The organism is Planctobacterium sp. AWH2_060 (assembly GCF_056158425.1).
The window spans coordinates 2,420,936-3,343,681 of record NZ_JBSWTG010000001.1 but is presented as its reverse complement, the minus strand read 5'-3'; the positions used below and the strand labels follow the sequence as shown (position 1 = coordinate 3,343,681).

Below are 922,746 nucleotides of genomic sequence, written 5' to 3'. Positions count from 1 at the left end.
TCGATCTCCATATCTTCCAGGTGGATCTGCAGCACGTGCTGGGCAATCGGATCCGCCACATAGGCAAAGTGACCATTTTGCGCTACTGTCATGCTGAATCTCATTCCTTCTGGCATATTAGCAACGTCTTCTTCGCTAATGTCGATTTGTCCTTCCAGTTCCCAATGCATATGTCCATCGTGCTCGTGAGCGCTAAGAATATTCAGGAATCCGGCACTGTCTAATACCAGGAATTGCGCTCCATCATGAGAGAACGCATAGCCTACCGGGCTGGCTTCAGGTTGCCATTCCAGTAACTCCAGTTCGTTTTCTTCCGGGTTAATGGCCGCCAGAATTGCATGGCTGCCACCGTGTGCTGAGGCTATACCGATAAAGGTTTCGCTGGCTTCGTGACCGTAGATATTACCGATACGCAGCCCTTCAAGACCATCGATATTGGCAATCTTGGCGGCTTCGTATTCATCATCATGCTGGTGAGCAACCAACACACCATCGCTACAACCAAACACCACAAATTCGTGATTTTGTGCAGCACCGTGTAAGTCCGGGCAATTAACTTCCAGTACTTGCTCTAACTCATATTCACCGTCGTGCAGGTGATAAACACCCACCTGATCCGGAAGAATCTTGGCTCCGGAGGTACTTTCAGCATCGTCACGGCGAATGGTAGACAACAGGTGCTCACCACGCGGTTCGGCCACACCGTGCATGTTAATGTTGTAGTTAACAGTGGGTAAATCGCTGTTTTCATTACTGATGTCCAGATCCGTCAGTACCTGTACCGCAGCTGGAGTGCTGGTTTCAGCATCACCATCGTAAAAGACGGCCATTTGACCATCGTGGTTAACGATATGTGTTGGTCTGCTGCCGGACAGTTCGAAGTCACTCATGGCTGGTGCTTGTTCATAATCATGTAAATGGTCACCGTGATCTTCGCGCCACAGGCCACTATCGATAAACCCTAAATAATCCTGGCTGCGGCTGTTGATTACTGCATAACGCAGATCCGGAGATACCGCCAGGGTATTGGATTCGTGGATCAGAGCAAAGTTGTCCAACACTTCTTTGTGCTCGATATCGACAATAGCCACGCTGGCAGTTTCGCCAGAAAGCACCGCTAAGCGGCCCATGGAATCAATGGTGTGCTCACCGTCATCGTGGCCATCATCACCATCTCCGTGATCATGGTCATCATGATCGTCATCTGGTACTTCAATGGGATCCTGCTCAATAATGGTTGTTTCAGCATCACCACAGCCGGTTAATAAAATGGTACCAATCGCCGCGGCAAGCAATTTTAGTTGAAATGAATGAGTCATAACGTGTTCCCTATATACTTTTAATTTTTAACTAGAAATAACCTCGGATACCTACAGCAATGCTGCGGCCCGGACGTGGTGCGATATCTTTTAGGAAAGAGGAGTGAACTCTCGCCTCAGTATCCGTCAGGTTTGTGCCTTTGAGATAAAGGTCAATATCTTGGCCCATCGCTGACAGTGTGTAGCTAATATTGGCGTCTACCAGGGTGTAACCGTCAGTAACGGTTTCTTCCTGAGCAATACGGTCCTGCTCCTGATAGCGAGTAATATCCAAATGCGCGCTCAGGTTCTGATGCTCATAACTGAATTGTGTTCCGAAGCGCAGTGGTGGAGTACGTGGCAGATCACCGCCATCTTCCAGTCGCGCTCTGACATAATCAGAGAAGAAGGTGGCTTTAAAGGTGTCCGTTGCCTGCCAGGCTACCTGAGCTTCAAAACCGTGCAGTATCACATCGTCAGACTGGAAGATGTAAACCGGCAATTCGCCGTCGTGCTCATCGTGACCTTCGTCGCCGTGATCATGTCCGTGGTCGTGATCATGGCCGTCTTCAGCAAACAAACCTGTCGCGACCTGGTAGTAGTAATTGTCCACACGGTTGTAGAAGGCATTCAGCACAAAACCCACATCACCCTGAGTTTTACGCAAGGTCAGATCAATATTGTTAGCGGTTTCTAAATCAATGATTTCGTCAGTAAGCTCGATATGCGTTTCATCACCTTCCTGGTGCAAGGCGAATAAAGCACCAACCTCATAAGAGCGGGTACCGATATGCGGACCAAAAGACAACAGTTCAGTGGCAGAAGGGGCGCGCTCAGAGCGAGACACTGAAATACCTAAGTTGTATCCAGGCGTGAAATCCCATACTAAACCTGCTGACAAGGTTACCGGCGTGAATTCATGATCGGCTTTAAATACCCGGGTATAGGACACCTCATCATCGTGCTCATGTTCGTGGTCATGCTCGTGATCGTGTTCATCCTCATGTTCATCTTCATGGCCGTGGGCTTCAATGGAAGGCAGTAGCACATTGTCAGCGGTTAAAGTGACACGTTCTACGCGGGCACCTAATTGCACCAACACATCTCCAAAATGACGCTCTTCCATTATCGCCAGAGCCAGAGTTTCTGATTCTGAGGGCGGAGTGAAGGCTTCTGAACCCTGAGCGGCGACTTCGCTATTTTTGTAATGGAAACTGATACCGCCATTCCACTCAGCGATGGGGGTATGCATCATATCCAAGCGTAATTCATGAGTTTCATTTTCAAACAGAGTACCTGCTACGCCCGCTTCAATTTCTGCGTGTTCGTAATCGCTATAACCGGCTCTGAGCTGAACTTGAGAAAGCCAATCGTTATCAACGTTAAGCTCACCCTGTAACTGCACTCGGGTTTGCTCCAGGTCAGCAAAAACATCCACTTCTTCATCGCCATGACTGTGACCTGGGATACCGTATTCGCGATTAAATTGCTCTACAGCGATACCAACATATCCCTGCTCGAACAGGTAACTGGTGCCTAGGGTAAAGCCGTTAGATTCTTCGCCGCTGTTGGCAACAACATTGCCATGCTCTTCTTCGTGATGCTCGTCATGCTCAAGTTCGGGCGCTACTGGTGTTTCATAATCGTTGGATTTACGCCAATAGCCATCCACATAAAGACCAAAAGATTCAGTACCCGTAGTGGCATTAAAAGAGGCGAGCTTTTGATCGTCAACGGAATTGCTTTCTAATAGCCACTCACCGCGAGTCGTGGTGTCGGTGGGAATACGTTGGTCAACGACGTTTACCACACCGCCAATTGCACCGCTGCCATAGAACAGGGTAGCCGGTCCGCGCAGAACTTCGATTTGTTGCGCGGTTGAGGCTTCTGAGGCCACAGAGTGATCTGGACCAACCCGGGATACGTCACTGCTGTCCAAACCATTTTGCGCGATGAGAACACGTGGGCCACTTAAGCCGCGAATAATTGGCGTGCTGGCAACCTTGGCGTGGAAGTTAGTATGGACACCTGCCACTTTTTCCAGACTGTCACCAAGTGAGGCCGCTTGTTGACGACGCAGAGTGTCACCACCCAGTACGCTAACCGGCGCAGCGGATTCCATCACCGACATATGTACTGGCGTCGCTACCACATCGATAACTTCTATTGGTGACCGAATTAGCGTCAGCGTCATCTGCTGAGTGGCATTTTCAGATAGCGTAATATCTTCGTGCAGATGCGCAAAACCTTTGGCAGAGATGTGGATCTCGTTAATGCCAACAGAAAGATTTTGTAACACAAAGCGTCCTTCACTATCGGTTTTCGTGGTTATTCCCACTCCTTCTGCTTCCACATTGGCACCGACAACGGCATTACCCTTGTCATTTAAAACCACGCCTTCGATGGTCTGTGCCATTAAACTCGTGGGCAGCAAAGCGCCGATAAGGGCGGCAACTTTGGATATTTTGTGCATTCCCAACCTCTTTAGTATGTTATATTGTATCATGCTGGTGGCGATGTTATATTGTCTCAAAACGGAAAGCAAATTGGCTTTCATGGCTCTGCTGTGTGTGGAAGTAGCGATATGCCCATTTCTGTGTACAAAGCGCCAATCTGGATCTCCAATATTCTCAGCAAATAAATAAAAAAAGGTATTCAAGCTGGTGAATGGCAGGGGTGCCTTGGCATTCTGTGGTGTCGCTTTCAGGTATAAACGAAGAACCTGGCAGGGCTGAGATAATGCGGTTGGATTGTTAACAGGAGATTATGTGTGGGGCAAGAGTTGCTTGAAGAAGTCATTTTGGCGGATAGGCGCGCTTGTGAAAAAACTGGCCGAAAGCTCACGGAAAAACGCCAACGGGTATTGGAAATCTTATTAAAAGCAGATAGCCCCATGTCTGCGTACGAGCTTACCGATGCGTATAATAAGATAAATCAGCCGCAAATTATGGCAATGTCTATCTATCGTATTTTAGAATTTTTGGAGTCGGTGCAATTGATTCATCGTCTTCAGTCAGCGAATAAATACGTGGCTTGCTCCGGTCTTCACGACTGCTCTCATCATCCATTTTCACTATTTTTACTTTGCCAGTCTTGTCAGAAAGTTGAAGAGACCACAGTACCGTCAAACCTGGTGCAGCTTCTCTCTCAGGGCATTAAAAATTCCGGCTTTTTAATGACGGATACTCAGTTAGAAATTTCGGGTGTATGTAGCCGATGCCAGAGTGAAACGCCCCAAAAAAATAAGGAAACCTTTAGCAATGCAACTGCAACAAATTAGTGACAAAACCGCCATAGGACTATCGTTTTTGTGCATTTTACATTGCCTGTTTCTGCCCCTGCTATTGTTGTTGCTGCCGCCTGTAACCGGGTTGTTGGCTTTAAATGACGAGGTTTTTCACCTTGCTTTGCTATACGTCATTGTGCCTTTGAGTTCGGTCACCTTACTGGTGGGTTATCGCAAACACAAACAGCCCTCAGTACTGACTGCAGGTATATCTGGCCTGGTCTTGTTATTGGCGGCCGTGCTGTTTGGCCATGACTATCTGGGTGAGACTGCTGAAGTGGTTTTGACTGTTATCGGCTCTGTAGCGGTTGCCTGGGGGCATTTGCGCAATTATCGCTTGCGTCAGTGTCAGCAAAGTAATATCCCAGCGGAGCAGCGCTCACCTCAATAGTCTCGCTGTATTCTTTTTTGCTTCCGGGACCAAAATTGTATAGGTTGGACCGGGGCAAGCTTCCGCCCGCTTCACTTAGTTTCCATGAAAAAGGATTAAAATAGGTTCATTAATATGAATAGATTGCACTTGCTTGGCTTAGCGTCTTTGTTGGCTTTTGCCTTTGGGTTTGCAAAAAATACAGTGTATGCAATGCCGGTATCCGGCAACACGAAAACGCAAAGTGTTGAATCGCATGGCGAACTGCGCCTGGCCACCTGGAATATTGAGCATTTGGCTTATCCCGTAGAGCAGGGATGTAGGCCAAGGCAAAAATCAGAAATCACCGCTCTGCAGCAGTACGCCGAAAGCCTCGATGCTGATGTAATTGCGCTCCAGGAAGTGGCTTCAGTCGCTGCGCTTAGACAAATATTTCCGGAATCCGAATGGCAGATTATTTTGTCCCAAAGACCGGATAGTGAGTCTTACGAATGTCGTGGTAGTGGCTTTACGTCAACCCAGCAAAAAGTTGCCTTTGCGGTTAACAAATCGGTACCGGTGCTGGCGGTAGATAATGTCGAAGAGTTGGGTTTAGAGATGCCCGGTCTGAGATATGGATTAGTTATTCAGGTGGCTTCGCCAAACGGGCCGATGGACATATTGAATGTGCACCTGAAAAGCGGCTGCTTTGTAGATGATTATTTGAGCAGTGATTCGGAGTCTTGTCAGATTTATGCCCGGCAGGCACCCATCTTAAACAAATGGATTTCGCAAAGAGAAGAGCAGGGTACACCTTATGTGATCTTGGGTGACTTTAACCATCGCATGTCAGCGCCCTATAACAGCTTATCAAGACTGTTACTCACCGAAGGTCGTTCTGCTCGTTTAGCCACACGTGATGTCATTGGTTGCCATCCTCGCTACCCGGCGCCTATCGACCATATCCTGGTGGGGGGAATGAATGCTAATGTGGCAAGCGAATCTGTGCAGGTACATACTTTTGAAAATATGGAAGCAGGAGAGATGCTGAGTGATCACTGTGCCATATCGACCGCTCTTTTCGCTGCAAAGCCAACTTATTCAAATGCGGTTACCTGGTTTACCCGTAGTAAAGAATATCAGTTATTAACGGAAGAGATATACAGTCTGGCCACTGACGCGGTTAAAACCGTGTCGCCTGACACCACAAACTGGGTGGTGGTAATGGATGTGGATGAAACCATACTGGATAATTCAGCCTATCAGCGTCACGCGGAAGCTATGGGCACCGGGTTTTCACCTGAGACCTGGAATACCTGGGTGCAAAGTGAAAAGGCGGTATTGGTGCCTGGGGCTAAAGCTTTCATGGAAGCCGTATTCCAACAGGGTGGAAAGATCGCACTGATCACCAATCGTCCACGTGAATTAGACGCACACACCTGGCGAAATTTGCAGGCTGTTGGGTTACCCGTGACTTCGGCCAATAGTTGTTTAATTGGTCGGCTGGCGGCAGATAAAGAGGCCATTGGGCAACCCGGAATACACAATGACAAAGATTTACGCCGTCAACAAATGTCGCAAGGTAAGGCGAGTTGTTTTTCTCTGACTCGTGAAATGCAAAAGAGCTGGAAGCAAGCGCATCAGATCCTGTTTCAGGTGGGTGACAATATCGAAGACTTCGCCGGTGTAACACAGGAAGAGGCGGATATTGAGTCTCTACTACCGGATCATGGCCGTAGCCTGTTTCTGTTGCCTAATCCGATGTACGGCTCCTGGCGTTAGAAGTATCTCTGGTTGATGCTAACTCGCCACTTACAGCATGTAGGTGGCGGTGCCAAAGGCGATGTGGGTGCCTTTTTCATTGTGTAACTCCATGCGACATACCGCGACTTTATTGCCTTTGCGGATCATTTCTGCCGTAGCTGTGAATTCCTCCCCTTTGCCCGGTCTAAGGTAATCCACCCGCATATCGATGGTGCCAATTCTGGCGATGCGCTGCTTAAACTCATCAGTCGTGAGGTCATCCAGGTCTTTGGCCACGTAAAGCATTGCCATCAGGCCACCTACTGTGTCTAAAATGGCTGCGGTAACACCACCGTGCAGGATCTTTTGATAGGGGTTACCCATCAGATTGTCTTGCCAGTTAAGTCGTATCGTTGCTTTGTCGAAATTATTGCGCTCGATATGCAGTCCCAGAAAGCGATTAAAGGGCAGTTGTTGGTCAAATACATCCATAACCAAATCTAACATGGCTTTTTTGGTTAACTTTGTTTCTTGCATCAAAATTCCTGTGAAGTTTTTAATGAAGCCAGAGGCAAAAACTCTTACACTTATACCCCTGAACAATGGCTATTGTGCCTTATTCGTCATGGCAGAAAAAGTCAGAGTAAATTACCTTATTGCTAATTTTTAATAATCACACTGAATCCTTTTGAACTCGAATACTGTAACCGTCCCCGCACCGCTTGAATCGCTTCAGACACCAAAACAAATATTGTCTGAAGTGTTTGGCTACCGCGAGTTTCGCGAAGGGCAAAGTGACATTATTAGCAATACTTTAAAAGGTATGAATACCCTGGTGCTCATGCCAACCGGTGGTGGTAAGTCACTCTGTTATCAAATTCCGGCTTTATTATTACCCGGCATTACTATTGTCGTGTCTCCCTTGCTGTCTCTGGTGCGTGACCAGATTGATTCGTTGGCGGCAATGGGGGTTTCTGCTGAGTGCTTAAACTCAACACAAACACCGCAGCAACAAATGCAGGCAGTGCAAAACCTCACCTCCGGGCACAGTAAGTTATTGTATGTGTCGCCGGAAAAGTTAATGCAGGTACAGTTTTTAAATTCCCTGTCGCAATTATCCGTAAGCCTTATCGCCATTGACGAGGCTCACTGTGTTTCTCATTGGGGTCATGACTTCAGGCCCGAATATCGCCAGTTGGGTCAGCTTAAGCAAGTTTTACCCGACACACCGGTAATGGCACTGACGGCCACCGCGGATATAGCCACTCGTTCAGATATTTTACTGCAATTGGGTATTCAGGATGCCTATATCTGGCGCGGTAGCTTTGACAGACCCAATATTCGCTATCTGCTGACGCAAAAATTTAAGCCTTTGCAGCAACTGCTGAAGTATCTCGAACAACAAGATGGCAGTGGTATTGTGTATTGTAACAGTCGCAATAAGGTAGATACCCTCACCGAACAGTTGTGTCGGCATGGCATCAAGGCCGCCGCCTATCACGCCGGTAAGTCCACCGAAGAACGGGAATGGGCACAGGCACAGTTTTTACAAGATAAAGTGGATGTGGTTGTGGCGACGGTGGCTTTTGGTATGGGGATCAATAAACCCAATGTGCGCTTTGTGGTGCATTTTGACTTGCCCCGCAGTGTGGAGTCCTATTATCAGGAAACCGGACGTGCCGGACGTGATGGTATGCCTGCCGAGGCTCTATTATTGTTTGACGAAAAAGAAGTAGCGCGCAATAAAGACTGGATATCGCAGTCGGAAAATCCGCAGCGCAGAGAGGTAGAGCTCAATAAATTTCAGGCTTTGGTGGCCTTTGCTGAGGCGCAAACCTGTCGTCGACAGGTTTTGCTCAATTACTTTTCTGAGTTCAGCGATACCGCCTGTGGCAATTGCGATATTTGCCTGGATCCCCCCAAGCGATTTGACGCCACTGAGGAAGCACAAAAAGTCCTCTCCTGTATTTTGCGTCTGCAACAGGCGGTACCGGTTAAGTCAGTGATTGAGGTGCTGAGAGGCAAAAAACTGAAAGATATGCCCGCCGAATGGTTTGAATTATCTGTCTATGGCATCGGACAAAAACAAACGGACGCCTGGTGGTGGAATGTTATATATCAGCTTATTCATCAGGGCATTGTGCGTCAGGATGTTACTCAAAATCTGGCGCTTAAACTCACTGAGGCCGCTCGTCCTGTCCTCAAAGCGGAATATCTGTTAACTCTGGCCGTGCCTCGTCTGAATTTGTCGTTCAGCAAAGACAAGTCGGTGGATGCTAAGAACTATGACCGGAAGCTCTTTGCCTTACTGAAAAACCTGCGCAAGCGACTGGCTGAGCAGGAAGACGTACCACCCTATGTGGTATTCAACGATGCCACCCTGGCGGAAATGGCACAGTGGCAACCGTCGACGCAACAAGAACTATTGCAAATCAACGGCGTAGGCCAAACCAAACTGAAAAAATACGGTGATGAGTTTATGCGTCTGTTACGGGAATACCGTAACTAGCTGCCATCAGGCAAAATCATACTCGCCGCCTTTTTCCAGCGCTTGTTTATACGCCTCGCGGTTTTGGACTTTCTCTACCCATTTAGTTATAGACGGGTAGTTTTTACACAGCCCACGATGCACTGCTGCTTCCAGTGGAAAACTCATTTGAAAATCGGCACCGGTTAATCGGTTTGCGGCAAACCAGTCATTGAGCTTTAAGTGAGTTTCGATAAAGGCTAGTTGTCGGGTGATATTGGGCATAATAAAGTTTTTATTCACTTTATTGGCAATGGCACCGGCGATGGGTTTGACAAAAAATGGCTGCGCGTTGTCTTTTACCTTCTGCATAACCAGTTTCAACAGCAATTGCGGCATGAGACTACCTTCGGCAAAATGTAACCAATAAACGTACTGCTGGTGATGGGCACTGTCCTCAGGGGGACGGAATTCACTATTGTTGTAGGTTCTGGCCAGATAATCGATGATGGCACCAGATTCTGCAATTGTCTGATCCCCATCGGTGAGCACCGGAGATTTGCCCAGCGGGTGCACCTTTTTTAAGGCGTCAGGTGCCAGCATGGTGCGCTTGTCTCGTTGATAAAATTCAATCTGATAATCCAGGTTGAGCTCTTCCAACATCCATAGTACGCGCTGCGAGCGAGAGTTATTCAGGTGATGAACGGTTAGCATAGTATTTTCCTAATTTTGATTTGGTTGTACGTTATTAACGTCAAATCGGACCAGTTTTTAATTTTGCACCAAAATTTGTTTAATGGCCTCAGAAAATCCGGGCAAAGCCGCCATTGAAAAGCGCATTGAATAGCATAATGCTCCTTCGGTTTTAACCGAACAGGGTTCATTAATATTACTGACTACGGGTTGGTAAACTATGATCAACAGGTTTGGGGGGATATCCGGTTGTAGGTGTTCAATAAGACGCTGATTTATCAACAGTGCAGTATATTGCTCATAAGTGATGGCTTTAAACGGAAGAGTAAGAACGGACACCTCAAACCCTCCGGTTGTAACCAGGTTAAGATACAAAGCCTGTTGCAGTGCTTTATTGGTCTCGGCGAGTGCAATAGTCATAAAAAAGGTAGCCTGAGCGCTACCTTCCACAACATAATGTCGAATCATCCACCGGCTGGCAAACTAGAAAAGTAAGCCGCCAGATTGGCAATATCTTCATCTGACAACGCTGCTGCCATTGGCGACATTACCGGGTTTTTACGGGTACCATCCCGGTAGGCTTTAATGGCATCCACCAGATAAAGTTCTTTCTGACCCGCCAGGTTGGGATAGTTGGGGATCATAGATATCCCGTTAGCGCCGTGACACGCCTGACAGGTTACAGACTTTGCTTTGCCTTTAGCAGCGTCACCTGCGGCTAAGGCAGAGCCACTGGATAATCCCAGAACTGCGGTTGCCATAACTAAAATAAGGGTCTTTTTCATGGTATTACATCTCTGCTTGTGCGTATTTTTAAACTGGAGTCAATCGACATAAATAACACAGATCATTACTCCAGTGGTTTGTTTTGGATCACCAGTTGCTTATATTGGACCAATAGTTGTCATTCGCCCAGAGTAAAATAGTTCAGTTTTGATGTCATATTGACCGCCAATTGCTTCAGCGTATCACTGGCAGCGGTTGCTTCCTCCACCATGGCTGCATTTTGTTGCGTCATATTATCCATTTGGCTGACCGCGCTGTTAATTTCGCTGATACCGGTAGATTGTTCTTTCGACGATAAGGCGATTTTATTCATCATATCAGTCACCTTAACTACTGACTGTATTATCTCTTCCAGGGTTTCCCCGGAGTTATTGACCAACTGCTTGCCTTCATCAACTTTTTTCACACTGTCTTGAATAAGCTCTTTGATTTGTTTTGCAGCGCCCGCCGAACGCTGCGCCAGATTGCGCACCTCGGTTGCTACTACGGCGAAACCCCGGCCTTCTTCGCCGGCACGAGCGGCCTCTACCGCAGCATTCAGGGCCAACAGGTTGGTCTGAAAAGCAATTTCATCGATGACATTAATGATATCCACTACTTTTCTACTTGACTGGCTAATCAACTCCATGCTGGCAATGGCTTCGGAGACGATTTGTCCTCCCTGATGGGCTTTTTCTTTAGTTTGATTCGCTATTTCGTGGGCTTCCTGGCTGTTTTTGGCATTCTCCTGGACAGTGGTGGTGAGTTCTTCCATGCTGGCGGCGGTCTCTTCCAAAGAAGAGGCCTGCTGTTCTGTGCGGTTGCTGAGTTCCTGGTTTCCCTGAGCAATCTCATTGGCACCGACAGTGACTTCTGAAGCGCAATGATTGATATCCAACACGGTTTCGCGAAGTTTTTCGACTGTGCCGTTGATTGCTGCCTTCAGGCTTTCAAACTCAGGGATAAACTCCTGTTGAATAGCGGTACTGAGATCCCCCTGAGACAGGTTTTCCAGCGCAGTTCTTACCGCACTGACGGCATTGACCCTTCCGGTAACCTCAATAGCAAATTTAACCACCTTGTAGACGTCACCGTTGAGATCTAATATCGGGTTATAGGTGGCGTGGATCCAGACTTCGGAACCATCTTTGGCGATTCGTTTATACTCACCAGCCTGAAATTCGCCATTGCGCAATTTATCCCAAAACATCTGGTATTCGTGGCTGTCACGATAATCAGGCGTTACGAATATTGCGTGTTTTTTACCCTGAATTTCATCCAACTGATAGCCCATCGCGTTGAGGAAGTTATCGTTGGCTCTGAGGATGGTGGCGTCGGGATCGAACTCGATAATAGCCTGCGACTTATCAATGGCGTTCAGTTGCCCCTGGTTATCGGCATCAATCATTTTTTGAGCCGTGATGTCTGTGGCGTATTTGACGATTTTGGCGACCTTGCCATTGAGCCCTAATATGGGGTTATATGAGGCTTGGATCCAAATATCGTCTCCACTTTTGGTTATCCGTTTAAACTCACCGGCTTGATATTGTCCGGCGCGTAAGGCATCCCAAAAATCACGATATTCCTGTGACTTTTTCATATCGCTGGGTACAAACATCTCATGCTTTTTGCCTTGAATTTCCTGCAATTCATAGCCCATGGCATTGAGAAAATTGTCGTTGGCTGTGATGATGCTGCTGTCCAGATTAAATTCGATAACTGCCTGAGATTTTCCTATGGCGGCTATTTGCCCTTGATAATCTGCATTCAGTCTTTTTTGTGCAGTGAAATCAGAAGCATACTTCACCACCTTAAAAGGCTTTTGTGATGCATCAAGAATCGGGTTGTATGAAGCTTGAATCCATACTTCTTTACCCTGTTTACCCACCCGCTGGTATTCACCAGTGGTAAACTTACCCTCATTCAGGTCTTGCCAGAATTTGCGATATTCCGCTGAGGCGCCCTCTTCAGGTGTAACAAACATACGGTGGTGCTTGCCCTTAATTTCCTCCAACTGATAGCCCATGGTGGCCAGAAAGTTCTCGTTGGCGGTTAAAATAGTACCGTCCATATCAAACTCGATAACGGCCTGGGATTTACCTATGGCGGATATTTGCCCTTCAAAGTTGGCATAATTTTGTTTCTGGCGGGTGATATCGGAGGCGTATTTAACGATTTTTAAAACCTTGCCATTGGTATCGAATATCGGGGTGTAGGATGCCTGGATCCAAATTTCTTTCGCGCCTTTACCGAAGCGTTGATACTCACCGCTTTGATGCTTGCCTTGCCGCAATTGCTGCCAAAAATTCTGATATTCAGCGCTATTGGCGTATTCAGGGGCCACAAACATGCGGTAATGTTTTCCCTTAATTTCAGCCAGTTGATAACCCATCGCGGCGAGAAAGTTGTCATTGGCATTTAAAATTTTGCCTTCGGTATCAAACTCAATGACGGCCTGGGTTTTGCTGATTGCCGCAATTTGCCCTTCAAAGTCGGTATTTTTCAGCTTTTGTTCGGTGATATCACTGGCGTATTTGATGATCTTCTTGAGCTGTCCGGTGCTGTCGTAGATGGGATTGTATGAGGCCTGAATCCAGACACTTTCCCCCGCCTTGTTTACCCGATGAAACTCTCCGGATTGAAATTCACCGTTGTTGAGATTTTGCCAAAAAGTGCGGTAGTCCTCAGAAGCTTGTTCCTCCTGAGAAACAAATATCCGGTGGTGTTGCGTTACCACTTCTGACAACTGGTAACCCATGGTGTTTAAAAAGTTATCATTGGCCCACAGTATTTTTCCATCCAGATCGAAGTGGATCACTGCTAAGGATTTACTGATGGCATTGATTTGGCCTTCGTGCTCGGCACTGAGGGTTTTTTGTTTGGTGATATCAGAGGCAAATTTGATGACCTTATAGACATTGCCACTTTGATCTAAAATCGGGTTGTAAGTGGCCTGGATCCAGACCTCCTCAGCGCTTTTATTTACTCTTAAAAACTCCCCCGACTGAAACTGGCCAGCGCGCAATTCTTTCCAGAAAGTCTGATAATCTGGATGTTGGCTGTCCCCGGGACGTAAAAACATACTGTGGTGCTTGTGTTGTATTTCGCTGAGCGAATAGCCCATCGCTGCAAGAAAATTGTCATTAGCAAATAAAATATTACCTTGAGGATCAAACTCAATAACCGCAAAGGAGCGCTGTAATGCTTCGGTGGTATTTCTGAGTTCCTGGAGTTCGACGCCGGTATCAGGCTCGGTAGTTATTTTTAGCTTTCCAAAACCTAGTTTCATAATGATTATGCCTTCCTGGTGATAGAAAATTCATTGCCTCTGGAGTTACCGGACAAGTTCTGTTTTCTCAAAATCTCACTGCGTGCCAGATTAATACTAAACCACATCTATACTTTTGCCATTTTTGAACAGCAAAATCAGGTAAAATCTCAGCACTTACTTGAACCTGTTAATATAGATAGTCTGGGTTTATTTTGTATTAGCCATTAGTCGGATTAGAGATTTACTATGCAGTTATTGATGTTGGATTACAGCTGGGTGCAGAATGAACAGGGCCTGGCCTGTACACTGACAAAGCTAGAGTCGAAAAACCAAATTAAGCTAAAGCGTCACGAACAAGGGGCTGACCGGGAACAGTGGTGCGTGGAAAGCAATAACACTGAATACCTTATTTTTGTAGAACACCTTTCAGAGTCGGCATGGGCAGAACTGGTTACGGGACGGGATGATCAAAAACTGCAGGATTTTTACTCAATATTATTTTCCGATACGGCAGTCTGATCGGAATATGCTATCCTGTGTGAATTCTTAACTTATTGTCGTTGTGGAAAAATTCTGAAGCAGCTCGCTATAATTTGGCTTTGTTATTTGTGCAGTATGGCATTTGCATTGGCAAACGCTGAAGTCATAGTACTGAATGACAACAATCCCCATGTCGATTTGAGTTCTAACCTGACATTTCAGACCACAGATGATCAGGTGCAGTTATCAGACATTAAAAATCGAGAATTACATTGGTCTGTTGAAGACCTGCCCAAGGTATTATCGGCCGAGCAAAGTTTATGGGGCAAAGCCAGCCTGCGCTATGAGTCCTTAGAGAAGTCTCGCTACACTCTTATCATCAACAACCCCAACCTCAATTACGTGGATATCTTTATCCTTGATGAGCTGGGCAGAATACTGCATTCCGCCAATATCGGTGCGAACCGTCCGTTTTCCAATCGGCCTTTTAATTATCGCGAGTTTGCCTTGCCTTTTGAGCTGGATTTTGGGCAAAAATTCGACATTGTTTTTCGCATCAAAGACGATGGCCCCCTGGTGTTCAACGTCAACTTTTGGAAAAGCACTGCACTTATCAAACAAGAAACCCGTAATCTGGCCTTGATAGGTGCCTTTACCGGGGCATTGTTAATCCTCGGCACCTACTTTTTGATCACCTATCTGATGTTGGGCAGTCCGGTTCGCTTCTGGTTTGCCATAGCCAACATGGTGTTTTTGATCTTGTTTCTCAACAACGAAGGTGTGCTGGGACAGCTGACGGGTTTTACCGCCTACATAGTGCCATTTTCTTTGGGGCTGGTGGCACTGTCGGTGTATTGTGCGGTTAAGGTGTCCTATGCCATGTTGATTGGCATGCCCGGTTACTGGCGACTGGTTAATTACCTTTGTGCTATCGCCTTTATCGTTATTGCGTTTTGGCCTGATGCCTATTATCAAATTGTGCTGGCGGCCGGGTTAGGCGCCGCGGTGATTTTATTGCAGTTGTTCCTGGCAATTTTTTATCGCAATCCTTTTAACAGTTTGCCCAATAAGTTATATATCGCGGGCTGGCTGGCAATCAGTCTGACCACGCTCACTCACACCGTTTTGTTTATCGACGGGCAGGTGCTCAATACTGGCACCAATTTGGGGTTCAATTTGCTGATTTTGTTAGGCGTTATCTGTTTGGCCGTTGCTGTAGAAGCCCACGAAAAAGTGATTATACATCTTCAGTACGAACAGCAGAAAAGCACCATCGCGGACTTACAGCGCTTTTATGATTTCTTCCGCAATTCTGCCGAAGGGCTGTTCAGCACCACGCAGGACGGCCAGTTGATTTCTGTTAACCCGGCTATGTGTCAGTTATTTGGTTACCAGAATGAACGCCAGCTTTTGCAGGAGGTACGCCATGCAACTCAGTTTTATGCCAATGAAGAAGACCGCGATATTTTAATCGGACAGCTAATTAAAGAAGGCAGTTGTATCGAAAAAGAAGTTAAAGGCATACGGCGGGATGGTACCGAGTTTTGGTTTTCTATTTCGGTGCAGATGCGGGAAGAGAATGACGTTAAGTTACTATTTGGCTCCATAGTGGATATCACTGAGCGCAAACAATCTGACATCAGCTTGCGTTACATGGCCACCCACGATTCTTTAACCGGCATTTACAATCGGCGTCACTTTGAAGGACAGCTCACTGAAGCCCTGTCTGCCATGAAAACTCAGGAGCAGGAACTGACCTTGCTTTACCTGGATCTGGATCAGTTTAAGATCGTTAACGACTCCTGTGGTCATAAGGCTGGTGATGTTCTGATCAAGCAATTGGCGCAAAAGCTCAACGATATTGTCATGAATCGCGGTATTTTGGGCCGTATGGGCGGCGATGAGTTTTCGGTGTTGCTCAAAGGTGACGAGGCGGTTTCGGGCTACACTGTGGCTAAAAAGCTGTTAAATGTGGTGCAGGACTATCGTTTCATCTGGGATAACCGCATGTTTACCCTGGGCGTTAGTATTGGTTTGGTGGAATACCGCAAGGGGATTAACAGTGCCGAGCAATTGATGAGTATGGCGGATTCCGCCTGCTATCTGGCGAAACAGCAAGGTCGAAATCAGATCCATATCTATTCCAGTGAAGATGCCAAAATGCAGCGCTATGAGGCAGATCTGGAATCCATAACCTTGATCAATCAGGCTTTGGATGAAGACAAGTTTGTACTTTACTTCCAGCATTATCAGTCTCTACAGAAAAGCCGGGCAGGACATCAGTACGAGATATTACTGCGTATCAAAGGAGATGACGGCAGTATCATACCGCCCGCCGCGTTTTTACCAGCAGCGGAGCGCTACAACCTGAGCACTAAAATTGATAAATGGGTGGTGGATCGCTACCTCATGTGGCTGTCTAAAAATCTGCAACATCTCAATGAACTCAGTCAGGCCAATATTAATTTGTGTGGGCTTTCTATGGGGGATAAGGATATTAAATTGTATTTCCTGAATGCCTTTGAAAAATACAATATTCCCTACGAGAAAATCTGTTTTGAGATTACCGAGAGCACCGCAATTGTGAAAATGGATGAAAGCCTCGATTTTATCAATACCTTCAGAAAACTGGGTTGCAAGTTTGCGCTGGATGATTTTGGTATCGGCTTTTCGTCTTATGAACACCTGAAAAATCTGCCCGTGGATTTCGTCAAAATTGACGGCAGTTTTGTCAAGGATATCCTGGTGGACCCAATAGATATGGCCATGGTGTGCTCCATGAAAGATGTGGCTAAAGCGATGGGAATAGGTACTGTGGCGGAGTATGTAGAATCCACTGAGATAATGGTGGAGTTGGGCAAAATCGGTGTGGATTTCGCTCAGGGCTATGGTGTTGCAAAACCAGAGGCACTAGATAGTTTTAAAAGTTATAATCAGATAACTTGAAATTGCCTCGATTTGTTATCATATCGGGTCTACCCAAAATTGAAGTTAAAACCTATGTCACAGCTGCTGCCCAAGTATCAATTTGTAAGTTCTGCAAAATTACCAACCCGCTTTGGATCCTTCATGATCCACGGCTTCGTTGATACTGCCAGCCATCAGGAACATGTGGCTTTGTCTTATGGTGAATGGCAGGAAGACGACATAGTTCCTATCCGTATTCACTCTGAATGCCTGACCGGCGATTCTTTATTCTCCACTCGATGTGATTGTGGTTTTCAGTTGGAAAAAGCGCTGGAAAATATTGTTAAAGAAGGCAAAGGGGTTTTGCTCTATCTGCGCCAGGAAGGTCGGGGCATTGGGTTACTCAACAAGATTAAAGCCTATAATTTGCAGGATCAGGGCTTAGACACAGTAGAAGCCAATGAGCACCTGGGCTTTGATGCTGATCTTCGGGAATACGATATCTGCAAAGTAATGCTGGATACCCTGAAGGTTAAACAAGTGCGATTGATGACCAACAACCCCAAAAAAATTGCCGCGCTGAAAGACCTGGGTATCAAGATCAAAGAGCGCCTCCCAATCGACCACGGTATTACCGAAGATAATAAACATTATCTAAAAACCAAAACCAAAAAACTGGGCCATGCCTTTGACCCACACCTTTTGAAGTAGGTTGGACTTCATTTCAACGACGGTGGATGGATTTACCGTGGTGTCGGAATAAATTCCGACCTACAAGTCCAACCACGGTGGATGGATTTACCGTGGCGTCGGAATAAATTCCGACCTACAAGTCCAACCACGGTGGATGGATTTACCGTGGCGTCGGAATAAATTCCGATCTACAAGTCCAACCACGGTGGATGGATTTACCGTGGTGTCGGAATAAATTCCGACCTACAAGTCCAACCACGGTGGATGGATTTACCGTGGCGTCGGAATAAATTCCTACTTACAAGTCCAACGACGCTGCCTGAATTAGCAACGTCGTCGGATAAGCTATGCTCTACTCCTCAATCGTCAGAGTCGCTTCGATACGGCGATTGAGCCTCTCCGCAAAGATTGTCTTTTGACTAGACAATAAATCGGTTTCGCCATAAGCCAGGATTTTAATGCGTTCAGCCTCGACCCCGTAGTTATTAACCAGCAAGGACTTAATGGCCTGTGCCCGGCGCTGAGATAAATCGAAGTTGTATTCATTAGTACCCGGCCTGGATGCATGTCCTTCAATCACCAATTCTGCATCAGGGTTAAAACGGGCTCGGGCGGCAAAGGCTTTGAGCTGCTCGTTGTCCTGTTTTTGCACTTTGGCGCTGTCGTGTTCAAAGAAAGCAGTAAAGGTCACAGTGTTTACCGAGTCCACCACATCGGGAAGCTGGCATCCAGCCTGGTCAACCGAAGATGTCTCGGAGTAGGGGCAGTTGTCCTTGTAATCGGCGACACCGTCTCTGTCGGAATCTTTGATGGATTTTGATTGCGCACTATGACCGAATTTATAAGCGATACCCAGTTTGGCACCGAAATTGTTGTGATTGACCCCCAGCTCTTTGTACCAGGCAGCTTCGGATATCAGGTTCCAGCTGTCATTCAGATGCCAGTGCCTTCCTAGGCCGAGGTTAAATAAATTAGGCTCATCGCCCAGGGTTTCGCGTTTTAAGCCAGTGAAAACATAAGTGTCGCGGCTATTGAGATAGTACATCACATCCGCCCCGTAACGCATACCGGCATCATTTACAGTCTCACCAGGTTGCAGTCGCTCCCGTTCTAAATCGGCTTCCAGTCCGGTTAGCTCTAAGCGTCCCGCCCAGTCTGAATTAAAGCGATAACCCAGTTCCTCACCGAATCCCCAACCGGTGCTTAGTGCGCCGGGTCTGTCTTCGGATGGGTTGTAAACCTCGCCACTTAAGCCAAACCACCAATATTGTTGGCTGCTGTCTGCAGTAGCGTAAGAAGTCATGGAACAGCTGATAAGTAGTGTCAGTAGCGTTTTTTTCATGGTGCTCTCCTGAGTATTTATATCCTGACAAAAACCCGGAAAGATGTTCCGGGTCCTCGATTTTTGCTCTGATTATCAGGCTTTTAAGTCCTGAAATGCCTTTTTAGCCTGTTCTTTGGTCATGCCGTATTTTTCCTGCATAACACCGTGAAAGTTCTCGAATTTACCTTCTACTTGCTTGACTTCGTCGTCGGTTAACTTCCCCCATTGCTGCTTTGCTTTACCTGTGAGCTGGTCCCACTTACCTTTCGCAATATCAATATTCATAGTGTCTCCTTGAGTGTGTTTAGGGTTAACTAAAGAATTCGAATATGCTGATTCAACTATCCTGCCAACTCTTAACTTATTGTTTTGTATGTATTTTTGTTATGTTTGGGTAAGTGGAGTGTAATATCCGAGAATTTTTTACACGGCCTGATTGTGAAAATTACAGGCAGAGGAAATGGGGAAGATAAATTTTCGCCGCTTGTTGCGGCAGTTAGGGCTTACGTCAAATCAGTGGTCTTCGTAGTGACCACCGATAGCAAAAATATAGACCGCGTTTTCATCGAATTTATAAATTAGCCTGTCTTTCTGCGAAATCCGTTTAGACCAGAAACCTGTAAGGTTATGTTTTAATTGTTCGGGCTTTCCTAACCCTTGACCTGGATCTTCTCGAAGCATTTCCTTTAATACTTTGCAAAGTGCTTTGTGGAGCTTTTTGTCTTTTTCTCTTAATTCTTCGTAGGTTGTCCAGGTTCTACCTTCAAATACCAGTGATCTCATTTAGCTCCTCACCGGTTAGAGTATAACCGCTGCCTTTTGCATTCGTTGCAGTCGACTCAGCTATTTGCTTCATTAGACTAGTATTTTGCAATACGTAGAGCGTTTCTTGTTCTCTTTCCCAATCCTCAGCACTCATAATCACAAATGCTGCGCCTGCTCTTCGAGTCACTTTCATGGGTTCGTGGTTCGTAACCACTTTTTCCACATAGGTTTTTAATTTATCTCTAAATTGGTTTACGCTAACTGAATCCATAAATCCCACCACTTGTACTGAAATACAGTACAAATTTATCTAAAACGCCTTAACAAAGCAATCAAACAGGGCAAAAATCCGTTGGCTGACCTGTGTCACTCAGGCATTTTCGCCAATAAGTTTTTGCTATTTGTCGAGGCTTGTAGTTGCCATCGGGCTATTGTGTAAAATTCCCAGTACCTGTGCTTGTTTCTAAGCTAATCATCTCCTAAATAATGTACAAGTGAGGTGTGAAATGAGAATCGTCTCTTTTACTGAAGCCCGAAATGATATAAAAGCCGTCTTGGACAATGTAATTAATGATGCGGATACAACTATAATCACTCGGCGTGATTATGAAGATGTTGTAGTAATGTCATTGGATTACTACAACTGTCTTATGGAAACTGTTCATTTACTTCGTTCGCCAGCGAACGCGGAACACTTGAATCGTTCAATAGCGCAGTTTAAAACGGGCAAAACGATTCAGCGAAATATTATTGACGAGTAACAGGTTTTTATCTTGGACTGATGAAGCTTGCAGTAGTTACGTCTACTGGCAGACCTTCATCACAGCCTGGTTATTTCCCAGCGACAAAGCGTTTTAGCAGAACTGGCAGAAGGGTCAGGTCGATAATAAAGGCCAGTAGCATGGCTACCGCTGTCAGCACACCAAACAAAACGCTGGGCACAAAGTCTGAAAAGCTCAGTAAGGAAAATCCGGCAGCGATGATGACTGTGGTGCAAAACAGGGCAAAGCCGGTACTGTGAAAGGTATCTTTAAGGGCGTTGCTGTCAGCTTCGCTGTTTTTGCCTGCCAGATAGCGGTGCACGAAGTGAATGGTGTCGTCAACGGCGATACCCATAGCGATAGCGGCTATGGTAATGGTCATGATATCCAATGGAATGTTAAACCAGCCCATCACGCCCAACACACCCGCTGTTGTTAAGATATTCGGTATAACCGCGATAAGCGCAATTTTAACTGAGCCAAATACTACAAACAGCACCAGGGTGAGCGCCACAAACACCAGCCCCAGCGTTAATATTTGCGATTGATAAAGTTGTTTTAATATATCCTGATACAACACAAACAGGTTGGTAGTGTAAAACTGCTGCGCATCTATGCCTTGGACCACAATGTCCTTGTGTAATGAATCCAGAAATTCTGTGCGGGTGAAATTCTCGGTAGTATCCTGAATTCGGGCACTGATACGCAATTGTTGATGGCTTTCAGAAAAATAGCTCTGCACTAATTTGTCTTTCAGTGAGTCGTCCAGCAGCATATACAAGGCGGACAATTCATATTCAGTCAGCGGTTTATTGTTGTTAATTTGTTTCGCCAACTCGGTAAAGTTTACCACTGATGAGGTGTTACCCATGGCCTCATATTGGCGCAGGACAGTCTGAATTATCTGTAAGTTTTGAATGTCTTTGGCAGTCAAAATCAGATCTTTGTTGTCCGAACCTTGAATCTGATAGATCACGTCCAGTGGAGTTGAGCCGCCAAACTCTTTATCAATAAAAGCTAACTCCTGGTGCACTCTGGTGGATTTATCAAAATAATTGATAAAACTGTTTTCGACATTCAGGCGCATAAATCCGCTGGCCGCGAACAGGGTTAGCAAGAATCCGGCAGCCATAATGAGTTTCGGAAAACGCAGTACCACAGAATAAAACCCCTGCAACAGATTACTTATCAACGCATGTTTAGGCTGTCGCTCAGCTGCCCCGAAACTGACCAAGATGGCTGGAAACAGCAACAGACTGACACAGATGGAAATGATCATGGCCACTATCATCATCCAACCAAAACTAATCACCGGCTGAATACCACTAAAGATCAAAGAACCAAAGCCCACTGATGTGGTTAATCCGGCAAACAGGCAGGGCTTAAACTTATTCTTGATGGTTTCGCTGACCAGTTCGCTGTGGCTAAAGTGATTATCTTGCGCTTTGAGCTGCCGATATTCGACACTCAGGTGAATGACGATGGCCAGCGTCAGTATAATTTGCAAAGCGATAAAATTAGCGGATATCACCGTGGTGCGTATATCAAAATAGGCAAACACACCGATGGCTAACAACACGCTGACAGCACAGCAAATCAGGGGCAAAAATACCCAGCGAAACTGTCGAAACAACAGCAACAACAGGGTGGCGATAGCTGCCGCAATAATGCCACTAAACAATTGCAGATCTTTGCTGATGATTTCCACCAGTTGCTGACCCAGGACATGTGAGCCACCGACAAACAACTCTGCATCAGATTGATAGGGGGTTAAAATCTCGTAGATTTGTTGTAGCTCTGCCTGGCGTTGTTTATTGAGAGCCTGTCGGATGCTATCTGCTTGCGCTTGCAAAGCGGCAATCTCTGCGTTTTCTTGTTCGGAAAGTTCTCTGGAAAGGGCGTGTTGCTCGATAGCCAGAATATCCGATTCCAATTGGGCCAGTTGCGCATTATCCCGGAAAACTATCTGAATCGCGGTAGCGGTTTGCGCTTTGTTCACCAGTAAATCGGTAAACAGTGGGTGGTTATCGAATATTTTAGCCATTCGCTCTGGCGCATATTTTTGTGCCTGCCAGGTCCAGTCATCGGGGTTAATGTCGGCGCTGAGAGTTTCGATTTGCGACAGCAAAGGCACATTCAAAATAGAAGTCGTGCTCGATACCCTGTCCATGCGTGAGAAGGCTTCACTCAGGCTGGTGATGGTATGGAATGTCTCTTCACTAAATACCCCCTGTGTTTTGGGCTTAATCGCCACCAAAACAAATTCTACCGGGTTGAATCGATCCGCCACCACTTTAGTCTGTATATAATTTTTGTTGTTTTTCATCAGCAGGGTGTCAGCCGATGCATCGATTTTGAATTGCGGGGCAAAATAGGCCGCGCTTATGGCGGCCCCTAAAAACAGCAGGATGATCAGCCAGGGTTTAGCAATGACGATACGATTGAAGTAGCCCATGGATTATTCCTCTTCGGGTTGCGCCTGTTCTGTTGAGGCCTTATCTCTCATTCTGGACTGGAGGTAGAGCTCTCTGAAAAACACATAGGGATCGTCAGTTTTGGCTGATAACGCTTGATAGGATTGTGATTGCTCACTGAAGTCATGGATGCCTTGTGTAAGCAATAGGATACTGGTTTCGGGATCATCGCTCAGGTAACGCACTGGGTTGGCTAAGCCTTCGACAGTGAAAGATACGCCACCGCGCACATCTGAAGACCCCAGTATTGGCAACACGAGATAGTTGCCAGGCTTCGCACCATAGAAGGCGAGGGTTTCGGCAAAGGTCTGTTTTTGTTCCGCTAATTCCAGCCAGTGGGTGGCCGGATCAAACAGGCCAAATAAACCTACAGTGGAATTTACTACAAAGCGGGTTAGGGAGGTCATGATGCCTTCGCCGTCAAACTGTAAACCGTGATTGACCAGATTTAACGGTTCCCGAATATTACTAAAAAAGTTATCCACCGAGTCTCTGACCGGCTCTGGAAAAACGGCCACATAACCATCGGCCACCGGGATCAGTATCCAGCGATATAATTTATCGTTGAAGGTAAACATAGCGCGGTTAAAACCTTCAAATTCATCCCGGTAATAGCTGCAGGCGTGGTCAGAAGTTTCCGGCTCACGGTAACCTACGACCGTCGGTTCAATTTCTGTGCTGCCCTGAGAAGTACTGACCAGGATTTTATCGTCGTTTAGTTCTCGCTGTAGGGGTTCCGGGCAGTGTTGCGCTAAATGGGGCCGACTGGCACAGCCAGCCAGGCCGGCCCCGAGCATTAGCAACAGCAGGACAATGACCCTGTTAAGGGAAGAACGGTTGCGTACTTGATTCATAGGTACCTGCCGTATTTGCTTGTGTTAATGGATTAGATAGAAGCTCTGATATTTTGTGCCAGCGCTTTGGCGTCGTAGACCCGGTTGGGATCGGCTGGCTCCCCTTTACCCATTGATACGGTCATTACGCTCTTATGATCTTTGGTGACTTCTTCAGACTCGATAATAGCGCCTGTGTAGTAGGGGTGATGTACTGTGGTGCAACCCAACAATCCACAACGGGTGCTTGTATGGGTGCTGGTGGCGCCAATATTGGTACCAGTCTGAACACGCTTTTTATTGGTTTCCATGTCTTGATTATCAACATAGAACCAGTCGTACCCCTGTTCCAGGGTTAGGTTCGCGGCGTGTAGTAAGGTGTAATCCAGAATTTTCTCTTTGTCTGTGGCGCGATTACCACGGAAGGTGACGCGATACTTGTTATCGGTCAACTTGGTGTGGGTATAACCAAAGTCTCCTTTTTCAGATGCCATTGTAAAAGGCGTTGGCTGCATTGAGGCACAGGAAGCCAGGGCCAAAACCAAAGTGCTTAGTACGAGTGATTTAAATACAGTCATGTTTTTCCTCCGGAAAAATAAATACCACTTCAGGAGCAATTAAAACTCCTGTCTCCGGTGATTGCAGAAATCACACCAACTCAGAAAAAATCTAACTACTCCCAGTAATTCAACGGTTTAAAGGGATTTTTATTCCTTTGGGGAGTCTTCAGAAGGGATGTGTTTTGAAATAATTAACCTGTTATGTGAAATTTTTTCATTGGCAAATATGGAATAGGGTGAGCCGTGGCGCTCACCCTGATAGGAGATTTTTTATAATGACTGCAATTTTTTGATGTAGGCATCCGGGCTAAATTCGCGGCCCAGGAAATCTGCTACAAAATCGGCAGCGGGTTTACTGCCGGCTGCACCCAATACCATGTTGCGATAATCCGCAGCGACTTTTTTGTTACGCATGCCTTCTTTTTCAAAGCGAGAGAACAAATCAGTGGCAATGGCCAAAGACCATTGATAGGTATAGTAGTTGGAACTGTAGCCGTTCAGGTGACCAAAGTTGGCGTAAAAGTGCGTCCCTTCTACGTAGGGGTAAGCGGCAAATTTATCCTGAATATCTAACATCAGCGGATCTAACTCAAAAGAATCAGGCTCGCGGTTGTAGTAATTCAGCGACAAGTTGGCGTAAAAGATTTGCGTGGCTGTGCCGGTTGCCAGACCAAAATCACGGGCGCGATTCATTTTTGCCACCAGTTCTTTGGGAATGGTTTCGCCTTTTTCGTTAGAGGCAAAGGTTTTCAGCGTATCGTAATCCCAAATCCACTCTTCCAGCATTTGTGATGGCGCTTCAACGAAGTCGCGTTCCATGCTCATACCTGTAATGGCGTACCACTTTTGTGTACCGGAAAACATGTTGTGGATCAGGTGGCCAAATTCATGCAAAAAGGTTTCCACTTGACCGTGCTCCATCAAACCGCGAGGGAAGTTTTGGGCCAGTCCGGACAAGGGAATTTGCTTGTCTTTGATACCCGGACGCAATGTCCAATGGGCGGCGTGTTTGTATTTGTCGGCGCGAGGGTGATTATCCATGTAGAACCGTCCCAGCAGTTTGCCGTTTTCTAAAATCTGGTAGGTTTCTACGTCTTCATGCCAGGTGGCGGTTTCCCAGGGCTGAATGTCTACACCAAACAAATCCTCGGTCAGACCAAAAATACCGTCCCGTACTTTTTCATAATGGAAGTATTCCCGCACTTCCTTGGAGTCCAGGGCGTAGTCTTCCTGACGGATCAGGTTTTGCAAGTAGCCGGCCTGCCATACCTGAACTTCTTTGGCGTCTGGATTGATTTTTTGCAGACGTTTAAGCAACACGGCCAGTTCTTTTTCTACTGGCTCCTGTAATGCGCCACCAATGCGGTTTAAAAAGGCTTGGGCATTCTCTGGCGTAGCAATCATTTTGTCGTCCATGGACTGCTCTGCATGGTTTTTAAAGCCCAGAATGTTAGCCAGTTCGTGACGCTTTTCGATGAGCTTTTTCAGCACAGCTTCATTTTGCGGATAGCCTCTGGAACGCGCTGCCACTCGAAGTTTATGGCGTAACTCATCGCTATTGGAGTAAGTCATTACCGGGCTTAAATCTGGATAATCGGTGGAGATTTTGATGATGCCGTTTTCATCGGCCGGGTGGCTGTCGATGTAATCTTGCGGCAGACCGTCCAGTTGCTCTGGTGTGGCTTCGACATAGCGTACATCACTGCGAATGTTTTTATTGAATTCGTTGCCAATTTCGGTGATTTCTTGCTGCAGGGCGCGGATCTTATTGCGGGTTGCTTCGTCTTTATCCACACCGGCACGTCTGAAATCGGAAAGTGCTGACTCCACCATAAAGCGCTCAGTTTTATCCAGCTTGCTTAAATCGATAGCCGCTACGCGGTCGTAATAGCCTTTGGATAATCCGGTTTGCGTGAAGAAGTCAGATTGCTTCTCGCTACAGGCGTTAGCCGCATCGCGAATAGACTCTTCTGGATGAACAGCGCGAATATGCCAAACGTGTCTGACGGGCATCATGTTATCGATAATCTGATCAAAAGCACCCACTACGTTTTCCAGTGTCGCGGGACCTGTGCTATTTTCTAATGCCTGAAAACTGGTTTGCGCCTGAGCAAGAATGTCGTCGCAAAGTTTAGTGATCTGTTCACCAGTTAAATTGGGATCGATGCCATCGATAAGCATTTTGTTTTGGCTATGATGTTCGGCGTGCGCGCCAAAACCCAGCAGTGAGCCGGCCACTGCCAGTGATAAGAGTGCAGATTTCATTAGGGTGTTCCTTATTATCTTTGTAACCGAAAATTTAAGCACATTGCTTGAGGGCTGTCTAACGACACAGGCTTGGTTGTAACATTCTGAGACAAAAAGGGTACAATAAGGACGGGTTTATTCAGTCAAACAAAGCATGTCATCATCAGATCCCAGCAAATCAGAACCGCAAGCGCACCATCCCGTTCTCATTCAGGGACTGGAATATTGTTATTCTGAAACCCTGCAATCTTTGTGGAGTGGTTTTGGCGAGATTGCACGCTATCGCAACCGTGACGGGCACTGCATTATTGTGAAAAGGGTTGCTCCACCTATAGTGATGCAACACCCGCGAGGCTGGAACACCAGCTTAAGTCAGCAACGCAAACTACAGTCCTATCGCATTGAGCAGCAGTTTTATCAGTGTTATGCCAGTTTGTGCGATGACCACTGCCGTGTGCCGCAGTGGTTAAATCCGGATCCCGATGCAGAGACCGCATCAGCCACAATGAGCATGATATTGGAAGACATCGATGATGCGGGTTATCCGCAGCGGTTTACGCAGGATAATGGCAGCGTTTTGTATGGTTGTTTGCGCTGGTTGGCGTACTTTCACGCCAGGTTTATGCAGCATTCAGCGGACGAACTTTGGGAAGTCGGTGGTTACTGGCATCTCGGCACCCGCCCAGATGAGTTGGCTAACATGGAGGCGTGTTTACTCAAAGTGCGGGCTTCAGATATTGACCACCAGCTTAGCAATGCCCGCTATAAAACCCTTATTCATGGCGATGCCAAGCTGGCCAACTTCTGTTTTGGTGAACCTGCTCAAGTGGCAGCGCTGGATTTTCAGTACGTGGGTAGTGGTATTGGGGTGAAAGATGTGGCACTACTTCTGGCCAGCAGTCTGGACAACGAAGCACTACAGCAACAGTCAAAAGAGTATGAAGATTTTTACTTTGAACAGCTGGAAGCAGCGTTAAATCACTATCAACAGACAATTGATTTCACCGCCCTGGAAACTGAATGGCGTCGTTTGTTAGCCTTTGCCTGGGCAGATTATCAGCGATTTTTAATGGGCTGGAAACCGGGGCACAGTCGTATCACTGAGTATATGCAGATGCAATGTGAAAGAGCGCTGCAACAATTAAATATCAAGCGCCGCCGCGACGGTTAACTGCTAACCCTGGCGGCATCGTTAGAAAATAAAGCGGAGCTGAAATAAACAGCTACACTTTTTTACTCGGTTTAGGTACTGTCATCAAAACCAGTTTTAAGGAAGGAGCCTGCCCTAATGAAGTTCCCTGTTTTTTCGTTGTTTCTGTATCTTGCAAGTACATGCGCCACCGCCGAGACACTGCGGCTATCTGATCCCGTGGCAACCGATGCTCACACAGAAACCTTTGGTGAGGTGTTGCCAGCTTCATTGCCGGATGTGACCCTGAGTGATTTGGCGAAATCCCCAGACGACTTCCGCAACTCGATGTTTCAAATCACTACCCGTATTGCCAAAGTGTGCCAAAAGAAAGGCTGTTTTTTCATCGCCCAGGAAGATGACACTGTGATGCGCGTCGCCTTCAAAGACTACGGTTTTTTTATTCCCACTGATGCAAGCGGAAAAATAGTTACGCTGGCAGGAGAGCTGGTACAAGTTGAGCGAACTAAGCCCCAGGCTGATCACTTTAATAGTGACCTTGCTAGTAGTGGGGCTGGTCTTCAGGCTGGCAAGGCCTATGAGATTATCGCGAGTAGTATCAGGATCCCGAAGTAACAGCAAAAAGGCGCGTGAATTCGAAGGATGACTAAGCGATTGGAGCCTGGATAAAAAGTTGTGTTTTTGAGCGGGAAAAGCAGTCAAGTGCCAACGAGTTTGTTGGCACTTGTTTAGTTGGAAGGCTGATTAGTCTTCTTTATTCTGAGCGATGTAATCTTTAACCGCTTGCAGTGAAGGGAAGGAGGCGTAACCGGAAGCGTCTAACTCTTCGTTAACGCAACCCAAAATGGTTTTTTCCGTCACTTCTTCACCTTCGTAATACTCGACGCAATAATCGAGAGTGTCTTGCAAAAAGCCTGCATCAGGCATTTCCTGAGCATTTCCACCAGTAGACAAAATTGCAAGTAAAAACAACCATTTGAATTTCATTTTGTATCTCAGTAAACAGGTGTTTCAGACCATCTGAAACACTTTCAATGTGCGCAAAAAATTAACTGTTTATGGCAAAAATGAAAAACGAATATTTTTTATGCTGACGATAAAATTATCTGTTTGTTACTAAAACTATTGATTCGCCAAAACATAATCCAGCGCACCTTTAATTGCAGCAGCCTGTGCCTCGATGCAATTCTGCGGGTCGGTTTTTGGGCTATCAGGATAGACTTCTGTGGTGGTGACATATCTGGCATCCGTCATCCCGGCGCACAGACCGGCTTTTTTGCAGTCGTATTCAATCACACCAAACTGGGTGATTTTGGCACCAATAAGACAATCGTTTTGGTCGGCAGGTGCGATATGAGTCACTTTGACGACATTGTCTATGATGGCCTTTTGGAAATCTGTCTCCGGGCGTTGGGTATCACCTACCAGGTAAAAACCATCGGGAATATCCCAGTTGTCGTGAGTGACACCATCTCTGGCTGCCAGGGCCGGACGAAATTCGGAGTTGTCGGTATCTGTTGTCTCATGCAAATCTATATGTACCAAAGGTTTAATGTTGTTTTGGTTCAGATAAGCCATGATGGCTTGCGTTTCTTCAGAAGGCGCGCCGGGGGTAAAAGAGCGATTGGGATCTACCGCTTTTGGATTCCATCGATTGATGGTTTCATAACCCCAAGGGCTGATACAAGGCGCAACTACAAGATTGAAGTTGTCAGTGTATTTTTGTGCGTCGTGTTCCAGGAAGTATAAAGCCCCCTGAACACCACTGGTTTCATAGCCATGCACGCCACCTGTGACTAAAACTGTGGGCTTGGATTCTTGCCATGATTTAGATGTCAGTACAAACAATGGGTAACGGGCCTGGTCGTAGCTTAGTGCCCCGTACTGTTGTACCGTCCACAGGGACGACAAAGACTGAATCTTATCGACAACTTCCTGCTGATAACTGCGTTTAATGGTTTGTAATTCCAGCCATTGGGCTTTTTCGGAATCTCCCCAGGGTTTTCCGGGTGTACCAACAGGGTAGGGGCTTGGATTTTGTGACATGTTTGATTTTTACTCCATTATCGTTGTTCACAGATAAGACTTCCGTAGTTTAGAGTAATTTTCACTTAGTTTCTTCTGTCTGTATTGCCCTTTAAGCAGAATCTATTAGGATTATCTGATGACACGTATAATCTTAATGGTTTTATGTTTTTTCCTTTTTTGGATTGCGCAATCCCTGCATATCGCGCGAGCAGAAAACTATTTGGTTTATGGTATTCCCAATTATCCTCCTTTTTCAGTTTATGAAGAGCAAGCCTTTAGCGGTCGCGATGTTGAATTGGTGATGCGACTGGCGGAAAAGCTCAATGTAGAAGTGCGCTTTTCTCCTTGCGAATGGATCCGTTGCCTGGAGCTGGCCCGTAGCGGACGCGTGGATATCCTGACATCGGTTAGTCATGCCAGCGAAAGAGAGTCGTTTCTGTATTACATTCAACCCGCATACAGCGAGAGTAATATTGCTTTTTGGGTACGATTGGGCGAGGCCGATAGCATTCAATCATTGGCGGATTTAAGCGATAAGGTTGTTGGCAAAGAAAAAGGGGCCCGGCTCTATGCTGAGGTAGATGATGCCTCAGATATTAAACGATACGAGTCGGCACAGTTTAATATTCTATTCAAAATGCTGGTATCGGGGCGTCTGGATGCTGTTATGGGGGGCGATCAGGCTATTGTTAAAGCGGTTGAACGAAGTGGTTATGCTGACTTACTTGAACCTGCAAAATTTAAAACCAGAGTGCCCTCGGCTTTTTTGGCAATGTCCCGCAGTTCACCGTGAACAGAACACTATCTGGCGCAGGTGAGCAGTGCCATGCAAAACATGCAGAGCAGTGGTGAAATGCGCTATTTTCAACACTGGAAAGAAGCTGAATCTCCCGAATAACAAATACTTCATTTAACTGGTCGGACATGTTAATGTCGGGGCAATTATTCTGGAGATATCAGCCATGTCTGAAAATTATTTAATGAGTTTGTATAAACGTCTGCAAAAGTTCCCCATGGGAAATCGTATATTCTCGTTTGTTGCTTGTCGCAAAGCGCCGTACTTCGCCACTATAAAACCTCAGATAACCAAATTGGTGCCTGGTGAATGCCACTGTTTTATTAAAAAACGTCGCTCGGTAGAAAATCACATCAAAACAGTGCATGTTATAGCTATCTGTAATGGACTGGAAATGGCAATGGGCTTTATGGCTGAAGCCTCGATTCCCAAACATTTGCGCTGGATACCCAAAGGCATGACGGTGGATTATACTGCCAAGGCAGGGTCCGATATTCGCTGTGAAGCTGTATTGCTAAATAATCATTGGCAGGTGGGGGATCTTCCGGTTCAGGTAACTGCCTACGATGAAAATGACGTAGTGGTGGTTAAGGGTACGATTAATTTGTGGGTGTCAGAAAAGAAGAAATAAACGTCTAATAAAGCCCCTGTTTGAATGGAGTTTAAGTTGTGGAATTGGCGCATGGAAAGACTGACATGGTAGACGAGCAGAAAGCGGTGGCTTTTCTACAACGACAAATAGAGCTTTGCGCCAGCAACAAATCCAATGGTGATCTTCGCGATTGTATGTACTCGCGCGCGGTTTGTGATGCTGTCGGCTTGGGAATGCATGTTTATATCAACATGCTGCATTCTTGTAACGCAAATGCGGAAAAGCTCTGGCGAGAATTCAAACAACTGAAAAGCTTTTCAGCAAGCCGATATTGTTCATTACTTGCCAGTTGGTTAGCGCCGTCAGAAAATCCGCAAAAGAACTTCTACCAATCGCTTTCCGGACCTTTGTCTCCCTCTGATTTAGAGCATTGGCAAGAATATGGCTATGTCATTGTCAAAAATATTATAGCTCGGGAAACTGCACTGGATATTGCAGATAGCCTTGCGCAACGCAAAGGATTCGCTTTAGACGATGATAAATCCTGGCAAAATCTTCCTATGGGGCCCATCTGGCAAAGACAATTTGATTTACCTGAGCTGGAAATTGCCAGACAATCGAAAATCGCCTTAAACGCATTCCAACAGATTTGGCAATGCCTGGACCTGGTGATTACCCGAGATCAATACAGTATTAATTTTCCAGAAACACCCAAACACTGCTTTCAAGGACCGCACCTGCATCTTGATGTGGACTTTAATTTCCCTATGCACTTTAAAACCCAGGGGATCGTTTATCTCAACGACGTTGCTGCAGATCAAGGTGCGTTGACTGTATGCCCCGGGTTTCATCATAGCTATCAAAATTGGATCAACAGTTTGCCTGCAGGCACACACCCAAATGATGTGGACTTTTACCAATTTCCCCATCAGTCGATTGCTGCCGAAGCAGGGGATTTGATTATCTGGCACCATTGGTTACCCCATGGCGCTTCACCAAATCACCATCAATCTCCAAGAGTGGCACAATATCTGGATATGTACTCGTTGGTTCCTCGATATGTCGCTCCAGGAAATGTCTTTTAATTGTAATCATTGCGCTGTGCCATCAGGTCACTGTGGTATTGCACAAACTCAACTTCAAATCCATCCGGGTCTCGAAAGTACAGGTTACTGCGATACTCTGTCGGATTGCCGGGGTTAGTGACTTCAAAACCTGCCTCATTTAGCCTTTTGCGCACGGCTTCTATGTTACTGACCACAAAAGCAAAATGTGATAAACCGGGTTGTGAGCCCTGATGCTCGCGTATTTTACCTTCCCCGTGATCAGATAAGGCAAGGTATTGTTTATCGTCCCCGAAATGTAGCCAGTTACGGGGTTTGCCGTACCATTCGTCTGAGCCACCGCCTCGCACTTGCCATTCCGGAAAGGCCGCACGATAAAATTTTAAGCTTTGCTCCATATCAGAAACCACCATATTCAAATGTTCTAAATACATTGCCCTTCTCCTTTTTTGATAAAACTATTTACGCACTGACGCCTGGTGAAAAGTGGGATTTTGCCAGGCCAACAGCAGTGATTTAAGCAATGTGCTTGCGGCAAGTTGCCAGGCAGGTTTTTTACTGTTCATAGTTGTGTTCCTCGTGTTAAGTTGGGTGTCATGCTAAAACCTGAAGTTAAGTTGAGGTAAAGGCTTTTTTTCAATTTTTTTAATTTTTCTGAGGACAAGCCAATGGCGGAAGTTTTGTTAGCACCAGGAAAAGTAGCCAAACGCTGCGGCGTAGCAGTCTCTGCCTTGCACTTTTACGAGCAAAAAGGATTGATAAAAAGTTCTCGCAATGCCGGTAATCAACGTCGTTATCACAAAGATGTAATGCGCCGCATTGCTTTGATTAAAGCGGCACAAAATTTGGGAATCAGCCTGGAGGAGATAAGACAAACTCTGGCAACCTTACCGGACATGCGAACACCCACTAAGGAAGACTGGCAACAACTGGCCAAACAATGGCAGGAAAGATTAGATCAGCGCATCAGAGCCATGATTGCTCTGCGGGATTCCCTCACGGGTTGTATTGGTTGTGGTTGTTTATCCATGAAGAACTGCCCTATGTACAACAAAGACGATGAGCTGGCATCAGCCGGACCCGGCGCCGTACTGCTAAACCGCAAAATGACTCTTTGAACTAATCACTTCAAGGGGTCAGAGTTCTTGAAAACCCCTGCGGCAGTGGAAGTGAAATTAATCTTGCTTTTTGGGTAATATAAACTACCTTTGTGTTTTTGCTGATCCACATTTTGGCCAATTCCAAAGGAGAAAAGGATGAACATCAGAAAGAATGTGTATGAGTTACCGGCATCGGATATGACATTGCATTGGTATTCCAAAGCGGTGGAAGTCATGAAACAGCGCAGTATCAATGACCCCACAAGTTGGTGGTATTGGGGGGCAGTTCACGGGTACGTGATAACCAGTAGTACCAAGCAATTTTGGGAAGTGGCTACGGACTACCCACCTAAACAGTCCACCATAGATAGTGGATTTTGGAATAACTGCCAACATGGCACCTGGTTCTTTTTACCCTGGCACCGCATGTATCTATATTATTTTGAAGCGACAGTGGCTAAAGCTGTGGTTGAGGCGGGTGGCCCAAGCGGATGGACTTTACCATTTTGGAATTATTGCGAAGCGTTCAAACCTGGGATCAGTGTTGCGGAACAGCAAAAGGTTATGTCTATTCCTCCTGCGTTTGGTGATAGCCAAGGCAAAAATGCCGATTATCCCGGGTTATGGCTGGAGGGGCGGGTTAATTATGTTCTGCAAAAGCGTTACGTAAATCCGTGGCCTGCACTTGATGAAACAGTATTTACCAATACTTCGGAAGATGTGAATTTTGGAGGCGGTATAACTGGATTTGCGGTTTCTGGCGGTAAAAAGGGGCAGTTGGAGCAGTTGCCTCATGATGTTGTGCACGGCTATATCAATGGCGCGATGGGTAACACAAAAACCGCTGCATTGGATCCGATATTTTGGTTACACCATGCCAATATCGACAGAATGTGGCAAGTGTGGGTGGAGTCGGCCGGACACAGTAATCCAGCGAGCTCTGACTGGTTGAATTTCGAGTTTGATTTTCACGATGAAAATGGTGAGGTACAGACTTTAAAAGTAAAAGATGTGCGCACCACAGAGCAGCTCAATTACACCTACAGTCCATCATTCCCAGAAATGGATACGGCGAGTCCAAATCCCCCGGGCAGAGCCGCTGAGAATGTGATGGATGTGGTTGGAGCCAGTAATATTAATAACGAACTTAGCCATGATGTTTCCGATCTGGCATTGAATATGGTGCCACAAGGACGACGTAAATCTCGGATTTCGGTGGCGGCCAGAGCCACCAATACTCAAGCTAAGACTCCTAAGCGAGTGCTGCATGTCAACAATGTCACTGGCACTGGTAGTCCCTGCCCGATTGACATTTTTATCAGTGGTGACGGTAAAACGGCTTTGGATGATGAGCACTTCGTGGGTAGTCTGGGTTTGTTTGGCCTTGAGGATGCGTCAACACCTAGTCTGGATCATGATGGTAGCGGTTTGAGTTTCGCTTTTGATGTGACTCAGGTAATTGAACGACTCAGTAAACAGCAAGGCTGGAGTGAAGATAAAATATCCTTCCAATTTAAACCACAACTGCCTCGCCAGGGTGAGAAAGTGAAAGTCGGGCGAGTGAGTCTGCACAGTGAATTACACTAGAACACAAGGGCAAATACAGGTATCAGGCTTAAGAGGTCTACATACTCTTAAGCCCCACTGGTACTTGCTCGTAACGTCCGTATTGTGTTGGCTGTATTTTATTTATAGCTGGTGGCAGCCGATGGATAGTCATCATCACCATCATGGACATCAGGCCAGTTTAGCTGAACAACAATTTGCCTGGTTGATGATGGTGTATGCCATGATGCTACCTATGCTCAGCGGTGCAGTTAACTTTATCAGAGAGATGTTGCCGCGTTATTTGCATCACTATGCCTGGTTGGCGGCTATTCTGGGTTATTCCGCACTTTGGTTGCTAATGGGAGCAATGATGATTAGCGCGGGTGTCCTGCTGTCTTCAGAGGTTTGGTTTGCTGGGCATTGGTATACCTGGTTAGAAGACAATACTCCATACGCGGGACTCATATGGGCTGGCACTGCTTTGTATTGTCAGTCAAAAACCCGTAAATCGGCAGTGTTTGCCTGTACCGGCGGGCAGCCACTGGCGATAGATTTTTGGGGTGCAATGCGAGGTTCTGTTAAATTTGGCTGGTATAAAGCGCAGCGCTGCATAGTAAGTTGTGGGGCAATTATGCTGGCGATGATGTTAACCGGTCATGGTCTGGGGCTGATGTTAGCCGTTACCTGTCTCTTGTTGTATGAACGCTATATACTGCCCAAACGCACCTGTCTGGTAAGCGCAATGTGTTATACTTTGGCTTTGTTCTATACCGGAATTTGGCTCTTTTAAACAATGTCAGAAATTGTCAGAGATGGTTGGATTGCCAGCACATCACAGCCGCTAGAACTGACGGGGGAAGCAAACCTTTTCCCCATCAGCTTAGAGCTACAGCACAAGCGTATTGAGTCTCCGCCACGGTATTTGTGTTTTCAGGGACTACACAATGTTGAACAACTCGGTATTCTGGACATCCATGTCAGTCCAGTGGACTCAGTCTTGTCTGAGCAAACTTACCTGGCGACAGCCGCTTTTTATGGCGTAGATACGCAATCTGATAGCGGCCAGGAATTGAAAATTAAACTGTCTCAGCAAGAGCAGCAGACTCTGTTAAAATATATCGAAAATAAACAGTTCATCACCCTAATCGTCGCCTTGCAATCCAATCTCAATTTGTCAGAGTCAGCCACCATAGATCGCGTCGGATTGTTGTAAAAGTTCAAGGGGTCAGAGTTCTTGAAATCCGCAAACCAGCAGTTTCAAGAACTCTGACCCCTTGAACCGTTCTGGTGCCGGGTATATGCTCATATTGAACAACAATAACTGAACTATTTGATGCCTGTATTTAAACCTCTGCACTTTACTCAGACTTTGCCTTTTTCTCGTACCTTGCGTTTTGAGGTGGAGGGAAACCGTGATGTGCACATGCATTACAAGAGTTTGTTTAAAAGTCAGTCACAAACTTTTCCACTGGATTTGATCAATCCTCGCCCGGGATTGAATAAAAGCATTAACCTGGCCGCGGGTATCGCCGCGCTTTTTCTGTTATTGATAATAGGCTTTTGTTTGTTGGGTTATGCTCAAAACCCGGAGCGTTTCAGTCAACCGTTATTGGTGCTGACTATCCTGTTTTTACCACCGGCACTGGTGGCTTTGTGGTTCTTTAATGCCAGCTTTACGCCGTCTGTGGTGTTCTTCCGGGTGGATGATGGTGATGAAATGTTTAAGATCCCGCAATTTCCTCACAATAAGGTGGAGCTGGATCAATTCGCCAAAGACCTGAGTGAACGCATTGAATCCATTCGTTATCCCGGTAATCTATCCCATGCTGAGCAGGTAGAGTTGTACCAAAAGCATCTGGATTTCTTGCTCAATGAGCAGGTACTTAGTCAGTCTGAGTATGATGCCGCGTTACATCGACTGGAAACAAGACGTGCTAGTGGCAACGTGTTTAAACTGATTTAAGCTCGTCACAACTCCCCTTATTAATCCAAAACAGATGACTTGCGTAGCAATATATTTACGCTGATGTTTAAATGGGTATTCAAAAACTATTTTGGGTTTTAGCCAGTTGCCGCTATGCTCCCCCCGCTCTGTCATCCGGCCATAAAAAAGGGGCTGCAGAGTAGTTGGATTCAGGAGAATTTCGGTAATGCCTTTCTCCCGCGTCACGGTCAAATGCAACGCAATTTTTGGGGGTACAATGTTAGTCAAAGACGATCTCACGACAAGCTGTCAGCTCAGGCAAACCATCAGAGATTTTTATCGCATCGATGAAGAGCAAGTCATCGAACATATATTACCGCTGGCAGAAGTGGGTGTGACCGCGCGAAGTCGCGCCTGGGAACGCGCTCGTCAGATGGTATTAAATATTCGTAAAGCAGAAGATGGTAAAGGCGGTGTCGATGCGTTGCTGAACGAATACTCTCTGTCGTCAGAAGAAGGCGTTGTACTAATGTGTCTGGCGGAAGCTCTGCTGCGTGTACCAGACCGCAAAACCCAGGACTCGCTTATCCGTGACAAGCTGTCTAAAGGGGAATGGAGCCAGCATTTAGGCAACAGTGATTCTCTTTTTGTGAATGCCTCCAGTTGGGGATTGTTAGTCACCGGCAAGATGGTGAACTACTCTGACAAAACTAAAACCCAGCAATTCGGTGTCTTAAAACGCACTATTGGCCGTTTAGGTGAGCCTGTTATTCGCTCTTCTGTGCACTACGCCATGAAGATCATGGGTAAGCAGTTTGTAATGGGCACTAATATCGATGAAGCCATCGAGCGTGCTAAAGATACCGAAACCAAAGGTTATGTGTATTCCTACGATATGCTGGGTGAAGGTGCCCGCACCATGGCCGATGCTCAACGTTATTATGATTCTTACCTCAAGGCCATACATGCGCTGGGTAAAGCCGCGCAGGGCAAAGGTCCGGTGAAAAGTGCCGGTATCTCGGTTAAATTATCCGCTATTCATCCGCGTTACGAATTTACTCACAGTGAGCGGGTTAAATCTGAATTGGTGCCCAGACTGAAAGCGTTGGCGCTGGCAGCGAAAGAATACGATATTGGTTTTACCGTGGATGCTGAAGAAGCCGACCGTTTGGATATCTCGCTGGACATCATTGAAACCGTATTTTCCGATCCGGATCTGGGCGACTGGCAAGGCTTTGGTCTGGCCGTTCAGGCCTATCAAAAGCGTGCTATTTTCGTCATCGAATGGCTGGAAGCTCTTGCTCGTAGCGTTGGCCGTAAAATGATGGTTCGCCTGGTCAAAGGTGCTTATTGGGATACTGAAATTAAAACCACCCAGGTGGATGGTCTGGACGATTTCCCGGTATTCACCCGTAAAGCTACCACTGACGTGTGTTACAAGGCCTGTGCCATTAAACTGATGGCGGCCAGAGATGTGATCTTCCCGCAGTTTGCAACCCACAACGCCTACACAGTGGCGACTATTTTAGAACTAGCGAAAGACAACAACCAAGGTTATGAATTCCAGCGTCTGCACGGCATGGGTGAGTCTTTGTATGACCAGGTTGTACTAAACGACAAGGTCCAGTGTCGGGTGTATGCGCCGGTTGGGCAGCACGAAGATTTGCTGGCTTATCTGGTACGTCGCTTGTTGGAAAATGGTGCTAATTCCTCGTTTGTTAATGCCATTGTAGATGACAGCAAACCAGTGGAAGAGTTACTGCCGGATCCGGTGGAGAAACTGCAGGACCTGCGCAACAAGCGCAACATGAATATCACCATGCCTATCGCCATTTATGGCGAAGAGCGAGATAACTCTAAAGGTATGGACCTCACTGACATCAATCACCTGATGCCGTTAAAAGAAAACCTGGACGCCTGGGTAAAAGACAACATCAAGAGCGCCAATGCCGCTCAGGCAGAGCTGGTGGCTGTGTTGAACCCGGTAAATCACAGTGAATTAGTGGGGCACCTGAAATACCACAGCGCAGAGGATATGCAAGACATCGTCAGCCGTGCTGAGTCTGCGTTTGCTGACTGGTCCAAAACTCCGGTTATTGAGCGGGCCAATTTACTGCGCAGAACGGCGGATATTTTAGAGCGTCACCGCGACGAACTGATCGCTATCTGTATTAAAGAAGCCGGTAAGCTCACGCAGGACAGTATCGACGAAGTGCGCGAAGCGGTTGATTTTTGTCGTTATTATGCCGCCCGAGCAGAAGAGCTGGCACAGGATGAACGCATGGAGCCTCGTGGCCCAATTCTGTGTATCAGCCCGTGGAACTTCCCGTTAGCCATATTCCTGGGTCAGGTAGCGGCCGCTATTGTGACCGGCAATACCGTCGTGGCGAAACCGGCGGAACAAACCAGTCTGATCGCGCTGCGTACCATTGAACTGATGAAAATTGTGGGTATGCCGGATGATGTGGTTCAACTGATTATTGCTCAGGGTAAAGAAGTGGGTGAAAACGTAGTGAATGACGAGCGCATTCAGGCCGTTATGTTCACCGGTTCTACTGCAACCGGCACCCTGATATCAAAAATTCTGGCGGAACGCGGTGGGCAACAGGTGCCGTTAATCGCAGAAACCGGTGGTCAAAACTGTATGGTAGTGGACTCCACCGCCTTGCCAGAGCAGGTATGCGACGATGTTATCAAATCGGGCTTCCAGAGTGCCGGTCAACGCTGCTCAGCATTGAGAGTATTGTTCTTACAGGAAGATATTGCCGATACCGTACTGAAAATGATAACCGGTGCTATGAAAGAACTGAGCGTCGGTGACCCGCAGTTCTTATCCACCGATGTCGGTCCGGTGATTGATGCGAAAGCCTTAAAAGCCCTGAACGATCATGTGGAATACATGAAGGACAAAGGACAGCTGTTGTACGAGTGCCCGTTACCAGAAATGGAGCATGGCAATAACCTGTTCGCCCCGCGTTTATATCAAATTGACAACCTGTCGGTGCTGAAAAAAGAAGTATTTGGGCCGGTAGTGCATGTGGTCCGCTTTAAAGAGTCGGAACTGGATGACGTGATTGAACAAATCAATGCCACAGGGTTTGGTTTAACCATGGGGATTCACACCCGTATTGAAGATCGTGCCGAAGATTTAGCCGCTCGCGTACGAGCCGGTAACATCTACGTAAACCGAAATATGATCGGGGCCATCGTTGGCGTACAACCTTTCGGTGGTCGTGGCCTGTCTGGTACAGGTCCTAAAGCGGGTGGCCCTAACTATCTGATGCGTCTGGTAAGAGAAAAACATACGCCAGACGAAGAGGATATGAACTATCAAACCAAGGCCAACATTGACATGGTGGAATTGGGCGCTGCCCAGGAGCACGTTGACAACATCATGGAACTGGCCCTGAAAGCGGAACGTATCTGGCGTACCACAGCACTTAATGACCGTATTTCGGTAATGCGTCAGTTGCTGGCCAAAATTGCTACGGTCGATATTGTTGAAGAGCTGGCAGACGACCTGGCCAAATCTCTGTCTGATTCTCGCTCGCAATTGACACGCATCGAGAAAATGCTGAAAAAGCCCAAGGTCTTACCTGGCCCAACAGGCGAATCCAACCTGTTGTATCTGGAGCCTCGCGGTTGCGTGGTGTGTTACGCCGATAAAGACACGGTATTCAGCTTCTGGTTGATGTCTATCGTGTCAGCACTGGCGGTGGGTAACACGGTAATTACTGCGGTTTCAGACTTGTTCTTTGAAGAGGCTAAAGCCATTCAGGACAAACTGATGCAGTGCGGTGGTGCCGAGGGTGTGTTGCAGGTGGTTAAGCACGATAAGCTAAATGCACTACTACATCATGCTGATATCGCAGGTGCGGTGGTTGACAGTAACAGTGCCCGCATGGGGTATTTCAGCAAGCAGCTGGCAGAGCGTGAAGGCGCGATTTTGCCAGTGATCAGTGCTGAATATAACGATACCCTGATCCAACGTCTGGTGACGGAAAAAACGATTAGTATCGATACCACGGCATCGGGTGGCAACACCTCGCTGATGACCTTAGCCGAAGATGACGAGTAAAATCGTTAGGTTGTAAATACTTTGAATTAAAAGGCCCGTCAGGGCCTTTTTGCTATTGCGATATTGCTGTCAGAGCGCAAATACCTGCTCAAAGGATTCGCCCTGATTCAGGCGCTCCAGTCCGTCATAAAGTGATTGCGTATTTAACGGTGCCACCGCGAGCCGGGATGACTGATAATAGCCGTGGCGATTATTCGGGGGTAAGCTATTGGCGCACCATACACCCTTGAAATTCTTGCTTCTGCCGCCACAATAGATTCGCGCAATGCAGACAAAGTCGCATCATCGATACTCTGATCAAAATACAGATCTCCTGAGCCTTGGGTAAAGTGCGTCAAGCCAATGAGTTCGCAGGCGATAGCGTCTTTTTAATAAACGTAAAAGCCAGGGCCAATAGTGTAGCCATGATTAGTCCAAAATATTTTATTGTTTTCATGCGCTTGCCGTAGCCACAACGAGTAGTGGAATTGATATACCTTTTTTGGCCTCAGATTGGAACTCCTGATGTGAACTTTAGTCTCAGATAACGAGATTTAATTCAGTAAAACTGCCTTCAAAGGAATGAAATTTATGAACAACCTCTTTAGCCCAGTGCTGGCCAGCGCTTTTTTCCTCGTGACCTTTATGAGTAACGTCTTTGCTGATCAAGTGTCTGAGAATTCCCCCAAATATTGGCAAACATTGGGCTATGGCTATGTCATTGAAGTCGTCAACGACACCATGACATTTTACGATGTCACCGAATCTTCTTGTGTAATTAATACCCAGTTTTACAGCGATTACAAAGATACCAAGGCGTCGCAATGGATATCCACCGATAAAAAAGGTATGACACTGTTAGACTGGTATGCGGTACATCCGGTAGAACTGCAAGCCATTGAGCAACTACCCGTCTTGTGTGATTCTGCCAGAGAAATTGATCCAGATCCGATTAAAACCTTTGAGTTTTTCTGGGCCTATTATGCTGAACACTTTCCATACGGGGAAAAACAAAACTGGCACTGGAATAAGCAATATCCAATCTGGCGCTCCATGGTCGATAGCAGTACCAGTAACAAGGAGCTGGCCGAGATATTTTCACTAATTATCAACCGGATTCGTGATGGTCATGCGGAGTTATTAGATGCTGATGGAGAAAGTATCGGAGACATAGAGTCGCGATTACTGACTTACGAATATCGTCTTCGCCGCGCCTGGAAGCAGGATAACGACTATCGCTATTTTTGGCCATTTGTAAGAGCGCAATTTCAGAAATGGCAAAACAATATTGCCCAGAATTATGCCGAAGATCGGGACGTGACATCCTATTATGACAATTTTCACTTTGCCCGCCTGAAACACAATCTGAGTTATTTGCGCATTGATGAGATGGCCTGGTTTAGTGACGATGATAACTATGATTCCTGGTTGAATGCCGCAGATGATGCGATGCAAAAACTGTTGCCAAAAATCAAACAAAGCAACGGCCTGGTGATTGATTTAAGAAGCAACGGAGGCGGCACGGATCTGGTGTCATTGCGGCTACTTTCTTACCTGTTTCAGGATAAAACTCGCATTGCCGCCAAGGCTACTGTCGTAAAGGGCGTTCTAGGGGAACGCAAACCGATTTGGGTAACACCTGCGGAAAATAACTATGATGGTCCCATCGTCGTATTAACCAGCCAGGGCACAGCCAGCGCCGCCGAAATCATGTTGCTTGGGCTAACTGCTCGGGAAAACACAATATTGCTGGGGGAACCCTCCAATGGCAGCTTTAGCGATATCCTGCCAAAGCAGTTACCTAATGGCTGGGGACTGGGCATGTCTAATCAGGTTTATTTTGATGCCAGCGGAATCGACCACGAGGAGGTGGGCATACCCGTAGACGAGTTTGTGCCCTTCCTGATGCTGACGGATTTGGATAGTGGCCGGGACCCCGCTATTGAGTTAGCGATTTCAAAATTGCTTGTTCAATAGCGATGGCATTTAGTATGAATAATAACAAATTACTTGTGGTTTAAGGTCATCACCTGATCCGGTAAAAACCGTTCTGCAACTCAGCTTTCGAGTGCGCTGAGAATAACGAATAAATCGTTCAATTGCGTCTGCTATGTTGGCATTCGCTCGGTAATCAGGTTGAGTAGTGTCAGGGTAGTTATACGTTACCGTCCAACCGTTATCGAGGTTCGCGAATAATACATCCTCACTACTCAAAAACTCGCAACCACCTGATGTCATTACGCACATACCTATTGGAGCACCACTAGAGTTATCATATAACACGTTGAGTGGAGAACTTTCTGCGTCGGTGTTCTCAAACCAGCGATCTACAACATTCCCTACTACTCTGTTTCCAACTTCGGTAGCAATATTCTCTAAAACACGGTTTGGCGCATCATTTTTATTGAAATTTTTACGGCTTCCTTTGGCTGCCGATTGTTTATTTGTATCAGCAAAATTCTCGCTGCGATAGCCGACATGACAGTCTTGTGTGGGACAGGTTGCAGTATCGTAAAAGTAAGTTCTGCCTTCCATAACGGCCTGTGCAAACTCCATTACTAAGCTTGTAGCGTCAGCGCCTTGCTTTGCAAACAGTGTGTACCTGACATCACTATAAGTATGTTCATATGCGTAGCCTGATATCTCATGGCCTTGACTGTTTTCAAAATGAAACAGGGTGGGGTTGGCAAATAGCGAGTGACTGAAAGATAAAAGTAAAATTAAAACAAAACTTTTATAGTAGCTCATCAGATTTCCCTTCATAAGTTTATTATCCTAAATTGGATTGCAAAAAATTCATCAGGAAGGGTAAATAATATAACCGTTATGTGCAATGGTTTTTTTCACAAAAGATCTTTCATCGTTTATACGCCATATCGCTGTTAATTGCATGAGCAAGAATGTTATATTTCCACTAAACCATTAATATTATTCATGTTTTATGTTAGAACGCAGCGACCTGATGTTAATCGATGCCATTGACCGCTTGGGCACAGTAACCAAAGCGGCAGAAGAGCTGTATTTATCCCAATCGGCTATCAGTCACGCTATAAAACGACTGGAACACACTATGGGAGTGAAGTTTTGGCAAAAATCCGGACGCAATCTGGTGTTAACGGCTGCCGGAAAGCGATTGTTAACCCACGCCAGAAGAGTGTTACCCCAGTTTGAGCATATCGAGCAGGAAATTGCCGGATTTAAGTCTGGTGTACAGGGAAAACTGCGCATTGGTATGGAGTGTTACCCTTGTTTTCAATGGTTATTAAAAATTGTTGCGCCGTTTTTAAAGGCTTATCCGCAGGTGGATGTGGATGTTTTAAAAGAATTCCAGTTTGCGGGATTGGCAGGGTTATTTAATTACGACATTGATATTCTGGTAACGCCGGATCCGGTGTTCCGCCCGGGATTGGAATTTATTCCGGTGTTTGCCTATGAACAGGTACTGGTGGTGAACTCGCAACATGCACTGCTGCAAAAGCCCTTTGCTGAACCGCAAGATTTACTGCAAGAAACGTTATTGAGTTACCCAATCGAAGATAGTCGATTGGATATTTACACTCAATTCCTGTTACCGGTGGGTGGCAGTGTTCGCAAGCACAAAAAGATAGAGAATACCGAGATTATTTTGCAAATGGTGGCGGCAAACCGTGGTGTCACGGTATTGCCTCGTTGGTTAGTGGAAGAGCATCGCACCCAGTTCGATATCAGTGCGCTATCCTTAGGTAAGGACGGTATACACAAACATATTTATCTGGGAGTTCGGGTGGATAGCGAAGCTCCCCAATACCAGCAAGCGTTTATTGAGTTGGCTGGCTCATAGCATTCGTTAAAATTTACTGAGCCGCAAGGGATTCCCGTTCAATCACCTCACCTTTGAGGATAACTTTCGCAATGCTGTTGTAGGCTTCGATAGTTTCCAATGGATTGGCTTCCAGCAACAGCAGGTTGGCGATTTTTCCGATGGTAACGCTGCCATACAGGTGGTCCAGATTAAAACTTCTGGCATTGTTGATGGTAGCGGCAGCCAATATATCAGGTAGAGATATCCCGACCTCAGCCATGTGCTTTAGTTCGTTAAACGTTGAGTACCCTGGTTGTGCCGCGAAGGTTGGAGAAGATGGCGTATCGCTGGCCAGAACCATGGGGTGGCCGTTTCTATAAAGATATTGCACAACTCTTTCCCCCTGGTTGATGATGGTATCCTGGCGCTTGAAAATCGCATTCAAACTGCCACCACCAAACTCTTTGTGCATTTCTCTTGCGAACCACTTACCTTCCTCAGTGTGATACCAGTTCCAGATGTCCTGTGGGATCACTTTGCGATATAAGGGATCCTCCAGAACATCCGGCACCAGCACGCCCTTAATACCATCCATCACATTGAATGTCGGTTGATATACGATCTTCTGCTGAATAACATCATCTAGTAAACGACGAATTTCAGAAGGAATGTCTGGCTCTCCGTGATACTGATTCCAGTTCCACATGCCATGCGCCATGATGTCCACCTGGTTTTTGACTGCTATCATTTGCATGTCCAAAGCGTTGGCGTGAGCGAAAACCGGGAGTTGATGCTGTTTCGCAAATTTTCTTATCCAGGCTAACTGTTGGTCTGAAATAACCGGCCAACCGGATCTCAAATCAAAGCCATCCTCAATAAACACTTTTACGCAGGAAACACCGTCCTCCGCCATTTTTGCAATGAGTTGAGCAATTTCCTGTTCACCGTCTTGTTGCTGTAGCAAATACTTAAATGTTGAACGGATTTTTTGCTCACTGGACCACATAGTGGGATAGCCGCCTTTTACTGGCATGGCACCGCAATGAAACAGATCCGGTCTGTGCTGGTGCTGCTTAAATTGCGCGATTGCTTGTGGTGAATTTGAGGGATCCAATATCTGGGTAACACCAAAATACAGGTAGCTGCGGGGTTGTTGCGTAAAGAACTGCTTTTTTAGTTCTGCGATTTTGTGTGGATCGCGGGTTTCACCGGGCATTGACGAAACGTGCACATGGGAATCCATTAATCCCGGTATGAGGAATTTGTCGCTGCCATCAATGATGATAGCGGGTTCCCTGGTGACAATCTCCTTCGAGGTGATGGCTGCGATCAACTCGTCTCTAATGTGCACATTAACTGGCGAAGCTATGCTTGATTCGGCTGCTGAAATAACGCTAACGTTGCTGATAATAACGTCTGCAGAAAAACTACTAATACTGGTTAACAGTAGCAAAATTGCGATGACTGGCTTTTTCATTTACCCTGCCTTAGTTCTGAAATTTAACGGCTGTGTTTTTCAGTTCAGTTTGCCTGGTTGGCAAACTGAATACCTTTCAGAAACCTAAAATTAATCTGAATTTTTTCTCAAAATCGGTGTGCGGATAGCAATTTGTCCACAAGTAAGCAATTTAAAATCGGAAGTTGGACGGTTGAACCTGCGTTAAATCGCCTGAGCAAAGAACAGCAACAAATAACGCTTGTCCCCAAGGTGATGAAGGTGTTGATGGTGCTGGTGGAGTCACAAGGCCAGCCGGTAAGTTCACAAACCTTACTGGATCAGGTCTGGCCCGAACAGGTGGTATCTGACAGTTCGGTGTATCAGGCAATAGCGCAGTTACGCAAAGCATTTGGTGACTCAGCACAGGCGCCAAAATACATAGAGCGAGTTTCCGGGCAGGGATACCGACTCATGGCTGACGTTCGAACTCCACAGGTGGAGACTAATAACGGAGCTACATCAGGGCGACGTAATGCAGCCATCTCAGGGTTATTTTGTGCATTTCTCTTAATCGCTGTCGTTGGCTACTTCTTTGTTATTGATGGGACAGTCGACTCTGAGCTAAGGGATGACTCCATCGACAGCCTGACTTTGGTGCAGTTTGAATACCCTGACTCGTTGCGCAATGCCCCGGTAAGCGCCCTTTCCGATGTGTTAATGACACAACTTAATCGCCTCGATAATCTGGATGTAGTTTACCTGCACAGGGAGGGGGAAACCTTGGGTACGGATGTAAGGTTAGCCGGCAAGATACAAACAAGCGGACAGGATTTGCAGGTATTCCTGAATATCACCGAAGTTGAGACCAGCAAAGTACTCTGGAGTCAGATATATGAAGCTCCATCAGACTCCCTTTTGCAGCTGCAGCAAAGTATTGTTGAAGATTTACTGATATACCTAAAGCGCCCTGTGAATATGCAACTGATGGCAGATAATGAGGCCCATCAACAAAGTTTTGAACAATACCTGTTGGCACGGCATTTATGGCAAAAACGCACTGCCGATTCCTTGCGAAAGGCCGAAGCCATCTATCGACAAATGCAGGAGCAGGGGCAACTCTTTGCGCTGGCTACAGTCGGCCTATGTGAAACCTACTATTTCTTGCACATCTATTCTGACTTTCCTGAATCTCAGGTATTACAAAATTGTCAGCCTCTTTTGCAGCAGGCACTGGACGAACAACCGAATATGGGGGAAGCATTAGCTGCTCAAGCGGTGCTGATGAATTTTCAGGGGGAAACTCAGGCTGCGGAAGCACTGTTCCGCGAGGCGATCGCAAACAGCCCAAACTATGCGACTGGCTTAATGTGGTTTGGCAAGTTGCTGCGAGATACGGGGCGTTTCGAGGAGTCGCTGCAATTCTCCTTACGGGCTTTCCAGGTGGAACCTCAATCTCCGGTTATAAATCGTTCACTGGCTTATTCTTATCTGACTCTGAGTCAACTGGACAAAGCTGTGTATTATTTTGAACGGGCACTAGCTTTGGAGCCAGACTACTTTCTGGAGCCTGTGCAGATCCTCGACTTTTTACCATTAACCGTTGAGCGTGCAAGGGATTTTTTACAATGGACCACTGACTATCCGCACAATTTGAGAAAGATGCCTTATGTACAAATGACCCTTGTTCAGATATCTTTGTCGCTGGGAGAGGTGGCGCAAGCAAAGGATTTAATGCAACAAATACCCACAAATGCAATTAATCCCGCTTTTGCTCTTTACATGCAAGCAGCTTTAGCCATTGCTGAGGGCAATTACCCCGAAGCAGAATCGCTGTTGCTGGAACGCATGAGGATGTACCCGGCTAAACAACGTTTTGTGTTGCCGTATCTCGCCTTACTGCAGTATGCAGGTAAAGTAGAACAAGCGCACAAGCTCTTACTGGATTTTATGCCTGAGCTTGGTAATGAAGACTTTGTGGTGCATTCGGATAATGTGTTAGTGCTGCTGTTTTATATTCAGTTGTCAGAAGATTTGGAAATTACGTCCGATACAGTGCAGGCGAAGTTAAGCAATTGGTTTGAATTGAACTCAGGTCAGTCAAATTACTTTAGTCTTAAATGGCAACTTCAGGATAAAGAACAAGCTAATCACAGGTTAATTGCGTTAATGGGCAGTGGTTGGTTACCCGATTTGAACGCTGATCCGCTGGCTGAAATCAGTATGCAACAGCTTTTTGTGCAATCGGGCTTGGGAGCTGCGCGGTTTCAACAATTACTGCAGAACAATCGACAAGCTGTCTATATGAAACAAAATTAAAGGTTGGTCACATATCTTTTGGGTGTTCCACATCTTTGTTTGATACAAACTGATACATTCAGACAATAGCCGATACGACTTGGCAGGAAACCTTTACCTAAAATAGACATACTCAACACTATTTGTGAAAAACACATGTACCACAAACACACACTAAAAACACTGCTACTGGGGTTGGGATTGCTTTTATCTTCCCAAACGCTGAGTGCTGAAGAGAGCTTCTCTGACGAACTTGAAAGCTTCTTTGCCATCAGTCTGATTGGTGGTATTACGGAAACCAATTTGCTGGATCAGGACTTTAATCGAATTGATGAAACTGATTCTTTCCTCTCTGCAAATATCGAAATACAGCTTCGCTGGAAGGGCTTTTTCTACGAGAATCCCGGCAATAGTCAGGAAAATGTCAACGGGTTATTTTCTGGCGATGCCTTAGGCTACAACTTCTACAACGACAATAACTGGGCTGTAGATATTTACGCAGTTCATGCATTTGGCAAGGAAGAATTCTTTTTCAATGGGTTAGTGGAATCTGTCGATGAACAAACCGGCGAAGTGACCCGTGAAGTTAATCGTCTGGTTTTATACCGGGACAGTGATTATCGACTCGGGCTAAGAGCCACGGGCTACTTTTCTGACTATCTGACCCAGTTTATTGCTACCCCCGTCAGCTTTAATGACGAGATTGGTGGCGTAAATTTATCGGCGTCAATCCGGCGCACCTGGCTATACAAAAATTGGAACTTCTACGGCACCATTGGACTGAATTATCAAAGCAGTGAAATTGTCAATTACCACTGGGGGTTGTCACCTGAAGAATCTGAGCAAATTGCTGCGGTAATGCAAACAAATGACTCTCCGTTTCAACCTTACGAAGCTGGCTCGGGTATATACGGAGTGGCTGAGGTAGGGTTTGAATATCCCATATCCGAAAGTTTTGTTTTCGGTGGCTTCTATTCAACAGTAATACGATCGGACGCATTGAACGATACTCCGCTTAGTGTAGCGGGGCGTTTTGTCAATACGGCCGGTTTGTCTGTGACTTATGTGTTTTAAGGGGCAGACCATGAAAAATCAAAACCTTAAAACCCATCATTTTAGTCGCCTGACCCGGGTGTTGCTCAGTTTGTTGTGTTGGCTGTTGCCATTGCAGACTCAAGCGCAACAAGAAACCGGTGAGGTACTGACCTTGAGCCCCGAAAAATGTGTTGCCTTGCGACAGGGACAAACCTGCTATGTGGATATCAAGCTAAACTGGAAGACCGAGAAAAAAGCGGATTATTGTCTCTTTGCTTCAAACCGGGAAGCGCCTCTGCAGTGTTGGCAAAAATCAGATAATGGTGAACTTAGCATGGAATTTTCCAGCAATGAAAACACCTGGTTTTACCTCAAGCGGCAGCAAGAAACACTGGCGCAGTTGGAATTGAAAATGGCCTGGGTGTATAAAAGCAAACGATCTTCAGTGACCTGGCGAGTGTTTTAATCCCGTGAGCGAAAATGTACAAAATACCATTTTATTGGTGGAAGACGATGAGGAACTGGCTCACTGGACCCAGGAGTATCTGAGCAATAAAGGCTTTCAGGTGGATGTGACCGCCTCGGGTTTGGAGGCAGTGGCAAAAATCAATGCCAATCCGCCAGATTTAGTGCTGCTCGATGGCATGTTACCGGATCTGGATGGTCTGGATGTCTGCCGTCAGGTCAGACCGGGATATAACAATCCCATTATCATGCTAACCGCCAGGGATGAAGAAATTGACGAAGTGCTCGGCCTGGAAGTTGGTGCTGATGATTACATCACCAAACCGGTACGTGCCAGAGCATTACTGGCACGAATTCGTGGTCATCTCAGACGTAGTCAGAGTAGCGCTGTCAATACACCGCAAGATACGCCAGTTTCTCAAATTCAGTTGAACGAATTATTAATTGATAAACAAAACCTTTCCGTGACATTGCGCGGTGAGCCAATTTCTATGACCTCTGCGGAATTTGATGTGCTGTGGTTATTAGCGCAAAAAGCCGGTGAAGTGGTTTCCAGGCAGGAATTGGTGAATCAGTTGCGGGGCTTTGATTATGATGGCTTTGACCGTTCCATTGATCTGCGTGTGTCTCGTATCAGGAAAAAGCTGGGGGATGATCCCAATGAACCCTATCTGATAAAGACCATATGGGGTAAAGGTTACCTGTTTGCCAGGGAAAGCTGGTAAATGCGCTGGTTGAGTCTTTCACTGGTGGCCATGGTATTGGTGGCCACTATCGGGCTCGGCTGGGTATTTGACATGGTATACCAGCAATATGCGGATACTGAGTCATCTGAGTCACAAGATGAAATCCGCCATGCGGAACTATTAACTAAACAGTTAGCCCACACTTTATCGCGTTCCGGTGATAGTCAGGCGTTTATCGATTCATGGCTTGGCGAGAGCGGTTATCAGCTAAGTATGATTTCATTGTCTGAGTTGGTATTACCTGAGTCGTTGTTAGAACTACTGCAAGCGGGCGAGCCGCTAAACCTGGAATCTGATTCTGATATCAGTATCCATTACCTGGTGCCAGACTCGGAGCAGATTTTGGTGCTACAAATACCTGTTGGTAACCATCAAAACAACCACCTGACCGGCCGTTATGGTTTTACATCCCTGTTTTACCTACTGTTGATTGCGCTGTTTTTATTGTGGGTCAGACCTCTGGTGGATCGTTTACTGCAGTTGCGCAAAACCGCACGCGCCTTTGGCAAAGGCGAACTCAGTCAGCGAATTTCAGTGGGCAAAGTTTCCTACATCAGTGACTTAGAAGTGGAATTTAATCACATGGCACAGCGTATCGAAGACCTGGTGTCAGACGTTAAATTACTGAGTTCCGCTGTTTCACATGATTTGCGTACCCCTTTAGCCCGTATCCGCATGGGATTGGATACCCTTAGCGAAGAGTCTGATCCAGATAAGCGTCAGCAATACGAAGAACGTATCAATGAACACATTGACGACATGGTGGAACTAATAGAAACCCTGTTGAGCTACGCTCGCTTTGACCAGGCTATGTTGCAACTGGAAAAGCGCGAAGTGAATGTTAATGAGTTGCTGGCAAAGTTGGTGGCCAAAAAACAGCAGCCGGGTAAAACCTTGACGCTGCACTGCAACGAAACATCTGGCTCATTTCTGGTTTATGGCGATAGCACTTATCTCAAAATGCTGGTAACTAATCTGCTACAAAACGCATTGCAACATGCCTGTGAACAGGTTCAGGTGCACCTGGAAAGGGGTAACGACATTATTATCTTACGTATTAATGATGATGGTGCGGGTATTCCTGAAGAACTCATCAGCGATATATTTAAGCCGTTCGTGCGCAGCCGCAACAGCAAGTATAAAGGCCATGGGGTGGGCTTAGCTATTTGTAAAAGAGTGGTGGACTGGCATCAGGGCAATATCAGGGTACAACCTGGTACAGCGCTAAAGGGCGCGGAATTTGTGGTGTCATTGCCGCTTCTGGGCAATTAATACTGATTGCTATAAGCAAGGAAAGAAACCGCCGTTTTGGCAACGGCAAAGGCGATGTGTCCGGTAAAATGTATCAGCCTGATACATTTTGAAAAAGTCAGGTACAAGCCCATACAGCATTACTGATTTGCTCCCTCTACACTGTGTGCAGTTTAAAGATTTAACTCTACACAGGAAGCAATATCATGTTAAAACGTATCTCTTTGATTTCTTTGGCGGTAATGGGATTAGCCGCTTGCGGTGGCTCTTCAAGTTCTAATCTCACTCCCACAACACCAGCCCCAACACCAACACCCGATCCAGAGCCGGTTTTTGCTGCCGTCAGCAGCGCCGCTCAAGCCGAAATGCAGACCAATGAATCGGCCGCTGTTTCAGTTGCTATCTACAAAGATGGTGAAGTGGTTTATGCCGAAGCCTTTGGCAACAATCAATGGAATAACGGTGCGCCGGTATCGACAGACACACTATTTCAGCTGGGTTCCACAACTAAGATGTTCACCAGTCTTGCTACCATGCAGTTGGTGGAACAAGGCATCATTTCTACAGACGATACTTTAACCAGCACGCTTCCGGGCATTAAATATGCGCCAGAACAAACACAGGGCTGGAATGACATTCAGATAAGTCATCTGATGAATCATCAGGGCGGGTTCTCTGATGACTATCAGGCAATGGCAGATAGCAGTGAACTATTGAGTTTCATGCTGGAACAATATGGTAATGCGAATCCTATGATGGTGGAGCCGGGTAAGTTCTTTAACTATAACAATCCCGGTTACTCCTATCTGGGAGCCATTTTGGAGTACTTTGGTCAGCAGGATTATCGCGACATTATGGCGCAATCGGTGTTTGAGCCTTTGGGTATGACTCGCACCACCATGCGAAAATCTGAGGTCATCAGTGACGGTAACTTTGCCTTAGGTGTTTATAATAATGGCAATGGTAACTCCACTGGATATACAAGTCTCAATCAGGTTGAGGATTGGTTACCCACACTTCCTGCTGGTGTTTATACCTGGTCTACGCCCACCGAGTTGTTAAAAATGGCGGAGTTTCTGATGTCAGGTGATGATGCTGTATTGGCGGATGAGTATCGTCAGGAAATGACTAAAGCGCAGGTGTCCATGGAGCAGGCTGGTCTGCCACTGAACTATGGCTACGGTATATTCATCGATGAAGGATTTGCCTATAACAATCGCTGGTATCCGGCGACAGTTTGGCAACACGGTGGTAATACCGAGGGTTATACATCTATGTTTTGGATGTTACCGGAAGAAAATGTTGCTGTGTCCATTATGAGCAGTGGCGTTAGTGATCACTACATCAATACCATGGTTGAAGCGCTTAAAAGCGTCATGGAGCTGCCTGAGTCACAGTCAATGCCTTTTGGTGAAGTGGACACCAATACCTTTGACCGCCATGTAGGCACCTATGATGCTGGCGCAGTCACCATTGAGGTGACAAATAACAATGGCGTACTTAATGTTTACGTACCTGAACTAGAAGCCCAAGGCATTGAATACGCTCCGACGTTACAGGCGATTGGTGCAAATACCTTTTTAGCTAATGCCGATGGTGAAATCACTGATCTGACTTTCTTTCCAATGGAGCAAGGTGGCGACTCGGTCTATATCAGAAATCGTGGTTTTGTTGCAATTCGGGTTGGTAACGAATTGTCTGAACGTCCTGCAAAGGCTCGTGAACTGAGAACCAGCTCTCCAGCCAGTAAAGTGATTTTAGATTAAATAGCTTCAATTAATATCAACCTTGTAGGTCGGTCTTCAGTCCGACACCGTTTTTATAGTCAACCCTGTTGTCGGGTTGAAACCCGACCTACACTGGTAGGCGGGTCTTAATTCCGACAACAGTTTTTATCGCCAAACCCCGCTACCTACTAGCAATAAGTCCCTTCACACCGAGCCAATCTCAATCTGCAAATCTCTGTTTTTACTGAAATTCTCAAAAAAAGTGCAAAAAACCTTCAAGGAAATTTTTGAAAATACGATAACCCTAAGTGAGAGAGCCAGTGACAATCACTTAATAAAAACAAAAAACGGGTGATTGTTGAATATTAACGATTTGACTGTACGACGACAGTCACCGGTAAAGCCCAAATACCTCACAAGCTGATCCGGATCGAGAGTGTAGGAGAGAGACAAATGTCTTTATTTGTTAATACTAACGTATCTTCATTGAACGCCCAGCGTCAATTATTCGATTCAGGCAACGCCTTATCAACTTCGTTTGAGCGTTTGTCTTCAGGTTTCCGTATTAATCGCGCCGCAGATGATGCTGCCGGTTTACAGATCACCGACCGTTTTACCTCACAAATTCAGGGCCTTGACCAGTCAGTGCGCAACGCCAATGATGCGATTTCAATGGTGCAGACTGCTGAGGGTGCATTACAAGAAACGACCACGGCATTACAACGTATTCGTACTTTGGCCATTCAGTCACAAAACGGTATCAACTCTTCAGCTGACAGAACTGCTTTGCAGCAGGAAGTAACCGCTTTAGTGGCAGAATTGTCAAGAATCGGTACCGATACCCAATTTGCTGGTAACGCAATATTAAGCGGTAGCTTTTCTGCAGCATTCCAGGTGGGTGCCAATGCCGGTCAAACGATTTCTGTCAACTTGTCTTCTTCAAACGGCGCCAGCTTTGGTGCGTCAGGTTTGGGTGTAGGTACAGTTGATATTTCAACCGCGGCCGGTGCTTCAGGTGCATTAACCTCAATCGACACTGCGATTTCATCCATCGGTGCACAACGTGCTGAATTGGGTGCCTTGCAAAACCGTTTCCAGTCAACGATTCGTAACCTGAGTAACGTTTCAGAGAACCTGTCAGGCGCACGTTCACGTATCAAAGATACTGATTTTGCCACTGAAACAGCGAGCCTGACGCGTAATCAGATTATCCAACAGGCCAGTACTACAGTTTTGGCCCAGGCGAATCAGCGTCCACAGTCAGCATTATCACTGTTAGGTTAATATTGACCTAGGTTCGACTCTAGTCGGACAGGGGTTGTGAACCAAATACCTTTGTCCGACTGAAGTCGAACCTACAGCCGAACCTACAACGTAGTAAATAATTTTTACCCATATGAAATGTTCACCGTCAGGAGGTAGTGTGAGAACCCTTTAAGGCAGGAGAACATTTCCGAGAGTTTCGCTCACTCTCTCCTAACGTCGGAGCGTTCAGCCGGAATAATTTATTCCGGCTTTTTTCATTTTAAAAACCAATTTATCGGGAATAAAATTGCTACACTAGACGTTAAATGGAAGTCAGTACACTTCTGAATTTGATAAAAAGGGAATTGAATCATTTTTAAAAGATATTTAAGAATACTTAAGGGCTATTCTGTTTTACGTTTGCTTTTTAACTATCGTAAAAAATGCAGAAAATTATTTGAACAACGTGCCTCACATAATGAGTTCATGACGCATCACTATTTCGTTCATGTTGTTGAACGATATGCTGATAGTATACAGCGACAGAATCATCAACCGTTAATAGAAAAAGCTGAACGTGTTTTGTCATTACCCTATCTGACCGTTACCGACAAAAATCGCTTGCCTCCTTCCAATATTGCCAATGATTATCTGTCGTTTGCTCCATATTACTGGCATGAGGATAATCCCGATCCTTTTACTAAGCCCAAAATTGCAAAATTCAAAAAGGATGGCCGACCGAATCCGGCATTGACCAAATTATCTGACAAACCCCGGCTCGCACAGATGTGTGCCCGTGTGCATCTGTTAACGCTGGCTTACAAACTGAGCGGGGACCTCAAATACGTCGAATATATTAATTCACAGTTGATATGTTGGTTTGTGACACCTGAGACTCGCATGAACCCGCACATGGAATTCGCGCAAATTATGCCTTGGCGAAATCATCGCAGGGGGTTGGGGATTATTGATGCCCGTTGGTTAATTCTATTGCTTGATGCGGTAGCTATTTTGCTGCATGCGGGGGCTTTAAATGACGAAATTGCAAAGTCTTTGTCTAGCTGGATTAAGGCGTTTTCACTCTGGCTACTGCGTTCTCCTGCGGGGCTTTTTGAAGTGGCAATGCGCAATAATAGAGGAAGCTGGATAGATGTTTTGTTGACCTATAACGCCTTGGCTCTGGGTGTTGAAGACGCCGCATTATTGATAGCAGAGGGAGGTTCGAAAAATAGACCTCAGGAGCAATTCAATGAACTCATGATGCAGCCCTTCGAGATGCAGAGATATACATTTGTTAGTTATTCTCTGTACAACATTTATCCACTGTATTACCTGTTCAACTTTCTCAGGTGGAAAAAGCAGTCAGAAAAAGACCAAACAGTTGTTAAAAATCTTGAACAAGAAATTAAATTGCTGGATAAAGCTGTGAGTACCTTGCAGACCATGATCCCGCCGCACGAAATGAATAAGATAGAGGCCATAGACTTCGACGAAGCGTTTTCATTGAATCTATACTATCCCTATTGTTTTTCGCAATTGCAGAATTTTCCAGGAATTTACCCGTTTCCCTCTGGTGGTGATGTTAGCGTTTCTCTATGATCAGGGTAATTTCCCCCACTTCGATGCCAAACTTGTTGATGCTGGTGCGGTTTATCAGGCGGTCTTCGCTGATTAAATACAACCAGTCATCCAGATGTACATTTAAAGTATCGCCGTCATAGGGGATGGTCAATTGGTATTGCCAGCGAAACACTGCTCCACGAGTTTGACCCTTGGCAACGCCTACGACATCTCCTGCGGTACCTGTATAACGCCCATCGCCTAAATAATTGAGTGTCCATATGCGGGTTTGCTGTTCGCCATCATCAAAATAGAAAATCTCGTCCAGGGTGCCCGTATCGCCCTGCCATGAGGCTTTGATATCAGCGGTAAAGCGGCGGGTCATTTTGCCGGAAAAATCCTGCAACATGCCATAGACTTTAAGATCTCCTTTGAAAAACTCTTTCAGATCCAGTTTTGGCTCAGTGGCAGAGTAATCGTTGACATCCACGCTACTACAACCAGAAATCAAAAGAGTAACGCCGAGTAATAAGTACCTGATTAGTTTACTTTGCATAGAAATTACCTGCTTAGGGAGTTAGTTTTTGCCAATGAGCTGTTTTCTGACATCTGGTGCGCTGGTTTGTGGCGACAGCCAGATATCCAGAAACGCCTGAGCAAATTGCTGATCGCTGAGTTGTCCCAATTGTTCATTATTGAAGTAGAAGTAACTGATTTGGGCTTCGTCTATATACAGGGTCAATGACTGACCGCGCTCAACGTCGGGCCAGAGTTGTTGTAACTCTGTGGTCCAGGAATTGACTTTCTGTTCATCATAAAAGCCCAACTTTTGCCACTGATTAACAGTCTCTTCTATTAGTTGTTTTTTGCTAAAGTCCCGCAGGTAAGTTAACTTCAGTGCCACCGGGTATTGGTTGCCTTGGTAAATTCCATTTTCCGAGTACAGCCGGGCTTCATAGATATCCCAAAACAGCACGCTTAGTTTTCCCTCACCAACCAGCGTCATTTGTGGCCAGGGAGGAGTTTGTGTCTCCGCGTGAAATTTATTCCCTATTGTGAGCATCCCTGTGATGAGTAGGATGCTAAGCCAGAGTTTCATGTGCACCGGCCTTAGCAACCAGTTTGTAAAATATGGGCAGCAAGATTCCCCAAGCCAGCACCAGGATCAGGCTTGTAATCCAGATGCCCTGAGCTAATTCAACAGCGCCAAACCTGGAACCGGAAAGATAGCTAACCGTTCCGCCCAGCGCCCCCAATGGTACCTGCCAATAAAGCGGTTTATCCGCCAGCCATGCCATGCTGTGACGCAATGTGAGCACAAAGCCAATCCACAGACAGATCAACCAGAAGGGAAACTGTTCTTCGGCAAATACATAAATACCTGCCTGCATCAGAGTAAAATCCAGAGCGATACCTATTAATATCGCTTTGTAGGTGTGCAAAAAATCGGTTTTTCGGCTGGGGCTAAGGGCAAAATGCAGCGTGATTAAACTGGCACATATCCAGTTATTCTGGAAGATAACGGCCGCTACCCACAGCAACTGAAACAGCACAAAATTGGCAATGTTAAACTGTTTTGCCGTTAGCATTATCACCTACCTCATAAACTGTGGCTTGCGGGTGATCAGGTGCACCGTGCTGATGGCTCTTTGTAAAAAACCGCCTTCACAGTAACAAAGATAATAGGTCCAGAGGCGTTTAAACTGCTGGTCGAAGCCTTCTTTGGACAGCTCTGGCCAGGCGTCCAGAAACTTCTCGCGCCAGTCGGTCAGGGTCTTGGCGTAGTGCAGTCCTATATCATGCAGTTCGTGGATCACCATGTCGGTATTGTTGGTCAAACACTGGCTCATGCGCTGCACAGAGGGTAAACAGCCACCCGGGAAAATATAGGTTTGAATAAAGTCTACTTCCTTGCGGTAGTGATCGTATCTCTGATCGGCAATGGTTATAGCCTGAATCAACATTAAACCGTTTGGCTTTAACAAACTGTTGCACTGCGCAAAGAAGCCATCGAGATACTCATGGCCTACAGCTTCGATCATTTCGATGCTTACCAGTTTGTCGTACTGACCGTTTAACTTTCGGTAATCCTGTTTCAGCAGTGTAACCTTATCTTGTAAATCTTCCTGTTGAATGCGCTCTGCTGCGTAATCGTGCTGGGCATCAGAAATGGTTGTTGTGGTGACTTTTACGTCATAATTTTTGGCCATATAAATTGCCAGTCCGCCCCAACCAGTACCGATTTCCAACACAGACTCACCGGGTTGCAAATGCAGCCGCTGACAAATGGTTTCCATTTTGTGAATTTGCGCCGTTTCCAAATCCGTCATAGTTTCCGGATAAATAGCGCTGGAATACTGCATATTCGTATCTAAGAAGCGCTTGTAGAGGTGATTACCTAAATCATAGTGGGCAAGAATATTCTTTTTCGCCTGGTCTTCGTTATTGCGGTTTTTGAATTTCTTGAGGAAATAACCAAGTCTTACCAAGGGACCGAATTTCTTTTCAACTTGATCCAGAGCGCTCTGGTTGGCCACAAAGAATTCTATAACCCGGGTTAAGTCGGGAGAGTTCCACTTACCGGCCACATAGTCTTCTGCAATGCCAATGCTGCCTTTGAGCATCAGAGTTTTAAATATTTGCCGATCATAAACCTGAACCTCCGCCTGCAGTGATGCTGCGCGATCACCGAAATGGTGTACTTCATCTCCCAGCTTCATGGTTAACAGGCCGCTACTGGCACGGGCTAACAGTTTAAACACCATGGTTTGGAAAAAGTCGCTGCTACGGGTTGCTGTCAGACTGGTTTTAGTTTGAATTTGTTGCACAGGGTTCTCCGTTAAGACTAAGCCTGATTTTCAGGTCGCATTTTGTGAGCAAGTGCCCGCCAGATTGGCGCGGGTAATATTGCCAGTAGTTTTAAAATCATAGTAAAGAAGTAAGGAAAATGTATTTCTCTGTGCCGCTTTTCCAGACCTGTCACAATCGCTTTCGAGGCAAGTTCGACACTGACCTGCATCGGCATCTCGAAATCGTTTTTGTCGGTAAGTGGCGTTTTGACAAAACCAGGACAGATCAGACTGACATCAATGTTGTGTGGTTTGAGTTCGATAGCGAGCGTATTGGCAAGATAGCTGGCTCCGGCTTTTGCTGAGCCATAGGCTGTCGCTCTGGGAAAGGGCAAATAGGCTGCGCTGGAACTGACGATGCCGAGCTGACCCCCAGATTTGACCTTGGGTAACAGTGTTTCAAGGCAATAACCAATGGCGATCAGGTTTACCTTGATAATGCGCTCAAATAAAGCCGCGTCGAATCGCATCGGGTTATCAATGTATTCGCAGTTGCCTGCGTTTAACAGCAGCACATCCAGTTCACCAGAAATCTGCTGCGCAGCTTGTTTAACCTGTTCGATATCAGTGACATCAAATACCAGCGCCTTCAGATTAGGATGTTGCTTTTGCAACGCTTCCAGCTTGTCGCGGTTGCGTCCACAGGCATAGACAGTCCAGCCAAGCAGCGCATAATCCTTAGCTAGCTGCTGGCCGATACCTGAAGAAGCCCCTGTGATCAGTACCTGTTTCATATCCGACATACACTATTGCGATTTTAAACAGGATTACGCTGTAGAGACTGAAACGGGTCACTTTTGTCTGAAAATTTTTAACGTGCTTTTAATTGTTCTGTGATGGTTACCAGTTTGTCCACCATGCCAGGCTCTGTTGGGATATGGGCGCCACCCTCCACTATGTGCAGCTGACTATCTGGCATACTTTGATAGATATCCCAGGCGCTACGCAATGGGCAAATCACATCGTATCGACCATGTACTATGTGGGTGGGGATATGACTAATCTTAGCCGCGTTCTGCAAAACGTAGTTATCATCTTCCAGAAAGAATTTGTGGTAGGCAAAATGACATTCAGTGCGGGCCAGCGCTAACATCTTGTCACTGGCGGTGATATCTCGACTGGACTCGGAGCCGGGTATTAACGTCATGGTATTTGCACCGTAACTGGCCCAGGTTAATGCCGCAGAGCGGGCAATCTGAGGATCCTGATGGGTCAGCAATTGGTAGTAGGCGGCAACAATTTCAGCATCATCTTTATCGTTCACCGGCGCTTTAAATTCCGCCCATTTATCTGGAAATAATTGCGCTGTGCCGGTACCACCATAAACCCAGTCTAAATCTGTTTGCCGACCTAAAAATACCCCTCTGAGTACTAACGATGATATTGAATCCGGATATTTTATCGCGTAACACAGAGCCAATAAGCTGCCCCAACTGCCGCCCATCACCAGCCATTTTTCGATAGCCAGATGTTTGCGCAGTTTTTCCAGATCTTCAACAATTTGCCAGGTATCGTTCTCTTCGAGTTCAGCATAGGGCTTACTGCGACCAGCGCCGCGTTGGTCGGGCAGAACAATTCGGTAGTGGGAAGCATCAAAGAAACGACGGTAAATAGGTAAGATGCCAAGTCCCGGGCCACCGTGTAAAAACAGGGCAGGCTGGCCTTTGGCATTACCCACTTGCTCATAGTGAATTTCATGTAAATCGGAGACCTGAAGTTTGCCTTCGCTATAAGGCTCAATTGCTGGAAACAGGGTATTCAAAATGACTATCTCGTGGAATCAAAAAACAAGATAGTAACCTATTTTTACCTATTGTTTTTCTGATCTTTGCTAAAGGTGAGTTCTTCTGGCCAGCTATCGGGCTTGGCATAGGTTAGCCGGGTTATCTTTTGGGTATTGTGATAGCGGTCAAGTCCGGAAATGGCCACCGTGCCTAGCTTTTCTATGTCGATACTGCCGTCGGGTTCAATGGCGTCCTGGTCTGTTTGAATCAGTACGACCTTGCCAATTATGAGTTCAGTTTGATTGATTTCCAGTAGTTGAATTTCTTCTACCTGCAAGCCCATACGCAGCCTGCTTTGTGCCACAAATGGCGCCTGAAAATCAGCTTCATAGCTGGCGATTAAGCCTGTTTCGGTGAATTCGCTTACTTCAGCTGCATAACGGGCAGAGCATTGATGCGCTGCCAACAGCATTTCTTCTGAAACGTGATTGAGGGTATAAAAACCCGTATTTTTAATGTTTTCCACTGTGTCTCTGCGCACAGTTCGAGGGCGAGTGATCATGCCCATTAATGCTGGCTCCGCACCAATATGAAACACCGAACTCACAATGGCTAAGTTTTCCACACCGTCAGAGTTTACTGTGCCTACCAAATTGGCACTTTTAAATCCTGACAAGGAATTGATGAACATTGCGCGGTAGCGCTGTTGCATGGATTGTATGTCTGCAAGGTGCCATGATTTCAAGATTTTGCCCTTTATTTGGATTCTGGCTGGTGGAGTTGTAAACGTAGTGACTCGGGCTAAGATCAGTTCAGGCTAAAAGAAATTCCATGGCTGAGCCGCTATCTTCAAAAATTTGCGCCTGCCATCCCTTCGACATAGATGTGAGAAAATCTGGCGATGTTTTCATCTGTCACCACGATGGCTATTTTTAGAGGGCCCTGAATAAAAGATTCATTTTTATCCAGTAACGCAATTCTTCGAATTTCTTCTTCATTAAAAGAGACCGTTTGAACTTCTCGATAGTCGTATAGGTGCCCAATGCAATCGACATCGGCCCATTGTTCAAATATTTCTTTGTCCAGGCTGACCAGGTCTTCGGATGAGACATGACCGGTAAACACAACCTTTATTACCTGATTTTCCAGAGACAACTGATAGGACATTAATACTCTTTTACTGAACTTTGTAAGGTTATTAAACAAGGATAATCGGAATTGTCGGAATTGTAATCAATTAAATTTAACAGGCAGTTAACATTTTCAGGTTCAATGGGATAGGAAAAGTAATATTTTATTTTGAAAAATCTCTGAAATGTTATACTATCACTCTCCCCAATCAAAAGTGAGAGTGAGGAAGTGCGGGATACTATTGGTACCATCTTGTCGAGTCTGTGCATTGTACATTGCGTGTTGAGCGCTTTGTTGTTGCTGCTTGGTAGCGCCGGTGCTATTACTGTTACCTGGCACACTTCTGAGATCCATCTTTTGTTCTTCTTGCCGGTATTGCTGTTTGCCGCCCTGAGTTTTCCTTTTGCACGTCGTCAGCACGGAGTCAGGTTACCCTTGTTGTTAGGAATGACTGGTTTGGTTTTATTGACCATTTCTTTGATGCTGGAAGTCATTTGGCATCTGCATGTTTTAGAAACCATTTTAACGGTGATCGGCGGTGGTGTATTGATATATGCTCATCAAATGAACCGTCGTTTATCTAATCTGCAACCATCTTAAAAAAATAATATTAAAAGCGAGTCGTCCTATGCGTAGTGCATTGCTGGGTACTGTGTTTGTCTTTAATTCATTCGCTGTCAGTGCGCAATCCGCGCATGTTCACGGTGAAGTATCAGTACAAGTCATTGGTGAAAACAAACAACTGTCTGTGCTCTTGAGTAGTCCGCTTACCAATATTGTCGGTTTTGAACATCGACCCGCAAAGCCAGAAAATAAGTGGCGTCTGAACAATGCGGTGGCAGAGCTTAAAAAAGCGGATTGGCTGTTATTAAACGAAGGTGCCTGCGCGCTGAAATCTACAGGTGTCAAATACTCGTGGCAAGAGGAAGATATAGACTCCTCACGTTTTGACGAACATGAACATCACGGCGAACATGAACATCACGGCGAACATGAACATCACGGCGAGCATGAACATCACGGCGAACATGAACATCACGACGAGCAGGAGCATCATGACGAGCAGGAGCATCACGACGAGCAGGAACATCATAGCGAGCACGAACATCACGATGAACACGAACATCACGACGAGCACGAACATCACGACGAGCACGAACATCACGACGAGCATGTCGAAGTATCGATAACCTACTATTATCAGTGCACTGAGTCACAACCTGAATCATTGCAGGTAAAATTACATGCACTGTCTCCAGGCATTGAAAAGATTCAGTTACAGTGGATCACTGATGAGGGACAGGGAGCAGCAACTCTGGACTCTTCAGAGCAGATTGTAGAATTATGATAGTTGCAGGGACCTAAAGGTCCCTGTTTCAATTTGTTCGCTGTTAGACTTTCCAGTCTCGGCTCAATTGATCCAGCAAGGACAACACTTTTTCACTGGCATTTTCCATTTTAATCAAGTGCTTAATGGCGGCATTGTGATTACCGCTCTGGGCTTCTTTCATTGCCGCAACACCACTGCGATGCACCTCAGCGTGGGGGGCATCAAGTTCGCCAAAGGCTTTGTGACGTCCAAATATGTCTCTGCCAGCTCCCTGATACCATTGCCCTAAACGACAGCTGCTGTGATCTGAGAAATCACCGATGTCTATATTGCTTTGTTCTTGTAAAACGGCATAAACGTCAGCCTTCCAGACTATGTGATCCAGCTTAACTGTCTGGATAAAGGTGCGGTTAGTGGTATCGGAAATGGCGTCTTTCATAGAGCCACAACAAGATACTATGGCTGAGTAGTGTTCATTGAGCTGTCCTACACCATCAGACAGGCTTTCATTATTGCCTTTGAGTTCGTCTACGGCACTCACCGCATATTTGGTAGAACTAATGATATTGGTAACCAAATCGGCCACTTCACTGGCGGATTTGTTGGTTTCTGTAGCCAGGCTTCGGACTTCATCGGCTACCACGCTGAATCCGCGTCCGGCATCACCGGCCCGCGCCGCTTCGATAGCAGCGTTTAGTGCCAACAGATTGGTTTGGTCTGAAATGCTGGTGATGGTTGAAACAAACTTATTAATGCTGTCAGCTTTTTCTGATAAGCCATTGATACTGCTGGTCATACCACCCATTTTATTACCCATTTCTTCCATGGAAGCAACGATACTGGCCAGTGAGCTGGAAGACGTATCAAATAGTTCAGAGACCTGACGCACTGATTGTGATTCTTCGTCAATGCGTTGAAAGGAGCTCAACACCGTTTCGCGAATACCTTCCACCTGTCTCAAAGAGCCTGACATGCATTTCACCAGCTCTGACTCGTAGTCGTTGCTGACTTCTTTTTTAGCGTACAGCTCTTCTTTTAAGGTGCGGTTTTCTTTTTCAAGATGGCTTATTGAATCTTCCAGTTCTTTTAACTGAGCGCGCAGCGCTGCGCTTTCATCGAGCGCGCTTTGGTGGGTAGAGGCAAGTACAAACATAGGTGCTCTTAATTTTTGCTTTAATAATAAAACCAATCTAACGGATTGGCGGCCGAATGCAATAATATTGCTTAATTTTAGCCTGGTTTCATACTAACGTGTCATTCTGAACGAATTATCGCTTCGTCTGTTAATGGCAATTCGATATAAAACTGAGAGCCTTTATTCTCTTCTGATTCAAACCAGACACGTCCACGATGTTGCTCAACCAGTTTTTTCACGATGTACAACCCCAGTCCTGTGGACTTTTCGTTAGAGGTGCCGCTTCGTCCACTGTTAGTAAAGGCTGAAAATAACTGCGCCCGGATGTTTTCAGGGATGCCAATGCCTTGGTCTGCGACGGTAATTCGGGCATTTTTTCCCGAGGTGCCAATGCTGAGGTTGATAGTTTGCCCTGCGGAAGAAAACTTGATGGCGTTGCTCAGCAAATTCTCAATGACTCTGGCAAATTTAGCCTGATGCAAATCACAAAAAATAACATCTTCCTGATATTGGAAATGCAATTGCAGTTGTTTTGCCAAGGCTTTCGGTTGATGTGCCTCCACTAATCTGGCCAGCGTTTTCACAATATTGTTGGTCTTTAGGGTTATTTCATTGCTCTCATTACTGAGCTTGCCGTAATCACGCAGTTCTTCAACCAGATCTGAGCAGCCCTTTCCGGCATTTATAGCCTGTTCGAGATAGCTGTTTAGTTCAGATGTGGGCGCTATCTGATTGGTCATCTTAATGAGGTCCAGATAACCCAAACCAATTGAAATCTTATTATTGATGTCATGGGCAATGATGGACATGATGCGGTCTTTGTCATTGTTGACCTGAATCAGCTCTTGGGTTTTTTGATAAATTTGTTGATCCAGCTTTTTCTTTTGCCTGACAAGGTGGTGGGTTCTGGCGACAAACAGATACCAGATAAAAAGTAACAGCCCCAGCAACACTGACAGTAAAAACCACCAGGTTTCATACCAGGCAGGCAAACTCACCATTTCAATGGTCATGCGATTATCTGTCCAGACTCCGGTGCTGTTGGTGCTTTCAACTTCAAGGCGGTATTTTCCGGGCGACAGGTTTGTATAAGTTGCTCTGCGGTTATCGGCGTTGCCGTATTGCCATTTTTCATCGAACCCAGCTAACCGCCAGCGATAGCGGATCTTTTCAGGGCCGGTGTAATCCAGTGCGGAAAATTCTAAAGATACGCCTTTGGTCTCTGGCGACAGCTGCAATGGCGTATTCGGATCCAGATTGATTAGTTGGCCGTCAACTTCAGCGCGGCTGACAACCAAAGGGGGCTGGAAGGGCCAGTAGGTAAATTTGCCTGGGTTTATTAACAATAGCCCCTGATTCCCGCCAAATAATATGGAACCATCAGTGGTCAGAGTTTGTGAGCCCAACCAGATGGTGCCGATATCCCATTTATTATTTTGACTCAGGTTGATGGATTGTTGGTTCTCAATGTCATAGACACCTTTGTAGTGCCACAACCTACCAAGGTGATCAGACAGAATATTCGCTGTGTATTCTTGTTCGATATTCAACGACTGATTTACCGAAACGAATGTCGCCTTTTGTCCGTCCCAGCTGTCTAATTTATCCAGACCGCTTTCTGTTGCTACCCATAGCTGATTATTTTTATCTACATGTAGACTATTAATGGCATTGTCAGATAACTGGCCACTTTGGCCCGGCGTAACGTTGATCTCCTGTACTGTTTTGGCGTTGGGATTCAGGTGAAATAAACCATCGTCGGTTCCTACCCAAAGGCTGGCGGGGTTTTGCCAGGTCAAGGTATAGGTGATGCGGCCTTTGACGGGTTCGTAGTTGCTGTAGTCGTCTATCAGGTTGAAAGAGTAATCTTGTAAATCTATGTAGGCGACGCCTTTGGTGGAGCCTATCCATAAGCGCTGCTTTTTATCTGCAACCATAGCGGTAATGGTGTTAAAACCCTTTTGCGCAGCAGCAGGAAAGGGAATAAAGCGCTTTTCCAGCGGATTGTAACTGAATAACCCCTTTCTGCGGGTCCCTACCCAGATTTCACCATTTTGAGTGTGTAGCAACGATAAAATATCATTTTCTGGCAAGCTTTGCGGGCCTTCACCACTATCGTCAAAATGGGTCACTGTGCCCTGTCGTTTGCTTATTCTGGATAACCCTGCCTGGCTGTAACCCAGCCAGATATCACCATTATCAGCCTCGGCAATGGCTCTTATACGCGCATTTTTTATTGTGCCTTCGCGATAAGGACTGTGTCTGAGGGTTCGGATACTGTCATTTTGCGGGGCAAACAGGTTCAATCCGGCTCCCCAGGTGCCTATCCAGATGAGGCCCGTACGGTCTTTAAACAATGCACCGATATTGTTTTGATTGATACTGCTGGCGATGCTGCGGTCGTGTCGAACTTGTTTCAGCACTTCCAGTGTTGTGACATCTACCAGGGTGATGCCACCATCAAGAGTTCCGATCCAGGCCTCTCCGGTGTCTGACTCCACAATAGAAACAACCCAGGGATGGCCCAGTCCGTCTGCTTCAGCGCCCAACCAGTCAAGTGCATGGCTGTCTGGATCAAACCTGGCTAATCCTTTTTGCAAGGTGCCAATCAGCAGCGCCTTTGAACGGCTTTGCGTCATTGTGTGGATCTGGATACCGTCAAACTCAGCAAAACTGCGGCCTGATAAAACATCCTGCTGATAATTCTCTGAAGGCAGATTGATACGGCAAAGACCATTTTGCGTACCCAGCCATAGTCCACGACTATTGTCCAGGTAGAGGCTGCGTGGGCCTTTATCCTGATACACAGTTTCGCAACCATTAATGTTTTTAATGGCAACCACTTGTTTACTATAAGGGTTTAGATAATTCAGGCTCTGATTGGTGGCAACCCAGACGCGCTGACTGGCTTCTCCTACAATTGCCCGGATAGAGTTACCGTTGCGGGTGTCTTGCTCGGTGCTAAAGTCAAAATGTTCGAAGTTATTGTCTTTGGGATCGAGGATAGAAATACCATCGCTGAAGGTGCCAAACCAGATCTTGCCATCTGGTGCATTCCAGATAGTTCTGATGTAGTTGCCGGCTAATGAATTTACTTCGTCGGGTTGGTGGGTGAATTGTACGAACTGGTAGCCATCGTAGCGAACTGCACCTTGTTGGGTGCCAATCCAGATAAAACCGTCGCGATCTTGCGCCAGTGAAGTCACTATGCCATCGGGAATGTCGCGGTGGTCAGCCACAGATTCAAAATATAAATCACCCTGAGAGAAGATACTACTGGCAGACGCAACATTCCCCGTTGCGAAAAAAATTATTACCAGAAAAATAAATGAGCGCATCCTATGCCATTTCCTTTTAATCAAAATGATCTCTTATACTTTATTCGTTTTTGTTCGAAATTTCTTTATTTTAAAACCTGTCATATTGAGTCACTATTGTTTTGTACCGTTCAGTATTTAATAACTCCGGAGAAATATTATGACTAACACCTATCAGCCCCCAGCGATCTGGCAATGGCAACCCGGCAACGGTGGCGCCTTTGCTAATATTAATCGTCCAGTGTCGGGAGCTACTCACGAAAAGTCCTTACCCAAAGGAAAGCACCCCCTGCAACTTTATTCCCTGGCGACCCCAAATGGCGCCAAGGTGACTATTATGCTGGAAGAGCTGTTGGCCCTGGGGCACAGTGCTGCTGAGTATGACGCCTGGCTAATTAATATTAGTGAAGGTGATCAGTTTAGCAGCGGTTTTGTGGAAATTAATCCAAATTCGAAAATTCCTGCATTATTGGATGTATCGGGTGACAAGCCGCTGCGGATTTTCGAGTCCGGTTCTATTTTGCTATATCTGGCGGAAAAATTTGGCGAGTTATTACCCACTGGAGCAGAAAGGACCGAAACCCTGAATTGGTTATTTTGGCAGATGGGTAGCGCCCCCAGTGTTGGCGGTGGTTTTGGCCATTTCTACAACTATGCACCGGAAAAGTTTGAATATCCCATCAATCGCTTTTCCATGGAAACTAAACGCTTATTAGACGTTTTAGATAAACAACTGGCCAATAATACCTATGTCGCCGGTGAAACCTACAGCATTGCCGATATTGCCATCTGGCCCTGGATGGGCAATCTGGTACTGGGTCGCTTGTACAACGCTGCGGAGTTTCTGCAGGTGCAGGAATATCAACATGTCATGCGTTGGGCGAAATTGCTGGATGAACGTCCTGCGGTGCAGCGTGGCCGAATGGTAAACCGCACCTGGGGAGAGCTGCACGAACAATTGCACGAGCGCCATGACGCTGACGACTTCCAAGACAAAACGCAAGACAAGCTGGAAGCCTCTTCCTGAGTTTAGCGGTAAGCCTGCCTGACTTGTTCAAGCATTTCTGTCAGTTCGGGACGCTCATAAAGGGTCCCGTTGTTAATGACCGCCGCAATAGTTTGGGTGTGGCTGATATCCAGCAGTGGATTGCGCTTAAGCAAGAGTAAATCAGCTTCAAAGCCCTCAGCGATTATACCGGTATTTTGCTCATCCCATTGGGCGGGCGCTTGAGTCGCCGCCCGCAATGCCTGGATGTTACTGAATCCCAGTGCTACCAGTGCCTGCAATTCCTGATGCAGGGATATACCCGGCACCACCATTGAAGCGTTGGTGTCGGTGCCTGCCAGTATTCGCACTTCTGGTTGTGCCATGGCCTTCAGTAAAATTTCAGCGGCCTGAGCATAAGTTGCCCAAAACTTTCCGGTGCGTTCCCGGTTGATTTTTGAAACCTGGGCCGATACTTCAAACTGATTGTTACCCGGTTGCCAGCGTTTTACCGCATGCGGATGAGTAAAGCTGGTATCAGTTTCCTGCCATAACTGCTCCAGTTCGATAGCCTGACGGTAAAATGACTGGGTTAGCCATAAGCTGCTGACTACCGCGATATCCTGCTCTTTAAGTTTTTTGGCAATGTAGTCACTCCGCTCATGTACAAACTGTAAAAAATCGTCACGGGAATCGGCGTTGTAGCCGCCAAAATCACGACTTAGTGCTTTGACAAACTCTTCCACATGGGCCACTTCATTTTGTCCAGATGACCATAGTTCAGTTAAGTTAATGGCATCCGGAATATGACCGACAATTTTGAGCTTGTGGACTTGCCCAGCTGCAATGATGGCACGGTACATATGTGGGTTAATATCTCCGGCTATTTTTACCGCCTGATAGCCCTGACTGGCTAAATCCGCAACCAGTTGTCTGGCTTGTGCTTCGTCAGCAACATTAAGACGTGTACGCACTAGCGAATCAAACCATCCAGCGAAACCGGATTTACTGCTGATCTTCTCACTGGCCAGAAATATATCGGGTCCGGTGCCGCCTTGCTCAATGTTTTCGCGCCATTGGAGGTGCAGGTTGTTGCCAGCCATCTCCCGAATGCCGGTAATGCCATGGGCCAGAAAGACCTTCAAATCATTTGGGCTTTTTTGCAGATGTGCATGGGATTCAATCAAGCCGGGGATAAGATATTGATTGCTACCGTCTATCTGCCTGTAACCCTTTTCGGATATCGTTTTTGATGAAATCGAGCTGATTACGCCATTGGCGATGCAGACAGTGCGGTTGGGCAACATTTTATCACCCTGCTCTGCCAGCAGGTTCACATTAGTAATGCAAAATGGCTCTTTGCCAGACTGATGGGCTGTTTCATTTTCCTTTGAATAACTGCTGCAGGCTGTGCTAAGTAACAGGGTAGCGGCGATAAAGCCATAACCTACGGTAGTCAGGTTGTTGATTAAATTCACGATAACTCCTAATGTTTTTGGCTGACACTAAGGAGAAACGGACAGGGAAACCTCTCAAAACAGGTATTGAGAGTAGTTAATGTTGAGCTAAAAATTGTTTTGGTGTTAAACCTGTATGTTTTTTAAAGGCGCGGTAAAAACTGGCTTCAGAATTAAAACCACAATCCAGCGCAATAGCCAAAATGCTGCTGGTGTTATCTGGCTGCTGCAGTCGTTTTTTAACCTCTGTAATACGTTGTTGGTTGATGTAATCGCGAAAACTCATGTTGAAGTGCTGATTGATGCTATAAGAAAGGTGGCTTTGATTGACATCTAACGACTTTGCCAGCGATTGAATACTCAGGGTTGGTTCCAGAAATCGCTGTTTAGCCAGAACTTCTTTTTCAAATGCCAGGGCCAACTGTTCGGCCCTGCCTTGAGGTAATTTTTCGCGGGAGGCGGGCTCTACAAAAGATGCAGCCTGTGGCGGCATTTGCTGTTGTTGATAGCCCTTAAATCCGAGTGTGTATATCACCAGGGCCATAAACAGAAAATACATTTTCCAATGCAATATCGACCAACTTTCTAATTGGAATAGGCGGTCCACCACCATGTTGGTTACCAGCAAGGTAATTAATAAGGTGATCAGTACCAATATCTGAGCTAACCAATGCAGGGTGGGCAAGCTCAGATCGGCGCTGTAATTGTGAATATTAGAGCGGTAGTGGCTGAGCTTTCGATAGCCAATGGCAAGATAAGCCACGGCCAAAATCACCAACAGCCAGTCTTCCAGTTGCTTAATTGGTTGGTAACCCAGTTGGGCTGCGATAGCTTGTTGTGATTCCTTGCTGGTCTCTGGCAAGACAGAAATCCAGATGAACACAGCGTAGCTTTGCAGCAAACAAAACGGCAGCAAGTGCCACCAGGGTGCAGCGCTAAATTTTTTGCTGGGCTGCAGCAGTGAAACAGCGTACAGATAAATTAATGCCGGGCAGGCCAGTTCTGTCGCAATGGGGAAAAATGACCAGGGAGGCTGACCCAATACGCCGCTGCTATTAAGCAACATTTTAAAGGCCACAGCGCTAAAGCTGAGCAGGGCGAACGCCAGATATTTATTACTGCGAGAGTTATTTGGGCTGCGCCATAATAAGACGCAGCTAATACAGCCCTGAAAAATACCGAGCAACAGTAGGGTTTCAAACCAGGAAAAGTTCATGGGGTATACCATACATGTGGCAGCACCATTTTGCCTTAGTTTTCCTTTAGTAATAGTTGCAATTCTACATCCAGCAAGTCAGTGCCACTGGTGTCGGATAAAAACACCATTCTGGCGCGGCCATTGAGCTGGTGTTGTTCTGCGATGGCTTGTTGGATAAATTGCGCCCACTGTTGATTGATGTCCACCGCCGGGCCATTGTATTTCCAGCTAAGGGCTTGATGCTCGGGCTCCGGCACAATGCGGTTAACGCCGCGATTTGCAGGCGCGCCAGAAAAAGGAAAAGCAATAGTTAGGGTCAGTGAGGATTCGCTTGGAATATCATCCAGTAACAGGTGCATATTACCGTCTATGCCACCGCCGGATTTCATCAGGCTTTTTATCAGAGAAAAGGTACGTCTTTTAATGGTTTGAGGCAGTTCCTGCGGGGTCGTAGTGACCCGGGTGCCATAGAATCGTGTGGCCGGCAATGTTTTGATTTCCAGTGGCGGCACATCATTTTCTGAAGTCGGTGTTGTTTTTGTGTTGTCGCTTTCCGCGTTTGCTCGTGGATTATCAGAGCTGGAGGTCTCAGGCAGTTTAATGCGGGTTTCCTCCGGCAGACATAGTCCTTGTAATTCTGACATTTCTTCTTCGTTGGCTGGGGAGGCTTCAATAAACGCCAGCCACTCTCTGGCTTTGGCTTTTTCACCACTGACTAATGAGGCATTGATAAAAGCCCGGCGAGCATCATGCGTTTGCCCCAGTTTGTGATAAGCAATACCCAACAACAGGTTGGCCTTGCCAGTAAAACGATCTGGCAATACCTGTTGGCAAGTGAAGACCAGGGTGTTCAACAGGTTTTGCCATTGTTCTGCTTTGTGCTGCAAGTCAGCTAACAATAGCCCTTGTTGGATATCTGAAGAGAGCCGCAGGCTGTTGTTCAGACTGGCCATCGCGGCGTCAGTTTCCCTGGCCTGATACCAGAGTTCAAATAATCTGTACCAGTGACTGCCCGTGTCTTTTACTGTGCTGCTTTGCAAGGCGTTATCCAAAATTCGGGCGGCTTTATCCGGCATATTTTGTCGTTGATAAAGCTCCACCAATAACAACCAGTCTTGCTCATCCACAAAACGACTTTGGTTACTGGCTAATGACCACAAATCCAGCGCAGCACCGAATTTTTGCGTTTTGATGTACAAACCTGTGAGTTGCCGGACTAGCGACATATCCTCAGGGTGGCGTAAAAGCAATGCCTTGATAGCGTCTATCGCCATAGCAAAGGCGCTGGCCTGATAGGCCAATTCTGCAACCTGTTGCAATTGCTCATCCGGCAACACTGCACTGTTTTCAGTGATTTGGGTGAGAATTGCCACTACTTCGTGGAAACGCTGTAAGCCCAGCGCAGCTCTGGCCACTAAAAGTCGTTCCTCATTGTCCATGGATGAGTGAGAGAACAAGGGGCCAACTTGAGCAAAGCGCTTTAATTGCAGCAGCACATAAGCCAATTCTTTGGTCATTACTCTGGCCACCGGCTCTGCCAGCACATTGGTGCTCAGCGCTTTTTGATAGGCCTGCGCGGCTTGTTCGAACTGACCATTTTGTGCGTACTGACGCGCCAGATGTTGACCATTAACCGCAATTTCCCAGGGATCGGTAGCTGTTGCCAGACGTGCCTCAAGGCTAATGAGTGCCTGACTTTCGGCTGCTCCCAGATTTTGGTCACTGCTGTTAAACAGTTTGCTTTTGTATTGCCTTGCCTCAGTTTGTGTTCCGAACACAGTCAGTAGTAACACCAAAGCAAAGGCTTTGACTGGTGTTACAGAGAGTAAACTGGAAGGCAGACGGTACAAGGTCAATTACTCCGGGTAGGGTGAGTTTTGGGGATAATGCTGCCATTGCAGCTCTATTTTTTGGGTCAACACTACGTCCTGACCGTCTTTTACGATGTCACTGACATCGTAGCGCCACAATTTAATGGCCCGAATCACTTCGGCTTCAAATACGCCCTTGGGGTGAGCGTCCAGTACCCGAATGTGCCGGGTCTGGCCCTGTGGCGACACATTAAACGCCACCAACACCCAGCCATTGAGTTGGTGTTGCCAGGCCAGTTCCGGAATATTGGGGCGACGTGTAGCAAAAGGGGTAATTTCGATAAAGCCTTCCCGCGTATCCTCGCCAAATTGCGATAAAAGTTCTCCGGCAGTCTGAATCGCTTCTGAGGCCGAGCCAAGGCCGAATTTTAATCCGGGTGTGGCCGGACCGGGTAAAAAGTCCTCAGATATTGGCAGTGATGAATCTGTCGCAGGACTGAGATTTAATGCTGTCTCGGCCATCTGTGGCTCGGTGTTTTGTTGCGGGGGAGGCGGTGGTTCATTGTCGGGCGGTTGCTCCTGTTCCTGAATTTGAAACAGCGCCACCATACCGGAAAACTGGATATCCGGCAGTGCCGGCAAGGGTTGATTCACCAAACGCTGCATAAATAAAAACAGCGCCATGGTAACCACCAGAGCGGCCAGTAAACTGCCAGAATATTTCAGCAATGGATTGAGCATTATTGGGTCGCAGTAATATCAGCGGCAATGGCGACTTTCTCGACGCCCGCCAGTCGCACCTGATCCATCACGCCTATTAACTCTTTGGTGCGGGTTTGCTGATCTGACTGGATCACCACAGTACTTTCAGGGCTTTCAGCGTGAAGTCTGGCCACAATGCTGCGCACCGAGCGGATATCCACTAAACGATTGTCTATCCAGATATCCCCTTCAGCGGTAATGGCGACAAAAATATTGGCGTTTTGCGGTTGTGCTGATTGAGCCTGAGGGGCGTTGACATCCACGCCAGACTCTTTGACAAAAGAGGTGGTAACAATAAAAAAGATCAGCATGATAAAGACGATATCCAGCATGGGCGTCATGTCCAGTTCGGCCTGCTGGGTTTGTCGATTGTGGCGGTGATAACTCATAGCCGTTTTTCCTCTTAAGCGTTGCCGGAAAGCTGTTCGGTCAGCAGCAATTCCAGACGTTGCGCTTTTTGAGCAAAGCGCATTGCAAAATAATATCCGGAAAGTCCGGTCACCAGACCTGCCAACGTGGGTAATATGGCCCGATAAATCCCCGATGAAATGGCCTTGATATCGCCGTTGCCGCTAAAGGCGATAACGTCGAACAGGTGGATCATGCCGGTAACCGTACCCAGCAAACCCATCAGGGGGCAAATCATGATCATGGCGGCAATAAACTTCAGGCGAGCGTTCAACAAAATTGATAGCTCAGAAATCAACAATCTTCTGAAGGCTCGCAATTCACTGCTGCCTTGCGGTGTTCTGTGTTGCCAGCGGCTCAGAGTCCGGCGACGCAGCGCGGGAAACTCAAAGCGATAAAAATAACTGCGTTCAAAAATCAGTAACCACAACAATAAACTGGTGGCAAACACCGCCCAAAGCACAGGGCCGCCCTGAGACATAAACGCCAGTAAGCTGTTTAACAGTGTCACGCCTTTCTCCGGCTTTTATTTCGAGCTTTATTTTGAACCAGGTTGAGCACCGCTTTTTCCGCTGTTCAGATATTGAGTCAGCAATCCTGCGCTTTGTTCGTCGAGGCGGCGGATCAGGTTATCCGCCAGACTGCTGACAAAACTATGGCCGAATAACAGTGGGATGGCTACAAGCAGGCCTAACACGGTAGTGACCAGTGCCTGTGAGATGCCGCTGGCCATCAATTTGGGATCGCCGCTGCCAAAAAAGCTGATACTTTGGAAAGTCACAATCATGCCGGTAACTGTGCCCAATAAGCCCAGCAGTGGTGCTGTGGCGGCTAACAGTTTGATCAGGTTGTGACCTTTTTCCAGTTGGTTGACTTCCGTCAGCACCGCTTCGTCCAGATGCACCTGAGCCATGCCCAATATGTCATTATTTTCAGCGGAGCTTGCTTTTGGGAGTTCCGCCACCCGCAGGATAACCCGACCCAGCGCGTTATCCGATCTGGCTGGGCTTAATGATTGACACTGTCGTTTCAGTGTGTGTTGTTGCCACAGTAAGGCAATAGCGCGCCAGCACACCAGCAACAAACCCAAAGCGCCTAAAGCTAAAATGATTTTGCCAATCACGCCACCTTGTTCAATACGCTGTCGCCAGTCTGGCGTCCAGGCCATGATGGCGAGCAAAGTGCCGTCGGTTGGGTCCAGATAAAGAGTGTCCAGCTCATTCTCTGCGGCAAACCAGCGTCGGTTTTGCTGGGTTTCTGCTGATTGTTGCGTGGTCAGCAGGTATTCCTGCGTCTCAGGAATAAAACGCAGGAACTGACCATCCACATAGCTGGAGAAATTGCCTGCACGGGTGACGGTTTGCGTGATTATCTGGCCATCCGGTTGGATAACCGGGGCGCTGAAACGGGCAATCTCACCGCTTAAGGTGATCTCTTCCTGCATCAGTAGCCACAAAGCTTCCATCTGTTCGATATTAGCGGTTCGTTCACCCTGCAACAGCGCGTTAAGCTGCTCCTGTCGTGCCGGTAACTGCATGCTGATGGATGAGGCGGTTAAACGCTCTGCCAATTCCTGTGACATTTGCCGAAAAACGCTATCCAGATCGCCGGTTTCATCCTTGCGTTTTTGGATCTGTGCCTGCAGTTCTTCGATGCGTTCCTGATTGCGCAAGGTCTCTTGTTTTAACGGGTTGTTTTGCCGCTGAAAGCGCTCAAAATCCGCCTTAGCCTGTGCCAGCAAGCTGGCTTGTTGTTCTTTAGCGGCCAGAAAGCGAGCTTCTCGCTCCTGAATGCGCTGTCTTTCCTGAGCGCGCTCTTGTTTAACCTTTTCTAATAAAGACTGGGTTTCAGAGGGCGTATTGGCCTGAGACGTCATTGCAATGAGCGCTACCAGCAAACAGCAAATGCGAGTATTGAAAGATAATCGTTTCATTATTCTGCCCCTCCGGTGGGCAGAGGCAGTGCCAGTAACTCCGGTGCGATGCGATCCGATGCAACCCGCATGGCATGCTGAATTGATTGTCTAAATTGTTGCGGCAGCCTCTGCCAGGATTTTGTTTCGCTGTCCCAACGGCCTTGCTGTTTAGCGTCGGGCGTCTGGTAATAAAGAGCGATACGACCAATGCGCAAAAAGTCTACAGCTAATGGATTCTGGTTTTCGCCTTCCAGTACGCCGCGCCAGGTTTCTATACTGCGACCATAGTCCTGCTCTATTTGCCAGGCTTCCATCATCAGGCGATATTTATCCGGTAATGTTTGCTGGGTGGAATTAATTCGCTGTCGCAAGCGCTGCAGCCCATCGAGGCGTTCCTGCTGTTTAAAGGGCAGATCCAACGCGATAAACTCTTCTAAGGCCAGCAACATACTGTGCATTAAGGGCATCAGCGCCAGTTCTATATAGGCCAGTTCCTGCAGTTGGCTTTCCAGCCTGGCTATTTCAGCATTTTGTTCCTGCTTAAGTTGTTGCAACTGAAACTGATAATACTGCTGATAATCTTTGCGCTGCATAATGTCCTGATATTCCTGCAGCATTTTGCGGGTGGCATTATCCAGATGTTCCACTTGTTGTTGCGACTGGCTGATTTGCGCATGGGTGCCCTGAACGACTTCCAGTTCCTGCGATTGTGCAAATACATGACTGTTGCAGAAGAATGCAGTCAACATAGTGATAGTCAAAGAGCACCTCAATCCATCCATGAAGCTTTGTTTTTCAAAAATCCTTGAGGTCATCGTTATCATTTCAGGTGTTTTGTAAAGAAGAGTACTGTACGAAAAATGGTAGATAAGTTAAACAAATTGGAAGAAAATATCTGATCAGGATCGTTTTCTAATGTTGAAGTCAATTCTACGTCTATAATTTACTAATAATCTCTTTTGAATAAACGAGTTTAGCCTGTTGAAAAGTATTTTCTCTGCCCCTAAAAAAGAACTGTCATTGCTTAAATCTCTGGTCAAGCACTCCCCTGATGGTATTCACATCTTGGATCAAAAGGGTAACGTGGTGTATTGCAGCCTTATGTTTGCGGACCTGTTGTGCTATTCACTTGAAGAAGCGATGCAACTGAATGTCAGAGACTGGGATCGTCATTTTCCTGTGGAGCAGTTGGTACCCATCATAAAAGATTTGGTCCAAAATCCAGCTATTTTTGAAACCAGGCATCAAAAGAAAAGTGGTGAGATTATGGATGTTGAAATAAATGCAAGAGGTGTGGAGCTTGATGGGTATTTGTTTCTTTATGCATCTTCTCGGGATATCACTGGCATTAAGAAAGAGAACGCGGAAAACCGTAAGAATAATGCCAAATTACAGTCAATTTTTAATACGATGGCTGACGCTTTCATCGTAATTGATTCAGACGGGTTGATTGAAAGTGTGAATCGAAAGACCTCTGAATTGTTTGGCTATCAGGAGTCAGAATTACTAAGACAAAATATTTCGTTGCTGGTCAGTGAGGAGCATAAAAATAAACATGACGGCTACATCGAAAGCTATTTGTCTACGGGCCATGCAAAAATCATTGGAGTTGAAAGAATTCTGTATGCGCAACGTAAAGATGGTAGTGAGTTTCCAATTTCACTGCGAGTTGGTGAAGTAAAAGTTGATGGCGATATATTATTTACAGGTATTATCAGAGACATCACAGAGCTGAAAGAAAAAGAACGTTCTTTAAAGGTTGAAAGAGCCAGTTTCAAAGCGCTATTTGAGCATCTTCCAGATCCCTGCTTTGTTATCGAACCAGAAGCAGGTGGAATTATCATGTGTAACCCCGCTTTTGAACGCATTATGTGCGGAAACAAAGCGCAGCTACTTGGACTGAGTAATCTGGATATATCACCAGATTATCAGGAACATGCGGAAAAATATTCTCGTGATTATTACCAAGAAATATTAGACGATATACGTACACAGCCTTCAGCGCAATTCGAGTGGATGCACCAAACTTTGAAAGGAGAGTTGCTGATGGTATCTGCCAGTGTCTCATTGGTGCAAATTTCAGGAAGACCTAGCTATTTAGTGAGTTGGCGAGATATAACGGAATTGAAACGCCAACAACGGGAGTTAATTCAGGCTCGCAATGAGGCGTTACAGGCGGACCAAGCGAAAACTGATTTTCTGGCAAATATGAGTCATGAGATTCGCACTCCACTAAATGGTGTTATCGGTTTTACACAACTGATACAGCAAACTCAGCTTAATGAAATACAATTTAGTTACGTACAAAAAATGGAGGCTTCGGCTCGTCATTTATTGACAGTGATCAACGATGTCTTGGACTTTTCTAAAATAACTGGCGGTAATTTGGAACTGGAGCAAATTCCCTTTTCAATTGTTTCAGTCGTTGATTTTATGAATACAAGTTTTGCAGAGCAGGCTAAAGCTAAAGGTATTCAGTTTAATATTAATTGTACGCCTCGCGTCCACCCTGACTTGATAGGAGATATTGTCAGAGTTAACCAGGTAGCGTTAAATTTATGCTCAAATGCTATTAAATTTACCAGTAAAGGAAGTGTGTCTGTAAATATTGACATGCAAACGGCTAAAAGTCCTTCCGGGGTGGTTTATTACGACACAATTTTCAAAATCACCGATACCGGAATAGGTATGACTGAGGAATGCATAAAGGGACTGTTTAACGAGTTTACTCAAGCTGATACTTCGACAACCCGGAAATTTGGCGGAACGGGTTTGGGGCTGGCCATCAGTAGAAAGCTGTGTCGTTTGATGAATGGAGATATCCAGGTACAAAGTTCGCCTGGTCAGGGCAGTACATTTACAGCAACAATGCAATTCAGGCAGAACGATCAAATTTTGATCGCCGATCAACTACCGAAAGCACTTCCCTCAGAACTGTGTATTTTATTGGTGGATGATAGTTTGTTGGCACTTAATACGTTGGCAAAGGAGCTAAACGGGATGGGTGCAAAAGTGGTTATGGCAAAGTCTGGAACGCAAGCACAGCGCATGCTGCTCGAGTCGAGCAATAGCTTTGATATATTATTGGTGGACTGGTGTATGCCGGACGTAAGTGGTGAAGAGCTTATACGGAGCGCAAATCAACTTGAAAATCCTCCTGATATCATAGTTCACACTTCTTACGACACTTCTATTATCAAACCCAGAATAGCAGAGTTGAATATTAAGAGCGTGCTACAAAAACCTTGTCCTGTATCTTTACTTTATACCACGTTGCTATCTGATACCGTCGATATTGGGAACTGCAATGGTCAGGCACAAGACAGCCCGTTGCATGGGCTTCGGCTATTGGTGGTAGAAGACAATCAAATTAATCAGGTAGTTATCGATAGTATGCTTCGCAGTTTGGGGGCTGAAGCAATCATTGTTGACGATGGCGTACAATGCCTTGCTTGCCTGGAAAAAGATCGCGAATTTGATGTGATTTTAATGGATATTCAGATGCCGGTGATGGATGGCATAGAAACAACTCAAAAAATCCGCTCTTTAGGACTGGAAGCTCTTAACCGGATTCCGGTAGTGGCACTGACCGCGAATGTTATGCCAAGAGATGTGGAAATCTATCTGTCAATTGGGATGCGGGCTCATGTTGCGAAACCAATCGAGCGAAATGCACTCTGCGAAACCATTGCGCAAGTTGTGGCACAAAAGCAATAATACATAGATTACAAAAGCTTAAATCTGCGTGCTCAAACGTAGCTTGAAAGCGACTGTTGTTACCCCCATCATATAGGGTGATGATTTTACCTAAAACCCCCTTTTCTGCCTATCTTTTCTTAGGATGTCTATGCCAGGTTTACAACGAATTATTCTGATCGATACCCACCTTCCTGGTCGGGTAGAACTCAAACTAGAGGGCCACACCAACATCTGTGGTACCAATGCCTCTGGAAAAACCACGCTGCAGCGGTTGATTCCGGTGTTTTACGGGGAATCTCCCAGCCGGGTGGTACCCGCCACGCGAGACAGCTTCGAGCGCTGGTATTTGCCTCGTGAATCCAGCTTTATCATTTACGAATATGTACAGCACGAAGACAATGTCTGCCAGTTGGTGCTCTCTTCCAATGGCACCGGTGTGCAATATCGACTGGTGGCGAAACCTTTTGTGCTGGAAGACTATGTGTTTGAAAGCAAGCCGGGTGAGTTCACCTCATTAACCATGTCAGAACTGGGCAGGCAGTTTAAAAAGCAAAATATCCTGGTATCTAATCTGATGAATAACAAGGCGTTCCGCGGCGTTATTCAAAACGATCGCACCCTGATGAACAGCTGTCCTGATTCTCGCGATTTAATTGGCTATGCCCGCATGTTTAGCCTGTGTGCCTCCAGCCAGCATATGCGTCATATTGAAAAGCTGGCGCGCGCCGTGCACTCCAAAGAAGGCAAAATGGAAACCATCAAAACCATGATTGGGGCCATTTTGGAAGAAGACGGTGTACAACCCCCGGTATCCAGCCTGAAACCCGCCCATGTGGAAAACTGGATCCGTGAGTGTCGTCTGATTCAGGAATTTGATGCCATTCGTCCGGAGTTCGGCAAATTACAGGAAACCGAGCAGCAGTTACAGCAAACTGAGTTGCGGCTAGGGGCCATTCAGGTACAAATCGATCAGGATGTGGCCATTTTGGCTGCCAATCTGGTGAAATTGAAAGACAAGCTGGAAGGCCTTATCGCCGAAAATAAAGTGGCAGATGCCCAATGGCAACAGTTGCGGGATGAGCTGAATCAGCAATTATCTGAAGCCAAAGCTGATACCCAAAAGTTTGAGCGGGATCTGCAACAAATCGAAGATGAATACGATAACTGGCAAGAGCAGGACATTGAAACCCTGCAACAGAACTTACAACAGCTTCCACAATGGCTGGATGAACAATCTACCTTAAGTGGTCGTTATGCACTGTTGACGGAAAAGCACCAGGATATCGAAGCCACCTATAATCGTCGCATCGCCGAAATGAGCGAAAAGCTCAGTGCGCAACTGGATGAGCTGGGCGAAGCACAACTTGTGCAAAGCGAGCAAAAAGCGCAGTTAAAATCCGATCAGCAACTGGCGTTGCAAAACATTCAGTCTCAGTGTCGCGATGAAATTCACGACCTGAAAGACAGTTACGCCGCGCAAAAAGCCACCCTGAAAATTCAGGAAACCGAAGCCAATACCCGTCTGCAAAGTGCAGGTTTTAGTGAGTTTGAACAAAACCAACTGGAATTGCAGGACGCGGCGATTAAAGAAGCCTCAGAGGCAGAAGATACGGTTCGACATAAACTGTCGGGTATCGAGCAACAACTGGAAAGCCAGCAAAAATCCCGCAATTCGATTGATGCTGAGTTGCAGGAAGTACGCAAGCAATATCAAAACAAAGAGCAGGAGCTGAAGCGCATCGAAGGCTTGCTCTATCCGGGCAATCACTCCCTGTTGGAATACCTGCGCGCAGAAATGCCCGACTGGCAGGAAAAGCTGGGTAAGGTGATCCAGCCGGAATTATTAAACCGCACCGATCTGAAGCCCCACTTCAATCAAAGCAGTGATGAATTGTTCGGACTTAAACTGGATTTGAGCAGCCTGGCATTGCCGGAATACGCACAATCAGAAGTGGCCTTAAGAGAAACTCTGGAAACCATTCAGTCTGCCTTGTCACAATTGTCTGAACAGCAAAGTGAAGTGGAGCAGCGTCTGTCTAAAGCCAGCGAAGCGATCCGCGAACTGGAACTGGACAAAGCCAAACTTAAAGCGCAGCTCAATACCGCCCAATCCAATCGGCAACGGGCACAACAGGATAAAGAACACCTGTTAGCGGAGTATCGCCAGGCCTTGTCTGAGCGCAAGCTCAACAGTAAAAAGGCCCTGAAGCAGGTGCAGGACAAGCTCAATAAACTGAATCAGGCTGAAGCTGAAGCCATTGAAGAGTTAAAAGAGCGTCAGACACAGCAGGAGCTGGAGCACAAGTTCCACTGGCAGCAACTGATTGATGCCAGTGAAGAAAAAATTCAGCAACTGAAGCAACAAATGGCTTCAGCCAAGCGCCAGGCAGAAGAAGACAAAAAAGCCTGCCAGCAGTTTCTGGAAGACGAAATGGCTAAGCGCGGGGTGGATGTGGATGAAATCGGCAGTCTGAAGAAGCAACTGGAACAACTGAAAAAGGATATTCAGCACACCCAAAATAATAAACACAAGATCGAAGAATATCAGCGCTGGTACAAAAACGTCTTTACCGGTCACAAGGTACAGTGGCAGCAGAAACTGACCCAGGCGAAAAAACAACAAGCCGATGCGCAACGTCACCTGGAGCAGGAACAACAAAGCTATCAGGCCGCGCGTCAGGCCCGCAAAGAAAGTCAGACGGATACCGAACAACAACTGCGTACTCAGCAAGAGCAACACGACAACGCTAAACGGATCCTCAAAGCATTGGTGAAGCTGCCGTTACCAAAAGTTAGCGACAGCGAAGCGCTGGGCATGGCGGGAAGTGTGGCACAGCGCATCAGCGAAAGCGATGAGTTGTTGGCGGCCTTTAGCAGCTTGTCGGATGCGGTGAAACACCATGTTGAGCATTTCGATCATCTGATAGCTGCCCAGTCTGGCACCGGATTGTCGGATATCTGGGAGCACGCTCGTGAAGCCTGTACTTATCGGGCTGAGCAGGGCGCACCTGTGGTGGAATATCGCAAGCTGGTCACTCATCTGGATCAGTTGTTAAACGAAGTGGTGCCGCAAAAGCTCAATGGTCTGAAAGAGCAGGGCCGCATCTTTGGTGCCGATCTAACGCAGTACTTCCATGTATTAGCGGATATCGATAAACGCATTTTGGGCCAGAGCAAGCGCATTAGCCGCGAAGTGGATGAAGAGCTGTTCCTGGATGGCGTTTCTGATTCTGCGGTGAAGATCCGCTCTCGCATTACCGAACTGGAATTCTGGCCAGAGCTGACCCGCTTCAACGAGTTACATCAGCAATGGATGAGCACCGGTGCCGACAAATTACCTGACGAAGTGTATGGTGCCAGTATGCGTCAGGTTCTGGATATTCTGGGTCGCGCGGCGTTGTCCGGGGGGATCAGTCGTCTGTTGGATATTGAATTACGTTTGCGGGAAGGCAACAGCGACCTGGTGATCCGCACTGACCGACAGTTAAACGAATCTTCCAGTCACGGTATGGCTTACCTGATCCTGTGTAAGTTCCTGCTGGCGTTTACCCGATTATTGCGGGGCCATTCGCAGGCCACAGTGCATTGGCCCATTGATGAATTGGGTACATTGCACCACAACAACGTGAAGAAGATCTTTGACGCCTGTGAGAAAAACAACATTCACGTATTGGGCGCCTTCCCTAATCCAGATTCAGATGTGTTAGCGCTGTTTGCAAATCGCTACATTATCGATAAGGCTAAGCGCCGCTTGCAGGTTGTACAACCGAAGGTCAGCGCTATCAGTCAGAAATTGCAGGAAAAGGCGAAAAACGCACTGCGCATGACTGAGCAGACTATGGCTGGTACAGATAATCAGACTAACGCGGGGCATACCACTGAGGAGACGCAGGCATGATGACACAACAAGGTTTGGTTTTAGAGCAATTGTTATCCGGTCAGTTTATCTGTGAAGTCAGTGACGAAGAGGCGTGGCGCTACTTGCAGGGCGAAAGCAACGCACAAAAAATCGAAATACAACTGAATCTGCTCAACCGCACTCTGGCCACTGCCGCCGAAGGTGAAGTCTTTTATGCCGCTTATCAGGATCTGGCGGACAAAGAACGCAAGGTGCTCACCAGTCAGTTTCAGGACATTGCCAATAACCTGTTGCCGCTGGTGGAGTGGTTATTACTGGTGCAGGAAGCGGCAGGCAGTGACATGCCGGTGAGCCGCGGTTTGCCCATTCGCCTCAACGAATTGCAAACTGTGATCGAAGATATCCCGGCCTTTGCTGAGCAAATCGAAAAAATTTCTCGTTACCGCTTGTTTGGCTCCACCAGTACCACTTTGGACGGCCAGATAAAACAGGTCTTTAAGCGTCTGGTGGATTTGGGGTATCTGTTAAAACCTAATCCGGAAAAACAGTTGTTTATCGCCACCGGCAAAATCGATTATCTGTTCGAAGTGCTGCGCTTTATTGACGACGCTGAAAACTTGTCTCTGTCGCAGCAAGCGGAAATGGCCGCGAAGCAGGAGAGCTTACTGTGAGTCGCAATTTGCAACAGGCGGGTGTCAGGCTACTTAATGCCTTGAGCCGCCACTCAGACATTATTATGCAGGCCTATCTCACCGGTGGCGTGGATGAGTCACAGGTATCGCCGAAAGTGCTGGAACAGCTGAAGAACCTGAACATCTTGTGGCGGCCTGAGCCAGATTCGGATCTGCGCTTGAAAAGTGCGGTGCGCAACTTACTGGAAGCTGGCCTTAATGATGAGCGCAACCGCCATATCAATGCCAATATTGGCAGTGCTATTGCTGCCCTCACTACCTTGTCACAACACTATAAAGAAGCCCTGTACAATCAGCGCTTTGAACAGGCACAGGCCCATCTGAACAACCTTACTGAACAGGTGTATGTACTTACTGACATGCTCAGTAACGGCGTGCGCGCCTTGTTCGGGCGCATCAATAATGAGTTTGGTTATGTGGATAGCCTGGATGCCAAAATTCGCGAAAACGAACTGGCCCAATCCCAGGTAAGTGACCTGCTTAATCAGCTGGAAATGATCCGCTTTGATGAGCTGGTACAAGTGGCTGGTAGTGATAGGGATTTGCGTCATTTACTGGTAGTGGTACTGCAAAACAGCTTCGCCCGCTGTACCCAGGAATTGGCCATAGTACAGGCCAAATTGCTGGAGTTGCTGGGTCGTTTCCGGGAATACCGGGGCCGTACCCGTTTGCTGAAAGGCTTTTTGTTGCACAACGAGCAACAGCCGGATTTTGTGCCATCTGACTACACCAAGATGAGCAATGTACCTCTGCTGTTTAATGTGGCACCGGGTTTATTGCAACCGGCAGCAGTGGATGTACAAAACAGTGAGCACGAACTGGATCTGCAGGCGATTGTCAGCAGCATCCGTGATTTCCGCCACCTCAAAAAAGCGCAACCGGAACGCTCAGCCCGCAATATTCAGATCGAAGAGCAACAGGAAGTGGCACTGGAAGATGATCAACTCAGCCAGGCCGTAGATAACTATTTCTGCGAAGTGATCGAAAGTGGCGCATACATTACCGCACTGGATTACCACCACAAGCAGCAACTGGAGTTCGATCCGGAAGCCTGGCTTTATCAGGTGATTGGCGGCTACGAAGGCCTGCCAGAAGAAGAACAGCGCTATTTCGCCATCGACGCCCTGGGCGAGCCTCACCCCATATACAACGGCAACTATGTGATTTCCGATGTTGTGTTGGGATTGAGGTAACAGTGCGAGGCTTATATCGAGTAGGGCCTGATAAGAGCGGACTTCGAACACAACGGCGACGGTTTATTAAACAAAATTTGTATGGGGGTCTTGTGTAGATTTGGTTAACCTACCCTTTCCACATCTTGAAAATGTACCCTATCGGAGTATACTTTGATATATAAAACCAAAGCCTTTGCTGATTTGACGAAAAAAGAGGCATTATCAGACAATGATATTGTTAATGCCTGTAAAGAAATGAGCCGCGGACTTTTCGATGCTGACTTGGGGGGCCATGTCTACAAAAAGCGTATTGCATCAGGTAACAAAGGGAAAAGCGGAGGATATCGTACTATAGTCGGAGCTGTATTAGGGGATAGGTATTTTTTTCTGTATGTGTTTGCCAAAAGTGATAGAGCCAATATCAATGCAAAAGAAAAACTCGCTTTAAAGGAATTGGCAAAAGAGTTTTTAGCATTTAGTCAGAATGACCTAAACCAATTAATGGAAGATGGTGAACTTATTGAGGTGAAAGAATCGTGAGTGATATTTTAAAAGCAGTACACAAAACCGCTAAAGGACTGCAAAAATCTGGTGCGATTAATAAAACCACCATGCGGAAATTTGATGCTTTGTGCTTAACAACTGTTCATGAGTTCACGCCGGAGCAAGTGCGCGCATTGAGACAAAAGAACAACCTTTCCCAGCCTGTATTCGCTCGCTATTTTAACGTCAGTGATAAACTAGTTAAAAAATGGGAACAGGGTGAAAGTAAACCCAGAGGTGCAGCATTAAAGATGTTATCTTTGGCCGAAAAAAAGGGTCTTGAAGCAATCGCTTGAGCACATTACCAAAGGGGGCTGTTAAGCTAGAATCTGTTTTTTTCTATTGAAATAGATGCTAGATGCGTATTCTGACGCACCCGATATGCACACTTCTAGAAGAGTTCGCTGTGTGTTCCGATCCTTGCCAGTTGAAGCAGACCGTCTTGAACACGGTAAATTAAAACCAAATCTGGTTTTATGTGGCAATCTCGAAATCCGTTCCAGTTGCCTGCTAATGGGTGATCTACATACTTGGCATCTAGCAAATCACCCTGCTGTATAGTTGAGATGACTTTCCCTACTTCCACAATATCTGGAATAGGTAGCTTGGTAATTTTTTTGAAGTCCTTCTTAAACTGGGAGGAGTATTCGAGTGTGAGCATTAGGAATGCTTGCCCTCGGATAATTCACTGATGAGATCAGTGACATTATTTGCCTTTGTACCCAATCCATTTTGTAATTCTTGCATTGCGGCCTCAGTAGCTTTATTTGGCTGCTTAACTCTTAACTCAAATGGAATACCACCGTGGTTGATTACAGCGCGAGCGAAGAGTTTAATTGCCTGGGAAGGACTTAGCCCCACTTCATCACAAATTTGAGTGAAGGCTATCTTGGTATCATGATCGATACGCGTTGAAAGCATTTCAGTTTTCATAACTACACCTTTTGCTGCGTTTGTAACACATAGTACAACAAGTGCTTGTCGTTGCATATAATGAAAAAAGGTTATGAATAAAAACAGGACACCCATAATAAGGTTTGAATGGCCTAATTTTTGTGATTTTGTTTGTGGTTTTCTGCGTGTATTCCAGAGCAGGATAAAAACAGGACACCCATAATAAGGTTTGAATGGCCTAATTTTTGTGATTTTGTTTGTGGTTTTTCTGCGCGTATTCCAGAGCAGCTTAGAATATAGATTTCTGAGCTTGCTTTTACTCCTGAACAAGTTAATTTTGAAAGCTAGAAGCGCAAAATAGTCGGTAGCGGACACAAAAGAACCTTACCCGGTGGTAATGCGGTTAAAAATGGGTTTTCGGGGAGTGGATTGTCAGCCAAATAATCGGATAGCTGTGTTTTTATCCCTGAGTCGTTTTAGTTTGTGTCGATGTCGATAGGCTTCAAGGTAAGATTCACTGCCTGCAGCGTGATGAAAACAGCTTTCAAATTGAGTGGTGAGTTCCTGCCATTGCTCAGGATTGAGGTTGAGGCGTTCCAATATCGCAGGTGTTGATTCTTCAATGGAGCCGCGTTTATTGGGTAAGATAGCTCTGCCCGTGATATCAACCAACTCCAGATAGTCTGACAAGTGAAATGGCAAACCATGAGGCATATCCTCTTTGATATTGCCTGCAAAAGGTGTCAGGAATTTAGGTGTTTTACCGGCTTTGGCGGCATTGATACGATACTGAATACTGGTATGGTCGGATTCTTCCGGTGTTTCAGCCATTTTGGCTCTGATGGGGTTTAAATCCACGTAGGCCATGCAGGCTGCAAGCGCTGCTTCATCCAACAAAGCCTGCGATTTGAATCTGCCCTCCCAGAAACGACCTGTGCACTTATCTTCCTTATTGGCTTCTCTGGCTATGTATTCATTTAGGTAGCGCATAAACCAGCTGATATCCGTCAGTCGCTGCCGCCATATATCCGCGGTTTCTTCAACGGTTAGTAATTGCGATTCATGCATTTGCATTCGTTGTTCCGGATTCAAATACTGATGACTCAGCAATGTGCCATTACTAAGCCTGTGCCAGCGGCGAATCACGTCTTCGGTATCCCAACTATCTGATAAAACTTTATGTATGTGTAACACCAGGTGAGTGTGGTTGCTCATTACCGCATAGGCACAGACATCAATAGCAAAAATTTGAGACAGAAAGTGAATACGGTCTTCAACCCACTGGCGGCGGTGCTCATAGCTAACCCCGGTTTGTTTGTCTTTCCCGCATAAATAGGCTCTACGCACACAACGGGAAACACAGTGGTAATAGGGGGTATCTTCAAGGTAGATTTGAGTCTTCCTGGCTTTTGGCATGTGGACTCCTCCTGAGTCTGCAGAATGAAGCTTCTATTTTGCACAAATCATTGAATTTGGAAACTGTACTGAAGTACAGTTATGATGGCTGTCCTGGTAGAAAATTATAGAATTTGGAAACTGTACTGAAGTACAGTTATGATGGCTGATGAGATGGACGCTCCCAAATACGGCGTCAATGCGCCAAAATAGTGTTTTCAAGCAAACTATTTACATTAGGAGCGTCCGACTATGAAGCTTAGAACAATTGGTGTTGATCTGGCAAAGAATGTTTTTCAGGCCTGTGGAGTTAATGAGTATATAAAACCTCAGTTTAATATAAAGCTTAAACGAGCAGAGTTGCTGGATTTCATGAGGCAACAATCGCCTACAACCGTTATCATGGAGGCCTGCTATTCAGCACATTATTGGGGACGGGAAATCTCGAAGCTGGGCTATGATGTCAAACTTATTCCGGCCCAACATGTTAGCCCGTTTGTCAGGGGAAACAAGAACGATCACAACGATGCGTTTGCCATTGTGGAAGCGAGTCAAAGAGCGCATATCCGGTTCGTCCCGATTAAAACGGAATATCAGCAGGAGATATGCTGTTTGCATCGTATTCGGGAGCGGCTGGTTAAAAACAAAACTGCGTTGAGTAATCAGGCCAGAGGATTGTTCAGTGAGTTTGGCATTGTGTTTAGTAGCGGACATAAGGCGTTTTCTGAATCACTGGCTCAGGTGATGAATGACCCCAAATACAGCTGCAACCTGCAAAGCATGGCAACGGATTTCCTGAGTGAGTATGAACTCATAGTGTCGCGTATTAAACAAATTGAACGGCAGTTGAAGCGCTTTGTAGAGAGTTGTGAATCAGGCCGGATTTTGATGAGCATTCCGGGCATTGGTTTCATTAATGCTTCAGCCATCCTTGCGTCGATTGATAAAGGTCAGGCCTTTAACAACCCTAAAGAGTTTGCTGTCTGGTTGGGATTAACTCCCAAACAGCATGCTTCCGGCAATATCAACAAAATGGGCGGCATCACCAAACGAGGTGACCGTTATCTGCGTAAACAACTGGTGCATGGTGCCAGAGCGCTGGTTAGCCGCGCGGCCGGAAAAGAAGACGTGTTGTCGCAATGGGCCAATCACTTACGCAAAAGAAAGCCGTTCAATCAGGTCGCTGTGGCGATGGCGCATCGTCTGGCACGACTGATCTGGATATTACTCACCAGGCAGGAACGTTATTGTGAAATTAAAGCGCAAAAGGCGGCCTGATATGAGAGCAGTTACGTTATCCCGTTCAGACTCAATTCCGTCCAGGACAAAGGTGTCAAACCTGTGTGGCTGTAGTGGAAGGTCTGATACGGGATAACACCTGAATTACCCGTCCTGTTTAGTCAACAAAAGATGAAATAAACGGTCAGCCCTGCCTCATCTAAGCCAGACTGGAACACGGATTTCAAATCCGCGTGGTTGTATTTAAAGGTGATAAGGTACGGAGTTCATCAGAGGCCAGAAATGACTTTACCATTTCTATTTGTGAGCCTGAATATATGTCAGAACTAAACCAATTAATGCGCGTACATCTTTAAGTGGCAGACAGGAGACAAAGAGTGACAGAATATTCGCACTGCTTAGCAGCGCGAAGGGTTAAAAACGGTTTGACAACCGGGAAGTGTCCATATATGTCCTGGTAGAAAATTTATTTAAAGGAAAAAATATGGCTGAACTAATCTCAACATTTTTTGGAGCTTGGCAAATGCAAGATGCAGAAGCTCGGTTTAGTAAGCTCTCCTCTGTCGTAACAGAAAATGTAAAATACCATGACCCCAGAACGCAAGGCACTGTAAATGGTATACAAGGGTTAAGTGACTATTTGGGCATGTTTAGCGCTAGTGCTCCGGGATGGAAGGCAGAGGTTAAAAAACATGATGAGATTGGTCATATGTCACGTGTAACAGTTTGCTTTAGTGGGCCGGGCCCCGATGGTTCTAATCAGAAGCAATTTGGACAATACTTTGTGGAACGAGAAGGTGAATTGTTGTCTCGACTCTTTGGTTTTGTTGGCACAGGTGAGCTGTAATTGCAGTTTTAATGTTGGTAGCGCATCACGATCCAAAGAGTTAGTTCTCTGAAAATTTTTCATTTCGATAAATTGCTTTGAATGTCTGCTGCCTTCCTAATTTGATTGGCAATGCCTCATTATCATATTGAGTGAAAAGTGTGTCAAAGCAAAGCTTTCAGTGGAGCTGACCCTTTGAAGTTTGCTACATCCCCACAAACTTTCATATCTCCAAGTGGATTTTCACACGGCTGCTATACTCAGCTACAAACATCAAAGGGAAGATGACTTTGGAACCTGTGATCATCCTGGTATTGATTGGCTTTTTTTCAATAATAAGCCAGTTAGTTGCCCATCAATTAAAATTGCCAGCCATCTTATTCCTGCTGCTAACGGGTATAGCGCTGGGGCCGATTACCGGGGTTTTACAACCCGATATTCTGTTTGGGGAGCTGTTATTTCCTATTGTTTCCCTGTCTGTGGCCATCATTCTGTTTGAAGGAGCGCTGTCACTGAATTTTACCGAGCTGGGCGAGCATAGGCGCACTGTGTCGAGGCTTTGTACTATCGGCGCTATTGTGGGCTGGTTGGTGGTAGCACCCGCTGCCCACTACATTATGGGACTGTCCTGGGAGATGGCCTTTCTGTTTAGCGCTATCGTAACCGTCACAGGTCCCACAGTGGTGATCCCTATGATCCGCGCCGTGCGTCCCACCAAAAACGTCGCACAAATTCTGAAATGGGAAGGCATCATTATTGATCCTATTGGTGCGTTGTTGGCGGTGTTGGTGTTCGAGTACATAGTTGCCAGTCAGGACGCGATGGCCAATACCTTCTTAGTATTTATCAAAACTGTGTCGATTGGGGCGATTCTTGGCTTGATAGCTTGCTATTTTCTGGGGCTGGCTATTAAAAAAGGTGTGATCCCGGAATATCTGATCAACACCACGGTACTCATTTCAGTGTTATTCAGCTTTGAGGTGGCCAACCTGATGTCCCATGAAGGTGGTTTGCTGACTGTTACTGTGATGGGGATTTACCTGGGGAATAAGCGTGACATTAAAGTGGATAACATCCTGGAGTTTAAGGAAACCCTTTCGGTGCTGCTTATTTCCGGGCTGTTTATTATTCTGGCGGCGCGAATTGAATTAGAAAAACTCGCCGCTATTGCGGTCCCTGCAACCTTGATCTTGTGTGTCATGATTCTGCTGGCTAGGCCGCTGAATGTTTACATTTCTACCTTTAAATCCAGATTGTCCTGGCAGGAAAAAAGCCTGATTTCCTGGATGGCACCAAGGGGTATTGTAGCTGCTGCGGTTTCAGCCTTATTCGAGCTGAAACTCAATATGATTGGCTTTGAAGATTCAGGCGTCTTGGTGACTCTGGTATTTTTTGTGATTGTGTTCACCGTCACGCTGCAGAGTTTAACCACCACACCATTGGCCACCTTATTAAAACAAAGGGAAAAGGAGCCGAAGGGCTTTTTGATCTTTGGCGGTATCGGCTTTGCCCGCATGATAGCCAAAGAGCTGATTTCTTTGGGGTACACGGTAAAATACACCGATACCAATTGGGAGTCTATTTCAGCAGCGCGAATGGATGGCATTCCCACATATTTTGGCAACCCGAGTTCAGAACATGCAACGCGCACTATGGACCTCACCGGAATCGGCAATGTGTTGGTGATGTCTGCCAATAAACAGCTAAATCCCATTGTTACTCAGCACTTTCAATATCTGTTTGGCGATAAACACGTAATGGGTATCAGCCTTAGCGCGCAAAAAGGCTACGAAGCACACCTGCCCAGTGAACATTACATGCAATCGCTGGGGTTATTTGGTGACACCACTTATGCAAAACTGGCCAGCCAAACCGCCCGAGGCGCGGTGATTAAACGCACCACTTTAACTGCCTGGTTTACCTATGAGGATTACAAAGATAAGTATAAGGACCTGTTCACGCCGCTGTTTTATATTGCTCCCAAAGGCAATCTGTTTCCGTTTCGACGCGATGAGGAAACTCAGCCCGGAGAGGGTTACCAGATTATCAGTCTGGTAACACCTCAGGCGAACGACGGTTAATGCCGCTTTGGGTTGAAATCAGTCTCAGGCTATTTCGCATGGCGTTTTATCACAAAGAATACGCTGGTTAATACCACAGCTGCTATCAATGTGCTGGCGGCCATACCGGAAGGCTCTTTGACCATTTCCAGCGCGCCGCGACCGAAAAATACCGCGCTTAAACCCAGCGGCATAATGCCTAACACCGAGCCCACAATGTATTTAAGATAATCCACCTTCAACATACCGCTGAGCATACTGGTGACAGTGAATGGTGGCGTAGGTGCTATGCGCAGAGCCATCACGGCGTAAATCACCTGATTTTCCACTTTGTTTTTAATTTTGTCGATGTGTCGGGTGACTGAATCCCCCCACAATGAATCATCCACAAACTGCCCCAGCAGGTAGCCGCCGGTAGCGGCCAGGGCAAAACCCGGCAGTACTATCAAGACACTGAGCCAGGTAGGGAAAACCAGACTCACCGCCAGTGCCATGAGAGGAATGGGAATTAGCATGGCCCCACCGAAGAAAAACACTAATAAAAACGCCAGTGCGGTTACCCAGCTAACGGGCACCTCTTCGGTTAAGCTCACCACTTGTTCTACCGTTAAAAACGACTTAAGTGGTGTCAGAAAATACACAGCAAGCAGAGTTGCTGCAATAGTAACGGCTATGGTCAGGTTAATCCATTTGCGGTTTTTCATGATCTTGCTTCCTCAATTAGCCAGGCAAAAATATTACGTTGAGTTTGCAGGTAAAACAGGTATTCCGGATGCCATTGCACACCCAGTACTTTGTCGTTATCGCAAAGTTCGATAGCCTGCACGATTTGGGCCTTTTCACGGGCGGAGACCTGCAACTGCTTACCGGGTTTGGCCACGGCCTGAGAGTGAATGGCATTCACCTTAATGGGTTCATCACCCACTATCTCTTCCAGCAGTGAATCTTCTTTGGCGTAAACCACTGTTTTTCTGGGAAACGGGCTGCGAATTCTGGGTTTATCACCCAATAGCGGTAAGGTAGAGGTGTACATGGTGCCGCCTAAAACGGCGTTAAGCAGTTGATGACCGCGACAAATTCCCAGAATGGGGAACTGGTTTTTCAGGGCATACTGAATACAGTCTTTTTCCATTTCATCACGGGCTTTGTCGTAACTGCCTTTGGTAAAGCGAACCACGGCTTCCATCGGATACAGCAGGCCTTCTTTGATGCGGGTTGTCAGGCTGCGTTCTATTTTAGACAAGGGGGCGCTGGCTCGATTATCCGGATGAATATCTGAACCACCACCAATGATGAAGCCATCACAATGCAGCTGCCCGTTATAGCGAGACGGTGTCATGCGCATCGGTTTGCCACCTGCCATAATTACCCCCAAAGCGGTAAACCACCAGGCAACCAGCCCGCCTTCATCCGGCCCTGTGACAATGATTAACGGTTTGCTATTTGCCATTTCCCCTCCTCGGTGATGACGATTCAATAAAACAGATAGAAGTTTCGTGCCAGACTTGTGGTTTTTATAAGGTGCTGATTTATATGAATAAAATTTTTTAAGTTTGGGTGTGGATAGCCGTGAACAGCAGAATTAAGAATAAGCGTGAAATTATTACAGGAAGTTTGTTGTAGGAATTATAAGGCCCGTTGTCATCTATGTGTGAACAAAGCGGGCCTTAGTATGCTGTGGAACTGTTATTAGTCATTAGCAGCATCTTGCACAACTTCACCGGCTTTTTCTACGTCTTTGCCAATGCCTTCAATAGTGGCGCAGGCGGCTAATGCACTGAGAATAATGCTCAGAAAGATTATTTTTAATCCTGTTTTCAGTGATTTCATCAGTTTTTTCTCCAGTCAAAAAAGGGGCCAGAGGCCCCTGGTGTCGGTTTAATCAGATTATGAGTTCTGTTCGGCGATACTCAGATTACTCACCACCTTTTTAACATCATCGGTTTTTTTGGCGATCAATACCGCCAGTTGCTCTTCGGCTTCAGATTCAACTTCGCCGTTCAGCGTCACTACACCTTTTTCGGTATCCACATCAATGCTGGTGCCGGAAACCTCTGATTCAATCAGCAAGCGGGTTTTCACTACCGTGGTGATTTTCTTATCGGTGAACTCGGTGTAGTCTTTTTCAGCCGTTTGTTTGTCTTGCTGCACTACCTCTAATTGATTGTCCACCGATTCTACACCTTCGATACTTAGGGTCAGTTCCTCAGCCAGGGAGCGTTCCACATCACGGTTAACCGAACCGGTCAGCATGACCTTGCCATCCTTAACGTTGGTGTTGATGTTAAAAGAGTTGAGCTCGGTATTGAGCAGTAAAGTGGTTTCTACCTTGCCGTCAATCCAGGCGTCTTTTGCGTCATCTTGCCAGTCGGCGGCACTTACTTGTGCAGCAAACAGGGTTGTAAATACAGTTGCAGTCAGGGTCTTTCTGAAAATAGTCATAATAGATCTCCTCTGTATGACGTTGATTAAATTCGTAAAAAGTGTGAATCAAAGCGAAAATTGGCGCTATTAGCAGTCAGTGTCTTCAGCTTTAACGCCTTCTTTAACATCCTCACAGGCGTCTTCTATGGCATTGCCTGCGTCAGTGATCACTTCATCAATTTCTTCACCCGCTTCTTCAGCGTTGTTATCCGCACAGCCAGCGGTGATGAGTGCCACAAAAAAGACTGAGGAAAAGAGCTTCAAAAACGTGGAAAACTTCATTGTTTATCTCCTTTGTTAATTCCTTATTGAGTGCCTGTCGACGGGGCCACTAAGCCTTAGGTGCCTTGCCGCGCAGTGCGTTGGAAAGTAGCGAAATTGCCAATAAAACCACAAAGACAAAAAAGATGATTTTTGCAATACCCGCTGCTGCACCGGCGATACCAGTAAAGCCAAATAGTGCGGCAATGATGGCCACTACAAAAAAGATTAATGCCCAATTTAACATGTGAACTCCTAATCGTGTTTGAACACGGAATAGGTATAGCTAAATCAATGCCAATTATTAAGTTGTTGAAATTGTTAGATAAAATATTTTAAAAGGGAAAGGTTGAGGCTAGCTTTGGGAAATTTTTATCTGGTATTCGGTAATTTTTACATGCGCTCAATCCGTTGTTGTTTGGAGCGCTTTAACCCGATTTAAGTTGACTGGGCGTCATGCCCGTCCAGCGTTTAATCGCGCGACGAAAATTAGGCAGGTTGCTGAACTTTGCAGACTGGGCCGCTTGTTCGTTAGTGAGTTGCCTCACTTTAAGATCAAACAATACTGTCTGAGACTTCACCTTATCATGAAGATTTTGAAAACTACTACCATGAAGTTTGAGCTTGCGCTTCAAAGTCGCAGGACTGATAGCTAAGGCTTCTGCCATATCTTCCAGATTGTTAATGTTTTCTCGTTGCAATTGTTGTTTTACGTATTGTAACAGCCCGGTTCGTTGCGGTACTTTGTGCAGTTGCTGGGAACATAGTTTGCGGTGATGTTTTCTGGCCAGAAGACTGCTGTTAAGCAGTTTTTTATCTAACCATTCATTATCCACAGCGATCATATTCAATGGGTAGTTAAACGTCAGGCGGTGCCCCAGATTTTCTTCGTATTGATAAATGTTGCGCGGTCGATTCTGTTGGAAATAAAAATGTAGTGGAATTTGATGGCCAATGTGCCATTTGCAGGTGGCATTGATGACAGTGCACAGCATTTCAAAGAAAAACAGCTGTTGCGGTGAAACAGCAACAGCATTTTCGACAATCAGCCAGGTTTTATTCTGGTGTTGTTTACAGGTGACATATAACCAGGGAAACATCAGGTATTGGTAACATTGCATTATACGCAACAGATCCCTTAACGAATGGGCATTGTTGATTAACTCAGATATATCCGGGTTGTGATTCGGGAACAGTCTTCTGCCCAACAGAAAGCTGAGGTCGTTGCTTTTTACTAGCTTTTGCGCGTTGCTTAGTAGTTTTTCAATTTGTTCAAAGCTCAAATAGTGCTGGCGACGGTACAGGTCTTCATAAAAAATACCAGTGCCGCGCAATAATTGCTCGGTATCAGCGCCGCGATTTCGGCAAAGATCGATCAGTTTGACTACCAGGCTTTGGCAATCAAATTGTTTATCTTTGAGTTCAAACCAGGCTCGGTTCATGCGGCTTTGACTGCTCTTTTGTCCAGTTTTAATTGCTCCATCTGAGCGTTGAGCTCGCTGAGCAATAGCTCGGTTCCATGACTGTCATCCGCTTGTAGTGAGCAAATACTGACCTGACAGTGAAAGTCATGTTCTTCTGCTAAGGGGTTAAAATTACGTTTTTGTAGGGCTGCTTCAAGATGGGAACCGATGCTTCTGGCTTCAGCCTGTTGCGTATCTGGCAGCAGAATAATAAACCGATCACCTGCATAGCGGCTTGCCAGGTCAGTAGCGCGTAACTCGAACATAATAAATTCAGAAATTTCTCTTAAGAATTGATCGCCACGAGCGTCACCAAAACGACGATTAAAAGCGTCGAAATGATCAATATCCAGTAGCAATAAACTGAAAGGCTGAGCACCGGATTTGAGGTTATTCAACTCCAACTCTATTTGTTGCTTCATGTATTCTGCACTATAGAGACCGGTGATAAAGTCCATTAACCCGTGTTCCCGATATACACGTTCTCGGCGGCGCAATTGCTCGTTTACTGTGAGCTGCTCTTTGTGCCAGTGATAAAGGCCAATACTCATCAATATCATGCCGATAGGTGCCGGAATGGATTCGTATGCAGTTAACCAGGCATGATTGTCTGGATATAGGAAAAACTCATCCAGTAAGTCCAGCAACATACTGACATGCATAAACAATAGACCCACAATCAGCAACATGGTTACCCGGCCTGCCGGGCGGCTGATCAGTGTGAAAAATATCCAGACCAGGGTCATCAGGGTAATACCGCCTTCTCCCAACGTGTCACTCCATTCGAATTCGCTGGCAGGCTTAAGTTCACCGATACTGGCGGCAAACAGCACTGTGACACTGATAAATAACAATACCAATGTGATGAGTTTGCTGTGCAGCTTTAACAGTTTGAAGCTCATGGTTTGTGTCCTTAATGAATTCGCGCGTATTTTAATCTAAGGAGGGCCAAGGCAATAGGGTCAAATTAGCTCATACAATTTCCTCTTTGGCCGGAATGCATTGCTGGCGAACCGCAAAACTACTTCTCTGGTACGGATTCCGGTTAGCCATAACTAACTGAAAAATAGTTGTTTTTATCTGAGAATCAAATCAGCTCAGTTTAACCTGTGAGGGCTTACTATTTGTAGATTTCCTCTGGGGTTACAGGTGAGTTGTCATATTTTTGCAGTGTAATTGTCATATTCCCTCATTACTTTGCGCCCAGCTTTTACTTCCCGCATTCGGGTTTAACATCATTTCATAGGCAATAGCATGCAACACACAACATTTCGTAAAAGTATTATTGGGCTGGCCTGTACGCTGGCACTGTCGGGCGCACCGGCATATGCCGAGGGCGATTTGTCCGGAAAAGTCACTAATGCAGACCGCAGCGTATCATTAGAAGGTGCTTTGGTGGAAATACCGGCATTGAATCTGAAAGACGTAACCAGACGTGATGGCAGCTTTCGCTTTTATAATTTGAAAGACGGCGTATATCAGTTGCGCGTAACCTATCTTGGGGCGGAAACGAAATCTTTTCCGGTGGAAATTAAAAATGGTGAGGATATCAGTACCAGTCTGGCGATGGGAGGCAGTGAAGCCGAGCTAGTCGAACTATTGGTGGTTGGGCAGCGCGCTTCTCAGGCCAGCGCTTTAAATCGTCAAAAGAACGCCAACCGGGTGACGTCTATCGTTTCTGCGGATGCGATTGGTCAGTTTCCCGACCAGAATGTGGCTGAGTCACTACAACGTTTACCAGGCATGTTTATTCAGCGCGATCAGGGCGAAGGCCGATTCGTGGGTATTCGCGGCATCGACCCTAACCTGAATAACCTGACCATTAATGGCGTAAATATTCCGTCCCCGGAAAGTGGTGTGCGCAGTGTAGCTATGGATGTCATTCCTTCTGAGCTGGTGGATAGTCTTGAAGTCAGCAAAACCGTTACTCCTGATATGGATGCCGATGCGGTAGGAGGCTCGATTGAAGTAAAAAGTCTGAGTGGTTTAGATCGGCCGGCAAATTCATTTAGTTTTACCGGGCAGTTAAGCCAAAGTCAGTTGCGTGATGAAAGCAGTCCCAAATTATCGGGTAGCTACAGTACCGCCTGGGAATTGCAAGGTGGTAATCGCTTTGCACTTGCCACTGCAGTTAGCTGGGCAGAACGGGAATTTGGCTCAGACAATATGGAAGTTGATGGTGGCTGGGGTCACTATGACATCGAAGATGAAGCCATCGGTGAAGAGGTTGAGATATTTTCTGCCGAAGAAATTGAGCAGCGAGCTTATTGGGTAAAACGTGAACGCACCGGATTGGCACTGAACCTGGATTATCAAACCGCCAACAGTGATTATTACCTGAGAACCCTGTACAGCGTGTTCTCTGATGATGAGTATCGCTTGCGCAATGAATACAAGCTGTCTGATGGCAATCTGCTGAGCTACAGTGACAATGCCGCTCAGTTTATTGATGCTGAGATGGATCGCGATACCAAAGATCGCTTCGAAGAGCAAAAAATCTGGTCCAGTGTGTTGGGTGGCGAAACCCGGGTGGATAGCTGGACGCTGGAATACAGTGTCAGTTACGCGAAATCCAGTGAAGATGAGCCAGGGGCCGTTGAAGCTGATTTTGTAGGTGAAGAGCTGCAGCTTGGCTACACCACACTGGGACAAACACCAACCCTGACTCAATCAGCCAATACCCATGATTTGGCCAACTTTGAATTGGATGAAATTGTCTGGACGAACAACCTCACCGAAGACGATGAAGTGAGCTTTAAGTTTGATGCCAGCCATGACTTTGTCTGGAACAACCACAATGCGACTTTTAAAACCGGGATGAAATACCGCAGTCGCGAGAAGTTTCTGGATGCCAATGTGACCGTGTTTGATGGCGGCTTTAATGACGCCACCGGTGCTGATTTTGCGTTGGCTGAGGTGGACTGGGGATTAGGCAGTTTTGGCCCGGGTATCAACCGGACGCCGCTGCGCAACTTTTTTAACAGCAACCTTTCCGGATTTGAAATCAATGATCTGGACACCACTATCGAATCCAGTGGCGCATCTTACCAGTCCGATGAGGATATTTTTGCGGCATACGCCATGTTGGATCTGGACCTGAATAAGTGGAACATCATTTTTGGTTTGCGTTACGAAGACACCCAGTTTACTACCTCGGGAAATCGGGTTGAATTAATTGTTGATGAAGTAGCTGACGTGGAAGAAGTCGTAGTCACCAGTTGGAATGTGGAAAAGGATTATGATCACCTGTTACCCAGCCTGAATGTGCGTTATGACTTCAGTGAAAAGCTGTTGGCCCGCTTTGCCTATACGCAAACTATTGCTCGTCCCAGCTTTGAAAATTCTGCAGCATTTCAGTTGATCTCCAATGAAACTGAAGAAGACGATGGTGCAATCGAAACCAAGGTTGAGGCAGAGGTGGGGAATCCAGATCTGGACCCCTACGAGTCGCAAAACCTTGATCTGTCACTGGAGTACTACCCAGGCCACATCGGTATTTTGTCTGCCGGCTTGTTTTACAAAGATATCGACAACTTTATTGTGCTGACCGAAGTTCAGGACAATGGTCAATGGGAAGGCTTTGACGAAGTAATACAGCCAATAAATGGCGGCAGTGCCAGCATTACTGGTATTGAATTGGCATGGGCGAAAACCTTCCAAAATGGCCTGTTGTTTAGTGCCAATGCCACCTTTACTGATTCTGATGATGAGTTGCCCAATCAGGCTGACAGGGTGGGGAATTTGGCAATAGGTTATGAAAACAATCACCTTAGCGCCCGTCTGACCTGGAGTCACAAGAGTGAGTCTTATCAGTTTGATGACCAGGACGCCCCGGTTTATGAAGACACCCACAATCAAGTTGATTTGAATGTGAAGTACTACTTCAACGACAACATGCATCTGTACGTGAATGGCGTCAATCTGAATGATGAGCCGCTGTATCTGTATCACAACAACAGCCGTTATGCCTATCAGTATGAAACCTACGGCAGAACCTTCGAAATTGGGTTTAGCTGGAATAGTTTCTGATGTCAAAACGGGGGCTGATGGCAGCCCCGTTTAGGGTTTTAGTTGTTTTGGAACAAGTGATTTTTATGTTGAATATTCGATTACACCTCAAAAAAGCGCTGTTGTGCTTTAGTTTATTAATAATTTCGGTATCGGGTGTTGCCGTGGAGTTTCTCAGTGCGCTACCTAATCAGCAGTGGCTAGTCAGCACCTCTCAAGAGGGATTACAACTGCTGGATGATGAGCTTCGCAAGTTGGCACAGTTACCGGGGCGCTACGAGCAAACACAAGCGGTACAGCTTCGAAATGGCAACCTATTGATTGTTGCTGTCAATCAAAATAAAAATAGTTTGGATATTCTTCAGTGGACTGGAGATGAGCTGAATTTATTGCAACGTCAGCCAGAACCTTTGTTGGCGATCGAGGGCGTTTGTTTGTACCAGCCACGGGCAACTGACGATGTTCATGCTTTTTTGCTGATGGAGCACACTGAAATTGAGCAGCGCATTATCTATCATGGAAAACAGGTTATTCATCAGTCGGTCAGAAAATTGCCGGTGCCTGACGCCGTGACCGCGTGTGCGGTGGATAGTCTACGGGATAGATTGTACTACGTGGAAGAAGGTGTTGGGGTGTGGCATATGAGTGCTCATCCGGAAAGCGATAAGGGACGGACGGCAGTCGCCATGCAACAGCCTTTCGGGCATCTGAAAGAAACAGTGGAAGGACTGCAACTACTTGCTGATGGCAGCCTGATATTGCCACAAATTGAGCGTGGTAGTTTGCAGATATACTCGCCCCAAGGGGAGTGGCAAACACTGACGGTGGGTTCCTTGTCAGAAACCCTTGCCCTGCAAATTGTGGGTCACAATTCCCTGCAGTTGCTCACCGGTGACAATTTCAATGAGCTGGTGTTGAATAATCTTGCTATTCAGCAAAGCGACAATCCGTTGGTGACTGGTTTCCCGCAAATCATGCCAGCAGCAGAAACCGCGACCATGCAAAAATACGGGGATGCCGCCGATGATCCTGCTATTTGGTTTAATCCTGACAACCCTGAGAAAAGCCGCATTTTAGGTACGGATAAAAAGCGTGGCTTGGCGGTGTTTGATTTATCCGGTAAAGAATTGCAGTTTCTGGAAGTGGGACGGATCAATAATGTGGACCTGCGGCCCGGCTTTGTCTATCAGGAAAAAAACTGGACCCTGGCTTCAGCCAGTCAGCGAGACAATAACAGCATCAGCCTGTTTCTCATTGATGCCGATGGAGAGGTGAGCGTTGCCGGTGAGGTGATGACTAATCTGGATGAGGTTTACGGCCTTTGCATGTATCAGGGCGATGCGCAGCACTATGTTTTTATCAATGACAAAGACGGTCGCTATCAGCAGTATCAAATCACCCCGGATTTAAGCGGAAAATTAGTGCGTGAATTTAAACTGGCTGGCCAGCCGGAAGGCTGTGTTGCTAACGATGCCAGCCACGAGCTTTTTGTCGGTATTGAAGACAAGGGTATTTGGTACAGTTCGGCAAAAGCGGATACTCAACAAGCACCGGTGAACATCGCACTGGTTGGCGGACCGCTACAGGATGACGTCGAAGGCATGGCACTATATCTGAAAGATGAGCGAGCTTATCTGGTGGTATCTAGTCAGGGCAACAACAGTTATGCACTGTATTCTGCCAGTGCTCCGTTTGATTATGTGGGCTCGTTTCAAATTGCGGCAAACATCTCCGCAGGTATTGATGGCGCTTCTGAAACCGATGGCTTGGATGTCTCGGCCAATAACTTTGGAGGGGCTTTCAGTGATGGATTATTGGTGGTACAGGATGGCCGAAATGTTATGCCATCGCAGCCACAAAACTTCAAGCTGGTGGCGTTTAGCGACATTTTAGATGGCCTCAAACTGTGATGAGTAACAGGGAGTGTTTATGAGTTCGCGTACTGCCCGAGAGGCTGATTGTTTTCAGTCGCTGTTACAAAAACGCTATCCGCGCAGGTCTTTTTTGCAGGGGGCGTCGGTTATCACAAGCTCAATGTTGTTGGCACCTCTGACGGGATGTTCTTCTGACAATTTGGATGATGCTTCTGCAAACCAAGCGTCCTTAAATACTGACTGGCAGTTTAACAGTGTGGCTCAGGGACTGGATAAACAACTCAGTTTACCCGATGGCTATCAGTATGAAGTGTTGTTGCGGTGGGGGGATCCTTTATTTCCTGATGCCCCTGAATTTGAGCCACTAAGCCAAACCGCGGAAAAACAAGTGCGCCAGTTTGGGTTTAACAACGACTATGTAGGTTTCCTGCCGTTGCCCTTTGGCTCTGACAGCAGTGATCATGGGTTGCTGACTATCAACCACGAACATACAAAAGCTCGCCTGATGCACCCTGGAATTCGCAGTGAAGAGCAATTAGATCTGGAGCAAACCAGAGTAGATATTGCTGCTCATGGGTTGTCTGTCATTGAAGTTAAAAAGCTGCAAACCGGGTGGCAGGTGGTGAAGGGATCACGCTACACCCGGCGCATAACTCCTGACACCCCCATGCTGTTAACAGGCGCGGCGGCCGGGCATTCTATGTTGCAAACGCAACACTCCGAAGATGGCCTTGCCACCCTGGGTACCTATGGCAACTGTGCGGGTGGCATCACGCCCTGGGGTACCATTCTCACCGCGGAGGAGAACTTTGATAAGTACTTCAGCGGGGATATCGAGCAATTAGCGCACAAAGAAAACTTTTTGCGCTATGGGTTTTCCGGTGAGCAGGAAAAAAGCTGGAGTCAATATCACTCCCGGTGGGATCTCAATAAACAACCTAGTGAAGCATTCCACATGGGCTGGATTGTGGAGATAGACCCTTATGATCCCAATAGTGTGCCGAAAAAGCGCACCGGATTGGGGCGTTTTAAACACGAAGGTGCGAATGTCACGATTGCCCCTGATGGCCGCGCTGTCGCATACAGCGGAGACGATGAAAAGTTTGAGTATGTGTATCGCTTTATCAGTCGGGATACCTATAAACCCGGCAACGACAAAGCCAGCAGAGCCCACAATATGCAACTATTGGAAAACGGAGTACTGTCAGTGGCCAGGTTTTCTGAGAATGGAACCCTATCCTGGTTACCATTGGTGCATGGCCAAGGCCCGTTGACGGTTAAAAACGGCTTTAACAATCAGGCCGAAGTACTCCTGAATACCCGAAAGGCAGCGGATTTATTGGGGGCAACGCCCATGGACAGACCGGAAGATGTGGATATTAATCCGGTTAGCGGCAAGGTATATGTGATGCTGACCAAAAACGATAGTCGTCAGCCAGGTGAACTCAACGGTCCGAATCCGCGGGCATACAATCGCGGGGGACAAATTATTGAATTGTTACCCCCTGAGAACGCAGAGCAACAACGAGACCATAGTGCCGATGAATTTCGCTGGGAAGTACTATTACTAGCTGGCAAACCAACACCTGAGGATCCGAATTCGGTAACCTTTTATCATCCAGATACTGACGAAAACGGCTGGCTGGCCTGTCCGGATAATTGTGCCTTTGACCAACAGGGCAATGTCTGGGTGACTACCGACGGTGCTGAAGATTTTGGCGTGGCTGATGGCATCTGGAAGGTGGTAGCTGAAGGTGATAAGCGGGGATTGTCGCAACGCTTTATGCGGGCACCAATCGGTGCTGAAGTCTGCGGGCCATGCTTTACGCCCGATAACAATAACTTGTTTTGTGCTATTCAGCATCCTGGCGGAGATTCCAACTTTGACACCCCTGACACGCGCTGGCCGGACTATCACGCTGAAATACCGCCAAGACCGGCGCTGATTGTTGTTACTCAAACCCGATAATATCCCCGTGGAAGATTATTTAGTCTGGGTGATGCTCATCGCCAATGCTTGCGTTGACATGTTCAAGCAGGTATTTATAAAGTGCTTGCACAGGAGGAGTGGCTGATTTTCGGGACGGTGTAATTAGACTCAGTTGTGCCTGACCGGTTTTCCACTCAGGTAAAACCCGAACCAGGCTTCCTTCTGCGAACTCCTTGTGGCAGGTGTAGGCTGGTAAACTGACAATCCCTAAACCGTCCTTGGCGCCCTGAATCAAGGTGCTCATGTCATCACTATAGAGTTGCGGCTTGATGGCGATATCGGTTTCAGCCCCGGAATGATGAGTGAGCCGCCATTGATTACTGGTGGGTTGCCAGCCAAGTTTCAGACTTTGATGTTGCTGCAAATCCAGCGGAACGTTGGGCACACCAAGCTTTGCAAGATAGTCGGGACTGGCTACCAGACACCAGGAAACCCGGGTTAATTTGCGTTGAATATTGCTGGAGTCTGGCAGATTATTTATATGTCCCCGAATCGCTATATCCACACCTGATGCCACCAAATCGATGTTTTGGTTTGTTACCTGTTGTACCACTTCAATGCCAGGATGCGCTTTCAGGAATTGCAACATCAGGTCTTTAACTGCGTATTGCGCAACACCAATAGAACAACTAAATACTACCCGGCCGCTAAACAGTTGTTTTTTTCTGAGCATGGCGAATTCAGTGCTCTCCACTTTTTCCACCACAGATAATGCGTGACGGTAGAACTCTTCACCGGCGTCGGTGACGCAAAATTGTCGCGAAGTTCGCTCAATCAGCTTGATATCTAGTCGATCTTCCAGTTTCGCCACATGACGACTCAATCGAGACTTTGGCATATTAAGGGCCTGTGCGGCTGCACTAAATCCCTGTTTTTCCACCACATGCACAAAATAGAAATAGTCGTTGATATCAATCATCACGCAATGCCAGATCAGTCTTTATTTATCGTTCTATAAATGAAACATAGTTTTCGAGTTTTGGCTATAGAAGAATTTTTTGTTCTATTTATAGTGTTATTAAACAACCCAAGGCCATCGGCAAAGAGACTTTATGATTTTACAAGCAGCCAATACCCTTAATGCAGAGCGCAGCGCACAATCTGCGCTATCCACTTCAGGCGTTAAAAATGGCAATCCATTTGCCATTGGGGCAGGGTTTAATGCCATGTCTTTCAGGGAAAAAGACTTTGTCGGCATCATGGACCCCTTGGTGATGGTGGATCATTACCGCATGACTGCACCGACGTTTGGCGCTCATCCTCATGCCGGCTTATGTGCTTTATCCATCTTGTTTGAAGATTCACAAGGCCGGTTCCACAACCGGGACTCTCTGGGCAACGATTTTGATTTATTACCCGGAGATGTCTATTGGCTGAATTCAGGTTCGGGCGCTCTGCATGACGAAGCGCCGAGACCGGGTTCTGCCATTCATGGATTACAGGTTTTTATCAACCTTCCACAGTCCCGAAGAAACCAGCAACCCGAATCCTTTTTGCTTCGAGCCGAGGATATTCCTGTTATGGAAGATGACAATGCCAGAGTGAGACTATTGCAGGGACGATATCAGGCAATGCAAAACCCGGTATCACCAGTATTACCCATGACAATAATAGAAGGGAAAGTGAACCCTTTTCGAACTATAAATATTGATATAGAGCCGGGCCAACATGGCTGGTTGTATCTGGTATCAGGTGAATTGCAGCTGCAAACAGGACAGCAAAGCATTACTTTGCAGCAAGGACAGGCATTGGCAGTAAAACACAGTGGTACGGCAACTGAAGCTTCTATACAGGTGCAAAATAACGCTGAGGAACAGGCGCATTTTGTCTTTTTTTCAGCCAGCCCTATCAATGAAAGCTTTGTTCAGAAAGGCCCCATCATTATGCAAACCCACGAGCAAATTTTACGCAAGGAGCAGGAATATGCTGCCGGTAAATTTGGTTCGATTGGTTAGTTCAACAAATTAAGGTTTTATCAGGAGAAAACAATGAAGATATTAGCGTTTGCCGCCAGCAATAGTCGCAACTCAATTAACAAAGCGTTAATCAATTACGCTCTGACTTTAATACCTGAGCATGAAGTGGAGGTGCTGGATATTAACGATTACCCCTTACCTATTTTCAGTGTTGATCTGGAGCAGGAGCAAGGCATACCAGAAGTGGTTGGTGATTTTCTGGATAAAATTGCTGGTGCAGATGCCTTGCTGATTTCTTTTGCTGAGCACAACGCGAACTATACCGTGGCTTACAAGAACCTGTTTGACTGGGCTACGCGCAAACAACTCAAAGTGTATCAGGGCAAACCCATTGTGATGCTGTCAACATCGCCAGGCAAAGGTGGGGCGGCGAATGTGTTGACCATGGCTCGTAATTCCGCCCCTTACTTCGGAGGTACTGTATCAGGCTCGTTAGCCATTCCTGCGTTTTTCGAAACCTTTGATAAAGACACTAATCGCATAACAAATACTGAGCTGGATAAACAACTCAGACAGACACTGCGTCTGCTTGAGGCTTAGCGGCGCCTTTAGCTCGTTGCGCTAATTGTTGTGCCAGAGCCGTGGCTGATGCCAAAGCCTTGTTAAGGGATGCGCTGTGCCTTTCATCGTTAAACTCTTGATACTCAGAAGATATCTCGTGAATTTCTGTTGCGCCCAGGTATTTACTCAGGGTGCGTAAATGGGGGATGAGGTGGCTTTGGGCTTCCCTAATTCCGCCTTTTTCAAAGCCAAATTCACCACTAGAGGTAATGATGATCAGGGTTTTATCCTGCAACAGAGGCTGTAGTGGGAAATCTCCTCTGGCCAAATCAAAATCGAAGGTTTTATTGATACGCACCACTTGATCAAACCAGGCCTTGAGTTGTGCCGGCATGCCGTAGTTGTACATAGGTGAAGAAATAACGATAAGCTCGGCGTCTTCCACTTCCTGGATTAATTGGTCAGATAAAGCCAACATCTGCTTTTGCTCAGGGCTTTTATCCTCATTGGCTGTAAACACCGCGCCAATCCATTCCTGAGTAATAAAATCAGGCGGATTTACACCTACATCACGATAGGTATATTCATCTATGGAGCGAGTCTTTCGCCAACTTTCAATAAATTGATTGGCGATCTTTTTGGAAATGGAACTGTGCTTAGATTGGTCCTTATCAAAGGCTCTTACGCTTGAATCTATATGTAATATCTGGGTCATGGATTTATCTCCCGGTGTCAATTAATACCTGAAGAATAAATTCAAGGCCATTAGGTGACAAACGAGTAAAATACACATATAGATGAGTAATAATCATCTATAATCAAAATCCAGATGATTCTAAATAAGGCGAGCACCATGCAGGTATCGTTACAAGCCCTGAAAGCATTCGAAGCGGCCGCGCGGCGCGGTAGTTTTAAAGCTGCAGCGGAAGAGCTTTCGCTGACACCCACTGCTATTTCCCACCATGTGCAGAACCTTGAAAGCAGATTGAATGTATCGCTGTTTCAGCGCAGTGTCAGAAAAATTCATTTGACCGAAACCGGTAAAAGGCTGGCTGGGGCAACGAGTAAAGGCTTCAGAACTATTGAGCAAGCTCTGGAGGAAGTTAGTCTGTCTGGCAGAAAAGTTCTGGTATCTACTACAACCTCATTTGCGTCTTTGCTTTTAATCCCGGCTCTTGACGACTTTAAACGGCAATTTCCGGATATTTCAGTGGAGGTTTCTACCGGAGAAGCTATTGAAAATCAGCTCTACTCTTTGCCAATTCGTTTCGGAACTGTTGAAAATGTCCCGGTGGCGGATATTCTTTGCCACGAAAAGTTTGATGTTTTTGGGTCTCCCTCGGTTGTTTCAGCACAGAGACAGGGCAAACCCTTGTGTATTGCACTAACTAAATGGAAGAATCAGGCGTTGCACGAACCTCCACTGGAGAGCTGGTTGTCTCAAAACTTTGGTACTCAGCCTGATGTTGATTTGCTTAGTTATGACCAGGAGCTGATCGGGATCCAGCGGGCCGTCATGGGTAAGGCGCTGGTATTTTGCTCTGCTACACTGGTAAAACCTTTGCTTGAGGGGGGAGTGTTGCAATCGCTCCACAATAAGCCGGTCGCTACGGATTATTGTTACTACTGCCCAGATAAATCCTTATCAGACAGCAAAAATCGCATCACTTTCTTGAATTGGTTGCAGGCACTTTTATCCGCTTAAAATTTCAGGGATTCCGGGGCCAATAAACAGTGCTGTCAGAGCTTATCGTTATTGAGCCGGTGATTGTAATCCATAGGTTTCAAGCAGCGCCCGATAGCGGTCTGGTTTGGTTGTCATAAATCGATTCACCCTATCCAGCAACACAGATTCGTTAATGGTACTAAAGTAAAAATCTTGCTTGTCAGCTGGGTAGTCGTCGCGCTCATAAATAATCAGTTGCTGTTTTTGCGCGAAGTTTTTAGCGACTAACTGGTTGAGATAAATGGCATCTATGCGATTGTTACTGAGTAAGGTAAACAGCCCTTCTATGCTGGATAAATAGGTAAACCGAGAAAACTCCTGGGTGGCTTCGGGCACAGTGAAGCCCAGTGGAGCGGCAACCGTATTGATTTTGGTGTGGGGCAGCAATGCAAAAAATGCATCTTTATATATACCAGTTCCTCTATATATTTACCTATATCAGTGGGTACTGAAAAGCATTTAGACAAGGCGGATGTTTGCAGGTCTAGCGGGCCTAAATCAAAAACATCCAACACAGTATAAATGCTTTTCAGCCCCATCGAAGACGCGCCTCAGGAACATTATTTCTTTGTTGTGCGAAGTTCACAAGACCACCAGTATTCTTTCATTCGCACGCCTCGAACTAATGCCCCTGAGGCTGCGCTGAGAGGGCAAATATATAGCGGAACTGGTATTACTACCGGTCGGCTGAATACTTTGGGTTGCTGAAAATCATAATTCCATGAGGGATTATCGGGAAATTGCACATCTATATTGCCAACCGCCAGCTCTTTTTTGAGCCTTGCGACAGGAAACGGCAGCAATTCATAGCTAATGTCTGATTCTTTGGTTACCTCATCCAGCAGGGCCATCAAAAAGCCCTCAGGCGTTTGTCCATCAAAGCGCAAGATAGGGTAATAATCCAGGTTTTCCACCCCAACCAGGAATGTCTTGCTGGCCTCTTTCGCCAGACTGCCGTGCACAGCACTGAGCATCAGAATTAAAAAGATAAGACCATTGCGAATCGACATTTTTTCACGGTTTCAAAGGCGCTTTTGCGCTATTCGTTTCTCTGAGTATAGCAAGTTTAGAGTGATGCATGGGTTCGCGAGATTCATCATTGCTTCGCTCCGATTTGGGGATTGCATCATCAAACTTCGACAGGATCTTGGTTTTTACAGTTAACTATGGTCAAAAAGTTTACATGATGTATCATTTGTTTCACATGCTGGCGCTAATAATTGTCAGCGTGAGAGTTGTAAACACGACAGAGTCGCTTGAGCAATCAGTGCTGTGATGGCGTGTTTTATGGAATAGTGAAGTAATTATTGGAAGTAGTAAACAAGGATTATTCATGGGAAGAAGTAAATTTTTATTGGTGGCGGGTTTATTGGCGTTTTCAGTCGGTGCCTAGGAAAGCCAAACGGATTCTGACGGTGATGGCATACCCGATTTAGTGGAGATTGAAGCAGGAACGGACCCCAACGGCAATGACAGTAGTCATGATCCCGACGAGGATGGTCAAACAAATTTTGCTGAATACGTGGGCGGCTCAGACCCCAACAGTAAAATATCCACCTCAGCACTGATGTTGGCGCAGAACAATTTTGAAGAAGTTGATGATGTCGCCGTGTTTCACTCACTGCAAAACTTGCAGATAACTCACAGCAGCTCTCAGGGCGCATCCCAGGCCGGCGCTGCAAAAATCCAATTGGATGATGCCAGTCAGCGGGGTTATTTTTCAGTGTCCTTTGATTCTACTGCAAAAGGCATTGCATTTGAGGCAAAGGGTTACGTGATTGGCTCCAGTAGCGGGCTGCGAGTTAATACCTCAAGTCGTAGTGACTCTAGCTACTTTGTGCCAGCTCAGGACTATGACGACGTTTATGTGCGTTCTAACTTTTACAATGGTGAGCAAACCATTGTGTTTGAGATCGTACCTCCTGAAGACGCCAGTTCGGCAGTGCTTTATCTGGACAACATTATTTATCAGGCGCTTGCAGAGCGCGTTCCTGAGGCATTCGCTCAGGCGTCAACGACAGCGGAATTAGTGTCGCGGGACAGCTCGGGGAATTATGCAAGCGAGCCTTATGGGGTGTTAATCTCAGCTGATTATTCCGGTGATAATGTGCTTTATCGGGCTTATGTGGGCGGCGAGTATCGGGTTTACCACAACAACCTGGACACAGGTGTTATTCAGGAACTGGAGTTTGCTCAGTCCAACTATTATCACACTGGCAGGATCAGTAAAGACGGAGCCAGAGGGCTATTTTGGCATAGCTCCCGAGATCCCTTCTATGCCAACTTAACGACCGGACAAATGACCAATCTTGAGCAATTAGTGCAGAGTCTGGCCAGAAACAGTGAGATTACAGTATCAGGGCCGGGAGCTATCAGCGCCGATGGTCGGTATGTTACGGTATTGGTGAATCACAACATCGAAACCGGTGTCAGACTCTCCGGCGGTTGGCACGCCATCAGGGTGGATATGATTGAAGAAACCCTCACCTGGATTGATCGCGGTATTGATGATGTTAATGCACAGCTTGGCGGCGTACATTATCAAATTCACATGGATGACAGCGGTCAAAATATCGCAATTCACTATCGCGGTGAACCCCTGAACGAAGCCTCTTCCGGGGAAAGGCACATTTACCATATCAATATGCAAACCGGTGTCATTGCTTCGGTTAACTATTCACCGGCAGACCGATTGGTCATAGATGAAGAGTTTACCCTAAACGGAGTTTCCGCAGATGGCCGCTATGTGTTCTTTGAAGGACTGGCATCCGACTTTGGTTACACCAATACCGATTATTCCCGGGTACCGTTAAAGTTTCGGCGCGACCTGATCAGTGGACAAACGGACTGGCTGGAGAGTTACAGCAACAAAGACCAGCCAAATGCGGCATATGGTGACGTAATCGCGGGGAGCACCGGAAGATTTGGCCTAACTTATCCTCTGGATGACGATGTTTTTTATCGCTATTGGAGTCGCCGCCAATACGCCCGTTTAGACACCTTAACCCAAACCTATCAGGAAATCGTGACACCCAACGGGATGCCGGTAATCATTGATAACTACCAGTTCTCCGGCAATGGTCGTTACATTTTTATTGAAACTGGCCACAATAACATATTGCCAGAGCTGGGCCTGAGAAGACGCGGCGGTAGCTCATACAACCATATTTATCGCCTGGATTTGGGCGGCGGTGAAGATGGGGCGCAGACACAACAACCCAGCCATCAATATCAGGATTACGATAAAGACCAAATTGCTGATATTGCATACTTTGATAGCAATGCCCTCAGAAGCGTCACTCAATTGAGCGATAGCGCTGGCACCGCGGAAAGCACCTTGGCCGCCAATACCAGTGACATTCCGGTGTCTGGTGATTTTGACGGCGATGGGATTGCTGATGTTGCCTTTATGTCGCCGGTCACTTTCCGATGGTATATCCAAAACTCCAGCGATAACCTGGAGCGAGAAGTGTTTTTTGGATTGGGCGATGACTACCCGGTGCCCGCCGATTATGACGGTGACGGCATCACGGACATTGCCATCAGAGATAAAAGTTCCGGCTGGTGGTATTTCCAATACAGCAGCACAGGCGCCATTGATGCCCGTTTGTTTGGCCGCAATGAGGAAGATATTCCGATCCCCGCTGACTATGACGGCGATGGCATTGCGGATTTAGCGGTAAGACGTCCCAGCAACAAGACTTTTTACGTGCAAAATTCCAGTGGTGTTGATGCTATAACCGGTAATCAGGACGGTATAACCCGGTTGAAATTCGGCGCTCAGTCGGATGACATTCCGGTGATAGCTGATTTTGATGGCGACGGTCTGGCAGATTTTGCTGTGCGCCGTCCGTCATCAGCCATGTGGTATGTAAAAAATTCATCTGGCATAGATACACTGACCGGACATAGTGATGGTATCACCCGCAAAAAATTCGGCACGCGCAGCAGTGATATCCCGGTGGTGGCGGATTACAACGGCGATGGTAAAGCGGATTTTGCGGTTTATAGACGCTCCAATGGATATTGGTACATCTTCAACTCCAACGGAGACAACTATAACTCGGCAAATCAGGATGGTATTCAGCGGGTGCAAACACCAGCGAATGTCATACCGGTAGCCGCTGATATTGGTAACAAGATGAAGTTATTGGGCCATTAATCTGGAAGCCCATCAGGACTGTTAAATAGAAATCCGAAGGGGCAACCCATCGGATTTTTTTACATTTATCATTTGTCGTTACAGGTTACTTCTGGCGCAGCCAAAACAAGGCCCCAGGTACACTGCGCCAGGCCTCTTTGCCATATTCCAGTAAATACATTTCAGCCTCGGATGCCTGGCCAGGAGAGTAAAACTCCGGTGCCTCTTTTACCTTTTTCTGACCTGTCAGATACTTCACCAGGTGTTTATTGGCTTTTAACAGCGCTTTTTTGGCAGCTTTTGCTTCTGCACCGTCTGGGGCAAGGCTATAGTGCATCAGCGCTTTGGACGACAATATAGGCACATCGGGTTCGTCAAACTGCTTAATCAGTTGTTTTAATCCTTCCCAGTCTTTTTCGATCACCAACCAACTGGCAATTGCAAATCTGTTACCCTGGTTGTCCATAGGGTTGAGATGTAATAGTTCCTGCAACTCTGCAATAGCGCCGGCGTGGTCCTTATTGTCGAACTTCATCCTTGCCCGTTTGCTGCGTAGCATCATGTAGGGTCGGGTCTCATGCATTAACCAAAAGTGTCCGGTATTTTCTTTAAAGAACTTCGGTCCATGCTCTTTTTCGAAATCATTGATAAGCTCGTTCATCTGTTGATGCGCTTCATCGGAATCGTCAAGTAAAGCAAAATCGAACTTTTCTTCTAATTCTGCAAAACTCTCGCTTTCAGCATCAAACTCAGTGTCAAATTCATCCTCTTCATCCCATAAATCATCATCTTCGTCGTCCAGCTCGTTAAAGCGAATAACCTCTATTAGCCCGAGTAATTCGTCACTTAACTGGCGACGAATAACCCGGGACTCTGCTTGCCAGTTTTCTCCTGCATAACGACAGGCGGAACGTAGGTTTACATAGCTGGTGAAGGTCAAAAAGGACATTTCCGTCATTGTCAGCATGTGCATTTGGAATTCACTAAGTTGCGATACATCAATGAGGAGCAGGGCGTTTAAAAAGCCAGTACACCATTGAGGTAATGGTTGGCCGCTGCTAACCGACTGTTCTGGATTGTCTGTCGATAATTTACATTCTTTCGGAAGCTTCAGTGCTTCGTCCATACAATCTTGCATGATCTCGTTGTACAGCGCCATCAGACTTTGCAGGAGTTGCAATTGTGACTCAGATTCAAACTCAATCTCACCAAACAGTAATGGTTGCCATTGAGAAGGTTTCACCAATTCTGGTGCCACTGTCAGGCCGGTAATAAAGCCATGAATAAAATAGAAATCTGGCTGTTTGCTGCTTAGCGCGGTTAGCTTGTTAATATCACTGCGGATCTGGCGTTTGGATGTCACAGTATTTCCTGAACTAGACAATTTAAAAACGCCATTCTAACAAGCGGGGAAATTAAATCCTGGGGTTTTTCAGCCTTGTAAACGAAATTTGAAATTATACTGAAAGTCAGACTAATAATTCGTTACAGCCAAATTAACTCGGGTGCTTCCGCTTTGGCAAACCGGATAAAGTGCCGATCCAGAGTGTCGACTATCTCGGCCAAATCCTGAGCGGAATCGGCGTAACAGTTAACCTGTAGTTCTGAGGCATCGGCCTGTAGCGTGCAGCTTCCTTCGGCAAAGCTGACATTTCCCTGTACTTCATTCCAGTCTGCAGTGACCCTGTGAGCGAAATGCTTGCACAAGCGTTGCAGGTATTTACTGGCGTTGCTGGTTTGTGCTCTGGCTGAGCGCTTAAATTGGGATGGGGGATTGGACATAGATTCTGGCTCCTGTTAAAAGCTGGCTGACGTTAAAAAACGTCAGCCAGGTTTGCTAAGGGTTAGCGATTAATAGCATCAGAACTGCCAGGACAGACTCAGACGCACATCCCTTCCGGGTTCTTTGTGACTGGCGAAGCCTTCCCAGATATCACTGTAGTCAGCAAAGCTGGAATGATCGCGATAGGCCTTGTCAAAGGCGTTTTTCACCATCAGGCGCAGTCGGATATTTTCGTCAAAGTCGTAGTTGGCATAAAAGTCATGCAGGCTGTAACCCGGCTTGCGCAAGGTAACCAGTTCACTGGTGTCGCCACTGCTAACTGCATTGTGTAGGGCGACAATGTCATCCAGTTCCTGAACATTGGTGAAGAACCAGCCGATTTCCAGGTTATCTAACAGACTATAGCTGACGTCCAGGGTAAAGGTATCACCACGGGAGTTGCCGATGGCGCGCTGCTCGTAGCCCTCAATTTTAATACCGTCATAAACTAGTGGCTCACCATTGACGGTGGCTGGTGCCTGAATTTTGGCAATATCAAAGGCGTTGAACTCGGCACTGTAGGCCGCCAGGTTGACGATTGGTGCCCCATTAGCATCGAATGCATTAGTGGCAACATTGGGCTGATAGTTGTGCAGTTCACTGTTGTTGTGCACAAAGCTGGCGACTACGCGAAGCTCATCTTTCAGGTAACCCAGTTTCAGCTCAACACCGTCAGATTCAATGTCGCCAATATTGCGCACGTTAGTGCCACCCACTTCAAGGTTCATGGCATTATCCAAAGTGGACTGGTAAGCGGCAATCTTGAACATCAAGCCATCCTGATTATATTCCAGGCCCACTTCGGTATTGTCTGCGTCTTCTGCTTTGATATCGGGTTCAACACCGTTGTAGTCGATAGTAAAGGTGTCGCCTACCTCTTTGCCCCGCAAGGCCTGGGCGTAACCGGCGGTAAACTGCCACGCTGGTGACAGCTGCCAGGCAAGACCGATATTGCCACTAAAACCGTCACTGCTAACTTCGATATCTTCAGAAGTTCGACTGAGATAACTAAAGGTACCGTCCGGCCCTACAACCTGACCAACCGGTGTCAGGGTGTCAAAGTCGGCGACGATGAAAAAGCCTGCCTCAGCGACCTGTGGGTACTGCGCTGCGACAGCCGCAAAATCTGCCTGAGTTTGTGCATAGTATTTGTGGCTGGTGTCCAGGCTGTAGTCGTCATAGCGCAAACCAAAGCTAAGTCGTAAACTATTGCTGATGTCCCAGTGATTCTGGGCATAAATTCCCAGTACTTCGCCGGTTTCTTCAGCAGTCAGGGGCTGTCCCTGGGTGCCAGCAGAAGAGCGTTGATCTCGGTATTCCACACCGAAGGTAAGCAAGTGAGCGCCCAGCTCGAAGGTGTTGCGAATGTCACCACCCTGAGTTTCAATCTGGCCCTGGTAGGGGTGCCATGCACGATCACCTTTTACTAATAAGGATTGCTCAGTGTCGTAAAGGGTGACTTGCAGGTTCAGCAGGTTGCCCTGATTGATACCGTAATTGAATACTGTGGTGTTGCGCTCGGTTTCTATCGGATAGATGGGGTTACGCGGGGAGATCGGGAAGTTAGGGCGAGATGGAAAATCGCCATCTTCTTCTCTGATCTCGTGACTCAAGGATACATATTGGCCGTGATCTAATTCACCGCTCAATTTGATAAAGTTTAGTTCCTGCTCGGTTTCGGTGGTCTGACGCACTGTATTACCGCCAGCATCAGTGAATTCGTAAGTGATCTCGTTACCGTCGCCATCCTCGTAACTATCGCTGTCAATTTTGACGTGAGAGGCGAGAATGCTCCAGTTGTCGCTGATACGACCATAACCCGTGGCGCTGTATTTGTAGAAATCGTTGCTGCCGCCGCCAATCTTCAGCATGCCACCAAAGCGTTCTTCTTTACTCAGCAGATCATTGGCGTCTTTGGTTTGAAAGCGGATAGCACCGCCGATAGCGCCAGAGCCAGCAGTCGCTTCACCAGCACCGGCCTGTACTTCAACGCTTTTTAGTAGTTCCGGCTCAATGGAAAGTCGACCTATGTGATGGAACAAGGTGCCGGTTTGCGGTGCGCCGTCAACGGTGACGTTTAGCATGGTGTCTTCAAAGCCGCGAATATAAACCAGTTGGGTAATACCCAGACCACCACCGCCGACAGTGACGGAAGGCTCAAGACGGAAAATGTCACTTAAATCATTAGCCTGAATTTTGGTAATATCATCGGCTGTCACTTCAAAGTTGGTGGCTGCTCCTACTACAGAGATGCGTTCAATATTCTTGGTTTGAGCCGCTTCCTCAGCTTCCTGTGCAAATCCAGACTGGCTGAACAGTGCCATCGAAATGGCCAGCGGCAGTGCCGCAAGTTTGTTGTTTGTATATTGCATTGGCAATAGTCGTCCTGTGTTGTATGCTGAATTTCAAATGATAATTATTATTATTTGCAACGCATTATGGGAATTGATGGCGTAAAGGGAACCAAATTTACAATTGTTACATTTGTGCCTTGGGTCGCTTTCCCAGATGCCAGAATCAGGGTGCTGCAGAACTGAATGTCACAAATGTAACCCTGATTGCTGAGTCACAATGGGCCGCGTAGCATCTTTTCGCCATGCGCATTAACACCGAATAACATTGGGAAAACACAGACATTATGAGCAATCGCCAAAACAATCCGGCCCTGGAAGGTCCTGTTCTGAGCACATTTTTCTACTATGTATTGCCTTCTATGATTGGTCTGGTGGCCCTGACCACGGCGAATCTGGTGGATGGTATTTTTGTGGGTAATTATGTCGGGGCCGAGGCGTTGGCGGCGATAAGTTTGCTGTTGCCTTATTTCAGCTTGTTGATTGCGATTTCGCTTATGTTGGCTATTGGCGGGGCAGTAACCGTTGGAAAATATCTGGGACAAAAGGACAGTGCCACTGCATCTGCGCTGTTTAGCAAGGTGCTAATGGTTACTGTGCTGCTGAACAGCCTTTTTGCGCTGGTTAGTTTTATCGCTGAACCCGGGTTGTTGTGGTTGCTCAATGCGCCATCTGAATTGCAGCCTCTGATGCAGGAGTATCTGGCGGTGATCCGCTGGGTCTTTATCGGCCAGTTGAGCACTATGGTGTTGTATTATTTTGTGCGTATGGACGGGCATCCTGTCCTGGCAACCTGTGCGCTGGTAACCGGGGCCTTGAGCAATATTGGGTTGGATGCGCTGTTTATCGCGCATTGGCAAATGGGTCTTGCGGGGGCAGCTTATGCTACCGCCATTGCCCAGTTGTTACAGTTTGCCGTGCTGTCAGCCTGGTTTTTTAGCAGACGCCGAACTCTGTGTTTCTCCTTGTTGCAGAAAAACTGGAGCAAATTGTGGCGGACGGCATACAACGGAGTTTCTGAGTTCATTAATGAAATTTCAGTAGGCCTTTTGTTTTTGTTGCTCAACTGGTTGCTGGTGCTGCAATTGGGCATAGAAGGCGTGGCGGCTTTTAGCGTGGTGAACTATCTGATTTTCCTCAGTGTTATGCTCAGTTATGGCGTGGCAGATGCGCTGCATTTATTGGTTAGTCAAAATTATGGTGCCGGTAATCGACGTCGTATCAGTCAGTTTCTGAAACTCTCTTTGTTGTCTGCTTGTGCCATGGGGGTGTTATTGGTTTGCGCTCTGGTGTTTGCCCAAAACACCATTTTGGCCTGGTTTCTGGAAGCAGAGGCGCAAGCGGTGGCGGAGCTGTCGGGCAATATTATGTTGCTGCTCTGGCCGCTGTTTCTGGTGAATGGCTGCAATATTTTGCTCAGCTGTTATCTCACCGCAGTACATCAGCCCGGTGTCTCTGCAACTTTGGCCTCCTGTCGCAGTATCTTGTTACCGGCTGTCATGTTAATGCTGTTTTACTGGCTCTTCTATCATGTCTCCTGGGGTGACCCGGTTCCCTCTGATTGGTTGTTTCTGATCGGGTTGCCGGTTGCCGAGTGGCTTACCTTCCTGTTGGCTATGGCGTATGCCTGGCGTTTTCGACCTGCTCGTTTGCTTTGATATGTAACAAATGTAAATTCGTTTGTAGATGATAATAGTTATCATTAACATGCTGGTCAGTTTAATAACCGGCGTAAGCTTCAGGAGTTATGCATGGCATTTCAAGCCAGGCAAGTCGCAGACGATGCCTCCTTTCAGGCGTTTGTTAACGCTTATCTCAGAGAAATTCAGCCAGGTGTCTGGCACTCGGCCTCCCGGTGGCAGCGATGCACCGGTCTGGAAATAGACAGTCAGTCTCAGTATGTCACCGAATTACAGCTGGCTAAAACTGGCCAAAGTCTGGCGATTGAAGTGAGCTATCGCTCGTTGGTGGGGCGACACAGATTGTTGTCCTGCTATCAGTTGCAACCTGGCAGTCTGGAGTGGCATGTGATTGATTCTATATCTGCCATTATGTTACTTATTCAGGAAATCTATGCCCAACCAGAAGGGCGGAGCGCGGTCAGTGATCAACAACTGGAGCTGACCAGCCGCACTCTGGAAAGTCACCAGATAATGGCGCAATACCTGCAAGCCAGATATGACGACCCGGCGCGGCACAGCAGTCGGTTTATCGACACCGAGCAGTCAATTCTATTTGGTCACTGGTTGCATCCAACCCCTAAGTCACGTCAGGGGATGCATCGCTGGCAGCATGGACAATATGCGCCAGAGCTTAAAGGGCTGTTCAAATTACATTTCTTTGCGGCTGCCCCAAATTTGGTGATTCAAAATTCAGTGTTAGCGCAGACTGCGGAACAAATAGTGGCCGATATTGCCAGTCGTGAAAGTGACGAAGCACTGCGTACACAAGCAGAATTATTGCGTAAACAGGGTAAAGTATTACTGGCAGTACACCCACTGCAGGCCCAGTGGTTGCTAAATCAGGAAAATATCCAACAGCTCATTAGTCAGCAAAAACTGAAAGAAATCGGGCCGCTGGGTCCTTTGTTCACACCCACCTCATCGGTGCGCACCCTGTACTGTGACGAGTTGGATTACATGGTGAAGGTGTCTATTCCGGTTAAGATCACCAATTCCATGCGCATCAACATGCGCCACGAGCTTGAAGCTGGGGTGACGCTAGCCGGGCTGATGAGTGACAACGGTTTTAGCCAAAGCCATCCCAATTTCCGTCTTATTCGCGATCCCGCTTATCTGTCGCTGGCGTTGCCAAATAATCAGGAAAGTGGCTTTGAGTTTATCATCCGCGACAACCCGTTCAGGCAACAAAGCAGCGATACCGGGATGGCGGGTGTACAGTCGTTGGCAGCTTTGCTACAGGAGCCGGTGCTACCTGAAGAGCCTTCACGGTTAGCCCAAATCATTACGCAGTTAAGTCAGCAGCAGGGTAAGTCCATTCAGCAAACCAGTATGGACTGGTTTTCCCGCTACTGGCAATGCGCCATCGAACCTGCAATTCGATTGTTTGATCAACTGGGTATCGCGCTGGAAGCGCATCAACAGAACTCTATTCTGGAGCTGAGTCGGGGCTATCCCGGTGTGTATTACTATCGGGACAATCAGGGCTTTTACCTGGCGCAGTCGCACCGTTACGCCTTGCTGGAAATGGAACCAAACCTGAAGCACTGCCCAGAGCTGTTTTACGCCGATACCATGATATTCGACCGCTTCAGTTACTATCTGCTCATCAATCAGTTATTTGCTGTTATCAACCGGTTTGGTTTGGATGGCCTGATCGCCGAGTCGGTATTACTGGAAGAAACCCGCAGCAGATTACTGCGATTGCTGTCCAGCGTGTCCAGTCGCGGTAGTGCATTAATTGAGTCAATGCTCTATCGCAAGCATATTCCCTGTAAAGGCAATCTGCTTACCAGAGTGGAGGATGTGGACGAGCTGCAGGCGGATAACGAACTGGCGGTTTATACCCAAATCCGCAATCCCTTGTATACCCGAACCAGCTTACCCCACAATGCCGCCAACATCCTGACTGAAGCCGAGGTAGAGCTTGAGTCTGTCTGAGTCAGTGGTATCGACATTGCCCGTCTGCCCGCATCGCGTCAGGGTCATTCGACAATTGTCAGAGGCGTTGTTGTTTGAAGGCATATTGCCTTATGAATACGATGGGGACTGGTTTACTTTCGGTGCCGGTGAGCTGACGTATCGCGCCAGAGGCAAAGTGTCGGCTTTTGGTCGGGTACGGCTGGTGAGCGATGATATCTGGCAAGTAGAGGGAAAATGGCAAAATCCTGTGGATTTGGCCGCGCTGGTACGGGCCTTACCCGGCACTACTGAAGCGAAGGAGAAACTGCTTCAGGAATTGCAACAAACCATCGCGTTTTGTGCCTGGAATCAGGAAAACCTTGCGCTGTCAGACAAGCGTCGCAGTCTGGATTACCTGGCGCTGGAGTCGGCAATTCATGAAGGCCATCCCTATCATCCCTGTTTTAAAGCCAGAACAGGATTTAGCTATTCTGATCACGCACAATATGGGCCGGAAGCCGGTAATCGGTTTCAGCTATGCTGGCTGGCGGTGGGACGGCAATTCCTGAGCATAAAACATGATTGTGTCACTGAGCAGGCATTTTGGGAGCGGGAATTAGGTGCGGAAAGCTTTCAACAATTAATTGATTGCATGACAACAAAGGGCGTAGGACTTTCCGATTACGCCTTGCTGCCGGTTCATCCCTGGCAACTTAACGCCTTGTTGTCACCACTGCAGCAACCGCTTTCGCAGGGGCATTTAGTAACGTTGGGCTATGCCGGAGATTATTATCAGGCCAGCATCTCATTGCGTACTCTGCTCAATGTCAGCAATCCCCAAAAAGCCAATATCAAACTGCCTTTGAATGTGGTTAACAGCTCTTCGCTACGCACTATTGAGCCTCATTCTGTTTGTACCGCGCCGGTGTTAAGCCAGTGGTTGCAGAAAATAATCAAACAGGATCCTTGGTTTAGCCAAAATTCAGCATTGGAAATTCAGGCGGAATACGCCGGAATTGTTTTGCAGGATAAGTCCTGGGGGGAGGGCAAAGCCGACAGCAATCATGACTGGGTACAACAACTGGCCCCCTCTCTCAGTGCTATTTTTCGCGACAGTCGGGTTATCAATTCGCAGCAATTGGCGGCTATTCCTTTCGTGTCTTTGCCACTGACAGAAAGCGATGGTGAGGCTTTTATTCAACCCTGGTTGCAGCATTACGGTATTCAAAACTGGCTGCGTAGATTGCTGGAAGTTGTGGTGTTGCCCGTTTGGCACTTATTGGTGCGCCATGGCATCGCTTTAGAAACTCACGGTCAAAACATGACTTTGCTACACCGCAATGGCTGGCCGGAGAAGCTGGTGGTGAGGGACTTTCACGAAAGCCTGGAGTTTGTCCCTGAGTTTTTGGCAGCCCCCCATCTACAACCTGATTTTACTTCACTGCATCCGGATTACGCTGAGGCGCAGCCGGATCGTTTTTACTGGATGTCATCCGTAGAAGGTCTGCGGGAACTGCTGGTGGATACCCTGTTTGTGTACAACTTAGCAGACCTGGCTTATCTGCTGGAGCAAGATTTTGCTTATCCAGAGTCTGACTTTTGGCAACTGGTGGATGCCGTTTTAAGCGATTACGCACAGTCCGCTCATGATTGGACTGAACGATTTGAGCAGTTGGATCTTTACCAGGAAAACATTCAGACAGAGTCGCTGCTGCGTAAAAAGCTAAGTGGTCAATCAGACTCAGAATTTCACCATACCATACCTAACCCCTTACATCAGACCCAGGGGTGGAGCCTGACATGTTAATTATTGATGATACTTTTTACGCCAGAGAGGCGCTGGAAAAACACTTTGCGCATTTTGCTGAGATGGCAGAGCTACGGGTGCCAGGTCGGCATATTGCCATCTGCACACCTGATACGCTACCTGGTCTGGCAATGTGCCTCTACGCCAGAGAGAACCGGTTATCTATACTGCCCATCCATGGCAATACCCCGCGCACTCAGGCGCAGAATTACGCCATTAAAGCCGGTTGTGATTTACTGTTTTTTGGCGACCTGGATAGCCCGATTGTGCTGGATACTGTTGCCAGTGAATCGGCTGAGGCGGGCTTGATACAAATGAGCTCCGGCACCACCGGTGAATCTAAGTGCATTAAGCGCAGCTGGTCAGAAATCGCGGTTGAGATCGACAGTTACTGCCAGCACTTCCCGGAAGCACAGGCAATGACGCCGGTGGTGGCTTGTCCGGTAACCCACTCTTATGGCTTGATTTGCGGTGTACTGGTGGCGCTGGCGCGTGGATTGACGCCGAGGATTATTACCAATATCAATCCTAAGTTCTTGCTCAAACAGCTACTGGTTGCCGATAAGCCATTGCTTTATACCTCACCCGCCATGCTCAGCACCCTGATTCAGTTCTGGCCGAAAGGCAGTCATCTGCACGCCGCGATGATCTCCGGAACCTTGATGTCAGAGCCTGCTTTTAAACGAGTCAGGCTACAGGTGGCGCACTTATTTCAGCAATACGGTTGTTCTGAAGTGGGTTGTATCAGCCTGAATCGCAACGCGCAAAGTGCAACGGCGGTAGGTAGCATCCTGCCGCATCTGCAGGTCAGTGCTGGTGAGGAAAAACATTTGCCACAGGAGATCTGCGTTCATCACCGACAGAATCCTGAAGCTAAGCCAATTTACACCCAGGATTTAGGGTATTTTGCAAAAGCCGAGAATGGCGAATCCCTGTTGCACTTTGTGGCCAGGCAGGACGATACCATTATTGTGGCAGGCATGAATGTCTATCCTCAGGATGTCGAGGATGTGGTCTTGGCACATCCACAGGTAAAGGATGCGGTACTGTTTAAAGTACCAGACCCACAGGCCGGACAGCGGGCCTGCTTGCAGTTCAGCACCGATGCGACATTACAGGCTGATGAGTTGCGCCGCTGGTGCAGTCAACACCTGGCCGACTGGCAGGTGCCCCACAAGGTGGAGCAGGTGGCTGCTATTGAGCGACTTCCCAACGGCAAAATTAATCGCAAACAATTGGCCGCCGCCTGGCTGGCGGCACAGGCCAATTCATCAGCCACACTGGCCAGATAGTTAAAGGAGTTCATTATGGAAAAGGACAGGATAGTTGCCGCCATTCGCCAGATTTTGCAAACAGAATTGCAATGTCAGTACCTTGATCGCTTTAGCGTTGATGCACGGCTTAATGAAGATTTATATCTGGATTCGGTATTGTTGATGCAACTGCTGATGCATCTGGAATTGTCACTGAATATTCCGGTACCGGATACGGCGTTAAGCAAAGAAGACTTTGCAACTGTGGATAGCCTGGCGCAATTTTTATTGAGCCAGTCATCCGGTACGGATACTTCTGCCAGCGAAAGTGATACGCCGCAAGAGGAGTTTGAAGACATCAAGGTACACTGCTTCGTCAGTTGCTTGTGTGAGATGATCAAAGCCGATGAGCGGGTGGACCACCGACCGTTTTATTTTGGCGTGTGGGATGCCGAAGTGGTAATTGATGAGCAAAATCGACTGGCTTATCACGCGCCAACGCTGAATCACGATTTTTTCCGCAGCTGGTTTCAGCGCATTTATGGCGTTGCCGTGAATCCCTGGTATCGCCCCGATCTGAGTAAAGCCAAAAATCTGGACATCATGCAGTCACTGTTGCGCCAAAAAAGCGCGACGCAGCATCTGATGGTGATGTTGGATATGTACTTGCTACCGGAGCGGGAAAACAAATTTAATCAGAACCCCTTTCCTCACTATGTCATGTTGGCTGAAACCGATGATCCAGCCCGGTTGTTTATGTACGACCCGGATTTTCGCTGGGAAGGCGCACAAGCCCGGGAGCAGGTCTTGCAGGCGGTGGCTTCTGAGGCGGTGGCCGGGGGCTATATCTTTGATAGCAAAGAAATTAAACCGGCACAAAATCAGGTTATTGCCGAGTATTTTATGGCCTGTATTCAGCCACAGCGGAACCCCATGACAGACAGTGTGCGTCAGGTGGTGCAGCGCCATGAAGCACAAAGTACTAATGGACCGCAGTTAAGTCAGTTGGGTGATGCCTTACAACAACTGCCGGTGCTGGCTATTCGCAAGTACGCCTATGAACATGGCTTCGCCTTTTTCTGGCTGGATATTTGTTTATTGCCAGATACAGGCTTTCCTGAGGAAGAGTTTGAAGCCTGGTGTGAGGTGATCGAAGCGTTGGTGAGCAGCTACAAGAAAATTCAGTATCGGGCCATGAAACTGGCCACCGGGCAATTTTCTGAAACTGAGCAGGCAGGGCTGTTTGCGGAAATTTACCAGTTGCTGGATGAGCAGGACGACCGTGAGTTTCGCATCAAAAGACGCTTGTGCGAAGTCTTTGCACAGTGGCGTGATAAACACAACTTGTCTGCCATTGCGCAACCGTCTGAAAAGCAGGAGGTAAGTCTGTGAATCTGTCCGTTTGTACCATCTCCTTTCGTCACCAGTTGATATCCATTGCTGAAATCGCAACCTGGGCGCAGCGCAACCATTTTCAGGGCATTGAACTGTGGGGCGCTCATGCGAAAAACCTCGCCGAGCAGGCCCACTATGATCAGCACTGGTTAGCAGATTTTGGTTTAAAAACCAGTATGTTAAGCGATTACTTACCGTTGCTGGCAGAAGAGCATGTGCTGTATCACAAGGTGCAACTGCTGGCTCGTCTGGCCCGTCACTGGGGTACGCGAAAAATGCGCACTTTTGCCGGTGCCGATGGCAGTGCCGAACTGAACGAACAACAGCGAGATGCACTCTTTGCCAGGTTGCAATTGGTGTGTGACTGGTTGGAACCTCACGGCATCAATCTGGTGATCGAAACCCATCCCAAGACCTATGCGGATTCTGTCGCATCCACGCTGGAGCTGTTTGCCGCAGTTGACCGCAGCAATATGCAGCTTAATTTTGATGTTCTGCATGTCTGGGAGTCGGGAGCTGAACTGATACCCGCACTGGAAGCGTTGTTGCCTTTGATTAATCATTTCCACTTTAAAAATATCAGTGATGCTGAACATCTCAGTGTCTTTGCGCCAGATAATGTCTATGCCGCTGCCGGTACTCGCGAAGGCATGGTGCCTATTTTTGATGGTGCCGTTGATTATGCCGGTTTCATAGATTATCTGCACCAGCATCCCAACCCCAGATTGCACAATATGGATGCCTCGCTGGAGTGGTTTGGCAATCATTGCAAACAGGTTCTGGGACGCGACCGCTATCTGTTGCAGTTGCAACAACAAGATGCGCAGTTCTTGCCAGGTAAAGTGGGATGAGCAGCGGAGCTATGGTCACTGCAGGACGACAAGCAATCTTTCGGAATAAGGAGTTTTCTCTTGTTGATTAAATTTTTGGCGCTGCAATTTCTTTGGATTGGCAGCGCGGCGTTTTATTGCAGCTCTGAGCAGCAACAACTGCTGCGACAACCTATATCTCGGCCCTTTGCGGTGGCGGCTTTTCTGCTTGGCACGGTCTGCTCAGTGGTTTTATTGTCGCAACTTTATCATTGGTTGAGTGCCAGTTTTACCGTGTGGGCACTTCTGATGTTTTGCTGGTGCTTTTTGGCATTGTTGGCCGGACATTGCTCCAAAGCTGCGACACCATTGCTCTCTGGTGCTTTGTTGATGGCAATGTTGGCATTATTGGGAGGTGCTAATGTGGCTTAAGTCCATTGTTGCGTTGCTGGTGGGGTTTGTGCTCAATGCCAGCCTGATGCTCAATATCACCTTACTGTTACCAATACCGATTGATGTGTTGTTACTGCTTGGCTTTGTATTGGGATTTATAATCTGGGCCGGAGTCATGACCTGGTTCTACTGTCGTGAAACACTGCGCCAGGCCTTGCGTCCTTGTGTGCCTGTCTTGTTGTTGTCAGCGGCGGCCAATTTCGTACTCTTGCTGGGAGGAAGCCAATGAAGGCACAAACTATCCGTTCTGCGCTGGACGGTCATGGCTGGTTAGGGATTTTCATTTCGGTGCCTCTGTTCATTGTTTTCTGGGCGGGGTCCTTAACCTTGTTCTATCCCGAGCTAAAAAAATGGGCGGAGCTACCGCAATTTCCGGTTGATGCGACGCAGCAAGCCAAGCCTCTTAGTCAGGTACTTGAGGACACCCTGGCGCAATATCCGGTGGATACCAGCGAACGTATGTTTTTAGTGTTACCGGACGAGAATCAACCCTGGTATCTGTTTTACCTGCCGCAGTTGCCCGATGAGCAAGGCGTCAAACCTGACATGCTGGAGTTAATGGTTGACCCCAACAGCGGCAAAGTTGTCTCAAATGCTGAACAATTTCATTTTGCTGATTTTCTGTACAAACTGCACATCGATTTACAGTTGCCCGCAGGCGACTATATCGTGGGGATTGTCACCCTGCTGTTTATGGTGATCATCTTCACCGGTGTAGTGGTGCAACTGAAAAAGCTATTTACTCACTTTTTCTTATATCGCAGTGATAAAACCAAACGCTATCAACTAACTGATATACATAACGTTATTGGCGTAATCAGTTTGCCTTATAGCTTTATTTTCGCATTGACCGGCTTGATGTTTAATCTGGGATTGCTGTCACAGATAGTCACTCTGACCCTGGTTTATGACGGTGACCGACAACGCATGTTTGCCGATGCTGGATTTGCTCGTGTTGTGGAAAAGCCCGCTGGCGTAACACAACAGATGCCAGACCTGGATCAATTGATTGCACAATGGGAGCAACAACAAAATGCCCATGCTCATTCTGTGCGCATCACTAACTATGGCGACCAAAGTGCGTTGATCCGATTGATTGGACAGCACAATGAAAACTTTGCACAGCGCATCGATATGACCTATCGGGTTCGGGATGCGGAGTTTCCGGCTGAGATTAATCCTGAGAAACGCAATGCCTTTGCAGATGGTACTCGCTATTTATATGCCCTGCATTTTGGTCATTTTGCCGGGATTGATCTGCGAATCGTGTACTTTTTACTGGGCCTTGGCGTCTGCGCCATGATCGTGGTGGGCAATATGCTATGGCTGAATAAACACAGTAAAAACCGGGCGATATCTCAGTGGGTGAAAGGCTTGTTACAGACGTCCACTTTGGGTGGCTGTGTTGGCGTGGTACTGGCCACCTGTGTCGGTTTTTTGCTGGAGCGCACCCTTGCGCCAGACTGGATAAGCCGCACCCCGGTTATAGAGTTTAGCTTTGCTGTCAGCTTACTGCTCACCCTGTTGGTAGCTTTTTTTACTACCAGGGCGAAGCGCTTTGTGATGCAGGGTATGTTGGCCTGCGCAGTGCTGCTGCTAACCACAGTGAGTTGTGACTTTTTGCTGTTTGGCGCTGAGCTTGAACAACTGGCCAACAATGGATTTGCGGAAGTATTGGCAGTGAGTGTCAGTTTTGCGCTGGTGGCTGCCATGCTGCTTTGGACAGTCAGACGATTCGGTCAGCAAAACACTGTGCAAGAAGTTGATTCGGAAGAATCACCCTATTCTCAAACTGTGCAAGTCGAGCTGACAACTGCGGAAAACCATAGCCCACATAACAACTAAAAAGGAAACAACATGACTGTTATTAGTCAGCAGCTGCCAACATCTAACCCCGTACATCCAGGTCGCCTCGCCACCTTTGACGTCGCAAAAGGGTTGGCAGTAGTACTGATGATCATGATCCATGTACTGGATTTTTATGGTTTGCCAGAAGTGCGTTTTGGCACCTTTGGTGCCACATTAAAGTTTGCGGTTGGTTGGCCTGCCGCATCTATGTTTGTGTTTATTATGGGGCTGTTTGTTACCTATTCAGGGAACACCAACTTGCGTCAGAATTTGTTACGAGCAGCTGGGTTGTTCGCGCTGGGCTATGTGCTTAACCTGACCCGCAGTACTATCCCAATGTGGTTATCGATAGAAATCGGTTTGGTCAGTTATGCTGATGTGGCACCTCATACCCCGTTATCAGAACTGTTGATTGTTGATGTATTTCAATTTGCTGGTTTGGCTTTGATAATCTGTGCCTTATTGCGCCAATATTTACCACATCCCGGCTATTGGTTGGCTGCGGCATTATTGGTGGCCTTCGTCTCGCCAATGATTTGGGATGCGACTAGTGGCAATGCGCTGTTGGATGAGGGCCTGAAACTGTTTGTTGGCAATGAAGAACAAGGTGCAATGTTTCCACTGTTTCCCTGGTTGGCTTATCCGCTGGTGGGTATGTCGATGGGGTATTGGTTGCGCCAGAGTGGCGATATTAACACCGGATTGCAACGTGCTATGTATTTGGGTTGGCTGTTAATGGGCCTTGGAGCACTGCTGATAAGCAATAATCCGGATTATCACATCGCAGATAATCTGCGTAGTGGACCTGGTTTGATTGTGCTTTTTAGTGGTTTAATTATGGTATTTTTATGGGCTTGTCATGCCATCGTTAACCGCATCAGTGAGCATAATAAGAGTCTCATTGTGATGCGATTTTGGGGAGAGCGAGTAACCGCAATGTATGTAGTACATTGGTTACTGATTGGTTGGGGGCTGATGGTGTTTGGTTTGCAGCAAATGAATTTGACCCAAAACCTGTTGGCCATGCTGGGCGTATTGCTATTGTCCGATTTAATTGTACGTGCCTGGTGCAGATTACACAAAGCTCGAAATAAAGAAGGGGTGACTACTGCTGCGGTAAACGTATCCTGATTTGCAGGCCACTGATGTGGCCTGTGCTTGATTGCCGGTTGATGGCAGAGATACTGCCTCCTACCGCTTCTATCTGGCGCTGTGCCAGCGCCAGACCCAAGCCAAATCCACCGCGTTTTTCTCGCCTGATGTTCGCTCCTTTCTCGTCCGATAATTCCGATTGTGAATTGTGACTGCCGCGAGCGGCATCTACCCGGAAAAAAGGCTTAAAGATATCTTGCAGCAAAGTCTCGGGTACACCAGGTCCTTCATCGCTGAGCAAAAGCTCGTAATGAGTCTCGCTACTGCCCAGTTTTAATTCCACCTGACCATTCGCGGGGGTATGTCTTAATGCATTGCGCAGAATGTTTTCAATAGCCTGGCCTAATGCCTGCTGGTTACTTTGGGTAAGCAAGGCGTTTTGTGGTAGTTGCAATTGCAGTTTATGGTCTGGAAATTCAAAGCGGGCATCGTCAGCTATCACCTGTATTAATTCAACAAGATCGAAACTCTCGGCATTGAGTTGTGGTGACTCGGTATTGAGCCAGGCCAGTGTCAGTGTGTCTTCTGCCAACTCTCGCATGGTTTGGGTTTCGTAGCGCAGCCGGCTTAACGCCTGTTCTGAGTTCGTTTGCTGCTGCAATAAATCAATGGCCATGTCGATGCGGGTTAACGGGGTGCGCAATTCATGAGAGAGATCTGACAGCATCTGGCGCTGATTGTAGATCATCTGACTGGTGCGTTGCGCCATCTGATCAAAGGTGAGCGCCAAGCGAGTCAGCTCATCATCCCGGTGCTCTACTGCGCTATGAACCCGCACATCGAGATTGCCCATACTGAATTCCCGGGTGGCGCTTTCCAGTTTGCGCAGCGGTGCCATGACATGTTGGTAGAGTATGTAGCTCATAGCGCATAGCAGGAGCAATGGCAGCGCTATTTGCAACAGCAATTCCATGTGCAGTAACCAGCTTCCCGGGCGCATACGTTGCGGTAGACGGATTAACAGGTGGTTGTGTGCATCCAGGAAGGGTACTTCCATCACTGGATTTTCGTTAAAGTATAAATGTACTTTCCATTCAACACTGCGTCCCAGCTGAAAGCGCTCAAGGTACTCTGGCAATATGCTACTCTCGGCCAATGGCGTGATGCTGGAAGAAACGATGGCCGCCCAGGTATCCTCTTTGCGTTGCAGCTCTTTTAACCATTGCGCTAGTGCTGCTTCACCTTGTGAGTGCCAGATTTGCTCAGCTTGTTTACCATACTCCAAAAGTTGTTGCTGGTGTTCCTGAGCCAGGTAGCTCATTTTGGTTTGGGTTTGTTCGGTCAGCCAACTAATAGCCCAAAATAACAGGACAGTGCCTACACCTATAGTGGCCAGTAGTTTCCACAGTAAACGGTTTTTCATGCAAAGCGATAGCCTTTGCCATGTACGGTTGCCAGTCTGTCGGGAGCCATACCCGCGTCTTCCAGTTTCTTGCGCACCCGGCTCATGTGCATGTCCAGACTGCGATCGTAACGGCTAAACGGGCGATCCAGTACCGTCTGATATAACAGAGGCTTACTCAGCACCTGTTGTTTATTTTCTAATAACACCCAAAGCAGTTTGAATTGCAGTGGCGTCAGGTTTAGCTCGATACCGGCAAACTCCGCTAATTGGGTACTGCGATTGAGCTGTATTTGGTCTACCTTGAGCGTATTGCCTGGTACGGAAGGCTTGCTACTGCCAAAGGAACGACGCAGTAATGCTTCTATGCGCAGCAACATCTCGGTAAAGTTAAAAGGTTTTGGTAAGTAGTCGTCTGCGCCACTGCTGTAGCCCTTAATACGTTCCTCTTCCGCCCCCCGAGCCGTTACCATCATCACCGGAGTTTGCTTTACCTTGCGCAATTGCTCCAGAATGGAAAAGCCGTTCATGCCAGGCAGCAACACATCCAGTAAAATCAGGTCAAAGCGCTGCTGTAATGCGGCCATCAGGCCCTGTTCTCCATCCTGACACTGCTGGGTTTTAAAACCTTTCCCCTGCAATAACTCCGCAATCTGGGCACTGAGAGTCAGATCATCTTCGATAATTAAAATTCGACTGGCATTCATGGTATATAAATTACTCAGGTTACATCATTGAGATGTTATTGCAAATGGTTCTCATTTGCAAGTGTCCGATGGCGTATGTAACTCTGTACTTCAGATACTGATCCCGACAGTGGGAATTTGTCTACTAATATACGCTTTGGCGTATAGTCTTATTAATTACGCTATAGCGTATCCATAAAGGTGGATGTAATGAATATTACCCGTCCAGATCAACTGGCTAATTGTATTAAAGCACACCGCAAGCAGGCTGGGTTATCTCAAAAACAGGTAGCCGAACTCATTGGCATTCGTGTTGCCACACTGTCTGATTTTGAAAACAAGCCTGAATCATCAAAGCTGGAGACATTTTTTAAAATTCTGGCTGCATTGGAATTGCAGCTGGATGTTTCTTCCCGGAAAGCCGCCAAGGCTGACTCACATGCTAATGACATTTACTGGTAGTTGAATGAGGTAGGGCAGCGCTATGGAGCAACTTGATGTTTACATGAACGGTTTTCTGGTGGGTGAATATTCACGTGATTCAGCAGGAAATAATCAATTTCGCTATGCGCCACAATGGTTACGTTCGCCTGCAAAGCGCAGCATTTCATTATCTATTCCGCTGAGCACAGCGCCTTACAAAGGCAAAGTAGTTTATAATTTTTTCGACAATCTCTTACCTGATGTCAGAGAAGTCAGAGAACGGGTCGTCGCTCGTTATCAGGCGGATTCAACAGAACCATTTGATATATTAAGTAAAATCGGTAGGGACTGCATTGGTGTTATTCAGCTTCTTCCTTCGGGCAGTCCTCCAGAAGACTTACAACGTATTACTTACAAAGCCCTCTCTGAGCAACGCATGGCAGAAATCCTCTAGGGTTACCGTACTCAGGTACCTTTGGGGATGCTGAGAGACGAGGATGATTTTCGTATTTCCCTGGCAGGTGCACAGGAAAAAACGGCATTATTGAAACATCAGGGGAACTGGTGGCGATTCAGGTAGCTGTCTTGCTCCAAGATTGTTTGTTGCGTTAGGTGAGGGACGAGACAGGTTCAAATTTGCAGAAGAGGTTCAAAAATACGCAGGTGTAGCACCCGCTGTAGAGCGGTCGGGAAAGAAATACTAGGTGCACTGGCGATGGCAGTGCTCTAAGTTCTTACGTCAATCATTCGTAGGGTGGGCGTCCAAAACACGTAACAGTTCCTATTGGGCTGGTTTGTACTATCAAAATCAAAGAAACCGAGGTAAAAGCCACCAAATGGCCGTCAGATCTCTAGCATACAAATGGATCAGGATCTTATACTGCTGCTGGGAAACAAAAACTGAATACAGCCAAGCTAAATATCTAAAAGCATTGGCAGAGAGAAACTCACCTCTATTAACTCAAAAGAGTTGCCTGAAAGACTCAGGGCGTGAAGCGGGTTTTCAAGATCTTCGAAGCTCTGACTGCTCATTTAATAATGCGGGCAGTCTGCTTAAGACACATTACTAATGGCAGTCCGGCTCTTTTTCATAACAGCTAAAGTTCAGGCCCTACAAGAACGTTATTAATTGATTATGTTCCTCTTCCTTGCTCCTCATATGAATTGAGCACCTGAATAAAGTGATTTAGTTTGTTGTTAAAATACTCGTCTTTTGACTCGAAAATATATAGTTGTCCAAGATCTTCAAGCTTTCTAAAAGTAATAGCCACTTCATCAGTAAAGTCTTTTGGAAACTGATTCCAATGGCTCAAGTCATTTTGTACATCATCTTCATTAAAAGGGGAGTGTACAGAATTAATCATAACTGACAAGATAAGCTCTAGCGAATACTCAGAGAATACAGAGCGGATTTGAATGCATCTGAGAAAAACAATGAGCAAATCTATAAAACTTTGATTACTCATATCTTTGACGTAATTGCCTTCCACTTCAAATGATTCTGACCAATAAATAATTAGTTTGCATAATTTATTTGGTGTGATTGCTTTGATGATTTTATCTGGATTTGAAGTAATCTCAATTTTTAGCAGCCTGGTACAGCTACTCCTAGCCTCATCCCACTCATTTTTCCATTGTTCATGATGCCACCCAAAGTTGTAGTAATTAGGCAAGTGTTCGGGACAAAACTCCATCAAAAATTTCATTACATCAATGTAAAACTTTGATCGAGAATTTTTTTGTGCAGACTCCTTTAAAAAATTATTTATTTGACAAATCAAAGTTTTTATTGGTGGTTCAAAGCCGTGGGTGTTAAATAGTTCTGATAATTCGTCTCTATTTGATATATTTTTTAAATACGTTATTAGAGATTCTGCAAGTTTGTAGTAAAATTTACCACGCTTATTGCCACCGCTATACCTAGCAAAAAACAACTCACTAACAAAATCCGTAAATATACCTATGTTGCTATGATTAGCTAGGGCAAAGTCAAGGGCTTGAATATACTCGGTTAATTATTTCCAAATAGCACTTCATGGCGGTAGTCATCGCTCCCGGCACACCAGCCCATTTTTTGTGGTTTCGTCTTTTTCTTTTTGTCTTTATGCTGGTTTAACAGATTCAGAGCCAACCGCCTGAAGCAGGCTATATTGATGGCGGAATTACCAGCGTACATTCTCTGATCATCCTCCCTGAACGTCACATCCAACACATGATGCTGACTGTTTTCTATGTACCAGTGGCGTCGGGTAGCCTTCATCAGTTCGTCAAGCGTCAGTTGTTCAGTACAGACATAATAATGGGTCTCATGGCTGGTTTGTCCTTTGACAGAGCGTTCTCTCACCACCGCGGCTATCGTTTTCAGGTCTGACCATTTTTCTTTTAGTTGCCCCTCAAGGATGAGGTCTGTTGACCAGACCGTGCGGGTTTCTTTTCGTCCATGTCCGGTTTCACTTTCGCTTAAACTGGCCTGTTCTGCCTCAGGTAAAGCCCAATATTTCTGGAACAGTGTATCTACCGCCTCAAGTAACGTGGGTTGATTTTTCTTGCACTGTACCAAAGCAATCCCTTTTTGTTCTTTAATCTGGTGGATAGTCTCTACCTGACAGTGAAGTGCGTCCAGGGTCAGAATAGCCCCGGTAATGTCCAGCGATTCAATTAACTCCCGGGCCATTGCCAGCTCATTTCCTTTGCCTCGTCCGGCTTTGTGATACAACACCAGCCCCTGTTCCACATCAAATGCAGAAACCATGCTCAATGGCGTTGAGCCGCTATATTTCGCGACACCTCGTACATCTTTGCCGTCAATAGCAATATGTTGAAACTGGCTTTCTTCCCTGACCGCATTTACCCAGGAAACCAACGCTGCCATTAATGATTCAGGCACCATAGTTCTGATGATACGGGCGACATTTTGTTGGGTGGGTATCCCGTATTCAAAAGGCAGATATTGTCTTAGCCAGTCCAGTCGTGTTTCGCCAAAAACATGAATATCAGCCCAGGATTTACTGCCACTTATGAGGGCACTTATCAACAGGAATGACATCTCCAGCACAGGATAATCCTGATTAACATGAGATCGGGTATCAGACACTTTTTGAAGATGAACAAGAATTTCCATGACGCGACCTTTATGAGAGATAAATCGGGCCAGGATGGAGTGAACAGAGTTCAGTGTAAAGCTATTTTATCGGCTTATGCCACAATGTGATCGTTAAAGGGAGCGTTATATCAAAAAGTTTGATCATGCCCTTGGGCAAAGTCAAATAATTTGTCTGCTGTCTCTTGTTTTGGCCCATGGTCGAATGCGTGAAGCAAACCAAAGAGCTCCTGGTCGTATAGTTGGTCAGGAGCAGTTTCATCTAGCTTTTTTTCTCGTTCAAAGCGTACAAAGTAAGGCTCAACTGAATTCTTACATCCAAGGCGCTGGAGCTTAGTACTCTTTTTAAAAGTAACCTTCAGCAAAAAGAGTAAATGTTTGTTTTCTGGTTCGCAGGAATCAGGAAGAAATTCAACAAATTGCTGATACTTTTTGTATTGTTGACTATCTTCATTATTGTACTCGATGTCCATCTTACCGACATAGGAAGAATTGAGCTTGATAACGTGGTAAAAACTGGGGTATTGCTCCTTGAGAGTTTGTAATACCAATAGGTCGAAAAGATCTATCTCTCCTAATAGCCCATCCTCTCGCCATATTTCATTCACACGTCGACATATTTGTTTGGCTGTTCTGGGACTTTTAATTAAGTAGTCTAATGAGTTCAATATTTCTTTATATTCCTGTACTTCCTTAAACGCTGTCCAAGGATCAATTTTTTTGGTTAAGCTTGATTGGTATCTTGCAGGTAAATATATAGAACCATTTTGATTTTGTTCAGCACGCATTATCCACATAGATAATAAACGTCTGAAGATCTGAACATAGCTTTCTTGATTGAGGTCTTCTTTGTATGTACATATTCTGTTAATTATGTTGATAATGTCAGGGTTTTCACCGATGTTGATGATCACTGAAAACTGGCTAAATTGTTTCAGTTCTTCCATTAGGTTTGCTAGTTGATTTAATAGTTTATCAGGCTCTGAGTTTCTATCGACATCTTCAAAGACGATGAGTATTTTTGTGTTTGTAAGCTTTAACAAGTTATCTAAATATCTCAGTTCTTTCTGAAAGAATCTATCAGTTCTGGTAGCCAACTCCACAAAGCCTTTTAGCCACCCTCCTTTAACATGAATAGCATTTCGGTAATGTTCCGGTAAACCATTTACGTGACTTATGTCCGTCACACTAGCAACTTTATTTAAAATACCGTTAAGAATAACTGTTGAAGCTGAGAGTGGATCTCTACCCCAATTACCAATTTTCAGGGTTAACCATTGTGTATGTTTGAGAGATTTTTGCTTTAAAGGATTAGATAATTTCTGGCATAAAATAGTTGATATCGTTGATTTGCCTGTACCATGTTCCCCAACCATGGCAATTTGTTGTGGTACAACGGAGTGATTCAACCGGTTAATCAACCTGTCCACCACTTCTTCACGAGAAAACCAGAGCTGGTCAATATCTGTTATCGGTTCTTCTTTTTCGATCCATTTTAGAAGTGTATCGTCATCAATTTCATTTATGGAAAAAGCCTTTTTCACTGGCTCTGATTTTTCCTGTTTAATATTAGCAAGATGCTTCTTTATTTCTTTGCAAATATGCGGGATACCTTGATGCAAATAACCAACAAGAAATCCTCCGAATATCCAAATAAATGCTTCGTTACTAAAAAAATCAAAAAATGGGCGAAAACCTTTGAAGTTGAAAATGATAAAACATAATAAAGTGGCATAGCTTGCCACACCTAGATGGGGGTATCGCCAGTTAAACATTACAAAACGAGAAGGGTGCACTACGCCAGTGTTATACAGTAAGGCATAGAGTATTGAACCCGCCAAAAAGCCAAAAAATAGTCTTCCAAACTGAGGGAGGTTATTGACATAAATGATATATGCTTTGACTAATTCTGAATCACTGCTGTGTGAAAGTAATATATGAAAGACAGCATAAGCACAAAGCCCCAAAACGACCAAATCCCAATAACGCCTTAAGGTAAACACAATCAAAACTCATCGCTCCTTGAATGCAAACTTCTCTGAAAGCCAAATCCGCTTAATATTAGCTTTACTATAGGATAATTGAAAAGAAGTACTTCCCTGATTGTCACTATTAATAGCCCGTCATCTTGACGATGAACAACGATTTGTATTTCAAGCGAATATCGACGGAGTGCCTTATGACAAAAAAGAGGCTCAATAAAATTCCTGAGTGTCAGTTCCTGGCACAAAGCAGCCCTCTAACAGTCATCAATCTTACGTCAGCAACACGGTAAGAGCGGTCCGTCGGTGATTGTTACAACGATCAGACTTTATTGTCGCTACACAAAAACTAAACCTCTTGCCCCGCTACCCAGGCACTACTCCAGGCCCATTGGAAATTGTAGCCACCCAGCCAGCCGGTAACGTCGACTACTTCGCCGATAAAGTATAAGCCTTCGACGTCTTTGGCCATCATGGTTTTACTGGACAAGTGTTTGGTATCAACTCCGCCTAAGGTAACTTCGGCGGTGCGGTAGCCTTCGGTGCCGTTGGGTTGTAGCAGCCATTGTTCAAAGGCCTGAGCAACCTGTTGCAGTTGTTTACCCTGAAACTGTTTTAATGGTTTGTTGGCCAGATTGAAATAAGGGATTGCTGCCTGCACAAAGCGCTTGGGATAGATTTGTGCTAGTGCGGTAGCCAGTTGTGCATCCGGATTAGATTGCTGTTTCTCTGCCAGTATCTGCTGTAAATCGCCATTGGGGTACAGATTGAATTCTACCTTCTGGGCAGGTTCCCAAAAACTGGAAATTTGTAGTACTGCCGGGCCACTGAGACCCCGGTGGGTAAACAGAATATTCTCGTTAAAACAGGTGTTATTACATGTGGCGCTGGCATTAACAGAAATACCTGAGAGTTCGGCCAATACCTGCTTGTCTTTGTCGTGCAGGGTAAAGGGCACCAGACCCGCACGGGTGGGGCGAATGGTTAAACCAAACTGCTCGGCTACCTGATAACCGAAAGGCGTCGCGCCTAATTTGGGCATACTCAAGCCGCCAGTGGCAATCACCAGACTTTCGCACTGGTAGGGGCTATGACTGGTATCCAGCATAAAACCGGTGGTGGTTTTCTCGATATGGCGGATTTCGCATTGCATCTGGTGTTTAACATTGCCTTGCTCACATTCAGCCATCAACATGGCCACAATATCTTTAGCTGAGTCATCACAAAACCACTGACCCAGGGTTTTCTCGTGATAGGCGATATTGTACTTTTCCACCAGGGCTACAAAGTCCCATTGGGTGTAGCGGCTCAGGGCTGATTTACAAAAATGCGGATTGTCGGACAAAAAGTTCTCAGGTGAGGCATACATATTGGTGAAATTACAGCGTCCGCCACCGGAGATCAGGATCTTTCTGCCGGGTTTTTTAGCATGATCTAATAACAATACCGAGCGACCGCGCTTACCTGCTTCGGCGGCACAAAATAATCCGGCGGCACCCGCACCGATGACAATAACATCTGTTTTAATCAAGATAATTCCCCAGCTTCGAACGCGGCGATTATAGCGGCTTCAAAAAAAATTTGTCACACTTTGCCGCCGGTTGGTGACCTTTAGTGGTAGGCTCATGCAACCGGAGATTAATCATGACTGAATTAGTACAGCAACAATTATTTGAACAGGTGCTACTGGCACAAAAAGGCGATATTGAGGCGTTTACTCAACTGGTATCAAAAACACAGAATTTGGTTACCAGCACAGCCTTGTCGATTGTGCAGGATGTTCAGGCCAGTGAAGATGTGGCGCAAAATACCTTTGTGGCCGTGTGGCAACAAATTCAGGAGTTAAAATCGCCTGACAGCTTTCTCCCCTGGATCAGGCAAATTACCCGCAACAAGGCGAAAAACTATCTACGTGATAACAAAGTGGCTCGGCAAGAACTTCGCTCTGATTTTTACGATGATGAACTCAAAGATGAGATTCTTTCTACCGATTTGCAGCAGCTAGAAACAGCACAAATAAATCGGGTGGTGATGAATATTGTGTCGGAGTTAGCGCCAGAGCATCGCGATATTTTGATTTTGTATTATCGGGAGCAGCAAAACAGTCGTCAGGTGGCGCAATTGCTGGATTTAACGGAAGCGAATGTCAGACAAAAGTTACGTCGCATTCGCGCAAAGGTTAAAAAGGAACTGTTGGAAACTATTGGTGAGCAGTTACTGGCTACTGTTCCTACTGCAGGATTTACGGCCCTGATCACTTCCAGCATTACCACCAGTCTCCCTGCTGCTGCCAGTATTGCGTCAGGTAGTGCCTCACAATCCAGCGGTCTGTTTAAGATGCTCGCTCTGGGTGGTGGTGCCCTATTGGGGGGGCTGACTGCCATTGCTGCAATATTTTTTGCGGCCTGGCTAACTCAGCGAAAGCTTTCTGATGAGCAGCAAAAGCTGTTGCTCAGGAAACACGCCAGAGGGCAAGCAGGCTGGGTGTTGCTGTGTAGCGTTTTATTTGTTGCGGCGTATGCATTCAGCCACGGTTGGTTAATACCGGTGCTGGTTTATGCTGTTTTGATAGTGGGTTTAACGGTGCAGCAACGCGCCCTGATGAAGTTAATCAAAACGGGGGTAATCAAGAGTGATTCACGGCAGTTTGTTGCGGGTTGGGTTGGTCTTTTGTTGGGCGCAGGTGTCGGATTTGGGGCCATGATAATAGGTCTTATCAACAGTGGTCGGCTGGTATTGGGATAGTTGGCCCAATGCCAACTATCACCTTTGAATACGAGCTTTACAGAGCAGCCAGGATGGCTTCGGCGCTGCTGACTTCAAACTTACCGGCTTCTTCTACCGCTAAATGGGTAACTACCTTGTTATCCACAATCATGGCGTAACGCAAGCTGCGAATACCACCAAATTTACCGGTTTGTTTCGCCAGCCCAATAGCTTCACTGAATTCACCATCACCGTCGGCCAGCATGGTTAAATGCTCGGCGTTGGACGCCTTGCCCCAGGCTTCCATCACAAACGCATCGTTGACTGAAATGCAAATGATGCTGTCTACGCCTTTGGCTTTAATATCATCGGCGTGTACTACAAAGCCCGGCAAGTGAGCCTGCGAGCAGGTGGGAGTGAAGGCACCTGGGACAGCAAACATCACCACTTTTTTGTTGGCAAACAAATCATCTGTAGTGGGTTGTGAGCTTTCGTCATTTTCACGCAACATGAATGTATGTTCTGGTAGGGTATCACCGACTTTAAGCATGGATTTTTCCTGATTGAGATATGGAACCTGCAAGGTAGCCGGAAATGTCGTTTAATTCAAACTCTTCGTGCCGCCATAATAGCGTTGCACAATCTGACGATGCTGCCCGGTTTTTACAATCGCATCCAGATGTCGGCGGAAGCGATTGATGACCTCAGGCGCTACCTGTTTATTGAAGGCGAAACAGGTTTGCGAATCTGCAACAGTAAAGACACTCTCAAAATCCTCGGGGTTGCGCTCTGCATTGCGTAACATCTGGGGAGCGCCCAGTTCGTCGTAGGCGATGAGTTGCACCCGGCCTTTGTCCATTAATTCCAGGTTGGGACGCATGCTGGTATTGCTTAAAATATTAAATGGTTTGTTGAGGATGGATAACAGCGCCTGCTCACTGACATCTGAGCGCACCGTGCCTATGGTGTAATATTCCAGATCTGCGGCAGAGTAGATTTCAATCTGGCTGGATTTTTTCGCCAATAAAATATAGTGGGTATCAACAATCGGGCAGGCCCACTGGAATAAGGATTCTCTTGAGGGAATTCGGGCTACCGCAAATAACACAAAGTTTTCGCGATTTTGCAATTCAAAATAGGCTCTTGCCCACGGGTAGAGCACAATCTCCGGTTCCGCTTTTATCCCTTCCCGTTGCCAGATGAGTTTCAGTAAATCGATGGAAATCCCTTTGAAACGACCACTTTCGAAGTAGTTCATGGGAGCATAATCTTCTGTGGCTAGCTGTAATTGCAAAAATGGAGACTCCTGTGCCTGAACAGGAATGCCAAACAACAACAGGAGTACGAGCGAGCTGATAGTTTGTCGTAACTTATTGACTGACAACCTCATACTTTGCACACAATTTAGGCAGTGATTAACTGTTAGTATAGTCAGGAAATACGAATAACCAACTGAATTGCTGAACAAAAAGCGCTCAGAATTGGGCACTAAATTAAAGTTCTGGGTATTGCGCAGGAGGCATTATTTCAGGTAGACATCAAAGCGATGCTTTTTGCTTTTTATCTGCATACTGGGCGCAGTATCTGCCAAATATGGCGCGTAATCTGGCCGCTTAACTACGACTCTTTTTTGGGCAAGTTCCAGAGCAGGGGCCAATAAGTTGTCCGCATCTTCATCATGTCCCAGCAACTGCTGGAAAATCCGCATTTCTTTCTTCACCAAAGCCGACTTTTTCTTGTGAGGAAACATGGGATCGAGATAAATGGCCTCGGGTGCCTCACTTTGCCAGTTCTGTAGTAATTCGCTTGCCTGTCCCGGCATAAACCGCAGTCGCTCTGTAAAATCAGTGGAAAATTGTCCGGATGCCTGCGCTCTGCGTAGGCCATCCTGAAGTAACGCAGCTACAACGGGAGAACGCTCCAGCATGGTGACTTGTGCGCCTAATGTCATGAGCATGAAACTATCGCGTCCCAGCCCTGCTGTTGCATCAACAATGCGGGTTGCGCTGTTGCCTTTTAAACCCATTGCTTTTGCTATGGCTTCATTTTTGATACTGCTGCGACTAGCACGCCAGGCGATAGCGTCAGCGGTAAAATCCACCATAACTGCGCCCACTTTTGGTTGCGCGAAATCTTTTAAACCCAATTTGTTATCTTCGAAAACCAACGCCAGGCCTTCGGGCGGCGTGTTAACGAGGTCAAATCTGGCGTCTCGCAGAAACACTGGTAACTCGGTTGCCTCAGAAAATAATGGAATTCTAGTGGTCATGGCTAAGCTCTCTAGCCTGGTCGAAATTTATTCCGAATGGATTGCCTGATTCAACCACAGGTGTATTTGGTAGGTCGGAATTTATTCCGACGAGGTTGCAGCTAGGCATTACCGTATTTCTCTTTATAGGGCAGCCAGCGATTAATAATGGCGTTGGCATTGGCCGTGTGATGCTGCCACAAATGGCTAGCGATTTTTTGCACTTGCGGTATTAGCCAGGCATCCCGCACCAAATCGGCAATCTTCATATTGGCCAGACCGGTTTGCCGGGTACCTAGCAATTCACCAGGGCCGCGTATCTCCAGGTCTTTTTGTGCTATGACAAAGCCATCGTTACTTTCCCGCAATACGCCAAGGCGCTGTTGCGCAGTTTTGGATAAGGGACTGGAATACATCAGCACACAATGACTTTCAACGCCGCCGCGTCCAACCCGGCCTCTTAACTGATGCAGTTGTGCTAAGCCGAGGCGTTCGGCATTTTCGATAATCATCAGACTGGCGTTGGGCACATCGACGCCCACTTCGATAACCGTAGTGGCAACCAGTAAATCCAGCTCCCCCTGTTTAAAGGCCTGCATCAGCGCCTGTTTTTCATCTGGCTTTAGCCGACCATGGACCAGGCCAATATTTAGGTCTGGCAGGGCAGTTTGCAGGATCACTTTGGTGTCTTCAGCTGCTTGACATTGTAGGGTTTCGGATTCTTCAATCAGGGTGCAAACCCAATACACCTGGCGCTTTTGTTCATGGCAAACCGAGCGGATTCGTTCAATTATCTCGCCGCGTCGAGAGTCAGGCAATACCACTGTTTTAACCGGTGTGCGACCCGGCGGTAACTCGTCGATAATCGAGGTTTCCAGATCAGCATAGGCCGTCATCGCCAGGGTCCGAGGAATGGGAGTGGCGGTCATGATGAGCTGGTGGGGGAAGTAACCATACACTTCGCCTTTTTCCCTTAGTGCCAGTCGTTGATGTACGCCAAAGCGGTGCTGTTCATCTACGATCACCAGAGCCAGCTTTTGATATTGCACTTGTTCCTGAAACAGAGCATGGGTTCCCACAATCAATTGAGCACTGCCATCGGCAATCTGCTGCAAGGCCTGATTTTTCTCTTTGGTCTTTAGTTTTCCCGCCAGCCAGGAGCAGGAGATACCCAACGGCTCAAACCACTGGCTAAAATTAATAAAATGCTGTTCAGCCAGAATTTCTGTGGGGGCCATCAATGCCACCTGTAAGCCCTGCTCAATGGCGTGTAGTGCAGCAATGGCGGCCACCAGAGTTTTACCTGAGCCCACATCTCCTTGTACCAGGCGCATCATGGGACGATTGAGTACCAGGTCCTTTTCTATTTCACTGCCCACTCTTTGTTGGGCACCTGTTGGTTTAAAGGGCAGGCTTTGTAAAAAGCCGGGTAAGAGCTGTTGTGACCTGGGGATGCTGATAGCAGGATCAGCCTGGGTCTGATGTTTTACTTTTAGCACGCTGAGGTGATGAGCCAGTAATTCTTCCAGTATCAGCCTTTCCTGGGCCGGATGTTTGCCTTCCAGTAACTCAGTGACCGCAATATCCGGCGTGGGGCGGTGTGCTACTCTGAGGGCCTGTTTCATACTTAGCTGTTTGGGATATAGACCATCCGGTAACAGTTCCGCCAGTCCGCCTTTATCTAAAAGCTTAAGGGCTTCTTCGGTGAGATTGCGCAAGGTCAGTTGTTTTATCCCTTCGGTGGTGGGATACACAGGAGTCAGCGTTTCTTCTACCTGTTGATCTGCTTCGTTACTGAGTATGCGATATTCGGGATGCACCATTTCCAGCCCGTGTTTACCCGGGCGGGCTTCGCCAAAACAGCGCAGCAGTGTGCCTTCGGTCATGTTTTTGGCTTGGGCGGCAGAAAAGTAAAAAAAGCGCAGGGTGACAGAGCCGGTCTGATCGGCCACAGTGACCACCAGGGTGCGTTTGCGACCGTAACTGATATTAGCGCGCTTAACTTCGGCAATGATTGCCGCGGACACGCCGGGTTTCAGATCGGCTACTGGATAAATACGGGTACGGTCTTCATAGCGCAGAGGTAGGTGAAACAGCACATCCTGAACGGTTTTCAGTCCCAGACCATCGAGTTTCTCGGCCACTTTGGCGCCGACGCCTTTTAATTCCGATACGGGTTTTATCGAAAGAGATTGCATCTGAACAGCGTATATTCCCGTAAGTACTTATTCAATGGCTTAAGTGTCTAATAATACTGAATAAAAAACCAGTTGTTTGTTAAAAAACAGCGGATCCTGTTCAGATGACACACTTCGTCACGAAATTGTCTATAGTAGGAGGTGTCATAGAGAATAATAACAAGGTAATCCTTTGAGTAGTTTGTTTCGTCGTTTAACCGTTTATTTTAGTTTTGCAGCGGCTTTAACGCTGTGTACCTTGGTTGTCAGGGTGCAAGCGTTGCCAGATGGTGAGCCATCACCGCAGCTGGCTGAAACAGTCAACCAGATGTTATGGGTAACCGAACAATATCCTCCCTATCACTATCTGGAGAATAACCAGATTAAAGGCATTGCGGTAGATATCCTGGAGCAAATCTTTTTAGATTATAAAGTGCCTTTTAATCGAGACAAACAGGTGCTGGTTTTTCCCTGGGCGCGGGCCGTAAAAGAGATTAGTAATAATCATCAAGCGGCATTGTTGACCATGGCCTATACGCCTGAGCGCGATAATTTATTCAAGCTGAGCGAGCCTTTGTTCACTGAGCAAATTGCACTGATCTCATTAAAGAGCAGTGCACTGGAAATTACCCACTTAGACCAGATTAGCCAGTATGTGATTGGTGTGGTGAGAGATGATATTGGCGAGCGGTTACTCAAAGATAAAGGGCCAGGTGAAATTCATCTGACCCATGTACTCAGCTCTAAAGAATTGCTGCAAATGCTGATAAAACAGCGGGTGGATGCGATAGCTTACTCCCTGGATATCATCAGGTATCAACTGCGTCACCTACCCGGTAACAATGATCAGATCAAAGTTCAGCTTAAACTGGCGGAGTTGCCTGTCAGCATTGCTTTTAATAAGCAGGTAGATGCCAATCTGTTGCAAGCGATAAATCGCTCTATCATTGACCTGAAAAAAAACGGAACGGTGGAGCGCATTATCAACAACAGTGTGCAGTAGCGCTCCATTAATGGCCTGCTTTATTATTTTGCCAGGTCGAGCGTTCTGGCGGCCTGATAGAGTAACTCGGGCGAAATGCGCACCCGGAAGTTGGGATTGACGTAATTGAAGTGCACCAGACCTTGCTGATCAGCAATGTAAACCGCCGGAACCGGCAGAGCTACTTTGCTGGTGCCATCCAGGGCAACAAATTCGATTCCCATTTTATCGCGGTAGCGATTGGCGACGTCATCCGGTAAAAAGAAGCCGATGCCAAAGGCACTACTCACCGAGAAGTCCTTATCAGATAACAAGGTTACCTCAAAATCACTGTCTACTGCCTGCTCTTTCAATCTGCTTGGTGAATCCGGGGATATAGCTACTATGTGATAGCCCTGTTCCATGATCTTACGTTCAATATCCTTAAGTCCGGCAAGTTGGGCGTTGCAATAGGGGCACCAACCACCGCGATAAAAAATCAGTACCGTAGGTTTGTGTTTGATCAGTTCCTGTAGTTTTACCGGCTCGTCCTTCAGGTTATACAGGGTAACATCCGGCAAAGACTGGCCATTAAGCAGCGGACGGACTTGTTCGGCCGAAGCCGCAATCTGATCTGTGCCGGTAGCCAGCACGGAAAAATTAAATAAACAAAATAGCGCAAAAAGTGAAAATTTTTTCATCGAGAAACCTTAATAGATAATACATACCTTGCATGGACCTGGAATAAACCACTTTGCTTTCAATAAACACAACGTTCTTATCATTATCAATTAATTATTGATACAGATTCTTATTTAATCTTGATTATCATTAATTTTGTAAAAGTTAATATTGACCTTGATTGCTTTCAAAACATTAAGGGAGAACACTTTGATGAGGATCTGGGGATTTTTAGGTTTATATTGGCTTGTTAGTCTGCCCATTTGGGCGGAGCAAGCGGAGAAGTGGTCAGTGGTGGTTAGTGCTGGTGAAGTTGATTGGGGATATCTGAACCCCTTGCGAGGCGATCAAAGCCCTGCTGCCGCCAATTTGTGGGGCGATCGTACCAAAAACTCGGCAACGGGGATGCTGGTAAAATTTAAAAAAGGATTCGCTTCACCGCCTCATATTCACAACATCAGCTACCGTGGCGTGGTTTTAACTGGTGCCATGCATAATGATGATCCGCAAGCTGAGACTATGTGGATGCCACCTATGTCTTTTTGGACACAACCTGCTGGCGAAAACCATATCACCGCTGCCAATGGGCAAGACAACATGATTTATTTGGAGATCGATGCTGGTCCTTATCTGGTAAAACCCGCAGACACGCAATTTGACAATGGTGAGCGACCAGTAAATGTGCACCGTAATAATCTGGTGTGGCAAACGATGCCGGATTCAGATTCAGAAGTCGCCTGGTTATGGGGAGTTGTTCAGCCCGGCAAGTTGCGCGGTGCTTTACTTCAAATTCCTGCTGGTTTCAAAGGCATGCTGCACACTGATGCTGAGGAATTTCGCGCAATTGTGGTTTCGGGCAATTTGAATTATCAGTCCTCTGAAACAACACAAGAAACATCTCTGACAAAGGGAAGTTACTTTGCATCTTCCGGCCGATTTGCTCATCAGGTCAGTATTTCCTCACAGGAGTCACTGGTACTTTATGTGCGAAGTACTGAAGTAGTGAAAGTCTTACGAAGTGCTGAATAGACCGACCGGGAGTGTAAATATCGCACTATCTGTTGCGGTGTCGGGTAAAAGTCGGGGGGATTTCGTCACTGACAGAGGTACTATGAGGGGATATTAATCATTATCGAAACATCCAATGCAAAGCAAAATACTAAAAGAACTGCGATTTTGTCGACATCTGTCGCAAGAGCAGCTGGCTGAAATGTCTGGTTTAAATGTGCGTACTATTCAGCGCATCGAAAGTGGTCACAATGCTAGCCTGGAGTCTATGAAGTGTTTAGCGGCCGCTCTGGATGTGGATATCGCAACCCTGCAACAGGAGTCTTTGATAATGAATAAACATGATGAAAACTGGCAAAACTTGCCTCTGTTCTTAAAACTTTGGTTTATCTTTAATTTTTTACAGTTGAAACCCCAGCGCTGTGCGGCTGTCAGAGCGGAATGGTGGTGTCACCTTAGCGGTTTTCTGTTCTGCGCTATCGGCCTTTTCTCGGAAGCCGCTTTAGTGGGTGGCCTGATTATGCTGGCCGGGGCGTATTTGTTCACCCTGTTAAAATGGCAGGGAGATCGCTATGGTATTTGGTACGACAAAGTAAAGTCGCCCAGTAATGCAATTTGACGCTTAATCATTACCTATTTTGTGCAAATAAAATCGGCCGGCAGGTAAAGGGCTTTCAGAAGCGTTATAAAAATAGCCTTCCAGCAAACCTCTGGCTGATTTGTGTAAAATTCAAACATGAGATCCATTCAAACTTTGTTGATTTACCAGTCATTGTAGTGTTCGAAGTCCGGTCAAATCAGGCCCATTCGCGAGATAAGGCTAAAGTGCAGATAAAACCCGAGGATTGGCAACAAGGATGTTGCCAGAGTCGATGCAAGTACAGGGATGTGCTTTCATTGACGGTCTTCTGGTTCTGCACTTGAGGCTTATGTTTTCTCGCGCCATGGGCAAAGGGGGGTTTTAGGGGAGCGCCCCTAAGAAAAATCTGACAAGAGCAACGAACTGTCCATTTGATACAGCTGTAAAATACCGTCCCCATTGTATGACTTGCCGATTTTTCCCCTTGCAAAACCGACATTAGCTATATCCCTGATACCTCTCATCGTTGTTTTAACTGATGTCGCATTTTAATGCGCGTAAAAGGAGTTTAGGTTCAGCACTCCGAACAAATTGCGGCGTAATCGAATCTGTTATGCTATAGCTCTAAATGAAAATTAATTTGTTTCTGGACACTATGGTCATTAAACGAGCATTTATGTTCTTATCCTGGGTCGCTTAGGAATCAGATTTGAGGTATTAAATATTGGAGAACAAATCGTTTTTAACTGAAGTTTGTGACCTTGATGTTTCCTCAGGTATGGCATCAGGACTAAGCTGCATGGCTTGCCACCACTGCTCTGAGGCCTTAACTTCGCCCTTGTCATCCATTGTTGGTATGGGCAGGTTTTTGGCTTTGGCCTGAGCGTAAAGGGCTGGGTGACAGCCTTCAAATAAGAGGGCGTTGAGATCTTCGTCTGAGATACTGACTTTATCGTACAAACCGGTTTTTTGTCGCTGCTGTTGCGCTTCGTATAAAATCAGTGCCGATGCCACCGAAACATTCAGTGATTGCACCATACCCATCATGGGAATAATGATTTCCTGATCGGCCAATGCGATGGCCTCTTCGCTGGCGCCGTACTTTTCCTGACCCATCACTATGGCGGTGGGGCGTGTATAGTCAATTTCTCTGAAATCGACAGATTTTTGCGACAGGTTGGTGACTAACACCTGCATGCTTTGCTGTTTAAAGTGCTGGTGGGCGGCGTCGATGCTTTGGTGTTTCAGATGCTTTATCCAGCGTTGGGTACCCATGGCGGTTCCCTTTCTGAAATAGGTGTGCTCGTTCCAGACAATACTGACTTCGTGAATGCCTACTGCGTCGCAGGTTCGCAGAATCGCTGAGACATTTTGAGGCTTGTGGACATGCTCCAGACACACGGTCAAATCCGTCTGGCGTTTTTGCAGCACGGATTTGATGCGTTGGAATCTTTCCTGAATCACGAAACGAACTGGCTTAGTCTACCAGCTCCAATACGCCGTCAATTTCAATTTGAGAACCCTTGGGAAGTCCTGCCACTTCTATAGCGGCACGTGCCGGGTAAGGTTGCTCAAAGTGTTGACTCATAATTTCATTTACGATGGCGAACTTGCTCAGATCAGTCAGGAAAATGTTTACCTTTGCCATTTGCTGTAGAGAGCCACCGGCGGCTTCGCAAACTGCGGTGAGGTTTTTAAATACCTGCTGTGCCTGCTCTGCAAAGTCGTCGGAAACCATTTCCATAGTTTCAGGTACAAGCGGGATTTGGCCAGACAAATAAACCGTGGTTCCCACTTTAACTGCCTGACTGTATGTGCCAATCGCCCTTGGGGCGTTTTCAGTATGAATAATCTCTCTGGACATGAACTGTGTTCTCTTAAGTTGTGCTTTTGGTTTTACTGTGACGCGACACCGACTGGACTTCCGGCATGTTGCGAATTCTGCGCAATACATTCGCCAGATGTACCCGATTGCGACAAGTCAGCTCTAAGTCGATGTAATAGATATTACTTTCTTTTTCTTCAGTCTGTAGGCTGATGATATTGGAATCTGCCGACGATACTGTATTGGTGAGAGTCGCAAGGGTGCCCTGACGATTTATCAGCTCTATGCGCACAGCAGCCTTAAACTCACCACTGGTGTGTTCTTCCCATTGCATGGGTAATACTCGCTGCGGCTCTTCTTTGCGCAATTTACGGATATTGCGACAACCAATCTGATGGATCAGTATGCCTTTGCCCGGACTGAGTACCGCTAAAATTTCGTCTCCCGGGATGGGATGACAACAGGGAGAGTAACTGACTAACAAGCCCTCTGTACCTTTGATAGCGATATTTTTGTTTTTATCATTGAGCATATCGCTGTCCTGAGAGTCGCCAATCAGTCGGCGGGCGATAATCGCGCTCAATTCGTTGCCCAGGCCTATATCTTCCAGCAACGAGGTAAAGTTGTCGTGTTGGGTTTCCTGCACCACCCGAATTTTGTCTTCTTCGGGAATGTCATCCAGCTTGATTTTACCCAGCGCATGGCGCAATAGCCGGTTGCCCATCTGAATGGCTTCTTCGGCGTGTTGCCGCTTCAGATATTGGCGAATTTGAGTACGGGCCTTGGCGGTAACGACAAAGTTAAGCCAGTTGGCATTGGGGTTGGCCCTGGGCGAGGTGATGATCTCGATAGTCTGACCGTTCATCAGCGGTTTATTCAGCGAATAGGTTTTGCGGTCTACCCGCACACCAACACAGGAGTTACCTACATCGGTATGCACTGCATAGGCAAAATCCACCGCAGTAGCCTGCATGGGTAACTCGATGATGCGCCCGTCCGGCGTAAATACGTAGATTTCGTCCGGGAATAAATCGGCTTTGACGTTTTCGATAAACTCAAAAGAACTGCTGGCGCTTTGCTGTAATTCCAGTAGTGATTGCATCCACTTTCTGGCACGAGCCTGAGCGGTACTTTTGGTGGCTTTGCCCTGATCTTTGTACATCCAGTGTGCTGCCACACCTTTGTCGGCCATTTCATCCATATCGCGGGTACGGATCTGAATTTCCACCGGAATACCGTGGGGGCCAATCAGTGAGGTATGCAATGACTGGTAACCATTGGTACGGGGAATGGCCACATAATCTTTAAAACGGTTTTCGATTGGCTTGTACAAGCCATGCATACTGCCTAAAACCCGATAACAATCATCAACCGTATTGACGATTACCCGAAAGGCGTAGATGTCCATGATCTGGTTAAACATCAGTTCTTTATTCTTCATCTTGCGATAGATGGAATAAAGGTGTTTTTCCCGTCCGCTCACTTCCGCTGGAATTTGTTTTTCTTCGAGGCGACTGATGATTTCCTGACGGGTATTCTCAATGATTTCGCGACGGTTGCCTCTGGCCTGTTTAACCGCAGACTTCAATGCCCGATGGCGCATGGGGTACATGGCCTGAAAACCCAAATCTTCCAGTTCATTTTTAATTTCGTGGATACCCAGGCGATTGGCAATGGGCACGTAGATTTCCAGGGTTTCTCTGGCGATACGACGGCGCTTATCAGGGCGCAAGGCTCCGAGTGTGCGCATATTATGAGTACGGTCTGCCAGCTTAATCAGGATGATGCGGATATCTTCCACCATCGCCATCATCATTTTGCGGAAATTTTCTGCCTGGGCTTCTTCTTTGCTGCTGAATTTAAACTTATCCAGCTTGGAAACCCCTTCTACCAGTTCGGCAACGGTTTCACCAAATTGTTTGGTCAGGCTTTGTTTGTCGTGATGGGTGTCTTCAATGACATCGTGGAGCAATGCGCCCATCAGGGTTTCGTGATCCATGCGCATATCGGCCAGAATGCCGGTCACCGCTACGGGATGGGTAATATACGGATCGCCGCTGGAGCGCTGTTGCCCGTCGTGAGCGTCGCGTGCAGCAATATAAGCCTGCTCTACCAGTTCAACCTCTTCGGGCGGTAGATAATTGGCGATTTTAAGTTTTAGTCCCTCGAATAAGTACAACTGAGCGCGGTCTTTTAGTAAAACATAGTGACAGAATACGAGGATTTTAGCAGGATGCAAAGCCTAAATGCTGAAGCTGCTCAGCATTTAGGCAAAGTTGGATGATCGCTTATGGCTGATCGGCAAGAATGCTGGCTACAGATGCAAATTCTGCTTGCTCTGCTTCTTGTTGTTCCTGGATATCAGCCTGATCCATGCTCTCAGAATTGATCAAACCTTTTTCAATTTCGCGTAATGCAAGAACGGTAGGTTTGTCATTGCTGGCGGGTACCAGTGGCTCTTTACCTTCAGTTGCCAATTGACGCGCACGACGTGCCGCAACTAAAACCAGGTCAAAGCGACTGCCTACTTTATCTACTGCATCTTCTACAGTTACACGTGCCATCTGTTTCTCCGAGTCGGGTTACCGTATTGTTATACGGAAATAATGAATACTTGGTTTTTCAAAATCAAGCTATGCAAGCGCTGCTTTTGAAAAAGGTTGCGTAGTTTACTGGCTTGGCGGGCGTTTGCCAAGCATAAAGCTCAATTGTTAAGCACTTTTTATTGTGCTTCATCCAATAGCGAAGAGAATAACGTCTGATAACGCAGTACCTGTTTCTCTTTGCGCAAACGATTGGCACAGACTATGGCTTCCAGTTCTGCCAATGCGGTATCAAAATCATCATTTATTATGATGTAATCAAACTCGTGGTAATGAGAGATTTCCGATACCGCCTGAGCCATGCGTTTTTCAATCACTTCATCGGAATCTTGGCCTCTGGCTTTAAGGCGCTTGCGCAACTCTTCTCTGGAAGGAGGTGCGATAAAAATAGTTTTGGTGTCAGGTAGCAGTGCTTTTACCTGACGGGCACCTTGCCACTCAATGTCCAGAAACACGTCTACACCATGTTGCAGGGTTTCGGTGATATTGCGTTTAGCCGTGCCATAATAGTTGTCAAAGGCTTGTGCCCATTCGAAAAAGGCTTCTTCTTTGATCAGTTGCTGAAAGGTTTCTTTGCTGACAAAGTGATAGTGTTTGCCATCTATTTCACCTGGTCTTGGATTTCGGGTGGTATGGGAAACCGAAACCTGAGCCGGGTGCTCTTTATCGGCGTGATTTTCTAAAAAGGCCTTGATCAAACTTGATTTGCCAGCACCTGAAGGGGCCGCAACAATATATAAATTTCCGGGTGTATTGGACATATCTCGTCTTTTCTTAAAAAATTCGGGTTTCGGACTGGTCACTGGCGCGCAATCTTAGCATAATTTGCTTCTTAGTTGTGCCGGGCTCGGATAAGCTATGAGCTGACCAATGCGCATCAAACAAAATTTAATAATAACAATAAAGTATAAAAAAGCAGAATAATCTTGCCAGGAACACCTTAAAGGAAACACTATGTCCAATGAATTATTACCTTACGTTGAGGTTAACCCTTCAAAAACTGCAGAAGCCGTGGTCATTTGGCTGCATGGGTTAGGTGACTCGGGCAATGGCTTTGCTCCCATCGTACCTCAACTTGGGTTGCCTGATGAATTGGCGGTGCGTTTTGTGTTTCCACATGCTCCGGTTATTCCAGTCACTATCAACAACGGCATGGAAATGCGCGCCTGGTATGACATCAAAACCTTATCTTTTGAAGACCGCGCTGATATGGCGGGAGTTGAACGTTCTGCGGCACAAGTTGAACAGCTTTTGGAAAGAGAGATTGCCAATGGTATTGCACCGGAACGCATTGTCCTGGCGGGTTTTTCTCAAGGTGGCGTCATTGCTTATTATTTGGCGCTACGCCTAAAGCAGAAACTCGCCGGGGTTTTAACCCTGTCAACCTATATGTGTGATGCTGATCAAACCCGCGAAGACTGGCAGGATAGCAACAAAGATACGCCGTTTTTTGCCTCTCATGGTGCTTATGATGAGATGGTGCCAATCGCGTTGGGGAAATCGGCTTACATGAATCTTAAAGAGGCTGGCTTTGTTGCCCGTTGGGAGCAGTATCCCATGCAGCACAATGTCCATATGCAACAACTGCAAGATATCGCAATCTGGTTGCAAGACGTGCTGCGTTAATCTTCAATTTTGCTGCTTACTTTAAATGCTAAGAACATTGATACATCACAGGGCCTGTTTTCTGCTGATGTACCAGGTTGTCAAAATTACCAGCTACACTGAGATGTAAAATTAATAGAGTTTCCCGGTCATTAACATTTTTACCCTGGAAACAATGCCTCGGTATAGCAGCAATGGGGAGCTGGCTAATTTTTTCAGCGGGGTGGCTGGCCAACGAAATAGAGCAAATCGTCGTACAAATCTTTTTGGGTTATCAGCATCGGATATAAATTGGTAAAACTTGCGTTGAAATTCAGGGTTAGCGGAAAACGCATTTGGGATGTTGAACTGGTTTTCCAAAAAATAGCTAAACTGGGCTACAACCTCATGCCATTCAGATTGTGCTTTTAATGTGTTAATCAATTTTGGCGGCAAACGATCGGCTTCGGCCTGTTTCATTATGCGCAATAGGTCGACTACTTTCATCATGCGAATGAGTCCTGTATCCAGAACAGGTGAAGCCATAAGCGTACATTGGACGAAACTTTGGATCATGCGATGTTCGGTACTTAAAATACCAAACTCAAGCGTTCCAGAATCTACAATACTACCGTCAAACACGTCTTCAGCTAACGTTGTTTTTCGCCTAAAGTATTGAATGCCGTTTTCACATTCTTGATTTGATAGCAATTTTTTTAGGCTCGGCCTGATCACATGCTTATGCAACTCTACAGTGGATATGCGTTGGCGATGAAAAAATGGTGAATAGTGGTGTGATTCGTTCCATAACTCATGATCTTGTTTGTTGATGTAACCGATTTCATTGAGAATGGCTATGGCTTTTTGTTGTTGTCGAGTATCTGGCACCCATAAATCAATGTCGTTCATTATTCGTGTGTTTTCTGTCCAATCATCTAGATGCAACAGGGCGGCACCTTTTAGCCAAATGGGTTTGATATTTTGTGCATTGAATGCCAAGGTGATTTCATCGCATTGCTGCCTAACCAATTGATTGCGCTGCACTAAATAGTCGTATACTCCCACTAACAACGTTTGAATTTGCAATGGGGCTTGTTCTAAAAGTTCATGTTTGACAACCCCTTGATAAAGTTCCGGTAACACGTGCGTTAAATCAGCGATTGCAATTAAACGATCCCAGTCAAGATGATTAAAATTCACCTCTTGTTTTTCTGTGAATGGATTTATTAAGTCACAAAGCGTTTTTACCGCCGATTCCCAGTGCAATTGATTATTCTGCGGAAAAAACATTACAAAATACCCTCCAGCAATGGTTGTGCTTCGTTGTAATCATCAAAGATCAACTCATATGAGGGGGTCGATTCAAGCCAGTTGAGCCAAGTACGCAAGTTGTGAGTTTTATCTTCAACGTCGTGCATGAATGAAACGCCAGACAACAAAAATTTCGAGACAGTTTCTCGAACACTTAGTTTGCGAAGTTGTGCGTTTGACTTTTGCTTGTATTTTGGCACCACAATGGCTGATATTCGACCGGTTTGCCAATGATTAGAGGAACAACTATTTACGGGTAAGAATTTCGCTTTTTTGCCAGCGTAGTCTGTTATTTTTATTTGTTTGAGCTCAGGATAGCTCTGTTTCAATATGGGCCAGGAGCCGGGCTTTACGCCAATTGCTGTTGTGAAAGGTAATATTTGCCAATAATTCGCCTCTGTTTGCCTCAAAGCAACAACGTCATCACCGTAATACTGCCAACCATCTGCAACGAGTGAAGCTGTCAGCGTACTTTTACCGGCACCCGATTGGGCAGGGAGAAGGATCTGACTACCGTGTTTGCCGATCCCCGCAGCATGGGCAGACAGTATCATGCCATTTTTTCCATAGCTATAACGCAACAATTCCGTAGCTAAAGTCGACAAGGCATAACTTTCATCAACGATATTGTACGTGTATTGCGCTGTAGAAATGATTGCCTGATGTGCTTCAACACAAAAATCAATGCTCAATGAAGGCGTTTTAAGTACAGGGGCAGCGACGCCCTTAAGTATTGCCTGTAATCTGGGAATCGCTTGAGGACATAAAGTTTTTCCCGACGCTTGGTAGAAGTTGACTTGAATGTAATCTAAGCCATTTAGACAGATTATTGTACTGCCTCTGTGTTGGGCTTTAGTTTTGCTTGGTATGGTTCTACCGGGCTCGCGTTTTACGTTTCTAAGTGGCCAGGATGAAGTCAGCGATTCGCCTTTGCAATCATTGATTTCATATTTATTATTTGCGCAGAGTCTAATCCAGTCCCTGTCACGCCAAGCGCCCAAAATGCCGTCAATATGTGACGAATCGAGTGATAGTTTTGGCAATAGTTGGTTTGCTTCATGCAATAAGTTTGTTATGTCAGTTCCATTTTCCGCAAGCAGTAAAAACAGTACAGCGGCTGATTGATTCAATAATTCGCAGATGTTTAGACCTTTGTCATAGACTAACAAATGTCCATCAACTAACAATGCCTCAAAGCGATTTGAAGATAAAACGTGCTCATGCATGAATTTTAACTGGAATTCTGAACAGGACTGTATCCGTTAACAAGAAAAACTGCATGCTTTCGCTTCCATTGAAACAAGTGCAATGCTGACGGGTACCATAGCTGCTGAATTCCCCAATTTTTTGAGCAACTCTCTGCGTCCATCTTGGAGTTGTTTTACAGCGTCCTGTTTTACAGGCGACAATGTTTTCGAGTCACTTGGTGTACTCTTCAATGTTGGTCTTTTATGAGATTTGGTTTCGTTTTCCATGCACTTTTTAAGTTGGTTTTAGGTTTAGATTCTCATAAATGGAACTCACATCCAAGGCTTTTTACTGGCATGGATTACGGTTGCCCAATTTGTTTTTTTAAGCCAGGATATTTGAACTGTATTCATGGTATCAATAAAAACAACCGGCGATGACAGCCGGTCGATGTCTCGTTTGATGCTAAGGCTTAGTGTCTGAAGTGGCGCATACCGGTAAACACCATGGCGATACCGTGTTCGTCTGCTGCGGCAATGACTTCCTCGTCACGCATAGAACCACCTGGTTGAATTACCGCTTTAATGCCTGCTTCGGCAGCAGCATCAATACCATCACGGAACGGGAAGAAGGCGTCAGAAGCCATTACTGAACCGGCCACTTGCAGATTCTCATCGGCTGCTTTAATTCCGGCTATCTTGGCAGAATAAACCCGGCTCATCTGGCCTGCACCCACACCAATGGTCATTTTGTCTTTGCAGTAAACGATAGCATTGGATTTTACGTATTTAGCAACTTTCCAGGCAAACAACAAATCATCCAATTGCTCTTCGGTTGGTTGTACCTTGGATACGACTTGCAGATCGTCTTTTTCCACCATGCCAAAATCCCGCTCCTGCACTAATAATCCACCGTTAACACGCTTGATGTCATGCTCGTCGGTTAGCTGTCCTTGCCATTCACCGCATTCCAGAACCCGTACGTTCTGCTTGGCGGCCAACACCGCTTTGGCATCATCAGATACGGCGGGAGCAATGATCACTTCCACAAACTGACGGTCGATAATGGCCTGAGCAGTGTCTTTGTCCAGAGTTTTGTTAAAGGCAATAATGCCACCAAAGGCTGAAGTGGGGTCGGTTTTAAAAGCGCGGTCATAGGCTTCTAAAATGTTGTCACCCAGGGCCACACCACATGGATTAGCGTGTTTCACGATCACACAAGCTGGTTGCTCGAACTCTTTAACACATTCCAGTGCGGCATCGGTATCGGCAATGTTGTTGTAAGACAGCTCTTTGCCCTGCAACTGCTGCGCTGTGGCAACAGACGCTTCCTGAATGTTTGTTTCAACATAGAAAGCTGCTTCCTGATGGCTGTTTTCACCGTAACGCAGATCCTGCTTTTTAATGAACTGCTGATTGTAAGTACGTGGAAATTGCGTGGTGCTGTCTTCACCGTATACCGCAGTGCCAAAATAGTTAGCAATCATGCCGTCGTATTGCGCTGTGTGCTCAAAAGCTGCAATAGCTAAATCAAAACGGGTGTTGTAACTGAGGGAACCCTGATTGTTGTCCATTTCCGCAATGATGTCGTTGTATCTGGCCGCATTGACCACAATGGCAACATCCTTATGGTTTTTAGCTGCTGCACGCACCATAGTCGGACCACCGATATCGATATTCTCAATGGCATCTTCTAATGTGCAATCGTCGTTTGCTACAGTTTGAGCAAAGGGATACAGATTCACTACAACCATATCAATCGCATCGATACCGTGCTCAGCCATGACTGCTTCGTCTTGTCCACGGCGACCCAGGATTCCGCCGTGTACTTTAGGGTGCAGGGTTTTAACCCGTCCAGCCATGATTTCCGGATGGCCGGTGTATTCTGATACTTCGGTGACCTGCAGGCCATTTTCAGCGAGCAATTTAGCAGTACCGCCAGTGGACAGGATGGCGACATCACGCTCAGCCAGTGCTTTGGCAAATTCTACGATTCCGGTTTTGTCTGAAACGCTTAACAGGGCGCGACGAATAGGTTTAGGTGTTTCCATTTAAACAGCTACCTTAATGACTCAGTTGGTTTTGACTAAATAGTCAGGAATAGTGGAGGAAAAACTAAAAGAGCACCCTAAGGTGCTCTTTTCAATAGTATAGTCAATTCGGCTTAGTTCATGCCGTATTGCTTTAATTTTTTGCGCAGAGTACCACGGTTGATACCCATCATAAGTGCTGCACGAGTCTGGTTACCACGAGTGTAAGTCATGATCTCTTCCAACAAAGGCGCTTCAACTTCAGCCAATACCAAATCGTACAAGTTGTCGATGTCAGTGTTGTCTAATTGCTTAAGATATTTATTAACAGCCTGTTTTACAGAATCACGCAGAGGCTTTTGAGCCTGTGTTTGAGAAGGCGTAGTTACTGTAGTTGTGAATGGAGATGTAACGTTTTGATCGAACATATACCGTCTTGCTCTTTTCCTGGTTAGTTTATGCTGCCGCTGAATCAGTTGAAGTGTTGTTAACTTCGTTCTGTTCAATCGTCAGCTCTTCAAAAAATGCCTGCAACGCCTCAATCTGATGCTGTGCATCATCGATGGCATTGAAAGCCCGGCGGAATGATTTGGAATCATGCTCCGCTAAATACCAACCCACATGTTTGCGGGCAATTCTTGCTCCCATCAGTTCACCATAAAACTGGTGAACGTTCTGAATGTGCTCAATCAGCACATCCCTTACTTCGGACAGCGCAGGCGCGGGAAGTTGAGTGCCTGTAGTCAGGTAATGATTAATGGCGTTGAAAATCCAGGGATTGCCCTGAGCTCCTCGCCCAATCATTACGCCGTCTGCCCCGGTGTAATCCAGAACATATTTGGCTTTTTCCGGCGTGGTAATATCACCGTTAGCCACTACTGGGATGGATATTTCCTGCTTTACTGCCTTGATGGTGTCGTATTCTGCTTCACCTTTGTACATACAGGCCTTGGTGCGACCATGTACCGCCAGTGACTGAATGCCATTGCGCTCAGCAATTTTGGCGATTTCTACAGCATTACGATTTTCGGTATTCCAACCGGTGCGAATTTTTAATGTCACCGGCACTGACACAGCAGCGACAACGGCACTAATAATTTCTTCCACCAGTGTGGGGTATTGCAGTAAAGCGGACCCCGCCAGCTTTTTATTCACTTTTTTTGCCGGACACCCCATATTGATATCAATAATCTGGGCGCCGTTCTGCACGTTAAACTGTGCAGCCTGAGCCATCAGGTGAGGTTCCGAGCCTGCGATCTGAACGGATCGTATGCCGGTTTCACCGTCGTGGTTCATGCGTTGTTGAGACTTTTGAGATTTCCACACGTCAGGGTTACTGGATAACATTTCTGAAACCACTAACCCGGCCCCCAGACGATGACAAAGCTGTCTGAAGGGGCGGTCAGTTACGCCAGCCATCGGGGCAAGCAACACATTACTAGCGAGTTTAAATTGTGCTATTTGCATTACCGACTCTTGTACAAAACTGTGTAAAAAATACCCAAGTCCTCAAAAGGGCGCTAAGTGTACGGACTTTTTTCTCGTTTGAAAAGGCTAGATTTTAAACAAATTGTACTTTTTTTTGACGTCAAGCGGGTTGACAGCGCTTTTTATCGTTTTTTGCCACTTAATCTTGACCATTCGTCCAGGAACTGCGGTTCATCCATGTCAAAAAATTCGCTGTAGAGTGTGTTGAGTTCCGCAGCTTGGCTTTCCAAAATACCGGATAAAACCAGCTGACCACCAGATTTACATTGGCCGCTAATTAATTCCCGCAACTCCCGCAAAGGCCCAGCTAATATATTAGCCAGCACCAGATCAACCGGTTCATCAGGTTGGTCTTCAGGCAAATAAAGCTCAAAATCTTGCTCGCATTGGTTGCGTCTGGCGTTTTCTTGAGTGGCTTGCAGCGCCTGGGGATCGATATCCACCCCGATAACGCGCTTAGCCCCTAATTTAATAGCGGCGATGCCTAAGATGCCGGAGCCGCAGCCAAAATCCAGCACGGTTTTATCAGACAGATCTTGTTTATCCAGCCATTGCAGACATAAAGAGGTGGTGGGGTGAGTACCGGTACCAAAGGCAAGGCCGGGATCCAGCATAATGTTAACGGCATTGGGATCGGGAATGTCACACCAACTGGGGCAGATCCACAACTTGTCACCAAATTGCATCGGCTTGAAGTTATCCATCCACTCTCTTTCCCAGTCTTTGTCTTCCAACTGGTCTAGTTTGTAACTGAATTCTTCACCCAGCACTTTGCTCTGGGTCATTCTCTGAATTACCCCTTGCATATCATGGTCTGCTTCGAACAATCCGATAACCGTGGTATTGGGCCAGAGCACCAGTTCGCCGGGCTTGGGTTCAAACAACGGACTGTCTTTGGCATCGGTATAGGTAACTGCCTGCGCGCCGTTGCCAGTCATTAATGAAGAAACCGCCTCGGCATCTTTCTCGGTGACATCAATTTTTAACTGAATCCAGGGCATGAATTCTTGAATCCTTATTTTTCATCTGATTTACTGCCTGTCATTATACAACGAATGATAACGGATAGCCTTTTGTCGAAGCAGAAAAAAGCAAGTGAGCAACAGCACTATGTTGTGGGGTACGGTAGTTTGATGAGCCATGACAGCCGTTTTCGCTATAGCCAGATAGATGCGGACGCGATACCCGTCAAGATTTCCGGCTGGCGACGGGCCTGGAATATGTGCTGTCCGGACAAAAGTTATACCTGTGTGGGCGTATTGCCGGGTTCCGATGCGCAGCAAGTGAATGGCATGTTGGTACCTGTGGCGGAAATTACCCCAGAGTTAAGACAGCGGGAACAAAGTTATCACTTTGTGCAGGTAGACAATGCAAACCTGCAACTTCATGGAGCTGCCGGGCATATGGATATAGCGGAGAGTCTGGTGGATGCAGTTATCTGGATTTGTCAGGTGAGTGCTCCGGCCGCTGCCAGCCAGTCCCATCCCATTTATCAAACCTATGTGGATACCTGTTTATCCGGTTGTCTGGAGCATGTCGATGAGGACTTTGCGCTAGAGTTCATTGAAAAGACCTATGGCTGGGAGGCACATTGGATAAACGATCGTCATAAACCGCGTTATCCTCGTTTGGCCAATATTGATAATACAATGCAGCGTCGCATTGATGAGTTATTGCAATCTGCCGGAGTTTTAGCATTGCGCAAAGAGGAACTATGAGCCCATACATGAGTTTTGACACCAGTCGTCTGCAGATCAGGCCCTTAACCCTTGAGGATGCGCCGGGCATTCTGGCGTTGAATCTGGATCCAGACTGGCAAAAATATATTGGTGATCGTGGGGTGTTCGATCTGGTTAGTGCCAAAGCCTATATTAAAAACGGTCCGCAACGTATGTACCGGGAGTTTGGTTTTGGGGTATTGGCGGTACGCGACAGCCTCAGCGGTGAATTTGTCGGTACTTGTGGCTTGCTGAAACGAGACAATCTGGATTCTCCCGATATCGGCTTCGCCTTCTTGCCCATCGCTCGTGGTAAAGGGTATGCTTTTGAGGCCTGTGAGGGTTTATTACTAAACGTCCGGCAACAAGCGCAATGGCCTTATATTGATGCCCTGGTAACGCCAGAAAATGCGGCCTCTATCGCGCTGCTGAAAAAATTGGGTTTTAGTTATTTAAAAAAACTGCCGTACTTTGACCCAAATAAAGACACCGATCTGTATCGGCTCACGTTATAATCCCGTCATTTACCTAAAGCGAATTTTATCATGCAACAATGCTTATCTGCCGTTAGTATCATAGTTTCAGATTACGATGAAGCGATTGACTTTTACTGCCAAAAATTAAACTTTGAACTGCTTGAGGATATTGACCAGGGTCGTAAACGCTGGGTCACAGTGCGTCCAAAAGGCGCCAAAGAAACCCAAATTGTGCTGGCTCAACCCGGCAATGAAGCGCAACAGGCGCTGGTGGGTAAACAGGGGGCTGATCGGGTCTGGTTGTTTTTGCAAACTGATGACTTTTATCGGGATCATGCTGCCATGCTGGATAAAGGCGTGAACTTTTTAGAAAGCCCTCGGGAAGAACCCTACGGCATAGTGGCTGTCTTTGAAGATTGCTTTGGTAACAAATGGGATTTGATTCAGAAGCGTTAATTTCCAGTAACGAGCACCGGCAGCACGCAGGTAAAGGTGGTGCCTTGCTCAGCAGAACTACTATAACTAATTTCCCCATCGTGGTTCATCACAATTTGCTTCACTATGCTTAACCCCAGACCAAGGCCACGGCCCACCTTTTTGGTGCTATAAAATGGCTCGTAGACTTTTTCTCCCACCTCATTCGCAATGGCTTTGCCTTTGTTGTGTACTTCTAATTGCAGTTTGTTATCGGGCGTTATTGCGACATTGATGGTCAGGTGTTTTTCCTCTGTTGAGGTGTTGACGGAAGCATCCTGTAATGCATCAAAACCGTTTTTAACCAACTGCATCAGCAGTATTTCCAGTTGTCCGGAATCCATGATCACCTCAACACTTTCTGGTTTAGTGCAAGGCAGCTGAAACGGGATATCCAGATGGATCCTGACATCATTGACTGCCCGCTTCATAAAAGCACTCAATTCAAACTGGCTTTTTTGGCAATCATGTACCTTGCCATAACAACGGATTAGCTCTGATGCGTGATGCCCTCTTTCCACCATGGCGAGAATTTTATCAAAGGCAGATTTTACCTGTTCTGGTGCGTCCGCTGACATCATCTGGGTGATTTCCACCATGCCCCGAATATTGGCTAGTATGCCGTTAAAGTCATGGCCAATTCCCCGGCAGACTTTTTCGATGGCTTTTTTGCTGGGCGGGAGCTGACTGGGTAGCAGTGGCTGAGCTTGTGACTTTGCTTGCTCGGTTAACAGCGCAATGGCCTGCTGCAACAATTCGGCACTTTGCTCCTGTGGCGCAGTACTGGCCTTAGCGATAAAGCTGCTGATGGGATTATCCTGCATAACAGGGCTCCGTTGACCGAAATTGAAATTGTAGGCTCATGATCCAGATTAGTATTTAAAGGCAAATATGCAAATAGGGAGTATTACCTAAATTCAATATCTTCGCCGTCCCAGGTTAAAAGCTTGGCCTCGGGACGTTTGCGATCGTTACTGAAATCCACCAGGCCAACGGCACTTTTACTCACCAGGGAGCTGCGCTTATTTTTCCGGTTGGGGTATCGGGTGCTGATTTTTAACCGGCGGCGTTTGGTAAACCAGTTTAACGGAGAATGATGGCCGTAAAGCCACTGGTTTAACACATCCAGTTTGCGCAGCAGGCCAACCGGAAACTGATTACAGAAACCACTGGCGGTAATTTGGTGAATACTGGGGCTTATGTCTTTGAAGCGCAACCGGATATCGTAAACAAAAGAATAGTGGACATCCCCGGACAGAATAACAAACTGCTGCGCTGTCTCTGGCTCCTTAAAAATATCCAGCAGAACTTTGGCAGTCCCCTGGTGTGCCATCCAGTTTTCTGCATCTACCGTTAACGCCTGGCCAAAATAGGTGAATACTTTCTGGATGGCTTCGATCACTTTAACCCCGAAAATCGGTGCAGGCGATACAATGACAACCGATTGTTCTCCAGTTACCTGTTGACGCAACTCTCGAAGTCGCTCCCAATCCAACAGACCAGAGGGTTGCTCGGCGTTTTCTTCAGAGCGCCAGCGGTGAGTTCGGGTATCCAGCACCACGATTTTGGGGCTGGTGTGGATCTGATAATGCCAGTCATCCCATTCAAACAACGCCTCGATAACCTTATTGTGTTCCGTGATCCCTGCGCTGGTTATGTGAGGTTCTACTTCCCGCAACAGAAATTCGTATTGTTCCGGATTATTGCCTAACCCCTGACAGAGCATATAGCCAAACAGCGCGTTACCGATGATGCGTTTGGAAAACGGATTGCCATAGGCCAGTTCTTCCCATTCGCGGGTCAGGTTCCAGTCATCGGTGACATCGTGATCGTCAAACATCATGTAAACAGGAATATGAGCCAAAGCCCGGCGTACCTGTGGAAGGGTCTCGATAAACTGTAACAGCGAGTGTTTTTCCTGCTCGAAATTCTGTTGTTCAGAGGCAGGCATTTTACTGCTGTCAAACTGGATATCATGCCAGCAGGTTTCGGACCAGACCATAAAGTACATGGCCATTACTTCAGAAAAGGTGATCAGGTGATTTTTAGCGTTGACCGAGGTGAATATGGGTTTGCGTTTGGCACCGAAAAAGGTTTCCTGTACTTCTTCGTTTTCGTCACTGTGGGGTAACAGTTCAGTGCGTCGATAAAAACAGTCTTCATGCTGCAGTAATTCTTCGTAGTTACTGACTTTGGCACCAGCAAAGCTTTCTGAGAACAGCTCAAAGCGGGCAATAACCTGGTGAATTGCCTGCAAAAACGGACCGGCAACATCGTCGGCGTATACCTGATCGCCGGACATCATTAACAACGCTGCGGGTAATTGCTGTTTGGGCAGGCGCTCCGCTAAATGCTGATCCACTCGCACCAAAGCGTCGCCTTCGTTGTGATGGGGTTTGCGGCAAGAGCCATGCAGCACCTGGCGCAGTTCAGATTGCCAGTAAACTCTGGGTTTACTCAGGCCAGGGTAGCAAATATCGGGCGCGACATCAGCTAGGGTTAACTGTTGCTCCTGAAACTCAAAAATCAGATCGTAATCTATGCCGGTGTCAGGAGAGAGCGGATTGGAAAAATCAATAATGTGATGAATGACAAAAGCTTTGTTGCCTACCTGGTGGCACAACTGCCGCTGTTGATATGCGGGCAGTTGCACTTGTGGTTGAGCATGGTATAGCTCTGCCTGAACCGGGACCTGATGGTCAGTAACATACCAGAGAACCAGTTGCTGACTGTCCAGTTTTCTGACAATCGGACCAGCAATAAGGGTAAATGGAGAAGGAGAGTCAGTCATTAAATCCGATGAGTTTCCGTAATAATTGTGTGTCTTCCTGAACCTGAACCGCGTAGCTCAGGCATGTCTCTAAAATGTCATCCTGCCAGTAGGGTAAATGCTCAACTATGGCTTGTTCAAATCTGGTGGAGCGGCGATCTCCCCGGCTGTGAGCTACCGCCAAAGCCTGAGCGCAACTTTGGGTGTATTGCATCAGGGCGTTGTCGGGTGCGTCTGTTTGCAGGCATATATCCTCAGGATCAATACCCACTTTAGCGTGATGCCGAGAGCGTACTAACCAGTGAGCGCCACGCCATTCTACCTCATCTAACACTAAATCCGGGCGTCTCTGCATCTTGCGTTGACAGCAGACTGTCAGGTGAGCGGGATTCAGTCGATTAACCGGGGATAAGGTTTCAAAATGACTCAATGGTGCTGCCATGCGCTGCTCTTTGACTTCCACAATGTGGCATAGCTTTAAATCTTCCTCGCCCATGTAATCTTTTGGACCCACCAATAGATAATAACGCGCCATATTGATACTGCCGGTACCTGCCCCCAAACGTTCTACTATGTCCAGGATGGTGTCATCAACATAAGGCGAGAACACTTCGCTGAGTTCCCGGTAGAGAGATTCGTCAACGGCGGCAAACTTATCACTATTTTCTTTAAACACAGGTACAAAACCGGTGGAATCGACGGCCTTAGCAATGGAACTCTTAGTGTAAAACTGCTTGCCACCTGCCGCACGTTTTTGTGCTTTTTTATGAAAGCTACGAAGTACGTGCTGCTTATCAAATTTATTGATGACTTTATTGCGCAAGCCTCCATCCTGAAACAGCGCCTGACAATGCAGTACATAAGACTCCAGAAATCCCTGAATTGCCAGAATGGCACCTCCGACACTGGCACAAGCCTGTAACTCCTGTTCGCTGCTATCATCTGAGGAAAATTGTGCAGCGCGGTGCCCTTCACAGTATTGTTGCGCCAACAGGATGCTGACGCAAAACCGCACCAGATCCCAACTGGCGTGACCTAAGCATGCGTCATCAAAATCATTGGGGGAGAATATGACTTTGTCACCATGGGAGCCTTCTTCGGTAAGCATACCAAAGTTAGACAGATGACAATCACCCTGCACCATGGTGATGGGAATGACGCTCTGCATTTCTTCGGGTATAGACAATAATCCGCTGGCGATATCGTCGTAAAACAGCCCGGCTGAACCCCTGAAAAAACGAAACGGGTTGTCCGCCATCTTGAGATGCTTCTCTATGGCAGCGTCTTTGCCTGGGCAGACACCATCTGCCTTTTGCAGCGCAAACAAGATTTGTTCTTTCCGGCTCATGAGCCCTGTTCCTGAAATTGGCCTTTGCCAAACCTTAAACCAAAAGTCTTAAATTTGAAAATAGTGCGAGCGACAAATCGTGAACAAAAGTGAATTTCATCATTTGTAACTTGACCCTGCCGGGCTGGACCTCTATAAAAAGCCACTGACTGGAACCAAAATGCTGCTGGATGTTGCATGTTATTCAAATCTAAAAAATTGCTACCCCTGTTTATGGCACTGCTTCTTGCGGGCTGTCAGGCTAAGAAATCGGAAACTCAGGTAAAACCTCTGGCAACGCCTTTAGTTGTTGAAAGTTATTGGTTACACGAACCAGAGGGCGGCGTGATGCTGGATCCTCAAACTTCGGGGTTAACCGTGTGGCGGGGTGGACGGCTGGTTACCATCGCGGATGGCAGTGCTCATGAATCGCAGGTGTTAAGACTCATTGTATTAGACCCGCAACAATTTCAGGTTGAGCAAAAATATCCAATAATGGTAGCGTCGGACATACTACAAGGCTGCTTTGCGCAATACATGAGTGAACGCCCTGATCTGGAGGCGCTGGTGGTGGATCCTGACGATGATCGGGTTTTTTATACAGTCACAGAAGATGCCTCTCGATATAACCTGAGCCCTGAATGCCAGAATAAGTATCGCGATACCGGCTCAACCGAATACCCAACTTTATTGGTCAGGCTGGAGCTGGATGACAGCGCAGAGCAGGTTATTATGACTCATGTCAGACCTTTGCAATACACCACCGCGATGCAGGTGGGTAATTATCCCAATGATGGCATTGAAGGCATGAGTTTCGGAGCAGGGCGAACCTTATATTTGGGCCTGGAAAAAGATGCCATGTATCAACCTCGTATCTTTTCTGTCGAACTGGACGCTGACTTCTGGAGCAGCGTTGAGTTTGCCCAGGTTAAAGATGAAAAGCTGCAGTTACCGGTTTTTTCTGATTCGGTTCCGCACCCCATTAACGCCCTGACCTATTATCAACAGGGTGGTAAAGGATGGTTGATTGCTGCGGCAAGAAACGACAATGAACTGTGGCTGGTGGATCCTGAAAAACAGCGTGCTACCCGTCGTATTAAATTAAGTTTCTTAGCGCAAACCCGCGATACGCAGCAAGAATGTGCGCCATTTGAAGCAATGCACAATTATTCGATAGAAGGTGTCGCCAGTGGGGATGGAGTTTTATGGCTGGTGAATGACCCCTGGAAAGAAAACTATAAGAAAAATATTAAATGTCAGGCTAACAAGTCGCGCTTCGATGCCATGGCGCCCTTGTTGTCTCAAATTCCATTAGAACAATTGTTTCCCAAAAAGTAGGGATTTAAAGGCCTGCCAATGCAGGCAGGCCTGACTTACGGTCTGAGTTATTGCACTTAAAACCGCTCATGGTTTTTTAAAGAGTAGCTACAGCTTTTTCCAGATAAGCTAATACTTCTTCAGCTTCAAATTCTTTCGAAAACTCAACTAAATCTTTACCATTACAGCTCAGGTTTTGTGCATCCAACAACTTGCGATAAACATCTTTTTTCGACATCGCAACGACACCGATTTTGTTTTTAAAGCTGTTGTGGATCAAACGTACGTTGTCCTGAGTCACTGCACGACAAAAACTGGCAAATGATTTGTCACCGCGAAACTCAAACTTAGTGTCGTGAGATTCAGTGGCAGATACAGCAGAACTCAATGCTAAAGTAGTGGCCAGGGCCAAAGTTAATTTCTTCATATTACACCTCATAAAGGATTAGTTAGATTAAACGTGCCGGTTGTATTCCGAACACGATTTATAAGTTAATGATTTTTATGAGGAATGTTGTTGTTTTACTGTATGGAATTAGTTAATAAAATACTAAACAGGCTGTTAAAGGCTTGTGAAATGGGCTAACTATCTGATTTTATTAGATATTACAACTTGTTATATTTCTTTTTAGAATAAACAGTAATCTTAATATTCTTATAATGTCTCGAAAATGGGATGATTCACTAGGATAAGCATCCTATTTTATCTCAATTTGAGGGGCTGTTTACAAGCTTGTTACGATTTTTTGGGATATTTGCCAGCAAGCAGAGGAAAGGATGAGGGGAAAAGCCCCACGGCCGAGAGCATGAATGCTCATTTAATGCCCATAGTGTCCAGAAACTAATAATTTTCTTTTAGAGATAAAGCAAACAGATTCGTTTACCGATTTGAATACGCCATTATTTGTTCGAAGCGCTTAACTTAATCTCCCTTTACGCGCAATAAACTGCGACATCAGTTAAAACAACGATGAGAGCTATCAGGGATGATTGCTCAATCAATGCTCAGCACAGGGATGTGCTGTCATTGATGGTCGTCGTTGTTCTGATGGCGAAGTTTATGCTTTTGCGCGTCAGGGGCTGCGGGGGATTCTTAAGGGGGGCGCAGCCCAGTCACCTTAAGGCGCAGTCGGCGCCCCGACAATAATTTCAATTGAATGATGGTGATTGAATAGGTCTGCGGTGCCGAAAAAAGTCTACCTACCAGCAAACTCAAAATTTGAGCCTGTAGGTAGGTTGAGTGCTTCAATATCGATAATTTAAGACGTAGCCAAAATAATCAGATTTTTAGCGCTTTATCGCCGCGCGACAGACCGCAAACACCGGTGCGGGCTGCTTCTAATACATCAGTGAGTTCGGTTGCCGTAGTAATAAAGGCATCCAGCTTATCACTGGGACCGGTGAGCTGAATGGTGTAGTTACGGGCACTGACATCAACGATGTTGCCGCGGAAGATATCCGCCATACGCTTTACTTCTGCGCGAATATGTTCGTTGGGCGTGGCTACCTTGATCAACATTAGTTCTCGTTCCAGGTGACTGCCTTCGGTCAGATCCATAACTTTGAACACATCCACCAGTTTATTGATTTGCTTGGTGATCTGCTCAATCACTTTATCATCGCCATGAGTGGTGATGGTGATCCTGGACAGCGTTGGATCCGTGGTAGTGGTAACACACAGAGAATCTACGTTGAAACCCCGCTGCGAGAACAGACCCACAATACGGGACAACGCGCCGGGTTCGTTTTCCAATAATACCGAAATTATACGTCTCATTTAGGTACGCTCCGTTTTGCTTAAGCGCATGTCGTCCATGGCACCAAATTTAATCTGCATGGGATATACGTGTTCGTTTTGATCCACCCGGATGTCCATAAACACCAGTTTATCTTTAATAGACATACAACGGGCCATGGCATCATCCAGCTCGCTGGGATGATCCACACGGATCCCTACGTGACCATAAGCTTCGGCTAATTTCACAAAATCAGGCATAGACTCCATGTAAGAGTGAGAGTGTCGACCTTTGTAAATCATATCCTGCCATTGACGCACCATCCCTAAGGCGCGATTGTTCAAAGATATGATCTTAATAGGCAGATTGTATTGCAGACAGGTGGACAGCTCCTGAATATTCATCTGAATACTACCGTCACCTGTTACTACGGCAGAGATGGCATCCGGGTGCGCAAATTGCACGCCCATAGCGGCTGGCAAACCAAAACCCATGGTGCCCAGACCGCCGGAGTTGATCCACTGGCGCGGTTTATCAAAGGGATAATACAGGGCTGCAAACATCTGATGCTGACCAACATCGGAACTAACGTAGGCTTGGCCATCAGTGTGTTTATACAATGACTGAATAACTTCCTGTGGTTTGATCACATCAGGCAAAGTGGCGTAGTTCAGACATTGTCTGCTCTGCCATTGTCTGATTTGTTTCCACCAGTCCTGTAACTTTTCTTTTTGCGCCGCTTCATTGATGTCTTTCAGATGATCAAAAAACTGGCTCAGTACCTTATCTACCGCACCTACAATGGGAATGTGGGCATTGACGGTTTTAGAAATAGAGGTGGGGTCGATATCCACGTGTACAATTCTGGCGTAAGGACAGAATTTCTCAACGTTATTGGTAACCCTGTCATCAAAACGCGCACCTAATGCAATAATGCAATCGGCGTTGTGCATGGTTTTGTTGGCCTCAAGCGTACCGTGCATACCCAACATACCCACAAACTGCTCGTGGGTACCCGGAAATGAACCTAAACCCATCAGAGTATTCGTCACTGGCGCATTCAGCATCTCAGCCAGCTTAACCAGTTTCTTATTGGCACCCAGGGCGCCACCACCGGCATAAATTACCGGGCGTTTTGCGGCTTTAATGGCTTCAACGGCTTTTTTAATCTGCTTGTTGTGGCCTTTTTCCGTGGGATTATAGGAACGAATAGAGAAATCTTCCGGGTATTCGTACGGATGTGATTCCTGAATATTCACTATATCCTTAGGTAGATCGATAACTACCGGACCAGGTCGACCAGAATTCGCAATGTAATAGGCTTTCGCTATTGCTATGGGAATGTCTTCTGCCTTTTTAACCAGAAAGCTGTGTTTTACGATTGGTCTTGAGCAGCCCACCATATCCGTTTCCTGGAACGCATCCTCACCAATGTGCTGCGACGGCACCTGACCAGATAACACTACCATAGGGATAGAATCCATATAGGCAGTAGCAATACCTGTAATGGTATTGGTAGCACCTGGACCGGAAGTTACCAGCACTGTGCCGGTTTTTCCTGTTGAACGGGCATAACCGTCAGCCATGTGAGCGGCGGCTTGCTCGTGGCGAACCAGAATATGTTTAACATCGTCCTGAGCAAAGAGGGCATCGTATATGTCTAAAACGGCACCGCCTGGGTAACCAAATACATATTCAACGCCTACATCTTTTAGTGCCCTTACGACCATCTCGGCACCGGACATCATTTCCACGGATACTCTCTCCTGATAGGTATAAATTTAGGGTTTGGGCGGATCTTACGGGACTGAGTTTGAATAAGAAACCTGGAAAGGAATAAAAGTGAGATTTGTATCCTAATATTCGGTATAAATGGGATGAATGTCCTATTTCATCCCGTAAATAACTCACTAATTAGGTTTGAATCCTAACTAAAATGATATTGGTAGGCTGTTTATTCTTCATCAGCCTCAATGTCGATATCGTCATCCGCTCCGAGGGTGACGGTATCATCATCATCGTTAACAATAATCCGTCTGCCATAAATGCTGGCAGTGCGGGGGCGGCCAATTCGTGCCATATATTTAACCCAGGCTTTTTCAGTGGTGTTGGCGGGCTCCTTTTGACCACTAGCTACCGCTATCAAATTAAAATCCTCATCGTTCTCTGGATGCAGTGAACCAGAGAGCAGGGCATTGATTAGCGTACCGTAGTGGCTCAGGGCTTTGGCTTCCGAAATGGAAAAGTCACCAGAGCGCGAAAAGCCATAGGGATAATTTTTAGGATCATGGTATGCACGAGTTAATAAATCAGAACGGGTTGCCTTAGCCATAATGCAAATTCCTGATAAAACTATGAGTTTTTAAATGATCAAAGTACAGTGAATTTTTAGGCCGAAAACGGGCAAGAGTCAAACCCCTAAAGGGGCTTTTTTTTAGAACTTTTTTTGACAGTTTAAAGCAATGCAGAATGGTTTGTATCTAAACAAAAAGCCCCGCTTGATAGGGCGGGGCTTTGATTAGTGATTTAAGTGTTTTTCATTACTCAATGCTGAAGTTTAACCCCAGGAAGAAGTAACGACCTCTGACGCTAACAGGTGTAGCATAAGAGGTGATGAACGGCTCTTCGTCGGTCAGGTTATTGATACCGCCGTAAACCATTAGCTCATCGCTAAGTTGGTAGGTGAAGTTTACGTCATGCAGGTAAACCTCATCCATAAACACTGCGCTACCGTAACGAGACATGGCCGTATCAATCTCAACAAAGTTAAGCAATTGCTCGCCTTGATATTGAGTTTGCCAACCAACAGTTAGATCACCGTAGGTCCAGTCCAGGTTGAAGTTTCCGGCCCATTCGGGACGCTGAACTTCACCGAGTTCTACGTCAACAGTGGTGGGATTCAACGGATCATTAAATTGGTTGAGTTTCTCGACTTTGGTACCCGCCAGACTTAAACCAATCTCATGTTCATCCCACGTGAAGTCATAACCGAAAGAAAAGTCATAGCCGTCAGTTTCTAGCTTGGCAAAATTAATTGAAGTAGCTCGCATGAAATTAAAACCGCCAAAGAAAATCGAATTAGAGTCACTATTTCTACTTAATAATTGACAGAAGTTTTGATTTAATGACGGACCCTCGAAACAGCCACGAGCGATGTCATCGCCGGTTACTTCAGAAATAGCATCTTCAATTTCGATGCTCCAATAATCTATAGTCATGTTAAAACCGTCCAGGAATTCTGGCCGGAATACAAAACCAAGGGTTTTAGTATCTGCGGTTTCTTCTTGTAGGTTTTCATTACCACCTGTTACACCGCCAAATGCAGCTGACAGTGGATCATCAAAAGTGTAATTGCCATCATCATCAAACGGATCCAGTCCAATGCCGTTGAAATAGGTGACACAGTTGGCTTGAGTTTGGTCAGCCAGGGTTCCCTGACCACCTTCACGCAGGGCATCAATCTGTGCTCTGGCGCATGGGTCAGCCGGCCTGAATGTAGTTCCAATTTCAGGTCCAAACAGTTCTGTAATATTGGGGGCGCGTACAGCTTCGGAAATACTGACACGGAAAGTCAGGTCTTCATAAGGAGCCCAACGCAAGTTGGTTTTCCAGGTAGTTGATGCGCCAATTGTCGAATAGTCCGAATAACGAATTGCACCATCGATCGTTAGTTCTTCGGCAAAAGTTTGACCTTCCAACAGAGGTACAGAAACCTCAAGGAAGAGATCATAAACGTCATATTCACCAACTTCATTTCTGGTGGTTGTCTTGGGACGGAATGTGAGTTTGGTGTTTTCAGAAACATCGGAAACGTTCACGCCAGAACCGTATGGGTTACCGGCAGGCAGGTTACCAAGTTGCCAATCATCGTAACTTACTGAAGATTCTTCTTCACGGTATTCCGCTCCGGCTGCAAATACTACTGGGCCTGCTGGAAGTTCGAACCAATCTGAGAAATCACCTGAAATCGATGCGGCATAAACAGTTTGTTCCAGCTCGATCATGTCGCGCTCTGTGGTAGTGACCCAATCTACCGCTCCCTGGGTAATACCGGTAGCACCTGCCCATATATTTAAAGGAACACAGCTACCATCACCAGGAGTAAAGGTGTAATAACCTGGATCATAGTCAGGGATATTAAATGGCGTACCTTGAGCTGGAGCATCTGGATCGACATTGGCGCGACAGGTAGCCTCACCAGTACCAGGGTCGGTTACTGCATCGATTGCGGCCATAAACCGGTCTACGATAATGGCATTCTCTATTTCGCTCTCTCGCTCAAATTTACCCCAAACGATACTTGCGTCGTAAGTCCAGCCATTTTCAAATTCACCATTAATACCAAGAACTGCACGAGTCGTCGTTCTTTCGTGAGTTTGAATTCCGGAACCTATGCCAATTGGGTCAATGGTTATAGCAACACCGCCAATTTCCTGTGCAACCGGACGGATAAACTCAGGTAGGAACGGGTTGTCTGGTGCACCCCTTAGCAGATCCCAGAAGGATGTGGGTTGTGTGGTATTTTCAGTTTCCTGATGAGCGTGCTTTAATTCCCAGGTTAGTTCTGCAGAATCACCGAGTTCATAGCGACCAATAAGGTTTACGTTGATTTTTTCTTCAGGAGTGATCAGGTAACTATCAAATTGCTGAATGGTGTTGAAGGAATCACCACCAAAGCCTTCCGTACCAGAGCCGCCTGCAACGAGGCCATCCTGAATTACCCGGTATGTACCATTTGGATCAACTACCCAACAGCCGCCGATGTTTCCAAAACTGTCGCCCAGCGGAGCATTGAACGCTTCATTTGAGCTGTTGAATCCGGACCAGGTATCAAGGCAGTCAGGGACACCGTTGTTGTTTAAATCTATGTTGGTAAATTCATCGAATCCTGCAAAAGTATTACCGTTACCTGGTACTATATAACCGTAGCCTGAAGTAAATGGAAATGTACGACCAGGCAAGATGGCGCGGCTTGGAGCTGCTGCTGCCGCTGCGATTAATGCGAGTTCTGCCTGCGTGAGATTCGGGGCGGTACCGTACATACTGGTGTAAAAATCGACAAAATCAGCTTCGGAAGGAATAGCGTGGCCGTAGTTTACAAAGCCGTTAGAAGGGTTATAGAACTGGGCAAAATTCGGCATTGTAGATGCATTGATCTGCCCTATCTGAAATCTTTTTGCCGGGTTACCCCAATCTCTGCCTGAACCAATGAATACGCCATTGTCGCGCTCTTTGGCTTTTAACCCTTGACTATCGGCATACTCAACACTGATTGCAACATTGCCTTTGTCATTGTCAAAATTTAGCCCGTAAGTGGCTGAAAGTTGCAGTTGCTCAGAGTCCCCTTGGGAAGAGACACCTTGTTGAACATCAAAATCAAAGCCTTCAAAGTCTTTCTTTAAAATAAAGTTTACTACCCCGGTCACTGCGTCGGCACCGTAAATAGCGGAAGCACCACCAGTTAGCACTTCAACACTATCTATCAATTTAGTTGGGATTGAGCCTACGTCTACTGCCGCGCTTCCACCGGAGCCACCCACATGACGACGACCATTTACCAGTACCAAGGTTCTTCTTGAGCCTAAACCACGTAAATCAAGTATGTTGGCACCCTCCTCAAAGGCTGAGTCGCCATCGTTACCACTTTCTGAATTTGTGGAGCTGAATAACGCAGGTATATCGTTGACTACATCGGTAATAGAAAACTCACCTGACGTCCGAATATCTTTAGCTTCCAATGCCTGTACTGGCGATGGACTGGCCAGGTTTGGATCCCTCGCTATACGAGAACCCGTTACCATAACGCGTTCAACGCTGGCGGTTTCGTCGCTTTCTTCTTCCTGGGCGAGGGTGTGTGGTGCTACTGCCAGAGTTGCAGCCACAGAGCTATAACATAGCCCTTTCATGACGGCGGCATTTAGCCTGGACAACGCAAATTTTTTCATTGTGTGCTCCTGAGATTGTGTCGTGTCTTCAATTGGTTTTTTGCAGCATTTTGTTACATTTACTGCATTGGTTTTTATTATTATTGTTCAGATTTTTTTGTTCCCACATTAGGATAATTAGCAATTTTGGGGTCTTGATCAAGTCCAGTATTAGAGTGTTCTTTGCGCAAATGGAAAAATTTTCGAATAGTTATTCTATAAATCTGGGAAATTGATGAAGAATCATTCATGACCAGTATTGACCTGCACCAAAATAGTTCTATGGTGAGTTTGCGTCACGTTTTCAAAAGCCCTGCTCTGTAGCGGATGCATCACTATGGTGCTCTGTGTTCTAAATTAGTGAACCCGTTCTTTAAATAATTATGCAAATCGTCAATTATTCAAATTTTTTGTAAATTTTTTAATAAATATTATGGGATTGAGGTGGAGTTGTTACAGAATGTGAAAGCTAATTCTTATCGAGGGTGTTGGTTGAGCTGTAAGGGGCTAGACTATGGTGACATTGCAGGTGCAGCAATTGTTCAGTTCAGAGACGGTGGTTTGGTTCAACTGGGGTGTTGGAATAAATTCCAACCTACAATGTGAAAGCTGATTCTTATTGAGGATGTTAGTTGAGCGGCACGGGTTTAGACTAAGCTGATTTTTCAGGAGCAGCAATTGGTCAATTCAGAGACGGTGGTTTGGTTCAACTGGGGTGTTGGAATAAATTCCAACCTACAAAATTTGGAGCGGGAAACGAGATTCGAACTCGCGACCCCAACCTTGGCAAGGTTGTGCTCTACCAGCTGAGCTATTCCCGCGTAACCATTTTACATCTGCCGCTTTCCTTCAAAAGCGGGTGCGCATTGTACAAAAAAATTAGGTGCGTGCAAGTGCTTTGTTGCAATAATTCTGAAAAAATTGCTGCGATTGCCTGAATAAGCGTCAGATATTAAATATATGTTGGCGATAGTACTGCAATTCTGCAATAGATTCGCGGATATCATCTATGGCCAGGTGCGTGCCTTTTTTATGAAAACCATTCAGCACTTCTGGTTTCCAGCGTCGTACCAGTTCCTTAACGCTACTGACATCAATAATGCGGTAGTGAAAGAACTTTTCCAGCTCTATCATGTGTTTTTGTAAAAAGCGACGGTCTTGACTGATGCTGTTGCCACACAGAGGCGAAATACCTTTGGGCACATACTGACTTAAAAAATCAATGGTGCGCTGCACTGCGATGTCTTCGCTGATATCGCTTTGTCGGCACCGTTCGGTTAAACCGGAATCGCCATGGGTTTTTACACACCATTCGTCCATGCCATCTAACAATTCGTCAGATTGATGGATTGCCATGACAGGACCTTCAGCAATGACATTCAGTTGTGAGTCGGTCACGATAGTGGCAATTTCCAATACCTTGCAGGTGTCGGGATCTAAGCCCGTCATTTCCAGATCCATCCAGACTAAATTATTTTCGCTATATGACATGCACTACCCGCTAAGATTCACACAATTACTGCAATTTATGGTGTCTTTCCCCAATTGCAATCGGTACTATGTTAATTGTGACAACAAAATTCAAAACCCAGTTTTGCTTATATGATAAAGCAAATACCCGTTTACTATACTTAATTTAGCAGCAAAGTGGCAAAAAGAAATAAACTGACTCATCGACAAAAACGCCAGGTTGGCAAAAATTTGTCTAAAAAACTCAACAAAACAGAGGCTTTGCCTCAGGACGACACTCTGGAAGAGGAAGAAGCCGGGGTGGTTGTGGGGCGGTTTGGCCAGCATGCCGATGTCAGAGATAGCACTGACGGCGTTACTCGATGTCATATCCGCCGAACTATCGACAGTGTTGTTTGTGGTGATGAAGTATTGTTTCGACGCAACAAGGATTCAGGTTCTGCCATTAATGGGGTTATTGAGGCAGTGTCGGAGCGCAAATCACTTTTGTCTCGCCCTGATTTCTATGATGGCGTTAAGCCGGTGGCGGCAAATATCGATCAAATACTGATCGTCAGTTCCTTAAAACCCGCATTGTCAGCAAACATCATTGATAGATACTTAGTGGCCTCGGAAGATGTCGGGATTGAGCCGGTGATCCTTATCAATAAAATTGATCTCGCCGATGACGAGGTGGCGCAGGAAGTAGAAAAGCTGACACAACTTTATCGCTGCATCGGTTATCAGGTGATCCTGGTAAGTTGCAAAACGGCACAGGGCATTGATGAGTTAGAGGCCTTGCTGGATAAAAAAGTCAGTATTTTTGTGGGCCAATCGGGTGTGGGCAAATCCAGCCTGGTGAATGCCTTGTTGCCCGAAGCGGAAGAGCAAGTGGGTGATATTTCAGAAATGAGTGGTTTGGGGCAACATACCACCACCAGTGCTAAATTATTGAGTTTTAAAAAAGGCGGACAGTTGATTGACTCTCCTGGCGTGCGCGAGTTTGCTTTGTGGCACCTGCCTGAAGAGCGGGTTACCTGGGGATTCAGAGAGTTTCGGGACTATCTGGGAGGATGTAAGTTCCGGGATTGTAAACACCTTGATGATCCCGGCTGTTTGTTACGAGAAGCAGTAGAACAGGGCAAAATTGACCCGCAGCGTTTTGAAAATTATCACAGTATATTAAAAACAATGGCTGAGCAGCGGCCTTCTCACTCAACAGTGGACAGAAAATAAGGTACTATTCGCACCGTTTTCAACATTTAAGGATTTTACGGTGCTGTCTGATAACTTAAAGGTGTCACTGCAATATTGTTTACCCAAGCATTTAATCTCTCGTTTAGTGGGCTATCTGGCCTCTGCCCGCCTGGGCGCGGTTACAACCTCTTTGATCAAACTATTCATCAAGCAATATCAGGTGGATATGTCGGAAGCTGAAAAATCCGATGCCCGAGATTATGAGAGCTTCAATGCTTTTTTCACCCGCCCTTTAAAAGCCGGTATCAGACCGATTTGTGAAGACAACGATGCCATGATCTTCCCTGTGGATGGTGCCATCAGCCAAATGGGACCGATTGAAAAAGACCAGATTTTTCAGGCGAAAGGCCACCACTATAGTGTGAACGCGTTATTAGGCGGTGATCAGCAACTTGCTGATTCCTTCATTGATGGCGATTTCATGACTATTTATCTTTCGCCAAAAGATTATCACCGTATCCACATGCCGATGGATGCAACCCTGGAAAGTATGGTGTATGTGCCAGGTGAATTATTCTCGGTTAACCCTCTGACCGCCGAAAATGTACCAGGTTTGTTTGCTCGCAATGAGCGCGTCGTTGCTATTTTTAATACCGCACAGGGCAAGATGGCCATGGTATTGGTGGGCGCTACCATTGTTGCCAGTATCGAAACGGTTTGGGCGGGCACAGTAACACCACCTGCTGGCAAGAAAGTGCGCACCTGGCATTATTCTGAACAGAATGCCACGGCCATCCAGTTTAAAAAGGGCGACGAAATGGGGCGCTTTAAACTGGGGTCAACAGTGGTAATGTGTTTTGAGAAAGACGCCATCAATTTTGACGATTTAAAGGCGGGGGATATTACTCGTCTGGGCGTGAAATGTGCCACCATGTCAGGTGACTCCGCTGAAGCGCAGTAATACTCTGGGCTACTGTGGTCAAAATATAAGAAATGCGTATTTGATCTCAATGGCCCTATCTGAATGTTAGATAATGCACCGGTGTTTTTCCCGGAGTTTCTTTAAAGCATGGAAGATGTGCATAAAAGTTTGTGGTCTTTACACCTGGCAGTGATATTGCTGGGCGTAACTGCGCTGTTTTCCAAGATTATCCCCTTATCTGCTCTTGATATTACATTTGGTCGCTCTGTGGTGGCCTGTGTTTGCCTGGTGCTGTTACTTAAGTGCACAGGTAAATCACTGCGTATGTTCAGTTACAAAGATCTGGGGATCGGCGTTTTATTGGGTGTGATCATGGCATTGCACTGGGTAACCTACTTCGCCGCGATGCAGTATTCCTCTGTGGCAGTAGGTATGATTGCGCTGTTTACCTTCCCTGTGATCACGGTATTCCTGGAGCCTTTTTTCGAAAAAATTAAACTGGTTTGGCAAGATGTTGTCAGCGCGCTGGTGGTGTTGTTTGGTATTTCGCTGATAGTGCCTGATGTGTCTCTGGACAACGATGTTACCCTGGGGATCGTTGTTGGGGTGGCTTCTGCGCTGTTGTATTCGCTGCGCAATCTGATCCATCGTCGTTATTTTTCTCATTACAGTGGTGCACATGCCATGGCACTGCAAACCTTTATAATTATCTTGTGTCTGGTGTTTTTTACCTCAGAGCAGTTGTGGCAGATGTCACATGAAACGCTGTTTTATCTGTTCGTTTTGGGCAGTATTTGCACTGCCGTACCGCACGCATTGATTGCTTCCAGTCTTAAACATTTGAGAGCGAAAACCTTTTCTCTGATAGCTTGCGCCCAACCTTTGTACGGAGTGGGATTTGCTTATGTCTTGTTGCAGGAAAAGCCCTCCTGGCAAACTCTGGTGGGTGGATTGTTGGTGATTTCCGCGGCGGTTTATGAAACTATTAACGCGCAGAAATTACACAATAAGCAGCAGGACAGTTAAGACATGAAAATCTGGGCCCACCGGGGCGCCAGCGGCGAATTCCCGGAAAATACCTTGTTGGCCTTTGAAAATGCGATTCTGCAACAGGCCGATGGTATTGAGTTGGATGTCTATCAGGTAGAAGATGAGTTTTATGTTTGGCACGACAGGGTCTTACCCTTATTTGCCGACACGCTGATGTGGCAACAAAGCAAAAACCACATACATCAGGTTCAGTTACCTCATGGCCAGAAGATCCCCACATTAAGCCAGGCCCTGAGCACTATTGCTGGCCGGGTACAGATAAATATTGAGTTAAAAACCATCCAGGATACGGACGCCTTAATCCGCGTTATCGACCAGGCTGTCGGGTCGGAAATAACCCCTGGTGCAATCTTAATTTCCTCTTTTAATCATCATTATCTCGCCGATATTGGCAGCCGTAATACCCGTTATGAACTGGGCGTTTTAACGGCTTCCAGCCCTTTGGACATGGCGTTTACCTGCAATGCGTTAGAAGCGTTTTCTATTCACTTTGATATCAACTGTTTGCGCAAAGAAGACGTTGACCTTGCCCATAATCTGGGACTGGAAGTGTATGTTTATACGGTAGATCGCTTGTCTGAGTTGTTATGGTTGCGCGAGTTAGGCGTAGATGGTGTGTTTACCAATTACCCACAGCAAGCCCGCACCTTTCTGAAGCTGGACGAAGAACACTTGCTTTAAAACGTTCTAAAACAGCTCAACATCGTCGGCACTACTGCCGTTTTTTCCGAGAGACGGGGAGTGCTTATTATCCGGTTCCAGAATTTGTATGGAATCTACGCAGCCAGCAATCATTTCTTGAATTGTATCCAGTTTGTTGCTTTCTTCCCGGGAGCGAATTTCTCGCTCAATCAGGTTGAGGAAAAATGATTCCTGATCTTCATTCAAATCCAGTTGATGGAAAGACAAGCCAATGTGCATCTCAATGTTTTCCAGCAGTTTGCGTTTCTCACCTTCCATTTGCTCAACGCCTTCTGATAACACTGACAAGGTATGCGTTAAGGCATTTTTGGCAGCTACCAGAGAGTTGTGTTCGCAAATGGAGACATATCTGGCATTGATGGCCGGAACCAGTTTTGCTGCAACATCTATGATGGAGTCGTAACTTTGAGTGCCTTCGTGTGGCATGTTTTTAACAAGGATAGAGACATGCTCATCATTAAAGATACAACGTTTTCTGAAGTTATAAACTCGGCCTTTAGACTTAAGCAAATCAAAGATTTGCAGTTCGATTTCGCTGCACTCAGAAACATCAACGTCGATAGCCAGGGACTCGTCTTTAGAGCGCACCTGAATGGCACAATGAAAGCCCTGAGCCAGTAGATTCTGCAAGACAGTGATGCACAAGGTTTCCGCATCATGGCAGGAGTTTAATTTAGAAACCAGCTCCAGCGCATTGCCGTAGGATGCCGCCTGTTTCATCACGGTTTCGGTAACGCTTTGGATATTGGCGTCTTGCTTTTCTAGTGCCGCAATCTTTTCCAAATCAGCAGAGAAGCGCAGCATACGCTCGTGAAAACCGGTGACATTAAAGGGCTTGCAAATGTAATCCCCAACGCCCAGTTCGTAAGCCTCTTTAACTACTGCGTCATCACTGTCACCACTTAAGATAACCACTTCTGGTCGACTGTCTTTAGGCAGGGTATTTATCTGAAGACAAACGTCCAACCCGGATTTATCGGGCAGGTGGATATCCAAAATAATGAATTGAAACTCATTTTGATTAATCTGCCTGAACGCTTCTTCAGCAGTTTCTGCAAACTGCAGCTTAAAGCTATCCTGAAACATAAGCTTTAGCAGGTCTCTTAAATGTTCATCATCATCAGCTATCAGTACATTATATTTCACGGCAATCCCTGTACGGTTCGTCATCATCCGATCAAAAAATAGTTAATGTCGGCAAAATTCAAGAAAGAACACATTGACTCTTGTAGAACCAATTTCGTAGTGCAAAATTTAATTAGCTCTGAGCATAATTAAATTTTTTAACTACACTTGTAACCAAAATCAAACAAAAGTCGTATTGCGTACTATTTGAAAATAGTAGAAGTTAGCCAACACGCCAAGTAATTAAATGTTACTGAATAAAATTTTACAGTCAGGGGTTCGCCAAGCAAGCTGTGAAGAAGAACGAAAACAGAGCGTGTTAACCTTAAAAACACGCCCTAATAAAGACTCAAGGAAATAGTGACAATGAAAAAGATATTAACGGTTGATGATTCTGCCTCCATGAGAGCCATGGTGGCCTTCACTCTTAAGGCTCAGGGATTTGATGTTACCGAAGCCGTTAACGGACAAGAGGGGCTGGAAAAAGCCAGTGCTAACGGTTTTGATTTGGTTATTTCTGACGTCAATATGCCGATTATGGATGGAATCCAGTTAATTTCCGAGCTGCGAAAAATTGAAAACTATCGATTTACACCTATCCTGATGTTAACCACAGAGTCCGGTTTAGAAAAAAAGCAGGAAGGCAAGGCTGCAGGGGCAACTGGCTGGATTGTTAAACCATTTGATCCGCAAAAGTTGGTGGCAGTGGTAAATAAAGTATTGAAATAAACCGGTTGGTTTTTCCAGTGAGCATTAAATAGGGTGAATAATTCGTAGGGTTGATTTTCCTGATAATCCAGATTGGACGGTAACATGAGTGATCCGCTAGAAAGGTTCAGAGTAGTCTTTTTCGATGAAAGCGCAGAAGCTATAGACGCAATAGAGCGCAATCTATTGGATGTCGATAATGCTTCAGATATGGATGATGAAACCATCAATGATATTTTCCGTTCCGCGCATTCGTTAAAAGGGGGCAGCGCCACATTTGGCATGGGTTCCTTGACGGAGTTTACCCATGTCATGGAAACCTTGCTGGATAAAGTGCGGGATGGGCAGTTACGGATCAGCCAGGACATTCTGGATTGCCTGTTCTCATCGCTGGATGTGTTGCGCAATCTCGTGGCGCATTACCAGTTTGATGATGCCATTAACCAGTCTGCGATGCTCAGTGTCAAGGCTGAATTGGAGCGTCTGCTTGGAACAGATAATGCAGACCAGGAAGCCAACCAAACAGCTTCCCAAGCTTCCCTTAATAACCCATCGGAAAACACCTATGAGTGGCTGATAGAGTTTGCTCCTGAACCGGGCATTATGCTAACCGGAAATGACCCGTTGCGTTACATTGATGAGTTGGCCGAGTTTGGAAAAATTGAAGTCAGCTGCAATATCACGACAATTCCGGAGTTTACGACACTGGATCCAACCCATATTTATTGTATCTGGAATGTTTCTCTTAAATCTGAAAAGCCCGTTTCAGAAGAAGAGCTGAAAGATGTCTTCATGTGGATTGAGGATGAAGCGGAATTTAAGTTTACGCAACTGAGCGACGCAGCCACTGAAACAGGCGCGCCAACGGTAACAGAATCGTTGAGCAAAGAAATAGTGCCTGACGTCACTTTGGCAGATGCTCAAGAGCCTCAGCCCGAAACTGTTTCAACCGTCGCTGAAGCAACTACCGCCGTTAATACTGAGCCAACAATCGATACCGCTCCGGCAAAAGCCGCTAAAACTAAACGCGCCTCGCAGTCCATCAGGGTGGATTTGGAAAAGATCGACAGCTTGATCAACCTGCTAGGGGAATTGGTAATTACTCAATCCATGCTGAGTATTTATGGCGATGAAGAGAAGTATCCACAATTCGAACGGTTGTCCGAAGGCTTGTCGCAACTGGAGCGCCACACTCGGGATTTGCAGGAAGGGGTGATGCGTATTCGCATGTTGCCCATTGATTTTTGTTTTAGTCGTTTTCCCCGCATGGTGCGGGATTTGTCAAAACAATTAGATAAATCAATTGCCGTGGAAATCATAGGTGAGAATACCGAAGTCGACAAGACAGTGATCGAAGAGCTCAATGATCCCTTAGTTCATCTGGTGCGAAATAGTGTTGATCACGGTCTCGAAGATCGCGCCACCCGATTAGCGAAAGGTAAATCCGAAACCGGTACTGTCACACTTCGGGCGTTCCATCAGGTAGGAAATATCATTATTGAAATTGCTGACGATGGGGCGGGATTGGACACTGAGCGAATCAAAGCGAAGGCCATAGAAAAAGGCGTCATTAAGGCGAATGCCAACCTGACCGAACAGGCCATACACGAACTCATTTTTGCGCCGGGATTTTCTACCGCTGAAGCGGTGACCGATCTATCCGGCAGAGGCGTTGGTATGGACGTTGTGAAACGCAATATTCGCTCCTTAGGCGGCACCATTGACGTGCGCTCAGTGGCTGAGCAAGGCACCACCTTTACCATTCGCTTACCACTTACTCTGGCGATTCTGGACGGTCAATTGCTTAAAGTTGGTAGCGAAACTTACATTGTTCCCATGCTTTCTATTATTGAAAGCATTCAGCTGAAGCGGGAAGACATCAACAAAGTGGGTAAGCGAGATGTCTCTTTCAAATGGCGCGGCAACTTTATTCCCATCCTCAATCTGGCAGAAACTTTTGGTTGTGAGGTTGATCACGAAAAGTTGATTGAGTCCGGCCTGGTAGTGGTGGTGGAGAGTGACAACAAGCATTGCGGGATCCTGGTGAGTGAATTGAACAATCATCAACAGGTGGTGGTTAAGTCGCTGGAGGCCAATTATGCCAAAGTTCAGGGATTATCCGGTGCCACAATTCTGGGTGATGGCTCTGTGGCGCTGATTTTAGATATCGGTGCAATTATTTCCAGAGTGAGGATGCACTAATGAGCGCGTTAACCGAACAAGATGCAAATAATATTGAAGACATTGACGAGCAGGATGTACCCAAGGCGGAATGGTTGAGCTTCAAATTGGCGGATCTGGATTATGCCGTTGATATTCTGCGGGTGCAGGAAATCAGGGTGTGGCAAGAGTCTACCCGAATTCCCTACTCACCGGCTTACGTCAATGGTCTTATTAATCTCAGAGGTGCCATTGTGCCGATCGTGGACTTGCGTCAACGGCTTGGCCTCGAATTTAGAGAATACGATGATGAGACGGTGATTTTGATCATGGACGTGGTATTCAGTGAAGGTAGCAAAACCATTGGGATTGTGGTGGATGCCATATCGGAAGTCATTCAAACCAATACCGATAATTCTCAGTTATCGGCAGATTTTGATTTGACCATCGACCAGGCATTTGTTTCAGGTATCGCAGACGATGGTGAAAAAATGGTGATTCTTTTGAATGTTGACACCCTACTGGATCTGGATGTTTAAAATGGCGCGCGCTTTAGGTGAACCTGTTTCGGGATGTAAAATATGAACAAAAATACAAATCTGGTTGCTGTCTTAGTCATCTCAACCCTGGCAATTAATCTTTATTTATTTTGGAAAGTTGCACCTGAATCGCAATACTTTTTATTGGTGATGGGGCTCTCGGCAGCGGCGGCTTTACTGACAGCGCTAATGGTTAAGCTGAGTGGCGATGGCGTGCAAAAGGTTAGTGACTATTGCCGCACCCGATTAACAGAATTTAGTCATGCATTGCGTTCGCAGAATTTCGCGGCACTGCAAGCGCCATCTGCACACACTGGTGAACTGGCGCTTATTGATGCGCAGTTAGAAGGGCTGAGTGAGGAAATCAGCGAACAAAACAGCAATACAAAGCGTGAAATTGACAGCTGCCAGATGCAACAGTTCGTGACCGAATCTGCTTTGCAGGCAAGTGGCGCCAATATCCTGGTGCTCAATAGTCAATCTGAGATTCAGTTTATCTCAGACAGTTTATTTCAGGCTCTGTCGGCGGCCCGGTTATCTGGTGGGAATAGCGCTGCGCAGTGCAAAGGTAAGAGTTTTAATGCTATGTTATCGGACCCCGGACTTAACCAGGCGATAAAGCAAACAAGCGGAACGCGAAAAATTCAGGTACAGCTTGGAGAGCGCAAATTTGATGTGCAGATAACCGCGCTCAATAGTCAGGCACAACAGTCCTCGGGAATGGTTTTGTTGTGGCAAGATGTTTCAGATGTGGAACAACAGCGGCTGGCCAGTGAGGTAATGCTGCGCAAAACCTCTGCCCTGGAAACCGTATCAACCAATATCATGCTGGCTGATGCCGATTACAATATTGTGTTTATCAATCACACCTTGCGGGCAATGCTGTCAGCCAATGAAGATAAAATCAGAATGTCATTTCCTGATTTTAATGCTGACGCTTTAATCGGCACCAATATCGACGTGTTTCATCGCGATCCAGCCCATCAAAGAGCTGTTTTGGACAACCTTCAGGGAGAGTTTAAATCAGAGATTGCGGTGCAGGATCTGACTTTTAGTCTGGTGGTAAATCCCATTTTTAATGACAGTGGCGAGCGCCTCGGGACTTCTGTTGAGTGGGCAGATCTGACACTCTTGAAACAACAGCAAGAACAAGAAACCGTAAATGCACGGATGAAAGTGGCATTAGATAACGTTAGTACCAATGTCATGCTGGCTGACAACGACCTGAATATTTTGTATCTCAACGACAGTCTGCGCAATATGATGCGGGACAATGTCGACACCTTCAGAATTTTAGATCCCGGATTTGATGCGGATAAACTGGAAGGACGTAACATTGATGTTTTCCATAAAAATCCAGCCCATCAGCGGAAATTGTTAGCAGAACTCAATGATACCTATCGTTCGGAAATTAGCCTTGGGACCATGAGTTTTGAACTGACGGTGAACCCGGTAATTGATGATAATGGCAAACGCCTGGGAACCACGTTAGAGTGGCTGGATATTACGGAGCGCAAGAAGCAGGCATTGATTGCTGCTGCGAATGCGCGCATTAAAGTTGCTTTGGATAGCGTCACTACCAATGTGATGGTGGCAGACCAGGACTACAATCTTGTCTATCTCAACGATAGCGTTAACGAGATGTTGCAAGCTGCCAATGCCGACCTGCGTAAAGAGTTACCGCAGTTTGATGCCAACAATATCCTTGGCAAAAACATTGATATCTTCCATAAAAATCCCGCTCATCAACGCAAACTACTGGAGCGACTAACGGATACTTACCGCACGCGCATAACGGTGGGACCACGTCACTTTAACCTGATTGCCACGCCCGTACTTTCCGATGACGGAGAGCGTTTGGGAACTGTGGTTGAATGGGCGGATATTACGCAACAGGTCATTATCGAAGGTGAAGTTGAAAAGTTAGTGTCTGATGTCAGTAAAGGGCATCTCGGTGCTTTGATTTCAACCGGCGACAAACAAGGCTTCTTCCTCAATATCTCCAATGGCTTGAACGAACTGTCTCAGACCATCAATCATTTTGTGCGGGATCTGAGTGTCTGTGTACACAAATTGTCTGAAGGCGATTTACAGGTTCAGATGGATAATCAATACAGCGGCATGTTTGCGGATGTTGCCAGCTCTCTTAATACCACCATTGAAAAGCTGAATCAGGTAGTTAAGAAAATTAAAGGCTCTTCAGTTGAAATTAAATCAGCCAATACGGAGATTTCGCAGGGGAACTTCGAGCTATCTTCACGCACAGAGCGACAAGCTTCTTCTTTGGAAGAAACAGCCGCCAGTCTGGAGCAGCTGACGTCGAATGTTCGTACTACAGCAGATAGCGCCAGAGTAGCCAATGAAGCAGCGATAGGGGCGCAAACAGAAGCCAGCAATGGCGAAAGCATTGTCACCGAAGCAATGAAGTCAATGGAAGCGATAACAGAAAGTTCCAATCGTATCGTTGAGATAATCAGTGTCATTGATGAAATTGCGTTTCAAACCAATCTGTTAGCCCTGAATGCTTCTGTTGAGGCTGCCCGGGCGGGTGAACAGGGCCGGGGTTTTGCCGTTGTGGCCAACGAAGTGCGCAATCTGGCTCAGCGCTCAGCCGTATCTGCCAAAGAAATCAAAGAACTGATTGATGTCAGTTCCGAGCGAGTGCATACAGGTAGCGAGTTGGTGAATCGTTGTGGCAAGTCGTTGGCGGATATATTGGCACATGCCAATGAGCTTTCTAACATTATTAATGACATTGCTAACGCCACTAATGAGCAGGCCACAGGCGTCGGTGAAATAAACCAGGCAGTGGCACAACTGGATGATATTACTCAGCAAAATGCGGCGCTTTCAGAGCAGGTAACATCCGCTGCTCAGGCATCCCTGACTCAGGTTGACGAAATGGTTGAGCAGGTAGCTTTTTTCCAATTAAGTGAAGACGAGTCTGATGTAACGTCGACAGTTGCTGTCACCTCAAAGAGTGCAGGCTTTGTAACAAAGCCGAAAAATGAATTGGACACAGGAAGTAAGCCTAAGGTGCGCACTGAAACAACCAAAACTGCATCAGAAGGTATAACGCGTAAGCCGCCAGAAGTCTTGAAGAAAGCAGCCGTTAAAACCGAGCCAAGTCAAAGCATTTTGGCTCAGGCCGAAGATGATGAATGGGAAGAGTTCTGATAAATAGGCAATGAAGCAATGAATGACAATGAAGTACAGTTACTGAGTTTTACCCTGGGCGACCATATTTATGGCCTGGATATTACCCGGGTGCAGGAAATTCGTGCTTTGGGCGAGATCCGGGAGTTGCCTAATACCCCCAGCCATTGCATGGGGGTAATTGACTTTCGCAATTGCATGGTACCGATTTTAGATATGAGAGAAATCTTTGGCTACAAGGCCAAATCCATCGACAAACAAACTGTGATGGTGGTGGTGTCGGTGGGTGAGTCTGGCAACGATATGTTGGTAGGGATCGTGGTGGATGCAGTTTCTGATGTGGTAGCGGTGTCGCGTAATGACATTCGAAAATCGCCGAAGCTGGGCAACAATGTGAGTACGGAGTTTATGACCGGGATGTTTAAATATCAGGATAAGATTGTGGTGATGCTGTCACTAGAGTCGATTTTTGAGACCGAAAAATTTGATGACTTAAAAACCATCGTACAGCAGCAATCAGAATTAGTCTGAGTCATTTTAATGAGAGTGATTGCCTGCGTAAATCAAAAGGGCGGAGTGGGTAAAACCACCATTTGTGCCAATCTGGCCTATGCGCTGAGTCAGAAAGGAAAGCGGGTATTGGCAATCGATCTGGATCCCCAGGCGCAATTGGGTCAGTACTTTGGATTGTTTCAAAATAATCGTGCCGGCATCGACAGAGTACTGAATGGCAATCGCGAATTAACCGATGTGGTGCAAACCCTGTCGCCGGAGCTGGGCTTCATTGCGGCAGGGCCAGGGTTACAGCGCTTAGAATCAACTCCGATGGGCAAAGGGCGCGGATTAATTTTAAAAAAGGCGTTAAAAAGAGCCCCGCCTGATTGCGATATCCTGTTGCTGGATTGTCCGCCATCTTCAGGCTTTTTGGTGGTAAATGCACTGGCTATGGCCAATGAACTTCTGACACCGGTTACGCCGGATTTTTTTGGCATGTCGGGGTTGTCTACTATGATGGCCACTATGAAAAACTTTGAGCGGATGATAGGGAAATATCAAAAACACTGGGTTGTGGTGAGCAGACTACAAAACAGCAGGCGTCTGACCGAAGACGTCCTGAGCAAACTGAAACGCTATTTTCCGGATAATCTCGTGCCCGTTTATATTGAAGAGAGCAGCGCCATTGCTACCAGTCCCAGTTACGGCAAGCCGGTGCTGGCCTGGTCGCCACACAGTAAAGCCAGTCGGGAATTTTCGGAACTGGCAGATGTACTTCTCAACAGGTGAGCAAAATGACTGAAAAAGAAGACAACACTGAAAATGAAGCCGAGATTGGCTTAGGTCATGACCCGCTTGAGTGGTTGCAGGATGACGAAGAGCCGCAGGAAGCCGATTTTGAGCAATCAGAGTCGTCACCTGAGTCTACTGCCGCGGAGGAAGAGGAGCCAGAACCCGAGTCTGAAACTGAGTACACTAGTTTCAGAATCGAGGGTGATACCTGTTATCTGGCAGTACCGGAAAAGTTGACCATTCACATAGTCGAGGCGTTGCATAGCGAGTGGTGCGCATTGCTGAATGAGTTACCGAAGGCGTTACAAGTGGACGCCGGGGATACAGTGGACGCTGATGCCGCAGGGGTGCAATTGCTTTTCGCTTTGCTCAAACAAATGGCATTTAAAGGCGTTGATGTGCAGGTTGTGGCAATTCATCCAACCATGTTGCAGTTTTTAGCAACGGCCGGCTTAACTGACTTTTTTGCTCAGTATCAGCAGTCAGCTTAGTGGTGGTTAGTGGTGGCAGAAAAAGAGTTTGGCTACGACAGGAAGATATTCAATCGCCTAAGGAAACTGGCTAATTCATGGTCAGGTATTACGGTTACCGATGAAAAGTATGAGATGTACTATGCCAGACTCACCAAGCGTTTGCGTCATCACCGTTTAACCAGTTTTAAAGATTATCTCCACATGGTGGAGAACGATGCTCACGAATTCAAAGAATTTATCAACTGCATTACCACCAACGTAACCTCATTTGGTCGGGAGCAGCATCACTTTGATTATCTCAAGGAGTACCTGGCAAATTTATCGATTAGTGAATTCAATATCTGGTCGGCGGGTTGCTCGTCGGGTGAAGAGCCTTACTCCATCATTCTCAATTTACTCCCCATTTGTGAGCAAAAGCACATCAAATTGCATATCACCGCCACCGATTTAGATACCCGGGTTTTACAAAAAGGGGCTGACGGGATTTATCCTTTGCAGGCTATAGATAATTACGACCTGGCAACCAAAAAACGCTTTTTCCGCAAGGGTAAAGGTGTGAACCTGAATAAATGTCGGGTCAAGGAGGAATACCGCAATCTTGTTAATTTTCAACAGCTTAACCTGATGGATGATTGGCAGCTACACCGAAAGTATGATGTTATTTTTTGTCGCAATGTGTTGATCTATTTCGACTTTCCCAAAAAACAAAGACTGGCGAGAAAATACTGGGAACATCTGACGCCCGGTGGACATTTGTTTTTGGGGCATTCTGAAACACTCCATAAAATCAATGATGATTTTGAAAGTGTCGGTAAAACCATTTATCGAAAACGAGGTTAACGTTGATGTCTGTTGCTATGCGGCAAATACCAGAGCTTTTACCCTGCATGAAAGGGTTTGAAACCATTAATCGTTATGTGGATAAATCCGCGGCATTAGTGGCCGCTAAAATTTTGCCGGGAGAATATTATGTCACCCGCAATGATGAAATGATAACCACAGTGTTAGGCTCCTGTATTTCCGTTTGTATTTACGAAAAAAGCTCGGGACTTGGTGGCATGAATCATTTCATGCTACCAAACTCTTCCTCAAACAATGATGCTGAAGATTTAATGAGTGAGTCATTCCGCTATGGCGATGTCGCTATGGAGCGCATGATTAATGACTTATTGCGCAACGGTGCTGATAAATCACAAATCGTATTTAAAGCATTTGGTGGCGGCCAAATTATTAAACAGATGACTTCGGTCGGTGACAGAAACATAAAATTTCTGCACAAGTTCATGGTGATGGAAGGCTACAGGTTGGCCGCTTCCGATTTAGGTGGTCCACACCCCAGAAAAGTAAACTTTTTTCCTAAAACCGGTAAAGTGATGGTGAAAAAACTGCAACACATGCACAATGATACTATTGCAATTCGTGAGACCCGATATAAAAGTCGAATTGATACGCCACAGCTTGAAGTGGGTGATATCGACCTGTTTGAGTAAGAACTAGAAATGGATAAAGTAAGAGTACTCATCGTAGATGATTCCCAGCTTATTCGCGATGTGTTAAGCAACATGTTGTCTCGGGATGCCCGTATCGAGGTGGTGGGTACCGCTGAAGATCCTTATGATGCCAGGCAGAAAATTAAAAAACTGAATCCGGATGTAATCACTCTGGATGTTGAAATGCCCAAAATGAACGGCGTTGCTTTTTTGAAAAACCTGATGCGCTTGCGTCCGATGCCAGTGGTGATGATATCCACACTTACCTCTGAAGGCTCACAAATTACCATGCAGGCACTGGAATTGGGCGCCATCGACTTTGTTGCCAAACCCAAAGATTTGTCTCGCATAATGACGGAATATCAGCAGGAAATTGTTTCTAAAGTACTCACCGCTGCCAGTGTTTCAAGGGCCACGTTATTGCAAATTAGCAACAGGCTCACAGGGCAAACTGCGCTCAATCAACCTGCTGAAGCAAATCGACAGCCCGGAACTATGGTTAAAATGGCTGCCGACAGCAAACCAGCAAGCAAAATTGTTGCTATTGGTGGCTCCACCGGTAGTCTGGAAGCGTTAAAAGAGCTACTCATCAGGGTGAATTTTACGGGTAAGGAAGCCATAGTGGTTGCACTGCACCTGCCGGGTCGCTTTACCGAGTCTTATGCAAAACGTCTGGATGCTTTATTGCCGCTGAATGTAAAAGTAGCTCAGCCGGGAGAGGCCATACGGGAAGGCTATATTTATATTGCTCCGGGTGGCCGGCATCTGGAAGTACGCAAACGGGCTTTTGGATTTGAAACTGTGGTACAGGACAACGAGCCTGTTAACCTGCACCGCCCCAGTGTGCAGGTACTTTTTGATTCTGTTGCCAAACAGGGCGTTGGTCGGGCCATTGCCATTATCTTAACCGGGATGGGGAAAGATGGCTCACAAGCGTTGGCACGTATTCGGGCTGCCGGTATGAGAACTTTCGCTCAGGATGAGGCTTCCAGTGTGGTCTGGGGAATGCCTGGGGCTGCGGTTAAAGAGTTTAATGCTGTTGCGGAAAAAGATGTGCTGGATTTACCCGCGCTGGCAGACAGGGTATCTGAGCTAGGACACTAGGCCTATTTATCGGCTGTACTGACTGGTTTGATTCCAGGCCCATTGACGAGGGGTTTGAGGTAACTTGTCACGCAACGCAATCAATCTGATACCTTCCTCTTCTAAGGCCAATACCGCGGCCTGCAAATAGTCCAGTGTTAGCTGGTGAGGATGAGCGATACCTACTGCAAATCCATCGCGCTTAGCTTTGCGCAATAATCTTCTGAACTGATAATCAATGTGCTGAGTCTCCTGGACATGATCCAGGAAAACATGACGGCGCACCGTTGGGACGCCAAAGTCTTTGGCAATGTGCTCAGCTTTGCTGTAACGAGTTGTGCGACTGTCCAGGAAAAACAAGTGTCTGTAGTTTAAAAATTCCATGGTGGCCTGCATTGGCGCAGTCAACTGAGTGAGTTTACTGCCCATGTGATTGTTAAAACCAATGGCCTGGGGAACTGATTGGAAGGCTTCGCTCAAGCGCTGTTTGATCAGTGTCGCGGACATTTCTGAAGATATGCCGCCCGGCCCCATGTTTAGTCCAGACAAGGCTTCCATGGGCATATGCACTAACACATCTCGTTGCTCGTCGGCAGCGATAAGCGCAAATTTTTTGGAGTAGGGTGTATGGGGCAAAATGGCAAAGGCGACCTGTTCAGGTAAGTTAAATGCGACAGCGTCGGAATCATTGTTCCCCATATCATCGATGATCAGTGCGATTTCTGCTGCGGAAGCGCTGGATAGACCTTGCGCCAGAAAACTCAACAAAATCAGTTGGCGAGTTTTTTGAGTAATTTGTTTGCTGATTTTGACTGCAAAAGTTTTGGGGAAAACGCGGCCTCTGTCGTTTTCGGATACGACAGGTCTCAGAATGTCTAATAAGATAAACACTATATTCCGAAGCCAGAATATAGCGTTTAATAACTTAACGTTGCAGCGCACGACTCTTTGAATCTTTCTCTGTTTTTGTTATTAAAATTCGCGTTCAAAATTCGGGTCGATAAATGAAAGCTGGTCATTAAAGGTTAATTATTATTATCGATAATCCGCTAATGAATTTTGCTTTCCTGCCGATTTACAATATTGGTTTTATTATTTTTTGCTCGACAATGTCACCATTATAAGAGCTCGTGATCCCCTGTCTACAAGAAAAGCGCATTTCTGGCGGTTTTTTTAACAACTAATTCACAGACCCTGGTATGAAACAAAATACGCTGGGTTTATTTGCTGTTGTTTAGAAGGTTGAAATACTTATAAATCTAACCAGTTACTGGGATTTATCGCGGAGCCTTTGTGGCGTAATTCAAAATAAAGTCCGGCGTTTTGTTGTCCGCCGCTTTGTCCCACCAAGGCAATAGTTTCACCGCCTTCTATCACATCGCCCACCTGTTTTAGCAAGGCCTGGGTGTGACCATATAAACTCATATAGCCATCACCGTGATCGATAACCGTCACCAGCCCCATGCCTTTTAGCCAGTCGGCGAAAATAACTTTTCCCTGATGGATGGCACTTACTGGGCGGCCTTGTGGCGCTTCGAAAAGTACGCCTTTCCAGCGTACCTGTCCCTGGCGGCGCTTGCCGAATAAACGACGATATTTCCCATTAACCGGTTTAATCAGCTTACCTTTAGCGCTGGTGAGGCCGCTTAGCGTAATGTCTCGTCTGGCTTCTTCACGGGCAAGGGCTTGCGCTATTGCGTTGCTGAGCTGTTGCTCATTGATCTGCAATTGTTCAATCTGTTCAGCATCGGTATTGATGGTTTTTTGAATTTCTTGCAAGGCCACTTCGCGACTTTTTTGTTGTTGTCGCAGAGCTTGTTGCTGTGCAGCTTGCTGGCTTTGCAGTTGTTCTATTTGAGTTTGCTTTTCCTGTAAGGCTTTGGCGGTCTTTTGCAGTTCTGCAATTAATTGCGTAAAGCCGTCAATCTGGGCTTTTCTGGCATTATTCAGGTATTGATAATAGACCAGCATGCGTTCAAATTTACCCGCGCTTTCCTGGTTCAGCAGTAATTTGGTGTAGTCGTGATCACCCGCCAGATAAGCACTTTTGATCTGATTGGCTAATAATTTTAATTGGGTTTGTTTTTGTGCAGTTAAATCATCGTGCTTGTTTTGTAATTGCCTTTGCTCACCCTGAACTAATTTTAATTCCTGAGCACTAATAATCGTTGCTTTAGTGAGTTGCGATATTTCCAGTTCCGCATTTTTTAACTGCTGTTGCAGACTTTCAGCAGTGCGGACTTTAGCGTTGAGATCGGTCTGACGGGACTTGATTTCGTCCTGGATGGATTTCAGATCTTCCTGTGTTTGCGCTTGTGATAGTGGAGCAAACGCCAATGTAAAAAACAGTAATAACAGGCACGTTATAGCGAGGGAAATTGGATGTCCTGGGGTTGTTTTTATCATTGAATGTGGAACACCTCTGGCGTCTGAACGTAAAATCTATATACTTTGCAGTCGTTTTTATTGTCACTGCTTAACTTTAAGGTTTTAGTCAGATTATGCAGCAGTTCATTGAGTTTATCGGGAATCATCCAATGTTGGCAACAATTTGGGTGGTTTTGTTCCTATGGTTACTTTACAGCTTCATCAACAGTCATTTATCGCCAGTTAAAGAAATTGGCACTCATGATGTGACTTTGCTGATGAATCGCTCGGAAGCCGTGGTTGTGGATATTCGCCAACCAGCAGAATTTAAGAAAGGGCATATTCTGGGATCTAAAACACTGACCCAGGAGCAGATCAATAAAGCTGATTTCAAATCCCTTGAAAAATACAAAAACACACCCATTATCGTGGTTTGCGCAATGGGAATGAGTGCCAGACGCACGGGTTCCCAAATGTTGAAAAATGGTTTTTCACAGGTATCGGTGTTGAAAGGCGGTATGAATACCTGGACCTCCGCAGGTTTACCGGTTAAGAAGTAGTAACGTCATGGCAAAAGTAGAAATTTACACTAAGGCATATTGCCCTTATTGCTCGCGAGCAAAGGCATTGTTAGAACATAAAGATGTTGCCTTTGTGGAGTATAAAATTGATGCTCAACCGGAACTTCGAGAAGAAATGATTGCGCGGGCTAACGGTGGCTACACAGTGCCTCAGATTTTTATTAACGAAAATCATATCGGTGGCTGTGACGACATGATGGCCCTGGAGCGACAGGGCAAACTAGACCCATTATTTTAAAATTTATTTAGACAAGGCTTAGCTAAAATGGCAGACGAAATCCAAACTGGTGGCGCAGAAGACGCACCTCAGACTAAAGGTCCACAATTCCATATCCAACGTATCTACTGTAAAGATATCTCTTTTGAAACGCCGAATTCTCCGGCTATTTTCACTAAAGAGTGGAAGCCAGAAATGAAAGTGGACATGGATACCAAGTCTACAAAATTAGAAGACAACAACTACGAAGTAGTATTAACCATTACTTTGCAGGCGAAAGTTGAAGACCAAACAGCATTCTTGGTAGAAGTTCAACAAGCCGGTATCTTCCTGATCAGCGAAGAGTTACCAGAGCCGCAAAAAGCACACATGATTGGTGCTTTCTGCCCTAACACTTTATTCCCTTATGCACGTGAGACCGTTGCGACTCTGATCAACAAGGGTACTTTCCCTGTGTTCAACCTGCAGCCAGTTAACTTTGACGCCATTTTTGCACAATACATGCAAAAACGTGCTCAACAAGCGCAAGCCGAACAAGCAGCGGCTGACGCACCACTGCAATAAGTATTAAAACCATTATGGATGAGCAATCCATCACGGTATTGGGGGCAGGGTCTTATGGCACTGCCCTTGCCTTTTGTTTAAGCCGTAAACAGGTGCCAGTTTGGTTCTGGGGGCGGAACAAAGAACAAATGCAGGCGATGACCGAAAGTCGCCAAAATCAATACTACTTACCTGATTTTACCTTTCCTGATGCTTTACAGATAGAAGCGGATTTGGCTACAGCAGTTGCCAGGAGCCGTGATATTTTGGTGGTGGTGCCAAGTCATGCTTTTGCTGGCATGCTGCAACAGCTTAAACCCATTTTGCAAGCCGGACAGCGAATTATCTGGGCAACTAAAGGGCTTGAGCCGGAAACGGGGCGGTTATTGCAGGACGTGGCCAGAGAAATTCTTGGTGCGGAGATTCCTATTGCAGTACTTTCCGGTCCCACCTTTGCCAAAGAAATGGCAAAAGGTTTGCCCACTGCTATAACGCTGGCATCCGAAGATAGTGATTTTATGACTGACTTTTCCCAAAAACTGCATTGCGATAAGTCATTTCGGGTTTATAAAAGTACTGATTTTGTTGGTGTGCAATTGGGTGGCGCGGTTAAAAATGTTATTGCTATTGGCGCTGGACTATCGGATGGTATGGGCTTTGGTGCCAACGCCAGAACTGCACTTATCACCCGAGGCCTGGCAGAATTAAGCCGTCTCGGAGCTAGTCTGGGAGCCAATCCACAAACCTTTATGGGCATGGCCGGGTTAGGCGACCTAGTACTTACCTGCACCGACAACCAATCCCGAAACCGACGCTTTGGTTTGGCGCTGGGTGAGGGCAAAACCGTTGAGCAGGCCATGACTGATATTGGTCAGGTAGTGGAAGGTTACCGCAACACCAAAGAAGTGTATGTGTTAGCAGAGCGACTCGGGGTAGAAGTGCCCATCACCGAACAAATCTACGCCATCCTCTACCAGGGCAAGTCTGTTCAGGACGCCGCCGCCGCACTACTTGGACGCGAAATCAAATTCGAATAATTTTCAAGGGGTCAGAGTCGTTGAAATTGGTTTGAGACGCTCAGGCGTCAAAATCGCGTTTCAACGACTCTGACCCCTTGAAATTGAAGCATTTCAAGAACTCTGACTCCTTGAATTATATGGTGTTGGGGAATCCCAGCTGTCGCCAGCTTTCATAGACAAATACTGATACGGCGTTTGACAGGTTCATGCTGCGGCTGCCCTCTACCATTGGGATACGCAGTCGCTGGTCTTCTGCCATGGAGAAGATCAAATCTTCCGGTAATCCCCGCGTTTCAGGACCAAACAATAAACAATCACCCGCCTGGTATTCGACATCTGTGAAAAAGCGGCTGCCTTTGGTGGTGCAAGCGTAGATTTTATTGGGTTGTCGCTGATCAATATAGCTTTGCAAGTCAGGCCATTTTTTTACTTTGGCGAACTCGTGATAATCCAAACCTGCTCGACGTACTTTTTTATCTTCCCAGTCAAAGCCCAAAGGCTCGATTAGATGCAGCGAAAATCCGGTATTTGCACACAATCGCACAATATTGCCGGTATTGGGTGGAATTTCGGGTTGGTATAAAACGATATCTAACATTACTGGTCCTTAGAGGCGAAAAAGGTAAGTATTTCGGAAAGCGCCACATTGCGGAATTGGTCCTGTTCTAACAGAAGCTCATGTTTGGCATTATCAACGATGATAAGTTGGCAGTTGGGCATCTTGTCACAAACACGCTTTTGAGCGTCATTGGCAACAATGGTATCGCCGCCTGATTGCAATAGCAGGGCGGGTGTGGTTATTTGCGCAGCGTTTTGTTCAATGGTGTTCATGGCCCATAATGCCGCTTTTAACCAGCCACCGGTAATGCCTCCAAGTGCGGCATTCACCTCTTCAAAGGCCTGCTCGCTTTGTTCAAACCTGACTTTGCTATGCGTAACGCTGTTGCCGGCGAACGCCTCGTGTTGCTTGTCCCCCTGACCCGGAAAATACCAGGGCTCATCGGAAAACACGCCGTTAAAAAAGCCATGAGTGCTGACAATACCTTTAGCTAACCATGCCGGGATGGGGGCATTGATACCAAACATGGGAGATGAAAACACCACCTTATCGAAGGTGTCAGGGTGGTTTATTAGGTATAAAGCTCCGATAGCACAGCCCATTGAATGACATAAAAAATGGGGTTGAGTTGGGCTTTCTGGTAATACCACCTTGTCGATAAAGGTTTTTAGATCGGCGACATAAAAGCTGAAATCTTCCACATGACCTTTGTCGGGATTACTGGCCATTCTGCCCGATTGCCCCTGGCCACGATGATCCAGGGTAAATATCGAATACCCGTTTTGATAGAGATCGTAAAAGATTTCCTTATATTTGACGCTGCCTTCGGTTCTGCCAGATGACAGTACAATGGTTCCCTTACTGTCCGGGTGTTTAACCCAGGCGGTATGAATACCGACATTGTCCTGGCCTGTAAACTGACCTTTTTGCACCTGGTTTTGCCAAAAAGGCTCGATGACCGTGCGATATTTTTCCGGAAGCTCTGTTTCCTGAGTAATCAGAAAGTTCTGTGCCTGAGTCATGTGTGCCGTCATAAGTAGTAATAAACAAGGGATAAGAGCAAAAAAGCGGTATTTAACTTTCTTGTATGGGAATGCTGATCGCAACGCTTAATCCCCCTTTCTCATTGTTGCTTGCTGTAATGCCGCCATTATGCGCGTTTATCGCCTGTGTGGCTATCGCTAAGCCCAATCCAGTGCCACCTGTTTCCCGGTTTCTGGCAAACGATACCCGATAAAACGGGGTAAACAGTTTGTTGAGCTCCTGCTCAGCAACGCCACAGCCATCGTCGGATATGGTTATTAACAATTGCTCATCCGTCAGTTGTGCAGATACTTCAATGTCCTTCTGCGCATACTTAATGCTATTGCGCACTATGTTTTCCACGGCGCTGGCCAACAAGGAGGACTCCGCCAAAAGTGTGAATGACTCAGGAAAGTTTGTGACTATGTGCTTGCCGTGGCTTTGTGCTTCGTACCTGGCATCTTCGATTACGCCCTCTATGCAGCCCGGAAAATGCACTTTTTCTTTGTGCACTTCTAAAGATTTACTTTCCAGCCTCGACAACTGCAACACGTTGCCAATCATGGCATCGATTTGGTGAGCTTCTTTTTCTATGCGCTCCAGCAGTTGTATCTGAATAGGGCTATCTGTATTGGCCTGTGGCGTTTGTGTTTCTATGTGTTGTTGAGCGATGCCAATAGCCAGCTGCAATCTGGCCAGCGGCGAACGTAACTCATGAGAAATATCTGCCAGCAAGCGCTTTTGGTTTTCCAGTAGTTCATTGAGTTTTACAGACATGGTTTGAAAGTCATGGCTCAGCTCGCCTATTTCATCTTTGCGACTGGTGTGATGTGTGGTGCCGGCTTTCAGATTACCCTTCGCCATTTCCTGAGTGGCATCGCGCAGCTCTTTAATGGGGCGGGTAAATGACCAGGCCAGCGCGAAACAGAGTAAGCCACTTATGCTCAAGGCTATGATGGCAAAGATCTCAATGCGGTGTTGCAGAATTGGAAAGCGCATAATCCGGCCATTAAAAATCGAATACTGTTTATCGCCAACACTGACATTAACCGGACCAAAAAACACTCGATCTGCCGCCATAAAGCCATAGGCGGCTTCTGCGGAAGCCAGGTTTTTAAAGCGCCGTTCAAAGGGGGGCGGCATCCTGGGAGCGTCGTGATAAACCCGATCTTCTTCAACATCCAGAATCACCACATCACTTTCAAATCGGGTACTGAGCATTCTTACCAGTCGGGATATTTTGCGTGGATGCTGAAAGACACCCACTTCTATTTTGCGATTAAACTCGGCGGCGATTTGTTCCAATTTTCGCTGCTCATCGGCGGGAATGGTTTGCAGTTCAGGCCCTTTTATTATTTGCCTGACGGTGATTGCAGTGCAAACAATCATCACCAGAGTCGTCAGCCAAAACCATAAGAACAGCCGCCCAAAGATACTGTTTAGCGGATTGAGTTTTTTCAGGTAACGGGACTTCAATGGGCGCTCCCCAAAAAGATATAACCGGAGCCCCGCACGGTTTTGATGCGCTCCCTATCCGCAATGTTATTGAGTTTTTTGCGCAGATTGCTGACGTGCATGTCGATACTGCGATCATAACTGGCCAGTGGCCTGCCCAACACTTTCTTACTGATGTCTTGCTTGCTCACCAGATTGCCACAGTTCATCATCAACAGGTGCAGAATGGAAAATTCAGTGGAAGTGACTTCGATCACTTCTTCCGCACAATGCACTGAGCGGCAGACTGGTTGTATTTTTACATCGCCAATTGTAATTGGTTGATGGGTACTGTGGCTGGGTACAAATTCCATGCGCCTGATAATCGCTTTTATACGCGCCGACAGTTCCCGGTGATTAAAGGGTTTTGGCATATAATCATCTGCGCCCAGTTCCAGCCCGAAGATGCGATCAAAGTCATCACCTTTGGCCGTCAGCATCATGATGGGAGTGAGGTGGCTGATACGAATTTTTTTCAACACTTCGAAGCCATCCAGCTCTGGCAGCATCACATCTAATAAAATCAGATCAAAATGCTCACCACTGGTGGCCATTTGCACACCCGTCAATCCATCATGTGCACATTGAATTTGATAGCCTTGCGGCGATAAATACTCACTCAACAATCCGGTAAGCTCTTTATCATCGTCGATTATTAATAACGATTTTGCGGTCATCTTAGTTTTTTACCTTGTAACAAGCCGTGTCGTCATTCACGAACTTTTAAGTTAATTTAGCAGTTTCTGTGACTCTGTGTAACAGGGTTAGTTGCGCTCTTTACCAAACCTTTACATTGGCGATACGTTCCTTTAGCTGGACTGTGTCAGACTAAAATCGTTGTTTACCAAGAGGACAATGAGATGAAATTAAGAAATTTAGTGACCACAGTCGTAGGTGTATCGGTTTTAGTTGGTGGATTGGCTTTCGCTCATGATAGGGGGGAAGGAGAGCACCACGGAAAGCGCAAAGAGATGCGTCAGTTATTTAAACAATTGGATTTGGAGCGCGAGCAAAAACTGGCAATTCGCAGCGTTATGCATGATGCCAAAGACAATATGTCGGTTTATCGCGAAGATATTAAGAAGCTGCAGGAAGAGATGCTTAACCTGATAGCGTCGGGCAATGTTACACAAGACAGTGTTGCCGCCTTGCTGACCCAGTATGAAGCAACGTTATCCGCGATGGCTGTTGCCAAAGCTGATAATAAGTATGCCGTTTACCAGGTGCTGGATGAAGAGCAAAGAGCCAAAGCCGCTGATTTGATGGCCCAAAAGCATCAACGCATGGAGAATCGCGATCCGCAGGAAAGGTTTGAACGTTTGGCGGACAAACTGGATTTGAGCGATGAGCAAATATCACAAATACAACCTTTGCTGGCCCAGGCTAAGGACAGTAAAGACGCAATGCGGGAGCAGGTTAAAAGTTTCCGCGATACGCTGAAAGGTTGGATGGAAGACGGCAGTTATTCATCTGACAGAGTCAGTGCCCTGTTCAGTGATTCCTTCCCGGAATTTCAGGAGCATGTCTATGCTGTCATCGCAGAGCATCAACAGGTGTATCAGTTATTAACGGCTGAGCAACAGGCGAAGATGCAAAAGCGCGGCAGACATTTGTTTATGCCACGAATGATATAGCCATTTATACTGAGGCGCCTGATTCAGGCGCCAAATCTGGTTGTTATCAGAAGAATATTCTTTAGGTATTTATCGATATTTTAGTATCGCCTTTGCTCGTCGTAACTGGTTACCAGAAAAATGCTGGGCCAATAAAGTATCCAGTGCATCTGCTGAAAGATTCTCAGACTGAGCTAATGCTTGCCACTGCTGTGCCACTTCACTAAGTTGTTCTTCAAAGGATTCCTGTTGTTGCCATAATTTGGCCAGCCTGTCGGCAGCCTCTTTGCCAAATTGATTCTCCGCTTCCAGCAACCGACTTTGCTGATCGGCATAGCGTTGTTTTATCGCGCTCAGATCACGCATAGCGAGTGTCGGGGCAAACGCGCTTCTTTGTGCCTCGGGTAAGTTTCTGAGTTGAGCCTCTATCTGCGATTGTTTCTGGTCTCGGCTGAGGTGGGGGGATAATGCGATTTCCCGACGGGCTAATGCCTGTTCATCCAGATGCTGCTCTTCGCCAAATAAGGCGCTAAATTCATCGTTGGTGAAATAGGCTCTGCGCAAAGACTCAAGGCGTTGTAATTGTTCACGAATGTTAGCCAGTGCCGAACCGAGTTGCATTGATTCTGGCTCCAGTGCCTGCAATGCAATTTTGTATTCCAGGTAGGTTTGCAGCAGTCTTAAAAAAGCATCACATCCCGCCGAGTGTAACTGCTGTTGTAAACAATGTTGTTGCGCGTGAGACAGGATGGTCTCTGTATCTGTGCTGTCGGCACTCAGGATAATGTTATCCAATACATCCTTGATACCAGAGGCCACTATAAAGTCCTTATCTGTCGATGGAATAACGGCGACTTCTGCCGTTGGCACGATATCTTCTGGGCTAAATTCTTTTTCTGCTGGCGCAGCTTGCGATGCTGAGTCTTGTGTCAGGCGACCGGCTGATGGCGTCTCGGGTGTATCGGTCCACAGAAGCAGGGCATAAAGCCCTGCTCCGGCAACCGCTGGTATTAGCAGTTTGCGCATGGTTACAGACCCAACTGCTTCAACAGGTTGCCCTGACGCACAAATACTGACACCGGATCGGTTTCAAACAGGTGATGAATACCAAAAGTTTGGTTAACCTCATCCAGGTGGTTCATCTTGTAGTTGTCTTTAAGTACATAGCCCAGATGAGAGCTACAGGAAGACACCAGGCCATCATTGCTTTCATTAAATGCCAAACCGGTAATTGCCATTGCCGGGTCTGCGATATCAAATACATTGGTGTAGGTAGAACCGCCACTCCAGGAGAAGTAGTAAACACCGTTAGTGCCCACCATGTCACCGTCGTTGGCACAGTATGCTGAAGGCATACCCTCTGGATACTCGGCGTTGAACTGCAATGTTCTCTCAGTGGTCAAGGCTTCCAGGGCAGCAATCGTATCTGTGGGCAATTCACCTGGGTTAGAGCCAGTGATCAACTCAAGAAAATTAGTAAAGCCATCAAAAACGGTTTTAGCAATGCCTTCCAGTGCTGAATCGGGCTCGATACCTTCGCGCACTAAATCGGCTACCGGGCTGCCCCAGTTAACACCAGCTACCGAGGAGGCTGAAGCCACCAATTCCGGGGCAACACTGGCTACGTAGCGAATAGTCGGGCCGCCGTGACTGTGACCAATCAAATTAACTTTTTCAGCACCGGTGACCGCCAGCACTTCCTGCACATAACTGAGGAGCTGCTCGCCGCGAACTTCTGTGGCGTTGGCTGGTGAAACAGTGGCTACATATACTTTTGCGCCATTTCGGCTTAAAGCATTGGGTACCTTGTAGAAGTAATCCACCCAAAGCAGATCATCAAAACCGAATAAGCCATGTACTAAGACGATGGGGTATTTGGTTTTAGCGTAGGTACCAGCATAGCTGGCAGGGGCAGCGGCTAAGAGGTTGCCCAGTAGCAGTACAGCAAGTAATAGTTTTTTCATTGTGATGTTCCTGGTAGTTATTAATTTTTCAACAGGTAGGATGTCCAACCAGTTGTAAATAATTAGTTAATAAAATGTGAAGATCAATACGGGGAAAATGCGGTGGTGAATTAAATTGCATTTTTAAACCCGGTTTGCGCTGATAGGAAAACAGCGGAATGGCTCATTTTTATAGCTAAATGCGGTTAAATAGTGGGCTGTAAGGAATGTTCACTTTGCTACAGGCAGGGTTATTTATTTAACCTATTGTGGTTATAATTTGTACTTATTTTGGGTTTTTATCGGATAGAATCAAAATTCGGGCGTTAAATTTGAGCTTGATGATTTTAGTTCTAGAATTATGGGGAGCTCAGGAGAAAACAATGGAACAATCAGAAAAGCAAATAGGTGCCATTGAGTGGCGGGATCTGACGGTAGACAATGCTGAATCCTTAAAAGGGTTTTACGAAAGCGTGGTGGGTTGGAAAAGTGGTGCTGTGTCGATGGGAGACTATCAAGACTACACCATGGACCTGCCGCAAAGTGGTGAAACCGTTGCCGGGGTGTGTCACGCCAGAGGTTGCAATGCCGGACTGCCAGCACAGTGGTTGATGTACGTTCGGGTTAAAAGCGTGCATGACAGTATCGCCGCCAGCGAAAAGCTGGGCGGAAAGTTATTGTATGGTCCTAAAGGCATGGGGGATGACGAATTTTGTGTGGTCCAGGACCCCGCTGGGGCAGTCATTGGCCTGATATCAGAAGTGATAAAGACCTGACTGCAGCGCTAGCTTTCTAGGGCACTAATGTTTGCGTAACCCGGGCGTGGCCATCGCTATACTCGATGTTGGCCAATGCTCCGTTGATTAGGGTCATATTGGGTGGATAGTGGCTGATATCGGCATCAAACAGCACCGGAAAGTCTTTGTCCATAAAGAACTCCTGGATGATTTGATAGTAGTCCAGTTCACCATTGGCATCTTCCGGCCCGGTACTGCGCCCCAATAGCAAGCCATTAATATGATTGAATACGCCGCGCATATCCATGCTAAGTAGCGCGCGTTTCAGGGCTTTTGGCGACATTTCTACGTTTTCTAAAAACAAGATAACCCCGTCTAACTGATAGCGTTGTTTAAAGCCCGTAAAGTCGAGGTAAGGGTTTTCGAACAAATTCACCAAGGTGTCCAGGCATCCGCCGAACAATCTCCCTCGCAGCTGCAATGCGTCATCTGAGTCTGTGGTTTTCTTCAACTTTTGCCAACGAGTGGGTTGGCTTAAATCAAACAGGCTATAGGGTTCGCTTTCCCAGTCAGGAAAGGTGTTTTGATAAAAACCGGCGCTCTGTTGTTCAAAACTGCCCATTTCAGCGGTGGCCAGAGTATTCAGGATCTGACCGGTAAAAGGATCAGGTTGCTTGGGTAGCATTTCCATCAAGCAGGCACTGTGTACTGTCGCAAAATCACTGCTGGCGGTGAGGGCACAGGTGATTGTGGACACATCTGAGTAGCCCAGAATCCATTTAGGCGGCGAGGACTTAAGCGCCTCAAAGTCCAGTAATGGCAGTAGTTCAGTGGCCAGTTCGCCACCATATGGGGGAATAACCGCTTCGATTTCTGGATCTGTTAAAAACTGCATCAACTCCCGGGCTCGGGTGTGGGCATCTGCGCTGACATAGCCGCTGTTGGAGCGCAAACACTGGCCTTCAACTATGCGGAAACCTTTTTCCCGTAAATCATTAAGAATGAAATCTAATCGGCAGTGTAGCGGGGCGTCGACACCGGAGGAAATGGCTGTAACGGCTATTTTAGCATTGGCTGTTAAAGGTTTGGGGTAGCGCATGGAAATAAGTGGCCCTGGTCTGATTTAATCTGCTTATTTAGCTGCATTATTCGGTCGGTTCTAAAATATACCGTAAAGTTCAATCGGCTCTGATTTCATTATTACCGGTCAAACCCGTATAATAGCGCAAATTTTATTTTCATCAGAAGCATTTAAGCCTACAGAAACCCTATATGAAATATAAAGATCTCAGAGAGTTCATCCAGCAACTGGAAGATGTCGGCGAATTAAAGCGGATAAAGGTGCCGGTAAGCACCGAACTGGAAATGACCGAAATCGCCGATCGTACTTTGCGTGCTGGTGGGCCGGCCATTCTGTTTGAAAATGTGCAACATCCACACAATCCCGATGGTCCTAATATGCCGGTGTTGGCCAACCTGTTTGGTACACCAAAGCGCGTTGCTATGGGAATGGGCCAGGATGACGTTGCCGCATTGCGCGAAGTCGGCGAGCTACTGGCCTTTCTGAAAGAGCCAGAACCGCCTAAAGGCATTAAAGATTTATGGCAAAAAGTCCCGGTGTTTAAGCAGGTACTGAACATGCCAGCAAGGGAAGTGAAAAAGGCGGCTTGCCAGCAGAATGTGCTTTCTGGTGAAGATGTCGATTTAAACAAAATACCTGTGCAGCGATGCTGGCCTGGTGATGTTGCTCCTTTGATCACCTGGGGCTTAACTGTCACTCGAGGGCCCAATAAAAATCGTCAGAACCTGGGGATTTATCGTCAACAGGTTATCGCCAAGAATAAGCTTATCATGCGTTGGTTGTCTCATCGCGGTGGCGCGTTGGATTTTAAAGAGTGGTGTCAGCAACATCCCGGCGAAAAGTTTCCGGTAGCTGTGGCACTGGGAGCCGATCCTGCAACCATCTTAGGGGCGGTAACGCCGGTACCTGATACGCTGTCTGAGTATGCTTTTGCTGGATTGTTGCGCGGCGATAAAACCGATATTACTGGCTGTATCAGCAATGATTTACAAGTGCCAGCCAGTGCCGAAATTGTGCTGGAGGGTTACATTGATCCTGAAGAAACGGCACCTGAGGGACCTTACGGCGATCACACCGGTTACTACAACGAAGTAGAAACCTTCCCGGTGTTCACGGTGACGCACATCACCCACCGCGACAATCCCATTTATCACTCTACCTACACCGGCAGACCCCCTGATGAGCCTGCGATCCTTGGGGTAGCGCTGAATGAAGTGTTTGTACCTATTTTAAAACGACAGTTTCCAGAGATTGTAGATTTTTATCTGCCTCCGGAAGGTTGCTCTTATCGTTTAGCCGTGGTGACTATGAAGAAACAATATCCTGGTCATGCCAAACGGGTCATGATGGGGGTTTGGTCTTTCCTGCGTCAGTTTATGTATACCAAGTTTGTGATTGTGTGTGATGATGATGTCAATGCCAGAGACTGGCAAGACGTGATCTGGGCCATGACCACCCGCATGGATCCTGCCAGGGATACAGTGATGATAGAAAACACCCCAATCGATTACCTGGATTTTGCTTCTCCGGTATCGGGGTTAGGCTCCAAAATGGGGCTGGATGCCACCAATAAAATGCCCGGTGAAACTGACCGGGAATGGGGCACGCCCATCGTGATGGATGAAGCAGTAAAAGCGAAGGTCGATGCCATTTGGCAGGATCTTGGACTAGAGTAAAATAAGTGAACAGAGGCACAGAGAACACAATGAGTATAATTCGGGTAAAAGTGGCTGAAATGCAGTCGGTTTCAGCATTTGTTTATAAGGTGATACTGAAGAGTGATTCGCCATTACCTGAATTTAGTGCAGGCCAGTATTTGCAGGTAGTGATGTCTGACGAGGATAAACGCCCCTTTTCTATTGCTAATCCGCCATACGAAAAAGATTTCCTGGAGCTGCATATCGGCGCTTCTGAGCACAATCCCTATGCTATGCAGGTGATCGAGCGCTTGCAGGCCGAAGGCGAAATTGACGTTGAACTTCCCTGTGGCAGCGCGGTGATCCAGAATGATGCCGAAAATTCTATTTTGATTGCGGGTGGCACGGGCTATTCCTATACCCGCAGCCTGTTGCTGCAAAAGTTGCACGCCAATAAAGGCGCGAAAGTGAGCCTGTATTGGGGCGCAAAAACGCCTGCTGATTTGTATGAAATGAGTTATCTTCAGGAGCTGCAACAAGCCCACAGTGACTTTAAATTTGTGCCTGTGATAGAGGCACCTCAAGCGGGCTGGAATGGTCGTACCGGTCTGGTTCACAAAGCCGTTTTAGAAGATTTTGCTTCTTTAGATGGTCAGCATGTGTATGTTGCCGGTCGCTTTGAAATGGCCAAAGTGGTCAGAGATGAGTTTTTACCCAAAGGCATTCAGCCTGATCAGCTTATTGGTGATGCTTTTGCTTTTATCGACTAGATAAAAACGAGTTGAGGCAAAAATAAATGATAAAGCCGTCTTTTAAGACGGCTTTTCCATTTGATACGCCCTTTAACAAACAGTTAAGTGCTAATTTTGTCACTGTAAAGGTTAAATAATTACCTCGCCCAGATTGGTCATTGCAACAGATAAGGGCTTGTTCATAACCTCTTTGGCGAAGCTGGTAATCGCTTCTGGTGGTATTGTCTGATTAGGTTAACTGTTGCTGAGTTTAAGTTTGCACCGTTCACGACTAAACTGACCGGAAATACACAGCTAAAGAACCTGAAACAGCAACAAAAGATAAGACTTTTTTGTAAGCCTGGTGACAAAGTAACCACCAGTGTTCAGGTATCAATATGGCATTTAATTTTGGGAAGTCTCTGGCATCAAATGGGCCGCTAATGGCTTTCTGCGACCGCTGGTTTGGGGGAAATAGTGACGCTCAAGATAATTCAATACGCGTTCTTCGTGTTCTCCCAAAGGCCATAGTCCCTGTTCTTTTTGCATCCAGCGAATAGTTTTAAGCCAGCCTTCTCGGGTCATTCGATTTTGCGAGATCAATGCACTGGAGTGGCATGCAGTACAGTGAGCAATGACGTAGGGGAGATCTGCATCTTCCGCCAGTTTAAATGAATTTCCCTGTGCCCAGGCGCCAGCGCACATTAATAACAAGTTCAGCCCACTTAACAGCCAAAAGGTTCGCCACTTAGCCAGCACAGTCAACATCTTAAATCACCTGAACTGCAATGCGGTGTGTGGCATTGTTCAGATAACCTTTTGGATTCCAGCCGGGAAGCACCATTGGTTGTGATACCCCTTTGTCGTCTGTAGCTTTAGCCCAGATTTCATAGTATCCCGTTTTAGGGAACTGCAGGTTTTGTTGCCAATGCTGCCAGGCGTTCTTGTTTGCAGGAGAAGACAAAGGGGCATTTAGCCAGGTTTGACCAAAGTCGATAGATAACTGCATTCGGGTTACTTTTCTGTCGCCTGCCCAGGCGTGCCCTCTGACTGATAAGGGCGTTGCTATAGAATGAGAAATACCAGATTTTGGAAAGGTGATCAGCGATTTGACTGGCATGGCCTCAATGATACACATCTGTGAGTCTTCTACAGAGCTACCCGGCGCTACCGGATTACATGGGACCCGATAGGCAGAGCCTGTCATCTTGGCGCCGTCGTGAACCTGATTTCTGACCACAATTTTTTGCAGCCACTTACCTGAGGTACTGGCTGGCCAACCGCCAAATACCAGACGCAGCGGATAGCCGTTCATTAAAGGCAGTGGTTCGCCATTAATTGCCCAGGCAATCAAAGCTTCATCTTCCAGGGCTTTCTCTATTGGAACGCCCCGAGAAATGGGGAATTTTTTCGGGTCACCGGATAGGTGTTTATCTGCACCGTAATAACCAATATAGACGGCGTCTGGCTTGATTCCAGAAGCGTTTAATAGGTCTTTAAGTCTGACCCCTGTCCATTTGGGACAACCCACAGCGCCGGTTGTCCACTGGTTCCCTTTCGCAGGTGGCGTAAATTCGGCACGACCATTACCACCGCACTCAATCGTTAACTGGTAACTGTAGTGTTTAAAATTCTCTTTTAGTTGCTGTAAGGTCCAGGTTTTTTCTTGCTCAATTGACTCACCCGCAACAGTGAGTGTCCAGCTTTCACTATTCGGAGATTCAGGGGGAATGCCATTATTGCGCACAAACAATCTTGATGCGGGAGTTACCTTGTCATCCAGAAGGTGTGCGGGTGTTTCTGCATTTAATGGGCGATCGTTGAGCACAAGCAATCCCGGATCTTTGCCTGCTATGCTGTTGTTTTGCGCCAATGCCACTGGCAGAAGTCCCGGAGGCAGGTACTTTTGAAATACAATTTCACTGCCAAGTAGTGCGCTAAAAGCACTGGACTTGAGCAAGAATTGGCGTCGTGATAAGCGGTTTTTATCGGACATAGTTGCAATATTCCGTTTAGAAAAATACCAACCAGCCAAGGATTAACAGCGCAATCCAGGCCGTTTCAGCCACCATTAAAATAATGGGTTTAATGCCAACTTTGGTCAGCTGCCCCAGGTTGGATTTCATGCCAATGGCGGTAATAGCCACCACTAAGGCAAAACGGCTGACTTCGGTTGCTGTGGTGGTAATAACTTGTGGGATATCCACCAGACTGTTGAGCAACATTAGCACGATAAAAGCGACTAAAAAGGCCGGTAGTCCAGGTGTTTTACCATTTTGTACCGAAGCGGCTTTATTGGCTTTAAGTACCAATAAAAAACACAATACCACTGGCATCAAAAAAGCCACCCGTACCAGTTTAGTCAGTGTGGCCAGATCGCCGGTTTGTTCGGATACCGAATAGCCCGCGCCCACTACCTGAGCAACATCGTGAATGGTGCCGCCCAAAAAGATACTGGTTTGAGTTTCATCCAGTCCCAGATAGGTGGCGATAATGGGGTAGGCCACCATGGCAACCGTGGATAGCGAAGTTACTCCGATCACGGTTAGCAGGGTATCTCTTTCCCGGTTTTCGTCCTTGGGTAACACCGCCGAGATGGCCATGGCTGCTGATGCACCACAAATAGCAACAGAGCCGCCGGTTAGGGCACCAAATCGGGTACTCAGGCGAAAGACTTTGGCTAACAGGATACCGAAAACAATGGTCGAGGCGACTGCCACAATCAGCAGCAGTGCGGTTTGCCAGCCCAAAGACACCACATCGTCAAAGGCAATGCGCAATCCCAGTAAGGCGACACCAACCCGCAACACGTGGCAGGCGGTAAACTCGATACCGGCTTTACATTGGGTGTCCTGATAAAGAAAGGACATGGCAATACCCAGCAACAAGGCAAACAGCATCGCCGGTGCGCCATAGTGTTCACTTAAGAATAACGCGGCCAATCCGGTAATGACGGCCACAAAAATCCCGGGAGCAAGCTTCCGGGATTGTTGTACGAGTTGCTCGAGTTGATACATGTCCTGTCCGTTTTCTTAGGCCGCTGCCAGGGCAACCAATACCTGGCGTTTTCTATCGCCTGAATAGGGGCGACGTCCGTGCATTGCCATATAGTTGTCTACCAGTGCAACGTCGCCGTCCTGCCATTGCAAGTCATAGGTGAACTGGTCTGCCAGAGAGTTTACCAGCTCCAGGCCTTCTTTTGGAATGTGGCTGCCATCACCAAAGGTAATCGCACTGGCGGGGTTCTCACGTACGCCTTTCCAGCCCATGTAAGCCGCGATCAGCTGGTTGAAAAAGGTTTTTACACCATTGTCCAGTTGCATTACGGCCTGCATTACCGGTGTGGTGGCGATCAGGCTACCATCTTCCTGCCATTGCCAGCTATAACCCAGCTCTGCCAGTTTTGCTTCTGCAGCTTCCACTGAATCAACGCTCAAAGTACTCTTCCAACTGCGGCCCTGACCAGAGTTGGAATCGTCTGCACCAGGCATACGGGTAGTGTACTTAACCCCTTTTTCTTCAAAGTCTTTTGCCAATGCCGGTGCTTGCCTTTCCAGTTCAGTAAACAAAGAATCTGAACGGCATAACGGAGTAGCCCCACCGGTCTCCGCAGCTGACTGACAGAAGAAAAACAGCTTGCTGGGATAAATTGGCGTCTGCGCCATTTCGTGATGCAGATAAATCTCTACATCTTTTGGCGCCTCATTGGCGGTAAAAACCCGCTCGGTATAGTTGATTCTTACCGCGTTTGACAATGACTCTTTATAAGTAAAGTTGGCATAGCCAAAGGCCGCAGAAAAGGCGTCAAACGTTTCCGCAGAATTAATCGGGAAACCGCGGAACAACACAGAACCCGCAGTGCTTAACTCGGCTTCTAATTCTGCCAGATTTTCTTTCACCCAGGCGATGCAGTCGTCGAGGTTGGTAAATCCTGGTTTGTTTTCGACAATAGCCGGAAAGGTGCTGTCACCCAGCTGTAGTTGGCCGTCGATATTGGTTAATTCGATCTTTTTCACCTGCATCTCCTAGTCGTAGATTGGACAATGTGTATTAAATGCGGCCTGGCAAAATTCGCCGGGATCATTGAAGCGTTTGTTCGCATTTAACGCGGATATCGCCTGCATTTCGTCTTCGGTAAGACTAAAATCAAAAATATCCAGATTCTCTTTCAGACGATGTAATTTTGAGCTTTTCGGGATGATGGAACAGCCTCGTTGCACGTTCCAACGCAACACCACCTGAGCTTCGGTTTTCCCGGTGCGGGCCGCTGCTTTTTGTACAGCCTCCTGAACCAATACGGATTCATTCTGGGCAGCCATATTCAGCTCCAGGTAGGACAAGGCACCTAGGGGTGAAAAGGCGGTGACCTGTAAACCGTAATTTTGGGCCAGCTTAATCAGTTTTTCCTGAGTCAGATAAGGGTGTGATTCAATCTGCAGTGCGAAAGGCTTTCTGTTGGCGTAGTTCATCAGGTCCATCAACAGTGCTGAGTTGTAATTACAAACCCCAATTTCGCGAGTCAATCCGATATCCACTAACTCTTCCATAGCGTGCCAGGTTTCGGATAAAGGCACTTTGGCAAAAGCCATTTTAGGGTCTTCGGCATTGGGATCTAAAAACCACTCAGGTGGATAACGGGTTTCAAAATCTACATATTGTTGCGCAATCGGGAAGTGGATCAGATACAGATCCAAATATTCCAGCCCTAAATCCGCCAGGGTTTTTTCCAAAGCCGGTCTGACGTGTTCTTTGGCATGATAGGTGTTCCACAGCTTGGAGGTGATCCACAGGTCTTCGCGACTACATAAGCCGTCGTCAATAGCCCGCTTAATGCCTTCACCTACTTGTTTTTCGTTTCCGTAATCACAAGCACTATCCAGGTGGCGATATCCGACAGAGATCGCATCATAGACTGATTGCGCGCAATCTTCCGGGGCGATTTTCCACAAACCTAAACCAACTTCGGGCATTTTCTTTAGTGACATTAGGGACTCTCTTTCTGTTTATCTGGCTAAATGATTAATGCAGAGACATAAATCATTTACTAAATCTTGTGTCTTATATAAGACCTATATTAGATTTAATGAGCCAAATGTCAATCCCATGCGAATGAAATTTGCACTCTATTTTTAATGTAATGTTAAAAAGGCTGGCGCAAGGGCTGGTTTGAACAGACTTCGAACCATACACCGATGAATCCTTGTTGGGTGGAATTTATTTCAACGACGCGCTTTTGATGCTAGAAGCGGGCGCTCTGGTAGCGTGTTTACAGGATTAAAATTTACGCATAAAGTGTAGCATTGTGGAAAAACAATAATTGCCTGGAGAATGACGTGCATTTGTCGATTATAAAAATGCTAGAGTGCAAAAGGATAATTCAGTGAAAGAAGTCGTTGATGCGGTAAATAATAGAATAAAAACCCCGTATTTTGGCTATACAATACTTGCCTTTATAGCATTAAATTGGAGAGGTTTTTTCTTGCTTGTACTTTCAAAAGGGAAGCCCGAAGAAAAACTTGCATTGTTTGACGCCCAAACTGATATTTTTACATTATTGCTCTATCCATTAGTTATTGGGGCTATTGTTGCTGCATCAGCCCACTGGTTAAAATTTATATTTGCGATGATAGAAAGGAGACCGAAAGAGCTTATCGAAAATCTACAACTTGAGGCCGAACATCGAAAGACAATAAAACAGTCTCAATTAGAGCAGTCTCGTTCAAATTTATTTGCTGTAAAAGAGAAAGAGCTTATCGACAGAGCTAAAAGAGATGAAGTTGTCGCAGATATTGAAAACGCAGAAACAAAAGAAAAATTAATGAAACAGCTTGAGGCAATTCGAGCTGAGCGAGATATGTTGTTAAATGAATTGCAGAGTAAGCAACAACAAGAGGATGCTCTTTCTAATGAGGCAAAAGAAATAATTGTCGCGGCATCTACTGATAACAACGGTCGTATTATGAAAATTGACAGAACCATTCAAGCCGGCAAGAGTTCATTTGGTTCTAAAGACCAAAAATCATTTGTAAAATATGAGGCGGCATTAGAGCAATTAATAACCCTAGACTTTGTAAAAGAGCTTGGCCATAAAGGGGAAGTTTTTGAAATAACTCATAAAGGTTGGGAATTAGTTAAAGAACTCTAAAAAGTCGTTTAAAAAGGACAAAAAACAGTTGTTTTTGCACATACCTCGCTAATTTTAGCCATCGAAGGATTTACGATCACACCCCTCTTAAGCTTCTTTCAAAAGCGCACAAAGTTGTATTCGCAGTCCGAACAAATCTGGCTCCTGTCACGCATGTTCTCTCTTGCCAAGGGCATATGAGGAGAGAAGGGGAGTTCCCCTTCGAGGAAGCACAATAGACTGTGCAACTGCAATTAATCCAGGTCTACCAGGTAATGATAATTGTCGGAGCGACAGTGGTTAACGCGAAACTCGATTAATTTACCCTCCAGTGAGCGGGTCAGCCGGGTAAACATCAGGACCGGATCGCCCACTTTTACGCCGAGATTTTCGGCATCACGTGCGTTTGCCAGTATAGCTTTTATGCGGTCCGTAGTTTTGTGTACGGTTAAATTAAAGTTCAACTGATAAAAGTGATAAAGGGTATGAGGCAGTTCAGGCATTTCGTGCAGACCCGGAAAATACTTTTCTGGCAGGTAGATGTCTTCCAGTAAGCAGGCCACCTGATTGATCAGTCTTTTACGGGACAGGAAGATCACCTTGTCGTCTTTATCCAGCGATAGTTGTTCTGCGATGTGTTTTTCGGGAGTCTGAAGTTCAAAAGCAAGGACTTCCGCTTCTGGCAATTGCGGCGGCTGATTGTCTTCTACCACAGGAAAGAAGCGATATAAGGCTTGATGACCAGTGTGCTCTGATACGAAGGTGCCTACCCCCTGACGTCGGGTCAGTACTTTAGACTGAGTTAATGTATTCAGGGCTTTGCGCACTGTTCCCTGACTGACGCCAAATTCTTCCGCCAGTTGAAATTCATTGGGCAGCATTTCACCTGGCTTCCAGCGCTGTTCTACAATAAGTTGCGTGACATGTTCTTCGACTTGCTTATACAGTGGTTGAAACGCCAGTCCACTGGGACTCATTTTATTGTCGAACTTGCTACCTTTCATTTTGCTTTACTTTTTCCCGAATAAGTTGCCGGTGTAAACGATTTCATTGTCCGTAAATCTGTTTGGCATTCTCGCAGTTTAACCTGTAAGAATCAAAGGTGTTTAATAACACAGGTACTAAATAACACAGGTCTCTAGCCTTAGCTGCTCTGATGTGCTTTGGAGCGTTAAACATTGCTCCGCAGTGTTATTGCACGACACACTCTAAGCATGTAACCACAGTTACGACATTATAAAAAACAATAAATTCAGATATTTGTCTTAAATCATATAAATAATAAGTATTTATAAAGTCACAGGTTTCTTTGTTTACTAGACTTGTTAGTGCATCACTGCACCGGCGTAAATCTGGCATTGTTAACACTTTGTTATTGCCTTGTGACCGAGCATTTCGTAAACTGCATTGAGACTTATATAAGACATAAGACAATTGTAGTAGCTGTTTTATTGGATTGCACAGCGTTATCACAACTTTTTTCCAGGAGATCCCAATGAGCGATTTTTCACTACCAGTGCCTGCGTGGAATGATATCCCACAGATAAAATGTAACGGCCGTGCCAGTTGCAATGACAGCAATCAGGTGATTGTTCCCCTGGAAGACGGCCAGCTAACCATTTCCATGTTTGCCAGTGGTTTTCGCATTCAGACTGGGAAGAATCGAAAAGATGAATATGGCATGCTTAAGAAGTTACCTGAAGTGTTGTCTTGTCGCGTTTCTGGTGATGATGCACAAACTACAATTGAGGCAGGTGATCAGGTTTTAGAGCTGCAACACCAGCCATTCCAGTTTCGCTTTTTCCGCAATAATGCTGTGGTACAGAAAACCCCGAATGATGGTCATTTTGTCAGGCCCTTGCGTTTGCCGCCTTTGGCAAAAGTGGATGATGGCTGGTTGATGTCATTTGATTTGCAAAGCAACGAACCAGTATATGGCCTGGGCGAAAAGTGGGGCAAGTTGGATAAACGCGGTCAACTAGTGCGTTCCTTTAACCATGACGCGTTAGGGGTTAATGCCGAAATATCCTATAAAAATACGCCGTTTTGCTGGAGTCCTGAAGGGTGGGGGATATTTGTTCATACTCCGGCTCCGGTGACTCACAGTGTAGGTTATGCGCCGTGGTCGCAACGTGCCTACAGTGTACTCATTGAAGATGACAGCCTGGACATTTTTGTTTTGGCTTCAGATAAAACCAATGTCGGAGCGGATATTCTGGATCAGTACACTGAACTGACTGGCAAAGCGCCGTTGCCACCGGAATGGAGTTTGGGGGTAATCCTTTCTAAAGCCTATTACAAAGATGCCGACGAGCTGCTGGCCACTGCCAAAGCTGTGCGAGAGCAAAACATGCCTTGTGATGTGATCACCCTGGACGGACGTGCATGGCAAGATACTGATACCCGCTTTGCCTTTGAATGGGATCCGAAACGCTATCCCGATCCAAAAGTGGTATTAGATCAGCTTAAAGCCATGGATTTTAAAATCTGTATCTGGGAATACCCGCTGGTGTCAGTGAAGAATCCCTTGTTCCAAAAAATGGCCGACAAAGGTTGGTTGTTAAAAGACAGCCGCACCGGAGAAGCATTTCGTTATCAGTGGGATATGAGCGCCTTTGGTGAAGTATTAACACCATTACCAGAATCTGGAATAGTAGACTTTACCCATCCCGATGCGTTTGCTTTCTGGCGAGAAGCCCATAAACCCTTATTCGACCTTGGCGTAGATATGATCAAGGCGGATTTTGGTGAGCAAGTGGAAGATCCACACATGGTGGCCCATAACGGCGAGACGGGGATGGCGTTACACAATGTCTATGCCCTGCTATACAACCGTTGCGTTTATGAAGCTGCTGAAAAATACAGCAAGAATGGTCCATTTTTGTTCAGTCGCTCAGCCTGGACAGGCTCCCAATGTTACCCGGCGCAGTGGGGCGGTGACCCTCAGGCAGACTGGGGTGGCTTGGCTGCTAACATTCGCGGCGGTATCAGTTGGGGACTTTCCGGGGCACCTTTTTATGCTACCGATGTGGGAGGCTTCTTCAAAGATACCCGTGATCCCGAGTTATATGTGCGTTGGTGCCAGGCGGGCGTTTTCTCAGCCCATATGCGCCTGCATGGCATAGGTCAGCGAGAACCCTGGAGCTATGGCGATGAAGCACGCGATGCCGCCAATGCTGCACTGAAACTGCGCTATCAGATTTTGCCTTATCTCAGCAAAACTATGGCTATTGCCAGCGAAACCGGATTACCAGTACAACGCGCAATGGTGTTGGCTTACCCGGAAGATCAGGCTGCCTGGGCGTTTGAAGATCAGTTTATGTTTGGTGACGATATCTTGGTGGCACCGATTTATCGCGCTGGCGGAAAAGTGACGGTTTATCTGCCCAAAGGTGACTGGATTAAACTGGATACCAAACAACGCTTCGACGGTGGACAGGTGCTGACCATGCAATTGCCGCTGTCGGAAATGGCGGTCTTTGTCAAAGCCGATGCCCAGCTGGAACTTATGCAGCCAGTAGAGCACCTGAACAACAAAGAAATCGCCCAGCTGGAGCGCAGCATCTGGTAATACTCGCCGGTAATTCGGACCACGGGTTCGCGTTACCGCTAATAAACGCTATCTTATAAAAGAGTTAATCTGAGTGAGCACATTATGGAACTACAAGAAGTCATAACGACATTATTAACCTGCGTCTTTTTTATGGGATTAGTTGCCTGGATTTCCTGGCAAAAGACAAAAGGGGTTGTAGATTCCAAAGATGGTTACTTTCTCGCCGGCCGGGGCTTAACCGGCACCTTTATCGCCGGTTCAATGTTGCTGACTAACCTTTCCGCTGAACAGCTTATCGGCCTGAATGGTTCAGCCTATGGTTACAACATGAGTGCCATGGCCTGGGAGGTGACGGCTGGATTCGCCACCATTATTATGGCCATGATTTTCCTGCCAAGGTATCTGGCTGGTGCCTTTTCCACCTTACCGGAATTCCTCAAAGGTCGATTTGATGACACAGTGCGTCGCATGACGGTGGTGCTCTTTATGGTGGGGTACGGTTTAATCACCATTCCATCGGTACTGTATGCCGGTTCTGTCGCGGTGTTGCGGTTGTTTGATGTACCGGCACTGCTCAATGTCAGTTATGAACTGGCACTGGTGATCACCATAGTCACGGTGGGAACCGTAGGCGCTGTGTATGCCATTTTCGGCGGCCTTAAAGCGGTAGCGGTTTCAGATACCATCAATGGGGTCGGCCTGTTAATCATTGGTATTTTGGTGCCAATTTTGGGGTTTGCCGCGCTCGGGGACGGCAGTGTACTGGCGGGGATGGAAACAGTATTCACTGAAGATACCGACAAACTCAATGCCGTGGGAGGCGAAACCGATCCGGTTCCCTTTGGCACTATATTTACTGGTATGATTTTCGCCAATTTGTTTTATTGGGGTACTAACCAGTACGTAATACAAAGAACGCTGGGTGCAGCCAATCTGGCAGAAGGCCAAAAAGGCGTGTTGTTTTCCGGGTACTTTAAATTAATGGTGCCCTTTATGATGATGTTGCCTGGCGTTATTGCTTTCCATTTGTATCAGGGAGAGCAATTACAGAGTATCGACCTGGCTTATCCTCGTCTGGTTAAAGATGTGTTGCCTTTGTATTTATCGGGCTTTTTCCTGGCTGTGCTTTTAGGGGCGGTGTTTAGCTCCTTTAACTCTTTGCTCAACAGTGCAGCGACCCTCTTTGTATTGGATGTGTATGCACCCATGAAAGACGACAAAGTGGGCGATAAAGAGCTTATCAAAGTGGCCAAAATTGCCAGTGTGGTGATAGCGCTGTTTTCCTTTATCGTTGCTCCCTTGTTGATGTTTGCCCCGGAAGGCTTGTGGCAAATCATTCGCATCTTTACCGGCTTTTATAACATTCCGGTGATTGCGATTGTTCTGGTGGGCTTGTTCTCCAATCATGTTCCGGCACTGGGCGCTAAGATTGTTATCGTATTTCACGTAATAGCCTATGGCTTGCTGAAGTTTGTCTTTGAAGTGGAAATTAACTTTATTCACATCTATGCCATTCTGTTCATTATTGAAGTAGCCATCATGGCGGTGGTTGGACGCCTGTATCCATTGCAACAAGACTGGCATTACGAGCGCAAAGACACAGTGAGTCTGGTGCCCTGGAAGTGGGCATTTCCTTCAGCCATTACCTTGTTATCCTGCATTATTCTGTTGTACGTATTCTTTTCACCCATCGGCATTGTGGGCGGATTAAGTGACATGTTTTGGCTGGTGGTGTTTTTGATCATCGTCAGCAATGTGTTGCTCAGTAGCTATGCGTTACGACATTGGCATAAATCCTATGCTGAAAGTCTGGCTAAAATAGGTAGAGAAGAGGCTAATTAACAAGGTGAGAGCATGAAGGCTTGTTTAGTGACCATAATGTATGGGGTCACTTCATAGCCCGGTCACCTTAAGGCGCAGTTGTCGCCCCGACAATGATTTCAATCAAATGATAGTGGCTGAATTAGACAGCCGTGTCGAAATAAATTTCGACTTACAAGAGAGTCAAGCAAGGGGCTGTAGCACCTTGACTCAGATATTTTAAGATAAAATCAAACTGGTGCAATTATGGCTTCGGTTAGGTTAGATAGCCGCTTTAACACATCGGGAAAGGGCTATCTGCAAGTTTTTTAAGTCTTATATAAGATATCTATTGTATTAACTCTTGTTAACGGGTATGTTAATGCAATGTAAGCAAGCGGGTTCAGGTGTTTACAACTTTTTAAACTGACTTCTGCACTTGCAACTAGTTATTTATGCAGTCTCAGAGCTGCCTAAAAAAATATAGAACGAATCACAACACTCTGTACTAAAACAAAGGGCCACAGGTCTGCTATCTGACCCCGGTCCACTAATAACACGACAGAATTAAAGGTTTACATCGGGGTAACCCGGTTTTTACCCAAAATAAAAAACAATGTCGGAGAAGACACATGCGGGCATATAGAAAACAAATCGCGGTTGCGGTCGCGTCAGCGTTAGCTGTTATGGGCACACAGTCGGTGGCTTTGGCTCAGGAAGATACAGAAGAAAAAGGTGGTTTTGAGACCATCGAAGTAACAGCTCAAAAACGTGTTGAACGCGTTTCTGATGTACCTGTTGCGGTTTCTGTACTGCGTAGCGAGCAAATTGACTCTACCTTTTCTTCAAACTTTGAAGGACTGCAAAACCTGGTTCCTTCGGTAAGTTTCCGAAAAGGGACTACTACGCGTAACTCTGCTATTACCGTTCGTGGTATAGGTACTATCTCATTTAGTGTGGCAGCTGAACCCAGTGTTTCTACTGTGGTTGACGGTGTAGTGCTGGGACGCTCTGGTCAGGCATTTACTGACCTGTATGATCTGGAACGCATCGAAGTACTGCGTGGTCCTCAGGGAACACTGTTTGGTAAGAATGCTTCTGCGGGTGTAGTCAACATCACCACTAAACGTCCTACCGGTGCTACTGAAGGCATGATCGAAGCCACCATTTTCCAGGATAACGAATACAAGCTGAAAGGAAAAATTCAGGGTGAAATCACAGATACCGCTGCCGGTAGCTTGGTGTTCACCAAGTCAGCTTTCGACGGTAATCTGTTTAACGTTTACAACAACGAAACGGTAAATGGTTACGACAAAGAAGGTATTCGCGGCATGTTAGATGTCGATGTGACCGACAGCACCAAAATGTTGTTTATCTTTGAAAATGTTCGCTCCGACGATGATTGTTGCGCTGACGTAGAAGCACGTCCCAGTGGCAGAAACCCGGATTCAGAAGCGGCTCCCAATGGCACTGGTCTGGACCTGGATCAACGCCTGATTGACCATGACTTTGAATCCCGCACTGTGGATGAAACCACGGCTTTCTCGGTACAGCTTGATACCGAGTTTGAAAACTTTACATTGACCTCAATTACGGCCTACCGCACCTGGGATAACACCGAATGGCGTGAAGGTGATTTTACCTCCATCGCGGGTGATTCTGATGAGATTGTTACCTTTGACAATACGCCACCGTTCCAGTTACACGATGTGGGACCACAAAGCTGGGATCAGTTCTCTCAGGAAATTCGCCTTGCGTCTACTACCCAAGGTAAGTTTGACTGGCAGGTTGGTGCTTATTTCTGGGACATGAGCTCTGAGCGTAGCTTTACCCGTGATGCCAGTTGTCAAAACAATAACTATTTGGATGGTGATGGCAATCCTAATCCAAACAGCCACCTGAACAATGCGATCCGTTATCACCTGACCACTTCTGAAGGTATCGATAATCCTACAGACCAGCAGGTTGCTGATTATATCGAGGCCGAGGGGATCACCTGTAACGCCAATGATATCGTGAGCGCTACTGCTTATATGGAAACCGAGTTTAACAACTGGGCGGTATTCGGTGATGCCAAGTATCACGTGTCTGAAGACTTCCGTTTATTGATGGGTATCCGTTACACCGATGACGAAGTCAGCTTTAAACACAACCGTGTCAGCAACGACCAATACGGCCGTAAAGGTGTTGGTGTGCGCGAAGCTGCACTGAATACCGATTATTCCGGCAAGACCAGCGAAACAAACGTGTCTGTTAAGTTGGGTGCGCAGTATGACTTCGAAGATGCGGGCATGACCTATTTTACCTATTCTCAAGGTTATAAAGGTCCTGGTTTCAACGTGTTTTATAACATGGGCATTAACGATACGCGTCCAATCGGTGAAGAGACATCAGATGCTTACGAATTGGGCTATAAATACGCCAGCCGAGACATCTTGTTCAATGCTGCCATTTTCCGCACCGAAATTGATGGTTTCCAGGCCAACAACTTCGACAACACCGGTGGTGTAACTATTACCCGTTTAACTAACGCCGGTTCGGTTATTACAGAAGGTTTTGAGGCGGATATCTTATGGCAGGCTACTGACAACCTGACCGTTAACGCCGGTTTTGCTAGTGTGGATGCGGAAATTGATAAATTCAACTGTCCGTTAAACGAACCCGATTGTGGTGGTCGTGCTGGTGCAGATGTGCCTTTCTCACCAGACTTGAAATACTCAGTGGGACTGGATTACACCCAGGAGCTGGATAATATGAACGTTATCTATAACGCCAGCTATGTTTACACTGATGATCAAGTGGCAGATTTCCTGGATGCCGGAGTTGACCGTTCAACTTCGCCACTGGTGTTACCTGATTATGCATTGCTGAACGCCAGCATTGGTTTCTCATTCCGTGATGACCAATATCGCGTAACCCTGATTGGTAAAAATCTGACTGACGAAAGCTTCTTTACCACCTACAGTGGTGATGGCTTCCGCTATCAGGTACCACGTGATGCCGATCGTTACTTTGGCGTACAGTTCCGGGCGAACTTCTAAACTCCCAATGGCGGCGGGTTTATTGTGTTCCCCGCTGTTATCTAAGTGTGTTGCAGGAGGCCGTAAGGCCTCTTTTTTATACCTGATTAAAGCTGAGTTATTGTTCAGCGGGGTGAGTGATAAGTGCCACGATGCGTCTGACTAGCGGTAACACTACCAACAAACAGGGATAAGCAATCACCCAACTGGATAACCAGGAGTTTAGCCAGGTAGAAAATAATGACTGGCTACCATCGTAGAGTTTTATGGTAACGACCAGCGCCACTAAACCACTCATCAGCATAGACAGCAGAAAAGGCATTAAATGCGGTGCCCAGGACGCCGGCAGGCGATAGCGTTTCTTTTCAGGTTTTTGCATGTAAAGGGCCTTCAGAATAAAGCGATATGCAAATGTATGGGCTAACAGCAATAACTCAATGTCATAGTGCTGCTCTTTGCCAATTAAACGCTTGTGCTCTTGGTCAGCTCTACACTACGGCTTTCTCCTGATTTTATATTATTATTGATTGGTATTACTCGTTTTCCATGAATTCTTTCAACAGAACCAAGTCACCAAACGTTTCAGAAACTTCGGATACCTGGCGACAGCAATACTATCCGAAAAATGGGTGACAGATTTAAGGATGTGCAGCGGTTCTCAGTTGCCAGGCAGATATTGTTATTAAAAAGATCTCTTTATTTACTTGCTTTAATGTACTTGCGGACGCTCCATATTGGCATCATTTGTTACAAAACAAAGCATAATTACAATAGCCAGAACAGCACAAGATACTATTAGCGATAAAGACGTAGCAAAGTCCACTAAAAGTCCCGCTACTAATGCGCCGAATGAAGCGGCGGTGATTTTGGCTGCAGCCACCCACATATAGACTTGCGCTGCATCTTCTGCGGGGGCGTATTCGGTTCTTGCTGCCAACGTCGCAGCAAAGAATATCGCATTCGTCACGCCAGTTAGCCAGTAGGTTGCCAGGCCTGTGAGCAGTGAATTACTTAGGCTGACCAGGAGCAACGCTACCAGCAACAGGCAGCCGATGTTCCGCAACAACGTTATCGCATCCGCTTTTAAAGGTGCCACAAGCAACCAGACTGCACCACACAAACAACCTATCCCATAAAATGTCACCAGATAAGCTGCAAGGGATTTATCCAGCTGCCAGGCTTCAATTTGATAAACAGCGGTCACGGGTAAAGCCGCTACACTAAACGCAGCGGCAGAGGTCATGATAATGGTTTTAAATAGTGGTACAGAGTGGTAAATCGTCTTATACACCTTTATCAAGCTGCTCAATATCCCTGAGTGCTGTTGAACCATTTTAACGGTATTGGGCAAATAAAGGATAAAGACAGCGGCACAGGCCGGTAACATCATCACTAAGCTGACAGAAAGCATGTTTGAAAAATATTGCGAGAGCAGAGCAATGCAGAGTGGGCCCATGGTGAGGCCGATGCCATAGCTCATATTATCCCAACTTTGTGCCCGGCGACGCGCTAAACCCTGTTGGTCGACCAGGGGGATTAACTGTGTGCTGAGTCCACCCATCAAAAAAGAGCTGGCCATACCGCAGCTAAGTAATAACGGGAAGGTGAGCGCCAGGAGGTTTTCAGTCAGCAAAAAAATCGCCAATTGAAAACACACTGAATAACCTATTGCCGCCGCGAAAAGTATCTGTCCCGGCTTTTTGGCTTTGTCCAACCATCGACCATACACCGGGCCGAATAAGTGTGGCGCAGTTAAACTGGCAGCTAACGCACCAGCGGTTTTACCATCTGCGCCAATAGTATTAGCAAGCAACACAATGCCAATGGCTGAACCGCCTGTCGCCATGCGTGCCAGCACAGCAGAAATCAGGTAGCAATAAAGGGGGCTTAGTCGTTTCATTAACAATTTATGGTCATGCACTGAAGGAGTTATTGCTCATAGTTAATTGTCACTCAACACGTCATTGAGTAGAGCGAGCAAGGTTTCTCGATCTTCACCGTTCAGAGGCGCAAGGGGCTGAGGCAAACAGTTTCCTTCTGTGAATCCTAAGATATCTGCTGCGCTAGCAATAACCCGAAGTCCTCCACCATTCTTGGTAAATAGCGTCCACAATGACTCTAATTGTTCCGAGGCTAAGATAGCTTTTTGAGTTTCGCCAGATTTCACTAGTGAGATAAAATGTTGCACGGTTTTGGGAAATAATCCTCCTACCACAGATAACCACAAATCGCAGCCAGCAGCCATCCCTGCGACGCCAAATTTATCGCCGCTAACTCCAATTGCTGTGGATTGTGGCACTATGCTGCGCAACTTTTTTAAACGCCTGTCGCCGCTTTCATCAGCGAAAGGCATACCCGGAATTTTAATGGCCGCGATGTTAGGCAGATGACAGATACGCCCATAAAGCTCATCACTAACAGTAAACTTCGTGGTAGCAGGGTTCTCGTACACACAAATGGGAAGATCAAACTCAGTTGCGGCAGTTTCAAACAGTGTGAACACTTCGGCGTCTTTTAGTGGATGGTAAGAAACCGGAGCGAGTAAAACTGCATCAACGCCACACTTTTGAGCGACTTCCATGCGCTTTAGCACTTCGTCAGTGCGCAAGGCGCCAACGCCCACCATCACCGGAATATCACCTGAGAGTTCCACGGTTTTACCTGTTACGGTTGCGAACTCATCATAGCTAAGATACGGATACAAACCCGTGGAACCCATGGAACAAATTGAATCTACTTTTGCCTCTACCAGATTACTGAGCAATTTTTCAAAGGCGCTGAAATCGATGCGCTCATTTTTGAATGGTGTTAACGGAAAGGCGGATAAACCGGTAAACATTTGGCCTCCTGTCTGGTTACAATAACCGTAGTAGAGTTAAACGGGGCATGTCATGGATATAATGTCTCGTGACAAAAATAATTATTGTCATAGGACAATGTATGAAAGTTAATATTTCTGGTCGTTCAGCGCAAGAGATTTTTGAGTCTGTACGTGAATTTATTGATAAAGGACAGCTAAAAGTAGGGGACAGTTTGCCCTCTGTAAGAGAGCTTTCTGAACAGCTTGGGGTCAACCGAAACACAGTGTCATCGGCTTATCAACGCCTGAGTAAAGCGGGGCTGGCAGTTACACAAGGGCGACTCGGTACGCGAATATCCTTTGCCCAAGATGCTGGTGAGCAGGAAGGCGTTACTGAAACGGCTTTATTTGATCTTGCTGATGGCAGTCCCCGAAGAGATTGGCTGCCGGACTTAAATGAGCTGGCCAGATGTACTCACTTCAACCAGTATTTATACGGTGAAGATACTTTGCTGCCAGAGACCACTGCCTACGCAAAACACTGGTTCGAAGCAGATAATCATCAAAACTTTGATGTTACGGTTTGCGGAGGTGCCATCGACACCCTGGAACGCATGATGGCTGCCTTTCTGATACCGGGTGACAAAGTGGTAGTTGAAAATCCTTGTTACATCAGCTCTGCTAATGCAATTCGGTTAGCTGGTATGCAGGTTATCGGTGCCACGGTTGATGAGTTTGGAATGAGACCTGACGCACTTGAAAGGGCGTTACAAAAAGGCGCTAAAGCGTTATTGCTTACGCCCAGGGCACATAACCCCACGGGTGCCAGTATTTCAGCTCAACGAGCTGAACAGCTTAAAGGGATTTTGCGCAACTATCCTGAAGTCGTGGTGCTTGAAGATGACCATTTTGCACTTATGGCCACAACGCAATACTATTCAGTGATCCCGGATTCGACCCGTCATTGGGCAGTATTTCGCTCTGTTTCAAAAGGGCTCGGGCCTGATTTACGTATGGCGTTTGTTGCCGCAGATAAAGAATCGGTTAATCGGATTACCAGCCGACTTGCACCTGGTATGTCCTGGGTCAGTCGTATTTTACAGTCACTTGTTCATACCTGCCTGACAACTGAGTTATTTTTACAGGGCCTGCATCAGGCCAAAATTAACTGCGAGTCGCGAAGAAATATTCTTATTAAAGCTTTGGCAAAGAACGGCATAACTACCCCAAAGATTGTTGATGGTTTAAACGTTTGGATACCTGTTGGAGGAAACTGTCAGGCCGCTGCTTATGGATTATCTCGCAAAGGATGGCTGGTGCGCCCCGGGAGTTCGTTCGACATTTACCAGAAATCTCAGGCTATTCGGGTAAGTGTGCAAAATATGGAAGTTGCCACTGCTGAGAAATTTGCTTCAGACTTGTCTTTTGTAATAGAAGGGGAGCAAAAGGGACGGATTCGTTGAAACATGTGTCGTATTGGGTCGGACGTTGAGTGATGGATGCGCAAAAGAATTTCTAAAGTGAAAGGTTTTCAAGCAGCCTTGAGCGTGTTCCCTGTTTCAGCGAATTTGACCTTTGTTGAACAAAAGGAGAAAAAATAATACCTAATTGCTTCACAAATCATCAACTCCCGATTAATATTATTACCGATAGACGATTTGGTTAGTTGTATTTAACTTACAAGCGGGCGTTTAGGATGAATAGCTTTAACATTTCGAAATCAATGATAACCACTTGGTTGTGGATGCTGGACGAATCAAAAGATGAGCGACTGGAAAAGCAGGCACAATCACTGTTATTGAAACTCTTTCCCAGTATTCAGGAAGCACGGCGTTATACCACAGAGCACTGACCATTAGTTTGGCTGTGGGCAGCATAGCGCAATTTAATTTATAATGCAGATTAGTTGCCTTTCTGTGGTTGGCCCTGAGCCTGCATTCTGTTTACCATATCTTTGGCGGCGGCGTTTGCTGCGGCACGTTGCGCTGCTGTAGTGCATTGTTTTACCGGTAATCGCGAGCCTGTCACCGTGACACTTCTGCACTCAAAACCGAGCCGTTGTTTTTGCTCTTCACTAAGGCATTCAGGCAGCGTTTTATTTTCCTGACAATTATTGATTTGTGCCAACTCATTGGAATTGGAACTGCAACCCAGAATCAGGGTTAGCGATAGCGCAGTGAACAGTAGATGATAATTTTTGCTCATGGTTTTTCCTTGTTTTAAGAACAAGGCCACCCGAGGGTGGCCTGTATGAGTTAGAAGGTTACGTTAACACCGGCAAAGATGTATCTGCCCATAGCGTCAAACGGTCCCGGGAAGGTATTGCCGTTACCAATACCTGACGGAGTGTTAGGCACGATAGGTGGCTCTCTGTCCAGCAGGTTATTGATACCAAAGCGCAATCCGGTGTGATCGGTTACTTGCCAGGTAGAGGCGATATCCAGATAGTTTTGCGCAGCCAACGTAGTTGGGCCATTGTTCAGCTCATCGGTTTCGCCAAAGTGACGCCAGGTCGCGGTAACAGAAGCGTCCCATGGAGTTTCCCAGGTGACTTTCAGGTTAGAACGCAAATCGGGTGTTGGTGCGCCACAAGTGGAGCGATCCCAGTATCCTTTACACTCTACAACTGGGGCATCAGGCGTAGACTTCTGATCCCACTTGGTCAGGTAAGTACCCACCAGGTTAACTTTCACGGCACCCATATCCTGCAGCTCGAAACGATACGATGCGTCAAAATCAATACCTGAAGTTTCAAAGAAACCGATATTGATATCTGTGGCGACAATATTGTCGTTGCCTATCCACAACGTACCTCGGCCCGGGTCTCGATTGATAAGGCTACAGAATTCATCGGCACCAGTGAACGCACATTGGTCCAGAATAAAGCGCTCTGGTACGTTTGAAATTGCACCCTGTACGTCAATGTTAAAGTAGTCCAACGCCAGGTCAAAACCAGGTAAGAACTCGGGAGCCAGTATCAAACCAAATGACACTGTATCGGATTCTTCAGGTTTCAGGTCAGGGTTACCACCTGTGATGGAGTTGTACTGCCCTGCTGGGTTGTCGGCGATATTACCGTATTGTGCCTGCGTTACGCCGGTGTTGGCGCATTGTTCGAAGGTGTATAGCGGTGTTGCGCCAGCACAAGGATCTTCATTCATGTTGTACAGACCCAGTGATTGCGGGCGGAATAAATCGCGCACGTTACCGGCTCTGACAGCGTGTTGGAAGCTACCGCGAAAACGCACTTGCTCATTCACCATCCAGTCGGCGGCGTATTTGTAAGTGTTAGTCGTTTGACCCGTTGAGTAGTCAGAATATCTATAGGCTAAATCCAGGGTGATTTGGTCGGCAAAGGCCACGTCTTCAAGTAAAGGCACGCTCAGCTCAGTGAAAAACTCATCGACATCATATTCACCAGATACTGCTGCGGTTGGGCCACCTTGTCCGGCACCGTCACCCGACTGGAATGCTGCATCGGGATCAAATTCCAGTGATTCCTCTCGGTGTTCCAGACCTAATACCACGCTGACGCCATTGGTGTTGCCAGGCACCTTGATACCATAGCTGGTAAGGTCACCAGACACATAACCACTGATCTGTTTGGTTACCGTATTACCTTTAGAAACCAGAGGCAGGCTCAGATAAGCCAGGGCTGCATCTGTTACGCCACCTGTGGTGAAAATGTTGTAAGGCACACAGTTGGGATCTGAACCATCCAACACGGATTGACAAACCGGTTCGCCGGTATTGGGATCAGAGACAACATTCAGCGCCCGGGTCAGGTTAGTGATTGATAGATCATTTTTGTAAAGCTGACTGAAAGTTACCGAACCGTAGTTGGCAAAAACGTCATAGTTCCAGTTGTCATCCAGATAGCCTCGAGCACCGATAACACCGCGGAATGAGGTATGGCGTAAATCATCCAGGCGTTGGCCACCCTCAACGTTGCGTTTACCCACAAAGGCGGTTACTACGTCGTCTTCGTCAAAGCCGCGTTGGGCACATAAAGCGTCAAATTGCTGCTCAGATAAAAGCGGGTTATTACAGTTTAAGGTGCTGGTTACAAAGAAGGCGCCGGAAGGGGCTATACCGGCGACACTACGGTCATCCATAAAGTTGACTTCAGCATAGATGTCGAGTTTTTCACTCAACTCATAGTGACCGAATGCGCCGAATGTTTTGCGCTCATCCGGACGTTGGTAATAGCTCACTTCTGCATAGTTATAGGTTTCACCATTGCGATTTAAAAACTGATCACCCGAAACAATAAAATCATAGCTGGAAAAATCCGTTACCCGGCCTTCAGCAATTGTGCCTGAACCGGCACACACATTCGGCTCACCCCGCAGTGCACAGTGGGCATAATCGCGATCTCCCTGGATTACCGCGCCTACGTCACGAATTGTGGCATACAAGGTGACATTGCCTTTGCCGTCAGCGGTATTGGCTCCGAGTATGAGGCTCAGGTCATGAGTTTCGCCATCGGTTACGCTGCCATCAGGAGCATTAAAATTAGCGTCGGCATTGAGTTGTTGAATGCGACTGTTGTCATTGTTGTGCTGATTAAAGCTGTACTGGTAATCGAGGCTGACTCCTTCAAAGTCATCTTTCAGGATGAAGTTAACCACACCGGCAATGGCATCAGAACCATAAGTGGCCGACGCACCACCCGTTAATATTTCTACTCGTTCAACCAAAGCCGCTGGGATCTGGTTGATATCAGCGCCGATACCACCGGCCTGGGGAGAGCCTGCTGGTAAGCGACGACCATTGAGTAGGGTTAGGGTTCTGGTGGAACCCAGGTTGCGCAAGTCAACGGTGGCTGTCCCGGTAGCGCCATTGGCAAGTGCTGAGGTTTGTGCCGCGAATATCTGCGGCATGTCATTCAATAAGTCTTCGATACGAGTGACACCAGAGATGGCAATATCTTCTGAAGATATTTCGGTTACCGGACTGGTGCTCACCAGGTTGCTGCGTTGAATTCGCGAACCTGTGACGGCGATTTTTTCCACCTGGTCGGCGCTCTCGGATGATTCCTGCGCCTGTGTTGTAGTGCAAATGGCACTGCCTACAAAGGCAATAGCAAATGCTGTCGTTAGTTTGTTGTACTTAAACATGTGTTTCTCCTGGGTGCCTTTGCAAGTGCAATAAATGCCGCGCGCATCGGCACGAGTCTTTATGGTTATTTTTGGACGAATCCAGTGTGCAAACTAAGCCCAGTAAGATTGGCCCGCTAGCTGAGATCCACTAGTTGGCAGGTTAAAGGGGTGGTTGGGAGGAAAAGGAATTTTAGTGGGTTTGATGTGTTGAGCAGGCCCCTTGGCAGGGCTGAGATGGCAGTATTGTGGGGTGTGGTGTGAAATGGCGGTTTGACGGTTTGGTTGGAAGATAAAGTGATTTGAAGCGAGGGAATTTGGGTAAATCAGATAATTTTAGTGTCGAAAATTAGCCTAAAGCATGGCCGATAACGGTGCGTGACTGCGGTGATAAAATGCGCATATTTGCGTCAAAACGGCACTAAAGTGATAATGCTTGTTTGATTAGCTTTTCAACAGTTTGATGTATCGAAAATTCATATCTCATTTACCGGGACGCGCCTTTTTTCTGACTAATACTCTGGTGTGGTTAGGGCTTAACAGCATTGCCTCCTGGCTGGCCTACACCCGTCAACTGGACGCCGGTCAGGAAGCGGTTTATTGGCATACCTGGATGGAATACATTCCCTGGTGGGGAAATTTTATCTGGTTTGCGCCTATGGTAGCTGCCTGTGTCGGCATGATGCCTGAACGGCGGAATAATCTTACTCTGCACATTCGAGATAACGTGCTGTTGTTTCTGGGGACCATGCCACTGTACTGGCTCATGTCAGTGCTGAGTGCAACTTTATTGCACTTTGGAAATTTGTATTGGGAGAGTATTGAACAGTTATTACCCACCTTACTCACCGGACCTTTTTATTTCGATATCATTATTTACGCCTCTGTGGTGAGTATCGCCTATACCCGTAAATACGAAGCCCGGGCTGCTGAAGAACAACAGCGCAATCGCGAACTGGCCCACCTGTTGCTGCAAACCGAGCTGGATGCACTAAAAGCGCAGCTGAATCCGCATTTTCTGTTTAATACACTAAATAGCATCGCCAGCCTGATCCGCTTGCAGGACAAAGACAAGGCGCTGGTGGCATTAAGTGAACTCAGCATGATGTTGAGGAAAGTGCTCGAGCACCAAAATAATGAAATGACGCCTTTGTCCCAGGAGGTGGAGTTTATTAAGAGTTACCTGACTATTCAGCAAATGCGCTTTGTTAATAAACTCGAAGTTCAGCTAGATATTGCTGAAGAATGTTTGCAGTATGATGTGCCTTTTATGTTGTTGCAACCCCTGGTGGAAAACGCCGTGCAACACGGTTCTCGGCTGGAATCCGATGACAACCTGATCCAGCTTGCGATTACACAACAAGGGGATGAGTTGTTGGTGAGGCTGCGCAACAAGTTTATTCCGGATAACCAACACAAAGGGTTTGGCATTGGAATTGAGAATAGTCGCAAGCGGCTGGCCAGAATCTATGGGGATGAATTTGTACTGCAGTTAAAAGAATGCCGCGATGGTTATTTCGAAACCTTTGTGCGTTTGCCAACAGGAGAGTGATATGAAAGTTTTAATTGTGGATGATGAGCAGCTATCGCAGCAAAACCTGCAGGTATTGCTACAAAACCGCCAGGAAATAACCGATATCGCGGTGGCCAGTAATGGCTCTCAGGCTCTTACTATGTTTCGGGAAATACAACCTGACCTGGTGTTTTTAGATATTGAAATGCCCGGTAAATCTGGCCTGGAAGTGGCCAAAGAAATCGGTGAGCAATGTGTGGTGGTATTTGTGACTGCCTACGATCAATATGCCATCAGCGCCTTTGAATTAAATGCCATTGATTATTTGCTCAAACCCTTTGATGACATGCGTTTTGAAAAGGCTTTTGAACGGGCAAAACTGCAGTGCCAAAAACAAGCGCAGCGCATTAATTACAGTGAGCTTGGCGAGTTGTTCGACGCCATGCAAGAAGAGCGCGAACAGCGTTTCAAAAGTCGGATAGTTATCAAAGACTTAAAACGCATCCGATTGGTGAATGTCAGTGATGTAAATTACATTCTGGGAGCCGGAAATTATGTGGAAATCCATCTGAACAACGGTCAGCAATACCTGCATCGCGAAGCCATGAATGGCATTGAAAACCAACTCAACCCAAAAGAATTTATTCGCGTGCACCGCTCCTCTATCGTGCGAATTTCTTACATCAGCGAATTATTACCCAACGAGCGCGGCGACTACAAAGTCAAACTGCGCAATGGCCTGGAGCTCACCGTATCCCGAGCCAACAAACACAAAGTCCTGTCCTTCGTCGAAAACTAAATTCAAGGGGTCAGAGTTCTTGAAATGTTTTTGAACGCCTGTCCCCACCGTGGTTTAGCGGCTCAATTGATTTATTGAGTTTTTGAGACATCGTACTTTTAAACGGTTTGTCACCCAGTACTTTAGCCTTGATGAGATGCTCACTAATCAAATCGACCACCTCATCTTTTAAATCATAAGTAAATAGTTTGCGATATTGAGACTTTCTCGCTTCCGGGGTTTTACCTAGCTCAATGTATTCAGAATGCGGAGTCAGCAATGATGTCGTTTTATTTGCTGCGTTGTAATGATGGCTGGACCACCGATAATGCATGGGATGAGCAACCATATTCGCTCTGACCGGGTTGAGTTCAATATAACGATAGACTTGTAACAGATATTGGCTTGATTGTATTAAAGACGATTTAAAGCGCCCTTCCCACAAGGTTCCGGTTCGTTGATGCTTAGTATTAAAATATCTGACATAACTTCTTCCAAGGCATTGCATCAGTTTGCTGACACCGTCCGGAATAGTAGGTGTCAGCAGTAAATGCACATGATTGCTCATTAGTACAAAGGCGTGTACCAAGGTTTCGGTTTTTTCGGCATATTCACCGAGCTTTTTCAGGTAAAAAGCCCGGTCAGCATCTTCAAAAAAGCAAGATTGTCTGTTGTTACCTCGTTGCATTACATGTTGTGGGTAGTCCGCAACATTTAATCTGTGAAATCGTGCCATAATCTATTTGTCTGAATTGAGAATATCGGGAGTATGGCAATTGTTACTCAGTATAAAAACTGTACTGAAGTACAGGTTTTGGGTTCAAGAACTCCGACCCCATGAAGTTCAAGAACTCTGACCCCTTGAAATTAGGATAAACTCGCGGGCTAACGGGAAGGAGATGCTGCCGAAATCCCAGAATTTTTCGGTTTTGCTGTTAATGTTTATGGCGATTGCCATTTGGTATTTTGGGATAACCATTAACCAGCTTTGTGAACCTCTGGAAACGCCACCGTGATTGGCAATTCTGACTTTGCCAATACCCTCACCTAAATCACTTTCGTGCACGCGCCAGCCCAGGGCATAGTGCTGTTCATTGAATTCACCGTTGTTAAGTTTCTGAGGCGTCCAGAACTGCTCGCGAATGTCAGCAGAAATAAAGCTGTCGTTAATAAAACCACTACCTAGTCGCACCAGGTCTGATGGGGTTGATATAAAACCACCACCCGCCAGACGGTGACTGAGGTCAACCTCCCGCCAGGGTCTTACTCTAGGTTTTGATTCATCGTTTCGCCAGTAGAATGTGACCAGATTCGACGCCTGTTGCTCTGCGTGAATGTCAGGTGAGGTTGGTGTCGTATTGGCCATACCCAAAGGCTTCAGCACCTTTTCGTGCATCAGGGTTTGAAAAGGCTGTTCCCCGGTTTCTTGCAAAACGGCACTGAGCAGCACCGTGCCATAACTGGAGTAGCTAAAATCCTCACCGGGAGCGAACAACATGGCACTGTCATCAAAAAGCGCGACTGCATCCATAACATCAGCATAGGAACCATTCAGCGCAATACTTTTGTATAGGCCTGTGGTTTCGGTGTTTTCTTTGTAGTGGGGCAGACCCGCCATGTGGGAGGCCAGTTGTCTTGGGGTGATGTCTTTCCAGTGTGGGTTGCGCTTGCCTAATTGCAACTCCCCCAGCGGCGTATCAGGTGTCAGGTTTTGGCTTTGTACCATGCGAGCAAATAAACTGGAGGTCAGGGCTTTGGAGGTGCTACCAATGCGAAACTGACTGTCGCTGGTTAAAGGGCGAGCGTTTTCAATATCCGCCCATCCTGCGGTGCCTGTCCAGAGTATTTTACCTTTAACTGCCACGGCTGCAGAGATACCCGGTGATTGAATCTTTTCTCGATGGGCTTTCAGCAGTTGTAACGCACTGCGGGCGGCGTCTTGATACTCATCATCGTGGACTTCACTGCTGGTAGGTATTTCATTGGGAATAGTTACATAGCCCCAAAAGGGCATGGCTACTTTTCCTCGGTGGGCATAAAACTGATACACGGGTTCGGCCAGGTATAAGCCGACCGCCAGTAGCGCCATCAGCGCGAATAATATTTTTTTGAGCATAAAGATTCCTGATTACAGCAATGAAATTGCCCATCAGCTTATGGATTAGGGGAATTCAGGTCTTATCAGAAATGAAAATAATGCTGCGCATTTTTAAAATTGAGCGCGAAATTCAGATGGGGTCATGCCTGTTTGCTGTTTAAATGTGCGATTAAATGAGGCGATGGAGTTGTAACCTGTTTCCAGTGCAATAGTCAGGATAGGGTCTTTAATGCGCTCCGGATCTTTCAGTTTTTCACATACGGCGGGAATGCGGTAGCTATTGATGAATTGGGAAAAGTTATCAAATCCCAGCTCCTGATTGATCAGTACTCGCAACTGATGCGCGGGCATACCCAATTCACTGGCCAGTTTACCAACACTAATATCGTGCTGGCTGTAAAAACCAGACTGCATTTTTTCCTGTAAAGTCTGGATATTGGCTGAAAACTGTTTATCTGACTTCTGGTCATTAATGACGCCTGATTTATTTTCTGAACCATTAGAGGTTGGAACTGGCTGATTTTCAGGTATCAGTTTTTGTAACAGTCGCCAGCTTAATATTGATATCAGTGTCAGTGCCAAAAGCGCATTGCTAATACTAAACAGGGGGTTGTTACGCAACTGACTGTCGGTGAGTTCGAGTAAAGTGAGCAACAGCATGTAGGCACTGATGGCGCTGATCATAATGCGACGCAACAGCCGGCGGTTTTCATTGAGATCATCTTCGTAGCCGCGAATACTGTCCAGCACGATAGCACTGAGCACCACAAAACCAATGAAATGGTTTATATCGTGCAGGAAGTGATTGCCACCAAATCCCAAAAACAGAATCAGCAGACAGAGCAGCCAAATCAGCGCTACTATTTTTAAAATGCCATGCATGGCATTCCAGACAGAGCGACCGTGCACACTAAACCAGTAGTAATTTAGTAAGGCAAATGAAGTGAGATCTGTTAGCAATAACAGTGGTGGCCTAAGCCAGCCATAGTGATGATTGCTGATGGGTGCCGTCAGCGCCAGATAAGCCATAACACAGAGGGTTACACTGCTTTTTGCAAATAAAGCCGCACCTTGGTGGTTGTGCCGCAGTGCAAAAAGTATCGCCACTAATTGTCCGCAGGCAAGAGCCCTTAAAATAACATCAAAGAGTTGCCAGCTGGATAGAGAGATCACGTTGCGATTTTAGCGAGGGAATTGGGAGTTAAAGCAATGCTTGTTGGATTCATTGCGATGTGGTTATCCGAAGATTTGGAGCAAAGCATTGGCCTTGCTCCACAATCGGATTAATCCAGAGTGCTTAACCACACCACTAAGTCCACGATATCGTCAGCTGTCATGCCACGGGCAAAGGTGGCCTGATATTTACCATTAACGATAAAGTTAGGCACGCCACTTAAGTGACGACGAAAATCCTGTAGTGTTTTGTTGTTCTTTTTGAACTGACCGTTGACCGCAAAGCTCTTATAAGCTTTGTTAAATTCGTCTTCGGTTACACCAATTCGCGCAAAGATCTTTTGCAAGTCCTGCTCACCAGCAATCAGTTTACGGTCTTTGTGAATGTGTTCGAAAATCGCCATCATGGCTTCCTGCTCTTTACCCAGAGTACGTCCCACCATCATGGCTTTGGTGGCGGCATCCTGCACATCAGGTCCGGCAGAACCCATGAAGTTAACGTGAACTTTTTCAAACTTCACATCCTTGCCTTTTTTCTTCTTCATCTCAGCTACAAGGGGTTCAAAGTTGTAGCAGTGAGGACACCAGAAGGAAAAGAACTCGGTGATGTTTTTCTCTTCAGAGGCTTCCTCGGCGATCACTTTATAATGGGTGCCTTCTTGCCATAACTCCTGAGCCTGAAGGTTAAATGCCATCAGACAAGTTACAAACATCAATCCTAAAAACTTTTTCATTATCAAAACACCTGATTACTAATATCCGCCAAAGAGTACCACAACGGATTCACCAGAGTGAACCCGTCAGGCACTGAGATTAAGATTATTTACTTTAGAAACTTAATCTTAGCTTAACTCCGGCGTGGCGGCTGTAGGTATTAAAGCCGCTAATCTCTACATACTCCCGGTCAAACAGGTTATTGATGTAGGCCATCAGGTGCCAATTTGCATTCAGATCCCAATCCAGGTTGGCGTTCCATACAACATAATTGCTCAGTGGTACGTTGCCGATATCTACGGCATCTTTTTCCATGTGGGCAAACAGCGACCAACGGGTGTTACCCTGATTGAAGCTGTGCTGATAACCCAGGTTAGCCACCTGCTCTGGTCGGCGCACTCGTTGATTACCGGCATTATCTTCGGTATCCATGTGAGTGTAGTTAAACCAGAGTGTGCCGTTTTCGAACAAAGCGGTTTCGGCTTCCAGTTCGACGCCTTGAGATTGGCTGGTGCCCGACGCTTGTAAGTAGCCCTGAAAACTCACAGAATCGTACATTATCTCGTCTTCAATTTCCTGTTCAAACCAGGTCAGACTCCACCAGGTGGTTTTGCTCAGCTGATGGATAAAACCCAAATCGAAACCTTTGCTGGTTTCTTCACTAAGCTGTAATCCTGCGGCTTCGCCCCAGGCAAATGGACCATCGTTATAGGCTTGCTCGAACAGGCCCGGTGCGCGAAAGCCGGTTCCGACAGTTGCCTTGAAGCGCAGCGTTTGCTCGGCCTGTAATGGCAGCAGGTAATTTAAACCCGCGCGCCATGAGGTAAAGCTACCAAAGGTATCGTTGTCGTCGTAGCGCACACCGACATTGATATTCAGATTGTCTACGCGCTGGCTCAACCATTCAACAAAGTAACCTTTGTTGTCGCGGGAATTGCCGGCAATGTTGTCCTGCTCTTCTTTGATATCCACCCCGAAAGACAGGGTATCCTGGCCAAAATCATACCAGCCGTGGTAATCGAGACGCGTGATCTCACCATCGTTGCCAAAACCGTATTCACCGTTGTTGAAAAAGTCTTTTTCCACTTCGGTAATGGCGTATCCCAGCTCATGCTGTCCGCTTTCTGTATGGTAATTCACAGATAAACGGGCGCTGGTTTGCTCTGTTTCAGTCACGCAATGGTTGATAAGAGCAAAGGTGGCATTGTCGTAACAGCCATCATACTGGGTTTCACCTTCTGAGTTTCTGAGTACCAGTTGTAGGCCCAATGCTTCAGTGAATTGATGGTTAGCCCGCAAATGCAAGGTAGTGTTGTCATAGGGGTCTTCTTCGCCGGAAGTATCTGCTGTCTTAGCATTGATACCATCGGTGCTGAAATCTGAAGCTGCCAGATAAATCCCTGAGGTTTCGTTGGCCAGATTCAGTGAGGCGGCATATTGACGGGTACCGAATCCTGCCACTTCTGCTGTCACATTGCCGGCAATGTTTTCAGTCGTGTGCCTGGTGGTGACACTAACCACGCCACCGGCGTCAGCGCCATAAACCAAGCCCTGAGGCCCTTTTAATATTTCGATGCGTGAGATGTTATTGAGCAACAGATCATCCAAAACCGGCGTTATTTGCGGAGCGGTGGGATCTGTCAGTTCTACGCCATCAATATACAGGCGAGTTCTGAAGCTTTCTTCGCCGCGGATGCGCAGTGCTGTGGTTTTACCCGCGCCGCCGGAGTTGGAAACATTGATACCGGATACGGTACGCAAGGTATCTGCCAGAGAAAGCTGGTAGCGTGCAGTGATATCCTGCTCATCCAATACCACAACGCTGGCGCTCAGTTCATTGATATTTTGTGCCAGTCGTGCTGATACCACGCTGATTTGTTCTAGTGAGTTATCGGAGTCGGATTCTGCAAATGCAGTATTGCTGCTGAGCAAAGCGGCACAGCATAAACTTAGAGGTGTCTTTTTCATTGTGTGTTCTCGTTTGGCATTCCACCCGAATGCGTTTACTAAACCCTGTAATTACCTGTGCGGATTGTCATTACAGGAACCTGGGCAGGCCGGTATCCGGGCTTATAAACAGCCAGAGGCAGAATTCATCGCCTTCCCGTTGAACACAGTGGCGTGTGATGAACTCCGATAAGTATTTGAAAAGCTTATCTGTTTAATAACCGTTGCGGGGGCAGCGTAGGGATCGCACCTACTTCCCGTTTAACTTACCCGGCGTGTGAATATCCGGGTAAGCACCTGACGGCAGGCATTATACCTAAAGTGGTTGAAATGTAATGTTTTTATGCGATTAAGCTATACTTTTTGGTTTTATGGTGTGAGTTTTAGGGGCGGCTCATCCAGTGCCGCTACCTGTTCTTTAAGGCTTAAAATTTGTTGCTCCCAGTACTTATCACTACCAAACCAGGGGAAGGCTTGTGGAAAGGCCGGGTCCTGCCAGCGTTTGTCCAGCCAGGCCATATAATGCACCAGGCGCATGGCGCGCAGGGGCTCAATCAGCTTAAGTTGATTGGTGTCGAATTCATAAAACTCTTCATAGCCCATCACCAGAGTATCCAACTGCAATAGCTGGTTATTGCGATCGCCGGAGAGCATCATCCACAAATCCTGAATGGCCGGGCCGCTGCGACAATCATCCATATCCACAAAGGTGGGTCCGTCCCGCCACAGGATGTTACCTGGGTGGCAATCACCGTGTAGTCGAATGTGGTTGGTATCGCTGTAGGTTTCCTGAACCTTTTGATAAAGCACATCCAGGATAGTAAAAAAGGCCGTTTTTAAGGATTCAGGAACCAGTTCGCTGTTGGCTAACTGCTCCCGCGGCTCCAGCAGGTGACTTTGCAGAGTTAACGCCGGGCGATGACTAAACCCGGTGCGGGCCGCTACCTGATGAATACGGCCAATAAAGCGGCCCATCCATTCCAGCTGATCCAGGTTGTCTACTTCAAACTGGCGACCACCTACAGATGGAAAAATGGCAAAGCGAAAATCCTGATACTTGAGCAGGCTCTCATTGTCAAAACGCAGTGGAGCGCAGATTGGGACTTCATGCTCTGTTAGCTCATGGGTGAAATCGTGCTCTTCCTGAATTTGCTGATCTGTCCAGCGCTGCGGCCGATAAAACTTCACTACATAGCGGCGATTATCTTCGGCCAGAAACTGGTATACCCGGTTTTCGTAGCTGTTCAGGGGCAACAATCCTGACACCGGATATATACCAGTGGTTTCTACTGCATTGAGAATAAGGTCTGGAGTGAGACCCGAAAAATTGAACTGTGCCAAATGTAGCTATCCTGGAAACTTAAACTGAGTGCCATTGTAAAATATTCGCAGCCACTGTCCATGTAAACCGGTCTCCAGTCTCCGGTATCAGGGCAGGACAGCGAACGATTTTTGAACGACACTCGGACATAGCCTAATCTAACCGAAGCCAAAACCTGATTATTTTGACTACGTCTTAAATTATTGATTTTGAAACTCTCAACCTAGCCACAGGCTACAAGGTAGACTTTTTTCGGCGCTGCAGTCTAATTCAACCACTGTTATCTGATTGAAATCGTTGTCGGGGCGCCGACTGCGCCTCAAGGTGAGCGGCTGCGCCCCCCTTGAGAATCCCCCGGAGTCCTTGTAACGGAACTAACGATACAGGAATTTGCTGGGTTCGCTGACCTTTATCGTTTGATCTTCAACCGCCTGAACCCGGATCCTGATATCCGTGACACGCTCATCTAGTTCGTATGGGTCTATGGCGACACTAACCGGTAAGGTATATATCTCACTGCCTCTGACGGTAATTTCCTGCTCACCAATAAATTTGTGGCCAGGCAACCCACTCACCGATACCTTATAAGTATAATCCTGCTGTGATTTGTTGAGGATTTTTAGGGTATAGACGTTCTCTACCAGGCCATCAAAGGTTTCCCGGTACAGGGCATTGCGATCGCGAATAATGTCCACTTCCAGGGGAACTCGGGTGACAACTTCCAGTGCCAGCAGACCCACCATTACGCTCAGTACCACCACGTAACCCACTAGTTTAGGACGCAGTATTTTGGTGAACTTACCCTGCAGGCGGTGTTCGCTGGTGAAACTGATGAGATTTTTCTGATAACCCATTTTATCCATAACACCGTTACAGGCATCGACACAGGCTCCGCAGTTGATACATTCGTATTGCAGGCCGTTGCGAATATCGATGCCGGTAGGGCACACCTGCACACACAGGTTGCAGTCGATGCAATCACCCATGCCTTTTTCCTGGAGCTTTACCTGGCTCATTTTACGGCTGCGGGGACCGCGTTTTTCACCGCGTTTGGCGTCATAAGCCACGGTAAAAGTATCTGCGTCAAACATGGCAGACTGAAAACGCGCATAGGGGCAGATGTGGGTACACATGATTTCCCGCATCCAGCCGGCGTTGCCATAGGTGCAAAAAGTAAAAAACAATACCCAGAAAGATACCCAAAAGCCGCTTTGCAGGGTGAAAAACTCTGCAAACAAGCGGTCTATTGGCACAAAATAACCAACAAAGGTCAGTGAAGTGACTAAAGCCACTAATAACCAACACAAGTGCTTTAAGGATTTGCGCCAGAATTTGTCAAAATCCATGCCGCGCTCGTCCAGTTTTATGCGTTTATTGCGCGGGCCTTCAATTTTGTGTTCGAACCAAATAAACATATAGGTCCAGGTTGTCTGTGGACACATAAAACCACACCAGACCCGTCCGGCGAAAGTGGTAACAACAAACAGCGCGAAGGCCGAAATGATGAATATCCAGGCTAAAAGAGTGAGATCCTGAGGCCAAAGTGTCATGCCAAAAATATGGAAACGCTGCGCTTCCAAATCAAACAATATGGCCTGATGACCGCCAAACTGTAACCAGGGAAGTCCGGCAAATAACAGAATAAAAAAACCACCAAAAAAGCGTCGGAAGGTTTCTAATGAGCCTTTGACCTGACGTACATAAACATGGCTACGAGGTGTGTAATTGTCCTGCTTTTCAGCATCGGGTTTATGGATCTTGATGGGGGAGATGTTCTTAACCGGTATTTGGTTTTGTGGATCTACCTTCACCGGCGAAGAGGCATCTGGCTTAGTTCCGGCTTGTCCATCAACAGGCTTATCAGTCATGGCTTTTGATCGGGAATTGTTTGTGGTGTTCATAGAGATTATATCAGCTTGCGCTCTGTTCATGGCGACTTCAATGGAATTATTTTGGTTTTAATTCGTTATATCTATTAAGGATTCATAATTAGTGATAACTGAACTCCTTTCGGTAAATATCTGATGCCAGACGCTGTATTTGAGAATTGATTATCAAAATTCATACTAATCGCTAGTGGCGTCTGCACCGATATAGAGTAAAATTTATAATGAAGTCAGGCTTTGATTCAACGCAATGAAACGTGGATTTATCATATTTATTGAAATAGCGCTGCTGTTTGCTGTGCTGCAAACTTCTTTTGCACAATATCTGTTGCAGGATGTGCAGGAAGAAGTCGCCAGTTGGTTTGTTTATGCGGCGGATTATTCTGAGCGTGAGCAGCTATCCGAGTTGCGCTCCAACCTTGAACCTCATATGGCGAAGCTAAATGAGCGGCAACAAAAGTACCTGAATGAACTTACCACCAATAAAGCCCGCATGATTAAGTTCAGTGACGATTATTGCAAGGGCGATGACAAAAACCCTTACGTTTATGGAGAAACGCTGAAAGTGGTATGTGCTGAATTTGCCAGTAGTAAAGTACTTTTCCCGGCTAAAAATAGCTAATGTTCTGAACTCGGGTAGCTGAGCACAAACTTAGCGCCACCCAACTTGCTGTCTTCTACCCACACTTTTCCTTTGTGCCATTGTTGAATCCTTTTTACCGTAGCTAGCCCTAAGCCCGCACCGCCTTTATCCCGGTTTCGACTTTTATCCGGCCGGTAAAAGGCATCAAATATTTTATCTCGCAAATCCGCTTCTATACCCGGACCATCGTCTTCAACTGTGATATGGATGTCCATGTTATGAAGGCTGGCGCTGATTTGAATGTCTTGCCTTGCGTATTTGATGGCATTGTTGAGCAAATTCAAAACAGCGCGTTCTACAAAATGGCCATCGGCATTCAGCAGTAAAGGCTGACATTGGTTTTCAATTTTCAATTTCTCAATATGGTGTGGAGGCAAGGCGTTTAATAATGCCTGCACCATATCCTGGACCGGGATCTCGGCGATAGACAATTCCGGTGTATGGTGTTCCGATTGCGAGAATTCCAACATTTCCTGAGTCAGTCTGTTTAGCTCGTTTAGATCGTCTTCCATCGCCCATTTTTGTGGCGAGTCTGGTTGTGACGCCATCGCAAATTTTAGTCGAGCCAATGGTGTTCTGAATTCATGGGCAACGGCGCTGGTAAGTTCTCGCTGGTTGTTGAGCAGGTTGCGCACCTGTTGGCTCAAGCTGGCCAAAGCATCTGAAATCACATTGAGACTGGAAGAGGCACTGAGTTCCGAGGCGTTTATTGAGCCATCCGGTTTCACTGAACGCGCCGCTTTTTCCAGTTTTTTGATGTCCCGCCAGATTGGCCAGGTCCAGAGTGCCACCAACATGGCTAACAGCGTAAAAAAGATAATGCGATACCAAAGCAGTTGATTAGGGGCGCGCTCTGCAGGGCTAACTCTTACCTGTAAATAGTGCTGTTCATCCAGTTCGATATAGATATAAGGGGTATCATTACTTCCGTATGACAATATATACCCTTGCTGCTGAAATCGCCGTTGTTGCTCAACGTCTAAGGCCAGTTGTTGTTTTTGGATTTTTGTTCCGGAAAACAGTGGATCTTTACTGAGTCGCTCCAGAGCCTGTTCACTGTCGATAAATGAAATCGCATGGGCCAGGCTTTCCAAATAAGGGCTTTCCGGCTCTGCCCTGAAGATCAAATTATCAAGCAGAGAAGAAAGCCCTACCAGAGCAATCACGATGAATAGATAAAAACTAACAAAGATCCTTAACACCAGATGCGCCGCTTTAAAGCCTAATCCCAGGCGTCTGATACGAAGAAGAAGCCTTTACCCCAAATGGTTTTAATACGGTAGGGTGCTTTGGCATCATCTTTAAGTTTTTTACGGAGTCGGGAGATGCGCACATCCGCAGAGCGGTCTACGCCATCGTATTCCCGGCCAATAATTTCGTTGTACAGGGTATCTCTGTCTACTACGCTGGAGGCGTTGCTGGCGAGTAACCACAGCATGTCGAACTCGTGGCTGGTGAGTTGAATGATTTCGTTGTCCAGAATAGTTTGACGGGATTTTTTATCGATACGCAGTTTTCCAAAATTCAGACTATCACCGTTTTTAGTATTGGTTACCTCTGTAGACTGCCCAATTCGACGCAGCAGAGCGTGAATTCTGGCCAGCAAAAGTCTTGGCTCTACGGGTTTCACAATATAATCATCAGCGCCTATTTCCAGGCCAATGACCTGATCAAAGTTATCGCTCTTTGCGGTCATAAACAGGATCGGGCCACTGAAGCTATTGCGTATTTCCCGGCACAGGGTTAAACCGTCTTTACCCGGTAACATGATGTCCAGAATAACCAGGTCAGGCTCGAAAATGGCTATTTGTTTTTGCAATTCACTGCCGTTTTCCAGCGCCAGGGTTTGGATACCATTATTGTTTAAAAACTCCTGAGTCAGTTTTCGTAGTTTTTCGTCATCTTCAACAAGTATCGCTTTGTTCATTTCAAAAAAAACTCCAGGGACTTTTGACGCGGCGCCGTTTGTTGGGCACCAGACTTTGAACCAATAATCTTTTAGCTGCTTTTTTACTGCCGTCCACTTTGATCTGCAGCTCGGCATTTTCCGTGAGTGTTACTGGGATCAGCATTTCGGGTGTGTTACTGCGCAGACATTTAAGCAATTGTTCGTTTAAATAGAAGCACACTTCTTGTTGCGAATTTCTGAGCTTAGCGGGTAATGTCACTCTGATTTGAAGACGACAAGGCTCGCCCGGCTTGTTAGTGAAACAAGTCGATGGTGCAATCTGCCACTCACCTGGTGAGGCCTCAACTGGCAAACTTATTAGTCCCCACCAAATTAATACTGACTTTAATAGCCAGTTCCTAGAACCTATAGGTAACCCCTGCAAATGTTGTTATTGTATATTTTTTATCTACCAGTGGACTATCGGTCATAGCGGAAGGTAGGTGGTTATAACTGGCGTGTAACAACCACCGCCAGTTGCCGGTGATTTTTTTGGTGGCAGATACCCCAATGCGAGGAAACCAGCCAGAGCCTGCCGAGTAGTGCAGTGAGACACTGTCAATATCTCGTTCGTCAATGCCATAATAATAATCCAGCAAATCAGCACTTTTCCACGTTAGTCCGAGATTGCCTGTGATCTTCCAGTCGCCACTTTGCCAATAGCGGCGGTATTGCACGTTAAATTGTGCTCCCTGATAAACATTGCTGACATCATGCGCTGCGCTGAAGCTCCACTCGCTGAGCTCAGAATACCAGTGAAAACGAATGCCAGCATCGACGGCCAGATCCCGGTCAGCAACGTCAGCCGGGGATAATTGAGTAACCAACATAGTTCTGTCGTTAATGGTTTCAATGCCCTGGTCGGGAATGAGACCGGGTGAGGTGCTGTCTTCAAAACTGTTGCTGATATTCACGCCGTCTATTATGAAATTGCTGATATGACTGCGTTTAAAATCGCCATAGGCACTATTCAGAGTGACAAAGGTTTCCATAGCGAAGTGCTCACGTTGGCTCCATTGATAACCGACTTCGGTGTTATCCAGATACCAGTTGTCGCCATACCAGGCGATATCGGGGATGACCACCAAGGGCGTATTGTCGCTGAGGTATAAAGGATTGGTGCGCACACCGATGCCCAGACCCACAGCCAGATGCCATTCGCCTTGGGTCATGCAATCAGGGGCGTTGCAAGATGATTCGGTTTCACTTGCTTTGGCGCTGCTATAAACCACCATAAACAGGACTGCCAGCAGCAGCTGTTTTGATAGTAAATTCAGGCAAAGCAACCTATGGGTCATGATATTTCAACGTAAAAAACAATAACTTCGAGTGTCAGTTTATCAAAGGTCTGAGAAGCCGACATCAGGCGATTACAAATAAACACATTTCTTAATAGATTTGAACGGATTTAGCGATACGACAGGCATAATATTATTGCCAGTTGTGTTTATTATTTAATCTCATCAAGAATATCAGGAGCGAATTATGATTAAATCTGGCCTGGCTCTTTCCGTATCAGTTCTTTTATTGAGTGCTTGTGGGGGCAGTGACACTGTGGTTGCTCCACCACCTGAGCCCCCTGCACCCACAGTACCTGAGATTAATGGTGCTCAGCCCATTGCTGGTAAGCTGGTGAAATCGGGAGCAAACTCCTTTGAACGCTTTCTGAAAAATGGTATTTACAGCCGCTCTGCAGGTCTTGATGACGTAATTGATAATCCCACCACAATGCCGGTGCTGGAGTTTGATGCAGGCTCAACAGATCGCGGCTTCTCGCAAACTAATACAGCCGAAACCGGTGTAGATGAAGCGGACCGCATTGAATATGATGGCGACTTTCTCTATATCGCCACACAACCGGTATGGAACGGCACGGAAATGCCTGACCCTACAGTGCGGGTGATGCAGCGTCATGACGATTTCAGTATGAGCCAGGTTAATGACATCGCGATAGAATCTGAAAATGCCAATATCAATGGCATGTATTTGTACGACGATAAGTTATCGGTGGTGTCCAGCGGCTATCCTTTTATGACACTTATGGATATTGCCTCCACCAGCTTTTTTGCGCCAGAGGGCGGTTGGCGCAATAGTGTTGAAGTCAGTCTGTTAGATGTCAGCGCACCTGCTGAGGCCAGCATCGTCAGCCATATCTCTTTGGATGGCTGGCTGGTGGCCAGTCGCAGGATTGATAACTATGTCTATCTGGTGAGCTCTTATAATCCGTATGTAGAGTTGCCCTACGCTTATCCAGAAGATGATGCTCAGCGCATCGCAAATTACGAGTTTCTGCAAACCGTCTCTATGGCGGACCTGATGCCTGATATCAGGATAAACGGTGTAGCCAGTGAAATGAATGCACCGGAAGACTGTTACATTCCGGCGCAAGCCACTAATGCTGATGGTTATGCCAATCTGATCACCATAACCCGAATTAATGTCAATCAAACCGAAGATACCGAGTCACTGTGTATGAGCACTTATGCCGATATCAGTTATATGTCGGTTGAGAGCTTGTACCTGGCGGCACATATCGAAGATGGTATGTCTGTGCATAAGATTGATGTGGCCGAGCAGTTTGCATACGCCGCATCTGGTGAGGTTTCAGGCTATTTATGGGGCCGTGATGGTACGCCACAATTGCGTATGAGTGAATCAGATGGTTATTTCCGCATTGTTACCAGTCAATGGACAGATGAAGGGCCGCAGCATCAACTGAGCATTTTGCAGCAAAATGCCGATAGTCTGGAGTTGGTGGCGCAATTGCCCAATGAAGCGCAGCCAGAAGCCATCGGCAAACCCAATGAAGATATTTATGCGGTGAGATTTATGCAGGACAGGGCTTATATCGTCACTTTTGAGCGTATCGACCCGCTTTATGTTATTGATTTATCAATACCCTCAGCGCCTTTTGTGGCAGGGGCGCTGGAAGTGCCGGGATTCTCTTCCTATTTACACCCGCTGGATAACGGTTATGTTTTGGGCGTGGGCCAGGACGTGGAAGAAGTGGAAATTCCGGGCACCGGAGAAACACCCAGAACAGCTCCGGTGACTACTGGGGTTAAAGTCAGCCTGTTTGATGCTACGGATCCTGCGAATCCCCTGGAACTTTCCACAGTATCCTTTGCAGATACCTACACCCCGGTGGAATATGATTACAAGGCCCTATCGGTATTAAAAAACGGTAGTCAGTATCAGTTTGCCATGCCCCTGGAAGCCTGGCTGGAAACCGAAGTCAGCGGGGAAGAAGGCAGTGATGAGGGAGGCGATGAGACTGAAACTACCACAATATGGATGCCGCATAACAGTTTGCTGATGCTGAATGTAAATGCTACAAGCGGCGCTGGTGAGATGCAGGTGGTTAACCGTATGGAGGTAGAAAACGACCCCTATGAATATGTCTGGAGTGGTGAAGATCGCAGTGTCATTCACGGAGAAAACGTCTACTTCGTACATGGTAATCAGGTATGGCACAGTCTGTGGGCGAAAGATGCCGCCGTGACCGGGCCTTATTAAGCGGATTTTAATTCGAACAAATTGCCGTGTTATGTTTTTGCAACATTAACACGGCACAATAAAGATTACCTTGGGTACAGACGACACATGGAAGTGATGTCTTAAAGTATGCTGAGAGTGCAATAGTCAATTCATTGAAAAAAACGAATAGTTTCATTCATTTTAATCACTTTAAAACCCACAGTTAAGTCTCCAAACTACTATACTCAAGTGCGAAAGTTGGTTTCTCACGTTGAAACAGTATTTTGGAGAATACATGAAAGCATCTGACTTGTTTGTGAAAGCCCTTGAAGCCGAGGGGGTGGAATATATCTTTGGCATTCCGGGAGAAGAGAACCTGGATCTACTGGAATCGCTGCGTGACTCATCAATTAAACTGATACTGACCCGACACGAACAAGGGGCGGGCTTTATGGCAGCCACCTACGGGCGACTAACCGGTAAAGTAGGTGTCTGTTTATCAACCCTGGGACCCGGCGCTACCAACCTGGTGACTCCCGCCGCTTACGCCCAACTGGGCGCAATGCCGATGCTGGTGATCACCGGACAAAAGCCGATAAAAACCAGCAAGCAAGGGCGCTTTCAGGTCATAGATGTGGTGGACATGATGCGCCCCATTACCAAATATACCACTCAGGTGGTCAGTGGCGATCGGATCCCCTCGGTAGTGCGCGAAGCTTTCCGCCTGGCTCACGAAGAACGTCCCGGAGCCGTGCATATTGAATTACCAGAGGATATTGCGGCAGAAATCACCCTGCAACCGCTCATCAGTGGTAGTGTTGCTCGTCGTCCCATCGCTGAATACAAGGCCATTAATCGCGCCGTGGAAATGATCGAAGCGGCCAAATCCCCGGTGTTGCTGATTGGTGCCGGTGCGAATCGCAAACTCACCAGTAAGATGCTCACCGAGTTTGTGGATAAAACTGGCATCCCTTATATCACCACACAAATGGGTAAAGGCGTACTGGATGAACATGGTCCCTTGTTTTTGGGTAACACCGCGTTATCCGATGGCGACTTTGTGCACAGAGCCATCAATGCCGCTGATCTGATTATCAATGTGGGTCACGATGTCGTAGAGAAGCCGCCGTTTTTTATGAAGCCGGGCGGCAGTAAGGTAATTCATGTGAACTTTGCCGGAGCGTCAGTGGACCCTGTTTACTTCCCGCAACTGGAAGTCACCGGTGATATTGCCAACAGTATCTGGCAGATCAAAGAACAGATAAGCAAACAGGACTCCTGGGATTTCAGCTTTTTCCGCAAGGTGCACAACGCCTATGTGGCACACCGCAGTGAATCGGAAAATGACGACCGTTTCCCGATTTTACCCGAGCGTTTTGTGCGGGATGTACGTGAAGCCATGCCAAAAAATGGCATAGTAACGCTGGACAACGGGGTTTATAAAATCTGGTTTGCCCGCAATTACCCAGCGGCCTTTCCCAATACCTTATTGTTAGATAACGCATTGGCCACCATGGGAGCCGGTTTACCTTCCGCGATGGCGGCAAAAATGGTGCATCCGGACAGACCGGTGATCACTGTGTGTGGTGATGGCGGGTTTATGATGAATTCCCAGGAACTGGAAACCGCTGTGCGACTGAATCTGCATATCGTGGTGCTGATCTTACGTGATGACGCCTACGGCATGATTAAATGGAAGCAGGCCCATATGGAGTTTGAGAATTTTGGTTTGGATTATGGCAACCCGGATTTTGTGAAATACGTGGAAAGCTATGGCGGTAAAGGCTGGCGCGTGGAATCTGCCGCTGAGTTATTGCCACAATTAAAACATTGTCTGGAAGAGCCAGCCGTGCATTTGATTGATGTACCGGTTGATTACAGCCTGAATGACCAGACGTTAAATAAAACCATCAAAGAACTGAGCAGCAAAATTTAAGGAGGTTTCATGAGTCAGGCATTAGCAGAGCACTACCCCTATTATCTTGCCAACAAGGCTGTTTACGCCAACAAAGACTTGGTGGTGACCAACAAATACACAGGTGAGGCCGCCACCTATGTGGCCATGGCCGATGCCAGTGTTATCGACAAGGCCATTACCGCCGCTGACGCCAGTCAAAAAGCACTGCGCAAAATGACGCCCTATGAGCGCCAGGACATACTCAACCATTGTGTTAAACGCTTCCAGGAGCGCTTTGAAGAATTGGCTTACGCACTTTGTATCGAAGCAGGAAAGCCCATCAAGGACGCCAGAGGCGAAGTCACCCGTTTGATCGACACCTTTCGCATCGCAGCCGAAGAAGCGGTGCGCATGGAAGGGCATGTAATGAATCTGGAAATTACCCCCAGAGCGAAAGGTTATCAGGGCATGTATAAGCCTGTGCCTATTGGTCCTTGTTCCTTTATTTCGCCCTTTAATTTTCCATTAAATCTGACTGCTCACAAGGTAGCACCGGCTATCGCGGTGGGTTGTCCGTTTGTATTAAAGCCTGCCAGTCGCACCCCAATCGGGGCCATTATCATTGGCGAAATTCTGGCGGAAACGGATTTACCTGAAGGCGCGTTTTCGATTTTACCCTGCAGTCGTGATGGCGCAGACCTGTTTACTACTGATGATCGCTTTAAGTTGCTCAGCTTCACCGGTTCTCCCGGTGTGGGTTGGGACTTAAAAGCGAAATCCGGTAAAAAACCAGTAGTATTGGAGCTGGGCGGTAACGCCGCTTGTGTGGTGGATGAAGATGCCGACCTGGAAGATGCCATTGAGCGCATAATATTCGGCGCCTATTATCAGTCTGGCCAGAGCTGCATCAGTGTACAGCGGGTGATTGTGCACAGTTCCTTATATGAGGAATTCAAAACCCGTTATGTGGAAAAGGTGAGTAACCTGGTACATGGTGATCCCCTCAACGAAGACACCTTTATCGGCCCCATGATTTCTGAATCAGAAGCTAAACGCCTGGAAGGCTGGATCAATGAAGCTCGGGAGGCGGGAGCCAAAGTATTGTGTGGCGGTAGTCGCGATGGTGCTATGTTGCAGGCCACCGTTATCGAAGGCGCTCCGACAGATAGCAATATCAATGCGGAAGAAGCCTTTGGTCCTGTGTCTATCATCAGCTCGTTTGATGATTTCGACGCTGCTTTGGAAGAAGTGAACAACAGTCAGTTCGGCTTGCAGGCGGGTATTTTCACTCGGGACCTGTACAAAGCTCACAAAGCCTGGGACACCCTGGATGTGGGCGGTGTGGTGATTGGAGACGTTCCCAGTTGGCGGGTAGACAACATGCCTTATGGCGGTGTTAAAGAATCCGGACTGGGTCGCGAAGGTGTGAAATTCGCCATGGAAGATATGACCGAGTTACGCCTGATGGTGATCAGAACCCCCCAGTAAGTTAAATCGTTCAAGGGGTCAGAGTTCTTGAAAACGTTTGGCACATAGTAGCCAACCGTTTTCACGAATCTGCTCCGTGTTTGTTTGAAGTTTTTGCTTTATTGACAACCTCTCCTATGTACATAGGATTAAGTTTGAATGGGATTTGGCTAAAACCAAATCAAACATCAAGAAACATGGTGTCAGTTTCGAAGAGGCTAAATCAGTTTTCTCCGACGAATACGCAATCCAATTTTATGATGATGGAAACTCTCAACTAGATCAGGAACGATTTCTATTGCTCGGTAGCAGTAATGAAGCCAACCTGCTTCTGGTTTGTCATTGTGAGCGCATGGGGGGCGAGTTCATACGAATTATTTCCGCAAGGAAAGCGACTAAATCAGAGCGTAAGTATTACGAGGGTGGCTAAAATGAAAACCGAATACGACCTTTCAAAAATGAAATCGCGTAAAAATCCTTACGCATCAAAGTTGAAAAAGCCTGTCACTATTAGGTTAAGTGAGGATGTTGTTGCTTACTTTAAAAAAATGGCGGAAGAAAATGGTGTTCCTTATCAAAGTCTAATCAATCTTTATCTCCGAGATTGTGTAGCCCAGCACCGGACATTGGATATTTCTTGGAATAAAAGACCTTAACAATGGAAGCAAAGGGGTTGTGTTTCTGAAAATGTTTCGCCCAAAGTAACCGTTTTCAGCTAGTCTGACCTTTGCTTACCCAAAGCGAATTGGATTAACATCCATATTTTTATGCAAAATACGAATAATCAGGATTTCCTGGCTATCCGTTTGTTGGTAAAAAATTACGTGGCTACCTTGCGGAAACTTTCTATAGCCATCTCTTATCTCGTCACAGCGCCTACCGAGGACAGGGTTTTCCGACAACTTCCAAAAGGATTCATCGAATTGTTTTAAATACAGGTTACGCTGCTCTTTGCCCCATTTTCGCTGTGTAAACAAAGCGATATCTTTTAAATCGGCTTTAGCGCTCACCGTTAATTTAAAAGGCTTCACTCTTTTAACTCACCGTCTAATTCTGTTATCAAATCATCAAGGTCGTAATCACATACACCGCTTTCCTCACCAGTTACAAGTAATTGCCGTAGAGTGTTTAATTTGGTTTCCTGTGTCTCGAGTAAGCGAAGAGCCGAGCGAATGACCTCACTCGCTGAGCCATATCGACCACTTTGAATTTGATTAGCAACAAAACTATCAAAATGGTCACCAAGAGTGATGCTGGTATTTTTAGCCATAAAGATTCTTCAAGTACCAATATATACCTAATTATGGTATCACTGCATGGTAAGTCAAGAGCCCATGCCAACCGCATGAATTCAATCGCGTTCAAGTGGTCAGAGCCGTTGAAAACGGTTGCTACAATCTGGCTAACTGTTGTCAGCAAATTGTTGGGGTGGGGTAAAAGAGATTACGTGGACACCCAGCTTAACTTTAAAAATTTAACATGGGTGTCCCGATAAAAGCTTTTCTGAAAATGGTTCTGCCCAATGTGACCGTTTTCAGCTAGTCTGGCCTTCGCTTCGCTATTTTTTCATACGAACTAATATTCATTGGATGACCATCGTCCCTCTGGCATTATAGTTAGCAAAATTTTGCCATCTAATGCGACGTTAATTTAAAAGTCCAGGGAGGAATCCAAATGAAAAAGTTCTTGCTAGCAATATTATTATTCTCAACAAATGCCCTTTCTTCAGAAGATGAAGCGATCAACGCTGTGATGGAAGAATATGCAAGCGCCATAAAAATTTGGAACACAACACAAATTGCAAATTTAATGCATCCAGAAGCACTTCAGAGGTTTCGCAAAACTTTTAATGACGCGTTTACTGGTACCAAAAAAGAGATGGCTAAATCTAGGTTGCTACCACTTTTCTCAATGACATCCATTGAAGAGTTCAGTGAAATTGACAACATTGAAGCTTACCGAAGATTAAATGACTCAATGTCTCGTGGAGCGCCACAGCTTGTTGAAATCATGAGGTCCTCTGAAATTGAAGTTATTGGTCATAAGATAAATGGAAAAAACGCAGTCGTTACTTATTCTGTTACGGTGGAGCTTCAAGGTCAAAAGGTAAGCAAAGATGCAGTGCAAAAAATGAAGAAACATGAGGATGAATGGATGTTGATGTTACCTTCAGACGCTGAGGCTACAATATTGAATATCAAGAATAAGTTCCAATAGCTTGACCGCGATCAAGGAGGCAGAATCGTTGAAAACAGTTGGCATACGATCGCTAAGTGTATTCAGATAGTCTGGCCCTCTGTTTTTTCTGTTTCATTATGCGTTTAGGATGCTATATGAACAAATTGACGTATATATTTATTTTGTGCGTGCTGTTTTCACCGACCAGCTTAGCATGTTCATGCAAAATAAAGTCAGTAGAAGAATCTTTTTCTGATTCAAAAGCGGTTTTATTAATTGAGGTTCAGTCGCTTGAAGTCATAAGAGAAGCTGATAGCAATCAAAAATCAGGATCAATAAAATATCTTGAAGCAAAATTCATAACCGTTGAATCGTTTAAAGGAGCAGCGGAGCCAATCAAAGTTCTAAGAACCTATAGCAATTGTGGTGTAGAACTGTACCCATCTCAAAAATATTTAGTCTATGTACCTAAAGAAAGTGTTGCTGAAAACTTCGTTTCTCAATGTCACGGTTCGTTTCAGTACCTGCCACAACTAGAGCACTCTCAATCACTGTTAGACGATGTCAGAGGGTATTCGCGTAACGAATAAAGGTAAAAAGGACGAAGAAAATTACTTCGACACCCAGCTTAACTTGAAAAATTTAACATGGGTGTCCCGATAAAAGCTCATGCAAAAGCATTAGTTTTTTCTAAATTTTCTTGTTACGAAATACACTACGACTGCCACAATCCAGACTCCCAGTCCGATAATAAAAGGCATCAGGGCGCTGGCGATGGCTTTTTCGACCATGATGAAATCTGGTTTACCGGTTTGCCATAAGGTCCATTCGTACCCCAGTTCTGAAGCTAAAATGCTATGGCCAGTTACCAGGGCAATAAAGGCATCACCGCTAACCGGATTAATGCGCAAACTGCTATTAATCGCAGGGTCATTACTGCCATCGTGACCATACACATAGCCGCCATCTGCCACTGGCACATAATGCATGGCGCCTGGCCCCCAGATAGATTCGCCAAACACAAATCCCATGGGGTGTTGTAAGGCACTGGTTAGTTGCTGGTTTGATCGCAGTTGCTTTACCATCGCTGCAATATCATAGGCTGAAGCATTGAGTGCGGTAGCTGCTGAAGACGCATATTTAAATACCTCAGCAGGCTGGCCATGATTATTGTAAGAACCTGAATTGTTGCCTTTTTCAGCAAGGTAGTAATAGCCGCTGTTGCTCATTTGGGCTGGGCTTAGAATGTTGTCTGACACCCATGTTTCAAACGACTTACCTGTAACTTCTTCAACCAATAACTCCAACATCAGATAGCCACCGCCTGAATAAGCAAAGGATTCGCCAGCAGGCATGCCCAACTGAATCACTTTTTCGCCACCAGAGGCTCTGGGGTTGTTCAGGCTCTCAATAGTACTGGGCAGAATTTCTTTTGCCTGATAATCGCCAAACCCCAGGCCATCGGTTAAACCGCTAGTATGACTAAGCAGCATGGCGATGGTGACTTTATCATTGTTAAATTGACTCACTGGCAATTGCCAGCTTTTAAGGTGTTTATTTATTGGATCTGACAGGGAAAAAGCCCCTTGCGATGCCAGTTTGTGTACCGCCAATGCCGCAAAAAATTTGCTCATGGAGGCTACTGGAAAGCCGGTGTCGCCGTCAATTTCCGAGCCGTCGGCTTGATGTGCCTGTGCCGTCTGAAAATACTGAAAGTCAACTTTCCCGTTTTTTAGCAACAACACTGCGCCATTGCCTTTTAGCTGACTTTGCATGGTATCGCTGATATAGGACTGAAATTCTTTCTGGTTTTGCGCAACCGGTTGCAACCAAGCACCATCAAATGCAGCCAAAAACACCCATACTCCCCAAAGTGCTGGTGGTAGCAGTACAAATATTACTTTTAAAAAAAGTCTCATAGGTTAATGACCTCATCAGTAAAAAGTTCCTTGAGACTGACAAACTAACTCAACAGTTAACCTGATTGGTGGATTAATCCATGAACTGCTCACAGAGTGCATGAACTGCTCTGTAAAGTGGGCAGCTAATTGCTATTATCTGGCTATCAGGAATTGGTGGGAAATCTTTGGTGAGCCGACGGGCCGGATTAATAGGGTGTTTGCTATGCTGCTTGTTCAGCACATTGGCCTTTGCTGATAATATAATCGCACCCAGCGAAATAGAGTACTTGCCTGCCAGCAAGCTGATAGACGGACAGGCCCCTTCTACAGGCTGGTCAAGATTGGAATTTGGGCAACGATTTCCGATAAGCGAGCCCCAGTATCTGCTGCGCCTTAAATATCAGATTGATACCCCTTTTGAGCAACCCACAGGGCTGTTTGTCAGTTTGTTGGGGGCGTATGAAGTGAGCTGGAATGGAATTCCCGTAGGTCAAAATGGTCAGCCTGCGATTGATAAGCGGGGCGAAATACCGGGGCAAATCGATTATTTGCTATTTCTCCCCCCTGAGTATGTCAGCGTGGGAGAACACCTGTTGGAACTTCGGGTTTCTTCTGCAAGGTTAACCGGTCCAAATGAAGAGTCCTTTCTGTGGTCATTTCTAGGTGATTACGAGGTTTTACTGACAATTGGTGTGAAACGAGCTATCACACCGCTGGTAATGTCGGGCGCCACTTTACTGATAGCTTTGTACTTATTCTATTCTTTCTTTTTTAACAAGTCGGCTCCGATCTATTTGTTGTACAGCGGGCTATTTTCCTTAAGTTTATTCGCGTTGATGCTGGTGGAGTCCTGGCGCGGCTTAGTGGGCTACTTGTATCACTGGCATGAGTATCGATTGTGGTTGGTGAATGGCTTAAGTTTTGTATCAGCACTGAGCTTACTGTTATATATTCAGAGCTTTCTGCGCTTTTCCAGTGCATATCGAAATGGCATCCTGGCCTTGTTTGCTGTGCTCAGCCTTTTTGTTTTACTGGTGATTAGCAGCTTTGACGTGCAAAGCTTGGTGTTAATTCTCTCCGCGAGTGTCTTGTCTGTTGTTACTGCGACTATCGCGGTTTACCGGCGAATAGTTTATGCCCGTTGGTTGTTAGTGTGTCTGGTGTTGTTTTTGTTGCCGATTTCTCTGGGGTTACTGGACTTTACCGACAGATACTTTTTTGTATCTTCTTTTATCTTACTGTTATTTATTCTGATGATTCAGGCTCAGCAGTTAAAACAACAGCAGGTAAGGCTGACAGAGAGTGAGTTGTCACAAGCCCGTTTGGAGCTGGAACTGGTGAAGCGCAATATTCAACCGCACTTTATTCTGAACACGCTGACCGCGATTGAAGAATGGATAGAGCAATCTCCCAAGACCGCCACTGAGTTTATTCAGGCGCTGGCTAATGAATTCCGGTTAATGTCGAAAGTTTCAGCTCAAAGGTTGATTCCGCTGCAGGAAGAAATCGCTATGTGTGAAAATCATATGCGCATTATGGGGTTCAGAAACGACAGTCAGTTTTGTTTAAAGACTCAGTTAGTTGACCGAAGTGTCCTGATCCCGCCCGGAGTGTTGTTGACAATGGTGGAAAATGCGATATCTCACAATCCGTCTACCAGAGCGACAATCACATTTTCAATCTCCCAGACGATAAACGAGGGCGAGGTTGTAATGACCTTTCTGTCACCGCTTGCCTGTAACGGTAATGAATCAGCAGTGACTGCCATGCGAACCGGCACGGGAACCAAATATATTCACGCCAGAATGCGGGAAGCCTGTGCAGAGCAATGGCTTTATGAAGTGTCGGAATCAGAAGGTGTTTGCACAACAAAATTATCCTATCCATTGCACATAGAAAAAGGTGAATAAGCTTTGTTGAAATTAGTGATAGTGGAAGATGAATTTATGGTGGCAAAACGGCTGGAGCGTTTTGTCCGGCTGTCGCTGGAAGGAAAAAGCTTTCAGATCCGCTGTTTCAATACCCTGGATGACGCGGCAGATTATCTGGCACAAAACAGTATCGATGCATTGTTTCTTGATCTCAACCTCAATGGTCAGGACGGCTTTGAACTGCTGAAGCTACAGCTGAGCAAGAGTTTTCAGACGATTGTGGTCTCCGCTAATTCGGATCGCGCTCTGGAAGCTTTTGACTTTGGTGTTCTGGATTTTGTAGCCAAACCCTTTGCACAGGAACGGGTGGAGACTGCCATCCAGCGCCTGTTAAACCGTCAGCATCAAAGCAATTGTAAATACCTGACCTATCAGCAACGCAATGAACTAAAAATGCTGGCAGTGGAAGACATCATTTTTGTTAAAGCGGCAGGCCACTACAGTGAGATCTGTACTAGTGACGGCAAAGAGCTATTGCATGAAAAGAATCTCGAAGCGTTGATTCAGGTCCTTCCTGAAAACTTTATGCGTATTCACCGTTCGTATATCGTGAACCTCAATTATATCGGCTCGTTGCAAGCCGATAGTGGCTCCAAGTATACATTACATTTAGAAAACAATGTTTCCTTGCCTGTGGGCAGAACCCGGGTTATTAAGTTGAAGGAAACATTAAACGGTATTCACAGAGAACCGGGCTGAATTGCCAGGTTAAAGAAACAAAAAATAGAGAGAGATAGGGTGCAGGAACAAAAGGACGTAACGCTGAGAGTCGCTACACACGCAGACAGAGGCTTTATCGACAGTTTATCGCAGGTGCTGGCTGATAAAATTGTACTGGACTGGCATTCCCCTGAGTCTGTGCAGAAAATGCAAGATAGCTATATTCAGGAAATGTTAGACAAGCCTTCAAAGGTGAGTAAAACAATAATAGCTGAAATAGCAGGTGTCCCATCGGGCTTCGTTCATGTGCGCACTAAAGTGGACGACATATCAGGAGAAACTTGCGCCACTATACCGTTACTTGCGGTAACACCTGACTCACAAGGTTATGGCATCGGAAAGCGATTGATGTTGGAAGCTGAGTTGTGGGCGCAACAACAAGGCTGCCGATTGTTACACCTGGAGGTATTTGATAGCAACACATCGGCTAAAGAGTTTTATCGTTACAACGGATTTTCCAACGAGATCATTCATATGGTAAAAGCCATTAATTAAGAGCTCCAGGAGCAGGTGGCAGGTTTCCTGAAATGGTATTACCCAATCTGTTTAGATTTCTGGGTTTGCAGCGAACCTGGCCCCTGTTTAATACAAAGAACTGGTCAGCTGCTCGGTTTGGATAAGTTGTCTAATTTTCAGATTCAATTTATTGACAAAGTCTCGGTTTTCCTGATTGGCATGGCATAGGAAGCTGTCATTTTGGGCATAGAAAGGATCTTCCTCAACAAAAACCAGTAACCCCTTTTCAACGGAGCGAACAAGGTTTATGGCATCTGGAAAGTAATTGAGAAAGGCATTAATTCTGCCTTTTTCTATCATTTCCATGGGGTCTGCACCACTGTTTAATGAGATGAGTTGGTGATGGCTTAATTTATGGAGGTTACCGCCAAAGGTGTTTCCACGATAAAAGCCGATTTTTAACTGCGCTGTGTTTTTATTTACCAGGTCACTTGCGCCTATTGCCTGTTCTGCAAAAAAATAGGCTTTGGCTTCATAGATGGGAATGCTTTCAAGAATATCTTCATCGTTTAGCTTTTTGCTGCCAGGAAAAAGGCAATCCACACTTTTTTCTTTAAAGACTTTTGCGGCTCTTAAACCATGCAAAAAATCCATGGTGAATTCAATTTCAGGCTCTTCTAAAAGCGTGTTCAATATTTGATTATATGGAAGATCTAAACCTTGCTCTAAAACACCCTCAATATAATAGGCAGCAATATGTGGCGCAGATTGCCGCGATTCAGGAATAGCCTGGGCAAAAGCTGCAAACAACCAGGCTGAGGTGAGCAGAGCTTTCATTTGAAACCGCCAGATTTACGGGGTGTTTAATAAACATAGGTCACCCGGTTTAATTGCGGTATTAAACTTTAGGCTAATTTTTCAGCGATTCTGTCCCTTTTTACACTTTTTGTTAACCCTCAAACTCCATATAGACATCGGCGTGTTGGTAGTGGGAATCAAATTGATTTGCGTGGACACCCACCCTAATCTTTATGAAATTGATTTGCGTGGACACCCACCCTAATCTTTATGAAATTACTATGGGTGTCTCGTTAAACTGTCTTTATGAAATTACTATGGGTGTCTCGTTAAACTGTCTTAATTTTCAGCGAACCTGACCCTGAGGTATTAGCTGCGATACATGTGCTCTTTCATCTCCTGGAACACTTTGACATCGGCACAGTATTCAGCGGTGGGGCGAACCAATAGTCGGGGAATACCGATGGGCTCGCCGGTTTCCATACAGTATCCATAACTCCCCAAGCGAATTCGTTCAAGAGCTTGCTGAATTTTAGGCAAGAGTTTTTGTTCGCGATCCACAATACGCATAGTCAGAGCGCATTGTTCTTCCCAGGAGGCCCGATCGCTTTCGTCACTCAAATCAGGGGGGCTCAGCATCTCATCTTTGGCTTCCTGAATTCGATCGCGGGTGGAGTCATGCAAATTAATGAGCCGTTGCCTGAAAAACGCCAGTTGCTGAGCATTCATGTAATCTGCTTCTGGGGCTTCAACCAGCTTTTGCTCAACCGGTGTCAGCGTTGTATGTTTGCGATTTGGCATAGTTGTTCTCCATAGAAAGAGGTCAGATTCGCTAAAAGCGTTATTGCTCAGTCTGTTTAACTGCTTAATCTTCAGCGAACCTTCTGATGGATCACCACGGCGTTGTGGGCGTGTAGGCTCTCCTGGTGCTCCACTTTAAACCAGTAATCGGCCAGGTTTTCCTGTGCACCTAAAAAGTGTTTCATCCGGCGCCCGGCATCTTCACAGAACATTAAATTGGCGCCATTTAGCCTGGCAAACTCTTGCTCATCTTCACGTTTTACTGCTGTTTGTACCGGTGTTCCAATAGCCTGTTCCACGGACTGAATGAATTCATCCAGCTTTAACCAGTGCCCCTGGGAAAGCCGCAACTTCAGGTAAGCGTAGGAACGTTGATTGTGCGGCGTGGCCATTGCGGCACCAGCGTTGGCTATCCAGTTTACCGCTTCATTTTTACTGATCACTTCATCGCCAAACTGGTTGGCAAAGGCTTCGCTATTGAGTTGGTTAGCCAGGGATGCCGAGCAAGGGCAGGTACTGGAGTAAGGCACGGTGATATTTAGCTCGGTGTTACTCATGCCATCATTAATTTGTTGAGTAATTTCTACCGGATAAAGTTGATAACCGTAGTTTTCGCTAAGCAGCGCTTTTTTTCGCAAAGGTATTTCAAATTCCAATCTGACTTTGGCAGATTGGCTGATCCCTACATGCGATTGCAACATGGCGTCTAACAGAGTATTCAGACTCTCCAAAGTGACAGGTGTATTCGCTAAGATTTCTTGTAGTTTGAGATACAGTCTGGACATATGAATGCCTTTAGATGCCGTATCCAGACTAACAAATAAGTCTACAGAAGCATTTGCAGAAATAAGGGTATCGTCGGTGAGTTGCAGCTGTATGGGTAATCCAATTTTCTCCATGCCTACCCATTGTAGCGGTGAATTGGTCTGAGCATTCTGCGGAGCTTGGTTGGTGATATCGGGAAGTTGGTTTGAGTCTTTGTGCATTTTGGGCCTTAATCTTCCAGGTTGTTTACCTGCCTGAATTTACGTTTTGCGTATCAAGAAATTAAACAAAATGTTATGTTATCACATAATATTAAAGTAAAGGTAAATTAATCACCATGAAAACCCTCATTAAAAATGCCTATAGCCTGTCTCGTTTACTGGGAAGAAACAGCGATGTTGAGGTCGTTATAAATGTTGTCGTGGAAGGCGACAAAATTGTGTCCATTACAGAACAAAAACCCGCAGGCCAATTTGAGCGTGTTATTGATGCTTCTGGCTTGTTTTTGTCGCCCGGTTTGGTGGACCCTCAGGTGCATTTCAGAGAGCCGGGAATGGAATATAAGGAAGACATTGAGTCAGGCAGTAAGGCAGCAGTGCAGGGGGGATTTACCCAGGTGATTTCTATGCCCAATACTTCGCCAACAGCGGATAATCCGGACGTAATCGCGCGAATGGTCAATCGTTCCAAAACGGTGAATATCTGTAAGGTTCACCCGACGGGTTCTTTATCAAAAGGCCTGGCAGGCAAGCAAATGACGGATTTTGCGGCCCTAAAAGAAGCCGGAGCCGTTGCCATTACTGATGACGGCAAAGGGGTGCAGGATGAAGCGCTGTTTAAGCAGGCTTTAGCCAAAGCGGCTGAGTTAGATTTGCCTGTACTGGATCATTCCGAAGATGAATCACTGTCCAATGGAGGCTGTATCCATGCCGGGGACGTAGCCGCTAAATACAATGTTAAGGGGATTGATCCGGCTTCGGAATCAGTTCACGTTGAGCGGGGCTGTTTGTTGAGTGAACAAACGGGCGCTCACTATCACGTTTTGCACGTTTCTACTGAGGCCTCTATTGATGCGGTAAGAACTGCAAAGAAAAAGGGCATTCGGGTAACAGTGGAGGTGTCTCCTCATCATTTATTGCTGTGTGACGAGGATATTCCGGAAAAGGCTGACAATACCTTAAACGCCAACTGGAAAATGAACCCGCCATTGCGTTCCCGTTCTGATATGAAGGCGTGTCAGCAAGCGTTATTGGATGGCACCATTGACGCTATCGCTACCGATCATGCTCCTCATGCTCCGGAGGAAAAAGCGCAACACATTGAGTCAGCCCCCTTTGGCATTATCGGATTGGAAACCGCATTTCCGTTGATTTATAGCCGTTTTGTCAAAACCGGTCGCTTGTCTTTAGCCGATTGCATAGATCTGATGAGCATGAAAGCCGGGGCATTGTTTAATATTCAATGTGGACGTTTGGTTGAAGGCTCTTTAGCTGATTTGTGCCTATTTGATCTAAAAAACCAATTTGTGGTTACAGAAGACTTCTTTGCCTCCAAATCCAGGAACTCGCCTTTTATTGGCGAATCTTTGTTTGGAAAAACTATTCTGACTATGATGAATGGCGATATTGTTTATCAGGCTGATTGAAGTCAAAAATAGCATGGGGTCAGGTTCGCTGAAAACGCTCCCGGACCCAAACCCCAACCTAGGCTTCAAACTCCATATAGACATCGGCGCGTTGGTAATGAGAATCCGCCGGACTGGGTTTGTGCACAAAGCCCATTTTTTCGTATAGCGCTATGGCTGGGGTCAGTCGCTTATTAGATTCTAAAAACAGCAGCTTACCGCCAAAATTTCGGAAGCGTTCAATGGCGAATTCCATCAATTTACGCCCCACTTTCAGACCTTGGTACTTTTCAGTTACTGCCATTTTAGTCAACTCCACCCGGCCATCCGGTGAGACCATTAAGGCAACCGTTCCAATAATTTCACCGCGATATCGGGCAAAATAAATATTGCCGCCGTCGGCCAGAATGTATTTTTCCGGGTTAGACAGTACTTCGTTATCGTATTCTTCTACGTAAAAGTACTTTTCCAGCCATTCAATGTTGAGCCGCTTAAAATCATCAGCATATTCCGGTTGCCAGGTGATGATTTCTACTTCGTGAGCGGTTTTGAGCTTTTCTCTGGCCACAATGCGTTCCGATAAAGCCAATTGCTGGCTTTGATGTTCCAGATTCAACACGGCTGGCAGAAGCTGATGTTCTGAGGCTTTCAGCATATCGTCCAGGCAATACTGCAGGTTTTCCCAGATGGGGATGAGCTGCTGAACCAATTGCTGACCCGTTTCGGTTAACGATAATAAGCGGCGACGCTCGTCATTCGGGTCGGGGCGAGTATCTACATAACCTTGCTGATGCAGCTTTTTGCTCATCTGATTGACTGCCGGGTGGGTGATACCCAATGCTTCGGCAATTTCAGTGATTGCAGCGTCACCATCCTGATACAACAAAAAAATCACTGCTGTAACCCGGGAGCTAAGCTGAATATTATGCTTGGCATAGACTTTATCCACTTCATCGTACAAGCTATCACTCAGCCGCTTTAAGCGCGTTCCCAGAAACAATTCTCCCAACTCTTCAATGGTCTTCATAGTTTGCTGCCTTTGGGTTTATGTAAGTTATTACGTAAAATGATACGTAATAGCTTACGTAAATGGCAAGGGGAATTTTAGGTTAAATTTCTGATTAGTCGCTAACTGTGCTGAAATGTCATTAAATTACAATAACGTAGCACCAAATCAGGCTAAATTCTGAGTTCAGTTAAAATTAATAGGTGAACTGAACTCCTGCCAGGATGAGTTCAATTTCCTGAAGTCGATATTTGATGTAGGCTATAGCTATTGATCACTATTAATTTTGCGACTAACGGCTTTCTATGAGCATTCATCATCTCATCTGTGCGATGTTATTCGTGTGGCTGGGACTTTTTTCCAGACAGGTATCCGCTTCCCAAATTTTTGAATTGGGCGAGTGGTATTTCGAATCTTTTGATGAACTGGAAAATCTGTCAGTGGATGTGATCACCACTATGATGCAAGATGAGCGCGGGTTTATCTGGCTGGGGTCGCAAAATGGCCTGGTGCGCTTCGATGGCTACCAGTTTAAAAAATATCAACCTCAGGCGGGTAACCCTCATGCTATCAGCGGCAAGTATATTCAAAGCCTGGTGGAAATAGACAGTAAAATCTGGGTAGGCACCTATTCGGATGGTTTGTCTATTTATGATCCCGTCAGCAATCAATTTACCTCTTATTTTCATGACTTTGAAGATCCATTAAGCCTGGCTGACAATGATGTCAGAGCGATATATCCCATGGGAGAGTTTGTCTTCTTAGGTACCCGAGGGGGCGTCAATATCTTCACTAAAGATGGCCGCTCTTTGGGCATAATACAGATAGCTGGTTGTAACCAGGTGTTAGCCAAAGAGCGCATTAACACCCTCATTCAGGCTGATGAAGCATTGTGGTTGGGGACGGCTAGTGGCCTCTGTCGTTTGACCATTCCGGCCTTTGTGGACGCCGGTCAAACCTGGCAAGGTCTGGAGTTGCAGGAATTTGCCGGACAAAATGTGTTTAATCTGTCGGTAGACCATTTAAAACAGATTTGGGTAGGCACGACTACTTCAGGTGCTGCCGTGATACAGCCAGGCAGTTTAACGGTAACAGCTATCCCTTATGATCCCGACGATCCCACGAAGGTGAATGCCCCCTGGATTGATGAAGTTATCCAGATTGGCGAAGAAGTTTGGCTGGCGACCGCCGGGGCCGGAGTCGCAGTGATTGACGCGCAAACGCTACAGGTTAAACGACATATAAAACGTCAGGAAGGCATACCTAATACCCTTACTCTCAACGATATTAGCGCTTTTTTGCAAGACGACGCCGGACTCATCTGGATTGGCACTTGGGGAGGTGGGTTAAATCGCTTTAATCCCGCCAATAAAGCCTTTCGGACGCTGCGTCCCAATCACCTGAAAACTAACACCTTAACCCATCCCGATATCAGGGCCATTAAAGAGCTTGAAAATGGTGAAATCTGGATCGGTTCATTTGTAAACGGTATCGATGTGCTGCATCCAGAGCATGGTGTTATGCGTGGTTTCAGGCCTGATTTGGGGGATCCTCTGGCCTTAAAAGGTGGCTATATTTTTAGCATTGAACAAATGCCAGATGGCACTATTTGGGTGGCAACGTTAGATCATGGCCTGTTTCGTTATTTGCCTGAAAAAGATGGTTTTAAACAATACGTTGATACCCCCGGACTGGCAGATAACACGATTCGCACTTTATTCGCCGAAGATAGTCGCTGGTTATGGGTAGGGACGGACGCCGGACTAAGTCTGATGGACGCCGAATCAGATACACTAACCCGATTTACAGACGCTAGTACCCGAAACCCTAATTTTGACAAAGTGATCGAAACTATCGCGGTATTTGATAATTACGCCTGGGTGGGTACAAATCAGGGATTGTACATTGCCGACAAAAACAGTATGCAAGTGGTACCGGTGGCCAGTCCGGAGGGCAAGGCATTAGCTGACAATTTCATTACTGATATTGTGGTCAGCGCCGAAGGTGAGCTTTACCTGGTAAATAGTCTGGGCGTTGACAGGTTAGTTAGTTGGCAACCAACTGGAGTGAATTTAGGCGAAGTACAGGCGGAATTTGAATCTATCAATGCCAAAGTGGGGCTACCGGGTCACAGTCTGGGCAATACATTGTTGCAAGATGATCAGGGACGCTTGTGGATACAAAATAGTGTTATTGATCCGGGCGACTGGTCCCTTACCCGGATTAACAAATCCTCGGGGTGGGATATCGGTAATATGTGGATTGGCAGCAATTATAAATTGCGCGATGGCACCCTGATGTTTGGCGGGACTCGCGGGATTTTACTGGTGCGTCCTGAACTCTATGAAAAGTGGCGTTATGAGCCGAAGTTAGTGGTCACTTCTATTGCCAGAGATAGTGATGAATTAGCGCCGATTGACAGCGACCCACTGATTATTGGTCCGGAAGTCGAGAGTTTTTATGTAGAGTTTGCTGCACTGGATTATGCCGGCCCTGAATTGTTGCAGTATCAATACAAGATGCAGGGTTACGACAGCAATTGGATTGTGACTGATGCCCGAAACCGACGTGCCGCTTATTCACGACTACAGCCAGGTGAATATCAATTGCAGGTACGTGGTACCAATAAGGAAGGTGTGTGGAGCGAGAACATGCTCACCGTGAATATCTTACAGCGGCCTGCCTGGTACGAGACCTGGTGGTTCCGTTTACTGGGTTTGTTAATGGTGTCGAGCGTCTTATTTAGCTTTTACAACTACCGGGTGGCAAAGCTCAATCAACAGAAAAAAGAACTGGATAAGCTGGTGGCTTCTCGCACGGCAGATGTTGAGTTGCTGGGTAAGATAGGCAAGGACATCACTTCTTCATTAGACCTGGAAGAAGTGATGAACTCGGTTTACCGACATGTCGCCAAGCTCATTGATAGCAATGTGTTTTTGATGGGGTTTGTGGATGAAGAAAAACAACAAATTAACGTCCAGTTTCTAAAAGAAAACGATACCCGCTATGAAAGCATGGAATACGCATTATCTGACAAAGACCGCCCCGCGGTATGGTGTGTTCTGAATAAAAGCCCGTTGATCACCAATAACAGACTGGAATTACTGGATTACCTGGGAGAAATTCAGTCACCGAAGTTTGGTGGCGCTATGGAATCCATTATTTATTTGCCGCTGATTATCCATGACAAAGTCATCGGCTGTCTCAGCCTGCAAAGTCCAAAACAAAATGCTTACACGCAAAATGATGTGGATGTACTGCAAAAGGTTGCTTCCTACGCCGCCATTGCGCTGGATAATGCTGAGTCTCACAGCAAGCTGGAATCGGCCCTGAGTGAAATTGAACGTATCAGTCTGACCGATCAGCTGACTGGCGCGAAAAATCGCCGCTTCCTGGAAAATATAATGCCAGTGGAAATGGCCAGAATTAAACGCGCCCGTGCCGACAACTCCCCAATAGAGTTGGGATTTGTATTGCTAGATATTGACCATTTTAAAGCGGTAAATGATACCTGGGGCCACGATGCCGGCGACCAGCTATTGGTGCAGTTTGTAGAGCTGTTACACAAGCTGTGTCGCGAATCAGACTGGGTTGTCAGACTGGGTGGTGAAGAGTTTGTAGTGGTAGCCCAGATTGAAGAAGAAGGTCAACTGGCCAAATTGGCAGAGAGATTGCGCAAAGGCGTTCAGGATTTTAACTTTGTTATTGACGAGCATCTGGAGCTACAAAAAACCTGTTCTATTGGCTTGGTAACTGTGCCATTTGTCAGCGGTGACTTTAGTAAAATCAACTGGCAAAAATGCCTCAATATCGCTGACCGAGCTCTGTACGCCGCTAAAAACAATGGTCGAAATGCCTGGGTTGCGATTTTCGCCAATCAGTCTTTAATTGAAGCTGATATCTACGAACAGGTACTTAAACACCCTGATATGTTGCGCTCCGAGGGACGTATTAGCTGTATCACTTCTTTTCCTGCCGAATATGAATGGCATTTTAGCCAGGACAGTGCGCAATAAATAAAAAAGCCACCTCATTTCGGGAGGTGGCTTACTGTTTTTTGCGTATCAATCAATAAATCAGGCTAACTTGTCGGACGCAACGTGATAGCGCGGATCTTCGGCAACGTTGATTTCCACGTATTCCCGAGCTTTGGTCAGTAATTCGCGACATTCTTCGCTGATATGTCGAATATGCAGTTTTTTACCAGCCTGACGATATTTATCAGCCAGATTATCAATGGCATCCAGACCAGAAGAATCCCAGATGCGGGAATCGTTGAAGTCGATGACCACATCATCCGGGTCATTTGCCGGATCAAACAGATCTTTAAAGTGCAGCACAGAACCGAAAAACAGTGGGCCTTCCACTTCGTAAACTTTCCAGCCATCTTTATCTGTGTGAGTTTTCGCCATAATGTGGGTGGCGTGTTTCCAGGCAAACACCAGAGCAGACATTATAACGCCTACAATTACCGCAATGGCCAGGTCTGCGTATACAGTGATCGCGGTGACGGAAAACAGTACAAATGCGTCTTCTTTGTTAACACCGCGAATGATCTTAAAGCTGGCCCATTCGAAGGTGCCAATCACCACCATAAACATTACGCCAACCAGTGCGGCTAATGGGATCATTTCAATTAATGGCGCAGCGAACAGGATAAAGGCCAATAGTACTAAGGCTGCTGTGATACCCGATAAACGACCACGTCCACCGGAATTGATGTTGATCATGCTCTGGCCAATCATGGCACAGCCACCCATACCACCGAAGAAGCCGTTCACAGTGTTCGCCACACCCTGACCAATACATTCGCGGTTACCTTTACCGCGCGTGTCTGTCAGATCATCAATTAGTGACAGGGTTAACAAGGATTCAATTAAACCTACCAGCGCAAGAATGATGGAGGTGGGTAATACGATGTACAGGGTTTCCAGGGTAAAGGGCACAGCTGGAATAGCGAAACTGGGCAGTTCACCTGCCAGGGTTACCGTGTCGCGCTGTTCTGCTGGAACCATATCTTTCACAAAATCAATAACAGTTCTGGCGTCCAGGTCCAGGCCATGCACAAGCCCGGTTACGGTAAGAATAGCCACTAATGAGGCCGGAACAGCTGAAGTGAGTTTCGGCAAAAAGAAGATAATCGCCATGGTCAGAGCCGTCAGCCCCAACATCAGATATAGCATTTGTCCCTGCATCCAAACCTGCAAACCGGAGGTGTCCAGTATCTTAAACTGGCCCAACTGTGCCAGGAAGATCACGATGGCCAGACCGTTTACAAAGCCCAGCATGACCGGGTATGGCACCAGCCGGATAAACTTACCCAGTTTGAATATACCCGCCATTAGCTGCAGCAATCCCGCCAATATTACGGCGACAAATAAGTATTGAACGCCGTGGCTCGCTACCAGTGCTACCATGACCACGGCCATTGCGCCGGTGGCACCGGAGATCATACCTGGTCTGCCACCAATGGCAGAGGTGATCAACCCCATCATAAAGGCGGCATATAGGCCCACCATGGGTTCTACACCGGCCACAAAAGCGAAGGCAACTGCTTCTGGTACCAATGCAAGGGCAACCGTAATGCCCGACAGCACGTCATTCTTTACGTTACTGTCTTTATTCGTAATCAAATCAAACATAGTGTGCTCTGTTGATGAAAAATGCCGCGAATTCTAACAGGAATTGCACGAATGATCTTTTAACAGATTGTTAAATGTAGCTGGATTTCAGCGAATTGGTTATATTTTGCAGTTTTAAGGGAGGATAAATGCCACATTGTGTTATTGAATATTCAAATGGTCAGGATGCTGAATTATTGTGTTCAGCTGTGTATGAAGCAGCGCAACAGTCGGGCTTGTTTAGTGAAGATGGTAGTGATATCAAGGTCCGGGCAAGCGCTTTCGAAACTTATCAAACGGGTGGAAAAAGACAGCCTTTTATTCACGTTTGTTTGAAGATCCTCTCAGGCAGAACGCTAGAGCAGAGACAGGCGTTGTCACAACGAGTGTTGAAAAATGTAGCGGCGCTAGCCACTGCAGTCGATAGTATCAGCGCCGAAGTGGTGGAAATGGAGCGAGCCAGTTACAGTAAGCGCCAGAAGTAGGCGCTTATTGCCTGTCTGGTTAATTTACGAAGGCATATTCCATTTCATAAATGTAGTCCAGGGTTGGAAAGCGCCAAAGTTCTATAGCCTGAGCCATGCACTGGGCGTAATCATTGGCTCGTTCCGGAGTCGCCAATTCACCTTGTTGGATGACAGCCACATCTTCAATCTGCCCACTGGACTGGATAACAAAGGAAATCCCCCCCTGAGTATGAGCACCATGCATATCTTCACAGAGATCAAAGTGCAGTTTATGTTGCTCCATGACACTGTTGGCAATTCGATAAAATACATCATCGGAATTATCTAAAGAACGCAAAGCAACAGCCGTCATATCTGTGATCCCCGAACCACTGGTTTTTTTCTCAATCACCTGGCTGCGACACATTAATGTGGTTTGCTGTGCATCATCAGTACAACTATAAACACTACTGTTGTTGCTGGAACAAGTGCCGTTGCTGTCGGTTAACCAAGGCTGATTCTCGGCACTGTAATTCAGCGTTAGTGCCGCATTGGTCTGATTCATACAAATCAGGTTGTAGGCGTCCTCGCCTTGCTGTTTGACCGCCCAAACTCGTCCTTTGGCGGCCAACGTTAAGCTGCCAGAAGAGGTGAGTTTATTGTCTTCTGCTGACAGTTGTACTCCCTTACTGCGCTCAGCCAAAATAGTCAGATCGTCAGCCATGGCCGTTGAGTGCCATGCGAATCCACTGATAATTATGCCAAGTGCCATTGTACCAGGTAGTGTGGCACCAGCTTTCATTGTTCGCTTCATATTCATCTTTATCACTCCCTCGGGGTGGATTGCTGATTTAGAGTGTCAGTCATTACAGCCAGTTCCCGATTAAAATAAACGCCGACCAGAAAAATGGATGACGATATTGTTCTTTTTGCAACAAACTCATTTGCGCCGCCTGCAATGCCTCTGCTTTACTGGTGCCCGGCTGCTTTAAATTCTCATAAAACTCTGTCATAAGCTCGACAGTCGCCGCATCTGAAACGGCCCATAAGGCTCCCAAAGCACTGCGGACTTTGGCTCTCAGGGCAATACCGCTGATACCCAAAGGCGCTCTGTCATCACCATCTGCGGTTTGGCAGGCACTCAGGGTAATCAGGTCAATGGGTGCTTTTTCAAATTTAGGGTGGTTGAGCAGGGCTTCCAACTGATTCATATCCAGCAATTCATCGTAGGTCATCACAAAGCTGTTTTCCGCTGAATTACCAAATACTCCGTGAGAAGCGATATGCACTATGTCGTAACGGTTACTTAGTAAATCATCGACAAAATCTGCTTTCTTAAACTGCTCATTGAGTAAGGCACTGCCTGCAAAAAGCGCTGATATATGCTGAATTTCTTCATCAACGCCGGGTAAACGCAAGCGGTTCTTAAGACGTTCCAGGCGCTGTGCTTTCAGTATTCTCAACTGGGCCTCGTCCTCTGGTAAGGAGCGTTTTTTCAGGCGTAACTGGCCGCTATTGTTACTGGCCAGCAGCATATCAAGTAAATGCTCACTTTCATGCGGTTGTTCTTCTGCTCGCTCATGCGTTGTAGAGACAACCAAATCAGGTTGTTGCACTGATTGTTTCTGCCGTTGGGCGATTTGCAGAGCTTGTTGATTGGGGTATTTCGCGACAATGCGCAATGGTTTTTGATGTTCATCTTCTTGCTTTTGTGGCGACAGAGCGATTTTATTCACTATTCGCAGTCGTTGTCTTAACTGTTTTTGTCTGCTTTGATAATCGTCAGGTTTTTGTACGCCAGGCCGCTTGCTGATAAAGCGCGTTTCCGTCGGGTCAATACCGCGTTTCTCGGTTATTGGTGTTTTGCGAACAATGCGCAGCGACTGGGAAGGTGCCTCTGATTTACTGAGCTGAGATTGCCTGCGTTCTTCTTCTTTTTCCCGGCGCTCTCTGGGATAGGCCAGGCGGCGACTGAGGTTATTCTGTAACTGTGAATCTGTGACAAGGTTAATGGCAGAATACAAGCGCTCACTAACGTCATCGACAACGGGGCCTGGATTGCTTAGGCCAGCCATCAGCACATTCATATTTCCTTTTTGCTGTTGTGTGGCTTCGAACAGTGTCAGGCCAGGAGAAGTGACTACACTAAATCGCTCAATAAGAAATTGCTGACCATTGTTCAGACTGGCCAGAGGTACGAGTCGCAATGCACCATCGGGTAGATAAATCAGGTTTTCAATCTGGTTTGCTAATAATAAATCTTCAATAGGAAGCACTAACCAGTCGTAAAACTGGGCAGAAAGAGAAAAATATTCCGGTGCCAGGGTTCGCAGACCGCTGGCCAAAGCTGTTGCGGCTTCACTTACCTGTTGCGCTGCAATGGGGACGGTGCGCTGTTCAATACGGTCAGCAAAGCTCACCAGGATCTCCAGCCGGTCAGGCAGCATGATGGGGTAGATAGCAGCAGTATTAGCTGACACCGCTGACAGATCTATTTGTTGCTGATTTTCAATTACACAGCGATTATCAAAGTAATCTTCCAATTCGGAACGTTTTAACAGTTCGACGGTCTTTTGGGCTTCTGTCAGATAGTCTTGTTTCAGGTTTGACTGCCCGGTGTTACGGGCCTGAATTAACAGTAAATCCGTCAGGGCCAGATACAGTGGCTCCAGGGTTTGACGGAAGGACGAGCGACCATCCACATAATCCACGGGGATATCCTGGCGAATTGCTTCTACATGCTTTACTGCTCGTTGCAACGAGGCGACGGCGGCATCGATATCACCGAGTGCTCGGAATGATTGCCCGGATAGCCATTCCCAGCGAAACAACAGATCAGGGTGTTGCTGGGCACTGTGAATGGCCTTGTTAATTAGTTTGATGGCTTCATCATGTCTTTGTGCTTGTTGGTACAGCTGTGCCAGCAAACCGTAAGCCTGTGAAATCGAAGCGGCACTGTAATATTGCTGATGTTGCAGCACAGAGTTCAGGCTATTAAAAATTGCCTCTTGGTAGGCTTCACGCTCTTGCACCATGGGTAAAAAGTCCATCAGCAATGCGGCCCAGTTTAATAACACTTCACTACCGGTGCGCGCATCAAGCAGGTCTATTTCTGCTTGTAACTGATTGAGCAATTCCTGCTGTGCCTGGCTGTTATCTGATTTTAAACGCAGCAAATTAATACCGCTTTGCAGGGCCAAGACTTTGTCGTCTGACTCTTGTGCCAGTTGCCTGGCTTTTTCAAACCAACGTCTGGCCTTAGCCTGGTTTTGTCGGCGCAAGAACAGGTTGGCCAGATAATGGGCCTGATCCGCGGCAATCAAGCGCCACTGGTTGTTTTCTGCCAGTGGTTGGGTTTCTGATAAAATTAAAAAGGCCTCGTCATAGCGTCTTTGCAGCAACAATAAATTCGCTTTCATGCCCATGATCAGAGTGTGTTCTTTGCTTTTTAAAGCCACTTTAGCCAAGGCTTTATCCAATGTCAGAATGGCCTGAGGAAAGTTGCCTTGTTCCCTTAAAGATTCGGCCACCCTCAGTTGCTCGCTAATGTTCGCTGAAACCGGTAAGGCGAAAGCGGTCGACCAAATGCTGACCAGCAATGCGATAAACATAGGTGCAGAGGATTTAAAGTAATTCACCGGAAATCCTCATATGTATGCCTTCGTCTTGCAGGACATGATTAGCCCTGTTTTGCGGGTCGTTAATGGCGTGGCCGTAGACCAGCTCCAATTCCCAATCGGGGTTAAATTGCCAAACCAGCCCAAAACCAGCTGACCAGAGTGATTCAGCGTTGTCCTGTATTGCTGTGCGGTAGCTTCCCTCGCCATAGTCCATAAACACATAGCCCTGCAATGCGCCAAAGCGTCCTCCGTAATCCAACTCATCAAATATCGGCGAGCTGATCTGCAGCGCAGTTATAAACCCTTCATCACGTACCAGTTCGTTTTCGCGATAGCCCCGTACTGAACGTGCACCACCAATTGCAAACTGTTCAAGTGGGAGTAAGCCATCACTACTTAGCTGAGCGTCGGCCCGCCAGGTTAGTTGCACACCCTGAGCCAACAGTCGGGCATATTGCAATTGCACTAGCAGCGCTGAAAAATCACTATCTGGGGCCTGATTGTCGTTATCGGTGGCGTAAAAAGCGGTAATACCATGAGAGTAACGCACATGTCCGGACCAGACCTGTTTTGCGGTGCGGATACTTCCCTGCAAAGCCAGGCGCAAGGCGGATACCCGCGACAAACCGTTATTTTCGCCTGCAGCAAACGAAAAGGGCTGATCTAATAAACTACCGCGATTTTCTCGCACCGAGAGGCTACCGGAAACCACCAGCGAACGATTCAGACTGCTAATGAGGGGATGACTGACAATGATATCGGTACTTTGATAATCACTTTCGATATCCAGTACTTCTATTTGTTGTTCAATGATATCCGAGTCGTTAAAGCCCAGTTGTACTGTCAGTCGAGTGTCATACTGGTTAAGCGGAAGCTGGTACATGATATTGCCACCCACTGACCCTTCCTTGATACGCATTGACGCTGACAAGGTATCGCCATGGCCCAGCCAATTGAGATAATAGCCATTTAGCGTTAATTGTTCCTCGCCACTACTGGCAGAGCCATAGTTATCCAATTGCAGACCCAAACCATAGGGCGTCGCTGGGGTGATTGTCAGCTCCAGAATACTTTCTCCCGGGGTTAGTCCGGGGCGAAACTGACCATCAAACTTGTCAAACAAGGGATCGTTGAGCAGTAACTGATAGCGTTCCTGAAATTCATTCAGGTTAAAGGGGGCCTCACTGTCAGGCAGGAGGCGGCCGGTTATATAGTCAGGGTCAATATCCTCCATGCCGGAGAGTGCAATACTGTTCAGTCGGCCTTCGACAACCTGAAACTCTATATTGCCATTTTGCGCGGTTTGATTCGGCAGCAGTACGCCGGAATTGATATAGCCGCGGTCGATATAAAACTGCGTCAGTTTGATACGCATCGCTTCCAGTTCGGAAATCGAAACCGGCCTGCCAATGTATTCAGCGATTTGCTGATTGAGTTGCAACTGAGTAAACAGGGTGTTGCCCCGGTAATAAACATTGTTCAGGAAAAAGCGCGGCTCTGTGGCGTCGCTTTCCTCCGGGCTGGTTTTCACTTTTGGAAGTGTAAAGGTGTCTTTGTTCTCCTGCGCCACAAACCTGGGTAGCGCTGGCCTGAGTTCAGCGGGATTTGGGACTACTTCCTGTGCCACTGAAATGGGAGACAAAATCGCAACTGAGCACAGCAGTAAGCAACTGAGATAACGCGGCGACTTAACTTTCAATAGCCTCATGGTGCGCCGAATTCCTGTGTAAAATGAGATGCCGTCTTTTGGCATTGACGCCAGTAATCTTCAGCTCCTCGTGTCGCTGTCGTGTCAGCTTTCCAGTCAAGTTGCGCAGATGTTTGACTGCCCAGTCTGAGTTTGATTGCCTCTGAATTTAATATCGGTGAGTTAAAGTCTTCGGGTTGTTGCGCCAGTCCCCCTTTGCCGGTATTGGCCAGCGTACTGGCAGAGGAAGAGTTACAAGGATTGTTATCCAGGTTGTCCAGTTGTAATACTTCTGCGCCGATGCTAGCCAGCTCATCGCTTAAATCGAATTCCAGTGCACCGATATTAACCACACCACTTACCCCATCTGGGGCAGCCGCCTGAATAACATTCACTCCACTGTTGGGCACAAATGCCAGGCGTTCTTCTCCGCCAGTAAGCAGACTTTGCTCACTGACGATCAAAAAGTCTGCGTCTATGCTGATATTGCCACCACTAAAATCAGCACCACCCGTGTTGCCCTGAATAAAGCCGTTTTCCATCAGAATAAAGTCTGAGGCGATGACAATGTTGCCGCCGTCGCCGTCATTGCTCACCGAGGTGGTCACCAGACTGTTATCCATAAACATCTGCGTGGTGTTGATCACAATGTCCCCGGCATCGGCATTGTCAGCTGAAGAGGTGATTTGTGCATCGGTTAGTTGCAAATCATCCCGGATATCAATGGCGATGCTACCAGCTGCAACATTACCTGTGCTGCTGGATGAGATTGCCGCCTGATTAATAAGTGAGATTGACTGTGCGGACAATCGAATACTGCCGGCATCGCGGATTTCATCATCATTAATATCAGCCGCCGTATCGACAGCAATAACGCCTCCTGTAAGCGTGATGTTATTGTCTGCCATAATCGCAATATTGCCGGCAGAACCCACGCCATTTGGACCTACCTGACTGGAAATGCGGGTGGCGGATATGAGGCTATCAGTATGACTTAACAACAGGTCATGGGTGGCGATAAAAATGTCACCGGCATTACCGTTGGCCTGGGCGCTGGTATTAATTTCAGCGCCATTTTTCAAAGTCAGGCTGTCTACATCAATGTTGATAAGACCGGCATCACCTGATGCATCGAAATCAGAAACACTGGTTATGCCTGTGCTCAAAAAGGCATTGGAACGGATATCTATGATGGCGGCCCATGCGATCAGATCATCGTCATCCAGCTGGGGTAATTCATCCAACTGGGGTAATTCATCAAACTCGTCGGGAATATCGTCAAACTCTTCCCTGATATAAGCCAGATACTCATCCAGAGACACCTGATTTTGGGCATCGATAAGTAGATTACTGGCTGTGATGTTCACTTCTCCCGCATTGCCAGCTGCACCCAATGTACTGGATGTGATTTGGCCTCCGGCGGTAAGTGTTACAGTATCTGCAACATTAATATTGACCTTACCTGCATCCCCTCGTCCAATCAAAGTGGTACTGGATATACGGGTAGGTAAACCTGCACCGCTAAGGGTCAGGTTTTGCGCTTCAATATTTATAATGCCGGCTTTTTCCGCCAGAACACTGTCGGATACGATGTTTGCACCGGTGGACATATTCATATCACCCGATACCAGGATACTGATATTACCCGCATCGGACGGGGTTAATGCCGCAGTACTGGTGATGGAGCCAAAATCTGAGATATTCAGAGAACCAGCGGTAATAGAGACATTCCCCGCAGTACCACCGTGAAAGGAGTCGGAGGCAATTTTGCCCTCATCTGTGATAGTGACATTACCCGCTATTTGCAAAGACACATCACCAGCATTACCAGCTCTGAAACCTTCGCCTTCGGCTTTGCTTTCTAGTTCGCCACCTTCCATGTAAAAGTTAGCGGCTTCAATAAAGATGTTTCCAGCGTTGCCGAGACTTTCCCCCTCGGTTTTTATGCCGGCTTCTCCAATGATATGCATATCACCGGTTAAACGAATTTCGATGTTGGCGGCATTGCCCTCAGCGACAAAGCCGGGCATTAACTCTCCCCGTTCACCTTCTTTTGAGGTGGCACTGCTGCTAATCCCGGTATCTTCACTGTCTTCTTCGGCGGTCATAAACAAAGAACGGGCGTTGATAAAAATGTTCCCTGCATTGCCGTTATTTTCTGTGTCCGAAGTGATATTGGCACCATTTACCAGGTGGATGTCTTCGGTAACATCAAGAGTAATGGTACCCGCATTACCATGAGCTCCCGGACCGGTAGTAGAACTGTTAATACCTGAGCGCTTTCGCTTATCATTAGTACCTGACATAGAAAGACTATGTGCCGAAATAGTCATGTTGCCAGCGTCACCGGCGCTATCCGACAAGGTAGTGATAAATGCACTGCCTTGCAGGTTTATCGCTCCGCTAGCATTAATGGTGATATCTCCGGCATCTCCTCTGGCTTGTGGGCCCAGAGTGTTACTTCCTATTGTAATGGGATGTTGACCGACTTCACTAATCAACTGCAGGCCGTGGCTGTTGATGTTGATGTCACCTGCGTCGCCATTACCAACCGTCACAGACACAATGTAGCCGCCGTTTTGCATGGTTAGTTCACCTGCAATATTCAGGTTGATATCACCGGAGCTACCAGTCGGAGCATTGTTAAAATCATTGTCCCGGCCACTTAAACTCTGAATTCCTGGTAATTCACTTGCCTGGGGAGTGGTTTCATTTTCAATAATAGTCAGGCTACCGGCATTAATGTTGATATTTCCTGCATCCCCATCTCCCAAGGTCATGGCATTGATCTGGCCATTGCCTATCAGGCTGATACCTTCCTGTACATCAATAAAAAGGCTGCCTCCCTGTCCGGTTCCGCCAGTTAAGGTTGCGATACCCACATCAGTTAAATAGTCTCCGGAGTTAATTTCCAGCTCCCTGGCACTGATATGCATATTTCCGCCAGCGCCATTTTCCTGAGTTGCATTGCTGATGGTGGCATTGTTAAGCACACTGAGTTTATTGCTGATCTGTAGGTAAATGTCCCCGGCAGCACCAAACTGATTGCTTTGCGCATTATCTCGAGGCGGAGGAGGAGGGCCTCCCGGACCATCACCGCCTCCCGGTGGGGGGCGGCGCTCTTTGGATTCAGAAGAGAGTACGGATCGTGTTTCCTGGGTACCGCCGTCACTACTTAGAGTGAAGTTTTCTGCTGTGATCAGAATATCACCCGCCCTTCCCGAAGCCGTAGTTTCGGTTTTGATTAAACTGTTCAGAATTTCTATGTCTTCGGCATTAATGCGAATACCCACCTGAGCATCATCGCTGCCATTGTTTCCTGAAAGTATATTCGCGCGATAGGTGGTTACCTGTGCTGCTGTCAGGTTCAGTTCTCCGCCACCGTTGCCTTCTATTTTAATGCCAGAGTTGTCTAAGGAAATTTCACCATTACCCATCAGCTCAGGTTCAGCAATTTGTAAACTACCGGTGGCCTCACCAATCGCTATCAGTTGCAGGTTACCGCCGTCTTGTTTTATCTGTGCATCGGCAAACTCAATATTGGCAGCGCTGAATTGTGAGTGTCTGCTGGTTTCTATTTTTACTCTGGTATTTTCGAAACGAATGGAGCCGCTTTGTGGTGACAAAAAACCAAAGTTCTCAGGTGCGGCCACAGAGAGTGTGCTGGCTGACTGGGGCGATGCAGAAAACGTGGTGCCGTCGGCAAACTGTAGTTCATCAGCCGTTGAGACATAAAGCGCGCCGGGTACATCGACTTCGGCATTTTCGGAAAAGACGATACCGGCCGGGTTGATAAAGTAAAAGTCGGCGTTGCCAACTTCTGACTTGATTGTGCCCTGAATCTGGCTGACAGTGCCGCCCGTAACCCGGCTGATAACGTTATTGATATTGCTGTCGCCGGTGAAGAGCGCTGATTGATTGGTCAGCACGTCAAATTGCGTAAAACTGTGAAAAAGGTTATTGCCGGAAAGCGTCCCCAGTGACTGGTCGATAATGTAGTTGGGCCCCTGGACTGTGGTGGCTGTACCCATAGTGCCGTCAGTAACTACCTGGGCAGCCAGTGAGGTGCACAACAGTGCGCTGCTTATAGCCAGAGTGATTTTCGATTTGCTGAGCATGAAGCCGCGTATTCCATTTTCACGATATCTCAACGAAGTATATCTAATCCGAGATTAAATTCATTGCCTGTGGCGTAATTCTCATGCTTTCTCACAGAACATGAATTTTAAATTTCACATTGTTCATTAATCGCCATTTTATGAAGCAAAAACATCATTTTTGTTTTAACTGGAAACAAGCTTGCTGGGGATCCCATAACCCTTGTTGCATCCAGTTTTGCAGAGTGTCTCTGTCCTGCTGGAATTCTGCCAGTAGTGCCGGCCATTCAGGTGTTTCACCCTGACAAAAAGCGCTTTGCCATTGTTGCCAGGCGAGCAGTTTTTCCTGGGTAAAACGCGGATCCGATGCTTCGCCAAGTGCATAGAGTCCAATTGGGGAGAGACGGCCTTTCACTACTACTGAAGCCACAAAACGGGTGGCTAACGCCATTTCCTGTGCTACCGAAACCAGTTCTTCGGTGATCAGAATTTCGCAATTAAAGTGCCGGGTCAGGCTTTCTGTGCGGGATGCCAGGTTGAGTGGATCACCCAGGCAGCCAAATTTTTGAATGCCGTTTTCTGGTCCCAGATTACCCATCATGACCTGGCCACTGGTGACGCCAATACCGGCTCCGATAAAATCAGAGATTTTCTTCAGGGTATCCGACGGAATAGTAAATTCCGGCTCCTGGGCCAGCTTTGCAAAAAACTGGCGTTGTTTTTGAGCCATATCAATGGCTCCAGCCAGCGCCAGGCGTTGTTGGGCTTCCAGAGTCGTACCTTGGTGAACGGGCCAGTAAAAACACACCATATCGCCTACATAGGACTCCAGCCAACCTGCGTATTCATTTTGTGTGGCCAGCGTGGTTTGCTGAAAATAGTCATTTAACAGTTGGAAAACGTAGGCGGGATCTTTGAGCTCACTGGTGACATCTGAGTATCGGGCAATGTCACTCATTAAAATCACGGCGTCTATGTGCTTGTGAATAAATTTGGCGTTACCGCGATTATTCAGCAACAGGCTGCGGATTTGTCTTGGAATATATTGCGCCATCAATTTCGCTTTGGCTGTGCCAAGTGATATGTGGGTGGCGAGTACTAAAGAGGTGCCCAATAAAGCGCTGAGTGCGCAAGCCATAACCGGCCAGAGTTGGTTGGGCGCTGTAACAAAACACAGACTCCAGGCCAGTAGCAAATACACAAAGGGAGAGAAAAAGGCGATGGCTGTACGCAGATAAGCCGCTACGGCAATGCTTAATGCGCTAATCAACATTATCAGTAAAGCACGCCAATGAAAAACAGGTCTGGCGGGCGCATCTTTTTGCATTACCGTTTCCACTGCATCGGCCAAAAACTGCGGGCCAGACAGAAATAATCCAGGCGAACCGAGGGCTGATAGCATGGGTGTCACTTTAATGTCTGTGGCTTCTGTAGGTTCGGTCATTTGCAGGATTACAATGCGATCCCTCACTTGCTGCTGTAAGTTATTGTCAGGGTTAAAACTGTCACAACTAATCAGTTTGCTGATGGGGATTAGCGGCAGCTTTGGTAGAGTTTCAAACTGGTATTTGGGATGAGAAAAGCGCACCCGCTTACAGGGCGTATTGTCACAAGTTTCAGTAAAGCTGTAATCAGCCTCAATACCATGTTGCACACTGTGGATTTGCGTAACCTTGGGCACCACGGCATTTTCGGTCAGATTCATCCAGCGAAATGAAGCGTCAAAGGTACCGCCATCTCGTTTGTGAACAGAGGCATCGGCAATCAGACGGTCGACTTGTTGGCTGTTCTTCTCTGGCTCAAAAAAGTCCAGTGGTAACAGACTTTCGCCAAAATAGCTCTGCAGTAAACTGGTGGTGACAAAATCATCCTGGCCGGAAAACTGAGGCCTGGCGATAAAGAAACGTTGAAATTGTTCTTCACTCAGAAGGGCAAAGGGTTGTAGTTGAGCCGATTGTTGCCAACGAAACTGATTAGGCAGGGGAGGAGCCTGATAATCCTCTATACACATCGCATAACTGGTGCGGCCATCAAACTCGTAGAGCACGGCGTCGAGAAACACTGCAGTTGCGCCCATTTCAAAGACTCTTTGTGCCGCCAACGCATATAACGGAAGTGCCTGGCGACGACTGATAAAGCCCGGAACGCCCGGATCCAGGGCTACCATTGTGACGTGCTGCCATGATTCCCGAGGCGTTTGCACTACTGCGGTATCGTGAAAAGAGGCATCCAGACGAGTATCTGTTTTATAGTCGATAAAAACGCCACAGGTTACAGTGATGAGCAGATACACAAACAGCAAAAGCGGTTTTTGTAAGGGGACGGGATGGAGAATTGATTGCAGCAAATCAAAAACCTTTAACAAGCGCTACTTGTCATTAGTTTGATGCCTTGGTAAAAATGTTCACTATAATATCCTTAGCCTATGCTTAAAGCGTTCACAGTGTCTTAGCTTTATAGTGTGATGTGGATTGTGCTGAGATACAACCGGAAACCGAACGCCCCATAAAATTAGCAGATTATGAAACCATTATCTTATCAATCGAAACTGAAAACGGTGGACGTTATCCAGCGATTGGATTTCTTTCAGGGAATTTCCAAGTTTGATATAGCCAGCCTGACCAAAACCGAGCAGTTGTTCTGGTTAGCTGAACAGGATGAAGTGATTATGCAGGCGGGAGAACCTGACGATAAGAGCTTTTACCTGGTGCTCTCAGGCACTCTGGATGTGTATGATAAGAAAAGAAATTTTATTCGGGAATTGAAAGGCGGCAGCTTTTTAGGTGAAATAGGCTTTATTCTTGGTGAAGCTCGCACTGCCACCGTCATAGTGCATGAAGACAGTATTTTAATGCGCATTACACAACAGGAAATGAATCGATTTCCATTGGGCATGAAGGACAAAATCAAGGACAAAATTATTGAGGGCCTGGCTGCCAGAGTTCTGTCATTAAATAAGACTTGCGCAATGTTGTACGACAATGTGCGCAAAGGTTCATAAATTTTTATCGTTACTGTTTTCTCATTTTAGGATTATTTCGTGGATTTTATCTGGATCTTCTTCGCGTTCGCTTGTGGTCTGGCTTGCAGACTGGTCAACTTACCACCACTGATTGGATTCCTCGCTGCCGGATTTTTACTGAATGGCATGGGCGTAGAACCCGCTGACAGTCTGGAGGTGTTGGCCAACCTCGGGATCACCCTGATGTTGTTCACTATTGGCCTGAAACTCAACATCAAGCAATTATTCAAACCCGAAGTCTGGGGGGGAACAGCCGGACCTATGGTGTTGTGGATAAGCCTGTTTTCACTATTCAGTATGCTCTATGCCACGCTGGGACTGAGCTACTTTGCGGCTCTGGATTGGCAAACTGCCGCTTTGCTGGGCTTTGCTTTGAGCTTCAGTAGTACCGTTTGCATCGTAAAAATGCTGGAAGAAGGTGGCGAAATGAAAACGCGTCACGGAAAGCTGGCGATTGGCATTCTGGTGATGCAGGACATCCTGGCGGTGGTATTTTTGGTGGTGGCCACTGGTAAAATCCCGACCATTTACGCTGTCGGATTACTGGCTTTGCCGCTAATTAAACCCGTGCTGGATAAACTGATAAAAGCCGCCGGGCATGGTGAGTTATTACCTTTAACGGGCTTCTTTCTGGCGCTGGGCGGTTATGAGCTGTTCACCCTGGTAGGTGTCAAAGGCGATTTGGGAGCCCTGATTTTTGGTTTGCTGTTGAGCAGCCATGCCAAATCCTCGGAATTGTCTAAAGCCTTGTTGGGCTTTAAAGATATGTTTCTTATCGGCTTTTTTCTGTCCATTGGTTTTACTGCGCTGCCCACTCTGGAAATGGTAACCATGGCACTGTTTATGTGCGTATTGATACCCTGCAAGTTCCTGTTCTTTTTCTATCTGTTAACCCGCTTGCGCCTGCGGGGACGAACTTCCTTTTTGAGTAGCTTATCTTTAAGTAACTACAGTGAGTTTGGTCTGATTGTGGTGGCATTGGCAGTAGCAAATGGCTGGTTGGCGGAAGAGTGGTTAGTGATCCTGGCGATTGCGGTCTCTATTAGCTTTGTGATTAGCAGTGTTTTGTATCGCAAGGCGCATCATATCTACACCCATAAAAAAGACTGGATAAACCGTCTTGAGAGAGGCCCGCGTCTTCCCGAAGACTTTTACGCTCAGCCAGAAAACGCGCAAATCCTGGTAGTGGGTATGGGCCGTGTGGGTAAAGGCAGTTATTTGGCCCTGAGACAGAGTTTTGGCGATAAAGTGTGGGGTATCGATGCCGAGAGTGAACGCATCAACAAGCTGAAGAAAAACGATTATCAGGTGATTTGTGCCGATGCCGAAGACATCGACTTTTGGGAGTCCATTGAGCTGGAGAAAATTCGCCTGGTGATGCTGGCGTTACCCTCCACGGGGGACATCCTCAATATCACGGAACAGCTGAGAGTCGCGAATTTTCAGGGCAAGGTGGCGGCCATAGCGCGCTACAGTGATGACCGCAAGCACCTCAAGCTATCAGGCGTGGATCACGTCTTTAATTTCTACTCTGAAGCTGGTGCAGGTTTTGCCGAAGAGAGTATGCGTATTATTGAGCCTGCTTCTTCGGCATGATTGATTTTCCACTGTATCTAAACTCACCTCAATGGGATAGCAACAGGCGCTATATCCTTTTTCGTTTGAGGAAAAGTTAAGATTCAACTGCACTTAGCCCAATGTGTTCTTGCTCTGCGAGAAAGGGCTTTATTCACTGCGATATGGTTGGATAGCGTTTCATTATCCTGAATAAAACGCTATGTGTGGAGCCGCATGTAGGATGTAGCTGGAAGCTGGAGGTTAGAGACCTCCGACTACCCGATTAGGCAACGTTGGCAAAGCCTTTACCGGAAGTCGCTGGAGGAAGTTCTTTGCCGTCGGCTTTATAAATTGAAATGGTTTCTTCAACAATGCTACAAAGCTCGTGAAATACTGATTCTTCATCATCTCCATGACAACCTGCCATGAAAAGGCCTGGGCTGGAGCCAATGTAACACTGATCTTCTTCAGACCACTCAACGATTTTTATATATCGAGCGCTATCTTTCATTGTTGCGATTCCTCTATAGCTTTTTTCACAGCCTTTATTTGATAAATCTTAGCATCATCTCCGGCTTTACCGGAAATTGTAATGGGTTTGACGACATTTGGATGTGTAAAGTTCCTGTGGCTGCCTTTTCCACCTCTATTTTGAAAACCATTTGCTTCAAGTTGTGATATCAATTCGCGAACTTTTGGTGGCATTCTTCAAATTCCTGCGAGTCGCCTAACTTTTAAATATGGGGCACAAACAGGCAGGCTATAGAGGCGAAGCCGCCTGCGAGTTTGTATCCCAGCCCGCCTGTGGGCGATATAGTTTTCTGTTAGGCCAACTTGACGTGTCCGGCCCGCAATAATGCTTGGATATTTTTGACAACGCTATCAGCCAATTGATTAAGTTCTTTTGCCTCATCTTGAAACCTTAACCTATGTACTTCATCATGTTTTAATTCATTTACCACAACTGCTTGATGTCCCATTTCATTTGGTGATGTTAAACGACCAATAGCTATACTAAAATTCGCTAACAGATTCGTATAAAGTTTTTCTGAGTATTTCCAAAGATTCGTCGACGAATTCGTGGTTTGCATTGTCCCAAGTTGACATGAATTTATTTAGATCTGCAATTTCTTCAATACGAAACGCTCCCAAGAAGTCGTGATGCTTAAGAAACTCAACTGTATCGTGATTCGCTAATTCGGCTTTAAATAAGCGAAACAAATCGGTATCGTGGGCGTTAAGCCCCGTGATCTTGGCCTTTGATAAATGGAGATCAGAACCAATAAAACCCGCCAACGTTAATGTGAACGCAACTAAAGGCTCCCACTCAAAAGTCCATCCATCAGGGTTCCAGAGAAACCATGCAACGTTTAAGAGCATGCCTAGTAGAGTTAAATATTTTGCTACAACGACCAAAGAACCTCCTTGTGGACACCTTTGTGAGCACTTTTATCTAGGTGGCAATACTTCATACCCAAATTGAACCAAATCATCAATTTTACCCATTCCTACCGACGGTTTTGGGTGAAACTCTCTTTGGCTCTTAATTGCGATATGAATCCAGAGTTTTTCTTGGACATGAGCATTTTCAATCGTTAAATCAAAAGTACCGCTTGATTGCCATTGAAACTTATGAGGCGCTACTATTGGTAATAGTGCATATTCTATTTTTTCATCCAGCGGGTCTGTCGCTGATACGGTGAACTGAAGTTGGTCTCCAGGTCTCAATATGCACTTGGTATCTATAGGATTTCGCTCACCAATAGACCAAGAGTTTCCCAAGCTATCTTGAACACTCTCAATTCTTGCGTAACACCCTTTTCCTGTATCCATTTTGCTAAAATACTCGGTTATTTGTGCCCTAATTTTACCGCTAATTCCAATTGCTAGATGTTTTTGGTATGGAAGAAGATCTCGTCGGTGAGCTTCAGGATTTCTAAAGTCATTCAACATATCAAGCAATAGCTCTGTTTCCTTTAATTTGCCGAATACATCTGATATCCCTTTGTCCCACCCCTTTCTTAATATGGTTTTTAGGTCATAAAAGTCTGAATAATATATTAATCTTGGATCACTATAGCCAAACTTTTTGTCATCTATATCTTTTCTTTCTTGCCATTGCTTTAGCCGATCTTCTGAAACACCGCTGGCCGCGTACCACTCATCTCCATATTCAATTCTAAGAATAAAGCAGAAGAGATCTCTCAACGAGTTCTCAGCGCTTTTCAACGATTCAGAAATGTCCATTCGTTCCTCATTAGCAAACTAAACAAGACAGCCATCATAACTGTACTTTAGTACAGTTTCCAAGACCACTGATTTGTGGAAAATACAAACACCGACATAAGTTAAAACGACTAAGAGATAAAAATGCCGCCATTCGATTATTCGGCTGACAACCACTATCTTAACGCCAACTAAAAGCATAATTGCCGCAAGGTAAGGCGGGCACCTGCCTTTATCTTTTTGAAGTTGTAATTTCCCACCCAGAAAGCACTATTTAAGAGTCTGAATCCGCTCTCTGATGTGTTTCTTTCCAGAAACTTAGAAAAAACTAATGGAGTAATCTGAGATTTGAAAAAAGAGAGCTGAATGGATTTTAAAGTGGATGTCTTTTTATCCATTGAATTTTCCGCGGCAGCGCCTTGTTATATGCATGCTTGACCGTGCATGAAGTAATTATTTTTTAGATATTCATCTTCACTGACAGTACGATAGAAAAAACCACGACTTACCGCGTCTGATTTATCAATTAATTTCCCTAATAAATTCAAGTTGCTAAGCTGCTTTTGGCTTAAATTATTTTTAATGATCTTTATTTGATCCTTTCCCGTGTCTGAAAGAAAAGTAGAGTACTTTCCTAGCAATCCAGCCAAGACATCAGAAACCTGGACTTCTAACATTTCTTCAGAATTAACAAATGAGTAGTTATTGACAATTACTCCTTGGTCTACGAGGTCATATTTATTGAAAATAGCTTCAATCTTTTTTTCCTCATCAAAAAAATGTTTGGAGTTTTTAAATAGGTATGTATTTCTTAAGTAATAGATAAAGAAATCGGAAATTAAAACGTGGTCCTTTTCATTCATGATGAAGAAAAGTTCGGTTGAACCTTTAGTGCTTTCCATGAACTTATTCAGAAGATACTTTCTATCCTCACTTAAAACTTCAGAGTTTTCCTTAACAAAACTAACTAAGAAGTTTGCAAACTCCTCAACCCTATCGCTCTTTATGTTTGGATATTCAAACTCTCTTAGTTTTTGTAAGAATAGAGACTCATTACTCACTATTACTTTGTATAGGTCACTTTTAAATAGCATGTGAGACAGAATGAAAAAATGTCGCTCAACATGGTTAAGGTTTTCTATCACTGAGTCTACGATATCAACAATTGACCAATATAAAACATTTAAACTGAAGTAGTGTATATAAAAATCATTATCCAGAATCCATTGCAAAAGGATTTGCAGCTTTTCGGATTTTAGAATGCTCTCAAATGAGCCCTTACCAATATGTTTAAGTTTGATTTCCTTAACTGATTCTTGTAAGCAAAGACTTTTCTTTAGTAACTCAAAATCCGCGCTGTGACACTCCCCTCTGTGAACAATCCCAGCCAATACGAAATTGCATGATTTTTCAACATTCAATCCTTTAGAGGTCAGAAGTAGCTTTCTAATATTGTTAGATTCATCATAATAAAAGGTAAACTCGTCATCGACACATTCCAGCTTCTCATACTCAATGAAAGGCTTTCTCATTTCATTCACGTCAAAGTGCATGAGGTCTCCATAATTCGTAACGCATATAACTTCCCCAATCGGGGGCTTTGAAACGTTGACTATAATGTGAAGTTAAGCGGTACCAAGCCAACTTTAAAAGTCCCACTGCATTGGTTTGTTAGCTGCAATCAGATGTAAGTTCAAATACTCCATTAGAACACAACCAGACTCTTCTAAATGGACCGCACCCGTTACGCAATGTGTGCTTGGCAATTGGAACTAATACGTCTTTTGGAAGCCCATTCCGTCCATCAACGTAAAGGACTAGTTCGATTGGTTGAGTAACTTTGTAGTTCTTTCCCAGTTTTTTTAAGAGCACATTTGATATTCCGTCACCACCAGTCGCAGAAGACACAACATCTTCACTGCGTTTAGCTGAGGCTATCGCTTCTGCAAATTCAGGCACACACGCCTCAGCCACCTCAAAATACATTGGTTCCTCAGAACAAATACAGTAGATATCTGGCTCCCCCTGGTTTGGATTTCCCTTTCGCAAGCTTCCTTCATCGAGACCTAAGCATGCTTGTTTAGACAGCTTCAATACTACCTGCTGTTCTACTTCGTATTTATCTTGTTCATTGCGCATAATATTTTCTTTGCAGCTAACAACATAATATCGACCCAACGGGTCGTTTTCATTCTTTTGTAAATTGGTAATAAATTTACCCGGATAATACCAGAAGTGGTCTGAAATAAACTTATACAACGGGTGGGCTCCCGACAACAATGAACCAATGTGGTCTTTTCCTGACTATGGGAGAAACACCCAAACAACAGATTATTTGAACAGTAATTATCGTTGTTGGGAACAATCTATTATGTAGCATACTTCCAGATGCACGATAGATTGCTTAACGATTAGAACGGAAAAGAATCTGTCTGCAAAGCATTCAAATTCTAAACCTGAAGGACGCTTTTTAATATCAAAATAAAAGTCAGGGGCATTCATCACGCTCAGCTTATTTGCAAAAATAATCACCAAGGTAAATAATTGCTCGCGAATCCGCCACTCAATTTGTGGCAACCTGAGGGGATAATATGGATATAGTAGCGAACCCGGAAAATGTGATTGAGATCTGCAACATTGCCCTCGATGCAATGAAAGCGGCGAAGTCAGATTACATAAATACTGTTTACTCCACGATTGCATCTTTGATTGTGGCCATAGGCTGGGTGCTGACATCAGCCGAGGCCAGGAAATTTATTAACGAACACAAGCTGGTTTGGAAGGCGCTGATGTTCGGTTCGGCCTTTATGTGGTTATTCCACATCGTCAACCTGACAGGCATTGCCGACAGGGCGATTAATACTGCAACTTACGTTAATAATGTCTGTAGCGGGCTGAGTGATTCTGTTTTTGCTGTCTATCAGGTTTTGTGGTGGTGGCCTTGGGCGAGCATCGCATTTAATAGTGTGCTTTTTTCAGGCTTTATCCTCATGGTATACATCATTGGAAGCGCCAAAGTGAGCAGGGTTAATACTTCAAAGGCCGGTGAACAATGTAATTGAATAAGGGCAGGCCATTGGCCTTGCCGGATTCGGTATTATTTTATTCAAACGCCTCCTACTAATGTCCCTAAGCTGAGAACATTGACAGAAATAGTGACATCAGCTTTCAGGGTGAGCTACGTCACCCTGATAAAATGGTGTGCATTTTGAGGTGCTGTTTTTTACGGATTTGAGCAACCCTGATAGTGGTGCTAAGGCGGAATCCAGTAGCGACTGTGCAATGGCGCTTTTGGGATTGGACATACTGCCATTCAGCGTTTGTTTGATATCGGCGCAACCGGCTTTATCCAGCAACGCAAAAGTAAAATCTTTAAAGGTTTTGTCGGTGGGGTTCAACTGACCTTCAAATGCCAGTCGATATTTATCGGTGGCGATGGCGGTATCTTTGAGCAGCAAGGCACCCTTATCCATTTTACTTTTGAGCTTAAATTGTGGGATCAGGGTTTCGCCACCCGAGGCATTCGCGCCACTTCCCAAATCAAATACGTTCGCTGCCAGAATACCCACAGGCCCAGTTACCAAAAAGCTGCCCACATCTTTCCAGTCACTTTCTTTACTGTCTTTGAAGCCTTTTACTATTCTGTTGATATCTACGCCCTGCAATTTACCGCCGTTTAAGCCTAACTCGATATTGCCTGACAGTGTTTTTAAAAAGGATTGTGGATCCAGAAGCAGGCCCTGGGCATCAATTAGGCCCGACAATGCCATGGTGCCAGAGGGTTTAACCGGGGAGTTTGGTATGAAGGCGTGGAATTCATCCAGATTAAGCTGGCTTTCGTTAATTTGCAGGTTGAGCCCAGACTGCCCTTCAATGTTGTTAATTTTAGCTGCCAAATCCAGCAAGCTTTTGCCGGTATTCAGCTTGATATTGAGATCACTGAGTAAGCTGTTTAGCAGGTTAGTGGGTTGGCTGATATCGCCAGCGGTTTCCAGTTGTCCCGACAGGTTTAACACCCCTAAGGAAGCCAGCGGAACTTGTGGCGCAAATGCGGCAAAATCTGCCAATGCAATTTGGCTGTCGGCAATATTGAGTGCAATGTTGGCTTCGCCTTTGGGGTTGATTAAAGTGCCTGATAAATCCAGGTGGGTGTTGTCTGTATCCAGACCCAAACTATTGATAGTAATCTTGTTTTGCGTGGCGCGCAGGCTGCCCTTTATCTTGCCGAGGTTGTTACCCTGAGCCTGCAATTGCGCAATATTGATATTGGCGCTAATGGGCGCATTGTCTTGCAAAACAATGATTTGGGCGTTTTCTGCTATCTGTAGCTCATTCAGCTGCAAGGTCAGGTTATGCACGGCAAACTGCTGCAGCGCTGAAATATCTTTCAGATTAGCGTTTTCGATAATTATTTTGTTAACGAATACTCGTTTTACCGGCAGCTTTTCAGGCGGGGCATCTGACTTATTGTCTGCAGGTGGGCGTGCGGCCAGCCAGTCATTAAGTGCCTGCATATCCAGTTGCAGATCTGGTGAACTCAGCCGTATCTCATCAACTATGATGTTCTTGCTGAAAGCATCCATGATGCTGGCATCCACGAATAAAGTACCAATCTCGCCATTAGCAATCGGCCCAGATAGCGTCAGGTTATTGATGGTAATTTTGCCGGGATTGAACAGGCTATGCTCAATATCCTCAAAGCGAATGCTGTGGCTTTCAACGTCGCTCAGATAAGGTGTGGCTTCATCCTTAAACCAGTTGGGATCCCACAGTAATGCGGCGGCAGTGATTAAGATAAAAGGAACAAGAATAACTGCAAAAAGAAGCTTTTTACCTGCGCTCATATAGCAACAACTCCATTGATGGGTTTACCCTGATACATCAAGAGTATAACAAAGATTGGTTCTGCTCAGGTTAATGGGACCAATTTACAGGCTACAAAGTTCCATGGAGTTCAGTAATTCAAAGCCTTGCTTTTCAAGGTGTTGATAGGCTTCTTTTACAGAAAAGCACTTGTGAACTTTAACTTGCGATGTACTGCCAAAGTGATGGAAAAAGTCTCCCTGATCCGCACGGTTCACTATCCATACTTCGGAAATCTGATTGCGTCTGTCTGTGCTTAAACTATTGGCAAACTGGCCGGCGATATTGTTCGCGTGAATATGGCACTGACTCATGTCCACTAACAACGCCCACTTTTTGTTGTTAATGCGTTTAACTGAATCAGCCAGTTCCGACATGTAACGCAGGTCGATGACAGGGTTCCAGTCACCTTGTAAAGTTACCTGAATCACTTTTTTTTGCGTATTGATCTTGTAATGAGGGTTATTCATTGTCGTCAGTGAAGATAATGAGCAAAGTCAGACTACATGGTGTTTGTGACGATATGATTAAGTTGATTCAGGTTCATAGCTCAAAACCATACTGATTGAGCCAAAGTTGTGCGCTCTCCAGGCTGGTGCATCGCTTTAAGGGAATGCCGGCCTTTTCAATAAAGTGAATTAAATGGGCTCCCTGGTCCATGTTTTCTACAATCCAGCATTCCATTACCTGGTTACGCCGGTCCATATGAAAAGCGGTTTTTTGTTTGAATTGCAGTATTTCGCTGCTTACTTCCCAGCCGCGCATATCCACCACTAAGCCCCATGGAGCCGCCTGCATATTGCGCATAGCCATTGCCAGATCATTGAGATAAGCCAAATCAGACTTGTTATCCCAGTCCCCCTCCAAGTCTACCTTGATTAACTGCTTTTTTACGACGACCTGATAGGATGGCAACATAGTGAATTTTCAATAAAATAACTGAATATAAATTTACCATAACTGCATAAATAGGAAAGCGTAGGGGCAAATAAGTTAGCCTGCCTAGGTGGCCAGTGTAAAATGTAACTTATTATTGAATTGCTTAGAGCAGGCGGGATTTGGTTTTACAAGATCCCTGCCTTTTTCACTTTGAGATAGGTATTGATGGTGGATGGGGTAATGCCTGTGGCTTTGGCGGAAATACAGATCGCCCCGAAGGCTTCCAGCGCTTTTTGATTGCGGGCAATACGCCCGGTTAAATCCTGAGCGGCAAGCCAGGTTCCTGCGCTTAGCCGGGTGTCTATAGGCTGCTGGTTTACCTCGTCAAACAAGCTATCCTGGATGCTGGCTACCACGACCAGGTGGTGTTTTTGCAATAATTTAACAGCCAGCAGAAGATCTGAAAAATCCTCATCTCGTAAACAACTAACCAGCATTACCAGAGAGCGTTTTGGGCATTTTTCAATGAGCTGACTGGCCGCCTGCAGATAGTCACTGGCGACACTTTGTGGGTGCAGATCGAAAAAGTGATTGAGTACCTGGCTAATGGCTTCCACGCCTTTAACCTTGCCTAACCATCGGTTTGATTGCCCAAAGCTCATCAGACTGAGTTCGTCACCGTTTTTTAAAATGGTGTGTGACAGGGCAATCAGAGTGTTCAGTGCATGGTCAAAGTACTGCAGTTCATTGTCCTGCACCATCATGCGTTGTCCGGCGTCTAACATGATCACCACTGATTGATTTTTTTCGTCCTGAAACTCTCTGGAGATTAATTTATTAAAGCGGCTGGTGGCGCGCCAGTCTACCTGACGCAACGACTCACCGGTGCGGTAGTCTCTGAGCTGTTTAAAATCCATGCCGCTACCGCGTTTATGAAACTGACGAATACCGGTTTGGTTCAGTACCGCACTGCCTTTTAATCCGGACAAGTCGTGGAGCATGCGAAAATCGGGATATACCCGTACCTCAGCAGGTAAGGAATACAGCCAGTCAAAATGCCACAATCCAAGGTCGGAGCGCACCCGACATTCTATACCGGGAAGGGAAAATAATCCTCGTAGTCCTGGAGTCGTTTGATACTGAATTTCATGCTCAGATTGGGCACTGATACTGTGCTCTGCTAGGGATACATCATGTGCCCAACTGGGCGGTAGCAAATCCGCCAGCGCAAGGCGAATATGTCTGTTGCTGTCGTTGTGGATGGTAAGAGTTGTTGCGACCGGATTATTGACCGACAGATTAGAGTTTAGCGTCCGAGAGATCTTCAGGTTCGGGCTGAATCCGGCACGAAAGGCATCCCAAAGGCTGATAACCAGCATTAGTGAAACGAGGATAGCAGTCCATTGCAGGCCCGAAACTGGTTGGCTTTGCTGGGGCAATAATGCATCGTAGGACAGACACAATAACGCCAAAATCAGCAGGACCACCAGCAGTTTCAGGGTCGGTTTAAATCCGGTTAACTTCATTGTCTGGGAGCCGCCACCGATGACACGATTTCATTAATGACTTCATCCACCTGGTCACCGGAAATTTCCCGATCTGCCGATAAGATGATGCGGTGGCGTAAAATGGGTTTAGTCAGGCGCTTGATCATATCCGGTGTCACAAAATTACTACCTTCAGCGACGGCCGTGGCTTTGGCGCATTCCACCAGTGCCAATGAAGCCCGGACACCAGCGCCGTGGGTGATGCCACTCCACTGGCGAGTGGCGCGCACTAGCTCTACCGCATAGCGCACAATGGCTTCATCCACAGTAACAGCCTTAATCAGTTGTCGGATCGTGGCCAGATCGCTTTCGCTTAGTACTGCATCAAGCTGGCCAACCCGGTCAGCGATATGCCTTTCGTTGTTGTTCATCGCCAGCTGAATTTCTTCTTCCTGACTGGGGTAGTCCATCACTACCTTCATTAAAAAGCGATCCAGCTCGGCTTCTGGTAGCGGGTAGGTGCCTTCGCTGTCCAGCGGGTTTTGCGTAGCCAATACCATAAAAGGATTGCCTACAGCAAAGGTTTCACCGTCGATGGTGACCTGGCGCTCCTGCATAACTTCCAGCAGTGCAGCCTGGGTTTTCGCGGGGGCACGGTTGATTTCATCCGCCAGCAACAGGTTGGTAAACACCGGCCCTTTGCGCACTTCAAACTGTCCAGTGTGCATTACTAACATGGAGTGGCCAGTAATATCGGCAGGCATCATGTCAGGTGTAAACTGAATGCGTTTGCACTGTAACGACAAGCTGCGGGAAAAAGCCTGCACTAATAAGGTTTTACCCAGGCCCGGAACCCCTTCCAACAGAATGTGACCATTGGCTAGAAAAGAGGTGATGACCTGCTCGATAACGCTCTGCTGTCCATGCACCACTTGTTGAATATTGCTTTTTAACGCCACAATCTGTTGTTGCGCCGTTTGATAAGCCTGTTCTGAATGAATTTCCTCACTCATAAATGATTCCTTATTTGCTGTAAATTTTTAACTAAAGCAACGTAGTCTTTTTCTGTGGCTGGTTGCCAGTCGTCAAGTGAATGCGTAATGATTTCGGGCGGTAGTTGCGCCCGCTCAGCCAAAGCAGGCAACACTTTTTGCCATTGCGAGGCGTCTCTGAGAGAGAAAGCGCTGACAATGTCTTGTTTTATGGTTTTTCTGATTTGGGTCAGCTGTTCGTAGTGTTTATCCTGTTGCCAGAAATAATTAGCACTGGCTTCAAGGTGTAGTTGGAAAGAAGATGGGTTTTGAGTTTTAGGTGTCTGAATCGCGCCAAACCGCATAGCCCACAACCACAAACCCAGAATCAGCGTCAGCCCCAGGAATATCATAGATCCGGGACTCAGGTAGAACAGTGATGTCAGCCAATGGGGTTGATCTGAGCTGCCAAAAATAACAACTTTGTTTTTATCGGAAAACAGGAAATTGGCGAACACCACATTGTCGTATTCGTTGATCTGGTTATTGGTCCAGATTTCTACGTCTGTCATCAAGGTAACATAACCCTCGGACAGGTTTTTCTGCACTATGGTGGTGCCAGACGATGTACCGGACCAGAAGTCATTGTCTTTATCGATAAAGTCGGAGGCAAAACTGTATTCGGTTTCCAGGTTGACGTTGATATGGTAATGACTTAGCTCTATCTGAGTTTCCAGATAGCTGGGTTGCTCCGGCCATTCAAAACGCACCCCCAGCTTCTCGAATAACTGGTTGGCCGGGATTTGGCTGGTTTCTTCATATCTCAGCCCGGACAGGATCAGAAATCCACCGCGTTTCACCCAGCTTAAAATACTGTCTGCCAGTTCCTCACTGATGACCACTTCTGCCAGTCGAAACACCACAATAGTATTGGTATCCAATTGCTCAAAGTAGGCGACGCTCAGCCGGTTGGGGTCGTAGCCTTGTATCACTTCCAGCTCAATGTTGTCGGTTTGCAGGTAGTGTTGCAATACGGCAAAGGGCCTATCGTAAAATTTGTCTAACTGTGACTCGGGTTCGTAGGTTTTGTTGATACTGATACCCTGATAGATGTATCCCAGCAACATCAGGCACAGCAGCGCAATCAGCATTCGCAATGGGGTTATGGCACTCATTCAGCTTTCCCCTGTTGCGCAAAAAGCTCCGACCAAAGACTGTGTAATTGCCGCAAAGTTTCCGGATTGGCGGGATTGTGGCTCCAGGCGATTCGAATCCACTGGGCAAAAAGCAGTTGAAAGTAATGCTGTTCTGACTTGTTGCTGGCCTGGCTAATCTTGCTTAAGCATTCTTGCTCGGTATCTGATTTGTGCAATTGTAATGGGTATTTGTTTTGCAATTGCTGTAGCGAGTTGATTAGCAACAGAGAAAGAAACAGACGCCAGTTCTGTGCATCGAGCGCGTTTGCTATAGCTTGTGGATAGTCGGTGGTTTTTCCTGATGTTAAGATTGTCCCAGAGGAGACAAAATCGGGTATGACGGCCTGTTTTGGCGTTTCAGTTGGTGCCGTTTTGGCACTGAACAATTGACGTATCTGGTGCCGGGTCAGCCACAAAATCAACAGCAAGACTCCGCCAAACACTAGCCAGAATATCAGTTCCCCAAACTCTGCGATAATCGCCACGTATTTAAGCAAATCCAGGCCGTTGCCCTTATCCTGCTTATCAGGTTCACTTTGCCATTGCCAACCGTTCCATTGCCAGTCGTATTGTTCTACCTGTTCGCTGAATGGTTCTGTAGCCAGAATATTTTCGATTTTTTGTTTTTCAGAAAGTGCCCACTGTTCGGTTTCTTGTCGCAGTGCCAGTTGTTCCGGGGTAAGTTCTGAGGCGTCTTCTGATTGTTCGCTGCTCTCGCTGTCGTACTCGGATTGAGCATGCGCCAGATTTATTGAGCTATCCATTGCGCCGACAAAAAAGCATACCAGGGTGGCTGCTGCGGCAGTTTTTATAGTCTTTTTCAATGAGCTTTGGATGCCTTTGAACTGTAACTCGATGTCCCAACCTTCCAGTATGATGCGACGATTCAGGTAGGCCATAAAACTGCCTGCCTGGTAGATAGGTGCCATCATCCACATAGCGATAAAGACCAGCAGATTGTTGAGCAGGAAGCTGGAGTCTGTCTCCTCAATAAAAAAGTCGAAAATTGAAAAGCTGTTGCCCTCTGGGGTCAGCATCATGATCAGACTTAAGCAGGCCACCATGATAAAAGTTTCCAGGTGCACACAGATAATTAACCACCAATAAACGCCACTGCTTTTTCGGTGTAGTACTTTTAATCGCTGACTGCGTCTGTCCCCGGTCAGCCCCTCTAACTGGCTGACAGCAAGATTAAAACCGCGATTGGGTGAAAGGCGACGCCATAACAGGGCGGGTAATAACTGGCTTTTCAGCAGTGCAGGCATCGCCTGTAAGGTGGACTTGATGCTGGTACTCTGCTGAAAGATATTGCGGCTGATGATATGCAAAAGCCCCATTTCAAACAGGGGTTTCAACCACCACAGCAGTATGATGCCCCACTCTGGCGACAGCAACATGGCAAACAAAAGCACAGGTAAGGCACTAATAAACCAGAAGCCATATAGTGGTTTCCACCAGTGAATGGCTAGTTTGGTGCCAAGATCAAAGGATTGCCAGTTGTCTCGCGGATGCAGTTCAATGGCGATTTTACCTGGCTCCATACAGACTCCCTTTTAGCACATAGGCCAGCATCCAGAGCCAGCAAAATCCGCCTACAATAAATTTCACGTTGGCGGACACCATGGTGGTGGAAGACCAAAACGCCTCAACAAAAGCCGCCAGTATTAACAATAAAAAGGCGAGTAAAACGATGGGGTAAGCCGATTTTCCTGCCTGCTTCAGAGATTCCGCTCGACTTAGTTGCCCTGGGGCAATGAGTTTGTGGCCCACGATTAAGCCTGCGGCGGCGGATAGCACTATCGCTGTGAGTTCAAAGGAGCCGTGGGTGATAACGAATGAAAAGAAGTTTTCGCTGAATCCCACATTAACCATATGGGCGGAGATGACACCAAAATAAATGCCGTTGAACAGTAAGAAGAACAGGGTACCAAAACCCAATAAAATTCCCCCCACAAAGCACTGAAATGCAATTGAGATATTGTTGTAGATGTAATAACCAAACATCTCAAAATCCCCGGAAGAGTGGCGCTCTTCGGTAAACAGGGGTTTTTCCTGGTTATACATCATTTCAATTTGAGTCAGGCTGTCCACCGACATGTTCTGATAGACGAATTGTGGCCAAACCAGGGTAAGGATAAAAAACAATAAGCCGGAACCGTAAAACAGCAGATGCGCCCACAGTACGTAGATACGTTGTTGGTAAAGGGCTTGTGGAAAATCCTGCAATAGCCAGCGGCGCATGGAGGAAAACTGCAATCTTTGATTTTGATAAAGTATTTTTTGCCCGTCGATAAGCATTTTATTTAACCGGGCAATCAGGGTAGGGCTGTAATATCGGTCTTTTGCTAAGGTCAGATCATGGCACAACTGACGATACAGTGCGGTGAACTGGGCCTTGTTGGCGTTTTCACCCTGATTAATGATGGTGACAAACTCGCTCCAGCTGGCCTCGCGTTGTTTTATAAAGTCTGACTGCTTCATGATTTCCCTATTATCTGCGCCGCCAAAATCTGAATTTTTTCCCTGTCACTTAAATCGCTATCTGGAAAAATATCCGCTATTAAGTGTGCCAGCTCGTCTGCTCTTTCGGTGGTAAAGCTGTCCATGCGTTCATTAAAGCTCAGAATCGCCCCTTGTTCCTTGAGTGTTAGGGGCACTGTAATTTTGATATTTCTGTCGTCTGAGGAGGTGTTATAAAATCGATTTTCCGGCTCGTAGATCACCAGGGTTCCGGCCACTATGTCGCCCAGACGTTGGAATTTTTGGTTGAGCACCAGAGTAACCGCACCAAAAATGTAGGCAAAAGGCAAAAAGTCGATGGCGCGAAACAGGTTGCGGGTTAACGAACCGGCAAAAGAGATATTCAGGCCATTGTCCTGCACTACTTTGATTTTATAGATTCGTTTGCCGGGAGTGGCTCCCAGAAATACTTCAAAGATGACCGGATAGAACCATTCCAGTAAAAACCAGCTCAACAACAAAATGCCGGAACCAAACTGGCCCAGTTGGCCTACCAGCAGGGCTATGGCAATAAAGCAGACGATGCGGATCAGCATATCCACGGCAAACGCCATCACCCGTATACCCAATCCGGCGGGCGTAAGCTCGATCTCTGCGCCTTCGGGGAGCGCGACTTTTATTTGATTGTCAAAAGGCATGTATTAGATTTGCAGCAGACCAAATATCATTAAACCCCAAAACGCCAGCAATAATACCGTAAAGACCCAGTTCACCAGGCTGAATTTTTCATTCATGTCCTCTACTGAACCACGGTAAATGTCATTGATGGATTTTTGTGCGGTCTGCATTACGATAGCCGGAATAAATAATATGATTACCAAAACAAACATGCTGGCAAAAGGCCCGATTTTGATACCTTCTAATATCTTATCCGAAAGGTTAGAAGCAATTGAGGAGATGATATAAATGGTTGCCAACAATCCGGCCGACCATTTCACCGTTACTTGTTTGATTTCAGCAAGTTGCTTAATTCCGGTAAACAAGGAATAGGCGAAAAAAATGCTAAAAACTGCCCTTGCCACTGGCCAGCAATCTTCACCGCCATAGATTTTTTGTCTGCGCCACTGTTGATAAAACCAAACCAGTGAATAGATGCCCATAGACAAAATGCTGAAAATGATAACCTTCAAGCCACTGGTGATATGGTATTCAGGCTGTTTTTCTAAAAGGTTTTCTGGGACATCTACATTGGCTTCCGGCGCCGCGTATAAATTGACTTCTGAGGTTTCTGACATGTTCAGTTCCTTTGAAACTTATTCTTCAGACTTCAATGTATTGGCTTTGTAACACATTGTAAAGTGGTAATGCGGATGGTCTGAGTAGCCAGAGCTGGGAAATCGAAAGCCCTGCATAGATAATGAGTATGCCGGGCTATTACGCTGTTTTATTAGCTTGCTACGAAGGCCGGAATAATGCGCTCTGCGATAATTTGTTGTGTTGCCTCGTCGCCGTGATGAGCGGTGACCACCACGACCAGGTCAAGCTCTTCAATCAGCATGATGTACATACCGCCGCCGCCCTGGGCTGATGCTGAAGGATAGTGCTTACCGTTGTAATGTAAATCAGTCCCCCAAAAGTAAAAACCGTAGCCCTGTTTGGAGACATCCTTGCCACCACCATAGATATCATCGTCGCCGGTGAAGATCTGACGGCTGGTAGCTTCGTTGAGATAATCCTCAGAGATCAGTTGTTGGTTGCTCCATTTGCCGTTATTGATGGCTAACAAGCCAAATTTAAGCATATCTCTGGAGGTGATACTGACTTTCCAGCCAGCTTCGGGCAGGCCACTGGCGGCGGTTTTCCAGCTGTAATTGTGGATGCCGAGCTTGTTGAGGAGTTCCTGTTCAATAAACTCCTGGGCAGTGCCGGGTACAACGGCATCGAGTACTTGCATAATAAATTGCGGGCCGGTGCCATACTTAAACCCCTGCGAATCTTTGCTTATAGGTTTGCTGGTTTCGAGGATAACCTGAATCTCTTGTTGTCCCTTTAGTTTCTCTGGATTGTCATTGATCTGCTGCCATTGCTCTTCGCTGATATCAATACCTGTGGTCATGGTCAGGGCATGGCGCAGTGTTATTCTCTCGGCTCCATCCACCAATCGAGAATGATCCAGATCTTTGAGAAAACCAATCACAGGTTTGTCCAAATCAGCCATTGAGAGGTAACCTAGCTGTATGGCGCGACCTACAGCAAGAGAGGTATAACTTTTTGTTGCGGAAGATTGCGGGTGTGACAGGTCGATACGGCCGCGCTTGTAATAGGATTCAAACAGCAGTTCGCCTTCGTGGGCGATGAGTAAGCTGTCCATTTGGCCGTGCTTTTCTTTAGCAATTTCTTTAGCTAGCTTAACGATATGCGCTTTGTTCTTCTTCAGCTTTCCAACAGAGATACCATCATCCAGATTTTCTGGTGTTGCACTGATGTAGGCTTTTTCAAGTTCCGGAATATCCATGAATCTTTTATTTTGCTCAGGCTCGCGCCAGTGTTTAATTAAAGCTTCTTCTGTTGTGGCTCTGGGGGCCTGAGTAGATTCTGAACCGGCTAAAGCAGGGTTGCACAACATGCTCAAAACTGTGGCAGCGTATAAGTGGCGGATTTTATTTTTCATATCTGTCTCTTTAAGATTTTGTCATCTCAGCTTACTTCTGAGTTGTGGTTTTGAACTCATCGCCAGTCTGTCGTAATTTCTCCAGAAAACATGAAAAAAGGCTGACTTGTCGCTGATTTTTTGCTGATAATCTGAAATGATGTTCTGATAATTAAGTGATAGTGGTAACGTTGGTAGCTTTAGGGTAAGCCTGACGTCAGGGGAGTTATGGCAGAACAATATTGGTTGGGTGGTTTTTTTATTGACCTATCCCGGAATCAGATCACCCACAATAACGAAACGCTGACACTACCGCCTAAAGTACTGGCGGTGCTGACCTATCTCGCGGAGCACCAAGGCAAGGTAGTGAGTCAGGACGACTTGCTGGATAACATCTGGAAAGATACCGTGGTATCGCCTAACACCCTGCAACGCTGTATTGCACAATTGCGCAAGGCGTTGGGAGACGACAGCAGACAGCAGCAAATTATTAAAACCCATGCCAAAAAAGGCTACAGCCTGGAATGTAGCGTAAGCTGGCAAAATGGTATTACCCCGCAAACCAGCAATGAACAAGACAGGGATAAGCTTGCTGAAACCATCACTGCTGGCTCAACCGAGAGTATTGAAGGCAGCGATACGGCTCACAAAGAAATAGATTCCGAGTACCGCAAAGACAACAAGCCATTCAATCGACGCAATATAGTTGTGTTGGCTGTTTTGCTATTGGTAGCAGGTGGTGTGATGCTTCAGAGTTTTTGGACAAAGCCGGAGCACCACTTTGTTATCGACAACATTCGCCCTCTGACATCAACCGACAACCGGGAACTTGCCAGTGTTTATTCTCCTGATGGCCAATACATAGTGTTTAAGCGCTTCCCGGAAGTATTGTGCGTGAATAACCTCTGGGCAAAGAACATCGCCACCCAGGAAGAGTTCCAATTGACTCAAGACATTGGCGCTTATGGCAATCCTGCCTTTTCAGCAGATGGGAAAACGTTAGCGTTTGTTAAAGAGGTTGATTGCAGAACGCCGGTTACGCAAAACAGTTGTTACAAACTGCAAAGTCTGGACTTTGAACAGGCACTCAGAGCCCCGCAGGCTCCAGAAACCTTGATGGAATGTAAAAATACCGAAATTCGCACTGCAAACTGGCTAAATCAGGATGAAATTGCCTTGATGCAACAACAAGAGGACCGTTGGCAACTCATCAGCTATTCTATTCAGGAAAATAAAAGTAGCACTTTGTTTGCATCTGATGAAGGCAACCTGACTTACTATGACTACTCGCCGAAACTGCAGTTACTGGCATTGTCACGAATCGATAGTGAGGGGAAAGCCTATATCGAAATGCGCAAACCTGACGGTGAGTTGCTATCCAGCCGTGAGATTCGCTTTCCTGACAATATTGTTAAATATCGCCCGATTTACCCGCGTTTCTCGGCACAGGATGGTGTCTTGCTATTTAGCACCGGCAGACAACTCTTTAGTTTGTCCGACAAAGGGCAGGTAGCGCGGGTTAGTGTGCCACTGGATGAGGCGATGGGAACGCCGGTATTTCACCCTGATGGTAAACATATGCTGGCCATTAAAGGCCATTACGACAGCGACATTGTATTGCTGCCACGCCCTGAGCCAGATGGTACTCCAGGTGAAATAACCCGCCAGCAAATGCTCGATAGCGCGTTGGTGCGCTCCACCTTGGGGGAAGACCAGGCCGTTTTTCAGCCAGGCGGTGATTGGATTGCTTACTCTTCCGGCCGTTCCGGTACGGAGCAAATCTGGTTAACCGACGGCCTCATAACCAAACAGCTTAGTCAATTTCCCATGGATACCTTTATCAGGAGTTTTGCATGGGCCACAGATGGACAAGGCCTTTTGGTTAGCGCTTCTTACGAGTTAAGGCGTATTGAGCTTGATGGTAGCGAAACCGAGGTGCAGATTCCTTATCCTGTAACAGACCTTTTTCACTGGGATCGCGGGGAGCAGACTGCATTGGCGATGGCGCAAATTCAGGGGATCCGTCGCCTGGTGGAGATTGACCTGGAAAAACGCAGTGTACGGGTCGTGAATAATAAAAAGGTGCTATGGGCCCAAAAAACCGATGATGACAGAGTGATTTATATGGATAACATGGATCGCTTTTGGCAACCGGGTCCGGCCGAAGAGCAGTTGCTTCCTATCGAATATGGTGCCGGGAGTCATAAGCACTTTGTAGTCAGGGACCAACAAATATACGGCATTAATAGCGACTATCAGTTGTGGTTTTACAACCTGCAGGACAATAGATCAGGCATTATCGCGCAACTGCCAGACACCGTTGACTACATCACGGATATTAACGAGCAGCAGATGCTACTGACTTTACGCGTCGCAGCCAGTAAGGAAGTGGTTGAGTTGACGTTGCAGTAAACAAGTCGGGTGGGATTTTAAGTCCACAATGCTTTAGTCAAAGGTATGGTAATCTCCGATTAGCTTGTTTCATCTTCATGACCTAAATATTGTTGATTTTCCATCAAGTAAAGGACTGCCCGGTAAGAGTGTTCCTAACAATACTCGTAAAGTTTGAGCTCAAGGCGGACTTAGCTGATGCGTTCAGTAAAGCCGCCTTCGATCTCTAGGTCAAATCCTATTTATGTGTGAATTTATTGAAGATTTTGCTTTAATTTGAGCGCTTCGCCGTCCACTTCGATCTCAGCCAGGACCTGCACTTGAACATCCCCTCGATAATTTGGGGACAAAGTAAAGCTATAAGTCGTTTCAAATTGTTCATATGGGGCAAAGCTGATGTGCTTCTCTACCAGGCTTTGGTTTACTGCATAACTAGGAAATACCTCATAAATAAGTTTACCTTTGCTTTGCCCCGAATACGGACCGGTTAACTTGGTGTGAATATGCAATTGATTGTGGCTTTGCTGTTTATTCGCGCTTAAGTAAACGCCATCAAAGGGGGCGACCGGGGAAACGCTTCTCTGCGTGCTGGTCAGGTTTCGCCATTGCAGTTTCAGATTTGCGCTTATCTGGTGGGCCTCGGTAGAGGTTCTTAGGCTAAGGTTATGCACGCCAGGTAGCAGCAATTGCTTTAGATTCTGTGTGAGGACGGGGGGCTGTGTTTTTCCTTGCCAGACTATTTCGGCACTAAGGGCTACCGGGTAGTCTGATGGATTAACAACACGCAAAAAGGGTTGTTCCTGATGATAAACAATGCTGGCCTGAATACCACCAAGATTTGCAATTAAGTCATTATCCTTAGTTTCCAATAATTGTGTTTGCAGTGCGTCCAGCTGTACTGCCAGCGTCTGATGGCTGGTCTGGTCAGGTAACTGACGTAAAATGGATTTCAATTGCGGCTGGCAGTTTGTTACCAATGACTTTAGGTTCTCGCAGCTCACAAAGGCGCGACGTAAGCCCTGCATCTTGGAAAATTGCCAGGGGTTAGTTAGATTTTGTGGTTGGTAGCTGGCAGTCACACGACCATCATTTAAATAAGGGGTTAGCTTATGGCTGACATCTTTGGCCAACAGGCTGATATCACCTTGACTGAGTTGTTGGTACAACTCTGGGGTGAGAGGATAATTGAATTCCTGCACTTGTGCCTGACTACGCAGCACTATTTGCAGAGCTTCTGGTGTGGTTTTCAGGCTGATACCCAATTGATGGGAAGCTTGAACTGCTGCAAATAAATCCGGGCTTAGAGCGAATGCGGCGTAATCGGCCAATAAGTTGTGGCTCTGAATTTTCAGATAGCGGCCATCAACCAGTTGCAGGCTCAGATAGCTGTCCAGGTTATTGTCAGCTTCGCCTTGGAACTGCTGTCTGTAAGTGTGGTTTTCGTTGGCTAGCTGCAAACCCAGAGCCAGACCAATCTGACCTCGCTGAAGTTGTTCCGGCACAAAGTCGATTAACAGGCCGTGAGCCAAATGCACCGATGCGTTGGTCAGTTCAATAAGTCGATTAGGTTGCGGCGCCGGAAAATCCATCACTTGTTGGTTGTTCGCGCCCTTTGGCAGGCGAATATCTAGTCTGGGCAATTGTTCGGCTTCTCCACTCCGAATAAAGTAACTACTGCCGTCTTGCTCCCAAGGGCCATAGGCAATATGGAAGCTAGGCTTCAACTCATGCACAAATCGGGCAAAATCGGCTTCCAATGCTGGCCAATCGGTAAAGGTTTCCTTTAGCAGTCGATTCGCGGTGGGCAGTGTCGCATCCGAGTGCGGGTTGGCAGTCATCAGGCGGTCACGAAACAGGGCAAAATATTGTGCGCGTAGCGGGTCAGAAATTAAGAAATGGATAATAAGGAAATTCAGACCGCGTTTTAGAGCCGGATCATCGTTAATTTGTTCAATACTTGGCATCTCTCCCTCATAATATTGTTTTAGCCCCATCTCCAGATAATTCATTGGCGCTCGATCAAAAACCATCACTGTCAGTTCACGGCGTTTGGGATCGTATACATGGGAGGCTATGGCATCAGCCAAACCTTCTGTTATCCAATTGGGAGCCCAGGTGGAATGCCCGGATAAAGCCATGTGAAAAGCGTGCATGGTTTCATGGATGACAATATAACGCTGATGCTGTTGGCGATGACTGGGAAAGCTATAACCGGCCCGGTTGTAATACATAGTTTCTCCCCCTGCGGTATCATGCACACCTCGGTCAAAGCCGTCGTCCAGCATGGCTTCACGCACCCGCTCGCGGCTGGAACCGTACACTACGGCGATGCGTTGCCGCTCTATATTGGGGGGCTGTGCACCAAACAGTTCAACATACTGGGGGTAAGACAACTCCAGTAACTCCAGATACAGCCTGACCTTTTCTTCCGGTAAATCACTTTGAATCGCGAAGTGTTTGCTGACCCACCAGTTGTAACCGGGGCTGTTCGATATCTTACCTGTGCTATAGGTGTAGGGGATTTGCTTACCGACAAAAGCAATATCTATATCCTGTAGTCTGGAAGTTCTGCCTGCTATCTGAATATCAACCTCTTGCTCACCAGGGGCAGGTATCACTGGTAATTGGCTATGGGCAAGGGGTTCTGTTTCGGATATTGATGTGCCGCAGCCCGACAAGCACAGCAATAAGAGCAGTAGGGTTATGATGTTTTGCATTAACTTCTGTATATTGCAAGTTATAATGGGTATACAATATACAATATACAATATATAGTTGGAAAGTCCATACATTGATTCCGCTCTGTGTCTACTTCACCCAAATCAAGGGAAAGCCGACAGGGATTGAGCTCGTTGATTCAACTACTCTCAAAATCTGTCGCAACTTACGCATTCCCAGACATCGCAGCATGAACGGGTTTATGCTGAATCTAATTGGGGGCTTGAAAGCCTATTGCCGAAGGCAGAGAAGCCGCCACTGAACAACTCTGAAGTGGAATATCAGATGATAAAAGTAGGGCTTAAACCGATCTCAGGTGAATTTAAATCAAGCTGTTAAAGTATCCAAATGGATCGGAAGTACGGGAGCATATGGACGAATAGCTCAGAAAGCCACAATGAGTATTAAAAATACCTCTCCCACATTCGTTGAGAGTAGTTTAATGTTGAGTAAGGGAAAAGGGTCATGACAAACTATTTGACATGACCCTTACGAGACGTAAACCGGGTCGATTCCGGCGTTTAGTCAGGAAAGGTTAGAAGTCGTAACGCATAGATAAACGTACCGAGCGTGGTGCTTGCCAGTTTGATGGAGTGCGCCACAGGGCATCGTCGTTGGCAGTCAAAGGTTGACCATCACCCAGGTCCTGAACTGACGACGTTTCACCAATTTCACGCACGTCTGTTACTTTGTCCCAATTGAACGGGTTGAATACTGTTAAACTGAATTGAGTCTGACCACCGAACAGTTCCACAAAATAATTCAGCCCCAGATTCAATGTCTGAATGTTGGGGGTTCTTCCCGCTGTACCTCGAGCAACTGCCTGTTCATCCTTACGGAAGTACTCCGCCCCCCAGCCTGGCAAATCTTCGTGGTAACCAAAGTGGTTGATGGGCCGACCTGAGTAATAGCTGTAGTTGAAAGACGCAGTGACATCTTCACTCAGTTCGTATACGCCCCACAGTTTGAAGTTGTGCGGTCTGTCGTTGGGTAGGCGGCCATATCCGTCTTCTACTATTTGCGGTTCATCAAAGGCGCGGGTCCAACCCGGATCACGCTGACCGTTATCCGAACGTACCAACCCTTCGGTATTGCCTTCAGAGCGACTCCAGGTGTAAGACCCGGCAATATGAAATTGCTCGGTCACATCGCCGTCAAAGGTAAACGTTAGTGCATGGTATTTCCGTTTAGCTTCTGGGTAACCCAGATATGCGGCAGGGATTGTTTCCAGGGTTAGCGTACCATCGCCATTGAAGTCTTCCCAAATAGTCAGGTCTTGACCGGGATTCAGCAAACGGGCAGAGCCACCGTTCCATACTTGCCCTGCTACATCAGCAAAGCCGCTGCAGTCCTTGCTATTGTCAGCACACCATTGCAAAACACCCCAACCACCTTCACCGGCGAAGCCATCCACTTGTGAGTCTTCTATGGAACGCACTAAATCACGGTAAGTATAGGTAATGCCAAGTAACCAATTGTCATTCAGTACTATTTCATAGCCAAGGTTATAGCCATCCAGATACATGGGTTTGAGGTCGGCATCCGCAAAAATCTGACCGGGTCTGACAGTGCCGTCACCATAGACTTGCACGCCTTGAATCGGCCCAGTGTTGAGTTGACCGTTATCCAAGTTGGCAGTACGGAACGTACGAATATCAAATTCAGGTGCAACAAAGCGCTCACTTACTCGCAGTGCCACAGGCTGATAATAACGACCATAGTTAAAAAAGACCTTCTGGTTTCCGTCAATATCATAGTTAAGTTCCAGCCGGGGTGCCCATTGGTTGTCTATGTCTATCCATTTATCACCGTTGTTGGTGGTGTTGGAAAAGGCTTCATTACGTATCCCAAAGGTCGCAACCAGTTGGTCGGTGACCTGCCATTTATCTTGAATATAGAAAGCCGAAAATTTGCCATCAATATCGGCTTTTTTGGAAAATTCACGGGTATAAAGGTAGTCACCTGCTGGCATTGTGAACTCACCATTCTCGCAGGCATTCCCAAGCGAACACCAACGAGTACGGTCAGTGGATGCTCGCCATACTTGCATAGTTGAGTAGTGCCTGGACAAACCAAATTCATCCAGGTCATCGGGGCCATGGCCATGGTTGTCAATTTTGGCGTTGATATCATCCTGCTCATAACCAAAAGATAAGGTATGGTCATCAGTGATGGCCCAGTCGAAATCAACCCTAAAAGTATCCCGAGTATCTTCTTCCAGCCTGGCATAGTCACCAAAAGTATTTGTAACCAATGCGCAACTACCAGTGCGGCAGTCATAAAGACTATTTTGCTCGGAGGTACCCAGGCGGCCGTCATTAGAGGTTTTCATTCGCCCATAGTTAGCGATCACTGATAAATTATCGGTTAGGTAACCACTATAGTTTAGGATGGTAAGTTGATTATCGATTTCAAAGGTACGATCCAGCCCATCTAAGTCAACCACCAGATCACCTCGGCCGTTTTGTGCCGACCAGTGATATTCATTATCCGTGGTATCCCGCTGGGCATCAAGGTGCATCAGAGAGAGGCTGTGGTTTTCTGTTACTTGCCAATCCAAATTAATGAACAGTGAATCTTTATCTACATCGCGAGAAGTGAAGGTAGTATCCGATTCACCGGTATCGGCCCACTCATATTCGTTCCTGGCTGGTGCATAGAGGACATAGAAAAACGCTTTATCTTCAATAATCGGACCACTGGCATACAGGCTGTATTCCTTCAAATCACTGTTGTCTTCTGAATGACGGGCATGGTTGTACCAACCATCTCCGTTACGATCTGTATAGTTAAAATCCGGTTTGGTGCCACCCAGACCACCGGGCTCCCAGTCCAGTTTTACTCCAAAGCGGAATTCGTTGTCACCGGTTTTTGACACCATGTTAGTTACGCCACCTACAGTGCGACCATAGCGTGCGGGAATACCACCATTGATAACCTGAATCTGGTCAACTATTTCCCAAGGAAACTCAGAGATTATAGCGTTGTATCGAATATCAGTAATGTTGAAGCCATTAAGGTAGTAACCATTTTCGGCTACTGAGCCACCTGCTGAACTGACCAGGCGGCCGTCAGAACCCCCAATCCCCGAAAAAATATCATTATCGCCAATGGCGTTACCGGGTGCCAGGGTCGCCACATCGGTCAGACTTTCCCCGATAGCCATAGTGGATAAATCATCGGCACTAAAACTAACCCCTTGCTGAGAACCCTGAAAGTCAATTTTAGCCACTGCACTACCCGAGATCTGAATTACCTCTATATTGCTGTCGGTCAGATTGATTTCCTTAAGGTCCGTGGCACCCCCCAGAGATATTTCTACTTTACTTACCGATGCACTCTGGTACCCATCTTTACTGATAGTTACAGTATAACTACCAACCGGCAGACCCTTGATACTGAATTCGCCATCCGCATTAGTATTGGTTTTACGTACAATTCCTTTGTTGTCATGCACCAGAGTAACTAATGCATTCGCCAGATCTGCACCCTCTGATATCACTGCACCACGCATTTCACCATAGGTATCGCTGGCAGCATGTGCGAGTGGGGCACACAGGCAGCTAGCCACTGTGGCGGCTAGTAGGCTGTGTTGCCATCTTGTTTGTTTGTTCATATGAATTTCCCTTGTTGTTGTTTGTTAGCCGGTTAAACCGACCCGAGCGATGATAAAACGAACAGAGGAAAAAATACAGTATATTGTATACAATATACTGTATTGTTCATATTGGTGATTTGAAACACTCCTCAATAAATAGGTGCAAAATAAGGTAAGACATACTCTGAAACTATCAACTCACCGCAAAGGGGAAAAATTTAGAGTAGTTAGAGACAGCGAACAGAGTAATTTGTGATTTCTGCCGTCAGTTCAGATGAAAAATGAGTAAAAGAATCTATTAAACTTGGTATATAGGCCTGTAAACTAAACTGACTATTCCCTGTAACTGGCTCTGGCGCAGCTAAAGAGTAAGATTTTAGGTGAACTTTTATCAAGTATCCGGCTATAAGCAATAACAACTGTGGAATAGTGCTACCTGGCCGCAGATAAAAGAGTGTTGGTTACTGGCGCGCTCAGCAATTGTTCTTATTGTCAGTGAGAAGTATTAATCAATTCTTACTACTAAATAGTTGATCCTAACACTGCTACCCTCTCTTTGTTAGTTCATGGTTATTTCCGAGAAAAGCCGAAGTCGCTTGGATAAATCGATGCACGTGCTGTAGTAGTTACCACATTTATGTAAATTGGTGATTGCGAGTCACGGTGTCATGCAGTGCATGCCATAGCATAGGAAGGGTATTACCTCACCCTCCTCCCTGTACTTATAGGAGATCCTGACGTGTTCTGTGAAAATACTTTAGGAGACAGTAGGGCGTAAGCTTAAAGGTTGATTCCATCAAAAAGCTTTCTTTGAGTTTGTTGAACACCACATTTTGCGAATTTAATCTTGTAGTCGGTAACCGCAAATTTCAGGAATTGAAGGAGGGGGTTGTTGGGGCGATGTCAAATATAAACACCTCCAAATGCCCTCTAAAAAAGTGAACATGTATGAAAGGTAATGAAAGGGTTTTTCAATATTATAAATAAAAAACCCTGTAAAAACAGGGTTTTGAGTGTTGGTCGACTTCAGTGCAACTTACTGAAAGATAGGGCGTGGTGCTACATCATGCCGCCCATGCCACCCATGCCACCCATGCCGCCCATATCTGGCGCAGGAGCTTCATCTTTAGGTGCGTCAGTGATCATACACTCGGTAGTGATCATCAGGCTGGCGATAGACGCTGCGAATTGCAGAGCTGAACGCGTAACCTTAGTTGGGTCAAGGATACCCATTTCGATCATGTCGCCGTAAGTGTCGTTACCAGCGTTGTAACCGTAGTTACCTTCGTGGTTTTTAACTTCGTTAGTAACAACAGAAGCTTCTGCACCGGCGTTAGAAGCGATTTGACGCAGAGGAGATTCCATCGCGCGCAGCGCCAGGTTTACACCGTGAGTTTGGTCTTCGTTGTCACCAGTCAGGCCAGCTAATTTAGCTGCAACACGAACCAGAGCAACACCACCACCAGGTACTACACCTTCTTCAACGGCAGCGCGAGTAGCGTGAAGTGCATCTTCTACGCGAGCTTTCTTCTCTTTCATTTCAACTTCAGTAGCTGCGCCAACTTTGATTACTGCTACACCGCCAGACAACTTAGCCAGACGCTCTTGCAGTTTTTCTTTGTCGTAGTCAGAAGTAGATTCTTCGATTTGACCACGGATTTGCGCGCAACGACCTTTGATAGCTTCTTCGTCGCCAGCACCGTCAACTACAGTGGTGTTGTCCTTGTTGATAACGATACGCTTAGCAGTACCTAAATCTTCCAGAGTAGCTTTTTCCAGCTCAAGACCGATTTCTTCAGAGATTACGGTACCGCCAGTCAAAGTTGCGATGTCTTGTAACATAGCTTTACGACGGTCACCGAAGCCAGGTGCTTTAACTGCAGCAACTTTAACGATACCGCGCATGTTGTTAACAACCATAGTGGCCAGTGCTTCGCCTTCTAAGTCTTCAGCGATAACCAGCAGAGGCTTAGACGCTTTAGCAACAGCTTCTAGTACTGGCAACAATTCACGGATGCTGGAAACTTTTTTGTCAACCAACAGAATGAATGGGTTTTCCAGTTCAACAGTGCCGTTGTCCTGGTTGTTGATGAAGTAAGGAGACAGGTAACCGCGGTCGAATTGCATACCTTCAACAACGTCCAGTTCGTTTTGCAACGCCTGACCTTCTTCAACAGTGATAACGCCTTCTTGACCTACACGGTCCATCGCTTCAGCGATGATGTTACCTACTTCTTCGTCAGAGTTTGCAGAGATAGTACCTACCTGAGCGATAGATTTGCTGTCTTTACAATCAGTAGACAAAGCTTTTAATTCTTCAACGGCTGCAGCAACGGCTTTGTCGATACCACGCTTAAGATCCATTGGGTTCATACCCGCAGCAACAGACTTAAGACCTTCAGTTACGATAGATTGAGCCAGAACAGTTGCAGTAGTAGTACCGTCACCCGCTTCGTCGTTAGCTTTAGACGCAACTTCTTTAACCATCTGAGCGCCCATGTTCTCGAACTTGTCTTCCAGTTCGATTTCTTTGGCTACAGATACACCGTCTTTTGTGATGGTAGGTGCGCCGAAAGACTTGTCTAAAACAACGTTACGGCCTTTAGGACCTAAAGTTACTCTTACTGCATTTGCCAGAACGTTAACACCCGCCAACATCTTTGCGCGAGCGTCATCTGAGAAGCGAACTTCTTTAGCTGCCATTTTAATTTCCTCTAATTATGCTTAGTTGATGGGGTTGAATTATTCGACGATTGCAAGGATGTCGCTTTCGCTCATGATAAGCACGTCTTCGCCATCCAGTTTTTCAGTTTTAACGCCGTATCCATCATTGAAGACAACGATGTCGCCAACTTTTACGTCAAGTGCGCGAACTTCACCGTTGTCAAGAATGCGACCGTTACCAACAGCGATAACTTCACCACGAGTGGATTTTTCTGCAGCAGAGCCAGTTAGAACGATGCCGCCAGCAGATTTAGTTTCCTGCTCGTGACGCTTAACGATAACGCGATCGTGTAAAGGACGAATTGCCATCTCAAGATCTCCTGATAAGTCTTGTGTAAGTCAAATAAAAACCCAAATGGGCGGTTATTTCAGCCGCTGTGCCGAATGGCAAAGTGGCATGTTGTTTGTTTCTGCAAGCCTAGATGGGGTTCTCAAAATCGATCTCAAGGACTTTTTTTAAAAAAAATGCTTTTTTTGTTTATTTGTCGCAATTCGTCGTAGCAAAGTCCGAAAAACACCCTGATAAAGCGAAACAATCATGGTCACTGTCAATATTTAGGAATCGACAACCATGAAGAAAAATCTTGCGATATTACTGTTTGACCAGGTGGAAGTGTTGGACTTTGCTGGCCCTTTTGAAGTGTTTTCGGTGGCCAATGAGTTACATGATTTCAGCCTGTTTAACGTTTTTACACTGAGCGAAAAGGGCGAGGATGTGGTCGCGGTCAACGGCTTGAAAGTGGGCGTAGATTGTAGTTTTAACACTTGCCCCGATGAAATCCATTATTTGGTATTGCCTGGTGGCGATGGCACCAAGATCATTTTCCAGCAACCAGACTATCAACGCTGGATAAAAGCACATTATCACCAGGCGCAACAGGTGTTAACCGTATGCTCCGGTACTCGCTTGCTGGCCGGGGCAGGACTGTTATCCGGCAAACAACACTGCACTCATCAGGATGTTTACCCGCATATTACAGAGTTGGCACCAGATGCTTTGCCTCAGAAACACCTGCGCTATGTGCGCGATGGAAAACTGCTCTCCGCAGGCGGGATATCCGCCGGTATTGATGCCGCTTTTGAGATGCTCAGGGACATTACCGGAACAGAAGTCGCCAACAAAACCGCAACCTATATGGAGTATCACCGCAATAGCGCTGAGTGTGGAATGGATTTTAGGCGCGACTGATATAATCTGTGCAAACCCTACACTGCCGATATGGCAAACTCACTGCTGCGACAATGACGGCCAGGGATAAACCCCTTTGCTATCAACTGTGGGGTTTTGCAATTGAATAATCCGGCGCTTGCTAAGATGGGCTTTTTCGATAGCCCCATTTTCTATGGTGTGGAATAACACGTCGAAAGAGCCATCATCAATGCTGGCCAGCAGGCCTTTTTCTATTGTTTCAGCCAGTGCCCGGTTGTTTTTGTGTACAAAAAAGAAGATGTAGGCGGGGTAGGAAAATGCCAAGTGTTGCTCAACCGCCAAGCCGTGTTGCTTGTGTTCTTGCGCTTCTCCCCACACTTCCAGAATTGAACGAGGAAAGTAATCAGCCCGGCCTTTTTCCACCAATTCGAACATAGCGTCGTAAATTTCCACGCCTTCTACTCTGTAACCATTCTGCATCAGGACTTTAGTGTCTGGCCAGTCGTGTCCTTGCACTGCCAGCCTCTCCTGCTGCAGGCTCAACAGTGGTATTGCTTTATCAAACTTTGATTGATTTTGCTTGCTGATTAAAAAAATCCGATAACCGAACAGCCCTTTGTAGATGGGGATTTTAATGGCTCGCAGTTTTCTTTCGCGTTCGATGGAAGTCATACTCCAGGCGACATCCAGTTCAATGTCTTGCGATAACAAGACTAACGCACGGCCTTGTTGGATCTTAATACCGGATTCGCTGAGGTGATAATGCGTATCTGGCTGACCTTTTTTGAGGGCCATTTTGAGCAGCGCAAGGGGATAGCCATCAGAGAAAGACTGATGGGGATAAGTCAGAAATACCTCGGTACTGAACACGCTATTGCTCAATAGCGTGAGCAGCATAATTATGCTTCGGCCCATGGTCAGGATAAAAAACTGGTCTGTATCATAATGACAATTAAAGACCAGTTTTAACGACTTTGCATTGGTACTTTAGTACAAGGCGTAGCAGATTTTAATCGTCCTTGCGCTGATATTCGCCCTCTATAATGCTGGGATCCTGAGGTTTATCAGATTGGTAGGAACTGTCCGGTTGCTGCCTTTGATGAAAGTGAGTCTGTTGGAAACCCGCACTGCTGTGCATCACAACTCTATGGCCAAATTGTGTCATCAAATAACGGGCGATTACTGGTCGGGTGAGCGGCATGGAGAATAAAAAGCCGATACCATCAGTGATAAAGCCAGGAGTTACCAAAAGCACCCCTGCGACTAACAGCAACAACCCTTCAGCCATTTCCTGGCCGGGCATTTCTCCACTGCGCATTTTAAGTTGAGCCGTGGTCAGGGTTTGGATACCTTCCTTGCGCACCAGATGAGCGCCCACAAAGGCGGTAATCACCACAATAGCCACTGTATTCCAGCCGCCAATTATTTCTCCAACATTGATCAGCAAGGCTATTTCAATAATGGGTAAAATCGCGAATAATATGAAAAGTTTTGCAAACACGTTCGTCTCTTTTGGCCTACGCTTTATCCCTACAGACATTGAGGCTCTGCTTAAAATCTCAATGTTATGTTATGTAACCAAGTTTGTATCCCTGTTTTTTCTTGAGCATGAAATATGATCTCAGGAGTACGGGTCTTTAGGAGCTATTATGTCAGATTTATGTGTTGTTTTGTGTACTTGCCCGGATAAATCCCATGCGCGCAATATTGCCTGCAAGGCTGTGGAGGAAAACCTGGCAGCCTGCGTAAACATTATTCCCGGGATTTTATCGGTGTATCGTTGGCAGGGTAAGGTACTGCAAAATTCTGAGTGCCAGTTGGTACTTAAAACTCATAAAGAGGCACTGGCTGCCTTGCAGAAATTGGTATTTAAGGCGCATCCTTATGATGTTCCAGAATGGATCGTTTTAGATGCCGATGATGCAGGCGAAGAATATGAGCAGTGGATTAAAAGTACGGTTAAATGAGCAATAACAAGCACTTAGTTTTATTTTTTGCAGTTTTTTTAATGGTGTTGCAGTTTGTTGGACTGCAACCCGCTCAGGCGCGACAGTTCGATACCCAGGTAGAGGATCTGTTTTCCGATGAACCTGAGTTCTTGCCCGTTGATGAAGCCTTTATCTTTGAATTTGATCAGCAGCAGGACCAGTTGATTCTTAAATGGCAAATTGCCGAAGGCTATTACCTCTATAAAAAACAATATAAGTATGTTGAAAAAGATGTTTCAGTAGCAGACGCCGTTTTTATCTCTGAACATCAGCAAATTGAAGATGAATACTTTGGCATATCGGATGTTTATTTTGAACAGCTAGAAATTCGACATGATATCCAATATGCCAAACAAGACGGCGTGTTCAAGGTGCGCTATCAGGGCTGCGCAGAAGCGGGCTTGTGTTATCCACCCACTACCAAAGTGGTCTATCTGAGTGCCGTTGCCGGTGATGCCAAACTGGCTAATGCGGCTCAATCCTCTGAAACTATGGAATCTGAAGCTTCTTCTGTATCTGAACAGTTTGAGCTGCAAGCCATGCTATCTGGCGATCAGCCGCTGAGCATTACCCTGTTACTGTTTGTATTACTAGGTGCTGCGCTGGCCTTTACGCCCTGTGTGTTCCCCATGTATCCCATTATTTCCAGTATTGTGGTTGGCCAGGGTAAACAGGTGAAAACCTCCCGAGTACTGATTTTGTCGTTTTTCTACGTGCAAGGTATGGCCATTACCTATTCTCTGATTGGATTGGCAGTGGCCAGTGCCGGTGTGCAGTTTCAGACAGCACTACAGGCTGACTGGATACTGATTACCTTTACACTTATTTTTGCCGCATTGGCACTGGTGATGTTTGGTGCTTATGAACTGCAACTACCTTCGAGCTGGCAAGTAAAACTGAACAGCATGAGCGCGCAACAAAAAGGCGGCAGCTTTGTGGGCGTGTTTATTATGGGCGCGATATCTGGCCTGGTGGCGTCTCCCTGTACTACTGCACCGTTGACCGGAATTTTACTGTTTATTGCCCAAAGTGGCGATCTGTTGCTTGGTTTTACTGCGTTATACGCGCTGAGCATCGGTATGGGCATTCCACTGATTATTTTCGCGGTAACCGGTGGCAAGTTGCTACCAAAAGCTGGCAACTGGATGAATATCGTCAAAGTTACCTTTGGCTTTATGATGTTGGCTGTGGCGCTGTTGTTCCTGGAACGCATGGTGGAAAACCTTTGGACTAACCTGGCCTGGGCAGCAGTTGGCTTAGCCATGTTTAGTTATTTTTATGTGATGAATCAAAACAGCGCGGTGACGTTCTGGAAAGGTCTGCGTACCCTGGTAATTTTCCTGGGTTTATTTGCATCAACCATGTGGGGCTGGCAGCAAATTCAGGTGGCAACAGGACTGACTAGCCATTCCAGCGGGACGGCACCTGCGGCAAAAGCCCATCCTGAGTTTCTGATTGTGAAAGATCTTGCTGACTTTGAAGCCAAGCTGGCGCAAGCCAATCAGCAGGGCAAATCCGTGATGATTGACTTATACGCCGACTGGTGCGTGGCCTGTAAAGAATTCGAGAAGTACACCTTTACCGATGCCGGAGTACAGGATGCCCTGTCTAACACCGTTTGGATGCAAATTGACCTGACCGACAATACACCACAGTCGCTGGAGTTTCAGGAAACCTTTGCTATCTTGGGCCTGCCTACAATCATGTTCTTTGATGAGAAAGGCACGGAGCTGGATAGCGCCAGAGTTACTGGTTTTATGAAGGCCGATAAATTTGAAGCGCATGTGCGCAATGCTCTGTAGCTTACATTTAGTTGACTTACAGGAGGCACTGGCGGGGTGACTCGCCAGTTGTCAAGTTACAAATCTCTGTATTACACAACACCTTGTTTAAACAAAGCTGTTCCGCCTGTTTTGCTATTTCTGAGTCACTATCAATTTAAGTCAGTCGGTAAACGCTGGCTACCAGTATGGCTATTACACACCACCCAAGACCAATCGATAAAGGCAGAAAACCAATCACCACACCGATTTTAGACAGGGTATCCTCACCCACAATATCGGGTTTAATGGCCTGCAAGATAAAGCCAAATGGATTGTATATGGCACCGATGAAGGTCAGCCATAAAATCCATGGCGGTGGACTGATTTGCAACTGCAGCAACACCAGAAAAACCACAAAGATAATGGCCGACATGATCAGATAATCGATGTGAGAACGCACCAGATCCCGGTAATTGGGAAACACCTTCTTAACCCAGCGCCATTTCAGGTAGCGGGCGGCGGTTAACAACCAGGCTTCCAGCAAAGCCATAATCAGGCAAACCGAAGCCGCAATTGGCAGCAGATATAAGTCCGTAGTCATTTATTGTTTATGCAGTGAGAGTTGCGTATTTCCAACATTAGCAATTCCTTGAATGCCTGACAAAACGGGGCAGTTACAAATTTTCTTTCAATTTCAATCGGCTACTTATTTTCAGTGAGCATAATAACCCTGAATAGGGGGTTCTGTAGCCACACTACTTCTTATTGTTCTGTAATGCATCAATTAATTGGAAATGACTGAAAGCTGTATCTGGAAGTTTATCTAATTTTGCGATTGAAAAGTTCACTGATTAATGGCTTTTCGGTGTAATTAAATATACATTGCGGCGAATAAAACTGACCTGTAATACGTCTTTCAGGTAACCAAAGCTAATTCATGCCAAAAATTGTAGTAGAACCCTAATACGTCAATGAGGATGAATTAGTGTTAGAGTTAGCAACACAAAGGAACTGACGATGAAATCAAACAAAGATATAAAATTTTTCCATCGAACCCGAATATTGTATGTTTTGTTAATTAGTTTATTAATGACATTTCATGCGTCAGCCACGGTAGAAACTACAGTTTATGATTTACTGCAGCAGTCTGAAGATAAAGAGGTATTCGCTTCACTAAAAGTGAAGTTGGATGATGTCTATTACTTTACATCTGCTAACACGGGTGAGCCCGCGGTTTTATGGCAATATAATCCTCAAACTGGTAGCCAAAATCGCATTTCTTTTGAAAATCCATTGGATGATTCATTTAGGATTACACGGGTAAAGGTTGCGGGCGGACAACTGCTCCTGTTTGAACATAATTCATTAACCAGTAGTCGGATGTGGACCTACACACCGGGAGATGAGTTAGCCAGATTGGTTAATTTACATGGACTGGAAGCTTTTGAGACGAAATATATCCCTCAAGTTATCGATGATACTTTTGTGTTTGTTACCTCCAGCGAACCTGGCAATGACGCCATTTGGAAATATGATGTTTCGTGCAACTGCGTTTCCGCATTAACAACCGGCTTTACATCAATCGATAATCTAATGGAATATCAAGATACTGCATTGTTCGTTGGGCTACGGGATATGCAAGGCCAGGAAAATGTGACGGAACTTTGGCAACTAGAAGTCAGTACCGGTCAGATCAAGCAATTAACAGATTTTACTAGTACGGCTTCTGGTGAATATTCTATGAGTTTGAGCACTGTCAATTTGTCAGCTGATAAATTAATCCTTAAGTCCCGGTTAGAAGGGGGCGGGCAGGAATTTTGGTATTACGACTTCGCCCAAGACAGCCTGCATGAGTTGAGTGCTATAAATGACTTGGAGTTGGGTCGTTATCGAGATGACCTGGAATTTGAGGTTTACTTAGATGAGTGGTTGTCTGTTTATGTGCTACCGACCTACAGTTCACTCGATAGCCAATTATGGTTATACAACTGGGAGACAAAAGAACTTAAGAAAATAGCGGACCTCAATGAGCGTATCGGTTGTACAGACGGTGAGTCATATTTTGAGGGTTTACCAACACCACATGAGTTTAATGATGGCGCCTTGTATTACCGCAGCAACGAGAACGGAACTGGACAGGGTATTTGGCGTTACGATCTTGTCAGTGGCGAAAAAACGGAACTTACTCCGGCCGCACTAAGTCATGTTAGTGTGCCGCCAGTGAATTATTGCTGGGTATCTCACTTTGTGGGGGACGGCTTTATGTTTTCCGGACAGAACATGTACTTTAATTCTTCCGTCGCTTACGAGCCCATACCAGAAAACAACATCGATGCTACTCGCAGTGGTTTGTGGCACATCGATACTATTACCAATGAGGCCACAATGTTGCTTTACGGCAACATCGAAATGATAGCCATGGGCGAGCAGTTTTTGGTCATTAACAAGCCTTTTCCCGGAGAAGAATTAGTCACAAGTTTTTGGAAACTAGATGCTGGTTCAGCACAGTTAAGCGAAATTACAGAAGTAAAAATTGAAGAACGCTACTTTAGCACACAGTTTTTTGGTACCGATCTCATTATTTGGAATAACAGCGGGAATGACAAGCGTTATTGGCGGGTAACTGAAGATTTGCAGATAAGTGAAATGCCGAAGTTTACTGAAAATAACAGCAGTTCATTTCCAAAAGCGGGCGTAGTTTCCAGCAACAAGTTATATTTTCTGGCCAAATCTTCACTATCACAACGTTATTTGTGGCAAGTGGGGGCATCCGGCGCACCGCAGATAGTTCCGGTGAATCTTGGGCCGAGTTTTGATGACATCAGGATTATTTTGGCAACCGACAATGTGCTCATTATTCGTCACAGAAACGATGATTTCAGGTTTACTTATTCAAAGGTCAATACGGCGGACAATAGTATTGACCCTCTGACGGAATTGAATGCAAGAATCGATGGCGGATTTAGGGAGTCCTTTTCGGTAGTGAGCGACTTGATTGCAGTTAAAGTACTGCGCAATGGATATGATGGTATACACGATATCTTTTTCTATGACCCTCAGTCAGGGGAAATGCAAAATGTATTTAATGATGTTGCTAATGGTACTCGGCTAATTAATAAAAAGTCTATTTACCTCGAGCGCTTTCTCAACAACGATTCTCGACTTTGGCGTTGGGATATTGAAGAGCAGCAATTTTATCCTCTGGAAGAAGATGAGGCGCCAGATTGTAGTGCTGATTTGCTGAGTAGCTATAGAACTACTACCGTTGATCATTTGATTTATTTTAAAAAGCGGGAGTTAATGCGCCACAACCCCCTTACTGATGAATTTGTTAGTTTAGGCTGTACGGGACGTATCCACGGATTATCACAAAATCTGTTGATGTTTGAACATCCGGAGGATGGCAATGCCGTTTTATATCGCATTGAAGGGGACTCAACAGACAAGCAATGGTTGGCAGATTTTGACAGCATTGGCGAGCACTATTTGAAACAGAGCAATACGTTGTTCTTTGTTGCGGTGACAGAGGAACACGGCGAAGCCGTTTTCCGCTACAGCGAACAAATGGATGCACCACAAATGGTGATGCAGATTCAGGGAGAGTTGCTGCGTTTAACAGTGATAGATGATGAAGTCGTTGCGCTTATCCAGTCTGTAACTGAGGGAAGTAGCATTACTAGCGTCAGACTCTGGCGAAGCAGTGTGTCTACTCCCATATTTGACTTCAGTGGACTTAATCACGATGTGCTTTATGGGGAGTGGTTCTCATTTGCCGGTGATATCTGGCTTGATTCTTACATTGTTCAAAACGGCAGCCCTTTGGGCACCGAGCTGGTTCGTCTGCATCTGAATAGTGAACCTGTGAGCGGTAAGACCTGGTTAGATTTTGATGGTGACGGAAAAGCAGATATCGGTTTCAGAGAGAAACAGGAACGCAACTGGAATATCCAGCTATCGAAAACCGGAGAACAGATGCATCAGGTGTTCGGCATGCGGGCAACCGATATTCCTGTACCGGCAGATTATGATGGCGACGGTATCACGGATATCGCATTTCGCCGTCCCGAAACCAGGTACTGGTATGTACTGAACTCCAGTGGCAGCAACTATAACAGTGACCGTGGCGATGGCATTCAACGGGTTCGTCTGGGGCTTGCCGAAGAGGATATCCCGGTACCGGCGGATTATGACGGGGACGGTATTACCGACATGGCAGTGCGTCGTCCGTCAAAGCGTTTGTGGATAATCCGATTGTCTTCAACCCAACAAATCATTCAGCGCAAGTTTGGATTACAGGTGGATGATATTCCGGTAACGGGTGATTTTGATGGTGATGGCAAAGCTGATTTAGCATTCCGTCGTCCGGGTACGGCATCCTGGTATATTAAAAACTCCAGTGGCAGTAATTACAACAGCGACCGTGGGGATGGTATTCAGCGTGTGGTATTGGGATTATCCGCTGAAGATGTCCCTGTTACAGCCGATTACGACGGTGATGGTATTACAGATATAGCAGTCTGGCGGGCTTCCCGTTCGTTATTTATTGTCCGTCACTCGGTAACGGAAGAAGCTGAGATAGTAAGATTTAACAGTGCTACCGATGCACTGCCTGTGGTGGCGGATTATGATGGTGACGGTGCAGCCGATACGGCGCTGTATTTCCCGGACAGTGGTTTGTATCGCATTCGTACTTATGCCTTAGGCAAGAACGACAACCAGTATCTGTCACCAGCGAATGATGCGTTTCCATTGGCATTACCGCTAATGGAAATGGGGAGTTATCTTTAGGTTTTAGTATAATTGGTTTTAAAAAAGCACACCGTTGTATCAGGATCCGGTGTGCTTTTTTTATTGAACCCGTGTTCTGATTTTATTTAGTACCAAATATTTTGTCGCCTGCGTCGCCAAGGCCAGGTAAGATATAGCCATGATCATTTAAGCGCTCGTCGATAGCGGCGGTATAAATGTCTACATCGTCGTGAATTTGCCTGACGTTGTAGATGCCTTCCGGTGCTGCCAGTAAAACCAGACAGGCGATGGAAGTACAGCCTTTGCTTTTGAGCAAATCGATGGTGGCATTCATGGTGCCGCCGGTGGCTAGCATAGGATCAAGAATAAGTGCGGTGCGTTGCTCAACATCTTCGATGACTTTGTCGAAATAAGGCACTGGTTGCAGGGTTTCCTCGTCCCGGTAAAAACCTACGACACTGATTTTGGCGGTGGGAACCAGATTCATAACCCCATCCAGCATTCCCAGACCTGCCCGTAAAATGGGGACCAGAGTGATTTTCTTGCCGTGAATTTGTTGTACCTGGATTGGTTCACCGTTCCACGCCGTAATTTCGGCATTTTCGGTGGGCAGGTTACGGGTAGCTTCATAAGTCAGCAAACCACCTATTTCTCCGGCCAGTTCCCGGAAGTTCTTGGTACTGATGTCTTTGGTTCGCATTAAACCAATTTTGTGCTCAATTAGAGGATGCTTGATGTAATGGACTGGCATAGTGTTGGTTTCCGTCGTCAGAATTATTATTAGTGTACTTTAAACCGAAATGGCTGTTATTGAAATGTCATTAAATAGTCTCTAAAAAGAAATGACTTGCTAAGAAAATGCGCTAATCTTCGCAGATTAGACCAGTAAAGTGCTGCCTTTTCTGCAATTTCGCCTATAATGGGTGAAAATATAGGTACTTGCGAAGCTGATTGTTGAATATTTAATCCAATTTCATGTCGCCAACGACATAATTGTTTCATACTGTTAAATATTCTGCTTTTTCGACGACGTTTGATGATTTTTGGTCTATAAATTCAGTATTCGCAGCAAACTAAGAACATAATACTTTGAACATACTATTGCTTAACGGTCCCAATCTAAACATGTTAGGTAAGCGCGAACCTCAGGTTTACGGCCATCGCACCCTGCAGGATATTGTGCTCGGCTTGCAACAGGTTGCCAGCGACAATGGCGCGGTATTAGAACACCTGCAATCCAATGCCGAACATGAGCTGATTGATAAAATTCACGCGGGTTTTGGCAACACCGATTTTATCATTATTAACCCCGGAGCCTTTACCCATACCAGTGTCGCCTTGCGCGATGCGCTGTTAAGCGTGTCTGTTCCCTTTATTGAAGTTCACCTGTCTAACGTCCACGCCCGCGAGCCTTTTCGCCATCATTCCTATCTTGCGGATGTGGCACAAGGCGTTATTTGTGGGTTGGGGGAACAGGGGTATCACTTTGCCCTACAAGCGGCATTGCGCCATGGCAATGCGCAACATTCATAACAAACAATTAAATTGATTACATAGAGAGTCAACAATGGATATACGTAAAGTTAAAAAACTGATTGAGCTGGTAGAAGAGTCCGGTATCGCTGAATTAGAAATTACTGAAGGCGAAGAGTCTGTGCGCATTAACCGCGGTCACAGTGGCGGCGCTTACATGGCGGCTCCTATGGCCCAGCCAATGGCTCCGGCTCCTGTTGCGGCTCCGGCTGCACCAGCCGCCAGCGAACCTGCGGCACCAGCAGCACCTGCAGGTCACACTGTGCGCTCTCCGATGGTGGGTACTTTCTACCGTTCTTCTTCGCCAGGTACGCCAGCTTTCGTTGAAGTAGGTCAAAGCGTTTCTGTTGGTGATACCTTGTGTATCGTTGAAGCCATGAAGATGATGAACCAAATCGAAGCCGATAAGTCGGGTGTGGTTAAGCAAATCCTGGTGGAAAATGAAGAGCCTGTAGAATTTGACCAGCCTCTGTTTATCATCGAATAAGAGGCAAGCTCATGTTGGATAAAGTTCTTATCGCCAACCGGGGTGAGATTGCACTGAGAGTGTTGCGGGCTTGTAAAGAGCTGGGCATCAAAACAGTGGCAGTTCACTCGACGGTTGACAGAAATTTAAAGCACGTCTTGCTGGCCGATGAATCTATCTGTATTGGTAAAGCAGCAGCTCAGGAAAGTTACCTGAATATTCCTGCTATTATCGCGGCAGCAGAAGTCACTAATTCAATTGCTATTCACCCTGGTTACGGCTTTTTGGCGGAAAACGCCGATTTTGCAGACCAGGTAGAGCAAAGTGGTTTTATTTTCATTGGCCCCAAAGGCGACACTATTCGCCTGATGGGTGACAAGGTTTCCGCCATTAACGCCATGAAAAAGGCCGGCGTACCTTGTGTACCGGGTTCTGACGGTCCGCTGACTGACGACCAGGATGCAAATAAAGCCCACGCGCGACGCATTGGTTATCCTATTATTGTTAAAGCTGCCGGTGGTGGTGGTGGTCGTGGTATGCGTGTAGTGCGCTCTGAAGCTGAGCTGATCAACGCCATTGCAACTACGAAAGCAGAAGCCAAAGCCGCCTTTAACAACGATGTGGTTTACATGGAGAAATTCCTCGAAAACCCTCGTCACGTAGAAATTCAGGTTCTGGCTGATGGACAGGGTAATGCTATCCACTTAGGTGAGCGGGATTGCTCCATGCAACGTCGTCACCAAAAGGTAGTGGAAGAAGCACCAGCGCCAGGTATCACCCCTGAAATGCGCGCCAAAATTGGTGAGCGTTGCTGTCGCGCCTGTGTCGAAATCGGTTATCGCGGTGCCGGTACCTTTGAGTTCCTGTATGAAAACGGCGAGTTCTACTTCATCGAGATGAACACCCGTATTCAGGTGGAACACCCGGTTTCAGAGATGATCACGGGCGTTGATTTGATCAAGCAACAGTTGCGTATTGCCGGTGGTTTACCACTGTCTATTGACCAGTCGCAAATCAACATCAAAGGCCACGCCATTGAGTGTCGTATCAATGCCGAAGATCCGAATACCTTTATTCCTTCTCCTGGCCCGATTGATATGTTTCACTCACCAGGTGGTTTAGGGGTGCGTTGGGACTCCCATATTTACGCGGGTTATTCAGTACCACCTAACTATGACTCTATGATTGGTAAACTGATCACCTACGGTGAAAGCCGTGATGTGGCCATCGCCAGAATGCGTCATGCACTGGACGAACTGGTAGTGGAAGGAATCAAAACCAACATTCCACTTCAGAAGAAAATCATGGCAGATGAAAGCTTTGGTGCCGGTGGCACCAATATTCATTACCTGGAGAAAAAGCTGGGGATTGGCGGTCACTAAGCCAACTTTTAAAGCAATTCAAAACGGGCCAGATGGCCCGTTTTTGTTTGTATTAATCCATTTTTTCTGGAGAAGCAAATGGCCTATTTGTATTTAGCAATTGCAATTGCCGCAGAGGTGATTGCTACCAGCGCCTTGAAGGCCTCTGAGGGTTTTACCAAATCCTTTCCCTCTACCGTGGTAGTGATCGGGTTTGGTATCGCATTTTATTGTTTATCACTGGTATTGAAGACTATCCCCATCGGCATCGCCTACGCTATCTGGTCAGGGCTTGGTATTGTTTTGATTTCGATAGTCGGACTTATTTTGTTTGGTCAGAAGCTGGATTTACCGGACATCGTGGGAATTGCGCTGATCATCAGCGGTGTGGTTGTGATGAATGTATTTTCAAACTCAGTGAGCCATTAAGGTTGGCTGAAGAACTAAGAATATAAATTTAATAAGGAGAGGTTTGGTGAGCAAATTAGATTATTGGCTGACCCGGCAGGGACATTTGATATGGATCGCTTCTATTGTAAATATCTTCATTGGGGTCATTATCCCTGATTTTAATTTTTGGGCTAAAAGTATTAGCCATGTGGCGCTAGAAGCTCCGGTTTACGCCTGGATACATCGCACTGCCGATATTGTCATCGGTCTGTCTATGCTTGGCTTTTCTGTTGCAGTGGTTAGAACATCAAGCACCAGATACTCGTTGGCAGGGCTTTCAATTTTTCTGCTGGGATTAAGCATGATAAGCGCGGGGATCTGGACGTTGGAGACGCCATTACACCTGCTATACAACCTATCTATTTTTATGATCATTTCACCCATAGCTTTCGCTCTTGAATATAAAAATGTGTTTAATTCGCAGAAATTTGAACACTTGTGTAGTGCAATAACTTTCTTGCATGTTTTTATGTTTTGGCTGATTTACGCCGGTTTTGTACCCTCCGAATACAATGGACTCATTCAGCGCTTATGGGCTATCCCTACGATGAGCTGGTTCGGGATAGCGACTTTCATGTTACTGAAACAACGAGCCTCGTTTAATCGAGCTTAAATTCCTCAGTTTCACATCCATTTCACAAGGTGGTCCTCAGGCTAATGCGGATAAATCGCAATCTGAAGGTGCCATCTGTGAAACTCATTAAAGTAGCCTGTTTATTTTTGTTATTACTGACGTTAGCCGGATGCAATCTGGTGAACCTGATCAAAATGCGTTATGCCAATGATGACCTTGAACCTGTATGGACAGGACAAAACACTTCCACCTCGCTGACAGCGTTTTACCACGAAGAGGACAAACCCTTTGTAGAAGTGACACTAAACGGTATTGATGGCTTCAAGTTTATGGTGGATACCGGCGCTTCTATGTCTTATGTAATTGATACTGAGAAAGTCAAAGCATTGGGTTTAATTCAGGGTTACTCCCTGTCAGTCAGTGGCTGGGGAGATGAAGACAGCAGCACCTTGTTTCAGACTCAGATGGATTCTCTGGCATTGTCAGAAGTGAGTTTTGCCAAGGTAAATCTGGCCTATTTACACGCCTCAAAAACAAACTATTTTTTGCGTCAGGAAGAAGCTACCTTTGATGGTGTGCTGGGCCACGATATTTTGCATCATTTCAGCTGGCGCTTTGATAAAGAAAATAATCAGATTGCCATCAGCAGTAAACCCTTTGTGCCACATGGGACAGAGAATGGCATTCCTTTTGAGGTGTTTTTCAGCAAAATCAGTATACCGGCTGAGGTGAACTTTGGAGCTGATGCAAATGGTAATGCTCAGATGATTAGCCAGGATGTACTGGTGGACACCGGAAGTCGCCATTACGCGAAGATGAGTGCCGCCTATGTAAACAACCATATAAAACATGATTTGCGCAGCATCACTGCGGCAGACTTTGGCCTGAGTGGTAAAACCGAGCATCAACGGATATCACTACCTGAATTAAAACTGGGTTCACAATCCTTTACTCAGGTTAAAGTTAACCTGATTGGGCCAGATGACGACGAAGATGAAAACTGGGTTATCGGCAGTGGCTTGTTAAATCAATTGACTACAGTAATAGATTATCACAGTGGTGTGATGTATCTGTATCAGCAGACCCCTCAAGCGTATCAAAGCGACTACAACCTGCTGGGTCTGGAATTGCGTAAATTAACCAGTGGTGAATTTGTGGTGCGTTACGTATTACCTGACATGGCCGCGGCGCAGGCCGATTTTCAGGAAGGTGATTTAATCGAGTCTGTGAATGGCGTTCCTGCTCACAGTATCCAACTGGTGGACTGGCTGGCGATGTCTGCGCAGTCCGGGGAATATCAGATTTGCCGAAAGAGACAGGCTACCCGCTGTCTGACTCTGGAGTCAGAGCATATTAAAGGTTATTCCGAGCTTTGACTGCCAGCGGTTCAGTTTGATTGTGGGCGTTGGTTAATGGCTCTGCGATAAAACACCAGGCTCAGCAACAAAATCGCCATGGGCACCAGCATGGTGTAAAAGGCGGTTTGACCATCGAACATATCGAAAACGGTGCCGGTGACCAGGCTGCTAGTAATCCCAATTAATACTGAGCAGAATTGTACGTGTCTGCTATTAGCGCTGTTCTTGATAAACGTATTCGTGTTGCGCTTCGCGTGTTACCAGCGTGGTCCCATCAGGTGATTCTATGAATTCAAATTCAAAGATATCTACCGTTGGGCTAATGGTCACAAAAGATCTTGTACCATCCTGGTTGAGCCTGACGCCCATTTCGCTTTTCCATTGGCCAAAATCAAAAACAATCCCTTCCCTTTGTGTTACAACGGTAATGGTGCCAATTTCGTTATTGGCATATTTTGGCGCCAGTTTAGCGGCAATGTCAGGCGTTACCGGCACCATAACTGATTTTCTCTTTTCAGCAGATTTAAGCTGTAGTCTGGCTGCCTCACTTTGAATTTCGGATACCGCTTCGTCGCGACCGTTGTAAAGCACTTCAAGAAACTTTCGCATAAGCGGGTATGGCAATTTGCTGCCGGTCGTCGAGTTGGTCAGGATGACAAGACCAGCGTCAGCTTCCGGGATAAAAAAGTAATTAGACATATAGCCTGGCAGGCTTCCTCCGTGGTTAAAAACGGATACCCCTGCACGCACTAGTTCCTCCAGGCCCATACCATACCAGGCGCCATTACCACTTGCAGTGAGGCGGGCACGTCGGGCCAATGTACTTTCGCTGCTGACAACAGTATCGCCCAGGGTGTTGCTACCTTCGTTTAATTCGGCCATTACAAACTGCGCCATATCATGCACTGTCGACCAGGCACCACCGGCGGGTCGATAGGGTCTGATGGCATAGCCCAGTCCCAGCTCTGCTTCGCGGATGTTGCCACTAATGTCCAGACCGTGAGGTTTGGCATGATGACTTGCCAACGCCTGTTCAAACGAGAATGTGGTGTTTTGCATTGCCAATGGCTTAAAAACGAGTTCCTGCATCGCTTTATCGTAGGCTTGTCCGAGTTCCAACGACGGGTACAGCGCATGTCCGGCAACATACCCTCCCGCGGCAGCCATCAGATTACTATATTGAAATACTTCTCCAAATCCCGTGCTGGCGGTGGTGTCGGAAAGTCTGTCAAAGGTATCGCTGGCTGGAGTGGTTTTTGAACCGTCAAAAATCCAGCCAAAATCTTTTCTGGGTAAGCCTGTACAAGCACAGATCAGATGCTTCACGAGCACCTTTTCTGATATTTCTGAGCTACCTAAACGAAATTCAGGCATTATTTCTTTTACGGGTTGCTCCCATTCCAGTTTTTTCTGATCTACCAGACTTGCGAGCAGGAATGTCGTCATAGGCTTGGTGTTTGAAGCCACCATGAACATGGTGTCTTTTGTCACCGGAGAGGCTGAGTCATAATCTGTTACGCCGAAGCCACCTTCGAAAATGATCTGATTATTTTGCACAATCGCTAAAGCACTACCTGGGATCTGCAACTGTTGCATGGCGTTCTCCACAAATTCGGTCAGTTGTGACACCTTTGAGGGGCTCAATTGAACTGGTTCATTGCCTGCAAAACTCTCAACTGGCACGTCTTTGGGTTTAACACTTTGTATCGCTGAATCTACGTCCGCGGAGCGAATGTCTAGCGTACTCAAACAACCTTCGAGAAGTATCACTGTCCAACTACTATCGTAAAGATTAGATATTGCCTCACGGGTAGCCGGGCATTGAAGATCTGTAACATAGTGAAATTCACGCCTTTGGGTCCATCCGTCACGCGATGCAAGTGGAAGGGAGAGCTTAATTTCAGGAGCATCAGTAGCGAGATATTGTTGCCAGGCCAGCGCAGCTGCGGACTCAGCAGAGGCTGCCTGTCCGACATCCATAATGGCTATTCTTAAGTCGCCTTCCGGTGCAACAAAAATGAATGGGGAAGCGGGAGATTGTGACCAATTTTCTGGTTTTGTGTGACTAAAAATTGCACTTTGTGTGTTTAAACTTACCTGACCATTTTGCTGCGAAGACCAACTGCAGCCAATCACAAATTGTATAGAAAAAATCAAAACAGCATAAACACTTAGGGAACTTTTCATCATGTCTCCAGGTAGACTTAGCACTGTAAAAGGTGCTAGTTTAACCTTGCCTATTCCCGCTTGGCTATATCATGATTATGATGTTTAGTGTGAACTTTGGAGAACCACGTGTCTGAAAATCGACCAGCCTCAATGCTTAAAACGGAACATGAATTGCCTGCTCAAATCGCTGAGGCTGCATTAAACGGGGCGCATATTTTAGATGCAGTCAGAGATAAGCAGGGTCTTGAAATATTATGCTCGGAACTCAAGCGGTATTGCGACTTTCGCAATTTTCTCGTTTATGTGTTCAGAGACGAAGCATTGCCATTGTTGCTGTGGAGTAATCGTGGCGTGCCCGCCATGGAACAGAGTATGTCAGGATACATCAATGGTTTGTATGCCCTTGACCCATTTCATATGCTGACACTGGAGCGAAAGTCAGGGTTGTTTCGCATGAGAGACATTATGCCAGAAGCTTTCCCGCAGTCTGAATATTATCGACGCTTTTATAAGTATACCGACGTGAGTGATGAGTTTCGGTATATTGTCTGGCCTACCCCTGAGGTGTCAGTACATTTATTCATTGAGCGAGAGGGAGATAACAACAGTTTTAATCAAACTGATACTGAAGTACTTGAAGCTCTGCAACCATTTATCGATAGTTTTATTTCTCTGTATATTCAATGGCAGGATCATGTAGGTGCCATTGAGATTACACCCGCGCAAAAATTCAATCTACGTGAAGCCGTTCAAAATATGCCAGGGCACTTAACGCCCCGAGAAATTGATACCGTAGAGTTAATGTTGAAAGGCCATTCGGCTAAGTCCATTGCCAGAGTACTGGAAATTGATGCCGGAACGGTGGCTAATCACAAACGCCATATTTACGCAAAGCTCGATGTGCATTCACAGGCGCAACTGTTTGACCTGTTTTTACGCAGTTTGTCTTAAAACACGCCGAGATTAATAGAAACCATCACTATATCGCCGTTCGTTTCTTATCTGTTAGCCGTTAAAATTGTATAAAACCTTGTAATTTATAGGTTTTTTTACTGTTTATTTTGACGTGTGTAATTTATGACGGTTGTATTGAACCCCTGAACTTAGCAATATTTTCGGTAACCTTAAACCTAAAATGAACCGAGACATTGGTCAGTTAAGTCCGCAGAGGAGATGTAGTATGTATACTTCCGCAATCAACCTTCCCGCTCCTTATCTTGTTTTTGTCGGTGATTTGCAAGAGCGTCGATTTGCGAAAACAGCACTTGGATTGAAGGACTTTGCGCCGGATAAATGTGTGGGTGAATTTGCCTGCTGCGATAACGCCATCAGTACCGGGTTACCGCGCTTATCGTTTGACGAAGCAATCAGCAAAGGGGCTAAAGCTTTAGTGATAGCGGTTTCCTTTCAGGGGGGCACACTTTCACCATCATGGATCCCGTCATTAGTATCCGCATTGGAATCTGGGTTGGATATTATTTCGGGATTGCATGTGCAATTAGAATCTGTACCTGAGTTGGCCAACGCTGCAAAACGCACTGGTAGAGCGCTAATCAATGTTCGTGTGCCTCCGGAAAATTTACCGGTAGGAGATGGTCGAAAACGTCAAGGAAAGCGCCTTTTAACCGTCGGAACAGATTGTGCACTTGGCAAAAAGTACACAGCAATGTCGCTAACCCGTTCATTTAAATCATTGGGACTGAACGCAGATTTTAGAGCAACCGGTCAAACTGGCATTATGCTCAGTGGCAACGGTTTGCCAATGGATGCTGTAGTTGCTGATTTTTCATCCGGCGCTGCAGAAGTGCTGTCACCAGATTCTTCAGACGATCATTGGGATATTATTGAGGGTCAGGGTTCTCTGTTTCACCCCGGATTTGCCGGAGTTTCATTGAGTTTACTACATGGTAGTCAACCCGATGTCGTTGTGATGTGTCATGAGCCAGGCAGGACGCATATGGCAGGAACCGCCGGGTATGAAGTTCCTGATATACAAGAAGCCATTGAACTTACGCTGTGTCTCGGAAAACGAACTAACCCAGCAATTCGCTGCGCAGGTGTATCGCTCAATACATCCAAGCTGTCAGTGAGCGAAGCTGAAGCTGTCATGTTGCGAATGGAGCGGGTATTGCAGCTACCGGTAGCCGATCCCATTCGAGGAGGTGGGCGGTTTCAGCGGCTTGTTAGCGCCTGTCTCAACTCATCAGGTCACTAGCCATGAAAAACATATTATCCATAGTTCTTTTACTACCTTGCTTTGCACAAGCTCTGGCATCTGAAAATTCGGAGTTAATTGCGGCCATATTTGCTGATTTAAACCCAAAAGGCCCGGGATGTGTTGTGGGGGTACACGACAACGACAATATCCCTACATTGCATGCCTTTGGTCAGGCTAATTTGGAAACAGGCCATGCCAATTCGGTGACAACCATTTTCGAAGCAGGGTCAGTATCAAAACAGGTAACCGCTGCCGCTGTGTTATTGCTGGTTGAAAACGAGATGCTTTCACTTAGCGACGATGTTCGTCAATACCTTCCAGAAATTCCTGACTACGGCAGGCCAATTACAGTTGCCGCTTTACTTAACCATACCAGTGGCTTGCGAGACTGGGGTGAGGTTCAGGATGTTGCCGGAGTATTTCGTGGAGAGTTTGCGTTTGGCTTAAACGATGTATTGGGAATCGCTGCCAGACAGAAATCACTCAATCACCTGCCAGGTGAACGCTGGTCTTATACCAACACTGGCTATGTACTGGCGGCAATTTTAATTGAGCGGATTAGCGGTATTTCGCTGGCGGAGTACGCTAATAAACACCTGTTTGAACCATTGAAAATGAACAGTACTCAATGGCGTGATGATTTCCGTCTTGTAGTTCCCGGTAGGGCAATCGCTTATGTCAGGGAAAACGGACAATACATTCAGGCCATGCCATTTGAAAGTGCTTATGGTCACGGAGGGCTACTGACAACAGTCAGCGATCTGCTTATCTGGACTGATGCAATCCATCAGGGGCGACTGGGTAAATTTTTGCAAAGACACTTAACTGCAAAAACGCGTCTTACAACCGGGCAATCTGTAGATTATGCGATGGGGTTAAATGTTGTCGAATATACCGGGAGCCGGGAGTTTTCTCATGCTGGGGCCACCGCCGGATATTTGGCCTGGGCGGGGCACTACCCTGAACACAAACTGTCGGTTGCACTGCTGTGTAATGATGGTGATGTTAATCCGGTGCAGATTGCGCATGCGGTCGCAGAGATCTATCTGCCAGTCAATCCAGAATCCGCAACTCCGGTAAAAGCTAGTCGCCATAGTGAGTATCTTGGTTGGTACTACAGAGAAAAGGATGGCTCACCACTGCAACTGTCTGAAAGTGAACAAGGTTATATACTTGCCAACGGGCGCCAACTAATACAGCAGGAGCAGGAGCTTTACCTGGGTGCCAATGTTGTGCAACTCCTGCCCGACCGGCAACTGTCTGTCCGGCACAAAGGCGGGTGGGACAAGTATCTTCCGTCAGTGTCCTATTTCCCGACCGAGGATGAAATGCAACAACTACAAGGGGAATACTACAGCGACGAGGCCAATGTGAGTTACCGAATCACCATGGTCAATAAAACGCTTAAAATCAGCCTTCAGGGCTTTCCACATAAGGAGTACGAGCTTTCTCCGCTTTATCAAAGGGCATTCAGGTTTGGCTATAGCATTCTTCGGTATGACTTTACGGATAGCGATGATGTGAGTTTGACAATTTCCAGCCCACGTTTATGGGCACTTAAAATGAGTAAGCGCACAGGCGCAGCCCTCATCTCAACCACAAGTGAATAATTTTCCGGGGACATTATGAATTCTCAAACCATCACCAACACTGAAGGTGTTTTACCTCGCAGACTTGGCGCATTTGCCCTGGCAGCACTGACTATAGGTATTATTATTGGCAGCGGTATTTTCCGCACGCCTTCAACCATTGCTGAACTGGTTAGTTCGGGCCCGTTAATCATGTTGATTTGGGTTCTTGGCGGTATTGTTACCATATGTCTGGCGTTATGTATGGCTGAACTGGGGGCTATGTTTCCTAAGACAGGAGGCTTGTATGTTTATCTGGAAGAGGCTTTTGGCAGGCGTGTCGCTTTTTTGTTTGGCTGGACTTTTTTGCTGATTAGCCCCGCAAATCTGGCGGCTATCACTATCATAATGACGGATTACGTTGGCAGGCTAACAGGTATTTCGGGTTTTCAGCAGCAAGTTGTTGCCACTATGGCTCTGACCACAGTCTGTTTAATCAATATACTTTCTGTGCGTCTTGCGACGCGCTTTAATTTACTTTTCACCCTGGCAAAGGCTGCGGCATTGATGGGGATATCCGTGGCCGTCTGGTTGTTTGCGGAACCCTCAGCAGACCGGGTCGCAAGTGTCTCGTCTGATGCTTCCAATATTACGCTGAGCTTGTTTGGTTTGGCGCTGGTTGCAGTGCTTTGGCCATTTGAAGGGGTGTCGGCTGCCACCAGCATGTCAGGTGAAGTGAAAAATCCGGCCAGAAACCTGCCAAGGGGCCTGGTGGGCGGTGTGCTATGCGTCACTATTCTCTATTTGGTGGTGAATCTGGCATTTATAGAAGCTTTATCTGTTGAAGGTATGGCATCTTCTGATTTTGTGGCAGCTGATGCCATGGAGCAGGTAACGGGTGCCACTGGTGCAAAAATCATTATTATCTGTGCCATTATTGCTACATTGGGGGCGATGCTGGCTGCTTCTACGTGCGACCCTCGCGTCTTTTTTGCGATGGCTCGTGATGGTGTGTTCTTCAAAAAAGTGGGTAAGGTTCATCCGGTCTGGCAAACCCCCTATCTGGCAATAGGCGTTTCCGGGATTCTCGCCATCACTTACATATGGGTGCGCACATTCGAACAGCTGGCCGCGCAGTTTGTGCTTGGAATTTGGATTTTTTACGCCTTGTCTGTCTTTGGACTAATTCGGCTTCGTAAAAAGGCACCCGAGGTCAAACGACCCTATAAAGTTCCTTTGTATCCCTGGTTACCCCTTATTTTTCTGTTGGCGTCTTCGGGATTACTACTGAATGCGTTTATAGAAATGCCCATTATTTGCTTAATCAACTTTGGGATCATTGTTGCCGGATTACCCATTTATGAATTGTGGATGCGACGTAACAAGTTAAAAACAGGTGGTTAGCACTAACTCACTTTGTCACTTCCGTTTTAAATGTGTGAAGGAAAAATAAAGTGTCTACACAGATCTGCAAAGGTCAAACAACTTATCCATTGGATTCCCTTTACAGGATATGTGCTGCCAATTGCATGCGTTAGATACTGGATTGGTAAAGCGCACTTTTGTCGCGCAGTTACTGTGGGATCAAAGCAACTGATCTTCAAATAAGACACGCTAATGCGTTCTTCGAAATGTAAGAGGAAAAACAGATGAACACAATCGAACTCAAAGCACCCTATTTAATTTTTACCGGGAGCGAAACAGAGTTAACTTATGCCAAAACCGGTGCTGGACTGGTGCAGTGGCGCCCCGAATTGTGTAAAGCACAATTGAATCTGGGAAATAATGGCGTGGACTTAGGCTTGCCGCATATGACTATTGAGCAGGCCCGCGATGCGGGGATCCGATCGCTGATCATTGGTACTGCTGCCGTTGGAGGCGGAATTCCTGAAGACTGGTTGGATACCCTGGAAAAGGCAGCCTTAATGGGCTTAGACATTGTGGCCGGAACCCATGTTCGGCTCACCGATATTCCCCGATTGGTTACTGCCGCAACAACCTCAGGTGCTACCCTGGTTGATATCCGTATACCCCCTAAAAATCTCCCTGTAGGTACCGGGCGAAAGCGCACAGGAAAACGCCTACTTATGGTTGGTACTGACTGTGCTGTAGGTAAAAAGTACTCTGCTTTGCAAATGGAAAAAGATCTGTTGGCACAGGGTATCGACGCCGATTTTAGGGCTACCGGACAAACGGGCATTATGATCGCAGGCGAGGGAATTCCCATTGATAGCGTCGTGTCGGATTTTTTGTCTGGTGCAGCAGAGGTGGTATCACCCGACAACCGGGTTGACCACTGGGATGTGATTGAAGGTCAAGGTGGGATGTTTCACCCGGGCTATGCGGCGGTCATCATTGGATTGTTACTGGGTTCTCAGCCGGATGCCTTTGTAGTGTGTCATGAAGCGGGGCGAAAATGTATTGACGGTTGGGAAGATTTTCCCATTCCTTCTATTGATAGTGTGATCCAGCGCACAATTGCTGTTGGTCAGTTGACCAACCCTGACATTCGCTGTGTTGGTGTGTGCGTGAATACTTCGTCTTTGTCCAGCGCCGAAAGATCCGAATATCTGCAAAAGCAATCTCGAATACTCGGTGTGCCCTGTGTGGACCCACTTATCGAAGGAACCGGGAAAATCATCGAACGATTGCTACAAACCGACACTAAATAAACCGCAGGAGTGATGTAATGAATATTAAAATTGAACAAGTCTCTTTCCCGTTAAAAACCCCATTTTGTATTACCGGTTACACCTTTCTCGATACGCCTACGGTGCGCGTTACACTCAGCGTTGATGGGGTTCAGGGCGTGGGTGAAGCGGTGGGAATTTACTATCGTGACGAGACCGTAGAAAGCATGACTGCTGAACTGGAAAAAGCGGCTCGTCTGGTATCAGGTAAAACTCTGACGAAATCAATGGTGCAAGAAATACTACCTACAGGCGGTGCCAGAAATGCACTGGATTGTGCATTGTGGGATTTGGAAGCAAAGCTAAGCGACATCCGTGTTTTTGAACGACTACAGATGACGCCTAAACAAGTCAAAACCGTGTTTACTATCGGGATTGGTTCGGAAACCGAAATGGCACAGAAAGCCAAAGCAAGCCATAGTTTTACGCATCTCAAAATTAAACTTGATGACAAAAAACCTGTAGAAAAACTCGAGGCCATCAGAGCGGTTCGACCTGATGCCAACATCATTATCGACGTAAATCAGGGTTGGTCATTTGAGGAGTTAAAGGAATATATTCCTGCCTGCAAACGGCTGGGCATTGCGATGATAGAGCAACCTCTTCCGCGCGGCGCAGATGAACAACTGGAAGGGTTTCAATCAGAAGTTCTTCTGGGCGCTGACGAGAGTTGTCTGGATACCAGTGAATATGCTCAGGCAGCACGTCGGTATGACGTGATCAATATTAAGTTGGATAAATGTGGCGGGCTTACAGAAGGTCTGGCCTTGGCCAACCTGGCACGCCGGGACAACAAATTACTCATGATTGGCAACATGACCGGATCATCGCTTTCTATGGCGCCTGCTTTTGTGCTTAGTCAGTTTTGCAACTTTGTCGATATAGATGGACCTTTGCTATTGGCCACTGATGTAGACAATGGGTTGCAATACGGCCTTGACGGAACTGTAGATATTCCTGATCCCAAATTGTGGGGATAAATTGTCATCACCCCCGGGCCGGGCTGATAAAGTTCAGCCCGGCTCTACTACTCTGTTCCAAGCATTATTCAAGTTCTTTCGCTACCTTACTAGTGCACCAAAACAGAAGTTTGTTAATGCAAGTCTTACGCCTGTTGCAACTTTAACAGTCGGTTCAATCCGTACTGAATCAATTGTTTGGTGTCGTCGTTTTCACGGTCTTGAAATTGCTTCAGTTTAATACCTAATTCGTTTGTTGATTGGTCACACACTGAAGTCAACAAATGTAACTCTAAAAGCTCAAAGGTAATCAACCAATCGTTGTTTTTTAGTATTTGATATCGGTTGGTTAATGCCTGCACTTCTGCCCTTGAATTGCTCTGGCTTTCCCGAACTGCTCGAACTGAACGATACAGTTCAAACAGTTCTGTTGTTGCTGCATCGTGTTCAATATGTGTCGCGCCTGACCTTGCAGGAGGTTCATAGAGAGGATAGTTGTCTTGATCCGCTGCGCCTCCGTAAACTGCTGATATGCTATCTCCAATTGCCATGTCATAGGTTCCCCATGAAGGGGCAAATAAGCATGTTCCGTCTAATTGGGTAACGGTGCAATTGCGAAAACTAAAGAGTAAGTTCCTGCCATCGCGGCGAACAATGTGGGTAAGGAATCCGCTCACTGAAATACCCGACAGAAATTCAAGTTGAATTGAGGTGCCGATTACAATGCCTTGTTTCTCTAGTTCATCAATGCTGTACGTAGACAAACACTTCTCTGACGATTGTAGTTTTCCAACCGGACTGCCAAATCCGTCTGAGTGAAATTGCCTGCCATGACCCGGAAGTTCTTTTTCCTGATAGGCTAGTTGTGTCGGACCTGTTGTCTTCAGATAGATCTCGGAGCCTGCTGAATCCGTTATTACCTGAGTAAAACAGCCACTTACTTCCAGGCCAGAACGAAATACTGCAGTGTTGACCGTTGCTGCTTCGATCGCTTTTTGCAGTGACGCTGCGCCACCTTTAAAGTAGCTCATACTGTTGGCGAATTGTTCTGCAATTTGAGACAGGTGACGGCAGTTGCGGGCGACGAAAAGATGCGGTTGTTCATTAGTGATATCATAGGGCATAGCGATCGCATCGACCGTCAGTGGGATTTTTTTGACTTGATTATCATCTAAACAATTCAGGCTTTCTCCCAGTGAGGATAGTAATCCGGCGCCAAAAATTCTGTAATCTTTCACTGAACCCACCAAACCATATTCAGTTGTCCACCATTGTAATCTCGACAAAAGAGCTGCTTCTGATGGTGCTGTGTTTTGATATTTGGTAATCGTTTGATTGAGCCGGTCCTGAGCTTGCAGAACATCTTCCGTAGTGGCCTCAGGTGATTCTTTAATAATCGATAAAGCCCGGATAGCTTCATAGGTTTCGATATCTGCTTTGCTGGTAATTACCCTGCGCCCCAACTTTCCGACGCGCTCCAGGTATTCCGCATAATCGACATCGATGATGAATGGGGCGTGCCCGGCTGATTCATGAATAATGTCGGGTGCCGGTGTATATAACATGGTGTCAATGGATCGTATGTCTACCGCGATTACCAATACTTTGTGGGCCAGAAATTCAATAAAAATGGCCGGAGGAATAAACCCGTCAACAACCGTGGCACGCCAACCGATTTGCTCAAGATGATGGTTGATAGTTTCGATACGGGGAATGTATTCAATATCAATCCCGGCGCCTTGCAATCCTTCAAGGTACAAAGGGTGGGCGGAGTCCCTGAGGTTTTCCACCAGTTGATGCAGGAGAAAGCGCCAAACCGCCTGATCCCTGGGGGTGTAATCAGCGTAATTTTGTTGTGCCACAAATGGACGTAAGTGTTTGGGTAAGGAGTGAATTATGTCTTGTTGAGTTTTCATTGCAATAGCACATTTGGGGTCAATTAATAACTTGATCCTGCCCGGGCAGAACCTTCATTAAAGGGAACAGGTGAGTCAAAAAAAGCTCCAGCGAAAAGTTTCGCTGGAGAAAAACGCCACGACAGTGGGCAGGTGACAATTAGTCTGATAGCGTGTTGAGGCCGTTGATAACGCCTTCTGATGTCGCGACAGCGCCAAAGATCCCATCTTCGACCTGTATCATATGCAGAGCCGCTTCATGTGCGTAGCTATCGCCACTGGCACAGGCATCTGCAATAGTCAGGCACTGGTATTTTCGGTCAGTAGCTTCGCGTAAGGTCGTGTGCACACAGACATCTGTGGTTACGCCGGTAAACATCAAGTGGCTTATCCCCTGAGCGCGCAGAACCAACTCCAGATCGGTTTGATAAAATGCACCATTGGCGGTTTTATCGACGATAAAGTCCTGCTCCGCGACATGGAGCTCGGGGACAATGTCAAAGCCTTCACTTCCCCGCATCAGCACACTGTTTTTGCGATCCGTCAGGTCAATACCAGAGCGATTCGCTCGCCAGATGTCATAGGGCGACGCATCAGCTGCGTCTGCTCTGAAACCTTGTCTGGTCCAGATCACACGTACCCCTGCATCTCTCGCCGCATTAACTACCGCTTTTACATTGGGTAATATAGTTCTCAGTGCGGCGGGGTCATATCCCTTTTTGGCGAAATATCCCTCATGTGACAGAAAGTCCACCTGCATGTCGATGACAAGCAGTGCGGTTTTACCTGGCTCTAATTTGCCAAAGCAAGGAAAGTTAAATGGTTGGGCCTTAATCATCTTGTTTCCTCCACACGTTACCATTTATAGCCAACACGAAGCTCAACCATTCTCGGAGCGCCATAATATTCATTGTCTGCGAACCCCTCATAGTAAAAGCGCTGAGTTTTATACAGTGTATCGGTCAGATTCCGGCCGATTAAGGCGACATAAAGTTTGTCTCCGGGAGCGTCATATCTGATGTTTGCGCTGACCAGTGAATAGCCAGCCTGGCGTTCACGTTCGAAATCGGCAAATTGCGGGAAATTAACCTCTGATTGATAGGCGGTTTCGATTCTTGCCTTAAGCCGGCCAGCGTCGCCGATATTGAAGTCTTTTTCTATGCCTGCGGTGAAACTCCACTCGGGCGTCAGCGGTAATGGCAGCCCAACAACTTCTTCTTCTGTGACCGGCGAAATAAAGTTCTTTAACTCGGTGTCCAGGTAAGCGCCATTAAAATCAAATCGCAATCCATCAACAGGACTGTAAGCAAAGGCAGCTTCAATACCGTAGATGGAAGCCTTAGCAGCATTGGTAATCTCTGTGATAATACCGGCTTCGGTAAATAACAAAGTGCGTAATTGCAGATCGGTATAGTCATAATAGAAGCCCGCTAAACTATAAGCGCCACGCCCATTCTCTGTTGATGCTTTGTAGCCCAATTCGTATGCCCAAATTGATTCTGGCTCAAAAATATCTGCCTCAATGGCCAGGTTAGCACCGCCACTTTTGAAACCCTGGGTAATACTGGCATACACTTTTTCATCGACATCTAACTGATAATCTAAAAGCACTTTGGGGGTAAAAGAGTCGGCTTCAGTTTCTGCACTGGTTTCTATTGGTGCGGGGATAAATAACGGTGCGTCCAGTGAACTGGCACCACGCCATTTTTCCTTTGTGTAACGAGCTCCGGAAACAAGAGACAAGCGTTCAGTTAACGGAACGGTAATTTCCCCGAATACTGCCTGACTTGTGGTTTCACGATCGAGGATCTGATCGGTGTAAATATATGGATCGTTTAGTGGATAGTCATTGTCTGTTTCAGTGCCTCGGCCACCAAATTTCTCATCGGAATAGTACAGGCCTGCCGTCCAAAAGATGCCATTGTCAAAGGCGCCTGATAACTGAAATTCCTGCGAAAAGAACTCGGAGCTGGCCATAGTCTCATTGATGGCAATAAAACCGCCGGAGCCGTCCACTTCACTGGTTTCAGTGTAGTCATAATCGATATAACCGGTTAAGGATTTTAACGTGACAGAGCCCAATTCAAACGTTAGTGTGCCGGAAAGAAGCACGCCTTCCTGGTCAAACATGGGAGGCTGATCGACATTGATATTGCGTTCGTCCTGGCGTTGTGGCGCTATGCTGGCATAGACAGGAGAGTCAGGATTGTTGCTGACCCCAAAACCCACAGTCCCTTTGTCGCGAGAATACTGCACGGAAAAGTCAGTACTGATCACATCGGACAATTCAAACTGGCCGCGAATCCGGCCACCGCGAAAATTGCGATCGTCTATCTCACCTCCGACACTGTTAATATTGTCGGTATAGCCATCATCATTGGCATAAACGCCACTGAGTCTCAGTCCACCGTTATCACTGACCGGCAAGGTGAGGCCGGCTTGTGCTGTGATCAGGTTATAGCTGCCATAGCCCACATAACCGTCGGCCGAAAATTCGTCACCCGGTGCAGCCGATACAATGTTGATGGCTCCGCCGGTTGCGTTGCGACCATAGAGTGTACCTTCCGGTCCTTTTAAAACTTCTACGCGACCGACATCAAACATTTCTGCGAGTGCAAAACGAACATTGGGCACATAGATACCATCCATATGGACAGCCACAGACGGACCACCTGATGGAATATTGGTACCCACCCCACGTAAAGCGATCCGGGTGGAGTTTGAACCTACGGCAACCTTCAAACCTGGTGTCTGATATTGCATATCAGCCAGGTTTGTTATGCCTTTGGATTCCAGGTTATCACCGGAAAATACATTCAGGGAAGCCGGGACATTGTTGGCCCACTCTTCTCTCTTGCGCGCAGTTACGACTATTTTTTCCAGTGCCGGATTATCTTGCTGCTCGGCATTTTCTGTGGTGTTTGCTACGGCACCTGAACTTACGCTCAGAGCCAGTATAGAAGCGACACCTAGCGTGCCCGCATGTGGCATTTTGCACAGCTTATATTTGTCGTGCATCACTGTTCTCCCATTTCCTGTTTCACTTGCTGTTGTTATTTCGACTGTTAGAGCAGTGTAGCGGCTACTGTCTGAAGCGAATATATCGTAAATATGATAGGTGTGAAAATATCCATATAAAACATATGGTTATGTTCTTATTTGATAAATTTACAGCGATATATCATGTTTTTGACATGGTTCCAGCCAGGTAACTTTGTCAGGGTATTAACATAGCAACCGAGCTTGCATTGGGTCATTGACAACCCGTTAACCGGAGGAACATCAATTGAATTTTTGGCAAAAAACGAGCGGAAGTTATCTTCTTATGTTGGTTGTAGGCTTGAACTTGTGGGGTCTGACGGGATGTCAAAATAATCACAATACATATCTTCACGATTTGATTATTCGCGGTGGAACAATTGTTGATGGCAGTGGACAGGATGCGTTTACCGGAGATGTGATTGTTGATGGGGATAGGATCACTGAGGTTGTCAAAGGCGCCAGTAGTGCGCAAGCGAAGAAAGAGTTAGATGCATCCGGAATGATCGTTTCCCCCGGTTTTATCAATATGTTGAGCTGGGCGCCGGAAACAATGGTTGCTGATGGACGGGCCATGTCAGATGTACTGCAAGGCGTTACGCTTGAGGTATTCGGTGAAGGAATTTCAATGGGGCCGCTCACTGAACCAATGAAAAAGGCGATTGAAGATTATCAACCAGACCTTGATATCAAAGTGCAGTGGAGCACTTTGGGGGAATATCTGGATTATATGCAGGAGAAGGGCATTACTCCCAATATTGCCTCATTCGTCGGGGCCGCAACGGTTCGAATACATCAGTTAGGTATGGACAACATTCAGCCAGATACGGAGCAGCTTGATGCGATGCGTGGATTAGTTCGACAAGCGATGCAAGAAGGGGCTCTGGGGGTTGGTTCAGCACTGATTTATGCACCAGGTTCATTTGCCAGTACGCAAGAACTCATCGCCCTGGCGAACGAAGCGGCAATGTGCGGTGGTATGTATATTAGCCATCTCAGGTCAGAGGGCGGAAACTTGCTGGAAGCCATCAATGAGCTGATTACCATCAGTCGCGAAAGTGGTGCACCGGCAGAAATTTACCATTTTAAGCAGGCAGGTAAACACAACTGGGCAAAAATTGATGAGGCTATTGCCCTGGTTGAATCGGCTCGGGAAGAAGGTTTACGTATTACAGCTGACATGTATACGTACACTGCCGGATCAACAGGGCTTGACGCCGCAATGCCAGCCTGGGTTTTGGAAGGCGGCTACGAGCGCTGGCAACAGCGATTGCTGGATCCGGTGATAAGAGAACAGGTCATTCAGGCGATGAAACACCCAGGAGAAGGCTGGGATAATCTCTATGCAGAGGCAGGAGGGGCAACTAAAACCCTGTTGCTGGGCTTCAAAAACCCAGCGCTAAAAAAATACACGGGGATGACTTTGGCCGAGGTCGCTAAGCTGCGCGGTATTTCTCCGGAAGAAACCGCGATTGACCTGGTCATCGAAGATGGAAGTCGAGTGTCTGTCGCGTTCTTCCTGATCAACGAGACTAACCTAAAAAGACAAGTCGATTTACCCTGGATGTCATTTGGTTCCGATGGTACTGCACCGGCCAGTGAAGGCGCGTTCCTTAAAACTAATGTCCATCCTCGTTCCTATGGCACGTTCGCCAGACTACTTGGACACTATGTCAGGGATAAACAAGCGACAACCTTAGAAAGTGCCATTCACCGATTAACCGCTTTTCCGGCTAAGAATTTGGGGCTGAAATTTCGCGGCACGCTTAGTCAGGGAATGTTTGCAGATGTAGTGGTATTTGATGCTGAAAAAATCTCTGCGCAATCGACCTACGATGATCCTCATCAATACGCTACCGGGGTTCGCGAGGTGTTTGTTAATGGCGTTCAGGTTGTCCAGGGTGGTCAACACACCGGGGCTATGCCTGGTCGAGCAATTCGCGGAACTGGTTGGCAAGGGTGGCCCGATGGTGGTTCCTGCCCAACTGAACTTATTGTCACACAAAAAGAACATTCCTGGTGAGGTACCCACTAATGTACAAGCTATTTTTCTCTAATCAATGTCTAAAACCAGTCGTATTTTTATTGTTCTGTGTTGCCGGGTTAGTGAGTGCCCCGGCAGTCGCTAGTGCCTCTGAACTCGAGCAACGCGTTGCAAATATTCTGAGTAAAACAGCATTGATAGATGGCCACAATGATTTGTCCTGGGAAATCAAAGATCGCTTCAACAGCGAGTTAGACAAAGTGAATTTACATTCTGATACTTCTTTATTAGCTGCCCCGGAACACTTACTGCCGTTGATGACAGACATTCAGCGCTTGCGCGCAGGGAAGTTAGGTGGACAGTTTTGGTCAGTGTGGATACCACCGGAAATTACGGGTGCTGACGCCGTCAAGTTGACGTTAGAGCAGATTGATTTGGTGAAATCAATGGTTTCACGTTACCCCGAAGATCTGCAGATGGCTTATACAGTTGATGATATTGTTCGTATTCATCGACAGGGCCAGATTGCATCTTTGATAGGTGTTGAAGGTGGTCATCAAATTGATGGTTCTGTCGCGATACTGCGCCAGTTATACACCCTGGGCGTTAGGTATCTGACCCTGACTCACACACTTTCAAATGCATGGGCTGATTCCGCTACTGACCATACCAGGCACGATGGCCTTTCGTCAATGGGGCAGCAACTCATTGCTGAAATGAACAAACTCGGGATGATGGTAGATCTGAGTCATGTTTCTGATGCTGTCATGCATCAGGTTCTGGATATCACCCAGGCGCCGGTCATTTTTTCTCATTCGAATGCCAAAGCTCTGACCTCCAATGCAAGAAACGTCTCAGATGCAGTGCTACAGAGATTGCGGGAAAACCGGGGGATCATTATGGTGACTTTTTACCCCGGTTTTGTCTCTGAATCCTGGTATCAGTGGGCTGAAGCGAAAGAGAAGGCGCGCCAACGGTTGCTCGCAACTGGCAAAAATGCTGTTTCAGAAGAGACCGTGAAGGCAGCCATGTCACAGTGGTTGGAAAACAATGCAGAGCCAGTCGTCACGATACCTATGGTGGCTGATCATATCGACTATATCCGAACACTGGCCGGTATAGAGAGCGTCGGATTAGGCTCCGATTTTGACGGAATTGATGTCGTTCCGGAAGGTTTAGAGGGCCCGCAAGGGTTTCCCGCACTATTGATTGAGTTGCTCAAACGGGGCTGGTCTGATGAGGACGTAGCAAAACTTGCTGGTGGCAACATTATGCGTGTCATGCGGGAAGTTGAAGAGACTGCCCGCCGCCAGCAGCAGAACAGGTGAAACCTGTGTAATCAGAATTGATTTATTCAGGCATACGTCGATACCGAGGTTTGCTTGTGCTACGACAACTGAAATGTACTCAGATAGTGTCGATTTTAATTTTTGAAGGTACCCGCAATGGCAATAATTTCACCTGACAATATCTTTGCACTGACAACAATAATCTTATTGACCATTGCGATGTCGGTTTTCGCCGAAAAGGTAAGGTGGGGGCGCGCTATCTCTGCCCCTTTGATAATTCTGGTTCTTATGATGTGCTTCTCCAATACGGGGGTAATTCCGTTGAGCTCTCCTTTATATGATTTGTTGCTCTCTACTTTTGTGCCTGTCGGTATTGTCTTACTGCTTTTGAAAGCCGATCTTCGTAACGTATTCAGACAAGCAAGGCCGTTAATGTTGGCATTTGGTGTTGCGGTGTCACTGACAATTATTGGTGCGTACGTCGCAGTCGAGATTGTAGATATTGGTACAGAGGAATCAAAAATAGCCGGGGCGTTATTGGCAAGCTATATCGGTGGGTCCGTTAACTTTGTGGCTACAGCCGAAACACTGGGGTTCAGTGATCCGAGTCTTTATACGGCGACCCTATCAGCTGATGCAGTTGGCGCTGTGATATTTTTGACGTTGTTGTTAGCGCTGCCGAATATTCCGTATGTCAGAAAACGCATGCCATCTAAGTATTTGGAAGATAGTGCTATTTTGGACGATCCGGTAAACAATTCGGACGCACAAAACAACCATTTTGATTTAATGGGAATTTCTCTGGGTCTGGCTCTGGCATTCGCATTGTGTACCCTTTCAAGGCTTGTTGTTGATGTTCTAGAAATGGAAAAGTTGTTTATTCCGGTAGTGACATTTATGACGCTGCTGCTGGCGAATTTTGGTCATAGGATCACAAGTCAGGTCAAATCCAATATAGAGCTGGGTACCTTTTTCATGTACCTGTTTCTGGCTGCCATTGGAGCCGGGGCTGATATCGTTCAGGTATTCAGCACGGCCTTGCCGATCATTGTTTTTATACTCGTGCTTATTACTACCCATATTGGTTTACTTATATTGCTGGGAAAATACCTGAAACTGGATTTAGCAGAAGCATTGATTGCTTCAAACGCCTGCATTTTGGGACCGGCTACTGCGGCGGCTCTTGCATCCAGCAAAGGTTGGACCACACTCGTAACGCCGGGAATGCTGCTCGGCATACTCGGTTACAGCATTGCTACCTTCATTGGGGTGATTTTTGCGAGCAGTATTTAACCCCCCGGAATTGACATAAGTATTGCCGAATAAAACCTGAATTAACTGAGCAAATTTAATGAAAGTAACTATCGAGAATTTGAACTATAAACTTAAAAAACCATTTTGTTTTAACGGCTATGTATTTGAGGCCATTGATACTGTTCGGGTTACGTTAGAGAGCGGTGGGGTAAAAGGTAGAGGTGAGGCTGTAGGGATCTACTATTTAAACGAAAATGCACAAAGCATTATTGCGCAATTAAACAGCGTTATTGACCAGATCGATAACACCCTGAATGAAAAGAAAATACAAGCTCTGCTGCCCCGCGGTGGTGCCAGAAACGCACTCGATTGTGCTTTCTGGGATTTAAAGGCAAAACAATCTGGAAAAACAATTTGGCAACAACTGGATATTAATCCCCGTCCTAAAACTACAGTTGCGACGATTGGCCTGGGCAGCGCCGATGAGATGGCTGAACAAGCTTTGCGTTACCGAGATTTTAAGCAGTTAAAAATAAAACTGGACAATAGTGACTCAATTTCACGACTGGCAGCCATCAGAGCCGCACGACCAGATGCAGGGATGGTCATAGATGTAAACCAGGGGTGGACACTGAAAATGCTTGAAACTCTGTTGCCTGAACTGGTGCAACTAAAAATCGACATGATAGAGCAACCTATAAAGCGCGGAGAAGATTTCCGCCTGGAAGCGTTAAATTCACCTATCCCTTTAGGTGCAGACGAGAGTTGTCTTGATTTAGAGGAATACTTTAAGGTTTGTCGATTTTACGACGTCATTAATATCAAACTGGATAAGTGCGGTGGACTGACGGAGTCGTTAAAAATCGCCAAACAAGCTTTGCAAGACGGCAAAAAGCTAATGGTCGGCCATATGGGGGGAACATCACTGGCTATGGCTGCAGCCAGCGTGATTGCGCAGTACTGCGACTACGTAGATCTCGATGGTCCCTTATTTCTGAAAGCTGACGTTGAACCCCGAATTCACTACATGGCGGGAGGAATCATGTCTCAAATCACCCCAGAATTATGGGGATAAAAATCTTGTTCCATCGGCCTTGCAGGGTATTCTAACCGGGGTTTTCAGTGGGCTCTGGTGTTCAAAGTCTTGCGATAAAACACCAGGCTCAGCAACAAAATCGCCATGGGCACCAGCATGGTGTAAAAGGCGGTTTGACCATCGAACATATCGAAAACGGTGCCGGTGACCAGGCTACCAAAGGTTCCGCCCAGAGCAGAGAAGATCACAATCAAGCCAGTCATACTGGCGTGTTGAGCTTTGGGCAGGGCGCTGAGTACTACCGAGTTAATGGCCGGGTAAATAGGGGCCATAAACAGGCCGATTAGAGGCAACAGCCAGGCGGCGAAAGGCACTGCCTGCCAACTGGTTATCGCTGCGTCAGGGCGTTCCTGTAGTGTCTGCGGAATGGTCAGTAATAACAGTGCCGCCATGGCGATAACGCAGACCAGTAAAAACACAAACCAGTCTACTTTACTGAGGATGACACCGGCAGACAGTCGTCCTACGGCCAGGGAAGCAGCAAAGATACTGGTGATTTGCACGCTGATATTATTGCTTAACCCCAATACGTCTTTATTGAAAGTGGGCAGCCAGGTGCCAAGTCCTTGTTCTATCAGAACGTAAAAGAAAGCGCAGCAAACAAACATCACTACAAAGGGCAACCACACTAACGACAGCATGGCTTTGAAACTGTCAAAGGTGGATTCTGTTGCTGTGACTTCTGCAGCCGGAAACTCTGAGATGAAAACCACAAACAGGGCGATAGCGCACAAAATTGCCACTAACCAATAGACATTAAGCCATTCGGGTGAGGCCGGGTTGTCGGGATTGATAAAAAAGCTGAAAATCCAGTAACCTGATAACACCCCTACCATAAAGCAGCCTTCCAGCAGGTTCATTTTGGCGGCATGTTGTCTGGCGTCATCGGCAATCAGCCCCAGGGTGGAATACACCGATACCTTTACCAGTGCGAAACTGACACCAACCGATAAAAACAGCAGTTTAGTCATCAGGAAGTTACCCACCAGTGGCATTAATACCGAACTGACAGTAACGATTCCGAGCCCCGTTAATAGTGCCCGTTTAAAGCCAAAGCGCGGTAACCATGAGGCGAGTAAAAAGGAGACTATGGCGATGGGTAAATCTTTAAAACCCTCCAGCGTACTGGCCTGAGTTTTAGATACCTCGAAAGACTCAATAGATTGCAAAATAACGGTGCCCACGCTATTGAGTAAGATAGCGAAAACCACATAAGTGCAGATTAAACTTAAAAATACCAGGTGTTTAGATTCGGCGGTTGTGGCTTTTACCATAGTTGTCTCTCCAGATTTACCCGTTAATCATGGCATGAGGCAGGTAAAATTGCAATCGATTGCAATTGTGGTTTTAATGTTAATTTTAGTGGGGCTGGTATTAACTACTACTGCGTTTGATCAGCTGGGTCTCCAACAAATAGGGTTCTGCCGGTTTTCCTTCCAAACGTTGAAACAATAACTCCACTAATTTTTCCCCGCCTTTGCGGGTGTCCTGGCGAATGGTGGTCAGAGAAGGAGTGGTATAGGTGGACACTGAAATATCATCATAACCCACAAAGGCCACATCTTGTGGAATGCGTTTTCCGGCTTCCGTCAGGGCTTTCATCATACCAAGGGCGATGGTATCACTGGCAGCGACGATGGCATCATAGTGGAATTGTTCATCTTCAAGCAGAGACTGAGTGATGGCATAGGCATCGGAAAAACTAAAATGTACATCTAAATGGTGGCTGTACTGTTTACCGGCGTCGCGAATGGCTTTCTGATAACCCAGATAACGCTGCTCAGTTTCATAGGATAAGTGCCCGGCAAAGCAGATGCTTTTGCGACCGGTTGCCAGCAAGTGCTGCGTCGCCAACAAGCCACCCTGAAAGTTATCCGTGCCTACCGTGACATAGCCGGAGCCCGGCGCTACCTGGCCCCAGACAATGGCAGGTAACTCAGGTTTAACCACTTCAGTAAAGTGGGCAATATCGTCACCCTGGCCAAATAAAATTACGCCGTCAGCCTTTTTTTGACTGACCAGCTCCGGTACTTTTTCCAAAGATTTGCCTGGGTGTGAGGACAGCAATAAATCGTAATCTCGTTTGCTCAGTTCATCAGCAATTACCCCTACCAGGCTGAGTAAGAAGGGATCACTGGCGGATTGGTCTTCTTCAGAGCTCACCACCAATACTACGGCGATGGTGTAGGATTTTTGGGTGCGCAAATTACGCGCCAGAGTATTAATTTTAAACCCCATTTCGTTGGCGATTTGTTTGATGCGCTTGCGGGTTTTTTCGCTGACCAATTGACTGTCATTGAGGGCTCTGGACACCGTTGATTCTGAAACGCCTGCTATGCGGGCGACATCCGTGAGGGTGCTGGCTTTTTTTGTCATTTATCCTGTGACCTGGTGAATGTTTAAGGCACATATCGCGCTTGTGGATTGCAAAAGACTATATGCAATCCATTCAAAATCCAACTGTCATTTAGCGTTGGTAGCGCTTTTTGTAAAATGCGCGTGACACACCATTGGTCCAGCCAAAGCCGGTTTGCACCTGATATTCACCGCCCCCGGCGATGGCACCCTGATTAATAACATCGTACTTTTCCAGCATACAACCATGCTTTTGCAGACAAAGTTCCACATTGCTGAGCCATGCTTCCATAATCTGATTGGCTAGCGCTGTTTCACTATAATTTTCCATTGCAATCACCGCAAACCACTGCAATGGTGCCCAGCCGTTGGGACTGTCCCATTGCTGCGGCGTAGAAGTTAATGTGGTTACCAGTCCACCAGGTTGCAGAAACTCATGACGTAATTTATCTGCCACCTGATTCGCCTGGTCATTGGTGGCAATGCCGATAAACAATGGAAGTACACCGGCTAAAGAATATATGACAGAGCTCTGGTGAGTACTGAATACGTAATCCATAAAGAATCCAGACTCTTCCTGCCAAAACCAGTGCTGAATTGCCGAAGCGCGTCGCAGTGCCGCTTGTTTGTATTCCGACGCCTGACTGTCATTACCCAACTGATTATTGAATCTGGCCAGGCTGGTTTCCAACTGCCACAACAGGCAATTTAGATCCACTGGCACAATATCAGTAGTACGGATTGAGTTTAGCTTGCTGGGATCTGCCAGCCAGCGTGAGCTGAAGTCCCAGCCTGATTCGCAGGCAGCGCGTATATGGGTAAAACAATTCGCTACTTCTTCTGCAGCTAATCCGGCTGTCAGCTCTAAATCTTCCCGCCATGACTCGGGACGAGGGCCGGTGTGCTCATCCCAGTAACGATTTAAAATCGCACCATCTGGCATTAATACACAGCGCCTGATTTGCGGAGTTTCGGGGCTGAGTGTGTCAGCTCCCTTCATCCAGTATTGGTATTCCTGCTCCAGGCTTGCGACTGCGTTTGGCAAAAAGTCCGCCTGTTGCACTGCGGGTAATTGCGCTTTGTGAGTCAGAATTAGTTCCAGCAGCATAGCCATAATGGGCGGTTGCGTACGACCGCGGTAGTAATCTCGGTTGCCGTTGGGAATGCAGCCATTGTCGTTGAGCAGGAACTGGAAATTGTGGAACATGTCCAGTACCCATTGATAATGTCCGTCTTCACACAGACCCAGCGCTGTAAAATAGGTATCCCAGTAGTAAATCTCCTGAAAACGACCACCCGGGATCAGGTAAGAGTGAGGCAAGGGGATCAAGGTCCCTTTGTCTGACGGATCGGGAGTGCGATGCAATTCAGACCACATCGTACTTATATACTTCAGCGCGTCTGTGCTTTTCGGCTGCTGGACAAGCTCGGTGTTTGCTTCTGGTAAATCAAAGTGTTGCGCCACAAAATCTGCCAGATTGAAATTCTCACTGCCTGATTGTTGTTGCCAGAGTTTTTCTATCTGTGAAAACTCTGCTCTGGGGATTGCATCGGCAAAGGTTTTACTGTCTGAAAAGAGTTCAGACGACTGTACTTCAGCGAATAAATCACTGTTTAAAAACCTGTTGGATGTATTTGTTTTATCTAACATTTCCATAACAATTCAGCACGCTTTTTTGCTTCACAGCCCGCAATAGGCTTTAGATGAATACCGCGGTGAGCGCCTGCTACCCCCTTTAAAAATCATACCAGATTGCTTGCAGTGTACTGTTAAAATCTAAAAATGCAATCGTTTGCAAAAAATACTTGCAATCGATTGCAATAGACCCTAGATTAACAATTAAGTAACATCTGGGAGCAGAGGAAATACACACAATGAGCAACACACGATCCCTTAATAACGCGTTTACTTTAAAGCAGTCGGCATTAGCCGTTGCCGTTTCTTTAGCTATGTGCACATCGGTAGCTGCACAAGAGGCTGAAGCACAAACACCGGATGACGGTGAAAAGAAAACCGATCTCTATGAGCAGATTATCGTCACCGGTACTGCCAGTGGTAAAGCCGTGCGCAAGGTTGATACCAGTTTTGCCACCACGTCACTAAGTGCCGAAGACATTAAAAAGTTGGTGCCTAAATCAACGGCTGATGTCTTCAAGGCTATTCCTGGCGTCTGGGCGGAAAGTTCAGGCGGTGTTTCAGGTGCTAATGTATTTGTACGTGGTTTTCCAAGTACTGGTGATGCCCCCTTCTTAACTGTGCAGCTGCAGGGCGTACCCGTTTATCAGCCACCCACGTTGTCTTTCCTGGAAAACTCCACAATGTTCAGAGTGGATGAAACCATTTCTTTTATGGACGGATTGCGCGGTGGCCCTAACTCTGTGGTTTCTAACGGCCAACCGGGTCTGACGACTAACTTCCTGCTAAAAGAGGGTAGTGAAGCAACGGAAGGTTTACTGAAATACACTACTTCCAGCTATGATTTGCAGCGCCTTGATGGCGTTTTAAGTGGTGCTCTGGCTGAAGACTTTTACTACATGATTGGCGGTTATGTGCAACAGAGTTCAGGTCTTCGCGACGCCGGTTTTAATTCTGAAAAAGGTCAACAATTTACCATCAACCTCACTAAAGAACTGGATAACGGTAAGCTGAACTTTTTCACTCGCGTAACCGATGATCATGGTGCCTGGTATCTGCCTACGCCACTGGTGGACGGTGTTGATAACGAATACACCCAACTGGGTACCTTAAACCGTCAGGCTACTATTCAGTACGGTCCCGATGGTACCAGTGAATCATTTGATTTTGGTGAGGGACGAGGCTGGGATGGTTCCATCAGCGGCGGCTCGGTTAATCTGGAATTGGGTAATGGCTGGACTTTTGTAGATCGCTTTGCTTTTACCAAAGGCGACGCCGATACGTTGGGCTTGGTACCGAATGGCTCACCGGTTGCCCTGTCTGATGTTGCTGACAATGGTAGTTCAGCGACTGGGGCGGTAACAGGCAATGAATATAGCGGTTCAACCCTGGTACAACAAATCGGGCGCTGGGTTGTACGCAAAGAAATTGAGTCCTTCACCAATGATTTGGCGCTGACCAAAGCCGGTGATAGTTATGAAGCATCCTTTGGTCTTTACGCTTCGGATTTCTCGGCCAATGACTGGTGGTCATTGGGTAATCAGTCTTATCACGTAGTTACTCCAGGCGGTGAAAACCTGACTGGTATTGATTGCAACGACAATCTCGACTCCTGTGGCTGGAACTATGATATCAATAGTACCGGTGACGGTAAGACAACCGCATTTTATGCCGCATTGGATTATCAATTTACTGATCAATTGAGCGCCGATGTGGGCCTGCGTCGAGAAAACCATGAGATTGAATACACGGTGGACGAAGGCTTGGATGGCGTTATCACTAAAGCGGTGCAGTACGATGAATCCGATACGGCCTGGACTTTAGGGGTAAATTATCAATTTGAAAACAATAGCGGTGTGTTCTTCCGAGCCAGTGAAGGTTCAAAGATGCCCTATTTCGATGATTTCCGCGATAACTATGGTGCCTATGAAGCGGGTTCGGACCTGATTCAGGATGTCACACAGTATGAACTGGGTTATAAACTGGCTCGCGACAATTACAGTGTTTATGCAACAGCGTTCTTTAATGAAAATGAAACTGCACAAACGCAAGTACCCGGCACACCAGCTGACCGCTTTGTCAGTGAAGCCAAAGGTGTGGAAGTGGATGCCGCCTGGTACAATGACAGCGGTTTTTCAATCACTTTGAATGCGACTATTCAGGATACCGAAATTACTGAAAGTGATACTAATCCGTCCTGGATTGGCAATGAACTGGCACGTCAGCCGGGCTGGCAGTTACGAGCTACGCCTACTTATGAGTTTGAGATTGGTGGTTACTTTGCCACAGTTTACGGCAACCTGATTGCAGTCGACGACAGATGGGTAGATAACGATAACGATCCTGACCGGGTATTGAAGGGTTATGAGCAGCTGGATTTGGGCTTTACTGTTCTGAGCGAAGAGGGGCTGAAGTTTGAGTTATCTATGCAGAACGTCACCGATGAGGATGCCCTGACGGAAGGTGACCCGCGTAACCCCACAGCACCAAACGGTCGTTTTATTATGCCAAGAACGGCCACCTTTAGTGTCAGTTACGAGTTCTTTTAAAGCAGGATGCTGTTCATTCGGGCTGCGGGGCTGATTCAGGCTCCGCTGTTCGAATTGATTCGAATCTACAGTTCGACAAAAGAGTGTAATTCTATCCCAATTGTTAAATGAGTTTTTCTCCCGTTGAGAGTATGTCGCTTTGCCCCGATTCTATTGAGTTTGGGACTTTTTTATTTGTCAATTTGAACTACTCTTAAGGGAGTGACATTTGACAGTTTGACGCTTATGAAAATCGACCCGGCGCACCTGATTTCTCCGGAGTTCTTGGTGTCGGATTTAATCGACATACCCAGGCTTACTAAGTTGCTGAAGTGGCTCACTTTTCGCCCGATAGCGGTAAGACTGACAGCTGCACCTTCCTGAACTGCGTTTACGGCCAGTGCAAAAGATTTTTGCACTCTGACATCGATAGAAATTGAATCAAAAGAAATTAAATCAGATACTAGTGGCATGGCGTCTCTTTGGGATTTGGTGGTTGGTTTTTGGCGAAATTAGATTACCTGGTCAGAGAGACGCCTGCAGGTCTAATGCAAATATTTATGGGGAGCCTTAAGACTTTAGTCCGACAAATGGGATTATTTAAGCACCGCTGTTCGAATCGTCGATTTTTGCTCCTGCAAAATAGGCATTCACTGCATCCTTGCTACAGTTTTGGTAGGTCGGACTTCAGTCCGACGACGAGGTTTATTTAAGCACCGCTGTTCGAATCGTCGATTTTTTGCTCCTGCTAAATCGACTTTCACTGCATCCTTGCTACAGTTTTGGTAGGTCGGACTTTAGTCCGACAAAGGGGGGTATTTAGGCACCGTTGTTCGAACTTACAAAAGAGGAATTGGTATGGCTTACGTTGATGGTTATGTATTGGCAGTTCCCACCAATAAAAAACAAGAATATCTCGAATTAGCCAGGGTGGCGTCTGCCGTATTCAAAGATAACGGCGCTACTCGTGTGGTGGAAAATTGGGGGGATGATGTGCCTGAAGGACAACTCACTTCGTTTCCCATGGCGGTGCAATGTCAGCCGGATGAAACGGTGGTTTTTTCCTGGGTGAGCTGGCCGTCAAAGAGTATCAGAGACAGCGGTATGAAAAAGGCAATGGAAGACCCGCGCATGGGTGACTGGGATCCGGAAACCATGCCCTTTGACGGGAAACGCATGATATTCGCAGGGTTTGAAACCATCCTTGATGAGTAAGCACTTAATACTACTCAGTTAGCGGAAAATTATTGCCGTTTTCCGGCAGTCGCCTTTTCCGCTCCGACCTGTTTTTGCCCGATAATTTTCTTTACCTAATCTTTACGCTTATCTATCTGAATTTATTGAATATTTTTAATCTTTTTCTGGTCTGTAATTTGCAAAAGCAGAGCGCGAATGAACGCAAATCAGGAGAAATATTATGAATTCGATATCTGGCCTCTCAGGATTTGATCCTCAAGCCATGATGCAAAAAATGCAGGAAAAAGTGCAGCAAGCCGACACCGATAACAATGGCGCTTTGTCAAAAGCCGAATTAACGGAGTCAATGGAAGAAGCAGGGCATACACCATCCAATATGGATAAGATGTTTGACCGCATGGACACCGACGGAGATGGTGAGTTGTCTCAGGAAGAGCAACTGGCAGCGCAGGAAAAAATGCAACAGCGCATGGAACAATTTCAGTCGATGGGAGGCGGCGGTGGTTTTGGCTCAATGGGCTATCAGCAAAACAGTTCATTTCAAAGCTTGCTGGATTCACTGGATACTGAAAATGATGAAGATAAGGAACTCAAAACTGCCATTGAGCAGGTGCAAAGTGGCAATGGTTCTGCCGATCAGCAGCCATGGCAAATTCTCAATGAGAAAATGCCACCCATCAATACTTATGCCTGAGTAATGTAAATCGCAGGAAACACTCTTATGTGAGTTTTTCCTGCTTTTTGAGCTTCAATCGTCTGGCCTCAGGCACTCTGCCAGGCCGTTTCCAGCCATTTAATTAACTCGTCATCTATCTGGCCAATATCGGTGATCCGCACTCGATGACTCACCATTGCATTGAAACTGCCGGATTTTTCCAGACGATCTGTTGGTTCGGTGTCTTTTAAGTTAATACCCACATCAAGCCTGGTTTTTGTGGAGGGTTGCAGTAAAGCAAATTGTTTACTGCGTCGCAGACTGACATAGGCTTTTTTCGGCGCGATTTCTAAATCCGGTGCAAAGTTCTGAATGGCACTAATGAGGGCCTCGTAAATCGGCAGTAAGCCTTCTCTACCGCAGTACTGTTGCGCCACCAGATCAGGCTCATCAGCTTTGTCCTGATTGAGAAATTCATGAGCGATCAGGTTAGCAAAACCATGGGTGACCTGATGTTCAGTTTTAAGATAACTAACAATCTTACCGTGCTTATCTGGCTTTTGTGTGGCGAGCAGTGTTAACCATTCGGCTAATGGTTTTACGGTTTTTTCTGGCAGGCTTTGCAACATGCTCTGTGCTTGCTGTTCTGGACTGGCCATTAGTTTTGCTCCTTTTTGTGTAGCTCGGCAATCTTTTCGAAACTCCAGTTTTCACTGAGTGCCACTTTCGGAGTGAGCCCCTGAGTCAACTTGATAATGAGCAATATCATACGACCAGAAAATGTGGGCTTGCCGGTTTCCAGCAATGATTTAAGGTTCTCGCAAATAAACTTGTTGCCGTCCTGCATGGTTTTTTCGGTTTTGGAAACGGTTGCCACATCGGGGTTTTCAGAGATTAGGGTAAACTCGGTTCCGCCATTTACCTCTTTGAGATCGTAGGTCACCTTGCTGAAGGCATCATCCATGGTAGTAAATTTGAATGTATGGGCATAGCGATAGGGTGGATCGAACTCGGTCACCTCTCCGATGACACTGGTGTATTTGCCATCTGGTGTTCGCATCGCCATAGGTGCGCCGGGCGCTAATCCCGGAGAGTCACATTGGCTGTTGAAGAAGAATAACCTGGGACTATCGGTATTGACGATTTCAGACCACACTCTGTCGATACTGGCATTGATAAAGACTTTGTAAATGGACTGACGCATTTTACTGGTTTTTGGGGCAGACTCACTCATTTTTGCTTTCTCGTTTTATCAGTTTGGGCTTGCTTTTGCTCAGCCATAAATTTGATGTCCAGCATTCTGCCAGCCCACAAGGCGCTGTATTCTGTGGTCCATCGGCTATGTATCATTTGAATCGGTACGACATTGATATACAGGTGTTTGTCTCGGCCGCGTTTATCGGTGATGAGCAATTCCGCTTTTTCTAACACCGTCAGGTGCTTCATTATCGCAATTCGGGTGACATCAAATTCCTTACAGACGTCTTTTACCAGACAGCCCGGATGTTCTTTGATGTAGTCCAGTAGTTTGCGACGTTTATCATTGGCCAGCGCCTGAAAAACCGCATCCATTGATTCAGGAGACATATTACAACCTGCTTTCAAATAATATGTAACTTATAGGTTACCTTTTTGGGTAGATCAAGTTTATTGTGCAAAAAAGTTGTTTTTGGGGGCCGAGCGGCTAAAAGTTTTTAATATCCAGCCATAATCTGGAGTCGCTGACCGGCGTTTCTGGCGACATGTTGGGGTTTTCCAGGCGATGCACAATACGCTCGCTTAGTGCTGAGCGAGCGAGGGTTTCTTCAATCACCGGGTGATTGTAAAACAAGCTGTCGTAGCTGCCATCTTCGATGGCGTTCATTAATCCACGGTAGAGTTGTTGCGCCAGCGCCTGATTGTCTTTGGCGACAAAAAAGTACAGGGCGAAAGGGTAAATCAACAGATGGTTTTGCTCGACTGTTAAATTGAGTTCCTGGCGACTACTCACTTCGGACCAGGGTTCATGCAGTGCTCTAGGAAAGAAGTCAAAGCGACCTCCCTCCAACATATGGAATAAACTTTCGTATTTGACCGGATCCACTACCGTCATTTGGGCATTTTTCAAGACGCTGGTATCGCCCCAGAATTTGCCCTGACCCAATGGGACTTTCTGTAGCTGCGCAAAGCTTTTAATCTGGCTGAAGCGCGCTTGTTCACCGGAGCGAATAATAAAAATGCGATGCCCTAACATGCCTTTTAAAATGGGGATCCTGATAGCCTGTAGGTTCTGTTCATATTCGGCGGTGGTGCCGGTCCAGATAACGTCCAGCAGTCCATCATGCAACATCTGAACTTTGCGGGCTTCATTGACATTCAGGCGTTGCGACCTGAACTGTATCGATTGACCTTGTGGGCTTTTACTAAAACCCAACTTCATCAACTCAACAATTAACTCCTCTGTGGGATTGTCAGTAATGCTGTAGTTAATGTCTTGTCTGGCGGAAAGCTGGCCACTGAATATAACGACACAGCAAATCAACATATTGCGCAACAGATAACCGGACCTTCGATAAAGGGCGTTGAGGAGGTTTGGATTAAAGTTCTTCACAGTGGCTCCAGGTGCAATAAAGGCCTTGTGATTATTCAAATGCAATCGATTGCAAAAGTCAATTAATTCCACCGATGTTCTGGCTATTTTTGCATTCCCGCGGTGTAGCAACTAAATTTAAAAAAGCCAGTATTCAAGGAGAGGGTATTGATTGACGGAATATTGTTTGTTGTTCCTACGGTTATGGCTTTTTTTACCGCTTCTCTGCTTTATTTCATTAGCCGGACAGCAAAAAAATTCGACAATATTTACGACGAACAGCCCGCTATTTGGTGGGCTACGGGATTTTTGTTGCTGGGCAGTGCCTGGTTACAGGCCTCCATCCTTTCTTACAACGGTCAGTTGCCGGGTAAACATTTGATTTTTTTCAATAACCTGATCTATAGCGCGCCCACCTACCTTTGGCCTTTTGGCGTCTGGCTGCGCAATCGCATGACGTTCGCCTGGCAGTGGTTTTTATCGATTATCGCCATTCAGGTCATCTTTTTGTTTAGCTATACCTATGTGGACAATGATTACAGTGTTCGGTCCATCATTATGCACGGCGCCAGTGCCCTTATGGCGATACTCACTATTCTTTGTCTGCTGCGTCACAATAAGACGCGTTACGGTGACCGCTTACTGATTCTCGGTTTTTTAATTTACGCATTACACAATATCACCACCGTTTCGGTATTTATCTCTAATCCGTCTTCCAGCTTGTTTAGTGGTGCAGGCGAGAGTGCGGAGTTGCTCACCAGACTTGCGCCATTGGCTTATGTGCTTTTAGGTGTTTGCTTTTTAGGCGTGATGTTGCTGGATGTAATTGAAGAGTTGTCAGAAAAATCCCGTCACGATTATCTGACAGGGCTGTACAATCGCTTTGGTTTTGAACAGGCCTACGAAACCGCACTGGAGAAATCGGCAAGAGTGGATACCAAAGGCCTGGTATTAGTGATGGTGGACTTGAATAAATTCAAAGGCATCAATGACAAACACGGACATAGCATCGGTGACAAGGCATTAACCTGGTTTAGTCATTTATTGATAACCAGCTGTCGTAAATCGGATCTTGTGGGCCGACTTGGCGGCGATGAATTCGTGATCCTGATGTGGGATTGCGAAGCAGAACAATGCCGGGAGTTTTTGCAGCGCTTTGATAAACGTTGCGCCGGCTCACCCGTGCCGGGCCTGTCATACCCTTTATTTGTGAGTGCGTCTTATGGCATATGTGAGGTAAACGCTAATCAGGGGCTGGATGAAATCATCGCCTGTGCTGATAAAAGTCTGTACGACGCCAAAAAGCGACAATCGATGCTGTCGCTTTAAGATCCGACTAACCTCTTTGTAATAGCTGACCTTTAAACCAGATCTGGCTGGGTTTGTGCAATCCGGCGAAATAACATAGCTCCCTTGGGTGACCAATATCCCACAGTGTCAGGTCGGCCTGTTTACCAACACTAATAGAGCCGATTTTGTCCTGCAAACCCAATGCGCTGGCGGCGTGTTTAGTGACGCCTAACAAAGCTTCTTCCGGGGTGAGTCGGAAAAAAGTACAGGCCATGTTAAGCATCAATGGCAAGGAAGCGATTGGGGATGAGCCAGGGTTAAAATCGGTAGCGATTGCCATCGGCACCTTATATTTGCGCAACAACTCAATGGGCGGAGATTGGGTTTCGCGCAGAAAATAAAATGCACCTGGTAACAGCGTGGCTACCGTGCCACTTTGCGCAATAGCGGCTACACCATCCTCATCCAGATATTCAATGTGATCCACCGAAAGGGCTTTTAAACCGGCAGCCATTTCACTGCCACCCAAATTACTCAACTGCTCCACATGGGCTTTTACTTTCAGGCCCAGAGATTGGGCTTTAAACAGGACTTTGTGGCTTTGACCGAGATTAAAACCAATACTTTCACAAAACACATCGGCAGCGTCAGCCAGATTTTCCTGTGCTACTTTGGGTAGCATGTCATTGCACACCAAATCGATGTAACCATCACTGTTGTCTTTAAATTCCGGGGGCAGGGCGTGCGCACCTAAAAACGTGGTTTGAACATTGGCAAGGCTGTTTTCTTTTAGTTTCTTGGCTACTCGTAGCATCTTTAATTCGTTTTCGGTATTCAGACCATAACCCGACTTGATCTCAATGGTGGTAACCCCCTGCTGCTGCATTGCGTGCAGGCGTTTTTCTGCAGAGCTATAAAGCTTGTCGATATCGGCTTCGCGGGTTGCGCGTACGGTATTCATAATACCCCCACCGGCACGGGCGATTTCCTCGTAAGATAAACCCTGTAAGCGTTTTTCAAATTCATCCGCTCTATCACCACCAAACACCAGATGGGTATGGCAGTCTATCAGGCCGGGCAACAACCACTGTTTTTGGCAATCAAATTTTTGCAAATCTTGATATTGCTCCGGCAGGTCCTGAGCCGGGCCTCGCCAGCAGATTTGGCCTTTCTCTATAACTACCGCAGCATCATAAATTAGCTGCTCATCGGCGATGCCAGCTTCCATACTGGCCAGATTAAGATTGTGTAATACCTTGGACTGGTCACTACTGATTTCGGAAGTTATTGAATTCATTCAGGTTGCCCCTGGTTACTGAGTTTTCTGCTGACATTTTGCGAAATTTTACTTGTATATACAAGTTTGCTGTGTCACTTTATTAAACTATGACCGTCAGTAAATATCTACAGATAAAGCAGCATTTGTTGCGCAATATAGAATCGGGCCATTGGCCTGAGTATAGCCCTGTGCCCTCAGAAAATATGCTGGCAGCAGAATTTAATGTCAGTCGAATGACTGCCAGACGCGCTTTGCAGGAGTTGTCTGATCAGGGCGTTATCGTGCGCAATCAGGGGGCCGCTTCTTATGTGGCCAGCTTAAAAAGTCAGTCTTCTATGCTGGCTATTCGCAATATTGCCGATGAGATTCTGGATCGTGGACATCAGCACAAAGCGCAATGTTTGCAGCTGCACACTGTGCCGGCCACACCGAATGTTGCCGCTAATCTTGGCCTTTCCAGCGGTGCTGATGTGTATCGCAGTCTGGTGTTGCACTGGGAGAATCAACAGATCTTGCAACTGGAAGAGCGCTTCGTGAATCCCAAAGTAGCGCCGGATTATTTGCAGCAAGACTTCGAACATCAGACCACCCACGATTATCTGACCCAAATTTTACCTCTGACTGAGGCCGAGCATTTGGTAGAAGCCATAGTGCCGGATGCTGAGTTACAGAAACTATTAGCTATTCAGGAAGGAACCGCCTGTTTACGCGTAACTCGTCGAACCTGGTCTAAAAAGGCCTCGGTGAGCTACGCCATATTGACCCATCCCGGCGACCGCTATCGGTTAGGAAGTCACCTGACCTTCGGTTGATTCGGGTAACAGACATAACAAAGGTGATTAAAATGAACAATCGTCATGACCCTACAAGAGTGATCCGCGCCCCCAAAGGCACAGAGTTAAGCTGCAAAAGCTGGTTAACCGAAGCGGCAATGCGCATGTTGATGAACAACCTGGATCCGGAGGTGGCAGAACGCCCTGAAGATCTGGTGGTTTACGGTGGCATTGGTCGTGCAGCCCGCAACTGGGAATGCTTTGATAAAATCGTAGAAGTTTTACAGCGCCTGGAAGAAGACGAATCCCTGGTGGTGCAATCAGGTAAGCCTGTGGGTGTGTTCAAAACCCACAGCAATGCCCCGCGTGTTCTGATCGCTAACTCTAACCTGGTACCTCATTGGGCCAACTGGGAACATTTTAATCAGTTGGATAAAGAAGGTCTGATGATGTACGGCCAGATGACAGCAGGTAGTTGGATCTACATCGGCAGTCAGGGCATAGTGCAGGGTACTTACGAAACTTTTGGTGCAGTTGCCCGTAAACACTTTAACGGCGAAGCCAAAGGTAAGTGGGTGCTTACTGGTGGTTTAGGTGGCATGGGGGGAGCTCAGCCATTAGCAGCCACTATGGCCGGGTTTTCTATGATCGCGGTAGAGTGTGACGAAACCCGAATCGATTTCCGTTTGCGTACCCGTTATGTAGACAAAAAGGCCACCTCACTGGATGAAGCCTTAGACATTATCAACAATGCTGATACCCCGGTTTCAGTGGGGTTATTAGGTAACGCGGCCGATGTATTTGCAGAGCTGGTGGACAGAGGTATTACCCCGGATGTGGTCACTGACCAGACTTCGGCTCACGATCCGCTAAACGGCTATTTGCCGCAAAACTGGACGATGGAACAGGCCGCTGAAATGCGCCAGAAAGACGAAGCGGCGGTAGTTAAATCTGCCAAGCAATCCATGGCGGTTCAGGTACAGGCCATGCTGACCTTGCAGGAGCGTGGTGCAGCAACCCTGGATTACGGCAATAACATCCGTCAAATGGCATTGGAAGAAGGGGTGGAAAACGCCTTTGATTTCCCTGGCTTTGTACCGGCTTATATCCGTCCGCTATTTTGTGAAGGCATTGGGCCTTTCCGCTGGGCAGCACTGAGTGGTGACCCTGAAGATATCTATAAAACCGATGCCAAAGTAAAAGAGCTTATCCCGGATAACCCCCATCTGCACAACTGGCTGGATATGGCCAGAGAGCGCATTCAGTTCCAGGGCTTGCCGGCGCGTATTTGCTGGATTGGCCTGAAAGATCGCGCCCGCATTGCAAACGCCTTTAATGAAATGGTGAAAAACGGTGAACTGAGTGCGCCTGTGGTCATTGGTCGTGACCATCTGGACTCAGGTTCCGTCGCCAGTCCTAACCGCGAAACCGAATCCATGCTGGATGGCTCAGACGCTGTGTCCGATTGGCCTCTGCTCAATGCGCTGTTGAGCACTGCTGGTGGTGCTACCTGGGTGAGTTTGCATCACGGTGGTGGTGTGGGTATGGGCTTTTCCCAACATTCCGGTGTTGTCATTGTCTGTGATGGTACCGAAGAAGCCGGTGAGCGAGTGCGTCGCGTATTGTGGAATGATCCAGCAACGGGCGTGATGCGCCATGCAGACGCTGGCTACGATATCGCCATCAATTGTGCCAAAGAAAATGGTCTGGATTTGCCTATGTTGTCCACCGGTAATAAATAAGGAATAGCCATGAACGAATTAATGATTCAACCCGGCAGTTTGTCATTGGCACAACTGCGTGATGTGGTGTGTAACCCTGTTAAATTGAGTCTGGAGCCTTCGGTACAGGAGGCGATTACAGCGTCTTCCGATCAGGTGAACAAGGTACTGGCTTCGGGTCAGGTAGTGTACGGTATTAACACCGGTTTTGGTTTGTTAGCCAACACGCGTATCAAACCGGAAGAACTGGAACTGCTGCAAAAATCTATCGTCTTGTCTCATGCGGCAGGCACCGGTGAGCTAATGCAGGATTCCACAGTACGTCTGATGATGACTCTGAAAATCAATGCCCTGGCCCGCGGCTTTTCGGGGATTCGCCTGAAAGTTATTGAAATGCTGATGGCGTTGGTCAGTGCAGAAGTGTATCCCTGTGTACCGAAAAAAGGTTCTGTCGGTGCCAGTGGTGACTTAGCGCCGTTAGCCCATATGAGTATGCCGTTAATTGGTGAAGGTCATGTGCGTTACAAAGGTGAAATCATCTCTGGTGAAGAAGGATTGAAAATCGCTGGTCTGGAAGCGGTTAATCTGGCTCCTAAGGAAGGTTTGGCGCTACTGAATGGCACACAAGCCTCTACAGCATTGGCGCTGGAAGGTTTATTCCATGCAGAGAACCTGTTTAATGCAGCCATTGTTGCCGGAGCTATGAGCGTTGAAGCCGCTGTGGGTAGTCGAGTGCCTTTTGACGCCCGAATCCACGAAGCACGTGGTCAGAAAGGTCAGATTCACGTAGCTGAGATGTTCCGTGCGTTGCTAACAGAGAATTCTGAAATTGGTGACTCTCACGTGGAATGTGACAAGGTGCAGGATCCCTATTCTCTGCGCTGTCAGCCGCAAGTGATGGGGGCCTGCTGGGATCAGATGCAACATGCAGCGAATATTCTGGCCACCGAGGCCAATGGTGTAACCGATAATCCACTGGTATTTAATGAAGATATTATTTCTGGTGGTAACTTCCACGCAGAGCCAGTGGCTTTTGCGGCGGATAACCTGGCGTTGGTGATTGCTGAAATCGGTGCCTTATCTGAGCGACGTACTGCGTTGCTGATTGATAAAAACCTCAGTGGTTTACCTCCGTTTCTGGTGAATAACGGCGGGGTTAATTCCGGCTTTATGTTGGCGCAGGTAACAGCGGCGGCACTGGCCTCGGAAAATAAAACCCTGGCGCATCCGGCATCGGTAGATAGTTTGCCAACTTCAGCTAATCAGGAAGATCACGTTTCTATGGCCACTTTTGCGGCACGTCGTTTGATGGATATGGCTGAAAACAGCCGTGGTATCGTTGCTGTGGAACTGCTTGCTGCGGCTCAGGGCATCGACTTCAGACGTCCTCTTAAATCTTCTGAAAAACTGGAAGCGGCCTACGCCATTGTTCGCGCAGAAGTCCCGTTTTACGATCACGACCGATACTTCTCGCCTGATATCGCCAAAGCGCAGGATATTATTCAGTCTGGTGGTTTTAATAGCCTGGTAAGCTAAAGCGTTTATTATTGATTGTATGAAGGCAGTCCAGAATTCTGGTACTGCCTTTTTTATGGCTATGAATTTTATCTCTTGCTCAACAGTGATAAAACGAATACAAGCAAACCTGTGAAAGCGAGTGATTGAATCCAGATTCTGTCAACCCCTATTCCTGCCATCAATATTACAAAAGTTGCGAGGATGACACTCACAGCAAATCCTGTTTTGTTAAGAGGTTTTCTATTATGCAAAGATAATTTCATCTTTAGTTCACCTTGCTGTGAATTATCAGTCGGCTATATATATAGCTAAAAATGAAGACATGATTGAGCCTCCTGCAAACGCCAATGCTACAATACCACCGGTAGCCGCAGATGCCGCTACAAATGCTACCGCTGTTCCTATTGCTGCACCATAGCTTGTATCCTCGCTAACAAAACCGCCAGAAACCAGATTAATGTCCTGAGGGGTTAATTCTTGAATTACATTTTGTTTCATAATTTATTTCCTTTTAAATTGAGTCTTTAGAATTGCATCAATCGGATATTGACTAAAGCAAACACAGTATTGCTGCCATTGGTCAGAAAATAAGCTGTACTAAAGTACAGTTTTTGGGTATAGCAACGCAAGAGAGCTTTATTTCCCTTCAATTGTGAATAAAAATCATCTAAAGTGTGTTCAGGTGGATAAATTGTGAGCAACTGATGAATAAGCGTCCTAATGTTGGCAGGCAGGCTCAGTCCGGCAGCGGTGCTCCGGCACAACGCACGCATACCGTTTCAGCGTCAATGCAGAATATGCAGCAGACCTTGTCAGCAAAGCTGGCGAATCCCGAGCTTCGGGCGCAAAAGGTTAATCAGATGTACGACAAGCAATTTGGCGGTCATGGCAACAGTCGCCATGGTGCACAAACCACAACGGCTCAGCACAATCAGCGGGTACTTACTGGCGCGAACCCCGATGGTGGAACAGGCAACGCGGTGCGCAACTCATCTCACTGGGCCAGCCAGCAAACGCAATTAGCCGCAAGACATGCAGCACAAAATGAGTTTCGCAATAACCAACGTACTGGCGCGGCGCAACCTACTCAAAGTAACGGCAATATGGCTTTTACGCCCAATCTTGGCGGTGGCACTACCGGAGCACAATCTACCCGGATCGGTTCTGTTAAAAATGCTCAAGGGGTGAGTAACACTAACACAACCGGGGCCAAAGTCGTGTTACGTCCCAGTGGCGGTTACTTAACCGATTACCCGGAATAAATGCGGTTACAATCTGTTCCCTTTAACCCTTCAGCATTGCTTTAACTTTTTGCTTTAGTTGGCTATTCTGGCTGAAACTGACAAAAATAAGTGTCTCTCCCATGCCAAAAATTATCGTCAATGGTGTTGAGCTGTTTTACACCGAAAGCGGCTCTGGTGAACAAGTCGTGGTTTTTTCACACGGTTATTTAATGAATCACACTATGTTTGACAGCCAGGTAGCCAGGCTGGAGAAACATTACCGATGCATTTGTTTTGCACACCGCGGCCATGGACAAAGCGAAGTGACTGCAGCAGGCTACGAGCTGGATAATCTGGTTAAAGATGCTATAGCCTTGCTGGATGAGCTTAAGCTGGGACCAGTCCATTTTGTCGGAATGTCTACCGGTGGTTTTGTAGGTATGCGTCTGGCATTGCAGCGACCGGATCTGTTGCGCTCATTGGTGTTAATGAGTACCTCTGCTGAAGGTGAACCACAAAAAGCTCTCAAGAAAAATAAACTACTACTGAAAACCGTTCAGCACCTTGGCTGGTGGCCAGTTATCGGGCAGGTGTTGTGCATGATGTTTCACCGTCGCTATGTTAAAAATCCAGCAAACCAAAAGACCGTTGGTTACTGGAAATCAGTGGTCACGGGACAAAATAAAAAAGCCATGCTGGCTTTTGGCAAGGCAATTTTTAACCGGGATAATGTGTTGTCATCGTTATCGCAACTGACCTTGCCGGTGGCGGTTATTGTGGGAGAACAGGACGCTCTGACTCCCCTGAGTTGCTCTCAACGCATGGCAGAGGTGATACCTGACGCCAGGTTGTCGATTATTCCAGACGCCGGGCATAGCGCCGCTATTGAAAAGCCCAACGAGGTTACAGACGCCATGCTGGCGCTTTACGATAACCTCTAGGCTGAGCGCAATGTGCCAGGCCTTTTCTTGCATCAACTCAAAGGAAAGTGAAAGGGAATGTGGTCTGTTAGAGTAAATTGCAACTGGCGTATTACACTTCGTTTTAACGGACAAAACGCTAAACTTGTTCCCTTCGGTTAACGCAGTGGTGCATCTGGAACATTCCGCAAGGTCACTGCTCGCTCGCAGTCAAAGACAAAAGCGAACGAATAGGGGCCAATTTCATTCCAGATTTTCCTCTATTGTGTTGGTCTACAACCCAAAGGAGCTTTGTGGTGCCTCTGTATTGGGGGTTTACAAAACGAAAGTTAGAAGCTTCAAGGAGACAAGTGCTGTTTCTCGCAAATGACCAAAATTGTAGAAACTGGATATGTATATGGGTTGTGGTACATGTTCATTCTTTCGATGACGACACCATTGGCGATTATCAGTTTGTAAAAATTAAGAATCTTGAAAATACACATCAACCTGCATTTTGCTCTTTGTCATTCCAGTACTGTTTAAGTGCTAAAATTTCCTCTTTGATACTAAAAAAGGCGTCCACTAATTCTGGAGAGAAGTGGCTGCCGCTTTGTTCGCGGATAAAGGCAAAGGCTTCATCGTCTGGCCAGGCTTTTTTGTAGGGGCGCACCATAGTCAGGGCGTCAAAAACATCGGCAATAGCGACAATCAAGGCTGGCTGGGGTATCTCGTCCCCGCGTAAACCGTCGGGATAGCCGCTGCCGTCCCACTTTTCGTGGTGACGCAATGCAATCTCAGCGGCCATCTGAAATAACGGTGTGTCGCTTTTACTTAAGATTTGATGACCGATAACAGAATGAGTGCGCATGATAGCCATTTCTTCATCGGTGAGGCGGCGCGGTGCTTTTAAGATTTCATCAGCAATACCAATCTTTCCGGTATCGTGCATAGGTGCGGCCAGTTCCAGTAGTTTTACGTCGTCTACATGCCAGTTCACCTTTCGGGCCAGAGCGCAGGCGTAAGCTGCCATACGCCAGATGTGTAAGCCGGTATCATTGTCGTTAAAATGGCCCGCTTTACTGAGCATAAAAATGGCGCTTTTTTGGCTTTCCTCTAATTCTGCGGTTTTGGCTTCTACCATTTCCCGGGCGGCTCTGTATTGATCCGCCAGCTGCAAATGGGTTTTAACTCTGATTTGTACAATTGAAGGCACAACCGGTTTGGAAATGTAGTCAACAGCACCTATTGAGATGCCTCTTTCTTCGTTAATGGTATCGCTTAACGCCGTAACAAAAATGACCGGGATATCGACGGTTTCGGGTTGCGCTTTGAGACGTTTACAGACTTCAAAGCCGTCCATTTTAGGCATCATCACGTCCAGTAATATAAGGTTCGGCTTAAATTTGCTGGCAATTTTTAACGCGGTTTCGCCATTGGTGGCCACTTTGAGTGAATACTCACTACCCAATATATTGCTTAGCACATCAATATTCTGTTGATGGTCATCGACGATCAAGATAGTTTGTTTTGAGTATTCAGAGGTCATTGTTCACCTGTAGCAGTCTGGGGGTGGGATTCTAAGTCTAGCAGTAAATTGGCAACACATTGCGCTGCTTCTTCATATTGGTATTTGTTGGTCAGGGTTTTTATATGCGCCAGGGGTTTGTTGAACTGTGGTTCATCCACTGATTTGATTATGCTCTCCAGTAGCTCACCTGATTGGGTATCATACCCTTCCAATAATACCTGAAGCTTTTTCAGTTCGGCGCTAATACCCGATAGTGGCATTGTTGCGTTACCTTTCTGTGAAGAGTTTGGAGTGCTGGGGCCAGAAGGTTGGCTGATCAACCAGTCTGCCAACATGGCTTTTAAATCTGCTAAGGCGATCGGTTTACTCAAGTGGGCATTCATCCCTGCCTCCAGACACATTTGTTTGTCATCTTCCATAACATTAGCCGTCAGAGCGATTATGGGGAGAGTGGCACATTGTGTTCCGGCTTGACCTCGGCGAATTCGTTGCGTGGTTTCGAATCCGTCCATCACCGGCATTTGGCAATCCATCAGAATGAGATCCACACCACTGCCCAATTGAGACAGCATTTGCAAAGCAATCTGGCCGCTTTCTGCAACGATAGACTTTACACCGATAACCTCCAGTAATCCTTTAGCTACCTGCTGATTGATAATGTCGTCTTCCACTAACAATACCGTAAATTGCTCAAAGTTATTTTGTTGTTGTGCTTCGGAAGGCAGTGTTGTTTCAGTCGACTTTTGTGCATCTGATGACCTGGACAAACTGGACAGCAACTCATTGTACACATAAGGCCTTTCTACAATGCAGTCGATATCAGACAGGGAGTTAGCCTGGAGTGACAGAGCTTCCGCCACCGGACAAACCAGAATACGCCGGATATTTGCAGGCACAGGTGATAGCTGAGTAAGCTCCTGCCAGAAATGCACATCAATAAACAGAAAGTCTGGACTTTCAGCCTGCTCAACTGAAAGTCTTTGTTTGACTTCATTGATGCTGTCTGAGCTGTGGACTTTTAATCCCAGAGTACCCAGTATTTTAACCAGTATGTTGCGATCAGTCTGATTATGGGCCAGTATCAGAGCTTGCTGGCTTTGAGCAAAAATCTTTTTGGGCGTTGAGGCCGGTCGAGTGGTGGGCAATGGCAGGCTGATGTTGACAGTAAACAGGCTGCCATGTTCAGGCTCACTTTCAACTGTAAGGCTGCCATTCATCAGCTTACACAAGTGTTTAGCAATAGACAGACCCAGCCCTGTGCCGCCATGCATTCGGGTGGTGCTGCCATCCAGTTGCGTAAAGGACTTAAAGAGTAAATCGTGTTTTTCGGGGGGAATACCTGGTCCTGTATCTCTTACCTGGCAGCGGATATGGTTTTTGTTACCCTCAATGACTGAACTGAGCCGTATCTCAACCTCACCGTGCTCGGTAAACTTGATGGCGTTATTGACCAGGTTATCGATGATCTGACGTAATCTCAGAGCATCACCGGTCACTAACTCAAAGGCGAGTTCCGTGGTATCACAATGGAGTTCCAGATTTTTTTCTGCAGCAACTTTACTCTGAATTAGGGCGATTTCTTCAATCAGGGTTCTGATATTAAATTCATAAGATTCCAGCGCAATTTTTCCCGCTTCTATTTTGGAAAAATCTAAGATGTCGTTGATGACCACCAGCAGTGAATTAACGCTGGATTGCGCCAGAGACAGGTACTTGTTTTGCTCGTTGGAAAGTGTGGATTTTAAGGTCAGCGAAATCATGCCCAGAATGCCATTTAGTGGCGTTCTGAGCTCGTGGCTCATATTGGCCAGAAATTTAGACTTGGCTTCATTGGCTTGTTCGGCTTTTAGCGTTGCGATTTCCAGCGCGCGGGTACGATCCTGAACCTGTTCTTCCAGGTTTTCTGCAAACTGTTCCAGCTCTTTATTGAGCTTGTACAGTTGCATACTCTTTTCTTCCAGTAACCTTTCGGCTTCTTTCCGCGCGTTTTTTTCGCGCGCTATTCGCCTGCGTAGTCGGTTCTCAAGTTCTTCCCAATTAGACTCACTCATTAAACAGGTATGAAATGGCTTCCGTATAACCTATTAATAGTCGATTTCAGCAAAAACTTCTCGTCTTTTTTGTCATTGAGCTTTGTCGCGATGTGTGGCATTCCCTGAGAAAAACACTGTGTCGGGCGCCAGAAATGCTGAAAATGCGCTCAGGTCTCGATCAGCCATGGTTTGTGCAAATGCGGTTTCGGCAGTCCATACTTGCTGCTGCAGTTCTTCCAGTGTTTCAGCGTGGCTGAGGTTTTTCATGGCTTTTTGGTATCAGGCTCGGCTATGACTAAAGCTTAACACTTTATCGATGTCTTTGTGTCCCAGCATAATCATTAGCAGGCGATCCAGCCCCAGTGCCACTCCGGCACAATCTGGCAAGCCTGCTTGCAGAGCCGCCAAAAACTTCTGGTCGGTTTTGGCTGCTGTTCTGCCCAGATTCAGACGTTCCTGATTGTCCTGCGTAAAGCGACGTTCTTGCTCCTGCCAGGATTGTAATTCATGAAAGCCGTTAGCTAGTTCAATATCCTGATAATAAAGTTCAAAGCGTTCTGCTACTCGTACATCTTGTTTTGATATTTGTGCTAGCGCAGCCTGTGAGGCGGGGAAGTGATAAATGAAACAGGGACTTTTCTGTCCAATCTGAGGCTCAATGAGGTGACTGAATAATAATTGTAATTTGGTGTCGCGAGAGGTCGCTGCATCGCTAAAACTGTCAAAACCATGCTTGCTGCAAAGTTCGTTGAGCTGCTCGTCAGAGTCTGATAATGGATCAAACCCCAGATAGTGCTGAAATGCTTGTTGATAGGAGAGTTGCTCAAACTCATCACAAGCCAGTAAAGGCTGCAATAAGTCCTGCATCTCTTGCATCAACTGCCAGTGATCAAAGCCCACCCGATACCATTCCAGCATAGTAAATTCGGGATTGTGAAAGCGTCCTTGCTCCTCGTTGCGAAACGCTTTGCAAATTTGATATATGCTACCACTGCCGGCACACAACAGGCGTTTCATAGCGTATTCCGGGGAGGTTTGCAAATACAGAGTTTCACCACTTTCCGAACCAGGCTGATGCAACTCAGTTTCAAAGTTCACCAGATGCGGGTCGGTAACACCGGCTGAGGCCATGAGTGGGGTTTCTACTTCCAGTACATTTCGTTTGGCGAAAAATGCGCGAATGTCCGCCAGTAGTTTTGCTCTGACTTTTAAGGCTGTTAGGTCTGCTCCAGGTTGCCAGTTCATATGCGTTGTCCTAAAACAAAAAAGCCCACTGCACAGTGGGCTTGGTAAATAAACAAATTGCTTATTTTTGTACGCGGTTTACGTATTCACCGGTACGGGTGTCGACTTTGATCACTTCACCAGTTTGTACAAACAGAGGTACGCGAACCACCGCGCCTGTGCTTAATGTAGCCGGCTTACCACCTGTGCCAGCTGTGTCGCCTTTCAGGCCTGGATCAGTTTCAGTGATTTCCAGCTCAACAAAGTTGGGAGGTGTTACTGCGATAGGCGAACCGTTCCACAGGGTCAGGGTGCAAACATCGTTTTCAACTAACCACTTAACTGAATCACCAACGGCTTTTTCGTCTGCGGCTAATTGCTCGAAGGTTTCGTTATTCATGAAATGCCAAAACTCACCATCGCTGTACAGGTAAGCCAGGTCGTGGTCCATTACGTCGGCACCTTCAACTGAATCACCTGATTTGAAGGTTTTTTCCAGTACTTTACCGGAAATTAATTTGCGAATTTTTACCCGGTTAAAGGCCTGACCTTTACCAGGTTTTACAAATTCATTCTCTAAAATGTTGCAAGGTTCGCCATCGAGCATTATTTTTAGGCCCGATTTGAATTCATTCGTGCTGAAATTAGCCATAAATTCCTCTCAAATTCTTTTAATCTTATTAGGTAGCACATAATTGGCGCAGATAATAACCGAAAAAGCAGTCACTGTAGAGAGCCACTGGCAAAAAGAGTTAGCCAGTGCCTATAAATCGCCAGAAGCCCTGTTGCAGGCGCTGGCGTTGGATCCAGAAAAGTATGCCGAAGATATTCGCGCCCGCAGTCTGTTTCCTATGATGGTGCCTGCTGCCTTTGTGTCCAGAATGCAATCTGGTGATGCCAATGATCCTCTGTTGCAACAGGTGTTTCCTTTGGCGCAGGAGTTTCAGCAGAAGCCCGGCTACACAGCGGATCCTTTGTTGGAACAGGACAATCAACAGCCCGGATTGCTGCACAAATATCAAAGTCGGGTGTTGCTGGTAGTCAAAGGTGGATGTGCGGTGAATTGTCGCTACTGTTTCCGCCGACATTTTCCCTATCAGGAGAACGCTTTAAGCAAGCGCGATTGGCTGCAGGTGTTTGATTACATCGCATCAGACACTGCCATTAATGAGGTGATTCTTTCCGGTGGTGACCCTTTGATGGCAACCGATAGTTTTTTAGCCTGGATGGCGCAACAAATTGAGGCTATCCCTCATGTTAAAACACTGCGCATCCATACCCGATTGCCTGTGGTGATACCCAATCGGATCAATACTGAATTTATAGAGTGGTTTACACAAAGCCGACTAAAACCGGTAATGATAGTGCATATAAATCACGGTAACGAAGTGGACGATAAACTGCGCAATAAGTTGTTGGCGTTACGCGATGCCGGGGTAACTTTATTAAATCAGGCGGTATTGCTTAAGGGAATCAACGATAACGCTGAGGTACTCATTGAGCTGCATGAAAAGCTCTTTGATGCCGGGGTTTTGCCCTATTATTTGCATATGTTGGACAAGGTTGCAGGTGCCAGTCATTTCGAGGTGTCTGACGCTAAGGCACGGGCCATCATGGCCGAGGTAATAAAGCGCCAGCCAGGGTACCTGGTCCCCAAGCTCGTCCGGGAGATTGGTGGCCAGCCTGGCAAAACGCCTTTGGATTTACGGCTTCATCCGTAACGGACATTAAGCGAAAGTATCGATGTTTCCGCCTTTTGCCACATCACCTGATGGGCCACTCGGTACGCCAGCGGCTGAATCCAGCAGCTGAAGTGTCTGCGCGCCCTCTGCTTCCTGCTGATTTTTAGACAGCTGTAAGCCCTTGAGTTCTAGCGATGACACACCGGAGTTTCCAGAATTTCCTGAAATTTCCATACCAAAGTTCCTAAAGTTGTGACGCCGCGGCAACCAGTGAGGGGTAATCGTTGGTATGCCTTGTCGTCGGATTAAAAAGCAGGCAGAATTGCCCGCCTTCGTATGGTTATCGGCAGAGGCTGATATTCCTTTAGATATTATTTTCAAAAAATCAGGATGCGCTGATGGATGCAGTATTAGACAAGTTAAATGAGAACCTACAGGTATTATTTCGCAAAGCGTTAGATGCGGATAAGGCTTTAGAACAGTTGAGTGGGCAAGGCAAGGCAAAGCACAAAGCGATATTTCCGGCTGAAGCGGGATTTACCACCAGCAGCGAAAGGTTTGCTCCCTATATCGCAGAGTTGAGTGAAGACATTGCTGGGCTGCAGCAAGTTGCTGATGAAGAAGAGCGTAACCGCAGGTTATCGGCAGTCGTTAAGAAAATGGAGTCATTGTTTGTGACTTTGGCGCAATTTAAAGGTGTTTTGGCTGAATAATTACGCTAAAGGCGATAAATTCTCAACGGAGAGCTTGTTTTTTGTACAAGAAATACCATAATTATTTATGAGGGGTAGTTATAGGTAGAGCGTGTTGTTATGGAAATTTCCACTACAACCAACATATTGAACGCGGGTTTCCGTCGTACAGCGACAGCCAGCGATTTATTGAATACCGATACTTTTGGTATTGGTAATGCTGCTCGTTCACCTTCGATTAATGCCTCTCAAACCTCGTCCCTGAATGCTGGTTTCCAGCAAGACAATAACAGTAATTTACCCGTTAATGCCTTTGGTATTGGCAGAGCTAACCGGCCTGAAGTGGAGCTGTCACCGCAAGCTCGCATTTTGCAACAAAATGAAGCCAATCAACAGGCGCGGAGCGAGCGTTTAGCCGAGGCGAGGGAAGAGCGTGCCAGTGACGCTGAGCAGCAGGAGCCGGAAGCTGATAATTCGGGGTTTGTGCGGGTGGCCAGTAGTGAAGGCAGCACACAGAAGAACAACATACCGGCAGAGAAAGCCGCGGAGGTTTATCGCTCTATTCAGAGCTTGTTGTAATGCTGTTGCTTTAAGGGGAATTAAAAAACGGGAGACAAGCTCCCGTTTTTGCAATCTGTGTTCGACTAGTGATTACTGACCAACAATTCCTGTTTAAACTCTTTTCTGAACCAGTCTCTTAGCATGTGTTTTTCATACTTCAGTGGATCATTGTGAAACGAGCGGCTGATATTGTTCATAAAGGACATATCCTTTAATTCAACCGTGCTGGATTTAAGCACTGTACCGTCGGCATCCACCAGTTGATAGCTAAAGTCCATACGTGGGATTTCCAGCTCCTTAATTACACGATATTCTCTTGCACCTGGCCAGACGCGACCAGCAAGATCGATGTCTGTCACCGTCATGCTTAGCTTTTGCCCTTCTGGCAGATCTTTGGCCAGTTTATCCAGATACTCGTGCAGATTCTCCATTGTGCGGTCTCTGAATCTGGAAGCAATGCCGCCGGATGGTTTTACATCTGTGAAGTCCTTAGGGTTAACCCAGGTCACAGTGATGTGATCTGATTCATCAATTCGGTCGACTTTCTCCTGTTCTTCAGCCATTACCGGGACATTCAAACAGATTGTCGATATTAAAACGGCCAGAGTTAATTTTTTCATCTTTACTCTCCTGGTTTACTTTGTGACCTTGATTACAAGTTTAACGTTCCTGAAACAACTGGCATTCCCAGTTTTTGTTCCTCTATCTAATAAGAACGCAGGAATGTGAGAATCGTCACAACTTTTTTTAATTATAGTTCAGGGCCATTTGAAATGGGGTAAAGAGATGTAACCAGAGAGTAAAGATCCTGCTACTTTTGATAGGTCGGTATATAACGCTGATAAGCGGGATCGTTAAACAGTGGTGAGGTTATCACTAAATCCGCAGTTGCTTCGCTGCAGGCCACCGGTACATTCCATACTGAACACAGGCGCAATAAGGCTTTGACGTCTGGATCATGGGGTGCCGGATTGAGGGGATCCCAGAAAAATATCAATAAATCCAATTGCTGCTCAGCAATCAGGGCACCGATTTGTTGATCGCCACCCAGAGGACCACTTTTAAAGCGCTTAACCGGTAATTTCAGTTGCTCCGACACCAGTCCGCCTGTGGTGCCAGTCCCTACCAAGTCGTGAATGGCCAAGGCATCTCTGTGCTTTTGCGCCCATTTGATCAAATCGGGCTTTTTATGATCGTGGGCTACAAGGGCGATGGTTTTTTGCGGTGCGACAGAATTCATGGTGTTCTCACTGAGCGGTTACGGATTGATAGCTATTGGCTGAAACTCGGTTGCGTCCTTCACTTTTAGCTCTGTATAGGGCTTTATCAGCCAATTCTATTAACAGGATTTTCGATTTGTCTACCGTAGGTGTTACACAGCAGATCCCCGCACTTAAGGTCATAGAAATATTGGCTTCATTGTGTGTCAGGGGTGTGCTCTCTAGTGCTTGTCTGGCCTTTTCGGCCAGATCGGCGGTTTGTTGCTGGTTTTTACCCTGAACTAAAATGGCGAACTCTTCGCCACCGTAACGGTATAAATCGGCCTGATGCTGTTTTGCGATGGGAGTAATGGTTTTAACAAAATGCACCAGGCATTGATCTCCGGTGGGATGACCAAAGTCGTCATTGATATTTTTAAAGTGATCAATGTCCAGCATGATCAAGCTCACCGGCTGTTGTTCTAAAATACAGCGCTGCCAGAGGTTTTCATAATGTTCGGTAAAGCAGCGGCGATTATAACTTTGGGTCAGCGGGTCGGTGCGATTCAGCCGGTGCAATTCTATTTGTTTTTCTGAAAGGGCTTTTTCAATCCGGAATGCTCGGGCGTATTCACTGTGATAGCGTTTACCGACAAACATCAGATATAGCCAAAACATCAGCACTATGATGCAAAGTTGTAGCTGCTCGCCACTCACTGCCGTCGCCACGCAAACTGGCAATAGTAAGATAGAAATGTACCAACGGGTCAACGCAAACTTGGGAATAAGACTTTGCACCGAAGCACTGGCAATACCGGCTATCACCAGATTCACGAGTATGGACAACTCCCCATAGCGTGGCACCAGGTTGGCCAAATAAAACAGGGCGCCCCATGTGGCTGCGTGAGTCAGGGTGAGGATGATTAAGGACAGGTTCCAGGCCCGGTAATGGGCGTCGTAATATTTGGCGGTTAATTTGCCATGTATCAACCTGAGCAGGCAAACAATGGTAAACAGTGCGCCAAACACACTGCTTTCAATGGGGTTTTGTTTAAAAAATCCGGTAGAGAGGAAGATCAGAGGCCAGGCAAACAGGTACAGGTATACACCAGGCAATGCTCTTTTGATAAAATCAAAATCGGCTCTTCGCTGGAAGTCCAGATTGAGTTTGTCTGTGTCTATTTCTGGCTTCATTGCCTTGATTATTGTTCCCCGATTACTGCTTTGCGCTGTTAATAGTAGACAGCAATTCGCGCTTATTAAAGTCTGTGACGCGATTTAATACTCGTTGTTGCTCAGCCATACCACCCGGAATATAGAATCGTTCACTGTCCTGAAGCAAGCCGCGATGATCCATAGTGGGTGTGGGGTTATTAAAAATTATCCAACGATTTTGTGCAATATCATAAAGCCAGATTTTGTCATCCGGAGACGATGGCTGTCCATTGTATCCAATACCATTGTAGTTATAGGGATTGATGCTACCACCTACAAACAAAACACCACGCATGGAACTATCACTAATGCCGCTGGCCGCCATGCGATAGCGCCCCTGATTGCTGGGATGGGGAATACTACGCCAATCTATCCGGGTGATATTTTGCGGATCGATTGTGCCCTTGTAGCAGGCGGTTTCAGCTGCGAAGGAGCGTCTTTTATCCGGCAAGGGAACCACTTTTACACCATCGCAAAGCACAATCACATTGTCCACAATGCCACCGGCCTGACCGAAAACCGGAGCGCCCGGAAATGGTGAGGCCATAAACCACTCATCCTGTTGGGTGTCATATATCTGTACCAGGTTGACGTTTCCATCATTGTGCCAGCCACTAATGAGATAGATGTAGCGCTGCTGAAAAGTCACTGCCAGACTGTCATCTACCGGAACTGGCATATCTTTAATTTTGATGTATTGATCATTTGTAACGTCATAAACAAAATTGTCTGGACTGGATATCTCGCTATGGTCTTCGGATACGGTATAGCCACCAAACAAATAGGCTTTGCCGTTTAGCCCAACAGCGATGCTGGCTAATCGGCCTTGCAGCGGCAAGGACGTTGGCACCGGAGTGCGTGATTGCCAATGCTGATCGCCAAACTTATAAGCCCATACCCGATTGTGCACGTCTTGCCATTCTTTTCCTGGTCCTAAGCCCATAAAAGAAATCAACCATCGCTGTTGCTCCTTTTCCACCAATACCACCGCATTGTTGCTTACCGGTTCAGGTAAATCTGGGATGGCATAGCCAAGACGACAAATACTGATTAGCAGTAACCCCAAGAGTAAAAAGCGATGTCCTGAATGCATTTTTCTGGATTTATTGTTCAGTTATAGGTCTACATTAACCAGATATGAAGAGTTTGTCTTGTCATTAGCGCGAGTATGCAGATTGCGATGGCATAATAAAGCACTTTGGTGGTCGCAGTTAAAATTTGGTTTTGTGCCTTTAAAACCAATGAAAATAAGAATCTATAGCTAATTTTCATTTTATAAAAGCAAATTTCATAAAAATTTAAAATAAATAAAAATGCAAAAATGTTGCATAAATATATTTTGTGTGGCACATTCTCACTCAACAGAAGCTGACCCCGAATTTACTTGTTGTAGACGTACCATGAAAGCCTTATTGCAACATCAATCTGATTTCCTCCCTGCCATTACTCTGGTGGAATTTTTCACATTCCGACGATAGAGCACAGTGGCTGACTGAAAAGCAGCAGCCACTTTCTTTTTTTCACCTATCCTTAAAAAATTTAACACAGAGAAAAGTATGATTAACGTATCCTTATTAGGAGCCAGTGGCTACACCGGCATGGAGTTGGCGTTGTTGGTTGAGCAGCATCCCAAGATGCAGCTTCAGGGCCTGTATGTTTCAGAAAATAGTCAGGACGCGGGAAAACCGCTGTGGCAGCTGGATAGTCGTTTTTATCAGGCACCATTTACTCAAGTGTCACATTGCTTAACCGCACTCAGTGATGAGGTTATCCACCAGATTGCTCAGCACAGTGATTTGGTGTTCCTGGCCACACCCCATGAGTTCAGTCATGATATCAGCGCCAGATTAATGCAACAGGGTGCGAAGCTGTTGGATTTGTCTGGCGCATTCAGACTTAAAGACACTGATGTATTTGCCCAATATTATGGCTTCGAACACCAACAAAGTGATTTATTGGATAAGGCCGTCTATGGGCTTGCAGAATGGTATGCAGAGAGTATCAGTCAGGCGCAGCTGGTGGCCGTTCCAGGCTGTTACCCCACAGCCTCATTGTTGGCACTTAAACCGCTGCAAGAGGCGGGGCTAATAGATAACAGTGTGTTACCTGTGATTAATGCCACCTCTGGGGTCAGTGGTGCAGGCAGAAAAGCCACCATGACCAACAGCTTGTGTGAAGTCAGTCTGCAATCCTATGGTGTATTGTCTCACCGGCATCAACCTGAAATCTGCGCTTATCTGGACAACCAGGTTATTTTCACGCCCCATCTGGGGAATTTTAAACGGGGCATTCTGGCCACCATTACCCTTAAATTAAACCATGCCGCCAGCGAATCTGCTATCCAGGCTGCCTACGACAGTGCATATGGCCAATCCGATATAGTGAAACTGTTACCAGCTTGGCCAAAACTGGATCAGGTAGTCAATTCTCCAAAATGTCATTTGCACTGGCAATTCTCTGAGCAAAATCAGTACATAGTTATCAGTAGTGCTATTGATAATTTACTCAAAGGTGCCGCCTCTCAGGCGATGCAGTGCGCCAACCTGATGATGGGCCTGCCCGATTCGTTGGGTTTGGGCTACAGTCATTAAGGGGCATTGAAGTATGAAAGATTTTATCGTGATCAAAGTAGGCGGGGCATTACTCAATGATGCCCAGGCACTGCAATCGGTGCTTGCAGTATTGGCAAAGCTACAGTCGCATTTCTCCATGGTGCTGGTTCATGGCGGTGGCGATACCACTCAGGCGCTACTGGAAAAACTCAACTTCACCAGTGAAAAAATTGACGGTGTTCGGGTTACCCCAAAGGCACACTTGCCTTACGTCGTTGGTGCGCTGGCCGGAACGGTAAACTCTGAAATTTGTGCTGCGGCAGTCAGCTGCCAGCTTATTCCGGTGGGATTAACCTTGCTTGATGGCAATTCCTGTCAGGCAAAGCAAAAAAGCGACGAGCTGGGCGCTGTAGGCGAAGTGTTTCCGGGTAATCCGAATTTGCTAAAAACGCTTTGTAGCAATGGTTATCTTCCGGTTATTTCATCCATTGCTGGTGATGCTCAGGGTAATCTACTCAACGTTAATGCCGATGATGCTGCGGCCACCATTGCACAGCTGTTGCAGGCCGAGCTGGTGCTACTTTCAGACGTTGCCGGAGTGCTGGATGGCGATAAAGTGTTACTCAGCACTTTGACGGCGAAAGATATCCAGCAGCATTGTGCCAGTGGCGTCATCCAGGGCGGCATGGTGGTGAAGGTTGAGTCGGCATTGGCCACTGCAAATCAAACCGGAAAATCGGTATTTATCAGTTCCTGGAAGTCTCCGGAACAATTACTCGCTTTAACCCAGGGGGAACCTTGTGGCACACGTATTTTGCCTGACAACTCTGCGCAATCCCTGTCGCCACAATAAGGAATAAGGTCCAATATTATGAAACAAGATTTATTAAGCTTCACAAACTGGTCAAAAGATGATGTTCAGGCGTTGTTGAATTCAGCCTTGGATATTAAGGCCAACCCGGAAAAATACAGCACCGCGCTGGCTGGCAAGTCCATTGTGGGACTGTTTGAAAAGCCGTCGCTGAGAACGCGAGTGAGTTTTGATATTGGCATTAATAAACTGGGTGGCCACTTTTTATATCTGGATATGGAAGGCGGTAATCTAGCAGGTCGTGAATCCGGCAAGGACATGGCCGGGAATCTGGGCTGCTGGGCGGATGCTATTGTGGCCAGAGTGTTTAAACACAGCACTTTAGAAACCTTATCTGCAAACACCCATGTGCCGGTAATTAACGCCTTGTGTGACCTCTATCACCCCTGTCAGGCTTTGGCGGATTATCTGGCATTAGCGGAGAAGTTTGACGACCTGTCCGAGGTTCATCTGGCCTATTTAGGTGATGGCAACAACGTTAGCCATTCTTTGATGATAGTTGGTGCGATTTTAGGCGTTAACCTGACCATTGCGACACCACTGGGCTATGAGCCAGATAAAAGCATTTATGACTGGTGTCAGTCAGTGGCCCATAGCAGTGGCAGTCAGTTGACCCTGACACATGATGTAAACAGCCTAAAAAATGTCGATGCCCTGTACACCGATACCTGGATTTCCATGGGTGACAGTACACCACTGGAACAGATAAAGAATCAATTCCAGCCTTTCCAGCTCAATGAGACTTTGATGAAACAGTCGGGGGCGCAATGGGCGATGCATTGTCAGCCTGCCCACCGTGATCTGGAAATCACCAGTAATGTCGTTGATAGCGAACAGTCCTTGCTGCTTTTGCAGGCTGAAAACCGTATGCATGCACAAAATGCCATTTTGTTGTGGCTTTTAGCAAAAAACTAAATTTTGAGGAGATTTAATATGTCAGAGCAGAATGTCAAAAAAGTGGTATTGGCCTATTCAGGAGGTCTGGATACATCGGCCATCATTCCCTGGTTAAAAGAGAATTACGACTGTGAAGTTGTGGCCTTTGCCGCGGATGTGGGACAGGGTGATGAAGAACTGGCCGGCCTGCATGAAAAGGCCATCGCTTCCGGTGCCAGCGAATGCTACATCGTGGATTTAAAAGAAGAGTTTGTTAAGGACTATATCTTTCCCACTTTGCAAACCGGTGCGGTGTACGAAGGTGAATATTTGTTAGGAACTTCCATGGCCAGACCGGTGATTGCCAAAGCTCAGGTGGAAATTGCCAGAAAAGTGGGCGCAGATGCCTTGTGTCACGGTTGTACCGGGAAAGGCAATGATCAGGTGCGGTTTGAAGGCGCGTTTTCGGCACTGGCTCCCGACCTGAAAGTGATTGCCCCCTGGCGGGAGTGGGATATGGTTTCCAGAGAAGACTTACTGGACTATCTGGCCACCCGCAATATCCCGACTACTGCTTCTGCTACTAAGATTTACAGTCGTGACGCCAATGCCTGGCATATTTCTCACGAAGGCGGTGAATTAGAAGACCCCTGGAACGAACCCAGCAAACAGGTCTGGACCATGACAGTGGACCCGGAAGATGCGCCGGATGCGCCTGAAACGGTGCAACTGAGCTTTGAGCAGGGTATGCTGACCAGGGTTAACAACGAGCCCTTATCACCTCATGATGCCCTGGTTAAACTCAACCAGATTGGTGCCGCGCACGGGGTAGGGCGTATTGATATCGTTGAAAACCGGTTAGTGGGCATGAAGTCCAGAGGTTGTTACGAAACCCCTGGAGGTACTTTGATTTACAAGGCCTACAAGGCTATAGAAAGTCTGGTATTGGACAAGCACTCGCTAAAACACAGAGAGAGTTTGGGACTAGAGTTTTCTCATGTTTTGTATGATGGTCGTTGGTTTACACCACTGTGTCAGTCGCTGTTAGCAGGGGCAAAAGTGTTTGCTGAGCAAATCAGTGGTGAAGCCGTCATTAAATTATACAAGGGCAATGCCACCGTGATCCAAAAAGCCTCGGTGAATAGCTTATATTCTGAGGATTTTGCGACCTTCGGTGCGGATGATGTGTACGATCAAAAACACGCCGAAGGCTTTATTCGGTTGTATAGCCTGGCGAGCAGAATTAAAGCCATGCAAGACAAGCAAAAAGGTTAATTGAGAGGCAAATTATGGCGTTATGGGGCGGAAGGTTTAAACAACAACCTAGTGAATTGTTCAAGAAGTTCAATGATTCTTTACCCGTGGACTATCGTCTTGTAGAGCAAGATATTCAGGGTTCCATCAGTTGGTCAAAAGCGTTGCAGCAAGTGGGCGTATTGTCGGATATCGAGCAGCAACAATTGCAGAATGCCTTGCAGGAACTGGCTGTTGAAGTACAGCAAGATCCACAGCAAATTTTGCAATCTGATGCTGAGGACATCCATAGCTGGGTTGAGCAGAAGCTGATTGCCGCAGTCGGTGATTTGGGCAAAAAGCTGCATACCGGCCGTAGCCGAAATGATCAGGTGGCCACAGATCTGAAACTCTGGTGTAAGGCTAAAGGCGAAGAATTGTCACTGGCATTGGTGAGTTTTCAACAGGCATTGATGGACCTGGCACAACGGGAAAAAGCCACCGTCTTGCCTGGTTACACCCATCTGCAACGGGCACAGCCGGTTACTTTTGGTCACTGGTGCCTGGCCTATGTGGAAATGTTCGACCGGGATATTGGCCGCCTTAACGACGCCCTGTATCGCGCCGATACCTCACCTCTTGGGTCGGGCGCACTGGCAGGCACAGCCTATCCGATTGACCGTCATGCATTAGCGTCTGATTTGGGCTTTCGCAGGCCGACATTAAACAGCCTGGATGCGGTATCCGACAGAGATCACGTCATCGAACTGATGTCCTGTGCCAGTATCAGCATGATGCACCTGTCGCGCTTTGCAGAAGATTTGATTTTTTATAACAGCGGTGAAGCCGGGTTTGTGGAACTGAGTGATCAGGTCACGTCAGGCTCCTCACTGATGCCACAAAAGAAAAACCCGGACGCGCTGGAGTTAATTCGGGGGAAAACCGGACGGGTCTGTGGCTCGCTTACCGCTATGTTGACCACCATGAAAGCCTTGCCTTTGGCCTACAACAAAGACATGCAGGAAGATAAGGAAGGCTTGTTTGACGCTATGGACACCTGGCAAATCTGTTTGCAAATGGGCGTGCTGGTGGCCGAAGGGATTAAGGTTAACAGCGCGGCAACGCTGGCGGCAGCACAGCAAGGGTATGCCAATGCCACCGAACTGGCGGATTACCTGGTCAGTAAAGAAATTCCCTTCCGGGAAGCGCACCACATTGTGGGTGAAGTGGTGTTAAAAGCCATTTCCGAGGGCAAGGCGCTGGAAGACTTTACTCTGTCTGAATTACAGGCCTACTCTTCGGAAATTGGCCAGGATGTTTATCAGTATCTGACCATTGAGTCCTGCCTTGATAAACGTCAGGTGTTGGGGGGAACTTCTCGCGAACAGGTAGAACTGGCATTGGATTCTTCCCGTCGTGATCTGGCGGAAATCTTGCCCAGTCAGGTAACAGGCAGTCCTTCTGAGCCACAAATTCAGATTGCCTTACGTCATGTTCAGCAGCGTCTGAACGCTCAAAAGGCGGCGGCACTGAGTGTGCGTCAGGCGAAAATGACCGATGTCGATGCCATTGATGAGATCGTGCGTTTCTGGTCTGCTAAAGGCGAAACGCTACCCAGAAGCCGCGACAATATTGTGCACGATATACAAAACTTCGTGGTAGCCGAGCTGGACGGTAAAGTTATTGGTTGTGCCTGTTTGTATATTTACCAAACCGGTTTAGCCGAAATTCGCTCGGTTGGTGTGCAGGCTGATATTCAGGGTAAAGGACAAGGTAAGGCGATGATCCAATACCTGTTAGAGCAGGCCCGTCATATCGAACTGAAGCGCGTTATCGTGCTCACCAGGGTGCCGGATTTCTTTGGCAAACTGGGATTTGTAAAAACCGATATGAATGGATTGCCAGAGAAGGTCATCAAGGATTGTGATATCTGTCCGAAAAAACATGCCTGTGATGAAGTGGCAATGGAATATTTGGTGGGTTTACCTGCACCAGGACAACTGGACGCGAATTTAATCGCCAAAGCACTGGTTGGGTAAATAAAAATCTCTGAACCAGGCCGCAAGGCTAATACTTCAGTTGTACATTGGGGTATTCTTCTTGCGGCTTTTTTAATTGTCTTATAGTGTTAAGGAGAAGTTAATTCACATTTACTTCAAATAATCCTCGAAGTCTGTGATTAAGTGCACAGATTTCAGTTGTTTGTCGCGTTGCCAGGAAAGACATGCTGCCTATGAAAATGTCGCAAAAGTTGGTCATTGCTTTTGTATCGGCGGTGGTATTACCCACGGTCATCATCAGTGTATTGATGGTGCAGCACGGTAAACGTCAGGCAATAGAAAACTTCACCCTGTCTAACGAGCGCGAAGTCCGGCAAATTAATAATGGTCTAACCATTTTGCTGCAAAAAATTGCAGAGAGTGTTGACTATGTGGCGGGATTGGAACTGGTTCGCTCCGCCGGTAGCGGGTTAACCAGCTATCGTTCCACTACATCTGCCACTATGATGCGCCCCCTTTCCGGTAGTGCTATTGAGCGAAACATCTTTACGCTGTTTGAAGATTTTGCTGCCAGCCACCCGGATTTGACCTACATCTACATGGGCAATGAATCAGGTGGCTATGTCTCCTGGCCGCAGGAAGCCATTTCCCGACAATACGACCCAAGAATACGCCCCTGGTATCAAACCGCACTATCGGCAAATGGTGAAACCGTCAGAACCGACGCCTATTACTGGAAAATCGGGGACAAGGTCATTGTCAGCACTGTGAAAGCCTTATATCAGGATAATGGCGAGCTGATCGGTGTACTAGGCATGGATTTGTCCATGCAAAATCTCACTGAACGGATAGCACAGATAAAGCTGGGTAAGTCCGGTTTTGTGATGTTGGTGGAAGACAACGGTACTGTCTTGGTAGATCCCAACGCACCGGCCAATAACTTCAAACATATTAATGAAATCTACGGCGGGAACTTTGCGCCGATTTTCGCTATGCAGTCAGGCAATGCTGCGGTGGAAATCGATGGCGTGCGTTATTTTGCTTCTGTATACAAGTCTCCACAATTGGGCTGGAAGTTTATCGGCGTCAGTCTTGAAGATGAAATACTGCAGGAAGTCAGCGATCTATTAGAAATGAACATTATCGTGGCTATTTCCTTATTGCTGTTGTTTATTGCTCTTGCAGTGTTGTTGTCGAAAGTCATCAATAGTCAAATTGAAGAGCATCAACAATTGCTTATCAATGAGAAAGAACGGGCCGAGTCTGCGGTCAAAGCCAAAGGGGATTTTCTGGCCAATATGAGCCATGAAATTCGCACCCCGATGAATGGTGTGATCGGTATGTTGGGGCTGCTGATGGATACCAAACTACAGCCACAACAAAGTCGCTATCTGCGGCTGGCGCAATCCAGTGCCGAATCTCTATTGGATTTAATCAACGATATTTTGGATTTTTCTAAAGTTGAGGCCGGCAAAATTGAACTGGAAGAAATCGATTTCGACGTGCGCGCATTGTTTGATGAAGCTATAGAGAGTCTGGCGCAACGGGCTGAAGAAAAAGGTCTGGAGCTGATAATCGACGAGGTTGAACTGGAACGCTGCTGGGCCAAAGGGGATCCGGGCCGCATCCGTCAGGTGGTCAATAACCTGGTGGGCAACGCTATCAAGTTTACCTCGCAAGGTGAAATTGTGGTGAAAATCAGTCTGGATAAAAGTTTGCCTGACAGTTGGCGCTTGCGCTGTATCGTTACTGATACCGGTATTGGTATTCCCGATGAAAAGTTACCCCATCTGTTCAGTTCATTCACTCAGGTGGACAGTTCTACCACCCGAAAATATGGTGGCACCGGGCTGGGGCTGGCTATTTGCAAACAACTTTGCGCGGTGATGCAGGGGGAGATTTGGGTCAATAGTCAATTTGGAAAAGGCAGTACCTTTGGTTTTGAAATTCAGTTGCTGCCGGGCAAACAAATCGAGGTGCCCAGGTCCAAAGCTTCGATTCGTGGCAAACAGGTTCTGATTGTAGATGACAATACTACCAACCGAGAGGTATTGAATAAGCAATTGACCAAGTGGGGGGCGCTAGTGGCAGAAGCTGCTGATGGGGTCAGCGCGTTAAAGTTACTGCGCCGCAATCCTGAGTTTGATGCGGCAATTTTAGATATGCAAATGCCGGGTATGGATGGTGCGTCATTAGGTAAGATGATGCAGGAAGATGCCATAGTTAAACGCATTCCTATGATCATGATGACCTCTATCGGCAATGCCAAGGAACCCAGTTATTTCGCTAAGATAGGCTTCAAAGGTTATTTTACCAAGCCAGTAACCTGTTCAGATCTATACGATGCACTGGTGGTTGTATTAGACGGTGGCTCAAATTTCCCCGCCAGTACCATGGTAACCAAAGAGCAATTAAAACAGCTTAAACCCTACGTCAAAGATGGGAAATGTCGCCTGCTGCTGGTGGAAGACAATGTTATTAATCAGGAGGTTGCCAAGGGGATGCTCACTGGCTTGGGCTATGAAGTGGTAATCGCTGAAAACGGGGTGGAAGCGGTGCAGCGATTAGCCAATGATAACAATGCCAGTGGCCCACCTATTTCGGCGGTATTGATGGATTGCCAGATGCCGCAAATGGATGGTTACGAGGCTACAAGAGCCATACGAAATGGGGCTCAGGGCATCGAAAATACTTCAATCCCCATAATTGCAATGACCGCTAACGCCATGAAGGGTGATCGCGAAAAATGTATCAATGCTGGCATGGATGATTACCTGTCAAAACCGGTATCGGCTGATGAATTGCGTTCCAAGCTGGAGATGTGGTTAGGCGTTGAGGACCGCACAGAGGGAGTCGAAGAGGTTAATATTGAGCCGGACATTCCCATAAAGCACCACGCAGTCGAAATGGACGATGGTGAAAAAATCTGGGACAAACAAGGCTTTATGGAGCGAATTGGCAATAGTGAAACCCTGGCAACACGCCTGATTGGGTTATTTCGAACTACCATGCCACAGGAGTTGGCGTTGTTTGCAGAGCACATCGAACAACAAAAATTTGTCGATATTGGTAAACTGGCGCACAAAGTTAAAGGCTCAAGTGGTAGCCTGGGGGCCGTGAAAGTGGCCCGAGTGGCTGAGAACATAGAAAACGCCGCCAAAACTGAAGATATCGCTAAAGTACAAGCGCTATACAAGCAGTTTCAAAGTCACGTAGAAGACTTTATCGCTGTGTTGCCATAAAGCCTTCGCTGTGTAGGAGTTACAGGCTGACCCGTTTGTAAGGACGATATTCGGCGTGCCAGAAGAACTTGTCGATTCGCGAGTTTAATACTTCGTCGCTTACCGGTAACGCCAGCGCCTGTTCTTGGGCTTTCTTAGCAACCGCAAAGGCAATTTTCTTACTAACCGACTGTACCTGTCGCAATGGTGGCAATAAGTCACCTTCGCCGGTAGTGGCCAGAGGCGAACACTCTGCCAATGTAGAGCTGGCGGTCAACAGCATTTCATCACTGATACGGCTGGCCTTGCTGGCCAATACACCGAGCCCGATACCGGGAAAGATATAGCTGTTATTACACTGTGGAATGGTGAACCTTTTACCTTCAAACTCCACTGGTAAAAATGGACTGCCAGTGGCGACGATGGCGCGTCCTTCTGTCCAGCGAATGACATCAGCGGGATGTGCTTCTACCTGACGGGAGGGGTTGCTGAGTGGGAATATGATTGGTCGCTCCACATGGCTGGCCATGGCTTTAATCACTTCTTCGGTAAACAGGCCGCCAACACCGGAAACACCGATCAGAACCGTAGGTTTAGCGTTATTAATAACTTCCAGTACGGATGGATAATCACCGTCAAACTGCCACTTGGCAATAGCGCTACTGTCCTGAGCCAGGCACTGCTGGAAATCTCTCAGGTTTGGCGTTTTATCGGTAACCAGACCGTATCTGTCCACCATGAATATCTGGCTACGGGCTTGCTCTGGCGATACCCCTTCGGCAGTCATTTGCTGAATGATTTGTTCGGCAATACCGCAACCTGCAGAGCCTGCGCCAACAAATACGACGTTAAGATCTTTCAGTTGTGTGTTAATCGCTCCCGTTGCACACATCAATGTGCCCACAGTAACAGAAGCCGTGCCCTGAATGTCATCGTTGAAACAACAGAATTTATCTCTGTAACGCTGCAGAATGGGAGTGGCATTGTGTTGCGCGAAATCTTCAAACTGGATCATCACACCAGGCCAGCGCTTCTCAACGGCATTCATAAATAATTCGATGAACTCATCGTATTCAGACTGGCTGATTCTGGGATGACGGCAACCCATATACATGGGATCTTCCAGTAACTTTTTGTTGTTGGTACCTACGTCGAGCATGATAGGCATGGTGTAAGCCGGACTGATGCCGCCACAGGCTGTGTACAGGGATAGTTTTCCGATTGGGATACCCATACCACCAATGCCCTGGTCGCCCAAGCCCAAAATGCGTTCACCGTCAGTGACAACGATAACTTTGACATTGCGCTTTGTCGCATTGCGCAAAATGTCATCAATATCGTGACGATCAGCGTAAGATAAAAATAGTCCTCGGGACTTGCGATAAATATCAGAAAATTGCTCACAGGCATCACCCACCGTTGGGGTGTATATGATGGGCATCATCTCATCAATGTGCTCCTGTATGAGTCGATAATACAGGGTTTCATTGTTGTCCTGGATGGCGCGCAAGTATATGTGTTTGTTGATGGGGTCTGCGAAACTGGAATACTGCGCCCAGCAACGTTCCAGTTGCTCTTCAATGGTCTCATAGCGAGGCGGTAGTAGTCCCGCCAGGTTAAAGGCAACACGTTCCTCATGGCTGAAGGCACTGCCTTTGTTAAGTAGTGGCGTTTCCAATAAGGCTGGACCGGCATAGGGGATATAAAGTGGATCGTTATTGTCTTCTTGCATAGTGTTTAACGTAGGGTCAATGTTGTTGAAAGTATAGCGGTAAATCAACGATAGTTGAGAGCAATTATGCTGGTAAGACGAGCCTGTTGCTGCGCCTACCGGCAAAATTGTGTTTAAAAGATCTCATCTTCCATTGAAGGTGTCTGTTGTTCGTCTGTGGTTTGATCAACAATTTCGTGCTCGGCTACCCATTCGGTGGGTTCTGTGCCAGCGATAAAATACTCAAAGCGCGAGGTGTGATCGGTGCGGCTGGTTAGTTTGCCGGTGGTTCTGTCAATTCGCACAGAAACGATGTTCTCAGGTATGGTACCGCTAACTTCCGGTACATCCTTAAGGGCACTTTCCATAAACCGGATCCAGGCCGGTTGTGCGGCTTTCGCACCATCTTCACCACCTTGCATGGCATTGCCAATAATCGTGGTGTTATGAGGATTATTGCGGATCAGGTAGGGATATGCGGCCGTTCTTCCCAGCGATCGACTGGCATCATCAAAACCAACCCAGCTAGTGGCTACCAAATCCGGATGAAATCCACTAAACCAGGTATCTTTCGAATCGTTGGTGGTACCGGTTTTTCCAGCTAAGTCTTTGCGTCTTAATAACGAGTTAGCCCGCCAACCTGTGCCGCGCCAGTAGGTTTTATTTCTGACACTGCCACTACCAGTGATGGCGGTTCGCAGCATTTCAGAGACTAAAAAGGTATTTTGACCGGATACCACTTGCTCCGCCTGAGGTGGTAGCGGGCTAAGTACGGTTTGGTGATTTGGTGCATCACCCGGAATGGGGGTACTGATTTGTGCAGTCAGGCCTTCGGTTTCTTCACAAACCGGGCAGGCGGTAACAGGGTTGGCTTGCCACACATATTCACCATACTGGCCTTCTATGCGTTCGATAAAGTGCGGCTCCACGGCATAGCCTCCATTGGCGATGGTGGCAAAACCGTTGGCTACTTCCAGAGGGGTAATTGAAGCCGAACCCAATGACAGTGATTCATCACGCGGTAAATCTTCCATCTGAAAACCAAATTTTCGCATGTGGTTTCTGACGTTATCAATGCCCACGGCACGCAATAAGCGCACCGCTACGACGTTTTTCGATTTACCCAGCGCGATACGCATTCTGATGGGGCCGTCATATACCGCTGGCGAGTTGGCTGGACGCCACGCCCGGCCGGAACTGCGATCCCATTGATTGATTGGCGCATCATTTATAATGGAGGCTATGGTATAGCCCTGATCCAACGCTGCAGAGTATAAAAAGGGTTTGATATTTGAACCCACCTGACGTTTTGCCTGGGTGGCTCTGTTAAACTGGCTCTGATAAAAGCTATAGCCGCCTACCAGAGCACGTACCGCACCATTGTTGGGATCTAAGGCGATCAATGCACTACTGGCTTCTGGAAATTGCGAAAGTTGCCAGCGCTGATCTTCATTGCGTTGTCGGATCCAGATTAACGCACCTTCCTGAAGGATATCACTGGCAATGTCAGGTGGATTGCCTTGGCGGGTATCCGTGATGTACGGCCGTGCCCAAGCCAGGCCATCCCATTCAATACGGCGATAAGCACCGGTTTTGTCAATGACTGCTATAGCCTGCTCAAACACATCGGTGACCACGGCTGGAATGAGGGGGCCATAAGTTGAGAAACTTCTGAGGTGGCTGGCGATTTGTTGTTCAGTCCAGGCCATGTCTGGCACAAAGTTATCTTTATTGGGGTCGTTTTGCGCGGGGGATTTACGCCATAGTTGGGTAATAGCACCGCGATATCCATGTCTTTCATCATAATCATGCAGGTTTTGTCGCAACGCCTCGATGGCGGCTTTTTGCATGTCGTAGCTGGCAGTGGCGTATACTTTATAGCCGCCGGTTTCGGCTTCTTCTTTGCCATAGAGCGCGGTCATTTCGTTGTAGATGACATTGGCCAGATAGGGCGCATCTAATTCGATTTCTGCCCCGTGTAGTTTGGCTGTGACCGGCTCAAGGGCGGCGCTTTCATATTGCTCTCTGGAGATAAAGTTTTCGTTGAGCATTCTGCCCAGAACTACTTTGCGACGGTTAACCGAGCGCTCCGGGCGACTGATAGGGTTCATGGTGGAAGGGGCTTTGGGCAATCCCGCCAGAGTGGCAATTTGTGCCAGGCTCAGCTCATTCAGTCCCTTTCCATAATACACCTGAGCGGCTGCGCCGAAACCAAAGGCGCGATGCCCCAGTTCTACTTTATTGATATACAGAGATAAAATCTCATCTTTGGTGAGTACTCGTTCAATGTGCCAGGCGATAAAGATTTCTTTTAGCTTACGTATAAAGGTTTTATCACGGGTCAGGAAAAAGCCGCGGGCCAATTGCATGGTGAGGGTACTACCCCCCTGGCTCAATTGACCGGTGATCATCAGGTTAAAGGCGGCTCGCATAATACCTATGGGATCGATACCTGGATGTTCGTAAAAACGGCTGTCTTCGGTGGCCAGGATAGCGTCTATTAACTGTTGTGGCACTTCATCCAGCGTCACCGGGATACGACGTTTGACACCGTATTGAGAAATGAGTCTGCCATCACGGGTGAAGATCTGCATAGGGGTCTGCAGTTTGACGTCTTTGAGCACTTCCACACTGGGCAGATCGGCGCGAATATAAAAATATAATCCGGCAATGGTCACCACCGCAAATATTGACCCCAGTGCAAAGATACTAATGACGTATTTTAAGAATTTACTCACGTTTTGGCGTTATCCCGCGTCGTTCTGTGTCTGGCAATGCCAGAGTTATTCAAGAGACTCAATGACGAGCTCGGCATTTTATCTTAAAACCCACTCTTATTGAAACTTCCTGCGCATTAAGCTTTGAGTAATTGTTCACAATTTAGCAGCTCAGTTATTGGTGCATATTGCCAATTTGGCGACTAAATTAAAGAATTACTGAAAAAATACGATGAAATGCATATAAATTAATACGTTAGTTTGCCTGCAGCTAACTATTTTTGTTACATCTGGTTAAATTTAATCTATGATTCTATTGAGCACAGAAAAGAGACAATAGCTTGAATCTGAGTATAGGAAACAATAAAAAGCAAATTTTGGGGGTCGACATAGGGAGTCGCTATGTCAAAGCCTTGTTGTTATCTCAGAAAGGCAAACGCTTTAGTATTGACGCAATCGCCTGCGAGCCCATTTATGGCAATGTCATGCAAGAGCGAGAAATCAAAGATTACGACGCCGTCAACCACGCTCTTAAAAAGGTTCGCAAAGCACTGCAAACTAACGTAAAAAATATTGCAATCGCTATTTCCGGCTCAACGGTGCTCACCAAGATTGTTGATATGGAACTGGGCCTGAGTGATATCGATTTAGAAGCCCAGATAGAAATTGAGGCCGACAGTTTAATTCCATACCCGCTCAACGAAGTCTACATGGACTTTGAAGAAATCGGTCCCTGTGCCCGCAAGCCCGGCCGCGCAGATATCCTGCTCAGCGTTGCCCATAAGAACATAGTGGAAAATCGCACTCTGATATCCCGTGAGGTGGATTTCGAAGTAAAGATCATGGATATTGAGGGGTATGCACTGGGAAACGCCTTGGTGAATTTTGGTCAGTTTTCTGAAGAAGAGGCGGTTTTTTGTCTCAATGTGGGAGCCGCACAATTACAGTTAACGGTAATTCGGGGAAAACAGGTGATCCTGAGCCGGGAGTTGGCTTTTGGTACTGATATGTTAGCCAATGAAATTGCTGCCAGTTTTAACTTGGGCATTAATGATGTTCAGAAAGGCCTCATTTCAGGGGATTTACCCGACACCTGGCGGGATTTACTCTACCCACAATTTTTATCTACCTTGCAAATGCAAATAAACCGTATTTTGCAGCTTTACGTCACTAGTTTTAATGCAGAATTGCCACAAAAAATATACATGTCAGGTGGAGCGACCATATTAGAAGGGGTTGTTGAAGATCTGGCGATGGATATGAATATTGATATTGCTTTATTCGAACCGTTGCAGCACATGGATACCGCAAAGAATGTCAGTCTCGATGAATTCTACGGTGCACAGTTTGCCGTTGCCGCAGGGCTGGCATGGAGAGGTTTCTCGACATGTCATACATAAATTTACTGCCCTGGCGTGAAAAGCAAAGAGAAAAGCAAAAACAAATGTACCTGGCGACATTGGCGTTTTGTGCTCTGTTGGCGGTGGGATTGGTACTGGGCATTGGTAGCTTTCTGGATAATCTGATTAAAAACCAGCAACAACGCAATCAATTTCTGGAAAAAGAGTTGGCGATTCTGGACGTGCGAATCGGAAAAATAGCTACTATCAAAAAACAAAAGGAAAACATTGAAAAGCGCATTTCTCTGATTCAACAATTGCAGGAACATAGAAATGTCAGTCCTATTGTACTGAACGAGCTGGCCACCCTGGTGCCGCCCGGCATTGCATTTAAGCAACTGAATCGCAAACAAAATCGCATCGAGATTATTGGCGTCAGTGAATCTAATAACCGCCTGGCTGATTTTATGCGTCGGCTGGAAAATTCACCAGTATTTGTGGGTAATGATCTGTCATCCGTTGTGGCCGATACCAGCACAACCGAAGCGGTTAGTGACTTTAAACTGACTTTTATGATTAGTCCTAAAATTGCACCCCCCCTGGTGAGTTTGAGTGAAGCGGAGCAAGCCCAATGAAGTTTGATTTCGCAAAACTCAAGGAAATGAATGATCTGGACTTTGAGCAAATCGCTTACTGGCCTTTTGAGGTTAAAACGGTGTTTGCTTTAATGGTTTGCCTAATGGTGGGAGGTGGCGCATTTTACTTCCTGGTGAAAGACAAACTTCCCATCCTCGATAGTGAGCAAAAACGAGAATTTGAACTCAGGGGCACCTATGAAGCCAAATACCTGATTGCGGCCAATCTGGAAGCCTATGAGCAACAATTGGAGCGCTTAAAGCTGGATTTTCAAAAAGTGGTGAAGTCTTTGCCCACCAACAATGAAACGCCAGGATTGTTAGATGACATCACTCTGGTAGGGACTTCGTCGGGGCTGACCTTTAAAGGCATTAACTGGGAAAATGAGATCCCCAAAGAGTTTTACACAGAGTTGCCAATTCGCATTGAAGTCAATGGTGAATATCACGAGTTTGGCGAATTCCTTTCAGCCATTGCCAGTTTGCCCAGAATTGTCACTGTGCATGATTTTGAAATGGTCACTTCACCGCAAGAACTACGACTGACAATGGCGGCGAAAACTTACCGTGCAACACCTGAGGTGGAAGGTCAATGATCAGGCGCGCACTGGGGATTGGTATTGTAATCATGTTGAGTGGCTGTGCTGCGGATACCTCGGATCTACAGCAATTTATTGCTACCGTACAGACCTCAACACCGCCACCGATTGAGCCTTACCCGGAATTTAAACCTGTGCCAGCGTTTGTCTATGCTGCGCAGGATGAAAGAAGCCCTTTTAGCAGACCGAGAAATCAGGATTTGGCATTGCAGGATCAGACCACCGGCAATTGCTCTCAGCCGGATATTCGACGTCCCAAGGATCCACTGGAAGCCTACGGCACCGATGCTTTAAGCATCCAGGGATTCTTTACCAGTAAAGGGCAAAAATGGGCACTTATTACCGCAAATGATGGAAGCTTGCACAGGGCGACAGTGGGTGACCATCTGGGATTATTTTTTGGGAAAATAACGCGTATCAGCGAAAATGCCGTGTACTTTACCGAGCAATTACCCGACGGCGCGGGATGTTGGCAGGCAAAAAGCTCGAGAATAACAATATCAAACGGCTCCGGAGATTTATAACATGGGTATTAGCAAATCATTTTTCAATTTGGGGATAATCACCGTTGCTTTGTTGTTTTGTATTCCCGCGACGATTGCACAGCAAAACGATGTTCGCCTGGTGGATCCGGCACCTTCTTCCAAAGCATCAGCGCATTCCGTACTGACCAACATTGAATTTCAACAACTGCCCGACAACACCGGCGAATTGTTGATCGAGTTCGATTCGGCAGAGTTTCAGGTGTTGATGTCCAGAGAGAGCAAGTTGTTGCACGTGAATTTACATGGTACCCGATTGGGGGAAGGGCAGCTGATGCGTCTCAATGTGTCGGAGTTTACCACCCCAATTCAGTTTGTAGAGACCTTTCAGGATGCCACGCAATCCTCCATAGTTATTGAAATGGCGGGAGATTTTACGCATCGCCATGAAAAAGACGGCAAATTGCTGAAAATTCAGGTCAGTGAGATAAAAGCCAATGATCAGGAAGCGCAATACCAGGCCCAGTTTTCCGGTGAGCCGATCTCGTTAGATTTCCAGGATGTCCCGGTGCGCCAGGTATTACAAATCATCGCCCAGGTAAACGGCTTCAACCTGGTAACTACTGATTCAGTGACCGGAAACGTCACTATTAGTCTCACGGATGTGCCCTGGGATCAGGCGCTGAGTATGATTTTGCGTATCAAAGGCCTGGATCAGCGCATGGAAGGTAACATTCTATTAGTGGCACCTGCGGAAGAATTAGCTGCGCGTGAAGCGCAGATTTTACAAACCCAAAAACAGGCCGCTGATCTTGCTCCTCTGAGTACCCGTCACGTGCAAATTAACTATGCCAAAGCCTCAGAGTTGGCACTGATCCTCAAATCCAGCGAAGGTAGTGTGCTTAGTGCCAGAGGCAATGTTACGGTTGATGAGCGCACCAATACCCTGATCATTAAAGATTCAAATGATTCTATCGCCGATGCCCTGGAAATGATTGAAATACTGGATATACCGGTGCGCCAGGTATTAATTGAATCGCGCATGGTGACGGTACGGGATGGTGTCGATGAGCAGTTCGGCGTGCGCTGGGGCTTTAGTGATCGTCAGGATGAAGATGGAGTGTCTGGTTCACTGGAAGCCGCTGATTCAATAGCCGGTGGCACAATACCGGCAATCGATGACAGGTTAAATGTAAACCTCCCGGTAAACTCGCCGGCAGGGCGTATCGGATTTACGGTGGCTCGCCTGGTGGATGGCACCATTTTGGATTTGGAGTTGTCAGCGCTGGAAACTGAGAATAAAGGTGAAATCATCGCCAGTCCCAGAATTACTGTGGCTAATCAACACGAAGCTTACATCGAACAGGGTACTGAAATTCCCTATGTACAGGCCACCTCCAGCGGTGCAACTTCGGTGGAATTCAAAAAAGCGGTGTTGAGTATGATGGTAACGCCGCATATTACCCCGGATAATCGCATTATCCTTGATTTGGTGGTAACTCAGGACACCCGTGGCGAGACAGTGTCGACGCCTACGGGGCCGGCGGTGGCCATTGATACGCAGGAAATCTCCACTCAGGTGCTGGTGGAAAATGGCGAAACCATAGTGTTGGGCGGTATTTTCCAGCAAACCATTTCGGATGCCGATACCAAAGTGCCTTTGTTAGGCGACTTACCAGTAGTAGGAAATCTGTTTAAACAGAGTCAGCAAGTTAACGACAAACGGGAGCTTTTGATCTTCGTCACCCCAAAAATTCTCACTGATACCTTGTAAAGCAAAAAAATAGCCCCATAACTGGCGGATTGTTTTAAGCAAACTGAAGATAAGGCAAGCAAAAGGGTTGCCAAATCGCGCCTGTAACTGAGATAATCCCGCTCTCGAAAATCGAGCGAGGTTGGAATTTCCATTTTTTTAGATTGTTGACGTAGATAAAATGGCCGAAAAAAGAAACATTTTTTTAATTGGGCCGATGGGGGCTGGCAAAAGTACCATTGGCAGACATCTGGCAGACGAATTACATTTAGAATTTTATGACTCAGACCAGGAAATCGAGAAGCGCACTGGCGCCGATATTTCCTGGGTGTTTGATATTGAAGGCGAAGAAGGTTTTCGCGATAGAGAAGAGTCTGTCATCACTGATTTAACTGAAAAACAAGGTATCGTTCTGGCGACAGGCGGTGGTTCTGTGGTGCGTAATGCCGTCAGAAACCGTTTATCGGCACGCGGTATTGTGGTGTATCTGGAAACCACGATTGATAAACAAGTAGCCAGAACTCAACGTGATAAACGCCGTCCGTTGTTGCAAAATAATGATCCCGAAGCCGTATTGAAAGATTTGGCCGGAGAACGCAATCCATTGTACGAAGAAATTGCCGATTACACGGTGCAAACCGACGATCAAAGCGCTCGTGCAGTAGCTAACGCGATTATTAGTAAAATCGGCTTATAAAAATACCATTTGGGGGGAGCGCGCATGTCGACCTTAACAGTAGAGTTGGGGGAGCGTAGCTACCCCATAACCATTTCCGAAAATTCTCTTTCACAAGCACACCTCATTCGAGACTTCCTGAAAACCCAACAAGTTTTTGTGGTTACCAATCCAACGGTTTACGCCCTGTGGGCTGACAAGTTATGCGCCGCATTAACTGGCATCGACGTGCAGTTTATCCAGGTGCCAGACGGTGAAGAGTATAAAACCTTGCAAACCATGGAAACCGTGATTGGTGAGTTATTGCAGCGCCATGCCGCCAGAGATGCCACCTTGCTGGCATTAGGAGGCGGTGTAATTGGTGATTTGACCGGTTTTGTAGCTGCCAGTTTTCAACGTGGAATTCCCTTTATCCAGGTGCCCACCACTTTATTATCTCAGGTGGATTCCAGTGTCGGCGGTAAAACTGCGGTAAACCACGCCTTGGGTAAAAATATGATAGGTGCTTTTTACCAGCCCAAAGCGGTGATTATCGACACCGAAACGCTGAAAACACTTCCGGCCAGAGAGTTTGCCGCCGGTATGGCAGAAGTTATCAAATACGGCATTATTTACGATGCAGAGTTTTTTGCCTGGCTGGAAAACAACCTTGAAGCCATTAAGGCTTTGGATTCTGCTACTTTGCAAAAGATGATTTATCGCTGTTGTCAGATTAAGGCTGAAATTGTGGCACAGGACGAACGAGAAAAAGGACTGCGCGCTTTACTGAATTTGGGCCATACTTTTGGACATGCGATTGAAGCCGAACAGGGTTATGGCAACTGGTTACACGGCGAGGCTGTTTCTGCTGGCACTATTATTGCTTCAGTTGTTGCACAGAAAAAAGGCTGGTTAACAGTGTCAGAAGTTAGTCGCATCACTGATCTACATGCGGCTTTTGATTTACCGATTTCTGCGCCGGATTCTATGGGCTATGATGCGTTTATACGTCATATGCAGCATGATAAAAAAGTGGAAGCCGGACAAATACGCTTTATCATTCCGCAAGGAATTGGGCAGGCGGTGGTGACTTCTGACATCGACGAACAGCTGTTGCGAGACGTTTTAAACTAACATCGAACAGGTTTATGCTGAATAGCTAACAAATTGAAAAAATGAGACATTCTACCCTGCTAACCGAATACACAGATATTTCCCAGAGATTGGAATATCTGGTAGCCCATTCTTCACAAATGGTATTTATTACCGGTGAAGATGTGGCTGTACAGCAGGGCTTTGTGGAAGCGTTTCTGGGCCAGCAAAGTCAGCAGGCCAATGTCGCACTGATAAATGCCCGCAAAGGTAAGAGCGATAACTACTATCGGCAATTACTGGCAGAGCAACTGCATTGCAGCTGGCAGCGCAACCAATCTTTAGTACAGGCGTTTGCCGCTCGCGATAACAAAGCTGAGCCGGTGCTTATTGCCATAACCAGTGCCGAAGATATCCCTGAAGACGTTCTGCGGGAGCTGTGGGATCTGGTGTTGCAAAATCGCTTTGCGCGCAACGGCGAACAAATCAATATTCTGATGTTCGGTGACCATTTTTGGGCGGAAGATGTGAAATCCTGGCTACCCACCAACAACAACGACAAACCCGTTTTGCTGACCACTCAGACCCTTGAGTATGACGAAGAAACGGAAGTCGAAGGCGATTTAGACGAACTTATCGCAAATCGTCGAAAACTGTTTCAGGAACGCATGAAAAGTCGCGCCAGCCGACCTGCTCTGGGCACCGCACCCTTGCAAAAGTGGTGGGTTAAACTGGCCCTGGCGATGGCTTTTGTACTGAGCTTTTCATCGATTCTTATCTGGCAGTATTTTGATGTTACTTCAGCGGCAGTGACAGAGTTTAGTCAGTTTTTATTTCAGTCCAAACCAGAAAGCAATCAGGACAACAGCGAAGATAGTGTTGAAACCGCCGGACTGTCATTGCAGGAAGCCGTAGCTTTAGCCAACGAAGAAAACAACGACGACATTGCGGTGAACTCTTCCGACAATCAACGGGTAGCGGCTAACTTCAGCGATGCTATGCAACGTCTGGATGCCAAAGATGAGGCATTAACTGAGACCAGCGCAGAGGTTGATCAGGAAAATGTTGAAACTGCTACACAAGCCATTGTGGTGAATACTTTTACAAAGCAAAGCCCGGATTCCCCCAGTTCTGAGTACATTGTCGATATCAGTGCTGAACAATTAAAGCAGTTACGGGATACCGGCAAATTGCCTGCTCAGCAGACCAACAAAGCCGACCGCGATAGTAAGGTGCCAGGTCAGCAACCATCGGCACAATCAGCGCAGCTACAACAGACGCAGCCAATGAGCAGCGCAGATGCAGAGTTAAGCACTGCTGTTATGGATGCCCTGGTAGCGTTGGAAATGCTGAATACTGAAGTCAATAACTCAGAAGCCACTAACTCACTGGTTAACAATACGGATGCCACAGAAAGTAGTGTCGCAGTTGAGGGCGCTTCATCTGCTGCGACAGCGCAAACAGCACAGCAGGCTCAAGAAGTGGATAGGGTAAGTTCCTCTGAAGAAACTAGCGTTGCTCAGCAAGAAACAAGTATTGAACCATCACCTGCCAGCCAGGCTAATAATGAGTTCTCAGAGACAGCTTCTGCAGCTGTTGAGCCGGCGACACCGCGAGTAACTACCACGACAAATGTATCTGAAACCGACCTGCTTAATCAGGAAACGGCTGCCGATACAACGAACGTCAACGATTATCCGGTAGAAGACATTACCAGTTTTCAGCCTATTGAATCCGGCTCTCAGGCTGCCCCCGAAGTAATCCCAACTCGGTATCAGTATCACGAACCGGTATTACTGGAACAGGCTGACAGCAATTTTGTGTTGCAGGTGTCTGGAATTAGTACTGAAGCTTTATTGCAGGAGTTTCTGGTGGATAATCAGTTGCTCAACGATGTCTGGGTGTACAAAACCCAACGCTACGGCGGTGACTGGTTTGTGGTGCTGGTGAAACAGAGTTTTGCAAGTTTAGATGCCGCCCGCGCTGCAGCTGAATCTTTACCGGAAAAATTTGGCCCTTCCACACCGTTTGCTAAGGCTATCAGTCAGGTACGCAATGAAATCACGGTTAACTAGCTGTAATTTTTTTTCAGTAAGGTACAATCCCAGCCTCTAGAGATCTAAGCCAGATAATAATAACAGCATGCCACAATCGAAACACCGGGCATTTTTAAAATGGGCCGGAGGCAAATATAGCCTCATTGAAAAGATCAACAAAGAGCTACCTAAAGCCAAAGTGCTGGTGGAGCCATTTGTGGGTGCTGGCTCAGTGTTTTTGAATTCTGAGTTTGAGGCATATCATCTCAATGACATTAATGAAGATCTGATTAATCTTTACAAGATTCTGCAAACCGACAGCGCACACTTTATCACCGAAGCCGAGCCTTATTTCACGCCTCAATTCAATCAGGAAGCGGTGTTTTATCAGCAGCGAGAACGGTTTAACGACAGCACTGATCCGTTTGAACGCTCGGTACTGTTTTTGTATCTGAATCGCCATGGGTACAACGGTCTGTGTCGATACAATCTGTCTGGTAAATTCAACGTGCCATTTGGTCGCTATAAGGCACCTTATTTCCCCAAAAAAGAACTACAACACTTTGCACAAAAGGCCGCCAGAGCTACCTTTACCTGTCTGCCTTTTCAGCAGGTTATGTTGCAGTCACCGGATGATTCAGTAATTTACTGTGATCCACCTTATGCTCCGGTCAGTGAAACCGCTTATTTTACCTCTTACGCCAAGCAAGGCTTTAGCCTGGATTTGCAGGAAGAGTTGGCAGAACTGGCGCTGCACGTTAGTGAAAAGCTAGGCCGTTTTGTGTTGGTGAGCAATCATGATACGCCCTTTACCCGCCGGATATACAAACCCGCCAAACTGCGCAAACTTTCCGTAGCCCGCTTTATCAGCCAAAATGGCGACAATCGCAAAAAAGTGGCGGAACTATTGGCGGTGTACAATAGCGTTAAATAATAGCTGGTCTATTATTAAACCTGTTTTGGATGCAGTGCATCATCAGGGGCAAAGAGCGATTTATGGAACAAATTGACTACATTATACCTTTTATCAGTATTATTTATGGTATTGCGATGGCTGATTTGCTGTCCAGCGGTTATCGCCTGGTTGAAGAGCGGCAACGGGTTACCTTTCACGCTATACCGCTGATCTGGGCTTTTGTTTGTTTTTTGGCGATCATCAACGGCTGGTGGGCTTTTTTTCAGATCATTGAAGCTTTTGTCATTGATAGTGCCGGTAAGCTGCTGATTTTAAGTGTACTGCCTACCTTTACCTTTCTGTTCAGTACCGCGGCATTACCCAGTCGTATCCGTGAGCACTGTGATCTTTGGCAATTTTATCGCGCTAATCGCTACATTTTCTTTGGTATGTTTTCAGCATATTTGCTTAGCGTACCCACCATTTTGTACTTTTTGTTTGGGCAACAGAATCTGCTGTTCATCGCCAGTCAACTGATTGCTTGTGTGTTGTTGTATGTGTGTATACGCACTGAGAGCGCCTGGTGGCACTGGTTAGTCTCGCTTTATTTTGTCTATAACATCGGTGCTGGTTTGTTTAACCAGTCGCTGCCTTCGGTATAACACTCGTATTACAGCTTGAATTTGGCAATAAGCTGACTCAGCTTCGAGGTCAGGCCATGTAACTCCTGAATGGCTTGCTGGGCGTCTTCCATCAGCGCCTGGGTTTCATGGGCGTCGTTGGAAATGGTCAGCACATTGGTGTTGATTTCTGCAGTAGCCAGTTGTTGCTCACTGGTGGCGTGCGCTACCTGTTCGTTGATCTGGCTGATTTCACCCACCACATCAAAGGCATCCATCATCTTACGTCCGGAATTGTTTACCAGTTCCACATTCGCTCTGGTGGACTCTCTGCCATTCTCAATGGCAGTTACAGAATCCGATGCCTTGGCGTTTAGCCGGCCCACCATTTCATTAATTTCTTCGGTGGAGTCGGAAGTGCGTTTGGCTAAACTGCGTACCTCATCTGCCACTACTGCAAATCCCCGGCCTTGCTCTCCGGCACGGGCGGCTTCAATAGCGGCGTTTAATGCCAACAGATTGGTTTGCTCGGATATGCCTCGTATAACCTCTAGCACATGAGTAATGGACGCGATTTCTTCTGACAGTTCCTTAACACTCTTAACCGCGGTCTCCATGGAATCCGATAGGGTGGTCATTTCCTTGATAGATTTTTGTGCGTCTTTATTGCCAATGGTAAGCTCTTTTTGAGCATCGGAAGCGAATCCAGAGGCTTGTTGGGCATTGTGGGATATCTGCGCTACCGTCGCCTCCATTTCGTTAATCGCAGCTGCCACGGTTTGGGTGCTGTTGGATTGGTTTTTGGATACCTTGGTGGCCTGAGCAGAAGTTTGATTTACCGTATTTGCGATAGCCGTAATCTCCGTGGCACTGTCAGAGACTTCTTTAAACATTTCCTGTAATCGGGCAATGAATTTATTAATTTCCCCGGCCAGTACGCCTAGTTCGTTATTGGTGTGTTCCGGCAGGCGTACCGTAAGATCACCTTCTCTTTCTGCCAGGCCGGTAATGGCGTCGGTAATTTTATCCAGTGGTCGGAAGATCTTACCGGCGATGACTTTGACCGCGAAAAAGGCGGCGACGGCCACAATTGAGGCAATAAAGAAGATTTTGAATATGGCTTCGTTAATACTTTTATATAATTCCGCCTGAGGAATCTCCCCCACCAGTTGCCAGTCGATGGAGTTTAATTCCACCCGCGCTGAAACAAAGCTTTCACCGTCTTTTTCAATCACGCTGTAGCCCTGATTGATAGGTTTTGGCAGGCTGACTCTCTTGCCGATTTCGCCATTGTTTCTGTGTAGTTTGATCTCTCCGGCATCATCAATCAGATACACCTGACCCGTCTGGGCCAGACTGTAACCTTTGATGAGATCCGTCATGTCAGAAAGGGCCTTGCCGATGCCGGCTATGCCGATTCGCCGGCCATTGCTGACAATCACATAATTGATAAATACCACAGGATTCTGGGTGGCTTTGTCTATGTCGAAGCTGAGTTCGAACTGTCTGTCGGAGTTTATAAAGCTGTAAAACCAAGGGTCCTGTGATGGATCTAACGTCCTGGCTAAACCATCTTGACTGTAATAGTTTCTGGATTCACCAATCACTACGTAAGCAGAAATAGCATCGTTGCGCCTTTTGATATCCATCAGGTAATTTACAATATTTTGTCTGAAAGCAGTCGGCTCCCCCTGGGTTACCCAATCGATCACAAGCTGGTTTTGGGCGATACTTTGGGAAATGATTACCGGTGGCGTCAATTCCAGCTCAATGGCATTTCTGAGTTCCCGCATTGCGGTGGGAAGTTCTGTCTCACTGAGTTTTTCATTGGCGTGATTCTTAAGTCCTGAAGACACAAAAATAGATGAGATAAGAATGGGTAATATGGCGGCCGCGATAAGGCTGGCATACACCTGGTGCTTAAGTAACATTGCTTCTCGCCCCCTTAATTAAATGCCAAACTAAAAGTGCCATTTCAGTAACAAATTCACATTGCGCTCATCCACGCCATCGATCCCGAATTTATTGTTCCAGTAGACATACTCTATCCCCACAAAAAGCTTATTATCGAGTTCAAAGTGCGGGGCCAGGTCATACTTTAATTGCGATGTGAAATTTATCTGGCGCTTTTGTGCGTTGCCGAAGTCATCTGTGGTGGCGCTGGCGATATCGATAAAACCATCAAAATAGAGCGGTCCTAATGGCACGCCATAAACCAGAGTTAGTTGCTCGCTGCGTCTGGCGAATTCATTATTGCGCAAATAAAAATTGGCCTGAAAATAGTTAAAATGCGGAACTGCGATGTCCAGACCTATGCCATAGAGGTAATTGCTGAAACCGTCGCCAATTTCCGTAGAGCCCGCCAGATAAACGCCACTCAACAGTGAGTCATCGCTGTTGAATAAGGCGTAGCGAAGCGTCAGTTCGCCATAGGTTTCGGTAAAGCCATCGTCGGACTCAAGGCGATCGACAAACAAAAAGCTATCACCCCAGCTATTACCTGAAGCGTGCTCCAGTGTCAGCACGGTGCGGTCATTATCACCCACCTGATAATTACTGCCCTTCAGCGCTGTAATACTAAAGTCAGACCACAGGTTTTCGGCCTGTGACTGTGTTGAAAAGAGTAAGCATGCAATAAACCACTTTGCGATTTTTTGTTTTGACAGCATTTTCTACTCTGTCCCAAAGAAGGGGTTGCTTTAAATGAGTGTTGTAGAAAAGTGTCAGAAAATCAAATAAGTGTCAGGAAAGAACAATATTCACAACAATGACGAGAGTGGCAATAAAGGCTAATACAAAAACGACGCCCACTAACAAATAGGGCAAGAAGGAAGTTTGCTGAAAATCAGCCAGATGGTTTTTTTGAGTTTGTACACCAAACATGCTGGCAGCAACGCTTTTGGTTACCTGCCATAACGAGGCTTTTTCTGTTTTACTGGATGGCTCTGAACTGCTCACAGACATTCCGAATTAACTATTACTGCTGTTATCCTGACCGCTGTCGGTAACTCTTGTCAATAGCTCCAATAAATCCAGATAATGAAATTGTTTGCTGGCACTGCTGCCGGAAAACCAGGAAACCCAACTGACGCCTGCTGCTTGCTCTTTGGCACAGAGGTTTTGTGGATGACTCATGGGCAGTGAATTGTCAAAACTACTGTCCACCGGGCAACTACAAAAGCGCAAACCTTCGTCTTCCAAATTGCCAGCAAAGGATAGCATAGCCACTAATGCTGTACTGAGTATCAACATTTTTTGGTTTCTTGAGGAGATCATATTCGCGACCCGTTTTGCAACACTTTGTTTCATTATACTTGCTGAACCTCTTTTTAGTGAGGAAGTTGGTCGTTAAAAATCTGTCGTTTATCTCAGCAATGCGGCCATTAACAGGAGATAAGTTACGACAACTGCATTATTACCATCGGGAATTTTTGACAACTTCAGTAACAAAAGTTCACTCAAGTGAAAAATATTACCTAAATATAAGTTTAATCGGACGGGGTGAATTTTAACTGAATGGAGATAGTGAATCTGAATGCGTGGGAGTCGCTGGACGAGAGCATGAACGGGTATTTTGTGGTTATAAAGTCCAGAATCTAAATATTTCCATTTTAAGAAAAAGCCAAACTGTCTCGTATATGGATTCAGTTAGGTCAAAGTTTGTTCGAAGTACTAAACCCTTTTTCCCTTTACGCGCAATAAACTGCGACATCAGTTAAAACAACGATGAGAGATATCAGGGATGATAGCAAATACCAATAAGTGACGTTAAGCATTCGCTCAGCGCCATATCAGCGAGCTTAATTCGAGGCGCGTGAATGAAGTAATACTGGTGGTCTTTCGAATTTCACGCAAAGCTTAACGCATCCTGCTCTCGCCCCTTACCAACATCCCTGTTGGCAACAAAGAAGTAAGCCGCTGAGATGGCGTCTTCGATGGATTTGAAACGGTTTTATACGTCGTTAGATGTTTTTGATTTAACCCATTAAACCTGTAAACATCTGCCTTGTCTAAAACCGTTTCAATTTCCACTGAGTAGCATGCTTAACGTCACTTATTGGTATACTCAATGCTCAGCACAGGGATGTGCTGTCATTGATGGTCGTCGTTGTTCTGATGGCGAAGTTTATGTTGTTGCGCGTCAGGGGCTGCGGGGGATTCTTAAGGGGGGCGCAGCCCGGTCACCTTAAGGCGCGGTCGGCGCCCCGACAAGGGTATGAATTAAATGATAGTGACTTAAATTAGACTGCAACGTCGAAATAAAGTCTACCTGGTAGTGAGCTCAACAGCAGAGCCTAAAGTCAGGTTGGGCTCCTTGAACTCGAGATTTTTAGACAAAGCAAAACTAATCAGGTTGTGAGTTTACGGTTAAGCTCTACCCGAGAACTGTTCAAAAAATGTTCGCAATATCGCCTTGGTAGGAGTCGCTGCCATATATGCATATGGCAGCGGGGATACATCCACCAGGTTCACCCTACAGAACCTGGCAGATATATTGGGTGCAGCATCCGTGCTACTGAGTGAATCTGTTATTACAGGTCGAAAGACTTGCTCAGACTGAACAGGATGGTTTCATCACTGTTACCGCCACCTAAGTCGCTGTCTGCAAATACCACTGAAACGCCAGCGTCAAAACCACCGATTTCTGTACCGTAACCCAGCTCGAAGTATTCACCGTCGGATTCATCACCAAAGGTACCGAAGGTGCCATAAAAGCCGTCGTGCTCCAGGGTTAATGCCAGGAATGTGTAATCGCCACCAGGAATTCCTAAATCAATGTCGTCGTCCCATTCACCTACAGTGTATTCAACTGAAAGCGGACCCCAACCCAGACCAAAGTTAACTTCGTTGTAGGCGGAATCAAAATCACCTGTGTATTGATAAGTGGTAACACCTACGCTGGCTGATACATCTTCGCTGATGTCAAAACCGTAGCCGCCATAGACGTCGATTTCCAGACCGTCTTCAACATCGGCTACCCAGGTACCCAGGTAAAAACCGCCGTTTTCATAGTCAACACCTGCGCTGGCAGAGGCAGAGTTGGTCTGTTGAATACCGCGGAAGTGATACTCAGATACTAAACCGACATTGGCGCTAAGGTCTGCATAAGCTGCCTGTGAAAATGCTGAAGCAGCTAATACGAACGCAACCGCCTGAGTTGTTTTAGTTAATTTCATGTGTGTTCTCCGTTTTTGTAAGTGTGCTGGCATAAGTTCAGCAAAACTGATGCCTGTTTAATTTTTATCTAAAATAGTTTCGGAAATCTTTCTTAACCTATTGAAAGTATTGAGTTTATAAAAGATAAAAAAGGCCGAATAACACGCTGGCTTAATAATAAGCGTAGACCCAAGGAAAAATATGTGCACATTTTTAGGGCGGACGCACCAAAATAAGGCTTAGCCTTCTTCCGGTGAAGCTGGTATTTTTAGCGGCAATTTTGAAATTGGACTCTAAGCTTATGCACTCAAATCTCATTGCCCCTTCAATTTTATCCGCTGATTTGGCCCGTCTTGGTGAAGACGTGGCAAAGGTAATAGACGCAGGCGCCGATGTAGTTCATTTTGATGTGATGGATAACCACTATGTGCCCAATCTGACCTTTGGCCCAGCGGTGTGTAAGGCCCTCAGAGATTATGGTATTCAGGCCGATATCGACGTGCATTTAATGGTAAAGCCGGTGGATGATTTGATTGCCCAGTTTGCCGATGCCGGTGCCAGTTACATCAGTTTCCACCCTGAAGCCAGTGAACATGTGGACCGCAGTATTCAGTTGATCAAGGACAAGGGTTGTAAAGCTGGGCTAGTATTGAATCCGGCCACGCCACTATCGGTATTAGATTATGTGCTTTATAAGCTGGATTTTGTCCTGCTGATGTCTGTGAACCCCGGATTTGGCGGTCAGGCGTTTATCCCCAAAACACTGGATAAGTTGAGTGATCTAAAACAATTAATTCAGGAACAGGGCCTGAATACCCGAATTGAAATTGACGGGGGCGTGAAAGTCGATAATATTCGCGCAATAGCAGAAGCGGGCGCAGACATGTTTGTAGCGGGCTCCGCTATTTTTAATCAGCCTGATTATAAGCAGGTGATTGATGCCATGCGCCAGGAGTTGGCGCAGGTAGATAACCATTAATTATTGAAAAGAGACACAAGAGATATTCTGATGAGTAGTAAACCAATTGTATTAAGCGGCTGCCAGCCTTCCGGACAACTGACTATCGGCAATTACATGGGCGCCCTGAAACAATGGGTTAGCATGCAGGAGGATCACGATTGTCTGTATATGTTGGTGGACTTGCACGCTATTACGGTTCGCCAGGATCCCAAGGCGCTTTACGAAGCCTGCCTGGACGGTTTAGCTCTGTATGTCGCCTGTGGTATCGACCCGGTGAAAAGTACCTTGTTTGTGCAGTCCCATGTGCCTGAGCACGCTCAGCTTGCCTGGATCATGAACTGTTATGCGCAGATGGGCGAATTGAATCGCATGACCCAATTCAAAGACAAATCAGCCAAAAATGAAAACAACATTAACGTTGGTTTGTATAGCTACCCGGCGTTACAGGCGGCGGACATTCTGCTGTATCAGGCAGATAAAGTGCCGGTGGGTGAAGATCAAAAACAGCACCTGGAATTAACCCGTGATATCGCCACCCGTATGAACAATCTCTACGGTGAGCTGTTTACTCTGCCTGAGCCTTACATTCCTGAGTTTGGTGCGCGCATTATGAGTCTGCAGGAGCCCAACAGGAAGATGTCCAAATCCGATGACAATCCAAATAACTTCATTGGCCTACTGGAAGAACCGAAAAAACTGGCGAAAAAGATTAAACGCGCAGTAACTGACTCTGATGAACAGGCGCGCATTTATTTTGATACCAGCGAAAAACCCGGCGTTTCTAACTTACTAACGCTGCTGTCTTTGGCCACAAACCGTCCTGTTGCAGATCTGGTACCGGAATACGAAGACAAGATGTATGGGCACCTGAAAACCGATGTGGCAGACGCCGTTGTCGCCCTGGTGGAGCCAATTCAGGAGAAGTTCAAAGCCTTGCGTGAAGATCGCGCTGAGCTGGACGCCATTATGAAAAGCGGTGCCGAACGCGCTTCTGCCAGAGCCGCAACAACACTGGCGAAAGTGTATGACGCGGTTGGATTTATTAAGCGTCCTTAAATAAATCTCGGGACAGCTGTCCTATCTCATCTTGAAGCCAACGAATGGCAGGGTCTGACTCTGCCACCTGCCACCAATACATATGGATGCTGATGTCCGGCAGTGACAGGGGCAAAGGTAAAAGTTGTATTGGCATATGGCTGGCAAACTGTTGTGCAGCTTTTTCCGGTGCGGTCATAATCAGATCACTATGACACACCGTTTGCACTGCGCCGTAGAAGTTCTCACAGCGCAAGACTACATTGCGATGTAGCTGCTGTGCTGTCAGCGCATTGTCCACCAGATTAATATCTGAGGCTTTTAAGGCGGCCACCACGTGTGGCCATTGCTGATAACTCTGCAAGTTACAATTCTCGATAATGGGATGTCCACGACGGCACACCAGTACAAAGCGACTGCTGCCTAAGGTTTGATTGCGAATATTGGCTGGTGTGGCAATCAGAGAATCCAACACCAAATCCACATCACCATTTTTCAATGCCACGGCCAAATTTTGGGGTTCTACACTGACACTGCGAATTCGCACCCCCGGAGCGAGATTTTGCAGCCTGGCAATTAGCTTAGGGAAATACAGAGCTTCCAGCACATCCCGTACTGCAATGTTAAAGGTGCGGTTAAGTTGACTCACATCCCATTGTTTCTGCTGCGACAGGGTTTGTTGCAGGGTACTCAGGCTTTGCTCCACATCGGCAATGATGCGCTGACAAAAGTCGGTGGGTATCATCTTTCTGCCATGACGCTCAAACAAGGGATCGCCGAACTGGGTGCGCAACCGACTCAAAGCATGGCTGACAGCTGGCTGGGTGAGATTAAGTTTATCGGCAGCCTGACTGACGGAACCCTGGTGATAAATGGTGAGTAAAACCTGAAACAGGTTGTAGTCAATACTATGCATGAAATTTATATTATTCGATGAATATTCATCATTTGAGTTTATCATTGCCCTGCGTAGAATCCAGTTGTGCTTAAAAAACAACCGGAGAATAGAATGTCTGCCCATCAAGCCACTATCGACAACATGATCATAGGTGCCGAAAACTTTTCAGTGCCACAACCGCCGGTGTTTACCGATCCTATGCAGCAACGGCAGTATGACAAGGTGCGTCTTGCCGCTGCTTTTCGGGTTTTTGCTCTGTATGGCTTTGATGAAGGACTAGCGGGTCATATCACAGTGCGTGATGCCGTAGAAAAAGACACTTTTTGGGTGAATCCGTTGGCTGTGCATTTTCGCCAAATAAAGGCCAGTGACCTGGTACGGGTCAGCCATGAAGGGAGAATTATTGAGGGTAAGCACGCCATCAACAATGCCGCCTTTGCCATTCATTCTCGCATTCACATGGCTCGTCCTGATGTGAACGCCGTGGCTCATGCACATACGCGCAATGGCCGGGCTTTTTCTGCGCTGGGAGAAACTTTAAAGCCCATTTCTCAAGATGCCTGCATGTTCTACCAGAATCACGGTCTGTTTGACCATTTTACCGGCGTGGTAGCGGAACTGGATGAAGGGGATTTGATTGCTGAAGCCCTTGCAGACAACATTGCCGTAATTCTGCAGAATCACGGATTACTGACTGTGGGCAAAACCGTTGATGCAGCCACCGCTAACTTTGTTATTATGGACAGCTGTTGCGAAAGTCAGTTATTGGCGCAGGCAGCCGGAGAGCTAAAACCCATACCTCATGATATCGCATTGAAAACGCGAGCCATGAATGCCAATGATTTGGTCACCTGGGGTAATTTCCAGCCCTTGTTCCAGGTTGTGCAGGCGCAGGATGACAGTTTTAAAAACTGAGTTTAAATACGGAATGGTAAAGTGATTTTCAGTTGGGAGTAAGGTAGCAGATGCAGGATTCGGTGTTAACTCAGGTATTACTTCCGGCCATACTCGCCGTCGTTATGTTTGGTATGGGATTGAGTCTCACCAGAGCGGATTTTTCCCGCCTGTGGCAAACTCCAAAGCCTATATTTATCGGCTTAGTGGGCCAAATCCTGTTGTTACCCATATTGGCCTGGGGCATAGCGGTACTGTTTAATTTATCCGCAGAACTGGCTATAGGTCTGATGGTGTTAGCCGCCTGTCCCGGAGGCACAACATCCAATGTCATCAGCCAATTAGCCAGAGCCAACCTGGCCTTATCGGTATCGCTGACGGCTGTTACCACTTTGATCTGCGTTTTTACCACACCCTGGATAATTCAGTTTGCTATTCAGCAGTTCGCTGCCGACCAGGTGCAATCCTTTTCTCTGTTGAACACCTCTTTGGGGCTGATGTTGTTAACGTTACTGCCGGTGATTTTGGGGATTGCTTTTCGCGCCCGTTGGGAGCAACGCGCTTTAGCGATAGAAGTGATATTCCGCAAAATATCTCTGTTGTTTATGGTGGCGCTGATCATCGCTATTGTGATCCAGGAGTTCGATATGCTGTTGGCATCCTTTGATAAGATATTCTGGGCCACCCTGACACTCAACTTTGCCGCCATAGCAACTGGCGTTTGGTTGGCAAAACTAACTGGATTGGCTTTGCCTGAAAAAGTCACGCTGGGCATTGAGGTGGGCATTCAAAATGCTTCAATGGCCATTTTGATTGCTATCACGTTTTTATCCAGTCCGGCTTACGCCACCTCCGCAGGTGTTTACGGTGTAACTATGTACATCGGCGCGGTGTTTTTAGCTGTCTGGGCGAAGAAGCAATACAAGTTCCACAGTGTATCGGGCTAATATTGCAGCCCGGGTGCACTTATTTTGATTAAAAGCCCGTCAAAGCCTTGCGAGGCTTGATTTTGTTGCCTTTAACCTGTTTAATTCCGCAGTTTTATTCGCTCGCCCGGGAAACATGCGCGTACTGTTAATTGATAATTTCGACTCTTTTACTTTCAATCTGGCTCGTTACTTTGAAGAGTTGGAGTGTTCCGTGCAGGTAGTAAGAAATAATCAGATCAGTATCGCTGAAGTTAAAAATCTCAGACCGGACCTAATCGTTATCTCGCCAGGCCCTTGCTCACCCAATGAAGCCGGTATCTCACTGCAATTGGTGCAAGAGTTGTCCGGTAAATTTCCTATATTTGGTGTTTGCCTGGGCCATCAGGTGATTGCTCAGGTGTTTGGCGCCAATGTGCAACGCGCTACTAAAGTGATGCATGGTAAAGTTTCAGCCGTGGCCCATTCCGGTCATAAAATGTTTACTGGCATACCTGAAAAGTTCACGGTTACACGCTATCATTCATTGGTGGTAGACGCGCAATCTTTGCCCGCGGAGTTTGAGATAAGTGCCTATACTGCAAGTGAAAACAGCCAGCAAACTGAAGTTATGGCCATAGCACACAAGACTTTACCCTTATGGGGCGTGCAGTTTCATCCGGAGTCCCATTTGACTGAATTTGGTCACCAACTTTTGCAGAATATTCTGGATTTGGTGACAGATAGCTCAGTAGCGATGCAACAGGATTAGCCAAAAGTAGCTAATCTGATGATGAATTAACAACTTATTTTTTAAGTCAGATTTTGAGAAACGGAATGAGTGGCCAGCAAGACATTCGCACAGATATTGATAACCGCTATTACCATCTGTTGATGGGATTACAAACCGGCCAGGTGGCAGCCGGAATCGAAGTAGAAGGTAAGGTTAAGGCGGAACAGTCTGAGCAATTCAATGCTCGCAGAAAACTGTTGGATGTAGAACGCATCGCAATGCGGGACAAAGAGCTCAATCAGCGTTCAAAACAGCACTATCTGGAAAATATCAGTACCATAGTGCACGAAGAAGTCTGCGATCGCATGCAGAAGAAAATTGACAATATTGATGAGCTTAGCAGTAAGATTATTGGTATTGACGATGGCATGGCCGCGGTTTACGACGGCCTGTCAGTGAAAGCTGCGTCAATTGCAAAAATAGAGCCGACTATTGCCGCTATCCCCTGGCTGACAAAAGAGTTAATGGACCTGGCTAACAGTCCTAAGTATCGAAAAACCGACCGACTTGGCAAAGTGGTCAGATTCGAGACACTGCGCATGGCCTTGAGCTTTTTTGGCATTGAAAATCTCAAATTGCTGGTGCCCATGCTCTCCGTGCAACGCTGGATCCCTAAAATCACCGACCCTTACCCGGCTTTTAAGCAAAAACTCTGGGAACAGATCATCGCCACGGGTATCAGCTGCCGAAAAATTGCCGAGTTATCCAAAGTTGATCCCTTCCACGCCTATGTCGCGGGCATGCATCACGAGCTGGGCAAAATCGCCATCAGTAAAATGTTCTTTAAGCTTTTTGACAAGGTGTTGCAGGAAGCCATGCTGGAAGCTCATAAAGAGCAGAAGCGAGAAGAGCATTTAGCACTGCAAGAGGTCAAAATTGATCCGGATGTGTGGCTGGCCATGATGTGGAATCAGTCTTATCAGATTTCCGCTAATGTATTAAATCACATGAATATGAAGCGGGTAGTCGTGGCACCTGCTCTGCAAGAGTTGGCGGATAAAACCTCCATTAAGGAACGCTCGCCATTGGGCCGGGTATTGGAGCAGGGGCGCTGTTACGCGCGATTCAGGGTGTTGCGCAGTTACAAACTGATCAACATGGAAGATGCCAAACAATACCTGATTTCCTGTCGTATGCCTAAAGGTGCTGTTGCTGCTCTGAAAACCGTCGATGTGCGTCAGATTAGCCTTACCTTCGGTGAAGAATAATCGCCGGATTAAAGACTTAAAATACTGTCCTCTGCCAGGTATTTTGAGTTTTTCCTTCTATATAGCAAAATAATCTAAAAAATAAGAATTCAGTTCTATATAAGAGTGCTTTGATGATTAATACGCCAAATTTGTGGCTTTTATCGGTAAAACTGAAAGTCTTTTCTGAATCTTTCACATACTTATTCAATTTCTATGCAATTCTAGCGAAGCCCTTTTATACTAAAGGCTTCACCCCCTTTTTCGGGAAGACAAGCGAGTAAATATCTGGAATAATGCTCCTCTTTTTTCACGGTGTATTACCGAATTTACTCTACAGGAGGCAATATATGAATGTGACTCGTGAAATGTTTGCTGATGTCATGGTTCCAAATTACAACCCGGCGGCAATGGTGCCAGTTCGTGGTGAAGGTTCAAAAGTATGGGACCAGGAAGGCAACGAGTTCATCGATTTTGCTGGTGGTATCGCAGTAAACGCTTTGGGTCATTGTCACCCAGAGATGGTTGCTGCTTTAAAAGACCAGAGCGAAAAGCTGTGGCACTTAAGTAATGTATTTACTAACGAGCCAGCAATAAGATTGGCCAAAAAACTAACAGACGCCACCTTTGCTGAGCGAGTTTACTTTGCCAACTCTGGTGCAGAAGCCAACGAAGCGGCCTTAAAGCTGGCGCGTCGCTGGGCATTAGATCACCACGGTGAAGACAAGAACCAGATTATTTCTTTTAAACAAGGTTTCCACGGCCGTACTTTCTTCACCGTAACTGTAGGTGGCCAGGCCGCTTATTCTGACGGTTTTGGTCCTAAGCCAGGTGCGATTGATCACGCTGTTTACAACGATTTGGACAGTTTAAAGGCCATCATGAGCGACAAAACCTGCGCGGTAATGATGGAGCCTTTACAAGGCGAAGGCGGCATTATTTCTCCAACGCAAGAATTTGTGGAAGGTGTGAGAGCCCTGTGTGATAAGCATAATGCGCTGTTGATATTTGATGAGGTGCAGTCAGGTGTAGGCCGTACTGGTGAATTATACGCTTACATGGGATTAGGTGTGACACCTGACATCCTGACCACGGCAAAAGCCCTGGGCGGTGGATTCCCAATCGGTGCCATGCTGACAACTGCAGCCATTGCAGAAAGCCTGAAGCCAGGTACTCACGGTAGCACCTATGGTGGTAACCCGTTAGCCTGTGCGGTAGCTGAGCGTGTTTTTGACATAGTTAACAACCGCGAGTTGTTGGACGAAGTTAAGCGCAAAGAGCAGATGTTCCGTGACGGCCTGAATGCCATCAACGAAAAATACAATGTGTTCAGTGAAATTCGCGGTAAAGGCATGTTATTAGGTTGTGCCCTTAACGAAGATTACGCTGGTCGCAGCAGAGACTTTTTAGTGGCCTCGACCGCCGCTAATCTGATGTGTCTGGTTGCCGGTGCCAATGTTGTACGTTTTGCTCCGTCATTGGTAATTCCTGACGAAGACATCAAAGAAGGTTTAGCGCGCTTCGAAAAGGCCGTTGCTGCCGTGGTTAACGGCCAGGAATAAGTCCCATGGTGATTATTCGTCCAATTACAGCAGATGATTATCAGGCGCTCTATGAGATTGCCAACGAGTCAGGCATAGGCTTTACGTCTTTGCCTGTAAACGAGGAAATTTTACGCAAGAGGATCGCTCACGCGGAAGAGTCTTTCGCTAAAGACGTTACAAAGCCTGGTGTTGAGGATTATCTGTTTGTGATGGAAGATGCACAAACCAAGCGTGTACTGGGCACCAGTGGTATCGAAGCCGCAGTGGGCATGGATAATACCTTTTACTGCTACCACCTGGGTAAAGTAGTACACGCATCTCGTGAACTGGGTATCCGCAACGAAGTAGGGACTCTGACCCTGTGTAATGATTACACTGGCGCATCTGAGATTTGTACCCTGTTTTTGCGTGAAGAGGCCAGAAAAGGGCCAAACGGCCGGTTCTTATCTAAGTTCCGGTTCCTGTTTATCGCTGAACACCGATATCGCTTTTCTGACACTATTATTGCCGAAATGCGTGGTGTCAGTGATGAAAACGGCAGCTCCCCTTTTTGGCAATGGTTGGAAGAGCACTTTTTCTCGATGGATTTTCCCACCGCGGATTATCTGACCGGTATCGGTCAAAAAGTGTTTATTGCCGAATTGATGCCCAAGTATCCCATCTATGTAAACCTGCTTAGTGCAGAAGCCCAGGCGGTAATAGGCCAGGTGCATGAAAAAACCAAACCCGCTCTCAATTTGTTATTGAGTGAAGGGTTTAGCAAAGGCGGTTATGTAGATATCTTCGATGGTGGCCCGACTGTAGAGGCGAACGTAAATTACATTCGCACTGCACAGGCCAGTCGCAATTTGCCGATTGAAATAGACGCTGCGCTGGAAGACGCGAAGGACACGCACTTTGTCATCAATACCCGGGTGAAAGAATTCCGTGGGGTTATGGCTTGTGTCAAAGTGGATGAAGACAAGCAGGTAGCGCGCATTTCTCCGCAAGCGGCTGCGGCCTTAAACCTGACAGCGGGTGAGGCCATTCGTTTCGCTCCGATCCATTTAGGAGAGTAATTATGTCTGAACAAATTCATTACATTGGCGGCCAATGGGTTGCCGGTGAAGGGCACGGTGTTAACTCCGTCGACCCGGCTAAAAAACAACAAATCTGGCAGGGAAGTGCTGCCAGTGGCGCTCAGGTAGATGCAGCAATTGCAGCTGCCAGAGAAGCGTTTCAAAGCTGGCAGCACGTCAGCTTCGACGAGCGCGTAGCTATTATTGAAAAATTCGCCGCACTGTTAGGCGAAAATAAAGCCCATCTGGCCAAAGTGATTGCCAAAGAAACTGGTAAGCCTGAATGGGAAACCGCCACCGAAGTGGGTGCCATGATCGGTAAAGCGGCAATTTCGATTCGCGCTTACAACGAACGCACTGGTACTGTGGAAAACGCCATGCCAGTGGGTAAGGCCTTTATTCGCCATAAACCACACGGTGTTGTGGCGGTATTCGGTCCATACAACTTCCCAGGGCACCTGCCTAATGGCCACATCATTCCAGCCTTACTGGCGGGTAATACTGTGGTATTTAAGCCCAGTGATTTAACTCCAATGGTAGCGGAAGAAACTGTTAAGTTGTGGCAGCAAGCTGGCCTGCCAGCAGGAGTATTAAACCTGGTACAAGGGCATGTTGAAACCGGTAAAGCGTTGGCTTCTCACGCCGGAATAGACGGGTTGTTCTTTACCGGTAGTTCCAGAACCGGCAAGCTTTTACACGAACAATTTGCCGGCCATCCTGGTAAAATCCTGGCACTGGAAATGGGCGGTAATAACCCGCTTATCGTTAAGGATGTGGCAGACATTGATGCCGCAGTTCACGACATAGTGCAATCTGCGTTTATCACCAGCGGTCAACGCTGTACCTGTGCCCGTAAGCTGTTTTTAGCGAAAGGCGAGCAGGGCGATGCTATCCTGGCGCGCCTTATCGAAGTTACCCGCAATATCAGTGTCGGTCATTATGATGCAGAAGAGCAGCCTTTCATGGGTGCTATGGTATCTGCTCACGCCGCCAGTTTGATGGTTCAGGCGCAACAAGCCTTGTTGGATTTGGGCGCCAGTTCCTTGGTAGAACTGACCCATACCGATACCGAAAGTGGTTTTGTCACACCAGGTATCATTGATGTTACAAACATTATCGATACTATGCCGGATGAAGAACACTTCGGACCGCTTTTAAAAGTGGTGCGTTACGATGATTTTGATACTGCTATCGATCAGGCCAATAATACCGCTTTTGGTTTATCTGCGGGACTATTAGCCGATAGTGAAGCGGATTACCAATACTTCTTCAGCCGCATCAGAGCAGGCATTGTTAACTGGAACCGTCCAATTACCGGCGCCAGCAGTGCCGCACCTTTTGGTGGTATTGGTGAAAGTGGTAATCATCGCGCCAGCGCCTATTATGCCGCAGATTACTGTGCCTATCCGGTGGCTTCTGTAGAGTTAGAAAAAGTAGCTATGCCTGGTACACTAAGTCCAGGTCTCAAATTCTAAATCTCTGATTTAAAATCACCTTTAATTACATTCATGCTCATCGCTTCGGCGATGGGCATTTTCAGGTTGTTTGGAAGTAAGAAAATTTATGAATACGAAACTCGATTCCCTGTTTGCCAACTTATGGCAAGACTATATTAATATCACGCCGTCAGCGCATAAGATCCATGATCTGCTGGGTATGCACGGTGAAATCGTCAATGATCACATTGCACTGCGCACCTTTAATCTGGAAAAAGTGAACCTGGACAAGATCTCCGCCCATTTCACTGAGCTTGGCTATGTCGAAAAAGGCCAGTATCAGTTTGAAGAAAAGAAACTGCGTGCTAAGCATTTTGAGCATCCTGAAGCCAACCGTCCAAAAGTGTTTATCAGCGAATTACTGGTGGAAGAGTTTTCTGCCGAGTTACAGGCAACAGTGCAAGACATGGTGGAGCAGATAGATGCGCAAGCCGTGAGCGCTGAAGGTTTTGTTTACTCAGGTGTGCATTGGAAAATCAGCAGCGAGCAGTACGACGCCCTGTTGCAAGAATCTGAATACGCGGCCTGGATGGCGGCATGGGGTTTCCGTGCCAACCACTTTACCGTCAGTTCTAACCACCTGGATAAACTGAGCCAGCTTACCGCTATCAATGAAACCTTAAAAGAAGCGGGTTTCGAGCTGAATACTTCTGGTGGTGAAATTAAAGGTGGTGAAGAGGTGTTTTTGGCACAATCTTCCACCATGGCTGATAAAGCGGCGGTGAAATTCAGTGATATTGAGCGGGTTATCCCTAGCTGTTTTTATGAGTTCGCACAGCGTTATCCGTTGCCCAACGGTCAGTTGTATCAGGGGTTTGTTGCTGCATCAGCAGATAAAATCTTTGAAAGCACCAATGCCCGTAAATTGGATTCCTAATCAATTTTCGGTTGTAAACAGGGGTCTTTAAAGATCCCTGTTTAATCCCTTCTATTTATCGTCAGTACTCCTTTTAGTGTCAAATACTCTGCTTTATTACTTCGCCAACGTGAAACAGCCCACAGTTTTAAAAGCAGCTTTTTATGTGATTTGAGTTGCAGCATCACCATGCTGTGCTATTGCTTAAGAATACTTTTTAACAGAATAATCTCATGTTCTCTGATGCTGTTATCTCTGAAGAGTTAAAGACCGGATTTAAAATTCCGGCAAAACCCGAATTATTAACCGAAATAGAAGAACTTACCGTCGGCCTGAGTTTAATATTACCGATCTGGCGATACCTTTATCGAAAGATATTTCGCTGTCGTCTGCGGTTTTGCAACTGGTAAATTCCGCCTCATTTGGCTTAAACCGCACAATTTGTGATATTTCTCAGGCTGTGTGTTTTATGGGAGTTGATCAAATTAAAGCTATCGTGGCCAGTATCAGGTTGCGGGAAGCGTACCCCATGAAAAGTTCCATGACGCTGGAGCGCTTTTGGGATGAGTCTTTGGAAATTGCCCAAATGATGTTATTCATCAATCAATGGCTAGGTAAAAAGTACCAGCCTGATGCGCTGTATAGCTTAGGTTTGTTTCACGATTGCGGTATTGCCGCTATGGCTTTTAAGTTTGAAGATTATATTGAGGTGTTGATAAAGGCCAATGATTCCCCTGACTTGCCATTGTATGAGTTGGAAAATCAGCATTACAACACGGATCACGCCACTATCGGCTATTACATTGCGTCTTCATGGTATTTCCCCAGCAAATACGATTTCATCACGATGTGGAATTTGTTGCGGCTAACTTTCCGGAAGAGCAGCGGCCCTATATTGCCATTTTACATATGGCAGAAAATATCCTTAAACAAACCAAGCGCTATGAAGAGTGTGACTGTTATCGTCGAGATATCAGTAAATTCCTGGCCTGGTTGGAAATATCTGACGATGAATATCAGGAATTGGTGGATGATATTGAGGCCTCGTTGGAGGCGTGATGTGCCACCAGACTGTTGTCAAAAGCACAACAGCCTGGCGCGACATTATTAGAGCGTGTTGATCTTTGCTGTACAATTTTGCAGCAGTCTGTGTGCAGTTTAGACAAGGCGAATGCTTGAAGGTCTAGTGGTTCTAAATCAAAAGCATTCAACGCTGTATAAACTGCACACAGGCGCTGCCCGAAGGGTTCGTCATATAAGCGCTTTACTTCTTGTCACAGTCCTTTGACTTAGCACCACTAGGCCTGTAGGACTGTTCCGCGATTAAAGCGCTTATATATAGAACAAATTTCGTACTGCAAAGGTCAACACGCTCTAGTTCAGGTCTTCATCTACCCAGAATTTGGTGCCTTTAATGGTGGCTTGTAAGGCAAGACCCGACTCTGTGAAGGTATAAACGGTGACATCGCCATAATAGGCTTCGCCTTCCACAGAAGCGCCTTTATCTCCGGCCTTGGCTGCTGCATCAGCGTTGCCACCAAAGGTCCAGCCTGACTCGATAAAGCGGTTAAGTGCCTTTTCATTGTGGAATACCATCACAATCCGATAGTCTTTGGCGCCAAAGCCCAAACCAACCCCACCTTCTGCCATATTCATGTAGGTGTGTTTTCCGGTGCGCATATTCTTCGCTACACCATAACCACCACCGGCGGCCACAAATATTACATTGACATTGGCGTTAGAAAATACTGCATATCCGGCGGCGGAGTTAACCTGACTGCGGGTATCGGGCTTTTCCTCGAATAACTGTGTTAAGACCTGATCTTTCATTTGCAGGACACGTTGTTGCCGCTCTTGTACTGTGCCTTGTGAAGAGGTGCCAGCACAGCCCAACATTGAGAATAAAACCACCATCAAACTTAAACTGCGAATATACTGCATAGTAGCTCCTTTTGATTTAGTCACTGATATTTTACGTTATGGCATAAATTCCGGGCATAAAAAAAGCTCCCATTTGGGAGCTTTTTCTCAAACTTTGCTGAATTAGCCTTCGTCAACGGCTACGGATAATGTACCAATTCCCGCTTCGGCGGCCTGGTCCAATACCTTAACAACGATACCGTGTGGTGCACCTTTGGCGGCTTTAACCACGGCTACGTCAGTTTCAACTTCTGCCAGATAGTTTTGGATGTTGGCGTTAACACGCTCAATGTCCACTAAACGGTTATTCATATAAATCTGACCAGTTTCAGTGATCAGAATACTAACAGCATCAGATTTGGTTTGCTGTTGCTGTTGTTGGTCCTTAGGACGCTGAACTTCTAAGCCTTTTTCCTTCGCAAATGACGTTGTTACGATAAAGAAAATCAACATGATGAATACGATATCCAACATGGGTGTCATGTCGATATCAGCTTCGTCTTCTACTGTTTTATGCTTCTTAGCCATTTAAATACTCCGTATCCGCTCATTTGGGAAATACATTCGATACGTTTGGTGTCGGTATCATTATCATTATTGACACATTACTCGCCACTATATGGTGACGGGAGACTTCCAACTATAGCCTGGTAAGTCCGTCGCTGCTATTAAAAAATACATGCTTCCCACAAAAAATAAACCGTTTTGTAACAATTTTTCTGTGCTTGCTGGATTAATAACCAATCTGTATCGCAACGCTTGTAAAAAATTTACCCTCAGCTTGTTGCGATGCTCCGCTGTGCCGCTAAACCCATTGCTAAAACTACAGGATCGGTTTTCTGCCGTTCGATAAAACTGGCTTTATCGCTCAAGCCAAACCAGTTATGGGCTATCAAAGTTTGTGCCACTGCACCGCCTAACGTTGCGCCAGGACCCGTGATGATAAGTACCTCTGGCGCAAACTCTTTAATACTGACTTCAATGGCCTTGCTAAAATCATAGGTACAGTTAACCTGGGTGCCCAGCGTATAACGATACAAATCGGCAACAGAGGTGCTGTGTGGCTGCCAGATGTGACCTTCGCCATCCACCATGGGTATGCCGGGGGCAGTAAACAGTGATTCTGGTAATTGTTGTTGCCCTTTTATCGCTATCTCATTCAGTAAAGGCGTATGGAATGCTGCGTGGTTAAATAAACGCATTGGATAGCGGTTTTCCAGTTCAGGCAAATTGGTCATCAGGGCTTTTAAGGCCGCTTCGTTGCCCCCAAACACCATGTAACCGCCCAGTCGGATGGATTCATAAAGCTGACAACCGGGTTGCTGGTTGACTTGCTGTAATGCGGTCTGCACCTGGTCAAATCGGTCAGGGCTGAATTTCCAGCTATCGTCCACGATGGGATAGATTACCTGGCCGCCAATCAGGCCATCAGTCATCATGGAACCCATAGTATTGATGACCTTTGCTGCGTTGCCATGGCTTAAGGCTCCGGCAACTGCGCAAGCGATATACCAGCCCATGGAATTACCGGTAACCGCAACAATATCGTATTTGTCTCGGTTAATATCCTGAAAGTCACCACGAGAACAGGCATATATCAATGACGAGGCGTTCTCCCCTGCGGTGTGCAGGCGCATATTATATTTATCTGCGCTGTCCAGCTCGCGAATCGCAGTTTGATTCCGGTTTTTTCGGTCAGCATCAATGGTATCTATCATGGCTTGCTTATCAGTGTGATAGTTAGCCAGGTAGCCCAATTCTTCTTTGTTATAGGTTCCGCGGCCCGGACAAATCACCAGAGCTCGCTTTTTCTTTGTTTGCGACATATCAGGACACTTGTTTCAGTGGATTGTTATTGTTGAGCAGGCTTTGTGCGGCAGTAACGATACCCTGTGTATCAGGTAAAACCTCATAAGAGGCGCTGCCCAGCGGAATAAAGCTATCTTCAGCCGCTATCCGCGCTATTTTGTCGGTAATCTTATGTTGCTCTTTCGCTTCGTGCAGTGCTGTCACTATCGCTTCGCTGATAGAGCCGGTTTTACGGCACTCATCCACTACCAGAATGTGTTCGCAATCTTTAACAGCATCGATAATGCCTGCTTCGTTCAGGGGGGCCAGCCAGCGAATATCTATTACGCGACAGTCGATGCCTTGTTCCGCCAGTTGCTTTTCTGCCTGACGGGACAGGTAGTAGCCGTTGCCGTAGCTGATGATGGCCAGTTGTTTGCCTTTACCAAAAACGCCAGGTGTGCCCAGGGATATGGGGTTTGGGGTATCTGGAGCCGGATATTCAAAGGTCCACAAGCCATCCCCTTCTTCATGCAAGTCCTTGCGCATATACATGGCAATGGGTTCCAGGAAAATCACCACCCGTTGTTCTTCCTGAGCCAGGCGTACCGATTCTCTAAGCATAAAAGCGGCATCCTCACCGTTAGACGGGCAAGCAACTATCAGCCCCGGAATATCACGGAATACCGCAAAGGAGTTATCGTTGTGGAAATGACCGCCAAACCCTTTTTGATAGGCCAAACTGGCAATACGGATCACCATTGGATTGCTAAACTGACCATCAGAAAAGAAGGGTAAGGTGGCGGCTTCGCCACGGATCTGATCTTCAGCATTGTGCACATAGGCTAAAAACTGAATTTCTGGAATAGGCAAAATACCATTGTGGGCCATGCCGATGGCCAGCCCTAAAATAGATTGTTCATCCAGTAAGGTGTTGATAACCCGAGAGTTACTAAATTTTTCTACCAGTTTGCTGGTAACGCTGTACACACCGCCTTTGCGACCTATGTCTTCACCACAGAGCACAATATTGTCTTGCTCATTCATCAGATCCATCAGGGTCCAGTTGATGATTTTCGCCAGGTGCTGTTTTTTACTCAGATTGTGTTTTTCATGGGCAAACAGCTGCTCACGTGCCATCGTTTGCTTAAATTCTGGTGTGCTTTGCTTTGCTGGGATCAGTGATTTAAGTACCTGCTTGGCAGAGGTCAGCCTAGGGCGATCACCGGCAATATCCGCGATGGCGGCTATGCGTTGTTTCAGGGACAGATACAGCTGAGTGATTTGCTCAGCCGACAGGATTTTGTTTTCCATCAGGAGTCGGGCGCTGTGTAATAAGGGGTCCTGATGTTCTATGGCATCAATTTCTGCGCCTTTGCGATAGGAGAATTCACTATCGGAACCGGCGTGACCTAGCAGCCGGACAGTGTGAAAATGCAGGAACACTGGCTTGCGTTTTTGTCGGGCTATTGTGACTGCCTGACAGGCTTTCAGATAGGTATCGGCTAAACTCAGCCCGTCGCATTCGATATAGGTCAGTCCCGGTCGATTGGCAAAATTTGCCTTAATCCAGCCTCCTGGGGTCGGTGTGGAGATCCCAATGCCGTTATCTTCACAAACAAATACAATGGGCATAGGTATCGACTGGAATGCCGCCCAGCAGGTGGCATTTATGGCCCCTTGCGCGGTGGAGTGGTTGGCCGAGGCATCGCCGAAATTACACAAAATTACCCCATCGTCTTGCAAGGCCCCCTCCAGTTGCAGCTTTCTTTTTAGCGCTACGCTATAAGCGGCACCGGCTGCTTTGGGCAGGTGTGAGGCAATGGTGCTGGTTTGCGGTGGAATAAACAGGCTTTTGCTGCCCAATACTTTATGACGTCCACCGGAAGTCGGATCTTCACTGGACGCGGCAAATGACAGTAGCATGTCATACAGCGGTGTTTGTCCTTTAACCTGCTTTGAGCGCTGGATCATAAAGGCACCACTGCGATAGTGTAAGAACGCCATATCGTCGTGGCGGAATGCCTTGCCGTAAGCGGCGTTGCCTTCGTGGCCGGCGCTGCCGATTGTGTAAAAGCTCTTACCGGCCTTTTGCATTTTACGGGACTGTAGATCCAGTAAACGGCTCATAATTTGGGTTTCAAACAAATCGATGAGTTCTGCGGATGATAATCCGGAACTGGCAATATCGGTTTGAGAACGGGGCGTAGGAAAGGTACCGTTTTTCACGGCATCGAGAAATTTATCTTCGATTAACTGATTGCGATCCAACATGCTATAGGCTCATTATGTGGACAAAAATGGTTGAGCCTGCGGGGCAAAGCCCCTTGGCTCTGTCGTTAGGTGCAGAATAGATTCTGCTTTTTTATTGTTTTTATTTGTTGTCTGCGCCACTGTCTTGAAAGAGTTGCCCGGCAAAGCCGGGCGGGGCACAGCGGTCAGGATTTATTATTATTATTGCCTGACGTTCTTAACTTTTAACCTGAGAATGCCTGTAACCCGGTTTGCGCTCTGCCCAAAATCAGGGCGTGCACATCATGGGTGCCTTCATAGGTATTTACCGCTTCCAGGTTCATTACATGACGGATAACGTGAAACTCATCGGCGATACCGTTACCGCCATGCATATCACGAGCGACCCGGGCAATATCCAAAGCTTTGCCACAAGAGTTACGCTTGATTAGCGAAATCCCCTCGGGAGCTAGTTTGTTTTGATCCATTAAGCGTCCTGCTTGCAAACAGGCGCTCAGGCCCAACGTAATTTCGGTTTGCATATCGGCCAGCTTTTTCTGAATCAGCTGGGTAGCGGCCAATGGACGACCAAATTGTTCTCTGTCCAGAGTGTATTGACGCGCAGCGTGCCAGCAGTATTCTGCCGCACCCAATGCGCCCCAGGCGATACCGTAGCGGGCTTTGTTCAGGCAGCCAAATGGTCCTTTGATACCCTGTACATTGGGCATCAGGTTTTCTTCTGGGACAAACACATTGTCCATTACGATTTCGCCAGTGATGGAAGCCCTTAATGAAAACTTACCTTCGATTTTAGGTGCTGACAGGCCTTCCATGCCTTTGTCCAGGATAAAGCCTCGTACTACACCGTCCAGTTTGCCCCAAACTACAAAAACATCAGCGATAGGGGAGTTGGTGATCCACATTTTCGTCCCCGTCAGACGATAACCACCGTCAACTTTTTCAGCGCGGGTAGCCATACTGGCAGGATCAGAACCTGAATTGGGTTCAGTTAGTCCAAAACAGCCCACCCATTCGCCACTGGCTAGCTTAGGCAGATATTTGTCTCGTTGGGCTTCAGAGCCGTAAGTATAGATAGGGTACATAACCAGAGAGGATTGCACGCTCATGGCGCTGCGATAACCTGAGTCGACGCGCTCGACTTCACGAGCAATCAGTCCATAGGCGACGTGATTAACTTCAGCACAACCATATTTTTCCGGGAGAGTACAGCCTAATAGTCCTAGTTCACCGAGTTCGTTCATGATGTCACGATCAAAGTGTTCGTGGCGGTTGGCCTCCAACACTCTGGGCATCAGGCGCTCCTGACAATATTGGTGGGCGCTGTCTCGGATCAGACGCTCGTCTTCTTCCAGAAAAGACTCTAACAACAAGGGATCTTCCCAATTAAATGCAACTTTGGTTGACGCAGAACTCATTGAATCTCTCGACGATGTAAGCAAATTGTTAATGGAGCGTTAGTGTAAGCCTAAAACAAGGTAAATAAAAAATATATTTTATTGAGGTTTGATATAGGTAAAATCTATAGCTGATAGTGACAAGTATTTGGTAGAAAAATTGGATCTCAGAGCATTGCGTTATTTTGTGGCGGTTAAAGAAACCGGCAGTATCAGCGGCGCGGCAAGGCGTTGTTATGTGGCACAGCCTTCGATTTCTTCATCGCTAAAACAGTTGGAAGAAACCGTGGGCAAATCTTTGTTTAGTCGCCATACCCGCGGTATGAAAGCCACCGAGGCGGCTGAGCAGTTATATCCATTGGCGAAACAGCTGTTGGGGCAGGCCAGTGCTATCGAGGAGTTGTTTAAAACCGGGCGACAAAAGTTGCCCTTTCGACTGGGGGTAGTGCGTGGTCTTGGCGTACAGCGGATGAGCCGTATATTGCAAAAATTCACCAGTGAAAACCCCGACATCGAATTGACCTTAGTGCCACCGGAAGAAGATTGTGATGCCCGCATTATTAATGAAACCATGTTGCAAAATCGGGAGCAGATGCAATTTATGTGGCAGGAAGCGTTCCAGATAGCCATTCCGGCAGGGCATCCGCTCACCCTGAAAAGTCGCCTTAATTTAACGGATCTCGATGGCCTGGCATTTATTCAGCGTATGCCCTGTGAAGGTGGACTGGCACTGCAAAATAAAGTCAATGCCGCGGGCCTTAAACTGGATGTCCGGGCCAGAATTCAGACCATCGAATACGCCATCGGCCTGGTTAAAGCTGGTGTTGGCTGTGCATTGCTTCCTAATTACAAAGAGATTGCCAATGAAACTGAAATGCAATTTCGACAAATCACTGACGAACCTTTTTCCAGGCGCATCGTTCTGGCCTGGCAGCAAAATTCAGATATTGTCAGCTCTCTGATTGAGATAGTGCAGAGTTAAATCTCCCTGGCTAAATCCAGAGCCGCTTGATTGATGCCTTTTGCAATGCGTTCGTAGGTGCCGCAACGGCAAATGTTTCCGGACATGGCGCTGCGGATGGCTTCGTTGTCAGGGGTCTTATTGGATTGCAATAAATGGGTTGCCGACATCAGTTGTCCTGATTGGCAGTAGCCACATTGCGGGACGCTGTGTTCCAGCCAGGCCGCCTGTAATGCCTGCAATTCCGGGATGTTGTCGTTTTCGATAGTTTCTATACTTTTGTCTTTGGCTTGTGCCAGCGGTAACAAACAACTGCGTATGGGTTCGCCGTCCAGCAATACGGTGCAGGCCCCACAAAGTCCCTGGCCACAGCCAAATTTGGTGCCGGTGAGTTGTACCTCTTCCCGCAAAAACCACAACAAAGGCATCTCTGGGTCGGCTTGAGTGGTTATTTCCTGCTGATTGATGGTGAGTTTAATCATGCTATGTGCTCCTGATGATTAGGCCCGGATTAGCCCAGTGCAATCTGATGTTGTTGTAATGTTTCTGCGCTGATGGGCAGTTGGGTTATGGGGTGACCAATAATACTGGTCAGGGCATTGGCAATTGCGGGTTGTATGGTGCCCTGGAGTTTTTCGCCCACACCCATCGGCCAGGCCTGGCTTTCAATGGTGTGCAGTTCAATGGGGATTTGAGAGCCGAAGCGGGGCAGCGGATAGTCATGATAGTTGCTCTGCTGCACCTGACCTTGTTCGATAGTGATTTTGTTGTGCAGCAACATGCCCAGGGCAAAAATACTGGCTCCCTCTACCTGGGATAGCAAGCCATCGGGGTTGATGATGGTGCCGTGATCTAAAACTAAAATAAGCTTTTCCGCTTTCCAGATATTTTTACGCCTGGTCAGTACAAAAGCGGCAGCGTTGTAGTACTGGTAGGGACCCTGAGGCGCTTTCTCGAATCCGAAAGCATAGCCAATTTTGCGATTGGGTTGTTGCTCGTAAGGTTCACAGGCTTTGCGCAGCTTGGTAAGCACTGGCAAAGCTCGCTCGTTGTCAATGTGTTGCTGGCGATATTGCAAGGGATGAAGCTTGCGCTTCTTTGCCAATTCTTCCATTACAACTTCCCGGCTGAAATTGGTGTAGCCATGGCTGATACCACGCAGAATACCGGTATGCAGTGGTGCATTGTTCAGCGTCACGCCACAACTAAAGTGCTCACTCTGATAGAGCGAAATTTCAGCGCCACCATAGGCTATCCAGTCTCCTCCATCGGTATCACGTTCCTCAAGGGAAAAGTGCCAGGCCCTTGTAGACAGGCTGGCGACATTGTTTTGCCAGGCTTGTAATTGACCTTTGTCATTCACACTGGCGCTGACTTTCTGGGCATTAAGTGGGCGATAAAAGCCGTGCTGAATATCATCTTCTCTGGACCAAATTACCTTTACCGGATAAGACACCTGACGGGCAATCGTGGCGGCTTCCAGCACAAAGTCTTCCTGCGCCCGGCGACCAAAACCACCGCCCATCAAGGTGGTATTAAAGTCGATTGCCTCTGGGGCAAGCTCAAATAATTCCTGAAGCTTTTGCTTGGCGTTATTGCGGTTTTGGCTAGGTGCCCAAATCTGCAGCTGGCTTTCTGTTTGCCAGGCAACACAGTTCATGGGCTCCATGGTGACATGGGTTATCAAAGGAAATTCAAAGCGCAATTCAAACCTTTGCTCGTTGGTTGCGTTGGCCAACTGTGCGCTGGCATCGCCTCTTTCATTGTGCTTTTGGGCCGGTGTATCCAGTTGTCCGCGAAAAGTCTGCATTAAACTATGGGACGAACTGCTACTGAAGTCACTGTTGCTCCAAACCGGATTGGCCACTTTTCGAGCGAGGCTGGCGTGCCAATAATTATTCGCCACTATGACCACACCCTGTGGAATGCTAAAGGCGTCCACGACACCCTTTTGCTGTTTTACGCTTTTTGCATCGAATGAAATTAGCTGGCTACCCGGCACTGGCGGCCGGATAAGCACCGCGGTTTTCATACCAGGTAAGCTGACATCCATGCCAAATATGGCACTGCCATCCACTTTTTCTGCCATATCCAGCCGTTTTACGCTGCGCCCTATCTGGGTGTATTGCTCAGGTGTCTTGCGGGTAAACTTCTCAGGAAGAGTGGTATCCTTTATCAGTCCTGACAGTTCGCCATAACTGAGCTTTTGGCCTGTGGGGCGGTGATAAATATAGCTGTTTTGGGTGTACAGGGAATCTGCATCCACCTGCCAGATTGCCATGGCCTGATTAACTAAAAGTTGCCGCAGTTGTGCTCCGGCATCACGGTGGAATTTCCAGCCGAGAAACGAACTGATGGCCCCGATAGTATTTTGAGGGCCGAATTGTTGCGGATCCGCACCGGCCTGTTCCACCTGTTTCAGTAAAGACCAGTCGGCGTCCAGCTCATCCAGCAGATATTGCGCCTGAATAGTGGTGGCACCCTGTCCCATCTCCGAACGACAGTTGAACAATGTCATGCTGTTGTCCGCGTGAATTGCAAGTAACGGGAAGCGTACTGGTTTTGCAGTATTGGCCTCTGTTGATCCTGCTCTTGCTGCTGCGGGAATATGAATCGCCGATACCATGAGTGCACCACCTGCCAATGAACACTTTAAAAATGTTCTGCGGGATGGATTGTCACTTTGGTAGGGGTTGCCCGAAATCGGTTTCGCTAGCGGATTATTATCAATGGGGTTCGGTAACTTGTTTGCCATAAAAAGGTCCATCACTGCCTGATGTGTTGACCCTATGGCTAAGCGCTATATAACACCACTATAGTTTTCTATAATTATTTAAAATCTATGTTATTCAGTGATTTACCTTATTCTTTCAAGGCTGTTCGGCCAGTTGTTGACGATCTGCTGCACGCCATCACTGGGGTATTTTTGCAGTAAATTCTGTACCGCCAACAGATGGTTTTGCACTGATTCAGCTTGTGCATTTTCCTGTGCACTTCTGGCCAGCAGTAATTGAATTCGGGTTTCGAAATAACCCAACTCGTTCTGCTGTGCTACCGACAATGCCTGATTAAAATAGTCTTTAGCTTGCTCATTATGCTGTTGTTGGTTTTTGAGTTTCGCCAGATTGATGTAATTGGTTGAAAGCCCATAAGGACACTGAAATCCCTGATGATAACGGATGGCCTGATGGTAATAATGTTCAGCATCCTCAAACTGTTGCTCCTGAAAAGCCAGGTGGCCCAGCATCTCGATGGCAAATGCCAGATAGAGCAAATCTTTCCCGGATTGCGCCATTTGTTGCGTGGCTGTGATGTTGTTTTTGGCCTGGTGCCAGTCGCCGTTATGCCATTGGGCGACACCCAGTTCGAATTGGGAGCGCAATAGCTCACTGTTGTCTGAATGTTGCTGCGCATAGTTTACCGCTTCCTGCGCCGCGGCTAACGCCCTGGGAATGTCCCCCTGAGCAGCTATCGCTTTCGCCAGATAACGGCGTGACTGCGGATAGCTGTCTCCGGAATTTATGGCGGTGACAAAATAATCTTCTGCCAGTTCGAAACTACCCTGATAAAAATGGCTTAAACCGAAAATAAAGGCATCGTCGGCGAACCTTTGTTCATAGGCCACATAAGGCGCTGAGGTATTCATTTGCAACAGTTCAGGGATTCGTTTTGCTAACTGATTGAGCAGAGTCACCACATTGTCGCCACTGAGAATACCCTGCTGGGTATTGTGTCGACTGATCAGACTGTACCTGAGCGTATATTCCATCGGGGAACCGAACAGCTCGGTATGCAAACTGGTGATTTCTCCCATCGCATGACGCAACTGTCGGGATTGCAGGGCTTCATCCGATTGGTGACGAGAGCCGCTGCGCTGCAAGGCCTCTAACACGTCTTCGGTATCTACCACCATGATATGGCCTGAGGTTTTTTCAATCGGTGTTTGCTGCAGTTTTTGGATCAACATGTCCATCGCGCCAATTGGCACCCAATGCAGCAGATTATCCTGTTCGGTGATTTTTACCGGAGTGACCACTAACTCGACAAACTTGGGTGTCGGGTTGGCCGAAGTCGCTTCAACTGCGATATCGCTGTGTTGCGGGGTAAACACAAACAGAGCCAGAAATAAGATTAGTACTGTGGCAATAGCGGCGGTCATTGACCACATGAATCTGGTACTACGGCGCTTAGAATTGTTGTTTTCAGGCGCAACAGACTGGTTAACGACGCTTTGTTCTTCAACGCTATCGGCTATCCATTCATACCCTTTTCTCGGGTGAGTTTTGATAACCTTCATGCCCTTAAAGCACTGGCGAATTTCTTTGATGGATTGAAATAGCACGTGTTCCTGAGCACTGACATCATCCCAGATGGTGCTGAGAATAGTTTGTTTGCTCAGGATCTGCTTCGGATGTTGTAACAAGTAATACAAAACATCATTGCTTTTTGCTCTGAGAATGGTGTGACTTTGGCCATCGCAAACTTTTCCGTTGTTGTAGTCGTAGCTAAAGCGCCCGATTCGGAATTGTCTTGCTGCTGCCATATTTGTCTCAGTTTAAGTTTCGTTCAGATTCTGTTTAAGCTTGCGATCATAAACTAAGCCCCATAGAAATCTCCAGTTTCTATTGTTTCATTATTGTTCCTTGATATCTTCCTTGATAAACAGAGCTGTAGGACACAGCTCTGTCTTTTTTGTTTCTTTTTAATTGAACATTCCGTCGCAGCTGTTATTTTTAATGCTCTAAGTCATTCTCAATGGAAATGGAGAAACAGGATGAAATCTTTTGTAATTAAAACCGCCGTGGCAACCACCGCATTGTTGTCATTGTCAGGCTGCAGTTTATTTGGCGAAAAAGTGCAGGTGCCACCGGCGCACATTGGCAAGGTGTTGACTAAAGATGGTTATAAAAAGGATAACTACGGCCCGTCGCGTTTTCGCTTAGATGCCTGTTTCGCCTACTGTGATTCTCTGGTGTTACTGGAAACGTCGGATCAACCCGTTACAGAGCGGTTCGCCCTGTTTATGCCCAAAGACCAGCTCAACATGGGGTTCGATCTGCGGATGACGGTGAGTGTTGATGACAGTCAGATTGATAACATCTATAAACGGGTTCCCGCTGAAAAGGGCTTAATTTCCTTCAATAAAATTTATGTCACCTATGCGCAACCTATTATCCGGGATGTGGCACGACAAATTATGGCAAAGTACACGATTAATGAAGTGGCCAGCTCCAGAGAGCGGTTAAGTACCGAGTTGCAAAATGCGATAGGTGAAGCGTTACAGGCAGCGCCATTAAAATTAAAGCGTCTGGGGCTTGCCGATGTGCAATTTCCGGAAATCATTACTAAGGCTAAAGAGCAGGCCGCTGAACGTCGGGAACAAATAGAGCGCGAAAAAGCCCAGTTCGAAATTCAGAAAATTCAGCAGGAGCGGGAGCTGGCGCAGGCACAAATGCAACGGGCCATTGACCGTGAAAAGGCGGAAGCCACCAAAGAAGTGAATGAGATTCTGGCTAAATCAGTCACGGATAAGTATCTGTCCTATCGCTCCTTAGAAGTACTGGAGAAGATGGCCAGCTCAAAAAATAAGGTTTTTGTCCCTGTGGAGGCTTTGGGGTCTCTGGGGTTACAACAGGCAATTTTTGCCGATCAGGTGAAACAAACCGCCAAGAGCAAAAGCAATTAGGTGATGTATGAACTCCATCATTGAAGCCTTACCGGAACTTGCCATTGCTGCGCTCTTAGCCGGGTTATTTTTCTGGCTGAGCAAAGATAAGTTATCCAAAAGTGTGCGCATGAAGTGTTTTGGCGCCTTTGCTGTGGGGATGTTTATTTGGATTATCTTACTGGGGCAAAGTAGCTCTGTGCCCCGGCAATTGCAGGTAACCGAGCCGGAGGTCAGTTATGAACGACCGCTGGCGGAAGTGCAGGATAGTTCCCCAGAAGCGCAAACGGCAGAACAGTCCAGTGAGCGACTGGCACTGCTCAGAGAGGCACAAAAGCAGGGCACTTCTCTACAAACCGAATCGGACACCAGTCCGGCTGCTGACGAGGAAAAGCCAGAATCTGATGATCAGTAACCGGCGGCGTTTTTTCGGGAAGTAGTGCGCAACAGCGCCCATAGTCTTTATTTTCGATTATCGGGTGACGAAACCACCATTGACAAACAGTGACTGTCCTGTTGTCCATTGCGACTGCGCAGAGGCGATAAATGTTACCAGGGGCACTATGTCTTGGATGGTACCCAGGCGATTGGCGACACTGGCTGCCTTTAAATAAGCCACGGTTTGCGCATTTTCTTCACCATGGAAAAATGCGGTATCAATGGGACCCGGGCAAAGGGTATTTACGGTAACGCCCCGGTGACCTATTTCTTTTGCCAGAGCCCGGGTAAAGTCTTCCAAAGGTGCTTTCGAGCCTGCGTACAAGGCGTAATTGCCGGTAAAAGCCCCCAGTAACGAGGTGCCCAAATTGATAATCCGGCCGTTGTCTTCAATCTTTTTGGCGGCTTCCTGCATCACAAAAAATGCCGCTTTGGTATTGATATTAAACAGCTGATCAAAATCGGATTCGCTGTAATCTGTAAAGGGCCGTTTTATAATTTTTCCGGCGTTGTTGATCACTATATCTACCCGACCAAAAGCGTCTTTGGCTTCGCTGAATAATTTTTGCACTGTATCTATTGATGTCAGATCTCCCTGTACCAGTAACGCTCGGCTGCCCGCGGCCTCCACCTGTTTTGCCGTTACCCGAGCATCCTGCGCCGATGACTCACTGTTATAGTGAATGACAATGTCACAACCCTCGGTGGCCAGTGCCTGGGCAAAGGCCCTGCCCATGTTGCGTGCCGCGCCGGTGATAAGTGCAACTTTACCTGTGAATCTTGATGTCATGATATTTCCTCAATGGTTGATGTCGGAAACACTATAATCTTGTTGCATTATTGTTTTGAATAGGTGTAAATGTACTTCAATAAATGCAAAAAATGCAATTAATCGCTGCGGCAATGGAAATAGCCCGGTAATAAATTGATAGATTCAAAAATTGATAGATTCAAAAATTGATAGATTCGGGGCCAGGTGATGAAAGAGATCAGTAACGAACAATTATTCATCCATGTTGTGGAATCGGGGAGCTTTAAAAAGGCCGCGGAGTTACTGGCTATGGACCCTTCGCTGGTGAGTCGCCGAATCTCGTCCCTGGAGAAACGATTAGGAGTTAAATTATTACAGCGCTCCACTAAAAACTCCTTTCCCACAGAAGTGGGCGAACAGTATTTTGTTGAGTTACAGAAACTGCTGGAAGAACAAAATGCCTTAGAAAACCGCATTAAAGCTACAGTCAATGAAGCAACCGGACACCTGAAAGTGGCAGCGCCTCATGATTTTGGCACATTTTTTATCAGTGATATTCTGGAAAATATGGTGGAGCGCTATCCACAACTCACGGTGGAATTGGTGCTGGGCAGTCAATTTGAGAACTTAGCTGCGGAAGGCATAGATGTCGCAGTGCGCATTGGCAAATTACCAGATTCCAGTTTGATATGCCGTCGAATTGGCGAGGTTCCCAGAGTTTTAGTCGCCTCACCTGAGTATATAGCACAGCAAGGGGAGCCGCACTCAGTCTTGGAGCTGGAACAACATAAATTTGTGTTTTACAAACGATCACAAATGTATGAGGCGGTAACTATTGCTGGTCAGCGGTTGCATCTTTCAGGTTCCTTTGTCGTTAATAGCGTCAGTGCTATCAGGCAATGGGTACTGAATGGAAAAGGCATTCACCTGGGGCCGGTTTGGGCATTTCGCGACGCGCTGGATACTGGTGCATTGCAGCGGATTTTGCCTGAGGCTGAGCTGGATAGTTTTCCTTTACATGCCATCTATGTTTCCCGTGCGTATGTGCCCGCTAAGGTGCGCTTGTTTATCGACTTATTGAGCAACACCTTAAGCGGTAATAATTTTCAGCGGGTTTGAGCTTTAATTGATTAAAGCAAAAACGCGCATGAACTTAGTGACTAAGCACCACTTTGCCTATTGCTTGTCCGCTATTGAGGCGATCATGGGCTTGACCAACTTGCTCCAGAGTGAATTGCTGGTTATCTAAAATGGGGGTTAACTGACCAGCTTCGGCAATCTTTGTCAGTTCGTTGAGTATGTGATGATGTTCAGCACGCCCAACATTGTGCAACATGGGGATCAGCATAAACACCACATGCAGAGACAGGCCTTTAAAGTGTGCCGTAGATAAATCCAGCTCCACCATAGATACCGTAGAGGCCACCTGACCATTGAGCTTTGCTGCCTCAAAGGAGTTCGCCATATTGGCGCCACCTACTGAGTCAAATACCAGATCAAAACCCACACCCTTGGTACAAGAAGCGACGTAATTGGCGACGGTTTCGGTTTTATAATCAATACTTTTGGCGCCCAATTCTTCAATAAGCGCAAGCTTGTCTGAACCACTGCCGGTAGCAAACACTTCTGCACCAAAATACTTTGCCAATTGCAGGGCAATATGGCCAACACCACCGGCGCCGCCGTGCACCAGTACTTTTTGCTTAGCTGCGATAGCTGCTCGTTGCAAACCCTCGTAGGCGGTAATACCCACAAGCGGGATTGCAGCTGCTTGCTGCATGGTCAGGTTTTTGGGTTTGAGAGCCATCAGATTGGCATCAGCCACTATGTATTCGGCTAGTGTGCCGGGTAAATCTGCCAGACCTCCGGCACAACCGTAGACTTCATCGCCCGGTTTAAAATTGCTGACACCATCGCCAACTTCTTCAACTACGCCGGCAAAGTCCATACCTAAAATAGCCGGTAATGCTGGGGCAATAGGGAGATCGGCACCCATCTGGCGGATCATGGTATCAACGGTATTCACACTACTGGCGGCAATGCGTATCAGCACATGACCATGTTTAACCGTGGGTTTAGGGACTTCGGCTGATTCGAATACGTCTGAACCACCAAAAGAGTTTATAAGCATCGCTTTCATCAGGATAACCTCTGCTGTTGTTTGTGAAAGTCCTGATAATTTACTTTTTTATTTTATTGTTGATAATTGTCTAATAACCTAAATCTGTTTAAGGAAAATATTGATAATGAATATAGAGCACCTGAAATTATTTGTGCGCATTGCTGCGCTGCACAATATCAGCCAGGCCGGCAAGGAGTTGGGATTATCAGCAGCGGTATCCAGTGCCCATATGAATAAGCTGGAAGAAGGACTGGGGGTCAGGTTATTACATCGCACAACGCGTCAGGTGTCTCTCACAGAAGAAGGCCGTAGCTTTTTACCTTATGCTCAGGATGTATTAACCGGTATAGAGACCGCCAGAGCCGCAGTGGGGGCTGGAAAAGTGTCTCCACAAGGGCGTCTAAGAGTGACTGCACCGGCATCTTTTGGACGGATGCATTTGATCCCTGCACTTAAAGCCTTTATGGATCAACATCCTCAACTGGAAATAGATCTGCGATTGAGTGACAGCATAGTGGATATGGTAGAAGGTGGGTTTGATGTTGCTATCCGTGATGCCGAGCTGAACGATTCCTCTTTGATTGCCCGAAAACTGGCTCAAGACACCCGTATTCTGGTGGCCTCTCCAGACTATGTTGCGCAATATGGTGAACCTGAAACCCCAGAGCAGCTGGCAGATTTTGCTGCGGTCACTTTAACAGGCCTGGAAAGCTGGTATTTTAAAACAGATAAAGGCGTGCAAACCATTCGCATAAAAAGTCGCCTGGGTACAGATAACGGCGAAGCTGTCCGAGATGCGGCGGTGAATGGGCTGGGGATCACTGTCTGTTCATTGTGGTGTTGTTATCAGCAGCTAGAATCAGGCGAACTGGTTCAGGTATTGTCCGATTATCCCCTGGCCTCCAATACCTCTATTTGGGCGGTATATCCCAGTTCGCGCTTATTGGCACCTAAGGTGCGTGCTTTTATCGATTATTTTAATGCACACTTTGGTGACCTGCCCTATTGGGAGCAATAGTTATTCAGTTAAAACTGATTCGGCTATCTGTTGTATAACTTTTGCAAATGAGCATACAGGGCATTGCAATTGTGAGCGTTTTGCGCAAATGGGTGAGGTGATGCAAATTCTTCAATATCATTGTCAAAATACTTCCCGTTGGCATTCTCGAATTCCGGGCTAAGTGCCGCCCGCAGCAAAATATCTGCACCAACATCTAAACTACTTCCGTCTATGCCATAAGCTTCTTTCACCATTTTGCTGCCCAATAGCGATTTAGGGTTAACCGAAACCAATAGCGGTCCTTGTCCTGTGTTGCTTTCAGCCATAGCGCGAGTCCACATGATTAATGCGAGTTTGCTTTGGGCGTAAATGTTGGCATCTGAAGCGTTGCTTAGATTATTGAGTGTTTCGGGGGTAACGGGTGCCTGAGCAGCAGAAGCTACATTCACTATCCGTCCTTTGACGGAGAATAGTGAGCAAAGTTGTGTAGTAAGAATATAAGGAGCTATAGAGTTGACTACAAAGCGAACATCCAAATTATCTATGGATATTGGATTTGCCACTTTAAATACCCCGGCATTATTTATCAGGACATCCAGCTTGCTGTGTTTTTTCTTGATACTTTCACTCAGTTTATAAACTTCAGATAATATTGATAAATCGGCGCACCAGATTTCCAGCTTATAATCAGGATTTTTCTCGATCATGTTATTTTGCAATGATTGCAATTTGTGCGAATTCCTGCCGTGGAGCAAAACAGTGTGCCCTGCGGCAAGGAGTTTCTTGGCTGTTTGCAGTCCAAGTCCGTCAGTGGCGCCAGTTAGTAGGATGGTTTTTGACATTGTTGTGTCCTCGGTCATTAAATTTAAGCAAAAAATGGCAATACCTGATCGGCAAGCTCTGTCAGCGTGGTGTCAATATCTCTTTGATTGAACCTCAGGTTTAACGCGATATGGTTTACTCCAATACTTTGCAGTAAAAGCAAATAATCTAATAAGGCATGGATGCCGCATTGAACGCCTAGCGGAATGGGTCTTATTGGGGCGTCTGGGTCTTTCAATAGGTCCAGGTATAATGGTTGCATTACTGGTTTTGGCAACATTTCCGCGTGCTCGACATTGTTATTCCAGTCACTAATAACACTGCGTTGTAATTGTGGCTCTCTGGGATAGGTGATCATGCCGTGACTGTGTCGGGCCAGCCATTGTTTTGATTGTTGACTGTGTCCGGTCACCAACATCGGTATTGACTGCTCAAAAGGTTTTGGCAATAGGTCGAGATTGCCGTCCAACATACCAAATTTGTTCACTAACTTCGGGTACGGGTCCTGTAAGGTTTCAATATATTGAAAGGCTTCTCGAAAATCCTGCCCTCGATCTTGATGAATTTTTGCCATGGCCGGGTACTCATCGGCACGATCTCCTGAGGCAACGCCTAAAATCAGGCGCCCTGCGCTAAGCTGGTCGACGCTGCAGGCTGATTTTGCCACGTGAGCTGGGTGTCTTAAGGGAAGTATTAGACTCGCAACACCCAGGCTAATACATTGAGTTTGCATTGATAATGCGCCGAGGTAGACAAACGGATCGAACTGTTGTCCGACATCACCAAATGAAGGCACATTAAAGGGGATATCTCTTAACCAGACCGCCTTAAATCCAAGTGTCTCGGCAAGTTGTACTTTTGCAACATGCTGTGTGAGGCAGGGTATTGCGGTGCTTGGATAAGATTCGATTGGTACAACCAATCCAAGCGACATTCGCCCAAAACAAAAGGTTTGATTGAAGCCCCTGTTGTGGCGTGCAAATTTGGAATTGTTGTTTGGCGCTGATTCGCGATTTTCCTCTGACCCTTGGCAATAAACCATAACCGGCCCCTGTTTCTAGCAAATTTTTTACTGATTGGCATTAGTTTAAAGTGCTAGTGAAAATTTGATAATTAACAGTTTTTAGGAATCAGTTTTTATATATTGTTGATAATGAATTGAGGCTATATATCTGCATTTATCACAAACGTCTTTCCCATTACCTGCTGGTACTGACTGGGTTTGGCAATTTGCTGCACTACTAAATCCTGATAAATGCAGGGTTGCAATAAGGGTTCAAATTGCTCTACTTGTTGATTGCCTTCATCCAGCCAGGCGTCTATCAGTGCGCTGTTTTGCGGAAACATCATAGGAGTCGACTTGGAATGAATGTTTTGTAGTTTGGGGTGAGGTGGCAGGGTAATTACCGAACAGGACGTAATACTTTCACCTGTTCCGGAATGGGTCCACTCTTTACACAGGCCAGCCATAAGCAGTGCGCCATCTTTGGCCTGCATATCATGGCAGTGCAACAGCTTGCCTTTGTTATATTCTGACTCTCCAAAGCCCGTTACCGGGATCAGAATGCGGCTTTGTCGAAAAGGACGATATCCGGCCTTTCTGGGATTGTTCAGGCTGTCGTAGCGGGTATTGATACTGGTGTATCTGGAGGGTTTAAAACCGGTTTCTGTGGGTTCCAGCAATAGCCACCAGAGGGCATTTTCCATGATGCGTCGACCGTTTTTCTGACGCACCACAGACACTTTGTTAGCTGCACCAATGTAGCGCTTGAATATTTGTGGCTCGTACCCCAATTCGATATCCATGGCGTCGCACAAAGCTCTGACGCCAGGCGCATCGGTGACATTGAGTCGGCCACACATGCTTAGTTTTCCGTACCAGGCTGCAGTTCGCTGTCAGGCGCAGCTGTTGATACTGGCGCTGCCAGTTCTATTTCCACATTGTCCACTCTTTGCAGCCCTCTCGGGAGTTTATTGCCGCGTCGGCCTCGCTCTCCGCGGTAGTGTTCAAGATCTTTACTGCTGAGTGTCATAGCCCGTTTACCAGCGGTTACCTTCACTGATGCGCCTTCAGGCACCACTTCCAGCACACTGACGTATTCTTCCCGGGACTGACTACGGGCCGAAGGAATACTGATGATCTTGTTGCCTTTACCCTTGCCTAAGCTGGGCAGGTCTTTCAGTGGAAATAGTAACAACCGGCCTTCGTTGGATATGGCCATACACCAGTCTGTTTCCAGGTTGTGTACTCGTCTGGGGCGCAAGGCTTTTGCGCCAGTAGGCAAAGACAGATAAGCCTTACCGGCTTTGGCTTTGCTCAGCATATCAGTAAACTGGCCCACAAAACCGTATCCGGCATCGGAAGCCATCAGGAATTTCTGACTGTCTTCCGCCATAATGGCGTGTTCAAAACTTTCTCCGGCAACTACCGAAAAGCGCCCGGTAAGGGGTTCACCCTGACTTCTGGCAGAGGGTAAGTTGTGGGCATCACAGGAAAATGCGCGCCCGGATGAATCCATAAACACCACTTGTTGATTGCTGCGGCCTTTGGCGCTGCTGAGGAATTTATCTCCGGCTTTATAGCTCAGGCCCTCAACATCCACATCGTGACCTTTGGCGCATCGCGCCCAGCCTTTTTCGGACAATACCACAGTGACTTGCTCAGAAGGCACCAGCTCTTTTTCCGACAAGGCTTTGGCTTCGCTGCGCTCCACCAGTGGTGAGCGGCGATCATCGCCATATTTTTCAGCGTCAGCCAAAATTTCTTTTTTGATCAGGGTTTTCAGACGACGGTCAGAGCTAAGCAATTGCTCCAGCTTTTCCCGCTCGGCGTTAAGTTCGTCTTGCTCGCCTTTGATCTTCATTTCTTCCAGTTTGGCAAGATGACGTAGTTTTAACTCCAGAATGGCTTCGGCCTGGGTGTCGGTCAGGGCAAAGCGCTTCATCAGCTCTTGCTTTGGCTCGTCTTCGTAACGAATAATGCGGATCACTTCGTCAATATTTAAAAAGGCAATTAATAAACCTTCTAAAATATGCAAACGCGCCAGTACTTTATCCAGACGATATTGCAGACGGCGAGTGACGGTGGCTTTGCGGTATTCCAGCCACTCTCGCAAGATCATCGCCAGGTTTTTCACCTGCGGACGTCCGTCCAGGCCAATCATGTTGAGGTTAACCCGGTAGTTCTTTTCCAGGTCGGTGGTAGCAAACAAATGCTGCATCATTTGTACCACATCTACCCGATTAGAACGGGGTGTCAGTACCAGTCTTACCGGGTTCTCATGGTCCGACTCATCCCGCAAATCACTCACCATGGGTAACTTTTTGGCGGTCATCTGTGCCGCGATTTGCTCCAGCACTTTGGCTCCGGATGCCTGATGAGGCAGTGCGGTTATGACCACATCACCGTTGTCTTCGTGATAAACGGCGCGCATTTTGATGGAGCCTTTGCCGGTTTCATACATCTTGCGAATATCGGCTTTCGGCGTAATGATTTCGGCTTCAGTGGGGTAGTCTGGACCCTGTACAAACTCCATGATTTCCGACAGCTCGGCTTTGCTGTTGTCCAACAAATGGGCACAGGCATTGGCCAGTTCCCGGACATTGTGGGGCGGAATATCGGTGGCCATACCTACCGCAATGCCGGTGACGCCATTGAGCAAAATATGAGGCAATCTGGCTGGAAGTACTTTGGGTTCTTTCAGCGTGCCGTCGAAGTTGGGTTGCCAGTCAACTGTGCCCTGACCGAGCTCCTGCAGTAATACTTCACTAAAGCGGGATAAACGGGCTTCGGTATAACGCATGGCAGCAAAGGATTTTGGATCGTCCGGGGCACCCCAGTTGCCTTGACCGTCTACCAATGGATAGCGATAAGAGAAAGGTTGTGCCATCAGCACCATGGCTTCATAACAGGCTGAATCACCGTGAGGATGAAATTTACCTAATACGTCACCCACGGTACGGGCGGATTTCTTGTACTTGGCGTTAGCACTCAGGCCCAAATCTGACATGGCATAGACAATACGTCGTTGCACTGGCTTCAGGCCATCACCAATGTGCGGCAAGGCTCTGTCCATGATGACGTACATGGAATAATTCAGATAGGCATCTTCTGCGAAACGGCGGATGGGGAGTTGCTCCACACCATCCTGAGAGATAGTAATGTCGTCGTTCATGAATGTTCGATTGTCTGCGTTATCAGAGCGCTTTGAGCTTCGCAATATTGCTTAGCAAATATCTACACGCCCTTGGATCATTGTCTCTGGGTACTTTAAAGGCCGCCTTAATGTTGCAGCCTTTAGCAATTCCCTGATGTTACTTTTGGTAAGTCACTCTGTAAATGGCATCGGCAAAATCATCCGAAATTAGCAGGCTGCCATCGGGCATGGGTAAGAATGCCACAGGTCTACCCCATACTTCGTCGCCAGGCTGCAACCAGCCATCGATAAAGGTTTCATATTTTTCTACACCGGTTTCTGTGGTGGTGGCCATCATGACCCGGTAGCCCACTTTGGAAGAGCGATTCCAGGAGCCGTGCTCTGCCACAAATAGTTTGTTTTTATACTCAGCCGGGAATTGCTCTCCCTGATAAAAATGAATGCCTAAAGGGGCCACATGGGCGCCTAAGCGCGCAACCGGTGGAGTGTAATCTTCCGGCTTTTTGCCTTCTCCAAAATCCGGGTCGGGGATATCGCCGCCATGAATATAGGGATAACCAAAGTGTTGACCTTCTTCACTGACCCGGTTTATTTCGCAGGGGGGTAGGTCGTCACCCATCCAGTCGCGGCCATTATCGCTAAACCACAGTTCCTTGGTTTTAGGGTGCCAGTCAAAACCGACACTGTTGCGCACGCCTCGGGCCACCCAGGTACGTTTTTTGGTTTTGAGGTCGTACTTTAAAATGCTGTCGTAGCGTTCATCATCAAATTCTTCGCCGCCTTTAGTAATACAGACATTACAGGGTGTGCCCACCGGCACGTAAAGTTGACCGTCCGGGCCAAAGTCGATGTTTTTCCAGCCGTGATGACGATCGCTGGGTAAATCATTGATAATGATTTCACCTTTACCGGGGGAATCCAGATTGGCTTCGATGTTACTGAATTTTCTGATCTGACTCACTTCAGACACATACAGGTCGCCATCTTTAAAGGTCAGCCCTGAAGGCATCACCAAATCGCTGGCTATTTTAATGACTCTGTCAGCTGTACCATCTTTGTCGCTGTCGATTACGGCATGTACCAAACCGGCACTGCGACTACCTACAAAAACCGTGCCTTTGTCACCCAAAGCCATCTGTCGGGCATTTTTTACCTTGTCGACATAAACCGAAATACTAAAGCCTTCCGGCAGATTCAGCTTTTCCAGTGGTAAAGCTGCGTGAGTCAGGCCTGAAGTTAGCAGGCTGGCGACGAAGATTAATTTGCGCATATTGGTAATCATATTTCACGAACTGGTTGTAATATGTTAAAACATAACACTGGCACAAGTCCCCCGACAATGTTTTCTGTTTATAAGAATCGTCTGCCAACTTTGATAGCGGTTACAAAATGATAAAAACAAGGCTTCTACCACTCAGGTTATGCGTATTTTTAACGGTATGGCTGTTCAGCATTCCCGCTTGTGCATTGATCCAATTGTTTAACAGTGAAGAAGCCACCCAAATTAACAAACAGTTGCAGATTTTATGGGAACAGCCTGGCGATGCACTTTCCATCGAGCAGGTGCTGGCGCAAAGAAATCACTTTTCCTGGCCGGCGGACGGCAATCCCAATTACGGTTTCTCATCCAACGGTATCTGGTTTTTAGCCGAGATTGCCAACGTCAGCAATGAGTCTGACTGGATTGTTGATGTAGCCTTTGCGCAGAATGATTTAGTTGACTTTTACCTGGTAAGCGAAGGTCAGGTAATATCCGGGGTGCAACAGGGCAAAATTCGGGGGCAGCAATTACATCGCTTTCCCACGTTTCGCATGAATTTACCCTTCAATAAAGAAATGCAGCTCTACATTCGGGTTCAAAGTGAAGAGCAGGCGTTGGTAGTGCCGATAAATATTGAATCAGCGCGTTCATTTGAATCTACTGTGGCGCAAGACAATATCTGGTGGGGCATATTTTACGGTGGCCTGGTGATATTGTTGCTGTACAACATAGTGCTTTATGTCGTGACCCGCGAATCCAGCTTATTAGCTTATGTGGCTTATATCAGTGCCGCTATCTTGTGGCAATTTGTCTGGGGCGGTCACAGTCAACTGGTGTTGCCCATCGCTGCCAATATTTGGTTTTCGGCCCATACAGATGTGTTGTTTTTGCTGGTGGGCTTAGGGGCAGGCTTGTTTACCCTCACTTTTCTAGATGCCCGACAGACGGCGCCTAAAAGTGCCCGTTTTATTCGCTGGATTATGCTCAGTTTAGGCTTTCTGTTACTACTGGCGTTGAGTGATCTGCTGCAGCAAACTCTGCAAAATTACCTGGTTTACGCCTTTTCTGTGGTGGCTATTTGTTTGTATTTGGTGGCGGGGCTGGAAAGCTACTTCAATGATTTCAAACCGGCCCGTTATTTTGTCTTTGCCTGGAGTGTCTTACTCACAGCGGCATTGGTGGGTATGTTGGGCTTAATCGGCATTTTCCCTTCCAATCAATTTACTACCTATTGTTTTCAGGTGGGCGTGTTCTTCGAAGCCGGATTGTTTTCCGTAGCTCTAATCGAAAAAACCCGGCACAAGCTGGAATCAGATGTGAATTCTGTGACGGCCGACATGCGCAACAACATTGAGATTATTGAAGAGCAGAATGTGCACCTGGATATTGCTCGCAAAGAAGCGGAACGAGCCAGCAAGGTAAAAACGCAATTTCTGGCCAATATGAGTCATGAAATCCGGACGCCGCTAAACGCTATTATCGGGTTTAGTCAGGAGTTGTCTAAACAGAGTTTGCCATTGGAACAACAGGAACACGTGCAGATCATCAATCAGTCGGCCACTAACCTGTTGGCAATCGTCAATGACGTGTTAGATTTCTCTAAAATCGAAGCCGGAAAATTGCAGATTAATCAGGAAGCCTTCTCGCCGGGCGATTTGTTGGAAGAGTTGGTCTTCGTGTTTGCTAAAGACGCACAAAAGAAAGGCCTGAAGTTTTATTACGAACCCTGCCCATTGCCGAAGAAGTTGGTGGGCGACCCTGCACGTGTTAAGCAGGTACTGACTAACCTGTTGAGTAACGCCATTAAGTTTACTACTAAGGGTTCAATAACACTGAGTATTAAGGCGCAGCAAAAAGACAACGATATGCTGGAATTGCAGGTGAAAGTGGGGGATACAGGTATCGGTATTGCCACGGAAAACCAGGACAAATTGTTTAAGTCTTTCTCGCAATTGGACGACTCCTTAAATCGCAATTACCAGGGCACCGGACTGGGATTAGTGATTTGCCGACAACTGATGCAACTGATGGGAGGCAAACTCACTTATCAGAGTGAATATGGCAAGGGCAGTTGCTTTGAGATTGCGGTTAAGTGCCACAAATACAGTAAACACAACGACATCGCTGAGCATTCCGACTGGCTGAATAAACGGGTATTGTTGTTAGATCACGATCCGCGTTCGCGGCTGGCCAGCGCCACTTTACTGCATCGTTTAGGGGCCGACGTTACCAGCGGCACCAGGCTAAGTTGGTTGGCAGAACAATTTGACAGTTATGACTACTTTTTTACCGACGAAGATACTCTGGCTAAATACCAAGAGAATCAACTGTTGCGGGTCATAAGAACATTAGAGGCGGAGCAACGGGTGTTGCTGGTGGGGGCCAACGGCAGTCCGACAGGCCCCTTTGCCAGTCACTTTCACAAACTGTTGGAATCGCCACTGCTGACCAGTCGCTTGTTAACCTTCAGAGATAAAGAAGAACAAGCGCCGAAAAACATCTGGAATGGGCGTTTGTTGAATTTACCCAAGGCGAAAATTCTCGCAGTGGATGATATGCCAATCAATCTCAGATTATTGAGTACCTGGTTGCAGGAGTCTCCGGTACAACTGCAACTGGTTTATAGCGGCAGCGATGCGCTGGAGCTATGCCAAAGAGAAGAATTTGACTTGATTTTAATGGATGTTCAAATGCCGGATATGGATGGTCTGGAAGCCACCAGTATGATTCGGAAAACCACTCTGAATCAGGGCACACCTGTGATTGCCGTGACAGCGCATGCCTTTAAAGAAGAAAAGCAGCGGCTGTTAAATTCCGGCATGGATGACTACTTGCCTAAGCCTCTGGAACTGGGGGCGTTGATTAACCTGATTAAACGCTGGTGTAGTGTGCCAGAACACAATGTCACCATGTTGCCGGACCTGGATTGGCAATTGGCTTTAACCCGGGCGAATCAAAATGAAAATGCCGCCACAGAGATGCTGCAGGAATTTGTCAAAACCTTACCTGAGGCTATCGCCGCTATTGCCAGGGCCGCGAAACTGGAAGACTGGTCTGGTATGGAACAAGCCGTACATCGTTTGCACGGCGCAAGTTGTTATACCGGCGTGCCCAAATTACAACGTCTTTGTGCCGAAGTAGAAGGGGATCTTAAGTCGGGTCACATCAAAGAAGCTCGCCGGGGAGTTGAAGAGTTACAACAAGCAAGCCAGGCTGTTGTGCAACAATCTGAATTAATACGCAAGGGACCCGCTATTCCTGTGGAAGGAAGCTCCGGCAGGGAGCTGCATTAACCAGGCACTTAGCCTTGTAAAAGGCTGCGATGGCAGGAACGCAACAGTTCTGCAAATTCTTCTTCGCTGCGATCCAGCTCGGCACTGTTAATAAATAAATCGTAGCCTAAACGCTCCCGCAGTTTAACCATGCGATTGGCAAACATGGCCTGAACGCCTTTGTAAACTTTGCCGTCACTGTCTTTAAAAAAATCATCTTCTAACAGGTCATCACCGTAACAGCTGCCGGAGGCACACTGGGCATTGTTGTGCAGCAATAAGGGGCGTTGCTCCATCAAAATATGGGTCATCAGTCGGGGGGAAATGCTCTGCAATATCGGGCCGTAATTTTTAACTCTGAACCCCACCAGAGATAAGGCTTTTTGCTCCAAACCTGCCGAAACCTTGGGAATGTCGATGCGCTGTATGTTGTTCCAGTCCAGACTCCAGCGGCCATTGCGATGCTGATAATCAATCTGGGTTTTTGAAATGGATAAGCTGTGCTGTGGTTCTCGCAATTTCAGGAATCCCAGCAACAGGGCTACCAGCGCTGCAGAAGTAACAAATATGGCCACCAGAGTGACATCATCCGGCAGTATCCTGAACATCAGAATGGCAATAATGAGCAGTACAACACCAAAAATCAGGCTGGATAAGCCATTGCGCTTCGCTGTTGCTCTTATTTGGATGGGCTGTTCATCGTCTATGTCATGCTTTAAATCTGTCATCTGTTACTCTGTGTTACCACCAAAATACTTCCAGTACTACGTACATAATAACGCCCCAGAGCACAATCAATCGCAATTTTTTGCAATAAGCACAATCTGTTTGCCACCATTTCATTATGCAACTGCTTTTGTCTGTTCAATTAAATTCATTATCTACCCTGTTTACTGCAAATGTCATGGGCATTAGCGCAAAATCAGAAAAATACCGCTATTTTTCGATGGAACACCTGATAAATGAGGTGAATGGCTGAGTCAAACATTGTGTTTTGCGCGTATGAATTTTCTAATACTGTGTTGTTTTCGCATCACTTCAAGCCTGTGACTGCTACACTGTTTTGCAGTGCAGCACTGGTTTCCCGTTATTGGCTTGCTACTCGACTTGATAAGGATCTCTTATGGCTCAACAATTTAAATTTTCCCCTCTAATTTTTGCGATTCTGCTGTTAGCTGGATTATTGGCCTGGTTATATATGCCCGTCGAGCAATCCGAAGGTCGTAGAGGTGCCAGTGAAATTCCGGTGGTGGCCACGATTGTGCAACAACAGCCTTTCGCTCAAGTGGTGGAAGCCTTGGGCACCGCGACAGCTAATGAAGCCATAGTGGTGACAGCGCAGGAAACCGATAAGATTGAAGCCCTGCTGTTCGATGACGGCGATTTGGTGAAGCGCGGCCAGTTACTGGTGCGCATGAATATCAAAGAAGAGCAGGCCAGACTCAACGAACTGAAGATTAATTTAGCTGAAGCAAAGCGACAACTTAACCGGGTAAAAGGCCTGGTAAAAGAAAAAGCAGCATCGCAACAATTGCTGGATGAGCGCGAGGCTCAGGTTGACGCATTGATCGCGCAGATAGACGTTGCCGAAGCACAAATTGCCGACCGCGAAATTCGCGCACCTTTTGATGGTTTATTAGGTGTCAGGCAGGTAAGTGATGGGGCACTGGTGCGTCCGGGTGATCAGATCACGACTCTGGATGACATCCAGACCCTGAAAGTGGACTTTAGTGTGGCAGAGCGCCATTTACCCAGCGTTAAATTGGGGCAAAAAGTAGAAGCCACCTCCATTGCTTATCCGGGGCGTGTGTTTGAGGGAGAGATTTCCCATATAGATTCCAGGGTTGATGCCGCCACTCGTGCTGTGCGAGTAAGAGCTAAAATATCAAATCCTGAATTGCTGATCCGCCCTGGCATGTTATTGCAAATTCTGGTGCAAAAAAGTGTTTCCCAGTCGCTGGTTATTCCTGAGTCTGCGTTGGTGCCAATTGACGATCAGCAATATGTGTTTGTGGTGGAAGAGGGCAAAGCAAAGCGCCTGACGGTGCAATTGGGAGTGAGAAAGCCCGGCCAGGTGCAAATCCTTTCTGGCTTAACTGAAGGTCAGCAAGTAGTGACGCAAGGCACATTGAGGTTGCAAGATGGCACTGCCGTTAAGATCGTGGAGGGTTAACCATGATTTTATCTGATGTGTCGGTTAAAAGGCCGGTTTTTGCCACGGTTGTCAATGCGCTACTGCTGATTTTTGGATTTGTTGCCTTCAATATGTTGGCGTTACGTGAATATCCGGATATCGATCCGCCTATCGTTTCTATTAATACCACCTATCCAGGGGCTTCTGCCACTATTGTTGAATCGCGTATAACGCAACTTATTGAAGATCGCATCAGTGGTATAGAAGGGATCAAAAATATCACTTCGAACAGCCGCAATGGCCGTTCCAGTATCAGTATCGAGTTTGAATTAGCGCGGGATATCGATGCCGCTGCCAATGACGTCAGGGAACGGGTCAGTCGGGTATTAAACAACTTACCCGATCAGGCGGACCCACCAGAAGTATTTAAAAGCGACTCAGATGAAGATGTAATTGTTTGGTATAACCTGCGCAGCGACAACCTGTCGGTGCTGGAACTTACTGATTACGCCAATCGCTTTATTGTGGACCGACTGTCTACAGCTGATGGTGTTGCGCGCGTGCGAGTCGGCGGTGGTCGTGACTACGCCATGAAGGTCTGGCTGGACCGCAATGCCATGGCTGCCCGTGGGATAACAGTTACCGACGTTGAGAGGGTGATTCGCTCAGAAAACGTGGAATTGCCTGCCGGTGAAGTTGAATCAGTGGATCGCAACATGGAAGTGCGTGTTGCCCGTACATTCCTGACCGAAGATGATTTCGCCAATCTTACCATCGCTCAGGGGTTAGATGGCTATCTGGTCAAGTTAAAAGATATTGCAGAAGTGGAGCTCACCGCGCAAGACGATGAAACCGAGTTCCGTGGCAATGGTAAAAACATGGTGGGCCTGGGAATTGTAAAACAATCCAAAGCCAATACCCTGGAAGTAGCCAGATCAGCCAAAGAAGCCATTGCAACGATTCAGCAATCCTTGCCAGAAAATGTGGTGATTGTGCCCAGCTATGATTCTTCGATTTTCATCGCGGAATCCATTGAGGAAGTTTATAACACTCTGGGTATCGCTATGCTGATGGTGGTGCTGGTGATTTATCTGTTTTTGGGCAACATACGCGCTACCTTTATCCCCGCTATTACCGTTCCCATTTCGCTGGTGGCGGCGTTTACCGTCATGTTGGCTTTGGGCTTTTCCATCAACCTGTTAACCCTACTGGCATTGGTACTGGCAATCGGTTTGGTGGTGGATGATGCCATTGTTGTATTGGAAAACATTTATCGCCGTATTGAGCTGGGAGAACCACCATTGCTGGCCGCTTACCGCGGTGCCCGCGAGGTAGGTTTTGCGGTTATCGCTACTACACTGGTGCTGATCTCGGTATTTGTTCCACTGGTGTTTTTAGAAGGCAACATTGGCCGACTATTTACCGAGTTTGCGCTGGCAATTGCTGCCGCTGTAGCTTTTTCTAGTTTTACCGCATTAACCCTGAGTCCTATGCTGGGCTCTAAAATTTTACAGAAAAGAGAACGTAACAGTGGCTTTGGTGCCTGGGTTGACTCTCAGTTCTCGAAGTTGGAAAGTGGTTATCACAGAGTATTGGATAACACTTTACATCAACCGCTGGTAACGGCGTTATTGATAGCCGGAAGTTTGTTCGCTATCTATGGCTTATTGCAAAAAATCCCCAGCGAATTTGTGCCCAAAGAAGATCGCGGCAACTTTTTCGTCTTAATGCAGGCAGCTGAAGGCGCCAGTTTTGAAAGCAATGCCGCCAATCTGAAAAAAATTGAAGCTATTTTGTTACCTTACATTGAAAACGGTGAGTCTGACCGGGTTCTCGTGAGAACGCCAGGCTTTGGTGGTTCTGCGGGTATCGCCATATTTGGCGCTGTGCCCTGGGATGAACGCAAACGCCCCACTTTTGACATCATGAATGAAATCAGTGGCAAGCTGGCAGAAATACCCGATGTCCGGGCATTTGCTGTGATGCGCAGCAGTTTAGGTGGCCGGGGACTTGGCAGACCGGTGCAATTTGTGCTTCAGGGTGATACCTATGACGACCTGGTACGTTATCGCAACATCGTTATGGCAAAAGCGCAGGAAAACGATAAATTATTGCGTCTGGATTCTGACTACAAAGAAACACTGCCGCAACTATTGGTGAATATCGACCGTAACCGTGCCGCGGATCTGGGGGTATCGATTGGTGATATCGGACGCACCCTGGAAACCATGTTAGGTCAACGTCGAGCCTCTACCTTCCTGGATCGTGGCGAGGAATATGATGTAATTCTGGAAGGTAAAGAAGAAGATTATCGCAGCCCAGACAGCATCGAGAATATTTACGTACGTTCTTCCAGCAGTGGTCAGTTAATCCCTCTGGATAATCTGGTGAAGGTCAGTGAGCAAGCAACTTCTGCCCAGCTCAACCGTTATAATCGTATGCGCAGCATTACTATCAGTGCTAATTTGGCGGATGATTATACCTTGGGTGAAGCATTAGAATACTTGCGCACCATAGTCAGGGAAGAGTTACCAGAAGGGGTTGGTATCGATTATCGCGGTGAATCTCAGCTCTATCAGGATTCGGGCAACTCGGTTTTATTTATTTTTGTCTTGGCGTTGGTTATCACCTATTTGGTGCTTGCTGCGCAGTTCGAAAGCTTTGTGCATCCCTGGGTGATCTTGCTGACCGTCCCTCTGGCGCTGGTGGGCGGTTTGGCCGGATTATGGCTGGCGGGGTTAAGCCTCAACATTTACAGTCAGATTGGATTGGTGATGCTGATAGGGTTGGCGGCTAAAAACGGTATTTTAATCGTGGAGTTCGCCAATCAGCTAAGAGATGCAGGACACGAATTCGAGTTAGCTTTAAAGCGGGCCGCAACACAGCGATTGAGACCGATAGTGATGACCGGTTTTACCACCTTATTCAGTGCTATACCACTGGTGATAGCTACGGGCCCGGGGTCGGAAAGCCGAATGGTTATCGGTATGGTGATTTTTGCTGGGGTTGCGGTATCGGCATTTTTAACCCTGTTTATTGTACCCACGGCCTATTATTATCTGGCCCGAAACACCGGTTCGCCGCTAAAACTGGCTCATCAGGTGGAAGAGCTGGAAGAACAAATACCCTATAAAAAAGGTGGAGAAATTTAGTCGAAGCCAATTTGAATTTACGGGGTGACAAATTTACCTGATATTATCTGCATCTGGATGCTTTATGTTCAGACCTGCAAAGTGATATAATCCGCCACCCAAAAAATGCCGTATAGTGGTAAACAGTTAATTTTCAGGATAAACAGATGGCAGATAACCGCTCCCAATCGCAAATAGCGCAGCACTACAACGACATTATTCAGTTGTTGGGTGAAGATGTGACACGTGATGGCTTGCTGGATACCCCGCAACGTGCCGCGAAAGCAATGCAGGCACTGACTTCAGGCTATGAAAAATCCGTCGAAGAAGTGGTCAACGGCGCCATTTTTGAAGCGGACACCGATGAAATGGTGGTAGTACAAGGGATCGAGTTTTATTCCTTGTGTGAGCATCACTTATTGCCCTTTATCGGTACCTGTAATATTGCTTACCTGCCTGAAAACAAGGTATTGGGCCTGTCCAAATTTGCCCGTATCGTTGATATGTTTGCTCGTCGTCTTCAAATTCAGGAAGGCTTAACCAAGCAAATTGCCGAGGCTATTCAGGACGTCACCGGAGCAAAAGGCGTAGGTGTTATCATGGAAGCCAAACACATGTGTATGATGATGCGCGGTGTACAAAAGCAAAACTCTTCTATGGTGACCTCTGTTATGCTGGGTAATTTCCGCAGCTCCCAGGCCACTCGTGACGAGTTCTTAAGACTGATTGGCAAATAAATACTAATGGGCGGTAGCAAGCTTTATTGCTGCCGCTAGTGCTTCATCCTGCACTACCGGATAATCCGGCAGCACCCCTTGCTGGTACCAGTTTTCTCCCGAAATGGGGTGTGATGGAATGGCTACCGCCATTGTCAATCTGACGCTATTACTTAGTTGCACCTGTCGGGTGACGTAAGCCAGTCCCATAGAATCCTGTCCCAACACTTGCGCCTTATCAAATTGTTGCAAGCTATAAGCAAAGGCTTCCCAGGGACCGATAACAAAACTGGAATTAATCACATAGGTAGGCATTTCGCTAAACATCTGTTCAGATTGGCCTGTGGGATAAATTAATTGGTCATCCTGTGCTTGATTGAAACTTAGCTTTAAAAACGGAATATCTGGTGACAACCAGTAGCCAAGCAAATGCTGAATCAGCGGCATATTACCTTCGCCGACTGAACTGAGATCGATAATCAGCGCCTTACTATGACTTAACTGTTGTAAAGCGCCATCAATATCCGGCAAGGCGTTTAATGATAAAAAGTTGCCACTTAACGCCAGATAGCTAACATTATCAAACTGTTCGATAGCAACAGTAAATTTATCCGGGTAAGCGTCATTGGCTTGTGAGGATGTGGTCACTGGCGCGCTAAGCCCATTGGAGCCCAGATTGCGAGTGCCATAGTGAATTTCAAAGTTGCTGTCCTGACTGGCTTCAATCAGCAAAGCTTCAAGCTGAATTTTCAATTGACCAAATGGCATTGCGCCAAGAAGCTTGCCTTGTAATTGAGCGCTGACTATCTGCTGACGAATAAGCTTTTGTTTTTCAGGGAACAGGTAATGTTGTTGAATAATGGAATCTAAATTCTCCAGCAGCTCTACCACTTCATCGGCGCTGATATGTGGCTCATCATATCGTTGAGTATCATTCTGCCCCAGAGCTGCCCACGACAGGCTCCATAGTAATAGCCAGCTACACAGTCCCTTGGTCATATACTCAATCCAATAAATCTAATACCAGTATTAGGTAGGTTGCATGCACAAGATTACAAGGGATCTCTTCGCATCAATGGCGGCCAGGCATATTCTTTTGGAACGTATCAAACTGATGGGGCAGGTAGTTCACCAGTTCACCGGATAACTTTACGTATTCCTGTAACGAGGAGGACAGTGATTTGGCGAGTAGTGGCAGCTTGTCCTGAAAGTCCTCAGCTTCTCTTTCTTTGGCCTGTTGCACAGCAAGATTAATTTCGGCAAAGGTTGTGAACATGCGTAAGCAGCGGGTCAGTCTTTTGGAAAATTGCTCAGACGTTTCCGGTTGCGCCTGCAGCATGGCTTGCCAGGCTTGTTGCCAGATTTCTTCCAGTAAGCCGTGTCCGGTTATCAATCCAGTCATCCACTGTTGTAAATTGTCTTCATGGGCCGGGTAGTGGCAATCGGCGGGAAGGTTCACCTGATTGTCCCGCATCGCCTGCAATTGCTCCTTTAGTAACTGCATCAGTATGTTGGAGACTTTGTCCACTTGCCGGGAATTGATCTCACCACCGGTTTGCACTACCCAGGGAAACCATTGCTCTGGCATCGGAATATCCGGGCTGGCACATACGGCAAATAACAAGCCGCGGATATAAACCGGTGACTGAAATATTTCGCTGTTGTTTTGCCACTGATAAAACTGCTGCAGCGACTCTATGCTGTCTTTATTCAACATAAACTTAATTATCCTGGCTATGCTCGGGCAGAGGCTCGTACCGGGTTAACTCGTAAACCCATGGCATGTGTAATACCTCAATTTTAACGACTTTGGGTTTGTCTTCGGTACTGATATAAAAAATCTGTGATGGTGCACCACCCGACAGTTTAACCTTGCGTGTTTCAAATGTACCCGCCGGAACGGTTACGGTTTCTTTGCCCATTGGAATGTATTGGATACGGGTTTCCTGACCGTCATAAGCGTTAAACCACTCAAAGCTGAAGGCTTTATCATTGGCAAAAAAGGGCACTGTCATTATCGCTGTGGTGCGCTCAATAGAGCTAAGCCCGGTGCGATTATCAATCTGTTGCCGTCCCTGCGCTTTATAAACTGGCCGGGCAATCTCAGAATAGCCCTTTACCTGTTTGAGGCTACCGTTGGGGCTGTAATCCTGCCAGTGTAAGTTAATATCTGCCGCCGTGCCCATGGATCCGGTAAGACGCAAAGAAACCGGTAACAGGCTGTGAGATTCTGCCGTGGCATTGATGGTGGCATCCACGTTAAATTTTTCCACTTTAGTGATTTCTGTCAGCCGTATTTGTTTGTCCCGGATGAGTATTTTCTGTCTCGCGGTACCTATTTTTTGCTCAGAAAACAGCATATCGAAATGAGATTCGAAACTGTGTATTTTTTGCTGGTTTACGCGAATTTTCGCAGACGCTGGCTTTTTGTATTCCTGTTGTATATCCACCGCCCCTAAGGACATCTTCAGGTCACCGTTAAGGTAGATGCTGAACAGGGTGCGATTGTATTCGTCTTCATCAATATCTTTTTGTGGCAGGCCAGTTAAATGAAACGCCAGCTCTGGTGTGGTATTGCTATGGCCCACTACCAGTGCTTTTTGACCAGAAGCCTTTAGCTTTTCTGCAAAATCCTTCAGGTTTTTGGGATCGTATTGAATAACTTTGAGTCCTAACGCCTTGGCAACAGGTTCAGCCGTTTGTTGGGTGCGTTGATAGTTTGTGGCGTAAACCGCCTGAATACCTTTATCTAACAATAAGTCTCTTAATTTTTTAGCTTGGTTCCAGCCTTTTTCGGTGAGTTGTGGATCCTTGCTACCATCCCGCTGCTTTTCCATGTGCCGCACCAGCCAGAGATCCGGTTCGGGCTGTGATTGTGCAATAGCGCCTGTCAGCCAAAATAGCGTAATAAACGGAAGGATAAATAAACGGGAAATATTCAGCGTTTTATAATTATTGTTGTTGCTCATTTTGGTATTGCGAAAACTGTCATTGCACTACTATGACAAAAAATTGCAACCAGGCATAGACACAAAGGGTTAAAGCTGAATAATCAGCAAGAATTCAATTGCCAAAAAAGGAAATGCACCTTGTTAAAAAACAAAATTCCACCTGTGGTTCTGGTACTTTTGTATTTACTGATGATGTACGGCCTGACCAGGTTACTGCCTGAATTAACCTTCACTTTGCCTTTACATCTGGTGGTTGCCGGTTTTTTGGTGGTGGTGGCATTGGTAGTGGTACTGCTGGCAGTTTGGCAGTTTAAAAAATCGCAAACCACAGTGGATCCCACTCAGCCAGAAAATGCCTCACAACTGGTAAGTAGTGGTATCTTTAGTCTGACTCGTAATCCCATGTATTTAGGGATGGCTCTGTTACTTATCGCGGCGGGAATATATTGGCAGCACATTGCAGCACTCTTGTTGGCACTGAGCTTTCCACTGTATTTGACTTATTTTCAGATTGCGCCGGAGGAACAGGCAATGGCAAAACTGTTTCCGGCACAATGGCCTGACTATAAAAAACGCGTCAGGCGCTGGATCTGAGCTCTATCTCTTTAGTCGCTCAACAGCTTGTTCCAGATAAGACTTGGGACAGCCAAAGTTGATACGAATAAAGTTCTTATCACCAAAATCAGCACCGGGAGAAGGGCCGATACCTTTGGCTTCAACATAAGCTTGTGGTGACTCTACACCCAACTGACTGGCGTCAATCCAGGCCAGGAATGTCGCCTGGGGCAACAGCATTTTAAAACCATTAATTTGGTTGATTTCATCAAACAGAAACTGACGATTCTGTTGCAGGTAAGCCAACAAGGTGTCGTACCATTGGTCGCATTGAGTAAAGGCGGTTTCGGTGGCCACCAGACCCAGGATGGTTACCCAGGGCATAATACCCATCATCGCTTTACTGAAGTTGGCGCGTAACTTGGCATCCGGAATGATAGCGAAAGAAGTGCCAAGCCCCGCAACATTAAAGGTTTTACTGGCCGCCATCAGCGTCACACTGCTGTTTTGCAATTGCGGCAGTGAGCTGGCCGGAATGTGTTGTGCGTTGTCATCCAGGACTAAATCACAGTGGATTTCGTCTGAGATTAATAACACATTGTTTTGCTCACAGATACGGGCTATTTCAGCTAATTCCTGTTGGGTAAATACCGTGCCTGTCGGATTGCCCGGATTGCATACAATAAAAACTTTACAGGCGGGATCTTTGGCGGCTTCTTCCAGCGCATTTAGGTCTATGGTCCATCGGTCATTTTCAATGATGGTAGGGATATCAACCCGTTCCAGATTATTGATGCCAGGTGCCGCTAATAACGGCGGATAATTAGGAGTCTGAACTATGACTTTGTCGCCAGGTTGGCAGTAAGCCTTACAAGCCACATTGAAAGCAGGCACCACTCCGGGCGTCCAGACAATCCATTCTGGTTGAATATCCCAGTTATGCTGCTTTTTAAGCCAGCGACACACTGCTTCATTAGCGGGTTCATAGCGGGCCGGTAAATGGTAGCCCAGTAAACCGTGATCGGTACGCTGTTTGATGGCCTGTAAAATTTCATTTGCGCACTTAAATTCGGTATCGGCAACCCAAAGAGGCAAGATGTCTTTGCCTTCGTACTTTTGCCACTTCATCGAAAATGTTGCGCTTCTGTCGATGATGCTATCGAAGTCAGAAAAGGTGTAATGCATGTTTCCGCGCCTCTGAATTATAGGTGAGTCAAATAGTGCCTTTCGCTGCGTAATAATGCTAAGACCTGATGGTTTTATATTATGCGAGGAAGGCTAGTGTTTATTGGGAGCCAGCGATTGCGCATCAATCAGCTTTTGCACTTTTGATAATAACCCGCTGGCTGAAAAGGGCTTAGCCAGAAAATCGTTAACCCCTGCCTGGACGGCCTTGACAACGTAATTTTTGGAGGCGTTTCCGGTTACCATTAAAAACGGCACCTCTTTGTTTAACGCCCGAACTTCCTTGAGGAATTCCAGCCCGTTCATGCCGGGCACTTCCCAGTCACTAATCACCATCCCAAAGTAGGATGGATCCTTTTTAAATCGATTCAAGGCTTTGGAGCAGCTGGAATGAATGTCAATTTCACCTAAATCTAACTCCCTAAGCATGTGCCTTAATAACTCTTGCGTAAGCTCTTCATCATCAATTACCAAAATATGAGTTTTTTTCTTTGTTGGCATCCTGTGCAGGGCTCCTTAGGGTGCGATTAGGAAAATTGAATATAAAAACTAAAGATAGCGGTAATCGGCAAAAAGTTAAAGCAGCAATTATTTGATCACGATCAATACTGCCCGGTGTTTAGGGCAGGATAATGATTCTGTAAGTTAACCGCAGGAGTGTCGAACATGAGAGAAATAGATAATGTAGGTGTTTTAGATACGGCTATCAGAGCCATACTGGCTTGCCTGTTACTAGCGCTGGCCGTTGAGCAACTGTTTAGTTTTCCGGTAACTGTCTTGTTGTTAGTGCTTGGCACAGCGTTGTTTATTAGCAGTGCTACGGGTTTTTGTCTGCTCTATAAAATGCTGGGTATCGATACCTATCACTTAAGACATTAGTGTGATGGACTCAGAGACAAAAAAACCGGGTTAATGCCGCCATTACCCGGTTTTTCTGGTGCGGCTCCGCATCACATTAGTGCGTAAACAAACACCAGGCTCAGCACTAATCCGGCAACGCCGAAAAAGCCGTATTCTACCTGAGAACGCACCGTCTCTTCTGGTTTAGCAGGCAAAAATGCCATAATAATACTGCTTAAACCTAACGTAAATGCGACTAAAAATAATCCAAATACCAGTGCAGTGACCCATTCACCCATAACTTAAAGCCCTTAATTATTTTTCACCTTGGCTAATTATGCCCTAAAATCTTGTTTATGGCAGTGAGCCAGATCAAAAAAAACAACTAATGGTTCAGAATTTATGAAAATAGCGGTGATAGGTGCTGGATGGCTGGGGCACAAATTGTGCAAAACACTGATACAGAAGTCTTTGTCGGTAGTGACAACCAAACAGAGCGAAAACGATGTAGAGCGTCTCAACAAAGAGGGGATAGCCTGTCATCAATACCGCCTTGGTGATGCAGAGTTACCCCAGGCCCTGCAGGACAGCGAGGTCTTTGTCATTAATATTGGGGCTGGGCGTCGCGGTTTTGAACGGGAGCAGTTTCAGCAGCAAATGATGACACTTTGTGGCAGTTGTTTGTCTGATAATGATAAAAAACTGTTGTTCATCAGCACCACGTCGGTTTATGGCGAATCGAATCAGGAATTTACTGAGGAAACTGAGCTTGCGCCCATCAGTGATTCGGCCCATGCCCATGTTTTCATCGAGAATGAACTCAAAGCCCGGTTTCCACAACAGGTTACTATATTGCGTTTGGCTGGCCTCATTGGGGAAGACAGGCATCCGATTTATCATCTGGAGGGTAAAAAGGGCATCACTGCCGCCCATAAAATGGTAAATCTGGTGCACAGAGATGATGCCATTGAAGCTATTGAAAAAATTATTAACTTAGAAAAGTGGGGCAAGACTTTTCATCTGAGTGCTACTGAGCATCCTTCTCGTCGCGAATACTACACTCATGCTGCCAAAGCCCTGGAGCTGATTACACCAGAGTTTCTGGATGATACAGAGCAGCCTGCCACAGGTAAAAAAGTCAATGCCGAGGCTACCATCGAAGAACTGCAACTTACCCTGCAGTACCCAAGTCCGTTCGATATGCTGCCCAAAATAGTTGAGCACGAAACGCCATAAAAAAGGCCGGTAAAAACCGGCCTGTAGAATTTTTAAGAGTTAGCCCACCAATCCGGCACCAAAATACTTTAATGCCACGGTATTGATGAATATCAATAGTAAGATAAATGGGATAAAGGTGCCGATGGAGAAATCCACATACTTTTGAAACAGACTGTTTTTAAACTCCGGTTCGCCTTCTTCCAGAGTCTTATTCAGATTTGAAGCTTTCCAGCGATAAACCACGAAGATACAGATCAGGAATCCGTTAAGCGGTAGTATGGTGTCGTAAAACACGTCATAAATTACATCGAAGAAGGACTTTTCTGTTCCGGCGTAAGTTACGAAGTGGGTGGTAAAGTCCAGCATGCCAAAGGAGGTTGCTGAAATCACCGCAAAGGCAATCATCGCTGCAGCCAATAAGGTTAACGAGGTTTTACGGGACAGGTTGCGCTCATCCATAATCGCGGCATTGGGTACTTCAAGAATGGATACCAGCGAGGTAATAGCCGCAAAGAACACCAATAAGAAGAATATAGAGGCCACAACACTGGCACCCAGATAACCAATGGTATTTTGTAACTCCAGGAAGATTTGCGGCAGGAAGCCGAAGATCATACTTAAAGAAGAATCACTTAGCTCGGCGGTATTGGTATTGGGGTTAAAGGAAAATACCGCAGGCAGAATCATTAAACCTGCAATAAAGGCCACGCCCGTATCCATCAGCGCCACCATTTTAGCAGAGCCTGGGATACCATCGCGTTTACCCAGATAGGAGCCGTAGGTGATCAGAATACCCATACCCAAAGAAAGTGAGAAAAACGCTTGAGACAGGGCCGCGCTGACTACCGAAGCATCAATCTTGCTGAAATCCGGCACTAAATAATACTCAACACCGGCAAAAGCATTGTCTAGTGTCAGTACAAAGGTCACCATGCCTATCAGCATAAAGAACAGCGTCGGCATTAGTATTTTAGCGGCCTTCTCAATACCCTGTTTGACGCCACCCAGCAGAATCAAAAACACGATGGCGGATACTATGGCCATAAAAATGAAGATCTTGCCTTCGTTAACAAAGTTGCCGTAAAAGTCAGGAGACGCCAGTTGTTCCAGATCGCCAGTTACCGAAAAGTACAGATAGCCGAATATCCAGACGGTGATCACCATATAAAACACCGCAATCATAAACGGCGTCAGAATGGACAACCAACCGGCTATCTTCCAATGGCTTTCTCCGGGGGCTATAGACTTGTATGCACCCAATGGATCTTTACGGGTGTGACGTCCGGTGGCCATTTCTGCCAACATGACCGGCAAACAAATGAAGAATACAAACAGGGCATATATGAGCAAGAATGCTGCGCCCCCATTTTTGGTGGCGGCTACGGGAAAGCCTACCATATTACCGATACCTACAGCTGAGCCAGCTGCGGCCAAAATAAATCCAATTCGAGAGCCAAACTCTTCGCGGGGTGCATTCATAGTTGATGAATCCTTAGACTTTATTTTAATTGTTGTCGTTGAGCCTGAGATGCTTTGCCCTAAAAAGTCGATTGCTTGTGCAATCGGGCAAAGGGTAAAGGCTCATTTTACCGTCCGGGTAATTTACTTGTTGTTTTTTATTTAAACAGGGTTTGTTATGTAAACCGCATGTTAACGCGGCTATGCTAGCAGTCTGCAACAAAAAAGTCCTTCTTTTATGTGACAAATTTATTTAATGATTGAGCAAATAAACTTTACAGTGGGTTAGTCAGCTGACCCTGGCGATCACCATTCTATAACCTGATTTTGCCAATCCAGATAGTATGGTGGATCAGACTCTGGCAACTTGCCTAATGCATTGAACAGACATTGCACTGTAAATTGTGGAGTGAATAGTTTTTCCGGTTTTACATTGCGCTGAAAAGGTTTTGATAGTGGCGTATCCACAGTCCCTGGGTGATAGGCGATTAACTGACATCCGGGGGCACGGCGTTGGTACTCCACCTGAGCTGTCTTGAGTAGCATGTTAAGTGCTGCTTTTGAGGAACGATAACCATACCATCCGCCGAGTCTATTGTCTGCAATGCTGGCCACTCTGGCACTCAGAAATACCATTTGGCTGTCATTTGGATTCATCTTATTCACCAGCGCGCTCAGCCATAAACCGGGTAAAATACAGTTGACCTGGAAATAGCGCTGCATGGCTTGCTCGTCTATGTCTTCCAGCTTTTTCTCGGGGGATAATCCGGATTCAGCGTCGTGCAATACACCCAGCGTACAAATCACCAAATCAAAGTGCTTGTCGGGAAACCGGTTACAGGTTTGTGAAATATTGTCCTGATCGGGATTTTGCAGCAATATTGACCTGGTTTTACTGCAATCGGATTCTATCTCGCTACGAGAAATAACGGTGACAGATGCGATGTCAGATTGTTGCTGCAAATACTCCAGGCAGGCGCGTCCGATACCTCCTGAGCCACCAATAATTAATACTCGTTTGTTTTGCAAAGAATAGCTCATAAATTTAATCTATCGAACATTCACTGCAGCGACTTTTTCCGGTCAAAAGTCGCGAAAGACTAAAACGATGCCGGGCGAATAATAAATACAATTTATCAGCGACAATCCTGATGCCAGGCCAGCGCAGAGGACGAATTAGCCAGCCTTTGCCCACCAATCGCCAGGCGTGATAGGTAACGTCTAATCCGACAAGTAAATGTTTTTGCTGGTTTTTGAACCAATAGCCATGCAGTTTCTGCATCGCATGTTGTCGAGGTATTTCAGGGTACTGTTGTTCAAAATCAGCGCGATTAATATCTATCAGATTCAGACGCATAGACCTGTCGCGTTTTTTAAGGTGACGCATTTCTTTAACGCACAACGGACATTGACCGTCGAAAAATATGCTCAGTTGTTCGTCATTCACGCTGATTTCCTCTATTGGGTATAGGTTATACGACTAATTGCTAATTGTTAATCAGGTCAAAATGCTTGAAGTTAGTCACATAGGTAACTATATACTGCTTATATCAACAAACGGATTAACCTGTGAAAATACTTAAAGAAGCAACATTGGCTGGTGGTTGTTTTTGGTGCATCGAAGGCGCTTTTAATCAAATCAAGGGCATTATCTCGGCAAAGTCGGGCTATTCAAATGGTGAGGTGAAAATGCCCACCTACGAACAGGTTTGCTCTGGTAAAAGCGGGCACGCTGAAGTGGTGCGACTGGTATATGATGAAGACATCATCAGCTTTGAAGAGATTCTTCAGATTTTCTTTACCTTACACGATCCCACGCAGTTAAATCGTCAGGGCAACGACATTGGTACTCAGTACCGTTCAGCTATTTTTTACCATGATCAAGAACAGCGTGATCAAGCACTGGCTATCATTGAGCAGATGACCAAAGATAAAATTTGGCCGGAGAAAATTGTCACTGAAGTATCAGAAGTGGCTAACTATTTTGAAGCTGAGAAATACCATCAGGGTTATGCAGAGGAAAACCCGCAGAATCAGTATTGTCAGATGGTGGTAAGCCCTAAGCTGGCTAAATTCAGAAAAACCTTTGCAGCCCGTCTAAAAGACGTTGCGGCCAACGAGGCGTAATAGGTGGTTTTGGGGATCAGAAAACAAAAAGGCGTCAAAGTGACCTTTGACGCCTTTCCATATTTTGAATATCCCTCTCAGCACTCCATGCAGCGACTTCTCCTAAAGCCGTTCCAAACTGCCCTGAATCCATCCATCCTGACATCTTGTCGGGGCGCAATTAATATTGCGGGTCCTGAATATCCTATACGACACAACTCCGTTTGCGTTCCCTTTCCTTACTCCTTACAACCGCGAATCCATCCCTGCGGTCTCCCTTGACGCTTTAATTCCTGTCCCAATGTTTCCTTGTGACGAGAATAAATATAAGGGAAAAATAGACGTTTGTTTGCAATGCAATACCTAAATTCATGACAATTTGGTGACATAAATCCACATTGTTTTAGTGAAAAATCTTTTAAAACAATGATTTAGTGTTTTTGGTCAGTTGAGGCTCCAGAAAACTAACCCATATTTCTGACATGCATGTAAGAAATCTCTTACATAAATTTGAGCGAATGTCTCAACCTGAAGAATTGGCTTGGGCATCATAAATTTCGGGTTGAACAAAAAATAGACAAAATGTCAATGTTTTCAGGTGTATAGCATTTCATATTGGGATTAGAGTTCTATTGAGGGCCAACGGGGTCAGGTTCGCTGAAAAGTTAACACACTGCATTTTTGGGCGAGCGTTGTGTGATCGTCCTCTTCCTTAAAGCAACAGCCAGTCTTTCTAAAATACACATTGAATTCAAATCATCCTATGTTTCCTGGAACGAGGTTGGTTCGAGATAAATCTCACAAACTTTCAATCTGGCCTCAAATGCCTCCCATCCGAGGTTGCTATGAGCAACTTTGTGATGGGTGTCTTGTTTAGATTTGTTTTGCCGACTGTAGGTTTACCTGTAAATGGAAAGCCGAACTATGGTAAGTCTCTGTCATTCCAATACACACAAATGATGTGTACACTAAGTGCGCTAAATTAGGAGGTGTTATGCAATCCCAAAGATTAGTGAATAAAAAACGTACGAACCTTTCAATACAAGCAACTCTGCTGTCAGAGGCAAAAGAACTCGGTGTAAATATATCCGCTTCTGCTGAAAACGGTATAAAAATGGCTATCGCGCAAGAGAAGAAGAATAGGTGGTTGCAAGAAAATCAATCGGCAATTCAAAGCTCAAATTTGTTTGTTGAAGAAAATGGCTTGCCTCTCGCAAAATATAGAACATTTTAGTGGCAAGATTTTCGGTTTTTAAGAATGTAAACAATCGGGGATACTTGCTGGATGTCCAGTCTGATATTCTCAGTGGCCTGAATACTCGCGCTGTCGTTCCTTTAGTACATATCGATGATGCTCCTAAAAGCGCTACTTACCTTAATCCTATATTTGAGATCAACGATGAGCAGCTCGTTATGCTAACTCAATTTATCGCAGCGATCCCAGAGACAGAGTTGACAGAACGTGTGGCCGAGCTAAATGAGTTTCATTCAGAAATTTTAGCTGCGTTAGATATGTTATTTACTGGGTTTTAATCTTATAGCTCAATTTCGCTGAAAATTAACATTATGCTTTATCGGCCAAATAATAAGAGAAGAATAAGCTATTTTCGAACATCTTTTTTAGAGCGCTCGGGATCTAATTTGAATACGACTGTGGGCAGAAAACAAAATTTCTGCCCGGCTATTTTATTTAAATCTCTCATCCGAGTGTATTGAATAGTGCTCAATCACTGTGTTGTTGACCATTTCTCGTAAAATATAGACGAAAAAAAACGGTAGTAACAAACCTGCGCTAAGTACAGTTGCAAAAGTCCAGACAATTAGTGGAGCCAGCATCTGTGTTAAAGGTTTGGTATGGTGTAAGCGGTATTTTCTTACTTTCATAGGAGTCAACCTCAATCCCATTGCATGCATATTGTGTGGCAAACCATTGAAACTCCAGACGTCCCGGTACACATCGTCTGATAGTTGGAGCACCTGGGATTCCAATCATATTCGTCGGAACTTCCATACAATCTCAATAAATTGCCCATCCTTTCTGCCCCACCTCTATAGCTAAAGTTGTAACTACCAGAAATATCATTTGTATCGAGAGGGATATCATTGCAATCACCATCATAAGCTGACTTTATTTGGAAGGTTTGTTGGTCGAAATCCATATAACCATTCATTCTTCCTCCGTCTGCTGTTGCTAAAGAGAAGTTGTTGATATTTAGATAGCCAAGGATTGCCCCTGTTGTAGATAAAAAACCGTCCTCTGATTCTTGCAAAACATTAATAAAATCAGAATATTTCACGGCATAAAGGGCGATATAACCAAATTGGTCACTAGAGTTGATATTAGTTTGGAGTCTATTAAACAACTCTCTGCGGTTTTGTGAGCTTTTGACATAATCGTGAGCTGTCTTTGCATTATCACTTACGGGAGTTGCAACGCAATCATTAGAAAGTGAGGAGGTTTCCAACAATGTTGAGTTTGTTGATAATCCGTTTTCTACCTGTAAAGGTGTATAAGCGACATGCCCTACAACATTACCTGTCTCATCAACCAAAAATGTTTTATTGTGCAAATAATTGATAGCATTGTTTCTGGCTTCAGGCAAAGTTGCGAATGCGTTCCACACATCCAAGTCTTGGTCCATTTCATACGCATTTACAGGAGTAATTGAGGGCTCTTGACCCGATGTGTTGGCTTTAAACACTTCATATTTTTTATAAATCATGTTTGTGGAGTCAAATACATGGCTTATTTTCTTGTCATATGTGTGAAATAGCTTTTCCATTGCGGCTACTTTCATTTGAGAAGAGCTACATCCTTCACAGGAAACAACTTCTACTAAAATTTCGCCGGAAATAGAGTGCGTACACCACACGCTGAAAAATAAAGTAGTAAATAATTTATTAATTTTCATCCTTAACCCTTTAATGTTTAGTTCCCCCTAAAACTTGGGGAGAAAAATAGTAAGGGTTGAAAAAATGACCGTCAAGAGGGCGGGCGAAATTATTTACGCTTTAGCAACTCCTGAGTGGTTAGTTTATTCAACCGAAAGGACCCCTAAAGCTTTTTTTGAGGCAACAAAGCGACAAGTAGTCATGCCGCTCTTTAGGAGAGTTTATTAATTATTTGGCAAATATCTCGTTAAAATACAGTGCCATTCGGACACCAGCCTGTTTAAGGCGTTTTTTAACAGTAGGCATATGCTCGTATTTGTAATCCCAGGATAATTTGGCATCGGCTTCCGGGTATATTTCCATTCGGATTTTTTGGCTTTCAGCCATCCAAACTAAGGGATCAGTGTGCTGCCAGTTTTGCAACTCTTCATCTGTAATGGCGGCCTGTAACCATTGGGCAAATTCACTGTAGGACAACTCTTCTTTATTGATTAGTCCCGAATCCCAGACGCGATGCAGGTTACTGGACTCCCAATAAAATTCTACTTTGTGATCATTGCCGCCTTTGTCAGTACCGTTCCCCACGTGTAATGGTTGATGTAAATCACCAATCAGATGCACGATAAAGCGCACTGCTCTTTGTTTTTCTGCCTTGCTGGCTTTGGGGTTTTGTAAGTCTTTTTTAAAGTTTAACAAGGCTGTATAGGCATCACCTTCTTCTGGTGCGCCCACTTCTTCATAGCTTTTGCCGTCTGGTACGGTCACGTAGTGCCAGGGAGGCGTTGTTTTCTTCCAGTAGTCGTCTGGGTTAGAACGCATTTCATCTGGCCAGGTGGATGCCTGTGCCAGGCTTTCTACGCCCATGATATTTTCCAGTTGTTGTCTGGCTTCCGGGCTTAAATAATGCTCGGCAATCGCTCCGGTAATACGGTGGCCATTGGCGCCAAAGGCATGTGCCTGAGATTGGATAAACGCGCTGCCAGCGACGAGTAAAGTAAGAGCTAGTTTCTTCATATTATTCTCTGATTTTTTTGTTATTGGTGTAATTAGTCTTGCGGCTTGTAGCCCCAGCGCTGCATCAGGGCGTTATCAATTGCCACGTGGTCCAGTATTCGCGCCACCACAAAATCCACCAGATCATCAATGCTCTGTGGTTCGTGATAAAAGCCGGGCGCTGCCGGCATAATAGTTACGCCGAGGTTGCTCAGCGTCAGCATGTTTTGCAGGTGTATGCTGGATAGCGGCATTTCCCTGACCAGCAGGATAAGTTGCCCTCTTTCCTTGATAACTACATCGGCTGCCCTTTCTATCAGGGTATTACTGGCTCCAGTAGCTACCGATGACAGGGTGCTGGTGGAGCAGGGGCAAATGATCATAGTTTTGGGGGCTGCCGATCCAGAAGCCACCGGTGAAAACCATTCTTCTTTGCCGTAACAACGAATTTGCTCAGGTTTAGCCTGACAATGTTCTGTAAAAAATGCGCTTTGTTTTTCTGGTGAGCCGGGTAATGTCAGCTTTTCTTCGGTGGCGAACACCACTTTTGCGGCACCGGAGATCAACAGATGTATCTGATAGCCAGCTTCCACCAGGCACTGCAACAATTTCAGACTGTAGGGAGCGCCGGAAGCGCCGGTTATTGCCAGGGTGATTTGTTTATCAAACGCCATAATTACCTTATTTGTTCTGCAATTCGCTTAACAGCTTTTGGTGAATGCCGCCGAAACCGCCGTTACTCATCACCAACAGATGATCACCAGTTGTCGCACTGTCACTAATATGGCTGATCATCTGAGTCAGATCATCAAAAATTTGAATGGGTTTTTGACTCTGTGCGGCAAAATCTGCCAATTTCCAACTTATATTGTCCGGTTGTAACAGATAAATTTCATCTGCACCCTGTAATGACTGGATTAACTCTGCTTTGTGAACGCCCATTTTCATGGTGTTAGAACGCGGCTCTAATATTGCTAATATTCGTTCATTGCCTACGTTGGCGCGCAAACCCGCAAGTGTCGTTTCTATCGCCGTTGGATGGTGAGCAAAATCGTCATACAGCTTAATGCCGTTAACCGCACCTTTTAGCTCCATGCGGCGTTTCACATTCTTAAAACTGGCCAGTGCTTCTGCTGAGGTTTTCGGTGTGACCCCCACATTACGCGCCGCTGCTATGGTCATCAGGGCGTTGTGTACATTGTGGTTGCCAATCAGAGGCCATTTAACGGTGGCGACTTTTTCTTGCTGAAATAAAACGTCAAATTCACTGCCATCAGGACTTAACAGTCTGGCTTGCCAGTCTCCGCCAATGGTTTGCTGCTCTGTCCAGCAACCCATGTCGAGTGTTGCTTCGATGGCAGGCACTTGTTGTGGTTTTAAGATCAAACCGTTGCCCGGAATCATGCGGATCAGATGATGAAATTGTTTTTGGATCGCCGCCAGATCATCGAAGATATCGGCGTGATCGAATTCCAGATTATTAAAAATAAGGGTATTGGGGCGGTAATGGACGAATTTACTGCGCTTGTCAAAAAACGCGGTGTCGTATTCATCGGCTTCGATAACAAAGAAGGCTGAATCACCGGCTCTGGCAGAAATGGAAAAGTTCTCTGGTACTCCGCCGATTAAAAAACCGGGTTTCATGCCGGCGTATTCCAGCACCCAGGCTAGCATACTGGCGGTACTGGTTTTTCCATGTGTGCCGGCAACGGCCAGTACCCATTTGTCTCTTAGCAAGTTTTCCAGTAACCATTGTGGACCGCTGGTATAGGGGATTTTTCGGGCCAGAACCGCTTCCACCGCGGGATTACCTCTCGACATGGCATTGCCGATAATAACCATATCAGGCACAGGCTCTAGCTGCTCCGGATCATAACCTGTGGTCAGCTCGATGCCCAGGTTCTCCAGTTGTGTGCTCATGGGGGGATAGACGTTTTTATCTGAGCCGGTAACCTTGTGGCCTAACGCGCTGGCAAGTGCGGCAATGCCTCCCATAAAGGTGCCGCAGATGCCGAGAATGTGAATATGCATGAATAATTTCTAAAGGTAATTTAATACAGACCGGCAAAGACTATCAGAGCCTCAGCCGCGGGTAAAACGCAAATCTTTGCAAATGATGACATCAAATGCTGTTGCGGGATGCCTTATGGCGTAAATTGTTTTATCATTGAGCGCCATAAAATAATTATAAAATACGACAGTCATTCTCACTGAAAACACGCATAGGTACCTCTACAGATGAAACGATTAAACTCGCAGCTCCAGGAAGACGGCGCACCCCTTGAACTTATACTGTTACTTCGCACTTTATTGGCCGGTTGTAAGGAGATTTCTTTCCGGGTCAGCCAGGGCGCTTTAGCCGGTGTTTTAGGCTCAACCTTGAGTGACAATGTTCAAGGCGAAAGACAAAAGAAGCTGGACGTTATCTCTAATCAGATCCTGAAAGATATTTTGAGTGAATCCGGGTATGTAAAAGCCATCTCCTCTGAAGAGGAGGACGATGTGGTAGCTTGTCATCCCGAGGGTAAATACCTGGTGAGTTTTGATCCGCTGGATGGTTCATCTAATACCGACATCAACAGTCTGATTGGTACCATTTTTTCTATTTTCCACGCTCCCCAGTGGATGGAAGCTGACGATCCTTCTGCGTTTTTGCAACCCGGCACGCAAATGGTGGCAGCCGGTTATGTGCTCTATGGGCCTTCTACTATGCTGACGCTGACCACCGGACGCGGTACCCATATTTATACTCTGGATAAAACTCACGGGGGCTTCCTGCTTACCAAAGGCAATGTTCAGGTACCTCAGGATACTTCGGAATTTGCGATTAACATGTCTAATCAGCGTCACTGGGAACCGGCGATGCAATCTTACATTACCGATTTGTTGGCGGGTGACACCGGACCGCGAGGCAAAAATTACAACATGCGCTGGGTGGCAGCAATGGTAGGGGATATTCATCGCTTATTATGTCGCGGTGGCTTGTTCGCTTATCCTTATGATCACCGTGACCCTTCAAAACCCGGTAAATTGCGTCTGATGTATGAAGCCAATCCCATGGCGTTTTTGATGGAGCAGGCTGGCGGTAAAGCGTCCACCGGTGAACAGCGCATTATGGAAATCATGCCTACCGATATTCACGAAAGAGTACCGGTAATTATGGGCTCGGCTAACGAAGTTGACGCCTGTCTGGAATACCACAAACAAGACTAAGCACCCCTTTAGTTAACAACTTTGCTAAGGAGGCATCCCAGCCTCCTTTCATCTGCTTCTGCAATATCGCCAATCGGCATAACTTTTTACTTGTCATACTGAATTTAACTCCAATATTATCAGTGTCTATTTTCTCTATTACCTATCTCGCCGTAAGAGGACACACATGAAACCCAGCGTAAAGCCGCAAAATCCTAATTTTTCTTCTGGTCCCTGTTCAAAACGTCCAGGATATGACGTCAATAATCTGGATATCAGTACTCTGGGACGCTCCCATCGCGCTGACATCGGCAAAACTGCACTGGGTAAAGCCTGTTCGCAAACCGCTGAACTACTGGGACTGCCTGAAGGATATCGGGTGGGGATCGTGCCCGCTTCAGATACGGGGGCGGTGGAAATGGCGCTCTGGTCTTTATTGGGTGCCAGAGGTCTGGACATTCTGGCATGGGAATCTTTTGGCTCGGGCTGGATTACTGATGTTACCAAGCAACTCAAGTTGCAAGATGTTAGACGCTTTGAAGCCGATTACGGCGATTTACCCGATTTGGCTCAGGTGGATTTCAGTCGTGATGTGGTCTTCACCTGGAATGGCACTACGTCTGGCGTGCGTGTACCGGATGGCGACTGGATCGACGATGATCGCCAAGGTTTAACCATTTGTGACGCCACTTCAGCGGTGTTTGCCATGGATATGCCCTGGCAGAAACTGGATGTTGTTACCTATTCATGGCAAAAAGTGCTGGGCGGCGAAGGCGCTCATGGTATGTTGATCCTGAGTCCCAGAGCAGTAGAGCGTTTGGAATCTTATACTCCGCCCTGGCCACTACCCAAGATTTTCCGTTTAACCAAAGGCGGCAAACTGATTGAAGGTGTGTTCAAAGGTGCCACCATCAATACCCCTTCTATGTTGTGTGTGGCAGATTATCTGGATGCGCTAAATTGGGTGGAAAGCATCGGTGGTGTTACTCAGACAGTTGCTCGCTGTAATGCAAACCTCGAAGTGATTAAGAACTTTGTCGACGCCCGCGAGTGGATTTCCTTTTTAGCTAAAGACCCTGCCAATTTGAGCTCAACCAGTGTTTGTCTGACCCTCTCTATTTCCGAAGAGCAGGTGAACAAGATGGTGAAGTTGCTGGAACAGGAAGCGGTGGCCTTTGATATTGGAGCCTATCGCGATGCACCTGCAGGTCTGCGTATCTGGTGTGGCGCAACGGTGGAAAGTAGTGACCTGGAGGCATTGATGCCCTGGTTAGATTGGGCCTACGAACAGGTCAAAGGCTAAACTTCATCCTTAACTTGGGAGAGCGATATCATGTTTAAAATCAGAACCTACAACCGAATTTCAGTTAATGGTCTGGAGCGATTTTCCAGAGAACGATACGAAGTAGGTAGTGATATTGCTCATCCTGACGCCATCTTGCTGCGCTCCCACAAATTGCAAAATGAAGTTTTGCCCGACAGGTTACAGGCAATAGCCAGGGCGGGAGCAGGCGTAAACAATGTACCGGTACAACAATGTAGTGAGCAGGGCATTGTGGTCTTTAACACACCGGGAGCCAATGCCAATGCTGTGAAAGAGTTGGTGATGTGCGCGTTACTGCTGGGTTCCAGAGGTATTTCCGGTGGCATGAACTATGTACAAACCCTGACCCATATTCACGATGCCGGGGAAATGAGCGCTTTACTTGAACAGGAAAAGAAGAATTTCGCCGGTAATGAGCTTTACGGTAAAAAACTGGGTGTCATTGGTCTTGGGGCCATTGGTTCAATGGTGGCTGAAACGGCGTTGGCGCTGGGAATGGAAGTGCTGGGATTCGACCCGGCATTATCCGTAGAAGCCGCCTGGCGCTTACCTAACCAGGTGCAGCGCATGGAAAATATGCAAAGTTTACTGAGCAAAGCTGACTATATCAGTTTGCATGTTCCTGCCATCCCGGCCACCCATCATATGCTTAATGCCGATACCTTGTCGTACGTAAAACCTGGGGCGGTGCTACTCAACTTTGCCCGTGACGCAATTGTGGATGCGCGTGCGGTTATTGCCAGTCTGGATAGTGATCGTGGCCTGTCGCAATATATTTGCGACTTTCCTGAACCTTGTTTGCTGGGGCGCGATGATGTTCTGGCTATGCCACATATCGGTGCCAGCACCAAAGAGGCGGAAGAGAACTGTGCGGTGATGGCCGCCAATCAACTGATCGATTATCTGGAAAACGGCAATATCAAAAATTCAGTTAACTTTCCTGCAATTGCCATGGAGCGGGATCCTGGTACGGTGCGTATTACCTTCGCCAACAGCAATGTATCAGGTGTTCTCGGGCATGTATTAAGTGTTCTGGCAGACCATGAAGTCAATGTGGCCGATATGGTAAACAAAAGCCGGGGTGAACTGGCTTACAACATTATTGATGTCGAAGCTAAACCTTCAGAAGCGGTAATTTCTGCCATCAAAGCGGTAGAGCATGTGGTGAGTGTCAGGGTGCTGTAGAATTGGAGGGTGGTTATTCCCCCAAGGCAAGAGTACGAAAGATTTTTGAGCGACGCTCGGACATAGCTTGACTTAATCGACGCCAAAACCCAATTATTTTGGCTAAGTCTTAAGTCATCGATACTGAACCACTCAACCTATTTACAGGCTCTAAGGTAGACTTTTTTCGGCGCTGCAGTCTAATTCAACCACTATCATTTGATTGAAATTATTGTCGGGGCGCCGACTGCGCCTTAAGGTGACCGGGCTGCGCCCCCCTTAAGAATCCCCCGCAGCCCCTGACGCGCAAAAGCATAAACTTCGTCATCAGAACAACGACGACCATCAATGACAGCACATCCCTGTGCTGGGCATTGAGTATACCAATAAGTGACGTTAAACATTCGCTCAGCGCCATATCAGCGAGCTTAATTCGAGGCGCGTGAATGAAGTAATACTGGTGGTCTTTCGAATTTCACGCAAAGCTTAACGCATCCTGCTCTCGCCCCTTACCAACATCCCTGTTGGCAACAAAGAAGTAAGCCGCTGAGATGGCGTCTTCGATGGATTTGAAACGGTTTTATACGTCGTTAGATGTTTTTGATTTAACCCATTAAACCTGTAAACATCTGCCTTGTCTAAAACCGTTTCAATTTCCACTGAGTAGCATGCTTAACGTTACTTATTGGTATTTGCTATCATCCCTGATAGCTCTCATCGTTGTTTTGACTGATGTCGCAGTTTATTGCGCGTAAAGGGAGATTAGGTTGAGCACTCCGAACAAATTCCGGCGTAATCGAACCGGTAAACGAATCTGTTTTGCTTTATCTTTAAACTCAAATTACTTAGTTGCTTTTACTTTAATTGAGCGTTCAGCTGCACCGAAACCCAATTGTGCCGCTAACATTGAGCCAATAGTCATCAGCAGTGCACTGTCCCGGATATCGAACAGCCATGACAGCAATCTGATCAATACCAGGGCAATGACGCCTGAAAGTAATACCGCTAATCTTTTACTTTGTAATGTGATTTTATTTTCCATTTTTTCAATCTCGTCAGTGATGTTGCCAACAATAACCACAGTTCAAAAACAAAAAAACTGTACCGAAGTACAGTTTTTTAAGTGATTAATTGCTGTGGCTGTTATAACAGAGGAGCAATTACCAGGCTGACAATGGCCATTACATTGATCAGGATGTTCATAGAAGGGCCAGAGGTATCCTTAAAGGGGTCACCAACTGTGTCACCCACCACTGTGGCGGCGTGAACATCAGAACCTTTCCCACCATAGTTACCTTTTTCTACGTATTTTTTGGCGTTATCCCAGGCACCACCGGCGTTCGCCATCATTAATGCCAATAACACGCAGCCCAGTAGTGCACCACCTAACATGCCACCCAGCGCATGCGCACCTAAGCCAAAACCTACAATGGGGGGAACGGCAACCGCGATGGCTCCGGGTAAGATCATTTTTTGTAGCGCGGCCTTGGTAGCGATATCCACACAGCGGCCGGTGTCAGGCTCGGCTTTGCCCTCCATCAGACCGGGAATTTCTTTGAACTGACGGCGAATCTCCTGAATCATGTCAAAGGCGGCATCACCCACCGCTGTCATGGTAATGGAGGCGATCAGGAAGGGTAAAATCCCCCCGATAAACAAACCTACTAATACGATGGGATCCCCAAGGTGCAATACAAATTCGCCCTTTAAGGATAAAGTTTCCACAAATGCGGCAATAATGGCCAGCGCGGCTAATGCTGCTGCGCCAATGGCAAAGCCCTTACCAATGGCGGCAGTGGTATTACCCAGTTCGTCCAGAGAGTCGGTGATTTTACGGGTTTCTTCACCCAAACCACCCATTTCAGCAATACCGCCAGCATTATCTGCTACTGGTCCATAGGCGTCTATGGCCATAGTAATACCTACTGTGGCTAACATACCCACCGCAGCGATACCTACGCCGTATAATCCGGACAGGGTTGTAGAGATATAAATGATTACGCATATGGTCAATACCGGAATAACGACCGATTGCATACCCACGGATAAGCCAGTGATCATTACCGTTGCCGAGCCGGTTTCTCCGGATTTAGCAATTTTGCGTACCGGTGATGATGCGGTGTAATACTCGGTTACCAGACCGATAATAATACCGCCAACTGCGCCAGTAATTACAGACCACCAAACATTGCTGCTGATACCTGCTTCGGAAATCACAAACCAGGCGGCGGCGATGAATATCAGTGCGGCTGACATGGTACCCGCTCTGAGGGCCACATCAGGCTTACTGGCAGACATGGCTTTAACCAGCAAAATCCCCAGGATAGAACACACCAACCCGGTTGAGGCTAGCGCCAAAGGTAAAAACATTAAGGATTCGCGACTACCTAACAGGCCCGCTGTCATGGTGGAAGCGATGGCAATAGTGGCAATCATAGAGCCGCAATAGGACTCAAAGATATCGGAGCCCATTCCGGCCACATCGCCAACGTTATCACCCACATTATCAGCGATAACACCTGGGTTTCTGGGATCATCTTCGGGGATACCGGCTTCTACTTTTCCTACCAAATCAGCGCCTACATCGGCACTTTTGGTGAAGATACCGCCACCGACACGAGAGAACAACGCCACAATTGAAGCCCCCATACCAAAGCCGTGAATAGCGTGAGCGGACTCAGGATCACCACCGAAGTAAAGGTATAAGAAGCCAAGGCCTAATAAACCCATTGAAGCAACACAAAGCCCCATGATGGAACCACCCATAAAGGCAATAGATAACGCTTCTGCCGGACCACTGTCATGGGCAGCCTGGGTTGTGCGGACGTTAGCTTTAGTGGCAGTAAACATGCCGATATATCCTGCTAATGCTGAGCATCCGGCACCCACTATAAAGGCCAATGTGGTATTGGTACCGAGGGAGAAATAGACCGCCACCATAACTACAAGGGCAAAGATGAGCAGCATCTTGTATTCGCGATGCATGAACACCATGGCACCCAGGTGAATGGCATCGGCTATTTTAGCGATGGCCTCATTGTTGACCGGATGTTTTTTGATGAGAATGTAAATGACTAGCGCGAAGAGCAGACCGACCGCGCCCATAATTGGTGGTAGATATGTTAATTCTGCCATGTGCTTTCCTTCTTGTTGTTATTTGACCCCCGATACCACTCATCCTGAATTCGGGTTGCCGTATGAAGCGCATGAGAATTTGTCTCTCAATGCGTCCCGCTTATTGTTTAAATTTCCTACAAGAAACCCCAGTGTGTGAGAATGTTAATGAAATGTAAAGATTTGTGGCGGAAAAATTCACCACTTTCGATTTAATGTTAGAACAATCCTGACTGGCCGCCAGTAATCTGTTGTTAAATAACAATCTTAATCTGGTTTTTCTACGTAGCTTGGATGTATCCTTTGGATAATAAATTTCAGCCAAATTTATGTTAACGGGCAACAAATGACTTTTGTCACATGCACAATGTCCACAATACTGTCAGAATGTACTGCAACAATGCGAGAAGGTGTATTTGGCAGCATAGAAAAAGGCTGTTAAGTCAACAGAGTGTCAGGATTCTCATAGTTATTTACAAATCTTGAAGGACGCTTGACACATCTTATTGGTACTATAACCATCAGTTAAACAGGGTTATTTGGTTATGAATAAAAAGTGGTTAAAAGGGCTTTTACCCTTTGGTGTAATAGTTTTCGGTTTCGCTGGCATGACGGCGATTAAAGCGACAGCGCAAAAGGCGGAAGAGGAAGACGCCATTGATACGCGTCCCAAGGTGAGTGTTGAAGCCATCGCGGCAGAAGATTATCAGGTGGTGATCACCGCATACGGTGAAGTTGAACCGCTGGAATCTACCAGCCTGTCGGCGCAGGTTTCTGGCGAAGTGGTTAGCTGGCACCCTAACTTTGTGCCTGGTGGCTTGATTAAACGTGGCGAAGTCATGTTTAGTATCGAAAAAGACACCTACGAAGCCGCCCTGTATAGTGCTCAGGCAACATTGTCTCAGGCGAAAGCCGCGCTGATTGAAGAGCGCGCCAGAGCCGATGCCGCCAAAGAAGAAGCTAAGTCAATCCCCGCTGCAAGAGTGACAGATCTGTACTTGCGCAAACCACAACTTTTAACTGCAGAAGCCAATGTAAAATCCGCCGAAGCGCAATTGAAAATTGCCCAGCGTGATCTAGCAAACTGCGAAGTAACCGCGCCTTATGATGCGTTAGTGGTGTCCCGTAGTCTGGGTGTAGGCCAGTTCGTTGCGCAAGGCGCTCAGGTGGCTCAGTTATACAATATCGAATTTGCAGAAATTACTCTGCCCATTGCTGGTTTTGATACGGCCTTTTTACCTGAGGAAGTAGCGGGCTTAAAAGCTAATGTGGTCAGCAAAGGTATTAAAACCGTGCAGCGTGACGGCGTTATTTCTCGGGACTTGGGTGTAGTGGATACCGCTACTCGTATGGGTCAGGTGGTGGTTCGCGTTGCCGATCCTTATGGTTTGACAACAAACTTGCCAAAACTAAAGTTCGGTAGTTTTGCGGAAGTGAATTTTGTCGGTAAAACCCTGGAAAACGTCTACCGTTTGCCACAAGAGTTGGTTACCAATCGCACTGTTTGGGTGGTAGATAACGAACAGAAGTTAGAGCCCCGTACCGTAGCAGTGCTAAGAGAGGAAGGTGAGTTTTACCTGGTCAGTGAAGGGTTAACTAATAACGACCGCTTGGTTACAACCTTACCGGAATATCCGCAAAAGGGTATGGAAGTGAAGTTGATTGATACTAATAACGATTCCACAGCAACCCTGTAAATTCCGGAGCAAGTTATGACTACCGAAACAGAAAAACCTACCGGAATCATCGCCTGGTTTGCCAATAACTCGGTGGCGGCAAACCTGCTGATGTTCTTCATTATATTGATGGGGATTGTCAGTTATTTCACTATTCAGCGACAAATGTTTCCGAATATTGAAATTAACTATATTGACGTTACCGCTGCCTATCCGGGAGCGTCCCCGCAGGAAATTGAAGAAAGTATCCTGATCAAGATAGAAGAGTCCATTAAAGAAATCACCGAAATTAAAAAGACAATTTCCAGAGCGAATCGCGGCTCGGGTAGTGTGGCACTAGAAATTAAAACCGATGTTGAGCTGACGGATGTGCTGGACAAGGTGAAAAACAAAGTGGACTCCATTGCGACCTTTCCCGCTGATATGGAGCCTGTGAATGTCTCACAAAGAGAATTCCAGCAACAGGTAATTGAATTGTCTCTGGTTGGGGAAGTGCCGCTGGAGTCGTTGAAACCTCTGGCCAAGCAAATCGAAGATGAACTATTGTCATTGAGCAATGTCTCTCTGGTGAATTTGGGGGATCCGGACGATGAGATCGCAATTGAGATCGATCCCGACCAGTTGCGCAAATACGACTTAACCATTAACGATGTCAGCAATGCTATTCGCAACTACTCAGCCAATATTTCTGCCGGTCAGTTGAGAACGGAAAGTGGTATTGTGTCGGTCCGGGTGGAAAACCAGTTCTATTCCGGTGAAGAATTTCGTCAGATCCCGGTTAAGCTGGGTAAAAATGGTTCAAAAGTATTGCTTCAGGACGTGGCTAGTATCAATGATGGCTTCACTGAAGGTGAAAACTATTTCAGTTATTCCGGTAAGAATGCGATTTACCTGTCGGTAAATGCCACCAAAGATCAGAACATGATCCCGGTTGCCAAGTCAGTTAAAGATTATATTGCTGAGCGCAATAAAACCCTGCCTCAAGGTCTGGAACTAAAAATTCTGGTGGACATGACCTATTACCTGAATGCCCGTTTGGACATGATGTTGAAAAACCTGACTCAGGGTTCTGTGCTGGTGGCCATCATGCTGACTATTTTCCTGAGATTTGGTTTGGCTAAATGGGTAATGGTGGGACTACCCGTATGTTTCCTGGGCGCTGTATTATTGATGCCGGTAATGGGTGTCAGTATTAATATCTTGTCTTTGTTTGCCTTTATCATGGTACTGGGGATTGTGGTGGACGATGCCATAGTGATAGGGGAGGCCGCCTACACGGAAATTGAGAAAAAAGGCGGCGGTATAGATAACGTAGTGCGCGGTGCACAACGCGTTGCCACACCTGCGACATTCGGGGTTTTAACCACCATCGCGGTATTCGCTCCTTTCCTGTTTTCCAGTGGTCCGGATGGCGTGTTCTTTAAAACCATTGCCAGCGTAGTGACCCTTTGCCTGATCTTCAGCCTGATTGAATCTAAGCTGATTTTACCGGCCCACATTGCCCACACTAAGTTTAAGCCCTCACGCCCAGGTTCCTGGCGCGCCCGTTTTAACAAGCGCTTTTTTGCCTTTGTTAACGGTCCATACAAGCGTTTCGTGACCTTGTGTACCGAATGGCGCTGGACGGTATTTACGGCCTTTATTGCGCTGTTAATGTTGGCCATGGGTCTTATTCAGGCCAATCATGTGCGCATGGTGCCAAGACCGGCTGTACCGCACGATTTCCCCAGCATCAGTATTGAAATGAACGAAACCGTGTCTGATAAAGCTACCATTAATGCCCTGAAAGCGGTTGAAGCCGCGATATATCGCGTTGATGCGGAAATCGAACAAGAGTTTGGCCAAAACATGGTCAAAGATCTGTTAGCTTTCAATAACAGTCGTACCTCTGGTCGGATCGTAGTGCCGCTGGTGGAAGAAGAACTGCGTCCCTTTGATGCCTTTGAGCTATCTCGTCGCTGGCGTCATGCCATCCCGGAAATTCCAGGCCTGAAGTCATTCCATATTCAGGATAACGTCACAGGTGGTGAATCTGATGAGTTTGGTTACCTGTTGTTTGGCAGTGATATCAAAACTCTGAATGCGGCAGGACGACAATTTATCGCCATGTTGCAGGAAGAAGAGGGCTTGTTCGACGTCAGCTCCACCATAGATCCCGCCAGCAAAGAAATTCAGATGGAATTGTTGCCGGTGGCTAATGATCTGGGGCTGGACCTTGCCAATATTGCTCGCCAGGTAGGTAACAGCTTCTATGGGGGGGAAGCCCAACGGGTAATTCGTGATGGCGAAGAAGTAAAAGTGATGGTGCGTTACCCAAGACTCTCTCGGGAACGATTCGCAGAACTCAAATACACAGTGCTCAAAACACCTGCAGGCGAAGAAGTGATGTTGGGAGATGTGGTGTATCTGAGGGAAGAACCCGGTATCAGCTATATTCGCCGGGAGGGAGGCTATCGCAGCGTTTACGTGTTTGGCGCTATTGATGAGCAATTAGTTGAACCCAGTGAAGTGACCAAAACTATTACTGAAAAACTACTTCCCGCACTACAGGAGATGTATCCGTCGGTGAAGACTGAGCTGGGGGGCTCTATCAAGGAAACCCAGGATCAGCAAAATGAACAGATGATGTTCTTTATCGCCGGTTTGTTAATGGTCTATATCTTACTGGCTGTGCCGCTTAAGAGTTATGCGCAACCCTTTATTATTATGTCGGTTATTCCATTTAGTTTAACTGGCGCGATATGGGGACATTTCTTCTTCGGTCTGGATATCAGTATGATGTCTACCTTTGGCTTAATTGCTGCGGCTGGGGTGGTGATCAACGATAGTCTGGTAATGACCGACTATGTAAACTCCCATCGCCGAGAGGGCTATTCGGTTCGCGAGGCGGTAATCGAAGCAGGCTGTGCCCGTTTCCGCGCCATCACCCTGACATCCATCACGACTTTCGTGGGGGTTCTGCCTTTGATGTTCGAAACCAGCCTGCAGGCTAGGTTCGTTATCCCCATGGCTATCGCGTTGGGCTTTGCAGTTCTGTACGCCACGCTGGTAACCTTATTGTTGGTGCCCAGCATGTATATGATGTTGGAAGACATTAAGTGGCTGTTTGGCAAACTCTTCGGGTTTTTAAAGCTGCCCTTGGTAAAAGCGAAAGATAGAATGGGCTTTGTCAGCCATACGCCCTCTGATGCAGGATCCAGTGATTAATAAAACGTAAAAATGGTGCCAAATGGCACCATTTTTCTCTCTCTTGCTCTAAATAATATTGCCTGATTCTAAGTCAAACATTGAATAAGGTTAGTTTGAACCAATACCAGTTCCACCATATATTTGCCCTCTCAGCGCAGCCTCAGGGGCATTAGTTCGAGGCGTGCGAATGAAAGAATACTGGTGGTCTTGTGAACTTCGCACAAAGCTTAACGCATCCTGCTCTCGCCCCTTACCAACATCCATGTTGGCAACAAAGAAATAATGTTCCTGAGGCGCGTCTACGATGGGGCTGAAAAGCATTTATACTGTGTTGGATGTTTTTGATTTAGGCCCACTAGACCGGCAAACATCCGCCTTGTATAAATGATTTTCATCACCCACTGAGGTGGGCAAATATATGGTGGAACTGGTATAATAATCCCCGATAACTTTTTAATCTATCAACTTCAGGAAATTTTCATGAGCTTAAACGCCGTACCTGCTGGCAAGAATCTGCCGGACGAAGTCAATGTTATTATCGAAATCCCGGCCCATTCCGATCCGGTTAAATACGAAGTAGACAAAGAGTCTGGTGCTATTTTCGTTGACCGTTTTATGGCAACACCTATGCACTATCCAACTAACTATGGTTATGTGCCTCACACTTTATCCGATGACGGTGACCCTGTTGACGTATTGGTTATTACTCCTTTCCCGCTGTTGGCGGGTTCAGTAATCACTTGTCGTCCTGTTGGCGTATTAAACATGACTGACGAGTCTGGTGAAGATGCTAAAGTTCTGGCGGTTCCAAAAGATAAGTTGTCCACTTTGTACCGTGGCATCACTGATTACACTCAGGTTTCTGAGCCTCTGTTGAAGCAAATCGAACACTTCTTTGCCCACTACAAAGATTTAGAGCCAAACAAATGGGTGAAAATCGAAGGCTGGGCAGATGCCGCTGCTGCGAAAAAAGAAATCACTGACAGCGTACAGCGCTACAATGATGCGGAAGACAAGCCTGCTTTCTAAGCTCTGCTATTCCATGTCTTTAAAAAACGTCGCTATTTGAAGCGGCGTTTTTTGTTTAAGTGGCTTGTCTTCAGCAGATATCAGCTTAATGTCACAAGACATTCATATTCAACTCAGCCGGGATAAGCTAAGCTGTACTCAATTGAATTGCGTCAGGGAGAGGTGGCTCATAAGTGAATAAGGCTACCGGGATAAAAGCGGTTTTCATTCTTCTGCTGCTAATACTTGTGGCGGGTTATTTCTATTTACCCAGTGTTATTTATAAGCAGTTAGCCGCCAGTGCCAAACAATTCGATAGCCAATTACAATGCCTGGATTGGCAGATAAAATCCTTTGAACAAATTCAGATCGAGCGTTTGTGCCTGTATTATCAGGGTATTAACCTGGAGCTGCGAGATGCACTACTGTCGGTTTCTCCCCTGGCCATGCTCTCAGAAAGTGCGGCCGCAGATGCACTGAAAATGGCGAAAATACAAAAGCTCAACATACAAATCCCAGTGGAAAAACTGCAAGCCAAATCTGAATCTGATTCTGCTTCTGATAATGCTCAATCTTTTACTCTTCCCTGGCTGCCACTACCCGAAATCGAAATTGATGATTTTCAGCTGCAATTATTGGCGCAAGATGGACTGCCATATAAAAGCTCCTCTGTCTTGCTTGCCTGGCGGGTTAGTACTAAATCAGAGAACTCTGAAAACCTTTTACTTCTTACAAACCCAGCAGATGAGCAAAACTGGTTACAAATAATTCAGCGTGAGTCAGGGGCGATTTTGCTCGATTGGCAATTGTCGCTGGCAGAGTTACTGACGTTAGCCAATGAACTACCTGTACCAGAGCTAAGTGATAATCTGGGGCTGATAAAATCGCTTTCCGGGATATGGCAGGGAAATTTTAGACTTGATTCTGTAACTCCGGATAACTGGTCGGTAAGCAATGATATCCAACGCTTTTCGACTAAAGTAGAGGTGCCAGGAAATCGTGATAAACCATTGACATTGCACGGCGATATTCACTTCAACCTGGAAAAAGACCCACAAAAATATCGATTCAGCAAAGTATCAGGACAGCCACTTTTAATTGAGGGTTTGACCAAATGGAGTGCTGAGTATTTTGACTCAATAACCTGGCAGGACTGGAAACTGCAAAATCCGCTGTCGGATGAGCTACAACTGACACTGCCTGAGGAAATTCATCTTACCGGGCTGACAAAATGGAGTTTTACACAGCCTTTGTTGATACGAGATGGTGACCTGGAAATTCAGTTACAGCAAATGCAGGCTGAATTGCAGGAGAAAGCGATTTCGGGGCAAATTAATATTGATGGCGAGTTTACTCTTTTCAAACAGGAGCAAAGGGTCGGGGTAAATTTAAGTTCTTCCGGCAAGCTTGGTTATACCCCTGATGTTCAACAACTGAACCTGTCGCAATGGCAGCTAAGTAGTGAAACATGGCAACTATTAATAGCAGATATCCTGCCAATAGGGGCTGGTGGTTTGAGGTTAACCGGTCATTCGGATATTCGTCTACAGGACCAACAGTGGTCAGTTGTCGGGGAATACCAAGCGCAGCTGGACGGCATAAGTGCCAATATCAGCGATACCTATTCTCTTAATTTTGAGCAAATAAGGCTTAACGGAAAGTATCAGCTACAGCCTGATAGTCTTGTGTCTGCCAGCAAGCTGTATTTCAACAACAGTCTGCCATCGACAATCAGAACAGAGGGTAGTTTTCAACAGTTAAACCTGAGTTATGAATTAGCGCAAAGCGCTTTAAAGCCCTGGTTAAAACTGGTACGAGGGATGCCCAAAAATCTGCAAGTGGCCGATGGGAAAATTGCTGCAACAGTAAATGCTTACTTACTGAGTGGAGAACTATCACCGGTGAATTTTAAGCTTGAACTGGAAGAATTAACTGCGACTTACAACAACTATCTGTTGAGCAATGCCCGAACTCAATTTGAAGGCTCACTGACACAGGACGGCAAACTGGTCAGTGAAGAGCATAATCTGCAAATAGAACGTCTTTTTGCCGGGGTTAATCTGGATGATATTCAGCTCAGTTATCGATTCAGCACAGACCCGGTATCCCCAAAAACTGACAACCCTGGCTTTGCCTTTAATCCTGTCATTGAGGATTTTTCTGCCAGGCTGTTAGGCGGCACGGTGGGATTTGATACTCCGCTAAATGTGTTGGCTACTGAAAGTCGAATTGCTCTGTCGGTACAGCAGGTTTCTGTATCGGAAGTGGTGAAACTGCTTGATCAGCAAGGGTTATTGGTTACCGGTGAGTTAAGTGGTGTTGTGCCGGTAGTATTCAGCGAGGGTTCTGTTAGTGTGCGGCAAGCTAAACTAAACTCGGTAGGCAATGGTGTTATCAAAATAAAAGATAATCCGGCTTTTATTAGTTTAAAGAACAGTCAGAAGAATCTGGCAACAGCGCTGGGATTGTTGGAAAACTTGGAGTATTCGCAATTGAATACTAATTTGAGTTTGCAACCTGACGGTTGGCTGGAGCTGGCGGTCAATATTAAAGGGATTAATCCAGAGCAACAGCAACCCATTAACTTTAACCCGACCTTTAGTACCAATCTGTACACCGGGTTAAAAGCCTTAAGGGCAGGAAAAGATATATCAAAAGCCATAGAGCAGCGGTTTTAAAATAACGAGGTAGTCAAATGAAGTTAACGTTTCTGGCAGGGTTCTCCCTCTTAGCTATTGTGCTAAGCGGTTGCAGTCACCGGGTTGAGGTGGCTGCCAAGGAGCCTATTACTATAAACCTCAATGTCAAAATTGAGCACGAGATCCGGGTAAAGCTGGATAAAGAACTCGATGATGTCTTCAGCGAAGACAGCGAACTGTTTTAATTCTAAGAGGGACACCCATGAAAACATTATTTAAACCTGTCTTATTTTTGTTCCTTTTATCCTTTAATGCCGTTGCCTTTGCTATAACCCTTGATGAGGCAAAAGCCAAAGGATTTGTCGGCGAACAACTGGATGGATATCTCGGCCTTGTGGTTAAAAATAAAGATGCAGAAACACTGATTGCAGACGTCAACGACAAACGTAAGCAGCTTTACCAAAAGCTGGCTGATAAAAATGGTGTCAGCGTCGAAGTGGTAGCAAAGTTAGCCGCTGAAAAGGCTGCTGAAAAAACCCAGGCAGGTCACTATATTCAGAATATGGAAGGTGAATGGGTTAAGAAGCCCTAAAGGCGATGACCTGTCTGAAGATTTTTGATAAACACGCTCTAGGGAGTATGAAATGAAAAAGGTACTTATTGCTTTATTGGTGGTCGTTGTGGCTTTAGGCGGCTTTATTTACATGGGCCTGTCGGGGATGGATGGCTTTATTAAAGAGCAGCTGGAAAAACAAGGCAGTCGCATAACCAATACTCAGGTAAGCGTAAATCAGGTGGAAACCGTGCTCTCAGAAGCAAAAGTTAGCATCAATGGGATTAGCATAGCCAATCCTCAAAGGTTTTCTGATGGCAACGCTTTTAGCCTGAATACTGTCAGAGTGGATTTAGGCACTGCCACACAGGAACCTTATGTTATCGATGAAATTCTGATTGATAGCCCAGAAGTGTTATACGAAGTAAATCAGCATGGCAAAGCTAATCTGATCGTATTAAAAGATAACATCCAGTCCTCGCTACCTCAATCTACACCAGAACCACAGGCGCAAACTGGAGACGCCATCAATCCGTTAATGAGTGTTAAAAAGATCACGGTTAAAGACGTGAAACTCAAACTGGATATCGCCGCCATGGACCTGGGTGAAATCCCGTTGGAGCAGCGTCAGTTTGAACTGACAATGCCCACCTTCCAGGCCGACGCTATTGGAGTGCCTAACGGCATACCTGCAGATCAATTAGGTGCAGCGATTATGGATTCTATGCTGGATAACCTGATCAAAGCCGGTAAAGCCAAGATTAAGGCTTTGATAAAAGAACAGGCCGAAGCCAAACTTCAGGAAAAGCTGGACGAGGAAAAAGCCAAACTGGAAGAAAAGGCCAAGGAAAAACTGAAGAGCCTGTTTGATAACTAACGCGTTGTCTTCACTAATAGTTTTTGTCAAAAGGGTTCCATCAGGAGCCCTTTTTTTGCTCACAATGAAAACTATTTCAAGGACAACTAATTCAAGAACAACCACTACAACTGCAAAAAGAGGCGTTATAGAGGGAATATACAACGCAACACAATGAGCATACGACAGATTATTTTAACTTGGGTGCCTTTAAAAGTTCTTGTTAAGATTAAACACTATGCATAAATTGATCATGAGTTAGGATCTGACTCAAGTCAAAGCTCGATATTGTCTTTCGTGGAGATATTAAACTATTTGAGCCTAAAGTGGGGGCCCCATGAAAACACTCTTTGCTGCAAGTTTTATGATACTTCTTGGAGTCCTGGCTGCCTGTACAGATACTGTAAGTGACAAAAAAGAAGCGGTAGCAACCGATTACCTTCTAACCATAGCTACTGAATATGGCGAAATGAAAGCAGTTCTCTATGATCAAACGCCTAATCATAAAGCGAATTTTGTTAAATTGGCTCGAGAAGGTTTTTACGACGGACTATTGTTTCATCGGGTACTTCCTGGTTTTATGATTCAGGGAGGGGATCCTGAGTCAAGGCTTGCAGAGTCTGGTAAACAACTTGGCGATGGAGGGCCCGGATATGAAATTCCGGCTGAAATTATTCCCGGATTAATTCATGTCAAAGGAGCGCTGGCGGCTGCTCGTCGAGGTAATGAGCAAAATCCTGAATTGGCGTCTAGCGGTTCGCAGTTTTACATAGTGCAGGGCCAGGTTAGTTCTAGAGAACAACTGGAAGGACTGGATCGAGGCAAAGTTTATCAAGCTTATCAGAAGTTGATGACAACCATGCCTGAAAACGAACTCGCCAAAAAATATCGAGAATTTGAAGAAAATAACCCTGATAACCGCAAAGCGCTGCAAAAACTAGTGATGGATACAGCTGAGCAGCTGGCTAAAACGACCGGCGTTAATTTTACTATGTCAAAACAACGGATTGATGCCTACTCCAGTGTCCGGGGGACCCCATTTTTAGATGGTCAGTATACAGTCTTTGGCCAAGTGATTGATGGCCTGGATGTCATTGATAGAATTGCCGCGCTAGAAAGGTCTTCAAGCGACAGGCCAAAGCAGGATGTAAGAATGTCCATTAGTATCACCGAACTTCCAAAAACCGAGGTTAGTAAACTGATCAACATGGCCGATCTAAATTATCGTTCTCCCAGTATTTAGTGAGCTTTGTGCTGCAACAGGGAATCGATAACAAGATGGCAAAAGTTGGACTGGTTTATTTCACTAATACAGATGTCACAGGCAAGCTCTGTACAGAGGTTAAACGGCGTTTAGAGGCTGAAAACTGCGAGGTGATTGCCCACCGAATTAGTGGCAACGAAATCATTCAGGGGCGTTTTAAAAGCCAGAACCTGTTTGATGCACTGTTTGATTGTGATGCCATTATTTTTGGTTCACCTACCTACATGGGCAGTGTCTCAGCTCAGTTTAAAGCGTTTGCAGATGCCACCAGTGATTTTTGGCAGGAGCAAAAGTGGGCAGGAAAGTTAGCAGCAGGAATCACCTCAGGAACAGCCCACAATGGTGATCAGGCATCTGCGCTGGGCTACATGCAACTGCTGGCAAGCCAACATGGTATGCTTTGGGTGAGTCTGGACGCTCCGTTTAATGACGAAACCAAAAGTGTCAACCGTCTTGGTTGCCATTTGGGTGTTACGGCGCAATCCCTTGATGGTGAAGTACATGACGTGGATTTAAAAAGCGCGGGTTATTTGGCAGAAAAAATCGCTCAATATGTCAAAAAGTTTGGCTGACAACCAGACGCAGCGGCTCGAGTGAAATAGACCTTGCATTTGTAGCAATCTTCAAGCTCTGACTGTCCATTCCCCATTCGGCTTATATCAGTGTTGGGGCTGTAATTTCATGTAATAACAAATCTGTAGTTGTTTTATTAAATTTATTTTGTCGCTTCAGTCGGGTAACTGAATGGGCAAAACAGTTAATAAATACAGGAGAGTTATTATGTCAGATACAGGTTTATATTTGCTAAAGTTGAGCTTCAATCCTAAGCAGGGCATTGTTGGTGCGGGCTCTATGACGTTGGCGGTGACAGTTAATGCTGCGACCGGTGAGCTACACGGACAGGCGCAGGGTACAATTTTAGAAGGTACTGAGCATCCTCAGTCCTTTAGCGCAAAAGTGTCTGGTTCAATGCACAGCACCGGCTTTGGTAAAATTGTTCGGGTGGGTGCGGTAACTGGTGAAGCCAACTTACCATTTACACCGCCTGCCATCGGATTCAGCTCCGCGCCATTTTCTGCTAGTTTTGCTTTGGATGCAGATTGGAAAGGCGATGGTCAATTCAAAGTAGGCACAGAAACTTATCAATCAGGTGTGAGCCTGGCGGACTAAAGTCCCCTGCATATAGATACTTCGGCATTGTGTGATAGAACCTGTGTTTAGTGTTATGTCATACAATGCCTGAATCTTTTAATTTGGTTTAATTTTCTGATGAATAAATCGGCTATAGCTGTTAGATATTCTTTTCAGACTTTGTCCTTCCATTACTGCCCTGTCAGGCGCTTACCAGGTTTCTCTAACAAATACGTATCAGCAATACCCTTTCTTCTGGCCACTAAACCGATGGCTCAGTGAGCGTATCTCCTTTCTTACCCAGGTTGGTCAACAAAATAATGGCAAACAGGATAGGATTTCGCATTGTTCGAGTCTCATTGTTATGGGTGTCTCGTTAGTTACGTTAGTTATTAGTTGGATAGTCACTAAAAGGGGGATGAGGATAAATTTCAATGAGGGATTAAAAACGAAAAAGGGCTTCTAAAAGAAGCCCATACTTTCTGTCGTTTTTATTTTTATTATTATTTTATGTGCTTAGTTGCCCCAGATGTCCGCCACAAAATTAGGGTGGTCGACGAAGGGGTTTCTGTTTGCCTGGTGTAATTCCGCGGCATTGTTACGGTCAATTTCCTTCTGACTAACCGGATCCTGATTGTGCCATTGCTTGAGCATGGTCAGGAACCAGGATTCAAATACCTGATTTGACGTGCCATTTAACACTGCGTTGCCGTAGCTGCTGTTATTTTCCCAACCAGAGATGACATCTTCGTAACGTGTTGCCATGTAGAAATAGGCTCTTGCCAGGTCACCTTTAAACTCATCAATAGGTTCAAAGACGGTGCCGGAATACCCCAAACCAGAGGCGGCTGAGCCAACTTTTGAGCCGTTGCTGGAAGTATAAGAAGCTGAACTAACTTCACCATAAGGGTAGCTGCTGCGCTGCGCGTTTACATAGCCGTCAGTGGCGAAGATGTGGTGCACGTCTGAGTTCATTGGCTCTACTTTTCCGCCAAACCAACTTTTCGGGAAGGAGTGCTCGCGATTGTAGCAGCCAGCTTCACCGCTGTAGCTTCCACATTGGTCTAAAACCTTAGTGAAGTTAAACGGATCGGAACCATTCGGAGCTTCAGAATAGATATCCAGGATCGTGCCGTCGTTTTCGTAGTAAGTATCCAGCTCGTTTTGTTCATAGAAAGACCAAATCGCACCATAGCCTTGGTTACTGTGACCTTTAATGATGTCGTGCAATGCCGTTTTAAGTGTGTAGCCACTTAATCCCTCTGCCGATTGATAGTAAGCGCCAAGGTCGGAGTTTCCGCCTCCGGTGCCACCACCAGTGCCGCCGACACTGCTGCCTACTGTAAAGGTGTGGCTGGCTACTGAATTGAATTGCCCACCAGTGAATACCTGAGTACCGGCAACTGTCATGCTGTAAGCGCCGTTGCCGTAACCGCAACAAATGCCATCACCATAACTGTCATTGATTTGGAAGGTGTAATCGCCATCTGCCAGGCAGAAGGTTTCGGTGTAGGTGGTATTGCTGGAAAGGCCACTACCGGAAGCGATTCGATTGTTGCTGGAGTCGGTAAGCTGCCAGCTGGTTTCGCCACCGTAATTGTCGGTTGATAGGCTAAGCTCTGCGCTGGTATTGGCACAGCCACCTGTACCGCCGCCGGAGCCACCACCCGAAGAGCCAGAATCTGTCGGCTCAAAACTGTCTACATAAACTAATTCAGCACCATCAAAGCCGCTGACATCGTAGAAACGTAAGCCAACCTCTATAGTACCTGTGGATGTCGCCGTATAAGACTGGCTTATCTGCTGCCATTGATTGGTCAGGTTTTCATTGGAGTAACCCTGATAGCCATTAACATACAAACGGGCTCTGACATTGCCTTCGGTATGATAAATTCGGGCGCTGAAGTCATAAGTTTGCCCAGAGGTTACACTGACGGTTTGTCTGAAATCTGTTGAGCTTTGGCTGCCCGTCGTCACATTAACCGCTGCTGAACTGGTGCCGTTGTAGCTGATATTGGTAGATTGGCTAACACTGATACCCGAATCTATGGTGGTCCAACCATCAGGCGTATTGCCTGTCCAGGATTCGAATTCGCCATTTTCCACCTGAGCAAACGCCAGGGGGCTGAGTAAAGCCACCGTGGTGAGGGTAGATAGAGCCTTTTTCATTATTGTCTCCGGAATTGTCACAAGGAACCTTATTGGAACTTATTCTTTTTTTATCCGTTTATAGGCTTAAACAGTTGCGTGCTGTTCAAACATTGAGCAGTTTGGTTACGAATTGTGACAATTACAATACAAAAAATTAACAAAACTTGACCAAATGGTTCAGAAAATAGGCATAATTCAGGTTGTTTCGGGTAAATGTGGGAGGTCTACCACATTCTTACTGGTTAAAAATCAGTCTCCGCCAATAAAAAGTAAGCTTATTATTTAACTGAATTAGGCTCAGCTAGTAAATTGCATTACAATCCGGGCTTTCCCTTTGGCAGGCTTGTTTAATGATTGCGCAATTACAGATTCTCCGGCAAAAACCTGAAATATTGTTACTGGCTATGGCCTTTGTTATGCCACTGACGTTCTCAGTATGGAATGCACTTCTCAACAATTTCGTTATTGAAAAGGCCAGTTTTACTGGGGCAGAGATTGGTCTATTGCAAAGCCTCAGAGAGGTACCTGGATTCTTAGCCTTTACCGCAGTGTTTGTCTTACTGGTGTTAAAAGAGCAAACCTTTGCGCTGCTCTCACTGGCCTTGATGTCTGTTGGTGTGGCGCTGACCGGCTGGTTTCCTTTTGAGATTGGCTTGTATTGCACCACCGTCATTATGTCGATTGGTTTTCATTATTTTGAGACAGTTAATCAGTCACTCACCTTGCAATGGTTACACAAAGACAAAACGGCTCATTTTATGGGGCAGCAATTGGCGGTTAAGAGTTTTGCCTCCCTGTTTGCCTATGGTGCAATCTGGGTGTTGATGGAATGGTTTGGCATTAGCTATAACGCTATGTATATGCTGGCTGGTGGTGCCGGCTTGCTGATAGTCGTGATTTTGTGGATCACCTTTCCGACATTTAAAGAGGCCACTGGTCAACATAAGAACCTGATCATGCGCAAGCGCTATTGGTTGTATTACGCGCTGACGTTTTTCAGCGGTGCCAGACGACAAATATTTGTGGTGTTCGCGGCCTTTATGATGGTGGAAAAGTTCGGCTACACCGTTGGGCAGGTAAGCCTTCTTTTCGCAGTAAATTATATCTTTAATTTGCTGTTTGCTCCGGCTATTGGAAAGTGGATCCACAAAGTCGGTGATAAAGCCGCATTAACCTTTGAATACATAGGTTTGTTCATTTTATTTATCGCTTATGGTTTGGTGGATAATGCCATGCTGGCTGGGGCCTTATTTATTATTGATCATTTGTTTTTTGCTCTGGCTATCGCTATAAAGACGTATTTCCAAAAAATCGCAGATCCGAAAGATATTGCCTCTACCGCAGGCGTTAGCTTTACCATTAATCATATTGCTGCGGTGGTGATCCCGGCCTTATTAGGGATAGTTTGGTTAACTTCACCCAGCTTAGTATTTTTTATCGGAGCAGGCTTTGCGTTTTGCTCTTTGATTCTGGCTCGTAATATTCCTGCATTGCCCGGAGAGGGCAATGAAGTTGTCTTTAACCCCTTTGCTCCTTCGAAAGTTTGATTTATGAAAAGAATAATAACCTGCACATTTTTACTATTGTCTCTTGCTTGCTCTGTGGTCAGCGCAGAACCATTGGAATTGTATTGGGAAGAACTGATCCCTGAAGGCTATGTACCGTCAGAAGAGATCCCGGAAATCGATCACAACAACCCCATGGCTCAATCCAATGCCAATGCCCCGGTAAGAAAGGATTTAGATGGTAAGAAGGTAAAAATTCCAGGTTTCGTGGTGCCGCTGGAAGGCGACGATACTATAACTGAATTTTTATTGGTGCCATTTTTTGGTGCCTGCATTCACGTGCCACCGCCACCTTCTAATCAGATTGTGTTTGTGAAGTTTCCCGAAGGGGCGAATGTCGACAACCTGTATGATGCGATTTGGGTAACAGGTACGTTGCAAACAGAAGGCTGGACCGGTGATATGGCTACTGTGGGCTATAACATGGTGGGTGAAGCAATAGAGCCGTTTGAATAAACGGCTCTTTGTAATTGGTGGTTTGATTTAAGCTGATGGAATATTCAGGGTAATAAGCCACTGTTTATACGAATCAGCTGTAAAGACTTGTTCATCAAAGTTTTGCGGCTGATAGCTTCTGTCATAATCCAACATTATTTTTTTGAATGGAAGGTTCATTTGCCAGCAGATGTTCATTTTTGTCACGTAAATCCATGCGTTAGGAGCTGAATTTATTTCAACATAATGCTCTATTAAGGGAGAAGTTCTTTTAACTAATCTATTGACAATTCCTTTTGAGAACTCTTTCAATATGTCTTCCTCTAAATCGTCTTTCACTATTCCGATTGCGATGAACTCATAATAATTAAGTAAGTAAAATAGCCCTTCAATAGAAATGGCCTTGTCTCTGATGTCTTGAGGAATAGGGTCTCCATTATTAAAGTGTTTATTTTCACTATTTTTTAACAAAATTAAGTCTTCTTCTGGAAGGGTTTCCGGAAATCTTTCCGAGACTAACATTCCTGAATACTTGATAATGGTTTTAATTTTTAAGTCTTTGCCATCTTCTTTATTAATATGTTGAAAATTAACTAAATGGGGATAGATACTATTTGCCTGTTGTAGTTTTTCCTGATAAGTGGCGCTTAATCTGGAGTGTAATAATGTATTCTGAGTATGGCTTTTACGAGATCTTTGAGCATTCGCTTGATGGGTAATTGCAAAACCCATAAAAGCAACCGTAATCGTTACCCAGCCACCTGCCATTGCAACTGAAGCCGGGTCAAGTTGATTAATAGACCTGAGGTATATAAATGCCCCCAATATATAAATAAATAGCATTGTGAAGCCAACAGCAAGTTCATGCCATATCTTATTTTCTACTTGAGCATCATTGCATTTTGTAAAATAAGCTATAAGCGATACTGCTAACATGATGTAATCTATAAACAGTAAGAAAACAATCAAAGTACCTACAGTGGGATTTGCCACGTAATGAATCATTTTTCCTATAATGTCTAACGAGCTAATAGCGTCGTATTTATAAGCCATCCAGAAAACAAATGTGGCAGAAGCCAATGCGCCACTAAAAATCATTAATATTAGGAAGATGAATCGGGAAGTACGTTTAAAGGGGAGGCTTTCACTGCTGCTGTAAAAACTTCGTGTAAGCAACAAAACTCCTGAAAGGGGCAATTTTCGGTCTTCAACTTTCTCCCAGAATATCTTACATATCCAATGTGAAAGTTGTGCATGCCATGAAATATTGGAATCATTCACAAGATTGAAGCCCATAAAAAAAGTCCCACAAGGGACTTTTTTTACCATGGAGTGGAATATGATGCAAGTTTAGCCGCCACCGCCGCCTTCAATCAGCAAGTTTGCAACCTTAAACAATATAACTTTTTTCATAACAATTCCTCAGCGCGCTTAATAATTTAATACCTAATATCAGCAAAAACGATACCATAAGTAACAGCTTTTATTGTCAGAGGCGCGCTAACTTACCTCCGCTTACCTTTTAAATGTACCTGATAAATCCTTATTATCAAGAAATTTTGTGTAAATCTTTGAGTCAAAAACTATGGGTTACCATCGACGTTAAATAGCTTCTATTTGACCTAGGCTAACGTCTTTGTTTGCCTGCGCCTCATAAAAAGAATGTCGCTAATAATCCAATGAACTAAGCACTGTACCATAATCAATCACTTAGGTAAATTGGTTATTTAATGCTCGATCTTGTTTTTAGGCATTATAAGAAATTAACGGCGCTCCTTTACATTTCTTTAATTTTAAAACTGGTTTTGGTTCAACTTCCGTTAAGCTGCTGCTCTAAATTTAGTTATGCTTAGCCGCGATACAGCTGTTCCGCACGCTGGAATAATACCCAGGAAGTGATGATTTGTTTGTCACCGGAGATAGGCACATTGCCGCGATGCGTGTGAGTAAAATATGCCGGAGCAATTACCATCGTTCCCTTTTGGGGCTTGATGCTCTTGTTCTGATAATAAAACTCAGTTTCGCCACCTTCTTCCACATCATTTAGATAATACATAAACAGCAGAATACGGTGCAGGGCTTCATTGTTCGGTAGTTGCGGATAGACTTCCGAATGCCAGTATGGATAACCGCCTTTACCGGCTTCATATTTCTGCATGTTAACATCACCAAAGCGAAAGAACTGCGGAATAAACTGGTCGATTTTAGGTTTGGCCAGTTCCTCATAGTTCTCTTCAGTAATGTTGGTGGGTTCACCGGTTTGTGGGTGCCTGACTTTAATCCCCAACGGTCCAATAAAGGCAAAAAAGAACTCATCAAAATAATCAATCACATGCCGCGTCGTGGCGTGGACTACTTTGGTGAATTCTTGCTGAAACTCTGGGTTGTTGCTGATGGAAATATCCCGACTGACTTTTTTGCTGGTATCTACTCCGCCACCCGTGCGACCTTCAAAAGTACCAGGATGTTCCGCAAATTTGGCCATCAGGTTATCGCAGGTGTCGTGATCCAGCGCATTAGGAATGACTTTGATAAAATCCGTCATTAGTCTGCTTCCACGATAATATCTTGCAGTTGCGCACGAACCGGATCGGGAACCGGGCAGGCTTTTTGTGCTTGGTAATCAAAGTGCACCATAGTCGTTATCCCTTTGGCGCAACGTTCACCGTTTTGCCAGACCTCCTGAAACACATCGAAAGAGCTGCCACCTAGGCGACTAATGCCGGTTTTGATGGTGACTTCACCTAAAAATATCTGCTTCAAGAAATCTACTTTGTAACTGGCCAGGATCAGTGGCCAGTTGTCGACATCCATCTCTGGGGTGAACATCTTAAAAATTGGCTCACGGGCAGATTCAAACCACTGCACTAACGTGGTGTTACTTACGTGTTTCAGGGCGTCGGTTTCGTAAAACCGTACTTTGTAGGATTCTTCCAGCATGTGCTTATCCTTTTATTCTTATCATTTATTTTTCAGGAATGGAGCAAGAAAGTGGCCGGTATGGGAGCCTTTCACTTTGCAAACCTGTTCAGGTGTGCCTTCAGCAATGATGTTGCCACCACCTGAACCACCTTCAGGACCGAGATCCACAATCCAGTCTGCGGTTTTAATCACGTCCAGGTTGTGCTCGATAACGACCACAGTATTACCGTGATCTCTGAGGCGATGCAATACGGCCAGCAATTGTTTGATATCGTGAAAGTGTAAACCTGTGGTGGGTTCGTCCAGGATGTACAGGGTTTTTCCGGTATCGCGCTTAGACAGTTCTTTAGCCAGCTTCACCCGTTGTGCTTCACCACCCGATAGCGTCGTCGCTGCCTGACCTAAGCGAATATAAGATAAACCTACATCCATTAGGGTTTGCAGTTTGCGATTGATGGCGGGGACGGCATCAAAAAACTCACGGGCGTCTTCCACTGTCATTTCCAGCACTTCATGGATGTTTTTCCCTTTGTACTGAATTTCCAAGGTTTCGCGGTTATAGCGTTTGCCTTTACACAGATCACAAGGCACATAAACATCAGGTAAAAAGTGCATTTCTACCTTGATTACACCGTCGCCCTGGCAGGCTTCACAGCGGCCCCCTTTGACGTTAAAACTAAAGCGACCAGGCTTGTAACCACGAGAGCGGGATTCCTGAGTACCAGAGAACAACTCTCTGATGGGTGTAAAAATCCCAGTGTAAGTGGCGGGATTGGAACGCGGAGTACGACCAATGGGACTTTGATCGATATCTACCACCTTATCTAATTGGTCCAGACCGGTAATGGATTTATAGGGCGATGGCTCATCAGTGGTGGCACCGTTTAGCTCAATATGCGCTATTTTATAAAAGGTATCGTTAACTAAAGTAGATTTACCTGAACCAGACACGCCAGTGATACAGGTCATCAGGCCTACCGGAACTCGCAAGGTGACATCGTTGAGATTGTTACCGGTAGCGCCTGCCAGCTCTACCCAGGCATCTTCTTTAGCAGATATACGTTTTTCGGGAATCGCAATGGCTTCTTTGCCTGACAGGTATTTACCGGTCAGCGAGTTTTCGTTGTTGAGGATGTCGTCCAACTGCCCTTCGGCGACAATTTCACCACCGTGTACACCTGCGCCTGGGCCAATGTCTACGATATAATCGGCAAGACGAATGGCATCTTCATCGTGTTCTACCACAATCACGGTATTTCCCAGGTCACGCAGATGGGTCAGGGTTTTAAGTAAGCGCTCATTATCTCGTTGGTGTAGACCAATTGAAGGTTCGTCCAATACATACATGACACCCACCAGTCCTGCGCCGATTTGGCTGGCAAGACGAATTCGTTGGGCTTCACCACCGGAGAGGGTATCGGCACTGCGTGATAAATTCAGATAATTCAGGCCAACATTGACTAAAAAGGTCAAGCGGTCGTTGATTTCCTTCAGGATCTTCTCCGCGATTTGCGCTCTTTGCCCTTGCAACTGAAGATGGGTGAAGAAGTCTTTGGCTTCCACGATGGACATTTCTGAAACCGTCGGCAAGGTGGTATCTGCCACAAATACATTGCGCGCTTCCTGGCGCAGTCTACTGCCACCACAGCTAGTGCAAGGTTGCTGGCTTAGATATTTAGACAGCTCTTCGCGCACTGCATTGGATTCAGTTTCTTTATAGCGGCGCTCCATGTTGGGAATGATCCCTTCGAAGGGATGCTTGCGGGTCATGATGTCGCCGCGGTCATTGATATATTTGAAGTTGATGGAGGTGCCCTTGCTGCCGTAGAGCACGATATCCTGTGCTTTTTTATCCAGCTCATTAAAAGGCGTATTCAGATCAAACTCATAGTGTTCGGCTACGGCTTGCAGCATCTGAAAATAGTAGTAACTGCGCTTGTCCCAACCGCGAATCGCTCCACCGGAAATACTGATCTCTTCATTGGCGATTAAACGCACAGGGTCAAAAAATTGCTTGGTTCCCAGGCCATCACAGGTGCCGCAAGCGCCTGCAGGATTGTTAAAGGAAAACAGGCGCGGTTCCAGCTCGGTAATACTATAACCACAGTGAGGGCAGGCAAAATTAGCAGAGAACACCAGCTCTTCTTTTTCTGGTTCGTCCATCCAGGCCACACGGGCTACCCCTGCTGACAATTCCAGCGCGGTTTCAAAACTCTCAGCCAAACGCAGTTGCAAATCTTCTCGTACTTTAAAGCGGTCTACTACTACATCAATGCTGTGCTTTTTGTGTAAATCCAGCTCGGGTGGATCCGATAAGTCACAAATCTCACCATCAATTCTGGCCCGGATAAAACCTTGTGCCGCCAGGTTTTCCAGGGTTTTAATGTGTTCCCCTTTGCGATCTTTTACCACCGGAGCCAGCAGCATCATCTTACTGTTTTCCGGCAACTCCAGCACTTTATCCACCATTTGGCTGACGGTTTGTGCCTGCAATGGCGCATTGTGGTCAGGACAGCGAGGCTCGCCCACTCGCGCGAATAATAAGCGTAGGTAGTCATATATTTCTGTAATTGTACCTACGGTGGAACGCGGATTATGGGATGTGGATTTTTGCTCGATTGAAATCGCCGGAGATAAACCTTCAATGTGGTCCACTTCGGGTTTTTCCATCATGGACAGAAACTGTCTGGCGTAGGCGGATAAGGATTCAACATAGCGACGCTGACCTTCCGCATACAGGGTATCGAAGGCTAACGACGACTTGCCAGAGCCTGATAAACCGGTGATAACGATCAGTTTATCCCGTGGCAGTTCGATGTTGACGTTTTTGAGATTGTGGGTTCTGGCACCCCTGACGGTAATTTTGTCCATGCGGTAGAAATAACTGTTCGCAAAAAGAGTATTATATGCATATATATACAGTAGTTAGCAAATGGTTTAATTTATCGCTTATGGGCAATAGATACTGTCTCTGGCCTATGTTTTATGCTAATATTCGCCGCCTTTTTTTGACCGTTTTCTGACAGGAAATTCGACCGTTTTGAATCAGACTGAAATACGTGGTGCCTTGTCGCTGGTCTTTGTTTACCTGATGCGTATGCTCGGGTTATTCATGGTGATGCCGGTATTGGTAGTACTTGCTCAGGATTATCCCGATTACACCCCTGTATGGGTGGGCGCTGCTATTGGCGCATATGGTCTTTCGCAGGCGGTGTTGCAGATCCCAATGGGTATATTGTCCGATAATCTGGGACGTAAACCGGTGATTATCGGTGGTCTGATATTGTTTGCGCTGGGCAGCCTGGTAGCGGCTATGGCCGAATCAATGTGGTTGTTAACGCTGGGACGTTTTTTACAGGGCACGGGGGCGATTGCCGGAGCGATTATGGCGCTTGCTGCCGATATCAGCCGGGAGAGTCAACGCAGCAAAGTGATGGCAACTATCGGTATCGCCATCGGCTTTTCATTTTATTTATCACTCATTATCGGGCCACTACTTTCGGCTTCCGCCGGATTACAGGGCATCTTTCTGATTACCGCCGTATTGGCGCTGATTTGTATTCCTTTGGTTCTGTTTGGGGTACCTAATGTGGTGGTGAGCGCCCCAAGTGGGGATACCTTGCCAGGCAAATCACAGATAACCGCCATGCTAAAGTCCAGGCCATTGCTGCGACTGAATACCAGTGTGTTATTACTGCATATGATGATTACTTTAGTGTTTGTGCAGTTTCCGGTGAATTTACAAGACTTAGGCTGGGAGTTGTCACAACATTGGATGTTGTATCTACCGGTGTTATTGCTGGCAATTGTTGGCATGGCTGTGTTGATGGGGTTAGCCCGAAAGTTTCAAACCCAAACAATTATTATTGTGGCATTGTGGCTAATGGCGGCGGCATTTGTCGGTCTGGCTAATTTGGCCGACAGCTTTTATAGCCTGATGCTGTTTATTATTTTGTTCTTTACCGGGTTCAATTATCTGGAAGCCAACTTGCCGGCTATGGTGGCCAATATCGCACCGCCCGGTAAAAAAGGCTCAGCGATGGGAATTTATGCCAGCTTCCAGTTCTTTGGCGCATTTTTAGGGGGCATGGTCTCAGGATTGATATTGGCCAACTTTGGTTCTGAGTTAGTCTGGTATTTAGCCGCGGGCATCTGTATTCTTTGGACAGGTTTGTTTGTGGGTTTCCGGGCATCCGAGCGTCTGTCCCGTTACACTTTGTCTTTGAATTTAGCCGGGCGGGATTTGACGACGCTGCAAAGAGAGTTTAACGCATTACCTGGCATCAGTGAGTACACCATTGTGCCGGATGAATCAGCCGTGTACCTGAAGGTTCAGGGCAAACATTTTGATATATTAAAAGCCAGAAAACTGGCTGATCCAGAAGAGAATTAGGAGAAAACATGGCCAGCAGAGGTATCAATAAAGTTATTATCGTCGGCAATCTGGGACAAAATCCGGAAGTAAAATACATGCCGAATGGCAATGCCGTAACCAACATCAGTGTCGCCACCAGTGAAAGCTGGAAAGATCAGCAAGGACAATTGCAGGAACGCACCGAGTGGCACCGTATTGTTATGTTTCGCAAGTTAGCGGAAATTGCCGGTCAGTATTTACAAAAAGGCTCTCAGGTTTACATCGAGGGTAAACTGCAAACCCGTAAATGGCAGGATCAGAACGGTCAGGACCGTTACACTACTGAGATCGTCGCTGACAACATGCAGATGTTAGGCGGCCGCCAGGGCGGTGGCAACGAAGGTGGCGGTTATCAACCTAATCAGGGCGCACAAGGCGGCGGTGCACCACAACAAGCGCCAAGCTACCAGCAAATGCCCAACCAGGGCGGCGGTCAGCAAAATCGCGGTGGCAACCAGGGCGGTGGCTTCAATCAGGCACCAAAACAACCTGCACAGCCTATGCAGGAACCGGACTTTGATTTCGATGACGATATTCCCTTTTAAAAATCCGGCGCTGACAATGTTAAAAGCAGTCAACACGCTCTAATCAAACCCCGTTGCGACGGGGTTTTTTGTTTGCCCAGCGAAGCTGGCAAACCCGTCAGGTTGAAAGAAACCTGAATCACCCCGACTGAGGGGAAGATAATCCAAATGGCAAGGGCGTTGCTGGCTAACGGCAAGGTCTGAAGGAAGCCATAGGAAGTCAGAGGTACACAACGAAAGTGAACCTGATTCGGCAAAGCAGGAGGGTAAGCGTGCAAAATAGCGTGAAGCCCGATACTCAGTCAGTTCTGTTTTGTGCTTGAGGGTGGGATCTCTGACAGGGAGCCAGTGCAGTAACTGGGGAAGCCTGACACCGTCTCTGGTGAAGAGCCAGAATCATCTGTACGAGGGGAGACTCAAGGCAGGTGTTGGTGCGAGGTGGCAGATGAATCCGTAGTAGTGAGTAAGGCCCGGCCTGTGAAACCCAGTAATGGTGTGGAGGATAAAACCGAGCTGACCATTAGCATAGTGTCTGATGGGACACTGACTGGCCAAAAGCTTATCAGTGTTGCGAAGGGAGGAAGCATACTTCAAGTCTGTGATGAACAGATGTTTTTTTTTAGTGGTACACGAGTCGGTTAGCTATCGAAGTCTTCCTGTCTGGTTTGTGGTGGAAACCGCAGACTGGAACATGAAACTGTACACGGGAGTAATGTTGTGCACGTTAAGTAGATTGCCATTGTGCCAGCACGCTTTACGACAACATGAAATATACCAACGCAAAGAAAGGATATCCGTCCCCACACAGCACACAACCTGAGGAGGCAAGGTGAGAGTTTATTACAGTTTGTATGGGCAACTGCTTAATAAAGAGCGCCTGTACAAAGGATTCAAAAAGGTAAAGAAAGCGAAAGGCGCGGCCGGAACAGATGGGCAGAGCCTGAGCGACTTCGCCTTAAATCTGAGTGATAATCTTGACCAACTTGTCTGTGAACTCAAAACCAGAAAGTACAGTCCACAACCTGTCAGGCGGAAAGAAATACCGAAAGACGATGGTGGTACACGATTACTGGGGATCCCAGCAGTACGGGACAGAGTAGTCCAGCAGGCCCTGTATGATCTGCTTATGCCGCTCTTTGATGCGCAATTCCATCCATCAAGCTTTGGATACAGACCGCATCGAAGTTGTCACGATGCCATTAATAAAGCCACGATGTTCATCCGTCGCTACGGACTGGAGCATGTTGTGGATATGGACCTGTCGAAGTGCTTTGATAAGCTCGATCATGAGATTATCCTTGAAAGTATCCGAAAGCGAGTCACAGATGGCAGCGTACTGTCACTGATAAATCAGTTCCTGAAAAGTGGTGTAATGGTAGATGGTTACTGGCAGCAGAGCGGCTCAGGAAGCCCGCAAGGTGGTGTGATAAGCCCACTGATAGCGAATATCTATCTGGATGCGTTTGATCAGGAGATGAGGAAGCGAGGGCACCGAATAGTGCGCTATGCCGATGATATTCTGATCTTCTGCCGAAGTCGTTCTGGAGCAGAAAATGCACAGAAACAGGCGACGAAGCTACTGGAGAAAGGGCTGAAACTGACAGTTAACCAGGCGAAATCTCACATTGCTCATAGCGATGAGGGAGTGAAATTTCTGGGTGTTGAAATTGGGCGTCAATACACCCGTATACAACCTCAGAAACTCGCAGCGTTTAAAAAGAAGTTGAAGCAGATGACGAAACGCAATGGTGGCAAACCGCTGTGTGCAGTTATCAAAGAGTTGAACCCTGTTTTAAGAGGGTTTAGCCAGTACTTCAGGATTGCCAATAGCAACAGGGAATTTTCTAAGATAGCGAGATGGTTGAGGCGCAGGCTTCGCAGTATCCAATTGAAATTATGGAAGAAACCAGCGAAGCTGCATGGAAGACTGAAGCAGCTTGGTTATAAACCGCCGTTCAGGTTTATCCAAATGAACAGGTGGAGAAATGCTCATAGCCCTCTGGCCAGTTATGCGATGCCAAATCAATGGTTCAACGACCTTGGTCTGGTCAATTTTGAGCTAATTAGGACGGGGTATGTGTTCAGCGCTTATGCTGAATGGAAGTATGCATGAGCCGTATACGAGGTCCGTACGTACGGTTCTGTGAGAGGGATGAGGCGGTGACGCCTCACCCTACTTGATGTGTTCGATGAATGCCGTAAACAGAAATTTTCTAATATTTTTGTGACGTTATGGCTACTTGGCGACTCTATCTTTATAAAACAATGTAAAAAGCATGAGTGGATTTGACAGGACGATAAGCACAGACATTATTCAGCGCGCTGCTGAGGGTGATCTGGATGCAATGGAGGCTATCTATGTTTGCTACATAGATGCTTGCTATCGTTTGTCGTATCGCATGATTATGGATCCACAGTTGGCTGAAGACGCCTGCCAGGAAACCTTTATTAATGTGATGAAAAATATTCATTCCTATAAGCATGAAGGCAGTTTTGCGGGCTGGGTAAGACGAATTCTGGTTAATGAGACAATACGCAAAATTAACAAGCGAAAGGATTTTGATACAACAGAGCCAATGGAAGTTGAACCGGAGCAACAAACCTCCTTATTTGACAGCAACTGGATGTCGAATCTGATGGATTTGGAGTTTTATCTGAAAAAACTGTCAGCGGATGCCAGAACTGTGCTGATATTGCATGAAATAGAAGGGTTCAGGCACACGGAAATAGCTAAACTATTGGATAAATCTGAAAGTTACTCAAAAATGACACTGCACAGGGCTTATAAATTATTGCAGGCAGCGTCAAAAAAAGCAGAGGTGAAACATGCACCTGAGTGATCAGCAATTACTTAATCTGGATAGCGAAGACAGTAGCCATCTGCATGAATGTGCAGATTGTCAGCAGCGTCTGGAAAATCTCAGACAAATGCGGTCCCGTTTAAATGAATGCGCCGATTACACCATACCGGACAGAGAGTTAAAGGCACAACAATTCAGGCTGAGAATGCAGGCGCAGCAAACCGCTTCTGCGCAGGTAGTGAAACTATCACCGGCTAAACGCACTGGCTATTGGTGGGCGGCTGGGTTTGCATTGGCGGCATCATTATTTCTGGCTATCCAAATTTTACCCGGTAATCCGGTAAGTCCGGCTCCTGAAGACTCGCTGGAGTCTCTGGATAACCTGATCACCCGGCACCAGAACTTACTGCAAAACTATCATGCACAATCTTCAGGTACTCGAACGCAAGGGCTTGTGAAGCCACTAACGGCTTTAGATCAACAAATTCAAAATGCCTATCTGCAAAACTTAAGCGAAGAGCAAATCAGGGCCTTGTGGCAAAAGAAAATTAATAATATCAATAAAGAGTTACAAGATGACAAGCATCTATTACGCATCTAAAAACGTGACGCTGAAAAGCCTGTTAAGCGTTATTTTCAGTGGCACCTGGCTGCTGCTATGCACCGTGAGTGCGTCAGCCGCCGAAGAAACCTCCGCACAAGTGAGCCAGTTAAAGTCGCCAGAAGCGAGACGTATGCTGGAGGACCTGGAAGAACAGCTAAACAGTGCGTTTTTAGCCATCGCCGAAGAGGAGCGAAAGGCTGGTAGTGACCTGCGGTCATTTAATTACAGCATGCAAATTCCGGAAAAAAAGCAATATATTATGGGCATGGTGGTGGACACTCGAGAACTGCAAAAAGGTTTGCGTGTGGTATCAGTAGAACCCGGTAGTGCGGCTGATAAAGTGGGCTTAAAGCTCAATGATTATATCGTGGAAGTTGATGAGGTACGCATTACGGATGCTATTGAACCCGAAGGTTTACCTTATTTATTGAAGCCCCGCGTTGATGACACCCTGCTGTTGCGCGTTAAATCAGGTAATCAATATCGGGAGGTGTCGATGCACATTCCTGGCTTGTATGTGCCAGAGGTGAACCTACAAGTCGCTGTTAAGCAGGATAAAATTGTTCAGGAACAAGCTACAGAAGCGCAATGTGCCATTCTCAAATTTGGCAGCCGCTCGGTAGCCTTAAAAATGGGCAGTGTGGCACTGACGGAAATCAATGGCGAAAAAATTCCAGAGATTAAAAACTTTGCCTTAAAAACCATTCCAGTACCCGCAGGGCAGCACAGAATCAAGGTGGCCAGGTCAAAGTGGCCCGATGGCAACGCTGAGGGAACAATAAAAACTTTGGATATTGAAGTTAAGGCAAATACCAAATACTACATAGGCAGTAAAAACTTCTATTTTGATGAATGGATACCAGTTGTATACAAAGAAGAAAAAACTGACTGTGAACTAGATTGAGCTATCGGTTTGTTTTAACTGCTTTCGAAGTCTACATCGCAAACACCATTGCGCAATGCAAAAGTGGCTGAATAAACGCTTTATATACTTTTGTCTCATTGTTGAAACGGTAAACTCATGGACAATAAGTCTGTGAAGCGGAAGAAATAAATTCCAATTAATCAGGTCTGTTCTAAGCCTGATAGTCATAAAAAGTCTAAGAAACCGACAAAGTTGCAGATAAATAATATGATAAGTGAGTTACGGGATATGGTGATTTTGTCCAGAGTTTGTTCTAATACCAATAAATACAAGAATAAAAATTAACGAATGCGCATAGGTTGGAGAAAACTGATTTCCTACATGAGTCGTAAGCCCTCTGGCTTTACCTCACTGGGGATCGAGTATGATGTCAACGGTTTGCACGTATGTGCGACACAGGATGTTGACGGCCAAAAGACCTGGGTGCTAAACGAAACCCTTCCGCTTCAAGACTGGCAAGCTCAACTAAAAGAGTTGGTGACAGAGCACGGCCTGAATAACACCAAAACCACTATCGTCTTCGCAACTAAAAAGTACAAGCTGGTACAAACCGACAAACCTGCCGTACCGGAAGAAGAAATCGTCTCTGCATTGCAGTGGTCCATTAAGGATTTGCTGATGACTCAGGATGAGGTAGTGATTGACTATTTTGATTTACCAGCACAAACCACAGGGGCCAACAAGGTCAATGTGGTTGCCATTCCCAAAGCCGAGTTATACGACGTCTGTAAAGGAGCTATTGAAGCGGGTTTACTTATTGAATGTGTGACAGTGGAAGAACTGGCCACTAGTGAGTTGCTGCCCGATGATCAGGACGGTTATGTCACCATGTTTCAGTCCCATAGTGGGGAAGTTTGCCTGAACATCATCAAAGGTCGGAAGATGTACTTTTCCCGGCGTATTAGAGGTTATGAGCAAATCAGCACCTTCAATGAAGCTGAACTGCAAATGGGAGTGGCTGATAACCTGAGTGTGGAACTACAACGTTCAATGGATTTTTTTGAAAGTCAGTTGCGTCAGGCACCAGTGAGACGCATATTTATCAATCTGGAAAGCCAACACCAGGCTGTTCTGGCCAAGCTCATTAGCGATGCGATGCAGGTGGAGGCGCAAGCTTTTATCCCTGACTGTCCCAAATTGGAAACTCTCAACTACAGCGAAGCGTCATTGGCTGCACTGGGAGGGGCTTTCTCTCATTCAGATGAGGTTTTACCCGCCAGCGCTGAAGAAGGAGATACCGCGTGAAGTACCGCGTAAACCTCTTTCCGGAAGAGTTGAAGCCTAAATTAAACCTGTTTACCGCTGGTTTTGTACTGTTAATGTGGCTACTAAGTGGCGTTGTCTTGTTTGCGATGAGTGAGCATTACCATCAGAAATACCGGGATATGCAGATGGCAACCCGGGATATACAGCAGAAGTACACTCAGCAAACCAAGATGCTGAAAATGCTGACCAATGCCCGTGATACCAGAGCGCAAGATCCGGCTTTAGTTGCACAGGTACAAAAGTTACAAAATGAAGCTCGCGACAAAGGACTGTTATTGGAAGAGCTAAGGGGCAGGGAACAGCTAAAAAATCAGGGATTTTCTATGTTGATGGAAGATCTGGCACTCAATCATGTGGAAGGCGTCTGGCTTACACGCATTAGTATCCATGAGCAAAAAATCCGCATGGAAGGTGCCACCATTGAATCAGCTAAAGTGCCCTTTTGGGTTAGCCAATTACGGGATTCTGACTATTTTACCGGGCGAAGCTTCGCCGGGGCCCGCATGTTCAGAGACGATCAGGACAACCTCAACTTCGTGATCAGCTCTGATCTGGTGGAGTTGGCGGTGGAGCAGGAAGTACTGAAAAAAGCGTCAGGAGCAGGACAACCATGAATTTAGATATAAAACGCTGGTCTGATGTTGAAGAAAAATTTTCAGAGTTATCTACTCGAGAAAAATCTCTGGCACTGTTAAGTGGTCTGGTTGCGGTGCTCTTTGGCGGTTATGTGTGGCTGGTGGAACCGGTACAAATTGAGATCGAAAAGCTGACCCGGACCGTAGAAAGGCAGAAGTCGCAATCCGGTCAGTTGGACACCCAAATTAAGGCGGTAGAACTGGAGCTGGCTGAAGACCCCAATGAACCTTTGCGTAAAAATCGCGAAAAGTTTGCACAGCAAATTACTGAAATCGATGAAAAGTTGCGGGAGCAAACTGTTGATTTGATTCCGGCTAATAGAATGCCTGAGGTACTGGAAAAAATTCTGAGCCAGTCTAAAAAGCTAAAAGTACTGCAGATGGAATCTATTCCGCCAGTGCGTATGATGGACATTAACGCTGACAGCGGCGCTAGAGTGAATCTGTTTCAGCATGGTGTACTACTCGTTTTGGAAGGGGAATACGGCCATATATGGGAGTATCTCAACGAGATTGAGTCATTAGAGTGGCGGTTTTACTGGAAGCGATTTGATTACATCGTAGAAGAGCATCCCAAAGCAAGAGCAGAAATAGAGCTCTATACTCTTAGTACCAGCAAAGCGTTTATCGGAGTCTGATGTGCGAATTTTACTGATGACATTGTGTTTGGTTTTGGTTTGCGGCAATAGTTTTGCCCAGCAGTTATTAAAAGATCCCACCCGGCCGGCAAATAAAACGGTGGTGGCTGTGGATGAAGAGGGCAATGCCACTACTGAGGCTGGAGCGACTTTCGGTAATCTTTCTGGTCAGGGTGATACGGCGGCCTTCCCAAATGCAAAGTTATCAGCAATTGTGGTTACGGATCCTTTGAAATATGCAATAATCAATAACGAGGTGGTATACGAAGGCGACTCTTGGCGGAATGTGATTCTGAGCCAGGTAAAGCCATACAGCATAATATTAAAATTAAACGACCTCGAAAAAGAAATAACAATAAGTAAAACTGATTTTATTACCGAATCAAATTATGATCATTAGATGCGCTATTCTGATTTTCTTGTCGGCAATTCTGGCTGCCTGTCAGAGTTCCAGCCGTCCGGAAATGACACAACCTGCCAGGTCTGCCCTGGGGCAGGCAATATCTGAAGATGCCGACGAAGAGAGCGCGGCAAAACCACTTCAAACCGTACCTCAGTCAGTCGCCGAAGCCTTGCGACCTGAATTACCTGTACAAAAAGACCGAGAACTGTTTGGTGAACCTCGCCTGGATATTCAGGCCAACGAAGTTGATGCCCGGACTTTCTTTGCCGGACTGGTGAAAAACAGTCACTACAGCATCGCCATTCATCCTGAAGTGCAGGGCAGTATCACCCTGGATTTAAAGCAAGTGCGCTTGCAAGACGTGTTTGAAATTGTTCAGGAAATTTATGGCTATGATGTGCAGCAAACCGGTAATGTTTATCGGGTCTATCCTTCCGGCATCCGCACTGAAACTTTTGCGGTAAATTATTTATTAATGCAACGTGACGGCAGTACTTCCAGTAGTGTCAGTACTGGTGGTGTTTCGCAATTTGGCGGTAGCAGTGGCAATAATAGCGGTGGTCTCGGCGGTGGAAATCGCGGTAACAACAATAATAACAACCTCAACGGACTAAGCGGCGGCGGTAATGGCACCACCATTTCCACCACCACACAAACTAATTTTTGGGCTCAGTTGCAAGCGGCACTGATATCCATGGTGGGCGCTGAACAAGGTCGCAGTGTCGTGGTTTCTCCTCAGGCAGGTTTGGTATCGGTGCGCGCTATGCCTGATGAGTTACGCCAGGTTCGTAAGTTTTTACAGGCTTCTCAAGAAAGTGTACAACGTCAGGTTATTCTGGAAGCCAGAGTTATCGAACTAACACTAAGTGATGAGTATCAGCAGGGCATTAACTGGACCCAAATTTTATCGCATTCCGGTTCAACTGACTTCCGTTTTACCGCCGGAGCAACTACCTCCGGCAACGAAATCACGGGCGCTCTGGGTGGAATTTCCAGTTTGTCTTTCCTTAATCAAGATTTTTCCGGCGTGCTGTCTTTGCTGTCTACACAAGGTAATGTGCAGGTACTCTCCAGTCCGAGAGTAACAGCATTAAACAACCAAAAAGCAGTTATTAAAGTGGGCAGTGATGAATACTTCGTAACCGATGTTTCTAATCAAAGCACCACCAATGCCAGTACAACCTCCACTACTCCGGATGTTGAACTGACTCCCTTCTTTTCAGGGATAGCTCTGGATGTAACCCCGCAAATTGACGAGCGTGGCAGTGTTTTATTGCACGTTCATCCTTCTGTTATCGAAACGGAAGAACAGCAAAAAGTGGTTACCATCAATCAGGAAGAACTGGTATTGCCGCTAGCGCAAAGTAATATTCGCGAATCAGACACTGTGATACAGGCCCGCTCCGGCGAAATCGTAGTTATAGGTGGCCTGATGTCTACCAGCACCACAGATAATATTTCTAAAACTCCTTTTGTGGGTGATATTCCGATTGTGGGCAATCTGTTTCGCAACAAGCGCGAAGCTGTGGTTAAGCGAGAATTAGTGATCCTAATCAAGCCCACCGTGGTGAAACAAGGCACATGGCAGAAGCAATTGAAACAGAGTCAGGATTACATAGCTGACTGGTTGTATGTGGAATAAGTTATGTACCTTTATCACTTTGGTCTTCGGGAGTTACCTTTCACACTAACCCCCAATACCAGCTATTTTTACGGTTTGCCTTGCCACAAAGAAGCGCTGGATGTGATTTTGCACGCCCTCAAGGCGGGTGAAGGGTTTATTAAGGTTACTGGTGAAGTCGGCACCGGGAAAACCCTGATATGTCGTAAAATCCTGAATGAATTGCCGGATCACTTCGTAACAGCCTATATACCCAATCCCTATTTGTCGCCGGAGGAGTTACGCCGCGCGGTAGCCGCTGAACTTAAAGTTAATTTAAGCACTCAAACTGATCAGCAGGAGTTTACGCAGCGCATTCAGGAAAAGCTGATTGAGGTGCATCAGGGCGGTAATTCTGTGGTGCTGATAATTGATGAAGCTCAGGCGTTGCCCAGTGATAGTCTGGAGGTATTGCGCTTGTTTACCAACCTGGAAACGGAATCGCGCAAGCTGTTGCAGGTGGTGTTGTTTGGGCAACCGGAATTAGATACCAAGATCAGCAAAGGCGAGCTGAGGCAGTTAAATCAGCGCATTACTTTTAGTTATGCCCTGAAAACCATGGATCAGGACCAACTTTATTTTTATCTGAAACACCGACTCAGTGTAGCCGGTAATCGCACTGAAGAAATTTTTAGTCGTCAGGTGTGTGGCTTGCTACATAAGGCCTGCAGAGGGACTCCAAGAATTGTTAACGTTGTTGCTCACAAAGCACTAATGTTGGCATATGGCGAAGGAAAGCATCGCGTGACTAAAGATCACGTAAAACTTGCCGTCAAAGATACAGATGCCTGTATACAACCAAGGTCGAATAGCCGGGTGGCGTTTTTTGTATTAATTTTGGCGTTATTATTGCTTTTGTTTATGTTCCGAAACGAACTAACCAATTTTTTGACTGGAGCTGAATTACTGTGAGTGTCGTGAATAAGATGCTAAAGGATCTCGATGATCGTGCTGCCCATGAACAGGGGGACGGCAGCGATTATCAAGAACCGCCAGAATCAAAGCGCATTCGCTATATGATCTTTTTTATTGCTTTTGTGGGTGTCTCGGCAGCGAGCTATTTTAGTTATCGGGCGATGGGACCGCAGTACTTTGAGGATCTCTATGCTCAGGGAATGCAGTTTATTTCCGGTGAAGAGCCGCAACAGCAAGAAAGCAAAAAAGTATCAGTTAACAGAGCACTGGATCAGATGATGCCCACCCGTGGCGGTGTTAGTGAGCCGGTTGTGACCGAGACGACACAGCAGCCCGTCGAAGCGAAGAGCAATGACTTGTTAGCTACTACTGCAAAAGCGCCAGAGGGTGCTGGTCAGGCAGCAACGAGCAACGCCAGTGGTGAAGAACAAACTGGGCGAATGGCCAGTAGTGATGAAGATGATTTTAACGAGACTGATTTTGCCGCTGCAGAAGCCGACCCTTCTCAAGGTCAGCAGGTAGCAAAAAGCGGTAGTACAGAAAGCTCAGCATCGCCAGTGGTGACCGTCGGTCAAACCCTGGTTCCGGTTGCGCCTCCTGGTAGCAGCAGTTTTGTGCAGGTCAGTGGCGTTGATGGTACTAGTGCTGAAATTACTGAGTTAACCAGTCTGGCATCACAGGCTGTTGCCGAAAAGAATGTAGACAGAGCCATTAATTTGTATCGCCAGATACTGAATATTGATTTTAAACAGCACGAAATACGTAAAAAGCTGGCGGTGTTACTCTATTCCAATGGCAATAACGGTGCCGCCAGTGTGGTGTTATCCGATGGTATCGACATCGCGCCACAAAGAGTGGATTTTCGTTTGATGCTGGCGCGTTTGTTTTATCGCGAGCAAAAATTGCGTGCTGCCTACACTGTGCTGGAAGGCGTTGATCCTGACGTTCAGCGCAATATTGATTTTTATGGTTTAAAAGCCACTGTCGCCCAGGAGCTAGAACTCAATGCAGAGTCTTCTCATTTATATGGCCGACTGGTTATTTTTGAACCCAACAGAGCGCAATGGTGGTTAGGATTGGCAGTGTCTTTGGATAGAATGTCGCAAAGAGACGGTGCCTTAAGAGCCTATGAAAATGCCGCTGATCTGCGCCAACTGTCTGCCTCAGCCAATGATTTTATAAAACAGCGAATTCTTGAACTGGGGGGCTAGTTTGAAGCCAAAGTTAAAGATGCGACTTGGGGACCTGTTAGTTCACGAGTCGGTTATCACGGATGAACAACTTCAGCAGGCTCTTACCGCACAACGAGATACCGGCCGCAAGTTAGGTCAGGCGTTGCAAGATTTAGGCTTTGTTACTGAGCAAGGCTTGCTTACGTTTCTGGCGCAACAGTTAAATATTCCGTTACTGGATATCTCCCGTAAAAAGATAGATCCCAATGTTGTCAAACTGGTACCTGAGGTTCAGGCCAGAAGACTAAAAGCTTTGCCGCTGGAAGAACGGGACGACAGCATCTTAATCGCCATGAGTGATCCGGCAGATTTGTCCATCGTGGACACGCTGTCCAATATCTTACCGAAACCACTGGAACTGGCCATTGTGCCCGAATCCCAGTTATATCACGCCTTTGATACTTACTATCGACGCACCGAAGAAATCGCCTCGTTTGCCCAGGCACTGGCATCGGAATACGAAGACGATGACGACTTTGATTTATCGGATACTGGCGGTGATGAAGAAGAAGACACCACGGTTGCTAAATTACTGCAGTCTATTTTTGAAGATGCAGTGCAGATGTCAGCATCAGATATTCACATAGAGCCAGACGAGGGCAAACTGCGCATTCGTCAACGGGTGGATGGCGTATTACAAGAAAGTGTTATTAACGAGAAAAATATCGCCTCAGCTTTGGTGCTGCGCCTTAAATTGATGTCTGGTCTGGATATCTCTGAGAAGCGCTTACCGCAAGATGGCCGTACCAATATCCGCATCAAAGGTCGTTCAATCGACGTGCGGGTATCCACTATGCCGGTGCAGAACGGCGAGTCTGTGGTAATGCGTTTGCTGGATCAGTCCGCCGGATTGCTGACTTTAGAGCAAACCGGGATGCCGGAAAGGCTGTTAAAGCGCTTTCGCCAGTTATTGCATCGCCCCCATGGAATGATTCTGGTTACCGGCCCCACCGGTTCCGGTAAAACAACGACTTTGTACGGTGCCTTATCTGAACTAAATTTGCCGGCGAAGAAAATCATTACCGTTGAAGACCCGGTGGAATATCGCCTTCCGCGTATCAATCAGGTCCAGGTTAACAGCAAAATCGGTCTGGATTTTAAAAACGTTCTCAGAACTACGCTGCGTCAGGATCCGGATATCATCATGGTGGGTGAGATGCGGGACCATGAAACGGTGGAGATTGGTCTTCGTGGCGCATTAACCGGTCACCTGGTGTTATCCACACTGCATACTAATGACTCCATCAGTAGCGCTATTCGACTGCTGGATATGGGCGCGCCAGGCTATCTGGCAGCAAGTTCATTACGAGCCATAATCGCGCAGCGACTGGTACGTCGTATCTGTAAAAACTGCCGCACCGAATGCCGCCCCGAAGAGGACGAATTAGTCTGGATAGATAATATCGAATCCGGTGCCAGACGTTATAAATACCACAAGGGCGCAGGCTGTCAGACCTGTAATCAAACTGGCTATCGAGGTCGTATCGGAGTATTTGAGTTGCTGGAAATGACCGAAGATATGATGAATGCCTTAAAAGATGCTGATACTGGACTGTTTGGCAGGGTAGCGAAACGCGCACCCGGTTATGTTCCGCTTGCCAAAAGCGCACTGCAATACGCCAAAGTAGGTTTGACCTCAATTGAGGAAGTACTTAAGCTGGTGGAAATGGTGGCCGATGTTACTCAGTCGTCAAAAGCAAAACCGACATCCCAGGATTCAGGCGCAACTCCTGAATCACGTCCCCAACCAGAAGCAAAACCTAAGCAGGATTTAAACCAACCCAGACAACCCGACTGGAGTAAGGATGACAAGCCTTAGTAGATCGGGCAAAGTTCCTCGAAATGTGAGTTGGCACTCGCTTTTCATACTGTTGTTGTCAGGGCTCTTAGTGTATAAATAAACCTAATTGTTACTATAAAGGTGATCAGCTTGGCTAATTTTAGCTATTCCGCGCGAGATGCTTCTGGTGCTTTAGTTAAAGGCACGATAGATGCTACCAATCAGGGCGCAGCAGCGCAGGCATTGCTGGGCCGAAAACTGATCCCGGTTAAGATCACCGAAGCCAAAAAAGCGCCCGTCAAAACTCAGGCTAAAGGCAAAGACTCAGCCAAGAAGAAGTCTGGCTTAAACGTTGAATTGTTCGTCCCCGAGGTAACACTTGCCGACCTGGTGATATTTTCCCGGCAGATGAATTCACTGATGAAAGCGGGGATTCCCATTTTGCGCGCGGTCAATGGTCTGGCGGAAACCTCTAACTCTGTGAAAATGACAGCGGCGCTGGAAGATGTGGCAGATCAGTTAGAGCGCGGACGCAATTTGTCTTCGGCTTTGCACAACCATCCTAAAATCTTTGATCAGCTATTTGTCAGTATCGTGCACGTTGGCGAAAACACCGGGCAACTGGATATGGCGTTTCTGCAGTTAGCCGAATATCTGGAAAGAGAACAGGAAACTCGTAAACAGATCAAATCCGCCACTCGTTATCCCATGTTTGTTTTAATCGCCATCGTTGCGGCGCTGGTGATTATGAACATCTTTGTAATTCCCACCTTTAAAGGCATGTTCGAAAGACTTGGAGCTGATCTACCACCCATGACTCAGTTTCTATTAGGCATGTCGGATTTTTTCATTACCAAATGGGAATTCCTGGTGGCAGGTGTTATTGGCGGCATATTTACCCTGAAACGCTATATGGCAACTAAAGACGGCCGCTACCGCTGGGACAGATATAAACTGCGAATGCCCGCAGTGGGAAGTATACTAGAGAGGTCGTTATTGGCGCGTTTTTGTCGTAGCTTTTCCATGATGCTAAAAGCTGGTGTGCCACTGACCCATGCTTTAAATCTGACGGCAGATGCCGTAGATAACGCTTTTGTTTCTGAGCGCATAGTGGGAATGCGTCAAAATATTGAACGAGGTGAGAGCATGGGCAGGGTAGCCGCCAGTAGTGGGCTATTTACGCCCCTGGTAATGCAGATGATTAATGTCGGCGAAGAAACCGGCCGTATTGACGAGTTACTGGAAGAAGTGGCGGAATACTATGAGCGGGAAGTGGATTACGACCTGAAAACCCTGACCGCCAAAATAGAACCCATATTAATTTCTATAGTATCTGGCATGGTACTTGTATTAGCATTAGGTATATTTACCCCAATGTGGGATATGATGAATGCGCACAAGTAGGGAATATTCGCTGACGCGCAAACGTGTTATCTGAGATAGCACTGTAATTCAACCTGACAGGATTAGCTAATGAGTAGGTCTGATAATAGTCACAGAACCGTACTGATAAACTTTATAATAGTGGTGTTTTTTTTCGTACTTATAGCCACGTTTGTCTGGTATTTCGACAAAAATGAACCAAATGTACAAAAAACCGCGCTAATGAATGCTGCAGATAAGTTTAACAACCTGGTGATTGCAGCCCACTGGCAATGGCGCGCCAAAGGTGAACCGGAGCGTATCATGTTAGTGGATTACAATATCGAAACCCAAAAAGAAACCAATCGCTTGCCGGTAAACATGAGTGATTTGGGCTGGCCGCGCGTAGAACCTAATATGGACGGTTGCAAGAAAGTCTGGGACATGATTTTAGATATGCCACTGCAACTGGATACTTTCAGAGTCAGGGCCGAGTTTTTTGATGGTATCAACAACGGCGGTAAGATCCTGGATTCAAAGTGTCGGTTCAGCATTACTGCCGGGGCCTGGTTTGATTATTATATCTACACAGGTAGGGTTCAAAAATTTGAATAAAACAGTTACACTATTGTTATAAGGTTGTTCGCCTGACACAAAATCTAGCTGTAGTAAGGATACTGGTGAAGTTATTGCTCGGTGTCCTTAAGATTCACTCCTTTTTTCACGTCGAGTCTTAAGAGATCTCCATTTTCCGCCGATTCAAGGAATAACAGTCGGAGTTTCTTGTGTGGACTAGTTTGCACAATCTGATTGATTTAGACTAAAGTAGGATGTTAATCCTACGAAATTAGCGCGATGATGCGCAACATACGGAGTTAGTAAAAACATGTTTCGATACGTGGACAACAACAGCGTCGAGAACAACAAAGTGACTAAGCAAAGTGGCTTCTCATTAATAGAACTGGTTATCGTGGTGGTGATACTTGGCCTGTTGGCAGCAACAGCATTACCGCGTTTTCTGGATGTTACCGATGACGCCGAAGATGCCACAGTAGAAGGTGTTGCTGGCGGCTTTGCTACGGGGGTGGGCCTGATCAGAGCTCAATGGGAAATTGAAGGCCGCCCGTCAGAAAATGTCAGCGCCAACGTTACCGCGGTGACCTTAGGTGGCGTTGAAATCGCCGTAGATAAAGATACTGGTTATCCAACCGGACTGGCACAAACTAATTCCGAAGACGTGGATATTGACGAAGAAGATTGTATGCAGGTGTTCAAACGCATTATTCAGAGTTCTCCCACCATCACCACTGAGTGGCAAGGTGGTCAGGAAAATGCATTTGAAGGCGTGCGCTATTACGCAACGGTAGCCGATGGTGCTGCCGAGGAAAACAATGACTTATGTTATTACTACCTGACGCAGACGGTTAAAAATGAAATTTCCCAGCCCTTAGATGATACCGTGGGTAACGGCTTTGTCTACGACCCGCGTTTTGGGCAGGTGACGTCATTTAGCAATAATTAACAGGCTAAAAATGGCAAAGGTGCCGCTTTTTTAGAAAAGCTGGAAATATTGGCACCTTATTTGAATGCACTCGGACAGAGTCAAAAAATTGGTGGGTTAGCAATTAAGTGGTAAGCGCAACCAGAAAAAAACCGGGATTTTGACCTAAATCATAACGGCAATTAGGGGAATGCCGAACAATATGATTAAGGATGAAAAATTGCTAACACAAAAGAATTAATTTGAGGTTATAACGATGAGAGTAGTAAATATGAAAACAGCAAACTTTAAACAGCAAAAAGGTTTTACCTTAATTGAGCTGATTATCGTCATTATTATCTTAGGTATCCTGGCGGTAACCGCAGCACCTAAGTTTTTGGATATTAGTGCAGACGCCAATTCGGCAACTGTACAAGGTGTTCAGGGATCTGTAAGGGCTGCACTACAGCTAGTCCGTTCCAAAGCAAGAATTGATGGCGTTGATAACGATGCGTTTGATGGAACTACAGATGAGACCGTAACGTTAGATGGTCAAGCAATTGATGTTGATAACGGATTCCCTGCTCCTCATGCTGACAATATTCTGGCAATGTTGGATACATCAAGCGGTGATTTTGTGGCATTTCAAGATGATGCAACGGACACTGATGCCGCAGAAGTACGTATATGGCCAGCAGGAAAGCAGAATGATGCTGCTGATGGTGATTTAGCTGGCTCCTCAGGTGACGCTCCTGATGATTGTTATGTTTCATATTCGTATTCAGGTACAGGTTCACCGTCTGTTTCTGTAGTAACTACAGATTGCTAAGCGTCGCCTATAAAGAGAACTAAGTGCTCGACAAGAGAATTTCAAACATCAGCTCAGCCAAAGGATTTACTTTGGTTGAGCTTGTTTTGGTTATGGTTGTTATAGCCATTCTCTCTGTTTATGCATTACCAAAATTATTTGATACCTCCGACATAGCTGCCACTGTTTATCAAAATCGGGCCATTTCTATTCTCCGTAATATGCAAACCCGCGCTATGCAGGATACCCGCAACGACGGTTACTGTTACAAAGTCTACTTCGACAATGTCAACGATCAATTTGGCATTCCTTCCAATGATTATTCAATTACAGCTGACACAGCTCAAATAGAAGCCACCTGTGCCGATACAATTGATACCAGTGACGTAACTGAATTTTTCCACGTACCTTCTAGTGCCTTATTGAAAGATGGCATTGATTTGGTTTTACGAGGTAACGATGGAAATGTTATTTCAGCTATTGAATTTGACACTTTGGGCAGAGCCAATCAAACTGATTTATCATGTGATGGGGATTCTTCCTTCGGGTTTAATGGCTGTCGTATAGAATTTATAGGCGACTCATCCGCTTATGTATGTGTCGAATCAGAAGGGTATATTTATGCCTGTTAGTAGTAAAAACAAGCAATTGGGATTTTCATTAATCGAATTAGTGATTGGTATCACTGTTTTTGCTATTGCCCTGACAATCGTGACTAGCGTAGTTTCTCCTCTAATTAACCGCAGTATTGAACCCATCTATCAGGTGCGGGCCACTGAACTGGCGCAATCCATGTTTAATGAAATCCTGGGCAAATACTATGACGAAAACTCCGATCGCAATGGTGGCCGGGTGCGTTGTGACGAAGATCTCAATGGCGATGGTCAATTGCGCAAGCAGGATGACGAAGTCGCCTGCTCTGCTACATTAGGGCCGGATAACGGTGAGAATGGTCGTGAAGATTTTGACGATGTGGACGATTTCAACGGTTATTACGAAGATGAAGTGCTGCAAAATTCGTTGGGCTTAGATCTGGAAATAGATGGAAAGGAACTATACGAAGGTTATGCAGTATCGGTTTCTGTCAACTACGACAGTGACATTAATGGTGTACCCAATCACTTAGAAACGCCCCAGCAAGAATCTACCGGAAACATCAAGTTTATCCATCTGACGGTAACCATGCCTGATGGGGAAGATATCGTATTTTCCTCATACAAGCATAACTATTGAGGTGTTGCATGATTAGACGAAGTAACACCTCACAAAAAAAACTAAAAAGTTCCAGGCAGCAATCGGGCTTTACCCTCGTAGAGCTGATAGCCGTTATTGTAATACTCGGTATTGTTTCTCTGGGAGTGACCAATTTTATCGGTAACAGTACCCAAATGTATGTGGATACGGCGGAGCGAGACGATATTCTGGCCAAAAGCCGTTATACCGTTGAACGCCTTAATCGAGCCATCCGCTATGCTTTGCCCAATAGCATTCGAGTGGCCGCTAATAAGCCCCCCGGCCAGGATGTGAATTCCCATTGTCTGGAGTTTTTCCCGATTGAATGGAGCACTTTTTATCTATCCATTGCCACAGGTGCGGATGCACCAATAACCACCATTGAAGGGCCGGATATGGTGAGTGCTCTGAATAGCGCTAATTCGGGGTATGACGATACTAATGAACTTGAGCATTATGTGGTGGTTTACCCAACCGATACTAAGCAGGTATATGTCAGTGAAGCAGAGCTTACCGATGACGACGGTCGAATTGTAAGGGTTCAGGATGTCAGGGATTCATCCCGCGATGGTCTTAAGGAAGTAGAGTTTCAAAACGAAATTAGTTTTGATGAGGAATCTACGGTAGAGCGTTTTTATATTGTCAGTGATCCTGTCAGTTATTGTCTCGTGTTGGAAGGCGGTCAATATAATCTCTACCTTTTAAGTGATTATGGTATTTTGGAAAATCAGGTGGCTGATGTTGATGCGCTGCAAATCACTTATGGGGCCAGCAAGACACTAATGGCCGAGCATCTTACCAATGATATAAGTCAAATTACTAATGGTCAGTTAAACAACAATCGACCGTTCGATGAAGCCCCGTTCCGGGTAGAAGATTCTCGCCTGCAGCGCAATGCGATTGTGCATACCCTGTTGATGTTTGAGCGCAATGATGAAGTGGTAGTATTTAACAATGAAATACATATGCAAAACTCACCATAGCCTCAAAGGGCTGGGTCAACAATCTGGCAATATGCTGATCATGAGTATCTTCGCTATTCTGGTGTTAGCATTTTTAGGCCTGTCTATGTCACGTCTGCTGGGTACCAGTTCCGCCACCATTGTTTATGAAGTTTACGGCTTACGCGCCCTGAATGCCGCGCGCAGCGGCCTTGATCAAAAGGTACTGGACGTGTTTGCCGGTCAAACCAGTGATGCCAGTCGCTGTGATGCCGACGGTTCCGATTCCAATTTGTGGGTGCAGGAAGACTTCAATAATATTCCCGGTATGGAACATTGCAGCGTTGTGGCTTTGTGCACAGTGACTGAGGTGGATAGCACCAATTACTATCGCTTCGAAAGCCAGGGGACCTGTGAACTGGAAGGCGAAGGCATTGTGGTTAGTCGTACTTTAGCTATTGATGGTCGGGATGTGCAGTCATGAGCGTGCTAATACGTTGTTTATTTGTTGTATTTTTGACCCTGTGTTCATCGAATACATTAGCCAATCAGTGCAGTACCTTCTATTCATCGGTTTTTACCAATGGGGTTGCTTCTCACGATCGGGACGGTGAATTGGAGTTAAAGTATGGTGCTCGTATTTACCACTACCAAAATGGCCAATCCTACAACAATAGTTATTGGGTCGATTTTCTTGAGATAGAAGATAAAACGCAAAATAGAAGCTGTGGATATTCAGCCTGTCGCTCTTCAGGCAATGTTGTTCCCACGCTCAGTGTTGGTGATTTTCAGCAACATGATGATGGCGATGATCTCGAAGTCAACAGCACTGTAAATATAGCGTCGGGCGATTACAAAGATATCAAAGTAAAGCAAAGCAAGTTTGCAAAATTTAATACTGAAAACGGTGTTTATAGAATCAAAAAACTAGAGTTGGAATATCAGGCCAATGCTAGCTTTGTTGGCGGCACATATTACATCGAAGATCTCGAAATGAAAGAGCAAACCAAGCTTATGTGGGCTGGTGGTGGCACCGTTTTTATCTACGTAAAGAATGATTTTGAAGCGAAATATTTGGCTCAGATAAACAATGATCACGACGCTTCTAAATTTGTGATTTATGTAGGGGATGATGTTGAGTTAAAAGAAAATACCAGAGCAAACATGTTTTTGTATGCAGAGGAAAAAGTACAGTTGCTATATGCTGCGAGGGTTTGGGGTGCGATTACAGCAAAAGACATAGAACTGAAAGAAAGTGTGTACGTAAATTATCACGCTGATGCTATTCAAAATATAGACTGGTGCGGTGATAGCGGTGGCGGTACCAGCGAACCTTTACCAGATCCCATTGCTCATTGGCCATTAGATGTGTGCCCGGTCAACGGCAACACTATGGCTGTTCCTGACATTATTGCCGGCAACGATGGCACCACTATTGGCAGTGCCAGTTCAAATCAAAACGCAGTTTATTGTCAGGGGGTTACGTTTGACGGAAGCACGGGCCACGTCAATATTCCTCATGACAATGACTTTGCGCTGGAACAGGGCGCAATCTCTTTTTGGTTTAGCACCACAGACGCCAGCTTGCCTGGGGATTCGTCAAGTCGTGGTCAGGCTATATTTTCGAAAGATTCCAAAGGACGTGACGACGGTGGCAACCTGACGTTCTGGATTTATGAGCCTAATGACACCCGTATCAGGGTGCGTTATCAGTCTGAAGATTATAGTTTTAACCTGTTTTCCACCACCAGAGTCAGCGATAACACCTGGTATCACGTGGTTTATACCTGGGGCGATGATGGCATGCAGTTGTATATCAACGGTGTGCTGGAAGATACCCGCGAAGAAACCTACGGCATGGAAAACAACGCTGAACCTATTATTCTCGGAGCCAGTGCTCACCGCTCAGGCAATGATAATTCAGCTCCTGATGACCTAAACGATTTCTTCTCGGGCAGCATGGATGACGTGCGTATATTTGATGAGCAGTTAGTGCAAAATCAGGTGGATGAACTGGTGGCGTTGTCAGCCTATTCTTGTAGCGAGTGCCAGGATCCCGATCCAGTACCCGAACCGGTACTCATAGGTCACTGGAAAAATAACCTTTGCTCACTCACGGGCGCTGCTGACGAGGTGATAGATTCCATTAGCGGCAATCATGGTCAGGCTTTAGACGGCACCAGCATAGAAAATGACGGTAAGTTCTGCCAAAGCCTGAAATTTAATGGCGATGATGCCCATGTCAATATTCCCAATGCCGCAGAGTTTGATCTGGAATCTGGTACGGTTTCCTTTTGGTTTAAAGCTGAAGATTTAGGTCATAGCAGTGATTCAGGTCAGGGCGGTCAGGGCTTGTTCTCCAAAGATTCCAGCGGTTGGGATAGCGGTGGCCATCACCTGACAATCTGGTTGCAAAGCAATGGTCAAATCCGCGCCAGACACCAAACTACCAATTCCAGTGACGATAAAAACCTCTATACCAATGCCGGAGCGGTGAGTGAAAACCAGTGGTATCACCTTGTGTATAGCTGGGGAAGCTATGGCATGAAGATGTACCTCAACGGTACGTTAATCGATAGTAATTCTGACACCCGCGGAATCGACGGCAACCCGGAACCCATTACGCTTGGTGCCAACGCCTGGGTAACCGAAAACAATGGTTCCAGCAGCCAATATCTCAAAGATAAATTCTTGGGTGAAATGGATGACTTGAGACTCTACGAAGGGCAGTTGGATGACCAGGCTGTGGGTGAGCTTTATGTGGAAGAAAATGCCGACACCTGCGAAGAATGTATTGAGCCTGAGCCCGTTTTAATTGGTCACTGGAAAAACAATGTTTGTAGTCTCAATGGTTCTGAAGATGAAGTCGTTGATGCTGTCGGTGGCAATCACGGTCGCGCAGTTGATGGCGCCAGCATCGATTTTGACGGTAAATATTGCCAGGCCCTTAGCTTTGACGGCGACGACGCAAACGTCATTATCCCGCACGCTGACGATTTCGCGCTGGCCAGCGGCTCACTGTCATTCTGGTTTAAAGCTGAGGATTTGGGTCACAGTTCAGACTATGGCCAGGGTGGACAAGGTTTATTCTCTAAAGATTCCAGTGGTTGGGATGCCGGTGGCGATCATCTGACCATCTGGTTAAACAGCAATGGTTCTATTCGCGCCAGACATCAGATCTACAACGACAGCAATCAGGATCGCAATGTGTATGCTTCCTCCGGTGCGGTAACAGCAAACCAGTGGTATCACCTGGTATATACCTGGGGTAATAAAGGTATGAAGCTTTACCTCAATGGCACTGAAGTGGACTCTGACAGCAGTACCCGCGGGTTAAGCGGTAATCCCGAGCCAATTATTTTGGGTGCCAACGCCTGGGTTACTGAAAACTATGGTTCTTCCAGCCAATATCTGAAAGACAAGTTCAAAGGTGAAATGGATGACCTGCGTTTATACGATGGTCAATTAACCGCTGCTGGCGTTTCGGAGCTGTATCAGGCTGAAAATCCAGATACTTGTGAAGAATGCGAGGTGCCTGATCCGGTATTAGTGGCACATTATGGTTCGGATGTCTGCTCTATCAATGGCGATGGTGGCAGTTATGTGGATATCGTCAATGGCTACAATGGTTTTTATATTGATGGCGTCACCAGCACCACGGGTAAATTCTGTAATGGTGTAGGATTTGCGGGAATCGACGAGCATATCAATATTCCTCACCGTGAAGCCTTTGCCATAGAGCAAGGGGCTATTTCCATGTGGATTAATGTACCGGAATTAGATTATGCCAATATTGATGACAGTACTCACGATGGTCAGGCTATTTTTTCAAAAGACTCATTAGGGACAGATAATGGTGGTAAACACCTTACACTGTTTGTCAAAGCCAATGGCGCCATCAGGGTGCGGCATCAGACAACGGGACAAAACGAGATTGTTTCGCCTTCCAATGTGATTCAGGAAGGGCAATGGCACCATATTGTTTATTCCTGGGGGGCTAGTGGCAAACGTCTGTATATTGATGGCGAGTTAAAGGATAGCGACAGCAGTCCTTCGCAAGGCATAGAAACCAACCCTGAACCGATTATTTTGGGCGCTAATGCATCGACTACAGGTAATGGTGTTTCTGAGCCTTCGAAATTAGACAACTGGTTTAAGGGCAGTATCGATGACTTACGGATTTATGGAGAAGGGCAGCCAGATGATGAGTTCGTATTCGATCTGTATGAAGAAAACTATGTCTGTACAGCTTGTAGCAATACAATGGCTCACTACAAATTTGAGGGGGCAACTGGTGTTGCGCTTAATGACGAAAATGGCGAGTTTAACGGGACTGCCTATGTCAATAATGGTTCAAATTTAAATTACTTGTATGGAATGGGGGGAAGTCAACTAGGTTCTTGTCAGGTAGTCTCTATTCCAAGAAATGATAGTGGTTCTGCACAAAATGCGGTGGATACCAGCATCAACCCCAAAACGGATATTGGTGCGCGAGGCACTATTTCATTCTGGTATCAGGCCAATGAATCCTGGGTGAATGGGCGTGCCAGACAGTTATTTGATGCCTCAAACGCATCGATATATTTCTACGGTACCATAACTGATGAAGGTAAATTACTGTTTGGCTTTGAAGACGAATCTGACCGGGATGCAAGAGTCGAAACTTCAAACCCGATAAACTATCCCGCAGGTACTTGGGTTCATCTTGCGTTTACTTGGGATCTTGCAGCCAGACAAATGAGAATTCACATTAATGGTGTTGCTCAGGTTCTCTCAGGTGGCATGCATTCAGATTTTAGTAGTATATTTGGGAATATGAACTCTCTGTTTTTCGGGGACAATCGCCATCCTTCCTATTTCCCACAAGCTACTGGAAATTCGGCAGATGGGCAGTTCGATGATGTTCGTATATATCGCTTTGTACAGAACTCTAACAGTATTTATCAGGATATGGCGGATAAGACTCCGTGCGATCTGTCTGTCCATCATTATGAAATAGAATATGTCAGTCCAGCGAGTATTTGTTCAGCCCCCCAAATTGCAGTTAAAGCTTGCGCCGATGAAGATTGTAATGACCTTGTTTTAGGTAATCAAACCGTTACAATACATTATAATATCAATGGAACAACAAAAGTTATTGACGATTACCTGACATTGGTTAATGGTCAGGGGGTTGTCAGCGATTGGCAAAGGTATAATGTTGAAACAGGCGAGATAGTCATGTCTGCAGCTTCACCTGCACCCGCAAACGGTTATAAATGCTCAGTAGCTGGTTGTGAAATTAGTTTCGATTACACATTGGAAGTGATCTTTCGAGATGCTGCTGGAGAATATGACAGTATCCCGACTCAAATTGCGCAGCAGACCTTTTCAACTGGTAGTGATGCTGTGATTGTTAAATCGCCTGACACGTGTCCTTCATTAGAGGTCCCTGTTCCGTTACAAGTAGCAATTGAGTGTATCAATCCGGCTATTTGCTCTGGTAGAAATCTTGATGTGTCTGTTGGGAATACCACTTTGTCACTAACCCCCACAAATAATGGTCAGACTTTAAATTATTCTACAGTATCAAATTTATTTAATGGCGTAGAAATGCAATTGGAAGATTTGAAGTATCATGATGTTGGCGAAATCAAACTGCACGTCAGAGCGGCAGGGACCACAACGGCTCAACAGTTTACGGTTAAACCGGCGTGGTTAGAATTAACATCAGATCTTGGCAGTACGCATATTGCAGGTGAAGACTTTAATTTAACCGTTACTGCATACGGTGCAGAAGGAAGTGTCGTGCCCGCCTATGTTGCAGGGGATCTGGCTTTTTCAATGGAAAGATTTACCCCTGAAAGCGTAGTTGAGAGTCGGGCAAATCTAATGATTACTAATCCAAATGATAACCAGGATGTTGTGAATATTTTGGATGACTCGGTTATCAACCAATTTGGTAACAATGACTTCGACGCTACACAGCCTGACTTTTCTCAGGGCGTTTCTGTGCCGCTTGTGGCCAATGTTGACGAAGTCGGACAGTTTGCCATTGATGTTCAGGACAACAGCTATCTGAACGCGGGAGTTATCAGCAGTATCCTGGCTACTGCCGGAAATAGTAACCTGGCGGATTACGTACATACCCGATTTATCCCGGGCTATTTTGCGCTGGATACCACCTTTGATTATGCGCCTTATTGCGGCAGTTTCACCTATCGGGGAGATGTTATTCCCTCCTATGATGAAATAAATGACACCACACCGCATATCCTGGAGTTTACCGCTAAAAATGCCAAAAATGCGGTAACTACCTACTATGACGCCAATCTGAATTCGGACTTTAGATTTGACGACAGCAATCAGTTTGCATCACGTCAGTACGATACCGATGATAACAGTGTCAGTAGTAGTTTAGGTGCAGTGGAGTTTGATGCTGGTGAGCTATCGGATGGTAAATTTAGCTTCCTGATGCGCAATGACAATATAGTGTTTAATAAACTCGCTTCGCCCACCTTACCTGTAACAACGGGAACAGGCCAAAATAGCACCCAGATTGACTTCCTGTTATCAGAAAATGCCCTTAAAGACGAAGACGGTGTGGGGGTTAAAGCGGCCTATGCAGATGCGGGATATTCGGATCTGGATATCGAAGGCATTATGCAGGGTATTGAGATCCGCGAAGGCAGATTCCGTATCGTAAATTCCGTATCCACCGAGGAAACCCTGGATGTGGAATTTGAAGCCCAATACTTTGGCGTCGTTGAAGGCAGTAGTGCCGGGGCCTGGAAAACCAATAAACTGGATAGCTGCAGCAGCTTTAACGCCGACCAGATTGTGATCCTGAACGTCAGTAATGGTATTTCAGGAACCCCCACAATTGCGGGCAGTGGCACACTTGATGAAGGCATTGCTGATGGCGCGTCCGCGATGACGCTGACAGTTATCTTTGCCGATGAAGATGAGCCCAATGGGGCGGTGTTCCTGGGTTACGACATAGAAGACGAGTTCGACTTTATGGAGTACAAATGGTGCGATGCTGAGCAGTACGACTCTAATCTGGAAAATCTGGCTTGCACAAATCCGGCTGCAGAGTTTGTATTTGGTTTGATTCGTGGCAATGACCGAGTCATTCATTGGCGGGAAGTGTTGTAGCCAGGCTGAGATCTTGCTCGTAAAATCCTAAAAAGCGCGAATTAAGTTATTATTTCGCGCTTTTTTTGTACGTATCAAAATAAATCCCTGAATATGCTCTGCTTCTGTGGTCTTATTTGTTGCTGAAAGTGCAGCGCATTGGTAAAGTTAGCGCAATAACATGCCATAACAATACTTGCAAAAAGGAACCGGACCTTCCATGTTTAAAAAACTCCGCGGAATGTTCTCCAACGATCTTTCCATCGACCTCGGTACTGCCAATACACTGATCTACGTTAAAGATCGCGGTATTGTGCTCAATGAACCCTCTGTAGTAGCAATCCGACAAGAGCGCGCTGGCGGACCTAAAAGTGTTGCATCGGTTGGTGCTGCTGCAAAACGAATGTTAGGTCGAACGCCTGGTAACATCAAAGCAATCCGCCCCATGAAAGACGGGGTTATCGCGGACTTTTATGTTACTGAAAAAATGCTACAGCATTTCATTAAGCAAGTGCATGACAATAACTTTTTGCGTCCAAGCCCACGGGTTTTGGTGTGCGTACCCTGTGGCTCTACTCAGGTAGAACGCCGTGCTATTCGCGAGTCAGCACTGGGTGCGGGTGCTCGCGAGGTTTATCTGATTGATGAGCCTATGGCTGCAGCAATCGGTGCCGGTTTACCGGTTTCCGAAGCGACTGGCTCAATGGTGGTGGATATCGGTGGTGGTACTACTGAAGTCGCTATCATTTCACTAAACGGTGTGGTGTATTCTTCATCTGTTCGCATCGGTGGTGATAAGTTTGATGAAGCCATCATCAGTTATATCCGTCGTAACTTCGGTTCTTTGATTGGTGAAGCCACAGCTGAACGCATTAAGCACGAAATTGGCGCGGCTTATCCCGGTGAAGAAGTACGCGAAATCGAAGTGCGCGGTCGTAACCTGGCGGAAGGTGTACCCAGAGGCTTTACCCTGAACAGCAACGAAATTCTCGAAGCACTTCAGGAGCCATTAACTGGTATCGTATCGGCGGTTATGGTGGCACTGGAACAATCTCCACCAGAACTGGCCTCTGATATTTCTGAGCGCGGTATGGTACTCACCGGTGGTGGTGCCTTGCTGAAAGACTTAGATCGCCTCCTGATGGAAGAAACAGGTATCCCGGTGGTTATTGCCGATGACCCGCTAACCTGTGTTGCCCGCGGTGGCGGCAAGGCATTCGAGATGATCGATATGCATGGCGGTGACCTGTTCACTTATGAATAAGCGCTAGAGGACCTCAGGTCCTCTGCTTCTTTTTACGGCTCCGAGACCCTTAATGGAAACTATCTTTTTAAGAGGTCCATCTCTTAACATCAGGCTGGTAATTGCCATCATATTATCCGCAACCCTGATGGTGTTGGATCATCGACTTGATAGCTTTAGCAGCGCACGGCTGTTTCTTAACAGTATGGTTTCCCCTATTCAGTATGCGGCCAATTTACCAGGGGCTATGCTGAACTGGACTTCCACTAATATCACCACACAACAACAATTGCTGGAAGAAAATGAGCGCCTGAAACGGGAAAATGTGTTGTTGAGCGAACAAATTCAACAAAACAATTTTTTACGCCAGGAAAACGAGCATCTTCGGGCATTGCTCGGTTCTGTATCTGAACAAGGCGTGCGAAAAATGATCGCCGAAGTGATGGCGATAGACAACAATCCCTACAGTCACCAATTGGTAATTAACAAAGGTTCCATCAACGGCGTTTATGAAGGGCAGCCGGTATTGGATGAGCATGGCATTGTGGGACAGGTATTACACGTCGCCACCACCAATAGCCGAATACTGCTGATTTCAGATATAACTCACGCAGTACCCACCAGAGTGCTGAAAAACAATGTGCAATTGATTGTTTCCGGTACCGGCAATCTTACTGAGTTGACACTTGAACACGTGGCTCACAGTACCGATATTTCCAGCGGAGATTTGTTGATTTCATCGGGGTTGGGTAACATTTTCCCGGAAGGTTATCCGGTGGCCAAGATCACTGAAGTGATCCGGGATGAATCCAGGCCTTTTGCCTACGTGAAAGCGGCACCGATAGCCAAACTGGACAGGCTCAAATATTTGTTACTGCTTTGGCCAGAAAGCCAATCTGTCGAAACCAGTAGTGAGGAAACACAGGACTGATGTTTGCCATTAAACATTACATTATTGGGCTGAGCATTTTAGCTGCGCTACTTCTGCAGGTTATGCCCATGCCTCCCATGGTGGACCCTTACCGACCAGACTGGTTAATGCTGGTCATTGCCTATTGGACTTTGGCTTTGCCCCACAGGGTTAGTATTGGAGTGGCTTTTTTAAACGGCCTCATTCTGGATATTTTGCTGGGTACAACCCTGGGGGTGCACAGTCTGGCGCTGACCGCGGTAACCTATGTATTGGCGATGAACTATCAGCGCCTGAGAAATTACTCAGTCTGGCAACAGGCAATTATTATTGGTCTTATCGCTGCACTGTATCACTTGTTGATCTTTTGGCTCCTGCGACTGCTCAACGAAATTGATTTTATTTTCGCCTATATGTGGCCGGTATTAACCTCTATGTTGATTTGGCCCTGGGTATTTTCGCTGTTGCGCAAGTTGCGTCGTCAGTTTCGCATTACTTAAGTTATTGCTTTTTCATGATTGTATTAGCTTCCTCATCGCCGCGTCGGGCGCAATTATTGCTACAAATAGACATTGAATTTGAGCGCCAAAGTGCTGACATCGACGAAACTCCACGTGCGGGCGAGTCAGCCGTCGAGCTGGTTGAGCGTTTGGCGAGAGAAAAAGCCCTGGCAGTTGCAACCGCACGCCAGGACGGATTATTGGTGTTGGGCTCTGACACGATTGGCTTGTTAGCTGACGAAATTTTGGTTAAGCCAAAAAATGTTACAGATTTTCGGGGAATGATGCAGCAAATGTCCGGTCAAACCCATAAGGTCATCACTGCGATAGCCGTTGCAAAGTGGGATGTCCAAAGCCAACAATGTCAGATTGACAGTTGTCAGGTAAGCTCAGAGGTTACCTTTAAGGAACTTAGTGAGCAGGAAATAGAACATTATTGGGCCACCGGTGAGCCTGCGGATAAAGCCGGTGGTTATGCGATTCAGGGCTATGCCGGGCAGTTTGTGACAAATATTTCCGGAAGTTACAGTGCAATAGTAGGATTGCCTTTATACGAAACTGTGGCGATGCTGAACAGAATGAAGGACTGAAGCATGAGTGGTGAGTTATTAATCAATGTTACTCCATCAGAGTCGCGAGTGGCCTTAATTGAAAATGGGTTATTGCAAGAGATCCATGTAGAGCGTCACACCAAAAAAGGCCTGGTGGGCAATATTTATCGGGGTAAGGTCAGTCGAGTGTTGCCGGGGATGCAGGCGGCGTTTGTGGATATTGGCCTGGAAAAAGCCGCTTTTTTACATGCTTCTGATATTGTAGTGCACAACGAAATCCTGGAAGAGGTCAATGAATCTGAAATAAAGAAGACCCATAACCAGACTCAGGATATTCGCGAATTGGTGCGCGACGGCCAGGATATTGTCGTTCAGGTGGTTAAAGACCCTATCGGCACCAAAGGGGCCAGACTCACCACGGATATTACCATTCCTTCCCGCTATCTGGTGTTTATGCCGGGTGTGACCCATTTGGGGGTGTCACAACGTATCGAAGACGAGCAAGAGCGAGAACGGCTTAAGGCCATGATGGAAAACGTTGGCGGTAAAGGCGGATTTATCCTGCGTACTGCCGCCGAAGGCGTAGCTGAAAAAGAACTTGTGGCCGATGCGGAATTTTTACAGAGATTGTGGTCTAAAATACAAGTAAGGCAAAAAAAGCGGAAATCCAATGTCTTATATGAAGACTTACCTTTGGCGCGTCGGGTGCTAAGGGACTTTGTCGGAACGGAGTTGGATCGCATCAGAATTGATGCCAAGCTGGCCTTTCAGGAATTACAACATTTTACTAAAGAGTATGCGCCGGAGTTTCATCGCCTGTTGGAGTATTACCCAGGTGAGCGGCCAATATTTGATTTATATGATGTAGAAAACGAAGCACAACGCGCGCTGGAACGTCGGGTAGATTTAAAGTCTGGTGGCTATTTGATTATTGATCAAACTGAAGCCATGACCACCATTGATATTAATACGGGCGCTTTTGTTGGGCATCGCAATCTGGAAGAGACGATCTTTAACACCAACATTGAAGCAACCCAGGCTATTGCCCGGCAGTTAAGATTGCGCAATCTGGGTGGTATCATCATTATTGATTTTATTGATATGACCGACAGCAGTCATCAGAAACGGGTGTTGCATAGTCTTGAGGTGGCGGTCAGTAAAGACCGGGCGAAAAGTAAGATCCATGGCTTCACAGCGCTGGGCTTGGTGGAAATGACCCGCAAGCGCACCCGCGAAAGCCTTGAACACATTTTGTGTGGTGAGTGTCCGGTGTGTAAGGGACGCGGCTCTATCAAAACGGTGGAAACCATCTGTTTTGAGATAATGAGAGAAATTGTGCGCGTTAACCGGGCTTATGATGCTGACAAATTCGTGGTGTATGCCTCTCCGGCAGTGGCGGAAGCCCTGATGGACCAGGAATCACATGTGTTGGCAGAACTGGAAGTCTTTATCAGTAAGCAAATTAAAGTACAAACGGAGATGTTGTATAACCAGGACAAATATGACGTGGTTATGATGTGACCGAAAAAAAACGAGTAATACACCCCGCGCCGGTATGCCATAGCGACGTGAAGGTGAACAAAGATTGGCGCTTTTACGCTGCCTGGATCACCAGAAAAATCTGGATGACGGCGGCTGTCTTATTGGTGACACTGGCGGTGTTAATTTCGCTGGTGCGCTACTCCCTTCCTTATATGGACTCCCACAAACATCACCTGGAAGCTCTGCTTCAGGAGCAATATAACAGCGAGATCCAGATTGGATATATCAGTGCCATGTGGAAAGCCAAAGGGCCTGCGATAGTGCTCAAAGATGTGGTGTTAAAACAGGAGCAAGATTCACCACTGGCTTTTTCCATCGACGAAACTCAAATCGAGCTGGATTTCTGGAGTTCAGTGCAACAAGGTCAGATACAGTCGCAGCGCTTTAATCTGATTGGACTGCAGTTGCAGGTAGACTTACCCAAAATTAAAAGTAGCGGTGAGCAATACCCCATTCTTGATGCCCTGCAAACCTTGTTTCTGGAACAGCTGGCGCGCTTCTCCGTTAGTAATAGTGAAGTCCTGTTGCGCACCAATCTGGATGAGCAAAAGATCCAAATCCAGCAACTTAGCTGGCTTAACAAAGAGCAGCGACACCAGGGCGTCGGGCAAATGCGCGTGGCGGAACTGGCGCGTAATTCGGCGCGTTTTGTATTAGATTTACACGGCTCAAAAGACAGTTTTAATGGCACTTTTTACGCTGAAGCTGAAGACCTGGATTTGTCCCCCTGGATAAAAGCGTTGCTGCCTACTGAATACAACATTCAACACAGCCGCGGCAACTTCAAACTCTGGGCAGGGCTGCAAAATACCGATATTACATTTGTGCAGGCCGATTTATCCGAAAGTGAATTTGTTTGGCAAGGCGAGGAACAGGACAGTCAGGTTTCAGCTGAGCTATTGAAAGGCCAATTTTATGCAATGCCCAACAGCAACGGTTGGGATTTTAATCTTGATGACTTTTCCCTTGTGGTTAACGAACGCCTGTTTAACAGTGCCTGGCACGGTTCGCTGTTTACCAACGGTGTTATTAAATTAAGTGCGGCACAACGGCTTAATTTAACCCCCTTATTACCACTCAGCAGTGTTTTGTTAGGCGAGTCTTTTCAACAACAGTTAAGTGCATTTGATCCCGGAATTCAGGTGAGCACCGCCGATTTTTATTTATCTGAAGAGCATATTGCGGCTTACATTGCCTTTGATGAATTGACCACACAAGAGCAAGACACTGTACCCGGTATCAATGCATTCAACGGCGAAATATTCTGGTTGAATGACGCGGGAATGTTAAATCTTCAGTCCCAGGACAATTACCTGGCCAGTGAGCAGTTGCTGGGATTTATGCTGCCTTATGAACAACTGAGCCTGACGGCCTATCTGAGCGCCGGCGAAGAGCACAGTCGCATTTACATTCCCAAATTTGAACTGCAGAACAAGGACCTGGATATTCAGCAACAGGCCGAGTATGACCTGCAAACTGGTGATCTGACTTTATTTGCTACTGTTCAGGATAGTGATTTACTCACCTTAAAGCGTTATTTTCCGGAGCTGATGGGAAAAGACACCCGCAGCTGGTTAAATCGTGCCCTTGAGAAAGGCCAGACGCGCAATGCCAAAATACTTTGGCGTGGCAATCCCAGCGATTTTCCCTTCGAACAAGGACAAGGCATTTTTCAGGCCAGTGTGGATATCGAGCAATTACAGCTTAAATTTCAACGGGATTGGCCAGCGTTGCAAGATGCCAGTGTCAGTTTGTTGTTTGAAAACGACCGGCTGGATATCCAGGGCAAAGAAGGCTCAATATCAGGTTTAACCGTGCAGCAGGCCGATGCTGTAATACCTGAGTTAAGTGGCAGCTCTCATGTGGCGATAACGGCCACAGGCAATGGCTCTGGACCACAAATCAGAGACTTATTTCAGGCCAGCAGTTTAAAGAGCTCAGTAGGAGAGGCACTGGACTTCTTGCAGGTGCAAGGAGATTTACAAGCTAGTTTAAATCTGCATGTACCTTTTACAGGTAATGAAGTAATCGCTACCGCACAAGTGGATTTCCAGGACAATCAATTGCATATTCCGGCGTTAGATCTGACCCTGGATAAAATGGCTGGTTCTCTTCATATTGCCAATGAAAACCTGGATGCAAGTGGCATTACCGCAAGTATTTTGGGTCAACCTATAGCGCTGAATGTTAAGGCTCGACAGCAGGAGCAGGGATATACCACGGACGTTGATTTTTCCGGTAACTGGAATGTTCCGCAGGCGGTCGCTTATGCCCATCCGCAACTAGTGAAGTATGTTCAGGGTGACGCAAGCTGGAATGGCCGTTTTAAGTTGGTGTTGCCGGAACAAGGCTACCAATACAATCTGCAATTGAATTCGGATCTGGCGGGGGTAGATTTAACTGCACCGCAACCCTTGACCAAAAATGCACAGAGTAGTTTGCCACTGTTTTTTGATAGTGAAGGAAACGAGCAGGTTTCAACGGTGCGTATCTTATTGGGTCGCAATGTCAAGTTCAACGGCATATTACCCCATGACACCATGCAGTTTTCCCGCGCTCATCTGTCAGCGGGAGGCGATAATTTTGTGGGCATGGGCTTAGGCTTCAGTGTTTCTGCTGATTTGCCGCGTATGGATTATTCCGCATGGCATGGCTTTATTGGCGATCTGGTGGATGGTTTGCCTGACAGTGAAACGCCTTTTATTTCTGCGCCACAACGAGTCTTTGTGGAAGCGCAGGAGTTATTGTTAGCCGGACAGATGCTCACCAATGCCGAAGTCTTGGCTAAGAACCGCGATGAATTGTGGGAGTTAGAAGTGAGTTCTGAGCAGGCCAGAGCCGATATCATGTTGCACAAAGATTGGCTGCGAGACGGAGTAGAAATACAAGCTGATTATATCAATTTGAGTGAGTGGCAAGACAACGAGCAACAAACTGATAGTTTCAGCTATGAAGATGTACCACCGCTAAAACTACTCTGTAAGTCCTGTAATTTCAAAGGTGTAGAGCTGGGTCGGGTAGAAGCTGAAATGAGTCGCAACCAGGCCGGCATGAAAATAGACAAGCTAAATATCAGCAGCCGGGATGGAACCCTGGTGGCAACCGGTGACTGGTATTTTGGTGAACAGACCGACAGTACTCGCCTTATCGGCTCCTTTAACAGTGATGATTTTGGTAGTTTTCTGAAAGGGCTGGATTTTGATTCCGGTATCAGAGATTCCGATGCCAGAATGAATTTTGATTTTAGTTGGGGCAATGCGCCTTATGCCTTTTCCGCTGAGGAACTGAACGGTAGTTTGGATTTTCGACTGGGAGATGGCTACATCACTGAAATATCTGATAAGGGGGCCAGATTACTGAGTATTTTTAGTCTGGAGTCTTTGTTGCGAAAACTCACCCTGGACTTCAGGGACGTGTTCGCTAAAGGCTTTTTCTACGATAAGATGTCTGGCACCTTTGCTATAGAACAAGGCAAGGTACGTACTCAGGACACCCACATTGACGGTGCTGCCGCCGGAGTGGATATCAAAGGTTACGCCAATCTGGTGGATAACAGTCTGAATTATGTGGTGGATGTTAAACCTAACATCACGTCTAGTTTGCCGGTACTGGTGGCCTGGATGGTTAATCCCGCCACGGCAGTAGCTGCATTGGCCTTTGATGAAGTATTTACCTCTGCCAATGTGGTATCAGGAATTCAGTACTCTTTAACCGGCTCCATTAAAGAGCCGCAAATTACCTTGCTGGAACAAACCAGCAAAGTGGTGGAATTACCAGCAAAAAACAACAATCTCCCGAAGGGCAATACGCCTCCTGAGTCAGCACCAAACAATCCGCAACCTCAGGGCACAAAAGACACCATGCCTGATGAAGGAGCGGATTCAGATATCGACACCGAAAGTGGAAAGTAATGGCGCACTTAGTAGCAATTCAAATGACTTCCGTGCCCGATGTGGCAGAGAATTTTAAACAAATCCGACAAGCATTATCTGGCATGCAGTTCGATGAACCGACATTAGTGGTTTTGCCGGAGTGTTTTGCCTGGTTCGGCGCAAGCGACAAATCCATGTTGCAACAAGCCGAGATTCCTGACGAGGGGCCTATTCAGACAGAATTGGCAAAACTTGCCAGGGAATTCAACGTCTGGTTGGTGGCGGGAACGATCCCTTTAAAAGTCGCTTATGAAGACAGATTTACTGCATCTTGTCTGGTATTCAACAGCGACGGTGAGCGGGTGGCGGAATACCAGAAAATACATCTGTTTGATGTGGAAGTGGCGGACAATACCAAAAGTTATCAGGAATCGCGTTATACCAAGGCCGGAAACCAGGTCTGTGTGATACCCGACACGCCGTTTGGACGATTGGGTGTGGCGGTGTGTTATGACATCAGATTCCCCGGCTTATTTATGGCCATGGAGCAGGTGGATGTGTTGGCCCTTCCTGCCGCCTTTACTCACAAGACCGGCAGTGCTCACTGGCAGCCTTTGTTACAGGCCCGCAGTATCGAAAATCAGTGTTATGTGGTGGCGGCCAATCAATCGGGAACCCATGTTAATGGCCGGGAAACATGGGGCCACACTTGTATTTATTCCCCCTGGGGCGAACTGTTGATGGAAAGTCTGGAGTCTCCGGGGATCGTATATAGTCAGGTTAATTCTTCGTACCTGGAACAAATCCGCGCTACAATGCCGGTAAAGCAGCAAAACAGATTCAGGAGCAAGCTTGTCTAATTTAGTTGAACAGCACCTTATCGAAGGATCAGGGTTGACCCGTGCTGATGTGCAGGAAACCATTAGTCTGATCCTGCAACATCAAAATAATTTCTCTGATGTATATTTTCAGGCCAGCCAACACGAAAGCTGGGTGCTGGAAGATGGCATTATCAAAGACGGTAGCTACAACATTGAGCGAGGAGTTGGGGTGCGTGCTGTGTCGGGTGAAAAAACCGGCTTTGCCTATTCTGACGAAATAACTCGCGAAGCTTTGCTGGATGCTGCAAGAGCAGCAAGAAGTATTTCTGTCAACGGTGGCACAAAGGCCATTAAAGCCTTTAATCCAATCACCCAAAAAGCGCTGTATATGGCAGATAACCCGCTGGCTCAGATGACCGAATCAGAAAAGATTGATCTGCTGCGGGTCACTGACAGCTACATTCGTCAACAAGAACCGGATGTTTCTCAGGTGGTTGTGAGCATTTCCGGGGTTTATGAAGAAATTCTGGTGGCGGCATCTGATGGTACCTGGGTAACGGATTTGCGTCCTCTTATCCGGTTAAATTGTTCGGTTATCCTGGAGCAGGACGGACGTCGCGAACGCGGTAGTTCCGGGGCTGGTGGTCGTATGGGCTATCAGTATTTCAGAGAGTCCTACAATGGACAGCCACGCTATCAGTCTGTAGCCGACGAGGCACTGCACATGGCAAGAATCAACATGAAAGCCATTGCTGCTCCTGCTGGTGTTATGCCAGTGGTACTGGGCGCTGGCTGGCCTGGTGTATTGCTACACGAAGCCGTAGGTCATGGTCTGGAAGGCGATTTTAATCGCAAAGGGGCTTCCACCTTTTCGGGTCGAATTGGAGAGCAGGTGGCCGCTAAGGGCGTAACAGTGGTGGACGATGGTACCATGCCTAATCGTCGAGGCTCGTTAAGTTATGATGATGAAGGTACGCCGGGGCAGTACAATGTCTTGATCGAAGACGGAATACTGAAAAAGTATATGCAGGACAAGGTGAATGCCGAGCTGATGGGAGTTGCTCCTACCGGCAATGGCCGCAGAGAGTCCTATGCACACCTGCCTATGCCACGTATGACTAATACTTATATGTTGGCCGGCAACAATACTCCGGAAGAAATTATCTCTACGGTGGACAAAGGTATCTGGGCCCCCAACTTTGGTGGTGGCCAGGTGGATATCACCTCTGGTAAGTTTGTGTTTTCTACGTCTGAAGCCTATCTGATTGAAAAAGGCAAAATCACTTCACCGGTTAAAGGGGCAACGCTGATTGGCAATGGTCCTGATGTGATGCAAAAGATTTCCATGATCGGCAACGACCTTGAGTTAGATCGCGGTGTTGGTGTTTGTGGTAAAGACGGACAAAGTGTACCGGTAGGTGTTGGACAACCGACACTGAAAGTGGATGCCCTGACTGTGGGTGGAACAGCCTGATAACTGTTATCAATTCAGAATTCAAAAACTAAAAAGCCCCAAAATTGGGGCTTTTTGCTTTTCATTACCGAGTAATTTAAGGATCTTCGCGTCTGACCGAAAACTCTACGTTGGTTCTGGTGCCTGCCGGACTGTCAATGGCATAAGAAAAGGTAGAGGTGCCGCTATCCTCTGCGCCGACTGAGTTGCTGATAGTAGTCAATACTTCTATGCTGCCTGGTACCAACGAAGATTCGTTTTGGTTGGTGTTATTTACCCGATCAATGACCACAGAAATATCGCCATCCGCATTCACTGTACCCAACTCGGTACCTGCAGCAAGGACTTGTTCATCGGTATCATAATAAACCAGAGTAAAGGTGGCCGTTTCTCCGTCAGCCAAGAGGTATGTACTTCCGGTGACATTGCCATTGGTAATGGTTACGTTGCTGTCATTGGTGGCTATAATATTGTTATCGTCACTGAGATCATTTGCGTAGACTCGCCATAATGCTTCAGATGAGGACATCACCAGGGTCAATGCTCTTCGGATATGAATAGAACGGGCACTATCGCTACACAAGCTGGCTGAGTTGCACTGTGGGCCGTTAAATAAGCCATCAGCGCTGTTAAAGGTTTCATCACCGTTGAAGTCGATAAAAGGCTCAGCTGGCTGATAGATACCGTCTTCGTTGTAATCTACCCAAGCCTCAGAATAATCCACAAAGCCATTACTGCCGTAGCGGCTGACACCAAAGCCCGAATCGGTATTGTCAATAATAGCTCCGCCATCAACGTCGTCATAGGCATTGTTACCATTACTATCAAACAGGGTTTCGTGACCAATAGCCGTGGCCAAAATGGTATTTCTGTGGTCATCAGGATCTCTGGGGTTTTGACTGGTCCAGGTAACAGAACAGGTGCCGGTAGCGGCCAGTTCTGGATCGATATTGCCATTGGCGTCTTCGCCAGTTTCACAACTACCCTCTATACTGCCGTATTCAGTGGTAAAGTTAACGGTGGTGCCATTAGGAACTGGATTGTTGAAAATATCTGCCAACCTGACTGTTATATTCACGGTTTGTCCACTAAAGTCGTAACTTTCGGAGTTCAGGACATCAGCACTTAAGGTAAAGCTGTTTTGATCCGGCAAACCTGTGTTTACTGTCAGAAGGTCGGATTGGGTGCGAATAGTGTTATTGTCTTGAGTGGTGACCGAAGCTGTAACCCGCACAGGTGTAGGTACTGTACCTGCTGTTACTCGCGTGCTTACCTGACCCGCGCTGTTGGTTAAGCCTACCGCCGGGTCCAGCTTTAAACCGCCTGCTGTGGTATTTAATGCAAAGGCCACTTCTTGTTGAGCGATGGGATTACCCAATTCACCATTAACCTGGAAAATCAGCGTTGATACCGAACTGGTGTTTTGGCCACCAGTACCGGTTAATACAATGGCATCAGGCGTAGCAGACACAAAAGAAATAGAACCGATACCTTCTGGCAGAATCGTTAACTCGCGGGTGATAGTGGTAGTTTCGTTGTTGATCACCACAGATGCCACGATTTGGTCAGTATTGCCGCTGGCACCGGCACAGCTTAAATCCTCGAATGTAGCAGAAGCGACACCGTTGATAGTGGTGACTGTTTCATCGATGGTGGCCTGATTGTTTGTGACACAGGTGGAGGTAAAGGTTACCGGAGTGGGGGTAGATATTCGGTCGCCGTTTTCATCCACTAACGCTACATCAAAACCTGTAGTGGCCCCGGCGCTGATGGTGACATCACCATTTTCGTCGGCGATAGACGAGCCGATAATACCTTCAACAAAATTGCCATCACTGTCAAAGTGTCCAAAACGGGTTTCACCTTCGATTACCGCGCCTGCTGAACGCACTTCAAAATTACGAGCGCCACTGATTTGAATTGCGTTTACTGTGGTTTCTGCCTGTAACGCATAAGCGCCCAAATCGCTCTCTGTCGCGGTTAAATCCACTTCAGCAATACCAGTAGGGCTACTTAGGGCTGAAGAGGGCGTCAGCGTCGGCCCAGTGCCCTGAACAGAAAAGCTGACTATGACCTCTGGCACCGGGTTGCCATCAGAGTCTCTTACGGTAGCGCGGGCAATCACTTCCTGATCAGCCTGGAAACCATTGACCTGTTCACCGTTCTGATACAAGGCGACGGTGATTGATGGGGAAGTAGTAACCGTTTGATTTACCGCAACATATTCATAATTTGAGGCATCTGAGAGGGTATCGAAGCTGGCAGATACTGACGCCGCACCAATGGTTTCATTGCTGTTTGTGATGTTTACTTTGGCAATACCCTGAACATTGGTCAAGGCAGTGGTTCTGTCTAATGATCCCAGTCCGGAGGAAATCGCAAAGTTGACAATCTCGTTGCTAAGCGGTGTTTCACCCTGGGTCAGCGTTGCTTGTACGCATATGGTTTCGTTAGTGCCAAAGCTTTGCGCCGGTGTTGCACAGTCCTCTCGGTATGAGGTCATGGACAGTTCCGGATCACTGGAAGCACTGGCTTCGTATTGGAAGTTCGCTGTTGCAGTTGCCGTATCGTAGGTGGCAGTAACGCTAGTGGCCCCCGATGTTGAAGAATTGCTACTGATGATGGTTTGGGCGACACCTGAGCTATTGGTCAGTGCTGTATCGCTACTCAATTGGGCAATTGAGGAACCCAACGAAAAGTTCACAATTTCTCCGCTGACAGCTTTACCGTCGCTGGTCAGGGTAGCCTGAACACAGATGTTTTCGTCGGTGGTGAAGCTGTTTTCGCTAACAGATTCGCAGTTGCTATCCAATATTTCGATAGACATGGCCAGTACCGGATCACTGGAGGCACTGGCTTCGTACTGGAAGTTAGCTGTTGCAGTTGCCGTATCGTAGGTGGCAGTAACGCTATTGGCCCCCGATGTTGAAGAACTGCTACTGATGATGGTTTGCGCAACCCCTGAGCTATTGGTCAGTGCTGTATCGCTACTCAACTGCGCAATTGAGGAACCCAACGAGAAGTTCACAATTTCTCCGCTGACAGCGTTACCGTCGCTGGTCAGGGTTGCCTGAACACAGATGTTTTCGTCGGTGGTGAAGCTGTTTTCGCTAACAGATTCGCAGTTGCTATCTAATATTTCGATAGACATGGCCAGTACCGGATCGGTGCCAGGATTGAAAGGATCAGGTCCATTCGCTCCAGAAGAACCTCCTCCGCAGCCACTGAGAAGAAGGAGCAGAAAAACTACAAATATGTTAGCGCGCATTAGCTTTACTCTTTTATTTCTTGTTTTAGGTATTGGAAAATCTCTCGATAGGCTTTCGGTGGCTTGTTTTGTTCTTTTTCTTTTTTCGCCTGTCGAATCCATTGTCTTAATCGCTGTCTGTCCAACTCTGGATAGTCTTGCAATAAACTTTGCAGAGCATCATCGCCCTGCTCAATCAGTTTATCCCGCAGAGTTTCCAGTTTGTGGAAATGCACTTTTAATGAATACTGCTGTCCCTGCAAGTTTGTCAGAGCCTGTTCAATAGCATCTATGTCTTCATCGTCGCGATTACGCAAAAGTTTACCAATAAATTGTAACTGACGTTTGAAAGACGGTTTTTTGCGATTCATATTTCGGGCGATATCAATGGCATCCGCCACTTCTTCATCCAGTGGAATGCGCTTTAGTGCAGTTGCACCCAGCTCTACCACCTGTTCACCCAATTTAACTAAGGCCAGCATTTCCTTTTTGACCTGAGTTTTACTTTTATAGTCATCAAATTCCGAATCGGAATCTGAAAATAGATCTTCACCCATACTGATTACTTTGATGTTACACTTAAGCGAGATTGTAACCATTGCCCAGTCTAATACCAACTAGTAGTTATACTTATCGCAAAACAGTGGCTAATTGGTAGAGATGGATTAAAAAGGATCAAGATATAAATGCACGTTGAGCAACAACTCGCTGATATTCAGGAAGTGGTAGCAGATGTACTCACTATGGCCAAAGCTAAAGGGGCCGATAGTGCCGAAGCCAGTATCAGCAAGGTACAAGGCATTGCCGTAGCAACTCGCCTTAAAGAAGTAGAAACGGTGGAGTTCACCAATGATGGCGGCCTTGGCATTTCAGTTTATGTTGACGGTTGCAAGGGCAGCGCGTCCACCGCCGACCTGAATAAACAGGCTTTAGCCTTAACGGTAGAAAAGGCCATTCAGATTGCCCGTTACACCGGGGAAGATCCCTGTGCTGGGCTGGCAGAAAAGGAACTTATGGTTCAACAAGAGATGGACCTTGAGCTATTTCATCCCATTGAGCTGGACACAGATGCCGGCCTGAAACTGGCGCTGGAAGCCGAAACCGCGGCGCTGGAAAGCGATCCTCGCATCAATAATTCTGATGGTGCCAGTTACAATGCCAACATTGGCCTTAAGGTTTATGGCAATAGTCATGGTATTAATGTCGGTTATCCGAGCTCCAGATACAGTTTGAGCTGCGTGATGATTGCCGAAGACGGCGATGATATGCAGCGTGATTATGCTTACACCGTCTCTCGCGAAGCGGATAAGTTACAGGGTGCTAAAGAGGTTGGGTTGCAGGCCGCAAAGAATACCCTTAACAGGTTAGGTGCGCGTAAAGTCCAAACCTGCAATGTCCCGGTTGTTATCGATAAAGAACTGGCCCCCAGCTTTATCGGTCACTTTGTCAGTGCCATCAGTGGTGGCAGCTTGTATCGCAAATCCAGCTTTTTGTTGGACAGCAAAGGCCTGCAGGTATTCCCGGATTGGTTCGACATTCAGGAAAGGCCACACATCAAACGCGCTCTGGCCAGTAGCTATTTTGATAATGAAGGTGTCGCTACCCACGATATGGATATCGTCACTAATGGTATCCTGAATCACTATTTGCTAACCAGTTACTCAGCGCGCAAATTGGGTACTAAAACAAACGGCCATGCCGGCGGTATTCACAACTGGTTGGTGAAAGATACCGGCCATAGCCAGGAAGCGCTGTTAAAAGAAATGGGCACCGGATTGCTGGTGACCGAATTGATGGGGCAGGGCGTGAATATCGTTACTGGCGACTACTCCAGAGGAGCCGCAGGTTACTGGGTAGAAAATGGCGTTATTCAGTATCCCGTTCACGAACTAACCATTGCTGGTAACCTCAAGGATATCTTGCGCAATATTGTGGCTGTAGGTACAGACACCGAATTACGCGGCAGTATCTTTACCGGCAGCCTGTTGTTGGATTCGATGGCGGTTGCGGGCGAATAGTGCTCATCTGTAAATAAAAAAACGGCCGCAAATGCGGCCGTTGTTGTTTGCTTAGACAGAGAAAATCGCCAGCGATTTATAAGCGATACTCGGACATAGTCTTACCTAACGGTAGCCAAAACCTAATTATTTTGGCTAGGTCTTAAATTATCGATATTGAAACATTCAACCAACCTACAGGTTCCAAGGTAGACTTTTTTCGGTGACGCAGTTTAATTCAACCAATTATCCTTTGATTGAAATCATTGTCGGGGCGCCGACTGCGCCTTAAGGTGACCGGGCTGCGCCCCCCTTAAGAATCCCCCGCAGCCCCTGACGCGCAAAAGCATAAACTTCGCCATCAGAACAACGACGACCATCAATGACAGCACATCCCTGTGCTGGGCATTGATTGAGCTATCATCCCTGATACCTCTCATCGTTGTTTTTACTGATGTCGCAGTTTATTGCGCGTAAAGGGAGATTAGGTTAAGCACTCCGAGCAAATACTGGCGTAATCGAATTTGTTTTGTTGTAACTCTGAATGCAAGTTTTTAATTTCTGGAAACTGTAGGCATTAAATAAGTATTAATGCTCTCGCCCTGTTTGCTTAGGCGGTTAAATTAACCATCTACTGCACCGCAAAAGCGGTAGCCTTCGCCGTGAATAGTCACAATCAAATCTTCGGCATCTTGCTCACTTTCAAAGTGTTTTCTGATGCGACGAATAGTGACGTCCACCGTTCTGTCGTTAGTGCGTAACTCACGGCCTGTCATTTCCAGAATCAATTGTTCCCGGGTTAAGATCTTGCCAGGGTTACTTAAAAACAGGTGCAATGCTCTAAATTCACTGCGTGGTAAGCGGAATTCGTTACCAGAGGGCGAAATTAAGCTGCGGCTGTCGCCATCCAGTACCCAGCCATTAAAGCTGACCTTGCTGGGTAAATCTTCGTCTTCATTGGCGTTACTGGTACGGGCCAACAGGTTTCTGGCTCTGATGGTGAGTTCCCGTGGATTAAAAGGCTTGGTCAGATAGTCATCTGCACCAATTTCCAGACCAAGAATACGATCCACATCGTTATCTCTGCCGGTCAGGAAAATCAAACCGACATTTTTCTTGTCGCGCACTTCTCTTGCCAGGATCAAACCGTTCTTACCTGGCAGATTAATATCCATAATCACTAAATCAATGGATTGATTCTCAAAGTGATCATGCATCTGTTCGCCATTTTCTGCTTCAAAAACGCCATAGCCTTCTGCTTCAAAGAGGCTTTTTAAGGTCGTCCTGGTTACTACTTCATCTTCTACTATCAATATGTTTGGTGTTTGCATGATTTCACCTGAGCGTGTTGTAATTTTTTTACTGCCTGAAAGTTTATCGGAAATTAGCCCGTTTCAACAATAGCGAGCTGAATTTAAGTGAAGTATTTTCAAATTGTTTCTGACTGAAAAATATCCTCATCTTAGATTGCAAAGGTACTATGGTGATCATTCCGCCATTTTCAATAAAATCTCGGGTTTCTCCAACAGAAACTATAGTTTTATTTAGTTCTTCCAGTTTCGCAAAAAGTTCCCGACTTTCCGCCTGTTTTCCAATAAAGATCACCTGACAACTGTCTTTTTCGATTTGCTCGAGTGTTGTCAGACTGAGCAACTTAATATCTTTATCTTTCAAACGCTTTTTGGGCAACTTATCAAAAACGCGAGTATGGGCCTGTTTTTCATCTTCCAGAAAGCAGAAATTAAATGTGTCCTGCGTAAAGCTTTCGGCAGGGTAACTGGTGTAATGGGCTATATGGTACAAAAATGAGGCGCGAAGTTCTTCAGGTTTAAAAGACTGAGCATATGCACCCTGGCATTGCACCGTTAGCAATGCCAGTAATGTGATGATGCGTATGTCCTTCCCGGTTAACATTATAAACTCTGCAAAAGCTTTTCTGATTCGACACGCTTTACCGGGAAGACAATGTTGAACTCGACGCCATTGCCAGGCTCACTGGACAGGGAAATGGAGCCACTTAACGCCTGAGTAACCAGGTTAAATACCAAATGCATACCCAAACCGCTACCGCCCTGACCTCGCTTAGTGGTCACGAAGGGATCGAATATGCGTTTGCGCATGTGTTCCGGAATGCCCTTGCCATCATCTGTGTAGGTAATATTAAGTTTATTGCTGTCGATCAATTCGGCGTGGATCACAATCAGGCCCTGGGACTTTTCTTCAAAGCCGTGAATGATGGAATTCATGATGAGGTTGATCATGATCTGATTGATGGGGCCGGCTTTAGTCTCAATGCACAGCTCAGGATCACAATCTATCTGAATTTGGTGGGACAGATTTTTAAGTCTGGGGCGCATGGACAGCAGAATTTCATCCATCAGTTGTTTAAAGCTGAAGGCTCTGTCCTGTTCGCTGGACTGATCAACCGCCACCTGTTTGAAGCTGGAAATCAGTTCCGCAGCGCGATTCAGGTTGCGATAGATAATGTTGAGGTTTTCTTCCCCTTCATTCATGAACTTGGACAACATACTGGCCTTTAAGGTCTTGGCATCAAAGGCTTTCTTAAGATCCGTCAGACGGTCCAGCATCATGGTTGAGGCGGTTACTCCCAGTCCTATTGGGGTATTAACCTCATGGGCCACACCGGCCACCATGTCTCCCAGAGACGCCATTTTTTCGTTCTGAACCATTTGCCGTTGAAACTGATGGAGTTTCTCAAGGGTTTGGATTAACTCCTGATTGGCTTCTTTTAATGCCTGGGTGCGTTGATTTACTTTTTCTTCCAGACTTTGCGCCAGGCGCAAGTGCTCGGCTTCCGCCTCTTTTTGGGCCTGCATATGATCCTGAACTCTGTCCAGCATCTGGTTAAAGGAGGTTGATAGCAAATTCAGTTCTTTGACATTAGCCAGCTCGGCCCGTTTGGAATAATCTTTCTTTTGCGCGATATCGGTGACCAGATTTACCAGGCCATCTATTGGGTCGGTGATACTGCGCTGCAAGCGCAGTGTGATAACAAAGCAGACGGTGAGCGTTACCAGCAAAACCATCAGATTGATCATGATACTGTTGACGGTAAGGTCTTGCAGAGATTTTGCCGAAGCTCTGACATAGACATAACCGATTATGGATTCGTCTATAGTGACTGGCTTGATGTATTCCACCAGGCTTTCATCAATTAACGGGACTTTGAGTTCATTGACTCTGTCATACATGGCCTGAATCGGGGCCTGGCCTTTTTTGTTGTAACTGGCAAAAAACGACAATTCGCTTTCAGGCGTAACCTTATAGATGTGGACATTGGTAATAAAGTCTGCGGCAGACAGAACCAGTAAGTTTTCCTCTTCGGTGATGTTATCGTCGAAGGCGATGCCGCTTTGGGCGTTTCGCGCGATAAGCTCACCAAATATTTTGACTTGCTCAATGAGTTCAGTCTTATAGGTGGTTACCTGGGTGTAAAAAGAAATGCTGCTGGCTAAAAAAAGCGCGAGGGTGGCTACGCCCATTACTACCCAGACAAACAACCGTTTTATTGATAAAAATTTAGATTCAGAGCCCATTCAGCGCTTTCTTATATTTGGCGAACTGACGTTCAGACAGACACCATATTGATATAAAGTGGTTACAATTGAAACTACAACCCTAAAAACTTATGAAAAAAAACGCATATGCGCAAGTTTTAAGGCTTTGGCAGGCGTATCAGACCATAAAAATTCGCGGCAATGATGGAAAGAGTGCGACACTCTCTTCCGGGTATATCATTACTGCCTGCAACCCTGAAAGTCGTGTTTGCAGTGCCAGACAAAATCGCCTCAAAACTGAAAAACTACAACGCTACCTGAGGTCCCATAAAATCTCAGCGCAGCCAGTGCTGGTGGGGGACCCAGATTTTAACTGGGTGGAGCCCAGTTTTTGTTGTGCGTTAGACGAAAAACATGCTTTCAATCTGGCCAGACAGTACCAGCAAAATGCGATTTATCAGATTAAGGACAACGAGCTTTGGTTGATTCCGGTATTGCTCAAGCAACTTGCAGCAATCTCTCTTGGGGCATTGAAAAATTTCAGTACTTGATAAGATCCTTTAACTTTTCTTCGGTTATGCCCAGTTGCGCTGTCCAGGATTTAATTCGCATTTCTTTTATTTTTTGGGCTACTTCATCACTTTCCTGAATGAGCAGATCTTCAAAATCGGTCAGGCAGATACAGACAAGTTGCTTTTGTTCTTTGCCTGTCTGTGGATCCGGCAGGTAGGCCGATTTATAAATTAATCTCGGGCATTCGGTGCTTCTTTGTGGATCCTGTATGCAGGATTCCGGCAAGGCATAAGCAGAAAAGCTAAAAGCCGACAGCAAAAGTGCTGCCGGTAATTTTGATATTGTGGTGCTGTTGCGCAGACTTATCACCTTAAGTCCTTGTTAGTGTCTGATTCTGGACACAAATCTTATTGCCTGAGGGCGTCTTCGTAAAGTCCCAAATAGGTTACTGCAGAATCGTGCCAGGTGAACTTAGATTGCATTGCTCTGTGTTGCATTGCGCTAAATTGTTCCGGATATTCGTAGTAGAACAAAATGGCCCGGCGCAAACAGTTTAATAAATCTGAACTGTCGGCACTGTGAAACACAAAGCCGGTTGCCTCCATTGGGTTTTCTTCCAGATCAATGACGGTATCTCGTAAACCGCCCACTGCACGCACCACAGGCAGAGTGCCATAAGCCAAACTGTACATTTGATTCAGACCGCAAGGTTCGAATAACGAGGGCATCAGGAAATAATCACTGCCAGCCTCTAACAAATGCGCCATCTGATTACTGAATTCCTCGCGGAACACAAATTTTTCCGGCTCCTGATGAGCAAAATGATGCAACTCTTCACTGATGGAAGGATCGCCGGTACCGATAATAAGCACTTGCACATTGTGCTGCATCAGGTTACCCAGGATCGGCAGCAGATAACCAAAGCCTTTTTGCTCGGTTAAGCGACACACCATGCCAAATAATGGAACGTCCGGTCGCTCAGGCAATCCTACGGCGTTTTGCAGCGCCTTTTTACACAGCTTCTTACCGGACATGTCGTTGGCATCGAAGTTAACCGGTAGCTCCGGATCCGTGGCCGGATCCCATTGACTGTAATCACATCCGTTTAAAATCCCGGTCAGGTCGTGCTGACGAGTCATAAACTCGTGATACATATGGTGTGAGCCCAATGGTGTTTTCAGCTCATAGCCATAGTGAGGACTTACTGCGTTAATCTTATTGGCATTCATTACGCCAATTTTTAAAAAGTTAATGGCACCCATATTGTCTTTTTGCGCCGCGATGTCTTCATAGGGCTGCAAAAAAGGAATGTCATCAAAAGGGTGTTGGCATTGATAGGCACCATTGTGCACTGTCAGTACCGAGCGACTGTTGGCATAAAATCCGGTGGGATCACGACGCATAAAATAGGGCACCAGAGCTGTATGCCAGTCGTGGCAGTGCACAATCTGCGGTTTAAAATTAACGCAGGTGCTGGCGTGTAGAGCCGCCATAGAGAAAAAAGCGTAGCGCTCTGGGTTGTCCGCAAAGGCGTGATAGCTATCGGTATAAATACCCTTGCGGTCAAAAAATGGCGGGTAATCAATTAAGTACACACACAGCCCGTCCAGGTCCATTTGCCGAACCTGGTAGGGGTACTGTTTGTCGTTGGCGTACAGTATCTGAGTTTCAGAAACTGGCAGAGAATCAAACTTTTCGGCGATGGCTCGATAGTAGGGCAGCACGATGCGAACATCGTGCCCCATGTTTTTCAAGGCCACAGGTAAGGCTCTGCCAACGTCTGCCAGCCCTCCTGTTTTAACCAGCCCTTCTACTTCCGATACAACAAAAAGAATTTCCACTAGTAACCGATCTCCATGTTCTTAGGAATAACAACGATGCCTTCATCTGATACAGTTAAGCCACGAGAACGGTCTAATTCAAGGTCGACACCAATCTGCGTATTCGGCGCTATTTTAACGCTTTTATCGGCAATAACCCGGTTAAGTACGCAGTTTTCACCTACTTCACATTTGCCCAACATGATGCTTTCTACCAGTTTGGTGCCTTTGTGGATTTTGGCATTAAAGCCCAATACGCTGCGCTCAATGTGAGCACCTGTTACTTCACTGCCGGAGGAGATCATGGAGTTTAATACCGTACAGTGGTTGCCTTCGTCATCCGCCATAATATTGGCTGGTGGTACCGGCGGGTGGTAACTGCGCAGTGGCCATTTGTTGTTGTACAAGTCGAATTCTGGCTCGGCAACCAACAAATCCATATGTGCTTCCCAGAAGGAGTAGACAGTACCTACATCTCGCCAGTAGCTGTGATTTGCGGTTTCTGATTCGCCTGGGATCACATTGCGATTAAAATCATAAACATAAACCGGCTCACCGTCGGCTACCATTTTGGGCAGAATATCGTGACCGAAATCATGGGAGGACATTTTATCTTCGGCATCAGCGGTAAGGTAGTCGAACAGCTTGTCTTTCTTAAATACATAGTTGCCCATTGACACCAAAGCCAAATCTGGACGTCCCGGCATAGTTTTCGGATTGGCTGGCTTTTCTTCAAAGCCCACCATACGGAAATCTTCATCTACCTCGATAACACCAAAGCGACCAGCGGCCTCAGAAGCCAGTACCGGAATCGCACAGACGGTTAAAGAAGCATTCATTTTTTCGTGGTAACGCTGTACCTGACGAATATCAATCTTATAAATGTGATCACTACCGAAAATAAATACATTGTCCGGCTCGTGAATCTCAATCAGACGCAGGTTTTGATAAATGGCGTCGGCTGTACCTTCGTACCAGCGTTTGCCCATGCGCATCTGCGCCGGAATCGCGTCGATAAAGTTGCCGGTTAAGCCGGTGATATGCCAGGCCTGTCTCAGGTGAATGTTCAAAGATTGCGATTTAAACTGGGTAAGCACGTATAACTTCAGAATATCTGAGTTGACAAAGTTATTGAGCACAAAGTCAATCAGACGTAGTCCTCCAGCAAAGGGAACAGCTGGTTTAGTTCTGGTTTGAGTAAGTGGGAAAAGTCTGGTACCGGCACCGCCAGCCAGGATCATCGCAATATTTCGAGACATTATGGCTTCTTCCTTAGGATTTCATTAACAAAATCATAGCACCAAGATATGCACCGAGTTAGTGAGGAAAAGAAAATTCACAAAAATGACAAATAACTGTATAAAAATCAGTCGTCTTGAGGTTGTGAAGCAGAATTGTTCTTCTGCGCCTGGAGAGTCCTCTCTCGGTTTACACTGTCGATTTTCAACATCTCAGTTTGTTCTTCCGTCCATGCGGAAGAAAATATACATAAATCCTACGCTCTTTCGTTCTAAATTTGGACCGACCACTGCAAATTTTTTGGTGTTTTTTTTAAATATCGAAAAAACAGGCTCAACGGACACCTGAAAAGGTATCAACGATTGAGCCTGAGACACTACAAAACACAATAATGAGCTTCAGAATATAAATGTAAACGTTTACATTTAGGGTTGCAACAACTTTTTTACATTTTCCTGAGCCCGAAGGCTCAGAAAGTTATTTAATGCAACGGTATAGAGTGAATTTAGTGGTTTGTGCCACAGTTTTGCAGTTGTTGAAACTGCGCTTTAACTGTTCGGCATAGGGTAAAAAGCGGTTTGCTACCAACCAGAGTTCGCCACCTGGTTGCAATTTGCGTACGGCATCCTGAATAAATTTATCAGTAATACCATAATCTGTTTCCAGACCCGTGTGAAATGGCGGGTTAGTGTAAATCGCCCGAAACTGACCTTCCACGTTATCCAGGCCGTTACTGGCAATAACCTGACTGCTGTTTTCTAAATGACTCATGGTCAATTCAGAGCAGTGCAGTGCCAGAGCATTGATATCACTGAGAGTGACGGATGATTTAGCATTCTGTGCAGCCAGATAAGCACCCACTACACCACATCCACAAGCAAAATCCAGAATGTTGCCGTCAGGGACTTTAGTTATGTTTTCCAGCAACAATTGTGTACCGGCATCAAGCTCACCATGACTGAAAACACCCGGTATTGAATATACCTGAACAGCTGTGCTTCCCTTCTGACCTGAGATATGCAGAGTTTGTTTACTGATATAGCGCTCTAATTCAAACGGCTGGCTCTGGGTAACGACAGAGGCCAGTACTGAACAGTGACGGGCATTCTCAATTTTATTGGCCCGCTCGCCGACGGCTTCCAGTAATTTACCACTACTTTTAATACCGCCTTTGTTTTCGCCCACCAGGCACAAGAGACCATTGGGTTGTAGTAGGGTGGCTAAATAAGCTAACAGCCAAACCGTGTGCTTTTTCGCTTTGGGCAGGTACAGTACTATGCCATCGAATTTTTCAGTGTCCTCTGGCAAAGTAATGCCAAAGCTGTGTCTGCCAGGCTGTTTGTTGACTGCGGCCTGGTATTGATCAAAAAACTGATGAAAACCAAAAACAGTTTCAGGTAACTCGGCAAAAACAAAAGAGTCGGTAGGATTGACTAATAACCAGCGCCCTTCTTGTAACATGTCTTTTTGGCGCAGCAGACATTGACTAGGTGCAGACAACATTAGTTAACCTTCCTGAAAATAAGATCCCACACACCATGGCCTAAACGATGCCCACGTTGCTCGAATTTAGTCAGCGGACGAAAGTCCGGACGCGGCACGTAATCCTGCGTTTCTGAAGTATTTTCATATCCTTCCTGAGAGGACATCACTTGTAGCATGTGCTCGGCATAGTTTTCCCAGTCGGTAGCCATATGGAAAACCCCATCTACAGCCAGCTTTTGACGAATGAGTTGGGCAAATTCAGGCTGCACAATGCGGCGCTTATGATGGCGCTTTTTATGCCAGGGATCAGGAAAGTACAGCTGTACCCGTGCCAGTGAACCATCGGGAATAGACTGTTTTAATACTTCTACAGCGTCGTATTCAAACAGGCGAACGTTTTGCAGTTGTCGGTCAGCAATATCTGCCAGACAGGCACCAACGCCTGGCGTGTGTACTTCGATACCAATAAAGTTTTTATCTGGTTCGGCTGCGGCCATTTCCACCAGGCTTTTACCCATGCCAAAACCAATTTCCAGAACGACAGGAGCAGCATTACCAAATATCTGTTGTAGTTGGTAATTTTCCGGCTGAAAATCCAGACCGAATTTATCCCAGTAGTTTTCTATGGCTAACGCCTGCCCCTTGGTTAAACGGCCTTCACGTTTTACGAAGCTTTGCACCTTACGTACAAATACGCCTGCTGCTTCTGCTTCTTCCTGAGATTTATACTTACTCAATGTCGTACTCTTTTGTTTTGATCTTGCAATTGCGGGTGGCGTATTATCCCGTCTCCCGCATGAAATACAAGCATAGGATAAATGACTCAAAACCCCAGTTTACCGGATATTACGCAGCGTATATTAGATTGGTTCGCACTACACGGCAGAAAACACCTTCCCTGGCAGCAGGATAAAACGCCTTATCGGGTGTGGATCTCAGAGATCATGTTGCAGCAAACCCAGGTTAGTACAGTAATTCCTTACTATGAGCGCTTTATGGCGCGCTTCCCGAACATAACTGATTTGGCTGCGGCCCCACAGGATGAAGTACTGCATTTGTGGACCGGCCTGGGTTATTACGCTCGTGCCAGGAATTTACACAATGCCGCAAAAAAAGTAGTAGATGAGTTTAATGGCGAGTTTCCCACTGAGTTTGATGAGGTAGTTGCGCTACCCGGAATAGGGCGTTCAACGGCGGGGGCGATTTTATCTTTATCCTTAAACCAACCCCTGGCAATATTGGATGGCAATGTAAAGCGGGTGTTGGCCCGGTATTACGGCGTTGCTGGTTGGCCGGGGGAAAAGGCAACTGAGTCTTTGTTATGGCAATACGCAGAGCAAAACACGCCTGAGCTCAAGGTTGCTGATTACAATCAGGCCATGATGGATATGGGTGCCACCCTGTGCACCCGCAGTAAACCAAATTGTGCAGAATGCCCCATTGCCACGCAATGTGTTGCAAATGAGCAGCAAAACTATGTGGCTTATCCAGGCAAAAAGCCTAAAAAGACCATTCCGGTAAAAACCGCGCAATTTGTGTTATTCAGAGAGCAGAATCAAATCTTAATGGAGCAGCGCCCACCGGCGGGTATTTGGGGAGGCTTGTGGTGCTTTTTAGAAGCCAGCGAACACACCCCGGAACAACTGGCACAACAAAAAGGCTTTAATATTATTAGTCAATCACAGCTTGAGCCATTTCGTCATACCTTTAGTCACTTTCATTTAGATATCAGTGCCACGCTTTGCGATGTGCAGTCTGGCAAAGCAACAAACACGGCAAGCAATCAGGTGCAGGAGAATAAGCAAATCTGGTTTGATTTAGCCAATCCTCCCAAGATTGGATTGGCTGCTGCTACCAAAAAATTGTTTGATCAATTAAGCTTGGTGACATCTTAAAAAAGGAAACTGTTATGAGCCGCACAGTATTTTGTCAACGCCTGCAAAAAGAAGCACCGGGGTTGGATTTTCAGTTATACCCGGGAGAACTGGGCAAAAAGATTTTCGACAACATCAGTAAAGAAGCCTTCACTGATTGGCAAAAGAAACAAACCATGCTGATCAACGAACACAAACTCAATATGATGGATGCCAATGCCCGCACGTTTCTGGAGCAGCAAATGCAAGCCTATTTATTTGAAGGTAAAGAACCCACAATAGAAGGCTACACACCGCCTGAAAAGTAATAAATGCTGTAAAAGTGTACGTTTCGCTGCTTTTATCAGCACTCGGTCAACAAACTGAGTTTTTTTACAAAAAACAGTTGACTTGGGGGGCCGAAATCCGTTTAATACGCACCCGCAGCAAGTGACAGACATGTTACACGCTGGCAACTCAGAGAACGATTCAAGTTCTCGATGGTGCACGCCCAGATAGCTCAGTCGGTAGAGCAGGGGATTGAAAATCCCCGTGTCGGTGGTTCGATTCCGCCTCTGGGCACCATTTCCCATCTCGATTTTCTAAACTTCCAGATTTTTTCACTTTTAAAATTTTCTAGACACAAAATAGATCCGTTCGCTCGTTGATAACGAGATGGAAAATGGTGACCAGTGCGTCTCACGGCTGCGCCGTTCGATTACAAAATACATCCCTGTATTTTGCCCTTCGGGCCATGCTGCGCATGTTGAGCAATGCTCCCGGCATTGCTGCTCCGCCTCGGATATTTGTTTCGTAGTCATGGACAAAGTGAAAAATGTACAAGGTCCGAACACTTATTAATACTCAAAGTGTCCCAAATTTGTCCCAGCAGAATTTGAATTTGTTCACCTAACTTGATATCGGCAATCATCTGTGTAGGTCGGAATTCATTCCGACGACAATCCTGAATTCAACCTCCGCTGTCCGACTAGCCGATTTTTGCTCCTGCAAAATCGGCATTCACTACATCCCTGTAGCTCAAGTCGAACCTACCGATCTACCCACCAAACGAAAGCTGGTCTGTTACCATAACTGTTAATAATGTAGATCCTTGCGGAGCTGTGATTTGCGATTCTTGGCGGAGGAATTGCTACAACGTTGATTTGAGGGTTTACGAGCCATAACACCGAGTTTTGTTTTTCAGTCTGAAGCTACAGATCGTCCAGAGTCTTTGTATCGGCCTAAACCGTCGGACGTGTTTAAATGACGTTGTTTGTCTAAAACTGATAAAAAGCATCCTGAAATTGCTGAGCTGATGGGTATCTCTGCTAAACATTTTTCAAGATTTATTAATGGTCATGTAAGAGTATCGATTGAGTTCGCGCGTAAATTAGAATCCGTAACCAATATTAGCGCTGGTGCCTGGCTTCATTATCAAATACATTACGATTTATATGACACAGCAGAAGAAGTATTACCCAAACGTTCAATGTTTGGATAATTTTCGCTGCTCGGAAGACAAATTGTCACTAATAGTGACCGCTTGCTTTCACGGCTTCTCCATTCAATTGTAAATTTCAGCCCTGGTATTTACCGCTTAGCGACCATCCTTCGGATGTCCAAGATTTGCTCCTGCAATCTTGCCCGCCACTTATAATTTAATTCGGCTATGCTATGTTTTATTTTAGTCCGTTTTACTAATTGTCAAATAGTAAAGATTTGATATTCTTTACTAAATCATAATTTGTAAAGATGAAGAGGTGGTTATGGCTAAAGTAAGTGCAAAAAGACAAATTACTCTGCCTGTTGATCAGTGTGATGTTGCGCACATCAAAGCTGGTGACGATATTGAGAGTTTTGTTGACAGGACGGGTGTCATATCTATTGTTAAAAAGCAATCAGGCAAGGCAAAAGGGTTGCTTAAAGATATTCCAGTGAACCATGAATTTAGTGAGCAAGAGTCGCTTGCGAGTGGAATTACTGAATGAAAGCAATAGATACTAATGTTTTACTTCGCTACCTGTTGCAAGATGATGAGCAGCAAGCAGCACAAGCAAGTGACATTATTCTCGGAACTGATCATGTGCTACTGACTGACGTGGTGCTAACTGAAACAATCTGGACCCTCAAGGGCAAGAGATACAATCTGAGCAAAGAACAAATTATTGATGTGCTTTATGCGCTATTTGCAGAGCCAAATATCAGATTCGAAGATGGTTATGCCGTTTGGAGTGCCCTTAAAGACTTTATGAATGCGAAGCCTGTAAAATCTGGTGGAAAGACAGAACAGGCTGATTTCCCGGATGCCTTGATAGTTAATAAAGCCATTCGATACGGCAAGTTAAATGGTTTGGATGTGCAGGCGGTTTTTACATTTGATAAGGCGGCTCTTGAAATCGAGGGCACACAACATCCATGAGAAAGCATTAGAGGATTAGTGAAAAATCAGAAGTTTTGTCTGCGATGGCGATGCGTGTCTGCAAAATGCCTGGTAGAACACATTAGGTGGAAGTTTCTGATGTAGGAGCAAAATACTATGTATTAGCAGTTGCTCTCACGACTGTTATTGGTTTGAGGAAATCTCTGCGTTATTTACAACGGGAAGTTAATGGGGAGTCCTTTTGATTTCTGGGTTAAATATTTGCCTGAAAATGGATTCACTTCTAAAGTATGTATAATAATGAATCACATTTCAGATTGGTTTACCTAAACCAGTAATCTGTACTACTTTGAGCTTGTGACCAATGAAATCATCTAATTCAGGGGGAAACCGTAACAACCATAACTTAAAAAAGGTATCTGGCTCACGTATCGGAAAAAAAATGAAGCAAAAAACCTTGGATAAATACTTCAAGGTTCAACAGCGAAATGCACAGATGGTGCAACAACAACTGCAATCTCAACAAACACCTCAGCAAAATCAACAAGCCATACAAAATCGATCTACTCCCCAGCTTTATCAAACCACGCTGAAACAGATGGTCGCAGGAAGATTTGGTCTCAATGTCGGTAATAACCTGCCGCCCAATTTTAGCAAGAAGAACTTTTCTGACAAATGGAGAATGGGGCAACAGAACACAGGATATGGCGGTCACGGTCAAGACGAACTGATATCCACCTCAACAGCCAAAAATTACTTTGTAAACAACGTGAATCAATTAACTACCAAACAGTTTAATTCACATTTGTTCAAATCATCAATGGATAGGCAAGACACAGCGGCTTCTGTTTGGTACACCGGAAATAAAAACTCAGATGGCTCATGGATGATGGGAGGGCATCCGGGGGCATTGCGAAATCAAAAGCAAATGCAAACCATGAAAGGAACAACAAACATTGGGCACAACTCCCGTGATAAAGCGCGTGCAGAAGCGTCTAATACAGAGTCGAAAGCAACCTTATTTTCATCGGTACAACAACGTGCCAGAGTCAAAGTAGAAACTATCCGAACGATGACCACACCGCTGCAGGAGTTTCAGGACAAAGGCATGAACAATCAAGGGCTCACGCACGCAGTTGAGGGCGATATCAGTCAAAGTAAAAACTTTAACCGCATGGCTGAATATGTTCATGAGAACAGAGAGCGCATGAAATGGGATGCCGCAGGGCAAATGATGAGCACGGGATCGGGCGACCATGTCGATCCTCAGATGCGGCAGTACATCAAAAATGCCAACGGTGACCATACACAGGCAATGTTAAGTTTTCATCGCGACGCTAGTGAAAGTTTAAGAAATAATACGACTTTTCAACACAATACCGCGAAAACCAGCGATGCAGGTCCTTTGCTTTCAAATGAAACACTCGCCGGTACTGCAAATCAGGTTCAACAGGGAAGAAAGCGTGCATTAAGTGGTGCTCGTATCATTCCCGGCTTGATCAAAAAGTGAGTGAGTTGAAGGACGCTGAAAGCACCAAAGATTTATCTGACAAGATAGAGATTTGAGGAAGCCGTACCGTGCCTGTCTTGACTCCTATTCAGATGCAGTACCCTGCGGAGCCGTGATTTGCGACTTTTGGCGAGGCGATTGCTACAACGTTGATTTGAGGGTTTACGAGCCATGACACCAAGTTTTGTTTTTCAGTCTGAAGCTACTGGTCGTCCAGAGTCTTTAATCTGAAAATCAATCAGAGATCCGATTCAGCGAACCTGCCCCTTTGATTTTGACCCTTTGATTTTAGCATCTGATGATTCTCTGCAGACTGCGATGTCAGTAAACGACAATATTCGGTCACTGACCGAATCAGATTAAATGACCTGGGGTCAATTGAGGGGATTGTAGGGAATGATGTGAAGGGGTTAAGGTTGAAAATGTAATCAGCTGTAATGGTCAGTTTTGGTAGTTAAATTATCCTTAATTAAATTTAACCAAACAGGATAGTATCAACTATGTCAGCAGAGCAAAGCAGTGAAAAAGGTATTCAGTTATTTTTTGCCCCATATGGAATAACGCAATACGATAAAAATCAGCGGGATGTGCTGAGTCCATTAAGTCGGCAGTTTGACAGGGTTCGCAGCGGCGACGGGGAGCAGGTAACGCCGCTTGTTGATAATCTTTACAATCATGCCAAAGATCTGAACACACTGTACAAAAGCATTTCAAAACCTGAAATGTGGCAGAAGATAACGCCTTGCGACAATATCGCCTATCAGGTGGAAACCGATTCTGCGCTGTTCACTGTATCCATTAGACCTGTACCTGATGATTACGCTAATCAGATTTCCAATTGCACGGCTTCCTGTTATGTCTATATGGAGCTGTACAGTAAATCTGCCCAAATTACCTCAATTTATGGCATTGGTTTTCACACTGAAAATTCGCGTTTTAACGACGACTTATTGGGTGAATACATTGTTTCCTATGTGCAAAACTGGATGATGGAGCTTGCTTCACAAAAACCTGACTTTTTAGAAAAGCTGGCGGAAAAAGAGGTGGAGAAACGCCTCAAAAAAATGGAAGACAAGGTCATCAAGGCTGTGGAGAAAAAGCTCGGGCAGTACATTCCGGGTAATGTGATGAAATTGATATCATTTGCCATGGATCCCACCTTCGACAATTTCGTGAATATTGCTGAAACCACCATCATTTCCCTGATGCCGACGGTATTGGGAAAGATCCTGGCTTATGTAGCATTCGAAGTATTAAATTACTTGTTTACCAACGACTACAATATTCGCTATGCCATAGTAAATCGTACCAACAACTCATTTAGCATGAGTAATTATTACGACTACTTCTCCAGTAAGTTACCCTATGTGTTAAAAACTAAGTCTAACGACAATGTCATTCATCGTCCTCATCTGGCACCTATTTTTAACGATATTAACGACAAGGAATCGCAGCCTATGTGGGTTATTCAGGCACCTTGCTTTACCATTAGCAATGAGTCTGATTGCCCGTCAGCATTAATAAGATTTAAGCATTTCTCGCAGGATACCCAGCAGGATACGCAGTACATTCTGGAAAATATAGTAAGCGCCTATGACATTATTTACACCCAGGATAATGAACAGGGGGTGAAAATTTTCGGGGAGCATTTAAAAAGTGGTGAGCACATATATTATGAGCTGCTAAATGGTGAACCGGCCAAACGACTTCGTTGTTCTGCTGAGAATGACTACGTACTTATTACCCAGGTCACCAACGCACTTTCAGGCGTGGGTAATGATACCTATGACGTGGTGTTAATGATCGATGAAAAGAGCGGCGAACATCTCGATTAAGGATAAAGTGGGGTAGAGCCGTTTTATTTAATTCGGCTCTGATCCTTTGATTTTTTAAGATTTCAGCGAACCTTTTGTTTAGGAAGAATGGAATGTTCCAGTGTATGAAAAGGCTTTCAACATGCTAATTGCATTCAGCGATTTCGGTGTTTTCAAATACAAAATTATTATCGGTTTTGGGGATACTGATAAAGCAATAAGGATAGGTTATCGCTGTATTTACCGAGCAACCTTCTGATGGGGAAACTTTTCTTACTGATACAAATGTGTTGCTACCTGAGGTGGATACAGCTGATACATCAATGCGGAAACCTGAAGTACGCTGACGGCCCATATTCAGAGCTATCACTGTTTCAGTCTCAAAATTGACTTCAGGAATTTCCAGGTCATTGTCCAAATCAGAAATTTCTAAATAGTGTAGAAAGTTATTTTCGTCTTGTATTATTGTCTCGCTAGCCTCTTCAGTTCCTGATTGAGAGGCCTCCCCCGGACAGCGTATGTTAATGTACACGACTTCCTCAGTTTGAGGATTATCTTCTGTAGGGGGCTGTGGCTCATTCAGTTCAATGTCACTGCTACAAGCAGACAGTAAAAATAAACCAAAAAACAATGAGACGCTTTTCATGATTTTCATACCTCACCCATTCCTTACAGTGTTTCGTAATTGATTGCGTAGCCGATATCAACTGTTGTATTCAGATCAGTATCAGAAATAGCTCTTAGTTCAACATGATAAGTGCCGTTTGATGACGTTGGCAAAGTGAATTGAATTGCTTCAAGTGAATTGAATTGCTTCAAATGAATTGAGCCTATCTTGGCTGCTGTAAACTACCGTCTTTCCATCATAAATGAAAATATCAAAATCTTTCCCCAGTGCATTGCTGTTATTTCTATTTGCATAGGCGTAATCACCATCATTCAGCCATGACGCCACCACAGTGACTCTAACCGCCTTTTTATCATTTTTGGTTGAACTTATCGGCAGTAGATTTTAGTCGTTTTAGTCTTTTTTCACGTGCAATTTTTCTAGATTGCCGTTTGCTGAGAAAATAGTCATTTATCTCATCTTCACTAAGGTATTTGTTTTTACTCCTTACCTTATATTTAACTACACCACTTTTTAATTCGTACTCTTCAGTTGTATCTGTGAAACTTGGTTCGTCGTTTTCTATCTCGAAGCCAATTAAAACATTTATAGTTTCGTCTTTATCGAGAGTGTTATTTAATAGATACTCTTTCACAGAGTCATCGACTAATTCTGACTGTAAAATATCGTCAATTGCATTTGAAGCTAGTGTTGTACCACTTAAAGTCCACAGTAGAACAAAGACTGTATGCTTTAAAATATTTATCCGTTTCATGCTATATGTTCCATTTTTTGTGTAGTTAAGCGGTCATTTTGCGTGGCGAATGTTTCATTAATATTTCTCTTAAATTGTTAGTTCATCGCTGTTATTACGTGCATTGCAGAGCGAGTTAAGCCCCGGGCGCCAGAATTACCGGAGGTACTGTATTGTGATGCAGAGATTTTTATAAAACGCTGTGCTGTTGTCATTATTTAATATCTGTTCGCTATTGCCACTGTAGAATGGGGTTTCACAGGTGGACAATTACCGCGCTGTTGAAAGGAAAAACAAGTTTTTGAAAGAAATGAACATGAGAAGTAATAGGGTCAGGTTCGCTAAAATTGATTCTTGAGGTCCGCCAATGTCGGCCTTCGTTTCCCTCTTCCTCCCTTTTCCATTAAGATCCACGACAGATAAATCATTTAACTAAGAGAGATTAGATGGACTGGCTCTGGTCTTTAAATTCTGAACTATCCAACTGGTTTTGGGGGTATCGCAACATAATTGTGACGTCTTGGGTGGCGGTGTTGCTGGTACTTTATGGCGACAACATTAATAAGACTCTGAAGCGTCTGATGCGCCCTTACCACTATGTTGTGCGTATTCTGGCGTTTGTGGTGCTGTGTTCAGTTGGCTACGGTATTCTGGCCAGTTATGGGGAAGTACTGATTAACCATACTTTGCAGTTGCCTGAGCGGCGCTGGTTCGCGGTTATAGTAATAGGCATTTATTTTGTTTTGGGCGGCCTTGCGGAAAGTAAACATCAGGCCTGATGCTGCTAATTTAGATTGTTGTGCCTGATTACGCCATTAACTCAGCGTAATCAGGTATACTGTCGGCACATCACATTCACAGTTACTTTTTTCCATGCTATTAAATGACATTCTGCGCCGTCTTCGTTTTGCCCTGAGTCTGGATAACAAGGCTACCATCAATATTTTTAAGCTGGTGGACCACGATCTGGATGAAGACTATTTGATGAATATGATGAAAAAAGAAGATGAACCCGGTTTTTTACCCTGTCGGGATAAAACCTTGTGTTTATTTCTTGATGGTTTAATTGTGAAAAAACGCGGCAAGCAAGAAGGTGCTCCACCGCCGGGGCTTATGAACGGTCAACGCCTTAGCAACAATGATATTCTTCGAAAGATCAAAATCGCTCAATCATATCAGCAGGAAGATATGATGAAGATCTTGCAACTGGCGAATTTTAAAATAGGGAAAAGTGAGTTAAGTGCTCTATTCAGAAAACCCGATCATCGCAGTTACCGTGCCTGCGGTGATCAGTTATTGCGTAACTTTTTACAGGGCATGGTGAAGAAACATCGCCCGGATGGCAGAACGAGTAAACAATAAGAAGTAGTAGTGTGATTACGTCAAAATCGCTTAGTAGTTAGACCGCCAAGTTCCCTTGGTAATCACACTTATACAAATAAGAGCAGGTGCGCTTTTATCCTGTTTAGGGTTTCAGCGAACCTAGACCTTTTGATTAAGGCCCAACTCACTAAACAAATGCGTTGCTGGAGTTGGGCGTATATCAGGTAATTGTTTTGTGACAGACTTGCAGTTATTCTGATACCTCGGAAATACTTGGGACGGCTATCCAGTCGCGCCAAGAGTCATCATCAGCTAATTCTCCTGCGCTAGGCTGTTTCTTTGTATACTTTGCCAATATCACTGGATTTTTAACTTCGAATATGTATGTCCCCTGTGATGAAGAACTAAGTTTGAACCCAACTTGTGCATCAGAGAAATTGCCACCAGGGATTTCGGACAGCTTAGCATCTAATCCTGTACTCAACTTTGAATCAACTTTAATTTCCACTCTCATATTTTCAATAACCACGTCTGATACAACTACTGCAAGCCTCCCCTGTTCAAACGCATTTCTTAAATATCTATCTGCTTTAGCATCTGTCCGCGTGATGAACTCTCTAAATTTTCTTCGATCGAGAGTTCTAGGATATGCCTGACCAAGCGTTATCTTGGTGTTTGTAATTGAGTCTTTTTCGAAGTTACCGTTGAGACCAAGAGCTGCGAACAATTTAGGTAATACAAAACTTGAACCAAGGCTTTTTGACTCATTTTTCGAGAATGAAATTACTCCACCATTTTGGCCTGAACTTGCGTAACCTGCTAAATCTAGGGTCGACTCACCCAAAACCCTCTGATTTTCTAGGTTTAAGCAGCGATATGTTGCGCAATACTGATTAGCAGTATTGATTGGCTCGTTAGGTTTATTTAATACATGAATTGTCCCAACACCAAAGTTGTCGGTAGGGTAGGAGAAGAAATAGTAATCACCGTAATCATCCCCTAACGCTTCACTAACTTTGTCGCGCATGATCTGATTATAATCATCATCACAACCTGTAATTAGAGTTGTAAGAAGTAAAATAGTTGCAGCATAGTATTTATTCATAAAGCAATAACTCCCTTGTATTTTTGTTTTAGTTCATCAATTCGTAAAATGCCGTCGTTTGTTACGATATTGAATGAGCTTAATTCAGCAGGTACCCAACGCCAGAGCGACTCTCTAAATACATAAGTTTCTTTTGTTCCAAAAAACACGCCTGCGATAGAAGGATTGTCAGATTCAACTATACCGAATGGCAGCTTAATGTTTTCCATGGTCAAACTATGTTGCCCTATTGTGGGAGTGAGTCTATTGACTAATCCATTAATCCCAATCCCATAAATTCCTGAATCTAGGTTCACTAAATCGAGTCTTGGGGAACCAGGCGCTTGCACTTTATCAATAAATTCCTCACGTATATCTGAGCTCAGCAAAATTCGCCTGATGATTCTATTTCGCGGTTCCGATTTCGCTAGATTGTAAACTAATGCGGCAATTTTGGGGGTTGCGAAACTACTTCCATGAGCTTCTTGGTCTTTACATTTGCCAAACTTCCCTGTAACGGTTCCTAAATCAATGAATTCGATACCAGTTCCATCACGAGAGAACATACTTGTTATAGTTAGATTATGGTCAAATGCTGTGACGAGAGCTGAATATGGAGAACTGCTCAGATAGATGCTGTTTTGGGGTTCAGGAAGACTCGAAGACTCAATTTCATGGACAAGATTTGGTGTTGCTGCAAAGATGAAAGTACGATCGTAAAATCGATGATCTAGTGGAAAAATTCTCATTCCTTGATCTCTTACCCAAAATGAAGCAGACAGAATAGGCAAACCTTGATCGGCTTCCACTTTTGCGAGTAATGCTCGAAGGTACAAGGAAGGGATGCCTTTATGGATTGAATTATTATTTATATCTTGCTTTATCTTGTTGAGCTCGTTTTCGTATCTTTCTTTTGCAAAGAAACTTGAATAATCGGAATCAATAAAGCTTCTTATTATTGAAATTCCTTCTGTTGGGTTCTTCCAAAAATCCAATTCGAGTTTGTGAATATTAGTTTTTAAGTCATCCCAAACTCCAAGATGGGATAACGTATTTATTACAACGTCTTCGACAAGGTCACCATGCTCACAACTATCTTCTGAAAATTGATCCATTAGATATAATGAGGCTGGTTTGAGAACTGAAGCTGCTGGTACATTTGACTTAACCATAGTTGGTTTTAACTCTGATTTATCTTGTAAAAGCTCTATTTCAACGTAGCCTGTAGGTATCAATATTGCTTTTGCGCCTAGGGTTGAAAGTAATTGCTCTATTTCTGTAGATGAAATGATTTCATTGTTATCGATTGACACAGATAATGTGCCAGCATCAGCAAGATTTTTTCTCTGACTATCGACTAGAGTATTAGGTAACCCCTCTAAGTCACACCCTGCACTAGAGCATACCGCAAGCTCTTTAGTTTCAAGATTGAATTGCTGATATCGATTGAACGAAGCGCCTTCACGAAAAGGGCGTACTGGCAATGCTGGAATGTTGATCGTCTGACCACGTCTAATTAAATTTACATTGGCAATGTCACTAGCTTTAGCTACAGCATCAGCAATATTGATTACAGATTTTGGTGAAGCTCCATCTGAATACCTGGTATAATTTTGAATTATCGTATAAAGGTTTTCATTCTCGGAAACTTTATGCTTGAAATAGTCATCAGTTGGCTGTACTTCGATAAGAAACTTATTTACTAATCCTATTTCTTCATCAGATAGAGCACTATAGTCAATTGCTAGCTCCATGCGACCTTCCGATGCAAAGGTAATCTGACTAGCATAAAAACTAAAGGCAATTAATACTGCCTGTAGAAATTTCATGAGTGTCTGCCCGTGTAATATTTAGTAAGGTAAATTTAATAATGGATTGTAATGGTTAAAAATCAAGCAAATTCAATGGAAAAATTAACTCTTTGAGTTGTTTTTATTCCAGAATTGGTTTTAGATAGTTGATATTTATGTGTAAAGGCAGCTCGAAGAAATAATATTCCTTTAAATATTATTGGTTGAGTAAATTTTCCAAAAAACAATAAACGTTGATGGCGGCTCTTGTGTTTTGCACAAGAGTGGGTGCATAAAAAATCCGATGTCAGGGGACTTTCCCCTTAACCAGCTTCGGATTTTGTCATTCTAAAAGGTTCGTTCAGCCGAACGACAGACCAGATAATCAGTGCCGCTCAACTGGTTGGCATCAGTTAAGCGGCGCTTTTTATACTGCGTTTTTAACCCCGCTTTTTATTCCTGACAAGCCGCATAGTTCATTCTGGCTATCCATTCACGCACCAGATCCACACCTTCCTGATGAATGGTGGCTCTGCCTAATTCTGGCATTTTATGCCTTGGATCCGTGGTATTGACTCTGAATAACAAATACGACTGTTCTGGATTGCCGGGCACAATATCGTAGGTGTAGTCTTGATGGCCACCTGCCACAGGCACCTTACAAATGCCGAACTTGGTTACATCGTCTGCAATGGCTCGTTGATATTCCAACTGCAGACCGCTGGCCCCCGCAGCGCCTGCACCATCCTGGCGGTGGCAGTGGGCACAGTTAACATCAAGATACGCCTTTGCCAAGTCGGTTACTTGCGCATCCTCAAGGGCGTTCACATCCAACTCGTCATTAAAGGCCATTGGGTTTTCCACATCAGCAAAGTCAGGTAGACCCTCTAATAAACCATTGTCGGCCAGGTAACTGAGCTGGTTTTGAATGCCGGAAGCATATTCATGATCCATGTTCAGAAAACGCGCTTTCGGGCCGATGGGGATTATCTGGGCGTCATCGCTATCGGATTTGGCGTGGCAACTGGTGCACGATGCAGCTTTAGGAACCACATAGGTAAACTCAAGGTCATTGCCTTTGTGAGTGACCTGCATGTTGTCTACCTGTTTCCCGGCAATGGCTAAGGTCGCGTCTGTTTCATCAGCCCAGTAGTAAGGTAATGCTACCCAGCCTTCAGTGCGATGAATTAATAAACGCGTTTCTATGATGGTTTCCTGGCCATCGCGCTCACTTGTGTCAGCAGGCATCGCAAAGGTTTTGGTGATCACGGTTCCCACTGGAAAGTTAAATACTTCCGACTGGGTGTAGGTCATGCTGGTGTTTTCCGGCAAAAAGATGAAGCGATACTTGCTGGCATAATCCGTAAATAGCTGCGTTGAAAGCTCATAGAGTACGCCGTTTTCATTAGGCTGCGCAGTAGGATCCTGGGCATTTTTGAACAGGTTGTAGTCGGATAGTCGACTGCAATTGTGGTTCATTAATGCATCCCAGTTGATGCCAGTACCGCTGGTTTCACAATCGCCCGTTGAGCCTGAACTGTTGTCCTGATTGTCGCCAATGCCATCACCATCAGAGTCATACCACTCGGTTGGGTCATTGGGGAAAGCATCGCTATTATCGCCAACGCTGTCGCCGTCAGAGTCAGCGGTTTCATTTGGGTCATAGGGAAAGGCGTCGCTGTTATCGCCGATACCATCATTGTCCTGATCCGCCCATTCAGTGGGATCATCAGGAAAGACATCGGCGTTGTCTCCAACTGCATCACCATCTCGATTTGAGGTTTCAGTTGGGTCGCGAGGGAACGCATCTGATGTATCAGGTACTCCATCCCGGTCACTATCCAGAGGCACAGCGTTAGAGTCGCTACCTCCGCAGCCCGTTAATGCCAGCAGCAGTAACATGCTGGCAATGATTTGTAAAAGTTTAGCATTCATGATTAGTTCACCGCGTTAGAAAGAGCAGGCCGGGTCGGCTAAATCATCGCCTTTACAACCAAAGGCTTTGTTGTCAAAGGTGGCCACTGAGGCTTCCAACCGCGTTTGAGTGCAGTACAAACGTGCGGTATTGCCATGAAAGTTTTCGGTGATGAACAACGGCGGCGGTAAATCGCCCGATGTGGGATCCCACAAACCACCTGCAATTAATGGCACCAGATCTACTTCATCTGTGGCGAATACCATACCGATATTGGTCTGGGTAAATTCCTGTGAAGAAGCGAAGGAATTGGTGTCCAGATTGTTACTGACACATATGGCGTCTTCGGTTGTATAGGGTTGATAACTCACGCCATCAGCGACCGCGTCTGGATTCATCACGGCCAGAATTTGATCAAAACCTGACATCATGCCCTGACTGATCACGAATTCCCCAACACCATCGTATAAAATGGCTGGCATGGTTTCGCCTGCTCTGTCAGATATCACACCTAAAGCCGCTAACGAGGTAGTTTCTGTGAAGCCAGTGATCATATTGACATCGGGTAATAATGGCGTAATGACCTGTTCCAGTAATGCGCCACGTGGATTAGCACCGGAACGCTCAATTTCATTGTCGTGCACGTAAATGTTTTTGATGTAAGGCGACCAGCCATCAATCATGGTCTCTACATACGAGCCGTTTTCACCCTCTGGAAAGGTTGCAGAAGGAGTGTATTTGGCAAAGTCTGAATCCCCCACAAAATAGCTGGTGAGTGCAATTGAAATGGTTTCGTTATCCTTGAAGACGTTGTTGTACATTTCAACATCGGAGGTGGCGTAGATGAGTGCCCCGGTGCCCGGCGGAACGATACCCACAGCGCCATTGCCCACGTTCTCGGCGTTATTGGCAATCATTTGGTTGTTAAAAACCCGAATGTTTTTACCGTAGGCTTTTTCAAGGCCCGGTAAATCAAATATCAATATTCCGCCGGTATTGCCAATCGCTACATTGTTGTACACATCCGCATAAGACGAGTTTTCTATTTCGATGCCTGCAACATTGTTTTTAGCCACGTTGTTACGCACTACAATATTTTCCGACTGCCCCACGTAAATACCGGCATCAGCTGAGCCATAGGCATAGTTGTTTTCTACAATAATGTTGGAGCTTTGCACCGGGTAGACGCCATATGCGCCGTTGTCTGCTTCTAATGGCCCTTCCCAGATCGTGCCGGTATAGTTGAAGTGGATACCGTTAACTTTGCTGGCTTTAATGGCATTTTTGGGGGATTCATAAATACTGAAATCACGCACTGTGATGGTATTGCCGCCTTCAAAACGTATGGCGTCATCAGACTGGCTACCGGAAAAGTCTAATTGGGTTTCATTGATGCCGTAGCCGGTAAGGGTGATGCGATCTGCATCAAAGATAACGATGCTGTCATTAACCAGATAGCGTCCCTTGGGTAAAACCACAGTATCATCTGTTGTTAAACCAAATGTGGCGGTGACCAGGGCTTCAGTAATGTCGGCACCATCTTGCAGTACCGTACCGGTTAACTCGTTGTAGACATCTGCCACATAAATGGCGTCTGTGGGCATTTCAAAATTACTGGTGGTATATACGCCGCTACCTGAACTAGTATCTGTGCCGGGGGCTCCAGGTACGCCAGGCGAGCCGGGAATTCCTTGCGGTCCTTGAGGGCCTTGTTCACCGGGGATGCCCTGGGCGCCATCATCACCACTGCAGCCTGACAGTGTTAAAGCACAAGCCGTGAAAGCAGCAAACAGGGTGCTTCGCATTCTTAACTCTTTTAATAACATGCGTTGTTTCTCCATCATATAAATTATCGTTTTATCGGATTGTTATTGTTGGATATATGTATGGTCTGTACGCGTTGTTGTGTGTTTTCTAAGCGAGACTAAAAAACAATGAGCTGCTTCTTATCAGAAGAACAAGTACTAACACCTCGACCATCGAGCCAAATTAAAGAAAAGGATGGAGTGATGCGATGAAAAGCGATGTGCAATTAAATGAACAACTGTGCAAATCCTTTAAAGCCTATACTGGACAAGGGATACAGAGCGGTGGAATAGTGAGGATTTAGCGCTGTGCGATTTTTCAAATTCAACAATTTGCACAGTTAACATGCTAATTGTTGATAAAATTCACTTGGGAAAATTGGCTGTGGGTCAGGTTAAAACACTGCGCAATTATTGTTTATTTTGCTGGGATTTTTGAGCGCGATAATCGGTGGGATTAAGACGGTGTATTTCTTTAAATGCGCGATTAAAAGAGCTTAAGGTTCGATAACCGACATCTAATGCGATATTCAATATTGGCGCTTTAGGATCACTCACTAAGCGCTCGCTGGCATCCGCTATGCGCAGCTGATTAATGTAATCATTGAAGTTTCGATAGCCAAGAGTCTGGTTTATGAGTGAGCGGGTCTTGTATTCAGGCAGTTCCAGTTTCTGCGCTAACATACTTAGGGTTAACTTTTCGGTGCGATAGAATCCCGCTTTCATGAGTGCGCTTAATTTCTCGGCTTCACCATCTTGCAGGGATGCGCGTTGTTTCTGTTCTTCAAGCGCCGTTTGTTCGAATACTGAGACTGCACCAATCAGCACGCCAGTTCTTCCTCGTAACAGAATCGTTGCAACGATTAGTCCCGCCACACTGAGCAAAGCGGGCAGCCAGTTTCGTTCACCATAACCAAAGTTTAAAGTCCAGCTGGCCCAGATCAGTGAAATGCCCACCACTGAAAGAAACGCGCCCCGCAGTTTTCTGCGAGAATCCACTAAATCGTCAGTCCAATTAACAATAACTACCCAAATACCGTGCAACATAATCACGTATTCAACGTAAATGGGTATCTGTTTTGCCAGCAGATAAAGATGATTTGAGTTGGATATGGAAAATATTCGAGCCGTGATTGGCGCGATAAAACTGTAAAAAGCCAGCACTCCCCATATTGTTTTCACATCAGGTCGACGCGCAAATACATACTGGCAGAGTAGCCAAAACAATGCGGGTAATGCGCTAGTCAGACTGGCCGTTATCCATCGCCATTCCATTGGGATTAGGCGGTCTATCAAAAAACCGGCTGTGGCAACCAGCAATACCAGAAAAACCCGGGCGGCAGCAACCTTATGGAAGTCACGAATGATGACCACAAAGAGGATAGACAGTAGGCCTAAGCTAAATCCGGTGAGCAGTATCATGCTTGAACTTGGTTATTATTGTTATCGGTTTGGCTGTGCAGTATAAGAGATATTAACGCTATGGACTACTCTGGGAATTGATACTTTGCCTCATTTGGTAGTTTCATACTTATAAACAACAGCTTCGATGTCCGGAACCTCTCCAGTCGTAGGGCACAACTTCTGTTAGTTAATCTAATCGTTGATTTCGCGAGATGTCTGGATAATGCTATCCTTAATGCTGATCCTACTCACCGAAAGTTAAATGCCAAAAGTTAATCTCCATGCCTCATCTGTTTAGCGCTTTTAAGACCGGCCTTGGTTGGATGTGTCTTTTAGTTACAACGGTAATATCTGTTTATGCCGAATCAGCACAACAGAAAATAGCTAGCACGCCAGGTCGGTCAGAGCCTGTAACCATTGTGCATTCTGGTGAGCATTCCGATAACGACTATTCACTTGAACTGTTGAGACTGGCGCTGGAAAGGGCGGGTGGCCATTATCAGTTGCAAGCCCTGGGTTATTGGCCGCCGAGGGGACGAGATTTCGCAATGATGGAGAGCCAGAGTGGAATCGATGTGATGTGGGGCAATGCCCGACAGGATCGCGAGGACCGGTTTTTAACCATCCGAATTCCAATTTTTAAGGGGTTGATTGGATGGCGAATTCCCCTTGTGCACGAAACTAAAAAAGATATGTTTGGGGATATCGCAGATGTGAGTGCATTGAGGTTTTATCGCCCAGGCCAATATTTCTCCTGGACCGATACCCGCATACTCAAGCACAACGGCATTGATGTCTTTGAAGCTAACAACCGGCCCGGCTTGATGAGTATGTTAGTGAATCACAAGTTCGAATATTTTCCTCGAGCTGCAATAGAAATCATGCATGAATATAAACAGCATAAGCACCTGGGAGTGATGATAGATCCGCATATCTTGATCATTTACCCGACGGCCTTTTATTTTTATGTACACAAGGAAAATCTGGTTCTGGCTGAGAACATAACCCGGGGCCTGGAAACCATTATCGAAAATGGCGAAATGGATAAGTTGTTCTTTAATCACTTTGGTGATGAGCTGAAGGCCTTAAATATTGCTGAGCGCAAGGTGATCCGCCTTGAAAACCCATACATACCGGGCAAAGCACCGTTCGAGCGAAAGGAATTGTGGTTGGAGCCCGAGCAGGTGCCTGTTTTTATTTCCCATTAGTTTTGTCTGGCGCTTCACTCAAGCGCTCTAATTGTTTTAGTTTTAATCCTCGCTTTGTATAAAGCTCTCTAGCTGTGCTAATAGTTTTTCATCATATCTCAAAGTGCTTAGCTTAATGTCTTTGAATCGGGCCAGAACCAGTGCTTCTGCCTCCTGAAGCACACCAGAAATTGCGTTGTTAACGGCCTTTTCTATGGGGCAGTTATTATGTTCATCGGTTAATCCAATGGTAAACAGCGAAGCTTCGCCCACCAATTGTTGAATATCGTAAAGGGTGATTTGGTTAAGCGGTGTTTCCAGGTGCCAGCCACCGTTATGGCCTTTTACAGACGACACATAACCCGCTTTTTTCAGTAGTGCCATAGTTCTTCGCACTACAACCGGGTTGGTACCCAGCATTTTGCCCAGTTCGTCGGAGGTAATACCGCGCTGCAACATATCCATGTGGATCAGGGCGTGTAGTAGTCTGGATAGCCTGCTGTCTTTTCTCATTTACTTGTCTTTATAACTATCAATGTAACAAATAAAGTTACATTTGTTGTTTGCGCTTGTTTTTTAATGTAACTTATAAAGTTACTTAATGTGTGTTCAGGACAATTATCTATGAAAAGAGAAGAAATTACAGATCTGTTTGATCAGCAAGCCACGGTTTACGACGACAATTGGCAAAAAGTCGCGCCAATCAAGGACGCCATGCATCTGATGTTACAGGCGGCATTTAGGGATTTACCCGACGATGCACGAATTTTATGTGTCGGCTCAGGCACCGGGCAGGAGGTGTTGTATCTTGCGGACATGTTCCCAGGCTTTAACTTCACCTTAGTGGAGCCTGCTCCGACTATGATGCAGGTTTGCCGAAAAAACATTATTGAACGGGGTTTTGAATCCCGCTGTGAGTTTCATGTTGGCTATTTAGAATCTTTGCCTGCAATGCCAATACATCAGGGGGCAACCAGTATCCTTGTGTCTCATTTTCTGATGGATGAATCCGCCCGAATCGGCTTTTTTGCTGAAATAGCAAAACGACTGGTAGTTGGCGGTCGTTTATTTAACGCTGACCTGATTGCAGACACCCAATCAGATGACTACTCAGCCACACTGAACCTTTGGATGTCAGTGTTGCATCAAGCTGGCATGGACGAAGCAAAAAAGCAGGAAATTAAAGATACCTATGAAGGTGATGTGGCGATTTTACCGGCACACAAGGTTGTGTCACTGATCGAAGCTGGTGGATTCAAAAATGCCATCAGATGTTTCCAGGCAGGTATGATTTTGGCCCATGTATCTGAAAGAACCCGTGATAGTTAATATGGCAAAGTTTAACGGCTGGGTTAGTGCTAAAACAATCCCGGTTTCAATTTCCGATAGATTGAAATTTTTGGTAACTTAAAACCAATTGCATGGCTAAGGAAGACAACTAAGTGTTAAGCGAAATACACGACAACGCAACATGGATGCCAGGTGCAGGAGAAAACCAGGTATTAACCATACCTGGTTTTTTACCAGCGCAGGAGCGAGACGTTCTGTTCAACGAGATTTCTGATAATCGCGCAGCGTTTAAACATCGCATAGCTGCTGGTGTGCCTGTTGAAGGTGCGCAATACTTTTCGGTTGTTGCCGAGAATGGGGGAGACTATGGCTTTCCGGGCAGTGATGAGCAAAACGCTACAGAAGTTGAGCAGGAAAATTTGAGGAATGCCTGTCAAAACTTTCATGAGAAGGTTTTGGCAATAGTGCCGGGCTTGATTAGATTGTTTAACCTCAATCCATTTACAGTGGATAGTTTACCCTTAAACATTGTTAATGGTGGGCAGGGGCATGTAGGTTACCCCCATCAAGATTCGAGCGGGAACAGGTTTAAGATATCACTGTTGTACTACTTACACAGTCACCCAAAGGTTTTTCAGGGAGGAGATCTTGAGTTTTTTAATGCTTCGCCAGAGCATACGCAAGGCTATTTCCCAACTCCGCAATGTACTCTAAAACATCAAAACAATATGTTGGTCGCCTTTCCTTCTGATATCTATCATGGTGTTACCGAGGTGTTATCCGAATCAACTGAGTTTATCGACGGACGCTTCGCATTTATTTCATTTGTCAGAGATTAGGCGCTATAAAGTCAAAGGCACAGCTCGCTGAAACTGTTTTTGCCTGGCGTCGTTGCCGAACATCCTGGTTTTGCGATTGCGAAGTGGAGCGCATGGGAACCCCGGTCTGGCAGCATAGCACCGCCGTTCCGGGGCGACGCTAATCCAGGACCAGTGAAATTAGCGTCTAAGGTAACTTCACCTAAACACTAATGCGAATAGTTATTAATTGCAAGAAGGTTTTCAGGATCCGTTGCGAACCGAAGCCCGCTCCCTAACAATACGCAATTTTCAGCTAAATGAAACTGGTATTATTTTGTAGATTTAACAATATCTACCTGAGCTCTGGCCAATACCAGCTCAATTTGTTCAATGTATTGCCGCTGTTTGGTTAAATCAGGTGATTCTTTATAAGCGGCCAGCATGGTCACAAAACGCTCGTGATCACCTTTGGCTTTTTCGATTTGTTCTTTGCCATATGCCTGCGCATCTAGCTTGGTTTTGTTGGCTTCGCTGCGCGCTTTGGCTAGCAAGGTGCTGCGCTCCCCTTGCGCTTCTTGAATCAACTTTTGCTTCTCTGAGCGGGCCACGGCCACATTGTCAAAGCCTTTTTTAATGGATGGGGGGGGCTCTAGACGGCGTATTTGTACTGAGGTAATTCTCACCCCGAGCTGGTAGGCTAAAGAATACTCCTGAATGGCGTTTTTTATGGCGTTTTGAAAACGGGTTCGCCCTGTTGTCAGCAAATCCTCAAAGCCATTGGCACCCACGTAAAACAAGGTCTCAGACACCGCAATTTGGCGCAGTAAAGATTCTGAATTGGCCGCTGAGTTATAATACACACTCGGTGCACTGATATTGTATTGCACTTCAAGTGCAACGTTCACCAGGTTGCCATCGCCAGTGGTCAGCTCCGGTTGAATGTACCTTTGCGCTCCGTCATTAAAATCAATGGCGATGGAACGAAGTGAAGTCGAAGACAGTTTTTGCGCCGATTCAAATGGCCAAGGCAAGTGGTAATGCATTCCGGGCATCACGTTATCTTCAATGACTTTACCCATGCGAGTAACAATAGCGCGCTCTTCTTGTCCAACAGAATACAAGCCGCTGAGCACGTATAGTACGGGCAAGACTAATAGCAATAGAGATTTAAAAGAGGTTTGGTGTTTATGGGCGATAAAGGCCAGATCGTCACTGAGTGTCATGGTCGTACCTATTTTTCCTGTGCTGGTGGTTGCAGCAACGCATGGAAGATAGGCGTATCAGATGACAGTATCAGTTGGCTGTCTTTATTGATAATTTTGTCGTATGCCCCAAGTGAGCGAGTAAACTGATAATAGTCTTTGTGCAACTCAAATGATTTTGCATACAGTCTGGCGGCTTCAGCTTCGCTATTGCCCTTGACGGTTTGCGCATCGCGATAGGCAACGGCTTTCAGGTTGCGGATCTCAAGCTCGGTTTCCGCTCGGATCTTAGCTGCTTCCTCTTGCCCTTCAGCTCGGTATTGCCTGGCAAGCTTGTCCCATTCCGATTCCATGCGCTTGTAGATTGCTAACAGGTTTTGCTTCGGGAATCCCAAACGGTTAGGGCGAATGGAGACCACCTCAATACCCAACTCTCGCTGAGCTACTCGATTGGCGGAACCGGTAATAGTCGCAAAGATGCGGTTCACTTCATCACTCTTTTCATCTACTGCGAAAATGGTATTTAAGGGTACGGAGCCAATAGCGGCCCCTATTTCAGCATTGGCAAGGGTTTCTAAACGCTGCTCGGCGATTTGATTGTTTCTGACACTGGCTAAAAAGGCTTTAGGCTCAGTAATTTTCCATACCACGAAAACATCCAATACCAGGTTGCGGCGGTCTAAGGTGCCATACTCTGCGGGGGCAATTTGAAATAATTGCAGGCGTTTATCCAGGCGCTTAACGGTGTGAATCGGATCGGGTAATTTAAAAGCAGGACCGGCTTCATCGATCACATCAACGGGTTTGCCAAACTGGGAAATCACCGCTATTTCAGTTTCTTTCACGGCGACAACACTGGTCACTGCTAAGTAAGCAGCCACCACCAGTATCAAAATAAGCCATACAAAACGCTTCATATTCACTCTCTTACTATCTTCGTTTGCTCTGATGGTTGCTTAGCCAGTCGCGAATATCGTTTTGCGCAATGGCTGGGTCTACCACAATCAGTTTTTTATCGGTCAGATTTTTTGTCAGGCTGTCGATATAATGGTTGTATCTGAAGGCCTCCGGGGATTGTTTATATACTTCGGCGAGCTGGCGCATACGGGAGGCATCCCCTTGAGCTATCAAGTTTTTCTCATTGGCATTGGCCTGAATTAACGCGGACTCCATAATAACGTTGGCGCTAGCCATAGGGAGATCATTAAGTCGCTGGGCTATGGCACGATTAATTCTCTGTTGTTTTTCCTGATAAGCGGTCAAAACATCGCGATAGCTACTTACCACCATAGCAGGTGGTTGCAGTGACTGAATTTGGGCATCCACTAGGGTAATGGCAATGCCAAGCTCAGCCAAACTGTGCTTTACCGATTCTGCAACGCGCTCGGCAAAACCATTGTGACTGGTTTGCATGATGTCATTGAAAGAATGACTGCCGGCATGACGCCACAAGGCGGCTTCTGTCTGCATTTTGACTAGGGTGGGTAAGTCGGCGGACAGCAAAAACTGATCAGGCGCATGCTTAAATCGGTAGTGTAGCGTAAAATTAATATCGATTAGGTTTTCATCGCCGGTGGCCAGGTACGGCGTTTCTTCGCCTAGCACTCTATTTTGTTTGATTTCCCGCCACAAGTTGTGCTCTTCGTTGGCGAGCAGTTGTACCGAGCTGCCCACGGTTGCTGAAAATACCGTTTGTTCCGGAACTAATACTATTTTGCCAAAGGGCCACGGCAGGCGATAGTGCAACCCTGCTGCTAACGGCTCACCAATGCTTTCATTAAATTGTTGTTTTAGACCGCTATAACCATAAGGGACCGCCTGAAACCCACTGCCCAGGTAGCCAATCAACAGCAACGATAGTAAACCATATCGCAGCTTGTACATGCCTGTTGCAGCGCGCTCAGTCAGCGCGAGCAATTTGCTGCCAATGGGCAAGTTTTGGCACAGTTTTACCGCGATATCGGTGAAAGACAGCTGATCAAAATCAGTCCCTTTTATCAAACTGCGAAAGCCGGATACTAATAATTCCAAACCCGACAAGCCAATCATTACCGCGATTAAAATGGCCACCAGGTTATCAATATAAATTCCCACCATAAAACTCACTAGCGACAACAGCACAGCAATAGAGCTAAACAGGTCTACTAAACTGTGATAGCCGTCGGCCTCAAGGGCGATGGAGTCGGTTTCTTTGCCTACATAGGTTTTGAGTCTGGCCATGAACAGCACAATGGCAATCACCACCAACATGCCTAATATGCCTACCCAGAGGTTAGCAATTTGCTCGCTTTCGTTGCTGTTGATTTCCTGGGCAATCTCAAAGGGCACATACAAGATAATAAGGGCCACAAAAATGGCCAGAATCGACTCAATGCGGCGCGCGAATTTAATGCCGGCTTCGCTTTGTTTTTTCTCCTGACGCTCGCGGATCACAATGCCGCAAAGCAAAATCAACGAAACAATAAAATCCGTTGCCGAGTGATAGGCATCCGCCAGGAGCGCGGCACTGCCGGTAAAAAAAGCCAGCACCGCTTTGATGAGGGTCAGTACGACATCAGCAAAAATGGCTACTAAAGAGGTGCGAATTCGACGATCCTGAATCATTGCTGGTTCCAGTCCAGTCGGATATCCCATACATACCGGAATTCAGGCAATAGGGGTTTGTCACCAAACTCAACATCTTTAAATACATTCGTCGCTGGTGTGATATTCACATCCCGACCGTATATATAACTTTGCTCGGTAACAATCTGGTGATAAGCCTTATTGAGCTGCATTGCCCTTTCATACGAGGGGGCTATCAGTTCATAAACATTATCTAAAGCGCGGATCTCTTGTTCTTTAACGCTGCCATCGGCATTAAACCAACGTTCCAGCATTTCGGTGTTTTGACGAAATTCGTCACCGCCACCAACACGTTTTAAATAGGTGAGGTATTCGCCTTCAACCTCTCCCAGGTTGGGAACGTCTTTAATCAACTTAAGATCGGTATAGCCCCATCCTGTGGCGCCCTCAACTTTGCGCGGAAACGCAAAGGTGGTGTCGATGGTTGAGCCGACGCTTTTGTGGCATCCCATACAGAAGAATTGCTCTTCAAAGTGTTGTTTGCGCAGCGTACCTGTCTGGTCTTCAATAAAGCCCCACAAGGTCCATCCTTGTCGATTGGACATGCCTTTGTGACCGTAATCCTGCACGGCGGGTAAGTTTTCATAATGTTTTTCTTTGCGTTCACCGTAATTAATCGATGTGATTTTGGCGGGTTCGATGAATTGGTTCTTGCGTGAGTAACGCACTTCTTTCATACGCGCAGATTGAGTAATTTGGTTGTTTTCGTCCACCGCCAAATATCGAACGGTGTGGAAAAACTCTGTGCCCACGGGGTATAACGAACGGGTTACTGGAACCTGTCGCGCATCACCCAGAAAGTAGTCTCTGCGCAACATGGTATCGGTGCTAAGCGAAAAAACGCCATCGCCATCCAGGTCCACGTCGATAGCGGCTTCATTAAGGCCCTTTACCTTTATCTGGTCAATTTCTTTGATGGCCATTTCCACTAAGCTTAAATTGGCAAAATAGACATCTTCTGAGAATTGGCCGTTGATTTCTGAAAACTCCGGTGCCAGACGGATCATGACATCGTTGGTTGAGCCATTGGTGGGCCAAAAGGTGCTGGGCAAGGATTTAAAGCGAAACGCCACCCAACGAGAACCATCCAGTGCCAATCCTTTTTCGTCAAAGGCTTGTGCCCCCAAATGTAAATTTTGTAGTCCGGGATTGCTGTCTTCCCAGTTGAGTTCCATCCAGCTCAACCACTCGCTATAGTTTTCACTATTGATGTAGTCGATGATGGCTTCGTCACTGAGGTTTGCAATGTAATCTGTTCGGTCTTTGAACAAGTTGACCCAACTGTTGTGTCGCCCTTCGTCTGAAAAGCCGTAGGTACCTTGTAAAAACCCATCATTTAAGTTGTTGACTCGTTTTTCTGTTGGCGGGTAGCTCTGGTGACAAACGTAACAGGGATTATTTACCCCTTTTGTTTTGGTGTAACACTGAGACGGGATCAGTGCTTCGGGATTGTAGATTTCACCGTGTTTAACCCAATCAAGTGCAGGTACTCCATCGGTGAGTCTTGCCACCACTTTTTGATACGCACTGGTTTCACTGTCGGCGCTTGATGATTGCACTGACATCTCGGTTTCGGGGTGTTTGGAACAGGCCGATAATACTGTGGCGAATGCAGCAAGCCACAAGGGGGAAAATTTAGACACGATGACTCTCTTCGATTGACTTACCTGACTGTGAAAAGGAAGGGACAAAAGCCCCTTCCCAAACAGTCTTACTTAGTGACTTAACCCAGCTTATTCCGCTGCAGTTGGGTCATATATCCACAATGTGTTGTTGGTTTGGCTGCCGTCTTCACCGATTAGAATGCGGCCGTCTTCCAATACCATCACGTTATCTGGTTGCGACAGGTTGTTAACGTCACAGCGTTCCGCGCCATCCAGGCTTGAACGATAAGTTGCCCCCATCAATACCGGCTCAATACGCGCAACATCATAACCAGCAGTTAGCGGCATGCGATAAACGCCGCCACAGTCTTTAACGCGGTCAGATAACTGAATGTCACCTTCACCGTCAATCATGCCGCGGTCGATGTCAGCAATGGCGAAGTAAACATAGGCTTGAGATACGATTTCGCCGTCGCCATTGACGTCGGTGCCTGTTTCAGCTTCTTCTGCACGTGCCACGTTGACGTTGATACCTTCAAATTTACGCCACTCAGCTGTGGCGCCTTTAGCGCGCGCTGCTTTGCGAGACTCAAGGAATGCAATGCGATCATCCATTGCTTCGCCAGCGGTGACTAAACCACCAAAGTCGTCTGCATCGTCAGATTCCTGGGCTGTATCACCCTGGAATGCTGGGTAAGCTGCATCACCTGCTGCCCACGCTTCTGCATCGGCATCAGTCAGGTAGCTACTGCGGCCAGCCACATAGTCATCTACACCAATACCGTCGTACTCGGCAATCCAGGCGTCAATTTGTGCGTTGTTACCACTTGCCAGCTCAACCCAGGTAATGTCAAAGCCAGTGGTTGCTGGCTCATTGTTGCCTGCATCCTGGGTAACTTTGGCCGCGTAAAGCGTACCCGCACTCAGGTCGCCGGCGACGTCAGCAACGAATTTATACAAAACGCCATTGGTGTCATCTTGTGACAAATAAACCGTGCGTTCGTCCGGCATTACAACCGAGTTTTCGTGTTCAAAACGGCCCATTGCATAGTGTTTAACCGGGGTAACGTTGGCGATATCGGCATCCATTGGGTTGGTGACTTCCACAATGTAGTGATAACGATAAGTGTTAGGGAAAACCGCGGCGCTTTCTGCTGTGGTCACTTCACCGTTAATGTAAGTGGCCAATGCATCGCGAGATGCGGTGTCGCCGCCTAATATTGCATCTGGTGCATTCCAGAACTCAGTGGAGTCACCAAAGTTACCCCATTCTTCAGATGTTAGCGGCGTGTTCCATGGAGACAATGTACCAAAGCAGTTAGCGATGGTGCCATACAGACCAAAATCTAGCATTTCAGAGCTGTTTACCGTCCACTTGTAGTCGTTATCGCTCTTTGAAATTGAAGTACGGCTCATACCGCCTGGGTACAATTCCCAGTTGGTGAACAGGTAACCATTGTTGGCGTCAACAGGTACGTAGGCATTGAAGTCAACCATGTCAGAACGCACCACTTCAAAAGAACCGGTCGAATCGTAAACTGAACCGATACCCTCTACAGGTGCGCCAGCAATTTGTTGTCCACCTTTGATAAGTACCTGATATTCACCGTAGGCAACCTGCACTGTTTGCTTTTCTTCATCAGTCAGAGGTACAGGTGAAGAGATCAGGTTTTTAGGTAAGTTGTTAACGTTAACACCGGTGACGGCACCAACCAGCGCGTCGTTGTGCACCACGCCGTCAGCATCCGCAATGGCATTTTCAGAATCAGGGTGCTGCGCATTGAAGAATAGCTCACCGTTTGAAGATACGAAAATACCGGTTACCTCAGCGCCCAGTGGCACTGTAGCAAAGCGTGTTAAACCGTCAGGCATAGGTACTACGGCGTCACCGTCTTGACCGTCAGCACCTGGCGCACCATCTTGTCCATCAGCTCCGTCCTGACCGTCAGCACCTGGTGCACCGTCTTGGCCGTCTGTGCCATCTTGACCGTCTGCTCCCGGCGCTCCAGCGGCACCTTCAGGTCCTGCTGGACCAGCAGCACCATCATCGCCATCACATGCGGTCAGCGCAAATAAGGGAATAGCGATTAAAAGAGCTTTACGCACTGCTTGTCCAAGCAATGCTTTTCTAAATGTTGTATTCAACGATTGCATTATCATTATGAAGTTACCTTAAATTACTTGAAATTTATGCGCTCAAACTCTGTTCAAAAAACCTGGCCCTGTTATTCGAAGAGGGAGCTGCGTATTGGTCCTTGCTGTTATATGGCGGGGTACTGCTTTACACAAAATTGTAGTGTAAAAGCCACAAACCATAACAACGGGGAGTAAACCTACAGAGGGAAAATGAAAGTTAAATGATAGTTATATTAAGGAAATATAGACAGATTGTAACAAAGCCTCGCAGGCCTATTCGCATAAGGGGGTAGGTTAATAAAATATGCGAACAAGAAACGAAGCCATGTGTAATTTAAACAGTGATAATAAGCAATATAGGATTTAATGGGCCATTGGCTGTCAGCCTGCTATCCAGATTGCCTTGGGAGATAAATGTCCACCGGATTTTCTCTTATGCCTTCTTCACAAACTTAGCAGTGACCATCATTTCACCGACACCATCTACTTTGCAGTCCAGCTCGTGATCTTTTTTATCCAGCACTCTTCGCACCAGCGCTTTGGTGCCAATTTTAATCACCTGAGAGCTGCCTTTTATTTTCAGATCTTTGATAACAGTGACTTTATCGCCGTCTACCAGTAACGCGCCATTGGCATCTTTGACGTTAATTGTATCTTCTTCTTTTACTTCAGCGGGATTCCACTCGTAGGCACATTCGGGACAAATCAGGTTGTCTTGATCCTGATAAACATATTCTGAGTTACATTGCGGGCAAGGGGGAAATGACATAGGTTTTTCGCTTTCTGTAAAAAAGCCTTGCAGGGTAAAGCAATCTTAGCCACATGCAAGCGGATTAAGCACAATATTACTGATTGATATAATAAGCGGCTTAATCCGTTGTTAATGGGACAGGTCAGGCATTTTGATTGGTGTGTGACTGGTTTTCTTTAAGAAGCGCAACCAGCAAAGCAGGCAAAAAGCTCATGGTCAGCACCATGGAACCCAGAATACCGCACAAAACAATGATACCTACACCGCGATACAACTCGGTTCCCGCGCCGGGAATGAGCACCAAAGGTGCAAGTCCCAGAATCGTGGTGGAGGTAGACATTAGTATCGGTGTCAGGCGTCGTTTTACTGCCTGATGCACGGCTTCCTGCACCTGCATCCCTAAATCCTGAATATTCTTGCGGGTTTGTTCTACTATCAAAATGGGATTGTTGACGACTGTACCCAGTAAGATCAGAAAACCTAGCATGGTGATCATATCAAAGGGCTGATGAAAACCTGGCAAGCCGATAGCAGAGGCTGCACCGCCTAAGCCATTAAGTAGGATCAATCCCAATAATCCGCTGGCCATCCCCAGTGGAACTGTGGCTAAGATAAAAAGGGGATATTGCCAGTGCTTAAATATCGCCACCAATAACAGGTAACTGATCACCAGGGCAATCAGGAAATTACCGGATAAAGAGGAGCGGGTGGCCTGTAACTGATCCGCTGCACCACTGACATCCACACGTATTCCTTGAGCAATTTCACCCGATTGCCACAATGTGGGTAATAGCTGTGTGCGGACTATTTTCTCGGCGGTTTCAAGTGCCACATCCCGTGGAGGAATGATGTAAACCGTGACCGTTCTGTCGCCGTCGATACGCCGCAGGCTGTTACTGTTTTTGGTTTCTATCAGGTCGGCCATCGCATTCAGAGGCAGAACGCCACCCGCAGGTGTGATCATGGGAGCCTGACTCAATTGTTCGATGGTTTGCCCATGACCGGCGCCACTAAACAGGAATATGTCTACCTTGTCATCGCCCAGAATGAATTCATCAACAAAAGCGCCATCGCTTAAGGCTGACACGGCATAGCCGAAATCTCGATTACTGAATCCCAATTCTTCCAATCTGCGCCAGCGAGGGCGGATCTCTATCAGAGGTTGGGTCAGAGACAATGAGTGGGGATCGGAATTGATTTGAGGATTCTCAAACGATAATTCCGCCTGACGATACACAGCTTCAGCGGCCTGATACAGCTCTTCCATATTAGCGCCGGAAATATCCACCGCTACCGCACGGGAGCCGCCATCGTTGCTGGAGATAATAGAGCCTCGGGAAGAGAACGCCCGCATATTCTCGTAGCTTCTGAATTTTTTGGTGATTTGTTCCATCATTTCATTGATCTGAGCCGGGTCTTTAGGCGCACTCAATAACCAGATGCGCCCTACCGCTACCCGCATCAGATAGTATTGTAGTGGCACCATCTCGCCTTCCTGATACTGATCTTCAGATTGCGCCGTGTAGATATCAAAATAATCGCGTAACTCATTACCAATCTGTTGCATCTCGGTGAGGTTATATCCGGGCGGCGCTATCATCATGCTGAACGCCTTGGGCTCCTCACCTTCTGGCAGATATTCCGCGGCAGGCATCAACCACCAGGCCAGGCCGGGAATGATCAGAAAAAAGCCCGCACACCAGGCTCTTGCTGAGCTACGATTTTTTGTGAATATAGCGGTGAAGTTGAGCCATTTTCGTTCAGAGGTGGTGCGGGATACGGTAACAAACTCTTTATTTTTAGTGAGTTTTGCCAGGCTGACCGGTACGACAAACACTGCGATTAACATGGACGCCAGAATGGCACCAGAAATAGCGATGGCAATATCCGAGTACAGTTGTCCGGCTTCTTCCTGAACAAACAAGATGGGGGTGAATACCATAATGGTGGTAGCTGTTGAGGCTAACACCGCGGGCCAGACATCCTGCACACCCTCGATTGCCGCTTGCAGTTTAGAAGTGTTTTTTCGCCAGGCTTCGATAATGGATTCCAGCACCACTATAGTGTTGTCCACTGTCATGCCTATGGCAAACGCAACACCTGCGAGTGAGATAACATTGATGGTGCGGCCCATCAGGTTGAGGGCGACGAATGCCGCAATTGTACAAACCGGAATACCTAACACACCCACTAATGTGGCTCTGCCGGAGCGCAAAAACAGGTACATAACACCGGTGGCCAGCAACGCACCCAAAATCAGATTAAACCAGACGTTTTTCAGCGAGTCCTGAACGTATTGCACGTCGTCGCCCATGAGGATCATTTCCAGGCCATTCTGTGCCAGTAAGTTGTTGTTCAGATCTTCAACAACCGCCAAAATTCCCTGTTTGATATCAATTACATTGGAGCCACTTTCGCGGCGCACTGACAACATCAAATTGCGCTGACCATCAAAGTACGACAAGCCTCGGGTTTCGAAATGATCGAGTCTGATATCTGCGATATCACGTAAATAAACGCTGTTGCCGTTTACGCGTTTTATTTCGATATCACCAATTTCAGACAACTCTTCAAAACGGCCCACAACCCGGAGTAAATAACGATTTTGACCGCTTTCAATATCGCCCGCTGAGGCATCGCGGTTGCGGTCCCGCACTGCATCACGAATTTCTCCCAAACTGATCCCGCGTTGTGCCAGCCGTGCTGCATCTACCTGGATCTGAATTTGTCGGGCGGCACCGCCGTTGACGCCAATTTCAGAAACGCCTGCAACGCTTTCCATACGCGGACGCACATAATCCTGAGCAAAGTCACTGAGTAAATCCATGTCCAATTGCAGCGGATTACCTGGTAAGGGTTTCAGAGCAAAATACATAAAAGCGTTGCTGGAAAAGGCACTGGAGAACAATCTGGGTTGGTCGACGTTTTCCGGATAAGAAGGCACCTGGCTTAGTGCGTTATTAACTCGGATCAGGGCATCATTGGCATCGACACCAAATGGAAAGTCCAGCTCAATATTGGCCTCGCCCATTTCGGCATAGGAAGTCATGCGCTGCAGGTTGGGTAAGCCCCGTAAATATCGCTCCTGCTCAATCAGGATTTCTTTTTCTATGTCTTGTGGTGTGGCACCCGACCATCCGGTCTGAACGGTAATGGTACGCACTTCCAGATCCGGAATCATCTGAATAGGAGTTTTACTGGAGGTAACCAGTCCCAGGATGGCGGCGATAAAAACACAGACCGCTACCAGTATTCCTCGTTGAGCAACAGCGGCTATCATTCGGCATCCTCCGCGCTTTGCATTTTAACCGAGGTATTTTCCTGCAATAGTTGCACCCCTTTACTGATGTAGGGCACATTGTCCGGGGCTCCAGAAACCGCTACCCGCTCACTGTCTCGTTGCTCAATTTTGACGATATGACGCACGGTTTTGTTGTCCTGCACCGAAAACACGCTGCTCCCGCCATCGGGGTGGGATTTAAGGGCCGATTTGGGTAGCCATACAAGTGCTTCCGCATGAGAGCTTAAGTCTAGTTTCATGGTGGCCGACATGCCCGCGATGAGCTGCTGATCTTCGGCTATATTAATCAAAACGTTAAAGGTACGGGTTTGTGGATCGGATACCGGCACTACTGCAGAGATGGGGAGCTGTATGGTTTGAATCTGGGCATTGTCTACGGTGATAGTTACTGTGGGGTTATTGGTCGCTAACAGGTTAGCTATGGCGCTGTAGTGTTCTTGCGGAATTGCCACTTTGAGTCGAAGTCGGGTATTCGACACCAGGTTAAATACGGGACTCTGGGGCTGCACCCATTCACCGATGTCGGCATTGCGGGCCGTGATTACACCGGAGAACGGTGCGTAAACTGTGTGCCGTTTTAAAATTTCTCGCTGTAAACCCAGGCTGGCTTTGGCTCGCAATAACGAGGTTTCCACTTCTGAGACACGGGACTTTCGTTCAGCGATCAGGGTTTCCGGCACAAACTGTGTTTTTGATAGTCGCAGGGCCTCATTGTAGACACGCTGCGCTTCGGCCAATTGCACTTCCGCTGTATTTACTGCCGCTTCAAACTCCTGCAGTTGATATTGCGCCAGACTGGCATCTAATTGTAAGAGTTTGTCGCCTTTCTCGACCTTGTCTCCCATGTCTTTGAACAATGAGGCCACCAGTCCCGCTTGCTGCACAGCGATCTTGGCGTCCTGAATGGCTTCAATGGTGCCGGTAAGTTGCAGGGTTTGTTGCTTCACCACAGTTTCCGGATACACTACAGTGACTTCCTGAGTTTGAGCAAAGCTGCTGACTGAAACAAGCCAGAATAGTAAAGGAAGTGTGCGCGACATTAAGGTATCTCCATGTGTTTGGTCAGCATGTGAAAACAGCTGCAAGTTTAAAACGCTCTCATTCTCATTACGATATCACAGAGTAAGAAGTTTAAAATGTATTTAGAAAGTCTAATTAGCTGCAACATATCGTCTGTTGGCCTTTACAGAATTTATTTCAATGACTGATTTAAATGTCGTGAACTTAATCCAGTCGGCAACCATCAGCGCGTCTGTGTTGGGGGCTTTGTTGATTTATCGCAAACCAGCTTGTGGCGGCGTGGCTGTGTTATTGCTACTGGTTGCGTTCGCTTCGGCCGTCAACATTCTGGAAGAAACAGGCATCACACGGGCTTATTACCTGCTGAGCCCGGTGTTTATTATGTTGTTTGGACCAGCAATTTATCTGGCCATCAAGCAATATTTGTTTGGCGACTTAAAAGCTATTGATGCCTTACACCTGTTACCTGTGGTGCCTGTATTGTTTTTTACTGAGCATGTTCAGGCGGTCATTGCTCTGGGGACAGTCTGGCGACTGGGATATGCGGTTTTAACCGCAAACCTGCTACTAAAATACAAACAACAATTAGATGAACAACGTTCAGATACAGAAGAGTACACCTTTCGCTGGCTTCTTTGGGTCGTTGTGGTGACAGCCATGTTTAATTTATTGGATATGCTTCGCCTGAACAGCCAGCATTGGCTTGAGCACGATATCAATGTGCTGGGGCAGGGCGTGAATAACATGGTGTGGCTGCTATTGAACATGCTGATTACAGTCAGAATTAGTCAGCAACGTACGCCTCCTGAAGTTATCCCTGAACAAATTACGGGATCTGACGACGATGTATCTGAAGTGGAAGTTTATCGGGCCACTTTTGAAGAACTAGAACGACTAATACAAGTTCATCAATGGTACTTACAGCCCAGACTCACTTTAGCTGAGCTTAGTACCCTGACAGGCATGCAAACCCGTGACATTTCCAGAGCGATAAATTTGTTGGCGGGGAAATCCTTCAACGATTACATTAATCAGTATCGGGTAGAGGTGGTGTGCCAGGCTCTCAAAGCGGGCAGTGCAAAATCCTTATTGCAGATTGCCACCGATGCCGGTTTTAGCTCCAAAGCATCCTTTAACAAAGTTTTCAAAGACACAACCAGACAAACTCCGGCGCAATACAAATCCGCACAAATGAGTCCAGGATCAGGATATTAACCGTCTAAAATCCTGATCCTGGGCGACGCTCTGCATAGCGGACATTACTCTTCTTACAAATTTCAAAAAAGAAGAGTGAACCATGAAACTATTCAATATCCTAATGCTCCTGCTGGTGACTGTCGGATGTGTTGCCAGCCCGCCACCCGTTGTCAAAAGCAATGAATTTGTGTTGCACAGTGTCAATGTCCTGGATGTAGTAAATCGCAAGTTACTACATGATCAGTCTGTTTGGGTGCGTGATGGGGTAATACAGCAGGTGGCTGCCAGCAATGCTGATACTCTGCCTACTGATGTACATCAGATAGATGGTGCTGGTGGCTATGTTACACCCGGGCTGATAGATATGCATGTACACATGTATGAACCTGCGGCCTATACCATTGCGTTAAGTCATGGCGTAACACATGTGCGGGTAATGAATGGCATTGTGCAACAGTTGACCTGGCGAGATGCAGTACAACGAGGCGAGTTAATTGGTGCCAGCTCTACGGTTAGCAGTCCCATTATCTCTGCTTACGATACTATGTTGCATCACACAGTGCATACCGCGGATGAAGCCAGAAACGCGGTAAGCCAGTATCAGGCGCAGGGATACGACCTAATTAAGGCTTACGGCAATCTCAGTGAAGAGGCTTTGTTAGCTCTGGTGGATGAGGCTAAAAAGCGCAATATTCCGGTTGCCAAACACGGTCCTCATGCATCCGGGGACTTGCCGGTAAGTACACTGGCAGGTTTGCAGTCATTTGAGCATGTTGAGGATATATTTCAGGGGCCGCTTAGGTATCAGTTTGCACCACAAGCTTTGCCCGAAATAATTGAGCAACTAAAAGCCACGCAGGTTCCTGTGACGCCTACATTAAATATCTTTTCTCAACTTACAAAGTTAAGTGAAGAAAAACAGGCCTATCTGGATAGCATCCCTCAGGACTACACCTCCGACATTATTGCTCTGGAAGCTAAAAATAATCAGGTACAGCGCTGGTTAGATGCTTCGGATAACATGGCACAACACAACCGCAGAACACTGGCATTTTTAGGGGATATCACCGGGCAATTACACAAAAACGGTGTAGCTTTGCTGGTGGGCTCTGATTCAGGCGTGTTGTTATCGCCTCATGGTCTGGCAACTCATTCGGAAATGGCCTTGTTACAGCAAGCTGGACTGGATAATTTTGCGGTGCTGGCAGCAGCCACCATTAATCCTGCAAAGGCTTTAGGTTTAAGCGACACATTGGGAATAGTCGCCACCGGTTACCAGGCAGACTTTATTTATTCAACGCAAAATCCGTTAGAAGACCTGGCAGTACTTAAAAACCCGGATGCGGTGACCAAGCAAGGCGTTTGGTATAACAGCGATACTCTGACGACGCTGCGCACAGAAGCCATTAAAAACCGCAGTTTGTGGGCGGAACTCAGCGCCTTGTGGCAGGCACTTTAGAGAAGCTCCGCTGCTTTTTTGCGAACATCTTCATAGCGATGTTGTTCGCAACTGGCCCAGCCAGGCAATTGTCTGGCTTTCGCTTTGGTGAAGATCGGCTGGGTTAAACCACATAAAAAGCGCGCTGCTAAAGTGTCTGACAGCTGTGGCAAATTCAACTGGGCTTGCAGCTTGTGCAGGGCCTGACGCAGAGTGTCGTCATCCGGTAATGCTCGCGTCGAGGCATCTGGCAGGCTGGCGACTTTTCCCTGACACACGGAGCAGTGACCACAGTTTTGAGGTGCCTGCTGATCATCAAAGTATTTTGCCAGGTTGGAGCTAAGACAAGTGTCCAGCTCCATAAAGCGGATAAGCGCAGCTATGCGTTTGATTTCTGATTGTTCGTTTTGCTGAAAGTAATGAACCAATTGCTCAGTTAAGTTGGTTTGAGCTAGTGCTTGCTGGTTTACCTGGTAAACCTCGGTCATTTTGCTGGCTTGTAACTCAATTAAGCCTTGATTGTGCAGATAATCCAATGCCGTCAAAACCCGACTTCTTTCACAATCATAGGCTTGCTGCAATTGCATAAAATCCAGAACACCCCAGGTTTTTTTAAAGGCAGTGGCATCGAAAATGGCCTGTACAAAACGCTGCCGTTCCCCGTCAAATCGTTCCACAATGGATTGTGCATCCGTTAGTAACTTGAGTTTATACTCAGCGAAATAACTGTATTTTGCGCTGATAATCTGTTTTAGCTCCAGCTGAACCAGCAGTGTTTTTAAAGGCAGTTGGCGAATGTTGCATTCCTGGCTCAGCTGATACAGCTGTAATTCCCATAAACCATCTTTGGCTTCTTTGAGTTGTTCAATCACTGCTGCAATGCTGCTGGCTTCCGGAGTATCGCCGTAAAGAAAGTTTTCCAGGGTGTTGAGACTACTGAGATTGGCCAGGATGATGCAATCCGAAGCATGACCGTCCCGTCCCGCCCGACCTATCTCCTGACTGTAGTTTTCAATGGATTTAGGTAAGTCATAATGGATAACAAAGCGGATATCGGCTTTGTCTATCCCCATACCAAAGGCGATGGTGGCGACCACAATATCGGTTTCCCCCGACATAAATCCTCGTTGAATGTCTTGCCTGTTATCGTCTTTTAATCCTGCGTGGTAGGCCACGGCGCGAAAGCCCTTGGCTTTTAGCCGATAAGCCAGTTGCTCAGCGGTCTGCTGTAATGTTACATAAATAATTCCCGCACCGCTTTGCTGGTTTAAAAGTTGCTCTAGTTGTTGCTCCTTGTGAGCTTCTGCCACTGGCATCATTTGCAAATTGAGGTTGTGGCGATAGAACCCGGTTTGCACTATGTGCTCTGCATCAATAGCAAATTTTGCCGCCATATCCTGTTTAACTTTGCGGGTTGCTGTGGCGGTAAGCAGTAATACCAGAGGTATATTCAGTTGTTGTCGATAGCTGGGTAATTTTAAATAATCCGGTCTGAAATTGTGCCCCCATTCTGAGATACAGTGCGCTTCGTCCACCACTAGCATGGAAATGGGTATCTGCTGGATAAACTGCCGAAAACGTTCGTTTTTAAATCGCTCTACCGACACCATCAATATTTTAGTTTTACCGGATTTGATATCCGCCATTACCTGTTTGTTTTGTTCCGGAGTCAGCGTGGAATCTATGCTGGCAGCTGCAATATTTTTACTGGCCAGAAAATCCAACTGATCCTTCATCAATGCCAGTAGGGGGGAAACCACCAATGTCAGGTTGGGCAGTTGCGTGGCAGTATACTGATAACATAGGGATTTACCGGAACCCGTCGGGAAGATGGCCAGCGATGAATGTCCGTTTAATAATTGCTCGACCGTTTCTTGTTGTCCCTGTCTAAATTTTTCAAATCCGAACAGCTTGTTCAGGCTTTGTAATTGCTGTGGTTTATTAATTGCTTCCATGCTTGCTCCGTACCTCATAAAAAATCTATGCACACTCTACCCCTGCAGCACAGTTAGTACAAGATGCGCAGGCCACTGAAAAGTACAGGTTTTGTTGTGTAAGTTGCAGTTTCAAAAATTGTCTACGAAAGTTTTCGTTTTTCACGCTTGACATATACGATGGGTTTCGTATTTAATGAATTTACTACGATGGCTTTCGTAATAAGTCAGCTTGTTCTGTAATGACAGTTATTTTGGTGTTGCATTTCAGAACCATTAAAAGCTCGGTCAACAATAGGTTGTTAAGTACTTACTATAAGCATAAGGCAACTGAAATGACTGTTCTGATAATTACATCTAATCAAGGAGTATGAACATGAAGAAACTGATTTTGGTAAGTTTGAGCGTTGCTTTATTGGGTTTAGGGGGCTGCTCCTCTACAGATGATGTTGCTTCTGCAGAGTCAAAAGAATCTAACAAAAAGTCCACATCACAAAGTCGTCGTTCAGGTGATTGTGGCGCAACTACGGGGACGAGATTAGGAAACAGATGCCGTTGATCCAGGGCAATGTATTGAGCATCTGAACAGGGAAGTAAACCTTGTTGTTGTGGGGGAGCATCGAAAGGTGCCCCCCTTTTTTGATAGAGCTTGCAATATACGATGCTTTTCGTATATTTTAATAACCAATTACTGAAATGAACTGAGCTTGAAAAAATGACGCGAGGCAAGTTTAAAGGGGTGCCTACCAGTGCCGAGCTGCAATTACTGAGGGTGTTGTGGGAAATAGAACCTACCACAGTGCGTGAAGTGCATGAGAAAGTGAACGAACACAATAAGGTGGGCTACACCACCGTATTGAAAATGTTGCAGATAATGCATGAGAAAGGCCTGGTTGAGCGTGATGAATCCAGTCGGGCACATATATACAAAGCGATTTATTCCGAAGAACAAACCCAAAGTTCAATGGTAAGAGATATGCTGAATAAAGCGTTTGGCGGCTCAAAGTCAAACCTGGTAATGCGAGCCTTGGGGAAATCTCCCAGCGCGCAAGAGTTAGCTGAAATAAGGGCATTGTTGGATTCGTTAGAAAAAGACTCTTAAACAGGAGACGTCATGGAATGGTTAAACCTGATTGCGAATAACGTCATACTGCAGGCGTTAGCACAAACTTTAATGCACTTTACCTGGCAGGGCACAGTAGTGGCTGTGACTCTGGCAGTTGTGCTGAAAAGCATCGACACCCGTAGGTCAGATTTGCGTTACGGACTTTCTTTGGCGGCACTGTTGTGCTGTGTCGTTGCGCCGGTTGCGACTTTCATGTGGTTGCTGGAGCCAGAAATTGCCCCTCAAGCCGTGGACGTCAATCAGGTATTTTCCGGCGTAACGGCGACAGTGATTCAGGCTGGTGGCTCTTTAAATGAATCCGGCTATCTGGGACTATCTCTACTGACCGCCGAACTATTAGACTGTTTTAACAGTAGCAACCTTCTGCTACTGATGCCCTTTTTTGCTGTGGCCTGGTTAGTCATTGTTGCGCTGTTAAGCAGCCGGGTATTACTGCAAATAATCGGTGTTTGCCAATTACCCTATCAATCGACGCATCTTCCCGAGCCTCAACTACAGCAGATTTTTGAGCGTTTGTTATTGCAACTGAATGTGACTGTCCGGGCGCGCTTGTTTATTTCCGATAAAGTGGACGTACCAATGGCTATTGGTTGGCTAAAGCCGGTGGTATTGTTGCCATCTTCAATGGTGCTGGGGTTGACCCCTGGTCAATTGGAAATGTTATTGGTTCATGAGTTGGCGCATGTTAAACGCCATGACTATATTGTGAATTTCCTGCAAACGCTGGTGGAGTTAATGTTGTTTTTCCATCCAGGTGTTAAATGGATATCTAAACAAATTCGCCTGGAAAGAGAGTGTTGTTGCGATAATGTCGCGGTTTCCCAGGTCGGCAGTCCGGTAGCTTATGCCTGTACCCTGACAGATGCGGAAATGTCCCGTGCTAAGCATATTCCTGATTTGGCCATGGCGGCCACTGGCAGCGATCTGAAACAGCGAATTTTGCGGGTTGTAGGGCACTCTGATTGTTCAAGCGGCCACTCTCGCGTGCGCTATACAGCAATACTGGCGGCAGTCATTTCACTGTGCAGTGTGGTGACAATAGTGGCGACCAATCAGATTGATGAGTCTGCGCCTCTGGTGCTGCAGGAAGACATTCCAAAAGTTGATATGACAACTGAGAAAGCTTCTTCTGTAGCAGCTAATCAAGCAATAGATGACGCTGGCAATGAGACTTCTTCAGCAGCAACACCTGTAATCAGCAATCAACCTGAAGCAAAACCGCAACTAGTTGCAGCACAAATGAGTATTGATTCCTCCACTGCGCAGGAGAACTCTGACAGTGTTGCCGATGATATTGCTGAACCCGTTACCAATCAGCCTTCAGCTAAAAATGTGAGCACGGAATTGTTGGCCAACCAGCAAGGCGAAAATGCCCCAATTCAGCAGCCCGAAACTTCCACAGAAACCCTGACTGCGGCAACGAGTTCTGATGCAGAAGTTGCTCCTGAAGCCGCTGAACCTGAAACAGTCGATACGCAAGTTGCGGCCGTGAAAGAACAAATCGCTTCTGGATTGGCAACACCTACCTCTTCAGTGGTGCCGGGTAAGTCGCAGTTCAGTTCGTCTGCGGCGGCAAAAGGCGCTATCTCCGGTGTGGTTTATCAGTCACTGGCGAATCATGTTTCATCAGGAATTACCACTGAAAAGCTGCATAAACAACCAGAGACTGAATCTACCCCGTCCGAAAAGCCAGCTGAACAGACAATCGCTACTGCACCGCCAGTTTTACTGAATGGTGAAGCGCCGGTCTATCCCCGTCAGGCGCTGAGACGTAGATTAAGTGATGATGTTGCGGTTTCTTTTGTGGTGAATACGGCAGGTGAGGTCGAAGATATTGCTTTTGAAGGAGATGTGCATCGCTCTTTTCAAAAATCGGTAAAACGGGCATTGCAGCACTGGCAATTTAAACCTGCGCAACAAAATGGCAGAGCGGTGTCCAGTACCATTACCCGGGTGTTTAGTTTTATCGAGCCAGAAAACAAAGGACTGACAACTACTGGTACCCGTATTTACACCAAGTAAGGCAAGGGTAAGCTGTTAAAAAATGCCGCTAATTTGCTAATGCACCTTGGCTAATACCAATCAGTAATGATATGTGCTCGACTCAGTGGGAATTGAAACGCATTTAGGCAAGGCAGATGTTTGCTGGTCTAGTGGGCCTAAATCAAAAACATCTAACACAGCATAAATGCGTTTCAAACCCATCTTCGACGTTGTTCATAGCCATGATTTTTTATTGCCAACATGGACGTTGTTAAGGGAGGATAGCAGGATGCGGTAAGCTTTGCGAGAGACTCGAAAGACCACTTGTATTCCTTCACTCGCACCTCACAACCTCATGGCTATGAGACCAACGCTGAGCGATCACATATTGTTACTGATTGGTATATACTTACACTAGTCTCTCGGTTTTAGGTTCAGGACGGTTTTTGTTGACATGATGCGGGCGTTTTTTTCTTTGTATACAACCAACTTATTTTTAGTTGGTGGTACCGGCCTGCTTACAACCTACCTGGCTCTTTACCTTGGTAAACAAGGCGTCTCGACTTTCTGGATCGGGATGCTCACCTCATTTTACTATCTTGGCTTGATGCTCGGGGCAAAAATTGCCTATCACTTCATTCGCTCTGTAGGTCATATTCGAACTTTCAGCGCCAGCACCGCGGTGGTGATTGCCTGTATTGCCGCACATGGTGTCAGCGATAATATCTATTTGTGGTTAGTGCTGCGTGTACTGGTGGGACTGGGCATGATGAGTAACTACATGGTGCTGGAAAGTTGGCTTAATGAGCAGTCTGAGCCAGACACCCGGGGCCGAGTATTCTCCTTTTACATGATCACCTCTTATTTGGGAATGGTTGCTGGTCAGTTTGCCTTATCGCACTTCACAGAGTTGGATTCAGCGGTACTTTTTTTGGTCTGTATGGCAGTGGCAATAGGACTGGTCCCCATTTCGATAACCCGGCGTATACACCCAAAACCATTAAAGCCGATAAAGGTGGGTATTTTCAGCTTCGTTAAAGTTATCCCACAGTCATTGACGGCCATTTTATGTGCCGGAATGATCAATGGCAGCTTTTATGGTTTGTCGCCACTATTCGCCAGTCAGGCCGGGTTTAGCGCTGAAGATATTGCCTTGTTTATGTCTATTACCGTTGTGGCTGGACTTATTGCGCAATGGCCTATGGGGATATTGTCAGACAAAATCAGGAGAAGTTTGCTACTGCGAACCAATGCCATTGTGATTTGCCTTGTGTCGCTGGCGATTTTTCTGTTGCCTACAGAGCCAAGGCTGGCCTTTGTACTTACCTTTGTTTTCGGTTTATTTGCCTTTACCTTGTACCCTCTGGCTTCCGCTTTAGCCAATTCCAGAGTCAGTGATGAAGAGCGAGTTGGGGTTTCTTCAGCACTGCTGATAGCGTTCGGCGTTGGTGCCGGTATAGGTTCGGCGGTCATTGCACAACTGATGACTTTTTTCGGTCATGAAGCTTTGTATGCTGCCATGTCTGGTTTAGCCATTTTTATGTTTGTGGCGCTAACTTTAATCAACTCAAAGCAGAAAGCAGAAATCATGGAGCCAGACGATTATGTGGTGAGTGCTTCGGATATAACCAATTCACCATTAGCCGCTACATTGGATCCTCGTATTGACGAAGAAATGGCGCAGGAGCAATTACTGGTAGTCGATGAAGAGGAACAGCAACTACAGGAAGAAGCGCAGCAATTCGAAGGCACAAGCACAGGTAAAAAGCCCGGCGATTCGGAAAAACCCTCTGTCTAAAAATACCGCTTTCGTAAGGAAATTGCCTTAATTTCACACTACACTTTGAAATCCAGATGCGGATCTAAAGCGCATAAAATTGGGGAGTTACCCGTTTACTTAACTCTCATCGCAAATAAAAAAGGATTCTCTCGTGAAATTAAGGCATCAATTTGCAAGAGTCATTTTAATTAGCTCACTACTGTCGCTAAGCTGTAAAGCGCTTGGTCAGACATCTCCGGCCCTATGGCAATTAACCCAGAACATTCAACCTGAATCGCTTAAGGATAGGGCACAACACTTAAACACCGCAGAAGTAACCTTAAATAAAGAACTTCTTTTACAGTTAAAAAGCGAAATGGTGTTGCGTTTGCCCGTGTTTTCTCAGGTGGTGGAAGCACAGCTTGAAAGTTCCCGACAACAGGGCGATACCCTGATATGGCGGGCTAAGAACCTCAATTCACCGCATTTACCCGATATCCAGTTATTTTTAAATAACGGCAAATTATCTGCCTGGATCGCAACTATGTCAGGTACTTTTCGCCTGCACAAGGGTAAGCTGCTAAAAGAATTCAAAATGGGCGGTGAAACCCCCGACTTTCGCATACCCCATGGAATTAAGCAGTTAACTCAACGAGGCGATACTTCTGGTCAGGAGGTGCAACAGCGCAATCCCCAGAAGGCGAATAGAACTTCCGCGCAGTCGCAGGCTGCTGCTGGTGATTTGACTTTCAGAGTTCTGTTTGTGGTAACTAATGAATTCGTGGACAGCTACCCCGATACGCAGGCTCAAATAACTGAGTATATCAGCGCGAATAACGCGATATACGAGGCGAGTGGTATGAATATCCAGATGGAGTTTGCGGGACTAATGCAGTCTGATTTGGAGCAATATTCTGCCGATCAGTTACTGGATAATCTTTCCAGTAATGGCGGCAGTGACTCCACAGATGGAGAAATTCCCGATTCCTTAATCACCCCCATCTGGCAGGCCAGAGTTGACAATAGCGCGGATTTTATTGTGGTGATGCTCAATGATTTACCCGAGGGATTGTGCGGCCAGGGTTGGTTAAATGGTAACATCAGCCAGGTGTTTGATTACGATTATGCCGTAAATGTCACTGCGGCTTTTACGACTTTTTCCGGAAATCCTCAGTTTTGTGGCTATGACACATTAGGCCATGAGTTAGGTCACAACATGGGGCTGGGACATTCATTGCGTCAGGGCAGTGAAGGTACCGTGTTCACCTATGGACGAGGTTACGGTGTGGTGGATGAATTCACTACTGTGATGGCCTATGCCAGTGAGTTTGGCAGTGCCTCGGAAGTCTCAGTTTTCTCCTCGCCTGAGTTAACCTGCCTGGACAGGTACGAATGTGGGGTGGACAGTAGTCAGTCTGACGGTGCTGATGCGGTTTTTGCGGTTAATCAGGTAAAAGAAGAGGTGACGCTCATTCACAACGATGAAATCACCATGTCCATCTCAGATGCCCTGGCGACACTGGATGACGCGCAATTGGCTAGTTGTATCTCTGACAAATTTCCCGATGCAATAACCAACGCCCAGGTTGGTTTTTTGGTTTGCACGAGTGATTATTCAATACAGACCATCAATGGTTTAGAGAACTTCCCTAATCTGAACACCTTCAGTATGGACGGCAGTAATGATACTACTCTGGAAGCGTTCCGAAACATGCGGGCCATGGTGCAACTGGATGTGCGCAATTTGTTTATGACATCGATGCGCCCCATTGCGCATCTACAAGACCAGTTAACGTTTTTACAGTTTAATCAGGGCGGTATGAGTTGTCAGGACGTTAATGCAGTTGCAAGCTGGGGCATAGATAACTTTTTGCCCTATGGAAATTGTCAGTCTTTGTCGGATGACAGCGGTGATTTTGATGGCGATGGTATCAATAATCTGAATGACACCGATGATGATAACGACGGCATTGATGACGTGTCTGATGCCAGCCCCAGAGACGCCAGTAATGCCAATGATATTGATGACGACGGTGTACCGGATGACTCAGATGCATTCCCATACAATGAAAATGAAAGTCTGGATACCGATAGTGATACCGTAGGTAATAATCAGGATTCGGATGACGATAACGATGGTGTTCCAGACGCTGAGGATTGTGCGCCTCTGGACAATACCCAATCCAGCAATTGTGGCAGCGGACAAAATAATCCGCCGACTATTTCTGGCACGCCAGATAGCTCAGTGCAGCAAAACAGTTTCTATAGTTTTACACCATCGGCATCAGATGCGGATGAGGACAGCTTAACCTTCAGTATCGAAAATCGTCCCGGCTGGGCCGGTTTTAGTACGGAAACTGGTACTTTGTCTGGTACGCCGGATAACGACGATGTGGGCACACATGGCAATATTGTGATTAGTGTGTCGGATGGCTCCGACAGTGCCAGCCTGAGCGCATTCAGCATTACGGTTGTTGATGTTAATGATGGCCCGGAAATCTCAGGTTCGCCGGATACCTTGGTAACAGCGAATAACAGTTACCTGTTTACCCCGCAAGCCAGTGACCCCGACGGTGACAGCCTGACCTTTAGCATAGAGAACCAGCCGCAGTGGGCGAGTTTTAACAGTAACACCGGCGCCTTATCGGGTACGCCGACCAATTCTGATGTTGGGGTTTACTCTGGCATTGTGATCAGTGTCAGTGATGGTGCTTTATCTGATAGCTTGCCTTCCTTCAGTATCACGGTGTTAGTGGCTACCAGTAACGATAACAACTTTGTCGCCTATGACTACGATGGCGATGGTAAAGCTGATGTTGGGGTACGCAGAGCCAGTAATTTTATGCAGTATATTCTGAATTCTTCCGATGACAGTATTCAACGAGTCCAGTTTGGTCGAGACAGTGGGGATATTTCGGTGAGTGGTGATTTTGACGGAGACAGAATCGCGGATGTTGCGGTGCGCAGAGCGTCGAACCAGTTTTGGTATATTCTCAATTCTTCTGATGGCGAAATCCAGCGCTTCAATTTTGGCAAACAGGCAGAAGACATTCCGGTACCCGCCGATTACGATGGTGATGGTATAACCGATGTTGCTGTAAGACGCCCTTCTAATCAATATTGGTACATTCTCAACTCTTCTGATGGCGAGATTCAACGCTATAATTTTGGTAAGCAGTCGGAAGATATTCCGGTGCCAGCCGATTACGATGGCGATGGCAAGGCAGATGTGGCAGTGCGTCGCCCTTCAACGCAATTTTGGTACATTCTCAATTCCTCAGATGGTGAGATTCAGCGTTATAATTTTGGTCAACAGTCGGAAGATATTCCGGTGCCAGCCGATTACGATGGCGATGGCAAGGCCGATATTGCGGTACGTCGTCCATCAACACAACTCTGGTACATTCTGAACTCATCCGATGGCGAGATTCAGCGCATTCGGTTCGGTTTGCAGGCCGAAGATATCCCCATTCCAGCCGATTATGACGGCGATGGTAAAGCCGATGTGGCTGTGCGTCGTCCCTCAACTCACATGCAATACATCTTACGCTCTAGTGATGGTGAGATTGAACGTATTCAGTTTGGACGCAACAGTGCCGATATGCCCTTGGCCGGTCCAGTGATGACGCGAATGGATGCAGAAGTTGGCACTGATACTGATGCCGGTGCGGCTCGCAATGAGCTTAACGTTGAAAGAATGCTTATGGATGAACAACAAACCAAAGTTGAGCAAGTGCAGTAAGCGGTATAAATTGTTTTAGTTCCGGGCTGCTTCACTGCGGCCCGGAGCTTATCTTCAAATTATTTAAAAAATAAAACCCTTTTTTGAGACTCATCCGTCAGTACTGGTATTAATGGTCAAAAAATACAGGTACTGATATGAAGCTCTACAACCAATCTACCCAAAATATCTCCGCTTTCTCTTGTCTGGCTATTGCCGTAACCCTGCTGTTATCCGGATGTTCCAGTTCCGATAAAGAACAGGAGGATACTCAGGAAGTGATTCTGTTGGAAAATCAGAGCGTGCAAGTCGCACAACCCGCTGAGTCACAAGATTTTGCGCAAGTGTTGGCAGATAAGCAAGTTCATGTAAAAGCTCATGGACCACAGTTGCGCCAGCGCCAGATAATGACGACGGCTGTGCGCCCTGCTGTTGTCAGTGGTTTTATGGCAGATGTTTCTGTCGCGCCGCAATCAACTGAAAACTATCAACACTATCCAGAAAATGGCATCTGGACGGTTGCTGAGCAACCACTGTCCACCTTTTCTGTGGATGTAGATACCGCCAGCTACAGCAATGTTCGCCGTATGTTGGAGCAGGGCATCTCACCACCCAGAGATGCGGTTCGTATTGAAGAAATGATCAACTATTTTGATTACCAATATCCGCAACCCGAAGGTGATGTGCCATTTTACGTGGACACCCAATTTGCCACTAGTCCCTTGAATAGCAATAAACACTTATTAAGGGTGGCGTTATCAGGTAAGACGATTTCCAAAGAGCAGCGCTCCCCGTCTAATCTGGTATTCCTGCTGGATGTTTCTGGCTCAATGTCATCGGACGATAAACTGCCTTTGCTGAAGCGGGCATTGTTAATGTTGATTAATCAACTGGATAGCCGAGACAGTGTTGCCATCGTAGTGTATGCCGGTGCTTCGGGCGTAGTTTTGGAACCTACATCAGGCGATAACAAACTGGCTATAACCCAAGCCCTGGATAAGTTACAGGCGGGTGGCTCCACCAATGGTGCCGGAGGCATACAATTGGCATATCAGATGGCGAAAAAAGCCTTTAAACAAGATGGGGTTAATCGGGTCTTGCTTGCTACCGATGGTGATTTTAATGTGGGCACCACGGACCACAATGAATTGATGCAGCTGATTGAGAAAAAAAGACAATCTGGGGTAAGCCTGTCGGTATTGGGATTTGGTCGGGGCAACTACAATGATCACCTCACCGAGCAATTAGCTGACAAGGGCAATGGCAATGCAGCATACATAGACAATATTAACGAAGCACGGAAAGTTCTGGTGGAACAGCTAACCGGAACGCTGCAGGTGATTGCTAAAGACGTTAAGATTCAAGTGGAATTTAACCCGGATCTGGTTCATGAGTATCGTCTTATCGGTTACGAAAACCGGACCCTGGCCAAAGAAGATTTTAATAATGATAAGGTGGATGCGGGCGACATTGGTGCCGGGCACAAGGTAACAGCGTTATATGAATTGACCCTGAAAAATGCTGAACAGTTTGATGTAGATCCACTGCGTTATCAGGACAAAAAGCAAAGTTCCAGCCATAATTCAGACGAAATTGCGCTGGTAAAATTGCGCTATAAAGCGCCCGACGGTGATGTCAGTAGTAAACTGGAGCGGGTAGTGCGCATCGAAGAATTGCAAGCCTTTGCTGAAACTGATAAAAGTTTTCAGTTTGCTCATAGCGTTGCCGGTTTGGGACAGTTATTGCGAGGTTCTAAGTTTGTGTCGCAGCGGGATGCAAATCAACTGATCGCCCAGGCAAAACTGGCAAAAGGTGATGATACGCACGGCTACCGCGCTGAGTTCATTCGCATGATGGAGAACTGGTTGTTGTTGCAACCTGAGCAAAGTCATCTGAGCAACGAAAGTGAGGTTATTAAGCCGAAAGTGGTCGAATCTTAATTTTTATCAGATAAGAGTAAAGTGGTCGTGATTCAAGGAAAAAAGGGCTAGCGAGTGAGTCGCAAAAAACAATTAACGCAACCAGATGACAGTCAGCTCATTAGGGATTATATCAACGGCGACTTTGCTGCCTTTGAAAGCTTATATGCCAGACATAAAGGCGGTAGTTTTAGGTTTATTCTGCGTCAGGTTAAGGATGTTTCCAGCGCGGAAGACCTAATGCAAGAATTGTGGTGTAAGGTGGTGAGTAACATTCGGCAGTTTAAGCAGGAAGCCAAGTTTACCACCTGGCTGTATCAGATGGCCCGTAACCTGCTGGTGGACAGATTTCGCCATCTGGCTGTGGTATCTGAGGTAATTGTTGATAGCAATGAGCATCAAGAGGTAAGTGATGCTGGCGACGCTGGTAAGGAGTTACAGCAAACTCGTCAAAAAATAGCATTGCAACATTGCATGAAACTATTGCCCAAGGCTCAACTGGAATCCTTTTTGTTGAAAGAAGAGGCAAACTTAACTCAGGCCGACGTCGCACAGGTTACCGGGGTTTCTCTGGAGGCAGCAAAATCCAGGCTTCGGGCCGCCTACAGTGGGTTGCGCCACTGTTTGGGGTTAAAATTGGGAGACAACGATGAGCAATGATACCGACAAAAATACAGAGCAACATATCTCAGAGTTGTACAATAAACTAGATAAGCAGCAGCCTTCTGAAGCGACTGATGAAGCAATTTTAAACTTCGCCAAACATCGCACTGCCAGTAGCAATAGTACAAAGCCCTTCATGAGCCAGCATTACCGTTGGTTGTCGATTGCAGCCTCAGTGATGTTAGTGTCAGTTATCTTTTTATCACAATGGCAAACATTCACCCCTGATGGAATACAGGAAATCCCGGCAGATAGCGCTCCCATCGTAAGAAAGCCTGCAGCAAACTCAGAAGAATCTGTAACCGATGCGTTGGCACCGATGGCAGATGCTCTGGCAGAAAGGGCAGTTGAGCCCCCTGAAAATCGAGCCAGAATGGCCAGTAAAGCAGAAGATATACAAAAAGTGCAGGTGACCGGAAGCCGGTTGTTAACTGTACCTGATAATGCCATTAAAGCAGAATGTCGCTATTCACTGGATGGCGCAAATCCATTGTCTGAAAGCGTTTTAGGGAAATATATTCAAAATCTCGATCGTCGCACACGACAAGCACTAGTGATTGCAATAAATAATAATATTCCATTGGCCAGCATACTGGAAGAAACTCCTGCATTAGCAAAACCCGCTGAAATGCCCGGTTTTGCTGAGCACTATCAGCAATTGGCTATGCAGGTCAGGGAATGCGTTGTAGCTACAGGTCCTGCAATTGAATAGAACAAAAAGCGCATCAAATTGATGCGCTTTTATCAGGGGAGAAGCTCTGAGTGGAGGTTAGTGTAGCGGTTCTCGATTAACTTTTTCCATTTCCACTAACTCCTCGTGACTATAGAATTCGGATTTTTCAAAGAAAATCTCTTCATCTTCAACAAGGGCTTTGGCTGAGGCCTTACCGGCCAGCGTGGCGTCAATAAAGTCTTCTTGCCAGCCCAGCATGCTCAGTTTTTCCCAGATAGGTGCTAACACTGGCACCATACCGTCAGACTTACCAAAGTTAACTCTGCCAATTTCGCCGTCGGAAGACTGTAATATATACCACATACTGTTACTTTCACGGCGCACGGCAATGTCGGCTTTACCGTCGCCATCGTAATCGCCCACTACCGGAATGTCGGCTTTATTCAGACCAAACTTAATGCGTTCAATCACGTCATCACTGGAGCGCAGTACATACCAGGTTTTGTTGGATGGACGACGGAAGGCGACATCAGCTTTGCCATCGCCATCGTAATCGGCTGGCACCGGAATATCGGTGTCCTGGAGTCCAAATTTAATGCGCTGAATTTCACCGCTACTGGATTCCAAAATATACCATGTGGAATTGGAAGGGCGGCGGAAGGCGATATCTGCGATGCCGTCTCCATCATAGTCAGCAGGCAGAGGAATGTCCGTTTTTTGCAGGCCAAACTTCACCCGTTGAATACCATCTTCCCGTGCTGAATTGTAATTGCTGCCAGAGGAGTTTTTGATATACCACATGTTGTTACTGGCACGGCGCACAGCAAAATCGGTAATGCCATCACCATCGTAATCGGCAGGAACTGGAATATCATCTTCGCGTGAGCCAAACTCAACCCGCTGTATACCATCTTCACGGGCTGAGCCAAGGTTGCTACTGGAAGAATTCTTTACATACCAGATACCTTTGGAGGGGCGGCGCACCGCAAAGTCCGCGATACCATCACCATCAAAGTCGCCTTCAATCTGAATGTCTTCTTCTTGTGAGCCAAACTGAACACGTTGGATTGCTTCATCTGAGCTGTTGAGGGCGTAGTTCATCCCAATAGAGCCTTTGCGTACCGCTACATCGGTTTTACCGTCCCCATCGTAGTCTGCTGTAACTCGTTGACCTATTAGTTTGGCGTTGGTCATGGGGATAAACAAATTGTCTATAAAAGGATAAATAGGGAATCTGTTGCTTTGATTCTTTAAACTCAGCTCTAGCGCAACGGGTTCTTCCGACGCTTCTATGTCAATCGCGAGGATATCCCAATATACCTCAATGGGGTAATTTGATGTTTTATCTGAAATATCTATCGGATTGCCATTAATCGTAATAGAAATTAACATGTCCTTAGCTGGAGTATGACTAAGAAGCACTCTGCCATTAACTAGCTTTCCTGTTATTGTGAAAGCGATTACTTCTTCATTTTCAGGGACATATGCTCGAATAGAGTAATTACCATCCTGGCTGTATTCAACGCGCTCAAAGTTTTCCCCGATGCTAATGTAGTGCTCATGGTTATGTTCAAAAGATGAGTAAACTCCAAAGTCCTTTGGTGTTATTGATGGCTCAGACAGGTCAGAGCCTACAAGGTATTCAATAATATTGCTGAAACCATCGCCGTCAATGTCTTCTCGACCGTCTGATGAGCTGAGTGAATCCAAGCCTGCAGCTATTTCTATTATGTCAGGAATGCCATCATTGTCGTCGTCTTCATCGGCATTATTGCCAACGCCATCGCCATCTGTGTCCATAGATTCAGTGGGATCATTTGGAAATGGATCGTAAATGTCGATTACACCATCACCATCGGAATCTTCAGGCATGGTAAATTCAATAACAGTGCTGGATACACAGTCGATTTGGTTGCATTGTTGAATACTGTAAAAGGCAGTTTCGCCAAGTTCCAGATTGTCTTGTGCAAGTGGATAATCATACGATTGCAATCTTAACTCTATAATATCTTCGACAGTTATCTCTTTGAGCAATTGCGCTTCCTGGTCGTCATTTGCTGAATGTTTGTATATCTCAAAGCTGTCGGTATTGCGGTAACTAAAAGATTTGGGAGATATCATTAAAATATTGGTTTCGTTGTCAATATAAAAAGAAAGCTCAGGGGTTCTTAAATAAGTCTCATAATCCCTGGCGTCAAAATTGTAATACCTAAAAGGTCCACAATCTTCTGTTTCACAAGGCCTTATGAATACCGTATTTTCACCACCAATAACTATGTTTTCTATGTACGCAGTTAGCGCACCACCTGTGTGTAACACTGCATTGTTCACAGTCGAAAATTCGCCAGCGTTTAGAAAGCTGAATTCAACCCTATCTCCTGAAGATTGATTGACGTGCGTATATTTAGGATGAATGCTGGACAGTTGAGGCGTTGATAGTTCGAATACATTATCTGGTGTGTTTGCTGATTCTGAGTCGACTGTGAGGTTCACCTCGCTAATATAGGTTGGAAGAGTGGCATCGTTTAAGGAGGAAAGGGAGAATTTCACCAATCCAAATATATCTAGATTGATAGGTATATGGGAAGTAGCTATATCTTCCCCATCTATTTTGAAATGGAACAGACCAGAACCATCAAAAACTAATGAGTATAGATGCCAGGAGGCGAGTAATTCAGTAGGTAATTTAACTGGACCTTCAAGGTAGTGTGATACTAAGTAAATACCGTTTTTTTCAATACCTTGAACTTCTGTACAATTCAAATCAGAGTAAACAATCTCAGCGATAGAGTCTTTATAGTCAGTTTTATTGTTTATCGCATTGGGAATTACCAGAGAATACTTTAGCATTGTTTGACACATATCGTCAGAAGCATTCAGGTGGCTGGTCACTGACAATTCGCCATTTTGTAGAAGCGTTGTCCACTGGTTGAAATTAATTTCTCCGCTAAAGGCATCCATTACGTTTTCGAAGGGGGTTGTTGAACCATTGATACTGATTATTGAATCGTCAACATTTTCAGCTAGAAAGTCATTGTCGCTAATATTGATAGTTGATTGTTGATAAAGAGTCGCTGTTTCACCTGACAATACTTCGGAGGAACTGCAACCGAAATCGTTGCAAGCATCGATACGATAAAAATAGGTACTTGCTGGCTGCAGGTTTTCATCTGACATCGAGTGCAATTCGTATTCTCTGTCGAACTGTTCAAACGGACCTTCTTCCGCTGTTGCTCTATAACCTAGAAAGTAATCTGTTAAACTTCCGGGAGCATAATGAACTTCTATCCTTGAAGCGGCTTGTTGCGACGAAACTGATACTATGGTCGGAGCCAGAGGAGCAAGGATACTTTTTGTATTGAGCCAGGCACTATCCGAATAACGACTATAGCAGCCCTTTGAATTACATAACCTGACGGCATATTGGTAGTAAGCATCGTTCTCAAGGTTTTCATAGGTTAGTTCAAAATTACCGTCGTGATCTTCCGGGATTACCAATTCCTCAACGAATTCAAAGTGTTCGTTATTTTTGGCTTGATAAACCTGCAAAGTCTCAGGGAAGCTAGAAGAGAAAATTGAGAATTCGCCCTGTACCAAGGCCGATTGATTTTCAAGATTTAACTGCATACCAACAGAATTCAGTTTGGGGCGGTCAGTGACGACATGAGATGGAAGCGATATAACTATCTCATCCGAGTATTCAGTGCACGTATGAGTCTCATAGCTCGCTATTAGAGTGCGGAAGCAATAGCTAATTTGAAACTTGATGAGGTCTCCATCTTTCATCCGATAGTGTCGCGGAATTTTGTAGGGCTGTTCAATGTCTTCTATTGTCCAGCTTTCTTGATAAGCTCCATCCCCCCAAACTCCTCTAACAATGACATAACTCACATAGTCAGTATGTGTACCGTTGTTTGTGTAATTAAAACTATTATTGGAATAGTCAATAGCTGGTGCTTCAGGTACCCCTTTATATCCTTCTCCTTTGAATGCAACTTCTGCAGAAGCAGCACTGGTTGTGCAGTTTTGGATGTATGCAGAGCAACTGACTATTCGATATTGATAACTTTCATCTGAAGCGAGTGCATCTGCCGAGTCATAGAAAGTGGCTGAGTTAATGAGTGCTATCCTCTGCCAGTTTTCATCTGAACTCTTTTTTCGTTCTAAAAATTGTTGACTTGCGAGTCTTGATTGAGCGGTGCTATTGATGCTTATTCCATTCAAGTCAGTTTGCTTTACCTTAAAAATGGTTGGCGAAATCATTTTATTAGCAATGAGGGGAGCCGCTAAACTACTGGATATCTTTGTCGAAACGCCTTTTTGTATCGAGCATGATACATTTACATTAGAGCAGTTGTTGAATATTGGCTTCACGGCGAAAATATAGGAGCCTGTGCGAACTTCGGGATAATTAAAAAGAAATTGAGGCGAAACTGCTTGATCAATTAATACAGTGCTTTCGAAATAAGAGTCTTCCTCGTGAGTTATGGTTATTTCATATTGGCTTGCGTCTGGTAAATTGTCCCAGACAAGTAACTCGGCCAATATATAACTCTCCTCTACCCTCAGGTTTTCAACTTTCTTAGTCGCGAATGGATTTATTTGCTGTCGTCCGGGCAGGGCTGATGCACAATAGGCCTCATCAACTAAGATGTTTTCAAAATAGCTTTGCACTCGATACAGATATTGCTGACCTATTTGCGCGTTTACATCTTGAAATGTTTCAGTCGTAGCTGAAAGTGAACTTATCAGTTCATATGGTTGTGTCTCAGTCGCCCTCATTATCAACATGTTATCGACAGCAAGCCCGTTTTGAACTGAAAGTCGTATCGGGCCAGTACTATATTGATAACCACAAGATAAATGTAGTGAAGTGGATCTTTCCAGAGTGATTTGCTGGTGTAGACCCGTATTGCATAATTCTGGAGAGCTTATGGCACAGCTAACAACTCTGTATTCATACGAGGCACCTGGTTGAACATCTTCATCCCGCCAACCATTGTTAACTTTTTGTGCTATTTCTGTGAACTCAGTTTCTCCTGAATGTCTCCTTTGAATGTGGTAATCAAAGCCATCCTGTTGTTCAAAATAGACTGCAATGAAATCGTAGTTTGGCGATATTCTTAATGTCAGCGAAGTTCGTGGGGGCAAAGCTATTTCCTTAATTGAGCCTTTTTCATCACAAACGTAACCTAAACTTGGATAGTTTAATTCGTTAAACACACAGGGTCTGACGGCTAAAACTGCAGATGGCGCATTGCCTGATAGGGACCTTGAAAAGGTGTCATTAGAGCCGTAGATGCCTGTACCACCCACTAAATCCATACTTAACGTAGTCCCGTCTGGCACATTAAAACCGGACGCCGATACCTGAAAGCTCGATTGATAACCGTCTATTACTGGGTTGCTTACAACTTCCATATTCCAGTTGTCATCCAGGTTAAATTCTTGTGTTGTTACACTGCTATTATATTGAGACTCGCTATTACAGTTGAAGTTGAGGGTACACCTCAACACGGTGTAACTATTACTACCGGGTTGGAGGCCCAGTTGAAAGTCTTCAAATTCTGTTCCATATAGCCAAAACGTTGTAGTCTGATCGGTAATTTCATTGTGCCGTTGTATTTTATAAAGCAACTCATGGTCATTTGATGAGTTGTGCTCGACGGATACTAAATTTTTGTGAGGAGCAATTGGGCTAATATTAGCCACTACGGGAATGCTGTTGTCTTGCGTATTATTAAATAAGGTATTTAGTGAAACTTTACTTACAAATGTGTGGAACTCGTAGGCGCTTTTTCTGTAGCCGCTTGAAAGCAAAATGCTGGAGTCATTTGTGTCGAAGAGTAAGTTTTTCGGATAAAGGTTATTCAGTCCCTCGAAAGCGTTGGTTCCATCAAATTGTGTATGGTCGATTAAGTCTATTTTAAGCGCGAGTTTGTCCTCTAACCCCAGCAAATATATTCCAGCCTTTTCATGGAGTATGACTTGTTCGCTATCTATTTTACCGAGTAGAACTTTTCGGTTGGCAGTCACGATAAGATGATCTGATATTGGGGCTGATTGAATAAAAATTTCCTCCAGGTCAAAGTCCTCAGCCATAAAGTAAGTCGTTTTTAATGAATCAAGTCCAATTTTTAATATTGTGTTTCCGGCCGCGAGAAAAACGCTGTCTTCTTGTGCGTTGAATTTACCATTTTGTCCATTTTGCTTTAAATAGTTGTGCGTTAATAAATCGGTATTGCCTGTTTGCGGTTTAAACAGATAAACAGAATATGGGTTTGGGCCGCCTGTATAACAACTGAACAATAATCTTCCGTCTGAACTCACATCCAAAAGGTTAGGGTTTATACATTCTGCGCTGAGTGCTTGCCAGTCTTCGCCTGAGTTTGTCGAGAGGTTTAATTGATTGTTTTTATGGTAATAAAAGTGCCCCTCACTTGACACTAAAAACTCCAAACCAAAAAGTGTCTGACCTTGTGTCGAAACTGCTGAAATTGTGCGAGTTTGTAAGTTGAATTTAAATAGTTTGGAACCGCTACTGTTCCATTCCCCACTATAGGAGTCACCATTTAATGGTTCAGATCCAGCATAGATGAAAAACACCTCATTGTTTTTGGTAGTTTCGCTAAAACTAGAGGCAACAATTTCTGTGGTAACAGAATTGGATTCAGTTTTAGAAAGTAATGTAACCTGTTCTGTGTTCAGATCTTTTAAGTAAATCAGGTCATTGTTAGTTGTATTTTCAGGACCATCATAAAAAGGTATTTCTGTGGCACTGGAGGCAAAAATAGCGACTTGATTTTCTGCTGAATAAGCTAAAATTTTAGCATCGTAAAAAGCGCCAGATTCATTACCCAGAAATGGCTCCATAAAAATGTTTTCTGCTTTTACCGCGCTGACAGTGCTGATGAACAAAAAAAACACGAGAATTGGGTTTATAAATCTGGCAGGCATAAGGTCTCCATTCCTAACAGCAAGTATAGAAAAACTAAAATGTGGTTCTAATTCAATATAGAGCGCGATGATAACTTGAGGTGAGTAACAAGCTCAATATAAATAGTTGTTAACTTAGACGCTGTTGGTTTTCCATAAATCAGTGGATATATTTATGCAAAATTATTTGTTTTTTTTTGGTTGTATTTTGGACCCGTTTGGCACTGGCAGAAAGCCCGGAGATGTCGCTTGATTCTTTCAGATTGACTTGACCACGACTCAATTCTGCTTGCTTAACCTGGGTTTTTGCTATTTCAGAGTGAAGCCCGCGCAGAGTGTTTTTCTCATTGCTACCGGCACTTACTCTGCTGCCCTTAGCATTATCATTCATTGCGGATGCGGCGGCTTTATCTGCGAGCATACCTCCGGCCGTAGCGGCACTGCCCACTGTATTGGCTGTTTTGGCTCCTTTATTAAAAATGTTGGCGAGTTTACTATTTCTCAATCGCTCAGAAATATTGAACGGTTTTTTTATTTTCTGATCCACGGCTTTTGTAAGCCCTTCAGGCGTACTCAAATCGGGTTTGCTACCAAATCGCGGTGATCCAGAAGATAGTAAGTCTTTACCTCCGGTATCAAACAATTGCTTACCAGCAACTCCTGCACTTTGTAAGCCTGCCCCTGTGGCCCCGCTTACCAAACCCATTGCGGTAGCCACGCGATGTTTTTTCTTTTCTATTTCCTGCTCGCCGGATTTGGCCCCGGATATATAGGAATCCAAAAGGTTAAGTCTTTCTTTGCCTTGTGTATCAGCATTTTGGGCATAAGCTTTTGATGCTTTACCTGATTGTCGTGCCGCAGCTTCATGTAAACCCGCGGAAGCCAATGAAGCGCCAGCAGAAACTGCCAGTGATGCACCTCCGGTTAAGCCAGCCGATACATTTGCGACGGTCCCTGCGGCGCTGGCTACGGTTGCTGCCGTGCCTAATCTGCCTGCATTGGTTTCATGTTGCCAGGCATCTTTATTTTGTTCTTTGATTCTGCCGCTTATTTTACTATCGATTTTACCCGCAATCCGATTGGCTTCGTTTGTATCAACATTTGGGGTCAGTTTACCCTTTACAGTGTTTATCGTTCTTTGAATTTGATTGCTATTGTTGGCTTGTTTATAAGCTAGTGCGTGGGTTTTCTCATCTCTGGTTTGGCTGTTTAAATGTGTTTTCTGTAACCCAGACTCTAGTGCGCTATGAATTTTCTCTCTGGAGGACGCGCTAATGGTTTTTTCTGCAGCGGTTTTGGCAAAGCCTACCTGTCGGAAGTGATCACTGGCATTTCCGGACACAGCATTGCTCCTTCCCCGGTTTTTGATAGGTGCGAGAAATGAAGGTTTTGAAGTGACAGCTTTGCTTCTGCCCATATTGGCAATTGGGGCGCCTTCTGAGTCAGATCGTTTTCTGCCGTTTCCCATGCTTTTTGAAATTAAATGTGCTGTAAATTCAAAGCATAGGTGTTGTATGGAAAATGTGCAATGTGGCACCCTGGGATGCCACATTTTAAAGCGGGGAAGATTTGGTGTTAAAGAGGCAAAATCTGCTTAACTGAGACTATATAAGAGGCTTAAGTGGCCCAGTAGGCCAGATCCAGCACTTCTTCGCGCTCAGGCAAGCCTTTGCTGAGTCGAGGGGAGTGCTGTGCCAATACCTCATAACTTACCCGGTTGGCGTATTTGCTGATTTGCGACAGTGAAGAGTAGGTTATCGCCGGCTGTTCGTGCTTGCTGGATTTTTCCACGTTCAGTTTGTGGTACTCATTGGCGCAGATATCGTGTAAAACAGCGGCTAATGCGCCATCACCAGCACCATTGGTGTTCATGATCTTATCTGGACCGCCCATGTAAGGTGGAATGTAGCTGTATACTTTAACCGGCTCTTCACAGTCCTGTAGACGCATTGGACGGGAATATTCGTAACGGTTAAATTCAGCGATTTCAGCATCTATGAGTTGTTGTTCGGTTTCACGCAGATACTTTTTATCAACATGACCGGCCATGTAAAGGCCAACTGGACCTGCGGTGCACATTACCATATCTACCCAGTCCAGTGCTTTATCTGCTGCCAGCAATGGGTTTTTGATCCCTGTGATGGCTTCCGCTTCTTCTTCGTTCATGGTCAGAATATCAACGTGATTCTTGACGAACTCCTGCCACCAGGTGGGATCCTGCTCTATTAAGAACTTGGTACCCAGCGTCAGCACTACCGGAACATCTGCCTCGTTTGCGTATTCTACGGCTTTCAGAGTGGCCTCTGTCATGGTGTCACCGGGATTGGTTCGCATCAGATAGGCGGAAATAACTAGAGCGGATGATTTTTGAATTAACTCTTTATTGATGCTTTCCGGGCGCAATTGGTTAATTTTGCCCGGACTGATAGCGAAGGTGCGCTCGCCAGTGCTGTCGATCAGCGTAAAACAACGACCAATTGGGCCATCAACGGGTTGCAGAAAATTAAGATCCACTCTGCTGGAGTTGTTACTGATAAACTTGTAAGAATAACTGCCAATTTTAATGTTTTCTGACATAACGCCCAACAACACTGAGCGATCATCAGCAAGCACTGAATAGTTGTGTAGCGTGTTGCCAACGGTACCACCGGCAAACTCATAGCTGACCAGCTTGTTGTCTTTCAGTTCCTGATACAGGGCCTCAGTGATATCGTCGTCTATGAGTTGCGACATGCCCCGCTGTAAGTCATATTTTTGCAAAAACTCGTCAGATATTTTGGCTTCGATATCAACCAGAACCTGATCGATCCCCACAATATAACTGTGTTTCAGGGGCTGGGCTTTATCAAACTCACCAATTAAGGTGTTTTTGTCCTGTACCGGAAAGTAGTGCTTATGTTTGCGGCGGCCGGGGAATTTCATAGAAAACAGTAATTACATCTAGTTTAAACAAGCGCGCAGTATATCAATCTGAGCCTGTAGTGACGAATTATTTTAAAGCCTATGCTTGAGACCCGGATCTCAGGCCATATTAAAGCTTGTAAGACTAGTTACAATCAGTATAATACCGCTCCCGCCTTACTTCTGAATCCTTTATCTCCCGATAAGCTTTCAAAAATTAACAAGGCGAGTGTAACTATTTTAGAGTAAACAGTAGTGTTTAGAGTAAACAGTAGTGCTGGCACTGCTGCTACAGGGGTGTAGTTCCAATTGGTAGAACAGCGGTCTCCAAAACCGATGGTTGGGGGTTCGAGTCCCTCCACCCCTGCCACATTTAATGTCAATCCATGTGGATTGAATTTGAGATAACAGGTTAGACAATGAGTGATAACGCAGTTAATCAGTCTGGTGCGATGGACAGCTTAAAATGGGTATTTGCCATTTTACTTTTGGCTGCCGCAGTAGGTGGTAATTACTACTTTGGTGAACTTTCCGTATTGTACCGCGCTTTAGGTGTGGTTGCAGCGGTGATTGTTGCTTTACTGGTTGCCGCCAGTACCGTAAAAGGCAGCAACTTTGTAAACTTTGCTAAAGAAGCCAGAACAGAAGTACGCAAAGTGGTTTGGCCTTCCCGTCAGGAAGCGACGCAAACGACTATGATCGTATTGGCTGCAACTGTTGTTATGGCATTGCTGCTTTGGGGCCTTGACGGAATAATCGTGCGGGTCGTTGGCTTCCTGACCGGTATAGGAGTGTAATCATGTCCGAAGGTGTAAAAAGATGGTACGTGGTTCAGGCGTTTTCTGGCTATGAAGGTCGTGTAAAGAAGACGCTTGATGAGCACATCAAAATGCATGAGATGGAACAGTATTTTGGTGAAATCCTGGTTCCTACCGAAGAAGTGGTAGAAATGCGCGCCGGTCAAAAACGCAAGAGTGAGCGCAAGTTCTTTCCTGGCTATGTGTTAGTCGAAATGGAAATGAATGACGACAGCTGGCACTTGGTTAAAAGCATTCCTCGTGTTCTTGGCTTCATCGGTGGTACTTCAGATCGTCCAGCGCCTATCACTAAGCGCGAAGCAGACGCTATCTTGAACAGACTGCAAGAATCTGTTGATAAGCCAAAACCAAAAACTTTGTTCGAACCAGGCGAAGTGGTACGAGTTACCGATGGTCCTTTCGCAGACTTCAACGGTGTTGTCGAAGAAGTGGACTACGAGAAAAGCCGCCTGAAAGTATCGGTTCTTATCTTTGGTCGTTCTACTCCGGTAGAGCTGGAATTTGGCCAGGTAGAGAAGGGCTAATTTTCAAGGGGTCAGAGTCCTTGAAATTAAAAGCAAATTAAAAATTGGTGTCAGAGTGAAGTTTCAAAGACTCTGACCCCTTGAAATAAGAAAAATCCAAATTAATGGTTGTCAGAGGTCGTAGATTAAAATATAATCTGCGGCCTTTTTGTAGGCGGGGAGCCGTTGAAGCGAATATTCTTCTGTATTTGCGAGGCGTTTAACCCATAAATTAGAGAAGAGAGTAATGGCTAAGAAAGTTACAGGCATTATCAAGCTACAAGTAGCTGCGGGTGCCGCAAACCCAAGTCCACCAGTTGGTCCTGCGTTAGGTCAACATGGTGTTAACATCATGGAATTCTGTAAAGCGTTCAACGCAAAAACTGAGAGCATGGAAAAAGGTGCTCCGGTTCCAGTTGAAATCTTTGTATACGAAGACCGTTCTTTCACGTTTGAAACTAAAACTCCACCTGCGTCTTTCTTATTGAAGAAAGCTGCTGGCATCAAGAGTGGTTCTGGTCGTCCTAACACTGAAAAAGTGGGTAAAGTGACGCGCGCTCAATTGGAAGAAATAGCTAAAACTAAAGAACCTGATCTGACTGCTGCTGATCTTGACGCAGCTGTACGTACTATTGCTGGCTCTGCCCGCAGTATGGGTCTGACGGTAGAGGGATAATCCATGGCTAAGTTAACAAAACGCGCTCGTCTGGTTCGCGAAAAAGTAGACGCCGGTAAAGAATACGAAATCAACGAAGCAGTAGCTTTGTTGAAAGAATTAGCAACAGCTAAATTCGCTGAAAGCGTAGATGTTGCTGTAAACCTGGGTATCGATGCTCGTAAATCTGACCAAAACGTTCGCGGTGCAACTGTACTGCCTAACGGTACTGGTAAAGAAGTTCGCGTAGCGGTATTTACTCAAGGTGCAAACGCCGAAGCTGCTAAAGAAGCAGGTGCTGACATCGTTGGTATGGAAGACCTTGCTGAGCAGGTTAAAAAAGGCGAAATGAACTTCGACGTAGTGGTTGCTTCTCCTGATGCAATGCGCGTAGTTGGTCAGTTAGGTCAAATCTTAGGTCCACGTGGTCTGATGCCTAACCCTAAGACTGGTACTGTTACTCCTGATGTTGCTACTGCAGTTAAGAATGCAAAAGCTGGTCAGGTTCGTTACAGAAACGACAAGAATGGTATCATTCATGCCAGCATTGGTAAGATTGCTTTTGAAGCTAATCAAATCCAGGAAAACCTTGAAGCTCTGTTAGAAGCGCTTAAGAAAGCTAAGCCTTCTTCTGCTAAAGGTACATATATCAAGAAAGTTAGCCTGAGCACCACTATGGGCGCAGGTCTGATTTTAGATCAAGGTTCTTTGTCTCAATAAGACATCCCTTGATAGGTGCGAGAGTTAATTCGTCAGAATTAGCACCGAGGTAAAAATTGGGTTGGAGTTTGCTGCTCTGTTAAACAGAAACGCAGGCTCCCGTCCTAGACCGTAGGTACGCTGATTACAGCGTTTAATGAATGCCTACGCAGACGGTGGTTCACTCAGACTCTCTGGGAATAAAGAACACCGTAGAAAGGTGGAGAGAAGCGCAAGTGACGCTCCATTTATCTGTGAAACCTGAGAAGCGATTCTCAGACAACTAAAAGGTGATCTCAGTGGCACTAGGCTTAGAAGCAAAAAAAGAGATTGTAGCAGAAGTAACTGACGTTGCATCTCGCGCTCTATCCGTTGCCGTCGCTGAATATCGCGGAATGGAAGTTGCAGACCTGACTGAATTGCGTGTTCAGGCTCGTGAGCAAGGCGTATACCTGCGTGTTATTCGTAACACTCTGGCAAAGCGTGCTCTGGCTGACAGCAAATTCGCAGGAATGGATGATGCACTGAAAGGTCCTCTGATTTATGGCTTTTCATTGGATGCGCCAGGTGGTGCAGCGCGTTTGTTCAAAGATTTCTCTAAGAAGAATGACAAGTTGAACGTAACAGCGTTATCAATCGGTAGTGGTCTACTGGGTCCAGAAAAACTGGAAGCAGTTGCAGCGTTACCAACACGCGACGAAGCGTTGGCGAAATTACTTGCTACCTTCAAAGCGCCTGTTGGCAAGTTTGTGCAGACTATTAACGAAGTACCAAGCAAGTTTGCCCGCGTATTGACGGCTATTAAAGAGAAAAAAGAAGCTGAATAAAAAAAACAGTTTCTTAATTCATTGATTTGTTTTAAATTTTTAAACCCAGGAGTTTAGAGAAATGGCTCTAACTAAAGAAGATATCTTAAACGCGATCGCTGAAATGCCAGTAATGGAACTGGTTGAACTGATCGAAGCTGCTGAAGAAAAATTCGGCGTAGAAGCAACTGCAGCTGTAGCTGTAGCTGCTGGTCCAGCTGCTGCTGCAGAAGCTGCTGTTGAACAAACTGAGTTCGACGTAGTTCTGACTTCTTTCGGCGGTAACAAAGTTGCTGTTATCAAAGCAGTTCGCGGCGCGACTGGCCTTGGCCTTAAAGAAGCTAAAGAAGTTGTTGAATCAGCTCCTAAAGCTATCAAAGAAGGTGTATCTAAGGAAGAAGCTGAAGCACTTAAAGCCGAACTTGAAGGCGCTGGTGCAGAAGTTGAAATTAAGTAATTCGTACTTGTACGTAATTGCTGCCTGAAAAGGCTTAGGCTGGTGCTTATTTGAGCACCAGCCTTTTTGCGCTGTAGGATAGTGCAGGTTCTCCGTTTAGTGTCTATCCTCTCAAAGCGCTTAGCTATCAATATCAAACCAATAAATCATTCGCACTGTTCATTGGTCTGATATTGAAAAAAGTAAAACGGTGCTGAATACATATATGTCTCTTACAAGAGATATCAGGGTTAAAGATCAGCAGGCTGAGGAATCCATGGTTTACTCTTATAGCGAAAAGAAACGTATCCGCAAGGATTTTGGTAAACGCCCCCAGGTACTCGAAATACCTTATCTACTTTCCATACAATTAGACTCTTTCCGTAAGTTCATCGAGATCGATCCGGAAGGTCAATACGGTTTGGAAGCTGCATTTCGTTCTGTATTTCCGATTAAAAGTTATTCGGGCAATTCAGAGTTGCAGTATGTAAGTTATCGATTGGGCGAACCGGTATTTGACGTCAAAGAATGTCAAATTCGTGGTGTGACATTCTCCGCACCACTTCGTGTTAAGTTGCGTCTTGTCTTATTTGATAAAGAAGCAGCTCCAGGCACAGTAAAAGATATTAAAGAGCAAGAAGTATACATGGGTGAAATTCCACTCATGACAGACACAGGTACCTTTGTTATCAATGGTACTGAGCGTGTTATTGTTTCTCAGCTACATCGTTCACCAGGTGTGTTCTTTGATCACGACAAAGGTAAAACGCACTCCTCCGGTAAAGTATTGTATAACGCTCGCGTTATCCCTTACCGCGGTTCCTGGTTGGATTTTGAATTCGATCCAAAAGATAATCTTTTCGTTCGTATTGACCGTCGTCGTAAATTACCGGCGTCTATCATTCTTCGCGCTATGGATATGGGCACAGAAGAAATTCTGGGTCTGTTCTTCGAAAAAGACACTGTTATCATGGATAATGGTGTATTTAAGGTTTCTATCGTTCCGGATCGCCTGCGTGGTGAAGTTGCTCGTTTCGACATCAAAGATGAAGAAGGCAATGTGATCGTTGAAACTGGTCGTCGTATCTCTGCTCGTCATACACGTCAAATGGAAAAACTGGGTCTTTCAGAACTGGAAGTACCGGTAGAATTCCTATTGGGCCGCGTATTCGGTGCCAATGTAGTAGACGAAAGCACTGGCGAAATTATCGTTAATGCTAACGATGAAGCGACTGCTGAAAACCTGAATGCTATCTATGAAGCTGGCATCACTCAGTTTGAAACTCTGTATATCAATGAGTTAGATCACGGTTCTTACATGTCAGATACCTTGCGTATCGACAACTCAACCAACCGCCTTGAAGCCCTGGTTGAAATCTACCGTATGATGCGTCCTGGTGAGCCACCAACAAAAGACGCAGCAGAAGCGTTGTTTGACAACCTGTTCTTTACTGATGACCGTTATGATCTGTCTTCAGTAGGTCGTATGAAGTTCAACCGTCGTTTAGGTCGTGATGAACTGACTGGTTCAGGTACTCTGGATAAAGACGATATCGTTGCAGTAATGCAACAATTGATCGCTATCCGTGACGGTAAAGACGACGTCGATGATATCGACCACTTAGGTAACCGTCGTATCCGTTCTGTAGGTGAAATGGCAGAAAACCAGTTCCGCGTAGGTCTGGTGCGTGTTGAGCGTGCTGTTAAAGAGCGTCTGAGTCTGGGTGATCTGGACAATGTGATGCCACAGGACCTGATCAACGCCAAGCCAATCTCTGCAGCGGTTAAAGAGTTCTTTGGCTCTTCTCAGCTGTCTCAGTTCATGGACCAAAACAACCCGCTGTCAGAAGTGACGCACAAGCGTCGTATTTCTGCTTTAGGTCCGGGTGGTTTGACTCGTGAGCGCGCCGGCTTCGAAGTTCGAGACGTTCACCCAACTCACTACGGTCGTGTTTGTCCTATCGAAACGCCGGAAGGTCCAAACATCGGTCTGATCAACTCGCTGTCCAGTTATGCTCGTACTAACGATTACGGTTTCCTGGAAACGCCATACCGTAAGATTGTGGACGGTGAAGTAACCGAAGACATCGAATATCTGTCTGCTATCGAAGAAGGTCACTATCCAATCGCTCAGGCGAGTGCGGAATTGGACGAGAACAACCGTCTGGCAGATGATCTGGTACCTTGTCGTCATAAAGGTGAATTCACCTTAATGCCGAAAGAAGAAATTAAATATATGGACGTGTCAGCTCAGCAGATCGTATCTGTAGCTGCCAGCATTATCCCATTCCTTGAGCACGATGACGCCAACCGTGCATTGATGGGTTCAAACATGCAACGTCAGGCTGTTCCTACATTACGTGCTGATAAGCCGCTGGTAGGTACAGGTATGGAAAAAACCGTAGCTATCGACTCAGGTGTAACTGTTGTTGCTAAGCGCGGTGGTTTTATCGAATACGTTGATGCCTCGCGTATCGTTGTAAAAGTAAACGACAACGAAATGGTAGCAGGCGAAGCCGGTATCGATATCTACAACCTGACCAAATACACGCGTTCTAACCAGAACACCTGTATCAACCAGAAGCCAACAGTAAATGTTGGTGAGCCGATTGTTGCGGGTGATGTATTGGCTGACGGTCCGTCAACTGACCTGGGTGAATTAGCCCTGGGCCAGAACATGCGTATCGCATTCATGCCCTGGAACGGTTATAACTTCGAGGATTCCATCCTGATCTCTGAGCGCGTAGCTCAGGAAGACCGTTTCACTACTATCCACATTCAGGAACTTAGCTGTATCGCTCGTGATACTAAGCTGGGGCCAGAAGAAATCAGTTCAGACATTCCAAACGTGGGTGAATCTGCACTGAGCAAGCTGGATGAATCTGGTGTTGTTTACATCGGCGCTGAAGTTAAAGGCGGCGATATTCTGGTAGGTAAAGTAACACCTAAAGGTGAAACGCAACTTACCCCAGAAGAAAAACTGTTAAGAGCCATTTTCGGTGAAAAAGCCTCTGACGTTAAAGATACCTCATTGCGAGTACCTAACTCTGTTCACGGTACTGTAATTGACGTTCAAATCTTTACTCGTGACGGTGTCGAAAAAGACAAGCGCGCATTAGAAATCGAAGACATGCAGTTGCGTCAGGTTAAGAAAGACCTGGGTGACGAGTTCAGCATCCTGGCTGACGGCATCTTCGCCCGTGCTCGCAACCTGTTAGTTGCTAACGGTATTTCCGAAGACAAGCTAAATGCGACTCCTCGTGAGAAGTGGTTTGACTTCCCTCTGCGTGATGACGATGCTCAAACTGAGTTAGATCAAGCTGCTGAACAGTATGCTGGCGTTAAAGACGACTTCGATAAGAAGTTCGAAAACAAGCGTCGCAAGATCACTCAGGGTGATGATCTGGCTCCAGGCGTGCTTAAGATTGTTAAGGTTTACCTGGCCGTTAAACGTCACATCCAGCCCGGTGATAAGATGGCTGGTCGTCACGGTAACAAAGGTGTTATCTCGTCTATCCAGCCTGTTGAAGACATGCCATATGATGAGAACGGTGAACCAGTAGATATCGTACTAAACCCGCTGGGTGTACCATCGCGTATGAACGTGGGTCAGATCCTGGAAACTCACTTGGGTATGGCTGCTCGCGGCCTGGGTGTGAAGATTGACCGCATGCTGAAAGAGCAACAGGAAATCGCCAAACTGCGTGAATTCCTGACTCAGGTTTACAGCTCTGGTACACATCGTCAGGAAGTGGATATTGCGTCTTTCACTGATGATGAAGTTATCCGTTTGGCCGACAACCTGCGTAAAGGTGTACCTATTGCAACGCCGGTATTCGACGGTGCTACTGAAGCGGAAATCAAAGAATTATTGACGCTGGCTGACATCCCAGAAAGCGGACAAATTAAACTGTGTGATGGCCGTACTGGTCAGGAGTTTGAGCGTCCGGTAACTGTGGGTTACATGTACATGCTGAAACTGAACCACTTGGTTGACGACAAAATGCACGCTCGTTCAACTGGTTCTTACAGCTTGGTTACACAGCAACCGTTGGGTGGTAAAGCTCAGTTCGGTGGTCAGCGTTTCGGTGAGATGGAAGTGTGGGCACTGGAAGCATACGGTGCTGCTTATACTCTGCAAGAAATGTTGACTGTTAAGTCCGATGACGTGAATGGTCGTACTAAGATGTATAAGAATATCGTCGATGGCGACCACCGTATGGAACCTGGTATGCCGGAATCCTTCAACGTATTGTTGAAAGAAATCCGCTCTCTGGGTATCAACATCGAGCTGGAAGAGCAATAAGTCCCGCTTTGGACTGAACAGGTAGCGATGCCAGCTCCCATGAGAATTGGCGCTGGCATCGAATAATAAGTGACTCCGTTGGGAGAAAATCGTGAAAGATTTACTTAAGTTTCTTAAGCAACAAAACAAAACTGAAGAATTCGATCAGATTCGAATCGGTCTGGCTTCGCCCGACATGATCCGCAGCTGGTCGTACGGGGAAGTTAAAAAACCCGAAACGATTAACTACCGTACCTTCAAGCCCGAGCGTGATGGTTTGTTTTGTGCGCGTATTTTTGGACCGGTTAAAGACTATGAATGTTTGTGCGGTAAGTACAAGCGTCTGAAGCACCGTGGTGTAATCTGTGAGAAGTGTGGCGTTGAAGTTACCCTCACTAAAGTGCGTCGTGAGCGCATGGGTCACATCGAATTGGCCAGCCCGGTTGCACACATCTGGTTCCTGAAATCACTGCCGAGCCGTATCGGCTTGATGCTGGATATGACATTACGTGATATCGAGCGTGTACTTTATTTTGAATCTTATGTTGTTACCGAACCTGGTATGACAACATTAGAGCGCAGCCAGCTTCTGACTGAAGAAGAGTACCTGGATGCGCTGGAAGAGCACGGTGATGAGTTCGAAGCAAAAATGGGTGCTGAAGCAGTATTCGATTTGTTGCAAGAACTTGATGTTGATGCCGATGTAGCATCAATGCGTGAAGAGTTGCCTTCTATCAACTCTGAAACTAAGCGCAAGAAGATCACCAAGCGTCTTAAATTATTAGAATCCTTCCAGCAATCTGGCAACAAGCCAGAGTGGATGATCATGACTGTTCTGCCGGTTCTGCCGCCAGATTTACGTCCTCTGGTACCGCTGGATGGTGGTCGTTTTGCGACTTCTGACTTGAACGACTTATACCGTCGTGTAATCAACCGTAACAACCGTCTTAAGCGTCTGTTAGATTTGGCTGCACCTGACATCATCGTACGCAACGAAAAGCGTATGCTTCAGGAAGCTGTTGACGCCCTATTAGATAACGGTCGTCGCGGTCGTGCTATCACTGGCTCTAACAAGCGTCCTCTGAAATCTTTGGCCGACATGATCAAAGGTAAGCAAGGTCGTTTCCGTCAGAACCTGTTGGGTAAGCGTGTTGACTACTCAGGCCGTTCTGTAATCACAGTTGGTCCTACTCTGCGTTTGCACCAGTGTGGTTTGCCTAAGAAAATGGCACTTGAGCTGTTCAAACCTTTCATCTACGGCAAGTTAGAAGGCCGTGGCTTAGCGACTACGATTAAAGCCGCTAAGAAAATGGTTGAACGCGAAGCGGCAGAAGTTTGGGACGTTCTGGACGAAGTTATCCGCGAACACCCGGTATTACTTAACCGTGCACCAACACTGCACAGATTGGGTATTCAGGCGTTTGAACCTATTCTTATCGAAGGTAAAGCGATTCAACTGCACCCGCTGGTGTGTGCGGCTTATAACGCTGACTTCGATGGTGACCAAATGGCGGTACACGTACCACTGACTATCGAAGCTCAGTTGGAATCACGTGCCCTGATGATGTCTACCAACAACATCCTGTCTCCGGCAAACGGTGAACCTATCATCGTACCTTCACAGGACGTTGTATTGGGTCTGTATTACATGACCCGCGCCCGTGTTAACGCCAAAGGCGAAGGCATGGTATTCGCGAACAAAGAAGAAGCGGAAAAAGCTTACCGTACTGGTGAAGCTGAACTGCACGCTCGCGTAAAAGTGCGTTTGACTGAAGTTGAAGTGGATATCGACGGTAACAGACACGAAAGAACGTCAGTTGTCGACACCACTGTTGGTCGCGCCATCCTGTTTGGCATTTTGCCAGAAGGTATGCCATTTGAGCTGATTAACCAGCCAATGGGCAAGAAGCAAATTTCTAAATTATTGAATGCTTGCTACCGTCGTTTAGGTCTGAAAGACACAGTAATCACCGCTGACCAGGTTATGTATACTGGTTTCCATTACGCGATGAAATCTGGTGTGTCTATCGGTATCGACGACATGGTTATCCCGGATGAAAAATCAGAAATCATCGATGCTGCTGAAGCTGAAGTGACTGAGATCCAGGAACAGTTCCAGTCTGGTTTGGTAACCGCTGGTGAGCGTTACAACAAAGTAATCGATATCTGGTCTGCCGCTAACGAACGCGTAGCGAAAGCCATGATGACCAACCTGTCTACCGAAGAGGTATTAAACCGCGACGGTGAGATGGAGAAGCAAGATTCACTTAACTCCGTATACATGATGGCGGACTCCGGTGCTCGTGGTAGCCCGGCTCAGATTCGTCAGTTGGCCGGTATGCGTGGTCTGATGGCTAAGCCAGATGGCTCAATCATCGAAACCCCAATTACCGCTAACTTCCGTGAAGGTCTGAACGTACTTCAGTACTTCATCTCAACCCACGGTGCACGTAAAGGTTTGGCCGATACGGCATTGAAGACAGCGAACTCGGGTTACCTGACTCGTCGTCTGGTTGACGTTGCTCAAGACGTTGTAATCAACAACGACGACTGCGGCACCTTTGACGGTATTGTAATGAAACCGCTAATCGAAGGTGGTGACGTTGTAGAACCATTGCGCGAACGCGTATTGGGTCGTGTTGTAGCAGAAGACGTGCTTAAGCCTGGTACTAACGAAGTACTGGTTGAGCGTAACGTATTGCTTGATGAGAAACTGGTAGACTTCCTTGAGGCTCACTCGGTTGATCAGGTTATCGTTCGCTCGGTAATCACCTGTGAAAACGACTTTGGTGTTTGTGCTAAGTGTTACGGGCGTGACCTTGCTCGTGGTCACATGGTTGGTGCTGGTGAATCTGTGGGTGTTATCGCCGCACAGTCAATCGGTGAGCCAGGTACACAGTTAACGATGCGTACCTTCCACATCGGTGGTGCGGCATCAAGAGCGTCAGCAGAAAACAGTGTTCAGATCAAAAACAATGGTCACCTGAAACTGCACAACGCCAAATATGTAACTAATACAGACGGCAAGATTGTTATCGTTTCTCGTTCAACTGAACTGACGGTTATCGACGAGTTTGGTCGCGAGAAAGAGCGCTACAAACTGCCTTATGGTGCTAAGTTGTCAGTCGATGACGGTGCAGCGGTAGAGTCTGGTGCAATCGTTGCTAACTGGGATCCGCACTCCCACCCAATCGTGGTAGAGCGTAAAGCCAAAGTTAGCTTCTCTGACGTTGACGATTCCAACACTGAAATGCAGCAGGACGAACTGACTGGTCTGTCACGTATCGTGGTTAAAGACTTGTCTTTGGCAAACGCCAAAGAGCCTAAACTGATTCTTGAAATTGAAGAAGTAGGTCTGCAGGAAATTCGTCTGCCAAGCTTTACCACTATCGATATTGCTGATGGTGCAACGGCTCAAGTGGGTGACACTATTGCGCGTATTCCTCAGGAAAGCTCGAAGACACGTGATATTACGGGTGGTCTGCCACGAGTAGCTGACCTGTTCGAAGCACGTAAGCCTAAAGAGCCTGCTATCCTTGCTGAGATTTCCGGTACTATCGGATTTGGTAAAGAAACCAAAGGTAAGAAGCGTCTGACAATTACACCTAAAGACGGTGATCACTACGAAGAGATGATTCCAAAATGGCGTCAAATCAACGTATTCGAAGGTGAGAACATCGAAAAAGGTGAAGTTATTGCCGACGGTCCAGAGTCTCCACACGATATCTTGCGCCTGCGTGGTGTAAGTGCGGTGTCTAACTACATCGTGAATGAGGTTCAGGAAGTTTACCGCTTACAGGGTGTAAAAATTAACGATAAGCACATTGAAGTAGTTATCCGTCAGATGCTGCGTAAATGTATTATCACCGAGCCAGGCGACAGCATGTTCCTGGAAGGTGAGCAGTGTGAAGTTTCTGCCGTTAATATCGCAAACCGTGAACTGGAAAAAGCAGGTAAATTCCCTGCTAAATACGAACTGCAATTGTTGGGTATCACCAAGGCATCACTGTCTACTGAATCCTTCATCTCCGCGGCCTCGTTCCAGGAAACAACCCGCGTACTGACTGAAGCTGCGGTACAAGGTAAGACAGATGATTTACGTGGTCTGAAAGAAAACGTAATCGTTGGTCGTCTGATCCCTGCCGGTACTGGTTTGGCGTATCACAAGAAGCGACTGGCTAACAAGATGGATGCCATGGAAGATCTGTCAGTTTCCGCTGAAGAAGCAGAAGCCGCATTGACCGAAGCGTTAAACGCTGAAGTGTTAGGTGCAGATAGCTCAGCCTCTGAAGAGTAATTTCTACTCAATGTGAAAAAAGCGCCTGATGGCGCTTTTTTTGTGTCTTGGGGAATGTATTTTTTAGCTCGCCTCCAGCCTCGCCTGATGGGCCTGTTGGTGAATGGCTGCCTTGAGTTCTCTTGGAATGCAAAGGTGTTTAGCCAGGTTATCAAGATACTGTTCTGACACTGACATGCTTTCGTCGATCGCTAACAGGGATGCGGCATAAACTTCCACTCCGGTTTCAGCATCGGGTACTCGGGCTACAATTTGTTCCATGGATTTAGGGCGTCGCAATTCGTCAAATAAGCTGGCTTTCTCAGCCGTTGACAACTCCATTTGCTCTACCTGATTAAAGATACGTGCCTGCTCATCGTTATCAATATGACCGTCCGCATAGGCGGCAGCAATCATCGCCTGCATCAGCAACATTTGCCCACCTTCGGCACTCTCGTCTTCAATGATCTCATCAAAACGGTTTTCAGATACTTGCCCATAATCAAAGCTGCGTGGTTCTGGACGAGAATAGGTATGTCGCTCTGTGTGGCTCTGTTGTTGCGGCGTATAGTAGTAAGACGGATCGTTGGCTTGCCTGCTGTTTTGCGCTGAAGTTTTTTGCTGGCTGTAACTTTGATAAGCTTTCCATGCCAGTCCCCCAACTGCAGCCAGGGCGCCAACTTTCAGGGCACTCTTGCCCATCTTTTTGGATTTTTTACCCATTGCAAGATTAGTCACAACGCCACTTAAAGCGCCACCGGCCATACCGGACATAAAACCGCTCTTGCTAAGGCCGCCCAACATTTTCTGTAAGTCTTTCATAATCACTACCCACTTTTACTGTCAATACATTCAGGCTAACCCATTTATACTGCAAGCCGACAGAAAAAGTGTCACAGGGAATTTCTGTTTTCTAATCAGAATAATTTCGAGGTACGGTTAAACTTCCCACGAATTGCTTAAATAGTTGACACTTAGGCGGCAGATCTATAGAATTCCGCGACCTCATTTTGGGGTAATTCCCTAATGGGCGCGGATTTTTCATTAAAAAGCCTGAATTTTTGGGCTAAAGCAGCAAAATCAGCAGTGGGTTCGGACTGCCTCGCAGAAAGAACCAAATTTTTTGTTTAATTTTTAGGAGCTAGAATGGCAACAGTTAACCAACTGGTGCGCAAGCCCCGTGCTAAAAAACCTGCGAAAAGCAACGTAGCGGCACTGGAAGCTTGTCCACAACGTCGTGGTGTATGTACTCGTGTATATACTACTACCCCTAAGAAGCCTAACTCAGCGTTACGTAAAGTTTGTCGTGTACGTCTGACTAACGGTTTCGAAGTAAGTTCATACATCGGTGGTGAAGGTCACAACCTTCAGGAACACAGTGTTGTATTAATCCGTGGTGGTCGTGTTAAAGATCTACCAGGTGTTCGTTATCACACAGTTCGCGGTACGCTTGACTGTGCAGGTGTTAACGACCGTAAGCAAGCCCGTTCTAAGTACGGAACGAAAAGGCCCAAGTCTTAACGGTTCTCCGTTAGTAAGGCCAAACTAAGTATTAACGTTTTGGGATAATCCTGAATCAATTCGGAGAATTAAGATGCCAAGAAGAAGAGTCGTAGGACAACGTAAAATCCTACCTGATCCTAAGTTCGGATCACAGCTGTTAGCTAAATTCATTAATGTTGTTATGCTAGACGGCAAAAAATCAACTGCTGAAAAAATCGTTTACGGTGCACTGGATGCTGCTGCTGAAAAAACAGGTAAAGATCACCTGGATATTTTCGAAGCTGCTCTGGACAACATCCGTCCTAACGTAGAGGTTAAATCTCGCCGTGTTGGTGGTTCTACCTACCAGGTACCGGTTGAAGTTCGCCCTGTACGTCGCAACGCATTGGGTATGCGTTGGATGGTTGAAGCTGCTCGTAAGCGTGGTGAAAAATCTATGGCGTTACGCCTTGCTGCTGAAATGGCGGATGCGTCAGACAACAAAGGTTCTGCGGTTAAGAAACGTGAAGACGTTCACCGTATGGCTGAAGCGAACAAAGCGTTCGCACACTACCGTTGGTAATCTACTGACAGTAGTTAAATTCCAAATTAATTTGGTACTTGCGGAGAGGGTAGCCCTCTCCGTCTTCAATTTAGGCGTGTGGAAATTGTGCTTAGATTGACAAAAGATTGTAGGTCGGAATTTATTCCGACAAAGTGAACGGAATTTTAAGAACAGTTGGTTTTAGCGACTAAACTGGATTTCCAGCACGGTTGGACTAAAGTCCACCTACACAGAATTTCCTTTAATTGAGAGGACACTATGGCTCGTACAACTCCCATTGAGCTGTACCGCAATATCGGTATCGTTGCTCACGTGGACGCGGGAAAAACGACCACTACCGAAAGGGTTTTATTCTATACCGGCTTGTCCCACAAAATTGGTGAAGTGCACGATGGTGCCGCCACCATGGACTGGATGGAACAAGAGCAAGAACGCGGTATCACCATTACTTCCGCTGCGACTACCTGTTTCTGGAAAGGAATGCAGGCGCAGTACGATCAGCATCGTATAAATATCATAGATACACCGGGACACGTTGACTTCACAATCGAAGTTGAGCGTTCGTTGCGTGTACTTGATGGTGCTGTGGTGGTGTTCTGTGGTTCATCAGGTGTAGAGCCTCAGTCGGAGACGGTCTGGCGTCAGGCAAACAAATATCACGTACCCCGTATGGTTTTTGTTAATAAAATGGACCGTGCCGGTGCTGACTTTGAACGTGTTGTAGAGCAAATTCGCAAGCGTCTTGGTGCGACCTGTGTACCTATTCAGTTAAATATCGGTGCCGAAGAACACTTTAAAGGTGTTATAGACCTCATCAAAATGAAAGCCATCAACTGGAACGAAGCGGATCAGGGCATGACCTTTGATTACGAAGAAATTCCAGCAGATCTTCAGGATAAAGCTGAAGTGATGCGCTTAGAAATGGTGGAAGCTGCGGCTGAAGCTTCTGATGAGTTGATGGAAAAATATCTTGAAGAAGGTGACCTGAGCGAAGAGGACATTCGCGCAGGGCTTCGCAAACGCACACTGAACAACGAAATCGTATTAGCGACCTGTGGCTCAGCTTTTAAAAATAAAGGTGTACAGGCGGTTCTGGATGCGGTTATAGAGTATTTACCATCGCCGGTTGATGTCCCTGCTATCCAGGGCCACAAAGACGATGCTGATGAATCTCATGACGAGCGTCATGCCGATGACAAAGAGCCTTTCTCTGCATTGGCCTTTAAAATCGCTACAGACCCCTTTGTGGGCACGCTTACCTTTTTCCGTTGCTATTCAGGTGTAGTGAACACCGGTGATGCCGTATACAACCCGGTTAAAGGCAAAAAAGAACGTTTTGGTCGTATCGTACAGATGCACGCCAAAGACCGCGCAGAGTTAAAAGAAGTGCGGGCAGGGGACATTGCGGCCGCTATCGGCTTAAAAGATGTTACTACTGGTGACACCCTGTGTGATCCGAATCACGTGATCACCCTGGAGCGCATGGAATTCCCTGAGCCTGTTATCTCTATCGCGGTAGAACCAAAATCCAAAGCTGACCAGGAAAAAATGTCTGTAGCATTAGGCAAACTGGCAGCGGAAGATCCGTCCTTTAGGGTTAAAACCGATGAGGAGTCAGGTCAGACAATTATTTCCGGAATGGGAGAATTGCACCTCGACATCATCATCGACCGCATGAAGCGCGAATTTAAAGTGGAATGTAACGTGGGTAAACCCCAGGTTGCCTACCGCGAGACCATTCGCAAATCTGTGGAAGTAGAAGGTAAATTTGTACGTCAGTCTGGTGGACGCGGCCAATACGGTCATGTCTGGCTGCGCGTAGAGCCTCAGGAAGAAGGCAAAGGCTATGAATTTGTTAACGAGATTGTAGGTGGTACGGTTCCAAAAGAATTTATTCCTGCAGTAGATAAAGGCTGTGAAGAACAGATGCAATTTGGCGTCCTGGCGGGTTATCCGGTACTCGACGTTAAGGTGACATTATTCGATGGTTCTTATCATGATGTTGACTCTTCAGAAATGGCCTTTAAGATAGCGGGTTCGATGGGCTTTAAACAGGGTTGCTCTGAAGCTAATCCGGTTTTGCTTGAACCCATGATGAAGGTTGAAGTTACAACTCCCGAAGATTGGATGGGAGATGTAGTTGGCGATCTGAATCGTCGTCGTGGTGTAATCGAAGGCATGGAAGATGGTATTGGCGGTATTAAGATTATACGCGCCAAAGTTCCGTTGTCGGAAATGTTTGGTTACGCCACAGATTTGCGGTCTGCGACGCAAGGACGAGCTTCATATTCAATGGAGTTCCACAATTATGCAGAAGCCCCTAATAATGTTGCTCAAAGCATTATTGAGGCAAGAAATTAAGTAAGTTCGGTCCGGAATTCACCCATCTCTAATGAGAGGTTTGTGACCGGACTTTTTAAATATTTAGGAAATAGAGAACAATGGCAAAAGAAAAGTTTGAACGTACGAAACCGCACGTAAACGTTGGTACAATCGGCCACGTTGACCACGGTAAAACAACTCTGACTGCAGCGATCACTACTGTATTAGCAAAAACTTACGGTGGTGCAGCTCAGGCTTTCGATCAAATCGATAACGCTCCAGAAGAGCGCGAGCGTGGTATCACAATCGCAACTTCTCACGTAGAGTATGACACTCCTTCACGTCACTACGCTCACGTAGACTGCCCTGGACACGCTGACTATGTTAAAAACATGATCACCGGTGCTGCTCAGATGGACGGCGCAATCCTGGTAGTAGCTGCGACTGACGGCCCTATGCCTCAGACTCGTGAGCACATCCTGTTAGGTCGTCAGGTTGGCGTACCTTACATCATCGTATTCATGAACAAGTGTGACATGGTTGACGATGAAGAGCTGTTAGAGCTGGTAGAAATGGAAGTTCGTGAACTTCTGACTGAATATGAATTCCCAGGTGATGACTTACCCGTTATCCAGGGTTCTGCTCTTAAGGCGCTTGAAGGCGACGCAGAGTGGGAAAAGAAAATCATCGAGCTGGGCGAAGCTTTGGATTCTTACATTCCTGAGCCAGAGCGTGCAATCGACAAGCCGTTCATCCTGCCAATCGAAGACGTATTCTCCATCTCAGGTCGTGGTACAGTAGTAACTGGCCGTGTTGAGCAAGGTATCATCAAAGTTGGTGAAGAAGTAGAAATCGTAGGTATCAAAGAAACTACAACGACTACTTGTACTGGTGTTGAGATGTTCCGTAAGCTGCTTGACGAAGGTCGTGCAGGTGAGAACGTTGGTGTTCTGCTTCGTGGTACTAAGCGTGACGAAGTTGAGCGTGGTCAGGTACTGGCTAAGCCGGGTTCAATCAACCCACACACTAAGTTCGAAGCAGAAGTATACGTACTGAGCAAAGACGAAGGTGGTCGTCACACTCCTTTCTTCAAAGGTTACCGTCCACAGTTCTACTTCCGTACAACTGACGTAACAGGTGCTGTTGAGCTGCCAGAAGGCGTAGAAATGGTAATGCCTGGTGACAACCTGAAGTTCGTAGTAGAACTGATTGCTCCAATCGCGATGGACGAAGGTCTGCGCTTCGCAATCCGTGAAGGTGGTCGTACAGTAGGTGCTGGTGTTGTAGCTAAAATCATCGACTAATTGTTGATTACAACCCATCCCAAAAAAAGGTCGCGCAAGCGGCCTTTTTTGTATTCGCCAAAAAATTTCAAGGGGTCAGAGTTCTTGAAACGCTTTCAAGAACTCTGACCCCTTGAACTTATATTAATTCCTGAGGCTGGCATTGAATGATAAAAATTTGTTTGGGTTAATTTGAAGCTGGCTAACGGCAGTTGACAAACAATCTAATTTGGAAGTTGAATTTAGACCCTATTGACTAAATCAGGGATTATTCTTGAGACCATTTCTGCAGTTCCTGTTTAAGCTTTTGTGAATACTGATAATTCTCTAATAACTCATCGAGCAATGAACAGGCCGCGAGATACCAGCGTTTTTTTGTGTTGAAATCTTCAGAGGAGAAGAGATCAAATAATGGGGGGGTATAAAGGTCTGCTATAGTGGACTGTATTTGTTGTTGGGACAATAGATATTCGGAGATCAGAACCGATTGCTGTTGATTGAGTTGCCAAGCGACATGCTCGTGGTCGATATCGCCAGATGCTTGCCCACTGAACTTAAATATGGGTAAATAAGGACAATGCGTTTCCAGGGAGGTTTCACACCTGTCTAGTCCTAATTGCATATATAGCATTACTTGTGGCACTGGTTAATTATTACGTTGCAACTTTGACAGCCACTCATACTCAAAAGGTAGTTTGCGAAGTAGTGCTAGCTCATCGTCGCTGGCATCTTCGCCAAACCGCTTTAATGAAGATTCCACATTGGCTTTGATATAAGCAATGTAAGTATCTCGCTGTTTGCGTTTGGTGTAAAAATAACGAAAAACAGGAAAGAGTCCCTGCACGATAAGTGCAACCACAACACCGACAAATAACTTGTTGTCGAAAATATCGGGTTCAGATGAGTTTGTAAGAGTATTCTGAGTGCCGAGGGGAGCCTGAACTCCTGATTCGATTTGTGCTGCGCACTGCGGAGATGATAATGAGAATATTAAAAAGGAGACTAATAAACTTTTGGGCCTACCATTCTGAGTATTCCTGAGCAATGCATTAATTTGAGTATAACAAAACAATATTAACTTTTCCGAACTCTGTTTCCTTAAGGTATAATAAATTAACCTTTTTGGGGCGGAACGAAACAAAGAATAACGGGTTTTTTGTATTTAACATCACATCCTGTAACCCATCTTTAGATTACCACACTGTTTTTCTTCGTCTCGTAACCAACAGACTCGGAGTTGCTCAGCTTCAGATGACAGCATTAACCTGAAACCATCGAAGGTGCTTTCAGTGATTGTAATGCCTTCGTAGGACTGAATAATGTCATTTTGCTCAAGAGTTTCCGAGCCGGGTGCATCTGCACTGGCGACTTTGGCACCATTTGGATGTGGGGTTATGGTAATACCACTGCGATCAGGAAAGTTCTTTACAGAATGTCGTTGGTTTTCCTGGTAATACAGGGTTTCCTCGGCTGTATCGATAATGAGATTAAAACGGGACAGTATGGCATTGCCTAAAACACCATTTTGTTGTTTTGAAGTTGCGTCTTTCTCCTTATATGTGTGAACCAGTGGCCATATTATCGCGTGATCACCCAAGTAGGTGCGCTGCAGCGGGTAAACTGTAAATTCCTGTTTTCCTTCTGAATCAAAATAGGGAGAGGTATAGGAATATTCTGGTGTTAGTTGGTCGTTTAACATTGAACTATGTAATACCAGATCGAGGTTAAATCCGGTATCGATGGCAAAGTCAAAATAACGCGAATGCTTGTTGAGAGTGAGTGGCATATTCACATACATATTGTCGTCATTTATCGTCAATGGCATCGCTCCCCAATCCGTCGAGCGACGGATAAAGTTGTTCTTAAATGCGCGTCTTGAAAATAGCGACAAGGTTTTTGAATCGTAATTGATTTCTATAATTTTTTTGTCAAAAAAATCCTGTCCCAGTATTCCATCAAAATAGCTATTGTCGCTTTGGGAATTGCTGGTTGTGAGCAGGGAATTATCAAAAGGTATTGATAGCTCTGCTTTAGGAATTTTGATGTTCATCTCACTGACATCTTTCATTGATAGCTTTTTTAGCGCTCTTTCAAAAATTACGGTGTTTTTTGCCGAAGTATCAAACATGAAATCCATTTCCACTCCCTCAACAGAGACAGGCACCAGAATGTGATTGTTCAAAAGACGAAAGGACACTGACGCAGAGTGTATAGGGGCCAGCAAGGCACAGCCTTGCAATAACAGGCCTATTAAAATTATAGGAAGCGCGAATCTCATTTTATTGTTTCAGGTCTTTTTGTTGGAGAGTAACGCGCCAATGTAGCAAAAGGGGTTAAATTTTTCATGGGGTCAGAGTTCTTGAAACAGTTTCAAGAACTCTGACCCCTTGAAAGTTAATTCATGGCGCGGTTTAAAATTTCCATGATTTTTTGTGCGACGACTTTGCTGGATTGATAGTTGGTGCCGGTAACGACGCGACCATCTACTTCAACATATGCTTCACTTCGGCCACCGTAATGGAAATCACCGCCTCTGGCTTCAATGGTTTTTTCGATTGAGAAGGGGAAATGTTGATAATAAGCAGCGCTGGTTTTTTCGTATTCATCAGGGTACCCGCTAATGCGTTTGCCTTGCACCAGATAAGTGCCATCCTGCTGTTTCAGGTTTACGATTCCTGCCGTACCGTGACACACAGAAGAAACGATGCCGTTGTGCTGCTGATAGATTGTCATTGCAATATCTTGCAATAGTTGGTTTTCCGCTACCTCATACATGGCATTACCGCCACCAACATAGTGCACAGCTGAATAGTTTTCAGGTTTGATTTCTGCTGGGTGTTTGGTATTGGCCAGAGCATACATGAAATCCGGGTCGTAGATGTACTGCCTGTGTAGCTCTTTGGAGGTATTGATATAGGAAAGAGGGATAGGACCTCCTTGCGTACTGACAAAATCGACATTGTAACCACCTTGCTCGAAAGTATGGTAAGCATTTACTAACTCCGAGAAGCTGACACCAGTGGCTAAATCGGAATCACCGTGAAACAGAGCACTGGAAACAATGAACAGGATGCGTTTACCGTTGCGAGTTTCGTCTGTTCGGGTCGCCGCTTTGCTAATAATTTGCCATTGATTGTTCAGTTTACGTAACAGGAACATATCAATCATGCGCAAGTCTCGCTCGGGATAGAGGATTTCTGCTTTTGCAGTGGCAATCTTACCGGCGATATCAATGGACAGGATCTCACCGATCCGGCCGTTAAACTGGCCATGGATTTTTCCTTCAAACCAACTAATGTATTCAGCCGCTGGTACCACCCAGTTTGGTGTGTCTTTCTTTTCCAGGTTCAGAGTCGCACTATCGCTGAATGCCTTTTTAATGACATCGGGCTGGTTGTAAGCCGTACCCTGGAAATAATTATTCAGGGTTGCGATGATCGCCGCCTGTTCGTTGCTTGCAGCAGTGGCAGAGGCTGTCAGATGGTAAAATGAAAAAACAGTTAATACTAATATGTGTTTAAATGGTTTTAGCAACATGTTGCACCTTCGAAAAATTTACAAATTAGGTGCAAGGATGCTATTGAAAGCACATAATTTTATCTCCCGAATATATAAAGTCGTATTACTGAATTATAAATCTGAAGAGATTAGCGAATACTATTTTTAATGAACAGGATTCAATTAATCTGTTTCAAACTCTGTAGCTGAAACTTCAAGCTGTTGGCGGTAACGAGCCGGCGTCGTGTTTTCTAGTCGTCTGAATGCGTTATAGAACGTAGACTGCGAATTGAAACCCGATTGCTCGGCGATGAGCTCCAGACTCATTTGGGGCGTGATTTCCAACAATCGTTTCGCTTCGTTAATGCGGTACTGATTTATATAATGGCTAAATGAACTGTCAAGATTATCATTCAACAACTGCGACAGCTGAGGTACGCTAATTTTCATTAGCTTTGCCAATTGTGGCAGCGTTAAATTCGCATCTTTGTAGCGTTTTTCTACTTCTAGCTGGTAATGCAAATTTGCAATTAGTGAGTCGGCTTGCTGACCTTCTATTTTCTTGTTTTGATAGCGGGGTAACTGCTGCTTGCGTTCATAGACCACCAACATGATGCTCAAATAAAGCAAAAACGAGAAAGACAACGCACCTACTATGTAACTTGTGTAGTTTGAGGTGAAATAAGCCAGCCAGATACAAAAAGTGCCTATCCAGGCTGAAGCCATGATATGGCTGTCCTGCTTATTTTTGATATCCGGACTCGATTCTGAAATCTTAAAGGTGCCTTTGATGGCAGGCAGGGCTAGTGGCAAACTCAATAACAGGTATATCAGCCAGCTATAGTTGATGAACTGATACATAAGACGATTAAATTCTGCGGTGTTGCTACCGTAAGGGAACAGCAAAGCGGCAGTCAGCACCAGTGTTACCAATGCCGCCATATGCCAGCGCCAATAGGATTGTTTTTGCCCATTCTGAGTACTTGCCGCTCGGCAATAAAAATATAAGCAGGGACCAATCAGGAAACAGGCTGACAGGCCAATGTGGCGATAGATATCGGCCAAATCAGTAGTGAAAAATAAAAAAACGGATTTGCCAATGCGAACACTGATCATCAACAGCAATAAGGCTAAAAATCGGTTGGCCAGGTTAACCGGCTTTCGAGTAAACAACCAAGCGGAGACTAACAGGCCGTTAAATGCACCAAGCAAACTGAAGAAAAAAAGAAGCTGAGAAGAAATAGTCACGCCAGAGTTATAGTTTGTTAATCAATTGCCTATGCTACCGTTTCCCGTTAGAAAGGGGAATTTGTAGATACGGGATTTTACAATATCAATAAAGCGGCATTACTCTGTTGCTATTAATATACAACCCCAATTACTTTTAAAGTTCCGAAAATTTACGAATCAGGTTGTGATAAATGTGATGCAGGCTATCTAACCGTTTACGCGGTACAGATGGGTTTGATAGAAGATGTTGAATATTTTGATCCAGTTCATACAAGGCTTTGCGCATCTGGTTGTCTTTGACCAAGCTTTGCATCCAAGTTATAGCAGCAATTCGCGTTCCTGAAGTTACCGGTGTTACTTTATGCAAACTCCCTGACGAGTATGTTACTGCATCGCCTGCCATCGCTTTTACCCGTTGCTCTCCAAATTCTGTCTGTATCACCAACTCTCCACCATCGTATTCTTCAGGCTCAGATAAAAAAACAGTCATCGACATATCTGATCTGAGTACATCTGAGCTATCTGGTATGCGCATGATAGCGGCGTCGACATGGAAGCCATATGTCTCGCCATTGGTATAACGATTAAAGCAGGGAGGAAATATTTTATGGGGTAGCGCCGCAGATACCAAGTTCGCTGTTTCTCCAAATCGGGCCAATAGCTTGTTGGTGAGTTGCCTGACGGTATTGTGGTTGGGATCTGCCTGTCCGTTGCTTTTTACGTCGGAAGCCATGCCCATCGCAGTGCCTTTTCCATCTAACCATGGAACTTGTTCGAGCTGAGACCTAAAGCTATGAACTTCATCTTTAGTTAACAGTTGCTCGATCAAGACCATGATTAATTTCCTTTATTGACGAAGGGCTAAAACTGGTAAGTAACCGTGGCCCTTAACGATTGTCTGTCACCGATATACATAAATTTGGGCGCGCGATAGGTAGAGGTATAATACTCTTTGTCGAATACGTTACCAAAATTCAATCGCGAGGTCAGATTTTCAGAGAAGTTGTAGGAAGCAAACAGGTTAAATACACGATATGAGGGGACTTCTGGTCCAGTGGAACCTGTGTCTGGTTGACCGCCTGTCATCTTGTCTTTATAGGTAAAGTCACCACCAAATGCAAAATCTTCGGTTAACTGGTATCGCGCCTGGGCGAAAAAGCTTTTATTAGCAAAAAGTGCCAGCGGCAGGCCTACGCTGTCAGGATTTGCAGCAGACGCTAAAATTTCAGAGTCCATGATTGCCGTACTGACCTGAATACTCAATGCCTCAGTTACCTGGCCATTTACTGCGAATTCTACACCCGTGACCTCATGTTTACCGGTGTTTAATGCACCTGTCACATCGTAACCTCTACCAGCGCCTTCCATGATATCGTCTTTGGTTAGACGAAAGGCAGCCAGTTGCAGGAATAACTGTTCATCATTGAGGGACATTTTGGTTCCGATCTCAAGGTTGGTAACTTCTTCTGGTTCAGCATCAGCACTGCCATCTGAATCTGTACAGATCCCACCATAGCCACAATTTCCACCGACATCAGATTCACCACCATTGATATTGGTCGCAGTCCCGTAAGCTGCGTACAGATTGATATCATCCATTACTTCATAGACAACACCCAGGTGTCCATTGCTCAAGGTGTCGGAGAATTCGTATAGCTCATCAGAGGTTAGGTTACTGTAGTCATAGGAGTCAAGGCGAATACCAGCAAAAACCAGCAGTTTATCTGTTACCTGCACAGTATCCATCAGAGATATTGCTGTAACGTCATAATTGTAGTCTGAAGTGACATTGCCTTTTATCGCCGCTGAGCGATCAATAATGTCGTTAAATCCTGCAACAGTGCTGCCACTTGCATCCAATACGCAGAAGTTCTCACGCACACCACCTCGACCAGCACTCCAGCAGTTAGTTTGACTTACTGAACCAGTGTTGGCATAACGACCATTTAACACGGAATAATCAGAGAATTCCGCACTGATCATAAACTTGTGTTCAACAGTGCCAAATTCTGCATCAGCAAAAAGGTTGAATTGGGTGGAGAAGTGTTCGATATCTTGGTAGTTAGAGTGACTGCCGAAAGTAAATGTTCCAAAGCCATTTGTACCGTTATTGGCGTCTTCTTCGGTCAAATAGCCTGTCGTGCCACCTGCACTGGTTGCCACATAGCCATTGTCAGTTTGTCCATAACGAGTGATGTTGTATAATTTCCAGGTATCGTTCAATTGATATTCGACGCGCAATGTTGTTGAAAATGCTTCAGATTCCATAAAATCTTGTTTCTGTGCGTAAACCGGAATGTCTTCCAGAATCTGATCGTTGACGACGGTTGAGCCAAAATCCGGAACATCTTCGGCTTTCAGGTAATATACGTCAGCCCATACTTTGGCTTTATTGGCGTCGTCATAGAGACCAGATAAGAGAATGCCATCGCGTTTGCGCTCTGCACCATCTCGTTTAGGAGCATCTTCGGTTGCTGTCATTACGTTAATACGTGTTGCAATGTTGTCGCTAATTGGAGTGTTAACGTCTACAGCTGTGCGGAAGTAGTTGTCTGTTCCAAAGCCCACATCAACACGTCCGAAGTCATAACCTAATGACGCTTTTTTGGTGATGCTATTGACTGCGCCGCCGGAAGAGCCTCTTCCGGCGAAAGTTGAGCTGGGACCTTTGGTAATTTCGATTTGTTCCACCGAGAAACTTTCACGTGTATTCATACCCGGATCGCGCAAACCATCAACAAAAACATCGGATCGTGCTTCATGACCACGAATAATATAGCGATCACCGAAGGCATTGCCGTTTTCACCTGTCCCAAGTGTGACACCGGCTTGGGTCGCTAATACTTCTTTTAAATCAGAACGACCTGACTCCTCGATTTGGTCTTTTGTTAGCACAGTAATCGTTGCTGGAGTGTCAACTAAGTCTGCAAGTCGTCGTAAATCACCAGACTTTTTAACATTGTAAATTGAATCCCTGACACCGTGGATCTTAATCAGCTCTATCGCTTGTTGCTCATCTGATTGCTCTGTCTGAGGTTTTGTTTCGTTTGCGTTTGCCGTTGTCAGGCCAAGTGCTAATGTGCTGAAAAGAGCTGTGGATCCCAATTTTAATTTTTGACTCATAATTTTTTAGTGTGTATGTCTGGTTGAACGTTGGCGGTAATAATATTAAATTGTAATGCAAATGAGAATGGTTTTTATGAAAAATAATTGTTTAAGGTGTTTGAAATACGAGTTAAACAGTGAATGTTGAGTTGTTTTTGAGTATGCGCCGTTCTGATGAAGACTTGCTGCGATTGTTTATAGTTGCTATAACCTGAAGCCACTATTCAATAAAGTTACAGCTGGGGCTGTTTTCATATTGGCAAGGCTTAAGGGTTTATAAAACACCGGAGGTCTGTTGCTATCGGTGCTGAAGTTGATAGATGAGAGCTTTCCGGAGAGTTAGCTTTTCGGCCTGAAAAGCTTTTTATCTTGCTAAACATAATTCAGCCAACCCCTTAGTTTTGGTCAATTATTAAACTAGCAGAGGTTTGCTGTATTCACAATGTATTTCAATACATGTGGTTTGATGTTGTAACGTGGATTTATCCGGCCAAAGAAGCTACTAGTAACCCCAACGGTGTGCCGACAATGTAACCAGCCACACCCGCTAAGATTCCCGGCGTGGCCAATGCTGGCCAGCCTCTGGCCATCGCCAGCGCAGGAGCTGTAGTAGCGCCCAAGATTGAGGCGTTGGAGGCAATAATGAGCTCTGGTAGAGAAAGTCTGAACAGGCTTTCTTTGTTGTTACTAAACTTTTTACTCAAGCGTGAAATAACGGCACCCAGTCCGAAAACCACTAAAGCATGAATGCTCAGCAATATGATCACAAAGGCCAGCAGAATTGGCGCTACGCTGAGTAACTTCACGACATCAGCACCGGCAGCAATGGCGGCAAAAAACACGAAGGCTAAAACGATACCTATGGTTTCCCCACCTTGCAGTTTATGCATCGCTTTAGGGGCAACTGTGGCAGGCAAAATAGAGAACAGGGTGATAAACACATAACGCAGGCGATCAATTTCATAGCCAGGGAACTGATTTTCTAGAAGCATCACGGTGGCGTCTGATAACGCAACTACGACCAATGCAAAAGTTAGTGCAGCAGCGAGACTAAATCCGGTAACTTTTTGACTGCTTTGAGAGTATGGACGGGTTTCTTCCAGTTCGTGGTTGCGAACCGCGTATTTTTCCATCAACCATTTTGACGCCGGCATAATAGCCAGTATGGCCAAAAACAGTGCGCTCATTAGATTGTCTACCGCTGTCGCTGCAGAAATGATATTGGCATCATCGAATCCAGTAGACTGAATCACAGCAGCGTAGTTAACAGAACCTCCGGTGTAGGTTGCGGTAAAGATACCCGCTAAGTCAGCTTCCCGAGCGCCCAGGTCCAGCAGGTTAATGCCTATAATGGCACCGGCTGCAGAGCCAAGGCAGGCCAGAATAAAACCTAAACCTACGCGCCCACTTTCCATGATGATACGTTTTACATTGGCGTTGATGAGGAACAAGGGAATGAGTGCTGGCACCAGATAGCGAAACACGAAGCTGTAGGCATCAGCGCTCTTGGGAATGATATTCAGATTAGATGCAATAATAGCGGCCAGAATTGCCCATACTGTGCCGGTGACTAATTTGCCCCAGTGTTGTTTTTCTGCCCAAAAACCAAAAAATGCAATAGCAAATAAGGCGGCCATAACGGCAAAATGTTGGTTTGCGGGGATTAAACTTGAGTTCATATTGTTTTTATTCTAAAACTGCAATAAGGCTATTAAGCCATTTCACGACTGGTTTTACCAGAAATCAGCATTATTTATTGGAAAATAGTTAGTGTCTCAATCTGATTCGACAGTGCCCGGTGCCCCTTCAAATGACCGACCTGTAGCGGTGCAGGTGGAAGAAGGCAAAACTTATCAATGGTGCTCTTGTGGTAAAACCGCAACGGCTCCATTTTGTGATGGTTCGCATCAGGGGACCCGTTATCAGCCTCTTAAATATGTCGCCACAGAAACCAAAATCGAGCATTTTTGTGGCTGTTCAGGTACAGGCAACAAACCCTTTTGCGATGGTACTCATCAGTTTAAATTTGGTGGGGGCAGAGAGGATTATTATCGACGTTATGATTAACGGCGATATTTGTAGTGTTTAGTGGACAGCTGATTGTGTGGGGAAACTTGCATTAAATCGGTGAAAAACTATACTTCCGCGTTTTGTTTTTAATACCCCCCAATAACAGAATATAGAGACGTAATCTGATGACTAAAGGCTTGTTTCGCCACTTCCTTTTTATAACTACGGCATTTTGTGCAACCATTTCTAATGCTACTGACCTGGATTTTGACGGCGACGGCAAAGCGGATGTCGCAGTAAGACGTCAGGCGAATTTCATGCAATATATTCTGAATAGCAGTGATCAAGCTATTCAGCGACTACAGTTTGGTAAACATGAAAACGATATTCCGGTTACAGGTGATTTCGACGGAGATGGCATTTCCGATGTGGCGGTAAGAAGACCTTCCAATCAAATGTGGTACATTCTCAATAGCTCTGATGGTGAAATTCAACGCATTAATTTTGGTAAACAATCAGAGGATATCCCTGTTCCCGCGGATTATGACGGCGATGGCATTACAGATATCGCGGTCAGAAGACCATCTAATCAGATGTGGTATATCCTGAATAGTTCGGATGGTGAGATCCAGCGAATTAATTTTGGCAAACAATCTGAAGATATCCCTGTTCCAGCTGATTATGATGGGGATGGTAAAGCTGATGTGGCAGTTCGTCGTGCCTCCAATCAAATGTGGTATATCCTGAATAGCTCCGATGGTGAGATTCAACGGTTTAATTTTGGTAAACAGGCGGAAGATATTCCGGTACCGGCCGATTACGATGGTGATGGTAAAGCCGATGTGGCGGTGCGCCGTCCTTCTAATCAATATTGGTATGTGCTAAACAGCAGCGATCAAAGCATCAGCCGCTATCACTTCGGTAAACAAAGCGGTGATATTCCCGTTGTGGCGGATTATGACGGTGATGGAAAAGCTGACATAGCAGTAAGAAGAGCTTCAAACCAGTATCAATACATATTGCGCAGCTCAGATGGTGAGATAGAACGCTACCATTTTGGCAAACAGGATAGCGATATCCCATTGGCGGCTCCAGTGACAACGCGAATGGAAATGGTGAGAGTTGCTGAAATCGAAAATCTAAACCCGGTGATTCAGGTAACAAAGGAACATAACGTTTATTCGGGTTCAATTATCTTATTTGAAGCAGAAGCAACCGATCCTGAAGGCGCTGAATTGAGCTACTTGTGGGAGCAACTGTCAGGTACAGCCGTAAATCTTTTTGCACCAGAAGAAGCCCAGTTTACCTTGGTTATGCCAAGCGTCACTCAAGATGAATCTTTGCAGTTTTCGATTACGGTAACCGATGCTGACGGCGGGCTGACTCAGGAGCTAGTGAACGTTAATTTAAAAGCTGACTCGGGCAGTTTTTCAGTTGATATGGGGGACACGCTAGAGATTATTGAAGGGGAGAGCGCTCAATTAGCACCAGAGATCACCGACCCAGAAAACCTATTTACCAGTGCAATGTGGTGGACCTACTTAACAGATTATGTGGAGATTGAGTCAGCAGAGAATGTGAATACGCGGATCACTGCGAAGCAGGTAGAACAAGATAGCTTTCTATTTGTTTATCTCAGCTTGACCGATGATAACGGTATTTCTTATACGTCCTTCAAATCTCTAATGATATTAGACTCGGGGAATCAATCTGAAGATTGGGAAGTTAATGTGACCGCTCCTTCTGATATTGAGCTTTATGAAGGTGAAACTGCGGACCTTGTTGCGACGGTTGACGACCCAGATAACCAAATTAGTCAGGTTTCCTGGACACAGTTGTCAGGTGTTGAATTAGAGCTTTCTGGAACCGAACAATTAAGCATTGCCATCACCGCTCCTGAAGTTGATGCAGATGTTGATGCAACTTTACAGGTTCAGGTAACTGACCTGGAAGGTAATACCGCATCAGATACTGTTACTGTAAGAGTCCGGAATTGGGCTTCTGAAGTGTTTTTCAATCTGCAGTGTGAGGCCCCGGAGCCGTTATCTCTTGAGGTCAATGTCAATCAATTTAGTTATTCCACCGATTCAGCAACGAACTTCTCTGCACCGGGCATTACTGATCAGTTTCTGTATGCCGGAGATTTAAACGGTGACCAACTCACCGATTTGCTGGTGGGCGGCGAAGACAATAACTCACTGGAACCATCGACTCTGATTTTCCTACAAAGCAATGGTGATGGTAGCTTCACTGATGTCACCTCTAATTACCTTGATTCTGAAGTCAGCATCCATGCTCCAAAGGCGGCTACAGCAGACTTTAATGGCGATGGCATGGTGGACTTTGTCATTATGGATGGAGGTAACCTGGATCGCGGACAAGCACCAAGCGGTGGTTATTACGGCGAGCCCCCGGTTGTGCTGATGAGCAATGAGGAAGGCAAGTACACGGTTTCCACCCAGTTGGCAGAAGCCTATCTGGGATCAACCGGCAATGATCATATTCACAGTAAAGGCGTTACCTGGGGTGATATTGACGGCGATGATGATATTGATGTCTTTGTTGAAAGTGGTGGTGGTTACGACAACATCGTGGGGCACTTTCTCATAAATGACGGCAGTGGCAATTTCAGCGTAGATTACGATAATCGAATCGCCACAGAGATTCTTCACGGAGGTGAGCAGTATCAATATTACTGGCGATACATTTATCACAAACTAGAAGATATGAATGGCGATGGTTTTCCTGATTTGGTCATGGGTCGATTAAAACGCATCGATAATAATCAGGAATTCAATTTTAATAAAATAGCTTACAACAATGGCTCTGGATATTTCAGAAAACAGGACGTGCATAACTTGCCCGGAGTCGAGTGGAACGATGACTACACCTATGTGAAGTCTTTGGTTGTAGGCGATCTCAATGGTGACGGTGCCAAAGATCTGGTGTTGGCACATGAGCGTGGCAACACTAATGCAGATCCGTCGGCGGGTAACACCGGCAGGTATTTGCAAGCGCTTATCAGTGATTGTAATGGTGATTTCACCGATGAAACCGATACTTATTTTGCTGATCAGTCTTTAACTACCGAAATCTATTCTTTTTATGGTCGCAATATCAACATGCCCTTGCCAATGATATTTGCGGATATGAATAACGACGGTCTGAAAGATTTGATAATGGCTGGGTCAGCCTATATTGATGAGAACTCGCCGTACCTCTATATCAGAAAGGCCGACAGAACTTTTGAGGTGCAGGACCCTACTTTGTTGCAACCACAAAGATACTGGGGCGAGAAGGCTTATCCCATTGATTTGAATGGCGATGGCTTGCTGGACATGGTGCACTCAGACTATACGTCTGGCCCTGATGGTGTATACAACACAGGTGATGAGAACTCTGAGTTGATCACTACCGTTACCAGCAGTACAAACTAAAAAGGGAAAGACCAGGTCTTTCCCTCATTATTACGTCGTTACTTGGGGGGCCTGCTACTCAGCCCCTGAAATAATCTGCACCTGGGCGATATCGGTATCGCCTTTAAGTGCTTTGTATAGACCGTCTTGAACCAGGGTTCGCATACCGTCTGCGGTTGCTTGTTTCGCCATTGCTGATACTGCCGCCTCCTTGTAAACCAAAGCTCTTAGCTCCGGAGTCATAGTCAGTAATTCATGCACACCGGTACGACCTTTATATCCAGTGCCACCGCATTCCTCACAACCTTTGCCACGATAAAGTTTTAGCGGTTCTTTAAAACCAATCTCTTGCAGAATATCTTCGCCGTATTGACGTTTAACAAAGCCTACTTCAGCATCGGTTGCCGGATATTCCTCTTTACAGTTTTTGCAAAGGGTTCGGATTAATCGCTGCGCTAATATTCCAACACAGGCATCAGAGAAGTTAACCGGATCCAGTCCCAGGTCTAAAAGACGAGTGATGGTTTCGGGGGCTGAATTAGTGTGAAGCGTAGACAATACCAGGTGACCGGTTAGAGAAGCTTCAATACCAGCGTGGGCGGTTTCTTTGTCCCGCATCTCACCAATCAGAATGATATCCGGGTCGGCCCGCAAAAACGCCCGCAAAGCGTTGGCAAAAGTGAAGCCAATTTTTGGACTGACCTGTACCTGTTGCAAACCAGGCTGAGTTATTTCTACCGGATCTTCTGCCGTCCAGATTTTTTTCTCTGGCGTATTTAGATGGCCCAATATGGCATGTAGTGTTGTGGTTTTACCTGAGCCTGTTGGACCGACAACCAGCAATATTCCATGGGGTTTGACTATCATGGTTTTAAGCATATCGGTGTTGCGGGGACTGAGGTTCATCTTGTCCATTGGCATAGCACCACCGGCAGCCAGGATACGCATAACCACTCCTTCACCCGCCACCGTGGGAATGGTGGCAACACGCACTTCAACGGGTTTGCCTTGCATCCTGAAGGCAAGCTTGCCATCCTGAGGAATGCGCTTTTCTGCAATGTTGAGATTGGCCATGATTTTAATGCGCGCAATAACCGCACTGTGGTGAGAGGCGGGTAGTTGGGTGATATCCCGGCAAACGCCATCCACCCGCATTCTGACCCGGGTCGGGCCGCCTTTTTCGGCATCTATATGGATATCGGAAGCGTTAATGCGTTTGGCGTCATGCAATATGCGGCTCACCAAACGAACTACTGCCGGAGCATCGTCCGACAGCTCATCCACCATTTCTTCGTGTTCGTCGGAGCTGGTGCTGATCTCGTCGAGAATTTCATCCATCTCGCCGGGACCTTTGCTGTCGCCTCCGGTGGCTTCCCCCAGGTATTGCAGCACGGTATTTGGCAGGCCCACTGAGATTTCGTAATGTTCGATGCCTAACGCCGATTCCACTTCCATCAACAGCGCTGCATTATTTGGCTCCGCCATGACAACAATGGGATTGTCTCTGGCATCCGCTATCACGGCCACCAGATTGCGCTTGAGATAAGAAATATTTAACCGGCTTTCATTCTGAAAAAGATGATACTTATCAGGAAGATAATCTAACCATGGCACTTGATAGTGAATCGACAATGCCTGGCCAATTTCGTTTTCCGGGATGCGGTGTTCTGAGGTAAGCCGCTGAATAAGGTGCTTTTGGTCTTTGCAACTTTCTATTAATGGATCCAGTACCGATTCCTGAATAAGCCCTCTGTGCACCAGGTATTGAAAGGGTTGTTTCGTGCCACCTAACTCAAACCGGAACTTATTGCCCAACATATCCGCCAGGCCTTTACCAAGACGCAAATCGGCATCGTTGAAATCACCGCGCTGCTTATTGATCACCTGCATAACCCCTAAAATGACCCCGGCATTCATGATCGGTACACACAAAATGCTCTTGGTCTTAAAGGAGCTGGATTTATCAAACTTATCTGCGAACTTCAGACGAGGGTGAATTTCCCGCAGCTCTTCGGCGTTATAAGGGTCATTGATGATTAACGGCAGCTGGCTTAAGGCAACATAACCGGCGATGGATTGGGGACTGATGGCAACTTTAATTTCGCGAATTTCGTTACCAGTCTTAAATCGCGCAACCAGGTCCTGATGTTGACGGCGGCGCTGAAAGATACTCATACGCTCCGCTCCAAACAATTTCAAAATGATGGGCTCTAGTTTTTGATAGGCATCCATCAAAGTTTCATGTTGTTCAAGATAACCATCGATCTTCTTCAACAGGTCGTCTTGTCTGGCCTGGTCGTTAATCATTCTGTAAATGCATTCCTCTGTTGTTAAATTTATTTCACGGGCAATGACACTGTTAACTATAGCTGAGCTTACTAATTCCATGACGATTCCTTGTCAAAAGTTATTCCGGTTGCTCAGTTTATCGTCAATATCAGCACCACAAAACTGTACTTCGGTACAGGTTACAGCCTGATAAGTGAAAGTTAGTATTTATTTATGCGCATATTGTGATTCTCACTATGACACAGGAGTTAACTCATGAGCAAAAAATCAATGCTAAAAGATGAGGATTTAAATCTGTTTTTTTATGTGGCTTTTGGCGTTTGCTCTATCGCATTGGTGGCAGGTGCGATTGTCCATTTTTATCTGGAATCAGAACAATCAATCTGGAAAAGCATTCCCTGGTATTTAGCACTGATTTGGTTTGGGCAGGCTTTGCAGTTTATTGCACTTCGATGGAACCTCAGAAGGAAGGCAAATGTTAGATAGTGAAAAAGTTAATATTTGGATGATGAGGGGAATTACTTGTTCTTTGATTTTGTTTGCGTTGTTGTTGGTAATTCATAGCAAAAGTTTGCTTGTGGGGTTAGCAATTCTGGCATTGTCTTGCTATTTGGCAGGTGTTGCCTGGCAGCAACATGGTAAGAGCTGGTTACGCCTTTCTATTTGTTTTACATCTGTTGCCTTGGCCATGGCGGCAGAAGGTAGTATTGATAAAGTATGGTTGGCAGCACTCTCGGTATTTGGTGTATCCCTGGGCTTGATTCACGGTTTTGTATTTCGGGAGCACAAGTAACTTTACTTTCAAAGCTTTGTTCCTATCAATCCTTCCGGTTCACTTCGAAAAACGTTCTTATCCTTGGTATTAGCTTGCTGGCAACGGCACCCAGGTAGATGGATTAAGCTGCTCCTACCAATTAATATACTTTGAACTTCTTCTTAACCAAGGAAGCATTGAAAACCTGTACTTTGGTACAGGTTACAAGCGGAAAATAATTTGCCACTATGAGCTTGTGTCAATGGTTGACACAATTTTAACTAACAGACCAACGGAAATCGTTGGCAAGGATATGGAAATGAATGAATTAACAATCGACGAAATTAATGAAGTGAATGGTGGGATTGGGCCGCTTGTAGTAGCTGTATTAGCTACAGATGCCTTTGCAATTGGTTTTACTGCTGGTGCGATGACTGGTTACATGACCATCGTAAAACTATTTGAAAAGTAAGGAGAATGGAATGAGAGAATTATCTGTTTGTGAAATTGAAGAAGTTAATGGTGGTATCGTTCCGGTGGTAGCTGGAGCGATAACAATTGGGCAGGCGTTCGCTGCAGGCTTTACTATAGGAAGTGGTGTAGGCGCGATAATTGGCTGGCTTTCTATCAAATAGAGTGGTTTCCGCTAGCAGGAAACTGCTAGCGGGCATTTCTTAGTAGGATTTGGATTATGTTTGAACAGGTTTTTTTTAATCGGGTTTTATTCAGATTATGTGGTGTTATTTTAGCTATATTTTCAATTTCTGTAATTGGACATTGGCAAGAAACTTTTGTCGGAATCGCTCTATTACTGCTTAGTATCTATCTCGTTTTGGTTGGGTGGAGAATTTTGAAAAAAAGCAATGTAGTATACTTTTTATGCTTGACCGTGCTCGCCTTTTCAATGGTTTATACATCTGGAGTTACCCCGGCTTTATTAATAACATTGTTTATTTTCATGGGGGGAATGTATTACGTTCATTATTCTCTTCTGGAAGATGATTAGTTTGTTAAAAGGGTAAAGAGGCATTGAGAAAGTTTAGGATATTCAGTAGTTGGTTAATAATCTTGTGTGCTTTATCAGGCTTTTCAGATGCTATACTTGCTCGAGTCATTACTGGAGAGGCTTTAATGACTAATGCTTCGATGCAGACAGCTTTACTGTTCATTATTGGGGGACTAACTTTAGACAATTATCTGAAACCACGCATTGATGCTAAATAAGTTCACTATCATATACTCGCTGACAAACAAATAATAAATGCAAAGAACTTGGTTAAACTCCGTTTTCTGGACGCTGATATTCAGCGGACTCCCTGTGATGCTGTTGAGTCAGTTTGGTTTCGGCTGGTGGGCATTGTTAATTTGTCCAGTGATCCTGCTGGTGGTTAAGTTGCAGCCTTATCTCTATTTAAGCGAAGGCAAACCCCAGGTGCGAATTAAACCCTTTTTGTCGCCGCTGTCCCCAGACGAGCTGGCTGAACCTGCGGATATCGAAAAGCTGTTTTTGTTTGAGCGCCGGTCTGAAATTAAGGCGCTTTGGGAAGCAATAGAAGAGCACAAAATACTAGCTTCAAAAGCAAAATAACCCTTGCACAAATATTAAACATGCGTATAATGCGCGCCCACTGAGTTCATAGAACCAGTCCCTGTAAGTGTTAAATATAAGGCTTTCAGGAACTAACAAGGCCTCAATTGGAGGTCATCGTTATATAGGCACCCCTCCCCCAAATAATAGGGCGGTAGGAGTGTATTTTTTTGTTCTTTATCGTTTGGAGCTTTGGTCGATGGCTAATCAAAGAATTCGTATTCGCTTAAAAGCGTTTGATCATAAATTAATTGATCAGTCTACAGCGGAAATTGTAGACACCGCCAAACGTACTGGTGCGCAAGTAAGTGGTCCTATCCCACTTCCTACTCGCAAAGAGCGTTACACCATTCTTATTTCACCTCACGTAAACAAAGATGCGCGTGATCAGTATGAAATTCGCACTCATAAGCGTTTGGTCGATATCATCGAACCTACCGACAAAACAGTCGACGCTCTGATGAGATTGGACTTGGCTGCCGGCGTTGATGTTCAAATCAGCCTGGGCTAAAGAGAGAGGGTGTAAAAAATGTCGATTGGATTAATCGGTCGTAAAGTAGGTATGACTCGTATCTTCACTGAAGAAGGCGGTTCTGTACCTGTGACTGTTATCGAAGCTACCCCTAACCGTATTACACAGCTTCGTACTGCCGAAAAAGATGGCTATCGCGCTTTGCAGGTAACTGCTGGTACAAAAAAGGCTAACCGTGTTAATAAAGCTGCAGCAGGTCACTTTGCTAAAGCTGGCGTTGAAGCGGGCCGTGGTTTGTGGGAATTCCGTTTAGGTGCTGAAGAAGGCACTGACCTGGAAGTAGGTAAAGAGATCACTGTTGAGATCTTTGCTGACACAAACTTGGTTGACGTAATTGGTACTTCTAAAGGTAAAGGTTTTGCCGGTGCAATCAAGCGTTGGAACTTCAGTTCTCAACGTATGACTCACGGTAACTCGCTTTCACACCGTGCCCCTGGTTCTATTGGTCAAAACCAATCACCAGGTAAAGTTTTCAAAGGTAAGAAAATGGCCGGTCAGTTAGGTAACAAACAAGTTACTGTACAGTCTCTGGAAGTCGTTAAAGTAGACGCTGAAAATAACCTGCTTCTGGTTAAAGGTGCTATCCCTGGTTCTACCGGTGGTGATGTAATCGTTAAACCAGCGGTTAAAGCGTAAGGTCTGGGAGATAGATGATGGAATTAGCAATTAAAGATGCGCAAGGCGCACTTGAAGTTTCAGAAGCTACCTTTGGCCGTGAGTTTAACGAAGCTCTGGTACACCAGGTATGTGTTGCTTATGCAGCGGGTGCCCGTCAGGGTAGCAAAGCGCAAAAAACGCGTTCTGAAGTACGTGGTGGCGGCAAGAAGCCATGGCGTCAAAAAGGTACTGGCCGTGCACGTGCTGGTACAATCCGCAGCCCAATTTGGGTTGGCGGTGGTCGCGCATTCGCGGCAAAACCTCAGGATCACAGCCAGAAGGTAAATCGTAAGATGTACCGTGGTGCGATTAAAAGCATCCTGTCTGAATTAGTTCGTCAAGAGCGTTTAGTAGTTGTTGAAAACTTCGGTGTTGAAACTGCTAAAACTAAAGATTTGGTTTCTAAGCTTAAGCAGCTGGAACTGAAAGACGTATTAATCGTGACTTCTGAAGTTGATGAGAATCTGTTCCTGTCTGCACGTAACCTATACAAAGTAGATGTTCGTGACGTACAGGGTATCGATCCAGTTAGCTTGATTGCATTCGAAAAAGTTTTGATGACTAAAGATGCAGTGAAGCAATTAGAGGAGGCATTAGCATGAACCAGGAACGTCTTTTAAAAGTCATTCTTGCTCCTCACGTTTCTGAAAAGAGCACTGTTTCTGCAGAACTGAATAACACATTGGTTTTCAAAGTAACCACTGATGCTGCTAAAGCTGAAATCAAAGCCGCTGTTGAGTCTTTGTTTGAAGTTGAAGTTGCTGGCGTACGCACTGTAAACGTGAAGGGTAAAACCAAGCGTCACGGTCTGCGCACTGGTAAACGTAAGGACTGGAAAAAAGCCTACGTTACTTTGAAAGAAGGTCATGACATCGACTTCGTCGGTGGCGGTGAGTAATAGGAGTTATTGACATGGCATTAATGAAAGCTAAGCCGACTTCTGCTGGTCGTCGTCACGTTGTAAAAGTCGTTAACCCTGACTTGCACAAAGGTGCACCTTATGCACCTTTGCTGGACAAGAAAAGTAAGTCTGGTGGTCGTAACAACGGTGGTCGTATCACTGTTCGTCACATCGGTGGCGGTCACAAGCAACACTACCGTATTGTTGACTTCAAACGTAATAAAGACGGTATCCCTGCGAAAGTAGAGCGTCTTGAATACGATCCTAACCGTACTTCTAACATCGCTTTAGTATGTTATGCAGACGGTGAGCGTCGTTACGTTTTAGCCCCTAAAGGCATGAAGGCCGGCGATCAAATCTTGTCTGGTGCTGATGCGCCTATCAAAGCAGGTAACACTTTGCCAATGCGTAACATCCCGGTAGGTACTGTTGTACACGCTATCGAGATGAAGCCTGGTAAAGGTGCGCAAATCGCGCGTTCTGCTGGTGCATATGTACAGATTTTGGCGCGTGAAGGTGCATACGTTACCTTGCGTTTACGTTCCGGTGAGGTTCGTAAAGTTCCTTCTGATTGTCGTGCGACAATCGGTGAAGTTGGAAACGCTGAGCACATGTTGCGTTCTTTAGGTAAAGCTGGTGCAACCCGTTGGAGAGGCGTTCGTCCTACCGTACGTGGTGTTGCAATGAACCCAGTTGATCACCCACATGGTGGTGGTGAAGGCCGTACCTCTGGTGGTCGTCATCCGGTTTCTCCTTGGGGTAAACCGACTAAAGGTGCAAAAACACGTAAGAATAAGCGTACTGATAAGTTCATCGTACGTCGTCGTAACAAGTAATAGCGAGGATTCACCATGCCACGTTCTCTCAAGAAGGGTCCATTTATTGACCTACACTTGTTGAAGAAGGTTGAGGCTGCAGTGGAAAAAGGCGAAAAGAAACCAATTAAAACCTGGTCTCGTCGCTCTATGATCATCCCAGATATGATTGGGTTGACCATTGCAGTCCATAACGGTCGCCAACACGTTCCGGTATTCGTATCGGACGAAATGGTAGGCCATAAATTGGGCGAATTTGCGCCAACACGCACTTATAAAGGCCACGTGGCCGATAAGAAAGCGAAACGATAAGGAGTAGACAATGGAAGCTTTAGCTAAACACAGTTTTGCTCGTATTTCGCCTCAAAAAGCGCGTTTGGTAGCAGATCAAGTTCGCGGCTTGCACGTAGAAAAAGCTCTTGAAGTTTTGACGTACAGCCCTAAAAAAGCAGCCGATCTGGTTAAGAAAGTTCTTAACTCTGCGATCGCGAATGCTGAGCACAATGAAGGTGCTGATATCGATGAGCTAGTTGTAGCTAAGATCTTCGTTGACGAAGGTCCTACTATGAAGCGCATCAAGACTCGTGCGAAAGGTCGTGCGGATCGCATCTTCAAACGCAGCAGTCACATCACTGTTGTAGTAGCGGACAATCAGGAGTAAACAATGGGACAGAAGGTACATCCTACGGGCATACGCCTGGGTATCAGCAAACCATGGGTTTCTACCTGGTACGCCGGTACAAAAGATTATGCTGATAACCTGTATTCTGATCATCAGGTTCGTCAGTATCTGACTAAGAAATTGAAAAATGCATCTTTGTCAAAAATCGAAATCGACCGTCCTGCGAAAAGCATCCGTGTGACTATTCACACTGCTCGTCCAGGTGTTGTTATCGGTAAGAAAGGTGAAGATGTAGAAGTACTTCGCAAGCACGTGTCTAACCTGGCAGGCGTTCCTGCTCAGATTAACATCGCTGAAGTACGTAAGCCTGAACTAGACGGTCAATTGGTAGCTGATAGCATCGCTAGCCAGTTAGAGCGTCGTGTTATGTTCCGTCGCGCCATGAAGCGTGCCGTTCAAAACGCTATGCGTTTAGGTGCCAAAGGTATCAAGGTTGAAGTAAGCGGTCGTTTAGGCGGTGCAGAGATTGCTCGTTCTGAATGGTATCGTGAAGGTCGTGTACCACTACACACTTTCCGTGCTGACATCGATTATGCAACTTCAGAAGCGTTGACTACTTACGGTATCATCGGTATCAAAGTATGGATCTTCAAAGGTGAGGTTTTGGGTGGTTTGCCAACTAAGGCAGAGCAGCCAGAGCAACAACAGCCTAAGAAGAAGGCGCGTCCTGCTAAGAGAGGAGCGTAATCATGTTACAACCAAAACGTATGAAATTCCGCAAGATGCACAAAGGCCGCAACCGTGGTCTGGCATCTGGTAATAAAGTAAGTTTCGGTACTTTCGGTTTAAAATCGGTTGGTCGTGGCCGTATGACTGCTCGTCAAATCGAAGCAGCTCGTCGTGCAATGACTCGTCATATTAAACGTCAAGGTAAAATCTGGATCCGTGTGTTCCCTGACAAGCCAATTACTGAGAAGCCTCTTGAGGTTCGTCAAGGTAAAGGTAAGGGTAACGTTGAATACTGGGTATGCCAGATTCAGCCAGGTCGTGTGTTGTATGAGATGGAAGGTGTGCCAGAAGAATTGGCGCGTGAAGCTTTCGAACTTGCAGCTGCGAAATTGCCGTTTAAGACCACTTTTGTAACTCGGACGGTAATGTAATGAATGCATCTGAATTAAGAGAAAAGAGCGTAGAAGAATTGAATGCGCACCTGATCGAACTTCTTCAGGAGCAATTCAATCTGCGCATGCAAAACAGCACTGGTCAGTTGGCGCAAACGCATCAACTGAAAACAGTTCGTCGCAACATTGCGCGTGTTAAAACCATTTTGACTGAGAAGGCAGGTGCCTAATGACTGATAAAATTCGTACAGTACAAGGTCGTGTGGTTAGCAACAAGATGGATAAAACTATCACTGTTGCAGTAGAGCGTCGCGTGAAGCACCCTATCTATGGGAAATTCATCAAGCGTACTACTAAGTTGCACGCACATGACGAAAACAATGCATGTCAAATGGGCGACGTCGTTACTCTTCGCGAGTGCCGTCCATTATCCAAGTCTAAAAACTGGATGCTGGTTGACATTGTAGGTAAAGCTTAATCTTTTAAGGTTTACAACGAATTAAAAAACCCGCCTTTTGGCGGGTTTTTTTGTTTGCCCAGCGAAGCTGGCAAACCCGTCAGGTTGAAAGAAACCTGAATCACCCCGACTGAGGGGAAGATAATACGAATGGCAAGGGCACTGTTGGCCAACGACAGGGTCTGAAGGAAGCCATAGGAAGTCAGGGGTACACAACGAAAGTGAACCTGATTCGGCAAAGCAGGAGGGTAAGTGTGCAAAATAGCGTGAAGCCCGATACTCAGTCAGTTCTGTTTTGTGCTTGAGGGTGGGATCTCTGACAGGGAGCCAGTGCAGTAACTGGGGAAGCCTGACACCGTCTCTGGTGATGAGCCAGAATCATCTGTACGAGAGGAGACTCAAGGCAGGTGTTGGTACGAGGTGGCAGATGAATCCTTAGTAGTGAGTAAGGGCCGGCCTGTGAAACCCAGTAATGGTGTGGAGGACAAAACCGGGCTGACCATCAGCATAGTGTCTGATGGGGCACTGATTGGCCAAAAGCTTATCAGTGCTGGGAATGTAAGTTTAATGTTTAGTTCCCCCTAAAACTTGGGGAAAAAAAATGGCAAGGATAAAGAAAGTGACCGTCAAGATGGTGAGGTGAATTTATTTTCGCTTCATTTAAGTGTTAAATGTTGAGAAAACTTAAAACCCACCTGGTGAATTGTTTTAATTGGTGTGGTTTCACCGGTAACTTCTTTGATCTTTTTGCGTAGTCTGGTGACCATGACATCCATGGCTTTTTGACCATGTAGACCTTTGGCTTCATAACCCAGTAGTTTCAATAGTGCTTGTTTACTACTTGTGTTGTCATCGCTATTGGCGATTTCACAAAGAAACTGCATTTCTTTGTTGGTTAGATGGATTTCTTTGCCGTCGGGTGTTCGTAATAACCATTCGTTACTTACTAACAACCAAGCGAGGTCTTCCTTTTCATTATTGTTTTCACAAGGGTTGATTCGGCTCAAAATACTGCGCGCCGCAGCCAACAATTCTGGTGGTGAAGTAGGTTTGGTAAAGTAATAATCGGCACCTGCTTCATAGCCTTTCATCTTGTTGCTAAAATCGTCACGCGCCGTGAGTACGATGATGCCCACTTTGGTGTGTTCTCTTAGATAGGCTACCGCTTCAAGACCAGAGCCATCGGGTAAGCCGAGGTCGACAATTGCGATAGCAAATCGCGTTTGTGTCAATGCCAACTTAAAATTCGTCAAGGTACTGCTTTCTATTACGTCGAAGCCTTCACCTCTGAGGAATTGGCTCAGGTTGTCTCTGATGTCTGCATCATCTTCGAGTATTAGAATACGCTTTAACAAAATTATTTCTCTTTTATTGACGTTTCGTTGCTCTGACCGTTGTATATCAGGGGTAATTTAATAGTAAACTTGGAACCTCTACCCAATTGAGATTGTACCTCAATAGTTCCGCCGTGCATTTCAACGATACGATTCACCAAAAACAGGCCAACCCCAGTGCCTTTTTCTGTTTTTCCGGAGCTGGCGCGATAGTATTTTTCAAATATATTGGGCAACTCACTTGAGTCAATACCTCGCCCTTCGTCTATGATGTCTATGTGCACAAACTGAGTCTCACCTTCGCTATATTCATTAGCAGCGATTGTGACTGGTTGTTCTTCTGCGGAGTATTTGCACGCATTCTCAATAATGTTGGTAAACGCAATATTCATGAGATCTGGATCGATTTCAACTCGGCAGTCGTCGTGTAGTTGCCCGAGATTGGCTTTGATCATGTGATCAGGGAATGCTCGTCTTGCATAATCGACAATCAATTTTATAAAAATATTCAGACTGATGAGTTCCGTTTTCTTTATCATAAAGTCGTCGTTAACGCGCAATTCAGACAGTGATGTTTCAAACAAATGTAACAGCTTTTTAACTGAGTGTTTCATGCGTTCAACAGCGTTGAGAGGAGATTCAGCCCCTTGTTTTATTAAATCAAGGCTACTGTCAATCACGGTCAATGGCGTCCGATATTCATGAGAAATCATATCGATGAAGTTCAGGTTATTTTGAATCGCAATTCGCTCCTGGCGCAATGCTTCTTCTGTGCGTTCTTTTTCTTTTAGTGTTTCGCTAAATAGCTGTCGGTATTTTGATTCGCTGGCGCGTAGTTCTTGTGTCCGCTCTGCAACCTCCTGTTGCAACTGCCTCTGTCTAGCCCGGAAAGTAATCACTCGCCACGCATATCCGCCCAGTAAAATGATTAACAATGACCCGAATCCCGCGGCCAACATGACAGTAAACTGGCGATTTTCTAAAGCTTGTTTTTCCATGGTTATACGGTGTAAGTGGTTTTGTTTGGATATTACATCATGATCAATCAGTAGCTGTGCAAGTTCTGTAGAGAACGTGCTGCGGTAGTTTTGTCTGGCAATATCATTGATAGCTTGAGCATGCTCAAGTGCCTGCTTCGGGTCGTCTTGTTTTGACATTTCTATAATTTGCTGTCTGATAGTCATTTCTTCAGATGGCTCTTTAATTTTAATCGCTAAGGCGAGCGCTTCTTCCAGATTTGTCCGAGCCTCTTCCTTTAAACCTAAATATCGCTGTGTTTCGGAGATACCGATCAATTTGACTAAATGATCGATTCGTTTCTCGGGGAGTTTGTTACTAAATTCAACAGCACTAATATGGTGGTTGTATGCTTCTTGCAACACTTGCTGATTTTTACTCTTTTTCCATATCCCTGTTTTAACTATACCTAAAATATAGTTGCCCTGAGCTTCAGCAAAAGAATGTTTTTTGTCCTGACCCCACGTTAAAACCTGTTCAGCATAAGGTAAGCCGAGCTCAGGTTGCCCTAATTTTGTGTAAGACTCAGCAATAAAAAAGTTACTAACGGTATTCGTTATTGTTGGTTCTTCCCAGTAGGGTTCGATACTTAATAGCAATCTTAAAACCTGATCATATTGCTCGGCAGCCATATAAATTTCTGACATATCATTTAAATTGTCATGTTGGCGTTGCAGTTCTTGACCAGGAAGCGTGACCAGAACCTCTTGAGATTGTTGGTAGTACAGCAACGCTTCTTCCGGGCGATCGGCTCGCATATAAACAAACCCTACGAAGCTAAGAATCCAGCCTTTTCTTCGGGTATCTTCTAGAGTGGGTAAAATTGGAATAGCTGTTTTGATAGTACGCAACGCTTCTGAATGATCTCCCAAATATGAATAAAGCATGGCTCTACACGCTCGGGTATGAGCCATGTCTAATGGAAAGTTATGCTGATTAGCCAGTAATACTGCTTTGTCGATTGCGCGAATGCTAACTTGCATGTCGCTATATTGAGAATCTCTGGCTTCATTGATCAGCGTCATAATTTGAGATTTTATCTCGGCTGTTTCATCGGCTAAGGCATAGTCTGTCATCAATAAAGTTAAGGACAATACCAAAAGAACGGGTACAGGGGTTAAACGAAAAATACGTCGAATACCATGGAAAAAGTTCATAAAAATTTTGCTTTTAAGATTGAAGGTGTTCAGTGTGAATCATGAGTCTACTAGAAGTGACGATAGATTGGTAAGAGGAATAAGTATTGATTTTACTCTCAAAATTTCAAATCTCGATGAGCTATGTGGAAACCAACCACGCAGGCATTTCGCGAGCATTATCTGATAGCGTAAGCGGCATTAAATTGAAATCCCTCCTGATAAATCGTTTTGATAGGCGCATCGGTACCGGTGGTATCTTTAATTTTTTTGCGCAGTCGGGTTACCATCACATCCAGTGCTTTTCGTCCGTGCAAGCCTTTAGCTTCGTACCCTAGCTTTTTGAGCAATTGTACTCGGGATACTGTTAAATTTTCGGAGAGCATAAGCTCGACTAAAAAATCCCGCTCTTTTGGGTAAGTGCGATTTGAAGATCACCGGGCGCGAGCAGGTTCCAGTCGGTGGATTGTAACGTCCAGGCGCTGTTGGCATCTGTCGACTGAGAGAATGCGGCAAGCTCAGAGAACTTTCGCACTATATTACCTAATGCACAACAAAATTCAGCAGGGTTTACGTCGTATGAGAAACACAAATCAACCCCAGATTTATAACACTGTGCTTTAAACTGGCTATTTCCATTTTTATGCAAGATTAGTTTCGCTAAATGACCGTATTTTGCGGGCAACACCAATGCTTCGGTAGAGAAGCTTGCAGGCGTCGCAACATACCAAAGGACGGCAGTAATATTGAGCGGCAGTGCTCCGCTAAACGCCTCTGCGGTGACAACATTCTCTACCCGAAAACCAAAGTCACTTAGCTCTTTTTCGGGCAACATGACGTCCTCGAGGTCATTGATAAAATACAAAACCGCAGGAAAAGTCATTCTTTAATCTGTCCTCTTGGAAACCCTGTGCGCACCGCCTTTAAATTGCAACAGAGAGGTATAAGGTAGTCGAATATGGACATTGATGACTCGACAGTATTTCCCAAATACACGACATCCTGGTGAGTTTGGCAAAAATAGCTCGCGCGAACTCAATCTGAGCGTGGCTTTTTTACTGCGCTAAAAGACTTTAACAAGTTGCTGTAATCGGGACGTTGTAACCGCAATTCCGATTGTGAAGTACCTACATTAGCTAAGGTGGAGGGGGGGAAACCAAACTCTTTTTTAAACGCCCTGGTAAAGCTGTCAATACCGCTGTAGCCGCATTGCATGGCTAGTTGTGTTATTTGAGGTGGTTTAGGCTCCATCAGCATATTGTAAGCTGCGCGTAATCTGCGGTTGCGCACCATTTTCATGATGCCGCCATATGGCTCACAAAGTCGATAAAGTGCACTTTTTGATAAATTCAGATATTGGCAAAAAAACTTGGCGTTGAGGTCGGTTTTGTCCAGGTGCTCCATGATTAGCCGATAAATTAAAACTAATTGGTCTTGAGATTTGCTCTCACTTTCAACAAGTGCAAGTGCGGGATCGATACACATCAGGCTGGCGATAAATTCTCCTGTGCAATGACTTATTGTGGCGACCACTTGTTGGGTCATGTTGGGCAATTGAGAGTAGATGGTTAACAGGTGATTTTTCATCAAGGTATTGAGCAATGTTCCGTCGGGAATAATTTGACGATGCAGTTGTTCAATATATGGCACCAGAGGACGAATACTGTCCAGGGGGAAAACAAAATCAATATCGCTGTACTGAAAGCGTGTTCCGTTAAATTCCCCTTGGGTTTCAAATTGATACTCCTGCTGCATATCGTACAGCACAATATCGCCCACCTTTATCAGCTGTTTCCCGGAGGTGGTATAAAGTAAATGTGAACCTACCAAAATGATTTCAATCATAAGATAGTCGGCGGCATGGGAAGCAATATTCTGAGGTTTTCGACGAAACATCTGGCTGGTGGACGTGGTTTTCGCAATCATCATCGAGCCTAGCATATAAGATTCGAGACTGGTTTCGAAATTGTGCAGAGTTTGTTCGCTGGTAGGCTCTACTACAAAGACATCAGAGACAGCTGTGCGCCAGGCAGCATATTTTTCCGCTTCAGGAAATTCATGGGTTGAGAAATAAGAACCTGGAATGTTCGGGTTTTTGATTGTAGCAGCAGTACTCATTTATATACCTTGATAACAAACCCTGAAGCTATGCAATTTAACGTCATTTATTCAAGTGTAACTCAGGATAAAAAGCAGAGCTTTGTATTTTTCATAGTTTCTCCAATTAAAAGCGCTTCTTCGATTAAAACCGCAGTTTCATTCACACAACAGGTGGTGATAATAACTCGGGGTGTACTTTTTTTGTCGGATTACAAAGTACTACATTTTTATCTATTCGTTTATTTATTAATTATTTAGATAAATATAGAAACGCCAGTAGTTAAATCACCAGAGGCTTTGCAAACAAGCGCTAACATCACTTTTTAGAAATGCTACAACTTACTACATTTTACCCTGAACGATAGTGATAAGCTTAATAAAACACTAACATTAACCCAATTATGTTGATAAAAATCCACGATTGCGCTTTGAGGTTAGTATGTTTTTACAGGGAAAATGGTTTTCTTCCGGGTCCACTTCCGTACACCAAAGTAACCAAAACTGGCACCTAATTTCCATTCTTAACCGATGGTTCATGTTAAGAGGCTCGGTAACTTCGCTATTATTCGGCGCAATGGTGTTGCTATCCCCATTGAAAAGCACTGCTGCCGAGTTAAAAACAAAGATATGGCAAACCTACGGGCAGACAGGTTTGTCCTCCAGCACCATTAGCGAGCCGAGTATTGTGTTTCCGCCATCAGGCAGTGCTCCTCCGTTTATTGCGTTTCAAAACACAGCGTCAGGCTTTCGATTTTTTGAAGTTTATGAGTTCAATGGCACAAACTGGGTGTCGTCTCGTAATGACGATCCCAACGGGTCGGGCAGTGGACTAGCACAGGTTATAGATTCGAGTGGTAATCGCTATATTACTACCGTGGGTGGAACAAGTTCTGATGGTTTGCGGGTCAGGGTTGGTAGCAGTCCATCCTGGCCGTTGGTCACCGATGGTGGAACCGGTAAAATCGCAGATGCAAGAAGTAATGTCACTGTGCCCATTGTTGCAGACAGTTCAGGCAATTTGTTTATTGCCTACAAAAATGAATCCGCAGATGTAAATGACAACAAAGCTGTGGTACAGGCATATGATGGGACAAATTGGAACATACTTGGTACAGAAGGGTTATCCAATGGTGAGATAGACAGTATCAGCCTGGCTGTGGATACGTCGGATAACCTGTTTGTCGCCTTTCAAGACCGGGGTAATGACAGTGATGCTACCGTGCTCAGGTGGGATGGTACACAATGGCAAACCCTTGGCTCTGCTGGTATTACAGGAGGAGCAGTTTCGGATGTGCAAATTGTCATTGAGCGGCAAAATAACGTTCCCTATCTGAGGTATACCGATCCAAACGGTACAGAGCCAAGTGTGCAACGCATTAAATCATTCAACTCAGGTAGTAATAGTTGGTCCGATGTGGCTACACCTATTGAGTCCAGCACGGGCTATCTGGCATTTATCACCACGCCATTAAGAGTGGAGCCAGTAATCGCGTGGCGTAATGCCAGCCGCGATGAAGTTACAGTGCAGCGCTACAACGGTAGCCAGTGGTTAACTGTCGGCCCAACAACTGCCGCGTCTTTGGACACCGATGAATTCGCATATACTATCAGCAACGATAATTCTCCCTACATTTTGTATCAAAACCCAGATACCAATAAAGCGTCGGTCATTCGTTTGGTAGACAGCAACCTGACTGCTAACTTTGCCGACCCCTCTTCTGAGGATGAACCATTGTGGTTGGCACCATTGGTGGAAGTGGAAGGCACAACAGATTCTACTCAATTAACCTTAACGGTCACCTTGTCAGACGTGGCGGCAGGCACCATCAACGCATCTACCTTCGGCAATGCTACTTTTAATTTTTCTAACGGTGTGGCCACCATCACAGGGACCGCTGTAGAAATAAACGCAGTGTTGGAAACGCTGTTTTTGGTGCCAGCAGCGAACTATTTCGGCAGTGATTACAGTGTGACATTTCAAGTCACCGACGGCGTTAACACTTCTGCAAGTGTGAGTTCGGTGGTGTATTTTGAGTCAGTGAATGATACCCCAACGATAACGGGTGGCAGCGATGATACATTCGATGAAGATATTGCTGACTTTTTAAATCTCTCCGGAATTAACATTGCCGACGTTGAAGATGATCAGGTTACCGTCACTATTAGTGCGTCAACAGGCACGCTAGCAATTACCAGAGATGGTTCTGGAATTGGAAATGGTGTGAGTGGCACCGCTGGTGGAGATTCTGTTTCTTTCACTGGTCGTGTCGCGGATGTAAATTCTTTAATCGCCTTGCCTGAGACCGTTAGGTACACCCCAGCAGAAAACGTGTTTGGCACGAATGCCGCACAAATTACTCTCAGAGTCAGAGATACAGAAAACGGCGGGCAAACAAGCTTTGCAATCCATATTAATGGCCGGAATGATGCACCCACAATTGGAGCGGAACTTTGGACGGCAGTGCAAAGTTTTGATACCGAAATTCAGGCAGTGGATGTTGTCTATGGTGGCAATACGATCAACCTGGAGTTAGGACGCACTAGCGATGAATTTATGGTCAAGGATTCACTGGGACGTGTTCATTTGGCGGGCGGGCACGGTGAACAAGCCACTTCGCAAAGCTCTAGTCTTATAGAGCGCATTTCTGCCTTTCTATATGACAGCAACGGCTTCACTCTTATTGGAACGCCCATCGAAAGCCAGTACCGCAATAGTCGTAGCAGACATGAGTTAGATCTTAGAGATCTGGCAGTCGATGTAAATAACAATACTTATCTTTACTACCAGGATGAAGGTGGAAGGATTATTCAGGTTGACGGTGAAGACGAGTTTGATGTTCAGGATGAGAAAAATCATATCGTTTATTGGGATGGTAGTCAGTGGAATAGTATTCGCAATGAAACCCCTGGTGATGAAGAGGTGCAAATTGCAGCCCATTCGCCAACCAATGTCTACTACAGCTATCTTGAAGACGGTTTCGATGAAGATGAAGACGATCGTACCGGAGCCTGGAAATTCGAGCAATACGATGGCAATAATTGGGTAGCACTCCCTGCCAGAGATTATGATCCCGAATCTGATCCTATCGTGGAGGTAGATAACGAAGGAAATCTGGTGGTGGCGTATGAGGATGTCTCTAATAACGATGGCCTGACCGTGGCCAGGTACAATAATACCAGCGACCAATGGGAGTTGCTCGGCAGCGCCAATATCACGTCACGGCAAATAGATGGTAATCAGGTCAGGCCCACCGGTCTCTATTTTGATTCCGCTAATTTAGTACATCTATCTTACAGCGATTTAAATGACAACGTCGATTATTTGCTTCAGTTTGATAATGCAAGCAATTGGAGTGTTGTAGGTGGTGGACCGCTTGATATAGGTAGAAGACAGCCTGAAGTTGATGTGTATTTTGATGACACAGACACGCCCTATATGTTGATTGAAGGTTTTACCCTGTTCAAACTGGAATCAGGCGAGTGGCAAATTCAGGGTGATAGCAATGGCAGTATCAAATCAGGCAGTGTAGCAGAGTTACTGGTGACTTTTGTTGAAGACCAAATTGTGCCAACGGTTATGGTGGGTAGCGCCGGTGAATATGCCGTGGGTACTGTTCAGGCGCAGCAAATGCCAGACACCACCCACAACTACATCGAAGATACTGCAGACCAGTTATTTTTAGCCAATCAGTTTATTAATGACCCGGAAAATGATGACATCGTCTTGACGATTACCTTGTCTGATGCCGCTGCAGGGGCATTATCCTGTGCTGATGGCGGCGATGCCAGTGTGGTGAATAATGGATTAGTCTGGACAGTGTCTGGTACGGGTGCTCAGGTGAACAATGCCATTGATTGTTTTGTGTACACACCCACGGCGAATTATTTTGGCAGTGACTACAGTGTCGCACTTTCGCTAACAGACGGCGAACTCAGCAATGGACCTGTTACCATCACGCTAAATGTAGCATCAGTCAACGACGTACCCAGCTTTTCCATAACCGATTCTGCCATTGGTGTTGTTGAAGGCGAAAGAGTGCAACTCACTTCCAGCCTGTTATCTGTGACAGACCTGGAAAGTGCGGCTAGCAACATTACTTACAAACAAGTCAGCGCAACAACGAATGGTGAAATACGCCTCGATACGGCTAACAATGGTACTGGTAGTCGTGTGACAACCTTTACCCAAGAACAAATCGACCAAGGTTCAGTGTATTATCATCACGATGGCAGCGAGACTCTGACGGATTCATGGACGTTTAATGTTTATGATCAAGGCGGCGTAGGGGGCGCTGGGGCACTGCTGAACCAGACTCTTAATTTTACCGTAACGCCGGTTAATGATTTGCCAGAGCTCTTGGTTTCTCAGCCTCTGCAATTTGTGGAAAATTTTAGTGATGGTGATTCAGAACTCACGAATGAACTTAACGATGCTCGCTCCGCTGCTGTTAGCTCAGACGGCTTACACGTGTATGTGAGCAGTGTGGATAATGATGCGATTACCCACTTTATAAGAGACAATGCAACAGGTGAGCTAACCGCGACTACCATTTATAAAAATGGTGAAAATGGGATAACGTTCATAAATGGTGCCCGAAATCTCGCTATTAGTCCTGATGGTGCGACTCTTCTCAGTACTGCGAATATATCCGATAGTGTTGTGGTATTTACCAGAGATACCAACACAGGCGCTTTGACTTATCTCAATGCTTATCGCGATGGTGGGAAGGATGATGCCAATACTACCATTGATGGGCTGAATGAGGCCAACAATGTCGTTTTTAGCCCGGATGGAAATCACTTTTATGTCAGCGGATTTGGTGAAGATGAAATCGCCATGTTTGCGTTTAACAATACAAACAGAGAGGTGGGCTATTTAGGGCGATTAAAAGACGGCGAAAACGGCGTTGATGGTCTGAACGGAGCTAGCGAGTTAAAAATGACGCGTGCTGGGGATTTCCTCTACGTGGTAGGATTTAATGATGATGATATTGCTGGATTTAGCCGTGATACCAATACGGGATTGTTATCTTATGTGGGTAAAGTGGTGACGGGGAAAGAACCCACGTCAATAGCGCTGTCACCAGATGAAACAATGCTTTATGTCGCCGAAAGGAATGAAGATCGCATTGGTCTTTATGACAGAAATATCAACGATGGTACATTGGCTTTGAATAGCCGTATTACCAACAATAGTACCTTTACGTACCTTGATCCTGTTACAGGAACATCATCTGAACTCAGTGCTGAACTCAATGGCGTTTACGGGGTCGAAATGGGACCGAATGGACGCTATTTGTATGCCGCTTCTTCATTAGACGATTCTCTGACTGTGTTTGAACGCAACCCAATCAGCAACGTGCTTTCTCTGGTCGCACTCTTTAAAAATAGTGACGATGGCGGGCCATATGGTATCGAATTCGGGCGATTTGTTATTACCAGTCCTGATGGCAAATCCGTTTACGTGGTATCGGCTGAGGATTCGAATAATAATGGCTCTAACGGTATTGCTGTGTTTCATCGAGGCGAGCAAGCCCCACCTTCGCTAAACCAGTTTTTTGCCGAAGACAGTGGCACTACCCATTGGTTAGTGCGGAATCTGGCTATTACAGATGCTGAAAATAGCGGCCAATATAGCGTCACGATTACACTCCCTTCCACTGATGCGGGAGTGCTTGCTGCGGTGGCTTCAGGCAGCGCTAGTGTTATCTTTGCAAATGGTGTGCTTACCATCACCGGTTCACTGGATGATGTGAACGCCACGCTACCCAGTGTAATCTTCACACCTGCGGCTAATTTTGATTCTGACGGCGATGTGATCACTATCGTGGTGAATGACGGCGAAGATAATAGCACCACCACCAACATCACGTTGACACCAACCGAACGCAACAACGACCCGTTTGTATTGGCGGTCAATGAAACACTCGTCTTGGACGAAGGTGCTGTAAGCCCTATTACTACATCGTTTTTACAAGCATTCGATCCAGATGTAGACGATGTGTTGACATACACACTAAGATTTCCTCCGAATGCCGGTTTATTGTTTATTGATGTCAATTCAAATGAAACGCTTGATGATGGTGAGGCTATACCGACAGGGGGGAGGGGACTTTTACTCAGCAAAATATTGATGAAGGCAAAATTTACTATCTGCACGGCGCTGGTGAAACATCCGCAGATAGTTTCGGATTTGACCTGGACGATATCAATACTGATGAGAATCTAGGGACTACACCGCCACTGTTGGAGCAGCGATTCCAATTTACAATAAACCCGTTAAATGATCTGCCTGTATTCGCAACACAAAGTTGGAGTGAAATTGGAAACGCTGAAGTGTTTACATCAGCGGATAACTATTTTGCGTTTACCTTAGACAGCAGAAGTAATCCATACGTAGCTTATAGAGAAAATAGCGATATGGATAGGAGAGTCACGGTAATGAGGTTTGATGGAAATGATTGGGAGGTGCTAGGAGGCAGAGCATTTACTGATGAAGCGGTATTGGAGATTTCTTTCGCGTTAGACGGAAACAACAAACCATATGTGGCCTATAAACGTCAGTCTGATGGAAAAGGTGTTGTTGAATCTTTTAATGGTGCTGAATGGCAGATGGTAGGGGCTGGGGCGTTTTCTTTACAATCTGCATCTTCAATTTCGTTGGCAATCAATAGTCAGAATGAGCCTTATGTAGCGTTTGTAGACTCCAACAATAATAGTCACCTGACTGTCAAAATGTTCGATGGAAACGATTGGCAAGATGAGGGAAATGCTGGGTTTGGTGAAAATGCAGGAAGTTCTACTCTGACTTTTGACAGTCAGGACAACCCTTATGTTGCATTCAGCAACACCGCAGAGTTAATTGCACGGGTAATGACGTTAGATTCCGAAAGCAATGTTTGGCAGGACGTCGGGTCACCAGAATTCAATGGCAAATCTGTTAACAATTTAAACCTGTCAATTGATACTGATGATTTGCCTTATCTGGCGTATAGGGACAATGGCCTTAGTAAACTCATTGTAAAGAGATATGATGGGGAAAATTGGCATACCTTGGGAGGAAATATAGAAGACGAGGGGATATCTGTCCCGGCGGCGGATGTGGCATTCGCAATAGACAACAATAACATACCTTATATTGCTTACCGACGTAATGAGCGTGGGGTGGTCAAGCATTTTACGGGTAGATATTGGGATCATGTCGGCACACCTAGAATTAGTGATAATAACATTAATATGCCCGTAATTGCTTTCAATAACGAAAATGTTCCGTTTGTCGCGTACAGTGATCTATCTAATCAAAAAAAACTAAGTCTCAAGATGTTGGAGACAGAAATTGTCAATAACTTCATCGGGAATGTTCGTGAAGATACGGCAATCAGATTGTTTGAAGTCTATGTGGTTAAAGACGCAGATAGTGAAAGGGTGACAATGACAGCGATGCCGGATAACAATACGCTGGGAGTGTTTTCCTGTAGTGAGGCGGATACTGACGTATGTAGTATCGATAATGGATATCTGACTCTGACTGGAAGGCCGGTTGAGGTGAGTGCGGCTTTGAAAAGGGTTGAGTTTATCCCTAATGCTGATCAATTTGGGGAAGTGGGTTTATCCCTTACTTTTGTGGATAGCGATGATGCCTCTGCCGTTGTTGAATACAACCTTTCAGAGATTCGGGTTGCTGCCGTTAATGATGCTCCTGAGGTCACAACTAACACGGGTGCTTCATTGTTAAATGGGGAGAGCATAACAATAACTAATAGTATGTTGCAGACTTTAGACGTAGATGATGATGCCTCAGAGCTTTTTTATTTTATCTCAGTGCCGACTCATGGTGTGATGAAAAAGTCCGGTCAGCCTCAGCAGTATTCCATTCAGGTGTCTCAGCATGAAATAAACGCAGGCGTGCTTTCTTATGAACATGATGGTGGCACGGCAACAGCCGACAGTTTTACATTTGTGGTTGCAGATGGTCAGGAAGATGGTGTTTATCCCATTATCGATCAGGTATTCAATTTGACAATTACAGAAAAGGCCGGACCTAACATTGTGTCAGTCAGCATTCCCAACGAAGTTCATGCTGTTGGGGATGAGGTGACGGCGACTATTACAGTTCGGGCAAACGAGGATACCTTTACACTGAGCAGTGGTACTGTTGCTGGATATGCTCTTGGGAATCTGAGCAAAGTGAATGATACCACCTACACTGCTACCTTTAGCATTACCGATGGTGGCACGGATATCCCTGCAAATGAAAATGTGCCGGTAAATCTGGTGCTGACAGATGCCAATAGCGAAAGCAATGAACCTTACACCACTGCTATTACAAATAGTATTGATGCCATTTACGCCAACTTACCGGATGTTTCGCTTTCAATAGAGTTTGATACCGTCAATGAAGGTGAAAATGGTCCAACACTGACTGCCAGTATTTCTGGTTCCCTCAATAACACCTGGCCCGAAAGTATCAATACATTTCTGGAGTATGGCGGCACGGCTGAAAATGGTCTTGAGTACATGCCAGTTGGCGGTTTTATCAAAATTAATGCAAACCAAACTTCAGCTAATTCAGGTAAAATTTCCATTTTTAAAGATGGGCGCTACGAAGGCGAAGAAGAAAAGGTATTAACTGTTGGGATTAGCCGTGTTTCGGTAGGTAATGAAAATGGTGAACAGCAAGTTAGTTTGACGATAGTCGACATCGATCCACCGCCAACGGTTACTTTATCCGCCAATTCTACTAGCATCAGTGAAAATGGTGGCGAAACCACGTTAACGGCCACATTGAGTAACGCCACTTTTGAACCCGTCGAAATCACTCTCGGCTTTAGTGGAACGGCCAGTGATTCTGGTACAGACGCTGACTATGTTGCAGAAACGCAATTCTCCATTACTCGTCAATTTACGACGACAGATACCATAACCATCAGTACCCTTAATGACGAACTAACTGAAGGTGATGAAACCATTATCGTTGATATCGCCAGTGTCACCGGCGGTGGCGCGACGGAATTTGAAACTCAGCAAGTCACTATTTCCATTATTGATGACGATATTCCGCTGCCCACAATTACTGGCTTTCCATCCGGCCTGAATGTGAACGATGGCATCGCTTCCGCTATTGATTTGTCTGGCACTACAGTGACAAATCCCAACGGAGAGAATGCTGAACTAACGTTGACGCTAAATCGAGGCATTATAATTAATGCCGAAGGTGATGGCACATTCTCGGGTGTCACTGTTTCTGGCTCTGGTTCTACAGCATTATTGTTAACGGGTAGTGTTGACGATGTGAATACTTACCTTAGCAACACCGAAGCGATCAAAGTGAGAGTGGACCTTGAGTCTGACAACACCGCTACGTTAACGGCCAGTATCAGTGATGGCGAGTTAGATGGGGCACCGTCCCTTGCCAGCATAAATATAATCAATCGAGCACCAACGATTACCTCGACACCTATTACAACGGCTGTAGAGGATACTGAGTACAGCTATATTCTGACCACCGCTGATCCAGAACAGGATGAGGTTGATCTTAGAGTCAAAGAGACGACACCACTGGAAGACTGGCTGGAATTAGAACCCATTGACGATTTTTATGTGAATACAGCTTTTGGGTCTGGCACTCAAGGGGCCTCCGACCTGAATGGCCTCGAAGCGTCGTTTAATAAACCGGCCGATATCGTGAGTGATTCCACTGGCGCTTTATTTGTTGCTGATTCTGAAAACCGCGTAATCCGCAGAGTAGCACTCAATGGCGATGTTACTGTCTTCGCCGGTAGCGGGGATGATGCGAGTGAAGATGGCGTTGGGAGTGCTGCTAGTTTCAGAACAATGTCTAATATTGCGATTGATGCCAATGATTATCTTTATATTGCCGATAGCGCCGCAAATTTGATTCGCAAGATATCGCCTTCTGGAGAAGTAACCACCATCGCGGGCACCGGTGAAGCGGGTGCTGATGATGGCCCAGCAAATACGGCAACCTTTAGTTCGCCATCTAGCGTTGCCATTTCTCTATCTGGAGAATTGTATATTTCAGATACAGGTAACAATGCTATTCGTCGCATTGATACGAGCGGTGTCGTGACGACGTTTTATGCAACAAACGTCGATCAAAATGACATTAATACTCTCCTTGGACTTATTCGTCTGGCGATCAATTCTGAAGGGGAGTTGTTTGCCACTAACTATCTGACCAATACTATCGTGAAGTTCTCTGCTAGCGGAGCTCTATCCACCATAGCGGGAACGCCGGTTGTACCGCAAGAGGCGACTACCCAGGACGGTACAGGGGCTGAAGCAAGATTTAATTTCCCTGTCGGTCTGGCGTTTGACGCTGAGGACAACCTGTATGTGACTGAAGCACAAGGGCATGTTGTCAGAAAAGTGACCCCTGAAGGCGTGGTGAGCACTATTGCTGGTACGGGAGAGAGCGGCGCAGAGGATGGCGAAGGGAGTATAGCGACGCTTAATAGTCCACTTGGTATAACCCTGACGCAACACGGTGCAGTGTATATCGCTGATGCAGAAAATCATGTTATTCGTCGAATGCAAGACGATGTGTATCAGTTAAGTGGTACCCCTTTGAATGAAGACGTAGGGACAACGGATGAATTCTGTGTAGAAGCGGTTGATGACAATGAGAATCGCACTGAGCAGTGCTTTAGTATAGTGGTTGAAGGGGTTAACGACGCGCCAGAGATTTCCGGTACGCCTGCAACGCAAGTGCAACAAGGACAATCCTATAGCTTTACACCGCTTGTTGAAGATGTTGACAGTGATACATTTACCTTCAGTATTTCGAATCAGCCGACCTGGGCCAATTTTGATGTTCAAAGCGGTATCCTGTCTGGTATACCCGGCAATACCGATGTGGGAAGCCACAGCAATATTGTTATCAGTGTTTCTGATGGCGAACTCAGCGACAGCCTGGATGCTTTTAGTATCAAAGTGGACAACGTCAACGATGATCCTGTAATTAGTGGCACGCCAGTCACCAGTGCAGTAGTAGGCACGGCCTACAACTTCCAACCAACCGCGTCTGATCCAGACAACGACAGTTTGACGTTTTCGGCACAAAATCTACCCGGATTTCTGAGCATCGCACCTGGAACGGGTGCCGTCAGTGGAACACCTGCACGAACTGATATTGGGCAGTTTAACGGTATTGTGATCAGTGTTACTGATGGTACTAGTTCCAGTAGTTTGCCAGCATTTAATGTCACGGTACTGGACAACAACGTTGCACCAGTGATCACGCAAGGAGAGAGCACCAATGTGACCATGAGTGAAGATAGTTCACCTACGGCGTTTTCACTGACTTTAAGTGCTACGGATGACAACAACGACAGTCTTACCTGGTCAGCCGGGAATGCCATAAATGGTCAAACTTCGGTGACTAACAGCGGGATCGTAAGTTATAGCCCGAACAGTAACTTCAACGGTCAGGACAGTTTTACGGTTTCCGTTTCTGACGGTATTGTGTCCGACAGCATTTCAGTGAATGTCACCGTCTCTGCGGTTAATGATGCACCAGCGATCAGCGGCACGCCATCAAGTTCCGTTTTATCCGGCCAGACTTACTCGTTTACACCACAAGGTAGTGATATAGATGGTGATACGTTAAGCTATTCAGCCCAAAATCTGCCTGCTTTCTTGACTATATCCCCTGGTACGGGCGTAATTTCTGGCGTTCCGGCGCGCACTGATATTGGTGTGCATGGCAATATCATTATCGTTGTCAGTGATGGCAATCTCAGTGATAGTCTGACTCCGTTCACGCTGACCGTCATTGATAGCAATGTTGCGCCGGTGATCACACAAGGCGAGAGTATCAGTGTGAATATGAGCGAAGATGGTTCGCCCACGCCGTTCTCACTGACTTTATTGGCCACAGATGACAACAACGACAGTCTCAACTGGTCAGCCGGTAATGCCAGCAATGGACAGGCATCGGTGACTAATAGTGGTGTTGTGAGTTACACCCCGAATAACAACTTTAACGGTCAGGATAGTTTTACCGTTACCGTATCTGACGGTATTGTTACTGACAGCATTTCAGTGAATGTCACCGTCTCTGCGGTGAATGATGCGCCGCTGATAAGTGGCACGCCATCAGCCTCAGTTTTAAGTGAAGAGAGCTATTCATTTACGCCGCAAGCCAGTGACATTGATGGCGATACTTTAAGTTATTCAGCGCAAAATCTACCAGCATTCCTGACTATATCACCCTCAACAGGTTTGATTTCTGGTGTGCCAGCGCGCACGGACATCGGTGAGCACGGCAACATCATTGTGACCGTCAGTGATGGCAGTCTCAGTGACAGCCTGGCACCATTCACACTGACGGTGGTGGATAGCAATGTTGCACCGGTGATCACGCAAGGAGAAAGTGTCAGTGTCATCATGAGTGAAGATGGCTCACCCACAGCGTTTGCGCTGTCGCTGTCCGCGACCGATGAAAACAGCGATAACTTGACCTGGTCAGCAGAGTCAGCGTCTCAGGGACAAACGTCAGTATCCGATACTGGAACGGTAAGCTACACTCCAGAGGCTAACTTTAACGGTCAGGATAGCTTTGTTGTAACCGTCAGTGATGGCATTGTCACCGACAGTATTCAGGTTAATGTGACGATAGAAGCCGTAAATGATGCGCCGGTGATCAGCGGTACACCATCAGACTCCGTTTTAGACGGCGAAACCTATTCATTTACGCCTCAGGCCAGTGACATTGACGGTGATACCTTGAGCTATTCAGCGCAAAATCTGCCTGGATTCCTGACCATATCTTCCAGCACCGGTTTGATTTCCGGTATCCCTGCCCGCAGCGATATTGGCGAGCATGGCGAGATTATCGTCACGGTAAGTGATGGCAGCGCAAGTGACAGTATGCAGCCGTTCACAATCACGGTTATCGATAGCAACCATCCACCAGTGATTGCCGAGGGTGAGACTGTTAGCATTAGCATGAGCGAAGATGGTGTGCCAGATGCGTTCCGCTTAACTTTGAATGCCACAGATGGCAACAATGATCAACTGTTATGGACCGTGAGTAGCCAGGCTCAGCTAGGAACCGCGAGTGTGTCATCAACCGGTGTTGTCAGGTATCAACCTCAGCAAAATGTTAATGGTGAGGATAACTTTGTTGTAACCGTAAGCGACGGTATTGTTGAAGATTCCATCGCAATTGCGGTGACAGTGGTTGCTGTAAATGATGCTCCTGAGATTGCCGGACAACCTTTCACTGGATTAGTGGCTGGAGACATGTATGAATTCTTACCCACGGCTTCCGATATTGACAGTGAAGAGCTGGTGTTCAGTGCGACAAATCTACCGACATTTTTGACTATTGACCCGCTTTCGGGTTTAGTTTCAGGTAGTGCAGTTGAAGGGGATGCTGGTACTTATTCTGCGATTGAGATCACGGTTTCTGATGGTAGCCTCAGTGCGAGCTTACCTGCATTTGCGTTAACAGTGACAGGCAGCAATGCTGAGCCTGTTATTGAGCAGGGAAGCAGCGCGCTGGTGACCATGACAGAAGACAGTGATCCTACGCCGTTTGCATTGGCACTGTCCGCATTTGATGCCGATGGTGACGTTCTCTCCTGGTCTATCAGTAATGCCAGTAACGGGCAAGCTAGCACCACCAACCAAGGCGTGGTTTCCTATATACCAAACGAAAACTTCAATGGCCAGGATAGCTTCACGGTAAGTGTTAGCGATGGCTTTGCTTCAGCCCAGATTGAAGTCAGCGTTGTGGTCTTGGCTATTAATGATGCGCCCGTGATCAGTGGCAGACCGCCCGGAGGGGCACTGTTTGGAGAGACTTATGTCTTTATTCCAGAGGCTACAGACGTTGATGGCGATGAACTTAGCTTTACGATGGAAAACGCCCCTGGCTTTGTATCGATAAATTCAGAAACGGGTGAAGTGCGGGGCATACCTGGTATTGCAGATGAAGGCATTTATGACAACATTTTGCTCAGTGTATCAGATGGTCAACAAACCGTAAGCTTGCCAGCTTTTAGCATTGCGGTAGTACAAAGCAACGTTTCCCCTGTTATCGAGCAAGGGGAAAAAGTCACGGTTACTATGAGTGAAGACTCTGAACCCGTGGCATTTTCATTATCGCTGACGGCCACTGACGCGGATGAAGATCCCCTAATTTGGTTTGCATCAAATGCCCAAAATGGCGTTTTAAGTGTGAGTGAAACTGGCCTTGTGGATTACCTGCCTGATGCTGATTTTAACGGTTTGGAAACGGTAACCATCAATGTTACTGATGGCATTGCTACTGCCACGATTGTGGTAAATATCGTTGTTGAGGCGGTCAATGATAGTCCTGAAATTTTAGGTACTCCGGCCACCGGAATTCTGGTGGGGGACAACTATTTGTTTACACCCGACGCGTTTGACGTGGATGGTGACGATTTGCTGTTTGCTATCCAGAATAAACCTGCATTCCTTTCTTTTGATGAATTAACTGGCATTCTGTCTGGAATGGCTCAAGAAACCGATGTTGCTGTTTATGAAAACATTTCAATCGTGGTTTCTGATGGTGCGTTGGAAGCGACATTACCTGCCTTTACACTTCGAGTGGCATTGACCAATACGGCGCCAGTCATTGAACAGGGATCAAATGTTACTGTCTCAATGAGCGAAGACGGAGATCCCGTTCCATTTGACTTGAATCTGACGGCCACGGACGCAGAAGAAGATTTGCTCTCCTGGCGTATTTCAGAAGCCGCGCAAGGTACCACTGCAATCGATCAAAACGGCGTGGTAACCTATACACCGGTGCTGAATTACAACGGCCAGGATAGTTTCACCGTTCAGGTAAGCGACGGATTTGCTTCCTCCGAGATTCAAGTTGATGTGCTGTTGGATTCCGTCAACGATGCGCCAGTTATCTCCGGGATGCCAGAAACCTCGGTGTTCCATACTGAAACCTACAGTTTTACCCCTGTTGCCAGCGATGTGGACAGCACACAGCTAGAGTTTACGGCGGATAACTTACCGTTTTTCATGTCGATTGCTGCAGATACTGGCCGTATTAGCGGGACACCCACCAGAGCAGATATTGGTCTTTATGAAAATATCGTCATACATGTTAGTGATGGCGCGCTGCAGTCCAGCCTTGCCGCCTTCAACTTGAGTGTCAATGATGGCAACAATGCGCCGGTAATTAGTCAGGGTGACAGCACCAGTATCGCAATGAGTGAAGATAGTACGCCGGTGGCTTTTGCGCTGGTGCTGAATGCAGCAGACCAAGACAATGATACCCTCACCTGGTCAGCTAGCAATGCCGCCAATGGCACAGCCAGTGTATCGAATACTGGAGAAGTCAGTTATGTTCCATCATTACACTACAATGGTCAGGACCAGTTCTCAGTTACCGTTAGTGATGGTGTGGCAACCGACTCTATTTCCATAGTGATAACTATTGAACCGGTGAATGATGCACCTACTATATCGGGCACGCCATTTACTGGGGTACTCATTGAGAGTGCGTATCAGTTTGCGCCAACAGCGACGGACGTAGACAATGATCCCTTGCAGTTCTCAGCACAAAACTTGCCATCGTTCCTGTCCATTGACGCAACCACTGGTGCTATTTCTGGCACACCAGTGCGCAGTGATATTGGGCAATATAACAACATCATCATCGCTGTTTTTGATGGTGAGTTTAGCGCCAGTTTGCCAGCCTTTAACTTAGTGGTGTCTGACAATAATAATGCGCCTGTTATAACACAAGGGGAGAGCATTGATGTCAGTATGAGTGAAGATGGTGTGCCTGAACCATTCCAGCTAACCTTAAATGCCACTGATGACAATGGCGATGCGCTGAACTGGTCGACGACACAGCCGGCAAACGGAGTGGCTCAGATAGATGTTAATGGTGTCGTTAGTTATGCTCCTGCGCTGAATTTTAATGGCACAGATAGTTTCATTGTTTCAGTTAGCGACGGTTTTGTGACCGACTCAATTGCCGTTCAGGTTCTCCTGTCAGCGGTCAACGATGCACCTACCATCAGCGGTATACCAGTGACACAGTTACCAGATGGACAACCGTACTTGTTTACCCCATCAGCGTCTGACGTGGATGGAGATGAGTTGACGTTTAGTGCTATTAATTTGCCCAGTTATCTGACAATAAATGCCGCTACTGGCCAGATATCAGGAACACCCCAAAGAGCTGACATTGGCACCCAGAGCGGAATTGAGATCAGCGTGTCCGACGGACAATCTGCCGTTGCATTACCGGCTTTTGCGATAGAAGTAACAGACAGCAACAATGCCCCTGTGATTGACCAGGGAACTTCGGTGAATGTCACTATGAGCGAAGATGCAACGCCAATCGCTTTCTCATTGAGTCTCAGCGCCACTGACCGAGATGGCGATCCGTTGACCTGGTCAGCAGGGCGCGCCAGCAATGGCAGTACCAGCATTACATCCAGTGGACAAATTCGCTACACGCCGTCGGTTAACTTTAATGGCCGGGATAGTTTTGTGGTAAGTGTCACCGATGGTTTTGCTTCAGATACCATTGCGATTGGTGTGACAGTGCAAGCGGTGAATGATGCGCCTCAGATTTCAGGGACTCCGGCTGCGACCGTGCTGGTGGATGCACTTTATCAATTCACAGCGGTAGCCTCTGATCTCGAAGGTGATAGCTTAAGCTTTAGGGCCAACAATCTACCGGCATTCCTGACGATTGATGCGGCGACTGGCACAATCATGGGGACGCCAACTAGAGATGATATCGGGACCTATCGAAACATTCAGATCGCCGTGAGTGACGGTTTGTTGGCAGCGAACTTACCTGCCTTTACCCTGCAAGTGGTGGACGATAACGCGGCGCCAATCATCCAACAGGGTGACGCGGTTACCGTTACAATGAGTGAAGATGCTCAACCATTACCGTTTGCGCTAACATTGAGTGCTTTAGATGCGGATAACAATACACTCAGTTGGCGTGTTGGAGAAGCGGGCAATGGCACTGTAAGTATCAATAATGCCGGTATTGTGATCTACCAACCTGAAGCGGATTTCAATGGCCTGGACGATTTCCTTGTCACCGTCTCTGATGGTATCGCCAGTGATTCCGCAACCGTTAGTGTAATCATTGAGCCGGTGAACGATGCACCTGTTATTTCGGGTTCAGCTCCCGGTCTGGCGCAGCCCAATACTGCCTGGCAATTCACACCAACCGCCTCTGATGTTGACGGTGATACACTCACTTGGTCAGTAGAGAACGCGCCGCAATGGCTGCAAATTAATGCTACGACAGGGGTATTGAGAGGGACACCGGGTGACGCGGATATTGGTGAGTTCACGGACATCATTGTTACGGTTAGTGATACTGTAGAAACGGCATCATTGGCTGCATTTCGGATCAACGTTATCGACAGTATCGCCAATGATGCGCCAGTGGCCAACAGTTTCGACGTGGTTGCAGGGGAGGACTCGGCACTTAGCATTACTCTGCGAGGTGAGGATCCAAATGCAGATAGCCTGACCTACGAGGTGGTTGAGACCACCCAGAATGGCAGTATTTCCCTTGAAGGAGAGGTTATCAATTATCAACCAGATGCGGACTTCAATGGTACTGATAGTTTCAGCTACCAAGTGAGTGACGGGCTACTGATGTCTGATATTGCCACTGTCTCGATTTTGGTCAATGCGGTCAATGATCCGCCCACCATTGATGGTACGCCCAATGTTCAAACCGCGATAAACACTGAATATGAATTCTTGCCTCGTGCAACGGATATTGATTCGACGGAATTACAATTCTCCATTGTTAATCAGCCGGCCTGGTTATCCTTTGATAGCGCGACAGGAAGACTCATCGGCACACCGACAGTAGAAGCAATTGGTCTCTACGAAAACATCGAGGTCCGAGTGTCGGATGGAGAGTTCACGACAGCATTGCCGAGGTTTAACATTGAAGTCGTAGATTCGGCACAAAATACTGCGCCAGTTGCCACTGCAGAGGTGTTGTCCACCAATGAAGATACTGTGTTGGATGTGCTTCTGACTGCCAGCGATGCGGATGGCGATACCCTTATTTATACCATTACTCAAGAGCCTACACTCGGCACTGTGGTGAGAGAAGGCAATAAGGTACAGTATACTCCCAAACTGAATGTAAGTGGTTTACAAGACAGTTTCGCCTTCACTGTCAGTGATGGGGTGGCAACCTCAAACGCAGCGATAGTGGTGATTGATATCATCGCTATTAATGATGCACCGGTCATTTCGGGTGAGCCTGACACCACAATAAAAATCGACAATACCTATTTATTTGAACCTGTAGCCAGTGATGTTGAAAATGACACCCTGACATTTAGTGTCAGAAACCTGCCAAGATGGGCGTCATTTGATAGTAATACTGGAGCCATTAGCGGAACGCCTGGCGCAACAGATGCGGGTACCTATGGTGATATTCTTATCTCCGTCTCAGACGGTGATTTAAGCGCAAGCTTATCTGTTTTTGCAATCGATGTACTGGAAAACAATGCCCCCGTTATCTCCGGCAGCTCACTGACACGGATTGCGACTGGAAGCAACTATGCATTCCAGCCAATCGCCAGCGACAGTGATGCCGATACTTTGGTATTTACCATTAGCGGGCATCCGCAATGGACGGTGTTTGATAGCACAACAGGTCGGTTGTCTGGTGTTCCATCTGAGGCGGATATCGGTATTAGTGGCGATATCCTCATTTCTGTTACAGATGGCATCGACACAGCAACCTTAGCAGCGTTTCAGTTAGAAGTTTGTTCCGTGTGTGGCAATGTAGCGCCTGTGATCAATGGTGTCCCTGCTGTGACAGTTATTGAGAACCAGCTCTATGAGTTCGTTCCAGCCGCTGTCGACAGCAACGGTGATGACCTGGTGTTTAGCATTGCCAATGCCCCTGCCTGGTTGAACTTCAACACGGTGACCGGGACATTGAGCGGTATTCCAGGTGCCAATGATATCGGTACGGTCAGCGGCATTGTGCTGAGTGTATCTGATGGCGAATTTTCAGATGCCTTACCAGCGTTCAGCATTACCGTTTTGGAATTGAATCAAGCGCCTGTTATCACCGGTTCGCCAGTCAGAACGCTATTCCAAAATGAACAGTACAATTTCTTACCATCGGCAAACGATGCAGATGGCGATACCCTGCGTTTTCAAATATCCAACCAGCCGTCATGGGCAGCCTTTAACACGGTCACCGGAAGGCTAAGAGGAACACCGAGCGCCAGTGATGTGGGCACTTATAGCAATGTTCAAATTGGCGTTTCTGATGGCAACAATGATGCTGTGTTTTTAAGAACTTTCAGTATTCAGGTTATCGCCCGCAACACTGCGCCAGAGATCAGTGGCTCACCACGTACAGCGATTACCCAGGGCAATACTTATAGCTTTATGCCAACCAGCAGTGACGCGGATGGCGATGCGTTGACATTTAGCATTGTAAATACGCCAGAGTGGGCAGCATTTGATACGGCCACCGGCACCCTTACTGGCACACCTACAGAGGCGAACATTGGAAGCAGTAGTGACATTGTCATCAGTGTCACAGATGGTATAGACTCAGCATCGCTTTTGGCCTTTAGTATTACGGTGACAGCCTCCAATACGTCCCCTGTAGCGCTGGACATTTCAGAGAGTACCTCTGAAGATCGTTCACTTGATATTCTTGCCAATGCCACAGATGATGATGATGACACCTTGAGTTTTAACGTGGTATCCGGCCCGACGAACGGCAGTCTTGAATCTACTCAAAACGGTTGGCGCTACACGCCTGTGCAGGACTTTAACGGTTCAGATAGTTTTGTATATACCGCCAATGATGGGGCTGCTGACTCCCAGCCTGCCACGGTCACTATTGCAGTTGTAAGCGTTAATGACGCCCCAGTGGCGAATGATGATAGCTTTACCCTTGACCAATCTGGTGTTGGCGTTTATTTGCTGGATGTATTGTCGAACGATACGGACGCAGATATCGCTACCTCTGGCGATAGCTTGGTATTACAGGGTGGTAGCGCCAATATTGGCGAGGTTGCTATCGTCAATAATCAGTTGCAAGTCACCACCGGAGCAAGCTTCTACGGCACCGTTACGCTGCAATACTCTGTGCGAGATAGCAATAACACAAGCGACTCAGCGAGGGTCGAGTTGTTAGTGAGTGGTGTTCAGGGCGTAGGGGATCCGGTTGTGACCGTACCGGTGGATGTGGATGTCGATGCCACTGGTTTATTCACTCGAGTGAATTTGGGGGTTGCCAGTGCCCAGGACGCTTCGGGGAATCCACTACCTGTTTCGGTGGTATCGGGTAGTAACCGATTCTCGCCTGGAGCGCATACCGTGTTCTGGCGTGCAGAAGATAGCTTTGGCAATATCACCACAGAATCGCAATTGGTGAAGGTTAACCCTCAAATTTCTATGGGCGATAGTCGAGCTGTAGTGGAGGGAAAAACTATTGCTGTCCCGGTCATATTAAACGGTAGCGCACCGCAATATCCGTTGACAGTTAACTATGTTGTTTCTGGTACGGCAACGCCGGGAGTGGATCACAATTTGGCATCGGGCTCCGTGACGTTTGTATCAGGGCGAGAGCAGGTGCTTAGCATTGAGGTATTCAGCGACGACCTACAGGAAAATGACGAAACGATCCATATTGAGCTCGCTGATGGTCAAAACACAGGGGCCAACAATAGCTCAACCATCACCATCTCTGAAGAGAATATTCCGCCAGAAATTGCTATGAATGTAGTGCAAAGCGGTGTTAGTCGGGTCACGGTGGCAAAAGATGAAGGTGAGGTCACGGTTACGGCCACTGTTACTGATCAAAACCCTTCCGATGTACTGGCTCTTGACTGGTCTTCCTCAGAAGGTTTGAACAACATCAGTGCTGACGAAGCGCAATTTAGATTCGATCCCAGTCTGGTGAATACTGGGGTGTATAGGGTTTCACTATTCGCCAGTGACAATGGCACTCCTATCCTTGACGATACCGGAATCGTCAGCATTCGCGTGGTTGATACACTCACATCGCTGAGTAACGATATCGACAGTGATGGCGATTTGATTCCTGATGCCCTGGAGGGCTACGGAGACTCAGATGGCGATGGTATTCCCGATTACTTGGATGCCATAGATGATTGCAATGTAGTTCCGCAACAAGCCGCTACCCAAAATGGTTTCTTGATTGAGTCAGACCCTGGTGTATGTATGCGCCAAGGCTCGACGTCGGGACAAAATGCATCCGGCGGTTTGGAAGTTATACTGGTTGATACCGCACAAAGACGCACAGCTAAAAATGCGCTTAATGAATACGTGCGCTTTGCGGCAGATAACCTGCCTGAAGATAGCGAGGCGGAAAATATTGGCGGCGTGTTCGATTTTGAACTGTACGATGTGCCGCAAAAAGGACTTAGTGTTCAGGTCGTATTTCCGCAAACCAGGCCGGTGCCCGCTGCTGCGGTTTATCGCAAGTTTAAGGAGACCACCCAGCGTTGGAGCGATTTTGTAACTAACGACAATAATGCAGTATTTTCCAGTGCTGGCGAACCAGGAGTTTGTCCTCCGCCTGGTGATGCCTCATGGTCCCCAGGCTTGAGTGAAGGCGACTGGTGTGTTCAGTTGTTAATCGAAGACGGGGGGCCCAACGACGATGACGGTCTCGCCAACGGCGCGATTGTCGACCCAGGCGGTGTTGCTGTTAAGCTGGAGAATAATCAGTTGCCTGTTGCCGAAAATGACTCAGTAACAATGCAATGGAATACCTCATTAGATATTGATGTACTCTCCAACGACGTGGATCCCGACGGGGATAGCATTCAGATCGTAAACGTTAGTACTGACTTCGGCAGTGTAGAAATCATCGCTAAAAACACTCTTCGGTTTACCCCCGAGCCGGGCTTTGTTGGGCAGGCAAGTATTGTATATGCCATTTCTGATGGGAATAACGGCTCAGGCAGTGCTACCGTTGCTGTGAGTATTAAAGGCAATAGGGCACCTGGCGCCGTGCCTGATATCGGACAAACTGATGACCTTACTGCCATTGAAATCGATGTACTGGCTAATGATTTGGATATTGATGGTGATGAGATCCGGTTGATTAGTGCCACAGCAGAACAAGGAAACGCGACCGTATCATCATCGCAGACGTTGCTATATACACCGGCAGAAGGCTTTGTAGGCACCGATATCATCGAATATGTCATTGTAGATGACTTTGACAAGCCAGCTACAGGAAGGGTGACGGTTAATATTGTTTCCGCCAACAGGGCACCTGTTGCCAATGATGACAGTGTCACTACTGAATTTGAAACACCTGTGACCATTGAAGTGTTGAGCAATGACGTCGACAGTGATGGCGATGCGTTGCAGGTAACTTCTGCCTCTGCAACCGTTGGTAGGGTAACGGTCAATGCTAACAATACGATAACCTATACGCCGCGTGCTGGGTTTGAGGGAAGCGATATTGTCGAATATGTCATTAGTGATGGAGTGCTAAGTGATGACGCGCGAGTGCAGGTAACCGTTCTTGAAGAGCCTGTATTTGTGGTTACAGTGACCAACAAGTCTTCAGGCGGCAGTGTTTCTTGGCTATTGTTGATTTTAGTCTCCATAGTAGTTTGGCAACGTCGTTTCCTCGGGGTGTTTGCGTTTTGTCTTGCTCTACAGACCGCACGGCGGGCGAAAAAGCATGGTTAAGTTGTTTGTGCTGACGTCCTGAACTTTAGTTTCAGGACGTTCACGCCGGGGTGGCAAACGCAGAACGGTTCTTATCGGTTGGAACGGGGCGAACAAACGGCCCATTTGCAGCGTGCTTGGCAACCCAAATTGGGATTAGGGTCGGTTTGTTGCCAATTGGATGAGTAAGGTATATTCGGACGGTGGGGTGATGTTATCTTCTGGCATTGGTTTTTTTAGCCGCTCGTCATCACTGACACTGACATCGTCCCGCTTTTCAAGAGAAACAGGTGAATACGATGGTGAAGTAAGCTTGATACCCAGCCCATGTAGCATGCCAAATACAACTGCAAGGGCGCAATTATTATTTCCATTTGCAATGTCTAATTTAGTGGTGCCGAACAAGTTCATAACCAATATAAAGTGAAAAGCTACTTCAAACCTGAACCTCTTCAAAAAAGTCTCTTTTAACCTAATTAACTTGAGATCTGTATATGGCTTAAAGTCGCGTGATATTGATATTCGGCTTTTCGTCTGAAGTGTAACTTACATTCGTCACGTCGATTTCAATTAACAGTCCATGTGTTCAACGCTTATGCTGAATGGAAGTATGCATAAGCCGTATACGAGGTCCGTACGTACGGTTATGTGAGAGGGGTGAGGCGGTGACGCCTCACCCTACTTGATGTTAGAGTGCTTTGATCTTTTTAGTACAATTTTTCTGCAAAGGTTAACGCGCTTTAGTTATGCCGTAACCTGGTCTGACCGTTTTAAAGTAAAACGCTTTCAATCATTGGTGTCAGTAAGAACTTACTCACCGTCCAACCTGCAACAATAGAGATAAACACATTTAACTGCGCCAGAAGCCAGCGAAAGCCGTTTAGATTCTCGGGAAAAGGGGCCAATAATCCAACGCCACAAAGGCGTTTTATTGCAAATGAGGTTAACAGAGTTATTGTGACAGTGATTATCAGCAGCATACTTTCCTTGAATTTATTAAATACGCTATTACGAATTTAATAAAGGTGCAAAGCCAAAATAGACAATGCAAAAGGCCACTGCTGTAGCCAGTGTAACATTCCACATTGCCAGGAACTTTTTGATTCCTTTAAGCTTACCGGGAACGGGGTCAATGGCCTTCAATCCAAGTAACATTTTAATTCCAGCAGAAATAGATATTACTAAAACTGAGAACAAAATAAGAAGTACGCTAACAGATTCCATACCTGTTACTCTTTAATCTCAAAGTATTGGTCAATGACACTGGCTGCGCCACCAGTGGCTCCAGAACCAGCGAGTGTAGTTGCTGCATTTCCTAAGGAGCGGACAGGGTTCAACGCCCCTGTTATTACTCCAGTGACTACCCCCGTGATAATACCTTGTGCACTGTAATTTCCATTGCTGCCTAGAACAGCACCATAACCACCCGCTATTCCACCAATTACACCCCCTATAACTCTATCCCAATAGCCGCCATTAACCTGTTCAATTTCATTTACACTTAATTCTTGCGTAATAAATTTCCTTATATTTTATGTTGAGCCCTATTGCCAACGAGTGAAAATATACACTCCCTATTTTCAAAATTTAACTGTACCAAAGTACAGGTTTTCAGTTCTGCTGTGCCATTCAAATAAAACACCTGTGCTGCTATGGAGAAAGACTGATGACGTCAATTTGAATATGGAGTAGTTTTGTACATAGAATTTAGGTTTTGCCAAAAAAACACCAAATTCGAAACTTCCTAATGGTGAGTTCATTGATTTTCAATGAGTTTATTGACTACTCTTTGCTGAAGTACCTTGCGTAACTTACTTATTCGGATTTTCTGATGAACAGCAATAACAAACCGCGTCCTAAAACTACGCTAAAACCGCCATCCAGCAATGCCCCCAGACCGCCCGGTGGTGGGCCCAATAAGTTGAGTCCCGAGGCGATGCAACGCTTAAATACTCATATTGCTCAGGGGCCCGGCAGAATGCACGAGCGCAGCGTGTTTCGCTTACACGAAGAACGCTCGTATATTTATGACAAGATGTCTAAAAATGCGGTGACCGGTGCTGCTTTGGATGTCAAAGCGAACATTGCTACTAACCTGAATAAAAGAGACAGGGCTGCATTGACTAAAGAAGCCGAGTCATTACGGCCATTTAAACGCGAATTTAAAGGCAATAACCCCGAAGGTGCAAGAGCGGAAACCATAGCCAAGGGAGCCAAGTATACGCGACTGGGAGCTAATGTTGCCAACCATGTAGGAACTGGTGTGGCTTTGGTCAATCCACTGGCTGGCGGAGCCACTAAATTAGCGGCAAAAGGTGTCAGTATAGGTGCAGGTGTGGTGGCTACAGGGGCTTACAATGAAGCCAGTAAAGCCTATGCGAAAAATGTCAATCCGAACGCAACTGGGCGCGAGATGTTAGGTAGCCAAATGGCGCAGGTTAAATCAGATATCAATGCTCAGAAACGCAATCATATGGCAGTGATGACAGGTGTAGGAGCTTTGACTGGAGCGGCAGGTTTGGGAATTGATGAAATTGCAAATGTTGGTGGTACGGCAATGCAAATGGCCTCAAAAACCTCCTTCGGAACTGCAAAGACTATGGGAAGTGCAGGTTTACAGTTAGGCCTGGAGATGAAAGAAAGACAAAACAAGTCGGAGTTTGTCAATCTTCTGCAGCATCGCAGAGCAATGGAACCCAAACGTGGCTTGCAGACTCCGAAACCGCCAACACAGCAGGCACCAAGACCCCCAGGTGGCAAGAAGTAGTTAACACTTCCGATAGCTACCTGCAATTGCGAGCCGGTCAGGAACTCTAATAACTTGCTGCGAAAAAGCTTTTAATTCCCATCTAAATCTGACTACTATTAGCGCTTGCACGGTGCAAAATTTACCAGGAGTCAATGCGTAAATGAATACGGTTAATCTTTCCCTTCCCGCTGAAAAGCTGACTTATTGGATGGTGCAGGACAACAATCGCGAAGTGTTGTTCCAGCCTAAAAATGGACAGATGCATACTTTTACCTGGCAGGAAATCGATGATCAGGCTCGAAAGCTGCTTAGTTTTTTCCGTAAACAGGGCTTAAATCCAGGTGATAAAGTAGCTATTTTGTCAAAGAATTGTGCCCACTGGATAATCGCTGATATAGCACTGATGTATGGCGGACTGGTCAGTATTCCAATTTATCCCACAGCGAATGCCGAAACCATTAGTTATGTTCTGGAGCACTCAGAAAGCAAAATGATCCTGGTGGGCAAACTAGATGATTGGCAATCTCAAGCCAGTGGTATACCGGAAACTCTATCCAAAGTCGCTTTCCCCTATCCAACAATGCCAGCAGAGCATCAGTGGGACAGCATTATGAAGGAAAGCGCGCCAGCAGACAGCGTATCGCCGGTCGCGGAAGATGATCTCATGACAATTCTGTACACGTCGGGAAGTACCGGAAATCCCAAAGGCGCAATGCATACTTATCAAAGCTTTGTTAATGCCGGAAAGAATGTCGGTAAGCGTATGGCGGTGACACCTGACGATCGCATTATGTCTTATCTGCCTTTGTCACATTGTACCGAACGAGCCTATGTAGAATCGACATTGTTAAACTACGGTTTAAAGGTTTATTTTGTTGATAGCCTGGATACCTTTGCCAACGATTTGGGTTATGCCAAACCCACAATATTTGGTTCGGTACCCAGGCTCTGGACGCAATTCCAGAAAAAAATCCTTACCAAGATGCCCAACAAGAAGTTGCAAACACTGTTAAAGATTCCGGTAATCAGTGGCATAGTAAAAAACAAAATAAAAAAACAAATGGGCCTGGATCAGGCACGTATTTTCATCAGTGGCTCTGCTCCCTTATCAGAAAAGATTTTGCACTGGTACAGTAAACTGGATATCAATATTGGTGAAGGCTGGGGAATGACCGAATCCTTTGCCTGTGGCAGTGTATTGGGGCCAGATATGGATGTACGTATCGGTACGGTTTCCAAGCCTTTGCCGGGAACAGAAGTGATCATCGCAGAAGATAATGAGATTTTGCTGAAAACCGAATCCGATATGCTGGGTTACTACAAAGAAGAAGAGAAAACCAAGGAAACTATTAGCCAAGATGGCTACATTCACACCGGTGACCTGGGAGAGTTAAAAGATGGTTATCTGTCGATTGTAGGGCGGAAAAAGGACATCTTTAAAACAGAAAAAGGCAAGTATGTGGCCCCGATCCCTATCGAGTCTGAATTTGGTGATAATGAATATATTGAACAAATGTGTTTGATGGGAACCCAGCTGGTACAACCGGTATTAGTGGTTAACCTTAGTGAGCACGCCGCTGCAATCGATAAGAGTGAATTGGAAAGCAGTTTGTTGAACACTCTGAGCACAGTGAATAGTAAACTGGAAGCTCATGCTAAGGTCTCTGCAATTATCGTTGCAAAGGAAGCCTGGACTACCGATTCAGGAGAGCTAACACCGACATTGAAGGTAAAACGTCATGTGGTGGAAAAAGCCTTTTTACCTCTGGCTCAGAAGGTGGAAAAAGGCAAGGTGAGTTGGCACTAACACCGTTCTTACGTCTTGCTACTAATAAAACCAGGGCTTCAAAACCCTGGTTTCTTCGGGTGATTGCCACTGAATTGATCCAGGGCGAGAGCATGAGTGCTCATTTAGTGTCCAGAAACTAATAATGTTCATTTGGAGATAATCCAAAACTGATTCGTTTGCGGGTTCGGTTCCGCCAATATTTGCTCGGAGTGCTGAACCTAATCTCCCTTTACGCGCAATAAACTGAGACATCAGTTCAAACAACGATACTCAATGCCCAGCACAGGGAAGTGCTGTCATTGATGGTCATCGTTGTTCTGATGGCGAAGTTTATGCTTTTGCGCGTCAGGGGCTGCGGGGGATTCTTAAGGGGGGCGCAGCCCGGTCACCTTAAGGCGCAGTCGGCGCCCCGACAATGATTTCAATCAAATAGTAATGGTTGAATTAGACCGCGGTGCCAAAAAGGTCTATCTAACAGCAAACTTAAAACCAGAGCCTGTAGTTAGGTTGAGTTCTGCAATATCGATAATTTAAGACGAAGTCAAAATAATTAGGTTTTGGCTTCGGTTAGGTCAGGCTGTGTCAGATGTCGCTCAAAAAACGTTCGCGAACTTGCCCTGTGAATTGATCAAATATTTAGTGGGATGAGTGTTGGGTAAAATAACCGCCCCTTTCGTATTTTGCTGTTATTATTCGTTAGTTAAAAAATTAGCAAAGAGTGACTAGTATGCAGCATCGTATCAACGCAATTGATCAACTACGTGGTTTGGTCATCGTTTTAATGGCTATCGATCATGTTCGCGATTTTTTTAGCCCTTTTCCCTGGCAACCGGAAGATTTAACTCAGACCAGCCCTGAGTTGTTCTTTACTCGCTGGATCACCCATTTTTGCGCTCCTGTATTTATTTTTCTCACCGGAATGAGCGCCTGGTTGTACAAAGACAAAGTAAAGTCCACAACAGCATTGCGCCACTTTCTGTTAACTCGTGGTATCTGGCTGATTTTTATCGAGTTAGTGGTGGTAAATGCCTCCTGGAAGTTTGGCTTTCCCGGCTGGTACTTTGTGCAAGTAATATGGGCAATTGGTGTTAGTATGCTGTTTTTGGCTATCTTTATTTATCTACCTAAAAACCTGACATTAGCCACAGGTATCCTGATGATAGCAGGGCACAATCTGCTAGACGGAATTAACGCCACTTCATTTTCATCTTTTGCCTGGTTGTGGCATGTTTTACATCAACCCGGTTGGATACCTTTTAATGCTCAGGGAGCGGGCGTTTTCGTGGCATATCCGCTTATTCCCTGGATTGGCGTCATGTTAGTTGGCTATGCGTTGTGTCCATGGTTGACTGAAGATCGTAACAAATTTAACCGTCGCTGTATTAATTTAGGGTTGGCAATCACCCTGGCGTTTGTAGTATTGCGTTTGGCTAACTTTTACGGTGATCCCGTACCCTGGAGTGAGCAAGAACGGGGGAGTATATACACCTTATTGTCGGTATTAAATACCCAAAAATATCCGCCTTCGTTAGCGTACCTATTGATGACATTGGGTCCGGCTTTGATACTTTTGGCCTATCTTGAAAAACTCTCAAACACTTTGACTCAACCTTTATTAGTCTTTGGTCAGGTGCCCTTTTTCTACTATGTTTTACACGTGCCCCTGATACATTTATTGGCGATATTGTTTTTTATTCCCGACTTAGGCATTAATGTTGGCTGGCAATTTGGAGGAGCCGCAGGCTTTCCAGAAGGGTATGAACCCAGTCTTTTGCGACTTTATCTGGCCTGGATAGTAGTAACATTAATTATGTATTTTATGTGCCTTTGGTTTTCGGGGGTAAAACAGCGCCATAATCATTGGGCACTGAAATATCTATAAGGAAGTCTCTGTAGACTATTAATATGACAATCAAAAAACTAACAGACGCGGGTGAGTTATCGGCTCAGCAATTTAGGTATTACGATTTTGTAATGGCAGCCACCTGCGTCATTATTGTGTGTTCAAATATTATTGGTGCGGCCAAAGTAGCTACCATAGCTGGCTTTACATTTGGCGCGGGTGTGCTGTTTTTCCCCCTCTCTTATGTACTTGGAGACGTACTAACCGAGGTTTACGGATACTCCAGAGCCAGGCGGGTTATATGGGCTGGCTTTGCAGCTGCAGCGTTCGCAGCCGGCATGGCTGCATTTATAACTGCAATGCCCCCCGCTGAAAGTTGGAATCAGGATCTCGGTGGAATTGACACTCAAACGGCCTTCGCAATGAATTTTGGTCAGGTGCCCAGAATTATCTTCGCTTCTATGTTGGCTATCTGGTGTGGTGAAATGGCTAATGCCTTTGTAATGGCAAAAATGAAGGTGTGGAGTCAGGGAAAAGCGCTATACCAACGCACTATAGGCTCTACAGTGGTGGGGCAGGGGGTAGATACTTTGCTGTTTTACCCATTAGCCTTTGGCGGGATTTGGTCAACAGATTTATTGCTCACAGTAATGTTGAGTAATTATATCCTCAAAGTGTTATGGGAAGTGTTGCTAACTCCGGTGACTTACAAAATTGTTGGAAAATTAAAGCGGGCAGAGGGGGTCGATGTTTATGATGAACAAACTCGCTTCACGCCATTTTCTATTCGTCGCTAATCTCAAACCCTTTATGGGATATTTCGGCACTTTCCCTATTTGATAGTATAAATTCCTCAATACGAGCTGATAACTCTGAATATGGCAGGCGAAGCTTGCCTTTGAGACTGCACTCCCACACAACCAGGTAACGAATTCCGTTTAGCTTAAGAGTTCTTCGCACTTGCTGATCGCGGTTTCGGTTCCCTTCAATTTTGTTTAGCCAGAAATCGGTTCTGGTGGCAGGCACTTTAAACAGGTGACAATGATGTCCATGCCAAAAGCAACCGTGAATAAATACGGCGAGTTGTTGTTGCGGTATATAGAAATCTGGCCGGGTATCGAGGATTTGAGCTTGAGCCTGGAAGTCCAACTGCAGTTCTTGCAGTAATTGGGCTATTTGCAATTCCGGTTTGGTGTCGCGGTGTTTAATCGCGGACATGTTTTTGCGTCGTTGTTCCCGGGAGTGCACATCAGTCATGATTTTAAATCAGTTTAGAGTTTGAGCTCGATGCGGGTAATTTCACAATGACCAGGGTCGGCTGCTCGCTGCTCTGAATCTTCTCTGGAGATATTAAAGTTAACTTCTACAGGCCTGTTTAATCGGATTGCCAGTTTCGCGACTTCAATGCCCTGTAGGTCTTGCGGATCAAAGCGCAGTTGAGGACAACTAGCGCGTTCGCTTGTACCCTTAAGCACCAACCAGGTATGAAAAGCGGATTCGGCACTTTCCGATGCCTCTGAATAGAAGGATTTAACCAGTCCCCGACCAGAGAATTCGGCGTAGTTGCTTTGTGCAGCCAGAGTGGCAGTAAGCATAGATGCTGTGAGGATTAATACAGAGGTTTTCACAATGAGCCTGACTTTGGTTATCAAATCAAACTACAGACTAGCAGGACTTAACTAAATAAAAAATGAACGACCTAAAATAACAAAGCCACAACCTGTGTGGCTCTTGGTATAACATCTGTTTTATGCTGGCAGCCTGAATCGGTATCCAGCACCGTAGACTGATTCGATAATGTTTTCTTTGACACCAGAATCTTTGAGTTTCTTGCGAATATTCTTGATGTGGCTATCAATAGTACGGTCAGTGATGTCACCGGTATTGCTGTATACCAGGTCAATGATTTGTTGTCTGGAATAAATACGTTCCGGATTTTTAAATAATAATCGGTAAAGACTGAATTCCAGAGAAGTCAGCGGGATTTCACTGCCTTTATAGGAAATTTTGTGTTTATCATCATCCAGGCTAAAGATAGAATAATAAACGTGATCCGAGGTACGGCGTAAAATAGCCTGCACTCGCATAACCAATTCCGGGGCGCTAAAAGGTTTGCACATGTAGTCGTCAGCACCGGCTTCCAGACCAATCAACCTGTCCACTTCTTCAGATTTACCGGTTAGCATAATAACCGGGATGTTGGAAAATTCCCGAATTTCACTACAGCATTGCAAACCGTCTTTGCCTGGTATCACCAGATCCATGATCACCAGGTCGGGTTTATTCTCCCGAACATAGTCAACCACGTCATCGCCTTTAACAATATGATGGGTTTTAAAGCCATTCGCTTCCAGAAAGCGCTGTACCTGTAATGCAATATCAGGGTTATCTTCAACTACGAGTATTTGCTGCATTTTTTTTCACACCTGTTAAAACTAACTTGATTATGTCACGCTTTTCCTGACATACGCGGCTAACTTAATGATGAATTGTGCAAACAAAATGAAGAAATGATCTAATCGGAGTTCACAATTGCAGACTGCAGTTGAAAAGGCTTCAGCCGGAATTCCGGCAATACGGCAATACAGTGATCAAAAATATCGGATTGAACGCCTTCATAATTTACCCAATTTTTATCTTTGCTAAAACAATAAATTTCAATGGGTAAGCCAGTCGGCGCGGGCGGAAGTTGGCGCACAATCAGAGTCATGTCCTGATTGACTTGCGGGTGTTGCTTCAGATAATTTTCAAGGTATTTGCGATATACGCCAATATTGGTGAATTTATTCACGTGCAAGGCCTTATCTGGCGCGATTTGTTGATCGGATTTTTGTAATTCTGCTTTAAATTCTTTGAGGTAATCCGACAGTAAGGCTATTTCACTTAATTGCGACAGTTGCTCGTCGCTGCAAAAATCAATGGACTGAATATCAATGTGGATGGCACGCTTTATGCGTCGCCCGCCCGATTCCTGCATGCCTCGCCAGTTTTTAATGGACTCACTCATCAAGGCATAAGTGGGAATGGTGGAAATGGTTTTATCCCAGTTGCGCACCTTAACTGTGGTCAAGCCTACCGCCATTACGGTGCCATCGGCATTGTATTTGGGCATTTCTATCCAGTCGCCATTAGTAACTGTGCGGTTGGCGACTATGTTAATTCCCGATACGAAACCCAAAATGGTGTCCCGGAAAACCAAAATAATGATGGCGGTTAAGGCACCCACACCAGATAAAAGTAATGTTGGAGATTTGTCCAGTAACTGGGAAACAATCAATAAAATTGCGATAACCAGGAACAACAATTTAGCAACCTGAACAAAACCATCAATCGGAACCCGACTGGCGTAGCGGGAGTTGTCGTAGATAGCCTGAACACTGTTAAAAACGGCAAATACCGCTCTGGCAGCAGCAATGATTAAATAAATCAGGCTGAATTTAAGGGTCAGTACCAGTGTAATGTGCTCTGCTTCCAGCACATAGGGGGCACCTAAGTGCAGTAAACTGGCAGGGATGATATGGGCGATGCGCCGGAAGAAACGACATTGATGTAAGGTTTCGTTCCAGTGCGGTTTATTACTGAACACCAACCCCGTGAGCCTTTGCTGCAAAAAAAGACGGGTGATGCGTAAACTTAACCAAGCGAGAATGACCATCAAGGCCAACATGGCTGAGCTGAATAGCCAGCCGGATTGGCTCACTGCTATACTATTGGCATTTAACCACTGCGCCAGCGTCTCACCCAGGTGCATGTTTCTCAAGCGTTTAGCTCCTCAAGAATGGCATTAATTTTAGCGTCTTTTTGTTGCCAGCGTTGATTTAGATTGTTTTGGAAACCGATGCGAAATTCTTCGTCATTAAAATAGTCGCCAATAAGTTCCGGACTAACGGGCAGTACGTCCACAACGAACACTATCTGCTTCAGGTTGCCACTGAGCATATCCCGCATCACAACGCCTTTGTTGCCAGGATAAATCAAAGTGACATCCAGAATATTTTGGAACAGTTCTCCCATTGCCGCAAATGTAAAGGCGATCCCTCCGGCTTTAGGCGGCAACAGGTGCTGTAGTTGATTGCCTTTTGCCGCTTTTTTAGCAGGCGTAACACGGGTACCTTCCACAAAATTAATGATGGTGGTTGGTGCGTGACGATATTTTTCACAGTGTTTTTTAGTGGTTTCTATGTCTTTGCCTTTGAGATGTGGGTGTTTCTTTATGTACGCCTGACTGTAGCGCTTCATAAATGGCATCTCCAAAGCCCAGGCTGCGACACCTACGAAAGGTAACCAAATTAATTCCTGCTTCAAAAAGAACTTGGGGGTCGGGATGCGTTTATGGGTAAAGGCTATAAGCAGGATAATATCCAGGTAACTGATGTGATTGGAGATAACCAAATACCAGCCGTTAGGATCCAGTTCCCCATTGATCTTGTATTCCACATCTATATTGTTGAAAAACTTAATCATAGCCACACTGCAGGTGCCAAAGCGCGCCACGATCACTTTTAAGACGGCGTCTACTGGTCTGCACAAGGCTTTGGGCGTAATAAACTTCAGTAGTCCAAAGGTGACGGCCAGAGTTGCCCAGATAGCCAGATTAATGACTTGCAGGGTAAAGTGAATCGGAAAAATGATGAGTCCCATAGGCTTTATTGTCCATTTTTTAGTTCTTGTATTAGCTGGTCTTTTTTATGCCAACGCTGATTAAGCCAGGACTGAAACGCTGCTCTTTGCTCTGCATCGTCAAAGTAATTACTGGCGACAACACCTTGTTGTCGTAATTGCGGGATAGACAATGTTTCTACCCGCACCTGAATATGTTTTACCCGGCCACAGACAAAGTCCCAATAGTTTGGGGTGCCATCCGGATAATAAATGGTAACGTCCAACAGGACGTTGAGATTTTCCTGCATGGCTTCCAGTACAAATGCCATGCCGCCCGCTTTAGGTTTGAGCAAGTTGGCGAATTCCGATGCTTGCTTTTGATGTTTTTGCGGCGTAATTCGAGTACCTTCCACAAAATTCATAACACTAACCGGCTTGAACTTAAATTTCCTACACGCCGCTTTGGTGGACTCTAAATCTTTTCCCTTCATATGGGGGTGTTTTTCCAAAAATTTACGGCTGTAGCGGCGCATAAAGGGAAAATCCAGCGCCCACCAGGCCAGTCCCAAAAAAGGCACCCAAATCAGCTCTTTTTTCAGAAAAAACTTAAGAAATGGGATTTTACGGTTAAATATTCGTTGTAGTACCAAGATGTCTACCCAGGAGCGGTGGTTGGCAATCACCAGATACCACTCTTTCGGGTTGAGATTGCTTATCCCCTGAATGTCCCAACGGATATTGCTGAGCAGGGTTTGATTGAGATTATTGATGCTGATCCAATTGGATGCACAGCCATCCAGAATATAGGAAATAAAGGTTTGCCAGGGCTTAACGGGAAACAGCTTCAAAAATGACAAACCGAATATAGGAATAAACCAAAAGACAGTATTTACAAAGTAAATCGCTACTGAAAAACAACCAAGTATCTGACGCATTGTTTACCACTCAACCAAACGAGGCGACATAATACTGAATTTTAGGCTTTAGCTAAACAGGGAAATCACTTTGTACAGACCCAACCCGGTTACGAATAACACTATGCTGATCCCCAAAATATTTTGCCAGACAGAGTTGCGCCAATGACCCAATATCTTTGCATCATTGCAGAACCACAAAAGACACAAAGCAACAAAAGGCAGCAACAAGCCATTACTGGCTTGTGCCAACATGATGGCGGTTAAGGGTTTTAGAGATAAAAAACACAGTAAGGTGCCAATAGTGATAATACTTAACCAGATCAACCTGAAACGCGGAGACTGCAAGTTCACAGACCAACCCAGAGCACCACATAAGGCATAACTGGTGGCCAGTGGGGCAGTAATCGCACTGGTTAAGCCTGCCGCAAACAGACCTATTGCAAAAAAAGCCGGGGCAAAGTCACCCAGTAGTGGTCTTAATTGTTGCGCAATATTCGACATATCGGGAGTGAGCCCCTGACTAAACCAGGTGGCGGCAGCGGTGGATAAGATAGCAATGGTCACCAGACCACCCAACCCAATGGCTAATAAGCCATCCTTGCGCAACAGCTTAAGCCGTTGTTCTTGGCTTTGTTCCGATTGAAACTTCGCCGCCAGACTGGCGTGCAAAAACAGGTTGTAAGGTACAACGGTCGTGCCAATCAGGGCGATGGTGGTAATGGTGGCCGACGTGGGTAACGAGGGAATAAATAGCCCTGAAAACATGGCGCTGAGTTGAATGTCCGAGGCAAAAAAAGTGACTAAAAACACCACGCTCATCAATACCACTAAAAGGGTTAGTATCGTTAACAATGTCTGAAACTGACCCTGGTATAAAATGACCGCCGCGGTGACACCTAAAGCCAGACTCCATATGGGCAATTCGCCGCCCAATAGATTAGTCAAACCCATCGCAGCACCGGTCAGGTTGCCGGCCTCGTAGGCGGCATTTCCGATACCGATGGCACAAATAATCAGCGCTATCACTGACCATTTAACCACAGGATGAGTAAAGCGTTTGTTGAGGGCTTCCGCCAAACCCTCTCCGGTGGCAACACCCAGTCGCGCGGCCATTTCCTGCAGTACCATGGTGGCGACAATAGAAAACAGTACCGCCCACAGCAGGGCGTAACCAAAGTTTGCACCCGCCAGTGTAGCAGTGGTCACGGTTCCCGGACCGACAAAAGCGGCGGCAATTAAAAATCCTGGACCTGATTTGTTCATTATTATTTTGTCTCTTGTTCTGGGACTTCTGCTCCAGAGTAGAAGGGATTGTTGAATTAAGGAAGCCTTTAGCGCAACAAATGCGGGTTATTTGTTGCAGAGAAAATGATCCACTATGCTTAGAACTGCAGACTTTATCTTCTGTATCCGTTGCGCGGAGCTTAGACTGACTCTGCGATAACCACGCTCAATGGTGTGCTATGAAACTCTGGTTGCTTGTTTATTTTTTTGTGCCCGGTCTGTTCGCCTGTGACCTGTTGTTAAAGGTAGGAGGTGATCTCGAATGGCCTCCTTATTCCTATCTACAACAAATGGAGGTACGAGGTATCGATGTGCAGTCGGCAAGGGCAGTATTTGAAAAATCCGGGTATTGCGTCACTTTCGTCGATATGCCCTCGGTAGATAGGGGGATTGAAGAGCTACAGGAGGGTGATGTAGATGTGCTCATGGCTGCTAGTTACAATAATGTGCGTGCTGAAAAAGCATGGTTTAGCGCCCCTTATCGTCAGGAAACAGTGCGATTGTTTAGCCATACCAAGAGTCAAATCTCCGGGCCTGACATTACTGCGCTGTTTGAAAACGGCGCCACGTTTGCGGTAAATACTGGCAGTTTCGCCGGGGATGCCTTTGGTTTATTACAGGCACAATATGCGCAACAAATTGTGTATTTGTCCTCCACAGCACAACGATTGTTGATGTTGAATTCTGGCAGAATTGATTTCGTGGTGGAGGATCACCATGCTGGTTTAAACATTGCTGAAGAAAACCAGTTACTCAATATAAAAGCCACAGAACACATTGTTTATCAAAACCCCATTCACTTTATGCTCAGCCACAAACGCTTTACCCAACAACAGGTGACAGAGCTGAATCAACTGATTGAAGATTTAAAACTGTAATCTTTGCCATTCTTTCGCATGTTTTTCACGAATAAAGCTTGATTTAAATCAATTATATTTTAAACTTTCAGAAAATATTGAAACTTTAGAAAGTTGTGAACATGACACCGATCGTAGAATCCTTTGTATTACATTTTGGCGAAATGGGGAGCCGTTGGGGCTTTAATCGCACCGTAGGGCAAATGTACGCCTTGTTAGTCGTGAGTAAAGACCCTCTGACGGCAAATCAGTTGGCCGAAGAACTGAACATTTCTCGTGGCAATGTTTCTATGGGCATTAAAGAGCTGCAATCCTGGCAGCTGATTTGTACCAAACACATACCTGGTGATCGCAAAGAATATTATCAGGCGTTGGGCAGTATATGGGATATGGCCATGAAGGTGTTCGAAGAGCGCCGCAAACGGGAAGTGGACCCTACATTGTCTATGTTGCGTGGCGCATTGCTGCAAAAACCTGGAAATGAAACCGACGCCTATGCTCAGGAGAAACTACACGAAATTCACGATCTACTGGAAACTGTAACTACCTGGTCCCACGAACTGCAAAGCATGAACCCGGACAAGCTGAATACGCTAATGAAACTGGGTTCCGGCGTTGGAAAAGTATTGGACTTCAAAGAAAAGGTACTTAAAAAATCCAGTTAGAACCCGACAAAATTTAAGGCTATTAAGGAGCTGACCATGTTGGATGTCGTTCTGTTGTCACGTATTCAGTTTGCGCTGAATATCAGTTTTCACATTCTGTTTCCTACCATTACCATCGCACTTTGCTGGTTTTTATTGTACTTCAAAGTGCGCTTTGATTTGTCAGGACACCCGGTTTGGATGCGAATCTATCGATTCTGGGTAAAAGTCTTTGCGTTGACCTTTGCCCTTGGCGTGGTCAGTGGCATAACGATGTCATTTCAGTTTGGCACTAACTGGCCCGGTTATATGGAAACCGTCGGCAATATCGCTGGGCCTTTGCTCGGCTATGAAGTTATGACTGCCTTTTTCCTGGAAGCGACATTTCTGGGCATCATGCTGTTTGGTATGCACCGTGTTCCCCAGTGGTTGCACACCTTGTCTACGTTAATGGTGGCTGTGGGTACAACGCTTTCCGCTTTCTGGATTTTGGCCTTAAACAGCTGGATGCAAACCCCGGATGGCTTTGTCATGCAGGATGGCGTGGCGCATGCCACTGATTGGTGGGCGGTGATCTTTAATCCGTCATTTCCTTACCGGTTTTTCCATACTTTATTGGCTTCAGGCCTGACCGCCAGCTTCTTTATCATGGGGATTTCTGCTTATCGCATTTATCGCGGTGACGCTAAGCTGGCTCCTAAAATCGCCTTGAGGACGGCAGTCATCGCCGCTCTGATACTGACCCCTACGCAAATTCTGGTGGGCGATTTACACGGTCTGAACACTTTTAAGCATCAACCGCAAAAAGTGGCGGCGATGGAAGGCATATGGGAAACCGAAAAAGGCGCAGACATGTTGTTGTTTGCCATTCCTGATGAAGCGCAGCGAATCAATCATTTTGAAATTGCCATTCCCAAGCTGGCCAGCCTGATCCTGACTCATGATCCCGATGGTGAAGTAAAGGGGCTTAACGAATTTAAGGGGGCGCACCCACCCGTAAAGCCCGTGTTCTTTGGCTTTAGAGTTATGGTGGGCATGGGGATGTTGATGTTATTGACTGCGATCATTGGCAGTTGGTTACTGTATGTCCGAAAAACCGTGCCAAAACAGTTTCTGGTGCTGGCGGTAGCCATGACCTTCTCTGGCTGGATAGCCACATTAGCAGGTTGGTATGTGACAGAGATTGGCCGTCAACCCTGGCTGGTGACTGGCGTGCTATCAACGGCTGACGCTGCTACGCAAATTCCGGCGGGGAATGTGGCCTTGTCGCTGACCCTGTATGCGACTGTTTATCTGTTTTTGCTCATCGCTTATATAAAAACCCTGTTTCTGATGGCTCGTCGCTCAGTGGAGATAGAAGAGATCCAGCCTGAGGAGCGAGTTACACAGAAATCACTGCGCGTTGCTCAAGGAGTCAACTTATGATCCCCGATAGCCTGTTACCTGATATTTTTGCCGCGTTAATGGCGTTAGCCATCTTTATGTACGCCATTCTGGATGGCTACGACCTTGGCGTTGGTATGTTGTTACCCAAAGATAATGTGCATCAGCGGGATATTATGATTGCCTCTATTGGCCCTTTCTGGGATGCCAATGAAACCTGGTTAGTGCTGGCGGTGGGGCTGCTATTAATTGCCTTTCCGCAGGCACATAGCCTGATCCTAGGCGAACTGTATCTTCCCATAGTGGTGATGCTAATTGGTTTGATATTGCGCGGTGTGGCCTTTGACTTCAGAGCGAAGGTGCGTCAGGGGCGCAAAGAACGCTGGGATTTGATTTTTAAAATAGGTTCTTTTCTGGCAGCGGGCACCCAAGGCTTTATGTTGGGGCTCTATGTCATGGGTTTTGAACAGAGTATTGCAGCTTATGTGTTTGCATTGTTAAGCGCTACCGGCGTTATAGCTGCTTATTTGCTGATTGGTGCCTGCTGGTTAATCATGCGTACTGAAGATGAGTTGCAAGTGGCTTCTCTTGGATGGGCGCGTAAGTCCCTATACTTTTGTATGGCGGGGATTCTGGCGGTGTGCCTGGTAAACCCTCTGGTTAACGATAGTATATTCAACAAGTGGTTTGCCCTTGAGTCTGTTTTTGTACTGGCAATAGTGCCCACTATTGCACTTATTTCGATGCTGTTAATCTGGCGGGCATTAGGGGATGCCAGGGTGTTGCAAGACCAATTTTGCATACAACCGTTTGCCCTGGTGGTGCTGTTGTTTTTGTCATGTTTTGCGGGCCTGGCCTTCAGCTTCTATCCCTATGTGGTGCCGGGTGAAATGATCATTCAGGCAACGGCCAGTGCGCCGGAATCGCTACGGTTTATCTTGGTTGGCGCCATAATTGTTATGCCCTGTATTTTGGCTTACACCGCTTTTTCCTATCGGATATTTCGCGGCAAGGTAACAGAGCTTCGCTATTATTAACGCTAGATAAAGCTGCGGTAGTTTCCAGCGTGGGACTCAAATTCACTAAGGGTTTGAGCCTCGTCCTTGAGAAATACAAAATCCTTAAAATCAAAACCGGGAGCAACGGTGCAACCAACCAGGGTGTAGCTGCCGGTAGATTGGGCCGCCTGATAATGGCCGCCAGGGATAACATGGTGATAATGGCCATTATCTGCACCTAAATAAATCTCTTTGCACTGATCCTGATGAAGATCCAATAATAGCAGTGGTGCCCCCTCATAAAAATGCCAGATCTCATCGTGTAGTACCCTGTGAAAGCGGCTGATATCACCCTCGGTTAACAAAAAATAAATTTGGGTCACACTGTTGCGAGTTGCGCCGTTTACCGGTGAGTTAACTTCTGTGGCACAGCGGTAGGTTTCTTTGTACCAGCCACCCTCCGGATGAGGACTTAGCTGATACTTGGCAATGATTTCTTCGGTCTTGGACATGAGCTTTGGTTTTTTAGGGTTATCAGATGGCAGTAATGTAACTTTTGCTTTGCTTTTTCGCTATGTATAATTGCCGCTTTTTGGTAGTTGGATCCGCGCAGAAGTATGTTTGAATTAAAATACAAAACCCCTTTTCACTGGACAGAAGCAGTTCTGGCGGACTTTGATACTTTTCTGATTGATCACGCCGCGGCCGAAAAAAAGGCTTCAGGCATGGCGATGTCCATGCTGTCTCATTATCCGGATAAAGAAAAGTTGGTGAAAGCCATGGTAAATCTGTCTATTGAGGAAATGACCCATTTTCGCCAGGTGATCAAAATACTTTACGACAGAGGGCTTACCCCAGGTTCTGACACCAAAGACGAGTATGTGAATCAATTTCGTCAACATTTTCGCAAGGGTACAAACGAATATATGCTAGACCGATTGCTCATCGGCGGCATTATCGAAGCCCGAGGCTGCGAGCGCTTTGGCTTGGTGTCAGAAGCCTTACCCAAAGGTCCTATGAAAAACTTCTATCACGCCATTGCTGAATCAGAAGCCGACCATCAGGATTTATTTGTCGAGTTGGCAATGGAGTATTTCCCAGAGGCTACAGTGCAACAACGTCTTGAGGAATTACTCGAAGCGGAAGCAAAGATCATCGCGTCAATCCCGCATACTGCGGCGCTGCATTAAGGGACATTCGTTATTTTGCTGTGAGTTTTCTGCCTAAAAACTTGATAGCGCGCTGCACAAACAATATCAAGGGACTGTAGTAGGGGCGCAGTTTATATTGAACTTTTTGCAATATTGTTTGGGTGTTAGAATGGCTTTGCTGCGCAAGCAGGTCTTTGTTGTGCAGTAATTGCCAGGCGGGTTTAGTTTGGTGAACCAGCCCTCCATTCCAGCCCTTTCCGTAGTCTTGACCAAAAGCAAAGCGTTTATCGATAGAGAGGTCTATACAGGGTAAGTCTGCATTGATGTATAAGGCTATTTCACCGACAGCGGATGTGCCCTTAATTAAAAAGTGGCTACTGGATAATAACAACAGATCTATCAGAACGTCTTCCCCCTTTTTATGGGGTGATATATCCGTCAGATTAAACGGTACTACGTCATTGGTAGAACGGGCACTATCGTGTGAAACGATCAGCTCTCCATAGCGTTTTTCAAAAACACTTAAAAATTGCGCCTGATCGGTGGCGATAAATATTTTGGGGTTTGTTTGTTGCCCTAACCACTGATCAACATGAGCAAAATACTCATAAGGTGCTACTGGTGGCGCGTACATTAAATCCGTGCCGCGAATATGAAGGCCAAGGATTTGATGGCCGTTAAAGTATTGCTGTTTGAATTGTTCGACTTTGCTAACAATATCAGCTTTTACTTTAATGTATCTATAATAGGTATCATGTCCTTTTTTCCGCTGTTGTTGATACCATTCTGTAATATCATCGGGCGGGTTGTCCCGCCAGTCGGCAAAAGTATAACTGTATATGCTTTCAGGATGATGTTCGCAGATATGCAGCATTTCTTCGTCTTTGAGATTGTGTAAATCTTCAGAAGAAAACGAGATATTGGGGTCGTTACATACCTCGGTAATAAAATCGGAGTCAAAAGGAGGAATGATAGGCTCAAAAAATTGATGCCACATGTTAGCGCCATAACGCTTGTCGTAATAATGGCTTTTACAGCGCGCCGTGTAATTTACTACGGGCAATAGCTGATGGCGTTCGCAGTAGCGAATTTGATTTAGGGTTTGCAGTAGCATTGCCCCAAAACCGGCTCCTTGCAGATTCATTTGAATATCGTAAATGCCCTTGTACTTTTCAGCTAAAGCTGCAAACAAGGCGGCCTTTTTATCAATTTGAGGAGGATACTTCACGGCTATAATTCTACTATTGTTTTATGCGAATAACACTAAAGGCCTATATAATCAACCAAATGGCGTAGAAGATATCAGCTTAACTGGGCTAGTCCATAGTTTAATACTACTTATATGTCAGCCCTATGGCTGCCTCATGTGCACAGACGTCTCTTGTAAAACAGATTTAGATTTGTCGATTATCGAGTTTGTTTAAAGATAAACAGGCTCTATTGTTTACTGCCTAAAGTCACCACATTTATACCTGAAGCGTTTTTATCAACAATCCGCCATGGATCAATAACAATGGAACCTTTTGGGAATCCTATCGTCGCGTATACTGGGTGTCGGCAGCCAATAAGAAAAACATGAGGTTCTAATTTCGTTAAGTCTATTTGTTGCTCTTCAACATAGTGATCATAGAGTTGTACCTTGTGACCTCTGAGTTCTAGAATCGATCTCAGCAATATGGCAGCGCTACCCGTAGTTATGTTGGTTTGGGGTTTGTAGGCATAACCTAAAATGGCTTTGGGTAAATCATGTGAACACATTAAATCAGCTAGCCAAGCCGTTTGTTTCTCTCGCGCTTGCGTCATGCTACTGAAAAGATCGTAACTGAGTTCTAACTCGCCCGATAACCAAGACAAAGCAATATTATCTCGTGGATGACAGCCTCCACCATCACCCATACCGGCAGTCATATAAGCAGGGCTAATCAATCGTTTATTAGCCATCTTAAGTGTGTCAGTTACCTCATCAACATCAGCATTAGGGATTTTATGGCAAATTTCCATTAAGGTGTTGCTAAACGCCAGTTTCATGCCGATAAACGTGTTGTAGGCGACCTTGGTCAATTCGGCACTTTCAATCGTCACGCTGCGAATAGGTGAATCAGTAATAGTTTGATAAAAATGCATTAGCTTATTGTTCGCAACCTCATCGTCTCCACCAATCAAAACAAATTCAGGAAACAGGAAATCTCGAATGGTAGTGCCCATAGCGATAAACGAAGGATTATAGCAAATCTGCATTAAAGGATTTTCTATCTGAGCAATGATTCTGGCTACAGTTCCGGGCAGTACTGTTGAAACGATAACGATCAGTTTTTGTGTTCTGATAGATGCTGAAACTTGAGACATAGCCTCGGTTAGATATTCATAAGAAAAATCTCTAGGGCTTTCCTTAATCGGTGTAATCCCCTCAAACATAGATTCGTGAGGCGTCTGCACCGCTACAAAAATGATCTCTGACTTTTCAACTAAATCATCTAGTTGGACAAACTCGATCTGCGATTGACTAAGATCTTCATTGAGATCTAACTTGCTATCCAAACCGCGTTCAATTGTTTTCCGAGGCCTTACATTCATTTTATTTGGATCTGAGTCATAGCCTCGTACAATGTGTCCTTTGCTCTCAATAGCAATTGCTAAGGGCAATCCGAGTTTTCCGAGTCCAATAATCCCAATATTCATTTTTTGATTCTTTACATTGATGTTGTGGTGCCAAGTCTTAACAAAAAGTTAAATGCATTCCGGGGAGGCATTATTCTAATTAACGAAAGAAAAGCAAGGTGTTATTCATGCGCACATACAAGGTATTGTGCCCGGAGTTGTATGATGTAGTCGTTTCGAATAAAGTGGCGATATTCGATTACATGTTTTTTTGCTGGTGGATATAAAGTTAAATCACCTCATCTCTCTAATTCGTAGATCTGCCATCCAGCCTTCGTAACAAAGATGTCCTGCTTTAAATTATGAACAAAAAACTATCTCGCTATATAGAACAAGGGCGCTTCTCAAAGCACTCTCTCAGACGCTGGCTTCCTTTATTGAAAGATTACTATTTTTTAAAAAAAAGCAACGAAGAAATTCCGTGGACTCAAATAAAAGAACGAGCAAAACACGCCGCTTCAAGAATAGGCTCTGATTTCTTTTCAGCTACCAATAAGCATCAAAATTATCTTGAGATTCGCTTTGATTGCCATCCAGGATCTGCTTTTTTTGCTATTTATGTGATGGTTTTACAACAACTAAGATTTGCTGAATGTCATGGGTTGATTCCGATCATCAACGTAGACTATCGCCACAATTACTATTTCGATACGGAAAAAAATATCAACTTCTGGGAGAACTATTTTGAGCCTATTGCAGGCCGAAGTAGCACAGAGTTAAAAGAGTTACATAAGAATGACCCGAAGAGCGTTACCTTTTTAGATCCGGAACTTCAGAAAAACTTATATTTAGGTGAAGGTGATGACATACCAACCGAATTTAATGAAAGAACTCAGCTTTGGTGGCAGCGTCAACGCCGCATGGGTGCTGAGTTAACTGCAAAGTACGTCAGAATCAGGCCTGAAATATTGGATGAAATGGAACATTTTTACTCTAGCCACATGAAGGGGAAAAGGGTCATAGGAGTGCACCTTCGGGGAACGGAAAAACTGGTGAAGCACGACGGCACATTTCATGATACAGACCCATTTTTTCTCGTGATCAATCAACCTTCGGAGTATTTTCCTGTGGTAGACCGCTACCTGGCAGAATATCCAGATAGTTTGATATTTGTTGCCACCGATCAAGCTCATTTCGTTGACGAGTTTAAAGAGCGATATGGTGAGCGAGTACTCTGCACCTCCGCTTATCGTTCAAACGATGAGCAAGGCGTTTTTAAACGCTCCGGTAAAGGCTATCGTTCAGGAGTAGAAGTTTTGGTTGATTGCTTGTTGTTGTCCAAATGTAACTTCCTTGTGAAATGCCAATCTAATGTTGGGGAAGTGGCGGTATTATTTAATCCGGATATCCCAGTGATTGACTTGACGTACCCCGCTGAGTTGCAAAAGGCGCAATGGGGACTCGATTAAAGAAGTTAAGTAGAAACTTTGAAAGCGTGATAGTTGTAAATATATAGGTCAATTTAACAGTTACGGGTTTCATAAGCCGCTTTTCAAAGAGGTGATGATAGATAAAGGTTTTGATATAACTCAAGAATTCTGATTGAATATATCATTCATGTAAAATATGCTCTCTAACTTGAGGCGCTGAGATAAAAAGGTTTTTTTGTGCTAACTCGAGTTAATAGAATAGCCAAGAATATTTTCAGAAAGCTGGGGCTAGAAATATCTTTCGCCGCCAATCCGATACACAGTTTCCACACAACCCGCTATTTGAGGCACAACTCACGTAGGTTGGAACACTTAGCAAGTTTAAGAATCTCGGTCGCTGGTAAAACTGTGTTGGAAGTGGGAGCTGGAGTAGGGGACCACTCCCATTATTATATCGACAGAGGGTGTGATGTGACTATTACTGAAGTGAGGGCAAAAACACTCAGCTTCTTAAAAAGTCGTTATCCCCAACACAAAGTTTTGTTTCTCGATATGGAATCTCCGTCGAGTGTTGAAGGTTTTCCTTTTGACGTCGTCCATTGTTATGGTCTCCTTTACCACTTAAAAAACCCAAAACAAGCCTTGTCTTTTCTCAGCCAACAAACCAAAGAAATCTTATTCTTGGAAACGTGCGTTTCATTCGGTGAAGCGGAAATTATTCAACTCACCAAAGAACCTCAACACGATCCCACTGAAGCCTATTCTGGAATAGGTTGTCGACCTACGAGGACATGGCTTTACAATGAACTTCGAGATCTTTTTGAATACGTCTACGTTCCTAAAACTCAACCTTACCATGAGGAATTTCCGGTCGATTGGGAGAATCCTGAGAAACATCAGCACGAATTACAGAGAGCAATTTTTATTGCATCACGAAAAAAATTAGACAATCCATTGCTCACTACGTCTTTGGTTCTTCATCAAACTAGATTTATATAACGCTATTAATTTGAACCATATTCCTCAGTCACACCGATGCTTGCTCTGGCTGAATATTATTAAATTGAACTGACTGCTATTGATTCACTTATTTGTTAGCTTATTTATCAATATTGGATTTAGGCTTAACTGTAATAATTCTATTTATGTATTTGTTGAACTTTGTGGTAATGGTAAATGGGATTATTTTTAACTACTAAGTTTGCACGAGTAAGTTCCAACTAACACTGTAAATACCAGAAATGCTTGTGTTATGTTTTTCAATGATATTGACTGGGATAGCTTTCTACAGAGCGAGCAAAAATCGGTGCTGCGGTTTCAGTAAGTTTTATCAATGTCAAAAACCGCCTTGCCATAACGCTGTTCAAATGCTTTAACGGAAGTCGCTTTCTCATCCATATTACCACGCCATATACCGCCATATTTTAATTTACCTTTGAGAATCGTAGCGTGCTCGTATGTCCAGTCTTCAAATTTGTGTACTTTCTGTTTATCCATGAATATTTGCACCGCAGTGGATTGCAGTATCAGATCGTTCCAGCGATAGATATGATTGGCACCCATTTGATCGAAGTGATGCAAGAAATGCTGGACTTGCTCACTTTTCCAAAATGAAATTTTAGAAATGAAAAAATTGTTGAAATAACCCCAGTTGTCATATTTCCCCGCCTTGCGCAGGTTATTCTTCAATAGTGGCCAACGGTAGGACAGCAGCTGATAAAAGCGATTGAGAAGGCCATATTTTATACTGGGTGGCCAGACATGATCCGAGAAAAATGTTGGTGTTATATTAAATTCGTTGATGTATGAGTGTAGCGCCCCACTAAATCCTTCGGTTAATCTATGAGGTTCTTGCGAGTCAACGCGATAACCGTATTCAAGTTCATTTTCTTCCATATAAGCGAATAGATCATAATCTATGGGTGAATGCAGAATGGAATCATCGTCAAATCGGCATACCCAGTCGTAGCCTTGTGAGCTTAATATATCGAAAACCTGTAGTGTATAGAAGCGACACATGTGGCGATGGCCCAGCCCCCACTCACCATAGGCTTTGCCTGCTGATGAAACCCAGACATCAGGCACTTTTGACTTATCCAGAAATTCGGGGATCTTGAATTCAATTTCCTGGAACGAAATCTCAGGTCGTCCCTTGGCGATGTCCACCTGGTCCTGATGACTAAAATCACCCTCGTGAAAAATAATAATGGATTGCCGAAATTTTTGATTATAGTTTTCGTACAGTTTGTCCAGGCTGATTTCCAACATACTACGAGAGTCTCTGCCCCATTGAGGGTCTTTTTGAGTATTTTGTGCCAGGTAGACGAATGTGGGATTCATATTATGCGGGATCTCTATTTAGTTTGATTAAGCGAGTGAATACTAACTTTCTTTTAAAAAGGCTTGCCATTTTTGAAAACGTATTTTCCGCCGACGTGTTAGCCGTTCCTGTAGTTTTTGCATTGCCCTTATCAATACTCGGGGAGTCACAGACATATTGCTCAAACGCGATTTCCAATTTGGGCGATGAGTATTGATATGAGGCATATCAGGCTCACTGAGTAGTACAGTGCGAGCCAAACTAGCTCCGTTGTGTATCAGGACATCACAGCGCCTTAACAATAAATAGTCCACGACGGCCTCCGCACCGTTTTCAACTGCGTTACTAGCGCTGTTCGCTACGTAGGACGGCATTAGCGCACCAGTGGGGCCTTTCCCCGCAGCAGGTCCATCGTTATGCATTATTTTGGAATAACATAACACATCATCGCCGTATTCTGCTTTAATTGCATCGAGGCTGTGTTTGGAGTCTGTAGCTACGAAGACTTTTGCATCAGGACTTTTTTGCTTTTCGATTGCAATTTGCTGTAAATAACGTTCAATAACTAGCGAATTCTTGCGGAACAATCGAGGTTCAGCACATGAAATAGCATCTGTTCCTCTGATATGTAACCCGATAATCTTCTTATTTTCAAAATGGTGCTCAGCGAAATCGGAAACGCGTTCCAATAAAACTTTTCTTGGACGAATAAATTCTTGTATTAGTCGTGCACAAGTGTGCCTTAGCCATTGGTCTGGATCACGCCATTCAAAGGGGATTTGCAAGCAGTCGTTCCTCAATTCAGAGTGGTCGCCGAAATTGCTACTCAGGTAAAAATCTGACCTATAGCTTATCCCAATTGAATCTGGCCTTGTAGGGAATTCACAGGCGAATTCTCTAACCTCCTTTGGAAGAGTATCGGTGTCCCACCTGGCAACTAAAGGTTCGAAATAGTACTCCCAAACATTATTTTTGCCGTAATACCCTTCAGGAACCCAATAACAACAATGCTTTGCAAAATATACCACTGGGATTTTTCGAGCATTTAGTGCCCTTGGAATGTTGGCTATGACTTGCTGAATTAGTGAGAATAACCCCGCGTCTCTCTCAACTATGACAAAAAAGCGTTTCATTAAATTAAAGCCCAAGATTGTTGCTGTTCGTGTGTGTTTATCAGGTTCTTATTTTTGTTTACATTATTCTCGTATCAAATAAGTAAGCGCCTTGGAGCCTGCTTTTTCTATATCTTCGTTATGCTGCATGTTACTCGCTGGCAATGAGTTTTCCGTATTTTTTTTTGAAGGATTTTACAGCTTCGCAGTCAGTATCATTTGATCCGGGAAATATTCCTCCCCACTCTAGTTTGCCTTTTTTAATCGTGGCATGTTCGTAAGTAAAGTCTTTGAAATGGTGGATTCTACTTTCATCCATAAAAATCTGTATGGCAGCAGTTTGCACTATATGATCAGTCCATCGATATTTATAGGTTCCGCCCACTCTGTCAAAGTAACCCAAAAAGGACTGCACTTCAGGTTGTAGCCAGAATCCAATACGCGTGATTAGGAAGTTGTTGTAATACGTTTGCCTGTTCCATTCAGAAGCGGCTGGCCAATTATTTAGATCGTGATTTAGTTTTTCTGACAGCCTGTCGATGCTATTTGTGAATAGTTTTTTAACACGCCCTTTGAACGAGAAATGCTCGTTGTTTACCACTATTGATTTATCAAACTGCTCAAAAAACGACACGGGCTTGATGCGCTCTGCTTTTATATAGGCCAGTACCATTTCCGAGAAGCCGTAAGTTGGACGCAACGGTTCTTTGAGTATTGCTCTGTAGCCGTAATCATATTCATTGGCAGCCATAAATTCGAACAAATTATAGTCAATTCTGGAGTGGATAAATGAATCGTCATCCAAGCGCATAAACCAGTCATAACCCAGCTCAGCGAGGATATGAAAAATACTATAATAGAAAAATCGAGCCATATGTCGGTGACCGAACCCATATGTACCACCCCACTTTTCTGGAATTTCCGATGGATTCAGGAAGGAAGGGAGCTCAAATTGAATCTCTTGAAATTGAATTTCTTGTCGTCCTTTTTTGACTGCTTCCTGGCTTTTTGAGTCAAAATCGCCCTCGTGAAAAATTAAAATATCTTCTCGAAATGTGTCATTATAATTTTTATATAACAGGTCGAGGCTTTTCTCTAACATGGCTCGCGAATCGCGGCCATATTGAGGATCTTTTGGTGTGTTTTGAGCGAGGTAGACAATACAGGTTTTCATGTAAGCTTGGAATTTGACCGTTACTTGTGAGAATTATGGGTTAATCAGGCAGTGGTTCTTATCCTTTGGTGAAGATGATCGCTGAGCCTTAATGCGAGTTGCACAATAGTATAAGTCGGATTTGAAACCCCTGCACTTGAAAACACGCTGCTCCCACCTAAAAACAGGTTGTCTAAACCGAATACTTTACAATTCTTGTCTACCACACCTGTTGCAGGAGAGTCGCTCATTCTCGTCGTACTCATTGGATGACTCATGCCAGTAATGTAGTCAATGGGTCTGGGCATGTTGCTATCCATTATGTGGTCAAAAACCTGCATTCGCCCAACATCGTAGGTTGCCAGAGCGGTGGCAAATTCAATGGCCGCGACACGTAAAGAATGTCTATCTAATTCAGATTCTTGCCAGTGCAATGCAATTTGTCTTAATCCAAGGCTATCTTTTTTCTCGGATAGGGTTACCCGATTATTTTTGTCGCAGGATTGTTGCAGAACTACATTAACAATTGACTTGCCTTCATCTGAGAAGTTTCCTGCTAACAAACCCCACACCTTTTCTAAAAACGATGTGTCTTGGAATAGTCTTTGGGGCACAATACTTATTAGAAAGCTAAGACATTGTTGAGAAAACATAAAATCATCATTTACCAGGTAAAAAAGCTCTTTCTGTGGGTTTTCTCTTAATACTGCCTGCCCGACTGGTACTGCGATATGTTCACTAAAATATCGGCCTACTTGATCGTTTTGATTCCCTACTCCATGCTTGAGTTGCTTGTCAGAAAGTAGCAAAACTCTGGCATTTTCGAGGGCACCACAACACACTGCAAAATTATTTGCTCTGATTTGGTGCTCGGTGTTGTTTTTGTATGTTCTGGTAATAAAAGAATCTACGGAATCCAGTGCAGCCTTTAAGTGGATATCTACAAGGTTTAGATTTAAATAAAGATCGATATTTGAATCGTTGCGCACTCTATCATAGTACTTAGTGCCAAATCTTGTTGGAGGGCTTTGACGAAAACCCGGTTTTATGAGTTCAAAATTAGTGGTTTTGCCGTAAAACATATCCTGTTGGGATACTGGCGCTGCAAGATCTAAGATTTTTGCAGTCTGCGCTGCATATTTGTCGAGATCAGATTTGCTGATAGGCCATTCATTCAGTGGGTGATAAGATAAAGGTTCAAAATCTCGTGCATCTAATGGCCTGGTTTCGCCTCCCCAATGGTTCGACGTGCCGCCCAGATAGCGAAGTCGGGAAGTGGATAAGGGATAATGCAGCTTATGAATTTGACCTTCATATAGATCTTGTCTCGATTCGCTCGCGGCAACTCCTCCGGCCTCAATGAGCGCAACCTTGTAGCCCTGATCTGCCAGTGAAATGGCTAAGGTCAATCCCGCAGGCCCGGTTCCACAAATGCAAACATCGTAATGTTTACGTATTGACGGAACCAAATTTTCTTTCATGGCGTCGATTATCATGTATCACCATTGATGTGTTGTTAGACCAGATAGGGTGTGTTTGATTTTGAGTAAACTACTAGCTCGGATTTTTTATGGCAGTTCTATCTGTTACTGCAAGGGCTCTTTAAATCTTCAGGGCGGAGAAAACAGTTATTGATGACAATGAGTTCGTTATTATGTTCTTTTGCCTGCAACGTCCGCCCGTAGGCACTCAATCCCAGCAATGATACACACCCTAATAAAAACCGTCGTCGTGTGAGGGGCAGCATTTTTTTATATATTTCAAAGAGTTTAATGTTTGAACTCTACTATTAATAACAAGGTATGTCTATTGTTCAGCTGCTACATTGATATGTGAACTCTCAGCTCGAACGACTGAGAATGCTGCGATTGTTAAGGATAGACACCTTGGGTATATACATGGGAGTAAGGAATTTCGTTTTTGCAAAAAGTTTTAACTTAGACTCTGTTGAAATTTGTTTTTGTGCTGTTGATAAAGTGCATCGATACTTTTTCCTGGTTGGCTCTTGATGGTGTCAATTGAAACCTGATATCTTGACTAAAATAGTCCCGGTACCCTGCTCGAGTAACATTAGATATCTTTCACCTTTCGCACGGTTACTTCCTTGTTAACCAAGGAAAACGCATTTTAATAGTAAAAATAAACTGTCTGGGTTTCTCATCGCTATGAACGAATTAGTGCACTTTCGGAACAAAAAAGTAACAAAATTAATGAGCTTTATGGCTCTATTGTTTCTTCTTTTTGCTGTTTTTGGCACTCGTATCTGGCCTGCGTATGATTATATTTTTTCCGATGTGAGCCAGATAAAATTGCTTGGTGTGGATTCGTTGTTTCACCTTCGCCATGCAAAGTACACTTTGGAAAGTTATCCCGAGATTCAGCGATTAGACGTAGGTGCAAGCTACCCGGAAGCCCGTCCAAATGAGGCCACAGGCTTATTAGGTTTAACAATCTCTACTGCCGCTCTGTTGATTTTTGGGAAGGGCGCGTCGTTGAACGACATCGCGCTCGTGGCAAGCTGGTTTACACCGATTTTATCGGTGCTCGCCTGTTTATTGATATTTTTACTTGTTAGGCAACTCGCTAATACTCGCATTGCACTTTTGGCTGCACTGTTATTTTTTCTTTATCCCGGAAAATCTCTTGATCGCTCTGTACTTGGATTTGTGGATCATCACGCAGCGGAATATTGCTTATCATTGGCCATTGCGTTGGGCCTTGTGTGTTTGTTGAATAAAGTCAATGAACAATCAGCGCGAGTGCTGTGGAAAAAGGCAATAATCGCCTCGCTCCCCTTAATTTTGTTATTTCACACATGGCAGGGGGCTGCTTTACCCTTTTTTATTGTGATGGTAACACTGTTAGTTTGCTGGAACTTTACCGTGATTACTCGGGGTGATATTACAGCAGTGACAAGAGCGAGTGCTCGTTACGGTATTGTCTTATTGTTGGCGGTTTTCCTGACTAAGCGTGAAACGCTGTTAATTATTGGGGCATCGGTATTGATAGTCGGTGCCTGCGCTTACATGCGAATTTTTCAAACTCTGACAAATGACTTGGTGGCGAAAGTTGTTTCTATTTGCATCTCGGTGTTTGCGTTTATTGGTGCGGCGTCTTTGGCTTACTTTACGGAGCTGGGGAGGTTTTTGTCTAATTTGGTATTTAGTCCGTCGGTAAACCTAATACACGAAGAAAAAGCGGTGTCGCTCACTACGTTCTTAACACAGTTTGGTGTTGTTGGAGTACTGGCTATTTCGGCATTTTTATTAATTCCGATGTTGGTTAAACAGCGTCAAACCTCAGTAGCTGCGCTTGTGCCTTTAGTGTTGGGAGGACTTTGGCTTGTAATATGGTGGAGTTCCGGTGATTTTGACTATCTCGTGCCAGCATTCGTTGCTGTCAATGCAGCGCTTGTGGTTTATTCGCTAAGATTAATATTGATTCCACGAATATTACCTTTTTACATTTTTAACAATACTATTTCCAGAATGGGGGGGTACACCCTTGGTATTGGGATGTTGGTTTTACCCATTTACCCTTTAAACATTGTTTCGTTGCCTTGGGTTGAGCAGTCAAAGTTGAATGCGATGACCATCTATTCCAACGACTGGTACAGTTCTTTGGCATGGCTCAAACAAAATACTCCACAACCTGCCAGAACGCCGTTAAAAAATGTTACTGGCTCAGAGCATTTTGAGGACAGGGATTTGCAAGATTATGGCGTTATGGTCGCATGGGATTATGGTAATTTAGTGGCATCACACGGCAATCGCATTCCGGTTTGGAGTGGTCTCCCATCCAAGTATATCCCCCGGTGGTTGCTGGCCCAAAGCGAGCAAGAATCTTTGGAAGTGCTGTCAGAGCGATTTACCAATGAGCGTGCCATTCGTTATGTGATTGTAGACAAGGATACCTATGGTCCACTTATTCATGCGAAGTCGAAGTTTACCGATAAACCGATTGAGGCAGTCAGGCACGGGGAGATCAATGTCAATGGTAAGCAAGTTCCTTATATTACCCTGGATAACACCCATAAAAATTCCATGATCGCCCGCTTGTATGCAAATGATGGCAGCGAGCTGAGCCATTATCGAATGGTTTATGAGAGTTCAGAGCAAACTTATAGTGCCGGTTTTTTGCAACTTTTCGGTACTGGAGATGAGGTTAGTTACACATTCGTTCCTAAAACATTTCCGATAGGTACGCCTGAAGAGCTTCAACGTTATCAACAATGGACTAAGGTGAATGTTGTCGATACGGGTAACGGTTATCTTTATAATGGTCAAATACATTCAACCATTAAAATATTCGAAATTGTTAAGGGCACAATTATTAAAGGTCAGGCTGGCCCCGGGGATCAGATTCAGGCGAGGCTTTCCCTTCGTAGTAAAACCACAGGTCGACAATTTATGTTCAATCGGACAGCGACAGCCGATGGGCAGGGTAATTTTGAATTTGCAGTGCCATACTCCACAGAACAAACACTATCCGACAGTGATATTATTGCTGAAGGTGACTACCAGTTGTGGGTTCGTTCTAAAGGAGCTGATAACTTTTCGCTAAAAGCCACAATGACTGTACCTGAACCTTCGTTTAAAGACAGACAACTCTTATTCACTCCAGGATTAAATCAATGACGCATCAACAGGTTGTTAATGGCGACCGATTTTCAATATTTGCAGCAAGGATGGTAAATTGACTCAGCGTGACGATATCGTACTTTCATTAATTATCTGCTCAAGGAATGACAATTACATGGGCGATCCCATGTGGCGCTTATCTACCAGCATTAATTATGTGTGCCAAAATATATACGCACTCAATCTGCAAAGTGAAATTGAAGTCGTCGTGACTGACTGGGGCAGTGAAATCCCTATTGCAGACGTTATTGAGCTCACAGAGCAAGCTGCGGCGATAACTCGTTTTGTTTTGGTTCCGGTAGTCATGGCAACTGAGCTGCAAAAAGATAGCCCTTTTGGGGAAGTCATTGCATTGAATGTTGCAGCCAAAAGGAGCCGGGGCAGTTTTATTGGTAGGATTGATCAAGATACGCTGGTAACAAAAGACTTCCTGGTCAGCTTTTTCAACGCTGTTGAAGGTAAAACAGCCATCGATTTTGAGCTGGAAAACTCTTATATGTTCGCGGCTCGTAAGCAACTACCCTATAAGTTCGTTGCTAAAAAACCGGGGTTAGATGATTTAGACTTTGCCATTTCTCGCTATCAGAGTATGAACCTCAGCGAAGAACTTCCTTTTTGTTACTGGGCCTCTGCCGTAGGTATTTTGATGATGCATCGAAAACTTTGGGAAGATATCGGCGGTTATGATGAGAGATTGATTTATTACTGGTATATGGATGTCGATCTTGCAACCCGACTGATCAAGAAATATCCGGTCGTTAATATCGGCAAAGTGTTTGGGTATCATTTTTTTCACCTTGAGCATATTAACGTTGGCTTTAAATTAAGGCATAGCCATCGGAAATTAAATCCAGACTGGTCTAAGTCCTTCGATAAGCCCACTCTAAACCCTAATGGACATAATTGGGGGTTAGGTGATGTTGCATTGGAAGAAGGGCGCGCTACACCTATGTCGGCTGCCGGCGATCGTCGAAGTCTGGATGTTCTGAATAAAAAAAGTCACAGGGTTTTACTAATATTTCAGATTATCCTGATGTCTTTGAAAGGTGGCATGTATAATGCCATGAGGTTTGTGCGTTATCGGATAAAAACGCTTATGGGTAAACCTTATCTTTGATAAACAATAACTTGAGTACATTATAAATTCCCAATGAAAAAAATTATTCGTCACAATGATAAGCGCTTCAGATACGTCAGCTTAGCAACGATATGGCAAACGCGAGAGCTGCTATTTCTCTTGATGAAGCGAGACCTCATGGTGACTTACAAGCAGAGCTTGCTCGGTATAGGCTGGGTGGGAATTCAACCTGTTGCAATGGCGTTGACCATAATATTTGTCTTTCAACACATTGGTAATTTTCCTGATTATGGGGTGCCTTATATTCTCATCGCGCTATCGGCACTTGTGTGCTGGGAGTTCTTTTCCGGCTCTGTAAGCAAAGGAACTACCTGTTTACTCGATGACGCCGATATCCTCGTCAGATCCAGTTTTCCGCGAATAGTATTTCTGATTAACGCGGCCCTGAAAAACTCATTGGGACCCGTTATCAATTTAGGCGTGTTATTTGGGTTCATGGCGTATTTTAATATTCCCTTTACTTTGAATTTACTTTGGATCCCAATTGTATTTGCAGCGCTTGTATTGTTAAATTTTTCACTCGGATTATGGCTTGGAACGCTTAACGTGTTTAAGCGGGATATTGGGACTTTGGTACCCTATCTTTTGAGGTTAGCGATGTTTGTCAGTCCCGTTGCATTTACCATCAACAGTGTGCCGGAACAATGGCAACTATTTTACAGCCTCAATCCACTCGTTGCTATCATCGAAATGATGCGTTTTTGTCTTTTAGGTGAGGCATTTCGTCCAGATATGAGTTGTCTGGTAGCGGGAGGGATTTCTTTAGTGCTGCTTCTTTTTAGTGGTATTTACGTTTTTGGCTCGAACGAACGAAAGTTTGCAGACATTATTTGAGAGTAGGAAATGGAATTACCAAATAACGTCATTGAAGCCCGCAATCTTGGTAAAAGCTTCCGCATCCCGTTGCCCATTGAAGAGCAAAATAAAAAAGGCTCAGCGCTATTCTCTCCTTTTCGTAGAAAAGAACAGACGGTTTGGGCTATCAGAAATATGGACATCGACATTGTGCGTGGCTCAATTGTGGCCATTATGGGGGATAATGGCTCTGGAAAATCCACACTTCTAAGGTTGATCAGCGAAATTTCTGATCCTTCCGAAGGTGAAATCATTCTTCGAGGCACGGTTGCTCCCATGTTGGAGGCGGGTGTCGGATTCCATCCCGAATTAACGGGTAGAGAGAATATATACCTCAACGCAACACTAATGGGGTTCAGCAGGAAAGAACTTGCACTTCGATTTCACGATATTGTTAATTTTGCCGAGATTGGAGACTACCTTGATACACCGATGAAAAGATATTCCACGGGCATGTTCACCAGGCTTGCTTTTGCTGTAGCAACTCACCAAAACCGAGATATCTTGATTGTGGACGAAGTTCTATCGATTAACGATGCAGGCTTTCGTGAAAAATCTATTAAAAGGTTAAAATATTTGGCGGGAATTGGTGTCACTATTCTCGTCGTTAGCCATGACGTCGAATTATTGAATAGATTGTGCACTGATGCTCTGTTGATTAGAAATGGGATATTAATCCAACAGGGAGATTATCAAACAATTCGCGCGCTTTATTATGGATAGAATCAGGTTGCTGAGTGAGTAATAGCAAGCCCGATGATGTCTGATTTTATTGTACCTGCGAATATTGGAACAGAGCAACCCATTATCATTAACGGACTAGCGAGTAAGCATATTGTGTGGTCCGGGAAAACATTGCAGTTGAATCACCTATCGCCGGATAGAGCAACAGAAACGTCAGTGCAGCAACCACCGCCTCACAAGTTCAATACGTTTATAAAAGTAGGCGACTAGTTTCCAACTGAAAAGCTGTTTGACCAACCTCTCTTTCATCTTGTGAGCGCGGATTTCTCGCTGGCTTTTCTGGTCTATATTCAGCGCAGCGTAGGCGCTCGTAAGTTGAGCATAGCCTTTATCTTTAAATTCACTCTGTAGCCCTAAGTCAATGACGTTACAGTGGTTTGAAAACCATGAGGCCATTTCTCCTAAGGCTGCTGGACCTTTAATAATATGCTGACAGCGAGACAAAATTAGCATATCCATTAAGGCATCCTCTCCCCGCTGATAACCGCTAATACCTTCAAGTCTAAATGGAGCGATATGACTTGTTGAGCGCGCCGCATTATAAGTCACTACTTTGTTGTCGTAACGGCACATAAATTGGTCTAAATACTGTTGTTGGTCTGTAGCGACAAAAATACGATAGTCTTCATGAGGTAAATCATCGATAAGGTCATCCAAATGTACGAAGTATTCGGCAATGCCAATCGGCTTGGCGTAAGCGAAATCAGTCCCCCTGATATGGACGCCAAACACTTTTTGCGCGTAGAATTCTTCGCGGCAAAAAAGTTCTACTTTACGTAAAATGTCGTTTTTGGGCCGAATATAGTTTCGCACATACTCCCGACCTAAATGCCGCTTTTCCTGCATCCACTGCGCTTTGTCTTTAGGCACTTCCCATGCCCAGAATGTTGCTATTCTATGAGGATCATGATGGTGAAGATAACCAAACTCTTTAGCAGACATTATCTCCACATCATCTCGATTCAGTTTTCCAGTTGTTAGCCAATGCTTTACCTCCTGAACCTTGAAGGGGCTGATTGGCTGGAAAAAGTACTCCCATATTGAATCTCCTTTACTTTCATCATAGAAGTAACCGGTATTGCGGCCGTTGAAGTCAAAAATGGGAATTGCATTGATAGCGCTGGCTTTTCTAATTCCATTCAGGACAAAGACAACTAGCGCGCAAAATCCGGCTTGGATATCATGATTTTCAATGATGAGAAATTTGTCCCATTGTCTTCCGTTCCAGAACAATAACTTATTAGATGTGCCAGTCACTTATTAACTACCTGTTTCCGATACTTCACCCATGCTGTTATCACAGGTGGCTAGCTGGTGTTTTTTAGATTTAACTTGTTGAAAATATAGTTTTCTAAACCGAAATAAGGTTAAGATTAAGCTGATAATTAGACAATAACAAAGGGCAAAATGAAAGTAGCACTTGTCACCGGCGCTGGTGGATTCATCGGTAGTCATCTAGTTACCCGACTAAAGTCTGAAGGGTATACCGTAATTGGGGCTGACCTGAAATACCCTGAATTTTCGGAAACTACAGCAGATAAGTTCTTTATCGGCGACTTGAGGGATTTAAAATTCGTTGAAAGCCTTTTTAGCCATAAAATAGATGAAGTCTACCAGTTAGCTGCTGACATGGGAGGGGCGGGTTATTTGTTTACAGGGGACAATGACGCAGATGTCATGCACAACTCTGTGTTGATCAACTTGAATATTTTGAAGGCAATGGTCAAAAAGGGAACCAAAAAAGTATTCTATTCGTCCTCTGCTTGCGTTTACCCTGAATTTAATCAGTTAGACCCCGAAAACCCTAATTGTACCGAGGGCACTGAATATCCAGCGGCTCCGGATAGTGAATATGGTTGGGAAAAACTTTTTAGCGAGCGTCTATATTTGTCATTTCAACGCAACTATGGTCTGGATATTAGCATTGCCAGGTTTCACAATATTTATGGTCCAGAAGGAACTTATGACGGTGGTAAGGAGAAGGTTCCAGCCGCATTAGCGAGGAAAGTAGCTATGGCGCAGGATGGTGGAGCGATCGAGATATGGGGTGATGGTGAACAAACCCGCTCTTTTTTGTATATCGATGATTGCATTGAAGCTGTTCATAAACTTGTTCTTTCAGACTTTTCTGGGCCTGTGAATATTGGCTCTGAGCAATTGATATCGATAAATGCTCTTGCAGAGTGCTATATGAATATTTCAGGAAAAAATTTGAAATTAAAGCATGTTGAGGGCCCAATCGGAGTCAGGGGCCGAAATTCCGACAATAAGTTGATTGCCGATAAGTTGAATTGGACTCCTCGCGTGTCTCTTGATTCTGGCTTAAGGCAAACCTATGAGTGGATATCTAAGCAGATTAACACCGAAATCAAGGTTTAGAGCAGGTACAGTGGATAGAACTATTTTTATCTAACAGGAAATAATGCGCATCTAGAGAGAAAGCGCCTGCAGATAACAATGAAATTATCAATAATTACCATCTGTTTGAACAGTGAGGCTACCATTGGGGATACTATCAATAGTGTATTGATACAGGTATTTAAGGACTATGAATATATAATCTTTGATGGGGGTTCGACTGATAATACCCTGGATATCATTAAGACATTCGGCAGCCAGATAACCCTAATCCAGGGTAAGGATAACGGTATCTTTGATGCCATGAATCAGGCGATCGCCATGGCCTCTGGAGAGATTATTGGTATCCTTAACTCTGATGATTTCTACAGCCACAATCAGGTGCTTGACAAAGTTGTGGGTGTGTTTGACTCAGCCAATGTTGACTCTGTCTATGGTGATTTGATTTATGTTCAACGCGAAAATATTGACAGGGCATGGCGAGTGTGGAAAAGCGGCGATTTTAAAAAATCTAACTTTGAACTTGGATGGGCGCCACCGCACCCCACGTTTTTTGTCAAAAAGTGTATTTATCAGAAGTATGGCTTGTTTGATAGCGACTTTCGTATTTCTGGCGACTATGAATTGATGTTACGCTTTTTGTATAAGTATGAGGTTAGTACTGCCTACCTGCCTGATTTTATGGTTAAAATGCGCACCGGAGGCAACAGTTCCGGCAAGCCATTAAGCAAAGTAAAATCCATAGTTGAAGATATCAGGGCTTGGCGAGTAAACGGGCTGCCCCCTCGTTTTTTTACCGTTCCACTTAAGGTGCTGCGTAAACTACCTCAGTTATTGGCAGGGCATTCAAATAAATAAGGCCCGCCCAATGACATTCCAAATAACAATATGAATTCTGACAAAATCGCCAGGAGTATTACTAAATACCTAGCCAATTATGCTGAGCCGGAAGTATCTGGACTCACGGGTTTTCCTGAAAACCACTACGACTATGTTGTACTGATACCTGCGTACCGGGAGTCAGCCGAGTTTGTAGTTCGATTTGTCCGTCAGTTTAGCGACATCAGAGTACTACTGATTTTAGTGGTTAATCAGCCACAGGGCAGCGAAAGCACATCGTCACAACAGGCACTCTGCGCGCACATTTGCGAACTAAGTGATACAAAGTGGAGGGCGGAAAATCTTAGATTACAAGTCTTCTCAGGTACTGCAGTTCAGGTTTTAATCGTTGATAGGTATTCCGAAGGTCTTGCTATTCCAAAAGCGCATGGGGTGGGGTTGGCACGTAAAATAGCTGCAGATATCGCCTGTTGGTTAATCCAACAAAACAAAGTAAAAAATACTCAAATCTATTCCACGGACGCCGACACCAAACTCCCCGACGATTATTTCCTAAATAGTCATTTGCCCAAAAATAGTGTTGCGGGGGTTTTTCAGTTTAAACACATTGCCAGTGGAGACTATAAAGTTGATGCTGCGACTCACCTTTATGAACAGCGCCTGGAACATTATGTTGGTGGACTCAGGTTTGCCGGCTCCGCATTTGCTTTTCATACCATAGGCAGCTGTTTGTTGGTGGATGCACTGGCTTATTGTCAGGTTAGGGGATTTCCCAAAAAAGCCGCAGGTGAAGACTTTTACTTACTTAATAAGTTGGCAAAGCAGGGAAAGATACAAGCCTTGTCGCCACAGTTGCTGATCCAATCCCGTGTTTCAGACCGGGTGCCTTTTGGTACCGGTCCCGCCGTGCAGGATATTGTGCAAAAACAGCTAACCGAAGAGACTTATCCAGTTTACCATCCGCAAATATTCGTGCATTTAAAGACCTTGCTGGAGGCTTTTGCAGCGCTGACCCCCGATGCTTTAGATTCACTAAACGAAGCGCATTTTGATCGCATCAGTCAAGACTATCTGGAGCAGGCTGGATTTTGGCAAACCTGCAAAAAATGGCAAAAACAGGGGTATTCCCAAGCACAGTTGCAAAAAGCGTTGACCGACTGGTTTGATGGCTTTCGCACCCTCAAGTATGTGCACTTTCTGCGCGGGTCTGATTACCCCGATATTCCGCTGGCACAGGCGTTGCAAATCAGAGCAAAACTGGGCTTTTAAACGCTAAAAAATATCCGCATTTTAATTTCACCTTCTGCTATATTGGGGTGAACTTCCAACGTTGCTCAAGGAATTTATGTATGGATATGGTCTTTGAATACTTGCTGACACCGCAAATTTTTATTCTGGTGTTGGTCATCGTTATATTACGCTCATCCATTAAGTTTGTGCCGCAAAACCGCGCTTTTATCGTGGAGCGTTTCGGAAAATATCAATCCACCAAGGAAGCCGGCCTCAATTTTATTGTGCCCTTTATAGATAAAGTGGCGGCGAATCGCTCATTGAAAGAGCAGGCGGTGGATGTGCCCAGCCAGTCTGCTATTACTAAAGATAATATATCTTTGTCTGTGGATGGCGTGCTCTATTTCCGGGTGCTGGATCCATACAAAGCCACTTACGGTGTTGAGGATTATGTGTTTGCGGTGACGCAACTGGCGCAAACCACAATGCGTTCCGAATTGGGTAAAATTGAACTGGATAAAACCTTCGAAGAGCGGGACACCTTAAACGCGCGGATAGTGTCGCAAATTAATGAAGCTTCCTCTCCCTGGGGTATCCAGGTGATGCGCTATGAGATAAAAGACATAGTGCCGCCTGAGTCAGTCATGAATGCCATGGAAGCGCAAATGAAGGCAGAGCGTATGAAACGGGCTCAGATTCTTGAGTCAGAAGGACAGCGTCAGTCAGCGATTAATGTGGCCGAAGGTGAGAAACGCTCACAAATTCTGGCAGCAGAAGCAGAAAAAGCTGAGCAGGTGTTAAGGGCAGAAGGTGAAGCCAAAGCAATCATCGCTGTGGCAGACGCCCAGGCAGCCGCACTGACCAAAGTGGGTGCTGCCGCCAATACCGAAGAAGGCCAAAAGGCCGTCCAGCTGGATCTGGCCACCAAAGCGATAGAAGCGAAGCAGGCGATTGCCAAAGAGTCTTCAGTGGTGCTGCTTCCCGATAACGGATCCGATGCCGCTTCTGTGGTGGCGCAAGCCATGACCATCATTAATAAGCTCAACAAGACCGAATAAAACAAAAGGAGTTCGCTATGGATTATTTGCACACGCACCTGACGGAAACTTTGGTGGTACTGGGTTTGGTGCTGCTGGCGATTGAAGTGTTGGTGTTGGGATTCTCCACTTTTTTCCTGTTTTTTGTGGGATTAGCAGCGCTGGGTACTGCACTGCTATTTATGTTGGGCGTACCGGAAACCTGGCTCAATGCCTTACTGGGCACCGGTATCTTGACCGCAATTAGTGCCGCTGTGCTGTGGCAACCTCTTAAAAACATGCAGTTAAAAACCGAAACACACAAGGTTAAGAGTGACCTTATCGGTATGGAATTTGAGCTAACTGAGGATGTTAAGCCGGGTAAAACCAGCCATTTTCGGTTTTCCGGTATTGAATGGCAGTTGAAGTGCGATAGTGAAGAAAGCGCTGGAACAAGAGTGAAGGTCACTGATATAGAAGTTGGCATAATGCACATCGCAGTGGTTGACGAAAGCTGAATCACAGTTACAATCCCCGGCCCTGAAATCACTGGATTCAACCGGAGACTGTTTTGATTGGAGAAATTGCTGCACTGAGTACGGCGTTATGCTGGGCTGTTGCCTCGCGTATGTTTCAGATCCTTGGCAAGAGTTTTTCACCGCTGGCTCTGAACTTTTGGAAAGGGCTGGTGGCCGCCATTGTTCTGTTCGGTGTTACCGAGTTTTTCTATCCGGATTTTAGCCTCACTCAAAATCAGGTGTTTTGGTTGTTACTCAGTGGTGCCATCGGCATTGGACTGGGAGATACCTTCTTTTTTCAGGCCCTCAACAAGATTGGCGATAGCCAAGCTATTTTAATTGCTGAGACGCTTGCCCCTATTATTACCGCATTGTTTGCCATGGCCTGGATTGCTGAATGGCTCACCTGGCAACAATGGCTGGGTATTGCGGTGGTAATTTTGTCGGTAGACATGGTTATCAAGCTGCAGAAGAAGCAAAAAGTACATCACTTTGAAATGACCGGCTATGTCTATGCGGCGCTGGCGGCTGTGTGTCAGGCATTTGGAGCGGTTATTAGTCGGGATATTTTAACCTCTACCGACATCGATCCGGCCAATGCCAGTCAGATCCGTTTGCTGGGCGGTATGGCCATCATAGTGGTGCTGATGATTATCAAAAAGGACCGTTGGTTACCTAAAACCGACACCCTGAAACAAACCTGGCTGTTATTCGCCGGTGCTACCATTATTGGTACTTTTGCCGCGCTATTTTTGCAAATGCTGGCCTTCACGTATACCAAAGCGGCGGTGGTACAAACCCTGTTTGCCACCAGTGTTATTTTATCCCTTGGGGTGTCTCGCATCATGGGCGAAAAAGTCAGTGGCCGGGTAATGCTATGGTCGCTGGTGGCGCTAGCCGGTGTGGTATTTTTGGTGGCTATCGAATAGTCAACGCAGACAATTACGCACTGTACAAAAATAAACCTTGCTATAAGCGGTGCATTTCTATAGAATTCGCGCCCTTAAATCAGCCACTTAATTTAGTTCCTTGCCTTCAAGCAGTCTGGCTGTGCTGTACAAGGCCTCAACCGTAAGGAGCAATCATGCGTCATTACGAAATCGTATTTATGGTTCACCCTGACCAGAGTGAACAAGTTCCTGGTATGATCGAGCGTTATACCAACATCCTTACCAACGATGGTGGTCAAATTCATCGTTTGGAAGACTGGGGTCGCCGTCAACTGGCTTACCCAATCGAAAAGCTTCACAAAGCGCACTATGTGTTGATCAACGCAGAAGCAACTCCAGAAGCTGTTGAAGAGTTAGAAACTGCTTTCCGTTTTAACGATGTTATTCTTCGCAACATGATCATGCGCACTAAAGCCGCTGTAACTGAGCCATCTCCAATGGCTAAAGAGCAGCAGTCAGAAAGCCGTGAAAGACCTGCGCGTCCTGCTCCTGCTGAAAAAGCAGCAGAGAAAACAGAAAACGCTGAAGAAGCATAAGTTAATTTAAGGAGACTTATTATGTCTAACTATTTCAGACGTCGTAAATTCTGCCGTTTCACTGCTGAAGGCGTGCAGGAAATCGATTACAAAGACATTTCTTTGTTAAAAAACTACATCACTGAAAGTGGTAAAATCGTGCCTAGCCGTATTACAGGTACCAGCGCTAAGTATCAGCGCCAGTTATCTTCAGCTATTAAGCGCGCACGTTCTTTGGCGTTATTGCCGTACACTGACGGCCACAAGTAATTTTTGGCGAAATTAAAGAGGTAGCAAGATGGAAATCATTCTACTAGACAAGATCGCCAATCTGGGCGGTTTAGGTGACACTGTTAGCGTTAAATCTGGTTATGCACGTAACTTCCTTTTCCCTAAAGGTAAAGCAGTTCCTGCAACTAAAGTAAACGTTGAAAAATTCGAAGCACGTCGTGCCGAGCTTGAAGCAAAAATCGCTGCTGAATTAGAAGCTGCGAACGCGAAAGCGGCTAAACTGGCTGAAATTGCTGAAGTAACTATCGCGGCACCTGCAGGTGACGAAGGTAAGTTATTCGGTTCAGTTGGTACGCGTGACATTGCTGATGCAATCACTGCAGCTGGTCTTGAAGTGGCTAAAGCTGAAGTTAAATTACCTACTGGTACTATCCGCGAAACGGGTGAATTCGAAATCGACATCCAGTTCCACGGTGATGTTACTGCTAGCGTGAAATTGCACATAATCAGAGAAGCTTAATCGCTTTCTGGCTCAGTTCTAAAAAACCGTTGCAACCGCAGCGGTTTTTTTTTGGAATATTCAAAAGTGCTCACGCGTTATCTCACCAGGATGCGTTGACTTTTGCCACAGGGAGTGGCGTACAAATGTCAGCACGCTCTGGCAAGGATGCTCTTTTCCGTGTGTTCTGAACCTGGCCACAGTACTATCTGTGGCTTTTTTTTACCTCAAAACGATATTTTTTTATTAAATTCAAATTTCTATTTAAACCTTTATCAACTAAGCTGCGTCTTACTCATCAAACAAGCAAACAGATAAACATTGAGTTTGGAAACGAAAGTGCTAGATGCTGAACCTGTTTTACGGGAACAGCGGCTGAAAAACCTTATTGAGTCCGCGAAACAAGGGGACCGTAATGCTTATCAGCAGATTTATCAGCAACATATTGGGCAGGTATATGCACTGTGCTTTCGCCTGACCGGAAACAAGGAAAATGCCGAAGAAGCGGCTCAGGAAGTGTTTATCCAGGTTTGGCAAAAATTAGCTAACTTTAATGGAGACAGTAAATTCTCTACCTGGTTGCACAGTGTTACTTCTAATGTTGCGATTTCCTATTTGCGGAAGCAAAAAGGTTGGCTGCAAAAGATGTTTAACCTGGAAGACTCTGCCGCAGCCGAGATCCCTTGTGAAGGGTTGAGTGGCGAAATTGATCTGGACGCCATTATCGTCAGATTACCGGAGCGGGCACGCATAGTTTTTGTATTGCATGCCATTGAAGGTTATCGCCATGAAGAAATAGCACAACGAATGAATATTGCGGTTGGCTCCAGCAAAGCGCAATTTCACCGGGCTAAGCAGTTGATGAAAGATTGGATGGGTTATGAGTAACGACAATTTTGAACAGGCTTTACAAGATAAAGTTCGCGCTCTGCCAAAAGAGATACAGCCGGAAAAAGACTTGTGGCAAGGTATTGATATTGCCCTAACACCGGCAGGACAAGCTCAAAGTTCCGTAGTTAAAGAGCGTAAAAGCGCTGCAGTTGTCAGTATTTTTGGCAATAGTGGAACGCGTAACCTGGCCTTGGCTGCCAGTGTTGCATTGGTGGCGGTTTTGGGCTGGAATGGCTTACAGACATCACCGGAATTAGCTCCATCGACCAATCTGGTGAGTCATATGATGCAACAGCACGATGAACAAAAGTCGGTATTGCTGGCTTCCTTATCCGAGTCGGCAGAGTTAACCGATAACTGGCAGTCCCAGTTGCAGGAGTTGGAGCAGGCTGCTTCAGCAATAGAGGCCGCTTTGCAAAATGATCCGGATAATATTACGTTGCTGAAAATGCTACAGCAGGTGCATCAGCAACAATTGGCCTTGATTGAGCGGGTTCACGCCCCGGTGTGGCAAGAGATTTAAATCCTGTAAAGAAGACTTTAGGAGATTGCCCAAAGGCATATCCGCAAGAATTTCACCCTGAACAGAGAAGGTAGAATTATGAAGTACGCATTTTTAACCCCAATATTGGCAGTTGTTTTTTCCATGCCATTGTTTGCCGGTGAAAAGGTTAACGAAACGCGCCAGGTAAAAGACAATATCGATGTAGAAATTGAACATACCAGCGGTAATATCACCATCCGCGGCTGGGATAAGCAGGAAATCAAAGTAGTGGGTGAATTGGATGATAAAGCCGAGGAATTCATTTTTGAAGAACGCAATGGCCGGATGTTGATTCAGGTAAAAATGCCTAAACACAAAGGCAACTGGAACTCCGGTGGTCCGGGTGATGATCTGGATATTCGTGTGCCGCATAAAAGCCACGTCAGATACTCGGGTGTTAATGCCGATGCGGACATCTCTGAATTACAGAAAGGATTGGATGCCAGTACCGTAAATGGCAACGTAGAAGCTAAGGACATTCAAGGGCGGGTAGGGTTGCAAAGCGTTAACGGTAAGATTGAAGCTTCGGATATCTCCGGTGATATCGATTTAGAAACGGTTAATGGTCGCATCCGTGATAAAAATTCCAGTGGTAAATCGCTGAAGTTAACTTCCATCAACGGCGATATTGAAAGTCGTAGCAGCATTAAGGAAGTGACAGCAGAAACCGTTAATGGTGGTATCGAACTGCAATTAGCTGAGGTGGATTCGTTGGAAATGGTAACGGTAAACGGTGAAATCGAAGTGAGCCTGACGTTATTGGAGCGCGGCGAAATTGAAGGTTCAACCGTTTCCGGGCGGATCACAGTGGAACTACAAAAAGATGTTTCTGCCACGTTTGATATTACCGGCCACGCAGGCGGCAACATAGTTAATCGCATTACCGACGACCGTATGCAAAAAGCTAAGTATGGTCCGGGTCGCTGGTTAGAATTTGCGGTCAGAGGCGGCAAAGCCAAAGTGGACTTATCAACCGTTAGTGGCCGGATTGTACTGGATACCCATAACAATTAAGTACTGAAAATAGCTATCAATAAAGGCCGATGGAAACCCCGTCGGCCTTTTTTATTTGTGGGAATTTTAATGAAGTTGTCGTCGCAACTCTGGCGGGCTGTTGCAGAATAAGTGATAATAAGCCATTCGGTTAACAAGTAAGGTTTGATGTGAAAGCGGTAGGTGGTCGCGACTCTGGTAGTCGTGAAAAAGACGCAAATGTAGAAAAGCTTAAAACCCCTCCTCATTCAATTGAGGCGGAGCAATCGGTATTAGGCAGTATGTTGATCGCCCCGGATTCCTGGGATCGCGTTGCTGAAATCGTGATAATGGAAGATTTTTATAATCGTTCCCATCAAATCATTTACGCTGCCATTATTCGTCTGCTGGAAAAATCGCAACCCGTAGATCTTATTACCGTATCGGAAGACCTGGAGCATCGTCAGGAATTGGAAGATGCTGGTGGCTTTGCCTATCTGGCTGAACTGGCCAAAAACACTCCTAGCGCCGCTAACGTGGTGGCTTACGCCAATATTATCAAAGAGCGCGCCATACGCCGTGAGCTGATTGGCGCAGCCAATGACATTGCCGAAACCAGTTATTACCCCGAGGGCCTGGAATCCTCTGAAATTCTGGATCAGGCGGAAAACAAAGTCTTCCAGATTGCAGAAAAGCGCACCAGTCAGAGTGAAGGTCCACAGGACGTCAACTCGGTACTGAAGGCCACTATCGACCGGTTGGACGCACTGAATAAACAGGGCGCGGATATTACCGGTGTTTCTACCGGCTACGCCGACCTGGATAAAATGACCAGTGGTTTGCAGCGTTCTGACCTAATCATCGTAGCGGCTCGTCCCTCGATGGGTAAAACCACGTTTGCCATGAACCTGTGCGAAAACGCCATGATGGGTTCGGATAAGCCGGTTCTGGTATACAGCCTGGAGATGCCCTCGGAACAGATCATGATGAGGATGTTGGCCTCGCTGAGTCGCGTCGATCAGACTCGGGTCAGAACCGCCCAGTTAGAAGATGAAGATTGGGCCAGAATTTCCAACACGGTTAAGCAGTTGGATGAGAAAAACAACTTGTTTATTGATGACTCATCAGGCCTGACCCCCATGGAAGTGCGCTCCCGCGCTCGTAAAATCCACCGTGACCACGGTGGGCTCAGTTTGATCATGGTGGATTATTTGCAGTTAATGCGTGCCCCGGCCTTCTCCGATAACCGTACCCTGGAAATCGCAGAAATCTCTCGCTCGTTAAAGGCCTTAGCCAAAGAGCTGGAAGTACCGGTTATCGCACTATCCCAGCTCAACCGTAGTTTGGAGCAACGAGCCGACAAACGCCCCATTAACTCTGACCTGAGGGAATCCGGCTCTATCGAGCAGGATGCTGACTTGATCATGTTTATTTATCGGGATGAAGTTTACAACGAGAACTCTCCGGACAAAGGAGTGGCCGAGGTCATCATCGGTAAGCAGCGTAACGGTCCAATTGGATCAGTGCGCCTGACCTTCCAGGGTAAGTTTTCGCGTTTCGACAATTACACGCCTGTAGTGGCCACTGATTATCCTCAGGAATAATGCTGAATTCGGCCCCTTCAGTTTTTTAGCAAAGGAAATATCATGAATAAAGTACGGAAGCTGATTACCAGCACCTTGTTATTGGCGTTTTTGGCGGGATGTCAGAGTACGGGTATTGAACATGTCAGTCAAAAAGGCATGTTTATTAATGAGCGCTTGGGGATTAAAAAATATCTTGCCGGAGAATACCAGCAAGCCTTTGAGTTATTGAGTGAAACGGCCAGGTGGGGGTTAAAGGAATCACAGTATTTTCTGGCCTTCATGTTTATGAAAGGTCAACACGTAGAACAGTCGTCGGTATTGGGAATGGCCTGGTTGGGCGTTGCCAATGAAGTGGGTAAAGATGACTGGCAACATCAATACAACAGTTTTTATCAAGCAGCTACGCCGGATATACGTGCCAGAATCGATGCGAAACAACAAGAGTATATCGCGAAATACGGTTTAAAAGCACAAAGAATGACTTGCTCAGAACAAAGTCAGCTTGATTCTGCCAAGCCGAAATTACGTTGCAGCAAAAGTGGTGGCGTTACTACCTTGTACCCCATCGAGTTAACAGAATAAGTTGCCGGACTATTCGCCCTGAATAGTCACCATCAGCTTTCTTTGGCCACCGTAATCACGGTGTTCACCCAGGTAAATACCTTGCCAGGTGCCCAGTGCTAAACGCCCCTGACTAATGGGTAATGTCAGGCTACTACCCAACAAACTGGCTTTTATGTGAGCCGGCATATCATCTGGCCCCTCATAGGTATGTTCAAAATAAGGGGCATTTTCCGGCACCATTTTATTCAAATGGGCTTCCATATCACTGCGTACCGTAGGATCGGCGTTCTCATTAACAGACAGGCTGGCACTGGTGTGCATTATAAACAGGTGGCACAGGCCTGTTTTGACAGACCTTAGTTCTTCCAGTTGGTTCAGAATTTCATCTGTAACCAGATGAAATCCTCTGGACTTTGCTTTAAGGCTAATTTGCTTTTGATACCACATAGCCATTGCGCTACAGATTTTGCTTATTTATCGAAACAGATTTCAATATAAGCTTTACCGCCTTCAGCTTTAAACGGCATGATCATCTTATGACCACTGACTTTGTGATTGATAGTATGCTCTTTTCCGGAAACTACCACCGGTGTCGCCATGCCAATGTCGTAGCCTTTCTTGGCCAGTTCTTTTTTAGCACCACCCGCCACCATATTGGTGATTTCGCCCACCATATCGTTGACTTCATCATCAAGAGTGTCAGGGCATTCACCCAACATGCCTTTCATCACCTGCAAGGCCAGACCTTCTTCGAAGGTGATAGACATTGACCCGGCAATTTCTGGGCCTACCATGCCGATTAGGCCGGACACATCGCCACGGGCTCTCGAGTCTGTTTTCTTTTTAGGCTTACCAATTTGTAATTCAATTTGAGCCATCGTTTTTAACACATTTACAAGTGAGATGATAAATGGGTTAACGAATTCAGCATTCATTATTCAGAGACTTCCAAAGTTAGTTATTGTTGTTTTTCTTTACGGTACTTAAGCTTAGCAAAGAAACAATCTGATATATCGCTAATTCATTGTTTGTTTGCATTATACACGACTGCGACATTAATTTACCGAAATCCAGGGCTTGATAACTACTGGCAATGAGCGCAAAGTCCATGCGCTTCAATAGTTTGTTTTTTCACTTTAAACCCAAGGTTATTAGCTTGTTCTTCAAGCTGCTTTTTAAGCCCCGCTGACTGAATTTCCTGAACGTTTCCACAGGACTCGCAGATCAAAAACTGCACTGGATGATGGCAGTCAAAGTGATGACAGGCAATAAAGGTATTATCAGATTCCAATTTATGCACCAGCCCCATCTCCAGCAAAAAGTCCAGAGAGCGGTAAACTGTTGCAGGTTTTGCTGAATCTTCAGTGGCTTTTAATTGATCCAGGAGATCATAAGCACCCACTGCACCCGAATGTTCCAGCATCAAGGCGTAGACTTTTTCTCTCAATGAGGTGAATCTGACGCCTTTGGCATCACAGTAGGCTTTGGCTTTTTCTAAAATGAGTTCCTGGGTCATATTACATCGCTAAGACAAAATCATTCAAAAGTGTATCACATACTTAAAAAAGGTGCGGCATCCAATATATGCTTTTTTATGAGTATGCGAAACCGAATTTAAGTCATCTAAATGTGACTTTCAACTTCAGATACTGGTCTTAAGTAGTAGACTTTAGTATCAAATAGTGTGATTAATTTCTCAGTAGGGCTGAATTAATTTCCGCACACACTATAATGAACAAAAATTATATGAAAACACCTCATTTGGAGCACATTGCACATGCAACGCGTTTTTAAAAAATCTCTAGTTTTAACTGGTCTTTTGCTTGCTGGTTTAAATTCCGCAAATGCGCTGGCCGCTGATACCTGTTTTGAGCAAAGCACTCAGTGCGCTCCTCAGCTTGGTTGGTATGTTGGTGGTGAGTTTGGTCAATCCGTCAGTGACTTTGACAAAGAGCGCTTTTTAAATTTGGCAGACGAAGCCAACCTGCAAATCAGTTCTTTTAGTTTTGATGACTCTGACCTGACTTATGGTTTATTAGTTGGTTACCAGTTCTCGGAGCATTTTGCCTTAGAAGGGGGTTACCGCGATTTAGGTGATTACACTTCAACTTTTACTGGCAGAACTACCGATACACAACAGTTTTTACAGGATGCCCAGGCGCAAGTTCCTGAGTCTGGTGACGGCATTACATTAGGCCTGGTGGCATCTATTCCTTTCGATATCATGAAAATTTCAGCCAAAGTTGGGATGTGGAACTGGGATAATGATGTTAATTCAACCCCGTTCTCTTCCGTGTTATCCGACTCAGGCACTGATATGTACTATGGTGCAGAAGTGAGTTATCAGGTAACGGAAAAGATGCAGGCCTACATTTCAGCAGTACGCTATGAATTTGATCGCGACAAATCCGATAACGTGACTCTGGGTTTGCGCTATTTCTTTGAAACTGAAGCAAGTAAGCACAAACCTACTCCTGTCAGACCTGTGCCAAAAGCTGAACCGGTACCGCAGAAAGTAGCTGATATGGGGCCTGGAGACAGCGATGCTGATGGGGTAACCGATGATATGGACAAATGTCCGGCGACACCGCGTGGTCATGTAGTGGATAGCGATGGCTGTACTGTATATGAAGCCGTCCAGTATCAGCATCAGTTAACCGTATATTACGCCAACAACAGTGATGTAATCACGTCTGATTATTACAACAGAATTCAGGAGTTAGTGGATTTTGCACGTGATAATGACATTCGTTATCTGCAAATTGTTGGGCATACTTCTGCACCGGGTACCGATGATTACAACATGGGCTTGTCCAAGCGTCGCGCTGAGTCACTGAAGAAAATATTAATTGAGCGTCACGGTTTTAGTGCTTCTCAAATTGAAACTGTTGGCAAAGGCGAAACTGAATTGGCTGTGCAAGGCAATACAGAATCAGCTCATAGCCAAAACCGCCGTATTGTGGTGAATTTGTCCGCCACCGGCAAAAACCCCAAAATGAAGTAATCTGAAGCCGCAATTACTTTAGATTTACTGAATACAGGCCAGTGCTATATCCACTGGCCTTTTTTATTGCCATAATTGGCAGCAATGAAACACAAAGATACAATCTAAATACTTGCCTCAGGCCAGACGTGTTACATTATGCGGTCAAGGAAATTATTTAGGCATTCCCGGACCAATGAAGAAACTCTCTCTGATAATGTCTCTGTTTTGTGCTCTCATCAGCGCATCTCTATTGGCAAATACTTACGAAAGACAAGGGCCACCTCGTACTTTAACGACCGAGCAAGCGGAACGCGCAGCCGCAAACTATCAAAAGTATTGTAGCTTGTGCCACGGTAAGAATAGAGAAGGTCATGCCAACGACCACGCCCCATCACTACGCAGTAAAAGTTTAATGGAATCCGGTATTCCCCATGGCGTTTTACGGCCGTTAAACTATGGTCGCGAAGGCACTGCCATGGCAGGTTATCTGGATGAAGTAGGCGGCCCATTGTCTCTGGACGAAGCCTGGGATTTAACCTATTGGTTGTTTTGGGAGTCAGGATATGACCGCATAAAATTGTCTGAGGACAAGGTGGAGGGCAATGTAAAAGCAGGTGAAGCGGTGTATCAGCAGCATTGTGCCAGTTGCCATGGTGAAAACGGCGAAGGCGTAACCGCTCCGGCGTTAGGGAATCAATCTTTTCTGGCTCACAACAAAGATGAATTTATACGTTATGCCATTGAGCAGGGGCGTCAGGGCACGCCCATGAAGGCTTATGGTGAGTTGCTGTCTGCAGATGATATTGACAATGTCACCGCTTTTATCCGCAGTAAAGCCAGTGGCTGGGTCCAGGAAAAAATGCCCTTAAGGCCTATTCCGACCCCGGATCAATATGTGCAAAATCCCGATAATGACAATCCTCAGTGGCAGCTAAAAGAAGGCCAGTTTATCGACTCAGAGCAACTTTTTAGTGCGATGCAAGCCAAGGCCAAAATGGTGATCCTGGACACCCGTGTGCCCTCGGTATGGCAACGGGCACATATTGAAGGCAGTATTCCATTTCCCTATTACACTGATTTGGCCGACAAAGTGAAGGACTTACCCAGAGATGCACAAATCGTGGCTTACTGTTCTTGTCCTCGCGCCGCCTCAGTATATTTGGTGGATCAATTGAACGACATGGGCTTTGAGAATACCGCAGTATTGTACGAAGGTATTTTCGGCTGGATGAACAAAGGCTATCCGGTAACACGGTCTGACTAAATTGCGTTCTGCGCTATTTAAATTCTAATCGCTGCATTACTTAAACTTTGTGTTTGCGGCCAGATTTAAATAACAAATGTTCAAGGATTTTTTGCGGTACCTTGTGCATTTGTTGTACACTTCGCGCCCGTTTTTAAACTGAAGTAACACTATCTCTATGGCAAATACCGATATTAACTCTGCGCGCAAGTTCTCCGTGGCCCCTATGCTGGATTGGACTGATCGTCATTGTCGCTATTTTTATCGGTTAATGAGTCAAAATGTACTGCTATATACAGAGATGGTAACCACAGGTGCCATTATTCACGGCAAAGGTGATTATTTGGGCTTCAACAGTGAAGAACACCCGGTAGCGCTGCAATTGGGTGGCTCAGAGGCTAAAGACATGGCCCACTGTGCTGAGAAAGCCCAGCAGTTGGGCTATGATGAAGTAAATATTAATGTGGGCTGTCCTTCGGATCGGGTTAAAAACGGTAGTTTTGGTGCCTGCTTAATGGCTGAGCCGGAAGTGGTAGCTGCCAGTGTCAAGGCGATGCAAGCGGCGGTTGATATTCCTGTGACAGTAAAATCCCGCATTGGTATTGATGATATGGATGAGTATGAAGATCTCACTCGCTTTATCCATATCGTGGCTGACGCCGGGTGCCAACATTTTATCGTACATGCCCGTAAAGCCTGGTTGCAGGGTTTAAGCCCGAAAGAAAACCGCAAGATCCCACCCCTCAAATACGAACGTGTTTATCAACTGAAACAGGAATTTCCAGATCTACACATCAGTATAAATGGCGGAATTAAGACCCTTGAAGATGTGCACAACCACTTGCAGTACACCGATGGTGTGATGATGGGACGCGAAGTGTATAGCAACCCCTGGATCTTAACTCAGGTAGAATCTGAGCTGTTTGCTCAGGCTTGCCATCTGACCAGAGAAGACGTAGTTCACCAAATGATACCCTATGTCGAACGTCATATTACCTCTGGTGGCAGGGCGTGGCACGTGATCCGTCATATGTTGGGGATATTCCAGGGGCAACCAGCGTCACGGGTTTGGCGTCGCCATTTAAGTGAAAACGCCATCAAGCCGGGCACTCAGGCCAGTGTGCTCACGGATGCGCTGGATGCCATGATGAGCACCCGCGCCAAACTTAAAACTCGTGAAGAATACCTGGCGTAAACCCGTTTTAGGCTTGCTCTGTGTAGTGCGGCATTGCCAGTACTTGCTGCTTTAATTCCTGATACTTTTCGCCCTGATATTTGGGGAGTTGGCTCTCCCTAATGTCAAAGCCATAGGCTGATGGGCTGGTTAAGATGATGGGGGGCGATTGAATGCGCTTAAAGACGCTCTTACGTATCCCTTCGTAAAACCATTCTAAATCTTCTATAAAAACACTTGGCTCATCAATGCCCCAGCGACGGATTAAATCTACATCCATATTAAGATTTCTCGCCAAACTACCTTGCAGATACCAGTTCATGACATCCTCTGCCGTGACCTTTTTAAAGGAAGTACAGGCCTCCAATAACAGGCAGTGATAGCCAAATTTCATCGGATCTATCTGGGCATCTCTGAGTTCTGCGCTGGGTGCTATGGCATCATCGGCGAAGCGAAATTGGTTGTCGGGTAACAGACTTTCAGGAATCACTTCATCTTCGAATATCTCAGTGTTTAAGTAACGCACCATGTCAAATACTTCAGCTTTGGTTAAATCACCGATGGGAGCTATGACACCACCTACGTCACCGTATAAGGTGGCGTAACCCAGTGCGATTTCTACTTTATTCCCATTATTGGTAAACATGCGTCCGTACCGTCCGGCAATATTGGATAAGATGCTGGTGCCACGGATCTTCGCCTGAATATTTTCGTCAGACAGTTTTCTCATCCAATCCGGCGATTCACAGCTTTCGTCCAGTTGTGCAAATACTGACATTTGCTCATCAACCAGTGATTGAATAGGCACTACAATGTGCCGAACGCCAAGTTTTTCGCTTATCCAGGCGGCAGCATTTTTGGTTTTGCTGGAGTTATACTGAGTGGGCATGTTCACTGTCCAGACGTTGTCAGCACCGTAGGCTAATTTCAGCAAGCAGGCCACAAGCGCACTGTCTACACCACCGCTGAGTCCAATCACGAATTTAGGATCTTGTTGCCAGCCTAACAGTTCAGGCACATGGCGTAAGCCGGTAATTATGGCCTGGTACTTTTGCGCTATTCTGTGGCTATCAGAGCGGTTTATGTGGGTTCTATTAATGCTGTTGTGATCAATCAGCAACAGGTCTTGCTCAAATGGAGAATTACAGTTTTCAGCCAGTTTCCCATCCTGGTTATAAGCTGAAGTATCGCCGTCAAAGGTGATAATGTTTTTACCGTTGTTCTGTGCTCCGACATTATTGGCGTAATAGAAAGGCACGAATTGCAGATCCGCCTGTTCGATTTCCGCTTTCAGAAATTGCAGACGTCGGTCTCGAGCATCATTTTTGTGGAAGGTCCAGGGAGAGGCGGAGATATTAACTAACATTTCGGCGCCATTTTGGATCAGGTACTTAGAAACATTGATACTCTCACCCTGAATGCGATAGTCCTTGCACCAGAGATCTTCACACACTTCTACCCCAATTTTTATCTCTCCCTGAGCGCCGGGGATTACAAAAGGCTGCGCCAGGCTGTGTACCGGAACCGCAAAATCCTGAGCCACATCTGTCAGTGAGAAAAAGTAGCGTTGATCATCAAAGAAGCGATAGTTGGGTAGCAAAGCTTTGGGATGCACGCCTTCGGGAAGGATGAAATCGGCACTCTCGGGTCGTTTCGCATAAGCCCCGTCATGCATAACATAAGCGGCGTTATACAGACGACTGCGACCATCCTTATTGGGGTGAAAGCCACCGGCTTCGTTGCTGGGTACTTCGCAGATATTGCCATAAATCAGGGTGATCCCCTCACTGGCTTGCAATAAACGCTCATTGTAGGCCATCAGGTCCTGGCAAAACTGGCGGTTGAGCCACTGATCCGACAGCAGGTAGCCGCTGATGCATAACTCCGGAAAAACCACGACTTCTGCGCCTTGGTGTTTTGCGTCTGTAATCATAGTTAACATGGTGTTGAAATTTCTTTCCAGTTCCATGGGGACGACGTGCATTTGCGCCAGTGCTATTTTCATATGTAGTGGGATATCTGAGGGATTTAGCAATATTGTCAGTTGCTGAGGCGGCTTTGTAAAGCCTGTCTTACTGAATTGGTTAAATTAACCAGGTGCCTGGTTAATTTAACCAGTCATTAGACTTTAGCACTAGTCTTCGAATTTTTCCCTTTTTATTCTGAAATAATATTTTTTAATAAAAACAATGTCTTAGATTTTTTTTAAGATTTGGCACAAGTATCGCTAAAACCTTTTCATCGCAAGGCGCGACATATTGGGTAAATCAGGTTCGGTTCTTAATTTCAGGAGTTAGGGTCATGTTAAATAAAGTTAAAGCGGTTTTGGTGTTGGGTACAAGTCTTATGGTGTCTGGTATGGCTATGGCCGGTGAGGTATCTTTAAACGATGTCACAGATTATTACGTCTATGAAGCCACTGCCACTACTAGCTACGAAGTGCAAAATGAGGTTTACAGCGATATTTTAAACACCACTCACAAAGTGCAGTTGGAAGATATCGGTGTTGAAACGCGAGTGTTGATTACTGACAACCACTCAAATGTAAATGAAGTCATGACAGAAGCGGCAGAGTAAGGCTGGATGGTTATGGTTTCTTCAGTGAGTTTACTCGCCATTCTAATGGCACCGGTTTTGACCTTTGGCCTGAGTGCTTTTCTGGTTAGCATGTTACATAACATGCGGCCCGAAAAGCGCCAGGGACATTTTTAAAGAGAATATCGTTTTCGGATATTCTCTTTTTTTGCGCTAATCATTTTTCCCAAGTTATTTCTCTTTTCCGGCATACCTGCCCATCATTCTGTAAATTAATCTTTCTGTTTTCTTCCGCGTTGGCTTTATCTGACTCAGATAAATTTAATCTGTCACTTTCCGGTTTTCTTCAGCCCAAATGCAGGCAATTTAGACGATGAATTATTATGTTGGCGAATTTAACTTAAATTTGAGCAATATTGCCAATATTTTGTTTTAGCAAATTTAGTATAGTTGCCGATTTTAAATGGCTTTATAAAAAAACGTTAAAAAACATATAGATAAAAGATTTTCAAACCTGGCACATGGATTGTAAATACATCTCTAAGATACGAAACAAACCGTGTTGAATAACAAGTTAATAAGCAAGGAGACCTATCATGGGTGTATTTTCAAGAATGTCTGACATCTTACAAGCCAACATCAACTCTGCTTTGGATAAGGCTGAAGATCCGGAGAAGTTGTTATCTTTAATCATCTCTGAGATGGAAGAGAATCTGGTGGAGATCAGAGCGATTGCTGCCAAACATCTTGCAGAGCAAAAAACCATTCAGCGCAAATTGCGCAATCTAACTAAGACCGCCGATGACTGGCAAGCCAAAGCCCAAAAGGCCATTGAGAGCGACAGAGAAGATTTGGCCAGAGCGGCTTTAGTTGAAAAGCAAAAAGTCGAAGCGGAAATCGAACATATCAGCGTTGCCAACAATCAGGTAACAGAAAACCTGGAGAAAATTCAGGAAGACTGTGCACGTCTGGTGGCAAAGTTGGCGGAAGCCAAGGCGAAAAGAAAGTCCATGCAGACCCGTTTTGAGCACGCTAAAACCCGCCTGGAAGTTAAAAAGCAAGTTGAAACCTACAACGTTGACCATGTGTTGCATCGCTTTGAAAGCTACGAAAGCAAAATTGATGAGCTTGAAGCCAAAGTAGACGCCTATGAGTTTACTTCGCAATCTGGCAGTTCGTTACACGCCGAGTTCGCACAACTGGAATCAAACGACAAGGTTGAGGCTGAACTGGAAGCATTGAAAAAGAAAGTAGCTTAATCCCGTTAGTGGAGAAACATCATGAAAAATTATTATGAATCAAATCGTATTTATAAGAGCAGTATTAATAAGAAAGTGATGGGTGTGTGCGCAGGTGTCGCACACCATTACGGCGTCGAGGCCTGGATGGTGCGGTTAGCAACAATATTGGCATTCCTGGCATTTCCCGCTCCCATTTTAATTGCTTACATCGTTGCAACCTTATTATTGCCCAGCCGTTAAGCTGGGCTGCGGAGGAACCATGAAAACCATAGTGATCGCAATTCTGTTATTAATGGGGATTTTTTATGTTTGTGGAGAACTATCGGAGCATTGGTTCGTATTTCATCTCGATGGTGTGAACTTTGTTGACCCCCTGGTAAACGCCATTGTATTTTGCTCCGTTGCCGGCGTGTTAATATTACTGGGCTTTCTGTTGGCAGTGAGTCTGATCGGGGCATTGATTTTAGGCTTAGGCGCGGCATTATTCGGTGTCTTTTTTATCGGACTAAGCTTGTTTTGGCCGGTGTTATTTGTTGTATTAATTATCTATTTAGTTGCAGGGGGAGGTAAACAAGCGGCATCATAGTCGTTAGTGAAATTAACTCCCTGTAAGTAAATGGTGAGCCGGAGATTAAAAGTATGGATAAAACACTAGATCGTCGTTGGATAATTGCCTCAATTTCCACCCTGTTATTGATTATCGTCATTTTGGTTTTTTATTGGAGCAACGAGCCTGACACCTTTGATGTCAGACAATCCCCTAATGCTTCATCAGTAACCGGAGCTACCCTTACAGCAACCTTAGTCCAGGTAGGAAGCACTTTATTGGACAAGCCCGGTGGTTATCTGTCTAACGATGTTATTCCACCTTCAGTGTTTATGGATGACATGCCTTCCTGGGAATTCGGCGCTCTGGAGATGGTCCGGGATCTTGCACTGGCGATGCGCAAAGACTTTAGCCGCTCTCAATCGCAATCCATTGAAAACCCAGCATTGGCAAAAGCGCAACCAGCGCTTAACACTAGTCATCGTGACTGGATATTACCTTCCGCTGAATCAAAATATCGCGAAGGCTTTACCGCGATTAATGAATATTTACTGGACCTGCAAGATCCCACTCAGGGGGATGCGCAGTTTTATGCCCGTGCCGACAATTTAAGTGAATGGCTTAAAAATGTTGAAAAACGCCTGGGTAGTTTATCCCAACGGTTAAGTGCCAGTGTCGGACAGGAGCGTGTGAATACCGATTTGGCAGGTGATCCAAACGCCAGACAGTCAACGCCATCTGCCGGTCGGTTGCAGGTGAAAACCAGTTGGTGGTTACTGGATAACAATTTTTATGAGGCACGTGGCGCGAGCTGGGCGTTGTTACATTTCTTAAAGGCGGTAGAGGTGGACTTTGCCGATGTGTTAGAAAAGAAAAATGCCACAGTCAGTTTGCAACAGATTATTCGCGAGCTTGAAGCTACCCAGCAAACTATATGGAGTCCCATGATCCTGAATGGTAGTGGTTTTGGAGTGTTAGCGAACCACTCTCTGGTTATGGCAAACTATATCTCCAGAGCAAACGCTGCTATTATCGACCTGTCTGAGTTGCTATCCAGAGGTTAGCTTCTATTCATGAGCGCAAACTTTTGTCTCAATTAATAATTTTTGCGCTCTTATGAATTTCCCTAATTTCTTTCAAATATCTTTAATCCTTTTGGTTATTAAAAATCATCTTTAATTCTTTCAAGTTATGAATAAGTAGCGCTAACCTAGTACTGTGTTTCATTAGGTTTGTATATTTATTATGGCTACATCAGGAAATTCGGCGTATTCGCCGGTTGCATTATTAAACGAGAACGAATGGCAGCAACTCAATGCTGCAGCCTCAGGTTTGGACGCGTCACAGTTATTGTGGGCAAGCGGCTATTTAGCCGGTTTGGCTCAGGCAGGTCAGATTAACGCGGCTCCACAAACACAATCCAGCGTTGCAGCTGATAAGAGTGTCACCATTTTATACGGCTCTCAAACCGGTAATGCCAAAGGTATCGCTGAGCAATATTACAACAAGCTCAAAGCTGATGGATTAAGCGCTAAGTTGCTTAATATGGCTGATTACAAACCTAAAAATATCAAAAATGAATCCCACGTGGTTATTGTTGTCAGTACTCACGGTGAGGGTGATGCCCCTGATGATGCAGTGCAATTACACGAATTTTTAGGTAGCAAAAAAGCGCCTAAGTTAGACGGCCTGAAGTACACAGTACTGGGGTTGGGTGACAGCAGCTATGAATTCTTCTGCCAAACGGCAAAAGACTTCGATGAGCGTTTAGCGAAATTGGGTGCTACCGCGTTAGTCGCAAGAGTAGATTGCGATGTTGACTTTGAAACTGACGCTGACGTGTGGAGTAATCAGGTTACCACTAAGTTGCAGGAGGATTTTAAGTCTGCTGCCGTTGTGCCCATGCCTGGACTGCAGTTAGCTGCCGGTAACAATGCCCAGCAAACCGCGCAAGAATACACCAAGAAAAACCCATTTCCGGCAGAGCTAGTGGAAAGCATTAAAATCACTGGCCGTGATTCTGTCAAAGATATTCGTCATATCGAAATTTCTCTTGAAGATTCCGGGATTCAGTATCAGCCGGGTGACGCCCTCGGGGTTTGGTTTTTAAATGACGCAGCTTTGGTAGCTGATATTTTAAATACCCTGGGTATCGATGCCGATACAGAAGTATCAATCAAAGATGAAACTTTAACGGTGCAGTTGGCATTGCAAGAAAAACTTGAATTAACACAAAGCTATCCCGGATTTGTACAGAAGTACGCCGAGTTTAGTGGTGACTCAAACGTTGCCGAATTGCTGGCTGATAAAGCTCAGTTACGCGAGTATCTTGTTGATCGACAAATAGTTGATATCGTTAAAGAATTCCCTGCCAGTATTACTGCTCAACAACTAGTTGATGCGTTAAGACCACTGATGCCCAGATTATATTCTATCGCCAGTAGCCAGGCAGAGGTAGAAGATGAAGTGCATCTGACAGTGGCTTTGGTGGAGTATGAGAAGTTTGGTTTTACTCATCAGGGCGGCGCTTCAGGGTATTTGGGGACGCGCCTGGAAGAAGGACAGCAGGTTAAGGTTTATGTTGAGAAAAACGCTAACTTCCGCTTACCGACTGATCCTAACACACCAGTAATTATGGTTGGTCCGGGTACAGGTATTGCACCTTTCAGAGCCTTTATGCAAGAGCGTGAAGCCCAGCAAGCAGAAGGTAAAAACTGGTTGTTCTTTGGCAACCCTCATTTTACTCAGGATTTTCTCTATCAGGTGGAGTGGCAACGGTTTTTGAGTGAAGGCACTCTGGACAAGATTACGCTGGCGTTCTCCCGTGACCAGGCTGAAAAAGTCTATGTTCAGCATCGTTTATTGGAAAATGGCAAGGAGGTCTGGCAGTGGTTGGAAGAAGGCGCCCATTTTTACGTGTGTGGCGATGCCACTCACATGGCCAAAGACGTCAATGATGCCTTGTTAAGCATTATCGCTGAACACGGTGGCAAATCAGCAGAAGACGCTGAGCAATATCTGAATGACCTGCGCAGAGCAAAACGTTACCAGAAGGACGTATATTAATGAGTATCGGAAATAATCACGGAAAACCATCACCTAACGAACGCATGAAAGGTGATAGTAACTTTTTGCGGGGCACCATTGCCGAAGATCTGAAAAATGATGTTACTGGCGGTTTTGGGCCTGATAATTTTCAGTTAATTCGCTTTCATGGCATGTATCAGCAGGACGATCGCGATATCCGTGCCGAGCGCGCTAAGCAAAAGCTGGAGCCATTACACAATGTTATGTTACGTGCCAGATTACCTGGCGGTATTATCAATCCGGAACAGTGGTTAGTCATAGATAAATTCGCTGATGATTATTCCTTGTATGGCAGTATCCGTCTCACTACCAGACAGACATTTCAGTTTCACGGTGTACTGAAGCCCAACATTAAGCTGATGCACCAGACGCTGAATAAAGTGGGTATTGATTCCATCGCCACTGCCGGAGATGTAAACAGAAATGTGCTGTGTACTTCTAATCCTTATCAATCGGAATTACATCAGGAAGCCTATGACTGGGCTAAGAAGATCAGTGAGCACTTACTACCTAAAACTCGGGCTTATGCGGAGATCTGGTTAGATGGTGAGAAGCTGGAAACCACAGACGAAGAACCTATTTTAGGCGAAAAGTATCTGCCCAGAAAATTCAAAACGACGGTGGCGATCCCTCCGCAAAATGATGTTGATGTGCATGCCAATGATTTGAGTTTCATCGCTATTGCCGAAGATGGCAAGCTGGTGGGCTTTAATGTCTTAGTGGGCGGCGGTCTGGCTATGACTCACGGCGATACTGAAACCTACCCACGTAAAGCGGATAATTTCGGTTACATCGCAAAAGAAGATACCTTGAAAATTGCTGAAGCTGTGGTTACCACTCAACGTGATTGGGGTAATCGCAGCAATCGTAAAAATGCCAAAACCAAATACACATTAGAAGCCGTTGGCGTCGATGTATTCAAAGCGGAAGTAGAACGTCGCGCAGGTGTCAGCTTTGCTGAACCTAAGCCCTTTGAATTCACTGCTCGTGGCGATCGTATCGGTTGGGTTGAAGGCATAGATGGTAAGCATCACCTGACTGTATTTATCGAAAATGGTCGTATTCTGGATTTTGATAACGCAACGCTAAAAACCGGTTGCGCTGAGATTGCAAAGATCCACAAGGGAGATTTTCGTATCACGGCTAATCAAAACCTGATTATCGCGGGTGTAGCCAGTGAGGATAAGGCTGCTATAGAACAACTAGCACGTCAGCATGGGTTAATAAAAGACGACGTATCTGCGCAACAGAAAGCTTCAATGGCTTGTGTGTCGTTACCGACTTGCCCATTGGCGATGGCGGAAGCTGAGCGCTACCTGCCAGAAGCGGTGGATCGCTTAGAAGCAATATTAACTAAACACGGTATCGCAGAAGAAGAGATTATCTTCCGAATTACCGGCTGCCCGAATGGCTGTGGTCGTGCCATGTTGGCGGAAATCGGTCTGGTGGGCAAAGGGCCTGGCAAATACAACCTGCATTTAGGTGGTGATTATACCGGTACCCGTATTCCCCGTATGTACAAAGAAAACATTTCAGAAGATGAAATATTTGCAGACTTAGACGAATTGGTAGGCCGTTGGGCCGCTGAGCGAAATCCTGATGAACGCTTTGGCGATTTCCTCATTCGGGCCGACATTATAAAACCAGTTATTGATTCAGCGAGAGATTTTTATGATTAATGCTGCACTCAACCCTGTAACAGAGCTTCCTGGCACTAAACTTAACCCTGCAGATGTTTCTTCAGAACAGTTGCAGGAGCTTAACGCTATGCTGGAGAAAGCGACGGCACAGGAGAGAATCGCCTGGGCGTTGGCAAACTTGCCCCATAATTTTATGGTGTCATCAAGTTTTGGTATCCAGGCTGCAGTGATGTTGAAGCTGGTGACGGAGCAAATGCCAGATATCCCAGTGGTTTTCACCGATACTGGGTATCTGTTTCCGGAAACCTATCAGTTTGCCGATGAACTGACCGAGCGTTTGAATCTGAATTTAAAAACTTATCGCGCCAGTTTATCACCGGCCTGGCAGGAAGCGCGTTTTGGTAAGTTGTGGGAAAAAGGCGAGGAAGGATTAGCCAAGTACAATCACATGAACAAAGTAGCTCCTATGCGTAAAGCGCAGGAGGAATTGCAGGTTCAAAGCTGGTTTGCTGGGCTTCGCCGCACTCAGTCCGATCAACGCAATACGCTATCGGTACTGCAAGTGGTCGATGGTAAATTTAAGTTTTATCCAATTCTGGACTGGACCAATAAAGACGTGCATTACTTTCTGGAAGAGCACAATTTACCTTACCACCCTTTGTGGGAACAGGGTTACGTATCAGTAGGTGATTGGCACACCACCAGACCGCTTGAAGCCGGAATGAGTGAACAGGATACCCGTTTCTTCGGCTTAAAAAGAGAGTGCGGATTGCATGAATTTGGGGATGGAATCTAACGCAATTTGGCTGGGAGCTATTGATCTGTTCTCAGCCAAACACTTACCTCGTTAATGAAAAAGAGTCTCCTTACTTACTCCTTCTGAGGAAGAGCTTAAACCACCTCAAAGTCGGTCGATAAAAAGCCTTTCAGCTTCTCCACATAGTTTTGATTAACGTCACTGAATACCAGTTTACTCAACTCCGCACCAGTAGGCGTAAATTTGTAATAATTCAAAAACAGACTGCTGCGCTTTGGTGACAGATGAATAACCGTATTGCCAATGCGCCACTCGGACCGTGAATGCGTGGATAATTCGCCCGATTCTATCTCAGAATTATATATAAGCCCGGCATCCATTAAAGACAGTATATCGGGATACGCTAAGCCAAATTCCGCTAAGTTTAACTGATGATTTTTGTGCAATTTAAGAAAGCGCATAAATGAGGGTTTCTGATAATAGCCATACAGGATTTTAGGACTGTATTCCCCTTTTTTGCGCGATGCCATGCTGACCGCTGCCTGAAACATTTTGGCGTCACGTTGCGTCAGTTCCTTCAGTGTGCGTAAGGTTCTGATGGAAAAAGTGCCCGGTGTGCTTACTTCAACCGCAAATATCTTGCCCCAAATTTCTTGCATGGTGGCTGAATAAATATCTTCAGCCATATTCACGAAGCTAAAAAACCAGTCAGGATCTATACTCTCGGCGGTTTCCGAGTCTGGACAGAATTCCAATGCTTTATCCATGACGTTTTCCAGATTCTGCAGTTTTCGCTGCTCTGAGATAACTCTGCGTCGTTCCGTTTTTTTATGAATATCGCGTTCAAATCCATCGCTTTTTTTGCCACTAACTCCTGCCTGAGCGAACCAATTACTGATACGGGATGTAACGGGCTGCGCAAGCTTTGGATCTTTCTCAGTTGAGGAACTAACCTCATTTGCCTCTTTGGAAACGGAGGCGTTTTTTTTTATTGTTGATGCCGGTGTCTGTGTGCCACTGGAAACACTTCTGATGTCCGTCATAATTTTTACATACGATTTGTTAGATGGCGTTTTCGCTGTGGGGCGTTCTCATTTCTGCTTCAATATCGGGCAGATTGGAATTTTGTACCGCTTATCTTTGTCAAATGCAATGAATCCTTATGATAAAGCTATGAAATCATCAATTTCAGCTGCGATAGATGTTTCTCTTTTTTCAAGTTTAGGCTAAGGTAAGTTCATTAAGATCTAAAAAGCAGAGTTCTGCTTGTGCTCTTGTTAGTTTTGTTTACAAGAGCACTGAAGATAATCAGGCTTACTATAATAATATTTAGTGAAGAATTAGATGTGTCCTACTGATTACGAGAATGATGAGTTAATCTTCCTGGATGAAGAAGAAGCTGAAAATGAAGCATCGACAGGAGTGTCAGGAGTATGGCACGTGCTGGTGGTGGATGATGACGAAGAGATTCATTCGGTAACACGCTTAGCCTTGTCCGACCTGGTGCTTAATGGAAAGGGGTTGTGTTTCCATCATGCTTATTCCGGTGAAGAAGCGTTAAAGTTTTTAAGCGAAAGAGGCAATGAAATCGCTGTGCTGCTTCTGGATGTAGTGATGGAGTCAGATGACTCTGGATTGCAGGTAGCCAGAAAGATGCGGGAAGAGATGCATCTCGAAGAGCCGCGGATTATTTTAAGAACCGGGCAGCCCGGCTATGCGCCAGAAGAAAGTGTCATTAAAGAATATGACATAAACGACTATAAAACTAAAACTGAATTGACCCGTAGCAAGCTGGTCACTACCATCATTGCATCCTTGCGTTCCTATCAACAGATTCTCACCATCAATCAGAGCCGTAAAGGGCTGGAAAAAATCATTGGTTCTGCAGCAAACCTACTTGAAGAGCATTCGGTTAAAGGTTTCTGCGAGGGCGTAGTTGAACAAATCAGCTCACTGATTGGTCTGGAAGCTGGGGGCGTGTTGTGTGCCCGCGCTGGCTCTGTGCTGGATAAAGATGAAGACGGTGTTTATGTTCTTGGGGCGGCCGGTGATTTCGCCACCTTTATCAACGAGCGCTTAGAGAGCATTCACAATGACAAAATTGTGATGCATGTAACCCAGTGCTTGCAAAACAAAAATCACATCTTCGGAGACGATTTTTCTGTCCTTTACATGGATAGTTCTGGCTACGAAGCTGCAGTGTTTATTCAGGCAGGACGTGAAATCAGTGACGTGGATAAGCAGTTGCTGGAAGTGTTTTTATCCAGTGTCTCGGTAGGCTATGAAAACGTCAATTTGTTTCATCAGTTGCGCAATGCTGCATTCAGAGATTATCTGACCAAGTTACCTAATCGCAATGAGTTCATCAACATGCTGGATGAACTGAATCGCATGGACAATGACTTCGATGCCGAAGTTATTGCCTTAATCGACATCAGCCACTTCTCCGATATTAATGATGGGCTAGGACAGGAAGTGGGTAATAACCTACTGATCGCGGTTGCTGACAGACTGATTGAGCGTTTTGGTGATACCTGCATGATGGCCAGAATCGGTGCCGATGTGTTTGGTCTGATTGGTAACAGCACTAATGTGACGCCAAAAACCATCGACGCGACTTTCTCTACGCCATTTAAGGCCGGTGATCATACATTACCAGTAAATATTACCATTGGATTAACCCGGCTATTGGAGTCTGCCAGCGGTATTAACCTACTCAAGCAAACCAATATTGCACTTAATCGCGCCAAGAAAAATATCACCACGAACTACGAATGTTACGCCCCTGAGATGGAAGAAAAGACCACCTGGCGACTAGGTATGATTCGTCAGTTGCGTGCAGATTTTGCCGAGCGTAAGTTACAGGTTTGGTTCCAGCCTCAAATAGACCTAAAAACCGAAAAAGTCGTGGGGATGGAAGCGTTATTGCGCTGGCCTTCCAGAGAAGGAGGCTATGTATCTCCTGCGGTTTTTGTGCCTCTGGCAGAGTATTCCGGATTAATTATCGAGATTGGCGAGTGGGTATTACTCGAATCCTGTGAAAAGTTAAAAGAGTTGGAGACTCTGGGGTATAAAGATTTGCGGGTAGCCGTGAATATCTCAATGCCGCAGTTTCGCGACCCTAAATTTGTACCATTAATCAAAAGCACTTTAGATAGATTGGATATTCAACCCAGAAACCTGGAGTTGGAGATTACCGAAAGCCTGGTAATGGATGATCCTCAGATAGTGGTAGAGTCATTAAAGGATTTGAAAAGCAATGGCATACAAATCGCCATTGATGACTTCGGCACCGGTTTTTCTTCTATGAGTTATTTGCAGCAGTTACCATTGGATAGGCTCAAAGTGGATCGAGCGTTTGTTAAAGAAGTAGAGCCAGGCAAGCAAGCCTTTATCGCAGAAACTATTGTAACCCTGGGTCAAAAACTGGGGCTTAAAACCATTGCTGAAGGCGTAGAAAAAAGAGAGCAGGCAAAGTACATGCTGGACCTGGGTTGTGATGAAGCGCAGGGCTATTTGTTTGCTAAACCCATGCCTTATGATGAACTTATTGAGTTCTTATCCAAATACAATCCTTAGCACTAACTGAGAATTGAACTTACAATACGCTGATATTCAGGTAAAACCTCTGCTTCAAACCAGGGGTTTTTCTTTAACCAGATATTATTGCGAGGTGAAGGATGCGGTAATGGCAGGGTATTGTCCCCATAATCCCGCCAGTTTATGCAGCGCTCTGTCAATGAACGACTATCCTTCAGGTAATAGTTTTGTGCATAACTGCCAACTAATAATCGTGGTACCTGGTTGGAAAAAGACGAAAGTAAAAGGGGATGCCATTTTGGTGCGCACTCTTTTCTCGGAGGTAAATCTCCACTTTTTCCTTTCCCGGGAAAACAGAATCCCATTGGTACTAAAGCGATAAATTTTTCGTTGTAAAACAAATTGTTAGATATCCCCAACCAGTCCCTCAAACGCTCTCCAGACTTGTCATTCCAGGGCGCGCCTGTGTCGTGAGCTTGTTTGCCGGGGGCCTGTCCGATGACAATTAATTTCGCCTCGGCATCGAACTGAAATATCGGTTTAGGCGGATAAGGAAGGTCAGCCTGACACAGGTTACATTCACTTATGCTCTGTTTTAAGATAATCATATGAAAAAAGAATATAATCAAAAACGGTTACATTAATAATGTGTTATGGTAGTCTTATAGTCAGATTGGCACTTATCCGGAGGTAAAGATGCGCAAATCCATGCTTATTGTAGCATTAAGTTTCGTTAGTACATTGTCATTTGCCGAGACTGAGCCGAACAAAAACAATCTGTTTAAATGTGTTGAATCTAAAGAATTAACTCTTAATGCAGATTGCTTGTCTCAGACAATTGAAAGCAATGTCCAGTTTAAAGATTTTCAGATGAGTTTTCATTCTGAAATGGGAGAGCTGGGCGGCAACGCAATGGCTACCATGCAGTTCTATCCAGAATTAATGGAGATCCATATCATCGCCCATGACGATGATAAAGCCAGCGGTGCTCTGGTGCAGCAGACAGAGCAGACCGAAAAACCATTAGGTGAAAAGTCGGTTTAATCCGTTTATCGCAGCTACCCGATAGGCTTCAGCCATTGTGGGGTAGTTAAAGGTAGTGTTAACAAAGTATTCGATATTGTTGGCACTACCTCCCTGCTGCATAATTGCTTGTCCAATGTGCACAATTTCCGAAGCTCTCTCTCCAAAGCAGTGTATTCCTAACACTTCTTTTGTTTCCCTGTGAAAGATAATTTTTAAACCACCAACCAGACTGTGAGCTATCTGTGCTCTGGCCAAATGTTTAAACTGCGCTCTGCCCACCTCATAGGGGACTTTTTGTGCAGTAAGCTCTTGTTCTGTTTTTCCTACTGATGATATTTCGGGGATCGTATAGATGCCGGTCGGAATGTCTTCCACCAATGTCAGGTGACTCTCACCTTTTAACATGGCCTCACCAGCAAATCGGCCCTGATTGTAGGCAGCAGACGCCAGGCTTGGATACCCGATAACATCGCCCACTGCATAGATATTATCAATCTCGGTTTTATAGTTTGCATCAACACTGAGCTGCCCTCTGCCATCAGCTTTCAGTCCCACAGCTTCAAGATTTAGCATGTCGGTGTTACCCGTTCTGCCATTGGCGAACAAGAGACAATCCGCTTTCATCTTTTTACCCGATTGCAAATGTAAAACTACGCCGTCTTCTCTGCCTTCAATCGCTTCGTATTGTTCATTGTGGCGAATCACTATTCCGCTGTTCCACAGGTGGTAACTGATGGCATCAGAGATTTCTGCATCCAGAAATGACAATAACCGTTCCCGCATATTCACTAGATCCACTTTGACATTCATGCCCCGGAAAATACTGGCGTACTCGGTACCAATAACCCCCGCACCATAAATAATGATGCTGTTGGGATCGTGGTTTAAAGAAAGAATAGTGTCGCTGTTATAGATTCGTGGGTGATTGAAGTCGACATCCTCAGGGGTGTAAGGGCGCGAACCTGTTGCAATAGCAAACTGCTCTGCGGTCAGTGTTTCAACAGAGCCATCGTCGTGATTTATTTTAATTGTGTGTTGATCGATAAAGGACGCTTCGCCATGCAATACAGTTACCCGATTGCGTTCGTAAAAGCCTCTGCGCAATTGAGTTTGTTTGCGTATCACAGAAGTGGCATGACTGAGAATTTGTTCAAAAGTCAGGTGATGAGCTTTTTCACTGTCATTGTATAAGGGGTTACTGTTGAATTCGATCAAACGACTAACGGAGTGCCTGAGCGCTTTAGATGGAATGGTACCCCAGTGAGTGCAGCCGCCGCCCACCATTTCGTGTTTTTCGATTACTGCCACTTTTTTACCCGCTTTGGCGAGTTGCATTGCGACACCTTCGCCGCCCGGGCCTGTCCCTATGACTATGGCATCAAATTGATATTTGGGTTTGGTGGGTACTCTCTTACGACTTGCTCGCTTAGCCATTTTTGTCTCCAATTCAAGCGCTTATCAACAATCATAGCTAAGGATGGGCCGTTTGTGCAACGGCCCGCAGGGGAATCAGGCATACTGAAGTGGCATTCGGCTTAGATCCAGCCATTTATTTTTTTGCACTTCTAATGATGCTTTTAGTTCTTTGTACTTATAGCGAATCTCCAGGCCTTCATAAGACTGAATTAACGCTTGTTTTTTCAGGTCCATAAAAGTTTTACGAGCCTGATAGAATTCCGTCATTTTCAGCATTAGTGCGTCGTACTCAGCTTGCAACTTGCCCAATATTTCATCTTTGTTAGGAGGAGACAAACTCAGCGTTTTTTGCGTTGCATAGCGCAATTGCATTGCAAGTCGGGCTTTTTCAATGCGCTCTTCCGGACAGCGTCTCAGGTTATAGGTTAATTTAAACCAGGATAAGCCTTTGATTAACCATTTGGTGGGATCAAACTGCCACCAACGAATGCCATTGCGGTAATCATATTCGAAAATATGGTGAAAATTATGGTAGCCCTCACCAAAGGTAAAAAAGGCTAAAATATCATTGTCTTTGGCGGTGTTTTGGTCCGTGTAAGGTTGTCTTCCCCAAAGGTGTGCTAACGAGTTAATGAAGAATGTAACATGGTGAACAACCACCAACCGTAGCACACCTGCCAGCAGCAACATGCCTAACACATCCCCATTTAACCAGCCTAAAAATGCCGGAATACCAATGTTGGCAGCCAGGGAAATCTTGCCATAGTTATTGTGTTGCCACATGACTACTTTGTCTTTTTGCAGATCTCGACAATTGGCATAATCTTCAAAAGGGTTGGTTTTATAGTCCCTTAACATCCATCCAAGATGAGAGAACCAAAAGCCTTTTTTGGCTGAGTAGGGATCCTTTTCATTGTCATCTACGTGTCTGTGGTGGATGCGGTGATCTGAACACCAATGCAAAATACTGCGCTGAACCGCCATTGCTCCGAAGATAGCATAAAATACTTTAACAAGGGTGTGAGCCTCGTAAGCTTTGTGAGACCAAAGGCGGTGATAACCCGCGGTAATGGACATGCCTGACATCCAGATTAAAGCGATACAGGCAGTCACCTCTTTCCAGTCAAAACTGTTAAAATACGCCTCAACAGGCACTACAAAAATTGCCACAGAAGCGGTAATGATAAAAAATAATACGTTTACGAGAATCAGAGGTGGTTTAGTCATATTCAAATTTAAGCTTACAAGTGTTCGCTAATTTTAGTGTCTTCAATTAATATTGGCAACCTGAACATTACACCTTTCTAACCTGAGGAAGTCGTTTGAATCGCAAGGAACAAAAACTAAAAACTCGCAGGGCAATAATTGATGCTGCGTTTTCTATTATGGATGAGCAACGAGGACTTTCCAGTATCAGTTTGCGGGAGGTAGCGCGCAAGGCGGGAATTGCCCCGACATCATTCTATCGACATTTTACCGATATCGACGAGTTAGGCTTGACTCTGGTTGATGAGGCTGGCTTGGCGTTAAGGCAATTAATGCGTCAGGCGCGAATTCGCATCGAGTCCGGAGGAAGTGTCATTCAGACCTCTGTCGCCACCTTCATGGAATATGTTTCGGCAAACAGCAATGTATTTAGACTCTTGTTGCGCGAACATACCGGCACGTCTCAGGCATTTCGGGCGGCAGTGCAAAGAGAAATTGCCCATTTTGTTGAAGAGTTAACGGATTATACCGTCGCTACTACAAAAATGAGTCGCGAAATGTCGGGATTGCAGGCAGAAGCTATGGTACGTATCGTGTTCAGCGCTGGTGCGGACGCTATCGATGCCAGTGCTGAACAGAAATTATATTTAGCAAAAAGAGTGGAAAAGCAACTGCGCTTTATCGCTATCGGGGCATTGCGTTTTGCCCGCTCAGATCACAGTGAATAGTTAAAACACCATTAAATAGCGCACATTTGTACGCTATTTTCTTTTCAATATAACCCCAGACTCTATGTGATGGGTATAGGGAAACTGGTCAAACAGAGCCAGTTTCACAACGTCATGGCTGTTGCTTAGGGTTTTGACATTGTCAATGAGGGTATCCGGGTTGCAGGATATGTAAATGATTTCTTCATAAGCACGAATCAACTCAAGTGTATCATTATCGATCCCGGCCCGCGGAGGGTCCACCAATATGGTGGAAATTTCCAGGTTCTCCAGCCCCGCGCCTTCAAGACGTTTTTTGCTTTCCCCGGTATGATAATACTGAGTGAATTCCTCACTGGACATGCGCGCAATAAAAACATTATCCACCTGATTTAGCTTTATATTGTGATTTGCTGCGGCCACCGAAGTCCTGGATATTTCAGTACCGACTACCTTTCGAAAATTTTGCGCCAAAGGTATGGAGAAGTTGCCAGCCCCGCAATAGAATTCCAAAAGATCACCGTCTTTTTTATCGCGGGTGTTTTCGATACACCACTCAATCATGGATTGATTTACGTAGGGGTTGGGCTGGGTAAAGCTGTTTTCTACATGCATAAACTGATATTCGCGATCGAATACCTTTAAAGACTCAGTTATGAAATCCTGGTCTTTTATCAGTTTTTGCTTTTTGGCTCGACCAACGAAATTAACCTTATGTGTTGTTGCGATTGTTTGTTTTAACTTCGCTATTTCGGTTTCCCAGGTTTCATCTAACTGGCGGTGATACAACAATGAAATGACTGTTTCTCCGCTCAAACCACTCAAATAGTCGATTTGAAAAAGCCTATGTCTGAGTATGCTGTTGCCCCGGATGTGGCTGAGCAGCAATGTCATCAGCTCATTAATGGTTTCTATCGCCACCGGAAACTGATCGACTCGATACTTTTCCTTAGTATCCTGGTTGAACATTATGTGGAATAGATCATCGCCTTCATGCCAAACGCGAAACTCTGCTCTGGAACGGTAGTGCTGCAATGGTGAGGCGAAAACTGCCAGTTCTCCGTTGAAATAAGGATTAAACAGCTCTGCCAGCCTGCTTTGCTTTTCAGCAAGTTGTGACTGATAGATATCGGGATCACTGGGTATATGTTGCATAGAAAGTTGTCGCCGGAAATTTATTAATGAAAATCAAATAGCCGCGCATACTACCATATTTTTACCCTGAACACCTCTATACCCAAATCACCTCAAGATGCTAGCTCTGAAACAGTATCTTGAGGTGGTTTGGGTATACAGGTGCCTTTCTTTTAATTAGCGACTAAAATCTATGCAGGGTAAGCCGATAACAAGGATGAGGTTAAATGAGGATAGTGTCATGAACTTAGGTGATATCAAATCCACTGGTTCTGAAAAGACCGCAGTGGAAAATAAAAAGGTAACGCCTGATAAGCCAGCTATAGCGGGAGAAAATCAGGCTCTAAAGGAATTGGCGGCCGAGCAGGTTTCATTGAGTAGTAATGCCAAGTCCGTGGCTGCTGCGCGTATCTTGCAGACCAGCTTTGATCAATCAGTGGTTTTTTCAGGACAGCAGGAATTGCTGGCTGGATTAAAACCAAAGTCGCAGAATAAGCCCTTTGATTTTGAAGAAGTAGCCGAAAATGTATTGAACTTTATCGGCGGGGCGCTGAAATTGGCGAAACAAAATGGCGCTGATGATGAGAAGCTAGAAGAGATGTTCCAACAGGCTCGCAAAGGAGTGGAAAAAGGTATCTCTCAGGCTCGCAAAGATTTATCTGCATTCATGAATGAAGAGCTGGACGAAGGGATCTCTAATAGCCTCAAAGCCATAACTAAAGGTTTGGATGAATTACGCGAGGAGTATTTTGGGAAGGAAGAGACCGATGCTGTTAGTGCGCAGCAAAGTGTAAAGGCTGAACAACAGGATAGCAGTGAGTTAACTTTAACTACGCGTGATGGCGATGAAGTTCAGATTTCCTTTGAAACTATTCAACGCTTCCAGGCGCAACAAGAAGTTTTTGTCAAACAACAAGCTGAAAAGCGAGATGGCGAAGACGTTGAATCAGGACAACTCACCGTTGCTGCTCAACAATCCTATGAATTTATTCAGGCTGAACGTTTTAGTTTCTCTGTAAAAGGCGAGCTGAGCGCCGAAGAGATGGAAGATATCGCGGCTTTTGTCGAACAGACATCTGGCCTTGTGGATGAGTTCTTTAATGGGGATATTCAAAAGGCATTTAATCAGGCCAGTGAAATTGGCTTAGAGGACTCTCAGATTGCCGGGTTTGCACTAGAATTGTCACGCACTGAAAAGATCGAAACAGTGCAGCGTTATGAGCAGGTGTCAAATTACAAAGACGAAGATAATCAGTCTGCTAAGCCTGCGATTAAGACAATCTCAGAGTACCTGGACAATTTACTGGATTCGCTAGACACCAATGATCGGTTATTCGGTCAACGCAATACATTCGATGAATTGGTCAATGGACTCATCAGTGAAGTTGAAAATATTAAAACGCCGGAATTACTGGAGGCCTTTAATCGTTTTCAGGAGTTCAATCAGCGGTTGTTAAGCGGCTTGCCAGGCAGTGAGTCTAAAACAGCCCCGGATAGTGAAAATAAAGTTGTAGAATAAAGAAAAGCGCCAAGTGGCGCTTTTCACACATTGTCTAACGACTAACCAACTGGTTATTCTTCTTTTTCGTTGCGGTCTTTGGCAATCCTTACTTTAAGAGTGCGATCCTCAAATTCACTGTCATTGAGCTTGTTAACAACTTTATCTACGTCCCTGGCAGGAATTTCAACGAAGCCGAAACCCTTTCTTTTCCCTGTTTTGCGATCTCTGAGCAGGCGAACCGAATTTACATTGGTAACCTTGTCAAAATAATCTTTCACTGTTTGTTCGTTGACGCGATAAGGCAGATTACCGACGTAAAGCGTTGCAACTTCAGAATCAGTTTCATCATCTTCCTGATCGCCTGTTGAGGCATTTGGCATAAAGGCCAGTATTAATGCTGTAACTACAGCACCTAATAGAAAAGCGATTGGGGAGTTGATGGAAAGCAGATCGAAATCTAATAATAAGTAGCCTGCAACACCGACAATTGCGCCAATTGCCAGGCTTGGTAAGAAAAATGGCATGAGATATCCTTTAACTATAATTATTGTAATGTGTCAGGGTGTTTGACTTTTTAGTGTTAATGTTGTGTAAACATCAAAAACCCATAAACAATAGTAACCAATATCTGACTAAACACAATCCTATGTTTATGTATAGGAAGCAGAAACTCAGAGCGGTGCTTATATATAACAATAGTAGCTGACTTTATTCTGCGTCTTTAATAGTAGTTTTATGAAACTCAGTTTGTGCAGTGGACAGTGTTTTTTGACTGTTTCGGATGCTTATTTGCTCGTTTAGTGTAAAAACTGAGCATTCAAAACAAAATTGTCAATTATTTGAAATAAAGTATTGACGGTGTAAATCATGTCTGTAGAATGCGCGCCTCGCTTGGGGAGACAATCTTTCGAAGCGGCTTCTTAAAGTCTAAAACCGAATTGAGTGAAAACTCTACGGGCCTTTAAGTAAGCGGGCTACAACAAGTTACTTGAAAAAATAAACTCAAATAAAATGTTGACAAGCCAAACGGGAAGTGTAGAATGCGCATCCCGCTTGAGGAGAGACTCAGGCAGCTAACAAAAACAAGTTAGCAACGTTCTTTAACAATCAGCAATAAGACAATCTGTGTGGGCATCGATTGATTTTGATGTCGACCCAAAAAATTTATATTTTCGATTTTAATTGAAGAGTTTGATCATGGCTCAGATTGAACGCTGGCGGCAGGCCTAACACATGCAAGTCGAACGGTAACAGGATAGCTTGCTATCGCTGACGAGTGGCGGACGGGTGAGTAATACTTAGGGATCTGCCCCGGGGTGGGGGACAACCATTGGAAACGATGGCTAATACCGCATAACGTCTACGGACCAAAGAGGGCTTCGGCTCTCGCCCTGGGATGAACCTAAGCGAGATTAGCTTGTTGGTGAGGTAAAGGCTCACCAAGGCGACGATCTCTAGCTGTTCTGAGAGGAAGATCAGCCACACTGGGACTGAGACACGGCCCAGACTCCTACGGGAGGCAGCAGTGGGGAATATTGCACAATGGGGGAAACCCTGATGCAGCCATGCCGCGTGTGTGAAGAAGGCCTTCGGGTTGTAAAGCACTTTCAGTGAGGAGGAAAGGTTGAAGGTTAATACCCTTTAGCTGTGACGTTACTCACAGAAGAAGCACCGGCTAACTCCGTGCCAGCAGCCGCGGTAATACGGAGGGTGCGAGCGTTAATCGGAATTACTGGGCGTAAAGCGCACGCAGGCGGCTATATAAGCCAGATGTGAAAGCCCCGGGCTTAACCTGGGAGAGTCATTTGGAACTGTATAGCTAGAGTTTTGGAGAGGAGAGTGGAATTCCAGGTGTAGCGGTGAAATGCGTAGATATCTGGAGGAACATCAGTGGCGAAGGCGGCTCTCTGGCCAAAAACTGACGCTCATGTGCGAAAGCGTGGGTAGCGAACAGGATTAGATACCCTGGTAGTCCACGCCGTAAACGCTGTCTACTAGCTGTATGCGGATTCATTTCTGTGTGTAGCGAAGCTAACGCGCTAAGTAGACCGCCTGGGGAGTACGGCCGCAAGGTTAAAACTCAAATGAATTGACGGGGGCCCGCACAAGCGGTGGAGCATGTGGTTTAATTCGATGCAACGCGAAGAACCTTACCTACACTTGACATGCAGAGAACTTTCCAGAGATGGATAGGTGCCTTCGGGAACTCTGACACAGGTGCTGCATGGCTGTCGTCAGCTCGTGTCGTGAGATGTTGGGTTAAGTCCCGCAACGAGCGCAACCCTTGTCCTTAGTTGCCAGCATTTGGTTGGGCACTTTAAGGAGACTGCCGGTGACAAACCGGAGGAAGGTGGGGACGACGTCAAGTCATCATGGCCCTTACGTGTAGGGCTACACACGTGCTACAATGGCAGATACAGAGGGATGCGAGACAGTGATGTGGAGCGGAGCCCTTAAAGTCTGTCGTAGTCCGGATTGGAGTCTGCAACTCGACTCCATGAAGTCGGAATCGCTAGTAATCGCAGGTCAGCATACTGCGGTGAATACGTTCCCGGGCCTTGTACACACCGCCCGTCACACCATGGGAGTGGGATGCAAAAGAAGTAGTTAGTCTAACCTTCGGGAGGGCGATTACCACTTTGTGTTTCATGACTGGGGTGAAGTCGTAACAAGGTAACCCTAGGGGAACCTGGGGTTGGATCACCTCCTTACGTAAAGGTGTCGAATTGAATTCAATTCGATGTTCACACAGATTGTTTTATTGTATGTAGGTTGGACTTTAGTCCGACTAAGCCTTAACAGATAGGTTTGCTTTTAAGTTTATCTGTTAAGGTTTTTTTGACCCTCGGGTTGACCTTAATTTGTTCTTTAAAAAAGTAAAGTAAAGAAGACCGAAGAAAGCCTAAGCCGTTGGCTCAGGTGCAATGAAGGCCTGTAGCTCAGCTGGTTAGAGCGCACCCCTGATAAGGGTGAGGTCGGCAGTTCAAGTCTGCCCAGGCCTACCAAAATTCCGTTACTCTTCGTTGTTTGACTCGTCGTTTAGTGGGCTAAACGTCCTCGTCAAACGCCTCGATTAACGAAATTTACATCATCCCATTCTTCGGCGTATTTATTGCCAGTCATTAAGTTTTAGATAAGGCTTTTCGACAAGCGAAGGAGGGCGCATACGTTGTCAGTATGTAACCGACTGAGTGAGGAAGAAAAACGCGATATAAAGCTTAAGGACGAAGCAAGAAATGGGGCTATAGCTCAGCTGGGAGAGCGCCTGATTTGCATTCAGGAGGTCAGCAGTTCGATCCTGCTTAGCTCCACCACTTCTTCTTTACTGTAGGTCGGAATTTATTCCGACGAAGCCTTAACAGATAGGTTTACTTTTAAGTTTATCTGTTAAGGTTTTTTTGACCCTCGGGTCGACCTTAAACTGTTCTTTAACAAACTGGAAAAGCTGATAAATCATCGATATTGATGTGTTGTTTCGATAACGCATGCAATATCAACCAAGTATGTATTTTTAAAATTTAGGGTAAACGATAGCGTTTTACTCTATCTGACATAGGCGAGTTACAGTCAACCAGACGATTTCTGGATTACTAATGGCAACATTGAGTGATACAGGGGTTGTATGATTAAGTGACTAAGCGTATACGGTGGATGCCTTGGCAGTCAGAGGCGATGAAGGACGTGTAAATCTGCGAAAAGCGTAGGTAAGGTGATAAAACCCGTTATAACCTACGATGTCCGAATGGGGAAACCCGGCCTTAGGGTCATCTGTAACTGAATTCATAGGTTGCAGAAGCAAACGAGGGGAACTGAAACATCTAAGTACCCTCAGGAAAAGAAATCAATTGAGATTGCCTTAGTAGCGGCGAGCGAACGGGTAACAGCCGATGATTTATGTTGTAGTGGAATCTTCTGGGAAGTTGAGCGATACAGGGTGATAGCCCCGTACACGAAGCAACATAAAGCACATATTAAGTAGGACGGGACACGTGTTATCTTGTCTGAAGATGGGGGGACCATCCTCCAAGGCTAAATACTCCTGACTGACCGATAGTGAACCAGTACCGTGAGGGAAAGGCGAAAAGAACCCCGGCGAGGGGAGTGAAACAGAACCTGAAACTGTATACGTACAAGCAGTGGGAGCAGACTTGTTCTGTGACTGCGTACCTTTTGTATAATGGGTCAGCGACTTATATTTTGTAGCGAGGTTAACCGAATAGGGGAGCCGTAGCGAAAGCGAGTCTTAACTGGGCGCTTAGTTGCAAGGTATAGACCCGAAACCCGGTGATCTAGCCATGGGCAGGTTGAAGGTTGAGTAACATCAACTGGAGGACCGAACCCACTAACGTTGAAAAGTTAGGGGATGACCTGTGGCTGGGGGTGAAAGGCCAATCAAACCGGGAGATAGCTGGTTCTCCCCGAAAGCTATTTAGGTAGCGCCTCGGACGAATACCATTGGGGGTAGAGCACTGTTTGGGCTAGGGGGTCATCCCGACTTACCAACCCCATGCAAACTCCGAATACCAATGAGTACTATCCGGGAGACACACGGCGGGTGCTAACGTCCGTCGTGGAGAGGGAAACAACCCAGACCGCCAGCTAAGGTCCCCAAATATTGCTAAGTGGGAAACGATGTGGGAAGGCTAAGACAGCTAGGAGGTTGGCTTAGAAGCAGCCACCCTTTAAAGAAAGCGTAATAGCTCACTAGTCGAGTCGGCCTGCGCGGAAGATGTAACGGGGCTAAGCAATATACCGAAGCTGCGGCAGCACGTAAGTGCTGGGTAGGGGAGCGTTGTGTAAGTGGATGAAGGTGAATCGAGAGGTTTGCTGGACATATCACAAGTGCGAATGCTGACATGAGTAACGATAATGGGGGTGAAAAACCCCCACGCCGGAAGACCAAGGTTTCCTGTCCCATGCTAATCAGGGCAGGGTAAGTCGGCCCCTAAGGCGAGGCAGAAATGCGTAGTCGATGGGAAACGGGTTAATATTCCCGTACTTTTATATACAGTGATGGGGTGACGGAGAAGGCTAAACTGGCATGGCGTTGGTTGTCCATGTGAAAGTGTGTAGGCTGAGAGTTCAGGTAAATCCGGACTCTTAAGGCTGAGACACGAGACGAGTGACTACGGTCGCGAAGCAGTTGATGCCCGGCTTCCAGGAAAAACCTCTAAACGTATGTATATAAGAACCGTACCCCAAACCGACACAGGTGGTCAGGTAGAGAATACTAAGGCGCTTGAGAGAACTCGGGTGAAGGAACTCGGCAAAATAGTACCGTAACTTCGGGAGAAGGTACGCCTCTGATTGTGATAAGACTTGCTCTTTAAGCGATTGGAGGCCGCAGTGACCAGATGGCTGGGACTGTTTATTAAAAACACAGCACTGTGCTAACACGAAAGTGGACGTATACGGTGTGACACCTGCCCGGTGCCGGAAGGTTAATTGATGGGGTTAGCGTAAGCGAAGCTCTTGATCGAAGCCCCGGTAAACGGCGGCCGTAACTATAACGGTCCTAAGGTAGCGAAATTCCTTGTCGGGTAAGTTCCGACCTGCACGAATGGTGTAACCATGGCCATGCTGTCTCCACCCGAGACTCAGTGAAATTGAAATCGCAGTGAAGATGCTGTGTACCCGCACCTAGACGGAAAGACCCCGTGAACCTTTACTACAGCTTGGCACTGAACATTGACCCTACATGTGTAGGATAGGTGGGAGGCTTTGAAGCGTTGTCGCCAGATAGCGTGGAGCCATCCTTGAAATACCACCCTTGTATGTTTGATGTTCTAACCATCACCCGTAATCCGGGTGTGGGACAGTGTCTGGTGGGTAGTTTGACTGGGGCGGTCTCCTCCCAAATAGTAACGGAGGAGCACGAAGGTTAGCTAATCACGGTCGGACATCGTGAGGTTAGTGCAATGGCATAAGCTGGCTTAACTGCGAGACAGACACGTCGAGCAGATACGAAAGTAGGTCATAGTGATCCGGTGGTTCTGAATGGAAGGGCCATCGCTCAACGGATAAAAGGTACTCCGGGGATAACAGGCTGATACCGCCCAAGAGTTCATATCGACGGCGGTGTTTGGCACCTCGATGTCGGCTCATCACATCCTGGGGCTGAAGTCGGTCCCAAGGGTATGGCTGTTCGCCATTTAAAGTGGTACGCGAGCTGGGTTTAGAACGTCGTGAGACAGTTCGGTCCCTATCTGGTGTGGGCGTTGGATGATTGAGGGGAGCTGCTCCTAGTACGAGAGGACCGGAGTGGACGAACCGCTGGTGTTCGGGTTGTGATGCCAATCGCATTGCCCGGTAGCCAAGTTCGGAACGGATAACCGCTGAAAGCATCTAAGCGGGAAGCCGGCCCCAAGATGAGTCATCCCTGACAGTTTAACTGTTCTGAAGGGTTGTTTAAGACTAAGACGTTGATAGGCAGGGTGTGGAAGCGTTGTAAGGCGTTAAGCTAACCTGTACTAATTGCCCGTGAGGCTTAATCATACAACACCCGGTATTATTTGGTGTTGTAGGTTGGACTTAAGTCCGACAAACGATGTAGACGCACTATGTTAAGAGTAGAACGCGCTTACCCAAGCAAGAAAAGAATTCATACGATTTATCACTTTCCAGTTAGTTAAACCGTTTTTGTCTGGCGGCCATAGCGATACGGAACCACCTGAATCCATTCCGAACTCAGCAGTGAAACGTATTAGCGGCGATGGTAGTGTGGGGTCTCCCCATGTGAGAGTAGCACACCGCCAGGCTCCTATTTAGAAAGAAGGCTACCCGTTTGGGTAGCCTTTTTTCGTTTCTGCGGCTTCAAATATCTTCAATCCTGGCGAGTGTGTCGGGTAGCCTCCTTTCTAAATAGCGGTTAGCTGCGCTAATCTACAAGGGCAACCCAACCCATCGGGTATCATGTTGAGTCATGTTTACTGATTAGCGTACGGGGAACAAACGTCCCTGTGAGGGCAGCCAGCCTCGCCATCCATGGCGAGTCGTTCGGCCGGGCGGCGCTTCGCGCCTAAAGATACCGGCCTCACCCCCATGTGACAAATTTGTCAGGAACAAATTTGAACGTGCTTCAGCACGACCCCGAAGGGGTGAGTCTCAGGGATGAGACGAATAAAGTAGGTCGTAATTTATTGCGACAAAGGGACTTATCAACACTTCATGATTCTTCATTTAACTTTCATGCAGTTGTTGCAGTTTCAGGTTATTATTTTGCACAGAAAAAGTTTGTTGCACGTGAGGGAAGCATGTCTGATGAAATTTCAAAAGTACTAAGCGATATGATCAAAATTTTTATTGCTTTAGCACTGTTAGTGATCGCTGTAATTCTTCTTTATAAAGATCCTTTTCTGTAAATAACATCCTTGTTATTTGCAGGCTTAGCTGAGGTATTTGCGTAATTCATTGATCGCGGCTACTTCAGCCTCATCTAGTACGCCATCGGCATTGGCAATCTTATCGGCCAGCGATAATGCTGTTTTTTTAATATCATCATCCAATAAAAGATTGGCACGGTGTGCAATAAAATGTTCAACGTCGTCTTCTTGAATTGCCGCAGTACATTTGGTTATGGCATTGCGATAAAACTCGGAAGCTGGTATTTCAGAATTCCAGGCTAAGCCGGAAATCCACTCCTGTACGACAGTTTCTTCTTCGGCGGCAATTTCACCATCGATAACAACAAACAACAAAGCCAGCTCTAACAGGGCTTCCCGTTGCAATTGGTCTTCACAATTGCCCATGTCCATAGTGTACAAAAACTTATCAAATCTCATTATGTAATTACTCTTAGACTCTTACTTGTTTTGAATTTTAACAATAATACCGATTTTCTTAATTGATAATAATGTAACAGATGCTTGCTTTCTCAATAAATAATTTCATTTAGTTGCTACACTTATTCAAAATCACTCATTAATCCGTAAGGGAATGCATAATCTTACAAAAGCTATCTGCTTCACCTTTGTATTACAATGCTGTGCGTTGACGTCTGTTTGCGCTAATGCCAATAAGTTGTATTACCCAAAAGCAGAGGCGTTATTTGATCAGCGAACTGGTTATCCCTTACAGTTATTAAGACTGGCATTTACCAGATCTGAAACACTGTCTCAATATGATTTGCTACCTAGCGAACTACAAATGCCACGAGGGCGCAGTTTAAAACTGGTAGAAAAAGGCCTGGGTATTGATGTCTTTTGGGCGATCTCTACCACCGAACGAAAGAAAAACCTGTATGAAGTCAGCTTTGATATCTACAAAGGGTTGTTTGGCTACCGCTTATTATTTATTCGCAAGACAGATCTAACGAAATATGAGCCGTTAGATCGAGAGATTTTGCGCCGTTATATTGCCGGCTTATCCCCGGACTGGCCCGATTACGAAATTCTTAAATCAAACGGCTTCGCTGTGCAGGGCACCAGTTCCTATGCCGGTTTGTTTAAACTGTTAGAAGTGGGAAGAGTAGATTATCTGCCCAGAAGTGTTTTTGAAGCCTGGTCTGAATTGAGTCACTTTCAGGAGAAGGGAATGATCCTGCTCCCAAGCGCTGCAATTTATTATCCTACAAGTTTTAACTACTATTTCGGCAAAAATAACGAGTTTTTAGCAGTTGAGTTAGAAAAAGCCTTGAACAAAATGAAATCTGATGGCAGTTTTGATGAATTATTTGACCTGGTTTGGCAGGATGCGTTGAAAAAATCAGCTCTGGATTCAAAGAATATAATTGCCCTGACTCATGAGTAAGCTTCGATTTATCTTTGATAAAACCTGCAACGATTAACACCTCTGTAACCTGTTCGGGTCAATATAGGTATTTCATAACAAAAAAATAAAGAAAAGGCCCATGAAAGTAAAAACTCTGTCCCGACGTCATTTTTTAAAGTTAACATCCCGAGGAGTTGGTTTGGCCATAGTGTCTTCCGGCCTGATGGCTTGTTTCGATGGTAACGATTTGTCTTTACCTGATGCACCATCGCCTATTCCTGTTCCTACTCCCATTCCTGTGGAATTTCGACATGGTATTGCCAGTGGCGATCCCACGCATTCCGCTGTCATTCTGTGGACCAGAGTAACACCAACTGAAGAAGGGTTCGACGGTGAGTTACCGGTATCCTGGGAAGTCGCCAGCGACGCAGATTTTCAAAATCTAGTCACTAATGGATCCACGTCCATAACAAGTGCCACTGATTTTACCTTAAAAATTGATGCCATCGATCTACAGGCAGATACCACTTATTATTATCGCTTTATCAGCGGCGAAACTACTTCACCGGTGGGAGTTGCCAAAACGTTGCCGCAAGGTGATGTGTCTTCAGTAAAACTGGCGGTGATGTCTTGTTCCAATTACCCTGCGGGATATTTTAATGTTTATGATCTGGCTGCTGAGCAAGATGACTTAGATGCGGTTTTGCATTTAGGAGATTACATCTATGAATACGATCGAAACGGCTATGCCAGTGAAAATGCCGCTGCCATGGGCAGAGAGGTTTTACCGGAAAATGAATTAGTGAGTCTGTCGGACTATCGTACTCGTTACGCTCAATACCGAACCGAACTCAGCTTGCAAAAGTTACACGCCGCAGTGCCCTTTATTGCGGTTTGGGATGATCACGAAGTCACCAATGACACCTGGCGAGATGGTGCTGAAAATCATCAACAAGACGAAGGTGATTTTGAAGAACGCAAACTCGCTGCAATGCAGGCTTATTTTGAATGGATGCCTATCAGGCCAGTGATCGAAGACAACAATGAGATCATTAATCGTCAGTTTAGTTTTGGTAATTTACTGGATTTATATATGTTGGATACTCGCGTAGTTGCGCGGGATCAGCAGTTAGATTATGCAAATTATATAGATCCTGCTACCGGAGCTATCGATGCCGCCAGCTTCACTGCCGATGTCAGCGATACCAACCGCACCATGTTGGGGTCGGAACAATTAACCTGGTTGCAAGGCGCTATGACAATGTCTACAGCCACTTGGCAAGTGTTGGGGCAGCAGGTATTGATGGGGCGTATGTTGTTACCGGCAGCAATTGCTACACAGCAACTGTCAGTCAGCCAATATGCTGAACTGGCGCAGATTGCATTATTAGCACAACGCGCAGAAGCCGGGGACCCAACACTGACAGCTGAAGAGTTGGCCTATTTGCAGGCCAATATTGCTCGGTTAACGCCTGAAGTGGTGGCCTTGCTGAGCCTGCCGTCTATTCCCTATAACCTGGATGCCTGGGATGGTTATGCTTACGAGCGAGAAGTAGTGTTAGCAACGGCGAAACAACTCAATAAGAATCTGGTAGTTCTGGCAGGTGACACCCACAATGCCTGGGCTAATAATTTAACTGACGCTAGCGGCGACCTGGTTGGTGTTGAATTTGCCACGCCCTCGGTATCATCGCCTGGACTGGAGGTGTATTTGGGAATAGCACCTGAAGATGTTGCTGCAACTGAAGCTGGTATTCAGCAGTTAGTTGAAAACCTGCAATATGTTAACGCTATGGACAGAGGATTTATGACTTTGACTTTTACCTCCGATAAAGTACTCAGTCAATGGCACTATGTCGATACCATAACCAGCACCGAATATAGCGAAAATACGCAAAGAGCACGAGCTGCCGAGTCACTGGTGTCGAATCCGGGTATTAATCTGATTTAAAACATTTCAACAGGGCGCTTGACGCCCTGTTTATAAAATTGATTGTTGTTACATCATATTATCTGTCGAGCAGAAATCCAGATTGGGCCTTTCATCTGCGGCATAGATTTCCACTCTTTGGTGACCCAGCCCATCAAAGGCTGTTTCAATGGTATGGCTAAAAATATCTGCCTGATCGCCAATCTGCTCACCGAGGCTACTCAGAGCTTCGAAGTCTGCTTCATGGGCGGCCACCAGAGCTGACATTTTTTCAGCGACTTTTTGCTGCTCTTTCATCATTTCCTTATCTATGTACAGTGTTTGTTCACTATCCTGGATTGCTAAATCGGTTAGCTTTTCAATTTCTTTTCCGTATTGGGATAGCTGATTTTCAATGCCTTTCAGCGGAGCATGAATAGTTTTCATTTGAGCTTCCAATGATTGAATCTTTTCCCACGCTTTACTTTCTTCTTCAGAAAGTGTGATTTGTTTTATAATTTGACAGTTATCGATGGCTGCTGCATATACCGGAGAAGGTGATTGATTTGCCAGGGCATAGACAGACGCTAATAAACCCGTTGTGGATGCGATAATAACCTTGGCTAACTTTTTCATAACAAAAACCTTTTATTAGGGAATTGCTATGTAAGTCGCTGGTGATTTTAAAATAGTTTGAAGAATGTCAAAAAATATTGAATAAAGTTGGGGGAAAAGCGGCTTTGAAAAAGCCGCATAACAGAACTGGTATTAAAGTGTTAAGCGGTTACTAATACTTTGCCATTGCGCTCGCCTTGTGCAGCATAAGCAACGGCTTCTTTAATGTCAGCCACCTTAAATACTTTATCAATTGGAGCCGAAAGCTTACCTGTAGCAATTAACATGGCTAATTCATTATATAGCTTTTGCTGCGCTTCTTTGCTGGCTTGTTGAAACCATAAAGCTAACCAAAAACCTTTCACAGTAATATCTTTGAAAATCAGGTTCGCAGACGAAACCTGCGCCGCTTCTCCACTCATCATGCCATAGTTAACCAGTGTCCCCTGGCTTGCAAGACAATCTGCCAGACGATTGGAGGCCGCACCGCCCACCGCATCTATTGCAAGCTTTATGTCAGCTTTCTCAGTTGCCTTTCTGACTCTTTTTGGCAAATCATCGCCGTCCACCAAAACCAAGTCTGCGCCGATATCCTGTAGAGGCTTTATCAGTGATTCACGTCGTACTATATTAATCGTTCTTAGGCCCTTTAACCTGGCCAGTTGGATTAAGTAATTGCCCACTGCAGAATTAGCAGCGTTTTGGATAACCCAGTCGCCGGGTTTTAAATCGGCAAATTCCGATAGCATTAATGACGCCGTCGGTGGATTTATAGAAAGCATAGAAAGCTGTTGCGGATCTGCACCTTCGGGTAGCGGGATGAGCTTTTTAGCTGGTGCCACAAGATGAGTTGACCAGGTGCCAATCCCTACAGGTAGTAATACCGACTGCCCTTCGGCCAGGCCTGTAACATTACTTCCCAGTGAAACAACTTTGGCAACACCCTCATTACCGCCAATCGCTGGTAGAGGCGGTAAAATGCCATATAAGCCGGTTAAGGTAAGCACATCAGAAGGATTAATCGGGGATGCCTGCAATTCCAGCAAGACTTCACCTTCTTGCAATTCAGGCGCTTCAAATTCAATTGCCTGGATGACGTCTTGAGGAACAGGCCCGCGTTGTTGGTATTCTGCTTTTAACATAATTATCCTTGAATGGTCAGCTTGATAATTGAGTGTAGCAGGCTTGATAAAAATTTAAACGACTGTTTGAAATTAGTTGCTCACAGTATTTATGCGACCATTTTTTCTGATTTTGTCTTGGTTGGTAACAGAATGATCGCCGAGATTGTGCCAAGTAATACAGCGAAAACGTCACCCATATCAAAAACACCCAGTTTAACGAAAGGTTGGATAAACTCGTAAAGTACACAGCCGCCAGTAACCGCAGCGATGGTTTTGACTGTCGGTTGCAGTTTATCGATATAAATCGCCATAAATATCAAAGTGATGCAACCCAGGTAACTGGTCAACGAGTTTGCCAAGCCAAAGTCGTGAATGTTATTTTTATAGATCCAGGGCCTGTATAACTCAGAAGATATGGGATTCAAAATAAAAGTCAGGGCGATAACCCCTTTGCAATAGAGGGCATTGAGCTTTTTAAATTCCGTCATTGGTTGACCTCTGTAACTGTTATTGCAACATTAACAGTGCTTTATCTGAGCTTTGCTTCTGTGATGTTATTTAGGCTAAAGTAATTTTTCATCTGAATACAGCGTACAGAGGTACAGGTTTAAAAAGTTCGCAGATTACCCTCCTGAAATGATTTGCTTAAGTTCGTCAGACGACTTCCGTTTGTGAGTTTCCACGTAGGTTTGCAGAAATTCATAGGTAGCTTTGGGGTTTTGTCCCTGCATGATCTTCAGCGCAGCGTCTTTGACCAGAGTTTGATAGAGCAACTCTTCATTGCTTCGCGCATTGAGCTTTTTCGCCAAAGGCGTAGTAATACCATTGGCAATTAAGGCGCCATATAGTGTGGTTAAGAGTGCAACAGCCATACTGGGGCCTATGGTCTTAGGATCTTCCATATTTTGCAGCATGGCAACCAGACCTATTAAGGTTCCCACCATACCCATGGCAGGAGCAAACTCAGAAAAGGTCTTCATTACTTTGACCGATTGCTGATTGCGTTCCCGGGTTAGATAAATTTCTTTATTAAGCAAGGCGTCAATGGTTTCATGGTCGTAACCGTCTACCAGCATATCCACTGTTTTGGCCACAAACGGGTCATCAAGTTGTTCATTTTCCAGTGCTAGTAAACCGCCTTTTCTGGACTTATCTGCCATTCGTATGCAGATGTCGATAGTCTCTTCCATATTATGGCTGTTACTCTTAAAAGCCAGCCAGATATTTCCTGTGGCATTGAGAAACACTTTTGGCCTGACACTCAACATGGTTGCCCCCAGGGTTCCCAGCACAACAATGGCGATTGAGCTGGGGCTGATGTAGTTGCTGATGGATTCGCCGCCGGTGGAAATGCCGGCAACAATCGCGAAAACAACCAGGAATATGCCGATGACTGAACCTTTATCCATTTACAGAATTCTCTCTTAACATTTCATTTATTCGGGTAACAAAGGCAAAAACTCGGATTCTTTAGCTTTGCCTTGTGATATGGTAATTTCAACCCGTCGGTTTTGACGCATATTTTCCGGGCTATCATTGGGCACCAAAGGTTGGCTGGCAGCCATGCCCCTGACAATGAGGTTGTTTAGGTGTCCGTTATAGTTTAATACCCGTGCAACGGCTATGGCTCTGGCCGCCGATAACTCCAGGTTGTCCTGGAATAACTCATTGTTTAAGGTCCTGCTGTCTGTATGACCGGACACCACCAATTGCCCAGGAATATCCACCAGTACATTGCCGAGCTTTTGTAATACGGGTTTTAATCTGGGTTGCAGAAATCCACTACCCGAAGCGAAGGAGCCATGTTCTTTTATCCGAATAACCAGTTGCTGCCCCTGATTATCCAGTTCAAATTGTCCGGCGTTTATTTGGTCTTTTAAAGCGCTGCTGACTTTTTTGTGTAGCGCTTCTGGTTCTGATTTTTTCTGCCCGTTTAAATCATCGCTGTTTTGCTTTACCTTACTTTTAGCAGGCGCAATATCTTCAGTAAAGCTGCGTTGTTGCTCAAAGGTTACTTGCTCGATACGACTAATAGGTGAGTCGTCCGGTTTCCCTGGGCGAAATTCCTGAGCAATCACACTGGTACCTTTAGGGATATCCTGAACATTAATCTTATTCTGAACACCAAAGGCATATTTCATAGAACCGGCTATTTGTTTGAATTTCTGTACATCCAGTTCAGAAAATGAAAGCAACAGAACAAAAAAACACATGAGTAAGGACATAAGGTCAGCAAATGTCGCTAACCAGCCCTGAGCACCTTCTTCCTGCTCAACGTCCTCTAATAATTGCTCGGTTTGCATCTTTTATTGTGAGCCTGTCTTACTTCTTAGATTTACTCAGAATGAACCACGCCATCGGAAGGATCAGATAAACAATGGATAGGGTCATGAATGCTACCGGAGGTCCTACATGACGGGCTTGGGGTTGAATAATATCGATATAAACAAGCCCAAACAGGTAGGGTAGCAGCATTAAAATTATGCACCATGCAGCAGCTTGATGGGCAGAGAATTCTGCACGTTTATTGCGTATATAAAGTGCTGCCAGGGCAAACAGGGTCCACAAGGCGGCCGGGACGTTGAAATACATTAAAAGGTCGAATGTAGCTACCAGCTTTTCCGAACCCAGAACCAGTACTTCGGTGTCAAACAAAAAGTTGTGAGCTTTACCCTGCAATAGATTTTGCCAGATGTATTCTGAGGTCTCATGATCCATATTACTCAACCATGAAATCATCACCACCAGGGTGGGGAATAGTACCAGGGTGACAGCTATCACCAGTTTTTTAAGTAATGCTTCTGTTGCCAGATATTGTGCTAAGTAATGAATTGAGATTTGCATGGTTTGTCTCCAGTACCAGCGTATAGCCTGACTTTTGTTTTGCATGTGCCGCTTGGCAAACTCTTCTTTGAGATCGCCTGCAATACAGTCTCTGAGATGGGCGGGCAACATTAGTCTTAAAATGCGACTGGCCAGTAAAGGGGGCGTTGCAGCGGGCATCTTGGAATTCATTGCGAATTAAAGGTTTACAATGATACTGAGCGAATGGACAGACCCTGCCAGAGGGTATCCATGGCTTCTCGGGCGCGCTTCAACGCTTGTTGGCCTTTTGCCGTAACTTCAAAAAAGCGTTTTGGTTTACCACCGCGCTCGGCGGTTGCTTCACCAAATCTGGAGGTTACCATGGCTTTTTTTTCCAACCTTTCCAGCGTTGAGTAGAGGGCACCAATTGCCACATCTCGCTGTATTTCTTGCTGCAATAACTGACGCAAACTGGCACCGTAGGCCGATTTTCCTAATTGCAGGCAGGCTAACAGCACTACTTGTTCGAATTCGCCTAAAAACTTTTCTTTCTCAGCCATAACCGGACTCTGCAATTAATTATGACTACAATGTAGTATTAACTGACGGGCTATTGCAAGTAATAATTACTACAAAATAGTTATTACCTTGTTTTCGCTGAAAAAGTCTCAAAATTGTCTTACTATGCCAATGGGCGTCAATTGATTCATAAATAGGAAAGGAAATAGTAGTGCTGCTACTGATCACATACGTACTGATAGCTTTGGGTTTTTCGTTTATTTGCTCGGTGGCCGAAGCGGTTATTTTGAGTGTCTCGTCGGCCTATATTTCCCTGATGGAACGGGATGGAAAACCGACTGGCAAACTCTTGAGAGATCTGTCTGCGGATATCAATAAACCTTTATCGGCTATTTTAACCCTGAACACGATTGCTCATACCATGGGGGCAGCAGGTGCTGGTGCGCAAGCCGCCGTGGTGTTTGGTGATGCCTATCTGGGACTTATTTCAGCGGTGTTAACCCTGTTGATTTTAGTTTTCTCTGAGATCATACCCAAAACGCTTGGCGCGACTTATTGGCGTCAGTTGGCACCCATAACGGCATTTTTCCTTAAGTATTTAATTATAGTTCTATATCCCTTTGTGAAAATGTCAGAGAAGTTAACCCGTGGCTTTAAGGAAGACAGTCCTCTGCGTGGATTGAGCCGTGGGGAAATGTTAGCTATGGCGGAAATTTCAGCCCAGGAAGGCCAACTAGCTGTGCACGAAATGAACTTTATGCAGAGCTTGTTAAATCTGCACGAGCTAAAAATTAAAGATGCGATGACTCACCGCACAGTGGTTTTCTCTCTGCCAGAACGCATGACGGTGGAAACCTATTTTCACAAACACGACAGCAATGAGTTTTCCCGCATTCCCATTTATGAAGAAAACGAGCCAGAAAAAATCAGCGGCTTTGTGATGAAATCGGACTTGCTATTGGCTCAGGCACGAGGCAATGGTCAGAAACAGTTGTTTGAATACAAAAAAGATATGATCGTGATGCTGGCTGGTATGCCATTGTCTTCGGCTTTCGACAAGTTCTTAAGTCAGCGCGCCAATATGATTTTAGTGGTAGATGAGTATGGCGGCTTGGAAGGCATCATCACTATGGAAGACCTGCTGGAAACTCTTTTGGGCATAGATATTGTGGATGAAAATGACCGCACGGTAAGCATGAAAAAACTAGCCAAGAGCCTGGGTAAAAAGCGGGAAAAGTCAGTGTTGAGTAAAATCCAAGAGAAATAAAAAACTGAACAAGGTTTGTTTCGAAGAGAGCGTAAATAAATAGCATCTCAAGAGGTTTTATTTTTCTTTTTATAGAAGAGTATTTTCAAGTTTTTTCTTCATTTCATACAAATTACAGGAAGTCACAATGCGATATTCCAGATTAGGTAGTAGTGGGTTAGAGGTATCCAGAGTGTGTCTGGGGTCTATGACATGGGGACAACAAAACACCCAACAAGAGGCTAATCAACAGCTCGACTATGCGCTGGCTCAAGGTATCAATTTTGTTGATACTGCAGAACTTTACTCGATTCCACCCAGAGCTGAAACTTATGGTGCCACTGAAACCATAATTGGAAATTGGTTAAACAATAATAAAGAAAAGCGCAAAGAGTTGGTGTTGGCCAGCAAAATTGCAGGTCCTGGCCTTAGTTGGATCCGCAATGGTTCGCCAATCTCCGGTGAAACCGTGATTGCTGCTGTTGATGCTTCTTTGCAACGACTACAGACTGACTATATTGACTTGTATCAGTTACATTGGCCAAACCGTCGTCACCCGCATTTTGGCAATCATTGGCCCGGCGACGTCAAATTTTCTGATATTGACTCTCAGGCTGCTTCCAGTCAAATGTTAGAAATTTTACAGGCACTAAAACAGTGTGTGGATGCTGGTAAGATTAGATACTGTGGACTGTCAGATGACACGACCTGGGGGATTAGTGAGTACCTTAAGCTAAGTGCAAAGCATAGTCTGCCTCGAATGGTATCAATCCAGAACGAGTTCAATATGCTGCACACTAAAGATTGGCCTTACCTGATTGAGCATTGTATTCATGAAGATATTGCATATTTGCCCTGGTCTCCCTTGGGAGGCGGCGTGCTGAGTGGCAAGTACCTCAATGGTGCCAGACCGCAAGGCAGTCGTTGGACAATCGCACAACGCAACGGCTTGTTTAGGGACAGCGCAGTGGTGGAGCGGGCGGTTGCCGATATCAAAACCTTAGCGGAGCAGCATGGCATGACTGCTGCACAGCTGTCGTTGGCCTGGTGTGATCAGGTAGACGGAGTGACTTCTACGATAATAGGTGCCACCAGTATGGCGCAGTTGCAGGAAAATTTAGCCGCTTTTGATATGCAATTGTCAGAAGAGTTACAAGATAACCTGTTAAACCTACTTAAAAAGTATCCCCTTCCTTTTTAATAGTCGCTCCCATGACAAGGTGGAATTTATTTCTGCCTTGTTTCTGCATCCTCAGTTTTTTGATTGACCCGACTAATACAACTAAAGGCGAGTTGCGTATTTTACTGCGCAGTGCCACCCTTTGAGTGAAACAAAAGTACTGGGTCAGATCATGGCAGAACAAAAAAGTTCAGGAAGTTCTCACACATCAACAAGGCGAGGCTTTATTAAAGGTGCGCTGGCGACTGTGTCGGTCGGCACTGTGCCATTTGCAATCGCTAAATCAAAGCCGGTTGTGCGGGTGTTAGGCACCCATGTTACGCTCAGAGAAGCAATAAGAGAAAGAGCTGAAGCTGATTTAGGAATTCGACTGGAGTTTGAACCCAAAGGTAGTGCCGCAGTATTACAAAAAGCCTCTGTTAATCCGCAGAGTTTTGACCTCTATGAGCAATGGTCGAACAGTATCAATGTGTTGTGGCGTTCTAAGGCTATACAACCCATTGAAAAGCGCAGGCTGCAATATTGGGATGAAATAAACAACTTAACTAAAACCGGAAAAATTTCTGAACAGGCAAAAATAGGCGCAGGCGATGCGCCACACAAGATCCTCAATGTGCAAAAAGATGGTTCTTTGTCTGCGCGGCATAGCGATGAGATCAGCTTCCTGCCTTACGTGCATAACGTGGACTCTTTTGGTTATGCCGTCAATAAAGTACCCGCAAATTTTATGGCAAATAACGAAAGTTGGGGCTGGCTTTTGGACCCGGCGTTTAAAGGTAAGGTTGGCATTGTTAATGATCCTACAATCGGCTTATTTGATCTGGCGTTGGCTGCCCAGGCAAAAGGCCTGGTGACGTTTGAAGACATTGGCGCTATTACCGAAACGGAAATGGATGCCTTATTTGCTGTGTTACTTGAGCTTAAACTGCAAGGGCATTTTAGTGGTTTCTGGACTTCGGTGCCTGAGTCGGTGGAATATATGAAATCTGGCCGGGTGATGATAGAAAGCATGTTTTCTCCTGCTGTATCCAGCCTTAACGGACAAAATATTCCGGTAAGATTTGCTGCGCCCAAAGAGGGATATCGGGGCTGGCATGGTGTCATGTGCCTTTCAGCAACCACCAAAGGAAGAGAAAAAGAAGCGGCCTATGAATATATGAACTGGTGGCTGTCGGGATGGCCAGGGGCTTTTATTGCTCGACAAGGGTACTATATTTCAAACCCACAGAGGTCTGCGGAATATCTAAGCCAGGCAGAGTGGGACTACTGGTATGGTGGGTTGCCGGCGGCTACTGAGTTGCGAGGCCAGGATGGCAAGGTGTCAGTTAAACAGGGGCAAAGCAGAGCGGGTGGAAGCTACATCGAACGGTTGAGTAATGTCGCTGTTTGGAATACCGTTATGCCAACCTACGAATACAGTCTTCAAAAATGGTATGAGTTAATTACCGGGTAGGGAATTGTTGCATGTTGAGGTCAATTCGTTCACAGCTCATTTTTGTTATAGCTGCGTTGATAGTTTTATTTTTACTGCAGTCCTTTCTGAATCAAAAAAGCCAATCTCAACTCAGTGCTGCGCTGGATAACTCTGCGCTCTCATTTGCTGATCTAAAGCAGGTTAAAGAGATAGAGTATGATTTGCTAAACCTGCAGCGCACGGTGTTGCTATTTATCAATACCGGTAGCCCCTCTGCGGTCACTCGCTTTACTCAGATAATGCAAAAAATTAACGCTGATCTTGAGGGGTTTCAGGCATTGCATGCTTCGGATTTACCCAGCCCTATGACTGACAATTTGCTGCAGAGAATGCAAACTCATTTACAGGACTATCAAGCCAACTTTGAGCAGGTGGTTTCAGCACGCACTAAACGAGAGGAGCTGTTGAAGCAAGGCACCATAAAAAGACTAGATGAAGTGAAAGGTCGACTCAGGCAACTGGAACAAGATGTTCATCTGAACCCTCTGATTCAGCAGTTGTTACTTCACCTCAGTGAAGCTGAAATTGCCTCAATCCGCTATACTGTGCAACCCAGTAGTGTCCACATTAACCAGTTTAATGACAGTCTGGCATTTATCGAATCCAGGTTAGGTGAATTGCCCTTTAGCGTCCGAGCCGCGCAATTTAAGGAAATCGAAACGGCCCGCAGTGATTTTTTGGCGTTAACCCAGCTTATCCAGGGCAACCTGTTCCTGGTGAACGTTGTCATGGCCGGCGCGGCAAATGAGTTTCTCTACCTTAGTACCAGTTTAGTGGAAGATGTTACTGAAACGTTGGAGTTCAATAAGCAACAATCTCAGCAGTTGGTGAAAAACGCTCAGCTGCAAGGTTATCTGTTTTCTATTATTGCCGTTCTTTTAGCCTTTGCTGCGGCAATTTATTCACTCCTGAGGATTTTAACCCCCATTCGTTCCATTACTGAAGTGTTTGATAAGTTGGCGAAGGGCCAAAAGGTTGGCGCTATTCCTGGAATGTTGCGCAACGATGAAATAGGTGCATTGGCCCGTGCTGCGCAAGTTTTTAGTGATAAAAACAAAGAAACCCAGCAATTATTAACCGAAACTCAGCGCACCAATGACCGTATTACGCAGTTAAATCAAGAGCTGACCTTAGCCAAGTCAAATGCCGAAAAGGCCACCGCTTCCAAGAGTATGTTCCTGGCTAATATGAGTCACGAAATTCGCACTCCTATGAACGGTATTATTGGCCTGATTGACCTGGCGATGAAAAAGACCAATCAGCAGGAAGTGTTGTCTTATTTGGACAAAGCCTCTTATTCCAGTGAGATTCTGATGACCGTCATCAATGACATTTTAGATTTCTCTAAAATCGAAGCCGGTAAATTGGAAATCGAAAAAAGTAGCTTTGAATTGCATGCTTTTATCGACAATTTGGTTTCTGTTGTGTCGTTGAGAACCAAAGAAAAGAATCTGCAAATAATACTAGAAGTTGATCCTTCCCTGCCAAATAGGGTGATTGGTGACCCTTTGCGATTATCTCAGGTACTGATGAATATCTGTAATAACGCCGTAAAGTTTACCGAAAAAGGCCATATAGCAATGCGCTTTACTGGTGAGATGAGTGCCCAAGATAACCAGCTGAATTTGACCATTGCCATTACAGATACAGGTATTGGTATGGACAAAGAGCAATTGGATAAAATTTTCCGACCATTTGAACAAGCCGATGGTGCCACCGACCGAAAATATGGTGGTACCGGGCTTGGGCTATCTATCGTGACCCAGCTATTGAACTTGATGGAGGGGGCTGTAGATGCCGAATCCGAACCCGACAAGGGGAGCTGCTTTACGGTACGTTTGCCGCTAAAAGCCTTCAGGAATCAGCCCAACATTTTGGATGATTTGCCCTGCCTACCAGAAACGGCTGTATATATTACGGAAAACCACTTTATCAGTGATTTATACTGCCAAAAAGTGGGACTGGATAACCGCTTCATAGCTAAGCCCCAATTAAGTGCATTGTTAAACAAAAGTGAGCTTTCTCACATTCTGATAGATATAGAATCTCCTGCGGAATTGCGCCAGTTTTCTAAGGACTTACCAATACTAATAGACAGGAATATTCGTGTCGGTATTATCATCAATGCTTTAATTTCCGATACCTTGAATATGGCTGACGCCAGATACCAGGCATTAGCAACACCTTTTAGCCCACTGCAGTTTAAGAATTTTATCGCTAAATTTGTGGCTGAAAATTGGGGTACTGTGAGCCGTGAAAAGGAGCAAGAGAGCCAGGAAATAAGTGGTCATGTTTTGCTGGTGGAAGACAATGACATCAATCAGGTGGTGGCTGGTGAGTTGTTGAAGAGTCTGGGCCTGACGTTTGATGTTGCTGAAAATGGACTGGTCGCCGTCCGTAAAATCGAGAACTATCCTCATTACGACTTAGTTTTAATGGATATTCAAATGCCAGAAATGGACGGCTATACAGCAACCAAAACCATACGTAGCAAAGGGCACCGAGATTTACCGATAATTGGCTTATCCGCCAACGCAATGAAAGAAGATAAGCAAATGGGCAAAGAAGCTGGAATGAATGATTATCTCACCAAGCCTATAAAGCGCGATGTATTGATTTCGATGTTCAATAAATATCTTTAGAAAGTGCGACCTTTGCTGAAAAATTATACCGAAAAAATCAACACGAATTGGTTAAAGGCGCGGCCTAAGCCGCGCAAAAGAGAGTGATACTATTGCAGGGAAGGTAAAAATACTTGTGCTTTACCCGGTAGCAGGGTCACGATGGCCTGGCGAGTTTGCTGCCAATAGGCTGACAGTAGCAGCAGGCTGCCACCAATAAAAATACCTGTCAGTGCCATGCTGTAGCTAACCAGTCCATAGTTTTCCAGCAGGCCACTCATTGCGTATACCACGTATACCAGAGCAGAAACCATGATTGCCCTTCTGTCCACAACAATAGAGACTAGTGCCAATATGGTATACAGGGCTAATACGATTAGCGCTGTTGAGTATCCTGTGACGCCAGAGAATATACCCAGGCTGCTGAAAATCGGATGCACAATCAGAGGGGCCGATAACAGGTGCAGCCAGAATGCGATATCTGAATTGCGGGTTTGACGTTTTGGATCTCGTGCATCCCAATACATCGCCAGTGCAAAAGTTATCAGTCCTGCCACAGCGAGATAAGGTTGATAGAAATAGCGCATTTCAGGGTACTGCAGAAATAAAACGCCGAAACAACCCGCAAATAGCGCGATCATACCTGCTGCAATGGTGACCGGAACCCGGAATCGTTGCCAGTGAACCCATGCACCCGCTACCGTTAATAAGCCCGCTGCAACAAGTTGGGCTTCATGAACTTGCTGATTGAACTCAAGTATTGAGATTGGTATGGCAAATAGCCCGGCCAGGAAGGTGAATAACAAGCCAATCGCTGGTAATGCCATTCGCTTTCTTCTGACAAATACTTCTGCTAATCCCCAAGAGCCTGCTGCAAGTACCAGAGCACCTATAACAGGTTTAGACTCGAAGCCCAGCCATGTCAGGGATGCTAATAACAAGCCACTGGCAATGATGACGAATATATCGTTAAAACCACTCAGCAATCGGAAGTTTTCTTCATCTACCTGGTGGATATTGCGTGATTGCGCTAGGTGTTGCCTGAATTCATTTACGGCACTGGCACTAAAAATACCTTTACCGACAGCTTCATTGAGATCTTCATCTGAATACATAGTCAATTCCTCGTTTTATTTTGCTCTAAAGGCGCTGGCGTTAAAGATACCGAGCAAATCCGGGGCCATAAATAAAATTCAATAAATACAATGGGTTATGAAAGTTAGTAAAGATGATTGTGAAAATGACCAGGGGATTTAGGACATTTCGTGAGTATTTGGTCAATATACTCACTGCCTATAAATCGGGAATAATTGATTTAACTATTTATCATCAATACGATTTGCTTTAGTTCCATAATCAGCCGGGTAATGTGATCTGCAAATAACGTCAGGCGCTTTTGGCAGTCCTGATTAGTATTTTCTTTAAACTCGCTAAAAATAATTCGCAAGGCGATAAGGGTTTGCTGAATCTCTTTTTGAAGCGCATCAGGTTTATTGAAAGCGCTGCATTTGAAGGCGGTATCGAGTGCCAAAATCTCTACTTCGACGCTCTGAATGTGGCGCAGGTGTTTGCGTTCCAGAGGAATTCCAGCATAGCTGTGTCGACAGGCGATAGCCTGTTGCTCACTTTGTTGCCTGATCAGGTGATAGGGAAAATACAGAATATTATCTTGTTGTTGGGATTGCCTGAATAATTCTTCCCATATGGCTCTCAGACAAAGTTTCAGATTTTGACTGTACGCCAAAGAAAACTCCACGTAATCGTTGTCATATTCATTCTGATTACGAAGCCGTAGATCGTATTTTTTGTTGCTTTTATTCATTGTTCCACCTGAGGGTAAAACCATTGGGTAACATTTTATGGCGCGCGTAATCTAAACACAATGTCATGTCAGCAACTTTGAGGTATGGCTCGCAATGAGCAAGTATCGGGTTACATACATAAAAGGTATGAAAATATATACCGATATTGGTGGCAACATCCGTGTTTCTGTCGAATAAAGATTATGATTACTTTGGAGATGTTATAAATTTGACAGTTACGCTGTCTGGAGCCAGATGATGAATTCCGAAAATATGCCTGTGACAGAGTGGATGAGAGATATTACCAAAGGGTTAAAACTTCGCAACCTGGACACCAATAAACGGGTTTCCTTGTCTTTTTACTTTGAACACAATACTGAATCTGGTGCCCGGAAACTGGCTAAATCACTGAGCTGTCAAGGCTTTGATACTGATATTGATGCTTTTCAGCAGCATATGAACAAATGGCGTTGTTGGGCCAATATAGGTATTGTTCCCAAAACCACAAATTTGGCCTGGCTATTACATTTATTGCAAGACAAGAGTGTTGAGTTCGGTGGACATATCGAGGGGTGGGAGAGCAATCCCTATGATTCAGGGCAGGAGTTAGGACAGTTGATGGCTAAGCTGGAAAATGACTGGCAGGATGTGGTGCAGCAAAGTTAAGCTCAGGTCTGCTGACTTTAAAATACACTTGGGTAGATACAAAAAAGCCCCGACCAATTGTCGGGGCTTTTCTATTTAAGTCAGAAGAGCTTATTTAGCCGCTTTACGCGCTTTAGCTTCTTCGATAACTTTTTCAGCTACTGCGTTAGGACAAGGCATGTAGTGTGAGAACTCCATAGAGAACTGACCACGGCCTGAAGTCATAGTACGCAGGTGACCGATATAACCAAACATTTCAGACAGAGGTACGTCAGCTTTAACACGTACACCTGTTGCGCCTGCTTCCTGGTCTTTGATCATACCACGGCGACGGTTAAGGTCACCGATTACGTCACCAACGTGATCGTCTGGCGTGAATACGTCAACCTTCATGATAGGTTCCATCAACTGAGGACCTGCCTTAGGCATAGACTGACGATATGCGCCTTTTGCAGCGATTTCGAAGGCTACAGCCGAGGAGTCTACTGCGTGGAAACCACCGTCGAACAGCTCAATTTCAACGTCTAGTACCGGGTATCCAGCAAGAACACCCTGATCCATCATGCCCTTGAAGCCCTTCTCGATGGCTGGGAAGAATTCCTTAGGAACGTTACCACCAACAACCACAGATTCGAACTTGAAGCCAGAGTTAGGCTCACCAGGACGGATGCGGTAGTCGATTTTACCGAACTGACCAGAACCACCAGACTGCTTCTTGTGAGTGTAAGAGTCTTCGATAGGTTGAGTAATGCTTTCACGGTAAGCAACCTGAGGTTGACCAACTTCCAGCTCAACACCGTAAGTACGCTTCAGGATGTCTACTTTGATATCTAAGTGCAGCTCACCCATACCTTTCAGGATGGTTTCGCCAGACTCTTCGTCAGTTTCAACCTGGAACGAAGGATCTTCAGCTACCAGTTTACCGATAGCGATACCCATCTTCTCGTTGCCGCCTTTATCTTTAGGCTTAACAGCAATAGAGATTACTGGCTCAGGGAAGATCATCGGCTCAAGCGTACAAGGGTTGTTAGGATCACATAAAGTGTGACCAGTTTGTACGTTCTTCATACCTACAACAGCGATGATGTCACCAGCTTGTGCAGAAGTTAATTCTGTACGCTCGTCTGCGTGCATCTCTACCATACGGCCGATACGCTCAGTTTTACCTGTTGCAGAGTTAAGGATGGTGTCACCCTTGTTCAGCTTACCAGAGTAAATACGGATAAAGGTTAATGCACCGAAACGGTCGTCCATGATTTTGAACGCCAGAGCACGGAACGGCTCGTCAACAGATACAGTTGCTACTTCGCCAGTAGGCTCACCAGTTTCTTCGTCAGTCAGATCCTGAGGTTCAACTTCTGTTGGAGAAGGCAAGTAATCAACAACGGCGTCTAGTACCAACTGAATACCTTTGTTCTTAAAAGCAGAACCACAGTAAGTTGGGAAGAAAGCCAGGTCACGTGTACCTTTACGGATACAACGCTTAAGGTCTTCAATAGAAGGCTCTTCGCCGTCCATGTAAGCCATCATCAGGTCATCGTCTTGCTCAACGGCTGTTTCTACCAATTGCTCGCGGTATTCAGCGGCTTTGTCAACCATGTCTGCAGGGATATCAACCACTTCGTAGTTTTCTGGCAGACCAGAATCATCCCAGATGTAAGCTTTCTGAGAAAGTACATCTACAACACCTGTGAATTCGTCTTCGATACCGATAGGCAGAGTCATTACCAGCGGGTTAGCCGCCAATACATTCTTAACCTGATCAACAACGCGGTAGAAGTCTGCACCCATACGGTCCAGTTTGTTAACGAAAATGATACGAGATACTTCAGATTCGTTAGCGTAGCGCCAGTTAGTTTCTGATTGTGGCTCAACACCACCTGAACCACAGAATACACCTACACCACCGTCAAGTACTTTCAGTGAACGGTATACTTCAACTGTAAAGTCAACGTGTCCTGGAGTATCGATAATGTTTAAGCGGTGATCTTTCCAGAAACAGGTTGTTGCAGCTGACTGGATGGTAATACCACGTTCTGCTTCCTGTTCCATGAAATCGGTAGTTGATTCACCGTCATGTACCTCACCGGTTTTATGGATTTTACCGGTAAGTTTAAGAATACGTTCTGTAGAAGTTGTTTTCCCCGCGTCTACGTGAGCGAAGATACCAATATTTCTGTACTTAGCTAAGTCTGTCATGGCTTCACTTTTTGGAGTTAAAAAAAAATTGCGCGGCAGTATACATCATTTTTGCAAAATAGATCAGGGTTATTGTGACAATTCTGATTATTTTACGTTCAAATGATGAAAAACCAGGCGTTTTGAACGGTTTGTATGGATTTTGTGCATTATTGTTTTTTGTAACAGGCTAAGGTACTGCACTGTTATTGCTGAATTATGTCAAATATCGGGGGGATCATTCAATACTTTGCGCTTCTCCTGGTGTAGAAAAATAACGGTAATCACTGTCTTTCAGGTATTTGGGAACTTGTTTGGGCACATGAACTCCTATACCCAATTCACCTCAAGATGCTAGCTTTCAGTGTGAGATAAAAAACGTTTAGACAAGTAAAAATGACGTAGGCATGGTTGCTCTCACGTCAAGTCATTTTAATGCAGTATAAACGTTTTTTAGCCACGCCCTTCGGGAGCTTCACAGCACTTCCATTACTGTGTTGCATGTGTTTGAAAGGTAGCCGACATTCCTTCTCACATGCGCCTTGTACTGAAAGCGCTGTGATAGCTCTGAAACAGTATCTTGAGGTGATTTGGGTATATGTGCTTTTTCACATTCAAAATTTCATGCAGGATATCTCGGCCTTCCGCGGACATAAAAAACCAATAGGGTGGAAAATTGACGGAAGTCTTTTGCTCTTGCCAGAACGCCTCATAGGGGAGGTAATGAATATCATCTGGATCGGCATCCCCCATATGCATCGCTGACAAAGTGCTGCCTAATTGCACTCTGAATACGAGATTCTGAACATCCTTCCTGCCCGGCCAACCGGCATGAGGAATACGTAAGGCACTGATCTGCATTCCCTTAACGGTTTGTTGCTCAGGCGGTGCTTCGAAGTCCAGGTTAAATGCGTGCAGCTGTTGTTTGGGCACCAGATATTCTTTCAACATATCGATCGCTTGCTGAGGCGCCACTAATACTGTGCCAGGAAATTTAGAGAGATACTCAGCGACATCGTAAGCCGAAAAGTGATCTACATGGGCATGGCTTATTACGACTGCGTTAATGTTGTCGTAGGGCGGTTCACCGGCCATGATGGCGGTGTGCATCGCTTCCGGTACCAGTTGATAAATACCAAAATCGTTATGGAAAAACGGATCAAACAGCACTTTTTTGTGTTCAGATTCAACCAGAACCGCGCTGTTGCCAAGATAATGGGTTTCACCATGGGAATATACCGATGCACCGTTCAATAACAGCGAAAACAAAAGCGCTATTGGCAGCAAACTACCTGGTTTCAGCTTTTTAGGTATCAGCATCAGAGGTCCCGCAAGTCGCGTTAATTAATTTCATCGTCATGACGATGCTTATTGCCCTGGATATTACCAAAAATAGCGCCACCTGTGACACATAGCAAACTCACCACAATAAACACCGAAAGTTGCTCATGCAATACCGGCACTGCCAATAACGCGGCTAATACCGGCACAAACGCCATAGTAACGGCCATGTTATTTGCGCCAATGGTTTTGGCTGCCTTAACGTAAAGCAGTAGTTGTACCACGGCAGCTAAAACTCCCTGGTATCCGGCCTGCAACCAGATTTCAGAATCGGGGGCAGTGGCCAGATTTGACGGCAGAAAAAATATGAAAACCGGTAAATACACAATGGAAGTAAACAGCGATACGGCCACAACGGTAGCGTAGGGGTCCGGGTGCCACTTTTTTAATAACGCATTAAAAATGCCCCAGCTAAAAGCGGCTGCCAAAAACAATAAATCTCCTCTGAGGGTCTCTGCACTAACCGTCAGAGTATTCAAAGCCAGCAAAATGATGCCAGCAGATATGATACCCAGCGCCAGTAATTGTTTACCTTTTACTTTTGTACCCAGCAATACCCAGATACACAAACTAATAGCTACTGGCATAAAACCCGGCAAAAACACTGCGGCGTGATTGGCGGGTGCCAGGGCGAAGGCGCTGAAAGCACAAAGGGCGTAACAAAGCCCGCCAAAAACCGCGAGCAGGAGATATCGATAATTGAGAAAGTTAACCCGGCTGGAAAAGAACCACCAAACAGGCAAGGACACCAGTGTGGCAACGCCATAGCGCAAGGCAATTAAATCGTAATTCAGCAACGCATTAGTAGCGCCATAGCGGGACACCACAATAAAACCGCTCCAGATGGAGACGACCACAGCTGCCATAATATAACCGGTCAATAAAGAGTAATTTTTTTGCATGGAAATTAGGTGTTTTTGTTGTATGCACTGCGCTGTTTGGCCTGAAACAACCCGGAGCAGCATTTTTGTGTAGCGAGAGTCTAACCAGCTTACTTGCCGGGAACAATGATTTCTGGATTATTTTTGGCCTGAACATTGCCTGTAAATTAATCATCTGACTCAAGTTATGTCATTCGTCAGGAAACTGACATTGTGGAAAGTTTATGCTGAAGATAGTTAAGGTTTCGGGCCTTTGTATTGTGTTAACCAGTATTTCTGGGTGTGCTTCATTAGAGTTGCTGGCTGCTGGCGGAATTAGTTATCTGGTTACGGGGAAGGGCTTAAGTGATCATGCGCTGTCCATGGTGATGGACAAAGATTGTGCTTTTCATCGTTTTCTTACAGATGACTCGCTTTGTGAGGAAGCAAATCAACCCACAATTTTGGCTGACAATTCACCCCCTGAAAATCAGATAGTTGATGAGCTCGCAGCGAACAACAATCTTATTGAAACTGTGCAACCCCAGCAAGAACTTGTCAGTATTGAGGATGGTCCGGTACTTTCGTCTGTTGCAGAAAAGGCCGGGGTGTTTGCCGTTGCGGGCAGTTTTAATGATCTCAAATATGCTTATGAACGCAGTATGCTGTTCCGCAGTTATTCTACCCATATTATTGAAAATCCGGAGCACAGCCCTACGCGGTTTCGCGTGGTCATAGGGCCTTTGGAGGACAAGTCCTTAGTGCACAAAATCACCATGCCGGGTGATTTAGCTAAGGATACCTTGTGGGTGACTGAATTGTGCACGGAAGACTTATCGCCACCGCCATGTGGTGTTGATGGATTATTGGCAAATGCAGCACAAGCCGAAGGCGCCGGAATTTAAATCATAAAACTAACCCGAAATAGTCAGTAGGCTCTATACTGTGAATAAGTCATATTCGGGGCCTTTAATGTATTGCAGATTATTTTTTCTGTTGCCAATATTGTTCGCAAGCTTGTGCGTGCATGCAACAGTTGAAGTTAAAATACATGTTGATGATGGTTATCCTCCCTATAGTTATCGGGAGAAGGGAGATGTACGAGGCTTGTACATCGATATACTAGATGCCGCATTTACCCGAATGGAAGGTTATAGCCTGATCTTCGAACCCGTACCCTGGAATCGTGGCAAACATCTGATGCAAGAAGGTGAGGGGTTTGGGCTGATGCCAACTTATTTTCACGCTCACGATTGGCCATATCTTTATCCTTATTCTTTCCCCCTTTATGAAGAGACGGTTTTGGTGATTTGCAACAGTAATGTCAGCAGTGCAGAGCCGTTAAAATGGCCTCAAGACTTCGTCGGAAAAACCATAGGCAACATGCGCGGCTACGATGGTTGGGGTGGGGTTGAGTTCAGAGCCATGATTGAACAGAAAGCCATTAGTTATCACGAAGTGGACAGCGCAGATTTATTGCTGATGATGGTGGCATCGGGGCGCAATGATTGCATTTTGATGGAGCAACTGGCCTACCAATATCACATGACACGCTTAAAAAGGAACGGCAAATACAAATCAGAAACTCATCACAGACTGTTTCAGGCGGCTGTAGCTGGTCGGGATTATGGTTATATCGGGTATTCAGAACCGGGCTTAGCAATCGGGCAATATCCATGGCAAAAAGAGTTCAGAAAAGCACTGGACGGTACCTTATACCAAATGAAAAAAAGCGGTGAATTAGAAGCGATCACCGCCAGGTATCTTCAATAGCTTAGCAGTTACTCAGGTAAGGTAACGTTGAGCTCCAACACAGATAAGTCATCTTCAGTTTGTTCTAACTGCACCGAGATAGCATCCGGGCTGATTTCAACGTATTTGCTGATAACGTCAAGAATGTCGCGCTCCATTTGCGGAAGCCAGCTGGGGCCCGCGCGTTTTTTGCGCTCGTGGGCAACAATGATCTGTAACCGCTCTTTGGCAACAGAGGCGGCTGGCTTTTTCTTGGGGCGAAAATAGTTTAACAATGACATAGTTGATTACCCCCCAAATAAGCGCTTCAGTAAGCCCTTTTTCTCTTCGGTTAAAAAGCGAAAATCCAGTTTTTCACCTAAAAGACGAGCGATAGCATCCTGATAGGCCAGTCCGGCATCACTTTCCTGATCCATTACCACAGGCTCACCTATGTTAGAGGCTTTCAGTACCGCCTGGGATTCAGGAATAACTCCTAGCAGGGAAATGGCCAGAATTTCGTTGACGTCATCAACACTTAACATCTCACCAGCGGTCACGCGGGTAGGGTTATAACGGGTTAACAACAAGTGTTCTTTAACCGGCTCCATATTTTGCTCAGCACGGCGTGATTTTGACGCCAGAATGCCCAAAATACGGTCGGAATCTCGAACCGATGAGACTTCCGGGTTAGTCACCACAATTGCCTCGTCGGCGAAATACAAGGCCATAAGTGCACCTTGCTCGATACCTGCAGGTGAATCACAAATGATGAAGTCGAAATTTTGCTTCAGCTCTTCCAGCACTTTTTCCACACCATCCCGGGTCAGGGCATCTTTATCGCGGGTTTGCGAAGCAGGAAGTATGTACAGGCCTTCCACGCGTTTGTCTTTGATCAGCGCCTGGTTCAGGTTGGCATCACCATTAATGACATTGACAAAGTCGTAAACCACACGGCGCTCAACACCCATGATCAAATCCAGATTTCGCAGACCTATATCAAAGTCCACGATAACGGTGCGATGGCCTTTTAAAGCCAGTCCGGTACCTATGGCTGCACTGCTGGTGGTCTTACCAACACCGCCTTTACCGGAAGTAACTACGATAACTCGTGACATAATCGTTCCTAAATTAAGAATCTAATGATGAGAGTGTCAACTGCTCACCATTTAATGAAATACAAACGGGCTTTTCCCAGTGGTCCTGTAATTTGTCTGAGGTCCAGTAATGGCCGTTGATGCTGATCAGTTCTGCCTGGAGTTTACGGCAAAATATCCGGGCATCATTATTGCCTGACGCCCCTGCAATGGCGCGTCCTCGTAACGCACCATAAATATGGATGTTGCCATCGGCAATCACTTCTGCGCCATTACTGACGGAGCCAATAACAATCAAATCACCACCTCGGGCGTAGATTTGCTGACCTGAGCGCAGTGTCTGCTGAATAATCTTACTGGGCACGGACTCTTTTACCGTTACCACTTTCTCAACGACTTCGGGAGCTGGAGCGTCATTGCCAGAAGGAGCCTTGTTGACTGGTTTTTTAGGCGCGTTCATCAGCGCAAACCCGGCATCATTCGCGGCTTGTTTGTGTGTGTCTGGGCAACCCGTAATACCTACGGGTAATAATCTGAGTTCTGCCAGCAGGGATTTTAATGAGGCAAAATCCGGCATAGCTTCACTGGCTTCCAGATTAATTACCACTGGCGCAAGATTAAAAAACTGTGGTGCCTGCGCTATTTTTTGCGACAGTTCGGCTTTGACTTTTTCCAGATCAGGATGGGTGATTTTCACCACCGACAGGGTAAAGCCTGTACCTTTTAATTCTACTGCGTGTTCCGACATGCTTATTATTTTACAATCCGTAAATGAAGGTGTAAAAGCTTCCGGAGCCGGTCCGGACAGCCTAATGCTGGCAGTTTATAGCGCGGGATCACCGGGCGCAAGCGGGAAAACTGTGACATCCAGATGACAGCCTAAAAATCAAACAGTTAGTGAAAAAATTAGCGCTCATCCGATATATACCCAAATCACCTCAAGATACTGTTTCAGAGCTATCACAGCGCTTTCAGTACAAGGCGCATGTGAGAAGGAATGTCGGCTACCTTTCAAACACATGCAACACAGTAATGGAAGTGCTGTGTAGCTCCCGAAGGGCGTGGCTAAAAAACGTTTATACTGCATTAAAATGACTTAACGTGAGAGCAACCATGCCTACGTCATTTTTACTTGTCTAAACGTTTTTTATCTCACGCTGAAAGCTAGCATCTTGAGGTGATTTGGGTATATAAGCAGGCAGGTCGCTTTGCATTTTTCGGGTACCAGTGGCAATCGCCACAATTTTCAGAGTCGTTTAAAGATACTTTCCTGAATATAGGGCACTCCATATTTCTGACACAGAGCCTTAATCTGAGGTTGAATAAGTCGATACTGGCGCATGGGCAAGGCCGGAAAGAGATGGTGTTCAATTTGATAGTTCAGATACATTTGCGACAGATCCAGCCATTCATTACCGCAATGATAATTGGCAGAGCCGGTGATTTGACGTAAATAATAAGCATCGCCGCGACGCTGTTGCTTTTGCACATGGTGAAAGCGGCATAAATCTTCGCCGGCATGATTAGGCACGATAATAATAAAAGTGTGTAAGTTATGCAGTAACTCGGCTGCGATCCTGCACATCAAAAAACTGCTGCCGGCAGCAAAAGCCACTCCAGCAATAAAGGCAAAATAACAAAATGAAACCCGATATAAGGCAAGAATAATTGCAACCACATGACGCGTTGTGATTTATGCCGAAGATCAAAAAAATTGCTGAAGTCGATTTTATTGTAGCCCCTTAAATACGAAAGGGTGCGGGCGGAGTAGTAGGTAATTTTCCAGGTTGTGGCAAAAAACAACAAAATCAACGCTTTCACCAGCCAGGGGACTCTGGCAGAAGCCAGCCAGTCGAGATTCTCTTCCACCAGGTCCGGATCTTTCAACTCTCCGGTAAACGAATGATGCAGATAGTTGTGTTCATAATTCCAGGCTTCCGGCTTAATCCAGTCAAACCAATCAATATAACGTTGCCAGCCCTGCGCGTAATGTTTTGAATGATAGCGCTTCGGAATATCCGCTATTCTGTTGTAGCCGCCATGACCAATGTGGTGCATCAATAACCAGCTAATCATCAATGACCAGACCATGGTGATGCTGGCCAGAATTGTGTATCCCTGTACGGCACAAGCGATACCAAGCAGAAAACAAATATGGCCCATCAAGCCAATCGCGCGCATATGGTAATAATCTCGCTTGCTGACTTCGCTCTCTGCCTTTTTGCCAATGGCTTTAAGCTCCCTGATGAATTGTTCTGTTTCCATGTGTCCGGTTGAAAAAGTTGGCTTACCGATACCATAACACAATTTATTTAATGAAATAGGAGCGCAAAAAAAAGAGCACCATCGGCATTAGTTTTCGAGCCAATCGACAATGGCAAATACACGGCTGTAAACAGCGATTACAATGATTAATGTATCAGTGTCGGATTGGAATTTATTTTGGGGTAGTTAAATTAACCTGTTCCAAGGGAATTGTGAAACAGAGGCTGTTAAAGTTAATTTTTTCTTAAAAAAAGGCAACTTTAGCAAATGTCAGTTTGGTTACTTTACTAAGCTACTCTATGATAAGGGTAATCAATTAAAAAAGGGTTGTGTCGGGTTGATGAGTAAGTTGGTTGTAGTTCCCATTGATAAATTGCAGGTGGGTATGTTCGTTGAAGCCGTGCATAAGCAAAATGGTGATTTAAAAATCAAAACTCAGGGCAAGGTTACCAATGAAGGTGCCATTTCTATTCTAAAATCTAAGGGTATTCTTTCGCTTGTTGTCGACATGGAACGCAGTGACCTCCCTGAAGATTCAAAAGAGACCGACAATGCTTCATCAGAGACCTCAGAGCAAAAAGCTCACGCGAGAGGAACTGCCACTTTAGAATATGAACTGACCCAGGCCAGTGCCTTGTATGAAGAAGCCAAGCATTTGCAAAAGAAACTGTTGCACTCCATTCAGTCGGGTCTTCCGGTTAATTTTGAATCGATCAAAAATGTCAGTGAGAAGTTTGTTAACTCACTGGATCGCAATCCCAATGCTTTACTGTGTATGACTCATCTTCGCCAGAAGGATGCCTATTTGCTGGAGCACTCCCTCAATGTTGGCATTTTAATGGGCGCGTTTGCCCAATCATTAGAGCTGGACCCTGATGTGGTTTCTGAGCTGGCTCTGGCTGGTATGCTGCACGACATTGGCAAAATTGAAATACCGGATGAAATTCTGCATAAACCCGCGCGGCTAACAGACGAAGAAATGACGGTGATGAAAGGTCATGTGGTTAAAGGTCTGGAAGTTTTAAAAACAATGGACGGTATCACCGAGCGTTTATTCCATGTGGTGGCTCAACATCACGAGCGTCTGGATGGCTCAGGCTACCCAATGGGGTTGGACGATGCCGATATCAATTTTTATGGGCGCATGATTGCCATAGTGGATGGCTACGATGCAATGACTGCAGACCGTTGCTATAAAAAGGGCATGCCACCTAACCAGGCATTAAAGATATTATTAAAATGCAGTGAAACGGAACTAGACCGGGCTTTGGTAAACAAGTTTATTAAGTATATTGGAGTGCATCCGGTGGGAAGTCTGGTGAAGTTGGATTCCGAAAAGCTCTCGTTAGTCACTGAACACAATGAGAATGCGCCCTTATCACCAAAAGTGAAAACCTTTTTCTCATTTCGGTCCAATCACTTTGTGGCGCCCAAAGACGTTAATCTGGCAGACAAGCATTGTCGGGAAAAAATCGCCAGCGCGGTGCGCGCCGAGGATATTAAGATTAACTACCGAAAGTTCTTTCATGAACAGATAGTGTTGAGCAAGTAAATCCGGCACTGCGATATCATACTAAAGTTTAATTGAGAACTTATGGTTAGGGCTTAAGCTGGGTCATTACCTTCACAGAGAATGGTCAATGAACAAGCAAATACTCGATTCGGTGGTGTCACTAACTGAGCAAAAAGACCTGGATTCCGTCGGGATCAGTCTGTTGTCTACTATTGCCGAATACGTGTATTTTGAAAAAGCGTGTTTATACGAGTTAGAACGGAGCTGGCCCAATCCCATCATCACCGTTTTACTCGAACTTAAAGTCCAATCCATTGCCCCTCACTTTGTCTGGTATGCAAATCAAACACTGGTTAAACCCTCCACTCAACTGGTTACCTGTATAGATAGTCTGAAGCGTTCAGTCACGGAAAGTCGTGACGGCATGACTGAATTATGGGTACCTGTCATTGGGGCGGGCAAAAAGCTGGTATTGCATTTACGGGCAGAAAGTATCACCACAGAGAACAAATCGCTTATCAGCGCATTCGCTCGCATATATGGCAACAATCTCAGAGTGCTGGTGGAGAGCGAAAAAGATAAACTAACCGGTTTGTTAAACCGCCACTCATTTGAACGACATTTACGACAAATGCTGGCTAAGCAGGCCAGCAGACAAAAGCGCATGCAATCGGATATCCCCGCCCGGGAAGCTCATGCCGGTGATAAGCCCTGGCTGGTGATCATCGATATCGATTTTTTCAAAAAGGTGAATGATGTCTTTGGTCATGTTTGTGGAGATGAGGTTTTGCTCACGCTATCGCAAAAAATGTCCAGTTACTTCCGCTCCTCCGATTATGTATTCCGCTTTGGCGGCGAAGAGTTTGTCATCATAATGGAGCCAACCACCCGCTCGGATGCCTTCAAAAAACTCAACGACTTTCGCATGGAAATAGAGCAAGACAGGTTCCCATTGGTGGGTAAAATTACAGTGAGTATCGGGTTTGCAGAAGCCTCGCAGGAAGATTACGAACAGGTGCTAATGGAGCGGGCTGACAAGGCCATGTATTACGCCAAAGAGCACGGCCGCAATGCAGTGTATTGCTACGAGCAGCTTATCGAGGACGGTAACCTCGAACAAGAAGTGGTCAGAGCCAAAGATTCAGAGATTGATTTGTTTTAGTTTAACGCTCTATCAATTGATTTTTATTTACCCCTTTAATCGACTATAGTTTTGTCCTTAAATGCCTATTGCTACTGAACGCCATCAACATGAAAAGGATCTCTGATGCAACCATCAACTTCAGGTACTGAACTTTTACAGCGAATAATTACATTTCTTGAGCAGGTGGGGGTTCAGGTGAAGCTTACCGGGATTGATGGAGAGACATTCCTCCCGGGCGTAACCATCCATAATGGTCAGCTGTGGGTGGATAGCGAAAAACTAGAATTCCCCGGCGATTTATTGCACGAAGCTGGTCATATCGCGGTTCAACCTGCGGCAACCCGCCACCTTTTAAACGAAAATGTAAATGATTCAGGTCAAGGCGATGGTGAGGAAATCGCGGCGATTGCCTGGTCTTGGGCGGCATTGGAAGCAATTGGTTTGCCTCCCGAAGTGGTGTTCCACGAAGCAGGATATCGCGGTTCTTCAAAAAATCTTATCGAATGTTTCCAGAGCGGGGGGGTTTATGGTCAGCCTTTGCTTTCCTATTTTGGAATGTGTAAGCCGCTGAATGAGCCTGGCTCCTTTCCCAATATGCTGTGTTGGTTACGCCCTTAATGCTTGTGCACGATACATCAAATAATGGAATGAAAGCCAGAGACACTATGAAACCTGCAGAACAAATAATGGTTGATTTGACCGACTATCAGGCAGCTTTTTAACCGCCCATCATGAGGTGAACCAGGCAGAAGTTCGCAAAATTGCTTACGTGTTTAACTTTTCTAACAATTGGCATCCCGATTGGGGCGGACTTTTGCCATTTTTTTCAGCGGATATCACTTCCTCTGAAACCTGGATGCCTTTGTTTAATAGCCTGGTATTGTTAGATGTGGCATTGCCTCATTCAGTGACCTATGTAACTCCTTTCGCAGAGAATAATCGATACAGCATCACTGGATGGTTTAATGGCAAGTAGTTGCATCATCGCTAGAGCAAAACGCTCTGGCAGTAAGGAAAAAATGAACACTAGTGGTTTAGCTTAAATACTCGATTTATTTTCGCTTGTAAGCTGCTCATGGCGGCTACCTGAACATGATAATTTGTTACGACCTGTTCAATGCTGTTTTCGATTTCTTGCATTTCTGATTTACCTTCTGGAGTATCGTTACTAAGTTGTGCATTTTTCATTTTGGCATGACGAACTTCGAGATCACTTTTCTGTACATCAAGGCTGACGATCTTAAAATCGATATCTTTTATCTCTCTAATCCATTCGTCTCTCGTTTGTGGTGCCACCTGGTGATCTGGCATTTTTTTGATCAGGTTAATTAATTTGCAGCGAGAAGAAGTGTGTGCACAGGTAAGATTTAAGAGTCGGCCTGCGGTTGGGCACAATCCAACACGTGCAAAGCCATGTTCGGCAATAGCATTGACTAGCGGCATTTTACTGTTCTTGTCATAGGCAATTTTTTCATGCTGCATATCACATTTCCCGCAGCTGAGAGATGCCAGGTAACAGATATCTTCTTGATTCAGGCTCATTATTTTTCTCAATCCTTCCATTTTTGTAATGTGTTGTAATGTGGATTTGAAAAGGACTCTTGTTATAAAAAATAACTCATTTTGAGAAATATTAAAAAATAAAAATATTGGCAAATATATCAATATAGGTCTAGATTTATTCACAATTCAACAACCTCATAGTAGCTTTACTGTACATGAAGTTGAATGACTTAATGAACATGGATCAGGTAAGGAGACTGTTTTGGCGATTGCGTCACAGAAGTTGAACACGATACTGAGTTTTAATGCCGATAAATTAAAACGAGAGTTGCTTACTTTGGCTGAGGAAAACTGGTCAGCTCACGTTAATGTCGATGTTTATCATGGAGAGTGGCGGCTCTTGCCACTCAGGGCACTCGCGGATCACGAAAATGCCAATACTATTCTACAAGCAAATCAAATCCACAGTAATGGTGTCTGGATAGATTTGCCGGTTCTGAAACAGTTGCCCGTTATCAATGAGTTGTTGTCTCAAATACAAGCCCCAAAAAAGTCTGTGCGACTTATGAAGTTAGGTAAAGGTGCTAAGATTCTGCCCCATCGCGATAACGATTTGTGTATTGAAAAACAAGCTGCCAGATTACACATACCAATCCTTACCGCCACTGAAGTTCAGTTTTACTCCGATGGAGAATCTCTGGATATGAATGCTGGAGAATTGTGGTATGTGAATGCCGATTTAGAACATTCGGTGGTAAACGATAGTGATACCGAACGCCTGCATTTAGTGGTGGATATTCAACCGAATGACTGGCTGATGTCTCAATTTGATGATGCGAGTCTTGTTGCTAGCCAAACTGCTGCAACTGCAGAGCGTTTAGCTGTGCTCACTAATAAACTGCTTCAGGGGGAGAAAGACTTTGTCGCCTTGATGCCGGTTGTTAAGCAAATGGCGGATATCTACAGTGCCTGGACTGACATCGTCCTCGATGACGACATGAACAATTGGGATGACATCGACACCGGTGCAGGTGTTGCAATATCACCATTACAGGCCGCTAAATGCCAGGTGGAACCCATCAGAACTCAGACCTTTTTATTGGCAAATCAGGCGGCTATAACCGATATTTTGGCGTCTCGGTTGCGCAGTGGTGAGGGGCATGAAGGGCCCATCAATATCCTTTATGCTGGTACCGGACCATGGGGTTCAATTTTGACGCCACTGCTACCAAGTTTGAAAAAAGTCCCGCTCCACGTGACTTGTCTCGATATTCATCCTGAGAACGTCACGGCATTGCAAAAAGTGCTGCAACAGTTGGATGTCGAAGGTATGGTGACGATCCATTGTGCTGATGCCACCAAATGGTGTCCACCAGAAGATCAGCGCTTTGATTTACTCATTTCTGAGACCATGAGTGGTTTTTTATGCAGGGAACCTCAAGTTACCATTTTCTCTCACTTACAACAGTTTTTGAAACCTGACGGTAAACTTATCCCGGAAAACATCAGAACCAGTATTTGGATGGGAGAGCCGACAACCGTCTTCGATACTGACAAAATGGGTACATTGGGCGACAAATCGGGCTTGCCTTTCAAATTAGCCGACTTACTGCATTTAAACCGGGAGACCGCAGCCGCTATTCACAGAGGTGAGCAAGAACCTCTTAGTTTTGAATTCGTACTTCCTCCAGTGCAGGGTATCATCGACAGGTTTTATCAGGTAACAGATATTGTTGTATACAAAGAGCACTACCTTGACCTGCAGCAAAGCAGTTTATGTACTGCCAGCGCCAGAATGCACTTTCATGGGGTTGCAGGAGACCTTGTAAAGTATCGGTACGTGATCAATGAAGCTCCGGTATGGGAGGTGCAACTTCCCGATTATTATGCCAAGCAACCCGTCTTAAATGCAGACGAAAAAAGCGAGCAGGGGTTGGCCTATTTACCCCGGCTCTGGAGTAAATACCGATTGATGCCCACACCTCATTACGAAGCTCAAGAACTGCATCAAGAGTTTGAACAAGATGTGGCATTTTGTACTTTTTTTAGCGTGCCTTGCTTCAATATTATGAATTTTATGACCGATGGCTATCCCACTTTGCAAGAATTTGAAAGCTGGTTTAGCCGCCAGGCGGATAGTTACGAGCAAGATAAAATCGAAGAAGCTAATAAGCTATTCGCAAGTGTATGTTTTTTACCATGAGTGTTTTTTGAAGGTAAATAGAGAGTTTTATTGGTGAATAATTTAAATATACCCGAAGGCCTGCATATGCGGCCTGCGCAGGATAAAGATAAGCCATTTCTGGCCATGCTTCACGAGTCTGTGCGTCAGGACTTGTTACTCATTGATGCTGAAGAAGAATATATTAAGCAGATTGTTGAGATGCAGCTGCGAGCGCAAACGGAAGGTTATGGTCAGCAGTATCCCAATGCAATGTATTTTGTCATTGAAAAGCATCACGAACTCATTGGAAAGGTAACTGTAGATTTTGGTCACAATGAAGTGCGGCTCGTGGAAATCGCTTTTTTGCCTCAAGCCAGAGGGCTTGGGTTTGGCGAGGTCATCATCCGTTCACTAATGGTTGCCGCAGAGCAATCGAAAGTACCCATGACGTTAACTGTGGCACGCAACAATCCCGGTGCTTTCAAGCTGTATGTGAAGCTGGGTTTTGTTGTTGAGCAAGAAGATGATATGTACATTTTAATGACCTGGAAGCCGATGTTAAATGCTGGTCAATCCATAGTAATCTGAAAATTCAGCTGCAGTTAGTTGTGTTTTCTATGGTTTTTATTTTTGCAGTGTTTTTGTTTTGATGGTTTAGATTGTTTTAAATAAAAAGTGAAATAAGTGTGTTCTTCTTTGACTGATTGAAAGTCTGTTGTCTACGCTTTAAACACTTTTAAAAAATTATTTTATGGTGTTTTAATTTTTTATTTCATGCGTCCATTTATATAAGTGGGAGCAGATTCGAAACGTTAATTTAGGCTCTTTGAGGAGATGGTATGGAGAATTTTCGATTTGCAGATGTTTCTAAGTTAGTTGATGAAACATTCACCTTGCAGCTGTCTGATGTGGAAGGAACAGCGGTTTCCGACGGTGATGATGCAACCGTTGATACTTTTGAAGCTCCGATGATCAAGTGTGAAGCAGGGGCTTGCAATGGTGACGAGTGGGAAGCTTTTAAAGTGGTGTTTAAAGTTGCCCCCAAACAGGCAACTCCCGAACATCACTACATATTAAAACATGATGCAATTGGTGAAGTTTGCCTTTATGGCAGTCCAAACGATGCCGAGAATCTTGAGTTTTGTTGCTCCTACGATAAGTCAAAACTTAGCAGCTAACCCTCATTCGTTTGAACTTTAACGAGTTTTAGATTCAACTTATGGAATATCAGGAGAATTTTTATGGCGATGATTGACCCTTACCTGGGGCAAATCTCAATTACAGGCTTCAACTGGGCACCAGTTGATTGGGCCAAGTGTGATGGGCAAGTTACTCAGATAAGTCAAAATGCCGCCCTTTTTGCTTTGCTGGGCACATTTTATGGCGGAAATGGAACAACGAACTTTGCTTACCCTGATTTACGCGGTAGGGCCCCAATGGGCTGGAATCCTGGCATTGATAACCTCGGGTCAAAATATGGGTATGAAAGTATAATACTGACTGATGCCAATATGCCCTCACATACTCATTACCTGTCGTGCACAGATGCAAATGGGGATTTCCCGGGCCCCGCAGGCAGAGCGTTTGCGGAGTCTGTATCTAGCAGCGGAACCCCGCTCGATATTTATCATCCGGCTACCAGTACAGTGGAAATGAGTCCAAATACGCTGCCCACATCTGCCGGTGGCAACCAGGCACACTCCAATTTGCAACCTACTCAGGTGCTGAATTTTGTATTGTGTATTTCTGGTCTTTTCCCACCCCGCAATTAACAGGAGCGAATCATGTCAGAAGGTTATTACGGAGAAATTCGAATTTTTGGGGGGACCTATGCCCCAGCCAAGTGGTCCTTTTGTGACGGTCAGATATTGAGTATTAGCAGCAATACTGCTCTGTATTCATTGTTGGGTACTTATTATGGTGGCGATGGTCGCACTAGTTTTGGTTTGCCGGATATGCGAGGCCGCATTCCTGTGCACCAAGGAACAGGGCCAGGTCTAACGCCAAGAGCTATTGGACAGCGATATGGCTTGCAAGAAGTGTCGTTAACCGAAGGTGAAATGCCAGCTCATACCCATGTTTTGCAAGCCTCCACGAGCGCAGCAATTACTAATTCTCCTGTGGGGAATGTATTGGCTGATGTGTCCAATGCAGGAGGGTCGATGTATAAATCCCATGTTAGTGGCACTACACCTGTAGAGATGGCAGCCGGTGAAGTGCATTCAACAGGTAATGGCGTATCTCATGACAATATGATGCCTTGGAAATGCTTGTCTTTCATCATATGTATTCAGGGCCTCTATCCGAGCCGTTCGTAATCACAACCAAATTTTTTAAGGAGTTTCAAATGGCAAATCCTTTTATTGGAGAAATCCAAATGGCCGGATTCAATTTTGCAATCGCGAATTGGGCCTTGTGTCAGGGGCAATTGTTGCCGATATCACAGAATCAGGCATTATTCGCTATTATCGGATCTACTTATGGTGGTGATTGGCGAGTGACTATGGGCGTCCCCAATGTCAAAAGCAGGGTACCGTTGGGGGATGGTACGGGGCCAGGTTTGACCCCAAGACAGCTTGGACACTTTGGTGGACAAAGCACTGTGCAGCTTTACCAGTCGCAATTGCCTTTACATACTCACGGTAATATTAACGCGGAGGTTCCGACAAGTGGAGGCTCTCCGGGTTCTGATCAAATGCCGTCAAATATGTTCATAGGGACGCCAACCTATAGTTATGCAACTACACCTATACCAGGTGATTACATGTCGCCGAGTGCGATAAGTAGTGAAGGCGGTAACGTTGCTCATGAAAACCGACAGCCGTACTTAACCGTCAACTTTATGTTGGCGCTTGATGGAATATTCCCGCCGAGAAGCTAAGCAAAAAATTACAAAACCATGGCAGAGTAAACACTTACAGAAATACTTGCGGGTGTTTACTTTTTATCAACGCAATATTTTCATTTAACTGCGCTTCTCCCGTTGTATTGATGCTCTCTTGGAATTAAGGCTTGGGTTGGCACTCAATAGGGGCATTTAGGATTGGTTTATATCGATTGAGACGTGACGCAAAAAAAATCCATTACGTTAAAACAGAGCTAAGGTAAGCCTTTTTCGAACTACATTTGTACTTCTGATAACACATGTCTACGATAATAATGTAAAATAAAGTACATATTTTTTGCAAGTCAGGCTGTTATAGCTGACGACACGGCAAGATCGTTTTAATTTGAACTATTTAGCGATTGGATGATCAGATCAGGCAACCAAATCAAAAGCTTGAGATATTCATTATGATTGAAAATTCACTAAAACACTTCGAATCCATTGAAGACCCTCGTATAGATCGCTGTAAACGCTATGAGCTGATGGATATCCTGTTGTTATCTGTCTGCGCAGTAATTTCAGGAGCTGAAGGTTGGGAAGATATTGAAGATTTTGGAAAACTTAAGCTCGACTGGCTCAGGCAATATCGCCCCTTTGAACAATGTATCCCCCGCCACGACACAATAGCCAGGGTTATTTATCGTCTTAAGCCTGAAGAAATAGAAAAGGCGTTTCAAAATTGGATATCGGAGCTGATTGATGTCACCGGATGTGATGTTATTGCCATTAATGGTAAAACCGCCAGACGGTCTTTTCAGACACGAGAACGAACAAACCCATTGCATGCAGTCAGTGCGTGGAGCTGTCAGCATCAGCTTGTACTGGGACAGGTAGCCGTTGACCAGAAAAGTAATGAGATCACTGCCATTCCTGAACTATTGAGCTTACTGGATATTGAAAACAGCATCATCACACTGGATGCCATGGGTTACCAGAAAGAAATTGCCAAACAGATTGTTCGAAGCAAAGCGGATTATGTTCTGGCACTCAAAGGAAACCACTCCGGTTTACAGGCGGAATTAGAGGCCTGGTGGCATAAATCTGTCCGCGAAGGGTTAACAAAGGAGCAGTACAGTGAACATACCGAAACCGACTCCGGTCATGGAAGAATAGAGGTACGCCATTATGAACAGTTAGTTGTCGATCCTCAGTGGCTTGCCAGAGAGTACCGCTGGACAGGACTGAAAACAATTATCAAAGTCACCGCCCGGATTGAAGAGAAAGCCAGCGGCAAAACAACAGAAGAAACGCGTTGGTACATCAGTTCACTGCTTCCGGACGCCGCGCAGGCCCTGCATGCGGTCCGAAGTCACTGGCAGATTGAGAGTATGCACTGGACGTTAGATATGACTTTCAGAGAAGATGAATCAAGAATACGAAAAGGAAACGGCGCATTGGCCTTCAATGTACTGAGGAAAATAGCACTCAACCTGTTTAAACAGGATGACACCGTGAAAGCCAGCATGGCGCGCAAGAAGAAAATGGCAGCACTGGACGATGAATTCCGCTCAGTGCTGATAGAATCAATGATTAAAATGCGCTAGCCGTGGGTGAATGCTGCATGAACCCTGTTAGTTTTTTAATTGATAGCTAGTAGTACAAAACCTAATAACAAGAGCTGCCAAGGACAACAACTGATGCGTGATTCTTTACTTATCAATGTAAGCAAAACTTGTTGTTTATTAATAACGTGGCTCCCTATTTTAATAAGCTTACATGTAAAAGCTGAAAACAATTGCATTACCAATTTTGGAGAGCGCATATGCGGTGACTTCAAAATGACAGGTAGTGTTATCATAAAAAGTTCCGAATCTAAGCTCGATCTGCAAGACTTACTAAAAAAACAACTGACTCAAATTGCCTCTCTGAAACAATCAAACTTTTATGTTTTCGAATCTGAACACCCAATCACTGATGCTACAACACTCTCTTCGTTACCATTTATAGAATACGCTCAGCCCGATATTATCCAGAAACGTGATAACAACAATGCAACATTAAAGGATAAGGCTATTGACTTTGTTTCGTTCTCCGAAAATCCGCAAAAAGGTCGTGCTATCAACATCGCTATCATCGATAGCGGCTTTGATTTAAGCCATGAAGATTTGGAGGGGGTAAATATTAAATTTTCTTATAATGCTGACGATAAGAATTTAGATATCGCTAATAATTCGATGAAGAGCGGGCACGGCAATCTTGTGATGGGAATTATATTTGCCCAGCACAATGGGGTTGGTATTGATGGTGTCGCACCTGAGGCTTCATTAATAGCGATAAAGCAACCGCTCAATCGTACTATCAGTACAGTTTTGTCCTTTACTGTCGCTGATCTCGCGGGGGCTCACATAATTAACTGTTCATGGAATTCGCCGAGGTTAATGCAACCCGTCTATGATGTCATTGTTGATAAAGTTGCGAACGGGCGAAGAGGTAAGGGAATTGCTGTCGTGTTTGCGGCTGGTAACAACGGGAGTGAATTACAGGAGCACAGTGTAGAAGCGGCAATTCCAGAAGTGCTAACCGTTGGCAATGATAAACCCTACAGCAATTTTGGAGATCTTGTTGACGTGATTGCGCCTTCTGAATTTATGAGTGTCAACATTAAAGGAGACTATAGTAAGTTTGATGGCACCTCCGCTTCTGCCGCTTTTGTAAGTGGCTTGTTAGCATTGGAATTCGAGAGATTTCCAAACAAAGGTCTCAAATACCTATTAACGGATTTTAAGAAAAAAATGGTGGACATAAATCAGCAACGTTGATTTGTAATAAGTTGTAATTGATCTTACGAGGCAAAAATCCATAGTGAGCGAACTATTTAGTTGTAAAAAAATGTGTAATTTGACCCTTAGATTCGTATTTGTTTGTGTAATTAGCTTAGGTGCATTTTATGTCTCAGGTGCAACCCTTTCTGATGTGCAGAATTTGCCAAAAGTGTTAAAAAGAAACATAACGGTTCATGAAATCAAACCTTACGACAGTCTGATATTAGTTAGAGGTACGATTGAAAGCGGAAATGATACCCGCCCGCTATCTTTTGGCGTTACATCTGATCTGAAACATGTCATTTTCGGCATGATGTTTGATGCAAACTCCGGGGACAAACTGCATATAAGAAAATCGCCAGAGATATATAAGGAAAATGCACATTTTGTTTACGGTCACGGCCCTGAAGAGTACTTTCTTTTTACCGATCCTAGCTGTCCATTTTGTCTAAAATTTGAAAAGCAGTTACTGCAAAGCGAGGCAAGCCTTGTCTCGCGAATAAAGATCCATTATTTCTTGTATCCCATTGTGAACGTGGAAAAGTCGGAAGCAATGTCTCGTTTCATTCTAGACCATGATGATAACGATGAAAGGTTAAAATTAATGAGAGAGATAATGCTGGACGGCTCTCTTGACTATGTTAATTCAGAATTAAGCATTGGTAGTGTCACGTCTACCAGCGCTACGCTCGAATCCTCCAAAAGTATCGGCCGGGAACTCGGGATTGTTGGTACACCAGTTATTCTCAATACTGATGGTCAACAGTTTAACTACAAACGTTTTTTTGAGATCCTCGATGGAAGCTGAAATTAATTTGCTACCGGACAACATTGAGCCTGAGGATAATACAGATTTATCATCTTCATACAGTGATAATTTTCCCGGTATTCTCAAAGCTCTTGGCATCTCATTAGCGATCACCAGTTATCAGAGTGGACGGGTGATTCTGTTAAGAACTTCTGATGGTCACAACTTGGATACCCGGTTTAAAGTATTCCCTCGCCCCATGGGGATATTCGCTGATTCCAAACGATTATCCATTGCAACCTTAACTCAAGTAGTTGATTTTAAGAATAATCCAAACTTATTGACATCAATTAAGTCAGGAGGCTTGGATAATGAAGAGAAGTTTTCCAAAAAATTGTCAGAAAAAGATAAAGTGCTGGAAGAAGAGTTAATCAAAAAAAAGCAAGCAGAAGTTATTGATATAAAAGCAGCTGATTCGCTCTATCTTGAGAGGGCAAGTCTGACAACAGGTACGATCAATATCCATGATATCGCTTGGGGCGACGAGGGACTATGGGTTGTGAATTCAACCTTTTCCTGCCTTGCCACCCTCTCTCCAGAGCGCTCATTCATTGCGCGCTGGAAACCTGAGTTCATCACAGAGTTGGTTCCGGAAGACCGTTGTCACCTCAATGGCATGGCTATGCTGAATGGTAAACCCAAATACGTGACCACTTTTAATACAGAAAACTCCGCCGACTCCTGGAGTAAAGATGCGATTTCCAATGGAACGATGATCGATATCGATACCAATGAGATTTTGATTGAAGGCTTGATATTGCCCCACTCCCCTAAGGTACATAATGAACAAGTTTACGTTTGTGAGTCTGGGTATGGACGAGTTTGGAAGTTTTGCCCCGAGACCAAAACTAAATCAGAATTTGTAACATTACCAGGTTTTACCAGAGGTCTATACTTTTACGGTGATTTGATGTTTGTAGGCACTTCTAAGTTAAGAGAAAGTGATACTGGCGTTTCTTTACCAATCAGGAATCAGACTCTAGAGACTTTAGCTGGTATTTGGATCATTAATATGCAAACTCGGGAAGTTATAGCCCACGTCGTTTTTGAAGGTGATATAACGCAGATTTATGACATAGCTATTATTCCTGATAGTTCTATGCCAGAGATATTGAATTCCCATAACACAGTAACCAGATTTTTATTTGATTTTGAGGAGCAACTGATATGAATAACAAAAAATGGGCGGGTGCGTTGCTACCTGCGCTCCTAATAGGTGCGCCCGGCTTTGCCAGCACAAGTAAACTATCAAGTCGCATTAATTCTCGAGTAATTAAATCGATTTCTGTATCTAATAGTGACGTTCTTAACTCAGAAGCTCATTCGCAGAAGGGGTACTCAGACCCGTTCAGTGCTTTTAGCAGCAACGTTGATCTGAAAACAAAACCATCTCCGGGGCATCATGTTCAGGATGTATTGTCAATACTGCGGGCTGAAGGGTTGCTTGAAAGCTCTGAAAATCACAGTAGTCAACAGTCTGGTGATTTAGAAGTTCCCGATTACTACAAAGACTTTGCACGTAGTTGTGCTTTTCCTTATTCTATTTCTTGTAATGCCGCAGTAGGGTGCTCCTGGAACGACTCTTCGTGCGAAGCTGCCGCTTCCAATAGTGCACCCACTGATATCGCACTTACTGAATCAGACGGTGATAATGACTCGGTCATTATGAACTCTTCGACTGGTACCAATACTACTATTGCCAGTATCGCCACTACCGATTCAGACGACAGCAGTTTTACCTATTCTCTGGTTTCCGATGGAGCCTCTGCCAATGGAGATTGCGGTGATGCGACTTCTGATGATGATAATGGTAGTTTTGGTATCAGTGGCTCTAATTTACAAACCAGTTCCGCCTTGTCTTCCGGGACTTATAATTTCTGTTTGCAGACGAACGATGGGGAGACCACTTTTCAGGAAGGCTTTACCCTTACCGTGAACGCCGTACCCACAGCAATATCTTTGGATGAGAGCGATGGTTCTGACGATCTCAGTATAGGAGATTCCTCAACAGGAACCGACACCACTATTGCGGCGTTACTTACCACTGATAGCGATGACAGCTCTTTTACCTATTCTCTCGTAAGTGATGGTAGCTCAGCGTTTGGCGATTGTGGAGATGCGACTTCTGATGATAATAACGGCAGCTTCAATATCAGCGGTACAAATCTGCGCACGGCTTCGTCTTTAAGTGCGGGCAGTTATAGTATATGCCTTGAAACCAATGACGGTGAAACCACTTATCAATCGGGTGTTTCACTAACAATAACAGACGCAACACCGCCGGTGGTGCAGTCGATAACAGAAAGCAGTGCGGATGGTGCCACCTCTGTTGCATTTACTGTCACTTTTAATGAAGATGCCAATAACGTAACTACTGGTGATTTTGAGATCACCAATGTTACAGGCGATGCTACAGGGTCCATTGATAGCATTGCTACTGCGGTTGCTGATACCACATACACGGTTACCGTTACCCCTTCAGGTGAGGGTAGCTTTAGGTTAGATTTAAGTGCCAGCACAGACATCGTTGATGATTCCGGCAATGGGAATGGCACCAACGGCTCTGTGGCTACTTACACCTCCGGCACTGCCCATACGGTAAGTTTCACCACTGCTTCAACGACGGGAGCTGGGTTTAGCACAGGTGGTACGCCCACAAATATTAGCCCCTCCTTCACGTTTGATTCCAGTGATGAGACTTTAACAATAACTGACGGCTCGCATATGACGGGCTCTACAGCCGCGGCAGCTGGAGAGACGACCGCTGATACCATTGTTATAGCGGCTAATCAGTCGGCGGATTTTACGGCTTTAGCCTCATTTTCCGGCTTTGAAGCTCTGACGCTAAATGACGATGCTTCTGCCACGATGACAGAAACCGATCACGAAGGGTTCACCAGCGGTATCACCGCAGGCGCAGGTACCGAAACTATCACACTAAGTACTTCTGATGGAGACGATACTATCACCGGTGATGCGGATATTGAAGCCTATACGTTAAACGATGTATACACGTTTACCCTTGGCGCGTCAGGGCAGGATGTGACGGGTTCAGATGCTGCCAGCCAGACGATCAATATTGGTACGTTTACCCTATCTGCCACCAGTGATCTGGATGGTGGTTCAGGCCAATCTGATGTTCTGCAAATGGCAACAGGATCGTCGATCGCCTCAGCCGGCAGTATCGCCGGTTTTGAAACTGTGGATGTTACTGGTTCAGTCACCATGACGGAAGCGCAGCACGATGGCTTTTCTTCAGGCGTAACTGCCTCTGGAGGCTCTGATCAGATCACGATTAGCTCCGCCGATGGCGATGCTTCAGTCACCGCTGATGCCGATGTGGAAACCTATGTATTGGGCGCTGGAATGACAATCATACATGGTGCTGTAGGGCAAAACATCACGGGAAGTACTTCTGCCGATACTATTTCCACTTCACTTACTGTCACGGGCACTTTGGATGGTGGTAGTGGCACTGATACTTTGAGTCTGGGAAATGGCGCTGACGTAGATAGCGCTACGGTCTCAAATTTCGAAAACCTGACACTGGCAGATGGTGCTACGGTAGCTGTTAACGCCACTCAACTAGTACAATTCTCGGGCACAATTACTGCCAATGGCAGTGAAACAATCAATGTGAACAATGACGGTGATGTCACCACACTTGCTACAACGGCCGTCGAAAGCTATGTGGTGGGAGACGATTCAACTAATTCCCGCACTATTACTTTGGGTTCAGGGCACACCTCTGGAGCCATTACCGCTAATTCTTCAGATGATGCCGTGACTTTCAACATTGGTACCCAATCTTTCGCGGGCACTCTGACGGGCGATGGAACAGATGATATTGTTCAGATGGGCAATGGCAGTAGCATCGTCTCCGCTACCTTGAATAATATAGAAAATCTGACAGTTGATTCCGGTGCTTCGGTAACGATGACCGAAGACCAGCACGATGCTTTCACAGGCACTATTACCGCTACTGGTACTAACCAGATTACCATCAGTGCTGCTACAGACGGATTCACTGCAAATGCCGATATAGAAACCTACGTGCTTAGTGTAGCGAACTCTGTCACATTGGGTACCAGCGGAGGTTCGCTAACGCAAAATATTACCGGCTCGACAGGGAGTGATACTCTCACGCTAGGCGCAGCGACGTATTCAGGGATATTAAATGGGGGTGATGGTACTGATACTTTAAGTGTTGTAGATAACACGAATATCGTGGGTGCTACGCTGAGCAACTTTGAAAACCTGACGCTGGCATCAGATGCCACTTTATTAATGGCAGCCGCAGATCTTGCTGATTTTTCCGGGACTGTCACCGCGCCAGGCACAGAACAAATCACCGTGTCGGGTGACGGCGATATTAGTACCTTTAACAGCGCAGCCGTTGAAACCTATGTTGTTAATGATGATACATCAAATACCCGAACGATTACCCTGGGTAGCAACGATACAGGTTCCGATATCTCTGCTACCAGCACTTCTGATACCGTGACATTTTCGGTACCTGGTATCACTTATACCGGAACCTTAGAAGGTCAAACTACCAATGGAGACATATTATTATTAGCAGACTCGGCGAATGTTTCTGGGGGAACGCTTACTGACATAGGATCATTATCATTGGCGTCCGGGGCTAGTGTTACACTGTCTGCTGCCCAATATAATGCATTAAATAATGCCACAATAGTCGCTGCAGGTACTGGCGTAGGCGGAGAGGAGATTACAATTAGTGGGACTGGTGATCTCACAATTAACTCAACGACTGTAGAAACTTATACTATCGAAGATGATAGTTCTGATTCTCGCACCATAACTGTAGGGTCTGACAATAGTAATACTTTTACAGCAAGTTCAGATTCTGATGCTATCTCGTTAAACGTAGGCGCAACTACCTTTAGCGGTTCGTTTACCGCAAATACAGATGTAGCTAACACGTTAGTGGTTGATGGTACTGCAGATATTGCATCAGCAACTTTGTCTGGATTCACCAATTTAACTCTTGATGGCGCCACCAATGATTTAACACTCACCGTGGCGCAGCTTAATGCCTTTAGCGGCACCATTGCGGGCTCGGGTACTGATACCTTAACATTCACTGCCACTGGCAGTGTGACAGGCGGAAATTTAAGCGCCATTGAAACATTTGCCACCGGCAGCGGCGGTAGCATTACTATTACTATTCCTGCCTCTGATGTAAGCACAAAAACACTGAATGTTACCACGTCTGCCAGCGACAGCTTTACGGTCACTGAATCAACTGGACCTCAGACTATAAACGGTAGTGCCGGCAGCGACACCCTCTCCGGTGGGGACGGTGCGGATACTATTAATGGTAATGCAGGTGCGGATACTATTAATGGTGGTGCAGGAGCCGATACTATCAATGGTAACGCTGGCAACGACACCTTAAATGGTGGCACTGGCGCTGACACGCTCTCTCCCGGAGCGGGCACAGATTCAATGACGGGGTCAGATGGTAATGATACTTTCAGTGGTTCAGCCTCAGACCTGACAGGGGATACCATTACTGATTTGTCTGAAGGGGACACAGTTAAAATTACTGGTGTTACTGGACTAACCACTTCCAATGTGCGTTTTAACGGCGCCAATACGTTGCAGATAGACACGGATGCCACAGATTTCAGCGCCGTTGAAGTGGCTATTACCTTGTCAAATAGTGCCGGCGGCAACCTCAACATTCTTGCAGTGTCAGATAATAGTGGTGATACGGATATTACCTTTGAAAGCGCCAATGATGTTCCGGTATTTTCTAATCTCGACAATAACCCGGCCTTCACCGAAAATGGCTCAGCGGTGGTGCTGGACGACAATGTTGCTATTGCCGATACTGAGCTTGATGCGCTGAATACCGCGGCAGGTAACTACAGTGGGGCAACCTTAACCATTGCCCGCAATGGTGGTGCCGATGCAGATGATGAATTTGCTGCAAGCGGCCTGCTTGGCGCTCTTACTGCTTCAGGCAACCTGACTTACAGTAGCCTGGTGTACGGTACCGTGACCACCAACGGTAGTGGTACGCTGGTCCTAACCTTTTCTGATGCCAGCAATGTCCCGACTACTGCCATTGTTGCTTCAATAATGCGGGCCATCACCTACAGCAATGGTTCAGAGGCGCCGGATGCCAATGTAACCCTTGACTGGACGTTTAATGATGGTACCGACAATAGCACCGGTACTAATCAGGTTTTGGTGTCTGTCACTGCACAAAATGATGCACCGGTACTGAATTCAGCCGCATCTCCCGCTTTAACAGCCATCACCGAAGATGCGGGTGATGATGATGGCAGTGGTGCAGATGGTGATGACGATGACTCCAGTAATACCAATAACGCTGGTACAGCCGTCGCCACTATGGTCACTGACGCCTCCATCACGGATGTTGATGGTTCGGCAGTTGAGGCCATAGCCGTTATTACCGTAGACAACACAAACGGTGTCTGGCAGTACAGCACAAATAATGGCGTTACCTGGAACAACTTCTCAGGTACTACAGGCAGTTCGGTGGATTTATCAACCACATCGCGCTTGTTAGATGGTACTTTAACGGGTGCAAGCACCAATAAAGTACGTTTTGTACCTGATGCAAACTATAACGGTACTGCTACCATAACCTTCAGAGCCTGGGACAAGTCTGATAGCTCAAGCGCGGGCGACACGGCTGACACTTCCACTAATGGTGGTACAACGGCCTTTTCTTCAGTTAGCGATTCAGCTTCAATTACCGTTACTTCTGTCAATGATGCGCCAAGCGTGGATACTAATGACGGCGTAACCGTGGAAAGAGGCAGTAATATCACTATCGGTAGTTCAGTGCTTTCCACCAGTGATACTGAAGATGCAGCCAGCAACATAACCTATACCGTTACCGCGGTACCAACCGTTGGAGCGTTACAATTATCTGATGGCAGTAACTTTAGTAGTTTGAGTAACAATGATACTTTCACTCAGGACGATATTGACAACAGCCGAGTACGTTACGTGCACGCCGGTGCAGTCAACACCAGTGACAGCTTCTCATTTAGTGTTGCAGATCAGAATTCGTCTCAAATTACCGGTCGGACGTTTAATATCACTATTAAGGACACCACAGCACCAACTATCACCGCGGTGAGCATTCCTAACAGCACCCATAAAGTTGGTGATACGGTCACCGCTACTATTACGGTGTCTAGCGACAGTGATAATTACACTACCGGTAGCGGCGGCATCAGCGGCACTATTGCCGGGTATAACTTAGGTAGCCTGAGCAAAACCAATAATACCACCTACACGGCTACTTTTACGGTGTCTGATAACGGTACAGATTATGCCGCAGCATCTGCTGTCCCGGTGAATATTGTGTTAACCGATAGTTCTAACAACAGCACCAGCGCCTTTACTACTGCAATTAGCCAGGCGGGTGACGCTATCTATGCTAATCTCCCCGATATAACCTTGTCATCAGATCTTACGACTATTGCAGAGGATGGTGGTGTCGCTACGATAACTGCCTCTATAACCAATAGTTTGAATAATCAATGGCCGGATGATATTGGTTTCACGTTAGGCTTTACAGGTACCGCCACTAATACAACTGACTATACGCGCAGTAGCTCATCCATCACCATCAGCGCAGGTAGCTCCAGTAGCACGATTACTATAACCGGTGTTGCTGATGATCTGTTTGATGCGGCTAGTGATGAAACGGTCATTGTATCGTTTGATTGCATTCAAACTGGTGCAGCGACACTTCTTTCCGGTCAGGCCCAAACAATCACTATTACAGATGCAGAATCTGCACCTACAGTAACCTTAAGCGTTGATAACGCTACAATTCCCGAAGATGGCAGTAGCAGTGGTGCAGTAACTGCTACTTTATCCAATGCCACGTTCGAAAATGTAGACGTCAATCTTGCCTTTACTGGTACTGCGACAATCAGTGATGATTATGGTGCGTTTACCACCACCATTCTGAGTGTAACCGCTGGTCAGACATCGGCGACCCAGGGTAATCCCATCACCGCAGTGGATGATACCGATTCTGAGGGAGATGAAACCGTAATTGTAGACGTGGACAGGGTTTCAGGGGGCGGTGCCTTCGAATCCACTGAACAGCAGGTAACAGTAACCATTAGCGATGACGATAATACTGCTCCTGTTTTCAGTAACCTGGGCGGAACGGCTAACTTTACCGAAGATGGTTCAGCTGTAACTCTGGACAGTGATGCTACTGTTGCTGACAGCGAGAATGATGGGCTCAACAGCAGTAATGGTAATTACACGGGATCTACGTTAACCATTGCCAGAAACGGTGGTGCAAACACTGACGATTCCTTCAGTGTGGCATCTGGTTCTCAGATGGCTGTCTCTGGTACGAATTTAACCAATAGTATCGGTGATAAGTTTGCCAGTTATGCGTCCAGCAACGGAACGATGACGGTGACCTTTAGTGGTGACCTGACTACGCCAACAACCGCGCTGGTGAATGAAGTCATACAAAATATTGCCTATAGCAATAGTTCAGAAGATCCCATAACCAGTGTGCAACTGGACTGGAGTTTCAGTGACAGCCAGTTGTCTAGTACTGGTGTGAGCAATACGACAACGGTAACTATTACGCCTGTTAATGATGCGCCTACATTAGATGATGCTCAATCTCCAACACTGACGGCTATCGAGGAAGATGTTGAAGACGGCGATAACTCAGGAACATCCGTGTCTGCAATTGTTGTTAATAATAGCATTGATAATATTGAAGCCGCGCAAACAACTGAGTCCATTGTGGTCACCAATGTAGATAACAGCAACGGTGTTTGGCAATACACCACCGACAATGGTGCTAGCTGGAACAACTTCACCAGCACCACAGGGAATTCTGTTGATTTAACCAGTACAACCTCCGCGCGTTTGTTGTCTTCATCTTCTTTGGATAATAAAATTCGATTTGTACCAGACCAGGACTACAATGGCAGTGCAACACTGACTTTCCGGGCATGGGATGAGGCATCAGGAACGAATGGTAGTACAGCCGATGTAGCTACAACCGGCGGTGATAGCGCGTTTTCCTCGAATACTGATACGGCAAGTATCAGCATTACGGCAGTAAATGATGCTCCGACTATAGGTACTAATACCGGACTTACTGTAGATGAAGGTGCCACAGGAGTACTCACTACCAGCCTATTGGCGGATTCCGATCCAGATGATACTGGTACTGAACTTACCTTTACTGTTACAACTGCAGTAACCAATGGTACTTTGTTCCTTGACGCAGACGATGATGATACCGCTGACTCGGGTGAAGCGCTGACTGTGAACAGTACTTTTACTCAACAAGACCTTGCAGATGGCAATATTCAGTATGCTCACAATGGCGGCGAAACCACATCCGACAGCTTTGTCTTCTCACTGGCTGATGGTGGTGAAGACAGCGCAAGTACACTGACAGATCAAACCTTTAATATCAGTATTACCAGTGTTAATGAAACGCCGGTGATTACGTCTACTGAAGTTACATCTGCCACTGAGGATAGCGCATATAGTTATACGATAGCTGCCACAGATGTGGATGCTGGTGATAGCCTGACATTCGCTGCACCTACTTTGCCTTCCTGGTTGTCATTTGTATCCGGAACAGGCGTATTGTCTGGTACTCCGACTAATGATGATGTTGGTAGCCACAGCGTGGTGTTGACGGTTACAGATTCAGGGAGTTTGTCAGCAACCCAGAGCTTTACTATTACTGTTGCCAATACCAATGATGCACCAGTCATTACTTCAACAGCCGTAACTTCGGTGAACGAAGACAGCGCTTATAGCTATACCCTGACGGCGTCGGATGTAGATATCGGTGATAGTCTGACTATGACAGCAACCACACTGCCATCCTGGTTGTCATTTAATAGCGCTACCGGAGTATTGTCGGGAACTCCCACTAACGATGAAGTAGGTGACCATCCAGTAGTGTTCACCGTATCGGATAGTAGCAGTGCTACGGATTCACAGAGCTTTACTATTACCGTATCAAATACTAACGATACTCCGGTGTTTAGCTCTACTGCCGTCACTTCAGCAACGGAAGACAGTGCCTATAGTTACACTGTAACAGCCACAGATGTGGATGCTGGTGATAGCCTGACATTCGCTGCACCTACTTTGCCTTCCTGGTTGTCATTTGTATCCGGAACAGGCGTATTGTCTGGTACTCCGACTAATGATGATGTTGGTAGCCACAGCGTGGTGTTGACGGTTACAGATTCAGGGAATTTGTCAGCAACCCAGAGCTTTACTATTACTGTTGCCAATACCAATGATGCACCAGTCATTACTTCAACAGCCGTAACTTCGGTCAACGAAGACAGCGCTTATAGCTATACCCTGACGGCGTCGGATGTGGATGTCGGTGATAGTCTGACTATGACAGCAACCACACTGCCATCCTGGTTGTCATTTAATAGCGCTACCGGAGTATTGTCCGGAACTCCTACTAACGATGAAGTAGGTGACCATTCAGTTGCGCTCAGTGTATCGGATAATAGCAGTGCTACGGATTCACAAAGCTTTACTATTACCGTATCAAATACTAACGATACTCCGGTGTTTAGCTCTACTGCCGTCACTTCAGCAACGGAAGACAGTGCCTATAGTTACACTGTAACAGCCACAGATGTAGATGCTGGTGATAGCCTGACATTCGCTGCACCTACTTTACCTTCCTGGTTGTCATTTGCATCCGGAACAGGCGTATTGTCTGGTACTCCGACTAATGATGATGTTGGTAGCCACAGCGTGGTGTTGACGGTTACAGATTCAGGGAATTTGTCAGCAACCCAGAGCTTTACTATTACTGTTGCCAATACCAATGATGCACCAGTCATTACTTCAACAGCCGTAACTTCGGTCAACGAAGACAGCGCTTATAGCTATACCCTGGCGGCGTCGGATGTGGATGTCGGTGATAGTCTGACTATGACAGCAACCACACTGCCATCCTGGTTGTCATTTAATAGCGCTACCGGAGTATTGTCCGGAACCCCTACTAATGATGAAGTAGGTGACCATTCAGTAGCGCTCAGTGTATCGGATAATAGCAGTGCTACGGATTCACAAAGCTTTACCATCACGGTTAGCAATGTAAATGACGCTCCAACAATTGATCAGGGAGATAGTGTCTCTGTAAACATGAGCGAGGACGCGCAGCCTACGGCCTTTAGTTTAACTTTGTCAGCTACAGATGTGGAAAATGACGCTATTAGTTGGAGTATTAGTAATGGCGCGGCACAGGGAGCTGTTTCGGTAAATCAAAATGGGGTAGTAAGTTATAGTCCTGATGCGAACTACAATGGTCCTGATAGCTTCTCAGTTACAGCAAGTGACGGTGAGCTGAGCGATACAGTGACTGTATCCGTAAATGTACAGGCCATTAATGATGCGCCAACTATTTCAGGCTCGCCCAACAGTTCGGTAGCTGAAGGAAGCCGCTATAGCTTTACACCTTCTGCGTCTGATATTGAAGATGACGTTTTGACTTTCAGTGCCTCTAATCTACCGGCCTGGCTGGTTCTAAATACCGAAACCGGTAATATTTCTGGAACGCCGGACGCTGATGACGTGGGTACTTATGACAATATTGTATTGTCTGTTACTGATAGTGCAGCGACTGCGAGCTTACGAGCATTCTCTATTACGGTGACTAACGTTAATGAAGCGCCAGTGATCAGTGGTACGCCCGCTTCATTAGTAGAAGTTGATACAGCATACAGCTTTGTCCCTGATGCCAGCGATGCAGATGGTGATACGTTAAGCTTTAGTGTCGAGAACCTGCCAGCCTGGCTGACTCTGGATACCGCTACTGGAGCAATTACGGGTACGCCGACATCGGGTGATGTGGCTGAATATGAAAATATTATTCTGACAGTGAGCGATGGTGAACTCAGTGTTTCTCTGGCCGCATTTTCGATTGAAGTCATTGATCCAAATGTCAATATTGCCCCAGTTGTTGAAGATGTTAGCGCCACTACAGAAGAAGATGCTGCTGCTGAAATAACACTGCTGGGCAGTGATCTTAACGATGATGCCCTAAGCTACGTTGTTGTGACCGAGCCAGAAAATGGCACTGTTGTGATCACAAATAACATTGCTACTTATACTCCGGCAAGCGACTTCAATGGTACTGACAGCTTTACTTACCAGGCGTCTGATAGCATTTTAAGTTCAGAGCCAGCGACGGTTACAGTGACCGTTAGCCCGGTGAATGATGCGCCAACGATTAGTGGTGAACCAACGACTCAGATCGCCATCGGTGTTGAGTACAGCTTTACTCCAGAAGCTACTGATATCGATAGCGAGTCATTGACTTTCAGCATCGAGAATATGCCTTCTTGGGCGTCTTTCGATGAGAATACTGGCACCTTATCAGGTGTACCTGAAGAGGGTGATATAGGTAGCTTTACGGATATCAATATCAGTGTTTCTGATGGCGAATTGGAGGCCAGTTTAGCGACATTTGAAATCGAAGTTATCGATCCCAACGTCAATACGGCACCAGTTTCTTCTGACAGTGCCGCCGAGACCGAAGAAGATACGCCGATTACATTCACGCTGGAAGCTAGTGACGAAGATGGTGATACCTTGACCTATACCATCACTACTGAGCCTGCCTCTGGCACCATTGAGCAAGATGGCAGCAGTGTCACCTACACGCCAAATGCTAATGTAGGTGATATTCAGGACAGCCTGAGCTTTACCGTCAGCGATGGTGTGGATACCTCTGAGGAAGCGACAGTTACCATAGATATCATTGCAGTTAACGATGCGCCGGAAATCTCTGGTACACCGGCAAATTCTGTGCGGGTAGGCATGGTGTATGAGTTTACCCCTGTTGCTACCGATGTCGAAAATGACACCTTAACCTTTACTATCGAGAATCAACCTCGTTGGGCTGCGTTTGATGGCAATACCGGAACACTGAGCGGAACGCCAGGTAATTCCGATGTTGGTACTTACGGCAATATCACCATTAGTGTTTCAGATGGTACTGAAACAGTGGCACTGGCGGCATTTAATGTTGAAGTGCTTGCCAATTCACAACCTCTTATAAGTGGTACTTCTGCCAGTGCTGTTGAGCCAGGGCAGAGTTATAGCTTTACGCCAGTTGCCAGTGACCCTGATGGTGATACCTTGACTTTCAGTATTGAAAATCAACCTGATTGGACAACGTTTGATGCGGATACAGGCTCGCTAAGCGGTATTCCAGACAGTGATGATATTGGCAATTACAGCAATATTGTTATTAGCGTGACTGATGGTATTGATACCGTATCTCTTCCGGCATTTAACCTGGAGGTTTGTGAAGTATGCGGCAATGTCGCACCAACGATCAGTGGTTTGCCGGTAACCAGCATTACCGAAGGTGATAGTTATCTGTTTACTCCGTCGGCCTCAGATGTCAATGGTGATGAGCTGACCTTCAGCATTGTCAATCAGCCTGTTTGGGCTAACTTTGATAGCAACACAGGTACCTTGAGTGGCACGCCTGGTATTGCCGATATAGGAACTACTACAGGTATAGTTATTTCGGTAACCGACGGTGAATTTACAGTTAGTCTCAATGCTTTCTCAATTACTGTATTGGAGTTTAATGACGCACCTGTCATCAGCGGCACACCAGCAACCTCGGTGTTCCAGAATGACGAGTACCGGTTTACCCCGACGGCCAGCGACGCAGAAGGGGATACATTAGTCTTCAGTATTTCCAATCGACCCGCGTGGGCTGCGTTTAATACTCGAACGGGGACTTTAAGGGGCACCCCGGTTGCAGAGAATGTCGGTAGCTATGCAGATATCGTTATCAGTGTAAACGATGGGCAGAACTCCAGTTCTCTGGACAGTTTCAGCATCACTGTGGTGGCTCGCAATAATGCGCCAACAATAAGTGGTACACCGCGTACCGCTATTTCACAAAATGTTGCCTATAGCTTTACGCCTACTGCGAGCGATGCAGACGGCGATAGCCTGACGTTTAGTGCTTCGGGGCTACCTGATTGGTTGTCCATTAACAGTGCAACAGGTGCTCTGACGGGGACTCCGGGTACTGAGGATGTCGGTACTACTGGCAGCATTGTTTTAAGCGTGTCGGATGGTACTGACAGTGCCAGTTTGAATGCCTTTACTATCACAGTAACAGAAGCTAATGCGGTGCCAGTGGCAAATGACAGTAGTGTTTCTGTGGATGAAGACTCCAGTGTTTCCATTACACCGTCGGTTAGTGATGGAGATGGTGATGAACTGAGTTTTGTCATTGTGAGTGATGTACAAAATGGCAACCTGACAGAAACGGCAACTGGCTGGACTTATACTCCAGAGACTGATTTTAACGGTAGCGACAGCTTCGTGTACCAGGCTAACGACGGCGATAGTAGTTCTGAACAAGCTACCATCAGCATTACTGTAAATAGCATTAATGACCGTCCGGTTGCGGTTGCTGACACTATCGTACTGGATCAGAATGATACTGGCATATACACCCTGAATGTACTTTCCAATGACATCGATGTAGATATTGCCACTAACGGCGATGTGCTGACCTTGCAGGGCGTTCAGGCTGATTTCGGTATTGTCAGTGTGGTGAATAACCAGATTCAGTTTGAACCGGGTCTCAGCTTTATTGGTGATGTCGACTTGCAATACGCCGTTCGAGACAACGCCCGTCGCAGTGCTCAGGCACGGGTCAACCTCACCATCAACGGTGTTGCAGGAATTGGCCAACCGATTCTGACGGTGCCGGATGACTTGACGGTTGATGCTGAGGGGTTATTTACAGAGGTAGATCTTGGGGTTGCTGAGGCCTCGGATGCTGATGGTAATCCGTTACCAGTCTCTCTGGTGCGTGCTTCTAACAGCTTTAAACCGGGAGCCCGGAAAGTCTTCTGGCGCACTGAAGATAGCTTTGGCAGTGTCACAACTGATTCTCAAACCCTGCACGTTAATCCACTGATTTCTCTGGGCAAGGATAAAGTGGTAAATGAAGATAGCACGGTCAGAATGCGTGTGCTGCTCAACGGTGATGCACCTGTTTATCCACTAACTGTTAACTACTCAGTCAGTGGCACAGCCACCTTTGGTGAAGATCACAATGCCCAGAGTGGCAGCGTGACGTTCAACAGTGGTAGAGAACAGATTATCAGCTTCAACGTATTTGCAGATGATGAGGTGGAATCTGACGAAACTATCATCTTTGCACTAAATAGCGGTCAGAATCTGGGCGCAAACAATACGTCGGTAGTCACTATATCCGAACAAAATATTGCACCAGAAATTCGACTGATGGTGAGTCAGTCAGGTGATAATCGCCTGACTGTGGCGCAAGATGAAGGCAGCGTTGTTATCAACGCGACCGTCACTGATGCGAATCCTCAGGATTCTCTGGATACCGACTGGATTAGTTCAGTCCTGTCAAACTCAAGTAGTTCTGCAAATCAGTTCTTGTTCGAACCCTCTGACGTTGCGACCGGTATTTACCAGGTGAGCCTGTTTGCCAGTGATAATGGTGACCCCATTTTATCCAATACTGCCGATGTGTTTATCGAAGTGGTAGATAGCCTTGCGGTACTTTCTGAGGAGCTGGACACTGACGGTGATTTAATCCCTGATTCCCAAGAGGGCTACGCGGACTCAGATGGTGACGGTATACCAGACTATCTGGATGCTATAGATGAATGTAATGTCGTGCCTGAACAGGCTGCTACTCAGGATGAGTTCCTTGCAGAAAGTGAGCCAGGTGTATGTATGCGCCAGGGGGCTATTTCTGCATTGAATAGCTCTGATGGCCTGGAAGTCATTGTTGATGAAACCACTGGCGGAAAAATTACTTTAAATCGCAGAGGCGATTCAGCCGCGCAGCGCTCGGATGGTTTACCTGAAGATCCTGAGGCTACAAATATTGGTGGTATTTTCGACTTCATCTTGTATGACTTACCAGAAGAAGGCCAGATAGCGTCAATCGTGTTACCTCAGACTCGACCGGTTCCCAGCAATGCGGTGTACCGTAAGTACAGCGTCAGAAATGAGCGCTGGACCGACTTTGTTATCAATGACAATAACCAGGTTTTCTCAGCTCGTGGAACAAAAGGCGTTTGTCCTCCTCCGGGAAGCTCGCGTTGGACGGTGGGCCTGACGGAAGGTCACTGGTGCGTACAACTGCGCGTATTGGATGGCGGCATTAATGACGATGATGGTCTGGTGAACGGCGCGATTGCCGATCCAGGTGGTGTTGCTGTGGTTCTGTCTGGCAACAATTTACCTGATATCCAAAGCGATGCAGCGGAAATGCAATGGAACACCAGCATTGAAATCGACGTATTAGCTAACGACAGTGATGTGGATGGTGATACCTTAACCATTGAAAGTGTTGATGCCAGCTTTGGTACAGCAGAAATCACATCAAGCGATACCATAATGTATACGCCTGATAGCGGTTATGTGGGTACTGACGTACTTATTTATGCCGTAAGTGATGGCAACGGTGGCACCGGCAGTGGCGAAGTAACTGTTACCATTAATGGTAACAGAGCGCCTGGCGCCCGAAGCGACAGCGCTTCTACCACGGATGATATGCCGATCGAAATTGATGTTCTGGCTAATGATACTGATGTCGATGGCGATCCCTTAACGATAGATTCTGCCACTGTTGATGTTGGTGAAGTGATGATTACAGCGAACAACACCTTGCTGTATACACCAGCCAATGGCTTCGATGGATTGGCGACGATCACCTATGTTATCTCTGATAGTTTCGGGGAAACGGATTCGGCCACCGTATCTGTGGTGGTTGAAGGTAACCAGTCGCCTCAGGCAACGGATGATAGCGTTAATACCGAGTATGGAACTTCGGTTGTCATAAGTGTTCTGGATAATGACATGGACGTGGATGGCGATACGCTAACTGTTGTCAGTGCTACCGCTGACTCCGGTAGTGTTGTGGTTAATAGTGATCAAACTCTGACCTTTACACCGGCAACGGGCTTCAGTGGCCTGGTTACCATCAGCTATGTGATCAGTGATGGTGAGTTGACCGACGAAGGTACAGTGAGAGTGACCGTTGCGCAAAAACCAGTGGAAATAGTGAATGTCACTAATAAGTCTGGTGGCGGCGCCTTTAACCTGGGTTGGTTGCTGGTCATACTGCTTTTGGGCTTCTACAGACAAAACTACCGAAGCCTGCAAAAAAGGCGTTAAATCGGGATCCTGATCCAGATTTCTGAACTCGAAAAAGGGCACAACAGTGCCCTTTTTTTTGAATTAAATTTTGACTTTTAATTGATTAAATTGATTATTGTTTGAATAATAAAATAAAACTAGTGCATTGGAATCACGATGAAATGGCCTAACTTAAAACATCTTCATTACCTGGTAACACTTCACCAGGAGCAACACTTTAATCGCGCAGCCCAGCGTTGCCATGTAAGCCAATCTACCTTAAGTACCGCTATTCAAAACCTGGAAGAGCAACTCAATGGACAGTTGCTGGAGCGGGATCACAAAACCTTTATTTTTACTTCGTTTGGATTGGAAATTGTTGAACGTAGCAAACTACTGCTGCAACAGGCGAGTGAGATGGTGGATTATGCCACGAGTGCAGGCGACTGGCAGGCGGGTAACCTGAAAGTGGGGGTGATCCCAACCATAGCGCCATTTATATTTGAAAAAATGATCAGTAATATCGGTACTGCATTACCCACCCTGAACCTGCAGTTACAGGAAGACACCACCGAAAATCTGTTAAAACAATTAAACGATGGTGTACTGGATCTCCTTGTACTGGCGTTGCCGATGGAAACCCCCGGCTGCAAGCAACTGGTGCTGGGCCATGACCCTTTCCATCTGGTGGGCCATGAAGAGGTATTAGCGCAATTGCCCAATCCGCTGGAGATATCTTCTCTGCCTAAAAACAGTGTGTTTCTTTTACAGTCCGAACATTGTATGACTGGGCATGCCGTCAGCGCTTGTGGTTTAAAGCACGCCGAGCAGGTTAGTGCGTTGGCGGCCAGTAGCATACATACCTTGATAAAGCTTGCTGGCTGCAAAATGGGTATCACATTCCTGCCAGGAATGGCGTTATCTGAAGGCATATTGGAGGGTTCCCCCCTACGTGCCTTAGACGCAGAACAAAACGCATTTCGCGAAATAGGCTTGGTCTGGCGCAATGGTACAACCCGTATGCAACTGTTTCGCAAAGTCGCTGAAATAATTGCGCCTATCATGCCTGTTCCCAAACTGAATTAGTGCTGAGAACGATTAAATGCTGGGGGCATTAGCAGAATCAAAAATAAATTTAAGTTTTTTTACTACTCCCCCAACTTTTCTGTTACTCCCCTCGACATTAAGAACTAACAACAACACAACAAATTCACCTGGGACAAACAAGCGTGTTTGAAAAGACGGATGAACAATTAATTCAAAAGGCGTTGCAGGGAAACCGGGGAGCCTGGATGAAGCTGGTTAAGCGCTACGAAAAGTCCATCTACAACTATGGGCTACGCATGACCAGTAACCGGGAGGATGCTTTGGATCTAATGCAGGAAATATTCACGTCGGTATTTCGCAATTTGGCATCCTACCGTGGCGAGGGGGCGTTTAAAGCCTGGTTATTTCGCATTGCGAGCTATCGCTGTGTGGAGTTTTATCGGCGTAAAAAACCAACTCAGGCACTGGATGACACTCCTGAAATGGTTTGCCAGGCCGCAGCACCGGAGCAGGTGTTATTTGGTAACCGGGACAGTCAGCAGCTTATACAAGCGATGGCACAATTACCCTTAGCGCAAAAAGCGGTGGTGGAATTAAAATTTTTTGGTCAGTTTACCTTTGATGAAATTGCTGAGCAGCTCAACGTTTCCAGCAATACTGTTAAATCTCGATTGTACAGTGCATTGGAAAAACTGAAGTCCTTACTGGAGGTAGAGTATGTCTGAACTCAATAAAGCCAAACAAGCACTCTTTACAAAATGGGCAGAGGCCGAATTGAGTGCTGATGAGCAACACCAATTTGAAACCTGGTGCCGCGAAGACCAAAGTTTTGCAGACAAAGTTGCGGTGCATGGTCGGTTGCAATTTATGGCCGAACAATTTAGCGAAGAAGAGGTTCCTGACTGGGACCGCAGCAGTGGCTTTGAAAAGACACAGCACAGCCCCTGGTGGCAGTGGAGAGGCTTGCCCGCTTTATCTTTAGCAACTTCGTTTGTGGCCATCCTGATGGTGACATTGAATATGGAAGTCACCGTGCATCAGGGCAGTATGACCATCAGTTTTTCTGGCGCTGTCGAGCAACAAAAAATCGAACAGCTGGTTAATGAGCGCATTGCCGAATACGCCGCTTTGCAAAACAGCAAGTTTGAAGAACAGGCAGATCACCTGCAGCAGCAACAGATGCAAATGAACACCCAGTTGGCCAATTATCTGCTGGCGACCAGCCGCACTGAAAGGCGGGAAGATTTTGCAGAGCTGATAAAACATGTGAATGAACAACGCGCTGATGATCAGGTGTTTTACGCTCGCCAGATCAATCGCCTTAAATCCGATTTTAAATCAGGCCCTCAGAATCCGGACTGGCTGCCTGATACCTACGAACAACCTATTTCTGACAACTAATGGAGTATCAGAACATGAAAAAATCAATGTTAGTATCCAGTGTTATCGCTTGCTTGTCGCTGATGACAGCGGCACACGCACAGGACAAGTTTGATGCCATTAATAAAGACGCTCAAATTATGCAGAACATCCTTACCACCTCACTGAAGCAAAATACCCGTAGAGATGGGATCCGTTTCAGGAAGATTGAGACAGGCTATTTGGCGGGTCAAGGTCTGGTATTTGATATTTACACCTCGTCCTCCAGAAACATGCACTTTAGTTTTGATTTTGGTCATATGGTGGAGAGCATTGAGGGAATGGTTAACGGTATGAACTTCCCTGAACCACCACCGGCTCCGGAAATTGCAATTGATCCGGAAACAGATGGCAACTTTTCGTTCTCGTTTGAAGTGGATGAGGACATGGAGGAGTACATAGAAGAGGTGCAGGAGCGCACTAAAGAAGTGATGCGCGAACATCGCGAACGCCGTCGTGATTTGCGAGAAAAGGAACGGGACCTGGAATGGGAAAGCCGTGAGTATGAGCGCACAATTCGCGATTTAGAATTTGAGATGCGTCATGCTGAATCGGAACGCAAAAAAGCGTTAGAAAAAGACCTTAAGGAAGTCCGCTCAGAGCTGGAAAAACTCGACAGCAAAAAAGCCGAATTTGCTAAAAAAGCCAAAGAGCTGGAAGAAGAAGAAGCGCGCCGGGAGGCCAAATTAGCCGAAGCGCAAAATCAAATGGTGAATCGTTTTCTGGCTGATTTTGAAGCAACAGTTGCTGAAACCTTGTGTGATTATGGCAGTGGTTTAAAGTCTTTGGGTGACTCTGAGAAACTGAATTTTGTGCTCAAAGAATTTAGCCGTGGGAAAGGAGAACGTGGCAGAGATGAGCAAGATAAGGTTTATGTGTTTAATCTAAAAGACGTGAAACAGTGTGTCCTGCAGAAGCTCAGCCCCAATGAGTTGCTGACTAAGACTCAGACTTACCTGTTTTAACCAAACTATTTGGCAGGCGGCCCTAACGGCCGCCTGATTTTTCTGATTTAGTTGATAGCCGATAGCAGTGGAAGTTTATTAAAAGACAACCAAAATTCCGAAGCCAGAACTTCGTCGGATCGAACGTCAGATGGCAGTGAAAAAATCAAGGTATCATCATCCTGAAGTTGTTCATAAAGCGTAGCCATCCAGGGCGTGTCGAACAACAATTGATCCATCGAACCGTCCAGCAGCATAGCCGCCAACCCATCACGCAGCTTTTTAGCCAGTTCAGGGCGACTGTTGTGAACTACAAAATACCAGGGGCTGTCCATCGCTACCAATCCCGGAATGACTTTAAACTCATCACTGCTACTGTCAGCAATTCTGGCTGCGGGAGCTAAAATGGCTTTAAACCGTTCTCCAAACAGCATTTCTTTGAGATTATCCAGGTGTTTAACATTAACTACTTGATAACCAGATTGTTCCAGATAGCTGGCCTGAGCATCATCTCTAAACATTCCCAGCTCCACCTGCTTGAGTTCTTTTTCAGGTTGGATATCAGGCTCATAAGTGTTTTGCACAAGCTTGTAGTAGCTCATCAGGCCTCTGAAAACAGGTACTGATATTATGTGGTGGCCACTATTTTCTGCCTCATTTTTTGGTAACCACAGAATTTGGATCTCATTGGCATCAAATGCCTGAGCCAGTCGCGGGCCGGAAACATTTGATGAGTAATGGGTGGTGTTAATCTTATGCTGTTGACTGGCCAGTGCACGGGTTAAAAGTTCACTGGCATATTGATCTTCAATCGTGTCGTAATAGGGGACTACAACATTTTCTTTTGCTGCCAGCATGAAAGGGGTGAACGATAAAACAACCCAAAATAGATAATTCTTCAACCTTATCATAACCTGCTCCTTCGTTGGATTTACCTTTCAATACGCCATTGCATTGAAAGGGAAGAAAGGCAGGGACAGCCAGTTTATTAAAAAACCGAAGTCACCGCTTTTCTTAATTTCACAGATGCGAATGTTGGGCCAGGATTGTAACTCTATGATTTCATTATGATTACGTTTTTATGGCTGAGTTTTATGGGGAAAACTATCCCAAATCAAAGGCTTAGCAGCACCAGCTTTGGGCAATAAACAAACAGTTAACAGGGTGTTTTCCTTGGGTTAACTTAATGACAGGAAAATTGCCCCTGACAGAGGTTGTACAGGGGGATTTAGCCGAAAATGCTGAATTGGTTGCACCAAAATCAGGAAAGGCGAGCGCGAAATTCTTCGTAAGAAAAGGTTTTTACCAGTTTAAATTCACCGTTTTCTCTCAGAATACCAATGTGGGGATGTTGCACACCGTTGAAAAAGGTGGTTTTTACCATGGTGTAGTGGATCATATCTTCAAATATGAGTCGATCCCCGGGCTGCAGTTGCCTATCAAAACTGTAACTACCAATAACATCACCGGCTAAACAGGAGTTTCCTCCCAGTTTATAGGTATAGGCTTTATCCCCTGGCTCTCCGGCATTGCGCACAACAGGACGGTATGGCATTTCCAGTACATCTGGCATGTGTGCCGTGGCAGAAATGTCTAATATTGCAATCTGACCCTGATTCTCAACAATGTCCACCACTTCACACACCAGTGGTCCGGTTTGCCAGGCCACCGCAGAGCCAGGCTCCAGGATGAGTTCGACATCGTATTTTTCCCGGAAGGTTTTCAATACTGAAATCAGGTGTTCGACATCGTAACCGGCTTTGGTCATCAGGTGACCACCGCCCAGATTAATCCATTTTAAATCCGGCAACCATTTGCCAAACCTCTCTTCCACGGCTTTAATGGTGCGCTCAGTAGCGAAGGAATCGCACTCACATAAATTGTGAATATGGAAACCTTCAATACCCGATAAATCCTGACCTTCTAAATCAGCGGCCCGAATTCCCAGACGTGAACCTGGCGCACTGGGATCATAGAGTTCGGTATCGGCTTCCTGATGCTCAGGATTAACCCGGATTCCCGGCGAGATATCGGTACCGACAAATTCACTTTTATAACGCTGCCACTGGGCCAGGCTGTTAAATGAAATATGGTTGACCAACTGTTTTAACTCAGCAATTTCTTCTGGTTTGTAAGCCGGTGCGTAGGCGTGAACTTCTTTACCCATTTCTCCTTTTGCCAGTTTGGCTTCCCATACAGAGCTGGCGGTGCAGCCGTGTAAGTACTCGCCAACCAGATCAAAGGTAGACCACATGCTAAAGCCTTTCAGTGCCAGGATGATTTTACAGCCCGATTGTTGTTGCACGCGCGCCATTAACTCAAGATTGCGTTTCAGCTTCGCTTCTTCGCAAACATAGCTGGGAGAAGGAATTTCAGGAGATAGCATAGGGTCGGTCATTGTGGATCACCTCAGAAGAAATCATGGGGTCAGAGTTGTTGAAACTGAAAACCGCTAGCTATTGGGTTTTCAAGAACTCTGACCCCTTGGTTTAGGTTAGGTTATTTGCTGAATGGGCTGGTGTCACATTCCATAACATGCCATGGCAAACCGTGTTGGTTTAGCATGTCCATGAATGGGTCTGGATCGAACTGTTCCATGTTCCAGACGCCTGGTTTCTTCCAGGTGCCATTCAACATCAGTGCAGCACCAATCATAGCGGGTACGCCTGTGGTATAAGAAACTGCCTGAGCACCTACTTCTTCATTACACACCGCGTGTTCACAGTTGTTGTAGATAAAGATGGTTTTCTCTTTACCATCTTTAACACCTGTGATGTAAGTACCGATACAGGTCATGCCGGTGTAGCCTTCAGCCAGTGAGCCAGGGTTAGGTAATACCGCTTTTAAGAACTCCAGAGGTACAATTTGTTGCCCCTGGAACTCTACTGGCTCGATAGAAGTCATGCCAATGCCTTCTAATACTCGTAAGTGGTTCAGATAGGCATCACCAAAGGTCATCCAGAAACGCGCACGTTTTAAAGTTGGGAAGTGTTTAACCAATGATTCCAGCTCTTCATGGAACATCAGGTAAGAGGCACGCTCACCAATGTTTTGGTAGTGCAGATCTTCACGCACACTTAATGGATCGGTTTCTTTCCATTCACCGTTTTCCCAGAATCGACCGCGCTGGGTGATTTCACGGATGTTGATTTCCGGATTGAAGTTAGTCGCAAACGCCTGACCGTGATCACCGCCATTACAATCGACAATATCCAGGTAATGAATTTCATCGAAATAGTGTTTAGCGGCATAAGCGGTGTAAACGTTGGTAACACCTGGATCAAAACCACTGCCTAACAGTGCCATGATACCGGCATCTTTAAACTTGTCCTGATAAGCCCACTGCCAGGAGTATTCGAATTTAGCTTCGTCTTTTGGCTCGTAGTTAGCGGTATCCAGGTAGTCTGTCTTAGTTTCCAGACAGGCATCCATGATAGGTAAGTCTTGATAGGGTAATGCCAGGTTTACTACTAGATCGGGCTTAACCTGATTGATTAATGCGGCAACTTGATCTTTGTCATCGGCATCCACAGCAAATACTGCTTTTACGCGATCTTCACCACATTCTTGCTGTAAGGCTTCGCATTTGCTCAGAGTACGGCTGGCCAGATAAATTTCATCAAAATGTTCCGGTAACCTGGCGCATTTTTTCACTGTAACGGTACTGACACCGCCGGCACCAATAATTAACACTTTTGACATAATAAAATCCTCAAAATTTAGTACAGCTTGTTCAGAGCTATGGGACAAAAAGCGCTGCATCCTAACACGTTTTTTCGTCAGCGCAATACTTAACCGAAGCTATTAAAAATAGGGTAAATTAACAGATTGTAAAGTGTAATTGCAGTCAGGAATTGTTGCTTTTTCTATATCTCAACCAAGGGCGACCTGAAATTGTATGAGAGGAATATAAAAACGGCACAGGAAAGACTGTGCCGTTGAGTTTTATTGCCCAGTAAAAGAGCTTAGCTAAATTGATTCATGGTGTTGTCTTTACCGGAAGCTTTCAGGGCATTTTCACCAGCAAAATACTCTTTGTGATCATCACCCATATCCGAACCCGCCATATTCTGGTGTTTAACACAGGCAATGCCCTGACGGATTTCTTTGCGCTGAACACCGGCAACATAGCCCAACATACCCTGCTCACCGAAGTATTCTTTCGCCAGGTTGTCAGTAGACAACGCCGCTGTGTGGTAAGTCGGCAATGTAATCAGGTGATGGAAGATACCCGCATCGCGAGATCCATCAGCCTGGAAGGTGCGGATCTTGTCATCTGCCGCCGCTGCCAGCTCAGTGTCATCGTATTCAGCATTCATCAGATCGTCACGAATGTAGGCTGAAACATCTCTACCTTCTTCTGACCAGGCATCAAACACTTGTTGACGGAAGTTCAGGGTCCAGTTGAAAGAAGGCGAGTTGTTATACACCAGCTTGGCATTTGGAATTACTTCGCGAACCCGGTTAACCATGCCGCCAATCTGACCTACATGGGGCTTTTCGGTTTCAATCCACAGTAAGTCTGCGCCGGCATTTAAGGCACCGATACAGTCAAACACGCAGCGGTCTTCACCTGTACCTTTGCGGAACTGGTACAAGCCAGAAGGTAAGCGCTTGGGACGAACCAGCTTGCCGTTTTTATTGAATACTACATCGCCTTGTTGCATGTCTTCCACTGCGATTTCTTCAACATCCAGGAAGGAGTTGTAGATATCACCGGCATCGCCAGGCTCTTTCACTACCGCGATTTCTTTAGTCAGACCTGCACCCAAAGAGTCTGTGCGAGCCACGATAACACCGTTGTCCACGCCCAGCTCAAGGAATGCATAACGCAGGGCGCGTAATTTGGCGTGAAAATCTGCATGAGGAACGGTTACTTTACCGTCCTGGTGACCACATTGCTTCTCGTCGGCAACCTGGTTTTCAATCTGCAGGCAGCAAGCACCAGCTTCAATCATTTTTCTGGCTAACAGGTAGGTGGCTTCTTCGTTACCAAAACCAGCATCAATATCGGCGATAATTGGTACTACATGCGTCTGGTGGTTGTCGATTTTGTCCTGAATTTCAGCTTGTTTAGCGCTATCACCGGCTTCACGTGCCGCGTCCAGTTCGCGGAACAGGCCACCCAGCTCTCTGGCATCCGCTTGACGCAAGAAGGTGTAAAGTTCTTCAATTAATGCCGGAACAGAGGTTTTTTCATGCATTGACTGGTCAGGCAGAGGACCAAAATCAGAACGCAGTGCTGCTACCATCCAACCAGAAAGATACAGGTAACGACGCTCTGTGCTGCCACCAAAATGTTTTTTGATGGAGATCATTTTCTGTTGGCCAATGAAGCCATGCCAGCAGCCCAGTGATTGCGTGTATTTAGAACTGTCAGCGTCATAGGCTTCCATATCAGCACGCATGATGTCTGCTGTGTATTTGGCAATGTCCAGACCGGTTTTGAATTTGTTTTGTGCACGCATTCTCGCTACTGATTCAGCGTCAATCGCTTCCCAGGATTTGCCACGCGCTGCAATTACTGCTTGTACTAATTCGATATCGTTACTGTAAAGAGACATATTTACTTCCTCGTTTTATCAGCTGTAGCTGCTGGTAGGGGTATTAGTGTTAATTTTGGGGTTCTGAAATTCGCTTTGAAAACTTTCGCCTGAATTTCGAATCCGTTGATGACTACTTTAAGTAACTATTTTCGATTCAGCTAATAGATAGATTGCATTTGCATTATTTATTTTGTGAATGTTTGTTGGGGCGATTTAACACCTGTAACTGGGTTTTCTCGGGCGTAAATTGTGGTAGTATGGCTTATCATTGCTTAAGTTGTTGAATTTTATCTATATTTATTTTGTGAATGGTGGATATTTTTTGTTTTTCATGTGTGAATGTGGTTTGCAGTGAAAACAATGATGGCGCACTAAATAAAAAAAACGCCTCCGAAGAGGCGTTTTATTATGCAAGTTTGGCTTTCATTTCCAGGCGCTTGCGATGTAACACTGGTTCTGTGTAACCACTGGGTTGTGCCTTTCCTTCATAAATGAGTTCCATGGCAGCCTGAAATGCAATGGCATTCTCCGGTTCCGGACACATGGATATGTACTCATTGTCATTAGCGTTTTGTTCGTCTACCAGTTTTGCCATTTTTTCCATACTGGCTTTAACCTGAGCTTCAGTAACAATGCCGTGCTCCAGCCAGTTGGCGATGTGTTGACTGGATATACGCAAGGTGGCTCTGTCTTCCATTAAGCCGACATTATTAATATCTGGTACTTTGGAACAACCCACTCCCTGATGTACCCAGCGCACAACATAACCCAATATGCCCTGTACATTGTTGTCTAACTCAGCCTCTATTTCTTCAGCAGCAAGGTTAGCCACATCAGGCTTCACCGGTATGCTAAGGATGTCATCCAAACCGTCGAATGTAACCTCGCTTAGCTGTTGCTGCATGGAAGCCACTGAAATCTCATGATAATGCAATGCGTGTAATGTCGCGGCTGTCGGCGAGGGCACCCAGGCCGTGTTGGCGCCAGATTTTACGTGGCCTGTTTTGGCCGTCATCATTTTGGCCATATTATCTGGCTCTGGCCACATACCTTTACCAATCTGGGCTTTGCCAGCCAGGCCGCAAGCCAGTCCTAATGCAACGTTCGATTTTTCATAGGCCTGGATCCATGGCATGGTCTTGAGTTCGGCTTTGCGGGCAAAGGCTCCGCACTGCATAGAGGTATGGATCTCGTCGCCAGTGCGGTCTAAAAATCCGGTATTGATAAAGGCCACTCTGGATTTGGCAGCGGCAATACAGGCCTTCAGATTAACACTGGTGCGGCGTTCTTCATCCATAATGCCGATCTTTATGGTATCGGCTGGTAAATCCAAGATTTGTTCAACCTTGCCAAATAAGGTGTTACTAAAGGCCACTTCTTCAGGACCATGCATTTTCGGCTTAACGATGTAGATGCTGCCGGTTTTGCTGTTGTTGTATTTACCCTGTTGCAATACATCCTGTTTGGCAATCAGGCAGGTAACTACGGCATCCATTAAGCCTTCGTAAACTTCTTCGCCGTTAACAAAGATGGCGTTGTTAGTCATCAGGTGGCCAACATTGCGCACAAACATCAGGCTTCGGCCGGGTAGAGTTATTGCACCACCGTCTTTATTTGTATACTGGCGATCCTGGTTGAGGGTACGGGTGATAACCTTATCGCCTTTACGCATTTCAAGGCTTAAATCTCCGCGGATCAATCCTGCCCAGTTTTGATACACCAGGGTTTTATCTTCTCCGTCAACGGCTGCTACTGAATCTTCGCAATCCATGATGGTAGTTAATGCGGCCTCTAGTACCAAGTCTTTGACGTTGGCGGGATCCCCTTCACCCACCAGATGATTGGCATCTATCTGAATTTCCACATGTAGTCCGTTGTTGCACAACAAAATACAAGAGGGCGCTTCGGCTTCACCCTGAAAGCCGACAAACTGCTTGTCATTGGCCAGGGCCTGCTGCGAACCATCCTGCATCTGAATGATTAACTCTTTACCAGCAACCCGGTAACGGGTGACCTCTTTATGGGAACCACTTTGTAGTGGGAATGATTTGTCCAGCCAGTTTTTAACCCATTCCACCACCTGTTGACCTCTTGCAGGATCATAAGCCAGGGAGGTATCTGCTTTGCCCGGTAAAACATCAGTACCATACAGGGCATCATACAAACTGCCCCAACGGGCATTTGCCGCATTCAGGGCATACCTAGCGTTATTTATAGGTACAACTAACTGTGGACCTGCCATAGTGGCTATTTCCGGATCCACATTTTGCGTGGTGATCTGAAAGTCTTCGGGTTCCGCTACCAGATAATTAATGTCTTTCAAAAATTGCTTGTAAGTCGCAAAGTCCATTTCCGGATGCTGATTGTGCCAGCTGTCAATTTGCTGTTGCAATGATTCGCGTTTTTCCAGTAACGCCTTATTGACCGGTTGTAACTCAACTAAAAGTGCTTCAAATCCTTGCCAGAAGCGGTCTTGCTCTAATTGAACTGCTGCCAAAGCCTGTTCATTAATAAATTGCCAAAGCGCAGGATGAATAGCGAGCTTGCCTGCTGTGATGTAGTTGCTGGGGACATTACCCTTGCTGGTGGTCATAGTACAACTTCCTCAAACTGTAGGGTCGGTACACCAACTATTCTATCGGTTGGTGTAATTCAATCTGTTTTCTTTCAGTTTACGCCCGCTGCACACACTAATAGAAATTTATGACCTCTATGGTTGCTATAAATTTTATGAATGAGCCATACCAGTTCCATTATATATCTACCCATTTTTGACGCGCCTCAGGAACATTATTAATAATATTTCGTCTTCTTCGTAGGCCACCAGTGTTCTTTCATTCGCTTGTTTCGAACTAATGTCCCTGAGGCAGCGCTGAGAGGGTAATATATAGTGGAGCTGGTATTAAAGTGTTTCCGCTACCTGGGTTATCAGGCGACGCAACCAGATATGACCAGCATCGTGCTGTAGCAAGGGACTCCAGGCCATTTTTAAGGCAATTGGCGGTACATCAAAGGGCGGATCGATAATTTTAACGGCTGGATCGTCACCATAGAGTTTGGCTACCCGGCTGGGGAGTGTCGCAATCAGGTTGTATTTTTTAGCCAGTTGCAGTGCCACATGATAGTGCCGGGTGAATACGCTGATATCCCTGACACAGCCTTGTTTTTGTAGCTCAGCATCTACCCAGCCGAGTTTTTGAATCTCTTTGGGATCAATCCCTACACCGACACCAAAGCCGGTTTTGCTCACCCAAATATGCTTTGAATCCAGGTATTCATCTTTGCCAAAACTGTCTATAAACGGATGTTTGGCGTTAACTACGCAGGAGAAACTGTCGTACCACACGACCTTTTGGTGGAAAGACAGGGGCAGTTCTTCAAAGCGGTTAATGGCCATATCCACCTTGCCCTGTTCAACGTCGTGGTAGGTGACATCGCTGGGGGTAATGACATCCAGAGATATATGTGGAGCCTGTGCTTGTAATTGCTCCAGCAACACCATCAGCAGCGTAGATTCGGCGTAGTCACTGGCCATAATGCGAAACGTGCGTTCGCTGGTTTCAGGTTCAAACTCTGTTTCTGGTTGAATTGTGGCTTCCAGCTTGCTTAACACATCGCGGATCACCGGTTGTAATTGCAAGGCCCTTTCAGTGGGCGTCATGCCTTCACTGGTGCGTACTAAAATCGGATCGTTAAACAAATCTCGCAAACGACGCAAACCGTTACTCATTGCGGGTTGGGTAATACTCAGCTTGTTAGCGGCTTTAGTAACACTGCCCTCGCGCAATAACACGTCAAGGTAAACCAACAGGTTCAAATCGATTTTAGCTATATTCATATCAGAAATATCGTATATGTGTTCTATAAATTTATTGAATTGTAATGGCTGGTTTTGAACTTGTCAGCAACGAATACGAAAAAAATTTATCGATGCTGAACTCGAATCTGAAAACTATCAGCATCGACAACAAAGGAGAGCTTTGCAGCTCCCTACTGTTTTGCATAGATTCGGGCATCTGGAGTGAGTCGCGCTACAGGATATCGTTTAATGCTATCCCAATGCCATAGCGTGTTTGTTTGTGGTTGTAATCAATCAGGCTCTCGCCATAACCGTTAAATGCTGTGGCATAGCCGCGAAGCTTACCCCACAAGGGGAAGGTCAGGCCCAACTCAATGGAGCCATTGTGGGTGGAAAAATTATTGCGGCCCTGAAACATCAACTCCATGTCGTGCCATTGATATAGCATACTCAATTCAAAATTGCCCATATAATCCTGAATGTCTGGGTTGTCATCGCCTTTAGGATCCAAAGGGGATTCTTTTTCTTTTTCGGAAACCCGGCTCCAGGGGCGGAATGAGAGAGCAAAATTATCTTTTTCGAATAAAAACTGGCTATAAATGCGATTCCAGCTGCGGGACAGCCCCTGCGTTCTGCCGTTGGACTGGTGCTCTGCACCAATCACAAAGGCAGTATTCCCGCCCAGGGGGTGCCATTCTAACGGTGCCAGATAAAATACTTCTGGCTGATAATTGGTTTCCCTGAAGGGTTTGGAAATGTTGTCAGCGTAGATTTGCCACCATGCCTGCAGGGTAAAACCAAAATACAGGGCATCGTCTTTCAGGAATAAGTCATCCTGCAGCAGCGGCACCTTAAAACTCAATTGGTATTTAGCCTCTATTTCCGCCAGGTTTTCCTGATAGCCATTGATGTTTTCGTAAGGCAGCCGATTGATTGAGTTGGTCGTATAAACCGGTAAGACATAATTCATGCGATGCGGGGTGATCACAAAGGGTTCGAATTGAGTTCGGGATTCGTTGTACAGTCGTTGACTGATTAGTCCGGGAGTTATTTGAGCTTCTTCTGTTTCCGTTAGACTCTGTTGCTGTGCGAGTTTTACAGAGTCGTCACCTTTTGGGGAACATTGTTCACGGATCTCGGCCACTGTCATTGCGGCATCTGCCTCCTGGTAAAGTGCCATAACACATTGTGCCGTTGCTTCTGATTCAGTGGTGGCATGGGAGACCCCCGATATTATGAGACAACTTAATAAAAATCCTGCTTGCAGGCTTGTACCCGACAACATGTAAACGTCCTTTTGATTATCTATAGCGAGGAAGTTTTAATAGCATAGCATTTTTACGTATTACAGAACTATGGGTGTTACTGTCTATACTGACTGGTATATCTGAGTTTTAAAGATTTCTTTAGGAGCCTTAAACGTGCTACGAACCCTGTTGATTGTTAAATTATTACTGCTGAGCATGCACTTTAGTGTGATGGCAAAACAAGAAAATGCAGAAAAAACAGGAAGTCTGGTGATTGCCGGTGGAGCGATTAGTCATTTAAGTACGGATATATTCACCCGGTTTGCCGAATTGTCCGGTGGAAAAGATGCCCGAATTGGCGTTGTTCCTGCGGCAACAGGTTCAATAGATAAACAGTTTAAGCTTTTGCTCAAATCATTCTCTAAGGCTGGGGTGTCACCGAATAATGTCATGCTCCTGCCTTTAGCTGTCAAAGACGATAAGAATACCGAACAGGACGAAAGCCTGTGGCTTACCAATGGCAACGCTACTCAGGTTGCTGAGCAAATAGCTAGCCTCGCTGGAGTCTGGTTTATTGGTGGAGATCAAACCTTGATCACTCAGACTCTGCTCAATGAAGGTGGCACAGATACGTTAGCACTTCAGCAGCTCAGGAAGATTTACCAGAGAGGCGCTACTTTGGGTGGCACCAGTGCCGGAGCGGCCATTATGTCGCAAATCATGATCAGTGGCGGTAATAGTCAGGGAGCGCTGTTTCAGGGATTTAAAAGCCAATATACCAGCATGGATGAGCAAGAATACGGTCCTGTAGTAACTGCGCCTGGCTTAGGTTTTATGTCGCAAGGCATTATTGATCAGCACTTTGATCGCAAAGGACGGTTGGGCCGGTTAATCGTAACTTTGTTAAATGACGAGAACCACAATTGGGGTTATGGCGTAGATGAGGGAACCGCAATGCTTGTCGAAGGGCAGAAGTTTACTGTGATTGGCGAAGGCGGAGTTACCGTCGTCGATACACGGCATGTGACTGGCTATGTGCCTGGTCAATTTCCGGTGGCTGCAGACAATATCCGATTGAGTTATGTTCAGGTGGGTGACAGCTTTGACATGGCAAGCGGTCAGTTAACTGAGGCGGAGGGTGCTTCTGCTACCAAATCACATGAATATTTTAATGTGCCACAGCAAAACGTATCCGGTTTGGTTAATGCTAATCGCAATCTTGATGAATTTCTGGGTTACAATTTACTGGACAACAAGGCTACTAATCTGGTGCTCAGTTGGCTAATTGCAGAGCCTTTGGCAATTCAAATGGTGTTTACCCAAGATCAGTCAAGTAAAGGCTATTGGCGCACTGATGTTACCGCTGATGTTTACAGTTTTGAGAATGTCAGAATGGATATCAGACCGGTTAACATCAGCTTTTCAGAGTAAAACCAATAACTTGTAGCAAGCTATTGGGATGGTTTGGATATCAAGAGCCAGTAGCACTCAACTTTTGTGCAACTACCACTTCAGAGAGGCAGTCACGCAATGCATCAATAGTAACCGGTTTGGTTACGTGAGCACTGAAGCCCACCGAAAGCGCATATTCCCGGCTTTCTGAATCGGCATCAGCGGTAAGTGCAATTATTGGTAGATCTTTATAGTCTTTGTCGGCTCTGAGCTTTTTGGTGGCTTCATAACCATCCAGAATTGGCATCTGGCAGTCCATCAGTATCGCATCAAATTCGTACACTTCCAGAGCATCTATCGCTAACTGACCGTTGCCGACAATGCGGTATTTTATCTTAAGTTGGTCCAGCATCGCAGCAATGACTTGCTGATTTATCTCATTGTCTTCTGCTACCAGCAAATTCAGGTCACTGACATCGTTATTTACCGTGCTTACCACCTCTTTGGGTTTTTCTGCAGAAATAACAAATCGCGATGTAAAACTAAAGATTGAGCCCCTGGGCTGATTCGCAGAAATGGCGATATCTCCTTGCATGAGATGGCTTAATTCCTTAGATATTGCCAGGCCCAGACCTGTGCCACCAAAGTGTCGAGAGGTGGAAGAGTCAGCCTGAACGAAGGGCTTGAACAGCTCCTTGCGTTTATTTTCTGATATGCCGATACCCGTATCAACGACATCTATTTTAAAGCTGGCAAAGCCCTCTGAAGAATTGGTCAGCCAGCAAACCAGGGTGATACCCCCGGTACTGGTGAATTTCAGGGCATTGCTACACAGGTTCATCAATACCTGTTCAAACCGCGTCTTATCTCCCTTTACATACAAATCTTCAGGGATGGCGCTTTTAAAGCGCCAATAGAGATTTTTGTCCTCCGCTAACGCGCTGAACATGTCACTGACAGAATTGATAGATTCTGAGGCACTGAAGGTTTCCACGCTCAGTTCAAACTTGTTGGATTCGATTTTTGATATATCCAGAATATCGTTGATTATGTTCAGCAATAACTTAGACGAGGTGCTGATTTTATTGAGGTAGAATTTGACGTCGTCTATTTTATCACTAGTATTGGCTAGCTGGGCAAAGCCGATAACAGAGTTCATTGGCGTTCTTATTTCGTGACTCATATTTGCCAGAAAGCGACTTTTTGCAAGACTGGCCTGGTTGGCCTTTAGTGTTGCTTCCCGCAGAGATGCGGTTTTACCTTCCACCAAACGATCCAGAAATTGTTGCTGGGAATTCATCAGCAGAACGATCAGAATTATCGCCACTACGGTAAATACTTGAAGGAAAAATAAAGGGCCAAAAGCGTTGTTTTGTTTGGTTGATACATAACCCTGGTTGAGCGACAGTCTTATCTTCCAGGATTGCCCAATCAGATTGATATCAATGGTTGTGAAATAATTGTGTGCAGAGGTTTTGTCATGGCCTTCAAAATTTTTAAAAAATGGCACATTGTTGTCAGCCTCAAATGTCTCTACAAAAAAAGCATCTTTATCAGTGGCATCCAGTGCTTGTTGCATCAATGCTTTGGTGTAGAAAATACCAGCGACCATACCTCTGATATTAGCCTGGCTCAGGTGTGCGGATTGATTGTATATAACCGGGAAATACAATAAAAACGCGGGGGTAGGGAGTTCATCCTGAATCAGGTGGACGATTGGCGTGGCGCGAGGTTGGAAGTTTTGCAGAATGATATTTAGAGTGTTTTTTCGAACTGGATTTGAAAAAACATTGTAGCCAATGGCGCTCAGGTTACCTTCCTCTGGAAAAACGTACTTTATGTAGTTAACAGGATCGGAGTCGTCGAGAGGTTCTCCTTTAATGGTTACCTGGTTTTGGTAAATTTGCTGTAGTTGTAGTTCATGTTGCTCCACTTCTTCTGCGGCAATAATTGGGTTCCAGGAGACTGAGTTTAGAACTTCAGAGTTCGATGTTAACTGTTTACCTTTCTGCGCAAATTCTGCATTGCTTAGCTCCGGGTTTTGCTGCAGTAAGGTCGCCAACTCACTGAGTTGCACTATGGTCTTGGTCAGTTCCCGATAAACCTGGTTTTCAATCTGCTGGGCTTCTTTTTCCAGCCAGTTGCTGGTGGTGTTTTTCTCCTTTTCAATAAAAAACCAGGAAATGGATACCACCGAAACAAACAGACAAACTACCGCAGAAATGACCACGAAGCGCGCCTGACGAACCTGCTGCTTGACGCTCTTGATTTCCATCAGGCATAAGATCAACGGAGTGGCCATGAGTACACCAAGCGAGTCACCCAGCCACCAATAAATCACGTTGAGCCAGTAGTCATCTGGGTTGTAGCCCGGATTGAATTCACTTAACGACCACACGCCAATATTGGCTGACAATAAATTGATGAAGACACCAATAATCAGTACGAATTTGAAGACCTGTTTGCCACTCACATGCAGTGGATTGCCAATCCAGTGGCTCAGCAATATTGCTCCCAGCATAGCCTGAAGTGTTGCGCCAACGGCGATGATCAGGTTTTGCAATCCAACAGCAGAAAGCACTGCCGCAAGCTGAAAGTCGGGTGTAACTGAGCAGTTAAAGATAAACGAGCCAATCAGCACTGCCGGGTAAAACCTGGGACCTAAAATGAAACAACCTGATAGTGCAATACCAGCGGGTAACCAGATTGGCATGACCTGAGATTGAAAAGTAACAAAAGAGAGAATGTATCCGGAAACAATAAAGCCGAAGAATAATACAAGATAAAGAGTAATGTAGCCGGAGCTGGAAAGGTCAAAAGTATTTGCAGGCTTAGTCAAATGCCTCTTCCTCAAAATTCGGTTTCAGCGTGTTTTTCCCTGGGGCTGTAGGCTGGAAAGCATCACTTTTCTCAGTACAATTTTGAGTATAACCAATGAACAGATAAATGTGTTACAAGAAACCAAATTTTTTAAATTATGCTGCTGATAAATCGAGCTTTTAAGTAATACCAATCCCATTAAATATTTAATGGGATTGGTATAAGTAATAGCAGCGGCGCAGATCTGCAGTCAAGAACAGTGCGCCGTGCAATAATTGGTATTAATACCTTACAGATTGTTCCTGATTGGGAAAGCGAGCTTTGTAAAAACCGTTGGCTTGTTCAACAAATTTGGCTTTTTGTTCCCGCCAGTCGGCCATTACATTTTTGTTGTAGTTGAGGTAAAGCCTGCCTTCGTACATTGTCCAGGCTTCGCCATCCACGCTGGCCAGGTTGTCATCAGACATTGCCCAGGCACAATAGCCACCGTATTCCGGCAGATATTTTTCTGGTTCAGCGATAAATAGTTGCATATTGCTTTCGGATGCGAACCGCCACTTGGCGTCTTTATATTCATAGCTAAACTGTTTGCTTCCTTCTACTGCTTTTCCCTCTGTCCAGTAGGCTACGGTGTCATAACCGTCGATGGCGACACTGCCGAAAAAGGAGCGTTGCACCTGTTCCTCAGCAAAACTTACCGCACTGAAAAACAGTGCAAAACAAACACTCAGAAATTGTTTCATAGTTCACTTCCAATTTATTGGCACGATTACTATAACCGGGTACTGCAGCTTTTTATTTCAACGGTGCGTAAGCATTATTGCTCAATACCAATGAGGATTATCGCGTCGCAAGGTCTTCATCATCTGCTCAAACTCGCCAGATAAGTACATTTCTATGGCTTTTTGGTTCATGCGTTGTGCATCAAATGCGTATTTGGACTTGCGTGAAAGGGCGATGTACACCTTTGTGCCATTGATTACTTCATAGCTGGCTTGCTGTATTTTTTTCCTGAACTCTGGATGACCTTTTACAATGTTGCTACCGTAATAGTCGGTACAGACAACAGAATCTACTCGGCCTTTTTCCAACATGCCAAATGCCGCTGGTAAGGTGTTAACCAGGATACGATTGAAATAATCCGCAGGAGCGCGGTCAAATTCTTCGAACTGTCTTGCCCCCCTTACTACCGCTATATCAAGGCCTGCTAGGTCGGTAAAATCAATAATGTCAGGCGCATCTTTACGGATAAAAAAGGTTTTCACCGTATGATCATCATATAAGAACATATGATAATTTTTCTGTCGTTGCGGAGAATCAAGTAATCCAACCATGAGATCCACTTCGCCTTCCTGTAACCATTGCAGACAGCGTTTGAAGGGGATATCTGCGGTAAACGTTAACTGGTAGCCCAGGTGGTGCATAAACTGGCGTGCAATTTCGACGTTTTCTCCAGTGGCTTCGCCATCTTCTAATACAATCTGCAGTGGTGGGTAATGGTCGATGCACATAGTGAGGGGCGGCGTTTCAGGGGATTCCTGAGCCGTCAGCGATAGCGGAAACAGAATGAAAAGTAACTGGCAGATGGCCATCACTTTGTTATGCACATAAACCTCGGGTACAAAAAACATCCAATTATAGAGAAGCATAGTTGTTCCTCGCGTTGGGTTCAATTGTAAAAATAGTTATTCACATTTGCCCGAATACCACATTAGATGTAAAGTTTTATAATCTCTATTCACGAAGCAGCAGTATCTCACTGGGCTTTGCAAACAGGTGTGAAATGTCAGGTATTCTTGCTTCTGTTGATCAGCGCACAAAACTCGTCGGTGAAAACCGTTTAGAGCTTTTATTATTTCGGCTGAATTCGCAACAGATATTCGCCATGAACGTATTTAAGGTGCGGGAAGTGATCCCCGTGCCGCAAATGATTCAGATGCCAGGGTCTCATGAGCACTTGTGTGGTGTCGCCAGCTTGCGCGGCATATCAGTGCCTATTGTGGATTTACGCCGGGCGATAAAGATGCCACCGTCTCCGTTGGGAGATAATCGCAACGTGATTATCACCGAATACAATCGCACCGTGCAGGGCTTTCTTATCGGCCCGGTATTGAGCATCACTAACTTATCTTGGGCTGAAATTCTGCCGCCGCCAAATAGCGCTGGTAAAAACAATTATCTAACGGCATTTACTCAGATAGATATGGAAGGAAAAAAGCAGATTGTTGAAATAATAGATGTTGAGAAGGTGTTGGCAGAGATAGTGTCTTACGATATCAAAGTTTCAAAAGAGATTTTAGATGATGAAGTGAACCAACATCTACAAGGCAAAAAAGTGCTTATTGTTGATGATTCCAACACTGCCAGACAACAAATTAAAGAGTCATTGAAGCAGGTGGGTATCGAAGTTATTGAGCGCCAGGATGGCTTGCAAGCGCTGCGTCTGTTAAAACAGTGGGCCGACGAGGGCAAAATCATCAACGATGAAATACTCATGATGTTCACTGATGCTGAAATGCCGGAGATGGACGGTTATATGTTAACTGCCGAAGTCAGGGCTGATGCCAGACTGAAAGATTTGTTTATCACGCTGAATACCTCTTTAAGCGGTAATTTCAACGAAGCAATGGTAGAGAAGGTGGGCTGTAATCGCTTTATCTCAAAATTTCAGCCAGATATGTTGATAAAGTGTGCTCAGGAACGCATGAGAGAAGTTTTAGAGGCTCAACGGGGATAGGGGAACACCATGACCGGACCAGGAAAAATGACACCCATGCTCAATGTCCGGGATATTTTCAAAAGTCTGGATTTTTATCAGCAGGCTTTGGGATTTGAATTATTGAGTCCGATGGAAGAACTTATTCACTTTCGCTGGGGTATCATTGCTGCGGATGGTACCGAGTTTATGCTGTCGGAGTCGGAATGTGCACCGCAGTCAGAAGGGGATGTTGATCCTTTGTTAAATCACAGCTGGTCAGTAAATTTTTATTTTTATCCCGCCAATATCAAAGTGTTATACGATTCTCTGGTGGCTAAAAATCTCAAGCCCACTGAGTTAAAAGTGACCGATTATGGTATGCAGGAATTTAGTATCCAGGACCCGGATGGCCATTTGTTGAGTTTCGGTGCGGAATCCCGCACCTGATTATTGCTATTGAACAAGTCTATTTTTTCATAAATTTAACCTGATACAAGTCATCTCGTCGATCTTTAAGGTTTTGAACCGTCCCCTCGCTGTGCAATATTTTGAGCTTAGTCATATCCAGATCGGAGAATAACAGCATCTCAGTATTTGGCGTTGCTTCGTTGAGGATCGAGTCATGAGGAAACGGGAAATCCGACGGGGTCAGTACGGCTGACTGGGCGTATTGCACATCCAGACTTTCCACCTGAGGCAGGTTGCCAACGCTTCCCGCGATAACCACATAACATTCGTTTTCAATGGCCCTGGCCTGGGCGCACAGACGCACTCGCAGGTAACTGTTTTTGGTATCTGTCCAGAAGGGTACAAATAAAATGTCCAGTCCCTGAGTGGCGAGCAGGCGGCCCAGCTCAGGAAACTCCACATCATAACAAATCAGAATTCCCACCCGGCCAGCATCGGTTTCAAATACCTGCAGATCAGAACCACCTTTTAGTGCCCAGTCGTTGCGTTCGTGGGGAGTAATGTGAATTTTGCGCTGCTCGTCAATTTTACCACTGCGATGACATAAAAAAGAGGCGTTAAAATATTCACCATCTTCCACAATGGGCATAGACCCGGTAATGATATTGGCATTGTACTCCACTGCCATTTGTGACATGGCTTCGACAATCTGGTCGGTGTAAGTTGCCAGATAGTGGATCGCTTCTATCTGCTGATTGACTTCTTTCTTCAGCCCCATCAGCGGCATGTTAAAGAATTCAGGAAAAACGATAAAATCGCTTTGATAATCCGATACCGTATCCACAAAGTACTCGACCTGTGAAAGTAACTCTTCCAGAGAATCCACTTCCCGCATCTGCCACTGTACTGCTCCCACTCGAACAATAGGTTTCGGTGTGGTGAATACAGTTTGGGCCGGTTCGTATAAGATATTGTTCCATTCCAGCAACGTGGCAAAACCGCCCGATTTTTCATCTTCCGGGATATATTTGCGCAATAAACGGATAACCCGAAAATCGTTGGATAACTGAAAACTTAAAATGGGATCGTAGATGGCGTGATTTGCCACCTCGTTAATGTATTCCTGTGGGGTCAGCTTATCGGCATGTTGGTGATAGTTGGGAATGCGGCCTCCCGCCAGAATACCCTTCAGATTATATTGCCGACAGACATCTTTGCGGGCGTCGTATAGGCGGCGTCCCAAGCGCATCCCCCTATGACTTTTCGCGATAACTACATCAAGTCCATATATGGCATCACCGTCGTCATTGCCTTTGACATTATCATTGCTGTCTACAATGTCGTCATAGGTGTGCGGATTGGAGAACTTTTGGTAATCCACCCTTAACGAGAAGGCCAGTCCTACCAGGGTATCGCCCTCAAAGACGCCTATTTGTCCTTCCGGAAAATGTTTAACTAGTCTCGCCAGTGTATGACGGGGCCAGGCGCCACCTAAATCGGGATAGGCTTCGTCCATCAAGGTTTTCACTTGCTGGTAGTCGGTAATCGTTAATGCTTTTAATAATATGTGCTGTTCTTCTGACATAATTGCGGTTTGTCCTGGCATGATGTTTTCAGGTTAGCTGTCTATGGGATATGTCGTCAATTGCGAAGTGATTCAAGTGTGGGGGATGGTATCACTCAAGAATGACAAACCCCGGTCCTTTAAACGTTACTCTGTGGTTTTCGATCACCAGGTTGTCACTGTGTTTTAGTAGTTTACCCCTGATGCTTATTTGCTTAGCTTGATCACTGAACCAAAACAGGCATTGCCGCTTCTGAGCAGCACAGGTACGGTTAAAGCTCAGCAAATCCTCCTCGCTGTGAATGTGTTCGATATCACCCTGAACAAGTGCCGGTTGGGTTTTGCGAAAGGTCAGAAATTGCCGGGTAAAGTTTAAATTCGAGTCAGTCAAGTTTTGCTGGTGGTGGACTGAAAGTGGGTAATGGCCCTCTGCCACAGGTAGCCAGGGAGACACCTTGGAAAATCCGGCATGTGCGGCGTTACCGTCCCATGGCATTGGGGTGCGACAGCCGTCGCGACCTTTAAACTCCGGCCAGAAGGTGACACCCCAGGGATCCTGAAGTTGCTCAAAAGTCAGTTCTGCCTCCGGCAAACCTAATTCTTCTCCCTGATAAAGACAGACACTGCCACGTAAACAGAATAAAAAAGCCAGCAAGGTTTTGACTAATTCATCTTGTCGCACAAATTCCGCACCCCAGCGGGAGATCACTCTTTGAATATCGTGATTGCTGAATGCCCAGGTGGGCCAGCCATCACTCAGCAACGACTCTTGTTGCCGGATAACGTCCGCGAAATACGATGCGCCAAACTCGTCATTTAATAACCGGAAACTATAGGCCGTGTGCAGCTTGTCTTGTCCACCGGTATAATCCTGCATCATTTTTTCTGCACTTTTATCTCCAATTTCTCCCATCAACATGCGCGCCTGATATTTATCCAATAGATGACGCATGGATTTGGCGAATTCGATGCTTTCTGGACGGTTTTTGTCATACAGATGAGACTGGAAATCGTAAGGATTGAACAACTTGCGCCTGTCTTGTTTCAGACCCGGGTTATTGCGCAACTGCTCATCGTGAAAGTAATAATTTACTGTATCCAGGCGAAATCCATCTACCCCCAAATCCAGCCAAAATTGCATCTCCTGCAACATTTGCTGTTGAACTTGCGGATTGTGGAAATTTAAGTCGGGTTGGCTAGTGAGAAAGTTATGCAGGTAGTATTGCTGTCGTCTGCTATCCCATTGCCAGGAGGACCCACCAAAGACACTTTGCCAATTGTTTGGTGGTGTGCCGTCGCCTAATGGGTCTTGCCAGACATACCAATCGGCTTTGGCATTGGTTTTATTTTGGCGACTTTCGATAAACCAGGGGTGTTGGTCTGAGGTATGACTCAATACCTGGTCAATAATGACCTTTATACCTCTGGCATGAGCTTGAGAAAGTAGGGCTTTAAAGTCATCCAGTTCGCCAAATATCGGATCCACTTCTCGATAGTTACTGACATCATAGCCAAAGTCTTTCATGGGAGAGGTAAAAAACGGTGATAGCCAGATGGCATCCACATTCAGAGATTGAATGTAGTCCAGTTTGCTGATGATTCCTTGTAGATCGCCAATGCCATCGCTATTGGCATCACAAAAACTTCGAGGGTATATCTGATAAATAACTGCGCCGCGCCACCAGTTGTTGTCTGAACCAGGTCGTTGCGGAATTGTGTCAGTCATAATATCCCCTCTGGCCATACTGCCTTAAATATTGAGATATGAACTATGCCATAAGTGTATTTGGGTTTTAATGTTTGAGTGTTAATCTTGAGCTTGTTTGTTGCGATTATTTCCAATCGCTCCGCAATGGATCTGAAATGTTATCCCCAAATTCACCTGTTTCTGGACAACGCAGTCTGGGTATTCTGTTGGCCATTGTTGGCACAATACTGTTTTCCTTTAAATCCATCGTGATTAAGCTGGCTTATCAATATGAGGTGGATGCCTATCAGGTTATCGCTTTGAGAATGCTGATTTCAGCACCGATATATCTGCTGATTTTGGTGATTTTACAAAAGCAAAAACCATTATCATGGCAGGCACTACAAAGCAACAAATGGTTGATTTTGTGGGCTGGTGTATTGGGATACTATCTGGCAAGTTTACTGGATTTAATGGGCCTGGAATTGATAACAGCTCAGTTGGAACGTCTGATCTTATACACCTATCCCGGATTTGTGATGCTGTTTAGCTGGGTATTGTGGCGTACTGTTCCGGGGCGAAACACCATTATGGCATTAGCCGCCACCTGGCTTGGAATACTGGTGGTATTGGGCGTAGAGATTCAAAGCAATTTTCTGGAAGTACTGTGGGGCGGTACATTGGTGCTTATTAGTGCTGCTGCCTTTGGCGGTTATTTGATTCTGAGTAAAGCCGGTATAGCGAATCTTGGCTCACAAGCATTTACCTGTCTGGCGATGCTGGTGGCGTCTATTTCAGTTGCCCTGCACCTGATGATCATAGGTGATGTGCAGATTTTCAATCTTCCTTGGCAGGTATACTTTCATGTGTTGGTACTGGCGGTGCTGTGTACGGTTATTCCGTCGCTGTTAATTGCTGCAGCCATTAGCCGCATTGGACCGCAACATGCCAGTATATTGGGGGGGCTTGGACCGGTAATCACAGCCATGTTTGCTGTTGTTCTGTTACAGGAACCGTTTGGTATTGCCCATTTAATTGGCATTGCACTCGTAATGACTGGCGTTTATCTGGTGGCAACAGAGAAAAAGCTATCTTGAGCCACCATTAGCATGCTTTAGGCTAGTTGGTATTCAAAATCGTAGAAGTGTGTGCCACTTTCGATTCGAATATCCATTTTGCCTGTTAATCCTGTTAGTTCGCCGGTACCAGAATCTGGCACTACTTCCAAAATCAGGCGATTTTCACCGGCGCACATCACGCCGAAGTGTTGTAGTACAAAGCTGCCTTGCTTGCCGCTCAAGGTGCCTGTTACTTGCTCTATTGCAACATAGCCTGCAGAACCCTGAACCTGGGTCATGGCACTGAGCATTTCGCCCTGGCTTTTTGCGGACAAGTCTCCGTGAAAGGTTTTATCAATGGCCATGCGGCCCAGATTGATACCGTCCTGCCCTTGTCCATGGCTGTCGATTGGGGTGAGGGTTACATCAAATGTTCCATCTATCTTCATTGTTATTCCTGACAAAAGGTTCGAAAGTTTGGGATATACTAAACTGAAGTGGGGGCAAGTTCATTGCTTTTCGCCGCTTTTAATAATCTTTTTGGTTGTGCCAGAGCTAATATCTCTCTGCAAAGTTGTAACTGATCCAAATATGCAGGCCCAAACTACCAGATTGTTTTTTGCAGGTCAGAAAAACTCTTGTTTTGATTAAAAGTGACTCAAAACTTTTTATTTTAAGTTCAAACTCACTTATGCTCAGAAAGCAATATTGACAGACTAATGAGGTGAGAGTGATGATGCCAAACAGACCGCTAGCTAATGCAGCAAGCACCCGAACACAAAGTGCAGCCAACACCGGCAGAGAGATGAATACAGCACCAGCAAGGGCACCACTGAATGTTACAGGTCATGGCACACCAGCGGCGTCGAATCATGCCAATATGCGAGCCGCCACTGTGGCTAATGCGGTGCGTGGTGCGCAGACCAGTCCGGCTAATGAAATTCGGGTCAACAGTACCACTTCAGGTAGAGGTGTCGCTGATAATTCTAATTCAGCCTTAAGAGGTCAGTTGAAGGCCAGATAAGCTCTTGCGATCATACTGGGATGACGCAATGAGAAATTAGCCTTTTGACGACTCCTGATGCGCTTCATTTAAGAAGGTTTCAATATCCTGGCCGGTGAGCTTTTTCATCTGACTGAATAAAAACCACAGGGCGATAAACAGTACTATCATGCTGGGAATAACAATTACCGGATAACTCATAGCGGTCATCTTACCCAGCTCTTCATTATATTCCGGGGTGCCCGGCGGGCTTACCAATAATACCTTAGCTAAAATATAGTTCAGGGTGGCGGATAAAAAGAACGAACCGGCCACAATCATGGAACTCTGCGCTACCTTGCGTTCAAATCTCTGCAGGTTATTTTTCGCTTCCAGAGCACTGTTAAGTAAGGGCAGGTTAATCAGTTGCTCATTTAATATAAAGGTCTTTACCAGTGGATACTGAGTGCGATTACTCACCAACACCGCGATACCAATAATAGCCGGAATAGCGGCTTCTTTTATGGCGATATATTGCGGATCCAACTCCATTAAACTAAATCCACCGGTAAGAGAGACGCTGATGATGCCCAAAACCGAAAAGGGGTTTATTTTGCCGGATGAAGTCAGGTCTTTTATGCCATAGCCTATGGGGAAGGCTAATGCTACCACTATACCCATGGCGGGCCCGAGATACTCAGGTTTGCTGAGGTAAGTCAGGATCAGCGTGGGCAGAATAATGTTGAACAACAGGTTGCCAAAGAAGCCACCTTGTTGAGGTTGGTTGTTATTTATTTGATGATTTGCTTGAGTCATGAAAAGTTAACTATTTTTAAACTGTGTCGATTATAACGCTGCCAGAGGCAAAGTTGCATGAATTGACTCAGGAATTTATTTCATTTCCTGATTTTCTTAACAAATAAGCGCGCTGCCCAAATTCCCACTAAAAAGCCGAAAAGATGAGACTCCCACGAAACATAAGGGCGCATGGGTAATACACCGAAAATCAGACCGCCATAAAAAAATCCCACTAACAATGAAATGGCGATCATTTTAAAACTGCGACTGACAAAGCCGGCAAACAATAAAAAGCCAAAGTAGCCGTAAACCATACCGGAAGCACCAAGGTGATAAGCATTTCGTCCCAATAGCCATACCAAAAGACCGCTAACCACCAAAATAAATGCGCTCGCTTGCCACCAGGTTTTACGCCCATATTGCATTACCAATACACTGAACAGACAGATAGGAATGATGTTTGAGGCATAGTGCATCAGGCTGCCATGCAGAAACGGGCTGATAAAAATACCGCCCAGGGCATTTATCTCACGCGGCACCAGTGCCAGATGATTCAGCTGACGCCCGGTTACTAAATTGAGTAATTCCAGTACCGTCAATAACACGAACAGGCGCAACGTAAAGTTTAACTGTTCTTCGAGGCTGTAGGGTGAACTCAAAAATAGCTCCTGTGCTGAAAATCCAGAATTGCTTTATACATTATTGTGGCATGAATAGATGACCGGAAATACGAAAAAGTGTCACAAAATAATATGCGGCAGATAGCGGGATAAATCCTGCGTAATAGGATGGTTATCTTCTCTGATGGAAATTCCGGCAGGTTGATCGTCCACCAACCAGGAGCCAATCAGCGTATGGTTGTCACCGAATTTAGGTAACGGATACCAGGCTTGATAAATAAAGCCTTCTTCGCCATAAGGCCCGTCGATGCTTTGCTGAACCTCACCATTTTGCAGCACGGAAATATTGGCCCCTTCACGAGAAAACAATGGCTTTTTCACCAGTTTAGTTTCGCTGGCACTGGCCAAATCCTCCTCAAACCAGGCGGGCAGCAGGTTAGGGTGGTTGGGAAACATTTTCCATAACAGCGGCAGCAGGGCTTTGTTGGATAACACCGCTTTCCACATGGGTTCAATCCATTGTGTTGGAGATTCAATGATGGCTTTGCCAAACTCATCCTGCATCATAAATTCCCAGGGATAGAGTTTAAACATCAGGGCAATAGCATCATCTTCCAGATCGGTAAAATAACCGGTGTCAGCCAGGCCAATATCCTCAATAAAAACAAATTTGTTGTTGATATTACTGGCGCTGGCGCAATCTTGCAGGTACTGCACTGTGCCCCTGTCTTCCTCGGTATCCTGGCAACAGGCAAATTGCACCGTGTCTGCTTTGTACCAGTGTTGAATAACCTGTAGTTGGGCGATCAGTTTTTCTTGCAGGGAATTGTATTGGTCAGCTGCTTTACTGATTTTGCCGCTGTTTACCATATCCTCCAGCCACAGCCATTGCCAAAAACCGGATTCATACAGACTGGTAGGTGTATCGGCATTGTTCTCCAGCAGTTTTACCGGCTTGTCTTTGTGGAATACCAGGTCTAGTCTGGAGTACAGCGAGGGCGTTTGGTCCCGCCATGAGTCGGCAATACTTTGCCAAAATGCTTCCGGGATCTGAAATTTGTTGAGCCAATACTCATCATTGACCACCTGCTCCACGGCCTGCAAACACATTTGATGCAGTTCTGCGCTGGGGTCTTCGATTTGTTGCTCAATTTGCTGCAACGTAAATTGATAGTAGGCGGTTTCGTCCCAATAGGCTTGTCCATACATTGTATGAAACTTGAAGCCAAACTCATCTGCTTGTCTGCGCCAGTGAGGGCGCTCTTGTGTCGGAATTCGAATCATAATAGCTGGTTGGGGTTATCCACCCCAGCCACTGCGACTACTGCTTTTACCCCAACTGGATTTAGCTCTCACCGATGATCCAAAGCCGCCGCGTTTGATGGTGCGATTTACCGCCGGGGGTTTGGTATAGGACTTGGAAACTTTTAATTCACGCTGGCGAAAATCGCCGTAATCGTAACCGCCAGCCCCTATCCAACGATAGCGGTAAGGCGAATAGCGGGAATAGGAGGTAAACAATGGTTGTGAGTAGCGTCTGGGTTCCAATAAATCGCGAATAATATAACCTGCCATCAGCGGCATAAACCAACTATTGCCGGATTCATTGCGATACACAACACACTGATCTGAGCCGAACTCGTACTCACAGTCGGCCTGAGAACGGTACTTAGGTGCCGTTTCTGAGGCTTCATCCAGGGCTTTTTCATAAGCCATCTGGCATTGTTCAGCATAGTCAGGGAGCTGATACTGGCAATCATTTAGGCTGGTAAAAACCATCGCTTCCTGGCGATTGTCGCTGCAAGCTGCCGCCAGAAAAACCGAGGCTACCCCCAGAGACAAAGGTTTTAATGGGTACTGTTTGCGATATTGGTCAAGGTTTAATGCACGACTTCGCTTAGTGCCGGATTTGGGTTCTGTAGACATAGCAACCTCCTGTTACCAGCTCATGCAGGCAGCGTTTAATAAACCTACTGACAAAGACATTGCTGCTAACATTACACCAGCAGAGACTTCATTGTCTTCGATGCGTTTAACAATGCGTGGCATAAAGGTAAAACGCAGCAGGGCAAAAGCCAATCCCTGTGCAACTATGGCGACGATACCCCATACGACAAAGTCTACCAGGTTGGCTGAGTTGGATACTGCGCCAGCCAAAGCAATACTAAAGCCCACCATGGAACCGCCAAAACCGATAGCGGCGGCAACATTCTTTTCTTCTTTTACCAACAACCACTCATCATGTGGAGTAATGGCAGTGAAAACAAACTTAAATACGAAGAGTAAAAGGATTGATATAACAAAATAAATCCCAAAATTGGCCAGCCCCGCGATGGACTCCAAAATAATATCTGTCATTGTGTTCTCCTTGTGTTAGCCGTTGATGCGCAAATCCGCTGGATTAATGTTAAAGCCGGTGCTGATCACCAGGCAACGGTCATGATTATTATTAATGATTTTCTCTTCACCAGACACCATCAGGGCTTCAAATTTGTCTTCGCCCAAATCTCGTTCGTAGAGCATAACAAACTGATCGGTATCACTGGTATCACCATCTTCTTCATAGGTTTTTTCGGTCATAGCCACTGGTGGTGATTCCTCGCCAACGGCATCCCAGACTCGCTCAAATCGATGACCTTCCAGTTGGTATTCAGGCTGTGAAATTTCCTGCTTGAGCAATTGTTGCCACTGCGTGTCATTGCCTACGGTTTTGGTATCGTAAAAATACCAGAGCTTAACGTCTGTGATATGGTTTTCGGTGTCACCACCGTCCATTACCACTTGTAAAAAAGCATCGTCATCGGTGTAAAAACGCAGGATTTTACCGCCGGTATCAAGATTGACTTCGCCAACTGCTTGTATCAAATGGTGGCTGGCGGCATTCTCGATAATGAGTTGCGGCTGGATGAGCTTGAGTTTGAGCGAATCCAGTTCAAAAGAGCCTCCCAGATAAAGTCCCATGACTTCAGGAGCCTTGATGGTCGGTGTGACTTTCTTTTCCTTTGAGCCAAACAGTTTACTAAACATAGAGTCTCTGCCATTCAATATTCGTGATGCGTTTATCCGCAATGTAATAAAGCTTATCTCCGGTCGCAATGTCGGAATTCAGCGCCGGGTTGAGTTCAATTTCTTTCAGGTCGTGGGCTTTGGCAAGTCCAATAAGGGTAGCGTTGTATTGCTTTTTAAACTCGGAAAATAAGGTAGCGGTGCTGATGCTTTTTTCCAACTCAGGCACTGCAACAGAATATTGCGCCTGGCCAGCGTAGACGTCCAGCAAATCAAAGTGCAGTTTACTGGAGCCAGGATCAAAAGCGGATTTAGCCAGCATTTCTACCGCCACACTGGGCATACACTCAACGTTCGGGCAGTGCTCAGTGAGTAATTTAACCAGACTTTCATCCTGAAAATAGGCCAGGATATGGGCTTTGGGATTGCGGTGGCTGGCGTACAAGCTGGTGGTCATGGTGAGATCATCTTGCGGATTATCCACAATGATGGTGGCCGCGGCGTCGATACTGGCGTTGTCCATGTCGGCGTCCTGGTTAAAGGAATTCACCTTCACGAACTCAATTTGATCCGGCATAGGGTTTTCAACATCCACTTTAACGCACAGCACTATGGCCTGGTCGTCTCCAGAATATTCCCGCTCTCGCAACAATAACTTTAACAGGTGTAACGTGCGTTCGCCGTTCCAACCAATTAACAGAATATGATTCGATAAATGCACTGCTTTTAACCCCCTGGCTTTTTTATGCCACTGCGCCGAGACAAATGCCGCAGCCCGGCCCAAAACAAACGCAAAAATACTTAATCCCACCGGGATAATATAAAAGGCCACTACATATTTTCCGGCTACCGTGGTGGGAGAATAATCCCCATAGCCCACCGTAGAGCCTGTGACTACCATCCAATATATAAAATCTGTCGGGTTGATTAATGCGTTTTCACCGGCCAGTTGTAGAAACCACCAACTGCTTATTCCGTATAGCAAAAGCGCCAGCACAATGGTGTGCCAGCGCATTTGAGTAAAATAACGCATTAGTACTTTGCGTAGTTTATGTATCATTTTCCTAAGATTCGACTCAACTCATCTTCTGCTGAATTACTACCACCTTTAACACCGGCAGACTGAAGGCGTTTTTCCAGATCATCGGTGCTTTCATTGGTGGCCAGTTCTTCAGCCGCTTCCAGTTCCGCAGCACGCAAGTTTTGGCGTTTCTGAATACGGTCCAAAGACTCGGTGGCGGTTTTCATTTTACTGTTAGCACCAAGGTGACGGGAAGAAACCGCAACCTGAGCCTTTTGAACTGACTCAGTGGCCTTTACCATATCAACCTGCTGCTCCAGCCGGCGTAAATTGGCTTTAGCCTGACTGATGTTATTGGCTAGTTGTACCTCAGACTTTTTGAATTGGTCAAGGTAAGTTTGCTCGGTTTGCAATTGCTCGGACAGTTCTGTCACTCGTTGCGCACAGTCCAAAGCCAGTTGACGATCTGTGTCAATCGCTTTGCGGGCGTGCTCTTCATACTCGGCAATAGATTTTTGCAAGCCATCAACTTTTTGTTGAGCCAGTTTACATTTCGCTAAAATTTGTGTGCGGGCATGGTCCGATTTGCGCAGTTCTTCTTTGGCTTCACGGATTTCTTGCTCCAGGATACGAATAGCCTGGTTATCAGCTACCGACTCGGCAGCTTCTGTGACACCACCTTTTACGGCAGTTACAAGTTTTCTCCAAACAGACATAATACATCTCCTCAGATGGATATTAAGGGGTTATTTTAAATATTCCTGCCAGGCATCAATAAAGGCTTCAACATTATCGAACAGGGTGTGGATCTCTATCAGCACACTGGACTCTTTGGATTGCGAGCTAAGCGAGCCAAAGGCGGTGTAGTAGCTTTCGCCTGAAATATCTGAGATACCCACTGTCGTTAATGGAAACATCATGTGCGTGCGCAATATTGCGTCGTTTAATTCTGCAGGATTTTTAACTTCACTGGTGGCAAACAGTAATGATTCCACCAATATTTGTTCGCCGCTGATGGCAAGCCATGCGTCGATTCCATCCTGGTTTGCTATCATCAAGCAATCGTTTTCGCGTGTGACAACTAAATCTGATTCTTTACCAATGAGCGTTTCTAACTGGTCAAGATCCCAATGCATTGTTCCTCTCCGGGTTATTTAGTCTGGTGACTAGCATAGGACATTATTTTCCTATGAGTCAAATTATTTATTTGAATAAAAACGTAATTGTTTGTAAATTATAAGTCACAAAAGTGATTTTTTGGAGTAAATGATGGAGTCAGTTAACTGGCGCTTGGTTGTACAACGCCTGATTAAATCGGAAATGAGTTTAAAAGGGGTTCGTTATCAGGACCTCAGCGAAAAATTGGCCGAAATTGGTATCCAACAGTCAGCTGATAACCTGCGCAATAAGGTTAATAAAGGCATATTAGGTGCTGATTTATTGTTGCAGCTTATGTTTGTGATGGACATCAAGAAGATTGAGCGTGAGCGATTAAAGGATATCGCGAAAACCTTGATGAAAGATGACTGAACCGGCAAGTTAAGTCATCTGCATGAGCGATTAAACTTTTTGTCCCATCAAACGGGCAATCAATACTGCCATTCGATTTTTCACTTCTGACAAGGTGACGTTATCACGATTACAACTTTGCGCATGCTTTTCATTGACGGCGGCAATCTCAGCCAGTCCCATGATATTTTTTTCGATTTCCATGGCAACGTCAGACTGCTCTGCGATGGCATCGGCAATTTCTTTGTTAAGTTCGTTAATTTGTTTGATCGCACCGGTCACCGATTTTAGGTTTTTGTCGGCTTCCATGACTTTGTCAACACTCACCTGCGAGTTTTTCTCCCCCAACTGAATGGCGGAAACCGCATTTTTAGCGCCAGTTTGCACATTGGCGATAATATCCTGAATTTCTTCGGTGGATTGCTGTGTTTTAGCGGCAAGGGTACGTACTTCATCGGCCACAACAGCAAAACCTCGTCCTTGCTCACCTGCTCGCGCCGCTTCAATAGCTGCATTCAAAGCCAGTAGATTAGTTTGTTCGGCGATATTTTTAATAACATCCAAAACGGTACCGACATTTCTGGCATCTTCGTCTAATTTATTGATAACACTGGCGGTGTCATTGATTTGGCCTGAGGAATGGGTGATGGTATCGATGGTTTCTTGCATAACCGAAATACTCTGCGTGGCATAGTCATCGGCCTGAGATGCGGCTATTGAGGCCTCGTTGGCACTATCGGTGATTCGGCGGGCCATTTCCGTCATACTTTGCATCGAGGTGCTGACTCTGTCTGTGCCGCGGTTTTGTTCTTTGGCTCCCATATCGATAGCTTTCGCGCTGTCTAACAGACTGGTAGATACTTCATCCAGGTTGCCCTGCACTGTGGCCATTTCTGTGCAGGTAGCATTCAGACTGCGTCGCAATAACTCAATGGCTTTTGACATCTGGCCAATTTCATCATCCCTGAAAAAGCTCAACTCTTCGTTAAAGTTACCTTTACTCACTTTGTATAGATGCTGGATCAGGGTGGTGATGGGGTATACGACCTTGTAATTCATGAACAGTGCAGACATCAACATACTGGCCACGATTGCCAGCAATATGACTGTGGCTCCCCAAAAGGTGGTTGACTCAGCCCTGTTTGTTAACGACTGACTTTTCTCCAAGCCGCTGTCGCGAAGTGATTCAGACAAGGCTTCAAGTTGTTTTGTCGGCTCTCTATCTATACCTCGCACCGCCTGGTCGGCGGCTTTATGAGAAAAGTTACTCTGCATAAACACCTGGTAGCCTTGTTCATATTGAGTTTCAAGGCTTTGATGCGCTGCGATGAAATCTCGCATTTTTGATAGGTATTGAGCTTCTAAATCCAGGTTTAAAAATGTTTTTGCATCTCGCTGAACCTGACTATGACGGTCTTTAAAGCGTTGCCAATATTTATTGCGGTCTTCGTCTTTATGGCCTCTCAACAATACATTCTTCCACTCCTGCACCTGGCGTTTAAAGTTCAGGTTTAAGGAGTCTGCTATTGTGGTGGCTTTAACTTCATGCTTAATCAAAACCCCATATTGGGTAATTTTTCCTGAAAGCAAAGTCGAAATTACCATTGCGATAATACCTACAGATAGTATGCCTGCCCCTAAAAGCGATAGTATTTTTGTCCGTAAATTCTTAAACTTGCCAGGAATCATCATCGAGGGTCTCTTTTCATTAACTGCTATGCGGAATATCGCCGATGGCGCGGAGTCTATTGCCAAATTGTTACGGGATTATGAAGTTTGAAAAGCGTTAAAATTAAAGGGCTGGGGGATTGTTTTAGGAATATTTGCGGACTATTACGCAAAAACGTAAAATCGCCCACCTTGAATTAAGGAAACACCCATGCAGCTTTCAGATTTTGATTTTCACCTGCCAGAAGAACTCATTGCTAATTACCCCCCTAAAAACCGTACAGATAGTCGCTTGTTGCACCTGAATGGTGGTACGGGGGAGATCATTCATCGGCAGTTTCCAGACATTCTTGAGCTGTTAAATCCCGGTGATTTAATGGTCTTCAATAACACCCGAGTGATCCCGGCTCGTCTACTGGGGCAAAAATCATCTGGTGGCAAGGTGGAAGTGCTGATTGAACGGGTGCTGGATGAACATCAAGTACTGGCGCATATACGGGCCAATAAGTCACCCAAACCGGGCAATATGTTGTTACTGGAAGGTGTGATTGAAGTTGAGATGCTGGGGCGTGAAGGGGAATTGTTTCAGTTGCGTTTTTGCCACGATGAATCGGTGTTTGATTTATTGGAACAGCACGGCCACATGCCTTTGCCGCCCTACATAGAACGCCCGGATGAAGAGCAGGACAAGGAGCGTTATCAAACCGTCTACAATCAAAAGCCCGGCGCTGTAGCAGCGCCAACAGCAGGACTGCATTTTGATGACGATTTGCTAGAAGCTCTCAGACAAAAAGGGGTTAATACCGCTTTTGTTACCTTGCATGTGGGAGCCGGAACGTTTCAGCCTGTCAGAGTGGATAACATTAAAGAACATCAGATGCATTCCGAGTACGCAGAAGTGCCTCAGGATGTGGTGGATGCCATTTTAGCTACGAAAGCCAATGGCGGCAGAGTTGTGGCGGTGGGGACAACCTCGGTGCGTTCGCTGGAATCGGCGGCACAAGCGTCAGAAGATAAACTGATCCAAGCCTTTAGTTCTGATACCTCAATCTTCATTTATCCCGGATATCAGTTCAAAGTAGTGGATGCTATGGTGACCAATTTTCACTTGCCAGAATCCACTTTAATCATGTTAGTGAGCGCTTTTTGTGGCAAAGAAAACATTTTGCACGCCTACAACACTGCGGTGCAGGAAAAATATCGCTTTTTCAGTTATGGCGATGCCATGTTTTTAGAAAAGCAGGTGCAGCCATAAATCAGATTAAAGATTACCACCCGGCACCAGATTTCGTTTATAATTCGGCAATTTTGTGAACACTTTTAAGTGAGTGTTCTGTTTCAGATTTCATCAAAGCAAGATTTATCATGCAGTTTGAATTGTTAAATAAGCAAGGCAAAGCCCGCAGAGGGCGCCTTAAATTTGAACGCGGTGTTGTTGAAACACCGGCGTTTATGCCCGTGGGTACCTACGGCACAGTTAAGGGTGTCACACCCGAAGAGTTGGATGAAACCGGCGCCCATATTTGTTTGGGGAATACCTTTCATTTGATGTTGCGTCCCGGCACCGAAATCATGAAGTTGCACGGCGATCTGCACGACTTTATGCAATGGCAAAAGCCAATTCTGACCGACTCTGGTGGCTTTCAGGTATTCAGTCTTGGGCAGTTGCGAAAAATTTCTGAAGAAGGGGTCACCTTCCGCTCACCAATCAATGGTGAAAAGATTTTGCTGACACCGGAAAAATCAATGCAGGTACAGCGCGACCTTGGCTCAGACATCGTGATGATCTTTGACGAATGTACGCCTTACCCCGCCACCTATGAAGAGGCGCGCAAATCCATGGAGCTGTCGCTGCGCTGGGCAAAACGCAGTAAAGAAGCGCATGAGGGTAACCCATCGGCGTTATTTGGCATAGTACAGGGCGGTATGTACGAAGAGTTGCGGGATGTGTCTTTGCAAGGCTTAGTGGATATTGATTTCGATGGTTACGCCATTGGCGGCTTGTCGGTGGGTGAGCCAAAAGAAGACATGATTCGGGTTCTGGATCACACAGCGTGGAAGATCCCAGAGCACAAGCCCCGTTACCTGATGGGCGTAGGCAAACCTGAAGATATCGTAGAGGCCGTGCGCCGAGGTATCGATATGTTTGATTGTGTAATGCCTACCCGAAATGCTCGTAATGGCCACTTGTTTGTGCCAGAAGGGGTGATCAAGATCCGGAATGCTCGTCACAAGACCGATACCGGTCCTTTAGATGAATCTTGCGACTGTTACACTTGTAAAAATTATTCGCGGTCATATCTCCATCATTTAGACAAATGTAATGAAATGTTAGGTGCACGTCTGAATACTATCCATAACTTGCGTTACTACCAACGTGTTATGGAAGGCTTGAGAAATGCTCTGGATAACAATCAACTTGATGAATTTGTTGCAGATTTTTATAAAAAGCTGGGACGTCCAGTTCCACAATTAGAACAAGATTAATAACTTTTAGGGAATAGTCACTATGAATTTCTTTATCTCAAATGCGTATGCTCAGTCTGCTGGCCAACCTGGCGGTGGTGGCATGGAAATGCTGGTAATGTTAGGTATTTTCGGTCTGATTTTTTATTTCATGCTGTATCGCCCGCAAGCCAAGCGAGTGAAAGAGCACAAAAATTTAATTGGTTCATTGAGCAAAGGCGACGAAGTACTGACCCAGGGCGGTCTGGTTGGTCGTATCAATAAAGTCACAGACGATAAAGACTTTATGGAAATTGCGCTAAACGACAATGTAACCATTGTGGTACAAAAATCTGCGGTTTCTGCGGTATTACCCAAAGGTACGATGAAAAACATCTAAGCCGGTTTTTCTTTTAATCACTGATAAGGATTTGGGTACCGTTGTCTATGAATAATCCCAGAACTGCTATTTTAAATCATACGCCCGTCTGGAAAGCCACCCTGGTTTTCCTGGTAGTGGCGTTTTTTGCGCTGTATGCCTCCCCCAATCTTTACGGTGAGGATCCGGCGGTCCAGATATCGGCTGAACGCACTGCGCCAGTCGATACTCGTCTGTTAGATGAGGTTCAACAAATTCTCAGCGAGCGCAATATCGCTACCAAAAGCGTCGCGCTGGAAGATCAAAAAATATTGGTCAGATTAGCTGACAATGACACTCAGCTAAGAGCCCAGGAAGCCCTGGATATTGCGCTTAGCGATGATTACATTGCCGCGATCAACCTGGCTCCAGCTACGCCTGATTGGCTCAAGTCGCTGGGTGCATCACCTATGAAGTTGGGTCTTGATTTGCGCGGTGGCGTTTACTTCCTGATGGAAGTGGACATGGATACCGCTCTGAATACCAAGTTGGAAGATACGGTTTCTGATTTTCGCACAGCGTTGCGGGAAGAAAACATTCGTTACCGCCGTGTGGTGAAAGAAGGCAAAGTGCTGGAAATTCAGTTTCGCGATGAAGCCACAAAAGACGAAGCTAAGTTCTTTTTGCGCAATAACCGCGGTGACTGGCAGTATTCCGACAAAGATGATTTGACCTTAGTGGCGCAGATGTCAGAACAAACGCTGGCAGAAACCAAAGATTACGCTATTAAGCAAAATATTACGATTATGCGCAACCGGGTTAACCAACTTGGGGTTGCTGAACCTGTTATTCAGCGCCAGGGGCCGGATCGCATTGTAGTGCAATTACCTGGTATTCAAGATACTGCGCGAGCCAAACAAATTCTGAATGCTACAGCCACTATCGAGCTGCGTATGGTAGATCAGGATAACGATTTAAGTACCGCCATTGCTGGTCGCGTACCGCCTGGTTCACAGTTAATCGAAGATGAAAATGGCACTCCGGTATTATTGAAAAAACGCGTCATGCTGACCGGTAACCACATAGTGGACGCTAATTCCGGTGTCGATGAATATGGACGCCCGCAGGTGAGCATCAGTCTGGACTCTGAAGGTGGTAGTAAGATGACTCGTGGTACTCGTGACAATGTGGGTAAACCCATGGCCACGGTATTTATCGAGTACGAACCTACCCGCGAGCGCACCGCTGAAGGCAAACTCAAGTTCGAGAAAAAAGAACGGGTTATCAGTGTTGCTACTATTCAGGCTGTACTGGGCAGCAGCTTCAGGATCACCGGACTGGATACTCCGGGTGAAGCCCGAAATCTGGCTCTGTTGCTACGCGCTGGTGCCTTGATTGCCCCCATTCAAATTGTAGAAGAGCGCACCGTAGGCCCAAGCCTGGGACAACAGAACATCAGTCAGGGTACTGACGCTATCGTGCTTGGCTTTGTGCTTGTTCTGGCCTTTATGCTGATTTATTACAAAGGTTTTGGTGTGGTTGCCAATATCGCGTTGGCGGCAAACCTGGTGTTAATTATTGGTGTGATGTCATTGATCCCAGGGGCTACCTTAACCTTGCCGGGTATGGCGGGTATCGTATTGACAGTAGGTATGGCGGTAGATGCCAACGTACTGATTTTCGAGCGTATTCGCGAAGAATTACGAGATGGACGCAGCCCTCAGCAATCCATACATCACGGCTATGACAGCGCTTTTTCCACCATCTTAGATGCGAATATCACGACTTTGATTGCTGCTCTGATTTTGTTTGCAGTGGGTACCGGCCCGATAAAAGGTTTCTCGGTAACCCTAATGGTGGGCATTATTACCTCCATGTTCACGGCCATCATTTTGACTCGTGCCATCGTCAATAGCGTTTGGGGTGGTAAACGCCTCAGTAAGCTTTCGATTTAAGGAACAACCATGCAGTTATTAAATTTAAAAGATACGGTTTCCTTTATGTCGTTGCGGGTTCCCGCAATGATATTATCGGCTGTTTTGATGATCCTCTCGGTTGTAAGCTTGGCCACTAATTCTCTTAACTGGGGATTGGATTTTACCGGCGGTACTTTAGTCGAGGTGGGTTACGAACAGGAAGCCAATTTAACCGATATCAGAGAGCGTCTGCAAAGCTCCGGTTTCCCGGATGCTGTAGTGCAAAACTTTGGTAGTAGTTCTGAGGTGTTAATTCGCTTGGCACCTCGCGACAATGTTAAAGCGTCAGAGCTGAGTAATCAGGTTATGCAGGCTTTGGAATTGTCTACCAGCAATATTCGCCGCGTTGAGTTTGTTGGCCCTTCTGTGGGTGAAGAGTTAACTGAACAGGGCGGTTTGGCCATGCTGGTAGCCTTACTGTGTATTCTTGTCTACGTGGCTATGCGCTTTGAATGGCGTTTTGCCCTTGGCTCTGTAGTGGCTTTGGCCCATGACGTATTACTGACTTTGGGCTTATTCTCGTTTTTACAATTAGAATTCGACCTGACGGTTCTGGCGGCGGTGCTGGCGGTTATCGGTTATTCACTGAACGATACCATTGTGGTTTCTGACCGCATCCGGGAAAACTTCCGGAAGGTGAGAAAAGGTGAACCAGAAGAAATCATTAATATTTCCCTGACCCAAACCCTGAACCGTACAATAATCACTTCATTGACCACCATCTTTGTATTGTTGGCCTTGTTCTTTGTTGGTGGCGCGTTGATCCACGGTTTTGCTACAGCATTGTTATTTGGTGTCGTCATCGGTACTTATTCTTCAATTTATGTGGCCAGTCTTGTGGCGCTGATGCTGGGCATCAGTAAAGAAGACTTGATACCCGCTGAAGTTGAAAAAGAAGGTGCTGAGTTGGAATCAACCCCTTTTAACTAAAAGTATTTGTATATAAAAGACCGGGCGATTGCCCGGTTTTTTTTGCCCTGTTAAAACGGCTATTCCTGATTGTGGTTAAAAAGTTGTCAATTTTATTAATCTTGATATTCTGTTTATCAACTTAAGATTCAGCCAAATTGTTTATCTCAATGGCAATAACTGGCTTACATGCGGGTTGATTGATGAAGTACCTTCGCAAGTTGTTAACGGTAAGTGCCTTGTCCACGGCATTGGCCTGTCAAAGTATTGAAATTACACCTCAAGAGTGGGCGGCGGTCTCTTACGCTGCCAAGTCGGAAGTCAGGGATAACAGTGCTTTACCTGATGAGCCTAAAACCGCCAAAGACATTTTATGGGTAAGTCAGTTTATTAAAGAACTACAGTGGCAAAAGGATTTCACTGCGAAGCAATTACATCAACTGAACAAATGGAAGCGCTCGGATGCAGTGCTGATCTTGTTACCTGAATCTGAAGCTGGTGCACCCGAAACCATTATTGATATCAGCGCTGAAGCAAAGAATACGTTTTTGACACTTCAGTCTCGCGAAGCGGCTGAAGATGTTTATCAGAAATGGCAACGCGATGAGTTTACCAGCGCTGATTTAACTAGCTTTACCGGAAACAAAGGTGAAGCCGTTTTTAAAACGTTTTTCAATCGACTGCCTTTGTATCTGCAAACCGGCTTTAAAGACTGGAGCATTGAAACCTTGCAACAGCCAGACTTTGATCTCAAACCGGACTACACCGCCATGGTGGCGCATATGGCGACTATGTTAGGCGACATAGAAACTGGCAATTATCTGTTTGAACTACCAGTAACTGAACATACTATGTCCTTTTTAGACAAGGTTCCGGAGAGTTTCACGCAGGACGAGCAGCTAATGCTGCTTAAGAATGCCGTTGACAAAAGCCGCTTGCGAGCCAAGAGCTTTTTACTGTTGGCCCAACATTTCGCCAAAGATAAATCGGTGGCCGTTTTGGTGGCTGAATCGCTGCAAAATCGCAATGATTATTGGCAGGCACTTAATCTGGTACCGGCGTTTGCAAAGGCAGGGAATACCGAGGCTTTTGAAAATGTCATGAAGAACCTGGAGCAAAGCCAGCAGGAGCAGTTACGAGTGCGCTTAAAGCAAAAGAATTAACAGGGTGCAGCCGATATGACAGGCTGCACCCAAAATCACTATTTCAGATGTTTTACGATAGACTGAACAACTTTCGGGTTGCCGGCAACTACCTGTTCAGTTTTGAAGTACTGATGACCACCAGAGAAGTCAGAAACTAAACCACCAGATTCCCGCACCAATAGCTCACCCGCGGCAATATCCCAAGGCTTGACGCCTTGTTCCCAGTAACCGTCGAAACGACCTGCTGCTACATAGGCCATATCCAGAGCCGCTGAACCAGAACGACGCACGTCACCAGCTTCGTTGAATATCTTGGCAAATTTTTCCAGTGACTCACCCAGTAACTCCTTGTTCTTGAACGGGAATGCTGTGGCTAACACTGTGCCTTGTAGCTCTTTGCGCTGGCCAACGCGAACGCGAAAACCATTTAGTTGAGCACCATTGCCTCGGCTGGCTGTAAATAACTCGCCGCGTAACGGATCAAAGACCACGGCCTGGTCTAACTTGCCTTTGTATTGCAGTGCGATGGATACACAAAAATGAGGGATACCCTGAACAAAGTTGGTGGTGCCATCCAGTGGGTCGATGATCCATTTGAAGTCGTCATTACCTTCAGTAAGGCCGCTTTCTTCGCCTACAAAGGAATGGTCGGGATAAGATTGTTTGATCTTGGAAATGATGGCTTGTTCGGCTTCTTTGTCAATTTTGGTGACAAAATCGTTTGCGCCCTTTGATTCGATTTCAAGATTGTCCCGAGATTCATAACTTCGGGCGATGATATTACCGGCAGTACGAGCAGCGCGTACCGCAATATTCAACATGGGATGCATAGCGATATCCTGTATAAATGAGCCATCTGGTTTTAAAAAGAGCTATTCGGCGACCCAGTATCAGGGTTACGCGAATTTTAGGCGCGGAATCTAACAGAAATGCTGTGCAAAATAAACACAATTTTTCATTTATCGCTTGTGTTATTATCTGCGCCTTTGTTTTAGTTTGAAGAGATCTTGCCTTGAATAACATCCGAATTGTTCTGGTTAACACCTCCCACACGGGCAATATTGGGTCCACCGCCCGTGCCATGAAAACCATGGGATTGAAAGATTTGTATTTAGTGGATCCGGTGAGTCCTCCCGATGGCCAGGCCAGTGCACTTGCTGCCGGGGCGGGGGATGTTCTGGCCAATGCCAAGACAGTATCGACACTTTCCGAAGCGATAGCGGATTGTGGGCTGGTGATAGGGACCAGTGCACGTTCCAGAACCCACAGTTGGCCTATGCTGAATCCTCGTGAATGCGGCCGAAAAACTGTAGAAGAGTCTGAGAAATATCCGGTGGCTGTCGTGTTTGGACGGGAAAACAACGGTCTAAGCAACGAAGAGTTGCAGCAATGCCAGTATCATGTGTTTATTCCTGCCAATCCTGAATATAGCTCTTTGAATCTGGCTGCGGCGGTTCAGACAATCTGTTATGAAGTGCGTATGGCGACTCTGGAGCAAACAGGCGAATTGGCCAATGAAGCGGCTGAGCAACAGGCATTGCAAGATTATCCTCTGACCGAGGATTTAGAACGATTCTATGTACACCTGGAAAAAACCTTATCAGGCACGGGATTTATTATCCCACAGCATCCAGGACAGGTAATGATGAAATTGCGCCGTATGTTTAATCGTGCCCGAGTAGAAAGCCAGGAATTGAATATCTTAAGAGGGATCCTTACTTCTATTGATAAATCAGTTAAATAACGAGAACCACAGATGTTCGCCAGAATCAAAGAAGACATAGCCAGCGTTTATCATCGCGACCCGGCTGCCCGTAACAATTTTGATGTATTGACCAATTATCCAGGATTGCACGCGATATGGTTACACAGGTTGAGCCACAAGTTGTGGAGAAAAAACTGGCTGTGGCTGGCGCGTTTTATTTCCACCTTTGCTCGCTGGATGACTGGCATCGAAATTCATCCGGGCGCCACTATAGGCAAGCGCTTTTTTATCGATCACGGTATGGGTGTGGTAATTGGTGAAACCGCGGAAATTGGTGATGACGTCACTCTGTATCACGGCGTTACTTTGGGGGGAACTAGTTGGAATGTCGGCAAGCGACACCCCACCTTAAAAGACGGCGTAGTGGTCGGGGCTGGTGCGAAAGTATTGGGCCCTATAACAGTCGGTAAAGATGCCAAGGTGGGTTCTAACTCTGTGGTGGTAAGGGATGTGCCCGTAGGTTCCACCGTCTTGGGTATTCCGGGGCGGGTGGTATCCAAAGCCTCACCCAAATCAGCATCACAACGAGAGAAAATTGCTCAAAAATATGGTTTTGATGCTTATGCGGTGTCACCAGATAATCCGGATCCGGTGGCCAATGCCATTGGCTTAATGCTGGAGCATCTGCATTTGGTGGACAGTAAAGTAGAAGGCATGTGCACGGAAATAAATAAAATGGGCGGCAATGTTTGTGACAAGAAAATTCCGGAGCTGGACTTGCCGGATTTTATAAACGATGATTTTGACCCCAAAATTTAAAAATCAATAATACCTGACTAAAATAGTCGGGTATTATCTTGACTGCTTAATCCTGCTATGTGACTATCTCAGCAGTTTTAACCCGGAACCCGGTTATGAAGTTAACATCTAAAGGTCGCTATGCCGTGACAGCAATGCTGGATGTTGCATTGCATTCAAAAAAAGGTCCGGTGCCCTTGGCTGATATTTCCGAACGACAGGAAATTTCCTTATCCTACCTCGAGCAGTTGTTTTCACGTCTGCGCCGAGAAAAGTTAGTGACCAGTATTCGCGGTCCCGGCGGTGGCTATCTGTTAGGACGAGAGGCTGCTGATATCGCGGTCGGTGAGGTGATCAAAGCAGTGGACGAAACCGTCGATGCCACTCGCTGTCAGGGGCAGTCTGATTGTCAAAATGGACTTCGTTGCCTGACCCATAACTTATGGCAAGACCTGAGCGAGCGCATTGAAATGTTCCTTGATGGCATCACTCTGGGTGAGCTGGTTTCAAACGCTGCAGTGCGTTCAGTAGCTGAACGACAGGATGCAGACAAATCTCGTCATATCAACAGTGACAAAATCGAAATAAGTTTACAGTTATAGCACTATGAATACCCCAATATATCTGGATTATGCCTCGACTGCACCGGTAGATGAGCGCGTAGCTGAAGTCATGATTAAGCACATGACTCGCGATGGCATTTATGGCAATCCCGCTTCTCGCTCGCATCGTTTTGGCTGGCAGGCTGAAGAAGCGGTGGAGGCTGCCAGAGAGCAGGTTGCCAATCTGGTCAACGCCGACCCCAGAGAAATCGTTTTTACTTCCGGCGCAACTGAATCCAATAATCTGGCCATTAAAGGCGCGGCTGATTTTTACCAGGATAAAGGCAAGCACATTATTACCTCAGCGACTGAACACAAGGCCGTTCTGGATACTTGTCAGGCGATGGAGAATGCTGGATTCGAAGTCACTTATTTGAAACCACAAAGCAACGGTTTGCTGGATCTCTCTGAGCTTAGCAATGCGATACGACCAGACACGCTAATGGTGTCGGTGATGCATGTGAACAATGAAACCGGTGTTATACAGGATATTCGCAATATTGGTGATATCTGCCGCAAGCGTGAGGTGTTGTTTCATGTGGATGCGGCACAAAGTGCCGGTAAAATTGCCATTGATCTGGCTGAACTACCTGTTGATCTGATGTCTTTTTCAGGTCACAAAATTTATGGCCCCAAAGGCATTGGTGCGCTGTATGTCAGACGTCGTCCGAAAGTCCATGTCATGGAGCAGATCCACGGTGGAGGTCACGAAAGAGGGATGCGTTCGGGCACGTTGGCGACCCATCAAATTGTAGGTATGGGCCAGGCGTTTGCTATTGCTAAAGAATGTCTGCATGAGGAGCAACAGCGCATTGCTCAGTTAAAACAGCGTTTTCTGGATGGTATCAAGGATTTGTCTGATGTTGTGATCAATGGCGAGCAAAATCAGTCGGTGGCCGGTATTGTCAATGTCAGCTTTGAACATCTCGATGGTGAATCTTTGTTGATGGCACTGAAAGATATTGCTGTGTCTTCCGGTTCCGCTTGTACCTCGGCGAGCCTGGAGCCTTCCTATGTGTTAACGGCAATGGGCATTGATCCGCAATTGGCTCATGCTTCGATTCGCTTTTCATTCGGGCGCTACACTAGTGAGCAGGATATTGATATCGCACTGGACAATTTGTTTTATGCTGTGCCCAGATTGCGTGAATTGGCCGGGTAATTCGAAATAAATCGACTGTTGATTGTTTTTTACACGAGTTAATTCGAATTTTTATCAAAAATTCCGGTGCAACCATAGGAATGCGACGCACAATTGCATATAATCCGCGCCGATTTAAATTTAACCACAAAATTGGAGCGGTAAAAATGGCGCTAGAACGCACTTTTTCCATTATCAAGCCCGATGCAGTAGCTAAAGACGTTATCGGTGCAATCTACAATCGTTTTGAGTCTGCAGGTCTGCGTATCGTTGCAGCTAAAATGTTACACCTGAGCAAAGAAAAAGCTGAAGGTTTTTATGCTGAGCATAAAGAGCGTCCTTTCTTCCCAGCATTGGTTGACTTCATGACTTCTGGACCGGTAATGATCCAGGTTCTTGAAGGTGAAAATGCAGTTGCTAAAAACCGTGAAATCATGGGTGCTACTAACCCAGCAGAAGCTTTAGCTGGTACTTTACGTGCTGACTACGCGGTTTCTATCGATGAGAATGCGGTTCACGGTTCTGATGCGCCTGAGTCTGCTGCTCGCGAAATCGCTTATTTCTTCGCTGACGAAGAAGTGTGCCCTCGCACCAGATAAGATTTTAAGAGCTACTTCAGGTAGTTCTTTGCATTGTAAAAGGGAGCCAAGGCTCCCTTTTTCTTGCCCTTGTGATTAACTCATGGCAAGAAAAGGTTGAAAAATATACAATACTGGCATTTCAGACTTGTCAGTGGTTTTTGTTGAGGTAGTAATTAATGACAGTGAAAAGCGTCAGCGAAGAAAAAGTAAACTTGTTGGATTTTGACAGGAAGTCTTTGCGTGAGTTTTTCGCAGAAATAGGTGAAAAACCCTTCCGTGCTGAGCAACTGATGAAGTGGATTTATCAGCAAGGGGAAGATGATTTTTCCAAAATGACCAACCTGAACAAAAACTTGCGAGCTAAGCTGCAGGCGCGCTGTGAAATCGTAGCGCCGGAGATCAGCACTTTTCAACAAGCAACAGATGGCACCATTAAGTTTGCCATGATGTTAAAAGGTGGCCAGGAAGTTGAGGCTGTGTGGATCCCGGAAACTGACAGAGCTACTTTGTGTGTGTCTTCTCAGGTGGGCTGCGCGCTGGAGTGTACCTTTTGTTCTACTGCGCAACAGGGTTTTAATCGCAACCTCACGGTTTCTGAGATTATCGGCCAGGTTTGGCGTGTCGCTAAATTTATTGGATTGTCACCTGACACCAATGAACGCCCCATCAGTAATGTCGTTATGATGGGTATGGGTGAGCCATTACTTAACCTGAAAAACGTCGTGCCTGCTATGGAGATCATGCTGGATGACCTGGGTTTCGGTTTGTCAAAAAGGCGAGTCACCTTGAGTACTTCAGGTGTTGTGCCGGCATTGGACAAATTGGGTGATCAAATTGATGTGGCGTTGGCTATTTCGCTGCATGCACCAAATGATAAATTACGCGATGAAATTGTACCGGTAAACAAGAAGTACCCGATTGAAGAATTTCTTGCCGGAGTCAGGCGTTATCTGCAAAAATCCAATGCCAATCGCGGTAAGGTGACTGTTGAATATGTGATGTTGAATGGCATTAACGACAGCATGGAGCAAGCTGAAGAGTTAGCGCAACTGATGAAAAATACGCCTTGCAAGATCAATCTTATTCCGTTTAACCCTTATCCCGGCTCGCCCTATACCCGAAGCAGCAATTCGCGAATTGATCGTTTTGCTAAAGTATTAATGGGGCATGGTTATACAGTTGTAGTACGTAAAACCCGTGGTGACGATATTGATGCAGCCTGTGGCCAATTAGTCGGTGATGTTGTCGATCGCACTAAACGTATGTTGAAAAAACGCATGAAGGGTGAAAGTATTGAGGTTAAGCTCAACTAATAACAATAAACAGCGACTCACGATGCGCATTTTAACACTGCTATTTTCTCTGACTATCGCTGGCTGCGCCAGCCAGACAACAACTTCATCGGTGCCAGTTGCGCAGGGAGTTAATCAAATTGAAGCCGCAAAAACGCGGGTTTCACTGGGATTGACCTACCTGAAAAATGGCAATTATGTTCAGGCTAAAACCAATCTGGATAAGGCGTTGGAATTTGCACCGAGGCTCGGAGATGTGCATTTTGCCCTGGCGTATTATTATCAACAGGTTTCTGAGTGGGAAATAGCGCGCCAATATTACGAGCAGGCCATGCACCTGGATAGAAACAATCCGGACCTCATCAATTCCTATGGCGCTTTTTTGTGCGAAGTGGGGGAGTACCGGGAAGCCAAAGAAAACCTGCTTAAGGCGGTGAATATCAAAAGTTACAATCGCACTGCTGAAAGTTATGAAAACCTGGCCATATGTAGTCATCGTCAGGGCAAAACCGCTGAAGCCATGACTTATCTACGCAGTGCTCTGCAACACCAGCCTGGCCGGGCCAGAAGCTGGTACATGTTGGTGGAATTACTGATCGCTAAACAACAATGGCAGGAAGCTAAGATAGCTTATCGGCAATATGAAAAAGTGGTACCGGTAACGGCCGATACACTAAATTTAGCTATTGAGATTGAAAATGGTCTGGGTAATGCCAATATTGCCCAGGGATATACAGATATGTTGCAAACTCTGTATCCCGACAGAGTGGGGCAACCACGCACAGTGATATTGACTCCTGCTTTGGTCTCGACGGGTGAGGTGGTGCAAGAAACCACAAAGCCGGCCACAGCTGCTCGATCAGACATACTTTATCATGTCTTAAAGAAAGGCGAGACCCTGTACCAGGTATCACGCATCTATGATGTAAGAGTGCAGTCTTTAGTAGAGTGGAACAGTATAAGAGATGTGTCCGGTTTATCTATAGGACAACGGTTAATCGTATCAAACCCTAATTAACATTCAGAATTTGGGCATTTATGGCAGAAGAAATTCAGGAAGATCCACGTCTTCCCGCACCCGGTTTAAAACTTAAAACCAGTCGCGAAGCGCGTCACTTAAGTATTGAAGATGTGGCGGAAAAGTTGCACCTCAGACCTTCAGTGATTGCAGATCTGGAAAGCGATGTGATTGATCACTCCATTTCCATGACCTTTACCCGAGGGTATGTAAGGCTATATGCGCGCTATTTAGAGCTGGAACCTGAGTCCTTACTGGCCGAATTTGACCAGTTGGCTAATCCGGGTAAACAACCTGCTAAATTACAGAGCTTTTCTCAGAAAGTTGCTCATCAGGCCAGCGATGCACGCCTGATGATGTTTAGTTATTTTGTTCTTTTTATCATCATTGCTATGGCTGTCGTTTGGTGGTTTCAGCAATCAGGTAACAATACTGGTGAGAGCAACTCTGAAACTTCTGTGCAACAAAGCACAACACAGAGTGAAACAGAGGAAGAGCCTCAGGCTGAGCCAGAAAAAGAAGAGTTCGCAGCCACGGAATTATTGGAAACTGACAGCGCTTCCTATGAATCAGAAGAGCCGATTGCAACAGCTCCGCAATCAGAGACGGCTATGGCTGAAACTGGACAAACTGAACAGATACATGCTGAACAGATACAAACCACCGAGCAGCCCCCGGCGACCACAGATTCGACGCCAGTGTCCTCAATCACTTTATCGGAAACCGAAGTTACTGATAACAATGTTTTGGTATTATCTCAAGCCGATGAAACAGAACAAGACACATCACAAAGACAACAGAGTGATGTTGAACCGGCCGCTCCTCAAATCATCGACAGCCAAAATTTAGCCGTTGACTTAGCGCAAGACCAGACAGAAAGTAATGAAACGCCAGTCTATGACACCTCTGCTGAGCCTGTGGAACTGGTGTTTACCTTTACCGAAGACTGTTGGATGAACCTGGTGGATGCCACCGGCGAGGCCATTGCCTATGGCATCAAGTCCGCCGGGCGTGTAATGCCGGTTAGCGGTATTCCGCCATTTGAAGTTAAACTGGGCGCACCACAAGCGGTTTCGCTCACTGTGGCCGGTGAGCCTTATGATATGAGCGCATTTCCGGCAGGGCGAACCGCCACATTCACCATAGGAGAGTCGAGTTCATGAATGTTGAATCTCCCATAAAACGCAGAAAATCTACCCGAATCAATGTCGGCAATGTGCCGATTGGCGATGGCGCGCCAATCGCCGTGCAAAGCATGACTAACACGCCCACCACGGATGTTGAGGCAACGGTTGCCCAGATAAATCGCATTGTTGCGGTCGGTGGCGAAATTGTGCGGGTGTCAGTGCCCACCATGGATGCTGCTGAGGCGTTTAAAAAAATTAAACAACAGGTGTCAGTGCCGCTGGTGGCTGATATCCATTTTGATTATCGCATTGCGCTGAAAGTGGCTGAATACGGTGCAGATTGTTTGCGTATAAATCCCGGTAACATTGGCAACATGGAGCGAGTCAAAGCGGTTGTTGAATCTGCCAGAGACAGAGATATTCCCATTCGTATCGGTGTTAACGCTGGATCATTAGAAAAAGATATTCAGGAAAAATACGGCGAGCCGACACCGGAAGCGTTGGTAGAGTCAGCAATGCGCCACGTGGATATTCTGGAGAAATTGAACTTTGACCAGTTCAAGGTAAGCGTTAAAGCGTCGGACGTGTTTTTGGCGGTAGGTGCTTATCGCTTGCTGGCACAGCGCATCGAACAACCCTTACACCTTGGTATTACTGAAGCTGGTGGCTTCCGCTCAGGCGCGGTAAAAAGCTCAGTAGGACTGGGTATGCTGTTGGCTGAAGGAATTGGCGATACCATTCGGATTTCTCTGGCGGCAGACCCGGTAGAAGAAATTAAAGTGGGCTTTGATATTCTAAAATCCCTGCGCATTCGTTCTCGCGGTATTAACTTTATTGCTTGTCCCAGCTGTTCTCGTCAGGAGTTTGACGTTATCGGAACGGTAAACGCACTGGAAGAAAGACTGGAAGATATCCTCACCCCAATGGACGTATCCATCATTGGCTGCGTGGTCAACGGGCCGGGAGAAGCGGAAGTGTCGGACTTGGGGTTAACAGGCGCGCGTAACATGAGTGGCTTTTATCTGGACGGCAAGCGTCAACGCGAGCGTCTGGCAAATGACGATCTGGTAGAGCAACTGGAAAAACGGATCCGTGCCAAGGCCGCTATTTTAGATGAAAACAATAAAATACCTACCACCCAGGTTCAATCCTGAATCTATGCATATTTCCACATAGATTCAGCCATTGTTGTTTAGCGCCTTTACGCCTATAATGCCGGGCTTTTAAGTGCAAATTGAATTTGAGAAGTAAGCCGTGAGTAAAACGATACAAGCCGTACGTGGAATGAATGACTGTTTACCAGAGCAGTCTGGCTTGTGGCAGTGGATTGAAGCAAAGTTAAGAGCCGCTGCCAACAGTTATGGTTATCAGGAAATCCGCACACCGATTGTGGAAAGCACCGATCTGTTTAAACGTTCAATCGGTGAAGTCACCGATATCGTCGAAAAAGAAATGTACACCTTCGAAGATCGCAATGGCGACAGCCTGACTTTGCGCCCCGAAGGCACGGCGTGCTGTGTTCGAGCCGGGAATCAGCACGGTTTATTGTACAACCAGCAACAAAAAATATGGTACATGGGCCCCATGTTCCGTCACGAGCGGCCACAAAAGGGCCGTTACCGCCAGTTTCACCAATTTGGTATTGAAACCTATGGTTTCGATTCCGCAGATGCGGACGCCGAAGTCATCGCGGTTGCAGCGAAATTATGGCAAGAGTTTGGTATCGCTGAAGATGTCAGGCTGGAAATCAATTCTCTTGGCTCAAACGAGGCCCGCGAAAATTACAAACAAGCACTGGTTAACTATCTAAGCGGTCATAAAGACAAGCTCGATGAAGATAGCCTGCGTCGCCTGGATTCCAACCCGCTCAGAATTTTAGATAGCAAGAACCCTGATGTGCAGGCTTTGCTAGTTGATGCGCCATCATTACACGATTACCTGGACGAAGAATCTCAACAGCATTTCAGCGCCGTTCAGGCAAGATTAGATGCTTATGGCATCGCCTACCGGGTCAACCCAACACTGGTCAGAGGCCTGGACTATTACAATCGCACCGTTTTCGAATGGGTGACTGATACTCTGGGAGCGCAAGGCACAGTGTGTGCTGGTGGCCGTTATGATGGCCTGGTTGAGCAATTAGGTGGTAAAAGTAGCCCGGCAGTAGGCTTTGCTTTGGGGATTGAACGCCTGGCGTTAATCCTGGCTGAACGGGTTGATCAGAATACCATTAACCCGCCTACGGATATCTATTTGGCGGCAATGGGTGAAAGAGCGGAACTTTTTAATATTACGCTTGCCGAAACCCTTCGGAAAGCTTTTCCTGAGCACCGCATTCAGACCCACATGGGGGGCGGAAACTTTAAAAAGCAAATGAAACGCGCTGATAAAGTTAATGCCAGATTCGCCATCATCGTTGGTGATCAGGAACTGGACAATCAAAAGGTAATTGTTAAATCCCTGTCAGACGGGCAGCAAGAAGAGGTTGCTCAGTCGGATTTGCAAAAGAATTTAGAATTAAAACTGATCTGATCAAGATCAGCTTAGCATACGAAATTTAATCAGAGGACACTGATGGACCATTTCAGTACAGAAGAAGAACAAATCGAAGCCATTAAGAAGTTTTGGAAAGAGAATGGCATTCCAATTATCGTTGGTGCAGCACTCGGACTGGGTGGTTTGTGGGGCTGGCGTTTTTATAATGCGCAGGAACTGCAGGCACAAGAACAAGCTAATGACGCCTACAACACGGCCATTGAAGCTTTGTCTGCCAATCAAACTGACACCTCAGTGTTAACAAAGTTTATTGATGCTAACAAAGATACTACCTATGCGGTTATGGCAGCATTACAGGTGGCTAAAGTTGCTGTTGAGCACAATGACCTGGCTGAAGCTGAAAAGCAACTGCAATGGGCTGCTGATAATGTTTCTGATGTAGCAATCAAAGATTTAGCGCTGGTGCGCCTGGCGAGAGTACAGGGCGAATTAGAAAAGTACGATGCGGCAAAAGCTACCCTGGATAAGGTCAGCTCTGAATCCTTTATGGCTCAGGCGTATACAGTGAAGGGCGATGTCTTAGCTAAGCAGTCACTGTTTAACGAAGCGCAGGAAAGTTATAGCAAAGCGTTGGAGCTGACTGAAGGCAATCCAACTCTGATCCAAATGAAGATAGATCACCTCAACGCAAAAGTAAGTAGCTAAGCATGACTGTTAAAAACATAGTGAGCAGATTGACACTGCTGGTATTGCTGGTCAATCTGTCGGGATGTTCTGTCATTCCCACCTGGATGGATCCTACCACCTGGTTTGAAGATGACGAAGAAGCCGAAATTCGAGTTTTAAAGCCCATCTCCGAGCGATTCAAACCCACTATTGTATGGGATGACTCGGTAGGTGATGGTGTCGATTATTACTTTTCCCGACTGACTCCGGTAGTCGCTTATGACAAAGTGTTTGCTGCCAGCCGTCAGGGCCTGGTAAAAGCATTTGATCAGGCAAGTGGTAAGCAACTTTGGAAGATTGACCTGGCTGAATATCGTGATGAAGGTATGTTTAGCTCTGTATCTCAGTTGTGGTCAGATGGTGTTTCAGCAAGATTGTCTGGTGGTATTACCGCTGCCTATCAAAAGATATTTTTTGGTAGTGAAAATGGTGTTGTGTTCGCCATGGACGTGGATAGCGGCAAGCTAGCCTGGCAAGCCAAAGTGCGCGGCGAAGTCCTGGCTGCTCCAGCAGTTGATGAGGGCGTGGTTATCGTTAATACCGGTGCCGGTGTTATGCATGCATTGGATGCCGAAACCGGAGAGCAGCGCTGGATTTACGAATCGGAAGTGCCTGCCCTGAGTTTGCGCGGTGTCGCTCAACCTTCTATTGCCAGCGGCGGTGCTATTGTTGGTACAGCTAGTGGTAAAGTGGCTGTTGTACTGATTGAAAATGGTCAGATTTTGTGGGAGCAAACTATTGCAGCTGCTTCCGGTGCTACAGAGTTAGAGCGTCTGGTAGATATCGACAGTCAAACCATCGTATTTGGCGGAATCGTGTATGTGGTATCATATAACGGAACACTGGCCGCAGTAGAGTTGCGCTCTGGGCGTGTATTGTGGAAACGCGAATACCATTCATATCGTAGAATGACCATCGACGGCAATTTCCTGTACGTGGTGGATGCTAATAGCCAGGTATATGCTCTGGACAGAAGAAACGGTATCGAGCGTTGGTCGCAACCATCACTACGTGAGAGGGAGCTAACCTCAGCAACACCAGTTTCTGACTATGTTGTGGTTGGTGATCGCTATGGCTTCTTACATTGGCTGGACAAAGCCAGCGGTGAAATTGTCGCACGTCTGGATTTTGGCGGCGATGATGAAGATAATTCCGTCTATGTGGAACCAGTGGTAAGCGGCGATATTATATACGCTGTTACTCGTGAAGGTGATATTGCGGCTATAAGAGCACCGTAAAAGCCAGACGAAAATCGACAAGTTTGCGAACGGCTCTTACAATAAGGAGCCGTTTTTGTATTACCGGCCCAGTTTTGGGTTTTTGTATTTTAGGAAGTTTTATTCATGCTACCAGTAATCGCCTTAGTAGGGCGCCCTAATGTAGGGAAATCAACTTTATTTAACCGGTTGACTAACACCCGGGATGCACTGGTAGCGGATTATCCAGGCCTGACTCGTGACCGCAAATACGGCCAGGCAAAATTTCAGGGCTGGCAGTTTATCCTTATTGATACCGGTGGTATCAGCGGTGATGAGCAGGGTATAGACGCAGAAATGGCCAGTCAGTCACTGCTGGCTGTTGCTGAAGCCGATGTGGTTATTTTTTTGGTAGACGCTCGTGCTGGACTGACAGCAGCCGATCAGGGCATTGCTAAACATCTGCGCATTCAGGGTAAGAAAACCTTATTGGTAGCTAATAAGGTGGATGGTATTGATGGTGACAGTGCCTCAGCTGAGTTCTATTCGCTGGGGTTAGGGGATGTATATCAGATTGCCGCTTCTCATGGTCGCGGTGTGGCCTCTTTGGTGGAAACTGCGCTGGTGCCTATGTCTGCGCAATTTCCTGAGATGCGCATACCGGAAAAGCCCAACTATGATGAAGAAAGCGCCGAAGCAGAGCTGGAACGTCTGCAATCTCTGCCCATCAAACTGGCGATTGTGGGTAAACCCAACGTTGGGAAATCCACCTTGACCAACCGTATCCTGGGCGAAGAGCGAGTGGTGGTCTACGACATGCCAGGCACAACCCGCGACAGTATTTATATTCCCATGCAACGAGAAGATCAGGATTACATTCTGATTGATACCGCCGGGGTGCGTAAAAAAGGCAAGATCAGTGACGCCGTAGAGAAGTTTTCGGTTATCAAAACCTTGCAGGCCATTGAAGAGGCTAATGTGGTTTTATTGGTGATAGATGCCCGTGAAGGGATTACCGATCAGGACCTCTCACTGTTGGGCTTTGTGTTAAATTCCGGTCGGGCGCTGGTATTGGCCGTGAACAAATGGGATGGCCTGGATATTAAAGTTAAAGATGATATCAAGCGAGAGCTGGATTTCAGACTGGGCTTTATCGATTTTGCGCGATTGCATTTTATCTCAGCGTTGCACGGTACCGGAGTGGGTCATCTGTATGAGTCGGTACAGGAGGCCTACAAGTCTGCCACTAAACGGGTTAATACCTCGATGTTGACCCGCATAATGGAAATGGCTCAGGAAGATCACCAACCGCCACTGATCCGCGGGCGCAGGGTAAAAATGAAATACGCTCATGCCGGTGGTTATAACCCGCCCAGAATCGTTGTGCATGGCAACCAGGTAGAAGATCTTCCGGATTCCTATAAGCGTTATCTGATGAATTACTTCCGTAAATCCCTAAAGATTATGGGGACTCCGATAAAAGTTGAGTTTAAGGAAGGTGCCAACCCTTATGAAGGGAAAAAGAACAAACTCACTCAATCGCAACTCCGCAAGCGTCAGCGATTGATGAAACACCACAAAAAGTAATCAGCTGAGAAAGAAAATACGGTAAAGCGGGGTCATTGTGATCCCGTTTCGTTTTTGAGGCTTAGTATTGCATACCCTAATTTATACACTTTTGGCCTTGCTGGCCTTTGCCGGTAACTCAGTGTTATGTCGCCTTGCACTGGCGAATAATCTAATTGAGCCTGTTTATTTTACCCAGATCAGATTGTTATCCGGTGCGGTTTGCCTGCTGTTGATTGCATTGTATTTTGCCACCACCAAACCCGCTCCGTCGCCGTTAACAGCAGGTAGCTGGCGCGGTGCGCTTGCCTTGTTTGTATACGCCCTGTTTTTCTCTCTGGCCTATGTATCACTGGATACGGCCACCGGGGCACTGGTACTGTTTAGTGTGGTGCAGTTCACTTTGATAGCTTTGTATCTGAGGGCTGGTCATACAATGACAGCCAGGCAATGGATGAGTGTGCTTCTGGCCATGTCGGGGTTATTCGTACTGCTATTACCTGGAGTCAGTAATCCATCACCCCTCGGTATTGGATTAATGGCGATTGCCGGAGCGGCCTGGGGACTATATACCCACCTTGGGACGCACAGCCGCCAACCGCTGGCTGATACAGCGGCGAATTTTATGCGTACCTTGCCCTTGTGTTTACTTTTACTGTTTTTGCCACAAGCACAGACTTGGGCGACACAAGAGGGCGTAATATTCGCGATTTTATCCGGAGCGTTGGCATCTGGTGGAGGTTATGCACTATGGTATTACGTGCTGCCGCGGTTAACCGGATTGCAGGCTGGTTTATCTCAGTTAACGGTGCCGCTATTAGCCGCTTTGGCCGGGTTTGCGCTATTAGGCGAAGCAATCAGCTGGCAATTGCTACTGTCGGGCCTGCTTATCCTCACCGGAATTGCTCTGTTGCAATATTCCAGACAAGGTTAAAGCGGGTTGATTATTGCTTTATCACTAATTCCTGATACCAGCGATGGTATTGTTCATCGGCATTAAACCAGTGACTGACATTTCGTTGGTATTCCTCATCAAGCACAATTTCACTCAACGCCTGGTTAATGCTGGTCAAGGCGCGCTGGGCAAAATTACTATCAGCATGACTAGAGCAGCCCACCGCACCCACAACAGGCTGATCCAGGTTTTCTTTTATCAACACCTGGTTTAAATCCTGCTGTTCTGTCACGTTAAAAAAGTTGACGATGGCTGGATATTCTATGGTGTAATCTGCCCGTTTAATTTGCAGTAAGCGCAGCACTGATGTGGTGCTTTGTCCCTCATTACGCAGGATCAATAATCTATCGTCATCAGCGGATTGCGCCAAAATGTCATCTAACACCGGGCCAAATAAACGTCCGCCGTGTTTGGCAAAAATTAGACTTTCATCGGACAACAGGGCCGACAGTGAAAGAACTGGTTTACTGGCTATACCCGGTTTTAGCTGTGTCTGAGGTGCAAAAACCAGTACGTGAGGCGGGTATACAACGGTACCGGTAGAGTAGGTTGCCCTGTTCGTTGCATTGGGGCGTTTTATCATACAGGGGAAACATGCATGTTGACCTTCATCCATATATTTACCGATACGGGTGTGAGGTAAAATCAGTTCCTCGTGTTGGATGTCAGGCAGTGCCTGTTTGAGTGCCGTCAGCGTAACATCACAAATACCGGTATTTTTGTGTTGGCCCTGAGTAATAAAAAAGGGAGGCGCGTCATTGATCAACCAAAGGATCTTTTCTGGCGGCGCGAGTTTGGCGGCTATCGGTGAAGACAGTAATGCCAATGTCAGAAATAAAAATTGCCACTGAATAGTTTTCACGAGCACCAATATTAATTGGAAGTAATGTTATGAAACCTGACTATAGACCTCCCCGTCAACTAGTTTTGTACAAATTTCGTCCCCTTTTTGCAGTTGCTGTTTGCTTTTTACAATTGCATCGCCCTTGTAAGTAATTGAGTAACCGCGGGTTAATGTTGCCAGTGGACTAACGGTGTCCAATAAATGGCACTGATTTAAAAATTGCTGTCGCTTGCTCTCTAACATATGGAGCATTGAGTTTTGGAGCTGTTTTTTATCCCTGACCAATGTCTGTTGCAATTGCATTATGGTGTGTTCTGGATTTTTCCTGCTGATGCGATGATTCAGATTGAGCAATGCTTCCTTATTTCTTGCTAAGCTTTTGTCCATCAGCAATTGCAGCGACTGTTGTAATCTGTCCAGATTTTGCCATTGTTCTCTTAATCTGGACTCCGGATGAAGGCGATTCAACAGGTGACTCGTTTGCTGCAGGGCATGACGCTTACTGCGCAGCAGGTTAATAAATACACCACTAAGTTGCCGTTTGAAACTAGCCAACTGATTCATGGTTTCGACATTGGAATAACTTAATAGCTCTGCCGCCGCCGAAGGCGTTGGAGCTCTTAAATCTGCCACGAAATCGCAAATGGTAAAATCAATTTCGTGTCCCACTGCGCTGACCACAGGGAGTGAGCTGCGGGCTATTTCTCGGGCTAATTGTTCATCGTTAAAACACCATAAATCTTCCATTGAGCCGCCGCCACGCCCAATGATAATCGCATCCACGTATTGGTGTTGATTGGCTAATTTAAGGGCATTAATTAACGAAATCGCTGCCGTTTCACCCTGCACCAAGGCAGGATATACGGTTAACTCTATACCGGGATTACGCCGTTTAAATACCGTGATAATGTCTCTGATTGCAGCACCCGTCGGCGAGGTAATAATGCCTATACGCTGCGCTTTTTCTGGCAGTTTCTTTTTTCTTTCCTGAGCGAACAAGCCCTCTTCAGCCAGACGTGATTTTAATTGCTCGAATTGCTGTTTTAAATCACCTTGTCCGGCGGGCTCCAGGTGGGAGGCAATAAGCTGGTAATCGCCACGGGCCTCATAAAGGCTGATATCTCCTCTGACTAACACCTTATCGCCTTCTTTGGGCATTTGTCTGACTTTGCGGTTTGCCCCTTTAAACATGGCTGCTTTGACCTGGGCTCTGGCATCCTTCAATGTAAAATACCAGTGGCCTGAGCTGGCGGCCACAAAATTAGAGATCTCGGCTGAAATCCAGATGCTGCCAATTTCTGATTCTAAAATGTGTTTCGCAAACCGATTTAGTTTGCTGACTGTAAAAATATCGCTACGATTTTGCATGTAATTGGCTCAGAATTTCAGATTGGGATAAAAATAAACTTTACTACAGATAGAGTTTTTAAGTTTACCTGATTAACTAAAGCAGCTACAATTGCGCCGCAACAAAATACTCATATAGGTAGTTACATGTTGCGCATCGCCAAAGAAGCTTTAACGTTTGATGACGTTTTATTGGTTCCCGGACATTCCTCCGTTTTACCTCATACTGCAAATCTCCGCACCCGACTAACTCGTGAGGTGTTTCTCAATATTCCGCTGGTGTCAGCTGCTATGGACACGGTATCCGAAGCGCCATTAGCTATTGCTTTGGCACAAGAAGGCGGTATGGGTTTTATTCATAAGAATATGTCTGCAGAAGAGCAGGCTGACCATGTTCGTCGTGTAAAAAAATACGAAAGTGGTGTGGTTTCTGATCCGATCACTATCGATCCTGATGCTACCATTGCTGATGTTAATGCACTTAGCGCCTTGCATGGTTTTTCCGGCTTTCCGGTGGTGGATAAAGACTACAACCTGTTAGGTATTGTTACCGGCCGGGATCTGCGTTTTGAACAACACTTAGATCAACCCGTTTCCAGTGTTATGACACCAAAAGAGCGCCTGATAACCGTCACAGAAGGTGCCGATCCAGAACAGGTTCTGGAATTGATGCATGAACATCGAATTGAAAAGATTCTGGTAACGGATGATGATTTCAAGCTAAAAGGCTTGATCACTGTTAAGGATTTCAAAAAAGCAGAGAGTAAACCTAATGCTTGTAAAGATAAGCTTGGTCGCCTTCGCGTTGGTGCTGCGGTTGGTGTCGGGCCTGGTACTGATGAGCGAATTTCGCTACTGGTAGATGCTGGTGTAGATGTTTTGCTTATTGACACATCTCATGGCCACTCTGAAGGTGTATTGGAACGCGTCAGAACAGTACGTGCTAAATATCCTGAACTGCAAATTATTGCTGGTAATGTGGCTACTGGCGAAGGCGCGAAAGACCTGGCTGAAGCCGGTGTTGATGCGGTGAAAGTGGGCATTGGCCCGGGCTCTATCTGTACCACTCGTATCGTTACCGGTTGTGGTGTACCGCAAATTACCGCAGTGTCAGATGCCGTTGAAGCTTTAAAAGATTTGGATATTCCGGTTATTGCTGATGGTGGTATTCGTTACTCTGGTGATATCGCCAAGGCGTTAGTCGCTGGTGCCAGTTCGGTAATGGTAGGCAGTATGTTAGCCGGTACTGAAGAAGCGCCAGGCGAAGTAGAACTATACCAGGGACGCTACTATAAGTCTTATCGCGGTATGGGCTCATTAGGTGCCATGAATCAGCGCAACGGTTCCTCTGACCGTTACTTCCAGGACAGCAAAAATGCTGAGAAGTTAGTACCAGAAGGTATTGAGGGACGTGTCGCTTACAAGGGGCCGATTGCTAACATAGTGCATCAGCAAATGGGTGGTTTGCGCTCAGCTATGGGCCTGACAGGTTGCCAGACTATTGATGAAATGCGTACCAAGCCGATGTTTGTAAAAGTTACCTCTGCAGGCATGGGTGAGTCTCACGTGCACGATGTTACCATCACTAAGGAAGCACCTAATTACCGTATGGGCTAAGCCCCAATAATAATGGGGCCAGAGTTTGATCATCAAAATAACTCTGGCTCCAATTAATACCTCTTTTTTCTCGTTTCACACTTAACTGAATTCGGAAGACTATCAAATGAACTTAGACATCCATCAACACAAAATCCTGATTCTGGACTTTGGATCTCAGTACACCCAATTGATCGCACGCAGAGTGCGTGAAATAGGCGTTTACTGTGAACTGTGGGCCTGGGATGTCGATGAACAAAGTATCAAAGAGTTTGCGCCCAACGGTATTATTTTGTCTGGTGGCCCTGAGTCAGTGCACGAAGCTGATTCTCCCAGAGCGCCACAGTGGGTTTATGAGGCTGGCGTGCCTGTGCTGGGTATTTGTTATGGTATGCAAACCATGGCCGAACAACTTGGCGGTAAGGTGCAAGGCAGTACAGAACGCGAATTCGGTTACGCCCAGGTAGAAGTGGTCAACCCGTCTCCGTTGCTAGAGAAAATAGAAGATCATCTCAACAGTGCAGGTAATCCACTTTTAGATGTTTGGATGAGTCACGGTGACAAGGTGGTTGCATTGCCGGAAGGTTTTGAGTTGACGGCACAAACAGAAACCTGCCCATTTGCCGGTATGTTTCATGCTGAAAAACAATTTTACGGTTTACAGTTCCACCCGGAAGTAACTCATACCAAACAGGGAATGCGCATATTGTCGCATTTCGTGCAGGATGTTTGTCAGTGTGAAGCCCTGTGGACACCAGCATCAATCATAGAAGATGCGGTAGAGCGCATTAAACAACAGGTGGGTGATGAAGAGGTTGTGCTGGGCCTATCTGGTGGTGTCGATTCATCCGTAACCGCTATGTTGTTGCACCGTGCCATTGGTAGCAACCTGACCTGTGTTTTTGTTGACAATGGCTTGTTGCGCCTGAATGAAGGTCATCAGGTGATGGAAATGTTCGGCGATCACTTCGGCCTGAATATTATCAAGGTGGATGCGGAAGAGCGTTTCCTCAGTGCCCTGCATGGCATTGAAGATCCGGAAGCCAAGCGCAAGACCATTGGTCATGTTTTTGTGGAAGTATTCGATGAAGAGTCTAAGAGACTGAAGAATGCCAAATGGCTGGCGCAAGGCACTATTTATCCGGATGTTATTGAATCTGCAGGTTCTAAAACCGGTAAAGCCCATGTGATTAAGTCCCACCACAATGTGGGGGGGTTACCTGAAGATATGGAGCTGGGACTGGTAGAGCCGCTGCGGGAATTGTTTAAGGATGAAGTGCGTAAGATTGGTCTCGAATTAGGCATTCCTTACGACATGTTATACCGCCATCCGTTCCCGGGACCAGGTCTGGGTGTACGGGTACTGGGTGAGGTCAAGAAAGAATACTGTGATTTGTTGCGCAAAGCCGATGCGATCTTTATCGAAGAGTTACACACTGCCGACCTGTATCACAAAGTAAGCCAGGCCTTTACCGTATTCCTGCCAGTGCGCTCGGTGGGAGTTATGGGCGATGCCCGTAAGTATGACTGGGTGGTATCACTTCGCGCAGTGGAAACCATTGACTTTATGACCGCACATTGGGCACATTTGCCTTATGATTTCTTAGGTAAGGTATCCAATCGCATTATCAACGAAATCGATGGCATTTCCCGCGTGGTCTACGATATTTCCGGAAAACCACCGGCTACTATTGAGTGGGAGTAAAGAAGCTTAGAATCAGCCTGATTTTAGATATTTAAACTCAACAAAAATGGCCTTAGCAATGAGGCCATTTTTAATTTGGGCCGGATAAAGAACTGCGGGATTAACTAAGAGAATCAAACTCTTTTTTCAGTTGGTATTTATCGTCTGTCACTATTTTTTCCAGAGTGGCCACACGCTCTTTGAGTTGCGAAATTTCTGCCTGCAGACGCTCGCTGTCTACGGAATTGAGTCTTGACTGACTGCGGTACTTTAAAATCATACCGACTAAGGCAATGGAACACCCAAAGATAATTGAGATAATCGCAACAGCGGTGACATTCATAATTATTTCCCCTTAAAATATGAATCGTGTGATAATTTCATGAATATTCGCAACCTGAAAGCAAGTCTTCGGCCAAAATAAAAAGCCTATATAAAACAATGTTTTATCAGGTTTGCAAGTATCCTGGATTTATTGAATTTGGCTATATTCGCCAAAGTATGACCTGAATGACGAAAAAATGCTAAAGCAAATAGAAGTAGATGAACAATTTATGGCCCAAGCGTTGGCTTTGACACAGAATGCCGAAAAGGCAGGAGAGATCCCAGTTGCTGCTATTCTGGTTAAAAATGGCGAAGTGATTGCTGAGGGCTGGAATCAAAGCATTACTCTTAATGATCCTTCAGCCCACGCAGAAATGCAGGCTTTGCGTCAGGCAGGTGGGGTGCTCAATAATTACCGAATGCCGGGTACCACTTTATATGTCACATTGGAGCCCTGTCCCATGTGCGCTGGTTTGCTGGTGCACTCCAGAATCGAACGTCTGGTGTTTGGGGCTGCAGATTACAAGACGGGGGCTTGTGGTAGTGTTATGGATCTGGTGCGTAACCAAATTTTAAATCATCAGATTGAGGTGACGTCGGGGGTTCTGGAAGCACAGTGCAGTATGGTAATTTCTGATTTCTTTAAGCGTCGAAGAGAAGAGAAAAAAGCGTTAAAACGAGCTGCCCAGGAAGCAGAAAGAAATGCCTAACCGGCAGTTGCCAGCTCCTGCATTTCTAACTGAGACTGAAAGTCTTGTCGGCGCATATTGACTTTGCGCTGTAGCTTTTTTAACAATTGTTTTCTGCGGGTAGCGCAGTTTATATTTCTTCTTTGGGTTACATTGTTTCTTTTCATTTAAAACTCCTTGTTTTGTAGATAACCTCTTTGTTTTGTAATGACTAACTTGTATTGCAATAAGTCACATTAACTATGACCTAATGTAGCGCACTTTTGTTTCATAACCGTTACATCTAAGGTTATATTTGAGACTTTTATTTCAAAAAACAAGGGGGATTGTGGAGCTAAGCTGACATTAACGGTAACAAATTGTGATTTTCAGTCGTTGCTCCGGTCATTGTTAGTCGGTGGCTTCAGTGTTGGCCTGATTTGGGTGTTCATCGTAATAGTAAACCAGACTGTCGTAATAACGTCGAATATTGGTGACATAACTCAAGGCCTCATGACCTCTGGCATATCCGTATCGCGTAGTTTTGTAAAAGCGCTTTTGACGCAATAATGGCAGGTGCTTTTTCACATCCACCCATAAGTCCGGGTTTGCTCCCTGTCTCTGGGTCAATACTCTGGCATCTTCAAGGTGCCCTAAGCCGATATTATAGGCAGCTAACGCAAACCAAAGCCTGTCTGGAAACGGGATGCGATCCGGTATTCGACTTAACAGGCTGTTAAAATATTGGCTTCCGCCGCGAATGCTTTGTTCCGGATCTAGTCGAGAGCTAACTTTCCAGTCTCGGGCAGTGGGTAATGTTAACATCATCATGCCACGCACGCCTGTTGGGGACTTCGCTTTAGGATTCCAGTGACTTTCCTGATAACTCATAGCGGCTAATAAACGCCAGTCGATGTCACCGGCATATTGTCTGAACCAGGCCTCGTATTTAGGCAGAACTTCTTTTGCCGCTTTGAGAAACAAAGTGGTATCAACATAATTGAACTGGCGGACATGACCAAAATATTTGTCTTCCAAAACAGCCAACTGACCATTTTGTTTTATGGTGCCAAAGTACTCTATCAGTGCGCCGTTAAGTGAATCGTCACTGTTCACAGAAGTCGCCCAGGCAATGGGCTGGGTTTCCGTTACCGAAAATCCAACGCTCAGTTCAGGATGTTTTCTGCGCACCAAGGACAACAGGTTGGAATCAACGATCGTGTAGTCAAGGTTGCCGTTTACCACCTCTTCCAGCAGTTCCAGTTCGTCCTGGTCCTCAGTCAACTCGAACTGCCACCGGGATGCCGTTTGGACACCGTAGGCTTGGGTTACAATTTCTATAACATGGCTGTCACTGGTATCACTGGCAATAACCAGTTTCCCCGCTAAATCTTCGAAACTTCTGGGGCGGGTGTTACCCTGTAAAAATACCAGTTTTTCACTGACTTGTTGGTAGGCTGGACCGAATTTGAAATATGCTTTATTGGCCTCTGTTTTGGTGAGGTTTGAAGCAATGAGATCGATATTGCCTTTGTCTAAAGAGCGCAGTAATGAAGTACTGGAATAATAAGGAAAGACTTCCAGTTTAACATTCAGATAATCGGCAAATCCCTTAGCCATTTCGTACTCGTAACCCAAAGGTTCAACCGCGCCATTAAGATAGGTTGTTGGACCATATTGCATGCCAACTTTTAGCACGCCTTGCTGGGTTACATGCAGTAAATTTGCCTCAGGTAACTGTTGCTGGCAACTGCTTATCAGGCCAAGGATTAACGCAATCTGGATAACTTTTTTCATCAAAGCACAAAAATACAAAAAATAAGCTAAAACTGTCCTGGTTTTTGGTCTGGCAACTTATAAAAAGTTTGGTTTTGCTCTATAATCCAGCCGCCGTTGAAACCTGACTCTGAATATCAAGGTCTCAGGTTATGTCCTTTTTATCAACTGATTTCCTTTAAAGCAAAGGAATCTGTCATTCTGGGTAGTGATATCGCATGTTAATTTTGCATGGTGCCAGCGCACTTTCCGACTTCAAAGTTAAAAAACTCATCAATCAATTTCGCGAGCAAAATTTGCCGGTAGCAGAAGTAAGTGCTCAGTACGTGCATTTTGCTCATACTGACGATTCGCTTTCTGACACAGAAATGAAAGTGCTTGAGCAACTGCTCACTTACGGCATCCCAATGCAAAAACAATGCGCTGATACAGTGTCTTTGTTGGTGACGCCGCGATTGGGGACGATTTCTCCCTGGTCATCCAAGGCCACAAATATTCTGCACAACACCGGCCTTAACAAAGTTAAGCGTGTCGAACGCGGTGTTGCTTATTATCTTTCCTACTCAGAGCAGGTCAGTGACGCTCAGCTTGCTGCCATCAAAGCACTGTTACATGACCGCATGACTGAAGTGACCATGGACACCCTTAGTCAGGCCGAGTCTTTATTCGCTGAAACAGCACCCGTTACATTTTCTCAAGTCGACATTCTGACCGGTGGCAAAGCGGCATTAAGCGACGCCAATCTGACCTTAGGATTAGCGTTAGCGGATGATGAGATCGACTATCTGGTAGAAAATTATCAGACACTGGGAAGAAATCCCAATGACATCGAATTGATGATGTTTGCTCAGGCTAACTCTGAACATTGCCGCCACAAAATCTTCAATGCAGACTGGACTATTGATGGTGTAGTACAAGAAAAGTCTTTGTTTAAAATGATTAAAAATACTTATGAGCAATGCTCTGAGTATGTTTACTCCGCTTATAAAGATAACGCAGCGGTCATGGCTGGCTCATATGCTGGTCGTTTTTTCCCTGATGCTGAAAACTGTGAATATCGTTATCACATGGAAGATATTCACATCCTTATGAAGGTTGAGACCCATAATCACCCCACCGCTATATCTCCTTTCCCTGGAGCCGCGACGGGTTCCGGTGGTGAAATTCGCGATGAAGGTGCCACTGGTATTGGTGCAAAACCCAAAGCGGGCCTGGTGGGCTTTACCGTTTCGAATCTGAATATTCCGGCTTTATCCCAACCCTGGGAAATTGACTATGGAAAGCCGGATCGCATAGTCACCGCTTTATCTATTATGTTGGAAGCGCCTCTTGGTGGAGCAGCTTTTAACAACGAATTTGGTCGTCCTAATATTCTTGGTTATTTCCGGACCTACGAAAATCAGGTGAACAGCTTTAATGGCGAAGAGGTTCGCGGTTATCACAAGCCGATTATGATTGCTGGTGGTTTGGGCAATATCAAAGCTGAACACATTGAAAAAGGTGACATTACACCGGGCGCCAAGTTAATTGTGCTTGGTGGGCCCGCCATGAATATTGGTCTTGGCGGTGGTGCTGCCTCCTCAATGGCCTCAGGACAATCCAACGAGGACCTGGATTTTGCCTCTGTGCAGCGAGATAACCCGGAAATGGAAAGACGCTGCCAGGAAGTCATCGACAGATGTTGGCAGCTAGGTGCAGACAACCCTATTTTGTTTATCCACGATGTGGGTGCCGGTGGCTTATCGAACGCATTCCCCGAACTGGTCAATGATGCCGGGCGTGGTGGTAATTTTGAATTGCGCAATGTGCCCAATGATGAGCCAGGGATGTCGCCGCTGGAAATCTGGTGTAATGAATCCCAGGAGCGATACGTGCTGGCGGTTGCACCGGAAAAGCTGGAAATATTCGAAAAAATTTGTGCTCGGGAACGTGCCCAATACGCTGTTGTTGGTGTAGCCACTGAAGAACAGCACCTGAGAGTCACTGACGCTCATTTTGGTAATGAGCCAGTGGATTTACCTTTAGATGTGCTGTTGGGTAAACCGCCTAAGATGCACCGCGATGTTACTTCCGCTAAGGCTGAGGGTGATAATTTTAACGCGGCCGAGTTACCGTTGTCCGAAGCTGCAGAGCGAATACTGAGTCTGCCAACCGTGGCCGAGAAAACCTTTTTGATCACCATCGGCGATCGCACAGTGACTGGATTGGTGGCGCGTGACCAGATGGTCGGACCTTGGCAGATCCCGGTTGCAGATGTTGGCGTAACTTGTGCGGCGTTTGATACCTATAATGGTGAAGCCATGTCTATGGGCGAGAGAACGCCAATCGCGCTGCTTAACCATGCCGCCTCTGCAAGAATGGCCGTGGGCGAAGCCATAACCAACATTGCTGCTGCTAGTATCGAATCACTGAAACGTATCAAATTATCGGCTAACTGGATGTCAGCAGCTGGTCACACTGGCGAAGATGCCGGGCTATACGAGGCGGTTAAAGCTGTAGGCGAAGAGTTGTGTCCGGCTTTAGGGCTTACTATCCCGGTGGGCAAAGACTCCATGTCCATGAAAACGCAATGGCAGGACGGTGATGAAGATAAGAGCGTGACAGCGCCTTTATCACTCATTATTACTGCGTTTGCCAAAGTGGAAGATGTCAGAAAAACCTTAACACCACAGTTATCTACAAGCCTTCAAGATTCGCGATTGCTACTTATTGACTTAGGGCGTGGTCAAAACCGCATGGGCGGCTCTTGTCTGGCACAGGTCTACCAACAGTTAGGCAAAACCGTACCTGATGTCGATTCGCCGGAACTATTGAAGGGCTATTTTGATGCGCTGCAAAAACTGAATAAGCAAGGATTGTTACATGCCTACCACGACCGCTCCGACGGTGGTTTGTTTACCACACTAGTAGAAATGGCCTTTGCGGCAAACTGTGGTTTACAAATTTCCCTGGATTCACTTAAAGGTGATGCTAACAGCGTCTTGTTTAACGAAGAACTGGGCGGCGTAATTCAGGTAGCCGAAGAAGATATCGATAAAGTCATGGCGGTTTTCGCTGATGTCGGATTAAGTGACATGGTGCACGAAGTTGGCTCAGTGAACAGTGGTCAGGACATTGTTATTATTCAGAATAATCAGGTTCTGTTGCAAAACACCTGTTCATACTTCCGTATGTTATGGGCACAGACCACTTACAACATGCAGTTGTTACGTGACAATCCAGAATGTGCACAACAAGAGCACGAGCTCAAAGCCAACCCTGAAAACACCGGTTTGTTTGCTAAATTGAGCTTCAACCCTGCGGAGGATATTGCCGCTCCATATATTGCTACCGGGAAAGCGCCTCGCATGGCCATTTTACGAGAGCAAGGCGTAAATTCTCACGTTGAGATGGCTGCCGCATTTGATCGGGCAGGCTTTAATAGTGTTGATGTTCACATGAGTGACCTGATTTCTGGACGTGTGTCACTTGCTGAATTCAACGGGCTTGTGGCTTGTGGTGGATTCTCTTATGGCGATGTACTTGGCGCAGGTGAAGGCTGGGCGAAAACCATCTTGTTCAATGAACAGGTCAGAGAGCAGTTCCAGACTTTCTTTGAAAGACCAGATAGCTTCTCACTGGGTGTTTGTAATGGCTGTCAGATGTTGTCAAATTTAAAATCCCTGATCCCGGGGGCAGAACACTGGCCGCATTTCGTACAAAACTATTCAGAGCGTTTTGAAGCCCGCTTCTCTATGGTTGAAGTGCAAAAAAGCCCATCAATATTCTTTGAAGGTATGGCAGGTTCTGTTATTCCTATCGCTGTTTCTCACGGGGAAGGAAGGGCTGTTTTTGAAAGCGATACTGTGCAATCGTCAGCACAGAATTTAGTCAGCCTCAAATATGTTGATTATGCGGGTAAGGTAACCCAGCAATATCCCATGAACCCGAACGGCTCGCCGGATGGTATTACCGGGTTAACCACGCAGGATGGTCGTGCAACTATTATGATGCCTCACCCTGAGCGGGTTTTCCGTACAGTGGCGAATTCCTGGCATCCACAGGATTGGCAAGAGGATGGTGCCTGGATGCGTATGTTCCGCAATGCCAGAAAGTATTTAGGATAATGCTAAATAGCTGAGAGCAATTAATCGCTCTCAGCTAATTTCGGTGTTTTTTTACTAAAAAAAGCTGATTTTTAGTAAAAAATCATCAAATTTGCGTAATTTCCCGGTTGTTTGTGAAATCTATATTGTTTATCATTGCTCAAATAGTAATCTATCAGTATGGTTTACTATACGCTACAGGAACGTAGACAGAGTGACTGACGGAGCTATTGCAGTCTTAAATTTCGCAATTACCTCAACAACAAAAATAAAAGAGTAGGTTATGAATCGTTCCAGTAAAGGTTTCGGACTCACCGGTGTATTGCTCACTGTTATAGTGCTGATTGTAAGCGCTATCATCAGTACGTCAGTATCTTCTCAAGATGCCCCAGTGGCAAAGGCCGTTAAACTAAAAGCTGCGGAAAAGATCTCATCTAATAAGCAGAGTTAAATATCATTCTTAATAACACGCTATTTGAGTTTATGGCGTTCCCGGTTTTCTGCTTTCTGTTGCTTGTTTTTCTTCAACAAAACGTAGGTACTTTTTAATCCGCCATGTTGCATCTGGCTCGAATGGAATGCCAGTACTTCTGGTATTTGTTGTAACCAGACATTCAGGTAGCTTTTCAGATAGCCTGAAAATGGTTTCTTTTGTTCGTTTAAACCATGTCTCAGCAGGACACATCTCAATCCACGCAAATGACATTGGGTTATGAAATCAAACACTTCTTTGTGCGCCACCTGCAAACTCATGTATTGCATATTTAACGTGCTATCCAGTGCATACTTACCAAGGCGCAGGTTTTTATATACCAGATCTTGTACCCCGTCCTGTTTAAAGTGGATGGGATCATTGAGAGGCAGAGGATCGATATCAGCTAGTGTCAGATAGTTCTTACTGAGGCTCTGCTCGTTTTTGATGGCTTCTCTGCGCAACTGTCTCGCCAGTTCTGAGCCATCTTTTCTCTGTAAAAACACTTTGTCGTCAGTTTTAAGCTGTTTTACATCTGCTACTTCTGCGAAAAATGCACTGAAGTCTTCTTCAACCGTCATCACATCACCTGGTTCTGCTTCTTCACTAAGCCTGTTGCTCTTTGCAATACGAAATTTATACCGAAAAGTTCAACGCGCTCTAATCTATATATGAACTAATTGAGGCCCTTCAAGGTTCAGTCTGCTGTGGATATGTGGGGAATTGGAGCGGAGACAATACGGAAATATAGGTAGGTAAAAAAAATATCCACTTTGTGTTGTCATTTTTATAGAATTTGGTTAACGTGCGCGGTAAGTGACTTTATCTGAATATGAAAGTATTTCAGGTAAAAAGATTTTATTGAACAATCTGATAACTCAATATGAGGAAGTAGTAATAGAACATGGCCATTAAAAGTACAGATGTGTTACATATTGAGCGTTCCGAAGTGCTAAGGGGGCTGCGTCTGGAAAGTAGCTATACTCAACAGCAGATCGCAGACAAATTAGGCATCAGCCGTGAGAAAGTGGTAGCGGTGGAAAATTGCCACATTAAGTCAATGTTGGCATTGGAACTGGATATAGTAAAAAATTGGTGGGAGTTGTGTCGTCCCAGAGCAGACATTCAAACTCAAAAGCAGTTTGTTCGTTTAATGAAAAGGGAGTTGAGTATATAAAGGTCTCATGACTATATTTTGACTACGCAATGTAGACAGAATTATTGTGAAAAGCTGTAAAAATGGCGTCCCCACCGCGACTCGAACGCAGATCTAAAACTTAGGAGGTTCTTGTTTTATCCGGTTAAACTATGGGGACGCACTTGCTTTGGCTAATATGTTTAATCAAAGCTGAAATAATTATTACCCATCACAATCTGCTTTAAAACCCCTATCTCCTGACGACGAAATCGTTTGGTTGAATATTCGCCAGAGGAGTGCCGTCAGAAACTCGGAGTAATGATGAATCATAAAAGACTTCCGTTACAGTCACTTTTGAAGGGTGAATAGAGTATTGGAAATGCGGCATACCGGAAGGAGAGAAAAACTGTCTCATCTGGAAAACGGCAAGTTCATCACCTTTTTGTACTCCTTGTTTGGTGCCAAGGTTAACCGACAAACTATTATTGTTAATTGCGATAATTCTGCCGTAGGTGGGTTTGCAGGCGATAAGGTTGTCAACGTCAGCCGTTAACTCTCGTAGCAATTCTTCTGTTACCTTTCCAAATGATGATTGCCATAAGGTTTTGCTATTCGTTTCCAGCGTTTTGTGGCTGTCAAATTCCCACACCGAGGAGGTGCGATAGATCTTGTCCAGTAATATGTCGCCTTTAGTGCCATCGATTAATAAAAAGCGAATGGCCAGGTTGCGTTCCGGGTGCCTGGTTTCCCAAAATTTTGCCACATCTAAATAGGTTTGCTCAGTGGAATCCAGGCTAATTTCAACTATGTCACCAATCAGTACATACTGTGCATTAGACTCTGCTGACAACAACATAGATTGGGTTTTTAAATCATGTGCTTGTGGGAAAAAGGAGTAGGGCTCTATTTGGCTGATAAGTGCCCGTTGAGAAAAAGTGTCAAAGCTGGTTTTTAGGCGCTCAGAAATGGGACCTGAGAAGTTATTAAGACCTCCGATAGCGGCTTGTCGAAACGCACTGATGTGCAATTTACTGGTAACAATGCTCTTTTTGTAATCTGAGGCACTGCACTGGTCTCGCTGGGGGAAAATATCCGCTCTAATTGCCACTTCAATATAGTCATCGAAATAATGCTCGCTGATCAACTCTACACTGGCAACTTCTCCAATGGCCCGGATCTCCAGCCGGTCATTTTGCAATAAGCCATCAGTCATTTCCTGAACACTGCGAACTGAAGCGCCGGCAAACAAAAGTGCTTGCCTGATGGCCTCATGAGTGGCCTGCTGTCGCGCCAGCTCTTTGTTGTCATTGTGAATAACCGCCTGACCAGAAGCCTCAAACCAGGCGGAATGAGCGCTCATCGAGAGCAGTGTGATGGCACACAATAATATAAATTTGTACATGGCAACCTCATTCTGAACCATTTCAGATCTTTGCTCAGGAAGTAGATCAGTTTCTTTTTTAGTGTCAAAAAACCGCTGCTACCTAGACAAAAACGATTGTTATGCCATGTGTTAGCAGGATGTATACCATTGTTGTTATACAAATCAGGATAATTTAGCTGAGCTGGCAGAAAACTTGCTTTGTGTTGTTATCAAAAATTCAATGTCAATATTTTAACTGTCATTGATAGCAATAGTGTCGGCTGATTAATCCGGCTGAGCAATACTTAGGTGAGTTATTATGCGTAAATTAGTTAACAGGCTTGATCAGGTACTGGTAGTTGGTGCACTGGCCTTTGGTATTTCTGGATGCAAATCACTGGAAGCCATTTACTACGATGACAAACAGGTAGAGTGGGAGTATGTGCAGCCTGAATCTTATCCGGTATTGACAGCTGTGGGATACGCGCCCATCAGTTCTCAAATGGGCGGTAATGATTCCGTCAAAATGCTGATGGCCATCAAAGCGTCGAAGTTGGATGCCTACAAAGAGTTAGCAGAACAAGTGTATGGACAGCGAATTGATACCGAACAGTCACTAGCGAACCTGGTGTTGAGGGATAATGATTTAAAAGCTTCAGTTGAAGGTGTTATTCGCGGGGCCGAGGTGGTCAAATCCTATCCGGTCGGTGATGATGTTTACGCCACCGAGCTTTCTCTGGATTTCCAGAAAGTTTACGACATTTACCTGTCAACGGCGCGACCAAGAAAGGTTAAAGAAGTGATTTATTATTAATCACCTTCATTCCTTGAAAAGTATTCCATTTTAAAAGCCTCCTGTTTTGGAGGTTTTTTTTGGGGTTGTATTCAGAGATCGAGTTTATTACTGACGAATGTGCTAGATAACTAATTAGGCATTGTTGGAATACAAAAAAGAACTAAGAAAAGATAAGGGATTAAGCTTTCACGCCGCTGCCCAGCATTCCGCCCTGGGTTTTACCTTTGTTGGTGTAGGTCATGGATTCTTTATTGCGCGTTGCCAGCATAACATTGCGCAAATGCTGTAAGCGGATCTGGTTTTTCTCGACGGCCAGCGCATTAACATCGGTCTGATGTTGGCATTGTAATAACAGGGCTTTGCCGTTTTCAGCTAACTGCTGTTGTTCTTCTGAAAGTCCACCAGATGATGATTTTTCTGATTTTAACAGCTGATCATTCTCAGCGATTTTTTCCAGAAGCTCTGACTTCTCATTAACCAATGTCAGCAGACCATCAGCATTACGGGCAACAATTAATTCCAGCTCGTCGTCAAGCTTTTCTTTCAGAGCCTGCAGCAATGAAATTTGTTGTGTAAGTGCTTTAGTCATGTCTGACATTCATTAGCCTTTAGATAAACCAAACAGCTCAGACTCGGCTTTAGAGATCTTAGAAGCCAATTGCTCTGCGTCGATCTTATATGAACCGTTTTGAATTGCTGCTTTAAGTTTGTCAACTTTGTCCTGGTTTACAGGTGCATCACTGCCTTTCTTTTGCACATTTGCAAGCTGTTGCGCAGACTGAGTCAAGGACACTGAATCCTGACGCGGAGTCGCAGCAGCAGTGTTTGCCTGTTGTGCTGTATTTGCATTCTGGCCTTGTTGAGTCTGCTGCTGGTTGAGTCGTTGACTCTCCAACTGCGGTTTCTGGCCAGCACCGTTTACATTGTTAATAGCCATGATTAAATTCCAATACTTTTGATACCCTCAGTTAGTGTATCGGCATTGACACAGTTAACTTTAATAAAAATCCTACAATATCGCTTTTTTTTTGTGCATCGGATATCAATGATTTAAGTGTAATCCATGAGCACCAAAAAGTCTCTACAAAATCAATAACTTCATGGGGTCAGAGTTGTTGAAAGCAAACTGCAAATCTGCAAGTTTCAACAACTCTGACCCCATGAAAAAGAGACGAATCAGATATGCACCTTAACTTCGTTGACATTAGCGACTTGTGCTTCAATTTGTTTCTTGGAGCGGCGATTTTTCACTGATATAGTATCGCCAATGTTACCGTCCTGAAGCGCTATGCCGCTGGTTTTAATTTCCAGACCGCTCAGTTTAGCGGTAATTACTATAGCATCGCCTTTACAGACAAAGCATAACATGTTTGCTGTAACCGGGCTGCCATCACGCGTCCGGCGTTTTAATCTGGCTCCGATAACTTGGCTTTTATCGCTAAATGTGCCGCCACGTAAACGGCGTTTATCAATCTTCTCGATAGTTAAATTACTTTCTGTTAGCAGAGTACCAGGTGAAATCGTGTCTGACACAACAACCACTTCCTGCATTTCAGTAACCTGTGCACTCATGTAGTAAAACCAGCCGTTGCTGGGGCAACTGATTTTCACTGTGATATTGGATTGCTGCAAAGACTGTGTACTGCTACTAGCAACCAGATCAACAGGGCAAACTGGTATGTGTACTCGCTCATCGACGTCGCGGATCGTTATCTCGACATCATTGATGTTTTCTACGTCAGCGTTTTGATAAACGTAAATTTCAGCGGTCTCTTTGACCAGGTCATGCATTAAATGTTTTTCTTGCGCAGCCGCTATATTGGTTGTTATAAACCATCCCACTAGGGAAAGTTTTAGAGTTTTCTTGATGTTGGCGAAATTTTTCATGTTCACTTTCTTCCAATTTGGCTATGCTTAAAGACAATTTCTAAAAACATTAGACAGCGTCAAAAAAATAACGCTGTGCGGATAAATTTCAATCACGTGATTTAGATAATCAAATATCGTGCCTGATTGGATTAATTAGAGGTGCTATATGGCGGGAATTTTAGATTCTGTAAACCAACGAACTCAGCTGGTGGGTCAAAATCGACTTGAGTTACTGCTGTTCAAGTTGAATAACCGGCAACGCTACGGCATAAACGTATTTAAAGTAAGAGAAGTACTGCAATGCCCGCCACTCACTTCGATGCCAAAACTCAATGCGCTGGTGCGCGGTGTGGCGCACATTCGGGGGCAAACCATTTCTGTTATTGATATGAGCATGGCCACTGGCGGCAGAAAAATTGAAGATATCAAAAACAGCTTTATTGTCATTGCAGAATATAACCGTTCTGTTCAGGGCTTTTTGGTGGGATCAGTAGAACGCATCATTAACATCAACTGGGAAGCGATATTACCACCGCCAGAAGGTGCGGGAAAAGCGAGCTATTTAACAGCTGTAACAGAGGTTGATGGTGAGCTGATTGAAATTCTCGATGTGGAAAAAATACTCAATGAGATAGCCCCGGCCAGAGAAGTGGTTAGAGATGACATGGTGGAAGAATTGGCCAAGCACGATGCCAGTCTGGATAACAAAATTATTTTTATCGCCGACGATTCTTCTGTAGCACGCAGTCAGGTTAAGAAGGCGTTGTCGTCTCTTGGCCTTGAGATTGAAGCGGCAAAAGATGGTCGCGAAGCCCTTGAGCGATTAAAAGAGATTGCATCTGAAACCGGCGATGTTACCGACAAAGTTGGGGTCATTGTCAGTGATATTGAAATGCCTGAGATGGATGGCTATACCCTGACAGCTGAAATTAAAAGTACGCCGGAGTTGGCCAAGTTACATGTTGTGTTGCACACATCTTTAAGTGGGGTGTTCAACCAGGCCATGGTTAAGAAAGTTGGGGCTGATGATTTTATCGCAAAATTTCACCCAGATGAATTGGCCACTGCAGTTAAAAAATGGCTGGATAAATCTGCTACGGAATAATGGTCGGTGGTAAATAAAACCTTAAGTGAAGACGATTATACGCTATTCAGTGAGTTTCTGGAGCGCTGTTGCGGCATCGTTTTGGGCCCCAATAAGCAGTATCTGGTGCGTAGTCGTCTGGCACCATTAATGCGCAAATATGAAGAGCCGTCTCTCAGTCAGGTGGTTAATGATATTATTAATGGTCGCAATCGCGGTTTACGCGATGATGCGATTGATGCCATGACCACCAATGAAACCCTGTGGTTCAGGGATCGCTATCCATTTGAACTGCTCAATAAAGAGCTGTTTGCTAAATTTGCTGATAATCGCCAGCCAATAAAGATATGGTGCGCTGCTGCGTCATCTGGACAGGAGCCATACTCAATCGCGATGGCGGCGGCAGAATATCAAAAACAAAACAGTCGGTTTCCAGGCGTGCAGATAACTGGAACAGATTTGTCTACAGAAATGCTAAAGAAATGCAAAGACGCCACTTATGATAACCTTTCGTTGTCGCGAGGCTTATCCGATGAACGCAAACGCCATTTTTTTGAAGACACGCCAGAAGGCAATAAGCGCATCAAGCCGGAAATAACCCGGATGGTCAATTTCCGTCAACTCAATCTGTTGGACAGCTATGCAAATCTTGGCCGCTTCGATATGGTGTTTTGCCGCAATGTGTTGATTTACTTCGCACCGGAAGTAAAGAGTGCCATTTTACAAAAGATTGCCACGGTACTGAATAAAGATGGTGTACTGTTCTTGGGTGCGTCTGAATCCATGGCGGGGCTCTCTTCTGATTTTAACATGATCCGCTGCAACCCCGGACTTTACTATACCCGCAAGTGATCCGGTACAGCTATTGATTGGCTGAGTAAACAGCTAAATGCAACTGACTCAGTTCAGTATTCCGAAATAAATATCTTCATAATCTCATTTTTGGCATGTGCCTTGCTTTGACTTCACCGTAAGTTTTTTGACGCTGTGGAGAAAAATCATGGCCATCAGTTTAGACAAGTTAACCGCATTGCATCATCGCGCTGTGTCTGTTCGGCAGGATCGGATGGAGCTGATCGCCGGTAATCTGGCGAATCAAAATACGCCTGGTTATAAGGCCCGCGATATTAATTTTCAGGAAGCTATGAAAAGTGCATCGTACGAACAACGCATGCATTTGAACCGTACTTCCAGTGGGCACATCGAAGGCCAGATGCAAAGTGACCGCTTGATCACCTTTCGGGTACCTACACAACCTGATACCGGCGATGGCAACACAGTTGAAGCGCAGATTGAAAAGAACTCTTTCCTGGATAATGGCCTGCGTTATCAGGCCAGTCTGCAGTTCTTGGATGGCAAGTTTAAAGGTATGAAAAAAGCACTGACCGGAGGGCAGCAATAATGAGTTTATTTAATGTCATGGATATTGCATCCTCAGGCATGCATGCAGAAGGTATCCGTTTAAATACCACCGCCAGTAATGTGGCTAATGCTAACAGCGTCAGTTCCTCGTACGGCGAGACCTATAAGGCCAGACATGCGGTGTTTGCCGCCGAGATGAAAAACGCCACTGACGCACAATCGCCTCTTGGGACAAAAGTTAATGTTCTCGGTGTAGTGGAAAGTCAAAAGCCACTGCAAATGGAATATTCACCGAATCACCCCATGGCCAACGAAGATGGCTACATATTTAAACCCAACGTCAATGTTGTGGAATCCATGGCGGATATGTTATCCGCATCTAAAGCTTATGAAGCGAATGTTCAGGTGGCAGATACCACAAAACGTATCTTTCGTCGGGTCATGATGCTGGGACAGGGTCGATAGGAGAATAATATGGACGCTATCAGTGACAGAATATTGAATGATGGTCTCTATTGGCAGGAAGAAAGTGTTCCTGTTGCCGATCCAAACGCCAATTCTCAATTAACTCAGGAAGACTTCTTTTCATTGTTAACAGAACAACTGGCGATGCAGGATCCCACCAAACCGGTAGATAACGACCAGATGGTGGCGCAGATGACCAGTTTTACTATGGCTGACAGTTTATCGCAGCTAAACGATAAATTTGATGAGTTTGCTGCTTCCATGAATTCCAATCAGGCCTTACAGGCAACCAGTTTGATTGGACAAACCGTGTTAACCGAATCCAGTGTAGGTACTACCTGGCAGGATGGCGCTGTTAGTGGTGCCATTATCGCTGATGCGCCTGTAGAGGACATGAAAATTCAGATCCTTAACGAGTACGGCGAGGTTGTACGGGAAATTGACGGCGGCAATCACGATGCCGGGGCAATCTCCTTTGGTTGGGATGGCACTGACGCTGATGGTAATCACATGCCACGCGGAAAATACAAAGTAGAAGCTACGGGCACGGTTGATGGCTTGAACACGCAACTGAATGTGCAGATGAATGCCCAGGTGACCGGAACAGCGGTTGCCGCTGAAAATGTTAAAGATATGAAAATCATCATAGAAGATAACATTGGCCAAGTGTTGCGCACCATTGATGTGGGTAGCCAACAGGCAGGTAATATCGAGTTTGGCTGGGACGGTACTGACGACGCAGGCAATATCCTGCCGCCCGGATCCTACAAAATAAAAATAGAGGGTGAGGTGAATGGTCAAACAGAATCTATCCCTTATGGAATTAATCGAAGAGTTGAAAGCGTCAGCCTGGCAGGTGCCGGTACATCTGGCGTGGTACTCAATCTGGCGGGTGATGAGAGTATCCGCCTATCAGATATTATAAATGTCGGCTAATTAACAGGAGAACGAGCAATGTCATTTAATATAGCCCTGAGTGGTGTCGCTGCCGCTCAAAAAGATCTGGATACCACGGCAAACAACATTGCCAATGTTAACACCGTGGGATTCAAAGAATCACGTGCCGAATTTGGTGATGTATTTGCATCGTCTCTACTCGGCGGCGGTCGTACTAAAGTGGGGGACGGTGTAGTGACACAAGAAGTTGCCCAACAGTTTAGCCAGGGGAGCTTGCAGTTTACTAACACTGCGCTGGATTTGGCGATAACGGGTAACGGCTTTTTTGTTACTGTACCGGATATTGCATCTCAGGATTTTACCTATACCCGAGCAGGTCAGTTTAAACTGGATGAAGATAACTTTGTGGTTAACTCTCAAGGTGACAACCTGTTAGGCTTCCCGGTTAATAGTGATGGTACATCATCTTCTATCGCGCTGAGTACTGCCGAACCGGTACAAATACCTGATTCATCTGGTAATCCATCGCCCACGTCAGAGGTCGATTTAAGAATGAACCTGCCAGCGGGTGATCCGGCACTTGATCCAAATGATTTTAATCCCAACGACACGAACACCTACAACGCTTCCACATCAATAACGGTATATGATTCACTAGGTGAATCCCATATTCAGACTTTTTATTTCATCAAAGATGAAAACGCGGCTGGTAATGAATGGTTAGTTGTCACATCTGTGGATGGTGAATTTTACGACTACACCAACCCGGATGGAACAGTACCCGCTGATCCAACTGGCCCAAATGCTGGACCTGTAGCAGGTGTTGATCAGAATTATGTTGGATTTGGTCAAACCTTGACCGGACCCAACGACACACCAGGAACCACCGGTGTTTGGGGAACAAGACTTGTTTTTAATTCCAGCGGTGACTTCACTGAGATACAGGCCGCAGATGGCAGTTCTTTGCCAACAGGGACGGCAGGTGATATTTTGTTACCAACTACAGTTCAACTGACAGGACTGACTTCTGGGGCTGATACTGCTCAAACACTAGCAATCAACTTCAATTTAGATACTAACGGAATTGGCGATAACGAACCCACCCAATTTGCGTCTTCTTTTGAAGTGACCTCGCTGGAACAGGATGGTTTGCCCGTTGGCCGATTAACCGGTATTGATATCGGTCCTGATGGTCTGGTACGTGCCACCTTCTCTAATGGTACATCAGAGCCCATCAGCCGTATTGCGTTAGCGCGCTTTTCTAACGAACAGGGACTGACCCAAAACGGTAACGCTTCCTGGAAAGAGAGTATCTTGTCCGGCGAAGCCCTGGCCGGTGAGGCTACCACTGGTACTTTCGGTGATATCAATTCTTCAGCTTTGGAGCAATCCAACGTGAATCTGACAACCGAGTTGATTGATATGATCATTGCTCAACGAAACTTCCAGGCCAACTCTCGAGCCCTGGAAATCAACAATGCACTGAATCAAACCATTTTGGGTATCCGATAAGAAATCTATGGTTTCTCGTTTAAGGCCACTTTTCAGTGGCCTTTCTTTTTCCTTCTAATCGTTCTCATGGCACGAATCCTGCTTTTATTCTGTTAAGTTAATAACAGGTCAAATAACTGTCATGGATAAAATGCTTTATATTGCCGCGCAAGGTGCTTCACAAGACCTTCTGGCAAGTGCGGTGCGAGCCAATAACCTGGCTAATGCGCAAACAACCGGTTTCAAAGCGATGATGCAACAGGCGCGTGCCATGCCGGCATTCGGCGACGGTTTGCCGACGCGGGTTTTTGCCATGACGGAAAGTCCGGCTAATCGTTACGATCCTGGCGCTATGGTGCAAACTAATCGCGATCTGGATATTGCCGTTGAAGGCAATGGCTGGTTTGCCGTTTTAGATAAAAATGGCGGTGAAGCTTACTCCCGAAACGGAAGTCTGCAAATGGGGACCAATGGTGAGTTGCTGGATACCCGGGGTAACCAGATTGTTGGTGAAGCCGGTCCGATTTTTCTGCCTATTCCACTTTCAAACGTCAACGTTGCACAAGACGGTACCATTTCTGTTCGTCCTCAGGGAGCGCCAGCCAATGTGTTGGAGCCAGTAGGGCGTATTAAATTAGTCAAACCGGACCTGAATAATCTGGAACGCAGCCAGGATGGATTGTTCCGCTTGCCGGATGGAGAGCAGGCTGACCAGGATTTGACGGTAGGTATCCGAACCGGCTTTCTGGAAGCCAGTAATGTAAATCCGATTGAGGAAATGATGGGCATCATTCAGTCGCAACGCCATTACGAGATGCAGGTCAAGTTTATGAAGCAGGCTGAAGAAATCGACCAACGCGGAACCCGACTAATGATGATTATGTAGTGTGCTATCACTGCATGGTATGTAAAAGTTTTTATGTATTTAAGAAAGCACAAGGCTTTCAAACTAAATGAGGAGGTGATTTATGCACCCGGCATTATGGATTAGTAAAACAGGATTAGATGCGGCGCAAACTGATGTGTCGGTTATTTCCAACAACCTGGCCAACGCCAGTACGGTGGGATTTAAGAAAGACAGGGCTATTTTTGAAGATCTGCTCTATCAGAATATTAATCAGCCGGGTGGTCGTTCATCTGCGGATACCGAATTACCATCAGGTTTGATGGTGGGCGCGGGCAGTAAAGTAGTCGCAACGCAAAAAGCGCATACTCAGGGCAATATGTTGACCACAGAAAATTCGCTGGATATGTCAGTTCAGGGGCGGGGCTTTTTTGAAATACTGCAACCCGACGGTTCGATTGCCTATACCCGAAATGGACAGTTCACCTTAGATGATACTGGACAGATCGTCACACCTGGTGCCGGTTTTCAGTTACAGCCAGCTATTACTATTCCTGAAGATGCTCAGCAAATAACCATTTCTCAAGACGGTGAAGTATCCGTGCAGGTGCGGGGGCAGGCAGCGCCAACCATAGTTGGTCAGCTCAATATTTCCGACTTTGTTAATTCAGCGGGTTTACAACCCATCGGACAAAACCTGTATGTGGAAACTGCGGCCAGTGGTGCACCTATTCAGGGGGTACCGGGCTTAAATGGCTTGGGTACGATTCAGCAGGGCGCCTTAGAAACATCAAATGTTAACGTGACCGAAGAGTTAGTTAACCTGATAGAAAGTCAGCGCTTGTATGAAATGAACTCCAAAGTGATTTCAGCCGTGGACCAGATGTTAGGTCAGGTAATTCAGCAACTTTAGTGGTGGTGTAGCATGAAAAGTCTAATTAAAAAATTAGCATTTACGGCTTCGTTTGTGACTGTGCTGACTGCTTGTCAGTCAACGGTTCCGGTGGACCCTCGTCCAAATGATCCCTTCTTCGCCCCAGTTGTTCCTGAGATGCCGGTGGAGCAGATTTCTAACGATGGCTCTATTTTTAATGCCATGCATGCGAACAGCCTGTATTCCGATGCCAAAGGCCGTCGCATTGGCGACATTATTACCGTGATCCTACGCGAAAATACTTCAGCAACAAAATCCGCCAGCACCACGTTAGAGCGTGAATCTGAAATTGATTTTGACCCTATTACAGGCCCAGGTGGCGGTAATTTAAATCTGGGCTTTGGTGGCGATTTTCAGCTTGATTTGGGGTCTACCAATGAATTCGAAGGGGATGCTTCAGCAAACCAGAGCAATAATTTGACGGGTAATATTTCGGTTACCGTCGTACAGGTTATGCCTAACAATAATTTAATAATTCGCGGTGAGAAGTGGTTGACCTTAAATAATGGTGATGAATACATCCGTCTCACCGGTATTGTCAGACCGGCCGACATAAACCCGGCAAATGAAGTGCTTTCTTCCAAAATTGCCAATGCCCGAATTCAGTACAGTGGAACAGGTAGTTTCTCCCAGGTGCAACAACAAGGTTGGCTTGGCAAGTTCTTTGCATCAACCTGGTGGCCCTTTTAATTTTTGACGTATTGAGGCAAGTGAGGAACAACATCATGAATCGTTTTAAAATAGTGTTAGTGCTGATAGCAATGTTATTGAGTACTGCTACTTATGCGCAAAAAATCAAAGATGCTGTTTCTATTTCAGGAGTGCGAAGCAACCAGTTAATTGGCTACGGTTTAGTGGTGGGCTTACCAGGTACGGGCGAGCAAAGCCCGTTTACGGAGCAGAGCTTTCGCGCCATGTTATCTAATTTTGGCATTGCTTTGGCTAGCAATGTCAGTCCAAAGATCTCCAATGTAGCGGCAGTGGCTGTGCATGCCGACTTACCAGCTTTTGCCAAGCCCGGCCAAAAAATTGACATTACGGTTTCTTCCATTGGTGAATCTGAGAGTTTGCGCGGCGGTACATTGATGCAAACCTTCCTGAAAGGGATGGACGGCAAGGTGTATGCCGTGGCACAGGGTAGTTTGGTGGTGAGTGGCTTTGGTGCTGAAGGTGCCGATGGCTCTCGAATTATCGCTAATACGCCCACAGTAGGGCGCATCCCAAATGGCGCAGTGGTAGAACGCTCTGTTCCCAGTGGATTAATGAACGGTGATTTTTTAACCTTAAATCTCAACTATCCCGATTTTTCCACCGCTAAAATCTTGGCGGATACTATTAATCGTCGCCTTGGTGCCGACCCCGATAAAGGCTATGTTATTGCGACACCTATCGATGCCGCATCAGTACGTGTGTCAGCCCCCAGAGAAGTGGGTGCCAGAGTGGGCTTTTTGGCCACTATCGAGAATTTTGAATTTGAACCTGCTGATGCGCCAGCGCGGATCGTAATCAATAGCCGAACCGGCACTATTGTCATCGGAGAGGACGTGCGGCTAAAACCTGCCGCTATTACCCATGGTGGACTGACAGTGACTATTGCCGAGACGCAGACAGTATCACAGCCAAATCAATTCGCTGAAGGGGATACTACAGTAACACAGCAATCAATTGTTGATGTCAATCTGGATGATACTCGTATGTTTAAGTTTGATCCGGGTGTTAGCCTGGACAACCTGGTTCGCGCAGTTAATGAAGTGGGCGCGGCACCGGGTGATTTGATGGCAATATTAGAAGCGTTGCGTGAGGCGGGAGCCTTGCAAGGCGAACTGGTGATTATCTAAGGCGGCATGATGGACTCCATGAATCACGTTCAGTCTCAAATTCAGCAAGCGCGCAATGCCTATGATGTGCAGAGCCTCGATGCATTGCGTCAAGGGGCACAAAAAAATGACAAACAAGCGCTGGAAGAAACGGCCAAGCACTTTGAAGCGATATTCGTTCAGATGATGTTGAAATCTATGCGTGCTGCTGAAGACGTGTTAGCTGACGAGGACAGCCCATTTAATTCTCAGGAAGTGCGCTTTTATCGCGATATGCACGATCAGCAGTTGGCAACTAACATGTCGGCTTCCGGTAGTGTAGGTCTGGCTGAATTGATTGTGCAGCAACTGGATCCTCAGGGCAGCAATGTGATGCCAGCAAACGTTATTCGCAATGATGGCAACCTGTCTACCATCAATGATTACAGTCGCGCCAAAGTGAGTATGGCACAAAGCTCGGCGATTCCGGTTAATACTCCTGTTGCTAATCTGGCACCAGAAAAGCGTCCAGGATTTGAGTCTCCTGAAGAATTTGTGAAAAATCTGTTGCCTATCGCTGAACAAGCCGCTGAAAAAATTGGTTTAGATCCCAAAGCCATGGTGGCTCAGGCGGCTGTGGAGACCGGATGGGGACAATATCTGATCCATTCGGGTGATGGACAGAACTCTCATAACCTGTTTGGTGTAAAGGCCAGTCGTGGTTGGCAAGGTGATAAAAACTATATAGATACTTTAGAGTTTGATAATGGCACGGCCCATAAGACTAAAGCCGCTTTTCGTTCTTATGGTTCATTTGAAGAATCTATGAATGACTATGTGGATTTTTTACAGTCCAGTCCACGTTATCGCCAGGCGCTGGAAAGAGCTGATGATCCACAAACCTATTTTAATGAATTACAAAAGTCTGGGTATGCCACTGATCCCAGTTACGCTGAAAAAGTCATGTCAGTGTACAACAGTCAGCGATTGAGTGGTGACAATAGCGAAATTAATACTATGAGGTCTGCGTTATGATCCAAACGGATATATTTACCATTGCTACCTCCGGCTTAAATGCCCAGCAAGGCTTGCTCAATACAACGGCTAATAACATTGCTAACGTAAACACTGAAGGCTATGTACGACAGCGCGGTTCTCTGGAAGAGCAGGATGTCGGTGGTGTGCTGTTAGGCAATGTGGAGCGGGTGGTTGACAAGTTCGCTCAAGAGCAGCATATACGTGATACTTCAACGTTGGGTGAAGCCGAACAATATCTGGATAAATTGAATCAGCTGGATAACATCTTCGCCAGCGAGGCAATCAGCGCAGCTGAGGGGATGAGCCGTTATTTCGCTGCACTGCAAACAGTCAATGATGATCCCAACAACATCGCAGCACGGGAAATCGTTTTAGCCGAAGCTGAGGCAATGGTTAAGCAATTCAATAATCTGGATGGTTATCTGGAAACCAGTGTTGAAGTGGTTAACCAGGAGTTGGATGATAAACTCGAGCAGGCAAACGATCTTATTGAGCAAATTGCAGATCTGAATACCCAGATTAAATCCACCCAATTTGCGCCGCAAACCTCGGGATCTGAGTCGGTTAAAAACCAGAGAGATCAGGCTATCGTAGAGCTTTCTAAATTAGTTGAAGTAACAACTCAACAGCGGACCGATGGCTCTACACTGGTTTTTATGAATACCGGACAGGCACTAGTGCTGGAAGATGGCTCTTTTAATGTCTTTAGTGAAAATGGTAACCCTGATCCCACCTTTAAAGATCTGGAGTTACGGGTTTCTGGTAATGAAAATATTACCATTCCTCTAAGTGATGAGGATCTGGGGGGGGAAATTGGAGGCCTGATCCGCTATAGGGATGATGTGCTGGAACCCAACATGCGGGAATTAGGACAAATTGCTTTAGCATTGACGGATGCCATGAATGAGCAAAATAAGTTAGGCATGGATCTGGATAACGAACTGGGCACGGACTTGTTCACAACACCTGAGTTTGGCGGTTTGACCTATGAAGATAATACAGGCACCGGGTCAGTCAACGCCAGAGTACCAGATGGTGGTGGTCGTGAAATTACTTCAGCAGACTATCAGATAACCATAACCGGTGGTGGAGGCACCACCACCATTGATTTTGATATTGCCCTGCTTAACGCTGATGGAACGCCGGTTACAGATAGCACTGGAACCCCTATCACACAATCGCTTACCAATGTGGATATTTCCGGTGGTGGCTTCATTTCTATACCAGCGGGTAATATAGGTGCTGATCTGGAGATTCAATTTCCAGATGGCGCTGCTTACAATGACGATGATCAGTTTTTAATACAACCGGCTAAAGATGCAGCCGGAGCCATTGCAATGGCCACTAATCGCCCTGAAGACTTAGCCCTGGCGTCACCAATTCGGGTGGAATCAGATTTGGATAACCTGGGTACCGCGTCAGTTTCATCAATTACCGTCACCAATACTGTTGTCAGTGCCGGAACCGACGGCTCGGCGTTCGACGGTGCGGGTGGAATTCAGGGACCAGGTGCTTCTCCTCACACAGGAGGCGATGGCGCGCCTACAACAATCGTTTTTACAGCAGCCGATAGTTTTGAAGTGAGAGATTCGGCTGGAACGGTTTTGGCAACGGTAAACAATGCTACTTCTTTGGAAAACCTGCTGCAACAAGCAGCAGCTGTCCCCTGGGATGCGGGTTTTACCGGGCAGGATGATTATCCGGGCTATGATTTGAGTATTGAAGGTGTGCCCCAAGCCGGAGATACCTTTAACATTGGGTATAACACCAATGGTTTTAATGATAATACTAATGGTCTGGAATTAGCGGCATTGCAAGAAGAAGACACCATGTTGCGGGGCAACGATGGCAACAGTACCCAAATTACGTTTCATGAAGCGTACGCGGGAATTGTGACTGACATAGGTTCTAAAACTGCCAGCGCGGAAGTAGAATATGACGCAGCAGTTGCAATGGAGCGTTTATCTAAAGAGTGGATGGATTCGGTTTCAGGCGTTAATCTAGATGAAGAGGCGTCCGATTTGATCCGTTTCCAGCAGGCGTATGCCGCATCAGCAAGAGTGTTGACTACGGCACAAAGTTTGTTCCAGACAATTCTAGGTGCTGTAAGTTAATGAAACAGGTTAGGCAATTAAGCATCGTGGTGTCCCTGAATACCGTGGAGTTACTGTCATGAGGATTTCTAACAATCAGATTTTCGATCGCGCAATTAACGGTGTGATTGACAACCAGATAGGTTTGTCTGAAACCCAGTTACAATTGTCTACGGGTAAAAAACTCATTACGCCTTCTGATGATCCTGTCGGGGCTGCCAGTGTGCTGCGTCTGACCGAAGAGTTGGATCAAATTACCCAATACAACCGCAATAATACTCTTCTGCAAAATTCGTTATCTCAGGAAGAAGCGGTGCTGAGCAATGTAACCACTTCTGCCAACAGAGCCCGAGTGCTGGTGGTTCAGGCGGGCAATGGTATTAATACTGACGAAGACAGAACCGCTATCGCCAGCGAGTTAGCGCAAATCCGAGACGAAATCTTTGATCTGATGAACAGTCAGGATGCCAACGGCAATTATATTTTTGCCGGGAATCAATCTGATTCCCCTGCTTTTGTTTATGACGCCACTGCCACAGGAAATCGCTATACCTTCCAGGGGGATGATGGGCAGAACAAATTGCAACTTTCCAGCAATGTCACCATTGCTGATGGCGACTCTGGAAAGGATGTATTTGAAAACGTATTAGCCAGATTAACCGGAACTGTTACTGGAGGTACTGCGGCGGCCAGTGTGAAAGTACTTCAGCAAGGTGAATTTGATAACTTTCACAAGGCAAACTACGATGCCGTGACAGCGGCAAACAATGTATTTACCGGTACCGTTAACGGCGCTGGAAATCAAATCACTTTTGATGATCCGGATGCGACGACGATAAACTTTACCTCTGGCGAACCCTTTACCTTTAAAGGGGTTGAGTTCACTGTGACGGGCGGTGCGGCAAGCACAGTAGAATTTACTTTATCTCAACCTGAAAAGAAAAACCTTGCTGTTACCCTTGATGAAATTGTAGCGGCGTTAAACGATCCTACTGTCAGTGGCGATGCACTAACTGAGGCAATTAATGATGCTTTGGTGGGACTGGACAATGGTCTGAAGGAAGTGTCTAACACTGTGGCTACAATAGGTGGACGTGTAAAGGTTGCCACCTCTGTTCAGGAATCTAATCTGGATCTGGAAATCGCTAACAAAGATGCCCGCTCAAAAATTGAAGATGTGGATTATGCGGAAGCTATTTCAGAACTGAGTAAGCAGGAAACTGCGCTTCAGGCAGCTCAACAAACCTTTGGGCGAGTCACTAATTTGTCGCTGTTCGATTATATCTAGAACAAATTTCGTACAGTAAAGGTCAACACGCTCTAATCAAATTTCAAATTGAGCCAGATATATCTGGCTTTTTTGATCTTCGTGGCAGGAGTAGTAAGACATATACAGCCTGTCATCATGCTTCACTAACCCAGGGTAACTGGTATCACCTCCAGAGGCTAAAACCTCAACCTGGCTTAGCTTTCTCATTTTCAGGTCAAGGCTAAACAATGCCGTAGAAAAGCGATTATTTTTCCAGATTCGACCCGCCACCCAGGCTTTATTGTGCTCTTCGGGGATCATACATGGTCCTCCCAGATACATCCCTAAATCATGCCATTGCCAACGCTTAAATGGCCAGCAGGAATGCCCCAGTTGTGCGCTACAGGTATCTGCATCTCTACGCACGAGGGCCCAGGCATTTATACCATCAAAAAACATATCACTTTCGTTAGGATAACCCAGCTTATGTTTACTTAGGCTAAGTGCATTGGCTTGGTGTATATGAAATGATCCCCTGGGTTGGCCTTTGTACAAGTGCAGGCTGTTAGCAGCACGATTATAGGCAAAGCCATATGCCTGATGCAGATCTTTCTTGCTGGTAGCCTGCTTCTGTTGGTGCCAGCGCACTCGCCACAACCACCAGTGGTTATGGCCCAGTTTAGTTTTAGAAGACCAGCTTTCACCATTACCTGAAAAGTAAACCACTGGTTGACTAAAGATATGCTGACCCTGAGCATTAAATCCACGTTGATAGGCCAGCAACATAAGGTTGTTGTCTGGTGTTATCGTTAGTTTTGGATCCCTCAAATCCGAAAGAGTTTCAATAATTGTGCGTTTCGCTAATACTTTCCCGGATAAATCCATTTTTAGAATAGCGATACGACCATCATTACTGATGTGATTTGACGCCTCTCGGAAACAGCAATACAAATGTCCCTGCCAAAGACACAGGTCTGTGAATGCACTGTGAGTTGCCGCCCCTGAAATTTTGTTAAGCTTATAATCCATAAATTGAAATTTTGGTTTTTATTGATACTAACAATTTATGCCTGTTAGCGGGAATATTGATTTGCTTCAATATGAAAATCGTCCCTGTAGGCCTGAACTTGTTCATACGCTGTTGCCAAATTCAACCACCTGTAGGTCTGAATTTATTCAGACGCCGTTGCTAAACACTCCACACCGACCAATTCAAATATTCAACCCTCTGTTTTTACAAAAATTCTCAAAAAAAGTGCAAAAAACCTTCAAGGAAATTTTTGAAAATACGATAACCCTAAGTGAGAGAGCCAGTGACAATCGCTTAATAAAAACAAAAAACGGGTGATTGTTGAATATTAACGATTTGACTGTACGACGACAGTCACCGGTAAAGCCCAAATACCTCACAAGCTGATCCGGATCGAGAGTGTAGGAGAGAGACAAATGTCTTTGTTTGTTAATACTAACGTATCTTCATTGAACGCCCAGCGTCAATTATTCGATTCAGGCAACGCCTTATCAACTTCATTTGAGCGTTTGTCTTCAGGTTTCCGTATCAATCGCGCCGCAGATGATGCCGCCGGTTTACAGATCACCGACCGTTTTACCTCACAAATTCAGGGCCTTGACCAGTCAGTGCGCAACGCCAATGATGCGATTTCAATGGTGCAGACTGCTGAGGGTGCATTACAAGAAACGACCACGGCATTACAACGTATTCGTACTTTGGCCATTCAGTCACAAAACGGTATCAACTCTTCAGCTGACAGAACTGCTTTGCAGCAGGAAGTAACCGCTTTAGTGGCAGAATTATCAAGAATCGGTACCGATACCCAATTTGCTGGTAACGCAATATTAAGCGGTAGCTTTTCTGCAGCATTCCAGGTGGGTGCCAATGCCGGTCAAACGATTTCTGTCAACCTGTCTTCTTCAAACGGCGCCAGCTTTGGTGCATCGGGTTTAGGTGTAGGTACAGTTGATATTTCAACCGCGGCCGGTGCTTCAGGTGCATTAACCTCAATCGACACTGCGATTTCATCCATCGGTGCACAACGTGCTGAATTGGGTGCCTTGCAAAACCGTTTCCAGTCAACGATTCGCAACCTGAGTAACGTTTCCGAAAACCTGTCAGGCGCACGATCACGTATCAAGGATACTGATTTTGCCACTGAAACAGCGAGCCTGACGCGTAATCAGATTATCCAACAGGCCAGTACTACAGTTTTGGCCCAGGCGAATCAGCGTCCACAGTCAGCATTGTCACTGTTGGGTTAATATTGACCTAGGTTCGATTTTAGTCGGACAAAGGTCTTTGGTTCACAACCGCTGTCCGACTGAAGTCGAACCTACAACGTAGTAAACAATTTCTACCCATATCAAATGTTAACCGTCAGGAGGTAGTGTGAGAGCCCTTTAAGGCAGGAGAACATTTTCGAGAATTTCGCTCACTTTTCCTAACGTCAGAGCACCTCGCCGAAGCATTGATATGCTTCGGCTTTTTTCGATTGTCTTTGTCTAATTTTTTAAGAAACCTAAAATGTTCCACAATACTAATTTTTTCTTATTTTACTTACTATTCGTACATCAATTTGTCCTTGGATATTCTGTTTGAGAAGGCCGTTTTGTACCTTTGTTTAACAATAAAACTCCATAAATTCATAAAGTTAAAAAAAATATCATTTTTTGTTCAAGGTTTAAGAATCGCAGGCGATAACCTTAACTGAGAGAGCCAGTGCAACAGTTTTGTGATATTACCCATATTTGAAACTGTTGTTGTTTTAAACTTTAGGACCTGTTCCACAGGTCAGATCCCAGATCTATATTTACCCAATATAGCTGGATCGAGAGTGTAGGAGAGACTTTATGTCTTTATTCGTTAATACCAACGTTTCTTCACTGAACGCCCAGCGTCAGCTGTTCGATTCAGGTAACGCATTATCAACTTCGTTCGAACGTTTATCTTCAGGTTTCCGTATTAATCGTGCAGCAGATGATGCCGCAGGTTTACAGATTTCTGATCGTTTTGAATCACAAATCCAAGGTCTAAATCAATCAGTACGTAACGCTAACGATGCAATATCACTTGTTCAAACCGCTGAAGGTGCTTTGAACGAGACAACTACAGCTTTGCAGCGTATTCGTACTTTAGCTGTTCAGTCGCAGAATGGCATCAACTCATCGGCAGATCGTGCAGCGTTGCAACAAGAAGTGACAGCTCTGGTTGCCGAACTATCACGAATTGGTAGTGATACTACTTTTGCCGGTAACTCATTGCTTAGCGGCGGGTTTTCTGCTCAGTTTCAGATTGGTGCTAATGCAGGCCAGACGATCTCAGTAAACCTTTCGTCTTCTGATGGTGCCAGCTTTGGTGCGTCTGGTCTGGGGGTGAGCACTGTCGACATTTCCACTGCTTCGGGTGCTTCAGGTGCGTTGACATCAATTGATACTGCTATCTCATCTATCGGTGCACAACGTGCCGAGCTGGGTGCGTTGCAGAATCGTTTCCAATCTACGATTCGTAACTTGAGTACCGTTTCTGAAAACCTGTCAGGTGCACAATCGCGTATCAGAGATACTGACTTCGCGACTGAAACCGCTAACCTGACCCGTAATCAGATTATCCAGCAAGCCAGTACTTCTGTGTTGGCTCAGGCTAATCAGCGTCCTCAGTCAGCATTATCCCTGTTGGGATAAGTTAAAAAAGGATTTCTTGCCAGGGGGTAGTGTGAGTGCTTTTTGAGCAAGAACAAAAAAGAGCCAGCCGATGAGCTGGCTTTTTTATGTCTGAAAATTAGGGTTTTTAGCGTCAAAAAAGTGACATTTTAATGGTGTTTAACCTATTGAAAATAAAGGGAAAATTAAAATAATTAAAAAATAGTCAAAAAAAAGTTAAAGGAAATTTTTAGTTCCGACGATACATAGGCAAAGGCACTGAGCAATCAATAATAAAAACAAGCCGGGCCTGACTAAGTAAAGAAAAATAAAAACAACTTACTTAGATAAAGAGCAAAAGCTCAAATTACTATCAAAATCGTTAGGAGAAAAAAAATGGGTTTATTCGTAAATACCAATGTTTCATCATTAAATTCACAACGTCAGTTATTTAACTCTGGTAATGCACTTAGCACGTCTTTTGAGCGTTTATCCTCGGGTTTTCGCATCAACAGAGCTGCTGATGACGCTGCTGGTTTGCAGATTACCGACAGAATGACGACACAAATTCAAGGCTTGGATCAATCGGTACGTAATGCCAACGACGCCATCTCTTTAGTGCAAACTACTGAAGGTGCGTTGGGAGAGTCAACAGTAGCTTTGCAGCGTATTCGGACTTTGGCAATTCAATCGCAAAACGGTATTAATTCATCAGCAGACAGAGCCGCTCTGCAACAAGAGGTAACTGCTTTAGTTGCCGAGTTATCCAGAATTGCCACGGATACTCAGTTTGCCGGTAACAATATCTTGTCGGGAACGTTTTCTGCACAGTTCCAGGTGGGAGCCAACGCCGGACAAACAATATCCGTCAACTTGTCTTCAGCCAATGGTGCAAGTTTTGGGGCATCAGGCTTAGGTGTCGGGACAGTTGATATATCAACAACTGCTGGTGCTTCAGGTGCTTTGACTGCGATTGATACTGCCATTTCATCTATTGGTGCACAACGTGCAGAACTGGGTGCTTTGCAAAACCGTTTCCAATCTACTATTCGTAACCTGGCAAACGTATCTGAAAACCTGTCAGCGGCAAGATCGCGTATCAAAGATACAGACTTTGCTGTAGAGACAGCGGAACTGACACGTAACCAGATTATCCAACAGGCCAGTACAACTGTGCTGTCGCAGGCTAACCAAAGACCACAATCTGCATTAAGTTTGCTGGGATAAGGTAAGAAAAGACAAGAAAGCTCGCTTTTGAACCCTCAATCTCAGGGAAGAGATTAAGTCGCCGACTTACGAGACCAACGCCAGGAGGTAGTGTGAGGTATTGAGGTATAGGCCATCAATCCCGCAAGTCGACGAAGAGCTTTCGCTCACTCTATAGCATAGGACTTTGTTAAACAGTTGCCCAGCTATTTATCAGTCAATTAATTAACTGACATAATATTTAAAGCAGTAACTGTGCCAAAGTTAAGATATTTAGATGACGCTAGCTTAAATTCTCAGGATTTTGAGTAAATCATCAAGAAGAGCAAATAAAAATGGTTCAAAGACTGTTATTACACTGTAAATCTAATGGGTAAGGCTTACAGTTTAGGTGGAAAGAAGATATTCAGGCGCAACTACAATCTCGAAAGTTTAAAGCAGTATGGCTCTATACCTTTTTAACTTCCGTGCCGGTGTTCTTACACTAACAGGGTTACAAATTAAAAATCTCGGGTGACATAGAATTGACGCTGCTACAGCAAATTGATTATCCGGGGCCAAGAGACACAAATAAAGTGTTTTATGAGGGTAGGAGATGAGAGGCCACCTCAAGAAACGCCGACTGACAGGATCGAGAGTGTAGAAGTATGGTTGAGAGGCCAGTATTCTTCCCAAATCCCGCAGTCGGGCGACAAACTTAAACGTCGGATTCAATTCCGACCTACAAAAGGTAAGTCGGACTTCAGTCCGACAGGTAACAAAATAAAACGCCGACCAACAGGATCGAGAGTGTAGAAGTATGGTTGAGAGGCCAGTATTCTTCCCAAATCCCGCAGTCGGGCGACAAACTTAAACGTCGGAATAAATTCCGACCTACAAAAGGTAAGTCGGACTTCAGTCCGACAGGTAACAAAATAAAACGCCGACCAACAGGATCGAGAGTGTAGAAGTATGGTTGAGAGGCCAGTATTCTTCCCAAATCCCGCAGTCGGGCGACAAACTTAAACGTCGGAATAAATTCCGACCTACAAAAGGTAAGTCGGACTTCAGTCCGACAGGTAACAAAATAAAACGCCGACTGACAGGATCGAGAGTGTAGAAGTATGGTTGAGAGGCCAGTATTCTTCCCAAATCCCGCAGTCGAGCGACAAACTTTAGCGTCGGATTCAATTCCGACCTACAAAAGGTTTTTGCTTCACTGAAAAAATAACAACAAAATCAGTGAAAACGCCGACTGACAGGATCGAGAGTGTAGAAGTATGGTTGAGAGGCCAGTATTCTTCCCAAATCCTGCAGTCGAGCGACAAAACCCTATTGCTCGTTCTCCTAACGTGAGCAATTTGGCCAGGTCCTGTGACCTGGCTGTTTTTATTTCAAATCTTTCTAAAGTTCTCTTCGTGTCAAAACTTTGAACATTTTCAACACTTTCATTGTTTGGATTGGTTAAAGCATGACTCATGCCAAAAGTGTTCAGAGTTGAATTGTTTTTCTCGACTCACAATTAATACGCAATTCTTTTCGAGTAATTGAAAATCAAAACATCTCCAATTGCTCGATATATTCACTCGCCTTTCCAATTGCAATTCTGTTTAAAAACTCAATAAAAACAGTTGCTTAATTGTTTTCAGGAAAAAAGTTTAAAAAAAACTTAAAGAACCTCAAGAGATTGCCGATACCTATTGTTGAGGGGTATTGCGGGTTTTGTTTTTAAGGTTTCGGGTGAGGTCGAAACACTAAGGGCAAAGCAAGTTTAACGTCAGCACTCTCGACTGACAAAAGTAGGCGAACCAGTGGCTCTCTCTATAGTTAATTGGTTCTCAGGAGGTATAACATGGGTATTTTTGTAAATACAAACGTTTCGTCATTAAACGCGCAACGTCAATTATTTAACTCAAATGAAGCGTTAAACACATCATTCGAAAGATTGTCTTCTGGTTTTCGTATAAACCGGGCTTCTGACGATGCGGCAGGTCTGCAAATTTCAGCAGAATTAACCAGCCAAATTCAGGGTATTGACCAATCTGTACGAAATGCGAATGACGCGATTTCTTTAGTACAGGTAGCTGAAGGTGCCTTAACCGAAAGCACAACGTCACTACAACGTATTCGTCAACTGGCTATTCAGGCGCAAAACGGTATTAACTCTTCTGCTGACAGAACAGCATTACAGCAAGAAGTTACTGCTTTGGTTTCTGAGTTGTCTCGAATTGGTTCAGATACGCAATTTGCTAACGTCAACATTCTAAATGGTGGCTTCTCTGCTACTTTTCAGGTGGGCGCAAACGCCGGTCAAAGTATTGCTGTAAACCTTTCTCGTTCAGGTGGCTTTGGAGCGTCTGGTCTGGGGGTAGGCACAGTTGATATTTCAACCGCTTCTGGTGCATCTGCTGCACTTGCCTCAATTGATACGGCTATCTCAACTATAGGTGCGCAACGGGCTTCGTTGGGTGCCTTGCAGAACCGCTTCCAGTCAACAGTTCGTAACCTGGCGAGTGTCAGTGAAAACCTGAACGCTGCGCGTTCTCGTATTCAGGATACTGATTTCGCTTCAGAAACAGCAAACCTAACGAAGAACCAGATTGTCCAGCAGGCTAGTATATCGGTGTTGAGTCAGTCTAATCAGCGTCCGCAAACTGCACTAGCGTTGTTAGGTTAATTGCTGTTTTATTGATTTTGCCTGATTGCAATGTCAATGATTGAGATTGCAATCGCTTTTACCTAATCAGGAGGTGAAAGATGGAAATTGATTTAGCACAATCAGGTTTTAATGCTAATCTGGCACAAAATACACAACCCGCTGTTGTAAGACGCAGTGAGGAATTGCAGGCTGAAAATAACAACGATAACAGTGGCGAAAGTCGCGCTGCCAGTCGTTCAAATTTTCGTGAAACGCCTAATGTTTCTGATACGCAGGTCGATAACACTAGCAAGGGTGAAGAAGCTTCGATACAAGATTTAGAAATCGCAGTATCAGAAGTGAGAGATTTTGTGCAGTCTCAAAGAACGAATCTAAACTTTTCGTTTAACGATGACTCTAATCGTTCAATCGTACAAGTAACAGATTCGGATACGGGAGAGTTGATCAGACAAATTCCTTCAGAAGAGGTACTGGCATTGTCAGACCGAATTAGGGGGTTACAGTCTGATGTAGGTGAAGCCGTAGGAGTACTGTTTAGCAAAGAAGTCTAGTAGAGGTAAATCATGGGCATTCAGAGTTTAGGGGTTGGTTCAGGCTTAGCGCTTGATGATCTGGTTTCTCAGCTTATCGAAGCTGAGCGGGCTCCCAAAGAAGAGCGTTTAAACGAACGTGAAGAGACTCTGGATGCCACTATTTCTGCTATTGGTTCCTTAAAATCTAAAGTAGACGAGTTTCAGGATGCAGTCGAAGAGCTTAAGAACGACTATAACCTGAATGCGCGTGAACCTCAGATAGACCACCCGACAGAACCTGAAGAAGGCGAAACTGGGCCATTTACTGTTGAGGCTTCAACAAGTGCGCTTGAAGCTGATTATGAAATTGCGGTAAAGCAGTTAGCAAAGGGTACTACCTACACGTCAGCTGATTCGACATTTGCCGCCAAGACTGACACCATTGTCACATCGGATACTACAGTATCATTCGGATTCGCCACATCATCGGATTCTTTCTCGCTGACTTTAACCTCCAGCATGTCTTTGCAGGATTATGTTAACGCGATTAATAGCTCAGCAGACAATGTGCAAAGCGACGGAACCACACCTCTGGTAACCGCGATTTTATTAGATACCGGTAATGTTGGCCCTAAAGTTATCTATAAATCTCAAATTACTGGTGCTGGGGATGATTTGTCGATCGATGGTGGTGGCAACGCCGAAATGGAAAACCTGGCGACTACAAATATTGGCGCAGGTACATCTTCACTTACCCAAAATAATGCTTCACGCAATGCTATAGCCTATATAGATAACATTCAGGTAGAAAGCTCTACCAATGAATTTGAGAATGTGATTCCAAACGTCTCGTTTGAAGTGCATGAAGTCTCTGAGGCTGGGACCGATGTCGATGGGTTAGCATCCTCTAAACTGACGATTGGTAATGATAAAGACGGAGTTAAAACCAAAATCCAGGATTTTATTGATAGTTATAACTCACTTGTCGATGAAATTAAGCGTTTAACCCGTTACGGTGAATCAGAACTAGAGGACGATGGTGCGTTAGCCGGTGACTTTATGGTACGGGGATTGCAGAACGGTATCGCCAATGTTTTGACGACCAGCGTTTCTGGCAATAGTCTGGGCAGTATCTTTAACTTTGGATTATCTTTTGATGATGATGGAAAGTTAGAAATAAGCGCAGTAGATGAATTCGGCATTGGCAGTGGCGATGAGCGGTTGGATGATGCATTAGAAGACAACTTCGATGAAGTGGCTGACGTATTTACTAATAGCACCGATGGTGTAGCTAAAACGTTATACGACTTTCTCTACGAGTACACCACTTTTGGTGGCTTACTGCGTGACCGGGAAGATGAGCTTAAAGGCGAGAAAGATCTTTTAGCAGATGAACGTGAAGCGTTTGAATTGAGAATGTTATCATTTGAGCAAATCCAGCGTAATAAATACATAGCGCTGGATAAAACCGTTTCTTCATTAAATAATACCGGTAATGCGTTATTTGCTGCATTAGGCGGAATTTAAGCAGTAAGGGGGAAAAATGGGTTTAAAAGGCATTCAGGCTTATAAAAAAGGTAGCTTAAAACAAGATTTATCAACGGCTGATCCGCACAAAATCACTTTGATGTTGATGCAGGGTGCGTTAGAAAAAATCGCTATGGCCAAAGGCAGTATTGAGCGCAAAGAGTTTGAGTCCAAGGCATTACACTTATCTAAAGCGACGTCTATATTGGTTAATCTACGAGACACCATTGATTTGGAAGTGAAAAGTGAAGTAGGCGAGAATCTTTATGCGTTATATGATTATATGATCCGACGCTTAACTGACGCTAATATTCAGAATAGCTTGAAGATCATGGATGAAGTGATTAACCTCATGTTACCGATTAAAAATGCTTGGGCGGAGATTCCTGAATCTGCAAAACAGGAAGCTTATGAAGCTCAGCGTCAAAAACGTCAAGCTGCAGTTTGAACACAGACATACCCTATTTTTCCGACAAGGAGCCGGAAGCGATCCGGCAAAATTCTGATGCCATTAAATCAGTGTTAATGGCCGAAGATCTTGATGCAGAAAAACTACAAGAAGTGGTAGAGGCCAGAGAACAATTAATCGTCTGCTTTTTAAAAGAAAATTCAGTGACTGACAAAGCGTTATTGCAAGAACTCTTGCGAACTAACGATGAACTAACTACTCTTGTTAATAATCTTAAGGATGACCAGCAAGACGTTCTGGTGGGCTTTTTGCGAAATCGCAAGGCTGTGAAAAAATACAAAAAATAATTATAAAAATTGCCCATCATTAATCCATTTGGGTCAAATTTAAAGGTATCTTATGTTTGATGGTAAGAGCGTTTTAATTACCGGTGGTACAGGTTCTTTTGGTCACCGCTTTGTGTCCCATCTCTTGGAAAAATACAAGCCCCGAAAAATTATTGTTTACTCGCGTGATGAACTCAAACAGTTTGAAATGCAGCAAAAGTACGATGCCAAATGTATGCGCTATTTTATTGGTGATGTACGAGATAAAGAGCGTCTGAAAGCTGCCATGCGCGATGTAGACTATGTGGTTCACGCCGCCGCGCTAAAGCAGGTGCCAGCTGCAGAATACAATCCTAATGAATGCATCAAAACTAATATTCACGGTGCGCAAAATGTAATTGATGCTGCGATTGAGTCCAATGTTAATCGCGTTATTGCCCTCTCTACCGACAAAGCGGCGAATCCGGTTAATCTTTATGGGGCTACCAAGCTAGCTTCCGATAAGTTATTTGTCGCAGCTAACAACATCAGTGGCGCCAAAGGCCCGCGCTTTTCTGTAGTGCGCTATGGCAATGTGGTTGGTTCCAGGGGCTCAGTGGTTCCTTATTATGAAAAGTTGTTAAAGGAAGGGGTTTCGGAGCTGCCAATAACGCATGTTGAAATGACTCGCTTTTGGATAACCCTGGATGAGGGGATCGCTTTTGTCGATAAGAGCTTCAGACGTATGCGTGGCGGTGAAATATTTGTGCCGAAAATCCCTTCGGTAAAAATTACTGATTTAGCCTTTGCAATGAGCGGTAACCATCAGTTTGAGGTCATTGGTATTCGACCCGGAGAAAAATTACATGAAGTGATGGTGCCGGAAGAAGTGGCACATCATTCACTGGAGTTTCACGATCATTACGTTATTACACCGCCCATTATCTTTTTTGACAAAGACATTAACTATGCTGAAAACAAGCTAGGGGAAATAGGCGAGCCGGTTGATGAGAAATTTGAATATAACTCTGGTACTAACCCTCACTTTTTAAGCCATGAAGAAATAATCCGGCTCAACAAAGAAAACTCATGATCCAGTATGGAAAACATAACATCATAGAAGCCGATATCGAAGCTGTCTGTGATGTCTTGCGTAATCACCATTTAACACAAGGTGCTAAGGGGCTGGAGTTCGAAGAGGCACTCTGTAAATACACAGGAGCCAGTCATGCAGTGACGGTAAATAGTGGCACGTCAGCACTGCATATCGCCTGTCTTGCATTGGGTATCGGGAAGAGTGACCTTGTCTGGACAGTCCCCAATTCTTTTGTGGCTTCAGCCAACTGCGCTCTTTATTGCGGCGCAGATATTGATTTTGTGGATATTGATGCTGACAGTCGAAATATCGACACGCAAGCCCTACAAGACAAGTTACATGAGGCTAAACAACGAGGGCGGTTGCCAAAGGCAATAATAGTTGTGCATTTTGCCGGACTATCCTGTGAGATGAAGCAGATAAGCGAAATCCTCAAACCCTATAACGTTGCTATCATTGAAGATGCCTCTCATGCTTTGGGTGCAAGCTTCGAAAATGAGCCAGTGGGTAGTTGCAGGTATTCTGATTGTTGCATCTTCAGTTTTCATCCGGTGAAATCAATTACCACCGCTGAAGGTGGCGCTCTGATGACTAACAACGAACAGTTGGCTGCTATAGCGCGTTCTTTTGCGAAACACGGTATCACCCGTGATGTATCTTCTTTTACGCAGTTTACTGGTGAACCTTGGGAATACGAGCAACATAACTTGGGTTTTAACTACCGTCTTAGTGATATTCAGTCGGCATTAGGCATATCTCAGTTGCAAAGGTTGAATGAGTTTATTCAGCAGCGCGCCAGGCTGGCTGAACGCTATCAGCGGCTATTAGCTGATCTTCCTCTTAAATTACCTGCGTTATACCCGCATATCCAGTCTGCCTGGCATATCTATGTCGTGGAGTTGCTAGAGCACGATAAAAAACACGTATTTAACATGATGCGTGAAAAGGGGGTTGCACTTAATGTGCATTACATTCCCATTCACCTACAGCCTTATTATCGGCAATTAGGCTTTAATGCAGGTGACTTCCCGGTGGCCGAACACTATTACAAAATGGCATTAACCTTGCCTCTTTATCCGGACTTGTCAGAATCCCAACAGGATTTTGTTGTCGCATCATTAAAAGAGGTTTTAGTTTGAAGCTTGCAGTTATTCCGGCAAGGGGCGGAAGTAAACGGATCCCGGGCAAAAATATCAGGTTGTTTTCCGGGAAGCCGTTAATTAATTACTCCATAGAGGCCGCAATAGATAGCCAATTGTTTGACAAGGTTATCGTATCTACCGATAGTGAAGAAATTAAAGCGCTGTCTATTTCCTTGGGCGCAGATGTACCTTTTTTGAGGCCGGCTCACTTATCCAATGATATTGTTGGCACTCGCCCGGTCACCAATCACGCGATAGAATATTGCCGTGAGCACTTTTTTGAGCCTGAACATGTTTGTTGTATTTACGCAACTGCGCCATTTTTAGAGCAGTCTTATTTAAAAAAAGGATTGCAGGTTCTGGAAGCCAATAAGCAATTAGATTTTGCGTTTTCAGTGACCACATTTCCTTTCCCTGTGCAAAGAGCATTGCTGAAAGATGCGGACGGGGTAAAACCTATGATGCCAGAATTTATCAGCAAGCGTTCACAAGATTTGGAAGAGGTTTACCACGATGCAGGTCAGTTTTATTGGGGGACGGGAGAGGCATGGTTATCGGGTAAAGTGGTGTTTTCGGCAAACAGTTATCCCGTTGTATTACCTCGACATTTAGTTCAAGATATTGATACACAAGAAGATTGGATTAGAGCGGAACTGATGTATCGCGCTTATGTTCAGGATCGTTAAGGAGCTTACAAGTGGCTGATCCCGCTAAAATTCTTATTATCAGGATGCTCGGATTAGGTGATGTCACCTGCATCGGTATTCCTGCTATTCGTTATATCAAATCCCGCTATCCCGAAGCTGAGATTTCAGTGTTAACTTTTTCAGCCGGATCTGACGTCATACAACTGGCTGAGCCCGATGTTCAAATAATAAAAATGGAAAAAGCGGAATGGCCGGATAACATCATCCCCGCCATGGAACGCTTTTTGATGTTGGCTGAAAAGATAATCGGCACAGAGTATCAACAGATTATTAATCTGGATACCTGGTTTATGCCTTGTTTTTTAGCTCGCTTCCTGAAAGATGCCGGAGAAAACCTGAAAGGCAATTTCATGTCGATCTCGGTGGCGGATCTTATCGACCAATTGGATAAGCAAACGTTACAACATGACTATGTGCACGATCCGGGGAATTATATGAGCAGTACCTTTTTTGGTATGGCCCGCTGGCATACCCCCTGGTGGGAATTTGGCACTGTCCCCGATTTTGGCTATCCGGAATTTTATCTGAGACATTGTTGTGGTTTTGCGGATATTGAAATGAACATGGCAATTGAAGTTGATGCCAATCACACGCTAGACAAAATCAAGAAAAAGCAGATGGTTATCGCATTAGCTACCGATGCCAGAACCGCTGAGAGAAGTTACCCCTATGGGGAGGATTTGAAAAAATCACTGGAAAAGGCGGGGTTTCATGTCTGGACGGGCTTTGATGGCTCACAGTCAATGCGCAAGACCCTGTCCATGTTGAAAAGCAGTGACCTATTGATTACCGTGCCCTCGGCGCCGCAGTGGTTAGCGACTACAGTGAACTGCCCAAGTCTGGTGATCGTCGGTGAAGTAGACGCCAGAACACTGATGCCTGATTATGCTACAGAGCGGTCTGCAACCCCAATCCCTGCAAAAGAATTAACTGAGAGTGTGTTGTCACTTTTTGAAAAAGCAGATTAATGATGGCCAGACAATTTAAACCACAGTTTCAAATTGGTCATTTTAGTATCGGCGCTGGAAAACCACTGATTATTGCCGAGTTAAGCGGCAACCACAGTCAAAGCTTCGAAACTGCGCTAGCAATGATCGATGCCGCACACGAGGCAGGTGTCGACGCTATCAAATTGCAAACCTATACCGCTGACTCCATGACACTGGATAGTGAGCATAGCGATTTTGTGATTGGCGAAAAAGACAGCTTATGGGCGGGAGAGAAACTGCACACCCTATATCAAAAAGCCGCAACACCTTATGAATGGCATAAACCCTTGTTTGAACATGCTCAGGCAAAAGGTTTATTGGCGTTTAGTTCCCCGTTTGATGAGGAGGCTGTGCACATTTTAGATGATCTTGCTGTGCCCTGCTTTAAAATCGCTTCTTTTGAATTAACCGATATTCCACTGATTGCCTGCGCTGCCAGTAAGAAGAAGCCGTTAATTATGTCTACTGGCATGGCTTCCCTGGAGGAAATAGAGGAAGCAGTCGATACTGCTTACACTCACGGGTGTACCGAGCTGGTATTGTTAAAATGCACCAGCACCTATCCGGCAACGCCGGAAAACACTAACCTGGTGACAATGCCCGATATTCAGAAGCGATTTGGCTGTTCGGTCGGGTTGTCTGATCACACACGTGGTATCGGAGTGGCAATAGCCAGCGTTGCATTGGGCGCAAGCGTAATTGAAAAACACTTTGTTTTGGATCGCAACGCTGGTGGTGTCGATGCTGAATTTTCGTTGGAGCCAGCGGAATTTAAACTGCTGGCCGAAGAGACTCAACGGGCCTGGCAAGCACAAGGTGCAGTGACCTATGGAGGTACACTTGCTGAGCAAAAATCAAAGCGTTACCGACGGTCTATCTATGTGAGCGAGAACATCAAAAAAGGTGAGCTGTTCACCCGGCAAAATTTAAAAATTGTCAGACCTGCTATGGGGCTAGCACCCAAATATTTTGATGAAATATTGGGTAAAAAAGCAGGATGTGACTTGCAAAAAGGCCAGGCAATGGACTGGGCTATGGTGGCAAAACAGTGAAAGCCTGGTTTTTAACAGAGGCTTCAGAAACCGCGGGTATGGGGCACTTGATGCGCTGTATGGCGCTGGCTCAAGCCCTATCAGAGCAATATGTTGAATGTGTTTTTGTGGTACCTGCTGACACGGTTCCCTTTTGTATGAAACGTCATGATTGGAATTACCTTATTCAGGAAGTTCCGCAGGATTTGCCTGAAGTGGAATACATTCGCTGGTTACAAAAGCACCTAACTACAACAAATGATGATTTGTTGATTTTGGACAGTTACCAATTCTCGGCTGGTTTTATTAATCAGATATCTGAATTGCAAGGCAGCACAATACTGTTTGATGATTGTAATGATCGCGGTGCACTTAATGTCAGTTTGATAATCAATAGTGCCGGTGGTGCTAAAACATTGGGCTACGAGCAAACTGCGCCTAAAGCTAAGCTTTGTTTGGGGGATAAATTCCGTTTGCTGAGACAGGAATTTTTAACTGAACAGCCTTTACCCTTGGCAAGCAGAAGGTCATTGACTCTGGTGATGGGCGGTACCGATGTAAAAGGGCTGTCATTGTTGTTCTTAAAAGCGCTGGATGAGCGACGAGTGGATATACCCATTCGCCTGGTGTCTAGCAGCGACAATACACAACTTGCAGAAATAAAGGACTATGTTCAGAAAGCGCAGATAAGCATTCAGTTACTGATTGATTGTCAGGACTTAGCGTCTGTTTTTTCCAATAGCTTGCTGACCGTCTCCGCGGCCGGATCTACCCAATTTGAATTGTTAGCCATGCAATGTCCGTCACTGTTGTTGATAGTGGCTGATAATCAAGTCAATGCCGCTAAGGCGTCTGAGCAGCAGGGTTGGTGTCACAGCCTGGATTTCAGACAGGATATGGCAATTTCAGAGGTTGTTGAATTGGCAGTTGATTTATGGTCAAAGCCTGAGTTTTTACAAACTATGTATCAACAGGCTGAGAAATACCGTGACATGCAAGGTGCGGCACGACTACTGGATCAATTGGCCGAACTACATGAGGTTAATTGATGCTTAACGAACTCTCTGGCTATGGCGTGAATATGCGGCCGGTTGAAATGCATCATCTGGAACTACTGCGGCAATGGCGTAATTCTGATTTCGTTCGCGAGCAAATGGTATCCAGCGATATTATCGATGCGCAACAACAATTAAACTGGTTTCAAAACATCAACCAACGACAAGATCAACAACACTTTATTATTCAGTTTCGCAATGATTACATTGGCGCGGCAAACTTAAAAACAC

Annotated in this window: 782 protein-coding genes, 5 tRNA genes, 3 rRNA genes, 3 pseudogenes and 1 riboswitch (2 of these 794 only partly in view); of the genes and pseudogenes, 437 read left to right on the top strand and 356 right to left on the bottom strand. The window is 45.9% G+C overall.

Going from position 1 to position 922,746, the window contains the following annotated elements; translation table 11 throughout:
* Together ACXAD8_RS14280 and ACXAD8_RS14275 are read right to left on the bottom strand one after the other, a co-directional pair.
* Positions 1-1,319 carry the 5' portion of a 5-methyltetrahydrofolate--homocysteine methyltransferase gene (locus ACXAD8_RS14280; protein ID WP_475229899.1) on the bottom strand. It extends 82 nt beyond the left edge of the window, so only the first 1,319 of its 1,401 coding nucleotides appear in the window; its start codon is at positions 1,317-1,319; its stop codon lies off the left edge, out of view.
* A 31-nt stretch (positions 1,320-1,350) separates the two neighbouring features.
* Positions 1,351-3,771, bottom strand: coding sequence for a TonB-dependent receptor (locus tag ACXAD8_RS14275; protein WP_475229896.1), 2,421 nt, complete (start codon positions 3,769-3,771; stop codon positions 1,351-1,353).
* Between the two features lie 297 nt (positions 3,772-4,068).
* Between ACXAD8_RS14275 and ACXAD8_RS14270 the strand changes: the two genes are divergently transcribed.
* From ACXAD8_RS14270 to ACXAD8_RS14260, 3 genes are all read left to right on the top strand, one after another.
* Entirely contained in the window at positions 4,069-4,578 is a 510-nt protein-coding gene (locus ACXAD8_RS14270) for a Fur family transcriptional regulator (RefSeq protein WP_475229893.1), read from the top strand.
* Positions 4,559-4,975: a MerC domain-containing protein gene (locus ACXAD8_RS14265; protein WP_475229890.1), complete on the top strand. Its 417-nt coding sequence runs from the start codon at positions 4,559-4,561 to the stop codon at positions 4,973-4,975. Before ACXAD8_RS14270 ends, ACXAD8_RS14265 begins: the two co-directional genes overlap by 20 nt.
* 114 nt (positions 4,976-5,089) lie before the next feature.
* A complete protein-coding gene (locus ACXAD8_RS14260; RefSeq protein ID WP_475229888.1) occupies positions 5,090-6,715 on the top strand; it encodes an HAD family acid phosphatase in 1,626 nt (541 codons plus the stop codon).
* Between the two features lie 30 nt (positions 6,716-6,745).
* On the opposite strand, the gene ACXAD8_RS14255 is transcribed toward ACXAD8_RS14260, so the two are convergent.
* Complete coding sequence (locus ACXAD8_RS14255; RefSeq protein ID WP_475229885.1) at positions 6,746-7,213, bottom strand: thioesterase family protein; 468 nt, start codon at positions 7,211-7,213, stop codon at positions 6,746-6,748.
* Between the two features lie 151 nt (positions 7,214-7,364).
* Here ACXAD8_RS14255 and recQ point away from each other — a divergent pair, with 151 nt between their 5' ends.
* Positions 7,365-9,185 (top strand): DNA helicase RecQ, encoded by a 1,821-nt coding sequence (recQ, locus tag ACXAD8_RS14250; RefSeq protein WP_475229883.1) that lies wholly within the window; start codon positions 7,365-7,367, stop codon positions 9,183-9,185.
* A gap of 6 nt (positions 9,186-9,191) precedes the next feature.
* Here the strand turns inward: recQ and ACXAD8_RS14245 are convergent, their stop codons facing one another.
* The 4 genes from ACXAD8_RS14245 to ACXAD8_RS14230 all read right to left on the bottom strand — a co-directional run bounded on the left by ACXAD8_RS14245 (position 9,192) and on the right by ACXAD8_RS14230 (position 13,890).
* Positions 9,192-9,857, bottom strand: a complete 666-nt coding sequence (locus ACXAD8_RS14245; RefSeq protein WP_475229880.1) for a glutathione S-transferase — start codon at positions 9,855-9,857, stop codon at positions 9,192-9,194.
* Positions 9,858-9,914: 57 nt separating this feature from the next.
* Entirely contained in the window at positions 9,915-10,304 is a 390-nt protein-coding gene (locus ACXAD8_RS14240; RefSeq protein ID WP_475229877.1) for a hypothetical protein, read from the bottom strand.
* Entirely contained in the window at positions 10,301-10,621 is a 321-nt protein-coding gene (locus tag ACXAD8_RS14235; RefSeq protein WP_475229875.1) for a c-type cytochrome, read from the bottom strand. Before ACXAD8_RS14235 ends, ACXAD8_RS14240 begins: the two co-directional genes overlap by 4 nt.
* Before the next feature lie 119 nt (positions 10,622-10,740).
* Positions 10,741-13,890, bottom strand: coding sequence for a methyl-accepting chemotaxis protein (locus ACXAD8_RS14230; RefSeq protein ID WP_475229872.1), 3,150 nt, complete (start codon positions 13,888-13,890; stop codon positions 10,741-10,743).
* Between the two features lie 228 nt (positions 13,891-14,118).
* On the opposite strand from ACXAD8_RS14230, the gene ACXAD8_RS14225 reads away from it, so the two are divergent.
* The 3 genes from ACXAD8_RS14225 (at position 14,119) to ribA (ending at position 17,970) form a co-directional block, all read left to right on the top strand.
* Complete coding sequence (locus ACXAD8_RS14225) at positions 14,119-14,391, top strand: DUF3630 family protein (RefSeq protein ID WP_475229868.1); 273 nt, start codon at positions 14,119-14,121, stop codon at positions 14,389-14,391.
* A gap of 96 nt (positions 14,392-14,487) precedes the next feature.
* Positions 14,488-17,298, top strand: a complete 2,811-nt coding sequence (locus tag ACXAD8_RS14220; protein WP_475229865.1) for an EAL domain-containing protein — start codon at positions 14,488-14,490, stop codon at positions 17,296-17,298.
* A gap of 54 nt (positions 17,299-17,352) precedes the next feature.
* A complete protein-coding gene (ribA, locus tag ACXAD8_RS14215) occupies positions 17,353-17,970 on the top strand; it encodes a GTP cyclohydrolase II (RefSeq protein ID WP_475229862.1) in 618 nt (205 codons plus the stop codon).
* A gap of 334 nt (positions 17,971-18,304) precedes the next feature.
* Here the strand turns inward: ribA and ACXAD8_RS14210 are convergent, their stop codons facing one another.
* The 4 genes from ACXAD8_RS14210 to ACXAD8_RS14195 all read right to left on the bottom strand — a co-directional run bounded on the left by ACXAD8_RS14210 (position 18,305) and on the right by ACXAD8_RS14195 (position 20,312).
* On the bottom strand, positions 18,305-19,294 hold the full coding sequence (locus tag ACXAD8_RS14210; RefSeq protein WP_475229860.1) for an OmpA family protein: 990 nt from the start codon (positions 19,292-19,294) through the stop codon (positions 18,305-18,307).
* Positions 19,295-19,369: 75 nt separating this feature from the next.
* Positions 19,370-19,561 (bottom strand): CsbD family protein, encoded by a 192-nt coding sequence (locus ACXAD8_RS14205; RefSeq protein WP_475229857.1) that lies wholly within the window; start codon positions 19,559-19,561, stop codon positions 19,370-19,372.
* Positions 19,562-19,789: 228 nt separating this feature from the next.
* Complete coding sequence (locus ACXAD8_RS14200) at positions 19,790-20,059, bottom strand: Txe/YoeB family addiction module toxin (RefSeq protein WP_475229854.1); 270 nt, start codon at positions 20,057-20,059, stop codon at positions 19,790-19,792.
* Positions 20,040-20,312 (bottom strand): type II toxin-antitoxin system Phd/YefM family antitoxin, encoded by a 273-nt coding sequence (locus ACXAD8_RS14195; RefSeq protein WP_475229852.1) that lies wholly within the window; start codon positions 20,310-20,312, stop codon positions 20,040-20,042. Before ACXAD8_RS14195 ends, ACXAD8_RS14200 begins: the two co-directional genes overlap by 20 nt.
* A gap of 235 nt (positions 20,313-20,547) precedes the next feature.
* Here ACXAD8_RS14195 and ACXAD8_RS14190 point away from each other — a divergent pair, with 235 nt between their 5' ends.
* Complete coding sequence (locus tag ACXAD8_RS14190) at positions 20,548-20,802, top strand: type II toxin-antitoxin system Phd/YefM family antitoxin (RefSeq protein WP_475229849.1); 255 nt, start codon at positions 20,548-20,550, stop codon at positions 20,800-20,802.
* 70 nt (positions 20,803-20,872) lie between these two features.
* On the opposite strand, the gene ACXAD8_RS14185 is transcribed toward ACXAD8_RS14190, so the two are convergent.
* From ACXAD8_RS14185 to ACXAD8_RS14170, 4 genes are all read right to left on the bottom strand, one after another.
* A complete protein-coding gene (locus ACXAD8_RS14185; RefSeq protein ID WP_475229846.1) occupies positions 20,873-23,257 on the bottom strand; it encodes an efflux RND transporter permease subunit in 2,385 nt (794 codons plus the stop codon).
* 3 nt (positions 23,258-23,260) lie between these two features.
* Complete coding sequence (locus ACXAD8_RS14180; RefSeq protein WP_475229843.1) at positions 23,261-24,130, bottom strand: MlaA family lipoprotein; 870 nt, start codon at positions 24,128-24,130, stop codon at positions 23,261-23,263.
* A gap of 32 nt (positions 24,131-24,162) precedes the next feature.
* Positions 24,163-24,687: a CC0125/CC1285 family lipoprotein gene (locus ACXAD8_RS14175; protein ID WP_475229840.1), complete on the bottom strand. Its 525-nt coding sequence runs from the start codon at positions 24,685-24,687 to the stop codon at positions 24,163-24,165.
* Between the two features lie 252 nt (positions 24,688-24,939).
* Entirely contained in the window at positions 24,940-26,934 is a 1,995-nt protein-coding gene (locus tag ACXAD8_RS14170; protein WP_475229837.1) for a M3 family metallopeptidase, read from the bottom strand.
* Positions 26,935-27,070: 136 nt separating this feature from the next.
* Between ACXAD8_RS14170 and ACXAD8_RS14165 the strand changes: the two genes are divergently transcribed.
* The gene (locus ACXAD8_RS14165; RefSeq protein WP_475229834.1) at positions 27,071-28,087 is read left to right on the top strand and encodes a phosphotransferase; all 1,017 of its coding nucleotides are present in this window, start codon (positions 27,071-27,073) and stop codon (positions 28,085-28,087) included.
* A 117-nt stretch (positions 28,088-28,204) separates the two neighbouring features.
* On the top strand, positions 28,205-28,681 hold the full coding sequence (locus tag ACXAD8_RS14160; protein ID WP_475229832.1) for a DUF4920 domain-containing protein: 477 nt from the start codon (positions 28,205-28,207) through the stop codon (positions 28,679-28,681).
* A 129-nt stretch (positions 28,682-28,810) separates the two neighbouring features.
* Here the strand turns inward: ACXAD8_RS14160 and ACXAD8_RS14155 are convergent, their stop codons facing one another.
* Together ACXAD8_RS14155 and ACXAD8_RS14150 are read right to left on the bottom strand one after the other, a co-directional pair.
* A complete protein-coding gene (locus ACXAD8_RS14155; RefSeq protein WP_475229829.1) occupies positions 28,811-29,053 on the bottom strand; it encodes a hypothetical protein in 243 nt (80 codons plus the stop codon).
* A gap of 135 nt (positions 29,054-29,188) precedes the next feature.
* On the bottom strand, positions 29,189-30,112 hold the full coding sequence (locus ACXAD8_RS14150; protein ID WP_475229826.1) for a M14 family metallopeptidase: 924 nt from the start codon (positions 30,110-30,112) through the stop codon (positions 29,189-29,191).
* 118 nt (positions 30,113-30,230) lie between these two features.
* Between ACXAD8_RS14150 and ACXAD8_RS14145 the strand changes: the two genes are divergently transcribed.
* The 3 genes from ACXAD8_RS14145 to ACXAD8_RS14135 all read left to right on the top strand — a co-directional run bounded on the left by ACXAD8_RS14145 (position 30,231) and on the right by ACXAD8_RS14135 (position 32,567).
* A complete protein-coding gene (locus tag ACXAD8_RS14145; protein ID WP_475229824.1) occupies positions 30,231-30,887 on the top strand; it encodes a substrate-binding periplasmic protein in 657 nt (218 codons plus the stop codon).
* 169 nt (positions 30,888-31,056) lie between these two features.
* The gene (locus tag ACXAD8_RS14140; RefSeq protein WP_475229821.1) at positions 31,057-31,521 is read left to right on the top strand and encodes a hotdog fold domain-containing protein; all 465 of its coding nucleotides are present in this window, start codon (positions 31,057-31,059) and stop codon (positions 31,519-31,521) included.
* 38 nt (positions 31,522-31,559) lie between these two features.
* Complete coding sequence (locus ACXAD8_RS14135; protein ID WP_475229818.1) at positions 31,560-32,567, top strand: phytanoyl-CoA dioxygenase family protein; 1,008 nt, start codon at positions 31,560-31,562, stop codon at positions 32,565-32,567.
* On the opposite strand, the gene ACXAD8_RS14130 is transcribed toward ACXAD8_RS14135, so the two are convergent.
* The gene (locus ACXAD8_RS14130) at positions 32,564-32,980 is read right to left on the bottom strand and encodes a VOC family protein (protein ID WP_475229815.1); all 417 of its coding nucleotides are present in this window, start codon (positions 32,978-32,980) and stop codon (positions 32,564-32,566) included. The genes ACXAD8_RS14135 and ACXAD8_RS14130 overlap by 4 nt on opposite strands.
* A 234-nt stretch (positions 32,981-33,214) precedes the next feature.
* Here ACXAD8_RS14130 and soxR point away from each other — a divergent pair, with 234 nt between their 5' ends.
* The 6 genes from soxR (at position 33,215) to putA (ending at position 41,196) form a co-directional block, all read left to right on the top strand.
* Positions 33,215-33,664, top strand: a complete 450-nt coding sequence (gene soxR, locus ACXAD8_RS14125) for a redox-sensitive transcriptional activator SoxR (RefSeq protein ID WP_475229812.1) — start codon at positions 33,215-33,217, stop codon at positions 33,662-33,664.
* A gap of 138 nt (positions 33,665-33,802) precedes the next feature.
* On the top strand, positions 33,803-35,233 hold the full coding sequence (locus tag ACXAD8_RS14120) for a tyrosinase family protein (protein ID WP_475229809.1): 1,431 nt from the start codon (positions 33,803-33,805) through the stop codon (positions 35,231-35,233).
* A gap of 121 nt (positions 35,234-35,354) precedes the next feature.
* Positions 35,355-35,984 (top strand): copper chaperone, encoded by a 630-nt coding sequence (locus ACXAD8_RS14115; RefSeq protein ID WP_475229806.1) that lies wholly within the window; start codon positions 35,355-35,357, stop codon positions 35,982-35,984.
* 3 nt (positions 35,985-35,987) lie between these two features.
* Entirely contained in the window at positions 35,988-36,407 is a 420-nt protein-coding gene (locus ACXAD8_RS14110) for a hypothetical protein (RefSeq protein ID WP_475229803.1), read from the top strand.
* A gap of 120 nt (positions 36,408-36,527) precedes the next feature.
* Entirely contained in the window at positions 36,528-37,157 is a 630-nt protein-coding gene (locus tag ACXAD8_RS14105) for a hypothetical protein (protein WP_475229800.1), read from the top strand.
* 238 nt (positions 37,158-37,395) lie between these two features.
* A complete protein-coding gene (gene putA, locus ACXAD8_RS14100; protein ID WP_475229798.1) occupies positions 37,396-41,196 on the top strand; it encodes a bifunctional proline dehydrogenase/L-glutamate gamma-semialdehyde dehydrogenase PutA in 3,801 nt (1,266 codons plus the stop codon).
* 143 nt (positions 41,197-41,339) lie between these two features.
* Here putA and ACXAD8_RS14095 read toward each other — a convergent pair whose 3' ends face one another.
* Positions 41,340-41,534: a hypothetical protein gene (locus ACXAD8_RS14095; protein ID WP_475229795.1), complete on the bottom strand. Its 195-nt coding sequence runs from the start codon at positions 41,532-41,534 to the stop codon at positions 41,340-41,342.
* Between the two features lie 232 nt (positions 41,535-41,766).
* On the opposite strand from ACXAD8_RS14095, the gene ACXAD8_RS14090 reads away from it, so the two are divergent.
* Positions 41,767-43,152, top strand: a complete 1,386-nt coding sequence (locus tag ACXAD8_RS14090) for a S41 family peptidase (RefSeq protein ID WP_475229792.1) — start codon at positions 41,767-41,769, stop codon at positions 43,150-43,152.
* A gap of 9 nt (positions 43,153-43,161) precedes the next feature.
* On the opposite strand, the gene ACXAD8_RS14085 is transcribed toward ACXAD8_RS14090, so the two are convergent.
* Positions 43,162-43,923 (bottom strand): hypothetical protein, encoded by a 762-nt coding sequence (locus ACXAD8_RS14085; protein WP_475229789.1) that lies wholly within the window; start codon positions 43,921-43,923, stop codon positions 43,162-43,164.
* Positions 43,924-44,116: 193 nt separating this feature from the next.
* Here ACXAD8_RS14085 and ACXAD8_RS14080 point away from each other — a divergent pair, with 193 nt between their 5' ends.
* Positions 44,117-44,995 carry a LysR family transcriptional regulator gene (locus tag ACXAD8_RS14080; RefSeq protein WP_475229787.1) on the top strand — a complete coding sequence of 293 codons (879 nt, stop codon included), beginning with the start codon at positions 44,117-44,119 and terminating at the stop codon, positions 44,993-44,995.
* A gap of 13 nt (positions 44,996-45,008) precedes the next feature.
* Here the strand turns inward: ACXAD8_RS14080 and ACXAD8_RS14075 are convergent, their stop codons facing one another.
* Entirely contained in the window at positions 45,009-46,433 is a 1,425-nt protein-coding gene (locus tag ACXAD8_RS14075; RefSeq protein ID WP_475229784.1) for an amidohydrolase family protein, read from the bottom strand.
* Between the two features lie 132 nt (positions 46,434-46,565).
* Between ACXAD8_RS14075 and ACXAD8_RS14070 the strand changes: the two genes are divergently transcribed.
* The 8 genes from ACXAD8_RS14070 (at position 46,566) to ACXAD8_RS14035 (ending at position 56,757) form a co-directional block, all read left to right on the top strand.
* Positions 46,566-48,710 carry a winged helix-turn-helix domain-containing protein gene (locus ACXAD8_RS14070; protein ID WP_475229781.1) on the top strand — a complete coding sequence of 715 codons (2,145 nt, stop codon included), beginning with the start codon at positions 46,566-46,568 and terminating at the stop codon, positions 48,708-48,710.
* A gap of 135 nt (positions 48,711-48,845) precedes the next feature.
* Positions 48,846-49,763: a MipA/OmpV family protein gene (locus ACXAD8_RS14065; protein ID WP_475229778.1), complete on the top strand. Its 918-nt coding sequence runs from the start codon at positions 48,846-48,848 to the stop codon at positions 49,761-49,763.
* Positions 49,764-49,773: 10 nt separating this feature from the next.
* The gene (locus ACXAD8_RS14060; RefSeq protein WP_475229776.1) at positions 49,774-50,190 is read left to right on the top strand and encodes a DUF3019 domain-containing protein; all 417 of its coding nucleotides are present in this window, start codon (positions 49,774-49,776) and stop codon (positions 50,188-50,190) included.
* A gap of 4 nt (positions 50,191-50,194) precedes the next feature.
* The gene (locus ACXAD8_RS14055) at positions 50,195-50,914 is read left to right on the top strand and encodes a response regulator (protein ID WP_475229773.1); all 720 of its coding nucleotides are present in this window, start codon (positions 50,195-50,197) and stop codon (positions 50,912-50,914) included.
* Entirely contained in the window at positions 50,915-52,207 is a 1,293-nt protein-coding gene (locus ACXAD8_RS14050) for a HAMP domain-containing sensor histidine kinase (RefSeq protein ID WP_475229770.1), read from the top strand.
* 185 nt (positions 52,208-52,392) lie between these two features.
* Complete coding sequence (locus ACXAD8_RS14045) at positions 52,393-53,952, top strand: serine hydrolase domain-containing protein (protein WP_475229768.1); 1,560 nt, start codon at positions 52,393-52,395, stop codon at positions 53,950-53,952.
* 414 nt (positions 53,953-54,366) lie between these two features.
* Positions 54,367-55,197, top strand: coding sequence for a flagellin N-terminal helical domain-containing protein (locus ACXAD8_RS14040; RefSeq protein ID WP_475228109.1), 831 nt, complete (start codon positions 54,367-54,369; stop codon positions 55,195-55,197).
* Positions 55,198-55,578: 381 nt separating this feature from the next.
* A complete protein-coding gene (locus ACXAD8_RS14035) occupies positions 55,579-56,757 on the top strand; it encodes an alginate lyase family protein (RefSeq protein ID WP_475229765.1) in 1,179 nt (392 codons plus the stop codon).
* Here the strand turns inward: ACXAD8_RS14035 and ACXAD8_RS14030 are convergent.
* The 8 genes from ACXAD8_RS14030 to ACXAD8_RS13995 form a co-directional block, all read right to left on the bottom strand.
* Positions 56,741-57,274: a DUF3833 domain-containing protein gene (locus tag ACXAD8_RS14030; RefSeq protein WP_475229763.1), complete on the bottom strand. Its 534-nt coding sequence runs from the start codon at positions 57,272-57,274 to the stop codon at positions 56,741-56,743. The genes ACXAD8_RS14035 and ACXAD8_RS14030 overlap by 17 nt on opposite strands.
* Positions 57,275-57,295: 21 nt before the next feature.
* Complete coding sequence (locus tag ACXAD8_RS14025) at positions 57,296-57,817, bottom strand: chalcone isomerase family protein (RefSeq protein ID WP_475229760.1); 522 nt, start codon at positions 57,815-57,817, stop codon at positions 57,296-57,298.
* Positions 57,801-58,307 (bottom strand): DUF2878 domain-containing protein, encoded by a 507-nt coding sequence (locus tag ACXAD8_RS14020; protein WP_475229758.1) that lies wholly within the window; start codon positions 58,305-58,307, stop codon positions 57,801-57,803. Before ACXAD8_RS14020 ends, ACXAD8_RS14025 begins: the two co-directional genes overlap by 17 nt.
* A 6-nt stretch (positions 58,308-58,313) precedes the next feature.
* On the bottom strand, positions 58,314-59,537 hold the full coding sequence (locus ACXAD8_RS14015; protein WP_475232966.1) for a class I SAM-dependent methyltransferase: 1,224 nt from the start codon (positions 59,535-59,537) through the stop codon (positions 58,314-58,316).
* Between the two features lie 26 nt (positions 59,538-59,563).
* Positions 59,564-60,301, bottom strand: a complete 738-nt coding sequence (locus ACXAD8_RS14010; protein ID WP_475232965.1) for an SDR family NAD(P)-dependent oxidoreductase — start codon at positions 60,299-60,301, stop codon at positions 59,564-59,566.
* Between the two features lie 77 nt (positions 60,302-60,378).
* Positions 60,379-61,329 (bottom strand): prolyl aminopeptidase, encoded by a 951-nt coding sequence (gene pip / locus ACXAD8_RS14005; protein ID WP_475229756.1) that lies wholly within the window; start codon positions 61,327-61,329, stop codon positions 60,379-60,381.
* Between the two features lie 44 nt (positions 61,330-61,373).
* Positions 61,374-62,036 (bottom strand): flavin reductase family protein, encoded by a 663-nt coding sequence (locus ACXAD8_RS14000; RefSeq protein WP_475229753.1) that lies wholly within the window; start codon positions 62,034-62,036, stop codon positions 61,374-61,376.
* A 104-nt stretch (positions 62,037-62,140) separates the two neighbouring features.
* Positions 62,141-62,458, bottom strand: a complete 318-nt coding sequence (locus tag ACXAD8_RS13995; protein WP_475229751.1) for a hypothetical protein — start codon at positions 62,456-62,458, stop codon at positions 62,141-62,143.
* Between the two features lie 192 nt (positions 62,459-62,650).
* On the opposite strand from ACXAD8_RS13995, the gene ACXAD8_RS13990 reads away from it, so the two are divergent.
* Together ACXAD8_RS13990 and ACXAD8_RS13985 are read left to right on the top strand one after the other, a co-directional pair.
* Positions 62,651-63,022 carry a MerC domain-containing protein gene (locus ACXAD8_RS13990; protein ID WP_475229748.1) on the top strand — a complete coding sequence of 124 codons (372 nt, stop codon included), beginning with the start codon at positions 62,651-62,653 and terminating at the stop codon, positions 63,020-63,022.
* A gap of 28 nt (positions 63,023-63,050) precedes the next feature.
* Complete coding sequence (locus ACXAD8_RS13985; RefSeq protein WP_475229746.1) at positions 63,051-63,770, top strand: ZrgA family zinc uptake protein; 720 nt, start codon at positions 63,051-63,053, stop codon at positions 63,768-63,770.
* 43 nt (positions 63,771-63,813) lie between these two features.
* Here the strand turns inward: ACXAD8_RS13985 and ACXAD8_RS13980 are convergent, their stop codons facing one another.
* Positions 63,814-64,905 (bottom strand): methyl-accepting chemotaxis protein, encoded by a 1,092-nt coding sequence (locus ACXAD8_RS13980; RefSeq protein WP_475229743.1) that lies wholly within the window; start codon positions 64,903-64,905, stop codon positions 63,814-63,816.
* Positions 64,906-65,006: 101 nt separating this feature from the next.
* A complete protein-coding gene (locus ACXAD8_RS13975) occupies positions 65,007-68,225 on the bottom strand; it encodes a ligand-binding sensor domain-containing protein (protein ID WP_475229740.1) in 3,219 nt (1,072 codons plus the stop codon).
* 139 nt (positions 68,226-68,364) lie between these two features.
* On the opposite strand from ACXAD8_RS13975, the gene yghU reads away from it, so the two are divergent.
* Positions 68,365-69,231 (top strand): glutathione-dependent disulfide-bond oxidoreductase, encoded by an 867-nt coding sequence (gene yghU, locus ACXAD8_RS13970; RefSeq protein WP_475229738.1) that lies wholly within the window; start codon positions 68,365-68,367, stop codon positions 69,229-69,231.
* Between the two features lie 2 nt (positions 69,232-69,233).
* Here the strand turns inward: yghU and ACXAD8_RS13965 are convergent, their stop codons facing one another.
* The 8 genes from ACXAD8_RS13965 to ACXAD8_RS13930 all read right to left on the bottom strand — a co-directional run bounded on the left by ACXAD8_RS13965 (position 69,234) and on the right by ACXAD8_RS13930 (position 77,501).
* Entirely contained in the window at positions 69,234-70,667 is a 1,434-nt protein-coding gene (locus ACXAD8_RS13965) for an amidohydrolase family protein (protein ID WP_475229735.1), read from the bottom strand.
* A gap of 76 nt (positions 70,668-70,743) precedes the next feature.
* Positions 70,744-71,862 carry a helix-turn-helix domain-containing protein gene (locus ACXAD8_RS13960; RefSeq protein WP_475229732.1) on the bottom strand — a complete coding sequence of 373 codons (1,119 nt, stop codon included), beginning with the start codon at positions 71,860-71,862 and terminating at the stop codon, positions 70,744-70,746.
* Between the two features lie 35 nt (positions 71,863-71,897).
* A complete protein-coding gene (locus ACXAD8_RS13955; protein ID WP_475229729.1) occupies positions 71,898-73,700 on the bottom strand; it encodes a tetratricopeptide repeat protein in 1,803 nt (600 codons plus the stop codon).
* A complete protein-coding gene (locus ACXAD8_RS13950) occupies positions 73,701-74,396 on the bottom strand; it encodes an energy transducer TonB (protein ID WP_475229727.1) in 696 nt (231 codons plus the stop codon). It lies immediately after the preceding gene.
* A complete protein-coding gene (locus ACXAD8_RS13945) occupies positions 74,396-74,806 on the bottom strand; it encodes an ExbD/TolR family protein (RefSeq protein WP_229530236.1) in 411 nt (136 codons plus the stop codon). Before ACXAD8_RS13945 ends, ACXAD8_RS13950 begins: the two co-directional genes overlap by 1 nt.
* A gap of 14 nt (positions 74,807-74,820) precedes the next feature.
* Entirely contained in the window at positions 74,821-75,336 is a 516-nt protein-coding gene (locus ACXAD8_RS13940) for a MotA/TolQ/ExbB proton channel family protein (RefSeq protein WP_229530235.1), read from the bottom strand.
* A gap of 27 nt (positions 75,337-75,363) precedes the next feature.
* Positions 75,364-76,758 (bottom strand): MotA/TolQ/ExbB proton channel family protein, encoded by a 1,395-nt coding sequence (locus ACXAD8_RS13935; protein ID WP_475229724.1) that lies wholly within the window; start codon positions 76,756-76,758, stop codon positions 75,364-75,366.
* The gene (locus ACXAD8_RS13930) at positions 76,758-77,501 is read right to left on the bottom strand and encodes a DUF3450 domain-containing protein (protein WP_475229721.1); all 744 of its coding nucleotides are present in this window, start codon (positions 77,499-77,501) and stop codon (positions 76,758-76,760) included. Before ACXAD8_RS13930 ends, ACXAD8_RS13935 begins: the two co-directional genes overlap by 1 nt.
* Positions 77,502-77,721: 220 nt before the next feature.
* On the opposite strand from ACXAD8_RS13930, the gene ACXAD8_RS13925 reads away from it, so the two are divergent.
* From ACXAD8_RS13925 to ACXAD8_RS13900, 6 genes are all read left to right on the top strand, one after another.
* Positions 77,722-80,457: a PAS domain S-box protein gene (locus ACXAD8_RS13925; RefSeq protein WP_475229719.1), complete on the top strand. Its 2,736-nt coding sequence runs from the start codon at positions 77,722-77,724 to the stop codon at positions 80,455-80,457.
* Between the two features lie 130 nt (positions 80,458-80,587).
* Positions 80,588-84,337, top strand: coding sequence for an ATP-binding protein (locus ACXAD8_RS13920; protein WP_475229717.1), 3,750 nt, complete (start codon positions 80,588-80,590; stop codon positions 84,335-84,337).
* The gene (locus ACXAD8_RS13915) at positions 84,334-84,969 is read left to right on the top strand and encodes a hypothetical protein (RefSeq protein WP_475229714.1); all 636 of its coding nucleotides are present in this window, start codon (positions 84,334-84,336) and stop codon (positions 84,967-84,969) included. The genes ACXAD8_RS13920 and ACXAD8_RS13915 overlap by 4 nt, the downstream gene beginning before the upstream one ends.
* Positions 84,966-86,183, top strand: a complete 1,218-nt coding sequence (locus ACXAD8_RS13910; RefSeq protein WP_229530230.1) for a phosphoenolpyruvate carboxylase — start codon at positions 84,966-84,968, stop codon at positions 86,181-86,183. Before ACXAD8_RS13915 ends, ACXAD8_RS13910 begins: the two co-directional genes overlap by 4 nt.
* 153 nt (positions 86,184-86,336) lie before the next feature.
* Complete coding sequence (locus ACXAD8_RS13905; protein WP_475229712.1) at positions 86,337-86,705, top strand: type II toxin-antitoxin system RelE/ParE family toxin; 369 nt, start codon at positions 86,337-86,339, stop codon at positions 86,703-86,705.
* Complete coding sequence (locus ACXAD8_RS13900; RefSeq protein WP_475229708.1) at positions 86,702-87,004, top strand: helix-turn-helix domain-containing protein; 303 nt, start codon at positions 86,702-86,704, stop codon at positions 87,002-87,004. Before ACXAD8_RS13905 ends, ACXAD8_RS13900 begins: the two co-directional genes overlap by 4 nt.
* Before the next feature lie 95 nt (positions 87,005-87,099).
* Here ACXAD8_RS13900 and ACXAD8_RS13895 read toward each other — a convergent pair whose 3' ends face one another.
* From ACXAD8_RS13895 to ACXAD8_RS13885, 3 genes are all read right to left on the bottom strand, one after another.
* The gene (locus ACXAD8_RS13895; protein WP_475229705.1) at positions 87,100-87,369 is read right to left on the bottom strand and encodes a type II toxin-antitoxin system RelE/ParE family toxin; all 270 of its coding nucleotides are present in this window, start codon (positions 87,367-87,369) and stop codon (positions 87,100-87,102) included.
* Complete coding sequence (locus ACXAD8_RS13890) at positions 87,369-87,641, bottom strand: type II toxin-antitoxin system RelB/DinJ family antitoxin (protein WP_475229703.1); 273 nt, start codon at positions 87,639-87,641, stop codon at positions 87,369-87,371. The genes ACXAD8_RS13895 and ACXAD8_RS13890 overlap by 1 nt, the downstream gene beginning before the upstream one ends.
* 393 nt (positions 87,642-88,034) lie before the next feature.
* Positions 88,035-89,018, bottom strand: a complete 984-nt coding sequence (locus ACXAD8_RS13885; protein ID WP_475229700.1) for a transposase — start codon at positions 89,016-89,018, stop codon at positions 88,035-88,037.
* Positions 89,019-89,249: 231 nt separating this feature from the next.
* On the opposite strand from ACXAD8_RS13885, the gene ACXAD8_RS13880 reads away from it, so the two are divergent.
* The 3 genes from ACXAD8_RS13880 (at position 89,250) to ACXAD8_RS13870 (ending at position 93,143) form a co-directional block, all read left to right on the top strand.
* Complete coding sequence (locus ACXAD8_RS13880; protein ID WP_475229697.1) at positions 89,250-90,275, top strand: IS110 family RNA-guided transposase; 1,026 nt, start codon at positions 89,250-89,252, stop codon at positions 90,273-90,275.
* Positions 90,276-90,720: 445 nt separating this feature from the next.
* Positions 90,721-91,083 carry a nuclear transport factor 2-like protein gene (locus ACXAD8_RS13875; protein ID WP_475229695.1) on the top strand — a complete coding sequence of 121 codons (363 nt, stop codon included), beginning with the start codon at positions 90,721-90,723 and terminating at the stop codon, positions 91,081-91,083.
* 263 nt (positions 91,084-91,346) lie between these two features.
* On the top strand, positions 91,347-93,143 hold the full coding sequence (locus ACXAD8_RS13870) for a cation:proton antiporter (RefSeq protein ID WP_475229692.1): 1,797 nt from the start codon (positions 91,347-91,349) through the stop codon (positions 93,141-93,143).
* A gap of 29 nt (positions 93,144-93,172) precedes the next feature.
* Here the strand turns inward: ACXAD8_RS13870 and ACXAD8_RS13865 are convergent, their stop codons facing one another.
* The 8 genes from ACXAD8_RS13865 to ACXAD8_RS13830 all read right to left on the bottom strand — a co-directional run bounded on the left by ACXAD8_RS13865 (position 93,173) and on the right by ACXAD8_RS13830 (position 98,172).
* The gene (locus ACXAD8_RS13865) at positions 93,173-93,826 is read right to left on the bottom strand and encodes a TVP38/TMEM64 family protein (protein ID WP_475229689.1); all 654 of its coding nucleotides are present in this window, start codon (positions 93,824-93,826) and stop codon (positions 93,173-93,175) included.
* Positions 93,823-94,572, bottom strand: a complete 750-nt coding sequence (locus tag ACXAD8_RS13860; RefSeq protein WP_475229687.1) for a gamma-glutamyl-gamma-aminobutyrate hydrolase family protein — start codon at positions 94,570-94,572, stop codon at positions 93,823-93,825. The genes ACXAD8_RS13865 and ACXAD8_RS13860 overlap by 4 nt, the downstream gene beginning before the upstream one ends.
* A gap of 239 nt (positions 94,573-94,811) precedes the next feature.
* Complete coding sequence (locus ACXAD8_RS13855) at positions 94,812-94,952, bottom strand: entericidin A/B family lipoprotein (RefSeq protein WP_475229685.1); 141 nt, start codon at positions 94,950-94,952, stop codon at positions 94,812-94,814.
* Positions 94,953-95,009: 57 nt separating this feature from the next.
* Entirely contained in the window at positions 95,010-95,564 is a 555-nt protein-coding gene (locus ACXAD8_RS13850) for a BON domain-containing protein (protein ID WP_475229683.1), read from the bottom strand.
* A gap of 69 nt (positions 95,565-95,633) precedes the next feature.
* A complete protein-coding gene (locus ACXAD8_RS13845; protein WP_475229680.1) occupies positions 95,634-95,828 on the bottom strand; it encodes a hypothetical protein in 195 nt (64 codons plus the stop codon).
* Between the two features lie 49 nt (positions 95,829-95,877).
* Entirely contained in the window at positions 95,878-96,054 is a 177-nt protein-coding gene (locus tag ACXAD8_RS13840; protein ID WP_475229677.1) for a DUF1328 domain-containing protein, read from the bottom strand.
* Positions 96,055-96,235: 181 nt separating this feature from the next.
* On the bottom strand, positions 96,236-97,249 hold the full coding sequence (locus ACXAD8_RS13835; RefSeq protein ID WP_475229675.1) for an AraC family transcriptional regulator ligand-binding domain-containing protein: 1,014 nt from the start codon (positions 97,247-97,249) through the stop codon (positions 96,236-96,238).
* Positions 97,246-98,172: a diguanylate cyclase domain-containing protein gene (locus ACXAD8_RS13830; protein WP_475229673.1), complete on the bottom strand. Its 927-nt coding sequence runs from the start codon at positions 98,170-98,172 to the stop codon at positions 97,246-97,248. The genes ACXAD8_RS13835 and ACXAD8_RS13830 overlap by 4 nt, the downstream gene beginning before the upstream one ends.
* Before the next feature lie 352 nt (positions 98,173-98,524).
* Between ACXAD8_RS13830 and ACXAD8_RS13825 the strand changes: the two genes are divergently transcribed.
* From ACXAD8_RS13825 to ACXAD8_RS13815, 3 genes are all read left to right on the top strand, one after another.
* Entirely contained in the window at positions 98,525-101,299 is a 2,775-nt protein-coding gene (locus ACXAD8_RS13825) for a TonB-dependent receptor (RefSeq protein WP_475229670.1), read from the top strand.
* A gap of 65 nt (positions 101,300-101,364) precedes the next feature.
* Complete coding sequence (locus tag ACXAD8_RS13820; RefSeq protein ID WP_475229668.1) at positions 101,365-103,188, top strand: phytase; 1,824 nt, start codon at positions 101,365-101,367, stop codon at positions 103,186-103,188.
* Positions 103,189-103,207: 19 nt separating this feature from the next.
* On the top strand, positions 103,208-105,121 hold the full coding sequence (locus ACXAD8_RS13815; protein ID WP_475229666.1) for a PhoX family protein: 1,914 nt from the start codon (positions 103,208-103,210) through the stop codon (positions 105,119-105,121).
* A gap of 19 nt (positions 105,122-105,140) precedes the next feature.
* On the opposite strand, the gene ACXAD8_RS13810 is transcribed toward ACXAD8_RS13815, so the two are convergent.
* Complete coding sequence (locus tag ACXAD8_RS13810; RefSeq protein WP_475229664.1) at positions 105,141-106,061, bottom strand: LysR substrate-binding domain-containing protein; 921 nt, start codon at positions 106,059-106,061, stop codon at positions 105,141-105,143.
* A gap of 133 nt (positions 106,062-106,194) precedes the next feature.
* Between ACXAD8_RS13810 and ACXAD8_RS13805 the strand changes: the two genes are divergently transcribed.
* Together ACXAD8_RS13805 and ACXAD8_RS13800 are read left to right on the top strand one after the other, a co-directional pair.
* Positions 106,195-107,097, top strand: a complete 903-nt coding sequence (locus ACXAD8_RS13805) for a pirin family protein (RefSeq protein ID WP_475229661.1) — start codon at positions 106,195-106,197, stop codon at positions 107,095-107,097.
* A 33-nt stretch (positions 107,098-107,130) separates the two neighbouring features.
* Entirely contained in the window at positions 107,131-107,658 is a 528-nt protein-coding gene (locus ACXAD8_RS13800) for an NADPH-dependent FMN reductase (RefSeq protein ID WP_475229659.1), read from the top strand.
* Here ACXAD8_RS13800 and ACXAD8_RS13795 read toward each other — a convergent pair.
* Positions 107,627-108,334, bottom strand: coding sequence for an FMN-dependent NADH-azoreductase (locus ACXAD8_RS13795; RefSeq protein ID WP_475229657.1), 708 nt, complete (start codon positions 108,332-108,334; stop codon positions 107,627-107,629). The two genes, ACXAD8_RS13800 and ACXAD8_RS13795, sit on opposite strands and share 32 nt — an antisense overlap.
* Before the next feature lie 138 nt (positions 108,335-108,472).
* Here ACXAD8_RS13795 and ACXAD8_RS13790 point away from each other — a divergent pair, with 138 nt between their 5' ends.
* A complete protein-coding gene (locus tag ACXAD8_RS13790) occupies positions 108,473-109,324 on the top strand; it encodes a LysR family transcriptional regulator (protein WP_475229655.1) in 852 nt (283 codons plus the stop codon).
* Positions 109,325-109,372: 48 nt separating this feature from the next.
* Here the strand turns inward: ACXAD8_RS13790 and ACXAD8_RS13785 are convergent, their stop codons facing one another.
* Positions 109,373-109,732: a hypothetical protein gene (locus ACXAD8_RS13785; RefSeq protein WP_475229654.1), complete on the bottom strand. Its 360-nt coding sequence runs from the start codon at positions 109,730-109,732 to the stop codon at positions 109,373-109,375.
* Between the two features lie 173 nt (positions 109,733-109,905).
* Positions 109,906-110,355 carry a hypothetical protein gene (locus ACXAD8_RS13780; RefSeq protein ID WP_475229652.1) on the bottom strand — a complete coding sequence of 150 codons (450 nt, stop codon included), beginning with the start codon at positions 110,353-110,355 and terminating at the stop codon, positions 109,906-109,908.
* A 425-nt stretch (positions 110,356-110,780) separates the two neighbouring features.
* On the opposite strand from ACXAD8_RS13780, the gene ACXAD8_RS13775 reads away from it, so the two are divergent.
* On the top strand, positions 110,781-113,507 hold the full coding sequence (locus ACXAD8_RS13775) for an FG-GAP repeat domain-containing protein (protein ID WP_475229650.1): 2,727 nt from the start codon (positions 110,781-110,783) through the stop codon (positions 113,505-113,507).
* 85 nt (positions 113,508-113,592) lie between these two features.
* Here ACXAD8_RS13775 and ACXAD8_RS13770 read toward each other — a convergent pair whose 3' ends face one another.
* From ACXAD8_RS13770 to ACXAD8_RS13760, 3 genes are all read right to left on the bottom strand, one after another.
* Positions 113,593-114,849 (bottom strand): YecA/YgfB family protein, encoded by a 1,257-nt coding sequence (locus tag ACXAD8_RS13770; RefSeq protein WP_475229647.1) that lies wholly within the window; start codon positions 114,847-114,849, stop codon positions 113,593-113,595.
* Positions 114,850-114,971: 122 nt separating this feature from the next.
* Positions 114,972-115,268, bottom strand: coding sequence for a DUF2218 domain-containing protein (locus tag ACXAD8_RS13765; protein ID WP_475229644.1), 297 nt, complete (start codon positions 115,266-115,268; stop codon positions 114,972-114,974).
* A 78-nt stretch (positions 115,269-115,346) separates the two neighbouring features.
* A complete protein-coding gene (locus ACXAD8_RS13760) occupies positions 115,347-117,680 on the bottom strand; it encodes a TonB-dependent receptor domain-containing protein (RefSeq protein ID WP_475229641.1) in 2,334 nt (777 codons plus the stop codon).
* Positions 117,681-117,946: 266 nt separating this feature from the next.
* Here ACXAD8_RS13760 and ACXAD8_RS13755 point away from each other — a divergent pair, with 266 nt between their 5' ends.
* The 10 genes from ACXAD8_RS13755 (at position 117,947) to ACXAD8_RS13710 (ending at position 129,936) form a co-directional block, all read left to right on the top strand.
* A complete protein-coding gene (locus ACXAD8_RS13755; protein ID WP_475229639.1) occupies positions 117,947-119,317 on the top strand; it encodes an MATE family efflux transporter in 1,371 nt (456 codons plus the stop codon).
* A gap of 93 nt (positions 119,318-119,410) precedes the next feature.
* Positions 119,411-121,279 (top strand): IucA/IucC family protein, encoded by a 1,869-nt coding sequence (locus ACXAD8_RS13750; RefSeq protein WP_475229637.1) that lies wholly within the window; start codon positions 119,411-119,413, stop codon positions 121,277-121,279.
* Positions 121,266-123,047: an IucA/IucC family protein gene (locus ACXAD8_RS13745; RefSeq protein WP_475229634.1), complete on the top strand. Its 1,782-nt coding sequence runs from the start codon at positions 121,266-121,268 to the stop codon at positions 123,045-123,047. Before ACXAD8_RS13750 ends, ACXAD8_RS13745 begins: the two co-directional genes overlap by 14 nt.
* Positions 123,041-124,339: an AMP-binding protein gene (locus ACXAD8_RS13740; protein WP_475229632.1), complete on the top strand. Its 1,299-nt coding sequence runs from the start codon at positions 123,041-123,043 to the stop codon at positions 124,337-124,339. The genes ACXAD8_RS13745 and ACXAD8_RS13740 overlap by 7 nt, the downstream gene beginning before the upstream one ends.
* A gap of 15 nt (positions 124,340-124,354) precedes the next feature.
* The gene (locus ACXAD8_RS13735) at positions 124,355-125,692 is read left to right on the top strand and encodes a DUF6005 family protein (RefSeq protein ID WP_475229629.1); all 1,338 of its coding nucleotides are present in this window, start codon (positions 124,355-124,357) and stop codon (positions 125,690-125,692) included.
* Positions 125,689-126,546, top strand: a complete 858-nt coding sequence (locus ACXAD8_RS13730; RefSeq protein WP_475229627.1) for a sugar phosphate isomerase/epimerase family protein — start codon at positions 125,689-125,691, stop codon at positions 126,544-126,546. Before ACXAD8_RS13735 ends, ACXAD8_RS13730 begins: the two co-directional genes overlap by 4 nt.
* A 60-nt stretch (positions 126,547-126,606) precedes the next feature.
* Positions 126,607-126,936, top strand: coding sequence for a hypothetical protein (locus tag ACXAD8_RS13725; RefSeq protein ID WP_475229624.1), 330 nt, complete (start codon positions 126,607-126,609; stop codon positions 126,934-126,936).
* Positions 126,926-127,186: a hypothetical protein gene (locus ACXAD8_RS13720; protein WP_475229621.1), complete on the top strand. Its 261-nt coding sequence runs from the start codon at positions 126,926-126,928 to the stop codon at positions 127,184-127,186. Before ACXAD8_RS13725 ends, ACXAD8_RS13720 begins: the two co-directional genes overlap by 11 nt.
* Complete coding sequence (locus tag ACXAD8_RS13715; RefSeq protein WP_475229619.1) at positions 127,183-128,802, top strand: PepSY-associated TM helix domain-containing protein; 1,620 nt, start codon at positions 127,183-127,185, stop codon at positions 128,800-128,802. The genes ACXAD8_RS13720 and ACXAD8_RS13715 overlap by 4 nt, the downstream gene beginning before the upstream one ends.
* A gap of 12 nt (positions 128,803-128,814) precedes the next feature.
* Complete coding sequence (locus tag ACXAD8_RS13710) at positions 128,815-129,936, top strand: heparan-alpha-glucosaminide N-acetyltransferase domain-containing protein (RefSeq protein WP_475229616.1); 1,122 nt, start codon at positions 128,815-128,817, stop codon at positions 129,934-129,936.
* Here ACXAD8_RS13710 and ACXAD8_RS13705 read toward each other — a convergent pair.
* Both ACXAD8_RS13705 and ACXAD8_RS13700 read right to left on the bottom strand, forming a co-directional pair.
* The gene (locus tag ACXAD8_RS13705) at positions 129,911-131,320 is read right to left on the bottom strand and encodes a sensor histidine kinase (protein WP_475229614.1); all 1,410 of its coding nucleotides are present in this window, start codon (positions 131,318-131,320) and stop codon (positions 129,911-129,913) included. The two genes, ACXAD8_RS13710 and ACXAD8_RS13705, sit on opposite strands and share 26 nt — an antisense overlap.
* Positions 131,317-132,006: a response regulator transcription factor gene (locus ACXAD8_RS13700; RefSeq protein WP_475229612.1), complete on the bottom strand. Its 690-nt coding sequence runs from the start codon at positions 132,004-132,006 to the stop codon at positions 131,317-131,319. The genes ACXAD8_RS13705 and ACXAD8_RS13700 overlap by 4 nt, the downstream gene beginning before the upstream one ends.
* Before the next feature lie 189 nt (positions 132,007-132,195).
* On the opposite strand from ACXAD8_RS13700, the gene ACXAD8_RS13695 reads away from it, so the two are divergent.
* The 3 genes and pseudogenes from ACXAD8_RS13695 to ACXAD8_RS13685 all read left to right on the top strand — a co-directional run.
* Positions 132,196-132,447, top strand: coding sequence for a helix-turn-helix domain-containing protein (locus ACXAD8_RS13695; protein WP_475229610.1), 252 nt, complete (start codon positions 132,196-132,198; stop codon positions 132,445-132,447).
* A 22-nt stretch (positions 132,448-132,469) separates the two neighbouring features.
* Positions 132,470-132,862: a HipA N-terminal domain-containing protein gene (locus ACXAD8_RS13690; protein WP_475229607.1), complete on the top strand. Its 393-nt coding sequence runs from the start codon at positions 132,470-132,472 to the stop codon at positions 132,860-132,862.
* A 118-nt stretch (positions 132,863-132,980) separates the two neighbouring features.
* Positions 132,981-133,382, top strand: a pseudogene (locus ACXAD8_RS13685) (transposase); the annotation flags it as partial.
* Positions 133,383-133,541: 159 nt separating this feature from the next.
* Here the strand turns inward: ACXAD8_RS13685 and ACXAD8_RS13680 are convergent.
* From ACXAD8_RS13680 to ACXAD8_RS13665, 4 genes are all read right to left on the bottom strand, one after another.
* Complete coding sequence (locus ACXAD8_RS13680) at positions 133,542-134,342, bottom strand: hypothetical protein (protein WP_475229604.1); 801 nt, start codon at positions 134,340-134,342, stop codon at positions 133,542-133,544.
* A gap of 77 nt (positions 134,343-134,419) precedes the next feature.
* Positions 134,420-135,529 carry an ISAs1 family transposase gene (locus tag ACXAD8_RS13675; protein WP_475229601.1) on the bottom strand — a complete coding sequence of 370 codons (1,110 nt, stop codon included), beginning with the start codon at positions 135,527-135,529 and terminating at the stop codon, positions 134,420-134,422.
* A 110-nt stretch (positions 135,530-135,639) separates the two neighbouring features.
* Positions 135,640-137,517, bottom strand: a complete 1,878-nt coding sequence (locus ACXAD8_RS13670) for an ATP-binding protein (RefSeq protein ID WP_475229598.1) — start codon at positions 137,515-137,517, stop codon at positions 135,640-135,642.
* A 322-nt stretch (positions 137,518-137,839) separates the two neighbouring features.
* Complete coding sequence (locus ACXAD8_RS13665; RefSeq protein WP_475229595.1) at positions 137,840-139,021, bottom strand: BaiN/RdsA family NAD(P)/FAD-dependent oxidoreductase; 1,182 nt, start codon at positions 139,019-139,021, stop codon at positions 137,840-137,842.
* 113 nt (positions 139,022-139,134) lie between these two features.
* On the opposite strand from ACXAD8_RS13665, the gene ACXAD8_RS13660 reads away from it, so the two are divergent.
* Positions 139,135-140,235 (top strand): RNA polymerase sigma factor, encoded by a 1,101-nt coding sequence (locus ACXAD8_RS13660; RefSeq protein ID WP_475229592.1) that lies wholly within the window; start codon positions 139,135-139,137, stop codon positions 140,233-140,235.
* Between the two features lie 37 nt (positions 140,236-140,272).
* Here the strand turns inward: ACXAD8_RS13660 and ACXAD8_RS13655 are convergent, their stop codons facing one another.
* The 4 genes from ACXAD8_RS13655 to recG all read right to left on the bottom strand — a co-directional run bounded on the left by ACXAD8_RS13655 (position 140,273) and on the right by recG (position 144,642).
* Positions 140,273-140,746: a redoxin family protein gene (locus tag ACXAD8_RS13655; protein WP_475229590.1), complete on the bottom strand. Its 474-nt coding sequence runs from the start codon at positions 140,744-140,746 to the stop codon at positions 140,273-140,275.
* A 51-nt stretch (positions 140,747-140,797) separates the two neighbouring features.
* Positions 140,798-141,490: a substrate-binding periplasmic protein gene (locus tag ACXAD8_RS13650; protein ID WP_475229588.1), complete on the bottom strand. Its 693-nt coding sequence runs from the start codon at positions 141,488-141,490 to the stop codon at positions 140,798-140,800.
* A gap of 228 nt (positions 141,491-141,718) precedes the next feature.
* The gene (locus tag ACXAD8_RS13645; protein WP_475229586.1) at positions 141,719-142,465 is read right to left on the bottom strand and encodes a class I SAM-dependent methyltransferase; all 747 of its coding nucleotides are present in this window, start codon (positions 142,463-142,465) and stop codon (positions 141,719-141,721) included.
* Between the two features lie 101 nt (positions 142,466-142,566).
* Complete coding sequence (gene recG, locus ACXAD8_RS13640; protein ID WP_475229583.1) at positions 142,567-144,642, bottom strand: ATP-dependent DNA helicase RecG; 2,076 nt, start codon at positions 144,640-144,642, stop codon at positions 142,567-142,569.
* A gap of 172 nt (positions 144,643-144,814) precedes the next feature.
* On the opposite strand from recG, the gene ACXAD8_RS13635 reads away from it, so the two are divergent.
* The gene (locus tag ACXAD8_RS13635) at positions 144,815-145,624 is read left to right on the top strand and encodes a substrate-binding periplasmic protein (protein ID WP_475229580.1); all 810 of its coding nucleotides are present in this window, start codon (positions 144,815-144,817) and stop codon (positions 145,622-145,624) included.
* A 23-nt stretch (positions 145,625-145,647) separates the two neighbouring features.
* Here the strand turns inward: ACXAD8_RS13635 and ACXAD8_RS13630 are convergent, their stop codons facing one another.
* On the bottom strand, positions 145,648-146,283 hold the full coding sequence (locus ACXAD8_RS13630) for a peroxiredoxin-like family protein (RefSeq protein WP_475229577.1): 636 nt from the start codon (positions 146,281-146,283) through the stop codon (positions 145,648-145,650).
* A 193-nt stretch (positions 146,284-146,476) separates the two neighbouring features.
* Between ACXAD8_RS13630 and ACXAD8_RS13625 the strand changes: the two genes are divergently transcribed.
* Positions 146,477-147,292: a DUF4437 domain-containing protein gene (locus ACXAD8_RS13625; RefSeq protein WP_475232963.1), complete on the top strand. Its 816-nt coding sequence runs from the start codon at positions 146,477-146,479 to the stop codon at positions 147,290-147,292.
* A gap of 115 nt (positions 147,293-147,407) precedes the next feature.
* On the top strand, positions 147,408-147,890 hold the full coding sequence (locus tag ACXAD8_RS13620) for a helix-turn-helix domain-containing protein (protein WP_475229574.1): 483 nt from the start codon (positions 147,408-147,410) through the stop codon (positions 147,888-147,890).
* Between the two features lie 678 nt (positions 147,891-148,568).
* Here ACXAD8_RS13620 and trmH read toward each other — a convergent pair.
* The 5 genes from trmH to gmk all read right to left on the bottom strand — a co-directional run bounded on the left by trmH (position 148,569) and on the right by gmk (position 153,040).
* The gene (trmH, locus tag ACXAD8_RS13615) at positions 148,569-149,315 is read right to left on the bottom strand and encodes a tRNA (guanosine(18)-2'-O)-methyltransferase TrmH (protein ID WP_475229572.1); all 747 of its coding nucleotides are present in this window, start codon (positions 149,313-149,315) and stop codon (positions 148,569-148,571) included.
* Between the two features lie 13 nt (positions 149,316-149,328).
* A complete protein-coding gene (locus ACXAD8_RS13610; protein WP_475229570.1) occupies positions 149,329-149,715 on the bottom strand; it encodes a RidA family protein in 387 nt (128 codons plus the stop codon).
* Positions 149,716-149,728: 13 nt separating this feature from the next.
* The gene (gene spoT, locus ACXAD8_RS13605) at positions 149,729-151,855 is read right to left on the bottom strand and encodes a bifunctional GTP diphosphokinase/guanosine-3',5'-bis pyrophosphate 3'-pyrophosphohydrolase (protein ID WP_475229567.1); all 2,127 of its coding nucleotides are present in this window, start codon (positions 151,853-151,855) and stop codon (positions 149,729-149,731) included.
* A 109-nt stretch (positions 151,856-151,964) separates the two neighbouring features.
* A complete protein-coding gene (gene rpoZ / locus ACXAD8_RS13600) occupies positions 151,965-152,240 on the bottom strand; it encodes a DNA-directed RNA polymerase subunit omega (protein ID WP_475229564.1) in 276 nt (91 codons plus the stop codon).
* A 158-nt stretch (positions 152,241-152,398) separates the two neighbouring features.
* A complete protein-coding gene (gene gmk / locus ACXAD8_RS13595) occupies positions 152,399-153,040 on the bottom strand; it encodes a guanylate kinase (RefSeq protein ID WP_475229561.1) in 642 nt (213 codons plus the stop codon).
* Positions 153,041-153,233: 193 nt separating this feature from the next.
* Here gmk and ACXAD8_RS13590 point away from each other — a divergent pair, with 193 nt between their 5' ends.
* Positions 153,234-153,905 (top strand): alpha/beta hydrolase, encoded by a 672-nt coding sequence (locus ACXAD8_RS13590; protein WP_475229558.1) that lies wholly within the window; start codon positions 153,234-153,236, stop codon positions 153,903-153,905.
* A gap of 111 nt (positions 153,906-154,016) precedes the next feature.
* On the opposite strand, the gene ACXAD8_RS13585 is transcribed toward ACXAD8_RS13590, so the two are convergent.
* From ACXAD8_RS13585 to prmA, 6 genes are all read right to left on the bottom strand, one after another.
* Positions 154,017-155,153: a nucleotidyltransferase family protein gene (locus tag ACXAD8_RS13585; protein ID WP_475229556.1), complete on the bottom strand. Its 1,137-nt coding sequence runs from the start codon at positions 155,151-155,153 to the stop codon at positions 154,017-154,019.
* Positions 155,153-156,361, bottom strand: coding sequence for a hypothetical protein (locus ACXAD8_RS13580; RefSeq protein WP_475229554.1), 1,209 nt, complete (start codon positions 156,359-156,361; stop codon positions 155,153-155,155). Before ACXAD8_RS13580 ends, ACXAD8_RS13585 begins: the two co-directional genes overlap by 1 nt.
* Before the next feature lie 473 nt (positions 156,362-156,834).
* The gene (gene purH, locus ACXAD8_RS13575) at positions 156,835-158,412 is read right to left on the bottom strand and encodes a bifunctional phosphoribosylaminoimidazolecarboxamide formyltransferase/IMP cyclohydrolase (protein WP_475229551.1); all 1,578 of its coding nucleotides are present in this window, start codon (positions 158,410-158,412) and stop codon (positions 156,835-156,837) included.
* A gap of 113 nt (positions 158,413-158,525) precedes the next feature.
* Entirely contained in the window at positions 158,526-158,819 is a 294-nt protein-coding gene (fis, locus tag ACXAD8_RS13570; protein ID WP_229531026.1) for a DNA-binding transcriptional regulator Fis, read from the bottom strand.
* Between the two features lie 28 nt (positions 158,820-158,847).
* Positions 158,848-159,858: a tRNA dihydrouridine synthase DusB gene (gene dusB / locus ACXAD8_RS13565; RefSeq protein WP_475229548.1), complete on the bottom strand. Its 1,011-nt coding sequence runs from the start codon at positions 159,856-159,858 to the stop codon at positions 158,848-158,850.
* A gap of 143 nt (positions 159,859-160,001) precedes the next feature.
* Positions 160,002-160,880, bottom strand: coding sequence for a 50S ribosomal protein L11 methyltransferase (prmA, locus tag ACXAD8_RS13560; RefSeq protein ID WP_475229545.1), 879 nt, complete (start codon positions 160,878-160,880; stop codon positions 160,002-160,004).
* 72 nt (positions 160,881-160,952) lie between these two features.
* On the opposite strand from prmA, the gene ACXAD8_RS13555 reads away from it, so the two are divergent.
* Genes ACXAD8_RS13555 through ACXAD8_RS13545 form a run of 3 tightly spaced genes read left to right on the top strand, consistent with a single transcriptional unit; the run spans position 160,953 to position 162,529 of the window.
* Positions 160,953-161,597 (top strand): gamma-glutamylcyclotransferase family protein, encoded by a 645-nt coding sequence (locus tag ACXAD8_RS13555; RefSeq protein ID WP_475229542.1) that lies wholly within the window; start codon positions 160,953-160,955, stop codon positions 161,595-161,597.
* On the top strand, positions 161,594-162,112 hold the full coding sequence (locus ACXAD8_RS13550) for a GNAT family N-acetyltransferase (RefSeq protein ID WP_475229540.1): 519 nt from the start codon (positions 161,594-161,596) through the stop codon (positions 162,110-162,112). The genes ACXAD8_RS13555 and ACXAD8_RS13550 overlap by 4 nt, the downstream gene beginning before the upstream one ends.
* A 30-nt stretch (positions 162,113-162,142) precedes the next feature.
* Positions 162,143-162,529, top strand: a complete 387-nt coding sequence (locus ACXAD8_RS13545) for a VOC family protein (RefSeq protein ID WP_475229538.1) — start codon at positions 162,143-162,145, stop codon at positions 162,527-162,529.
* Here the strand turns inward: ACXAD8_RS13545 and ACXAD8_RS13540 are convergent.
* The 3 genes from ACXAD8_RS13540 to ACXAD8_RS13530 form a co-directional block, all read right to left on the bottom strand.
* On the bottom strand, positions 162,526-163,371 hold the full coding sequence (locus tag ACXAD8_RS13540; protein ID WP_475229535.1) for a sensor histidine kinase: 846 nt from the start codon (positions 163,369-163,371) through the stop codon (positions 162,526-162,528). The genes ACXAD8_RS13545 and ACXAD8_RS13540 overlap by 4 nt on opposite strands.
* Positions 163,372-163,454: 83 nt before the next feature.
* The gene (locus tag ACXAD8_RS13535) at positions 163,455-165,338 is read right to left on the bottom strand and encodes a metallophosphoesterase family protein (RefSeq protein ID WP_475229533.1); all 1,884 of its coding nucleotides are present in this window, start codon (positions 165,336-165,338) and stop codon (positions 163,455-163,457) included.
* Positions 165,331-166,665: a DUF2252 family protein gene (locus ACXAD8_RS13530; RefSeq protein WP_475229530.1), complete on the bottom strand. Its 1,335-nt coding sequence runs from the start codon at positions 166,663-166,665 to the stop codon at positions 165,331-165,333. Before ACXAD8_RS13530 ends, ACXAD8_RS13535 begins: the two co-directional genes overlap by 8 nt.
* 177 nt (positions 166,666-166,842) lie before the next feature.
* On the opposite strand from ACXAD8_RS13530, the gene ACXAD8_RS13525 reads away from it, so the two are divergent.
* The gene (locus ACXAD8_RS13525; protein WP_475229527.1) at positions 166,843-167,982 is read left to right on the top strand and encodes a hypothetical protein; all 1,140 of its coding nucleotides are present in this window, start codon (positions 166,843-166,845) and stop codon (positions 167,980-167,982) included.
* 76 nt (positions 167,983-168,058) lie between these two features.
* Here the strand turns inward: ACXAD8_RS13525 and ACXAD8_RS13520 are convergent, their stop codons facing one another.
* From ACXAD8_RS13520 to orn, 7 genes are all read right to left on the bottom strand, one after another.
* Positions 168,059-168,388: a hypothetical protein gene (locus ACXAD8_RS13520; protein WP_475229525.1), complete on the bottom strand. Its 330-nt coding sequence runs from the start codon at positions 168,386-168,388 to the stop codon at positions 168,059-168,061.
* An 852-nt stretch (positions 168,389-169,240) separates the two neighbouring features.
* A complete protein-coding gene (gene ilvN, locus ACXAD8_RS13515; RefSeq protein ID WP_229531037.1) occupies positions 169,241-169,738 on the bottom strand; it encodes an acetolactate synthase small subunit in 498 nt (165 codons plus the stop codon).
* Entirely contained in the window at positions 169,739-171,451 is a 1,713-nt protein-coding gene (locus tag ACXAD8_RS13510; RefSeq protein ID WP_475229522.1) for an acetolactate synthase 3 large subunit, read from the bottom strand.
* Between the two features lie 200 nt (positions 171,452-171,651).
* Entirely contained in the window at positions 171,652-172,029 is a 378-nt protein-coding gene (locus ACXAD8_RS13505; protein WP_475229519.1) for a MaoP family protein, read from the bottom strand.
* Positions 172,030-172,237: 208 nt separating this feature from the next.
* On the bottom strand, positions 172,238-175,642 hold the full coding sequence (locus ACXAD8_RS13500) for a TonB-dependent receptor domain-containing protein (RefSeq protein ID WP_475229517.1): 3,405 nt from the start codon (positions 175,640-175,642) through the stop codon (positions 172,238-172,240).
* Between the two features lie 724 nt (positions 175,643-176,366).
* Positions 176,367-176,442, bottom strand: a tRNA-Gly gene (locus tag ACXAD8_RS13495).
* Between the two features lie 124 nt (positions 176,443-176,566).
* A complete protein-coding gene (gene orn, locus ACXAD8_RS13490; RefSeq protein WP_475229515.1) occupies positions 176,567-177,112 on the bottom strand; it encodes an oligoribonuclease in 546 nt (181 codons plus the stop codon).
* A gap of 156 nt (positions 177,113-177,268) precedes the next feature.
* On the opposite strand from orn, the gene rsgA reads away from it, so the two are divergent.
* The 4 genes from rsgA (at position 177,269) to ACXAD8_RS13470 (ending at position 180,920) form a co-directional block, all read left to right on the top strand.
* Positions 177,269-178,306, top strand: coding sequence for a small ribosomal subunit biogenesis GTPase RsgA (rsgA, locus tag ACXAD8_RS13485; protein ID WP_475229513.1), 1,038 nt, complete (start codon positions 177,269-177,271; stop codon positions 178,304-178,306).
* 43 nt (positions 178,307-178,349) lie between these two features.
* Entirely contained in the window at positions 178,350-179,228 is an 879-nt protein-coding gene (asd, locus tag ACXAD8_RS13480) for an archaetidylserine decarboxylase (RefSeq protein ID WP_475232961.1), read from the top strand.
* A gap of 108 nt (positions 179,229-179,336) precedes the next feature.
* Positions 179,337-180,215, top strand: a complete 879-nt coding sequence (locus ACXAD8_RS13475; protein WP_475229510.1) for a DMT family transporter — start codon at positions 179,337-179,339, stop codon at positions 180,213-180,215.
* A gap of 3 nt (positions 180,216-180,218) precedes the next feature.
* On the top strand, positions 180,219-180,920 hold the full coding sequence (locus tag ACXAD8_RS13470; protein ID WP_475229507.1) for a glycerophosphodiester phosphodiesterase: 702 nt from the start codon (positions 180,219-180,221) through the stop codon (positions 180,918-180,920).
* A gap of 6 nt (positions 180,921-180,926) precedes the next feature.
* On the opposite strand, the gene ACXAD8_RS13465 is transcribed toward ACXAD8_RS13470, so the two are convergent.
* On the bottom strand, positions 180,927-182,087 hold the full coding sequence (locus ACXAD8_RS13465) for a response regulator (RefSeq protein WP_475229504.1): 1,161 nt from the start codon (positions 182,085-182,087) through the stop codon (positions 180,927-180,929).
* A 345-nt stretch (positions 182,088-182,432) separates the two neighbouring features.
* Here ACXAD8_RS13465 and ACXAD8_RS13460 point away from each other — a divergent pair, with 345 nt between their 5' ends.
* From ACXAD8_RS13460 to ACXAD8_RS13415, 10 genes are all read left to right on the top strand, one after another.
* Positions 182,433-182,795: a response regulator gene (locus ACXAD8_RS13460; RefSeq protein ID WP_475229502.1), complete on the top strand. Its 363-nt coding sequence runs from the start codon at positions 182,433-182,435 to the stop codon at positions 182,793-182,795.
* A gap of 84 nt (positions 182,796-182,879) precedes the next feature.
* Positions 182,880-184,976, top strand: a complete 2,097-nt coding sequence (locus tag ACXAD8_RS13455) for a chemotaxis protein CheA (protein WP_475229499.1) — start codon at positions 182,880-182,882, stop codon at positions 184,974-184,976.
* Positions 184,976-185,473, top strand: a complete 498-nt coding sequence (locus ACXAD8_RS13450; RefSeq protein ID WP_475229497.1) for a chemotaxis protein CheW — start codon at positions 184,976-184,978, stop codon at positions 185,471-185,473. Before ACXAD8_RS13455 ends, ACXAD8_RS13450 begins: the two co-directional genes overlap by 1 nt.
* A 42-nt stretch (positions 185,474-185,515) precedes the next feature.
* Positions 185,516-188,650, top strand: coding sequence for a methyl-accepting chemotaxis protein (locus ACXAD8_RS13445; RefSeq protein ID WP_475229494.1), 3,135 nt, complete (start codon positions 185,516-185,518; stop codon positions 188,648-188,650).
* An 18-nt stretch (positions 188,651-188,668) separates the two neighbouring features.
* Positions 188,669-189,160, top strand: a complete 492-nt coding sequence (locus ACXAD8_RS13440) for a chemotaxis protein CheW (RefSeq protein WP_475229491.1) — start codon at positions 188,669-188,671, stop codon at positions 189,158-189,160.
* Between the two features lie 9 nt (positions 189,161-189,169).
* On the top strand, positions 189,170-189,913 hold the full coding sequence (locus ACXAD8_RS13435; RefSeq protein WP_475229488.1) for a ParA family protein: 744 nt from the start codon (positions 189,170-189,172) through the stop codon (positions 189,911-189,913).
* Positions 189,914-189,918: 5 nt separating this feature from the next.
* Complete coding sequence (locus ACXAD8_RS13430) at positions 189,919-190,407, top strand: STAS domain-containing protein (RefSeq protein ID WP_475229485.1); 489 nt, start codon at positions 189,919-189,921, stop codon at positions 190,405-190,407.
* A 12-nt stretch (positions 190,408-190,419) separates the two neighbouring features.
* Positions 190,420-191,229, top strand: coding sequence for a CheR family methyltransferase (locus ACXAD8_RS13425; protein ID WP_475229482.1), 810 nt, complete (start codon positions 190,420-190,422; stop codon positions 191,227-191,229).
* A 5-nt stretch (positions 191,230-191,234) separates the two neighbouring features.
* A complete protein-coding gene (gene cheD, locus ACXAD8_RS13420) occupies positions 191,235-191,879 on the top strand; it encodes a chemoreceptor glutamine deamidase CheD (protein ID WP_475229480.1) in 645 nt (214 codons plus the stop codon).
* 9 nt (positions 191,880-191,888) lie between these two features.
* On the top strand, positions 191,889-192,983 hold the full coding sequence (locus tag ACXAD8_RS13415; RefSeq protein WP_475229477.1) for a protein-glutamate methylesterase/protein-glutamine glutaminase: 1,095 nt from the start codon (positions 191,889-191,891) through the stop codon (positions 192,981-192,983).
* 6 nt (positions 192,984-192,989) lie between these two features.
* Here the strand turns inward: ACXAD8_RS13415 and ACXAD8_RS13410 are convergent, their stop codons facing one another.
* Together ACXAD8_RS13410 and ACXAD8_RS13405 are read right to left on the bottom strand one after the other, a co-directional pair.
* On the bottom strand, positions 192,990-193,853 hold the full coding sequence (locus ACXAD8_RS13410) for a divergent polysaccharide deacetylase family protein (RefSeq protein WP_475229475.1): 864 nt from the start codon (positions 193,851-193,853) through the stop codon (positions 192,990-192,992).
* A 360-nt stretch (positions 193,854-194,213) separates the two neighbouring features.
* Positions 194,214-195,368, bottom strand: a complete 1,155-nt coding sequence (locus tag ACXAD8_RS13405; RefSeq protein WP_475229473.1) for a murein hydrolase activator EnvC family protein — start codon at positions 195,366-195,368, stop codon at positions 194,214-194,216.
* A 95-nt stretch (positions 195,369-195,463) separates the two neighbouring features.
* Between ACXAD8_RS13405 and ACXAD8_RS13400 the strand changes: the two genes are divergently transcribed.
* From ACXAD8_RS13400 to gpsA, 4 genes are read left to right on the top strand one after another with little or no spacing between them, the layout of a single operon-like run.
* Positions 195,464-195,889: a rhodanese-like domain-containing protein gene (locus ACXAD8_RS13400; RefSeq protein WP_475229470.1), complete on the top strand. Its 426-nt coding sequence runs from the start codon at positions 195,464-195,466 to the stop codon at positions 195,887-195,889.
* 7 nt (positions 195,890-195,896) lie between these two features.
* The gene (grxC, locus tag ACXAD8_RS13395; RefSeq protein WP_475229468.1) at positions 195,897-196,148 is read left to right on the top strand and encodes a glutaredoxin 3; all 252 of its coding nucleotides are present in this window, start codon (positions 195,897-195,899) and stop codon (positions 196,146-196,148) included.
* A gap of 27 nt (positions 196,149-196,175) precedes the next feature.
* Complete coding sequence (gene secB, locus ACXAD8_RS13390) at positions 196,176-196,691, top strand: protein-export chaperone SecB (RefSeq protein WP_475229467.1); 516 nt, start codon at positions 196,176-196,178, stop codon at positions 196,689-196,691.
* A gap of 14 nt (positions 196,692-196,705) precedes the next feature.
* Positions 196,706-197,707: an NAD(P)H-dependent glycerol-3-phosphate dehydrogenase gene (gpsA, locus tag ACXAD8_RS13385; RefSeq protein WP_475229464.1), complete on the top strand. Its 1,002-nt coding sequence runs from the start codon at positions 196,706-196,708 to the stop codon at positions 197,705-197,707.
* A gap of 115 nt (positions 197,708-197,822) precedes the next feature.
* Here the strand turns inward: gpsA and trmL are convergent, their stop codons facing one another.
* From trmL to ACXAD8_RS13365, 4 genes are read right to left on the bottom strand one after another with little or no spacing between them, the layout of a single operon-like run.
* Positions 197,823-198,287: a tRNA (uridine(34)/cytosine(34)/5-carboxymethylaminomethyluridine(34)-2'-O)-methyltransferase TrmL gene (gene trmL, locus ACXAD8_RS13380; RefSeq protein ID WP_475229461.1), complete on the bottom strand. Its 465-nt coding sequence runs from the start codon at positions 198,285-198,287 to the stop codon at positions 197,823-197,825.
* Complete coding sequence (locus tag ACXAD8_RS13375) at positions 198,287-199,270, bottom strand: alpha/beta fold hydrolase (RefSeq protein WP_475229458.1); 984 nt, start codon at positions 199,268-199,270, stop codon at positions 198,287-198,289. The genes trmL and ACXAD8_RS13375 overlap by 1 nt, the downstream gene beginning before the upstream one ends.
* Before the next feature lie 52 nt (positions 199,271-199,322).
* Positions 199,323-200,747 (bottom strand): ATP-binding protein, encoded by a 1,425-nt coding sequence (locus tag ACXAD8_RS13370; protein WP_475229455.1) that lies wholly within the window; start codon positions 200,745-200,747, stop codon positions 199,323-199,325.
* Positions 200,744-201,442: a response regulator gene (locus ACXAD8_RS13365; protein ID WP_475229453.1), complete on the bottom strand. Its 699-nt coding sequence runs from the start codon at positions 201,440-201,442 to the stop codon at positions 200,744-200,746. The genes ACXAD8_RS13370 and ACXAD8_RS13365 overlap by 4 nt, the downstream gene beginning before the upstream one ends.
* Positions 201,443-201,625: 183 nt before the next feature.
* Between ACXAD8_RS13365 and ACXAD8_RS13360 the strand changes: the two genes are divergently transcribed.
* Positions 201,626-202,399, top strand: coding sequence for a Spy/CpxP family protein refolding chaperone (locus ACXAD8_RS13360; RefSeq protein ID WP_475229450.1), 774 nt, complete (start codon positions 201,626-201,628; stop codon positions 202,397-202,399).
* A 69-nt stretch (positions 202,400-202,468) separates the two neighbouring features.
* Here ACXAD8_RS13360 and ACXAD8_RS13355 read toward each other — a convergent pair whose 3' ends face one another.
* Both ACXAD8_RS13355 and ACXAD8_RS13350 read right to left on the bottom strand, forming a co-directional pair.
* The gene (locus ACXAD8_RS13355) at positions 202,469-203,404 is read right to left on the bottom strand and encodes a lipase secretion chaperone (RefSeq protein WP_475229448.1); all 936 of its coding nucleotides are present in this window, start codon (positions 203,402-203,404) and stop codon (positions 202,469-202,471) included.
* Between the two features lie 2 nt (positions 203,405-203,406).
* Positions 203,407-204,342 carry a lipase family alpha/beta hydrolase gene (locus ACXAD8_RS13350; protein WP_475229445.1) on the bottom strand — a complete coding sequence of 312 codons (936 nt, stop codon included), beginning with the start codon at positions 204,340-204,342 and terminating at the stop codon, positions 203,407-203,409.
* 362 nt (positions 204,343-204,704) lie between these two features.
* Here ACXAD8_RS13350 and ACXAD8_RS13345 point away from each other — a divergent pair, with 362 nt between their 5' ends.
* Positions 204,705-205,097, top strand: a complete 393-nt coding sequence (locus tag ACXAD8_RS13345) for a VOC family protein (RefSeq protein WP_475229442.1) — start codon at positions 204,705-204,707, stop codon at positions 205,095-205,097.
* A gap of 16 nt (positions 205,098-205,113) precedes the next feature.
* Here the strand turns inward: ACXAD8_RS13345 and ACXAD8_RS13340 are convergent, their stop codons facing one another.
* On the bottom strand, positions 205,114-206,157 hold the full coding sequence (locus tag ACXAD8_RS13340) for a S66 family peptidase (RefSeq protein WP_475229440.1): 1,044 nt from the start codon (positions 206,155-206,157) through the stop codon (positions 205,114-205,116).
* A 173-nt stretch (positions 206,158-206,330) separates the two neighbouring features.
* Between ACXAD8_RS13340 and ubiD the strand changes: the two genes are divergently transcribed.
* Together ubiD and fre are read left to right on the top strand one after the other, a co-directional pair.
* Positions 206,331-207,815, top strand: a complete 1,485-nt coding sequence (ubiD, locus tag ACXAD8_RS13335; protein WP_475229437.1) for a 4-hydroxy-3-polyprenylbenzoate decarboxylase — start codon at positions 206,331-206,333, stop codon at positions 207,813-207,815.
* Positions 207,816-207,844: 29 nt separating this feature from the next.
* Positions 207,845-208,546 carry an NAD(P)H-flavin reductase gene (fre, locus tag ACXAD8_RS13330; protein WP_475229435.1) on the top strand — a complete coding sequence of 234 codons (702 nt, stop codon included), beginning with the start codon at positions 207,845-207,847 and terminating at the stop codon, positions 208,544-208,546.
* Positions 208,547-208,912: 366 nt separating this feature from the next.
* On the opposite strand, the gene ACXAD8_RS13325 is transcribed toward fre, so the two are convergent.
* The 5 genes from ACXAD8_RS13325 to ACXAD8_RS13305 are packed head-to-tail and all read right to left on the bottom strand — an operon-like array spanning position 208,913 to position 213,492.
* Positions 208,913-209,275: a hypothetical protein gene (locus ACXAD8_RS13325; protein ID WP_475229433.1), complete on the bottom strand. Its 363-nt coding sequence runs from the start codon at positions 209,273-209,275 to the stop codon at positions 208,913-208,915.
* A 1-nt stretch (position 209,276) separates the two neighbouring features.
* Positions 209,277-210,503 carry a sulfite oxidase gene (locus ACXAD8_RS13320; protein WP_475229430.1) on the bottom strand — a complete coding sequence of 409 codons (1,227 nt, stop codon included), beginning with the start codon at positions 210,501-210,503 and terminating at the stop codon, positions 209,277-209,279.
* A 16-nt stretch (positions 210,504-210,519) separates the two neighbouring features.
* On the bottom strand, positions 210,520-211,524 hold the full coding sequence (locus tag ACXAD8_RS13315; protein ID WP_475229427.1) for a YeiH family protein: 1,005 nt from the start codon (positions 211,522-211,524) through the stop codon (positions 210,520-210,522).
* Positions 211,525-211,539: 15 nt separating this feature from the next.
* Positions 211,540-212,529, bottom strand: a complete 990-nt coding sequence (locus ACXAD8_RS13310) for a TauD/TfdA family dioxygenase (RefSeq protein WP_475229425.1) — start codon at positions 212,527-212,529, stop codon at positions 211,540-211,542.
* Between the two features lie 3 nt (positions 212,530-212,532).
* Entirely contained in the window at positions 212,533-213,492 is a 960-nt protein-coding gene (locus ACXAD8_RS13305) for an aldo/keto reductase (protein WP_475229423.1), read from the bottom strand.
* A gap of 395 nt (positions 213,493-213,887) precedes the next feature.
* On the opposite strand from ACXAD8_RS13305, the gene ACXAD8_RS13300 reads away from it, so the two are divergent.
* On the top strand, positions 213,888-214,652 hold the full coding sequence (locus ACXAD8_RS13300) for a hypothetical protein (protein ID WP_475229420.1): 765 nt from the start codon (positions 213,888-213,890) through the stop codon (positions 214,650-214,652).
* A 233-nt stretch (positions 214,653-214,885) separates the two neighbouring features.
* Here the strand turns inward: ACXAD8_RS13300 and ACXAD8_RS13295 are convergent, their stop codons facing one another.
* Entirely contained in the window at positions 214,886-215,635 is a 750-nt protein-coding gene (locus ACXAD8_RS13295) for a GntR family transcriptional regulator (protein ID WP_475229418.1), read from the bottom strand.
* A gap of 491 nt (positions 215,636-216,126) precedes the next feature.
* Between ACXAD8_RS13295 and ACXAD8_RS13290 the strand changes: the two genes are divergently transcribed.
* From ACXAD8_RS13290 to ACXAD8_RS13280, 3 genes are all read left to right on the top strand, one after another.
* Positions 216,127-218,202, top strand: coding sequence for a glycoside hydrolase family 31 protein (locus ACXAD8_RS13290; protein WP_475229415.1), 2,076 nt, complete (start codon positions 216,127-216,129; stop codon positions 218,200-218,202).
* A gap of 84 nt (positions 218,203-218,286) precedes the next feature.
* Positions 218,287-220,026 carry a solute:sodium symporter family transporter gene (locus tag ACXAD8_RS13285; RefSeq protein WP_475229412.1) on the top strand — a complete coding sequence of 580 codons (1,740 nt, stop codon included), beginning with the start codon at positions 218,287-218,289 and terminating at the stop codon, positions 220,024-220,026.
* Between the two features lie 590 nt (positions 220,027-220,616).
* Complete coding sequence (locus tag ACXAD8_RS13280; protein ID WP_475229410.1) at positions 220,617-223,025, top strand: TonB-dependent receptor; 2,409 nt, start codon at positions 220,617-220,619, stop codon at positions 223,023-223,025.
* Between the two features lie 97 nt (positions 223,026-223,122).
* On the opposite strand, the gene ACXAD8_RS13275 is transcribed toward ACXAD8_RS13280, so the two are convergent.
* The 3 genes from ACXAD8_RS13275 to ACXAD8_RS13265 form a co-directional block, all read right to left on the bottom strand.
* Entirely contained in the window at positions 223,123-223,383 is a 261-nt protein-coding gene (locus ACXAD8_RS13275) for a DUF2798 domain-containing protein (protein ID WP_475229408.1), read from the bottom strand.
* A gap of 330 nt (positions 223,384-223,713) precedes the next feature.
* Positions 223,714-224,904 carry an MFS transporter gene (locus tag ACXAD8_RS13270; protein ID WP_475229406.1) on the bottom strand — a complete coding sequence of 397 codons (1,191 nt, stop codon included), beginning with the start codon at positions 224,902-224,904 and terminating at the stop codon, positions 223,714-223,716.
* A gap of 42 nt (positions 224,905-224,946) precedes the next feature.
* Complete coding sequence (locus tag ACXAD8_RS13265; protein WP_475229404.1) at positions 224,947-225,843, bottom strand: dihydrodipicolinate synthase family protein; 897 nt, start codon at positions 225,841-225,843, stop codon at positions 224,947-224,949.
* A 101-nt stretch (positions 225,844-225,944) separates the two neighbouring features.
* On the opposite strand from ACXAD8_RS13265, the gene ACXAD8_RS13260 reads away from it, so the two are divergent.
* On the top strand, positions 225,945-227,267 hold the full coding sequence (locus ACXAD8_RS13260; protein ID WP_475229401.1) for an aminotransferase class I/II-fold pyridoxal phosphate-dependent enzyme: 1,323 nt from the start codon (positions 225,945-225,947) through the stop codon (positions 227,265-227,267).
* A gap of 233 nt (positions 227,268-227,500) precedes the next feature.
* Positions 227,501-227,656, top strand: a complete 156-nt coding sequence (locus ACXAD8_RS13255) for a hypothetical protein (RefSeq protein ID WP_475229399.1) — start codon at positions 227,501-227,503, stop codon at positions 227,654-227,656.
* 50 nt (positions 227,657-227,706) lie between these two features.
* Here ACXAD8_RS13255 and ACXAD8_RS13250 read toward each other — a convergent pair whose 3' ends face one another.
* Both ACXAD8_RS13250 and ACXAD8_RS13245 read right to left on the bottom strand, forming a co-directional pair.
* A complete protein-coding gene (locus ACXAD8_RS13250; protein WP_475229396.1) occupies positions 227,707-228,009 on the bottom strand; it encodes a hypothetical protein in 303 nt (100 codons plus the stop codon).
* Positions 228,010-228,059: 50 nt separating this feature from the next.
* The gene (locus ACXAD8_RS13245; RefSeq protein WP_475229393.1) at positions 228,060-230,924 is read right to left on the bottom strand and encodes a TonB-dependent receptor plug domain-containing protein; all 2,865 of its coding nucleotides are present in this window, start codon (positions 230,922-230,924) and stop codon (positions 228,060-228,062) included.
* 442 nt (positions 230,925-231,366) lie between these two features.
* Here ACXAD8_RS13245 and ACXAD8_RS13240 point away from each other — a divergent pair, with 442 nt between their 5' ends.
* On the top strand, positions 231,367-232,455 hold the full coding sequence (locus ACXAD8_RS13240) for a sensor histidine kinase (protein ID WP_475229390.1): 1,089 nt from the start codon (positions 231,367-231,369) through the stop codon (positions 232,453-232,455).
* A 1-nt stretch (position 232,456) separates the two neighbouring features.
* Entirely contained in the window at positions 232,457-233,215 is a 759-nt protein-coding gene (locus ACXAD8_RS13235) for a LytR/AlgR family response regulator transcription factor (RefSeq protein ID WP_475229388.1), read from the top strand.
* A gap of 10 nt (positions 233,216-233,225) precedes the next feature.
* Here ACXAD8_RS13235 and ACXAD8_RS13230 read toward each other — a convergent pair whose 3' ends face one another.
* The 7 genes from ACXAD8_RS13230 to ccoG form a co-directional block, all read right to left on the bottom strand.
* Positions 233,226-233,930 (bottom strand): transposase, encoded by a 705-nt coding sequence (locus tag ACXAD8_RS13230; protein ID WP_475229385.1) that lies wholly within the window; start codon positions 233,928-233,930, stop codon positions 233,226-233,228.
* Between the two features lie 108 nt (positions 233,931-234,038).
* Positions 234,039-235,310, bottom strand: coding sequence for a serine hydrolase domain-containing protein (locus ACXAD8_RS13225; protein WP_475229383.1), 1,272 nt, complete (start codon positions 235,308-235,310; stop codon positions 234,039-234,041).
* A gap of 93 nt (positions 235,311-235,403) precedes the next feature.
* On the bottom strand, positions 235,404-236,399 hold the full coding sequence (locus tag ACXAD8_RS13220; protein ID WP_475229380.1) for a helix-turn-helix domain-containing protein: 996 nt from the start codon (positions 236,397-236,399) through the stop codon (positions 235,404-235,406).
* A gap of 176 nt (positions 236,400-236,575) precedes the next feature.
* On the bottom strand, positions 236,576-237,199 hold the full coding sequence (locus tag ACXAD8_RS13215) for a thiol:disulfide interchange protein DsbA/DsbL (protein ID WP_475229378.1): 624 nt from the start codon (positions 237,197-237,199) through the stop codon (positions 236,576-236,578).
* 94 nt (positions 237,200-237,293) lie between these two features.
* Positions 237,294-239,147 (bottom strand): TonB-dependent receptor plug domain-containing protein, encoded by a 1,854-nt coding sequence (locus ACXAD8_RS13210; RefSeq protein ID WP_475229376.1) that lies wholly within the window; start codon positions 239,145-239,147, stop codon positions 237,294-237,296.
* Positions 239,148-239,219: 72 nt separating this feature from the next.
* A riboswitch (cobalamin riboswitch) is annotated at positions 239,220-239,442 on the bottom strand.
* Positions 239,443-239,495: 53 nt separating this feature from the next.
* Positions 239,496-240,467: a serine/threonine protein kinase gene (locus ACXAD8_RS13205; protein WP_475229373.1), complete on the bottom strand. Its 972-nt coding sequence runs from the start codon at positions 240,465-240,467 to the stop codon at positions 239,496-239,498.
* A 354-nt stretch (positions 240,468-240,821) separates the two neighbouring features.
* Entirely contained in the window at positions 240,822-242,348 is a 1,527-nt protein-coding gene (ccoG, locus tag ACXAD8_RS13200; RefSeq protein ID WP_475229371.1) for a cytochrome c oxidase accessory protein CcoG, read from the bottom strand.
* A gap of 235 nt (positions 242,349-242,583) precedes the next feature.
* Between ccoG and ACXAD8_RS13195 the strand changes: the two genes are divergently transcribed.
* Positions 242,584-242,955, top strand: a complete 372-nt coding sequence (locus ACXAD8_RS13195) for a hypothetical protein (protein ID WP_475229369.1) — start codon at positions 242,584-242,586, stop codon at positions 242,953-242,955.
* On the opposite strand, the gene ACXAD8_RS13190 is transcribed toward ACXAD8_RS13195, so the two are convergent.
* The 4 genes from ACXAD8_RS13190 to ACXAD8_RS13175 are packed head-to-tail and all read right to left on the bottom strand — an operon-like array spanning position 242,952 to position 246,222.
* Positions 242,952-244,178 (bottom strand): ATP-binding protein, encoded by a 1,227-nt coding sequence (locus tag ACXAD8_RS13190; protein ID WP_475229366.1) that lies wholly within the window; start codon positions 244,176-244,178, stop codon positions 242,952-242,954. The two genes, ACXAD8_RS13195 and ACXAD8_RS13190, sit on opposite strands and share 4 nt — an antisense overlap.
* Positions 244,179-244,198: 20 nt before the next feature.
* On the bottom strand, positions 244,199-244,903 hold the full coding sequence (locus ACXAD8_RS13185; RefSeq protein WP_475229363.1) for a response regulator: 705 nt from the start codon (positions 244,901-244,903) through the stop codon (positions 244,199-244,201).
* A 1-nt stretch (position 244,904) separates the two neighbouring features.
* Positions 244,905-245,237, bottom strand: a complete 333-nt coding sequence (locus tag ACXAD8_RS13180) for a DUF3019 domain-containing protein (RefSeq protein ID WP_475229361.1) — start codon at positions 245,235-245,237, stop codon at positions 244,905-244,907.
* Between the two features lie 46 nt (positions 245,238-245,283).
* Entirely contained in the window at positions 245,284-246,222 is a 939-nt protein-coding gene (locus ACXAD8_RS13175; RefSeq protein ID WP_475229358.1) for a MipA/OmpV family protein, read from the bottom strand.
* Positions 246,223-246,409: 187 nt separating this feature from the next.
* Here ACXAD8_RS13175 and ACXAD8_RS13170 point away from each other — a divergent pair, with 187 nt between their 5' ends.
* The 5 genes from ACXAD8_RS13170 to ACXAD8_RS13150 all read left to right on the top strand — a co-directional run bounded on the left by ACXAD8_RS13170 (position 246,410) and on the right by ACXAD8_RS13150 (position 252,421).
* On the top strand, positions 246,410-248,440 hold the full coding sequence (locus ACXAD8_RS13170; protein WP_475229355.1) for a beta-propeller domain-containing protein: 2,031 nt from the start codon (positions 246,410-246,412) through the stop codon (positions 248,438-248,440).
* 256 nt (positions 248,441-248,696) lie between these two features.
* A complete protein-coding gene (locus tag ACXAD8_RS13165) occupies positions 248,697-250,337 on the top strand; it encodes an acetolactate synthase large subunit (protein WP_475229353.1) in 1,641 nt (546 codons plus the stop codon).
* Between the two features lie 9 nt (positions 250,338-250,346).
* A complete protein-coding gene (locus ACXAD8_RS13160; protein WP_475229351.1) occupies positions 250,347-251,786 on the top strand; it encodes an aldehyde dehydrogenase family protein in 1,440 nt (479 codons plus the stop codon).
* 145 nt (positions 251,787-251,931) lie between these two features.
* Positions 251,932-252,195: a BrnT family toxin gene (locus tag ACXAD8_RS13155; RefSeq protein WP_475229348.1), complete on the top strand. Its 264-nt coding sequence runs from the start codon at positions 251,932-251,934 to the stop codon at positions 252,193-252,195.
* Position 252,196: 1 nt separating this feature from the next.
* Positions 252,197-252,421: a BrnA antitoxin family protein gene (locus tag ACXAD8_RS13150; RefSeq protein ID WP_475229346.1), complete on the top strand. Its 225-nt coding sequence runs from the start codon at positions 252,197-252,199 to the stop codon at positions 252,419-252,421.
* A 75-nt stretch (positions 252,422-252,496) separates the two neighbouring features.
* Here the strand turns inward: ACXAD8_RS13150 and ACXAD8_RS13145 are convergent, their stop codons facing one another.
* Together ACXAD8_RS13145 and ACXAD8_RS13140 are read right to left on the bottom strand one after the other, a co-directional pair.
* Positions 252,497-252,796: a type II toxin-antitoxin system RelE/ParE family toxin gene (locus ACXAD8_RS13145; protein ID WP_475229344.1), complete on the bottom strand. Its 300-nt coding sequence runs from the start codon at positions 252,794-252,796 to the stop codon at positions 252,497-252,499.
* The gene (locus ACXAD8_RS13140) at positions 252,793-253,035 is read right to left on the bottom strand and encodes a type II toxin-antitoxin system ParD family antitoxin (RefSeq protein WP_475229341.1); all 243 of its coding nucleotides are present in this window, start codon (positions 253,033-253,035) and stop codon (positions 252,793-252,795) included. The genes ACXAD8_RS13145 and ACXAD8_RS13140 overlap by 4 nt, the downstream gene beginning before the upstream one ends.
* Before the next feature lie 404 nt (positions 253,036-253,439).
* On the opposite strand from ACXAD8_RS13140, the gene ACXAD8_RS13135 reads away from it, so the two are divergent.
* Together ACXAD8_RS13135 and ACXAD8_RS13130 are read left to right on the top strand one after the other, a co-directional pair.
* Complete coding sequence (locus ACXAD8_RS13135; protein ID WP_475229339.1) at positions 253,440-253,982, top strand: hypothetical protein; 543 nt, start codon at positions 253,440-253,442, stop codon at positions 253,980-253,982.
* A 116-nt stretch (positions 253,983-254,098) separates the two neighbouring features.
* Positions 254,099-254,533, top strand: coding sequence for a hypothetical protein (locus tag ACXAD8_RS13130; protein WP_475229336.1), 435 nt, complete (start codon positions 254,099-254,101; stop codon positions 254,531-254,533).
* Positions 254,534-254,623: 90 nt separating this feature from the next.
* Here ACXAD8_RS13130 and ACXAD8_RS13125 read toward each other — a convergent pair whose 3' ends face one another.
* Complete coding sequence (locus ACXAD8_RS13125) at positions 254,624-255,862, bottom strand: serine hydrolase domain-containing protein (RefSeq protein WP_475229333.1); 1,239 nt, start codon at positions 255,860-255,862, stop codon at positions 254,624-254,626.
* A gap of 212 nt (positions 255,863-256,074) precedes the next feature.
* On the opposite strand from ACXAD8_RS13125, the gene ACXAD8_RS13120 reads away from it, so the two are divergent.
* The 3 genes from ACXAD8_RS13120 to ACXAD8_RS13110 are packed head-to-tail and all read left to right on the top strand — an operon-like array spanning position 256,075 to position 258,990.
* Positions 256,075-257,754: a histidine kinase gene (locus ACXAD8_RS13120; protein WP_475229330.1), complete on the top strand. Its 1,680-nt coding sequence runs from the start codon at positions 256,075-256,077 to the stop codon at positions 257,752-257,754.
* Between the two features lie 3 nt (positions 257,755-257,757).
* Complete coding sequence (locus tag ACXAD8_RS13115; RefSeq protein ID WP_475229327.1) at positions 257,758-258,474, top strand: LytR/AlgR family response regulator transcription factor; 717 nt, start codon at positions 257,758-257,760, stop codon at positions 258,472-258,474.
* A gap of 39 nt (positions 258,475-258,513) precedes the next feature.
* Positions 258,514-258,990 carry a GNAT family N-acetyltransferase gene (locus tag ACXAD8_RS13110; protein WP_475229324.1) on the top strand — a complete coding sequence of 159 codons (477 nt, stop codon included), beginning with the start codon at positions 258,514-258,516 and terminating at the stop codon, positions 258,988-258,990.
* Positions 258,991-259,077: 87 nt separating this feature from the next.
* Here the strand turns inward: ACXAD8_RS13110 and ACXAD8_RS13105 are convergent, their stop codons facing one another.
* The 3 genes from ACXAD8_RS13105 to folE2 form a co-directional block, all read right to left on the bottom strand.
* The gene (locus tag ACXAD8_RS13105; RefSeq protein WP_475229321.1) at positions 259,078-259,788 is read right to left on the bottom strand and encodes a hypothetical protein; all 711 of its coding nucleotides are present in this window, start codon (positions 259,786-259,788) and stop codon (positions 259,078-259,080) included.
* A gap of 330 nt (positions 259,789-260,118) precedes the next feature.
* Complete coding sequence (locus ACXAD8_RS13100) at positions 260,119-260,550, bottom strand: TraR/DksA family transcriptional regulator (RefSeq protein ID WP_475229318.1); 432 nt, start codon at positions 260,548-260,550, stop codon at positions 260,119-260,121.
* 71 nt (positions 260,551-260,621) lie between these two features.
* A complete protein-coding gene (gene folE2 / locus ACXAD8_RS13095) occupies positions 260,622-261,536 on the bottom strand; it encodes a GTP cyclohydrolase FolE2 (protein ID WP_475229316.1) in 915 nt (304 codons plus the stop codon).
* A gap of 116 nt (positions 261,537-261,652) precedes the next feature.
* Here folE2 and ACXAD8_RS13090 point away from each other — a divergent pair, with 116 nt between their 5' ends.
* Positions 261,653-262,960, top strand: a complete 1,308-nt coding sequence (locus tag ACXAD8_RS13090; RefSeq protein WP_475229313.1) for a dihydroorotase — start codon at positions 261,653-261,655, stop codon at positions 262,958-262,960.
* Between the two features lie 58 nt (positions 262,961-263,018).
* Here the strand turns inward: ACXAD8_RS13090 and ACXAD8_RS13085 are convergent, their stop codons facing one another.
* Positions 263,019-263,966 (bottom strand): bifunctional helix-turn-helix transcriptional regulator/GNAT family N-acetyltransferase, encoded by a 948-nt coding sequence (locus ACXAD8_RS13085; protein ID WP_475229310.1) that lies wholly within the window; start codon positions 263,964-263,966, stop codon positions 263,019-263,021.
* Positions 263,967-264,250: 284 nt separating this feature from the next.
* On the opposite strand from ACXAD8_RS13085, the gene ACXAD8_RS13080 reads away from it, so the two are divergent.
* A complete protein-coding gene (locus tag ACXAD8_RS13080) occupies positions 264,251-267,961 on the top strand; it encodes a diguanylate cyclase (RefSeq protein ID WP_475229307.1) in 3,711 nt (1,236 codons plus the stop codon).
* Between the two features lie 60 nt (positions 267,962-268,021).
* Here the strand turns inward: ACXAD8_RS13080 and ACXAD8_RS13075 are convergent, their stop codons facing one another.
* A complete protein-coding gene (locus tag ACXAD8_RS13075) occupies positions 268,022-269,587 on the bottom strand; it encodes a SulP family inorganic anion transporter (protein WP_475229304.1) in 1,566 nt (521 codons plus the stop codon).
* A gap of 128 nt (positions 269,588-269,715) precedes the next feature.
* On the opposite strand from ACXAD8_RS13075, the gene ACXAD8_RS13070 reads away from it, so the two are divergent.
* Positions 269,716-270,051, top strand: coding sequence for a 5-carboxymethyl-2-hydroxymuconate Delta-isomerase (locus tag ACXAD8_RS13070; protein ID WP_475229302.1), 336 nt, complete (start codon positions 269,716-269,718; stop codon positions 270,049-270,051).
* A 19-nt stretch (positions 270,052-270,070) separates the two neighbouring features.
* Here ACXAD8_RS13070 and ACXAD8_RS13065 read toward each other — a convergent pair whose 3' ends face one another.
* The 5 genes from ACXAD8_RS13065 to ACXAD8_RS13045 form a co-directional block, all read right to left on the bottom strand.
* On the bottom strand, positions 270,071-270,826 hold the full coding sequence (locus ACXAD8_RS13065) for a hypothetical protein (RefSeq protein WP_475229299.1): 756 nt from the start codon (positions 270,824-270,826) through the stop codon (positions 270,071-270,073).
* Positions 270,827-270,878: 52 nt separating this feature from the next.
* A complete protein-coding gene (locus ACXAD8_RS13060; protein WP_475229297.1) occupies positions 270,879-273,650 on the bottom strand; it encodes a CHAT domain-containing protein in 2,772 nt (923 codons plus the stop codon).
* Entirely contained in the window at positions 273,637-275,340 is a 1,704-nt protein-coding gene (locus tag ACXAD8_RS13055; protein ID WP_475229295.1) for a ShlB/FhaC/HecB family hemolysin secretion/activation protein, read from the bottom strand. Before ACXAD8_RS13055 ends, ACXAD8_RS13060 begins: the two co-directional genes overlap by 14 nt.
* Positions 275,337-279,437, bottom strand: coding sequence for a two-partner secretion domain-containing protein (locus ACXAD8_RS13050; protein WP_475229293.1), 4,101 nt, complete (start codon positions 279,435-279,437; stop codon positions 275,337-275,339). Before ACXAD8_RS13050 ends, ACXAD8_RS13055 begins: the two co-directional genes overlap by 4 nt.
* 154 nt (positions 279,438-279,591) lie before the next feature.
* The gene (locus ACXAD8_RS13045) at positions 279,592-281,763 is read right to left on the bottom strand and encodes an adenylate/guanylate cyclase domain-containing protein (RefSeq protein ID WP_475229290.1); all 2,172 of its coding nucleotides are present in this window, start codon (positions 281,761-281,763) and stop codon (positions 279,592-279,594) included.
* A 174-nt stretch (positions 281,764-281,937) separates the two neighbouring features.
* Here ACXAD8_RS13045 and ACXAD8_RS13040 point away from each other — a divergent pair, with 174 nt between their 5' ends.
* Both ACXAD8_RS13040 and ACXAD8_RS13035 read left to right on the top strand, forming a co-directional pair.
* Positions 281,938-282,417, top strand: coding sequence for a cyclic nucleotide-binding domain-containing protein (locus tag ACXAD8_RS13040; protein ID WP_475229287.1), 480 nt, complete (start codon positions 281,938-281,940; stop codon positions 282,415-282,417).
* A gap of 39 nt (positions 282,418-282,456) precedes the next feature.
* Entirely contained in the window at positions 282,457-284,034 is a 1,578-nt protein-coding gene (locus ACXAD8_RS13035; RefSeq protein WP_475229285.1) for a cation:proton antiporter domain-containing protein, read from the top strand.
* 244 nt (positions 284,035-284,278) lie between these two features.
* Here ACXAD8_RS13035 and ACXAD8_RS13030 read toward each other — a convergent pair whose 3' ends face one another.
* The 6 genes from ACXAD8_RS13030 to ACXAD8_RS13005 all read right to left on the bottom strand — a co-directional run bounded on the left by ACXAD8_RS13030 (position 284,279) and on the right by ACXAD8_RS13005 (position 288,480).
* Positions 284,279-284,506: a hypothetical protein gene (locus ACXAD8_RS13030; RefSeq protein WP_475229282.1), complete on the bottom strand. Its 228-nt coding sequence runs from the start codon at positions 284,504-284,506 to the stop codon at positions 284,279-284,281.
* Positions 284,503-284,700, bottom strand: coding sequence for a type II toxin-antitoxin system HicA family toxin (locus ACXAD8_RS13025; protein ID WP_475229280.1), 198 nt, complete (start codon positions 284,698-284,700; stop codon positions 284,503-284,505). The genes ACXAD8_RS13030 and ACXAD8_RS13025 overlap by 4 nt, the downstream gene beginning before the upstream one ends.
* Positions 284,701-285,009: 309 nt before the next feature.
* On the bottom strand, positions 285,010-285,411 hold the full coding sequence (locus tag ACXAD8_RS13020) for a hypothetical protein (protein ID WP_475229278.1): 402 nt from the start codon (positions 285,409-285,411) through the stop codon (positions 285,010-285,012).
* A 33-nt stretch (positions 285,412-285,444) separates the two neighbouring features.
* Entirely contained in the window at positions 285,445-286,242 is a 798-nt protein-coding gene (locus ACXAD8_RS13015; protein WP_475229275.1) for a hypothetical protein, read from the bottom strand.
* Positions 286,243-286,643: 401 nt separating this feature from the next.
* Positions 286,644-287,774, bottom strand: a complete 1,131-nt coding sequence (locus ACXAD8_RS13010) for a DUF3800 domain-containing protein (protein ID WP_475229273.1) — start codon at positions 287,772-287,774, stop codon at positions 286,644-286,646.
* A gap of 118 nt (positions 287,775-287,892) precedes the next feature.
* Positions 287,893-288,480 carry a hypothetical protein gene (locus ACXAD8_RS13005; RefSeq protein ID WP_475229271.1) on the bottom strand — a complete coding sequence of 196 codons (588 nt, stop codon included), beginning with the start codon at positions 288,478-288,480 and terminating at the stop codon, positions 287,893-287,895.
* A gap of 332 nt (positions 288,481-288,812) precedes the next feature.
* Here ACXAD8_RS13005 and ACXAD8_RS13000 point away from each other — a divergent pair, with 332 nt between their 5' ends.
* A complete protein-coding gene (locus ACXAD8_RS13000) occupies positions 288,813-289,283 on the top strand; it encodes a hypothetical protein (RefSeq protein ID WP_475229268.1) in 471 nt (156 codons plus the stop codon).
* A 99-nt stretch (positions 289,284-289,382) separates the two neighbouring features.
* Here the strand turns inward: ACXAD8_RS13000 and ACXAD8_RS12995 are convergent, their stop codons facing one another.
* The 11 genes from ACXAD8_RS12995 to ACXAD8_RS12945 form a co-directional block, all read right to left on the bottom strand.
* On the bottom strand, positions 289,383-291,065 hold the full coding sequence (locus ACXAD8_RS12995; RefSeq protein WP_475229265.1) for an AsmA family protein: 1,683 nt from the start codon (positions 291,063-291,065) through the stop codon (positions 289,383-289,385).
* Between the two features lie 84 nt (positions 291,066-291,149).
* Entirely contained in the window at positions 291,150-291,554 is a 405-nt protein-coding gene (locus ACXAD8_RS12990) for a hypothetical protein (protein WP_475229262.1), read from the bottom strand.
* Positions 291,555-291,627: 73 nt separating this feature from the next.
* A complete protein-coding gene (locus tag ACXAD8_RS12985) occupies positions 291,628-292,002 on the bottom strand; it encodes a hypothetical protein (RefSeq protein ID WP_475229259.1) in 375 nt (124 codons plus the stop codon).
* A gap of 146 nt (positions 292,003-292,148) precedes the next feature.
* Positions 292,149-293,489: a DUF58 domain-containing protein gene (locus tag ACXAD8_RS12980; RefSeq protein ID WP_475229257.1), complete on the bottom strand. Its 1,341-nt coding sequence runs from the start codon at positions 293,487-293,489 to the stop codon at positions 292,149-292,151.
* Complete coding sequence (locus ACXAD8_RS12975; RefSeq protein WP_475229255.1) at positions 293,486-294,463, bottom strand: AAA family ATPase; 978 nt, start codon at positions 294,461-294,463, stop codon at positions 293,486-293,488. The genes ACXAD8_RS12980 and ACXAD8_RS12975 overlap by 4 nt, the downstream gene beginning before the upstream one ends.
* Positions 294,460-295,596 carry a DUF4350 domain-containing protein gene (locus ACXAD8_RS12970; RefSeq protein ID WP_475229253.1) on the bottom strand — a complete coding sequence of 379 codons (1,137 nt, stop codon included), beginning with the start codon at positions 295,594-295,596 and terminating at the stop codon, positions 294,460-294,462. Before ACXAD8_RS12970 ends, ACXAD8_RS12975 begins: the two co-directional genes overlap by 4 nt.
* Positions 295,593-297,158 carry a hypothetical protein gene (locus tag ACXAD8_RS12965; RefSeq protein WP_475229251.1) on the bottom strand — a complete coding sequence of 522 codons (1,566 nt, stop codon included), beginning with the start codon at positions 297,156-297,158 and terminating at the stop codon, positions 295,593-295,595. Before ACXAD8_RS12965 ends, ACXAD8_RS12970 begins: the two co-directional genes overlap by 4 nt.
* On the bottom strand, positions 297,145-298,098 hold the full coding sequence (locus ACXAD8_RS12960; RefSeq protein WP_475229248.1) for a stage II sporulation protein M: 954 nt from the start codon (positions 298,096-298,098) through the stop codon (positions 297,145-297,147). The genes ACXAD8_RS12965 and ACXAD8_RS12960 overlap by 14 nt, the downstream gene beginning before the upstream one ends.
* Positions 298,095-298,775 (bottom strand): RDD family protein, encoded by a 681-nt coding sequence (locus ACXAD8_RS12955; protein ID WP_475229246.1) that lies wholly within the window; start codon positions 298,773-298,775, stop codon positions 298,095-298,097. The genes ACXAD8_RS12960 and ACXAD8_RS12955 overlap by 4 nt, the downstream gene beginning before the upstream one ends.
* A gap of 3 nt (positions 298,776-298,778) precedes the next feature.
* Positions 298,779-299,372, bottom strand: a complete 594-nt coding sequence (locus ACXAD8_RS12950; RefSeq protein WP_475229244.1) for a hypothetical protein — start codon at positions 299,370-299,372, stop codon at positions 298,779-298,781.
* Positions 299,373-299,524: 152 nt separating this feature from the next.
* Positions 299,525-300,748, bottom strand: a complete 1,224-nt coding sequence (locus ACXAD8_RS12945) for a serine hydrolase domain-containing protein (protein WP_475229241.1) — start codon at positions 300,746-300,748, stop codon at positions 299,525-299,527.
* A 207-nt stretch (positions 300,749-300,955) separates the two neighbouring features.
* Here ACXAD8_RS12945 and ACXAD8_RS12940 point away from each other — a divergent pair, with 207 nt between their 5' ends.
* Positions 300,956-303,139, top strand: coding sequence for a winged helix-turn-helix domain-containing protein (locus ACXAD8_RS12940; protein WP_475229239.1), 2,184 nt, complete (start codon positions 300,956-300,958; stop codon positions 303,137-303,139).
* A 233-nt stretch (positions 303,140-303,372) separates the two neighbouring features.
* Here ACXAD8_RS12940 and ACXAD8_RS12935 read toward each other — a convergent pair whose 3' ends face one another.
* Entirely contained in the window at positions 303,373-305,835 is a 2,463-nt protein-coding gene (locus ACXAD8_RS12935) for a hypothetical protein (RefSeq protein WP_475229237.1), read from the bottom strand.
* Positions 305,836-305,903: 68 nt separating this feature from the next.
* Between ACXAD8_RS12935 and ACXAD8_RS12930 the strand changes: the two are divergent.
* A pseudogene (locus ACXAD8_RS12930) lies at positions 305,904-306,035 on the top strand (transposase); the annotation flags it as partial.
* Between the two features lie 336 nt (positions 306,036-306,371).
* Here the strand turns inward: ACXAD8_RS12930 and ACXAD8_RS12925 are convergent.
* From ACXAD8_RS12925 to ACXAD8_RS12915, 3 genes are all read right to left on the bottom strand, one after another.
* Positions 306,372-309,452, bottom strand: a complete 3,081-nt coding sequence (locus tag ACXAD8_RS12925) for a TonB-dependent receptor (protein WP_475229234.1) — start codon at positions 309,450-309,452, stop codon at positions 306,372-306,374.
* Positions 309,453-310,493: 1,041 nt separating this feature from the next.
* Positions 310,494-312,137, bottom strand: coding sequence for a chaperonin GroEL (gene groL / locus ACXAD8_RS12920; protein WP_475229232.1), 1,644 nt, complete (start codon positions 312,135-312,137; stop codon positions 310,494-310,496).
* A gap of 39 nt (positions 312,138-312,176) precedes the next feature.
* Positions 312,177-312,467 carry a co-chaperone GroES gene (locus ACXAD8_RS12915; RefSeq protein ID WP_475229230.1) on the bottom strand — a complete coding sequence of 97 codons (291 nt, stop codon included), beginning with the start codon at positions 312,465-312,467 and terminating at the stop codon, positions 312,177-312,179.
* 262 nt (positions 312,468-312,729) lie between these two features.
* On the opposite strand from ACXAD8_RS12915, the gene ACXAD8_RS12910 reads away from it, so the two are divergent.
* Positions 312,730-313,347: a DJ-1/PfpI family protein gene (locus tag ACXAD8_RS12910; RefSeq protein WP_475229227.1), complete on the top strand. Its 618-nt coding sequence runs from the start codon at positions 312,730-312,732 to the stop codon at positions 313,345-313,347.
* A gap of 39 nt (positions 313,348-313,386) precedes the next feature.
* Here ACXAD8_RS12910 and ACXAD8_RS12905 read toward each other — a convergent pair whose 3' ends face one another.
* Both ACXAD8_RS12905 and ACXAD8_RS12900 read right to left on the bottom strand, forming a co-directional pair.
* Entirely contained in the window at positions 313,387-314,205 is an 819-nt protein-coding gene (locus ACXAD8_RS12905) for a hypothetical protein (RefSeq protein ID WP_475229224.1), read from the bottom strand.
* Between the two features lie 112 nt (positions 314,206-314,317).
* A complete protein-coding gene (locus ACXAD8_RS12900) occupies positions 314,318-314,809 on the bottom strand; it encodes an FxsA family protein (RefSeq protein ID WP_475229221.1) in 492 nt (163 codons plus the stop codon).
* Positions 314,810-314,957: 148 nt separating this feature from the next.
* Here ACXAD8_RS12900 and cutA point away from each other — a divergent pair, with 148 nt between their 5' ends.
* Positions 314,958-315,275, top strand: a complete 318-nt coding sequence (gene cutA / locus ACXAD8_RS12895) for a divalent-cation tolerance protein CutA (RefSeq protein ID WP_475229220.1) — start codon at positions 314,958-314,960, stop codon at positions 315,273-315,275.
* Entirely contained in the window at positions 315,272-317,098 is a 1,827-nt protein-coding gene (locus ACXAD8_RS12890; RefSeq protein WP_475229218.1) for a protein-disulfide reductase DsbD, read from the top strand. The genes cutA and ACXAD8_RS12890 overlap by 4 nt, the downstream gene beginning before the upstream one ends.
* 136 nt (positions 317,099-317,234) lie before the next feature.
* Here ACXAD8_RS12890 and ACXAD8_RS12885 read toward each other — a convergent pair whose 3' ends face one another.
* Positions 317,235-317,660 (bottom strand): hypothetical protein, encoded by a 426-nt coding sequence (locus ACXAD8_RS12885; protein WP_475229215.1) that lies wholly within the window; start codon positions 317,658-317,660, stop codon positions 317,235-317,237.
* Positions 317,661-318,076: 416 nt separating this feature from the next.
* On the opposite strand from ACXAD8_RS12885, the gene ACXAD8_RS12880 reads away from it, so the two are divergent.
* Entirely contained in the window at positions 318,077-321,847 is a 3,771-nt protein-coding gene (locus ACXAD8_RS12880) for an FG-GAP repeat domain-containing protein (RefSeq protein ID WP_475229213.1), read from the top strand.
* Between the two features lie 82 nt (positions 321,848-321,929).
* Here ACXAD8_RS12880 and upp read toward each other — a convergent pair whose 3' ends face one another.
* Positions 321,930-322,559, bottom strand: coding sequence for a uracil phosphoribosyltransferase (gene upp / locus ACXAD8_RS12875; RefSeq protein ID WP_475229211.1), 630 nt, complete (start codon positions 322,557-322,559; stop codon positions 321,930-321,932).
* Between the two features lie 338 nt (positions 322,560-322,897).
* Here upp and aroQ point away from each other — a divergent pair, with 338 nt between their 5' ends.
* The 7 genes from aroQ to ACXAD8_RS12840 all read left to right on the top strand — a co-directional run bounded on the left by aroQ (position 322,898) and on the right by ACXAD8_RS12840 (position 327,735).
* Positions 322,898-323,341: a type II 3-dehydroquinate dehydratase gene (aroQ, locus tag ACXAD8_RS12870; RefSeq protein ID WP_475229208.1), complete on the top strand. Its 444-nt coding sequence runs from the start codon at positions 322,898-322,900 to the stop codon at positions 323,339-323,341.
* A gap of 34 nt (positions 323,342-323,375) precedes the next feature.
* Positions 323,376-323,828 (top strand): acetyl-CoA carboxylase biotin carboxyl carrier protein, encoded by a 453-nt coding sequence (gene accB, locus ACXAD8_RS12865; protein WP_475229205.1) that lies wholly within the window; start codon positions 323,376-323,378, stop codon positions 323,826-323,828.
* An 11-nt stretch (positions 323,829-323,839) separates the two neighbouring features.
* Positions 323,840-325,189 carry an acetyl-CoA carboxylase biotin carboxylase subunit gene (gene accC, locus ACXAD8_RS12860; protein ID WP_475229202.1) on the top strand — a complete coding sequence of 450 codons (1,350 nt, stop codon included), beginning with the start codon at positions 323,840-323,842 and terminating at the stop codon, positions 325,187-325,189.
* Positions 325,190-325,267: 78 nt separating this feature from the next.
* Entirely contained in the window at positions 325,268-325,597 is a 330-nt protein-coding gene (locus tag ACXAD8_RS12855; RefSeq protein ID WP_475229199.1) for a DMT family transporter, read from the top strand.
* 46 nt (positions 325,598-325,643) lie between these two features.
* Positions 325,644-326,231, top strand: coding sequence for a DUF998 domain-containing protein (locus tag ACXAD8_RS12850; protein ID WP_475229196.1), 588 nt, complete (start codon positions 325,644-325,646; stop codon positions 326,229-326,231).
* 77 nt (positions 326,232-326,308) lie between these two features.
* Positions 326,309-327,568, top strand: a complete 1,260-nt coding sequence (locus ACXAD8_RS12845) for an aspartyl protease family protein (RefSeq protein ID WP_475229193.1) — start codon at positions 326,309-326,311, stop codon at positions 327,566-327,568.
* Between the two features lie 20 nt (positions 327,569-327,588).
* Entirely contained in the window at positions 327,589-327,735 is a 147-nt protein-coding gene (locus tag ACXAD8_RS12840; RefSeq protein WP_475229191.1) for a hypothetical protein, read from the top strand.
* A gap of 28 nt (positions 327,736-327,763) precedes the next feature.
* Here ACXAD8_RS12840 and ACXAD8_RS12835 read toward each other — a convergent pair whose 3' ends face one another.
* Positions 327,764-329,740, bottom strand: coding sequence for a serine hydrolase domain-containing protein (locus ACXAD8_RS12835; protein WP_475229188.1), 1,977 nt, complete (start codon positions 329,738-329,740; stop codon positions 327,764-327,766).
* Between the two features lie 105 nt (positions 329,741-329,845).
* On the opposite strand from ACXAD8_RS12835, the gene ACXAD8_RS12830 reads away from it, so the two are divergent.
* The 6 genes from ACXAD8_RS12830 (at position 329,846) to ACXAD8_RS12805 (ending at position 337,175) form a co-directional block, all read left to right on the top strand.
* Positions 329,846-330,670 carry a response regulator transcription factor gene (locus tag ACXAD8_RS12830; RefSeq protein WP_475229185.1) on the top strand — a complete coding sequence of 275 codons (825 nt, stop codon included), beginning with the start codon at positions 329,846-329,848 and terminating at the stop codon, positions 330,668-330,670.
* Between the two features lie 229 nt (positions 330,671-330,899).
* A complete protein-coding gene (locus ACXAD8_RS12825) occupies positions 330,900-331,934 on the top strand; it encodes an N-acetyltransferase DgcN family protein (protein ID WP_475229183.1) in 1,035 nt (344 codons plus the stop codon).
* Between the two features lie 2 nt (positions 331,935-331,936).
* Complete coding sequence (locus ACXAD8_RS12820; RefSeq protein WP_475229181.1) at positions 331,937-333,547, top strand: serine hydrolase domain-containing protein; 1,611 nt, start codon at positions 331,937-331,939, stop codon at positions 333,545-333,547.
* 15 nt (positions 333,548-333,562) lie between these two features.
* Complete coding sequence (locus ACXAD8_RS12815; RefSeq protein WP_475229179.1) at positions 333,563-334,909, top strand: APC family permease; 1,347 nt, start codon at positions 333,563-333,565, stop codon at positions 334,907-334,909.
* Positions 334,910-335,154: 245 nt separating this feature from the next.
* A complete protein-coding gene (locus tag ACXAD8_RS12810) occupies positions 335,155-336,177 on the top strand; it encodes an N-acetyltransferase DgcN family protein (RefSeq protein WP_475229176.1) in 1,023 nt (340 codons plus the stop codon).
* Positions 336,178-336,194: 17 nt separating this feature from the next.
* A complete protein-coding gene (locus ACXAD8_RS12805) occupies positions 336,195-337,175 on the top strand; it encodes a dipeptide epimerase (protein WP_475229174.1) in 981 nt (326 codons plus the stop codon).
* 125 nt (positions 337,176-337,300) lie between these two features.
* Here the strand turns inward: ACXAD8_RS12805 and ACXAD8_RS12800 are convergent, their stop codons facing one another.
* The 3 genes from ACXAD8_RS12800 to ACXAD8_RS12790 form a co-directional block, all read right to left on the bottom strand.
* A complete protein-coding gene (locus ACXAD8_RS12800) occupies positions 337,301-339,070 on the bottom strand; it encodes an aromatic amino acid hydroxylase (protein ID WP_475229172.1) in 1,770 nt (589 codons plus the stop codon).
* A 139-nt stretch (positions 339,071-339,209) separates the two neighbouring features.
* Complete coding sequence (locus ACXAD8_RS12795) at positions 339,210-339,887, bottom strand: cysteine hydrolase family protein (protein WP_475229169.1); 678 nt, start codon at positions 339,885-339,887, stop codon at positions 339,210-339,212.
* A 17-nt stretch (positions 339,888-339,904) separates the two neighbouring features.
* A complete protein-coding gene (locus tag ACXAD8_RS12790; protein WP_475229167.1) occupies positions 339,905-342,067 on the bottom strand; it encodes a TonB-dependent receptor in 2,163 nt (720 codons plus the stop codon).
* 307 nt (positions 342,068-342,374) lie between these two features.
* On the opposite strand from ACXAD8_RS12790, the gene ACXAD8_RS12785 reads away from it, so the two are divergent.
* The 4 genes from ACXAD8_RS12785 to ACXAD8_RS12770 all read left to right on the top strand — a co-directional run bounded on the left by ACXAD8_RS12785 (position 342,375) and on the right by ACXAD8_RS12770 (position 347,690).
* Positions 342,375-344,111, top strand: a complete 1,737-nt coding sequence (locus tag ACXAD8_RS12785) for an N-acyl-D-amino-acid deacylase family protein (protein WP_475229165.1) — start codon at positions 342,375-342,377, stop codon at positions 344,109-344,111.
* Positions 344,112-344,122: 11 nt separating this feature from the next.
* Entirely contained in the window at positions 344,123-345,400 is a 1,278-nt protein-coding gene (locus ACXAD8_RS12780; RefSeq protein ID WP_475229162.1) for a dipeptidase, read from the top strand.
* A gap of 117 nt (positions 345,401-345,517) precedes the next feature.
* Positions 345,518-346,654: a DUF819 family protein gene (locus tag ACXAD8_RS12775; RefSeq protein WP_475229160.1), complete on the top strand. Its 1,137-nt coding sequence runs from the start codon at positions 345,518-345,520 to the stop codon at positions 346,652-346,654.
* Positions 346,655-346,712: 58 nt separating this feature from the next.
* A complete protein-coding gene (locus ACXAD8_RS12770) occupies positions 346,713-347,690 on the top strand; it encodes a dipeptide epimerase (protein WP_475229157.1) in 978 nt (325 codons plus the stop codon).
* Positions 347,691-347,734: 44 nt separating this feature from the next.
* On the opposite strand, the gene ACXAD8_RS12765 is transcribed toward ACXAD8_RS12770, so the two are convergent.
* The 3 genes from ACXAD8_RS12765 to ACXAD8_RS12755 form a co-directional block, all read right to left on the bottom strand.
* Positions 347,735-348,985 (bottom strand): MFS transporter, encoded by a 1,251-nt coding sequence (locus tag ACXAD8_RS12765; RefSeq protein ID WP_475229155.1) that lies wholly within the window; start codon positions 348,983-348,985, stop codon positions 347,735-347,737.
* A 100-nt stretch (positions 348,986-349,085) separates the two neighbouring features.
* Positions 349,086-350,087, bottom strand: coding sequence for a LacI family DNA-binding transcriptional regulator (locus tag ACXAD8_RS12760; RefSeq protein WP_475229153.1), 1,002 nt, complete (start codon positions 350,085-350,087; stop codon positions 349,086-349,088).
* 91 nt (positions 350,088-350,178) lie between these two features.
* Positions 350,179-351,723: a trehalase family glycosidase gene (locus tag ACXAD8_RS12755; protein ID WP_475229150.1), complete on the bottom strand. Its 1,545-nt coding sequence runs from the start codon at positions 351,721-351,723 to the stop codon at positions 350,179-350,181.
* Between the two features lie 218 nt (positions 351,724-351,941).
* Between ACXAD8_RS12755 and ACXAD8_RS12750 the strand changes: the two genes are divergently transcribed.
* Positions 351,942-354,251 (top strand): TonB-dependent receptor, encoded by a 2,310-nt coding sequence (locus ACXAD8_RS12750; RefSeq protein WP_475229148.1) that lies wholly within the window; start codon positions 351,942-351,944, stop codon positions 354,249-354,251.
* Positions 354,252-354,421: 170 nt separating this feature from the next.
* Here the strand turns inward: ACXAD8_RS12750 and ACXAD8_RS12745 are convergent, their stop codons facing one another.
* Positions 354,422-354,703 (bottom strand): hypothetical protein, encoded by a 282-nt coding sequence (locus ACXAD8_RS12745; RefSeq protein WP_475229146.1) that lies wholly within the window; start codon positions 354,701-354,703, stop codon positions 354,422-354,424.
* A 385-nt stretch (positions 354,704-355,088) separates the two neighbouring features.
* On the opposite strand from ACXAD8_RS12745, the gene ACXAD8_RS12740 reads away from it, so the two are divergent.
* Together ACXAD8_RS12740 and ACXAD8_RS12735 are read left to right on the top strand one after the other, a co-directional pair.
* Complete coding sequence (locus ACXAD8_RS12740) at positions 355,089-355,445, top strand: DUF1428 domain-containing protein (protein ID WP_475229143.1); 357 nt, start codon at positions 355,089-355,091, stop codon at positions 355,443-355,445.
* A gap of 202 nt (positions 355,446-355,647) precedes the next feature.
* Entirely contained in the window at positions 355,648-356,121 is a 474-nt protein-coding gene (locus tag ACXAD8_RS12735) for an EF-hand domain-containing protein (RefSeq protein ID WP_475229141.1), read from the top strand.
* Positions 356,122-356,189: 68 nt separating this feature from the next.
* Here the strand turns inward: ACXAD8_RS12735 and ACXAD8_RS12730 are convergent, their stop codons facing one another.
* The 4 genes from ACXAD8_RS12730 to ACXAD8_RS12715 all read right to left on the bottom strand — a co-directional run bounded on the left by ACXAD8_RS12730 (position 356,190) and on the right by ACXAD8_RS12715 (position 358,672).
* On the bottom strand, positions 356,190-356,741 hold the full coding sequence (locus ACXAD8_RS12730) for a DUF5655 domain-containing protein (protein WP_475229138.1): 552 nt from the start codon (positions 356,739-356,741) through the stop codon (positions 356,190-356,192).
* Complete coding sequence (locus ACXAD8_RS12725; RefSeq protein ID WP_475229135.1) at positions 356,741-357,316, bottom strand: SRPBCC domain-containing protein; 576 nt, start codon at positions 357,314-357,316, stop codon at positions 356,741-356,743. The genes ACXAD8_RS12730 and ACXAD8_RS12725 overlap by 1 nt, the downstream gene beginning before the upstream one ends.
* Positions 357,313-357,669, bottom strand: a complete 357-nt coding sequence (locus ACXAD8_RS12720) for an ArsR/SmtB family transcription factor (protein ID WP_475229133.1) — start codon at positions 357,667-357,669, stop codon at positions 357,313-357,315. Before ACXAD8_RS12720 ends, ACXAD8_RS12725 begins: the two co-directional genes overlap by 4 nt.
* A 97-nt stretch (positions 357,670-357,766) precedes the next feature.
* Positions 357,767-358,672 carry a diguanylate cyclase gene (locus ACXAD8_RS12715; protein ID WP_475229131.1) on the bottom strand — a complete coding sequence of 302 codons (906 nt, stop codon included), beginning with the start codon at positions 358,670-358,672 and terminating at the stop codon, positions 357,767-357,769.
* Positions 358,673-358,819: 147 nt separating this feature from the next.
* Here ACXAD8_RS12715 and ACXAD8_RS12710 point away from each other — a divergent pair, with 147 nt between their 5' ends.
* Entirely contained in the window at positions 358,820-359,980 is a 1,161-nt protein-coding gene (locus ACXAD8_RS12710; protein ID WP_475229129.1) for a GGDEF domain-containing protein, read from the top strand.
* Between the two features lie 7 nt (positions 359,981-359,987).
* Here the strand turns inward: ACXAD8_RS12710 and hutI are convergent, their stop codons facing one another.
* On the bottom strand, positions 359,988-361,217 hold the full coding sequence (hutI, locus tag ACXAD8_RS12705) for an imidazolonepropionase (protein WP_475232959.1): 1,230 nt from the start codon (positions 361,215-361,217) through the stop codon (positions 359,988-359,990).
* Positions 361,218-361,327: 110 nt separating this feature from the next.
* On the opposite strand from hutI, the gene hutC reads away from it, so the two are divergent.
* Genes hutC through hutH form a run of 3 tightly spaced genes read left to right on the top strand, consistent with a single transcriptional unit; the run spans position 361,328 to position 365,250 of the window.
* Entirely contained in the window at positions 361,328-362,032 is a 705-nt protein-coding gene (gene hutC / locus ACXAD8_RS12700; protein ID WP_229530845.1) for a histidine utilization repressor, read from the top strand.
* Positions 362,033-362,064: 32 nt separating this feature from the next.
* Positions 362,065-363,735, top strand: a complete 1,671-nt coding sequence (gene hutU, locus ACXAD8_RS12695; protein WP_475229126.1) for a urocanate hydratase — start codon at positions 362,065-362,067, stop codon at positions 363,733-363,735.
* A gap of 9 nt (positions 363,736-363,744) precedes the next feature.
* Positions 363,745-365,250 carry a histidine ammonia-lyase gene (gene hutH, locus ACXAD8_RS12690; RefSeq protein ID WP_475229123.1) on the top strand — a complete coding sequence of 502 codons (1,506 nt, stop codon included), beginning with the start codon at positions 363,745-363,747 and terminating at the stop codon, positions 365,248-365,250.
* Positions 365,251-365,520: 270 nt separating this feature from the next.
* Here the strand turns inward: hutH and ACXAD8_RS12685 are convergent, their stop codons facing one another.
* Complete coding sequence (locus tag ACXAD8_RS12685) at positions 365,521-365,730, bottom strand: hypothetical protein (RefSeq protein ID WP_475229121.1); 210 nt, start codon at positions 365,728-365,730, stop codon at positions 365,521-365,523.
* 206 nt (positions 365,731-365,936) lie between these two features.
* Here ACXAD8_RS12685 and ACXAD8_RS12680 point away from each other — a divergent pair, with 206 nt between their 5' ends.
* Positions 365,937-366,494 (top strand): hypothetical protein, encoded by a 558-nt coding sequence (locus tag ACXAD8_RS12680; protein ID WP_475229119.1) that lies wholly within the window; start codon positions 365,937-365,939, stop codon positions 366,492-366,494.
* 101 nt (positions 366,495-366,595) lie between these two features.
* Positions 366,596-367,396, top strand: coding sequence for an alpha/beta fold hydrolase (locus tag ACXAD8_RS12675; protein ID WP_475229116.1), 801 nt, complete (start codon positions 366,596-366,598; stop codon positions 367,394-367,396).
* Between the two features lie 463 nt (positions 367,397-367,859).
* Here the strand turns inward: ACXAD8_RS12675 and ACXAD8_RS12670 are convergent, their stop codons facing one another.
* From ACXAD8_RS12670 to efp, 5 genes are all read right to left on the bottom strand, one after another.
* Complete coding sequence (locus ACXAD8_RS12670) at positions 367,860-368,903, bottom strand: HD domain-containing phosphohydrolase (protein ID WP_475229114.1); 1,044 nt, start codon at positions 368,901-368,903, stop codon at positions 367,860-367,862.
* Positions 368,900-370,831, bottom strand: coding sequence for an ATP-binding protein (locus ACXAD8_RS12665; protein WP_475229112.1), 1,932 nt, complete (start codon positions 370,829-370,831; stop codon positions 368,900-368,902). Before ACXAD8_RS12665 ends, ACXAD8_RS12670 begins: the two co-directional genes overlap by 4 nt.
* A 177-nt stretch (positions 370,832-371,008) precedes the next feature.
* Entirely contained in the window at positions 371,009-371,185 is a 177-nt protein-coding gene (locus ACXAD8_RS12660) for a hypothetical protein (protein ID WP_475229110.1), read from the bottom strand.
* A 12-nt stretch (positions 371,186-371,197) separates the two neighbouring features.
* A complete protein-coding gene (gene epmA, locus ACXAD8_RS12655; protein WP_475229107.1) occupies positions 371,198-372,163 on the bottom strand; it encodes an elongation factor P--(R)-beta-lysine ligase in 966 nt (321 codons plus the stop codon).
* Between the two features lie 61 nt (positions 372,164-372,224).
* Positions 372,225-372,794 carry an elongation factor P gene (efp, locus tag ACXAD8_RS12650; protein ID WP_475229105.1) on the bottom strand — a complete coding sequence of 190 codons (570 nt, stop codon included), beginning with the start codon at positions 372,792-372,794 and terminating at the stop codon, positions 372,225-372,227.
* 43 nt (positions 372,795-372,837) lie between these two features.
* Here efp and epmB point away from each other — a divergent pair, with 43 nt between their 5' ends.
* Complete coding sequence (epmB, locus tag ACXAD8_RS12645; RefSeq protein WP_475229103.1) at positions 372,838-373,863, top strand: EF-P beta-lysylation protein EpmB; 1,026 nt, start codon at positions 372,838-372,840, stop codon at positions 373,861-373,863.
* Between the two features lie 6 nt (positions 373,864-373,869).
* On the opposite strand, the gene ACXAD8_RS12640 is transcribed toward epmB, so the two are convergent.
* Positions 373,870-374,058 carry a hypothetical protein gene (locus ACXAD8_RS12640; RefSeq protein WP_475229101.1) on the bottom strand — a complete coding sequence of 63 codons (189 nt, stop codon included), beginning with the start codon at positions 374,056-374,058 and terminating at the stop codon, positions 373,870-373,872.
* 164 nt (positions 374,059-374,222) lie between these two features.
* Between ACXAD8_RS12640 and ACXAD8_RS12635 the strand changes: the two genes are divergently transcribed.
* A complete protein-coding gene (locus tag ACXAD8_RS12635) occupies positions 374,223-374,537 on the top strand; it encodes a hypothetical protein (protein ID WP_475229098.1) in 315 nt (104 codons plus the stop codon).
* Positions 374,538-374,636: 99 nt separating this feature from the next.
* Complete coding sequence (locus ACXAD8_RS12630) at positions 374,637-375,095, top strand: hypothetical protein (protein ID WP_475229096.1); 459 nt, start codon at positions 374,637-374,639, stop codon at positions 375,093-375,095.
* Between the two features lie 65 nt (positions 375,096-375,160).
* Here the strand turns inward: ACXAD8_RS12630 and ACXAD8_RS12625 are convergent, their stop codons facing one another.
* The 4 genes from ACXAD8_RS12625 to ACXAD8_RS12610 form a co-directional block, all read right to left on the bottom strand.
* Positions 375,161-375,697: a DUF3016 domain-containing protein gene (locus ACXAD8_RS12625; RefSeq protein ID WP_475229094.1), complete on the bottom strand. Its 537-nt coding sequence runs from the start codon at positions 375,695-375,697 to the stop codon at positions 375,161-375,163.
* Between the two features lie 191 nt (positions 375,698-375,888).
* A complete protein-coding gene (locus tag ACXAD8_RS12620) occupies positions 375,889-376,317 on the bottom strand; it encodes a methylglyoxal synthase (protein ID WP_475229092.1) in 429 nt (142 codons plus the stop codon).
* Between the two features lie 7 nt (positions 376,318-376,324).
* Positions 376,325-377,470, bottom strand: coding sequence for a GGDEF domain-containing protein (locus tag ACXAD8_RS12615; RefSeq protein WP_475229089.1), 1,146 nt, complete (start codon positions 377,468-377,470; stop codon positions 376,325-376,327).
* Positions 377,471-377,492: 22 nt separating this feature from the next.
* Positions 377,493-378,584, bottom strand: coding sequence for a Kelch repeat-containing protein (locus tag ACXAD8_RS12610; protein WP_475229087.1), 1,092 nt, complete (start codon positions 378,582-378,584; stop codon positions 377,493-377,495).
* Between the two features lie 463 nt (positions 378,585-379,047).
* Between ACXAD8_RS12610 and argC the strand changes: the two genes are divergently transcribed.
* The 6 genes from argC to ACXAD8_RS12580 all read left to right on the top strand — a co-directional run bounded on the left by argC (position 379,048) and on the right by ACXAD8_RS12580 (position 388,265).
* Positions 379,048-380,082 (top strand): N-acetyl-gamma-glutamyl-phosphate reductase, encoded by a 1,035-nt coding sequence (gene argC, locus ACXAD8_RS12605; RefSeq protein WP_475229085.1) that lies wholly within the window; start codon positions 379,048-379,050, stop codon positions 380,080-380,082.
* A 13-nt stretch (positions 380,083-380,095) separates the two neighbouring features.
* Positions 380,096-380,896 carry an acetylglutamate kinase gene (argB, locus tag ACXAD8_RS12600; RefSeq protein ID WP_475229082.1) on the top strand — a complete coding sequence of 267 codons (801 nt, stop codon included), beginning with the start codon at positions 380,096-380,098 and terminating at the stop codon, positions 380,894-380,896.
* An 18-nt stretch (positions 380,897-380,914) separates the two neighbouring features.
* Entirely contained in the window at positions 380,915-381,829 is a 915-nt protein-coding gene (locus ACXAD8_RS12595; RefSeq protein WP_475229080.1) for an ornithine carbamoyltransferase, read from the top strand.
* Between the two features lie 18 nt (positions 381,830-381,847).
* Positions 381,848-383,065: an argininosuccinate synthase gene (locus ACXAD8_RS12590; RefSeq protein WP_475229078.1), complete on the top strand. Its 1,218-nt coding sequence runs from the start codon at positions 381,848-381,850 to the stop codon at positions 383,063-383,065.
* Positions 383,066-383,079: 14 nt separating this feature from the next.
* On the top strand, positions 383,080-385,062 hold the full coding sequence (gene argH / locus ACXAD8_RS12585; RefSeq protein ID WP_475229076.1) for an argininosuccinate lyase: 1,983 nt from the start codon (positions 383,080-383,082) through the stop codon (positions 385,060-385,062).
* Between the two features lie 185 nt (positions 385,063-385,247).
* Positions 385,248-388,265, top strand: a complete 3,018-nt coding sequence (locus ACXAD8_RS12580; RefSeq protein ID WP_475229073.1) for a hybrid sensor histidine kinase/response regulator — start codon at positions 385,248-385,250, stop codon at positions 388,263-388,265.
* Positions 388,266-388,284: 19 nt separating this feature from the next.
* Here the strand turns inward: ACXAD8_RS12580 and ACXAD8_RS12575 are convergent, their stop codons facing one another.
* Positions 388,285-389,976, bottom strand: coding sequence for an NAD-dependent malic enzyme (locus ACXAD8_RS12575; RefSeq protein ID WP_475229071.1), 1,692 nt, complete (start codon positions 389,974-389,976; stop codon positions 388,285-388,287).
* Positions 389,977-390,089: 113 nt separating this feature from the next.
* Positions 390,090-392,693, bottom strand: coding sequence for a penicillin-binding protein 1A (locus ACXAD8_RS12570; protein WP_475229068.1), 2,604 nt, complete (start codon positions 392,691-392,693; stop codon positions 390,090-390,092).
* Positions 392,694-393,013: 320 nt separating this feature from the next.
* Between ACXAD8_RS12570 and pilM the strand changes: the two genes are divergently transcribed.
* From pilM to ACXAD8_RS12520, 10 genes are all read left to right on the top strand, one after another.
* The gene (gene pilM, locus ACXAD8_RS12565; protein WP_475229066.1) at positions 393,014-394,072 is read left to right on the top strand and encodes a type IV pilus assembly protein PilM; all 1,059 of its coding nucleotides are present in this window, start codon (positions 393,014-393,016) and stop codon (positions 394,070-394,072) included.
* Positions 394,060-394,647: a PilN domain-containing protein gene (locus tag ACXAD8_RS12560; protein WP_475229063.1), complete on the top strand. Its 588-nt coding sequence runs from the start codon at positions 394,060-394,062 to the stop codon at positions 394,645-394,647. Before pilM ends, ACXAD8_RS12560 begins: the two co-directional genes overlap by 13 nt.
* On the top strand, positions 394,644-395,243 hold the full coding sequence (locus ACXAD8_RS12555; RefSeq protein WP_475229061.1) for a type IV pilus inner membrane component PilO: 600 nt from the start codon (positions 394,644-394,646) through the stop codon (positions 395,241-395,243). Before ACXAD8_RS12560 ends, ACXAD8_RS12555 begins: the two co-directional genes overlap by 4 nt.
* Positions 395,240-395,770, top strand: coding sequence for a pilus assembly protein PilP (locus ACXAD8_RS12550; protein ID WP_475229058.1), 531 nt, complete (start codon positions 395,240-395,242; stop codon positions 395,768-395,770). Before ACXAD8_RS12555 ends, ACXAD8_RS12550 begins: the two co-directional genes overlap by 4 nt.
* A 1-nt stretch (position 395,771) precedes the next feature.
* Entirely contained in the window at positions 395,772-397,502 is a 1,731-nt protein-coding gene (locus ACXAD8_RS12545) for a type IV pilus secretin PilQ (protein WP_475229056.1), read from the top strand.
* Between the two features lie 160 nt (positions 397,503-397,662).
* Positions 397,663-398,178, top strand: a complete 516-nt coding sequence (gene aroK / locus ACXAD8_RS12540) for a shikimate kinase AroK (protein ID WP_229530872.1) — start codon at positions 397,663-397,665, stop codon at positions 398,176-398,178.
* Positions 398,179-398,202: 24 nt separating this feature from the next.
* Positions 398,203-399,270, top strand: a complete 1,068-nt coding sequence (gene aroB / locus ACXAD8_RS12535) for a 3-dehydroquinate synthase (protein WP_475229052.1) — start codon at positions 398,203-398,205, stop codon at positions 399,268-399,270.
* Positions 399,271-399,311: 41 nt separating this feature from the next.
* Positions 399,312-401,303, top strand: coding sequence for an SPOR domain-containing protein (locus tag ACXAD8_RS12530; RefSeq protein WP_475229050.1), 1,992 nt, complete (start codon positions 399,312-399,314; stop codon positions 401,301-401,303).
* A gap of 67 nt (positions 401,304-401,370) precedes the next feature.
* Entirely contained in the window at positions 401,371-402,198 is an 828-nt protein-coding gene (locus tag ACXAD8_RS12525; protein WP_475229047.1) for a Dam family site-specific DNA-(adenine-N6)-methyltransferase, read from the top strand.
* A 62-nt stretch (positions 402,199-402,260) separates the two neighbouring features.
* The gene (locus tag ACXAD8_RS12520) at positions 402,261-402,821 is read left to right on the top strand and encodes a hypothetical protein (protein ID WP_475229045.1); all 561 of its coding nucleotides are present in this window, start codon (positions 402,261-402,263) and stop codon (positions 402,819-402,821) included.
* 8 nt (positions 402,822-402,829) lie between these two features.
* On the opposite strand, the gene ACXAD8_RS12515 is transcribed toward ACXAD8_RS12520, so the two are convergent.
* The 5 genes from ACXAD8_RS12515 to ACXAD8_RS12495 form a co-directional block, all read right to left on the bottom strand.
* A complete protein-coding gene (locus ACXAD8_RS12515; RefSeq protein WP_475229043.1) occupies positions 402,830-404,710 on the bottom strand; it encodes a methyl-accepting chemotaxis protein in 1,881 nt (626 codons plus the stop codon).
* Between the two features lie 30 nt (positions 404,711-404,740).
* A complete protein-coding gene (locus tag ACXAD8_RS12510) occupies positions 404,741-405,448 on the bottom strand; it encodes a nucleoside-binding protein (protein WP_475229040.1) in 708 nt (235 codons plus the stop codon).
* A gap of 73 nt (positions 405,449-405,521) precedes the next feature.
* Positions 405,522-405,737: a DUF2970 domain-containing protein gene (locus ACXAD8_RS12505; RefSeq protein ID WP_475229038.1), complete on the bottom strand. Its 216-nt coding sequence runs from the start codon at positions 405,735-405,737 to the stop codon at positions 405,522-405,524.
* 12 nt (positions 405,738-405,749) lie between these two features.
* Positions 405,750-406,031, bottom strand: coding sequence for a hypothetical protein (locus ACXAD8_RS12500; RefSeq protein ID WP_475229036.1), 282 nt, complete (start codon positions 406,029-406,031; stop codon positions 405,750-405,752).
* Positions 406,032-407,311: 1,280 nt separating this feature from the next.
* Positions 407,312-407,956 carry a TorF family putative porin gene (locus tag ACXAD8_RS12495; RefSeq protein WP_475229033.1) on the bottom strand — a complete coding sequence of 215 codons (645 nt, stop codon included), beginning with the start codon at positions 407,954-407,956 and terminating at the stop codon, positions 407,312-407,314.
* Between the two features lie 281 nt (positions 407,957-408,237).
* Between ACXAD8_RS12495 and rpe the strand changes: the two genes are divergently transcribed.
* Positions 408,238-408,915 carry a ribulose-phosphate 3-epimerase gene (gene rpe, locus ACXAD8_RS12490; RefSeq protein WP_475229031.1) on the top strand — a complete coding sequence of 226 codons (678 nt, stop codon included), beginning with the start codon at positions 408,238-408,240 and terminating at the stop codon, positions 408,913-408,915.
* Between the two features lie 30 nt (positions 408,916-408,945).
* Positions 408,946-409,953 carry a tryptophan--tRNA ligase gene (trpS, locus tag ACXAD8_RS12485; protein ID WP_475229029.1) on the top strand — a complete coding sequence of 336 codons (1,008 nt, stop codon included), beginning with the start codon at positions 408,946-408,948 and terminating at the stop codon, positions 409,951-409,953.
* Here the strand turns inward: trpS and ACXAD8_RS12480 are convergent.
* Complete coding sequence (locus tag ACXAD8_RS12480) at positions 409,940-410,848, bottom strand: LysR family transcriptional regulator (protein ID WP_475229027.1); 909 nt, start codon at positions 410,846-410,848, stop codon at positions 409,940-409,942. The genes trpS and ACXAD8_RS12480 overlap by 14 nt on opposite strands.
* A gap of 93 nt (positions 410,849-410,941) precedes the next feature.
* Between ACXAD8_RS12480 and ACXAD8_RS12475 the strand changes: the two genes are divergently transcribed.
* The 9 genes from ACXAD8_RS12475 (at position 410,942) to ACXAD8_RS12435 (ending at position 420,674) form a co-directional block, all read left to right on the top strand.
* Entirely contained in the window at positions 410,942-411,745 is an 804-nt protein-coding gene (locus ACXAD8_RS12475) for a class II aldolase/adducin family protein (protein ID WP_475229024.1), read from the top strand.
* Between the two features lie 50 nt (positions 411,746-411,795).
* Positions 411,796-412,671, top strand: coding sequence for a bile acid:sodium symporter family protein (locus tag ACXAD8_RS12470; RefSeq protein WP_475229022.1), 876 nt, complete (start codon positions 411,796-411,798; stop codon positions 412,669-412,671).
* Between the two features lie 115 nt (positions 412,672-412,786).
* Positions 412,787-413,401: an anthranilate synthase component II gene (locus tag ACXAD8_RS12465; RefSeq protein WP_475229020.1), complete on the top strand. Its 615-nt coding sequence runs from the start codon at positions 412,787-412,789 to the stop codon at positions 413,399-413,401.
* Positions 413,402-413,466: 65 nt separating this feature from the next.
* Entirely contained in the window at positions 413,467-414,630 is a 1,164-nt protein-coding gene (locus ACXAD8_RS12460) for an HDOD domain-containing protein (protein ID WP_475229017.1), read from the top strand.
* A 329-nt stretch (positions 414,631-414,959) separates the two neighbouring features.
* Positions 414,960-416,171 (top strand): aspartate aminotransferase family protein, encoded by a 1,212-nt coding sequence (locus ACXAD8_RS12455; RefSeq protein ID WP_475229014.1) that lies wholly within the window; start codon positions 414,960-414,962, stop codon positions 416,169-416,171.
* 5 nt (positions 416,172-416,176) lie between these two features.
* A complete protein-coding gene (gene astA, locus ACXAD8_RS12450; protein ID WP_475229012.1) occupies positions 416,177-417,211 on the top strand; it encodes an arginine N-succinyltransferase in 1,035 nt (344 codons plus the stop codon).
* A 2-nt stretch (positions 417,212-417,213) separates the two neighbouring features.
* Positions 417,214-418,686, top strand: a complete 1,473-nt coding sequence (astD, locus tag ACXAD8_RS12445) for a succinylglutamate-semialdehyde dehydrogenase (protein WP_475229009.1) — start codon at positions 417,214-417,216, stop codon at positions 418,684-418,686.
* An 88-nt stretch (positions 418,687-418,774) separates the two neighbouring features.
* The gene (locus tag ACXAD8_RS12440; protein WP_475229007.1) at positions 418,775-419,584 is read left to right on the top strand and encodes a 2-oxoadipate dioxygenase/decarboxylase family protein; all 810 of its coding nucleotides are present in this window, start codon (positions 418,775-418,777) and stop codon (positions 419,582-419,584) included.
* A 277-nt stretch (positions 419,585-419,861) separates the two neighbouring features.
* Complete coding sequence (locus ACXAD8_RS12435) at positions 419,862-420,674, top strand: HDOD domain-containing protein (RefSeq protein ID WP_475232957.1); 813 nt, start codon at positions 419,862-419,864, stop codon at positions 420,672-420,674.
* Positions 420,675-420,937: 263 nt separating this feature from the next.
* Here the strand turns inward: ACXAD8_RS12435 and ACXAD8_RS12430 are convergent, their stop codons facing one another.
* The 5 genes from ACXAD8_RS12430 to ACXAD8_RS12410 form a co-directional block, all read right to left on the bottom strand.
* Positions 420,938-421,459, bottom strand: coding sequence for a lipid-binding SYLF domain-containing protein (locus ACXAD8_RS12430; protein ID WP_475232955.1), 522 nt, complete (start codon positions 421,457-421,459; stop codon positions 420,938-420,940).
* Positions 421,460-421,606: 147 nt separating this feature from the next.
* Positions 421,607-422,011, bottom strand: coding sequence for an ExbD/TolR family protein (locus ACXAD8_RS12425; protein WP_229530895.1), 405 nt, complete (start codon positions 422,009-422,011; stop codon positions 421,607-421,609).
* A gap of 248 nt (positions 422,012-422,259) precedes the next feature.
* On the bottom strand, positions 422,260-423,309 hold the full coding sequence (locus ACXAD8_RS12420; RefSeq protein WP_475229005.1) for an ACP S-malonyltransferase: 1,050 nt from the start codon (positions 423,307-423,309) through the stop codon (positions 422,260-422,262).
* Between the two features lies 1 nt (position 423,310).
* Positions 423,311-425,545: a dehydrogenase E1 component subunit alpha/beta gene (locus ACXAD8_RS12415; RefSeq protein WP_475229002.1), complete on the bottom strand. Its 2,235-nt coding sequence runs from the start codon at positions 425,543-425,545 to the stop codon at positions 423,311-423,313.
* A 203-nt stretch (positions 425,546-425,748) separates the two neighbouring features.
* Positions 425,749-426,939 (bottom strand): acyl-CoA dehydrogenase, encoded by a 1,191-nt coding sequence (locus tag ACXAD8_RS12410; RefSeq protein ID WP_475229000.1) that lies wholly within the window; start codon positions 426,937-426,939, stop codon positions 425,749-425,751.
* A gap of 127 nt (positions 426,940-427,066) precedes the next feature.
* Between ACXAD8_RS12410 and ACXAD8_RS12405 the strand changes: the two genes are divergently transcribed.
* Complete coding sequence (locus tag ACXAD8_RS12405; protein ID WP_475228998.1) at positions 427,067-427,900, top strand: LysR family transcriptional regulator; 834 nt, start codon at positions 427,067-427,069, stop codon at positions 427,898-427,900.
* On the opposite strand, the gene ACXAD8_RS12400 is transcribed toward ACXAD8_RS12405, so the two are convergent.
* From ACXAD8_RS12400 to ACXAD8_RS12390, 3 genes are all read right to left on the bottom strand, one after another.
* Entirely contained in the window at positions 427,897-428,361 is a 465-nt protein-coding gene (locus tag ACXAD8_RS12400; RefSeq protein WP_475228997.1) for a (2Fe-2S)-binding protein, read from the bottom strand. The two genes, ACXAD8_RS12405 and ACXAD8_RS12400, sit on opposite strands and share 4 nt — an antisense overlap.
* Before the next feature lie 29 nt (positions 428,362-428,390).
* Positions 428,391-430,634, bottom strand: a complete 2,244-nt coding sequence (locus ACXAD8_RS12395; protein WP_475228994.1) for a xanthine dehydrogenase family protein molybdopterin-binding subunit — start codon at positions 430,632-430,634, stop codon at positions 428,391-428,393.
* 102 nt (positions 430,635-430,736) lie between these two features.
* Complete coding sequence (locus ACXAD8_RS12390) at positions 430,737-432,422, bottom strand: tetratricopeptide repeat protein (protein WP_475228992.1); 1,686 nt, start codon at positions 432,420-432,422, stop codon at positions 430,737-430,739.
* Positions 432,423-432,653: 231 nt separating this feature from the next.
* On the opposite strand from ACXAD8_RS12390, the gene ACXAD8_RS12385 reads away from it, so the two are divergent.
* Positions 432,654-433,565 carry an SPFH domain-containing protein gene (locus ACXAD8_RS12385; RefSeq protein WP_475228990.1) on the top strand — a complete coding sequence of 304 codons (912 nt, stop codon included), beginning with the start codon at positions 432,654-432,656 and terminating at the stop codon, positions 433,563-433,565.
* 7 nt (positions 433,566-433,572) lie between these two features.
* Positions 433,573-433,959, top strand: coding sequence for a hypothetical protein (locus ACXAD8_RS12380; RefSeq protein ID WP_475228987.1), 387 nt, complete (start codon positions 433,573-433,575; stop codon positions 433,957-433,959).
* 57 nt (positions 433,960-434,016) lie between these two features.
* On the opposite strand, the gene ACXAD8_RS12375 is transcribed toward ACXAD8_RS12380, so the two are convergent.
* Positions 434,017-434,772 (bottom strand): SDR family oxidoreductase, encoded by a 756-nt coding sequence (locus ACXAD8_RS12375; protein WP_475228985.1) that lies wholly within the window; start codon positions 434,770-434,772, stop codon positions 434,017-434,019.
* 189 nt (positions 434,773-434,961) lie between these two features.
* Between ACXAD8_RS12375 and ACXAD8_RS12370 the strand changes: the two genes are divergently transcribed.
* Entirely contained in the window at positions 434,962-435,852 is an 891-nt protein-coding gene (locus ACXAD8_RS12370; RefSeq protein ID WP_475228982.1) for a LysR family transcriptional regulator, read from the top strand.
* Positions 435,853-435,886: 34 nt separating this feature from the next.
* Here the strand turns inward: ACXAD8_RS12370 and ACXAD8_RS12365 are convergent, their stop codons facing one another.
* On the bottom strand, positions 435,887-436,873 hold the full coding sequence (locus ACXAD8_RS12365; RefSeq protein WP_475228980.1) for a zinc-dependent alcohol dehydrogenase family protein: 987 nt from the start codon (positions 436,871-436,873) through the stop codon (positions 435,887-435,889).
* Positions 436,874-436,979: 106 nt separating this feature from the next.
* On the opposite strand from ACXAD8_RS12365, the gene ACXAD8_RS12360 reads away from it, so the two are divergent.
* Positions 436,980-437,873: a LysR family transcriptional regulator gene (locus tag ACXAD8_RS12360; RefSeq protein ID WP_475228978.1), complete on the top strand. Its 894-nt coding sequence runs from the start codon at positions 436,980-436,982 to the stop codon at positions 437,871-437,873.
* A 23-nt stretch (positions 437,874-437,896) separates the two neighbouring features.
* Here ACXAD8_RS12360 and ACXAD8_RS12355 read toward each other — a convergent pair whose 3' ends face one another.
* The 5 genes from ACXAD8_RS12355 to ACXAD8_RS12335 form a co-directional block, all read right to left on the bottom strand.
* Positions 437,897-438,697, bottom strand: coding sequence for an SDR family NAD(P)-dependent oxidoreductase (locus ACXAD8_RS12355; RefSeq protein ID WP_475228975.1), 801 nt, complete (start codon positions 438,695-438,697; stop codon positions 437,897-437,899).
* Between the two features lie 23 nt (positions 438,698-438,720).
* Positions 438,721-439,719 (bottom strand): LLM class oxidoreductase, encoded by a 999-nt coding sequence (locus ACXAD8_RS12350; RefSeq protein ID WP_475165018.1) that lies wholly within the window; start codon positions 439,717-439,719, stop codon positions 438,721-438,723.
* 122 nt (positions 439,720-439,841) lie between these two features.
* Positions 439,842-440,540, bottom strand: coding sequence for an SOS response-associated peptidase family protein (locus ACXAD8_RS12345; protein ID WP_475228973.1), 699 nt, complete (start codon positions 440,538-440,540; stop codon positions 439,842-439,844).
* Positions 440,541-440,542: 2 nt separating this feature from the next.
* Entirely contained in the window at positions 440,543-442,852 is a 2,310-nt protein-coding gene (parC, locus tag ACXAD8_RS12340; RefSeq protein ID WP_475228971.1) for a DNA topoisomerase IV subunit A, read from the bottom strand.
* Positions 442,853-442,991: 139 nt separating this feature from the next.
* Entirely contained in the window at positions 442,992-444,104 is a 1,113-nt protein-coding gene (locus ACXAD8_RS12335) for a PQQ-dependent sugar dehydrogenase (RefSeq protein ID WP_475228968.1), read from the bottom strand.
* A 119-nt stretch (positions 444,105-444,223) separates the two neighbouring features.
* Between ACXAD8_RS12335 and ACXAD8_RS12330 the strand changes: the two genes are divergently transcribed.
* Complete coding sequence (locus ACXAD8_RS12330) at positions 444,224-447,388, top strand: hybrid sensor histidine kinase/response regulator (protein WP_475228966.1); 3,165 nt, start codon at positions 444,224-444,226, stop codon at positions 447,386-447,388.
* An 8-nt stretch (positions 447,389-447,396) separates the two neighbouring features.
* Here ACXAD8_RS12330 and ACXAD8_RS12325 read toward each other — a convergent pair whose 3' ends face one another.
* On the bottom strand, positions 447,397-448,095 hold the full coding sequence (locus ACXAD8_RS12325) for a DUF2982 domain-containing protein (RefSeq protein ID WP_475228964.1): 699 nt from the start codon (positions 448,093-448,095) through the stop codon (positions 447,397-447,399).
* Between the two features lie 395 nt (positions 448,096-448,490).
* On the opposite strand from ACXAD8_RS12325, the gene ACXAD8_RS12320 reads away from it, so the two are divergent.
* The 3 genes from ACXAD8_RS12320 (at position 448,491) to folE (ending at position 453,369) form a co-directional block, all read left to right on the top strand.
* Positions 448,491-449,540: an efflux RND transporter periplasmic adaptor subunit gene (locus ACXAD8_RS12320; protein ID WP_475228961.1), complete on the top strand. Its 1,050-nt coding sequence runs from the start codon at positions 448,491-448,493 to the stop codon at positions 449,538-449,540.
* A gap of 2 nt (positions 449,541-449,542) precedes the next feature.
* On the top strand, positions 449,543-452,653 hold the full coding sequence (locus ACXAD8_RS12315) for an efflux RND transporter permease subunit (protein ID WP_475228959.1): 3,111 nt from the start codon (positions 449,543-449,545) through the stop codon (positions 452,651-452,653).
* A gap of 146 nt (positions 452,654-452,799) precedes the next feature.
* The gene (folE, locus tag ACXAD8_RS12310; protein WP_475228957.1) at positions 452,800-453,369 is read left to right on the top strand and encodes a GTP cyclohydrolase I FolE; all 570 of its coding nucleotides are present in this window, start codon (positions 452,800-452,802) and stop codon (positions 453,367-453,369) included.
* 3 nt (positions 453,370-453,372) lie between these two features.
* Here the strand turns inward: folE and ACXAD8_RS12305 are convergent, their stop codons facing one another.
* From ACXAD8_RS12305 to ACXAD8_RS12295, 3 genes are all read right to left on the bottom strand, one after another.
* Entirely contained in the window at positions 453,373-454,347 is a 975-nt protein-coding gene (locus ACXAD8_RS12305) for a S41 family peptidase (RefSeq protein ID WP_475228954.1), read from the bottom strand.
* A 73-nt stretch (positions 454,348-454,420) separates the two neighbouring features.
* Positions 454,421-455,065 (bottom strand): UPF0149 family protein, encoded by a 645-nt coding sequence (locus tag ACXAD8_RS12300; RefSeq protein ID WP_475228952.1) that lies wholly within the window; start codon positions 455,063-455,065, stop codon positions 454,421-454,423.
* A gap of 4 nt (positions 455,066-455,069) precedes the next feature.
* A complete protein-coding gene (locus ACXAD8_RS12295; RefSeq protein WP_475228950.1) occupies positions 455,070-456,317 on the bottom strand; it encodes a phosphoglycerate mutase family protein in 1,248 nt (415 codons plus the stop codon).
* A gap of 120 nt (positions 456,318-456,437) precedes the next feature.
* Here ACXAD8_RS12295 and ACXAD8_RS12290 point away from each other — a divergent pair, with 120 nt between their 5' ends.
* Positions 456,438-456,893 (top strand): methyltransferase family protein, encoded by a 456-nt coding sequence (locus ACXAD8_RS12290; RefSeq protein WP_475228947.1) that lies wholly within the window; start codon positions 456,438-456,440, stop codon positions 456,891-456,893.
* A gap of 3 nt (positions 456,894-456,896) precedes the next feature.
* On the opposite strand, the gene ACXAD8_RS12285 is transcribed toward ACXAD8_RS12290, so the two are convergent.
* Both ACXAD8_RS12285 and ACXAD8_RS12280 read right to left on the bottom strand, forming a co-directional pair.
* The gene (locus ACXAD8_RS12285) at positions 456,897-458,039 is read right to left on the bottom strand and encodes a MalY/PatB family protein (protein ID WP_475228945.1); all 1,143 of its coding nucleotides are present in this window, start codon (positions 458,037-458,039) and stop codon (positions 456,897-456,899) included.
* Positions 458,040-458,132: 93 nt separating this feature from the next.
* Entirely contained in the window at positions 458,133-458,540 is a 408-nt protein-coding gene (locus ACXAD8_RS12280) for a response regulator (protein ID WP_475228943.1), read from the bottom strand.
* Between the two features lie 165 nt (positions 458,541-458,705).
* Here ACXAD8_RS12280 and ACXAD8_RS12275 point away from each other — a divergent pair, with 165 nt between their 5' ends.
* Positions 458,706-458,918 (top strand): YgaP family membrane protein, encoded by a 213-nt coding sequence (locus tag ACXAD8_RS12275; protein ID WP_475228940.1) that lies wholly within the window; start codon positions 458,706-458,708, stop codon positions 458,916-458,918.
* Between the two features lie 71 nt (positions 458,919-458,989).
* Here ACXAD8_RS12275 and ACXAD8_RS12270 read toward each other — a convergent pair whose 3' ends face one another.
* Positions 458,990-459,178, bottom strand: a complete 189-nt coding sequence (locus tag ACXAD8_RS12270) for a hypothetical protein (RefSeq protein WP_475228938.1) — start codon at positions 459,176-459,178, stop codon at positions 458,990-458,992.
* Between the two features lie 103 nt (positions 459,179-459,281).
* On the opposite strand from ACXAD8_RS12270, the gene ACXAD8_RS12265 reads away from it, so the two are divergent.
* Positions 459,282-460,115, top strand: coding sequence for an NAD-dependent epimerase/dehydratase family protein (locus tag ACXAD8_RS12265; RefSeq protein ID WP_475228936.1), 834 nt, complete (start codon positions 459,282-459,284; stop codon positions 460,113-460,115).
* Between the two features lie 39 nt (positions 460,116-460,154).
* Here ACXAD8_RS12265 and ACXAD8_RS12260 read toward each other — a convergent pair whose 3' ends face one another.
* The 3 genes from ACXAD8_RS12260 to ACXAD8_RS12250 form a co-directional block, all read right to left on the bottom strand.
* Positions 460,155-461,576, bottom strand: a complete 1,422-nt coding sequence (locus ACXAD8_RS12260; protein WP_475228933.1) for a sodium-dependent transporter — start codon at positions 461,574-461,576, stop codon at positions 460,155-460,157.
* A 285-nt stretch (positions 461,577-461,861) separates the two neighbouring features.
* The gene (locus ACXAD8_RS12255; RefSeq protein ID WP_475228931.1) at positions 461,862-462,596 is read right to left on the bottom strand and encodes an SDR family NAD(P)-dependent oxidoreductase; all 735 of its coding nucleotides are present in this window, start codon (positions 462,594-462,596) and stop codon (positions 461,862-461,864) included.
* A 4-nt stretch (positions 462,597-462,600) separates the two neighbouring features.
* On the bottom strand, positions 462,601-463,002 hold the full coding sequence (locus ACXAD8_RS12250) for a thiol-disulfide oxidoreductase DCC family protein (RefSeq protein ID WP_475228929.1): 402 nt from the start codon (positions 463,000-463,002) through the stop codon (positions 462,601-462,603).
* A gap of 122 nt (positions 463,003-463,124) precedes the next feature.
* Between ACXAD8_RS12250 and msrA the strand changes: the two genes are divergently transcribed.
* The 3 genes from msrA to ACXAD8_RS12235 all read left to right on the top strand — a co-directional run bounded on the left by msrA (position 463,125) and on the right by ACXAD8_RS12235 (position 465,194).
* Positions 463,125-463,682, top strand: coding sequence for a peptide-methionine (S)-S-oxide reductase MsrA (gene msrA, locus ACXAD8_RS12245; protein ID WP_475228926.1), 558 nt, complete (start codon positions 463,125-463,127; stop codon positions 463,680-463,682).
* 973 nt (positions 463,683-464,655) lie between these two features.
* Positions 464,656-464,895 (top strand): type II toxin-antitoxin system CcdA family antitoxin, encoded by a 240-nt coding sequence (locus ACXAD8_RS12240; protein ID WP_475228924.1) that lies wholly within the window; start codon positions 464,656-464,658, stop codon positions 464,893-464,895.
* Positions 464,895-465,194, top strand: a complete 300-nt coding sequence (locus tag ACXAD8_RS12235; protein WP_475228922.1) for a CcdB family protein — start codon at positions 464,895-464,897, stop codon at positions 465,192-465,194. Before ACXAD8_RS12240 ends, ACXAD8_RS12235 begins: the two co-directional genes overlap by 1 nt.
* Positions 465,195-465,556: 362 nt before the next feature.
* On the opposite strand, the gene ACXAD8_RS12230 is transcribed toward ACXAD8_RS12235, so the two are convergent.
* The 4 genes from ACXAD8_RS12230 to mpl all read right to left on the bottom strand — a co-directional run bounded on the left by ACXAD8_RS12230 (position 465,557) and on the right by mpl (position 469,577).
* Positions 465,557-466,573 (bottom strand): hypothetical protein, encoded by a 1,017-nt coding sequence (locus ACXAD8_RS12230; protein ID WP_475228919.1) that lies wholly within the window; start codon positions 466,571-466,573, stop codon positions 465,557-465,559.
* A 208-nt stretch (positions 466,574-466,781) separates the two neighbouring features.
* Positions 466,782-467,567, bottom strand: a complete 786-nt coding sequence (locus ACXAD8_RS12225) for a S1/P1 nuclease (protein ID WP_475228917.1) — start codon at positions 467,565-467,567, stop codon at positions 466,782-466,784.
* Between the two features lie 32 nt (positions 467,568-467,599).
* On the bottom strand, positions 467,600-468,220 hold the full coding sequence (locus tag ACXAD8_RS12220; RefSeq protein ID WP_475228915.1) for a flavin prenyltransferase UbiX: 621 nt from the start codon (positions 468,218-468,220) through the stop codon (positions 467,600-467,602).
* 7 nt (positions 468,221-468,227) lie between these two features.
* The gene (gene mpl / locus ACXAD8_RS12215) at positions 468,228-469,577 is read right to left on the bottom strand and encodes a UDP-N-acetylmuramate:L-alanyl-gamma-D-glutamyl-meso-diaminopimelate ligase (protein ID WP_475228913.1); all 1,350 of its coding nucleotides are present in this window, start codon (positions 469,575-469,577) and stop codon (positions 468,228-468,230) included.
* 207 nt (positions 469,578-469,784) lie between these two features.
* Between mpl and ACXAD8_RS12210 the strand changes: the two genes are divergently transcribed.
* The 3 genes from ACXAD8_RS12210 to ACXAD8_RS12200 all read left to right on the top strand — a co-directional run bounded on the left by ACXAD8_RS12210 (position 469,785) and on the right by ACXAD8_RS12200 (position 473,247).
* Positions 469,785-470,759, top strand: a complete 975-nt coding sequence (locus tag ACXAD8_RS12210; protein ID WP_475228910.1) for a class 1 fructose-bisphosphatase — start codon at positions 469,785-469,787, stop codon at positions 470,757-470,759.
* Between the two features lie 166 nt (positions 470,760-470,925).
* On the top strand, positions 470,926-472,041 hold the full coding sequence (locus tag ACXAD8_RS12205) for a phosphoserine transaminase (protein WP_475228908.1): 1,116 nt from the start codon (positions 470,926-470,928) through the stop codon (positions 472,039-472,041).
* Between the two features lie 30 nt (positions 472,042-472,071).
* Positions 472,072-473,247, top strand: a complete 1,176-nt coding sequence (locus ACXAD8_RS12200) for a phosphoglycerate dehydrogenase (RefSeq protein ID WP_475228906.1) — start codon at positions 472,072-472,074, stop codon at positions 473,245-473,247.
* 820 nt (positions 473,248-474,067) lie between these two features.
* Here the strand turns inward: ACXAD8_RS12200 and ACXAD8_RS12195 are convergent.
* Together ACXAD8_RS12195 and ACXAD8_RS12190 are read right to left on the bottom strand one after the other, a co-directional pair.
* Positions 474,068-474,268, bottom strand: coding sequence for a hypothetical protein (locus ACXAD8_RS12195; protein WP_475228903.1), 201 nt, complete (start codon positions 474,266-474,268; stop codon positions 474,068-474,070).
* Between the two features lie 101 nt (positions 474,269-474,369).
* The gene (locus ACXAD8_RS12190) at positions 474,370-476,361 is read right to left on the bottom strand and encodes a sodium-translocating pyrophosphatase (protein WP_475228901.1); all 1,992 of its coding nucleotides are present in this window, start codon (positions 476,359-476,361) and stop codon (positions 474,370-474,372) included.
* A gap of 524 nt (positions 476,362-476,885) precedes the next feature.
* Here ACXAD8_RS12190 and ACXAD8_RS12185 point away from each other — a divergent pair.
* Positions 476,886-478,037, top strand: a complete 1,152-nt coding sequence (locus tag ACXAD8_RS12185; RefSeq protein WP_475228898.1) for an efflux RND transporter periplasmic adaptor subunit — start codon at positions 476,886-476,888, stop codon at positions 478,035-478,037.
* A gap of 15 nt (positions 478,038-478,052) precedes the next feature.
* Positions 478,053-481,223, top strand: a complete 3,171-nt coding sequence (locus ACXAD8_RS12180; RefSeq protein ID WP_475228895.1) for an efflux RND transporter permease subunit — start codon at positions 478,053-478,055, stop codon at positions 481,221-481,223.
* A gap of 90 nt (positions 481,224-481,313) precedes the next feature.
* Here the strand turns inward: ACXAD8_RS12180 and ACXAD8_RS12175 are convergent, their stop codons facing one another.
* Positions 481,314-481,526 (bottom strand): hypothetical protein, encoded by a 213-nt coding sequence (locus ACXAD8_RS12175; protein WP_475228893.1) that lies wholly within the window; start codon positions 481,524-481,526, stop codon positions 481,314-481,316.
* Positions 481,527-481,685: 159 nt separating this feature from the next.
* Between ACXAD8_RS12175 and ppa the strand changes: the two genes are divergently transcribed.
* The 8 genes from ppa to ACXAD8_RS12135 all read left to right on the top strand — a co-directional run bounded on the left by ppa (position 481,686) and on the right by ACXAD8_RS12135 (position 488,695).
* The gene (gene ppa, locus ACXAD8_RS12170; RefSeq protein WP_475228891.1) at positions 481,686-482,234 is read left to right on the top strand and encodes an inorganic diphosphatase; all 549 of its coding nucleotides are present in this window, start codon (positions 481,686-481,688) and stop codon (positions 482,232-482,234) included.
* A 173-nt stretch (positions 482,235-482,407) separates the two neighbouring features.
* On the top strand, positions 482,408-484,891 hold the full coding sequence (locus ACXAD8_RS12165) for an intermembrane phospholipid transport protein YdbH family protein (protein WP_475228889.1): 2,484 nt from the start codon (positions 482,408-482,410) through the stop codon (positions 484,889-484,891).
* 17 nt (positions 484,892-484,908) lie between these two features.
* The gene (locus tag ACXAD8_RS12160) at positions 484,909-485,097 is read left to right on the top strand and encodes a YnbE family lipoprotein (RefSeq protein WP_475228887.1); all 189 of its coding nucleotides are present in this window, start codon (positions 484,909-484,911) and stop codon (positions 485,095-485,097) included.
* Between the two features lie 17 nt (positions 485,098-485,114).
* A complete protein-coding gene (locus ACXAD8_RS12155) occupies positions 485,115-485,444 on the top strand; it encodes a YdbL family probable chaperone protein (protein ID WP_475228884.1) in 330 nt (109 codons plus the stop codon).
* A 52-nt stretch (positions 485,445-485,496) separates the two neighbouring features.
* Positions 485,497-486,282, top strand: a complete 786-nt coding sequence (locus ACXAD8_RS12150; RefSeq protein ID WP_475228882.1) for an AsmA family protein — start codon at positions 485,497-485,499, stop codon at positions 486,280-486,282.
* A 316-nt stretch (positions 486,283-486,598) separates the two neighbouring features.
* Positions 486,599-487,504: a peptidylprolyl isomerase gene (locus ACXAD8_RS12145; protein WP_475228880.1), complete on the top strand. Its 906-nt coding sequence runs from the start codon at positions 486,599-486,601 to the stop codon at positions 487,502-487,504.
* A 35-nt stretch (positions 487,505-487,539) separates the two neighbouring features.
* Complete coding sequence (locus ACXAD8_RS12140; protein WP_475228877.1) at positions 487,540-488,097, top strand: flavodoxin family protein; 558 nt, start codon at positions 487,540-487,542, stop codon at positions 488,095-488,097.
* A 208-nt stretch (positions 488,098-488,305) separates the two neighbouring features.
* Positions 488,306-488,695 carry a DUF1842 domain-containing protein gene (locus tag ACXAD8_RS12135; RefSeq protein ID WP_475228875.1) on the top strand — a complete coding sequence of 130 codons (390 nt, stop codon included), beginning with the start codon at positions 488,306-488,308 and terminating at the stop codon, positions 488,693-488,695.
* A gap of 477 nt (positions 488,696-489,172) precedes the next feature.
* Here the strand turns inward: ACXAD8_RS12135 and ACXAD8_RS12130 are convergent, their stop codons facing one another.
* Entirely contained in the window at positions 489,173-490,825 is a 1,653-nt protein-coding gene (locus ACXAD8_RS12130) for an endonuclease (RefSeq protein ID WP_475228873.1), read from the bottom strand.
* A 332-nt stretch (positions 490,826-491,157) separates the two neighbouring features.
* Between ACXAD8_RS12130 and ACXAD8_RS12125 the strand changes: the two genes are divergently transcribed.
* Positions 491,158-492,354, top strand: coding sequence for an MFS transporter (locus tag ACXAD8_RS12125; protein ID WP_475228870.1), 1,197 nt, complete (start codon positions 491,158-491,160; stop codon positions 492,352-492,354).
* Positions 492,355-492,357: 3 nt separating this feature from the next.
* Entirely contained in the window at positions 492,358-492,828 is a 471-nt protein-coding gene (locus ACXAD8_RS12120; RefSeq protein WP_475228868.1) for a DUF3299 domain-containing protein, read from the top strand.
* Positions 492,829-492,855: 27 nt separating this feature from the next.
* Here the strand turns inward: ACXAD8_RS12120 and ACXAD8_RS12115 are convergent, their stop codons facing one another.
* From ACXAD8_RS12115 to uvrA, 4 genes are all read right to left on the bottom strand, one after another.
* Positions 492,856-494,103, bottom strand: coding sequence for a DUF4760 domain-containing protein (locus ACXAD8_RS12115; protein WP_475228866.1), 1,248 nt, complete (start codon positions 494,101-494,103; stop codon positions 492,856-492,858).
* A gap of 553 nt (positions 494,104-494,656) precedes the next feature.
* Positions 494,657-495,352 carry a 2OG-Fe(II) oxygenase gene (locus ACXAD8_RS12110; protein WP_475228863.1) on the bottom strand — a complete coding sequence of 232 codons (696 nt, stop codon included), beginning with the start codon at positions 495,350-495,352 and terminating at the stop codon, positions 494,657-494,659.
* A complete protein-coding gene (locus ACXAD8_RS12105) occupies positions 495,352-495,747 on the bottom strand; it encodes an acyl-CoA thioesterase (protein WP_475228861.1) in 396 nt (131 codons plus the stop codon). The genes ACXAD8_RS12110 and ACXAD8_RS12105 overlap by 1 nt, the downstream gene beginning before the upstream one ends.
* Before the next feature lie 21 nt (positions 495,748-495,768).
* Positions 495,769-498,600 (bottom strand): excinuclease ABC subunit UvrA, encoded by a 2,832-nt coding sequence (uvrA, locus tag ACXAD8_RS12100; protein WP_475228859.1) that lies wholly within the window; start codon positions 498,598-498,600, stop codon positions 495,769-495,771.
* A gap of 169 nt (positions 498,601-498,769) precedes the next feature.
* On the opposite strand from uvrA, the gene ACXAD8_RS12095 reads away from it, so the two are divergent.
* The 31 genes from ACXAD8_RS12095 to tldD all read left to right on the top strand — a co-directional run bounded on the left by ACXAD8_RS12095 (position 498,770) and on the right by tldD (position 537,379).
* Complete coding sequence (locus ACXAD8_RS12095; RefSeq protein WP_475228856.1) at positions 498,770-500,122, top strand: MFS transporter; 1,353 nt, start codon at positions 498,770-498,772, stop codon at positions 500,120-500,122.
* An 8-nt stretch (positions 500,123-500,130) separates the two neighbouring features.
* Positions 500,131-500,688, top strand: a complete 558-nt coding sequence (locus ACXAD8_RS12090; RefSeq protein WP_475228853.1) for a single-stranded DNA-binding protein — start codon at positions 500,131-500,133, stop codon at positions 500,686-500,688.
* Positions 500,689-501,496: 808 nt separating this feature from the next.
* Complete coding sequence (gene ltrA / locus ACXAD8_RS12085; protein ID WP_475228851.1) at positions 501,497-502,780, top strand: group II intron reverse transcriptase/maturase; 1,284 nt, start codon at positions 501,497-501,499, stop codon at positions 502,778-502,780.
* Positions 502,781-502,943: 163 nt separating this feature from the next.
* Positions 502,944-503,507, top strand: coding sequence for an RNA polymerase sigma factor (locus tag ACXAD8_RS12080; RefSeq protein WP_475228849.1), 564 nt, complete (start codon positions 502,944-502,946; stop codon positions 503,505-503,507).
* Positions 503,494-504,069 (top strand): hypothetical protein, encoded by a 576-nt coding sequence (locus tag ACXAD8_RS12075; protein ID WP_475228846.1) that lies wholly within the window; start codon positions 503,494-503,496, stop codon positions 504,067-504,069. The genes ACXAD8_RS12080 and ACXAD8_RS12075 overlap by 14 nt, the downstream gene beginning before the upstream one ends.
* On the top strand, positions 504,044-504,976 hold the full coding sequence (locus ACXAD8_RS12070) for a PDZ domain-containing protein (RefSeq protein ID WP_475228844.1): 933 nt from the start codon (positions 504,044-504,046) through the stop codon (positions 504,974-504,976). Before ACXAD8_RS12075 ends, ACXAD8_RS12070 begins: the two co-directional genes overlap by 26 nt.
* A gap of 342 nt (positions 504,977-505,318) precedes the next feature.
* Entirely contained in the window at positions 505,319-506,242 is a 924-nt protein-coding gene (locus tag ACXAD8_RS12065) for an MSHA biogenesis protein MshI (RefSeq protein ID WP_475228842.1), read from the top strand.
* Positions 506,239-506,877: a PilN domain-containing protein gene (locus ACXAD8_RS12060; protein ID WP_475228840.1), complete on the top strand. Its 639-nt coding sequence runs from the start codon at positions 506,239-506,241 to the stop codon at positions 506,875-506,877. Before ACXAD8_RS12065 ends, ACXAD8_RS12060 begins: the two co-directional genes overlap by 4 nt.
* On the top strand, positions 506,874-507,536 hold the full coding sequence (gspM, locus tag ACXAD8_RS12055; RefSeq protein ID WP_475228837.1) for a type II secretion system protein GspM: 663 nt from the start codon (positions 506,874-506,876) through the stop codon (positions 507,534-507,536). The genes ACXAD8_RS12060 and gspM overlap by 4 nt, the downstream gene beginning before the upstream one ends.
* 1 nt (position 507,537) lies before the next feature.
* A complete protein-coding gene (locus ACXAD8_RS12050; RefSeq protein ID WP_475228834.1) occupies positions 507,538-507,936 on the top strand; it encodes a hypothetical protein in 399 nt (132 codons plus the stop codon).
* Positions 507,926-509,581: a pilus (MSHA type) biogenesis protein MshL gene (mshL, locus tag ACXAD8_RS12045; RefSeq protein ID WP_475228832.1), complete on the top strand. Its 1,656-nt coding sequence runs from the start codon at positions 507,926-507,928 to the stop codon at positions 509,579-509,581. Before ACXAD8_RS12050 ends, mshL begins: the two co-directional genes overlap by 11 nt.
* A gap of 3 nt (positions 509,582-509,584) precedes the next feature.
* Positions 509,585-510,511 (top strand): ExeA family protein, encoded by a 927-nt coding sequence (locus tag ACXAD8_RS12040; RefSeq protein WP_475228829.1) that lies wholly within the window; start codon positions 509,585-509,587, stop codon positions 510,509-510,511.
* A gap of 5 nt (positions 510,512-510,516) precedes the next feature.
* Positions 510,517-511,725, top strand: coding sequence for a tetratricopeptide repeat protein (locus ACXAD8_RS12035; RefSeq protein WP_475228827.1), 1,209 nt, complete (start codon positions 510,517-510,519; stop codon positions 511,723-511,725).
* A gap of 1 nt (position 511,726) precedes the next feature.
* A complete protein-coding gene (locus tag ACXAD8_RS12030) occupies positions 511,727-513,565 on the top strand; it encodes a GspE/PulE family protein (protein WP_475228824.1) in 1,839 nt (612 codons plus the stop codon).
* A 111-nt stretch (positions 513,566-513,676) separates the two neighbouring features.
* Positions 513,677-514,930, top strand: a complete 1,254-nt coding sequence (locus ACXAD8_RS12025; RefSeq protein ID WP_475228822.1) for a type II secretion system F family protein — start codon at positions 513,677-513,679, stop codon at positions 514,928-514,930.
* A 69-nt stretch (positions 514,931-514,999) separates the two neighbouring features.
* On the top strand, positions 515,000-515,503 hold the full coding sequence (locus ACXAD8_RS12020) for a hypothetical protein (protein WP_475228820.1): 504 nt from the start codon (positions 515,000-515,002) through the stop codon (positions 515,501-515,503).
* A 271-nt stretch (positions 515,504-515,774) separates the two neighbouring features.
* Positions 515,775-516,410 carry a type II secretion system protein gene (locus tag ACXAD8_RS12015; protein WP_475228817.1) on the top strand — a complete coding sequence of 212 codons (636 nt, stop codon included), beginning with the start codon at positions 515,775-515,777 and terminating at the stop codon, positions 516,408-516,410.
* Between the two features lie 250 nt (positions 516,411-516,660).
* Positions 516,661-517,197, top strand: coding sequence for a prepilin-type N-terminal cleavage/methylation domain-containing protein (locus tag ACXAD8_RS12010; protein ID WP_475228815.1), 537 nt, complete (start codon positions 516,661-516,663; stop codon positions 517,195-517,197).
* Between the two features lie 23 nt (positions 517,198-517,220).
* Positions 517,221-517,808, top strand: a complete 588-nt coding sequence (locus ACXAD8_RS12005) for a prepilin-type N-terminal cleavage/methylation domain-containing protein (protein ID WP_475228813.1) — start codon at positions 517,221-517,223, stop codon at positions 517,806-517,808.
* Complete coding sequence (locus ACXAD8_RS12000; RefSeq protein WP_475228810.1) at positions 517,798-518,409, top strand: prepilin-type N-terminal cleavage/methylation domain-containing protein; 612 nt, start codon at positions 517,798-517,800, stop codon at positions 518,407-518,409. Before ACXAD8_RS12005 ends, ACXAD8_RS12000 begins: the two co-directional genes overlap by 11 nt.
* An 8-nt stretch (positions 518,410-518,417) precedes the next feature.
* Positions 518,418-519,392 carry a PilW family protein gene (locus ACXAD8_RS11995; protein WP_475228808.1) on the top strand — a complete coding sequence of 325 codons (975 nt, stop codon included), beginning with the start codon at positions 518,418-518,420 and terminating at the stop codon, positions 519,390-519,392.
* On the top strand, positions 519,364-519,834 hold the full coding sequence (locus ACXAD8_RS11990; RefSeq protein WP_475228805.1) for a hypothetical protein: 471 nt from the start codon (positions 519,364-519,366) through the stop codon (positions 519,832-519,834). The genes ACXAD8_RS11995 and ACXAD8_RS11990 overlap by 29 nt, the downstream gene beginning before the upstream one ends.
* A complete protein-coding gene (locus ACXAD8_RS11985; RefSeq protein WP_475228803.1) occupies positions 519,831-526,487 on the top strand; it encodes a LamG-like jellyroll fold domain-containing protein in 6,657 nt (2,218 codons plus the stop codon). The genes ACXAD8_RS11990 and ACXAD8_RS11985 overlap by 4 nt, the downstream gene beginning before the upstream one ends.
* Before the next feature lie 199 nt (positions 526,488-526,686).
* Positions 526,687-527,730, top strand: a complete 1,044-nt coding sequence (locus ACXAD8_RS11980; protein ID WP_229531281.1) for a rod shape-determining protein — start codon at positions 526,687-526,689, stop codon at positions 527,728-527,730.
* A gap of 52 nt (positions 527,731-527,782) precedes the next feature.
* Positions 527,783-528,640 (top strand): rod shape-determining protein MreC, encoded by an 858-nt coding sequence (mreC, locus tag ACXAD8_RS11975; protein WP_475228799.1) that lies wholly within the window; start codon positions 527,783-527,785, stop codon positions 528,638-528,640.
* A complete protein-coding gene (gene mreD / locus ACXAD8_RS11970) occupies positions 528,640-529,119 on the top strand; it encodes a rod shape-determining protein MreD (RefSeq protein WP_475228797.1) in 480 nt (159 codons plus the stop codon). Before mreC ends, mreD begins: the two co-directional genes overlap by 1 nt.
* Before the next feature lie 14 nt (positions 529,120-529,133).
* On the top strand, positions 529,134-529,709 hold the full coding sequence (locus tag ACXAD8_RS11965; RefSeq protein ID WP_475228794.1) for a Maf family protein: 576 nt from the start codon (positions 529,134-529,136) through the stop codon (positions 529,707-529,709).
* 3 nt (positions 529,710-529,712) lie between these two features.
* On the top strand, positions 529,713-531,191 hold the full coding sequence (rng, locus tag ACXAD8_RS11960) for a ribonuclease G (protein ID WP_475228791.1): 1,479 nt from the start codon (positions 529,713-529,715) through the stop codon (positions 531,189-531,191).
* Positions 531,188-535,123: a YhdP family protein gene (locus ACXAD8_RS11955; RefSeq protein ID WP_475228789.1), complete on the top strand. Its 3,936-nt coding sequence runs from the start codon at positions 531,188-531,190 to the stop codon at positions 535,121-535,123. The genes rng and ACXAD8_RS11955 overlap by 4 nt, the downstream gene beginning before the upstream one ends.
* Positions 535,123-535,944 carry a carbon-nitrogen hydrolase family protein gene (locus ACXAD8_RS11950; protein ID WP_475228786.1) on the top strand — a complete coding sequence of 274 codons (822 nt, stop codon included), beginning with the start codon at positions 535,123-535,125 and terminating at the stop codon, positions 535,942-535,944. Before ACXAD8_RS11955 ends, ACXAD8_RS11950 begins: the two co-directional genes overlap by 1 nt.
* Entirely contained in the window at positions 535,937-537,379 is a 1,443-nt protein-coding gene (gene tldD / locus ACXAD8_RS11945) for a metalloprotease TldD (RefSeq protein WP_475228783.1), read from the top strand. Before ACXAD8_RS11950 ends, tldD begins: the two co-directional genes overlap by 8 nt.
* Positions 537,380-537,455: 76 nt before the next feature.
* Here tldD and ACXAD8_RS11940 read toward each other — a convergent pair whose 3' ends face one another.
* A complete protein-coding gene (locus ACXAD8_RS11940; RefSeq protein ID WP_475228780.1) occupies positions 537,456-540,626 on the bottom strand; it encodes an Ig-like protein, group 1 in 3,171 nt (1,056 codons plus the stop codon).
* A gap of 5 nt (positions 540,627-540,631) precedes the next feature.
* Positions 540,632-541,162, bottom strand: a complete 531-nt coding sequence (gene yjgA, locus ACXAD8_RS11935) for a ribosome biogenesis factor YjgA (RefSeq protein ID WP_475228777.1) — start codon at positions 541,160-541,162, stop codon at positions 540,632-540,634.
* 129 nt (positions 541,163-541,291) lie between these two features.
* On the opposite strand from yjgA, the gene pmbA reads away from it, so the two are divergent.
* Positions 541,292-542,623 (top strand): metalloprotease PmbA, encoded by a 1,332-nt coding sequence (gene pmbA, locus ACXAD8_RS11930; protein ID WP_475228774.1) that lies wholly within the window; start codon positions 541,292-541,294, stop codon positions 542,621-542,623.
* 602 nt (positions 542,624-543,225) lie between these two features.
* Here pmbA and arcA read toward each other — a convergent pair.
* The 3 genes from arcA to ACXAD8_RS11915 are packed head-to-tail and all read right to left on the bottom strand — an operon-like array spanning position 543,226 to position 546,159.
* Positions 543,226-543,933, bottom strand: coding sequence for a two-component system response regulator ArcA (gene arcA / locus ACXAD8_RS11925; protein WP_475228771.1), 708 nt, complete (start codon positions 543,931-543,933; stop codon positions 543,226-543,228).
* A 43-nt stretch (positions 543,934-543,976) separates the two neighbouring features.
* Entirely contained in the window at positions 543,977-544,516 is a 540-nt protein-coding gene (locus ACXAD8_RS11920) for a YfiR family protein (RefSeq protein ID WP_475228769.1), read from the bottom strand.
* Positions 544,516-546,159 (bottom strand): HAMP domain-containing sensor histidine kinase, encoded by a 1,644-nt coding sequence (locus tag ACXAD8_RS11915; protein WP_475228767.1) that lies wholly within the window; start codon positions 546,157-546,159, stop codon positions 544,516-544,518. Before ACXAD8_RS11915 ends, ACXAD8_RS11920 begins: the two co-directional genes overlap by 1 nt.
* 92 nt (positions 546,160-546,251) lie before the next feature.
* On the opposite strand from ACXAD8_RS11915, the gene ACXAD8_RS11910 reads away from it, so the two are divergent.
* Positions 546,252-546,671, top strand: a complete 420-nt coding sequence (locus tag ACXAD8_RS11910; protein WP_475228765.1) for a DUF3293 domain-containing protein — start codon at positions 546,252-546,254, stop codon at positions 546,669-546,671.
* On the opposite strand, the gene ACXAD8_RS11905 is transcribed toward ACXAD8_RS11910, so the two are convergent.
* From ACXAD8_RS11905 to trmB, 5 genes are all read right to left on the bottom strand, one after another.
* Positions 546,661-547,002, bottom strand: coding sequence for a hypothetical protein (locus tag ACXAD8_RS11905; RefSeq protein WP_475228762.1), 342 nt, complete (start codon positions 547,000-547,002; stop codon positions 546,661-546,663). The two genes, ACXAD8_RS11910 and ACXAD8_RS11905, sit on opposite strands and share 11 nt — an antisense overlap.
* Positions 547,003-547,040: 38 nt before the next feature.
* Positions 547,041-548,474: a glycogen synthase GlgA gene (gene glgA, locus ACXAD8_RS11900; RefSeq protein ID WP_475228760.1), complete on the bottom strand. Its 1,434-nt coding sequence runs from the start codon at positions 548,472-548,474 to the stop codon at positions 547,041-547,043.
* Positions 548,474-549,712, bottom strand: a complete 1,239-nt coding sequence (glgC, locus tag ACXAD8_RS11895; RefSeq protein WP_475228757.1) for a glucose-1-phosphate adenylyltransferase — start codon at positions 549,710-549,712, stop codon at positions 548,474-548,476. The genes glgA and glgC overlap by 1 nt, the downstream gene beginning before the upstream one ends.
* A 457-nt stretch (positions 549,713-550,169) precedes the next feature.
* Positions 550,170-551,195, bottom strand: coding sequence for a methyltransferase (locus ACXAD8_RS11890; RefSeq protein WP_475228755.1), 1,026 nt, complete (start codon positions 551,193-551,195; stop codon positions 550,170-550,172).
* On the bottom strand, positions 551,195-551,914 hold the full coding sequence (gene trmB / locus ACXAD8_RS11885; RefSeq protein ID WP_475228752.1) for a tRNA (guanosine(46)-N7)-methyltransferase TrmB: 720 nt from the start codon (positions 551,912-551,914) through the stop codon (positions 551,195-551,197). Before trmB ends, ACXAD8_RS11890 begins: the two co-directional genes overlap by 1 nt.
* An 81-nt stretch (positions 551,915-551,995) precedes the next feature.
* On the opposite strand from trmB, the gene mutY reads away from it, so the two are divergent.
* The 8 genes from mutY to ACXAD8_RS11845 all read left to right on the top strand — a co-directional run bounded on the left by mutY (position 551,996) and on the right by ACXAD8_RS11845 (position 558,755).
* Entirely contained in the window at positions 551,996-553,072 is a 1,077-nt protein-coding gene (mutY, locus tag ACXAD8_RS11880; protein ID WP_475228750.1) for an A/G-specific adenine glycosylase, read from the top strand.
* A 14-nt stretch (positions 553,073-553,086) separates the two neighbouring features.
* On the top strand, positions 553,087-553,359 hold the full coding sequence (locus tag ACXAD8_RS11875) for an oxidative damage protection protein (protein WP_475228748.1): 273 nt from the start codon (positions 553,087-553,089) through the stop codon (positions 553,357-553,359).
* A 180-nt stretch (positions 553,360-553,539) separates the two neighbouring features.
* Positions 553,540-553,615: transfer RNA gene (locus ACXAD8_RS11870), tRNA-Phe, on the top strand.
* A 688-nt stretch (positions 553,616-554,303) separates the two neighbouring features.
* Entirely contained in the window at positions 554,304-554,531 is a 228-nt protein-coding gene (locus ACXAD8_RS11865) for a helix-turn-helix transcriptional regulator (protein ID WP_475228745.1), read from the top strand.
* Positions 554,532-554,796: 265 nt separating this feature from the next.
* Positions 554,797-555,018, top strand: a complete 222-nt coding sequence (locus ACXAD8_RS11860) for an AbrB family transcriptional regulator (protein WP_475228743.1) — start codon at positions 554,797-554,799, stop codon at positions 555,016-555,018.
* Entirely contained in the window at positions 555,015-555,449 is a 435-nt protein-coding gene (locus tag ACXAD8_RS11855; protein WP_475228741.1) for a PIN domain-containing protein, read from the top strand. Before ACXAD8_RS11860 ends, ACXAD8_RS11855 begins: the two co-directional genes overlap by 4 nt.
* Positions 555,450-555,852: 403 nt before the next feature.
* Positions 555,853-556,920, top strand: coding sequence for a hypothetical protein (locus ACXAD8_RS11850; protein WP_475228738.1), 1,068 nt, complete (start codon positions 555,853-555,855; stop codon positions 556,918-556,920).
* Between the two features lie 500 nt (positions 556,921-557,420).
* Positions 557,421-558,755: a hypothetical protein gene (locus tag ACXAD8_RS11845; RefSeq protein WP_475228736.1), complete on the top strand. Its 1,335-nt coding sequence runs from the start codon at positions 557,421-557,423 to the stop codon at positions 558,753-558,755.
* A 124-nt stretch (positions 558,756-558,879) separates the two neighbouring features.
* Here ACXAD8_RS11845 and ACXAD8_RS11840 read toward each other — a convergent pair whose 3' ends face one another.
* A complete protein-coding gene (locus ACXAD8_RS11840) occupies positions 558,880-559,389 on the bottom strand; it encodes a protease complex subunit PrcB family protein (protein ID WP_475228734.1) in 510 nt (169 codons plus the stop codon).
* Between the two features lie 325 nt (positions 559,390-559,714).
* Complete coding sequence (locus tag ACXAD8_RS11835) at positions 559,715-560,116, bottom strand: hypothetical protein (RefSeq protein WP_475228731.1); 402 nt, start codon at positions 560,114-560,116, stop codon at positions 559,715-559,717.
* Between the two features lie 425 nt (positions 560,117-560,541).
* Between ACXAD8_RS11835 and ACXAD8_RS11830 the strand changes: the two genes are divergently transcribed.
* Together ACXAD8_RS11830 and ACXAD8_RS11825 are read left to right on the top strand one after the other, a co-directional pair.
* Entirely contained in the window at positions 560,542-560,874 is a 333-nt protein-coding gene (locus ACXAD8_RS11830; protein WP_475228729.1) for a DUF3392 family protein, read from the top strand.
* 94 nt (positions 560,875-560,968) lie between these two features.
* On the top strand, positions 560,969-561,457 hold the full coding sequence (locus tag ACXAD8_RS11825) for a YehS family protein (protein ID WP_475228726.1): 489 nt from the start codon (positions 560,969-560,971) through the stop codon (positions 561,455-561,457).
* A gap of 211 nt (positions 561,458-561,668) precedes the next feature.
* On the opposite strand, the gene ACXAD8_RS11820 is transcribed toward ACXAD8_RS11825, so the two are convergent.
* From ACXAD8_RS11820 to ACXAD8_RS11800, 5 genes are all read right to left on the bottom strand, one after another.
* Positions 561,669-562,523 carry a hypothetical protein gene (locus tag ACXAD8_RS11820; RefSeq protein ID WP_475228724.1) on the bottom strand — a complete coding sequence of 285 codons (855 nt, stop codon included), beginning with the start codon at positions 562,521-562,523 and terminating at the stop codon, positions 561,669-561,671.
* Positions 562,520-564,331, bottom strand: coding sequence for a hypothetical protein (locus ACXAD8_RS11815; RefSeq protein ID WP_475228722.1), 1,812 nt, complete (start codon positions 564,329-564,331; stop codon positions 562,520-562,522). The genes ACXAD8_RS11820 and ACXAD8_RS11815 overlap by 4 nt, the downstream gene beginning before the upstream one ends.
* A 414-nt stretch (positions 564,332-564,745) precedes the next feature.
* A complete protein-coding gene (locus tag ACXAD8_RS11810) occupies positions 564,746-566,227 on the bottom strand; it encodes an SO2930 family diheme c-type cytochrome (protein ID WP_475228719.1) in 1,482 nt (493 codons plus the stop codon).
* A gap of 15 nt (positions 566,228-566,242) precedes the next feature.
* A complete protein-coding gene (locus ACXAD8_RS11805) occupies positions 566,243-568,051 on the bottom strand; it encodes a parallel beta-helix domain-containing protein (RefSeq protein WP_475228717.1) in 1,809 nt (602 codons plus the stop codon).
* Between the two features lie 372 nt (positions 568,052-568,423).
* Positions 568,424-569,434 (bottom strand): AraC family transcriptional regulator, encoded by a 1,011-nt coding sequence (locus ACXAD8_RS11800; RefSeq protein ID WP_475228715.1) that lies wholly within the window; start codon positions 569,432-569,434, stop codon positions 568,424-568,426.
* A 263-nt stretch (positions 569,435-569,697) separates the two neighbouring features.
* On the opposite strand from ACXAD8_RS11800, the gene ACXAD8_RS11795 reads away from it, so the two are divergent.
* Positions 569,698-570,624, top strand: coding sequence for a hypothetical protein (locus tag ACXAD8_RS11795; RefSeq protein ID WP_475228712.1), 927 nt, complete (start codon positions 569,698-569,700; stop codon positions 570,622-570,624).
* Positions 570,625-570,666: 42 nt separating this feature from the next.
* Here the strand turns inward: ACXAD8_RS11795 and ACXAD8_RS11790 are convergent, their stop codons facing one another.
* Entirely contained in the window at positions 570,667-571,116 is a 450-nt protein-coding gene (locus tag ACXAD8_RS11790) for an RrF2 family transcriptional regulator (RefSeq protein WP_475228710.1), read from the bottom strand.
* 111 nt (positions 571,117-571,227) lie between these two features.
* Here ACXAD8_RS11790 and ACXAD8_RS11785 point away from each other — a divergent pair, with 111 nt between their 5' ends.
* The gene (locus ACXAD8_RS11785; RefSeq protein ID WP_475228707.1) at positions 571,228-571,932 is read left to right on the top strand and encodes a class I SAM-dependent methyltransferase; all 705 of its coding nucleotides are present in this window, start codon (positions 571,228-571,230) and stop codon (positions 571,930-571,932) included.
* Between the two features lie 113 nt (positions 571,933-572,045).
* Positions 572,046-572,732, top strand: coding sequence for a 2OG-Fe(II) oxygenase (locus tag ACXAD8_RS11780; protein WP_475228705.1), 687 nt, complete (start codon positions 572,046-572,048; stop codon positions 572,730-572,732).
* Between the two features lie 290 nt (positions 572,733-573,022).
* Here ACXAD8_RS11780 and hflK read toward each other — a convergent pair whose 3' ends face one another.
* The 8 genes from hflK to ACXAD8_RS11740 all read right to left on the bottom strand — a co-directional run bounded on the left by hflK (position 573,023) and on the right by ACXAD8_RS11740 (position 585,352).
* Positions 573,023-573,916 carry an FtsH protease activity modulator HflK gene (gene hflK / locus ACXAD8_RS11775; protein WP_475228702.1) on the bottom strand — a complete coding sequence of 298 codons (894 nt, stop codon included), beginning with the start codon at positions 573,914-573,916 and terminating at the stop codon, positions 573,023-573,025.
* Positions 573,917-573,924: 8 nt separating this feature from the next.
* Entirely contained in the window at positions 573,925-574,812 is an 888-nt protein-coding gene (gene hflC, locus ACXAD8_RS11770) for a protease modulator HflC (RefSeq protein WP_475228700.1), read from the bottom strand.
* Positions 574,813-574,825: 13 nt separating this feature from the next.
* Positions 574,826-576,499: a cation diffusion facilitator family transporter gene (locus tag ACXAD8_RS11765; RefSeq protein WP_475228697.1), complete on the bottom strand. Its 1,674-nt coding sequence runs from the start codon at positions 576,497-576,499 to the stop codon at positions 574,826-574,828.
* Positions 576,496-578,163 (bottom strand): hypothetical protein, encoded by a 1,668-nt coding sequence (locus ACXAD8_RS11760; protein ID WP_475228695.1) that lies wholly within the window; start codon positions 578,161-578,163, stop codon positions 576,496-576,498. Before ACXAD8_RS11760 ends, ACXAD8_RS11765 begins: the two co-directional genes overlap by 4 nt.
* A 90-nt stretch (positions 578,164-578,253) precedes the next feature.
* On the bottom strand, positions 578,254-580,230 hold the full coding sequence (locus ACXAD8_RS11755) for an alkaline phosphatase PhoX (protein ID WP_475228693.1): 1,977 nt from the start codon (positions 580,228-580,230) through the stop codon (positions 578,254-578,256).
* Positions 580,231-580,693: 463 nt separating this feature from the next.
* Positions 580,694-581,029, bottom strand: a complete 336-nt coding sequence (locus ACXAD8_RS11750) for a zinc ribbon domain-containing protein YjdM (protein WP_475228690.1) — start codon at positions 581,027-581,029, stop codon at positions 580,694-580,696.
* Positions 581,030-581,153: 124 nt separating this feature from the next.
* Positions 581,154-584,291 (bottom strand): efflux RND transporter permease subunit, encoded by a 3,138-nt coding sequence (locus ACXAD8_RS11745; RefSeq protein ID WP_475228688.1) that lies wholly within the window; start codon positions 584,289-584,291, stop codon positions 581,154-581,156.
* A complete protein-coding gene (locus ACXAD8_RS11740; protein ID WP_475228686.1) occupies positions 584,288-585,352 on the bottom strand; it encodes an efflux RND transporter periplasmic adaptor subunit in 1,065 nt (354 codons plus the stop codon). Before ACXAD8_RS11740 ends, ACXAD8_RS11745 begins: the two co-directional genes overlap by 4 nt.
* A gap of 160 nt (positions 585,353-585,512) precedes the next feature.
* Here ACXAD8_RS11740 and ACXAD8_RS11735 point away from each other — a divergent pair, with 160 nt between their 5' ends.
* Together ACXAD8_RS11735 and ACXAD8_RS11730 are read left to right on the top strand one after the other, a co-directional pair.
* Entirely contained in the window at positions 585,513-586,547 is a 1,035-nt protein-coding gene (locus ACXAD8_RS11735; RefSeq protein ID WP_475228683.1) for a helix-turn-helix domain-containing protein, read from the top strand.
* Positions 586,548-586,629: 82 nt separating this feature from the next.
* Entirely contained in the window at positions 586,630-587,988 is a 1,359-nt protein-coding gene (locus ACXAD8_RS11730) for an amidohydrolase family protein (protein ID WP_475228681.1), read from the top strand.
* Here ACXAD8_RS11730 and ACXAD8_RS11725 read toward each other — a convergent pair.
* Positions 587,985-589,922 carry a RecQ family ATP-dependent DNA helicase gene (locus tag ACXAD8_RS11725; protein WP_475228679.1) on the bottom strand — a complete coding sequence of 646 codons (1,938 nt, stop codon included), beginning with the start codon at positions 589,920-589,922 and terminating at the stop codon, positions 587,985-587,987. The two genes, ACXAD8_RS11730 and ACXAD8_RS11725, sit on opposite strands and share 4 nt — an antisense overlap.
* A gap of 694 nt (positions 589,923-590,616) precedes the next feature.
* Between ACXAD8_RS11725 and ACXAD8_RS11720 the strand changes: the two genes are divergently transcribed.
* The 7 genes from ACXAD8_RS11720 to ACXAD8_RS11690 all read left to right on the top strand — a co-directional run bounded on the left by ACXAD8_RS11720 (position 590,617) and on the right by ACXAD8_RS11690 (position 601,784).
* Positions 590,617-591,003: a BlaI/MecI/CopY family transcriptional regulator gene (locus ACXAD8_RS11720; protein WP_475228677.1), complete on the top strand. Its 387-nt coding sequence runs from the start codon at positions 590,617-590,619 to the stop codon at positions 591,001-591,003.
* A 12-nt stretch (positions 591,004-591,015) separates the two neighbouring features.
* The gene (locus ACXAD8_RS11715; protein WP_475228674.1) at positions 591,016-593,049 is read left to right on the top strand and encodes a TonB family protein; all 2,034 of its coding nucleotides are present in this window, start codon (positions 591,016-591,018) and stop codon (positions 593,047-593,049) included.
* A gap of 418 nt (positions 593,050-593,467) precedes the next feature.
* Positions 593,468-594,808, top strand: coding sequence for an MFS transporter (locus ACXAD8_RS11710; RefSeq protein ID WP_475232953.1), 1,341 nt, complete (start codon positions 593,468-593,470; stop codon positions 594,806-594,808).
* Between the two features lie 133 nt (positions 594,809-594,941).
* A complete protein-coding gene (locus ACXAD8_RS11705; RefSeq protein WP_475228672.1) occupies positions 594,942-598,511 on the top strand; it encodes an FG-GAP-like repeat-containing protein in 3,570 nt (1,189 codons plus the stop codon).
* A gap of 137 nt (positions 598,512-598,648) precedes the next feature.
* Positions 598,649-600,430, top strand: a complete 1,782-nt coding sequence (locus tag ACXAD8_RS11700; protein ID WP_475228670.1) for a vWA domain-containing protein — start codon at positions 598,649-598,651, stop codon at positions 600,428-600,430.
* A gap of 54 nt (positions 600,431-600,484) precedes the next feature.
* Entirely contained in the window at positions 600,485-601,069 is a 585-nt protein-coding gene (locus ACXAD8_RS11695) for a sigma-70 family RNA polymerase sigma factor (protein ID WP_475228668.1), read from the top strand.
* Positions 601,059-601,784 carry a hypothetical protein gene (locus ACXAD8_RS11690; RefSeq protein WP_475228664.1) on the top strand — a complete coding sequence of 242 codons (726 nt, stop codon included), beginning with the start codon at positions 601,059-601,061 and terminating at the stop codon, positions 601,782-601,784. Before ACXAD8_RS11695 ends, ACXAD8_RS11690 begins: the two co-directional genes overlap by 11 nt.
* 57 nt (positions 601,785-601,841) lie before the next feature.
* On the opposite strand, the gene ACXAD8_RS11685 is transcribed toward ACXAD8_RS11690, so the two are convergent.
* From ACXAD8_RS11685 to ACXAD8_RS11675, 3 genes are all read right to left on the bottom strand, one after another.
* Entirely contained in the window at positions 601,842-608,702 is a 6,861-nt protein-coding gene (locus tag ACXAD8_RS11685) for an FG-GAP repeat domain-containing protein (RefSeq protein ID WP_475228662.1), read from the bottom strand.
* 139 nt (positions 608,703-608,841) lie between these two features.
* The gene (locus ACXAD8_RS11680) at positions 608,842-610,023 is read right to left on the bottom strand and encodes a hypothetical protein (protein ID WP_475228659.1); all 1,182 of its coding nucleotides are present in this window, start codon (positions 610,021-610,023) and stop codon (positions 608,842-608,844) included.
* A gap of 275 nt (positions 610,024-610,298) precedes the next feature.
* Positions 610,299-611,603, bottom strand: a complete 1,305-nt coding sequence (locus ACXAD8_RS11675; protein WP_475228657.1) for an inosine/guanosine kinase — start codon at positions 611,601-611,603, stop codon at positions 610,299-610,301.
* 272 nt (positions 611,604-611,875) lie between these two features.
* Here ACXAD8_RS11675 and ACXAD8_RS11670 point away from each other — a divergent pair.
* The 9 genes from ACXAD8_RS11670 (at position 611,876) to rpoC (ending at position 624,081) form a co-directional block, all read left to right on the top strand.
* Positions 611,876-611,952: transfer RNA gene (locus tag ACXAD8_RS11670), tRNA-Trp, on the top strand.
* Positions 611,953-612,001: 49 nt separating this feature from the next.
* Positions 612,002-612,379: a preprotein translocase subunit SecE gene (gene secE, locus ACXAD8_RS11665; RefSeq protein WP_475228654.1), complete on the top strand. Its 378-nt coding sequence runs from the start codon at positions 612,002-612,004 to the stop codon at positions 612,377-612,379.
* Between the two features lie 2 nt (positions 612,380-612,381).
* On the top strand, positions 612,382-612,924 hold the full coding sequence (gene nusG / locus ACXAD8_RS11660) for a transcription termination/antitermination protein NusG (RefSeq protein WP_475228651.1): 543 nt from the start codon (positions 612,382-612,384) through the stop codon (positions 612,922-612,924).
* A 226-nt stretch (positions 612,925-613,150) separates the two neighbouring features.
* Complete coding sequence (rplK, locus tag ACXAD8_RS11655; protein WP_475228648.1) at positions 613,151-613,579, top strand: 50S ribosomal protein L11; 429 nt, start codon at positions 613,151-613,153, stop codon at positions 613,577-613,579.
* Between the two features lie 3 nt (positions 613,580-613,582).
* Complete coding sequence (rplA, locus tag ACXAD8_RS11650) at positions 613,583-614,278, top strand: 50S ribosomal protein L1 (protein ID WP_475228646.1); 696 nt, start codon at positions 613,583-613,585, stop codon at positions 614,276-614,278.
* A 278-nt stretch (positions 614,279-614,556) separates the two neighbouring features.
* Positions 614,557-615,084 (top strand): 50S ribosomal protein L10, encoded by a 528-nt coding sequence (gene rplJ, locus ACXAD8_RS11645; RefSeq protein ID WP_475228643.1) that lies wholly within the window; start codon positions 614,557-614,559, stop codon positions 615,082-615,084.
* 61 nt (positions 615,085-615,145) lie between these two features.
* The gene (rplL, locus tag ACXAD8_RS11640; RefSeq protein WP_475228641.1) at positions 615,146-615,520 is read left to right on the top strand and encodes a 50S ribosomal protein L7/L12; all 375 of its coding nucleotides are present in this window, start codon (positions 615,146-615,148) and stop codon (positions 615,518-615,520) included.
* Positions 615,521-615,776: 256 nt separating this feature from the next.
* Positions 615,777-619,805 carry a DNA-directed RNA polymerase subunit beta gene (gene rpoB, locus ACXAD8_RS11635; RefSeq protein WP_475232951.1) on the top strand — a complete coding sequence of 1,343 codons (4,029 nt, stop codon included), beginning with the start codon at positions 615,777-615,779 and terminating at the stop codon, positions 619,803-619,805.
* A 91-nt stretch (positions 619,806-619,896) separates the two neighbouring features.
* Positions 619,897-624,081 (top strand): DNA-directed RNA polymerase subunit beta', encoded by a 4,185-nt coding sequence (rpoC, locus tag ACXAD8_RS11630; protein WP_475228638.1) that lies wholly within the window; start codon positions 619,897-619,899, stop codon positions 624,079-624,081.
* Positions 624,082-624,144: 63 nt separating this feature from the next.
* Here rpoC and ACXAD8_RS11625 read toward each other — a convergent pair whose 3' ends face one another.
* Positions 624,145-624,882: a tellurite resistance TerB family protein gene (locus ACXAD8_RS11625; RefSeq protein ID WP_475228636.1), complete on the bottom strand. Its 738-nt coding sequence runs from the start codon at positions 624,880-624,882 to the stop codon at positions 624,145-624,147.
* 324 nt (positions 624,883-625,206) lie between these two features.
* Here ACXAD8_RS11625 and rpsL point away from each other — a divergent pair, with 324 nt between their 5' ends.
* From rpsL to tuf, 4 genes are all read left to right on the top strand, one after another.
* Positions 625,207-625,581 (top strand): 30S ribosomal protein S12, encoded by a 375-nt coding sequence (gene rpsL, locus ACXAD8_RS11620; protein WP_475228633.1) that lies wholly within the window; start codon positions 625,207-625,209, stop codon positions 625,579-625,581.
* Positions 625,582-625,654: 73 nt separating this feature from the next.
* Positions 625,655-626,125 carry a 30S ribosomal protein S7 gene (gene rpsG, locus ACXAD8_RS11615; protein WP_229531340.1) on the top strand — a complete coding sequence of 157 codons (471 nt, stop codon included), beginning with the start codon at positions 625,655-625,657 and terminating at the stop codon, positions 626,123-626,125.
* Positions 626,126-626,365: 240 nt separating this feature from the next.
* A complete protein-coding gene (fusA, locus tag ACXAD8_RS11610) occupies positions 626,366-628,468 on the top strand; it encodes an elongation factor G (RefSeq protein WP_475228630.1) in 2,103 nt (700 codons plus the stop codon).
* An 80-nt stretch (positions 628,469-628,548) separates the two neighbouring features.
* The gene (gene tuf, locus ACXAD8_RS11605) at positions 628,549-629,733 is read left to right on the top strand and encodes an elongation factor Tu (protein ID WP_475228627.1); all 1,185 of its coding nucleotides are present in this window, start codon (positions 628,549-628,551) and stop codon (positions 629,731-629,733) included.
* 247 nt (positions 629,734-629,980) lie between these two features.
* Here the strand turns inward: tuf and ACXAD8_RS11600 are convergent, their stop codons facing one another.
* From ACXAD8_RS11600 to ACXAD8_RS11565, 8 genes are all read right to left on the bottom strand, one after another.
* Positions 629,981-630,334 carry a hypothetical protein gene (locus ACXAD8_RS11600; RefSeq protein WP_475228625.1) on the bottom strand — a complete coding sequence of 118 codons (354 nt, stop codon included), beginning with the start codon at positions 630,332-630,334 and terminating at the stop codon, positions 629,981-629,983.
* A 24-nt stretch (positions 630,335-630,358) separates the two neighbouring features.
* Positions 630,359-630,571: a hypothetical protein gene (locus ACXAD8_RS11595; protein ID WP_475228623.1), complete on the bottom strand. Its 213-nt coding sequence runs from the start codon at positions 630,569-630,571 to the stop codon at positions 630,359-630,361.
* 309 nt (positions 630,572-630,880) lie between these two features.
* On the bottom strand, positions 630,881-631,849 hold the full coding sequence (locus tag ACXAD8_RS11590; RefSeq protein WP_475228620.1) for a hypothetical protein: 969 nt from the start codon (positions 631,847-631,849) through the stop codon (positions 630,881-630,883).
* A gap of 257 nt (positions 631,850-632,106) precedes the next feature.
* Positions 632,107-633,249 (bottom strand): nuclear transport factor 2 family protein, encoded by a 1,143-nt coding sequence (locus ACXAD8_RS11585; RefSeq protein ID WP_475228618.1) that lies wholly within the window; start codon positions 633,247-633,249, stop codon positions 632,107-632,109.
* A gap of 144 nt (positions 633,250-633,393) precedes the next feature.
* Complete coding sequence (locus tag ACXAD8_RS11580) at positions 633,394-634,458, bottom strand: helix-turn-helix domain-containing protein (protein ID WP_475228615.1); 1,065 nt, start codon at positions 634,456-634,458, stop codon at positions 633,394-633,396.
* Between the two features lie 136 nt (positions 634,459-634,594).
* Positions 634,595-635,275, bottom strand: coding sequence for a Fe2+-dependent dioxygenase (locus ACXAD8_RS11575; protein WP_475228613.1), 681 nt, complete (start codon positions 635,273-635,275; stop codon positions 634,595-634,597).
* A gap of 26 nt (positions 635,276-635,301) precedes the next feature.
* Complete coding sequence (locus ACXAD8_RS11570) at positions 635,302-637,563, bottom strand: TonB-dependent receptor (RefSeq protein ID WP_475228610.1); 2,262 nt, start codon at positions 637,561-637,563, stop codon at positions 635,302-635,304.
* A gap of 464 nt (positions 637,564-638,027) precedes the next feature.
* A complete protein-coding gene (locus tag ACXAD8_RS11565) occupies positions 638,028-639,224 on the bottom strand; it encodes a DUF819 family protein (protein ID WP_475228608.1) in 1,197 nt (398 codons plus the stop codon).
* A gap of 91 nt (positions 639,225-639,315) precedes the next feature.
* Here ACXAD8_RS11565 and ACXAD8_RS11560 point away from each other — a divergent pair, with 91 nt between their 5' ends.
* Together ACXAD8_RS11560 and ACXAD8_RS11555 are read left to right on the top strand one after the other, a co-directional pair.
* Positions 639,316-639,612 (top strand): CDGSH iron-sulfur domain-containing protein, encoded by a 297-nt coding sequence (locus tag ACXAD8_RS11560; RefSeq protein ID WP_475228603.1) that lies wholly within the window; start codon positions 639,316-639,318, stop codon positions 639,610-639,612.
* Positions 639,613-639,740: 128 nt separating this feature from the next.
* On the top strand, positions 639,741-642,992 hold the full coding sequence (locus ACXAD8_RS11555; RefSeq protein WP_475228600.1) for an FG-GAP repeat domain-containing protein: 3,252 nt from the start codon (positions 639,741-639,743) through the stop codon (positions 642,990-642,992).
* Between the two features lie 54 nt (positions 642,993-643,046).
* Here ACXAD8_RS11555 and ACXAD8_RS11550 read toward each other — a convergent pair whose 3' ends face one another.
* A complete protein-coding gene (locus ACXAD8_RS11550) occupies positions 643,047-645,203 on the bottom strand; it encodes an ATPase, T2SS/T4P/T4SS family (RefSeq protein WP_475232949.1) in 2,157 nt (718 codons plus the stop codon).
* Positions 645,204-645,515: 312 nt separating this feature from the next.
* Between ACXAD8_RS11550 and ACXAD8_RS11545 the strand changes: the two genes are divergently transcribed.
* The 17 genes from ACXAD8_RS11545 (at position 645,516) to rpsQ (ending at position 652,728) form a co-directional block, all read left to right on the top strand.
* The gene (locus ACXAD8_RS11545; protein WP_475228597.1) at positions 645,516-645,746 is read left to right on the top strand and encodes a hypothetical protein; all 231 of its coding nucleotides are present in this window, start codon (positions 645,516-645,518) and stop codon (positions 645,744-645,746) included.
* Complete coding sequence (locus ACXAD8_RS11540) at positions 645,736-646,053, top strand: hypothetical protein (RefSeq protein ID WP_475228594.1); 318 nt, start codon at positions 645,736-645,738, stop codon at positions 646,051-646,053. Before ACXAD8_RS11545 ends, ACXAD8_RS11540 begins: the two co-directional genes overlap by 11 nt.
* 280 nt (positions 646,054-646,333) lie before the next feature.
* On the top strand, positions 646,334-646,486 hold the full coding sequence (locus ACXAD8_RS11535; RefSeq protein ID WP_475228592.1) for a class IIb bacteriocin, lactobin A/cerein 7B family: 153 nt from the start codon (positions 646,334-646,336) through the stop codon (positions 646,484-646,486).
* Positions 646,487-646,496: 10 nt separating this feature from the next.
* A complete protein-coding gene (locus ACXAD8_RS11530) occupies positions 646,497-646,649 on the top strand; it encodes a hypothetical protein (RefSeq protein ID WP_475228589.1) in 153 nt (50 codons plus the stop codon).
* 56 nt (positions 646,650-646,705) lie between these two features.
* Positions 646,706-647,020: a hypothetical protein gene (locus tag ACXAD8_RS11525; protein WP_475228587.1), complete on the top strand. Its 315-nt coding sequence runs from the start codon at positions 646,706-646,708 to the stop codon at positions 647,018-647,020.
* Positions 647,021-647,275: 255 nt separating this feature from the next.
* Positions 647,276-647,602 (top strand): hypothetical protein, encoded by a 327-nt coding sequence (locus ACXAD8_RS11520; RefSeq protein ID WP_475228584.1) that lies wholly within the window; start codon positions 647,276-647,278, stop codon positions 647,600-647,602.
* Positions 647,603-647,801: 199 nt separating this feature from the next.
* Positions 647,802-648,113, top strand: coding sequence for a 30S ribosomal protein S10 (rpsJ, locus tag ACXAD8_RS11515; protein ID WP_229531230.1), 312 nt, complete (start codon positions 647,802-647,804; stop codon positions 648,111-648,113).
* A gap of 18 nt (positions 648,114-648,131) precedes the next feature.
* On the top strand, positions 648,132-648,770 hold the full coding sequence (gene rplC, locus ACXAD8_RS11510) for a 50S ribosomal protein L3 (protein WP_229531229.1): 639 nt from the start codon (positions 648,132-648,134) through the stop codon (positions 648,768-648,770).
* Positions 648,771-648,787: 17 nt separating this feature from the next.
* Positions 648,788-649,393, top strand: coding sequence for a 50S ribosomal protein L4 (gene rplD / locus ACXAD8_RS11505; RefSeq protein ID WP_475232947.1), 606 nt, complete (start codon positions 648,788-648,790; stop codon positions 649,391-649,393).
* Positions 649,390-649,689, top strand: coding sequence for a 50S ribosomal protein L23 (rplW, locus tag ACXAD8_RS11500; RefSeq protein ID WP_229531228.1), 300 nt, complete (start codon positions 649,390-649,392; stop codon positions 649,687-649,689). Before rplD ends, rplW begins: the two co-directional genes overlap by 4 nt.
* A gap of 14 nt (positions 649,690-649,703) precedes the next feature.
* On the top strand, positions 649,704-650,528 hold the full coding sequence (rplB, locus tag ACXAD8_RS11495; RefSeq protein WP_473022247.1) for a 50S ribosomal protein L2: 825 nt from the start codon (positions 649,704-649,706) through the stop codon (positions 650,526-650,528).
* Positions 650,529-650,543: 15 nt separating this feature from the next.
* Positions 650,544-650,819, top strand: coding sequence for a 30S ribosomal protein S19 (gene rpsS / locus ACXAD8_RS11490; protein ID WP_229531226.1), 276 nt, complete (start codon positions 650,544-650,546; stop codon positions 650,817-650,819).
* A gap of 10 nt (positions 650,820-650,829) precedes the next feature.
* Entirely contained in the window at positions 650,830-651,168 is a 339-nt protein-coding gene (gene rplV / locus ACXAD8_RS11485; protein ID WP_229531225.1) for a 50S ribosomal protein L22, read from the top strand.
* Between the two features lie 3 nt (positions 651,169-651,171).
* Positions 651,172-651,876 (top strand): 30S ribosomal protein S3, encoded by a 705-nt coding sequence (gene rpsC / locus ACXAD8_RS11480; RefSeq protein WP_229531224.1) that lies wholly within the window; start codon positions 651,172-651,174, stop codon positions 651,874-651,876.
* Between the two features lie 2 nt (positions 651,877-651,878).
* Positions 651,879-652,289 carry a 50S ribosomal protein L16 gene (gene rplP, locus ACXAD8_RS11475; RefSeq protein ID WP_473022245.1) on the top strand — a complete coding sequence of 137 codons (411 nt, stop codon included), beginning with the start codon at positions 651,879-651,881 and terminating at the stop codon, positions 652,287-652,289.
* The gene (rpmC, locus tag ACXAD8_RS11470) at positions 652,289-652,480 is read left to right on the top strand and encodes a 50S ribosomal protein L29 (RefSeq protein ID WP_229531222.1); all 192 of its coding nucleotides are present in this window, start codon (positions 652,289-652,291) and stop codon (positions 652,478-652,480) included. The genes rplP and rpmC overlap by 1 nt, the downstream gene beginning before the upstream one ends.
* Positions 652,480-652,728, top strand: coding sequence for a 30S ribosomal protein S17 (gene rpsQ, locus ACXAD8_RS11465; protein WP_475228579.1), 249 nt, complete (start codon positions 652,480-652,482; stop codon positions 652,726-652,728). Before rpmC ends, rpsQ begins: the two co-directional genes overlap by 1 nt.
* A gap of 635 nt (positions 652,729-653,363) precedes the next feature.
* Here the strand turns inward: rpsQ and ACXAD8_RS11460 are convergent.
* The 5 genes from ACXAD8_RS11460 to ACXAD8_RS11440 all read right to left on the bottom strand — a co-directional run bounded on the left by ACXAD8_RS11460 (position 653,364) and on the right by ACXAD8_RS11440 (position 658,312).
* The gene (locus ACXAD8_RS11460) at positions 653,364-654,062 is read right to left on the bottom strand and encodes a response regulator transcription factor (protein ID WP_475228577.1); all 699 of its coding nucleotides are present in this window, start codon (positions 654,060-654,062) and stop codon (positions 653,364-653,366) included.
* 2 nt (positions 654,063-654,064) lie between these two features.
* Positions 654,065-656,215, bottom strand: coding sequence for a tetratricopeptide repeat-containing sensor histidine kinase (locus ACXAD8_RS11455; RefSeq protein ID WP_475228575.1), 2,151 nt, complete (start codon positions 656,213-656,215; stop codon positions 654,065-654,067).
* A gap of 158 nt (positions 656,216-656,373) precedes the next feature.
* Positions 656,374-656,580: a winged helix-turn-helix domain-containing protein gene (locus tag ACXAD8_RS11450; protein ID WP_475228572.1), complete on the bottom strand. Its 207-nt coding sequence runs from the start codon at positions 656,578-656,580 to the stop codon at positions 656,374-656,376.
* Between the two features lie 8 nt (positions 656,581-656,588).
* Complete coding sequence (locus ACXAD8_RS11445) at positions 656,589-657,077, bottom strand: hypothetical protein (RefSeq protein WP_475228570.1); 489 nt, start codon at positions 657,075-657,077, stop codon at positions 656,589-656,591.
* Positions 657,078-657,229: 152 nt separating this feature from the next.
* On the bottom strand, positions 657,230-658,312 hold the full coding sequence (locus tag ACXAD8_RS11440; RefSeq protein ID WP_475228567.1) for a helix-turn-helix domain-containing protein: 1,083 nt from the start codon (positions 658,310-658,312) through the stop codon (positions 657,230-657,232).
* A gap of 574 nt (positions 658,313-658,886) precedes the next feature.
* Between ACXAD8_RS11440 and ACXAD8_RS11435 the strand changes: the two genes are divergently transcribed.
* Positions 658,887-664,523 carry a beta-propeller fold lactonase family protein gene (locus ACXAD8_RS11435; protein WP_475228565.1) on the top strand — a complete coding sequence of 1,879 codons (5,637 nt, stop codon included), beginning with the start codon at positions 658,887-658,889 and terminating at the stop codon, positions 664,521-664,523.
* A 212-nt stretch (positions 664,524-664,735) separates the two neighbouring features.
* The gene (locus ACXAD8_RS11430; protein WP_475228562.1) at positions 664,736-681,013 is read left to right on the top strand and encodes an Ig-like domain-containing protein; all 16,278 of its coding nucleotides are present in this window, start codon (positions 664,736-664,738) and stop codon (positions 681,011-681,013) included.
* Positions 681,014-681,148: 135 nt separating this feature from the next.
* Here the strand turns inward: ACXAD8_RS11430 and ACXAD8_RS11425 are convergent, their stop codons facing one another.
* The 4 genes from ACXAD8_RS11425 to ACXAD8_RS11410 all read right to left on the bottom strand — a co-directional run bounded on the left by ACXAD8_RS11425 (position 681,149) and on the right by ACXAD8_RS11410 (position 682,509).
* On the bottom strand, positions 681,149-681,448 hold the full coding sequence (locus tag ACXAD8_RS11425; protein ID WP_475228559.1) for a hypothetical protein: 300 nt from the start codon (positions 681,446-681,448) through the stop codon (positions 681,149-681,151).
* 314 nt (positions 681,449-681,762) lie between these two features.
* Positions 681,763-681,972, bottom strand: coding sequence for a hypothetical protein (locus ACXAD8_RS11420; protein ID WP_475228556.1), 210 nt, complete (start codon positions 681,970-681,972; stop codon positions 681,763-681,765).
* 28 nt (positions 681,973-682,000) lie between these two features.
* Positions 682,001-682,216, bottom strand: coding sequence for a hypothetical protein (locus tag ACXAD8_RS11415; RefSeq protein ID WP_475228554.1), 216 nt, complete (start codon positions 682,214-682,216; stop codon positions 682,001-682,003).
* A 5-nt stretch (positions 682,217-682,221) separates the two neighbouring features.
* Positions 682,222-682,509 carry a class IIb bacteriocin, lactobin A/cerein 7B family gene (locus tag ACXAD8_RS11410; RefSeq protein ID WP_475232945.1) on the bottom strand — a complete coding sequence of 96 codons (288 nt, stop codon included), beginning with the start codon at positions 682,507-682,509 and terminating at the stop codon, positions 682,222-682,224.
* 314 nt (positions 682,510-682,823) lie between these two features.
* Here ACXAD8_RS11410 and ACXAD8_RS11405 point away from each other — a divergent pair, with 314 nt between their 5' ends.
* From ACXAD8_RS11405 to ACXAD8_RS11390, 4 genes are all read left to right on the top strand, one after another.
* Positions 682,824-683,759: a hypothetical protein gene (locus ACXAD8_RS11405; protein ID WP_475228552.1), complete on the top strand. Its 936-nt coding sequence runs from the start codon at positions 682,824-682,826 to the stop codon at positions 683,757-683,759.
* 142 nt (positions 683,760-683,901) lie between these two features.
* A complete protein-coding gene (locus ACXAD8_RS11400) occupies positions 683,902-685,548 on the top strand; it encodes an AMP-binding protein (RefSeq protein WP_475228550.1) in 1,647 nt (548 codons plus the stop codon).
* A gap of 709 nt (positions 685,549-686,257) precedes the next feature.
* Positions 686,258-687,412, top strand: a complete 1,155-nt coding sequence (locus tag ACXAD8_RS11395) for an acetyltransferase domain-containing protein (RefSeq protein ID WP_475228548.1) — start codon at positions 686,258-686,260, stop codon at positions 687,410-687,412.
* A gap of 23 nt (positions 687,413-687,435) precedes the next feature.
* Positions 687,436-688,170: a queuosine precursor transporter gene (locus tag ACXAD8_RS11390; protein ID WP_475228545.1), complete on the top strand. Its 735-nt coding sequence runs from the start codon at positions 687,436-687,438 to the stop codon at positions 688,168-688,170.
* Here the strand turns inward: ACXAD8_RS11390 and ACXAD8_RS11385 are convergent.
* The 7 genes from ACXAD8_RS11385 to ACXAD8_RS11355 form a co-directional block, all read right to left on the bottom strand.
* Positions 688,157-688,630, bottom strand: coding sequence for a very short patch repair endonuclease (locus tag ACXAD8_RS11385; RefSeq protein WP_475228543.1), 474 nt, complete (start codon positions 688,628-688,630; stop codon positions 688,157-688,159). The genes ACXAD8_RS11390 and ACXAD8_RS11385 overlap by 14 nt on opposite strands.
* Positions 688,631-688,644: 14 nt before the next feature.
* The gene (locus ACXAD8_RS11380; RefSeq protein WP_475228541.1) at positions 688,645-689,001 is read right to left on the bottom strand and encodes a hypothetical protein; all 357 of its coding nucleotides are present in this window, start codon (positions 688,999-689,001) and stop codon (positions 688,645-688,647) included.
* A gap of 120 nt (positions 689,002-689,121) precedes the next feature.
* Positions 689,122-689,787: a response regulator gene (locus ACXAD8_RS11375; RefSeq protein ID WP_475228538.1), complete on the bottom strand. Its 666-nt coding sequence runs from the start codon at positions 689,785-689,787 to the stop codon at positions 689,122-689,124.
* A 101-nt stretch (positions 689,788-689,888) separates the two neighbouring features.
* The gene (locus tag ACXAD8_RS11370) at positions 689,889-691,124 is read right to left on the bottom strand and encodes a mechanosensitive ion channel family protein (RefSeq protein ID WP_475232943.1); all 1,236 of its coding nucleotides are present in this window, start codon (positions 691,122-691,124) and stop codon (positions 689,889-689,891) included.
* A gap of 5 nt (positions 691,125-691,129) precedes the next feature.
* Entirely contained in the window at positions 691,130-692,014 is an 885-nt protein-coding gene (locus ACXAD8_RS11365; protein ID WP_475228536.1) for an acyltransferase, read from the bottom strand.
* A gap of 5 nt (positions 692,015-692,019) precedes the next feature.
* Positions 692,020-692,910, bottom strand: coding sequence for an acyltransferase (locus ACXAD8_RS11360; RefSeq protein WP_475228534.1), 891 nt, complete (start codon positions 692,908-692,910; stop codon positions 692,020-692,022).
* Between the two features lie 48 nt (positions 692,911-692,958).
* Positions 692,959-694,155, bottom strand: a complete 1,197-nt coding sequence (locus tag ACXAD8_RS11355; RefSeq protein ID WP_475228531.1) for an Nramp family divalent metal transporter — start codon at positions 694,153-694,155, stop codon at positions 692,959-692,961.
* 200 nt (positions 694,156-694,355) lie between these two features.
* Here ACXAD8_RS11355 and ACXAD8_RS11350 point away from each other — a divergent pair, with 200 nt between their 5' ends.
* The 4 genes from ACXAD8_RS11350 to ACXAD8_RS11335 all read left to right on the top strand — a co-directional run bounded on the left by ACXAD8_RS11350 (position 694,356) and on the right by ACXAD8_RS11335 (position 698,097).
* Positions 694,356-695,054, top strand: coding sequence for a substrate-binding periplasmic protein (locus ACXAD8_RS11350; RefSeq protein WP_475228528.1), 699 nt, complete (start codon positions 694,356-694,358; stop codon positions 695,052-695,054).
* A gap of 95 nt (positions 695,055-695,149) precedes the next feature.
* Complete coding sequence (locus tag ACXAD8_RS11345) at positions 695,150-695,698, top strand: GbsR/MarR family transcriptional regulator (protein WP_475228526.1); 549 nt, start codon at positions 695,150-695,152, stop codon at positions 695,696-695,698.
* A gap of 36 nt (positions 695,699-695,734) precedes the next feature.
* Positions 695,735-697,102, top strand: coding sequence for a cytochrome ubiquinol oxidase subunit I (locus ACXAD8_RS11340; protein WP_475228523.1), 1,368 nt, complete (start codon positions 695,735-695,737; stop codon positions 697,100-697,102).
* The gene (locus ACXAD8_RS11335) at positions 697,099-698,097 is read left to right on the top strand and encodes a cytochrome d ubiquinol oxidase subunit II (RefSeq protein WP_475228521.1); all 999 of its coding nucleotides are present in this window, start codon (positions 697,099-697,101) and stop codon (positions 698,095-698,097) included. Before ACXAD8_RS11340 ends, ACXAD8_RS11335 begins: the two co-directional genes overlap by 4 nt.
* Positions 698,098-698,099: 2 nt before the next feature.
* On the opposite strand, the gene ACXAD8_RS11330 is transcribed toward ACXAD8_RS11335, so the two are convergent.
* A complete protein-coding gene (locus ACXAD8_RS11330) occupies positions 698,100-698,570 on the bottom strand; it encodes a cupin domain-containing protein (protein WP_475228518.1) in 471 nt (156 codons plus the stop codon).
* A 105-nt stretch (positions 698,571-698,675) separates the two neighbouring features.
* On the opposite strand from ACXAD8_RS11330, the gene ACXAD8_RS11325 reads away from it, so the two are divergent.
* Positions 698,676-699,248 carry a MiaE family protein gene (locus ACXAD8_RS11325; RefSeq protein WP_475228516.1) on the top strand — a complete coding sequence of 191 codons (573 nt, stop codon included), beginning with the start codon at positions 698,676-698,678 and terminating at the stop codon, positions 699,246-699,248.
* 10 nt (positions 699,249-699,258) lie between these two features.
* Here the strand turns inward: ACXAD8_RS11325 and ACXAD8_RS11320 are convergent, their stop codons facing one another.
* Both ACXAD8_RS11320 and ACXAD8_RS11315 read right to left on the bottom strand, forming a co-directional pair.
* A complete protein-coding gene (locus tag ACXAD8_RS11320) occupies positions 699,259-700,437 on the bottom strand; it encodes an O-fucosyltransferase family protein (RefSeq protein WP_475228513.1) in 1,179 nt (392 codons plus the stop codon).
* A gap of 209 nt (positions 700,438-700,646) precedes the next feature.
* Complete coding sequence (locus ACXAD8_RS11315) at positions 700,647-701,888, bottom strand: nucleotide sugar dehydrogenase (protein WP_475228511.1); 1,242 nt, start codon at positions 701,886-701,888, stop codon at positions 700,647-700,649.
* 281 nt (positions 701,889-702,169) lie between these two features.
* On the opposite strand from ACXAD8_RS11315, the gene ACXAD8_RS11310 reads away from it, so the two are divergent.
* Both ACXAD8_RS11310 and ACXAD8_RS11305 read left to right on the top strand, forming a co-directional pair.
* Positions 702,170-703,276 carry a nodulation protein NodZ gene (locus ACXAD8_RS11310; protein WP_475228508.1) on the top strand — a complete coding sequence of 369 codons (1,107 nt, stop codon included), beginning with the start codon at positions 702,170-702,172 and terminating at the stop codon, positions 703,274-703,276.
* A 198-nt stretch (positions 703,277-703,474) separates the two neighbouring features.
* The gene (locus ACXAD8_RS11305) at positions 703,475-704,236 is read left to right on the top strand and encodes a class I SAM-dependent methyltransferase (RefSeq protein WP_475228506.1); all 762 of its coding nucleotides are present in this window, start codon (positions 703,475-703,477) and stop codon (positions 704,234-704,236) included.
* 318 nt (positions 704,237-704,554) lie between these two features.
* On the opposite strand, the gene ACXAD8_RS11300 is transcribed toward ACXAD8_RS11305, so the two are convergent.
* From ACXAD8_RS11300 to ACXAD8_RS11285, 4 genes are all read right to left on the bottom strand, one after another.
* Positions 704,555-705,577, bottom strand: a complete 1,023-nt coding sequence (locus ACXAD8_RS11300) for a glycosyltransferase family 15 protein (RefSeq protein ID WP_475228503.1) — start codon at positions 705,575-705,577, stop codon at positions 704,555-704,557.
* 42 nt (positions 705,578-705,619) lie between these two features.
* Complete coding sequence (locus ACXAD8_RS11295; RefSeq protein ID WP_475228501.1) at positions 705,620-706,705, bottom strand: O-fucosyltransferase family protein; 1,086 nt, start codon at positions 706,703-706,705, stop codon at positions 705,620-705,622.
* A 115-nt stretch (positions 706,706-706,820) separates the two neighbouring features.
* A complete protein-coding gene (locus ACXAD8_RS11290) occupies positions 706,821-707,843 on the bottom strand; it encodes a glycosyltransferase family 15 protein (protein ID WP_475228499.1) in 1,023 nt (340 codons plus the stop codon).
* Positions 707,844-707,887: 44 nt separating this feature from the next.
* Positions 707,888-709,318: a GMC oxidoreductase gene (locus tag ACXAD8_RS11285; RefSeq protein WP_475228497.1), complete on the bottom strand. Its 1,431-nt coding sequence runs from the start codon at positions 709,316-709,318 to the stop codon at positions 707,888-707,890.
* A gap of 669 nt (positions 709,319-709,987) precedes the next feature.
* Between ACXAD8_RS11285 and ACXAD8_RS11280 the strand changes: the two genes are divergently transcribed.
* Genes ACXAD8_RS11280 through ACXAD8_RS11265 form a run of 4 tightly spaced genes read left to right on the top strand, consistent with a single transcriptional unit; the run spans position 709,988 to position 715,178 of the window.
* Positions 709,988-712,459: an STT3 domain-containing protein gene (locus ACXAD8_RS11280; RefSeq protein ID WP_475228495.1), complete on the top strand. Its 2,472-nt coding sequence runs from the start codon at positions 709,988-709,990 to the stop codon at positions 712,457-712,459.
* A 58-nt stretch (positions 712,460-712,517) separates the two neighbouring features.
* On the top strand, positions 712,518-713,579 hold the full coding sequence (locus tag ACXAD8_RS11275; RefSeq protein WP_475228493.1) for a glycosyltransferase family 2 protein: 1,062 nt from the start codon (positions 712,518-712,520) through the stop codon (positions 713,577-713,579).
* 33 nt (positions 713,580-713,612) lie between these two features.
* Positions 713,613-714,434, top strand: a complete 822-nt coding sequence (locus ACXAD8_RS11270; RefSeq protein WP_475228490.1) for an ABC transporter permease — start codon at positions 713,613-713,615, stop codon at positions 714,432-714,434.
* Positions 714,435-714,443: 9 nt separating this feature from the next.
* A complete protein-coding gene (locus ACXAD8_RS11265) occupies positions 714,444-715,178 on the top strand; it encodes an ABC transporter ATP-binding protein (RefSeq protein WP_475228488.1) in 735 nt (244 codons plus the stop codon).
* Between the two features lie 174 nt (positions 715,179-715,352).
* Here ACXAD8_RS11265 and ACXAD8_RS11260 read toward each other — a convergent pair whose 3' ends face one another.
* Positions 715,353-716,456 (bottom strand): O-fucosyltransferase family protein, encoded by a 1,104-nt coding sequence (locus ACXAD8_RS11260; RefSeq protein ID WP_475228485.1) that lies wholly within the window; start codon positions 716,454-716,456, stop codon positions 715,353-715,355.
* Positions 716,457-716,606: 150 nt separating this feature from the next.
* Here ACXAD8_RS11260 and ACXAD8_RS11255 point away from each other — a divergent pair, with 150 nt between their 5' ends.
* The 14 genes from ACXAD8_RS11255 to ACXAD8_RS11190 all read left to right on the top strand — a co-directional run bounded on the left by ACXAD8_RS11255 (position 716,607) and on the right by ACXAD8_RS11190 (position 727,931).
* Entirely contained in the window at positions 716,607-717,578 is a 972-nt protein-coding gene (locus tag ACXAD8_RS11255; RefSeq protein WP_475228482.1) for an NAD-dependent epimerase/dehydratase family protein, read from the top strand.
* A 78-nt stretch (positions 717,579-717,656) separates the two neighbouring features.
* A complete protein-coding gene (locus ACXAD8_RS11250; RefSeq protein ID WP_475228479.1) occupies positions 717,657-718,415 on the top strand; it encodes a glycosyltransferase family 2 protein in 759 nt (252 codons plus the stop codon).
* 30 nt (positions 718,416-718,445) lie between these two features.
* On the top strand, positions 718,446-719,666 hold the full coding sequence (locus tag ACXAD8_RS11245) for a glycosyltransferase family protein (protein ID WP_475228477.1): 1,221 nt from the start codon (positions 718,446-718,448) through the stop codon (positions 719,664-719,666).
* Between the two features lie 80 nt (positions 719,667-719,746).
* Positions 719,747-720,685 carry an SPFH domain-containing protein gene (locus ACXAD8_RS11240; RefSeq protein ID WP_475228475.1) on the top strand — a complete coding sequence of 313 codons (939 nt, stop codon included), beginning with the start codon at positions 719,747-719,749 and terminating at the stop codon, positions 720,683-720,685.
* A gap of 17 nt (positions 720,686-720,702) precedes the next feature.
* Positions 720,703-721,161 (top strand): NfeD family protein, encoded by a 459-nt coding sequence (locus ACXAD8_RS11235; RefSeq protein WP_475228472.1) that lies wholly within the window; start codon positions 720,703-720,705, stop codon positions 721,159-721,161.
* Positions 721,162-721,214: 53 nt separating this feature from the next.
* Complete coding sequence (locus ACXAD8_RS11230) at positions 721,215-722,090, top strand: DMT family transporter (RefSeq protein ID WP_475228470.1); 876 nt, start codon at positions 721,215-721,217, stop codon at positions 722,088-722,090.
* Positions 722,091-722,245: 155 nt separating this feature from the next.
* The gene (rpsF, locus tag ACXAD8_RS11225; RefSeq protein ID WP_229531162.1) at positions 722,246-722,647 is read left to right on the top strand and encodes a 30S ribosomal protein S6; all 402 of its coding nucleotides are present in this window, start codon (positions 722,246-722,248) and stop codon (positions 722,645-722,647) included.
* Between the two features lie 21 nt (positions 722,648-722,668).
* Entirely contained in the window at positions 722,669-722,896 is a 228-nt protein-coding gene (gene rpsR, locus ACXAD8_RS11220) for a 30S ribosomal protein S18 (protein WP_229531161.1), read from the top strand.
* A 28-nt stretch (positions 722,897-722,924) separates the two neighbouring features.
* Positions 722,925-723,377 carry a 50S ribosomal protein L9 gene (gene rplI / locus ACXAD8_RS11215; protein ID WP_475228466.1) on the top strand — a complete coding sequence of 151 codons (453 nt, stop codon included), beginning with the start codon at positions 722,925-722,927 and terminating at the stop codon, positions 723,375-723,377.
* 318 nt (positions 723,378-723,695) lie between these two features.
* A complete protein-coding gene (locus ACXAD8_RS11210) occupies positions 723,696-724,244 on the top strand; it encodes an RNA polymerase sigma factor (RefSeq protein ID WP_475228464.1) in 549 nt (182 codons plus the stop codon).
* Complete coding sequence (locus ACXAD8_RS11205; protein ID WP_475228461.1) at positions 724,237-724,770, top strand: hypothetical protein; 534 nt, start codon at positions 724,237-724,239, stop codon at positions 724,768-724,770. Before ACXAD8_RS11210 ends, ACXAD8_RS11205 begins: the two co-directional genes overlap by 8 nt.
* A 78-nt stretch (positions 724,771-724,848) precedes the next feature.
* Positions 724,849-725,805, top strand: coding sequence for a DUF4097 family beta strand repeat-containing protein (locus tag ACXAD8_RS11200; protein ID WP_475228459.1), 957 nt, complete (start codon positions 724,849-724,851; stop codon positions 725,803-725,805).
* A 149-nt stretch (positions 725,806-725,954) separates the two neighbouring features.
* Positions 725,955-727,367 carry a replicative DNA helicase gene (dnaB, locus tag ACXAD8_RS11195; RefSeq protein WP_475228456.1) on the top strand — a complete coding sequence of 471 codons (1,413 nt, stop codon included), beginning with the start codon at positions 725,955-725,957 and terminating at the stop codon, positions 727,365-727,367.
* Positions 727,368-727,409: 42 nt separating this feature from the next.
* Complete coding sequence (locus ACXAD8_RS11190) at positions 727,410-727,931, top strand: SEL1-like repeat protein (RefSeq protein ID WP_475228454.1); 522 nt, start codon at positions 727,410-727,412, stop codon at positions 727,929-727,931.
* 9 nt (positions 727,932-727,940) lie between these two features.
* Here the strand turns inward: ACXAD8_RS11190 and ACXAD8_RS11185 are convergent, their stop codons facing one another.
* The 3 genes from ACXAD8_RS11185 to ACXAD8_RS11175 form a co-directional block, all read right to left on the bottom strand.
* Positions 727,941-728,360 carry a secondary thiamine-phosphate synthase enzyme YjbQ gene (locus tag ACXAD8_RS11185; RefSeq protein ID WP_475228451.1) on the bottom strand — a complete coding sequence of 140 codons (420 nt, stop codon included), beginning with the start codon at positions 728,358-728,360 and terminating at the stop codon, positions 727,941-727,943.
* Positions 728,361-728,383: 23 nt separating this feature from the next.
* Positions 728,384-728,848 carry a chemotaxis protein CheX gene (locus tag ACXAD8_RS11180; RefSeq protein ID WP_475228449.1) on the bottom strand — a complete coding sequence of 155 codons (465 nt, stop codon included), beginning with the start codon at positions 728,846-728,848 and terminating at the stop codon, positions 728,384-728,386.
* Positions 728,849-728,997: 149 nt separating this feature from the next.
* Positions 728,998-729,429, bottom strand: coding sequence for a transcriptional repressor (locus tag ACXAD8_RS11175; RefSeq protein ID WP_475228446.1), 432 nt, complete (start codon positions 729,427-729,429; stop codon positions 728,998-729,000).
* A 261-nt stretch (positions 729,430-729,690) separates the two neighbouring features.
* Between ACXAD8_RS11175 and ACXAD8_RS11170 the strand changes: the two genes are divergently transcribed.
* The 3 genes from ACXAD8_RS11170 (at position 729,691) to dusA (ending at position 733,337) form a co-directional block, all read left to right on the top strand.
* On the top strand, positions 729,691-730,917 hold the full coding sequence (locus ACXAD8_RS11170) for an OmpA family protein (RefSeq protein WP_475228444.1): 1,227 nt from the start codon (positions 729,691-729,693) through the stop codon (positions 730,915-730,917).
* A gap of 175 nt (positions 730,918-731,092) precedes the next feature.
* Positions 731,093-732,163 carry a c-type cytochrome gene (locus ACXAD8_RS11165; protein WP_475228441.1) on the top strand — a complete coding sequence of 357 codons (1,071 nt, stop codon included), beginning with the start codon at positions 731,093-731,095 and terminating at the stop codon, positions 732,161-732,163.
* A gap of 157 nt (positions 732,164-732,320) precedes the next feature.
* Positions 732,321-733,337, top strand: a complete 1,017-nt coding sequence (gene dusA / locus ACXAD8_RS11160) for a tRNA dihydrouridine(20/20a) synthase DusA (RefSeq protein ID WP_475228438.1) — start codon at positions 732,321-732,323, stop codon at positions 733,335-733,337.
* 7 nt (positions 733,338-733,344) lie between these two features.
* On the opposite strand, the gene nadE is transcribed toward dusA, so the two are convergent.
* Positions 733,345-735,321 carry an NAD(+) synthase gene (nadE, locus tag ACXAD8_RS11155; protein WP_475228436.1) on the bottom strand — a complete coding sequence of 659 codons (1,977 nt, stop codon included), beginning with the start codon at positions 735,319-735,321 and terminating at the stop codon, positions 733,345-733,347.
* 296 nt (positions 735,322-735,617) lie between these two features.
* Here nadE and ACXAD8_RS11150 point away from each other — a divergent pair, with 296 nt between their 5' ends.
* The 8 genes from ACXAD8_RS11150 to ACXAD8_RS11115 all read left to right on the top strand — a co-directional run bounded on the left by ACXAD8_RS11150 (position 735,618) and on the right by ACXAD8_RS11115 (position 743,162).
* Complete coding sequence (locus tag ACXAD8_RS11150; protein WP_475228434.1) at positions 735,618-735,893, top strand: hypothetical protein; 276 nt, start codon at positions 735,618-735,620, stop codon at positions 735,891-735,893.
* A gap of 554 nt (positions 735,894-736,447) precedes the next feature.
* Positions 736,448-737,110, top strand: a complete 663-nt coding sequence (pspA, locus tag ACXAD8_RS11145) for a phage shock protein PspA (RefSeq protein ID WP_475228431.1) — start codon at positions 736,448-736,450, stop codon at positions 737,108-737,110.
* Between the two features lie 21 nt (positions 737,111-737,131).
* Positions 737,132-737,332: a PspC domain-containing protein gene (locus ACXAD8_RS11140; RefSeq protein WP_475228428.1), complete on the top strand. Its 201-nt coding sequence runs from the start codon at positions 737,132-737,134 to the stop codon at positions 737,330-737,332.
* Between the two features lie 19 nt (positions 737,333-737,351).
* Entirely contained in the window at positions 737,352-737,678 is a 327-nt protein-coding gene (locus tag ACXAD8_RS11135) for a hypothetical protein (protein ID WP_475228426.1), read from the top strand.
* A gap of 53 nt (positions 737,679-737,731) precedes the next feature.
* Positions 737,732-738,703: a DUF2333 family protein gene (locus ACXAD8_RS11130; protein WP_475228424.1), complete on the top strand. Its 972-nt coding sequence runs from the start codon at positions 737,732-737,734 to the stop codon at positions 738,701-738,703.
* 181 nt (positions 738,704-738,884) lie between these two features.
* Positions 738,885-740,705, top strand: a complete 1,821-nt coding sequence (locus ACXAD8_RS11125; RefSeq protein ID WP_475228422.1) for an assimilatory sulfite reductase (NADPH) flavoprotein subunit — start codon at positions 738,885-738,887, stop codon at positions 740,703-740,705.
* Entirely contained in the window at positions 740,705-742,405 is a 1,701-nt protein-coding gene (gene cysI, locus ACXAD8_RS11120; protein ID WP_475228420.1) for an assimilatory sulfite reductase (NADPH) hemoprotein subunit, read from the top strand. Before ACXAD8_RS11125 ends, cysI begins: the two co-directional genes overlap by 1 nt.
* The gene (locus ACXAD8_RS11115) at positions 742,398-743,162 is read left to right on the top strand and encodes a phosphoadenylyl-sulfate reductase (RefSeq protein WP_475228418.1); all 765 of its coding nucleotides are present in this window, start codon (positions 742,398-742,400) and stop codon (positions 743,160-743,162) included. The genes cysI and ACXAD8_RS11115 overlap by 8 nt, the downstream gene beginning before the upstream one ends.
* A gap of 95 nt (positions 743,163-743,257) precedes the next feature.
* Here the strand turns inward: ACXAD8_RS11115 and ACXAD8_RS11110 are convergent, their stop codons facing one another.
* Positions 743,258-744,166: a TIGR03899 family protein gene (locus ACXAD8_RS11110; protein WP_475228415.1), complete on the bottom strand. Its 909-nt coding sequence runs from the start codon at positions 744,164-744,166 to the stop codon at positions 743,258-743,260.
* Positions 744,167-744,467: 301 nt separating this feature from the next.
* Here ACXAD8_RS11110 and ACXAD8_RS11105 point away from each other — a divergent pair, with 301 nt between their 5' ends.
* The gene (locus ACXAD8_RS11105; RefSeq protein ID WP_475228413.1) at positions 744,468-746,702 is read left to right on the top strand and encodes a bifunctional diguanylate cyclase/phosphodiesterase; all 2,235 of its coding nucleotides are present in this window, start codon (positions 744,468-744,470) and stop codon (positions 746,700-746,702) included.
* Between the two features lie 2 nt (positions 746,703-746,704).
* On the opposite strand, the gene ACXAD8_RS11100 is transcribed toward ACXAD8_RS11105, so the two are convergent.
* Complete coding sequence (locus ACXAD8_RS11100; protein WP_475232941.1) at positions 746,705-747,271, bottom strand: uracil-DNA glycosylase family protein; 567 nt, start codon at positions 747,269-747,271, stop codon at positions 746,705-746,707.
* 88 nt (positions 747,272-747,359) lie between these two features.
* Between ACXAD8_RS11100 and ACXAD8_RS11095 the strand changes: the two genes are divergently transcribed.
* Positions 747,360-747,707, top strand: a complete 348-nt coding sequence (locus tag ACXAD8_RS11095) for a hypothetical protein (RefSeq protein ID WP_475228411.1) — start codon at positions 747,360-747,362, stop codon at positions 747,705-747,707.
* Here ACXAD8_RS11095 and sthA read toward each other — a convergent pair.
* Together sthA and ACXAD8_RS11085 are read right to left on the bottom strand one after the other, a co-directional pair.
* Positions 747,687-749,123 carry a Si-specific NAD(P)(+) transhydrogenase gene (sthA, locus tag ACXAD8_RS11090; RefSeq protein WP_475228409.1) on the bottom strand — a complete coding sequence of 479 codons (1,437 nt, stop codon included), beginning with the start codon at positions 749,121-749,123 and terminating at the stop codon, positions 747,687-747,689. The two genes, ACXAD8_RS11095 and sthA, sit on opposite strands and share 21 nt — an antisense overlap.
* A 75-nt stretch (positions 749,124-749,198) precedes the next feature.
* Positions 749,199-750,332 carry an acyl-CoA desaturase gene (locus ACXAD8_RS11085; RefSeq protein ID WP_475228408.1) on the bottom strand — a complete coding sequence of 378 codons (1,134 nt, stop codon included), beginning with the start codon at positions 750,330-750,332 and terminating at the stop codon, positions 749,199-749,201.
* Positions 750,333-750,427: 95 nt separating this feature from the next.
* Between ACXAD8_RS11085 and fabR the strand changes: the two genes are divergently transcribed.
* Positions 750,428-751,039, top strand: coding sequence for an HTH-type transcriptional repressor FabR (gene fabR, locus ACXAD8_RS11080; RefSeq protein ID WP_475228406.1), 612 nt, complete (start codon positions 750,428-750,430; stop codon positions 751,037-751,039).
* A gap of 33 nt (positions 751,040-751,072) precedes the next feature.
* On the opposite strand, the gene trmA is transcribed toward fabR, so the two are convergent.
* Complete coding sequence (trmA, locus tag ACXAD8_RS11075) at positions 751,073-752,173, bottom strand: tRNA (uridine(54)-C5)-methyltransferase TrmA (RefSeq protein WP_475228403.1); 1,101 nt, start codon at positions 752,171-752,173, stop codon at positions 751,073-751,075.
* A gap of 220 nt (positions 752,174-752,393) precedes the next feature.
* Here trmA and ACXAD8_RS11070 point away from each other — a divergent pair, with 220 nt between their 5' ends.
* Positions 752,394-753,671, top strand: coding sequence for a DUF5610 domain-containing protein (locus ACXAD8_RS11070; RefSeq protein ID WP_475228401.1), 1,278 nt, complete (start codon positions 752,394-752,396; stop codon positions 753,669-753,671).
* A 53-nt stretch (positions 753,672-753,724) separates the two neighbouring features.
* Here the strand turns inward: ACXAD8_RS11070 and ACXAD8_RS11065 are convergent, their stop codons facing one another.
* Positions 753,725-754,177: an RNA recognition motif domain-containing protein gene (locus tag ACXAD8_RS11065; protein WP_475228398.1), complete on the bottom strand. Its 453-nt coding sequence runs from the start codon at positions 754,175-754,177 to the stop codon at positions 753,725-753,727.
* Positions 754,178-754,832: 655 nt separating this feature from the next.
* Between ACXAD8_RS11065 and ACXAD8_RS11060 the strand changes: the two genes are divergently transcribed.
* The 6 genes from ACXAD8_RS11060 to ACXAD8_RS11035 all read left to right on the top strand — a co-directional run bounded on the left by ACXAD8_RS11060 (position 754,833) and on the right by ACXAD8_RS11035 (position 761,014).
* Positions 754,833-756,364 (top strand): 16S ribosomal RNA (locus ACXAD8_RS11060).
* A 217-nt stretch (positions 756,365-756,581) separates the two neighbouring features.
* Positions 756,582-756,658, top strand: a tRNA-Ile gene (locus tag ACXAD8_RS11055).
* Positions 756,659-756,891: 233 nt separating this feature from the next.
* Positions 756,892-756,967 (top strand) — tRNA-Ala (locus ACXAD8_RS11050).
* Between the two features lie 310 nt (positions 756,968-757,277).
* Positions 757,278-760,148, top strand: a 23S ribosomal RNA gene (locus ACXAD8_RS11045).
* A 147-nt stretch (positions 760,149-760,295) separates the two neighbouring features.
* Positions 760,296-760,411 (top strand): 5S ribosomal RNA (gene rrf / locus ACXAD8_RS11040).
* Together the 16S, 23S and 5S rRNA genes with 2 tRNA genes alongside form the textbook arrangement of a ribosomal RNA operon.
* Before the next feature lie 309 nt (positions 760,412-760,720).
* Positions 760,721-761,014, top strand: a complete 294-nt coding sequence (locus ACXAD8_RS11035; protein ID WP_475228396.1) for a hypothetical protein — start codon at positions 760,721-760,723, stop codon at positions 761,012-761,014.
* Between the two features lie 24 nt (positions 761,015-761,038).
* Here ACXAD8_RS11035 and ACXAD8_RS11030 read toward each other — a convergent pair whose 3' ends face one another.
* Entirely contained in the window at positions 761,039-761,434 is a 396-nt protein-coding gene (locus ACXAD8_RS11030; protein WP_475228394.1) for a tellurite resistance TerB family protein, read from the bottom strand.
* A gap of 154 nt (positions 761,435-761,588) precedes the next feature.
* On the opposite strand from ACXAD8_RS11030, the gene ACXAD8_RS11025 reads away from it, so the two are divergent.
* Both ACXAD8_RS11025 and ACXAD8_RS11020 read left to right on the top strand, forming a co-directional pair.
* The gene (locus ACXAD8_RS11025) at positions 761,589-762,401 is read left to right on the top strand and encodes a hypothetical protein (RefSeq protein ID WP_475228391.1); all 813 of its coding nucleotides are present in this window, start codon (positions 761,589-761,591) and stop codon (positions 762,399-762,401) included.
* A 100-nt stretch (positions 762,402-762,501) separates the two neighbouring features.
* Positions 762,502-764,313: an alkaline phosphatase D family protein gene (locus tag ACXAD8_RS11020; protein WP_475228389.1), complete on the top strand. Its 1,812-nt coding sequence runs from the start codon at positions 762,502-762,504 to the stop codon at positions 764,311-764,313.
* 48 nt (positions 764,314-764,361) lie between these two features.
* Here the strand turns inward: ACXAD8_RS11020 and ACXAD8_RS11015 are convergent, their stop codons facing one another.
* The 7 genes from ACXAD8_RS11015 to ACXAD8_RS10985 all read right to left on the bottom strand — a co-directional run bounded on the left by ACXAD8_RS11015 (position 764,362) and on the right by ACXAD8_RS10985 (position 769,375).
* Positions 764,362-764,907, bottom strand: coding sequence for a hypothetical protein (locus ACXAD8_RS11015; protein ID WP_475228386.1), 546 nt, complete (start codon positions 764,905-764,907; stop codon positions 764,362-764,364).
* A gap of 140 nt (positions 764,908-765,047) precedes the next feature.
* Positions 765,048-766,028 (bottom strand): zinc-dependent alcohol dehydrogenase family protein, encoded by a 981-nt coding sequence (locus ACXAD8_RS11010; protein WP_475228384.1) that lies wholly within the window; start codon positions 766,026-766,028, stop codon positions 765,048-765,050.
* A gap of 89 nt (positions 766,029-766,117) precedes the next feature.
* The gene (locus ACXAD8_RS11005) at positions 766,118-766,498 is read right to left on the bottom strand and encodes a hypothetical protein (RefSeq protein ID WP_475228382.1); all 381 of its coding nucleotides are present in this window, start codon (positions 766,496-766,498) and stop codon (positions 766,118-766,120) included.
* A gap of 135 nt (positions 766,499-766,633) precedes the next feature.
* Entirely contained in the window at positions 766,634-767,419 is a 786-nt protein-coding gene (locus tag ACXAD8_RS11000; protein WP_475228379.1) for a motility protein A, read from the bottom strand.
* 27 nt (positions 767,420-767,446) lie between these two features.
* The gene (locus ACXAD8_RS10995) at positions 767,447-768,313 is read right to left on the bottom strand and encodes a MotB family protein (protein WP_475228377.1); all 867 of its coding nucleotides are present in this window, start codon (positions 768,311-768,313) and stop codon (positions 767,447-767,449) included.
* Positions 768,314-768,332: 19 nt separating this feature from the next.
* Positions 768,333-769,013 carry a permease prefix domain 2-containing transporter gene (locus ACXAD8_RS10990; RefSeq protein WP_475228375.1) on the bottom strand — a complete coding sequence of 227 codons (681 nt, stop codon included), beginning with the start codon at positions 769,011-769,013 and terminating at the stop codon, positions 768,333-768,335.
* Between the two features lie 26 nt (positions 769,014-769,039).
* Positions 769,040-769,375 carry a PadR family transcriptional regulator gene (locus ACXAD8_RS10985; RefSeq protein WP_475228372.1) on the bottom strand — a complete coding sequence of 112 codons (336 nt, stop codon included), beginning with the start codon at positions 769,373-769,375 and terminating at the stop codon, positions 769,040-769,042.
* Between the two features lie 170 nt (positions 769,376-769,545).
* Here ACXAD8_RS10985 and ACXAD8_RS10980 point away from each other — a divergent pair, with 170 nt between their 5' ends.
* From ACXAD8_RS10980 to ACXAD8_RS10965, 4 genes are all read left to right on the top strand, one after another.
* Positions 769,546-770,601, top strand: coding sequence for a CNNM domain-containing protein (locus ACXAD8_RS10980; protein WP_475228369.1), 1,056 nt, complete (start codon positions 769,546-769,548; stop codon positions 770,599-770,601).
* Positions 770,602-770,728: 127 nt separating this feature from the next.
* A complete protein-coding gene (locus ACXAD8_RS10975) occupies positions 770,729-771,781 on the top strand; it encodes an aldo/keto reductase (protein ID WP_475228366.1) in 1,053 nt (350 codons plus the stop codon).
* Positions 771,782-771,932: 151 nt separating this feature from the next.
* Positions 771,933-773,213 carry an ABC transporter substrate-binding protein gene (locus tag ACXAD8_RS10970; RefSeq protein ID WP_475232939.1) on the top strand — a complete coding sequence of 427 codons (1,281 nt, stop codon included), beginning with the start codon at positions 771,933-771,935 and terminating at the stop codon, positions 773,211-773,213.
* 11 nt (positions 773,214-773,224) lie between these two features.
* Positions 773,225-775,876, top strand: a complete 2,652-nt coding sequence (locus tag ACXAD8_RS10965; RefSeq protein WP_475228363.1) for an ATP-binding protein — start codon at positions 773,225-773,227, stop codon at positions 775,874-775,876.
* A gap of 89 nt (positions 775,877-775,965) precedes the next feature.
* Here ACXAD8_RS10965 and ACXAD8_RS10960 read toward each other — a convergent pair whose 3' ends face one another.
* The gene (locus ACXAD8_RS10960) at positions 775,966-776,970 is read right to left on the bottom strand and encodes a hypothetical protein (protein WP_475228360.1); all 1,005 of its coding nucleotides are present in this window, start codon (positions 776,968-776,970) and stop codon (positions 775,966-775,968) included.
* Between the two features lie 200 nt (positions 776,971-777,170).
* On the bottom strand, positions 777,171-777,677 hold the full coding sequence (locus ACXAD8_RS10955; protein ID WP_475228358.1) for a hypothetical protein: 507 nt from the start codon (positions 777,675-777,677) through the stop codon (positions 777,171-777,173).
* A 235-nt stretch (positions 777,678-777,912) separates the two neighbouring features.
* Between ACXAD8_RS10955 and ACXAD8_RS10950 the strand changes: the two genes are divergently transcribed.
* Complete coding sequence (locus ACXAD8_RS10950) at positions 777,913-778,323, top strand: hypothetical protein (RefSeq protein WP_475228355.1); 411 nt, start codon at positions 777,913-777,915, stop codon at positions 778,321-778,323.
* A gap of 90 nt (positions 778,324-778,413) precedes the next feature.
* Here the strand turns inward: ACXAD8_RS10950 and fusA (ACXAD8_RS10945) are convergent, their stop codons facing one another.
* The 3 genes from fusA (ACXAD8_RS10945) to ACXAD8_RS10935 form a co-directional block, all read right to left on the bottom strand.
* On the bottom strand, positions 778,414-780,501 hold the full coding sequence (gene fusA, locus ACXAD8_RS10945) for an elongation factor G (RefSeq protein WP_475228353.1): 2,088 nt from the start codon (positions 780,499-780,501) through the stop codon (positions 778,414-778,416).
* Between the two features lie 510 nt (positions 780,502-781,011).
* Entirely contained in the window at positions 781,012-781,800 is a 789-nt protein-coding gene (locus ACXAD8_RS10940) for an MBL fold metallo-hydrolase (protein WP_475228350.1), read from the bottom strand.
* Positions 781,801-781,820: 20 nt separating this feature from the next.
* Positions 781,821-782,687 (bottom strand): DMT family transporter, encoded by an 867-nt coding sequence (locus tag ACXAD8_RS10935; RefSeq protein WP_475228348.1) that lies wholly within the window; start codon positions 782,685-782,687, stop codon positions 781,821-781,823.
* A gap of 239 nt (positions 782,688-782,926) precedes the next feature.
* On the opposite strand from ACXAD8_RS10935, the gene ACXAD8_RS10930 reads away from it, so the two are divergent.
* On the top strand, positions 782,927-783,586 hold the full coding sequence (locus ACXAD8_RS10930; RefSeq protein WP_475228345.1) for a hypothetical protein: 660 nt from the start codon (positions 782,927-782,929) through the stop codon (positions 783,584-783,586).
* A 118-nt stretch (positions 783,587-783,704) separates the two neighbouring features.
* On the top strand, positions 783,705-784,454 hold the full coding sequence (locus ACXAD8_RS10925; RefSeq protein WP_475228342.1) for a substrate-binding periplasmic protein: 750 nt from the start codon (positions 783,705-783,707) through the stop codon (positions 784,452-784,454).
* 8 nt (positions 784,455-784,462) lie between these two features.
* Here ACXAD8_RS10925 and minE read toward each other — a convergent pair whose 3' ends face one another.
* The 5 genes from minE to ACXAD8_RS10900 form a co-directional block, all read right to left on the bottom strand.
* Positions 784,463-784,714, bottom strand: a complete 252-nt coding sequence (gene minE / locus ACXAD8_RS10920) for a cell division topological specificity factor MinE (RefSeq protein WP_475228339.1) — start codon at positions 784,712-784,714, stop codon at positions 784,463-784,465.
* 6 nt (positions 784,715-784,720) lie between these two features.
* On the bottom strand, positions 784,721-785,530 hold the full coding sequence (gene minD, locus ACXAD8_RS10915) for a septum site-determining protein MinD (RefSeq protein ID WP_475228337.1): 810 nt from the start codon (positions 785,528-785,530) through the stop codon (positions 784,721-784,723).
* Positions 785,531-785,543: 13 nt separating this feature from the next.
* A complete protein-coding gene (gene minC / locus ACXAD8_RS10910) occupies positions 785,544-786,257 on the bottom strand; it encodes a septum site-determining protein MinC (protein ID WP_475228334.1) in 714 nt (237 codons plus the stop codon).
* Between the two features lie 498 nt (positions 786,258-786,755).
* Positions 786,756-787,124: a fatty acid desaturase family protein gene (locus ACXAD8_RS10905; RefSeq protein ID WP_475228332.1), complete on the bottom strand. Its 369-nt coding sequence runs from the start codon at positions 787,122-787,124 to the stop codon at positions 786,756-786,758.
* Positions 787,094-787,774, bottom strand: coding sequence for a hypothetical protein (locus ACXAD8_RS10900; RefSeq protein ID WP_475228330.1), 681 nt, complete (start codon positions 787,772-787,774; stop codon positions 787,094-787,096). The genes ACXAD8_RS10905 and ACXAD8_RS10900 overlap by 31 nt, the downstream gene beginning before the upstream one ends.
* A gap of 340 nt (positions 787,775-788,114) precedes the next feature.
* On the opposite strand from ACXAD8_RS10900, the gene ACXAD8_RS10895 reads away from it, so the two are divergent.
* The 4 genes and pseudogenes from ACXAD8_RS10895 to ACXAD8_RS10880 form a co-directional block, all read left to right on the top strand.
* Positions 788,115-789,326, top strand: a complete 1,212-nt coding sequence (locus ACXAD8_RS10895) for an HD-GYP domain-containing protein (protein ID WP_475228328.1) — start codon at positions 788,115-788,117, stop codon at positions 789,324-789,326.
* 88 nt (positions 789,327-789,414) lie between these two features.
* A complete protein-coding gene (locus tag ACXAD8_RS10890) occupies positions 789,415-790,449 on the top strand; it encodes a GGDEF domain-containing protein (RefSeq protein ID WP_475228326.1) in 1,035 nt (344 codons plus the stop codon).
* Between the two features lie 105 nt (positions 790,450-790,554).
* Complete coding sequence (locus ACXAD8_RS10885) at positions 790,555-791,049, top strand: hypothetical protein (RefSeq protein ID WP_475228323.1); 495 nt, start codon at positions 790,555-790,557, stop codon at positions 791,047-791,049.
* A gap of 100 nt (positions 791,050-791,149) precedes the next feature.
* A pseudogene (locus ACXAD8_RS10880) lies at positions 791,150-791,407 on the top strand (2OG-Fe(II) oxygenase family protein); the annotation flags it as partial.
* Between the two features lie 50 nt (positions 791,408-791,457).
* On the opposite strand, the gene ACXAD8_RS10875 reads toward ACXAD8_RS10880, so the two are convergent.
* Positions 791,458-792,117 (bottom strand): hypothetical protein, encoded by a 660-nt coding sequence (locus ACXAD8_RS10875; RefSeq protein ID WP_475228321.1) that lies wholly within the window; start codon positions 792,115-792,117, stop codon positions 791,458-791,460.
* 79 nt (positions 792,118-792,196) lie between these two features.
* Here ACXAD8_RS10875 and ACXAD8_RS10870 point away from each other — a divergent pair, with 79 nt between their 5' ends.
* The 15 genes from ACXAD8_RS10870 to ACXAD8_RS10800 all read left to right on the top strand — a co-directional run bounded on the left by ACXAD8_RS10870 (position 792,197) and on the right by ACXAD8_RS10800 (position 821,194).
* Positions 792,197-794,137: an aspartyl/asparaginyl beta-hydroxylase domain-containing protein gene (locus ACXAD8_RS10870; protein WP_475228319.1), complete on the top strand. Its 1,941-nt coding sequence runs from the start codon at positions 792,197-792,199 to the stop codon at positions 794,135-794,137.
* A gap of 33 nt (positions 794,138-794,170) precedes the next feature.
* Positions 794,171-794,686: a GNAT family N-acetyltransferase gene (locus ACXAD8_RS10865; RefSeq protein ID WP_475228316.1), complete on the top strand. Its 516-nt coding sequence runs from the start codon at positions 794,171-794,173 to the stop codon at positions 794,684-794,686.
* A 251-nt stretch (positions 794,687-794,937) separates the two neighbouring features.
* The gene (locus ACXAD8_RS10860; RefSeq protein ID WP_475228313.1) at positions 794,938-795,276 is read left to right on the top strand and encodes a DUF6916 family protein; all 339 of its coding nucleotides are present in this window, start codon (positions 794,938-794,940) and stop codon (positions 795,274-795,276) included.
* Between the two features lie 63 nt (positions 795,277-795,339).
* On the top strand, positions 795,340-795,870 hold the full coding sequence (locus ACXAD8_RS10855; RefSeq protein ID WP_475228310.1) for a phage tail protein: 531 nt from the start codon (positions 795,340-795,342) through the stop codon (positions 795,868-795,870).
* Positions 795,871-795,882: 12 nt separating this feature from the next.
* Positions 795,883-796,416 (top strand): phage tail protein, encoded by a 534-nt coding sequence (locus ACXAD8_RS10850; protein ID WP_475228308.1) that lies wholly within the window; start codon positions 795,883-795,885, stop codon positions 796,414-796,416.
* A gap of 29 nt (positions 796,417-796,445) precedes the next feature.
* Entirely contained in the window at positions 796,446-796,979 is a 534-nt protein-coding gene (locus tag ACXAD8_RS10845; protein WP_475228305.1) for a phage tail protein, read from the top strand.
* Between the two features lie 413 nt (positions 796,980-797,392).
* Positions 797,393-798,529: an ISAs1 family transposase gene (locus tag ACXAD8_RS10840; RefSeq protein ID WP_475228303.1), complete on the top strand. Its 1,137-nt coding sequence runs from the start codon at positions 797,393-797,395 to the stop codon at positions 798,527-798,529.
* A gap of 93 nt (positions 798,530-798,622) precedes the next feature.
* Complete coding sequence (locus ACXAD8_RS10835; RefSeq protein ID WP_475228301.1) at positions 798,623-799,744, top strand: S8 family peptidase; 1,122 nt, start codon at positions 798,623-798,625, stop codon at positions 799,742-799,744.
* A 43-nt stretch (positions 799,745-799,787) separates the two neighbouring features.
* On the top strand, positions 799,788-800,555 hold the full coding sequence (locus tag ACXAD8_RS10830) for a thioredoxin fold domain-containing protein (protein WP_475228299.1): 768 nt from the start codon (positions 799,788-799,790) through the stop codon (positions 800,553-800,555).
* Positions 800,545-801,726 (top strand): TIGR03032 family protein, encoded by a 1,182-nt coding sequence (locus tag ACXAD8_RS10825; RefSeq protein WP_475228297.1) that lies wholly within the window; start codon positions 800,545-800,547, stop codon positions 801,724-801,726. Before ACXAD8_RS10830 ends, ACXAD8_RS10825 begins: the two co-directional genes overlap by 11 nt.
* Positions 801,723-817,802 (top strand): putative Ig domain-containing protein, encoded by a 16,080-nt coding sequence (locus ACXAD8_RS10820; protein WP_475228294.1) that lies wholly within the window; start codon positions 801,723-801,725, stop codon positions 817,800-817,802. The genes ACXAD8_RS10825 and ACXAD8_RS10820 overlap by 4 nt, the downstream gene beginning before the upstream one ends.
* 138 nt (positions 817,803-817,940) lie before the next feature.
* Positions 817,941-818,849 (top strand): hydrogen peroxide-inducible genes activator, encoded by a 909-nt coding sequence (locus tag ACXAD8_RS10815; protein ID WP_475228292.1) that lies wholly within the window; start codon positions 817,941-817,943, stop codon positions 818,847-818,849.
* A 143-nt stretch (positions 818,850-818,992) separates the two neighbouring features.
* A complete protein-coding gene (locus ACXAD8_RS10810; RefSeq protein WP_475228289.1) occupies positions 818,993-819,535 on the top strand; it encodes an RNA polymerase sigma factor in 543 nt (180 codons plus the stop codon).
* The gene (locus ACXAD8_RS10805) at positions 819,528-820,211 is read left to right on the top strand and encodes a hypothetical protein (protein ID WP_475228287.1); all 684 of its coding nucleotides are present in this window, start codon (positions 819,528-819,530) and stop codon (positions 820,209-820,211) included. The genes ACXAD8_RS10810 and ACXAD8_RS10805 overlap by 8 nt, the downstream gene beginning before the upstream one ends.
* A gap of 14 nt (positions 820,212-820,225) precedes the next feature.
* The gene (locus ACXAD8_RS10800) at positions 820,226-821,194 is read left to right on the top strand and encodes a hypothetical protein (RefSeq protein ID WP_475228285.1); all 969 of its coding nucleotides are present in this window, start codon (positions 820,226-820,228) and stop codon (positions 821,192-821,194) included.
* Between the two features lie 47 nt (positions 821,195-821,241).
* Here the strand turns inward: ACXAD8_RS10800 and ACXAD8_RS10795 are convergent, their stop codons facing one another.
* The 7 genes from ACXAD8_RS10795 to ACXAD8_RS10765 form a co-directional block, all read right to left on the bottom strand.
* Positions 821,242-822,084 (bottom strand): hypothetical protein, encoded by an 843-nt coding sequence (locus ACXAD8_RS10795; RefSeq protein ID WP_475228282.1) that lies wholly within the window; start codon positions 822,082-822,084, stop codon positions 821,242-821,244.
* A 350-nt stretch (positions 822,085-822,434) separates the two neighbouring features.
* Positions 822,435-823,571 (bottom strand): carboxynorspermidine decarboxylase, encoded by a 1,137-nt coding sequence (gene nspC, locus ACXAD8_RS10790; protein WP_475228280.1) that lies wholly within the window; start codon positions 823,569-823,571, stop codon positions 822,435-822,437.
* A gap of 101 nt (positions 823,572-823,672) precedes the next feature.
* Entirely contained in the window at positions 823,673-824,875 is a 1,203-nt protein-coding gene (locus ACXAD8_RS10785) for a saccharopine dehydrogenase family protein (protein WP_475228279.1), read from the bottom strand.
* 263 nt (positions 824,876-825,138) lie between these two features.
* Positions 825,139-826,737 carry an isocitrate lyase gene (locus tag ACXAD8_RS10780; protein WP_475228277.1) on the bottom strand — a complete coding sequence of 533 codons (1,599 nt, stop codon included), beginning with the start codon at positions 826,735-826,737 and terminating at the stop codon, positions 825,139-825,141.
* Between the two features lie 388 nt (positions 826,738-827,125).
* The gene (locus ACXAD8_RS10775; protein WP_475228275.1) at positions 827,126-829,312 is read right to left on the bottom strand and encodes a malate synthase G; all 2,187 of its coding nucleotides are present in this window, start codon (positions 829,310-829,312) and stop codon (positions 827,126-827,128) included.
* A 309-nt stretch (positions 829,313-829,621) separates the two neighbouring features.
* Positions 829,622-830,557, bottom strand: coding sequence for a LysR family transcriptional regulator (locus tag ACXAD8_RS10770; RefSeq protein ID WP_475228273.1), 936 nt, complete (start codon positions 830,555-830,557; stop codon positions 829,622-829,624).
* Positions 830,558-830,750: 193 nt separating this feature from the next.
* Positions 830,751-831,803, bottom strand: a complete 1,053-nt coding sequence (locus ACXAD8_RS10765; protein WP_475228270.1) for a phospholipase A — start codon at positions 831,801-831,803, stop codon at positions 830,751-830,753.
* Between the two features lie 136 nt (positions 831,804-831,939).
* Between ACXAD8_RS10765 and ACXAD8_RS10760 the strand changes: the two genes are divergently transcribed.
* Positions 831,940-833,196, top strand: a complete 1,257-nt coding sequence (locus tag ACXAD8_RS10760) for a cyanophycinase (RefSeq protein WP_475228268.1) — start codon at positions 831,940-831,942, stop codon at positions 833,194-833,196.
* A gap of 40 nt (positions 833,197-833,236) precedes the next feature.
* Here the strand turns inward: ACXAD8_RS10760 and ACXAD8_RS10755 are convergent, their stop codons facing one another.
* The 3 genes from ACXAD8_RS10755 to ACXAD8_RS10745 form a co-directional block, all read right to left on the bottom strand.
* Positions 833,237-835,996 (bottom strand): CHASE domain-containing protein, encoded by a 2,760-nt coding sequence (locus ACXAD8_RS10755; protein ID WP_475228265.1) that lies wholly within the window; start codon positions 835,994-835,996, stop codon positions 833,237-833,239.
* Between the two features lie 262 nt (positions 835,997-836,258).
* Positions 836,259-836,720: a YHS domain-containing (seleno)protein gene (locus ACXAD8_RS10750; RefSeq protein WP_475228263.1), complete on the bottom strand. Its 462-nt coding sequence runs from the start codon at positions 836,718-836,720 to the stop codon at positions 836,259-836,261.
* A gap of 81 nt (positions 836,721-836,801) precedes the next feature.
* Positions 836,802-837,626 (bottom strand): substrate-binding periplasmic protein, encoded by an 825-nt coding sequence (locus ACXAD8_RS10745; protein ID WP_475228261.1) that lies wholly within the window; start codon positions 837,624-837,626, stop codon positions 836,802-836,804.
* A 134-nt stretch (positions 837,627-837,760) separates the two neighbouring features.
* On the opposite strand from ACXAD8_RS10745, the gene ACXAD8_RS10740 reads away from it, so the two are divergent.
* Positions 837,761-838,714: a chemotaxis protein CheV gene (locus ACXAD8_RS10740; RefSeq protein ID WP_475228258.1), complete on the top strand. Its 954-nt coding sequence runs from the start codon at positions 837,761-837,763 to the stop codon at positions 838,712-838,714.
* A 9-nt stretch (positions 838,715-838,723) separates the two neighbouring features.
* On the top strand, positions 838,724-839,122 hold the full coding sequence (locus ACXAD8_RS10735; RefSeq protein WP_475228256.1) for a VOC family protein: 399 nt from the start codon (positions 838,724-838,726) through the stop codon (positions 839,120-839,122).
* A gap of 19 nt (positions 839,123-839,141) precedes the next feature.
* Here ACXAD8_RS10735 and ACXAD8_RS10730 read toward each other — a convergent pair whose 3' ends face one another.
* Positions 839,142-840,668, bottom strand: a complete 1,527-nt coding sequence (locus ACXAD8_RS10730) for a GNAT family N-acetyltransferase (protein ID WP_475232937.1) — start codon at positions 840,666-840,668, stop codon at positions 839,142-839,144.
* A 91-nt stretch (positions 840,669-840,759) separates the two neighbouring features.
* Complete coding sequence (locus tag ACXAD8_RS10725; RefSeq protein WP_475228253.1) at positions 840,760-842,373, bottom strand: alpha-amylase family glycosyl hydrolase; 1,614 nt, start codon at positions 842,371-842,373, stop codon at positions 840,760-840,762.
* Positions 842,374-842,510: 137 nt separating this feature from the next.
* On the opposite strand from ACXAD8_RS10725, the gene ACXAD8_RS10720 reads away from it, so the two are divergent.
* Entirely contained in the window at positions 842,511-843,431 is a 921-nt protein-coding gene (locus ACXAD8_RS10720) for a DMT family transporter (protein WP_475228251.1), read from the top strand.
* Positions 843,432-843,448: 17 nt separating this feature from the next.
* On the opposite strand, the gene ACXAD8_RS10715 is transcribed toward ACXAD8_RS10720, so the two are convergent.
* Positions 843,449-843,841, bottom strand: a complete 393-nt coding sequence (locus ACXAD8_RS10715; RefSeq protein ID WP_475228250.1) for a DUF3224 domain-containing protein — start codon at positions 843,839-843,841, stop codon at positions 843,449-843,451.
* Between the two features lie 284 nt (positions 843,842-844,125).
* On the opposite strand from ACXAD8_RS10715, the gene ACXAD8_RS10710 reads away from it, so the two are divergent.
* Positions 844,126-844,416 (top strand): hypothetical protein, encoded by a 291-nt coding sequence (locus ACXAD8_RS10710; RefSeq protein WP_475228248.1) that lies wholly within the window; start codon positions 844,126-844,128, stop codon positions 844,414-844,416.
* Positions 844,417-844,452: 36 nt separating this feature from the next.
* On the opposite strand, the gene ACXAD8_RS10705 is transcribed toward ACXAD8_RS10710, so the two are convergent.
* The 9 genes from ACXAD8_RS10705 to ACXAD8_RS10665 all read right to left on the bottom strand — a co-directional run bounded on the left by ACXAD8_RS10705 (position 844,453) and on the right by ACXAD8_RS10665 (position 850,955).
* Positions 844,453-845,190, bottom strand: coding sequence for a VC0807 family protein (locus ACXAD8_RS10705; protein WP_475228245.1), 738 nt, complete (start codon positions 845,188-845,190; stop codon positions 844,453-844,455).
* 80 nt (positions 845,191-845,270) lie between these two features.
* Positions 845,271-845,831, bottom strand: a complete 561-nt coding sequence (locus ACXAD8_RS10700) for a rhomboid family intramembrane serine protease (protein ID WP_475228243.1) — start codon at positions 845,829-845,831, stop codon at positions 845,271-845,273.
* Between the two features lie 81 nt (positions 845,832-845,912).
* On the bottom strand, positions 845,913-847,076 hold the full coding sequence (locus ACXAD8_RS10695) for a glutathionylspermidine synthase family protein (RefSeq protein ID WP_475228241.1): 1,164 nt from the start codon (positions 847,074-847,076) through the stop codon (positions 845,913-845,915).
* Between the two features lie 15 nt (positions 847,077-847,091).
* Complete coding sequence (locus ACXAD8_RS10690) at positions 847,092-847,718, bottom strand: DUF1190 domain-containing protein (protein WP_475228239.1); 627 nt, start codon at positions 847,716-847,718, stop codon at positions 847,092-847,094.
* A 12-nt stretch (positions 847,719-847,730) separates the two neighbouring features.
* A complete protein-coding gene (locus ACXAD8_RS10685; protein ID WP_475228237.1) occupies positions 847,731-848,150 on the bottom strand; it encodes a DUF350 domain-containing protein in 420 nt (139 codons plus the stop codon).
* A 15-nt stretch (positions 848,151-848,165) separates the two neighbouring features.
* Positions 848,166-848,819 (bottom strand): YjfK family protein, encoded by a 654-nt coding sequence (locus ACXAD8_RS10680; protein ID WP_475228235.1) that lies wholly within the window; start codon positions 848,817-848,819, stop codon positions 848,166-848,168.
* Positions 848,812-849,858, bottom strand: a complete 1,047-nt coding sequence (locus ACXAD8_RS10675; RefSeq protein ID WP_475228232.1) for a potassium channel family protein — start codon at positions 849,856-849,858, stop codon at positions 848,812-848,814. Before ACXAD8_RS10675 ends, ACXAD8_RS10680 begins: the two co-directional genes overlap by 8 nt.
* On the bottom strand, positions 849,855-850,535 hold the full coding sequence (locus tag ACXAD8_RS10670) for a PspA/IM30 family protein (protein ID WP_475228230.1): 681 nt from the start codon (positions 850,533-850,535) through the stop codon (positions 849,855-849,857). Before ACXAD8_RS10670 ends, ACXAD8_RS10675 begins: the two co-directional genes overlap by 4 nt.
* Positions 850,536-850,565: 30 nt before the next feature.
* Complete coding sequence (locus tag ACXAD8_RS10665) at positions 850,566-850,955, bottom strand: DUF2170 family protein (RefSeq protein ID WP_475228228.1); 390 nt, start codon at positions 850,953-850,955, stop codon at positions 850,566-850,568.
* A gap of 130 nt (positions 850,956-851,085) precedes the next feature.
* Here ACXAD8_RS10665 and ACXAD8_RS10660 point away from each other — a divergent pair, with 130 nt between their 5' ends.
* Entirely contained in the window at positions 851,086-851,349 is a 264-nt protein-coding gene (locus ACXAD8_RS10660) for a DUF6471 domain-containing protein (protein WP_475228226.1), read from the top strand.
* Positions 851,350-851,379: 30 nt separating this feature from the next.
* Here the strand turns inward: ACXAD8_RS10660 and ACXAD8_RS10655 are convergent, their stop codons facing one another.
* Complete coding sequence (locus ACXAD8_RS10655; RefSeq protein WP_475228224.1) at positions 851,380-852,933, bottom strand: methyl-accepting chemotaxis protein; 1,554 nt, start codon at positions 852,931-852,933, stop codon at positions 851,380-851,382.
* 274 nt (positions 852,934-853,207) lie between these two features.
* Between ACXAD8_RS10655 and queA the strand changes: the two genes are divergently transcribed.
* From queA to ACXAD8_RS10625, 6 genes are all read left to right on the top strand, one after another.
* Positions 853,208-854,251 carry a tRNA preQ1(34) S-adenosylmethionine ribosyltransferase-isomerase QueA gene (gene queA, locus ACXAD8_RS10650; RefSeq protein WP_475228222.1) on the top strand — a complete coding sequence of 348 codons (1,044 nt, stop codon included), beginning with the start codon at positions 853,208-853,210 and terminating at the stop codon, positions 854,249-854,251.
* 110 nt (positions 854,252-854,361) lie between these two features.
* Positions 854,362-855,483, top strand: coding sequence for a tRNA guanosine(34) transglycosylase Tgt (gene tgt / locus ACXAD8_RS10645; protein ID WP_475228219.1), 1,122 nt, complete (start codon positions 854,362-854,364; stop codon positions 855,481-855,483).
* A 22-nt stretch (positions 855,484-855,505) separates the two neighbouring features.
* Positions 855,506-855,841 carry a preprotein translocase subunit YajC gene (yajC, locus tag ACXAD8_RS10640; RefSeq protein WP_229529558.1) on the top strand — a complete coding sequence of 112 codons (336 nt, stop codon included), beginning with the start codon at positions 855,506-855,508 and terminating at the stop codon, positions 855,839-855,841.
* Between the two features lie 68 nt (positions 855,842-855,909).
* A complete protein-coding gene (secD, locus tag ACXAD8_RS10635) occupies positions 855,910-857,754 on the top strand; it encodes a protein translocase subunit SecD (protein WP_475232935.1) in 1,845 nt (614 codons plus the stop codon).
* Between the two features lie 9 nt (positions 857,755-857,763).
* Positions 857,764-858,705, top strand: coding sequence for a protein translocase subunit SecF (gene secF, locus ACXAD8_RS10630; protein WP_475228216.1), 942 nt, complete (start codon positions 857,764-857,766; stop codon positions 858,703-858,705).
* A 182-nt stretch (positions 858,706-858,887) separates the two neighbouring features.
* Positions 858,888-859,847 carry a hypothetical protein gene (locus ACXAD8_RS10625; protein WP_475228214.1) on the top strand — a complete coding sequence of 320 codons (960 nt, stop codon included), beginning with the start codon at positions 858,888-858,890 and terminating at the stop codon, positions 859,845-859,847.
* Between the two features lie 38 nt (positions 859,848-859,885).
* On the opposite strand, the gene suhB is transcribed toward ACXAD8_RS10625, so the two are convergent.
* Positions 859,886-860,659 carry an inositol-1-monophosphatase gene (suhB, locus tag ACXAD8_RS10620; RefSeq protein WP_475228211.1) on the bottom strand — a complete coding sequence of 258 codons (774 nt, stop codon included), beginning with the start codon at positions 860,657-860,659 and terminating at the stop codon, positions 859,886-859,888.
* A gap of 182 nt (positions 860,660-860,841) precedes the next feature.
* Between suhB and trmJ the strand changes: the two genes are divergently transcribed.
* From trmJ to ACXAD8_RS10550, 14 genes are all read left to right on the top strand, one after another.
* Positions 860,842-861,573: a tRNA (cytosine(32)/uridine(32)-2'-O)-methyltransferase TrmJ gene (gene trmJ / locus ACXAD8_RS10615; RefSeq protein WP_475228209.1), complete on the top strand. Its 732-nt coding sequence runs from the start codon at positions 860,842-860,844 to the stop codon at positions 861,571-861,573.
* A 12-nt stretch (positions 861,574-861,585) separates the two neighbouring features.
* The gene (cysE, locus tag ACXAD8_RS10610) at positions 861,586-862,353 is read left to right on the top strand and encodes a serine O-acetyltransferase (RefSeq protein ID WP_475228207.1); all 768 of its coding nucleotides are present in this window, start codon (positions 861,586-861,588) and stop codon (positions 862,351-862,353) included.
* 95 nt (positions 862,354-862,448) lie between these two features.
* Entirely contained in the window at positions 862,449-862,934 is a 486-nt protein-coding gene (gene iscR, locus ACXAD8_RS10605) for a Fe-S cluster assembly transcriptional regulator IscR (protein ID WP_475228204.1), read from the top strand.
* 4 nt (positions 862,935-862,938) lie between these two features.
* Positions 862,939-864,096 carry an IscS subfamily cysteine desulfurase gene (locus ACXAD8_RS10600; protein ID WP_475228202.1) on the top strand — a complete coding sequence of 386 codons (1,158 nt, stop codon included), beginning with the start codon at positions 862,939-862,941 and terminating at the stop codon, positions 864,094-864,096.
* Positions 864,097-864,242: 146 nt separating this feature from the next.
* Positions 864,243-864,674 (top strand): nucleoside-diphosphate kinase, encoded by a 432-nt coding sequence (gene ndk / locus ACXAD8_RS10595; RefSeq protein ID WP_229529550.1) that lies wholly within the window; start codon positions 864,243-864,245, stop codon positions 864,672-864,674.
* 158 nt (positions 864,675-864,832) lie between these two features.
* Positions 864,833-865,969, top strand: a complete 1,137-nt coding sequence (gene rlmN, locus ACXAD8_RS10590) for a dual-specificity RNA methyltransferase RlmN (RefSeq protein ID WP_475228198.1) — start codon at positions 864,833-864,835, stop codon at positions 865,967-865,969.
* Positions 865,970-865,991: 22 nt separating this feature from the next.
* Entirely contained in the window at positions 865,992-866,966 is a 975-nt protein-coding gene (gene pilW / locus ACXAD8_RS10585) for a type IV pilus biogenesis/stability protein PilW (protein ID WP_475228195.1), read from the top strand.
* Between the two features lie 20 nt (positions 866,967-866,986).
* Complete coding sequence (locus ACXAD8_RS10580) at positions 866,987-868,129, top strand: RodZ domain-containing protein (protein ID WP_475228193.1); 1,143 nt, start codon at positions 866,987-866,989, stop codon at positions 868,127-868,129.
* Positions 868,126-869,247 (top strand): flavodoxin-dependent (E)-4-hydroxy-3-methylbut-2-enyl-diphosphate synthase, encoded by a 1,122-nt coding sequence (gene ispG, locus ACXAD8_RS10575; protein WP_475228190.1) that lies wholly within the window; start codon positions 868,126-868,128, stop codon positions 869,245-869,247. The genes ACXAD8_RS10580 and ispG overlap by 4 nt, the downstream gene beginning before the upstream one ends.
* Before the next feature lie 100 nt (positions 869,248-869,347).
* A complete protein-coding gene (gene hisS, locus ACXAD8_RS10570; protein WP_475228188.1) occupies positions 869,348-870,622 on the top strand; it encodes a histidine--tRNA ligase in 1,275 nt (424 codons plus the stop codon).
* A gap of 42 nt (positions 870,623-870,664) precedes the next feature.
* Positions 870,665-871,291, top strand: a complete 627-nt coding sequence (locus tag ACXAD8_RS10565; protein ID WP_475228186.1) for a YfgM family protein — start codon at positions 870,665-870,667, stop codon at positions 871,289-871,291.
* A gap of 2 nt (positions 871,292-871,293) precedes the next feature.
* Complete coding sequence (gene bamB, locus ACXAD8_RS10560; RefSeq protein ID WP_475228183.1) at positions 871,294-872,550, top strand: outer membrane protein assembly factor BamB; 1,257 nt, start codon at positions 871,294-871,296, stop codon at positions 872,548-872,550.
* Between the two features lie 105 nt (positions 872,551-872,655).
* Positions 872,656-874,095 (top strand): ribosome biogenesis GTPase Der, encoded by a 1,440-nt coding sequence (gene der, locus ACXAD8_RS10555; protein ID WP_475228181.1) that lies wholly within the window; start codon positions 872,656-872,658, stop codon positions 874,093-874,095.
* Positions 874,096-874,162: 67 nt separating this feature from the next.
* Positions 874,163-875,008: a DMT family transporter gene (locus ACXAD8_RS10550; RefSeq protein ID WP_475228179.1), complete on the top strand. Its 846-nt coding sequence runs from the start codon at positions 874,163-874,165 to the stop codon at positions 875,006-875,008.
* Between the two features lie 10 nt (positions 875,009-875,018).
* Here the strand turns inward: ACXAD8_RS10550 and ACXAD8_RS10545 are convergent, their stop codons facing one another.
* Both ACXAD8_RS10545 and xseA read right to left on the bottom strand, forming a co-directional pair.
* Positions 875,019-875,891 carry a hypothetical protein gene (locus tag ACXAD8_RS10545; RefSeq protein ID WP_475228176.1) on the bottom strand — a complete coding sequence of 291 codons (873 nt, stop codon included), beginning with the start codon at positions 875,889-875,891 and terminating at the stop codon, positions 875,019-875,021.
* 27 nt (positions 875,892-875,918) lie between these two features.
* Positions 875,919-877,241 carry an exodeoxyribonuclease VII large subunit gene (gene xseA, locus ACXAD8_RS10540; protein WP_475228174.1) on the bottom strand — a complete coding sequence of 441 codons (1,323 nt, stop codon included), beginning with the start codon at positions 877,239-877,241 and terminating at the stop codon, positions 875,919-875,921.
* Between the two features lie 126 nt (positions 877,242-877,367).
* Here xseA and guaB point away from each other — a divergent pair, with 126 nt between their 5' ends.
* Both guaB and guaA read left to right on the top strand, forming a co-directional pair.
* Positions 877,368-878,837: an IMP dehydrogenase gene (gene guaB, locus ACXAD8_RS10535; RefSeq protein ID WP_475228171.1), complete on the top strand. Its 1,470-nt coding sequence runs from the start codon at positions 877,368-877,370 to the stop codon at positions 878,835-878,837.
* 106 nt (positions 878,838-878,943) lie between these two features.
* The gene (gene guaA, locus ACXAD8_RS10530; RefSeq protein ID WP_475228168.1) at positions 878,944-880,521 is read left to right on the top strand and encodes a glutamine-hydrolyzing GMP synthase; all 1,578 of its coding nucleotides are present in this window, start codon (positions 878,944-878,946) and stop codon (positions 880,519-880,521) included.
* A gap of 100 nt (positions 880,522-880,621) precedes the next feature.
* Here guaA and ACXAD8_RS10525 read toward each other — a convergent pair whose 3' ends face one another.
* Positions 880,622-880,843, bottom strand: a complete 222-nt coding sequence (locus tag ACXAD8_RS10525; RefSeq protein ID WP_475228166.1) for a hypothetical protein — start codon at positions 880,841-880,843, stop codon at positions 880,622-880,624.
* Positions 880,844-881,021: 178 nt separating this feature from the next.
* Here ACXAD8_RS10525 and tadA point away from each other — a divergent pair, with 178 nt between their 5' ends.
* A complete protein-coding gene (tadA, locus tag ACXAD8_RS10520) occupies positions 881,022-881,534 on the top strand; it encodes a tRNA adenosine(34) deaminase TadA (protein WP_475228164.1) in 513 nt (170 codons plus the stop codon).
* Here tadA and ACXAD8_RS10515 read toward each other — a convergent pair.
* Positions 881,531-881,680, bottom strand: coding sequence for a hypothetical protein (locus ACXAD8_RS10515; RefSeq protein WP_229529534.1), 150 nt, complete (start codon positions 881,678-881,680; stop codon positions 881,531-881,533). The two genes, tadA and ACXAD8_RS10515, sit on opposite strands and share 4 nt — an antisense overlap.
* A gap of 223 nt (positions 881,681-881,903) precedes the next feature.
* On the bottom strand, positions 881,904-883,289 hold the full coding sequence (mltF, locus tag ACXAD8_RS10510; RefSeq protein WP_475228162.1) for a membrane-bound lytic murein transglycosylase MltF: 1,386 nt from the start codon (positions 883,287-883,289) through the stop codon (positions 881,904-881,906).
* A gap of 197 nt (positions 883,290-883,486) precedes the next feature.
* Between mltF and purL the strand changes: the two genes are divergently transcribed.
* Positions 883,487-887,374, top strand: a complete 3,888-nt coding sequence (gene purL / locus ACXAD8_RS10505; protein ID WP_475228160.1) for a phosphoribosylformylglycinamidine synthase — start codon at positions 883,487-883,489, stop codon at positions 887,372-887,374.
* 262 nt (positions 887,375-887,636) lie between these two features.
* Entirely contained in the window at positions 887,637-887,804 is a 168-nt protein-coding gene (locus tag ACXAD8_RS10500) for a hypothetical protein (protein WP_475228157.1), read from the top strand.
* 20 nt (positions 887,805-887,824) lie between these two features.
* Here ACXAD8_RS10500 and smrA read toward each other — a convergent pair whose 3' ends face one another.
* Positions 887,825-888,406, bottom strand: coding sequence for a DNA endonuclease SmrA (smrA, locus tag ACXAD8_RS10495; protein ID WP_475228154.1), 582 nt, complete (start codon positions 888,404-888,406; stop codon positions 887,825-887,827).
* Between the two features lie 323 nt (positions 888,407-888,729).
* On the opposite strand from smrA, the gene ACXAD8_RS10490 reads away from it, so the two are divergent.
* A complete protein-coding gene (locus tag ACXAD8_RS10490) occupies positions 888,730-889,002 on the top strand; it encodes a transcriptional regulator (protein ID WP_475228152.1) in 273 nt (90 codons plus the stop codon).
* A 211-nt stretch (positions 889,003-889,213) separates the two neighbouring features.
* Here ACXAD8_RS10490 and ACXAD8_RS10485 read toward each other — a convergent pair whose 3' ends face one another.
* On the bottom strand, positions 889,214-890,365 hold the full coding sequence (locus ACXAD8_RS10485) for a flagella assembly protein FlgT (RefSeq protein ID WP_475228149.1): 1,152 nt from the start codon (positions 890,363-890,365) through the stop codon (positions 889,214-889,216).
* Positions 890,366-890,645: 280 nt separating this feature from the next.
* On the opposite strand from ACXAD8_RS10485, the gene ACXAD8_RS10480 reads away from it, so the two are divergent.
* Positions 890,646-891,140: an LPP20 family lipoprotein gene (locus ACXAD8_RS10480; RefSeq protein WP_475228147.1), complete on the top strand. Its 495-nt coding sequence runs from the start codon at positions 890,646-890,648 to the stop codon at positions 891,138-891,140.
* Between the two features lie 160 nt (positions 891,141-891,300).
* Here ACXAD8_RS10480 and flgN read toward each other — a convergent pair whose 3' ends face one another.
* The 3 genes from flgN to flgA form a co-directional block, all read right to left on the bottom strand.
* Positions 891,301-891,711 carry a flagellar export chaperone FlgN gene (gene flgN / locus ACXAD8_RS10475; protein ID WP_475228144.1) on the bottom strand — a complete coding sequence of 137 codons (411 nt, stop codon included), beginning with the start codon at positions 891,709-891,711 and terminating at the stop codon, positions 891,301-891,303.
* A 12-nt stretch (positions 891,712-891,723) separates the two neighbouring features.
* Complete coding sequence (gene flgM, locus ACXAD8_RS10470) at positions 891,724-892,059, bottom strand: flagellar biosynthesis anti-sigma factor FlgM (RefSeq protein ID WP_475228142.1); 336 nt, start codon at positions 892,057-892,059, stop codon at positions 891,724-891,726.
* A gap of 239 nt (positions 892,060-892,298) precedes the next feature.
* Positions 892,299-893,009, bottom strand: coding sequence for a flagellar basal body P-ring formation chaperone FlgA (flgA, locus tag ACXAD8_RS10465; protein ID WP_475228140.1), 711 nt, complete (start codon positions 893,007-893,009; stop codon positions 892,299-892,301).
* Positions 893,010-893,157: 148 nt separating this feature from the next.
* On the opposite strand from flgA, the gene ACXAD8_RS10460 reads away from it, so the two are divergent.
* The 13 genes from ACXAD8_RS10460 (at position 893,158) to flgL (ending at position 906,283) form a co-directional block, all read left to right on the top strand.
* Positions 893,158-894,096 (top strand): chemotaxis protein CheV, encoded by a 939-nt coding sequence (locus tag ACXAD8_RS10460; protein ID WP_475228137.1) that lies wholly within the window; start codon positions 893,158-893,160, stop codon positions 894,094-894,096.
* A gap of 6 nt (positions 894,097-894,102) precedes the next feature.
* Positions 894,103-894,927, top strand: coding sequence for a CheR family methyltransferase (locus ACXAD8_RS10455; RefSeq protein WP_475228135.1), 825 nt, complete (start codon positions 894,103-894,105; stop codon positions 894,925-894,927).
* Positions 894,928-895,075: 148 nt separating this feature from the next.
* Positions 895,076-895,477 (top strand): flagellar basal body rod protein FlgB, encoded by a 402-nt coding sequence (flgB, locus tag ACXAD8_RS10450; protein ID WP_475228133.1) that lies wholly within the window; start codon positions 895,076-895,078, stop codon positions 895,475-895,477.
* Positions 895,477-895,902 carry a flagellar basal body rod protein FlgC gene (gene flgC / locus ACXAD8_RS10445; RefSeq protein ID WP_475228131.1) on the top strand — a complete coding sequence of 142 codons (426 nt, stop codon included), beginning with the start codon at positions 895,477-895,479 and terminating at the stop codon, positions 895,900-895,902. The genes flgB and flgC overlap by 1 nt, the downstream gene beginning before the upstream one ends.
* A gap of 9 nt (positions 895,903-895,911) precedes the next feature.
* Complete coding sequence (locus ACXAD8_RS10440; RefSeq protein ID WP_475228128.1) at positions 895,912-896,838, top strand: FlgD immunoglobulin-like domain containing protein; 927 nt, start codon at positions 895,912-895,914, stop codon at positions 896,836-896,838.
* Between the two features lie 18 nt (positions 896,839-896,856).
* Positions 896,857-898,311: a flagellar hook protein FlgE gene (flgE, locus tag ACXAD8_RS10435; protein WP_475228126.1), complete on the top strand. Its 1,455-nt coding sequence runs from the start codon at positions 896,857-896,859 to the stop codon at positions 898,309-898,311.
* Positions 898,312-898,432: 121 nt separating this feature from the next.
* Positions 898,433-899,176: a flagellar basal body rod protein FlgF gene (locus tag ACXAD8_RS10430; protein WP_475228124.1), complete on the top strand. Its 744-nt coding sequence runs from the start codon at positions 898,433-898,435 to the stop codon at positions 899,174-899,176.
* Positions 899,177-899,258: 82 nt separating this feature from the next.
* Positions 899,259-900,047, top strand: coding sequence for a flagellar basal-body rod protein FlgG (flgG, locus tag ACXAD8_RS10425; RefSeq protein WP_475228122.1), 789 nt, complete (start codon positions 899,259-899,261; stop codon positions 900,045-900,047).
* A gap of 12 nt (positions 900,048-900,059) precedes the next feature.
* Positions 900,060-900,758 (top strand): flagellar basal body L-ring protein FlgH, encoded by a 699-nt coding sequence (flgH, locus tag ACXAD8_RS10420; protein ID WP_475228120.1) that lies wholly within the window; start codon positions 900,060-900,062, stop codon positions 900,756-900,758.
* A gap of 35 nt (positions 900,759-900,793) precedes the next feature.
* Positions 900,794-901,906: a flagellar basal body P-ring protein FlgI gene (locus ACXAD8_RS10415; RefSeq protein ID WP_475228117.1), complete on the top strand. Its 1,113-nt coding sequence runs from the start codon at positions 900,794-900,796 to the stop codon at positions 901,904-901,906.
* A gap of 9 nt (positions 901,907-901,915) precedes the next feature.
* Positions 901,916-902,899 (top strand): flagellar assembly peptidoglycan hydrolase FlgJ, encoded by a 984-nt coding sequence (gene flgJ / locus ACXAD8_RS10410; RefSeq protein ID WP_475232933.1) that lies wholly within the window; start codon positions 901,916-901,918, stop codon positions 902,897-902,899.
* Positions 902,896-905,016, top strand: a complete 2,121-nt coding sequence (flgK, locus tag ACXAD8_RS10405; RefSeq protein WP_475228115.1) for a flagellar hook-associated protein FlgK — start codon at positions 902,896-902,898, stop codon at positions 905,014-905,016. Before flgJ ends, flgK begins: the two co-directional genes overlap by 4 nt.
* Positions 905,017-905,074: 58 nt before the next feature.
* Positions 905,075-906,283 carry a flagellar hook-associated protein FlgL gene (flgL, locus tag ACXAD8_RS10400; RefSeq protein ID WP_475228113.1) on the top strand — a complete coding sequence of 403 codons (1,209 nt, stop codon included), beginning with the start codon at positions 905,075-905,077 and terminating at the stop codon, positions 906,281-906,283.
* A gap of 36 nt (positions 906,284-906,319) precedes the next feature.
* Here flgL and ACXAD8_RS10395 read toward each other — a convergent pair whose 3' ends face one another.
* On the bottom strand, positions 906,320-907,273 hold the full coding sequence (locus tag ACXAD8_RS10395) for a hypothetical protein (RefSeq protein WP_475228110.1): 954 nt from the start codon (positions 907,271-907,273) through the stop codon (positions 906,320-906,322).
* Between the two features lie 417 nt (positions 907,274-907,690).
* On the opposite strand from ACXAD8_RS10395, the gene ACXAD8_RS10390 reads away from it, so the two are divergent.
* The 15 genes from ACXAD8_RS10390 to ACXAD8_RS10320 all read left to right on the top strand — a co-directional run.
* On the top strand, positions 907,691-908,521 hold the full coding sequence (locus tag ACXAD8_RS10390) for a flagellin N-terminal helical domain-containing protein (protein ID WP_475228109.1): 831 nt from the start codon (positions 907,691-907,693) through the stop codon (positions 908,519-908,521).
* A gap of 588 nt (positions 908,522-909,109) precedes the next feature.
* The gene (locus tag ACXAD8_RS10385) at positions 909,110-909,940 is read left to right on the top strand and encodes a flagellin N-terminal helical domain-containing protein (protein ID WP_475228106.1); all 831 of its coding nucleotides are present in this window, start codon (positions 909,110-909,112) and stop codon (positions 909,938-909,940) included.
* A gap of 354 nt (positions 909,941-910,294) precedes the next feature.
* Positions 910,295-911,125 carry a flagellin N-terminal helical domain-containing protein gene (locus ACXAD8_RS10380; protein ID WP_475228105.1) on the top strand — a complete coding sequence of 277 codons (831 nt, stop codon included), beginning with the start codon at positions 910,295-910,297 and terminating at the stop codon, positions 911,123-911,125.
* Between the two features lie 1,810 nt (positions 911,126-912,935).
* Positions 912,936-913,760: a flagellin N-terminal helical domain-containing protein gene (locus ACXAD8_RS10375; protein ID WP_475228102.1), complete on the top strand. Its 825-nt coding sequence runs from the start codon at positions 912,936-912,938 to the stop codon at positions 913,758-913,760.
* Positions 913,761-913,840: 80 nt separating this feature from the next.
* Positions 913,841-914,293, top strand: coding sequence for a flagellar protein FlaG (locus ACXAD8_RS10370; protein WP_475228100.1), 453 nt, complete (start codon positions 913,841-913,843; stop codon positions 914,291-914,293).
* Positions 914,294-914,305: 12 nt separating this feature from the next.
* Positions 914,306-915,781, top strand: coding sequence for a flagellar filament capping protein FliD (fliD, locus tag ACXAD8_RS10365; RefSeq protein ID WP_475228098.1), 1,476 nt, complete (start codon positions 914,306-914,308; stop codon positions 915,779-915,781).
* A gap of 16 nt (positions 915,782-915,797) precedes the next feature.
* Positions 915,798-916,229, top strand: a complete 432-nt coding sequence (fliS, locus tag ACXAD8_RS10360) for a flagellar export chaperone FliS (protein ID WP_229529503.1) — start codon at positions 915,798-915,800, stop codon at positions 916,227-916,229.
* The gene (locus ACXAD8_RS10355) at positions 916,226-916,537 is read left to right on the top strand and encodes a hypothetical protein (RefSeq protein ID WP_475228095.1); all 312 of its coding nucleotides are present in this window, start codon (positions 916,226-916,228) and stop codon (positions 916,535-916,537) included. Before fliS ends, ACXAD8_RS10355 begins: the two co-directional genes overlap by 4 nt.
* A gap of 52 nt (positions 916,538-916,589) precedes the next feature.
* Positions 916,590-917,588, top strand: coding sequence for a UDP-N-acetylglucosamine 4,6-dehydratase (inverting) (gene pseB, locus ACXAD8_RS10350; RefSeq protein WP_475228093.1), 999 nt, complete (start codon positions 916,590-916,592; stop codon positions 917,586-917,588).
* The gene (gene pseC / locus ACXAD8_RS10345; RefSeq protein WP_475228091.1) at positions 917,585-918,730 is read left to right on the top strand and encodes a UDP-4-amino-4,6-dideoxy-N-acetyl-beta-L-altrosamine transaminase; all 1,146 of its coding nucleotides are present in this window, start codon (positions 917,585-917,587) and stop codon (positions 918,728-918,730) included. Before pseB ends, pseC begins: the two co-directional genes overlap by 4 nt.
* On the top strand, positions 918,727-919,419 hold the full coding sequence (gene pseF, locus ACXAD8_RS10340) for a pseudaminic acid cytidylyltransferase (RefSeq protein ID WP_475228089.1): 693 nt from the start codon (positions 918,727-918,729) through the stop codon (positions 919,417-919,419). Before pseC ends, pseF begins: the two co-directional genes overlap by 4 nt.
* Before the next feature lie 11 nt (positions 919,420-919,430).
* Positions 919,431-920,408, top strand: a complete 978-nt coding sequence (locus ACXAD8_RS10335) for a glycosyltransferase family 9 protein (RefSeq protein ID WP_475228086.1) — start codon at positions 919,431-919,433, stop codon at positions 920,406-920,408.
* 2 nt (positions 920,409-920,410) lie between these two features.
* Entirely contained in the window at positions 920,411-921,481 is a 1,071-nt protein-coding gene (gene pseI, locus ACXAD8_RS10330) for a pseudaminic acid synthase (protein ID WP_475232931.1), read from the top strand.
* Positions 921,478-922,509: a UDP-2,4-diacetamido-2,4,6-trideoxy-beta-L-altropyranose hydrolase gene (pseG, locus tag ACXAD8_RS10325; RefSeq protein WP_475228085.1), complete on the top strand. Its 1,032-nt coding sequence runs from the start codon at positions 921,478-921,480 to the stop codon at positions 922,507-922,509. Before pseI ends, pseG begins: the two co-directional genes overlap by 4 nt.
* Positions 922,509-922,746, top strand: partial view of a GNAT family N-acetyltransferase gene (locus tag ACXAD8_RS10320; RefSeq protein WP_475228084.1) — the start only. Its footprint extends 314 nt past the window's final position; 238 of the gene's 552 nt are visible here — the first part of the coding sequence; it begins with the start codon at positions 922,509-922,511; its stop codon lies off the right edge, out of view. Before pseG ends, ACXAD8_RS10320 begins: the two co-directional genes overlap by 1 nt.

What these genes read in the sequence shown, in the direction of transcription:
- ACXAD8_RS10385 (WP_475228106.1), top strand. Translation starts at nt 909,110, where the DNA reads ATGTCTTTATTCGTTAATACCAACGTTTCTTCACTGAACGCCCAGCGT.
- ACXAD8_RS13160 (WP_475229351.1), top strand. Translation starts at nt 250,347, where the DNA reads ATGAGTCAGGCATTAGCAGAGCACTACCCCTATTATCTTGCCAACAAG.
- ACXAD8_RS10960 (WP_475228360.1), bottom strand. Translation starts at nt 776,970, where the DNA reads ATGTATTCAGATGAAGATCTCAATGAAGCTGTCGGTAAAGGTATTTTT.
- ACXAD8_RS13875 (WP_475229695.1), top strand. Translation starts at nt 90,721, where the DNA reads ATGGCTGAACTAATCTCAACATTTTTTGGAGCTTGGCAAATGCAAGAT.
- ACXAD8_RS13655 (WP_475229590.1), bottom strand. Translation starts at nt 140,746, where the DNA reads ATGCTTAAAGTCGGTGATACCCTACCAGAACATACATTCATGTTGCGT.
- pspA (WP_475228431.1), top strand. Translation starts at nt 736,448, where the DNA reads ATGGGTGTATTTTCAAGAATGTCTGACATCTTACAAGCCAACATCAAC.
- uvrA (WP_475228859.1), bottom strand. Translation starts at nt 498,600, where the DNA reads ATGGACAAAATTACCGTCAGGGGTGCCAGAACCCACAATCTCAAAAAC.
- ACXAD8_RS13245 (WP_475229393.1), bottom strand. Translation starts at nt 230,924, where the DNA reads ATGTTTAAGTACAACAAACTAACGACAGCATTTGCTATTGCCTTTGTA.
- ACXAD8_RS13090 (WP_475229313.1), top strand. Translation starts at nt 261,653, where the DNA reads ATGAAAACCCTCATTAAAAATGCCTATAGCCTGTCTCGTTTACTGGGA.
- ACXAD8_RS10440 (WP_475228128.1), top strand. Translation starts at nt 895,912, where the DNA reads ATGGACGCTATCAGTGACAGAATATTGAATGATGGTCTCTATTGGCAG.
- ACXAD8_RS12195 (WP_475228903.1), bottom strand. Translation starts at nt 474,268, where the DNA reads ATGGAAAATAAAATCACATTACAAAGTAAAAGATTAGCGGTATTACTT.
- ACXAD8_RS10710 (WP_475228248.1), top strand. Translation starts at nt 844,126, where the DNA reads ATGATGCCAAACAGACCGCTAGCTAATGCAGCAAGCACCCGAACACAA.
- ACXAD8_RS11200 (WP_475228459.1), top strand. Translation starts at nt 724,849, where the DNA reads ATGAAGTACGCATTTTTAACCCCAATATTGGCAGTTGTTTTTTCCATG.
- ndk (WP_229529550.1), top strand. Translation starts at nt 864,243, where the DNA reads ATGGCGCTAGAACGCACTTTTTCCATTATCAAGCCCGATGCAGTAGCT.
- ACXAD8_RS11545 (WP_475228597.1), top strand. Translation starts at nt 645,516, where the DNA reads ATGAGCAAAAAATCAATGCTAAAAGATGAGGATTTAAATCTGTTTTTT.
- ACXAD8_RS11095 (WP_475228411.1), top strand. Translation starts at nt 747,360, where the DNA reads ATGCGCAAATCCATGCTTATTGTAGCATTAAGTTTCGTTAGTACATTG.
- ACXAD8_RS13430 (WP_475229485.1), top strand. Translation starts at nt 189,919, where the DNA reads ATGACTGAAAAAGAAGACAACACTGAAAATGAAGCCGAGATTGGCTTA.
- ACXAD8_RS13185 (WP_475229363.1), bottom strand. Translation starts at nt 244,903, where the DNA reads ATGAACAAAGCGATACTTGTTGAAGATGACGAAAAACTACGAAAACTG.
- ACXAD8_RS13880 (WP_475229697.1), top strand. Translation starts at nt 89,250, where the DNA reads ATGAAGCTTAGAACAATTGGTGTTGATCTGGCAAAGAATGTTTTTCAG.
- yghU (WP_475229738.1), top strand. Translation starts at nt 68,365, where the DNA reads ATGACTAACACCTATCAGCCCCCAGCGATCTGGCAATGGCAACCCGGC.
- ACXAD8_RS12190 (WP_475228901.1), bottom strand. Translation starts at nt 476,361, where the DNA reads ATGGCAGAATTAACATATCTACCACCAATTATGGGCGCGGTCGGTCTG.
- ACXAD8_RS12140 (WP_475228877.1), top strand. Translation starts at nt 487,540, where the DNA reads ATGGCAAAAGTTGGACTGGTTTATTTCACTAATACAGATGTCACAGGC.
- ACXAD8_RS13010 (WP_475229273.1), bottom strand. Translation starts at nt 287,774, where the DNA reads ATGCACTTTGACGTGAATGAAATGAGAAAGCCTTTCATTGAGTATGAG.
- pseC (WP_475228091.1), top strand. Translation starts at nt 917,585, where the DNA reads ATGATCCAGTATGGAAAACATAACATCATAGAAGCCGATATCGAAGCT.
- ACXAD8_RS11825 (WP_475228726.1), top strand. Translation starts at nt 560,969, where the DNA reads ATGCTATTAAATGACATTCTGCGCCGTCTTCGTTTTGCCCTGAGTCTG.
- purH (WP_475229551.1), bottom strand. Translation starts at nt 158,412, where the DNA reads ATGGAAACACCTAAACCTATTCGTCGCGCCCTGTTAAGCGTTTCAGAC.
- ACXAD8_RS12430 (WP_475232955.1), bottom strand. Translation starts at nt 421,459, where the DNA reads ATGTTGGGCTGTGCTGGCACCTCTTCACAAGGCACAGTACAAGAGCGG.
- ACXAD8_RS13960 (WP_475229732.1), bottom strand. Translation starts at nt 71,862, where the DNA reads ATGAACTTTTCCTGGTTTGAAACCCTACTGTTGCTCGGTATTTTTCAG.
- ACXAD8_RS13405 (WP_475229473.1), bottom strand. Translation starts at nt 195,368, where the DNA reads ATGATAAAAACAACCCCAGGACATCCAATTTCCCTCGCTATAACGTGC.
- ACXAD8_RS13975 (WP_475229740.1), bottom strand. Translation starts at nt 68,225, where the DNA reads ATGCGCTCATTTATTTTTCTGGTAATAATTTTTTTCGCAACGGGGAAT.
- ACXAD8_RS10715 (WP_475228250.1), bottom strand. Translation starts at nt 843,841, where the DNA reads ATGAAGATAGATGGAACATTTGATGTAACCCTCACCCCAATCGACAGC.
- rpe (WP_475229031.1), top strand. Translation starts at nt 408,238, where the DNA reads ATGCACTCAAATCTCATTGCCCCTTCAATTTTATCCGCTGATTTGGCC.
- ACXAD8_RS12775 (WP_475229160.1), top strand. Translation starts at nt 345,518, where the DNA reads ATGGCAATAATTTCACCTGACAATATCTTTGCACTGACAACAATAATC.
- ACXAD8_RS11285 (WP_475228497.1), bottom strand. Translation starts at nt 709,318, where the DNA reads ATGATAATCGACGCCATGAAAGAAAATTTGGTTCCGTCAATACGTAAA.
- flgL (WP_475228113.1), top strand. Translation starts at nt 905,075, where the DNA reads ATGAGGATTTCTAACAATCAGATTTTCGATCGCGCAATTAACGGTGTG.
- ACXAD8_RS11070 (WP_475228401.1), top strand. Translation starts at nt 752,394, where the DNA reads ATGAACTTAGGTGATATCAAATCCACTGGTTCTGAAAAGACCGCAGTG.
- ACXAD8_RS10660 (WP_475228226.1), top strand. Translation starts at nt 851,086, where the DNA reads ATGATGGAGTCAGTTAACTGGCGCTTGGTTGTACAACGCCTGATTAAA.
- ACXAD8_RS12640 (WP_475229101.1), bottom strand. Translation starts at nt 374,058, where the DNA reads ATGGAAATTTCAGGAAATTCTGGAAACTCCGGTGTGTCATCGCTAGAA.
- ACXAD8_RS13625 (WP_475232963.1), top strand. Translation starts at nt 146,477, where the DNA reads ATGAGGATCTGGGGATTTTTAGGTTTATATTGGCTTGTTAGTCTGCCC.
- rplP (WP_473022245.1), top strand. Translation starts at nt 651,879, where the DNA reads ATGTTACAACCAAAACGTATGAAATTCCGCAAGATGCACAAAGGCCGC.
- ACXAD8_RS12720 (WP_475229133.1), bottom strand. Translation starts at nt 357,669, where the DNA reads ATGTCTCCTGAATCAATGGATGCGGTTTTTCAGGCGCTGGCCAATGAT.
- ACXAD8_RS12940 (WP_475229239.1), top strand. Translation starts at nt 300,956, where the DNA reads ATGGCAGAACAATATTGGTTGGGTGGTTTTTTTATTGACCTATCCCGG.
- ACXAD8_RS11455 (WP_475228575.1), bottom strand. Translation starts at nt 656,215, where the DNA reads ATGAACTTTTTCCATGGTATTCGACGTATTTTTCGTTTAACCCCTGTA.
- ACXAD8_RS11585 (WP_475228618.1), bottom strand. Translation starts at nt 633,249, where the DNA reads ATGTTGCTAAAACCATTTAAACACATATTAGTATTAACTGTTTTTTCA.
- ACXAD8_RS11005 (WP_475228382.1), bottom strand. Translation starts at nt 766,498, where the DNA reads ATGACGGAATTTAAAAAGCTCAATGCCCTCTATTGCAAAGGGGTTATC.
- ACXAD8_RS13260 (WP_475229401.1), top strand. Translation starts at nt 225,945, where the DNA reads ATGAAAGTTAATATTTCTGGTCGTTCAGCGCAAGAGATTTTTGAGTCT.
- ACXAD8_RS10785 (WP_475228279.1), bottom strand. Translation starts at nt 824,875, where the DNA reads ATGTCAAAAGTGTTAATTATTGGTGCCGGCGGTGTCAGTACCGTTACA.
- ACXAD8_RS10675 (WP_475228232.1), bottom strand. Translation starts at nt 849,858, where the DNA reads ATGATACATAAACTACGCAAAGTACTAATGCGTTATTTTACTCAAATG.
- ACXAD8_RS13980 (WP_475229743.1), bottom strand. Translation starts at nt 64,905, where the DNA reads ATGTTTGTACTTGCCTCTACCCACCAAAGCGCGCTCGATGAAAGCGCA.
- fusA (WP_475228630.1), top strand. Translation starts at nt 626,366, where the DNA reads ATGGCTCGTACAACTCCCATTGAGCTGTACCGCAATATCGGTATCGTT.
- ACXAD8_RS12980 (WP_475229257.1), bottom strand. Translation starts at nt 293,489, where the DNA reads ATGAAGTTAACCGGATTTAAACCGACCCTGAAACTGCTGGTGGTCCTG.
- ACXAD8_RS10900 (WP_475228330.1), bottom strand. Translation starts at nt 787,774, where the DNA reads ATGGAAACAGAACAATTCATCAGGGAGCTTAAAGCCATTGGCAAAAAG.
- grxC (WP_475229468.1), top strand. Translation starts at nt 195,897, where the DNA reads ATGGCAAAAGTAGAAATTTACACTAAGGCATATTGCCCTTATTGCTCG.
- ACXAD8_RS10380 (WP_475228105.1), top strand. Translation starts at nt 910,295, where the DNA reads ATGGGTTTATTCGTAAATACCAATGTTTCATCATTAAATTCACAACGT.
- accC (WP_475229202.1), top strand. Translation starts at nt 323,840, where the DNA reads ATGTTGGATAAAGTTCTTATCGCCAACCGGGGTGAGATTGCACTGAGA.
- ACXAD8_RS13845 (WP_475229680.1), bottom strand. Translation starts at nt 95,828, where the DNA reads ATGAAGTTTTCCACGTTTTTGAAGCTCTTTTCCTCAGTCTTTTTTGTG.
- ACXAD8_RS13590 (WP_475229558.1), top strand. Translation starts at nt 153,234, where the DNA reads ATGTCCAATGAATTATTACCTTACGTTGAGGTTAACCCTTCAAAAACT.
- guaA (WP_475228168.1), top strand. Translation starts at nt 878,944, where the DNA reads ATGAACTTAGACATCCATCAACACAAAATCCTGATTCTGGACTTTGGA.
- ACXAD8_RS13040 (WP_475229287.1), top strand. Translation starts at nt 281,938, where the DNA reads ATGAAACCATTATCTTATCAATCGAAACTGAAAACGGTGGACGTTATC.
- ACXAD8_RS12520 (WP_475229045.1), top strand. Translation starts at nt 402,261, where the DNA reads ATGGAACAAATTGACTACATTATACCTTTTATCAGTATTATTTATGGT.
- ACXAD8_RS13870 (WP_475229692.1), top strand. Translation starts at nt 91,347, where the DNA reads ATGACTTTGGAACCTGTGATCATCCTGGTATTGATTGGCTTTTTTTCA.
- ACXAD8_RS11025 (WP_475228391.1), top strand. Translation starts at nt 761,589, where the DNA reads ATGCATAATCTTACAAAAGCTATCTGCTTCACCTTTGTATTACAATGC.
- ACXAD8_RS13950 (WP_475229727.1), bottom strand. Translation starts at nt 74,396, where the DNA reads ATGCTCAATCCATTGCTGAAATATTCTGGCAGTTTACTGGCCGCTCTG.
- ACXAD8_RS13215 (WP_475229378.1), bottom strand. Translation starts at nt 237,199, where the DNA reads ATGAAAAAGTTTTTAGGATTGATGTTTGTAACTTGTCTGATGGCATTT.
- ACXAD8_RS13150 (WP_475229346.1), top strand. Translation starts at nt 252,197, where the DNA reads ATGAAAACCGAATACGACCTTTCAAAAATGAAATCGCGTAAAAATCCT.
- ACXAD8_RS11820 (WP_475228724.1), bottom strand. Translation starts at nt 562,523, where the DNA reads ATGAATAAATACTATGCTGCAACTATTTTACTTCTTACAACTCTAATT.
- rpmC (WP_229531222.1), top strand. Translation starts at nt 652,289, where the DNA reads ATGAATGCATCTGAATTAAGAGAAAAGAGCGTAGAAGAATTGAATGCG.
- ACXAD8_RS12530 (WP_475229050.1), top strand. Translation starts at nt 399,312, where the DNA reads ATGAGACATTCTACCCTGCTAACCGAATACACAGATATTTCCCAGAGA.
- ACXAD8_RS13355 (WP_475229448.1), bottom strand. Translation starts at nt 203,404, where the DNA reads ATGCGCAAACTGCTAATACCAGCGGTTGCCGGAGCAGGGCTTTATGCC.
- ACXAD8_RS11570 (WP_475228610.1), bottom strand. Translation starts at nt 637,563, where the DNA reads ATGAGTCAAAAATTAAAATTGGGATCCACAGCTCTTTTCAGCACATTA.
- ACXAD8_RS10655 (WP_475228224.1), bottom strand. Translation starts at nt 852,933, where the DNA reads ATGGTAATTTCGACTTTGCTTTCAGGAAAAATTACCCAATATGGGGTT.
- aroB (WP_475229052.1), top strand. Translation starts at nt 398,203, where the DNA reads ATGTCGACCTTAACAGTAGAGTTGGGGGAGCGTAGCTACCCCATAACC.
- ACXAD8_RS11590 (WP_475228620.1), bottom strand. Translation starts at nt 631,849, where the DNA reads ATGGATTTCATGTTTGATACTTCGGCAAAAAACACCGTAATTTTTGAA.
- gmk (WP_475229561.1), bottom strand. Translation starts at nt 153,040, where the DNA reads ATGTCCAATACACCCGGAAATTTATATATTGTTGCGGCCCCTTCAGGT.
- ACXAD8_RS11735 (WP_475228683.1), top strand. Translation starts at nt 585,513, where the DNA reads ATGACTGATTTAAATGTCGTGAACTTAATCCAGTCGGCAACCATCAGC.
- ACXAD8_RS10525 (WP_475228166.1), bottom strand. Translation starts at nt 880,843, where the DNA reads ATGAATGTCACCGCTGTTGCGATTATCTCAATTATCTTTGGGTGTTCC.
- ACXAD8_RS12360 (WP_475228978.1), top strand. Translation starts at nt 436,980, where the DNA reads ATGAATATAGAGCACCTGAAATTATTTGTGCGCATTGCTGCGCTGCAC.
- ACXAD8_RS11355 (WP_475228531.1), bottom strand. Translation starts at nt 694,155, where the DNA reads ATGAACAAATCAGGTCCAGGATTTTTAATTGCCGCCGCTTTTGTCGGT.
- ACXAD8_RS10600 (WP_475228202.1), top strand. Translation starts at nt 862,939, where the DNA reads ATGAATACCCCAATATATCTGGATTATGCCTCGACTGCACCGGTAGAT.
- ACXAD8_RS13520 (WP_475229525.1), bottom strand. Translation starts at nt 168,388, where the DNA reads ATGAAGAAATTAACTTTGGCCCTGGCCACTACTTTAGCATTGAGTTCT.
- ACXAD8_RS12265 (WP_475228936.1), top strand. Translation starts at nt 459,282, where the DNA reads ATGAAAATAGCGGTGATAGGTGCTGGATGGCTGGGGCACAAATTGTGC.
- ACXAD8_RS11265 (WP_475228488.1), top strand. Translation starts at nt 714,444, where the DNA reads ATGGAATTACCAAATAACGTCATTGAAGCCCGCAATCTTGGTAAAAGC.
- rplC (WP_229531229.1), top strand. Translation starts at nt 648,132, where the DNA reads ATGTCGATTGGATTAATCGGTCGTAAAGTAGGTATGACTCGTATCTTC.
- ACXAD8_RS13435 (WP_475229488.1), top strand. Translation starts at nt 189,170, where the DNA reads ATGAGAGTGATTGCCTGCGTAAATCAAAAGGGCGGAGTGGGTAAAACC.
- ACXAD8_RS13055 (WP_475229295.1), bottom strand. Translation starts at nt 275,340, where the DNA reads ATGAGGCTATTGAAAGTTAAGTCGCCGCGTTATCTCAGTTGCTTACTG.
- ACXAD8_RS12770 (WP_475229157.1), top strand. Translation starts at nt 346,713, where the DNA reads ATGAAAGTAACTATCGAGAATTTGAACTATAAACTTAAAAAACCATTT.
- ACXAD8_RS14240 (WP_475229877.1), bottom strand. Translation starts at nt 10,304, where the DNA reads ATGATTCGACATTATGTTGTGGAAGGTAGCGCTCAGGCTACCTTTTTT.
- ACXAD8_RS11360 (WP_475228534.1), bottom strand. Translation starts at nt 692,910, where the DNA reads ATGCGTCAGATACTTGGTTGTTTTTCAGTAGCGATTTACTTTGTAAAT.
- ACXAD8_RS10750 (WP_475228263.1), bottom strand. Translation starts at nt 836,720, where the DNA reads ATGAAACAATTTCTGAGTGTTTGTTTTGCACTGTTTTTCAGTGCGGTA.
- ACXAD8_RS14225 (WP_475229868.1), top strand. Translation starts at nt 14,119, where the DNA reads ATGCAGTTATTGATGTTGGATTACAGCTGGGTGCAGAATGAACAGGGC.
- ACXAD8_RS12420 (WP_475229005.1), bottom strand. Translation starts at nt 423,309, where the DNA reads ATGTCGCAAACAAAGAAAAAGCGAGCTCTGGTGATTTGTCCGGGCCGC.
- ACXAD8_RS13080 (WP_475229307.1), top strand. Translation starts at nt 264,251, where the DNA reads ATGAGCATTCATCATCTCATCTGTGCGATGTTATTCGTGTGGCTGGGA.
- ACXAD8_RS13855 (WP_475229685.1), bottom strand. Translation starts at nt 94,952, where the DNA reads ATGAAATCACTGAAAACAGGATTAAAAATAATCTTTCTGAGCATTATT.
- ACXAD8_RS11915 (WP_475228767.1), bottom strand. Translation starts at nt 546,159, where the DNA reads ATGGGCTCTGAATCTAAATTTTTATCAATAAAACGGTTGTTTGTCTGG.
- ACXAD8_RS12760 (WP_475229153.1), bottom strand. Translation starts at nt 350,087, where the DNA reads ATGACAAAAAAAGCCAGCACCCTCACGGATGTCGCCCGCATAGCAGGC.
- ACXAD8_RS12975 (WP_475229255.1), bottom strand. Translation starts at nt 294,463, where the DNA reads ATGAGTGAGGAAATTCATTCAGAACAGGCTTATCAAACGGCGCAACAA.
- ACXAD8_RS12825 (WP_475229183.1), top strand. Translation starts at nt 330,900, where the DNA reads ATGTATACTTCCGCAATCAACCTTCCCGCTCCTTATCTTGTTTTTGTC.
- ACXAD8_RS12180 (WP_475228895.1), top strand. Translation starts at nt 478,053, where the DNA reads ATGACTACCGAAACAGAAAAACCTACCGGAATCATCGCCTGGTTTGCC.
- ACXAD8_RS11385 (WP_475228543.1), bottom strand. Translation starts at nt 688,630, where the DNA reads ATGACTGATGTGCACTCCCGGGAACAACGACGCAAAAACATGTCCGCG.
- ACXAD8_RS12960 (WP_475229248.1), bottom strand. Translation starts at nt 298,098, where the DNA reads ATGAAGCAGTCAGACTTTATAAAACAACGCGAGGCCAGCTGGAGCGAG.
- rpsR (WP_229531161.1), top strand. Translation starts at nt 722,669, where the DNA reads ATGTCTAACTATTTCAGACGTCGTAAATTCTGCCGTTTCACTGCTGAA.
- ACXAD8_RS12835 (WP_475229188.1), bottom strand. Translation starts at nt 329,740, where the DNA reads ATGATGAAAAGTTCCCTAAGTGTTTATGCTGTTTTGATTTTTTCTATA.
- ACXAD8_RS14210 (WP_475229860.1), bottom strand. Translation starts at nt 19,294, where the DNA reads ATGAAAAAAACGCTACTGACACTACTTATCAGCTGTTCCATGACTTCT.
- ACXAD8_RS12815 (WP_475229179.1), top strand. Translation starts at nt 333,563, where the DNA reads ATGAATTCTCAAACCATCACCAACACTGAAGGTGTTTTACCTCGCAGA.
- ACXAD8_RS13310 (WP_475229425.1), bottom strand. Translation starts at nt 212,529, where the DNA reads ATGCAGGTGAAAAAGATCGAATTAACCAATATCGACGGCCAACTACAG.
- mpl (WP_475228913.1), bottom strand. Translation starts at nt 469,577, where the DNA reads ATGCATATTCACATTCTCGGCATCTGCGGCACCTTTATGGGAGGCATT.
- ACXAD8_RS11100 (WP_475232941.1), bottom strand. Translation starts at nt 747,271, where the DNA reads ATGATTATCTTAAAACAGAGCATAAGTGAATGTAACCTGTGTCAGGCT.
- ACXAD8_RS10820 (WP_475228294.1), top strand. Translation starts at nt 801,723, where the DNA reads ATGAATAACAAAAAATGGGCGGGTGCGTTGCTACCTGCGCTCCTAATA.
- ACXAD8_RS11185 (WP_475228451.1), bottom strand. Translation starts at nt 728,360, where the DNA reads ATGTGGTATCAAAAGCAAATTAGCCTTAAAGCAAAGTCCAGAGGATTT.
- ACXAD8_RS11325 (WP_475228516.1), top strand. Translation starts at nt 698,676, where the DNA reads ATGTTTGAATTAAAATACAAAACCCCTTTTCACTGGACAGAAGCAGTT.
- ACXAD8_RS13240 (WP_475229390.1), top strand. Translation starts at nt 231,367, where the DNA reads ATGTATCGAAAATTCATATCTCATTTACCGGGACGCGCCTTTTTTCTG.
- ACXAD8_RS13030 (WP_475229282.1), bottom strand. Translation starts at nt 284,506, where the DNA reads ATGAAAGATAGCGCTCGATATATAAAAATCGTTGAGTGGTCTGAAGAA.
- ACXAD8_RS12270 (WP_475228938.1), bottom strand. Translation starts at nt 459,178, where the DNA reads ATGGGTGAATGGGTCACTGCACTGGTATTTGGATTATTTTTAGTCGCA.
- ACXAD8_RS12390 (WP_475228992.1), bottom strand. Translation starts at nt 432,422, where the DNA reads ATGGCAGCAGCAAGACAATTCCGAATCGGGCGCTTTAGCTACGACTAC.
- ACXAD8_RS14020 (WP_475229758.1), bottom strand. Translation starts at nt 58,307, where the DNA reads ATGCTAACGGCAAAACAGTTTAACATTGCCAATTTTGTGCTGTTTCAG.
- ACXAD8_RS11720 (WP_475228677.1), top strand. Translation starts at nt 590,617, where the DNA reads ATGACGCGAGGCAAGTTTAAAGGGGTGCCTACCAGTGCCGAGCTGCAA.
- ACXAD8_RS14075 (WP_475229784.1), bottom strand. Translation starts at nt 46,433, where the DNA reads ATGAAAAAGCCAGTCATCGCAATTTTGCTACTGTTAACCAGTATTAGT.
- ACXAD8_RS11405 (WP_475228552.1), top strand. Translation starts at nt 682,824, where the DNA reads ATGAACAGCAATAACAAACCGCGTCCTAAAACTACGCTAAAACCGCCA.
- ACXAD8_RS12385 (WP_475228990.1), top strand. Translation starts at nt 432,654, where the DNA reads ATGAAATCTTTTGTAATTAAAACCGCCGTGGCAACCACCGCATTGTTG.
- rpsC (WP_229531224.1), top strand. Translation starts at nt 651,172, where the DNA reads ATGGGACAGAAGGTACATCCTACGGGCATACGCCTGGGTATCAGCAAA.
- ACXAD8_RS11805 (WP_475228717.1), bottom strand. Translation starts at nt 568,051, where the DNA reads ATGATGGAGAAACAACGCATGTTATTAAAAGAGTTAAGAATGCGAAGC.
- ACXAD8_RS12680 (WP_475229119.1), top strand. Translation starts at nt 365,937, where the DNA reads ATGAATAAGCGTCCTAATGTTGGCAGGCAGGCTCAGTCCGGCAGCGGT.
- ACXAD8_RS11415 (WP_475228554.1), bottom strand. Translation starts at nt 682,216, where the DNA reads ATGGAATCTGTTAGCGTACTTCTTATTTTGTTCTCAGTTTTAGTAATA.
- ACXAD8_RS14260 (WP_475229888.1), top strand. Translation starts at nt 5,090, where the DNA reads ATGAATAGATTGCACTTGCTTGGCTTAGCGTCTTTGTTGGCTTTTGCC.
- ACXAD8_RS12355 (WP_475228975.1), bottom strand. Translation starts at nt 438,697, where the DNA reads ATGTCAAAAACCATCCTACTAACTGGCGCCACTGACGGACTTGGACTG.
- ACXAD8_RS13345 (WP_475229442.1), top strand. Translation starts at nt 204,705, where the DNA reads ATGGAACAATCAGAAAAGCAAATAGGTGCCATTGAGTGGCGGGATCTG.
- ACXAD8_RS11625 (WP_475228636.1), bottom strand. Translation starts at nt 624,882, where the DNA reads ATGAAAGACTTACAGAAAATGTTGGGCGGCCTTAGCAAGAGCGGTTTT.
- ACXAD8_RS14025 (WP_475229760.1), bottom strand. Translation starts at nt 57,817, where the DNA reads ATGAAACTCTGGCTTAGCATCCTACTCATCACAGGGATGCTCACAATA.
- ACXAD8_RS10745 (WP_475228261.1), bottom strand. Translation starts at nt 837,626, where the DNA reads ATGCTTCTCTATAATTGGATGTTTTTTGTACCCGAGGTTTATGTGCAT.
- pseI (WP_475232931.1), top strand. Translation starts at nt 920,411, where the DNA reads ATGGCCAGACAATTTAAACCACAGTTTCAAATTGGTCATTTTAGTATC.
- ACXAD8_RS13105 (WP_475229321.1), bottom strand. Translation starts at nt 259,788, where the DNA reads ATGAAAGCTCTGCTCACCTCAGCCTGGTTGTTTGCAGCTTTTGCCCAG.
- ACXAD8_RS11860 (WP_475228743.1), top strand. Translation starts at nt 554,797, where the DNA reads ATGGCTAAAGTAAGTGCAAAAAGACAAATTACTCTGCCTGTTGATCAG.
- ACXAD8_RS13360 (WP_475229450.1), top strand. Translation starts at nt 201,626, where the DNA reads ATGAAATTAAGAAATTTAGTGACCACAGTCGTAGGTGTATCGGTTTTA.
- ACXAD8_RS12725 (WP_475229135.1), bottom strand. Translation starts at nt 357,316, where the DNA reads ATGAGTGAGTCTGCCCCAAAAACCAGTAAAATGCGTCAGTCCATTTAC.
- mreD (WP_475228797.1), top strand. Translation starts at nt 528,640, where the DNA reads ATGTTTGCCATTAAACATTACATTATTGGGCTGAGCATTTTAGCTGCG.
- ACXAD8_RS12345 (WP_475228973.1), bottom strand. Translation starts at nt 440,540, where the DNA reads ATGTGTGGCCGACTCAATGTCACCGATGCGCCTGGCGTCAGAGCTTTG.
- yjgA (WP_475228777.1), bottom strand. Translation starts at nt 541,162, where the DNA reads ATGGGTGAAGATCTATTTTCAGATTCCGATTCGGAATTTGATGACTAT.
- upp (WP_475229211.1), bottom strand. Translation starts at nt 322,559, where the DNA reads ATGCCAGTCCATTACATCAAGCATCCTCTAATTGAGCACAAAATTGGT.
- ACXAD8_RS14235 (WP_475229875.1), bottom strand. Translation starts at nt 10,621, where the DNA reads ATGAAAAAGACCCTTATTTTAGTTATGGCAACCGCAGTTCTGGGATTA.
- ACXAD8_RS13835 (WP_475229675.1), bottom strand. Translation starts at nt 97,249, where the DNA reads ATGAACCGAGCCTGGTTTGAACTCAAAGATAAACAATTTGATTGCCAA.
- ACXAD8_RS13760 (WP_475229641.1), bottom strand. Translation starts at nt 117,680, where the DNA reads ATGCAATATACAAACAACAAACTTGCGGCACTGCCGCTGGCCATTTCG.
- ACXAD8_RS11445 (WP_475228570.1), bottom strand. Translation starts at nt 657,077, where the DNA reads ATGACTTTTCCTGCGGTTTTGTATTTTATCAATGACCTCGAGGACGTC.
- ACXAD8_RS13320 (WP_475229430.1), bottom strand. Translation starts at nt 210,503, where the DNA reads ATGTCCGATAAAAACCGCTTATCACGACGCCAATTCTTGCTCAAGTCC.
- ACXAD8_RS10735 (WP_475228256.1), top strand. Translation starts at nt 838,724, where the DNA reads ATGACCGGACCAGGAAAAATGACACCCATGCTCAATGTCCGGGATATT.
- ACXAD8_RS11165 (WP_475228441.1), top strand. Translation starts at nt 731,093, where the DNA reads ATGAAGAAACTCTCTCTGATAATGTCTCTGTTTTGTGCTCTCATCAGC.
- cysI (WP_475228420.1), top strand. Translation starts at nt 740,705, where the DNA reads ATGAGTATCGGAAATAATCACGGAAAACCATCACCTAACGAACGCATG.
- ACXAD8_RS13460 (WP_475229502.1), top strand. Translation starts at nt 182,433, where the DNA reads ATGAAAAAGATATTAACGGTTGATGATTCTGCCTCCATGAGAGCCATG.
- ACXAD8_RS11830 (WP_475228729.1), top strand. Translation starts at nt 560,542, where the DNA reads ATGGACTGGCTCTGGTCTTTAAATTCTGAACTATCCAACTGGTTTTGG.
- ACXAD8_RS12120 (WP_475228868.1), top strand. Translation starts at nt 492,358, where the DNA reads ATGAAAAGAATAATAACCTGCACATTTTTACTATTGTCTCTTGCTTGC.
- ACXAD8_RS12735 (WP_475229141.1), top strand. Translation starts at nt 355,648, where the DNA reads ATGAATTCGATATCTGGCCTCTCAGGATTTGATCCTCAAGCCATGATG.
- ACXAD8_RS11715 (WP_475228674.1), top strand. Translation starts at nt 591,016, where the DNA reads ATGGAATGGTTAAACCTGATTGCGAATAACGTCATACTGCAGGCGTTA.
- ACXAD8_RS11255 (WP_475228482.1), top strand. Translation starts at nt 716,607, where the DNA reads ATGAAAGTAGCACTTGTCACCGGCGCTGGTGGATTCATCGGTAGTCAT.
- ACXAD8_RS10800 (WP_475228285.1), top strand. Translation starts at nt 820,226, where the DNA reads ATGAAAAAATCAATGTTAGTATCCAGTGTTATCGCTTGCTTGTCGCTG.
- purL (WP_475228160.1), top strand. Translation starts at nt 883,487, where the DNA reads ATGTTAATTTTGCATGGTGCCAGCGCACTTTCCGACTTCAAAGTTAAA.
- ACXAD8_RS11565 (WP_475228608.1), bottom strand. Translation starts at nt 639,224, where the DNA reads ATGAACTCAAGTTTAATCCCCGCAAACCAACATTTTGCCGTTATGGCC.
- ACXAD8_RS11015 (WP_475228386.1), bottom strand. Translation starts at nt 764,907, where the DNA reads ATGAAAAAGTTAGCCAAGGTTATTATCGCATCCACAACGGGTTTATTA.
- ACXAD8_RS13455 (WP_475229499.1), top strand. Translation starts at nt 182,880, where the DNA reads ATGAGTGATCCGCTAGAAAGGTTCAGAGTAGTCTTTTTCGATGAAAGC.
- ACXAD8_RS12665 (WP_475229112.1), bottom strand. Translation starts at nt 370,831, where the DNA reads ATGCAACTGTACAAGCTCAATAAAGAGCTGGAACAGTTTGCAGAAAAC.
- nadE (WP_475228436.1), bottom strand. Translation starts at nt 735,321, where the DNA reads ATGAAAATAGCACTGGCGCAAATGCACGTCGTCCCCATGGAACTGGAA.
- ACXAD8_RS10890 (WP_475228326.1), top strand. Translation starts at nt 789,415, where the DNA reads ATGAACAAGCAAATACTCGATTCGGTGGTGTCACTAACTGAGCAAAAA.
- ACXAD8_RS11840 (WP_475228734.1), bottom strand. Translation starts at nt 559,389, where the DNA reads ATGAAAATCATGAAAAGCGTCTCATTGTTTTTTGGTTTATTTTTACTG.
- ACXAD8_RS13860 (WP_475229687.1), bottom strand. Translation starts at nt 94,572, where the DNA reads ATGGCAAATAGCAAACCGTTAATCATTGTCACAGGGCCGGATGAAGGC.
- ACXAD8_RS13750 (WP_475229637.1), top strand. Translation starts at nt 119,411, where the DNA reads ATGGCATTTCAAGCCAGGCAAGTCGCAGACGATGCCTCCTTTCAGGCG.
- ACXAD8_RS11010 (WP_475228384.1), bottom strand. Translation starts at nt 766,028, where the DNA reads ATGTTAAAAGCAGAATACCAACAACGCGGGCCTGTTCCTCAAGACGTC.
- ACXAD8_RS14170 (WP_475229837.1), bottom strand. Translation starts at nt 26,934, where the DNA reads ATGAAATCTGCACTCTTATCACTGGCAGTGGCCGGCTCACTGCTGGGT.
- ACXAD8_RS13920 (WP_475229717.1), top strand. Translation starts at nt 80,588, where the DNA reads ATGCCAGGTTTACAACGAATTATTCTGATCGATACCCACCTTCCTGGT.
- ACXAD8_RS12350 (WP_475165018.1), bottom strand. Translation starts at nt 439,719, where the DNA reads ATGGTTTATTGCCAAGGGTCAGAGGAAAATCGCGAATCAGCGCCAAAC.
- ACXAD8_RS13915 (WP_475229714.1), top strand. Translation starts at nt 84,334, where the DNA reads ATGATGACACAACAAGGTTTGGTTTTAGAGCAATTGTTATCCGGTCAG.
- flgE (WP_475228126.1), top strand. Translation starts at nt 896,857, where the DNA reads ATGTCATTTAATATAGCCCTGAGTGGTGTCGCTGCCGCTCAAAAAGAT.
- ACXAD8_RS11105 (WP_475228413.1), top strand. Translation starts at nt 744,468, where the DNA reads ATGTGTCCTACTGATTACGAGAATGATGAGTTAATCTTCCTGGATGAA.
- ACXAD8_RS13165 (WP_475229353.1), top strand. Translation starts at nt 248,697, where the DNA reads ATGAAAGCATCTGACTTGTTTGTGAAAGCCCTTGAAGCCGAGGGGGTG.
- ACXAD8_RS12175 (WP_475228893.1), bottom strand. Translation starts at nt 481,526, where the DNA reads ATGCTTTTCAGCCCCATCGTAGACGCGCCTCAGGAACATTATTTCTTT.
- ACXAD8_RS11085 (WP_475228408.1), bottom strand. Translation starts at nt 750,332, where the DNA reads ATGACTAAACCACCTCTGATTCTCGTAAACGTATTATTTTTTATCATT.
- ACXAD8_RS12130 (WP_475228873.1), bottom strand. Translation starts at nt 490,825, where the DNA reads ATGAAAAAGGCTCTATCTACCCTCACCACGGTGGCTTTACTCAGCCCC.
- ACXAD8_RS13365 (WP_475229453.1), bottom strand. Translation starts at nt 201,442, where the DNA reads ATGACCGCAAAATCGTTATTAATAATCGACGATGATAAAGAGCTTACC.
- ACXAD8_RS12675 (WP_475229116.1), top strand. Translation starts at nt 366,596, where the DNA reads ATGCCAAAAATTATCGTCAATGGTGTTGAGCTGTTTTACACCGAAAGC.
- ACXAD8_RS13440 (WP_475229491.1), top strand. Translation starts at nt 188,669, where the DNA reads ATGAATGACAATGAAGTACAGTTACTGAGTTTTACCCTGGGCGACCAT.
- ACXAD8_RS14275 (WP_475229896.1), bottom strand. Translation starts at nt 3,771, where the DNA reads ATGCACAAAATATCCAAAGTTGCCGCCCTTATCGGCGCTTTGCTGCCC.
- ACXAD8_RS13895 (WP_475229705.1), bottom strand. Translation starts at nt 87,369, where the DNA reads ATGCTCACACTCGAATACTCCTCCCAGTTTAAGAAGGACTTCAAAAAA.
- ACXAD8_RS14130 (WP_475229815.1), bottom strand. Translation starts at nt 32,980, where the DNA reads ATGTATTTAGAACATTTGAATATGGTGGTTTCTGATATGGAGCAAAGC.
- argH (WP_475229076.1), top strand. Translation starts at nt 383,080, where the DNA reads ATGGCGTTATGGGGCGGAAGGTTTAAACAACAACCTAGTGAATTGTTC.
- ACXAD8_RS10375 (WP_475228102.1), top strand. Translation starts at nt 912,936, where the DNA reads ATGGGTATTTTTGTAAATACAAACGTTTCGTCATTAAACGCGCAACGT.
- ACXAD8_RS12890 (WP_475229218.1), top strand. Translation starts at nt 315,272, where the DNA reads ATGAGCAATAACAAGCACTTAGTTTTATTTTTTGCAGTTTTTTTAATG.
- ACXAD8_RS13015 (WP_475229275.1), bottom strand. Translation starts at nt 286,242, where the DNA reads ATGGACATTTCTGAATCGTTGAAAAGCGCTGAGAACTCGTTGAGAGAT.
- ACXAD8_RS11030 (WP_475228394.1), bottom strand. Translation starts at nt 761,434, where the DNA reads ATGAGATTTGATAAGTTTTTGTACACTATGGACATGGGCAATTGTGAA.
- ACXAD8_RS12755 (WP_475229150.1), bottom strand. Translation starts at nt 351,723, where the DNA reads ATGGAAATGTTAGATAAAACAAATACATCCAACAGGTTTTTAAACAGT.
- ACXAD8_RS11190 (WP_475228454.1), top strand. Translation starts at nt 727,410, where the DNA reads ATGAATAAAGTACGGAAGCTGATTACCAGCACCTTGTTATTGGCGTTT.
- tgt (WP_475228219.1), top strand. Translation starts at nt 854,362, where the DNA reads ATGCAGTTTGAATTGTTAAATAAGCAAGGCAAAGCCCGCAGAGGGCGC.
- ACXAD8_RS12880 (WP_475229213.1), top strand. Translation starts at nt 318,077, where the DNA reads ATGAAATCAAACAAAGATATAAAATTTTTCCATCGAACCCGAATATTG.
- ACXAD8_RS12465 (WP_475229020.1), top strand. Translation starts at nt 412,787, where the DNA reads ATGCGCGTACTGTTAATTGATAATTTCGACTCTTTTACTTTCAATCTG.
- ACXAD8_RS12620 (WP_475229092.1), bottom strand. Translation starts at nt 376,317, where the DNA reads ATGAATTCTGTCGCACCGCAAAAAACCATCGCCCTTGTAGCCCACGAT.
- ACXAD8_RS14195 (WP_475229852.1), bottom strand. Translation starts at nt 20,312, where the DNA reads ATGGATTCAGTTAGCGTAAACCAATTTAGAGATAAATTAAAAACCTAT.
- ACXAD8_RS11150 (WP_475228434.1), top strand. Translation starts at nt 735,618, where the DNA reads ATGTTAAATAAAGTTAAAGCGGTTTTGGTGTTGGGTACAAGTCTTATG.
- ACXAD8_RS11950 (WP_475228786.1), top strand. Translation starts at nt 535,123, where the DNA reads ATGGCGCACTTAGTAGCAATTCAAATGACTTCCGTGCCCGATGTGGCA.
- orn (WP_475229515.1), bottom strand. Translation starts at nt 177,112, where the DNA reads ATGTCATATAGCGAAAATAATTTAGTCTGGATGGATCTGGAAATGACG.
- ACXAD8_RS13255 (WP_475229399.1), top strand. Translation starts at nt 227,501, where the DNA reads ATGAATAGCTTTAACATTTCGAAATCAATGATAACCACTTGGTTGTGG.
- ACXAD8_RS12510 (WP_475229040.1), bottom strand. Translation starts at nt 405,448, where the DNA reads ATGCTGTCAAAACAAAAAATCGCAAAGTGGTTTATTGCATGCTTACTC.
- gspM (WP_475228837.1), top strand. Translation starts at nt 506,874, where the DNA reads ATGAATTTAGATATAAAACGCTGGTCTGATGTTGAAGAAAAATTTTCA.
- ACXAD8_RS11365 (WP_475228536.1), bottom strand. Translation starts at nt 692,014, where the DNA reads ATGGGACTCATCATTTTTCCGATTCACTTTACCCTGCAAGTCATTAAT.
- rpsL (WP_475228633.1), top strand. Translation starts at nt 625,207, where the DNA reads ATGGCAACAGTTAACCAACTGGTGCGCAAGCCCCGTGCTAAAAAACCT.
- ubiD (WP_475229437.1), top strand. Translation starts at nt 206,331, where the DNA reads ATGAAATATAAAGATCTCAGAGAGTTCATCCAGCAACTGGAAGATGTC.
- ACXAD8_RS12155 (WP_475228884.1), top strand. Translation starts at nt 485,115, where the DNA reads ATGAAAACATTATTTAAACCTGTCTTATTTTTGTTCCTTTTATCCTTT.
- ACXAD8_RS13885 (WP_475229700.1), bottom strand. Translation starts at nt 89,018, where the DNA reads ATGCCAAAAGCCAGGAAGACTCAAATCTACCTTGAAGATACCCCCTAT.
- ACXAD8_RS12780 (WP_475229162.1), top strand. Translation starts at nt 344,123, where the DNA reads ATGTACAAGCTATTTTTCTCTAATCAATGTCTAAAACCAGTCGTATTT.
- ACXAD8_RS13375 (WP_475229458.1), bottom strand. Translation starts at nt 199,270, where the DNA reads ATGACTCAGGCACAGAACTTTCTGATTACTCAGGAAACAGAGCTTCCG.
- ACXAD8_RS11940 (WP_475228780.1), bottom strand. Translation starts at nt 540,626, where the DNA reads ATGCGCGCTAACATATTTGTAGTTTTTCTGCTCCTTCTTCTCAGTGGC.
- ACXAD8_RS11065 (WP_475228398.1), bottom strand. Translation starts at nt 754,177, where the DNA reads ATGCCATTTTTCTTACCAAGCCTGGCAATTGGCGCAATTGTCGGTGTT.
- ACXAD8_RS11700 (WP_475228670.1), top strand. Translation starts at nt 598,649, where the DNA reads ATGAAGCTCTACAACCAATCTACCCAAAATATCTCCGCTTTCTCTTGT.
- ACXAD8_RS12590 (WP_475229078.1), top strand. Translation starts at nt 381,848, where the DNA reads ATGTCAGAGCAGAATGTCAAAAAAGTGGTATTGGCCTATTCAGGAGGT.
- ACXAD8_RS12785 (WP_475229165.1), top strand. Translation starts at nt 342,375, where the DNA reads ATGTTGGTTGTAGGCTTGAACTTGTGGGGTCTGACGGGATGTCAAAAT.
- xseA (WP_475228174.1), bottom strand. Translation starts at nt 877,241, where the DNA reads ATGCAAAATCGTAGCGATATTTTTACAGTCAGCAAACTAAATCGGTTT.
- ACXAD8_RS11115 (WP_475228418.1), top strand. Translation starts at nt 742,398, where the DNA reads ATGATTAATGCTGCACTCAACCCTGTAACAGAGCTTCCTGGCACTAAA.
- ACXAD8_RS11555 (WP_475228600.1), top strand. Translation starts at nt 639,741, where the DNA reads ATGACTAAAGGCTTGTTTCGCCACTTCCTTTTTATAACTACGGCATTT.
- ACXAD8_RS12750 (WP_475229148.1), top strand. Translation starts at nt 351,942, where the DNA reads ATGAGCAACACACGATCCCTTAATAACGCGTTTACTTTAAAGCAGTCG.
- trpS (WP_475229029.1), top strand. Translation starts at nt 408,946, where the DNA reads ATGAGTAGTAAACCAATTGTATTAAGCGGCTGCCAGCCTTCCGGACAA.
- ACXAD8_RS10955 (WP_475228358.1), bottom strand. Translation starts at nt 777,677, where the DNA reads ATGAATAAAAGCAACAAAAAATACGATCTACGGCTTCGTAATCAGAAT.
- ACXAD8_RS11710 (WP_475232953.1), top strand. Translation starts at nt 593,468, where the DNA reads ATGCGGGCGTTTTTTTCTTTGTATACAACCAACTTATTTTTAGTTGGT.
- argC (WP_475229085.1), top strand. Translation starts at nt 379,048, where the DNA reads ATGATTAACGTATCCTTATTAGGAGCCAGTGGCTACACCGGCATGGAG.
- fliS (WP_229529503.1), top strand. Translation starts at nt 915,798, where the DNA reads ATGGGTTTAAAAGGCATTCAGGCTTATAAAAAAGGTAGCTTAAAACAA.
- ACXAD8_RS12090 (WP_475228853.1), top strand. Translation starts at nt 500,131, where the DNA reads ATGGCCAGCAGAGGTATCAATAAAGTTATTATCGTCGGCAATCTGGGA.
- ACXAD8_RS11725 (WP_475228679.1), bottom strand. Translation starts at nt 589,922, where the DNA reads ATGGAAGCAATTAATAAACCACAGCAATTACAAAGCCTGAACAAGCTG.
- ACXAD8_RS11855 (WP_475228741.1), top strand. Translation starts at nt 555,015, where the DNA reads ATGAAAGCAATAGATACTAATGTTTTACTTCGCTACCTGTTGCAAGAT.
- ACXAD8_RS13130 (WP_475229336.1), top strand. Translation starts at nt 254,099, where the DNA reads ATGAACAAATTGACGTATATATTTATTTTGTGCGTGCTGTTTTCACCG.
- ACXAD8_RS12965 (WP_475229251.1), bottom strand. Translation starts at nt 297,158, where the DNA reads ATGGAGCCAGGTAAAATCGCCATTGAACTGCATCCGCGAGACAACTGG.
- ACXAD8_RS13470 (WP_475229507.1), top strand. Translation starts at nt 180,219, where the DNA reads ATGAAAATCTGGGCCCACCGGGGCGCCAGCGGCGAATTCCCGGAAAAT.
- ACXAD8_RS13525 (WP_475229527.1), top strand. Translation starts at nt 166,843, where the DNA reads ATGTTATTCAAATCTAAAAAATTGCTACCCCTGTTTATGGCACTGCTT.
- ACXAD8_RS10990 (WP_475228375.1), bottom strand. Translation starts at nt 769,013, where the DNA reads ATGCCCGCTGCAACGCCCCCTTTACTGGCCAGTCGCATTTTAAGACTA.
- ACXAD8_RS11985 (WP_475228803.1), top strand. Translation starts at nt 519,831, where the DNA reads ATGAGCGTGCTAATACGTTGTTTATTTGTTGTATTTTTGACCCTGTGT.
- ACXAD8_RS12075 (WP_475228846.1), top strand. Translation starts at nt 503,494, where the DNA reads ATGCACCTGAGTGATCAGCAATTACTTAATCTGGATAGCGAAGACAGT.
- ACXAD8_RS14220 (WP_475229865.1), top strand. Translation starts at nt 14,488, where the DNA reads ATGGCATTTGCATTGGCAAACGCTGAAGTCATAGTACTGAATGACAAC.
- ACXAD8_RS11845 (WP_475228736.1), top strand. Translation starts at nt 557,421, where the DNA reads ATGTCAGCAGAGCAAAGCAGTGAAAAAGGTATTCAGTTATTTTTTGCC.
- ACXAD8_RS12905 (WP_475229224.1), bottom strand. Translation starts at nt 314,205, where the DNA reads ATGCTGCTCACGCTATTGAGCAATAGCGTGTTCAGTACCGAGGTATTT.
- ACXAD8_RS13630 (WP_475229577.1), bottom strand. Translation starts at nt 146,283, where the DNA reads ATGAAAAAATTTTCACTTTTTGCGCTATTTTGTTTATTTAATTTTTCC.
- glgC (WP_475228757.1), bottom strand. Translation starts at nt 549,712, where the DNA reads ATGTCTCGAAATATTGCGATGATCCTGGCTGGCGGTGCCGGTACCAGA.
- ACXAD8_RS14180 (WP_475229843.1), bottom strand. Translation starts at nt 24,130, where the DNA reads ATGAATCAAGTACGCAACCGTTCTTCCCTTAACAGGGTCATTGTCCTG.
- ACXAD8_RS11800 (WP_475228715.1), bottom strand. Translation starts at nt 569,434, where the DNA reads ATGATACTGCTCACCGGATTTAGCTTAGGCCTACTGTCTATCCTCTTT.
- ACXAD8_RS10840 (WP_475228303.1), top strand. Translation starts at nt 797,393, where the DNA reads ATGATTGAAAATTCACTAAAACACTTCGAATCCATTGAAGACCCTCGT.
- ACXAD8_RS10860 (WP_475228313.1), top strand. Translation starts at nt 794,938, where the DNA reads ATGGAGAATTTTCGATTTGCAGATGTTTCTAAGTTAGTTGATGAAACA.
- ACXAD8_RS10970 (WP_475232939.1), top strand. Translation starts at nt 771,933, where the DNA reads ATGGCAGAACAAAAAAGTTCAGGAAGTTCTCACACATCAACAAGGCGA.
- astD (WP_475229009.1), top strand. Translation starts at nt 417,214, where the DNA reads ATGTCTGAACAAATTCATTACATTGGCGGCCAATGGGTTGCCGGTGAA.
- rplD (WP_475232947.1), top strand. Translation starts at nt 648,788, where the DNA reads ATGGAATTAGCAATTAAAGATGCGCAAGGCGCACTTGAAGTTTCAGAA.
- dusB (WP_475229548.1), bottom strand. Translation starts at nt 159,858, where the DNA reads ATGCAAATAGCACAATTTAAACTCGCTAGTAATGTGTTGCTTGCCCCG.
- ACXAD8_RS14110 (WP_475229803.1), top strand. Translation starts at nt 35,988, where the DNA reads ATGTCAGAAATTGTCAGAGATGGTTGGATTGCCAGCACATCACAGCCG.
- ACXAD8_RS14115 (WP_475229806.1), top strand. Translation starts at nt 35,355, where the DNA reads ATGGATAGTCATCATCACCATCATGGACATCAGGCCAGTTTAGCTGAA.
- nspC (WP_475228280.1), bottom strand. Translation starts at nt 823,571, where the DNA reads ATGACCGACCCTATGCTATCTCCTGAAATTCCTTCTCCCAGCTATGTT.
- rng (WP_475228791.1), top strand. Translation starts at nt 529,713, where the DNA reads ATGAGTGGTGAGTTATTAATCAATGTTACTCCATCAGAGTCGCGAGTG.
- ACXAD8_RS11290 (WP_475228499.1), bottom strand. Translation starts at nt 707,843, where the DNA reads ATGAAAACCTGTATTGTCTACCTCGCTCAAAACACACCAAAAGATCCT.
- ACXAD8_RS13475 (WP_475229510.1), top strand. Translation starts at nt 179,337, where the DNA reads ATGGAAGATGTGCATAAAAGTTTGTGGTCTTTACACCTGGCAGTGATA.
- ACXAD8_RS11370 (WP_475232943.1), bottom strand. Translation starts at nt 691,124, where the DNA reads ATGCACCTGGGTGAGACGCTGGCGCAGTGGTTAAATGCCAATAGTATA.
- ACXAD8_RS12305 (WP_475228954.1), bottom strand. Translation starts at nt 454,347, where the DNA reads ATGACCAAGGGACTGTGTAGCTGGCTATTACTATGGAGCCTGTCGTGG.
- ACXAD8_RS11785 (WP_475228707.1), top strand. Translation starts at nt 571,228, where the DNA reads ATGAAAAGAGAAGAAATTACAGATCTGTTTGATCAGCAAGCCACGGTT.
- ACXAD8_RS13265 (WP_475229404.1), bottom strand. Translation starts at nt 225,843, where the DNA reads ATGTTTACCGGTTTATCCGCCTTTCCGTTAACACCATTCAAAAATGAG.
- ACXAD8_RS12885 (WP_475229215.1), bottom strand. Translation starts at nt 317,660, where the DNA reads ATGACTACGGACTTATATCTGCTGCCAATTGCGGCTTCGGTTTGCCTG.
- ACXAD8_RS11995 (WP_475228808.1), top strand. Translation starts at nt 518,418, where the DNA reads ATGATTAGACGAAGTAACACCTCACAAAAAAAACTAAAAAGTTCCAGG.
- ACXAD8_RS11420 (WP_475228556.1), bottom strand. Translation starts at nt 681,972, where the DNA reads ATGCTGCTGATAATCACTGTCACAATAACTCTGTTAACCTCATTTGCA.
- ACXAD8_RS12125 (WP_475228870.1), top strand. Translation starts at nt 491,158, where the DNA reads ATGATTGCGCAATTACAGATTCTCCGGCAAAAACCTGAAATATTGTTA.
- ACXAD8_RS12790 (WP_475229167.1), bottom strand. Translation starts at nt 342,067, where the DNA reads ATGCACGACAAATATAAGCTGTGCAAAATGCCACATGCGGGCACGCTA.
- ACXAD8_RS13175 (WP_475229358.1), bottom strand. Translation starts at nt 246,222, where the DNA reads ATGACCCATAGGTTGCTTTGCCTGAATTTACTATCAAAACAGCTGCTG.
- ACXAD8_RS10485 (WP_475228149.1), bottom strand. Translation starts at nt 890,365, where the DNA reads ATGTACAAATTTATATTATTGTGTGCCATCACACTGCTCTCGATGAGC.
- ACXAD8_RS12805 (WP_475229174.1), top strand. Translation starts at nt 336,195, where the DNA reads ATGAATATTAAAATTGAACAAGTCTCTTTCCCGTTAAAAACCCCATTT.
- secF (WP_475228216.1), top strand. Translation starts at nt 857,764, where the DNA reads ATGCAGTTATTAAATTTAAAAGATACGGTTTCCTTTATGTCGTTGCGG.
- ACXAD8_RS12500 (WP_475229036.1), bottom strand. Translation starts at nt 406,031, where the DNA reads ATGTTGATACTCAGTACAGCATTAGTGGCTATGCTATCCTTTGCTGGC.
- ACXAD8_RS12210 (WP_475228910.1), top strand. Translation starts at nt 469,785, where the DNA reads ATGAAACGATTAAACTCGCAGCTCCAGGAAGACGGCGCACCCCTTGAA.
- ACXAD8_RS12370 (WP_475228982.1), top strand. Translation starts at nt 434,962, where the DNA reads ATGAAAGAGATCAGTAACGAACAATTATTCATCCATGTTGTGGAATCG.
- ACXAD8_RS13170 (WP_475229355.1), top strand. Translation starts at nt 246,410, where the DNA reads ATGATTAAATCTGGCCTGGCTCTTTCCGTATCAGTTCTTTTATTGAGT.
- ACXAD8_RS12400 (WP_475228997.1), bottom strand. Translation starts at nt 428,361, where the DNA reads ATGATTAAACTCACCATCAATCAGCAGGAAATAACCACTCAAGCCGAC.
- accB (WP_475229205.1), top strand. Translation starts at nt 323,376, where the DNA reads ATGGATATACGTAAAGTTAAAAAACTGATTGAGCTGGTAGAAGAGTCC.
- ACXAD8_RS13415 (WP_475229477.1), top strand. Translation starts at nt 191,889, where the DNA reads ATGGATAAAGTAAGAGTACTCATCGTAGATGATTCCCAGCTTATTCGC.
- ACXAD8_RS11135 (WP_475228426.1), top strand. Translation starts at nt 737,352, where the DNA reads ATGAAAACCATAGTGATCGCAATTCTGTTATTAATGGGGATTTTTTAT.
- ACXAD8_RS12225 (WP_475228917.1), bottom strand. Translation starts at nt 467,567, where the DNA reads ATGAAGAAACTAGCTCTTACTTTACTCGTCGCTGGCAGCGCGTTTATC.
- argB (WP_475229082.1), top strand. Translation starts at nt 380,096, where the DNA reads ATGAAAGATTTTATCGTGATCAAAGTAGGCGGGGCATTACTCAATGAT.
- ACXAD8_RS13815 (WP_475229666.1), top strand. Translation starts at nt 103,208, where the DNA reads ATGAGTTCGCGTACTGCCCGAGAGGCTGATTGTTTTCAGTCGCTGTTA.
- ACXAD8_RS11520 (WP_475228584.1), top strand. Translation starts at nt 647,276, where the DNA reads ATGCAAAGAACTTGGTTAAACTCCGTTTTCTGGACGCTGATATTCAGC.
- ACXAD8_RS10985 (WP_475228372.1), bottom strand. Translation starts at nt 769,375, where the DNA reads ATGGCTGAGAAAGAAAAGTTTTTAGGCGAATTCGAACAAGTAGTGCTG.
- ACXAD8_RS12185 (WP_475228898.1), top strand. Translation starts at nt 476,886, where the DNA reads ATGAATAAAAAGTGGTTAAAAGGGCTTTTACCCTTTGGTGTAATAGTT.
- ACXAD8_RS14245 (WP_475229880.1), bottom strand. Translation starts at nt 9,857, where the DNA reads ATGCTAACCGTTCATCACCTGAATAACTCTCGCTCGCAGCGCGTACTA.
- mltF (WP_475228162.1), bottom strand. Translation starts at nt 883,289, where the DNA reads ATGAAAAAAGTTATCCAGATTGCGTTAATCCTTGGCCTGATAAGCAGT.
- ACXAD8_RS12000 (WP_475228810.1), top strand. Translation starts at nt 517,798, where the DNA reads ATGCCTGTTAGTAGTAAAAACAAGCAATTGGGATTTTCATTAATCGAA.
- ACXAD8_RS13790 (WP_475229655.1), top strand. Translation starts at nt 108,473, where the DNA reads ATGCAGGTATCGTTACAAGCCCTGAAAGCATTCGAAGCGGCCGCGCGG.
- ACXAD8_RS13450 (WP_475229497.1), top strand. Translation starts at nt 184,976, where the DNA reads ATGAGCGCGTTAACCGAACAAGATGCAAATAATATTGAAGACATTGAC.
- ACXAD8_RS12915 (WP_475229230.1), bottom strand. Translation starts at nt 312,467, where the DNA reads ATGGCAATTCGTCCTTTACACGATCGCGTTATCGTTAAGCGTCACGAG.
- ACXAD8_RS10950 (WP_475228355.1), top strand. Translation starts at nt 777,913, where the DNA reads ATGATGAATTCCGAAAATATGCCTGTGACAGAGTGGATGAGAGATATT.
- ACXAD8_RS11110 (WP_475228415.1), bottom strand. Translation starts at nt 744,166, where the DNA reads ATGACGGACATCAGAAGTGTTTCCAGTGGCACACAGACACCGGCATCA.
- ACXAD8_RS13675 (WP_475229601.1), bottom strand. Translation starts at nt 135,529, where the DNA reads ATGGAAATTCTTGTTCATCTTCAAAAAGTGTCTGATACCCGATCTCAT.
- rplW (WP_229531228.1), top strand. Translation starts at nt 649,390, where the DNA reads ATGAACCAGGAACGTCTTTTAAAAGTCATTCTTGCTCCTCACGTTTCT.
- ACXAD8_RS10835 (WP_475228301.1), top strand. Translation starts at nt 798,623, where the DNA reads ATGCGTGATTCTTTACTTATCAATGTAAGCAAAACTTGTTGTTTATTA.
- ACXAD8_RS12325 (WP_475228964.1), bottom strand. Translation starts at nt 448,095, where the DNA reads ATGACAGATTTAAAGCATGACATAGACGATGAACAGCCCATCCAAATA.
- ACXAD8_RS12135 (WP_475228875.1), top strand. Translation starts at nt 488,306, where the DNA reads ATGTCAGATACAGGTTTATATTTGCTAAAGTTGAGCTTCAATCCTAAG.
- ACXAD8_RS11530 (WP_475228589.1), top strand. Translation starts at nt 646,497, where the DNA reads ATGAGAGAATTATCTGTTTGTGAAATTGAAGAAGTTAATGGTGGTATC.
- ACXAD8_RS12020 (WP_475228820.1), top strand. Translation starts at nt 515,000, where the DNA reads ATGAGTAGGTCTGATAATAGTCACAGAACCGTACTGATAAACTTTATA.
- ACXAD8_RS12545 (WP_475229056.1), top strand. Translation starts at nt 395,772, where the DNA reads ATGGGTATTAGCAAATCATTTTTCAATTTGGGGATAATCACCGTTGCT.
- ACXAD8_RS11340 (WP_475228523.1), top strand. Translation starts at nt 695,735, where the DNA reads ATGTTGGATGTCGTTCTGTTGTCACGTATTCAGTTTGCGCTGAATATC.
- flgJ (WP_475232933.1), top strand. Translation starts at nt 901,916, where the DNA reads ATGGACTCCATGAATCACGTTCAGTCTCAAATTCAGCAAGCGCGCAAT.
- ACXAD8_RS13700 (WP_475229612.1), bottom strand. Translation starts at nt 132,006, where the DNA reads ATGAATGCCAGTCGAATTTTAATTATCGAAGATGATCTGACTCTCAGT.
- ACXAD8_RS11335 (WP_475228521.1), top strand. Translation starts at nt 697,099, where the DNA reads ATGATCCCCGATAGCCTGTTACCTGATATTTTTGCCGCGTTAATGGCG.
- ACXAD8_RS11175 (WP_475228446.1), bottom strand. Translation starts at nt 729,429, where the DNA reads ATGACCCAGGAACTCATTTTAGAAAAAGCCAAAGCCTACTGTGATGCC.
- ACXAD8_RS11020 (WP_475228389.1), top strand. Translation starts at nt 762,502, where the DNA reads ATGAAAGTAAAAACTCTGTCCCGACGTCATTTTTTAAAGTTAACATCC.
- ACXAD8_RS12315 (WP_475228959.1), top strand. Translation starts at nt 449,543, where the DNA reads ATGATTTTATCTGATGTGTCGGTTAAAAGGCCGGTTTTTGCCACGGTT.
- ACXAD8_RS11525 (WP_475228587.1), top strand. Translation starts at nt 646,706, where the DNA reads ATGTTTGAACAGGTTTTTTTTAATCGGGTTTTATTCAGATTATGTGGT.
- ACXAD8_RS11125 (WP_475228422.1), top strand. Translation starts at nt 738,885, where the DNA reads ATGGCTACATCAGGAAATTCGGCGTATTCGCCGGTTGCATTATTAAAC.
- cutA (WP_475229220.1), top strand. Translation starts at nt 314,958, where the DNA reads ATGTCAGATTTATGTGTTGTTTTGTGTACTTGCCCGGATAAATCCCAT.
- ACXAD8_RS11280 (WP_475228495.1), top strand. Translation starts at nt 709,988, where the DNA reads ATGAACGAATTAGTGCACTTTCGGAACAAAAAAGTAACAAAATTAATG.
- ACXAD8_RS13720 (WP_475229621.1), top strand. Translation starts at nt 126,926, where the DNA reads ATGTGGCTTAAGTCCATTGTTGCGTTGCTGGTGGGGTTTGTGCTCAAT.
- ACXAD8_RS13070 (WP_475229302.1), top strand. Translation starts at nt 269,716, where the DNA reads ATGCCACATTGTGTTATTGAATATTCAAATGGTCAGGATGCTGAATTA.
- ACXAD8_RS12855 (WP_475229199.1), top strand. Translation starts at nt 325,268, where the DNA reads ATGGCCTATTTGTATTTAGCAATTGCAATTGCCGCAGAGGTGATTGCT.
- ACXAD8_RS12080 (WP_475228849.1), top strand. Translation starts at nt 502,944, where the DNA reads ATGAGTGGATTTGACAGGACGATAAGCACAGACATTATTCAGCGCGCT.
- ACXAD8_RS13550 (WP_475229540.1), top strand. Translation starts at nt 161,594, where the DNA reads ATGAGCCCATACATGAGTTTTGACACCAGTCGTCTGCAGATCAGGCCC.
- ACXAD8_RS13400 (WP_475229470.1), top strand. Translation starts at nt 195,464, where the DNA reads ATGCAGCAGTTCATTGAGTTTATCGGGAATCATCCAATGTTGGCAACA.
- ACXAD8_RS10565 (WP_475228186.1), top strand. Translation starts at nt 870,665, where the DNA reads ATGGACCATTTCAGTACAGAAGAAGAACAAATCGAAGCCATTAAGAAG.
- ACXAD8_RS12455 (WP_475229014.1), top strand. Translation starts at nt 414,960, where the DNA reads ATGAATGTGACTCGTGAAATGTTTGCTGATGTCATGGTTCCAAATTAC.
- ACXAD8_RS11245 (WP_475228477.1), top strand. Translation starts at nt 718,446, where the DNA reads ATGAATTCTGACAAAATCGCCAGGAGTATTACTAAATACCTAGCCAAT.
- ACXAD8_RS12275 (WP_475228940.1), top strand. Translation starts at nt 458,706, where the DNA reads ATGAGAGAAATAGATAATGTAGGTGTTTTAGATACGGCTATCAGAGCC.
- ACXAD8_RS10515 (WP_229529534.1), bottom strand. Translation starts at nt 881,680, where the DNA reads ATGAAAAGAAACAATGTAACCCAAAGAAGAAATATAAACTGCGCTACC.
- ACXAD8_RS13865 (WP_475229689.1), bottom strand. Translation starts at nt 93,826, where the DNA reads ATGAAAAACCGCAAATGGATTAACCTGACCATAGCCGTTACTATTGCA.
- ACXAD8_RS11000 (WP_475228379.1), bottom strand. Translation starts at nt 767,419, where the DNA reads ATGGATAAAGGTTCAGTCATCGGCATATTCCTGGTTGTTTTCGCGATT.
- ACXAD8_RS13795 (WP_475229657.1), bottom strand. Translation starts at nt 108,334, where the DNA reads ATGACCCAGATATTACATATAGATTCAAGCGTAAGAGCCTTTGATAAG.
- ACXAD8_RS13340 (WP_475229440.1), bottom strand. Translation starts at nt 206,157, where the DNA reads ATGCGCTACCCCAAACCTTTAACAGCCAATGCTAAAATAGCCGTTACA.
- ACXAD8_RS13660 (WP_475229592.1), top strand. Translation starts at nt 139,135, where the DNA reads ATGACTGAATTAGTACAGCAACAATTATTTGAACAGGTGCTACTGGCA.
- ACXAD8_RS11430 (WP_475228562.1), top strand. Translation starts at nt 664,736, where the DNA reads ATGAGGTTTGATGGAAATGATTGGGAGGTGCTAGGAGGCAGAGCATTT.
- ACXAD8_RS11690 (WP_475228664.1), top strand. Translation starts at nt 601,059, where the DNA reads ATGAGCAATGATACCGACAAAAATACAGAGCAACATATCTCAGAGTTG.
- ACXAD8_RS12660 (WP_475229110.1), bottom strand. Translation starts at nt 371,185, where the DNA reads ATGAAAAACCTCAGCCACGCTGAAACACTGGAAGAACTGCAGCAGCAA.
- ACXAD8_RS12580 (WP_475229073.1), top strand. Translation starts at nt 385,248, where the DNA reads ATGCTGCCTATGAAAATGTCGCAAAAGTTGGTCATTGCTTTTGTATCG.
- nusG (WP_475228651.1), top strand. Translation starts at nt 612,382, where the DNA reads ATGTCCGAAGGTGTAAAAAGATGGTACGTGGTTCAGGCGTTTTCTGGC.
- ACXAD8_RS10430 (WP_475228124.1), top strand. Translation starts at nt 898,433, where the DNA reads ATGGATAAAATGCTTTATATTGCCGCGCAAGGTGCTTCACAAGACCTT.
- ACXAD8_RS11250 (WP_475228479.1), top strand. Translation starts at nt 717,657, where the DNA reads ATGAAATTATCAATAATTACCATCTGTTTGAACAGTGAGGCTACCATT.
- rpsJ (WP_229531230.1), top strand. Translation starts at nt 647,802, where the DNA reads ATGGCTAATCAAAGAATTCGTATTCGCTTAAAAGCGTTTGATCATAAA.
- ACXAD8_RS11850 (WP_475228738.1), top strand. Translation starts at nt 555,853, where the DNA reads ATGAAGCAAAAAACCTTGGATAAATACTTCAAGGTTCAACAGCGAAAT.
- ACXAD8_RS13995 (WP_475229751.1), bottom strand. Translation starts at nt 62,458, where the DNA reads ATGTCCTATCAGTTGTCTCTGGAAAATCAGGTAATAAAGGTTGTGTTT.
- ACXAD8_RS11685 (WP_475228662.1), bottom strand. Translation starts at nt 608,702, where the DNA reads ATGCCTGCCAGATTTATAAACCCAATTCTCGTGTTTTTTTTGTTCATC.
- ACXAD8_RS12610 (WP_475229087.1), bottom strand. Translation starts at nt 378,584, where the DNA reads ATGCATTCAGGACATCGCTTTTTACTCTTGGGGTTACTGCTAATCAGT.
- ACXAD8_RS12995 (WP_475229265.1), bottom strand. Translation starts at nt 291,065, where the DNA reads ATGAGCGCAGGTAAAAAGCTTCTTTTTGCAGTTATTCTTGTTCCTTTT.
- pmbA (WP_475228774.1), top strand. Translation starts at nt 541,292, where the DNA reads ATGCACGTTGAGCAACAACTCGCTGATATTCAGGAAGTGGTAGCAGAT.
- ACXAD8_RS12945 (WP_475229241.1), bottom strand. Translation starts at nt 300,748, where the DNA reads ATGAAAAATAAAATCCGCCACTTATACGCTGCCACAGTTTTGAGCATG.
- ACXAD8_RS12970 (WP_475229253.1), bottom strand. Translation starts at nt 295,596, where the DNA reads ATGAGTGCCATAACCCCATTGCGAATGCTGATTGCGCTGCTGTGCCTG.
- aroK (WP_229530872.1), top strand. Translation starts at nt 397,663, where the DNA reads ATGGCCGAAAAAAGAAACATTTTTTTAATTGGGCCGATGGGGGCTGGC.
- ACXAD8_RS10895 (WP_475228328.1), top strand. Translation starts at nt 788,115, where the DNA reads ATGAGTAAGTTGGTTGTAGTTCCCATTGATAAATTGCAGGTGGGTATG.
- ACXAD8_RS12335 (WP_475228968.1), bottom strand. Translation starts at nt 444,104, where the DNA reads ATGCGCAAATTAATCTTCGTCGCCAGCCTGCTAACTTCAGGCCTGACT.
- ACXAD8_RS13500 (WP_475229517.1), bottom strand. Translation starts at nt 175,642, where the DNA reads ATGAAAAAATTTGCGTTGTCCAGGCTAAATGCCGCCGTCATGAAAGGG.
- ACXAD8_RS11980 (WP_229531281.1), top strand. Translation starts at nt 526,687, where the DNA reads ATGTTTAAAAAACTCCGCGGAATGTTCTCCAACGATCTTTCCATCGAC.
- parC (WP_475228971.1), bottom strand. Translation starts at nt 442,852, where the DNA reads ATGAACGACGACATTACTATCTCTCAGGATGGTGTGGAGCAACTCCCC.
- ACXAD8_RS13840 (WP_475229677.1), bottom strand. Translation starts at nt 96,054, where the DNA reads ATGTTAAATTGGGCATTAATCTTTTTTGTAGTGGCCATCATTGCCGCA.
- ACXAD8_RS12200 (WP_475228906.1), top strand. Translation starts at nt 472,072, where the DNA reads ATGTTTAAAATCAGAACCTACAACCGAATTTCAGTTAATGGTCTGGAG.
- ACXAD8_RS11795 (WP_475228712.1), top strand. Translation starts at nt 569,698, where the DNA reads ATGCCTCATCTGTTTAGCGCTTTTAAGACCGGCCTTGGTTGGATGTGT.
- fis (WP_229531026.1), bottom strand. Translation starts at nt 158,819, where the DNA reads ATGTTCGATCAAAACGTTACATCTCCATTCACAACTACAGTAACTACG.
- ACXAD8_RS13100 (WP_475229318.1), bottom strand. Translation starts at nt 260,550, where the DNA reads ATGCCAAATCGCAAACATACAACGCTGACACCGGTTGAGCAAAAGCTG.
- secE (WP_475228654.1), top strand. Translation starts at nt 612,002, where the DNA reads ATGAGTGATAACGCAGTTAATCAGTCTGGTGCGATGGACAGCTTAAAA.
- ACXAD8_RS11540 (WP_475228594.1), top strand. Translation starts at nt 645,736, where the DNA reads ATGTTAGATAGTGAAAAAGTTAATATTTGGATGATGAGGGGAATTACT.
- ACXAD8_RS13325 (WP_475229433.1), bottom strand. Translation starts at nt 209,275, where the DNA reads ATGTTGACTGTGCTGGCTAAGTGGCGAACCTTTTGGCTGTTAAGTGGG.
- ACXAD8_RS12150 (WP_475228882.1), top strand. Translation starts at nt 485,497, where the DNA reads ATGAAAAAGGTACTTATTGCTTTATTGGTGGTCGTTGTGGCTTTAGGC.
- minC (WP_475228334.1), bottom strand. Translation starts at nt 786,257, where the DNA reads ATGTCGGAACACGCAGTAGAATTAAAAGGTACAGGCTTTACCCTGTCG.
- ACXAD8_RS11235 (WP_475228472.1), top strand. Translation starts at nt 720,703, where the DNA reads ATGGATTATTTGCACACGCACCTGACGGAAACTTTGGTGGTACTGGGT.
- fliD (WP_475228098.1), top strand. Translation starts at nt 914,306, where the DNA reads ATGGGCATTCAGAGTTTAGGGGTTGGTTCAGGCTTAGCGCTTGATGAT.
- ACXAD8_RS12300 (WP_475228952.1), bottom strand. Translation starts at nt 455,065, where the DNA reads ATGTTGAATAAAGACAGCATAGAGTCGCTGCAGCAGTTTTATCAGTGG.
- ACXAD8_RS13285 (WP_475229412.1), top strand. Translation starts at nt 218,287, where the DNA reads ATGGAACTACAAGAAGTCATAACGACATTATTAACCTGCGTCTTTTTT.
- ACXAD8_RS10780 (WP_475228277.1), bottom strand. Translation starts at nt 826,737, where the DNA reads ATGTCTCTTTACAGTAACGATATCGAATTAGTACAAGCAGTAATTGCA.
- ACXAD8_RS11675 (WP_475228657.1), bottom strand. Translation starts at nt 611,603, where the DNA reads ATGAAATTCCCCGGCCGCCGCAAACATAAGCACTACTTTCCGGTACAG.
- ACXAD8_RS11810 (WP_475228719.1), bottom strand. Translation starts at nt 566,227, where the DNA reads ATGAATGCTAAACTTTTACAAATCATTGCCAGCATGTTACTGCTGCTG.
- ACXAD8_RS14085 (WP_475229789.1), bottom strand. Translation starts at nt 43,923, where the DNA reads ATGAGCTACTATAAAAGTTTTGTTTTAATTTTACTTTTATCTTTCAGT.
- ACXAD8_RS12910 (WP_475229227.1), top strand. Translation starts at nt 312,730, where the DNA reads ATGAAGAAAAATCTTGCGATATTACTGTTTGACCAGGTGGAAGTGTTG.
- ACXAD8_RS13800 (WP_475229659.1), top strand. Translation starts at nt 107,131, where the DNA reads ATGAAGATATTAGCGTTTGCCGCCAGCAATAGTCGCAACTCAATTAAC.
- ACXAD8_RS11205 (WP_475228461.1), top strand. Translation starts at nt 724,237, where the DNA reads ATGAGTAACGACAATTTTGAACAGGCTTTACAAGATAAAGTTCGCGCT.
- ACXAD8_RS11965 (WP_475228794.1), top strand. Translation starts at nt 529,134, where the DNA reads ATGATTGTATTAGCTTCCTCATCGCCGCGTCGGGCGCAATTATTGCTA.
- hutH (WP_475229123.1), top strand. Translation starts at nt 363,745, where the DNA reads ATGAACGAATTAATGATTCAACCCGGCAGTTTGTCATTGGCACAACTG.
- ACXAD8_RS10730 (WP_475232937.1), bottom strand. Translation starts at nt 840,668, where the DNA reads ATGTCAGAAGAACAGCACATATTATTAAAAGCATTAACGATTACCGAC.
- ACXAD8_RS13535 (WP_475229533.1), bottom strand. Translation starts at nt 165,338, where the DNA reads ATGACTGACTCTCCTTCTCCATTTACCCTTATTGCTGGTCCGATTGTC.
- flgG (WP_475228122.1), top strand. Translation starts at nt 899,259, where the DNA reads ATGCACCCGGCATTATGGATTAGTAAAACAGGATTAGATGCGGCGCAA.
- ACXAD8_RS14145 (WP_475229824.1), top strand. Translation starts at nt 30,231, where the DNA reads ATGACACGTATAATCTTAATGGTTTTATGTTTTTTCCTTTTTTGGATT.
- ACXAD8_RS11535 (WP_475228592.1), top strand. Translation starts at nt 646,334, where the DNA reads ATGAATGAATTAACAATCGACGAAATTAATGAAGTGAATGGTGGGATT.
- ACXAD8_RS13085 (WP_475229310.1), bottom strand. Translation starts at nt 263,966, where the DNA reads ATGAAGACCATTGAAGAGTTGGGAGAATTGTTTCTGGGAACGCGCTTA.
- ACXAD8_RS13315 (WP_475229427.1), bottom strand. Translation starts at nt 211,524, where the DNA reads ATGTATCAACTCGAGCAACTCGTACAACAATCCCGGAAGCTTGCTCCC.
- hflC (WP_475228700.1), bottom strand. Translation starts at nt 574,812, where the DNA reads ATGAAGCGTTTTGTATGGCTTATTTTGATACTGGTGGTGGCTGCTTAC.
- rpsG (WP_229531340.1), top strand. Translation starts at nt 625,655, where the DNA reads ATGCCAAGAAGAAGAGTCGTAGGACAACGTAAAATCCTACCTGATCCT.
- ACXAD8_RS13075 (WP_475229304.1), bottom strand. Translation starts at nt 269,587, where the DNA reads ATGTTTGATTTGATTACGAATAAAGACAGTAACGTAAAGAATGACGTG.
- ACXAD8_RS11130 (WP_475228424.1), top strand. Translation starts at nt 737,732, where the DNA reads ATGGATAAAACACTAGATCGTCGTTGGATAATTGCCTCAATTTCCACC.
- ACXAD8_RS10850 (WP_475228308.1), top strand. Translation starts at nt 795,883, where the DNA reads ATGTCAGAAGGTTATTACGGAGAAATTCGAATTTTTGGGGGGACCTAT.
- flgA (WP_475228140.1), bottom strand. Translation starts at nt 893,009, where the DNA reads ATGAAAAATTTCGCCAACATCAAGAAAACTCTAAAACTTTCCCTAGTG.
- secB (WP_475229467.1), top strand. Translation starts at nt 196,176, where the DNA reads ATGGCAGACGAAATCCAAACTGGTGGCGCAGAAGACGCACCTCAGACT.
- ACXAD8_RS12320 (WP_475228961.1), top strand. Translation starts at nt 448,491, where the DNA reads ATGGCTCAACAATTTAAATTTTCCCCTCTAATTTTTGCGATTCTGCTG.
- ACXAD8_RS10855 (WP_475228310.1), top strand. Translation starts at nt 795,340, where the DNA reads ATGGCGATGATTGACCCTTACCTGGGGCAAATCTCAATTACAGGCTTC.
- ACXAD8_RS10725 (WP_475228253.1), bottom strand. Translation starts at nt 842,373, where the DNA reads ATGACTGACACAATTCCGCAACGACCTGGTTCAGACAACAACTGGTGG.
- ACXAD8_RS13715 (WP_475229619.1), top strand. Translation starts at nt 127,183, where the DNA reads ATGAAGGCACAAACTATCCGTTCTGCGCTGGACGGTCATGGCTGGTTA.
- ACXAD8_RS10770 (WP_475228273.1), bottom strand. Translation starts at nt 830,557, where the DNA reads ATGAATATAGCTAAAATCGATTTGAACCTGTTGGTTTACCTTGACGTG.
- ACXAD8_RS10720 (WP_475228251.1), top strand. Translation starts at nt 842,511, where the DNA reads ATGTTATCCCCAAATTCACCTGTTTCTGGACAACGCAGTCTGGGTATT.
- rlmN (WP_475228198.1), top strand. Translation starts at nt 864,833, where the DNA reads ATGACAGTGAAAAGCGTCAGCGAAGAAAAAGTAAACTTGTTGGATTTT.
- ACXAD8_RS10975 (WP_475228366.1), top strand. Translation starts at nt 770,729, where the DNA reads ATGCGATATTCCAGATTAGGTAGTAGTGGGTTAGAGGTATCCAGAGTG.
- ACXAD8_RS13780 (WP_475229652.1), bottom strand. Translation starts at nt 110,355, where the DNA reads ATGTCGATTCGCAATGGTCTTATCTTTTTAATTCTGATGCTCAGTGCT.
- ACXAD8_RS10930 (WP_475228345.1), top strand. Translation starts at nt 782,927, where the DNA reads ATGCTGAAGATAGTTAAGGTTTCGGGCCTTTGTATTGTGTTAACCAGT.
- ACXAD8_RS11550 (WP_475232949.1), bottom strand. Translation starts at nt 645,203, where the DNA reads ATGGATGCCTATCAAAAACTAGAGCCCATCATTTTGAAATTGTTTGGA.
- folE2 (WP_475229316.1), bottom strand. Translation starts at nt 261,536, where the DNA reads ATGCACAAAGACTCAAACCAACTTCCCGATATCACCAACCAAGCTCCG.
- ACXAD8_RS10480 (WP_475228147.1), top strand. Translation starts at nt 890,646, where the DNA reads ATGCGTAAATTAGTTAACAGGCTTGATCAGGTACTGGTAGTTGGTGCA.
- ACXAD8_RS11300 (WP_475228503.1), bottom strand. Translation starts at nt 705,577, where the DNA reads ATGAATCCCACATTCGTCTACCTGGCACAAAATACTCAAAAAGACCCT.
- ACXAD8_RS13985 (WP_475229746.1), top strand. Translation starts at nt 63,051, where the DNA reads ATGCGTAGTGCATTGCTGGGTACTGTGTTTGTCTTTAATTCATTCGCT.
- rplI (WP_475228466.1), top strand. Translation starts at nt 722,925, where the DNA reads ATGGAAATCATTCTACTAGACAAGATCGCCAATCTGGGCGGTTTAGGT.
- ACXAD8_RS11765 (WP_475228697.1), bottom strand. Translation starts at nt 576,499, where the DNA reads ATGATTCAGGATCGTCGAATTCGCACCTCTTTAGTAGCCATTTTTGCT.
- ACXAD8_RS10845 (WP_475228305.1), top strand. Translation starts at nt 796,446, where the DNA reads ATGGCAAATCCTTTTATTGGAGAAATCCAAATGGCCGGATTCAATTTT.
- ppa (WP_475228891.1), top strand. Translation starts at nt 481,686, where the DNA reads ATGAGCTTAAACGCCGTACCTGCTGGCAAGAATCTGCCGGACGAAGTC.
- pilW (WP_475228195.1), top strand. Translation starts at nt 865,992, where the DNA reads ATGCGCATTTTAACACTGCTATTTTCTCTGACTATCGCTGGCTGCGCC.
- ACXAD8_RS12595 (WP_475229080.1), top strand. Translation starts at nt 380,915, where the DNA reads ATGAAACAAGATTTATTAAGCTTCACAAACTGGTCAAAAGATGATGTT.
- mreC (WP_475228799.1), top strand. Translation starts at nt 527,783, where the DNA reads ATGGAAACTATCTTTTTAAGAGGTCCATCTCTTAACATCAGGCTGGTA.
- ACXAD8_RS13050 (WP_475229293.1), bottom strand. Translation starts at nt 279,437, where the DNA reads ATGCTCAGCAAATCGAAAATCACTCTGGCTATAAGCAGCGCACTGTTG.
- ACXAD8_RS11375 (WP_475228538.1), bottom strand. Translation starts at nt 689,787, where the DNA reads ATGCAGCAAATACTCGTAGTTGAAGATAACCCTGATATTGCATTACAG.
- yajC (WP_229529558.1), top strand. Translation starts at nt 855,506, where the DNA reads ATGAATTTCTTTATCTCAAATGCGTATGCTCAGTCTGCTGGCCAACCT.
- mshL (WP_475228832.1), top strand. Translation starts at nt 507,926, where the DNA reads ATGATCATTAGATGCGCTATTCTGATTTTCTTGTCGGCAATTCTGGCT.
- ACXAD8_RS12525 (WP_475229047.1), top strand. Translation starts at nt 401,371, where the DNA reads ATGCCACAATCGAAACACCGGGCATTTTTAAAATGGGCCGGAGGCAAA.
- ACXAD8_RS11270 (WP_475228490.1), top strand. Translation starts at nt 713,613, where the DNA reads ATGAAAAAAATTATTCGTCACAATGATAAGCGCTTCAGATACGTCAGC.
- fre (WP_475229435.1), top strand. Translation starts at nt 207,845, where the DNA reads ATGAGTATAATTCGGGTAAAAGTGGCTGAAATGCAGTCGGTTTCAGCA.
- ACXAD8_RS12330 (WP_475228966.1), top strand. Translation starts at nt 444,224, where the DNA reads ATGATAAAAACAAGGCTTCTACCACTCAGGTTATGCGTATTTTTAACG.
- ACXAD8_RS12280 (WP_475228943.1), bottom strand. Translation starts at nt 458,540, where the DNA reads ATGCCAACAAAGAAAAAAACTCATATTTTGGTAATTGATGATGAAGAG.
- rpsQ (WP_475228579.1), top strand. Translation starts at nt 652,480, where the DNA reads ATGACTGATAAAATTCGTACAGTACAAGGTCGTGTGGTTAGCAACAAG.
- ACXAD8_RS14030 (WP_475229763.1), bottom strand. Translation starts at nt 57,274, where the DNA reads ATGCAAAGTAAACTAATCAGGTACTTATTACTCGGCGTTACTCTTTTG.
- ACXAD8_RS13585 (WP_475229556.1), bottom strand. Translation starts at nt 155,153, where the DNA reads ATGTTTTTTCCGCAGAATAATCAATTGCACTGGGAATCGGCGGTAAAA.
- fusA (WP_475228353.1), bottom strand. Translation starts at nt 780,501, where the DNA reads ATGACAGACTTAGCTAAGTACAGAAATATTGGTATCTTCGCTCACGTA.
- ACXAD8_RS10705 (WP_475228245.1), bottom strand. Translation starts at nt 845,190, where the DNA reads ATGACTCAAGCAAATCATCAAATAAATAACAACCAACCTCAACAAGGT.
- ACXAD8_RS12575 (WP_475229071.1), bottom strand. Translation starts at nt 389,976, where the DNA reads ATGCAAGAAGACAATAACGATCCACTTTATATCCCCTATGCCGGTCCA.
- ACXAD8_RS13740 (WP_475229632.1), top strand. Translation starts at nt 123,041, where the DNA reads ATGTTAATTATTGATGATACTTTTTACGCCAGAGAGGCGCTGGAAAAA.
- ACXAD8_RS13610 (WP_475229570.1), bottom strand. Translation starts at nt 149,715, where the DNA reads ATGTCCAGAGAGATTATTCATACTGAAAACGCCCCAAGGGCGATTGGC.
- ACXAD8_RS12560 (WP_475229063.1), top strand. Translation starts at nt 394,060, where the DNA reads ATGTCATACATAAATTTACTGCCCTGGCGTGAAAAGCAAAGAGAAAAG.
- ACXAD8_RS12105 (WP_475228861.1), bottom strand. Translation starts at nt 495,747, where the DNA reads ATGCTGGAAGAATCCTACAAAGTACGGTTTTACGAAACCGACGCCCTG.
- ACXAD8_RS12685 (WP_475229121.1), bottom strand. Translation starts at nt 365,730, where the DNA reads ATGAAACAAAATGTAATTCAAGAATTAACCCCTCAGGACATTAATCTG.
- ACXAD8_RS13620 (WP_475229574.1), top strand. Translation starts at nt 147,408, where the DNA reads ATGCAAAGCAAAATACTAAAAGAACTGCGATTTTGTCGACATCTGTCG.
- ACXAD8_RS12625 (WP_475229094.1), bottom strand. Translation starts at nt 375,697, where the DNA reads ATGAAAAAATTAACTCTGGCCGTTTTAATATCGACAATCTGTTTGAAT.
- ACXAD8_RS13755 (WP_475229639.1), top strand. Translation starts at nt 117,947, where the DNA reads ATGAGCAATCGCCAAAACAATCCGGCCCTGGAAGGTCCTGTTCTGAGC.
- ACXAD8_RS14265 (WP_475229890.1), top strand. Translation starts at nt 4,559, where the DNA reads ATGCAACTGCAACAAATTAGTGACAAAACCGCCATAGGACTATCGTTT.
- ACXAD8_RS14045 (WP_475229768.1), top strand. Translation starts at nt 52,393, where the DNA reads ATGTTAAAACGTATCTCTTTGATTTCTTTGGCGGTAATGGGATTAGCC.
- ACXAD8_RS10690 (WP_475228239.1), bottom strand. Translation starts at nt 847,718, where the DNA reads ATGTCTACAGAACCCAAATCCGGCACTAAGCGAAGTCGTGCATTAAAC.
- ACXAD8_RS10390 (WP_475228109.1), top strand. Translation starts at nt 907,691, where the DNA reads ATGTCTTTGTTTGTTAATACTAACGTATCTTCATTGAACGCCCAGCGT.
- ACXAD8_RS13000 (WP_475229268.1), top strand. Translation starts at nt 288,813, where the DNA reads ATGGATATAGTAGCGAACCCGGAAAATGTGATTGAGATCTGCAACATT.
- soxR (WP_475229812.1), top strand. Translation starts at nt 33,215, where the DNA reads ATGGCGGAAGTTTTGTTAGCACCAGGAAAAGTAGCCAAACGCTGCGGC.
- ACXAD8_RS11790 (WP_475228710.1), bottom strand. Translation starts at nt 571,116, where the DNA reads ATGAGAAAAGACAGCAGGCTATCCAGACTACTACACGCCCTGATCCAC.
- flgM (WP_475228142.1), bottom strand. Translation starts at nt 892,059, where the DNA reads ATGGCTATTAACAATGTAAACGGTGCTGGCCAGAAACCGCAGTTGGAG.
- der (WP_475228181.1), top strand. Translation starts at nt 872,656, where the DNA reads ATGCTACCAGTAATCGCCTTAGTAGGGCGCCCTAATGTAGGGAAATCA.
- ACXAD8_RS11400 (WP_475228550.1), top strand. Translation starts at nt 683,902, where the DNA reads ATGAATACGGTTAATCTTTCCCTTCCCGCTGAAAAGCTGACTTATTGG.
- ACXAD8_RS13645 (WP_475229586.1), bottom strand. Translation starts at nt 142,465, where the DNA reads ATGACCACTAGAATTCCATTATTTTCTGAGGCAACCGAGTTACCAGTG.
- ACXAD8_RS12365 (WP_475228980.1), bottom strand. Translation starts at nt 436,873, where the DNA reads ATGAAAGCGATGCTTATAAACTCTTTTGGTGGTTCAGACGTATTCGAA.
- pseB (WP_475228093.1), top strand. Translation starts at nt 916,590, where the DNA reads ATGTTTGATGGTAAGAGCGTTTTAATTACCGGTGGTACAGGTTCTTTT.
- ACXAD8_RS12475 (WP_475229024.1), top strand. Translation starts at nt 410,942, where the DNA reads ATGTCTGCCCATCAAGCCACTATCGACAACATGATCATAGGTGCCGAA.
- gpsA (WP_475229464.1), top strand. Translation starts at nt 196,706, where the DNA reads ATGGATGAGCAATCCATCACGGTATTGGGGGCAGGGTCTTATGGCACT.
- ACXAD8_RS12615 (WP_475229089.1), bottom strand. Translation starts at nt 377,470, where the DNA reads ATGAAGCCAGAAATAGACACAGACAAACTCAATCTGGACTTCCAGCGA.
- ACXAD8_RS13825 (WP_475229670.1), top strand. Translation starts at nt 98,525, where the DNA reads ATGCAACACACAACATTTCGTAAAAGTATTATTGGGCTGGCCTGTACG.
- ACXAD8_RS12985 (WP_475229259.1), bottom strand. Translation starts at nt 292,002, where the DNA reads ATGTTGCCATCCTATCAGGTCGTCGTAAAAAAGCAGTTAATCAAGGTA.
- flgH (WP_475228120.1), top strand. Translation starts at nt 900,060, where the DNA reads ATGAAAAGTCTAATTAAAAAATTAGCATTTACGGCTTCGTTTGTGACT.
- ACXAD8_RS12240 (WP_475228924.1), top strand. Translation starts at nt 464,656, where the DNA reads ATGCAATCCCAAAGATTAGTGAATAAAAAACGTACGAACCTTTCAATA.
- ACXAD8_RS13225 (WP_475229383.1), bottom strand. Translation starts at nt 235,310, where the DNA reads ATGCTCAAAAAAATATTATTCGCGCTGATGGCGCTACTGGCGGTCGGC.
- ACXAD8_RS13445 (WP_475229494.1), top strand. Translation starts at nt 185,516, where the DNA reads ATGAACAAAAATACAAATCTGGTTGCTGTCTTAGTCATCTCAACCCTG.
- ACXAD8_RS11180 (WP_475228449.1), bottom strand. Translation starts at nt 728,848, where the DNA reads ATGAATGCTGAATTCGTTAACCCATTTATCATCTCACTTGTAAATGTG.
- dusA (WP_475228438.1), top strand. Translation starts at nt 732,321, where the DNA reads ATGGCAAATACCGATATTAACTCTGCGCGCAAGTTCTCCGTGGCCCCT.
- ACXAD8_RS10965 (WP_475228363.1), top strand. Translation starts at nt 773,225, where the DNA reads ATGTTGAGGTCAATTCGTTCACAGCTCATTTTTGTTATAGCTGCGTTG.
- ACXAD8_RS12160 (WP_475228887.1), top strand. Translation starts at nt 484,909, where the DNA reads ATGAAGTTAACGTTTCTGGCAGGGTTCTCCCTCTTAGCTATTGTGCTA.
- ACXAD8_RS13540 (WP_475229535.1), bottom strand. Translation starts at nt 163,371, where the DNA reads ATGCAGGATAATCCCATCAGCAGCTTTATCGCTAAGGCCAGTACTGCG.
- ACXAD8_RS12115 (WP_475228866.1), bottom strand. Translation starts at nt 494,103, where the DNA reads ATGGGCTTCAATCTTGTGAATGATTCCAATATTTCATGGCATGCACAA.
- ACXAD8_RS12425 (WP_229530895.1), bottom strand. Translation starts at nt 422,011, where the DNA reads ATGGCTAAGAAGCATAAAACAGTAGAAGACGAAGCTGATATCGACATG.
- smrA (WP_475228154.1), bottom strand. Translation starts at nt 888,406, where the DNA reads ATGACGGTTGAAGAAGACTTCAGTGCATTTTTCGCAGAAGTAGCAGAT.
- rpsF (WP_229531162.1), top strand. Translation starts at nt 722,246, where the DNA reads ATGCGTCATTACGAAATCGTATTTATGGTTCACCCTGACCAGAGTGAA.
- rpoB (WP_475232951.1), top strand. Translation starts at nt 615,777, where the DNA reads ATGGTTTACTCTTATAGCGAAAAGAAACGTATCCGCAAGGATTTTGGT.
- ACXAD8_RS10625 (WP_475228214.1), top strand. Translation starts at nt 858,888, where the DNA reads ATGAAGTACCTTCGCAAGTTGTTAACGGTAAGTGCCTTGTCCACGGCA.
- ACXAD8_RS13545 (WP_475229538.1), top strand. Translation starts at nt 162,143, where the DNA reads ATGCAACAATGCTTATCTGCCGTTAGTATCATAGTTTCAGATTACGAT.
- ACXAD8_RS13810 (WP_475229664.1), bottom strand. Translation starts at nt 106,061, where the DNA reads ATGATTGATATCAACGACTATTTCTATTTTGTGCATGTGGTGGAAAAA.
- ilvN (WP_229531037.1), bottom strand. Translation starts at nt 169,738, where the DNA reads ATGAGACGTATAATTTCGGTATTATTGGAAAACGAACCCGGCGCGTTG.
- ACXAD8_RS12765 (WP_475229155.1), bottom strand. Translation starts at nt 348,985, where the DNA reads ATGGTAAAAGCCACAACCGCCGAATCTAAACACCTGGTATTTTTAAGT.
- ACXAD8_RS13945 (WP_229530236.1), bottom strand. Translation starts at nt 74,806, where the DNA reads ATGAGTTATCACCGCCACAATCGACAAACCCAGCAGGCCGAACTGGAC.
- ACXAD8_RS12440 (WP_475229007.1), top strand. Translation starts at nt 418,775, where the DNA reads ATGAATACGAAACTCGATTCCCTGTTTGCCAACTTATGGCAAGACTAT.
- ACXAD8_RS13250 (WP_475229396.1), bottom strand. Translation starts at nt 228,009, where the DNA reads ATGAGCAAAAATTATCATCTACTGTTCACTGCGCTATCGCTAACCCTG.
- ACXAD8_RS10665 (WP_475228228.1), bottom strand. Translation starts at nt 850,955, where the DNA reads ATGCATTGGGATCTTGACCAGTTAGAAACGCTCATTGGTAAAGAATCA.
- ACXAD8_RS12515 (WP_475229043.1), bottom strand. Translation starts at nt 404,710, where the DNA reads ATGTTACTTAAGCACCAGGTGTATGCCAGCCTTATCGCGGCCGCCATA.
- ACXAD8_RS12730 (WP_475229138.1), bottom strand. Translation starts at nt 356,741, where the DNA reads ATGGCCAGTCCAGAACAGCAAGCACAGAGCATGTTGCAAAGCCTGCCA.
- ACXAD8_RS10695 (WP_475228241.1), bottom strand. Translation starts at nt 847,076, where the DNA reads ATGATTCGAATTCCGACACAAGAGCGCCCTCACTGGCGCAGACAAGCA.
- ACXAD8_RS13695 (WP_475229610.1), top strand. Translation starts at nt 132,196, where the DNA reads ATGAATATTACCCGTCCAGATCAACTGGCTAATTGTATTAAAGCACAC.
- ACXAD8_RS10580 (WP_475228193.1), top strand. Translation starts at nt 866,987, where the DNA reads ATGGCAGAAGAAATTCAGGAAGATCCACGTCTTCCCGCACCCGGTTTA.
- rpoZ (WP_475229564.1), bottom strand. Translation starts at nt 152,240, where the DNA reads ATGGCACGTGTAACTGTAGAAGATGCAGTAGATAAAGTAGGCAGTCGC.
- ACXAD8_RS11875 (WP_475228748.1), top strand. Translation starts at nt 553,087, where the DNA reads ATGAGCCGCACAGTATTTTGTCAACGCCTGCAAAAAGAAGCACCGGGG.
- ACXAD8_RS14160 (WP_475229832.1), top strand. Translation starts at nt 28,205, where the DNA reads ATGAAGTTCCCTGTTTTTTCGTTGTTTCTGTATCTTGCAAGTACATGC.
- ACXAD8_RS11450 (WP_475228572.1), bottom strand. Translation starts at nt 656,580, where the DNA reads ATGCTCTCCGAAAATTTAACAGTATCCCGAGTACAATTGCTCAAAAAG.
- ACXAD8_RS11890 (WP_475228755.1), bottom strand. Translation starts at nt 551,195, where the DNA reads ATGTTGTCTGCACCTAGTCAATGTCTGCTGCGCCAAAAAGACATGTTA.
- rplA (WP_475228646.1), top strand. Translation starts at nt 613,583, where the DNA reads ATGGCTAAGTTAACAAAACGCGCTCGTCTGGTTCGCGAAAAAGTAGAC.
- ACXAD8_RS12955 (WP_475229246.1), bottom strand. Translation starts at nt 298,775, where the DNA reads ATGCCTTTTGACAATCAAATAAAAGTCGCGCTCCCCGAAGGCGCAGAG.
- ACXAD8_RS11745 (WP_475228688.1), bottom strand. Translation starts at nt 584,291, where the DNA reads ATGATAGCCGCTGTTGCTCAACGAGGAATACTGGTAGCGGTCTGTGTT.
- ACXAD8_RS12230 (WP_475228919.1), bottom strand. Translation starts at nt 466,573, where the DNA reads ATGAAAATTAATAAATTATTTACTACTTTATTTTTCAGCGTGTGGTGT.
- ACXAD8_RS13230 (WP_475229385.1), bottom strand. Translation starts at nt 233,930, where the DNA reads ATGGCACGATTTCACAGATTAAATGTTGCGGACTACCCACAACATGTA.
- ACXAD8_RS11910 (WP_475228765.1), top strand. Translation starts at nt 546,252, where the DNA reads ATGAAAAAAAACGCATATGCGCAAGTTTTAAGGCTTTGGCAGGCGTAT.
- ACXAD8_RS11315 (WP_475228511.1), bottom strand. Translation starts at nt 701,888, where the DNA reads ATGAATATTGGGATTATTGGACTCGGAAAACTCGGATTGCCCTTAGCA.
- flgK (WP_475228115.1), top strand. Translation starts at nt 902,896, where the DNA reads ATGATCCAAACGGATATATTTACCATTGCTACCTCCGGCTTAAATGCC.
- ACXAD8_RS14140 (WP_475229821.1), top strand. Translation starts at nt 31,057, where the DNA reads ATGTCTGAAAATTATTTAATGAGTTTGTATAAACGTCTGCAAAAGTTC.
- ACXAD8_RS10805 (WP_475228287.1), top strand. Translation starts at nt 819,528, where the DNA reads ATGTCTGAACTCAATAAAGCCAAACAAGCACTCTTTACAAAATGGGCA.
- ACXAD8_RS10765 (WP_475228270.1), bottom strand. Translation starts at nt 831,803, where the DNA reads ATGTTGTCGGGTACAAGCCTGCAAGCAGGATTTTTATTAAGTTGTCTC.
- ACXAD8_RS10940 (WP_475228350.1), bottom strand. Translation starts at nt 781,800, where the DNA reads ATGCTGATACCTAAAAAGCTGAAACCAGGTAGTTTGCTGCCAATAGCG.
- ACXAD8_RS12635 (WP_475229098.1), top strand. Translation starts at nt 374,223, where the DNA reads ATGGATGCAGTATTAGACAAGTTAAATGAGAACCTACAGGTATTATTT.
- ACXAD8_RS13890 (WP_475229703.1), bottom strand. Translation starts at nt 87,641, where the DNA reads ATGAAAACTGAAATGCTTTCAACGCGTATCGATCATGATACCAAGATA.
- ACXAD8_RS12145 (WP_475228880.1), top strand. Translation starts at nt 486,599, where the DNA reads ATGAAAACACTCTTTGCTGCAAGTTTTATGATACTTCTTGGAGTCCTG.
- ACXAD8_RS14060 (WP_475229776.1), top strand. Translation starts at nt 49,774, where the DNA reads ATGAAAAATCAAAACCTTAAAACCCATCATTTTAGTCGCCTGACCCGG.
- ACXAD8_RS12480 (WP_475229027.1), bottom strand. Translation starts at nt 410,848, where the DNA reads ATGCATAGTATTGACTACAACCTGTTTCAGGTTTTACTCACCATTTAT.
- groL (WP_475229232.1), bottom strand. Translation starts at nt 312,137, where the DNA reads ATGGCAGCTAAAGAAGTTCGCTTCTCAGATGACGCTCGCGCAAAGATG.
- ACXAD8_RS12745 (WP_475229146.1), bottom strand. Translation starts at nt 354,703, where the DNA reads ATGCCACTAGTATCTGATTTAATTTCTTTTGATTCAATTTCTATCGAT.
- ACXAD8_RS12555 (WP_475229061.1), top strand. Translation starts at nt 394,644, where the DNA reads ATGAAGTTTGATTTCGCAAAACTCAAGGAAATGAATGATCTGGACTTT.
- ACXAD8_RS13505 (WP_475229519.1), bottom strand. Translation starts at nt 172,029, where the DNA reads ATGGCTAAGGCAACCCGTTCTGATTTATTAACTCGTGCATACCATGAT.
- ACXAD8_RS12550 (WP_475229058.1), top strand. Translation starts at nt 395,240, where the DNA reads ATGATCAGGCGCGCACTGGGGATTGGTATTGTAATCATGTTGAGTGGC.
- ACXAD8_RS11740 (WP_475228686.1), bottom strand. Translation starts at nt 585,352, where the DNA reads ATGTCGCGCACACTTCCTTTACTATTCTGGCTTGTTTCAGTCAGCAGC.
- folE (WP_475228957.1), top strand. Translation starts at nt 452,800, where the DNA reads ATGGCAGATAACCGCTCCCAATCGCAAATAGCGCAGCACTACAACGAC.
- ACXAD8_RS14175 (WP_475229840.1), bottom strand. Translation starts at nt 24,687, where the DNA reads ATGACTGTATTTAAATCACTCGTACTAAGCACTTTGGTTTTGGCCCTG.
- ACXAD8_RS12065 (WP_475228842.1), top strand. Translation starts at nt 505,319, where the DNA reads ATGAGTCGTAAGCCCTCTGGCTTTACCTCACTGGGGATCGAGTATGAT.
- ACXAD8_RS12040 (WP_475228829.1), top strand. Translation starts at nt 509,585, where the DNA reads ATGTACCTTTATCACTTTGGTCTTCGGGAGTTACCTTTCACACTAACC.
- ribA (WP_475229862.1), top strand. Translation starts at nt 17,353, where the DNA reads ATGTCACAGCTGCTGCCCAAGTATCAATTTGTAAGTTCTGCAAAATTA.
- ACXAD8_RS10825 (WP_475228297.1), top strand. Translation starts at nt 800,545, where the DNA reads ATGGAAGCTGAAATTAATTTGCTACCGGACAACATTGAGCCTGAGGAT.
- ACXAD8_RS12295 (WP_475228950.1), bottom strand. Translation starts at nt 456,317, where the DNA reads ATGAGCAACAACAATAATTATAAAACGCTGAATATTTCCCGTTTATTT.
- ACXAD8_RS12950 (WP_475229244.1), bottom strand. Translation starts at nt 299,372, where the DNA reads ATGTCAGAAACCTCAGAAGTCAATTTATACGCGGCGCCGGAAGCCAAT.
- ACXAD8_RS13295 (WP_475229418.1), bottom strand. Translation starts at nt 215,635, where the DNA reads ATGAAAGGTAGCAAGTTCGACAATAAAATGAGTCCCAGTGGACTGGCG.
- ACXAD8_RS13025 (WP_475229280.1), bottom strand. Translation starts at nt 284,700, where the DNA reads ATGCCACCAAAAGTTCGCGAATTGATATCACAACTTGAAGCAAATGGT.
- ACXAD8_RS12285 (WP_475228945.1), bottom strand. Translation starts at nt 458,039, where the DNA reads ATGCATTACACCTTTTCTGACTTCGATAGCATCATCGACAGAAGCGCA.
- ACXAD8_RS12205 (WP_475228908.1), top strand. Translation starts at nt 470,926, where the DNA reads ATGAAACCCAGCGTAAAGCCGCAAAATCCTAATTTTTCTTCTGGTCCC.
- tadA (WP_475228164.1), top strand. Translation starts at nt 881,022, where the DNA reads ATGCTAAAGCAAATAGAAGTAGATGAACAATTTATGGCCCAAGCGTTG.
- ACXAD8_RS13765 (WP_475229644.1), bottom strand. Translation starts at nt 115,268, where the DNA reads ATGTCCAATCCCCCATCCCAATTTAAGCGCTCAGCCAGAGCACAAACC.
- ACXAD8_RS10935 (WP_475228348.1), bottom strand. Translation starts at nt 782,687, where the DNA reads ATGGCAGCTGTGGTCGTCTCCATCTGGAGCGGTTTTATTGTGGTGTCC.
- putA (WP_475229798.1), top strand. Translation starts at nt 37,396, where the DNA reads ATGTTAGTCAAAGACGATCTCACGACAAGCTGTCAGCTCAGGCAAACC.
- ACXAD8_RS11990 (WP_475228805.1), top strand. Translation starts at nt 519,364, where the DNA reads ATGAAATACATATGCAAAACTCACCATAGCCTCAAAGGGCTGGGTCAA.
- flgC (WP_475228131.1), top strand. Translation starts at nt 895,477, where the DNA reads ATGAGTTTATTTAATGTCATGGATATTGCATCCTCAGGCATGCATGCA.
- ACXAD8_RS12015 (WP_475228817.1), top strand. Translation starts at nt 515,775, where the DNA reads ATGTTTCGATACGTGGACAACAACAGCGTCGAGAACAACAAAGTGACT.
- iscR (WP_475228204.1), top strand. Translation starts at nt 862,449, where the DNA reads ATGAAGTTAACATCTAAAGGTCGCTATGCCGTGACAGCAATGCTGGAT.
- ACXAD8_RS12255 (WP_475228931.1), bottom strand. Translation starts at nt 462,596, where the DNA reads ATGAGCTATTCTTTGCAAAACAAACGAGTATTAATTATTGGTGGCTCA.
- ACXAD8_RS11350 (WP_475228528.1), top strand. Translation starts at nt 694,356, where the DNA reads ATGAAACTCTGGTTGCTTGTTTATTTTTTTGTGCCCGGTCTGTTCGCC.
- sthA (WP_475228409.1), bottom strand. Translation starts at nt 749,123, where the DNA reads ATGGCTAAGCGAGCAAGTCGTAAGAGAGTACCCACCAAACCCAAATAT.
- ACXAD8_RS12010 (WP_475228815.1), top strand. Translation starts at nt 516,661, where the DNA reads ATGAAAACAGCAAACTTTAAACAGCAAAAAGGTTTTACCTTAATTGAG.
- ACXAD8_RS10685 (WP_475228237.1), bottom strand. Translation starts at nt 848,150, where the DNA reads ATGACAGATATTATTTTGGAGTCCATCGCGGGGCTGGCCAATTTTGGG.
- ACXAD8_RS12110 (WP_475228863.1), bottom strand. Translation starts at nt 495,352, where the DNA reads ATGACGGATTTTATCAAAGTCATTCCTAATGCGCTGGATCACGACACC.
- ACXAD8_RS13735 (WP_475229629.1), top strand. Translation starts at nt 124,355, where the DNA reads ATGGAAAAGGACAGGATAGTTGCCGCCATTCGCCAGATTTTGCAAACA.
- ACXAD8_RS12410 (WP_475229000.1), bottom strand. Translation starts at nt 426,939, where the DNA reads ATGAGTTCTGCGTCAACCAAAGTTGCATTTAATTGGGAAGATCCCTTG.
- rplL (WP_475228641.1), top strand. Translation starts at nt 615,146, where the DNA reads ATGGCTCTAACTAAAGAAGATATCTTAAACGCGATCGCTGAAATGCCA.
- ACXAD8_RS14185 (WP_475229846.1), bottom strand. Translation starts at nt 23,257, where the DNA reads ATGGGCTACTTCAATCGTATCGTCATTGCTAAACCCTGGCTGATCATC.
- ACXAD8_RS13135 (WP_475229339.1), top strand. Translation starts at nt 253,440, where the DNA reads ATGAAAAAGTTCTTGCTAGCAATATTATTATTCTCAACAAATGCCCTT.
- rplB (WP_473022247.1), top strand. Translation starts at nt 649,704, where the DNA reads ATGGCATTAATGAAAGCTAAGCCGACTTCTGCTGGTCGTCGTCACGTT.
- ACXAD8_RS13830 (WP_475229673.1), bottom strand. Translation starts at nt 98,172, where the DNA reads ATGAGCTTCAAACTGTTAAAGCTGCACAGCAAACTCATCACATTGGTA.
- hutC (WP_229530845.1), top strand. Translation starts at nt 361,328, where the DNA reads ATGACCGTCAGTAAATATCTACAGATAAAGCAGCATTTGTTGCGCAAT.
- ACXAD8_RS12460 (WP_475229017.1), top strand. Translation starts at nt 413,467, where the DNA reads ATGAGTGGCCAGCAAGACATTCGCACAGATATTGATAACCGCTATTAC.
- ACXAD8_RS12470 (WP_475229022.1), top strand. Translation starts at nt 411,796, where the DNA reads ATGCAGGATTCGGTGTTAACTCAGGTATTACTTCCGGCCATACTCGCC.
- ACXAD8_RS14205 (WP_475229857.1), bottom strand. Translation starts at nt 19,561, where the DNA reads ATGAATATTGATATTGCGAAAGGTAAGTGGGACCAGCTCACAGGTAAA.
- ACXAD8_RS12740 (WP_475229143.1), top strand. Translation starts at nt 355,089, where the DNA reads ATGGCTTACGTTGATGGTTATGTATTGGCAGTTCCCACCAATAAAAAA.
- ACXAD8_RS12415 (WP_475229002.1), bottom strand. Translation starts at nt 425,545, where the DNA reads ATGTTGGATCGCAATCAGTTAATCGAAGATAAATTTCTCGATGCCGTG.
- ACXAD8_RS11730 (WP_475228681.1), top strand. Translation starts at nt 586,630, where the DNA reads ATGAAACTATTCAATATCCTAATGCTCCTGCTGGTGACTGTCGGATGT.
- ACXAD8_RS11170 (WP_475228444.1), top strand. Translation starts at nt 729,691, where the DNA reads ATGCAACGCGTTTTTAAAAAATCTCTAGTTTTAACTGGTCTTTTGCTT.
- flgN (WP_475228144.1), bottom strand. Translation starts at nt 891,711, where the DNA reads ATGACTAAAGCACTTACACAACAAATTTCATTGCTGCAGGCTCTGAAA.
- ACXAD8_RS13140 (WP_475229341.1), bottom strand. Translation starts at nt 253,035, where the DNA reads ATGGCTAAAAATACCAGCATCACTCTTGGTGACCATTTTGATAGTTTT.
- ACXAD8_RS13305 (WP_475229423.1), bottom strand. Translation starts at nt 213,492, where the DNA reads ATGTCACTAAAGAAAATGCCCGAAGTTGGTTTAGGTTTGTGGAAAATC.
- ACXAD8_RS14255 (WP_475229885.1), bottom strand. Translation starts at nt 7,213, where the DNA reads ATGCAAGAAACAAAGTTAACCAAAAAAGCCATGTTAGATTTGGTTATG.
- minE (WP_475228339.1), bottom strand. Translation starts at nt 784,714, where the DNA reads ATGTCATTGTTAAACTATTTTCGCCCCAAGAAAAAGCCAGCCGCCTCT.
- ACXAD8_RS13710 (WP_475229616.1), top strand. Translation starts at nt 128,815, where the DNA reads ATGACTGTTATTAGTCAGCAGCTGCCAACATCTAACCCCGTACATCCA.
- ACXAD8_RS14105 (WP_475229800.1), top strand. Translation starts at nt 36,528, where the DNA reads ATGCCTGTATTTAAACCTCTGCACTTTACTCAGACTTTGCCTTTTTCT.
- ACXAD8_RS12630 (WP_475229096.1), top strand. Translation starts at nt 374,637, where the DNA reads ATGGAAATTTCCACTACAACCAACATATTGAACGCGGGTTTCCGTCGT.
- ACXAD8_RS14200 (WP_475229854.1), bottom strand. Translation starts at nt 20,059, where the DNA reads ATGAGATCACTGGTATTTGAAGGTAGAACCTGGACAACCTACGAAGAA.
- ACXAD8_RS10885 (WP_475228323.1), top strand. Translation starts at nt 790,555, where the DNA reads ATGCAACCATCAACTTCAGGTACTGAACTTTTACAGCGAATAATTACA.
- ACXAD8_RS11575 (WP_475228613.1), bottom strand. Translation starts at nt 635,275, where the DNA reads ATGGTCTTGATCGAGCAACTGTTAACTAAAGATGAAGTTCATAGCTTT.
- cysE (WP_475228207.1), top strand. Translation starts at nt 861,586, where the DNA reads ATGTTCGCCAGAATCAAAGAAGACATAGCCAGCGTTTATCATCGCGAC.
- ACXAD8_RS11440 (WP_475228567.1), bottom strand. Translation starts at nt 658,312, where the DNA reads ATGAGTACTGCTGCTACAATCAAAAACCCGAACATTCCAGGTTCTTAT.
- epmA (WP_475229107.1), bottom strand. Translation starts at nt 372,163, where the DNA reads ATGAACTGGCAACCTGGAGCAGACCTAACAGCCTTAAAAGTCAGAGCA.
- ACXAD8_RS11310 (WP_475228508.1), top strand. Translation starts at nt 702,170, where the DNA reads ATGAACAAAAAACTATCTCGCTATATAGAACAAGGGCGCTTCTCAAAG.
- ACXAD8_RS14230 (WP_475229872.1), bottom strand. Translation starts at nt 13,890, where the DNA reads ATGAAACTAGGTTTTGGAAAGCTAAAAATAACTACCGAGCCTGATACC.
- ACXAD8_RS10395 (WP_475228110.1), bottom strand. Translation starts at nt 907,273, where the DNA reads ATGGATTATAAGCTTAACAAAATTTCAGGGGCGGCAACTCACAGTGCA.
- ACXAD8_RS11240 (WP_475228475.1), top strand. Translation starts at nt 719,747, where the DNA reads ATGGATATGGTCTTTGAATACTTGCTGACACCGCAAATTTTTATTCTG.
- ACXAD8_RS13275 (WP_475229408.1), bottom strand. Translation starts at nt 223,383, where the DNA reads ATGCAAAAACCTGAAAAGAAACGCTATCGCCTGCCGGCGTCCTGGGCA.
- ACXAD8_RS14190 (WP_475229849.1), top strand. Translation starts at nt 20,548, where the DNA reads ATGAGAATCGTCTCTTTTACTGAAGCCCGAAATGATATAAAAGCCGTC.
- ispG (WP_475228190.1), top strand. Translation starts at nt 868,126, where the DNA reads ATGAATGTTGAATCTCCCATAAAACGCAGAAAATCTACCCGAATCAAT.
- cheD (WP_475229480.1), top strand. Translation starts at nt 191,235, where the DNA reads ATGTCTGTTGCTATGCGGCAAATACCAGAGCTTTTACCCTGCATGAAA.
- arcA (WP_475228771.1), bottom strand. Translation starts at nt 543,933, where the DNA reads ATGCAAACACCAAACATATTGATAGTAGAAGATGAAGTAGTAACCAGG.
- ACXAD8_RS11815 (WP_475228722.1), bottom strand. Translation starts at nt 564,331, where the DNA reads ATGAAATTTCTACAGGCAGTATTAATTGCCTTTAGTTTTTATGCTAGT.
- ACXAD8_RS10490 (WP_475228152.1), top strand. Translation starts at nt 888,730, where the DNA reads ATGGCCATTAAAAGTACAGATGTGTTACATATTGAGCGTTCCGAAGTG.
- ACXAD8_RS13195 (WP_475229369.1), top strand. Translation starts at nt 242,584, where the DNA reads ATGAAACGTGGATTTATCATATTTATTGAAATAGCGCTGCTGTTTGCT.
- ACXAD8_RS14165 (WP_475229834.1), top strand. Translation starts at nt 27,071, where the DNA reads ATGTCATCATCAGATCCCAGCAAATCAGAACCGCAAGCGCACCATCCC.
- ACXAD8_RS11330 (WP_475228518.1), bottom strand. Translation starts at nt 698,570, where the DNA reads ATGTCCAAGACCGAAGAAATCATTGCCAAGTATCAGCTAAGTCCTCAT.
- rpsS (WP_229531226.1), top strand. Translation starts at nt 650,544, where the DNA reads ATGCCACGTTCTCTCAAGAAGGGTCCATTTATTGACCTACACTTGTTG.
- trmL (WP_475229461.1), bottom strand. Translation starts at nt 198,287, where the DNA reads ATGTTAGATATCGTTTTATACCAACCCGAAATTCCACCCAATACCGGC.
- ACXAD8_RS11835 (WP_475228731.1), bottom strand. Translation starts at nt 560,116, where the DNA reads ATGAAACGGATAAATATTTTAAAGCATACAGTCTTTGTTCTACTGTGG.
- ACXAD8_RS10500 (WP_475228157.1), top strand. Translation starts at nt 887,637, where the DNA reads ATGAATCGTTCCAGTAAAGGTTTCGGACTCACCGGTGTATTGCTCACT.
- ACXAD8_RS12925 (WP_475229234.1), bottom strand. Translation starts at nt 309,452, where the DNA reads ATGAACAAACAAACAAGATGGCAACACAGCCTACTAGCCGCCACAGTG.
- rplK (WP_475228648.1), top strand. Translation starts at nt 613,151, where the DNA reads ATGGCTAAGAAAGTTACAGGCATTATCAAGCTACAAGTAGCTGCGGGT.
- ACXAD8_RS13235 (WP_475229388.1), top strand. Translation starts at nt 232,457, where the DNA reads ATGAAAGTTTTAATTGTGGATGATGAGCAGCTATCGCAGCAAAACCTG.
- ACXAD8_RS10460 (WP_475228137.1), top strand. Translation starts at nt 893,158, where the DNA reads ATGGCGGGAATTTTAGATTCTGTAAACCAACGAACTCAGCTGGTGGGT.
- ACXAD8_RS13850 (WP_475229683.1), bottom strand. Translation starts at nt 95,564, where the DNA reads ATGACTATTTTCAGAAAGACCCTGACTGCAACTGTATTTACAACCCTG.
- ACXAD8_RS10680 (WP_475228235.1), bottom strand. Translation starts at nt 848,819, where the DNA reads ATGTTTAGTAAACTGTTTGGCTCAAAGGAAAAGAAAGTCACACCGACC.
- ACXAD8_RS11395 (WP_475228548.1), top strand. Translation starts at nt 686,258, where the DNA reads ATGCAGCATCGTATCAACGCAATTGATCAACTACGTGGTTTGGTCATC.
- ACXAD8_RS14010 (WP_475232965.1), bottom strand. Translation starts at nt 60,301, where the DNA reads ATGAAACAGGTACTGATCACAGGGGCTTCTTCAGGTATCGGCCAGCAG.
- ACXAD8_RS13280 (WP_475229410.1), top strand. Translation starts at nt 220,617, where the DNA reads ATGCGGGCATATAGAAAACAAATCGCGGTTGCGGTCGCGTCAGCGTTA.
- ACXAD8_RS12375 (WP_475228985.1), bottom strand. Translation starts at nt 434,772, where the DNA reads ATGACATCAAGATTCACAGGTAAAGTTGCACTTATCACCGGCGCGGCA.
- ACXAD8_RS12220 (WP_475228915.1), bottom strand. Translation starts at nt 468,220, where the DNA reads ATGGCGTTTGATAAACAAATCACCCTGGCAATAACCGGCGCTTCCGGC.
- ACXAD8_RS10415 (WP_475228117.1), top strand. Translation starts at nt 900,794, where the DNA reads ATGAATCGTTTTAAAATAGTGTTAGTGCTGATAGCAATGTTATTGAGT.
- ACXAD8_RS12935 (WP_475229237.1), bottom strand. Translation starts at nt 305,835, where the DNA reads ATGCAAAACATCATAACCCTACTGCTCTTATTGCTGTGCTTGTCGGGC.
- ccoG (WP_475229371.1), bottom strand. Translation starts at nt 242,348, where the DNA reads ATGAACACCACAAACAATTCCCGATCAAAAGCCATGACTGATAAGCCT.
- ACXAD8_RS13210 (WP_475229376.1), bottom strand. Translation starts at nt 239,147, where the DNA reads ATGAAAAAGACACCTCTAAGTTTATGCTGTGCCGCTTTGCTCAGCAGC.
- minD (WP_475228337.1), bottom strand. Translation starts at nt 785,530, where the DNA reads ATGTCACGAGTTATCGTAGTTACTTCCGGTAAAGGCGGTGTTGGTAAG.
- ACXAD8_RS13705 (WP_475229614.1), bottom strand. Translation starts at nt 131,320, where the DNA reads ATGAAAAACCGTTTACTGTGGAAACTACTGGCCACTATAGGTGTAGGC.
- ACXAD8_RS11390 (WP_475228545.1), top strand. Translation starts at nt 687,436, where the DNA reads ATGACAATCAAAAAACTAACAGACGCGGGTGAGTTATCGGCTCAGCAA.
- mutY (WP_475228750.1), top strand. Translation starts at nt 551,996, where the DNA reads ATGACTCAAAACCCCAGTTTACCGGATATTACGCAGCGTATATTAGAT.
- ACXAD8_RS13690 (WP_475229607.1), top strand. Translation starts at nt 132,470, where the DNA reads ATGGAGCAACTTGATGTTTACATGAACGGTTTTCTGGTGGGTGAATAT.
- suhB (WP_475228211.1), bottom strand. Translation starts at nt 860,659, where the DNA reads ATGCATCCCATGTTGAATATTGCGGTACGCGCTGCTCGTACTGCCGGT.
- ACXAD8_RS13530 (WP_475229530.1), bottom strand. Translation starts at nt 166,665, where the DNA reads ATGAGCCGGAAAGAACAAATCTTGTTTGCGCTGCAAAAGGCAGATGGT.
- ACXAD8_RS12990 (WP_475229262.1), bottom strand. Translation starts at nt 291,554, where the DNA reads ATGAATAACCCTCATTACAAGATCAATACGCAAAAAAAAGTGATTCAG.
- guaB (WP_475228171.1), top strand. Translation starts at nt 877,368, where the DNA reads ATGTTGCGCATCGCCAAAGAAGCTTTAACGTTTGATGACGTTTTATTG.
- ACXAD8_RS11600 (WP_475228625.1), bottom strand. Translation starts at nt 630,334, where the DNA reads ATGCAATTAGGACTAGACAGGTGTGAAACCTCCCTGGAAACGCATTGT.
- queA (WP_475228222.1), top strand. Translation starts at nt 853,208, where the DNA reads ATGCAGCTTTCAGATTTTGATTTTCACCTGCCAGAAGAACTCATTGCT.
- ACXAD8_RS10795 (WP_475228282.1), bottom strand. Translation starts at nt 822,084, where the DNA reads ATGATAAGGTTGAAGAATTATCTATTTTGGGTTGTTTTATCGTTCACC.
- trmA (WP_475228403.1), bottom strand. Translation starts at nt 752,173, where the DNA reads ATGCAACATATACCCAGTGATCCCGATATCTATCAGTCACAACTTGCT.
- ACXAD8_RS10775 (WP_475228275.1), bottom strand. Translation starts at nt 829,312, where the DNA reads ATGACCACCAGCAAGGGTAATGTCCCCAGCAACTACATCACAGCAGGC.
- ACXAD8_RS12495 (WP_475229033.1), bottom strand. Translation starts at nt 407,956, where the DNA reads ATGAAATTAACTAAAACAACTCAGGCGGTTGCGTTCGTATTAGCTGCT.
- ACXAD8_RS14120 (WP_475229809.1), top strand. Translation starts at nt 33,803, where the DNA reads ATGAACATCAGAAAGAATGTGTATGAGTTACCGGCATCGGATATGACA.
- ACXAD8_RS13125 (WP_475229333.1), bottom strand. Translation starts at nt 255,862, where the DNA reads ATGAGACTTTTTTTAAAAGTAATATTTGTACTGCTACCACCAGCACTT.
- bamB (WP_475228183.1), top strand. Translation starts at nt 871,294, where the DNA reads ATGACTGTTAAAAACATAGTGAGCAGATTGACACTGCTGGTATTGCTG.
- ACXAD8_RS10740 (WP_475228258.1), top strand. Translation starts at nt 837,761, where the DNA reads ATGTCAGGTATTCTTGCTTCTGTTGATCAGCGCACAAAACTCGTCGGT.
- ACXAD8_RS12810 (WP_475229176.1), top strand. Translation starts at nt 335,155, where the DNA reads ATGAACACAATCGAACTCAAAGCACCCTATTTAATTTTTACCGGGAGC.
- rplV (WP_229531225.1), top strand. Translation starts at nt 650,830, where the DNA reads ATGGAAGCTTTAGCTAAACACAGTTTTGCTCGTATTTCGCCTCAAAAA.
- ACXAD8_RS13270 (WP_475229406.1), bottom strand. Translation starts at nt 224,904, where the DNA reads ATGAAACGACTAAGCCCCCTTTATTGCTACCTGATTTCTGCTGTGCTG.
- ACXAD8_RS11750 (WP_475228690.1), bottom strand. Translation starts at nt 581,029, where the DNA reads ATGTCATTTCCCCCTTGCCCGCAATGTAACTCAGAATATGTTTATCAG.
- efp (WP_475229105.1), bottom strand. Translation starts at nt 372,794, where the DNA reads ATGGCTAATTTCAGCACGAATGAATTCAAATCGGGCCTAAAAATAATG.
- ACXAD8_RS10670 (WP_475228230.1), bottom strand. Translation starts at nt 850,535, where the DNA reads ATGTCTGTTTGGAGAAAACTTGTAACTGCCGTAAAAGGTGGTGTCACA.
- ACXAD8_RS14155 (WP_475229829.1), bottom strand. Translation starts at nt 29,053, where the DNA reads ATGAAATTCAAATGGTTGTTTTTACTTGCAATTTTGTCTACTGGTGGA.
- prmA (WP_475229545.1), bottom strand. Translation starts at nt 160,880, where the DNA reads ATGCCCTGGATTCAGTTAAAAATTGATGTCACCGAGAAAGATGCCGAG.
- ACXAD8_RS12820 (WP_475229181.1), top strand. Translation starts at nt 331,937, where the DNA reads ATGAAAAACATATTATCCATAGTTCTTTTACTACCTTGCTTTGCACAA.
- ACXAD8_RS11920 (WP_475228769.1), bottom strand. Translation starts at nt 544,516, where the DNA reads ATGTTAACCGGGAAGGACATACGCATCATCACATTACTGGCATTGCTA.
- astA (WP_475229012.1), top strand. Translation starts at nt 416,177, where the DNA reads ATGGTGATTATTCGTCCAATTACAGCAGATGATTATCAGGCGCTCTAT.
- recG (WP_475229583.1), bottom strand. Translation starts at nt 144,642, where the DNA reads ATGCAATCTCTTTCGATAAAACCCGTATCGGAATTAAAAGGCGTCGGC.
- ACXAD8_RS13065 (WP_475229299.1), bottom strand. Translation starts at nt 270,826, where the DNA reads ATGAAGCGAACAATGAAAGCTGGTGCCACACTACCTGGTACAATGGCA.
- ACXAD8_RS14050 (WP_475229770.1), top strand. Translation starts at nt 50,915, where the DNA reads ATGCGCTGGTTGAGTCTTTCACTGGTGGCCATGGTATTGGTGGCCACT.
- ACXAD8_RS13820 (WP_475229668.1), top strand. Translation starts at nt 101,365, where the DNA reads ATGTTGAATATTCGATTACACCTCAAAAAAGCGCTGTTGTGCTTTAGT.
- hflK (WP_475228702.1), bottom strand. Translation starts at nt 573,916, where the DNA reads ATGACACTCAGTGACGATCTGGCCTTTATCGCCCATAAACACCAAACC.
- ACXAD8_RS12670 (WP_475229114.1), bottom strand. Translation starts at nt 368,903, where the DNA reads ATGACCTCTGAATACTCAAAACAAACTATCTTGATCGTCGATGACCAT.
- ACXAD8_RS12070 (WP_475228844.1), top strand. Translation starts at nt 504,044, where the DNA reads ATGACAAGCATCTATTACGCATCTAAAAACGTGACGCTGAAAAGCCTG.
- ACXAD8_RS11140 (WP_475228428.1), top strand. Translation starts at nt 737,132, where the DNA reads ATGAAAAATTATTATGAATCAAATCGTATTTATAAGAGCAGTATTAAT.
- ACXAD8_RS14090 (WP_475229792.1), top strand. Translation starts at nt 41,767, where the DNA reads ATGAACAACCTCTTTAGCCCAGTGCTGGCCAGCGCTTTTTTCCTCGTG.
- ACXAD8_RS13805 (WP_475229661.1), top strand. Translation starts at nt 106,195, where the DNA reads ATGATTTTACAAGCAGCCAATACCCTTAATGCAGAGCGCAGCGCACAA.
- ACXAD8_RS10815 (WP_475228292.1), top strand. Translation starts at nt 817,941, where the DNA reads ATGAAATGGCCTAACTTAAAACATCTTCATTACCTGGTAACACTTCAC.
- ACXAD8_RS10370 (WP_475228100.1), top strand. Translation starts at nt 913,841, where the DNA reads ATGGAAATTGATTTAGCACAATCAGGTTTTAATGCTAATCTGGCACAA.
- ACXAD8_RS12260 (WP_475228933.1), bottom strand. Translation starts at nt 461,576, where the DNA reads ATGAATGCACCCCGCGAAGAGTTTGGCTCTCGAATTGGATTTATTTTG.
- tuf (WP_475228627.1), top strand. Translation starts at nt 628,549, where the DNA reads ATGGCAAAAGAAAAGTTTGAACGTACGAAACCGCACGTAAACGTTGGT.
- ACXAD8_RS13290 (WP_475229415.1), top strand. Translation starts at nt 216,127, where the DNA reads ATGAGCGATTTTTCACTACCAGTGCCTGCGTGGAATGATATCCCACAG.
- ACXAD8_RS10995 (WP_475228377.1), bottom strand. Translation starts at nt 768,313, where the DNA reads ATGCAAACCGAGCAATTATTAGAGGACGTTGAGCAGGAAGAAGGTGCT.
- ACXAD8_RS14040 (WP_475228109.1), top strand. Translation starts at nt 54,367, where the DNA reads ATGTCTTTATTTGTTAATACTAACGTATCTTCATTGAACGCCCAGCGT.
- ACXAD8_RS13350 (WP_475229445.1), bottom strand. Translation starts at nt 204,342, where the DNA reads ATGAAAAAACTATTACTTGCTGTACTGCTACTGGGCAACCTCTTAGCC.
- ACXAD8_RS14150 (WP_475229826.1), bottom strand. Translation starts at nt 30,112, where the DNA reads ATGTCACAAAATCCAAGCCCCTACCCTGTTGGTACACCCGGAAAACCC.
- hutU (WP_475229126.1), top strand. Translation starts at nt 362,065, where the DNA reads ATGAACAATCGTCATGACCCTACAAGAGTGATCCGCGCCCCCAAAGGC.
- ACXAD8_RS12795 (WP_475229169.1), bottom strand. Translation starts at nt 339,887, where the DNA reads ATGATTAAGGCCCAACCATTTAACTTTCCTTGCTTTGGCAAATTAGAG.
- ACXAD8_RS14065 (WP_475229778.1), top strand. Translation starts at nt 48,846, where the DNA reads ATGTACCACAAACACACACTAAAAACACTGCTACTGGGGTTGGGATTG.
- ACXAD8_RS13935 (WP_475229724.1), bottom strand. Translation starts at nt 76,758, where the DNA reads ATGAAACGATTATCTTTCAATACTCGCATTTGCTGTTTGCTGGTAGCG.
- ACXAD8_RS12380 (WP_475228987.1), top strand. Translation starts at nt 433,573, where the DNA reads ATGAACTCCATCATTGAAGCCTTACCGGAACTTGCCATTGCTGCGCTC.
- ACXAD8_RS12800 (WP_475229172.1), bottom strand. Translation starts at nt 339,070, where the DNA reads ATGAAAACTCAACAAGACATAATTCACTCCTTACCCAAACACTTACGT.
- flgB (WP_475228133.1), top strand. Translation starts at nt 895,076, where the DNA reads ATGGCCATCAGTTTAGACAAGTTAACCGCATTGCATCATCGCGCTGTG.
- ACXAD8_RS12395 (WP_475228994.1), bottom strand. Translation starts at nt 430,634, where the DNA reads ATGGCAAACAAGTTACCGAACCCCATTGATAATAATCCGCTAGCGAAA.
- ACXAD8_RS14080 (WP_475229787.1), top strand. Translation starts at nt 44,117, where the DNA reads ATGTTAGAACGCAGCGACCTGATGTTAATCGATGCCATTGACCGCTTG.